General features: G+C 58.3%; 768 protein-coding genes, 10 tRNA genes, 2 rRNA genes and 1 pseudogene (2 of these 781 running past the window's edge). 351 read left to right on the forward strand and 430 right to left on the reverse strand.

What is annotated here, in order from left to right; all coding sequences use genetic code 11:
- From ACSYTG_RS06095 to ACSYTG_RS06135, 9 genes are all read right to left on the reverse strand, one after another.
- Window positions 1-353: the 5' portion of a sll0787 family AIR synthase-like protein gene (locus ACSYTG_RS06095; protein ID WP_489783876.1), read on the reverse strand. Its footprint begins 619 nt before the window's first position; 353 of the gene's 972 nt are visible here — the first part of the coding sequence; its start codon is at window positions 351-353; its stop codon lies beyond the left edge, outside the window.
- On the reverse strand, window positions 353-916 hold the full coding sequence (locus ACSYTG_RS06100; RefSeq protein WP_489783877.1) for an MSMEG_0567/Sll0786 family nitrogen starvation N-acetyltransferase: 564 nt from the start codon (window positions 914-916) through the stop codon (window positions 353-355). Before ACSYTG_RS06100 ends, ACSYTG_RS06095 begins: the two co-directional genes overlap by 1 nt.
- Window positions 913-2,022: an MSMEG_0568 family radical SAM protein gene (locus ACSYTG_RS06105; RefSeq protein ID WP_489783878.1), complete on the reverse strand. Its 1,110-nt coding sequence runs from the start codon at window positions 2,020-2,022 to the stop codon at window positions 913-915. Before ACSYTG_RS06105 ends, ACSYTG_RS06100 begins: the two co-directional genes overlap by 4 nt.
- Window positions 2,019-2,993: a Nit6803 family nitrilase gene (locus tag ACSYTG_RS06110; protein WP_489783879.1), complete on the reverse strand. Its 975-nt coding sequence runs from the start codon at window positions 2,991-2,993 to the stop codon at window positions 2,019-2,021. The genes ACSYTG_RS06105 and ACSYTG_RS06110 overlap by 4 nt, the downstream gene beginning before the upstream one ends.
- Window positions 2,994-3,017: 24 nt before the next feature.
- On the reverse strand, window positions 3,018-3,500 hold the full coding sequence (locus ACSYTG_RS06115; RefSeq protein WP_086646840.1) for an MSMEG_0572/Sll0783 family nitrogen starvation response protein: 483 nt from the start codon (window positions 3,498-3,500) through the stop codon (window positions 3,018-3,020).
- Window positions 3,501-3,827: 327 nt separating this feature from the next.
- The gene (locus tag ACSYTG_RS06120) at window positions 3,828-5,231 is read right to left on the reverse strand and encodes an aminotransferase-like domain-containing protein (RefSeq protein ID WP_165925837.1); all 1,404 of its coding nucleotides are present in this window, start codon (window positions 5,229-5,231) and stop codon (window positions 3,828-3,830) included.
- Window positions 5,232-5,374: 143 nt separating this feature from the next.
- On the reverse strand, window positions 5,375-6,262 hold the full coding sequence (locus ACSYTG_RS06125) for a LysR family transcriptional regulator (RefSeq protein WP_086646838.1): 888 nt from the start codon (window positions 6,260-6,262) through the stop codon (window positions 5,375-5,377).
- Window positions 6,263-6,388: 126 nt separating this feature from the next.
- Window positions 6,389-7,420, reverse strand: coding sequence for a methionine synthase (locus ACSYTG_RS06130; RefSeq protein WP_489783880.1), 1,032 nt, complete (start codon window positions 7,418-7,420; stop codon window positions 6,389-6,391).
- Window positions 7,421-7,448: 28 nt separating this feature from the next.
- On the reverse strand, window positions 7,449-8,432 hold the full coding sequence (locus tag ACSYTG_RS06135) for a DUF1852 domain-containing protein (RefSeq protein WP_489783881.1): 984 nt from the start codon (window positions 8,430-8,432) through the stop codon (window positions 7,449-7,451).
- Between ACSYTG_RS06135 and ACSYTG_RS06140 the strand changes: the two genes are divergently transcribed.
- The 4 genes from ACSYTG_RS06140 (at window position 8,431) to glsA (ending at window position 11,825) form a co-directional block, all read left to right on the forward strand.
- Window positions 8,431-8,586, forward strand: coding sequence for a hypothetical protein (locus ACSYTG_RS06140; protein ID WP_278741147.1), 156 nt, complete (start codon window positions 8,431-8,433; stop codon window positions 8,584-8,586). The genes ACSYTG_RS06135 and ACSYTG_RS06140 overlap by 2 nt on opposite strands.
- A gap of 413 nt (window positions 8,587-8,999) precedes the next feature.
- Entirely contained in the window at window positions 9,000-10,124 is a 1,125-nt protein-coding gene (locus ACSYTG_RS06145) for an MFS transporter (RefSeq protein WP_489783882.1), read from the forward strand.
- A 73-nt stretch (window positions 10,125-10,197) separates the two neighbouring features.
- A complete protein-coding gene (locus ACSYTG_RS06150) occupies window positions 10,198-10,593 on the forward strand; it encodes a (R)-mandelonitrile lyase (protein ID WP_489783883.1) in 396 nt (131 codons plus the stop codon).
- Window positions 10,594-10,928: 335 nt separating this feature from the next.
- Window positions 10,929-11,825, forward strand: a complete 897-nt coding sequence (gene glsA / locus ACSYTG_RS06155; protein ID WP_491706457.1) for a glutaminase A — start codon at window positions 10,929-10,931, stop codon at window positions 11,823-11,825.
- Between the two features lie 67 nt (window positions 11,826-11,892).
- Here glsA and ACSYTG_RS06160 read toward each other — a convergent pair whose 3' ends face one another.
- On the reverse strand, window positions 11,893-12,369 hold the full coding sequence (locus ACSYTG_RS06160) for a YaiI/YqxD family protein (protein ID WP_489783885.1): 477 nt from the start codon (window positions 12,367-12,369) through the stop codon (window positions 11,893-11,895).
- Window positions 12,370-12,522: 153 nt separating this feature from the next.
- Here ACSYTG_RS06160 and ACSYTG_RS06165 point away from each other — a divergent pair, with 153 nt between their 5' ends.
- Window positions 12,523-12,849, forward strand: a complete 327-nt coding sequence (locus ACSYTG_RS06165) for a hypothetical protein (protein WP_165925829.1) — start codon at window positions 12,523-12,525, stop codon at window positions 12,847-12,849.
- A 63-nt stretch (window positions 12,850-12,912) separates the two neighbouring features.
- Here ACSYTG_RS06165 and ACSYTG_RS06170 read toward each other — a convergent pair whose 3' ends face one another.
- Entirely contained in the window at window positions 12,913-13,656 is a 744-nt protein-coding gene (locus tag ACSYTG_RS06170) for a class I SAM-dependent methyltransferase (protein ID WP_489783886.1), read from the reverse strand.
- A 108-nt stretch (window positions 13,657-13,764) separates the two neighbouring features.
- Between ACSYTG_RS06170 and ACSYTG_RS06175 the strand changes: the two genes are divergently transcribed.
- Window positions 13,765-14,505 (forward strand): glycosyltransferase family 2 protein, encoded by a 741-nt coding sequence (locus tag ACSYTG_RS06175; RefSeq protein WP_489783887.1) that lies wholly within the window; start codon window positions 13,765-13,767, stop codon window positions 14,503-14,505.
- Here the strand turns inward: ACSYTG_RS06175 and ACSYTG_RS06180 are convergent.
- Window positions 14,435-15,121, reverse strand: coding sequence for a hypothetical protein (locus ACSYTG_RS06180; RefSeq protein ID WP_489783888.1), 687 nt, complete (start codon window positions 15,119-15,121; stop codon window positions 14,435-14,437). The two genes, ACSYTG_RS06175 and ACSYTG_RS06180, sit on opposite strands and share 71 nt — an antisense overlap.
- 16 nt (window positions 15,122-15,137) lie before the next feature.
- Here ACSYTG_RS06180 and ACSYTG_RS06185 point away from each other — a divergent pair, with 16 nt between their 5' ends.
- The 15 genes from ACSYTG_RS06185 to ACSYTG_RS06255 all read left to right on the forward strand — a co-directional run bounded on the left by ACSYTG_RS06185 (window position 15,138) and on the right by ACSYTG_RS06255 (window position 33,844).
- Window positions 15,138-15,437, forward strand: coding sequence for a phosphopantetheine-binding protein (locus ACSYTG_RS06185; protein ID WP_278741163.1), 300 nt, complete (start codon window positions 15,138-15,140; stop codon window positions 15,435-15,437).
- Between the two features lie 5 nt (window positions 15,438-15,442).
- A complete protein-coding gene (locus ACSYTG_RS06190; protein WP_489783889.1) occupies window positions 15,443-17,104 on the forward strand; it encodes an AMP-binding protein in 1,662 nt (553 codons plus the stop codon).
- Complete coding sequence (locus tag ACSYTG_RS06195; RefSeq protein WP_489783890.1) at window positions 17,088-17,990, forward strand: lysophospholipid acyltransferase family protein; 903 nt, start codon at window positions 17,088-17,090, stop codon at window positions 17,988-17,990. Before ACSYTG_RS06190 ends, ACSYTG_RS06195 begins: the two co-directional genes overlap by 17 nt.
- Window positions 17,987-18,562: a LolA-related protein gene (locus ACSYTG_RS06200; RefSeq protein WP_086646826.1), complete on the forward strand. Its 576-nt coding sequence runs from the start codon at window positions 17,987-17,989 to the stop codon at window positions 18,560-18,562. The genes ACSYTG_RS06195 and ACSYTG_RS06200 overlap by 4 nt, the downstream gene beginning before the upstream one ends.
- Window positions 18,559-20,895, forward strand: a complete 2,337-nt coding sequence (locus ACSYTG_RS06205) for an MMPL family transporter (protein ID WP_489783891.1) — start codon at window positions 18,559-18,561, stop codon at window positions 20,893-20,895. Before ACSYTG_RS06200 ends, ACSYTG_RS06205 begins: the two co-directional genes overlap by 4 nt.
- A complete protein-coding gene (locus ACSYTG_RS06210; protein WP_489783892.1) occupies window positions 20,892-22,082 on the forward strand; it encodes a beta-ketoacyl-ACP synthase in 1,191 nt (396 codons plus the stop codon). The genes ACSYTG_RS06205 and ACSYTG_RS06210 overlap by 4 nt, the downstream gene beginning before the upstream one ends.
- Before the next feature lie 41 nt (window positions 22,083-22,123).
- The gene (locus ACSYTG_RS06215; protein WP_489783893.1) at window positions 22,124-22,873 is read left to right on the forward strand and encodes a beta-ketoacyl synthase chain length factor; all 750 of its coding nucleotides are present in this window, start codon (window positions 22,124-22,126) and stop codon (window positions 22,871-22,873) included.
- Complete coding sequence (locus ACSYTG_RS06220; protein WP_489783894.1) at window positions 22,867-23,337, forward strand: hotdog family protein; 471 nt, start codon at window positions 22,867-22,869, stop codon at window positions 23,335-23,337. The genes ACSYTG_RS06215 and ACSYTG_RS06220 overlap by 7 nt, the downstream gene beginning before the upstream one ends.
- Window positions 23,334-24,053, forward strand: a complete 720-nt coding sequence (gene fabG, locus ACSYTG_RS06225; RefSeq protein ID WP_489783895.1) for a 3-oxoacyl-ACP reductase FabG — start codon at window positions 23,334-23,336, stop codon at window positions 24,051-24,053. The genes ACSYTG_RS06220 and fabG (ACSYTG_RS06225) overlap by 4 nt, the downstream gene beginning before the upstream one ends.
- Window positions 24,050-25,318, forward strand: coding sequence for a tryptophan 7-halogenase (locus ACSYTG_RS06230; RefSeq protein ID WP_489783896.1), 1,269 nt, complete (start codon window positions 24,050-24,052; stop codon window positions 25,316-25,318). The genes fabG (ACSYTG_RS06225) and ACSYTG_RS06230 overlap by 4 nt, the downstream gene beginning before the upstream one ends.
- A gap of 1,554 nt (window positions 25,319-26,872) precedes the next feature.
- Window positions 26,873-27,562, forward strand: coding sequence for a cupin domain-containing protein (locus ACSYTG_RS06235; RefSeq protein ID WP_489783897.1), 690 nt, complete (start codon window positions 26,873-26,875; stop codon window positions 27,560-27,562).
- A gap of 443 nt (window positions 27,563-28,005) precedes the next feature.
- On the forward strand, window positions 28,006-30,462 hold the full coding sequence (locus ACSYTG_RS06240) for a TonB-dependent receptor (protein ID WP_489783898.1): 2,457 nt from the start codon (window positions 28,006-28,008) through the stop codon (window positions 30,460-30,462).
- Window positions 30,463-30,486: 24 nt separating this feature from the next.
- Window positions 30,487-31,197: an HAD-IA family hydrolase gene (locus tag ACSYTG_RS06245; protein ID WP_086646818.1), complete on the forward strand. Its 711-nt coding sequence runs from the start codon at window positions 30,487-30,489 to the stop codon at window positions 31,195-31,197.
- A gap of 13 nt (window positions 31,198-31,210) precedes the next feature.
- Window positions 31,211-32,539 carry an MFS transporter gene (locus tag ACSYTG_RS06250; RefSeq protein ID WP_278741181.1) on the forward strand — a complete coding sequence of 443 codons (1,329 nt, stop codon included), beginning with the start codon at window positions 31,211-31,213 and terminating at the stop codon, window positions 32,537-32,539.
- A gap of 21 nt (window positions 32,540-32,560) precedes the next feature.
- Window positions 32,561-33,844, forward strand: a complete 1,284-nt coding sequence (locus ACSYTG_RS06255) for an NAD(P)/FAD-dependent oxidoreductase (protein ID WP_489783899.1) — start codon at window positions 32,561-32,563, stop codon at window positions 33,842-33,844.
- A 128-nt stretch (window positions 33,845-33,972) separates the two neighbouring features.
- On the opposite strand, the gene ACSYTG_RS06260 is transcribed toward ACSYTG_RS06255, so the two are convergent.
- The 13 genes from ACSYTG_RS06260 to ACSYTG_RS06320 form a co-directional block, all read right to left on the reverse strand.
- Window positions 33,973-34,902: a 2-hydroxyacid dehydrogenase gene (locus tag ACSYTG_RS06260; RefSeq protein WP_489783900.1), complete on the reverse strand. Its 930-nt coding sequence runs from the start codon at window positions 34,900-34,902 to the stop codon at window positions 33,973-33,975.
- 39 nt (window positions 34,903-34,941) lie between these two features.
- Window positions 34,942-35,829 (reverse strand): GNAT family N-acetyltransferase, encoded by an 888-nt coding sequence (locus ACSYTG_RS06265; protein ID WP_244896430.1) that lies wholly within the window; start codon window positions 35,827-35,829, stop codon window positions 34,942-34,944.
- Window positions 35,826-36,323, reverse strand: a complete 498-nt coding sequence (locus ACSYTG_RS06270) for an Lrp/AsnC family transcriptional regulator (RefSeq protein WP_086646813.1) — start codon at window positions 36,321-36,323, stop codon at window positions 35,826-35,828. Before ACSYTG_RS06270 ends, ACSYTG_RS06265 begins: the two co-directional genes overlap by 4 nt.
- 79 nt (window positions 36,324-36,402) lie before the next feature.
- Complete coding sequence (locus tag ACSYTG_RS06275; protein WP_489783901.1) at window positions 36,403-37,863, reverse strand: NAD-dependent succinate-semialdehyde dehydrogenase; 1,461 nt, start codon at window positions 37,861-37,863, stop codon at window positions 36,403-36,405.
- 25 nt (window positions 37,864-37,888) lie between these two features.
- Complete coding sequence (locus ACSYTG_RS06280) at window positions 37,889-39,682, reverse strand: ABC transporter ATP-binding protein (protein WP_489783902.1); 1,794 nt, start codon at window positions 39,680-39,682, stop codon at window positions 37,889-37,891.
- Window positions 39,679-40,494, reverse strand: a complete 816-nt coding sequence (locus ACSYTG_RS06285; protein ID WP_489783903.1) for an ABC transporter permease — start codon at window positions 40,492-40,494, stop codon at window positions 39,679-39,681. The genes ACSYTG_RS06280 and ACSYTG_RS06285 overlap by 4 nt, the downstream gene beginning before the upstream one ends.
- Window positions 40,491-41,447, reverse strand: coding sequence for an ABC transporter permease (locus tag ACSYTG_RS06290; protein WP_086646809.1), 957 nt, complete (start codon window positions 41,445-41,447; stop codon window positions 40,491-40,493). Before ACSYTG_RS06290 ends, ACSYTG_RS06285 begins: the two co-directional genes overlap by 4 nt.
- Window positions 41,444-43,051, reverse strand: a complete 1,608-nt coding sequence (locus ACSYTG_RS06295) for an ABC transporter substrate-binding protein (RefSeq protein WP_491706458.1) — start codon at window positions 43,049-43,051, stop codon at window positions 41,444-41,446. The genes ACSYTG_RS06290 and ACSYTG_RS06295 overlap by 4 nt, the downstream gene beginning before the upstream one ends.
- A gap of 113 nt (window positions 43,052-43,164) precedes the next feature.
- The gene (locus ACSYTG_RS06300; protein WP_086646808.1) at window positions 43,165-43,833 is read right to left on the reverse strand and encodes a haloacid dehalogenase type II; all 669 of its coding nucleotides are present in this window, start codon (window positions 43,831-43,833) and stop codon (window positions 43,165-43,167) included.
- Between the two features lie 181 nt (window positions 43,834-44,014).
- The gene (locus ACSYTG_RS06305; RefSeq protein ID WP_086646807.1) at window positions 44,015-45,172 is read right to left on the reverse strand and encodes an NAD(P)/FAD-dependent oxidoreductase; all 1,158 of its coding nucleotides are present in this window, start codon (window positions 45,170-45,172) and stop codon (window positions 44,015-44,017) included.
- On the reverse strand, window positions 45,169-46,554 hold the full coding sequence (locus ACSYTG_RS06310) for an FAD/NAD(P)-dependent oxidoreductase (RefSeq protein WP_489783905.1): 1,386 nt from the start codon (window positions 46,552-46,554) through the stop codon (window positions 45,169-45,171). Before ACSYTG_RS06310 ends, ACSYTG_RS06305 begins: the two co-directional genes overlap by 4 nt.
- Complete coding sequence (locus tag ACSYTG_RS06315; RefSeq protein WP_415423866.1) at window positions 46,539-46,838, reverse strand: (2Fe-2S)-binding protein; 300 nt, start codon at window positions 46,836-46,838, stop codon at window positions 46,539-46,541. Before ACSYTG_RS06315 ends, ACSYTG_RS06310 begins: the two co-directional genes overlap by 16 nt.
- Before the next feature lie 56 nt (window positions 46,839-46,894).
- Window positions 46,895-48,274, reverse strand: coding sequence for an aminotransferase class III-fold pyridoxal phosphate-dependent enzyme (locus tag ACSYTG_RS06320; RefSeq protein WP_489783906.1), 1,380 nt, complete (start codon window positions 48,272-48,274; stop codon window positions 46,895-46,897).
- Between the two features lie 245 nt (window positions 48,275-48,519).
- Here ACSYTG_RS06320 and ACSYTG_RS06325 point away from each other — a divergent pair, with 245 nt between their 5' ends.
- From ACSYTG_RS06325 to ACSYTG_RS06335, 3 genes are read left to right on the forward strand one after another with little or no spacing between them, the layout of a single operon-like run.
- Window positions 48,520-49,998 carry an aldehyde dehydrogenase family protein gene (locus ACSYTG_RS06325; protein ID WP_489783907.1) on the forward strand — a complete coding sequence of 493 codons (1,479 nt, stop codon included), beginning with the start codon at window positions 48,520-48,522 and terminating at the stop codon, window positions 49,996-49,998.
- Window positions 49,999-50,004: 6 nt separating this feature from the next.
- Complete coding sequence (locus tag ACSYTG_RS06330) at window positions 50,005-51,174, forward strand: amidohydrolase (RefSeq protein WP_489783908.1); 1,170 nt, start codon at window positions 50,005-50,007, stop codon at window positions 51,172-51,174.
- A 45-nt stretch (window positions 51,175-51,219) separates the two neighbouring features.
- Window positions 51,220-52,287 (forward strand): tartrate dehydrogenase, encoded by a 1,068-nt coding sequence (locus tag ACSYTG_RS06335; protein ID WP_095349874.1) that lies wholly within the window; start codon window positions 51,220-51,222, stop codon window positions 52,285-52,287.
- A gap of 69 nt (window positions 52,288-52,356) precedes the next feature.
- Here ACSYTG_RS06335 and ACSYTG_RS06340 read toward each other — a convergent pair whose 3' ends face one another.
- From ACSYTG_RS06340 to ACSYTG_RS06355, 4 genes are all read right to left on the reverse strand, one after another.
- On the reverse strand, window positions 52,357-53,247 hold the full coding sequence (locus tag ACSYTG_RS06340; RefSeq protein WP_489783909.1) for a delta(1)-pyrroline-2-carboxylate reductase family protein: 891 nt from the start codon (window positions 53,245-53,247) through the stop codon (window positions 52,357-52,359).
- A gap of 51 nt (window positions 53,248-53,298) precedes the next feature.
- Window positions 53,299-54,921 (reverse strand): ABC-F family ATP-binding cassette domain-containing protein, encoded by a 1,623-nt coding sequence (locus ACSYTG_RS06345; RefSeq protein ID WP_489783910.1) that lies wholly within the window; start codon window positions 54,919-54,921, stop codon window positions 53,299-53,301.
- A gap of 237 nt (window positions 54,922-55,158) precedes the next feature.
- Complete coding sequence (locus ACSYTG_RS06350; RefSeq protein ID WP_095349878.1) at window positions 55,159-55,971, reverse strand: family 1 encapsulin nanocompartment shell protein; 813 nt, start codon at window positions 55,969-55,971, stop codon at window positions 55,159-55,161.
- Between the two features lie 11 nt (window positions 55,972-55,982).
- On the reverse strand, window positions 55,983-56,999 hold the full coding sequence (locus tag ACSYTG_RS06355; protein WP_489783911.1) for a Dyp-type peroxidase: 1,017 nt from the start codon (window positions 56,997-56,999) through the stop codon (window positions 55,983-55,985).
- Between the two features lie 386 nt (window positions 57,000-57,385).
- Here ACSYTG_RS06355 and ACSYTG_RS06360 point away from each other — a divergent pair, with 386 nt between their 5' ends.
- Window positions 57,386-59,800: a recombinase gene (locus tag ACSYTG_RS06360; protein WP_489783912.1), complete on the forward strand. Its 2,415-nt coding sequence runs from the start codon at window positions 57,386-57,388 to the stop codon at window positions 59,798-59,800.
- A 75-nt stretch (window positions 59,801-59,875) separates the two neighbouring features.
- On the opposite strand, the gene ACSYTG_RS06365 is transcribed toward ACSYTG_RS06360, so the two are convergent.
- Window positions 59,876-60,373, reverse strand: a complete 498-nt coding sequence (locus ACSYTG_RS06365; RefSeq protein ID WP_095349880.1) for a lipocalin-like domain-containing protein — start codon at window positions 60,371-60,373, stop codon at window positions 59,876-59,878.
- 198 nt (window positions 60,374-60,571) lie between these two features.
- On the opposite strand from ACSYTG_RS06365, the gene ACSYTG_RS06370 reads away from it, so the two are divergent.
- Window positions 60,572-61,483, forward strand: coding sequence for a LysR family transcriptional regulator (locus ACSYTG_RS06370; RefSeq protein ID WP_086646794.1), 912 nt, complete (start codon window positions 60,572-60,574; stop codon window positions 61,481-61,483).
- Between the two features lie 9 nt (window positions 61,484-61,492).
- On the opposite strand, the gene ACSYTG_RS06375 is transcribed toward ACSYTG_RS06370, so the two are convergent.
- Complete coding sequence (locus tag ACSYTG_RS06375; RefSeq protein WP_086646793.1) at window positions 61,493-62,416, reverse strand: LysR family transcriptional regulator; 924 nt, start codon at window positions 62,414-62,416, stop codon at window positions 61,493-61,495.
- A gap of 119 nt (window positions 62,417-62,535) precedes the next feature.
- Between ACSYTG_RS06375 and ACSYTG_RS06380 the strand changes: the two genes are divergently transcribed.
- The 4 genes from ACSYTG_RS06380 to ACSYTG_RS06395 are packed head-to-tail and all read left to right on the forward strand — an operon-like array spanning window position 62,536 to window position 67,535.
- A complete protein-coding gene (locus ACSYTG_RS06380) occupies window positions 62,536-64,173 on the forward strand; it encodes an MFS transporter (protein ID WP_489783913.1) in 1,638 nt (545 codons plus the stop codon).
- Window positions 64,174-64,189: 16 nt separating this feature from the next.
- Entirely contained in the window at window positions 64,190-65,266 is a 1,077-nt protein-coding gene (locus ACSYTG_RS06385) for an HlyD family secretion protein (RefSeq protein ID WP_489783914.1), read from the forward strand.
- Window positions 65,267-65,270: 4 nt separating this feature from the next.
- Window positions 65,271-66,794, forward strand: a complete 1,524-nt coding sequence (locus ACSYTG_RS06390; protein ID WP_489783924.1) for an efflux transporter outer membrane subunit — start codon at window positions 65,271-65,273, stop codon at window positions 66,792-66,794.
- A gap of 9 nt (window positions 66,795-66,803) precedes the next feature.
- Window positions 66,804-67,535, forward strand: coding sequence for a pirin family protein (locus ACSYTG_RS06395; protein ID WP_489783915.1), 732 nt, complete (start codon window positions 66,804-66,806; stop codon window positions 67,533-67,535).
- Window positions 67,536-67,556: 21 nt separating this feature from the next.
- On the opposite strand, the gene ACSYTG_RS06400 is transcribed toward ACSYTG_RS06395, so the two are convergent.
- On the reverse strand, window positions 67,557-69,305 hold the full coding sequence (locus ACSYTG_RS06400) for a Na+/H+ antiporter (RefSeq protein ID WP_086646789.1): 1,749 nt from the start codon (window positions 69,303-69,305) through the stop codon (window positions 67,557-67,559).
- Between the two features lie 478 nt (window positions 69,306-69,783).
- On the opposite strand from ACSYTG_RS06400, the gene sodC reads away from it, so the two are divergent.
- From sodC to ACSYTG_RS06430, 6 genes are all read left to right on the forward strand, one after another.
- A complete protein-coding gene (sodC, locus tag ACSYTG_RS06405) occupies window positions 69,784-70,308 on the forward strand; it encodes a superoxide dismutase[Cu-Zn] (protein WP_253529582.1) in 525 nt (174 codons plus the stop codon).
- Between the two features lie 231 nt (window positions 70,309-70,539).
- On the forward strand, window positions 70,540-71,568 hold the full coding sequence (locus tag ACSYTG_RS06410; protein ID WP_086646787.1) for an MYG1 family protein: 1,029 nt from the start codon (window positions 70,540-70,542) through the stop codon (window positions 71,566-71,568).
- Window positions 71,569-71,855: 287 nt separating this feature from the next.
- On the forward strand, window positions 71,856-72,674 hold the full coding sequence (locus ACSYTG_RS06415) for an MBL fold metallo-hydrolase (protein WP_489783916.1): 819 nt from the start codon (window positions 71,856-71,858) through the stop codon (window positions 72,672-72,674).
- Between the two features lie 246 nt (window positions 72,675-72,920).
- The gene (locus ACSYTG_RS06420; RefSeq protein ID WP_086646786.1) at window positions 72,921-73,130 is read left to right on the forward strand and encodes a hypothetical protein; all 210 of its coding nucleotides are present in this window, start codon (window positions 72,921-72,923) and stop codon (window positions 73,128-73,130) included.
- A 212-nt stretch (window positions 73,131-73,342) separates the two neighbouring features.
- Window positions 73,343-75,025 carry an OprO/OprP family phosphate-selective porin gene (locus tag ACSYTG_RS06425; protein ID WP_086646785.1) on the forward strand — a complete coding sequence of 561 codons (1,683 nt, stop codon included), beginning with the start codon at window positions 73,343-73,345 and terminating at the stop codon, window positions 75,023-75,025.
- A gap of 28 nt (window positions 75,026-75,053) precedes the next feature.
- The gene (locus ACSYTG_RS06430) at window positions 75,054-76,088 is read left to right on the forward strand and encodes a sulfate ABC transporter substrate-binding protein (RefSeq protein ID WP_086646784.1); all 1,035 of its coding nucleotides are present in this window, start codon (window positions 75,054-75,056) and stop codon (window positions 76,086-76,088) included.
- Between the two features lie 47 nt (window positions 76,089-76,135).
- On the opposite strand, the gene ACSYTG_RS06435 is transcribed toward ACSYTG_RS06430, so the two are convergent.
- The 4 genes from ACSYTG_RS06435 to ACSYTG_RS06450 all read right to left on the reverse strand — a co-directional run bounded on the left by ACSYTG_RS06435 (window position 76,136) and on the right by ACSYTG_RS06450 (window position 80,649).
- A complete protein-coding gene (locus tag ACSYTG_RS06435; protein WP_489783917.1) occupies window positions 76,136-77,440 on the reverse strand; it encodes a lactonase family protein in 1,305 nt (434 codons plus the stop codon).
- Window positions 77,441-77,512: 72 nt separating this feature from the next.
- Window positions 77,513-78,097 (reverse strand): peroxiredoxin, encoded by a 585-nt coding sequence (locus ACSYTG_RS06440; RefSeq protein WP_489783918.1) that lies wholly within the window; start codon window positions 78,095-78,097, stop codon window positions 77,513-77,515.
- 66 nt (window positions 78,098-78,163) lie between these two features.
- Window positions 78,164-79,195, reverse strand: a complete 1,032-nt coding sequence (locus ACSYTG_RS06445) for an alpha-E domain-containing protein (protein ID WP_489783919.1) — start codon at window positions 79,193-79,195, stop codon at window positions 78,164-78,166.
- Window positions 79,177-80,649 (reverse strand): circularly permuted type 2 ATP-grasp protein, encoded by a 1,473-nt coding sequence (locus ACSYTG_RS06450; RefSeq protein ID WP_489783920.1) that lies wholly within the window; start codon window positions 80,647-80,649, stop codon window positions 79,177-79,179. The genes ACSYTG_RS06445 and ACSYTG_RS06450 overlap by 19 nt, the downstream gene beginning before the upstream one ends.
- A gap of 264 nt (window positions 80,650-80,913) precedes the next feature.
- Here ACSYTG_RS06450 and ACSYTG_RS06455 point away from each other — a divergent pair, with 264 nt between their 5' ends.
- Complete coding sequence (locus tag ACSYTG_RS06455; protein ID WP_489783921.1) at window positions 80,914-81,753, forward strand: transglutaminase family protein; 840 nt, start codon at window positions 80,914-80,916, stop codon at window positions 81,751-81,753.
- Window positions 81,754-81,808: 55 nt separating this feature from the next.
- Entirely contained in the window at window positions 81,809-82,894 is a 1,086-nt protein-coding gene (locus tag ACSYTG_RS06460) for a zinc-binding metallopeptidase family protein (RefSeq protein WP_489783922.1), read from the forward strand.
- On the opposite strand, the gene ACSYTG_RS06465 is transcribed toward ACSYTG_RS06460, so the two are convergent.
- Entirely contained in the window at window positions 82,886-84,577 is a 1,692-nt protein-coding gene (locus ACSYTG_RS06465) for an ABC transporter substrate-binding protein (RefSeq protein ID WP_489783923.1), read from the reverse strand. The two genes, ACSYTG_RS06460 and ACSYTG_RS06465, sit on opposite strands and share 9 nt — an antisense overlap.
- A gap of 285 nt (window positions 84,578-84,862) precedes the next feature.
- Here ACSYTG_RS06465 and ACSYTG_RS06470 point away from each other — a divergent pair, with 285 nt between their 5' ends.
- The 5 genes from ACSYTG_RS06470 to ACSYTG_RS06490 all read left to right on the forward strand — a co-directional run bounded on the left by ACSYTG_RS06470 (window position 84,863) and on the right by ACSYTG_RS06490 (window position 91,804).
- Window positions 84,863-85,072 carry a hypothetical protein gene (locus ACSYTG_RS06470; protein WP_143296486.1) on the forward strand — a complete coding sequence of 70 codons (210 nt, stop codon included), beginning with the start codon at window positions 84,863-84,865 and terminating at the stop codon, window positions 85,070-85,072.
- Between the two features lie 239 nt (window positions 85,073-85,311).
- Window positions 85,312-86,790 carry an IMP dehydrogenase gene (gene guaB / locus ACSYTG_RS06475; RefSeq protein WP_086646776.1) on the forward strand — a complete coding sequence of 493 codons (1,479 nt, stop codon included), beginning with the start codon at window positions 85,312-85,314 and terminating at the stop codon, window positions 86,788-86,790.
- Window positions 86,791-86,799: 9 nt separating this feature from the next.
- Entirely contained in the window at window positions 86,800-88,098 is a 1,299-nt protein-coding gene (locus ACSYTG_RS06480) for an RsmB/NOP family class I SAM-dependent RNA methyltransferase (RefSeq protein ID WP_095349896.1), read from the forward strand.
- Between the two features lie 131 nt (window positions 88,099-88,229).
- Window positions 88,230-90,047: a cation:proton antiporter gene (locus ACSYTG_RS06485; RefSeq protein ID WP_489784155.1), complete on the forward strand. Its 1,818-nt coding sequence runs from the start codon at window positions 88,230-88,232 to the stop codon at window positions 90,045-90,047.
- Between the two features lie 653 nt (window positions 90,048-90,700).
- Window positions 90,701-91,804 carry an asparaginase gene (locus ACSYTG_RS06490; RefSeq protein ID WP_489784156.1) on the forward strand — a complete coding sequence of 368 codons (1,104 nt, stop codon included), beginning with the start codon at window positions 90,701-90,703 and terminating at the stop codon, window positions 91,802-91,804.
- Window positions 91,805-91,874: 70 nt separating this feature from the next.
- Here ACSYTG_RS06490 and ACSYTG_RS06495 read toward each other — a convergent pair whose 3' ends face one another.
- On the reverse strand, window positions 91,875-92,396 hold the full coding sequence (locus ACSYTG_RS06495; RefSeq protein WP_489784157.1) for a L,D-transpeptidase family protein: 522 nt from the start codon (window positions 92,394-92,396) through the stop codon (window positions 91,875-91,877).
- 145 nt (window positions 92,397-92,541) lie between these two features.
- On the opposite strand from ACSYTG_RS06495, the gene ACSYTG_RS06500 reads away from it, so the two are divergent.
- Window positions 92,542-93,249: a response regulator transcription factor gene (locus tag ACSYTG_RS06500; protein ID WP_086646772.1), complete on the forward strand. Its 708-nt coding sequence runs from the start codon at window positions 92,542-92,544 to the stop codon at window positions 93,247-93,249.
- 81 nt (window positions 93,250-93,330) lie between these two features.
- Here ACSYTG_RS06500 and ACSYTG_RS06505 read toward each other — a convergent pair whose 3' ends face one another.
- Entirely contained in the window at window positions 93,331-94,065 is a 735-nt protein-coding gene (locus tag ACSYTG_RS06505; RefSeq protein ID WP_086646771.1) for a YoaK family protein, read from the reverse strand.
- Window positions 94,066-94,187: 122 nt separating this feature from the next.
- Here ACSYTG_RS06505 and ACSYTG_RS06510 point away from each other — a divergent pair.
- Window positions 94,188-94,262: transfer RNA gene (locus ACSYTG_RS06510), tRNA-Val, on the forward strand.
- Window positions 94,263-94,492: 230 nt separating this feature from the next.
- Here ACSYTG_RS06510 and ACSYTG_RS06515 read toward each other — a convergent pair.
- Window positions 94,493-95,179: an energy transducer TonB gene (locus ACSYTG_RS06515; RefSeq protein WP_489784158.1), complete on the reverse strand. Its 687-nt coding sequence runs from the start codon at window positions 95,177-95,179 to the stop codon at window positions 94,493-94,495.
- Between the two features lie 572 nt (window positions 95,180-95,751).
- Here ACSYTG_RS06515 and ACSYTG_RS06520 point away from each other — a divergent pair.
- The 4 genes from ACSYTG_RS06520 (at window position 95,752) to ACSYTG_RS06535 (ending at window position 100,680) form a co-directional block, all read left to right on the forward strand.
- Window positions 95,752-95,828: transfer RNA gene (locus tag ACSYTG_RS06520), tRNA-Ile, on the forward strand.
- A gap of 313 nt (window positions 95,829-96,141) precedes the next feature.
- Window positions 96,142-98,598 (forward strand): membrane-bound PQQ-dependent dehydrogenase, glucose/quinate/shikimate family, encoded by a 2,457-nt coding sequence (locus ACSYTG_RS06525; RefSeq protein WP_489784159.1) that lies wholly within the window; start codon window positions 96,142-96,144, stop codon window positions 98,596-98,598.
- 69 nt (window positions 98,599-98,667) lie between these two features.
- A complete protein-coding gene (locus ACSYTG_RS06530) occupies window positions 98,668-99,558 on the forward strand; it encodes a transporter (RefSeq protein WP_415421017.1) in 891 nt (296 codons plus the stop codon).
- A gap of 153 nt (window positions 99,559-99,711) precedes the next feature.
- The gene (locus tag ACSYTG_RS06535; RefSeq protein WP_086646858.1) at window positions 99,712-100,680 is read left to right on the forward strand and encodes a helix-turn-helix domain-containing protein; all 969 of its coding nucleotides are present in this window, start codon (window positions 99,712-99,714) and stop codon (window positions 100,678-100,680) included.
- A 13-nt stretch (window positions 100,681-100,693) separates the two neighbouring features.
- Here ACSYTG_RS06535 and ACSYTG_RS06540 read toward each other — a convergent pair whose 3' ends face one another.
- The 3 genes from ACSYTG_RS06540 to ACSYTG_RS06550 are packed head-to-tail and all read right to left on the reverse strand — an operon-like array spanning window position 100,694 to window position 102,320.
- The gene (locus ACSYTG_RS06540; protein ID WP_489784168.1) at window positions 100,694-100,924 is read right to left on the reverse strand and encodes a Dabb family protein; all 231 of its coding nucleotides are present in this window, start codon (window positions 100,922-100,924) and stop codon (window positions 100,694-100,696) included.
- Window positions 100,858-101,214, reverse strand: a complete 357-nt coding sequence (locus ACSYTG_RS06545; RefSeq protein ID WP_489784160.1) for a hypothetical protein — start codon at window positions 101,212-101,214, stop codon at window positions 100,858-100,860. The genes ACSYTG_RS06540 and ACSYTG_RS06545 overlap by 67 nt, the downstream gene beginning before the upstream one ends.
- A gap of 59 nt (window positions 101,215-101,273) precedes the next feature.
- Window positions 101,274-102,320 carry an aldo/keto reductase gene (locus ACSYTG_RS06550; protein WP_489784161.1) on the reverse strand — a complete coding sequence of 349 codons (1,047 nt, stop codon included), beginning with the start codon at window positions 102,318-102,320 and terminating at the stop codon, window positions 101,274-101,276.
- Between the two features lie 209 nt (window positions 102,321-102,529).
- Between ACSYTG_RS06550 and ACSYTG_RS06555 the strand changes: the two genes are divergently transcribed.
- Window positions 102,530-103,996: a mannitol dehydrogenase family protein gene (locus ACSYTG_RS06555; protein ID WP_489784162.1), complete on the forward strand. Its 1,467-nt coding sequence runs from the start codon at window positions 102,530-102,532 to the stop codon at window positions 103,994-103,996.
- A 390-nt stretch (window positions 103,997-104,386) separates the two neighbouring features.
- Window positions 104,387-105,832 (forward strand): class II fumarate hydratase, encoded by a 1,446-nt coding sequence (fumC, locus tag ACSYTG_RS06560; protein ID WP_489784163.1) that lies wholly within the window; start codon window positions 104,387-104,389, stop codon window positions 105,830-105,832.
- A gap of 191 nt (window positions 105,833-106,023) precedes the next feature.
- Here fumC and ACSYTG_RS06565 read toward each other — a convergent pair whose 3' ends face one another.
- Entirely contained in the window at window positions 106,024-107,340 is a 1,317-nt protein-coding gene (locus ACSYTG_RS06565) for an MFS transporter (RefSeq protein ID WP_489784169.1), read from the reverse strand.
- A gap of 100 nt (window positions 107,341-107,440) precedes the next feature.
- Here ACSYTG_RS06565 and ACSYTG_RS06570 point away from each other — a divergent pair, with 100 nt between their 5' ends.
- A complete protein-coding gene (locus ACSYTG_RS06570) occupies window positions 107,441-107,608 on the forward strand; it encodes a hypothetical protein (protein WP_165925779.1) in 168 nt (55 codons plus the stop codon).
- 234 nt (window positions 107,609-107,842) lie between these two features.
- Here the strand turns inward: ACSYTG_RS06570 and ACSYTG_RS06575 are convergent, their stop codons facing one another.
- The 13 genes from ACSYTG_RS06575 to ACSYTG_RS06635 all read right to left on the reverse strand — a co-directional run bounded on the left by ACSYTG_RS06575 (window position 107,843) and on the right by ACSYTG_RS06635 (window position 120,945).
- On the reverse strand, window positions 107,843-109,273 hold the full coding sequence (locus ACSYTG_RS06575; RefSeq protein WP_489784164.1) for a tetratricopeptide repeat protein: 1,431 nt from the start codon (window positions 109,271-109,273) through the stop codon (window positions 107,843-107,845).
- A 128-nt stretch (window positions 109,274-109,401) separates the two neighbouring features.
- Window positions 109,402-110,403, reverse strand: coding sequence for a tryptophan--tRNA ligase (gene trpS, locus ACSYTG_RS06580; protein ID WP_086646757.1), 1,002 nt, complete (start codon window positions 110,401-110,403; stop codon window positions 109,402-109,404).
- Window positions 110,404-110,739: 336 nt separating this feature from the next.
- A complete protein-coding gene (locus ACSYTG_RS06585; RefSeq protein WP_489784165.1) occupies window positions 110,740-111,240 on the reverse strand; it encodes an FKBP-type peptidyl-prolyl cis-trans isomerase in 501 nt (166 codons plus the stop codon).
- A gap of 42 nt (window positions 111,241-111,282) precedes the next feature.
- Entirely contained in the window at window positions 111,283-112,524 is a 1,242-nt protein-coding gene (locus ACSYTG_RS06590) for an argininosuccinate synthase (RefSeq protein WP_086646755.1), read from the reverse strand.
- Window positions 112,525-112,642: 118 nt separating this feature from the next.
- A complete protein-coding gene (rlmN, locus tag ACSYTG_RS06595) occupies window positions 112,643-113,857 on the reverse strand; it encodes a dual-specificity RNA methyltransferase RlmN (RefSeq protein ID WP_086646754.1) in 1,215 nt (404 codons plus the stop codon).
- 120 nt (window positions 113,858-113,977) lie between these two features.
- A complete protein-coding gene (locus ACSYTG_RS06600; protein WP_489784166.1) occupies window positions 113,978-114,565 on the reverse strand; it encodes a hypothetical protein in 588 nt (195 codons plus the stop codon).
- Window positions 114,566-114,709: 144 nt separating this feature from the next.
- Entirely contained in the window at window positions 114,710-115,450 is a 741-nt protein-coding gene (locus ACSYTG_RS06605; RefSeq protein WP_489784167.1) for a TlyA family RNA methyltransferase, read from the reverse strand.
- Between the two features lie 4 nt (window positions 115,451-115,454).
- Entirely contained in the window at window positions 115,455-117,446 is a 1,992-nt protein-coding gene (gene dxs / locus ACSYTG_RS06610; protein WP_278741231.1) for a 1-deoxy-D-xylulose-5-phosphate synthase, read from the reverse strand.
- A 4-nt stretch (window positions 117,447-117,450) separates the two neighbouring features.
- The gene (locus ACSYTG_RS06615) at window positions 117,451-118,386 is read right to left on the reverse strand and encodes a polyprenyl synthetase family protein (protein WP_095350596.1); all 936 of its coding nucleotides are present in this window, start codon (window positions 118,384-118,386) and stop codon (window positions 117,451-117,453) included.
- Between the two features lies 1 nt (window position 118,387).
- Window positions 118,388-118,642 (reverse strand): exodeoxyribonuclease VII small subunit, encoded by a 255-nt coding sequence (locus tag ACSYTG_RS06620; RefSeq protein ID WP_172793731.1) that lies wholly within the window; start codon window positions 118,640-118,642, stop codon window positions 118,388-118,390.
- 87 nt (window positions 118,643-118,729) lie between these two features.
- Window positions 118,730-118,963 carry a sulfurtransferase TusA family protein gene (locus ACSYTG_RS06625; RefSeq protein WP_095350597.1) on the reverse strand — a complete coding sequence of 78 codons (234 nt, stop codon included), beginning with the start codon at window positions 118,961-118,963 and terminating at the stop codon, window positions 118,730-118,732.
- 69 nt (window positions 118,964-119,032) lie between these two features.
- On the reverse strand, window positions 119,033-119,818 hold the full coding sequence (locus ACSYTG_RS06630; protein WP_086646038.1) for an RlmE family RNA methyltransferase: 786 nt from the start codon (window positions 119,816-119,818) through the stop codon (window positions 119,033-119,035).
- A complete protein-coding gene (locus ACSYTG_RS06635) occupies window positions 119,815-120,945 on the reverse strand; it encodes a Ppx/GppA phosphatase family protein (RefSeq protein ID WP_489784014.1) in 1,131 nt (376 codons plus the stop codon). The genes ACSYTG_RS06630 and ACSYTG_RS06635 overlap by 4 nt, the downstream gene beginning before the upstream one ends.
- A 194-nt stretch (window positions 120,946-121,139) precedes the next feature.
- Here ACSYTG_RS06635 and ACSYTG_RS06640 point away from each other — a divergent pair.
- From ACSYTG_RS06640 to ACSYTG_RS06650, 3 genes are all read left to right on the forward strand, one after another.
- Window positions 121,140-121,213, forward strand: a tRNA-Gln gene (locus ACSYTG_RS06640).
- Between the two features lie 662 nt (window positions 121,214-121,875).
- Complete coding sequence (locus tag ACSYTG_RS06645) at window positions 121,876-124,059, forward strand: EAL domain-containing protein (protein ID WP_415424719.1); 2,184 nt, start codon at window positions 121,876-121,878, stop codon at window positions 124,057-124,059.
- Window positions 124,060-124,177: 118 nt separating this feature from the next.
- A complete protein-coding gene (locus ACSYTG_RS06650; protein WP_253530841.1) occupies window positions 124,178-125,677 on the forward strand; it encodes a globin-coupled sensor protein in 1,500 nt (499 codons plus the stop codon).
- A 64-nt stretch (window positions 125,678-125,741) separates the two neighbouring features.
- On the opposite strand, the gene ACSYTG_RS06655 is transcribed toward ACSYTG_RS06650, so the two are convergent.
- Window positions 125,742-126,716: a hypothetical protein gene (locus ACSYTG_RS06655; RefSeq protein ID WP_491706402.1), complete on the reverse strand. Its 975-nt coding sequence runs from the start codon at window positions 126,714-126,716 to the stop codon at window positions 125,742-125,744.
- 259 nt (window positions 126,717-126,975) lie between these two features.
- On the opposite strand from ACSYTG_RS06655, the gene aspT reads away from it, so the two are divergent.
- From aspT to ACSYTG_RS06690, 7 genes are all read left to right on the forward strand, one after another.
- Window positions 126,976-128,658 (forward strand): aspartate-alanine antiporter, encoded by a 1,683-nt coding sequence (gene aspT, locus ACSYTG_RS06660; RefSeq protein ID WP_489784016.1) that lies wholly within the window; start codon window positions 126,976-126,978, stop codon window positions 128,656-128,658.
- 33 nt (window positions 128,659-128,691) lie between these two features.
- Entirely contained in the window at window positions 128,692-130,284 is a 1,593-nt protein-coding gene (locus tag ACSYTG_RS06665; protein WP_489784017.1) for a bifunctional aspartate transaminase/aspartate 4-decarboxylase, read from the forward strand.
- 468 nt (window positions 130,285-130,752) lie between these two features.
- Window positions 130,753-133,806, forward strand: coding sequence for a formate dehydrogenase-N subunit alpha (fdnG, locus tag ACSYTG_RS06670; protein WP_489784018.1), 3,054 nt, complete (start codon window positions 130,753-130,755; stop codon window positions 133,804-133,806).
- Between the two features lie 9 nt (window positions 133,807-133,815).
- Window positions 133,816-134,751, forward strand: a complete 936-nt coding sequence (fdxH, locus tag ACSYTG_RS06675; RefSeq protein ID WP_489784019.1) for a formate dehydrogenase subunit beta — start codon at window positions 133,816-133,818, stop codon at window positions 134,749-134,751.
- A complete protein-coding gene (locus ACSYTG_RS06680) occupies window positions 134,751-135,404 on the forward strand; it encodes a formate dehydrogenase subunit gamma (RefSeq protein ID WP_086646029.1) in 654 nt (217 codons plus the stop codon). Before fdxH ends, ACSYTG_RS06680 begins: the two co-directional genes overlap by 1 nt.
- A complete protein-coding gene (fdhE, locus tag ACSYTG_RS06685) occupies window positions 135,404-136,324 on the forward strand; it encodes a formate dehydrogenase accessory protein FdhE (protein WP_489784020.1) in 921 nt (306 codons plus the stop codon). The genes ACSYTG_RS06680 and fdhE overlap by 1 nt, the downstream gene beginning before the upstream one ends.
- Window positions 136,325-136,343: 19 nt before the next feature.
- Complete coding sequence (locus ACSYTG_RS06690) at window positions 136,344-137,606, forward strand: molybdopterin molybdotransferase MoeA (RefSeq protein ID WP_489784021.1); 1,263 nt, start codon at window positions 136,344-136,346, stop codon at window positions 137,604-137,606.
- 17 nt (window positions 137,607-137,623) lie between these two features.
- Here the strand turns inward: ACSYTG_RS06690 and mobB are convergent, their stop codons facing one another.
- The gene (gene mobB, locus ACSYTG_RS06695; RefSeq protein WP_489784022.1) at window positions 137,624-138,154 is read right to left on the reverse strand and encodes a molybdopterin-guanine dinucleotide biosynthesis protein B; all 531 of its coding nucleotides are present in this window, start codon (window positions 138,152-138,154) and stop codon (window positions 137,624-137,626) included.
- 96 nt (window positions 138,155-138,250) lie between these two features.
- On the opposite strand from mobB, the gene mobA reads away from it, so the two are divergent.
- Both mobA and fdhD read left to right on the forward strand, forming a co-directional pair.
- Window positions 138,251-138,889: a molybdenum cofactor guanylyltransferase gene (gene mobA / locus ACSYTG_RS06700; RefSeq protein ID WP_489784023.1), complete on the forward strand. Its 639-nt coding sequence runs from the start codon at window positions 138,251-138,253 to the stop codon at window positions 138,887-138,889.
- A complete protein-coding gene (fdhD, locus tag ACSYTG_RS06705; protein WP_489784044.1) occupies window positions 138,882-139,712 on the forward strand; it encodes a formate dehydrogenase accessory sulfurtransferase FdhD in 831 nt (276 codons plus the stop codon). Before mobA ends, fdhD begins: the two co-directional genes overlap by 8 nt.
- Window positions 139,713-139,738: 26 nt before the next feature.
- Here fdhD and ACSYTG_RS06710 read toward each other — a convergent pair whose 3' ends face one another.
- From ACSYTG_RS06710 to ACSYTG_RS06725, 4 genes are all read right to left on the reverse strand, one after another.
- Complete coding sequence (locus ACSYTG_RS06710; RefSeq protein WP_489784024.1) at window positions 139,739-140,881, reverse strand: L-dopachrome tautomerase-related protein; 1,143 nt, start codon at window positions 140,879-140,881, stop codon at window positions 139,739-139,741.
- A gap of 76 nt (window positions 140,882-140,957) precedes the next feature.
- On the reverse strand, window positions 140,958-142,304 hold the full coding sequence (locus ACSYTG_RS06715) for an amidohydrolase family protein (RefSeq protein WP_489784045.1): 1,347 nt from the start codon (window positions 142,302-142,304) through the stop codon (window positions 140,958-140,960).
- 22 nt (window positions 142,305-142,326) lie between these two features.
- On the reverse strand, window positions 142,327-143,520 hold the full coding sequence (locus tag ACSYTG_RS06720; protein WP_489784025.1) for an MFS transporter: 1,194 nt from the start codon (window positions 143,518-143,520) through the stop codon (window positions 142,327-142,329).
- Window positions 143,521-143,657: 137 nt separating this feature from the next.
- A complete protein-coding gene (locus ACSYTG_RS06725; RefSeq protein ID WP_165926130.1) occupies window positions 143,658-144,875 on the reverse strand; it encodes a cation:proton antiporter in 1,218 nt (405 codons plus the stop codon).
- Between the two features lie 204 nt (window positions 144,876-145,079).
- Here ACSYTG_RS06725 and hmpA point away from each other — a divergent pair, with 204 nt between their 5' ends.
- A complete protein-coding gene (gene hmpA / locus ACSYTG_RS06730) occupies window positions 145,080-146,294 on the forward strand; it encodes an NO-inducible flavohemoprotein (RefSeq protein WP_489784026.1) in 1,215 nt (404 codons plus the stop codon).
- Between the two features lie 366 nt (window positions 146,295-146,660).
- On the forward strand, window positions 146,661-146,894 hold the full coding sequence (locus tag ACSYTG_RS06735) for a hypothetical protein (RefSeq protein ID WP_086646020.1): 234 nt from the start codon (window positions 146,661-146,663) through the stop codon (window positions 146,892-146,894).
- A 9-nt stretch (window positions 146,895-146,903) separates the two neighbouring features.
- Here the strand turns inward: ACSYTG_RS06735 and ACSYTG_RS06740 are convergent, their stop codons facing one another.
- Entirely contained in the window at window positions 146,904-147,833 is a 930-nt protein-coding gene (locus tag ACSYTG_RS06740; protein ID WP_489784027.1) for a LysR substrate-binding domain-containing protein, read from the reverse strand.
- Window positions 147,834-147,957: 124 nt separating this feature from the next.
- Here ACSYTG_RS06740 and ACSYTG_RS06745 point away from each other — a divergent pair, with 124 nt between their 5' ends.
- From ACSYTG_RS06745 to ACSYTG_RS06770, 6 genes are all read left to right on the forward strand, one after another.
- Window positions 147,958-148,827 carry a pirin family protein gene (locus ACSYTG_RS06745; protein ID WP_489784028.1) on the forward strand — a complete coding sequence of 290 codons (870 nt, stop codon included), beginning with the start codon at window positions 147,958-147,960 and terminating at the stop codon, window positions 148,825-148,827.
- Window positions 148,828-148,884: 57 nt separating this feature from the next.
- Window positions 148,885-149,454 (forward strand): NADPH-dependent FMN reductase, encoded by a 570-nt coding sequence (locus ACSYTG_RS06750; RefSeq protein ID WP_489784029.1) that lies wholly within the window; start codon window positions 148,885-148,887, stop codon window positions 149,452-149,454.
- A 221-nt stretch (window positions 149,455-149,675) separates the two neighbouring features.
- Window positions 149,676-149,942: a hypothetical protein gene (locus tag ACSYTG_RS06755; RefSeq protein WP_415420009.1), complete on the forward strand. Its 267-nt coding sequence runs from the start codon at window positions 149,676-149,678 to the stop codon at window positions 149,940-149,942.
- The gene (locus ACSYTG_RS06760; protein WP_489784030.1) at window positions 149,939-151,384 is read left to right on the forward strand and encodes a PepSY-associated TM helix domain-containing protein; all 1,446 of its coding nucleotides are present in this window, start codon (window positions 149,939-149,941) and stop codon (window positions 151,382-151,384) included. The genes ACSYTG_RS06755 and ACSYTG_RS06760 overlap by 4 nt, the downstream gene beginning before the upstream one ends.
- Window positions 151,385-151,794: 410 nt before the next feature.
- The gene (locus ACSYTG_RS06765; protein WP_489784031.1) at window positions 151,795-152,070 is read left to right on the forward strand and encodes a metal-sensing transcriptional repressor; all 276 of its coding nucleotides are present in this window, start codon (window positions 151,795-151,797) and stop codon (window positions 152,068-152,070) included.
- Between the two features lie 15 nt (window positions 152,071-152,085).
- Entirely contained in the window at window positions 152,086-153,195 is a 1,110-nt protein-coding gene (locus tag ACSYTG_RS06770; protein ID WP_086646014.1) for an S-(hydroxymethyl)glutathione dehydrogenase/class III alcohol dehydrogenase, read from the forward strand.
- Between the two features lie 63 nt (window positions 153,196-153,258).
- Here the strand turns inward: ACSYTG_RS06770 and ACSYTG_RS06775 are convergent, their stop codons facing one another.
- The 3 genes from ACSYTG_RS06775 to ACSYTG_RS06785 are packed head-to-tail and all read right to left on the reverse strand — an operon-like array spanning window position 153,259 to window position 155,403.
- The gene (locus tag ACSYTG_RS06775; RefSeq protein WP_489784032.1) at window positions 153,259-154,833 is read right to left on the reverse strand and encodes a PepSY-associated TM helix domain-containing protein; all 1,575 of its coding nucleotides are present in this window, start codon (window positions 154,831-154,833) and stop codon (window positions 153,259-153,261) included.
- Window positions 154,830-155,129 (reverse strand): hypothetical protein, encoded by a 300-nt coding sequence (locus ACSYTG_RS06780; RefSeq protein ID WP_278741256.1) that lies wholly within the window; start codon window positions 155,127-155,129, stop codon window positions 154,830-154,832. The genes ACSYTG_RS06775 and ACSYTG_RS06780 overlap by 4 nt, the downstream gene beginning before the upstream one ends.
- Window positions 155,122-155,403, reverse strand: coding sequence for a hypothetical protein (locus tag ACSYTG_RS06785; protein WP_086646011.1), 282 nt, complete (start codon window positions 155,401-155,403; stop codon window positions 155,122-155,124). The genes ACSYTG_RS06780 and ACSYTG_RS06785 overlap by 8 nt, the downstream gene beginning before the upstream one ends.
- A 661-nt stretch (window positions 155,404-156,064) precedes the next feature.
- Between ACSYTG_RS06785 and ACSYTG_RS06790 the strand changes: the two genes are divergently transcribed.
- From ACSYTG_RS06790 to ACSYTG_RS06800, 3 genes are all read left to right on the forward strand, one after another.
- Window positions 156,065-157,219 (forward strand): L,D-transpeptidase, encoded by a 1,155-nt coding sequence (locus ACSYTG_RS06790; RefSeq protein ID WP_491706403.1) that lies wholly within the window; start codon window positions 156,065-156,067, stop codon window positions 157,217-157,219.
- A gap of 77 nt (window positions 157,220-157,296) precedes the next feature.
- On the forward strand, window positions 157,297-158,280 hold the full coding sequence (locus tag ACSYTG_RS06795; RefSeq protein WP_489784034.1) for a bifunctional enoyl-CoA hydratase/phosphate acetyltransferase: 984 nt from the start codon (window positions 157,297-157,299) through the stop codon (window positions 158,278-158,280).
- A gap of 27 nt (window positions 158,281-158,307) precedes the next feature.
- Window positions 158,308-159,513, forward strand: coding sequence for an acetate/propionate family kinase (locus tag ACSYTG_RS06800; protein ID WP_489784035.1), 1,206 nt, complete (start codon window positions 158,308-158,310; stop codon window positions 159,511-159,513).
- On the opposite strand, the gene ACSYTG_RS06805 is transcribed toward ACSYTG_RS06800, so the two are convergent.
- Entirely contained in the window at window positions 159,514-160,455 is a 942-nt protein-coding gene (locus ACSYTG_RS06805) for a helix-turn-helix domain-containing protein (protein WP_489784036.1), read from the reverse strand.
- Window positions 160,456-160,692: 237 nt separating this feature from the next.
- On the opposite strand from ACSYTG_RS06805, the gene ACSYTG_RS06810 reads away from it, so the two are divergent.
- The 4 genes from ACSYTG_RS06810 to ACSYTG_RS06825 all read left to right on the forward strand — a co-directional run bounded on the left by ACSYTG_RS06810 (window position 160,693) and on the right by ACSYTG_RS06825 (window position 165,056).
- The gene (locus ACSYTG_RS06810; RefSeq protein ID WP_086646004.1) at window positions 160,693-161,658 is read left to right on the forward strand and encodes a thiamine pyrophosphate-dependent dehydrogenase E1 component subunit alpha; all 966 of its coding nucleotides are present in this window, start codon (window positions 160,693-160,695) and stop codon (window positions 161,656-161,658) included.
- A 25-nt stretch (window positions 161,659-161,683) separates the two neighbouring features.
- Window positions 161,684-162,715, forward strand: coding sequence for an alpha-ketoacid dehydrogenase subunit beta (locus tag ACSYTG_RS06815; protein ID WP_086646003.1), 1,032 nt, complete (start codon window positions 161,684-161,686; stop codon window positions 162,713-162,715).
- A 3-nt stretch (window positions 162,716-162,718) separates the two neighbouring features.
- Window positions 162,719-163,840, forward strand: a complete 1,122-nt coding sequence (locus ACSYTG_RS06820) for an acetoin dehydrogenase dihydrolipoyllysine-residue acetyltransferase subunit (RefSeq protein WP_095348814.1) — start codon at window positions 162,719-162,721, stop codon at window positions 163,838-163,840.
- Between the two features lie 379 nt (window positions 163,841-164,219).
- Window positions 164,220-165,056 carry a transporter gene (locus tag ACSYTG_RS06825; RefSeq protein WP_415437547.1) on the forward strand — a complete coding sequence of 279 codons (837 nt, stop codon included), beginning with the start codon at window positions 164,220-164,222 and terminating at the stop codon, window positions 165,054-165,056.
- 30 nt (window positions 165,057-165,086) lie between these two features.
- Here the strand turns inward: ACSYTG_RS06825 and ACSYTG_RS06830 are convergent, their stop codons facing one another.
- A complete protein-coding gene (locus ACSYTG_RS06830) occupies window positions 165,087-166,418 on the reverse strand; it encodes an Nramp family divalent metal transporter (RefSeq protein WP_086646001.1) in 1,332 nt (443 codons plus the stop codon).
- Between the two features lie 279 nt (window positions 166,419-166,697).
- Here ACSYTG_RS06830 and ACSYTG_RS06835 point away from each other — a divergent pair, with 279 nt between their 5' ends.
- Window positions 166,698-167,195, forward strand: coding sequence for a peptide deformylase (locus tag ACSYTG_RS06835; protein WP_415423829.1), 498 nt, complete (start codon window positions 166,698-166,700; stop codon window positions 167,193-167,195).
- A 131-nt stretch (window positions 167,196-167,326) separates the two neighbouring features.
- Here ACSYTG_RS06835 and ACSYTG_RS06840 read toward each other — a convergent pair.
- A tRNA-Cys gene (locus ACSYTG_RS06840) sits at window positions 167,327-167,400 on the reverse strand.
- Between the two features lie 150 nt (window positions 167,401-167,550).
- Between ACSYTG_RS06840 and ACSYTG_RS06845 the strand changes: the two genes are divergently transcribed.
- The 5 genes from ACSYTG_RS06845 (at window position 167,551) to msrA (ending at window position 173,918) form a co-directional block, all read left to right on the forward strand.
- On the forward strand, window positions 167,551-168,264 hold the full coding sequence (locus ACSYTG_RS06845; protein ID WP_491706404.1) for a protein-L-isoaspartate O-methyltransferase family protein: 714 nt from the start codon (window positions 167,551-167,553) through the stop codon (window positions 168,262-168,264).
- Window positions 168,265-168,389: 125 nt separating this feature from the next.
- Complete coding sequence (locus ACSYTG_RS06850; RefSeq protein ID WP_086645998.1) at window positions 168,390-169,829, forward strand: TolC family outer membrane protein; 1,440 nt, start codon at window positions 168,390-168,392, stop codon at window positions 169,827-169,829.
- A gap of 30 nt (window positions 169,830-169,859) precedes the next feature.
- On the forward strand, window positions 169,860-170,480 hold the full coding sequence (locus ACSYTG_RS06855; RefSeq protein WP_165924883.1) for a DUF2497 domain-containing protein: 621 nt from the start codon (window positions 169,860-169,862) through the stop codon (window positions 170,478-170,480).
- A gap of 136 nt (window positions 170,481-170,616) precedes the next feature.
- Complete coding sequence (locus ACSYTG_RS06860; RefSeq protein WP_489784038.1) at window positions 170,617-173,313, forward strand: valine--tRNA ligase; 2,697 nt, start codon at window positions 170,617-170,619, stop codon at window positions 173,311-173,313.
- Between the two features lie 62 nt (window positions 173,314-173,375).
- Complete coding sequence (msrA, locus tag ACSYTG_RS06865) at window positions 173,376-173,918, forward strand: peptide-methionine (S)-S-oxide reductase MsrA (protein ID WP_489784039.1); 543 nt, start codon at window positions 173,376-173,378, stop codon at window positions 173,916-173,918.
- Here the strand turns inward: msrA and ACSYTG_RS06870 are convergent, their stop codons facing one another.
- From ACSYTG_RS06870 to ACSYTG_RS06890, 5 genes are read right to left on the reverse strand one after another with little or no spacing between them, the layout of a single operon-like run.
- Entirely contained in the window at window positions 173,919-175,274 is a 1,356-nt protein-coding gene (locus ACSYTG_RS06870) for an ABC transporter ATP-binding protein (RefSeq protein ID WP_253527554.1), read from the reverse strand.
- Between the two features lie 15 nt (window positions 175,275-175,289).
- Entirely contained in the window at window positions 175,290-177,035 is a 1,746-nt protein-coding gene (locus ACSYTG_RS06875) for an ABC transporter permease subunit (RefSeq protein WP_489784040.1), read from the reverse strand.
- Entirely contained in the window at window positions 177,032-177,511 is a 480-nt protein-coding gene (gene dut / locus ACSYTG_RS06880) for a dUTP diphosphatase (RefSeq protein WP_086645992.1), read from the reverse strand. The genes ACSYTG_RS06875 and dut overlap by 4 nt, the downstream gene beginning before the upstream one ends.
- 39 nt (window positions 177,512-177,550) lie before the next feature.
- The gene (gene coaBC / locus ACSYTG_RS06885; RefSeq protein ID WP_489784041.1) at window positions 177,551-178,777 is read right to left on the reverse strand and encodes a bifunctional phosphopantothenoylcysteine decarboxylase/phosphopantothenate--cysteine ligase CoaBC; all 1,227 of its coding nucleotides are present in this window, start codon (window positions 178,775-178,777) and stop codon (window positions 177,551-177,553) included.
- 6 nt (window positions 178,778-178,783) lie between these two features.
- Window positions 178,784-179,566 (reverse strand): class I SAM-dependent methyltransferase, encoded by a 783-nt coding sequence (locus ACSYTG_RS06890; RefSeq protein ID WP_086645990.1) that lies wholly within the window; start codon window positions 179,564-179,566, stop codon window positions 178,784-178,786.
- Window positions 179,567-179,595: 29 nt separating this feature from the next.
- Between ACSYTG_RS06890 and mutM the strand changes: the two genes are divergently transcribed.
- From mutM to gyrB, 6 genes are all read left to right on the forward strand, one after another.
- Complete coding sequence (gene mutM / locus ACSYTG_RS06895; protein ID WP_489784042.1) at window positions 179,596-180,435, forward strand: bifunctional DNA-formamidopyrimidine glycosylase/DNA-(apurinic or apyrimidinic site) lyase; 840 nt, start codon at window positions 179,596-179,598, stop codon at window positions 180,433-180,435.
- 138 nt (window positions 180,436-180,573) lie between these two features.
- Entirely contained in the window at window positions 180,574-180,843 is a 270-nt protein-coding gene (gene rpsT, locus ACSYTG_RS06900; RefSeq protein ID WP_086645988.1) for a 30S ribosomal protein S20, read from the forward strand.
- 341 nt (window positions 180,844-181,184) lie between these two features.
- Entirely contained in the window at window positions 181,185-182,624 is a 1,440-nt protein-coding gene (dnaA, locus tag ACSYTG_RS06905) for a chromosomal replication initiator protein DnaA (protein ID WP_086646068.1), read from the forward strand.
- Window positions 182,625-182,741: 117 nt separating this feature from the next.
- Window positions 182,742-183,866 (forward strand): DNA polymerase III subunit beta, encoded by a 1,125-nt coding sequence (dnaN, locus tag ACSYTG_RS06910; protein ID WP_095348826.1) that lies wholly within the window; start codon window positions 182,742-182,744, stop codon window positions 183,864-183,866.
- Between the two features lie 50 nt (window positions 183,867-183,916).
- The gene (recF, locus tag ACSYTG_RS06915) at window positions 183,917-185,050 is read left to right on the forward strand and encodes a DNA replication/repair protein RecF (RefSeq protein ID WP_489784046.1); all 1,134 of its coding nucleotides are present in this window, start codon (window positions 183,917-183,919) and stop codon (window positions 185,048-185,050) included.
- A 93-nt stretch (window positions 185,051-185,143) separates the two neighbouring features.
- Window positions 185,144-187,582, forward strand: coding sequence for a DNA topoisomerase (ATP-hydrolyzing) subunit B (gene gyrB / locus ACSYTG_RS06920; protein WP_491706405.1), 2,439 nt, complete (start codon window positions 185,144-185,146; stop codon window positions 187,580-187,582).
- Between the two features lie 79 nt (window positions 187,583-187,661).
- Here gyrB and kdsA read toward each other — a convergent pair whose 3' ends face one another.
- From kdsA to tpiA, 4 genes are all read right to left on the reverse strand, one after another.
- On the reverse strand, window positions 187,662-188,498 hold the full coding sequence (kdsA, locus tag ACSYTG_RS06925; RefSeq protein WP_489782802.1) for a 3-deoxy-8-phosphooctulonate synthase: 837 nt from the start codon (window positions 188,496-188,498) through the stop codon (window positions 187,662-187,664).
- On the reverse strand, window positions 188,495-190,129 hold the full coding sequence (gene pyrG, locus ACSYTG_RS06930; RefSeq protein WP_278741281.1) for a CTP synthase: 1,635 nt from the start codon (window positions 190,127-190,129) through the stop codon (window positions 188,495-188,497). Before pyrG ends, kdsA begins: the two co-directional genes overlap by 4 nt.
- Window positions 190,130-190,272: 143 nt before the next feature.
- Window positions 190,273-190,617 carry a preprotein translocase subunit SecG gene (secG, locus tag ACSYTG_RS06935; RefSeq protein ID WP_086645984.1) on the reverse strand — a complete coding sequence of 115 codons (345 nt, stop codon included), beginning with the start codon at window positions 190,615-190,617 and terminating at the stop codon, window positions 190,273-190,275.
- A gap of 27 nt (window positions 190,618-190,644) precedes the next feature.
- Window positions 190,645-191,385, reverse strand: a complete 741-nt coding sequence (gene tpiA / locus ACSYTG_RS06940; RefSeq protein ID WP_489782803.1) for a triose-phosphate isomerase — start codon at window positions 191,383-191,385, stop codon at window positions 190,645-190,647.
- A gap of 232 nt (window positions 191,386-191,617) precedes the next feature.
- On the opposite strand from tpiA, the gene ACSYTG_RS06945 reads away from it, so the two are divergent.
- The 13 genes from ACSYTG_RS06945 to ACSYTG_RS07005 all read left to right on the forward strand — a co-directional run bounded on the left by ACSYTG_RS06945 (window position 191,618) and on the right by ACSYTG_RS07005 (window position 205,384).
- The gene (locus ACSYTG_RS06945) at window positions 191,618-193,534 is read left to right on the forward strand and encodes a peptidylprolyl isomerase (protein ID WP_489782804.1); all 1,917 of its coding nucleotides are present in this window, start codon (window positions 191,618-191,620) and stop codon (window positions 193,532-193,534) included.
- Window positions 193,535-193,542: 8 nt separating this feature from the next.
- Window positions 193,543-195,078 carry an anthranilate synthase component I gene (gene trpE, locus ACSYTG_RS06950; RefSeq protein WP_489782805.1) on the forward strand — a complete coding sequence of 512 codons (1,536 nt, stop codon included), beginning with the start codon at window positions 193,543-193,545 and terminating at the stop codon, window positions 195,076-195,078.
- 58 nt (window positions 195,079-195,136) lie between these two features.
- Window positions 195,137-195,733, forward strand: a complete 597-nt coding sequence (locus ACSYTG_RS06955; RefSeq protein ID WP_165924897.1) for an anthranilate synthase component II — start codon at window positions 195,137-195,139, stop codon at window positions 195,731-195,733.
- Window positions 195,726-196,856, forward strand: coding sequence for an anthranilate phosphoribosyltransferase (trpD, locus tag ACSYTG_RS06960; RefSeq protein WP_489782806.1), 1,131 nt, complete (start codon window positions 195,726-195,728; stop codon window positions 196,854-196,856). Before ACSYTG_RS06955 ends, trpD begins: the two co-directional genes overlap by 8 nt.
- Complete coding sequence (gene trpC / locus ACSYTG_RS06965; RefSeq protein WP_086645979.1) at window positions 196,853-197,719, forward strand: indole-3-glycerol phosphate synthase TrpC; 867 nt, start codon at window positions 196,853-196,855, stop codon at window positions 197,717-197,719. Before trpD ends, trpC begins: the two co-directional genes overlap by 4 nt.
- Window positions 197,720-197,769: 50 nt before the next feature.
- The gene (gene moaC / locus ACSYTG_RS06970) at window positions 197,770-198,198 is read left to right on the forward strand and encodes a cyclic pyranopterin monophosphate synthase MoaC (protein WP_491706462.1); all 429 of its coding nucleotides are present in this window, start codon (window positions 197,770-197,772) and stop codon (window positions 198,196-198,198) included.
- Window positions 198,199-198,330: 132 nt separating this feature from the next.
- The gene (gene pdhA, locus ACSYTG_RS06975) at window positions 198,331-199,341 is read left to right on the forward strand and encodes a pyruvate dehydrogenase (acetyl-transferring) E1 component subunit alpha (RefSeq protein ID WP_086645977.1); all 1,011 of its coding nucleotides are present in this window, start codon (window positions 198,331-198,333) and stop codon (window positions 199,339-199,341) included.
- Between the two features lie 7 nt (window positions 199,342-199,348).
- Window positions 199,349-200,707, forward strand: coding sequence for a pyruvate dehydrogenase complex E1 component subunit beta (locus tag ACSYTG_RS06980; RefSeq protein ID WP_489782808.1), 1,359 nt, complete (start codon window positions 199,349-199,351; stop codon window positions 200,705-200,707).
- A gap of 11 nt (window positions 200,708-200,718) precedes the next feature.
- On the forward strand, window positions 200,719-201,987 hold the full coding sequence (locus tag ACSYTG_RS06985; protein WP_489782809.1) for a pyruvate dehydrogenase complex dihydrolipoamide acetyltransferase: 1,269 nt from the start codon (window positions 200,719-200,721) through the stop codon (window positions 201,985-201,987).
- A 30-nt stretch (window positions 201,988-202,017) separates the two neighbouring features.
- Window positions 202,018-203,430 (forward strand): dihydrolipoyl dehydrogenase, encoded by a 1,413-nt coding sequence (lpdA, locus tag ACSYTG_RS06990; RefSeq protein WP_489782810.1) that lies wholly within the window; start codon window positions 202,018-202,020, stop codon window positions 203,428-203,430.
- 140 nt (window positions 203,431-203,570) lie between these two features.
- Complete coding sequence (lipA, locus tag ACSYTG_RS06995) at window positions 203,571-204,545, forward strand: lipoyl synthase (protein WP_086646064.1); 975 nt, start codon at window positions 203,571-203,573, stop codon at window positions 204,543-204,545.
- On the forward strand, window positions 204,545-205,036 hold the full coding sequence (locus ACSYTG_RS07000; protein WP_086645973.1) for a type II toxin-antitoxin system RatA family toxin: 492 nt from the start codon (window positions 204,545-204,547) through the stop codon (window positions 205,034-205,036). Before lipA ends, ACSYTG_RS07000 begins: the two co-directional genes overlap by 1 nt.
- Before the next feature lie 51 nt (window positions 205,037-205,087).
- Entirely contained in the window at window positions 205,088-205,384 is a 297-nt protein-coding gene (locus ACSYTG_RS07005; RefSeq protein ID WP_489782811.1) for a hypothetical protein, read from the forward strand.
- Between the two features lie 4 nt (window positions 205,385-205,388).
- On the opposite strand, the gene ACSYTG_RS07010 is transcribed toward ACSYTG_RS07005, so the two are convergent.
- The 4 genes from ACSYTG_RS07010 to ACSYTG_RS07025 all read right to left on the reverse strand — a co-directional run bounded on the left by ACSYTG_RS07010 (window position 205,389) and on the right by ACSYTG_RS07025 (window position 209,064).
- Entirely contained in the window at window positions 205,389-205,904 is a 516-nt protein-coding gene (locus ACSYTG_RS07010; RefSeq protein ID WP_489782812.1) for a CinA family protein, read from the reverse strand.
- Window positions 205,905-205,916: 12 nt separating this feature from the next.
- A complete protein-coding gene (locus ACSYTG_RS07015) occupies window positions 205,917-206,399 on the reverse strand; it encodes a phosphatidylglycerophosphatase A family protein (protein WP_489782813.1) in 483 nt (160 codons plus the stop codon).
- Window positions 206,396-208,372 (reverse strand): lytic transglycosylase domain-containing protein, encoded by a 1,977-nt coding sequence (locus tag ACSYTG_RS07020; protein ID WP_489782814.1) that lies wholly within the window; start codon window positions 208,370-208,372, stop codon window positions 206,396-206,398. The genes ACSYTG_RS07015 and ACSYTG_RS07020 overlap by 4 nt, the downstream gene beginning before the upstream one ends.
- An 83-nt stretch (window positions 208,373-208,455) precedes the next feature.
- Window positions 208,456-209,064 carry a YjbE family putative metal transport protein gene (locus ACSYTG_RS07025; protein WP_253527523.1) on the reverse strand — a complete coding sequence of 203 codons (609 nt, stop codon included), beginning with the start codon at window positions 209,062-209,064 and terminating at the stop codon, window positions 208,456-208,458.
- 162 nt (window positions 209,065-209,226) lie between these two features.
- Between ACSYTG_RS07025 and purB the strand changes: the two genes are divergently transcribed.
- From purB to ACSYTG_RS07070, 9 genes are all read left to right on the forward strand, one after another.
- A complete protein-coding gene (gene purB, locus ACSYTG_RS07030) occupies window positions 209,227-210,576 on the forward strand; it encodes an adenylosuccinate lyase (RefSeq protein WP_086645967.1) in 1,350 nt (449 codons plus the stop codon).
- Window positions 210,577-210,728: 152 nt separating this feature from the next.
- Entirely contained in the window at window positions 210,729-211,496 is a 768-nt protein-coding gene (purC, locus tag ACSYTG_RS07035; protein ID WP_086645966.1) for a phosphoribosylaminoimidazolesuccinocarboxamide synthase, read from the forward strand.
- A 28-nt stretch (window positions 211,497-211,524) separates the two neighbouring features.
- Window positions 211,525-211,767, forward strand: a complete 243-nt coding sequence (gene purS, locus ACSYTG_RS07040) for a phosphoribosylformylglycinamidine synthase subunit PurS (protein ID WP_086645965.1) — start codon at window positions 211,525-211,527, stop codon at window positions 211,765-211,767.
- The gene (locus tag ACSYTG_RS07045; RefSeq protein ID WP_165924907.1) at window positions 211,764-212,135 is read left to right on the forward strand and encodes a Rap1a/Tai family immunity protein; all 372 of its coding nucleotides are present in this window, start codon (window positions 211,764-211,766) and stop codon (window positions 212,133-212,135) included. Before purS ends, ACSYTG_RS07045 begins: the two co-directional genes overlap by 4 nt.
- Window positions 212,132-212,833 (forward strand): phosphoribosylformylglycinamidine synthase subunit PurQ, encoded by a 702-nt coding sequence (purQ, locus tag ACSYTG_RS07050; RefSeq protein ID WP_086645963.1) that lies wholly within the window; start codon window positions 212,132-212,134, stop codon window positions 212,831-212,833. Before ACSYTG_RS07045 ends, purQ begins: the two co-directional genes overlap by 4 nt.
- Window positions 212,830-215,034 carry a phosphoribosylformylglycinamidine synthase subunit PurL gene (gene purL, locus ACSYTG_RS07055; protein ID WP_415419971.1) on the forward strand — a complete coding sequence of 735 codons (2,205 nt, stop codon included), beginning with the start codon at window positions 212,830-212,832 and terminating at the stop codon, window positions 215,032-215,034. Before purQ ends, purL begins: the two co-directional genes overlap by 4 nt.
- Window positions 215,035-215,049: 15 nt before the next feature.
- The gene (locus ACSYTG_RS07060; RefSeq protein ID WP_095348841.1) at window positions 215,050-215,280 is read left to right on the forward strand and encodes a BolA/IbaG family iron-sulfur metabolism protein; all 231 of its coding nucleotides are present in this window, start codon (window positions 215,050-215,052) and stop codon (window positions 215,278-215,280) included.
- Between the two features lie 39 nt (window positions 215,281-215,319).
- Window positions 215,320-215,658: a Grx4 family monothiol glutaredoxin gene (gene grxD, locus ACSYTG_RS07065; RefSeq protein ID WP_086645961.1), complete on the forward strand. Its 339-nt coding sequence runs from the start codon at window positions 215,320-215,322 to the stop codon at window positions 215,656-215,658.
- Window positions 215,659-215,728: 70 nt separating this feature from the next.
- On the forward strand, window positions 215,729-216,046 hold the full coding sequence (locus ACSYTG_RS07070; RefSeq protein ID WP_489782815.1) for a hypothetical protein: 318 nt from the start codon (window positions 215,729-215,731) through the stop codon (window positions 216,044-216,046).
- Between the two features lie 56 nt (window positions 216,047-216,102).
- Here the strand turns inward: ACSYTG_RS07070 and ACSYTG_RS07075 are convergent, their stop codons facing one another.
- Window positions 216,103-216,483 (reverse strand): YraN family protein, encoded by a 381-nt coding sequence (locus ACSYTG_RS07075; protein WP_489782816.1) that lies wholly within the window; start codon window positions 216,481-216,483, stop codon window positions 216,103-216,105.
- A gap of 70 nt (window positions 216,484-216,553) precedes the next feature.
- Between ACSYTG_RS07075 and cls the strand changes: the two genes are divergently transcribed.
- Window positions 216,554-217,981, forward strand: a complete 1,428-nt coding sequence (gene cls, locus ACSYTG_RS07080; RefSeq protein WP_165924909.1) for a cardiolipin synthase — start codon at window positions 216,554-216,556, stop codon at window positions 217,979-217,981.
- On the opposite strand, the gene ACSYTG_RS07085 is transcribed toward cls, so the two are convergent.
- Together ACSYTG_RS07085 and ACSYTG_RS07090 are read right to left on the reverse strand one after the other, a co-directional pair.
- Window positions 217,972-218,679 (reverse strand): endonuclease/exonuclease/phosphatase family protein, encoded by a 708-nt coding sequence (locus tag ACSYTG_RS07085; RefSeq protein WP_095348845.1) that lies wholly within the window; start codon window positions 218,677-218,679, stop codon window positions 217,972-217,974. The genes cls and ACSYTG_RS07085 overlap by 10 nt on opposite strands.
- Entirely contained in the window at window positions 218,676-219,764 is a 1,089-nt protein-coding gene (locus ACSYTG_RS07090) for an AI-2E family transporter (protein WP_489782817.1), read from the reverse strand. The genes ACSYTG_RS07085 and ACSYTG_RS07090 overlap by 4 nt, the downstream gene beginning before the upstream one ends.
- A gap of 217 nt (window positions 219,765-219,981) precedes the next feature.
- Here ACSYTG_RS07090 and ACSYTG_RS07095 point away from each other — a divergent pair, with 217 nt between their 5' ends.
- Both ACSYTG_RS07095 and metC read left to right on the forward strand, forming a co-directional pair.
- Window positions 219,982-220,830: a sulfurtransferase gene (locus ACSYTG_RS07095; protein WP_489782818.1), complete on the forward strand. Its 849-nt coding sequence runs from the start codon at window positions 219,982-219,984 to the stop codon at window positions 220,828-220,830.
- Window positions 220,827-222,038 carry a cystathionine beta-lyase gene (metC, locus tag ACSYTG_RS07100; RefSeq protein ID WP_415423801.1) on the forward strand — a complete coding sequence of 404 codons (1,212 nt, stop codon included), beginning with the start codon at window positions 220,827-220,829 and terminating at the stop codon, window positions 222,036-222,038. Before ACSYTG_RS07095 ends, metC begins: the two co-directional genes overlap by 4 nt.
- A gap of 3 nt (window positions 222,039-222,041) precedes the next feature.
- Here metC and ACSYTG_RS07105 read toward each other — a convergent pair whose 3' ends face one another.
- The 4 genes from ACSYTG_RS07105 to ACSYTG_RS07120 form a co-directional block, all read right to left on the reverse strand.
- Window positions 222,042-223,535: a YifB family Mg chelatase-like AAA ATPase gene (locus ACSYTG_RS07105; RefSeq protein ID WP_095348848.1), complete on the reverse strand. Its 1,494-nt coding sequence runs from the start codon at window positions 223,533-223,535 to the stop codon at window positions 222,042-222,044.
- Window positions 223,536-223,557: 22 nt separating this feature from the next.
- The gene (gene serA / locus ACSYTG_RS07110) at window positions 223,558-224,817 is read right to left on the reverse strand and encodes a phosphoglycerate dehydrogenase (RefSeq protein ID WP_086645954.1); all 1,260 of its coding nucleotides are present in this window, start codon (window positions 224,815-224,817) and stop codon (window positions 223,558-223,560) included.
- 107 nt (window positions 224,818-224,924) lie between these two features.
- Entirely contained in the window at window positions 224,925-225,716 is a 792-nt protein-coding gene (locus ACSYTG_RS07115) for an inositol monophosphatase family protein (RefSeq protein WP_489782819.1), read from the reverse strand.
- Window positions 225,713-226,231, reverse strand: coding sequence for a c-type cytochrome (locus ACSYTG_RS07120; RefSeq protein ID WP_489782820.1), 519 nt, complete (start codon window positions 226,229-226,231; stop codon window positions 225,713-225,715). The genes ACSYTG_RS07115 and ACSYTG_RS07120 overlap by 4 nt, the downstream gene beginning before the upstream one ends.
- Before the next feature lie 108 nt (window positions 226,232-226,339).
- Here ACSYTG_RS07120 and ACSYTG_RS07125 point away from each other — a divergent pair, with 108 nt between their 5' ends.
- The 4 genes from ACSYTG_RS07125 to smpB are packed head-to-tail and all read left to right on the forward strand — an operon-like array spanning window position 226,340 to window position 229,378.
- Entirely contained in the window at window positions 226,340-227,074 is a 735-nt protein-coding gene (locus ACSYTG_RS07125) for a 3-deoxy-manno-octulosonate cytidylyltransferase (protein ID WP_489782964.1), read from the forward strand.
- Window positions 227,075-227,079: 5 nt separating this feature from the next.
- Window positions 227,080-227,976 (forward strand): prephenate dehydratase, encoded by an 897-nt coding sequence (locus ACSYTG_RS07130; protein ID WP_086645950.1) that lies wholly within the window; start codon window positions 227,080-227,082, stop codon window positions 227,974-227,976.
- Between the two features lie 11 nt (window positions 227,977-227,987).
- Window positions 227,988-228,878: a 4-hydroxy-tetrahydrodipicolinate synthase gene (gene dapA, locus ACSYTG_RS07135; protein WP_095348852.1), complete on the forward strand. Its 891-nt coding sequence runs from the start codon at window positions 227,988-227,990 to the stop codon at window positions 228,876-228,878.
- 2 nt (window positions 228,879-228,880) lie between these two features.
- Window positions 228,881-229,378 carry an SsrA-binding protein SmpB gene (gene smpB / locus ACSYTG_RS07140; protein ID WP_086645948.1) on the forward strand — a complete coding sequence of 166 codons (498 nt, stop codon included), beginning with the start codon at window positions 228,881-228,883 and terminating at the stop codon, window positions 229,376-229,378.
- A 121-nt stretch (window positions 229,379-229,499) separates the two neighbouring features.
- On the opposite strand, the gene ACSYTG_RS07145 is transcribed toward smpB, so the two are convergent.
- Window positions 229,500-230,189, reverse strand: a complete 690-nt coding sequence (locus ACSYTG_RS07145) for a cold-shock protein (RefSeq protein WP_086645947.1) — start codon at window positions 230,187-230,189, stop codon at window positions 229,500-229,502.
- Window positions 230,190-231,000: 811 nt separating this feature from the next.
- Here ACSYTG_RS07145 and ACSYTG_RS07150 point away from each other — a divergent pair.
- The 8 genes from ACSYTG_RS07150 (at window position 231,001) to mltG (ending at window position 238,585) form a co-directional block, all read left to right on the forward strand.
- Window positions 231,001-231,357 (forward strand): hypothetical protein, encoded by a 357-nt coding sequence (locus ACSYTG_RS07150; RefSeq protein WP_086645946.1) that lies wholly within the window; start codon window positions 231,001-231,003, stop codon window positions 231,355-231,357.
- A 194-nt stretch (window positions 231,358-231,551) separates the two neighbouring features.
- The gene (locus tag ACSYTG_RS07155; protein WP_489782821.1) at window positions 231,552-232,301 is read left to right on the forward strand and encodes a glycine betaine ABC transporter substrate-binding protein; all 750 of its coding nucleotides are present in this window, start codon (window positions 231,552-231,554) and stop codon (window positions 232,299-232,301) included.
- A 14-nt stretch (window positions 232,302-232,315) separates the two neighbouring features.
- Window positions 232,316-233,575 carry a class I SAM-dependent methyltransferase gene (locus ACSYTG_RS07160; protein ID WP_489782822.1) on the forward strand — a complete coding sequence of 420 codons (1,260 nt, stop codon included), beginning with the start codon at window positions 232,316-232,318 and terminating at the stop codon, window positions 233,573-233,575.
- 381 nt (window positions 233,576-233,956) lie between these two features.
- Window positions 233,957-234,901, forward strand: coding sequence for an ACP S-malonyltransferase (fabD, locus tag ACSYTG_RS07165; RefSeq protein ID WP_086646063.1), 945 nt, complete (start codon window positions 233,957-233,959; stop codon window positions 234,899-234,901).
- 16 nt (window positions 234,902-234,917) lie between these two features.
- The gene (gene fabG / locus ACSYTG_RS07170) at window positions 234,918-235,658 is read left to right on the forward strand and encodes a 3-oxoacyl-[acyl-carrier-protein] reductase (RefSeq protein ID WP_086645943.1); all 741 of its coding nucleotides are present in this window, start codon (window positions 234,918-234,920) and stop codon (window positions 235,656-235,658) included.
- 289 nt (window positions 235,659-235,947) lie between these two features.
- On the forward strand, window positions 235,948-236,187 hold the full coding sequence (locus ACSYTG_RS07175) for an acyl carrier protein (protein WP_025825175.1): 240 nt from the start codon (window positions 235,948-235,950) through the stop codon (window positions 236,185-236,187).
- A gap of 105 nt (window positions 236,188-236,292) precedes the next feature.
- A complete protein-coding gene (gene fabF, locus ACSYTG_RS07180; protein WP_086645942.1) occupies window positions 236,293-237,561 on the forward strand; it encodes a beta-ketoacyl-ACP synthase II in 1,269 nt (422 codons plus the stop codon).
- The gene (gene mltG, locus ACSYTG_RS07185; protein ID WP_489782823.1) at window positions 237,551-238,585 is read left to right on the forward strand and encodes an endolytic transglycosylase MltG; all 1,035 of its coding nucleotides are present in this window, start codon (window positions 237,551-237,553) and stop codon (window positions 238,583-238,585) included. The genes fabF and mltG overlap by 11 nt, the downstream gene beginning before the upstream one ends.
- 46 nt (window positions 238,586-238,631) lie before the next feature.
- On the opposite strand, the gene ACSYTG_RS07190 is transcribed toward mltG, so the two are convergent.
- From ACSYTG_RS07190 to ACSYTG_RS07275, 18 genes and pseudogenes are all read right to left on the reverse strand, one after another.
- Complete coding sequence (locus tag ACSYTG_RS07190) at window positions 238,632-239,468, reverse strand: lipid-binding SYLF domain-containing protein (protein WP_489782824.1); 837 nt, start codon at window positions 239,466-239,468, stop codon at window positions 238,632-238,634.
- Between the two features lie 88 nt (window positions 239,469-239,556).
- Window positions 239,557-240,357, reverse strand: coding sequence for an inositol monophosphatase family protein (locus ACSYTG_RS07195; protein ID WP_095348857.1), 801 nt, complete (start codon window positions 240,355-240,357; stop codon window positions 239,557-239,559).
- A gap of 176 nt (window positions 240,358-240,533) precedes the next feature.
- Window positions 240,534-241,445 (reverse strand): lysophospholipid acyltransferase family protein, encoded by a 912-nt coding sequence (locus ACSYTG_RS07200; protein ID WP_489782825.1) that lies wholly within the window; start codon window positions 241,443-241,445, stop codon window positions 240,534-240,536.
- Window positions 241,442-242,419 (reverse strand): tetraacyldisaccharide 4'-kinase, encoded by a 978-nt coding sequence (gene lpxK / locus ACSYTG_RS07205; RefSeq protein ID WP_489782965.1) that lies wholly within the window; start codon window positions 242,417-242,419, stop codon window positions 241,442-241,444. Before lpxK ends, ACSYTG_RS07200 begins: the two co-directional genes overlap by 4 nt.
- Window positions 242,420-242,421: 2 nt before the next feature.
- Complete coding sequence (locus ACSYTG_RS07210) at window positions 242,422-244,413, reverse strand: glycosyltransferase N-terminal domain-containing protein (protein ID WP_489782826.1); 1,992 nt, start codon at window positions 244,411-244,413, stop codon at window positions 242,422-242,424.
- Window positions 244,414-244,417: 4 nt separating this feature from the next.
- Entirely contained in the window at window positions 244,418-244,909 is a 492-nt protein-coding gene (locus ACSYTG_RS07215) for a DUF934 domain-containing protein (protein WP_086645935.1), read from the reverse strand.
- Complete coding sequence (locus ACSYTG_RS07220) at window positions 244,896-246,587, reverse strand: nitrite/sulfite reductase (RefSeq protein ID WP_489782827.1); 1,692 nt, start codon at window positions 246,585-246,587, stop codon at window positions 244,896-244,898. The genes ACSYTG_RS07215 and ACSYTG_RS07220 overlap by 14 nt, the downstream gene beginning before the upstream one ends.
- A gap of 23 nt (window positions 246,588-246,610) precedes the next feature.
- Entirely contained in the window at window positions 246,611-246,958 is a 348-nt protein-coding gene (locus ACSYTG_RS07225; RefSeq protein ID WP_095349145.1) for a DUF2849 domain-containing protein, read from the reverse strand.
- Window positions 246,959-247,039: 81 nt separating this feature from the next.
- Window positions 247,040-248,104, reverse strand: coding sequence for a sulfate/molybdate ABC transporter ATP-binding protein (locus tag ACSYTG_RS07230; RefSeq protein WP_489782828.1), 1,065 nt, complete (start codon window positions 248,102-248,104; stop codon window positions 247,040-247,042).
- Entirely contained in the window at window positions 248,101-248,904 is an 804-nt protein-coding gene (locus ACSYTG_RS07235; RefSeq protein ID WP_086645932.1) for a sulfate ABC transporter permease, read from the reverse strand. The genes ACSYTG_RS07230 and ACSYTG_RS07235 overlap by 4 nt, the downstream gene beginning before the upstream one ends.
- A complete protein-coding gene (gene cysT, locus ACSYTG_RS07240; protein WP_086645931.1) occupies window positions 248,901-249,752 on the reverse strand; it encodes a sulfate ABC transporter permease subunit CysT in 852 nt (283 codons plus the stop codon). The genes ACSYTG_RS07235 and cysT overlap by 4 nt, the downstream gene beginning before the upstream one ends.
- Window positions 249,753-249,873: 121 nt before the next feature.
- Entirely contained in the window at window positions 249,874-251,754 is a 1,881-nt protein-coding gene (cysC, locus tag ACSYTG_RS07245) for an adenylyl-sulfate kinase (protein ID WP_095348863.1), read from the reverse strand.
- 26 nt (window positions 251,755-251,780) lie between these two features.
- Window positions 251,781-252,575, reverse strand: coding sequence for a sulfate adenylyltransferase subunit CysD (gene cysD / locus ACSYTG_RS07250; RefSeq protein WP_048853880.1), 795 nt, complete (start codon window positions 252,573-252,575; stop codon window positions 251,781-251,783).
- Between the two features lie 60 nt (window positions 252,576-252,635).
- The gene (locus ACSYTG_RS07255; protein ID WP_086645929.1) at window positions 252,636-253,334 is read right to left on the reverse strand and encodes a phosphoadenylyl-sulfate reductase; all 699 of its coding nucleotides are present in this window, start codon (window positions 253,332-253,334) and stop codon (window positions 252,636-252,638) included.
- Between the two features lie 838 nt (window positions 253,335-254,172).
- Window positions 254,173-254,568, reverse strand: a complete 396-nt coding sequence (locus tag ACSYTG_RS07260; RefSeq protein ID WP_489782966.1) for an RNase A-like domain-containing protein — start codon at window positions 254,566-254,568, stop codon at window positions 254,173-254,175.
- Window positions 254,545-254,874 (reverse strand): annotated as a pseudogene (locus ACSYTG_RS07265) (hypothetical protein); the annotation flags it as partial. The pseudogene ACSYTG_RS07265 and the gene ACSYTG_RS07260, both read right to left, overlap by 24 nt.
- Window positions 254,875-254,960: 86 nt before the next feature.
- Window positions 254,961-255,920: a threo-3-hydroxy-L-aspartate ammonia-lyase gene (locus tag ACSYTG_RS07270; RefSeq protein WP_489782829.1), complete on the reverse strand. Its 960-nt coding sequence runs from the start codon at window positions 255,918-255,920 to the stop codon at window positions 254,961-254,963.
- Between the two features lie 148 nt (window positions 255,921-256,068).
- A complete protein-coding gene (locus tag ACSYTG_RS07275; RefSeq protein WP_489782830.1) occupies window positions 256,069-256,980 on the reverse strand; it encodes a LysR substrate-binding domain-containing protein in 912 nt (303 codons plus the stop codon).
- An 87-nt stretch (window positions 256,981-257,067) separates the two neighbouring features.
- Here ACSYTG_RS07275 and ACSYTG_RS07280 point away from each other — a divergent pair, with 87 nt between their 5' ends.
- Entirely contained in the window at window positions 257,068-258,132 is a 1,065-nt protein-coding gene (locus ACSYTG_RS07280; protein ID WP_489782831.1) for a YeiH family protein, read from the forward strand.
- Between the two features lie 32 nt (window positions 258,133-258,164).
- Here ACSYTG_RS07280 and ACSYTG_RS07285 read toward each other — a convergent pair whose 3' ends face one another.
- Together ACSYTG_RS07285 and ACSYTG_RS07290 are read right to left on the reverse strand one after the other, a co-directional pair.
- Window positions 258,165-258,629 (reverse strand): nuclear transport factor 2 family protein, encoded by a 465-nt coding sequence (locus ACSYTG_RS07285; RefSeq protein WP_489782832.1) that lies wholly within the window; start codon window positions 258,627-258,629, stop codon window positions 258,165-258,167.
- Between the two features lie 16 nt (window positions 258,630-258,645).
- Window positions 258,646-258,924 (reverse strand): putative hemolysin, encoded by a 279-nt coding sequence (locus ACSYTG_RS07290; protein WP_086645925.1) that lies wholly within the window; start codon window positions 258,922-258,924, stop codon window positions 258,646-258,648.
- A 195-nt stretch (window positions 258,925-259,119) separates the two neighbouring features.
- Here ACSYTG_RS07290 and bioB point away from each other — a divergent pair, with 195 nt between their 5' ends.
- The 4 genes from bioB to ACSYTG_RS07310 are packed head-to-tail and all read left to right on the forward strand — an operon-like array spanning window position 259,120 to window position 262,012.
- Window positions 259,120-260,118, forward strand: a complete 999-nt coding sequence (gene bioB, locus ACSYTG_RS07295) for a biotin synthase BioB (protein WP_086645924.1) — start codon at window positions 259,120-259,122, stop codon at window positions 260,116-260,118.
- 10 nt (window positions 260,119-260,128) lie between these two features.
- The gene (queE, locus tag ACSYTG_RS07300) at window positions 260,129-260,767 is read left to right on the forward strand and encodes a 7-carboxy-7-deazaguanine synthase (protein WP_489782833.1); all 639 of its coding nucleotides are present in this window, start codon (window positions 260,129-260,131) and stop codon (window positions 260,765-260,767) included.
- 2 nt (window positions 260,768-260,769) lie between these two features.
- A complete protein-coding gene (queC, locus tag ACSYTG_RS07305; RefSeq protein ID WP_489782834.1) occupies window positions 260,770-261,498 on the forward strand; it encodes a 7-cyano-7-deazaguanine synthase QueC in 729 nt (242 codons plus the stop codon).
- Complete coding sequence (locus tag ACSYTG_RS07310) at window positions 261,491-262,012, forward strand: 6-pyruvoyl trahydropterin synthase family protein (protein ID WP_489782835.1); 522 nt, start codon at window positions 261,491-261,493, stop codon at window positions 262,010-262,012. Before queC ends, ACSYTG_RS07310 begins: the two co-directional genes overlap by 8 nt.
- A 60-nt stretch (window positions 262,013-262,072) precedes the next feature.
- On the opposite strand, the gene ACSYTG_RS07315 is transcribed toward ACSYTG_RS07310, so the two are convergent.
- Complete coding sequence (locus tag ACSYTG_RS07315) at window positions 262,073-263,569, reverse strand: malate:quinone oxidoreductase (RefSeq protein WP_086646059.1); 1,497 nt, start codon at window positions 263,567-263,569, stop codon at window positions 262,073-262,075.
- A 282-nt stretch (window positions 263,570-263,851) separates the two neighbouring features.
- On the opposite strand from ACSYTG_RS07315, the gene ACSYTG_RS07320 reads away from it, so the two are divergent.
- Complete coding sequence (locus tag ACSYTG_RS07320) at window positions 263,852-264,286, forward strand: OsmC family protein (RefSeq protein ID WP_165924937.1); 435 nt, start codon at window positions 263,852-263,854, stop codon at window positions 264,284-264,286.
- 6 nt (window positions 264,287-264,292) lie between these two features.
- On the opposite strand, the gene aroC is transcribed toward ACSYTG_RS07320, so the two are convergent.
- Both aroC and fabI read right to left on the reverse strand, forming a co-directional pair.
- Window positions 264,293-265,366 carry a chorismate synthase gene (aroC, locus tag ACSYTG_RS07325; RefSeq protein ID WP_086645919.1) on the reverse strand — a complete coding sequence of 358 codons (1,074 nt, stop codon included), beginning with the start codon at window positions 265,364-265,366 and terminating at the stop codon, window positions 264,293-264,295.
- 8 nt (window positions 265,367-265,374) lie between these two features.
- Window positions 265,375-266,214, reverse strand: coding sequence for an enoyl-ACP reductase FabI (gene fabI / locus ACSYTG_RS07330; protein ID WP_086645918.1), 840 nt, complete (start codon window positions 266,212-266,214; stop codon window positions 265,375-265,377).
- A gap of 190 nt (window positions 266,215-266,404) precedes the next feature.
- On the opposite strand from fabI, the gene pdxH reads away from it, so the two are divergent.
- Both pdxH and ACSYTG_RS07340 read left to right on the forward strand, forming a co-directional pair.
- Window positions 266,405-267,043: a pyridoxamine 5'-phosphate oxidase gene (pdxH, locus tag ACSYTG_RS07335; protein WP_086645917.1), complete on the forward strand. Its 639-nt coding sequence runs from the start codon at window positions 266,405-266,407 to the stop codon at window positions 267,041-267,043.
- 66 nt (window positions 267,044-267,109) lie between these two features.
- The gene (locus ACSYTG_RS07340; RefSeq protein ID WP_095348874.1) at window positions 267,110-267,988 is read left to right on the forward strand and encodes a universal stress protein; all 879 of its coding nucleotides are present in this window, start codon (window positions 267,110-267,112) and stop codon (window positions 267,986-267,988) included.
- Window positions 267,989-268,017: 29 nt separating this feature from the next.
- On the opposite strand, the gene ACSYTG_RS07345 is transcribed toward ACSYTG_RS07340, so the two are convergent.
- The 8 genes from ACSYTG_RS07345 to ACSYTG_RS07380 all read right to left on the reverse strand — a co-directional run bounded on the left by ACSYTG_RS07345 (window position 268,018) and on the right by ACSYTG_RS07380 (window position 275,815).
- Window positions 268,018-268,824, reverse strand: coding sequence for an MBL fold metallo-hydrolase (locus ACSYTG_RS07345; RefSeq protein ID WP_354856443.1), 807 nt, complete (start codon window positions 268,822-268,824; stop codon window positions 268,018-268,020).
- An 18-nt stretch (window positions 268,825-268,842) separates the two neighbouring features.
- Window positions 268,843-269,631 carry a TatD family hydrolase gene (locus ACSYTG_RS07350; RefSeq protein WP_489782967.1) on the reverse strand — a complete coding sequence of 263 codons (789 nt, stop codon included), beginning with the start codon at window positions 269,629-269,631 and terminating at the stop codon, window positions 268,843-268,845.
- Window positions 269,632-269,642: 11 nt separating this feature from the next.
- A complete protein-coding gene (gene metG, locus ACSYTG_RS07355) occupies window positions 269,643-271,181 on the reverse strand; it encodes a methionine--tRNA ligase (RefSeq protein ID WP_489782836.1) in 1,539 nt (512 codons plus the stop codon).
- Complete coding sequence (locus tag ACSYTG_RS07360) at window positions 271,178-272,137, reverse strand: DNA polymerase III subunit delta' (RefSeq protein WP_489782837.1); 960 nt, start codon at window positions 272,135-272,137, stop codon at window positions 271,178-271,180. The genes metG and ACSYTG_RS07360 overlap by 4 nt, the downstream gene beginning before the upstream one ends.
- Window positions 272,130-272,768 (reverse strand): dTMP kinase, encoded by a 639-nt coding sequence (gene tmk, locus ACSYTG_RS07365; protein ID WP_095348877.1) that lies wholly within the window; start codon window positions 272,766-272,768, stop codon window positions 272,130-272,132. The genes ACSYTG_RS07360 and tmk overlap by 8 nt, the downstream gene beginning before the upstream one ends.
- A gap of 3 nt (window positions 272,769-272,771) precedes the next feature.
- Window positions 272,772-273,983, reverse strand: a complete 1,212-nt coding sequence (locus tag ACSYTG_RS07370) for a D-alanyl-D-alanine carboxypeptidase family protein (RefSeq protein WP_278741851.1) — start codon at window positions 273,981-273,983, stop codon at window positions 272,772-272,774.
- A 3-nt stretch (window positions 273,984-273,986) separates the two neighbouring features.
- Complete coding sequence (locus ACSYTG_RS07375) at window positions 273,987-274,766, reverse strand: septal ring lytic transglycosylase RlpA family protein (protein ID WP_491706406.1); 780 nt, start codon at window positions 274,764-274,766, stop codon at window positions 273,987-273,989.
- Window positions 274,767-274,834: 68 nt separating this feature from the next.
- Window positions 274,835-275,815: a lytic murein transglycosylase gene (locus tag ACSYTG_RS07380; RefSeq protein WP_489782838.1), complete on the reverse strand. Its 981-nt coding sequence runs from the start codon at window positions 275,813-275,815 to the stop codon at window positions 274,835-274,837.
- A 234-nt stretch (window positions 275,816-276,049) separates the two neighbouring features.
- Here ACSYTG_RS07380 and ACSYTG_RS07385 point away from each other — a divergent pair, with 234 nt between their 5' ends.
- Together ACSYTG_RS07385 and ACSYTG_RS07390 are read left to right on the forward strand one after the other, a co-directional pair.
- Window positions 276,050-276,616, forward strand: coding sequence for a DedA family protein (locus ACSYTG_RS07385; RefSeq protein ID WP_086645908.1), 567 nt, complete (start codon window positions 276,050-276,052; stop codon window positions 276,614-276,616).
- Window positions 276,613-277,695 carry an ATP-binding protein gene (locus ACSYTG_RS07390; protein WP_491706407.1) on the forward strand — a complete coding sequence of 361 codons (1,083 nt, stop codon included), beginning with the start codon at window positions 276,613-276,615 and terminating at the stop codon, window positions 277,693-277,695. Before ACSYTG_RS07385 ends, ACSYTG_RS07390 begins: the two co-directional genes overlap by 4 nt.
- On the opposite strand, the gene ACSYTG_RS07395 is transcribed toward ACSYTG_RS07390, so the two are convergent.
- A complete protein-coding gene (locus tag ACSYTG_RS07395; RefSeq protein ID WP_354856427.1) occupies window positions 277,685-279,229 on the reverse strand; it encodes an amino acid permease in 1,545 nt (514 codons plus the stop codon). The genes ACSYTG_RS07390 and ACSYTG_RS07395 overlap by 11 nt on opposite strands.
- 12 nt (window positions 279,230-279,241) lie before the next feature.
- On the reverse strand, window positions 279,242-280,090 hold the full coding sequence (locus ACSYTG_RS07400) for an undecaprenyl-diphosphate phosphatase (protein ID WP_086645906.1): 849 nt from the start codon (window positions 280,088-280,090) through the stop codon (window positions 279,242-279,244).
- Between the two features lie 130 nt (window positions 280,091-280,220).
- Between ACSYTG_RS07400 and ACSYTG_RS07405 the strand changes: the two genes are divergently transcribed.
- Both ACSYTG_RS07405 and ACSYTG_RS07410 read left to right on the forward strand, forming a co-directional pair.
- The gene (locus tag ACSYTG_RS07405) at window positions 280,221-280,679 is read left to right on the forward strand and encodes an MlaD family protein (protein WP_095348883.1); all 459 of its coding nucleotides are present in this window, start codon (window positions 280,221-280,223) and stop codon (window positions 280,677-280,679) included.
- A 96-nt stretch (window positions 280,680-280,775) separates the two neighbouring features.
- Window positions 280,776-280,850 (forward strand) — tRNA-Met (locus ACSYTG_RS07410).
- A gap of 160 nt (window positions 280,851-281,010) precedes the next feature.
- On the opposite strand, the gene ACSYTG_RS07415 is transcribed toward ACSYTG_RS07410, so the two are convergent.
- A complete protein-coding gene (locus ACSYTG_RS07415; protein WP_165924949.1) occupies window positions 281,011-281,454 on the reverse strand; it encodes a DUF4167 domain-containing protein in 444 nt (147 codons plus the stop codon).
- Window positions 281,455-281,492: 38 nt separating this feature from the next.
- Between ACSYTG_RS07415 and ACSYTG_RS07420 the strand changes: the two genes are divergently transcribed.
- Window positions 281,493-281,633 (forward strand): hypothetical protein, encoded by a 141-nt coding sequence (locus tag ACSYTG_RS07420; RefSeq protein WP_165924879.1) that lies wholly within the window; start codon window positions 281,493-281,495, stop codon window positions 281,631-281,633.
- 93 nt (window positions 281,634-281,726) lie between these two features.
- On the opposite strand, the gene prmC is transcribed toward ACSYTG_RS07420, so the two are convergent.
- The gene (gene prmC / locus ACSYTG_RS07425) at window positions 281,727-282,605 is read right to left on the reverse strand and encodes a peptide chain release factor N(5)-glutamine methyltransferase (protein WP_489782840.1); all 879 of its coding nucleotides are present in this window, start codon (window positions 282,603-282,605) and stop codon (window positions 281,727-281,729) included.
- A gap of 159 nt (window positions 282,606-282,764) precedes the next feature.
- On the opposite strand from prmC, the gene ACSYTG_RS07430 reads away from it, so the two are divergent.
- The gene (locus tag ACSYTG_RS07430) at window positions 282,765-283,109 is read left to right on the forward strand and encodes a hypothetical protein (protein WP_373321578.1); all 345 of its coding nucleotides are present in this window, start codon (window positions 282,765-282,767) and stop codon (window positions 283,107-283,109) included.
- A 5-nt stretch (window positions 283,110-283,114) separates the two neighbouring features.
- Here ACSYTG_RS07430 and prfA read toward each other — a convergent pair whose 3' ends face one another.
- The 6 genes from prfA to ACSYTG_RS07460 form a co-directional block, all read right to left on the reverse strand.
- Window positions 283,115-284,173: a peptide chain release factor 1 gene (prfA, locus tag ACSYTG_RS07435; protein WP_165924952.1), complete on the reverse strand. Its 1,059-nt coding sequence runs from the start codon at window positions 284,171-284,173 to the stop codon at window positions 283,115-283,117.
- Window positions 284,173-285,420, reverse strand: coding sequence for a histidine--tRNA ligase (gene hisS / locus ACSYTG_RS07440; RefSeq protein ID WP_095348886.1), 1,248 nt, complete (start codon window positions 285,418-285,420; stop codon window positions 284,173-284,175). Before hisS ends, prfA begins: the two co-directional genes overlap by 1 nt.
- A 122-nt stretch (window positions 285,421-285,542) precedes the next feature.
- Entirely contained in the window at window positions 285,543-286,703 is a 1,161-nt protein-coding gene (gene ispG, locus ACSYTG_RS07445; RefSeq protein ID WP_086645898.1) for a flavodoxin-dependent (E)-4-hydroxy-3-methylbut-2-enyl-diphosphate synthase, read from the reverse strand.
- Window positions 286,704-286,841: 138 nt separating this feature from the next.
- On the reverse strand, window positions 286,842-288,083 hold the full coding sequence (locus tag ACSYTG_RS07450) for a helix-turn-helix domain-containing protein (protein ID WP_489782841.1): 1,242 nt from the start codon (window positions 288,081-288,083) through the stop codon (window positions 286,842-286,844).
- A gap of 37 nt (window positions 288,084-288,120) precedes the next feature.
- Window positions 288,121-289,209: an NAD(P)H-dependent flavin oxidoreductase gene (locus ACSYTG_RS07455; RefSeq protein ID WP_095348888.1), complete on the reverse strand. Its 1,089-nt coding sequence runs from the start codon at window positions 289,207-289,209 to the stop codon at window positions 288,121-288,123.
- On the reverse strand, window positions 289,202-290,455 hold the full coding sequence (locus ACSYTG_RS07460) for an aspartate kinase (RefSeq protein WP_086645896.1): 1,254 nt from the start codon (window positions 290,453-290,455) through the stop codon (window positions 289,202-289,204). The genes ACSYTG_RS07455 and ACSYTG_RS07460 overlap by 8 nt, the downstream gene beginning before the upstream one ends.
- 172 nt (window positions 290,456-290,627) lie before the next feature.
- Between ACSYTG_RS07460 and ubiG the strand changes: the two genes are divergently transcribed.
- Complete coding sequence (ubiG, locus tag ACSYTG_RS07465; RefSeq protein ID WP_415423775.1) at window positions 290,628-291,368, forward strand: bifunctional 2-polyprenyl-6-hydroxyphenol methylase/3-demethylubiquinol 3-O-methyltransferase UbiG; 741 nt, start codon at window positions 290,628-290,630, stop codon at window positions 291,366-291,368.
- Window positions 291,369-291,419: 51 nt separating this feature from the next.
- Here ubiG and ACSYTG_RS07470 read toward each other — a convergent pair whose 3' ends face one another.
- The 4 genes from ACSYTG_RS07470 to ACSYTG_RS07485 all read right to left on the reverse strand — a co-directional run bounded on the left by ACSYTG_RS07470 (window position 291,420) and on the right by ACSYTG_RS07485 (window position 293,694).
- Window positions 291,420-291,938, reverse strand: a complete 519-nt coding sequence (locus ACSYTG_RS07470) for a DUF2147 domain-containing protein (RefSeq protein ID WP_489782842.1) — start codon at window positions 291,936-291,938, stop codon at window positions 291,420-291,422.
- A gap of 113 nt (window positions 291,939-292,051) precedes the next feature.
- On the reverse strand, window positions 292,052-292,531 hold the full coding sequence (locus tag ACSYTG_RS07475; protein ID WP_354856409.1) for a DUF1178 family protein: 480 nt from the start codon (window positions 292,529-292,531) through the stop codon (window positions 292,052-292,054).
- Window positions 292,532-292,573: 42 nt separating this feature from the next.
- Window positions 292,574-292,834, reverse strand: coding sequence for a glutaredoxin 3 (grxC, locus tag ACSYTG_RS07480; protein WP_086645892.1), 261 nt, complete (start codon window positions 292,832-292,834; stop codon window positions 292,574-292,576).
- 77 nt (window positions 292,835-292,911) lie between these two features.
- Window positions 292,912-293,694, reverse strand: a complete 783-nt coding sequence (locus ACSYTG_RS07485) for a double zinc ribbon domain-containing protein (RefSeq protein WP_489782843.1) — start codon at window positions 293,692-293,694, stop codon at window positions 292,912-292,914.
- Window positions 293,695-293,757: 63 nt separating this feature from the next.
- Between ACSYTG_RS07485 and ACSYTG_RS07490 the strand changes: the two genes are divergently transcribed.
- A complete protein-coding gene (locus ACSYTG_RS07490; protein ID WP_489782968.1) occupies window positions 293,758-294,624 on the forward strand; it encodes a methyltransferase domain-containing protein in 867 nt (288 codons plus the stop codon).
- A gap of 30 nt (window positions 294,625-294,654) precedes the next feature.
- Here ACSYTG_RS07490 and moaA read toward each other — a convergent pair whose 3' ends face one another.
- The 4 genes from moaA to ACSYTG_RS07510 all read right to left on the reverse strand — a co-directional run bounded on the left by moaA (window position 294,655) and on the right by ACSYTG_RS07510 (window position 298,528).
- Window positions 294,655-295,671: a GTP 3',8-cyclase MoaA gene (gene moaA / locus ACSYTG_RS07495; protein WP_415436669.1), complete on the reverse strand. Its 1,017-nt coding sequence runs from the start codon at window positions 295,669-295,671 to the stop codon at window positions 294,655-294,657.
- A gap of 142 nt (window positions 295,672-295,813) precedes the next feature.
- Window positions 295,814-297,223, reverse strand: coding sequence for a phosphoglucomutase/phosphomannomutase PgmG (gene pgmG, locus ACSYTG_RS07500; protein WP_354856402.1), 1,410 nt, complete (start codon window positions 297,221-297,223; stop codon window positions 295,814-295,816).
- On the reverse strand, window positions 297,223-298,107 hold the full coding sequence (gene galU, locus ACSYTG_RS07505; protein WP_086645888.1) for a UTP--glucose-1-phosphate uridylyltransferase GalU: 885 nt from the start codon (window positions 298,105-298,107) through the stop codon (window positions 297,223-297,225). Before galU ends, pgmG begins: the two co-directional genes overlap by 1 nt.
- 335 nt (window positions 298,108-298,442) lie before the next feature.
- Window positions 298,443-298,528 (reverse strand) — tRNA-Leu (locus tag ACSYTG_RS07510).
- 74 nt (window positions 298,529-298,602) lie between these two features.
- Here ACSYTG_RS07510 and lipB point away from each other — a divergent pair.
- Window positions 298,603-299,313, forward strand: a complete 711-nt coding sequence (gene lipB, locus ACSYTG_RS07515) for a lipoyl(octanoyl) transferase LipB (RefSeq protein ID WP_489782844.1) — start codon at window positions 298,603-298,605, stop codon at window positions 299,311-299,313.
- Here lipB and ACSYTG_RS07520 read toward each other — a convergent pair.
- The gene (locus ACSYTG_RS07520; RefSeq protein WP_489782845.1) at window positions 299,291-299,848 is read right to left on the reverse strand and encodes a LolA family protein; all 558 of its coding nucleotides are present in this window, start codon (window positions 299,846-299,848) and stop codon (window positions 299,291-299,293) included. The genes lipB and ACSYTG_RS07520 overlap by 23 nt on opposite strands.
- The gene (locus ACSYTG_RS07525; RefSeq protein WP_086645885.1) at window positions 299,845-300,183 is read right to left on the reverse strand and encodes a BolA family protein; all 339 of its coding nucleotides are present in this window, start codon (window positions 300,181-300,183) and stop codon (window positions 299,845-299,847) included. Before ACSYTG_RS07525 ends, ACSYTG_RS07520 begins: the two co-directional genes overlap by 4 nt.
- Window positions 300,184-300,234: 51 nt before the next feature.
- Between ACSYTG_RS07525 and ACSYTG_RS07530 the strand changes: the two genes are divergently transcribed.
- The 3 genes from ACSYTG_RS07530 to cobT all read left to right on the forward strand — a co-directional run bounded on the left by ACSYTG_RS07530 (window position 300,235) and on the right by cobT (window position 303,861).
- Entirely contained in the window at window positions 300,235-300,846 is a 612-nt protein-coding gene (locus ACSYTG_RS07530) for a J domain-containing protein (protein WP_086645884.1), read from the forward strand.
- 66 nt (window positions 300,847-300,912) lie between these two features.
- Entirely contained in the window at window positions 300,913-301,920 is a 1,008-nt protein-coding gene (locus ACSYTG_RS07535; RefSeq protein WP_086645883.1) for an AAA family ATPase, read from the forward strand.
- Between the two features lie 30 nt (window positions 301,921-301,950).
- Entirely contained in the window at window positions 301,951-303,861 is a 1,911-nt protein-coding gene (cobT, locus tag ACSYTG_RS07540) for a cobaltochelatase subunit CobT (protein ID WP_489782846.1), read from the forward strand.
- Here cobT and ACSYTG_RS07545 read toward each other — a convergent pair.
- On the reverse strand, window positions 303,858-305,333 hold the full coding sequence (locus ACSYTG_RS07545; RefSeq protein ID WP_489782847.1) for a pyridoxal phosphate-dependent decarboxylase family protein: 1,476 nt from the start codon (window positions 305,331-305,333) through the stop codon (window positions 303,858-303,860). The genes cobT and ACSYTG_RS07545 overlap by 4 nt on opposite strands.
- A 51-nt stretch (window positions 305,334-305,384) precedes the next feature.
- On the reverse strand, window positions 305,385-306,365 hold the full coding sequence (locus ACSYTG_RS07550; RefSeq protein WP_086645880.1) for a bile acid:sodium symporter family protein: 981 nt from the start codon (window positions 306,363-306,365) through the stop codon (window positions 305,385-305,387).
- A 65-nt stretch (window positions 306,366-306,430) separates the two neighbouring features.
- On the opposite strand from ACSYTG_RS07550, the gene ACSYTG_RS07555 reads away from it, so the two are divergent.
- Window positions 306,431-307,357, forward strand: coding sequence for a hypothetical protein (locus ACSYTG_RS07555; protein ID WP_489782848.1), 927 nt, complete (start codon window positions 306,431-306,433; stop codon window positions 307,355-307,357).
- A gap of 65 nt (window positions 307,358-307,422) precedes the next feature.
- Here the strand turns inward: ACSYTG_RS07555 and mfd are convergent, their stop codons facing one another.
- Both mfd and ACSYTG_RS07565 read right to left on the reverse strand, forming a co-directional pair.
- A complete protein-coding gene (gene mfd, locus ACSYTG_RS07560) occupies window positions 307,423-310,899 on the reverse strand; it encodes a transcription-repair coupling factor (protein WP_489782849.1) in 3,477 nt (1,158 codons plus the stop codon).
- A gap of 50 nt (window positions 310,900-310,949) precedes the next feature.
- Window positions 310,950-311,279, reverse strand: a complete 330-nt coding sequence (locus ACSYTG_RS07565; RefSeq protein WP_489782850.1) for an FAD assembly factor SdhE — start codon at window positions 311,277-311,279, stop codon at window positions 310,950-310,952.
- Between the two features lie 68 nt (window positions 311,280-311,347).
- On the opposite strand from ACSYTG_RS07565, the gene recG reads away from it, so the two are divergent.
- Window positions 311,348-313,495, forward strand: a complete 2,148-nt coding sequence (gene recG / locus ACSYTG_RS07570; RefSeq protein WP_489782851.1) for an ATP-dependent DNA helicase RecG — start codon at window positions 311,348-311,350, stop codon at window positions 313,493-313,495.
- 42 nt (window positions 313,496-313,537) lie between these two features.
- Here recG and ACSYTG_RS07575 read toward each other — a convergent pair whose 3' ends face one another.
- From ACSYTG_RS07575 to ACSYTG_RS07595, 5 genes are all read right to left on the reverse strand, one after another.
- Window positions 313,538-314,146: a thiamine phosphate synthase gene (locus ACSYTG_RS07575; RefSeq protein ID WP_489782852.1), complete on the reverse strand. Its 609-nt coding sequence runs from the start codon at window positions 314,144-314,146 to the stop codon at window positions 313,538-313,540.
- Window positions 314,143-314,919 carry a thiazole synthase gene (locus ACSYTG_RS07580; protein ID WP_165924968.1) on the reverse strand — a complete coding sequence of 259 codons (777 nt, stop codon included), beginning with the start codon at window positions 314,917-314,919 and terminating at the stop codon, window positions 314,143-314,145. The genes ACSYTG_RS07575 and ACSYTG_RS07580 overlap by 4 nt, the downstream gene beginning before the upstream one ends.
- 5 nt (window positions 314,920-314,924) lie before the next feature.
- A complete protein-coding gene (gene thiS, locus ACSYTG_RS07585; RefSeq protein WP_086645874.1) occupies window positions 314,925-315,122 on the reverse strand; it encodes a sulfur carrier protein ThiS in 198 nt (65 codons plus the stop codon).
- 20 nt (window positions 315,123-315,142) lie between these two features.
- The gene (thiO, locus tag ACSYTG_RS07590) at window positions 315,143-316,111 is read right to left on the reverse strand and encodes a glycine oxidase ThiO (protein WP_086645873.1); all 969 of its coding nucleotides are present in this window, start codon (window positions 316,109-316,111) and stop codon (window positions 315,143-315,145) included.
- Window positions 316,112-316,217: 106 nt separating this feature from the next.
- Window positions 316,218-316,694 carry a DUF3429 domain-containing protein gene (locus ACSYTG_RS07595; protein WP_489782853.1) on the reverse strand — a complete coding sequence of 159 codons (477 nt, stop codon included), beginning with the start codon at window positions 316,692-316,694 and terminating at the stop codon, window positions 316,218-316,220.
- A gap of 180 nt (window positions 316,695-316,874) precedes the next feature.
- Between ACSYTG_RS07595 and eno the strand changes: the two genes are divergently transcribed.
- Window positions 316,875-318,155: a phosphopyruvate hydratase gene (gene eno / locus ACSYTG_RS07600; RefSeq protein WP_086645871.1), complete on the forward strand. Its 1,281-nt coding sequence runs from the start codon at window positions 316,875-316,877 to the stop codon at window positions 318,153-318,155.
- Between the two features lie 177 nt (window positions 318,156-318,332).
- The gene (locus tag ACSYTG_RS07605; RefSeq protein ID WP_086645870.1) at window positions 318,333-318,662 is read left to right on the forward strand and encodes an FtsB family cell division protein; all 330 of its coding nucleotides are present in this window, start codon (window positions 318,333-318,335) and stop codon (window positions 318,660-318,662) included.
- Between the two features lie 112 nt (window positions 318,663-318,774).
- Here ACSYTG_RS07605 and rpmG read toward each other — a convergent pair whose 3' ends face one another.
- The gene (rpmG, locus tag ACSYTG_RS07610) at window positions 318,775-318,942 is read right to left on the reverse strand and encodes a 50S ribosomal protein L33 (RefSeq protein ID WP_003623017.1); all 168 of its coding nucleotides are present in this window, start codon (window positions 318,940-318,942) and stop codon (window positions 318,775-318,777) included.
- Between the two features lie 69 nt (window positions 318,943-319,011).
- Here rpmG and ACSYTG_RS07615 point away from each other — a divergent pair, with 69 nt between their 5' ends.
- Both ACSYTG_RS07615 and lexA read left to right on the forward strand, forming a co-directional pair.
- Window positions 319,012-320,283, forward strand: coding sequence for a molybdopterin molybdotransferase MoeA (locus ACSYTG_RS07615; protein ID WP_489782854.1), 1,272 nt, complete (start codon window positions 319,012-319,014; stop codon window positions 320,281-320,283).
- Window positions 320,284-320,368: 85 nt separating this feature from the next.
- Window positions 320,369-321,022: a transcriptional repressor LexA gene (lexA, locus tag ACSYTG_RS07620; RefSeq protein ID WP_489782855.1), complete on the forward strand. Its 654-nt coding sequence runs from the start codon at window positions 320,369-320,371 to the stop codon at window positions 321,020-321,022.
- Between the two features lie 69 nt (window positions 321,023-321,091).
- Here lexA and bioD read toward each other — a convergent pair whose 3' ends face one another.
- Genes bioD through ACSYTG_RS07635 form a run of 3 tightly spaced genes read right to left on the reverse strand, consistent with a single transcriptional unit; the run spans window position 321,092 to window position 324,392 of the window.
- Window positions 321,092-322,492 (reverse strand): dethiobiotin synthase, encoded by a 1,401-nt coding sequence (gene bioD, locus ACSYTG_RS07625; RefSeq protein WP_489782856.1) that lies wholly within the window; start codon window positions 322,490-322,492, stop codon window positions 321,092-321,094.
- Window positions 322,489-323,181, reverse strand: a complete 693-nt coding sequence (locus ACSYTG_RS07630) for an alpha/beta fold hydrolase (protein ID WP_489782857.1) — start codon at window positions 323,179-323,181, stop codon at window positions 322,489-322,491. Before ACSYTG_RS07630 ends, bioD begins: the two co-directional genes overlap by 4 nt.
- Complete coding sequence (locus ACSYTG_RS07635; protein ID WP_489782858.1) at window positions 323,178-324,392, reverse strand: aminotransferase class I/II-fold pyridoxal phosphate-dependent enzyme; 1,215 nt, start codon at window positions 324,390-324,392, stop codon at window positions 323,178-323,180. The genes ACSYTG_RS07630 and ACSYTG_RS07635 overlap by 4 nt, the downstream gene beginning before the upstream one ends.
- Before the next feature lie 58 nt (window positions 324,393-324,450).
- On the opposite strand from ACSYTG_RS07635, the gene ACSYTG_RS07640 reads away from it, so the two are divergent.
- Window positions 324,451-325,722: an adenosylmethionine--8-amino-7-oxononanoate transaminase gene (locus tag ACSYTG_RS07640; protein ID WP_489782859.1), complete on the forward strand. Its 1,272-nt coding sequence runs from the start codon at window positions 324,451-324,453 to the stop codon at window positions 325,720-325,722.
- Window positions 325,723-325,756: 34 nt separating this feature from the next.
- On the opposite strand, the gene ACSYTG_RS07645 is transcribed toward ACSYTG_RS07640, so the two are convergent.
- The 6 genes from ACSYTG_RS07645 to ACSYTG_RS07670 form a co-directional block, all read right to left on the reverse strand.
- Complete coding sequence (locus tag ACSYTG_RS07645) at window positions 325,757-326,221, reverse strand: molybdenum cofactor biosynthesis protein MoaE (protein ID WP_489782860.1); 465 nt, start codon at window positions 326,219-326,221, stop codon at window positions 325,757-325,759.
- A 7-nt stretch (window positions 326,222-326,228) separates the two neighbouring features.
- The gene (moaD, locus tag ACSYTG_RS07650; RefSeq protein WP_415437732.1) at window positions 326,229-326,492 is read right to left on the reverse strand and encodes a molybdopterin converting factor subunit 1; all 264 of its coding nucleotides are present in this window, start codon (window positions 326,490-326,492) and stop codon (window positions 326,229-326,231) included.
- A gap of 72 nt (window positions 326,493-326,564) precedes the next feature.
- Window positions 326,565-327,134 carry a hypothetical protein gene (locus tag ACSYTG_RS07655; RefSeq protein ID WP_491706408.1) on the reverse strand — a complete coding sequence of 190 codons (570 nt, stop codon included), beginning with the start codon at window positions 327,132-327,134 and terminating at the stop codon, window positions 326,565-326,567.
- Between the two features lie 34 nt (window positions 327,135-327,168).
- A complete protein-coding gene (gene pgsA / locus ACSYTG_RS07660) occupies window positions 327,169-327,738 on the reverse strand; it encodes a CDP-diacylglycerol--glycerol-3-phosphate 3-phosphatidyltransferase (RefSeq protein ID WP_086645862.1) in 570 nt (189 codons plus the stop codon).
- Window positions 327,739-327,859: 121 nt separating this feature from the next.
- On the reverse strand, window positions 327,860-329,773 hold the full coding sequence (uvrC, locus tag ACSYTG_RS07665; protein ID WP_489782862.1) for an excinuclease ABC subunit UvrC: 1,914 nt from the start codon (window positions 329,771-329,773) through the stop codon (window positions 327,860-327,862).
- Between the two features lie 247 nt (window positions 329,774-330,020).
- Window positions 330,021-331,103, reverse strand: a complete 1,083-nt coding sequence (locus ACSYTG_RS07670) for a dipeptidase (protein WP_489782863.1) — start codon at window positions 331,101-331,103, stop codon at window positions 330,021-330,023.
- A 116-nt stretch (window positions 331,104-331,219) separates the two neighbouring features.
- Between ACSYTG_RS07670 and ACSYTG_RS07675 the strand changes: the two genes are divergently transcribed.
- Both ACSYTG_RS07675 and ACSYTG_RS07680 read left to right on the forward strand, forming a co-directional pair.
- A complete protein-coding gene (locus ACSYTG_RS07675) occupies window positions 331,220-332,020 on the forward strand; it encodes an exodeoxyribonuclease III (RefSeq protein ID WP_489782969.1) in 801 nt (266 codons plus the stop codon).
- A gap of 322 nt (window positions 332,021-332,342) precedes the next feature.
- Window positions 332,343-333,032: a class I SAM-dependent methyltransferase gene (locus tag ACSYTG_RS07680; RefSeq protein ID WP_489782864.1), complete on the forward strand. Its 690-nt coding sequence runs from the start codon at window positions 332,343-332,345 to the stop codon at window positions 333,030-333,032.
- Between the two features lie 183 nt (window positions 333,033-333,215).
- Here the strand turns inward: ACSYTG_RS07680 and ACSYTG_RS07685 are convergent, their stop codons facing one another.
- Both ACSYTG_RS07685 and ACSYTG_RS07690 read right to left on the reverse strand, forming a co-directional pair.
- Window positions 333,216-337,454, reverse strand: coding sequence for a translocation/assembly module TamB domain-containing protein (locus ACSYTG_RS07685; protein WP_489782865.1), 4,239 nt, complete (start codon window positions 337,452-337,454; stop codon window positions 333,216-333,218).
- The gene (locus tag ACSYTG_RS07690; RefSeq protein ID WP_408736151.1) at window positions 337,454-339,319 is read right to left on the reverse strand and encodes an autotransporter assembly complex protein TamA; all 1,866 of its coding nucleotides are present in this window, start codon (window positions 339,317-339,319) and stop codon (window positions 337,454-337,456) included. The genes ACSYTG_RS07685 and ACSYTG_RS07690 overlap by 1 nt, the downstream gene beginning before the upstream one ends.
- Window positions 339,320-339,638: 319 nt before the next feature.
- Between ACSYTG_RS07690 and ACSYTG_RS07695 the strand changes: the two genes are divergently transcribed.
- From ACSYTG_RS07695 to ACSYTG_RS07730, 8 genes are all read left to right on the forward strand, one after another.
- Window positions 339,639-340,727, forward strand: coding sequence for a lysophospholipid acyltransferase family protein (locus ACSYTG_RS07695; RefSeq protein WP_165924982.1), 1,089 nt, complete (start codon window positions 339,639-339,641; stop codon window positions 340,725-340,727).
- Window positions 340,728-340,899: 172 nt separating this feature from the next.
- The gene (gene miaB / locus ACSYTG_RS07700) at window positions 340,900-342,318 is read left to right on the forward strand and encodes a tRNA (N6-isopentenyl adenosine(37)-C2)-methylthiotransferase MiaB (protein ID WP_086645855.1); all 1,419 of its coding nucleotides are present in this window, start codon (window positions 340,900-340,902) and stop codon (window positions 342,316-342,318) included.
- Window positions 342,315-343,412 (forward strand): PhoH family protein, encoded by a 1,098-nt coding sequence (locus ACSYTG_RS07705; RefSeq protein ID WP_369823019.1) that lies wholly within the window; start codon window positions 342,315-342,317, stop codon window positions 343,410-343,412. The genes miaB and ACSYTG_RS07705 overlap by 4 nt, the downstream gene beginning before the upstream one ends.
- Window positions 343,396-343,938, forward strand: coding sequence for an rRNA maturation RNase YbeY (gene ybeY, locus ACSYTG_RS07710; RefSeq protein ID WP_086645854.1), 543 nt, complete (start codon window positions 343,396-343,398; stop codon window positions 343,936-343,938). The genes ACSYTG_RS07705 and ybeY overlap by 17 nt, the downstream gene beginning before the upstream one ends.
- Window positions 343,935-344,882: a hemolysin family protein gene (locus tag ACSYTG_RS07715; RefSeq protein ID WP_086646049.1), complete on the forward strand. Its 948-nt coding sequence runs from the start codon at window positions 343,935-343,937 to the stop codon at window positions 344,880-344,882. Before ybeY ends, ACSYTG_RS07715 begins: the two co-directional genes overlap by 4 nt.
- A 70-nt stretch (window positions 344,883-344,952) precedes the next feature.
- The gene (locus tag ACSYTG_RS07720) at window positions 344,953-345,573 is read left to right on the forward strand and encodes a DsbA family protein (RefSeq protein ID WP_165924985.1); all 621 of its coding nucleotides are present in this window, start codon (window positions 344,953-344,955) and stop codon (window positions 345,571-345,573) included.
- A gap of 47 nt (window positions 345,574-345,620) precedes the next feature.
- Entirely contained in the window at window positions 345,621-350,168 is a 4,548-nt protein-coding gene (locus ACSYTG_RS07725; protein ID WP_489782866.1) for a coiled-coil domain-containing protein, read from the forward strand.
- Window positions 350,169-350,220: 52 nt separating this feature from the next.
- Window positions 350,221-350,931 carry a hypothetical protein gene (locus tag ACSYTG_RS07730; RefSeq protein WP_233129075.1) on the forward strand — a complete coding sequence of 237 codons (711 nt, stop codon included), beginning with the start codon at window positions 350,221-350,223 and terminating at the stop codon, window positions 350,929-350,931.
- A gap of 130 nt (window positions 350,932-351,061) precedes the next feature.
- Here the strand turns inward: ACSYTG_RS07730 and scpC are convergent, their stop codons facing one another.
- Window positions 351,062-352,579 (reverse strand): succinyl-CoA:acetate CoA-transferase ScpC, encoded by a 1,518-nt coding sequence (scpC, locus tag ACSYTG_RS07735; protein ID WP_086645850.1) that lies wholly within the window; start codon window positions 352,577-352,579, stop codon window positions 351,062-351,064.
- 308 nt (window positions 352,580-352,887) lie between these two features.
- Between scpC and ACSYTG_RS07740 the strand changes: the two genes are divergently transcribed.
- The 4 genes from ACSYTG_RS07740 to gltA all read left to right on the forward strand — a co-directional run bounded on the left by ACSYTG_RS07740 (window position 352,888) and on the right by gltA (window position 356,042).
- Window positions 352,888-353,631, forward strand: a complete 744-nt coding sequence (locus ACSYTG_RS07740; protein ID WP_095349157.1) for a metallophosphoesterase — start codon at window positions 352,888-352,890, stop codon at window positions 353,629-353,631.
- 69 nt (window positions 353,632-353,700) lie between these two features.
- The gene (locus tag ACSYTG_RS07745; protein WP_369823018.1) at window positions 353,701-354,021 is read left to right on the forward strand and encodes a chorismate mutase; all 321 of its coding nucleotides are present in this window, start codon (window positions 353,701-353,703) and stop codon (window positions 354,019-354,021) included.
- A 14-nt stretch (window positions 354,022-354,035) separates the two neighbouring features.
- A complete protein-coding gene (locus ACSYTG_RS07750; protein WP_489782867.1) occupies window positions 354,036-354,581 on the forward strand; it encodes a SixA phosphatase family protein in 546 nt (181 codons plus the stop codon).
- Between the two features lie 150 nt (window positions 354,582-354,731).
- Entirely contained in the window at window positions 354,732-356,042 is a 1,311-nt protein-coding gene (gltA, locus tag ACSYTG_RS07755; RefSeq protein ID WP_489782868.1) for a citrate synthase, read from the forward strand.
- A gap of 194 nt (window positions 356,043-356,236) precedes the next feature.
- On the opposite strand, the gene ACSYTG_RS07760 is transcribed toward gltA, so the two are convergent.
- A complete protein-coding gene (locus ACSYTG_RS07760; protein WP_086645847.1) occupies window positions 356,237-356,476 on the reverse strand; it encodes a hypothetical protein in 240 nt (79 codons plus the stop codon).
- Between the two features lie 269 nt (window positions 356,477-356,745).
- Here ACSYTG_RS07760 and ACSYTG_RS07765 point away from each other — a divergent pair, with 269 nt between their 5' ends.
- A complete protein-coding gene (locus ACSYTG_RS07765; protein WP_086645846.1) occupies window positions 356,746-357,498 on the forward strand; it encodes an orotate phosphoribosyltransferase in 753 nt (250 codons plus the stop codon).
- 4 nt (window positions 357,499-357,502) lie between these two features.
- Entirely contained in the window at window positions 357,503-358,366 is an 864-nt protein-coding gene (locus ACSYTG_RS07770; protein ID WP_165924989.1) for a glutamate racemase, read from the forward strand.
- 93 nt (window positions 358,367-358,459) lie between these two features.
- Here ACSYTG_RS07770 and ACSYTG_RS07775 read toward each other — a convergent pair whose 3' ends face one another.
- The gene (locus tag ACSYTG_RS07775) at window positions 358,460-359,530 is read right to left on the reverse strand and encodes a polyprenyl synthetase family protein (protein ID WP_194301234.1); all 1,071 of its coding nucleotides are present in this window, start codon (window positions 359,528-359,530) and stop codon (window positions 358,460-358,462) included.
- Between the two features lie 101 nt (window positions 359,531-359,631).
- On the opposite strand from ACSYTG_RS07775, the gene ACSYTG_RS07780 reads away from it, so the two are divergent.
- Window positions 359,632-360,387 (forward strand): tRNA1(Val) (adenine(37)-N6)-methyltransferase, encoded by a 756-nt coding sequence (locus ACSYTG_RS07780; RefSeq protein ID WP_489782869.1) that lies wholly within the window; start codon window positions 359,632-359,634, stop codon window positions 360,385-360,387.
- A 20-nt stretch (window positions 360,388-360,407) separates the two neighbouring features.
- Here the strand turns inward: ACSYTG_RS07780 and ACSYTG_RS07785 are convergent, their stop codons facing one another.
- The 3 genes from ACSYTG_RS07785 to ACSYTG_RS07795 form a co-directional block, all read right to left on the reverse strand.
- On the reverse strand, window positions 360,408-361,424 hold the full coding sequence (locus ACSYTG_RS07785) for a ribonucleotide-diphosphate reductase subunit beta (protein ID WP_086646046.1): 1,017 nt from the start codon (window positions 361,422-361,424) through the stop codon (window positions 360,408-360,410).
- A gap of 77 nt (window positions 361,425-361,501) precedes the next feature.
- Window positions 361,502-363,439: a ribonucleoside-diphosphate reductase subunit alpha gene (locus ACSYTG_RS07790; RefSeq protein WP_086646045.1), complete on the reverse strand. Its 1,938-nt coding sequence runs from the start codon at window positions 363,437-363,439 to the stop codon at window positions 361,502-361,504.
- A gap of 191 nt (window positions 363,440-363,630) precedes the next feature.
- Window positions 363,631-364,611: a Gfo/Idh/MocA family protein gene (locus ACSYTG_RS07795; RefSeq protein ID WP_166110200.1), complete on the reverse strand. Its 981-nt coding sequence runs from the start codon at window positions 364,609-364,611 to the stop codon at window positions 363,631-363,633.
- A gap of 264 nt (window positions 364,612-364,875) precedes the next feature.
- On the opposite strand from ACSYTG_RS07795, the gene secD reads away from it, so the two are divergent.
- Together secD and secF are read left to right on the forward strand one after the other, a co-directional pair.
- Window positions 364,876-366,435 carry a protein translocase subunit SecD gene (gene secD / locus ACSYTG_RS07800; protein WP_165924993.1) on the forward strand — a complete coding sequence of 520 codons (1,560 nt, stop codon included), beginning with the start codon at window positions 364,876-364,878 and terminating at the stop codon, window positions 366,433-366,435.
- A 17-nt stretch (window positions 366,436-366,452) separates the two neighbouring features.
- Window positions 366,453-367,400 carry a protein translocase subunit SecF gene (gene secF, locus ACSYTG_RS07805; RefSeq protein ID WP_086645840.1) on the forward strand — a complete coding sequence of 316 codons (948 nt, stop codon included), beginning with the start codon at window positions 366,453-366,455 and terminating at the stop codon, window positions 367,398-367,400.
- Window positions 367,401-367,468: 68 nt separating this feature from the next.
- Here secF and ACSYTG_RS07810 read toward each other — a convergent pair whose 3' ends face one another.
- On the reverse strand, window positions 367,469-367,867 hold the full coding sequence (locus ACSYTG_RS07810) for a hypothetical protein (RefSeq protein WP_086645839.1): 399 nt from the start codon (window positions 367,865-367,867) through the stop codon (window positions 367,469-367,471).
- Between the two features lie 87 nt (window positions 367,868-367,954).
- On the reverse strand, window positions 367,955-368,446 hold the full coding sequence (mscL, locus tag ACSYTG_RS07815; protein WP_086645838.1) for a large conductance mechanosensitive channel protein MscL: 492 nt from the start codon (window positions 368,444-368,446) through the stop codon (window positions 367,955-367,957).
- Between the two features lie 302 nt (window positions 368,447-368,748).
- On the opposite strand from mscL, the gene rpmE reads away from it, so the two are divergent.
- From rpmE to ACSYTG_RS07830, 3 genes are all read left to right on the forward strand, one after another.
- Window positions 368,749-368,979, forward strand: coding sequence for a 50S ribosomal protein L31 (rpmE, locus tag ACSYTG_RS07820; protein ID WP_086638545.1), 231 nt, complete (start codon window positions 368,749-368,751; stop codon window positions 368,977-368,979).
- 174 nt (window positions 368,980-369,153) lie between these two features.
- Window positions 369,154-369,702 carry an Hsp20 family protein gene (locus ACSYTG_RS07825; RefSeq protein ID WP_489782870.1) on the forward strand — a complete coding sequence of 183 codons (549 nt, stop codon included), beginning with the start codon at window positions 369,154-369,156 and terminating at the stop codon, window positions 369,700-369,702.
- 204 nt (window positions 369,703-369,906) lie between these two features.
- Window positions 369,907-370,497 (forward strand): DUF1013 domain-containing protein, encoded by a 591-nt coding sequence (locus ACSYTG_RS07830; protein ID WP_086645837.1) that lies wholly within the window; start codon window positions 369,907-369,909, stop codon window positions 370,495-370,497.
- A 60-nt stretch (window positions 370,498-370,557) separates the two neighbouring features.
- On the opposite strand, the gene ACSYTG_RS07835 is transcribed toward ACSYTG_RS07830, so the two are convergent.
- Window positions 370,558-370,722, reverse strand: coding sequence for a YdcH family protein (locus tag ACSYTG_RS07835; RefSeq protein ID WP_086646044.1), 165 nt, complete (start codon window positions 370,720-370,722; stop codon window positions 370,558-370,560).
- 230 nt (window positions 370,723-370,952) lie between these two features.
- Here ACSYTG_RS07835 and ACSYTG_RS07840 point away from each other — a divergent pair, with 230 nt between their 5' ends.
- Genes ACSYTG_RS07840 through ACSYTG_RS07850 form a run of 3 tightly spaced genes read left to right on the forward strand, consistent with a single transcriptional unit; the run spans window position 370,953 to window position 372,925 of the window.
- A complete protein-coding gene (locus tag ACSYTG_RS07840; protein ID WP_025824960.1) occupies window positions 370,953-371,159 on the forward strand; it encodes a YdcH family protein in 207 nt (68 codons plus the stop codon).
- A 45-nt stretch (window positions 371,160-371,204) separates the two neighbouring features.
- Entirely contained in the window at window positions 371,205-371,756 is a 552-nt protein-coding gene (gene purE, locus ACSYTG_RS07845) for a 5-(carboxyamino)imidazole ribonucleotide mutase (RefSeq protein ID WP_255375210.1), read from the forward strand.
- The gene (locus ACSYTG_RS07850; RefSeq protein WP_489782871.1) at window positions 371,753-372,925 is read left to right on the forward strand and encodes a 5-(carboxyamino)imidazole ribonucleotide synthase; all 1,173 of its coding nucleotides are present in this window, start codon (window positions 371,753-371,755) and stop codon (window positions 372,923-372,925) included. The genes purE and ACSYTG_RS07850 overlap by 4 nt, the downstream gene beginning before the upstream one ends.
- 34 nt (window positions 372,926-372,959) lie before the next feature.
- Here the strand turns inward: ACSYTG_RS07850 and ACSYTG_RS07855 are convergent, their stop codons facing one another.
- Window positions 372,960-373,673 carry a JAB domain-containing protein gene (locus ACSYTG_RS07855; RefSeq protein WP_489782872.1) on the reverse strand — a complete coding sequence of 238 codons (714 nt, stop codon included), beginning with the start codon at window positions 373,671-373,673 and terminating at the stop codon, window positions 372,960-372,962.
- Window positions 373,670-374,431, reverse strand: coding sequence for a JAB domain-containing protein (locus ACSYTG_RS07860; RefSeq protein ID WP_489782873.1), 762 nt, complete (start codon window positions 374,429-374,431; stop codon window positions 373,670-373,672). The genes ACSYTG_RS07855 and ACSYTG_RS07860 overlap by 4 nt, the downstream gene beginning before the upstream one ends.
- Window positions 374,432-374,476: 45 nt before the next feature.
- On the opposite strand from ACSYTG_RS07860, the gene ACSYTG_RS07865 reads away from it, so the two are divergent.
- From ACSYTG_RS07865 to ACSYTG_RS07880, 4 genes are all read left to right on the forward strand, one after another.
- Window positions 374,477-376,702, forward strand: a complete 2,226-nt coding sequence (locus ACSYTG_RS07865) for an ATP-dependent helicase (RefSeq protein ID WP_278741399.1) — start codon at window positions 374,477-374,479, stop codon at window positions 376,700-376,702.
- Window positions 376,702-377,616 (forward strand): 50S ribosomal protein L11 methyltransferase, encoded by a 915-nt coding sequence (locus ACSYTG_RS07870; protein WP_489782874.1) that lies wholly within the window; start codon window positions 376,702-376,704, stop codon window positions 377,614-377,616. Before ACSYTG_RS07865 ends, ACSYTG_RS07870 begins: the two co-directional genes overlap by 1 nt.
- An 84-nt stretch (window positions 377,617-377,700) precedes the next feature.
- Window positions 377,701-379,482 (forward strand): aminopeptidase P family protein, encoded by a 1,782-nt coding sequence (locus tag ACSYTG_RS07875; protein WP_489782875.1) that lies wholly within the window; start codon window positions 377,701-377,703, stop codon window positions 379,480-379,482.
- 98 nt (window positions 379,483-379,580) lie between these two features.
- Complete coding sequence (locus ACSYTG_RS07880; protein ID WP_086645832.1) at window positions 379,581-380,612, forward strand: isocitrate/isopropylmalate dehydrogenase family protein; 1,032 nt, start codon at window positions 379,581-379,583, stop codon at window positions 380,610-380,612.
- An 80-nt stretch (window positions 380,613-380,692) separates the two neighbouring features.
- Here ACSYTG_RS07880 and ACSYTG_RS07885 read toward each other — a convergent pair whose 3' ends face one another.
- The 4 genes from ACSYTG_RS07885 to rpsD form a co-directional block, all read right to left on the reverse strand.
- Window positions 380,693-382,612, reverse strand: coding sequence for an FUSC family protein (locus tag ACSYTG_RS07885; RefSeq protein WP_489782876.1), 1,920 nt, complete (start codon window positions 382,610-382,612; stop codon window positions 380,693-380,695).
- Between the two features lie 115 nt (window positions 382,613-382,727).
- Window positions 382,728-383,633, reverse strand: a complete 906-nt coding sequence (locus ACSYTG_RS07890; RefSeq protein ID WP_086645831.1) for a LysR family transcriptional regulator — start codon at window positions 383,631-383,633, stop codon at window positions 382,728-382,730.
- Window positions 383,634-383,648: 15 nt separating this feature from the next.
- Complete coding sequence (locus tag ACSYTG_RS07895) at window positions 383,649-385,196, reverse strand: peptide chain release factor 3 (RefSeq protein WP_489782877.1); 1,548 nt, start codon at window positions 385,194-385,196, stop codon at window positions 383,649-383,651.
- 99 nt (window positions 385,197-385,295) lie between these two features.
- Window positions 385,296-385,913: a 30S ribosomal protein S4 gene (gene rpsD, locus ACSYTG_RS07900; RefSeq protein ID WP_025824941.1), complete on the reverse strand. Its 618-nt coding sequence runs from the start codon at window positions 385,911-385,913 to the stop codon at window positions 385,296-385,298.
- A 302-nt stretch (window positions 385,914-386,215) separates the two neighbouring features.
- On the opposite strand from rpsD, the gene ACSYTG_RS07905 reads away from it, so the two are divergent.
- Window positions 386,216-386,746 carry an HdeD family acid-resistance protein gene (locus ACSYTG_RS07905; protein WP_086647205.1) on the forward strand — a complete coding sequence of 177 codons (531 nt, stop codon included), beginning with the start codon at window positions 386,216-386,218 and terminating at the stop codon, window positions 386,744-386,746.
- A gap of 32 nt (window positions 386,747-386,778) precedes the next feature.
- On the opposite strand, the gene ACSYTG_RS07910 is transcribed toward ACSYTG_RS07905, so the two are convergent.
- Window positions 386,779-389,421: a cation:proton antiporter gene (locus tag ACSYTG_RS07910; RefSeq protein ID WP_095349160.1), complete on the reverse strand. Its 2,643-nt coding sequence runs from the start codon at window positions 389,419-389,421 to the stop codon at window positions 386,779-386,781.
- Between the two features lie 252 nt (window positions 389,422-389,673).
- Between ACSYTG_RS07910 and ACSYTG_RS07915 the strand changes: the two genes are divergently transcribed.
- From ACSYTG_RS07915 to ACSYTG_RS07925, 3 genes are read left to right on the forward strand one after another with little or no spacing between them, the layout of a single operon-like run.
- Window positions 389,674-389,931 carry a hypothetical protein gene (locus ACSYTG_RS07915; protein WP_354856329.1) on the forward strand — a complete coding sequence of 86 codons (258 nt, stop codon included), beginning with the start codon at window positions 389,674-389,676 and terminating at the stop codon, window positions 389,929-389,931.
- The gene (locus ACSYTG_RS07920) at window positions 389,921-390,094 is read left to right on the forward strand and encodes a hypothetical protein (RefSeq protein WP_158093064.1); all 174 of its coding nucleotides are present in this window, start codon (window positions 389,921-389,923) and stop codon (window positions 390,092-390,094) included. The genes ACSYTG_RS07915 and ACSYTG_RS07920 overlap by 11 nt, the downstream gene beginning before the upstream one ends.
- Entirely contained in the window at window positions 390,081-391,808 is a 1,728-nt protein-coding gene (locus ACSYTG_RS07925) for an ABC transporter substrate-binding protein (protein ID WP_489782878.1), read from the forward strand. Before ACSYTG_RS07920 ends, ACSYTG_RS07925 begins: the two co-directional genes overlap by 14 nt.
- A gap of 83 nt (window positions 391,809-391,891) precedes the next feature.
- Here the strand turns inward: ACSYTG_RS07925 and pstS are convergent, their stop codons facing one another.
- The 5 genes from pstS to rpmI form a co-directional block, all read right to left on the reverse strand.
- On the reverse strand, window positions 391,892-392,929 hold the full coding sequence (gene pstS, locus ACSYTG_RS07930; protein ID WP_489782879.1) for a phosphate ABC transporter substrate-binding protein PstS: 1,038 nt from the start codon (window positions 392,927-392,929) through the stop codon (window positions 391,892-391,894).
- Between the two features lie 28 nt (window positions 392,930-392,957).
- The gene (gene pheT, locus ACSYTG_RS07935) at window positions 392,958-395,417 is read right to left on the reverse strand and encodes a phenylalanine--tRNA ligase subunit beta (protein ID WP_278741407.1); all 2,460 of its coding nucleotides are present in this window, start codon (window positions 395,415-395,417) and stop codon (window positions 392,958-392,960) included.
- 4 nt (window positions 395,418-395,421) lie between these two features.
- Entirely contained in the window at window positions 395,422-396,492 is a 1,071-nt protein-coding gene (gene pheS / locus ACSYTG_RS07940; RefSeq protein ID WP_086647200.1) for a phenylalanine--tRNA ligase subunit alpha, read from the reverse strand.
- A 154-nt stretch (window positions 396,493-396,646) separates the two neighbouring features.
- Complete coding sequence (rplT, locus tag ACSYTG_RS07945) at window positions 396,647-397,006, reverse strand: 50S ribosomal protein L20 (protein WP_025824929.1); 360 nt, start codon at window positions 397,004-397,006, stop codon at window positions 396,647-396,649.
- 14 nt (window positions 397,007-397,020) lie between these two features.
- Entirely contained in the window at window positions 397,021-397,221 is a 201-nt protein-coding gene (gene rpmI / locus ACSYTG_RS07950) for a 50S ribosomal protein L35 (RefSeq protein WP_048853984.1), read from the reverse strand.
- Window positions 397,222-397,767: 546 nt separating this feature from the next.
- Here rpmI and ACSYTG_RS07955 point away from each other — a divergent pair.
- The 3 genes from ACSYTG_RS07955 to ACSYTG_RS07965 are packed head-to-tail and all read left to right on the forward strand — an operon-like array spanning window position 397,768 to window position 401,916.
- On the forward strand, window positions 397,768-399,096 hold the full coding sequence (locus ACSYTG_RS07955) for a c-type cytochrome (RefSeq protein ID WP_095348937.1): 1,329 nt from the start codon (window positions 397,768-397,770) through the stop codon (window positions 399,094-399,096).
- A gap of 20 nt (window positions 399,097-399,116) precedes the next feature.
- On the forward strand, window positions 399,117-399,593 hold the full coding sequence (locus ACSYTG_RS07960; protein WP_048853986.1) for a (2Fe-2S)-binding protein: 477 nt from the start codon (window positions 399,117-399,119) through the stop codon (window positions 399,591-399,593).
- Entirely contained in the window at window positions 399,586-401,916 is a 2,331-nt protein-coding gene (locus ACSYTG_RS07965) for a xanthine dehydrogenase family protein molybdopterin-binding subunit (protein ID WP_095348938.1), read from the forward strand. Before ACSYTG_RS07960 ends, ACSYTG_RS07965 begins: the two co-directional genes overlap by 8 nt.
- Before the next feature lie 141 nt (window positions 401,917-402,057).
- Here ACSYTG_RS07965 and ACSYTG_RS07970 read toward each other — a convergent pair whose 3' ends face one another.
- The 5 genes from ACSYTG_RS07970 to ACSYTG_RS07990 are packed head-to-tail and all read right to left on the reverse strand — an operon-like array spanning window position 402,058 to window position 408,230.
- Window positions 402,058-402,498, reverse strand: coding sequence for a SufE family protein (locus ACSYTG_RS07970; RefSeq protein ID WP_489782880.1), 441 nt, complete (start codon window positions 402,496-402,498; stop codon window positions 402,058-402,060).
- The gene (gene hslU / locus ACSYTG_RS07975) at window positions 402,498-403,811 is read right to left on the reverse strand and encodes an ATP-dependent protease ATPase subunit HslU (RefSeq protein ID WP_086647196.1); all 1,314 of its coding nucleotides are present in this window, start codon (window positions 403,809-403,811) and stop codon (window positions 402,498-402,500) included. The genes ACSYTG_RS07970 and hslU overlap by 1 nt, the downstream gene beginning before the upstream one ends.
- The gene (hslV, locus tag ACSYTG_RS07980) at window positions 403,811-404,410 is read right to left on the reverse strand and encodes an ATP-dependent protease subunit HslV (RefSeq protein WP_086647195.1); all 600 of its coding nucleotides are present in this window, start codon (window positions 404,408-404,410) and stop codon (window positions 403,811-403,813) included. Before hslV ends, hslU begins: the two co-directional genes overlap by 1 nt.
- Before the next feature lie 45 nt (window positions 404,411-404,455).
- The gene (locus ACSYTG_RS07985; protein WP_086647194.1) at window positions 404,456-406,450 is read right to left on the reverse strand and encodes a response regulator; all 1,995 of its coding nucleotides are present in this window, start codon (window positions 406,448-406,450) and stop codon (window positions 404,456-404,458) included.
- The gene (locus tag ACSYTG_RS07990; protein WP_086647193.1) at window positions 406,434-408,230 is read right to left on the reverse strand and encodes an ATP-binding protein; all 1,797 of its coding nucleotides are present in this window, start codon (window positions 408,228-408,230) and stop codon (window positions 406,434-406,436) included. Before ACSYTG_RS07990 ends, ACSYTG_RS07985 begins: the two co-directional genes overlap by 17 nt.
- Before the next feature lie 257 nt (window positions 408,231-408,487).
- On the opposite strand from ACSYTG_RS07990, the gene ACSYTG_RS07995 reads away from it, so the two are divergent.
- Window positions 408,488-408,901, forward strand: coding sequence for a hypothetical protein (locus ACSYTG_RS07995; protein WP_166110298.1), 414 nt, complete (start codon window positions 408,488-408,490; stop codon window positions 408,899-408,901).
- A gap of 56 nt (window positions 408,902-408,957) precedes the next feature.
- Here the strand turns inward: ACSYTG_RS07995 and ACSYTG_RS08000 are convergent, their stop codons facing one another.
- Complete coding sequence (locus tag ACSYTG_RS08000) at window positions 408,958-410,070, reverse strand: zinc-ribbon domain-containing protein (protein WP_489782881.1); 1,113 nt, start codon at window positions 410,068-410,070, stop codon at window positions 408,958-408,960.
- Between the two features lie 267 nt (window positions 410,071-410,337).
- Here ACSYTG_RS08000 and ACSYTG_RS08005 point away from each other — a divergent pair, with 267 nt between their 5' ends.
- The 3 genes from ACSYTG_RS08005 to ACSYTG_RS08015 are packed head-to-tail and all read left to right on the forward strand — an operon-like array spanning window position 410,338 to window position 412,570.
- Window positions 410,338-411,018: a cell division ATP-binding protein FtsE gene (locus ACSYTG_RS08005; protein ID WP_086647192.1), complete on the forward strand. Its 681-nt coding sequence runs from the start codon at window positions 410,338-410,340 to the stop codon at window positions 411,016-411,018.
- A complete protein-coding gene (locus tag ACSYTG_RS08010) occupies window positions 411,015-411,962 on the forward strand; it encodes a cell division protein FtsX (protein WP_165925010.1) in 948 nt (315 codons plus the stop codon). The genes ACSYTG_RS08005 and ACSYTG_RS08010 overlap by 4 nt, the downstream gene beginning before the upstream one ends.
- Window positions 411,941-412,570 carry a YdcF family protein gene (locus tag ACSYTG_RS08015; protein ID WP_491706409.1) on the forward strand — a complete coding sequence of 210 codons (630 nt, stop codon included), beginning with the start codon at window positions 411,941-411,943 and terminating at the stop codon, window positions 412,568-412,570. The genes ACSYTG_RS08010 and ACSYTG_RS08015 overlap by 22 nt, the downstream gene beginning before the upstream one ends.
- Before the next feature lie 18 nt (window positions 412,571-412,588).
- Here ACSYTG_RS08015 and fghA read toward each other — a convergent pair whose 3' ends face one another.
- Window positions 412,589-413,449, reverse strand: coding sequence for an S-formylglutathione hydrolase (fghA, locus tag ACSYTG_RS08020; RefSeq protein ID WP_489782882.1), 861 nt, complete (start codon window positions 413,447-413,449; stop codon window positions 412,589-412,591).
- A gap of 156 nt (window positions 413,450-413,605) precedes the next feature.
- Here fghA and ACSYTG_RS08025 point away from each other — a divergent pair, with 156 nt between their 5' ends.
- From ACSYTG_RS08025 to ACSYTG_RS08035, 3 genes are all read left to right on the forward strand, one after another.
- Window positions 413,606-414,481, forward strand: a complete 876-nt coding sequence (locus ACSYTG_RS08025) for a bestrophin family protein (RefSeq protein WP_086647189.1) — start codon at window positions 413,606-413,608, stop codon at window positions 414,479-414,481.
- Between the two features lie 66 nt (window positions 414,482-414,547).
- Window positions 414,548-415,138, forward strand: coding sequence for a CarD family transcriptional regulator (locus ACSYTG_RS08030; protein ID WP_086647188.1), 591 nt, complete (start codon window positions 414,548-414,550; stop codon window positions 415,136-415,138).
- Between the two features lie 139 nt (window positions 415,139-415,277).
- Window positions 415,278-416,876, forward strand: coding sequence for a tetratricopeptide repeat protein (locus ACSYTG_RS08035; protein WP_489782883.1), 1,599 nt, complete (start codon window positions 415,278-415,280; stop codon window positions 416,874-416,876).
- A 71-nt stretch (window positions 416,877-416,947) separates the two neighbouring features.
- Here the strand turns inward: ACSYTG_RS08035 and ACSYTG_RS08040 are convergent, their stop codons facing one another.
- The gene (locus ACSYTG_RS08040) at window positions 416,948-418,405 is read right to left on the reverse strand and encodes a penicillin-binding protein activator (RefSeq protein WP_086647187.1); all 1,458 of its coding nucleotides are present in this window, start codon (window positions 418,403-418,405) and stop codon (window positions 416,948-416,950) included.
- On the opposite strand from ACSYTG_RS08040, the gene rsmI reads away from it, so the two are divergent.
- Window positions 418,393-419,358 (forward strand): 16S rRNA (cytidine(1402)-2'-O)-methyltransferase, encoded by a 966-nt coding sequence (rsmI, locus tag ACSYTG_RS08045; RefSeq protein WP_489782884.1) that lies wholly within the window; start codon window positions 418,393-418,395, stop codon window positions 419,356-419,358. The genes ACSYTG_RS08040 and rsmI overlap by 13 nt on opposite strands.
- Window positions 419,359-419,400: 42 nt before the next feature.
- On the opposite strand, the gene ACSYTG_RS08050 is transcribed toward rsmI, so the two are convergent.
- Both ACSYTG_RS08050 and ACSYTG_RS08055 read right to left on the reverse strand, forming a co-directional pair.
- Window positions 419,401-420,579, reverse strand: a complete 1,179-nt coding sequence (locus ACSYTG_RS08050; RefSeq protein WP_086647185.1) for a BaiN/RdsA family NAD(P)/FAD-dependent oxidoreductase — start codon at window positions 420,577-420,579, stop codon at window positions 419,401-419,403.
- 28 nt (window positions 420,580-420,607) lie between these two features.
- Window positions 420,608-421,276: a glutathione S-transferase family protein gene (locus ACSYTG_RS08055; protein WP_095348950.1), complete on the reverse strand. Its 669-nt coding sequence runs from the start codon at window positions 421,274-421,276 to the stop codon at window positions 420,608-420,610.
- A 185-nt stretch (window positions 421,277-421,461) separates the two neighbouring features.
- Between ACSYTG_RS08055 and minC the strand changes: the two genes are divergently transcribed.
- The 3 genes from minC (at window position 421,462) to minE (ending at window position 423,403) form a co-directional block, all read left to right on the forward strand.
- The gene (gene minC, locus ACSYTG_RS08060; RefSeq protein WP_489782885.1) at window positions 421,462-422,157 is read left to right on the forward strand and encodes a septum site-determining protein MinC; all 696 of its coding nucleotides are present in this window, start codon (window positions 421,462-421,464) and stop codon (window positions 422,155-422,157) included.
- Between the two features lie 149 nt (window positions 422,158-422,306).
- A complete protein-coding gene (gene minD / locus ACSYTG_RS08065; RefSeq protein ID WP_086647182.1) occupies window positions 422,307-423,122 on the forward strand; it encodes a septum site-determining protein MinD in 816 nt (271 codons plus the stop codon).
- On the forward strand, window positions 423,119-423,403 hold the full coding sequence (minE, locus tag ACSYTG_RS08070) for a cell division topological specificity factor MinE (protein WP_086647181.1): 285 nt from the start codon (window positions 423,119-423,121) through the stop codon (window positions 423,401-423,403). Before minD ends, minE begins: the two co-directional genes overlap by 4 nt.
- A 133-nt stretch (window positions 423,404-423,536) precedes the next feature.
- Here minE and ACSYTG_RS08075 read toward each other — a convergent pair whose 3' ends face one another.
- Together ACSYTG_RS08075 and ACSYTG_RS08080 are read right to left on the reverse strand one after the other, a co-directional pair.
- Window positions 423,537-424,229, reverse strand: coding sequence for a GntR family transcriptional regulator (locus ACSYTG_RS08075; protein WP_086647180.1), 693 nt, complete (start codon window positions 424,227-424,229; stop codon window positions 423,537-423,539).
- The gene (locus ACSYTG_RS08080) at window positions 424,226-426,154 is read right to left on the reverse strand and encodes an ABC transporter ATP-binding protein (RefSeq protein WP_489782886.1); all 1,929 of its coding nucleotides are present in this window, start codon (window positions 426,152-426,154) and stop codon (window positions 424,226-424,228) included. Before ACSYTG_RS08080 ends, ACSYTG_RS08075 begins: the two co-directional genes overlap by 4 nt.
- A 486-nt stretch (window positions 426,155-426,640) precedes the next feature.
- Here ACSYTG_RS08080 and ACSYTG_RS08085 point away from each other — a divergent pair, with 486 nt between their 5' ends.
- From ACSYTG_RS08085 to rsmA, 6 genes are all read left to right on the forward strand, one after another.
- Window positions 426,641-428,350, forward strand: a complete 1,710-nt coding sequence (locus ACSYTG_RS08085) for a porin (protein WP_489782887.1) — start codon at window positions 426,641-426,643, stop codon at window positions 428,348-428,350.
- 91 nt (window positions 428,351-428,441) lie between these two features.
- The gene (gene lptF, locus ACSYTG_RS08090; RefSeq protein WP_086647177.1) at window positions 428,442-429,590 is read left to right on the forward strand and encodes an LPS export ABC transporter permease LptF; all 1,149 of its coding nucleotides are present in this window, start codon (window positions 428,442-428,444) and stop codon (window positions 429,588-429,590) included.
- 16 nt (window positions 429,591-429,606) lie between these two features.
- Entirely contained in the window at window positions 429,607-430,719 is a 1,113-nt protein-coding gene (gene lptG / locus ACSYTG_RS08095; RefSeq protein WP_086647176.1) for an LPS export ABC transporter permease LptG, read from the forward strand.
- Window positions 430,720-430,725: 6 nt separating this feature from the next.
- A complete protein-coding gene (locus ACSYTG_RS08100) occupies window positions 430,726-433,053 on the forward strand; it encodes an LPS-assembly protein LptD (RefSeq protein ID WP_086647212.1) in 2,328 nt (775 codons plus the stop codon).
- 81 nt (window positions 433,054-433,134) lie between these two features.
- Complete coding sequence (locus tag ACSYTG_RS08105; RefSeq protein ID WP_086647175.1) at window positions 433,135-434,505, forward strand: peptidylprolyl isomerase; 1,371 nt, start codon at window positions 433,135-433,137, stop codon at window positions 434,503-434,505.
- Window positions 434,506-434,507: 2 nt separating this feature from the next.
- Entirely contained in the window at window positions 434,508-435,332 is an 825-nt protein-coding gene (rsmA, locus tag ACSYTG_RS08110; RefSeq protein ID WP_278741856.1) for a 16S rRNA (adenine(1518)-N(6)/adenine(1519)-N(6))-dimethyltransferase RsmA, read from the forward strand.
- On the opposite strand, the gene ACSYTG_RS08115 is transcribed toward rsmA, so the two are convergent.
- From ACSYTG_RS08115 to ACSYTG_RS08150, 8 genes are all read right to left on the reverse strand, one after another.
- Entirely contained in the window at window positions 435,329-436,555 is a 1,227-nt protein-coding gene (locus tag ACSYTG_RS08115) for a class I SAM-dependent methyltransferase (RefSeq protein WP_489782888.1), read from the reverse strand. The two genes, rsmA and ACSYTG_RS08115, sit on opposite strands and share 4 nt — an antisense overlap.
- Before the next feature lie 122 nt (window positions 436,556-436,677).
- Window positions 436,678-437,268, reverse strand: a complete 591-nt coding sequence (gene rplI, locus ACSYTG_RS08120) for a 50S ribosomal protein L9 (protein WP_086647172.1) — start codon at window positions 437,266-437,268, stop codon at window positions 436,678-436,680.
- 11 nt (window positions 437,269-437,279) lie between these two features.
- Window positions 437,280-437,555, reverse strand: coding sequence for a 30S ribosomal protein S18 (gene rpsR / locus ACSYTG_RS08125; RefSeq protein WP_025827191.1), 276 nt, complete (start codon window positions 437,553-437,555; stop codon window positions 437,280-437,282).
- 5 nt (window positions 437,556-437,560) lie between these two features.
- Window positions 437,561-438,016, reverse strand: coding sequence for a 30S ribosomal protein S6 (rpsF, locus tag ACSYTG_RS08130; RefSeq protein ID WP_086647171.1), 456 nt, complete (start codon window positions 438,014-438,016; stop codon window positions 437,561-437,563).
- Window positions 438,017-438,173: 157 nt separating this feature from the next.
- Entirely contained in the window at window positions 438,174-438,752 is a 579-nt protein-coding gene (locus tag ACSYTG_RS08135; RefSeq protein WP_489782889.1) for a GNAT family N-acetyltransferase, read from the reverse strand.
- Complete coding sequence (gene rpoD / locus ACSYTG_RS08140; RefSeq protein WP_095348957.1) at window positions 438,742-440,727, reverse strand: RNA polymerase sigma factor RpoD; 1,986 nt, start codon at window positions 440,725-440,727, stop codon at window positions 438,742-438,744. The genes ACSYTG_RS08135 and rpoD overlap by 11 nt, the downstream gene beginning before the upstream one ends.
- 155 nt (window positions 440,728-440,882) lie before the next feature.
- Window positions 440,883-442,718 (reverse strand): DNA primase, encoded by a 1,836-nt coding sequence (gene dnaG / locus ACSYTG_RS08145; RefSeq protein ID WP_489782890.1) that lies wholly within the window; start codon window positions 442,716-442,718, stop codon window positions 440,883-440,885.
- A gap of 24 nt (window positions 442,719-442,742) precedes the next feature.
- Window positions 442,743-443,198 (reverse strand): GatB/YqeY domain-containing protein, encoded by a 456-nt coding sequence (locus tag ACSYTG_RS08150; protein ID WP_086647167.1) that lies wholly within the window; start codon window positions 443,196-443,198, stop codon window positions 442,743-442,745.
- Between the two features lie 181 nt (window positions 443,199-443,379).
- Between ACSYTG_RS08150 and carA the strand changes: the two genes are divergently transcribed.
- The 9 genes from carA to ACSYTG_RS08195 all read left to right on the forward strand — a co-directional run bounded on the left by carA (window position 443,380) and on the right by ACSYTG_RS08195 (window position 456,307).
- Window positions 443,380-444,786: a glutamine-hydrolyzing carbamoyl-phosphate synthase small subunit gene (carA, locus tag ACSYTG_RS08155; protein ID WP_489782891.1), complete on the forward strand. Its 1,407-nt coding sequence runs from the start codon at window positions 443,380-443,382 to the stop codon at window positions 444,784-444,786.
- A gap of 16 nt (window positions 444,787-444,802) precedes the next feature.
- On the forward strand, window positions 444,803-448,057 hold the full coding sequence (carB, locus tag ACSYTG_RS08160) for a carbamoyl-phosphate synthase large subunit (protein ID WP_253527317.1): 3,255 nt from the start codon (window positions 444,803-444,805) through the stop codon (window positions 448,055-448,057).
- 143 nt (window positions 448,058-448,200) lie between these two features.
- Entirely contained in the window at window positions 448,201-448,674 is a 474-nt protein-coding gene (gene greA / locus ACSYTG_RS08165) for a transcription elongation factor GreA (protein ID WP_025827198.1), read from the forward strand.
- A 1-nt stretch (window position 448,675) separates the two neighbouring features.
- Window positions 448,676-449,872, forward strand: coding sequence for a threonine ammonia-lyase (locus tag ACSYTG_RS08170; RefSeq protein WP_086647164.1), 1,197 nt, complete (start codon window positions 448,676-448,678; stop codon window positions 449,870-449,872).
- Between the two features lie 171 nt (window positions 449,873-450,043).
- Complete coding sequence (gene gpmI / locus ACSYTG_RS08175; RefSeq protein WP_489782892.1) at window positions 450,044-451,582, forward strand: 2,3-bisphosphoglycerate-independent phosphoglycerate mutase; 1,539 nt, start codon at window positions 450,044-450,046, stop codon at window positions 451,580-451,582.
- Entirely contained in the window at window positions 451,583-453,028 is a 1,446-nt protein-coding gene (locus ACSYTG_RS08180) for a murein hydrolase activator EnvC family protein (RefSeq protein WP_489782893.1), read from the forward strand.
- A 182-nt stretch (window positions 453,029-453,210) separates the two neighbouring features.
- On the forward strand, window positions 453,211-454,659 hold the full coding sequence (locus tag ACSYTG_RS08185; protein WP_086647161.1) for a S41 family peptidase: 1,449 nt from the start codon (window positions 453,211-453,213) through the stop codon (window positions 454,657-454,659).
- Window positions 454,660-454,685: 26 nt separating this feature from the next.
- Window positions 454,686-455,801: a divergent polysaccharide deacetylase family protein gene (locus ACSYTG_RS08190; RefSeq protein WP_165925020.1), complete on the forward strand. Its 1,116-nt coding sequence runs from the start codon at window positions 454,686-454,688 to the stop codon at window positions 455,799-455,801.
- On the forward strand, window positions 455,801-456,307 hold the full coding sequence (locus tag ACSYTG_RS08195) for an RNA pyrophosphohydrolase (RefSeq protein ID WP_095348964.1): 507 nt from the start codon (window positions 455,801-455,803) through the stop codon (window positions 456,305-456,307). Before ACSYTG_RS08190 ends, ACSYTG_RS08195 begins: the two co-directional genes overlap by 1 nt.
- Before the next feature lie 128 nt (window positions 456,308-456,435).
- On the opposite strand, the gene ACSYTG_RS08200 is transcribed toward ACSYTG_RS08195, so the two are convergent.
- The 5 genes from ACSYTG_RS08200 to ACSYTG_RS08220 all read right to left on the reverse strand — a co-directional run bounded on the left by ACSYTG_RS08200 (window position 456,436) and on the right by ACSYTG_RS08220 (window position 462,936).
- Window positions 456,436-458,013: a DHA2 family efflux MFS transporter permease subunit gene (locus tag ACSYTG_RS08200; protein ID WP_086647159.1), complete on the reverse strand. Its 1,578-nt coding sequence runs from the start codon at window positions 458,011-458,013 to the stop codon at window positions 456,436-456,438.
- Entirely contained in the window at window positions 458,010-459,218 is a 1,209-nt protein-coding gene (locus ACSYTG_RS08205; protein ID WP_086647158.1) for an HlyD family secretion protein, read from the reverse strand. The genes ACSYTG_RS08200 and ACSYTG_RS08205 overlap by 4 nt, the downstream gene beginning before the upstream one ends.
- 167 nt (window positions 459,219-459,385) lie before the next feature.
- A complete protein-coding gene (locus tag ACSYTG_RS08210) occupies window positions 459,386-461,170 on the reverse strand; it encodes an ABC transporter ATP-binding protein (RefSeq protein WP_489782894.1) in 1,785 nt (594 codons plus the stop codon).
- A 46-nt stretch (window positions 461,171-461,216) separates the two neighbouring features.
- A complete protein-coding gene (locus ACSYTG_RS08215) occupies window positions 461,217-462,440 on the reverse strand; it encodes a CCA tRNA nucleotidyltransferase (RefSeq protein ID WP_489782895.1) in 1,224 nt (407 codons plus the stop codon).
- Window positions 462,427-462,936, reverse strand: a complete 510-nt coding sequence (locus tag ACSYTG_RS08220; RefSeq protein WP_233129198.1) for a DUF1285 domain-containing protein — start codon at window positions 462,934-462,936, stop codon at window positions 462,427-462,429. Before ACSYTG_RS08220 ends, ACSYTG_RS08215 begins: the two co-directional genes overlap by 14 nt.
- Before the next feature lie 191 nt (window positions 462,937-463,127).
- Between ACSYTG_RS08220 and ACSYTG_RS08225 the strand changes: the two genes are divergently transcribed.
- The 5 genes from ACSYTG_RS08225 (at window position 463,128) to ACSYTG_RS08245 (ending at window position 470,708) form a co-directional block, all read left to right on the forward strand.
- Window positions 463,128-464,147 carry an AAA family ATPase gene (locus ACSYTG_RS08225; RefSeq protein ID WP_489782896.1) on the forward strand — a complete coding sequence of 340 codons (1,020 nt, stop codon included), beginning with the start codon at window positions 463,128-463,130 and terminating at the stop codon, window positions 464,145-464,147.
- Window positions 464,148-464,151: 4 nt separating this feature from the next.
- Window positions 464,152-465,150: a DUF58 domain-containing protein gene (locus ACSYTG_RS08230; protein WP_489782897.1), complete on the forward strand. Its 999-nt coding sequence runs from the start codon at window positions 464,152-464,154 to the stop codon at window positions 465,148-465,150.
- The gene (locus ACSYTG_RS08235; RefSeq protein WP_489782898.1) at window positions 465,147-467,897 is read left to right on the forward strand and encodes a DUF4159 domain-containing protein; all 2,751 of its coding nucleotides are present in this window, start codon (window positions 465,147-465,149) and stop codon (window positions 467,895-467,897) included. The genes ACSYTG_RS08230 and ACSYTG_RS08235 overlap by 4 nt, the downstream gene beginning before the upstream one ends.
- Entirely contained in the window at window positions 467,894-470,044 is a 2,151-nt protein-coding gene (locus tag ACSYTG_RS08240) for a VWA domain-containing protein (protein ID WP_489782899.1), read from the forward strand. Before ACSYTG_RS08235 ends, ACSYTG_RS08240 begins: the two co-directional genes overlap by 4 nt.
- A 70-nt stretch (window positions 470,045-470,114) precedes the next feature.
- A complete protein-coding gene (locus tag ACSYTG_RS08245; RefSeq protein WP_165925028.1) occupies window positions 470,115-470,708 on the forward strand; it encodes an ankyrin repeat domain-containing protein in 594 nt (197 codons plus the stop codon).
- Window positions 470,709-470,800: 92 nt separating this feature from the next.
- On the opposite strand, the gene ACSYTG_RS08250 is transcribed toward ACSYTG_RS08245, so the two are convergent.
- The 3 genes from ACSYTG_RS08250 to ACSYTG_RS08260 form a co-directional block, all read right to left on the reverse strand.
- Window positions 470,801-471,904 carry a site-specific DNA-methyltransferase gene (locus ACSYTG_RS08250; RefSeq protein WP_086647149.1) on the reverse strand — a complete coding sequence of 368 codons (1,104 nt, stop codon included), beginning with the start codon at window positions 471,902-471,904 and terminating at the stop codon, window positions 470,801-470,803.
- The gene (gene rnhB, locus ACSYTG_RS08255; protein WP_095348972.1) at window positions 471,901-472,530 is read right to left on the reverse strand and encodes a ribonuclease HII; all 630 of its coding nucleotides are present in this window, start codon (window positions 472,528-472,530) and stop codon (window positions 471,901-471,903) included. Before rnhB ends, ACSYTG_RS08250 begins: the two co-directional genes overlap by 4 nt.
- A gap of 124 nt (window positions 472,531-472,654) precedes the next feature.
- Window positions 472,655-472,960 (reverse strand): ElaB/YgaM/YqjD family protein, encoded by a 306-nt coding sequence (locus tag ACSYTG_RS08260; protein WP_165925029.1) that lies wholly within the window; start codon window positions 472,958-472,960, stop codon window positions 472,655-472,657.
- A 112-nt stretch (window positions 472,961-473,072) separates the two neighbouring features.
- Here ACSYTG_RS08260 and ACSYTG_RS08265 point away from each other — a divergent pair, with 112 nt between their 5' ends.
- From ACSYTG_RS08265 to ACSYTG_RS08285, 5 genes are all read left to right on the forward strand, one after another.
- Complete coding sequence (locus ACSYTG_RS08265; protein WP_489782900.1) at window positions 473,073-474,467, forward strand: MFS transporter; 1,395 nt, start codon at window positions 473,073-473,075, stop codon at window positions 474,465-474,467.
- Between the two features lie 178 nt (window positions 474,468-474,645).
- On the forward strand, window positions 474,646-475,854 hold the full coding sequence (locus ACSYTG_RS08270) for an efflux RND transporter periplasmic adaptor subunit (protein ID WP_489782901.1): 1,209 nt from the start codon (window positions 474,646-474,648) through the stop codon (window positions 475,852-475,854).
- Window positions 475,851-479,030 (forward strand): efflux RND transporter permease subunit, encoded by a 3,180-nt coding sequence (locus ACSYTG_RS08275; protein ID WP_253527293.1) that lies wholly within the window; start codon window positions 475,851-475,853, stop codon window positions 479,028-479,030. The genes ACSYTG_RS08270 and ACSYTG_RS08275 overlap by 4 nt, the downstream gene beginning before the upstream one ends.
- Window positions 479,027-482,329, forward strand: a complete 3,303-nt coding sequence (locus ACSYTG_RS08280; RefSeq protein ID WP_489782902.1) for an efflux RND transporter permease subunit — start codon at window positions 479,027-479,029, stop codon at window positions 482,327-482,329. The genes ACSYTG_RS08275 and ACSYTG_RS08280 overlap by 4 nt, the downstream gene beginning before the upstream one ends.
- A complete protein-coding gene (locus ACSYTG_RS08285; protein WP_253527290.1) occupies window positions 482,330-483,883 on the forward strand; it encodes an efflux transporter outer membrane subunit in 1,554 nt (517 codons plus the stop codon). It abuts the gene before it with no gap.
- A gap of 82 nt (window positions 483,884-483,965) precedes the next feature.
- Here the strand turns inward: ACSYTG_RS08285 and ACSYTG_RS08290 are convergent, their stop codons facing one another.
- The 47 genes from ACSYTG_RS08290 to ACSYTG_RS08520 all read right to left on the reverse strand — a co-directional run bounded on the left by ACSYTG_RS08290 (window position 483,966) and on the right by ACSYTG_RS08520 (window position 524,730).
- The gene (locus ACSYTG_RS08290) at window positions 483,966-484,142 is read right to left on the reverse strand and encodes a DUF1328 domain-containing protein (RefSeq protein WP_086647142.1); all 177 of its coding nucleotides are present in this window, start codon (window positions 484,140-484,142) and stop codon (window positions 483,966-483,968) included.
- Window positions 484,143-484,195: 53 nt separating this feature from the next.
- Window positions 484,196-484,429 carry a hypothetical protein gene (locus ACSYTG_RS08295; RefSeq protein ID WP_086647141.1) on the reverse strand — a complete coding sequence of 78 codons (234 nt, stop codon included), beginning with the start codon at window positions 484,427-484,429 and terminating at the stop codon, window positions 484,196-484,198.
- Window positions 484,430-484,514: 85 nt separating this feature from the next.
- A complete protein-coding gene (locus ACSYTG_RS08300) occupies window positions 484,515-485,321 on the reverse strand; it encodes an ABC transporter ATP-binding protein (RefSeq protein ID WP_194301238.1) in 807 nt (268 codons plus the stop codon).
- On the reverse strand, window positions 485,318-486,100 hold the full coding sequence (locus ACSYTG_RS08305; RefSeq protein ID WP_369823061.1) for an ABC transporter permease: 783 nt from the start codon (window positions 486,098-486,100) through the stop codon (window positions 485,318-485,320). The genes ACSYTG_RS08300 and ACSYTG_RS08305 overlap by 4 nt, the downstream gene beginning before the upstream one ends.
- Entirely contained in the window at window positions 486,079-487,119 is a 1,041-nt protein-coding gene (locus ACSYTG_RS08310; protein ID WP_415424885.1) for an ABC transporter substrate-binding protein, read from the reverse strand. Before ACSYTG_RS08310 ends, ACSYTG_RS08305 begins: the two co-directional genes overlap by 22 nt.
- Window positions 487,120-487,314: 195 nt before the next feature.
- Window positions 487,315-487,740: a 50S ribosomal protein L17 gene (rplQ, locus tag ACSYTG_RS08315; RefSeq protein ID WP_025826922.1), complete on the reverse strand. Its 426-nt coding sequence runs from the start codon at window positions 487,738-487,740 to the stop codon at window positions 487,315-487,317.
- 31 nt (window positions 487,741-487,771) lie between these two features.
- Window positions 487,772-488,791 carry a DNA-directed RNA polymerase subunit alpha gene (locus tag ACSYTG_RS08320; protein ID WP_025826924.1) on the reverse strand — a complete coding sequence of 340 codons (1,020 nt, stop codon included), beginning with the start codon at window positions 488,789-488,791 and terminating at the stop codon, window positions 487,772-487,774.
- A gap of 110 nt (window positions 488,792-488,901) precedes the next feature.
- Window positions 488,902-489,294, reverse strand: coding sequence for a 30S ribosomal protein S11 (rpsK, locus tag ACSYTG_RS08325; RefSeq protein WP_025826926.1), 393 nt, complete (start codon window positions 489,292-489,294; stop codon window positions 488,902-488,904).
- Between the two features lie 63 nt (window positions 489,295-489,357).
- Complete coding sequence (gene rpsM, locus ACSYTG_RS08330) at window positions 489,358-489,735, reverse strand: 30S ribosomal protein S13 (RefSeq protein WP_086647139.1); 378 nt, start codon at window positions 489,733-489,735, stop codon at window positions 489,358-489,360.
- A 121-nt stretch (window positions 489,736-489,856) separates the two neighbouring features.
- Window positions 489,857-490,525, reverse strand: coding sequence for an adenylate kinase (locus ACSYTG_RS08335; protein WP_086647138.1), 669 nt, complete (start codon window positions 490,523-490,525; stop codon window positions 489,857-489,859).
- Window positions 490,522-491,874, reverse strand: coding sequence for a preprotein translocase subunit SecY (gene secY, locus ACSYTG_RS08340; protein WP_086647137.1), 1,353 nt, complete (start codon window positions 491,872-491,874; stop codon window positions 490,522-490,524). The genes ACSYTG_RS08335 and secY overlap by 4 nt, the downstream gene beginning before the upstream one ends.
- Before the next feature lie 140 nt (window positions 491,875-492,014).
- Window positions 492,015-492,503 carry a 50S ribosomal protein L15 gene (rplO, locus tag ACSYTG_RS08345; RefSeq protein ID WP_086647136.1) on the reverse strand — a complete coding sequence of 163 codons (489 nt, stop codon included), beginning with the start codon at window positions 492,501-492,503 and terminating at the stop codon, window positions 492,015-492,017.
- 1 nt (window position 492,504) lies between these two features.
- Window positions 492,505-492,690: a 50S ribosomal protein L30 gene (rpmD, locus tag ACSYTG_RS08350; protein WP_086647135.1), complete on the reverse strand. Its 186-nt coding sequence runs from the start codon at window positions 492,688-492,690 to the stop codon at window positions 492,505-492,507.
- Window positions 492,683-493,258, reverse strand: a complete 576-nt coding sequence (rpsE, locus tag ACSYTG_RS08355; RefSeq protein ID WP_048852990.1) for a 30S ribosomal protein S5 — start codon at window positions 493,256-493,258, stop codon at window positions 492,683-492,685. The genes rpmD and rpsE overlap by 8 nt, the downstream gene beginning before the upstream one ends.
- A 15-nt stretch (window positions 493,259-493,273) precedes the next feature.
- Window positions 493,274-493,636: a 50S ribosomal protein L18 gene (gene rplR, locus ACSYTG_RS08360; protein ID WP_086647134.1), complete on the reverse strand. Its 363-nt coding sequence runs from the start codon at window positions 493,634-493,636 to the stop codon at window positions 493,274-493,276.
- The gene (gene rplF, locus ACSYTG_RS08365) at window positions 493,636-494,169 is read right to left on the reverse strand and encodes a 50S ribosomal protein L6 (RefSeq protein ID WP_086647133.1); all 534 of its coding nucleotides are present in this window, start codon (window positions 494,167-494,169) and stop codon (window positions 493,636-493,638) included. Before rplF ends, rplR begins: the two co-directional genes overlap by 1 nt.
- 10 nt (window positions 494,170-494,179) lie before the next feature.
- Window positions 494,180-494,578: a 30S ribosomal protein S8 gene (gene rpsH, locus ACSYTG_RS08370; RefSeq protein ID WP_086647132.1), complete on the reverse strand. Its 399-nt coding sequence runs from the start codon at window positions 494,576-494,578 to the stop codon at window positions 494,180-494,182.
- A 9-nt stretch (window positions 494,579-494,587) separates the two neighbouring features.
- The gene (gene rpsN, locus ACSYTG_RS08375; RefSeq protein WP_025826945.1) at window positions 494,588-494,893 is read right to left on the reverse strand and encodes a 30S ribosomal protein S14; all 306 of its coding nucleotides are present in this window, start codon (window positions 494,891-494,893) and stop codon (window positions 494,588-494,590) included.
- A 71-nt stretch (window positions 494,894-494,964) separates the two neighbouring features.
- Window positions 494,965-495,534, reverse strand: coding sequence for a 50S ribosomal protein L5 (rplE, locus tag ACSYTG_RS08380; RefSeq protein WP_048852987.1), 570 nt, complete (start codon window positions 495,532-495,534; stop codon window positions 494,965-494,967).
- Window positions 495,535-495,544: 10 nt separating this feature from the next.
- On the reverse strand, window positions 495,545-495,865 hold the full coding sequence (gene rplX, locus ACSYTG_RS08385) for a 50S ribosomal protein L24 (protein ID WP_086647131.1): 321 nt from the start codon (window positions 495,863-495,865) through the stop codon (window positions 495,545-495,547).
- Window positions 495,865-496,233, reverse strand: coding sequence for a 50S ribosomal protein L14 (rplN, locus tag ACSYTG_RS08390; RefSeq protein ID WP_025826951.1), 369 nt, complete (start codon window positions 496,231-496,233; stop codon window positions 495,865-495,867). The genes rplX and rplN overlap by 1 nt, the downstream gene beginning before the upstream one ends.
- 18 nt (window positions 496,234-496,251) lie before the next feature.
- Window positions 496,252-496,521: a 30S ribosomal protein S17 gene (gene rpsQ / locus ACSYTG_RS08395; RefSeq protein ID WP_086647130.1), complete on the reverse strand. Its 270-nt coding sequence runs from the start codon at window positions 496,519-496,521 to the stop codon at window positions 496,252-496,254.
- A 13-nt stretch (window positions 496,522-496,534) separates the two neighbouring features.
- Window positions 496,535-496,771 (reverse strand): 50S ribosomal protein L29, encoded by a 237-nt coding sequence (gene rpmC / locus ACSYTG_RS08400; protein WP_086647129.1) that lies wholly within the window; start codon window positions 496,769-496,771, stop codon window positions 496,535-496,537.
- 1 nt (window position 496,772) lies between these two features.
- Complete coding sequence (rplP, locus tag ACSYTG_RS08405; protein WP_025826957.1) at window positions 496,773-497,189, reverse strand: 50S ribosomal protein L16; 417 nt, start codon at window positions 497,187-497,189, stop codon at window positions 496,773-496,775.
- Between the two features lie 17 nt (window positions 497,190-497,206).
- Window positions 497,207-497,884, reverse strand: a complete 678-nt coding sequence (rpsC, locus tag ACSYTG_RS08410; protein WP_086647128.1) for a 30S ribosomal protein S3 — start codon at window positions 497,882-497,884, stop codon at window positions 497,207-497,209.
- 3 nt (window positions 497,885-497,887) lie between these two features.
- A complete protein-coding gene (gene rplV, locus ACSYTG_RS08415; protein ID WP_086647127.1) occupies window positions 497,888-498,298 on the reverse strand; it encodes a 50S ribosomal protein L22 in 411 nt (136 codons plus the stop codon).
- Window positions 498,299-498,306: 8 nt separating this feature from the next.
- Window positions 498,307-498,585 carry a 30S ribosomal protein S19 gene (rpsS, locus tag ACSYTG_RS08420; protein ID WP_012812769.1) on the reverse strand — a complete coding sequence of 93 codons (279 nt, stop codon included), beginning with the start codon at window positions 498,583-498,585 and terminating at the stop codon, window positions 498,307-498,309.
- A gap of 13 nt (window positions 498,586-498,598) precedes the next feature.
- Window positions 498,599-499,429 carry a 50S ribosomal protein L2 gene (gene rplB / locus ACSYTG_RS08425; RefSeq protein WP_086647126.1) on the reverse strand — a complete coding sequence of 277 codons (831 nt, stop codon included), beginning with the start codon at window positions 499,427-499,429 and terminating at the stop codon, window positions 498,599-498,601.
- A 16-nt stretch (window positions 499,430-499,445) separates the two neighbouring features.
- The gene (locus ACSYTG_RS08430) at window positions 499,446-499,781 is read right to left on the reverse strand and encodes a 50S ribosomal protein L23 (RefSeq protein WP_048852979.1); all 336 of its coding nucleotides are present in this window, start codon (window positions 499,779-499,781) and stop codon (window positions 499,446-499,448) included.
- Window positions 499,778-500,392, reverse strand: a complete 615-nt coding sequence (gene rplD, locus ACSYTG_RS08435; protein ID WP_048852978.1) for a 50S ribosomal protein L4 — start codon at window positions 500,390-500,392, stop codon at window positions 499,778-499,780. Before rplD ends, ACSYTG_RS08430 begins: the two co-directional genes overlap by 4 nt.
- Window positions 500,393-500,396: 4 nt before the next feature.
- On the reverse strand, window positions 500,397-501,077 hold the full coding sequence (gene rplC, locus ACSYTG_RS08440; protein ID WP_086647125.1) for a 50S ribosomal protein L3: 681 nt from the start codon (window positions 501,075-501,077) through the stop codon (window positions 500,397-500,399).
- Between the two features lie 10 nt (window positions 501,078-501,087).
- The gene (rpsJ, locus tag ACSYTG_RS08445; protein ID WP_007282720.1) at window positions 501,088-501,396 is read right to left on the reverse strand and encodes a 30S ribosomal protein S10; all 309 of its coding nucleotides are present in this window, start codon (window positions 501,394-501,396) and stop codon (window positions 501,088-501,090) included.
- Between the two features lie 105 nt (window positions 501,397-501,501).
- The gene (tuf, locus tag ACSYTG_RS08450) at window positions 501,502-502,692 is read right to left on the reverse strand and encodes an elongation factor Tu (protein ID WP_086647124.1); all 1,191 of its coding nucleotides are present in this window, start codon (window positions 502,690-502,692) and stop codon (window positions 501,502-501,504) included.
- A gap of 90 nt (window positions 502,693-502,782) precedes the next feature.
- Window positions 502,783-503,259: a 30S ribosomal protein S7 gene (gene rpsG, locus ACSYTG_RS08455; protein ID WP_059023537.1), complete on the reverse strand. Its 477-nt coding sequence runs from the start codon at window positions 503,257-503,259 to the stop codon at window positions 502,783-502,785.
- A gap of 14 nt (window positions 503,260-503,273) precedes the next feature.
- On the reverse strand, window positions 503,274-503,645 hold the full coding sequence (gene rpsL, locus ACSYTG_RS08460) for a 30S ribosomal protein S12 (RefSeq protein ID WP_003622698.1): 372 nt from the start codon (window positions 503,643-503,645) through the stop codon (window positions 503,274-503,276).
- A gap of 338 nt (window positions 503,646-503,983) precedes the next feature.
- A complete protein-coding gene (rpoC, locus tag ACSYTG_RS08465) occupies window positions 503,984-508,159 on the reverse strand; it encodes a DNA-directed RNA polymerase subunit beta' (RefSeq protein WP_278741457.1) in 4,176 nt (1,391 codons plus the stop codon).
- Window positions 508,160-508,252: 93 nt separating this feature from the next.
- Window positions 508,253-512,425, reverse strand: a complete 4,173-nt coding sequence (rpoB, locus tag ACSYTG_RS08470; RefSeq protein WP_095348977.1) for a DNA-directed RNA polymerase subunit beta — start codon at window positions 512,423-512,425, stop codon at window positions 508,253-508,255.
- Window positions 512,426-512,638: 213 nt separating this feature from the next.
- The gene (gene rplL, locus ACSYTG_RS08475) at window positions 512,639-513,013 is read right to left on the reverse strand and encodes a 50S ribosomal protein L7/L12 (RefSeq protein WP_086647122.1); all 375 of its coding nucleotides are present in this window, start codon (window positions 513,011-513,013) and stop codon (window positions 512,639-512,641) included.
- A gap of 98 nt (window positions 513,014-513,111) precedes the next feature.
- On the reverse strand, window positions 513,112-513,630 hold the full coding sequence (gene rplJ, locus ACSYTG_RS08480; RefSeq protein WP_048852972.1) for a 50S ribosomal protein L10: 519 nt from the start codon (window positions 513,628-513,630) through the stop codon (window positions 513,112-513,114).
- A 282-nt stretch (window positions 513,631-513,912) separates the two neighbouring features.
- Window positions 513,913-514,605 carry a 50S ribosomal protein L1 gene (gene rplA, locus ACSYTG_RS08485; RefSeq protein ID WP_086647121.1) on the reverse strand — a complete coding sequence of 231 codons (693 nt, stop codon included), beginning with the start codon at window positions 514,603-514,605 and terminating at the stop codon, window positions 513,913-513,915.
- A 4-nt stretch (window positions 514,606-514,609) separates the two neighbouring features.
- The gene (rplK, locus tag ACSYTG_RS08490; RefSeq protein ID WP_489782903.1) at window positions 514,610-515,044 is read right to left on the reverse strand and encodes a 50S ribosomal protein L11; all 435 of its coding nucleotides are present in this window, start codon (window positions 515,042-515,044) and stop codon (window positions 514,610-514,612) included.
- A 106-nt stretch (window positions 515,045-515,150) separates the two neighbouring features.
- Entirely contained in the window at window positions 515,151-516,719 is a 1,569-nt protein-coding gene (locus ACSYTG_RS08495) for an efflux transporter outer membrane subunit (protein ID WP_354856871.1), read from the reverse strand.
- Window positions 516,720-516,760: 41 nt separating this feature from the next.
- On the reverse strand, window positions 516,761-518,074 hold the full coding sequence (locus tag ACSYTG_RS08500) for an efflux RND transporter periplasmic adaptor subunit (RefSeq protein WP_095348980.1): 1,314 nt from the start codon (window positions 518,072-518,074) through the stop codon (window positions 516,761-516,763).
- Window positions 518,071-521,244, reverse strand: a complete 3,174-nt coding sequence (locus ACSYTG_RS08505) for an efflux RND transporter permease subunit (protein WP_086647118.1) — start codon at window positions 521,242-521,244, stop codon at window positions 518,071-518,073. The genes ACSYTG_RS08500 and ACSYTG_RS08505 overlap by 4 nt, the downstream gene beginning before the upstream one ends.
- A 119-nt stretch (window positions 521,245-521,363) precedes the next feature.
- Window positions 521,364-522,737 carry a sensor histidine kinase gene (locus ACSYTG_RS08510; RefSeq protein ID WP_095348981.1) on the reverse strand — a complete coding sequence of 458 codons (1,374 nt, stop codon included), beginning with the start codon at window positions 522,735-522,737 and terminating at the stop codon, window positions 521,364-521,366.
- On the reverse strand, window positions 522,724-523,437 hold the full coding sequence (locus ACSYTG_RS08515) for a response regulator transcription factor (RefSeq protein WP_086647116.1): 714 nt from the start codon (window positions 523,435-523,437) through the stop codon (window positions 522,724-522,726). Before ACSYTG_RS08515 ends, ACSYTG_RS08510 begins: the two co-directional genes overlap by 14 nt.
- Window positions 523,438-523,458: 21 nt before the next feature.
- The gene (locus ACSYTG_RS08520; protein ID WP_165925041.1) at window positions 523,459-524,730 is read right to left on the reverse strand and encodes a DNA recombination protein RmuC; all 1,272 of its coding nucleotides are present in this window, start codon (window positions 524,728-524,730) and stop codon (window positions 523,459-523,461) included.
- A gap of 193 nt (window positions 524,731-524,923) precedes the next feature.
- Between ACSYTG_RS08520 and ACSYTG_RS08525 the strand changes: the two genes are divergently transcribed.
- Together ACSYTG_RS08525 and ACSYTG_RS08530 are read left to right on the forward strand one after the other, a co-directional pair.
- Window positions 524,924-526,192: an MFS transporter gene (locus ACSYTG_RS08525; protein WP_489782904.1), complete on the forward strand. Its 1,269-nt coding sequence runs from the start codon at window positions 524,924-524,926 to the stop codon at window positions 526,190-526,192.
- Between the two features lie 137 nt (window positions 526,193-526,329).
- Complete coding sequence (locus ACSYTG_RS08530; protein ID WP_242005679.1) at window positions 526,330-526,707, forward strand: hypothetical protein; 378 nt, start codon at window positions 526,330-526,332, stop codon at window positions 526,705-526,707.
- A gap of 58 nt (window positions 526,708-526,765) precedes the next feature.
- On the opposite strand, the gene bcp is transcribed toward ACSYTG_RS08530, so the two are convergent.
- Together bcp and ACSYTG_RS08540 are read right to left on the reverse strand one after the other, a co-directional pair.
- Window positions 526,766-527,254: a thioredoxin-dependent thiol peroxidase gene (gene bcp / locus ACSYTG_RS08535; RefSeq protein WP_415424776.1), complete on the reverse strand. Its 489-nt coding sequence runs from the start codon at window positions 527,252-527,254 to the stop codon at window positions 526,766-526,768.
- 43 nt (window positions 527,255-527,297) lie between these two features.
- Window positions 527,298-530,408 carry a bifunctional [glutamine synthetase] adenylyltransferase/[glutamine synthetase]-adenylyl-L-tyrosine phosphorylase gene (locus ACSYTG_RS08540; RefSeq protein ID WP_086645403.1) on the reverse strand — a complete coding sequence of 1,037 codons (3,111 nt, stop codon included), beginning with the start codon at window positions 530,406-530,408 and terminating at the stop codon, window positions 527,298-527,300.
- A gap of 38 nt (window positions 530,409-530,446) precedes the next feature.
- On the opposite strand from ACSYTG_RS08540, the gene ACSYTG_RS08545 reads away from it, so the two are divergent.
- Entirely contained in the window at window positions 530,447-533,710 is a 3,264-nt protein-coding gene (locus ACSYTG_RS08545) for an AsmA-like C-terminal region-containing protein (protein WP_489782905.1), read from the forward strand.
- 62 nt (window positions 533,711-533,772) lie between these two features.
- Here ACSYTG_RS08545 and ACSYTG_RS08550 read toward each other — a convergent pair whose 3' ends face one another.
- The 4 genes from ACSYTG_RS08550 to aat form a co-directional block, all read right to left on the reverse strand.
- Window positions 533,773-534,369 (reverse strand): hypothetical protein, encoded by a 597-nt coding sequence (locus ACSYTG_RS08550; RefSeq protein WP_489782906.1) that lies wholly within the window; start codon window positions 534,367-534,369, stop codon window positions 533,773-533,775.
- A gap of 47 nt (window positions 534,370-534,416) precedes the next feature.
- The gene (locus ACSYTG_RS08555) at window positions 534,417-535,058 is read right to left on the reverse strand and encodes an invasion associated locus B family protein (protein ID WP_408744315.1); all 642 of its coding nucleotides are present in this window, start codon (window positions 535,056-535,058) and stop codon (window positions 534,417-534,419) included.
- 17 nt (window positions 535,059-535,075) lie between these two features.
- Entirely contained in the window at window positions 535,076-535,858 is a 783-nt protein-coding gene (locus ACSYTG_RS08560; protein WP_489782907.1) for a DUF4412 domain-containing protein, read from the reverse strand.
- Between the two features lie 80 nt (window positions 535,859-535,938).
- On the reverse strand, window positions 535,939-536,580 hold the full coding sequence (aat, locus tag ACSYTG_RS08565) for a leucyl/phenylalanyl-tRNA--protein transferase (protein ID WP_086645400.1): 642 nt from the start codon (window positions 536,578-536,580) through the stop codon (window positions 535,939-535,941).
- 167 nt (window positions 536,581-536,747) lie between these two features.
- Between aat and ACSYTG_RS08570 the strand changes: the two genes are divergently transcribed.
- Window positions 536,748-537,734 (forward strand): 2-hydroxyacid dehydrogenase, encoded by a 987-nt coding sequence (locus ACSYTG_RS08570; RefSeq protein WP_489782970.1) that lies wholly within the window; start codon window positions 536,748-536,750, stop codon window positions 537,732-537,734.
- A 28-nt stretch (window positions 537,735-537,762) separates the two neighbouring features.
- Window positions 537,763-537,933 carry a hypothetical protein gene (locus ACSYTG_RS08575; RefSeq protein WP_158093022.1) on the forward strand — a complete coding sequence of 57 codons (171 nt, stop codon included), beginning with the start codon at window positions 537,763-537,765 and terminating at the stop codon, window positions 537,931-537,933.
- 68 nt (window positions 537,934-538,001) lie between these two features.
- Here the strand turns inward: ACSYTG_RS08575 and ACSYTG_RS08580 are convergent, their stop codons facing one another.
- Window positions 538,002-538,826 (reverse strand): EcsC family protein, encoded by an 825-nt coding sequence (locus ACSYTG_RS08580; RefSeq protein WP_095349167.1) that lies wholly within the window; start codon window positions 538,824-538,826, stop codon window positions 538,002-538,004.
- A 247-nt stretch (window positions 538,827-539,073) separates the two neighbouring features.
- Here ACSYTG_RS08580 and ACSYTG_RS08585 point away from each other — a divergent pair, with 247 nt between their 5' ends.
- A complete protein-coding gene (locus ACSYTG_RS08585) occupies window positions 539,074-539,772 on the forward strand; it encodes a hypothetical protein (RefSeq protein WP_489782908.1) in 699 nt (232 codons plus the stop codon).
- Between the two features lie 108 nt (window positions 539,773-539,880).
- Window positions 539,881-540,216 (forward strand): protein tyrosine phosphatase family protein, encoded by a 336-nt coding sequence (locus ACSYTG_RS08590; protein ID WP_086645360.1) that lies wholly within the window; start codon window positions 539,881-539,883, stop codon window positions 540,214-540,216.
- A gap of 91 nt (window positions 540,217-540,307) precedes the next feature.
- Here the strand turns inward: ACSYTG_RS08590 and ACSYTG_RS08595 are convergent, their stop codons facing one another.
- Window positions 540,308-540,727 (reverse strand): EVE domain-containing protein, encoded by a 420-nt coding sequence (locus ACSYTG_RS08595; protein WP_086645359.1) that lies wholly within the window; start codon window positions 540,725-540,727, stop codon window positions 540,308-540,310.
- Between the two features lies 1 nt (window position 540,728).
- A complete protein-coding gene (locus tag ACSYTG_RS08600; protein WP_086645358.1) occupies window positions 540,729-541,022 on the reverse strand; it encodes a YciI family protein in 294 nt (97 codons plus the stop codon).
- A 179-nt stretch (window positions 541,023-541,201) separates the two neighbouring features.
- Here ACSYTG_RS08600 and ACSYTG_RS08605 point away from each other — a divergent pair, with 179 nt between their 5' ends.
- From ACSYTG_RS08605 to ccmI, 7 genes are read left to right on the forward strand one after another with little or no spacing between them, the layout of a single operon-like run.
- On the forward strand, window positions 541,202-541,975 hold the full coding sequence (locus ACSYTG_RS08605) for a heme ABC transporter permease (protein WP_489782909.1): 774 nt from the start codon (window positions 541,202-541,204) through the stop codon (window positions 541,973-541,975).
- Window positions 541,972-542,133: a heme exporter protein CcmD gene (locus tag ACSYTG_RS08610; protein ID WP_143221875.1), complete on the forward strand. Its 162-nt coding sequence runs from the start codon at window positions 541,972-541,974 to the stop codon at window positions 542,131-542,133. The genes ACSYTG_RS08605 and ACSYTG_RS08610 overlap by 4 nt, the downstream gene beginning before the upstream one ends.
- Window positions 542,130-542,660 (forward strand): cytochrome c maturation protein CcmE, encoded by a 531-nt coding sequence (gene ccmE / locus ACSYTG_RS08615; RefSeq protein ID WP_095348988.1) that lies wholly within the window; start codon window positions 542,130-542,132, stop codon window positions 542,658-542,660. The genes ACSYTG_RS08610 and ccmE overlap by 4 nt, the downstream gene beginning before the upstream one ends.
- 39 nt (window positions 542,661-542,699) lie before the next feature.
- Entirely contained in the window at window positions 542,700-544,685 is a 1,986-nt protein-coding gene (locus tag ACSYTG_RS08620) for a heme lyase CcmF/NrfE family subunit (protein WP_086645355.1), read from the forward strand.
- Entirely contained in the window at window positions 544,682-545,257 is a 576-nt protein-coding gene (locus ACSYTG_RS08625; RefSeq protein WP_489782910.1) for a DsbE family thiol:disulfide interchange protein, read from the forward strand. The genes ACSYTG_RS08620 and ACSYTG_RS08625 overlap by 4 nt, the downstream gene beginning before the upstream one ends.
- On the forward strand, window positions 545,254-545,727 hold the full coding sequence (locus ACSYTG_RS08630; RefSeq protein ID WP_489782911.1) for a cytochrome c-type biogenesis protein: 474 nt from the start codon (window positions 545,254-545,256) through the stop codon (window positions 545,725-545,727). The genes ACSYTG_RS08625 and ACSYTG_RS08630 overlap by 4 nt, the downstream gene beginning before the upstream one ends.
- Window positions 545,728-545,731: 4 nt before the next feature.
- Window positions 545,732-546,463, forward strand: coding sequence for a c-type cytochrome biogenesis protein CcmI (ccmI, locus tag ACSYTG_RS08635; protein WP_489782912.1), 732 nt, complete (start codon window positions 545,732-545,734; stop codon window positions 546,461-546,463).
- A gap of 28 nt (window positions 546,464-546,491) precedes the next feature.
- On the opposite strand, the gene ACSYTG_RS08640 is transcribed toward ccmI, so the two are convergent.
- Complete coding sequence (locus ACSYTG_RS08640) at window positions 546,492-547,022, reverse strand: hypothetical protein (RefSeq protein WP_086645351.1); 531 nt, start codon at window positions 547,020-547,022, stop codon at window positions 546,492-546,494.
- 76 nt (window positions 547,023-547,098) lie between these two features.
- Entirely contained in the window at window positions 547,099-547,470 is a 372-nt protein-coding gene (locus ACSYTG_RS08645) for a YidB family protein (protein ID WP_086645397.1), read from the reverse strand.
- Between the two features lie 241 nt (window positions 547,471-547,711).
- Between ACSYTG_RS08645 and ACSYTG_RS08650 the strand changes: the two genes are divergently transcribed.
- On the forward strand, window positions 547,712-549,895 hold the full coding sequence (locus tag ACSYTG_RS08650; protein WP_086645350.1) for an FUSC family protein: 2,184 nt from the start codon (window positions 547,712-547,714) through the stop codon (window positions 549,893-549,895).
- A gap of 233 nt (window positions 549,896-550,128) precedes the next feature.
- On the opposite strand, the gene ACSYTG_RS08655 is transcribed toward ACSYTG_RS08650, so the two are convergent.
- The 9 genes from ACSYTG_RS08655 to ACSYTG_RS08695 all read right to left on the reverse strand — a co-directional run bounded on the left by ACSYTG_RS08655 (window position 550,129) and on the right by ACSYTG_RS08695 (window position 562,300).
- On the reverse strand, window positions 550,129-551,139 hold the full coding sequence (locus ACSYTG_RS08655) for an ion channel (RefSeq protein ID WP_086645349.1): 1,011 nt from the start codon (window positions 551,137-551,139) through the stop codon (window positions 550,129-550,131).
- Between the two features lie 387 nt (window positions 551,140-551,526).
- On the reverse strand, window positions 551,527-552,462 hold the full coding sequence (locus ACSYTG_RS08660; protein WP_253527265.1) for a tetratricopeptide repeat protein: 936 nt from the start codon (window positions 552,460-552,462) through the stop codon (window positions 551,527-551,529).
- Window positions 552,459-553,409 (reverse strand): MlaD family protein, encoded by a 951-nt coding sequence (locus ACSYTG_RS08665; RefSeq protein WP_165925055.1) that lies wholly within the window; start codon window positions 553,407-553,409, stop codon window positions 552,459-552,461. The genes ACSYTG_RS08660 and ACSYTG_RS08665 overlap by 4 nt, the downstream gene beginning before the upstream one ends.
- The gene (locus tag ACSYTG_RS08670; protein WP_086645346.1) at window positions 553,409-554,110 is read right to left on the reverse strand and encodes an ABC transporter ATP-binding protein; all 702 of its coding nucleotides are present in this window, start codon (window positions 554,108-554,110) and stop codon (window positions 553,409-553,411) included. The genes ACSYTG_RS08665 and ACSYTG_RS08670 overlap by 1 nt, the downstream gene beginning before the upstream one ends.
- Window position 554,111: 1 nt before the next feature.
- The gene (locus ACSYTG_RS08675) at window positions 554,112-555,011 is read right to left on the reverse strand and encodes an MlaE family ABC transporter permease (RefSeq protein WP_095348993.1); all 900 of its coding nucleotides are present in this window, start codon (window positions 555,009-555,011) and stop codon (window positions 554,112-554,114) included.
- Window positions 555,008-557,326, reverse strand: a complete 2,319-nt coding sequence (locus ACSYTG_RS08680; RefSeq protein ID WP_095348994.1) for an adenylate/guanylate cyclase domain-containing protein — start codon at window positions 557,324-557,326, stop codon at window positions 555,008-555,010. The genes ACSYTG_RS08675 and ACSYTG_RS08680 overlap by 4 nt, the downstream gene beginning before the upstream one ends.
- A gap of 171 nt (window positions 557,327-557,497) precedes the next feature.
- Window positions 557,498-558,988: a Ppx/GppA family phosphatase gene (locus ACSYTG_RS08685; RefSeq protein WP_165925057.1), complete on the reverse strand. Its 1,491-nt coding sequence runs from the start codon at window positions 558,986-558,988 to the stop codon at window positions 557,498-557,500.
- A 90-nt stretch (window positions 558,989-559,078) separates the two neighbouring features.
- Window positions 559,079-561,364 (reverse strand): RNA degradosome polyphosphate kinase, encoded by a 2,286-nt coding sequence (locus tag ACSYTG_RS08690; protein ID WP_489782971.1) that lies wholly within the window; start codon window positions 561,362-561,364, stop codon window positions 559,079-559,081.
- Window positions 561,365-561,523: 159 nt separating this feature from the next.
- On the reverse strand, window positions 561,524-562,300 hold the full coding sequence (locus ACSYTG_RS08695) for a P-loop NTPase family protein (protein WP_165925059.1): 777 nt from the start codon (window positions 562,298-562,300) through the stop codon (window positions 561,524-561,526).
- Window positions 562,301-562,407: 107 nt separating this feature from the next.
- Between ACSYTG_RS08695 and purM the strand changes: the two genes are divergently transcribed.
- The 6 genes from purM (at window position 562,408) to ACSYTG_RS08725 (ending at window position 569,339) form a co-directional block, all read left to right on the forward strand.
- Complete coding sequence (gene purM, locus ACSYTG_RS08700) at window positions 562,408-563,490, forward strand: phosphoribosylformylglycinamidine cyclo-ligase (protein WP_086645340.1); 1,083 nt, start codon at window positions 562,408-562,410, stop codon at window positions 563,488-563,490.
- Window positions 563,487-564,110 (forward strand): phosphoribosylglycinamide formyltransferase, encoded by a 624-nt coding sequence (purN, locus tag ACSYTG_RS08705; RefSeq protein ID WP_095348997.1) that lies wholly within the window; start codon window positions 563,487-563,489, stop codon window positions 564,108-564,110. Before purM ends, purN begins: the two co-directional genes overlap by 4 nt.
- Window positions 564,111-564,150: 40 nt before the next feature.
- Window positions 564,151-565,473: an RsmB/NOP family class I SAM-dependent RNA methyltransferase gene (locus tag ACSYTG_RS08710; RefSeq protein WP_489782913.1), complete on the forward strand. Its 1,323-nt coding sequence runs from the start codon at window positions 564,151-564,153 to the stop codon at window positions 565,471-565,473.
- A 94-nt stretch (window positions 565,474-565,567) separates the two neighbouring features.
- Window positions 565,568-566,230 carry a ribulose-phosphate 3-epimerase gene (rpe, locus tag ACSYTG_RS08715; protein ID WP_086645337.1) on the forward strand — a complete coding sequence of 221 codons (663 nt, stop codon included), beginning with the start codon at window positions 565,568-565,570 and terminating at the stop codon, window positions 566,228-566,230.
- Window positions 566,231-566,331: 101 nt separating this feature from the next.
- The gene (locus ACSYTG_RS08720) at window positions 566,332-568,203 is read left to right on the forward strand and encodes a heparinase II/III domain-containing protein (protein WP_489782914.1); all 1,872 of its coding nucleotides are present in this window, start codon (window positions 566,332-566,334) and stop codon (window positions 568,201-568,203) included.
- Window positions 568,204-568,211: 8 nt separating this feature from the next.
- Window positions 568,212-569,339, forward strand: coding sequence for a glycosyltransferase family 4 protein (locus ACSYTG_RS08725; protein WP_489782915.1), 1,128 nt, complete (start codon window positions 568,212-568,214; stop codon window positions 569,337-569,339).
- A gap of 16 nt (window positions 569,340-569,355) precedes the next feature.
- On the opposite strand, the gene ACSYTG_RS08730 is transcribed toward ACSYTG_RS08725, so the two are convergent.
- The 6 genes from ACSYTG_RS08730 to ACSYTG_RS08755 all read right to left on the reverse strand — a co-directional run bounded on the left by ACSYTG_RS08730 (window position 569,356) and on the right by ACSYTG_RS08755 (window position 573,259).
- Window positions 569,356-569,844, reverse strand: coding sequence for a hypothetical protein (locus ACSYTG_RS08730; RefSeq protein ID WP_086645334.1), 489 nt, complete (start codon window positions 569,842-569,844; stop codon window positions 569,356-569,358).
- Window positions 569,845-569,931: 87 nt separating this feature from the next.
- Window positions 569,932-570,606 carry a DNA polymerase III subunit epsilon gene (gene dnaQ / locus ACSYTG_RS08735; RefSeq protein WP_095349002.1) on the reverse strand — a complete coding sequence of 225 codons (675 nt, stop codon included), beginning with the start codon at window positions 570,604-570,606 and terminating at the stop codon, window positions 569,932-569,934.
- On the reverse strand, window positions 570,603-571,190 hold the full coding sequence (gene coaE, locus ACSYTG_RS08740) for a dephospho-CoA kinase (protein ID WP_489782916.1): 588 nt from the start codon (window positions 571,188-571,190) through the stop codon (window positions 570,603-570,605). Before coaE ends, dnaQ begins: the two co-directional genes overlap by 4 nt.
- Window positions 571,191-571,228: 38 nt before the next feature.
- Complete coding sequence (locus tag ACSYTG_RS08745) at window positions 571,229-572,098, reverse strand: shikimate dehydrogenase (protein WP_489782917.1); 870 nt, start codon at window positions 572,096-572,098, stop codon at window positions 571,229-571,231.
- Window positions 572,095-572,865, reverse strand: a complete 771-nt coding sequence (locus ACSYTG_RS08750; protein WP_253527250.1) for an N-formylglutamate amidohydrolase — start codon at window positions 572,863-572,865, stop codon at window positions 572,095-572,097. Before ACSYTG_RS08750 ends, ACSYTG_RS08745 begins: the two co-directional genes overlap by 4 nt.
- Before the next feature lie 85 nt (window positions 572,866-572,950).
- A complete protein-coding gene (locus ACSYTG_RS08755) occupies window positions 572,951-573,259 on the reverse strand; it encodes a hypothetical protein (RefSeq protein ID WP_095349006.1) in 309 nt (102 codons plus the stop codon).
- Between the two features lie 245 nt (window positions 573,260-573,504).
- Here ACSYTG_RS08755 and argH point away from each other — a divergent pair, with 245 nt between their 5' ends.
- The 5 genes from argH (at window position 573,505) to ACSYTG_RS08780 (ending at window position 580,555) form a co-directional block, all read left to right on the forward strand.
- The gene (argH, locus tag ACSYTG_RS08760; RefSeq protein ID WP_095349007.1) at window positions 573,505-574,953 is read left to right on the forward strand and encodes an argininosuccinate lyase; all 1,449 of its coding nucleotides are present in this window, start codon (window positions 573,505-573,507) and stop codon (window positions 574,951-574,953) included.
- Window positions 574,954-574,957: 4 nt separating this feature from the next.
- Window positions 574,958-575,098: a hypothetical protein gene (locus ACSYTG_RS08765; RefSeq protein ID WP_179290094.1), complete on the forward strand. Its 141-nt coding sequence runs from the start codon at window positions 574,958-574,960 to the stop codon at window positions 575,096-575,098.
- A gap of 116 nt (window positions 575,099-575,214) precedes the next feature.
- Complete coding sequence (gene lysA, locus ACSYTG_RS08770; RefSeq protein WP_489782918.1) at window positions 575,215-576,558, forward strand: diaminopimelate decarboxylase; 1,344 nt, start codon at window positions 575,215-575,217, stop codon at window positions 576,556-576,558.
- Between the two features lie 3 nt (window positions 576,559-576,561).
- A complete protein-coding gene (locus ACSYTG_RS08775) occupies window positions 576,562-579,357 on the forward strand; it encodes a DUF4175 domain-containing protein (RefSeq protein ID WP_489782919.1) in 2,796 nt (931 codons plus the stop codon).
- A 214-nt stretch (window positions 579,358-579,571) separates the two neighbouring features.
- Window positions 579,572-580,555 carry a zinc-dependent alcohol dehydrogenase family protein gene (locus ACSYTG_RS08780; RefSeq protein WP_165925071.1) on the forward strand — a complete coding sequence of 328 codons (984 nt, stop codon included), beginning with the start codon at window positions 579,572-579,574 and terminating at the stop codon, window positions 580,553-580,555.
- Here ACSYTG_RS08780 and ACSYTG_RS08785 read toward each other — a convergent pair.
- Window positions 580,552-580,872: an ArsR/SmtB family transcription factor gene (locus ACSYTG_RS08785; protein WP_095349010.1), complete on the reverse strand. Its 321-nt coding sequence runs from the start codon at window positions 580,870-580,872 to the stop codon at window positions 580,552-580,554. The genes ACSYTG_RS08780 and ACSYTG_RS08785 overlap by 4 nt on opposite strands.
- Window positions 580,873-580,972: 100 nt before the next feature.
- On the opposite strand from ACSYTG_RS08785, the gene ACSYTG_RS08790 reads away from it, so the two are divergent.
- A complete protein-coding gene (locus tag ACSYTG_RS08790; RefSeq protein ID WP_086645323.1) occupies window positions 580,973-582,064 on the forward strand; it encodes an NADH:flavin oxidoreductase/NADH oxidase in 1,092 nt (363 codons plus the stop codon).
- Window positions 582,065-582,178: 114 nt separating this feature from the next.
- Here ACSYTG_RS08790 and panB read toward each other — a convergent pair whose 3' ends face one another.
- A complete protein-coding gene (gene panB / locus ACSYTG_RS08795) occupies window positions 582,179-582,997 on the reverse strand; it encodes a 3-methyl-2-oxobutanoate hydroxymethyltransferase (protein WP_179290095.1) in 819 nt (272 codons plus the stop codon).
- A 214-nt stretch (window positions 582,998-583,211) separates the two neighbouring features.
- Between panB and ACSYTG_RS08800 the strand changes: the two genes are divergently transcribed.
- Window positions 583,212-583,297, forward strand: a tRNA-Tyr gene (locus ACSYTG_RS08800).
- Window positions 583,298-583,787: 490 nt separating this feature from the next.
- Window positions 583,788-585,269, forward strand: a complete 1,482-nt coding sequence (locus ACSYTG_RS08805) for a hypothetical protein (RefSeq protein WP_489782920.1) — start codon at window positions 583,788-583,790, stop codon at window positions 585,267-585,269.
- A gap of 174 nt (window positions 585,270-585,443) precedes the next feature.
- Here the strand turns inward: ACSYTG_RS08805 and ACSYTG_RS08810 are convergent, their stop codons facing one another.
- Genes ACSYTG_RS08810 through ACSYTG_RS08820 form a run of 3 tightly spaced genes read right to left on the reverse strand, consistent with a single transcriptional unit; the run spans window position 585,444 to window position 588,254 of the window.
- On the reverse strand, window positions 585,444-586,331 hold the full coding sequence (locus ACSYTG_RS08810; protein WP_165925075.1) for an S-methyl-5'-thioadenosine phosphorylase: 888 nt from the start codon (window positions 586,329-586,331) through the stop codon (window positions 585,444-585,446).
- Complete coding sequence (locus ACSYTG_RS08815) at window positions 586,318-587,079, reverse strand: cytochrome c1 (protein ID WP_489782921.1); 762 nt, start codon at window positions 587,077-587,079, stop codon at window positions 586,318-586,320. Before ACSYTG_RS08815 ends, ACSYTG_RS08810 begins: the two co-directional genes overlap by 14 nt.
- Window positions 587,076-588,254: a cytochrome b gene (locus ACSYTG_RS08820; RefSeq protein ID WP_489782922.1), complete on the reverse strand. Its 1,179-nt coding sequence runs from the start codon at window positions 588,252-588,254 to the stop codon at window positions 587,076-587,078. The genes ACSYTG_RS08815 and ACSYTG_RS08820 overlap by 4 nt, the downstream gene beginning before the upstream one ends.
- A 168-nt stretch (window positions 588,255-588,422) precedes the next feature.
- Between ACSYTG_RS08820 and hemF the strand changes: the two genes are divergently transcribed.
- The gene (hemF, locus tag ACSYTG_RS08825) at window positions 588,423-589,337 is read left to right on the forward strand and encodes an oxygen-dependent coproporphyrinogen oxidase (RefSeq protein WP_095349017.1); all 915 of its coding nucleotides are present in this window, start codon (window positions 588,423-588,425) and stop codon (window positions 589,335-589,337) included.
- 74 nt (window positions 589,338-589,411) lie between these two features.
- Window positions 589,412-590,584 carry a hypothetical protein gene (locus tag ACSYTG_RS08830; RefSeq protein WP_491706410.1) on the forward strand — a complete coding sequence of 391 codons (1,173 nt, stop codon included), beginning with the start codon at window positions 589,412-589,414 and terminating at the stop codon, window positions 590,582-590,584.
- On the opposite strand, the gene ACSYTG_RS08835 is transcribed toward ACSYTG_RS08830, so the two are convergent.
- The 4 genes from ACSYTG_RS08835 to ACSYTG_RS08850 form a co-directional block, all read right to left on the reverse strand.
- A complete protein-coding gene (locus ACSYTG_RS08835; protein ID WP_489782923.1) occupies window positions 590,561-591,196 on the reverse strand; it encodes a Smr/MutS family protein in 636 nt (211 codons plus the stop codon). The genes ACSYTG_RS08830 and ACSYTG_RS08835 overlap by 24 nt on opposite strands.
- 160 nt (window positions 591,197-591,356) lie before the next feature.
- Window positions 591,357-592,775, reverse strand: coding sequence for a cytochrome-c peroxidase (locus tag ACSYTG_RS08840; RefSeq protein ID WP_086645316.1), 1,419 nt, complete (start codon window positions 592,773-592,775; stop codon window positions 591,357-591,359).
- 122 nt (window positions 592,776-592,897) lie between these two features.
- Entirely contained in the window at window positions 592,898-593,752 is an 855-nt protein-coding gene (locus ACSYTG_RS08845) for a DNA-methyltransferase (protein ID WP_489782924.1), read from the reverse strand.
- Window positions 593,749-594,429, reverse strand: a complete 681-nt coding sequence (locus ACSYTG_RS08850; RefSeq protein WP_354859205.1) for a Tim44/TimA family putative adaptor protein — start codon at window positions 594,427-594,429, stop codon at window positions 593,749-593,751. The genes ACSYTG_RS08845 and ACSYTG_RS08850 overlap by 4 nt, the downstream gene beginning before the upstream one ends.
- 182 nt (window positions 594,430-594,611) lie before the next feature.
- Here ACSYTG_RS08850 and ACSYTG_RS08855 point away from each other — a divergent pair, with 182 nt between their 5' ends.
- Entirely contained in the window at window positions 594,612-595,130 is a 519-nt protein-coding gene (locus ACSYTG_RS08855) for a histidine phosphatase family protein (protein ID WP_489782925.1), read from the forward strand.
- 137 nt (window positions 595,131-595,267) lie between these two features.
- Window positions 595,268-595,765: a protein-export chaperone SecB gene (gene secB / locus ACSYTG_RS08860; RefSeq protein ID WP_086645312.1), complete on the forward strand. Its 498-nt coding sequence runs from the start codon at window positions 595,268-595,270 to the stop codon at window positions 595,763-595,765.
- A gap of 64 nt (window positions 595,766-595,829) precedes the next feature.
- Here secB and ACSYTG_RS08865 read toward each other — a convergent pair whose 3' ends face one another.
- Window positions 595,830-596,573 carry a uroporphyrinogen-III synthase gene (locus ACSYTG_RS08865; RefSeq protein WP_489782926.1) on the reverse strand — a complete coding sequence of 248 codons (744 nt, stop codon included), beginning with the start codon at window positions 596,571-596,573 and terminating at the stop codon, window positions 595,830-595,832.
- Window positions 596,574-596,595: 22 nt separating this feature from the next.
- A complete protein-coding gene (gene hemC, locus ACSYTG_RS08870) occupies window positions 596,596-597,672 on the reverse strand; it encodes a hydroxymethylbilane synthase (RefSeq protein WP_086645310.1) in 1,077 nt (358 codons plus the stop codon).
- A gap of 146 nt (window positions 597,673-597,818) precedes the next feature.
- Here hemC and tsaD point away from each other — a divergent pair, with 146 nt between their 5' ends.
- Complete coding sequence (gene tsaD / locus ACSYTG_RS08875; protein ID WP_086645309.1) at window positions 597,819-598,925, forward strand: tRNA (adenosine(37)-N6)-threonylcarbamoyltransferase complex transferase subunit TsaD; 1,107 nt, start codon at window positions 597,819-597,821, stop codon at window positions 598,923-598,925.
- Window positions 598,922-599,743: a 23S rRNA (adenine(2030)-N(6))-methyltransferase RlmJ gene (locus ACSYTG_RS08880; protein WP_489782927.1), complete on the forward strand. Its 822-nt coding sequence runs from the start codon at window positions 598,922-598,924 to the stop codon at window positions 599,741-599,743. Before tsaD ends, ACSYTG_RS08880 begins: the two co-directional genes overlap by 4 nt.
- Window positions 599,744-599,831: 88 nt before the next feature.
- On the opposite strand, the gene ACSYTG_RS08885 is transcribed toward ACSYTG_RS08880, so the two are convergent.
- From ACSYTG_RS08885 to ACSYTG_RS08895, 3 genes are read right to left on the reverse strand one after another with little or no spacing between them, the layout of a single operon-like run.
- A complete protein-coding gene (locus tag ACSYTG_RS08885) occupies window positions 599,832-600,572 on the reverse strand; it encodes a MarC family protein (protein WP_095349025.1) in 741 nt (246 codons plus the stop codon).
- Window positions 600,573-600,621: 49 nt separating this feature from the next.
- Window positions 600,622-602,688 (reverse strand): lysylphosphatidylglycerol synthase domain-containing protein, encoded by a 2,067-nt coding sequence (locus ACSYTG_RS08890; protein ID WP_165925086.1) that lies wholly within the window; start codon window positions 602,686-602,688, stop codon window positions 600,622-600,624.
- 17 nt (window positions 602,689-602,705) lie between these two features.
- Window positions 602,706-604,325 carry a lysine--tRNA ligase gene (locus tag ACSYTG_RS08895; protein WP_489782928.1) on the reverse strand — a complete coding sequence of 540 codons (1,620 nt, stop codon included), beginning with the start codon at window positions 604,323-604,325 and terminating at the stop codon, window positions 602,706-602,708.
- A 155-nt stretch (window positions 604,326-604,480) separates the two neighbouring features.
- Here ACSYTG_RS08895 and ACSYTG_RS08900 point away from each other — a divergent pair, with 155 nt between their 5' ends.
- Window positions 604,481-605,233, forward strand: a complete 753-nt coding sequence (locus ACSYTG_RS08900) for a competence/damage-inducible protein A (protein WP_095349027.1) — start codon at window positions 604,481-604,483, stop codon at window positions 605,231-605,233.
- A gap of 61 nt (window positions 605,234-605,294) precedes the next feature.
- Here ACSYTG_RS08900 and ACSYTG_RS08905 read toward each other — a convergent pair whose 3' ends face one another.
- The 3 genes from ACSYTG_RS08905 to ACSYTG_RS08915 form a co-directional block, all read right to left on the reverse strand.
- The gene (locus tag ACSYTG_RS08905) at window positions 605,295-606,251 is read right to left on the reverse strand and encodes an acetyl-CoA carboxylase carboxyltransferase subunit alpha (protein WP_489782929.1); all 957 of its coding nucleotides are present in this window, start codon (window positions 606,249-606,251) and stop codon (window positions 605,295-605,297) included.
- Window positions 606,252-606,333: 82 nt separating this feature from the next.
- The gene (locus tag ACSYTG_RS08910) at window positions 606,334-607,227 is read right to left on the reverse strand and encodes a tyrosine recombinase (protein ID WP_491706463.1); all 894 of its coding nucleotides are present in this window, start codon (window positions 607,225-607,227) and stop codon (window positions 606,334-606,336) included.
- A gap of 35 nt (window positions 607,228-607,262) precedes the next feature.
- Entirely contained in the window at window positions 607,263-607,523 is a 261-nt protein-coding gene (locus tag ACSYTG_RS08915; RefSeq protein WP_095349028.1) for a hypothetical protein, read from the reverse strand.
- Window positions 607,524-607,588: 65 nt separating this feature from the next.
- On the opposite strand from ACSYTG_RS08915, the gene aroB reads away from it, so the two are divergent.
- The 6 genes from aroB to ACSYTG_RS08945 all read left to right on the forward strand — a co-directional run bounded on the left by aroB (window position 607,589) and on the right by ACSYTG_RS08945 (window position 616,313).
- On the forward strand, window positions 607,589-609,319 hold the full coding sequence (gene aroB / locus ACSYTG_RS08920; protein WP_489782931.1) for a 3-dehydroquinate synthase: 1,731 nt from the start codon (window positions 607,589-607,591) through the stop codon (window positions 609,317-609,319).
- Window positions 609,320-609,665: 346 nt separating this feature from the next.
- Window positions 609,666-610,754 (forward strand): OmpA family protein, encoded by a 1,089-nt coding sequence (locus ACSYTG_RS08925; RefSeq protein WP_165925090.1) that lies wholly within the window; start codon window positions 609,666-609,668, stop codon window positions 610,752-610,754.
- A gap of 582 nt (window positions 610,755-611,336) precedes the next feature.
- Entirely contained in the window at window positions 611,337-611,834 is a 498-nt protein-coding gene (locus tag ACSYTG_RS08930; protein WP_086645300.1) for a GtrA family protein, read from the forward strand.
- 153 nt (window positions 611,835-611,987) lie between these two features.
- Complete coding sequence (gene alaS, locus ACSYTG_RS08935) at window positions 611,988-614,633, forward strand: alanine--tRNA ligase (protein WP_489782972.1); 2,646 nt, start codon at window positions 611,988-611,990, stop codon at window positions 614,631-614,633.
- A 92-nt stretch (window positions 614,634-614,725) separates the two neighbouring features.
- Window positions 614,726-615,415, forward strand: coding sequence for a phosphatidylserine decarboxylase (locus ACSYTG_RS08940; RefSeq protein WP_489782932.1), 690 nt, complete (start codon window positions 614,726-614,728; stop codon window positions 615,413-615,415).
- 7 nt (window positions 615,416-615,422) lie between these two features.
- Window positions 615,423-616,313, forward strand: a complete 891-nt coding sequence (locus ACSYTG_RS08945; RefSeq protein WP_095349031.1) for a CDP-alcohol phosphatidyltransferase family protein — start codon at window positions 615,423-615,425, stop codon at window positions 616,311-616,313.
- Here ACSYTG_RS08945 and ACSYTG_RS08950 read toward each other — a convergent pair.
- The 7 genes from ACSYTG_RS08950 to ACSYTG_RS08980 all read right to left on the reverse strand — a co-directional run bounded on the left by ACSYTG_RS08950 (window position 616,302) and on the right by ACSYTG_RS08980 (window position 623,615).
- Window positions 616,302-616,799, reverse strand: a complete 498-nt coding sequence (locus ACSYTG_RS08950) for an NADH-quinone oxidoreductase subunit B family protein (RefSeq protein ID WP_095349032.1) — start codon at window positions 616,797-616,799, stop codon at window positions 616,302-616,304. The two genes, ACSYTG_RS08945 and ACSYTG_RS08950, sit on opposite strands and share 12 nt — an antisense overlap.
- A 36-nt stretch (window positions 616,800-616,835) precedes the next feature.
- Entirely contained in the window at window positions 616,836-618,395 is a 1,560-nt protein-coding gene (locus ACSYTG_RS08955) for an NADH-quinone oxidoreductase subunit D-related protein (protein ID WP_489782933.1), read from the reverse strand.
- A complete protein-coding gene (locus ACSYTG_RS08960) occupies window positions 618,332-619,465 on the reverse strand; it encodes a hypothetical protein (protein WP_165925091.1) in 1,134 nt (377 codons plus the stop codon). The genes ACSYTG_RS08955 and ACSYTG_RS08960 overlap by 64 nt, the downstream gene beginning before the upstream one ends.
- On the reverse strand, window positions 619,462-620,046 hold the full coding sequence (locus ACSYTG_RS08965; protein WP_489782934.1) for a hypothetical protein: 585 nt from the start codon (window positions 620,044-620,046) through the stop codon (window positions 619,462-619,464). The genes ACSYTG_RS08960 and ACSYTG_RS08965 overlap by 4 nt, the downstream gene beginning before the upstream one ends.
- Window positions 620,043-621,056 (reverse strand): hypothetical protein, encoded by a 1,014-nt coding sequence (locus tag ACSYTG_RS08970; protein WP_489782935.1) that lies wholly within the window; start codon window positions 621,054-621,056, stop codon window positions 620,043-620,045. The genes ACSYTG_RS08965 and ACSYTG_RS08970 overlap by 4 nt, the downstream gene beginning before the upstream one ends.
- Window positions 621,053-622,786 (reverse strand): hypothetical protein, encoded by a 1,734-nt coding sequence (locus tag ACSYTG_RS08975; RefSeq protein WP_489782936.1) that lies wholly within the window; start codon window positions 622,784-622,786, stop codon window positions 621,053-621,055. Before ACSYTG_RS08975 ends, ACSYTG_RS08970 begins: the two co-directional genes overlap by 4 nt.
- Window positions 622,787-622,865: 79 nt before the next feature.
- The gene (locus ACSYTG_RS08980) at window positions 622,866-623,615 is read right to left on the reverse strand and encodes a methyltransferase domain-containing protein (RefSeq protein ID WP_489782937.1); all 750 of its coding nucleotides are present in this window, start codon (window positions 623,613-623,615) and stop codon (window positions 622,866-622,868) included.
- Between the two features lie 62 nt (window positions 623,616-623,677).
- Here ACSYTG_RS08980 and gloB point away from each other — a divergent pair, with 62 nt between their 5' ends.
- The gene (gloB, locus tag ACSYTG_RS08985; protein WP_489782938.1) at window positions 623,678-624,403 is read left to right on the forward strand and encodes a hydroxyacylglutathione hydrolase; all 726 of its coding nucleotides are present in this window, start codon (window positions 623,678-623,680) and stop codon (window positions 624,401-624,403) included.
- A gap of 12 nt (window positions 624,404-624,415) precedes the next feature.
- Here gloB and ACSYTG_RS08990 read toward each other — a convergent pair whose 3' ends face one another.
- Together ACSYTG_RS08990 and ACSYTG_RS08995 are read right to left on the reverse strand one after the other, a co-directional pair.
- The gene (locus ACSYTG_RS08990; protein ID WP_489782939.1) at window positions 624,416-625,477 is read right to left on the reverse strand and encodes a DUF2125 domain-containing protein; all 1,062 of its coding nucleotides are present in this window, start codon (window positions 625,475-625,477) and stop codon (window positions 624,416-624,418) included.
- Window positions 625,478-625,826: 349 nt separating this feature from the next.
- Window positions 625,827-626,531: a lysophospholipid acyltransferase family protein gene (locus ACSYTG_RS08995; protein ID WP_489782940.1), complete on the reverse strand. Its 705-nt coding sequence runs from the start codon at window positions 626,529-626,531 to the stop codon at window positions 625,827-625,829.
- Window positions 626,532-626,714: 183 nt separating this feature from the next.
- Between ACSYTG_RS08995 and ahcY the strand changes: the two genes are divergently transcribed.
- Together ahcY and ACSYTG_RS09005 are read left to right on the forward strand one after the other, a co-directional pair.
- Window positions 626,715-628,004, forward strand: coding sequence for an adenosylhomocysteinase (gene ahcY / locus ACSYTG_RS09000; RefSeq protein WP_086645390.1), 1,290 nt, complete (start codon window positions 626,715-626,717; stop codon window positions 628,002-628,004).
- Window positions 628,005-628,353: 349 nt separating this feature from the next.
- Entirely contained in the window at window positions 628,354-628,749 is a 396-nt protein-coding gene (locus tag ACSYTG_RS09005; protein WP_086645389.1) for a DUF3597 domain-containing protein, read from the forward strand.
- Between the two features lie 217 nt (window positions 628,750-628,966).
- On the opposite strand, the gene ACSYTG_RS09010 is transcribed toward ACSYTG_RS09005, so the two are convergent.
- From ACSYTG_RS09010 to zapE, 5 genes are all read right to left on the reverse strand, one after another.
- On the reverse strand, window positions 628,967-629,986 hold the full coding sequence (locus ACSYTG_RS09010; RefSeq protein ID WP_489782941.1) for a L,D-transpeptidase: 1,020 nt from the start codon (window positions 629,984-629,986) through the stop codon (window positions 628,967-628,969).
- A gap of 68 nt (window positions 629,987-630,054) precedes the next feature.
- On the reverse strand, window positions 630,055-631,773 hold the full coding sequence (gene lpdA, locus ACSYTG_RS09015; RefSeq protein ID WP_489782973.1) for a dihydrolipoyl dehydrogenase: 1,719 nt from the start codon (window positions 631,771-631,773) through the stop codon (window positions 630,055-630,057).
- A gap of 89 nt (window positions 631,774-631,862) precedes the next feature.
- The gene (gene odhB, locus ACSYTG_RS09020; protein ID WP_165925099.1) at window positions 631,863-633,086 is read right to left on the reverse strand and encodes a 2-oxoglutarate dehydrogenase complex dihydrolipoyllysine-residue succinyltransferase; all 1,224 of its coding nucleotides are present in this window, start codon (window positions 633,084-633,086) and stop codon (window positions 631,863-631,865) included.
- A gap of 109 nt (window positions 633,087-633,195) precedes the next feature.
- Complete coding sequence (locus tag ACSYTG_RS09025) at window positions 633,196-636,063, reverse strand: 2-oxoglutarate dehydrogenase E1 component (protein WP_489782942.1); 2,868 nt, start codon at window positions 636,061-636,063, stop codon at window positions 633,196-633,198.
- Window positions 636,064-636,267: 204 nt separating this feature from the next.
- Window positions 636,268-637,605, reverse strand: a complete 1,338-nt coding sequence (gene zapE / locus ACSYTG_RS09030; RefSeq protein WP_489782943.1) for a cell division protein ZapE — start codon at window positions 637,603-637,605, stop codon at window positions 636,268-636,270.
- A 15-nt stretch (window positions 637,606-637,620) separates the two neighbouring features.
- On the opposite strand from zapE, the gene ACSYTG_RS09035 reads away from it, so the two are divergent.
- Window positions 637,621-637,959, forward strand: coding sequence for a carboxymuconolactone decarboxylase family protein (locus ACSYTG_RS09035; RefSeq protein WP_086645285.1), 339 nt, complete (start codon window positions 637,621-637,623; stop codon window positions 637,957-637,959).
- A gap of 44 nt (window positions 637,960-638,003) precedes the next feature.
- Here ACSYTG_RS09035 and ACSYTG_RS09040 read toward each other — a convergent pair whose 3' ends face one another.
- A complete protein-coding gene (locus ACSYTG_RS09040; RefSeq protein ID WP_489782944.1) occupies window positions 638,004-640,199 on the reverse strand; it encodes a ComEC/Rec2 family competence protein in 2,196 nt (731 codons plus the stop codon).
- A 38-nt stretch (window positions 640,200-640,237) separates the two neighbouring features.
- On the opposite strand from ACSYTG_RS09040, the gene gltX reads away from it, so the two are divergent.
- From gltX to ACSYTG_RS09090, 10 genes are all read left to right on the forward strand, one after another.
- Window positions 640,238-641,644, forward strand: coding sequence for a glutamate--tRNA ligase (gene gltX / locus ACSYTG_RS09045; RefSeq protein ID WP_095349043.1), 1,407 nt, complete (start codon window positions 640,238-640,240; stop codon window positions 641,642-641,644).
- Window positions 641,637-642,578, forward strand: a complete 942-nt coding sequence (locus ACSYTG_RS09050) for an aspartate carbamoyltransferase catalytic subunit (protein ID WP_025827260.1) — start codon at window positions 641,637-641,639, stop codon at window positions 642,576-642,578. The genes gltX and ACSYTG_RS09050 overlap by 8 nt, the downstream gene beginning before the upstream one ends.
- On the forward strand, window positions 642,575-643,867 hold the full coding sequence (locus ACSYTG_RS09055) for a dihydroorotase (RefSeq protein ID WP_489782945.1): 1,293 nt from the start codon (window positions 642,575-642,577) through the stop codon (window positions 643,865-643,867). The genes ACSYTG_RS09050 and ACSYTG_RS09055 overlap by 4 nt, the downstream gene beginning before the upstream one ends.
- On the forward strand, window positions 643,864-644,508 hold the full coding sequence (gene plsY / locus ACSYTG_RS09060; RefSeq protein ID WP_095349045.1) for a glycerol-3-phosphate 1-O-acyltransferase PlsY: 645 nt from the start codon (window positions 643,864-643,866) through the stop codon (window positions 644,506-644,508). Before ACSYTG_RS09055 ends, plsY begins: the two co-directional genes overlap by 4 nt.
- Window positions 644,509-644,541: 33 nt before the next feature.
- The gene (gene dprA / locus ACSYTG_RS09065; protein WP_489782946.1) at window positions 644,542-645,756 is read left to right on the forward strand and encodes a DNA-processing protein DprA; all 1,215 of its coding nucleotides are present in this window, start codon (window positions 644,542-644,544) and stop codon (window positions 645,754-645,756) included.
- Window positions 645,757-645,785: 29 nt separating this feature from the next.
- Window positions 645,786-648,533 carry a type I DNA topoisomerase gene (gene topA, locus ACSYTG_RS09070; RefSeq protein WP_489782947.1) on the forward strand — a complete coding sequence of 916 codons (2,748 nt, stop codon included), beginning with the start codon at window positions 645,786-645,788 and terminating at the stop codon, window positions 648,531-648,533.
- A 3-nt stretch (window positions 648,534-648,536) separates the two neighbouring features.
- Complete coding sequence (locus ACSYTG_RS09075) at window positions 648,537-650,591, forward strand: RNB domain-containing ribonuclease (RefSeq protein WP_489782948.1); 2,055 nt, start codon at window positions 648,537-648,539, stop codon at window positions 650,589-650,591.
- The gene (locus ACSYTG_RS09080; RefSeq protein WP_489782949.1) at window positions 650,581-652,347 is read left to right on the forward strand and encodes a S41 family peptidase; all 1,767 of its coding nucleotides are present in this window, start codon (window positions 650,581-650,583) and stop codon (window positions 652,345-652,347) included. Before ACSYTG_RS09075 ends, ACSYTG_RS09080 begins: the two co-directional genes overlap by 11 nt.
- Window positions 652,348-652,355: 8 nt before the next feature.
- The gene (locus ACSYTG_RS09085; RefSeq protein ID WP_086645387.1) at window positions 652,356-652,697 is read left to right on the forward strand and encodes a DUF1491 family protein; all 342 of its coding nucleotides are present in this window, start codon (window positions 652,356-652,358) and stop codon (window positions 652,695-652,697) included.
- Window positions 652,698-652,827: 130 nt separating this feature from the next.
- Window positions 652,828-654,060 (forward strand): OmpA family protein, encoded by a 1,233-nt coding sequence (locus ACSYTG_RS09090; protein ID WP_179290097.1) that lies wholly within the window; start codon window positions 652,828-652,830, stop codon window positions 654,058-654,060.
- A 93-nt stretch (window positions 654,061-654,153) separates the two neighbouring features.
- Here the strand turns inward: ACSYTG_RS09090 and cysK are convergent, their stop codons facing one another.
- Window positions 654,154-655,140, reverse strand: coding sequence for a cysteine synthase A (gene cysK, locus ACSYTG_RS09095; protein ID WP_086645275.1), 987 nt, complete (start codon window positions 655,138-655,140; stop codon window positions 654,154-654,156).
- 152 nt (window positions 655,141-655,292) lie between these two features.
- Between cysK and ACSYTG_RS09100 the strand changes: the two genes are divergently transcribed.
- Window positions 655,293-655,742 carry an RrF2 family transcriptional regulator gene (locus ACSYTG_RS09100; protein WP_086645274.1) on the forward strand — a complete coding sequence of 150 codons (450 nt, stop codon included), beginning with the start codon at window positions 655,293-655,295 and terminating at the stop codon, window positions 655,740-655,742.
- A gap of 83 nt (window positions 655,743-655,825) precedes the next feature.
- Here the strand turns inward: ACSYTG_RS09100 and ACSYTG_RS09105 are convergent, their stop codons facing one another.
- Window positions 655,826-656,368 (reverse strand): Ig-like domain-containing protein, encoded by a 543-nt coding sequence (locus ACSYTG_RS09105; protein WP_095349050.1) that lies wholly within the window; start codon window positions 656,366-656,368, stop codon window positions 655,826-655,828.
- A 392-nt stretch (window positions 656,369-656,760) separates the two neighbouring features.
- On the opposite strand from ACSYTG_RS09105, the gene ACSYTG_RS09110 reads away from it, so the two are divergent.
- From ACSYTG_RS09110 to ACSYTG_RS09120, 3 genes are all read left to right on the forward strand, one after another.
- Window positions 656,761-657,279 carry a hypothetical protein gene (locus tag ACSYTG_RS09110; RefSeq protein WP_086645272.1) on the forward strand — a complete coding sequence of 173 codons (519 nt, stop codon included), beginning with the start codon at window positions 656,761-656,763 and terminating at the stop codon, window positions 657,277-657,279.
- Window positions 657,280-657,373: 94 nt separating this feature from the next.
- Window positions 657,374-659,398 carry a DNA topoisomerase IV subunit B gene (gene parE / locus ACSYTG_RS09115; protein ID WP_086645271.1) on the forward strand — a complete coding sequence of 675 codons (2,025 nt, stop codon included), beginning with the start codon at window positions 657,374-657,376 and terminating at the stop codon, window positions 659,396-659,398.
- An 11-nt stretch (window positions 659,399-659,409) separates the two neighbouring features.
- On the forward strand, window positions 659,410-660,309 hold the full coding sequence (locus ACSYTG_RS09120) for an EamA family transporter (protein WP_165925108.1): 900 nt from the start codon (window positions 659,410-659,412) through the stop codon (window positions 660,307-660,309).
- A 19-nt stretch (window positions 660,310-660,328) separates the two neighbouring features.
- On the opposite strand, the gene ACSYTG_RS09125 is transcribed toward ACSYTG_RS09120, so the two are convergent.
- From ACSYTG_RS09125 to ACSYTG_RS09180, 12 genes are all read right to left on the reverse strand, one after another.
- Entirely contained in the window at window positions 660,329-661,849 is a 1,521-nt protein-coding gene (locus tag ACSYTG_RS09125; RefSeq protein WP_489782950.1) for a complex I subunit 4 family protein, read from the reverse strand.
- Window positions 661,850-661,965: 116 nt separating this feature from the next.
- Window positions 661,966-663,879, reverse strand: a complete 1,914-nt coding sequence (mutL, locus tag ACSYTG_RS09130; protein ID WP_489782951.1) for a DNA mismatch repair endonuclease MutL — start codon at window positions 663,877-663,879, stop codon at window positions 661,966-661,968.
- 15 nt (window positions 663,880-663,894) lie between these two features.
- Window positions 663,895-664,416 (reverse strand): DUF3035 domain-containing protein, encoded by a 522-nt coding sequence (locus ACSYTG_RS09135; RefSeq protein ID WP_086645385.1) that lies wholly within the window; start codon window positions 664,414-664,416, stop codon window positions 663,895-663,897.
- A 56-nt stretch (window positions 664,417-664,472) separates the two neighbouring features.
- Complete coding sequence (gene lspA / locus ACSYTG_RS09140; RefSeq protein WP_086645268.1) at window positions 664,473-664,970, reverse strand: signal peptidase II; 498 nt, start codon at window positions 664,968-664,970, stop codon at window positions 664,473-664,475.
- On the reverse strand, window positions 664,967-667,885 hold the full coding sequence (ileS, locus tag ACSYTG_RS09145; RefSeq protein ID WP_086645267.1) for an isoleucine--tRNA ligase: 2,919 nt from the start codon (window positions 667,883-667,885) through the stop codon (window positions 664,967-664,969). Before ileS ends, lspA begins: the two co-directional genes overlap by 4 nt.
- 156 nt (window positions 667,886-668,041) lie before the next feature.
- Window positions 668,042-668,986: a bifunctional riboflavin kinase/FAD synthetase gene (locus tag ACSYTG_RS09150; RefSeq protein ID WP_354858151.1), complete on the reverse strand. Its 945-nt coding sequence runs from the start codon at window positions 668,984-668,986 to the stop codon at window positions 668,042-668,044.
- Window positions 668,987-668,993: 7 nt separating this feature from the next.
- Window positions 668,994-669,704, reverse strand: a complete 711-nt coding sequence (gene mtnC / locus ACSYTG_RS09155) for an acireductone synthase (RefSeq protein ID WP_408870946.1) — start codon at window positions 669,702-669,704, stop codon at window positions 668,994-668,996.
- A gap of 15 nt (window positions 669,705-669,719) precedes the next feature.
- On the reverse strand, window positions 669,720-670,265 hold the full coding sequence (locus tag ACSYTG_RS09160) for a 1,2-dihydroxy-3-keto-5-methylthiopentene dioxygenase (protein ID WP_489782952.1): 546 nt from the start codon (window positions 670,263-670,265) through the stop codon (window positions 669,720-669,722).
- Window positions 670,262-670,885 (reverse strand): methylthioribulose 1-phosphate dehydratase, encoded by a 624-nt coding sequence (locus ACSYTG_RS09165; RefSeq protein ID WP_489782953.1) that lies wholly within the window; start codon window positions 670,883-670,885, stop codon window positions 670,262-670,264. Before ACSYTG_RS09165 ends, ACSYTG_RS09160 begins: the two co-directional genes overlap by 4 nt.
- A 27-nt stretch (window positions 670,886-670,912) precedes the next feature.
- A complete protein-coding gene (locus ACSYTG_RS09170) occupies window positions 670,913-671,164 on the reverse strand; it encodes a twin-arginine translocase TatA/TatE family subunit (RefSeq protein ID WP_086645262.1) in 252 nt (83 codons plus the stop codon).
- Between the two features lie 126 nt (window positions 671,165-671,290).
- The gene (locus tag ACSYTG_RS09175; protein WP_165925112.1) at window positions 671,291-671,749 is read right to left on the reverse strand and encodes a CHAP domain-containing protein; all 459 of its coding nucleotides are present in this window, start codon (window positions 671,747-671,749) and stop codon (window positions 671,291-671,293) included.
- Complete coding sequence (locus ACSYTG_RS09180) at window positions 671,746-672,408, reverse strand: regulatory protein RecX (protein WP_489782954.1); 663 nt, start codon at window positions 672,406-672,408, stop codon at window positions 671,746-671,748. The genes ACSYTG_RS09175 and ACSYTG_RS09180 overlap by 4 nt, the downstream gene beginning before the upstream one ends.
- Window positions 672,409-672,639: 231 nt before the next feature.
- On the opposite strand from ACSYTG_RS09180, the gene ACSYTG_RS09185 reads away from it, so the two are divergent.
- From ACSYTG_RS09185 to ACSYTG_RS09215, 7 genes are all read left to right on the forward strand, one after another.
- Window positions 672,640-673,854 carry an aspartate aminotransferase family protein gene (locus tag ACSYTG_RS09185; protein ID WP_086645259.1) on the forward strand — a complete coding sequence of 405 codons (1,215 nt, stop codon included), beginning with the start codon at window positions 672,640-672,642 and terminating at the stop codon, window positions 673,852-673,854.
- Window positions 673,851-674,849, forward strand: coding sequence for an ornithine carbamoyltransferase (gene argF / locus ACSYTG_RS09190; RefSeq protein WP_086645258.1), 999 nt, complete (start codon window positions 673,851-673,853; stop codon window positions 674,847-674,849). Before ACSYTG_RS09185 ends, argF begins: the two co-directional genes overlap by 4 nt.
- 4 nt (window positions 674,850-674,853) lie before the next feature.
- Window positions 674,854-675,171, forward strand: a complete 318-nt coding sequence (locus ACSYTG_RS09195) for a hypothetical protein (protein WP_086645257.1) — start codon at window positions 674,854-674,856, stop codon at window positions 675,169-675,171.
- 89 nt (window positions 675,172-675,260) lie between these two features.
- Window positions 675,261-676,229, forward strand: a complete 969-nt coding sequence (gene hslO, locus ACSYTG_RS09200; RefSeq protein ID WP_086645256.1) for an Hsp33 family molecular chaperone HslO — start codon at window positions 675,261-675,263, stop codon at window positions 676,227-676,229.
- A gap of 87 nt (window positions 676,230-676,316) precedes the next feature.
- Complete coding sequence (locus ACSYTG_RS09205) at window positions 676,317-677,282, forward strand: hypothetical protein (protein ID WP_489782955.1); 966 nt, start codon at window positions 676,317-676,319, stop codon at window positions 677,280-677,282.
- A 105-nt stretch (window positions 677,283-677,387) separates the two neighbouring features.
- On the forward strand, window positions 677,388-679,967 hold the full coding sequence (hrpB, locus tag ACSYTG_RS09210; RefSeq protein ID WP_489782956.1) for an ATP-dependent helicase HrpB: 2,580 nt from the start codon (window positions 677,388-677,390) through the stop codon (window positions 679,965-679,967).
- Window positions 679,968-680,225: 258 nt separating this feature from the next.
- Complete coding sequence (locus tag ACSYTG_RS09215; protein WP_086645383.1) at window positions 680,226-681,344, forward strand: S1C family serine protease; 1,119 nt, start codon at window positions 680,226-680,228, stop codon at window positions 681,342-681,344.
- 41 nt (window positions 681,345-681,385) lie between these two features.
- Here the strand turns inward: ACSYTG_RS09215 and ACSYTG_RS09220 are convergent, their stop codons facing one another.
- Window positions 681,386-682,240 carry an aldo/keto reductase gene (locus ACSYTG_RS09220; protein WP_489782957.1) on the reverse strand — a complete coding sequence of 285 codons (855 nt, stop codon included), beginning with the start codon at window positions 682,238-682,240 and terminating at the stop codon, window positions 681,386-681,388.
- Window positions 682,241-682,338: 98 nt separating this feature from the next.
- On the opposite strand from ACSYTG_RS09220, the gene ACSYTG_RS09225 reads away from it, so the two are divergent.
- On the forward strand, window positions 682,339-682,785 hold the full coding sequence (locus ACSYTG_RS09225; protein WP_253527149.1) for a DNA polymerase III subunit chi: 447 nt from the start codon (window positions 682,339-682,341) through the stop codon (window positions 682,783-682,785).
- Window positions 682,786-682,829: 44 nt separating this feature from the next.
- Here the strand turns inward: ACSYTG_RS09225 and ACSYTG_RS09230 are convergent, their stop codons facing one another.
- The gene (locus ACSYTG_RS09230; RefSeq protein WP_489782958.1) at window positions 682,830-684,302 is read right to left on the reverse strand and encodes a leucyl aminopeptidase; all 1,473 of its coding nucleotides are present in this window, start codon (window positions 684,300-684,302) and stop codon (window positions 682,830-682,832) included.
- A 159-nt stretch (window positions 684,303-684,461) separates the two neighbouring features.
- On the opposite strand from ACSYTG_RS09230, the gene cysQ reads away from it, so the two are divergent.
- The 4 genes from cysQ to ACSYTG_RS09250 all read left to right on the forward strand — a co-directional run bounded on the left by cysQ (window position 684,462) and on the right by ACSYTG_RS09250 (window position 688,403).
- Window positions 684,462-685,232, forward strand: a complete 771-nt coding sequence (gene cysQ / locus ACSYTG_RS09235; RefSeq protein ID WP_086645251.1) for a 3'(2'),5'-bisphosphate nucleotidase CysQ — start codon at window positions 684,462-684,464, stop codon at window positions 685,230-685,232.
- 107 nt (window positions 685,233-685,339) lie between these two features.
- A complete protein-coding gene (locus tag ACSYTG_RS09240; RefSeq protein WP_489782959.1) occupies window positions 685,340-686,341 on the forward strand; it encodes an L-threonylcarbamoyladenylate synthase in 1,002 nt (333 codons plus the stop codon).
- The gene (locus ACSYTG_RS09245) at window positions 686,338-686,901 is read left to right on the forward strand and encodes a hypothetical protein (protein WP_086645249.1); all 564 of its coding nucleotides are present in this window, start codon (window positions 686,338-686,340) and stop codon (window positions 686,899-686,901) included. The genes ACSYTG_RS09240 and ACSYTG_RS09245 overlap by 4 nt, the downstream gene beginning before the upstream one ends.
- 62 nt (window positions 686,902-686,963) lie before the next feature.
- Complete coding sequence (locus ACSYTG_RS09250) at window positions 686,964-688,403, forward strand: FAD-binding oxidoreductase (RefSeq protein ID WP_489782960.1); 1,440 nt, start codon at window positions 686,964-686,966, stop codon at window positions 688,401-688,403.
- A gap of 106 nt (window positions 688,404-688,509) precedes the next feature.
- Here ACSYTG_RS09250 and ACSYTG_RS09255 read toward each other — a convergent pair whose 3' ends face one another.
- The 3 genes from ACSYTG_RS09255 to ACSYTG_RS09265 all read right to left on the reverse strand — a co-directional run bounded on the left by ACSYTG_RS09255 (window position 688,510) and on the right by ACSYTG_RS09265 (window position 690,499).
- Window positions 688,510-688,977: a hypothetical protein gene (locus ACSYTG_RS09255; protein ID WP_086645247.1), complete on the reverse strand. Its 468-nt coding sequence runs from the start codon at window positions 688,975-688,977 to the stop codon at window positions 688,510-688,512.
- 31 nt (window positions 688,978-689,008) lie between these two features.
- Window positions 689,009-689,668: a coiled-coil domain-containing protein gene (locus ACSYTG_RS09260; RefSeq protein ID WP_086645382.1), complete on the reverse strand. Its 660-nt coding sequence runs from the start codon at window positions 689,666-689,668 to the stop codon at window positions 689,009-689,011.
- Window positions 689,669-689,920: 252 nt separating this feature from the next.
- Entirely contained in the window at window positions 689,921-690,499 is a 579-nt protein-coding gene (locus ACSYTG_RS09265) for a cob(I)yrinic acid a,c-diamide adenosyltransferase (protein WP_086645245.1), read from the reverse strand.
- 157 nt (window positions 690,500-690,656) lie between these two features.
- Between ACSYTG_RS09265 and ACSYTG_RS09270 the strand changes: the two genes are divergently transcribed.
- Both ACSYTG_RS09270 and ACSYTG_RS09275 read left to right on the forward strand, forming a co-directional pair.
- A complete protein-coding gene (locus tag ACSYTG_RS09270; protein ID WP_242005686.1) occupies window positions 690,657-691,025 on the forward strand; it encodes a DUF423 domain-containing protein in 369 nt (122 codons plus the stop codon).
- Window positions 691,022-691,984 (forward strand): SAM-dependent methyltransferase, encoded by a 963-nt coding sequence (locus ACSYTG_RS09275; protein ID WP_489782961.1) that lies wholly within the window; start codon window positions 691,022-691,024, stop codon window positions 691,982-691,984. The genes ACSYTG_RS09270 and ACSYTG_RS09275 overlap by 4 nt, the downstream gene beginning before the upstream one ends.
- A 49-nt stretch (window positions 691,985-692,033) precedes the next feature.
- On the opposite strand, the gene ACSYTG_RS09280 is transcribed toward ACSYTG_RS09275, so the two are convergent.
- Both ACSYTG_RS09280 and ACSYTG_RS09285 read right to left on the reverse strand, forming a co-directional pair.
- Entirely contained in the window at window positions 692,034-692,327 is a 294-nt protein-coding gene (locus tag ACSYTG_RS09280; RefSeq protein WP_489782962.1) for a hypothetical protein, read from the reverse strand.
- Between the two features lie 4 nt (window positions 692,328-692,331).
- Window positions 692,332-692,835, reverse strand: coding sequence for a hypothetical protein (locus ACSYTG_RS09285; protein ID WP_491706464.1), 504 nt, complete (start codon window positions 692,833-692,835; stop codon window positions 692,332-692,334).
- Between the two features lie 136 nt (window positions 692,836-692,971).
- Here ACSYTG_RS09285 and ACSYTG_RS09290 point away from each other — a divergent pair, with 136 nt between their 5' ends.
- Window positions 692,972-693,235 (forward strand): DUF1653 domain-containing protein, encoded by a 264-nt coding sequence (locus tag ACSYTG_RS09290; protein ID WP_086645241.1) that lies wholly within the window; start codon window positions 692,972-692,974, stop codon window positions 693,233-693,235.
- A gap of 33 nt (window positions 693,236-693,268) precedes the next feature.
- Here the strand turns inward: ACSYTG_RS09290 and acs are convergent, their stop codons facing one another.
- Both acs and ACSYTG_RS09300 read right to left on the reverse strand, forming a co-directional pair.
- Entirely contained in the window at window positions 693,269-695,212 is a 1,944-nt protein-coding gene (gene acs / locus ACSYTG_RS09295; RefSeq protein ID WP_491706411.1) for an acetate--CoA ligase, read from the reverse strand.
- Between the two features lie 209 nt (window positions 695,213-695,421).
- Window positions 695,422-695,862, reverse strand: a complete 441-nt coding sequence (locus ACSYTG_RS09300) for a DUF2501 domain-containing protein (RefSeq protein WP_086645239.1) — start codon at window positions 695,860-695,862, stop codon at window positions 695,422-695,424.
- Between the two features lie 553 nt (window positions 695,863-696,415).
- On the opposite strand from ACSYTG_RS09300, the gene ACSYTG_RS09305 reads away from it, so the two are divergent.
- The 3 genes from ACSYTG_RS09305 (at window position 696,416) to ACSYTG_RS09315 (ending at window position 701,842) form a co-directional block, all read left to right on the forward strand.
- Window positions 696,416-697,120, forward strand: a complete 705-nt coding sequence (locus ACSYTG_RS09305) for a GntR family transcriptional regulator (RefSeq protein ID WP_086645238.1) — start codon at window positions 696,416-696,418, stop codon at window positions 697,118-697,120.
- A gap of 104 nt (window positions 697,121-697,224) precedes the next feature.
- Window positions 697,225-700,950, forward strand: coding sequence for a bifunctional proline dehydrogenase/L-glutamate gamma-semialdehyde dehydrogenase PutA (gene putA / locus ACSYTG_RS09310; protein ID WP_489783800.1), 3,726 nt, complete (start codon window positions 697,225-697,227; stop codon window positions 700,948-700,950).
- A gap of 208 nt (window positions 700,951-701,158) precedes the next feature.
- On the forward strand, window positions 701,159-701,842 hold the full coding sequence (locus ACSYTG_RS09315; RefSeq protein WP_095349077.1) for a YoaK family protein: 684 nt from the start codon (window positions 701,159-701,161) through the stop codon (window positions 701,840-701,842).
- Window positions 701,843-701,949: 107 nt separating this feature from the next.
- On the opposite strand, the gene ACSYTG_RS09320 is transcribed toward ACSYTG_RS09315, so the two are convergent.
- The 4 genes from ACSYTG_RS09320 to radA all read right to left on the reverse strand — a co-directional run bounded on the left by ACSYTG_RS09320 (window position 701,950) and on the right by radA (window position 707,020).
- Window positions 701,950-703,320, reverse strand: coding sequence for an amino acid permease (locus tag ACSYTG_RS09320; RefSeq protein ID WP_489783801.1), 1,371 nt, complete (start codon window positions 703,318-703,320; stop codon window positions 701,950-701,952).
- 69 nt (window positions 703,321-703,389) lie between these two features.
- Window positions 703,390-704,877 (reverse strand): hypothetical protein, encoded by a 1,488-nt coding sequence (locus tag ACSYTG_RS09325; protein ID WP_086645380.1) that lies wholly within the window; start codon window positions 704,875-704,877, stop codon window positions 703,390-703,392.
- Window positions 704,878-705,496: 619 nt separating this feature from the next.
- A tRNA-Gly gene (locus tag ACSYTG_RS09330) sits at window positions 705,497-705,570 on the reverse strand.
- 58 nt (window positions 705,571-705,628) lie between these two features.
- The gene (gene radA, locus ACSYTG_RS09335; protein ID WP_489783802.1) at window positions 705,629-707,020 is read right to left on the reverse strand and encodes a DNA repair protein RadA; all 1,392 of its coding nucleotides are present in this window, start codon (window positions 707,018-707,020) and stop codon (window positions 705,629-705,631) included.
- A 222-nt stretch (window positions 707,021-707,242) separates the two neighbouring features.
- On the opposite strand from radA, the gene ACSYTG_RS09340 reads away from it, so the two are divergent.
- The 4 genes from ACSYTG_RS09340 (at window position 707,243) to ACSYTG_RS09355 (ending at window position 711,834) form a co-directional block, all read left to right on the forward strand.
- A complete protein-coding gene (locus ACSYTG_RS09340; protein WP_086645233.1) occupies window positions 707,243-708,028 on the forward strand; it encodes an MlaE family ABC transporter permease in 786 nt (261 codons plus the stop codon).
- Between the two features lie 11 nt (window positions 708,029-708,039).
- Window positions 708,040-708,828, forward strand: coding sequence for an ABC transporter ATP-binding protein (locus tag ACSYTG_RS09345; RefSeq protein WP_179290102.1), 789 nt, complete (start codon window positions 708,040-708,042; stop codon window positions 708,826-708,828).
- 88 nt (window positions 708,829-708,916) lie between these two features.
- Window positions 708,917-709,060 (forward strand): hypothetical protein, encoded by a 144-nt coding sequence (locus ACSYTG_RS09350; RefSeq protein WP_165925134.1) that lies wholly within the window; start codon window positions 708,917-708,919, stop codon window positions 709,058-709,060.
- Window positions 709,061-709,410: 350 nt separating this feature from the next.
- Window positions 709,411-711,834 carry a DUF3772 domain-containing protein gene (locus tag ACSYTG_RS09355; protein ID WP_373321585.1) on the forward strand — a complete coding sequence of 808 codons (2,424 nt, stop codon included), beginning with the start codon at window positions 709,411-709,413 and terminating at the stop codon, window positions 711,832-711,834.
- 89 nt (window positions 711,835-711,923) lie between these two features.
- Here the strand turns inward: ACSYTG_RS09355 and ACSYTG_RS09360 are convergent, their stop codons facing one another.
- Together ACSYTG_RS09360 and gmk are read right to left on the reverse strand one after the other, a co-directional pair.
- A complete protein-coding gene (locus ACSYTG_RS09360) occupies window positions 711,924-713,420 on the reverse strand; it encodes a replicative DNA helicase (protein ID WP_086645231.1) in 1,497 nt (498 codons plus the stop codon).
- Between the two features lie 62 nt (window positions 713,421-713,482).
- Window positions 713,483-714,133 carry a guanylate kinase gene (gene gmk / locus ACSYTG_RS09365; protein WP_086645378.1) on the reverse strand — a complete coding sequence of 217 codons (651 nt, stop codon included), beginning with the start codon at window positions 714,131-714,133 and terminating at the stop codon, window positions 713,483-713,485.
- A 110-nt stretch (window positions 714,134-714,243) separates the two neighbouring features.
- Between gmk and ACSYTG_RS09370 the strand changes: the two genes are divergently transcribed.
- Both ACSYTG_RS09370 and ACSYTG_RS09375 read left to right on the forward strand, forming a co-directional pair.
- Window positions 714,244-715,062, forward strand: a complete 819-nt coding sequence (locus ACSYTG_RS09370) for an SDR family NAD(P)-dependent oxidoreductase (protein ID WP_489783803.1) — start codon at window positions 714,244-714,246, stop codon at window positions 715,060-715,062.
- A gap of 44 nt (window positions 715,063-715,106) precedes the next feature.
- Window positions 715,107-716,453 (forward strand): purine-cytosine permease family protein, encoded by a 1,347-nt coding sequence (locus ACSYTG_RS09375; RefSeq protein WP_489783804.1) that lies wholly within the window; start codon window positions 715,107-715,109, stop codon window positions 716,451-716,453.
- Here ACSYTG_RS09375 and rlmB read toward each other — a convergent pair.
- Entirely contained in the window at window positions 716,417-717,235 is an 819-nt protein-coding gene (gene rlmB, locus ACSYTG_RS09380; protein WP_165925138.1) for a 23S rRNA (guanosine(2251)-2'-O)-methyltransferase RlmB, read from the reverse strand. The two genes, ACSYTG_RS09375 and rlmB, sit on opposite strands and share 37 nt — an antisense overlap.
- 202 nt (window positions 717,236-717,437) lie before the next feature.
- Here rlmB and ACSYTG_RS09385 point away from each other — a divergent pair, with 202 nt between their 5' ends.
- The 5 genes from ACSYTG_RS09385 to lptB all read left to right on the forward strand — a co-directional run bounded on the left by ACSYTG_RS09385 (window position 717,438) and on the right by lptB (window position 721,800).
- Window positions 717,438-718,097: a ribonuclease D gene (locus tag ACSYTG_RS09385; protein ID WP_233129023.1), complete on the forward strand. Its 660-nt coding sequence runs from the start codon at window positions 717,438-717,440 to the stop codon at window positions 718,095-718,097.
- A gap of 48 nt (window positions 718,098-718,145) precedes the next feature.
- Window positions 718,146-719,150, forward strand: a complete 1,005-nt coding sequence (locus ACSYTG_RS09390) for a KpsF/GutQ family sugar-phosphate isomerase (RefSeq protein WP_086645226.1) — start codon at window positions 718,146-718,148, stop codon at window positions 719,148-719,150.
- Entirely contained in the window at window positions 719,147-719,884 is a 738-nt protein-coding gene (gene lptC, locus ACSYTG_RS09395; protein ID WP_086645225.1) for an LPS export ABC transporter periplasmic protein LptC, read from the forward strand. The genes ACSYTG_RS09390 and lptC overlap by 4 nt, the downstream gene beginning before the upstream one ends.
- Window positions 719,885-719,977: 93 nt before the next feature.
- On the forward strand, window positions 719,978-720,976 hold the full coding sequence (locus tag ACSYTG_RS09400) for an LptA/OstA family protein (RefSeq protein ID WP_489783848.1): 999 nt from the start codon (window positions 719,978-719,980) through the stop codon (window positions 720,974-720,976).
- Between the two features lie 2 nt (window positions 720,977-720,978).
- Window positions 720,979-721,800, forward strand: a complete 822-nt coding sequence (gene lptB, locus ACSYTG_RS09405; protein WP_095349085.1) for an LPS export ABC transporter ATP-binding protein — start codon at window positions 720,979-720,981, stop codon at window positions 721,798-721,800.
- Between the two features lie 76 nt (window positions 721,801-721,876).
- Here the strand turns inward: lptB and ACSYTG_RS09410 are convergent, their stop codons facing one another.
- Together ACSYTG_RS09410 and ACSYTG_RS09415 are read right to left on the reverse strand one after the other, a co-directional pair.
- Window positions 721,877-722,722 carry an MOSC domain-containing protein gene (locus tag ACSYTG_RS09410; protein WP_489783805.1) on the reverse strand — a complete coding sequence of 282 codons (846 nt, stop codon included), beginning with the start codon at window positions 722,720-722,722 and terminating at the stop codon, window positions 721,877-721,879.
- 22 nt (window positions 722,723-722,744) lie between these two features.
- Window positions 722,745-723,038 carry a hypothetical protein gene (locus tag ACSYTG_RS09415; RefSeq protein WP_253527096.1) on the reverse strand — a complete coding sequence of 98 codons (294 nt, stop codon included), beginning with the start codon at window positions 723,036-723,038 and terminating at the stop codon, window positions 722,745-722,747.
- Between the two features lie 322 nt (window positions 723,039-723,360).
- Here ACSYTG_RS09415 and hpf point away from each other — a divergent pair, with 322 nt between their 5' ends.
- Window positions 723,361-723,972 (forward strand): ribosome hibernation-promoting factor, HPF/YfiA family, encoded by a 612-nt coding sequence (gene hpf, locus ACSYTG_RS09420; RefSeq protein WP_086645221.1) that lies wholly within the window; start codon window positions 723,361-723,363, stop codon window positions 723,970-723,972.
- A 74-nt stretch (window positions 723,973-724,046) separates the two neighbouring features.
- Here the strand turns inward: hpf and ACSYTG_RS09425 are convergent, their stop codons facing one another.
- Window positions 724,047-724,313 (reverse strand): hypothetical protein, encoded by a 267-nt coding sequence (locus ACSYTG_RS09425; RefSeq protein WP_086645376.1) that lies wholly within the window; start codon window positions 724,311-724,313, stop codon window positions 724,047-724,049.
- Between the two features lie 19 nt (window positions 724,314-724,332).
- A complete protein-coding gene (locus ACSYTG_RS09430) occupies window positions 724,333-724,833 on the reverse strand; it encodes an Hsp20 family protein (protein WP_086645220.1) in 501 nt (166 codons plus the stop codon).
- 249 nt (window positions 724,834-725,082) lie between these two features.
- Here ACSYTG_RS09430 and def point away from each other — a divergent pair, with 249 nt between their 5' ends.
- The 3 genes from def to truA are packed head-to-tail and all read left to right on the forward strand — an operon-like array spanning window position 725,083 to window position 727,457.
- The gene (gene def / locus ACSYTG_RS09435; RefSeq protein WP_086645219.1) at window positions 725,083-725,643 is read left to right on the forward strand and encodes a peptide deformylase; all 561 of its coding nucleotides are present in this window, start codon (window positions 725,083-725,085) and stop codon (window positions 725,641-725,643) included.
- Window positions 725,644-725,661: 18 nt separating this feature from the next.
- Window positions 725,662-726,657, forward strand: a complete 996-nt coding sequence (fmt, locus tag ACSYTG_RS09440; protein ID WP_489783806.1) for a methionyl-tRNA formyltransferase — start codon at window positions 725,662-725,664, stop codon at window positions 726,655-726,657.
- Window positions 726,654-727,457, forward strand: a complete 804-nt coding sequence (truA, locus tag ACSYTG_RS09445) for a tRNA pseudouridine(38-40) synthase TruA (protein ID WP_095349092.1) — start codon at window positions 726,654-726,656, stop codon at window positions 727,455-727,457. The genes fmt and truA overlap by 4 nt, the downstream gene beginning before the upstream one ends.
- Window positions 727,458-727,512: 55 nt before the next feature.
- On the opposite strand, the gene ACSYTG_RS09450 is transcribed toward truA, so the two are convergent.
- The 8 genes from ACSYTG_RS09450 to rpmH form a co-directional block, all read right to left on the reverse strand.
- Entirely contained in the window at window positions 727,513-728,136 is a 624-nt protein-coding gene (locus ACSYTG_RS09450; RefSeq protein ID WP_086645217.1) for a hypothetical protein, read from the reverse strand.
- A complete protein-coding gene (gene dapE / locus ACSYTG_RS09455) occupies window positions 728,133-729,308 on the reverse strand; it encodes a succinyl-diaminopimelate desuccinylase (protein ID WP_489783807.1) in 1,176 nt (391 codons plus the stop codon). The genes ACSYTG_RS09450 and dapE overlap by 4 nt, the downstream gene beginning before the upstream one ends.
- Window positions 729,309-729,339: 31 nt before the next feature.
- The gene (gene dapD / locus ACSYTG_RS09460) at window positions 729,340-730,188 is read right to left on the reverse strand and encodes a 2,3,4,5-tetrahydropyridine-2,6-dicarboxylate N-succinyltransferase (RefSeq protein WP_086645215.1); all 849 of its coding nucleotides are present in this window, start codon (window positions 730,186-730,188) and stop codon (window positions 729,340-729,342) included.
- Between the two features lie 134 nt (window positions 730,189-730,322).
- The gene (argB, locus tag ACSYTG_RS09465) at window positions 730,323-731,240 is read right to left on the reverse strand and encodes an acetylglutamate kinase (RefSeq protein WP_086645214.1); all 918 of its coding nucleotides are present in this window, start codon (window positions 731,238-731,240) and stop codon (window positions 730,323-730,325) included.
- 39 nt (window positions 731,241-731,279) lie between these two features.
- Window positions 731,280-731,951, reverse strand: a complete 672-nt coding sequence (yihA, locus tag ACSYTG_RS09470) for a ribosome biogenesis GTP-binding protein YihA/YsxC (RefSeq protein ID WP_086645213.1) — start codon at window positions 731,949-731,951, stop codon at window positions 731,280-731,282.
- Complete coding sequence (gene yidC, locus ACSYTG_RS09475; RefSeq protein WP_415424496.1) at window positions 731,948-733,720, reverse strand: membrane protein insertase YidC; 1,773 nt, start codon at window positions 733,718-733,720, stop codon at window positions 731,948-731,950. The genes yihA and yidC overlap by 4 nt, the downstream gene beginning before the upstream one ends.
- 126 nt (window positions 733,721-733,846) lie before the next feature.
- Window positions 733,847-734,227 carry a ribonuclease P protein component gene (gene rnpA, locus ACSYTG_RS09480; protein WP_086645211.1) on the reverse strand — a complete coding sequence of 127 codons (381 nt, stop codon included), beginning with the start codon at window positions 734,225-734,227 and terminating at the stop codon, window positions 733,847-733,849.
- A 24-nt stretch (window positions 734,228-734,251) separates the two neighbouring features.
- A complete protein-coding gene (gene rpmH, locus ACSYTG_RS09485; RefSeq protein ID WP_081774758.1) occupies window positions 734,252-734,386 on the reverse strand; it encodes a 50S ribosomal protein L34 in 135 nt (44 codons plus the stop codon).
- Between the two features lie 101 nt (window positions 734,387-734,487).
- On the opposite strand from rpmH, the gene ACSYTG_RS09490 reads away from it, so the two are divergent.
- A complete protein-coding gene (locus tag ACSYTG_RS09490) occupies window positions 734,488-734,937 on the forward strand; it encodes a hypothetical protein (protein ID WP_489783808.1) in 450 nt (149 codons plus the stop codon).
- 8 nt (window positions 734,938-734,945) lie between these two features.
- Here the strand turns inward: ACSYTG_RS09490 and gloA are convergent, their stop codons facing one another.
- The 20 genes from gloA to folK all read right to left on the reverse strand — a co-directional run bounded on the left by gloA (window position 734,946) and on the right by folK (window position 754,050).
- On the reverse strand, window positions 734,946-735,335 hold the full coding sequence (gene gloA / locus ACSYTG_RS09495) for a lactoylglutathione lyase (RefSeq protein ID WP_489783809.1): 390 nt from the start codon (window positions 735,333-735,335) through the stop codon (window positions 734,946-734,948).
- A 42-nt stretch (window positions 735,336-735,377) separates the two neighbouring features.
- Entirely contained in the window at window positions 735,378-736,226 is an 849-nt protein-coding gene (locus tag ACSYTG_RS09500; protein ID WP_489783810.1) for an LpxI family protein, read from the reverse strand.
- Window positions 736,223-737,080: an acyl-ACP--UDP-N-acetylglucosamine O-acyltransferase gene (lpxA, locus tag ACSYTG_RS09505; protein WP_489783849.1), complete on the reverse strand. Its 858-nt coding sequence runs from the start codon at window positions 737,078-737,080 to the stop codon at window positions 736,223-736,225. Before lpxA ends, ACSYTG_RS09500 begins: the two co-directional genes overlap by 4 nt.
- Window positions 737,081-737,210: 130 nt before the next feature.
- A complete protein-coding gene (gene fabZ / locus ACSYTG_RS09510; RefSeq protein WP_194301107.1) occupies window positions 737,211-737,621 on the reverse strand; it encodes a 3-hydroxyacyl-ACP dehydratase FabZ in 411 nt (136 codons plus the stop codon).
- A gap of 111 nt (window positions 737,622-737,732) precedes the next feature.
- The gene (gene lpxD, locus ACSYTG_RS09515) at window positions 737,733-738,818 is read right to left on the reverse strand and encodes a UDP-3-O-(3-hydroxymyristoyl)glucosamine N-acyltransferase (protein ID WP_489783811.1); all 1,086 of its coding nucleotides are present in this window, start codon (window positions 738,816-738,818) and stop codon (window positions 737,733-737,735) included.
- 2 nt (window positions 738,819-738,820) lie between these two features.
- Entirely contained in the window at window positions 738,821-739,693 is an 873-nt protein-coding gene (locus ACSYTG_RS09520) for an OmpH/Skp family outer membrane protein (protein ID WP_095349100.1), read from the reverse strand.
- A 4-nt stretch (window positions 739,694-739,697) separates the two neighbouring features.
- Window positions 739,698-742,148, reverse strand: coding sequence for an outer membrane protein assembly factor BamA (gene bamA, locus ACSYTG_RS09525; protein WP_194301244.1), 2,451 nt, complete (start codon window positions 742,146-742,148; stop codon window positions 739,698-739,700).
- A gap of 126 nt (window positions 742,149-742,274) precedes the next feature.
- Window positions 742,275-743,387, reverse strand: a complete 1,113-nt coding sequence (rseP, locus tag ACSYTG_RS09530) for an RIP metalloprotease RseP (RefSeq protein WP_086645204.1) — start codon at window positions 743,385-743,387, stop codon at window positions 742,275-742,277.
- A 31-nt stretch (window positions 743,388-743,418) separates the two neighbouring features.
- Complete coding sequence (dxr, locus tag ACSYTG_RS09535) at window positions 743,419-744,576, reverse strand: 1-deoxy-D-xylulose-5-phosphate reductoisomerase (RefSeq protein WP_489783812.1); 1,158 nt, start codon at window positions 744,574-744,576, stop codon at window positions 743,419-743,421.
- A 68-nt stretch (window positions 744,577-744,644) separates the two neighbouring features.
- On the reverse strand, window positions 744,645-745,475 hold the full coding sequence (locus ACSYTG_RS09540; protein ID WP_278741625.1) for a phosphatidate cytidylyltransferase: 831 nt from the start codon (window positions 745,473-745,475) through the stop codon (window positions 744,645-744,647).
- Window positions 745,472-746,212, reverse strand: a complete 741-nt coding sequence (gene uppS, locus ACSYTG_RS09545) for a polyprenyl diphosphate synthase (RefSeq protein ID WP_086645201.1) — start codon at window positions 746,210-746,212, stop codon at window positions 745,472-745,474. Before uppS ends, ACSYTG_RS09540 begins: the two co-directional genes overlap by 4 nt.
- 62 nt (window positions 746,213-746,274) lie before the next feature.
- On the reverse strand, window positions 746,275-746,796 hold the full coding sequence (gene frr, locus ACSYTG_RS09550; RefSeq protein ID WP_051544026.1) for a ribosome recycling factor: 522 nt from the start codon (window positions 746,794-746,796) through the stop codon (window positions 746,275-746,277).
- A 139-nt stretch (window positions 746,797-746,935) separates the two neighbouring features.
- Window positions 746,936-747,673 carry a UMP kinase gene (gene pyrH, locus ACSYTG_RS09555; protein ID WP_086645199.1) on the reverse strand — a complete coding sequence of 246 codons (738 nt, stop codon included), beginning with the start codon at window positions 747,671-747,673 and terminating at the stop codon, window positions 746,936-746,938.
- A gap of 120 nt (window positions 747,674-747,793) precedes the next feature.
- Window positions 747,794-748,693, reverse strand: coding sequence for a GTPase Era (gene era / locus ACSYTG_RS09560; RefSeq protein ID WP_086645372.1), 900 nt, complete (start codon window positions 748,691-748,693; stop codon window positions 747,794-747,796).
- A 10-nt stretch (window positions 748,694-748,703) separates the two neighbouring features.
- The gene (rnc, locus tag ACSYTG_RS09565) at window positions 748,704-749,444 is read right to left on the reverse strand and encodes a ribonuclease III (RefSeq protein WP_233129021.1); all 741 of its coding nucleotides are present in this window, start codon (window positions 749,442-749,444) and stop codon (window positions 748,704-748,706) included.
- Window positions 749,444-750,247 (reverse strand): signal peptidase I, encoded by an 804-nt coding sequence (lepB, locus tag ACSYTG_RS09570; protein ID WP_086645370.1) that lies wholly within the window; start codon window positions 750,245-750,247, stop codon window positions 749,444-749,446. The genes rnc and lepB overlap by 1 nt, the downstream gene beginning before the upstream one ends.
- Before the next feature lie 75 nt (window positions 750,248-750,322).
- Window positions 750,323-750,730: a holo-ACP synthase gene (gene acpS, locus ACSYTG_RS09575; RefSeq protein WP_086645198.1), complete on the reverse strand. Its 408-nt coding sequence runs from the start codon at window positions 750,728-750,730 to the stop codon at window positions 750,323-750,325.
- On the reverse strand, window positions 750,727-753,042 hold the full coding sequence (locus ACSYTG_RS09580) for a RelA/SpoT family protein (RefSeq protein WP_489783850.1): 2,316 nt from the start codon (window positions 753,040-753,042) through the stop codon (window positions 750,727-750,729). Before ACSYTG_RS09580 ends, acpS begins: the two co-directional genes overlap by 4 nt.
- A 28-nt stretch (window positions 753,043-753,070) precedes the next feature.
- Complete coding sequence (gene rpoZ, locus ACSYTG_RS09585; protein WP_059023327.1) at window positions 753,071-753,442, reverse strand: DNA-directed RNA polymerase subunit omega; 372 nt, start codon at window positions 753,440-753,442, stop codon at window positions 753,071-753,073.
- A 92-nt stretch (window positions 753,443-753,534) separates the two neighbouring features.
- Complete coding sequence (gene folK, locus ACSYTG_RS09590; RefSeq protein ID WP_415437658.1) at window positions 753,535-754,050, reverse strand: 2-amino-4-hydroxy-6-hydroxymethyldihydropteridine diphosphokinase; 516 nt, start codon at window positions 754,048-754,050, stop codon at window positions 753,535-753,537.
- 182 nt (window positions 754,051-754,232) lie between these two features.
- Between folK and ACSYTG_RS09595 the strand changes: the two genes are divergently transcribed.
- The 3 genes from ACSYTG_RS09595 (at window position 754,233) to ACSYTG_RS09605 (ending at window position 756,581) form a co-directional block, all read left to right on the forward strand.
- Window positions 754,233-754,850 (forward strand): LabA-like NYN domain-containing protein, encoded by a 618-nt coding sequence (locus tag ACSYTG_RS09595; protein WP_086645195.1) that lies wholly within the window; start codon window positions 754,233-754,235, stop codon window positions 754,848-754,850.
- A 136-nt stretch (window positions 754,851-754,986) separates the two neighbouring features.
- Complete coding sequence (locus ACSYTG_RS09600) at window positions 754,987-755,685, forward strand: carbonic anhydrase (RefSeq protein ID WP_086645194.1); 699 nt, start codon at window positions 754,987-754,989, stop codon at window positions 755,683-755,685.
- Between the two features lie 53 nt (window positions 755,686-755,738).
- Complete coding sequence (locus ACSYTG_RS09605; protein ID WP_489783813.1) at window positions 755,739-756,581, forward strand: endonuclease/exonuclease/phosphatase family protein; 843 nt, start codon at window positions 755,739-755,741, stop codon at window positions 756,579-756,581.
- 62 nt (window positions 756,582-756,643) lie between these two features.
- Here the strand turns inward: ACSYTG_RS09605 and ACSYTG_RS09610 are convergent, their stop codons facing one another.
- The 10 genes from ACSYTG_RS09610 to ACSYTG_RS09655 all read right to left on the reverse strand — a co-directional run bounded on the left by ACSYTG_RS09610 (window position 756,644) and on the right by ACSYTG_RS09655 (window position 769,959).
- Entirely contained in the window at window positions 756,644-757,948 is a 1,305-nt protein-coding gene (locus ACSYTG_RS09610; protein ID WP_489783814.1) for a DEAD/DEAH box helicase, read from the reverse strand.
- A 493-nt stretch (window positions 757,949-758,441) separates the two neighbouring features.
- Complete coding sequence (metW, locus tag ACSYTG_RS09615; protein ID WP_086645192.1) at window positions 758,442-759,041, reverse strand: methionine biosynthesis protein MetW; 600 nt, start codon at window positions 759,039-759,041, stop codon at window positions 758,442-758,444.
- A complete protein-coding gene (metX, locus tag ACSYTG_RS09620; RefSeq protein ID WP_489783815.1) occupies window positions 759,041-760,216 on the reverse strand; it encodes a homoserine O-acetyltransferase MetX in 1,176 nt (391 codons plus the stop codon). The genes metW and metX overlap by 1 nt, the downstream gene beginning before the upstream one ends.
- 122 nt (window positions 760,217-760,338) lie before the next feature.
- Window positions 760,339-762,144, reverse strand: coding sequence for a translation elongation factor 4 (gene lepA / locus ACSYTG_RS09625; RefSeq protein WP_086645190.1), 1,806 nt, complete (start codon window positions 762,142-762,144; stop codon window positions 760,339-760,341).
- A gap of 123 nt (window positions 762,145-762,267) precedes the next feature.
- Complete coding sequence (locus ACSYTG_RS09630) at window positions 762,268-764,307, reverse strand: putative bifunctional diguanylate cyclase/phosphodiesterase (protein ID WP_489783816.1); 2,040 nt, start codon at window positions 764,305-764,307, stop codon at window positions 762,268-762,270.
- Between the two features lie 174 nt (window positions 764,308-764,481).
- Window positions 764,482-765,135, reverse strand: coding sequence for a helix-turn-helix transcriptional regulator (locus ACSYTG_RS09635; protein ID WP_489783817.1), 654 nt, complete (start codon window positions 765,133-765,135; stop codon window positions 764,482-764,484).
- On the reverse strand, window positions 765,132-765,380 hold the full coding sequence (locus ACSYTG_RS09640; RefSeq protein ID WP_489783851.1) for a hypothetical protein: 249 nt from the start codon (window positions 765,378-765,380) through the stop codon (window positions 765,132-765,134). Before ACSYTG_RS09640 ends, ACSYTG_RS09635 begins: the two co-directional genes overlap by 4 nt.
- A 62-nt stretch (window positions 765,381-765,442) precedes the next feature.
- Window positions 765,443-767,860, reverse strand: coding sequence for a glucose/quinate/shikimate family membrane-bound PQQ-dependent dehydrogenase (locus ACSYTG_RS09645; RefSeq protein WP_415424508.1), 2,418 nt, complete (start codon window positions 767,858-767,860; stop codon window positions 765,443-765,445).
- A gap of 211 nt (window positions 767,861-768,071) precedes the next feature.
- Window positions 768,072-769,517, reverse strand: a complete 1,446-nt coding sequence (gene glnA, locus ACSYTG_RS09650) for a type I glutamate--ammonia ligase (RefSeq protein ID WP_086645185.1) — start codon at window positions 769,515-769,517, stop codon at window positions 768,072-768,074.
- Window positions 769,518-769,620: 103 nt separating this feature from the next.
- A complete protein-coding gene (locus ACSYTG_RS09655; RefSeq protein ID WP_025826259.1) occupies window positions 769,621-769,959 on the reverse strand; it encodes a P-II family nitrogen regulator in 339 nt (112 codons plus the stop codon).
- A 241-nt stretch (window positions 769,960-770,200) separates the two neighbouring features.
- On the opposite strand from ACSYTG_RS09655, the gene ACSYTG_RS09660 reads away from it, so the two are divergent.
- The 6 genes from ACSYTG_RS09660 (at window position 770,201) to ACSYTG_RS09685 (ending at window position 776,225) form a co-directional block, all read left to right on the forward strand.
- On the forward strand, window positions 770,201-771,361 hold the full coding sequence (locus ACSYTG_RS09660) for an aminotransferase (RefSeq protein WP_489783818.1): 1,161 nt from the start codon (window positions 770,201-770,203) through the stop codon (window positions 771,359-771,361).
- Window positions 771,362-771,439: 78 nt separating this feature from the next.
- Window positions 771,440-771,515, forward strand: a tRNA-His gene (locus ACSYTG_RS09665).
- A gap of 180 nt (window positions 771,516-771,695) precedes the next feature.
- Window positions 771,696-772,139, forward strand: coding sequence for a hypothetical protein (locus tag ACSYTG_RS09670; RefSeq protein WP_143221878.1), 444 nt, complete (start codon window positions 771,696-771,698; stop codon window positions 772,137-772,139).
- A 271-nt stretch (window positions 772,140-772,410) separates the two neighbouring features.
- Complete coding sequence (locus ACSYTG_RS09675) at window positions 772,411-773,631, forward strand: NADP-dependent isocitrate dehydrogenase (RefSeq protein ID WP_415424509.1); 1,221 nt, start codon at window positions 772,411-772,413, stop codon at window positions 773,629-773,631.
- Between the two features lie 177 nt (window positions 773,632-773,808).
- Window positions 773,809-774,828: an NAD(P)/FAD-dependent oxidoreductase gene (locus ACSYTG_RS09680; protein ID WP_278741640.1), complete on the forward strand. Its 1,020-nt coding sequence runs from the start codon at window positions 773,809-773,811 to the stop codon at window positions 774,826-774,828.
- 140 nt (window positions 774,829-774,968) lie between these two features.
- A complete protein-coding gene (locus tag ACSYTG_RS09685) occupies window positions 774,969-776,225 on the forward strand; it encodes a D-amino acid dehydrogenase (RefSeq protein ID WP_489783819.1) in 1,257 nt (418 codons plus the stop codon).
- A 135-nt stretch (window positions 776,226-776,360) separates the two neighbouring features.
- Here ACSYTG_RS09685 and ACSYTG_RS09690 read toward each other — a convergent pair whose 3' ends face one another.
- Together ACSYTG_RS09690 and typA are read right to left on the reverse strand one after the other, a co-directional pair.
- Window positions 776,361-776,654, reverse strand: coding sequence for a hypothetical protein (locus ACSYTG_RS09690; protein ID WP_489783820.1), 294 nt, complete (start codon window positions 776,652-776,654; stop codon window positions 776,361-776,363).
- A 367-nt stretch (window positions 776,655-777,021) separates the two neighbouring features.
- Window positions 777,022-778,842 carry a translational GTPase TypA gene (gene typA, locus ACSYTG_RS09695; protein ID WP_086645368.1) on the reverse strand — a complete coding sequence of 607 codons (1,821 nt, stop codon included), beginning with the start codon at window positions 778,840-778,842 and terminating at the stop codon, window positions 777,022-777,024.
- Window positions 778,843-779,130: 288 nt separating this feature from the next.
- Between typA and ACSYTG_RS09700 the strand changes: the two genes are divergently transcribed.
- A complete protein-coding gene (locus tag ACSYTG_RS09700) occupies window positions 779,131-780,288 on the forward strand; it encodes an MFS transporter (protein WP_489783821.1) in 1,158 nt (385 codons plus the stop codon).
- A 77-nt stretch (window positions 780,289-780,365) separates the two neighbouring features.
- Here the strand turns inward: ACSYTG_RS09700 and ACSYTG_RS09705 are convergent, their stop codons facing one another.
- The 5 genes from ACSYTG_RS09705 to ACSYTG_RS09725 form a co-directional block, all read right to left on the reverse strand.
- Window positions 780,366-781,598, reverse strand: coding sequence for an SMP-30/gluconolactonase/LRE family protein (locus ACSYTG_RS09705; RefSeq protein ID WP_086645177.1), 1,233 nt, complete (start codon window positions 781,596-781,598; stop codon window positions 780,366-780,368).
- A gap of 128 nt (window positions 781,599-781,726) precedes the next feature.
- Entirely contained in the window at window positions 781,727-783,187 is a 1,461-nt protein-coding gene (pyk, locus tag ACSYTG_RS09710; RefSeq protein WP_489783822.1) for a pyruvate kinase, read from the reverse strand.
- Window positions 783,188-783,222: 35 nt separating this feature from the next.
- Window positions 783,223-784,233 carry an SH3 domain-containing protein gene (locus tag ACSYTG_RS09715; RefSeq protein WP_086645175.1) on the reverse strand — a complete coding sequence of 337 codons (1,011 nt, stop codon included), beginning with the start codon at window positions 784,231-784,233 and terminating at the stop codon, window positions 783,223-783,225.
- A gap of 134 nt (window positions 784,234-784,367) precedes the next feature.
- Window positions 784,368-784,760 (reverse strand): DsrE family protein, encoded by a 393-nt coding sequence (locus ACSYTG_RS09720; RefSeq protein ID WP_489783823.1) that lies wholly within the window; start codon window positions 784,758-784,760, stop codon window positions 784,368-784,370.
- Window positions 784,753-785,526 carry a HesA/MoeB/ThiF family protein gene (locus ACSYTG_RS09725; protein ID WP_489783824.1) on the reverse strand — a complete coding sequence of 258 codons (774 nt, stop codon included), beginning with the start codon at window positions 785,524-785,526 and terminating at the stop codon, window positions 784,753-784,755. Before ACSYTG_RS09725 ends, ACSYTG_RS09720 begins: the two co-directional genes overlap by 8 nt.
- Before the next feature lie 191 nt (window positions 785,527-785,717).
- On the opposite strand from ACSYTG_RS09725, the gene ACSYTG_RS09730 reads away from it, so the two are divergent.
- On the forward strand, window positions 785,718-786,338 hold the full coding sequence (locus ACSYTG_RS09730; RefSeq protein ID WP_095349120.1) for a DUF2939 domain-containing protein: 621 nt from the start codon (window positions 785,718-785,720) through the stop codon (window positions 786,336-786,338).
- Between the two features lie 77 nt (window positions 786,339-786,415).
- On the opposite strand, the gene ACSYTG_RS09735 is transcribed toward ACSYTG_RS09730, so the two are convergent.
- The gene (locus tag ACSYTG_RS09735; RefSeq protein WP_086645366.1) at window positions 786,416-786,643 is read right to left on the reverse strand and encodes a DUF3126 family protein; all 228 of its coding nucleotides are present in this window, start codon (window positions 786,641-786,643) and stop codon (window positions 786,416-786,418) included.
- A gap of 243 nt (window positions 786,644-786,886) precedes the next feature.
- Here ACSYTG_RS09735 and ACSYTG_RS09740 point away from each other — a divergent pair, with 243 nt between their 5' ends.
- The 3 genes from ACSYTG_RS09740 (at window position 786,887) to ACSYTG_RS09750 (ending at window position 791,636) form a co-directional block, all read left to right on the forward strand.
- The gene (locus ACSYTG_RS09740; protein ID WP_086645172.1) at window positions 786,887-787,405 is read left to right on the forward strand and encodes a hypothetical protein; all 519 of its coding nucleotides are present in this window, start codon (window positions 786,887-786,889) and stop codon (window positions 787,403-787,405) included.
- A gap of 220 nt (window positions 787,406-787,625) precedes the next feature.
- Window positions 787,626-789,509 carry an alginate export family protein gene (locus tag ACSYTG_RS09745; protein WP_489783825.1) on the forward strand — a complete coding sequence of 628 codons (1,884 nt, stop codon included), beginning with the start codon at window positions 787,626-787,628 and terminating at the stop codon, window positions 789,507-789,509.
- Window positions 789,510-789,677: 168 nt separating this feature from the next.
- The gene (locus ACSYTG_RS09750) at window positions 789,678-791,636 is read left to right on the forward strand and encodes an OPT family oligopeptide transporter (protein WP_489783826.1); all 1,959 of its coding nucleotides are present in this window, start codon (window positions 789,678-789,680) and stop codon (window positions 791,634-791,636) included.
- Between the two features lie 27 nt (window positions 791,637-791,663).
- Here the strand turns inward: ACSYTG_RS09750 and ACSYTG_RS09755 are convergent, their stop codons facing one another.
- Window positions 791,664-792,473 carry a universal stress protein gene (locus ACSYTG_RS09755; RefSeq protein WP_489783827.1) on the reverse strand — a complete coding sequence of 270 codons (810 nt, stop codon included), beginning with the start codon at window positions 792,471-792,473 and terminating at the stop codon, window positions 791,664-791,666.
- A gap of 170 nt (window positions 792,474-792,643) precedes the next feature.
- Here ACSYTG_RS09755 and ACSYTG_RS09760 point away from each other — a divergent pair, with 170 nt between their 5' ends.
- Window positions 792,644-793,432 carry an alpha/beta fold hydrolase gene (locus ACSYTG_RS09760; protein WP_086645365.1) on the forward strand — a complete coding sequence of 263 codons (789 nt, stop codon included), beginning with the start codon at window positions 792,644-792,646 and terminating at the stop codon, window positions 793,430-793,432.
- Window positions 793,433-793,457: 25 nt separating this feature from the next.
- Here ACSYTG_RS09760 and ACSYTG_RS09765 read toward each other — a convergent pair whose 3' ends face one another.
- Window positions 793,458-795,110 carry an NAD(P)/FAD-dependent oxidoreductase gene (locus tag ACSYTG_RS09765; protein WP_489783828.1) on the reverse strand — a complete coding sequence of 551 codons (1,653 nt, stop codon included), beginning with the start codon at window positions 795,108-795,110 and terminating at the stop codon, window positions 793,458-793,460.
- 214 nt (window positions 795,111-795,324) lie between these two features.
- On the opposite strand from ACSYTG_RS09765, the gene ACSYTG_RS09770 reads away from it, so the two are divergent.
- From ACSYTG_RS09770 to ACSYTG_RS09795, 6 genes are all read left to right on the forward strand, one after another.
- On the forward strand, window positions 795,325-796,425 hold the full coding sequence (locus tag ACSYTG_RS09770; protein WP_489783829.1) for a cation diffusion facilitator family transporter: 1,101 nt from the start codon (window positions 795,325-795,327) through the stop codon (window positions 796,423-796,425).
- 20 nt (window positions 796,426-796,445) lie between these two features.
- Window positions 796,446-797,402, forward strand: coding sequence for a cation diffusion facilitator family transporter (locus ACSYTG_RS09775; protein WP_086647286.1), 957 nt, complete (start codon window positions 796,446-796,448; stop codon window positions 797,400-797,402).
- Window positions 797,403-797,498: 96 nt separating this feature from the next.
- Window positions 797,499-798,875: a chloride channel protein gene (locus tag ACSYTG_RS09780; RefSeq protein ID WP_253527032.1), complete on the forward strand. Its 1,377-nt coding sequence runs from the start codon at window positions 797,499-797,501 to the stop codon at window positions 798,873-798,875.
- Window positions 798,876-798,991: 116 nt separating this feature from the next.
- Window positions 798,992-799,999 (forward strand): CobW family GTP-binding protein, encoded by a 1,008-nt coding sequence (locus tag ACSYTG_RS09785; RefSeq protein WP_086647302.1) that lies wholly within the window; start codon window positions 798,992-798,994, stop codon window positions 799,997-799,999.
- Window positions 799,996-801,057 (forward strand): WD40 repeat domain-containing protein, encoded by a 1,062-nt coding sequence (locus tag ACSYTG_RS09790; protein ID WP_086647288.1) that lies wholly within the window; start codon window positions 799,996-799,998, stop codon window positions 801,055-801,057. Before ACSYTG_RS09785 ends, ACSYTG_RS09790 begins: the two co-directional genes overlap by 4 nt.
- Window positions 801,058-801,179: 122 nt before the next feature.
- Window positions 801,180-802,463 (forward strand): NAD(P)/FAD-dependent oxidoreductase, encoded by a 1,284-nt coding sequence (locus ACSYTG_RS09795; protein WP_415437331.1) that lies wholly within the window; start codon window positions 801,180-801,182, stop codon window positions 802,461-802,463.
- Between the two features lie 68 nt (window positions 802,464-802,531).
- Here the strand turns inward: ACSYTG_RS09795 and ACSYTG_RS09800 are convergent, their stop codons facing one another.
- Both ACSYTG_RS09800 and ACSYTG_RS09805 read right to left on the reverse strand, forming a co-directional pair.
- Window positions 802,532-803,353 carry an alpha/beta fold hydrolase gene (locus ACSYTG_RS09800; RefSeq protein WP_489783830.1) on the reverse strand — a complete coding sequence of 274 codons (822 nt, stop codon included), beginning with the start codon at window positions 803,351-803,353 and terminating at the stop codon, window positions 802,532-802,534.
- 63 nt (window positions 803,354-803,416) lie between these two features.
- On the reverse strand, window positions 803,417-805,873 hold the full coding sequence (locus ACSYTG_RS09805) for a TonB-dependent receptor (protein WP_489783831.1): 2,457 nt from the start codon (window positions 805,871-805,873) through the stop codon (window positions 803,417-803,419).
- A gap of 303 nt (window positions 805,874-806,176) precedes the next feature.
- Here ACSYTG_RS09805 and ACSYTG_RS09810 point away from each other — a divergent pair, with 303 nt between their 5' ends.
- From ACSYTG_RS09810 to ACSYTG_RS09830, 5 genes are all read left to right on the forward strand, one after another.
- Complete coding sequence (locus tag ACSYTG_RS09810; protein ID WP_489783852.1) at window positions 806,177-808,222, forward strand: M13 family metallopeptidase; 2,046 nt, start codon at window positions 806,177-806,179, stop codon at window positions 808,220-808,222.
- A gap of 118 nt (window positions 808,223-808,340) precedes the next feature.
- Entirely contained in the window at window positions 808,341-809,555 is a 1,215-nt protein-coding gene (locus ACSYTG_RS09815; protein ID WP_489783832.1) for an energy transducer TonB, read from the forward strand.
- Between the two features lie 158 nt (window positions 809,556-809,713).
- On the forward strand, window positions 809,714-810,145 hold the full coding sequence (locus ACSYTG_RS09820; RefSeq protein WP_086647292.1) for an acyl-CoA thioesterase: 432 nt from the start codon (window positions 809,714-809,716) through the stop codon (window positions 810,143-810,145).
- Window positions 810,146-810,503: 358 nt separating this feature from the next.
- Window positions 810,504-811,328 (forward strand): ferritin-like domain-containing protein, encoded by an 825-nt coding sequence (locus tag ACSYTG_RS09825; protein ID WP_489783833.1) that lies wholly within the window; start codon window positions 810,504-810,506, stop codon window positions 811,326-811,328.
- A 70-nt stretch (window positions 811,329-811,398) separates the two neighbouring features.
- Window positions 811,399-811,782 carry a VOC family protein gene (locus ACSYTG_RS09830; protein ID WP_086647305.1) on the forward strand — a complete coding sequence of 128 codons (384 nt, stop codon included), beginning with the start codon at window positions 811,399-811,401 and terminating at the stop codon, window positions 811,780-811,782.
- A gap of 151 nt (window positions 811,783-811,933) precedes the next feature.
- Here ACSYTG_RS09830 and ACSYTG_RS09835 read toward each other — a convergent pair whose 3' ends face one another.
- The 3 genes from ACSYTG_RS09835 to ACSYTG_RS09845 form a co-directional block, all read right to left on the reverse strand.
- Window positions 811,934-812,707 (reverse strand): SDR family NAD(P)-dependent oxidoreductase, encoded by a 774-nt coding sequence (locus tag ACSYTG_RS09835; protein WP_086647294.1) that lies wholly within the window; start codon window positions 812,705-812,707, stop codon window positions 811,934-811,936.
- Window positions 812,708-812,846: 139 nt separating this feature from the next.
- Window positions 812,847-813,305, reverse strand: coding sequence for an RrF2 family transcriptional regulator (locus ACSYTG_RS09840; protein ID WP_095349131.1), 459 nt, complete (start codon window positions 813,303-813,305; stop codon window positions 812,847-812,849).
- Window positions 813,296-813,487, reverse strand: a complete 192-nt coding sequence (locus tag ACSYTG_RS09845) for a hypothetical protein (protein WP_165925176.1) — start codon at window positions 813,485-813,487, stop codon at window positions 813,296-813,298. Before ACSYTG_RS09845 ends, ACSYTG_RS09840 begins: the two co-directional genes overlap by 10 nt.
- A gap of 337 nt (window positions 813,488-813,824) precedes the next feature.
- On the opposite strand from ACSYTG_RS09845, the gene purU reads away from it, so the two are divergent.
- A complete protein-coding gene (gene purU / locus ACSYTG_RS09850) occupies window positions 813,825-814,670 on the forward strand; it encodes a formyltetrahydrofolate deformylase (protein ID WP_086647296.1) in 846 nt (281 codons plus the stop codon).
- A gap of 57 nt (window positions 814,671-814,727) precedes the next feature.
- Here purU and pnuC read toward each other — a convergent pair whose 3' ends face one another.
- The 9 genes from pnuC to ACSYTG_RS09895 form a co-directional block, all read right to left on the reverse strand.
- Window positions 814,728-815,282, reverse strand: coding sequence for a nicotinamide riboside transporter PnuC (pnuC, locus tag ACSYTG_RS09855; protein WP_489783834.1), 555 nt, complete (start codon window positions 815,280-815,282; stop codon window positions 814,728-814,730).
- Complete coding sequence (locus ACSYTG_RS09860; protein WP_489783835.1) at window positions 815,279-816,442, reverse strand: phosphotransferase enzyme family protein; 1,164 nt, start codon at window positions 816,440-816,442, stop codon at window positions 815,279-815,281. Before ACSYTG_RS09860 ends, pnuC begins: the two co-directional genes overlap by 4 nt.
- 3 nt (window positions 816,443-816,445) lie before the next feature.
- Window positions 816,446-818,719: a TonB-dependent receptor gene (locus tag ACSYTG_RS09865; protein WP_489783853.1), complete on the reverse strand. Its 2,274-nt coding sequence runs from the start codon at window positions 818,717-818,719 to the stop codon at window positions 816,446-816,448.
- Between the two features lie 156 nt (window positions 818,720-818,875).
- Window positions 818,876-819,313 (reverse strand): hypothetical protein, encoded by a 438-nt coding sequence (locus ACSYTG_RS09870; RefSeq protein WP_086647300.1) that lies wholly within the window; start codon window positions 819,311-819,313, stop codon window positions 818,876-818,878.
- Window positions 819,314-819,478: 165 nt separating this feature from the next.
- Window positions 819,479-819,886: a hypothetical protein gene (locus tag ACSYTG_RS09875; protein WP_489783836.1), complete on the reverse strand. Its 408-nt coding sequence runs from the start codon at window positions 819,884-819,886 to the stop codon at window positions 819,479-819,481.
- Between the two features lie 207 nt (window positions 819,887-820,093).
- Window positions 820,094-820,525, reverse strand: a complete 432-nt coding sequence (locus tag ACSYTG_RS09880) for an ExbD/TolR family protein (RefSeq protein WP_086646979.1) — start codon at window positions 820,523-820,525, stop codon at window positions 820,094-820,096.
- Window positions 820,526-820,596: 71 nt separating this feature from the next.
- Window positions 820,597-821,022: an ExbD/TolR family protein gene (locus tag ACSYTG_RS09885; protein WP_086646980.1), complete on the reverse strand. Its 426-nt coding sequence runs from the start codon at window positions 821,020-821,022 to the stop codon at window positions 820,597-820,599.
- A gap of 3 nt (window positions 821,023-821,025) precedes the next feature.
- Window positions 821,026-822,051: a MotA/TolQ/ExbB proton channel family protein gene (locus ACSYTG_RS09890; RefSeq protein ID WP_489783837.1), complete on the reverse strand. Its 1,026-nt coding sequence runs from the start codon at window positions 822,049-822,051 to the stop codon at window positions 821,026-821,028.
- Window positions 822,052-822,168: 117 nt separating this feature from the next.
- Window positions 822,169-822,867 carry an energy transducer TonB gene (locus ACSYTG_RS09895; protein ID WP_489783838.1) on the reverse strand — a complete coding sequence of 233 codons (699 nt, stop codon included), beginning with the start codon at window positions 822,865-822,867 and terminating at the stop codon, window positions 822,169-822,171.
- Window positions 822,868-823,601: 734 nt separating this feature from the next.
- Here ACSYTG_RS09895 and trhO point away from each other — a divergent pair.
- Together trhO and ACSYTG_RS09905 are read left to right on the forward strand one after the other, a co-directional pair.
- On the forward strand, window positions 823,602-824,663 hold the full coding sequence (gene trhO / locus ACSYTG_RS09900) for an oxygen-dependent tRNA uridine(34) hydroxylase TrhO (RefSeq protein ID WP_233129212.1): 1,062 nt from the start codon (window positions 823,602-823,604) through the stop codon (window positions 824,661-824,663).
- A 142-nt stretch (window positions 824,664-824,805) separates the two neighbouring features.
- Window positions 824,806-825,333 (forward strand): hypothetical protein, encoded by a 528-nt coding sequence (locus ACSYTG_RS09905; RefSeq protein WP_165926217.1) that lies wholly within the window; start codon window positions 824,806-824,808, stop codon window positions 825,331-825,333.
- 86 nt (window positions 825,334-825,419) lie between these two features.
- On the opposite strand, the gene ACSYTG_RS09910 is transcribed toward ACSYTG_RS09905, so the two are convergent.
- The 9 genes from ACSYTG_RS09910 to ACSYTG_RS09950 form a co-directional block, all read right to left on the reverse strand.
- Window positions 825,420-825,809 (reverse strand): tautomerase family protein, encoded by a 390-nt coding sequence (locus tag ACSYTG_RS09910; RefSeq protein WP_095350258.1) that lies wholly within the window; start codon window positions 825,807-825,809, stop codon window positions 825,420-825,422.
- A 212-nt stretch (window positions 825,810-826,021) separates the two neighbouring features.
- Window positions 826,022-827,818 carry an allophanate hydrolase gene (gene atzF, locus ACSYTG_RS09915; protein WP_489783839.1) on the reverse strand — a complete coding sequence of 599 codons (1,797 nt, stop codon included), beginning with the start codon at window positions 827,816-827,818 and terminating at the stop codon, window positions 826,022-826,024.
- 44 nt (window positions 827,819-827,862) lie between these two features.
- Window positions 827,863-831,402, reverse strand: coding sequence for a 5-oxoprolinase/urea amidolyase family protein (locus ACSYTG_RS09920; protein ID WP_489783840.1), 3,540 nt, complete (start codon window positions 831,400-831,402; stop codon window positions 827,863-827,865).
- A gap of 18 nt (window positions 831,403-831,420) precedes the next feature.
- Window positions 831,421-832,065 carry an urea amidolyase associated protein UAAP2 gene (locus ACSYTG_RS09925; RefSeq protein WP_086647348.1) on the reverse strand — a complete coding sequence of 215 codons (645 nt, stop codon included), beginning with the start codon at window positions 832,063-832,065 and terminating at the stop codon, window positions 831,421-831,423.
- 16 nt (window positions 832,066-832,081) lie between these two features.
- Window positions 832,082-832,885, reverse strand: a complete 804-nt coding sequence (locus ACSYTG_RS09930; RefSeq protein WP_278741671.1) for an urea amidolyase associated protein UAAP1 — start codon at window positions 832,883-832,885, stop codon at window positions 832,082-832,084.
- 39 nt (window positions 832,886-832,924) lie between these two features.
- Window positions 832,925-833,395, reverse strand: coding sequence for a nickel-responsive transcriptional regulator NikR (gene nikR, locus ACSYTG_RS09935; RefSeq protein ID WP_086647346.1), 471 nt, complete (start codon window positions 833,393-833,395; stop codon window positions 832,925-832,927).
- Between the two features lie 11 nt (window positions 833,396-833,406).
- A complete protein-coding gene (locus ACSYTG_RS09940; RefSeq protein ID WP_489783841.1) occupies window positions 833,407-834,327 on the reverse strand; it encodes an ABC transporter ATP-binding protein in 921 nt (306 codons plus the stop codon).
- On the reverse strand, window positions 834,327-835,289 hold the full coding sequence (locus ACSYTG_RS09945) for an ABC transporter permease (RefSeq protein WP_086647344.1): 963 nt from the start codon (window positions 835,287-835,289) through the stop codon (window positions 834,327-834,329). The genes ACSYTG_RS09940 and ACSYTG_RS09945 overlap by 1 nt, the downstream gene beginning before the upstream one ends.
- Window positions 835,290-835,311: 22 nt before the next feature.
- Entirely contained in the window at window positions 835,312-836,295 is a 984-nt protein-coding gene (locus ACSYTG_RS09950) for an ABC transporter substrate-binding protein (protein WP_489783842.1), read from the reverse strand.
- A 435-nt stretch (window positions 836,296-836,730) separates the two neighbouring features.
- Between ACSYTG_RS09950 and ACSYTG_RS09955 the strand changes: the two genes are divergently transcribed.
- Complete coding sequence (locus ACSYTG_RS09955) at window positions 836,731-838,833, forward strand: S46 family peptidase (RefSeq protein ID WP_489783843.1); 2,103 nt, start codon at window positions 836,731-836,733, stop codon at window positions 838,831-838,833.
- 109 nt (window positions 838,834-838,942) lie between these two features.
- On the opposite strand, the gene ACSYTG_RS09960 is transcribed toward ACSYTG_RS09955, so the two are convergent.
- The 8 genes from ACSYTG_RS09960 to ACSYTG_RS09995 form a co-directional block, all read right to left on the reverse strand.
- Entirely contained in the window at window positions 838,943-839,689 is a 747-nt protein-coding gene (locus ACSYTG_RS09960; RefSeq protein ID WP_253531026.1) for an SDR family oxidoreductase, read from the reverse strand.
- Between the two features lie 17 nt (window positions 839,690-839,706).
- Window positions 839,707-840,489, reverse strand: a complete 783-nt coding sequence (locus ACSYTG_RS09965; protein WP_489783844.1) for a class I SAM-dependent methyltransferase — start codon at window positions 840,487-840,489, stop codon at window positions 839,707-839,709.
- A gap of 106 nt (window positions 840,490-840,595) precedes the next feature.
- Window positions 840,596-841,507, reverse strand: a complete 912-nt coding sequence (locus ACSYTG_RS09970; RefSeq protein ID WP_489783845.1) for a LysR family transcriptional regulator — start codon at window positions 841,505-841,507, stop codon at window positions 840,596-840,598.
- A gap of 81 nt (window positions 841,508-841,588) precedes the next feature.
- Window positions 841,589-842,455 carry an aminotransferase class IV gene (locus tag ACSYTG_RS09975; RefSeq protein ID WP_489783846.1) on the reverse strand — a complete coding sequence of 289 codons (867 nt, stop codon included), beginning with the start codon at window positions 842,453-842,455 and terminating at the stop codon, window positions 841,589-841,591.
- 393 nt (window positions 842,456-842,848) lie between these two features.
- The gene (locus ACSYTG_RS09980; protein ID WP_489783847.1) at window positions 842,849-843,736 is read right to left on the reverse strand and encodes a LysR family transcriptional regulator; all 888 of its coding nucleotides are present in this window, start codon (window positions 843,734-843,736) and stop codon (window positions 842,849-842,851) included.
- Window positions 843,737-843,930: 194 nt separating this feature from the next.
- A tRNA-Met gene (locus tag ACSYTG_RS09985) sits at window positions 843,931-844,007 on the reverse strand.
- A gap of 54 nt (window positions 844,008-844,061) precedes the next feature.
- Window positions 844,062-844,177 (reverse strand): 5S ribosomal RNA (gene rrf, locus ACSYTG_RS09990).
- A gap of 112 nt (window positions 844,178-844,289) precedes the next feature.
- Window positions 844,290-844,658, reverse strand: a 23S ribosomal RNA gene (locus ACSYTG_RS09995); it runs 2,372 nt beyond the window's last position.

Genomic DNA, 844,658 nt, shown 5'->3' on the forward strand with positions numbered 1-844,658 from the left:
CCATCCTGCAAACCTTGTAGGACGGATGCTGCGGATTCAGAGGTATCGCTCCATAAGGCATTGACCACCGCAACGGGGCGGCCACCCATTGCCGCAATATCGCTGATATTGACCATGACACCGCAGTAACCGGCAAACCACGGCATGGCGCGTACAAAACTGTCCTGAAAACCCTCGCTGGCCAGCAGGAGGTAACCATCTCCATCCCGTATGGCGGCACAGTCATCGCCAAGGCGGATGGCGTTGGGGTCGGTGGGTTTAAGGATTGCCGCTGCTTCGGCAATATCCTGCTTGCATGCAAGGGCGCGGCTGTGGCGTAGGGTATGCAGCAGCGCGGTGAGCTTGCCTGCCATTATGCCACCTGTCTGGTGCGCGGTTGTGGGCGCAGCAGCCATGTCTGGTTCAGGCCATGTGCCGGATAGCGGGAAAGGTCGGCCTGCATGTCATGGTGTGGCAGACCATGCAGGGAGATTACCCCGAGGCTTTTCCAGTGCAGGCGGCGGAAGAACAGTACATTCTGCTCCTGCACCTGGGCCAGAAAGCGCGTGGCCCCAAGCCCGTGTGCTGTGCTGACAGCCATGCGGATCAGTTCCGCCCCGATCCGCCCCAGCTTGCGATGGTCTTCATGCACAGCCAGACGGGAACCGCGCCAGACACCGGGTTCGGCTTCATGGATGCGTACGGCCCCTACAATCCGGTCTGGCATGCCTGCCATACAGCAGGCTGCAATAATGGGGATGGCTACGTCATCAATGCCGTCCCGATCATCCTCGGCAAAGACCTGCTGTTCGGTGCAGAATACCTCGCGGCGGAGGGCATGATAACCTGCGCGTTCCCACGGTGTACGGGCAAGGCGCACGACATATTCCGTCGGGATGAACGGGCGGTGTTCCACGCCTTCGAGTAAAGCACTCATTGTTCATAGGCCGAGAGGGAGGAGCACGCACCACACCGGCCACATCCGGCTCGGATGTCGGTGGATTTCATGTTGGCATCGCGTAGCATCCGCCCAAGTGGTGCCAGAACCGACTTCATGAAATCAGCGGTAGGCGGTGCGTGGTTTTCCAATGGTGTGCCGGAAATAGGCACGAACGGCACCACGAAGGGATAAACACCCAATGCAATAAGGCGTTCAGCCAAACCAAGAATATCTTCGGCACTATCGCCAAGACCAGCCAGAATATAGGTGTTGACCTGCCCGCGCCCAAAAACCGGCACGGCGCTGGCAAAAGCTTCCATGTAGCGGTCAACGCTTACTGTTGCTTTGCCGGGCATGATTTTTTCGCGCACGGCCTGTGTGGCGGCTTCAAGATGCATGCCCAGACTGTCGGCTCCCGCATCACGCAGGCGCTGGAACCAGCCGTGATCACGTGGTGGCTCGCACTGGACCTGAAGCGGCAGATCAACCGCAGCACGGATGGCACGCGCAGAGTCCGCAAGCACCGCAGCACCCCGGTCAATAACGTTGGGGGTGCCGGTTGTCAGCACCATATCCCGCACGCCATCCAGTTCCACGGCGGCTTTGGCAACTTCGGCCAGTTGTGCAGGCGTTTTGTAGGCAATGGTGCGCTCGGCCTCCAGTGACTGACCAATGGCGCAGAACTGGCAGGATGTACGCCGGTCGGCATAGCGGATGCAGGTCTGGTGCACCGTGGTTGCCAGCGTGTCGCGCCCGTGGAGCAGGGCAATCTTCCAGTAGGGAATACCGTCTGCCGTGCTTAGCCCATAAAAGCGTGGAGCAGCAGGAAAGTGGATTGTGCCGAGCGTCTGGCCATCACGTAGCAGCGTGCTGGTTCCACTCCGGTCTGGCGGGCTGGCCTGAAAAGGAGAGCGCTGTGCTCCGGATGTATAAACCGGGACCATAACGGTTTGGCCCGCAATGGTGATTGTCTTGTGGTCGGAGGGACCGGCTCCGCCCTTGCGTGTCATGCCGTTGCTCTGCTCATCAATCTGTAACCCGAAGGATTGCAGGTCGGTGATAAGCTTGCGACCAGAAAAGGTGCCGAGTGTTGGAATGGTCATGGTGCCACCTCGTCTGTCAGGGCAGAGTAAGGTTCATTTTCACCAACGTAATGCACGGTATGAGCGGGGCGGCGGTCCTGCAGCAGGCTCAGCAGTTCCGGGCGTGCATAATGCCCTACGGAATCCATCATACGTTTGCGCTTGGTAATCAGGGCAAAGTCGAGATCGGCTATGACCATCCCTTCGCCTTCCGTGAGCGGGGGAGCGAGCAGTTTGCCTTCGGGCGAGACTATGGCAGTAAAGCAACCGCCCCGTAGGGGGCCTTCAAGCCCCGGGTCACGCGCTATGTTCTGGATATGCTCTTCCGTAAGCCATCCTGTGGCGTTTACGACAAAGCAGCCGGATTCCAGCGCATGGTGGCGAATGGTCACTTCCATCTGGTCTGCAAAAATTGGTCCCACCAGTGAACCGGGGAACTGTGCGCAGTGGATTTCCTCGTGCTGGGTCATCAGCGCGTAGCGGGCGAGGGGGTTATAGTGTTCCCAGCAGGCCAGTGCTCCAATGCGACCGGCTGCACTCTCCACGACCTTCAGGCCAGCACCATCCCCTTGCCCCCATACCATGCGTTCGTGGTAAGTGGGGGTGATCTTGCGGCGTTTGAGCAGGATTTCTCCCGTGGCATCAAACACAATCTGTGTATTGTAGAGTGTGCCGTAATCCCGTTCATTTACACCCAGCACAACAACCATGCCGGTGTCGCGCGCAGCTTCGGCCACCATGTCCGTTACCGGGCCGGGGACAACAACGGCGCGTTTGTAGAGTTCAAGATGCTCACCACCAAAGCGGAATGCAGGCTGGATGAACGAAAAATAGGGGTAATAAGGCACAAGGGTTTCGGGAAAGACCGCCAGCTTTACACCTTTCTCGGCGGCATCGCGGATGGCCTGACAGACTTTCCGTGCAGTGCCCAGACCATCGTCACCAAGGATGGGGCTGATCTGGATAGCTGCGGCGCGAACGATACGGGACATGGCTTGCGGTCCTCCCTTTGGCCTTTAGAGAGTCCAGGTATTCAGAATAAAGGCGTTGTCCCGCCGGGCCAGCAGAATGATGTCCAGCACATCCTGCGGATTGATGGGGGTTATCCCGGGAATAAGGTTTTGCTCGCCGTAGCCGTAAAGTGCCTGAAGTGCGAAGCGGCAGGCATAAACTTTGCCACCTTCTTCAAGGATTTTTGCAATCTGCTTGTTGCAGTTCATGTGCCCCGGAAAAGCTTCATCACCCAGACGGGGAAAGCCGCGCTGCACGCCAAGAGTGACGCCCGGACCATAAAGCAGCACTGAGGTTTCAAACCCCTTGCGGATCAAGCGTGTGGCCTGCAGCAGATTTACAAACCCGACTGAACCTTCATTGGCAACGGTATGAAAGGTGATAAGGGCTTTTTCACCCGGCTGGGCTTTGACGTCCTCAAAAACCTTGTTTTCATAGTTAACGAAGCAGTCGCCATCTTTATGCGGAGCGTGCTCGAGTGTTGGCATGGTATGTCTCCCGTGTGCTGCGGTCTCCGGCAGGAAGCCGGCCTGACCACTTGGCTGGAGCAAACGTGACACGGGTTAAGTCTGACGCAAAATTTTGTATGGCATCCGTTGGCATGACAAAAAAAACAATTTTTCCCGGATAAGCTCTTTTTGCGGGTACAGAAGCATACAGTTTATTTTACAATGTCATACAATTCTGCAGCACTCAGCTAACATACTGGTTTTGCTTTATATTTACCTCGCGCATTCGTGATGTTGCTGTGGGTTTGTTCTGGCAGACCACGTTTGCCTTTGGGTAAAACGTGGCCTGCTGAGTGCTGCAACGGGTTAAACAATATCGGCAAAGCCGGGGGAGCGCTTGTGCTGGAGGACTGAGACAACGCCACGGAGGGACTCTTCCAGGCTTGCGGCATCGGGCGCACTGCCCAGGGCAATACGTGCCCGCTGCGGGGGTTCCCCATTAATGGTAAAAACGGTGCTGGGCACCAGTGCCAGACCGCGCCTGCGGGCGTAGGCAACAAAATCCGCGCTCCCCCACCATGCCGGGAGTTTGAGCCAGACATGGGGGCCGTCAGGGTTCGTGCAGTGCTGCTCACCCAGAACGGTGCGTGCGATAGACTGGCGTAACCGCAGCTCTTTCTGAATTGCGTGCAGGATTGTATGGGCCTGTCCTGTCTGCATCCATCGTGCGGTCAGGGCGCTGAGCAGCCCCGCATTGGTGAGGGCAATGGCTCGGATGGCAGCCGTTACCCGCCGGGTCATGTCGGCATTGGGGAGGGCGACATACGCCGTGCGCAAACCGGGGCTGAGTGTTTTGGCCAATGTTGCCACGTAACTGACCCGGCTATGGTCAAGGGCCGCCAGTGCTGGCAGAGGATTATCCATAAGTAGGCTGTAAGGGTCGTCCTCCGCAATATGGAGGTGGTGCCGTTGTGCGACTGCAAGAATATCCTTGCGCCGCTGTAGGGACATTGTGGCTGTTGTAGGGTTGTGGATTGTTGGAATGCAATAAAGCAGACGGGGGTGATGCTGCGCACAGACCCGGTCAAGCTGGTCTGGCATCATGCCTTCTGTGTCGCTGTCCACACCAACCAGAATAAGATCAAACTGTGCGGCAATGGTCCGGATGCCGGGGTAAGCAATGCGGTCCGTGACAATCACATCACCCGGTTGCGTATGCGTGCTGACAATGGCGGCCAGTGCGCTCTGGCCACCTGGTGAGATCATGATCTCGTCTGTCCGGCGTTGGCCGATTATCGGGGCAACCCATTTTGCACCCAACTGGCGCTCTTCAACGGTTCCACCGGTCACACGGTAAGACATCAGGCTGTTCAGGTCCTGCTGCTTGAGGATCGCTGCGATGTCTGTCTGAATAATCCGCTGCAAAGGCGGGTCTTGCGGGATGGGAGGAAGGTTCATGGTCAGGTCAACCACCGCAGGGCCTGTGTGGCGCCAGTGGCTTTCCCCCGCACCAACACGAATGAAGGTGCCTCGGCCGACTGTTGCGTCAATCAGCCCTCGTCTGCGCGCCTCGGTAAAAGCGCGCGTAACGGTTGTCAGGTTGGTGCCAAGATGCTCTGCAATTGTCCTTTGCGGGGGCAGTTTATCGCCGTCCCTGAGGTCGCCTTTGCGAATGGAGTGGGCAAGGGCATCGACCAGAGTCAGATAAATGGCATTCGGGCTCTGGCTGATTTCCTCTTTCCAATGGGCGAGGTAGGACTGTTCGGGCATGCGACGGGGGTTCCGTATGTTCGAAAAATATATTCGATCTCATACCATACAATCAGTACAATTTTTAGAGGATTATGTTGCCCAGAAGTTGCGGGAGCGCCTTGTTGCATTAAATCGAGAGCCGAGCCTCCTAAAAGGCGGGATCAAGACGTAGCTGCAAATTCAATAAAATTGCGCAGATAGTGAATATCTTCATCGGTTTCGCGGTATCCAAGGAATATCTGCTTCGCAATGCCTTTTTTGCCAAGTTTAATGGGGTGGAGTTCAAAGCGGGGGGCGTATTCTTCCACCAGCCACCCCGGGAGTGCGGCCACACCACGGCCATGTGCCACCATAACCAGCATAATATCCGTTGTTTCGATCTGCTTTTGCTGCCGTGGGCCAATACCTGCTGGTTGCAGGAATTGCGTGTATATGTCCAAACGCTCAGGTGGTACCGGGTAGGTAATCAGGGTTTCACCCGCAAGTTGTTCTGGCAGAATGAACTTTGTGTTCCGTAAAGGGTGTTGGGGACCCACCACCAGGACAAGTTCATAATCAAAAACCGGCGTAAACTTTAATCCCGGTTTATAAAGCGGGTCTGGTGTAACCAGAATATCTATTTCATTACTGAACAAAGCGCCAATACCGCCAAACTGGAACTTTTGCCGTACATCCACGTCAACCTTTGGCCATTGTTCCAGATAAGGAGAAACGACTTTAAGTAGCCACTGATAGCAGGGATGGCATTCCATGCCGATGCGAAGAGTGCCACGCTCACCATTGGCAAATTGTTCAAGCCGTTTTTCTGCAAGCTCAAATTGGGGGAGCATGCGGTTTGCCAAGGATAACAGCCACTCGCCAGCTTGGGTAAGAACAAGAGAGCGTCCTTCCCGGCGCCATATTTTTACGTCTAGCTGGCTTTCAATCTTGCGTATGGCATGGCTCAGGGCGGGCTGGGTAAGGTTCAGGCGCATTCCGGCAGCCGTCAACGAGCCTTCTCGTGCGACGGCTTGAATAATGGCCAGATGACTGCGCTCAAGGATACCCATGCCACACCTTATTGATACAAAAGATTCACGTTATTGTATAAACGTATCAGTTTTGTTCATTCTCATAAACACGCTCCCTATGTTTTATCCTGCATTGCTTTTATGGCCTATGGTTCCATAAGCCCTTCAGGCAGAGAGTTCGTGACGGACAATTTTTGCACCGGCACCTAAAGCGTGGAGCTTGGCTGTGGCCACATGGCGCGGAAGAGGTGCCATGCCGCAATTGGTGCACGGGTAGAGTTTGTCTGCATCCACAAATTTAAGGGCCTTGCGCAGGGTGTTGGCAACATCATCTGGTGTTTCAATAGCATGGGTTGCGACATCAATCGCGCCAACCATCACTTTCTTACCGCGCAGCAGTTCAATCAGATCCATTGGAACCCGAGAGTTCTGACACTCCAGAGAAACCATGGAGATATTGGATTTCTGGAGATTAGGAAAAATCTCTTCATACTGCCGCCACTGTGTGCCCAGTGTATTTTTCCAGTCAATATTGGCTTTTATGCCGTAACCATAGCAGATATGAACGGCTGTTTCGCATTTAAGGCCTTCAATAGCTCTTTCTAATGCAGCGATGCCCCAGTCATTCACTTCATCAAAAAAAACGTTAAAAGCGGGTTCATCAAACTGGATAATACCCACGCCTGCGGCTTCTAACTCTCTGGCCTCCTGATTAAGAATTTTGGCAAATTCCCATGCCAGTTTTTCGCGGCTTTTGTAGTGGCCATCGTAGAGTGTATCGACCATCGTCATGGGGCCGGGTAGAGCCCATTTGATTGGTTTTTGTGTGAGTGTGCGTAAAAACCTTGCATCATCAACAAAAATTGGCTTTTCGCGGCTCACGGCACTGACAACAGACGGCACACTTGCATCATACCGGTTGCGGATTTTGACTGTCTGGCGGTTTTTAAAGTCAACACCACTCAGGTGCTCAATAAACGTAGTGACAAAATGCTGCCGTGTCTGTTCACCATCGCTGACAATATCAATGCCTGCACGATTTTGATCATCCAGTGTCAGGCGCAATGCATCCTGTTTGCCCTCGATTAATTCCTGCCCGTGTAGTTTCCAGGGTGACCAGAGCGTTTCGGGCTCTGCAAGCCAGGAGGGCTTGGGCAAGCTGCCCGCTGTTGCTGTGGGGAGGAGTGCTGTTGTCATGGGAGTAAGACCTTGTTGTTCTGGTTAATCAGGCAGAGTAACTGGCAGACCACTGCTCAAGACGCGCGTGATATGGCTTGATAAAACTCTCCTCCGTGTATTTGCCTTGAGCTGTTGCCAGTTTGCTGCGTTCTTCCCGGTCATAAACAATGCGGGTAAGGGAATAATCCTGATGGCTCAGGCTGGGTTGGTAGCTTTGTGGTGCTACAGAATTGGCATTATATATTTCAGGGCGATAAATTTTTTGAAACGCCTCCATTGTGCTGATTGTACTGATAAGTTCCAGCGTTGTGTAATCGGAAAGTAAATCACCAAAGAAATAGAAAGCCAGTGGAGCCACACTGCGATAGGGCATAAAATAACGGACCTGCATGCCCATTTTTTCAAAATAATGATCAGTTAACGAGTGTTCCTGTTGCCTGTATTCAACCCCCAGAACAGGGTGATGGTTATCTGTTCGGCAATAGGTTTTGTTAGTAGAAACGCTCAGGCATATAACCGGGAGCTTATTGAAGTTTTTCTTGTAGGCCGAAGAGTGTACAAAACTCTTAAAAAGATTTCCGTGCAGATAACCAAAATCATGTGGAACGTGGAATTCAGGCTTATTCTTGTTGTAATTTGGCAATAAGACGCTGAAATCATAATCACGGACGTAAGAAGAAAAATTATTCCCGGCAAGCCCTTTAATCTGCTGATTGCTTTTTTGATCAATAATTGTTGTGTTCAGGATTTCGATCAGGGGAAAAATACTGTTTGTGCTGTCATGGTTGATATGGAGCCCCACAGAAACAATATCGAGCGCAACAGAATAGCGGTTGGCCTTGGGATTATCCCAATGTGCCAGATCATTAAACCGATTATTGATCATCCGGAGCACGTTGCGCAGGTTTTCCTGACGATTGTCCCCTCTGGCCAGATTGGCAAAATTGGTTGTGAGACGTGTGTCGTTTGAAGGGTGATAGTTCTCATCAAACGGGATGCTCTTAATTTGGAATGAGGACTCTGTAATCATGGTCGAACTCCCTCCTGTTTTGTCAGAAAGCAGATTTCATCTTCCGGGAGTTGAGAACCTCACGGTTTATGCTTCTGTTTTTCAGGTTATGTTTAGTAGTGTTCTGCGTTTAAGCTGTGCTGAACTCTTTATGCCTGAACACAATATTGAATAAAAATGATTTAATTTCATTTATCCATAAATATCATTCATAGGTTGCGGGCTGGGGATCCAGATGCTCAGCCGTCTGGAGAGCATGCGCCGCGATGCTCAGACCTTTTCTCCCATTACCAGCAGGCATGTAGCCTCTAAACACCCCAAAACGTCTATTCATGAGTATAATTCATGATCATGCTCGTTTTATTGGGGCTAGTCCTGAGAGAGTTCGTTCCTTATGTCCTAAAGCAACCTCAGTCGCTGCTACAGTTTTTCAGGTTAATGCTGTTTGCTGCTTATGTGCGCTGTAGGGAAAATCATGGCTACGGATTGCTATAATACCGAGGCGGAATGGATAATATCTCTCAAACAGTTTCTAAAATAACTAGGAGTGCCAATCAGTCAGCCGGGGGTTGGGGGGCGGTGCTGGCCATGTCTCTGGGTGCGTTTGCACTTGTCGCATCCGAGTTTATGCCTGTTAGTCTTTTAACCCCGATTGCGGCTGATCTGCATATTACAGAAGGGCAGGCAGGGCAGGCTATTTCAGTTTCTGGCGCATTTGCGGTGCTGACCAGCCTCTTTATTTCCACACTGGCCAAGGGAATTAACCGTAAAACCCTGTTACTGGCCCTAATAGCCATGATGATCGTGTCGGGGAGTGTTGTTTCCCTTGCTCCTAATTATGTGGTGTTCATGCTCGGGCGGGCAATGATCGGTGTTGTTATTGGCGGCTTCTGGTCCATGTCTGCCGCTACGGCTATGCGGCTTGTGGAGGACCACCACGTTCCCCGTGCGCTTGCAATCCTGAATGGCGGAAACGCTCTGGCTACCGTTATTGCTGCACCTGCTGGTAGTTTTTTAGGCGGTCTTATTGGCTGGCGTGGTGCGTTTTTCTGTGTGGTGCCTGTGGCTGTTGTTGTTTTTGTCTGGCAGTTTGTCAGTCTCCCATCTATGGCGAGCGCGCGGCATCAGCAGCCGGCCAGTGTATTTTCTTTGCTGACACGACCGATTGTGGCTGTTGGCATGCTGGCGGTCAGCCTGTTTTTTATAGGCCAGTTTACGCTTTTTACTTATGTCAGGCCATTTCTTGAAGATGTTGCTCATGTGGACGTATCCACTTTGTCGTTAATCCTGCTCCTGATGGGTATTTCTGGCTTTGTTGGCACTGTACTGATCGGGAATGTTCTAAAAAACAGTGTTTATCCAGCGCTGATTATTATTCCTGTCCTCATGGCTTTTCTGGCTGCTGCTCTTATTGTTCTGGGTAAGTGGGTTACTGTTTCCGCTGTTATACTTACGGCGTGGGGTTTGTTCGCCACGTCTGCCCCTGTGGGCTGGTGGACCTGGCTTGCCCGAACACTTCCGCAGGATGCTGAAGCCGGTGGGGGACTTATGGTGGCAGTTGTCCAACTTGCCATTACGCTAGGAGCGACCTGTGGTGGAATCCTTTTTGACGGGGTTGGGTATCAGGCCACATTTGCGGCCAGTGCAGTGGTGCTTGCGGTTGCGGCGCTGCTGGCGGCCATGACAAGGCGATTGGCCGGTCGAGGAGCATAAAACCTGTCAGGCATTCAGGCAGGACAGGCAACCGGATTTAACATTTTTGAACCACATACAGGATAGAGTGCTTATGGAGATCAAACGCATAGGGACCCAACCCTCCGCTAAAGGACCGGTCGATTGGTTTACAGGGACAGTACGTATAGACCCGCTTTTTAATCCGTCGGAGCCTTCCCAGGTAACCACTGCGCTGGTTACGTTTGAGCCGGGAGCCCGCACTGCCTGGCATACTCACCCGCTTGGGCAAATGCTTATCGTGACGGCAGGGTGTGGCTGGGTGCAGCGCGAAGGTAGCCCGATTGAGGAAATTCATCCCGGCGATACAATCTGGTTCGCCCCGGGTGAAAAACACTGGCATGGTGCGACAGCAACGACGGCGATGAGCCATATTGCAATTCAGGAAAAGCAGAATGGCTCCCCGGTTGATTGGCTGGAGCATGTTTCTGACACCCAGTATTGTAACTGATTGATTGCAGCTAAAAAGTTTTTCCCTCTTTGGTGCTTGTGAGTGTGAAGGGAACATTACGCTCGGGCGGAACCAAAGGGGGAACTACATAGGCTGTGGCGCGGGATTTTATTTTTCATTAAGTGTATTGTAGTAACGCATTACATGAATGCTGATGAAAGATAGATCCTGTGCGCAATAATTTTTTTATTAAAATATCCGCTTCGTTGATCTTAACAACCTGTTTTGCAGTGTTGCCTACCAATAATGTAAGTGCACGGGATAAGCCTCAGCCAGCATCTTCTGCTGTTATCCAAAAAGTGATTGAACAGGCTTATGACAAATACAAGCCTGTTATGGATGGGAAAAATGCCAGTTATATTCCCTATCTGGCCAAGGCAGACGGTAAACTCTACGGCATTGCTGTTGTAACGGTGGATGGGCGGGTTTTCCGGGTTGGGGATACTGGGCATCCGTTCCCTGTGGAATCTGTTTCTAAAATTTTTACGCTGGCGGATGTTCTGCATAAACAGGGAGCAGAGAGTGTTCTGCATAAGATCGGCGTGAATGCCACCGGTTTGCCGTTTAATTCTGCACTGGCGGTAGAGCTGAATAATGACAAGCTGGGTGGCAGCCCGCCCCCCGGTAATCCGCTGGTTAATGCGGGGGCCATGGCAACAGCCAGTCTGGTCGAAGGCAAAACGCTGGATGCAAAATGGCAGAGCGTTATAGATACAGCATCTGCATTTGCAGGGCATACCTTGCATTTGAACGATAATGTTTACCGCTCAGAAATGGCCAGTAATCAGCACAATCAGGCCATTGCGATGCTGCTGCAAAGTTATGACCATTTATATGCCGATGTATCGGAAACAGTGGATCTTTATACGCGTGAATGTTCCTACGATGTAGATGCGGTTGATCTGGCAACCATGGGGGCCACTCTGGCAAATGGAGGGACAAACCCGCGTACCCATCATGCCGTGGTTGATGCCGCAACAAGCGCCCATGTACTGGCAGTTATGGCAACCGCAGGTTTGTACAATACGTCTGGCGAATGGCTATTCAAGGTTGGCCTGCCAGGAAAAAGCGGGGTAGGGGGCGGTATTGTAGCCGTGGTCCCCGGTAAGTTGGCCATTGGTGTTTATTCGTCCCGCCTTGATGCGGCTGGCAACAGTGTGCGCGGGCAGCTTGCCGTGCAGTTTATTGCGCAGGCACTGGGCGCTAACATTTTTGCTGCAGAAGCGCAGTAAGCATTACATCAGTCAGACGTGACTCTGCGTTATTGTCGCGCAAAAGCGCTGGGCTGCCGCCCGCCTGTTATCCGTTAGGTGGTAACAGGCGAATGGGCTTTTTGCGTGCCTTGACGACCAATGTATCAAGCTCAGACAGAAAGCGGGAGCGATCTGCCTTGCCGAATGTAGCGCTTCCGGGGGTGATCATTCCAGCCGAGCGCAGGTCAGTCATCAGGTTCCGCATGGCCAATGCCATGCCTATGGCATCCCCATCCAGCAACCGGCCTTTGTGTTCAAGAACATAAGCACCTTTTTCCACGCACCGTGCAGCTAAGGGAATATCAGCGGTTATGACAATATCCCGGCTGTGAACGCGCTCGGCTATCCAGTCATCAGCTATGTCGGGACCGGCATCCACAACAATCCGCTCAATAAGTGGAGAGGCGGGGACAGCCATCATGCGGTTGGAAACAACAAAAACATGCAATTTATAGCGCGTGGCAACACGGTACACTTCGTCTTTGACGGGGCAGGCATCGGAATCGATAAAAATACGGATCATGCCCGTAATTTGCCGCAGCCTTGCTTATGGAGCAAGCGGCACCATAGGCAGTATTGATAATTCTGTATCCCAGATAGAGTAATACAAAGGGGCACATATTCCGATCAATAGAGTAAGAAGTTCCTGTTGATATTATATACGGGAGTTTGGTGAATGAAGGTCAATTTTAAGCGTATGATGCTTTATGTATCCGGGTGTTTTGTCGCGGTGGGGCTGGCGGCAGCCACGTATCCGGTTATGGCCGATGCCCAACCGGATGTGATTGTGGATACTGCGCAAAATGGCGTGGAAAATGGCCATTCCATGCGTCCGTTATGGGTGCTGGTAGCGCAGCGTGGCCCGGACAATGAAGATGCCATGATTACGGCTTCATTTTATACCAAAGCAGCCTGTGAAGATGCATTGAAGTTTTTCCGTGAACAGCAGGAACATCCCAATCGTGAATTCCATGGGGTGTGCCTGCCATCAGGTGCAGCTTAAACCGCAGCCAGCAAGGTGCATGCCCAAATTACAGGGCTGCACCTTGGGGTGTGTTGAAGGTGTTTATAGTGGCCGCTCGGCCATATACGCGTGGAACACACCAAACGATGTGTGTTTGCGCACGTTGCTAAAACCGACAGACTGCATGGTGCCCAGAATACGGGCGGGGGGAACACATTCTTCTATTGTGTCCCAGTAATAGGCCATAAGTCTCCTGCTGTCCTGCGATGCCGCAACGCCGGACAGCAGCGGGACAACCCGGCCGAGGTAAAACCGCAGCATAAGTTGGATAAGCCGGTTGTCAGCCCGCCCGATCTCAAGGATCAGCACATGGCCGCCGGGTTTGAGCACATCCAGATAACCTGCAAACGTTGCTCTAAGGTCCTGCACATGCCGTAAGGCGTAGCCCATGCTCAGCATGTCCATGCTGGCAGGGGCAACTGGCAGGGCCTGAGCATCTGCCAGCACAACCTGAATGGGCAGTTTGTTACGGCATTGCTGGAGCATGCCTGCGCTCATATCCAGCCCGATAATATTGGCGGCATCTGTTATGGTTGCGGCTTCCTGCGCAACAAGGCCCGTGCCGGTAGCAACATCCAGCAATGTCTGCTCGGCACGCAGCCCGGCCATGCGCAACATCCAACGCCGGTACCATTTGCCGGACCCGAGTGAAAAAACAGCGTTAATCCGGTCATAATAACCGGCGGTTTTATCAAAAATAGAGCGAACAAACTGCCTGTGTTCCCCCTTGGTGCGGTAATAGTCAGGCAGGACAGGGTGAGGTGGGCAGGGTATGCGCTCAGACATTGCCATTTCCGGTTCAATGATCTTGGTATTCGGTTCTTACCGTAATTGAGGTATGTGGACCAGTCTTGCTGTATTTTATTCTGGTTTTGACCCACAGGTATGCCTGCCATGTTCCGCTGTATTGTTCTTGTTCCATCCTATAACTCCGGGCTTTTGCTGCGGAGCACGGTTTCTGCCGTGCTGGCGGTCTGGCCGGATGTGGTGGTGGTTACAGATGGCAGCACCGATGGCAGCGACCGTACACTGGATGATATGCTGCCAGCGCATGCAGGGCTCAAAATTCTGCATCTGGCGCAAAATGGGGGCAAGGGGCACGCGGTTTTGCAAGGGGCATTATGGGCCTTGCAGGCAGGCTACACGCATGCCTTGACCATGGATGCAGATGGCCAGCACCCAGCGCAGGCTGTGCCGGATTTTATTGCGCTCTCCCGTTCCGCTCCGCAGGCTCTGGTACTGGGCGTGCCGGTCTTTGGGCCAGAAGCACCCGCTCTGCGCGTATGGGGGCGCAAGTTATCCAATATCTTCATTGGTATGGAAACAGGGGGCGCTGTTAAAGATTGCCTGTTTGGTTTTAGGGTTTATCCACTCAAACCACTGGTCATGGTTCTTCAGGCATCACGCTTTATGCGCGGCTTTGATTTTGACCCGGAGGTTGCCGCGCGTATGGTCTGGCAGGGAGTGCCCGCGCTCAATAAACCCGCCGCTGTGCAGTATTTTAACGCAGCCGAAGGAGGGATTTCCCATTTCCATTATGTGCGGGACAACACACGGCTCGTTTTTATGCATCTGAGGTTGTTGTTGGCATGGGCGAGGCGTGTGTGTTGCGGAAAGCCGCTATCGTCGTCCTGAGCGATACGTGCTGGAAGTTGCGTATGACAAGGCGCCTGACACCTGCCTCCATAACCATGAACAACAGCGCCATGGCAAATGTGCCCCCAGAGAGCGGCCATTGCCATATGCCAGCAGGTCCGAACCAGAACAGCAGCGGCGGTGTGGACAGGGCTGCGGCAAAAAACATGGTCCAAAAAACCGTTAGTGCGTGCGTGTAGAGTGCAATATCCGCCCGCAAGGGGCCATGTACCCGGCTGGCCATAACAGCAACAAGCGGCTGCCGGGATGGCAAAAGGGAACGGCCAAAAACGAACAGCATCATCCCCAGAGAAGCCGCATAAAGCACGCAGCCATCGGCAACTGTTGCCTGGTGTGGCCAGTGCACGGCCAAAGGCACAAGGCAGATAGCCATAACAGCACTTGTTTTAAGGTGCAGGCTTAGTAGAGCAAACGCCATGCACTGCATGAGAAGCGAGATAATACTAACGGGAATTGCTGCGTAAGGTGTATAGGGTATATGCCCAAGAAGAATTGATAGGGACACAAGCATAGCACCAGCCCCACGCCGGAAAGCTGTGTGTCTTTCCAGCCATGTTGGCTTTGCGATAATGCGTGTTTGTGTTAGCTCACTCATGATATCTGCACTTAACATGAGACATGCTGTGAATACGACCCGCTCGACAACAATACAAACGCCTTTTGAGCATGAAGTTGCGGAACGGCTTGTTGCAGCACTTCAGCTTGAAGTCACGGCTGAAGAAATTGCTCCCGAGGCCCCCCTGTTTGGGGAAGGGCTGGGTCTTGATTCCATTGATGCGCTGGAAATTGCCCTGTTTGTCGGGCGTGATTACGGCGTGGCCCTGCGGTCGGAAGACCCGGATAACAAAAAGATTTTTAGCTCCTTGCGGTCTTTGTGCGCATTTGTGCAGGCAAATCGCACTGTTGGGTGAATCTGATGCCCAATATGAGGCCTGACCAGCAATGGCCTGATCTTTCCCTTGTTTATGCTCCTGACAGATCGCTTTTTCTGACCGATCAGGGGGCTGTTACAGGGTGGAGTTTTCTGCATGCCGCCCATGCGGTGGCTGCCTTGCTGCCAGACTGCCCGATTGTGCCTGTCTGCTCAGGTGTGAGCCATTTTACACTCCTGTTTGCAGCAACCTTGCTGCGGGGGCAGCATGTGCTGTTGAGCAGCGAGCGTAATCCCGCCCGGCTGGCAGAGCTCGCGCAGGAGCATAATGCCGTCTGTGTCAGTGTTGAGGGAGATGCCGAGAGCGCATTGCTCGCCGGTAGCGGGCTAACGGTGCCAGATGTTCTGGCTATGCCTCCGTCGGCTGAAAGTGCGGCTCAGCCCTGCCATAACCCTGTCATCAAGCCGGATACACTGGTGGCGCTGGTTTTTACCTCGGGGAGCACAGGGCAACCGGTCGGGCATCGTAAATATTGGGGTGGGCTGGTTACACGCAGCGTAACAGCACGCGTGCTGCTGGACCCGGATGATGCCCCGGCCTGTCTGGTTGGCACTGTGCCGCCGTACCATATGTACGGGTTTGAGGCATTGGTGCTGCAATGCCTGAATACGCGCGTTACCGTGGTTGCCGGGGGCGGTGGTTACCCGGCGGACTGGCAGGCCAGCCTGAACCGGGCTTTTGCCCCGCGCATTCTGGTCACAACACCTTTGCAGTTGCGCACCATGTTGCGTTCGGGGCTGGCTTGGCCAGCTATCCGGCGGGTGGTCTCGGCCTCGGCCCCGCTTGCGCCTGAGCTTGCCGCTGAGGCGGAAGAAGTGCTTGGGACAGAAGTGACCGAAATCTACGGTTCGACAGAAACAGGCTCCATGGCCATCCGGCGGACGGTGAGCGGGGCACACTGGCAGTGGTATAAAGGTGTCACTCCGCATGAACGTGCGGACGGTGTTGAAGTTTCAGCACCGGGTGTGCCGAGCTATCTGCTCGCCGATTTTATTCAAACTCAGAGCGATGGCACATTTTTGCTGCTGGGCCGCATGAAGGATGTGGTCAAGCTGGGTGGCAAGCGGACGTCTCTTGCTGCGCTGAATGCAGTGTTAAACGCCATTCCCGGTGTGGAGGATGGGGCATTTCTGCCTCCTGAAGGTGAAGCCACCAATGTTCTGGCCCGGATGCAGGTTTTTGCCGTATCCTCCACCTTGAGTGCCCAGAGCATTCTGCTGTCCCTGCGGGAGCAGATTGAGCCGGTTTTTCTGCCGCGTAGCGTCAGACTGGTACCTGCCTTACCCCGCAATGCGTTGGGTAAGCTCACCTTACAGGCGTTGCGTGCCATGGCAGGGCAGGCCATGCAGGAGGAGGAAGTCGGGTCTTTTACGCTGCCTTCTGATCATTCCTGCCTGCCGGGCCATTTTCCCGGCAATCCGGTTGTCCCCGGTGTTTTGCTGCTGGAGGCCGGGCTGGAACAGTTGGGGCAGGCCGGCTTGCATGTGGATATGGTCAAATTTCTGCATCCGGTTCTTCCGGGCCAGAAAGTGATTTTTCTGGCCCGGAGTACAGGCTCTGTTGTGCGCCTGACCGCCAAGTTGAATGATCAGCCTGTCATGCGGGCCGTGTTAAAGGCAAAACAAGAGCATGCTACGCACGGCTGACAGGCGCTGGGTTGTGCCGGAGCGGGGTAACCGGTTTGCCATGCAGGTTGCGCTGCTTCTGGCCCGCAAGGTTGGAAGGCGGCGGCTGGAGTGGCTTCTTGGCCCCATTACGCTGTATTTTTTTCTGCATAACGGGGCGGCCCGTCGGGCATCGCGCGCTTATTTGCGTCGTGCTTTGCCTGTTCGCCCTACAATAACCACCATTATGCGGCATATGCGGTGCTTCGCACAGGTTGTGCTGGACCGTATTTTTTTTCTGCAAAACACCACGGACATGCCACATGTGCGGGTTACGGGGCGGGAGTGCTTTTTGCAGGCTCTGGCGGGTGGGCGAGGGTGTCTTTTGCTGGGAGCACATATCGGGTCGTTTGAAGCGCTCAGGGCTCTGGGGCGGGAGCACGGCATAACATTGCGTATGCTCATGTACCGCTCCAATCTGGGGGGAGCCACAGATGTGCTGGAGACGCTGGACCCTACTTACGCACAGACTATTATTGCCATCGGGCAGGTGGATACCATGCTCCGCGTTGCGGAAAGTCTGGGGCGGGGGGAGGTAGTTGGTATTCTGGGGGATAGAACGCCCGATACAGACCGGTGTATCCGCACAAAAATGCTGGGAGGGGATGTTTTGCTCCCTGAAGGGCCTTTCCGGCTGGGGATGGCTACAGGCGCTCCCATTGTGCTCGTAAGCGCCATACGTGCAGCAGATGGTGTTTATGACGTAAATTTTGTGCCGTTTGGTGTGGCATACCCCACATCCCGGCAGGGGCGATCCGCTTTTGTGCAACAGGCGGCGGAGCGATACGCGGGCTGGATGGAGGCGCTGTGCCGCAGGCACCCGTTCTCATGGTTTAATTTTTATGATTACTGGAAAGACCTGCCGTGAAAGTTTTTTCTCTTCTGGTGGCATGGGGGCTGCTTGCAGGCATGGGGCAGGCATGGGCGGTCGATAACGGAACAGACCTGACCGGGCAGATTATTGCACATCTGGGGCAGGTGCCCGAGCGTGCGCAGCCTTTCCATGAACAAAAGGATATGGCGGCTCTTACGCACCCATTGCTCTCCAGTGGCGTGCTGCTGTTCCATCGCCCCGCATATCTGGAGAAAAACACGCAGGCCCCACGCCCCGAAAAACTGGTGATCGACGGGAGTATGGTCTCCATCCAGCGGGGGGCGGGGAGTGTGCATAATGTGCCGCTGTCGCAAAGCCCTGCTCTTGCACTGCTGGTCACAACCATGCGCGCACCGCTGGAAGGGGACATGGCAAGCCTGACGCATGATTACACCCTGAGCGCACAGGGCGACCTTGGCGCATGGACACTTAATATGGCGCCTCTTTCCCCGCAGGCGGTGCATCTGGTGCGTCTGGTCGTGCTGAAGGGGCGCAATAACGCCATACAGAGCCTGAAGATTGTGCAGGCTAATGGGGATGTGCAAACCCTGACCCTCGACCCGTGAGGCCGCGTAGAAAACCCGGGGTTCTGGCCATAACGCTGGCGGCTTCGGTTCTGTTTGCCGTGCTGGTGTTCCTGAATATCCCGCTGCGGATGGATATGGCGGGTTTTTTGCCCAAAGGCCATGATGACGGAACACGCTTTTTATTACGCGAAGTGCAGGGCGGTGTGGCAGGCACTGTTATCATGCTGGGGGTGGAGGGAGCTCCTGAGCCCGAACTTGCCCGGCTTAGCCTGGGCCTGCACACAGCCCTTGCAGGGGATTCCCAGTTTGTTTCTGTCCTGAATGGTGTTTTTGCCACGGATCAGGCCGAGGCCTTGCGTAATCTCCTGTTTGAGCATCGCTACCAGCTTGCCCCCGATAATTCTGTGCGCAAGCTGGATGCACAGGCACTGGGGCAGGCATTTTCCAATGTTCTGGATGGGCTGGATTCCGCCGCAGGCTCCGTTTTGTCGGATGCACTCCTGCGGGACCCGACAAACGCGTTTGTGCAGACCGTGCGCGCATTGGAGCCGGATGTGCGTGTTCGGGTGGTGCAGGGCGTCTGGTTTGCGCCGGACCGGGCACGTGCCCTGCTGTTGTTGCGCACGCAGGCCCCGGGTATGGACCTTGCCCGGCAGGCTCATGTTGAACAGACCATAACGGCAGCATTTGCCGCCTTGCACCCCGGTTCGGCCAGACTGCTCATGAGCGGCCCGTCAGTTTTTGCCGTGTCCAGTGCGGCGGGCATGCGGCGCGATGTGGATATGATGGCGCTGTGCTCCTTTGCGCTGGTTGTGAGTATTCTTTACTGGCGGTTCCGCTCGCTGTGGGTGCTGGCAGCTATTGGTGTGCCGTTTTTGCTCTCGTTGAGTGTTGCCATGCTTGTCGTGCGTCTGGCCTTTGGCTTTGTGCATGGCATTGCATTCGGCTTTGGCATGACCATGCTGGGTGTGGCGCTGGATTACCCGGTGCTGCTTATCGGGCACCGTGACCATGGTGAAGGCCCACAGGCAACCCTGCGTCGTATTGGCCATAGTTTGCGGCTGGGTGTTGCAACGGCTGTGCTGGGGCTAACCGGCATGGTGTTTTGCGGGCTGCCCGGGCTGGCGCAACTGGGCGTGTTTGCTGCCGTAGGGCTCGTAGTGGCAGCGCTTGTTACCCTGCATATCATGCCCAGACTGGTCGTTGCGGCAGATCTGGCACCGCATGTGAGTGGGCCGTCCGGGCCTTTGGCTGTGGCAGAAGGCTGGCGGCGCTACCGGGTTCTGGTCTGCCTGCCTGTTATGTTCTGCGCGGTGGCGTTATGGCGTTCTCCCCCGCTTATGGACACTCGCCTTACAGCCCTTAGCCCCCTGCCAGAGAAAACCCTGCGACTGGACGATTCATTACGCCGTGATCTTGGTGTGCCGGACTCTTCACTCATGCTGGCAGTCTCAGGGCAGAATGCGCAGGCAGTGCTGGAGCGGGAGGAGGCTCTGGCACCAGTATGGGCGCAATTGCAGCAAAAGGGCGCACTGGCAGGTGTGCAGGAGGCTGTACGTTTGCTGCCTTCGGTGCAGATGCAGCGCAGCCGGGCCAGCCAGTTGCCGCCCCCGGCCGTGTTGCAGGTTGCTATTGCACAGGCAAGGGAGGGACTACCCTTCCGTGCGACAGCCTTTGATGCATTTGTGGCTGATGTGGTGCGTGCACGGCAAATGCCCCCGTTGTTACCGCAGGATATGCTGGGCACGCCGGTTGGGGCGGCAATGGCTCCCTTGTTGTTTGCACGGGGCGGGCAATGGTTCGGCCTCGTTTTTCCGGAAAGTGTGAAGGACCATCAGGCTGTAGAACGCGCGCTGGCTGGGCAGCCGGATGTTCTGGTGCTGGATATGCGCAGGGAGGTGGATAGCCTCTCGGCCTACCATACAGGCCGTACACTGCGTTGGATGGCCGTCGGGTGTGTGCTGGCGTTTGTTGTGCTGCTGGTTGGCCTGCGCAATGCCAGGCGTATGTTCCGCGTGATCGGGGCTGTGGGAGCGGTGCAGATTACGGTGCTGGGGGCGTTTGCCCTGTTACATCAGCCCCTTACACTCATTCATCTGATTGCCCTACAGTTTGTGCTGGGGGTTAGTCTGGATTACGCTCTGTTCTTTGCGCGCCCCCAGTTGGACGCGGAAGAACGGGCCAGAACCATGCGCACATTGCTGACCTGCAATGCCATGACCGTGCTGACTTTTGGCCTTCTGGCAGCCTGCCAGACCCCATTACTGCGCGAAATTGGGATAACCGTTGCTTTTGGTGTTGCGTTAGCCATGATCTACGGCTTTCTTCTGGCTGGACAACGCCCGAATATTGGACCACCAGACCGACCATGAAACCACTCGCCATAACCGCTGGAACAGTCCTGAGCGCAATCGGGCGAGGATTGGCCGCGACCGAAGATGCGCTGCTGGCGCGCCGTTCGGGGCTAACACCATGTGACTTTGCCGGAATAAAAACAGGCTATGTCGGCTGTGTGCCACAAGCTAGCACGCATGTGCTGGAGGGAGTTGCCCCCGGCTTTACGTGCCGCAACAACCAGTTGGCGGATATGGCTTGTGCGCAGGATGGGTTTGCGCAGGCAGTGCAGAAAGCCCGCCAGTTTTATGGTGCTCACAGGATTGCCGTGGTGCTGGGCACTTCCACGTCTGGTATTCTCTCAGCCGAAGATGCTTATGAAGCACTGGACCCGGTAACTGGTGCACCGCCCCCGGAGTTTGATCAGGCCCATACGCAGGACCTGTTCTCACTGCCCCGGTTTGTGGCGGCCCGGCTGGGGCTGGAAGGGCCAATACTGAGTGTTTCCAACGCCTGTGCCTCTTCATCCCGTGCATTTGTGGATGCCCGTCACTGGCTGGAGGCCGGGCTGTGTGATGCCGTTGTCGTTGGCGGGGCAGACAGCCTGTGCCGTATGACATTAAGGGGGTTTGCTGCCCTCGGGCTGGTGAGTGCGGAACCAACCCGCCCGTGCGATGCGCAACGCACCGGCATTTCCGTAGGGGAAGGGGCAGGCTTTGTTCTGCTCGAGCGTGAAGGAGCGCGCTCTGGTGCTGACGTCATGGGGCGGTGGGTCGGTTATGGGGTGAGTAGTGATGGCCACCATATGTCCTCCCCCGATCCGCTGGCACGCGGGGCTGTGGCAGCCATGTGTGAGGCACTGGAACGGGCCGGGCTAGATGCCTCGCAACTAGACTATATCAATCTGCATGGGACCGGTACGGTTGTGAATGACGCCATGGAGGACCATGCCGTGCATACCCTGTTTGGCCGTAGCGTACCCTGTTCTTCCACCAAAGGCTGGACGGGGCATACTCTGGGAGCCTCCGGGATTATCGAGGCCATGTTTGCTCTTGTGATGATGCGGGCGGGATTTACGCCGGGCTGCCTGAATGTGCAGCAGATTGACCCCACATTTAACAGCCATGTGCTGACAGACACACTCCATAAGCCGGTCCAGCGGGTAATGAGCAATGCTTTTGGTTTTGGTGGAACCAATTGCAGCCTGATTTTTGAGGGCGTGTGATGCGGGTTTCTGTGCAAGGGATTTCGGTCTGGGGACCGGGTTTGTCTGGGTGGCCACATGCCGCACGTGTTTTGCAAGGGCAGGAAGACTGGGCACCCGCACCGGTACAGGTTCCGCCTGCTACCTGCCTGCCCGCCAATGAGCGGCGGCGTTGTGGCCCGTTAACCCGCCTGGCAATTGCGCTGGCGGAGGAAGCCTGCGCGCAGGCAGGCGTACAGGCGGCAGACATAAGGGGGGTATTCGCCAGTTCCAATGGGGATGGAGCTGTGGTGGATAGTATTTTAACCGCCCTGAGCATGCCCGGAGGAGAGGTTTCTCCGACCCAGTTTCATAACTCGGTGCATAATGCGCCTGCAGGGTACTGGACCATAGGGCACGCCAGTCTGGCCCCCGTTGTGGCATTGGGGTGTTATGACTGGTCTTTTGCGCAAGGGTTGCTCAAGGCGGCTGCCGAATGTGTGGTGGAAAATGCGCCCGTGCTGTTTGTGGCCTATGACCTGCCCATACCTGGGCCAATTGGCAAAGTCCGTATTACGCACAACACATTTGGTTGCGCCTTTGTGCTGGTGCCACAGGCTACGCAGGGCGCGGTTTGCACGCTGGAGATAACCCATGCTCCCGGAGCCGTGGCGCAGGATACAACCTTGCCCCCCCAACTTGCAGAGCTTGCGCGGAGTAACCCCGCGGCCGGGGGGCTGGCATTACTCCAGCAGATTGCCAGAGGGCAGGAGGGCATTGTGCATGTGACCTGCCAGCCGGGGACCATTCTGGCGGAGGTAAAGCCATGTTAGAGCGTGTAAAGCTGGAGCGCGTGGATATTCTGGCCTTAATCCCGCATCAGGGTGCGAGTTGCCTGCTGGATACCTGCTCCTTCTGGTCGGATACTACATTGCGCGCGCATACAGCGGCCCATTTGTACCCGGATAACCCGTTGCGCCATGCTGGGCAGCTGGGGGTGCTGGTCGGGGCGGAAATGGCCATGCAGGCCGCGGCACTCCATGGTGCCCTTACAGGGCAGACCATGGCCAGAACAGGCGGTTATCTGGCAGCCCTGCGTGACCTGCAGGCTCAGTGCGACCGGCTGGATTGTGCAGAATATGGCCTGTTGCAGATTGACGTCCTGCGCGAGCAGGTCGATAGCGCTGGTATGGTTTATGGTTTTTCCGTTCATTCCCAGCCGGGGGATCTGCTTTTGCAAGGTCGCGGGACAGTCATGTTTCAACGCGCTGTAGCTGGTGCGGGGCGGGCTGAATGAAGCGCGCACTTGTAACCGGTGGTAGCAGCCCGATTGGGGCCGCTATTTGCCATAAACTGGCGGGGAATGGCTTGCATGTTCTGGTGCATGCCCATGCCTCACGCAGCAGGGCGCAGGAGGTTGTGGAGCGCATACGGGCCGAAGGTGGCTCCGCTGAATTATGGTGCTGCGACCTGACAGATGCCAATGCGACCAGACAAGCCTTGGCTCCAGTGCTGGAAGCGGGCGTTCCGCAGGTTATTGTCCATAACGCAGGCACCCATGACGACGTAACAATGGCGGGTATGGCCCCAGCCCAGTGGCGGGATGTGCTGGCCGTATCGCTGGATGGTTTTTTTAATGTGGTGCAACCGCTGCTGCTCCCCCTGACCCGTACCCGCTGGGGGCGTATTATTGCCCTGTCGTCCATTACCGCGCAGATGGGGAACAGGGGGCAGGTCAATTACGGCGCGGCAAAAGCCGGGCTGGAGGGGGCAGTGCGCTCCCTTGCGCGCGAAGTTGGCAGCCGCGGCATTACAGTGAATGCCATAGCGCCGGGCATTATTGCTTCCCCTGCTACGGCAGCGGTTGTGAGCGATGCAGATATTGCCTCTATGGTTCCGGCCCGCCGTGCGGGGCAACCGGAAGAAGTGGCTCATCTGGTAGGGTTTTTGGCCTCGGAACAGGCTGCCTACATTTCGGGGCAGACCATTGGGGTTAATGGGGGTATGGCATGAGTGGTTCGGATATGTCTGCGCGGGAATGCGATGTTCTGGTTATTGGTGGCGGGCCTGCGGGGAGCACAGCCGCCACATTGCTGGCCCGGCAGGGTGTGTCGGTCATTATGCTGGAAAAAGATCTGCATCCCCGCTTCCATATTGGTGAATCCCTGCTGCCCTGCAACATGGAGCTGCTCCGAGACATTGGCGTGCTGGATAAGGTGCGCGAGATCGGGGTATTTAAACCCGGTGCCGAATTTGTATCAGACCGGGGGGAGGGGCGGCTGGCTTTTCCCTTCAGCCATGCGATCAGCCCGAAGGATACACATGCGTATCAGGTCAGGCGCTCTGAGTTTGATGAAATCCTGTTCCGCAATGCTCAGGCGCATGGGGTGGAGGCCCTTGAAGGTCTGCGGGTAACAGAAGCCCGTTTTACGCCCCGCCAGCCAACGCAGGTTGTTGCGCAGGACGAGGCCGGGCAAACCCACACCTTTACGCCCCGCTTTGTGCTGGATGCATCTGGGCGGGACGGATTTCTGGCGCGGCGTTTGCATACGCGGCACGCTGATAAAAACAACTCTACAGCAGCCATTTTTGCGCATTTCCGCAATGTTGAACGCCGTGAAGCGGATATGGAAGGCTATATTTCCATCCATCTGGTGGATGACGGATGGTTCTGGATGATCCCCCTGCGTGACAACATTATGAGCGTTGGTTTTGTGGGGGATAAAAATGCGTTCAGCTCCCATACCGGCCCCAAAACAGACCTATTCTGGAAAAAGGTGGCGGAAAGCCCGAGTGTCTCACAGCGTCTGGCACCAGCAGAACAGTTGGGGGAACTGACAACCACCGGAAACTACTCCTATTGCGCGGACAAAACATGGGGGGAAGGGTATTACATGATCGGGGATGCGTTTGCGTTCCTGGATCCTGTGTTTTCGTCCGGTGTGCTGCTGGCCATGAAGAGTGCTTACCGTGGAGCACGGGTGGCGCGGGCATGGCTGCGCAGCCCCGCACAGGGGCGCAAGGCCGCCCGGCGTGAGGAATACTGCACACGACAGGAAATGCGCCGCGTCGCCTGGCTGATTTACGGGATTAACGACCCGGTGCAACGGGAGTTATTCCTCAACCCCCGGAATATCCTGCGGATGCGTGACGCTATTATTTCGCTACTGGCGGGGGACTTTGTGGGGCGCTGGCGGGTGCAGGCGCCTCTGCTGGCGTTTCGCTCCGTGCTGGCGGCCATGCGCTGGAAATGGGCGAAGAAGCGGGCAGCAAACTAAGCCCTTTTGCTACAAGAGCCTGCTGGTTGCCGAGCCATATGTAATAGGCATTATAAAACGCAGCAAAACCCGCAGGCTCTTTTTTCAGCCACTCAGCTAAAGGCCGGCGTTCCGCCGCGATTTGTGCGTAAAGTGCTTGATACCAGAGCAGGTTGGCACGCAGATCATGGTAACGCGGTTGAGCCAGATAACGGCTGAATGCCCGGTTGTAGTGGCCAAGCAGCGGGTCATCATAAAAAATAAGGGACAAGTTGGTGTTATAGACCGCATTGGGGGTCTGTACAGGGTTAGAGTCCAGAATAACCCCCGGCTCCCCCGGTAGCCAACCATCACGCAACAGGGTCTGGCGGGTTTGCGGGTCATGGAACAGGGCGTGGAGGTCACCCGGTTTGTGGCGATCTGCCCGGTCCAGCAGGTTGACCACCTCGTTTTTGGGAACAGGGAAGGTCAGCGCCGCCTGCAGAATGAACTGATGAACAGGCAGTTCATGCCAGAAGTCCGTTGCCGCGAGTGCATTATGGATAAGATGGTTGCAGTTATCCTGCATGACATTGGTTTCAAATGTCTTGGGACCGTAGCGGTACAGTGCGTTGCGGCTGTTTAGAAAGTCCACAATCTGGACCATCTGGGTCGAACTGACCGGCAATCGGGCGCAGTATCGGGCGCGTCCGTAACTTACGGCGTAATCTGTGCCGATGGAAACTTCGTATTTCCAGTCTTCTGCCGGGGTGCTGGCTGGCCTGTCTGCCAACGCCCAGTCCCGGAATGTAATGGCACTGTAAAGGTCGCGCTTTTGTGCCTCCATTTTCGTGTTCTGGTAGGCTTCCCGCGTCAGACCTTCTCCGGGTTTGAGAATACCATTATAAAAAAACGCACGTCCGGGTATGCCAACCCAGTTTGCGTTTACAAAATGGGCGTTCATGCTCACCCCGGTCTCACCCTGCGGGCAGGCTTTGAGCACCGGGTAGGGGGAGGAAGGGTCTAGGCAGGCCCCATGCAGGAACAGGACGGCATGCCCACCCGGTCCCCCGGCAATATCTGCCCCATAACCGGGTTTTTTGGAGATTTGTGAAACGGCACAGAGTTCGGCCCACTGGGGGAATAGCGCGTTGTAGGTGCTTTCCTGCGGCAAGGGGCCGGGGGTGTTAAAATTAGGTGGTGTGCAGCCCGCAAGAAGGCAGAACGCGACGGAGACCGCGCAGGAAGCTTTAAAAGAGGGCACACACATTCTCGAAATCAAAATGGAAGGAACACGCTTGGCCTTTAGACTGACCGTTTATGAAAGTTAAGGCAAGCGGCGGGGCAATCAAAATAAGGAGCATGCCGCATCTCTGTTCATCTGGCACTCCGGTCTGCATATTGCGCAAGGTGGGAGTTCAAATTCCATAGGTTGAACAGGGGTGATCTATTGGATGCGGACCCGTAATAAAATGGAAATGGCGTTTTTGGCGCTAAAACCACCATATCCTGCGTAATGGATGGGGTTATCCTCATGGGAATGGGCTTTGCCCGGCCTGACCCATTTGAACCCATGCAACGCAGGATTTAAGAAAAATGCTCGACATGCAACGTGCTCTGGACCTGAAGGCACTGGCAGCAACATGCCCGCTTACCGCCGGAGATTACAAAACAGCCCGCTACGCGCTGCCCGTGGCTGATGGGGCAGTTTCGCTCGAACTGGTAGCACCACAAGGCACGGGCCATGTTGATGCTGGCAATGAAGATGTTTTTCTGTTTGTGCTGGATGGACAGTTTTCCATAAACGGTACTGGCATGACGGAAGGGCAGGGGAGCAAGGTAAGCGCTGGCACAGCGTTTGACTGGTCTGCCACACCCGGCACCCGCCTGTTTGCGATGGGGGTAACAGAAGCGGAAAAGGGCGAGTCCGGCGTGGTTGCCATTGACCCCGCCGCGGTTATGTCTCCTTCTAATCCGCCGCCAGCCGAGTATCTGACTGGCCCAACACCGGAGTGCCAGAGTGCGCCTGCGTGGCGGTCGTGCAAAGGGCAGTTCTATGGTGGTACATGGTCGGCAACTCCCTATTACAGGAAAAAGGTTCCTTATGTGCATGACGAGTTCATGTACCTGCTTGAAGGTTGCGTATCCTTTGTGAACGAGGCGGGAGAAAAACAGACTTTTAAAGCCGGGGATGCCTTCCTGATCTGCCGGGGGGCAAGCTGTTCTTGGGAAAGTCTTGAGATGGTGAAAAAAGTCTATGTTATTTTTCGTCCCACAGAACCGTAAAACGAGGAACGTCTGGAGAGCGGGGTATAAAAACCGGGTTCCGCAAAAACATCAAACGGGCTGCCATGCAAAATGGCAGCCTTTTTTTATATGCTCCATTCCAAGGAAATTCGGGGTGTTTTTGAACAGGGCATATCACCCGCAGCAGGCCATATTTCGTGCAGGCAGGTAAGGGGGCTTTGGCCATAATAGGGGAATATCAGGCTTCGGGAGGATTTTACTCATTCCGTTATAAAAACGATATGATGTACTGTATAGCATAGGAAATCGGAGTATTCCGCTGCACCGATCCGCACATAATCATTCGGACAACTGGCGCTGTCTCACGCTTTACCGCCCTATTTTGGGTGTTCCGGAGGATAGGCATGGCAAACACTCAAACTTCTTTTGTTTCGCGGAACTGTACGCTGGCGCGGTTTCCGCGCAATGTAGCACAGAGGGGTATGTCCCGTTCTCTGGCACTGCTGCTCTCGGTCTCCTCTTTTGCCAGTTTTGGCGGACTATATTGTTCCGGTATCGGAACAGCGTGGGCGGAGACAGATCACTCCACACCAGCAGCAAAACGGCATGCCAAAGCAACGCCGCGCAAAAACTCCGATGTGTCCAAGGCAGACCCAGCCGCGCGCAAAACAACTGCGGTTGAATCGGCAAAAACGGAAGAAGTCGGTGTAACAGGCCATGTTACCCTGTCCAATGGTGTTACCAACAGAACGCCCGGTGGGGGTATGATGCCACCGCAAACCATTGCCAAATCCCGCAGTGGTCTGACGCGTGACTATATTGCCAAGCAGAGCCCGACCAGCAACCCGGCAGCCCTTGTGGCCAGCCTTCCCGGTGTTGTGTATGCAGGCAACGACCCGCTTGGAACGAATGATGACCAGCAGGGCCTGACCGTGCGCGGGCTTAACCAGCAGGAAATCGGCTTTCTGTTTGAAGGCATTCCCGCGGCGGCTCCCGTGTATTTGCTGCCCTATACATCTGCCGCAGCGGATAACGAAAACATCCAGTCCCTTACACTGACACAGGGTTCACCAGATACACGCTCCCCGCTCTACAACGCGGTTGGGGGGGAGCTGTCTGAAACCATGCATGATCCTTCACACCATTTTGGTGGGTTGATTGATGCGTCTTATGGCTCCTTTAGCCTGCGCCGTCATTTTATTCGTGTTGAAACGGGTGATATTGGCAAAACAGGTGTGCGTGGCTTTATCTCCTTCTCGCACCGTGTGGCGGACGAATGGCGCGGAGTGGGTGGAACCCAGCGTTACCATGTTGATATGAAGTTTGTGAAAGACTGGGGCCGCGATAACCACGCAGCCTTTGTCATGAGCTACAACGATGCCCAGCAGTATTACCTGCGTGCCCCCACCAAGGCCCAGTGGGATGCACAGGGTGTCAATTTCAACTACAACGATACACCTTTTGGTTCCTCCCCCGGGAATTACTACAAGTATTATGAAAACAGGATGAAGAAGTTCATTCTGGGTGCGCCGATCAACATGAAGTTCGACCACGGGCTTGCGCTGGATGTTACGCCATATTTCACCTACTCGTGGGGGTATGATAACGGAGGCACCACGCTTGATCGGAACAACAGCTTTCTGGGCCCCAACCCGGCAGGGCCACTCCAGGTTCCGGGCACAAACAACACGATTGTCGCGGACTCTATTGATACCTACACGCTGGCATATTCGGGTATTAACGCAGCCCTGTCCTGGACGCGTGGGCACAATACGGTTACCGGCGGTGCATGGTATTCCTATTTTGACCAGTCCGAGCCGCAGAGCTATCAGGCTGTTAACGCCAATGGCAGTGTTCCAAGCATGTGGGGCGACAACCCCATCCTGACCGCCAATGGCAGTGTGCTGCGGACATATGACATTCATCTCATCCAGCAAACTAACGCGCTGTTCATTAACGATACGTACAAGGCATTCCATGACCGGCTGACACTCACGGCCGGGTTCAAGGAAGTCATGGTCACACGTTCGCAAACCAACAACGTGCCGGGAGTAACTTACGCAACCGGGCAGAGTGTTGCAGAGCCGCTGCCGCAGTTCATGGCCAGCTTTAAAATTACGCCACATGACCAGATCTATATTAACGGCACCTCTTCCTTCCGTATGCCTGCCTCGATCATGACCTATGCGGACCGCTACAGCATCAGCAGTGGCAAACTGTCCTCCCGGCATGCGACCAAGATTAATCCGGAGTTCGCAATTGGTGAGGAAATTGGTTACAGACACACGGGTTTTGCCAACGTATCTGTCGCTCTGTTCAACTATAACTTTACGCACCGGCAACTGAGCACAACCACTTATCAAGGTGGGTTGCCTGTTTCTGAATCCATTGATGCAGGTGGGCAGACCATGCGCGGTGTGCAGCTGGAAGTCGGGCTGCGCCGGTGGCACCACTTCAGCCCATACGTTTCGGGGCAGTATGAACACGCAACCATCGACAGCAACCTGTCTGCGGGTACCAGCGATGGCTCCAACACAACGGTTGCCCTGCCAACCAAAGGTAAGCGGGCTGTCAATACCCCCGAATTCACGGCGGCAATTGGCCTGAACTATGATGATGGATCCATTTTTGGTGGGTTCAACATGAACTACATCGGCAAACAGTATTCAACGTTCATGAACGATGAATCCATCCCGAGCTACGAGACGTTTAATGCCAACATTGGCTATCGCTTCAAGAATATGTGGCTCGCAAAGCACCCTCAGATCCAGCTGAACCTGCTCAATATTGGCAATAGCGGATATCTGTCTGGCACAAGCAGCATCAAAACCAATGCCCGGAGCATGGTGGTGAATGGCCATACGGTCGCGGGGAGTGCTCCGCAGTATTATGTCGGCGGTGGTTTTGCCGGTGTTCTTTCCTTCTCAACAGGTTTTTAAGCACTAAATAACGGAGATTGTGACGTGGCCCGTTTTCCCAAAGCATTAACCTTTGATGTTGTCGGTACCCTGATCGACTTTGAAAGCGGCATGATGGATGCGCTGCAGAAGTTGTGTGGGGTTGCCATCGAGCGTGAGGCATTCCTGAGTGCTTACAGAGGTATGCGCGCACGCGGGCAGACCCTGCCTTTTCCGCAGGACTTAAAGCCCATTTACCTGCAACTTGCTGCGCAGTTTGGCCTGCCTGAAACAGAAGCCTATGCCGACGCATTTGTTTACGCCGCCAAAGACTGGCCCGCGTTTGCAGATAGCGTGGAAGCCATGCAGCGCCTTGGCAGGCACTTCAAGCTCGTGGCCATGACCAACACGCAGCGTTGGGCTTTTTCCGGTATGGAAAAAACACTCGGCATGCCATTCCATGATTCCATTACGGTGGATGATGCGCTGTGCGAAAAGCCAGATACCGCTTTTTTTGGTTTTGCCCGGGGTCGCCTGAGCCGGGATGGCATTTTGCAAGGAGATATTCTGCATGTTGCGCAAAGCCAGTACCATGACATCGGAATAGCCCGCAAACTGGGCTACACGGTATGCTGGATCGAGCGGCGTAAAGCCATTGGCGGGTTTGGAGGCACCATTGCGGTCGAAACCCTGACAAAACCAGACTACCATTTTTCCACCTTGAAGGAACTCGCAGACCTGGCAGACCAGGGCGGCCTGCAGATGTTATACTCCTGAGAGGATACAAGGCATGGAAGTCCGGACCCTTGATGACATACCAGCATCGGCCTTTCATTTACGTCTAGCGCTTATTGCTGGTGGCGGGCCTTTTTGCGATGGCTATATTCTGGGCATTATTGGCGTTGTGCTGCCGTTGCTGGTTTCCAGCTTCCATCTGGGAGCCAACGCTACGGGGCTTGTGGGCGCTGCCTCTCTGGCCGGTGTTTTTGTGGGAGGGCTGGCTGGAGGGGTCACCTCCGACCGGTTCGGGCGCAAGATCCTCTATACCGTGAATATTCTTATGTTCACGGTCTTTTCCGCTGCCCAGTTTTTTTGTGCCAGCTTTACGGGGCTGCTGGTCTGGCGTTTTCTTATCGGCATTGCCATTGGCGCGGACTATCCGATTGCGACAGCTTACGTGACCGAGTTCATGCCCCGGCGCTGGCGTGGACCGGCACTGAGCGGGCTAATCACCTTCTGGTGGTTGGGGTATGTGTGCAGTTTTATTATCGGGTATGCGCTGCTTTCGTTTTTTCCCGGTAATTGGCAGCTTATTCTGGGTTCCAGCTTTGTACCGTCACTCTTTTTGCTGCTATGCCGTGCGGGTATGCCGGAATCTCCTCTGTGGCTGCTTAGTGTTGGGCGGGCGGCGGAAGCACGGCATATTGTTAAAACATTCCTGAAAATGGATGTTGCGTTTGAAGCACCTTCCCCTACGGTTGCGGCAGGGGGAATACGGCAGGTTATGGCCCTGCTGTGCAGCCCACGTTACCGGGGGTTACTGCTTTTTGTGAGTGCGTTCTGGATACTGCAAAGTGCTCCTGCATTTTCCATCCATACTTTGCAGGCGCAAATTCTGGCGCAAATGCACCTGACCAACCCTGTTCTGGCGGCCTGTGTGGTCACATGTTTTACATTCCTTGGTATTCTGCCGGTCACATTCGGGTTGATTAACAAGATCGGGCGTAGAACACTCCTGATCTGGTCTTTTGTGCTGGCGGCACTCTCTCTGCTCTTTATTGTTGTCTGGCCAGGGCAGGCCGGGTGGGCGGTTCTGGTTGCGTTTATTGTGTATTCAGCCGTGGAAGCTGCGGGGAGTGGCCTTCAGTTCGTGTATCCCAATGAACTGTTCCCCACAGAAATACGCGGCACTGCGGTTGGTTTTGCCTCCTCTGCCAGTCGGCTGGGGGCTGCTTTGGGTACTTTTCTGCTCCCTGTTGGGGTAGCCCATTTTGGCGTGCAGGCAACTCTTTTTGGCGCTTTTGCTCTTCTTGCCCTTGGGGCACTTATATCCTGGCGTTGGGCACCAGAAACAGCAGGGCTTAGTCTTTCTCAGGCTAGTCATATTACCCTTTCCTGATACGGTTATGAGGAACGCGTTATGAAGTTAACCTCTTATTGGCTGGAAACAGCCCCATCATTCACAGCCAGTTCCATTGCCGCTCTGCCCGGTTCAGTGGATGCTGTGGTGGTAGGGGGGGGATTTAGCGGCCTTTCCGCTGCCCTGCGGTTACGCCAGCTGGATGCATCTGTTGTGCTGCTTGAGCGAGAGCGCGTGGTAGGCGAGGCATCGGGCAGGAATGGTGGCCATGTGAACAATGGCCTTGCGGGCAGTTTTTCCCTCGCATGCAAAAATATGGGTGTGGATAAAGCAACATCCCTTTACAAGGTCTTCAACGCGGCGGTTGATACGGTTGAGGCCGTTGTGCGGGATAACGCGATTGACTGCGATTTTGAGCGCTGCGGCAAACTCAAGGTTGGCAACTTGCAGGCCCATCGGGCTGCTCTGTTGTCTGATTACGAAAAACTCCAGAAAGAAGCCGACCCAGACGTAAAGTTTATAGATGGGCAGCAGATCCGGAGTGAACTGGCATCAGACCTGTTTAACAGCGGGCTGATCTACCCCCAGAGTGCGCGCATGCATATGGGCCGTTTTGGTGTAGGGCTGGCCCAGTCTGTTATGAAGGCGGGTGGCCTGATTTTTGAAAACACGCCCATGACCGCCATTAAATCTGGTAAGGGTGGGTTTGAGGTCTCAACCCCGCATGGCCGGATTTTTGCAAAAAACGTGCTTATGGCAACTGGCACCAGCAGGCATGGTCCATCCTGGTTCCGCCAGCGCATTATGCCGGTGGGGAGCTTTATTGTTGCGACCGAGCCCATGGATGCCACAACCCTTGAGCAGGTCATGCCCGGTGGCCGCAATGTTGTGACCATGCAGAACATCCACAACTACTTTAGGGCAACAGCGGATAACCGGCTTATTTTTGGCGGCCGGGCCAGTTTTTCGCGTTCACGGACCACAACGGATATTGCAAGCGGGCATATGCTGCTTGCCGCCATGCGGCGCACACTTCCAGCCTTGCCAGACGTTAAGATAGACTACTGTTGGGGCGGGGATGTGGATATGACCGTTGATCGTCTGCCCCGTGCAGGCCAGTGTAATGGTGTGTATTACACCATGGGGTATAGCGGACATGGTACACAGATGTCTGTTTACATGGGCCAGCGGATGGCTGAGGCCATGAGTGGCATGCCCAGCACCAATCCTCTGGCAGGGCGGTCATGGCCGAAGATTCCGTTTTATGGTTTGGCGTCACACTTTCTGCCAGTCGTGGGGGCATACTACCGGGCCAAGGATTACGTGCAGAATCTGGAACCCTGATACCGCCATCCGGTCACTCCCATATTGGTGTGGCCGGAGCGTTACTTACAGCTACGGGTAACTGAACAGGACGGCGGAACAGGCAGGGATAGTTATCCCTGCCTGTTTTTTGTAATGCGGATTAAAGCTCAATACCCTTTGGAGCGATCGACTTTGGAAGGGAAGTCCCGCTCCCCGGCCAGGTAGCGTTGCACGGTATCAAGGAGCACACGCCCTGCGGTTTCTGTCTGGCTGTTACTTGCTACATGGGGTGTGACCAGAACATTGGGGTGTGCCCATAAAGGGCTCTCCGCAGGCAGGGGTTCTGGGTCTGTTACGTCCAGAATGGCTGCGCCAATCTGCCCACAATCAAGTGCAGCAAGCAGGTCTTGCGTAACCAGATGCGCCCCGCGAGCAACATTGATGACCTGCGCACCTTTGGGCAGTTTTGCAAACAGATCGGCGTTGAGCATGCCCCGCGTGGCGTCTGTTAGCGGGAGCAGGCAGACCAGAATATCTGTTTCAGCCAAAAACGCGTCCAGCTCCTCCCCACCGGCGTAACAGGTTACGTCGGGCACAGCATGGCGTGAGCGCGACCAGCCGCGGCAGTTAAACCCGGCATGGGCCAAAGCTCTGGCTACAGGCGTGCCCAGTGTGCCTAAGCCCATAACGCCGACCCGGCGCTGTGAAGCTATTTTGTTATGCCGGGTTTTCCAGACATGCTGCTTCTGCTGGGCCAGATAGGTTAGTATTTCGCGGTGCAATGTCAGGGTTGCCCACAAAACGTAGTCAACCATGCCGTCAGTTAAGCCGGGTTCGATCATGCGAATAATGGTCACATGCTCGGGTATTGCGCTCATATCAAACTGGTCAACACCCGCCCCGACCGAAAACAGGACTTCAAGGTTGGGAAAACGCTGGAGCAGGTCCGCCGGAGGCTCCCATGCCGCCATAAACCGGACGTCCTCGGGGTTTCCGGTTTCCGGCCAGATATGGAAGGCAAGGTCTGGTAGCGCCTTTTGGAACAGTGGCTTCCAGACTTCTGCGCGCTCACGGGTGGATTTGAGTAGAAAAGACATAACGTAGTTTCCTACAAAATAAGAACAGCCGTGCCGGGTTCAGCACAGCGCCTGACTGCACAGTGCAAAGCAGATGGGGGGCTGTGTTGCTGCATCACCTGTTTCCACCACTTCGGTGGACATGGACACAACAGAACCCACCCGCAGCAGGCCCCACTGGTCCAGCAGGCCTGCCACGGTTTCGTCCTGTGGAATGTCCACGCGCAGGAACTGCCCGGCACAGGTGCCTGCCCAATATGCCAGCATGGGCAGGGCAAAAGCCTGATCCAGCGCAATTATCGGGCCTGTGGCCTGCCCCCAGCCGAATTTGCGGCAGAAGGAAAAGCCCAGAATACCCTTTTCTGAATCCACCAGAATCCCGCGTCCATCTTCCATCAGCCGCGTGAGCAGGGCAGAACGGTCAAGCTTGAGAGCCGCTTTATCCATGTCACAGATTGCGGTTAGATCAGCCGCCCCCATGGGCCGCATACGGCAGCCTTCCGGCAGGGGGATCAAGGGCACGGTGGAAACATTGCCCTGATGCTGCATAACTACACCTGTGGAATGGAAACCGCTTTTTTCGTATAGCGGCACACCGGCGGATGTGGCGTTCAGGTGGAGCCGGTAACCTGGCAGGGCCTGCCGGGCCAGCGCCATAAGGTGCTTGCCAATACCATGCCCCTGCCAAGCTGGGCTGACAATGATCATGCCCAGACTGGCTGCCTGAGGGCCCCATGCCCACCACAGGAGCGTGCCAATAACGGAGCCATCTGTGGTAGTGGCAACAAAACCATTACCCAGAGCAAGCATCTGCTCCCAGTCTTCCAGCCTGTGGGGCCATGCCAGATCCTTGGAGAGCTGCCACGCCTGAGGAAGATCCTCCGGAGTTATGGGGCGGAATGCAATCTGGGTTTGCAGGATTGGGGGGGAGGTCGCAGTCTGGGTCAAATTTTCTGCTCCGGGAAAAAGTCCTGAATTGGAAAAGACTCTTTTACAATTGGGGATTTTATCACGATGTAACTGAAGTACTTCTCGATCCCGATGTTCAGTTCAAGAAGATTTTCCATGATAATCTGGTAGTGCTCCACATCGCGGGTAATAAACTTGACCAGATAGTCATACCCCCCGCTAATAAGGTGGCACTCCACAACGGTATCCAGCTTGCTGACATGGCTTTCAAAGCGCGCAAAATCATGGCGCCTGTGGTCAGAGAGGGTGATTTCCGTAAACACGGTCAGGATGGACGTAATCTTACGGATATCAATCTGAGCGCCGTAGCCCGTTATGTAGCCAGCAGCCTCGAGCCGTTTGACACGGATAAGGCACGGACTGGCCGAAAGACCAACCCTGTTGGCAAGCTCAACATTGGTCAGGCGACCATTGCGCTGCAACTGCGTGAGAATTTTAAGGTCAATTCTGTCCAGCTTTGGCGTGGGCTGCATGGCAGAGATGATCTCCAGAGCAAGGATGGGTCAGCCCCGTTGCGGGGCTGATGGAACACTGATCAGAATGTTCCGGATGTTAAACGTCAAGCCCGCCAAGATGCAGACTTTTCGTTTCCATGAATTCTTCCATGCCCGCATGCCCCCCTTCGCGCCCGAGGCCAGACTCCTTAACCCCGCCAAAAGGCACGCTTTCCATGGAAATGGCGCCGGTATTGTGCCCGATCATGCCAAATTCCAGCGCTTCACCCACGCGCCACAAACGGCGGATGTCATTGGTAAAAAAGTAGCTTGCCAGTCCAAAAGGCGTATTATTGGCAATGTTGACGGCCTCTTCTTCCGTTTTAAAACGGAACAGGGGCAGCACGGGGCCAAATGTTTCCTCGTGAGCCACGCGCATTTCGGTGGTGACACCTTCAAGCACCACCGGCCACACAAAGCGGCCCTCCGTGCGTAGGGGTGCACCTACGTAACGTGCTCCCTTGCTCAATGCGTCTTCCACATGGGCCCGCACTTTGGCTACGGCAGATTCGTTAATGAGTGGCCCAATGGTGCTGCCTGCATCCATGCCAGCTCCAACCTGCAAGGCTTCAACCTTACGTATGACGGCCTCCAGCAGATGGTCCCATATACCGTCCTGCACCAGCACGCGGTTGGCGCAAACGCAGGTTTGCCCGGCATTGCGGAACTTGCTTTGCATAATGCCTTCGGCTGCGGCGTCCACATCCGCATCATCAAACACAAGGAATGGAGCGTTGCCGCCCAGTTCCATGCTGCATTTTTTGACGGTTGAGGCAGATTGTTCGAGCAGGATTTTGCCAACCCCCGTAGAGCCGGTAAAGGTGAGTTTACGCACAACCGGGCTTTCGGTCAGCACTTTGCCCACGGCTGCGGGCAGGCCGGTAATGACACTTAGCAACCCTGCGGGCAGGCCTGCACGTTCGCCCAGCACAGCAAGGGCAAGGGCGGAAAAAGGCGTTAGCTCGGAAGGTTTGATCACCATGCTGCACCCTGCGGCAATGGCGGGGCCGCATTTGCGGGTGATCATGGCCAGTGGGAAGTTCCAGGGCGTAATGGCGGCCGTGACCCCAATGGGCTGTTTCAGCACCAGAACGCGTCGGGCAGGGTCTGCCGTGCTCAGGATACTCCCCTCGCTCCGGCGAGCTTCTTCGGCATACCATTTGAGGAAAGAGGCCGCGTAGCGCACTTCGCCCCTTGCTTCGGCCAGAACCTTACCCTGTTCTGCGGTCATGATCATGGCAAGGTCTTCCACATTGTCCATGACAAGCTGGTACCACGTGGCCAGAACCTCGGCCCGCTGTGTGCCGGTTTTACGCTTCCAGTCCAGCTGGGCTACGCGTGCAGCTTCCACTGCTTTTTGGGTATCCTGTGCAGTGCAGGCGGGTACAGAGCCAATAATGCCCCCCGTTGCGGGGTTATCCACGTCAATCCGCTGGCTGTCCTGCCCATCAGACCAGATGCCGGCAATAAAAGCCTGCTGGCGGAAGAGCGTGGGATCATTCAGGTCGAGTAGCGCCATGATGTTTGTCCTAACAAAAGGGGGATCAGGATAGGTCTGGTGCCTGTAAGTGGCAGTTAATCAGCGCGCCAGAGGGGGCCTGCCACATTGGGGGAGGGATTTGTGCACAGTCCGCAACAGCAACCGGGCAACGCGGCATGTAGCAGCAGCCATGGGCGGGAACAGGGGCCACCCTGCCAGGTTTGAGCCCGTTCTGCCGAATGACTCCGTCCAGCCAGCCTGGGTGCATTTCCGGTACCGAGCTTTCCAGCTTGCGGGTATAAGGGTGGCGTGGGGGGGCGTTCAGGGCGGAAGCGGTAGAGAACTCCACGCAATGCCCGGCATACAGAACCGCCACATGGTCACAGACAGAACGCAGTGCGTGCAGGTCATGCGTAACAAAAAGCCACGATACCCCCAGCTCGCGCTTGAGTTCCATCATCAGGTCCAAAATGGCGGCGGCTACAACGGTATCGAGCGCTGCGGTTATTTCATCGCAGAGTACAAGGCGGGGGCGGGCAGCCAGTGCGCGCGCAAGGTTGACGCGCTGTTTCTGGCCGCCGGAAAGCTGGGTCGGGTAACGCCCGGCAACGGCAGCAGGCAGGCGCACCATGTCCAGAACCCGGTTAAGGGCCGCGTCCGAGGCATCCTCGTTATAGAATGTCAGAACACGGCGGAGCGTAGCACCTACGCTCAGGGCCGGGTTAAGCACCAGATCCGCGTTCTGCGCGACCAGTTGCAGGTGCTGGCGCTGCTGGGGCGTGCGGTCCTCAATTCTGGGGGCGAGGGGCTCACCAGCAAAGAGCATGTTCCCCCCTGACCAGGGCTGAATACCGGCTATGGCGCGGATAAGAGTGCTTTTGCCGCAACCTGATTCGCCAATAATCCCCAGTGTTTCTCCCGCGCGGACAGGCAGGCTTACGGAGTTGACAATGGTATGTCTGGGGTGGCCATTGGGCATGATGGCCCCATAACCGACCATCAGGTTCTGCACATCCAGCAATGGTGTTGCCGGGGGCAACGCATCATGGTTGCGCAGGTGTGGCTGGCTGGCGGCAACAAGCTGCCGGGTGTAGGATTGTGTGGGTTTGTTCAGGATCTGCCCGGTTGGACCTTCCTCTTGCACGCTGCCGTTTTTGAGCACAACAGCACGGTCGGCCATCTGGGCTACAATGGCCAGATCGTGGGTTACGTAAACACCGGTAAACCCACATTGGCGCATGGCGACCCTAAAAGCTTCCAGCACTTCTATTTGCGTTGTGACATCCAGCGCAGTGGTCGGCTCATCAAAAATGACCACTTCAGGCTCGGTTATCAGCGCCATGGCCGCCATGATCCGCTGGAGTTGCCCCCCCGAACATTCATGCGGGTAGCGTGCGCCAATGGTGTGCGGCGTGGGCAGGGCCATCATCTCGAACAGCGCAATGGCGTGGTCCACAGCTTCCTTGCGGGGGAGAATGTGGTGGGTCAGGGCGGGTTCGATCACCTGCTCCATAAGGGGCAGGGCCGGGTTAAAGGCAGCCCCGGCATTCTGGGCAATATAGGCAATGGTTTTGCCCCTAAAGCTGCGTAACTCGCTAGCTCCCATGGTGCGCACATCATGCCCGGCGACCCGTAATTCCCCCTGCGCTATGCGGCAGCCTGTGCGGGCATAGCCGGTCAGGGCCAGAGCAATGCTGGTTTTGCCTGACCCGGATTCACCGATCAGGGCCAGCATCTCACCTTCTGCCACGTCAAAGCTGACATTGGAGACAATGGTGGTTTCCGGTCCTGTGGCCCTGCGGCCGGTCAGGCAGAGATTCCGGACTGTAATAAGGGGAGGGGGGGAGTGCCCGCTCATTGGTGTCGCCCTTTACCATCCAATGCAAGATTGAGCCCCACGGTCAGGAACGCAATGGCCAGTGCGGGCGCGATAACTGCTGGTGCGCCGTAAACAAGGCCAAGCAGATTTTCCCGCGTGAGGGAGCCCAGGTCGGTCTGTGGGGGCTGTAACCCGACCCCCAGAAAGCTGAGATTGCTCAATAACCTTACGGCGTAAATAAACCTCAGCCCCACATCGGTCAGCACGGGACCAGCCATGTTCGGCAGGATTTCCCGCACCACCAGATAGCTGGTTTTTTCTCCCCGCATGCGTGCTGCAAGAATGAAATCCTTTTGCACGATGGACAGTGCCAGCATGCGGCATGTGCGGTAGGAGCCGGGCAGGTAAATGCACGCCATTGCCAGCACAAGCACCGGCACGGAGGAGCCAAAGGTCGCCACCGCCACAAGCCCGCTTAACAGGGAGGGTATGGAAATAACACCATCCATAAAGCGCGAGAGCAGGGTATCGGTCATGCCCCGTTTAAGGGCTGCCATCATGCCCAGAAAGGCCCCCGCGCCACAGGCCATGACTGTTGAAGTGGCACAGAGCAGTACGGTGCTGCTGGTGCCATAGAGCAGGCGGGTCAGCACATCGCGGCCCAGATAGTCCGTTCCGAGCCAATGCCTGGCGGATATGGGCGCAAATACGGTGGTGCTGACCACTTCTCCGGGCAGGTAGGGGGCAACCCATGGTCCAGCAAGGGCTAACAGAAGCCACAGCAGGGCGAGTAGTGCTGGGGCCTGCAAAAACGGGCTCAGGTAACGTGGCAGGGGGAACGCAAGCATCATGCACGGCTCCTTTCCTGTGTGGAAAACAGGGCCACAACATCGGCTAGCGTAGTCAGCAGCAGATACGCAGCACAGAAGATGAGTGCACAGGTTTGTACCAGCGGAATATCGCGCGATGCCACGCTATCCACCATCAGGCTGGCAATCCCGGGATAATGAAAAACAGATTCCACAATGACCACGCCTCCAAGCAGGTAGGAAAGGCTGAGCGCCATGACATTGAACAGTGGTGCCACAACATTGGGCAAAACGTGGCGCAGGATAATGGCGGTGGGGGACACCCCCTTGAGCACGGCCATTTCCACCCATGATGAGCTGAGCACATTCACCATAACGGCGCGTGTCATGCGTGCCATTTGCCCCACAATCACACACCCCAGTGTGGCGACTGGCATGGAGAACGCCGCCAGAAACGACCCGATGGAATGAATATCGCTAATACTGGCAAGGGCGGGCAGCAGGTGCAGCTGCACGGCAAACACCAGCACCGCCAGCGTTGCGACCAGAAACTCGGGAACAGACACAACGCAGAGTGTCAGCACGGATACACAACGGTCAAAAACCGTATTGCGGAATATGGCCGAAAGCGTACCAAGCAGCAAAGCCGTGGGAACGGCAAACAGCGTTGTAATGCCCGCGAGCAAAAGCGAGTGCAACAGGCGCTCATGCACCATGCTCATGACAGACTGGTGGCTGACCAGAGACATGCCAAAATCCCCCCGGAGCAACCCGCCAGCCCAGCTTGCAAAACGCAGAAGAACAGGCTCATCCAGCCGCAGGCTGTGGCGCAGGGCGGCAACTGCATCAGGCGTTGCAGCCTGCCCCAGCAGGGATTGCGCAACATCACCGGGCAGGGCCGAGGTAATAAAAAAGACCGCGACCACGACAAAAACAAGCGATACGCAGGATGCGCCAAGCCTGCGGGCAATGGCTATGCCAAGCTTGGCATTCATGGAGCCGCCCCCCCTGCTGTGGAGCGGGTAGGCTGTTCATCTACCCAGATGTGGCGGGCAAAATTATACCCCATCAACTGCCCGCCCTGATGCGGGCGTAAACCCTGTATCCGGGGATGAAAGCCGTCCAGACTGGTAATAAAGCTGGGGATGCACACGCCTGAGCCTGCGCGGATCATGGCCTGCATGTCGTTATACAGTGCGTGCCGTTTGGCAGTGTCTGGCTCCTGGCGGCTCAGGGCGAGTAACTGGTCAAACCGTGGGTCGCGCCAGTGGGATTCGTTCCATGGGGCTGTTGATGCAAAGCTGACGGCAAAGGTCATGTCTGCGGAGGCACGGGGGTTAACATTGCCAAACCCCATGGGAAAACGCATCCAAGACTGCGTCCAGTACCCATCTGCTGGCATGCGGCGCACATCCAGCTTGACCCCAATATTCTGTGCCGCATTCTGCAGGAGCACTGCCATCTCTACCGAGCCGTTAGCGGCGGGGGAACAGATGAGCGGTGGCAGGCTCTGGTTGAGAAAACCATTCTTTTTGAACAGGAAGCGCGCCTTGTCCGGCTCAAACTCGGTCTGGGGCAGGGTTGTGTTGCAGTCGCGGTGTTCGGGGGGCAGAGGCTGGTCATTACCTGTGCGGCAAAAACCCAGATAAATGGAATTGCGCATCTGTTCGCGGTTGAACAGCAGCTTCATGGCCTGCACAAAATCCGGGTTCTGGCCCGGCCCCACATCCTGCCGAATAGCCAGATTGGTGTAGGTGCCTGTCGGGCTTTCCAGCACTGCGATATTGCGTTTGCGGATGAGCGCTACAAGCCGGGGGTCCACGGCAGCAATAATATCTACATCGCCTGAGAGTAGGGCATTATGCCGGGCCATATCATCACTGATGGAAATGAGTTCAAGGGAATCCACCCACACACCACCGGGTTGCCAAAAATTGGGGTTACGCAGGGCTACTGAACGAATACCCGGCTGGAAAACGGCGCAGGTAAACGGGCCGGTGCCATTGGCTTTATGAAACTGGGTTGTGCCCTCACGGATGATGGCAAAATTGGTTAACCCCAGAACTGAGGGGAACGCGATATTGGGTACATCCAGTTCAATCACAACGCCAAGCGGGCCATCGGCTTTTACGGTGCGCATGGTCATGGCATGATAATGGACCTGTGATCCAAGCTCGGGCGCTTTATGGCGAAGGATGGAATACACAACATCGGCTGATGTCAGGGGGGCTCCATCATGGAAGCACACGCCACTGCGTAGCCGGATATGCCATGTTCTAAAATCGGAGCTCTCTATGCTTTGGGCAAGAGCCGGGTGTGGGGTCAGGGTCTCGTCCAGTGCGACAAGACCATCGTAAAACATGTTGCCCCGCATGTAATCAGTCGCCATGGACTGGCGCGCAGGGTCCAGTGTGTCGCTCAGGGAGCCCGATGTGGAGGCCGCCCGCACGTGTCCGCCGGTGCGGGGCTGTGTGCCCTGCTGCCCGGCTTGTGCAAAACCGGCTCCAACAGCATTGTTATCCTCTGCCCACGTTGTGCCGAGCCAAGGTTGAGCCGCGCAAACCCCTGTAGCGAGCAGGCGTGTTCCCTGTTTTATCATGTTGCGTCGGTTCAGCATCAACACGCTCCAACTGGGGGAAAACAGGGGGAAGGAACAAACAGAACGGGGCGAATATTGTATGGGAATAATCGCCCCGCATCCGGGCTAAAGGTTTACAGGCCCAGCACGCCGGGCAGGCCACCAATGTTGGGGATTTCGGTGTAACCGTAATACGGCGTGGAGGGTTCATGCCCGCGCGCAACAAAAACCTTGTTGCGAATACCCAGATCATGCGCGGTCATCAGGTCATAGCGCAGGGAGGATGAAACATGCAGGATGTCCTCCGGACCACAGCCCAGCTTGTCCAGCATGTATTCAAATGCACGCATATGCGGCTTGTAAGCCTGTGCGTCTTCCGCCGTGAATACAGCGTGCACAGGTGCGCCAAGCTTGGCCACATTGGAGTGAATTTGCGTGTTGGAAGCATTGGAAAGGATGACCAGAGGCACTTCCTTGGCAACCTTTGCCAGCCCTGCGGGCACATCGTCCCAAGGCCCCCATGTGGGAACGGCTTCATAAAACTTGTTGGCTACTTCGGGTGCAAAGGGAACATTCCATTTTTTGCAGGTGCGTTCCACGGCATTGAGCAGCACGTAGCGGTAGGGCTGCCATGGGCCCAGAACTTCGTCCAGCCGGTAGGCGGCAAAGTCCTTGCAGAACTGTTCCATGCCTTCGGGGGGAACAACATCTGCGTAAAGCTCACGCGCCATGTCGCTCATACGAAAGCGGGTCAGGGTGCCGTAGCAGTCAAATGTTACGAATTTTGGCCTGAACGTCGTCATGATGTTTTTGTCCGTCTGATTAACGTTACGATATGACAACATAAACTGAATGGAGAATGCTACTGCTTTCTTGGTTTATGCAGCAGAGCCTTCTGTATGTTGGAAAAAGGACCACAGATAATGCCGTGGGCATATTTGGCCTGATCTGCCCGCCCAGAACCGGCAGGCAGATCAGGGATTATTATAGGCTGACCGGAGCCGCAAAACGGGCAATGCTGAAGGGTTCAAGGGGAATTTCGGTTTTGCCTGTAGCCAGAAGGTCCGCCATGGTTGCCCCTACACCCGGCCCGAGCTGAAAACCGTGACCGCAGAATCCAAAGGCATAATACAGGCCCGGCACGCGGGCACTTGGCCCCATAACGGGTAGATCATCATCGGTATAACCTTCAATGCCGGTCCATGTCCGAATAATGCGCAAGCGTGCAAAGTCAGGCAGAATACGCTCCAGATGCGGCATCTGCCTGACAGTGTTCAGCGGGTTAAGCTGTGCCCGTTTGGTGTTCAGGTCCACAGTGCCCCGTAGCCCGCCACCAAATACAATATTACCGCGTTCCACCTGCCGCAGATAAACGCCTTCCTCCTCCACCCATGAGGCATAGCCAATAACCGGGTGAATACGGTAGGGAACAGGTTCTGTTACCCCCATCTGCGGAGCTTTGGGGGTTAGCGGCAGGTTTTCGCCAAACGCGGCAGCCATTTTTTGCCCCCATGCTCCGCTCGAAATCTGGAGCAGGGGGGCGGTAAAGCGCAGGCCATCAGCTGTTTCCACCACAAAATCTTCTGCCGTGCGTGTAATATTGCTGACTTCGGCCCCCTCTCGCACAGTTGCCCCCGCCCGCCGTGCAGCACGGCCAAACGCCGGGGCGGCAAGGCGGGGGTTGGCGTGCCCGTCAAGCGGGGAAAAAGACGCGCAGTCCACATCTGCCGCGAGCATGGGAAAGCGCTCTACAGCCTTGCGGCCACTGTAAAGTTCCAGTTCCAGCCCATAGGGTTTACAGTCCTGTGCGTATTTTTCCAGTCGGGCGCTGTCCTCGGCTTTAAAAGCAACACGCACATGCCCACTGGGCAGAAATTCAACATTTTCGCCAATCAGGCGGGGGAGGTCGCCCCACAGGGCGCGGGACCTGTTGGCAAGGGGGAGCTGGGGCAAAAAGCGGCCCTGACGGCGCACATTGCCAAAATTGGTGCCCGAGGCATATTGGCCGACCAGATCGCGCTCAAGCAGAATAACGGACAAACCCCGCTGGCGCGCAAAAAACGCGGTTGCAGCCCCCATAATGCCGCCGCCAATAATAATAACATCGGCCCGTGCAGTGGTGTTGGTAACAGGCTGGCTCATGTCATAATACCCCGGATTTTGGCGGGTAAGGGTTTAATGGGTGCCGCACTGCGGATACGGCCTGCCTGTTCAATGGGTATGTTACGGGCAGCTGCCAGAACTTCCGCGCCGGCAAGGCCGCACATGCGCCCCTGACAACGGCCCATGCCCACACGCACAAAAGCTTTGACACGGTTGAGTTCCGGTGCATCCAGCGAGCTGGCTGCCCGGCGAATATCACCTGCTGTCACGTTCTCGCAGCGGCAGATAACAGTCTCGTCCGGTAAGGCGGCAGCATTCCGCCATGGCCAGGGAAAACCCGTTTCCAACCCGGTGCGGAAAGCCGTCATAGGCTCCAGCGCCTTGCGCAAACGAGCGACTTCCTGTGCAGACACAGTCAAGCCCAGATCAGCAAGGCAGCGCAGGGCGGCCAGAGCACCGGCATATTCCGCGCCATCTGCACCGCGTATGCCTGCACCATCCCCTGCTGTGTAAACGCCTTGCTGCGATGTTGCGCCATCCTCGTCCGTAACAGGTAGCCACTGGCGGGATATGGGGTCAAAAGCGAAGTCGCATTTCAGCAGATCGGCCAGCTGCGTTTCCGAGCGCAGGCCATACCCCATGCCTACGGCATCGCCCACGGTATGGCGTAACTGACCACGGCTGTTGCGCCAGGTTACACCTCTTACACGCAAGCCATCTTCATCATCCCGTTCTTCTATGCGCACGGGCTGAATGCCGGCATGCAGGGCCACGCCAGCACGCATGAGCTCGGCCATATAACGCACACCCTGTGCCAGTATGGCGGGTCGGTGGCGCAGGCCACGCAGGCCTTTAATACGTGTTTTGAGGGATGACGTGTCCAGCACCGCCCGTGGCTTGATGCCAGCCTTGAGGTACTGCCACGCCACCAGATACAGAAGTGGCCCCGTGCCCATAAAGACTGGGGCTGCACCAACGGCGCAGGCCTGTGCTTTGAGCGCGATCTGGGCACCCCCAAGGGTAAATACGCCGGGTAATGTCCAGCCGGGGCAGGGCATAATGCGGTCGGTAGCCCCGGTGGCAATGATCAGCGCATCATAGGGAATGGCCTCTACCCGCTGGTTATGTTCCACCAGCACCTGCTGGTCCACAACACCCCATGCCAGCGTTTCTGGGCGGTATTCTATATGCGGGAGTAACTCTGCAAAAGCTGTATGCAGTGCCGTGGCGGAACGTGCGGAAGCCCCATAGAGCTTTGATGCTGGCCGCACAAAATTTTCCGGCTGCCTGCGGTATATCTGGCCACCCTGCTGGCGGTTTTCATCCAGCACAATCGGGCGCAAGCCGGCCTGAGTAAGGGTTTGTGCCGCGCGTGTGCCAGCAGGCCCCGCCCCGACAACAATAACTACTGGCTTGTCCATGGCACCTCTGCTGTCACTATACGTAGGCCGGGGGTGGCGGGGGTGGAACAGGCGCGCAGTTCATCACCGCTTTCGGTCCATACGCGGCAATCCTGACAGGCTCCCATAAGGCAGAAACCTGCCCTTGGTTTTTGATCAAACTCATTCACACGGAGCTGCCTGCCAGCCAGAAGGAGGGCGGTTAGAATGGTGTCCCCCTCAAGCGCTGTAACGGGTTGCCCGTTCACTGTTATGGTAATGGGTGACCGCTGTGTTTCGGACACACGTCGGAAAAGTCCCTTCATGAGGGTGAATCTCCTGCCATGGCCGTGGCGGCGCATGTGCGCCACGGCTCGGTGTCTCAGGCAATTGCTGCGGCTATGTCCCTGTCGTCCAGCAATGTGTTTAATACGATTTCGATACGATCGCACAGAATATCTGTTTCTTCCAGCGTCATGCACAGCGGAGGAGCCAGCCCGATGATGTCATCCCCAAAGGCGCGGAACAGAACGCCATTTTCGTAACCAATTCTGGCCAGTTTTTTGGAAATACCCAACGAGGCCGCAGGCTTGGTTTTGGCCTGTTTGTCTGTCACCAGTTCAATGGCTGCAAGCATGCCCATGGACCGGGTATCGCCCACAAGCGGGTGGTTCTTCATGCTGGCAAGGCGCTCAGCCAGATGCACACCGGAGCGTACGCCGTTTTCAAGCAGCCCGTTCTGGTAAAGGTCCAGCACGGCAAGGCCAATGGCAGCACTAACGGGGTGAGCGCTGTAGGTCATGCCGTGGCCTACGGCAACACCTGCGGGGGTTGCATCGCGGATTGTGGCATACATGCCCTCGCTCATGAATACGGCTCCCATGGGGGCGTAGCCAGATGTCAGGCCCTTGGCTACGGTCATCATATCCGGCACAACATTTTCATGCTCACAGGCAAACAGGGGGCCTGTGCGGCCAAAACCGGTAATCACTTCATCCGTTACAAACAGAATATCCAGTTCCCGGCAGGCGTTGCGCATGGCGCTCAGCCACCCAACCGGCGGCACGGCAACACCACCCGAACCCTGCACAGGCTCACAGAAGAATGCGGCGACGTGTTCTGGCCCGCCAAGTTCGGCCACCTTGTTGTGCAGGTCGGCTACACAGGCGGCAATAATGGCGGCGGCATCCGGCCCTTTGGGGTGGCGGTAGGGGTCTGGGCTGGGGATGTGATGCTGCCAGGCTAGAGGCACATCCGCATTGCGATGGAACGCAGCAAGGGCTGTAAGGCCAGCCCCTGTGTAAGTGCTGCCATGGTAGCCACGGGCCAGACCAATTACGTGGCGTTTTTCCGGTGTGCCGCGGGCATGCTGGTAAAAGCGGATAAAGCGCAGGGCGCTATCCACGGCATCCGATCCACCTTGGGAGAAAAAGACCCGGTTAAGGTCACCCGGCGTTACGGCCGCAAGGCGGGAGGCAAGGGTAATGGCGCTCTCGCTTGCAAAGCCAAAATAGCCGGTGGCGTAGGGTAGGCGGGTCATCTGTTCTGCGGCGGCCTGCACAACACTTTGCTGGCCGTAACCCACGTTAACGCACCAGAGCCCTGCAAACCCGTCGAGCAGCTTGTTGCCATGAATATCCGTCAGCCATGATCCTTGACCGGATTGCAGGATGCGCGGTCCATGCTCTTCCTGATCACGCCATGATGAGACGGGATGGATCAGGTGGGCACGATCGAGTGATACAAGTGTCTCTGGAGTCATGGCTGTTGGTATCCGTTGTGTTGTTGGCCTTGTTTTTCCTATGCTGGTACGGGCGGAAAATATGGTGCCGTAACCAGTCGTTGCGATAGCGGATTGTGCTGTTCTGGAGGCAGGGGCTGTAAGAAAGCATTAAATTGCCATTCACCCCGTTTTAGTATTTGCGCCAACAGTATGGATAAGAAAAACTACGATACCGCAATGACCTGAATGGCGTTTGCAACAGCCACAGTGCAGGGGAGTAGAGCGTGAACAATCTTGGTTTTCGTCCAGAAGATGTAGCGCTGCCCGTTGGGCATTTTCTGGCAGGCAAGCTTGTGCCCGGTGGGGCGGATATTGCCGTAACCAGCCCAGGGAATGGCCGCATTCTGGCACATCTGCCAGAATGCGGGGCTGATCTGGTGGACAAGGCCGCACAAACTGCTGCCTGTGTGCAGCGCCAGAGTGGGTGGGCAAGTTGCGCCCCGCGCGAGCGTGCAAAAGTTCTGCGCCGCTGGGCTGATCTGGTCGAGCGCAACGCCATGGAACTAGCCAGACTGGAAACAGTCTGTTCCACCCGCCCCATTGCCCAGACAGTTGGGTGGGATATTCCTTTCCTTGCTGAAGGTATAAGGTTTTTTGCAGAGTATTGTGATAAAGTTGGTGGAGACGTGGCCGTAACAGCCACCAATCTTTTGGGCATGACCGTGTATGAGCCCTACGGTGTTACTGGGGCCATTGCGCCGTGGAACTTTCCGCTGGTCATGGCAAGCTGGAAAGTAGTGCCAGCTCTTGCCGCAGGGAATGGCACGGTGCTCAAGCCATCTGAAATGACGCCGTTTTCAGTGGTCAGGCTGGCGGCGCTGGCGGTTGAGGCCGGAATGCCCGCAGGGTTGTTCAATGTTGTGCAAGGCACGGGCCTTGCAACGGGGGAGGCCATTTGCCGACATCCGGCTATTGGCAAACTCAGTTTTACCGGGTCCACCCGCACGGGTATTGCTGTCATGAAAGCCGCTGCTGAAAGCGGGCCAAAACCGGTTACGCTGGAACTGGGCGGGAAAAGCCCGCAACTGGTGTTTGATGATATTCCGAGTGTGGATGATGTGGCGGACCGCATTTTCCGCGCCTTTACGGGCAATGCCGGGCAGGTGTGTGTAACCGGCTCCCGCCTTATTGTGCAGCGTGGTGTGGCCGAACCTCTGATTGCAGCGCTTGTTGCACGGTGCGGGCAAGTAAAGGCATTAGCCCCGTGGGATGAAAACGCTGGGTATTCCCCCATTATTTCAGAACCACAGGCAAACCGTATTCTCGCACTGGTGCAAGGCAGTGTGCATGCAGGTGCGCAGGAACTGGTGGCCTGCAAACGTATGGATACGAATACCGGTGGCGTTTTCCTCTCCCCCGGTATGGTAATGGTCCAGAATGCAGAATGCCCCTTATGGCAGGAGGAGGTCTTTGGCCCCGTTCTGGCCATACAGGTGTTTGATGAGGATGATCAGGCATTTGCACTGGCTGAACACCCTGTTTATGGGCTGGCAGCCGGTGTGCATACTGCCTCCCTGCCCAGAGCCATGCGCGCCATTCGTACGCTCAAGGCTGGCACGGTATGGGTTAACCGTTATGGCCGTTCTTCAGACTTTGTTATTCCAACTGGCGGGTTTGGCGGTTCCGGGATTGGCAAAGACCTCGGCAGGCAGGCGTTTGAAGCTAATCTGAGGCTTAAAAGCGTGCTGATGGCGGCGGAGTAAACAGTTATGAAGCCATTGACTGTTGATGTGACTTTTCTGGCTGAACTACGCAGGGATTTGCATGCGCACCCCGAACTCAGGTTTGAGGAGCACAGAACGTCGGCCCTTGTTGCCGAGTATCTGCAAAATCTGGGTTACGCGCCCCATATTGGCCTTGCCGGAACAGGGGTTGTCGCCACGCTGGATACGGGGATTGCAGGCCCTGCCATTATGCTGCGCGCCGATATGGATGCCCTGCCAGTAAGCGAGGCAGGGCAAGCGCCGTGGGCATCCTGCACACCCGGGGTTATGCATGCCTGTGGGCATGATGGGCATACCGCCATGCTGCTTGGTGCTGCGGCACTGCTTAAAGCAGACCCACCGCCATGCGGCCGGGTACACTTTGTTTTCCAGCCTGCGGAAGAGGGCGGGGCTGGTGCACAGGTTATGATAGATGAAGGTCTGTTTGATCTGTTCCCAACGGATTACTGTTTTGGCCTGCATAACTGGCCGGGGCTGGAAGCCGGGCGCATGGGGGTTCGTTCTGGCCCGATTATGGCGGGTGGCTGGCGCTTTGCAATCCAGATTACAGGCAAGGGGTCCCACGCGGCCCAGCCACATCTGGGCACGGACCCGCTGACCATTGGGGCAGCATTGGTGCAGGAGGCCCAGTTACTGGTGGCCCGTCGCACGGACCCCACCATTCCTGCTGTGGTGTCCTTTTGTGTTTTTGATGCAGGAACAACGGATAACATATTGCCAGAAACAGCCCGGCTGGCAGGTACCCTGCGTGCTCTGGACCCGGTGGTGCTTGATGAACTCAAGGATGGGCTGCAACGCCTGTGCCATGGGCTACAGGTGGCCCATGGTGTTACCATACAGGTTAATTTTCATCAGCCTTATCCCGTTACAGTTAACGAGCACCATGCCACCCAGCTTGCACGCAAAACCATGCGTGTAATGGAAGCACAAATGGGTGGCCCAGTGCCGGATATGGATATTACTCCCAGTCTGGCCTCCGAGGATTTTGGCTTCATGCTGCAAAAGAAGCCTGGAGCCTATGCCATGATCGGGAATGGGGAGTCTCATAAACTCCATTCTCCTGATTATGATTTTGACGATTCAATCATAACCAGAGGGGTGCGCTACTGGCATATTCTTGCCCATACATGTGCCGCGCAAGAGCATACCCTCTGATTGAAAAAGACGTGTTTGTTAATCTGGTAATAAGGATAAAACCGCGTGAAGACTTATGAAATAGCCGTTATTCCGGGGGATGGTATTGGCACGGAAGTTATGCCGCAAGCCCTGAATGTACTGGAGCGTGTGGCAGAAGTTTGCGATTTTGGAATAAAATTTCGCAATTATGACTGGAACTGCGAAACATGGCTGCGCACCGGGCAGATGATGCCAAAGGACGGTATTGACCAGCTCTCGCAAAGTGATTCCATTTTGCTGGGTGCTGTGGGCTTTCCGTCCGTTCCAGACCACATTTCGCTTTGGGGGCTGCTTATTCCCATTCGCCGGGAGTTCCACCAGTATGTCAATCTGCGCCCGGTCCGGCTTTTGCCGGGTATCCCGTGCCCATTGGCTAATAAAAAGCCCGGCGATATAGATTTCTGGATTGTGCGTGAAAACTGTGAAGGTGAATATTCCCAGATAGGTGGCGTGTTTGGTGAAGGTACACCATCCGAAGGAGCTATGCAGACTGCGGTCTTCACCCGTTATGGCACAGACCGTATTCTCCGCTACGCATTTGAATATGCCCGTAAACTAGGGCGTTTGCATGTAACGTCTGCCACCAAATCCAATGGTCTGTTCCATTCCATGCCCTACTGGGATTCCCGGTTTGAAGCGATTGGCAAAGAGTATCCGGATGTGCGGATGGACCAGTACCATATTGATATTCTGGCCGCACGGTTTGTCATGTCTCCTGAACGGTTTGATGTGGTTGTTGGCAGTAATCTGTTCGGGGATATTCTGTCTGATCTGGGGCCGGGCATTACAGGCACAATTGCTGTTGCTCCCTCGGCCAATATTAACCCCGAACGGGCTTACCCCTCCATGTTTGAACCCGTTCACGGCTCCGCCCCCGATATTGCAGGCCGCTTTATTGCCAACCCCGTAGGGCAGATATGGGCTGCGGCCATGATGCTGGAGCATCTGGGCGAGCCAGAAGCCGCAGGGCTGGTGATGCAGGCAATTGAAAAAACATTGGAAAATCCGGCAACACCCCGCACCCCAGATATGGGCGGCACTGCGGGTACGCGTGAACTTGGCGCTGCCATTGTGCAGAATATTCCTGCGTAAATACAATATTCCCTACAGTCCATGGCCTCGTGTAAGAGGGCATGGACTGTAGGGTACACTCAGGCTGGGTTAGTGCGGCACAACGCGGCAGGCAGCCAGATCCCACGCGGCACACCCAACGGACTTGAAAAAAACAGCCCGCTCCAAAGAGGGTGGAGTATGGAGTGCTGAAGCAAGAGGGCGCACCTGCGACCAGTCTACACCAGCCTGAAGCAGATCCCCTGCTTCGCTGGGGGCGCCTATTGGGTCATCAACATAAAGCTGGCTTGCGTGTACAGTGCGCGGTCCAACTTCGATCATATCTGGCCGAAAAGCACCAACGCCAATAATCAGGCTTTCTGGAGCTGGTTGTTCATTGTACAGGCACTCCCTGCTTGGTGTCACAGTGATAATGACATCAAACCGGGTATCCTGCGGGGCTGCCGGGCGCAGGTCGAGAGGCAGGGCCTGGTGCCGTTCGCAAAACTCTTTTGCCCGTTCTGGGGTTCGTCCGCGTACAAAGACTGTTGTCTGGGGGTGTAGGCTGGCCAAGGCTGCACAATGGGCACTGGCCTGTGCACCTGTGCCAATAATAAGCACTTTACGGACAGGTTTGCGGGCTAGCAGGCGTATGCCCAGCATACTTATGCCTGCGGTGCGGCGCATGGTTACTGTTGGGCCATCGAGCGAGAACAGGAGCTCGCCCGTTTTTGCATCTGCACAGGTTACCTGCCCCTGAATGGTCGGGCGTGATGTGCCAGCGTTATCGGGGCATATGGTCAAAAGCTTGGTGACCAGAATATCCGGGCTTGCACAGGGCATGGCCATGAGCAGGCCAGTCCCGCCCGGCGCACCAACAACCGTGCGCTCGGGGCAGGTTATGGCACCATTGGCGTAGTCCTGTACCGCAACAGCCAGCGCATCAACCAGACTGGCAAAGGGCAGGTATTCTGCGGTCTGGGCTGCGGAATAGTGCTTCATATCCGAATGGCCTTTCAAACCTTAATCGGTTGCCGGGTTCTGCTGGTGTTTCTACTCGTGCAGTCCCGGTGCTTCCCGTCCGGTTCGGGCGACATATTCCGTATATCCCCCATCATAGCGGTGCAGGCCATCTGGAGTGAGCTCCAGCACACGGTTGGAAAGGGCTGCCAGAAAATGCCGGTCATGCGAGACAAAGAGCATGGTGCCATCATAATCCGCCAGTGCGGCAATCAGCATTTCCTTTGTCGCGATATCCAGATGGTTGGTTGGTTCGTCGAGCACCAGAAAGTTCGGCGGATCATACAGCATCAACGCCATGACCAGCCGGGCTTTTTCACCCCCCGATAGCACCTTGCAGCTTTTGTCCACGTCATCACCGGAAAAGCCGAACCCGCCAGCAACCGTGCGCAAAGCCCCTTGATTGGCCAGTGGGAAGGTATCGCACAATGTTTCAAACACCGTGCGCTCGCCGTCCAGCAGGTCCATGGCATGTTGGGCAAAGTAGCCCATTTTAACACTGCCACCTAGCGTAACGGTGCCTGCATCGGACTCGGTGGTGCCTGTTACCAGCTTGAGCAGGGTGGATTTGCCCGCGCCATTCACGCCCAGCACACAGCAGCGTTCCTGCCGCCGGATTAACAGGTCCAGACCTTTATAGATAACACGCGAGCCGTAGCTTTTATCCACGCCACGCAGGTTGACCACGGAATCACCCGAGCGGGGCGCCTGCGGGAATGTAAAAGACAAAGCCTGTCGGCGCTTTGGTGGTTCCACCCGATCAATTTTATCCAGCTTTTTAACCCGGCTCTGCACCTGTGCTGCATGGGAGGCACGTGCCTTGAACCGTTCAATAAACGCGACTTCCTTGGCCAGCATGGCCTGCTGCCGGTCAAACTGGGCCTGCTGGTGTTTTTCATTCAGGGCGCGCTGTTGTTCGTAGAACTCGTAATCGCCTGAAAAACTGGTCAGGGCGCCCCCATCAATTTCGATCACCTTGTTGATGATCCGGTTCATGAACGCCCGGTCATGTGATGTCATGAGCAAGGCACCATCATAACCTGCCAGAAACTGCTCCAGCCAGATCAGGCTTTCGAGGTCCAGATGGTTGCTTGGTTCATCCAGCAGCATCACGTCGGGCTTCATCAGGAGAATACGGGCAAGTGCGACACGCATTTTCCAGCCACCGGACAAGAGTGCCACGTCTCCGTCCATCATTTCCTGGCTAAAGCCCAGCCCATGCAGCACTTCACGCGCGCGGCCATCCAGTGCGTAGCCACCAAGCTCTTCAAAGCGGGCCTGAACCTCGCCAAACTGCTCCAGTATGGTATCCAGCTCGTCAAACCGCTCGGGGTCAGCCAGAGCGGTTTCCAGTCTGGCAAGTTCTGCTCCCACTTCGGCTACGGGGCCAGCACCATCCATGACCTCGGCAACCGCGCTGCGGCCTGCCATCTCCCCTACGTCTTGGTTGAAAAAGCCGATGGTAACGCCCCGGTCGGTCAGCACATGCCCTTCGTCCGGTTCCTCCTGCCCCGTAATCAGGCGGAAAAGCGTGGTCTTGCCCGCACCATTGGGGCCAACCAGTCCGATTTTTTCGCCCTTTTGCAAGGCAGCCGACGCCTCGATAAAGATCACACGGTGACCATTATGTTTACTGATATTGTCGAGACGGATCATGGAACCTCAGGAAAAACGCGCATATGGGGGAACAGCAAAGCAGTCTTATCGCGTAACACCGGGGCTTCGTAAACTGCTGCGGGCATTAAGTTTTGCGCGGGCCACGCTTTGAGCACGGGCTGACATGCGCACAAAAAAGGCGGCATGGCCCGGTGGGGCGTTCTGGTTGCTCCCGTACCGGGCATATGCCGCCTTTATCAGCCTACCTGACCGGCAGATAGGCTGCGGGGAACGCTGTTAAGCAGAGGCCGTAGAATGATCCAGAGTAACCGTTGCCTCGCTGGTCAGCACGCGAAACATAAAGCTTTCCTGCAGGTAGAGTTCCACGGTTTCTGCCGTATGGCTCAGATAGCCAATGGAGAGATCCTGCCCGATATCAAGCACAAAATCCCCACCACGCATGGAGACGACAAAAGCGCCTTCAAGTGCTGGTGCCCAGATGATTTTGCCGTCAATCATGCTCTCAATATGCTTGCGAACGGGATAGCCATCATCATCCCCGCTGCTAACCGCCAGATGCGCCTGTGCACCCAGCACAACTGAATAGGGGCCATTGACGCCAGCAAGGCGCAGGCTATTCAGGGCCTCCGCAATGGCGTGCGGGTAGTCCTTGGCCTGTGGCGGCAGTTTGAGGTGGGGGTTGGAAGTGCCTTTACGCAGCCCACAAATACCAGCGGCTTCAAAGCCGTCGAATATTGCGTGGTCTTCGGCAAAAGCAATTTTTTGCGCGGCGTCCTTGACGGTCTGCCAGTCTGAATCCAGAGCGCCGCGTTCTACGGCATCAATTTCTTCACGGGATAGAGTGAAGGGAACGCGCAGTTCAACCAGCGGCAGCACTTCGCGCTGGGTGGCCAGAACACCGGTATCCGAGGTGTCGATTTTTTTGCCACGCCCGGTTCCAACGCCTGCAAAAGCGGTGCCTTTGGGGTCTGGTGTATCTACCACACGGCGGCCAGCCAGATGGCGGCGGATAGTGCGGGTGGCTTCCTCCTCAATCTGGGACCAGGCTTCGGCGGAAATGGGGGCAAGGTGTTTGTGCAGGTTGTTCATGTCTGGCGTCCTTAATTCTTGAGTGATCCAATGCCGAGGGAACCGTCTTGCTTGTCACGCGGTGGAAGCTGAGGGGCAGGGGAGGCGGGTTGAGCCGGTCCTTCCATATCCGGGGCAGCGTCCAGAAATTCGCAGGTAGGCGTAAAGAACAGCGAACCGGTGACTGCGGTGCTCACGTCCAGCAGTCTGTCATAATTGCCCGGTGGTTTGCCGATAAACATGTTCTGGAGCATCTGCTCCGTTCGGGCCGGGGAGCGGGCATAACCAATAAAGTATGTGCCAAACTCCCCTTTACCTACGGTGCCAAATGGCATGTTTTCACGCACGATCTGGAGTTGCTCACCGTTCTCTTCAATATTGGTGAGAACATTATGGGCGTAGCTGGGCTTTGCGGCTTCGGGCAGTTCTATATCCGATACCTTTTTGCGACCAATAATGTGCTCCTGCACCTCGGTGGGAATAGCATCCCATTTTTTGATGTCGTGCAGGTATTTTTGCACAATCACGTAGCTTCCCCCTGCAAAAGCGGGATCTTCTTCACCAATGATTGTGGCATTCGTGGCAGCCTGACCAGAAGGGTTTTCCGTGCCGTCCACAAAGCCGAGCAGGTCGCGAGCATCAAAATATTTAAAACCGTGGACTTCATCCACAACGCTTGCAGCACCTTCCAGCCGGGCTACAAGCGCTGCTGCCAGTTCAAAGCAGAGGTCCATCTGGGTTGCACGGATATGAAAAAGCAGGTCCCCCGGCGTTGCAGGCGCATGGTGCACGCCATTGATCTCACGGAAGGGGTGAAGTTCTTTGGGGCGTGGTGCACCAAAAAGCTGGTCCCATGCCTGTGACCCAATTCCGGTTACGCAACTCAGCTTGCCATCTGGAATCCGAAAGCCAATTCCTCGCACAAGAGACGAAATATCCCCCAGAAGGTCCAGAACCTGTGGGTTGACCGAAGTATCGCTATCAAGGGTCAGAACCAGAAAAACTGCGGCCTGAGTCAGTTTTGGATCAACAAGTTGAGGTGTGGACAACGGACACAAGCTCCCAGCAGAAACGTACACGGTAACAACGCAAAGCAGCATAAGCCCATAAGGCGGGATGGCAAGATACAAGACGTATCATGCCCTGTAGCGGGAGGATTGCTGGCATTGCTCCCGACGCATGAGCCGCTCTTGCTATAAGCGGGGGAGCCATAAAGGATGAGTCGCCCCCCTACCTTAAATATTTAGAATGCGCCGCATTCGCAAAAAATAAAGCGGAAGGCTAGGGAAGTCCGGTCTTTGTTGCAAAGCCGGGGTTTTGTGCGGAATTTTGTACGTGCCAAATACCAGATATGGTGCAATCATCATCAACAAGACACAACATGAACGATTTTTGGCCGATTTTCTGCGGCTGGGCGAGATGATGGAGTCAATCAATGAACGGGCATTTTTTACACGCGAGCACTCTGGCCGCGCGACCTGTGGCAGCGCCGCGTTACCCGTTTGAAGAGGCTTTTGGCCTGCGCCCAGCCCCGGCCCGTGCACTTGACCGGGGCATGGGGGAGGCGGTCGGGCGGCGGACAGTCTTCCGTCCATCGGATCATGAAAGTTTTGGGACAGTGGCCAGCAGAGTAGCTGCAGGCAACACGGGCCTGCTTGCCTGTGTGGATGAGAGGGAAACCCAGCAACTCCGCAATGCCATTGCCACCGGTGCGTTGCTAACATCCGGCAGGCACCTTCAGCACGGGGATGAGGATCAACCGGGCCGCAATATGGAAGTGTTTACCAATTGCGCGACGGCTATCTGCTCCTTTGCCAAGTTCTACCTGCTGCTAAATGGCTCGGGGGTAGGCCGTGCGTATGACGATGAACTCTGCATTGTAGATTGGGCACAGGCCCCAGACCTACATTTTGTGCTGGGGAGAGATCATCCGGACTACCCGCATGACCGGGCAGGGTTGCTCCATTTTGGTCTGGAAATGCAGATATTGCCCTGGGGCACACTGCTGGATACGTTTGATGCCGACATGGAAGCGCAGGTTAGCAGTTTTTTAAACCAGTTTGTTCACACTTCCATGCCAGCACAGCCCAATGCGCTTGTGCATGTTATAGAAGATAGCCGCGAAGGATGGGCCAAAGCGGTCGAAGTGATCGAAGCCATGGCCTTTCAGGGCGCGCTGGGGCGCTCTCTGGTGCTGGACTTCAGCCGCATTCGCTGCGCGGGTAGCCCTATTGCCGGCATGCAGGGGCGGCCGGCCTCTGGCCCGATCTCGCTCCTGCGTGGGCTGTTGAATGTGCGCGTCCATGTGATTGAACCCGCACGTAGCAACGGCATGCCCAAATGGGAGCAGGCGCTACGTGTGGACCACTATTTGTCTGTTGAGGTGCAGGTAGGTGGTGCTCGCCGTGCTGCGCGCATGGCCACCAAATCCTGGCGGGATACGGAAGTCCTCCGTTTTATTCGTGCCAAGGAGGAAGGGGGGCTATGGACAGCCAACCATTCGGTCATGGTGGATCAGGAATTCTGGCAGTGTGTGAATGACCCAGCGCAGGTCGGGCCGCTTGCCGAGCATGCAAGAGCAGTGTTTGCAGAAGCAACCCGCTGTGCATGGATTAATGGTGAGCCCGGTTTTATTAACGGCGATAAACTGGAAGATAACCGCACGGGCAGTGCCCGCCGTAAGCCCGTGCATGCGGATGGCAGGGATTTCCGTTCGTCGCGTTATCAGGCAACGCATGCTGCGGCATTACTGGCAGAGCTGGCGGGTTGCGCGGCTGAGGCACATTTCCCGGTTACGACCAACCCGTGTGGTGAAATTACGCTTCATGTAACGGGTGGCTACTGCGTTATTGGAGATTTTGCGCCGCTGCTGGCATGCCCTGTGCCTCTGGAGGACGTCACCCCGGGCGATCTGCCGCTTGAATTGGCACAGGCGTGGGATGCGCGAGTAAGGGATTCCGTGCGGCTGGGCGTTCGTTTTCTGCTGCGGGCAAACCGGATGGATGCCTTGTATGCGCAGGAAGTAGCCCGCACAAACCGCATAGGCATTGGTCCCACCGGGCTGCATGAATGGGCATGGCTACGGTTCGGCCTCGGCTTTAAAGACATGCTGGACGAAAAACGGGCAGCGTCTTTCTGGAAGGCGGTGCACCAGCTTTCCTGCATCGCCAAAGCTGAGGCAAACGCCTATGCGCAGGATATGGGCGCAGAACGCCCGGTTACAGTGACCACAGTCAAACCCGCAGGCACAACCTCCAAGCTGTTCGGTCTGACCGAAGGGGCACACTTGCCAGCCAGACGGCAGTATTTGCGCTGGGTACAGTTTAAAGGCGTACGGCGTGAAGATGGTGTGTGGGAAAACGGTACGGACCCGCTTTTGTCAACCTACGAGGCAAAAGGCTACCCTGTTCGGTCGTTACGGAGTTTTCCCGGTATGAGCATTGTCGGATTTCCAACAGTGCCTCTTATCCAGCGGCTGGGTATGGGCGAAAGAGTCCTGACTGCGCCGGAGGCCACACCGGAGGAGCAGTTTCGCTGGCTGGAACTTTTGGAAAAATACTGGATTGGTGCAGAGCAGGGGAATCAGGTTTCCTACACGCTCAAAATTTATACGGACCGCCATGATCTGGAAAATTTCCGCGCCATGGTCGCCAAATACCAGCCGGGGGTCAGGTGCTGCGCCGTGCTGCCAAGCCGTGCGGATTCAGACCTTGGCTACGAATATCTGCCGGAAGAGGAAGTTTCCGCAGGCCGATTTGCAGCCATTACCGCAGGAATTGCGGATGAAAAGGTGCGCGAGGTTGTAGACTGGGCCCATCTGCAATGCGCCAGTGGCGTATGCCCGGTCTGACCTGATAAAGCTACCACATACACACCATGCTTCCATAACGCATGGTGTGTATGTGGGGTGTCCTGCGTGGCGGGTTTACGCGTTACCCGCCCGGCGGAAGCGGATAATGCTGCGCGACAGCCGCCCAGCCGCCCAGTTAGGCATTTTACGCCATGGGGTGACAACATCCGCATATTCACCATTAAGGGTGACTGTTCTGCGCTGTTCGGTGCCAACCCATTCTGGTGCCCATGCGGTCTGCACGCTGGTAATCCACTGGTCACCTTCAACACGGTAGCGCCCGATATAGGCCACCAGTGTTTTCATCAGCTGGGAGCGGTCGGCATCTGTTGTTGCGGCAAGGCGGTTGCTGCCTTCCAGATTAAAAGCGACCCAGCCATCGGGGGTAAAGACAACACGGCCACGGGGTGCTGGCCCCATTGCGTTGATGAAGTTGCCGGTTTCTTTCTCTTCCACCTTGTAGGACACGAGTTCCCATGTGCCGATAAGGTTCTGCCGCAGGGTGTCTTCATGCGATGGGGCAGGAGCGTTATAATCTTCCTTGATCCGCTCGACGGTCGCTTGCATTGGCATTGTCTTATTCCGTTGCTATTTCGTATCGTCTGTCTGTTTTTTGACAGATGGGCAAAGGATGTTTTGCGCTTTACCTTGATGTTCTGAAGCGAATATGCCCCTCCTTTCACATCTTCGGTAGTGACAATTAAGGAAAAATAATATTACGCTAAACGCAAAACTGGGCGACCAGAGTGCGTTACCAAAGGAGCAGGCACCATGTCTTATGACGAAACCGGAGATCTACGTTTTTTCATAAGTCTGGTGGATGCAGGCAGTCTTTCCGCTGGAGCGCGCAGTCTGGGCACATCTCCGGCCGCGGTATCCCGCCGTCTGGCACGTCTGGAAATGCGGCTGGGCAGTACGCTGGTTATCCGGAATACGCGCCATTTTGGCCTGAGCGAGACGGGGCGTTTATACTACGAACGCGCCCTGACCATTGTGGCTGATATTGACCAGTTGGAGGAAGAAATATCGTCCAGTACCAACGCGCCGCGTGGCACGTTGAGTATTGGCGCTCCGGTAGAACTGGGCCGCAGACAGATTGCACCGTTTATTGAAGCCTTTAGCGCCAAGCACCCACGCCTGATGATCAATCTGGCCCTTGCGCCAGAAGGGAATTATGACTTTAACGATTATCTGGACGTTGTGCTCCGCCTTGGTCTGCCAGAAACACCGGGGGCGGTAGTGACCCGTCTGGCCTCCACAATGCGGGTATTATGTGCATCCCCCGCCTATATTGCACGCCATTCCATGCCAACCCATCCACGTGATATTCCCAAGCATGATTGTTTATGCCTGCGCAAAAACAAAACCATGGCGTTGCTGAATAAATGGGTTATCGGGAACGAGACAGAAACAGACGTGGTTATGGTGGAACCCCGCCTTTCCACCACCAACGCCGAGATCATTCATGACTGGGCGCTCTCAGGGCAGGGGATTGCCTACAAATTGCTCTGCGACGTTTATCAGGACCTTGAAGAAGGCAAGCTGGTGCGTATTCTGCCGGACTTGCAGGGCGAAAAAATTGACCTCTATGCAGTCCTGCCCACACGGCAGCATACGCGGGCCAGCGTTAAGGCTTTTTTGAGCGATCTGCGGCCTTATATCCGCACGGCAGGTTTTTTGTAAAACTGCTGATTATTGCGTGTAAGCCCCCAGAACCTGCCGTGAAACACGGAACAGGGTCTCACGCAGCCAGCGATGTACGGGGTCTGTATCCCGCCGTGGGTGCCATGCCTGAAAAGCATCAATACTGGGCAGGGATAACGGGAACTCGAATGTTGCCAGCCCCAGTGCCTTAAGCGAGATATGCTCCACAACAATACCTGGTAGGGGCAGAATAAGGTCAGAGCCCTTCATGCTCTCCACCATGCAATGGTAGTTAGGTACCACCATGGCTATGCGCCGGGTCAGCCCGAACTGGTTGCGCAAAATCCAGTCTATAGGGCCTTGCGCACGACCACGGCGGGACACGCTGATGTAATCATACAGCACCATGCTCTGGGGGGTAACGGGGGTTGCCAGAATGGGGTGGTCCTTGCGCACAACGCCGCGCATATGGTCGCGGAACAGGGTCTGGCGCCTGATTTCGGGCTTCATGACATCCGTTGCGCCAATATAAAGGTCAACGCGACCATGGCGGAGCGGGTCGGATGCGGGGTCATCAATCTCTGGTGCCCAGATCAGTTCGCAGCGTGGGCACTCCTTTTTCAGGGCCTGCAGAAGTGGCAGGGCAAGGGATGCCACAACCAGATCATTCGCGCGGATGGTAAAGGTAGGTGCCATGTTGGCCAGATTGGCCAGTGCGCGTGTTTCTATCAGGCTGTCGGCCGCGCGAACAAGCTCCTGCACCCTGTCCAGAATACCAGCAGCAAAAGCGGAAGCACTCATGCTACGGCCAGACTGGACCAGAATGGGGTCTGCAAAAGCGATGCGTAACTTGGCCAGGTGGCGGCTCATGGCGGGTTCGCTCACCTCCAGCCGCCTTGCCGCGAGCGAGACGCTTTCCTCCTCGATAAGAACCTGTAGGAAGCGCAGCAGATCTAGGTCATAGCCTCTCATGGTTGCAAAAATAGACGTTATCTGGCGCAGGCACCACCATTTATCGTTCCAGAAAGTGGAATCGTTAGTTGCCGTGAATGGGGGTTGTTTGTGGCCCGCCGATCGGGAACATGCGGGGCATGACAAATGCCGCTTTTGCACCGGCGGCTGGTGCGCCTGTTATCCATGCGTCACCACCGCAGTTTTCCTATATTCCGCCATTTGGCCTGCGCACCGTTGTTGGGTGTCTGGGCATGCTGCTTGCCGTGCATGTTGCAGGTTTTAATGAGCATGTGACCGAAATCGGACTGTCCGACATTCGTGGGGCCATGCACATTGGCCATGATGAAGGCACGTGGGTCATTGCCATTTACGAGGCGTTCAACATCGCGGCCATGGCGTTTACGCCCTGGTTCTACATGACGTTCTCGATCTACCGGTTTTCCATTTTCATGACTGCGGTTCTGGCACTCCTGTCCATTCCCGCCCCTTTTATGCCGGATGTCACATCGCTTTGCATTCTCCGGGCGTTTCAGGGGTTATCCGCTGGCTGCCTGCCACCGGTGCTCATGACCGTGATGCTGAAGTACCTGCCACCCCAGATCCGTGTATTTGGCATTGGGGGCTACGCCATGAGTGCCACTTTTGGCCCCAATCTAGGCCTGCCGCTGGAGGCCTTCTGGTTTGAGCACGTAGGCTGGCACTGGTTATACTGGGAGATCATACCCACAGCAGCGCTTGCCATTGCCATGATGGCTTATGGCTTGCCACGGGATCCAATGCATTTTGAACGGTTTGAGAAGTTCAACTGGCTGGGTATTCTGGTCGGGCTGCCTGCCATATGCTCTCTGGTCATTGTGCTGTATCAGGGGGACAGGCTGGACTGGTTCCGCTCCCCTATCATCACCAATCTTACATTCTGGGGCGTGGCGGCATTTATTGTCTTTGTGATCAACGAGGCTTTTCACCCCAGCCCGTATTTTAGAATTCAGTACTGGCGCTCACGCAATATTCAGGCATCCCTGCTGTCGCTGGTTGGTATTCTGGCCATCTGTTCCATTATGGCGGAAATCCCGGCTACTTACCTGCAATCCGTGCGGGGGTACAGACCCATACAAACGGCACCGGTATCTCTGGTTGTGGCTCTGCCTCAACTGGTCATGCTGCCGCTGATCGCCTGGGTCTGTAATAACCGCAAGGTGGATTGCCGCTTTGTGCTGGCAGGCGGCATGCTGTGCCTTGCTGGTTCCGCCTGGTTGGGCACATGGCTGACGGTCGACTGGGTGCGGGATAATTTTTACCTGCTCCAGATACTTCAGGTATTTGGCCAGCCCATGACCGTTATTCCCACCCTTATGCTGGCAACAATGGCCATGGGGCCAGCCGATGGGCCATTTATTTCCGGCATGGTGAACATGCTCAAAGGGTTGGCCAATGCGGTCGCATTTGCCCTTTTTTCCGCCACTACCCGCAGGCGGGAGCAATACCATTCCACCATGCTGCTAGACCATCACGGCACGCACCAACTGGCGTTGCAGGGTATGGGTAATCCAATTGAGCAGCAACTAAGCGGCACATCGGCTGATGGTGCGCATGTGGCCTGGAACGGGTTGCAGGTTTTCCACACCTTTGTGCACGAACAGTCGCTCGTTCTGGCTTTGACCGACCTGTATTATGCGCTGATCTGGGTCTGCCTTGCGTATGCCGCCATGAATCTTGTTCTACCGCACCGCGTGTATCCACCGCGTGCACCTTCCCCCAACACTCCTGCCCGTTAAACCGGAATAACAGACCATGATTTACAAAAAACCTCTGCTTTATGCCGGATGCGCTGCCGGTGTGCTTGCCCTTGCCGCATGGGGGGGCGCGCGTCTGGTTAATGGGGATGGCGTTAACCAGTACACAAATGATGCGTATGTTACGGCTGATTTTACAACCGTAGCCCCCAAGGTTGCGGGCCGCATAGACCGCGTTATTGCTCAGGACAACGAGCGTGTGCACGCAGGTGAGGAACTTGCGCATATAGAGGATGATGATTACCGCGCAGCTCTGGACGTTGCCAAAGGCAATGTGCTGGCCGCTGAAGGCGATGTTGCAAACCTGAGCGCGGAACTGACCCGGCAGGATGCTCTTATAGCACAGGCCCGCGCGGCTGTTCTGGCAGATCAGGCCGAGCTGATATTCGCGCGCCAGAACACCACACGCTATCGCAACCTTTCATCCGGTGGGGCCGGCACCATTGAACAGAAGCAGTCTTCTGAGGCGCATGAAAAAGAAGCACTGGCCGCCATAACCCGTGATCAGGCCGGGGTGGATGCGGCTATCCGCCAGATTGCCGTGCTTCAAGCGCAGCTTGAACACGCCAAGGGTGTTCTGTTGCATGCGCAAGGCGCTGCCAAGCAGGCTGAACTTGATCTGTCCTACTGCTCCATTCCCGCACCAGTGGATGGTGTAGTGGGGGAGAGAGGTGTTCGGGTTGGGGCTTATGTGCATCCGGGCACGGGCATTCTGGCGGTGGTGCCTACACAGGCCGCTTATGTGCTTGCCAATTTTCAGGAAACACAGCTCACCAGTGTTCAGGCGGGCCAGCAGGCAACAGTCTGGGTGGATACGTTCCCCGGTCAGCCACTTAAGGCCCATGTGGATTCACTGGCCCCCGCCACTGGCGTCGCTTTTGCTCCCATTCAGCCAGATAACGCCACGGGTAACTTTACCAAGGTTGTCCAGCGTATTCCGGTCAAGCTGACGTTTGACCCCGGCCAGCCCATGGCGGCCAAGGTCCGGGTTGGTATGTCTGTGGAAGTGAATATTGATACGGCTTCCAAACCCGAAGGGGCGCATGCGCATGATGCACGCTATATCTGGCAGTAATGGCATGAAGTATCTGTTGCTGGCTGGTTTTTCAGCCCTCGCTCTTACTGGCTGTACTGTGGGGCCGGATTACCACAAGCCCAAGGTCAGCGCGCCAGTCACGTGGCGGTCAACGCAGCCCCCAGCACAAAGCCGGATCAGCACGGCATCGACCGACCCGGCCTGGTGGACCCTTTTTAAAGATCCTGCCCTGTCACAGTTGGAGCAGGACGTTGCAGCGTCCAATCTGGACCTGCAGGCGGCCAGCCTGCGGTTGATGCAAAGCCGGGCGGAGCGGCGTATTGCCAGTGCTGCCCAGCTCCCCCACATGGAGGCCAATGCCTCCTACGCGCGGGAGCGGGCGAGCAGCAACGGTATTCTGGGGCTAATGGGCAATATGGAGCAGGCCGGGGCTGGGAGTATTGCCAATGGCACTCAGGGTTTTGGCCCCGCAGCACTACCGGGGAATGTGGGCAACCCTTCTTTTAACCTTCCACAATACGGGATGAATGCCTCCTGGGAGGTAGATCTATGGGGGCATGTGCGCCGGCAGGTGGAGGCGGCAACTGCTGCCGTGCATGCTACGGAAGAGCTCCGGCGTGATATACTCGTCTCCCTTATGGCTGAAACAGCCCAGACCTACATAGACCTGCGCGCCACACAGGCGCAGATCGGTATTCTGGACCACAACATTGCCATTGCCCGCCATAGTGTACAGCTGACCACCATGCGGCTGGAGCAGGGGGCAGCAACCCGGCTGGATGTGGCACAGGCTACGGGGCAGTTACACATGTTTGAATCCCGTGCAGCCCCGCTGCAGGCGCAGGCCACACATTTATTGAATAGTCTGAGCTTTCTGGTCGCGCGTGAACCCGGTGCCCTTGATGCCACATTGGGTAAGCCAGCGGCGGTGCCGCCAGTGCCTGATTCTGTGCCCGTAGGCCTGCCTTCGGAACTGGCGCAGCGGCGGCCGGATATCCGGATGGCATCAGACCGGCTGCACGCAGCTACGGCCAGTATTGGCGTGGCTGTGGCCGATTTTTTCCCGCGGATTACTCTTTCTGGCAGTCTGGACGTGCAGGCCCTCCAGTTTAGTGGGCTTGGGTCATGGGCGTCCCGCCAGTATGGGTTTGGCCCAACTGCCACACTGCCTATTTTTGAAGGCGGGCGGCTGACCGGGCAACTCCACCTGCGCAAGGCGCAGCAGCAGGAGGCCTCCGTTTTATTCCAGCGCACAGTGCTTAAGGCCTGGCAGGAGATTGACGATGCCATGGCCAACTTTACTGCTGCCCAGAAAAGGCGGGATGAACTGGCACAGGCCGTGCAACAGAACGAAATAGCCCTGAATGTTGCCCAGGCGCAGTATGTGCAGGGTGCCTCTGATTTTTTGAATGTGCTGAGCGCACAGAACGCCCTGCTGGCATCGCAAAGCGCGCTGGTTGAAGCCACCGCCCATGTGGCGGGGTCGGTTACACAGCTTTACCGTGCCATTGGAGGGGGCTGGGAAACACTGTACCCTGACGCCCAAGAAACCCCCAAACATGTGTGAGAACACGCCATGATAACCATCCGTCGGGCGGATAGTCTGGGTCTGGCCCATTCCGATACACTCACCCTGCGCTGCCATTTTGCTTTTGCGGATTATCTGGCACCACAGAACGAGCATGAGGGCAGGCTCAGGGCAATCAACCTTGGTACAATTCCGCCGCAAGGTCGCTACCATCTGGGCCCAGAAGCCAATGTAGATATTGTAACATGGCTGTGCTCGGGGGCATTGCAAACCAGTGCTGAAGGGTTCCCTACAGAAACCATACAGTCAGGCGGTCTGCATCTGCTTGGCACCGGGGCGGGGGTGCCAGGCATGGCGTGGCAGGCTGGGGCGGATGGGGCTTCCTTCATCCAGTTCTGGCTTCTGGCCGACACGGAAGGTGGTAGTCCCACGCAGGAGGCGCGGCCGGCTTTTCCAAGGCTGGAAGATGGTGGTTTTAGAATAATTGCGTCAGGCTTCCCTGAAGATGACCCGGAAATGGCGGAGGTAATAGACGACGGCTCGCCTGTAACGCTGAGTGCACGCAGCAGATTATTGCATGCTGACATTCCGGCAGGGGAGGGGGCTGCTTACCAGACCACACAGGGCCGGGACCTGCATGTGCTGGTGGTTCGTGGTGCCATTACCCTGTGCGGTGCGGCTTTGGCAGCGGGGGATGGTGCAATGCTGAGCCAGACTGAACGTGTGGTTGTTATGGCGACACAGGAAGCCGTTGTGCTTTTAACCGATATTGCAGCCTGAATGTGGCGCACAAACCAGTATTCAGCCTGTATAAATGAGCGGGCTGCACATTTTGGGGCCGTCCATGTAGTGCAGATGTCTTGGCAAGGCACGGGCACTGCCCGAAAGGGCTGTTTCTTCCAGGTCAAGGTCATGGGTTAAAAGGCGTTCTATTTCGTCACTCACCTGTCCTTCCTGCCGCATACGCGCCAGAGCCTTGCGCTCTGTGCGGAGCAGATGGAGGCGCAGGGCGGCTTCAAACCGTCGCCTTGCCAAAGCCGTATCCCGGTGCAGGGCATCAGGGCTCTGGTATTCCTCGGCCTTGAGCTTGTCATCGGGGGCATCTTCCAAAAGCCGTAGCCGGAAGCGGTATTCGGCTATCAAGGCTGCGGTTACTTCTGCGCGTTGCTGTGCAGTATTTTCATCCAGCTGCTTGGTAACAAGGGCGGACTGGCGCTCCATTTCCGCAATGGCTTCTAGTGCGAGCAGGCGCCGGGCTTCATCTGCCTCGCGGTTAACCGGGTCTCCGCCATCATGGCGAAGGGAGCGGCTTAGCGGGGGTAATACAAGTGCCGCGATCAGGAGAGATGTCATAATCACACCGGCGGCAAAAGTTACCAGCAGGTCCCGCATGGGGAATGCAGGCAGGCCATTTTCCGCAATAGGGAGGGAGAGGATACCCGCCAGTGTTACCGCTCCGCGCACACCGCCTATGGTCATGGCCGCTGTTTCCGTAACCGAAACTCTGCCAGTTTTATGTCCCCGTAATTTTGCAATCAGGTAGCGCGTGCTGCTGATTAAAAATACCCAGACCAGACGGAGCAGAAGCAGCATGCTGGTCAGCAGGACAATGGTGCCAATCAAAGACCAAGTACTGTCTCCCGCCTGATTGGCAGTGCTAATTCCCTGTGCTGCAATATCTGGCAATTGCAGCCCAAGCAGCAGAAAGACCAGACCATTAAAAACAAAGGTAATCATCTCCCATACCGCACTGCCGCGCAGGCGGGTGGCAGTCTGGGCTGAGCCGAATACCCTGCTCTGGTTAAGGCTTAACCCGGCACTGACTGCCGCAAGTATGCCCGATGCTTCCAGATGTTCCGCCAGCAGGTAAGCTGCAAAAGGCAGCAGGGTCATGAGTGTGATCTGTGTGGTGGGTTCGTCAAAACCATGGCGGGACAGAATGCGATTGATAAAATTAAAGCCAAATGTCAGCGCCATGCCAATTAAAATGCCGCCTACCGCTACCAGCACAAACCCCAAAGACGCATGCATGACGGAAAAAGTGCCAGTCAGACTGGCAGCCACGGCAAACTTGAAGCAGACAAGGCCGGAGGCATCATTCAGCAGGGCCTCCCCTTGCAGAATATGCAGGAACCGTCTGGGCACGCGCTCTTCATCAATCATACCGCCCACGGCTACGGCATCGGTGGGGGAGAGAATGGCAGCGAGTGCAAAAGCCGCGGCAAGGGGGACCATAGGAAGCAGCCAATGAATAAAATACCCGCCAATAATGGTGCTAAAAATAACCAGCCCGACCGCCAGAAGGAGGATCGGCCAGCGCAATTCACGAAAATTGTGCAACGGCATAAGGTATGCGTCTGAAAAAAGCAGAGGGGGGATAAAAAGCAGTAAAAAGGTTTCAGGCTCAAAATCGATGTGAAAGCCCAGAAGTGATGCCACAATACCACAGGCTATTAATAAAAGAGGGAGTGGCAGGCGTAACAGCCGGGCAGCAGGCCCTGCTACTGCCGTTATCAGCAAAAGTAGAAGCACTACAGATGTCATATGCATTAGTGTAATCCGACCTGCCTGATATTATTTTATGAACGATATTCTTGATAAAAATGCCGCCTGTTTATAAAGCCTGAACCATCACAGGGTTGCGCGGGAATGGTCAGAAAAACACCCAATGGCAGGTTGCAGGCCGGTGGTATTGCAACCTGTATTTTGGCCTCTGGCACCTGTGGAATTTTCAAATTTTCGTCACCCACCTAACTGGCTGCAAACCCAATTTTTGCCCGGTATTCTAGGCTCGTTATGGGAACCTGCCGCAGTAGCGTGCGTTTTTGTCAGGATTTTCATGGTCGCGCAGGCTGAGCCATGCCCGAGTGTAGATGTGGGAATGTTTTGCATCCTCAATCGGGCGTGGTGGATTGTTACGCGATGTTCTAAGGTTTTAGGGTAGGCACGGATTAAACTCCCGTGATCAGTATTTTACGATGCAACAAGGGGCCTAGCCCCTCGTTTTTTAACTGAAAGGGCATGCGCCATGGTTCATTCAAAGCATTTGGTTCTTCTGGCCTGCACAATGGCTCTGTTGCCATCTCTGGCCCGTGCGGCAGATACTGCCTCCGGCGCTCTGGTGGGCACGGATGGCGCAGCGCACGGTAATGTTGCCATTACCGATGCCCCCAAAGGGGTTATATTGCGGGTAGAAGCAAAAGGGCTCACACCGGGCTGGCACGGCATGCACTTCCACGACAAGGGCGTGTGCGAAGGGCCTAAATTTACAACGGCCGGGCCCCATGTGCATGCAACGACGCCTGTTGTGCATGGTCTGCTTAACCCCACCGCGAACGATGCAGGTGATCTGCCTAACGTGTTTGTCGGGGCTGACGGCACAGCTACGGTAGAGGTATTCTCTCCTCTGGTCGCACTTAAAGCTGGCAAGGATAAGCCTGCCCTGCTGGATGCGGATGGTTCGTCACTGGTCATCCATGCCCACCCTGATGATTACCAGAGCCAGCCAATTGGTGGGGCAGGGGACCGGGTAGCCTGCGCGGTTATCAAATAAACCAAGGCGCTCTGGCATAACCCGGGCTTCTATCCTGTGCGCCATTCCACAAGGCCTGTGGGGTGGCGCACACGGCGCTTTAGAGTGCACGCGTATCTCCGCTCTTATGTATAAGGCGGGAAAAACCGGATTATGTGCATATATCCTGCTGAAGCCGGTTGTCTGATACCAGAGCGTGCGGCATGAGGGGGCTTATGAAAGTTCATCCTCAGTTTGCAGCAGGTCATCGTAATGTCTGAACATACCCCTATTGGTCTCGGTCATGAGGCAACCATCACAACCGCACTGACCCATTCGGGCAACTTCCATGTTGATGAAACACTTGGGTATGTTGTGCTCCATTATGCGCTGGCTCCAATGGGTGACCTGCGCGCCCGTATTCTGGGCGAAGGCCCCGAGGACTGCCTGAAGTTCTTCCGCTCGCGTGACCCGGAGCGTATTCAGGCGGCAGATATCGTGTTCGATGTGGGGGGGATTTATGACCCGCCCAAAGGCCGTTACGACCACCACATGAAAGACAAACCCCTGCGTGAAGATGGCACTCCATACAGTGCCGCCGGATTGCTGTGGAAAGATTACGGTAAGGCGGCTGTGCGTAATCTGGTGCGCACCACTGTTGACGATGCCACAATTACGGCTATCTGGCAGAGTATTGATAAATCACTGGTCGTGCCGATTGATCAGGATGATAACGGCGTAGCCAAGATGGGCAAGCTGTCACTGGCGGATATTGTTTCGGCCTGCAGCCCACCATGGGACACGGCGGAGCTCCACGGCCCGGAAGAAGCCAAACGGCGGGAAACCCTAGGCTTTGCTAATGCGGCAACCGCAGTGGCCTCCCATCTGGTCAACACGGTCGATCGTGTGCGTGCCAGCCTGAAAGCAACGGACCGTGTTCTGTCCGCTTATAAAAATGCACAGGACAAGCGTATTTTGCTGATGGAAACGGGCATGCCAACCGAAAAGGTTATTTTTGAGCATGATCTCCCCGTTATTTACGTGGTTTCTCCCACAGGTAGTGGGCAATGGAATGTTAAAGCTGTGCCCCCCGAACGCGGGGCCTTTGGCCAGCGGATATCCCTGCCAGAAGCATGGGGCGGCCTGAACGGGCAGGATCTTGCCGCAGTCTGCGGTGTTGCCGATGCGGTATTTGCGCACCCTGCGCGCTTTATTTGTGGTGCGGCAAGCCGGGAAGGGGCACTAGCCATGGCGCAGCAGGCCTTGAAGATTGATGCAGAGCTCAAGCCGCAGCAAAGCTAAACATCGGACCAAACAACTGCCTCCCGCTTTATGCATGGTGCGTTTGTATTTGAACGCACCACGCACAGTTCTGTTGGCGGGGAGAGGAGCCATGCATGGTTTTTATGACACGTAATAAATACTATGCCGGGCCTGTAACTGACCATTTTGATGGAACCCGTTTTTTTAATCCCGGGCAAGCTTCCACAGCCCGTTCCTTGCGCGATCTGTGGCGTTGGAGGCGCACATCACATCGCGCGCCATGGCCGGATTCTGTTCCCATAACAACAGCTATACCAGAAAAGAGCGTGGATGCCCTGCGCATTACCATGGTGGGCCACGCTACAGTGCTTATTCAGGCAGCGGGACTCAATATTCTGACCGATCCGGTATGGTCAGAGCGGGCCAGCCCATTGCGCTGGGCTGGCCCCAAACGGGTTAATGCACCGGGTGTAGCGTTTGAAAACCTGCCACCGATTGACGCATTGCTCATCAGCCATAATCATTATGATCACCTTGACCTGGTTACACTCAGGCGGTTGCAGGCCGAGCATAACCCTTTGATGATCATGCCATTAGGGAATGATCGCATTGTTAAAAAAGCTATTCCACAAGCCCGTATTCTTACAGGGGACTGGTATGACCAACACGTTATTACCCCGGCACTGAGTGTAACGCTAACACCCGCATACCATTGGTCTGCACGAGGTATTTTTGACCGGCGAATGGCGCTATGGGCCGGGTTCTGGCTGAATATCGGAGGCCAAAAACTATGGTTTGCCGGAGATACAGCCTATGGCGATGGAACATTGTTCCGTGCTTTACGCACCCGGTATGGTGCGCCGGATGTGGCTATTATTCCAATTGGTGCTTACGAACCAAGATGGTTTATGGCAGGGCAGCACGTTAATCCACATGAAGCGGTGTGTATTTACAAGGATACGCAGGCAAAGCAGGCCATAGGGATTCATTGGGGCACTTTTCAGCTTACGGATGAAGGTATCCGCGCACCGGAAAAAGCTCTGCAAGCTGCTCTTTTGGCAGGAAATTGCAACGTAGAGCGGTTTAGGGCCGCAAGCCCCGGGCAGGTCTATCAGTTTGGTGGCGGCCAAGAAAGCGACTCATAAAATAACAACAATTATCGTGATATAAAAAAACAACTATTTTTAAAATTATATAATTGACTGCCGTGGAAATATGGGTGATACATAATCACACGTTAAGCGCGTGGCACATGAGGAGCGCATAGAAGATGCAAAACCTGTGGGGTCGAATGTGTCGGCTGGGCCGATGTTACGACGTTAAAATATCTAACGCCTGACCTGTGGGTTTTATTACCTTCCGGGTCAGTTATTACCTGGAGGGGAAAAATCATGTTTGAATCGCGTATTATTGAAATTAACGGCACTTTTGTTGGTGCCATTATTCTTGAAGAAGATCGCCGGACCCGCCGTTTTTATGCGGCGCATGAAAGCGTGCAGAGCTTGCATAACAAGCGCTACCCGGACGGGCAGGATTTGCGGACATCCGTTATTCGCAAATTCAAAACCACTTTTGCACAACATAACCTGAGCGCGGTTTAACCGCGCCAGCAGGGGCTTGCAATCGTTTGGCATGATGCCTCTGGCATCACACAGTTTTCGTAATTCATATTGGTTGTGTTGAACATTATCTGCAAAATGTAGGTAGTGGGGCGTTTGTTGTGTTTTGAATGGTTCGGGGTCAAAACATAATCATCTTTGTTTTATGGTATTACACCATATTAAAATAAAAATTTTTAAGTTTGGGGGAACTTATGGCGGTGTCTGTTCGGGCGAGTGTTCTGTTAACAACAACAGTTTCAAGCCTTTTTTTTCCATATGTGACGATGGCAGCCACATCGGATGCAGAAAATGCAGCATTACGGCGCGAGATCGCTGCAATGCACCGGGAAATGATGGGGGAAATCCACCGCCTGCAGGCACGGGTGGACAAGTATGAGCATACTTCCAATCTGCAAAGCCGCAAAATTGGTCATGCTCCTCGCACGTTAACGGCTGCTGGGCCGGATGATGTGCAGCCTCAATTCCGTGAAGACCCGGTTGTTCCGCCCGCCAACCATGGCCCGCGCAGCCCCAATGACAGCCGCATTGCCCTGCCGGAAGGGCCGGTACAGTCCTGGAGTTCATTCAAGGCGGCTTCCGCCAAGGATGAAAGCGTGGATATTGGCGGCATTAAAATCGGTTTCCCCAAAGGCCGCCCAACCATTGCGTCGGATGATAAGGCTTACGCATTTTCCATTGGCCTTCTGGCGCAGGAAGACTTTGGTGGCTTTATGGGGGTTGGTCAGCGCGGAAAGGAAAGTGCCGGCAACTTCAACAAGTTTACCGAGAATGCACGGCGTCTGCGCATTTACATGTCCTGGCGCTACAAGGACTGGGTAGTAAACGTAACGCCAGACTTTGGTGCCAATAACAGTGACGGCACCGTTAGCCTGTTTGAAGCCAACCTGAACTATACCGGCCTGCACAACACAACTCTGACCGTCGGATATTTTCAGCCGCGCATGGAAGAAGACAGCGCAGAGCGTTCAGGGGCATTTGAGTTTTTGGAACGCCCGACCATTGTTGATCTGGTTCGTAACATTGCTGGTGGTGTGGCCCGCTTTAGCATTGGTGGTGAGCATTACGAAAAACGCTGGCTTGTTGCCGGGTATTTTACAGGGCAGAAATATGGTGATCGCACAACTGATAAAACCATAACAGACAGCCAGACCGGGGCTGTGTTCCGTGCCGCAGGCCGTCCTTATGTTTCCAAGGATATTGATGTGCATGTCGGCGTTGGGGCAACGGCTGCATTTAAAGTGAACCAGTCCAGCACGGGAAGAACCACAACATTTAAGGACAATGTTGAAGTTCCTCTGGGCGAAACACAATTGCTGACATCCGGCGCGTTAACAAATATTTCCCAGATCTGGGCAGCGGGGCCGCAGTTTGGTTTCCGTTACAAAAAATTCCTGCTCAAGGGTGAGTATTATCATGTTGGGGTGCAGCACGATAACGTAGCCGCCAGCATAAACCCGCCTGCCATTGGCTTTGATGGCTGGTATGTTGCTGCAAACTATACTCTGTTTGGACATGGTCGTGGCTATAATGAAAAAATTGCCGCGTTTACAACCCCGGGTGTTGAATATGACTTTGACCCCGCAAAAGGGCACTGGGGCGCACTGGAAGTTAGCGGGCGCTGGAGTGTGACCGACCTGCGGACGTCTGGCACCACTAAAATGACAGGAACAGTTATTAATACCGCAGGGGAAACAGGCAATAAACAGACTGTATGGCAAGGTGGGCTGAACTGGTACCCCAACCAGCACATCAAGGTCATGCTGGATTACACGCACTTTAGTGTTTCCAGCTACAATGGTGCAAAATCAACGGATGCCAATTTCTTTGGGCGCAGTGGCAACGCTGTTGTTGGCCGCGTGCAGGCAGCATTCTGATCTGACATTATGATTAAGGAACAGGCTTATGAAACAGGAAAACTTTTTTAACGTTCGCCGTGCCGTTCTCAAAGTAACGGCGGTATTGGGTGTTTCTTTTCTGGCAGGTTTGCAGGCGACCGCAAGCTATGCGGAATCATACCACCTGCTGAATGTTTCCTACGATCCAACGCGTGAGCTTTATGCCGATGTGAATAAAGCTTTTTCTGCCCAGTGGCATAAAAACCACCCGGAAGACACAGTCAGTGTCAAATCGGCGCATGGCGGCTCCGGGGCACAGGCACGCTCCGTGCTGGAAGGCGCGCCGGCAGATGTGGTAACACTTGGCTTGGCCTATGACATTGATCTACTGGCACAGCACGGCCTGATTGCAGCTGACTGGCAAAGCAGGCTGCCGCACAATGCGACCCCTTACACCAGCACCATTGTGTTTCTGGTCCGCAAAGGTAACCCCAAAAACATTCATGACTGGCCGGATCTGATCCGGGATGGCGTGCAGGTTATTACGCCTAACCCCAAAACATCTGGTGGTGCACGCTGGAACTATCTGGCCGCATGGGGTTGGGCGTTGCACCAGAAGGACGGCACCCCGGAAACAGCCAAGGCTTACCTGAAAAACCTGTTCAAACACGTGCCCGTGCTTGATACAGGTGCACGCGGTGCCACAAACAGCTTTGTGCAGCGTAATCTGGGCGATGTCCTGCTTGCATGGGAAGACGAGGCACTGCTGGCCACGCGTGATATTGGGCCTGATCAGTTTGAGATTGTTGTGCCGTCGCAGACCATTCTTGCGGAACCGCCTGCATCTCTGGTTGATAAAAACGTCAAGGCGCATGGAACGGAAGCTGTTGCCAAAGCGTATCTGGACTTCCTGTTTACGCCTGAAGGGCAGAAAATTGGTGCCAAACACTATTTCCGCCCTGTTGACCCGGCCATTCTGGAAGAAAACAAGGCACTCTTCCCCAAAGTGGATACGTTTGATGTGAAGAGCCTTGGTGGCTGGACTAAGCTGCAGAAAGAACATTTTTCTGACGGCGGCGTGTTTGACAGCCTTTATAAGTAAAGTAGAAAAACGCGTTGCACATGAATGTGCAACGCGTTTTTTAATAACTAGACAGAATCAATTACAGTAAATGCAAAAGATGTTGGTGTGCCAATTGGCACAAAGTGCCATGTAAAATCGAGCACGCCGGTTTCTGTATTGACGCGCAGGGATGTAATACAATCGCTCCGCTGATTGGCAACGAACACAAACTTCCCAGACGGATCAAAACTTAAAGCCCGCCCGTAATCAGCGTGTACCCAAACCTCATCAAACAGGGTGATAGAGCCATCTTCATGCACTCTAAAGCAGGCAATGGCATTACCTAACCTGTTGGTAACGTAGAGAAATTTCCCCGTTGGATGCAAAATGATTTCAGCGGCAAGGGTGCTTCCCCTAAATTGCGCAGTTACCGTGGAGGCTGTCTGCTTGACCTGCATGGCACCTGTCTGGGTATCATAATCGGCAACAACTACGCGGGAATCCTGTTCCCCCAGAATATAGATAACCTTCCCGTCATGGCTGAAGCAGAAATGACGAGGCGCCGAACCCGGCTCCATGCTCAACCATGGTTTTTCTGCCGGTTTTAGGGTGCCGCTTTCCATATCAAACAGCCACACGTAAACCCTGTCCAGCCCTGCATCACAGGCCAGAACAAACTTACCATTCACATCGGCTTGAATCATATGCACATGCGAGCCGGAGTGATCACTCACCGCATAATTGCCGGGCGGGTTATCTGCTGCCCGTTCTGGCATTTTAGGCCCAGTATTGTGGATAAGGTCGGTTAACAAACCCAAGCTACCATCCGGTTGAATACGCATGACAGCAGCACTCCCGCCGGTATAATTGGCAATAAACAGATATTTGCCTGATGGGTGCACACTTAAATGCGCGGGGTCTGCTCCGCCACTACTCATAACATTTAACTTGGTAAGCACCCCGGTACGGCGATCTACCTGAAAAGCCGTGACTGACCCGGTATGTCCACCTTCAAAATCACTGATTTCATTAACCGTGTACAGGCTGTTCTGGTCGGGTGATAATACCAGAAAAGAAGGATTGTCCGCAGGTGTTACGTGGCCCAGTTGGGTTAGAATACCGCTCTCCGGGTTCATTTCAAACAAGGTTATGCCCGTTGCATTACTCTCTGGTGGGCCAGAACGCGTGTAACCGCCAACATAACATAAAATCCGCGGACCAGTTTTTTTTGCAGCTTTTTCCGGGCTGGCTTTGGGTAATGCTGCTTTGGGAATAGGGGCAGGGGGAGGAGCATTCTCCCCAAAGGCTTTTCCAAAATGGGAGGAAAGACCTAACCCCATGATAGAAAATCCAAAAATCCTGCGGCCCATCATATTATGTTTATTGTTCATAGCCCTATTATCATGAGCTATGCTGGGATGATCAAATAAATTTTAAACTCTGATATTGCGGAACTGTCCCGTTTATTTCTGTCTTTTGCCTGCATGCCATTTTTTCAGGGCATCAAGAGTTTCCACAACATGCTGTTCCGGGTTGTTGCTGGTAAAGCTCAGCAGAATAGTGCCATCTGGCGCAATCACATAAGATGTGCGCTGTGAGAGCAAAGTCTGGTGCTCCGTATTAACGGAGTGGTACAAAATGGCGGTCAAAGCCCCCGGGTCGGCCAGAACTGCAAATTTATCCCGGCACTCTACCTTGGAAAACTCAGCAACCCGGTCAGTATTCCCCGCCGTTATACCAACAAGCGTGGCCCCGGCGGCGTGGAACTGCTCTGCGGCTTCGGCAAAGTCATGTGCTTCCTGCGTGCAGCCTGTCGTAAACGCTGCGGGAAAAAAATAGAGAACAACAGGCCCTTGTGCGAGGGCCGACTTGAGCGAAAATGTAAAAGGCTTGCCAGCCAGAGCCCCTTGCAGGGTAAAGTCGGGAGCACTTGCTCCCTGAGATAACGCCGCATGAGCCGTTCCAGAGCCCAGACATGCGCCAGCCGCGACAGAAACCGTGACCAAAAAGCCGGATACGGCGTTTAAAAACATTGTCTTTTTGATCACTCTAACCACCCCATATATTTGCACTCCCGCAGGGGAGAGCTTTAAACTATGCCTGCAAGCTTACACCTAGTTCTGCTCTTGTTCAGCCATTTTTCCAAGAGTGGCTTCCTGCGGTATAATTACAGGCCAGAATGTTGCGGCTATGGCGTTTTGTAAATCCATGAGCTGGGTTTGTATCCAGCTCATATAATCATGCAAACCGCGGATAATAATTTCCTCTGCAGTTTGGTCCTGCAGGCTGGCCCGGAGTTCGGCCACACATTCCAGTAAAGGAGAGCAGAACTGGCGTAGATTGTCATGCGTCGCCAGAAGCGTAAGCGTTTCATCAATCTGGCGCAGGTTGGTGCTTAGTGAACGCGGGAAACCATCATTTTTGAGCAGGAAGCCAACAATATTGGCCGGTGTCAGGGTTACCGGACGTAACCGCCGAAAAGCATGGTACGCAGCTGCCGAGCGTAATACGGATGTCCACTGCGTCAGATCAATATCGGACCCCGGCGCTTCGGACTGCGGCAGCAGCATATGATAGCGGATGTCTATCAGCCGGGTAATCTGATCGCTCCGCTCCAGAGCTTTGCCCAGCCGGTAGAACAGCCACGCCTGATCTCGGTACAATGTGCCTTCTGCAATGCCAAAATGGGTTTGGCAGTCCTGCCTTACGCGGGTGCAGAGTTCGGCCAGATTATGCTCTGCCATATCTCCGTTTTTGAGATTAAGCAGGTTCCGCGAAAAGACATTGAGTTGCGTCCAAAGCTCGATTGAAACAAGCGGCCGGACAGCACGCGCATTTTCCCGCACTTGCTGCGCGAGCGAAACCAGTGATGAAGGGTTGCGGGTTTCCGTTACATAAAACGGTACAATTTCCGTGTGTTGTGTCGTGTTATGTATCTGCTGGAACAGGCTTTCATCCGAGTTAATGGCCAGAATGGAATCCCAGGCCGTCTGCCCTTCGGCATTACGAACAAAGGTTTCCGTAACTTCCAGCAAACGCGCCAGATTTTCCATGCGCTCCATGTAGCGTGCCAGCCACATCATGCATTCCGCATAGCGCGATAGAAGGGGAGTGGGGGAAAAAATTATCATGATGCCATGACCCATGTATCTTTTGAACCACCCCCTTGGGATGAGTTGACAACCAGCGAGCCTTTGCGCAGGGCAACGCGGGACAAGCCGCCAGGTAGCACCCAGACAGAACGGCCCGTAACGGCAAAGGGTCTCAGGTCAACATGGCGGGCTTCTACCGTATCCCCGCAAAGGGTTGGCGTAACTGACAGGCCAATGGTTGGCTGGCTTATGTAATTGCCCGGATTGTGGCGTAATTTTTGGCTGAAGTCGTCCAGTTCCGCCTGCGTTGCCTGCGGGCCAATCAGCAGCCCGTAACCGCCTGATTCCCCAACGGGTTTGACAACAAGCTTATCAAGATTTGCCAAGGTGTATGCCAGCCCCTCCGGTTCTGCGCAGATATGTGTTTCCACACTTTCCAGAATAGGGTCTTCATCCAGATAATAACGGATAATACGGGGCATATAGGCATAAACGGCTTTGTCATCCGCAACGCCTGTGCCCAGCGCATTGGCCAGTGTGACATTGCCGCGCCTGTAAGCCTCGACCAGACCGGGCACTCCCAGCAAGCTGTCAGGATTAAAGGCAAGTGGGTCAAGAAATTCATCATTGAGGCGACGGTATATGGAGTGGACAGGCCTTGGCCCCATAACGGTACGCATGAAAACCTTGTGGTTCTCCACAAACAGGTCGCGGCCTTCGACCAGAGGAGCCCCCATTTCGCGCGACAGGAACACGTGCTCGAAGTAAGCAGAATTATAAATGCCGGGGGAGAGCAGAACAACCTGTGGGTCGTCCACACCTTCGGGGGAGACCTCACACAAGGCATTATGCAGGCGCGGGCCGTATTCCTCCACCGAGCGTATGGGCAGGCCTGATGCCAGATCTGGCATGAGCCTGAGCATCATGTGGCGATTTTCTATGACGTAGGATACGCCAGAAGGTGTGCGTGCGTTATCTTCGAGAACCAGAAAGCGGCCCTGCTGGTCACGGATAAGGTCTGTTCCATTGATATGGACATAAACCCCACCGGGCACGTCCAAACCAACCATAGCCTGACAGTAATTGGCATTTTGCAGCACAAGTTCGGCTGGAACCACGCCATCCTTCAGGATATGCTGTTCATGATAAATATCATGTAAAAACAGGTTGATGGCCTGAATACGCTGTTGAACCCCGCGTTCAATATGTTGCCATTCTTCTGCTGTAATAATCCGTGGAATGGCATCAAAAGGCAAAATGCGGTCAATGGCTTCCCGGTCCGTGTAAACGGTAAAGGTAATGCCCATTCTGTAAAGCTGTGCTTCGGCAGAGGCTGTTCTGTTCTGGAGTTCTTGTATCTGCAAAGCAGACAGACGCTTTTTTACGCAATCTATAATGGGTGGAGCAGGGGACTTGCGGTTCATTAACTCGCAAAAAAAATCAGGAGTGGCGTAGTTGTCCAGCAGTCCGCGTGTTAGGGGAGGGGCAAGGTGTAGGGCGTTCGTCATAAAAGCCTCCCTTCTGGCATTCGGGACTGAAGAAAAGCTGGTCCTGCCTGCCAAAACGTTTCGAATACGCATTAACGGAGCAGGATTTCCGGCATTTGCCAAGCACAAAATACGTGCTCACATTTTGTTTGCACAAACCCGCATGGGTCCCTTGCATGCCTTGCACGGAATGATATGATTTCGCGCTGAATTATTGTTCTGATACCAAACAGATATCCGCCGCCCACGGCATTGGGCTGCAACACGAGCAGGGCCGTATTTCTGATGAGTTCACAGGTAACGCTTTTGCACCGGACCTGCTACCGTTACGACCGCCCCGTATCCTTGGGAACCCAGACAATACGACTACGCCCCATGGAAGCCTGCCGCACGCCCATTGAGGCATATGGCCTGCATATTCAGCCAGAAGGTTTTAACCTGAAATGGGAGCGTGATTCGTGCGGGAATGATGTGGCCTGTGTTGGTTTTCCCGATCGCCTGACACATTTTGATATTGAGGTGTCTCTGGTTGCAGACATGACCACTTTTGACCCGCTCCTGCAAACCTTAGCCCCCGATGACCATACCGACCTGCCGCAGGAGGAGCATGCAATTCCACCTGAATGTGGGGAAGAGGTAAGGGATTTTCTCTCCCGCTACCCGGTTGGCGCAGGGGGAGATGTGCTGGAGGATATGATGGCTATAAACCGTGGTATTGCCCGCACAGTCGGCTACCAGCACAGGCTGGAACCCGGTGTATGGTCCCCGGAGGAAACTCTACACCGCCGTGCGGGTTCCTGCCGCGACAGTGCATGGCTTTTTGTCAATATAGCCCGGCATCTGGGGCATGCTGCGCGGTTTGTCTCGGGCTATCTTATCCAAAGTGTGAACACGGCAGACGGAGAGGAAGTGCTGACCGGGGAGTTGCACGCATGGGCACAGATTTTTATTCCCCAGCGTGGGTGGCTGGGGTTTGATACCACTTCTGGCCTGCTGGCTGGGCAAGGGCATATCCCCCTTGCTGTTGCTGCCAGCCCGGAAAATGCCGCCCCTGTTTCCGGCCTGCTGGACAGGTGCGAGGCAACCTTTAATGTCTGCATGAAGGTCGAACGTCTGTTTAACTGATAAGCAGGCATCAAAAATCATATTTTGAGCCACTGGGTGTAAAGAAAGGTGCTGGATGAAGCGTTTTACATGCCAGTCCTGTGGACAGCCGGTTTTTTTTGAAAATACCCGTTGCAACCAGTGCCATGCTCCCTTGGGTTATATGCCCGAAGCAGCCAACCTTGCCGCCTTGGCGGCTAAAGCCGGTGGACTTTACTACCCGATAGGGCAGAACGAAGAGCCACGCGCTTTTTGTGCCAACCATGCGTATGATGTGTGTAACTGGCTGGCTCCAGCGTTGCAGCCTAAAGGCACGTTCTGCTTTGCCTGCCAGTTTAACCGGGTTATTCCCAACCTGAATATTCCGGGCAATACGGAACGCTGGCGCAAGCTGGAGTTTGCCAAACATCGCCTTGTTTATACAATTCTCCGACTTAGACTTCCTGTTAAAAACCGTCAGCAAGACCCGCAGGAAGGGCTGGTGTTCGATTTTCTGGACGATCCACCCCAAGGCTGGCCACCAATCATGACAGGCCATAATAATGGCGTTATTACCATAGCAACCAAAGAGGCTGATGATGCCTACAGAGAGCATATGCGTGTGGAAATGGGAGAGTATTACCGAACTCTTCTAGGGCATTTCCGGCATGAAATTGGCCATTACTACTGGAATGTCCTTATCCGTGACGGTGGCCGTCTGGAGCAGTGCAGGGCCATGTTTGGGGATGACCGGGCAGATTACCAAAGCGCATTGCAAAAACATTACGCCAGTGCAGCACCGGACAACTGGCGTGAGCACTATGTCAGCCACTATGCCATGTCCCATCCTTGGGAGGATTTTGCCGAAACATGGGCGCATTATTTTCATATAGTGTCCACGCTGGAAACGGCCTTGTCTTATGACATGACCATAGGCCCGATGGTTGATGGCAAGCCTGTTCTCACGCACAGGAACGACCCTTACCTGCACATGCCGTTTGATGACATCATAGAGGCCTGGCTGCCGTTGACATATGCCGTCAACAGCTTGAACAGGTCCATGGGACTGGCCGATTTTTACCCTTTTGTGCTCACGGCGGGTGTGCGTGCAAAGCTACGTTTTATTCATGATGTTGTGCGTGAGGTACAGCAGATGGCAGACCAGCCATCCAGCTTATTGTAGCTGGATCTGCGAAAAAAGAATTTCGTCATTCAAAGTAATAATGACATTTTTGGCGCGGCGGGAAAGCAGAAGTACCCTCTGGGTTTGTGAGAGGGGCACAAAAGGGGCCTGAGCCATAATCTCCCGGTCAACTTCGGACCATGCGTGGTTGCTCGCCTCCCGGTCGGTTAAAGTCAGCATCGCGGCCTCCTGCATTTTCCGGTCAATCTTGGGATCGCAAAACCCTGAATAATTGGGGGAGTTGTCAGAGTTGGGGTGGAAGGTTTCGCAGGAAAACAGGGTTTGCAAAAAGCTGGAGGCCGAAGGGTAATCGGCATTCCAGCCGGCTAGAGCAATCTGAAAATGGTTTTGTGTATTCTGGATGTAAGTAAACGCTATGGCAGGGCTTATGGTGCGAACCGTTGCCTTGAAGCCGAGCATATCCAGCGTATTACGAATATCGTCCGCCGTGGCGCTGCCATGCTGTTCGGATGGAACAATAATGGTCACTTTCTGCCCCGCCATGCCGCTTTCCTTTACGAGCTGGCGGGCAACATCCATATCCGGCTTAACCCAGTTTTGTGCGGGATGTGCTGGGGAGGCGCCTTGGGTATAAAAACAGAACGGCTCATACCCCGGCGTGCCATCCGGCAAAATCTGGCACAGGGGGGACGCCACGGCCGGGCCGCCCCGGTAAATAATCATGGCATGCCGGTTCACTGCGTAATTCAAGGCCTGCCGAACCTTGAGTGATGTAAACGGCGGTTCATGCACGTTGAGCATGGCAAAGTATGACAGAAGCGGAGCGTAAAGATGCACCTGACTGGCGTAACGGCTCCCGACTTCTCCTAACCTGTCCAGCGGAACATTTTCGTACATCCAGTCCGCCTGCTCATTTTCCACGGCGGTAACGGCCGCTTCTCCGTCCAGACCAAAGGAAACCAGAACCGCATCCGGGTAGGCGGCTGGTTGTGCCTGATGCGACCATTCGTGAAAAAAAGGATTACGCTCCAAACGTAACTGAGTAGTCGGGTCATACTCCGCAATACGGTAGGGGCCTGTTCCGGGTATGGGGGTGTTGCCCATGTCATGCACTGGGGTGTCTGCGGGCAGAATGGCGGCGTGCATCCATGCCAGCCGGTCCAGAAACTCCGGGTCTGGCGTCTCTAAATGGAAGACTATCTGCCGCGTGTGGGCGTCTGTTTCCACACCACCGGCCAATGTGCATGTGGTGGGGTTTTGCAGACAGGCACGAGCACCAACAATGGCCCCGTAATATGGCCCAGCCGTTGGGCTCCCCACCTTGAAAAGACGGCGGAAAGACGCTGCCACATCGTCCACCGTAACGGGTTTGCCGTTGGAAAAATATAACCCGTCCCGCAGGGTCAGGCGGTAGGTGCGTCCATCATCCTCGGGGGTTGGTACAGCCTCCACCAGATTGGCAATGACCGGATGCGCACCGGGACCGGAAAGCTTGGGGTAGGTCAACAGTGTGTCATACACTGGTGTTTCAAGCACTTTGGTCAGGGCAATGTAAGATATTTGCGGGTCGAGTGTGCCTGCATCACTTTGTGCGAGAATATGCAGCGTGCCGCCCTTATGTGCATCTGGCTGCCTATTTGTGGCCCATACGGGAGGCGTGGCGCAGGCCAGCAGGCCAAAAGCCATCAGGTGGGAGAGCAAAAAAGGCATCCGTTTGGTCATGCCCAAAGTATGGCGTGCTTTGCTGTCCGGTTCAAATTGGAAATGGGCGGGGTATTTCTAGTACCCTATTGCCCTACGCTGCCCTGGGCGGCTTGAAACTGACCAAGTTACCGCGTGAGAGACAATGCCTTTCAGGGGCAATTTCGTTATGTTTTTTCTCATTTGCGTGCAGGGTGTCCAGTGCTGCAAATCAGAGTGCATGTTTTTTTGACCTTTCACAAAACAGTCATGCCTCAACTGTTTTTTTTGCGTGTAGTGTCAAGTTACACCAGAGGGGAGGCGAACATGCATATTCATCAGGTTGTGCAGGCAACGCAGGCAAAAACCTCGGATCGTTGGCGTGAGGCTGTTCGTGAACGCTGGCGCGTTACGTTGCTGAGCGCATGGGAGCGGGATGCTCTGGTGGAAGACGGCACGGCAAGAGCCTGCTCTCCGCAGGTGGTGTTTTTGCGCCAGAAGCCCCGCATGCTCCGTAATAGCGCAGCCTGTAAGTAATTTTCCGCTTCTGTTCGTATATCAGGCCACATCCAGCAGGTTCGCGCTTGCTGGGTGTGGCCTGTGCATATTGCGTTTAAAAGATGCTTTTTTAAAAAACATGGTGAATAATGGCCTTGAGCGCTTGCGTTTACCCGGCCAAAGTCATAAGAGGAAGCGCCAAAGGTCGGGTGACCTGCGGCAGTGATTTGCTACAGGGTAAACCCGCCACGTTGTAATTCAGCAAGGGTGCCCGCTGCATGACTTCCTCTCCATACAGCCGTGTTACTGAAGCTCTGGCGTTTGACGATGTTCTTGTCGTCCCGGCTGCTTCCGATGTCGTGCCAGGTCAGACCATGGTGCGTACGCATCTGACGCGCTCCATCGAACTTAACATTCCTCTTATTTCTTCCGCCATGGACACTGTAACGGAAGAGCGTATGGCCATTGCCATGGCGCAGCAGGGTGGCCTTGGCGTTATTCACAAAAACCTCAAGCCCGAAGAGCAGGCCGAGCATGTGCGCCGGGTCAAGCGGTTTGAATCCGGCATGGTGGTCAATCCGGTTACGGTTGGTCCGGACCAGACACTGGCAGAAGTGCGCGAGATCATGCACCGGCATGGCATTAGCGGCCTGCCAGTTGTGCAGCCCGGCACCCAGAAGCTGGTTGGCATTCTGACCAACCGTGATGCCCGCTTTGCGGTTGACCCCAACCAGCGTGTTTCCGAACTCATGACCAAGGACCGTCTGGTTACGGTCAAGAATGGTGTTGACCCGGATACGGCCCGCCAGCTTTTGCACAAACACCGGATTGAAAAGCTGCTGGTTGTGGACGATGCCGACCGTTGCGTCGGGATTATTACCGTCAAGGATATGGACAAGGCGGTAGCCCACCCTCTGGCAATCAAGGATAGCATGGGGCGCCTGCGCTGTGCCGCAGCAACCGGCGTGGGGGAAGACGGCTTTAGCCGCGCCAAACTGCTGATTGATGCCGGTGTGGATGTTCTGGTGGTCGATACCGCCCACGGCCACTCCGCCGGCGTGCTGGCCGCGGTCGAGCGCCTGAAAGCGCTGGATGACGATATTCAGGTTATTGCCGGCAACGTTGCAACGCCAGAAGCTGCGCGTGCACTGGTTACGGCTGGGGCAGATTGCGTTAAAATTGGCATTGGACCGGGTTCCATCTGCACCACGCGCATTGTAGCTGGTGTGGGTGTGCCGCAGTTTTCCGCCATTTTGGAAACATCTCTGGCCTGTAAGGAAATGGACGTTCCCTGCATTGCCGATGGTGGTATCCGCACATCGGGCGACATCGTAAAGGCCATTGGCGCCGGAGCCGACGTGGTTATGATCGGCTCGCTGCTGGCTGGCACGGAAGAAGCACCGGGCGAGGTTTTCCTGTATCAGGGGCGTTCCTACAAATCCTACCGGGGCATGGGCAGCCTTGGCGCCATGGCGCGCGGCTCGGCAGACCGTTACTTCCAGCAGGAAGTCAAAGACACGCTCAAGCTTGTCCCGGAAGGGATTGAAGGCCGCGTACCCTATAAAGGCAGCATGTCTGCCGTTATTCACCAGCTGGTTGGCGGGTTGAAGGCTGGCATGGGCTACACCGGCTCGCGCGAAATCAGTGATCTGCAGGTCCGCGCCAAGTTCCGCCGCATTACCGGTGCCGGTCTGCGTGAAAGCCATGTGCATGACGTGTCCATCACGCGTGAAGCCCCCAACTATCGTCAGGACTGATCTGCCTTTATGACACCTACAGCCAGACTTGCCGCCAGCATTGACCTGCTTGCGGCTATGGAGGCGGCACCACGCAAACCAGCGGATGCCGTTGCCAACAGCTTTTTCAGGGAAAGACGCTATATTGGCGGCGGTGACCGGCGTGCCATTTCCGGCCTGGTGTGGGACATCATGCGCAACTGGCGCAAGCTGGGTTGGTGGCTTGAGCAAAGCGGGGGCACTGCCAGCCCCCGCATGCTGGCTGGGGCCCAGTTGGTGTTTGATCGCACCCCTATGGAAAAGCTTGCATCCATTTACGGCGGCGGTCGCTTTGCCGCGGGCGCACTAAGCGAGTCTGAACAGGCGGTGCTGAACGCCCTGATCGGCAAGGAGCTTGAGTGCGCGGATATGCCACGGGCTGTACGGCTTGAAGTGCCAGACTGGCTACTCCCCAAGCTGGAAGAAACCTTTGGGGCGGACCTTGAGGCAGAAATCAAGGCCATGGCAGAACCTGCCTCTCTGGACCTGCGCATTAACATGCTGCGCACAACCCGCACGGAAGCCATGCACGCGCTTGCGCGCGAAGGGCTGCATGCGGAAGAAACAAAGCTGTCTCCCTGGGGGCTGCGGCTGGAAGGCCGCCAGCCTGTAACCGCCAGCAAGCCGTTCCGTGATGGTCTGGTAGAAATTCAGGATGAAGGCAGCCAGCTTGTTGCCGCCATGGCGGGTGTTGATCCCGGCATGCGTGTTCTGGATTACTGCGCGGGTGCCGGTGGCAAAACATTGGCCCTTGCCATGATGATGGAAAACAAGGGCCATATTGTTGCATGTGATGTTTCTGTCGTGCGGCTGGAAGGTGCTGTTAAAAGACTGCGCCGCGCAGGGGTGCATAATGTGGAGCGCCACCTGCTGACCGAAGGGGATAAGTGGGCCAAAAGGCGCGCTGCCTCGTTTGATCGAGTTCTGGTCGATGCCCCTTGCAGCGGCACGGGAACATGGCGCCGTAACCCGGATGCACGCTTCCGTACCACGCAGGTCGATCTGGAAGAACTGCTGGTCAAGCAGGCCGCTATTATGGACCGGGCAGCAGCACTGGTTAAACCCGGTGGCCGCATGATTTATGCAACCTGCTCTCTCCTCAAGGCCGAAAATGCGGGACAGGTAGAGCAGTTTGTCGCCCGTAATCCGGAGTTCCGTCTTGTTGCGTCTGGCTCTCCCGCACTCCCGGAGCGCTTGCGTGAAATGACCATGATCAGCCTGACCCCGGCACGGGACGAAACTGACGGATTTTTTGCCGCAGTTCTGGAACGGCAGTTACAGAACGACTGATTGTTTTTTACACAAAACTATTATCTGGCTGCTTTTGCGGTCTATCTTGTGAGTTTGATGTATAACTTTCATGCCTTTATGCTTTAAGCACAAAAGAGCATGGATCACATCTGACCCCGAGATAGACCCGCATGACCGATAGTGTAATTATTTTCGTCTTTTTTGTGTTGGGCGGCAGTATGCTCGCACAATGGACGGCATGGCGCTTCCGGCTGCCCGCTATTGTATTGCTGTTCTCACTCGGCTTGCTTTACGGGCCTGTCCTGCAGGTTATGCACCCGTCAGAAATGATTGGCTCGGCTTTTCATCCCCTTGTGTCACTTGCCGTGGCCCTGATTGTTTTTGAAGGTGGTCTGGCACTTGATTTCCGGCAACTCAAAGAAGCCGGGGAAGGGGTTCTGCGACTGACGCTGGTGGCTTTACCCATTAACTTTCTGCTGGGCAGTCTGGCTGCGCATTATATTGGTGGCATGGGGTGGGGCCCCGCATTCCTGTTTGGTTCGATTGTTGTGGTAACGGGGCCCACCGTGGTGCTGCCTTTGCTGCGGCATGCCAAACTTAAACCCCGGATAGCCGCATTTTTACGCTGGGAGGCCATTCTAAACGACCCGGTGGGAGCCATTCTGGCAACATTGGTGCTCGAAGTGCTGCTCATGCGCCCCGATGAAGGGTCGGGCACTGTGTTCATGGCCATTGTCCCACATATGCTTGCCAGTGCTGCCTTAATGATCGGGTTAGGCATTGGAGCAGCATGGTGCGTAAAATGGATTTGTGTGCGGGATATGCTGCCCGACATCATGAAGATGCCGTTGTTCATTACCTTAGCGCTCATGCTCTATGTGGTCGGGACGTTAAGCATGGATGGGGCAGGGCTCATGGCCTCTACCGTGTTTGGTATGGGGCTGGCCAACCTGCGTATTCCGGGAATGAGCGAACTCCAGCGCATGAAGGAAGCGCTGGTTGTTCTTATTGTTTCCGTACTGTTCGTACTTTTAGCCGCAGACCTGCAACGCCACGAACTGACCAGCCTTTCGTGGTCTATTGGTGGGTTAACACTGGCTGTTCTGTTTCTGGTCCGCCCGCTGGGAATCTGGCTGGCAACCATCGGCACCAGCCTGAGCTGGGCTGAGCGGTTTTTTGTTGGCTGGATTGCCCCGCGCGGCATTGTTGCCGCCGCCGTGGCCGGTATTGCCGGTGTTCGGTTGCAGGATGCCGGTTACCCCGGTGCGGGGCTGGTTATGCCCGCAGTGTTCGCCATTATTGCCTCTACCATGATCCTGCATGGCTTTTCGCTTATCCCGCTCGGGCGCAAACTGCACCTGACTCTCTCCAACCAGCCTGCGCTGGCCATTGTGGGGGCCAGTGAGTGGTCCACACAACTGGCGCAGGTTGTGCATGAAGTCGGCACCCCGGTGCTTTTGGTGGACAGCTCGGCAAGAGATCTTGCCCCCGCCCAAAAAGCAGGCGTTCCCGTGTTATGCGCCGAGGTTCTCTCGGAGGAAGGGGCTGAAAGTCTGGAGGAACGTCCGGCAGACTACCTGATTACAGCTACACCCGATGCAATTTATAACGGGCTGGTCTGCGCGCATTTAGCCCCCCATTTTGGCCACCAGCGCGTGTATCAGGTCAGCCCCGGCATTGCCCGTCTGGACCAATACCGGGGCCTCAGCCGCGAGGCGAGGGGGAAGGTCCTTGGGCAACCGGGATGGAACTTTACCTTGCTGGAAACCCTGGTTGCACAGGGTTGGCGCTTTGTGGCCAAAAACATTACGGAAGAGAACAAAGAACGGCTTTTAAAGGAAAATAGCGATTTCCTGATTTTTCTGATGATCCAGAAAGGTGCTGCCATCACCGTTGTCTCTCTGGAAGATGATGCCTCTCCACCCTTCTGGGTAGGGCTGGTGGCTATTGGCCTTATGCCTCCTCCTAAGCAGGATGTGGCCGCCTGAACGCAGGTGTTTGAACCGAATGGTGCGGTGCAATTCACAGGTTAATTAGCAGCGTATGAAGCTGTGAGTGACATATTTTTATTGCCCGAGAGGCTATGATCGATAGAGATACTCATCACCACAGGAGCATTTTAATGCTCAATAGAAATTATGTATGCCCGATTTGTGGATATGCGAAGCTGAGTGAGCCAGCTTATGATAAGCATAATTGTGCTTCGTACGATATCTGCCCGTGTTGTGGAAATCAGTTTGGATATAGTGACGCTGGGTTTTCTCACGAAAAGCTAAGAAGGGAGTGGATCGAGGCTGGATGTTTATGGTCTTCGCAAGTAGTGGCGCCACCTCATAATTGGGCCCCTCTTCAACAGCTAGAAGACGCGGGACTCATCAGGAATGATAGAGTTTGAAAGCCTGAAACTCGTAGCAGCAGGGCTTCTGGCGCATATCTTTTGTCAACGTAACTTAAACAACCAAAGCAATCTCACAAGTGCGGTTGCGACCCAATTGGTTGGTGTGTGTGTCCAAATATTGCTTTATAATAGACGAGGCTAGGCAAAGAGTAATCTTCTGCCAACCAGCCTATTTATTTTAAATGGGTGAGGCAGGGGCGCCTGAGTAGCCTGTTATCCCTCTTTGCTGGAAAGACTGATTTTATGGTTTCTGTGCGTGTCCTGTCTCTTCTCGGTACAATTCTGAGCGCAGTGAATATCCAATCCGCTTTTGCTCATACAGCAGGGGGAGAGGCTTCCACAGCTACAGTGCGTAAGCAGGACGCCTTGCCGCGTGTGTTGGTTCTGGCAACCGGGGGTACAATATCTGGAAAAATCAATACACGCTCTGCCATTGGTTATGATGCAGGTGCAGTGACTGGCGAGCAATTGATTGCAGGCGTGCCGGGCGTGGAAAAACTCGCCCAATTACAGGTTGAGCAGATTTCCAACATTGCCTCCCAGAATATGAATAGCCAAGTATGGTTCAAACTTGCAGAGCGGATCCGGAAGGCATTTGCAAACAATGAAGCAGATGCCATTGTGATTACACATGGAACCGATACAATGGAGGAAACGGCATTCTTCCTGGATAACGTGATCGGAGATTCCCGCCCGGTTATTTTAACTGGCGCCATGCGGCCCAGCACGGCCATCAGTGCGGATGGTCCTGCCAACATGTATGAAGCCGTGAAGGTCGCGGCAGATCCGCAGGCCCGTGGGCGTGGTGTTCTGGTTGTTTTAAATGATGTAATCCAGTCTGCGCGTGGCGTGAGCAAAATGCACACCACAGAGCTACAAACATTCCATTCTCCAAATCTTGGTCCGACTGGTTATGTTGACCCGGCATCTGTGCGTTTTATTACCGCCGCCCAACCACGCCAGCCTCTTGCTCTTCCGGCAGATCACACCCTCGCGCAGGTACAAATTGTGTATGCCCACGCGGATATGGATGCACAGCAGATTGATGATGCGGTCAAGGATGGCGCGCGTGGTATCGTCATTGCCGGGATGGGAGACGGAAATGTTTCTGATACCGCTTTGGCCGGCATTGAGCGGGCAAGAAAAGCCGGCGTCATTGTCGTGCGTTCCACGCGCGTCGGTAGTGGCATGACGAACCGGAACGTGGAAGTTGATGATGACCGATATGGTCTGATCGCTTCTATGGACCTCAATCCACAAAAAGCACGAATCCTCCTTCAGCTTCTACTTGCTAACGGAAAAACAAAACCTGAAGATATTCAGCTAGCTTTTCAGGCAGGGTTATAAGTCGATAAACTCAAGCAGAAGAGTTTAAAGGCCTGAATAAAAAGTGGTTTGATTGATTTTCCGCAGAGCTCTACGGGTATGGGCAATTATGAATGGCAATTGCCGTGGCCCCGGATTGTAAAACAGTGCGCAGGTCCTGCTCTGTCAGGGCAATGCATCCTTCCGTTGGTGCGCGGTCGGGACGTTGCAGGTGCATGAAAATGGCAGAGCCTTTTCCGGGTAGGGCAGGGGTATCATTGTAGCCTATAACAACCACAAGGTTGTATAGGTCATCCTCTCTCCACAAATCTTCATGCCGGGCCGCGTTGGGCAGTGTAATGTACTGGTTATACACCTCGGACGTGGGATCATCACACCATCCATCGTCAGGTTTTAGCGCTTCCATGGGTAAAACAGAGTGGGGACGGGTAGTTCGGTCGGCACGATAATACACTTTTCTGAGAGTGAACTGGCCCACCGGAGTGGTCATATCTCCCTCATGCTTATGAGGAGTAACGCCGTTTTTGCCGATCACCGCATCCATTATTATGTGCCCGCAATGCAGTTTTGCGTAGCTGCGGCTGTCAGGCATGGGCCACACGTGTATTATCATTCCAATATCTTGCCTCTGTTCATGGCCTGCCATGCGGTTCACGTATCATGTCGCTGCTTACGTTGCGTGAAGATTCGTGGCACGATAGCAAAAGAATAGGTCAGGCAGCCACTTATAGAAGGCTGACACAAGGAGATGGAACCACATGACGGGTGCACGCCCCATTTTGGTTGTTGACGACGATCAGGTTATCCGCCGCGCTTTGACGGAACAGCTACAGGTTGATGGTGAGTTTCTGGTTCAGGAAGCCGCCACGCTGGCAGAAGCACGCGAGAAAATGAAAGGCCCGGATGCCCGGTGTGATGCCATCTTGCTTGATGTCTCATTACCGGACGGCGATGGCAGAGATTTCTGTGCTGAGCTGCGCAAAGAAGGGCTGCGCATGCCGGTGATCATGCTGACCGGCTCGGATGATGAGGCCGACATCGTGCGTGGTCTGGATGCCGGTGCCAACGATTACGTTGCAAAACCCTTCCGGATTGCCGAGCTTCTGGCCCGACTGCGCGCGCAACTGCGCCTGTTTGAAAACAGCGAAGATGCCGTTTTCTCGATCGGTCCGTACACTTTCCGTCCGTCTGCCAAGCTGCTGCTGGAACCGGTTAAAAACCGCCGTATCCGGCTGACGGAAAAAGAAACTGCCATTCTGAAATTCCTTTACCGCGCAGGCACACGCCCGGTTCCACGGCAGGTGTTGCTGAACGAGGTATGGGGTTACAACGCGGCGGTTACCACGCATACGCTGGAAACCCATATTTATCGCCTGCGGCAGAAAATCGAGCCCGATCCGGCCCATGCATCCCTGCTGGTAACCGAAGGCGGTGGCTACCGCCTGAACCCGGAAGTGCTGGCTTAAAATCCCAACCTTTGCCCATCTGGTCGGCTGTATATACGAGAGAAGCCAACCAGATGGGCAGAGCAAGGCTCTGCCAGTGGGTTATGTCTGTCTTTTTGCAAAGCTGGTGAGCGAATTCGCGACCATACCGGGCAAAGCGCACGATGCCAGCAGAGCCGCAGTGACAAACAAAAAATATGTGGGCCAGACGTGATAAACAAAGGCCCCGACAACGCCTCCACCAACAAAGCAGCAGATAATCTGCAAATGCAGTCGTAACCTTTGGGTAATGGTATAGCGGTGTTCTGGCCCGATCTTGTGCCGCCAAGCATCCAGCCAGTCGGCAATTTCCATTCCCAGATCCGTCAGCATGCCGGTAATGTGCGTTGTCCGCACAACTGAGCCTGAAATGCGGGTAACGGTTGCGTTCTGCAAACCCATGAGAAAACAGAGCGTTAACGCAGGAATAAAGCTGTGTGGGCCAAACAGCATAAAAGCGCTGGCCAGCCCCAGTAAGGCGAGCATGACGGCTTCCAGCAGAATACTAAAGGCATAAGCCGCATGCCAGTGCCGCCTGCGCCCACGGTTGACCAAAAATGTGCACACGATGGCCCCCAGAACAAAGCTCCCGCTCAGTTCCATGGCACGAAAGCCATCAAGGAGCTTTCCATCCTGCAAATTCAGAGCCATTGCAGAAGCGTTGCCCGTCATGTTGGCACAGTAATATCCAAAATCCATAAAACCAGCGACATTTATGGCTCCGGCAATCATGGCCAGAGAACTGCCTAACCGCCGGTTGGTGACAAAATTCCGTTTTTCCTGCTCCTGAAAGAGCATGGTTTCTCCTTATTCATTCCCGCAGTGAAGACCGGTTGCAAAATATTTGATTTTTTTGACTTTAATGGCAAATCACCTCTTGCCAAACCCTTCGTGATAGATGTATCTAGCCCTCACAAACCGGGTGCGTAGCTCAGCGGTAGAGCATCGCCTTCACACGGCGGGGGTCACAGGTTCAATCCCTGTCGCACCCACCACGGTTTGCCCTAGTTTTCTGCGGGTTACAGAAAACAATCCACAAAATAATAAGTGCGCTATTGGTTTATATTGAACCATAGCAGTCCCTGGCACCTTGTTCGATCGACTTCGAATATTTTATTTTCCTTCCATTCTTTGCAGATGGGGGAGGGGATGAACAAAGCACTCCCTCTGCCAACAACACGCCTCTCTCTACAAAACAAGTTGGACCATAATAATTCTAATAATATTAGTTATGTACCAATATATATTTTATTGTTTCCGTAATTTTCTTCGCTTTTTTACTATGAGATAGATTTGGTACAGTTTTTCCCACAAACATACCCATTGCTGCATTGTCGAGAAGAATGCTACCGGATGATTTTGAAAAACGTACGGATTGAATTTTTCCCTGAGGACCAATCCAAATTTTCATTGTTGTATAGCCTTCAATGCCACTTCTGGCTGCTTCCATAGGATAATATATCTGCTCTGACATCCATAAGTCCAAAGGGGTTTGGGGTTGAGGTTTACTAATTATTGGTGTCGTTTTTTTGTGGTGATGCGTTGGCAATTGCGGATACTTGAGATTATAAAAATAATTCGAAACTATAGCTAAATATTCACAATAAATATCCTGAAATTTTCCATCTGCATTGACGTGTTTTATTTTTTCCAGATTATAAATAATAAGAAATTTTTTCCCCTTAACTTTTGTATGAACTGGACAGCGCGCATCTTTTTCGTCCACTCCGTCTGGTTCTTTGTGGGGCTGATTTACAATAGGGTGGTGGTGTGTTCGCTTATTAAACGCAGGACTATTCGTAACAAGTATTTGCATCTGCTGGCGTATAAACTCTGATGCATGCTGGGAGTGTTGGATGGACTGACATAATGTACCTGCTTCCAGAACTGCAGATAAATGCTCCGGACGCATAAGATCGGGATTCCAATAGGGAGAACAGGATGTTTCCGAAAAAATACAACAAAACAACGTCGCTTTTATAAACGTTTTATTTATAAATTTGCATTTCATATCATAACATTATTTGTTTTTATTATTAATTTTGAAAATAAAATTATTAGATTTTTTCATTAACACACAATATATATTCCTATTGATTTTAACCTTTCACATTATGAATATCTTTACTCACTCCTTGTGCCAGAAAATAATCCCCTGCGGCATGGGATGACGATATGTGAAATATGCATTCAATGCTCATATCCCACAACGCTGCGTCAGCAGGGTAGCACTTATCAGTTTGTGACATGGTATGCACTAAGCCCTAAGAAATAACACTTTAGCGGTCTAGAATACCCGTTTTGTCGCGCATAGCTGGCTCGCCATCTGGCGGGCCGGCTTGGGTTCCACATGTTAATAACAACGCGGAGACCGGATATAGCCTGAAAAATATGCCAGCATGTCTTTTCAGCTTACAAGATGATCTGTATGGCTAAGGCAGAAGGCATGCCCATGGTAATCCGGGGTAACGCCTACAATATCGTGCGCTGGTAGCTCAGTTGGTTAGAGCGGGCCGCTCATAACGGCTTGGTCGCGGGTTCAAGTCCTGCCCGGCGCACCATATTTTCATTCGGTTTTTGTATCAGGCACCATGCATCTATTTTCCGTTTTATCGGACAGGCGCTTAAAGCCCACATTCCGCCGGCATTGGACCGGTTCTTTCGCCTCAAAATACCTGTAGCTTGGCTAACCTGTCTCATATCTGAAACAGGTTAGGTTTTTTGCTACAAACATCTGTGAGCACGGCCATATCAACTGTGGCAATTTCTGGGTGCTTCCTGTTCATCAAACGAAATTGGCTGTGGACAGGGGCGGTGTAGCGGCCTGCCCTCCATGTTTCGGGCCGACTGAACACATTCAGAGAGAAACACAACATGCGAGAGAGTAATAAGGGGTTATTTTCAATTATAACCTCAGCCTTACTGGCTCTGATCGGGCTTTTCCTGTTTTTTGGTGGGGCAGAACTGCTCTTCCTGGGCGGATCCTGGTTCTATATTCTGGCTGGCGGCGTTATGCTGGCGGCAGCTTTCAGTGGTTTTAAAAACCCAAAGCTTGCCAGCCGCCTGTACGCAGCCCTGCTGCTGGTAGCAACGGTCTGGTCCCTTATTGAAGTTGGCTTCAATATCTGGGGGCTAGAAGTTCGGCTGTTTACGCTCATTGGCCTTGGGGCATGGCTCCTGCTGCCATGGGTCTGGCGTACAGGAGCAGATTGGCTGACCGACAAGCGTGAAGTGCTGGGGGCAGTTGCCGTTTCCACTCTTGTGGTTGTGGCTAGCTGCTTTGCCTCTTACTCCATTAACGGTACGGTACCGGCTGATCGCATGGCCGCGCAGGGGCAGGCTGATCTTGCTGCCAATGGTGTGGCAGATGCAGACTGGTCAGCTTATGGCCGCACGGTTGGGGGGGACCGCTACTCTCCCATCGGGCAGATCACTCCCGCCAATATCAGCCATCTCAAACGCGCATGGATGACCCGTACGGGCGACGTGCAGCAGGACGGTGAGGGCACCGTTGCCGGGCCGGATCAGGGGCATGAGTTCAATCTGGAGCTGACCCCGATCAAGGTAGGTGACACACTTTACATGTGCACCCCCCATAGTTGGGTGATGGCTGTGGATGCCCTGACAGGGAAGGTCAAATGGAAGTTTGACCCCAAGCCTGCAACGGCTGATCTGGACAAAAACGTGTATCTGGCCTGCCGTGGTGTTTCCTACTACCATGTCCCGGACGAAATTCAGACCAGCTGCCGCAACCGCATCTACTCCCCTGTGGCAGACGTGCGCATGGTTGCTGTAAATGCCGAAACCGGCCAGCCGTGTGATGACTTCGGCGACCATGGCTTTATCTCCCTGCGCGATTACCTTGGCCACGTGCCGCATGGTTTCCACTTTGTGACATCGCCCCCCATGGTGGCCAAAAACCGCCTGATTACCGGTGGCTGGATTTTTGATAACCAGGCCAATTTTGAACCTTCCGGTGCCATTCGCGCATTCAACGCCACTACAGGTGCCATTGAATGGGCATGGGACGTTGGCCACAACCCCGAAACATGGAAACCCGGCCCGAACGATGTGCTGACGCGTGACACCCCGAATGCTTGGGGCGTTTACACGGCTGACCTTGATCTGGGGCTGGTTTACATTCCTACCGGCAACTCTCCGCCAGACAACTGGGGTGGCTCGCGCCGTCCGTTTGACGATGCCTCTTCCAGCGCCACGGTTGCTCTGGATATTGAAACCGGTGAACGTCGCTGGATTTACCAGACCGTGCACCATGACCTGTGGGATATGGATATTCCTTCCGGCCCATCCATGGTGGACCTGCCCGGCCCGAATGGGGAAAGCATTCCCGCTCTGGTCCAGAGCACCAAGCGTGGCGAATTCTTTGTGCTTGACCGCCGTACGGGCCAGCCTGTTCCCGGTTATCCGGTTGCGGAAAAACCCGTACCCACGGCCGGGCATGTGGCAGATGACCGCGTATCGCCCACCCAGCCATACCCCACGGCCATGCCCTCCCTTACGCCGCCGGATCTGAAAGAATCTGACATGTGGGGCGCAACCCTGCTGGACCAGATGATCTGCCGCATTCAGTACCGTCAGTCTGCTTATGATGGGCAGTTTACGCCGCCGCATCTGGGCCAGACCACCATTGTCTATCCCGCGTTCTATGGCGTTGTGGACTGGCAGGGTATTACCATTGACCCGCAGCGCAAGCTTCTGCTGGCCAATGCAAGCTACCTGCCGTTCCGTATCCGTCTGGAAAAACGCCAGACGCTGGAAGGCCCCGGCACCCTGCCGAAATGGGACGGTAAAGGCGAAGAACCCGCTGCCAAAGGCGATGCACTATCTGTTTCGCCTGACTATGGCACGCCGTACATTGCCTACACCAACCCTTGGCTGAATCCGCTGCAGATCCCCTGCAAAGGGCCGGTTTGGGGCACGCTGACCGCGATTGACCTTGTCACCAAGAAGATCGTCTGGCAGCACCCGGTTGGCACCACGCGGGATACAGGGCCTTTCCGCACCCACAACAACCTGCCACTGCCTACAGGCATGTATAACATTGGCGGGAACATTGTGACCAAAGGCGGCGTGGTGTTCATGGGCGCCACAGCAGACGATTACCTGCGTGGTTTTGACCTCTCCACAGGTCAGGTCATCTGGCAGGACCGTCTGCCAGCAGGTGGTCAGGCAACCCCCATGTCTTATGAGGCAGGCGGCAAGCAGTACGTTGTGATTGCTGCAGGCGGCCACGGGGGCCTTGGTACCCGTAGCGGTGATTACATCATCGCCTACACGATCGATGGCGCACAGGGCACCAAAGCCCAGTAACGCGCCTTCCATGCGGGGCTCCTGATTTTTCTGGAGCCCCGTTTCTTTTTGAATACGGAAATCCTTCTGATGCGTCTGACAGAAAAGCCGGAGCGGCTGCGCTCTTTGCTTCGCCTCGTCATACCCGGTGTGGTTCTGGTTTATGCGTCTCCCGCTCACGCTGCGGATGTGACACTCGGCATTATTGGCCCGCACGAATATGATCTGCCGGTCGATTTCAAACCCTTTAACGTGCTAGTGCAGTATGGGGATGGAAACGCTGCGGGCAGCACATATAACAGCCTGGGCCAGCGGCAGGCCCGTGGGGGCAGCCATACATGGGCGGGCATGACCAAATATGTACATTTCCGCAGTTTTGAGGCCATTCCCCACGTAGGTTTTGCTTTTGAGCTGATCCAGTCCGAGAGTTATTCTCTGGCAAATGGCACGGATTATGGGGGGCTGGGGCCAACCATTGTAGGGCCGGCTGCGTGGTTCAAACCCAATGCACACAGTACCTTTGGCATACAGACCTTTATGCAGACGCCAGAAGGGACCCGTGATGCAACATCACCCCATTACTGGTCCAATATTTCCAGCTTTATATTTGACTATGAATGGGAACACTTCAGCTTCGATGGGGATGCCGGCACCGTTGTAGGTTCAACAAAACATGTAAAGGGTGCCCATAGTTATTCACCCGGCGTGGTGTTTTACTCCAATTTACGCTTCAGCTGGAAAGCAACTCAAAAACTGGAACCGTTTGTAGCGTTTGACTGGCAGAATGTAACCGGCACATACGACAATTCAGCCAAACGTTACCTTGATGATTCCAATAGCAGGGAAACAACATTGGGGCTGGGGTTGATGTACAACATTTCCAAGCATTTTTCGGTGACTGGCCGTTATTCGCACTCCCTCGAGGCGCGCAATACGCCCGAAACCAACGCGTATTATGTGAAGTTTGTCTACCTTTGGTAAAAGAAATGCATAAGCAACATCCCACTCTTTCACGTTGAGGTAAAATTTTCTTTAAATCTTGTTATAATGTGCAGTATCATGCCGACCGGGTTCAGGCCTCACATCTTTGTCGCGCACGCAAAGGATAGTACGGGTTAACTGGTGGAAGACTGCATGAATGGCAACCAGAGCAGGGCAAGAATAGCGGAAGACGATATTCTGCCACACCCGGTGCACGAGAGAACTCCAGCGACAAGTGATACCTGTATCCAGCAGTCATGGGAGCGATGTGCCTCCGCCTATAATCTGGACCCCTCACAGGGGTGGATAGCCGATGTGTTATCCGGGGCAGAATTCAGGCAGGTCAGTGGGCGTTCATCCCTCTTGCTAAAATCTGCCATGGGGGAGATGCGGCGGCTTTTTGAGCTGGTGCAGGGCATGGGTCTTATGGTGCTACTGGCGGACCCGGATGCAACCATTCTGGCCCGCTGCGTGGACGAAACCCATTTGTCAGTCTGCCGCAGGCTCCATTTGCGCAAAGGAGCCATTTGGCATGAATCCGCCGCAGGCACGAATGGTGTTGGTACATGTGTAAAGGAAAAATGTCCTATATTTCTGGGGCAGGGGGAACACTGGCGGTTCTGCTTTTCACTTCTGGCGAGCTATGCGGTTCCGGTTTTTGATGCTCAGGGGCATGTAGCGGGAGCCCTCAATCTGGCCGCCCCCAGTGGAAACAGCACCAGACCCTACGCCGCGCTGGTCATGGATACTCTGCTGCAGTCAGGCCGCCGCATAGAAGAACACCTTTTTCGTGAACATTATGCAGGCCAGAAAATCCTGACCCTTGGCCCAGCCGAAGGATGCTCCTCCCTTCTCGTCGCCCTGAATGGCGATGGAGATGTGACCGGAGCAACACATGCCGCCCGCCTGATGATGGGATGGACGGATGACATGATCAAAGACCACCCCAACCTGCTGACAGAGCTGGAATCAGGTTCCGAAATAAGCCTGCAAAAAGCGGAAGAAAGCGTTGTCAGGTCCGCACTGGCGGCCAGCCACGGCAATGTGGCCGCCACAGCCCGTAGTCTGGGTATTAGTCGGGCGACCCTTTACCGCAAAATGAAGGGGCTGCACATTCAGTAGCTCTGTGTAGTGTTCAGTGCTGCCCGCTTGCCTCTACGGGAAAGTCAAAAACAACGACTTTTTCCAGATACGGCGCGGCAAACGCTTTAAAGGCGTCATGCGCAGGATCAAAATAGCGCGGATCGGTTACGATTGGGCGCCCAACGTAAAAATTACGGTCTCCCTCGGATCGGAAGGTTACCAGATAAGCCTGTTCCAGGCCAATATCCGCATTTTCTCCACTGATCTGTGGCCCGGTTTCAATCGAGAGAACGGGCGCTGAGCCATCTGAGCGGGGGAAAGGTGCCGCAGTGCAATGAAGCGTTTTGTAACCTCATTGCGCTCGGCCTGTGTTGTATGTGGGTTAAAGCGGAACATAACCATATGCCGCACTAAACCGGGCTTGAAGTCCGGCGCAGTAAATCGGGCTGCGCCGGTTATATGCGCTTCATTACGGATTTGCTGTGCCGCTTTGCTTAACTCTGGCGCGGCCAGAACTGGCCGTGCCGACATACCGAATGCCGCCAAAGACGCAAAGCTGGCACTCAGCGCCAAGCGCGCTATTCTGCTTTTTAATCTCGTGCGGCACACAGTCATCATAAATTACAGAGCAATCAGGGAGCCGGGTTGGAGTGAACCTGATGGATTGCGTTTATTTTTGCTTCCAATTCAGGAGCGATCACCAGATCCAGAGAACCAAGAATGGTTTCAAGCTGCTCTATGCTGGTTGCGCCAATAATATTGGACGTAACAAACGGCCGGCTTGTTACAAAAGCAATAGCCAGTTGCACCGGGTTCAGCCCTTCCTGCTGGGCGAGGTCCATGTAAGCACGGATTGCCTCGTCCACACCGGGTTTTTCGTAACGCTGAGCGCGATTAAAAAGGGTCGTACGCGCACCAGGCGGCCGGGCGCCATCCAGATATTTACCCGTCAGGTAACCTTGGGCGAGCGGGGAATAGGCCAGAAGCCCCACACGCTCACGCAGAGCCATTTCTGCCAGCCCGATTTCGAACGTACGATTGATCAGGTTGTAAGCATTCTGAATGGATGCAACACGCGGCAGACCGGTTTTGGAAGCCGCCAGAAAACTGGCAACACCCCATGCTGTCTCGTTGGAAAGGCCGACATGGCGGATTTTCCCTTCAGCCACAAGGTCACCCAGCACACCCAGTGTTTCCTCCACCGGCACGGAATCATCTGGCGGGAGGTCCTTGAACGTGGTCCCGCCTTCTCCAAACAGGCCAATGGTACGGTCGGGCCAATGGAGCTGGTACAGGTCAATATAATCCGTACCCAGGCGGCGTAGGGAACCTTCCAGAGCATAGCGGATCTGACGGGGGGTCAGGCGCGCCTGCTCACCACCCGGCCGATACCACGGGGATGATGAACGCCCCACAACCTTGCTGGCAATAACCAGTTTGTCGCGTCCGCCCCGGGCCTTAAGCCAGTTGCCGATAATGGTTTCCGTTGCGCCGTATGTCTCGGCCCGCGGTGGAATGGCGTAAAGTTCGGCTGTGTCGATAAAATTGATACCCCGCTCCAGTGCCAGATCAAGCTGGGCGTGCCCTTCAGCCTGCGTGTTCTGCTGGCCAAAGGTCATTGTACCAAGGCAGAGTTCACTCACCATAATGCCAGTACGGCCAAGTTCGCGTTTGTTCATGTTATGCCTATTGGATAGAGGGTAAAATGATTTTGGCATCATGGAAGATAACATGCGCCAGAACAAGGGGAGGGGAGCATAATGAAAATAAATATTAAAAATTACGCAATGAGTAATGAGAATATTATAATAGCTTAATATCCGTGTTGAAATTTGGGATCAGACCAATTACAGTTGCTGTTCTGATTGTAAATATTTTGGAGGAACGCATGCTCACTCTTGAATGTCTTGGCAATGTGAAGTCTCCTGCGCATTTACCAGACTATAACCCGCTGGATATTAAGGCAGGTATTGTTCATTTTGGTGTTGGTAATTTTTTCAGGGCGCATGAAGCATTTTATATTGATAAAATCCTCAAGACAGAATCAGACTGGGGCATTATCGGCATTGGCCTGACAAAAGGCGACCATTCCAGCAAAAAAGCCGCATTGTTCCATGCGCAGGATTGCCTGTATTCCCTGACCGAATGCGCTCCAACGGGGGATCGTACCGTGCGGATCATTGCCGCATTGCGGGATTACCTGCTTGCCCCTCAAAACCCACAAAAAGTGCTGGAGCATTTAAGCAATCCCGATATTCGCATCGTGTCCATGACCATAACTGAAGGTGGTTATAATATTAACGAAACCACCGGCATGTTCGACCTGAGCAATCCGGACGTGCAAAACGACCTGCAAAACCCCGAAAACCCACAAACTGTTTTTGGGTATGTTGTGGAAGGTCTGCGCCGCCGGCGCGCTACGGGAACAAAAGCGTTTACCATCATGTCCTGCGATAATCTGCGGCATAATGGTGATGTTGCCCGAAAGGCTTTTCTCGGTTTTGCTCAGGCGCGTGACCCGGAACTGGCCGACTGGATTGCGCGGAATGCCACGTTCCCCAATGCCATGGTGGACCGCATTACCCCAACCGTTACAGCAGATATTGCCAAAGCCCTAAATACTGCCAGCGGGTTGGAAGATGATCTGCCTGTGGTGGCGGAGGACTTCCACCAATGGGTGCTGGAAGATAACTTTGCCAATGGACGGCCAGACCTGGCCAAAGCTGGCGTGCAGTTTGTAACCGATGTTACGGATTATGAGCACGTTAAAATCCGCATGCTCAATGCTTCTCATATCATGCTCAGTTTCCCAGCAATTCTGTTGGGTTATGCGCACGTGGATCAGGCGGTAAAAGACCCCGCACTCAAGCAGAATGTGGAAAACTTTTTAACCCGGGATGTTATTCCAACTCTCAAAGCGCCGCCCGGTGTGAGCTTGCAGCATTATATGCAAAGTGTCCTAAGCCGTTTTTCCAACCCCGCCATGGCCGATCAAACCTTGCGTATTGCCAGTGATGGCTGTGCAAAAATTCAGGTTTTCTGGACACAGACAGTCCGCGATCTGCTCCTTGGCCACAAAGACTGCTCCCGCATTGCTTTTGGCATGGCCGCGTATCTGGAAATGCTGCGAGGCATCAATGCGCAGGGGCAGACTTATACAACGTCTGAACCAGCCTACACGGCAGAACAGGAAGCCCTTGTGCATTCTGATGATTATGCCGCAGGCTTAAAGCTGCCTGCATTCGATGCATGGAGGGATTTGGAGAGTTCTGCCTTGGATCAGAAGGTCATTGAGCTGCGTAAAATTATACGCATCCAGGGTGTTCTGGCGGCTCTGGCAACATTGCCCACCTAACGCCCGCATAAGCAAAGCCTGTGTGTGCGGTTTAACGCATACACAGCAGACTACTGGCGGACAGAGAGAACCTTTTTTACGGAGTGTTCCCTCTGTTCGCGTCAGCCCCCAAAATGCATAGATAACCTTTTTCCAAGGGTTCCCACATTCGCGTTATACCGTGGAACCGCCTGATTTGCAGGCCGTTGGGGGGGGCATGTATCAAACGCCCCTTCATACCGATCGAAGCCAGAGTAATGCACTCTCTCCACCACATATAGGGGGTGGACTTCCGGTGTGTCCCCGCGGTGCCGCGTGGCATATGGCTGGCATCACGCTTCAAAAAACAATGAAAACATATCACCCAAAAGGGGTTGTTTGTCTGGAACGTTACAGTGGGAGCGGCAGAAGATGACAGAATCATACACGCTACGGGACGTAAACATTGGCATAGACGCGACCGGCACGCGGCAGGAAACTGATTCCATGGGCACAATTGATGTGCCTGCCAACCATTACTGGGGTGCGCAGACGCAGCGTAGTCTGGTGCATTTTTCCATTGGGCGGGACCGGATGCCCATAGAGCTTTGCCGTGCTTATGGCATTGTCAAAAAAGCTGCAGCACAGGTCAATCTGGCAGATAACCGGCTCCCCAACTGGAAGGCCGCCGCAATTATTCAGGCGGCGGACGAGGTAAGCTCTGGCCTGCTGGATGCCGAGTTCCCGCTTTTTGTCTGGCAGACAGGCTCGGGCACTCAGACAAATATGAATGTGAATGAAGTTATTGCCAACAGGGCCATTCAGCTCCTAGGTGGGCAGGTTGGCTCCAAAACGCCCGTGCATCCCAATGATGATGTGAATATGGGGCAGTCGAGCAATGATTCATTCCCTACAGTCATGCATGTTGTCACATTGCTTGAAATAGAAAATACCCTTGTCCCGCAGGTAGAGGCGCTTATTGCCAGTATCCGGGCCAAAGCTAATATGTGGAACGCCGTAGTCAAAATGGGTAGAACCCACTTGCAGGATGCCGTACCCCTAACGGTGGGGCAGGAATGGTCTGGCTGGGCACAGCAGCTTGAAACCACGCTGAATACGCTCCGTGCAGCCCGAGCGGATCTGGCTGAACTGGCAGCCGGTGGCACAGCGGTTGGTACGGGCCTGAACGCCCCCAAAGGCTTTGGTAAGGCAATTGCCGAACATATTGCGGTTTTGACCGGCAAGCCCTTTGTAACAGCCCCCAATAAATTTTCCGCTCTGGGCGGGCTGGACGCCATGGTGCGCGCATCGGCCGGGCTGCGTGGCCTTGCCGTAGCGTTAATGAAAATTGCCAATGATATGCGATGGCTCGGTTCCGGTCCGCGGTGTGGGCTGGCAGAGCTTAACCTGCCGGAAAATGAACCGGGGTCTTCCATCATGCCCGGCAAGGTTAATCCCACACAATGTGAAGCCCTGATCATGATTGCAACGCAGGTGTTGGGGAATGACGCAACGGTTGCGTTTGCGGGTGCTCAAGGCAATTTTGAATTAAATGTCATGCGCCCGGTCATTGCCGCAAATGTGTTGCATGCGATCCGTATTCTGGCTGATGGCTGCAAAAACTTCAGAGTCTTTTCCGTTGAAGGAACAACCCTGAACGAACGCAACATCAAACATTACGTGGAAGTCTCGGTGATGCTGGTTACAGCACTCAGCCCCGTTATCGGGTACGACAAAGCATCTGCCATTGCTCACCGGGCCATGGCGCGCAATGAGACACTTAAAGAAGCAGCCCTAGCTTCAGGCGTAAGTGAAACAGTTTTTGATCAGACTGTGGACCCGAGCAAAATGGTCGGGAATGGCCTTGCTGGGGCTTAAAATCTGCTCGTAACAGTACGGTCAAACGGCTTGGCTACCTAAATCACCAAAGCTTGATGCATATCATTGCGGTGTGATCGTGCAGGGGAGCAACTTCGACCTTGTTGAAAGACAAAACTTCTTGGCGGAAGTGGGAAAGGGAGGTGTAGAGCCTCCCTTTCTTTTTGTGTTCGATGCTTTTTAACCTGTAATCAGGCTGTTTGCTGGGCACCGTGGAAATCGGCCGATCTGGATTGTTTTTTCTTTTTTTCCAGCATTTCAGTATGCCGGTGTGCTTCGGGCGAAATACGCAGGCACAGGGTCAGCACCCCTGCCAAGAGATAAAGACCAGAAAAGCTCCAGATCACGCCTTCCAGCCCCATCCCGAACCAGGATTCACAAACGCTGACAACCGCAGGGCCCACCCAGGTGCTAGCACCAGCGCCCAACCCCAGAATGGAGAGGGCTGCAGCTTTTTCCTTTGGGCAGATCAGGGGCATCAGGCCGGACATGGGCACAAATGCAGCAACGGTGCCCCCATAAACAAAGCCCGCAATTGCCGCCAGTGTGAAGTTACCGGGGTACCACAATGGGACGTAATAAAAGAGGGGAATGGTCACGCAGCAACCAACGCACCCGCCAATGGCAATAACAAACCGGTGGCCAAGCTTGTCAGCCAACATCCCGGCGGCAAGGTTGAACAAAATGTTGCCAAGGAAGATCAGCGAAAGCAGGTCCAGCCACTGCGACTGGGAGAAGTGAAGCTGATCCACAAAAAAGGCGGGCATAATAGCCAGAAAAGCATATTCGGATGATGTGTTAATAGTCCGGATAATACCAGAAACCAGCGTTTTGGGCTCACGCCACATGATGCTGACAGATCCGAAGAAAACCTGCTTTTTATCGGCATTGGCAGCAACCAGCGGTTTGGAGCCAATGGGCTCATTAACCAGCAGTAGGGCTATCAGACCACCAATAATCACCAGCCCCAAAGAGCACCAGAAAGTCGCCAGTTCCCCTATGTAAGGAATGGTGTAGCGCGCAAACTGCGACCCAAGAGTTGGCAGGCCCGCAGAAAAGGAAAACCAGAACCAGCCCGCAGCAGAACCCAGCATCCGCGCAGGGGTGGCCGCCGCAATCCAGACCAGAAACCCATACGCAAACAGCGGATAGGCAAACCCCCGCAGCGTATAGAACAGCAGGGTCATGGACAGGTTATCCGGCCCCAGCCCCAAAGACAGAAAACCCACTTCCAGCAATGCCCAGAGCAGCAGGCCTGCCCACATGGTACGCCGTGGCCCAAACAGATCGGATAATGGCCCCGCCAACCATGCAGAGAGCATGACGGTGATACCATACGTTGTGAACATAAGGTTCACATCACCCTGACTGTGCCCGTGGTGGAGCATGTACGTGTCAAGGTATCCGGCTTCCACGCCATCGCCGACCATAAACAGAAGCAGACCGACAAAACCAAAAAAGAGTGGTTTAGGTATGCCCAAAAAGGCGGCAAGACCACGCGATTGCATGGATGACTGAGGGCTTGTCTCTGGCAAGACGCTCTCTCCTTATATAATTTTTGCAGCCTGCTATGGTTGAGCTACACCCTAAGGAGCAAGGGAAGCAGGCATGCGTGATGCTGGCCCGGAATATAATTCAACGGGCTATGAAGATACGGGCACGAAAACGAGATCGCGCATCACGGGGACAAAAGCACAGTTGCGTGCTGTTGCAGTAATTTATAACGGCAGCACACTATCGTTTCAAGATATTTTTTATAAATACATATGCAAATAAAGAATATTATTTTCAATAATCATTCGATATGACAATTATAATGAATTATACTATAAGTAAATGCCTATGTTTTTATTTATTAACGTGCGAATGAATTTTTGAAAGTCGAATTGATTTTTTTTGACATCGCCAAAAAACATAGGAGCAAAAGATAACGCAGCCGTGTCTCCCTCCATCAAAATAAGAGAGGCTACGGTGTATTTTTTACAATTCAAATAAATAAATAAAAAACAACTACTTTAAATTGTGAGTTTTTTCTTCCAATTTCATTAAATCGGAAACCATTTTATTAATGGGGGTAGTCCAGTCAAATGGTTGTGGCTGCTGGTAGATACGCAGATTACTGTACCATGGCGAATCTGTTCGGCCGGAAAGCCAACGCCAGCACTGGTCAAAACGTGAGAGCATCCATACTGGTTTGCCCAATCCTGCTGCCAGATGCACAACGGATGTATCAACAGAGATCACCATATCCAGATTAGCAATCAGCGCTGCTGTATCATCAAAATTATGCAGAAAATTGGCATGGTTAACCAATTTCATGCCCGCAGGCGGGGCTTTGGCCTGAATGCTTTTTTCCCCAACCTGCAAACTGTAAAATAGAATATTGGGCACCTGTGCCAAGGGAGCCATACTTTGCAGGTTTATGGACCTACGCTGGTCCACAAACTCCACGTAACGAACCTCCCGGTGGGGCGAGCCTGCCCATACCAGACCAATTTTTAGTGTGGGTGACGCGGACATAAAGAACAGGTCTTTATCCAGACGAGCCTTCCAGTCAGCAACCCTGGCCGGGTCAGGAGTAAGGTAACCACTAGCCAGCGGAATTGTATCCAGCGTTGTGCCCAGCAGATATGGCAAACTCCCAACCGAACATTCCAGATCGTGGGGAGGGGCTACATCATCGACGGTAATAAACAGCTGCTCGGGGAATGAGCGCTGCAGAAGGGTCAATAACTCCTTGCGGACTTTGACAATAATGCTACCGCCCCGTTGGGCTGCATACGGAACAAAACGTACAAAATGCAGCATATCTCCAAACCCACCTTCCGTGTGGATAAGCAGAGTCTTGCCAACAAAAGACTCTCCATTCCACACCGGGCCTTGCAGGTTATGCTTGCCGATAATGTTGCTGTTCCACCGCCATTCATACGCCTTAAAACCTTCCTGATAATCTCCGTGCGCCAGTAGGGAGAGCGCGTGATTAGTCCGGTTTTGTCCGTTTTCTGGCTCTATCTGAATAGCCGCGTTATGAAAGTTCAAGGCAAGTTCATGCCGCCCCTGGCAATCCAGCGCCACCCCCAGATTACTGAGTGCGAGTGAATGCTGAGGTTGCAGTGTCAGACACTGTTTATAAGCTTCAATGGCAGCGCTATAATCTTGCAATTCAAACAGGACATTCCCAAAGTTTGACCACGCATCAGGCATATCCGATTTAATACGCACGGCACGGGCAAGTAGGGGCTTAGCTGTTTGAAATTCCCCCAACGCACACAACAGCCCACCATAATTGCTCAGGGCGTAAGCATTATTCGGGTCCTGTTCTAGCGCCACTTTATACGCGGCAACTGCTTCGTGCATACGATTGGCACGTTGAAGCGCCACAGCATCCATAACTTGAGCATCTGACAAAGCGGATGGTTCAGAAAAAGAATGCTCTGGCATGATCATCCAACCCAGTTTTAATTAAAACCGATACAAACCCTAATGCCCCAGATCACCACGTGATCACAGACATGCACAAGGCACCTTTCTGCAATATGGCTGAACAGGCCTATTGCAGAGGAGAATAGTCAGAGCGGCTTTACAAACCCGACCAGTTTTTCGGCTTCGGCAACAATTGGCTCAGCAATAGCCTGTGCACGCTGTGCACCGTTATGCAGCATTTGCACCAGATGCGTTTCGTCTTGCAAAAGCTGGCTGGTTTTTAGCGCAATCGGGGCAATCTCGTTGACAACCACCTCTGTTAAAGCTGCTTTGAACGGACCAAACCCTTGCCCCTGATGCAAATCCAGAACCTGCTGCACGGTCTTGCCAGACAAAGCCGCGTAAATGGAAACTAGGTTTCTGGCTTCCGGACGGTCTGCCAGACCAGAAGGGTCTTCTGGCAGTACGCCAGTATCCGTTTTGGCACGCCTGATTTTTAACGCAATGGTGTCTGCATCATCGGTCAGCTCAATCCGGCTCTGGGCTGAAGGGTCCGACTTGGACATCTTTTTTGTCCCATCGCGCAGGCTCATGACACGCGCCGCCTCTGGCGGGATAAGCGCTTCTACCTGTGGGAAAAATTCGACGCCATAATCATGGTTAAACTTCTGGGCAATATCATTGGTCAGTTCCAGATGCTGCTTCTGGTCCTCACCCACGGGTACCCGGGTTGCCTTGTAAGCCAGAATGTCGGCAGCCATCAGATTAGGGTAAACATAAAGACCGGCAGAATGGTTTTCCCTGTCTTTCCCTGCTTTATCCTTGAACTGCGTCATACGGTTCAGCCAGCCAAGCCGGGCGACACAGTTAAAAATCCACGCCAGACGCGCATGCGCCGAAACAGCGGACTGATTGAACAGAATATGACGCTGGGCATCAATGCCGGATGCCAGCAGAATGGCTGCCTGCGTAAGCGTATGTTCGCGCAGTTTGGCGGGCTCCTGCCAAACCGTAATGGCATGCATATCCACAAGGCAGAATACACATTCATGATCAGCCTGCAGGTTAACCCAGTTCCGAATTGCTCCCAGATAGTTGCCAAGCTGAGGAACACCCGAGGGCTGAATGCCAGAAAAAATACGTTGCATACGGAGTTATCGCTACTGTCTGTAAGGGAAAAGAAAAACCATTCGGCACGCTGCATTTTTCACAAAATACAGGAACAAGACGACAAAAGTAGATTAGTCCACAAAATGGTTTATGCGTTTTTGCTTTGTGTAAAGTGATATAGCCGCTTAATCAAAACCCATAGTATTGCACCAGTTTTGCAACCAATACCCGATGGGCAATCATAGCCGGGAGGGGAGGGGGCTTTCCTGCTGTAAAAACCCGCTCCACCTTGCCCCTCAAAAGCGGTCCCTCTCAGCAGAATACACCACAAGAGGAAGGAAACGCCCTAGGCACGGCACAATGTACACCAAATATTATGGCGTGTTGTGCGTATGCTCGACCCCAAGCAACTGAATGCGGAAGACCAGAGGGCTATCCGAGGGAATAACCCCCATGGACCGGTGCCCATAGCCCAACTCCGGCGGCACATACAGCATCCAGGTATCCCCCACATGCATCAACGGCAGAGCTTCCATCCAGCCTTGCACCAGACCGTCCAGCGGCATCTGCATATAGGCACCATTGCCATGCTGGTCAGAGCCGTCAAAGATGGAGCCATCAGGCAGACGGCCTTCGTAAATCAGCATCATCACATCCCCTTTACGGGGCTGTTCACCATCCTTGGGGCCGGATTCCAGCACTTTATAAGCCAGGCCATCTTTTAGCACCGTAACGCCCGGTTGCGAGCGCAGCTTTGCCATCTGCTGCGCTGGCGTCAGTTCTTCTTCTTCCGCCTTATGGCCACCGCAGGCGGTGAGCGAAAAGGCCAGGCTGGCCGCAAGTATGCTTGGAACAAGAGAAAATCGACGGGACATGGTACTGATGTGCTCCCTTACAAAATTCAGAAAAAGTGGCGCTTAGAGCGCGCCACCTTTACGGCCGATCTGTGCTCCCAGTCTCAGGCGCAACGCGTTCAGCTTGATAAAGCCCTGAGCGTCTTCCTGATTATAGGCGCCTTCATCGTCCTCAAATGTCACAACGCGGGTATCATACAGGCTGTTGGGGCTTTCACGACCCACACAAATCACATTGCCCTTATACAGCTTCAGCCGCACCCGCCCGGTTACGGAATGCTGGGAGGCATCAATCAGAGCCTGCAGCATACGACGTTCGGGGGAGAACCATAGGCCATTATACAAGATGGAAGCATAGCGCGGCATCAGGCTATCTTTAAGATGCATGGCTTCACGGTCCAGAGTGATGGACTCAATGCTCCGATGTGCCGTGAGCAGAATTGTGCCGCCGGGCGTTTCGTACACACCGCGGGACTTCATGCCCACAAAGCGGTTTTCCACCAGATCAAGCCGACCGATACCATTGGCTTTGCCCAGCTCATTCAAACGGGCTAGCAACGTTGCGGGGGAGAGAGCCTCGCCATTAATGGCTACCGGGTCACCGCTCACAAAGTCGATGGTAATTTCTGTCGCACGGTCAGGTGCTGCTTCTGGTGCAATGGTCCGCTGGAAAACAATTTCCTCGGGTGCAACAGCCGGATCTTCCAGCATTTTACCTTCGGAGGAAGAATGCAGCAGATTGGCATCAACCGAGAACGGGGCTTCGCCGCGCTTGTCCTTGGCGATGGGGATCTGGTTTTCTTCAGCAAAGGATAGGAGACGGGTACGGGAGGTCAGATCCCATTCACGCCAAGGGGCAATAACCGTAATGTCGGGTTTAAGGGCGTAATAAGCCAGCTCAAACCGGACCTGATCATTACCCTTGCCCGTAGCCCCGTGGGCAACGGCATCTGCGCCAACAGCTTCAGCAATTTCAATCTGGCGCTGCGCAATAAGGGGGCGGGCAATGGATGTGCCCAGCAGGTACTGGCCTTCGTACAGGGTGTTGGCGCGGAACATCGGGAAGACAAAATCCTTCACGAATGTCTCGCGTAGGTCTTCCACAAAAATTTCCTTAACCCCGAACATCTCGGCTTTTTTGCGGGCGGGTTCCAGTTCCTCGCCCTGCCCAAGATCGGCCGTAAAGGTCACGACTTCGCAGCCATAGGTCTTTTGCAGCCATCTCAGGATAACGGACGTATCAAGCCCGCCCGAGTAAGCCAGAACAACCTTTTTAACGTCTTTTTTGGCGGAAGTCGCGCCCATGCACCAATCTCCTGATCACTCTGAATAACAGGTTTGCCTTTCTCCTATCACCGAGAAAGCCCCGGAGCCAGAGCGCTTTCCTGATGAAGCCGCGTTCTGGCCGGAAAAAAGTATGTTTTTATGCAGATGGCGTGTTTCTTGCTCTCTCGCTGGCCGTTTTCAACTGCCCGCAAGCAGCCAGAATATCGCGACCACGCGGCGTGCGAATGGGGGAGGCAAAGCCTGCATCCATCACAATTTGTGCAAACCTGTTCTGCTGTTCGCGCGTGGAGGGGCGGTAGTCACTCCCTGGCCAGGGGTTAAATGGGATCAGGTTCACCTTGGCAGGGATATCAGAAATCAACCGGACCAGTTCACGCGCATCGGCTTCGCTATCGTTTACGCCGCGCAGCATGATGTATTCAAAGGTGATGCGGCGCGCATTGCTCGCAGCCGGGTAACGGCGGCACGCGGCCAGAACCTCTTCAATCGGGTATTTGCGGTTGAGAGGAACAATTTCATCACGCAGATCGTTCCGCACGGCATGCAGGGAGACCGCAAGGTTGATCCCCAGCTCATCCCCGCAGCGGTCCATAAGCGGCACCACACCGGATGTGGAAAGTGTAATACGCCTGCGGGAAAGGCCAATCCCTTCGCCGTCCATGATAATGCGCATGGCTTTGGCAATGTTTTCGTAGTTATACAGAGGCTCGCCCATACCCATCAGCACTATGGTTGAGAGCAGGCGAGGGGTGTCCCCCTTGGGGCTTGGCCATTCACCATAGGAATCCCGCGCAGCCATGAACTGGCCCACAATTTCGGCCGCACCAAGGTTGCGCACCAGCTTTTGGGTGCCGGTATGGCAGAAGGTGCATGACAATGTGCACCCAACCTGAGACGAGATACACACAGCACCACGGTCTTCACGCCGGTCAGGAATATAAACGGTTTCCGCCTCCTGCCCATCACGGAAGCGGAAGAGAAACTTCCGGGTCTCATCCTGCGAAGTCTGCACGGTTGTCGGCTCAGGACGTGCGATAATGAATTTTTCAGCCAGTTTTTGCTGGAGCGGCTTGGCAATGCTGCTCATGAGCGAAAAATCAGTAACACCCTGATGATAAATCCAGTGCCACAACTGCTTGGTCCGGAATGGTTTTTCACCAATTTCGACCAGAATTTCGGTCAGTTCCTCGCGTGACAGGCCAACAATGTCCCGCCGCCCATCTGCCGTAACCGCAGAAGGAGGGCTGAACAGGGCAGCCTTAGCCAGAATGCGCGTACGCTCCTCGGCATTCAGTGCGGTAACAGCAGCGGCATCGGCAGGAATTGAGGCAGAGGGAACGGGAGACGACATGAGGGTATGCACTGTTTCATAAAATGAGGAGAGAAAGGTTCATAACAAAAAAAGAGGCTGACAGATACCAGCCTCTTTCACCAACCGTCATCTGCTCAGAATATGGTGCTTTTCCGCTCCTTACTGGGCGGCAGGCTGGTTCTGGCCTTTAAGGGCATTCTGGAGCCACGTGGCCATTGTAATTTTGGACGTATCCACATTATCCAAGATCATGCCAATGGTTTGTGCAGAATACGCGTCAGGCTTTGTATCAGCCGAAATGGGGAAGGACGGGCGGGTAATCTCAATGGTCAACGCAGGCGGGGCGGGCTTGTCGTCACCAACGTTCATGGCGGCAGGCGCTGGTGATTCTTCCTGTATATCAGCGACAACCGACAGCTTGGTTGCTTCCGGATTTTGCCCAAAATAGAGGTAAGCGTACGTAGCCGCGGCAGAAAGCACATCCTTGACCGTCTGGCGATACAGATCAGCCGTGCCAGCATTACCCTCCACATGCAGGGTTGCCGGGTCCGCTTTGATCGTCAGCACACCAGCCTGCATATCATCCTGCAGCAGCAACCCATCCCGTTCATAGCCGCGCAGCAGAACACTCCCGGTTTCCGTCGCCGGGTGTGATGCCGCAGATGGATGATAAGCCGGAGCGGCCCAGACATATGAGCTGGAAGCCAAAAGGAAGGCGGCGCCAAACAGTGTCGCTATCTTGCGCATGATTCTGTGTTGCTTCCCTTACAATGGTGAACTGATTTTTGCTTTCTCTCAGAGAATTGTGGCAAAAAAATTGACCATCTGCCATGCAAAAATCGGGAAGCAACCTGAAAATTTAATTTAAGGTTTACACACAGCCGCTGCGGTTTATGCCTTTCGCTGTGCTGCTATCAGGAATTCCTTATTACCTTCCGGCCCGGTAATGGGACTAAGCTCAATGCCCAGCACCTCCCACCCCGGCAAGGAGGACCACCATTCCTGAATGGTGGCGCACACGCTTTCATGCACCAGAGGATCGCGCACAACACCTTTCGCGCCAATCTGCTCACGCCCGGCTTCAAACTGGGGTTTAATCAACGCTACGGCCCAAGCATTATCCGCCGCCAGACCAAGGGCTGCGAGCAGGACAGTGCGCAAGCCAATAAAGCTGGCATCACACACAATGACTTCCGGCGCGACCGGAATAAGCGTGGTATCCAAGTAACGGGCATTGCACTTTTCCAGCACGCTCACCCGCGGATCGGACCGCAGCTTCCATGCCAGTTGTCCATGCCCGACATCCACAGCATAAACATGCTCAGCACCATGGGTCAGCAGCACATCCGTAAAGCCACCGGTAGAAGCACCAACGTCCAGGCACTGGCGCCCGGCCGGGGAAAGACCGAAATGCTCCAGAGCATGCGCCAGCTTGCATCCCCCGCGGGAAACCCATGGATGCTCCTGCCCCTTGAGTTCCAGAGGGGCATCTTCCGCCAACTGGTCTCCTGCTTTGGCGACGCGCTTGGAGCCGCTAAAAACCAGCCCTGCCATAATCAGGGCCTGAGCTTTTGTGCGGCTCTCGACCAACCCACGATCGACCAGAATCTGATCAGCGCGACGCCGAGCCATGCCTTCAGGCCGTCCGTTCTTCCGTGAGGTTAACACCCAGTGCGTTGAGAGCGGTAGCGACGATGTGGGGTGCGGAGAGCCCGGCCTCGTCATACTGCGCGTCCTGCGTGTTGTGGTCGATAAAGCGGTCGGGCAGGGTCATGGGGCGGAAGCGCACCCGGTCAAGCAGCCCGGTGCGGGCCAGATGGTGGCAGACCTGTGTGCCAAACCCACCTTCGGACCCTTCCTCAATGGTGATCAGCACCGCATGGTTGCGGGCAAGGTTTTCCACTAAAGCCGTATCAATCGGCTTGGCAAAGCGGGCATCGGCCACGGTCGGGGGCAGACCCTGCGCTGCCAGCATGTCGGCTGCCTGCAGGCAGGCCCCAAGCCTTGGCCCGAGCGAGAGAATGGCAATGCCACCCGTCTGCGCACCGGACTGGCGCCCCATCTCGCGGATAATGCGGCCCTTGCCAATTTCCAGCACCTGCCCTTCGGCAGGCAGGTCCAGCCCAAGCCCGTTGCCACGTGGGTAACGCAGGGCAATCGGGCCTTCATCAAACTCAGCGGCTGTGGCTGTCATGTGCAGCAGTTCCAGCTCGTCCGAAGGGGCCATGATGGTCATGCCCGGCAGGCAGCCCAGATAGGCGATGTCAAACGACCCGGCATGTGTTGCCCCATCGGCCCCGACCAGACCCGCGCGGTCAATGGCAAAGCGGACCGGCAGATTCTGGAGCACCACATCGTGCATGACCTGGTCATACGCACGCTGGAGGAAGGTGGAGTAGATGGCACAGAATGGGCGCAGCCCCTCGGTGGCCATGCCTGCGGCAAAGGTAACCGCGTGCTGCTCGGCAATGCCTACGTCAAAAAAGCGGTCGGGGTAGTTCTTGGCAAACGCATCCAGCCCGGTGCCGGACGGCATGGCCGCGGTAACCGCGGTCAGGCGCTTGTCGGTCTGGGCACGGCGGACAAGTTCACGTGCGAAAACCGAGGTGTAGCTGGGCGGGCCTGCGGGGCCTTTCTTCTGCTCACCGGTAATGACGTTGAACTTGGCTACGGCGTGGTATTTGTCGCCTGCGTTTTCTGCCGGGCGGTAGCCGTGGCCTTTTTCCGTAATCACATGCAGCAGGATGGGGCCTTTATCCGTATCGCGCAGGTTGCGCAGGATATTGACCAGCTGCGGCAGGTCGTGCCCGTCTACCGGGCCAACGTAGTAAAAGCCCAGCTCCTCGAACAGTGTGCCGCCGGTAATCATGCCGCGTGCGTATTCGTCCGCCTTGCGGGCGGTACGTTCCACCGGAGCAGGCAGCTTTTTAACGAATTTCCCCGCCAGTTCGCGCAGTTCCATGAACTTGCGCGACGACATGAGACGCGAGAGGTAGTTGGACATGGCCCCGACCGGCGGAGCAATGGACATCTCGTTATCGTTGAGGATCACGATCAGGCGTTCAGCGCCCGGTCCGGCCACTGCGGCGTTGTTCATGGCCTCATACGCCATGCCGGCAGAGATGGAGCCATCGCCGATTACCGCAATCACATTGCGTTCACGGTAGGAGGGGTCATCCTCGGCACGCAGGTGGTGCGCCACCGCCATGCCAAGCCCTGCGGAAATGGACGTGGAGGAATGGGCCGCGCCAAACGGGTCGTATTCGCTCTCGGAGCGGCGGGTAAAGCCCGACAGCCCACCCGGCTGGCGCAGGGTGCGGATGCGCTCGCGCCGTCCGGTCAGAATCTTGTGCGGGTAGGCCTGATGGCCCACATCCCAGATCACCCGGTCATCGGGCGTGTCGAACACCGCGTGCAGGGCTACGGTCAGCTCCACAACACCAAGCGAGGCCCCAAGGTGCCCCCCGGTGGTGGAGACCGCGTCCACAGTTTCGGCCCGCAGTTCGTCCGCAAGCTGCTTGAGCTGCTCAACAGACAGGTTGCGCAGGTCCGCAGGAACCCGAACACGATCCAGCGCAGGAAAACGGCCAAAAGTGGGAATCGGTGACGCGGCGTTCTGGTCGGCCATGATCTCAGTTTCTCCGTTCGATCACGTAGTAGGCAAGATCTCGCAGCCGGTCAGCCTGTGCGCCAAAAGGTGCGAGTTCGGCAATCGCGGCTTCGGTTACGCGTGCAGCCTCGTTTCTTGCGCCATCAATCCCAAGAAGTGCCACAAACGTGGACTTGCCGGAGGCTTCATCCTTACCTGCGGTTTTACCCAGTTCTTCGGCTGTGGCTGTGGCGTCCAGCACATCATCCGCTATCTGGAATGCTGCGCCGATATTGGCACCATATGCCCTAAGGCGCTTGCGCAGATCAGCCGAAGCCTGCCCCAGAATGGCACCGGCCTCCGCCGAGTAACGGATAAGGCAGCCAGTTTTAAGCGCATGCAGGTGGCGGACTTCGTCCAGCGGCAGGGCGCGCCCTTCACCTTCCATATCGATCATCTGCCCGCCGACCATGCCAGCGGCACCGGAGGCCTCTGCAAAGCTCTGGATCAGGTCGATGCGCACATCTGCACTTGCATGCGTGTGGGCTGCGGCAAGAATTTCGAACGCTCTGGTCTGCAGGGCATCCCCGGCTAGAATGGCCGTTGCCTCGTCAAACTTGCGATGCGTGGAGGGCTGACCGCGGCGCATGTCATCATCATCCATGGCAGGCAGGTCATCATGCACCAAGGAATAGGCATGCAGCATCTCAACGGAAGCTGCCACTCTGGCGGACTGGCTCTCCGGCACGCCGAACAGGCTGGCGGCTGTAACCGCCAGATAGCCGCGCAGGCGCTTGCCGCCACCTAAAGTGGCGTAGCGCATGGCGTCTATCAGCCGCGCATCGCCCCCCTTTGTAGGCGGAAGCAGAGCGTCGATCGTGCTTTCTATCACGCTCGCACGCGCGCCCATGTCCTGTTTGAGGAGCGCAGCATCAGTTGCGCGAATGATTGTGGTTTGTGTCGGCTCAGTCATCGACATCTCAGTCCATCGGTTTCATGTCCAACGACCCGTCGGACCGTTGCACGATCGCCTGCACGCGGGCTTCAGCTTCACTTAGCTTGGCCTCACAATGCTGCCGCAGGGCCGCACCGCGCTCATATGCCTTAATGGCATCTTCCAGCTTCATCTGGCCGCCTTCCAAGCCGCGCACAATTTTTTCCAGTTCGGAAAGCGCTTCTTCAAAAGACAGCGAAGTGATGTTGTCCGGCATCGTGCGGGCGTCCCTATCCTTCATGAAGGGCAGCCAATAGCGCGAGTAGGGGCCTTCTGCCAAGCCTTGCTTGTCAATGACTGGTGGAATTTCAGCTATGACTGAAAATTATCAGCCTTGCGCACGCCGTTTGATCGTAAAGGCGAAAACTCCGTTTTCATCTGCAAAAGAGACAAGGGCATGCCCCGTCTCCCTGCAGAACACCTGAAAATCGGATACTGATGCCCGGTCAGTCGCCAAAACCCGCAGGCGCGCCCCTTCGGGCAAGTCACGAAGAACACGGTTGGCTTTGAGGACGGGCAGGGGGCAACTCAACCCCCTGACATCAAGAACAGTCTCACTCATGATCACACTTCATACCGTAGATTCAGGGGCCCCCAATCGAACATGCTGCCTGCATGCCATGCGGCATGTTCAGTCCTTGAGCCTGTGCGGCCTGAAACCCGTTGCCACAACATAGAGTTCCGCCGAATCCTTACGGCTGGCGGGGGGCTTGGCGTGGCGCACAAGAGAGAACGCCTGCTTCAAGGTATCCAGCATGGCTTTTTCAGACCCACCCTGAAACACCTTGGCGACAAAACCGCCACCTTCGGCCAGAATTTCAAACGCAAAATGCAGGGCTTCTTCTGTCAGACCAATAATGCGGATGTGATCAGTCGGCCCATGCCCGGTCGTATTAGGCGCCATGTCCGAGACAACAAGATCCGCCTTACCACCCAGCATGGTTGTTAACGTGGAGGCCATATCGGGATCGGTAAAATCCCCTTCTATGATTTCAGCACCAGGCACAGGGTCAACCGGCAGCAAGTCAACCCCCACCACCTGAGCCGCGCCACGCTTGACCAGCACCTGAGTCCACCCCCCGGGGGCGGCCCCCAGATCCACCACGCGCATACCCGGGCGGATCAGGCGGAACTTGTCATCCAGCTCAATCAGCTTGAACGCAGCGCGGGAGCGCCACCCCTGCTTGTGAGCGGCCTGCACATATGGGTCGTTCAGTTGCCGGGCCAGCCATTTCTGCTGGGCTGTCGTCCGCCCCCGCGCGGTCCTGAGGGACACTGTTTGCGTACGCATCCGCTGCGGGGCATCGGAATCATCCTTTGCCAGCTTACTACCGGGGGTTGCGCTGCTTTTACGCGCGCGCCCTGGAACACGCAGTGTGGAAGAGTGCCCGGACGAACGGGGTTTCTTGTCGCTCATAAACATGTTGCCTGAATCAAATTCTGTGTGGAGTGAGCCTGCTTGGCATGATGGGACCGCGTAGAGCGGCGTGACATGGGAGAGGCTTTGCGCAGCATGCGAAGAATCATGCCATCTCGTAGCCCACGATCCGCAACAATAATATCCTGCATTGGCCATATATCGTGAATAGCTTCAAAAATAGCACAGCCGGGCAGGACAAAAGGAGCGCGGTCAGGGCCAATACACGGATGGCTCTCAATATTACTCAACCCCATATCCTGCAGCTTGCGCATGGCAAGCCGCGCGCTGCTGGCAGGCAGCAGTGACCCGTCAACCGCAGCCCGGGCATAGCGCGGGAGATTAAGAATGAGACTGGCAAGGGTTGTGACCGTGCCACTTGTGCCGATCAGCCGCACCTGATTGCGGCGGATCTCTGAGCGGATGCGGTGAACTGCTTCAAAGTCATTCAGGAATGAGCGGGTATGATCCACCATGGCACGGTAGCGCTCTGGCGTTAGATCTTCCATCGGCCCAAACTGCTCCGACAGGGTGACCACGCCCACAGGCAGACTAAGGTAGCCGATCAGGGATTCCGTTTGCTGCGCAGTATCGCTACGGATCCACGCCACTTCCGTAGAACCACCACCAATATCAAAAAGTAGCGCCCGGTTCCGAGGGGAGCCGAAACGGGGATTATGAATAAGGTTTGCGCAACTTTCGACTGCCAGAGTAGCTTCTTCCCGGCCGGATATAATATGAATATCAAACCCGGCAGCAGCCTGAGCACGCTCAATAAAATCCTGCCCATTCACCGCACGGCGGCAGGCCTCTGTTGCGACCGCCTGAAACATACCCACATTGCGCCGCGCCAGTCGATCCGCACAAATTTGCAGCGCTTCAACCGTGCGCCCCATGGCGTCCTCGCTCAGGCGACCTGTATGATGCAGGCCTTCCCCCAGCCGTACAGTACGGGTGAAGCTGTCCACCACCCGGAACCCCCCGGCGGTTTGTGCTGCAATCATCAGGCGGCAATTATTAGTGCCCAGATCAAGAGCGCCAAACAGATCCGGATCCCCGCTCATACCCTGCGAAGGGGGGAAAAGCCTGTTGACCGAGGGGCCGGTCCAGGGAAGAGGGTGATCCATCTGTCCGGTCCTTGGTTGTTAGGGTTGCGCTGAATCTTCTCTTATTCTGGGGACCACGACGCCTGGGGACAAGATAAATATGCGCCCAAAACAAAATTCTTTTGTTGGATGGGGTTGCAAGCCCAATATGACGGTGCTAGTAGAGCGTCACCGGCAAGGAAGTGGTGTTTTACACTTCTAAAGCGTCGTCCTGCTGGGGGATAGTTTAGCGGTAGAACTACCGGCTCTGACCCGGTCAGCCCTGGTTCGAATCCAGGTCCCCCAGCCACTTTTTCCTATAAAATATAAAATTCCGCATTAGCTATCAGAGTATTTGTCTGCGTGAGCGATGCAGATCGAGCGGAAGTGGCAGCTTATGTGTTTTGCCGCCTGTTGCAACTTCCACAATGATCTCACAACCTCCCCGCGACATCAGCTCTGAATTCCAGCGAGAATCTATCGAGTTTAGTGAATCGAGAAGAGAATCATCACGCAAAGAATAAGATGAATTTATTTATTTGAATTGAGAATAAATAAAGCATTACTCGAATAAAGCATACTCTTCTGCCGTTCAGGCATTCATCCAGAGCCACGACACGCTAAATCGAGTGAAATTCTGTTAACAAACCCTAAACGGGCTTGATATTATCAAAAAATTATTCTTTTGTGGCAGCGTAGATAAATAAAAATTAGGTGATGCGTTTGATATTCTAGCTCTGTATCGCAGTTACAAGGACTTCGATATGGCTGCGCGGGGTTGTTATTTCGTACACTTACAAGAGGTTTTGAGGTTGTCATTGTTTAACAATGACTAAACCTCGGGTTGTTCACCGCAGGGACCATGCTTGCGGAATTAGTAATCGCAATAGAGGTCAGTCGGCTACACCTTCTCCCAAATAACGCCTGCGCCCAGAAACACTGCATAGTCCTTTACGCATTCAAGGCTTAACAATGCTCAATTCAGAATCTCTCACTCTGTCTCACGACACGACATTATATTTTGATATGCTTGAGCAGGCAGCCGATGGCGTTGTTATTATTAACCAGCTTAATCACATTGTGTTTTTCAACACTGCGGCCGAGCAACTCTGGGGCTGTTCTGCGGCAGACGTAATTGGCAAGAACGTGAACTGCCTTGTGCCGATGGAACATCGCGCACAGCATGACGGCTACATTAACCACAACCGCAATACTGGCGTTAATCATATTGTCGGCACCTCGCGCGAGGTTGTGTTCAGCCGTACCAATGGCGATTATGTCGCGGCTGAAATGTCGATTTCCACCGCCATCATCGGGCCGGACAGGCAGCGCTATTACATGGCTTTCCTTAAAGGGGTGACCGAGGAAAGCCATCGCAGAAAAATACTGGACCTCCAGAACCGTGTTTTCCATGAACTCTCTGGTGAATCTCCAGAACAGGACATTGCGGACATGCTCTGTTCAGAGGCTGAACAGCTTGTCCCCAACAGTGTTGCTGTCCTTTTACAGGTAAACTCTGAACAAAATCTTGAGATTCTCTCCGGGGAAGGCTTGTCGCGCAGAAAAATTGCAATGCTTATGCGCATTGTCCTGACTGACGCGGATATAATAGCGCTAACCCAAGCCCCTGAAGAAGCACGCGCCATCGTCTGGAACGCTGAATCTGGCGGCGGGTATGAAAGCGAGTTTCTGGATTGCTGGGCTTCTGCCATCTGCAACGGGGCAGGGGAGCTGATTGGCATTTTTGCCCTTTACTCGCGTAATCGGGACAAAATAACCAACTGGCCTCAAAAAATTGTTGCGGGTTGCGTGCCCTCCTGCGCCGCCATTATCGAGCGCGGCAAAACCCGCTTGCAGCTCAGCCGCCTGGATCGCTATGACGCGCTCACAGGACTACTCAACCGTAATGCCGTCACAACAATCCTGAAGGATATGACCCTTCAGGCTGCAAGTGCTCCATTCGCCTTGCTCGTGCTGGATGTTGACCTGTTCCAAGACATCAACAACCTGATGGGGTATGACAAAGGGGATGCCCTTTTACAAACCATGGCCCAGCGCCTTACCTCGCAATGCCGAAGCAACTTCATAATCGGCCGACTGGGTGGTGACGATTTTGTTGTGATCATCCCCAACGGGGACCATGACATAGCCAACACCTTTGCTGATAATCTGACTGCGGCAATGCGTGAGCCGGTTGTTATCAATAATCAGGAAATTATCATCTCGTTGAGTATTGGCATAAGCCTGTACCCGGATGATGGCCTTGAAATCGAGCATATTCTGAACCGGGCCGAGATGGCCATGCTTGAGGCCAAAAAGACGGCGCGTAAAAGCTTCCGGCTTTTGGGGAGCATTGCGAATGATGATGTCCGGGCACGCGTTATCATCGGTTCGGCTTTGCGCAAGGCCATTCAGGATTCTGAGCTCGAATTGTTTTACCAACCCCAGATCAGCATTAAAAACAACATGCTGTATGGGGTGGAGGCTCTTTCACGCTGGCATCATCCAACATTAGGCACCATTCCGCCTTCACGCTTTATTCCCATTGCTGAAGAAACTGCCCAGATCGAAGCCATTGGCTTGTGGTCACTGGAGCAGGCCTGCATTCAGCTTGTGAAATGGGACGAAACCGGGCTGCACGTTCCCATTGTTAGCGTAAACCTGTCCGCCGCACACTTTAGCAACCCAAGCCTGACAGAACAGATTGTCAATCTGCTTGCGCGTTACAACCTTGCAGCCAACCGCCTGACCATTGAAATAACGGAAGGCGGTATGATGCAACAGAACATTGAGACAATGACAACGCTTACCGCCCTGCGTGAAATTGGTGTTGGTTTATCGCTTGATGATTTTGGCACGGGGTTTTCGTCCCTGTCGCGCATTTCCCATCTGCCACTGACCGAAATCAAGATCGACCGCAGCTTTATCATTAATTTCGAAAAAGACGTCAGCTCTCTTATCGTCACGGAAGCGGCGATCAATATCGGCAAACGGCTTGGCGTGCATGTCGTGACAGAGGGCGTGGAAGACACGTTCCAGGAAGCCCGACTACGCACCATGGGCTGCGACGTTATGCAGGGATACCTGTTTGCCCGTCCTATGCCCCCGGGTGACCTTCTGCACTGGATGCAGACCCGACCAGCCTTTGCGCCATAGTCTGGCGTCCATACCTGTTCTTCAAAAACGTTATCTAAATTACCGAGGCATCTTCTGGCCGGGAGGGCATTCCCGACCAGAAAAGGAACCTCAGAAAAACAGAAGTAGGAGAATAAAAATGAATAGCATCTCTACGGAAATAAGACATTCACAAAATCGTGCGCAGGATTTTGCAGACCTGGAATATCGTCGCAAATTCATGCAGTTAACGGACAAGGATTGTGCCTCCATTCGGCTGATCAAGGATATTATTGATCGCGAACTGCCAATTGCACTGGACATTTTTTACGAGCAGGTTCGCAAGACACCTGAAACCAGCTCATTTTTTCCAACAGAAGCAAAAATTGCGCATGCAAAACATGCCCAGCAGGAACATTGGAAAAATATTTCCTCTGCCAATTTTGATCAGAAATATGCAGAAAAAGTGCATACCATTGGCAGTGTCCATGCACGGATTGGCTTAGAGCCGCGTTGGTACATTGGCGGCTACACCATTGTGCTGGATCACCTGATCCGGAGCATTATCTCTGATCTGACGCCAAAAACCGGTCTTTTTGCCAAAAAAGCAACCATTTCCACAGAAGAAATGGGGGAAGCCATTGCCAGCCTGTGCAAGGCGGTCATGCTTGAAATGGATTTAACAATCTCCGTTTATCTGGAAGAAGCTGAAAAAGCCCGCCAGAAATCACGGGATGAAGTAATCCTGAGAGAACAGACTTTTGTGGCGGACAGCTTTGGGATTATCCTGAGCGAAGTTGCAGAGCGCAATCTGTCCCAGAAAATGGACAAGGAACTGCCTTCCGCTTACATCCCGTTGCGCGATAATCTGAACGGCGCCATTGAATCCCTGCGTGAAACCCTCGGGATTGTTAACGACACAACAGAAACCATTGATATTACGGCAGGCGAAATCAATACTGCTGCACAGGATCTGGCACACAGGACCGAACAGCAGGCTGTCTCGGTTGAAAAAACAGCTGCTGCGGTTGAACAGATTACAGCAACCGTAACTTCCACAGCAGCACGCGTGACAGAAGCCAATGCTTTTGTGAACAACTGCCAGAATATTACTGAACAGTTCGGGGTCATGATCAATCGCGCAACGGCTGCGATGTCTGAAATTGAGCGCTCCTCCGAGGCTATCAGCAAAATTACCAATGTTATGTCCAACATTGCTATCCAGACCAACCTGCTCGCGCTCAATACCGGCGTAGAAGCAGCGCGGGCAGGTGAGGCGGGGAGTGGGTTCCGCGTTTTGGCTCAGGAAATCCGTGATCTTGCCAACAGGGCAGGGAATGCCTCCAAGGAGGTCAAGGAACTGGTCGAAACATCCCGTGGGCAGGTTCTGTCCGGTGTTACGATCATGGAAGAAGCAGGGCACGCCATCAGCACCATTATCTCAAGCGTGGCGGATATTGGCGATCACCTGAAAGCCATTGCAGAAGCAGCCTCCGAACAGGCTACGGCCTTGCAGGAAGTCAATAATGCAGTTTCCACCATTGATCAGGGCACTCGCCAGAACGCGGCAATGGTGGAGGAAACCTCAGCAGCAAGCTCTGGCATGGCGCAACAGGCCCGCCAGCTTAAAGGATTGCTGAACGAATTTACGCTGGCGTAATTCGCTCGGCTCTCTGGCTCGCGCCAAGGCATCTCATTTACCTAATGAGATGCCTTTTTTATTTTTAGTAAATCATGTTCACCGCAAACTGCGGCGAAACTTTAACACCTGTATTGTGGCCAGCATAATAGATTGCAGAACCAACAATGACCCCAAAACGAGGGCTCCAGCTATATTCCACAGCAGGCGCGATCTGCCAGTCACCACTGCTGGAGGCAATGCGGTCAACATGCTTGCCCGTAGCGTTGGTGCCCCATATGCGAGAACCGTTTGCCCAGTCTCGCGCCAGATCCATGGCCAGAACCCACGAATGGTTCAGCCCATATTCCAGAGAAAAGCCAGTCTGCCCACTCATTCCAGGGCGACCACGACCATGGAAGCCGTTGCCAGTGCCATAGCTCGTCACATCTTCCAGATGTGTAGAAGCAAGCGCATGGCGGAACCACCCCCATGTGCGCAAACGCAAGGCGTGGCCACCATTTATAACGTAAGTAGATTGCTCAGTAATGGCCATACGGAACACATAGGCCCCCGTACCACTACTGTCCTGTTTGTGCTGTAGTTTGTTATAATCCCCTGTAGGGAAATACACCCCGGCAAAAAGGTTAAAGGCCGGAATGTATTTTTTAGGATTAGGGTCCACAAACCGCCAGACCATATCTACTGGAAAATCGCCGAACTTAGGCCCGGAAGAATGGCCCTGCCCACGCTCCCAGCCGTAATTAACCACGGTATGTGCCTGAATACTGATGTGGTCAGTAATACCGTACTTCCACATGGTGGAGTTGCTAAACGTCTGTTGCCGTGGATGCTGCGGATGGCTTGTACCGTCCGACGCAAAGCGACCAATCGGCTGTGTGTAGCTATAATAGGGTTCAATACCAATAAGACCCGCATGCGCTTCTGCCCCGGAAGGGGAGACGAGTGAGCCTGTGTACCACTGCCCATCTGCCGCGCGCGCTGTTCCCACGTAAAAAGTCAGCAGAACCCCTGATGCAGCAAGCAATTTCTGATAATTTTTTGTTGTTATACCTATCATTTTTATCGTTCTTTGCCGCACTTAATACAGATCATATGGGGGCCGCCCATATAACATCGGCCAACGAAAAAATCCATACAGTATGGAAATAATACCGATTGAAACACGAATATTTACTTTGTAGGCATACCGTAACAATCCGGAATTGAAACTATTGTTGCCGGTATTATTTGCAATCCCTCAAAGAGTCACTTGACAGCACAGCCTGTCACAACAGAAATGTAGGCTTTGAAAACCAGAGAAGCGAAGTTCCTACTGCATGGAAATAACGAATTTTGTTAAAACGCTGCTCAATTCATGCCCAGAAATTGCGCTGTTTCTGGCCATTGCAATTGGCTACGCTATAGGAAAAATCCGCTTTGGTTCCTTCCAGCTTGGTGGGGTAGCTGGATCACTGCTTGCCGCTGTTGCAATCAGTCAAATTGGTATTCACATTGATTCCGGCATTAAGGCCGTGCTGTTTGCACTCTTTATTTATGCCGTTGGTTTTCAAAGCGGTCCGCAGTTTTTTCGCTCGCTGGGGCGTCAATCCATGCGTGAAGTGCTTATGGCTGTTGTTCTGGCCGTAAGTGGCCTGCTGACTGTTGTAACCGTTGCCCGTATCTTCCATCTGGACAAAGGGCTGGCTGCTGGCATTGCCGCAGGCGGTCTCACGCAGTCCGCCATTATTGGAACAGCCAGTTCCGCCTTGGAAAAAATGGGGCTTCCGCTGGCGCAGGTCCAGCAGATGCAGGGGAATGTCGCGGTTGGATACGCGGTTACCTATATTTTTGGCTCTTTGGGCCCCATTATTCTTTGCGTTAATATTCTGCCTTGGCTCACAAAGCGCGGTATTCGCGAAGACGCCCTGAAGGCCGAAGCCGCACAGATGGGCGGTGTGCATATTTATGCAGACGGTGAACAATCTGCATTGCCGGAACTGGTGGGGCGTATTTTTACCGTTGCGCAAAGCGGGCAAACGGTTAGCCAGATAGAAACACCCGCTGTTACCGTGGAGCAGATACGCCGCAACGGCAGTATCCTCGGTCTTGCACCAGAAACACAGCTTGCCGCAGGGGATGTTGTCCTGCTCTTTGGTCACCGGGCCGATGTTATTGCTGCCGGGCAGGCGCTGGGCAAGGAAATGCGTAACGCAGACGGCATGGATGTCACCATGGTGCGTCGCGACATCGCCCTGACCAACAAGGCATTTTTTGGCAAGACGATGCCAGAATGTATGCAGCAGCTCGCAGCATCCGCACGGCATGGCGTTTACCTGATGGGTGTCAGCCGGAACGGAAAGCCCGTTCCCCTGAATGCTGACCTGCGTGCCGTATCGGGCGATATTATCTCGCTCTATGGCACCAGTCAGGATGTACAGCGCGTTGCAGCCCAGTTGGGGCCAATCCTGACCAGCAGCATAAAAACCGACCTTGTTTTCCATGGCTGCGGCTTGGTTCTGGGCCTGTTGATGGGGCTTGTGGTTGTGCGTCTGGGTTCTGTTCCCCTGACCTTGGGCAGTGGTGGGGGTGCTTTGCTATCCGGCCTTTTGTTTGGCTGGTACCAAAGCAAACATAGCACAAAAGGGAATATGCCGGTGGCATCTTCCGCTCTGCTGGTGGACCTTGGCCTTTCCGGCTTTGTTGCGGTCACTGGGCTGCAAACCGGCCAGCAGGCTGTGGCAACCATTGTCGAGCACGGCGTTACGCTGTTCATGCTCGGGGTTGTTGTAACGCTTGTGCCGCTTGTGCTGACCATGCTGTTCGGCCGTTATGTGCTGCGTTACGATAATACCGCCATTTTTGCCGGTGCTCTGGCTGGCTCACGCAGTGCCAATCCGGCTTTTGGGGAAGTCCTGAACAAAGCTGGCAATTCTGTTCCAACAACCCCCTTTGCCATTACCTATGCCGTGGCAAACGTGCTGCTGACCCTGCTCGGGCCTTTGGTTGTTGCTTTTTCCTGACCCTGTTTTGCATTTTCTGAAAGCGAGAACACGATGGCTATTGATTACGCCAAGTTCAAAGATCTCAGCCCGTTTGAGCTGAAAGACGAACTCATTCGTCTGGCATCCAGCCATACAGACCGTGCCATGCTGAATGCTGGCCGCGGCAACCCGAATTTTTTGGCCACGCTCCCTCGCTCGGCTTTTTTCCACCTTGGTCAGTTTGCCGTTTCGGAATCTGAACTGTCATTTTCCTACATGACGGCTGGCGTGGGCGGTCAGGCACGTGTGGAAGGCATTGAAGAACGCTTTGAGCGTTTTCTGGCTGACAACCGTGACAAAAGCGGCATTTTCTTTCTGGGCCGGGCACTCAGCTATGTGCGCGACCAAATGGGGCTTTCCGCTTCCGCCTTCCTGCATGAAATGGTTGAGGGCATCCTGGGGTGCAATTACCCGACCCCACCACGCATGCTGAGCATGAGCGAGCAGATTGCAGGCCACTACGTGCTGCGTGAAATGGTGGGCAGCACCCTGCCGGTTGAAAGCACGGACTTTTTTGCAACCGAAGGCGGCACTGCTGCCATGGCTTATATCTTCAACACGCTCAAGCAGAATGGCTTGGTGAAGAAGGGAGATAAAGTCGCTATCGGTCTGCCCGTTTTCTCGCCTTACATTGAAATCCCACAGCTGGACGAATACGGACTGGAAGTGGTTTCCATTCATGCCGACCCGAGCATGAACTGGCAGTATCCTGCTTCTGAGCTGGAAAAGCTGAAGGACCCGGCGGTTAAAATCTTCTTCTGCGTCAACCCCAGCAATCCGCCATCCGTTAAAATGGATGACACCTCGCTGGAACTGATTGCATCCATTGTCAAAAATGATCGTCCTGACCTGATGATCCTGACTGATGATGTGTATGGCACTTTTGCAGATGACTTCCGCTCCCTTTATGCGGTGTGTCCGGCCAACACCATTCTGGTTTACTCCTTCTCCAAATATTTTGGGGCAACCGGCTGGCGTCTGGGCGTTATTGGCGTTCACAAGGACAACGCCATTGATGGCCTGCTCCGTGCTCTTCCCGAAGGCGTGCGCAAAGACCTCGGGCGGCGTTATTCCAGCCTGACAACAGATGCCGGCGCACTCAAGTTCATTGATCGTCTTGTGGCAGACAGCCGTGCAGTCGCCCTGAACCATACAGCCGGCCTTTCCACCCCCCAGCAGGTGCAGATGGTGCTGTTCGCCCTCTTTGCCCTGATGGACGAAACCGGCCACTACAAGGCTTCTCTCAAGGCAGTTATTCGTCGCAGGGAAGCAACGCTCTACCGCGAACTTGGTGTTGAACCCAAGGAAGACGCCAACGCAGTTGACTATTATACGCTCATCGACCTGGAAACGGTTGCGCGTGAACTGTATGGCAAAAAGTTCGCCAAGTGGATGCTCAAGCGCGCCAGCACGGGCGAAATGCTGTTCCGCATAGCTGATGAAACCGGCATTGTTCTTCTGCCTGGTGAAGGCTTTGGGGTGCAAAAGCCCGCAGCCCGTGCTTCTTTAGCGAATCTGAGCGAATATCAGTATGCAGCCATCGGGCGTTCTTTGCGCAAGATGGCGGACGAATATTACCAAGAGTTTTTGAAAAGCGACGCATAATTCCAAACACCTAGAGACTAGATAATTTTTCTCTAGGTATTGGGAACTCTTTTCATACAATAGTGTGGTGCATATTACTGCACCACACTATTTTTATATGCGCTATCCATCGCCTGTTCTACCAATGAATAATCTGATGGCTGGCTCCTTCCATCCCTCCACCCCATAAAGAGCAGGGAAGTCGCTTCTGGGATTGCAGTGCCATTGTGCAGATTAAGTATAATTTAAAAATATCTCGCCATATATCTATATACACACAAATATATATAACTGCTGTATTTTGCCCATCTCGGGGTCAGTTGGCACGTTTCGTGCTTGCAATTGTGCCACACTCCCCGGCATTTATGCATAAAAGCACGAATATCTGGCGGTACAGCACGCCAATGTGATCCTGATCAATGCTTTAATTTGCAAAGTATATATACAGGTTCATTATTACTATTTCTTTACAAAACCGGGATGGTTCAGATGGCTCTGGGGCGCAGAGAGTTTTTAAAAAGTGCAGGAACGTGCGTGGGGGGAGCCAGCGCCATTGCCCTTGGTTTTGCCCCACCACAGGCTTTTGCGCAGGAAACGCGGCAGTACAAGCTGCTACGTGCAAAGGAAACACGGAACAACTGCACATATTGTTCGGTTGGCTGTGGGCTGCTCATGTATTCTCTGGGTGACGGTGCCAAAAACGCCAAGCCCAGCATCTTCCATATCGAAGGCGACCCAGACCATCCTGTAAGCCGTGGTTCGCTATGCCCCAAAGGGGCTGGGCTGGTGGATTTCATTCACAGCGAAGGCCGCCTGCATTATCCTTCCTATCGTGCCCCCGGCAGCAAGGAATGGACCCGGATCAGCTGGGAAGAGGCTACGGACCGTATTGCCCGCCTGCTCAAGGATGATCGTGACAAGAACTTCATAGCGAAGAACGAAAAAGGCGAAACCGTTAACCGTTGGCTCACAACGGGTATGCTGGCGTCTTCCGCCGCCAGCAACGAAACCGGTCTGCTGGATTTCAAATTCGCCCGGTCCATGGGTATGCTGGCTCTGGACTGTCAGGCCCGCCTATGCCACGGCCCCACCGTTTCTGCCCTTGGTCCAACCCTTGGCCGCGGTGCCATGACCAACAACTGGGTGGACATTAAAAACGCCAACGTTGTGCTGATCATGGGCGGCAACCCGGCCGAAGCGCACCCGGTTGGCTTTAAATGGGTCATGGAAGCCAAAATCCGCAACGGCGCCAAGGTTATGGTGGTGGACCCCCGGTTCAACCGCAGTGCAGCCGTAGCAGACTTTTATGCCCCCATCCGCGCAGGTTCGGACGGCGCATTTTTGCTGGGGGTGATCAACTACCTGCTCACCCATGACCAGATCCAGCATGAGTATGTGAAGTCTTACACCAATGCATCGTTTGTGGTGCGTGAGGACTTCAGCTTCCATGAAGGGCTGTTTAGCGGTTACGACGCTGAAAAGCGGAGCTACGATAAGTCTTCCTGGGCCTATGAGCGTGACGCGCAAGGATATGCCGTTACCGACCCAACGTTGCAGAACCCGCGTTGTGTCATCAACCTGCTACGCGAGCACGCCGCACGCTATACACCCGATGTGGTAACGCAGATTACCGGCACGCCAGAAAAAGACTTCCTGCATGTCTGCGAAACCCTTGCAGCGACCAGCGCACCGGACCTGACGTCAACCATCCTGTTCGCACTGGGCTGGACACACCACACCAACGGCACGCAGATCATCCGCACCGCCGCCATGATTCAGCTTCTGCTTGGTAATGTTGGCATGCCCGGTGGCGGCCTCAATGCCCTGCGCGGACATTCCAACATCCAAGGTTATACCGACCTCGGGCTGCTGTCGCTCCGCCTGCCGGGTTATATGAACCTGCCCAAGGACAGCCAGCAGACGCTGGATACCTACCTGCAAGCCGTAACCCCGCATGCAGACGAACCGGGGCAGGTCAATTACTGGCACAATACGCCCAAATTCTTTGTCAGCCTGATGAAAACTCTGTGGGGTGACCACGCAACACCCACAAACAACTGGGGTTACGACTGGCTGCCAAAATGGGACCGCAGCTACGATATGCTGGCCTATTTTGAAATGATGCATCAGGGCAAGGTTAACGGTTACATTGCGCAGGGCTTTAACCCCCTTGCCGCCATGCCGGATAAAAACCGCATGCGTGATGCGCTTTCCAAACTCCGGTTCCTGATCACCATGGACCCGCTGGATACGGAAACCGCCAACTTCTGGCAGAATGAAGGCACCTTTAATGATGTGAAGCCTGAGAACATCCAGACGGAAGTCTTCAGGCTACCTGCATCCTGCTTTGCGGAGGAAAACGGGTCTATCGTCAATTCTGCGCGCTGGCTGCAATGGCACTACGAAGGCGCCAGACCACCGGGCGATGCATGGAACGATGGCCGTATTATCGGCACCATTTTTACCAAGCTCCGGGCACTGTATGCCAAGGAAGGCGGCGTAAGCCCCGAACCTGTCCTGAATATGCAGTGGAACTATCAGGACCCTGAAGACCCAACGCCTGAAGAAGTCGCCAAGGAAGCCAATGGCTACGCACTGGCCGACATAACGGACGACAAGGGGCGGGTTGTTGTGCGCAGGGGCGAACTGCTGCCTGATTTTTCGGTCATGAAAGATGACGGCACCACAGCCAGCTACTGCTGGATTTTTGCCGGCTCCTGGACCGAAGCAGGGAACCAGATGGCCCGGCGCGACAATACCGATACAGGTCTGGGAACCACGCCCGGCTGGGCATGGGCATGGCCCGCCAACCGCCGTATCCTGTATAACCGCGCTTCGCTTGACGTGCAGGGGCGTCCATGGGACCCCAAGCGGCAGATCATTGCCTGGGACGGGCAGCGCTGGGGGGGAGGCGATGTGCCGGATTACCCCGTCACGTCTCCACCCAATAGCGGTGTTGGGCCGTTTATCATGCACAGTGAAGGCGTTGGCCTCTTGTTTGCCGGTGGTGACAAGCTGGTTGATGGGCCATTCCCGGAACATTACGAACCAACCGAAACCCCGGTTCTGTCCTCTGCGCTGGGTAAAACCACGCTTCGCAACCCGGCGGCACGCTTTTATGCAGATGAAAAGCCCCGTATGGGCGACCCGGCCCAGTACCCGTATGTGGCCACGACATATTCCATTACGGAGCTGTTCCGGCACTGGACAAAACACTCCAGACTGAATGCCATCATGCAGCCTGAACAGTTTGTGGAAATTGGAGACAAACTGGCAGGCAAGCTTGGCATTGCTGCGGGCGATATGGTGCGTGTTTCCTCCCACCGCGGGTATATCGAGGCCAAAGCCGTGGTCACAAAAAGGCTCAAACGCCTGAGTGTTATGGGCAAGGATCTGGATCAGGTCGGCGTGCCTTGCCACTGGGGCTTCAAGGGCGCGACCCAAAAGGGGTATCTGGCAAACACGCTTACTCCGGCCATTGGGGATGCCAACTCCCAGACGCCTGAATTTAAAGCTTTTCTTGTTAATGTTGAGAAAGTCTGAGGTGCGCTGATGGGTATGCAGTCACAAGACATTATCCGCCGCTCCGCCACCAACGGACTGACGCCGCTGCCACAGGCCCGCAGTCATGAGCAGGAAGTGGCCAAGCTGATTGACGTCTCCCTTTGCACCGGGTGCAAGGGGTGTCAGGTCGCCTGTTCGGAATGGAATGACCTGCGGGACGAGGTCGGGCACAACGTGGGGGTGTACGACAACCCTGCCAACCTGACACCGGAAACTTGGACCGTTATCCGCTTTGATGAACGTGAGGATGAAGCGGGCAAACTGGAATGGCTGTTACGCAAGGAAGGCTGCATGCACTGCGCCGAGCCGGGTTGCCTGAAGGCATGCCCGAGCCCGGGGGCCATTTTGCAGTTTGCCAACGGCATTGTGGATTTTCAGTCCGAACAGTGCATCGGCTGCGGTTACTGCGTTGCGGGCTGTCCGTTTGATATTCCCCGCATCAGCAAAAAAGACAACCGGGCCTACAAGTGCACTCTCTGCGCAGACAGGGTTGCCGTGGGGCAGGAGCCTGCCTGCGTTAAAACCTGTCCGACTGGTGCAATCTCCTTTGGCTCCAAAGCCGAGATGATCGACCTTGCGGACACACGGATAGAAGAACTCAAAGGGCGTGGCCATGAAGGCGCAGGGCTTTACGACCCCGCCGGTGTGGGGGGCACGCATGTTATGTATGTTCTCACCCATGCGGACCAGCCCAGCCTGTACCACCGCCTGCCAGATGACCCGCATATCAGCCCCGTTGTCCGTGGCTGGAAAGAGTGGCTTAAACCCGTAGGCGCGCTTGGGTTTATTGCAACTCTGGCCGGGGCTTTTGCCCACTATATGGGCGTTGGTGCCAACACGACTGACGAAACACCGCCAGCTGAGCCAGAAAAAGAACTGGAAGATGCAGGGCAGGGCCCGAACGACAACGGGAGGGATGCATAATGGACAACAGCAATCTGGTCTTACGTACCAAGCTTATTGACCGCCTGTTCCACTGGAGCATGGTGTCGTGCTTTATGCTGGTCGCTCTTTCTGGGCTGTCATGGTTCTTCCCGAGCCTGAACTGGCTGGGTTATGTGCTTGGCCCGCCACAGCTTGCCCGTGTGCTGCATCCCTTTTTAGGCATTGCCGTTTTTGGGTTGCTCATGTGCATGTTTGTCCGTTTTGTGCACCACAACCTTTTTGTGCGCACGGACCTGACATGGTTCAAGCATATTGTGGACGTGCTGTTGAACAAGCACGGGCAAAAACTCCAGATCGGCAAATACAATGCGGGGCAGAAGATCCTGTTCTGGGGCATTATGTCCTTGATCAGTCTGCTGTTTGTCAGCGGTTTGATGATCTGGCGGGCTTACTTTGCCGCGCTGTTTCCTATCCCTGTTCTCCGCCTTGCACTTCTGGCGCATTCCGTTGCCGGGCTGGCACTTATCTTGCTGGTTATCGGGCATATTTACATGGGCATCTGGGTACGTGGCTCCATTGGCGGCATGATCAGTGGCTATGTCTCACGCGCATGGGCCCGGCAGCATCATGACCGCTGGTATGAAGAAGAAGTCGCGCCGACCAAACCCCTGCCATCCAAAAGGCATGGCTGATGCTGAGCAGTTCAGATATTGTCGCCCCGGATAAACGCACCCCCGGGGTTGTGGCGATTGATCCAGCCATTTACCCCATGCTGGACAAACTTTATGCCCGCCGTATTGAACGGTTGAAGGCACAGGCTCTTTTGCAGGGCGAGAACGGAGAGTATTTTCGTTTTCTAACGCATCTGGTGCAGGCCCAGCAGGATAATCTTGCGCAAGCACCTCTTGAGCAGGCTGATGTAGAGGCCATTCACAACCTGCTCAAACAGGGCATTTCCGACACAACACAACTCGAACACAGCCTTGGCAACATACAGTGCTGGCAGGCTGCCTATGCAACACTCGCGACACAGCTTGCACCCATGCTTCCGCAAAAAGTGGCTCAGGCACTTGGCGCTCTGTCTGCCGACAAAACGGAGCTTGTCAAAGCCGCCACGCACCTTTTGCAGGCCGATTATGCACAGGTTGATGCCGGTGTTGCCGTTGTGCTGTGGGCAGCCCTTTCTACCTGCTGGGCGCAGGCTGTCGCGCGCAAGCAAGGGGAGGGCATTACACAACCTCTGGCGCATGCCACACACTGCCCATGCTGCCATGCCCCACCGGTTGCCAGCCTTGTTATGAGCGGCGCGCGCGAAGGGTTACGCTACCTGCAATGCAGCCTGTGCGAAGTACGCTGGCACCGGGTCCGAGCTGTTTGTGTAGCCTGTGACGCCAGCGGGCAGATGGATCACTGGACGCTGGATGACGCAAAATCTGCTATCCAGATCGAAACCTGCGGGGACTGCAAAAGCTACATTAAAACGCTCCGTCTGGATTATGACCCGGAACTGGAAGCCGTGGCTGATGACCTGGGGAGCTTACTGCTGGACAGTGCTATGGAAGCAGAAGGCTTTATGCGTGTAGGTATTAACCCGTTCTCCTTCCCTGCATAACAACGTTACGGACTGTCGCGTGCACTTACTTCAACCATCGGCTGTTACTGAACACACACCTGTCCCGGCCATGGTAAGCTACGAGCACGCGCAACGTATTTTATCGGCGCTGGCTACAACGCTGCCAGCCCCGGAAGTTGAATACGTCCCCATCCATCAGGCCGATGGGCGCGTTCTGGCCACCGCACTGCATGCGCTGTCTCCACGCCCAGAAGCCGATATTTCCGCCATGGATGGTTATGCGTTCTGTTGTGCTGATATTGTGGATACCGGCCAGGCACGCTGCACCATTCCCTTGCAGGATTACGTTATTGCCGGGGACCAGCCTGCACCCCACAATAAAGGCACTGCCGCGACCATTCTAACAGGTGCCCGCCTCCCCACAGGGGCAGACTGCATAATCGCGCGTGAACGGGTGGAAGTGCACGACGGTTTGCTCCACCTAGCCCTGTCCGACATAGCCGTTGGCAAAAACATCCGCCGGGTGGGGGAAGAGTTTGCCGCTGGTTCTACCCTGCTTACCGCTGGCCAGAAGCTTGACTGGCGGCATATAGCACTTCTTGTCAGCCAGAATATCAAACAGGTTCCGGTTTACAGGCCTTGTCGGGTGGGTGTTATTGCCAGTGGGGCCGAGTTTGCTCTCTCCGCCCCGGATAGCCGGGCGGAAATTAATACCCCGCTGCTCCATGCAATGCTAACGCGGCAAGGGGCAACTGTAACAAGCCGCATTGTGCGTTCTGACAGCCGTGAAGACCTGCAAGCGGCCATATCTGAACTGGCAGAACATTCGGATATTCTGGTTACCACCGGGGGTATTTCTGTTGGGCAGACAGATAATGTGCTACCGGTTATGGAACAGCTTGGCGCAGCCTGCCTGTTCCGGCGTGCCAAAATCCGGCCGGGCAAACCGTTTACTCTTATGCGGCTAGGCCCGATGCCCGTATTTTGCCTGCCCGGCAATCCGGGGGCTACGGCTATATGTGCGCAGGTTTTTGTTCTGCCATTCCTCCACTCATGGATGGAGCACAGACCAACCCTCGCACTCTTCCCAACCATACAGGGAAGAAGCAGTTTTTCTTTTTCTGCTCTGTCAGATGCAACTGGCTTTATGCCGGTTACCTACGCCCAAAGTGGTAAGGAAGGGGTGTTCTCTCTTGTGCCTTCACAAGGTGCATCTGATGTTCTCTGTTTTTCCCGTGCTGATGGGATTCTGCAAGTTCCTTCCGGGCAAGCTATAGAAATTGGAGACTGGTGTTCCGCAACACTGTTTTGCAGTGTATAGAATATGACTGCATATTTTTACGTTATATTCCACAAAAAAGCATTAGTCTCAATATAATCAGCAATAGATTGTGTATCATCCAAGGGAAGAAAAACCTTTTTTTCTTCTGGGTTTTTCATAGGGATATTATCTGTAGCAATAACCTGAATATGAGGGTTATTTATAAATAGCGGCTCTTTCCCGGTTATAGGGCGCCAGACTTCTACACAGGCCGGAACATCGGCATGGAACCCTTCCACCAAAATCAGATCAACTGGCTGCATGGCTTTGAGCAGGTCATTCAACTTGGGTGGGGTCGGGCTTTGGTGCTGTAAAAACCAGCGTGCTGGTGTTGCAAGCATAACTTCCGCCGCCCCACTTTGCCTATGCTGGAATGTATCTTTTCCCGGTGTATCCATATCCACCCCATGATGGGTATGTTTGATTGTGGAAACACTTAGCCCGCGTTGGCAAAAACAAGAAATAAGACGGCTAACAAGGTGCGTTTTACCCGAACCGCTTCGCCCGATAATGCCAAAAACCCGTTGTTTGCGGTAAAGGGATGTCACGAGCAGGCCAGTCCATACTGTTTTGAAATGAGCCGTTGCTTTTTAAGCGGACACACGCACAATAACCAGCACAAACGGGTAGAGACACAGCTTATTATGCAACATACGTTAAAAATAGCAGGACTGGTGCTGGCAGGCGGGCAGGGCAGGCGTATGCATTATGCGGACAAGGCTTTTATGGACATAGACCATAAACCCTGCATCAACTGGGTTATTACCCGCCTTGAACAGCAATGCAACGGCATAGTCATAAGTGCCAATGGCAACCCACAAAGGTTTAGCGCCTGGCACTACCCGGTTCTGCCTGACACATATTTTGACGTAGGCCCTCTGGCCGGGCTGTTAAGTGGTCTGGAATGGGCTGAAGCAGCAGGGTTTGATGCGTTGCTCAGTGTGCCAGTTGATACGCCCTTTATCCCGCATGATCTGGCTGGCACTCTGCTGCCCGCGCCATCTTATGCAGTTTATGCGGAGCAGCGTCATTCTCTGGTCGCATTATGGCCTGTTACCCAAGCCCGTGCAGTGTTGGCCGCACAATTGGCCAGCGTAACAGAACAGAACCGAAAACAGACAACACGGGTTTGCACTCTAGCTTATGCCCTGAATGCGCAGGCAATAGATTTTTCTCACCTCTATCCGTCAGATCCATTTGTAAACATCAATACCCCCGAAGACCTGCATGAAGTCCGTTCACTGGGGCAGGCCCAGTCCGGGAGTAACTGCCGTGGTGCATGAGCAAACATCTTTTGCCGTTTCAGAACCCTGCCATGTCAAAAGAATAATCTGGGAAAATGCGCAGGACTGCGCGCCCCAGACCGTAAATGAGACATTAAATCTGGCAGAAGAAGTGCCACTTTCTCTGGTCTATAACGGTATAGACTATGCCGTTATGATGATAACTCCGCAGAATATTGATGATTTTTCTATCGGATTTTCAATAACGGAAGGTCTTGTTAAAGACGTTTCCGAAATCAGGCATATCGCCATATCTTCTATACCCGGTGGGTTAAAGGTGGATATGCGCATAAGTGCTGATGCGCTCCGCACGGTTCTGGCGCGCAGCAGGCGACCGATTGCAGGGCGCACTGGCTGTGGCATCTGTGGGTCTGACATGAGCAGCATTGCGGCCCGCGACCAGAACACAGTTGAGGCTTATACACCGGACCTGTCTGCCATACGCCACGCATTACGGCACCTGCGGGACCACCAGACACTGAATGCCGGTATAGGCATGCTCCATGCCGCTGCCTGGTGTGCCCCTGATGGGTCCATTACAGCAGTCCGGGAAGATGTGGGGCGGCACAATGCGCTCGACAAGCTTATCGGCCATGGCCTTAAAAACACTCCGGGTTTTGCAAACGGGTTTTGTCTGCTCACCAGCCGCTGTTCTTACGAAATGGCCAGCAAAGCCATAGCTGCAGGCATGCGCGCCCTTGTCTCGCTTTCCGCCCCTACGGCCATGGCGCTCAGAACGGCACAGCAGGCCGGGCTTACGCTTATCTCTCCCGCCAGGCCAGACAACATGTGCCTTCTCCCCCCATCACCGGAGGAAATCTGATACAGCCCCCACAATCGCTACTTTTTTTAAGGGGCAGTAATGGGGATTCTGGCCACCAGAAAGGGCGGTTTGCGCATGTCCTGCCCGTTATGCAAACGGGGCAGGCGGCTCCATTGACCCAAAACCACGTAAACGGCCTGATGATTTGCAAAAATGCCATCGGGCCAGACAAACCGTGGGTCCGAGGCCAGCAGTTCAAACGTGCCATCCGGGTTGCGACGGAACACGGCATCATGGTCGGCTGCTGTGGTGTAAATCCGGTTCCATGGGTCGGTTGCCAACCCATCCGCTGCACCTTTTTCCCCTTCATCTACAACCAGAGCCGCTAACTGAGCGGAAGTGAGGGAGAAATCAGCCAGTTTTGCCGTCGGCAGGCTATATAACCGTCGGCTGGCCAAAGGCGCATAATAAACACGCTCAGACCCGGCAGACAGGGTAATGCCATCCGCCCCACCCGCAGGAAAAGTCGGATGTGCCGGGTCATAATGCAGCACGCGTCCGTCCAGCACAGTCTGGTACCCCGGATCAGGCAGAACAGAGACCGTATTTTCCAGCACGCGGCGCTGCCTACCTGTGGCAAGGTCCAGCACCACCAGAGCCGGGTGCCCGTCAAACGAACTATCCGTAATGTATGCAGTGCCTTTTACACCGTGTGTCAGGTCTATACGCAGGTCGTTCATATGGCTTTGGGGCAGCAATGCAGTTGTCAGGGGCACATTGGCAATAATCTGCCCTGTTATGGGGTTGATCCCAACCACTTTGGCGCCCCCGGCTGGAATGGGCTGCCCTTTAATTTTGCCGTCATCAATAACCCACAGGTTTCCCTTGGTGTCTGTTGTCATTCCATGGGGCGAAATCAGCCGTGCCTGTGGTGCCCCGCTTGATGCAGCGGAAAACGTGGCTGTGGGAAAAGGAACCAGACGCCCATCTTTCCATTCTGCCAGCACCGGGCCTGTATGGTCACCATCATGCTTGGGAAAGGTCAAAAACAAGCGTCCATTCACTACAGCAATGCCAGAGGGGTCTGGCGTGGGTATGCTGGCAATAATCTGGACCTGCCCGTTACGGCCAAAAGCAGGGTCGTTGTTATCTGTTATGGTCTGCGCCTGCATGGGCGTGGGGAACAACTGGCCTGCCCATACACCGGCAACCAGCAAAAAAAGTCCCACTCTGTTCATTCCTGCATCCCCCGCTCTGTGTGCCTAACCTACCTGTTTCCTGGCGTAATTTGGTATCCGACGGTCCTTACCGGGTTGTGAGCGGTATGGGGCCGGCTACGGCAGAGCCATTTTCCCACGTTTCCACCACACGGTCGGTATCAGAAATTACATTGGCGGGATTGCCTGCCACAACCAGCAGATCAGCCCTTTTACCTGCTGCAATAACGCCTCGGTCATGCAGGTCGAGTAATGCTGCGGCTTCTTCCGTTGCAATGTGCAGAGCCTGTAGCGGGGGCAGGCCAGCTTGCACCATCAGTGCCAGTTCCCGGTGTTCCGCAACCCCGGCAACCCGCAACGGTGTTGCCCCACTATCCGTGCCAAAGCCAATTTTAACGCCTGCGGCCCACAATATTTTCAGGTTCTGCAGGTTGGTTGCAAGGGAGGTGCGGGCAAAATCGGCTTTGCCACCGGCTTTGTTTTCCTGTTGCCAGGCGGGATTATTGATCTGCTGTTGCAAGGGGGCAGACAGGCCAGCCTCAACAAATGGGGTTTTCACCCATGCAGGCTGGTCAGCCCATGCTGTTGTGGCTTCATCCAGCTCCAGTGTGGGGATGTACCAAATCCCCCGTTCCTTGAGCATGGCCACAAAAGATGGGGGCACAAACCTGTCACGCACGCCATGGGCCAGAATATCAACTCCGGCTGTTACCACATGCTCCGCATCGTCCAGGTCATGAATATGGGCGGCCACGCGCAGGTGTTTTTGGTGCGCTTCATCCACAACGGCCTTGATAATGGCCGGGTCCATTTTAACGGGAAGAGAGTGGTCAAAATCGTCCACCCATATTTTAATCAGGTCTGTGCCTTCGGCTGCCATGGTATCCACCGCCTGCCGGGCCTCTGCCTCCGTGCGAGGCCGGAAGAGCTGATCCGGAGCAACATGAACCGGCGGGGCCCCCTTAGGCACACCAATCCCCTGATCAACCCCAAACAGGTCTGCTGGCAGCAGCCCCATATGGGCGTCCTTGCGCATAGGGTCGAACACGCGCGGAACATTGTTCCCCAGCGCTGTAACGGTAGTCACCCCATAACGCCGGTACTGCGCCAGTTCGGCTGTAATGGTATCTGCCGTATAAAACTGCGGCCCTGTCTGCACCCCCTGCAACTGACCGATATGGCTGTGATCGGAAATCAGACCGGGCAAGACACTCATGCCCGAACGATCCAGAACACGGGTATTTGGGGGAAGAGGTATATCCCGACCGGCTGCAACAATTGCGCCGTCCTGCATGAGAACAGTTCCATTCTCAACCGGGGGAGCACCTGTGCCTTCTATAATCCGGATATGGGTCAGCGCCACAGGCGCAGTCTGGGCATGACCTGCTACGGGCAAGCCAAGAAGAAAGGCGGCGACTATAACGCGGGGTTTCATACGCATATCCATCCTGTTGTTTCTAGTCCGCCGCCACTGCGGCGCGCTCATGCCAGGCCAGACGGGCAGACAGCAGAAGCCCACCAAGCCCCGCCATGCTCCCAACCATAAAAATGGCACCGTCTCCCGCCCATTCAGCCAGCAGGCCGGTCAGGGGGCCAGTAGCCCCATAGGCAAGGTCCTGAAAAGCTGCAAAGCCGCCCATGGCTGTTCCCCGCATTTGCGGAGATACCCGCCGGACAACTTCCACCCCCATGGAGGGGAAAATCATGGAACAGCCACAACCAGTTAAAAAGGCTCCAGCCAACGCAACACTTGGGCCGGAGGCCTGCCACAGCAGAATCTGCCCACCAGTTTCCACCGCCATGGACACAAAAGCGACACGCGCTCCCCCCAACCTATCTGGCAGATGGCTGCACAGAACCCGGACCAGCACAAAAGCTACACCAAAAAAGGTAAGCCCCAGAGCAGCATGGGGCCAATGCCTGTGCAGGAACATAAGCGGCATAAAGGCACCTATGGCCGCAAACCCAATTCCTTGAAAAAAGACCACCAGACCAAGGTCGGAAATTTTGTTGATAATCCGGCCAATTGGTTGCCGCTCTCCCCCATGGGGAGGTACAGCTACCACTGGTGCAGCCATGGCAAACCCAAGCAGCGGCGTAACCATGCAGGCAAGGGCAACCAGTGCATAGCCTCCCTGATCGTACAGGGCCAACCCTACAGGGCTACCAGCTGCCAGCGAGCCATACATCCCCATTCCCACAATGGACAGCACCCGCCCCGAGCGCTGGTGCCCCATCAGCCCAATCCCCCATGCCAGCAGGCCAACAACGGTCAGGCTTTCCCCCAGCCCCAGCATCAACCTCGCCAGCATGAGCATGGCAAAAGCGGCCCACGGCGCTGGCAGCCAGGAAACCATAAGGGCCAGAACACCGCTTACGGCATAAAACGCCAGACCAAACAGCATGCAGCGCTTGCCGCCTTTATGGTCAGCAAACCGGCCGGCAAAGCCGCGGGTCAGAATGGTGGAGACAAACGCAACGCCAACCGCCAGCCCAGCAAGGGCATTGCCCATATGCAGCGATGTTGCCACATAAACTGAGGTTGTGGGCATAGACATGGCAACAGCCAGATAAGACAGAAAAAGCGCAACCGCGAGCCACACCAGCAAACGCGGTGCCTTGTCCTGTTCTGCTGTGGGAGCGCTGGGCATTAAGGTTCCAGCTCCTTCGCCATAGTGGCCGTGCCTGTGCACGGCCTTTAACCCTGTTCAGGTCTTGGCCAAGTCAGGCTTTTTGCCAAGACCTGTCTGCATGACAATGCTGTGAGGGGCGCTGTAGGCCCCGCCTGTCACGCAGCTCCGGATTTGCGGGGAGCAAACAGCCTGAATAATGGACCCGTGAGTGTGGTGGAAATAACGGCCAGAACCATAAGGGATGCAAACCCGAAGTCCGATAGCATACCCTGACCATGTAAAATGGTTGCGGCCACAATTTCCATCAGCCCCTTGCACTGGAGCAGGGCACCAACGCCCAGCGCCTGCCTTGGTTTAAGGCCGGCTGCGGGTGGGTAAATATAAACGGCTGCAATTTTGGTCACCATGGAAATAACAACCAGCGACAGGGATGCCACAACAGAGGGCCATGTTAAGGCATCCCCATTAATATGCAGCCCGCTATGGCCAAAAAACATCGGGGCGAACCAGATCAGGGCAAACGTTCCCACGGCTTCCACCGGCAGGCGGCGCACCCAGCTCGGCGGCATGATCGCACCGGCAAAATAAGCACCGATCAATTCATGCAGGCCAAGCTGCATGCTCGCCCAGGACCCGGCCGCCAGATAAACCGGTACGGCCAGCCAGATAACCACCAATGGCGGATGACGGAAATGGTGAGAAGCCCAGTACCCCCCGGCAGCCAGCCCCACCAGCAAAAGAACAGCCAGCGCTTCCAGCCCCGTCCAGCCGTGCAGGGCGGCAGAACCACGAGCGGCAAACTGCAGGGCCGCCAGCCCGATCCACAATGCTGCGTCATCCACAACGGCCAGCTTGAGTGCTAACTGCCCCAAAGGTTTTTGGGCGGTATCAAGCTCCCGCACAACACCGATCAGAACCGGCAGGGCGCTCACTGCAATGCACAGGCCAATAGATGCCGCCGCTACCCAAGGTGTTGCGTCCGGTGCCTGCCAGCCATGAAGATGCAGAAAAACCGTGTAAGCCAGAAACGTGCCGACACAAAAGGGAATACCCAGTGCTACGGCAGCTCCACCAAACAGCCGACCAATTGTAGGCTGTGCAAAGTCCTGCCCCGAAGGTTCCCCACCGGGATGCTGCCACATTTCCAGCCCGGCGGTAAAAGCCAGCACCAGCACCGCAACCCAGCCAATTGTGTTCCCGTAAACGGAGGGAATACCCATTTGCTGCACGGGCACATGCCATACGGCAAGGGCAATACCCACAAGAATGGGCAACACGGCTATTGGCAGCGCTTTTTGCATGAGCCGCCACAGAGCCCAAGGGAAAAACACAAAGATTGCGGCGTCGGTCAAAAGCGCTGTCAAATTTGCCATATTGCATCCTTTTTTGTTGAATTTTGTCCCTTGTAACGGATTACCCGCACGATATGCAAGTTTTGCATGCCTAGGTGCTTTTTATTCATAGCACTCATGGCTTTGGCTGAACATATTCATCAAACATAAGATGTATTTTGTTGACACCTTATGTAATCAGCCTTATTAAAGGTGTCTGTATTTTACATCTTTTGGATGCGTCCCATGAGCACAATGCTTGATGACAAAACCCGGTCAATTGTTTCCGCCTGCGTTCCCGCCCTTGAAGCCCATGGGCTGGATATAACGCACGAAATGTACCGGAGGCTTTTGGCTAATCCGGAAATTCGTGATTTATTCAACATGTCACACCAAAAGGATGGGGAGCAGCCCAAGGCTCTTGCCCTTGCCGTGCTGGCATATGCCCGCAATATCAATAATCTGGGCGCGCTTGGCGCCATGGTTGAACGTATTGCCGAAAAACACGTTGGCCTCAACATTCTGCCAGAGCACTACCCCTTTGTAGGGGAAGCCCTGCTGGGTGCCATTGCCCACGTACTGGGCGATGCCGCAACGCCCGAAATTATGGATGCATGGGGCAAGGCATACTGGTTTCTGGCGGATGTTCTGATCGGCCGGGAAAAGCAGATCTATCAGGAACACGCAGACACTCCCGGAGGCTGGACCGGATGGCGCAGCTTTACGGTGCGCAAGATTGTGGTGGAAAGCAGCACAATCCGCTCGTTTGAACTCGTACCAAGCGACAATAAGCCCGTTATGCAGCACAAACCCGGCCAGTATCTGAGCTTCAAGCTTGATATTCCCGGCCATGGGTCCCAGCGCCGCAACTACAGCATTTCATCCGCTCCGGCATCCGACCATTATCGCCTGAGCATCCGCAAGGCCGATGGTGGCGTGGTTTCCTCCTGGTTCCATGACACGGTCAGGGAAGGGGACGAATTGCAGGTTTCTGCCCCTGCGGGTGATTTTGTTTTCACATCTGAGCCAAACACAAAGAACGTGCTCATCAGCGCGGGCGTTGGGCTGACACCCTTTATTTCCGCTTTGGGCGCAGTTGAAAAACTTCCCCGCGGTCCGATTCACTTTGTACATGGTGCGCATGCCCCCGACACGCAGGCCTTTGCCCCTTATGTGCAAAAACTGGTGGCTGAAGGTGTTATCAAGGCCGATATTTTTTACAGTGCTGGCGCACCGGCAGAAACATCTCCACTGCCCGGACTGGCTTTGCACTCTGGCCGGGTAACAGCCAAATGGCTGGCAACGCAGGTTCAGCCAGACGCGCATTACTGGGTCTGCGGGCCTGAGCAGTTCATGCTGGATACTATTCTGGCGCTTAAAGCGCAGGGCGTTGCCCCGGCACAGATTCATTATGAGTTCTTTGGTTCTGCATCGGATGCGCAGTTGCTCGCCGCCGCCTAAAGCGGGTTGCACGCAATACACGCTGCTGAAATGTTTATAACAGGGCTGCCCACACATTTGTTTATGTGGGCAGCCCTGTTGCCTTGTGGGCCTGCCTTACCTGTACGGTAAAATATCCGTGCTTTGCCGCCATCAGGGACACAACAATGTGCGGCGGCAACAACCATGAAAAACTTTCAGCACGGCCCTGCGTTGAATTATAAATAAAAATAATAAATAGGATAATCATTACCTCTCCGTCCGGCATCAATACGCTATTTGCCACATAGCTAAAAAGTAATTAGATAGCGTTTATCGCTCTGTTTCATATGGGCGAAGGTCAAAACCAAGTGCCTGAACCAAAGACATCCTGCAAGGATATGAAACATGAGCAAGAGCACAAAAGAATTTATTTTGTGGTTTTCAGCATTTCTGATTGTTGGTGGGATCATGTGGGGCGGGTCTAAGGTCCTGCATAATTACCGCCAGCAACAGTGGGATCAGTTTGTTCTGGAACACCATTGCGTCATTACCGGAACGCAACCGTCCACTGGATTTTTTACATCTGACCAAACCATTTATCAGTGCGACAACACCGGTATTTATTATCGCAGTAAATAGTTCAGCCTCTCACGGGCTCTGGGCCAGAAAGGTGGAAGTCGCCATGTGCCGTTGCTGGCGACATTCCTCTGCCATAAAATCAAGCAAGGCCCGCACTGCTGGCATAACGCCTTTGCGTGATGGAATAACCGCATGCACAAGGCCTGCACGGGGTGTCCACTGCGGCAGAGCCTGCACAAGCCGTCCGGCCTGAACATCCTTCCACACCATAATCGTTGGGAGTTGCACAATACCAACGCCTGCCAGCGCGGCCTCCCGCAGCACGGCCAGATCATCCGTTACCAGCCGTGGTGTATGAAAGACCGTGGCAGACTGCCCCTGCTCATTTTCCAAGCTCCAGCAGTGTTCCGCGGGGTTGGTATGAAAGTCCATGCTGGGGAAAGCAGCCAGATCGGCAGGAGTTGCCAACTGCGCCGCCAGTATGTCAGGCGCACCAACCAGACACTGCGTACTGGTATCCAAGACCCGCATGACAAGATCGGATGGAGCAATGGGGGGAAACCGCACCCGCACCGCAAGGTCATACCCCTCCTGCAGAATATCAACCCGCCGGTTTGTGCTCTCCAGTTGCAAGGTAACGGAGGGATAACGCACCAGAAACCGGGATAAAATAGCCCCGAACTGAAAATTGAGTAATGCCACAGGGCAGCTCATACGTATTAAGCCGCACGGCTCTACTTGCAGCTGCGCAATGGACTGCTCCGCCAGTTCCGCTTCAGCCAGCATGGCTTTGCAGTGCTCGTAAAACCGCAGCCCAGTTTGAGTGAGGGAAAAATGACGGGAAGAGCGTTGCAGCAGTCTGGTGTTCAAAAACGTTTCCAGCGCAGCAATCCGGCGGCTTAACAGCGATTTTTGCACACCAATTGCCCGAGCGGCAGATGAGAACCCCCTATAGTCCACAACCTGGACAAAATAATAGTAGTCGTTGAGGTCTCGCATCGTCCTGCTTATGCAACGCAATGTTTCATTCGTAACCCTTTATAGAACATTACACGACTTCTATGTTGAAGATAAGCAACAAGGAGCGGGGATTGCCGCCTGTTCCAATATCAGGAGGAAAACCATGCACAAAAAAGTTCTGGGGCGTTACGGCAACGACCGTGAGCATTGGGTGGGAAATGGTTTTCCCGTCCGTTCCCTTTTTTCCTACTCCACTCTGGGTCAGCATCTTAGCCCGTTCCTGCTGCTTGATTATGCTGGACCGCACCAGTTCCAGCCAACAGAAGAGCGCCGCGGGGTAGGGGAACACCCGCATCGGGGGTTTGAGACCGTCACAATCGTTTATGATGGGGAGGTCGAACACCGGGATTCCTCAGGTGGAGGCGGCACCATCGGCCCCGGCGATGTACAATGGATGACCGCAGGCAACGGTATTGTGCATCAGGAATTTCATTCCCCGGCCTATGCTGCCACCGGAGGTGCGTTCAGGATGGTCCAGCTTTGGGTTAACCTTCCGGCAAAGGACAAACAGGCTCCCCCAGCGTACCAGACGCTACTGGCCAAGGATATTCCCACAATGGAGTTACCTGATGGCGCTGGGTCCCTGCGCGTTATTGCGGGCGAGTATGGGCAAACTCAGGGGCCAGCCCGGGTGTTTTCCCCGCTGAATGTATGGGACGTGCAACTCGCACAGGGGGCATCGGTCACCCTATCCCTGCCGGAAGGGCATAACGCGGCCGTTGTCTCCCTTGAAGGACAGCTCAGTATTAATGACGCACAGGAACTTGGCAGTGCGCAACTCGTTCTATTGGAACACAAAGGGACAGAGGTGAGCATTCATGCGCATGTGCAAAGCAGCCTGCTGGTGCTGACCGGAGCCCCCCTTAACGAACCCATTGAAGGGTATGGTCCTTTTGTCATGAATACCCGTGCAGAAATCCGGCAGGCTATTGAAGACTTCAACAATGGCCGTTTTGGCGGAATCCCCAGCTAGGCGGCCTTAACTCTTGGCCAAAAACATTCCGTTGCTTTGCAAAAAAGGACAAATCGCATGACCCCTTCTGCAAACCTGCATTTTGTAACGCTTCTGGGGAGCCTACGCCGTGCTTCCCTTAACGCGGCCATTGCCCGTAGCCTGCCCCAACTTGCCCCAGAAGGGGTATCCATTTCCGCACTGGGTAGCATTGCCGATTTTCCCCATTACAGTCAGGACGTGCAGGAGAAGGGTTTCCCTCCTGCGGTGCTGAACATGGCGGAGCAGATTCAGGCTGCAGATGGCGTAATCATTGTGACACCTGAGTATAATTACTCCATACCCGGTGTGCTCAAAAACGCCATAGACTGGCTCTCACGCGTAACACCCCAGCCTTTTGCCAAAAAGCCCGTTGCCATTCAAACCGCATCACCGGGGCAGATTGGGGGTGCACGGGCGCAGTATCATTTACGCCAGAGCCTTGTTTTTCTGGATGCTTTTGTTCTGAACAAACCTGAAGCCATGATCGGGCTTGCCACAAGCAAAATTGACCCACAAACACTGGCCCTGACAGATGAACCCACCCGTGAGTTCCTGACACGGCAGATTAGCGCACTGGCGGATCTGGCCCGAACACTACAGCGGTAGTTTTTTATATGGCGGTCGAGCCAAACATACCCCTCACACGCTTGAGGGTGAGAGTAATTCGCATTACAAGGCGGTGCATTCGGATCTGTTCCAGATAAGGAAAGCCCGCCACCCATGCCTGTCGCGCCTTTAATGCCACCTCGCTCACGCAGAGCGCGCTTTATGGTGCCCTCACACGCAACGTGGAACAGGGCAGGGGGGCAGGCAGGCATTTTATGGACATGCGTGTGAAAAACTCCCACGCTTATGCCTGCCGCATTACGGCTGCCCTGCTGGTCTGGCTTGCTCTGGTGCTGTGGGGGTCTGCCCTTGTGGCCTTGTCCCCAGCAATATCTCAAGCCACCATTCCGGGGTATCGTGTTCTGGCCAGCGCGCTGGCGCCTTTTGGCATGGTATGGGCATTTTGGGTTCAAAGCCCCCTTTATGCTCTTTGGGGAAGTGCCGGACTTGCAGCCTGTGGCGGGCTTTTTCTGGTGCTGCACGCATGACCCCCGCACGCCGCTCCCGCTTGGCATGGCTGCACCGCTGGGCCGGGCTTGTAAGTGGGTGGGCAGCCTTTGCTATTTTCCTGACAGGCACGCTCGCACTGTTTGACACCGAATTAACGCGCTGGATGCAGCCAGAAACCGCGATTATTCCCGACAAGACCTCGCTCACCCCCACCGCCATAGAGCATGCACAGCAAATCCTGCGTGATGATGAGCGTGCGGGCGCGCCGCCTTCTTTTTTACTGTTACCAGATGCGCGTGACCCCACATTACGCGTCCTGCATTATGATGGTCATAGTTTTGTTGGACCGGTTCTGGCCCCGCACACAGGCCAGCCAATTCCTGTTCGGCAGACAGAAGGGGGGAATTTTTTCTTTAACTTCCACTATACGCTGCACCTGCCAAACCCGTGGGGTGAGCGGTTAGTTGCAATGATCGCCTTTGCGTTTGCTGCCTTGGTGCTTTCTGGTGTTCTGCTGCATCTTAAACGCCTTGTGCCAGATTATTTTACGCTCCGGCTCAAAGCTTCCCTGCCACGCAGCCTACTGGACCTGCATGTTCTTACAGGGAGTGCCATGCTCCCTTTCCATATCATGATCACATGGTCCGGCCTGATCTTAACAGCGGAAAACGCACTACCCGTCCTGCAGCTTGAGCAGGAACCACCGACACAGACTGAAGCTCCCCAGCAAAGTTCCACGCATTGGGCGCCACAGGCCTCTCTGGTGGTCATGCTCCAGCAGGCACAGGCCCATTTGGGTTCGATGCCGTCTTATGTGTTGTTTGATGATGGCAAAACCACTTTCTCCGCCATTCAGCATGACAGCCTGAATGCAAATGATCTGTCTGCCGAGTTCGATAGCCAAACGGGAAAATTCCTGAGCCAAAGCAAAGAGCCATCACCTATCGAAAATGCGTTTTATACCCTGAACGGCCTGCACCTTGCCCGCAGTATGGGGCTACTGTTGCGTTGGCTCTGGTTTGCCGGCGGTCTGGCATCCAGCATTATGGTGGCCAGTGGCCTTGTCTATTATACAGCAAGGCAGAAAAAACAGACCACACATGCCTTTGGTCTGGCAAAGCGTTTGAACATTGCACTGCTCGGAGGGCTTATTACCGCCTGCCTGAGCTTTTTTGTGCTGAACAGGCTCATCCCCGTCCAGTGGCAGGCCCGTGCCGCGCTGGAAGTGGCTGGCTTTTTTGCCGTATGGGCGAGCGGCCTCCTACTGGTTATGCTCATACCCATTAGCAAAAGCGCGCGCATAATCGCCTGGGCAACCGGTTTGATAGCTCTTGCGCTCCCGGTCATTGATGGTTTGACCGTGCCTTTACAGGCGTGGGGGTCCATGCTGCACCTGACCGTTAACGGCATGTTCCTGCTAACGGGGCTAAGCGCCATGGGGAGTTTACGCTTTCTGCCCGTCTGGCGCAGCCATGACTGAAACAGTTTTGGGCCTGACCGAAAGCATAATTGTTGCCGCCTGTATGCTCTGGGCCTGTAGCCTTGCTTTTGTGCGGAACAGACTGGGATTTACCCGCAGCCTTCTGCCCAAAAACCAGAGTGTTGCGTTACGTCTGTTTGCTCTGTTCACATTCGGTTGTGCAATCAAAGTCAGTTTGGCGGCCCCAGCGGTTCCTGCGCTGGCAGCCTGTATTATGCTGCTCTCCGTAAACAGCGTCATCTTTGCAGTTATTTTCTGCTTTCTTGAAAAAAAAAACGATAACTGCAAACTGCTAAAACCAACATGCAGGGGCGCTCCCCATACGGTGGCCATGCGGCACAACACAAAGCCATAGCCAACTGTGCGGCAGGATACTATACTCCCCTATAGTAAAAGGACGAACATGCAGAATGCCCCATACACCAGAAGATAAGAAAAAAGCGCTTACCCGCCTGCGGCGGATCCGTGAGCAGTGCGACGCGCTGGAACGGGCCTTGGAGGCTGGGTCGGACTGTGCTCCCGTGCTTCAGCAACTTGCGGCAATACGCGGTGCGGTTAACGGCCTCATGTCCGAAGTCATGGGGATGTATGTGCATGAGGAGTTTGGTTCTGGCCAAGACCTTAATGCGGAAAAAAAGAAAAGCATCGACACCATTCTGTCCCTCGTACGCACCTATCTGAAATAACCACAAGGAACGATCATGAAATCCCGTGCTGCTGTTGCCTTCGCTCCCGGTGAGCCCCTGAAAATTGTGGAAATTGATGTAGCTCCTCCCAAAAAGGGGGAAGTTCTGGTCCGTATTACCCACACAGGGGTTTGCCACACGGATGCGTTCACCCTCTCGGGCAGTGACCCTGAAGGTCTGTTCCCCTGCGTTTTAGGGCATGAAGGGGCAGGCGTGGTTGTGGAGGTTGGCGAAGGCGTGACCTCCGTCGTACCCGGAGACCACGTTATTCCGCTTTATACGGCTGAATGTGGGAAGTGTGAGTTCTGTACGTCAGGCAAAACCAACCTGTGCATTGCCGTGCGCGAAACACAGGGCAAGGGGGTCATGCCCGATGGTACCAGCCGTTTTTCATACAACGGCCAGCCTTTGTACCATTACATGGGCTGCTCCACTTTTAGTGAATATACAGTTGTGGCTGAAGTCTCACTTGCCAAGATCAACCCCCATGCTGACCACGAACATGTCTGCCTGCTCGGGTGCGGTGTAACAACCGGTATTGGCGCTGTACATAACACGGCCAAAGTGCAGCCGGGTGACAGCGTTGCCGTTTTTGGTCTGGGTGGTATTGGGCTTGCGGTTATTCAGGGCGCACGGCAGGCAAAGGCTGGCCGGATTTTTGCCATAGACACCAATCCGGACAAGTTTGAACTCGCCACTTCCATGGGGGCAACAGACTGCCTGAATCCGGCAGACTACGACAAACCCATCCAGCAGGTTATTGTGGACATAACGCGGTGGGGGGTGGACCATACGTTTGAATGTATTGGCAACGTAAATGTCATGCGTGCCGCACTTGAATGTGCCCACCGTGGCTGGGGGCAGTCCGTTGTTATTGGTGTTGCTGGCGCAGGGCAGGAAATTTCCACCCGCCCATTCCAGCTTGTTACCGGGCGTACATGGAAGGGCACAGCTTTTGGCGGTGTTAAAGGCCGCACCCAGCTACCCGGCATGGTGGAAGATGCCATGGAAGGCAGGATCGACCTTAAACCCTTTGTGACCCACACAATGGGGCTGGAAGATATTAACCATGCATTTGATCTGATGCATGATGGCAAATCCATCCGGTCCGTTATTATTTACTAAGTTTATTGCGTCCCTGTTTCTCCCTTTATTTCTTACGAAACTAAGGGAGAAACATCATACTGGTCAGGCAGACAGCCTGCACGTAGACCGCTTGACCGAGCGCAGCAAAAAACAGCCCAGCACCAGCGCCACCATGCCAACCCCAAGAGAGGGTAAAATTGCCCGTCCCTCGACCATGGCAATAAGCACGGCCGGGACAATGGCAATGTTGGCACACCCCGCCACACAGAACAGTAATGGATCACGCTGGTTTTCACGCAGGAGAAAAGCCAGGCTCATACATAACAAAAACACCGTATAATATACGAGTGATGCCTGAGCATAAGTGCCCCCCAAGGGCCAGAATGGTGCGCATAGAAGTAAAATGGCAAGGCCAGTTATGCACCCCGTAATACATCCGGTTGTCAGGCAGGAAAGCAGCCACGTGGCACGCGTTTGCGGGTTGCCTGCCTGCTGTTCGCGTTTTTGCCGCGCAATAATCCACAACCGGCAGCCAGTATAAAACAAAAAGGCTCCACCCAGTCCAAGGCAATAGTAACCCCAGCGCACGGGAAGGCCGCCATAACTCCCAAAATGCAGGGCGACAAACGCGGTCAGTGCTGCAAATCCGGCAGACTGATGGCCCGGCAGATAATCTGCCGAAAGAACCTTGCCACTAGCCGGGTCCACCACAGCAAAACCATTCGAGGCTCCGCGCGTGGGGTAACGCTCATCATGCCCTGTGATTCTGAGCGTTGTTCGGCTTTTTCCTCTGTTTGACTGCGTTGTATACTCCAGCGTATCGGCAACAAAGCCGGGGGCCTGCTTCTGTAATTCTACCAGAATGGCTTGTGGTGGCATCTGCCCCTCAAAGTTTACGGTGCGGGTACCGTTGCCTTTGCTTCTATCCCCAGCGTGACCATGCTGTTGCGCAGGACCATGTGCCACCGGCTGCCCCTGCTGGAACAGTTTGCCTTGCAGGACAAAAATAGGCTCATGAAACGCAAAGACAACGGCTGTTGCCGCAATAATAAAATGAAAAGGCAGTGAAAAGACCCCAACAAGATTGTGCAGGTCCAGCCAGACCTTGCGCGTTGCACTGCCGAACCTGAGGGCAAACAGCATTTTTTTGAGTGCTGGCAAAAATGCGATCACGCCGGACACCAGTGCCAGAAAATAGCCTACAGCCACACACCCCATCGTGTAACGCGCTGCCGTATGCGGCAAAGGCAGACCGATCTGTTCATGCAACTGGTCAATAAAAAAAGGGATTTCTGATGGACGGCTGACAAGCGTGTGCAACTCCCCATCCGGCGAGAGCGCAGCAAGCACATAATCCTGCGGACCGTGGCCCCTATGTGTTGGATCCTGTGGCCACATAAGACGGGCAGGGCGTGCGTTATCCGGATTAACAACTATTGTATAATGGCTGCTTGCATCCGGGTATTCGGCAAAGGCTTTTTGCAACAGCTGGGGCGTATCCGCCAGGTCCACTGGTTGGGGCAGAGAGGGAGCGGGTGTAAGCCAGACCTGTAAGGGCTGTTCAAACATGCTTATGGAGCCCGCATAAAACGCCACAAACAGGAACAGACTGCAAAGAATACCGACCCAGCTATGAACCTCCCGGTAAACCTGCACAATATCGGGGCGGATTTTCATGCCGTCGTAACTTTCGCCAGTATTTCAAACAGACCCCAGACAAGCATGGCCGCTCCGCCCAGTACGACCCAGGCGCGCAGACCAGAACGAAACAGGAAACAACTCCCCATAACGCCAAGCCACACCAGAACGGCCAGCCACATTAAAAACTGGGCAGAAGCCGTCCGCGGCTCCCCCGTGGTGCCGCACAGCAACCCCACTACCGCCATGCAGCCAAAGGAGAACATTATTCCCGGCACAATGCCGGCCACCAGCTTGGCAAGCCACTGCCTGTTAGTGAGCGGCAAGTCAGTCATGACCATTTTTTCCAGACTGGAGCATGGCCATAACCAGCGGAAAAAAACTGCAAACCACCATGAGAAGGAGCACGACCATAAAACAGGCACTCATTGTGCTTTCCACACCTCCAAGCATGCACACAGCCAGCACACCCAGCCCCATGGCGGCAGACTGGCAAAACCGTGCATGAGGTCTACGCGTGAAAATACGCTGGTTTTTGGATGAAAGGTAAAACAGCACTCCACACAGCAGAGTGCAGCCTCCGGCGCCAAGCAGAAGCAGGGCAGACATCACTTTCCTCCATCCGCCAGTTTCAGCGGCAAAGCGGCATACAACTGGTAATCACCCACGGTTTTCACCCTGCTACGCAGCGGAGCATACCTGCTGGCCAGACCAGCCACCTGCGCACAAAACAACAGAACCCCGGCAAAGCAGGAGAGCGGGTGCTGACATAGCAGTATGTCCGGCCTAACAAAACGTGCCAGCAAGGTCATGTGGTTCATAGCTCTATTCCACCACATCATGTGAATAGCGGAGGTATATGCAATTAATAATTACTGTCAATAACATCCATGCCGTTTACCTGTGGTTAAACCACCCTGTTGTGTTTAGGTCACAATCCGGTGCAAGTTCTATTCAACCTGCCCAAACCTGAGTTTGCTGAGGGAAGGGGATGCCGTCGTTCACGGCCGGATCGGCCGCCGGGGTGTTCAGGCCTGCTCCGCCTACAACCCGTGGCAAACTGCCAGTTCTCTCGCTTGATATACTCAGTTGGCCTTGGTTTTTAACACCAAGGCTCAACTCAAGCGCAGCCCTTGCATGCAGCATAGTGGTAATAAACCCATCATCTTGGATATTCCGCTTGCCAGCAAGAAGTGCCATAGTTACCAGCACTTAAAAAACAGGAGAACAGAACCCGGTGTACGCGGCGAGACATTTAATCTTTCCGATTATGTTTGGCTGCCTATTTGCCGCTCAAACTCTTCAGGCAGCACCGTATTCTGCTAGTGCGGATTTTGCAGAAGAACTCTCCAAGGCTGTAGGGGAGTCCTCGCCGCATGTTTTTTTCCCCAATGGGGACATAGCGGCACCCCTGCATACTCCGCCTGCCAAAAAGGTTCCTGCTGCGGCTCCGCAGGCCAAAGCTACACTGGCAAACCCTGTTAAGACTGCGTCTGTTGCCCCTCTGGCCAAGCCGCCTGTGCCTGATAACGCAGCACCAGCACCAGCACCAGCACCAGCACCAGCACCAGCACCAGCACCAGCACCAGCACCAGCACCAGCACCAGCACCAGCACCAGCACCAGCAGTCGTAGAGTTGGATGAGAAGCAGGTACAAGCGGAAATAGACCGGCTTCGGATTCTTTTCCAAAAAGACGTACCCGCCGCATTTACCCCAACCATTACCCAGAAAGACACATGGCTAGCCCTGGCGCGCCAGCAGATCAGCCAGTCCGGCTACGTTGTTCAAACACCCCAGGCCGTGGTGGTTGCAGACCGCAACCCCTCCGTGCAACGTGCCTGCGTTATTGTGGCCCGCCCCGATACGCCAGAATGGACCATTATTGGCTGCACACGCATATCCACCGGCACAATCGGCCGTAAGCACCACTACATTACGCCCGTTGGTATTTTTACCAATACGGCAGAAAGGCTAGGCTACCGGGCACAGGGCACCAAAAACGAAAACGGGATCATGGGGAATGGCACCAAAGGCATGCGTGTCTGGGATTTTGGCTGGCAGGTTGCTGAAAAAGGGTGGCTCCCCAGCCGTGAACAAGGCCCCATACGGCTGGAAATGCACGCAACCGACCCTGTTTTTCTGGAACGCCAGCTAGGCCATATGGCTTCGGCCGGGTGTATTCGTATCCCGGCGGCACTGAACATCTATATCGACAAAAACGGCCTGCTGGACGTGGAATACGAGCGCAAGGCCGCAACCGACAAGCGTTTTCGTGCTCTTCTACGCACAGACAGAACACCATCCTCCCTTGCCGGAATGGCCGTTATTGTGGTGGACAGCGCCCCACCACCCAGCACGGCACCAGCCCGCACGCCATCACCCAATCTTGTATCTGCCAGAATACCCAATTCGCCTATTCATTAGGATGAACGTAGCCGAATGGCGCGTTTTTCAGCCATGTTGCAAAACTGGTGGAACACACGGAGCGGGCCATACCTGATATGAGACACACTTCCCCCCTTTTTGCAGGGGCCATGCCTCCACCACGCCAGCCAACATCCCACCAGCTTTTTGCAGATCTGATAAACCGCGCCCTAGCGCATGAACCGGTGCCTTACGGGCTTGTCTGGCCATGCGAGGACCACGCTCTGGCAGGGCCACTGGATGCCGCCCAAAAAGGGATTATCCAACCTGTTCTGATCGGGGATACGCCACGTATTCAGGCCATAGCGTGCAAAAATCAGATAGACCTAAGCCCCTACCAGATCATACCAGCACCAACACCAGAAGCCGCCGCCCAAAAAGCTGTGGAGCTGGCCCGGACAGGGCATATGCAGGGGTTGATAAAAGGCAGCCTGCACACCGATACACTCATGCATGCCGTGGTTTCTCCCACCAATGGTTTGTGCACTAGCCGCCGGATCAGCCATGTTTTTCTGCTTGCTGTGCCAGGTTATGAAAAACTGCTTTTTGTGACCGATGCCGCCATTAACATCTTCCCCGATCTTTCAACCAAGCGCGATATTGTCCAGAATGCCATAGACCTGCATACGGGGCTTGGGCTGGGAGTGCCCAAAGTGGCCATTCTCTCCGCTGTGGAAGTGATCAACCCCAAAATCCCTAGTACAGTGGATGCAGCAAGCCTGTGCAAAATGGCTGAACGCGGCCAGATAACAGGGGGAATACTCGATGGCCCTCTGGGTATGGACAACGCCATAGACCCAGAAGCGGCCAGAATAAAAAACCTGTCATCCCCCGTAGCCGGGCAGGCGCAAATTCTGGTCACGCCGGACCTGGAGGCAGGCAATATGCTGGCCAAAAACCTGATCTTTATGGCTCAGGCGGACTCTGCGGGCATAGCACTTGGTGCCAAGGTTCCCATTGTGCTGACAAGCCGGGCAGACAGCGTGCAGGCCCGTCTGGCATCCGCCGCGATAGGCGCACTGTATGCCAGACATCTGGCACAACAGAATACCGCGTTTTAAGTCGCCCAGCTTTGCGGAAAACCACCCATGTCAGACGTTGTTCTTGTTTTTAATGCTGGGTCATCCAGTCTCAAGTTCACGGTTTTTCAGATCGACCAGAACCCGGCCATACAAAAACTGATCAAAGGGCGGCTTGAGTATGATGTGGACACATTCCATTTTTTCGCATCAGACCAGAACGACCAGCGCCTTGACCGCGCAACCTACCCACTCAGCCAGAAAAAACCACTCGAGTACCTTCTGGACTGGCTGGCCGACCATGAGCAGGGCCAGCACAACATTGTAGGGGTTGGCCACAGGATTGTGCATGGAGGGCCAGATTTTCTAGCTCCCATACAGGTTACGCCAGAAATCCTACGCCAACTGGAAGCCCTGACACCCTTTGCGCCACTCCACCAGCCGCAAACCCTTGCCCCGGTCCATGCTATCATGGCTTACCGGCCCAACCTGCTCCAGGTTGCCTGTTTTGATACGGCTTTCCACCGCACCATGCCAGAAATCGCCCGGCTTTTACCGCTCCCACGCCGGTATGGCGAAAAAGGTATCTGCCGGTATGGCTTCCATGGTCTTTCCTACGATTTTCTAACCCAACGTCTGCACCAGATAGACCCCACACTGGCAAAGGGCCGCACTATTCTGGCGCATTTGGGCAGCGGTGCCAGCCTGTGTGCATTAAAAGGGGGCAGAAGTATTGAAACCACAATGGGCTTTTCCGCGCTGGATGGATTAATGATGGGCAGCCGCTGCGGAATGATAGACCCCGGCGTACTGCTCTACATGCTGCGGGAAGAAAAAGCGGACTGGAACACTATGGTCAACACCCTGTACCACCAGTCCGGGCTACTTGGGGTTTCTGGCGTGTCGTCTGACATGCGCGTTCTGCGCGAGCATATGGGCACGGAGCAGGACCCCACATTGCAAGAACATATTCAGCAGGCTCTTGCCTTGTCCGCCTACCGGATTGTGGAAGAAGTTGGCGCTCTTGCTGCTATTATGGGCGGGCTGGATGGTCTGGTCTTTACCGCAGGCATAGGCGAACACGATGCCCTTTTACGTCAGGATGTCTGTCTGGCTCTTGGCTGGCTGGGTCTCAAGCTGGACCATAAGGCCAATGAGAACCATGCGAGCATCATCAGCAGCCCCGATAGTGCAATCCGTGTGCGCGTAGAACCAACCCATGAGGAACTGGTCATCTGCCAGAACGTCCTGCCCTTTGTGCAGAACACCCCATAACTACCCGGTTATGGGGGCCGGGGCAGGGGGCAGGTTCTTCAGTTTTCGGTAAAGGGTGGAGCGGCTTACACCCAGCAGGCGGGCGGCGGGGGCAATTTTGCCCTGCACCATAGCCAGAGCACCTTCTATGACCGTTCTTTCCGCCTCCTGAAAATCCGGCACACCGGCAGCTCTGGCTCCCAGATCAAAGCAGACACTGGCCACCTCCGGGCTGGCTATTCCAAGCATGGAGCGGGCAGCGTAGGTCGCCCCCACCACAATGCGTTTGTCATCCAGAGCGATCATGGGCAGGGATATGCCGTTCCCTTCACCCAGCAGCAAGACTGTCCTGTTCCGGAAGGCTTCCAGAAAACTCCGTCGCTCCAGCCTGCGCGCGGCATCAACCAGCACGGCTTCCATCATCAGTGCCACACGCCCAGATGGGTCCGAACGGATGGAGCTGGCATCCAGCGCCCCGGCAACACAGCCATCAGGCCCATAAAACGGTACGGCAGAGCAGGTAAGGTATCGTAGTTTTGTGCACCAGTGCTGGTCCCGGTGGACGGTCACCGGTTGCCCCTCTACCAGACAGGTGCCTATTCCATTGGTGCCGGCTACGGCTTCTGCCCAGTTGGCGCCGGGCCACAGATGCCAACGGCGACACCCTTTTTCAAACGGTGGCGCACCACGGCGGGCGACGACAATCCCCGCCGGGTCAGCCAGCAGCACGTTATAATCCAGCGTAGAAACAATACCATGCAGCCGGTCCAGTTCCGGGTCGGCTATTTTCATGGTCACGCCCATGCGCTCGCGTGCCTGCCGCAGTTCGGCCGAGCACAGAATATCCGTATCCAGCGATGTATCCGTGGGGATGGCATATTGCTCGGCGCAACGACGCCACGAGTTGCGGAGCAGGGGGGATAATCCGGACCACACGCCGGGGGACAAAATGAGTGAGTTCATGTGCGCCTGTCCATCCACAAAAAATGTCTCTGGCGTGTATTACGTTTCGGATATGCGACACTTCGCATTCTGCCTTCTCAAATACACGTGAGCCGAATTATCCGTTGGGTTCACCCTTTGGCATATCTCCCCATAACTGAGCGCATACCCGCTTCGCTCTGTTTTTTCGTGCGGAATGGGACGGAATAATTCCGTTATTTCTTCCAACCCACACGGCAGTATTGCCCGGGGGCAGACATGCAGATTGCACACGATATTCTTCTGCGTTCCTACCGTTCCATGCGGACCATCCGCGATTTTGAGGAACGCCTTCATGTAGAGTTCGCAACCGGAGAAATTCCGGGATTTGTCCACCTGTATTGTGGTGAAGAGGCATCCGCCGTTGGTGTCTGCGCTCATCTGAGCGATACGGATACAATTGCCAGCACGCACCGCGGTCATGGCCACTGTATTGCCAAAGGTGTTGGCGTAGAGGGCATGATGGCCGAAATTTATGGGCGCAAAACCGGGGTATGCCACGGCAAAGGCGGGTCCATGCATATTGCGGACCTGTCTCTGGGCATGCTCGGTGCGAATGGCATTGTTGGGGGAGGGCCACCGCTGATCTGCGGTGCTGCCCTTTCGCACAAAGTGCTCAAGGATGGTGGCGTTGCTGTCGCGTTTTACGGTGATGGTGCTTCCAACGAGGGCACAACGCTGGAAAGCCTGAATCTGGCCATGGTCTGGCAGCTACCCGCCGTTTTTGTCTGCGAAGATAACGGCTATGGCGAGGCAACGGGAGCATCCTACGCCTGCGCAGGCACACAAAAAGCGCGCGCCGCAGGCTTTGGCATGCCGTATTTTGACTGCGACGGCACAGATTTTTTTGCCGTGCATGAAGCCGCCGGGCAGGCCATAGCCCATGCGCGCGCAGGCCACGGCCCGGTGATGCTGCATGTTCACCTGGCCCGCTGGTACGGCCATTTTGAAGGCGACGCCATGACCTACCGCGCCAATGGTGAGGTAGCCAGAGAAAGGGCCGAGCGTGACTGCCTGCAGAAGTTCCGCACGCATGTAACAGAGACCAGCCTGCTCGACCTGTCCGCACTGGATGACATTGATACCAGCGTGAAGGACGAAATCGAGGCCGCCGTAAAAGCCGCCAAAAACGCCCCATTGCCTGAACCTGCCGACCTGCAGGCAGACGTTTACGTTTCTTACTGAGCCACGCGCAATACGGAGTATTCTCATGTCCAAAAAAAGCTTCCGTCAGGCCATTAATGAAGCCTTGCGTCAGGAAATGCAGCGTGACCCACGCGTTATTCTCATGGGGGAAGACATTGCTGGCGGGCAGGGTGGTTCTGCTGGCGTGGTAGACGCATGGGGCGGCGTGCTGGGGGTTACCAAAGGGCTTTATACCGAATTTGGTGCCGAACGGGTGTTTGATACCCCCATTTCCGAGGCATCCTATATTGGAGCGGCCGTTGGGGCGGCCGCAACCGGCCTGCGCCCGGTGGCTGAACTGATGTTTGTGGACTTTGTAGGCTGCTGCCTCGACCAGATCATGAATCAGGCCGCCAAGTTCCGCTACATGTTTGGTGGTAAGGCCCGTACACCACTGGTTATCCGGGCCATGTATGGCGCGGGCTTTAATGCGGCTGCACAGCACAGTCAGGCGCTTTACCCGCTTTTCACCCATATTCCGGGGCTTAAGGTTGTTGTCCCCTCATCCCCTTACGAAGCAAAAGGGCTGCTGATCGAAGCTATAAGGGACGATGACCCCGTTATCTTCCTTGAAAACAAGGTCATGTACGATGATGAAGAGGAAGTGCCCGATGAGCCTTATTCCATCCCGTTCGGGGAAGCCAACCTGACACGGGAAGGAGATGATGTAACCATTGTTGCCTTTGGTCGTATGGTCAATTTTGCCAACGAAGCCGCCGACAGGCTGGAAAAAGACGGCATAAGCTGCACGGTTATAGACCCCCGCACCACATCCCCGCTGGACAGCGCCACCATACTGGAATGTGTGGAAGATACGGGGCGACTGGTCATTGTTGATGAATCAAGCCCGCGCTGCAACATGGCAACCGATGTGGCCGCACTGGTGGCAGAACAGGCGTTTGACGCACTCAAGGCCCCCATACGCCAGGTTGTGCCCCCGCACACGCCAGTCCCCTTCGCAACCGTGCTGGAAAAACTCTACCTCCCCGATGCGGCCCGCATTGAATCGGCGGTTCGCTCCGTCATGGCCTATAAAAAAGCAAAGCAGGATGCCTGAGCAATGACAGACCTTATCACCCCAATCACAATGCCCAAGTTTGGTCTGGCCATGACCGAGGGGAAAATTACAAGCTGGAACATTCCCTCCGGCGCGCAGGTAGAAGCCGGGCAGGAAATTGCAGACATAGAAACCACCAAAATCACCAATGGTTACGAAAGCCCGGCCTCTGGCACGCTGCGCCGCCAGATTGCAACGGAGGGAGAAACCCTGCCCGTAGGTGCTCTTTTGGGTGTTCTGGCCGAACCTGCCGTGAGCGATGCGGATATTGATGCATTCATTGCCAAGTTTCAGGCTGATTTTTCATCCGACAGTGCCGCTGACACGCAGGCTGATCACGCAGAACCCATTATGGTCAGCGTTGGGGATCTGACACTCCGTGTGCAGGAAGCCGGGCAGGGCGATGCTACGCCTGTCCTGTTCATCCACGGTTTTGGTGGGGACCTGGGCAACTGGATGCTCAACCAGAATGCTCTTTCCACCGACCGGCGTACCGTTTCTTTTGACCTCCCCGGCCACGGAGGGTCATCCAAAAATGTGGGAGATGGAACCCCCGCAGGCTTTGCGGCAACAACTGCGGCTTTGCTGGATAAGCTGGAAATAACGAGCGTTCATGTTGTTGGTCACTCGCTCGGAGGGGCTATTGCACTGGAGCTTGCCAAAACCTGCCCGCAAAAAGTGGCGTCCCTTTCCCTCATTGCTCCTGCGGGCTTGGGGCAGGGCATTAATATGGATTTTATTGAAGGATTTATCTCCGCAGATCGCCGCAAAACCCTTGAGCCTGTCCTGAATTATCTGGTGCATGACAAAACCCTGATTTCTCGCAAGATGGTTGAAGACATTATTCGCTTCAAACGTCTGGATGGAGCGCTTCAGGGCTTGCAGACAATTGCCAAAGCCTGCTTCCCCAATGGCAGGCAGGCGGAGGACCTTCGGCCTGTTCTGACCAGTTTTGCTGGGCCAGCCCAGATCATCTGGGGGGAGGCGGACGAGGTTATCTCACCCAATGATGCAAAAAACCTGCCGGATACCATACCCGTAACCCTGCTCCCCCAGACTGGCCATATGCCACAACTGGAAAAAGCAGCGGACGTAAATGCAGCACTCATAAAGCTAGCAAAGTAAGTCACAGCGTCTTTCCCCTTGCAGCTCCATTTTGCTGCAAGGGATTTTGGCCAGCCTTTTAAAACCCTGCCATAGCTTGTTTCTTACGACACGTGCTCTGAGCATTCTGTTCCGGGAATGAGACAGTTTTTATAGCTTGAGGACACAGCCACGTGAACTCATGCGTTTTTCAACTATATTATATCTGCTTATTTTATATATCTCTTTCAAAAGCCCAACCCCATGCAGCGTAACGGTTGGCGATCAGGATTGATTATTCAATAACCCCAACACGCTGCGCCTGTTTTTACAACGGCAGCCTCCTTGATGGAGATCCCTCATGCTGTTTGGCAAAAAGCCGAAACGGCTCCTGCTGACCTTAAGTCTGTGTGGCGCCAGCATGCCTTTATTAACACCCGGCCTCGCCTATGCGGCAGATATTACTCTGGGGATCATTGGTCCACATGAATATGACCTGCCTGTGGACTACAAGCCATTTAACGTATTGGTCCAGTATGGAAATGGGAATGCGTCGGGCAACACCTATAACAGCACCGGCCAGCGCGTACCTGCCCATGGAGGAAGCCACACATGGTCCGGGCTTACCAAATACGTGCATTTTCGCACATTTGATGCGCTCCCGCATGTTGGCTTTGCTTTTGAGGTCATCCAATCTGAAAACTATACTCTGGCAGGCGGCACAAATTACGGCGGGCTAGGGGGGACCATTGTAGGGCCTGCTGCGTGGTTTAAACCCAATGCACACAGCACTCTTGGTTTTCAGACATTCCTGCAAACACCTTCTGGTACGCGGGATACTTTGGCCACGGGGTACTGGGCCAATATATCGAGCATTATTTTTGATTATGAATGGAAGCATTTTAGCTTTGACGGCGATGTAGGCACTGTTGTTGGCTCAACAAAACATAAAACCGGCCAACACAGCTATTCGCCCGGCGTCGTTTTTTACAGCAATTTACGTTTTAGCTGGAAAGCAACAAAACTGATCGAGCCATACTTTGCCTTTGACTGGCAGAATGTTGGTGGAACCTATGACCAGAGCATTCATTCAGACCTGAGCAACTCCAACAGCCGGGAAATAGCCCCCGGGCTGGGCGTTATGTTCAATATCAGCCGGACAATCAGTTTCACCGCGCGTTACGCACATTCCATAGAAGGCCGCAACACGCCGGAAACAAACGCTTACTACGTAAAATTCCTCTACCTGTGGCCATAGTACAGAATACCAGCAGACTGGTTCCGGACATTACAGGGCGAGTGTGTCGTAAAGTAGTTTAAAGTTCAGGATAAGAATAACCCCGGCGACAAACCAGGAAAGAACCGCAAAGGGGCGGGAAATGGCAAAAGAGCCCATCATTTTGCGGTCTGAAACAAACAGAACCAGAGGAATGACCGCAAAAGGCAATTGCATGGACAGCACAACCTGACTGGCCATGAGCAACTGACCAACACTGGCGTTACCATACAACACAATGCCGACCATGACCGGAACAATTGCCAGCCCACGGGTTAAAAGCCGCCGCGCCCAGTGTGGCAGTCTGAGATGCAAAAACCCTTCCATCACAATCTGCCCGGCAAGCGTTCCCGTAATGGTCGAATTTGTGCCCGCAGCCAGCAGAGCCAGCGCAAACAGGGTAGAAGCAACCCCCAGCCCCAGAAGAGGGGAGAGCAGGTGGTAGGCATCCTGTATTTCCGCCACATCCTGATGCCCTGTTGTATGGAAGGCTGCGGCAGCGACAATCAAAATGGCGGCGTTAATAAACAGGGCCAGCATAAGTGCGATTGAACTATCCCATGTGGCCCAGCGTATGGCGTCCTTACGGCCACGTTCCGTCCGCTCATAGGCCCGGCTTTGTACTATGGAGGAATGTAGGTACAGGTTATGGGGCATAACGGTCGCCCCTATAATGCCAATGGCAATATAGAGCATTTCGCTATTCGTCAGGATTGAAAGCGAAGGCTTCATACCAGCCAGCACAGCCGCCAATGGAGGGGCCGCAGCTATAAGCTGCACGGCAAAACACAGGGCAATAATGCTTAAAAGCCCAATGATGAATGCCTCCAGATACCGAAACCCACGGTTCATAAGAAACAGCACCAGCAAGGCATCAAGGCTGGAAATTAACGCACCGCCAAGCAGGGGAATATGGAAGAGCAGCTGCAATGCAACCGCGGTGCCAATAACCTCCGCCAGATCACACGCAATAATAGCCAGCTCGCAGGCAACCCAGAGCAACGCATTAAGCGCGGGATGAAAACGCTGCCGACAAGCCTGAGCAAGATCAAGCCCTGTTGCAATACCCAGACGGGCAGAAAGAGCCTGCAATAAAATAGCCATAAAATTGGATAACAGGATAACAGACAGCAATACGTAGCCGAACCGCGCTCCCCCTTGCAGGTCCGTTGCCCAGTTGCCGGGGTCCATATACCCGACAGACACCATATACCCCGGCCCCACGTAGCTTAAAAAGCGCCGCATCCAATGGGTATCATCCCTCGGCACACGGATACTGGCGAAGGCCTCCGGCAGGGAATGCCGACTATCGGCATGATCGGGATGAAAGACAGGTGGCTGCATTATTTCTGGCACTCAGGCAATCCAGCTTGTGTGGCACAGGCGATGCCCTGCCCAGAGGCACAAGACCAGATTTCGGGAATAAGTACTTTATTGGTCCTCATTCCAGGACTGTGGCAACAGATCTGCCATTGGGCAAGCCCCCAACGCGTTCTTGAACACAACGGTTAACCTGTAAAATCCAGCCGGGCTGTGCCCCCATGGTTTATGGTGTGTATACTAACGCGCTACAGGTCACGCCCGACCGCAAGCGAACTGCTTTATTCTGTCAGAAGATACGCCATGACCGTACAGCCAGTTGTCCTTTTCCCCGATCAGCGTTTGCGTGAAGTTGCCGTGTCAGTCACCGCGTTTGACAGCACATTGCGCACCCTTGCAACGGACCTGCTGGACACACTCCGCGCTGTTCAGGGGCTAGGCATAACCGGCCCGCATATTGGCGTTGGCCAGCGCGTGGTTGTGCTTGATCTGCCAGATTGCGATGAACCGGAAACCTACATTAATCCAGAAATTATCTGGCTGTCCGAAGATACCGCCTTGAATGAAGAGGGCAGCATTTCCATGCCAGGTATATCCGCCACAGTTATGCGCCCGGCAAAGTTGAAGGTCCGGTATGCAGACCTGAATGGCCATATGCAGGAGAAGGAGGCAGATGGCCTTCGTAGTGTCTGCTTACAGCACGAGATTGACCAACTGGATGGCGTGTTCTGGCTGCAAAAGCTCTCCAGCCTCCGGCGTAACCGCCTTATGGCACGGTACAGAAAACTCCAGCAGCCATGAGCCGGATAGCAAGGGGCGACTAGCCAGCTACACCCGAGCACACATCTGCACCAAGATATTAGCCAGTGCTGGTATGCCCTTTGACGCAACGACTTGCGCTGGAAACACACATTTAACATTTCGAGGGGGAGTGGAGGTCCGGGCGGGAATCGAACCCACATACGCGGATTTGCAGTCCGCTACATCACCATTCTGCCACCGGACCAACGGTGTATGGTGGGAGCGTTATGTCCTTTTCTTTCAAATTGGTCAAGCCGTTGTGTTGTGCCAATTTTAAAACAGTATGTCAGACAGACTCCTGCCCATGGTCGGCGCGGGTCAACCGGGTAGATGGCCAATCAGGAGTGTACGCAGCATGAATGCCCATACGGCCACCGCCATGCTTCAAGGAGAACAGTCAATGGATGCAACCCTGTATGCCCAAGCACGCAACCTGATGGTGGACGACCAGTTGCGCCCATCCGAGATTACCGATTCGCGTATTCTGGAGATCATGCGCCACCTCCCGCGTGAGCACTGTGTTCGCCCCGACCTGCGCAATGCGGCTTATGCAGATACCAGCCTGCCCTTGGCGCAGGGCCGTGTTTTGTCACAGCCCCTCCTGACTGCCCGCCTTGTGCAAGCAGCAGAACCAGTAGCCGGGCAGCGTGCTCTGGTTGTGGGAGCCTCCACCGGTTACACCGCTGGCCTTTTTGCGCAGCTTGGCCTGCATGTGACCGCACTCGAATCCAATTCCGAACTGGCACAGATCGGGCAGGGATTCTGTCAGGCTCAAGCCCCGGACGTTGTCTGGCAGCAAGGCGCTCTGACCGAAGGGGCAGCAGACTCGGCACCGTATGACCTGATTTATTTTGATGGCTGCATTGCAACACTTCCTGACTTCTGTGACCGGCAGCTTTCCGCCAAAGGCCGCATTGTAGGTTTGCTACAAAGTGGGTCATCCCTCCCGGAAGCCTTTAGTGCGGTCAGGGAACCCGGATATTCCAAGCCATTCAGGCTGACATTCCTATTCGAAGCGCAAGCGCCACTCCTGCCCGGTATGGTGCCTGAACACGCGTTCTCCTTTTAAAAAAAGGCACAGAAGGGCGTCTCATTTTCAATCCGTCACAAACTATAAAATGGAATTTAATCTCGCATCATGGCAAGGAACAGTGCCGCAAACCTATTGCGGTAACTGCAAGCGGGAGCAGCCTCATGCGGCGTATTTGCGAAACCGGCCTGAGCCTGGCGGTCATACTGTGCGGCACAACCGCATGGGCGCAAAAATACGATGGAAGCGGCTCCCCCTCCTTTATCCCGCATACACTGCAGGAATCTCTGGCCGCCGCGTATCTGACCAACCCGACCCTGCAAGCGGCACGCGCCTCGCTCCGCGCCACGGACGAGAGTGTACCAACCGCCCTTGCAGGCTGGCACCCCACAGTAACCGGGCAGGTCGGCCTTTCTTACTATAACGGGATCAATGATTATCAGGGGGTCGGGCACCCCCGCACGCACCAGTCCCTCCGCCGTTACGATACACCGGGATATTCGGCGGGTGTTGCAATCAATCAGCCAATTTACACCGGGGGCAAAACCACAGCAGCTACGCATGAGGCCGTTAATCAGGTCATGGCCGCGCGTGCACATCTGATTTCGGTTGAACAGCAGGTCTTCAAACAGGTCGTCAGTGCCTATGTGGGCGTGATTGAAGACGAACAGCTCCTGCAACTGAACATTAACAATGAGCGGGTTTTGCAGCAGCAGCTACGCGCAACCAGTGAACGCTACAGGGTGGGGGAAATTACCCGGACCGATGTTGCTCAGGCGGAAGCCGCCTACGCATCCGCACAGGCCGCACGCCAGCAGGCTGAGGGCACATTGCAGACTGCTCAGGCAACCTACATGCAGGTTATTGGCATGGCACCGCCCCCTAATCTGGTGCCACCACAACCCTTGGTCCTGCCCGTTAAAAATGAGCAGACCGCCGCCGCACTGGCGGTCAGGAATAATCCCGATGTTATTCACGCACTTTTTACCGAGGCATCGCACAAGGATTCCGTGGGTGTTGCCATGGCTGCCATTCTCCCCAAAGTGTCCGCGACAATGGGGTATCAGCATCAGGTTAATCAGGCCCTGAACAACCAGATCAATGACAGTAAATACGCGGCTCTCAACTTCAATATCCCCATTTATCAGGGGGGATCGGAGTATGCGGCGGTCCGTCAGGCCAAGCAGCTTGCGCAAGAGGCACACCGGGAGGTGGACGTCCAGCGCCGCGCAGCGGCACAGGATGCGGTTTCCAACTGGCAGAAGCTGGTCACTTACCGGGCGTCCATCGCAAGCAATCGGGTTGCGATTAAAGCGGGTACCGTAGCACTGGGGGGTGTAGAGCGGCAGGCCATGGTTGGCACCAGCACAACCCTTTCCGTCCTGCAGCAGCAGGAGAGTCTGTTGCAGGCCCAGGTGGCCCTTGTGCAGAGCCTGAGCAACATGGTCCTGTCCTCTTACAACGTGGCAGCCGCCATTGGACGCCTGACGGCTGTTGATCTGAAGCTGAATGTTCCCCTTTATGATGACAAAGCATACTATAACGCGGTAAAGGATCGGTTATGGGGGTTGAACGATTACGCGCTCAACCAGCCGGGTCGATAATGTTAAGCCAGCAGTGGCAGGGATGTTTGTATGGTGTCGCCTCAGGACTCATCAGAAGAAACAGGTAAATCCGTAGCGGATACCCTGTCTTCCATTCGGCAGGTACTGCATGATGAGCACCTTTCGGCTACAGCAGAACATGCCCCGGAGCCGCAGGATGAACAGGACGACGATGTGCTTGTCCTCTCTCCATCCATGATGGACTCTGCGCAGCAGGGGGAAAAAGAGGCTCCCGCTGCCCCCACCCGTACCACGGATACAGCTCAGGCAGCCGGCAAGGCCGACCTTGTGCAACCGCGGGCCGTGGATCATGATGAAGTATTATCTGTAACGGATCTCAGGCAGATCGAACTTAACAAAAAGGCTGAACATACCATGTCTGGTCCACTGCCCATCCCTTTGAATGACGAAACGGTTTCCGATACCGCCAACTCATTTGCCGTGCTGCAGAAAAGCCTGCAGGAAAAATATCTTAGAGAACATGAGGAGAGAAAAGTGGCTGTCACGCATGAAGGGTCTCTGACGGTTGAAGACATCGTGCGCCAGGAAGTGCGCGTTTTCCTCAAAAAATGGCTTGATGCCCATCTGGCAAGCATTGTGCAGGCTGCTGTACGCAAGGAAGTTGAACGCCTGACGCAGCGCGGTCTGTAAGGTTTTCTTCCCCTCCACCGGCCTATGCCCCTATGGGGGCAGGCCAATGGAGGGGAATCCTGTGGTCTGTTAATTGCTTTGCAAAGGCGGGGGCTAGATGCCTTCCGCCTTTTTTACGTGGTGTGGTTGGATAAATATGCTGAACAAGACTTTTGAGCCTGCACAAACAGAAAACCGGCTGTACGAACTATGGGAAAGCAAGAAGGCTTTTTCTGCCCAGCCAGCAAGCGACAAAAAACCTTTTACCATCATGATCCCGCCACCCAACGTTACCGGCACCCTCCATATGGGCCATGCGTTGACCATGACCTTGCAGGATACCCTGATCCGCTGGAAACGCATGCAGGGGTTTGATACCCTTTGGCAGCCCGGCACGGACCACGCCGGCATTGCAACGCAAATGGTTGTCGAGCGCACACTGGCAGCCGAGGGCAAAACAACCCGGCAGGATATGGGCCGCGATGCCTTTATTGAGCGCGTGTGGCAGTGGAAGGAAGAATCCGGCGGGGGCATTACCCGCCAGCTGCGCCGCCTTGGTGCATCGCTCGACTGGCCGCGTGAGCGCTTTACCATGGATGAAGGCCTCTCCCGCGCAGTCAAGGAAGTCTTTGTTTCCCTCTACAAGGATGGTCTGATTTATCGGGACAGACGGCTGGTCAACTGGGACCCCGCATTCCGCTCCGCCATTTCTGATCTGGAGGTGGAAAGCAAGGATGTCGCGGGCAACCTATGGTACATCCGTTATCCGGTTGAAGGGCAGGGCGACGCAACCATTACTGTTGCCACCACTCGCCCCGAAACCATGCTGGGCGACACGGCCGTAGCTGTTCATCCCGAAGATGAACGTTACAAGAGCCTGATTGGCAAATTTGTTCGCCTGCCCCTGACAGGCCGCCTGATCCCGATTGTGGCGGACGAACATTCCGACCCGGAAAAAGGGACAGGTGCGGTCAAAATTACGCCTGCGCATGACTTTAATGACTTTGAAGTCGGCCGCAGGCACCAGCTCCCCATGCTCAGCATTCTGGACGAGCAGGCCCGCATTGTGCTGGACGAGATAGAAGAAGAACTCAGCGCGCAGGATGGTCTGGCCGACCCCGCCTTTGTTCGCTCACTTGCTGGCACCACGCGAGAAGAGGCACGCAAGATTATTGTCGCCAAGCTGGAAGAAACCGGCTGGCTGGAAAAAATTGAACCCCACCGCCATCAGGTTCCCCATGCGGAACGCGGGGGGGCTGTTATTGAGCCCCGCCTGACCACCCAGTGGTATTGCGATGCCGGCAAACTGGCGGGACCTGCCATTGAGGCCATTACCTCTGGCCGGGCCAGCTTTATTCCCAAACAGTGGGAAAATACCTTTTTTGCATGGATGCGTGACATCCAGCCATGGTGCATTTCCCGCCAGTTATGGTGGGGGCACCGCATCCCCGCATGGTATGGGCCGGACGGTCATGTGTTTGTTGCCCATGACGGTGAAGACGCGCAGCAACAGGCTCAGGCGCATTACGGCAAGGCAGAACCCCTGACACAGGACGAAGACGTACTGGATACGTGGTTTTCGTCTGCACTATGGCCGTTTTCAACGCTTGGCTGGCCGGACAAAACACCCGAACTCGACCGGTATTACCCAACGGATGTTCTGGTAACCGGCTTCGACATCATTTTCTTCTGGGTCGCCAGAATGATGATGATGGGTCAGCACTTCATGCACGATGTGCCCTTCCGCAACATCTTCATCCATGGTCTGGTGCGCGATGAGCACGGGCAGAAGATGTCCAAAAGCAAGGGCAACGGCATTGATCCGCTGGAGCTGATCGAGGATTACGGCGCAGACGCCATGCGCTTTACCATTTGCGCCCTGACCGGCATTGGGCGGGACGTCAAACTCGGCCGCAAACGGGTGGAAGACTATCGTTCCTTTATTACCAAGCTCTGGAATGCCGCCCGCTTTTGCGAAATGAATGGCGTACGAGCCCCCGTCAACTTTGACCCAACACAGGTCCAATCCCCTCTGGGCCGCTGGATTCTGGCCGAAGCCGCAACCGCCATTGCCGAAGCAACCCGTGCGCTGGATGCCTATCGTTTTGATGAATACGCACTGACCTGCTACCGCTTTGTCTGGAACCGCTTCTGTGACTGGTTCTTAGAATTTGCCAAGCCGGTCTTTAATTCCGCCAATGATCAGGAAGCAGCAGAAATCCGTGCCGTTGCAGGCCATGTGCTGGGCGTTATCCTGCGCCTGCTGCAGCCTGTTGTGCCATTTGTAACAGATACACTGTGGCATGAATTCGGCTTTGGTGAGGAAGGCAGCCTGATAGCCGCGCAATGGCCTGAACCCATTGCCCCCACCGGCGCAGACGAAGCCGTGGCAGAATGCGAGCAGATCATTCGCCTGATTACGGAAATCCGCACCGTTCGGGCGGAAATGAACGTTCCACCGTCACAGACGGCTCCTGTTCTTCTCAAGGATGCAGCACCACTAACGCTGGAACGCATTGGCCGGTGGCAGGAAGCCATTTGCCGCATGGCCCGCGTAACACAGACAAGCTCGCTCGCTGGGGATATTCCCAAAGGCTCCGCTCAGGCTGTTGTGGATGAAGCTACGGTCATTATCCCGCTGGAAGGGCTGATTGATCTGGCAGTTGAACGCGAGCGGCTGAAAAAAGAACTGTCCAAAGCGGAAGATGAAGTTGCCAAGACCGAGAAAAAGCTCGGGAACGAAAACTTTGTCAGCCGCGCCAAACCAGAAATCGTGCAGGAAATGCGCGATCGTCTGGAAAGCCAGCAGGGTGAATGTGTACGTCTTAAAGCGGCCCTGTCCCGCATAGCCTGAACAAACAGGCCCCACGAACCCAATATATGCGTGGGGCCACCTGACTGAAGGGGATCATACGCATGGCGGAAATAGCAGTGCTGGGGGGAGGTTGCTTCTGGTGCCTGGAAGCCGTTTATCGCCAGATGCGTGGCATAACCTCAGTTGTTCCCGGTTATGCGGGAGGCACGGTTTTACACCCCACATACCAGCAGGTCTGCTCCGGACAAACGGGGCATGCCGAGGTTGTACAGTTGGAGTGGGACCATGCCGTACTGAATTACCGCCAGATACTGGACTGCTTTTTTACACTCCATGACCCCACAACCCTGAACAGACAGGGGCACGATGTTGGAAGCCAGTATCGGTCTGTCATTTTTTACACCTCCCCACAGCAGCGTGACATTGCTCAGGAAACCATAAGCAGCATCACAAATAGCAATTTATGGGGGGCAAAACCTGTGACCGAAGTGTTGCCACTGGATACATTCTGGCCAGCCGAACCCGAACATCATGATTACTATGCCAAGCACCCGTATGCCGGGTACTGTCAGGCTGTTATTGCGCCCAAAGTCACCAAAGCCCGGCAGGCTCTGGGGGACATGATGTTACAAGCAGGGGAATAACTACTCGCGACTGTCATCTGGCAGAAAAAAACGGTCGCTCTCTTCATCATAGTCAAACAGTTCTGCAAAACGGGTCCAGCCGATAATGGTCTGGAGTGTCTGCCGCGCATAATCGGGGGACATGCAGGCTTCCAGTTCGTCACGGAAGCGCTCGGCTTTAACGCTATGCGTCGGCCGTTCATCCAGCAGGGCACAAATCATTTTAACCAGCGGCACATGGTGCCTGAGCGCATGGCCCATAATGGCTTTGCGCTCATCCAGATCACTCAATACAAAATGAACGCCCTCGTTGGTCAGCAGGATGTCTCCATCCTCCAGTTCGGCCAAAGCCAGCAGTTCGAGAGATTCCCCAAGCGGGAACAGGTCATCCAGTTCAAGCTGTAATTTTTCTGCCAGAACCGGCAGATCTGCTCGCCCGTTCAGGGGGGGGGCAGCCAGAGCCTCCATCATGCCGATCATCATGGTAATGGACACAGGCACCAAAGCCCGGAACCCCGGCACCACGGAAGATGCCGCCGAGGAGCGGTGCATCAGATCTGCTTCCGAGATAATTGGCGCGCGCTGCGTCATCAGTGCATAAATATGATCGACCAGCTGGCGGAAGGCCGCATCCTCCCGGTTCCGCGGGTGAGGGAAGGGGACAGGCAACACATGGGCAATACGGCCGGGATTGGAAGATGAAATCACAATCCGGTCACACATCAACACGGCTTCTTCAATGTTGTGTGTCACAATCAGCATGCTCTGCACGGGCAGTTTGTTGTCTGACCAAAGCTCGACCAGATCGGTCCGCAGGTTTTCCGCGGTCAGAACATCCAGTGCGGAGAACGGTTCATCCATCAGCAGCAGGGCCGGATTAACCACAAGTGCCCGGGCAAGCCCCACACGTTGCTGCATGCCCCCAGAAAGTTCCTTGGGCCATGCATTTTCGTACCCACCAAGGCCGATCAGGTCGATTGCACTTTCCACCAACGGATCACGCTCGGCAGCGGGCACACCCTTTGCATCCAGGCCAAGAGCCACATTTTCTTCAATGGTCATCCACGGGAAAAGCGCAAAGGACTGAAAAACTATGGCAACATCGGGTGTTGGCCCTTTAAGAGGCTCCCCCTTCCACAGCACCTCCCCCGAGGTAGGGGGGAGCAGCCCGGCAATAATCCGCAACAATGTGGATTTACCCGACCCGGAACGCCCCAGCAGCCCAACAATTTCACCCGCATGGATCGTCAGGTTCACATCATCAAGCACCTGCACATCCGCAGTGCTATCCTTATGATAGAACTGCCGGACGTTGCGCAGCTCCGCCAGAACTGTCTGTTGCGGCGGAGTACGCCCAGGTTGAGAGGGAAAGACCATTTCAGGTTAATCCGTTCAATTCAGTTTCAGACGGCGAGAAACATAGTCAGACAATGGGCGCCATAAAAAAGCGTTCAAGGCCATCATAAACAGGCACATGGCAACCGCGCCAAGGGCTACGGCACTTACATCCCCCCGGGCAGCGGCCATGGCCATAAAGCTGCCAAGACCGTGCACACTCAGCGTGGTCTGCCCCCACTGGAGCCATTCCACAGCAATGGCGGCATTCCATGCGCTGCTGGTTGCCGCCACAAGACCCGCCAGATAGTACGGTAAAATCCCGGGCAACAGTACCTTGCGCCACCACAGGCTACCCGTAACATTCAGGTTACGGGCCGCTTCCAGCAGGTCAGACGGGTAAGCACTCGCACCAGCCAGAACACCCAGCGCAATATACCACTGTGCCCCCAGCACAATCAGCGGGGATAGCCAGAACGTGGGCACAAACGGACAAGCCACCAAACCAGCCGCCCATAATGGAAACAGCAGGTTGGCAGGAAAAACAGTGCAATACTGAATAAGCCGCTGCATCCGCCCGGCATAAGGTGATTTAAGCCCCAGCCAGACACCAAGAGGGATCCAGATCAGGGATACCAGCCCCACCATAACAAAAACACGCAGTCCGGTTATGCCGCCACACAGGATAACAGAAAAAAGAACAGGTAGACCACAGGCTGCATACAGCAAGGGCCACGCCGTAACAGCAGCAAACAGCGCGACCACAACGGCTAAAGCCGCCACAAGCCAGCCACCCCACTGTGTGTTTCCGTCAACCGTATGTTCCTGCACATAACGCGCACCTATAGGCAGGCGGCTGAACCTGCGCGCGGCATTGACACAGAACAGCACACACAGACGAAACAGGTGCGTACGCCGCAAAAGTTTAAGAAACCAAGGTTCCGCGAGGTGCGGCTCCCCAACCTTGCCAGATTGAAAGCGCACCGCCCAAGCCGACAGCGGGCGGAACAGAATCTGGTCAAAAACAACAATAATCACCAGCATGCACGCAAGCGCTGCCAGCAAAGCTCCCACATTGCGCTCGCACGCCGCCTGCCGGACATAAGAGCCGATCCCTGCAAAAAGCCAGTTATGGCCATCCAGCACTACACTCTCGGCATATAATGCAGCAAACCAGCTCCCCCCCATGGACAACATGGTTTTGCGCACCAGCGCAGGGATGGCAAAAGGCACTTCCAGCTGCCAGAACTTCTGCCACGATGTCAGCCCGAAGCAGCAGACCACATCTTCCAGTTCAGCTGGAACGCCATAAAACCGCTGGCAGAGAACCTGCACCATGCCCCAGAACTGGCTGCACCAGATGGTCATGATCACCACAACCTCAGCCCCCACAGCCTGTGTTGGCATGTGGCTTTGCACAAAGGGCAGAACAAGCAGCGGAATAGCCAGAACAGGAAAAGCCTGCCCAACATCCAGCAATGGCAGCAGGCATTTCGCAGCCCAGCGACTGCGGAAGATAAGCGCTACGCACAGCAAAGCTGAAACAAGGGACAAGCCCAGCCCAAGCAGCATGCGGCCTATGGTCTGCACCGCGTAGTCAGGCAGGTACACAAGCCCTAGCGGCAAGGCTTCCACAGCACCAGACAACACGGTGAGATTGGACGGAAGATACGCAACACATAACAGGATAACAGAAAAAACAAGAAACCCGGCAAGCCAGCTCCCATGCCTTTTGCCGCAGGATGCGGGCAGGGAGGAACATAACTCAGGAGAAAATGGAAATTCCTGCTGCCGGTCGCTCATGACGCTCCCGTTCCCGTACTGCCAAACCCTCCCGCCCCGCGCTCGGTTTCATCCAGATTGTCGCATTCAATCCAGGTTGCACGGATAACGGGCGCAATCACAGCCTGCGCAATACGCATGCCGGGCTCTACAACAAACGCTTCCTGCCCTGCGTTCATGACAATCACGCCGATCTCGCCACGATAATCTTCGTCAATGGTTCCCGGCGCGTTTGGCAGGACAATTCCATGTTTAAGGGCCAGCCCGGAGCGCGGGCGCACCTGTAGTTCATACCCGGCGGGGAGGGCGATGCTCAACCCGGTTGGGACAAGCCCCCTCTGCCCGGGTTCAAGCCGCAGAGGAGCATCAAGAGCAGCCAGAAGGTCCATGCCCGCAGCCCCCTGCGTGGCATATGCTGGCAGGGGAAGGTCCAGTCCATGAGAAAGTCGCCGAACCTTTATACCTACGGTACCGGACGTTTTTTCAGAGACGGACATGCACTACTCCTTGGATTTGAACCAGATATTGTAACAAGGTTATTCAGAAAGCCAGTCCGTTATACGCGCGGCAAGCTGTTTTGCCACGTCTGCCTTGCTCATTCTGGGCCAGTGTTCAACGTTACTGGCGGTTATCAGCACAACTTCGTTATTCACCCCACCCATATTGCCGGTCTGGGGGCTTACGTCATTCGCTACAATCCAGTCGCACTGCTTGCGCTGGCGCTTGGCAGTAGCGTGCGCGATGACATTTTCCGTCTCAGCCGCAAACCCCACCACCAGCCGGGGGCGGCCCGCACCCGGAGCAGAAAGTTCGGCCAGAATATCGGGGTTGGGCACAAGTTTTATGGCAGGGGCCGTATCGGAGCCGCCGGTCTTTTTTATTTTCTGCCCGGCTTCGTGCTCAGGCCGCCAGTCGGCCACCGCGGCAGTGCATACTGCCACATCAAACGGGCCGCTCCCCATAACCAGAGCCTGCATTTCCCGCGCGGTTTCGCACGCCAGATACGTCACCCCGGCAGGAGCGGGAAGGGATACAGGGCCACTCACCAGAGTAACGCTTGCTCCCATGTCAGCCAGAGCCGAGGCAAGGGCAAAACCCTGCTGGCCGGACGACCTGTTGGCAAGGTAACGCACAGGGTCCAGTGGCTCATGCGTTGGCCCCGCCGTAACCATAATACGGCACCCCGCCAGCGGCCCTGCCTGGCATTGCTGCTGGCGAAAAAAAGCCAGAACTGCATCTTTAATTTCAACAGGCTCAGGCATACGCCCCGGCCCAAACTCGCCACAGGCCATGGGGCCACTGGCAGGCGGCAGGATGCGCACACCCCGCTCGGCCAGCAATGCCACATTGGCCTGTGTTGCGGGGTGCTCCCACATGCGCACGTTCATGGCAGGCACGGCCATAACTGGGGCATCTGTTGCTAGGAGCAACGCCCCGGCAAGGTCATCTGCCAGACCACTGGCCATGCGCGCCAGCAAATTAGCCGATGCCGGGCAGACAAGCACCAGATCCGCCGAGCGTGAAAGGGCGATATGCCCCATTTCCTGCTCAGCAATCAGGGAGAACAGGTCCGTGTGCACCGGCTGCCCGCTTAGGGCCTGTAACGTGAGAGGCGTTACAAACTGGCTCCCCCCTTCGGTCAGCACGCACCGGACCTGCATGCCTTCAGCCTGTAGCAAACGCAGCAGTTCCGGAGCTTTGAAGGCGGCAATACTACCGCCAACAATCAGCAGAACCGAGCGTGCAGGGGAGGAAGCAGACATGCCGGATCAGATACGCCAGCCGGAATGGATAGCCGCAATCCCACCAGACAGGGACTGATAACGCACATGGGACAGACCAGCCTCACGGAACATGTCCGCCAGTGTTTCCTGATCCGGGAACATGCGTATGCTTTCCGCCAGATACTGGTAGCTTTCGCGGTCCTTGGCGACCATCCCGCCCATGGCAGGCAACACCTTGAAGGACCACGCATCGTAAATGGGAGCCAGCGCGGCAACCTGCACACGCGAGAACTCCAGGCACAAAAAGCGCCCACCGGGTTTGAGCACGCGGCGCGCCTCGCGGATCACGGCCAGCTTGTCCGTGCAGTTACGCAAACCGAAGGCAATGGAAACGCGATCCACAGACATATCGCGCACAGGAATAGCCTCGGCATCCACAACGCAGAAGGAAAGATCGGACACCAGACCACGGTTGAGAGCCCGATCACGCCCGACAGAGAGCATGCTGCGGTTGATGTCGGTCATAACAACAGGGCCGCCACCGGCCTTGAGCCAGCCGAACGAAATATCGCCCGTACCACCGGCGAGGTCGAGCAGTGTCAGGCCGGGCTGAGGGCCGAGTTCCGTTACGAATATGCGCTTCCATATTCGGTGGATACCCAGCGACATGATGTCGTTCATCACGTCGTATTGTCCGGCCACGCTGTCGAACACGCCGCGGACGAGGTTTTTCTTTTCTTCCTTCCTGACGGAGCGGAAGCCAAAATCCGTTTCTTCCACAGTTACGTCAGAAGGAGCGGGGGAGGGCGCAAAAGAGTTGTCGGTCATGGGTTTCCTCTATACCCTGCTTTATAGCCATGCCGGAACTCCCCGAAGTAGAAACCGTGATGCGCGGCATGCAGATAGCCCTGCAAGATCGCGTTATTGAACAGACCATTATCCGTCGCCATGACCTGAGATGGCGGATTCCTGCCGATTTTTCACAGCAGGTTACGAGGTCCACAATCCTGAGCTTTTATCGGCGGGGTAAATATATTCTTATCCGCCTGTCCTGTGGCCAGTCGATTGTGCTGCATCTGGGCATGTCAGGGCGGGTGCAACTCGATTCTCCCAAAACACCCCAACCACACGAACATGTGGTTTTTATAACCGATGACGGCAAACGCTGCGGATACATAGACCCGCGCCGTTTTGGCATGCTGGACCTTGTTCCCACCCACGAAGAAGACACCTACCGTGCTTTTGTAAAAATGGGGCCCGAACCATTGGGCAACCAGTTCAGCCCACAAACCCTGCTGGACGCGGGCAAGGGGCGACGCACCGCCATAAAGCCCTTCCTGCTTGACCAACATGTGGTGGCCGGGCTGGGCAATATTTATGTGTGCGAGGCTCTTTACCGTGCAGGCATCGCACCAACCATGCCGGCCTGCGACCTCAAACCCAAAGCAGCGGGGGCACTGGTCCGCGCTATTCGTGCCGTTCTACAGGATGCCATCGCCGCAGGTGGGTCCAGCCTGAAGGACTACGTGCGCCCAGAGGGCGGGCTAGGCTACTTCCAGCACGCATGGCAGGTTTACGGCAAAAAGAACCAGCCGTGCCCCAAGTGCCCAGGCACTCCCAAATGCGCCGGTGTGCAGCATATGACACAAGCCGGTCGCACGACGTTTTTCTGCCCGCAACATCAGAAAAACGGGTAAAATTCGAGCGTTTGGACCGGAACATGCTTGACTGAAAGCGCATGCGTGCATTACAGCACCGCTTACTCTTTGTGCTGATGGGCCATTGCGGCGCGTTGGCACCTTACTTTTTCTTAGTGCTGGACAGAATAGAAACCCATGGCGAATATCGCTTCGGCGCGTAAGCGCATCCGGCAGACCGCGAAGCGGACTGCCCGTAACACGGCCCGCAAATCCCGCATGCGCACTTTCATCAAGAAAGTGGAAACCGCGATTGAATCCGGGGATCAGGCAGCCGCTCGTGAAGCCCTGCGCGTTGCACAGCCGGAAATCCAGCGTGCAGCCAGCAAAGGCGTTGCACACCACAACACGGTTGCCCGCAAGATTTCCCGCCTGTCTGCCCGTATCAAGGCGCTGGCAGCAGCATAATCAAGCGATCGGGCGCTCTGTAAGGAGCGCCTATGCGATTGTTTGCAGCAAAGCCGAATCATCAGGCCGATGGTTCGGCTTTGCTTTTTGTATGTGGCCATTCCCTGCCACAATCCTGCCCTGCGACCGGGAAATGCTTTTTCGTTGCCCGCGGGCATGACACTGCTTTATCTTGGTTGGAATACCCTTGAGCAAGCCAGACCAAAAAGAGTATCCACGGTCCTGCTGAGGCAAGGTATACGCATCAGGATAAACTAGCGCCGGCTGCCTGTGTTAGAGCACGGAAGCCGTTGAATTTTTTGCGCAGCACATGCGCCTTTAATGACCGCTCGGGAGCAAAAATGACAATCGGAGTGGACGATGACGAAAGCGCCTTTTCCCGACTGGAAGACAATAAAGGGCTTGCGGAATCGTGGCTGCGTATCTGTGGCCGCCTGAAAGGTGAGGTCGGGGAGGTTGAATACCGCACCTGGCTAACCCAGATTGCCCTCGGGCCGATTGATGGCGACGAAATTACGCTCCTTCTGCCCACCCGCTTTTTGCGCGACTGGGTCCGTAGCCAGTACGGAGACCGCCTGAACGAGCTGTGGCATAACGAGATTCCCTCCATTCGGCGGGTTGAATTGCAGGTTGCCCGCCCCGGCGACCCGGCTCCGCTACCCGTCACTGAAGTTGCCGCTGCACCAGCAAGTGCCGCTCCCATCCCCACGGAAGACAACAGCCCGGCAAGCCGCCCGGTTGCCGAAGTGCGCAGCGACCTCGTAACCGCGCTGGACAGCCGATTTACGTTTGACACGTTCGTTGTCGGCAAACCCAACGAATTTGCCTATGCCTGCGCGCGCAGGGTGGCTGAAAAACCCTCCAGCGTCGGCTTTAATCCGCTCTTCCTGTACGGTGGCGTCGGCTTGGGTAAAACGCACCTCATGCACGCCATTGGTGCGGAACTGGTTAAAAGCGGCAATGTCTCGGTGGCCTATATGTCCGCCGAAAAGTTCATGTACCGCTTTATTGCGGCCATTCGCTCCCAGTCCACGATCGAGTTCAAGGAGCAGCTTCGCTCCGTGGATGTCCTGATGATCGACGATCTTCAGTTCCTGATCGGTAAGGACAATACTCAGGAAGAATTCTTCCATACGTTTAACGCTCTGGTGGATGCCGGGCGGCAGATTGTGGTTTCGGCCGACAAGTCCCCCTCGGACCTGTCCGGGCTGGAGGATAGGCTCCGCACCCGTCTGGGCTGCGGCATGGTGGCAGATATTCACGCCACAACATTTGAACTGCGCATTTCCATTCTGGAAGCCAAGGCAGCTGCATCCGGTGTGGTGGTTCCCGCAAAGGTGCTTGAGTTCCTTGCACACAAGATCACATCCAATGTGCGTGAACTTGAAGGCGCACTGAACCGCCTGATCGCCCACGCCAACCTGTTTGGCCGGCCGGTCACGCTCGAAGCCACGCAGGATGTGCTGCACGATATTCTCAAGGCCCACGACCGGCGTGTGACCATTGAGGAAATCCAGAAAAAAGTGGCTGAACACTGGAATATCCGCTTAACGGACATGTCCTCCGCCCGCCGTGCGCGCAACGTGGCACGCCCGCGTCAGGTGGCCATGTATCTGGCCAAGCAGTTGACCAGCCGCTCGCTACCCGAAATTGGCCGCAAGTTTGGTAATCGTGACCACACCACAGTCATGCACGCAGTTAATCGCGTAACGGAACTAATGGAACGTGACGCAGCATTTGCAGAAGATGTGGAACTGATGCGCCGCATGCTGGAGAGCTAGAACCAGCACCTTCAAAAAGATTGACGGATAAACGCGGCCTGTTAGTTTTAGAATGGATAAGACGGGTTCCATCTCCGCTCAGGAGTGCAGAACTTGCTGTGCAGGAAAGAGGGATACATGAAGTTTTCGGCAGAGCGCGCAACGCTCCTTAAAGCGTTGGCTCATATCCAGAGCGTGGCGGAAAAGCGTAACACCATTCCCATTCTCGCCAACGTGCTCATGCAGGCTACAAACGGGCAGCTATGCCTAAAGGCCACCGACATGGAAATCGAGGTGGTTGAAACCGTACCAGCCACCATCACGCGGGAAGGGGCCACGACTGCTCCGGCATCCGTGCTGTACGAAATCGTGCGTAAGCTGCCTGATGGCGTTGAAGTTGAGCTCGACCAGACAGACAGCGATGGCCAGCTTCACCTGCGCGCAGGCCGCTATGCCACCCACCTGAATGTGCTGAGCGTTGACGATTTTCCGTCCATGGGGGCAGGGGACTTCCCGCACAAGTTTCAGTTGAATGGTGCTGTTCTGCGTTCGCTGATCGACCGCACGCGCTTTGCCATTTCCACGGAAGAAACACGCTATTACCTGAACGGCATTTTCCTGCATGCCGCAGATATTGACGGCAAACCGCTACTCCGCGCCGTTGCCACGGACGGCCACCGTCTGGCACGGGTAGAAGCAGAAATGCCCGCAGGTGCCGCAGGCATGCCCGGCGTGATCATCCCGCGTAAAACCGTGGCAGAACTGCGCAAGCTGATTGATGAAGCACCGGAAGATATTGCCGTTGCCCTTTCTGAAACCAGAATTCAGTTCACGGTTGGGCCGATCACCCTGACCTCCAAACTGATAGACGGCACCTTCCCCGAATACGAACGTGTTATTCCGCGCAATAACACGCGTATTTTGCGCGTTGGCAAAAAAGACTTCTCCGATGCCGTGGCGCGTGTGGCTGCCATTAGCCAGGAACGCTCCCGCCCGGTTAAGCTGATGCTTGAACCCGGCCTGCTTACCCTCTCCGCCAGCAGCGCAGAACAGGGGACCGCCAAGGAAGAGCTGGACGACAACCGGATTTCCTATGATGCTGAATCGCTGGAAATCGGCTTTCAGGCCCGCTACCTGAACGATATTACCGATCAGGTGGAAAAAGAGGTCGAGTTCTGCTTTGCGGATAGCGCATCCCCCACCATTGTCCGGGATGTGGATAGCCCGTCCGCCTTGTATGTTCTGATGCCGATGCGCGTGTGACAAGCGCCGCACCACGCCTGCACACATCACCCACCTTGTTCGCCAGCAAGGTGGGGCAACCTTCCACACGGTTGCAACTGGCCAGACTGACCCTCTGCCGCTTTCGGAACTACGACCAGCTCACCCTTTGCCCTCAGGCCCCCATTGTTGTGCTGACGGGGGAAAACGGCAGCGGGAAAACCAACCTGCTCGAAGCGGCTTCGCTCCTCACGCCCGGTCGCGGCCTGCGCGGTGCATCCCTTGGCCAGTTTGGCCAGAATGGAAGTGCCCATTGGGGGATTTCCTCCCAAATTATGGTTGACGGCGACCCCATGGAACTTGGCACGGGGCTTCAGCCCGGGACCGATACCCCACGCCGCATTTTTCTGCTCAACGGCAAACCCCTTCGCAACCAGAACACGTGGGAAAACCCTCTGGCCGCTGTATGGCTAACCCCACAGATGGACCGGCTGTTCAGCGAAAGCGCATCTGGCCGGAGGCGTTTTCTGGATCGGCTGGTCATGGCCGCTTATCCCCACCATGCGCGCGAACTGGCAGCGTATGACCGCGCCATGAGCCAGAGAAACCGCCTGCTGCAAACCCGCGCCAATGAACCCGTCTGGTTATCCGGGCTGGAGGCCGCCATGGCGCGGCATGGAGCATCGGTCACTGCGGCACGGAATGAGACCGTCCGCCAGATCAACCTCTATGCCCAGCAGGATATGGATGCCTTTCCTGCGGTGCAGATCAAACTTCTCTGCGCCATAGCGGACAAGCTTGAGCAGCATCCTGCCTTGCATGTAGAAGATTGGCTCAAGGAACAACTCGCCACATCGCGCATGGTGGACCGAGAAAAAGGGCGCACCAGTCTTGGTGTGCATAAGAGCGACTTCGCGCTTACTGATCTTAAAAAACAGCTCCCGGCAGCACTTGCCAGCACCGGCCAGCAAAAATCTCTGCTCATCGGGCTTATTCTGGCCCATGCCCGTCTGGTTAGCGACCACAGAGGAACAGCACCGCTGTTACTGCTGGATGAACCTCTGGTCCATCTGGACGAACAGCGCCGGTTATCTTTGCAAAAAATTCTACAAAATTTTCAAAGTACTGTGCTCATAACCGGCACGGACCAAGCGCCGTTTGCGCCATTGCAGGGACATGCCGAGTTTGCAACGCTCCGGCAGGGCGCTTTTTTGTCGATCTGCTGACAAAAGGGGCCTTCGGGCGCTGGTCGCAATGCCATGGGCGGAGTATAAGACCACAATGGCTTCCATTCTTTTTTTGCGGAGTGCAGCATTCTTATGACAGACCTCTCTCAGCCTACGCCATCTGCTGGTACCGAAGAGTATGATGCCGCGTCTATCTCTGTGCTGAAGGGGCTTGATGCTGTCCGCAAACGGCCCGGAATGTACATTGGTGATACTGATGATGGTTCCGGCCTGCACCACATGGCATTCGAGATCATTGATAACGCGGTGGACGAGGCGCAGGCCGGGTTTGCATCGCGCTGTGTTCTCACCCTTAATGCAGACGGCAGTGTAACTGTTCGTGATAACGGGCGCGGCATTCCAACCGATATGCACCACGAGGAAGGCATCAGTGCCGCCGAAGTGGTGCTGACCCGCCTGCATGCAGGCGGCAAGTTCAACCAGAACTCCTACAAGGTTTCTGGCGGGCTGCATGGCGTGGGTGCAGCCGTTGTAAACGCGCTTTCGGAATGGATGGAAGTGCGCATCTGGCGCAATGGCCATGAACACTGCATCCGCTTCCATGATGGTGAGCGCGATGCCCCGCTTGAGGTTGTCGGCCCGTCGGCTGAAGAATCCGGCACTCAGGTCACCTTCAAACCCAGCCTGCAGACCTTCCCCAAGATCGAGTTCGACTTTACCATTCTCGAACGCCGGCTCCGCGAACTGGCTTTTTTGAACTCGGGCTTGAAAATTGTTCTGCGGGACGCCCGCGTTACCCCTGTGCGGGAAGAAACATTCTACTATGAGGGCGGCCTGGAAGCCTTTGTAAACTGGCTTGACCGTTCACGCACATCCCTGATCACCCCGCCAATTACCGGCAGTCTGGAAAACCCGGACAATGGGATCAAGGTTGAATTTGCACTGAGCTGGAATGACAGTTTTCATGAAACCATGCTCTGCTTCACCAACAATATTCCTCAAAGGGATGGTGGGGCACATCTGGCAGGTTTCCGCCAGGCTCTGACCCGTGTTGTTGGCAAATATGCTGAAAGCATTGCCAAAAAAGACGCCCAGTCCCTTCAGGGTGAAGATATGCGTGAAGGCTTAACCGCCGTTCTGTCGGTTAAAGTGCCGGACCCCAAATTTTCGTCCCAGACCAAAGACAAGCTTGTTTCCTCCGAAGTGCAGCCTGTGGTGCACGCGGCTGCGGCCGATATTATTGCCCACTGGTTTGAAACCCACCCCAAGGAAGCAAAGACTGTTGTTTCCAAGGTGCTGGACGCTGCATCGGCGCGTGAGGCCGCACGCAAGGCGCGTGAACTGACACGCCGCAAAGGCATTCTGGATGTTTCGTCCCTTCCGGGTAAGCTGGCCGATTGTCAGGCCCGCGACCCCGCCAAAGCTGAACTGTTTATTGTGGAAGGGGATTCCGCAGGCGGCACGGCAAAACAGGGCAGGGACCGGCGCTTTCAGGCTATTCTGCCGCTCAAAGGTAAAATCCTGAACGTCGAACGTGCCCGTTTTGATCGCATGCTTGGCTCGGCTGAAATTGGCACGCTGATTACCGCTCTGGGCACAGGCATTGGCCGTGGGGAAGTTGATCAGGGTGGTTTTTCCATAGAAAAGCTCCGTTACCATCGCATTGTCATCATGACTGACGCTGACGTGGACGGGTCCCACATTCGTACTCTGCTGCTGACCTTCTTCTTCCGCCAGATGCCTGAACTGATCGAACGCGGTTACCTCTACATTGCCCAGCCTCCCCTATACCGGGCCAAGCGCGGGAATGAAGAAACCTACCTGAAGGATGATGCAGCACTGGAGCAATATCTGCTGGATAAAGCGCTCAGCAATGCAAGCTTTGTCTATGCCGATGGTCGCACGGTCAGCAATACGGAGCTGGAGGCTGATCTGCCGTTTATCCGGCAGGCGTGTCAGGCTATTTCCCGCATTTCCACACGCATTCCCGCGTGGATTGTCGAGCAGGTTGCTCTTGCTGGTGCGCTCAGCGCTGACCTTGAACAGCTCCAGCAGCGCATGCCCGCACTCCAGCAGCGGTTGGATGGGGCGTCTCCCACCACCGAGCGGGGGTGGAAGGCCGTTGCCAGCGTGGATGGTGTAGAACTCGCACGTAATGTACGCGGCGTTGGGGAAATGTACCGCATAGACCCCGCCACACTGGCAGGCGCGGATGCACGTTGGCTGACAGCCCAACTGGCACGGTTGCAGAAAGACTTTGAAACCGGCGTTGTGCTGAAGTTTGAAACCACGGAACACCGCCTGAACGGGCCGTCTGACCTGTTTACGCGCCTGCTTGCACAGGGTCGCCGTGGCCTTGCCATTAACCGCTTTAAAGGTCTGGGCGAAATGAACGACGCACAGCTTTGGGAAACCACACTGGACCCCGCCATGCGTACCCTTTTGCAGGTACGCGTTGGGGATGTGGAAGAAGCCGGAGATGTGTTTACAACCCTAATGGGCGATGTGGTTGAGCCACGCCGTGACTTTATTGTGGGTAACGCGCTTAAGGTCGCCAATCTGGACGTCTAAGACGCCCCACCTGCTTACAAAAAAGACGCCATGGCCTCCATGCCATGGCGTCTTTTTTTATGCGCAATGCCTGTGGCTGTCACCGCCCTTTGATCAGGCTATCTATGGCCCGGAATTTCTTGAGCAAGGCGGGCAACTGGCTGATGGGTAACATGTTCGGCCCATCACTCGGCGCTTTGTCCGGGTCTTCATGTGTTTCTATGAACAGTGCGGCTACACCAATGGCCAATGCCGCACGGGAGAGAATGGGGGCAAACTCACGCTGCCCACCGCTTGCAGTCCCCATGCCACCCGGCTGCTGCACCGAATGTGTCGCATCAAACACCACAGGGAAGCCAGTCTGAGCCATAATCGGTAGGCCGCGCATATCATTCACCAGCGTATTGTAGCCAAAGCTGGTCCCACGTTCGCACAGCAGCACGCGCTGGTTACCGGTTGAAGCAACCTTGGCGGCAACGTGCTGCATGTCCCACGGGGCAAGAAACTGCCCTTTTTTAATATTGACTGCCGCACCGGTTTTACCTGCCGCCAGAAGCAGATCCGTCTGCCGGCACAAAAAAGCAGGAATTTGCAGCACATCCACGGCTTCCGCCACCGGAGCGCATTGCTCTGCCGTATGCACGTCTGTCAGAACCGGCAGAGCGTATGTCTGGCGAATATCGGCCAGAATAGCCAGCCCGTCCTTTAGCCCAACCCCTCGTGTACTGGAGAGGCTGGTACGGTTGGCTTTGTCAAACGAGCTTTTATAAATCAGCCCCACACCAGCAGCCTGACAGATCTCTTTAAGAGCTGCGGCTGTTTCCATGGCATGGGTAGCCGATTCAATCTGGCATGGTCCTGCGATCAGCACAAAAGGCAAATTATTCCCAATACTTAGCCCACCAATTTCAACTGGTGCGCCAATGGCCGGGATCATGCCTGTTTTGCCTTGGCAACAGCAGCCCCCACAAACCCGGCGAACAGGGGATGCGGCGCAAAGGGGCGGGATTTAAGTTCAGGGTGATACTGCACGGCAATAAACCATGGGTGATCAGGGTATTCGACCACTTCTGGCAGAATACCATCTGGGGACAGGCCGGAAAAACGCAGACCCGCTTTTTCAAGCTGATCCTTGTAATGGATATTCACTTCATACCGGTGGCGATGACGTTCGCGAATGGTGTTGGTTCCGTAAGCTTCCGCAACACGGGAGCCGGGCACCAGAGTGGCCGGGTAAGCGCCCAGACGCATGGTGCCGCCCAGTTCCCCACCTTCGCTCCGGCGCAAACGTTCATTACCACGTGCCCACTCGGTCATCAGGCCGACCAGCGGTTCTTCTGTCCGGCCGAATTCGGTGGAGGATGCATCGCTCAAACCGGCAAGATTGCGGGCGCATTCAATAACCGCCATCTGCATGCCAAAACAGATGCCAAGGAACGGAATGCCTTTTTCGCGCGCATAGCGAATGGCTTCAATTTTACCCTGAGAACCACGCTCGCCAAAACCACCAGGCACCAGAATGGCATCTGCATGGCCCAGTTTTTCTTCCAGCGTGGCAGGATTTTTTTCAAACTGCTCAGAATCAATCCAGTCGAGTGTCACTTTAACACGGTGGGCAATCCCCCCATGCAACATGGCCTCATTCAGGGATTTGTAGCTATCGAGCAGGGCTGTGTATTTACCCACCACAGCCACGCGCACTTCCCCTGCGGGGTGGCGCAGGGCGTCCACAATGTTCTGCCAGTTGGAAAGATCGGGCTCTTCAGCATACGGCAGATCAAAGTAACGCAGAACTTCCGTATCCATCCCTTCCGCATGGTAAGAGAGGGGGCAGGCGTAAATCGTATCCACATCCCGTGCGGCAATAACCGCTTCAGGGCGAACGTTACAGAAGTTTGCAATCTTGCGGCGCTCGGTCGGGGGGATCGGGCGATCACAGCGGCAGAGCAGGATTTGCGGCTGAAGGCCTACGTTCTGCAATTCCTTGACCGAGTGCTGGGTCGGCTTTGTTTTAAGCTCCCCGGCAGAAGGAATCCACGGCAGCAGTGTCAGATGGACCACCATGGTCTGATCCATGCCCAGATCATTCCGCAACTGGCGAATGGCTTCAAGGAACGGCAGGCTTTCAATATCCCCTACGGTTCCGCCAATTTCGACCAGAACAAAGTCCAGATCATCCGTGTTGGCAACCACCACGTCCTTAATGGCATCTGTAATATGGGGGATAACCTGCACGGTGGCCCCCAGATAATCTCCGCGCCGCTCACGCACGATCACGTCAGAGTAAATACGCCCGGTTGTCGCGTTGTCCTCTTTCGTGGCGTTAACACCTGTAAAACGCTCGTAGTGGCCGAGGTCGAGGTCCGTTTCTGCTCCATCATCAGTTACGAACACCTCACCATGCTGGTAAGGGCTCATGGTGCCGGGGTCCACGTTCAGGTAGGGGTCCAGCTTGCGCAGGCGGACCTTGTAGCCACGCGCCTGCAAAAGCGCTGCGAGAGCGGCTGAAGCAATGCCCTTGCCTAGAGAGGACACCACACCACCAGTAATAAAGACAAAGCGTGTCATGAGCAGAATTCCTACACGGACTGGAGCGGGTGGAGAAGGATAAACAAACACAATCCACCGCATGCATTGCTGCATGCGGGGGACAAAAACTCATAACCTTCTCTGTAAACCAACCGGATATCAGAGAAGGATGTCAGCATTTTTCAGGGCTTGGGAGCCGCAGGGGGCGCCTGAGTCTGGACTGCGGGCGGAGCCGTAGTTGCCACGGGGGCAGTTTCCGCCGGGGGCTGGGCCAGAATGTCGTGCCCGGCACCGGTTACGCCACCTTTATAGAGCATGGCGAGCAGGAGAGAGAGCAGCATGAACAGCCCTGCCAGAACGGCCGTTGTGCGGGTCAGCAGGTTGGCCGTCCCGCGGCCGGACATAAAGGCGCCCATACCCTGACTGTTACCAATACCAAGGCCGCCACCTTCGCTCCGCTGAATCAGCACAACGCCAATCAGAGCAATGGTGACACAGAAATGCAGGATCAGCAGGGCTGTCGTCATGTCGGGTTCCAGATCAAAGCAGCAATGTCAGGCAGCGGATGCTGCGTTGACAATAGAAAGAAATGCATCCGCCTTAAGGCTCGCGCCACCAACCAGTGCGCCCGCAACCTCGGGAATGGAAAGAACGGAAACAGCATTCCCGGCGTTTACGGACCCTCCATACAGGATTTTGATAGTTTTTCCAGCCTCACCAAACTGTCGGACCAATTCGGCACGCAGGAAAGACATGGTCTGGGCTATCTGGTCGGTTGTCGCGGCAAGCCCCGTCCCAATGGCCCAGATGGGTTCGTAAGCCACAATACCGGCAAAACCATCGGGAAGCGAGCCCTTGATCTGCCAGCCAAGCACATCTTCGTACTCACCGCTCTCACGCTGATCTTCCGTCTCGCCAATGCAGACAATCGGGGTCAGGCCCGACTTGGTAGCGGCCACGGCTTTTTCACGTACGGTTTCGTCCAGCTCACCGTGTTCCTGCCGCCGCTCTGAATGACCGAGAATCACGTAGCTGACGCCAAGGTCTGCCAGCATGGTGGAGGAAATATCACCCGTATGCGCTCCGGCAGCATCCTTATGGCAATCCTGCGCACCAAGGCCGATAGGGGAGACATCCAGCGCTGGCTGCACAAGTGCCAGCTGCGTAAAGGGGGGGCAGACAACCACATCCGGCGCAGTAGCGGGCAGACCGCTTACCAGCGCCTGTACCAGCGCCTGTGCGTCCTGGCGTGTACCATTCATTTTCCAATTGCCGACAATAATCTGCCTGCTCATACCCTTCCTCCAGTTCCTGTGCTGCCACGCGCTGCATGTGCGTCTGCCATGGCACTGTTAGCAACAGGCTAAACCATACACGCACACTCAGGCGCAAGAGAGGGTTTATACCTTATTGCTGCCTCACAACGGTTAAGTCTGGTCAAGCGGCACACCTCCGCTTATGGTGCCGCCCCAAGATGTGCTGCAATCAGCATAAACCATTTATGATGAGCTGTGGATCCATAGGGTCATGATTTCCTACCTGCGCCGAGTACTTGTTGAATCGTGGCTGGGCCGCGTTGTTGCCATTGTTATTTTTCTGGCCTTTGTCGGCTGGGGTATTGGCGACGTTATTGGCTTCATGAGCGAAGAGACGGATGTGGTGGCCCGGGTTGGCCAGCACCGCATACCCACGCGTGACCTAGCCATGGCCCTGCGCTCTGAAATGCCAACAATCACCCAGCAGATGGGGGTCAAAGACCCTTCTGCCCTGTCTCCCATCATGCAGGGGCAGATTGCGCGCCAGATTTTGCAACGCCTGATTGCACAGGCCGAACTGCTTGAGGCCGCTCGCCAGCTTAAAATCATTGTGCCGGATTCCGCCATCAGGGAAGAAGTGTTTTCCCTCCCTTACTTCAAAGGGCCTACTGGCCAGTTTGACCGCGCCGTGTTCAACCAGCGCCTGAGTGCGCAAGGGTTAAGTGAACAGCAGGTGCTGGACATGATCCGCGACGACCTGACCGTACGCACCCTGCTGCAACCCATGGCGCAGGGAAGCCGGGTCTCCAACATCCTGCTCAAAACTCTGGTCGATTACGGCGCAACCACGCGCATGGTGGACCTGATCAGCATTCCCGTTGCAGCGCAGCCGGCACCTCCCGCGCCGGATACGGCAACCTTGCAGCGCTATTATACGAACCATGTGTGGCTTTTTGGCACCCCGGAATTGCGGCATGCACGCATTGTGGTCCTGTCCCCCCAAACCGTGGCGGATACGATTACAATGGATGATACACAGCTCAAGCGCGCGTATGATGCACAAAGCAGCCACTACAACGTGCCAGAAACCCGCGATATTCAGCTGATCACAGCCGCATCCGAAGCTGACGCCCAGAAAATCGCCGATGCATGGACGCTCAAAGGGAGCTGGCAGGCTGCGCAAGGTGCCGTCAAAGGCGCTGCATCGGTGGAAATGCCGGGCGCTCGCCCCACGACCATTCCTTCTGACGTACTCAAGCAGGTTCTGTTTCAGGCACCGCAAGGGCAGGTTACGGGGCCGGTTAAAACCGAAATGGGCTGGTCTGTTTTCCGCGTGACCAAAATCCTGCCCGCGCATAGCACCTCCTTTGTAGATGCCCGGCAGGAAATTTTGCAGCAATACCGGACTGCGGCCGCACCGTCGGTTGTGGCCGAACGCCGCCGGCAGCTGCAGGACGCCATTGCTGGCAAAGGGCTGGACGCCATTCCGGATACAATTGGTGCCGCTGCCATTTCCGGCTCACTGGACGCGCAGGGCAATACGGCAGAAAAACAGCCGGCTCCGATTCCGGCTTCGGGCAAGCTGCGCGATGCCATTGTGCATCAGGTCTTTGCCCAGAAAGCCGGAGATCCGCCTAATCTGCTCGAAGGTCCGGATAACAGCTGGTTTGCAGTTGAGGTTGATTCCATAACACCCGCTACCCCCCGCTCGTTTGAGCAGGCAAAGGGCGACGTGCTGGCTGCATGGCAGGCCGATACCCGCCACCACACGGCAGACCAGCAGGCAACGGCCTTGTTTCTGGCAGCCCGCCAGAAGGGAAGCATTGCGGGCCAGACAGCCTCTGGCATTCAGGTTGCCCGTGACATTCCATTCTCCTTCACCAACCCCGGCAAGGCCCTGCCGCCCGAAATTGCCAGCTACATCCCCCGCATGAAGGCGGGGCAGGCGGTTATGGCTGAAAATGCAGATACTTTTTTTGTCGCTGTGGTGACCAAGGTTTTTGTACCCAATCCTCCAGCACCCATTGATGTTCTGCAAAAGCTGAAAAACAACCTGACACAGGCCTATGGTGATGATCTGGCGGCCAGCTATGTGCAGGACCTTAACAAGCGGCTGCCCCCGCACATTAACAACGCCGCCATTCAGGCGGCCCTGTCTGCCGCCGGATTTGGGGGACCAGTCCAGTGAACCCGGGCATGAAGGCGCACACGGCGGCATCCCCCAGTAAACAGGACTGCATTGCGGCATGGGAAGCGGGCAGGGGTTCCATTATTTATTCTGTGGAACCTGCCGACCTGCTGACCCCGGTCTCTGCCTATATGCGGCTGGCACATCTAGAAGGTGGCACAGGGCAATATACCTTGCTGCTGGAAAGTGTGGAGGGCGGCGTCACCCGCGGTCGCTACTCCGTTATTGCCCTGCGGCCAGATCTGGTATGGACCTGCCATGACGGCAAGGTCAGCACCAGCACATGCCATAACGGCCTGCCTGCAAAAGCTGTACCAGACGAAGGTACTGCACCACTGGCCAGCCTGCGTGCCCTCATCCACGCGTCCCGCATGGACCTCCCGCCCGAACTCCCCCCCATGATTGGTGGCCTGTTCGGGTATCTGGGGTACGACATGGTGCGCCAGATGGAACACCTGCCAGACGCACCACCAGACGACCTGAACCTGCCAGAATCCATTCTGATGCGCCCGGGTCTGTTTGCTGTTTTTGATACGGTAACGGACGAGCTTATTCTGGCGACCCCCGTCCGCCCCAATGCGGCCGACACGGCACCAGAAGCATGGGAACGCGCTCAGGCATTGCTCCAACGTGCCAGAGACTGCCTGAGCGGGGCACTCCCATCGGCAGACATTCCGGCGAATGTTCCAGCCTTTGTCGAACCCACGTCCACGTTCACACATAACGATTTTTGCGCCGCCATCACCCGTATTCAGGACTATATCGCTGCGGGCGATGCGTTTCAGGTTGTGCCAAGCCAGCGTTTTTCAACAGCTTTTGCGCTGCCATCACTCTCCCTCTACCGTGCGCTCCGGCGCATAAATCCAGCTCCTTTCCTGTTCCATCTGGATTTTGGGGGCTTCTCGCTGGTCGGGTCATCCCCCGAGATCCTCGTGCGGCTCAGGGACGGTAAAATGACCGTACGGCCTTTGGCGGGAACACGCCCGCGCGGCAAAACCGCGGCTGAGGATCTGGCACTTGAGCAGGATCTTCTGGCCGATCAGAAAGAAATCGCCGAGCATCTGATGCTGATTGACCTGGGCCGGAATGATGTCGGGCGGGTATGCTCCCCCGGCTCCGTGAAGGTCACGGAGCGGTTTGTGATCGAGCGGTTCAGCCACGTCATGCATATTTCCTCCAATGTGGAGGGCACGCTCAAGCCTGATCTGGAAGCGCTGGACGCCTTGGTTGCGGCTTTTCCCGCAGGAACCCTGACCGGCGCCCCCAAAATCCGCGCCATGGAAATTATTGACGAGGTCGAACGGACCCGTCGCGCCACCTATGCCGGTTGCATAGGTTATTTTGGTGCAGGGGGGGATATGGACACCTGCATTGGCCTGCGCATGGCCGTTGTCAAAGACGGTGCCATGCACGTGCAGGCAGGTTGCGGGGTTGTAGCGGATAGTGTGCCGGAATCAGAGTATGAAGAAACCCAGCACAAAGCCCGCGCCGTGTTCCGCGCAGCCGAGGAAGCCTTGATAATGGCACGGACAGGCCGCGGGTAAACCGCGCCTTTCCGACACGTCATTTGACCCGTGCGCACGAAAAGGTCATCATTCCGCCATGATCCTACTGATCGACAATTATGACAGCTTTACCTTCAACCTGGTCCACTATCTGGGCGAACTGGGTGAGGAGTGCGACGTCCGCCGGAACGATACGCTCAGCGTGGCAGAGGCCATGGCCCTTGCCCCGGACGCCATTGTTCTGTCTCCCGGCCCCTGCTCCCCGAACGAGGCAGGGATCTGCTGTGATCTGATAGCCGCCGCTGCTGGCAAGATACCTGTTTTTGGTGTCTGCCTTGGTCACCAGTCCATCGGGCAGGTGTTTGGGGCGCAGGTTGTGCGCTCTCCAACCCCCATGCACGGCAAGATCAGCCCTGTTTTTCATAACGGGACGGACGTTTTTGAAGGGCTCCCCAGCCCGTTCAATGCAACCCGTTACCACAGCCTGACCCTTGAACCTTCCAGCATCCCAGATGACTTGGAAGTTACGGCATGGACCGCCGATGGCGTGATTATGGGCGTACGGCACAAGCAGCACCCCATCTCGGGCGTACAGTTCCACCCCGAGAGCATTGCATCGGAACATGGGCATGATCTGCTCCGCAATTTTCTGACCCACGCACGGGCATGGACAGCGGGCCTGCTCCATGCCTGAGCCCGCCACTACGATTGGCAGCACGGAAGATCCTGCATTTTTTTCCGGGGTTCTGCATGCGCTTGCACAACGTAAAAGCCTGAGTGCTGCACAGGCCGAAGCCGCATTTGGCAGCATTATGGATGGCAATGTTCCACCCGAACGGATTGCCGCTTTTTTAATGGCATTACGCGTGCGCGGGGAAACACAGGATGAGCTTTTTGGCGCTGTAACGGCCCTGCGGCAGCGGATGTACCCTGTCCCCAACGCTCCCGACAACACGATTGATGTCTGTGGCACGGGGGGGGATAATTACGGCACGCTGAATGTTTCCACCGCCGTCGCCTTTGTGCTGGCAGCGCTTGGGGTGCCCGTAGCCAAACATGGCAACAGAGCCATTTCCTCCCTCGCCGGAGCGTCCGACGTGCTGGCGGCTCTGTGCGTGCCATTGTCTTCCAATGCAGAGGTTCTTGCCGAACAGCTTGCGCGCCACCATGTGGTGTTTATGGCCGCACCGCACCACCACCCGGCCATGCGGCATGCGGCGGGTGCCAGAAAAGTGCTGGCGCTGCCCACGTTGTTCAATCTGGTTGGTCCCATGGTTAATCCGGCTGGTGTCAAACGCCAGCTTATGGGGGTTTTTTCCACCCAGTGGCTCCGTCCCGTTACGGAAGTGCTGGCCCGTCTGGGGTCGGAATGTGTGTGGACGGTCTGCGGCCAGCCGCAGGACGGGCAGGGCGGGATAGACGAAATAACACTGGCAGGCCCCACGCAGGCTGTAGCGCTTGAAAACGGGCAGATTCAGTCCCACCTGATTGAGCCGGACATGGCGGGCCTGCCTTACGCCCCCGTATCCGCCATTAAAGGGGGCGATGCCCGGCATAACGCGCAGGCGCTGGAAGCACTCCTGCGTGGCGCACACGGGGCGTACCGTGATACGGTTCTGTTGAACGCGGCATTTGCGCTGCATGTTGCCGGTCAACAGACTGTCCTGCACAATGGCCGGATTGACCCGGCCAGCCTCAGGAACAGTGTGGCAACCGCCGCACGCTCACTCGACAACGGCACTGCCCTTGCGGTGCTTAATGGTTTACGTGCATCACGTTCGGATGCACACGCCGGAGACATGACAGGACAATCATGAACGATACATCCTCCACGTCCACTGTAGCTTCCGCTGCCGTCACACCTGACTGCAAAGTAGATGAACTGCCAGACGTTCTGGCCCGCATCTGTGCGCGGACACGGCTGGAAGTGGAACATCGCTCCACGCTGCACCCCTTAAAGGAAGTTGTAGCCAAAGCGCAGGAAACCAAGGAAGCACCTCGGGGCTTCGGTCGTGCGCTCAAGGAAAAAGCAGCTGACCGCGCCGTGGGCCTGATTGCCGAGATCAAGAAGGCATCTCCTTCTGCCGGTATCTTGCAGGAAGAATACGACCCCGCGCGGATCGCCCTAGCCTACGAACAGGCCGGAGCAGCCTGCATTTCCGTGCTAACGGAAAGCTCATGCTTCCACGGTGCAAACGAGGATCTGGCAACAGCCCGGGCCGCCTGTGCGCTGCCAGTCCTGCGCAAGGACTTTATTCTCGACCCGTGGCAGGTTTACGAAAGCCGGATGATCGGTGCTGACTGCATCTTGCTGATCATGTCCATTCTGACAGATGAAATGGCGCTGGAACTGGTTGATCACGCCAAGGGTCTGGATATGGACGTTCTGGTGGAAGTACATGATGAGGACGAACTGAACCGCGCACTGGCGCTGGACACGTTCCTGATCGGTATTAACAACCGTAACCTCAAGACCCTGACAACAGACATCAACACCACCAGCCAGCTTGCCCCTCTGGTGCCGCCTGACCGGATTATCATCTCCGAAAGCGGGATTAAAACACACGAGGAAATTGCCCAGCTTGCCTCTATTGGGGTCACGGGCTTTCTGGTCGGTGAAACGCTGCTCCGCCAGCCAGACCCCGGAGCTGCTGCACGCACACTGCTCGGACTGAAGTAACAGTGCGCGAACAGCCCCTGACCCATCTGGATTCATCCGGGCATGCCCGGATGGTGGATGTATCCGATAAGGACGAGACCTTCCGCAAGGCCATTGCGGCAGCAGAAGTGCATATGCAGCGCCACACGCTGGATCTGATTGTCTCGGGCTCCATGCCCAAAGGGGATGTGCTGGCAACAGCCCGGATTGCGGGGATTATGGCCGCAAAAAAAACGGCTGATGTTATCCCCCTCTGCCACCCGTTGCGCCTGACATCTGTCACGCTTGATCTTGTCGCTATAGATGACAAAATCGAGATCACTGCGGCTGTTACAACAAAAGACGCAACCGGAGTGGAAATGGAGGCGTTGACTGCGGTATCTGTCGCGGCCCTCACACTCTATGACATGTGCAAGGCCGTTGACCGTAGCATGCGCATCGACAATATCCGGCTACAGCACAAAAGCGGTGGCAGATCAGGAGAATATAACGCCAAATAACCAAGGTGCCCTGATCAGACGGCATTTTTTTATGCAAAAAACACGATAAAATGCTCGAACCGACCAGTCCCCTGGCCGCCAAGACATTACGTTATAAGACGCATTTACCTATGTATCGTAGAGGGTCCATACATGGAAACAACATCTGAGCAGGTCGGCGCAGTCGGTGGCAACGGCCCATCACTGACCCGGGAGCAGTTTCTAACAGCTTATCACGACATGCTGCTGATCCGCCGGTTTGAAGAAAAAGCCGGGCAGCTTTACGGCATGGGGCTGATCGGGGGGTTCTGCCACCTTTACATCGGGCAGGAAGCCGTTGTGGTTGGCATACAGATGTGCCTCAAGGACGGGGACAAGCTGATCACCTCCTACCGCGACCATGGGCAGATGCTTGTCGCAGGTATGACCCCGCGGGGCGTTATGGCTGAGTTGACCGGCCGCGCCACGGGCTATTCGCATGGCAAGGGCGGTTCCATGCACATGTTCTCGCGCGAGAAGAACTTCTATGGTGGGCATGGTATTGTTGGTGCACAGGTAGCACTTGGCATTGGTCTGGCCTTCGCCAACAAATATCGCGGCACGGATGAAGTTTCTGTTGCGTATTTTGGGGATGGCGCAGCCGGGCAGGGGCAGGTTTACGAAAGCTTCAATCTGGCCGCCCTGCACAAATTGCCCTGTATTTTTGTCATCGAAAACAACAAATACGGCATGGGCACTGCAATTGAGCGGGCTTCGGCTTCCCATAACCTATACAAAAATGGTGAGCCTTGGGGCATTCCCGGCGTGCAGGTGGATGGCATGGATGTTGCTGCCGTGCATGCCGCCGCAGCTCAGGCCGTCGCACACTGCCGCGCGGGCAAAGGTCCTTACATTCTGGAAATGATGACCTACCGCTACCGTGGTCACTCCATGTCCGATCCGGCCAAATACCGCACGCGTGAGGAAGTTGATCTGGTCCGCAAGACGCGTGACCCGATTGAACACGTCAAGCATATCCTTCTGGACGCCGGGGTTGAGGAAGCCACGCTCAAAGCCATGGAAGCCGAAATTAAAGCCGTCGTGAACGACTCAGCCGAATTCGCGCAGACCAGCCCGGAACCTGATCCTTCTGAACTTTATACGGACGTTGTGCTGGAGGCCTGAGCAGATTATGGCGACTAAAATTTTAATGCCCGCCCTTTCCCCCACCATGACAGAAGGCAAAATTGCCCGCTGGCTGAAAAAGGAAGGGGACACCATTACCACCGGCGACGTGCTGGCCGAGATCGAAACCGACAAGGCCACAATGGAAATTGAAGCCATTGAAGACGGTATTCTTGGTCGTGTGCTGATCAGCGAAGGGGTTGAAGGTGTTGCCGTCAACACCCCCATAGCCATTGTGGTTGAAGACGGTGAGGCCGTGCCCGAAACCGATACCGTAAGCGATGCGCCCACCACCAGCGCTCCCGCACCGGCAGCCGCCAGCACGGCATCCCCCGCAACCGCGCCCGCAACACCCCTGAGCCCGACCGAACCAGAGCAGGACTGGGGTGAAACGCGGGAAATTACCGTGCGTGAAGCCCTGCGCGACGCCATGGCAGCAGAACTACGCCGCGATGAAGACGTGTTCCTGCTGGGTGAGGAAGTCGCCGAATACCAGGGCGCTTACAAAATCTCCCAAGGGCTGTTGCAGGAGTTTGGCGAAAAACGCGTGCTGGACATGCCCATTACCGAGCATGGCTTTACCGGCATGGCCGTTGGCGCAGCCCTGACCGGGCTTAAACCTGTTGTCGAGTTCATGACCATGAACTTTGCCATGCAGGCCATTGACCACATTATCAACTCCGCTGCCAAAACGCTGTATATGTCCGGCGGGCAGATGGGGTGCCCCATTGTGTTCCGCGGCCCTAACGGCGCTGCCGCACGCGTGGGTGCCCAGCATTCGCAGTGTTACGCAAGCTGGTACGGCCATGTGCCAGGGCTTAAAGTTGTTGCCCCGTGGTCCGCAGCAGACGCCAAAGGGCTGCTGCGCGCTGCTATCCGCGACCCGAACCCGGTGATCGTGCTGGAAAATGAGATTCTTTACGGGCAGAAGTTCCCTTGCCCGATTGATGAAGATTTCATTCTACCCATTGGCAAGGCAAAGATCGAACGGGCTGGCACCGATGTTACCATCGTTGCTTTCTCCATTGCCGTAGGTACAGCGCTGGATGCAGCGGCTGAACTTGCCAAGCAGGGGATTGAGGCCGAAGTGATCAACCTGCGCAGCATTCGTCCGCTGGATACAGCCACAATTGTCAACAGCGTAAAAAAGACCAGCCGCCTTGTCACGGTGGAAGAGGGCTGGCCGTTTGCTGGCATTGGCTCCGAAGTGGCCATGCAGGTTATTGAACATGCCTTTGACTGGCTGGATGCACCACCCGTGCGCGTTGCCGGTGAAGATGTGCCCATGCCATTTGCAGCCAATCTGGAAAAACTGGCCCTTCCACAGTCTGAGCACGTGGTTAAAGCCGTGCGCAGCCTGATCTGAGGTGATGAAAGATGGCAATTGAAATTCTGATGCCCGCCCTCTCTCCCACCATGACAGAGGGTAAAATTGCCCGCTGGCTGAAAAAAGAGGGCGATACGGTTAGCAATGGCGATGTGCTGGCCGAGATCGAAACCGACAAGGCCACAATGGAAGTAGAAGCCATTGAAGATGGCATTTTTGGCCGCATCCTTGTTCCCGAAGGAACCGAGGGGGTTGCGGTCAATACGCCCATCGCCATTATGGTGGAAGAAGGGGAGGCTGTGCCGGACTCTGCCGCACCGTCCTCCACCAGCGCAGCTCCTGCACCCGCTCCCGCACAGGCGGGTGCTGTAGCACCATCCGCCGCACCAGCCAGTGCGCCGGTTGCCCCGGCGGCTGCATTGCAGGCCTCGCGCCCGGCCAACCGCATTGTTGCCTCCCCGCTGGCTCGCCGCATTGCCGCTGCAAAAAATGTGGACCTGTCCACGCTCAAAGGAACAGGGCCTAACGGGCGCATTGTCAAACGCGATGTGGAAGCGGCTGCCGCACAGGCAGCGGTTGCCCCCAAACCCGGCCAGCAGGCAAATGCACCTCTTCCCACGGGCGCAAGCCGTACGGTGCCGCACACCACCATGCGCAAGGTGATTGCCCGCCGGTTGAGTGAATCCAAGGCGACCATTCCGCACTTCTATGTTTCCATGGATGTGGAGCTTGATGCGCTTATGGCATTACGCTCACAGCTCAATGCTCTGTCTCATGATGAAGGGCAGGACGCGTTCAAGCTGTCGGTTAATGACATGCTGATCAAGGCGGCGGCTCTTGCGCTCAAGCAGGTGCCCGAAGTCAACGCCTCCTTTACGGAAGACGCCATGATCTTGCATGAAGATGCGGATATTTCCGTGGCGGTTTCCCTTGATGATGGGCTGATTACCCCCATTGTGCGGGCTGCGGACCGCAAAAGCCTCAAGCAGATCAGTCAGGAGGCCAAATCTCTGGTTTCCCGCGCCAGAGCAGGCAAGCTGAAGCCGGAAGAGTTTCAGGGCGGTACGTTCTCCATTTCCAATATGGGGATGTTCGGCGTCAAGGAATTCGCAGCTATTGTGAACCCCCCGCAGGCCGCCATTCTGGCCATTGCCGCTGGCAAAAGGCAGCCTGTTGTGAGTGGTGACGAAATTAAAGTGGCAACAGTCATGACTGTAACACTCTCGGTCGATCACCGTGCGGTGGATGGGGCCATGGCGGCCAAGTGGCTCTCGGCCTTCCGTAACATTGTGCAGGCACCTCTGGCTCTTGTTCTGTAACGCAGCCTTTTGCGGGAGAAATTTGGCATCATGAGCCAGACAGATTTTGATGTGATCGTCATTGGTGGCGGGCCGGGTGGGTATGTTGCCGCCCTACGCGCTGCCCAGCTTAAACTCTCCGTTGCGGTGGTTGAAGCCCAGCATCTTGGTGGCATCTGCCTTAACTGGGGATGCATCCCCACCAAGGCGCTGCTTCGGGCATCGGAAATCAATCATCTGCTACACGACCTGCCGACCTATGGGTTTAAGGCCGATGGCGTAAGCTGTGATTTTAAAAAAATTGTTGCCCGCTCCCGGGCTGTCTCCAAGCAGTTGTCCGCAGGGGTTGCGCATCTGCTTAAAAAGGCCAAGGTTCCGGTTTTTGACGGCCATGGCAAGCTGGACGGCACATTGGCCAACGGTCGCCGCAAAGTGCTCGTCAGCAAGGATGGAGCTGCCCCCACCACGCTCACCGCCCAGCACGTTATTCTGGCAACCGGTGCGCGCGCACGGGTGCTGCCGGGGCTGGAGCCGGATGGTCAATTCATCTGGTCCTACAAGGAAGCCCTTGTGCCAGAAACCATGCCCAAAAGCCTTGTGGTTATTGGTTCTGGCGCTATCGGCACCGAGTTTGCATCCTTCTACCGCAACATGGGTGCGGACGTAACGCTGGTGGAAGTTGCCGAGCGCATTCTGCCCGTAGAAGATGTTGAAATAAGCCAGCTTGCACGCAAAGCCTTTGAAAAACAGGGCATTCGGGTGCTGACCAGCGCCAAAATCGGCACGTTGCAGAAAACGGCAACCGGGGTCAGCATTCCCGTTACCGTCAATGGTAAAGCCGATACATTGGTTGCCGAACGGGTTATTTCTGCCGTTGGTATTGTTGGCAATGTGGAAAAAATCGGGCTGGAAGGGACCAAAATCCAGGTCGATCGGACGCATGTGGTCACAGATGCGCTTTGCCGCACGGGCGAGCCAGGCGTGTACGCTATTGGCGATCTGGCCGGTGCGCCATGGCTTGCCCACAAGGCCAGCCATGAAGCCGTGATGTGTGTAGAGGCCATTGCGGGTAGAAAAGTCCACCCAATTGACCCGACCAAAATACCCGGCTGCACCTACTGCCGCCCGCAAATTGCCTCCGTTGGTTACACGGAAGCAAAGGCGCTGGAGGCTGGTTACAAGGTACGTGTTGGCCGCTTCCCGCTTATTGCCAATGGTAAAGCCCTTGCCATGGGTGAACCGGACGGGCTGATCAAAACGGTTTTTGATGCCCAGACCGGCGAGCTCCTTGGCGCGCACATGATTGGCGCGGAAGTGACTGAAATGATTCAGGGTTACGTTATTGCCCGCACAGGGGAACTGACGGAAGCGGAACTGGCTGAAACCATTTTCCCGCATCCCACCATTTCTGAATCCATGCATGAGGCCGTTCTTGCGGCCTATGATGGCGCTTTGCACTTTTAGTCTTTTGTTTTCAAAAGGGTAGGGCATCAATCTCGCGGGTTTGATGCCCCATTCCCGGTTATCGCCTCTCCAACACCTTGACGTGCATGCAGGGGCATTCCAGTTCTATCTGCACTCTTTGGGTATAAATGGGCGAAGTCATGTCTACTCGTGTCGAGATTGATCATCGAAAAGGTGGGACAAGCCGGATACGGCACCCCGAAAAAGCCCATCGGCCGGACAACCCCATTGCCCGCAAGCCGGAGTGGATACGGGTTAGAGCACCCAACCACCCAACTTACCACGAAACACGAACCCTCATGCGTGACAACAAGCTGGTCACTGTATGTGAGGAGGCCGCATGCCCCAACATAGGGGAGTGCTGGTCACAGCGCCACGCCACCATGATGATCATGGGGGAAATCTGCACCCGTGCGTGTGCATTCTGCAATGTCAGCACCGGCTTGCCTCATGCACTGGATGACGGCGAGCCTGAACGCGTGGCAGAAGCCGTAGCCAAGCTGGGCCTGCGCCATGTAGTGATCACTTCTGTCGACCGGGATGATCTGGCCGATGGGGGCGCGCAGCATTTTGCGCGTGTCATTGCTGCCATACGCGCGACATCCCCCGACACGACCATTGAAATCCTGACACCGGATTTTTTACGTAAAGACAAGGCTCTGGAAGTGGTTGTTAAAGCCCGCCCGGACGTGTTCAACCATAATCTGGAAACCGTGCCACGCCTTTACCCCACCATCCGGCCCGGCGCGCGGTATTACCAGTCCATGCGTCTGCTGGACCGGGTCAAGCAGCTTGATCCTTCCATTTTCACCAAATCCGGGCTGATGCTGGGTTTGGGTGAAGAAAAAATGGAACTCGCTCAGGTCATGGATGACCTGCGCATTGCTGATGTGGATTTTATCACAATGGGGCAGTATTTGCAGCCCACGGTCAAGCACGCTGCCGTTGCGCGCTTTGTAACACCGGAAGAATTCGAGGAATACGGCACCATGGCGCGCGTAAAAGGGTTTTTGCAGGTCAGTTCCAGCCCCCTTACGCGCTCTTCCTACCATGCCGACACAGATTTTGCGCAGCTGCGCGAAGCACGCAACAAGCGCCTGAAGGAGGCTCTGTAATGCCTAAACACGCAGAGACGCGTGTTCTGCCCTATCGCCCCGACCAGATTTTTGATCTGGTTGCGGACGTTGCACACTACCCCGCCTTTTTACCCTGGTGTGTTGCCGCACGCTTGCGCAGCCGCACCGAAACAGAACTTGTTGCCGACCTGACCATAGGCTTTGGTCCGTTCAGGGAGAGTTTTACCTCCCGTGTGACACTGGACCGTCCGTCCACCATTACCGTGCGTTACGAGCGCGGGCCGTTCCGCTACCTGCGTAATGTGTGGAAGTTCACGCCCCATGCCAACGGCTGTCAGGTCGATTTTTTTGTCGATTTCGAGTTTAACTCCCGCATTCTGCAAGCGGCTATTGGTGTAGTCTTTACCGAGGCAACCCGTCTTATGGTTTCCGCTTTTATCAAGCGTGCCAAAGAGGTTTATGGCCCTCCCGTACTACAGGCTGGCACCGCCACTCCAGCCGCTCTTTCGGGCCAGAAAACGGCAACCTGAACCATACCTCCATCACGCAGAACCCAGAGTTTGAACACGGGGGACAACCGCATGCCCATACTGTTTTATCTGTTTCTGCTTGGTGGAATACTGGCACCAGTTGCACAGACTATGGCAGACACACTGCCAAAACAAACAGAGCGCACAGCCCCTACGGATCAGCCTCACGGCGGGAACGTAACAGCGGATGCGTTAAACGCTCAAAGTCTGGCGCATATACAGCGCACCCAGCCTGCCCAACCGGCCGCCACTCCTGCATTGCCAGATGGTACCATAGCCAAAGGCACAGGGGTTATGGCACCGGATTTACAGGAAGCCCCTGTTTATAACCCGGCAGACAGACGATAACCCGCTACAGATGAACCAAGCGGGCAGAAACAAGCCTTAAAGCGTGCAACACTGCCTGCTCGCGCACCTGTACCCGATCCCCGGAGAATATCTGCTGATCCGCGCGAGTTGGGCCTCCACGCAGCGCAGTGGCAAACCAGACCAGCCCCACAGGCTTGTCCACGCCCCCGCCTCCTGGCCCCGCAATACCGGAAATAGACACAGCCACACCAGCACTGGAGCTGGCGTTCAACGCGCCCTCAGCCATCTGCTCTACCGTTTGTGCACTCACCGCGCCATGGGCAGCTAATGTGCTGGCCTGTACGCCCAGTACTGCCTGCTTCATGCCGTTGGAGTAGGTGACAAAGCCACCTTCAGTCACATCTGATGACCCGGCAAAATGCGTTAATGCCCCGGCGACCAGCCCGCCCGTGCAGCTTTCAGCCGTAACAACCCGCAGTTCTGCTGCGCGCAACAGAGCCAGAACACGTTCGGCTTCGGCCAGAACCGCAGGGCCATACTCTTCTGTCTGTTCGCGCATGTTCAACCCTTTTTAGTTCCGTGCCGCCCATACTTTACGTAGTGCGTGCACACAGCCTGCACTGGCAAACCCGGCCAGCACATCATCCCCCATAACGCCAATGGCATCATGCCGCCTGTCCAGCGTGCCTATGGGGCCGGGCTTGGTAATATCAAACACGCGGAACAGCCCAAACGCCACAATGGGCCATAACAACCGGTGCGTGGCTTTGGTTGCTTCCTCGCTCTGGTCACTATCGGGTAAACAGGCCAGCAGGGCGATCCACATACCCGCCACTTCATCAATCACAATCCAGCTGTGGTCTTCCCCTTTGCCCGCCCGTGCTGTGGCCCACCACCCCACAACGGTTGCCGCTACAGCAGCACACGCCAGCGTGCGGGGCCGCTTTAGCAAAGGTAGCCCAACCAGCAAGGCAGCAAAGGAGCCAACGGTGCCGGGGGCACGGGGGGACAGGCCACAGCCTCCAAACGTTGCGATCAAACGGGCAGGGGTCATTCTGGTGTTCCCAATGCTTTGTAAACAATCATGTTTTCCCATACACGCTGTACGTAATTACGTGTTTCGGCATAGGGAATGTTTTCCACCCAGTCGATCATCTGCTCCATTTGCCCTCCATTATGGGCGGGATCGCCTGCCGTGGTCAGCCATTTGGCCAACCGGGTAGGCCCTCCATTATAGGCGGCAGCCATATAAGGCACTATGGGGCCAAACCGATCCTGCAAATGGAGCAGGTAGGCCGTACCCAGTTGCATGTTGTTTTGTGCATCCCGCAGCCCCACAGCCGTAGCGGCAGATGGCGCTACCCCAGCAGCCCGCACCATATCCGCCGCAGTGGAAGGCTTGATCTGCATAAGGCCGATTGCATTGGATGGGCTTACGGCATCGGGGTTAAAGCTACTCTCCTGCCGCATGAGGCCCATAACAAAATCTTGGGGCAAACTGCTCTGTGGCGGCGTGTAGGGCAGGGGCCAGCCCGAACGTAGCATAAACACACCATCCCGCCCGGCATGGCGTGCTACGGTAACGGCAATATCGGGCACCCCCAGACGCAACGCTAGAGACGAAAGCGCCTGACGTTGCGGTGTTTGTGTGACCTGTTTTTCAAACAGATTCAAAAAATCGCGCGTATGGTCTTTATCCCCCATAGCTGCCAACCGAAGAGCCGCCAGCAGCAGGTCATTGCCTGTTGGTAGTGTCTCTTCAGAAGACGGGGGCAGTGCGTTATCCGCATTCCTGAGGTTTTGCACGATCAGTGCAGGCACCTGTTCCGGTTCCAGCAGGGCATTGGCCTGACCTGCCAACGTTGCTGCTGCCATTTGACCGTAATAGGTGCCGGGGTAAGCGCTAGCACGCGTCCAGTCCGCCTGAGCCGAGGCCATATTGCCGACAGAAGCCCGGGCACGGCCAAGCCAGTAAAACCCACGGCTGCGCGTAATAAGCGACGAAGATTCTGTAAGCTGACGAAAAAAGTCCTCTGCGGTTGCGGCATCGTGCTGCATACGCAGAGCAATCCACCCGCTCAGGAACACAGCGTCCAGACGGCTTTCACCTTGGGCAATTGTGTCATTCGCCACGGCAAAGGCATCCCCGGCCCGATTCTGCTGGATCAGCTCACGGGCCAGCCCATCCCGCTCGCGCCAGAACAGCTTGGAGCGGGTTGTCCGTTCGGCCTCAACGGCTCCTGCTTTCCATAGAGCAACGGCTTCGTCATAGCGTTGCTGCCTGCGCAGCCAGCGGACCAGATCCAGCACAAGCCACGGGTCGGCACGCGCGGAAGAGGGCAGGGCATCAAACTGGGATTGTGCCGTTGGGTCATTGTTTCTTAATGCCAACCGGGCCTGCGCCAACGGCTGCCTGCTGGCGGAAAGATAAGGCAGGGTTTGCTGGGCAGCATTGACCAGACCAGACCGTTCCTCCCGGTCAAAACGTAACCATGAACTCTGGGGGGTAAGGCTTACCCCAAACGTGCTGGCCAACGTAGTTGCTGCTACAGGTGTGTCGTTTCCATTGGTCCATGCAGTTACGGCCTCGGCCGCAAGCTGCTGTTGGAGGGGTTTATCATCTGGTAGCTGCGTAGCGCACTGCACCAATGCCGGGGCATAAGTCAGTTTTTGGCTGTGGCACAAACGGGCCAGCACCTGTGTATCTGTCTCGTTTGCCAGAGCCTGTTGCATACGCAGGACCAGCACCGACCAGCGTGGCCACACACTGCCGGATTGTAAAAAATCGGCATAATCCTGAGCACTTGCATGTGCAGGCCCGACAAGACGGAGCCATGTATCCAGCCGATCGTTCAGGTTACCTACCGGCAAGGCATTGCGGGTGGGCGCACCATCACTTGCTCCGGCACTTTCCTCAGGTGCGGATACCTGCTGGGCAGATGGACCGGAGCAGGCGGTCAGGGAAAACCCGACCAGAGATACTGCGGCAACAAGCTGCCGCCGCCATGAAGGGTAAGAACGGGTCATACCCGAAATTCAACGGGTTTTTTACAATTTAGCAAGTTCTTTTGTCAGGCAGGGGCGGCCTGCCTGACACACTTGCGTCAGGCTCAGGACAGGTGGCCCCAAACCTCTCCGCCGCCGCTAACAATCAGTTCTACGGCAACGCCCAGCACAACCAGCAGCCCCACCCACGAAATCCACTTATAACGCTCAAGCAGCCGCGCAATCAGGGAGGCCGCAAGCCCCATAAGCACAACAGACAGGGCCAGCCCCATGACCAGAATACCGGGGTGCTCACGTGCAGCCCCGGCCACGGCCAGCACGTTATCCAGACTCATGGACAAATCAGCGATCAGGATTTTGATAATGGCCGAACGCAGGCTGCCCGGTGCGCTACCCGCTGCCCCATCAGCAGTATTGGCGTGCTGCATTTCGCGGTACATGCGCCAGCAGACCCATAGCAGGAGCAGGCCGCCGGCCAGTGTCAGGCCAACAATGCTCAACAGCTTGACCGCTACAAGTGCCAAAAGCACCCTGATGACCGCAGCCAGCCCCACACCGGCCCAAATGGCCTTGCGCCGCTGTGCCCCGCCAAGGGAGCGTACGGCCATACCAATGACAACTGCGTTGTCCCCGGCCAGAGTCACATCAATCAGCACAACCTGCAAGAGGGCGGCAACTGCCGGAAAACTGGCAGAATCAAATAGGTTGGCCACAATAACTCCGATTCCAGAACACGCATTGAATGGCGCGAATTTCTGGCACACGGCAGAAAATGTCAAAGTTTTCCGCATTGCGGGCAGACGACATGCGCGAAATCCGCTAGAGAGGCGCCACCTGTCTGACGTTTAAACTTTTCTGGTTAAGGAATTCGCGTTATGGTGCCGCGCTATACCCGCCCCGTCATGGCCGCAATCTGGTCCCCTGAAAACCGCTATCGAATCTGGTTCGAGATCGAAGCTCTGGCCTGTGAGGCCATGGCAGAATACGGGACGGTCCCCAAGGAAGCCGCCAAAGTGGTCCGCGAAAAAGGCAACGCCGCCATGGCTGCTTTTTGCGATGCAGACCTCGCCCGGATTGACGAGATCGAAGCCGAAACACGGCATGACGTTATTGCGTTCCTGACATGGCTGGCAGAAAAGGTTGGCCCCGAAAGCCGGTTTGTCCATCTGGGCATGACCTCCTCGGACGTGCTGGACACCTGCCTTGCCGTGCAGCTTGTGCAGGCCACCGACCTGCTGCTCAAGGATCTGGACGAAACTCTGGCCGCCCTTAAAGCACGTGCGTTTGAACACAAACACACCCTGACCATTGGCCGCAGCCACGGCATTCATGCCGAGCCCACATCTTTCGGTCTCAAGATTGCTGGCCATTACGCCGAGTTCGCCCGGAACAGAACCCGCCTTGAAACCGCACGGGCCGAAATTGCCACCTGTGCCATTTCCGGCGCTGTAGGCACATACGCCCATCTTGACCCGCGTGTGGAAGCCTACGTGGCCGAACGCCTTGGCCTGCAGGCCGAAGCGGTTTCCACCCAGGTTATCCCGCGTGACCGCCATGCGGCATTCTTCTGCGCTCTTGGCGTTATTGCCAGCGGCATTGAGCGGCTTGCAACGGAAGTCCGCCACCTGCAACGCTCCGAAGTGCGCGAAGCGGAGGAATTCTTCCATCCGGGGCAGAAGGGCTCTTCCGCCATGCCGCACAAGCGCAACCCCGTGCTGACCGAAAACCTGACCGGCCTTGCCCGTCTGGTGCGCGCGGCCGTTATTCCGGCACTGGAAAACGTGGCTCTGTGGCACGAACGTGACATCAGCCACTCCTCGGTCGAGCGCAACATCTGCCCCGATGCCACCATCGGGCTGGACTTTGCCCTGGCCCGCCTGTCCGGCATGATCTCCAAGCTTGTGGTGTACCCCGACCGTATGGCCGCGAATATCGAAAGCCTTGGCGGCGTGGTCCATTCGGGCGAAGTTCTGCTGGCACTGGCAAAAGCCGGCCTGTCGCGCGAAGATGCCTACCGTATTGTCCAGCGCAACGCGATGGCAACATGGACCAAGCTGGGTACGCCCGAAGGCAAAACGTTCCGCGAAAATCTGGCTGATGATGCCGAAATTTCGGGCCGCATTCCCGCCGATGTGCTGGATGCCGCCATGGACAGCCGCCAGCACCTGAAAGCACTGGACTTCCAGTTTGAAAAAATCTTCGGTGAAACTGGCCCCAAACAGTAACCGTCAGCCCGGTTTGCACAGGCTGTATCCTCCACGCGGGAAGCCTGCTATGAACACGGGAGCAATAAAGGGGTGAACCACCAGTCTGGTTCCCCCGTTTTTTGGGGTGGTCACCCAACCACCCGCACACATTTCGACAGGTAAGGATCATTATGGCCCGTCGCCGCCAGCTTTATGAAGGTAAAGCCAAAATCCTCTTTGAAGGTCCGGAACCGGGGACCCTTGTGCAATACTTCAAGGACGATGCCACGGCTGGCAATGGTGCCAAAAGCGGTGTGATTACCGGCAAAGGTGTGCTCAACAACCGCATTAGCGAACACCTGATGCTGCGTTTGCAGGAAATCGGCATCCCCACCCACTTTATCCGCCGCATTAACATGCGTGAGCAGCTGGTAAAGGAAGTGGAGATTATCCCGCTTGAGGTGGTCATCCGCAATGTTGCCGCTGGCAGCATTTCCAAGCGCTTCAACATCCCCGAAGGCCAGCGCCTGCCGCGCCCGATTGTTGAGTTCTATTACAAGAACGACGAACTCGGTGACCCGCTGGTATCGGAAGATCACATTATTGCATTTGGCTGGGCCTGCCCGCACGACCTGGAAGATATTACGGGCATGTCCATGCGCGTGAACGACTTCCTCTGCGGCCTGTTCAGCGGCATTGGCATCCAGCTCGTGGACTTTAAACTCGAGTTCGGCCGGTGCTGGGAAGGTGAGGACATGCGTATTGTTCTTGCTGACGAAATTTCGCCTGATAACTGCCGTCTGTGGGACCTTCACACAAACGAAAAGCTCGACAAGGATCGCTTCCGCCGCGATCTGGGCAACGTGAAGGAAGCTTATCAGGAAGTTGCACGCCGCATGGGCATCCTGCCGGAAAACGGCGCCGGGGGTGACATGAAAGGCCCAGAAACAGTTCAGTAACCCCTACGGGTACTTTGGGAGTTTGAGAATGAAAGTACGTGTAACCGTCATGCTTAAGGACGGCGTTCTGGACCCGCAGGGAAAGGCCATTGGTCACGCACTGCACACACTGGGCTTTGAAGGCGTGCAGGATGTGCGCGTTGGCAAGGTCATAGAGCTGGAACTGCATGGTGTAAAAGCAGAAGAAGCGCACGAAAAAGCGGGCGAAATGGCCCGCAACCTGCTCGCCAACCTGGTTATCGAGGACTACTCGGTAGAGGTTGTGGCATGAAGCGCCTCGCCCTGATCGCCCTTGCCGGTGTGCTGGCGGTCCCCACTCTGGCACATGCCCAGCGGCTGGCCCCCATGAAGGCGGGCGCACTTGGCAAGATGTGCTCCAGTTCGGCCTCACGCACCGCGTGCGATGCCTATCTGAGCGGCCTGACCGATGGCGTGACCCTTGCCCAGATCAACGCGCACAATACGGGCGATGCCTCCGCCCCCACGGGCTTTTGTGTGCCGGCAAGCGAAGACATTGCCGCCATCCGCACCAAGGTGCTCACCTGGCTGAAAGCGCATTCCGACTCTCTGGGCAAACCAGTGGGCGAGAGCGTTTTTACCGCCCTGCATGACTCTTATCCGTGTGACGTGAAAAAATGAAAGCAGCGATTGTCGTATTTCCCGGCACGAACCGGGAACGAGATATGGCCATTGCCCTGCGGCGCGTAACCGGGCAGGCCCCTCGCATGATCTGGCACCATGAGACAGATCTGAGCGGTGTGGATCTGGTCGTGCTGCCCGGTGGCTTCAGCTATGGTGACTACCTGCGTTGTGGCGCAATGGCCGCACATTCCCCCATCATGGGGGCCGTGCGCGACTTTGCCGCCAAAGGCGGGCATATTCTGGGCGTGTGCAACGGCTTCCAGATCCTGACCGAGAGCAACCTGCTCCCCGGTGCACTCCTGCGGAATGCGGACCTGCGGTTCCTTTCGCAGGACTGCCATCTGCGCGTGGAGGTTGAAGGCACTCCCTTTACCCGGCGCTGGAAAAAGGGCGACATCTTCCGCACGCCGCTGGCACATGGGGATGGCAACTACACAGCCGATGCCCAGACCCTTGCCGTGCTTGAAGGCGAAGGCCGTGTTGCATTCCGCTACGCCGATGCCAAAGGCCGTGTGTGCGCGGATGACAGAACAAGCAACCCCAACGGCAGCGTGAACAGCATTGCCGGTGTTCTGAGCGAAAACAAACGTATTTGCGGCATGATGCCCCACCCCGAGGATCTGGTTGATCCGCTGATGGGGGGCGAGGATGGTCTGCCGCTGTTTGAAGGTCTGGTGGAGGCTCTGGTCCGGTGAATAAGCCTGTAACCGTTGATGAATCCCTGGCGCGTGAATTCGGCCTGACGGGCGAGGAATACGGCCGTGTTCTGTCTATCATGGGCCGTACGCCCAGCCTGACGGAACTGGGCGTTTTTTCCGTCATGTGGTCGGAGCACTGCTCCTACAAATCCTCCCGTAAATGGCTGCGTGGCCTGCCCACCAAGGCTCCCTGGGTTATCCATGGGCCGGGTGAAAACGCAGGTGTTGTGGATATCGGGCAGGGTTATGCCGCCATCTTCAAGATGGAAAGCCATAACCACCCTTCCTTTATCGAACCCTATCAGGGTGCAGCCACAGGCGTTGGCGGCATTCTGCGTGACGTGTTCACCATGGGTGCACGCCCCATTGCCAACCTGAATGCCCTGCGTTTTGGCAGCCCTGAAAACCCCATTACCCGCCGGATTGTGGATGGCGTAGTGCGCGGGATTGGTGGCTATGGCAACTGCGTGGGTGTGCCGACAGTCGGGGGGGAAATCAACTTCCACCCGGCATATGATGGCAACCCGCTTGTTAACGCCATGACCGTGGGCATTGCCCGACAGGACCGTATTTTCCTGTCCGCAGCAGCCGGTGTTGGCAACCCTGTTGTCTATGTTGGTTCACGCACAGGGCGGGACGGGATCCATGGCGCCACCATGTCCTCCGCCGAGTTTGATGAAGACGCGCTTTCCAAGCGCCCGACCGTGCAGGTTGGCGACCCCTTCATTGAAAAACTGCTGATCGAAGCCTGTCTGGAACTGATGGCAACAGATGCCATTGTTGCCATTCAGGACATGGGTGCAGCAGGCCTGACCTCTTCCGCCGTGGAAATGGCTGGCAAAGGTGGCGTGGGTATCGAGCTTGACCTGGATGCCGTGCCCCAGCGCGAACCCAACATGACCGCATATGAGATGATGCTTTCTGAAAGTCAGGAACGCATGCTCATGGTCCTGCGCCCTGACCGGACAGAACTGGCACGCCAGATTTTTGAAAAGTGGGAACTGGACTTTGCCATTATCGGTCACCTGACCGAAACCGGCCATATTGTCATCAAGCACAAAGGCCAGCTTGAGGCTGACATTCCGCTTGAACCTCTGGCGGATGAAGCGCCGGTTTATGACCGTCCTTCCATCGCCCCGGAAAAACCTGCAGAGCTGGGCAGTGTTCACGCACCGCTCTCGCTTGATGCCATGCTGCTCCAGCTTGTGGCCTCGCCCGATCTGGCGTCGCGCGCATGGGTCTGGAACCAGTATGACAGCACCGTTGGGGGCCAGACCGTCCGCCGCCCCGGCGCTGCGGATGCCGCCATTGTTAAGGTAGAAGATACGCAGCTCGGTCTTGCACTGACAACGGATTGCACGCCGCGCTACTGTCAGGCGGACCCGCGCACAGGTGGTGCACAGGCCGTGGCTGAAGCATGGCGCAATATTACGGCAACCGGTGCACGCCCTCTGGCGGTGACGGATAACCTGAACTTCGGCAACCCTGAAAAGCCGGAGATCATGGGCCAGTTCATTGCGGCCCTCGAGGGTATGGGAGAGGCCTGCAAGGTTCTCGACTTCCCCATCGTGAGCGGTAACGTCTCCCTGTATAACGAAACCCGTATGCCCGACGGCACAACTCAGGCCATTCTGCCAACTCCCGCTATTGGTGGGCTTGGTGTGCTTGATGATGTGTCCTCTGCCGTGGGCCTTGGTATGCAGCCTGACAGTGACCTGGTGCTGATTGGCGCGACCAAGGGTGAACTTGGCCAGTCCATCTGGCTGCGCGAGATTCTGGGGCGTGAAGAAGGCGCACCACCAACGGTTGATCTGGCAGCAGAAAAGCGGAACGGGGATTTTGTCCGGGCCGAAATTCAGGCAGGCCAGATTAGCGCATGCCACGATATTGCCGATGGCGGTATTCTGGTTGCCGCAGCCGAAATGGTCATGGCATCCGGCACAGGTTGCGAACTGGAAAGCCCGGATTCCGGAATCCGCCCGGAAGCCTTCTGGTTTGGCGAGGATCAGGCCCGTTACCTTGTGTGCGTTGCCGATGCCCAGTCTTTTTGTGCCAAAGCCGCACAGGCCGGGGTGCCTGCACGTCTGATGGGTCGCTCCGGTGGAAATGATTTGATTCTTCCCAGCGGCGTCACCATATCTGCAGCACGCCTTAAATCAGCGCATGAAACCTTTTTTCCTGCACTGATGGACCAATAGGGAAGGGACAGCACCATGGCCATGTCCGCCACAGAACTTGAAGCTTATATTCTGAAGGCGTTCCCCGATGCCCAGATCAGGATTGATGATCTGGCGGGAGATGGGGATCACTATTCCTGTTCAATTGTAAGCGAAGCTTTTCGTGATGTTCCACGCGTAAGGCAGCATCAGCTCGTTTACAATGCGCTGGAAGGACACATGGGGGGCAAGCTGCATGCGCTGGCCCTCCGTACATCTGCTCCCTGACCAGAACCCGGCTTCCATACGACCAAGGACAACAGACAGATGACTGATTCCATCAAACAGACCATCCAGCAGGATATTGATTCCAACCCTGTCATGCTTTTCATGAAAGGGGATGCCGATTTCCCACAGTGTGGCTTTTCTGCCCGGGTAGTGCAGATTCTGCAGCAGATTGGTGTGCCGTTCAAAGCCGCCAATGTTCTGGCAGATTCCGCACTGCGTCAGGGCATTAAGGACTATTCCAACTGGCCCACCATTCCCCAGCTTTACGTCAAAGGTGAGTTTGTTGGTGGGTGCGACATTGTGACCGAAATGTACCAGACCGGTGAACTGCAAAAACTGCTGCAGGAAAAAAACATCGCCTGCAACGCATCCGCCTGAATTATAGGTTGTCAGCCTGCAATTGCTTTGTATAGTTTCAGGCAGACATAAGATCAGGGGGCTAAGGTTAATGACGCGAGTTCCGTTTGTACGCGGGCTTTTTGCTCTGGCCGGTATCGGTCTGAGTGTAATGGCCACCAGTTCTTCAGTGCATGCGGAACGCGTTCTTTCCGACTTGGAAGCCAGCAAGTTAACCTTTGCCTCCCTGACTGCTCCCCCTCCTGTTGTGCATGTTCGCCATGTTGTGCGCCATGCAGCCACAACAAACCATGCCTCGCACAAGATCATTCTGGCCTCTGCCCCACATGGTAAAATGGTGCATCTGGTTAGCTACCACCCTAGCGCGCATACTGTGGTACACAGCAACAAGCACCACCACCGTACCTGATTACAGTCTGGCTTTATACAGGTTCCGCCCTTTGGGCAGAGTAACCTGCTCCTGACTTACATCTGACGGATAATATCTTCCAGCCACTCCATCTGGCCTTGTGCGTCCAGCATAAACAGGTCAAAGCGCAGGTTTTCATACTGCCAATAGGGGTGGCTCTGTAGCAGGCACTCCGCAGCCCTGTACAACCGCCGGGACTGTGTTACGGAAAGACATTCCGCAGCCCCCCGCAATGTCTGCCGTTGTTTAACCTCAACAAAACAGATGGTTGCACCATTTTGGGCAACAATATCTATCTCGCCCCTGCGTGTTTTTGCTCTCTGGAGCAGAATGCTCCAGCCTGCTGCCCGCAGCCTTTGACAGACAGCCTCTTCCGCCGCCAGACCTCTCTTATAAGACTCATACCCTCTGGCCCGTTTTGCGGCAGAGACAGGCACCTGTTGTGCAGAACACTTATTCGCTATGTTATGGACGTCAGCCGCTTGTTGTGAAAGCCTTCTCTCCACCATGTTTTTTGATCTCCAGTTTTCCACAACAGCCTTTATTGTTGCGTGTATGCGCCTGAGCCTTGTTACGGGCGTAAGTTTGCATATTCTGCTCACAAAACGGAATACAGCATCTGCCATCGGGTGGATTGGCGTATGTGTTCTCATGCCGTTTCTGGGAACAGCTCTCTACCTCATGTTCGGGATCAACCGTGTCACCCGCCTTGCCAAAAAGCTGGTGGGGGACCGAACGGCACACAGACCGGATGGTGCGGACCTTTCCTCATGGAACAGGGAACTTGATGGCCAGTTTGCACCTCTGGCACTGATGGTGGGCAAACTGACAACCCGCCCCGTTGTGGGCAATAACAGTATTACCTGCCTGCATGATGGCGACGGTGCATACCCGCATATGCTGGACGCCATAGAAAAAGCGACCAGAAGCATTCTGCTGTGTTCGTATATTTTCCGGCATGATGCCAGTGGCCAGTTATTTGCAGACAGGCTGATTGCCGCACATAAAAGGGGTGTCAATGTCCGTGTACTGGTGGACGGTATTGGCAGCGGGTATTTTTTATCCCCCATCTACCGTTACCTGAAAAGGGAAGGGGTCCCCTGTGCACGCTTCATGCATTCGCTCCTTCCATGGCGGATGCCGTTCCTTAATTTGCGGAACCACCGGAAAATTCTGGTTGTGGATGGCAGCGTTGGGTTTATGGGGGGGCTCAACATCGCCGATAACAATCTGGTCGCGCGCAAACCCCGGCACCCTGTGTCCGATACGCATTTCCGGATCGAAGGGCCTGTTGTGCACCAATTGGCACAGGTTGCAGCATGGGACTGGTATTTTACAACCGGGGAACAACTGAACCGGGATCTTTTTTTACAGGAACATGCCAGTAAGGGGAGCTCTCTGGCCCGGATTGTCACAGCAGGCCCGGACACGGATCTGGAAAAAATTGAATACACCATGCTGCAGGCCATTACGCTTTCCCGCAAAAGCATACGGCTGATGACCCCCTATTTTTTACCGGGAGCGCGCTTTTTATCCGAACTTGGGCTGGCAGCCTTACGCGGCGTGCAGGTGGATATTATTATCCCGCTCCGCAGCAACCACCGCCCGCTGGACTGGGCCTGTGCGGCCAATATATCCCCTCTGCTGGATACGGGGGCACGGGTCTGGCACGCTAACCCACCCTTTAATCATTCCAAACTCATGGTGGTGGATAAGGCGTGGTCTTTTGTCGGCAGTTCCAATCTTGATATTCGCAGCCTGCGCCTGAACTTTGAGATCAATATGGAGACATATGACGTCACCATGGCGGAAATCATGGATGACTTCATATGCCAGCACCGTAACCACCGGCTAACGCATTATGATCTGGACAACCGGAACTTCCCCACCCGCATAAGGGATTCCTTTGCCAGACTGTTCATGCCTTACCTGTAAGCACTTGCCAGTGTGCGCCGGCCAATTTCTGGCTGGAGAGTGACCGCTATTGGCCGGTGATCCGAGGCAAAAACAGGCAGGACCTGTGCATCAGAACACACCATGCCTTCTACCAGGCAGCGGTCCAGACGAATGGGAAGCAGGTCAACCATACGGTGCGTTGGGGCTTTAGGCCCTACATCGGCAAACCCCGGCACAAGGGTTGGCCCCACCAGATTAAAATCCCCCAGAATAGCGCAGGGCGCAGAAAGCAGGGAGGCAATCCGCCGTAGCTGCCTGCGGTTAAGCATCTGCCCATGCGAAAGATGAACATTAGCCAAGGAAAACTGGGGATAATCTATTATCTGGGCATGCCGTTTGACAATTGGCCCGGATGGAATGGTGCATGCCCGTGGTGGGCGCGCAAAAGGCAGGCGGCTCCAGCACGCTACACCGTGAATACGCCCCGGCAGGGGGGAGCGGGCATAATGGCCACCAATCACATCTGGCAGCACATCAATTTCCACCGTGGCTTCCTGCATGAGCAGGATGTCCGGCTGTTCCGCTTCAATCAGGGCGGCCACATCATGCACGGTCGCTCCTGTACGGCGGAGCAGGTTCCAACTGATAATACGGACCCCGGGCGTATCATTGGCAGCCACATGCCTGCGCCGCCCTTTGGATGCAAGCTCAACAAACCGGGCCAGACGGCGCTTCATGGTACCATGTTCCTTGTATCATCCAATGGTGGCCGTGCCTGTTCGCCCTGCGCAAACTCCATGGTAAGCGTAAAACCAATAGCAAGCAGGACCGGCCCCAGAAAAATACCTACGCCCCCAAAAGCCAGCAACCCACCAATAACCCCCAGCACGGTCAGCAGATAAGGCAGCTTGGACCCTCGTGCGATAAACAGCGGACGGATCAGATGGTCCGCGCCGGAAATAAATGCAACACCATACACAATGAGCAAAATACCTTTGAGCTGGTGATGCGTTGCAAACAGCCACACGGCAGCCGGTATCCATACCAGTGGCGCACCAACCGGGAATACAGCCAGAAAGGCTGCAATGCCGCCCAGAATAACCGGCTCGGCCACTCCAAAAAACCACAGCCCGAAGCCGGTTAGAATACCCTGAATAATGGCAGTGCCCAGAATACCATACACGGTACCGCGCACCGTACTGGCAATGATGGACAGATGCCGCCCGGCCTGTAGCCCGGCAATCCGCAAGATAACAGCCTGCAACGTATCCCACAGGATGGAGCCACTGATCCAGAAAAAGAAGGAAATGAACAAAGCCGTTACAAGGTGCAACGCCCCGCTGGCCATCTGCATGAGCACGCTGAGAACAGACTGGATAATGCCCCCCGCATACGGCCGCAGTTCGGCCGCAGCAAGCCCGAGGTTACGGCTCCATAATGCCCAGCGGTGATGAATATCCGGCCCAAAAACAGGCAAATTATCCAGCCAGCGCGGCAGGGGGGGCAACTGGTTGACCTGCCCGAACAGGGTAGTCAACTGTGCGGCCCAGCGCGGGCCAGACGCTACACAGGCCGATGCTAAAAGTGCAAGCGGGAACACCACGCATACAGCGCACAGAACCGTCATGATCAGGCTGGCCGCATTGGCCCCCATGCTCCGCCGCAAATACTGGAAAAGAGGCCAGGTGGTATAGGTCAGCACCCCCGCCCAAAGCAGGGCAGAGGAAAAAGGAACCAGCACGGCTATGCAGCCATATGCAATTCCTGCCAGCAGTAAAAACCGGAGAATACGTTCAGCCGTCAATGTGTGACCATCTGTCATGCGCGCAACAAACCACCGAACGCCTTAATTTTGTGTTCCGCTTACAAGAACATGGCGTATCCGCTTTATGGTATGGCGCATTCCGCACCGAGTTTCCAGTCGGTTCGGATAAAGGCTTTGTGCTGCTCCCTTCACATATCATAACCCATTTGCCAGTTCCGAAGGACTATGTGATCGTTGTTGCCCTGTTAAAAAAAACTCCATGAGGCTTTTGGTCATGTCTCCTCTCATTCTAGGCAGTCTGTTGCCCGCACTTGCCAAGGACACCACAATCCGTTTTCTGGATGCCTCAACGCCTTTGCCGGGAGAGACATTTGACCCGCAGGCTGAATTCAGAGCCGGCCATATTCCGGGCAGCCAGTATTTTGACATCTCTATTTTTTCCGATCCACAGAGCACTCTGCCGCATACCGTGCCGTCTGCTGCACGCTTTGCCCATCTGTTCGGGCAGATGGGCATTACACCGCAAACCCATGTTGTTTTTTACGATCAGGGCAATGTGGCTTCTGCCTGCCGGGCTTGGTGGATGGCCCGGTTGTTCGGACATGAAAAAACCAAGATCATCCATGGCGGCCTCAACGCATGGAGACAGCAGAACCTGCCCGTGGAACAAGGGGAGGGCGCATCGCACGCTCCACAGGTCTATTACCCCAGAACAGAATATTCCCGTCTGGCCGGTCTTGGGGACATGCTGGAACATGTCCGGCGACAAAACCGCCCCATACTGGATGCCCGGAGTGCTGCGCGGTTTTATGGCACAGCGCCAGAACCACGTGCCGGCGTAAAATCCGGGCACATGCCCGGCGCGCGCAACATTCCCTACAAAACCGTGCTGGACGAAGCTGGCTTGTTCCTTCCTGCCATGCAGTTGCAAGCCCTGTTTGTGCAGGCAGGAGTTTCTGCCACCACGCACCCCATTACCACGTGCGGCTCCGGCATGACCGCCGCAGTTCTGAACGTTGCGCTGGAACTGGCCGGTTTTCCCTCCAACGCGCTTTATGATGGCTCCTGGGCCGAATGGGGCAGCACACCCGATATGCCTATCACAAACGGACAAAACCCATGACAGACCGCAACAGTGTTGATGCCGGATGGCACAAACTTGGCACATCCCTGACCCATACAGGCAGGGCTACCCCACCCGAGGCAGGTACATACGTCAACCCGCCCCTGGAACGGGGGTCCACCGTGCTCTTTCCCTCGCTCAAGAGCATGAACCGCAAGGGGCAGGAGCGTTATGACCACACCAGCATTTACGGTGCCATGGGTTCTCCCACCCAGCATGAGCTGGAAAAACTGATTGCACGTATAGAAGGTGGCACAGACTGCCAGATTGTCAGCTCTGGTCTGGCAGCATGCACCACACCTTTGCTGGCTTTTTTAAAAGCCGGTGATCACTGCCTGCTGGCAGATAGCGTTTATGGCCCAACCCGCCGCTTTGCTGAAAATATGCTCAGGCGCTTTGGTGTGGATATTTCCTACTTCCCTCCCTGTGCCAGCCGCGCCGAGGTGGAAGAGTACATTCAGCCCAACACCCGCATTATTTTTACCGAAAGCCCGGGCAGCCACACGTTTGAAGTGCAGGACATTCCCATGCTGGCCGAAGTTGCCCACCAGCATGGTGCGCGTCTTTTTCTGGACAACACATGGGGGTTTGGCATTTTTGCCCCGTTTGAACATGGCGTGGATGTTTCCATTCAGGCGCTGACCAAATACCCCTCCGGCCATTCCGATGTTATTGCCGGAGCTATCACCGTAGCGGATCAGGCAAGCTGGCATATCCTGCGCGATGCCTCCATCCAGCTTGGTCAGGTTGCCGGGCCGGATGAATGCTGGCTTACCCTGCGCGGCCTGCGCACAATGGGGGTACGTCTGGCGCAGCAGGCCCGCAGCGCCCTACAGGTTGCCACATGGCTTAAACAGCGCCCCGAAGTGGCACAGGTCCTGCACCCCGCACTGCCAGACTGCCCGGGCCACAACTTGTGGAAGCGTGACTTTACAGGCGCTGGTTGCCTGTTTGGCGTGGTCCTGAACGCGCCTTACACATGCCAGAACATGGAACGCATGATTAACGCCATGCGTCTGTTTGGTATTGGTGCATCCTGGGGGGGGTATGAAAGTCTGGTACTCCCGACCACGGGGGGCATAACCCGGAGCTTTGGCGCAGAACAGCCAGAAGCCCCCGCCTTCAGGCTACAGATCGGTCTGGAGAATGCACAGGACCTGATTGATGATCTGGATCAGGCTTTTAACGCGCTGCACCACACAGCGTAAGCCTTACGAAGCGGCGCGGGCACGGAATGTAGCAGCCTCGGCAATATGCTGTGGCTCTACATCTGCCGCAGCAGCCAGGTCGGCAATGGTTCTGGCAACCCGTAGCAGACGGGTGTAGCCACGCGCAGAAAAACGGAACCGCTCCGCCACAGCCTGCGCCAGTTCCTGTGCGTCCTTGGTAAGCGAGAGACTATTCAGCGCTGCCTCGGCATTTTTTTGTACACCCTGCCGCTCCGTCTGGCGCATTCTGGCTTGCGCCACGCGCTGGGCAACAGTTGCTGTGCTCTCCCCATCCGCCTGCGTCATATAACCAAGAGGTTCATACGGCTGCATGGCGACATGCAGATCAATACGGTCCATGAGCGGGCCGGACAGCCGCCCCAGATAATCCGCCCCACAACGGGGCGCTTTGCTACATTCGCGCGGTGCATCGCCCAGATACCCGCACCGGCAGGGGTTCATGGCGGCAATCAGCTGGAAGCGGGCAGGGTAGGTGACATGCACGGCGGCACGCGCGATGCTGACCTGCCCTGTTTCCAGCGGCTGGCGCAAAGCCTCAAGTGCTGCACGCGAAAATTCGGGTAATTCATCCAAAAACAGCACACCATGATGCGCCAGACTAATTTCGCCCGGTCTGGCCCGGGCACCACCACCCACCAGAGCTGGCAGGCTGGCAGAATGGTGTGGGTCTCTAACAGGTGGCCTGCGGATGGGCCTGCCATCCGGCAATAACCCGGCCGCACTGTAAATGCGTGAAACAGCGAGACTTTCCGATGGCAGCAGATCAGGTAATAACCCACGCAACCGCGCCGCCAGCATGGATTTGCCAGCACCGGGCGGGCCGGAGAGCAGGAGGGAGTGCCCACCAGCAGCCGCAATTTCCAACGCCCGACGCCCGATTTCCATCCCCTTGATGTCCGCAAGGTCAGGTTCAACACCGGCAGAGGGGGGCTCAGGGCTGGAAAAAACCGGAGCGCTAAGGATTTGCAGACCTGTAAAATGATTGATCAGCGCCAGCAGGTCCGGGGCTGCAAGAATGGCAATATCACCACCGCACAGGGCCTCTTCCCCCTGCGGGGCTGGGCATACAAGCCCCAGCCCCATGGAGGCTGCCTCCAGAGAAGCCGAAAGCACGCCCGAAACAGGGTTAAGCCGCCCATCAAGCGAGAGTTCGCCAAGGGCTGCATAACGGCCTACTTCTTCCGCAGGAATCACACCCATGGCAGCCAGCAGGGCCAGCGCAATAGGCAGGTCAAAATGCGACCCTTCCTTGGGGAGATCCGCGGGAACAAGATTAACAAGAATGCGCTTTGCGGGAAGCGCTAACCCTATGGCCGTCAAGGCAGCCCGAACGCGCTCGCGCGCTTCACCCACCGCTTTGTCGGGCAGACCCACAACCAGAAATGCAGGTAAACCGGAGGATACCTGCACCTCAACCCATACGGGTCTGGCCTCGATACCCGAAAAAGCAAAACTGCGGATGCGGGAATAGATCATTCCCGCGCTCCGCAGCCCATGCTTAGCGACCCTTGTAAATCAGGCGGGCACGAACCGTGCCATCAAGTTCACGCAGGGCTTTGAGCAGACGATCGTCCAGATCGGTATCCCCACCCGTATCGGCTTCGATCACCACATAACCGATCTCTCCATCGGTCTGGAGGAACTGAGCCGTTACGTTGCAGGTTTCGCGCAGGAAGATTTCATTCAGCTTCATCATAACACCGGGGATGTTATGGTGTGCATGCATGAAGCGCGTGCCACGCGGGCTTTGCGGCAGCTGAACGCCGGGGAAGTTGACCGCACCAAAGGTGGAGCCAACGTCCGAATATTCCACCAGCTTGCGCGCCACTTCCACGCCAATGCGTTCCTGAGCTTCCGCCGTGGAACCGCCGATATGGGGGGTGAGAATAACGTTATCCAGCCCCATGATCGGGGTGGACAGCAGATCACCCGGGCCTTTGGGCTCTTTGGGGTAAACGTCAATGGCGGCACCCAGCAGATGCCCGCTTTCCAGTGCCTTGGACAGCGCATCCAGATCAACAACATTGCCGCGGGCATTGTTGATGAGGAAGGAGCCCTTCTTCATCTTGCTGATCTGCTCTGCGCCCATCAGGTTTGCCGTGGTTGGCAGCTGAGGCACGTGCAGGCTGACCACGTCACTCTGGGCCAGCAGGTCATCCAGCGTGTCCACCGGCAGGGCGTTACCGTGGCCGAGTTTGTCCACCACATCGTAATAGACAACCCGCATGCCAAAGGCTTCCGCCAGAACGGAAAGCTGCGAGCCAATGGAGCCATAACCCACAATACCAAGGGTTTTGCCACGCACTTCCCAGCTATTGGCAGCAGATTTGGTCCACTCACCTTTATGGCATTCAACCGAGCGGGGGAAAATCCGGCGCATCAGCATCACAATTTCCCCCATGACCAGTTCGGCCACGGAGCGTGTGTTGCTGTACGGTGCGTTAAAAACCGGAATCCCGTTCAGGCGTGCGGTTTCAAGATCAACCTGGTTGGTGCCGATGCAAAAGCAGCCAATGGCCATCAGGCGATCAGCACCTTCAAGCACTTCCTTGGTCAGCTGCGTACGCGAGCGGATGCCAACAATATGCACACCTTCCAGCGCTTTTTTGAGCGCATCGCCCTCAAGCGCGCCTTTGTGGCGTACGACATTCTCGTAACCACAGGCCTTGAGGAGGGCGACGGCACTATCGTGGATACCCTCCAGCAGAAGAATACGGATCTTGTCCTTGGAGAGGGACAGGTGCGTGCTCGTGCTCATATTGGACTGACCATCGCTGTTGTACCGAAGCGCAGACCTATCGCAAAACAGGGGCAGTGCATAGTCTGGGCCACCAGATTTGGCACTATTCCCTCCAATAAATCTTGTTAACCCGCGTGCAGAATGCGCACTGCCTCGCGGTGCAGGGCAGGGGAACCGGCCGCCAGAACCGTGCGATCTCCATCCATCCGCAGGGGGGATCCATCCCATGCGCTCATAACGCCGCCAGCCCCCTGCACAATGGGCACAAGTGCTCCCCAGTCCCAGGGGTTCATGTCACATTCGGCAATCAGATCAATCTGGCCCAGAGCAAGCAACCCATAGGCGTAACAATCCCCACCCCATGTCATGCGGCGGGCCTGTTGCTTGAGCATTTTCCAGCGGTCATGCGGGGCCAGTTCCAGCATTTCGGGCGATGTGCATGACATTTCAGCCTCAGCCAGCGCAACATCCTGCCGGGTGTGGGCCTGCCCCCCCAAGGAGGAAGTAAACACGGTTGCACGCCCCTTTACCCCAACCCAGCGCTCGCCCAGAACCGGCTGGTCCAGAATGCCAAGCATGGGCTCCCCTTTGTAAAAAAGGGCAATCAGGGTGCCAAAGAGCGGGCGCCCGGTTACAAATGCCCGCGTGCCATCCACCGGGTCCAGCAGCCACTGGTAATCCGCCTGAGCGTTGTCCTGCCCAAACTCTTCACCAAACACACCATGCTCTGGCAGGCGTTCTGCCAGAATAGCCCGCATGACCCGTTCTGCCGTCCTGTCCGCGACCGTAACCGGGCTTGCATCTTTTTTGCTTTCCACCCCCACACCGCGCCTGAACCATGGCCGAACAACGCTCCGCGCCGTATCCGCCAGCATGGTTGCCACATCCACAAACTGGTCTGTTATCTGCGGGGTCATCTGGGTGCTCCTGTTATTGGGGTGGGGGCAGGGGTATGCAATGTGTGCAAATAGCTGATCACATCCGCCCTGTCCTGCGGGTCAGGCAGACCTGCAAAAGACATGCGCGTACCGGGGGCATATCTGGCAGGAGCCATAAGCCAGTCAGATAATTTCTGATCATCCCATATCTGCGTTGCATGCTGGCGCAACGCTGCGGAATAGGCGTAACCGGGAAGCGTGGCGATATTCCGCCCCACAACACCAGCCAGAACAGGGCCTGCATTGCCTTCGCCCCCAAGGGCAAAGCCATGGCACTGGGCACAAATACGCCCGGCCAGTAGCGTGCCATGGGCCAGACTGGCACGCGGCACGTAAGGCTCAATAGAAACCGCCCGCAGGTCCGGCAGACGAAAAACCGGGGCCGCAGGGGCCGTGTCCGGCACAATAAAGCGTGCCGCCACCAGAGCACCGCCCATGGCCACCACACTTATCAGCACCGAAACCGCCACCCTGTTCAGGAACCTGCCATCCATCCGCACTTCTGCCCCTGCTGATCACTGGTTGCGTTTGCATTGCAGCTTTTCTAGACTGCGCGGCGCTTTTCCACGCCTATAAGCCGCGCTGTATTCTGGAGCAAGCTGATCATGCCGCCCCTTGTTGTCATACCCGCCAGACTTGCCTCAACAAGACTGCCCGGCAAGCCCCTGGCGGATATTGCTGGGTTGCCCATGATCGTGCATGTGCTTAACGCCGCACTCAAGGCCGAAATTGGTCCGGTTGTGGTTGCCGCGGCTGAACCCGAAATCTGTGATGCTGTTACCAACGCGGGCGGGACAGCCGTACTGACCAACCCGGACCTGCCTTCCGGCTCGGACCGGGTCTGGCAGGCCGTGCAGACGCTGGACCCACAGGGGCAATACTCCACCATCATCAACCTGCAAGGGGACCTGCCTACACTGGCACCAGATGCCCTGCATGCGGTGTGCGGGGTCATGGATAATCCTGCGTTTGATATTGGAACGCTCGTTGCCCCCGTTAGTACGGAAGAAGAGGCAACAGCTCCTTCTGTTGTCAAGGTTGCATGCCACTTTGCGCAGGCCGCACACCATGCGGTCGCCCTCTATTTTTCCCGCCAGCCCATTCCCGCAGGGCCGGGGCCTCTATGGCACCATGTCGGGATTTACGCATGGCGGCGGGCGGCTCTGGCCCGCTTTGTCCAGCTTCCTCCATCTGGTCTGGAACAGCGTGAAAGTCTGGAACAGCTCCGAGCGCTGGAGGATGGTATGCGTATTGGCTGCGCACGTCTTGCAATCGCGCCCTTTGGGGTTGATACACCACAGGATCTGGAACGGGCACGCCGCCTGCTTGGAGCTTAAAGGCCATGATGGACAAAGTTATAGCCTTTCAGGGCATGCACGGTGCGTATTCCGACATGGCCTGCCGCGCAGCGCGGCCCGGCTGGACCACCCTGCCATGCCACAGCTTTGCAGATGCCATAGATGCAGTACATGCAGGCAAGGCCGAGCAGGCCATGCTGGCATGCGAAAACAGTCTGGCAGGCCGTGTGCCCGACATCCATTCGCTCCTGCCCGCAGCGGGGCTGCATATTATTGGTGAGCACTTCCAGCGTGTTGAACACTGTCTGCTGGTAGTGCCCGGCACCCGCATGGAGCAGATCCGCCGTGTACATACGCACCCTGTGGCCATGGCCCAGATCCGCAATCTGCTCAAAAACAATAATCTGACGCCCGTAACCGAGTTTGATACGGCAGGTGCTGCAGAACTGGTCGCACTTTGGCAAAAGCCCGAAGAGGCCGCGGTAGCCTCCGCCCTTGCCGCGGAACTGTATGGGCTGGAAATCCTGCAACGGAATGTGGAAGACGCCTCCCACAACACGACACGGTTCTATATTACCGCACGCACACCACAGGTGCCTACACCACAGACACCCCATGTCATGACCACGCTGCTCTTTAGTGTGCAAAACAGCCCCGGCGCCCTGTATAAGGTGCTTGGGGGGTTTGCCACCAATGGTGTCAACATGACCCGGCTGGAAAGCTACATGTCGGGCGAAACATTTGCCGCTACACGCTTTTTGATGGATGTAGAGGGCCACCCCGGCGATTCCCGCCTAGGCAAAGCCTTGGCAGAACTTGAATTTTTTTCCAAAAACGCCACAATTCTAGGCGTCTATCAACAATCGCCATTCAGGCACCAGGCTTCCACCCAAGGGCAGGACACCCCGCGTTCCGCTCCAGCAGATGCCATTCCAGGATAAGTGACCGCTCCATGCCTCATACATTCTTCTCCGGCTCCATTACTGCACTCATCACCCCCATGAACCGGGACGGAAGCCTGGACTTTGATTCGTTTGAAAAACTGGTGGACTGGCAGATCAAGGAAGGCACCGCAGGCCTGTGTGCCGTAGGCACAACGGGGGAAAGTCCAACCCTGTCGCACACGGAACACCACGCTGTTGTTGAACGCACCATAAAAGTTGCCAATGGCCGCGTGCCGGTTATTGCCGGGGCGGGTTCCAACAGCACGTCCGAAGCGGTTGATCTGGCACGCCATGCAGAGCAGGCCGGGGCCGCCGCCGCCCTTGTTGTGGCTCCGTATTACAACAAACCTACGCAGGAAGGCCTGTACCGGCACTTCATGGCCGTGGCAGATGCTGTTTCCATCCCGGTGATTTTGTACAACATTCCCGGCCGCTCCATTATTGACATCAATGTGGAAACAACGGCCCGTCTGGCAAAGCACGGCAATATTGTTGGGGTAAAGGATGCAACAGCAAACCTGTTCCGCCCTCTGCAGGTACGCCGGGCCGTGGACAAGCCCTTTAACCAGCTCTCGGGCGAAGATGGCACAGCTGTCGCTTTTCTCGCCGCCGGTGGGGATGGCTGTATTAGCGTGACATCCAACATTGCTCCCGCCCTATGTGCTGCCGTGCAGAGCGCATGGAAAGCAGGGAAGACGCAGGAAGCCATTGCCATTCAGGACCGCCTGACTCCATTGCATGACACCCTGTTCTGCGAGAGCAATCCCGCTCCAGCCAAATACGCGGCAAGCCTGCTGGGCCTTGCGGGGGAAACCTGCCGCCTGCCACTGGCTCCCCTGAGCGATGAATCACGCCACAAAGTACGGCAGGCTCTGGTTGATGTCGGGTTGCTGGGCTGATCATGTCCGCAAAGTCCAGCAAAAGCACCATGATCTCGCACGGCATGGTCGCACAGAACCGCAAGGCCCGTTTTAACTACACCATCAAGGAAACGGTTGAGGCCGGGCTTGTACTTAAAGGGCCGGAAGTAAAAAGCCTACGCTTGGGCCGCGCAACAATTGGCGAGGCCTTTGCTGGTGAGCGTAACGGTGAACTCTGGCTGTTTAACAGTTACATCCCTGAATATCAGGGCGGAGTGCTGTCCCGCTTTGATTCGCGCGCGCCCCGCAAGCTGCTTATGCACCGCAAGCAGGCCCAGAAGTTTATGGGGGCCATTGCCAAGCAGGGGGCGACCCTCGTTCCGCTGGATATTCACTTCAACGACCGCGGACTAGCCAAGGTCACCCTTGGTCTGGGCGTTGGTAAAAAGAGTGTAGACAAGCGCCAGACCGTAGCAGACCGGGACTGGCAGCGCGACAAGGCCCGCCTGATCCGCAACAAGGGGAAGGGCGACTACTAACCCGCTCCGGTTGTTACATACGCACAGCTCTGCGCAACTTTGTCAGATACAAATGGTCATAAAAAAAGCCTCGGTTTTATAACCGAGGCTTTTTTCTTACTTACCGCTAAAAAGCAGTGCCTCAGGCAGAGGTCACTTCAGCAGCTTCCGGCCCCTTCTGGCCCTGAACAACTTTAACGTTCACGCCCTGACCTTCATTCAGGCCCGGCAGACCGGAACGTTCCAGAGCAGAAGCGTGGATGAAGATGTCCTTGCCGCCGCCTTCAGGTGTGATGAAGCCAAAGCCTTTAACAGCGTTGTACCACTTAACGGTACCGCGCGTATCTTCAGCATCAGACAGGTCAGGAGCGGGGCGAGCAGCAGGGCGCGCACCAAAGCCAGGGCGACCACCAGCGGGGCTACGCGGACGTTCCGGCTGAGCCGTGCTTTCATCAACAGAGATGACTTCGGCAACCTGACGACCCTTGGGGCCCTGACCAATGCGCACAACCAGCGTAGCGCCGGGGTTTACACCCTGAACACCAGCCTGAGACAGCGCGTTGGCGTGCAGGAACACATCGCCCGATCCATCAGCGAGTTCGACAAAGCCGAAGCCTTTTTCGCCATTGAACCACTTAACGGATGCACCCACTTCCGGGCCGGAAGCGATAACCTGCGGACCGCCAGCGGGGCGACGCGGAGCAAACCCACCACGGTCACCACCACCATAAGAGGGGCGTTCACCGAAAGAAGGCATCGACATATAATTGTCGTCATCAAATCCGCCGCGGCGAGGAGAACGGGGGCTGCGGTCGGTCCTGTTACTTTTCAACGGTCTTGATCCTGGAGTGCGGAGAAGATGGAAACTTCTCCGGATATTGAAAAACGGGCAAACTGCCAGAATGGGTTGACAGGATTACGTGCTTTGAACAAAAAGCCCATCATTCCCCCTCCTGAATATTGCAAACATGCCCAACGCATGCGTAGCACAGTCATGAGTGTGCTGCTACAGCAAAGCATGAAAACCGCGCGTGCTTCACGCACTTTTCTTCGTATCACAAAGTTGTGATACCGAAGCCTTTCCATCCTGCCAGAATACCCACTTCGCACCGCCACAACTGATGCGCGCATGACATCATTCCGTAACGCTGCGGTGAGCAACCTTATCGATTATCCAGCCAAGTTTAAAAAGCAGGCATGAACGTTATACGCAGAATCGAACACGATCTGCGCGATGCCCCCATACCTCCCAAGCGGCAGCGCGGACGCCTTATATAAAGTGAGTTACACATAACGCACCGCGCGCTTTACATCAGGCAGCCTGGCAAGTTGGACCATTTGCTTAGATAAGCCCGCGCATAATGCAGGCAACCCGCCTGCAATTCAGGCTTTATGTTTAATTAGAACTCACAGGCCAACACTACCCCGCCATAAATCGTGCCTATTTTTTAATCAAAAGATTTATTTTTGTGCATAAATTCCTATCAAACCGTGCGTTTCTGTGTTTTTTTCGTCACTACCCTATCAACCTGCCCGTTTATGAGGCGAAAGACCTCTCTTTCCTATAGCGCGGCAAGGAGTTTCGCCCTTACTCTCAAAATCAGAAAGAGCCACCGGGTTTTGATGTAGGGGATACAGAACTTATGCTGCGCCAGTCGGAAACACAGAACGTCTGTCAGATCATCCCGTTCCAGATGGAAATCATGTGTCGCCACCGCGACTATCTGGACCGCTGGATTGCGGCCAGCCAGCCCATGGGCATTTGCGATGCCGATATTTTCCCTGCTGAAGAAAAACAGGCTGGCGTTTCATCCGGTTACGTTCTGGTTTGGGTGCGCGAAACATCAAACCCGGCCTACAAGGTTTATTCCCGCGGCAACCGCTGGATTGTTATGGACGCCGTGCGTGACAACACGCTGGGCCAGTTTGCTTCTTTTGCCGATGCCTTGAACATGATCCGCCCCGTTCTGCCGATCAAACAGGATATTGTTGCCGCCTAAACGCCCCCAAGCCATTTTCTGGTGCTTTTCCGCCGCCATTCCCTTACCGGGGTGGCGGTTTTTCTTTATCCTGTGCCTGATAAAATGCCCGATGGAAGCAGATATTTCCATTTGAGGGATTGCCACTGCACTTTGCCGTGCGGCAAGGACAGGGCAGACATCTTGCTGTCCCGACTGATCCAGAGGAACCCGAAATGACATCCCTGACACTCGCCTATCCTGAGTCCACCATTCATGAGGCGACGGCGGCCACTATCATTCGGGTTCTCGAGGCCAACGATATTGAGCCCGAAATTGTAACCGGCCCCAAGCAGGCTCTGGCCGATCTGCTGCACAAAGGGGAAATCGACATCTATGTTGCCGCATGGCTGCCGGATGAGGATTCCGACCTCCTTGGCGCTGGCACCACGCAACTGGGCCGGCTGTTCCAGCCCGAAGCCTGCTGCTGCATTTCGGACGAGAACAGCACCCTCACATCCCTGAGCGATCTGGCGCAGGCAGGGCAGGGCATTGCCCGCACGATTGTAACACCCCAGTCCCTTGCCAAACGCATGGAACAGGTTTTGCGCACCTACAATCTGGCAGAAGCAGGCTTTACCCTTGAAGTGCTCCCGGATGAAGAAGCTCTGGCAAAGCTGAATGCCGCCCTTGCCGCCGAGCAGCCCAGCCTTCTGCCCCTGTTCCAGCCCTGTTTTCTGTTCCATCAGGGGGGGCTGCGTATTCTGAATGACCCCCACAAAGCCATGGGCGGGGAGATGGAAGCAACCCTTCTGCTCCGCGATGGGCTGCGCGATGAGCTGGAAACAGATCTGGTGGACGAACTGGATGAACTGATGCTGAGCGCCAAAATCATCAGCGCCATGGACTACGCCATGCGGGTGGAAGGCATGAGCGCTGATGAAGCTGCCGAAGCATGGCAGCGCGGTAAGCTCCTACCACGCTAAAAAGGTGCCGGCCCATGACACACAACACAGCCGCAGATGATCGCGATGCCGGGCTAGCCGCCCAGTACGAGGCATACCCCTACCCGGAGCGCGACCCGCAGGACGAAAACCGCCGGCTGCTCATTGGCAGCCCCAGCCACCTGCGCGAAGTAGATTACTGGGTTTTTGGCGCACAACGCCCTCGCAGTCAGGCATTGCGGGTGCTGGTGGCCGGGTGCGGCACGGGCGATGGGGCAATTATGCTGGCAACGCAGCTGGCACGGGTTACCCGCCCGGCGGAAGTTGTTTGTCTGGACCGTTCAGAAAAAGCTCTTTCCATTGCGCAGGCCCGTGCCAAAGCCCGTTCACTGAACAATATCCGGTTTGTTCAGGGCTCCCTGACCGAGCTGGAATCGCTTGAACTGGGACTATTCGATTATATTGATTGCTGCGGCGTACTGCACCATCTGCCAGACCCGGTCGCGGCACTCCAGACTCTGGAGCACCACCTTGCCCCCCATGGTGGCATGGGACTGATGGTTTATGCGCCCTACGGCCGTACCGGCGTGTACATGCTGCAGGACGCACTGGAAAAACTGGCACCACTGGCACAGTCACCACAGGAGCGGCTGGACGTGGCCCGCCGCGTCATGCGCACCCTGCCAGCAACAGCATGGCTACACCAGAACGGTAATTTTGGGGATCATCTCTCTGGCGGGGATGCAGGGCTTTACGATCTGCTCCTCAACCCGAGAGACCGCTCCTACACCATTACCGATTTTTTGGCCCTGCTGGATCAGGCCGGGCTTGAACCCACGGCTCTTATGGAACCAGCACGGTACGACCCGGGCCTCTTTTTGCCAGACCCACGCCTGCGTGCACGCCTGTCCACCCTGCCTTGGCAGACACAGGCCGCCATTGCCGAGGACCTTGCTGGCAACATGGCAACGCATGTTGCCTATGTCGTGCGCAAACACGCAGCCCCCGAAAAACCTGATCCACTGAACCCAGAGGCAGTGCCGATCATGCGCGAAATTCCGGGCGCGGAGCTGGCCAAGCAGATGACACCCGATAACATGCTGCCCTTCCACTTTGGCACGCTTGTTGTGCCTATTCCGCTCCCGCCCCAGACCCGTGGTATTCTCCCCCTGATTGATGGAGAACGAACCGTAGGTGAACTGGCAGAGATTTTGGCCACACGCGGCGTGAGCGCAGAAAAGTTCAAGCATGTCTGGCAGGAAAGCTTTGGCATTCTGGAACGGCTGAATCGTGTTCTGCTCCGCTCTCCAGCCTGAGCGTATGTGAGCGCATAGCTTTACCCTTCACATACGCTCACACTCTTGCATTACCACTATCGCCAGCACTACCGGCCTGCGCGCGCCACACTATTTTACTCCAAGCTAGGCTGGTTTGCCTGAACCCTGCGCACAAAACCGTGCTGCAGCACGAGCAAAACCTTTGCAATTCCGTGGGTTGTGCCGCTCCTTCTGGTCTGGCGTATTGTGCCCAGTTAACGCAGGCCCTATTCTGCCCGCACTTTTGCCTGCCGGAAGGGCAGAACCACTGGGCAGCATGCGGCCACCACGGCACAGATGGCCCGCTTTTTGCCGCGTTCTTTCCTTCCATTCCTTGCAATCTGTCCGCCTTTGGGCGTCGTTTTTGAAACAGTGAGTATCATGGCCGTTTACGCATTTACTTTTCCCGGACAAGGCAGCCAGTCCGTTGGCATGGGGCAAGAGCTTGCTGAAGCTTTTCCCGCCGCACGTGCAGTTTTTCAGGAAGTTGACGATGCTCTGGGCGAACATCTGTCAAAAACGATTTTTGAAGGTCCGATAGAAACCCTGACCAGCACCGAAAATGCCCAGCCTGCACTCATGGCTGTTTCCATGGCAGTTCTGCGCGTGCTGGAACAGGATGGTGGGCTGGATCTGGCGGGCCGCGTAAGCCTGCTTGCCGGGCACTCACTGGGCGAATACGCAGCTCTGGCGGCTGGTCGGGCTTTTGATGTTGCACAGGCAGCCCGGCTGCTGCGCCTGCGCGGGCAGGCCATGCAGCGCGCAGTCCCCGCGGGGGAAGGCGGCATGGCCGCACTTATTGGTGTCACGCTGGCTCAGGCGGAAGAGGTCTGCACCCGCGCGAGTGAGAGCGGCAGCACGGAAATTGCCAACGACAATGGCGGCGGCCAGATTGTAATTTCGGGCAAAATGGCCGGGATTGATGCCGCCATTGCCATAGCAAAGGAAATGGGGATCAAGCGCGCGGTCAAACTCCCCGTTTCCGCTCCATTCCATTCCTCGCTCATGAAGCCTGCTGAAGACGCCATGGCCGAAGCACTGGCCAAGGCAGATATTGCAGCACCGGTTGTGCCCGTGATCGCCAATGTGACCGCAGAGCGTGAAACTGATGCAGACACGATTCGCAACAACCTGGTCCAGCAGGTAACCGGGCGCGTCCGCTGGCGTGAAAGCGTGGCCACAATGACCGGTCTGGGCGTTGATACGTTTGTGGAAATCGGGGCAGGCAAGGTTCTGTCCGGTCTGGTACGACGCATTGACCCCGAAGTTTCGACCCTTTCCATCGGCACCCCGGCGGATATCGAAACCTTTCTGAAATCCCTCTAAAGCAGGTTTACACAACATGTTCCGACTGGATGGAAAAACCGCACTTGTAACGGGTGCTTCCGGTGGCATTGGCAGCGCCATTGCCAAAACACTGCATGCTCAGGGCGCCAAAGTTGTTCTGTCTGGCACGCGTGAAGCCGTTATCCGCGAACTGGCGGAAGAACTGGGGGAAGGGGCATTTTATGCCGCTGCAAACCTGAGCGAGCCATCAGAAGCAGATGCCCTGATTGCAAAAGCAGAAGAAGTTGCCGGCGCACCGCTGGATATTCTGGTCAACAACGCAGGCCTTACGCGTGACACGCTTGCCCTGCGCATGAAGGACGAGGACTGGAATCAGGTTCTTAATGTTGACCTGGCAGCCCCATTCCGCCTTTGCCGGGCCACGCTCAAGGGTATGCTGCGCCGCCGGGCAGGCCGCATTGTCAATATTGCCTCTGTTATTGGCACAACCGGCAATGCCGGGCAGGCCAATTATGCCGCGGCCAAGGCTGGCATGGTGGGCATGAGCAAATCTCTGGCGCAGGAAGCAGGCTCGCGCGGGGTCACGGTCAACGTGGTGGCTCCGGGCTTTATTGTCACCCCCATGACGGACGTGCTGCCAGATGCACAGAAGGAAAAACTCCTGTCCTCCATTCCGCTTGCGCGCCTTGGTCAGCCGGAAGATGTTGCGTCCGCCGTGCTGTATCTGGCATCGGACGAAGCGCGGTGGGTAACCGGCGCTACGCTGCATGTTAACGGCGGCATGGTGATGGCCTGAGCACACGAAAAGCATATGCACCGCTAGAACAGGTGGTGCAAAATGCTTTAAGATGTGCCACACATGCAGCGCAACCACGCTGTTTTGGGCTTGTGACAGATGTATTTGTCCGGTTTGCCTTGGCGTGGAGAGATAAAACGTGCTAATCGCGCGCAACACCTTACTGCTGGACCGGAATGGGGCGGGCATCTACCCACCTAGTTCTCTACCAGCGACAAGGTCCATCGCGGATTAAACACCTGAACAACCTGCCATTTTCGGTAGGCAGGCATATGGGATAGAAAGACAGATGAGCGAAATCGCTGATAAGGTTAAGAAAATCGTGGTCGAGCATCTCGGCGTCGAGGAAAGCAAGGTCACTCCGGAAGCGTCTTTCATTGACGATCTGGGCGCTGACAGCCTTGACACCGTTGAGCTGGTGATGGCGTTTGAAGAAGCCTTCAATGTCGAAATCCCTGAAGATGCCGCTGAAAAAATCACCACGGTGAAAGACGCCATCGACTATATCGAAAAGCAGAAAGCCGCCTGATTTCAGGCCATCTGCCTTAAATTACAGGGTTATGGTCCCTCAGATGGCTGAGGGACCAGATATGTGTCGAATGGGGAGCGGGCTGGTTTGTTGCTTTCGGCCGGAATGAATTCTGGACGGAGACGCGTTGTCGTCACCGGCATGGGCATCGTCGGGCCTCTCGGCCTCGGTGTCGAAAACGTATGGTCACGTCTGATCGCAGGCGAGAGCGGGATTGGTAAAATCACGCAGTTCGATGCGAGTGATCTACCTGCACAGGTTGCAGGGGAGGTCCCGAACGGACCGCGGGAGGAAGGTAAACTCACGTTATCCGAGTGGGTGCCAACCAAAGACCAGCGCAAGATGGACCGCTTTATCCATATGGGCTTGGTTGCCGCAACGGAAGCGGTTGAGGATTCCGGCTGGAAACCTCAGACCGAAGAAGAAAAATGCCGCACCGGTGTTATGATCGGTTCTGGCATTGGCGGCCTGCAAACCATCTATGACGCCTCCATTACCGTGCATGAAGGGCGTGCAAAGCGGCTGTCGCCGTTTTTCATTCCTTCTGCCCTGATCAATCTTGTATCCGGGCACGTTTCCATCAAATACGGTTTTCAGGGGCCCAACCATTCGGTTGTAACCGCCTGCGCAACCGGCGTTCATGCCATTGGTGATGCAGCCCGCCTGATCATGTTTGGCGATGCTGACGTTATGGTTGCCGGTGGGGCTGAAGCCACGGTTTGCCCGCTGGGTATTGCCGGGTTCTGCTCTGCACGCGCCCTTTCCACCGGCTTTAACGCAACACCGCAGCAGGCTTCCCGCCCGTGGGACAAAGACCGTGATGGCTTTGTCATGGGCGAAGGCTCGGGCATTGTTGTGCTTGAAGAATATGAGCACGCCAAAGCCCGTGGTGCCAAAATCTATGGTGAAGTTATCGGTTACGGCATGTCCGGCGATGCGTACCATATTACGGCACCCTCGGAAGGGCATTACGGTGCTTACCGCGCCATGCGCTCTGCCCTGCAAAGTGCAGGCCTGACCACGGCCGACATCAACTACGTGAATGCTCATGGCACCTCGACCATGGCAGATGATCTTGAGCTGGAAGCTGTGGAACGTCTGTTTGGCGATGACGCCAAAAAGCTGGCCATGTCTTCCACCAAATCTGCTACGGGGCATCTGCTCGGGGCGGCTGGCGCTGTGGAGGCAATTTTCTCCATTCTTGCCATCCGGGATAACGTGGCACCGCCCACACTTAACCTGGACAGCCCCTCGCGCGAGAGCGTGATCGACCGTGTGGCGCATACAGCGCAACAGCGTCCGATCAACATTGCCCTGTCCAACAGCTTTGGGTTTGGCGGGACAAATGCCAGCCTGATCGTGCGTGGCGTCTAAGCGTAAAAAAACATCTTCCCCTCCTTCAGGCCGCAGTAAACTTTCCTGTTTTCTCAAGTGGTCTGGAGGAGGCGTTTTTGTTCTTGCAGCAGGCTTGGGGCTTACCACCTTTTTAGGCTGGCAGAGCTATACCTGCCCCGGACCGTTATCCACTGATCAGGATATTGTGGTCCCGCACGGCAACTATGCCACGACCTTATCTTCCCTACAAAATGCTGGCGTTGTTTCCACAAACTGGTGGAGCGGTCGCGTTTTTTTAAGTGCTGTTGCCCTGACCCGCCGGGATGGACAACTACATGCGGCGGAATTGCACTTCCCCGCCTATGCCTCCATTGCACAGACATTATGGATTTTGCGGCACGGGAAGCCTGTCCAGCATAAGCTGACCATCCCCGAAGGGCTGACAGCATGGCAGATTCAAGCTCTGGTCCAAGCCGCGCCGTTATTAACGGGAGATACTCCTCTACCTGAGGAAGGGAGCACTCTCCCGCAGACCTATACCTACCTGCGCAACAGTTCGCGCAAGGACCTGCTGGCCCATATGCAAACCAGCATGGCGCAGACATTAAAACAGGTCTGGGCAGAAAGAGAGAACGGTTTACCGCTTGGCAACCCGCAAGAGCTGGTTACGCTGGCATCTGTTATTGAAAAAGAAACAGCCCTGCCAGATGAACGGCCATCGGTCGCCCGTGTCTTTTACAACCGCCTGCAAAAGAACATGAAACTGCAGACGGACCCTACGGTAATCTACGCCATAACACAGGGGAAACCACCGCTGGATCGGTCCTTAACTCACACGGACCTCCAGACGGCCAGCCCTTACAACACCTATGTTTATACTGGCCTGCCACCGGGGCCGATCTGCTCCCCCGGCAAAGCTGCGCTGGAGGCTGCGGCTCACCCTGCAAAAGGCGATATGCTGTATTTTGTGGCAAATGGAGCGGGCGGGCATAACTTTGCAGCCACACTGGGTGACCACAACCATAATGTTTTGCTGTTACGCAAACAAAAAACCAGCCACTAATACCGCAAGGCGTAAAGTGGCTGGTGCAATCTGCGCAAGTATGTTGTTAGCGGGAGCCTGAACGGGCAGGGGAAAGATTTTCCTGCACAATCCCGCCACTTGGAGCGGTTACACCCGTGCTGTCACTATCAATGGCATCCGTTGTAGCGGCTGCACGAGGAGCTGTTGTGGTGGCAGTCTGCGCTCTGCGGGCATAACGCATCAGAATACTGCGCAGGGGGTCTGCATCCGGGTTGTTCACGCGCATGCTCACAACAATATCTTCCGGGCCAACGCTTTGTTTGTAATACGCCCGGTTTTCATCACTGTTAACAGTCAGTTTGCTCCCACCGAGTGATGCCCCGGCAAAAACGCCCTGAGACTTCTGTGCCACCAGAATATCCGTATTGCTGGCCCCAGCATTGGAACTGGCAACAGCAGAACTCATATTGGCAAAAGAGGCACCCGCATTGGTACCAAACTGGAACTGGCTGTCCAGCAGTGCCTGAAGGCCACGATCTGTCATGATGAAGAAAACGATCTGGGAACTCTGCACGCCAAACTGGATGCCAAAGGAAGCAGAACTCAGTTTGTAAAAGGCGGGGTCAGACCAGGAGCCACGCGCATCTTTTGCCAGCAGCACGCATTCCCCATGCGCACCGCCAAATGCGATGGACATCCGGAACATGGACGGGCAGACCATAACCGCACGCGCCTTGGCCAGATTGCTCACCAAGGCGCTCTGGCCGGTTGCGCCCAGAAAAATATCCTGCACAGTCAGGGCTGCTTTATCAACAGTAGCCTGCGCAGTATCCGCTGCCTGCGCACACGCCCCCACGCCGGGAGCCAGCATGGTTGCGGCCAGAACCAGAGAAACTGAAGACAGCCGTTTAAAGAAATGCATTCCGGGTTTCTCCACGATAAGTCCGGTAAATTAGCGTTTAAAAAAGCATGCTTTTGTGGCGCGAGAAAGGCCAGTTTTTGTTTTGTTTTTATTCCAGCGGAATGGACACAGCTTTGGCCAGTACAGGGCCAATATGCGGGTTGGCTGCCAGAATGGTCGCCCCACCTGTTAACCCGCCATTTTGCAGGAAGGGGGAAACAACTGCCCCGGCTTCGGCCAGCAGGGGCAGGGCGGCGGCCACGTCCCACAGGTTGATAACAATTTCAATGTATCCATCAAGCCGGCCGCTGGCCACATCGGCCAGTGCCAGCGCGCCACACCCGCCAGAACGGGGCATGGTGCCCAGCTCCATAATGGCATCCATCTTGTCCATGAACACGGGTTTGGGCACGCGGCCACTCCACCCCATTTCGATCATGGAGCGGGCGGGGTCTTTTATGGGGGAAGCCTTAATGGGCTTCCCGTTCAAAAATGCTCCGTACCCACGTAATGCCGTATAAACCTCGCCCAATGCCGGGGCATCTATAACACCGGCCACGGGTTCGTCCCCGTCCATCAGGCCGAGGGAGACACACCACCGGCAACGGCCACGGGCGTAATTGGACGTACCATCAATCGGGTCCACAACCCAGCGCAGGCTCCCTGTGCGGCTTACGCCACCTTCCTCCCCCTGAAAGCCATCTTCGGGAAAAAGAGCCTGCATGCGCTGTGCAATAAAGGCCTCGACTGCACCATCTGTTTCCGTCAGCCAGTCCTGTGCGGACTTCAGCTCCCCCTGCGGTCCGCCCGGCGGTGGCCGCATGGACATGGCCAGGCGAGCGGCATCATGCACAACAGCCCGGGCGGCTTCCAGTCGGTAGGCTAGGGCGGGGCTGGGGAGGGCTGGCATGGAAATGGCTACTCCAACAAAAATTCACATGCGGCCACCATACCGCCAAGCCCGTGGCAGGGCGACCCGCTTTATGCGTCACCCGTTTGCATGTCAGATATTTTTATAAACAGCTTTTGTGGCGCCCCATCTATGGCAGCAATCACCCGAACTGCACGACCTTGCGGCAATGTCTCTTAACGGTACAGCTCTTTAGCCCAGCGCCTGTGCAACCAGAGCCAACTTGATGGATTTTTACGGATCCATTCTTCTAAGCGGTTATTCACCATCTGCACCAGTATCTGCAAATCCTGCCGTTTATCCCCTGTATCGGGGAGTTCCAGCGGCGCTTCCACAACAATACGCAAGCGGGCAGGTCCCAGACGTTCCACATAACCGGGAATAACCGGGCAGCGGTAACGTAACGCCATGGCGGCAAGGGCCGGGGCAGTCATGCTCGGGCGATTGAAAAATGTGGCTTCAATCCCGTCGTTCATTTTCTGGTCCACCAGCATGCCCACGCGCCCTCCGCCAGACACATAAGCCAAGGCTCCCCGAGCGCCCTTTGCCCCTTTGGCAAAAAGGGGAACAGGCGTATCGCCCATGGCTTTGTTCCGCAGCGAACGGAGCAGGGCATCAACCAGCGGGTTAGCCGCAGCACGGTAAAACGATGCAAAAGGCGTGCCATGCCGCGCCACAGCAGGGGGCAGCATTTCCCAGTTACCAATATGGCCTGATACAAACAGAACGGGCCCACCCCGCAACGCCTGCTGCGCCAGATGTTCCGCCCCCTGCACCTCAAATCCCGGCCCTGCGGGAGTGTTCTCCTGCAAGGCAGAAAGATGCGGCAGTTCGCCTATGGTTCGGCCCAGATTTTCCCACACACCGCGCACAATGCGCTTGTGGTCCTGATGATCCAGTTCCGGCATGGCCAGTTCCAGATTACGTCTGATAATCCGCGATGTAGGAAGCCACGGGCCAAGAGCACGGCAAAACAGGCCAAGCAGACTGGAAGAATGGTCAGGGCGCAAACGCTCCAGCAGCCACAGCAGCGCAAATGCTACCCAGGCTTCCAGCCGGTACCGTACGGCCACGCTCCGGGCCTTCATGCCGGGGCGGCCAGAAACATATCCAGCAGGCGTTCAGGCACCGTTGGGTCCTGCCAGACAAGCCGCACACCGACCTCAGCCACATTTTTACGAAAATCGGGAGGCAGGCGCATGGCATCCTTGGGGGTTGTAACAAGTTGTGCGTCCAGCCCGTTGGCCAATGCCAGAAGCCGCTCTATATCACGCCGTTTATACGCGTAATGGTCGGGGTAAGGAAGGGCGCGGGCAAGGCTTAAACCAGCCCCTTGCAAACCCTTAAAAAACTTCTCCGGTCGGCCAATGCCCGCAAACGCCACACATGGGCGGTTCACAACGCTTGGTGGAATAGCACACTGTTCCAGATCAGCCCATAAAACGGGCAGGGCAGCCGTATGCTCAACGGCTCCGGTCTGGTCCGCCCCGATCACCAGCAGCGCATCGGCTCGGGCCAGAGCATCCCCAACCCTCTCACGCAGTGGGCCTGCGGGGAGGACGCGCCCATTCCCAAACCCCACGGCCCCATCGATGACCAGAAGCGAGAAGGTTTTCTGCAATGACGGGTTTTGAAACCCATCATCCATAATCAGGCAATCTGCCCCGGCCTGCACGGCATGGCGTGCGGTAACACTACGGTCCCCACCAACCCAGACAGGGCAATACTCCGCCAGCAATAACGGCTCATCCCCCACCTGCAGCGCAGTATGCCGGGCAGGGTTAACCCGGATGCCATTGGCCTCACGCCCGCCGTAACCGCGCGTCAACACATGCGGGCTACGCCCCCGCGCGCTCAGGCGCTGTACCAGATCAATAACCACCGTGGTTTTGCCCACCCCCCCCACACTCACATTGCCGCAGCACAAGACCGGCACGGGAGCCTGCCAGCCCGGCCTGCGCATTCTGCGGCGCGCAATACCCGCAACACCCCATGCCAGGGGCGCGAGCAGCGTGGGCCAGAAGCGGGCCTGAGGATTGCCCCAGAATGCAGGAGGGGTCAGCCTTACCATATGAGTTCCAGAATCTGGTGGGCCAGATCATCGGGCAGGGTTGCGTTAACCGTTGCCACAGCCTGTGCCTGCTGTGCCAGCACAGCCCGCGCATCAGGGCAGGAGAGCATCCTTACAACCCATGCGGCGAGAGACTGCTCATCCTGCACAACCTGCACGCACTCATGCAGTGCCTGATAGGCCTCCTCAAAATTATGGACCCTCGGGCCTGTTGCCACAGCACAGCCAAGGCGTGCGGGCTCAAACGGGTTATGGCCTCCACCGGGGCAAACCGGCAGGCTGTTGCCAATAAAGGAGCAATCCCCCAGCCTGAAGAATAGCCCCAGTTCGCCCAGCGTATCACACACCCAAAAAGCATCTCGCTCTGTAGGCAGGGCATTCTGCGCCCGCCTTGGCGCTGAGTTTAAACGGGATGCGATGTCTGCCCCGCGCTCGGGGTGACGCGGCACAATAATGCTCAGCAGGTTGGGGTATGTCTGGCGAATAATGTATGCTGCGCGCGCTATGACCTCTTCCTCCCCCGCATGGGTGGAGGCGGCTACAAATACGGGACGTTCCCCTATAACTGCCCGCAAATCGGCCAGAACCTGAGCATCCACGGGCAAAGGAGGGGCTGCGGTTTTCAGGTCTCCCGGAGAGAGTTGTGAGTTCGCTCCCAAAGACCGCAGGCGCTGTGCATCCTCCTCCGTCCGGGCAGAAACCCATGCAAATGGGGCCAGCATGCGCTGCGCAACACCGGGCACACGCTGCCAGAACCGGAAGGACGATGCAGACATCCGCCCGTTGACCAGCACTACAGGCAGGTTACGGGCGTGGCATGCCCCCAGTACCGTGGGCCACAACTCACTCTCGGTAAAAACAGCGGCCTGTGGTGCCCAATGGTTTAAAAACCGCTGGCACCACCTTGGCACATCCAAGGGCATGAACTGATGTACAACCCGGTCGTGCGCAAAGCGCTGCGCCACAATGGTGCTGGCTGTAACCGTGCCCGTTGTCACCAGTACAGTAATATGTGCGTTCTGCCGCAAACAAGCCTGCACCAGCGGCAGAATAGACAAAGCCTCTCCCACACTGGCGGCATGAAACCACAAGAGTTTGCCAGACGGGCGAGGGCAGGTGGCAAAACCCATTTTTTCGCGCACCCGGCCGGCGACTTCCTTCCCCTTGCTCTGCCGCCAGCGCAGATAAAGCGGAAGGGCTGGTGCCAGCAACGCCCCCACACCTTTCCATATATGCGAAGGGCATGTGACCTGCGGCCTGAGAGCAATATGCCCGGCGGCTGCGTGCTGCTGCTCCACCCGAGCCTGCTCCATAAGGTTGTTCATGTGGGTTTGCAGGTTAAAGGCCGGATCCTGCATCTGGCAATCCGGGGTAGGCCACAAAGGTGCACCACTCACAAACACACCGCGCCCAAAAGGAAGGGGAAAAAACATTTTATCCCATGATTTAAGCCGTATGGCCCGGCAGGATGCCCCCATGGGAATGACAGGTTTGCCCACCAGCCGCGCCAGCGCTTCGGCCCCCTGCTGCGTCTGCCTGCGTGGTCCACATGGCCCATCGGGGGTAATGGCAACCAGGCAGCCATGCAGCAGGCTGGCGCGCATACGCAGCATGGCCGCAGCGCCCCCCTTACTTTTGCCTCTTGTATTTGATGAACCGGCTATGGACCAGATCCGCCACGGCGCAACCACATCGGCTATCACCCGGCCATCGCTATTGCGGCTCACCAGAACCCGCAGATGCACTGCAGGATTCTGGCGCTCAGCCCACCACCACAGGGCGGGAGTTAGGGGCAGCACCTCATGCCAGAAAGCCACAACGGCTGTCCGCCCCTCCTGACTGGTCAGGTAAAGGTAGGATTGCGGGTCAATTTTAAAGGTCCATCGCGTGGTCCGCAATGCGAACCCGAGGTAGGCCCGGATGGCCCCCACAACAATGGATCGAAAAAGCCCGCTTGCACTCTTCCACACCCGTGGCACAGCCATACTCTCAGGGAGTCAGGAACCGCCTGAATGCAAATCCTTCCGGGCGTTCGTTCAGAACGGACGGCTGGTAAGCAACCGTTATCCGCTCATGCGCCTGCTGCCACACCGCCAGATCGCTCTGCTCGGGAATAACAAGCTGGCTAACACCACAGCGGAGCAGGAACTCATACTGATCCGGCAGAAAATGCCCCGTTACACGCACGGCACCCGCAAAATGCAGATGCTCGCGCAAGGAGCGGGCCTGTGTAAATGCCCGCCCATCCCGGAAAATAGGAAAATTCAGGCTGACAAGGTCAAGGCGGGGCAGAGCTTCCTTTAGGTCGCTCACCCGCTCGTCAGGCTTGAGCACAATGCCCAGACGCCCTTTGCCATTCCGCCCAAGCCCTTCGGACAACCGGGAAAGAGGCAGCAGAATGTCGCCATCAGGTAGGGGCTGGCCATCCTCAACCAGCGTCCATCCATCCTGTACAATCTGACCGTTCTCAAGCAGTGGCATAAGCTGCGTCCTTGAATGGCGCGGCGCCTAGGCGGCGGCAGGTTTCAATAAAACGTTCGCCCGGCTTGCGCTGGACCAGATAGGTATCAACAATTCTGGCAATTGCATCAACCGTTTCATCCTCAGACATGGCCGAGCCAATAATCTGGCCGATGGAAGCATCTTCCCCGCTATTACCGCCCAGAGTGATCTGGAACGCTTCTTCCCCACGTTTATCAACACCCAGAATACCAATATGCCCGGCGTGGTGATGACCGCAGGCATTGATGCAGCCTGAAATATTCAGCCGGAGCGCGCCAATTTCCTGCTGCAGGGCTGCGTTGGAGAAGCGCTGGCTCAGCTTCTGGGCAATGGGGATGGAACGGGCATTGGCCAGTGCGCAGTAATCCAGCCCCGGGCAGGCAATAATATCGGTTATCATGCCGATATTGGCCGTGCCCAGACCATTGGCGCTTAGCACCTGCCACAGCGCGAACAGGCTATCCTTGCGCACATGCCCCAGCACCACGTTCTGCAGGTGTGTGATCCGCAGCTCGCCAAAGCTGTACTGGTCCGCCAGATCTGCCAGCAGGTCCATCTGGGCAGATGTAACATCCCCCGGAATACCGCCGGCAGGCTTGCACGAAATGGTTACACTGCAATACCCGTCTTGCTGGTGCGGGTGGGTATTGGTGCCTACCCATGCGGCAAAGGCTGGGTCCACCTTGGTCTGGGCTACCAGCTGGGCAGTACCGGCAGAGGCATCCTCAAACACAGGGGTGGCAAAGCGGGCGCGAATAGCAGCCACGACTTCGGGCTGCAAACGGTACCGACTGCGATCCATGGCCATGAACTCGGCATTGACCTCATCACGGAACGCGCCAAGGCCCAGAGCCTGCACAAGGATTTTAATCCGGGCCTTGTAAATGTTATCGCGCCGCCCGTACGCATTATAGACGCGCAGAACAGCTTCCAGGTACGCGATCAGGTCTTCTTCTGGCAGGTCATCGCGCAGTTTTACGCCAATAACCGGGGTACGCCCCAGACCGCCGCCAACATAGACCTCGAATACCGCGCGCCCATTTTCCCCCTTACGTGCGAGCAGCCCGATGTCATGAAAACGGGCGGCAACACGGTCCTGCGCACTGCCCGAAATGGCAATTTTGAATTTACGCGGCAAAAACGTAAATTCGGGGTGCAGGGTGGACCACTGGCGCAGAATTTCCGCATGTACGCGCGGGTCCAGAACTTCATCACGGGCAGCACCGGCAAACTGGTCGGATGTGACGTTGCGGATGCAGTTCCCGCTGGTCTGGATGGCGTGCATTTCCGCGTCAGCCAGAATATTCAGAATATCAGGCGTATCTTCCAGCCGGATCCAGTTGAACTGGATATTCTGGCGCGTGGTAAAGTGCCCGTAATCCCGGTCATACCGCCGGGCAATATGAGCCAGCGTGCGCATCTGGTTGGCACTGACAATACCGTAGGGAATAGCCACCCGCAGCATGTAGGCATGCAGTTGCAGGTAAAGGCCGTTCATCAGGCGCAGGGGTTTGAACTCATCTTCGCTCAGGGCGCCAGAAATCCGGCGTTGCACCTGATCACGGAACTGTTCGACCCGCTGTTTGAGGAATGTACGGTCAACCGCGTCATACGCATACCGGCCGACGTCTGCTGGGGGCTGGGGAGAGTGGGGCATGGTTTTGGTCCGTCGGGTTTTATTCAGGAGCCACTTGCAGCAGCGGGGGCGGGCTGCCAGAGGGGCGTAAATTCAGCATGAACACTCGGGCCCGCGGCACGGATACGCTCGCGCGTAGTGCGGGGGCGCGGCCCGTGCGCGGTCTCTTCCACCTGCACACCGTAAACCCCCACCACATTATCCGCCCCTGCACGGGCATTTTGGGAACGTAGCAGGTCTTCCATTCCATCATTGGGGAACAGGCATGCCTGACCAATGGTCAACTGCCATTTTCCCTGCGCATCCAGCCAGACAATCCGGCCATCAAGCAGACGGTTGGCTGTAACAACACTACAGCCTTCAGTATCACGACGATTATTCCTGCGATCCACGCTCATACCTTTCCGCGTATTCCACGACAGAAAATTACATAAATTTTCGTCTTTATCAACATATCACGCATCAGACGCGTATCATGCACACAAAAGTCCCTGACGGAACAGGCGGGAACGGCTGATGTCCAGCGCGACACCCTGCACCTGCACATCGGCCTCATCCACCGGGCGGTAAAACGGCACAACCCGCTCCCCAAGCTGGAGCGTATAATGCCTGTAGCCATTCCGCGTGCCCCGGGGGGCTGCGTAAATGCTCAGTACATCCTGTTCGGAGGCCGGCTTTTGTATGTTCATTTCATACGGGCGGATCATGGCAACGGCAGGGCCGTCTGTCACACCCTCGGGAACGGCAAAAGGCAGGACCAGCGCGTCATCCGGGATCATGCGGCCATGCCGGACTTCCCCAGGGAAAGACACGGCTTCCCCCAAAAACTCCATCACAAATTCAGTCGCGGGCTGCTCATCCAGATCCATGGGAGAGGCATCCTGCACAATTCTACCGGATTGCATGACCACAATACGGTCCGCCACCTCAAGGGCTTCTTCCTGATCATGCGTGACCAGAATGGTGGTCAGGCCCAGCGTATCGTGCAGTTCGCGCAGCCATGTCCGGATAGAACGGCGCACGATGGGGTCCAGCGCCCCAAAAGGTTCGTCCAGCAGCAGAACACGCGGTCCTGTTGCCAGCGCGCGCGCGAGTGCCACACGCTGCCGCTGGCCACCCGACAGCTTGGCAGGGTGCTTGCCCCCCATGCCCTGCAATTGCATCAGTTCAAGCAGTTCTTCCACCCGCCGGGCAATCTGGGCGCGGGCAGGGCGCTCCGCACGGGGTTGCACATCCAGCCCAAAGGCAATGTTGCGCGCGACCGTCATATGCGGGAACAGGGCATAGTTCTGGAACACAAACCCCATGCGGCCCGCACGGTCCTTTACGCTGGTCATGGGGTTATCATCCAGCAGGATGGACCCGCTGCTGCAGTTGTCCAGCCCGGCTATGGCGCGCAGCAAGGTTGTTTTGCCAGCCCCCGAAGGCCCGACCAGAGCAACAAACGCGCCATCGGGCACTTTGAGGGACACGTTATCCAGCAATGGCTGCCGCGCGCCCGGAACCAGACGAACCAGATTGCAGACCTCAATACTCACGCCTTTTTCTCCTGCAATCTTGCAAGCCATTCCGGTGCGGACCTGAGCAGAACCGCACTCATGGCCATAAGCGCCAGCAGAGCAGCCATGGTAAAGGCCGCGACTGACTGGTAGCCGTTATAAAGATTTTCAATATGCAACGGCATGGTTTCCGTCTCACCCGGTATATGGCCGGACACGACCGATACCGCCCCGAACTCCCCCAGAGCACGGGCAGTTGTCAGCAACACGCCGGAAAGCAGAGCCCCGCGTACACCCGGCAGGGTGACATGCCACAGAACCTGCCAGAACCCGGCTCCCGCCAGAACGGCAGCTTCCTCCGCATCTCGCCCCTGCACCTCCATAACCGGCATGACCGTGCGCACGACATAAGGCAGCGTTACAAACAATGTGGCCAGAATAATACCCGGCACGGCAAAAGCGATATGGATATTCCACCGCTCCAGCAGCGGTCCAAACCACCCTTGGGCACCAAACAGCAGCAACCAGACAAGCCCCGAAACAACGGGCGAAATGCTCAGCGGCAGTTCCACCAGAATTTGCAGGAACTGCCGCCCCGGAAAGCGGAACTTGACCAGCACCCACGCTGCCAGAATACCAAAGAGGGTATTGAGTACAACAGCCACAACACTCACGCGCAGTGTCAGCCAGATAGCAGCCTGTGCATCGGGGTCCGACAACGTGGCCAGAGATGCCCCAACGCCATCCTTGAGCGCTTCGGTCAGCACCAGTGCCGGGGGGGTCACAAGCACGACAAGAATAAAAAGCCAGCTTGCAGCCCATACCACATAGCGGGTCATGCTGGTTCACTCCACACGGCAAAGCGACGGCGCACACCACCGATCAGTGCGAGCGAAAGAAGTGAGACGCACAACAGCACAAGGGCAATGGCGGTAGCACCCGGATAATCAAACTCCTGCAACCTGACCACGATCAGCAGAGGTGCGATTTCGCTTTTAAACGGCTGGTTACCCGCAATAAAAATAACGGACCCATATTCCCCAATGCCACGGGCAAAAGCCAGACCAAACCCGGTTATGAGCGCAGGCAGAACGGGGGCAGCAATAATGCGTACAAAAATCTGCCATGGCCTTGCCCCCAGCAGATGTGCAGCTTCCTCCAGTTCCTGCGGCAGGTTGCGCAGGACCGGTTCCACTGCACGCACCACAAAGGGCAGCCCCACGAACATAAGCGCCAGCACAATGCCAGCCTTGTTATAGGAAACACTGACCCCGAAAACTGCCAGCAGGGACCCCAGCCACCCGTGCGGCCCATAGAGCGTTGCAAGCGTAATGCCTGAAACGGCCGTAGGCAGGGCCAGCGGCAGGTCGATCAGCGCATCTGCCAGACGGTGCCCCGGCAGGTTACCCCGCGCCAGAGCCCAGGCCAGTAGCAGCCCGCATGGTATGTTGCATGCCGCAGCAATAGCTGCGCACGAAAAACTCGTCCACAATGCCGCCAGCATGCGGCTGTCATGCAAGGCAGACAGCATGGAGCCAGTACCGCCCTGCCACGGATAAACCAGCAGGGTAGAAAGGGGCAGGATGATAAAAAAGCCTGTCCACGCCAATGTTAGCGTGAGCGACAGCCTGTAGCCGGGCAGGGCAGAGCCGCCAGCCCTAAAAAAAGCAAGACGCGACAGAGTCATGACATGGCACTCATATATCTGCCTGCCCACCTTTTAAAAATCGTACCTTACAGGCGAACAAGAGCGCCTGAAAAGTGGCCGCCACAACCTTTATGCCGCAGCGGCCATTCTTGCTATAATATCAGGACCGTGCGCGGGCGCTGCCACCGGAACGCACACTGCCTTCCACGAAGGAAACAAGCTGGGAGACCGCTTTTTCCACGCTCCCATTGCCGGTTGCCACACGCAGGGCAGGGGCCTGTGGGGCTTCATACGGAGCATCAATGCCGGTAAAGCCGCTAATTTTCCCTGCACGGGCCGCAGCATACAGGCCTTTGGGGTCACGCTGTTCGCAGGTGCCCAGATCGGCATCCACAAACACTTCCTCAAACCCTTCACCAATAATCTGGCGAGCCAGTTCGCGGTCCGAGCGCAGGGGGGAAATCAGGGCAACCAGCACCACCTGCCCGGCATCGCGCAGAATACGCGCGACCTCTGCCGCACGGCGCACGTTTTCGGTCCGGTCGGCTTCGGTAAAGCCAAGGTCCTTGCACAGCCCTGCACGCAGCGTGTCCCCGTCCAGCACGCTTACGTCCACACCTGCGGCAAACAGAGCATTTTCTGCAGCCCGTGCCAGCGTGCTTTTACCCGCACCCGACAGCCCGGTAAGCCAGAACACACTGCCTTTATGGCCCTTAACGCGCTGGCGGTCCTGCGTGGTCACAGCACTGGCACTTGGGTGAATGGCTTTATCGCCCACGGCAATTTCTGCCGGGCCAATAAGGGGAGCCCCCCCCACAATACGCTGCTGCAGGTCCACCAGAACACCACGCCCGTCCGGCGTGCCCGGTGCAAAGGCATCGAACTGGATGTTCTCTGCTGCGGCAAGCGTGATTTCAGCAAAGCCTTCGGGCGGCACTTCCGTGCCGGGGTGCATGGTCAGATCGTCCAGATTAACAACGGACTCAATGCTGGTCACGGTCACCGCATGTTCGGCCGTGGCCAGCCGCAGGCGGAAGCTCTCGCCCACACGCAAAGGCTCCTGCCGCAGCCAGAACAGGCGGGTCCGCACGCGTGATGCCTGAGTGGGCGGGGTGTCCACATGGTGCAGCAGATCGCCCCGATCGGGAATAACGTCCGGCTCCAGCGTAACCGCAATGGACTGGCCTGCCGAAGCACTCACATGCGGGGCAGTGTGCCAGCCTTCAATCGAGGCAATGCGGGCAGGGGTTTTCTGGGTGCCAATAACAACCGTATCACCCACACGCACCCGACCGCGCTCAATACGACCAGCCACGTAACGCTTGTCCCCAAAGCGATAAACATCCTGCACGGGCAGGCGCAGCGCCAGTTCCGAGCGGGAAGCGGGCGTGGGCACACGTGCCAGTGCTTCGGTCAGGGTTGGGCCGTTGTACCAGGGCATGCGGTCGGAGCGGCTGGCAATGTTGTCCCCATCCCGGGCGGAGGCGGGAACAAAATAGGCAGCTTCCAGCCCCAGCTTGCCCAGAAGTTCGTTAACCGAAACCTCAACAGCTTCAACCTTGGCCTGATCAAACTCAAGCAGGTCCACCTTGTTGAGCAGAACAATAACATGCCTGATCCCGATCAGGTGCAGCAGCATGGCGTGGCGGCGGGTCTGCTCACGCGCGCCTTCCACGGCATCCACCACCAGCACGGCGGCCTCTGCATCGGCCGCACCGGTAATCATGTTCCGCAGGAACTGGCGGTGGCCGGGAGCATCCACAATAACGTATTCGCGCGAACCCAGCCGGAAGGGAATGCGCGTGGAATCAACCGTAACGCCCTGATCACGCTCGATCTGCAAGGAATCGAGCAGGAAGCTCCATTCAATCTTCAGGCCGCGCTTTTTGGAGGATTCAATGATCTGGGCAACCTTGCCGTCCTGCAGGTTATCCGTGTCATGCAAAAGACGCCCGATAAGCGTGGATTTGCCGTGGTCAACATGCCCCACGATAACGATAGGGGTTGCGGCATCCTGAGAGGAAGAAATCGTATCACTCATTTTCGTTTTTTCCGATCCACACTCTATCAGAGATAACCAGCTACGCGCAGGCGTTCAAAGGCATCTTCGGATTCATGATCCATGGCCCGGCCCGAACGCTCAGACGTTTTGGTTGTTTCCAGCTCTGCAATAACTTCTGCCAGAGTTGCGGCATTGCTTTCCACGGGGGAGGTAATGTCCGCATCGCCCAGAGAGCGGTAACGCTTGCCGTTTTTAGCAAAATACAGGTCAACCAGCGGAATACCTTCGCGCTCGATGTAACGCCAGATGTCAATCTCGCGCCAGGACAGGAGCGGATGCACGCGGATATGCATGCCTTCCTCGTGCGGGGTGGCATACTGGTCCCAGAATTCGGGCGGCTGGTTGCGAATATCCCATTTATGGCTTGCACCACGCGGGCTGAACACGCGTTCCTTCGCACGGGTACCCTGCTCATCACGGCGGATACCGGCAATAACACCCTGCAATTTGTGCTTTTCGATCATGGCGGCAAGGCCTGCGGTCTTGCGGGCGGCAGAACGGGCAGCAGGCGGCAGGGAGGGGTCCATTTCCTCTACCGGCGGGCAGTCGCCCAGCAGCAGGTCCAGTTCCCATTTTTTGGTATATTCGTCCCGGAACTGGTACATTTCGGGGAATTTTTTACCCGTATCCACATGCATGACAGGGAAGGGGACGCGCCCGAGGAACGCCTTTTTGGCCAGCCAGACCATAACATTGGAGTCCTTCCCCAATGACCACAGCATGGCAAGCGGCTTTAGCTTACGATAAGCCTCCCGCAGAATAAAAACGCTCTGAGCTTCCAGTTGATCAAGATGATCCATGTTCCACGACCCTGTAGTTTTAACGGGTAAGGCTGATGTTTTAGAATGCGGTACGGCAGGTTATCCTGCGACGTGAATCCCACATTCGGTTTTGTTCAGGCCAGACCAACGGCCTGACCGGGCATCTTCATGCCCATCCACCGGACGCGTGCATGGCGCACACCCAATGGATAAATATCCCTCGGCCACCAGCGGGTGCGGTGGCAAGGCGCGGCGCTGCATTTCTGCAGCAATATCCTGCGCACTCCAAAAGGCCAGCGGATTGATGCGGATCTGGCCATCGCCACGTTCTTCCACAATCTCCATTGCCGCGCGTGTGGCGGCTTGCCCACGCTTGCGGCCGGTTACCAGCACGTCGTACGGCAAGGAGGCAACATTCAGCGGCTCTACCTTGCGCAGTTTGCAGCAGGCATCGGGGTCAAAAGCCCAGAGTTCTCCCGTTGGGTCACGATCGCTGACCTGTTCGGGGGACGGGCCAATATCCTCAACATTACTCAACCCCAACACATCGGCCAGTTCGCGCCGGTATGTGAGTGTCTGGGGGAAGTGCTTGCCCGTATTAAGGAACAGCACCTTCATGTCGCGTTCAGCCTCCGCCACAAAGGCGAGCAGCAGGGCAGATTCGGCGCCAAAGGACGACATAACCGCCAGCCGGTCACCCAGCAGAGCATGGGCCGTGCGCAGCAGACGAACGGGGTCATCCTGCACGGCACGCAACTGCTCGATAACACCTGTATTGTCAGAAGACAAAATATCCACAACCCATCACAGTGAATGACAGAACCTTATATAACTACTCCTTATAGATATATTTCCGCAAAAACAACATATAAAAATAGACAATCCTCCCCATCACGCACCACATTGCACTATTTTATTTTGTGCAATTAGCGCTCCAAGCCTGCTCCGGGACGCTAACCGGGCAACCCACCATCAACTTGCAACCACGGCTTATTCACCAGCAAGGGCGAGGGCATTGTCTGGGCGCTTGATATGGCCAAATCTCGACCAGAACACCGCCAACAACCACTGAAATGCCTCTCAATCCATCAGAACGATCACTTATCAGGGCAGAGTTAAGCTAAAAGACGGGATACTCGACGCCAAGTTCCGGGTTTTCAGGTCCATCTGATACACATACATGAACACCGCAACCGATCCGCAGTATCCCATTTGCGCACCCATTTTTGTTGGCATAATATATCTTATGCGATATTTAGCTGCGCGCACAAAATTGGACAATCCCATCTTGCAGGGCGGAAATATCCTTCCTGCCATAGCCTCACTCCGCATCATCCAGCACCGGAAAGCCATAACAAGCATAAGCTGCTGGAATTGTGAGGTCGCGATTGCCCAAAATGGAACAAAAAGACCAGATCCACAGCCCCCTCCCGCACTGATGCCCCTCCTCCCCTCATTAGGGCTGATTTTTTCGCCACAGTTTATCTTGAGAAGCAGATTCAAAATACGTGCAGGACTACCCATCCCATGGGATTGCTCCGCATCTTCCTGCCCTGAATTTCCAATGTGGTCAGACTTTTCAATATCCTTTGACCACATCAGCCTCAAACACCAGCAAAACAGGAAAATACCAGACTTAATAAAGCCTAAACGTGTGGATATAATAGACCAGTCCGTTCAATACTTCATTGACGATAACAATTTGTATGGATCGTGCGCGCCTGCGCTCCCGGTCTGTGGCACGGACAATAAACGCCCCTTCTTCCGAGACGCGCCCTTCGACCTCCAGCTTGGCTCCCTTTCTCGCGGTCTTGAGCCAATTATCAATCTTATGGCCGTTTTCGTAGAGCACCCGGCCAATCACATCCTCCGCGTCTTTTGCCGATGCGAAGCATGAGACAGCCGGCCGTTTTTCCACGGTAAAGCGATATGCAATGCGCTCATCCGTCAGAGCAACATGGTTGGACAGCACATAACCACCCGCCCCCAAGTGGTTGAGCGGTTCCAGATCAATTTCTTTTCCCGCTTCCACTTCAGGATCATTCTGGAAACTAAACAGGACCGCACACCAGAATGCCCACAGGTTGGGCAAATCACCCCAGTCAGGCGGGTCTGTAACCTTAGCTGTCGGGTCTATACCCAGCACAACCGAACTGACCCGCTGCAAGTCCTCTTTGCTGTATGCCAGCAATGTCTTTAATTCGTGAACTGTCTGAACTTTAAACGTCAGATCCCGCGTGTACGGTTCATCGTGAATAACATCGTACAGCGTTTCACCAAAAGTATCGGCATCTTCACCAAATGCGCTCGCACCAAGGTTTTTCAGGCGCGGGAACATATCAAGAATATCGTCATCGGTGTGATGCGATAAGACTATTGTGGTGCATGGCCTTAACCAAGGCTCAAGTTCTATATCCATGCCTCTTAACCTACAAGCTGGGCAAATCGGGTAATATCGATGTTCCCGCCCGACAAAAGTACACCCACACGTCGCCCCTGCCATTGCGGAGCTGCTGCAAGGGCCGCTGCCGGAGCAAGGCAGCCAGTGGGCTCCACTATAATTTTCATCCGCTCTGCCAGCAGGCGCATGGTGGTGGCCAAAGCGGCATCGTCCACCGTCACAATGTCGCGGACATAGCGCTGCATGAGTGCAAATGTTATGTCACCCACGCTTGTTGTCTGCGCGCCATCTGCAATTGTACGTGGTGCGGCAATTTTTACGATATGCCCCGCAGCCATGGATTGCCGGGCATCATCCCCCGCTGCAGGTTCCACCCCTATTACCGTACAATCGGGTGCCACTTCATGCGCGACAAGCGCGCAGCCCGAGGCCAGACCGCCGCCCCCAACAGGCACGAACAAGGCGTCCAGCGGTCCTGTTTCCTCCATAAGTTCCAGTGCTGCCGTGCCCTGCCCGGCAATAATGTCCGGGTGATTGAAAGATGGCAGCAGCGTTCCACCCCGTTCGGCCACAAGACGTGCCGCAATTTCTTCCCGGTCCTGGGAATAGCGGTCATAGGTCACAACCTCCGCACCGTAGCCCCGCGTTGCGGCCAGTTTTACGGCGGGGGCATCTTCGGGCATGACAATTACGGCAGGCACTCTGGCCTCACGCGCGGCGCAGGCTATGGCCTGAGCATGGTTGCCAGACGAAAACGCAATAATGCCTTTCTGCCGCACATCTTCGGGTAGAGCCAAAATCGCGTTTGTGGCACCCCGGAACTTGAAGGCCCCAACCCGCTGGAAATTCTCGGCTTTAAAGAACAGTTCAACACCGCTCAGCGCATTCAGGTAGCGTGACCTCAGAACAGGTGTGCGATGAGCCTGCCCTTTGATCCGGGCCGAAGCCGCAACCACGTCACTGAAAGTCGGCAGAGCTGTCATCTTCAATTTTCCGGTTTCATCCCCCGCAATGCGCATACGCAGGGTAGTTGGAGACGATGCTTACCTAGCACAGATATGTCCCCACCGTTATGCCCCAAAACAGGTTCTGGCGACAGATTTCGCCTAAAAACACCCCTGCCTACAGCAGTCATTCCATTGCGTGCTGCTGCTTGATAAGGTCCAGCAAAGCATCTGCGGCACGGCTCTGGTAACGCTCCTTATGCCGCAGACCGTAAAATGAGCGGGGTTTCGCGTCCTGCGGCACAGCATGGAGCGTGCCCGCCAGCAACGCGGGAGCGACAACCAGCGAGGACAACGCCCCTATCCCTGCCCCGGCTTCTATGGCTGTACGGACTGCTTCGTTCGAGGGAAGAACGAGGCTTATGGTCATATCCTGCGGCGCAACACCGAACTGTGCGAGGTAGTCCTCCAATGCCGCACGGGTGCCAGACCCCTCCTCCCGCATGACCCACTGCGCGGCGCAAAGCCAGTCCCGACTGATTTTGTGGGGAAGCTCCGCATCAGCCTGAATAATTGTCAGGTGGTCTTCCCCTATTGGCCATTGCGCCAGAGCGGGGTCGTCCACCAGACCTTCAACAACTCCAAGCTCCGCGTCTCCATCCCGCACACGGGCTGCGGCGTCCAGAGTGTTACTGATTGCCAGTTCCACCTCAATATCGGGGTAAAGCCGACGGAATGTGACCAGAATGGGCGGCAACCAGTAAGCAGCAATGGTCTGGCTGGCGACAAGGCGCAGTTTGCCCCGTTTAAGCCCGCCCACCTCCTCCAGCACGGTTTGCGCCATAGTAGCGCGGGCCAGAACCGCCCGGGCTTCGGGCAGAAACAGGCGCCCGACTTCTGTCAGCGCTATTCCACGCCCCACCCGGTGGAACAGCTTGACACCATGGCGCTCTTCCAATGCTGCAATGGCGGCGGATACGGCTGACTGCGTCACGTGCAAGGCACGGCTGGCAGCCGTAACGTGCTCCCGCTCGGCCACCGCCACAAAAATACGGAGTTGCTCCAGTGTCATGCCGTATTGCCTAACATAACCAATCATTATTTACGATCAGAATAACAAAAACTATGAGTTGGATTGATGGATTAGGTTTTTCCTAAAGTTCTGGTGGACTGAAGGAAAAACACCATGACAGCACACCCCGCCCCCACCTGTATGCGCCCCCTCAAACTTATCAGTTTCTTACGCGCGTCCGGGCCGGGTGTTCTGCTCTGCCTGCTGGCTTCGGGGCTGGCCATATGTCTTGAAGCAGCGGAAACATATCTGCTGGGCAAAGCTTGGCTGGAAAGCCTTAATCTGGCTCTTTTGCTCGGGGTATTGATCAGAGCAATCAAAACGCCCGGCCCCATATGGACCGGGGGGATCAGACTATGCGCCAGACCTCTACTAAACGTAGCTATTGTCTGTCTGGGTGCGTCCTTCAGCCTGCATGCCGTTTTTTGCGCCGGTCCCACGCTGCTTTTGGGGGTAATGGGGATTGTCTTGTTCAGCGTGGTTTTTACGCTGCTCATTGGCCGCGCAATGGGGTTGCCCACACATCAGCTCTTGCTGGTTGCCTGCGGTAACGCCATTTGTGGAAACTCCGCCATAATGGCCGCAGCCCCCGTTATTGGCGCAAAGGAGGAGGATATAGGCACCACCATTGCCTTTACCGCCGCAGGCGGGCTGGTGGTGGTATTGGGCCTGCCGTTGCTGGCACCAGCCTTGCTGGGCAGCCCCAATGCACAGGGCGTTCTGGCAGGGTTAACCGTTTACGCTGTGCCACAGGTTGTTGCCGCAGCAGCGCCTTTTGGCCAGACGGCACTCCATGTTGGCACACTGGTCAAGCTTATGCGTGTGCTCATGCTGGGGCCGGTCTGCCTTGCCCTCGCTGTGTTTTGTGCAAAATCCAGCCAGACCCGGCAGGCCACCACGCATGGCGCCTCCATTCCCCGGCTGGTGCCTTGGTATATTACCGGCTTTGCCGCCATGATGACCGCCCGCTCGTGCAATCTGGTGCCAGATGCAGTACTCGCGCCCCTGAGCACTACCGCCACCTGCCTGACCACCATGGCCATGGCAGCACTGGGCCTGAGCGTGGAGTTACGGTCTGTACTGCACGCGGGCAGGCCACTAGCCCTGAGCGTATTTTTTTCTCTGCTCGGGCTGGTCGGGGCCAGTCTGATTCTGGTCAGGCTTCTGTTTGGAGCATAAGCCTGACCGAAACATTTACACTGCCTTACGGCCTACAGCCCCAGTTCGCTCAGGCCGGGATGCCCGTCCGGCCTGCGCCCCTTGGGCCAGAGGAACAGACGGTCCGCACAGGCAATAGCCAGATCGTTAATGGAGGCATGCCGGTTCTGCATCAGCCCGGCGGCATCAAACTCCCAGTTCTCATTGCCATAAGACCGAAACCACTGCCCCGCCGCGTTATGCCATTCATAGGCAAAGCGCACGGCAATACGGTTATCCTTGAAGGCCCAGACCTCCTTGATCAGCCTGTAATCCAGTTCCTCCGTCCATTTACGGGCCAGAAAAGCAATAATTTCTGCCCGGCCATGCACAAAGTCGGTCCGGTTGCGCCATATGCTCTGCGGTGTGTAAGCCAGAGCCACTTTTTCCGGCTCCTGAGAGTTCCATGCATCTTCGGCCATGCGGGCCTTGGATGCAGCACTTATGGCATCAAACGGTGGGAACGGGGGACGGGACATCTGCTTTAAGCCTTAATCAGTTACCCTGACGCGGATTATCCTGCCGGAACAGAACCCATTCCTCAATCACGCGGCCATCTGGCAGGTGGCAGTAACCGACCTGCCCTTTGTCGGTCATTTCCATCTTCAGTTCACCGCCTTTTTTCACGCAGTAAACAGAGGCCGGGTTAGGCATGCGCAAAAGCCCGACCCCACGGCCCGAGCGCTCCTGCGGGTAGTGTTGTTCACACGCACCCAGCGTTCCCAGCGCACCCACGGCCAGCACCAGCCCTACAACCGAGTTCTTTTTTGTCATCTTGTTCACCCTTGGGTTTTGTCTTCAAACGAACTTGGTGCCACTATGGAAGCACTTTGCGCCTGTTGTGAAGTGTGAAGATGGGGCGCGCATACAAGCACCTTTTGCCCCTCTGCTAAAAACTGGCTTTGACGGTACAAACACGATATGCTGCATTGCACTTCCCTCTAGCATATCTGGTTCGGTTCACATTCCATGCCTGATGGTTCGCCCTCCTTTTCCCGCCCTGCCACTCCAGCAATGGACATCCGCCATGACTGGAGCGTTGCCGAAGTGCAGGCGCTGCTTGACCTCCCGTTCCCGGAACTGATGTTTCAGGCACAAGCCATACACCGCGCGACATTTGATCCGACTGAGATACAGATCTCCACCCTTCTGTCGATCAAGACAGGTGGCTGCCCGGAAGATTGCGCCTATTGCCCCCAGAGCGCCCTGCACGAAGATGGCGTAAAAGCTGAAAAGCTTATGGCCATTGAAAACGTGCTGGCCGAAGCAAAAAAAGCCAAGGCCGCAGGGGCCAGCCGCTTTTGCATGGGTGCGGCATGGCGGACCCCCAAAGAACGGGACATGGAAACAGTCTGCGCCATGATTGAAGGCGTTAAAGAACTGGGGATGGAAACCTGCGTAACGCTTGGAATGCTTGATGATTCTCAGGCTCAGCGGCTCAAGCAGGCAGGTCTGGATTTTTACAACCATAATATCGACACCTCGCCCGAATATTATGGCCAGATAATTACCACCCGCACTTATCAGGAACGGCTGGATACTCTCTCCAACGTGCGCGATGCAGGGATCAATGTCTGCTGTGGCGGCATTGTCGGCATGGGCGAGAACGAGACTGACCGCGCGGGCCTGATTGCCGCACTTGCCAACATGCCCGCCCACCCCGAGAGCGTACCCATCAACCTGCTGGTCCGCGTGGAAGGCACCCCGCTTGCCAAGGCAGATGAAGTCCGGCCTCTGGACTTTGTGCGCATGATCGCGGCAGCCCGCATTACCATGCCCAAAAGCCGCGTACGCCTTGCCGCGGGGCGTGAGAACATGAATGATGAAACACAGACCCTGTGTTTTCTGGCCGGCGCCAACTCCATTTTCTATGGCGAACGACTGCTGACCACCCCCAACCCGCAGGCACAACGTGACCGTGCCCTGCTGGACAGCCTGGGCATGCATACGATCGGGATTGGCCTGTAAGACTTTACAAATGGTTTACTCGGTCAAGGAAATTTTTCTTACCCTGCAAGGTGAAGGCGGGCAGGCAGGGCGCGTGGCCGTTTTCTGCCGCTTTACTGGTTGCAACCTGTGGTCCGGCCGGGAAGAAGACCGGGCTCAGGCCATTTGTCAGTTTTGCGATACGGACTTTATTGGCACCAATGGGACCGGGGGCGGCCGGTTCCACAATGCAGCAGAACTGGCCGCACGCATTGCCGGGTTCTGGCCTGCATCCGCCTCTCCCGGGCGCCCCCTTGTGGTATTTACCGGGGGAGAACCGCTGCTCCAGCTTGATGCCCCTCTTATTGCCGCCATGCACGACAAAGGCTTTGCAATTGCGGTAGAAAGTAACGGCACCGTACTGGCCCCTGAAGGGATCGACTGGCTGTGCATCAGCCCCAAGGCGGGCGCGCCACTTGCGCAAACCAGCGGGGCCGAACTCAAGCTGGTTTACCCCCAGCCCGGGCTTGACCCGGCGGATCTGGCGGGGTTGGATTTTGCCAATTTCTGGCTCCAGCCCATGGATGGCCCGGAGCAGGCAGCCAATACGCAGGCCGCTATTGCCTACTGCCTGCAAAACCCCAGATGGGCATTATCCCTGCAAACTCACAAGCTGACGGGAATACCCTGATCATGCCCCTGTCCTCCAAGGAACAGACCGAATCCGCCCTTGTGCTTTTTTCCGGCGGGCAGGATTCCGCAACCTGTCTGGCGTGGGCTCTGGCGCGCTTCCAACATGTGGAAACCGTGGGCTTTGATTACGGCCAGCGCCACGCCATTGAACTGGAATGCCGCCAGAGCATACGCGAAGGCCTTGCAGCCCTGAACCCGCAATGGAAGGAGCGCCTGGGGCCAGACCATACGCTCCCCCTGCATGCCCTGAATGATATTTCCGATACGGCACTCACACGGGATGCCGAAATTGCCATGACCCAGAACGGCCTGCCCAATACATTTGTGCCCGGCCGTAACCTGATCTTTTTAACGTTTTCTGCGGCTCTCGCAGCCCGCAGGAGCATGCGCCACATTGTAACCGGTGTGTGCGAAACCGATTATTCCGGCTACCCCGACTGCCGCGATGACACCATAAAGGCCCTGCAGGTTGCCCTTAATCTGGGTATGGACAGCCGCTACGTCCTGCACACACCCCTGATGTGGCTGGACAAGGCCGAAACCTGGACGTTAGCAGACGAACTGGGCGGGGAACCTCTGGTGACACTCATCAACCATGAGAGCCATACCTGCTACATGGGGGACCGTACCGTGCGCCACGCATGGGGGTATGGCTGTGGTACCTGCCCCGCCTGCCAGCTCCGCCGCGCAGGATGGGACGCTTACATAGCAGAAGACCAACATGCCTGACCTTGTTTTTACACGCCGCTTTTCCATGGGACACCGCCTTATTCACGGTGCCAGCGAAAGCTGCGCCCTGCCCCATGGGCACAACGAATTTGTCACCGTAAGGCTTGAACCCACCAGCCCCGCCCGGTTGGATGGGCGCGGGAACATGCCTGTCTCTTTTCAAAAAGCCAAGCAGACCTGGCACCGCTTTGTGGATGAACGGCTGGACCACGCGCTCCAGCTTGCCGGAGACGACCCGCTTCTGGCGTGGTTTAAAACACATGAGCCCGTCCGCGCCACACGTATTGTGGTGACCCCCGGAGACCCGACCACCGAGTTGATGGTTTGCCTGCTCATGGCCAAGATCAACGCCTTCCTGCTGGCCGAAGGGGGCGTTTTACGCTGCTCGGAACTCAGTATTGAGGAAACACCCACCAATACAGTCAGCTTTGCAGGCAACCCGGCTGACTTTATCCCCAACACCAGCTTACAGCAGAACTGGTGGAACCGGGCGGATATGAGCATAGCCGACTAACACCGCAGCTTTTAAGCTCGCCATCCCCCACATAAACAGCATGTGGGGGATGGGCGCAGTTTACTGGGTCAGGCCGAGCACCTGCGTTGTCTTATCAAAAATTTCCTCACACATGTCGGGATGCCGAGAGAGTTTCTGCCCGAATGAGGGGATGATCTCGCGCAGCTTATCCGTCCATTCCGGCATTTTGGTGGGGAAGCATTTTTGCAGAACATTCAGCATGATCGGGGCCGCAGTGGATGCGCCCGGAGATGCCCCCAGCAATGCGGCAACGGAGCCGTCCTCACTGGCAATGACTTCTGTACCAAATTGCAGAACACCACCTTTGGCAGCATCTTTTTTGATAATCTGCACCCGCTGGCCTGCAACAACCAGTTCCCAGTCCTTGGCCTGCGCGTTGGGAATAAAGTCCTGCAAGGCTTTAATCCGCGCACCCTGTGTCTGCATGACCTGCTCGATCAGGTATTTGGTCAGGGCCCAGTTATCCCGCGCAACGGCCAGCATGGGGCCAATATTATCCGCCCGCACCGAGAGCGGCAGATCCATAAGGGAGCCCTGCTTCAAAAAGCGTGTGGAAAAGCCAGCATACGGGCCAAATAGCAGCGCCGGATTGCCGTCAATCATGCGTGTATCAAGGTGCGGCACGGACATGGGTGGGGCGCCGACCGATGCCTTGCCATAAATCTTGGCATGGTGCTGGGCAATCAGGTCCGGGTTGGTGCAGCGCAGGAACTGCCCACTGACCGGAAAACCACCAATGCCACGCGCTTCGGGTATGCCTGTTTTTTGCAGCAGGGAAAGGGCTCCCCCGCCACTGCCGATAAAGACAAAGCGGGCATTGACCTCACGCTGGGTATTTTGTCGCAGGTCACGTATTTTCAGCCGCCAGCCATCACTGCCATTGCGGGTAATGTCGCTTACTTCGTGCTGCGTATGCAGCGTGCAGGCCGGGGTGCTGGCAAGGTAGGTAAACAGCAGGCGGGTCAGTGCACCAAAGTTGACATCCGTCCCCTTGAGGCTACGGGTCAGAGCCAGCTTCTGCCCGGCAGGGCGGTCCCGCATAATCAGCGGTGCCCACTGTGTGATCTGGGCCGTATCTTCCGTGTATTCCATACCGGAGAACAGCGGATGCTGGGAAAGTGCCTCGTAGCGTTTGCGCAGGAAGGCCACGTTGTCCTCACCCCACACAAAGCTCATATGCGGGACGGGCGTTAAAAAGTTTTTGGCGGAAACAATAATCTGACGCTCGACCAGATAGGACCAGAACTGGCGGGAAATCTGGAACTGTTCGTTTACCCCCACGGCCTTGGAAATATCCACCGTGCCGTCGGCGCCCTGCGGGGTGTAATTCAGTTCGCACAGAGCGGAATGGCCGGTCCCTGCATTATTCCACGCGTTGGAGCTTTCTTCCGCAACGCTGCCCAGACGCTCAAAAACGCTGATGCTCCATTCCGGCTGGAGCTGACGCAGCAATGTCCCAAGCGTAGCGCTCATGACGCCGCCGCCGATCAGGACAACATCAACAGAAGAAGCGGTATCGGTCGTGGTGGAACTCATTATGGTCTCCGCGTTATCAGCCTCGCCCGCCGCCGCGTCTGCGCATGGAAACGGGGCCAAAGATAATAAGCCGGAATGCCCCTACTCCTCCCTGCTTGCAAGGCTTTACAGAGCGTTCACAGCCATATTGTTAAATGCAGTATAGGCACATTCCGCCCAAAACGCCTTTTCATCTCTGCGAGAGCAGGCAGCCATGCATGAACTTTATCTACCGCCCCGGCGTTCGTGCAATACGATGCCTGCACCACCACTCAGGCGAACATAAAGACGGATACAGCGCATATGAGCAGCATTATCAAACATGGCAGCGCCCATTGGGAAGGTGCAATCAAAACCGGTAAGGGTACCGTTTCCACCCAGAGTGGTGCGCTAAACCAGCAGCCTTACGGTTTTAATACCCGCTTTGAAGGGCAACCCGGCACAAACCCCGAAGAGCTTCTGGGCGCTGCCCATGCGGCCTGTTTTTCCATGGCCCTGTCGCTCATTCTGGGGGATGCGGGGCTCACTGCCACCAGCATTGATACTCAGGCAGATGTCAGCCTGAGCAAAAAGGATGGAGGGTTTGAAATTACGTCCATCGCCCTGACCCTCAAGGCCAAAGTGCCCAACGCAACACAGCAGCAGTTTGCAGAACTGGCCAACAAAGCCAAGGAAGGCTGCCCTGTTTCCAAGCTCTTCAGGGCACCCATTACGCTGGATGCCACCCTGATCGGGTAGGAGGCGTTAGCCCCCTACCTGCCCACGGTGGCGGAGCAGATGGTCCGCAAGCACGCAGGCCATCATGGCTTCCCCCACGGGAACAGCCCGAATACCCACGCACGGATCATGCCGGCCTTTGGTAATAACCTGTGTTTCCACCCCATCTCTGGTAATGGAGGGCACGGGGGTTAGCATGGAACTGGTGGGTTTGACGGCAAAGCGGGCCACTACGGGCTGACCGCTGGAAATACCCCCCAGCACGCCCCCGGCATGGTTGGAGCCAAACTCCAGCGTGCCGTTGCGCATGAACAGGGCATCGGCATTTTCTGGCCCCGTTAGGGAGGCAGAGGCAAAACCATCGCCTATTTCCACCCCTTTAACGGCGTTAATGCTCATGAACGCTGCGGCAATATCCGCATCAAGCTTGCCGTAAATGGGGGCACCCAGTCCGGCAGGCACACCTTCGGCCACAATCTCGATCACGGCACCAATGGATGAGCCATCCTTGCGGATGGCTGCCAGATACGCCGCCCAGTCTTCCACCACTCCGGGGTCGGGAGCAAAGAAGGGGTTACGCTCCACCTCCGCCCAGTCCCAGCGGGTGCGGTCAATATCCTTGGGGCCAAGCTGGACCAAAGCCCCGCGTACACGCACGCCATCCCCCAGCACCTTGCGGGCAACAGCCCCCGCAGCAACGCGGCAAGCCGTCTCCCGCGCGGAAGAGCGGCCACCACCACGATAATCGCGGATACCGTATTTCAGGTCATAAACAAGGTCTGCGTGGCCGGGGCGATAGGTCTGGGCGATATCCCCATAATCGCGCGAACGCTGGTCCGTGTTTTCAATCATCAGGGAGATGGGTGTCCCCGTTGTCTGCCCTTCAAACACACCGGACAGAATACGAACCTGGTCAGGCTCCTGCCGCTGCGTGGTAAAAGCCGACTGCCCGGGCCGCCTGCGGTCGAGAAAAGGCTGAATATCAGCTTCGCTCAATGCAATGCGTGGTGGGCAACCATCAATAACACAGCCAATCGCGGGGCCATGGCTTTCGCCCCACGTTGTAACCCGGAACATATGCCCGAAAGTATTGTAGGACACGGCTGTGTTTAGTCTCCAGCAACAGAAATATCGGGAGCGGTCGGGTTTTTCATGCCTACAATATTGTAACCACAGTCCACATGGTGCACCTCACCCGTAACACCGCGGGACAGGTCGGAGAGCATATAAAGCCCTGCCCCGCCCACTTCTTCAAGCATCACATTACGCTCGAGCGGTGCGTTGTACTGGTTCCACTTCAGAATATACCGGAAGTCCCCAATACCGCTGGCGGCAAGCGTTTTAACCGGCCCGGCGGAAACAGCATTCACGCGGATACCATCCGACCCGAGATCCGCAGCCATGTAACGCACGGAAGCCTCAAGCGCTGCCTTGGCCACACCCATAACGTTGTAATGCGGCATAACACGCTCCGCACCCAGGTAGCTGAGCGTCAGCAGCGAGCCGCCGTTCTTCATCAGCCCTGCGGCGCGGCGTGCAACTGCCGTGAAGGAGTAGCACGAAATGTCCAGCGCGGTCAGGAATGCGGCACGGGGGGTGTCCACGTAGCGCCCGCGCAGGAACTGCTTGTCTGCCCAGCCAATGGCATGAACAACAAAGTCAAGCTCGCCCCATTCACGTTCGATCGTGGCGAATGTTTCGTCTATGGCGGCATCATCGGTCACGTCGCATGGCAGAACCAGCTTGGCACCAACACTTTCTGCCAAAGGCTGTACGCGCTTGCCCAACGCCTCGCCCTGATAGGTAAATGCCAGTTCGCCCCCCTGTGCGGCCACTGCGGATGCAATGCCCCATGCAAGAGAGCGGTCATTGGCAACACCCATCACCAGACCTTTTTTGCCCTTCATCAGCGTACCTTTTGCGGGCAGCTCGGCGTTGGGAGAAGACATGTGGGAACCTCAACCTACTTGTTTCGGAAAAAATTCTGGGTTTTCTGTAGGCGTGGTCGCATACACCGGCGCGTGAAACAAGCCCAAACACGCATGGACACGCTTTAAACTCGTATCCGGCAGGAGTATGGAATCACACAGGAAAGCGCGCGCAGCCCCTTTCCATGACATTTAGACAAGAGTCCGAACCATGCCGGAAACAGACCCAGCCGCCCCCACTGTCCCCTTTGTTGATCATCCCCTGATCGACCTGAGTGCAGACCCGTTCGCACTCTTTGACGCATGGATGCAAGACGCCGAAAAATCAGAACCCTGTGACCCCAATGCCATGGTGCTCGCCACGGCCACAGCCGATGGCCGCCCCTCCGCACGGATTGTTCTGCTTAAAGGGCATGACCACAGGGGCTTTGTCTTTTACACCAACATGTTCAGCCGCAAGGGGCGCGAGCTTGAGGCCAACCCCTGTGCGGCCCTGCTGTTCCATTGGAAGAGCCTGCGCCGCCAGATCCGAATCGAAGGGAACATAACACCGGTCTCCCCCGAAGAAGCTGACGCCTATTTTGCGAGTCGGAGCCGTATGTCCCAACTTGGGGCCATTGCCTCCGACCAGTCCCGCCCGCTGGCCGACCGTGACATTTTTGAACAGCGCCTGAAAAACGCAGAAAAGGAATTTGGCAACGGCCCCATTCCCCGCCCCACAAACTGGTCGGGCTACCGGGTCAGCCCGCAGCATTTTGAATTCTGGCAGGAACGCCCATACCGCCTGCATGATCGGGCCATATGGGAACACCACGGGAACGGATGGGACGTAACGCGGTTATATCCATAAGCGATCACGCCGAATCTTTGCCCCCTTCAGCGCGCCGCGCGCACAGATATTTAAAGGAGCGACACAATGAAAGACGTCCGCAAAATTCTGCTTCCACTCCCCAGCACGTCCAATGCCGAGGCTGCTCTGGTACGTGGCGGCAATTTTGCCCGCCGCTTTGGCGCGCACCTTGCCGTCCTGCACGTACGCCCCGATGGGCGTGACATTGCTCCACTGGCCGGTGAGGGCATGTCCGGCGCCATGGTGGAAGACCTGATGCGCTCGGCTGACCACGAAAGTGCCCGCCATGCCCATGACGTGCACACACTGTTCGAGCGCTACACCGCTGCCAACCCCGACATAAAGGTTGTGCCCCTGCACAGCGCCTACCCCGATGATGCGCCAAGCATCAGCTTTACCGTGGTCCGTGGTGCGGAAAGCGAGATCATTCCCGCGCAGGCTCGCCTGTCGGACTTTACTCTGGTGCCACACCCCGATTCCGGTGATGAGGTATCCTCTTCCGAAACACTACACGCCGTTCTGTTTGATAGCGGGCGCCCCGTGGTAATGGCCCCCCGTACCGCTCCGGTCGGGCTGATCAAGCGTGTCTGTATTGGCTGGAATGGTACGGCTGAGTCCTCCTCCGCCCTGCGTGGTGCCTTGGCCTGGGCACAAACGGCCGAAGCCGTGCGGGTGCTGCACTGCGGGGACTACCAGCGCCGTGGCCCCAGCGCAAAAGACGTGGTGGAGTATCTGGCAGCCCACGGCATCAAGGCCGATGCCGTTGAGTTTCAGCCTGTCGAGCGTGATGTCGGGAAAGGGCTGCTGGCAGCCTGCCGCGAGTTTGATGCCGATATGCTGGCTATGGGAGCTTATTCTCACTCCCGCCTGCGCCAGCTCATTCTGGGTGGTGTTACCCGCCACGTGCTGGAAAGCGCTGACATTACAGTGCTGATGAGCCGCTAGACCGCTCTTGTGTAAAACAGCCCCCCTCCTCACCCCGCGTGGGGAGGGTCAGGGAGTTCAAAGCTCATGCCGTCCCATGCAGCTTCAACCCCGGGGGGAAGGTGTTCACGCATCCAGCCCCAGTCCATTTCTGCTCCCATATGGGTCAGAATAACGCGCTCTGGCTGAATCAGGGCTTTCCATTCCAGCACCCGGTCGAGCCAGGCATGCGCGCCATGGGGCGTTTTTTGAAAACAGTCCACCATCCATGTACGGACGCCACGCAAACACGCGACAGACTGTTCGGGCAGTTCCACCACATCCGTACTATAGGCAAACGTCCCACACCGTAGTCCCGTAGACGTGACGTAACCGTGGTTCTGTTCGAACAGGGTAAAGGCGTATCCGCCAATATTGACCTGTTCTCCCCACAGAATGGGTTGGGCATCCAGCACCGCCCGAAAAAAATACGGCGTTGTGTGGGGTTTGAAAACGTAAGCAAACCGCTCCTGCAACTCCCCCAGCACTTCTGCGGTACCGTATGCGGTAATGGCCTTGTCAATCTGGCGGTTAATGCCCCTTAACTCGTCCAGACCAGAAACATGGTCCGCATGAGTATGGGTGTAGATTACGTTCTCAAACGCGCTAATACCGTGTGCAAGCAACTGGGCGCGCAGGTCTGGCCCGGTATCGACCAGAACGCCGCATCCATCTTCCATCCGCAAAAAAATGGATGCACGGCTACGCCTGTTGCGGGGTTCAGCCGGGTCGCACGCGCCCCACTGGCCATGCCCGTCTGGCCCACCGAGTGCAGGCACGCCAGATGACCCACCACACCCAAGCACACTGACCTTCATACCCGGCTTACTCCCGCTTTAACGCACCTTACGAAACAACCTGTGGAAGTTCTGTGTTGTCTGCTCGGCAAATGCAGCCACATCCATCCCCCGCTCCTGCGCAATGCGGCGCGCCGTATGCGCCACAAAAGCAGGCTGGTTCCGTTTGCCGCGCTGCGGCACAGGGGCCAGATAGGGGGCATCTGTTTCCACCAGAATACGCTCTATGGGCAGGTCACGCGCAACACTGCGGATTTCCTCACATTTGGGGAAGGTCGCAATGCCGGAAAAACTGACATACCCACCAAGGGCCACCACCCGGCTGGCCAGTTCGGGGCCAGAGGCAAAGCAGTGGAGCAGGATGGGAAAAGCACCTTGAGCGCTCTCATCCTCCAGAATGGCCGCCACATCCGCATCAGCCTGCCGAGCGTGGATGATAACGGGGATCTCCAGCGCACGGGCAGCCTGAATATGCCTGCGAAAGCTCTCCTGCTGGAGCGGACGAACACCTTCCTGCCCATGGAAGTAGTCCAGCCCTGTCTCCCCTATGCCAATCACTTCGGGGGTGTCGGCCAGTGTTACAATATCCTGCACCTGCGGTACCGGGGCTTCTTCCACATGGTCGGGGTGCGTGCCAATTGTGCACCATATCCGCATATCCGGGTGGGTAAACTGGGTCAGGCGCTTCTGCTCCCCCGCATTGGACAGGCGTGTGCCAATGGTAACCATGCCGCCCAGCCCCGCCTCTTGGGCGGCATCAAGCAGGGCGGGCAGTTCCTCGTCCGAAAAATGATCAAGATGACAATGGGAGTCGATCAACCCGGGCATGGTGACATCGCTCATGACTGTTCCGGCTCAACATAACGGGGGAAGATACCCTGCGGGGCGGGCAGTTGCCGCCCACCGGGCAGCGCAACCTCAAGGGCTGCGAAGGTCCGTTCGTCCTGCGTCACACCAAGCTGGTCGAGCATACGGGCCATGCTGTCCGGCATAAAGGGCTGGAGCACGGTGGCAATTCCGCGCAGGGCATCCAGCAGAACGCGCAGAACATCCGCCATGCGCTCCACATCGGTCTTGCGCAGTGCCCATGGGGCCTGATGGTCGATATAGGCGTTACAGGCGCGAATGACCTTCCACACATCTTCCAGCGCATCGGTAAGCGCACAGCGCTCAAGCTGCGCGGCCAGCAGTTGCGGTAGAACCACAACCTGCCCCAGAAGCTTTTCATCCTCTTCCGTCAGCGTCCGGCGTTCTGGCAGAATACCGCCACAGTTCCGCGCGACCAGAGAGAGGGTCCGCTGCGCCAGATTACCCAGATCGTTGGCAAGTTCCACGTTATTGCGTGTGATCAGCGCCTTGCGGGATAGATCGCTATCCCCGCCAAAGGGGACTTCCCGCAGTACAAAAAAGCGAACCGCATCCAGCCCGAACTCCGCAACCAGTTCCCTGGGGTCCACCACGTTGCCCAGAGACTTGCTCATCTTCTGGCCTTCAATGGTCCACCAGCCGTTGGCAAAAACCTTTTTGGGCAGTTCAATACCCGCAGCCATAAGGAAGGCAGGCCAGTAAATGGCATGGAAGCGTGCAATATCCTTACCCACAAGGTGCAGGCTGGCAGGCCAGTATGCCATGCGGGGGGCGTCTGCATCCGGGTAGCCCAGCGCACTCAGGTAATTGGCCAGCGCATCAAACCACACATACATGACGTGCTGCTCATCACCGGGAACGGGAATACCCCATTTAAAGCTGGTACGGCTGATGGACAGGTTACGCAGGCCCTGTTTGACAAAACTGATGATCTCGTTGCGTGCACCATGCGGGCCTAAAAACTCGGGATGCTGCTCATACAGTTCGAGCAGACGGTCCTGATAATCGGACAGACGGAAGAAGTAGGATGGCTCCTTGACCCACTCTACCGGCGCGCCGGTAGGGGCAACCTTTTTACCGTCCGGCCCTGCGACCAGTTCATCTTCGCCATAAAAACATTCATCACGCAGGGCGTACCAGCCCTCGTACGCATCCAGATAAATGGCGCCGTTATCCGCAACCTTGCGCCATAAGGCTTGCGCGCTGGCAATGTGCCGGGGCTCGGTCGTGCGGATAAAATCATCATAGGAAATGGCCATGGCATCGGCCATGGCGCGGAAGTTGGCCGAAACGTTATCCGCAAATTCCTTGGGGGCAACACCTGCCGCCTGCGCGGCCTGCTCCACTTTTTGCCCGTGCTCGTCCGTGCCCGTCAGAAAAAAGACATCATCCCCCGCCAGACGATGAAAACGCGCCATAACGTCCGCTGCAATGGACGTGTAGGCGTGGCCGATATGCGGTGCTCCGTTCACGTAATAAATGGGGGTAGTCACATAGAAACGACGGGTCATTCTGGGCTCGCAATCGTCATGGCTTCAATTAGGGCTTCCTGTTTATCCAGATTAAAGCGTTCCGTCTCGGTGTGAACGCGCATAATCTGCTCCCATGCAGCAGCAAGGGCCATACACTGGCGGTTTCCTGCCTTTGCAGCCTGGCGTGCCGTGCTTTGCAACTGGTCCGCCAACAGGGCAAAGAAAAGGCTGAAACCGTAATCCTTGCGTAAAACGGCCTCTGCAATTTCGTAACCCCGCAGGGGGAGCACTCCCTGTAACACCTCGGCAACCAGAGCGGCCATGTTACCGCCTGTGTCTGCCAACAATGCCACAGCCTTGCCCGGCGCTCCATGTGATTGTGACACAATCCGTGCAAAATCCTGCGTGGGCAGGTCCGGCCACAAAAGATGGAGCACACGCTGCATAGCCGCATCTGGCAGGGGAGAAAGCTCGAGCCTGCGGCACCGGCTACGGATGGTTGGCAACAGCCGCCCCGGTGCGGAACTGGTCAGAATCAGCACAGTGGCGGGCGGGGGCTCCTCCAGAATTTTCAGCACAGCGTTAGCCGCGCTGCGGTTCATCCATTCCGCGCCATCCACAATAACAACACGCCAGCCCCCTTCGGCTGCCGTCCGGCGCAAAAAAGCGTTAATCGGGCGCACATCATCGGCAACAATTTCCTGCCGGTAGCGCTGCTTTTTTTCATCATACCCGCGCTCCACTACCAGCAGATCGGCATGACTGGCGGCAGAAATACGGCGGGCAACCGGGTTTTCCGCTTCCATGCCACCCAGCAGGATACGGGCCAGGGTAAAAGCAAACGTAGCCTTGCCAACACCGGGCGGCCCGCTCACCAACCAGGCATGGGGCATACGGCCTTTGGCAAGAGAACCCCTGAACAATGCCAGTTCAGCCTCATGCCCCTGCAACTGAAGCGAAGCTATGCGGGGGGACAGGCCGGACGCATCAGACATGGGGCAATCTGGGCAAAATTTCCTTCATGATCAGGCTGCTCACGGCCTCCTGACTATGATTGGCGGTTGTAATGCACTTTACGCGCTCAGGCTGCTGGTCCGCTATTGCCATAAACCCTGCGGCAATACGGGCGTGGAAGGCTTCATCTGCCTTTTCGTAGCGGTCTGTGGGCACTCCGCGTACGGCCAGCCTCTGCCGTGTGATCTCCCTTGGTGCCTGCAGCAGAAAAGTCATATCCGGCATCAGCCCCAACTGGGCCTGCAACGCGGCGATCAGGTCCAGAACAGCAGGCTGCCCCTCCGCCCGGCCGTAGCCCTGATACGCCATGGTCGAGTCCGTAAAACGGTCACACAGCACAATCTGCCCTTCTGCCAGAGCAGGGCGGATAACCGTATCCACATGGTCAAACCGTGCGGCAAAATGCGTCAGTATCTCGGCACGGAGAGACAGGGGGTTTTTGCCAAACAGCAGTAGCTGCCGCAAGTCTTCCGCACCAGCGGAACCGCCCGGCTCCCGCGTAGCCAGCACCCTGTACCCGTGCGATTGCAGGGCATCCCTGAGCAGGCGGAGCTGCGTGGACTTGCCAACGCCCTCCCCGCCCTCAAGCGTTATGAACAGACCAGACTGCATGGCTTAAAGGTGCAGCCGTCGGGCCGCCCGGCCAAGCAGGCCAAGAGCAGGCACCGCCTGCCCTGCCACAAGCGGAATACTGGCTTTTCTGCCGCCGGGCAGAACCACGCTCAACTGCCCGACAACCTGCCCTTCGCTCACAGGGGCAATAAGTGGGCTATCATAGTCTATGGCCACATGCGTGCTGTTTTTCCAGCCATGTGGCAGCAGCATCTTGAACTCCTGAGCAGCAACCAGAGGTACGGTCTGGCTCGCCCCCATCCAGACAGGGGCCTGCTCTACAATCTCACCTTTGTTGATGATCTGGGCGGTTTCAAAATTCGCAAATGCCCAGCCCATCAGGCGCTCGCCTTCGCGCCCGCGGGCGCCATCACTCGGCAGGCCGTTAATAGCCATGACAACCCGCCGCCCATCCCGCTCGGAAGAGGCGCACAGACCAAACCCACCAGCATCCGTGTGGCCGGTTTTAAGGCCATCAGCCAGACCTTTGACCACCAGACTGTTGCGATTTTCCTGATGAATTTTGTTAAAGACGAACTCTTTTTCCGAAAAGAAATGATAATATTCGGGAAAATCATGGATCAGGCGCAACGCCAGATACGCCACATCCCGCGCGGACATGTAATGATTTTCCGCAGGCCAGCCGGTTGCGTTCATGAAGTGCGAATTGGTCAGCCCCAGCTTGGCGGCCGTATCATTCATCAGCGCAACAAACTGTTCCTGAGAACCGGAAATCCCTTCGGAGAGCACAATGCACGCATCATTGCCGGACTGGATAACCATGCCCTGAATAAGGTCCTGCACCGCAACGCTCTGCCCCAGCGGGACGAACATTTTGGACCCCTGCATGCGCCAGGCGCGCTCGCTAACCGGCAGCATCTGGTCGAGCTTGAGCCGCCCTGCGCGCAGCATGCCAAATGTGACATAAGCCGTCATCATCTTGGTCAGGGAAGAGGGCGGCATGCGCTCATCCGCATTTTTTTCCAGCACGGCAGCACCGCTGCCATAATCCAGAATACAGGCCCAGCGCGCCATTGTATCCACCGGCCCTACGGGCGTGGTGGCTGGCGTTTCGGGCACGGTAGCGGCGGGTGCCTCGGGCGCGGCCGAAGGGGCAGCACCGTGCCGGGGGCGCGCCACCGCACCCCCTACAAAGCTACCAGAAAAAAGGGCAGCGCCCCCTGCGAGTAAAAACCGTCGAGTCTGCAAAGCTATTCCCTATTCGACGACGATGTGAGAACCATTAAAACCATTTGCCAGCGCCCGCTTAAGGGCTGCGTCTGCGGCACTTATAGTCGCAAACGGCCCCTGCCGGACAGCCCACATCATGCTTTGGCCAGACATAACGGGCCTGACCACACCACCATGGCCGCCAGCCTGCATGACCGCAGCGGAGCGGGATGTAAAATCCATTGTCTCTACCCAAAGCATGCCCGGAGCCGCATAACCCTGCGCATAAGCCACCGGCAGATCCGCCAGCTTTACGCCAGTGGATTCAGGGGCACTCTCTACCCCACCACCAACGGCCACGACCGAAACACCGCCATTCCCGCCAAGGTTGGACTGAACAACCTGCTCGCGTGGCGCTGCCGCAATTTGCAGGGCAACCCCACCGGGCAGGGTTTCCGCCAACTGGCGGCTGGCAACTTCATCTTCCACAATCCGAACCTGTGCTGGCCCTGCCCCCATGCCAAGCAGATTGGCCGCCTGCGTGGACAAAGCCAGCGCACGGCCCATTTGCGCAGGGCCACGGTCGTTTACCCTTACACGCACCTGCCGCCCGTTTTCCAAATTGGTCACGGTAACAATGGCAGGCAACTGGAGTGTGGGGTGGCTGGCCGTCATTGTGGCCATGCTACGCACCTCACCATCGGCGGTCAGCTCCCCTTCACGCCCATCCTGACGTATGGCAAGGCCGGTTCCCTGCCAGGCAAACTCCTCCCGCGGGTAAAACCACTGGCCCGGCACATGCCATGCGGCCCCAACCGTATAATGCACATCCGAATGGGGTATAGGTGCCGGAGTACACGACGCCAGCAGAAGACAGCCCCAGAAAACGACTTTTTTCACGTTATGGCATCACCCAGAAGCCCTACGGCCAATGCATAAAAATCTGATGGATTGTACCGTCGGATCACGTTGAAATTGTGGTAAACAATAAAGGCCTCACCCCCCGGCCCATCAGGGCGGATCACCGCCCCTTCCTGCACGGAGGCACCAAACTCCCCAGCACGGGGCCTTACTCCGTGCTGCTCCCACCATGCAAGCGGTCTTACGTGGTTGCGGCCAAGAAGGGACTGCTCCAGAGCATCGGGCAGTACAACGCCCTCCCCCCATGGTTGCCCGGCCTGCCAGCCACACCTAGCCAGATAGTTGGCAATGGAGGCAAAAACATCGCCCTCATTATGCCAGATATCCGCCCGCCCACCTGCGGGGTAACTGGCCGCGTAACGCATATAGGCACTGGGCATAAACTGCGGCTGCCCCATGGCCCCCGCATAACTGCCGAGCATATGGGCCGGGGCCACTCCGGCCTGTTCCACCACATGGAGCGCCTTGAGCAGTTCGGTGCGGAAAAAGCTGGCGCGGCGGCCATCATACGCCAGCGTTGCCAGCGCATCGATCACCGAGAACGTACCCATGCGGGTGCCATATGCGGATTCCAGCCCCCATATGCCCGCAATAGCGCCCTGAGCAACACCGTAAAGCCTGCTGATCCGCCCCAGCAGCTCTGCGCGCTGCTGAATGGCGGCCAGACCATCATTCAGTTTTTTCTCGCTCAGAACGCGGTCTTTGTACTGCGCCCATGTCAGGGTGAATTCCGGCTGGTGCCTGTCCGCCTGCAAAACCTTGGGGTTCGGGGCATGCAACGGCGCCAGCGCCTGCGCAACCACGGAGGCAGAAACACCCTGCCCCACAGCTTCCCGCCTGACCCCGGCCAAAAACGCAGCATAGCTGCCGGTCGCACCTTGCGCTGCATTGCGCGCACAAACAGGTGAGGCCACCAGCAAAGCGCCCCCCCCAAGCAAAAGTTTTCTACGTAACATGAGGCACGATCCGCTTTGCAGACGACACAGGCAAACACACTATCCTGCTTTTGCATGCCTGTCAGGCCGTGTTGTCCGCTTTAATCCATGCCAGAACTCCGGCTAACCATATGCAATGCCGGTTTTTATACGCATCTCCCCAAAACTTGACAGGAGACGCGTAAAAGAGCCTGTTGCCGCAGGTTCTGTGCGCAAGCCGGACCACATCTGCCGTGTTGGAGAGCAGGCTCCGTTGTGCTTGACCATTTTCTGGAACTGACTGCCACACAACCTCTTTTGCAGGTTCTGATTGTTATTCTGGCAACTTTTGTGCTGGAGGACGCGGCAACCGTTGTTACGGCTATTCAGGTTCATCTCCATACAATCAGTATTCCCGTGGCCCTGGGCGCCCTGTACGCGGGCATTGTTCTGGGCGATGTGGGGCTTTACGCTCTGGGCGCGTTAGCCGCCAAATGGCCCCCCGCACAGCGTTGGGTTAACGTTCCCTCCGCCCAGACACAGCAGGCATGGCTGAGCAGGAACCTGTTTGTGGTTGTATTTGTCAGCCGGTTTATTCCGGGCACACGTCTGCCCCTTTATACGGCCTGTGGTTTTTTCCGGGCTGGGCTGGCTGTTTTTACGGCAGCTACCTTCTGCGCCACCCTGTTGTGGACAACAGCACTCTTTATGCTCTCCCTGCGTGTGGGGGGAGCGCTTCTGGCCCATCTTGGCGCATGGCGCTGGGTTGGCGTGGCCGGCTTTGTGGCCGCCATCATTCTGGTGGGGCGGCTTGTTGCGCGCACCCAAAAACACAAGATATGACCTTATCCATGCCCCCCTCCCAGCAAGACAAGCACCCCAACCCTCTCTCACTCTTCGAGTTCTGGCCGCGCTGGGTATTTTACACACCCGTTGTGGCTTACTGGATCCTGCTTGGCTTGCGCTATAGGGATGTCACACTCCCCACCGCCGCCAACCCCCGTATAACCACCGGGGGCCTGTGCGGGGAAAAGAAAAGCGACCTGCTGGACATGGCTGGCCCATATGCCACCCAATGGATTGCGCCATACGCAACGTTAACCACTGGCGAGAACGATCTGGCCAAGGCCACGCAGGCCATGCACGCCAAGGAGCTGGCATTCCCTGTTGTTGTCAAACCCGACATCGGATGCAACGGCACGGGGGTCAAGCTGGTACATACGCAGGAGGAACTGGCACAGGTCTGTGCGTCATTCCCGCGCAATGTGGAACTTGTCATTCAAAAACTGATCACATGGCCGCATGAAGCCGGGCTGTTTTACATCCGCCACCCGGATGAACCCACAGGCCGCCTGACATCCCTGACATACAAGGACATCCCCTTCCTGATCGGCAATGGCAGGAATACCGTTCTGGAACTGCTCAAACAGGACGCCCGCACCAGCAAGGTACTGCATATTTACACCCCGCGCCTGCAGCACCGCCTGCACACCATTCCCGAGCAGGGGGAAAGGATTGATCTGGTTTTTGCAGGTAATCACTGCAAAGGGGCAGTTTTTCGCAATGGCATAGCCGACATTACGCCGGAACTGACTCAGCGGATCGACCAGATCATGCAGGATATTCCCGACTTTTATTTCGGGCGCATTGACCTGAAATTCCGGTGTGAGGAAGACCTCGCCCGCGGCGAGAATTTTGAGATCATAGAAATCAACGGTGTTGGCGCGGAAGCCATCCATATCTGGGATGCCAGAACGACCCTGCGCGAGGCCTATGCGGCACAGTTCCTGCATTACGGAGAAAGCTACCGCATAGGGGCCAAAAACAAGGCCGCAGGCTGGAAACCCACAAACCTGTGGTACGGGTTACGCCTGTGGCGCGAACAGAAAAAACTGCTGGCGTCCTACCCGCTTAATGACTAAGCGCATCCTGCGCCATTGTAGCCCGGTGCTCCTGCGCCAGACGGGAATGACGCCGCCCGTAAAAGCGGTAGCACCCCCACCCACATAGCGCATAAACCGCCAACAATAGAGCGGGTACGGGATCTCCCCCCATAAGGGACAACACCATTTCCCAACAGAGTGGGGCAACCATAAACCCGCAGAACACCATGCCGAGCAACGGCACATACCCAACCCATACGCCGCGCAGCACAAACCCACCAAACGGCACAACAAAAGCGCGCTTATAGTCCGGGGCCGTATTGCGCATCCATATTACGGTAAAGCAGACAATGCCAAACGCTGTTGCCGTGCCCAGGCTGACCAGATCACCAATAATATCAATTGGTAGAACGGCAGTCGCCAAAGCGACCACACTCCCCAGCATGATGCTGCCAAGCCATGGCGTGTGGTAACGCGTGTGCAAACGCGCAAAAACGGAAAACAGCAGGCCATCTTCAGCCATGGCAAAAAAGATTCGGCTCTGGGCGTACAACAGACCCATCAGTACCGAACATAGGCCAACGACCGCGCCAATTTTAACAAACAGAGCAAGCCATGGCTGATGCATGGCATTAACCGCAATAGCCAGTGGGTCCGCCACATCCAGCGTCTGCCATGGCACAACACCTATCAGCACGGCAGCCACCACCATATATACCGCCGTGCACACCACCAGTGACAGCACAATCCCCACCGGCACGTCCCGTCTGGGGTTTTTGGCTTCGGCCGCTGCGGTAGAAACGGCCTCAAACCCGACATAAGCAAAAAAGATAACCGACGCCGCCCGGAAAATACCGGGAACACCGTAACGAAAACCACCCTGATACGCCGGAATGAACGGCGTCCAGTAGGCCGGGTGCATTTGCCACACACCCAGAGCCACAAAAACCGCCAGCACACCCACCTTAAGCACCACAATGAGTGAATTGATTTTAAAGGATTCCCGTACCCCCACGACCAGAAGCCCGGTCACGATCGCAATGGACAAGGCTCCCAGCAGGTCACATTGCCAATGGCCTGCAATATGCCGGTTAAGACCCAGAGAAACCACTTCCAGAGTTGTGGTGTGCAAAGCAGGTGGAACATGCACCCCAAGATCTTCCAGCAGACTGGCAGCGTACCCCGAAAAACCGGCCGCAACACCCGCGCAGGAAATGCCGTATTCCATCAACAGCAGCCAACCAACGCCCCATGCCCACCCTTCCCCCATGGATACGTAGGCATACGTGTAGGCTGACCCCGATACCGGCATAACAGATGCCAGCTCCGCATAGGACAGGGCCGTAAAAAGGCAGGCAATACCCGCAATAATAAAAGACAGCAGAATGGAGGGGCCAGCATAATTGGCAGCGGCAGTTCCGGTCATGACGTAAATGCCCGCACCAATGGTTGAGCCCACGCCCAGCATGGTCAACTGCAATGGTCCCAGCGTTTTTTTCAGGCGCTGCTGCCCGTTTTCCAGCTCTATTCTGGCCAGTGACTTGCGCAGCAAGGGAGCACGCACCCGCTTCATCCCGCCCACCACTTACCGTGCGAAATGGAAGATCAGAAACGCAGTGCCGCCAACCACCATGCAGTACCATGCAAAAGGTGACATCGCCCAACTGTCATGCTTACGGAAATAGCGCATCAGAAAAGCCGTACTCGCCAGAGCAGTTACCCCCGACACAACCGCCGCCAACAGGGCAATATGCATCTGGGCCGGGTCAATGGGGGTATGACGCATTTTAAAGGCTTCGCGCACTGTTGCGGCAATAATAACCGGCTGAGCCATAAGGAACGAAAAACGCGCCGCGGCATCATGGTGCAGTCCGCGCAGCAGCCCCCCGCAAATGGTTGCGCCCGAGCGCGACAGACCGGGGAAAAAGGCAAAGCACTGGAAAAAACCGATAAACAGCGCATCGCGCGATGTGAGGCTGGCCAGATACCGGACATCCTTGCGGACAACACGGTTCCGCAGTTTTTCAACCACCAGCAGCAGCACCCCGTTAAGGAACAGGAATAATGCGGCAGAGGAAGCGGAGCCAAACACACTGCGCAACCAGTGCTCGAACAGACCACCGACAATAACCGCAGGCACAGTTGCCAGACAGATCAGCCACAGGATATGCAGGCTTTCCAGCTGGATACGATGCCCGAACGCCCCAAACGCCCCTTTGCCCAAGGCCAGCCAGTCCTGCCAGAAAAAAATCAGCAGGGCGACGGATGTCCCCATATGCAGCATGACCAGAAATGGCAGGAAGGTCGGGTCATGCAGATCATACGACCAATGCAGCAAAGACGGCAGGACAACAGCATGCCCAAGACTGCTGACAGGAAAAAGCTCTGTAGCGCCCTGTAGCAGCGCCATGATAAGTGCCTGAAAAAGGGACATGTAAGTTTAGCGTTCCAAACGGTCTGTTATCTGACTGCTGTCCTTGCACCATGCGCCTAAGTGCTGCAAGGATTTCGTCCTGTTTAACTTTTTGCGCAAGCACACTTTTTGATAAGGGCCTGAGCCAACCATGAGCCGACAAAACCACATAGGCGCTATTATTTGCAGCACTCTGGTTCTGGCTGCGGCAGCAGGGTTTGGCATGTACGCGATTAATACCCAGAAAACACCGGGCAAATCATCCTACGAACTTACAGCCCGCTTTGTTTCTGCCAACGGTCTGGCACGCGGGGCAGATGTGGATATTGCCGGGGTCAAGGTTGGTCGCGTGTCCAGCATTGTGCTCGACCCTGCCTCCCAGATGGCCATTGTCCGCTTCCGGCTGGATAGCGCACTCCACCTGCCAACCGACAGCACCCTGACCATTGGCAGCGGTACTCTCTCCTCCGAAAATGCGCTGATGATCGAGCCGGGAAAAGCTACAACCCTCGCCCAGTCCGGGCAGGTAATGACCCACACACTTGAACCCTCAAGCCTTGAACAGCAGGTCAGCAACTACATTTTTGGCGCGGGCAATCTGGAGCAGTAAGCCAATTGCCTCCAACCAATCAGTTTTTTCAAAAAAATCTGACAAGATGGATTGACGCCCCCCCCGGGAACAGATACATAACCGCCACCAACCAATGGCGGCGTAGCTCAGTGGTAGAGCAGGGGAATCATAATCCCTTGGTCGGAGGTTCAAATCCTTCCGCCGCTACCAAATTCCCTAAAAATCAAAGTGTTAACTTTACCTTTTGGTCAAACAGACCAAACAGGCATTGTTATACCTGTGCTTGGTATCTGCACACGGAAGCACACCTGCTCCACCCTGCTCCACATCCGTGGTCAGCAGGGCGAATGCAGGGTAGCAAAGCGCCGGATTAACCTTCGGACAGTTCGGGCTGCGGCTCGCTCGACAGGTCCTTGACCTCGGCCACAGCTTCGTTCTCGGTTTCTGCCTGATCGTCTTCCTCGTCCTCGGACGCATTGGACGTAACACGCTGCTGGCGGGCAGCCTGCCGTTCCGCACGCTCCTGCTGGCTTTGCTGCGCAGCCTGCGCCATGGCGTTGAGAATACGGAAATAATGTTCGGCATGCTGGAAATAGGCTTCAGCCGCCACGCGGTCACCGCTCCCCGTCGCATCACGGCCGAGCTGGAGATATTTTTCAAAAAGCTGCTGTGCTGTGCCTCTGACCCGTACATCGGGGCCATGACTGTCAAAAACATGATTCCGGTTCATTGGAATCTGGCCATTCAACTGCCTGGACGCTCCATTGCTCCCGTTGGAGCGATGGTGTCTGGTACGCATCCGTTTTACATTCATGGGTTTATCACAGTGCTTTCCTGTTCATGGCACTTTGCATGAAGAAACAGTCCGATACAAAAGGCATGTTCCTGAATGAAGGCCGAATTGTTTTTTCGGAATGGGCTTTTGGCGGCAATCTGTTTTTATTGCCGGAAGAAAGGCCCTTACCGCTCATCCACCGAGGCAGATCTGGCTAATCTGAATACTGCCGCAGGACTGAGCCAGATGACAATAACAACGCACAACCACAAAGCCAACCGGTTTTTTTATATTCCGGCTTATGGCAGCCCTTAACGCAGCACAACGCAGCGGGCTATTCCGGCCAGATCGGCCAGTACACGCACCACACCCAACCCATTCTGGGCGGCTATGTCCCGCAGAGCCTGCTCCTGCCCTATCCCGATTTCAAAAATACCAACCCCGCCATCACGCAGCAATAAAGGTAGTCGGGCACACAGGTCGCGGTAGGCGTCCAGGCCATCACTCCCGCCATCCAGGGCCCGCACGGGCTCATGCGCCCTTACCTCTTCCATCAGCCCGTCAAGGTCTGGTGTGGGAATGTAGGGCGGGTTGCTGAACACAACATCAAACCGGGTCTGGGGGGCCAGCGCATCCCCCCACCGCGCTGCCATAACCAGCGCACGATCAGCCATATTGCAACGCCGGGCATTGGCATGGGCCAGACTGGCAGCAGCCGGATTAACATCCACCCCAATACCCCAAGCCTGCCGGTACTCTGCCAGAGCCGCTAACAGAATGCAGCCAGACCCCGTCCCCAAGTCCAGAAACGACAAAGGCGCATTGCGGTCCGGGTGAGCGTCCAGCAGGGCGGTAATCAGGGTTTCTGTGTCCCCCCTTGGCACAAGGGACGCTGGAGAGACTGCCAGATCAAGGCTCCAGAACCCTTTGCTACCCGTAATATAGGCAAACGGCTCGTGCTTTGCCCGGCGGGTAACCCAGCCCAAAAACGGTTCGGTAGCCACCTCTTCACGCGGGGAAAGACCCAACAGCGCCTCGGGCGTTATGCCCAGAGCATGCTGCAAGAGCAGACGCGCTTCCCGCCGGGGGTTTTCCACCCCCGCGTCACGCAAAAGTTGCGCACCACTGGCCAGCAGGTCGTGTAGAGACTGGTGGTGTGAGGTTTTTTCTGCTTTGCTCGAACACGTCATTTCAACAAATCACCCGACCCAATATCCATGTCTGCTTCACGCTTTTCATTCACTCTCCCGACCGCTGTGCTGCTGAGCGCCATAAGCCTGCTGGCTGTGGCGGCGCCCTTACGCCCGGCTCTGGCTGGCGAGTTTACGGTAACGGATGGAAAAGCTGACATGGAAATTTCCGAAGTCTCACGCATTTATCTGGACGGCAAGCTCGTATCCGAGTTCCGGCTTGATGATGCCACGCGGCACAAAACTGTGCGCATCCCTACCCCACTGGGCCGTGTGGACCACACCTATACGTTGTGCGGGGAAATTACCATTCGCACCGCGGATGGCCGGACAGAAACGCACGAAGTGAGCAGTAACGGTATTTTGCACAATCCCGATGGCCACCACTTTTATGCTTTTGGTTCATACGGATTTAAGGATTTTTTTCTACTAGACCCACAGGCTCCGCAGGTGGCAGAGCGGCTCCCCGGTCGGGGCGAAGTCTGCTCCGCCCCGATTAGCTGAAAACGCTAGAACCCCGCATCCGCCAGAAGAGCCGCCTGCTCTTCCTGCGCAAGCGCATCCACAAACTCATCCAGTTCGCCCAGCATAACGCGATCAATTTTATACAGGGTCAGGTTGATCCGGTGGTCCGTAACCCGCCCTTGCGGAAAGTTATACGTGCGTATCCGCTCGGACCGATCCCCCGTACCAACCTGAGAGCGCCGGTCCGCCGCACGATTGGCATGAGCCTGCTCCCGCTCGCGCTCGTACAGGCGGGCCCGCAGGATCTTCATCGCTTTGGCACGGTTCTTGTGCTGGCTTTTTTCCTCCTGCATGGACACAACAATGTTGGTCGGCAGATGGGTAATCCGCACCGCACTTTCAGTTTTGTTAACGTGCTGCCCACCGGCCCCTGACGCCCGAAAAACGTCTATGCGCAATTCGCTTTCGTTAATGGTTACATCCACCTCTTCCGCCTCTGGCAGAACAGCCACCGTAACCGTGGATGTGTGAATACGCCCCTGCGCTTCTGTTGCGGGAACGCGCTGCACCCTGTGCACACCGGATTCGTATTTAAGCCGCGCAAAAACACTTTTGCCGTTAATTTCGGCAATGCCGCAGCGCAGGCCGCCGAGTTCGCTCTCGTCATAATCCATAACGGTAAAGCGCCACCCCTTGAGGTCCGCATACCGCCGGTACAGATCAAACAATTCAGCCGCAAACAGAGCTGCTTCATCCCCACCAGCGGCGGGGCGCACTTCCAGAATGGCGCTGCGCTCGTCTGCTACGTCCTTGGGGAGCAGTGCCAGCCGCACTTCGCGCTGCAACCTTGGCAACTGCTCACGCAGTTCTGCCAGTTCTTCCCCCGCCAGTTCCTGCATTTCCGGGTCGGCCATAAGGGCCTCTGCCTGAGCAATACCCTTTTCTGTTGCACGCAGGCCGTTAATGCAGCTTACAACCGGCTCAATTTCCGCATATTCGCGCGATGCCTGAGTAAAGGCATCCCCACTCAGGCCACTCGCCAGAAGCGCTTCCAGTTCAAGCGCGCGACTGGCAATCCGGTCCAGCCGTTCATCAAGATTCATTACGCAAAAATGCTCCGCGCATCAGAGAGAAGCGCCTGTGTCGCCACTTCGTTTTCCTGCCCGGTTTCCATGCTTTTGACACGAAACACACCGCGGGCCAGTTCATCCTCGCCCAGAAACAGCACATGGCTTGCGTTCTGCTTGCCTGCCCGCTCCATACGCTTACGCAGCGAGCCCTTGTAGCCGATTTCGGTCCGCACGCCCTGCTGGCGCAATGCCTGCAAAATCTGGCACACGGCTTTTTCATCCGGCGAGCCTACCGGAATCAGCACCACGGAACGCGGGGCCAAGGGAGCCTCTTCAAGCAGCATGGCAAGGCGTTCCACCCCGGCGGCCCAGCCAATGGCGGGCACTTCCGGCCCCCCCATCTGCTTGACCAGACCATCATACCGCCCACCGGCCAGCACCGTACCCTGCGAGCCAAGGCGGTTGGTTACAAATTCAAACGTCGTGTGGTTGTAGTAATCCAACCCACGGACAATGGCGGGGTTAACCGTGTAGGCAATGCCAAAGAGGTCGAGCTTGTGGCGCAGTTCCTCCCAGAATGTCCGGGCCTCTGGGGTCAGAAACTCTTCCATCAAGGGCGCGTTGACCACGAGCTCACGGTCGCCCTGATCTTTGCTGTCGAGAATACGCAGCGGGTTTTTTTCAAGCCGGATGCGGCTATCTTCAGACAGTCTGGCGCTATGAGCGGAAAAATACGTTACCAGCGCCTGTCGCCATGCATCCCGGCTGGCTGCATCACCCAGCGTGTTCAACTCAAGTGTTACGTACTGGGCAACACCCAGTGCTTCAAGCACCGCATAACCCAGAGCAATAGCTTCTGCATCAGCCAGAGGTTCGGCCGCGCCCAGCAGTTCTGCACCAATCTGATGGAACTGGCGGTAACGCCCTTTTTGTGGCCGCTCATGCCGGAACATGGGCCCCGTATAAAACACCTTCTGGGGGAGTGACTGGGTGAGCGCATTGGTCACCAGCGCACGGCAGACGGCAGCCGTACCTTCTGGCCGCAGGGTCAGGCTATCCCCATCACGGTCATTGAAGGAATACATTTCCTTGGAAACCACGTCCGATGTATCGCCCAAAGAGCGGGAGAATACGCGGGTTTCTTCAAAAATGGGGGTAGACCACTCATCAAACCCGTAGAGCCCGGCAATATGGCGTGCGGTATTGACCACGCGCGCATGGCGGCGTTGCTCTTCTCCAATAAGATCGTGCGTTCCTCTTACGGGCTGAATGCTGCTCACGGCCTGTTTTTCCTGATTGGAGCGGCACCTTGCGGGCTGCTCCCTGATCTTTGTCTATTGGGCAAATAAAACCCGCCACAGCCCCGAACATGCCCGGAGCGCGTGGCGGGTGATAGGCGAACTTAGTTGGCGGACGCCATATCCGGCAGTTCAGGGGTAGCCCCTTCCTGCTTTGCGCGGGCTTCTTCTGCCTCAATGGCAGCCACGCGCTCTTCAACCAGATCAACAACATGGTTGATCATGTCATCCGCAGCAATTGTATGGTCCTGCTTACCGGCGGAATAAACCATGTGGCGGCCAGAACCGCCCCCGGTCACCCCAAGGTCGGTCATAAGGGCTTCACCCGGACCATTGACCACGCAACCGATGATGGAAAGCGTAAGCGGGGTTTTGATATGGGCCAGACGATCTTCAAGAGTCTGCACCGTTTCCACCACATTAAAGCCCTGACGTGCGCAGGACGGGCAGGAAATAATTTTAACCCCACGGTGCCGCAGGCCAAGGGATTTAAGAATATCCCACCCGACCAGCACTTCTTCTTCCGGGGCGGCAGACAGGGAAACACGCATGGTGTCGCCCACGCCAGCCCAGAGCAGGTTGCCCAGCCCGATGGAGGACTTAACCGTACCTGCGCGCTTGCTACCGGCTTCGGTAATGCCAATGTGCAGCGGGTAATCGCACGCATCTGCCAGTTGCTGGTAGGCCGCAACAGCCATGAACACGTCCGATGCCTTTACGCTGATCTTGAATTCACGGAAGTCATGATCTTCGAGAATCTTGGCGTGTTCGAGCGCGCTTTCCACCAGTGCTTCGGGGTTGGGCTCACCATACTTTTCCAGAAGGTGCTTTTCCAGCGATCCGGCATTAACGCCAATACGAATGGAACAGCCGTAATCCTTGGCAGCCTGAACCACCTCACGCACACGCTCGGCACTGCCGATATTGCCCGGGTTAATACGCAGGCAGGCAGCCCCGGCCTTGGCGGCCTCAATGGCGCGTTTGTAGTGGAAGTGAATATCGGCCACGATCGGCACGTTCACTTCCCTTACGATTTCCGCCAGTGCTGCCGTGCTATCCTCATCCGGGCAGGAAACACGAACAATATCCACCCCGGCCAGTTCGGCACGACGAATCTGCTCGATGGTCGCCTGTGCATCGCTGGTCAGGGTATTGGTCATGGTCTGGACGGAAATCGGGGCATCACCACCGACGGCTACCTTGCCGACGTGGATCTGCCGAGATTTCCGACGCTCGATATGCTGGTAAGGCCGGTAGCCGCTCATCTTGCATCCTTTTGTCGAAACGACAGTTGGGGGAGGTCTGGCCGCAGTTCGGCGCTGCGGTGTCTCCCGCTCTAGGTTTGGTGCTTTCCTGCCAAAATCAAGTCCGGTTGGCTACACATAAAGCATGGAAAGAGCCATTCAGTGCGCGCCAGCCCCATTCAACTGGCGGGCATTCAGGTCATCTGCACTTGGTTCGGCAGGCGATGGAGCCTCACGGTGCGGTGGTGGTTTGGCCACCTCAAGTGCAGGCTGGGCAACATGCCCTGCCCCATTTTCTGGTGCTACAGGCGCATCAGCCGCAGGCATTGCAACCGTGCTGGTTCTGGTAGGCACAGTTGCCCCCCCAGGTGACGGCACAACCGCAGGTGTTCCTGTGGCACTTACTCCCCCACCGGCCCGGACCTGCTGAACCACTTCCGGCGTTAAGGCAATGTGCCGCAGAACTGCACCATTCCGCCCCAATGGCGGGGTTGTCATATCCCCTTGGGCAAAAGCTACGCCGCCAGCATTGCCAACAGTCAGGCTGTACGGCCCGTTATCGACAGGAACAGTCCAGACATCACCGGGCTGCAGAATATGGTCGTACACGACCTTGCCTACCGCGTTCCTGACCTGCACCCAGCTTGGAGCCTGCGCCTTGAGCATAAGGGGCGCATCCGCACTGGCACTGGCCGTTTCTGGCACACTGGCAGCAGGCTGCTCAACCGTAGGAGGAACGGCGGGCACTTCCCCTGCAACCGGCTTATCCGGTTGTGGTGGCACCGGTGCGTCCACCACATCGGGCGCATTAACTGGTGCGGGTGCATCTGCCCCTGTGGGCACCACTGGGGTGCTCTGTGCCGGTGCAGGCTGGGCCGCCGGCAAGGGAGGAATCTGCGCCATGTTGTGATCAGGCAGGATGGAAGCCACCTGTGGCGAGGGCGCATTCTTTGCACTCTCACCGGGCATCAGGGTTGCAACGGGCGGCACGCGTTCGGGCACAGGTGGGGCATGCCCCACAAAACAGTACCACCCCACATAGCTTGCCAGAATAACGGCCAACCCAAGGGAAATGCTAACGGCAGGTGGCAGGCGGCGGTCTGGCGGCGGATCGGGAAAATCCAGATCGGGCTTGCGCGTACCCAGCCGCCCTTCCTGACGATAAAGCTTGAGCATCTGGTCGGGATTGAACCCGAGGGCTTGCCCATATGCCCGCAAAAAGCCCAGAGCATAGACCTCTGCTGGTAATACGCTGGCATTCCCATTTTCCAGCGCTTCCAGGTAAACGCTGCGAATCCGCAGCCAGGCCGCAACATCCCCGATGCTCCAGCCAAGCTGCTCGCGGCGTTTACGCAAAGCTTCGCCTACCCCCAGCGCCTCCACATCGGGAAGCGGAGGCAAAGGCGAGCCTTGCTCTTGATCAGAACCTTGGGCGTATTCAGCCATCCGCATCCATACGACGTTGTTGACGTACCAAAGCCACAGTCGCCTGTTCCACCAGATCGTCAATGATCTGCGCCACAGGCTGGACTGACGTTACCATACCAACAGACTGGCCTGCCATAACAGACCCCTGTTCAACATCGCCGTCAATAACCGCACGGCGCAGCGCACCAGCCCAGAAATGTTCAATTTCCAGCTGAGCTGCCTCACGCGTGAGTTCCCCCGACTGAAAGCGGCGGATCACATCGGCCTGATGGGTAACAAACTGCCGCCCACCTTCGTTACCAAGGGCACGTACGGGAATAACCGGAAAACGGTCATCCAGCTGCACGGACGTTACGGCATCTCGCGCGGCGGCACGCACGAATGCTTTTTTGAACTTTTCGTGAGCAATGCTTTCTTCCGCCGCGGCAAAGCGCGTACCCAACTGCCCACCCGAAGCCCCAAGCTCCAGATAAGACACCAGAGCATCCCCACGCCCCAGACCACCGGCCACAAAAACCGGAACACTCTGGATATGCGGCAGAATTTCCTGTGCCAGAACGGTCAGCGAAACAGGGCCAACATGCCCGCCTGCTTCCGCCCCTTCAATTACCAGCGCGTCCACGCCCATTTTGACCAGACGCTTGGCCAGAACCAACGCCGGAGAGAAGGCAATAACCTTTGCCCCGCCATCCTTGATGGCCTTGATGGCCGCACCGGGCGGAATGCCACCAGCCAGCACAATATGGCCAACGCCTGCATCCAGGCAGACCTGTACCAACTCGGTCAGCTGCGGGTGCATGGTTATCAGGTTTACGCCAAACGGGCGGTCGGTCAGGGCGCGGGTTGCCTGAATTTCCTCCGCCAGACGCGCAGGTTCCATAGCCCCGCAGGCAATAACGCCAAACCCGCCTGCGTTGGAAATGGCGGACACAAGATTGCGCTCGCTCACCCAGGACATGGCCCCGCCAAGAATGGCGTACTGCGTTCCCAAAAAGTCGGTCCCACGCCGCCACAACGCATCCAGCCGCTTGCGCGCGCGTTGCAGTTCGGGCTGGGTGGGGGCGTCGGTCACGGCAACCGTGTTGTTCTGCTCAGACATTATCCAGCCCATATGCGGTATGCAGGGCCCGCACGGCAAGCTCTGCGTATTCCGCCGCCACCAGCACCGAAATCTTGATTTCGCTGGTGGAAATGGCCTGAATGTTAATGGAGCGTTCCGAAAGTGTGCGGAACATGGTGCTGGCCACACCGGCATGCGAGCGCATACCCGTGCCAACAACACTGATCTTAACAATATCCGGGTCTGTTGCCAGTTCTTCGTACTGCACGGAGTCCCGAACACTTTCCAGCACATTGATCGCCTGCGGCAGGTCGCTCTTGCTGGTTGTGAAGGTCATGTTGGTGGTGCCGTCTGCGCCTGTGCTCTGCACAATCATGTCCACATTCACATGCGCTTCGCTCATGGGGCCAAAAATTGCTGCGGCAATGCCAGGGCGGTCCGGAATGCGCCGGACCGACAGCTTGGCTTCATCACGCGAGTAGGCAATGCCGGTAACCAGTTTCTTTTCCACGATTTCGTCCTCATCCACCACCAAAGACCCGGGAAGGTGCCCTTCCATAACTGCCGGACCATCTGCAAAGCTGGAAAGCACCTGCACCCGCACCCCTTCGCGCATGGCAAGCCCTACGCTGCGGGTTTGCAGCACCTTGGCACCGACTGATGCCAGCTCCAGCATTTCCTCATAGGTAATTTTATCAAGCTTGCGCGCTTTGGGCACAATACGGGGGTCGGTTGTGTAAATCCCGTCCACGTCCGTATAAATATCGCACCGGTCCGCCTTGATTGCCGCGGCAAGAGCCACGGCCGAGGTATCGGACCCGCCACGCCCAAGGGTGGAAACACGCCCGTCTGGCGCAACGCCCTGAAAGCCCGCAACAACCGGCACCATACCCTCGGCCATGCAGCCAAGCAGCTTTGTGCCATCAATTGTATCCAGACTGGCCTTGCCATGTGCCGAATCGGTCAGAATGGGAACCTGCCACCCCGCGAACGAGCGTGAAGGCACACCGAGCTTTTGCAGCGCAATGGCCAGCAGGCCGCTGGTCACCTGCTCACCCGTGGCCACGATGGAATCGTATTCCTTGGGGTCATGCAGGGGAGAGAGGGACTGGCAGAAACCGACAAGCCTGTTTGTCTCCCCCGCCATAGCGGAAACGACAACAAGAACATCACATCCTGCGTCTTTCTGTTTTTTGACGCGCTCGGCCACGGCTCGAATACGATCAAGGTCGCCGACAGACGTTCCGCCGAATTTCATGACAATCCGGGGTGCGGAACCGGACATAGCTTTATTCTCCACCAGACAAGCCGCAGAACATGCCACCAGCTCCAGTTCGACCCCAGCTTTACCAGAAAAGACGAACAGGAATGGTTGCACAGCTTTACAAGGCGCGTCACATAACCTTCCCGGCCCCCTTTCGTCCAGCGGGGAGACCAGCAGGAAAGGATTTTGTTGCATGAACGCCACCACTCCACACGCGCCCTCATCCGTCTCTGATGAAGAAATCGCACGGTTTAGCGCCCTTGCGGAGCAGTGGTGGAATCCTTCCGGCCCCATGCGCCCACTGCACGCCATGAATGCGTTGCGCATAGACTGGGCAAGCCGCCACCTGCCCCTGCGTGGCCGCACCACACGCCGCGCAAAAATTCTGGACATCGGATGTGGCGCAGGGCTTGCGAGTGAAGCCCTGGCCAAAGCAGGCTACGACGTGCTGGGGCTGGATGCCTCAGCCAACGGTATTGCCGCCGCCAAGGAGCATCTGGCCACCTGCCCGCTGCCCGAACATGCGGGGCCACTGCACTACCGCAATGGCAGTGCCGAAGACCTTGTAGCTGAAGGCTGCGAGTTTGACGCGGTTGTGGCGTTAGAAATTATCGAGCATGTCACTGATCCTGCGGCATTTATGGACATGCTGGCCCAGCTTGCAGGGCCAAAGGGCACGGTCATTGTTTCTACCATGAACCGCACCCTGCGCTCCCTTGCGGTTGGCAAGATTGGCGCCGAGTATATTCTGCGGCTGCTACCCGTAGGCACACACGAATGGCGCAAGTTCATCCAGCCTTCCGAGCTAGGCCAGTATGCCCGTGCAGCGGGCCTGCGCATGACCGCCATAGCAGGCATGGCACCCGGCCCAATGGGCTGGAAGGAAACCCGCGACCTCGGCATCAACTACATCGCGGCGTTTACAAGATACTGATTTTAAAGTTTTTTATGGTCTGGAGGCTTACAGTCACTCCAGACCAGCCTCCTATTTGACTGAATCGGGAATTTTGCACACAGGCCCCATGGCGGGGCCATTGTAGCGGGTCCATGTCTGGGTTTCGCCAAAAATAGGCAGCCCTATATAGCCACGCAGCTTGAGCACATCAGGTTGCGCCAGCCAGATTTGAGAATCATAGAGGTGCCCCGTATCGGGGTCCAGAATATGCCCGGCCCAGCGCCCTGCATTACTTTCGCCCATGGGACGAAAATCCGTTAACATCAGCAGGTTACACTCGGATTTGCCATCATGCCCACGGGGTACATCCGTACCATCGTAACGCAGGCCAACCAGATGGCCGCACAGATTTTGCCCGCAGCGATCAATTTTAAACACGCCGTCATGGTCCTGACTAAGCCAGTACCCCGTTAAGGTGGCAGCGTTCGACACCGGCGGTTCTGCGGCAGATGAAGGTACAGCGTGCGCACCAGCCAGCAAAATGGCCAGCAGGGCAGCAAACCCCATCTTGGCTTTATGCACTGCGCCGCACGTTCCGTTCTTTGTCATATCTGCCTCTCCCTCAAGCGGGCGGCGGTCTGGCTTGCCCGCCTAGCCCTCCAAGATGTGGGGGATCACCTTCTTACGCACCACCCCCATTTGTATATGGTCAGCCCAGACATTCAACTATCCGTATCCCGCACCCAGGGCACGTTTTGGAACGCAACCCCTTCTTCTTCCAGCTCTTCTCTCTGGGACTGGGACATTTCACCGTAAATCCCGCGTTCGGGGGCTTCGCCATAATGAATGCGCAAGGCTTCATCGGCAAATCGGTTGCCCATGTTTTCACAATTCTCTTCGATTGTGCGCCGTACGTCACGCAGGGCACTCAGCATGGCATCCGGCAGGCCGGGGGGCATCTGGCCTGCTGCGGGCGCCGGGGGCGCTGCCATATCTGGTGTGGGGGTGGGATCACTTTGTGGCAAACGCTCAGGCGCACGCCCCACAATGGCCGGAGCCATGGGGGCCTGATCCACGCTGGACGTGCCACATTCGGGGCAGTTTAAAAGGTTCTTCTGCCTGAGCATGGCAAATGTACTGCTGTCTTTGTACCAGCCTTCAAACACGTGGTCATGGGCGCAACGCAGACGATAGCAGATCATAGTGTATTACCCTGGCAGATACCCTTTGGTCGTTATGAATACTCAGCCTAGCCCAAGCAGGCCATTCAGCTGGCCCGTACGTTCAAGCCGCATCAGGTCATCACACCCGCCAAGGGCTTTGCCATCCACAAAGGTCTGGGGCACGGTTGTCTGCCCACCGGACAGGTTTATGGCCTCGTCCCGCTCGGGCGTGCCACGTGGGGCGTTGATCTCGGTAAACGGAATTTTTTTGCTCTCCAGCAGGGCAACTGCACGCATGCAGTAGGGGCAACCGGGCTGGGTATAGATTTTGATTTCAGGCATAGATTGTCCTTACTGGTTCCGGGTTATGGATTCAATCAGCTTTTGCCGGGCCATGTTATGGGCTTCATGCGCCTTGTCTAGCCGGGTTGGTCAATATCCACCTCCGGGCGGGCGGGCACGACCCCGGCCACCAGCAGGCTGACACTGCGCGCACCCGCCTGTAACAGGGCATTGGTGCAGGCTGTAGCAGTCGCGCCTGTTGTAAGCAGGTCATCGACCAGCACAATATCATGCCCCCGCACCCTGTGTGCACGCGTGCGACGCACACTCATGGCCTGAGCAACCTCATCCCGCCGCGCCTGACGGGAAAAAGACGCCAGAGGCACCGTGGAGCGGACACGAACCAGTGCATCGGGCAGGCAATGCAGGCCGCCCAGTTTGGCCACACCGTGCGCCAGCAACGCTGCCTGATTATAACGCCGCCTGAACAACCGCCAGCGATGCACGGGTACGGGCACCACCAGCGCATCAGCACACACAATGTCCTGCCCTATCCGCACCATCTGCTGGGCCAGAAAAGATGTGTTTTCCGTTTGATCGGCATATTTAAGCTTTAAAATCAGCTCCCTTGCCACGCTTTCGTACACAAAAGCCGCACGCGCCTGCCCCCATACGGGAGGATGCCGCTCGCATGCCGGGCACAGATCATTCACTCCCAGCATTGCGGCACTTACCTGCGGTACAGCACACGCCTTGCAAAATGGTGCAACAACAACCCGCACATGCGCAAAACAGGAGGCGCAAAGCAGGCCATGCTGCGCAACATCCGCTCCACAATGCAGGCAGGCTGGCGGGTAAAGAACCCCCAACCCCATTTGCCCAAGGGCGCGTAGTTGCGCCACAGCGCGCGCGCCTAGCATAAACACAGGTTTGTCATGGCTGGCGGCTTGGCAAAAAGTGTGGATACGCGCACATCTGCCTTTATGGATACACCCATTATTTTTGACCGCAAAGCCGTCAGGCAGCACAGGGACCGTGCGGCACGCAGGCTGGATGGCATTATGCCCGTGCTGGACATTACCGCCGACCTACTGTTCGACCGACTGGACGATATGGTGCGCAGTTTTTCCGCGGCACTGGATATGGGCGGGCGTGGTGCCATTAGCCCGCGCCTTGCTGCGCGGGGCATTGCCACTACCAGCATGGACCTCTCCCCCAGACTCGTCACCCGCTCCGGAGGAATGCGTGTTTGTGCGGATGAGGAATGGCTGCCGTTTGCCCCGCATAGCTTTGATCTGGTCATTGCCAATCTGTCTCTACACTGGGTGAACGACCTGCCCGGTGTTTTTGCCCAGATCCGGCACGTTCTGCGGCCCGATGGGCTTTTTCTGGCCAGCATGCCCATACTCCCCACATTGCGCCCCTTGCGCACGGCGCTGGAAGCGGCTGAACTGGCGGTGTGCGATGGCGTATCGCCCCGTGTATCACCTTTTCCAACGCAGCAGAGCTGTGCGCAGCTTATGCAGCGGGCCGGGTTTGCCCTTCCTGTTATTGATACCGAATGTCTGGACCTGCGCTACCGCTCGCTCAGCGCGCTTATGACCGACCTGCGTGCTGCGGGTGAGACAAATGCCCTGACCCAGCGTACACGCACCATACCACCACGCATGATGTTTGCTGCTGCCGCAGCCGAACTAGAAAAAACGGGGGCAGACAGCTTTGCCATGCCCCTGCATATGGCTGTTTTATCCGGCTGGGCACCGGCTCCAACCCAACCTGTACCCTTACAGCCCGGCCAGTTCCAGCACTCCCTGCATGATGCCCTGAACCCGCAGGAACCATCCGCTTAATCTCGCCCCCACACCTCAGCCGGGCCGAGGTTAGCCCCCGGTTACGCTCATATGCCTTTGCGGGCCGGATACAGCACCTGTCTGCCCATCCAGCAGAAAATCATGCCCTACGGGTTTGCGGGCTATGGCCTGCTGTATGGCCACTTCCAGTGCAGCATCTGTTGCCCCCTCGCGCATGAGGTGGCGCAGGTCCACCCCTTCCTCCTGCCCAAGACAGGTATAAAGCTGCCCGGTGCAGGAAAGGCGGACGCGGTTGCAGGTCGCGCAAAAATTGTGGCTCATGGGCGTAATAAAGCCCAGACGCTGCCCGGTTTGCGCCACCCGCACGTAACGCGCAGGCCCTCCGGTCTGGTAGGCCAGAGGTTCTAACGTCCACCGTTGAGACAGGCTCCGCCGTACCGCGTCGAGCGAGAGGTACTGCGCGGCACGGTCTTCCCCTGTTTCCCCCATCGGCATGGTTTCTATCAGGCAGAGGTCGGCCCCGATTTCTCCGCACCAGGCGAGCAGGGCATCAAACTCATCATCATTCACACCCGCCATGGCCACGGTGTTAATACGCACGGCCAGCCCTTCCGCACGGGCAGCGCGGATACCTTCCAGCGTTGCGGCCAGCCTGCCCCGGCGGGTCAGCCTGGCAAAACGTTGCTCGTCCAGAGAATCCAGACTGACATTCACACGCCGAACCCCAGCCTGCGCCAGAATGGGAGCGTAATGCGCCAACTGGCTGCCATTGGTGGTTAGTGTCAGCTCATCCAGCCGCCCTGCCTGTTCAGGATGGCGCAACCATGTCCCAAGTTCTTTGAAGAAAAGCCCGATGTCGCGCCGTACAAGAGGCTCCCCCCCCGTAATGCGCAGCCTGCGCACGCCATGAAGCACAAAGACCCGGCTCAGACGCAGAAGTTCCTCAAAATCCAGAACATCCGCCCGTGGCAAAAACGACATCTGTTCGGACATGCAGTACACACACCGCATGTCGCATCTGTCGGTTACAGAAAGACGGAGGTAGGAAATCCGCCTTCCGGCGGGGTCCGTTAAAGAGGACAACATAGGTACACTTTATATCAGAAACCTCTACGGCTTTAAATGCAAAAGAGCACCCCGGCGCAGCAGAAACAGCACCCTGCCCTTAAAAAACATACGGCCCGCTTTAAGCGGGCCGTATGCAGCAGGCAAGTTGAAAAAACGGAGGTTAGTGCCCCGCGTTGTTACCTGAAAAGTCAGGTTTGGAGAGGCCGGAGTGCTCAAGCTGCTCCACCAGAGCATCCTTCAGCCGTTCCAGTCCTGCGCTGTCGCGCCCTTCTGCACGGGCAACCAGCACCGCCTGCGTGTTGGATGCCCGCAGCAGCCACCAGCCATCGGTTGTGTTAACACGCACGCCATCAATTTCGGACACGTCAGCGCCAGCTTTACGCAGGCGTTCGGCAACTTCCTCAATCACCTTGAACTTGCGGTGGTCATCACAGTCAAAGCGGACTTCCGGCGTGGAAAGCGTTGCAGGCAGGGCCTCACGGAATGCGGCAAGCGATTCTGTGGACCGCGCTACAATGCCAAGCACACGCACACCGGCGTAAAGTGCATCATCAAACCCGTACCATTTATCGGCAAAGAAGATGTGCCCGGACATTTCGCCCGCCAGCGGGGAGCCGGTTTCCGCCATTTTGGACTTAATGAGCGAATGCCCCGTACGCCACATGAGCGGCTTGCCGCCAGCACGTGCGACCTCATCAAACAGCACCTGACTGGCTTTGACGTCGGCAATAATGGTTGCCCCGGAATGGCTTTTGAGCACATCCCGCGCCAGCAGGACCAGAATCTGGTCGCCCCACAAAATCTCGCCCTTATTGTCCACCAGCCCGATTCGGTCTGCATCCCCATCAAAGGCAATGCCCAGATCGGCGTGGTTGTCCTTTACCGCGGCAATAAGCTGCTCAAGGTTTTTGGCAACCGTGGGGTCCGGGTGGTGGGCAGGGAATGTGCCATCAATGGCGGCATTGAGCACAATATGCTCGCCCGGCAGGGCCGCGACCATTTTTTCCAGCACTTCGCCTGCGGAGCTGTTGCCGTTGTCCCAGACAATTTTGAGCTTACGCGTACCGCCGTCATAATCCTTTACAAGGCGTTTGACGTAGTCATCACGCACATCAATCGTGCGTACGGTGCCCTTTTCTGCCGCGACCACATTCCCCTTGGCCGACAGATCCCCGAGTTCACGGATCTGGGCACCAAAGAACGGCTTGCCCGCCAGCATCATTTTAAAGCCATTATAGTTGGGCGGGTTGTGGCTACCCGTCACCATAATGGCACCATCCGCATTAAGCGTGGCTGATGCATAATACAGCATGGGAGTAGGCCCACGCCCAACGCGGGTTACATCCAGACCACACTCCAGAGCTCCTTTTACAAGGGCTTCTTCCAGCATGGGGGAAGACAGGCGGCCATCATACCCGACCACCAGCGTTTTGCCGCCATTACGGCGGACAAGGCTGCCAAATGTGCGGCCGATGGCAAACGCATCTTCAGCGCTCAGTGTTTTGCCAACAATGCCGCGAATATCGTATTCCCGCAGGCTTGTTGCTTCAAAGTCATGCGCAAAAGACATTAGTTCTGCCCCTCATACTTCTTGAGGAATTCGCGCACGCCTTCGGCCAGTTCAGGGCGTTCGAGCGCAAAGGCGATCTGGGCTTCCAGAAAGCCGAGCTTGTTACCGCAATCGTAACGCACGCCTTCATACCGCAGGCCATTGAACGGCACGTGGCCAATGGTTTTGGCCATGGCGTCTGTCAGCTGCACTTCACCACCGGCACCTTTTTCCAGCTTGGCCAGATGCGGCATGACATCGGGGGTCAGGATATAACGCCCGATAATGGACAGGTTGGACGGCGCATCTTCGGGTTTGGGTTTTTCAACCAGCCCCTTAACTTCCACAAGGCGGCCATCATCCTTGCCAATGTCCAGAATACCGTAGCGGTTGGTATGCTCACGCGGCACTTCGGACACGGCAACCACGTTGCCCCCGGTTTCGTAATAAGCTTCGGCCAGCTGCTTCAGGCAGCCTTTCTGCGACATCACCATGTCGTCAGGCAGCAGGATGGCAAACGGATCGTTGCCAATAAAAGAGCGCGCACACCAGATGGCATGCCCAAGCCCCAGCGGCTCCTGCTGGCGCACGGCAATAAGCGAGCCAGCCTGAATGCTGCTGGGTTCCAGCGCCTCCAGACAATCAACCTTGTTGCGTTCCTTGAGCGTGCTTTCCAGCTCATAGGCGATATCGAAATAGTCGATCAGGGAATCTTTGCCGCGGCCGGTAATCAGGCAGAATTCCTCAATGCCTGCGGCGCGTGCTTCATCAATTGCGTACTGGATAAGGGGTTTGTCCACGACCGGCAGCATTTCTTTTGGCATGGCCTTGGTGGCAGGCAAAAAGCGCGTTCCCAGCCCCGCAACTGGCAGGACTGCTTTACGTAAAGGCTTGGGATTGGACACGAATATAACACCTTTAAATCAAGTTAAACCTGAGACCATCCGACCTGACCTGGCCAAAGCATGGAGGCATCCACCCCAATACCCGCCTGCGCCGGAAAAAGATCAAGGCGGCCGACAGTGCTAGCTGACATTGTGCCTTGTATCCGTGGCCGATTGCATAGTCTTTTTTACATAATCACAACCATGCTTCTACACCGCAACAGACCGCAAAAGAACGGCGTGAATATGACAACTTCCGCCTAATTTGCAGAAAAAACGCGTGCAAACGAAAAAAAACGGCTCAAGGCGTTAGCCTTTTGCCGTCCATAACATAACATTTTGTCATGAAAGAAAAATGGTGCGGTCGAGAAGACTCGAACTTCCACGAGGTTTCCCCCACAAGCACCTCAAGCTTGCGCGTCTACCATTCCGCCACGACCGCACGTGACAAACGGTATCAAAAAAGGCGATACCGTGTGCTAGGAAGCCCTATAACCGAACCATAAGCAGGCGGCAATGACCAAAGAACAAATTTTATGGGAAATAAGCAAAAAACTGGTGCCTTACCCTGCGGCCCTGAGCAGAATGGAACAGATTGCCAAAGACATAAGGGCAGGAGAGGCCGCCGAGCGCGTATGGCTGCTTGAACATCCCCCCCTGTACACATCCGGCACATCTGCCAAGGCGGAGGACCTGTTCAACCCTGCGGGATACCCCACCTACCATGCCGGCCGGGGCGGACAGTGGACCTACCACGGGCCGGGCCAACGCACGGCCTATGTCATGCTTGACCTGCAACGCGCCCATGGCAACACCCCCGCGCGCGACCTGCGGGCCTATGTGCAGGCGCTGGAAGCGTGGATTATTACCGCACTCGCCAGTTTTGGCCTACGTGGGGAAGTGCGGGAAGGCCGGGTGGGCGTGTGGGTTACCAACCCGCAGACAGGGATAGAAGAAAAAATTGCGGCCATAGGTGTCCGCGTCTCCCGCTGGGTAAGCTGGCATGGCGTAGCCATTAATCTGGCCCCTACCCTGCCTGACTTTGATGGCATTGTACCTTGCGGGATTCGGGAATACGGCGTGACCAGTTTTGAAAAACTGGGCATCAAAGCCAGCATGCAGGACCTGGACCTTGCTCTGGCAGCGGCGTGGCACACCGTATTTGGCAGCACGCCATCTGCCCTGACACCTGTTGAGGTGGCACCTAGTCCAGTCGAATTTGCGTAAGCTTGCGCTGCGCATCCAGAATACGCACGTCATACAGGCTTAAAACGCCCTGTTCGTCCCTGAACCGGAGTGTGATCAACCCCTGCGAGGGATTATCCGCTCTGGTCAGCGAAATCTGGACAAGGCCGCGCTGCTGCTGAACGTCGGAAACCATAACCGGGCCAGACAGGCGCACCGGGTTGCTCAACAACATTCCCAACGCACTATGGCCCAGCCCGATATGAGTGACCGACCCATTGGCTGCATCCGTAAACACGGCTGAACGCTCGGATGCCTTGAGTTCCATCTCATGCGGGGTGGTAAAGCGCATGTCCAGATAACCGGGGCGGTAGGTGATCAGCCCACTGCCACTGGCACCATTAGGCCATATCTGCGTAAACGGCGCATCCTGCAGGTTAACCGTGCGGAAATATGCCTCCACCCGGTTGACCGTGGCGTTTTGTGGCCCTCCCCCCACCTGCTGCGTTGCACAGGCGGCAAGCACAAGTGGCGCAAGAGCAAATAGGGAACGACGGCTGAAGACCCCCTTGCTCATACAGTTGCCTCTTCTTCTGCCGGGGTGCGCAGGGTTAGCGCCAGTGCGTGCAGGCCATCGGCCAGTTCGGGGGCCAGCAGGTCATGCACCTTGCGTGAGCGTGCAACGCGACTCATGCCTTCAAACACAGGTGAGACAATATAAAGGCGGAAGTGCGTTTCCGTCGCACCGGCATTGGGGCCGCGCGTCTGCTCCACATGGTGGGCATGGCGGTGGCTTTCGTCCTGTATGTCCAATCTGGTCGGAAAAAGCGCTGTTTCCAGCACTTTGCGCACCCGCACGGCGCGCGTGGCACCCGATATGGAGGATGATGTTGGGCCTGAAAGACTGGTCATATGGCAACTCACCTCTTGCGACCAAAGCATTTGCAACGCAAATAACGATGAATGATGAAGCGAAGGAACACCCGTCCCCGCGCGTTTGATCCTGATCCCAACGCGCCGCAGCGCTGCTGCGACATGCCGGACTGCACAAGCCCGGCAGGATACCGCGCGCCCCGCTCCCGCGATAGCCTGAACCAGTATTATTGGTTCTGTCTGGAGCATGTGCGTGAATACAATGCACGATGGGACTATTACAAAGGCATGTCTCCCGGCCAGATAGAGGCACATCTGCGGGCCGATATAAGCTGGGACCGGCCAACATGGACATTTGGCCAAGGTCCGGGCCAGAGCAAACGCACCATGCCGAACGAAGAAGATATTCTGGACCCACTGGACATACTGGGTCAGAACCGCCGCGCCCGCGCTGACCGGGCCCGCGCACAGGCCGAGCCACGGATTCCTGCCCATCTGCGCGAACCACTCGCCGTTCTGGGGCTGGACTGGCCGGTTACGCTGGCAAATGCCAAAACGCATTACCGCGCCCTTGCCCGCAAACATCACCCTGATACCAATCAGGGGGACCTTGCGGCAGAGGAACGTCTGAAAAAGATCAACGTTGCCTTTACTATTGTGAAGGCACATCTGCAGACGGAAGAACTCGAAAAAGCAGGCTGATCATGTATCCTGCTCCGGTATGCCCGCCGGTTTTGTTTTGAACCCCTTACGATCAGACGGATAATCATGACGGATTCCAGCCCCCAGACAGCAGCTCTTGATCTTCCGCCCATTTCGGCGGTTTCCGTACCGGATACGGAAGTCAGCGTCCGTGAGGTATTCGGGATCGATTCCGACCTGAAGGTTCCCGCCTTCTCCCTGCGTACCGAGCATGTCCCCCCGATTGATACGGCCTACCTGTTTGACCACGATACAACGCTGGCCATTCTGGCAGGCTTTGCCTTTAACCGTCGCGTTATGGTGCAGGGCTTCCATGGTACGGGCAAATCCTCCCATGTGGAGCAGATTGCAGCGCGCCTGAACTGGCCGTGCATCCGCATCAATCTGGACAGCCACGTTTCGCGCATAGATCTGGTGGGCAAGGATGCCATTGTGGTCAAGGATGGCCAGCAGGTCACCGAGTTTCAGGAAGGGCTGCTGCCATGGTGTCTGCAACGCCCCTGCGCACTGGTGTTTGATGAATACGATGCCGGGCGGCCGGATGTCATGTTCGTTATCCAGCGTATTCTGGAAGTCGAGGGCAAGCTGACCCTGCTTGACCAGAACCGCGTCATTACCCCCAACCCGTGGTTCCGCCTGTTTGCCACGGCCAACACTGTGGGGCTGGGCGATACTACTGGCCTGTACCATGGCACCCAGCAGATCAATCAGGGGCAGATGGACCGCTGGAACATTGTGACCTCGCTCAACTACCTGCCCCATGCGCAGGAAGTCGGCATTGTCTGCTCCCGTCTGGGCATTGCGGCGGACGACAAGGCCGAGCGTGAAAAAATTGGCAATATGGTGGCTCTGGCCGGGCTGACGCGCGCAGGATTCATGGCGGGGGATCTGTCCACTGTTATGTCCCCCCGTTCGGTTATCGCGTGGGCAGAAAATGACCTTATTTTCAAGGATCTGGCCTTTGCCTTCCGCGTAACATTCCTCAACAAGTGTGACGAGGCCGAGCGCGGCATGGTGGCAGAATATTACCAGCGTTGTTTTAACAGCAGCCCCCTGCCCAAGCGCCCTGCCTGACAGAAATAATCTACACAGACAGGGGGCGTTATGGCTGATCAGGCAAACAACACGGGCAACCCGTCCATCCGCCTCTCCCGCGAGGAGGCGGAAAAACGGGCCGATGCCTTTAAACAGGCAACCGAGGCAACGCTACGCGCCCTCGGCGGGCGGAAGGAGACCAATGTCTCCTTCCATAGCGGCAACATGCCCATGGCTCCGATCAGTCTGGGGGAGAAAATTCGCCTCTCCTCCCCCTCCCTCAACCTGAATGAGGAAGAAGCACAGCGCCTGCGTGGTGCGGCAGACGCACAGGCGCTGCGGCTGAAACACCACGATTTTGACCTACATGCCGCACGCCGACCGGCAGACACCATTGCCCGCGAAGTGTATGACGCACTGGAGCAGGCCCGTGTGGAAGCCGTAGGGGCCCGCCACATGAAAGGCGTTGCCGCCAACCTGCGCCACAGGCTGGAGCAGGAAATCCGCGCTGCTGGTCTGGATCATATGACCGATGCCGCCCAGCTTTCCCCCGTTGTGGGGCTGGAACTGCTGGCGCGTGAAAAGCTGACAGGCGAACCCCTGCCCGAATCAGCCCGTGCCATTATGGAGCAGTGGAAGCAGAGCCTGCCGGAAGACGCACTGGCCGCACTGGATACGCTGGCCGCTGACCAGGATAGCCAGAAAGCCTACTCCCGCGCGGCCCGCAAACTGCTGGCCGCCTGCGCACTAACCGATGACGACTCCCTCTCTGATCAGGAGGAAGAGGACGAAAATTCGGGCAATGCGCCAGACACCAACGAGGATGAAAGCGAACAGCCCCCCCCCGAGCAGGAGGACGAAACCTCCGGCGTGGCACCGGATATGTCCGATGCGGTGTCCGAACCCCAGCTTATGGCGGGCAGTGCGGATGCAGCCGACAATACCCCAGAGGTAGAGCAGGAGTCCGGCTCTGCCGAAGGCACGGGGGATGCCGCAGGACCGGGCAACCGTAAAGAGATAGAACCGGGCCAGACCGCCAAAGGCTACCACGCCTACACCACCAGTTTTGATGAAGAAATTCTGGCCGAAAACCTGTGCGACCCCGAGGAACTCTCCCGCCTGCGGCACCAGCTTGACCTGCAATTAGCCACGCTGCACGGGGTTGTCTCCCGTCTGGCCAACCGGCTCCAGCGCCGTCTTATGGCGCAACAGACCCGCTCCTGGTCGTTTGATCTGGAAGAGGGTATGCTGGATGCAGGCAGGCTGTCGCGCATTGTAGTCAATCCGCGCCTGTCCCTCTCCTACAAGCAGGAAAAAGATACGGAGTTCCGCGATACAGTGGTCACGCTGCTGATCGACAATTCCGGCTCCATGCGCGGTCGCCCCATTTCCGTTGCCGCATCCTGCGGGGATATTCTGGCACGCACACTTGAACGCTGCGGTGTGAAAGTGGAAATTCTGGGCTTTACCACCCGTGCATGGAAAGGCGGGCAAAGCCGCGAACTCTGGGTACAGAACAACAAGCCCGAAAACCCCGGCCGCCTGAACGATCTGCGCCACATTGTTTACAAGGGTGCGGACACACCGTGGCGGCGCGCACGCACCAATCTGGGCCTGATGCTGCGTGAAGGGCTGCTGAAGGAAAACATAGACGGCGAGGCCCTGCTCTGGGCATGGCGGCGTATTAAAAGCCGCCCCGAGGCCCGCAAGATTCTTATGGTGATCTCGGACGGCGCTCCGGTGGATGACAGCACACTGTCCGTCAACCCGGCCTCTTATCTCGAGGACCACCTGCGCGAGGTGATCAGCATGATTGAAAACCGCAGCCCGGTGGAGCTAAGCGCCATAGGTATTGGCCATGACGTAACCCGTTATTACCAGCGGGCCGTTACCATTACCGATGCGGAGGAACTGGGCGGAACCATGCTCCAGTCCCTTTCCGCCCTGTTTGATGAAAAGCGGATGCGCAAGCGGGCTTAAGCCTGCGGCGTATCCGCCAGTTCTTTCATCATCTTCGCATGCGCCAGACGCACTTCCGTAAAGGAGTGTACGGCGTCAAGCAGAATAGCAATGTCTGCCTTGGTCGTGCGGTGGTTAACCAGTGCCACACGAATAGCCAGCACACCCCCGATCCGGGTGGTGGATGGCGCAACTACGCCGCTCAGTTGCAGGTCCTTGACCAGTTCTCCATTCAAACGGTCAAGGTCCTCCACATCAGGTGCCGCCACACGGAAACACACAACATTCAGCGTTACAGGTGCCAGCAGTTGCAACTGGGCCGTGGCCTGCACCTGCCGTGCCAGTTCCTGCGCCAGTGCACAGGACTGGGTTACTACCTGCCCCAGCTTTTGGGTGCCAAACCCTGCCAGCGCAAACCAGACCTTGAGTGCCCGAAACCCGCGTGAGAGATCCGGCCCCAGATCACAAAACCATGGGGCACCTGCAGCAAGCCCCCTATCCTCGCGTGAGAGATATGCGAGGGATTGCGCAAAAGCCGCCGCCTGCCTGCCCGGCTCGCGCACCAGCACGCAGCCTGCATCGTATGGAACCTGTGCCCATTTATGAAAATCAAAGGCCAGACTATCGGCCCGTTCCAGACCAGCAAGCAAAGGGGCCAGGTCAGGTGCAAGCTTTGCCAGCGCACCAAAAGCCCCATCCACATGGAACCAGAGCCCCTCCCGCGCAGCCAGATCGGCCAGTGCATTCAGCGGGTCAATGCTGCCCGTATCCACCGTTCCTGCCGTACCAACAACCAGAAACGGCTCAAGCCCGGCAGCCCTGTCCTGCGCAATCATGCGCTCAAGGGCTGCCATATCCATACGGAATGCGCTGTCCATTGGCACACGGCGCAAGGCCTGCTCGCCCAGCCCTGCCATATCAAACGCACGGGCTACGCAACCATGTGCGCTCTCGCCCGCATAACCCACCAGCCTGCGGCCACCAACACCCTGCTGCCGCAGGTCCTGCCCTCCGCTCACATTGCGAGTGGCAGTCAGGATGGCAATAAAGTTGGCCATGGAGGAGCCGGTTACCAGCAGCCCCGTGGCTTCGGGGGAAAAACCGAACATTTCCGCGGCCCAGCGGATAACCATCCGCTCGACTTCTACAGGTGCATGGTCACGCCCGCCCAGATTGGCGTTTAGCCCTGCGGCCAGCATATCCGCCAGCATACCCTGTGCGGTGCCCCCCCCATGCACCCAGCCCATAAAGCGTGGGTGCCGGTTGCCCACGGCATAGGGCTGCACGGTTTGTGTGAACTGCTGGTACAGTGCCCCCAGTTCCTGCCCACTGGCAGGGAGCGGGGCATCCCTGAACCCCTCGCGCACAGAAGCAGGCATAGGTTGCCAGACGGGGCCTTGCGAGACATGGCGGATATTTTCCAGCATATCATCCAGCATCTGGTGCCCCTGAGCTTTCAGTTCTTCCCAGTCTTCAGGATCCAGACCCGCCACAACCTTGCTCTCCTCTTGCATAATATCAACAAATGCGCCCTCGCCAGACTGCTACGCTGGCGTTGTGGATGCATGATCGTGCTCCTGACTGAGCCGGGCAAACCTGCGGGCCAGCACGGCACAGACAAAAAGCTGAATCTGGTGATACAGCATGAGCGGCAGAACAATAACCCCCACGGAGGCAGGCGGGAACAGAACGTTGGCCATGGGTACACCAGATGCCAGCGTTTTTTTGGAACCGCAGAACACCACGGCAATTTCGTCCTTCAGGGGCAGGCCAATCAGGCGGCCACCAAAAATGGTCAGGCCCAACACGCTGAACAGCAGAACTGAATCCGCAATGGCAATCATGCCCAGCTCGGCCATGGGCAGGCGGTGCCATAGCCCCTGCATGACCGCATCACTAAAAGCCGCATAAACAACGACCAGAACCGAACCCCGGTCGGAAAAAGACAGGATTTTCTTGTTCCGGTGCGCCCATGCCCCAAGCCAAGGCTGCAACACCTGCCCCAAAACAAACGGGAGCAGAAGCTGGTAAACAATATCCAGCGGGTTACCTGTGGCTTGGCCGTGCTGGCTCAGCACCAGCCCCACCAGCACGGGGGTAATAAAAATACCAAACACGTTGGACGCCGTGGCCGCACACACGGCGGCAGGCACGTTACCCCCCGCGATGGAGGTAAACGCAATGGAAGACTGTACCGTGGACGGCAGGCAGCACAGGAACAGCACACCCATCCATATATCCGGCTGCAACAGACCGGGGAACAGGGCATGTGCCGCCAGCCCCAAAAGCGGAAACAGGACAAACGTGCAGCTCAGGATAAGCAGGTGCAGCTTCCATGCCACCATACCATCCAGCACGGCCTTGCGTGACAGGCGCGCACCTTGCAAAAAAAACATGAGCGCAATCAGCCCGACAGACAGCCAGTGAAAAACCGGCACCGCGGCCCCATGGCACGGCACAAGCGTTGCCAGCAGAACAGAGGCCAGCAGCCCCAGCAAAAAGGGGTCAATTTTCAAAAAGCGCACGGTTGGGGCTCTTCCATGATAATCTTGTTGCCTGCAATTTTTACTTACGGCACCTTCATGATGAAATGAAGCAGAACTCTCCTTTTTCCCTCCATCTTCTCGGGGTCGTGAGTCTTTGCACCATCGCCACCGCAGAAACCGCCCTAGCCGCCCCTCCCACCGCATGCGCAACCGTAAGCGCCAGCGCAGAGGAAGACACACCCAAAGGCCTGATTTACCATGACCTGAGCGTACGCGCCCCCAGCGGCACAACCAACCTGCATGTGAAAAAACTGGTCTTTACCGGTCAGGCATCCAGCCCGGAGGCCACGCAGGATCTGGCGCAGGCAGCATCCCTGCTGCTGGTTTCCGCCATGACCGGGCACCACAATGCAGCCTGCACCCAGTGGCTTATGGAACAGGGCAGACTGGTGACCAGCAGCCTCCAGTCCGGCGGGCATTACGACCTGACATGGAACAACGCCACGGTTGAACAGGGGGCAGCACACGTCAACGCCACAATGGCGCACTACCAAATTCAGGGTGCCGCCACCCCGCGGACCAGTGCAGCAACCCTGAGCATGAGCGGGTTATCCTTCCACAACGTGCTTAACCAGCAACTGCTGCCCACTGAGGCCCATGCTACGTTTTCGCTCCCCACATCGGAACTGCCGGCACTTATGAGCGCCATAGGCGGGCGGAGTACTGCAGCCCCCGCCGTGCATGCCACCATAAGCAGCTTTGAAGCATCCGAAGGCACGGTCAAGCTACAAGGGCATGGTCAGGCCACGCTAACAGGGGATGTTGCAGCCACATCCGCCTCCGGACATCTGGAAATTTCCAATCTGGAGGAACTGATAGAAAAGGCCCGCGCAGCACATCAGATGAAACTGGCCGCAGGCCTTGTGCTGGGCAGGCTGGTCAGCCACCGCGCGGGCGAGCAGAATACGTGGGACACCACATGGGAAGGTGGCGTTCTTACAGTTAACGGTTTTCCCCTCCCCATCAAATAACCACATCCTCCGCATGGGCTATTCCGTGCGGAGGGCACTGGGCACTCAACTGGTGGGGTGTTCCATCAGGCCATTCCACGCGCACATAGATTGGCAAGTTCGCGCAGCACCTTACGGGCAAGGTCAATCCGTTGCACGTTGGTCAATTCCCGCACAACAGCCATTTTATGGTCTGGCCGCAGGCGGACCACCCCATCTTTCCAGCGGCCCATCCACTGCACAAGGCCACCGGGGTTGGCAAAGCTGTTGTTGCGGAACTGGAGCACCATACCCTTGGGGCCTGCCTCCACCCGCTCCACGCCCGCCTGCCTGCAAAGTCTTTTAAGATCAACAATATCGAGCAGGTTTTTAACTTCCTCGGGAACCGTGCCAAAACGGTCCACCAGTTCTGCCTCCATAGCCTCCAGCTCAGCATCAGACGCCAGAGCACTGATTCTACGGTAAAGTCCCAGACGCACTGGCAGGTCAGGCACATATGCATCGGGGATAAGGACGGGCAGCCCCATAACAATATTGGGGGTCCAGTCCCGGTCATTTTCCGTACTCCGCCCCTTGTCGCTACGCAGGTCGGCTACGGCGTCTTCCAGCATCTGCTGGTACAACTCAATGCCCACCTCACGCACATGGCCGGACTGCTGGTCCCCCAGCAGGTTGCCCGCACCACGCAGGTCCAGATCGTGCGAGGCCAGCGTAAAGCCAGCGCCCAGTGTGTCGAGCGTCTGCATGACCTCAAGCCGCTTTTCCGCCGAAGCGGACAATGTGTGTGTCTGCGGCCATGTGAGGTACGCGTAGCCACGCTGCTTGCCACGCCCCACGCGCCCACGGAGCTGGTAAAGCTGGCCAAGGCCGAACATATCGGCCCGGTGGATGATCAACGTGTTAACCGCAGGCATATCCAGCCCACTTTCCACAATATTGGTGGAGAGCAGGATGTCGTATTGACCATCGGAGAACTCGGTCATCACCCGTTCCAGCTCCGTGGGAGACAGGCGGCCGTGGGCCTGTACCAGCCGGGCATCGGGCACAATGCTGCTCAGGCGTTCGGCCAACTGGTCCAGGTCTTCAATTCTGGGGGCTACGCAAAAAATCTGCCCGCCGCGGAAGCGCTCACGCTGAATGGCCTCGCGGATTACCACGCTGTCAAACGGCATAATGAAGGTCCGCACGGCAAGGCGGTCCGTAGGCGGCGTTGCAATAAGGCTCATCTCCCGCACACCGGAGAGCGAGAGCTGGAGTGTGCGGGGCAAAGGTGTGGCGGAGAGGGTGAGCACATGCACATCCTCGCGCAGGGCCTTCAGCTTTTCCTTATGCGAGACGCCAAAATGCTGCTCTTCATCAATAATCAGCAGTTCGAGGGCTGCGAACTTGATTGTCTTGGCCAGCAGGGCATGGGTGCCGATCACCACATTCACGCTACCATCGGCCAGCCCTTTGCGGACCTCCGTGGCTTCCTTGCCTGTTACCATGCGTGAAAGCTGGGCCACCTTGATGGGGAAGCCCTCAAAACGCGCGGCAAAAGTACGGTAGTGCTGGCGGGCCAGCAGGGTGGTGGGCACAACCACGGCCACCTGCCCGCCGGACATGGCGGCAACAAACGCAGCCCGCAGGGCAACCTCGGTTTTGCCAAAGCCCACATCCCCACACACCAGCCGGTCCATGGGGCGGCCGGAGGACATATCCTCCAGCACATCGGTAATGGCGCGGGACTGGTCCTCTGTTTCCACAAAGGGGAAGCGGGCACAGAACTCGTCCCACATTCCTTCAGGCGGGAGTAGTTCAGGCGCCTCCTTGAGCGCGCGGGCCGCTGCGGTGCGAATAAGCTCACCCGCCATATCGCGGATGCGGCTTTTCATCTGCGATTTACGGTTCTGCCAGGCGACCCCGCCCAGACGGTCGAGCGATACCCCGGCCTGATCCGAGCCAAACCGGCTGAGCAGTTCAATATTTTCTACCGGCAGGTAGAGCTTTTCCCCACCATCGTACAACAGGCGCAGGCAGTCATGCGGGGCCACGCCTACGCTCACTGTTTCCAGCCCGTCATACCGGCCTATGCCGTAGTCCTGATGAACAATCAGATCCCCCGCAGACAGTTCACTGGCCTCGGCAATCAGTTCATCCGCGCGGCGGCGGCGGCGTGGCGGGCGGCCTATGCGCTCGCCCAGCAGATCCTGCTCGGACACAAACGCCACATCCTCGGCCACAAACCCACGTTCCAACCCAAGGGTCAGCAGCCCTACAGGACCAGCCTTGGCCTTGCTCGCCTGCTCCCATGTCTCAAACGTATCTGTTGCCACACCGTGTTCGCGCAGCAGCACACCAATCCGCTCGCGCGAGCCTTTGCTCCATGCGGCCACATAAGTCCGGCGTTTAACCTGCGCCCATTCCCGCACCTGCTCGCCCAGCAGGGTAAACACCTGCTCGCGCTGCGCACCCGGCACAATCTTGGAGAACATTTTGCCCGGTCTGCCGCCTACATCCATGCCTGCCGCGCCATCAGGCTGCGCATAGGGGCTGAATGCCACGGCAGGCAGGCGGGCAATGGAGGCTTCCCACCCTTTAAGGTCCATGTACAGCAGGTGTGGTGGTAACGGGCGGTAAGGTGTTTCCCCCTCCCGCACCGGCATTTTGCGGGCCTGATAATGGTCGGCAATCATATCCAGCCGGGCGGCCAGAACGTCTTCCACCTGATAGTCGAGCGAGAGTGCGGCACCGGGCAGGTAGTCGAACAGGGTTTCCATCTGCTCATGGAACAGAGGCAGCCAGTGTTCGATTCCGGGGTAACGCCGTCCGTCGGAAATATGTTCGTACAGGGGGTCGGACGCCGCGGCGGGGCCAAACGCATCCCGCCAGCCGGTGCGGAACAGGGAAATACTGGCCGCATCGAGCGAAAACTCCGACACCGGGCAAAGCACCAGCCCGTCCCGCTTATCGGTCGAGCGCTGGGTACCGGGGTCGAAGGCGCGGATGTTCTCCACCTCATCCCCAAACAGGTCAAGGCGTACAGGCTCGGGCGCACCTGCGGGGTACAGGTCAAAAATACCACCGCGTGTTGCAAACTCCCCTGCCTCCATCACCGTATCGGTGCGGGTGTAGCCATTGGCGATCAGCAGTTCGATCAGCAGGGACTGGTCAAGGCTTTCCCCCGTGCGGATAGTGAGAGACTGCCCCTTGAAGGTCTTGCGCGGAGCCACGCGCTGGATTGCGCCGTTAACCGTGGTCAGCACAAGGCGCGGCTTCCCCCCCGAGGGTTCGAGCAGGCGGGTCAGTGTGGCCACCCGTTCGGCCACGATTGTCGGGTTGGGCGAAACCCGGTCGTATGGCAGGCAGTCCCATGCGGGAAAACGCAGCACGTCCACATCGGCCGCAACAAAAGCCAGCGTTTCGGCCAGCCGCGCCATGGAGGCATCGTTGCGGGCTATGTGCAGCAAAGGCCCCTTATGCTCACGCGCGCGCCGGGCAAGCAAAAGGGCATCGTACCCCTCCGGCACGCCCCAAATAGTGGCAATCCGACGGTCTGGTGCTGCACCTGTGTCTGCTGTCATAGGCCCTGTTTCTCTTGTCCTGCCTGCTCTTCCCTTACGGAAAGAAAATTTTATTTTCCGCACCTTGCGCGGCATGCCTCAACCATGCGCCGCAACATGGGGGTTGCTTTTTCCTCCGGCAAGGGCAGACGGCCAAACAACCAGTCGGTCAGGTCGGGGTCGGGCATTTCGAGTATGGATTCCATGTCCGCCAGTTCTGCGGCGTTCAGGCTGTCTGCTGTTTCCTCCACAAAGCCACCGATCAGGATATCGGTCTCAAACGTGCCGCGATGATTGGCACGGAACTTGAGCCGCCGACGACGGGCCGCCAGAGCGTCTTCCTCCCCGGCAGATGCATTGGAGGGAAGCGTGTGTGAAGACGTTGTAAAATTGTGTTGCATGGCGTTGCTGTCCTATACCGGGGCTGTTCCTGTCTGTCAGCCTGCAAACAGAGGCCTGTATACCGTCCGTGTCCAGCCCCCCATCCTTCACATCCGCTTCGGTTCCGCAATGGGCAAACGTGCCTGCCCTGCAGGCCCTGACCGCCCCGCTCGATAGCCTGAGCGGCGTTAATGTCGCCCGCTCGCGGCTTTTGGCCAGAATTGCCGGTGGGTCCCGGGTCACGGACCTGCTGTTCTGCCTGCCCGAAAGTGTAACGGACAGGCGGCTGCGCCCATCTGTGGCACAACTCAGGGCTGACACAATTGCAACAGTTTGCGGCACGGTGCAGGACCTGCGCGCCCCTGCCCCACGCACCCGCCAACCATGGCGGGCCACGCTCTCGGACGGGACCGGGATGCTGGAAATTGCTTTTTTCTCCCCATGGCAGGCCAAACAGGCCACCACCGGAGCGGAGATTGCCGTATCGGGCAAAATCGAACGGTTTGGTGAGCGGCTGTGCATGACCTCGCCCGACTACCTGCTTCCCGCCCGCCAGATTGAGCGCATTCCCCTGCTGGACCCGGTCTGGCCGCTGACTGCGGGCCTGTTTGCCGGGCAGGTCCGCCAGGCCATGACCGCAGCGCTGGCCCTGCTCCCCCCGGACCTGCCCGAATGGCATGACCCAGCCCTGATCGCACAAAAAAACTGGCCCGATTTTGTCACCGCTCTCACATGGATGCACAGGCCAGACAGTATTCCCGACAGCCACACAGGCACCAACTGGCAGGCAGAGCGCTCCCGCGCACAGACCCGTCTGGCCTGTGACGAACTCCTGGCCGACCAGCTTGCCATGCGCATTGCCCAGCAGGCCACCCGTAGCCGCCCCGGCCGTAGCATGCAGGGCAATGGGCACCTGCAACAACAGGCTCTTGCCGCCTTTGGGCACCCGCTCACACACGGGCAGGCGCATGTGCTGCGCCAGATAGAGGCCGATATGGCCGCCCCCCACCGCATGAGCAGGCTCCTGCAAGGCGATGTAGGGGCAGGCAAAACACTGGTTGCCCTGCTGGCCATGCTCCGGGCGGTGGAGGCTGGCGCGCAGGCCGCCATTATGGCCCCGACCGAAATTCTGGCCCGCCAGCATGCTGCAACTTTTACGCGCCTGTCCCCCGTGCCGGTTGCGTTTTTATGCAGTTCGGTCAAAGGCAAGGCCCGCAAGCAGGCTCTGGCAGATATGGCGGACGGCACTGCCAAGCTGCTGGTCGGCACCCATGCACTGGTGCAGGAGAGCGTAAAATTTGCAGACCTCGGGCTGGCCGTAGTGGATGAGCAGCACCGCTTTGGCGTGGACCAACGCCTGACACTGGTGGAAAAAGGCCACAAGGCGGATATGCTGGTCATGACCGCAACCCCCATACCGCGCACCCTGCTACTCACCCAGTTTGGGGATATGCAGGTCAGCCGTCTGGAGGGCAAACCATCTGGCCGCAAGCCTATCCGCACCTCCCTGCACAGCCTGAGCACCATGGACGATGTGCTGGACGGCATTAGCCGCGCCCTTGATGCCGGGGCACAGATATTCTGGGTCTGCCCACTTGTGTCCGAGAGCGAAGCGCTCGACATTGCGGCAGCCGAAGCCCGGCAGGCTGCTCTGATCGACCGGTTTGGTGATCTGGTGGGCATCGCCCACGGGCGGCAGGACACAAACACGCGCGAACAGGCCTTGCAGGATTTTGCCAACGGCCGCACCCGTATTCTGGTCGCCACAACCGTCATCGAAGTCGGGGTGGATGTGCCCAGTGCGACCATCATGGTCATTGAGCATGCCGAACGCTTTGGCCTTGCCCAGCTCCACCAGTTGCGCGGGCGCGTGGGCCGGGGGGCCAAGGCCTCTTACTGCCTGATGCTGCATGATGCCGGACTGGGGCAGACAGCCCGCCGCCGGCTAGCCTGCCTGCGCGAGACGGAAGATGGCTTTTTGATCGCGGATGAGGACTTTCGCCTACGCGGCGGGGGGGAAGCGACCGGCCGCAGGCAGTCGGGCCTACCCGAATACCGCATGGCCCCGGAAATTCTGGTTGATCTGCTGCTCGACACCGCCCACGCCGAAGCCCAGCGTATTCTGCCCGACACAGGAGCCAGACCAACCGGCACCTACCGGCTCCCGGCTTCGGCCCGTGTGCTGCTGACCCTTTTTGGCAAGGCGGATGCCTCCCGCATTTTTAGCGGCGGTTAAGGCGCACCCACCGCGCGGGCAAGCGGTGCGCCACCGCGGGCATCACACGCCTGTGGTGGCCTCCAGCCATGCCCGGACCTGCCCTTCCGGGTCCGCGTGCTGGGTAAAGGCGGATACGGCCGAAACGCAATCCGCCCCGGCGGCAAGGCACAACGGCGCACGCTCAAGCGTTATGCCGCCAATGGCAACCAGTGGCATGGTGCCGATACGCTGCTTCCACTCACGCAGTTTGTCCACACCTTGCGGGCCGAATGCCATTTTTTTGAGCCGGGTTTCCCATATCGGCCCCAGCGCCACATAGTCGGGGGTCAGGCCCAGAGCACGCTCCAGTTCCTCCGGGCAATGCGTGCTTATGCCCACGCGCAGCCCCGCTTTGCGAATAGCCGGCATGTCTGCCGTATCCAGATCTTCCTGCCCCAGATGGATGTAGGAAATCCCCTCCTCCAGCGCGAGTTGCCAAAAATCGTTCAGCACCAGACAAATGTCATGCTCTGCCGCGTATGTGCGCGCCAGACGAACCTGTGCGCGCAGCTCCTCGTCCGGCAGGTCCTTGAGCCGTAGCTGAATAAAACGCGCACCCGCAGCGCCAAGGCGCTTGACCCACTGGGCGTGATCCACAACCGGGTAGAACTTCTGTGGTAGTGCGCTCATCCCAAAAATGCCTTTCCTGCAACGGGGGTGGATGGGGCAGCCATATCGCGCGCTTCCATCGGGTCGGCCATACGTGCCAGCATACCGGCCTGCACAGCCAGACCAAAAGCCTGCGCCATGCGCACAGGGTCCCCCGCCTTGGCTACGGCGGTGTTGATCAGCACGGCATCATACCCCAGTTCCAACGCCTGAGCTGCGTGGGAAGGCACACCAATGCCCGCATCCACCACCAGCGGCACGGAGGGAAAATGTGCCCGCATGGCCCGCAGGCCAAACAGGTTGTTCAGCCCCTTGCCCGAGCCTATGGGCGCCCCCCACGGCATAAGCACCTCGCACCCTGCGGCCAGCAGACGCTCGGCCACCACAAGGTCTTCCGTGGTGTAGGGGAAAACCTTAAAGCCTTCCTCGTTCAAAATCCGTGCGGCTTCCACCAACCCGAACACATCGGGCTGGAGTGTATCGGCCTCACCGATCACCTCAAGCTTGATCCAGTCCGTGCCAAACACCTCGCGCGCCATATGCGCGGTTGTTACGGCCTCCTTGACCGTGTGGCATCCTGCCGTGTTGGGCAGAACGGGCACACCCAGCTCATGCACCAAAGACCAGAACGCCTGCCCAGCCCGCTCCCCCGCGGACTCGCGGCGCAGGGATACGGTCAACACCCCCGGGCGCGCGGCCAGAACGGCATCGCGCAGGATTTCGGGGGATGGGTACTGCGCTGTGCCCAGCATAAGGGCGGAGGAGAGTGCCTGCCCGTAAAATAACGCCGTCATGCTTTTTACCCCCCCTGCATGGGGGCGACAATTTCCACCCGCGCACCGGCTGCGAGTGCTGCACGCTCGCGCTCGGTTTTTGGCACAAACTGCCCATTCAGCGCGGTGGCAATCCGTGCTCCGGCGTATCCCAGCTCATCAATCAGCCCTGCCAGGGTTGTGGCGGACACGTCCTGTGCCTCGTCATTGACGGTTATTTTCATCGGGCATTACTCCTTGGGGTTTAGGACCCAAAAACCAGATCTGCGGCCTCCCGTGCCCGAGCGGGGGATAGCAGAAAACCATGGCGGTACATGCCATTAACATAAATATGCTGCCCCTGCCGCACCACACGGGGCATGTTATCGGGGTAGGATGGGCGCAGGCCTGTTCCCATTTCCAGAATTTCCGCTTCGGCAAAGCCGGGGTGCAGGGTCCATGCGGAATTGAGCAGCTCCATCATGGAGCGTACGGTCATGCCGCCTGCATTCTCGCTTTCCACCATGGTCGCACCGACCATGAACACATGGTTATCACGCGGCACAATGTAAACCGGAATACGCGGGTGCAGCATGCGTACGGGCCGGTGCAGAATAACATCCGGGCAATGGAGCAGCAGCATTTCGCCACGAACACCGCGCAGGTGGTCGAGCTGATCCCTTACCCTCAGACCCGTGCAGTCCACCACCCAGTCAAACCCGGCCTCATCCGGGGCTGGCTCGGGAGCCACCAGCACCTGCCCTCCCATCTGCTCCAGCGCATGGGCCAGTGCAGGCAGGGCCTTGCGTGGGTCCACATGCCCTTCATCCGCAAAAAACAGGCCTTTTTGAAAACGCCCGGCAAGGTCCGGCTCCAGCCGTGCAATGTCAGCCTCACCCACGGTTTCGTAGTGCGAGGTACGCCGCCCGAAGCGGGCCAGTTCACCCACATCACGCGCGGGGGCCAGCACCAGACTGCCCTGCCGCACAACACCGGGAACATGGGTTGCCCACCAGTCCACCGAATCGACCGACTGGGCAGTAACTTCCGCCGGGGCCGATTCCGCCTCACACCATGGGGCCAGCATGCCGCCCGCCATCCACGATGCACCAGCCCCTACCCGCTCCGCGCAGTCATACAGGGTTACAACCCCGCCACGCTCCGCGAGTGTTACGGCGGCGGTCAGCCCCGCCACACCAGCACCTTTTACCAGAATGCGCGGTTTGCCGTTCATAAGCCCTGCTTTCCACTTCCTGACTGATATGCGCGCCTTAATGCGATACCTGCGTGTTATAACATACCCGGCGTAACTTTTAGCGCACCGGTCCAGCGTCTGCCATTCACAAAAAACGAACCAGCAGCACCATAAGCAGACAACACTCCGTAACCGCCGTTACAATCCAGCGCACACCCATATAACCCGGCGGCACCCAGCCGCGCCGCCATGCCGCGCGCTCGGCCACGGCAACAAGCGCGAATGCAACTATCAACACGGCAATCCCGGCCAATGGTTGCCACATAAACCCCGTGCAGGCTGCAACCCAGCCCAGCAGGGCGGGCACAACACCCGCCAGCAGACGCACATGGTCCGTGCGTGCGGCAGATGCCACAATAATGGTGCGTTCCATCTCCAGCGCCTGCCCCCAGTGCACTGCACCAATAAAGGAAAGGGAGATGGCCCCGTAAAACAGTTCGGCCATAAGGAGGTTGGGCACGGGAATGCGGGAATCGTAAAACACTATGGCGCATGTGCATAAGACATAGGGCACAACCCCTGCCAGCATCAGAACCACACCCAGAAACGGAAGCTTCTTCATAGGGGAACAGACACCCTTTTCTCTGTATTTTCTTGTTCTCAGTGTTGACAGAAAAGCCCAAGACGCTGCCACTAGCAACCGCGTGGGGGAAAAGCTCCACGCAGGTTGCGTCATAGATCAAGAATAAGAAACGACGGCACCGGCCCCAGCCAGTGCCACTGACAAGCAGGAACAAACACCATGAGCGCCATTGTTGACATTATCGCCCGTGAAATTCTGGATAGCCGTGGCAACCCCACCGTGGAAGTGGACGTGGAACTGGCATCCGGTGCCAAAGGCCGCGCGGCTGTTCCCTCTGGCGCGTCAACCGGCGCACATGAAGCCGTGGAACTGCGCGATGGTGATGCACGACGCTATGGTGGCAAAGGCGTGCTCCGCGCCATTGAAAACATTGAGAGCGAAATCCTGCCCACCTTGCAGGGTGCAGAATCCTCTGACCAGATCGACATCGACAACGCCATGATTGATCTGGATGGCACACCCAACAAAAGCCGCATGGGGGCCAACGCCATTCTGGGTGTCTCACTCGCTGTGGCCAAGGCAACGGCGGCAGAGCAGGAAGTACCCCTGTACCGCTATGTTGGCGGGTCTTTTGCCCACATCCTGCCTGTTCCCATGATGAACATTGTCAACGGTGGCCAGCACGCGGACAACCCGATCGACATTCAGGAATTCATGATCCAGCCCGTGGGTGCGCCAACCGTTGCGGACGCCATTCGCTGGGGGTCTGAAATTTTTGCCCAGCTCAAAAAAGCGCTGAGCGCTGCGGGCCTGAACACCAATGTTGGTGATGAAGGTGGCTTTGCCCCGGCCCTTAAATCTGCTGATGAGGCACTGGGCTTTATTACCCGCGCCGTGGAAGCCGCAGGCTACCGCCCCGGGCAGGACGTAACCTTTGCACTGGACTGCGCCAGCACGGAATTCTTCAAAAACGGCCAGTACGTCATGGAAGGTGAAGGCAAGAGCCTCGATTCCGCAGGCATGGCCGCTTATCTGGAAGATCTGGTCAACCGCTACCCGATTGTTTCCATTGAAGACGGCATGGCCGAAGATGACTGGGAAGGCTGGGCACTGCTGACGCAGACACTGGGCAAAAAAGTGCAGCTCGTCGGCGATGACCTGTTTGTAACCAACCCCGAACGCCTCAGCCGCGGGATCAAGGCTGGCATTGCCAACTCCCTGCTGGTCAAGGTCAACCAGATTGGCACACTGACCGAAACCCTTCAGGCCGTGGAAATGGCCCACCGGGCCGGCTACACCGCCGTTATGAGCCACCGCTCGGGTGAGACGGAAGATTCCACCATTGCCGACCTGGCCGTTGCAACCAACTGCGGGCAGATCAAAACCGGCTCGCTCTCCCGCTCCGACCGGACGGCCAAATACAACCAGCTCATCCGTATTGAGCAGGAACTGGTTACAGCCGCCCAGTATGCAGGCCGTACGATCCTTAAAAACAGTTAAAAACTGTGGCGCGGGCAGCCTGTTCTGCCCCTGTGCCACGCCAGATCAGGCCGGTCCCTTTTGGGGCCGGCTTTTTTTGTATGCAACGCCCTTCCCCATCTGGCGTAACATGGGCTACAGATTACTCTGTATTCATGTCTCTTGGTAACCACGACTCTGGCAAGGAGCTGACCAAAAGTGCAGATTGGCCGTTTCTTTCGCCGCGTTGTACGCGCCGTGGTGCCACCTTTGGCGTTTTTAAGCATTGCCGGTTACTTTGGCTGGAACGCCACACAGGGCGACCACGGCATGCAGGCCTACCAGCAGCAGCTTGGCCTGCTTGAACAGGCCAAACAGGCCCGTACAGATGCGCAGGCCGAACAGAACGCATGGAAGCGCCGCGTCAATGGCCTGCGTGAAAACACGCTGGATACAGATATTCTGGATGAACGCGCCCGTGCCATGCTGAACATGGCCAACCGCAATGATGTGGTTATCCCCTACGACCGGCGCGATCCGCTTTTTTAAGCCTACCCAACATACATCTAAGCCGGGTTAAGCGGGCGTGAGCCTGTATGCCCACATAAAAAAACGGCGCTCGATGGCGCCGTTTTTTTATAAGATACCGATCTGGCCAGAATTACTTAATTTTGGCTTCACGGAATACGACGTGCTTGCGTGCAACCGGGTCGTACTTCTTCAGTTCCATTTTACCCGTGTGAGCGCGGGCATTTTTCTTGGTCACATAGAAGTAACCGGTGTCAGCCGTCGAGACGAGACGGATCTTGATGACGTTGGTCTTGGCCATGACTTCCTCAGCAGAACATATTTACAGAGCCGGTCCATACGGCTCCGGCGGTGTTCAAGTTGCGGCAAAATGCGCATACAAAGGCAAAAGGTCAAGCTTTCTTACATCAATATGGCGCCACGGACGCCAAAAGGAGACGAATTCATGCTGGATGTGGCAACCGCGCGGGCCAGAATTCTGGAAAATCTGCTGCCGTGCGGGCAGGAAACCGTCGCCCTGAGTGCTGCATGCGGCCGCATTCTGGCCCAGGACGTGCATGCACGCAGGGCTAACCCACCGGTCTGTGTGTCTGCAATGGACGGATACGCCGTAAGAGCGGCAGATACCCGGCCTGGCGCTGTATTGCAGATTATCGACGAGGCCCCCGCAGGCAGACCGTCTGCCCGCACCGTGGCTGCGGGTGAGTGTATCCGGCTGTTTACGGGGAGCCAGATACCTGCCGGGGCGGATGCCATTATTATTCAGGAAAACACCCAGCGAGCAGGCCAGCAGATCACGCTAACGCAGGCTGCCACGGCAGGGCAGTTTATTCGCCGGCAGGGGCAGGACTTTGCCCAAGGTGCCGTGCTGTTGAGCGCAGGCAGCAGACTCGGCCCGCGGGATATAGGCCTGGCAGCCGCTGGCGGGCTGGTCTGGCTACCAGTGTTCCGCCGCCCCCGTGTGGGGATTCTGGCTACGGGGGACGAAATTCTCCTGCCCGGTGATACTGCCCCGCCTGATGGTATTTTCAATTCCGCATCCTTCATGCTGGCAGCCCTGCTGGGGCAGAACGGGGCAGACTCCATTGTGCTGCCCGTTGCGCGTGACAACGCCACATCGCTCTCCAACGCATTTGCTCATACCCGTGATCTGGACATGCTGATCACCATTGGCGGCGCCAGTGTAGGCGCTTACGATCTGGTGCGTCCGACGCTGGAAAAAGCCGGACTTGTCCAGGACTTCTGGAAAATTGCCATGCGTCCGGGCAAGCCGCTCATGTCTGGCACACTCCACGGCATGCCTGTGCTTGGCCTGCCCGGCAACCCCGTGGCAGCACTGGTTTGCAGTCTGGTATTTGTGCTGCCAGCCCTGCACAAGCTCATGGGCATTGCCGTGGCCGACACCATGCAAACACAGACCGCACTCCTAGGTGCAGATGTGCCCGAAAATGACCAACGGCAGGATTTTTTGCGCGCCACACTCCAGACCACGCAGGAAGGCCAGCTTGTTGCTACCCCGTTTGGGCCGCAGGATTCTGCACAGCTGAACATTCTGTCCAAAAGTCAGGCGCTGATTATACGCCCTCCCCACGACCCCGCCCAAAAAGCAGGCACAGCGTGCCAGATTATGCCCCTGCCCTGATTTTGATATTGACAAAAACAAGAACCTACATAGAACAAACCATAAGATTGATGTTCCATTACAAACAGACAGCTCGAGGTGCGACATGCTGACCCGAAAACAGCACAAGCTTCTTCTTTTTATTGATTCGCACCTCAAGCAGACCGGCTTTTCCCCCTCTTTTGACGAAATGCGTGAGGCCATGGGCCTGCGCTCCAAGTCCGGCATCCACCGCCTGATTTCGGGGCTGGAAGAACGCGGCTTTCTGCGCCGCCACCACCACCGCGCCCGCGCGCTGGAAGTCATCCAGCTCCCCGAAATGGAGGAGGAACTGCCAACCAACGTCATTCGTGGCAGTTTTACCCGACAAAAGCAGGACCCGGTTAAAATCCCGCTTTATGGCCGCATTGCCGCCGGGCTGCCGATTGAAGCACTGGCAGATACGTCCAACTCCCTCTCCATCCCCGCGGACATGCTGGGGTCAGGGGATTATTACGCGCTGGAAGTCGCCGGGGATTCCATGATCGAAGCCGGGATTCTGGATGGCGATCAGGTCATTATCAAAAAATCGGATCAGGCCGAAAACGGGCAGATTATCGTCGCCCTGATTGACGGGCAGGAAGTCACGCTCAAACGTCTGCGCCGTAAAGGCAACATGATCGCCCTTGAGCCCGCCAATGCCCGCTACGAAACCCGCATTGTTCCCGCTGAACGGCTGGTTATTCAGGGCCATCTGGCCGGTTTGATCCGCCATTACTAAACACCAAAGGCCACGCCTGATTAGGACGTGGCTTTTGTGCTTTTCCTGCCTGCAAATACTCACATGCCGTTAAGGCCTTGTGCAAACGGCCTCCCACGCCGGGAATGTGGCCGCCGCCTCTGCCACGGAAGCGGGAGAAAGTGCCGGCATATGCTCCACCTGCGCCAGAATACGGACCTTGCCCAGTTGCGCAATGGTGCGGCTATTAGCCGGATTAGGCGGGCCATTCAGCACAACCCCCGCCACTGCTACGCCCCGGCTACGTAATACCTGTAGGCTGAGCAGTGTATGGTTGAGTGTGCCCAACCCGCTGCGGGCCACCAGCACAACCGGCAGCCCCCATATTGCGGCCAAGTCCAGCATCATCAATTCATCCGTTGCGGGGACCATCACCCCACCAGCACCTTCCACCACCAGCAGCCTGCCATCCTCGACTTCCAGCAACGCAAGCTGGGCGCGGCTTACATGCGCGCCCTCCGCCTCGGCTGCAGCCTGAGGGGAAAGCGAAGCCTGAAACGCCCCAGCCGGTGGCAAACACTCAGCCCCCTGCGCAAGATGGGCAACGGTGGAGGTATCTCCTGCCTCATCCGCCAGACCACTTTGCAGGGGTTTCCAGTATATGGCCTGCCACCGCCGGACCAGACAGGCGGAAACAAGGGTTTTACCCACCCCCGTATCCGTGCCTGTAACAAATACCCCCGCAACCGGCGGCTTGCGAAAACAGCCATAGGCCAGTTGCCACGTTATGGCGGCCCCGGAGTGGTCCAGCCTACGCGCAACCCGCCGGAGCGCTGCCGCCCCCATTGGTTTACGCCCGGCCTGCGGAACAGAAGCCCCCGTTGCCTTGAGGTGCCTGACAAACTCCAGACCGGAGCCAAAAGCCTGCACACAGCTCTCGCTCTCCCACAGACCTGCGAACAGCCATGGCGTCCATGCCTGTATCTGCCCGGCCTGCGGGTAATGCGGTGTGGCGGGTTGCACACCTTCGCTCGCACAGGCGGCTTTCCACTCCGCGAATGTCCCGTCCAGCAGGGTAGAAACCGCCAGCACGCCACCCGGAGCCAAAAGCCCACCCAGCCGCTCCATGACCTGCTCAGGCTGCTCCAACCATTGCATGACCAGATTACCGCAGACCACATCAAACGGGCCTTCAACCGTGGGGTTGGCGGCGTCCATGAGTTTGAACTCTGTCCGCAGGATGGCGCGACGGCTGGCGCGTTCGAGCATTTGCGGGGCAAAATCGGTTGCGACAATCTGTGCTTCCGGCCAGTTCCGGGCCAACAGTTCAGTCAGCAGGCCGGTGCCACACCCTATTTCCAGAATACGGGTGGGTTTTCTGCCGTCCAGCGCACGGACAAGCCGTGCGGCAAGGCTGTGGGCGGCAAGGCGCTGCAGCGTTGCGGCACCATCATACCCTTCGGCTCGGTCAAAACTGCGGCGTATCCGCTCCCTGTGCTGCGGGTCTGTCATTGTACGTCCTGTTCCATTGTCCTGCGCACAGCCTGTAGGAACGTCACACAGGCTGACACATCCGTTTGCGGGAGCAGGTGCCCGCCGTCCACCCACTGCACGGCTGCGCACCCGGCAAAACTCTGCTCCATCATGGCCGGGGTGGCTACCGGGTCCTGCCGGGCAGCCAGAATACCGTATTGACCGGCCTTGGCTGCCAGTGCGGGCCGGGCATCGCCTGCCAGCAGCAGGTCCAGTCCGTTGCATAGATTAGGTACACATGGCACCTTGCTGGAGCCAGATGCGCCACAAAGGTTGTAAAAATCGGCCAGAACCTTTTCCGGCGTGTTTGACAGTCCTTTGAGCATACGCTGTAAAACCCGGGCTGGCACGCCAGAGGCAAAACTCTCCCGCGCAGCAAAGGCGGCAAAGGCGTTAATCCCCACCAACCGATCCGTGGGGGAGAGCGCCATATGCTCGGCCAGCCACAAAAAACCCAGCGAGTGGCCAATTCCCAGCAATGCCTCCCCCGGCACCTGCACGGCCTGCAATAATTGCGCAGCAAACATTGGGGATGCGGGGGCTGAACCTTCCAGAAAACCGAGGTCCAGAATCAGCGCATCCGTCCACCCCAGAGCGTCCACCACCGGTACCCAGAACTCCGGACCAAACCCCCAGCCGTGCACAAATACGGGCTTAACCGGGCTCATGCGCCCAAGGCTCCATGCTCCTGCAAAATGCCATTTTGCGCCGCAGCACTGATAATGGCGGCAGCCAGAGCGTGCATCTGCTCCTGCGTATGGTGAGCGTGAAAAACAACCCGCAGGCGGCAGCCACCCGGCGGCACCGTTGGCGGGCGAATGGCAACCGCCAGAAAACCAGCCTGCTCAACAGCCTGCGCCAGTGCGAGCGCCGTTTGCTCCGCCCCCACCACAACGGGAACAATCTGGGTCGTGGAGGGGCCAACCTCCAGCCCGGCCTGCCCCATGCGCTGCCTGAACCCACAGGCAAGCTCCGCCACATGTGTGCGGGCCTCTTCCATATCGGGCAGAAGGTCCAGTGCGGCATCCACCGCCCCAAGCACCATGGCCGAAGGTGCCGTGGAATAAATAAAGCCAGAGGCCGTGTTATCCAGCCAACGACACACAGCATCGGATGCCGCGACAAAAGCCCCCATTCCGCCCAGCGCCTTGCTGAAAGTTCCAACAACAAGGTCGGCCTGCCCATTGGCAAGCCCCTTGCCCTGCGTGCCCAGAATACCCGTGGCGTGGGCTTCATCCACACACAAAAAAGCATTGTGCCGCCGGGTTATGGCACGGAGCTGGGCCATGTCCGCCCGGTCCCCGTCCATGCTGAACACGCTCTCGGTCAGGACAATTTTCAACCCTGCCCCTGCATCCTGTGCCAGAAGAGCATCCAGATGCGCCATATCGTTATGCCTGAAGCGTTTGGGCGTTACCCCTGCGGCAGCACACCCATGGTAAAGGCTGGCATGGATGAACTTGTCCGCCACAATAACGGCCCGCGCCCCCATAACCTGAGCAGAAAAACGAGCAAGAGCAGGCACCACGGATGCATTGGCCTGCCAGCCGGAGGAAAATATACGGGCCGCTTCCATGCCTTTAAGCGCAGCCAGTCGCTGCTCCAGCGCCATGGTCTGGGGTGGAGTGCCCGTAACAAGGCGCGAAGCCCCGCTCCCGCTCCCTTCTGCCTGCCCCCATGCAATGGCCCGCTCAAGCAGGCGCGGGTGAGTGCGCAGACCCAGATAATCATTGGACGAAAAATCAACCAGAACAGCACCCGTATCGGGGCGCTGCAAAAGGCCGGGGCCTGCCGCATGCCATTGTTTGCAGGAGCGCATACGCCCCTGCTCCGCAAAACCGACCAGCCCCTGCTGGAAAAGATTGTCAAACCGCGTCATGACATCTGTGGTGCCGGAGCCAGCCCTCCGGGTCAATCATCTACAGGAACACCACAGCATGTCCGCACCCGCCTCCATGCCCGACTGGTACCAGCAGGGCCTGCCCCATATCTGGCTTCCTTACAGCCAGATGCAAACAGCCTCCCCGCCTCTGGCGGCACGGAGCACGCAGGGCAGCCACATTACCCTGACCGATGGACGCGTGCTGGTGGATGGTGTTGCCGCATGGTGGACGGCCTGCCACGGCTATAATCACTCCCATATCCGCCAGGCTGTTACGGAGCAGCTCGGGACCATGCCCCATGTGATGTTTGGTGGCATGGTGCATGAACCCGCCTTGCGCCTTGCCAGCAGATTATGCGCGCTACTGCCCGGCGATCTGGAACGGGTGTTTTTTACCGATTCCGGCTCGGTCGCGGTGGAAGTCGCCATGAAAATGGCCATCCAGTACCGGCTGAACAGGGGCGAACGCCAGCGCACCCGATTACTGGCTTTTCGGGGCGGCTACCACGGGGACACACTGGCCACCATGGCCATATGTGACCCCGAAGAAGGCATGCACCACCTGTACGGCCCCGCACTGACCGAGCACGTTATAGCCCCCCTGCCAGTAGATGCCCCCAGCACGCAGGCTTTTATGGCGCTCCTTGCACGCCATGCGCATGAACTGGCGGGGATTATCATGGAGCCGCTGGTGCAGGGGGCCGGGGGCATGCTTTTCCATGCGCCAGAAGTCCTGCGCACAGTCCGCAAAGCAGCAGACCGCTATGACGTACTGCTGATTCTGGACGAAATTTTTACAGGGTTTGGCCGTACCGGCACCCTGTTTGCCTGCGAGCAGGCCGGCATTACGCCAGACATCATCACCCTGTCCAAAGCCCTTACGGGCGGCACCATGGCCCTAGCTGCGACCGTTGCACGGCGGCATGTGTTTGAGGCGTTCCTGTCCGATAACCCCGAGCATGCCCTGATGCATGGCCCCACCTTTATGGCCAACCCGCTGGCCTGCGCCTGTGCCAATGCGGCCCTTGACCTGTTTGAAACAGAACCACGGCTGGAACAGGTTGCCGCGATCAATGCGATCATGACCGAAGCACTGGAACCATGCCGCACGCTCCCCGGTGTGCGGGACGTGCGCACACTTGGAGCCATTGGCGTTGTGGAACTGGAAACACTGGGCAACCCGGACAGGCTGCGCCAGAAGCTGATAGCACACGGCGCGTGGATACGGCCTTTCAGGAATATTGTGTACCTGACCCCGGCCTTTACCATAACCGAGGCAGACCTGCGGTTCCTGTGCCGCACAATCCATACCGTGCTGGCAGAATAAACCCGGCTTATACGCCGGACAGGAAGGGGCACGCTCAGGCGGTCGGGTTATTCATCCATGCGCGGGCGGCCTCTTCATCCGTCTCGCGCGCATCGACCCAGATAGTGCGGCCATCGTCATATTCTTCGCGCTTCCAGAATGGTGCGCCGGTTTTTAGCCTGTCGATCAAAAAGGAGGTGGCCGTAAGTGCCGCACCCCGGTGCGCAGCCCCGGCCCCAACAAAAACAATGCCCGCCCCTACCTCCAGCCGCCCTACGCGGTGGATTACGGTGCAGCCTGTCAGGTCAAACCGTGCCAGTGCTTCCTGCGCCAGCGCGTGCAGGGTTGCTTCGGTCATACCCGGGTAGTGTTCAAGCGTCATGGCGCGGAGTCCCTGCCCGCCACGCACCTGCCCGACGAACAGCCCAACCCCACCTGTAAGCGGAGAAAGCGCACTCAGGCGCTCAGCCTCCACCCCTACGTCAAATGGAGCGGCCTGCACCGCAACATGCACCACCATGGCCTGCTCAGCCCCCCGTCATGGGTGGGAAAAAGGCAACTTCGTCCCCCGGTGTAACCAGTTGCTCAAATGTGCTAAGTGTTCTGTTCACGGCAACGCGCAGTTTGGGCTGGTCCGACAATGCCTGCGCAATGGTGGGGTTTGCCCCTTCAATCTGGGTACGCAGGGCGGCAACCGTGACCCCAGATGCGGGTATGGTCACGCTCAGGCTTTCCTGACCGATCTGCTCACGCAGTGCTGCAAAAAACAAAACTGTTACCCGGTCTGCCATAATCCGCCTTACCAACCTTTTACCTTACCAGCAGGTCCTGTGCACCGCTTGCGCTGCGGAACCTGCCTGACATCAATGCACAGGCAGCCTCAGGCGGCTGGGTGTGCCAATGGTGCTGATGGAACCATCCGAATGAACAAGGGTTGTTGTGCCATCCCCATTGGGAATTTCAATAGGTGCAGGCGCGGGCTTGCCTGCGCTTGCGGGTTGCGCACTGGTGTGCCCCAGTTCTGGCGCAGCGTACCGGGTCGGGCTGACAACCCCTTTGTGGATGCTCTCCTGCTCGCCCAGACTGATTTCCTGCCCATCTGGCAGTTGTGGGCCTGTTGCTGGCAGTTCTGCCCCTGCCTGGCTGCTCATGCGGCCTTTGGCGACATCTTCCAGCGTTGGCAGCGGGTCTGGCGGGCCGGGCCATATATTGCCCCCCTGGGGCAGAATAGGCACTTCCTTTGTGGCCTGCCCCTGCACACGCCGCATGTTCAGGTCCGAACCAGCCGGGGCATTGGGGTTTTCACCAGGTAGGGAGATGGTGTCGGACATGACTTTTTCAAAGCCAGCACATCCGCTCATCATCACGCACACTCCAAGAAGAGCGGCTTTTCGCATACCCAGACTCCGCATTCCGCCAGTATTGTCTGCCATAGGACCAATGCTGCCCATTCTGGCGCAAAGGCTACTACAGATCGACGTGCTGCAAACCCTTGGTCAGATAATCCCAGCCGGTAATCATTGTGAGCACACCGGCAATCCAGAGCAGTATCGCGCCAATCAGGGCAACGGGCAGCCAGGGAATACCCAGCAGCGCGCCCGTTCCATCCCCCGCCAGCAAAAAGCCTATGGCGGTCATCTGGAATCCGGTTTTCCATTTTGCCAGCCGGGTTACGGGCAGGCTGGCGCGCCGCTCGGCCAGATACTCACGCATGCCAGATACCAGAATTTCACGGCACAGAATGATAATGGCAGGCCACAGGCTGAGGTATGGCAGGCGCAAAAAGCCCGCCAGCACCATAAGGCAGGCCCCTACCAGCAGTTTGTCTGCTATGGAATCAAACATACGCCCGAAATCGGATAGCTGATGCCGCGAGCGCGCCAGCTTGCCATCAAAATAATCGGTAATACCGGCCAGTATGAACAGCAGACAGGCCAACGCGTCCGCCTGCGGCGTTCCCCATGCGGCAAATCCAACCACGATGGGAATGGCCACAATGCGCGAAAGTGTCAGGACGTTGGGCAGGTCTGTCAGCATTGCGATGCATGCTAGCGCATTTTCCACCAAACTGGAATGGTTTGACCTATCGCAAAGTCGTCACCCATCCACAATTTGGTTGCAGGGCTGCCATCGGCACGCAAAAAAGTGCTTACCCCGTTTAGTCTGGTGACCAACCGGGGTGAAAATGCCCGTAAACCACCCGTGCCAGCTCCCGGCTCACCCCCGGAGCCGCCTCCAGTGCCTCCAGCCCCGCCTGCTTGACCGCCCGGGCCGAGCCAAAGGTGTTGAGCAGCATTTTTTTGCGCGCAGGGCCAATGCCGGGAATGTCATCCAGCTCAGATGTCACAAGTGCCTTGGAGCGCCCCGAGCGATGCGTGGTAATGGCAAAGCGGTGCGCCTCATCCCGCAGCCTTTGCAGGTAATACAGAACCGGGTCGCGCAGGGGGAGCTGGAAAGGCTCCGTATGGTCGGTATAAAACCACTCCCGCCCTGCATCCCGGTCCGGCCCTTTGGCAATCCCCACGAGCTTGACGCCTGTTACACCCAGCTCATCCAGCACGGCCCGCACGGCGGAATACTGGCCTGCGCCACCATCTATCAGCAGCACATCGGGCCAGTTGGAGGTATCTCCATCCTCCGCTTCCCGCAGGGCACGGCCAAAGCGGCGCTCCAACACTTCACGCATCATGGCAAAGTCATCCCCCGGTGTGATGGGGCCTTTAATGCGGAATTTGCGGTACGCCTTGCGGTTAAACCCTTCCGGGCCGCCCACAATCATCACCCCATAAGCATGCGCGCCCTGAATATGGCTGTTGTCATACACCTCTATGCGCTCAGGCGGGGCATCCAGCGCAAACACATCCGCAACACCCTGAAGCAGCTTGGCCTGCCCTGCTGTTTCGGCCAGCCTGCGGTTGAGCGCATCCCGCGCGTTGGTTACGGCGTGATCGACCACCTGTTTTTTCTCACCGCGTTGCGGGTTGAGAATCTCCACCTTTTTGCCGCGCCGCAGGGCAAGAGCCTCGGCCATGAGCGGGCTTTCCGCCAGAGCATGGTTGACCAGAATCTGCGCCGGGCAAGGTTTGTCGTCATAAAACTGGACGATAAAAGCGGAAAGAATATCAGCCGGGGCCTCATCCTGCGCATGGGCCGGAAAAAACGAGCGGCTGCCATTGTTGCGCCCGCCACGCACAAAAAAGACCTGAATGCAGGTCTGCCCGGCCTCCTGCCATAGCCCGAACACGTCCGCATCCTGCAAGGACGCGGGGTTGATCACGCTAGACTCCTGCATTTGCGCCAGCGCGCGAATACGGTCGCGCAGTACGGCCGCGCGCTCAAAATCCATCTCCTCCGCCGCACGGTTCATGTCCGCGCCCAGTGTCTCACGCAATGCGGTGTCCTTGCCGGACAGAAAATCCCGCGCCTGTTCCACCAGTTGCCCGTAAGCCTGCTGGTCTATGCGCTCCACGCACGGAGCGGAGCAGCGTTTGATCTGGAACAGGAGGCACGGCCTGCTGCGGCTGTTAAAAACGGAATCTGCACAAGAGCGCAGCAAAAACACCCGCTGGATCAGGTTCAGCGTCTGGTTGACCGCCCATGCGGAAGCAAAAGGCCCCCACAGGCTGGCCCCCTTGACCGCCTTGCCCCGATGCTTGGCAATCTGGGGGAAGGCCTGCCCATCGGTCAGCATCAGCCACGGGTAGCTCTTGTCATCACGCAGGAGGATATTGAAGCGGGGCTTCATCCGCTTGATGTAATTGGCCTCCAGCAGCAGGGCTTCGGCCTCGGTATGGGTTGTCACGATCTCCATGGAAGCCGTTTCCGACACCATGCGCCGCAGGCGTTCGGGCAGACGGCCAACCTGCGTATAGGACGTGACACGTTTTTTGAGCGAGAGTGCCTTGCCCACATACAGCACCTCCCCCCTGCTCCCGAGCATGCGGTAAACGCCAGGGGCAAAGGGCATGGTGCGCAGGGCATGGCGTATGACCTCCACCCCCTTGGCCGGAAGGTCAGGCTGGGCGTTGGTCTGGGCCTCCGCGTTATCCTGTGGCGAATTTTGTGCAGTCATCTGGCGCTCTTTGGGGGGCGATCAATTTCATCCACCGTTTTTGTGGATAAGTCTGTGGACGATGGGGGGCGGAAAGGGTGCAAACCGCAGATTTTCAGCCCTTCCAACGGATTGCATATTTTTTAATCAAACACATCATGCCATTGATTTAAAAGGATTTTACTCCTGAGCACCCTTAACCCATCTTTGCTTTTTTGAACTCTTTGTTGAAAATAGGGCGTGTCAAGAGGAATAGTGGACAAAATTTTCAGTCCGCAGCGTGGGCTGTAGTCCCGCTTTGTTCTGCCACCTGCTCCGCCTTTTCCAGCAGCCGCAAAAAATTCTCACCCCAGAAGGCTGCGATCTCGCTTCGGTCATACCCCCGGCGCAGCAGCTCGGCGGTAATATTGGCACCCTGCGTTGCATCCTGCCAGTCCGCCAGTGCGCCGCCGCCATCAAAATCGGAGGAAATCCCGACATAAGCGGGGCCGAGCCTGCGCACCACATAGTCAATATGGTCCACAAGGTCAGCAACACCAGCAGAACGCCGCCCCTCCTCCGGTTTGGGTTTGAGGAAGGCCGGCATGGCGGTTATCTGGATCAGCCCGCCGCTAGCCCCGAGTGCATCAAGCTGTTCATCATCCAGGTTGCGCGGATGATCGCACAATGTGCGCACGCAGGAATGGCTGGCAACAACCGGTGTGGCCGAAGCCGCAACAGCCTGCAACATGGTCTGCCTGGAGGCGTGGGACACATCCACCAGCAGGCCAAGCCTGTTCATCTCCCGCACGGCCTCACGCCCAAGGGTGGAAAGCCCACCGTGTTTTTGCGGCGTATCCCCCAAACTGGGGCGGTGGATGGCCGCATCCGCCAGAGCGTTATGCCCGTTATGGGTTAGGGTAACGTAGCGCGCGCCGCGCTGGGCAAATGCGCCAAGCAGAGCCGGGTCCTCGCCCATGCCATAACCATTTTCCACGGCGGGAATAACCGCGATCACATCTTGGGCGTGAGCTGCCCGAATATCAGCCACGCGGGAGCATACCCGGGCCGTAACCCCATTATGGGTGCCCTGCATGGTGTTGATGGCGTCCAGCATGGCCAGACATTCCTGCTGCACCTGTGCGTGCGCCTGCGCTGTAACCGGCCCCTGTGCCGTATAGGCCACAAAGCAGCCTGCCGACATGCCGCCACGCTGCATTTTGGGCAGATCCACCTTGCGCTGGGGGGTGTCCTCAAACGCATCGGCCCGGTCAGGCCATGGAATGTCGATATGGCTATCGAGTGTCAGGAGGGCGCGGTGCAGGGCTACGGCGTCCTGCGGGGGGGCTGGCTGGGGGCGTTGGGTATCCATGCTTCTAATATCATGGTGCGGTTGCCAGAAATTGCAAGACTCCTCCCACCCCTGTGTGCATGGAGGTGCCTGTCTTTTTGCTTGCCCTCCCCCACACAATACGCCATGCCCTGCCCATGCGACTTGTGACATGGAACATCAATTCCCTCCGCCTGCGTATGCCGCTGCTGGAAAAACTGACCACCGCCTTGCAACCAGACGTTGTCTGCCTGCAGGAAACAAAGGTGACAGACGAACTTTTCCCGCATGAGAGCGTGCGTGCCCTTGGGTTTGAACACCTGCACTACAAGGGCATGAAGGGGTATAACGGCGTGGCCATTCTCTCGCGCCTGCCGCTCAGCCCGGTTGTGGACACGCCAACATGGTACGCTCAGGAAGACTGCCGCCATGTTGCTGCCACCGTCCATGCAACGGGGGGGGACATCACCCTGCATGATTTTTACGTCCCCGCAGGCGGGGATGAACCGGACCCGGAAACCAACCCAAAGTTTGCCCACAAACTTGCCTTTGTGGACGAAGCCACACAGTGGTTTGCTCAGCAAAAACCAGCCCGTACGGTACTGGTAGGCGACCTGAACATTGCCCCCCTTGAGCATGATGTGTGGAGCCACAAGCAACTGCTGAAAATTGTCAGCCACACACCACCGGAAATCCAGCGCCTGACCCAATGGCAGCAGACCGGCTTTGTGGATGCCATGCGCCGCTTTGTACCCCCCACCGACAAGCTGTACACATGGTGGTCTTACCGTAACAAGGACTGGCGCAAGTCCAACCGGGGCCGCAGGCTGGACCACATATGGGTCACCCCCGATCTGGTGCCGGAACTGGCCAGCATGTCCGTACTGGAAGAGGCCAGAGACTGGCCATCCCCCTCCGACCATGTGCCTGTGGTCATGGACATTCACCCTCAGCCCTGAACAAAAGCAGGGTCAGGGGGCTATTATATTCATGCCCTCTTAGTGCTCGCACGATGCGCCTGCCCGCCGCCCGACCAAGGCCGCCTGCCGGTTCTGGAAAACCGGCAGGGTGTCTGCCTGTACCAACCTTGGCGGCATGCAATGCACGCGTAAAAAACAGCGCAACACACGCGAGTAAACACATGCGACAAGGGGCCGATAAGCTGACCGAGAACCATGCACGGCAAGCATAAATTTAAATTGTGCGGTAATGTCGTTTTATGCCAGAAGTGCCACTATTATTTTACAAACAGGCAACTTCTTTCACTCAAAAAAGGTCACGATGTCTATTTTTGATAATAGAGGCATTCTATGCCATATATATAAAAAATTATTACATAAATACTACTCAAATGACCTATGGATAGATTTGAAAATAAATGCAAAGAAGGAAACTGTAGATTACATATTAAATAATATGGGTCGCGCCATTGTCTCCAAAGACCGTTACTCTTTGCTAAAATACACTTTCCAACATGCCGACAAAGAGGGACTAATACTTGAATTTGGCGTCGAAAAAGGGGCCTCAATCAATTACTTAGCCTCCCTTACCCAGCAGACCGTTCACGGGTTCGATTCTTTTGAAGGCCTCCCGACCGACTGGAAAGGCACGATGGAAACAAAAGGAGCGTTCAATATGAACAAGGCTCCCCCCAAAGTGCGCCCTAATGTTCAGCTCCATATTGGCTGGTTTGATGACGTTATTCCTGTTTTTCTAAAACAGACAGACAACAGCATTGCCTATATGCACGTTGATTGTGACACGTACGAATCAACAAAAATCCTGCTGGATCTGACCAAAGACAGAATAAAACCCGGAACCGTAATAGTATTCGATGAATATTTTAACTACCCCGGATGGAAAGAAAACGAATTCAAGGCTTTTCAGGAATTTGTTGCCGACACAAAAATAAAATACGAATACATTGGCTTTTCATCAGAAAAAGGGCACGTCGCGGTCAAGATCATTTAAGATCCGGGCCTATTCCATGCGACTGCATACATTCGCTCGCTGCCCTTAAAAGCCTATCGTCACTCACAACAGCCCCCCTTGCGGGGCGCGCCTTGTGAGTGACGTATACTTTACGGCCTGAAAACACTCCGGCGCAGCCAATACAGACCCGCCAAAGGCCCCATGGGCCACAATACTCCCCACCTAGTAACGATACTGCCAGACCAGCCCCACGCTGCTCCCCGGGTCGTTTTCGGGCGTGGTAAAGCCCGTTACGGAGCCACCCGTGCCTACCGTGGTGTTGAGCTTAAGGTGGTTTGTCAGGTCCACCTGCACCTGCGCCTGCGTGCCGGAGCCAGAGGTCGCCTGCTTGGCACCTACATAAACACCTTTCATGACATATTTGCCGGCTTCCACGCTGGTACCACCATTACCAACGCCTGAACCGCCACCAACGGCCAGCCTGTCCAGATGCAGGGTTTTACGCAAGGTGCCCATGGGGTCAAAGGTGGTCAGCCCGGTCAGGGTTGCCAGCGCTGTGCCCACCTCCACCATCTGGGTGGAAGAAAGCGAGCGGGCATCCGTGCCAAACAGCAGCATGGCCAGCACCTGATCCTGCGGCAGGGAGGGTATGGAATCAAAGCTGATCTTGGGAGCGCTGGCATAGCCCCCTACCTTCAGCATGGCTGTCTGGCCTTCCACCGCCCGGTCGGCTTCAAAATCAAGCGTTGGGTCAAGCTTGTGTCCAACGCCCGACCCATTAAAGCCAACCCGGCCCTTGGTGAAGTTGAGCGAGATCCCCGCCAGATCAAAATTACCGCGCTTGAGGTCAAACCCGCCGGTTACAACGGGGGCCTGTGCCGTGCCCGTTACATTCAGGCGGCCTGCCATTTCCGCATCCAGCCCGTGCCCGCGCACAAAAAACTTGCCCGGAGATGTCAGCTTAAGGTCCAGCCCGATAACCGACTGGTGCGTGGAGGCGGCCATGGCTTCCTCCACCCGCTTTTTTTCCTCGCCGGGGCGTATGATGTCCAGACGCGCAACAGAGGCCGGGAGCGAATTGGGAATATTGATTTCCACGCGCCGCAGATCGACCCCACCGCTCACATCCATGCGGGTTTGTACCTGCCCGCGCACGGTTATGTCGGCATTGAGCACCGCAGTCAGCAGGTCACTCGTAACCGGGCGTGCATCCTTGGCAAACAGATGCAGGTCTATGGGCATGCCCGGCATGGCAACACCCACAAAGCCATTTGCACCCAATGTGCCATCCCCTGCTTTTGCGCTGAGTGTCTGAATAACAATGCGGTCCCGCGCCCCGACCACACGACCGTTAATGGCGCTCAGATGGAACCCCTGCGCAAAATCCTGAAAATCCGCATTAATCAGGTCAACCGCCCCCATAATGGCGGGAGAGGCCGGCGTGCCACGCACCTGCAGGGCCAGTTGCACCTTGCCCTGCGCCTGCCGGGCCTGCGCGCCAAGTATGCCGTTGCCGATGCTCAGGTCCAGATTGCCATTGGCCCGCAAATCCAGCGGCCCCGTTTTGGACAGGGGCGCACTGCCGCGCACCTGTAGGCCCATTTTGCTTCCGGCGGATGCATCAAGCTGCACCTGCGCCTGCGTGCGGGCAAAAGTGGCCGTACCCTCCACCTCCATTGCAGGAACGGAGGCCGCAGCAGAACTATCCGCCATACGCAGGTTGCTGCCCCTGACCTGCACCTTGCCTTCTGGCTTATCCAGCGCACCAGAGAGTTTGGCGTTCAGAGACACCACACCCGTGGCGTTCAGGTCCGGCATAAACGGGTGTGCCAGTGCCGGGGTTACATTGCGAATATCCGCCGTAACCGACAGGCTGGGCTTTATCCGCCCGGCCACATCCAGCGTAGCAGGCTGGCTACCCGGCGTGGTCAGTACCGCTCGCAGACGGTCGATTCCCAGCGTATCCCCAAACGAGACAAGCACAGGCGCTTGCAGGCGCAGGGTTTCCTGCTTTGCCGTGGCATTCAGCTTCTGGAGTTTAAGCTGTTTATCCGGCAGATTCAGCACAGCCTGTGTGTTCAGCATCAGGGGGCTGTTCATCCAGCTAGCTGGCCCCACCTGCGCGGCCAGCACCATGCCTGTATCCGGCCCTTTAGCACTCAGCTGCGCCTGCCCGCTTACCCCGGCGGCAGCCAGCCCGCCAAGGCGCAGGGTCAGGTCTGGCGTGGGGTGGGCAACCGGGTCGGTTATGGAACCTGCCAGCGCAATCGACCCCACCTTGAATGTGGGGGTCTGCACATTCCCTTTGAGCTTGAGGGCCACAACCGGTTTGTCCTCGGCCGTGGTGGTATTGACCGATGCGGCCAGTGAACCCGCTATTTTCTGGCCAACCAGAGGGCTGTAATCCGCCAGCCGGCCAATTGTCAGGTCCAGGTTCCCCTGTGGCACCACCTCTTTGGGGGCAAGTGTAAGCGCGCCTTCCCCTTTGGTGCTGTTCCAGGCCAGTTTTTGCAGGTCAAGGTGGCGCGTGCCATCGGCTGCCTGCCCAAATGCCACAGCCAGTTGCGCGGGCGCGCGGTCCAGCGTGCCCTCCAGAGCAAGTGTGCCCTGAGGAGCCACTGGCAGGTGGGCAACCGAGGCATCCAGCGCCAACGCTCCCTTGGGCATTGAGGCAGTACCCAGATTGGCCTTTGCCCCCAATGTGGCAACAAAGTCCTGCAATGGCCCCTTGAGGGCGAGCGCAATACTGGTATCCCCCCGCAAGGTGGGGGCCAGTCTTTCCAGCGCGGGCAGGCCGATATTGGCCGTTATATCCACATTGCGGCCAGTCTGCACATGGCCCTGCACCTTGGCGTCCAGCGCCTGCCCCGACAGAGTGAGCGAGGACAGGTCAATCTGCTGCCCGGCAGCCATACCCGCCTGCGCTGGCAGCGGGTGCATGGCTGCGGCAAGGGCCAAATGCCCATCCGGGCCAATAAGCCCGGCAGCCTGCGCCTGCCCGCCCGTTATGGCCAGTTGGCCGTCGGTCGCCAGATGTGTCTCGCCCTGCGGGTCGCGGGGGCGGTCAAACTGGGCATTCAGGCTTGCATGCCCGCGCAGAGGCACGCCTGCAGCCTCCCCCACGGGGAGCAGGTCAGGCACGTTCAGGCTGAGTGTGCCACGCTGTGGTGCTGCTGCCTGCAAAGAACCCGACAGGGCAATAACAGGATGTTCAAGGGTAAAGACCACCGGCAACCCCGGCACGGCTGGCTTGGCCACAACATCCAGCTTGAGCGGGGCTGCCGCCAGCAATGTGGGCGCTTTACCCGGCAGGCGCAGCCCATCGGCCGTGAGCATCAGGTGGAGTTGTTCGGCCAGTGCAGCAGCATTACCGCCTTCCCCCGCAAAGCGGACACGCAGAGTACCCACCTGCACGCCAGAAGCGGCAAGCTGGTCCACATCCAGTTGCGCCGTGCCATGGGGAGCCGCCATTTTGCCATTCAGCCGGGCAGCAAGGCGCACGGCCTGCCACCCGATCTCGGGCGTAAGAGCAAGCTGGGGTGACTGGGCCGAAACCTCCAGCTGGGCCATTTGCTGCGCAAGCAGGTCCAGCGTACCACGTGCCTGCGCGCTTACTGCTCCGGCGGAGGCCGAAAACGCCAGACTATTAGCCGTAACCGGCCCCTGCATATCCAGCTTGAGCGCTATGGGGGCCAGTTGCGGCATGCCTAGCTGGGTTGCCACAAACCCACCATTCGCGCCTTCGCTCGCATTCAGGTGCAAGGCCAGCTTGCCCTTCCCCGTTGCCGTGGACAGGCTGATCTGCCCGGTCTGGTCCAGCCGTGTAACCTGTATGGCAATGTCGGAACGGGGGAGTTTTGGCAGGCTCAGCCCGTTAATAACCGGGTCAATATTGGCAAGCTTGCCATGCCCACTCACCCGGAAACTGGCTGCCTGCCCGGCAAGGGGCGCGCCCACATTAATCTGCCCGACCTCCAGCTTGCGAATATCCACCCCCATACGCAGGGCGGAAGGGGAGGACGAGGTCGGCTGGGCAGGCTGTGGAGTTGGGTCGGACACAGGCAGGCGCGGAATATCCAGCACGCTTGCACTAAACACATAAATGCGGGCCTGCCGCCACACCATGGCCACGGGCGACCAGTCAAACCGCACGTCATGCAGTGTTAGCCAGGCTCCCTGCCGGTCATGGATCGCCAGCGTTTTAACACGCAGGTTATCGGGAAAACGGCCAGACAGCCCATCCAGCGTAACCATGCCCCCGGTCAGGGATGCGGTCTGGCGCACCAGCATCCGCCGCCCCGGCCCCGTATTGGCACCTATGAGCAGAACGGTTGTCGCCAACGCGCCAATGCCCGCCAGCGAGCCTGCGGTTATCAGCGCAAAACGGCCTGCGCGCCGCCACAGGCTGCGCGGGGGGGGAGGTGTGGGTGTGCTCGGGGGGGCGGGTGTGGCTTCTGGCATCAGAATGTTTCCCCCAGCCCGATGTACAAGTCCCACGAATCCCCACGTGGTGCGCGGTTAAGCGGCACGGCCACATCCAGCCGGACCGGACCAATAGGCGTGTAATACCGCACACCACCACCAGCACCCACACGCAGGGTTCCGGTAAAGGGCATGCTGTTGCTCCCCACCTGCCCGGCATCCGCAAAAGCGGCCAGCCCAAAGCTCTTGAACAGGCGCTGCCTGTATTCCACCGTTCCCGCATCCAGCGAGGTGCCACCAATGGCATATTTGGTGTGGCCATATTGCGGCCCAACGCCCTGCCAGCGATAACCACGCACCGTAGCACTCCCCCCCGCGTACATGCGCTGGTCAGGCGGAATGTCCCACGTGCCTGCACCCTGAATACTGCCAATAGTTCCACGGAACGCCAGAATACTCCGCCCCGGGCGGCTTATGCCCAGCTTGTGCAGGTCCACGTAGGTGGAGGCTGTTGCATTCATGATTGTAAAGAACGACGTACCCGCCCCCTTGCTCCCCAGAGAGACCGAGGGGGTCACGTTAATGCTCGCACGCACGCCATGTGTTGCGGGCTCTATGGGGTTGCCCACCCCGGTATTGTCATACATGCCCGAAAGCGGTGCCGAGAGAATGGTATAACTGCGCGAAACGCCGAACTGCTCAATTCTTTCCTGCTCTGCGGCAAGGCCAAAATTACCGTTCCAGTTCTTGGCCAGCGGGCGGGTTATGCCCCCGCGCAACAGCAATGCCGTCTGTCGGTAGGACCAGAAGAGCTGCCTCAGGCCTTCTATGCGGGCATTCAGGTTCTGTTTGCTTTCCAGAAAGTCAGGTTTGAAAAAATCTGCATACACATCATACCCCAGCCCCTGCTGGGCAGACCCGCCAAGGCCGGTGATCAGGGCTGTCAGGCGCAGGCGCTCGGCATTGCCGAGCAGGTTGTTGTGGGTCCACATGGCCCCTACGCGGGCGCCAAGGTCCGTGGAGTATCCGAGTTCTGCCCCAATGGAGTGACGCTTGCCTTCCTGAAAGGAAAAATCCAGCGGCATGGTGCCATTAACCGCCTTGTTGGAGGCATCCCTGACCGTAACATTGGAAAAAACACCCAAGGTGGTCAGGTCCTGCCGTGCGGCTTCTATGCGGGATGGCTGGTACAGTTCTCCTTCATGCACGGTCAGCCGCCTGCGCACGAACGACTGATGCACCCGCTTGAGCCCTTCCAGGTTGATCCTGCCAATATCCAGTATGGGACCGGGAACAACAGGGTACACAATATCCACTGTTTTGGTGCCCGGGCGCAGGTAGGCCATGGGCTTGTCAACCTGTGCCAGCGCGTGCCCGCTCTCACGCAAAGCATCCATCAGGCGGCCACCTGCGGCCAGCACATCTGCGGCTATGGCAGGCTGACCTGTGTGCAGGCCAAACGCTTTTTGCTGTTCGGGGGTAAGTTGCGGGGCAACGCCAGTGGCACTTTCCACCAGCTTGACCGAACCAAGGTGGAAAAGCGGGCCTTTATCAACCTTAACGGTAATATCCACCTTGTCATGCTCGGGCACGGTCCCAATCCATGATGCCAGGGCGTTGGACATCCCATCCATGGCAATGCCCTGTTTGCCATTGCGGAGCATGATATGCACCGTACCATCGTAATACCCGCAGCTTTCCAGCGCGCCGCGCAGGCGGTCATATTCGTTGCGCACGCGCCCGGCCAGTGCAAACGGGCCAACCGCCCGCGTGGATTGCAGGCTTAACAGGTCGGACGAAGCCTTGAGCGCGGTATCCAGATCGCTCTGCCCGGTTGGGTCGAGGTTTGTCACATAGGGCTGTGGGTCTGCTGCCCGCGCGCCACATGTTAAAACGCTCCACAGCGCCGCTCCAGCCAGAAGCCGATTCGCGGTGCCAGTAAACCTGCCAAGTATGTTGCGATTGTAAACGGCCACTCTGTCCTGTCTGTCTGTTGCTGCATGTAGGCTATGTGGCCCGTTATCGGGGCTTATTTTTACATGTTTCTCCCGGCCTACAAGCATACCATGACAAAAATTAGGTATTCCGCCAAAAAAAACCTTCTCACACGGTGGATTGTCCCCTCCCCCCTCTTCGCGGTATGAGAACGCATGTTTATGTGTTTCTTCCACATTGCTGCCCGCTCCTTGGCCCAACCGGCCAGCCTCTGGCAGAAGCAGGACCATGCGCACCAAGCCTGACCAACCTACGCAGTCCCTGCCCCTGGGCACGCCTGCCACCGCTCCGATCTCTCCCCTTCCGTCATGGGTAGATATGCTGTTCCGCCGTGCGGGGCAGGCCCGCTCGGCCATACGTCTGGCCGGACTGCTGGTATGGGTGCCGCTTTCCGTCGGGTTTGAAGCCTGCCTGCTGCCCGTGCCCGGCACGGCCAAAATCCGCTGGACGCGGGTTATCTGGGGTGTGCTGTGCCGCATTATTGGCCTGCATATTACCGTTGTGGGCAAACGGGTGGGCACGGTTGGGGGCATCAAGGCCCGCAAACGGGGTGAGCGGCCTGTTATCTATATTTCCAACCATATGTCATGGCTGGATGTGCCTGTGCTGGGCACGCTGCTGCCCTCTGTTTTTGTGGCCAAAGGGGATATTGAAAAATGGCCGGTCATGGGGCTTATCTCCCATATTGGCCGCACCATTTTTGTCAGCCGCCAGCGCAGCACCACCGGGCGCGAACGCGACCAGATGATCCAGCGTATGGTGAACGGGGATAATCTGGTCCTCTTCCCCGAGGGCACATCCTCCGATGGGTCGCGCGTTCTGCCGTTCATGTCCGCTTTTTTTGCCATTGCCAAACTGCCCAAGCTCAAGGATGGCATGGACAAGAGCCTGCTGCCTGTAACCTACGAGCCCGGCATGGTGCCCCTTATACAGCCTGTCTCCCTTGTTTATGACGAGCTGGAGGGCCTGCCGATCAGCCGGTTCCGCCGCCCTGTTTTCTCATGGTACGGGGATATGGATCTGGGCCCGCATGTCTGGCAGCTTTTGCAGTGGAAGCGTTCACGCGTAACCGTTGTGCTGCACGAACCACTGGACCCTGACCTGTTCCCCAGCCGCAAGGCGCTGGCACAGGCCGCATGGAAAGCCGTAGCCGATGGCTGCGCCGACCTGCGACAGAACCGTGAGCCACGTGTGCAGCCCGGCCGGTTCAATGCGGCATCCCTGCCCGCCAATTTTTTACCCGCGCATGTGAAGAAAACAAAACTGCTGCTTGACAGAACGGCCTCATTTTTTGCTTCATTGAAAAAGAGGACATAACCAGCGCGGCCGCCCCCAATCGGCCGGCATATTGTTCACGGCGGGAGGCCACTCTGTCCGGCACGGCATGGCTCTTATTACGCACCATTCCTGACCACGCCCCTCCAAGCCGTGAGAAAAGAGGCTTGACCTGCGCCCCCGCACGCCTGATGTCCTCTTTCCGCCGCATGGAATGGGCCAGCGGCAGAGCGGAGTGGCAGCCATTATGACCCGAACCCCCGACCAAACAGCACCGTCACGCGCCCTGCATGTGATTACATGGGGCTGCCAGATGAACGTGTATGACAGTGCACGCATGGGGGATGTGCTGCGCCCATTGGGCTACCAGCCGGTGGATACGCCCGATACGGCAGATATGATCATCCTTAACACCTGCCATATCCGTGACCGTGCGGCAGAAAAGGTTTTTTCCGAACTCGGCCGCCTGCGGCTGATCAAGGAAGCCCGTAAGGCCGAAGGCCAGCAGACCATTATTGCCGTGGCCGGGTGTGTGGCGCAGGCCGAAGGGCAGGAAATTCTGGCCCGCGCACCATATGTGGACATCGTTCTTGGCCCACAGACATACCACCGCCTGCCAGAAATGGTGGCCCGCGCGGCCCGTGCGGGGAATGCCGTGATCGAAACCGACTTCCCCACCGAACAGAAATTCGACTTCCTGCCCGAAGCCGAAGCCCCGCAGACACCGGGGAATTACACAGCCTTCCTGACCATTCAGGAAGGGTGCGACAAGTTCTGCTCCTTCTGCGTGGTCCCTTACACCCGCGGGGCGGAAAGCAGCCGCAGCGTGCAGTCCGTTCTGGCCGAAGCCCGCCGCATGGCCCAAAGCGGCGTGCGCGAGATCAGCCTGCTGGGGCAGAACGTCAACGCCTATCACGGCGAAGGCCCTGATGGCACGGTATGGGACCTGACCCGCCTGGCTTATGCGCTGGCGGAAATTCCCGGTCTGTCCCGCATCCGCTACACCACATCCCACCCGCGGGACATGAACGATGCGCTGATCGCAGCCCACCGCGACCTACCAGAGCTCATGCCGTTCCTCCACCTGCCTGTACAATCCGGCTCCGACCGTATTCTGCGCGCCATGAACCGTGGCCACACGGCAGATGAATACCGCGACCTTGTGCACCGCCTGCGCGCGGCCAAGCCGGACCTTGCTCTGTCCTCCGACTTTATTATCGGCCACCCGGGCGAGACGGATGAGGATTTTGAAGCCACCATGCAGCTTGTGCGCGATGTGGGGTTTGCGCTGGCCTATTCCTTTAAATACTCCCCCCGCCCCGGCACCCCGGCAGCGGGCGCGCCCCTGCAGGTGCCCGAGGACGTAAAGGATGCCCGCCTGCAAGCCCTGCAGAAACTCCTGCGCGAACAGCAGGATGCGTTTAACGCATCCATGGTTGGCAAGACTGTGCCCGTCCTGTTTACTGGCAAAGGGCGCAAGCCCGGGCAGATTGCAGGACGCTCACCCTGGCTCCAGCCGGTCCATGTGATCGGCCCTGACCGCCTGATCGGCCAGACGGTGCCAGTCCGCATAACAGAACGCCTGACAAACTCGCTGGGCGGTATTCTGGAAGAGGAGAATGTATACGCTTGAACACCACGCGCACGTCCCCCCCTCCTTCCGTCGCGGTTGCGGAGCTGGCTCAGCCCGTAACCCTGCAATTTGAAAACAACGCGCTGCTTGCCCGACTGGTCGGAGACCACGACAGGCACCTGCGCTGCCTGGAAGAAGGGCTGGAAGTGGACGTTGCGCGACGCGGCAACCGCATTTCCATCCGAGGTCTGCCAGAAACCACATCCCTTGCCCGCACGACCCTGAGCCTGCTGTACCAGAAACTGGCAGCAGGCGAGACCATAGACATCAGCGCAGTAGAGGCGGCCATACGCATGTCCAGAGTACATGAAAGCAGACCTACCCTCCCCCTGTCTGTTGCTCCGGCAACGCCCTTTGCCAATCAGGACCCCACACTGCCCGTTATCCGGCTGCGTCAGGGCAACATAGAGCCCCGCTCCCCCGGACAGGCCAGCTACATGCGCGCCCTTGCCACCAAGGAGCTTGTGTTTGGCATTGGCCCTGCAGGTACGGGCAAAACCTACCTTGCGGTAGCTCAGGCGGTCTCCCTCCTGCTGGCAGGCTCCATTGACCGGATCATTCTCTCCCGCCCTGCGGTGGAAGCGGGCGAACGGCTCGGCTTTCTGCCGGGGGACATGAAGGACAAGATCGACCCCTACCTCCGCCCTCTCTATGACGCACTGCACGACATGCTCCCCGGTGATCAGGTCATGCGCCGCATGAGTGCGGGTGAGATTGAAGTCGCCCCCCTTGCCTTCATGCGCGGGCGCACGCTCTCGCACGCATATGTTATTCTGGACGAAGCCCAGAACACCACCATCGCGCAGATGAAGATGTTCCTGACCCGCCTTGGACCGGGCTCACGCATGGTTGTAACGGGGGATCTGACCCAGATTGACCTGCCGCATGACACGCCCTCGGGGCTGCAGGATGCGGTGGATACGCTTGAAAACGTCAAGGGAATTACCATTTGCCGTTTTGAAGCGGCTGATGTTGTGCGACACAAGCTGGTCGCGCGCATTATTGAAGCTTATGATGCAAAAACGACGACGGCTGATAAAAAAGGGCACTCCCGCCACAAGGGCCGTCAGGAGAACAATGGAACCGCGAAGTAGCCTTGGCCCTGTCCTGACGCAGGACGTGGCCGACCCTGTGGATACGGACCCGTATCCAACAGGGTTTCATGATGAGTTGACGCAGGATGGCCCGGATGTGCTTATCCGGGACGCACGCTGGCGCTCCTACGCCCCCGCACCCGAAAAAACCGTGCGCCGCGCTCTGGCGGCCTGCGCGCAGTATGGGCTTGAACCCGGCAGTGTTGTGCTGGCAAGCGACCGGGAGGTGCGGCTGCTCAACGGCAGGCACCGGGGCAAGCATAAACCCACCAACGTACTGACCTTTGAACCCCCACCCGGCTATGGCGGGGGGGATATTATTCTGGCGCTGGAAACGGTTGTGCGTGAGGCCCGTAAGGCTGGGCGGCCAGTCAGCCACCATCTGGCGCATCTGGTTGTGCATGGCAGCCTGCATCTGGCTGGGTATGACCACCACCACCCAGGCGAAGCACGGGAAATGGAAATGCTGGAATCCCGCCTGCTTTCCCGCATGAAAGTGCCTAACCCGTGGAAGACCCGGTCATGAGCGAACACGATACGTCAGCCGAGCGGGCGGAGCCTTCCGGGCGAAGCCTGTTTTCGTTTTTTCATCGCAAAAAGCCTACGGGCGGGTTACGCAGTTCCATTGCCGCCCTTGTGCAGCAGGCCGCCGAAGCAGGGGATGAAAGCGCCCCGGACGGCGAAAAACCCGAACTGGACCGGCAGGAACGTGCGCTCATCGCCAATATCCTGCGCCTGCGCAATATTTCGGCCGATGACGTAATGGTGCCCCGAGCCGATATTGTGGCCATGCCGGTTTCCATCTCTCTGGACGAGGCCCTGGCCATGATGCGGCGCGAAAACCACTCGCGCATGCCCGTGTACCGCGACCAGCTTGATGACATTGTTGGCATGATCCACGTAAAGGATCTTATTGCCTATGTTGGCACCAGCGAGGCGTTCAATCTGGAACCCCTGCTCCGCCAGCCCCTGTTTATTGCCCCGCAAATTCCCGTACTGGACCTGCTGCTGCAAATGCGCCAGCGCCACATGCACCTTGCCCTTGTCATTGATGAATACGGCGGCATTGATGGGCTGGTAACGATTGAAGACCTGATCGAAACCATTGTGGGCGATATTTCCGACGAGCATGACGAACCCGAGGCGGTGCTGATTACCCCCCGCCCCGATGGGTCATATGACGTGGATGCCCGCTGCCCGGTGGAAGAGTTCGAGCAAAAAATTGGCCCGATTCTGACCGATAGCGAAAAAGAAGCCGAAATCGAAACCATTGGCGGCCTTGTCTTTCGTATGGCCGGGCATGTGCCCACACGCGGCGAGGTGCTGACGCACGAAAACGGTTATCTGTTCCGCGTGCTTGATGCAGATGCACGGCATATCCGCCGGGTGCGGGTACGCAAGCTGGGTAGCGAGGGAGAAAACCCCTCCAATCCACCGGCTCAGGCAGGTCTGCCTGCAACAACAGGTTGACGGCAGTTCTTTCTGCCGCCATCCCTGTTCGCAGCATTTTGGTCCATTGATCGGGAAGGCTTGGTTCCTCATGTCCTTTACACGTCGTTCTTTTCTTGTCGCTACGGGCGCCGCCCTCACCGCCAGTTCACTCCCCGGGCTGGCTTTTGCGGCCGATGCAGCCGATACGCGCTTTACCCCGCGCGTGCTGGGCAACCCCAACGCCAAGGTGGTGGTGGAGGAATGGTTCTCCCTGACCTGCATCCACTGCGCGCATTTTGCGGAAGAAACCTTCCCGCAGGTTAAGAAAAACCTGATCGATACGGGCAAAATCCGTTACGTTTTTCATGACTTCCCCACCGACCAGCTTGCAACGCTTGCTGCCATGGTCGCACGCTCCCTGCCCGAAGAACGGTATGAGCCCTTCTGCTCGGCCGTGCTCTCCAGCCTGGATCGGTGGGCGTACAACAACGAGGCCGACCACAAGGCCGAGCTGCAAAAAATGGCGGCCTTTGCCGGCATGCCACCCGAAACGTTTGAAAAAGCGGTAACGGACCAGAAGCTGCTCCAGTTCATCATGACCGAGCAGAGCGAAGCGCAGGACAAATACAACATTGAGTCCACCCCCACCTTCCGCTTCAACAACAAGGAGCAGGTGTCCAGCGCCCTCTCCTACGACGACTTTGTTAAATATCTGAACAAGGCAAGCTGACTGTTTTTTAACAGTCAGCCCTCCCGACCAGAAAAACACAGATCTGTATGACGGTTCGTTTTGTTCGCCTCCGCATTGTGGGGTTCAAAAGCTTTGCCGACCCCATAACCGTGGAGCTGCTCCCCGGTCTGACCGGCGTTGTTGGCCCTAACGGATGCGGCAAATCCAACGTAGTGGAAGCACTCCGTTGGGTTATGGGGGAATCCTCCGCCCGCTCCCTGCGTGGGGGGGAAATGGATGACCTTATTTTTGCAGGCACAGCCGGGCGTCCAGCCCGCTCGCTGGCGGAAGTCACCGTAACGCTGGAAGGCACAAAGGGCTTTGGCCCCGCAGCCTTTGCCGATCTGGATGAACTCCAGATTACCCGCCGGGCAGAACGCGGTGCCGGGAGCGATTACCGCATTAACGGCCGCCCCGTTCGCGCAAGGGATGTACAGACCCTGTTTGCCGATCTGGCATCTGGTGCGCGCTCCTCCGCCATGGTCAGTCAGGGCCGGGTGGCCATGCTGGTCGGTGCCCGCCCGGAAGAGCGGCGCAGTATTCTGGAAGAAGCCGCAGGCATTACCGGCCTGCATGCCCGCCGGCACGAAGCCGAGATCAAGCTCCGTGCAACCGAAGGCAACCTGACCCGCGCGGAAGACCGCCGCGTGCAGTTGACCGAACGGCTGAGTGGTCTGGCCGAACAGTCGCGCGAGGCCACGCGCTACCGCGAAATTTCAGCGGCCCTGCGGGACGCGGAAACCGAGCTGCTGGCAGTCCTGCACGCACGGGCCAGACTGGCCGTGGAGCGCGCGGCAAATGCTGCCGTGCAGGCCCGCAAAACCCTGACGACGCATGAGGAAGCGGCCGAAACCGCTGTTCTGGCCGAATTTGAAGCCACCAAAGCCCTCCCCGCGCTGCGCGAAAAAGCCGATGCCGCCCGCACGGCACTGGAACGCTGCCGTGTTCTGGCAGAGGGCGTGGTCAAGGAAGAAGAACGCGCAGCCGCTCAGGCGCAGGCCGCAGCCGAACTGCTGCAACAGCACGAGGCCGATGCACAGGCCGCACAAACCCGCCTGCAGGACGTGCTGGACACGCTCGAACGCCTTAAGGCGGATATGGCCGAGGTGCTGGCCGCCCAGACATCGCTCCCCACCCGCACAGCCGAGGCCGAGCAGCAGATACAGCAACTGGGCACCCAGCAGACCGAAACCGAACAGGCCCTTGCCAGCCTGACAGCCGAGCTCAGTGCAGCCCGCGCAGGCAAGGAACGGGCCGAATACAGCCTGAACAACGCCCGCACACGGCACGAGCGGGTTGCTCTTGCACTCAACACCATTCAGGCCGAACTGGCGGAGCTGGAAAGCCAGCTCCCCTCCGAGCAGGCACTGGCTATGGCGCAGGAGCAGGCAGAGCAGGCCGCACAGGCCCAGCAGGCAGCCAAAGCCGCGCAGGAGGAAGCCGAGCGCCTTTGTGCGCAATGCAATATTGACCTCTCCATTGCCAAAAATAATGCACAGGCTGCGCAGGCTGCTCAAAACGAGCAACAAAAAGCCCTGCAACAGGCCCGACAACGCCTGACAGCCCTGCAGGCTGAGCTGCATGGGGCTGAAAAGCGCCATGCCGAAGCGCTGGAGGCGCTCATCAGCCCCGATGTGCTGGATGCGCTCCAAACCAGCAGCCAGCAGGCAACCGCCACGCTGGAACAGGCCACGCAAACGCAGGAAAAAGCCGAGGCCGAACGCCGCGCTGCCAGCACCGCCTTTACCGAGGCCAGCCGCGCTGCGCAGGAAGCCGAAGCACACCAGCGCAGTGCTGCCGAAGCCCTGCGCACGGCCAGCACCACGCAGCAACGCGCACAGCACGAAGCACAGACCCTTACGCGGGAACTGGACAAGGTGCGGGCCGAAGCCATTGCTGACACGGTTCTGGACAGCGCCCGACAGGCACGCACCCAGCAGGAAAATGCGCTGGCCCAGACCGGCGCCGAACTGGAGCAGGCCGAACACACGCTAAGTGTGCATAAAGCCCAGTACGCAACAGCTCAGGACCAGCAGACCACACTCCAGACCGAGCTGACCCGCCTGCAGGCTCAGGCCGAAGGGCTGGATCAGGCTCTGGGGCAGGATAGTGCTGTGGCGGAAAACCCGGTTTCCGCCCAGATTACCGTTCCCGAAGAATACGAAAACGCTCTGGCAGCGGCTTTGGCGGAAGGGCTGGACGCACCCGCAGCCCCCGATGCCCCCCAAGGCTGGCGGCACCTCCCGCCTGCATCCCTGCCTGCCCTGCCCGGCGGCGCACAGCCGCTCAAAAACCACATTACGGCACCACCGGAGCTGGACAGGGTTCTGCTTTGTACCGGGCTGCTGCCCGAAGGTGCGGATGGGCGAGCACTTCAGCCCTTGCTGGCTCCGGGGCAATGCCTGGTCTCCACCGCAGGGGACCTGTGGCGGTGGGACGGGTTTTACACTCAGGCAGGGGGAACCAGCACGGCCGCGCGCAGGCTGGCTCAACGCCGTGTTCTGCGCGAAACCCAAAGCCGTCTGAGCGTGTTACAGGCCGACCTGCCCGCCATACAGGCAAGCGTTGCAAGCTGTGCTGCCGCAGTACAGGCCAATGAGGACCTGCTCAGGCAACTGCGCAGCAGCCGCCACACGCAGGAACAAGCACTCCAGAAGGCCCGTGCGCATGAGACCGAAACAGAGCGCCGCTACGCCTCCTACCGCGCAAGGCTGGATGCCACACTCCCCCAGCATGAGCGCGCACAGGCCGCTCTAGCCGAAGCCGAGGCCACACTCAGCAAAGCCCGGCTCGCGCATGAGAGCCTGCCATCCTTACAGGATACCCAGCGCGCCCTTGCCACCACGCGTGAGAGAAACACTGCGGCACAAACCGCCGAGCAGCAGGCACACACCGCCTTCAAGCAAGCACAGGCGGCCTTGCAAACGGCCCGGGACAAACTGGCCCGCGCCGAACAGCAGCATGCCTCCGCCACAACGCGGCTGGAAACGCTCACCCCCGAGCTTGAACGCCTGCGCCATAATCTGACAACGGAATCCACAACCGTTGCAGAAATGGAAGATAAACTGGCCTCTGCCCAGTCCATGCAGCAGGCACAGAATGCCCTGCACGCAGCGCAGGAAAAGCTGAACGCCGCCAACACGGCCCTACAGGCTGCAACCCAGACCACCTTGCAGGCCGATACGCAGATGGCCGCAACTGCGCAGACCAGCCGCGCATTGCACGAGCAGGCCCTTACCCTGCGCAGCCGTCTGGCGGGGCTGGCCCCACGGCAGGCCGAACTACACAGCGAACACACGGACACCCAGCAGAACCTGCTTGCAGCACAAACCGCGCTGGAGGCCGCCTGCGCCGCAGTGCCAGAAGATGCACAGGCCAGACTGGACAACCTGCACGCCCAGAAGGCCGACCTGCTGGGCAGGCTTGATGCCGCGCGCGAACTCCGTGCAGCCCTGCAGGCCGAATCCACCACGCTGGCAGACCGGATTAACACGCTCAACACCGCACAGGCCGAGTGGAGCACACGTGAGGACCTTGCCCGGACAGACACCACAAATGCCCTCCAGCGGTTGGAAGCGGCACGGGCCAACCACAACAAGGTGGCCGAACTCCCCACGGCGGCACAGCAGCAAAAAGCCAGCACATTGGCGGCACTGGAAGATGCCGAGGAACACTTTGCCCAGACCGACCGCCTACGGGCCGAAGCCGAAGCAGCCCTGACCACTGCCCACGAACTGCGCCGCAAAACAGAAGGCGAACTGGCCACCGCGCGTGAAAACCTGCTGAAGGCGGAAGGCAAGAGCGAACAGGCTCAGGCCATTCTGGACCAGTTGCTGGTAGAAACCCCTAACCCGCCCAGACAACCCGTTTCCGACCTGACAGAAGGGGCAGAAACCTCCCTGCGCCGCAAGATTGCCCGCCTGACCCGCGAGCGAGACGATATGGGGCCGGTCAACCTGCGGGCTGAACTGGAAGCGGAGGAAGCCTCCACCCAGGCCCAGACCCTTGGGGCGGAAATGAGTGATCTGGAGGAAGCCATAAACCGCCTGCGCGGCTCCATAGGCTCGCTCAACAAGGAAGGGCGTGAGCGGCTTATGGCGGTGTTCACACAGGTGGACCAGCATTTTCAGTCCCTGTTTACCCGTATGTTTGGCGGTGGGCGCGCCCATCTTGGCCTTGTCGGGAGTGATGACCCGCTGGAAGCCGGGCTGGAAATCTATGCCCAGCCACCGGGCAAAAAGCTGGCCACACTTTCGCTCCTGTCCGGAGGTGAACAAGCTTTAACCGCGCTTTCCTTGATTTTTGCGGTGTTCCGCTGTAACCCTGCTCCGATATGCGTACTGGACGAAGTGGATGCCCCACTGGATGACGCCAATGTGGGCCGCTTTAGCGCCCTGCTGGGCGACATGGTTGCAGAAGCCGGTACGCGTTTTCTGGTCGTGACACACCACCAGCTCACCATGGCCCATATGGACCAGCTTTTTGGTGTAACCATGCAGGAACGCGGAGTAAGCCGCGTTCTTTCTGTTGATCTGGCTAAAGCGGCCTCCATGGTCGGTCAGAAGGACAAGGAACCCACTGATGTCACATCCTGAAAAGGGAGCTGACATATCTGTTTGCTGCGGTGCCACCACCTCGCACAGGTGTTTGAAAAAAATTGCCTTTGCAGCAACCCTATGCGCTGCATCCGTCGCCGTGCTGGCCATCCACCACACCAAAACCAGTGGTATTATGGCGCGCATTCACCACGGGCTTATTGTTTGTGCCAGCAATACGGGCACACAGAGCGTGGCACAGGCAGCGACCATTTCCTCCATGGGGAGGCCCGGCATGGTACGTTTGAGCCTGACCAGTGGTGCAGACGGGCAGGTTGCCGTAGAACCGGGCAGCAGCACGCTTGCGACCATTCTGGACACGGCCAGCCACTCCAACACCCTGCTGATGCTTGACCTGCATGGAGCAGACCCCAAGGAAGTGGCGCATGAGGTCAGCAAGGCCCATATGCGTGACCGGGTGATTTTTGTACCAGCCGATTACAAAAGCACCGCAGCGGCCCTAAAAGCCGATTCCAAGGTTATGGTGGCCATTCCCATAAACTCCGAGCGGGATGCCTATAACGCGCACCGCATGGCCGGGCGCCACCCCTACGCGGCCTATCTTTCCCCCACTGCGGCACCCAGCCTGTTCTCTCTGGTTCACCGCGATGCCGAAGCCATTATTACCGACACCCCTTCGGCCAAAATATCTACGGCGGATTTTCTGGCAAACAGGCCAGTTGATATTGTTATTACCCACCAGCCGTACCAGTTGACCACATCCCTTACGGTGCCCGGGTCTTCCACCACACATTCCGAATAACATCTGCCCCTAACCTTTTGTTCCTTGCAAAACCGGGTAGCGGGTCGGCTTGCGTTTTAAACTCTCCAACAAAAAAGCCCCTGCCCTTTTTACAGGAGCAGGGGCCTTGTGGCCGTCGGATGCAACCCGCTTACGCGGGAAGCATTGAGCCTGTTTCAATAAACCGCTGGTGCCAGGACAGGGCTTCGGTCAGCAGGTGTGGTGTATGCTTGCCGAAGGACTCCTTGCATGCACGGTCCAGATAATCCTGCAACATCGGACGGTAATCCGGATGTGCGCATTTTTCGATAATGGTCTGAGCACGCTTGACGGGCGAAAGCCCACGCAAATCGGCCAGCCCCTGCTCGGTCACAAAAATCTGGGTGTCCTGCATGATGTGGTCCACATGGGCCGCCATGGGCACAATGGCAGAAATCTTGCCACCCTTGGCTGTGGACGGTGACAGGAAGATGGACAGATAGGCGTTACGGGCAAAATCCCCCGAACCCCCAATACCATTCATCATCTTGGAACCCATGACGCGGGTGGAGTTAACGTTACCGTAAATATCCGCCTCGATCATGCCGTTCATGGCAATACAGCCTAGCTGGCGGATAACGCCCGTGCTGTTGCTGATGTCCTGCTGGCGCAGGATGATCTTGGAGCGGAAGAAGTCCATCCGGTTGTTGATCTCTTCCGCCGCTTCGGGGCTGAGAGAGAACGAGGTTGCCGAGGCAATACGCATACGCCCCGAATCCAGCATGGCGAGCATGCCATCCTGAATAACTTCGCTAAAGCCAACCAGATTTTCGAACGGCCCTTCGTTCAGGCCATCGAGCACGGCATTGGCAACGTTGCCAACACCGGACTGCAACGGCAGCAGGGAGGGCGGCAGGCGGTTCTGTTTGACTTCGTGCTCAAAAAAATCAAGCAGGTAGCCCGCAATAGCTTTTGCCGTGCCATCTGGCGCGGCAAAAGGTGCGTTACGGTCACTGTCATTCGTGCGGACGATGGCCTGAATCTTGGCCGGATCAACCTTGAGGAAGGTACGGCCAATGCGCTGGTCCGCACGGGAGAGCGGGATAATATCACGCGGGGCGGCACCATAGCTGTTGCCATCCCAGACGTCATGCGTGCCTTCCAGCCCCGGATTTTGCCATTCGTTGACTTCGATAATGACCTTGTCGGCCAGATCGAGAAAAGCCTGCGAATTGCCCACGGAGGAGGTCGGTACAATGCCGCCTTCTTCCGTAATGGCGGTAGCTTCGACCACGGCAACATCGAACTTGCCGTAATTGCCCTGAGCCGCACGCAAGGCCACCTGCCCGAGATGGTTATCAAAATAATCCGTCTCGCCAGCATTAATGCGGTTGCGCATGGCCGGGTCGGTGTTGAACGGGGAGCGGAAGTAAACACCGTTCACCTTGCCCAGCTCGCCATCAAGCTGCGGACCGGTGGATGCGCCCGTAATCAGGCTGATCCGGTGTTCCTGCCCATTGTTATGGGCGGCTTCCATCTGCTGGGCCAGGGCCATGGGCACGGCCTTGGGGTAGCCTGCGCCAGTAAAACCGCTGGTGCCCACTACGTCACCGTTTCGGATCAGCTTTGCCGCGGCCTCTGCCGGGCAAACCTTGCTACGCAGCGCGACGTTCCGAATGCGCTCTGTCATGAGAGGCCTTCCTGTTTTTTCTTCTCAAACTGTTCCGAACATACAAAAGCTGCAAACCACCACAGAGTTCCTGCGCCACGCCCCGGTCCGGAGCTGTGCGCCATCTGGCAATGGCCCTGCCCTGCTTTCGCATTTTCAGGCTTGTTTCCGCCCCTGAAAGTTCTTGCACCCTATGCGCAAACAGAAGCCTCTGGCGCGTCACATACTTGTGCATGTGTATGCCCCCTTCAAAAAAAACTTGCCAGCACCGTTCCTGTTTTCGCTCGAAAAGCCTACATGAAGGTTAGGAAAGAACGGGTATGGATGGCATGTTCACGGATACCAGGCATGACGAAAACGTGAAGAACGCAATGCGAAAAGGACTCCGCATTGTGGGCGATGTGCATGGGGATCTGGAAGCATTCCGCCATGCCGTGGCCACGGATCGTTTTATCATCCAGCTGGGTGATCTGGTGGATTACGGGCCAGATAGCGCGGGTGTTCTGCGCCTGATGCTCCAGGTCCAGCGCGAAGGGCGCGGCCTGTTCCTTATTGGTAACCACGACCGCAAACTCGGCCGTGCGCTTATGGGCAAGAAGCTCCGCTCCTCCCCCCATCTGGATGAAACACTGGCCCAGTTGAGTGCTCCAGATAACGTGGATGTCCTGCATGACGTGCTGCCAGCACTGGAGCAGGCTCCGGCATGGCTGGTCATGGGGCGGACCATTTTTGTGCACGGTGCGTTTGAGCCGCACATGCTGAACGAGCCACCGCCCCCACCGCTGGGCCGCGTAACCTACCTGCTCTCACGCGCACTGTTTGGCGAAACAACGAGCCGCGTGCAGGCCGATGGTTACCCCGAACGCACGCTTAACTGGGTCAACCACATTCCCAATGGCTACACGGTTTACTGTGGCCACGACCAGCGTTCGACCAATGGCTGCCCCCTGACCATACCCGGCCGGGCTGGCGGGCGCGCCATATTTGTGGATACGGGTGCAGGCAAAGGCGGACATCTGGCGTGGGTGGACCTGCCTTACCCCCCTGTGGAAGAAAAACTTTTTGTCTGTTAACGTCAGGGCGTTACGCGTTTATAACGCTCCCATAATGTTCTTTTCCAGCAGCCAGAGACCTTGATCACCGTGACAAATCAGCCGTGCCCCCCGGAAGCCCTGCAGGACCTCCGCCGCAGCATAGACAATATTGACGCAGCTCTTGTGGCCATGCTGGCAGAACGCTTCCGCTGCACCAAGGCCGTGGGGGCACTCAAGGCTCTCCACAAGCTACCCCCCGCGGACCCCGCGCGTGAGACACAGCAGATCGCGCGCCTGCGCCGCCTTGCGGAAGATGCACATCTTGACCCCGACTTTGCGGAGAAGTTCCTCAACTTCATTATCCACGAGGTGATCCGCCACCATGAAGCCATCGCGCTTGAATCGGCTCCTCACCCCTCCTCCCCATAACATCATGTGATCTTATGCCCGCTCTCCCCACACCCCGCCGCCTGATTCTGCTCCGTCATGCGGAAGCGGTGCCACCTGATCCGGGCAATTTTTCTGTCGAGTCAGACATGGCGCGCCCCTTGACCCACAATGGCGAGCACGCCGCCATACGGTGCGGGATGTGGCTCCACCAGAACGGGCTGGCCCCCGATGCGGTCCTGTGCAGCCCGGCGGTAAGAACGCAGCAGACCCTTGCAGGCGTGCGGAACGCTCTCCCCCCCGCCAGCCCAGACACCGTGTTGTTGTGCCCCGAAATCTATGAGGCGGCACTTGCCGCGCTCAGCAATGCGCTCCGGCAGGCTCCCCCACAGGCCCGTACGGTTCTGCTGGTCGGGCATAATCCCGGTATTTCAGAGTTTGCGCGCTGGCTGGATAGCAGGAACGAAAAGCTGGATCAGGGATTCGCTCCGGCCTCTCTCGCGGTCTTCGAGATGATCGGGAGCGACCTTGTTCCGGACCCGACCACTTGGGCAAACTGCGACAGCATGAGCCTTACATTGCACACATTCACGCGACCCTGAGAGAAAAAAACCCGGTTTTCTGCCGGTGTGCACGCGTGATAACGCGCGGTTTATCGGGATGAACCTTTTTGTTTGCTCCTGAATGGGAGACAACACTCAAACAGCAGGCCGCAGCCGCGACCGTGACCCCATTATGCAAAAGGAAACACCATGAGCGTGTCGCAGAACGAGGGTAAGCAGTCCACCGCTACCATTTCGATCGGTGGCAAAACCGCCGAGATGCCCGTACTTTCTGGCAACCTTGGGCCGGATGTTATTGATATTCGTAAACTGCCCTCAGAACTGGGCGTGTTTACGTTTGACCCCGGTTACGGCGAAACGGCCTCCTGCAACAGCAAGATCACCTTTATTGATGGCGATAAGGGCGTTCTGCTACACCGTGGCTACCCCATTGCCCAGCTGGCGGAAAATGCTTCCTACGAAGAGGTGATCTACCTCCTGCTCAATGGCGAACTGCCCAACAAGACGCAGTACGATACTTTTTCCTCCACGCTGACAAACCACACCCTGCTCCATGAGCAGATCCGTAACTTCTTTAACGGTTTCCGGCGCGACGCTCACCCCATGGCCATTCTGTGCGGCACGGTTGGCGCTCTTTCTGCCTTTTACCCCGATGCCAGCGACATCGCCATTCCCGAAAACCGGGAACTGGCTGCCATGCGCCTGATTGCCAAAATCCCGACCATTGCGGCCTGGGCTTACAAGTACACGCAGGGCGATGCCTTTATTTACCCGCGGAATGACCTGAACTACGCGGAAAACTTTTTGTCCATGATGTTCGCGCGCATGTCCGAACCCTACAAGGTCAACCCCGTTCTGGCCCGCGCCATGAACCGGATCCTGATCCTGCATGCAGATCATGAGCAGAACGCGTCCACCTCCACCGTGCGTCTGGCCGGCTCCACCGGGGCCAACCCGTTTGCCTGTATTGCCGCAGGTATTGCCGCCCTGTGGGGGCCTGCCCATGGTGGGGCCAATGAAGCCGTGCTGAAAATGCTGGCCCATATTGGCAAAAAAGAAAACATTCCGGCCTTTATCGCTCAGGTCAAAGACAAGAATAGCGGCGTCAAGCTCATGGGCTTTGGCCACCGCGTTTACAAGAACTTCGACCCGCGCGCCAAAATCATGCAGCAGACCTGCCACGAAGTTCTTAAGGAACTGGGCATCAAGGATGATCCGCTGCTTGATCTGGCTGTTGAGCTGGAAAACATTGCACTCAGCGACGACTACTTTGTGCAGCGCAAGCTCTACCCCAACGTGGACTTCTATTCCGGCATTATCCTCAAGGCCATGGGCATTCCCACCAGCATGTTCACCGTGCTGTTTGCGGTTGCCCGCACCACCGGTTGGGTAAGCCAGTGGAAAGAAATGATTGAGGAACCGGGCCAGCGCATCAGCCGCCCGCGCCAGTTGTATCTGGGTGCTACGGAGCGGGATTTTGTCCCCTTCAGCAAACGCTAAAAGCTGACTGCCCTGTTGGTTGTAAAAACTGGTCCGTGGTAACGCGGGCCAGTTTTTTTTTGCGGCAGTCAAAACCAGATAAATACTGTGCCGTTATCAGCCATAAAAAAAGCGGATGCTCATTGACCATGAGCATCCGCCAGAACTGTCTGGTGCTACCGGCCTAAACTTGATGGCCGGTAAAAATCGGTTATTCAGCCGCAGTTGCACCCGGCTGTCGGGCCATCATCCTTGCGAACCATATGGTGGTCAATCCATTCGGAAACCAGCATGCGCGCTTCGCTCAGGGACGATTCGGGGTGGTGGATACGGTAAAGGGTGGTACAGGCGTTAAACGCGGTTACGTCTGCCGTACCCACTTCGCGTAGTTCCGTGTAAGCCGTGATGACGGCCCGCTCGCATTTCCGTGCGATCCGACTTGCTTCTATAGCCACGACATTTACCCTTAACTGATAACCAATCTCAACTCGCGCAATTAAACGCCACATCCAGCCCCAACGCAAGGATTAAGTTCCATTTTACTTTACACATAAAATCACAACCTGCTTATATTCGCCGTTTTTCTGTATTGTGCATAAATCCTCCCTTTTCCGGCCAAAACTACGCAGCAAATCACATATATCAGGCAGATGGGCATGGATTTTCGGCCCGGCTAGCGGTATGCCAATCCAGCTTTAACCACCATAACTTCAAGGAATCTGCCATGATGTCGCCAGCAGGCATTGCCTCTCCCACCGGAGAGACCAGCGAATGGGATCGTGATGCCGCCCTCACCACCGCACGCCTGCTGCTTGAAATCAAGGCAGTCAATTTCCGCCCTGAAGACCCCTACACCCTGACATCTGGCTGGAAGTCCCCTGTTTATATTGACTGCCGGCGGATTATTTTCTTCCCCCGCGCACGCGCAAAAATTGTGGAACTGGGCGTAGAAAAAATTGGCCGTCACGTTGGTTACGAAAGCCTGGAAGCCATTGTAGGGGGCGAAACAGCCGGTATTCCATTTGCCGCATGGATGGCTGATCGCATGCTGCTGCCCATGGCCTATGTGCGCAAAAAGCCCAAAGGTTTTGGCCGCAACGCCCAGATTGAAGGCGACGTGCCCGAAAACATGCGGACCCTGCTGGTGGAAGACCTGACCACGGATGGCGCATCCAAGGTGCAGTTTGCCAATGCCCTGCGCAACGCAGGCGCCATTGTGAACCACGCCTTTGTGGTGTTCTACTACGGCGTTTTCCCCGGTGCCCAGCAGACGCTGACAGACATGAACGTAGCCCTGCACTCCCTGTGCACATGGTGGGATGTGCTTGAAGCCTGCGCGAGCCGCCCTTACTTTTCCGAAGAAGCGGCATCTGAAGTCCGCCGCTTTCTGGAAGACCCCTGTGGCTGGTCCGCCCGCCGTGGCGGCGTAGGCAGCCTTGAAGAAGCCGCCGCGTTCAAGGCACGCAAGGACAAATAACACCGTGCAGACGACTGGCCCCGCACTGACTGGTCCCTACCGTGTTCTGGCGTTTGATTCAGGCATTGGTGGATTAGGCATTGTGCGGGCCATTCGGGCACATGCTCCGTCGGTCAAGGTGGACTATCTGGCCGACACCGCCGTTTTTCCCTACGGTGAGCAGGATGATGCGGTCCTGACCCAACGCATTATCTCCCTTCTTTCCCACGCGGTTGAACGCCTGCGGCCTCAGGCAGTTGTTATTGCCTGCAACACGGCCAGCACTCTGGCGCTGGATGCCTTGCGCACCACATGCCCCAGCCTGCCGTTTATTGGCTGTGTGCCCCCCATCCGGTGGGCGGCACGCCAGACAGAAACCGGCGTTATTGGCCTGCTGGCCACCCGGGCAACCATCCGCCGCCCCTACCTGTCCCGTCTGCACACGCTTTATGCGCCGGAATGCACGCTCATCGCCCATGCGGCACCACATCTGGCAAGCTATGCCGAACAGGTTTTTCGCGGGCGCTCCGTACCTGATGATCTTGTTTATAAAGATATTGAAGGTCTGCTCAGCCACCCGGACTCTGCACGGCTTGATGCCGTGGGCCTAGGGTGCACCCATTACACTTTCATGCTTGATCAGCTACGCAGGATAGCCCCACCAGGTATGGTATGGCTGGACCCGGCAGATGCCGTTGCGCGGCAGACCTGCACGGTTTTGCAAACCCTGCCCCCCATGCCCGGTTTAGGCACACAGCCAGAGCAGGCGTGGTTTACGGCCATGCCAACCGACGCAGACGCCCTACGCGTGCATCTGCCTGCTTTTGGTTTTAACCAGATTACATTATGGCCCGAGCAGGCAAGCCAGCAACGCGCCTGCACGGCCTGAGCGCCGGAGGCTAGCTCTGGCGGGCAGATAAAGGCCGTTTCAGCATTACAATCAGCATTTTTGCCGATCCTGCCAAAACGGCCACAGGCCAGCTTAGCTTGCGCGGCTGGCGGAATAACTCGCGGTTTCGAGCAACAGGGCTTTAAGGTCATTGTCAGGGAAGCCCTGCAACGCCTGACGGGCCAATGCGGCGTATTCTTCCGCTTTGGCCAAGGTCACGCCAATCGCATTGGTCTGGGCGATCAGAGCCAGTGCGGCATCCAGATCTTCTGGCTGCTGTTCGCACTCCTCAATCACACGCCGCCAGAATACACGGTCCTGCTCGCTGCCTGCCTCGTATGCTGCCAGCACCGGCAGTGTAACCTTGCCTTCCTTGAAGTCGTCCCCGACCTCTTTACCCAGCACGGCCTGATCTGCCGAGTAGTCCAGCGCATCATCCACAAGCTGAAACGCCATGCCCAGATTGGCACCGTACACACGCAGGGCTTCACGGTCGGCGGGGGTTACATCCCCTATGACAGCACCAGATTCGCATGCGGCGGCAAACAGCGCCGCTGTTTTGCCATAAATAACCTGAAGATACTGCTCAACAGAGGTGGAAAGGTCATTCTGCGTGGTCATCTGCATAACCTCGCCTTCCGCCAGCGTAGCCGATGCAGCGGAGAGAATCGCCATGACATCCAGCGAAGCATCAGCCGTAAGGATCTGGAACGACCGGGCAAACAGGAAGTCCCCCACCAGCACGGAAGCCTTGTTGCCAAAAATGGCGTTGGCACTGGCCAGACCGCGCCGTAGCTGGCTGTCGTCCACAACATCATCATGCAGCAGTGTTGCTGTATGAATGAACTCGACACAGGCGGCAATTTCCACATGCCGCATGCGCCCGTCCTGATTGTTGTAGCCACACAGCCGCGCAGAGGCGAGCGTGAGCAGTGGCCGCAGCCTCTTGCCGCCAGCGGCCACAAGATGCGCAGCTAACTGCGGAATAAGCGCTACGGAGCTTTGCATGCGGTCCACAATGACCTGATTACATGCCTGCATATCCGCAGCGAGATAATCAGCCAGCGCCTTAAGGCCAGCTTCCCCTGGTTTACTCACAGAAACTCCAGATCCATCCTGGCTCGCGGCACTGTCCATTTCCGACAGACTGACTGCAACACCCAAATGCTATTCCCCCAGCCTCGGGATGAGTTGACGTCCTCTTATATGCGAGGCACCTGAAAAACGGTCAAGCACCAACACATTCAAGCCAGCCAGATACAGCGATGCAGCAAGCCCCATCTCTCCACCTTCCACCGACCTCGCAAGGCACTCTTTTGCGTGGACGTATCGCTTACAGCCAGTTCCAGCAAGGCTACCGCACAGGGCTTGAGCCCATTCTGATGGCTGCGGCCGTAGCCGCACGCCCGGGCCAGCACGTGCTCGAAATCGGCTGTGGAGCCGGTGCAGGGCTGTTATGCCTGATGCACCGCGTACCAGACCTGCACGGAACAGGGGTGGAGAAAGACTCCGAAACAGCGGCACTGGCCCGCACCAACCTGCTGGCCAACAAAAAAGTGCAAGCGTCGGTAATTACAGCATCTTTCCCCGAAGGGGTGCCTGAGCTCCTGCGGTTTGACCACTGCATGACCAACCCGCCATGGCATGCCCCCACAGGCACAGCCTCGCCCGAGCCGCGCCGGGACCTTGCCCGCAGGATGGACATGCAGACCCTGCCACTCTGGATTAAGGGTGCTGCTGCCGTTTTGCGCCACAAAGGCAGCCTGACGCTCGCACTCCCCACAGCCCTGACCGACAGGGCCATAGCGGAGCTGAGCGCCCATGGGTTTGGGGGGGTAACCCTTTACCCCTTCTGGCCCAAAACAGGCCGGGAGGCGCGCATCCTGCTTATTCAGGCCAAACTGGGCGTTAAAAGCCCCGCCCGCGTGCTGTCTGGCCTGACACTACACGAAGCGGACGGAGCCTTTACCCCTCAGGCGCGTGATGTGCTGGAAAACGGCACGGCCCTGCCGGGCCTGTAAACCGCTCCATCCGCCCGATATTACGAGAAGACAGAGCTTTCAAACGCTTCTTCCCACGTGCCCAAGGTGGAAGCACGGCTGTATTCAGTCGCGCGGTTTTCAAAGAAGTTGGCGTGTTCGACTGCATTGAGCATATCGTCCAGCCAGGGCAGCGGGTTGGTGGTCGTGTTGTAAACCGGGTCCAGCCCAAGCTGGGTCAGGCGGCGGTCAGCAATAAAGTGGATGTAGGTTTTAACCTGCGCGGCATCCAGCCCTTCTACCGGCCCCATTTCGAACGCCAGATCAATAAAGGCCTCTTCGTGCTCCACAATGGTTTTGCATATCTCGGTCAGTTCCTGCCGCAGCCTGTCGGTCCAGATATGCGGGTTTTCCTGAATGAACACGCGGAACAGGCGGATAATGGACAGGCAATGCAGGGTTTCGTCCCGCACCGACCAGGACACGATCTGCCCCATGCCCTTGAGCTTGTTAAAGCGCGGGAAGTTAAGCAGGATGGCAAAGGAAGCAAACAGCTGTAGCCCTTCGGTAAACGCACCAAAAGCTGCCAGTGTTTTTGCGATTTCATGCTTGCTGTCCACATTGAAGGACTGCATGTAATCGTATTTATCCTTCATTTCCTTGTACTTAAGGAATGCGGAATATTCTTCCTCGGGCATGCCGAGCGTATCCAGCAGGTGGCTGTAGGCTGCAATATGGATGGTCTCGATATTGGAAAAGGCCGAGAGCATCATCAGCACTTCAGTCGGTTTGAAAACCCGGCTGTAGTGCTTCATGTAACAGTTGTTCACTTCCACATCCGACTGGGTGAAGAAGCGAAAAATCTGGGTCACAAGGTGGCGCTCGCTCTCGTTAAGCACGCGGTGCCAGTCTTTTACGTCATCAGCCAGAGGCACTTCTTCGGGCAGCCAGTGTACGCGCTGCTGCGTCAGCCACGCATCATACGCCCACGGGTACCGAAACGGCTTGTACACCGGGTTGGCTGTTAGCAGGTCAAAACGTTCTTCCTGCGGCTGCTCGCCAGCTTTATGCTCGCTCATGATGCCTCCATCGGGCGGCACCACCCGGGAGGCCGCCTCTCGACTTTTTTACAAAACAGATGCGGACCAGCCTGCCTTTACTGGCAGGCCAGGCATTCGTCATAATTATTGCCACCGGCGGCCTGCTCTGCGGCAGCCTGTTCGGCAACACCTGCCCCCAGCACCTCGGACTTGGCGAGCACGTTGCTCACCGTATCCGCCCGCTGGATGGACAGGCTGCGGCAGTAGTAGAGGGACTTCAGCCCCTTCTTCCATGCCTGAAAATGAATCTGGTTGAGGTCGCGCTTATGCACGTCCGCGGGTAGGAACAGGTTGACCGACTGCGCCTGGCAGATAAAGGGCTGCCGGTCGGCCGCATGTTCCACCACCCAACGCTGGTCCAGCTCGAACGCGGTTTTAAACACGTCCTTTTCCTGCTGGGTCAAAAAGTCCAGATGCTGCACGCTGCCTTTGCTGGTGGTAATGGAGGACCACACCTCCGGCGTGTCCTGCCCTTTTTCCACCAGCAGCTTCAGCAGGTGCCGGTTGCGTACCGTAAACGAGCCGGAAAGGGTTTTCTGCAAGAACACATTGGCGGCAATGGGCTCAATACCCGGGCTAGCATTCCCCGCAATGATGGAAATGGACGCCGTGGGCGCAATAGCCATCTTGTTGGAAAAACGTTCCTTGATCCCGTATTCTTCGGCATCGGGGCAAGGGCCACGCAGCTCGGCCAGATGGCGGGAGGCGGCATCGGCCTGTGCGCGAATGTGCTTGAATATCTTGCGGTTCCAGACCTTGGCGATCACGCTTTCAAACGGCACGTTCTTGGCCTGGAGGAAGGAGTGGAACCCCATAACCCCCAGCCCTACGGAACGCTCACGCATGGCTGCGTATTTGGCCCGCTCCATGTCCTCTGGCGCACGGTCGATGAAATCCTGCAGAACATTGTCGAGGAAGATCATCACATCCTCGATGAACTGGGGATTATCCGACCATTCATCCCATGTCTCAAGGTTGAGGGAGGACAGGCAGCACACTGCCGTGCGTGCCTTGCCGTGATGGTCTATGCCCGTTGGCAGCGTAATTTCGGAGCACAGGTTGGAGGTCTTGACTTCCAGCCCCGCGAGTTTGTGGTGCTCGGGGCGGGCGTTGTTCACATGGTCGGAGTAAACAATATAAGGCTCGCCCTGTTCCATGCGTGCGGTCAGGATACGAATCCACAACCCACGCGCTGAAATCTTGCGGATAACCGAGTTATCCTTGGGGGAGAGCAGCGCCCATTCGTCATCCGCTTCCACCGCGCGCATGAATGCGTCAGAGACCAGAATACCGTGGTGGAGGTTGAGCGCCTTACGGTTGGGATCCCCCCCTGTAGGGCGACGGAGTTCTATGAACTCCTCAATCTCGGGGTGCCAGACCGGCAGATAGACCGCAGCCGACCCACGACGCAAAGACCCCTGAGAAATAGCCAGTGTCAGGCTGTCCATCACGCGGATGAAGGGAATAACCCCCGAGGTTTTGCCGTTGCGGCCCACGTTCTCGCCAATGGAGCGCAGGTTGCCCCAGTAGGAGCCAATGCCCCCACCCTTGCTGGCCAGCCACACATTCTCGTTCCACAGATCGACAATGCCTTTGAGGCTGTCGTTGGCTTCGTTCAGAAAGCACGAAATAGGCAGACCGCGCGTTGTACCACCATTGGACAGCACCGGGGTTGCGGGCATGAACCAGTGGCGGCTGATATAGTCGTAAATACGCTGGGCATGCTCCGCATCCGCCCCGTAATAGGACGCCACACGCCCAAACAGGTCCTGATAACTCTCATCAGGCAGCAGGTAGCGGTTATCAAGCGTGGCTTTGCCAAAGGGGGTCAGCAGCGCATCGCGCGAGCGGTCAACACGCACCTGATGGTGCCCGGGGAGCTGCACCATATCCTGCATCTGCTCAGCGCCGAACAGGTCCGGTTCTTCAGCCGAGCCTGATACTCCTGAATGGGAACGACGAACGTCATTCTCATGCACGTCAATCAGACTCATGGCGCTTACTCTCCGGTTTTTGCGAACGATCATGTTGGTATGTGGCTGATGCCGCCGCATACACCATATATCGCGCTTCTTACCCTACTTTGCCCCCATATCTAGGATTTTTTTTGCCCGGAATGCGTGATTTTAGACTTGCTTATCCAAAAAATGGCTGATTCTTCCCGCTTCCTCAAAGGTGTCTTTTTTCAGCCTCCCCGGATCAGCCCGGACTGCTCCATAAGACTGCGCGAGGTGGTGATTCCATCTGCCACCGCCAAAGCCGCCGCCAGAGCGCGCCGCCCGGCCACCGCGTCCACCACAACAGGTGCGCCCTGCACGCACGACGCCACAAAAGCCTGATGCTCCGCGAACAGCGAATCATGCTCAGCCCAGCTTATGCCCTCCCGCCGGAATCCGCCGGTGCCCGGCAGGGGCAGCCCCCGCTCGCGCCCGATCATGCTCAGCTCACGTTTCACAAAATCAGCCGACAGATACCCTTCCTCGGAAAAAAGGCGCATCCGCCGCTCGGTCTTGAGCGATATGCGGCTTGCGGTAATGCTGGCCACGCACCCGTTTTCAAACCGCACCCGCGCATTCGCAATATCCTCATGCGCGGAACTGACCGCAGCTCCCAGTGCATCCACCTGTGCAATCGGGCTGTCCACAAGGGCCAGAACCAGGTCCAGATCATGGATCATCAGGTCCAGAATAACCGACACGTCTGTTCCGCGCGGTTTGTATGGGGCAATGCGCGTGGCCTCTATATAGAGCGGGCGGGTTATGCGCGCGCTTATGGCGGCGTGCTCGGCGGAATAGCGCAGCAAATGCCCGACCTGACAGACCAGCCCGCTCTGCTGCGCCAGCGTTACCAGCATGTCTGCCTGTTCCAGCGTAGCCGCTACCGGTTTTTCCACCAGCACATGCCGCCCTGCCCGCAGGGCCTGCACGGCCAGCTCAAAATGAAACTCTGCCGGGGCTGCCACCACCACCGCATCAGACTGGGCTAGCAGGCTATCCACATCCGCCATAACCGGGCACCCGGCCTCGCGCGCGACCAGCTGGGCGCGGGCGGGGTCAGGGTCAAACAGGCCGGACAGGCTCTCCCCCGGCACATCACGTATTTTCAGGGCGTGGTACCGTCCAAAATGCCCTGCCCCAATAACCCCTACGCGCAGCGTTGTGCTCATGTGTTACAGCCCCTGCCTGATCTGGCCTGTGTTTTGCTTCCCCCAAGGGGTAGCAGCCCCACCCCCGAATGCAAACAAGCCCCGCCCCTGCCCGTGCGCTACCAGCCATGCCCACCCACCCCATTTACGGCTGGGTGATGCGCCTGAGCCACGCAGAATGAGCGAAAAAGCAAAGCATTCCACCCATAAGCACGCGAACGGGTTGCATCTGTCAGGGTTGAGCGGCATGTTCCGGGCAGCAAAACTGCAAGCGATCAGGTAAGAATGTATTACAGCCGCCTCAAACTGGCCTCGGTACTGGGCGTATGCCTTTTAGGCCTGCTGCTGTGCCTGCCCAATGGCATGCGCAAGCCGCTCCCTTCCATACCATGGCGACAGATCCACCTTGGACTGGATCTGCGGGGTGGTTCCTACCTGCTCATGCAGGTGGATCTGCAAAGCCTGACCCATGACAGGTTGCAAACCCTCTCGGAAAACACGCGTGATGCGCTGCTGAACGCGCATCTGGGCTACCAGAACATTGCGGTGGATGCCGCCAAAGGCACCATCTCGTTCATGCCGCGCTCCGCCGCGGAAACCGAGGCAGACATAGCGGCCCTGAACGCCCTGCCCCGTGCAGTGCCCAACGAGTTCAGCGTCAGCAAGCGTGAAGATGGCAGCATAGCCCTTGTTCTGGCTCCCGAATCCATTCGCACCCGTGCGCGTGAAGCCGTAACCCAGTCCATTGAGATCGTGCGCCGCCGTATTGACGGAACGGGGGCAGTTGACCCCGAAATTACCCGCCAGGGTGATGACCGCATTGTTGTGGAACTGCCCGGCATTAGTGACCCTGAGCGGATCAAGGCACTGCTGGGCACCACGGCCAAGATGAGCTTCCATCTGGTCGATGCCAACCCGCTGCACGCAACCTACCCGCCACAGGGTGTCAGCCTTTTGCCAATGGCCGACCCGGCTGAGGGTGGCCCCCTCCCCGTTTTTGACCATGTGGATGTTGATGGCTCGGACCTGACCAACGCCGGTGCGGTCATTGACCAGCAGAGCGGCAAATGGGCAGTCAGCTTCTCTTTCGATTCGATAGGCACGCATGCTTTTGCTGCTGTTTCGCAGGCCAATGTTGGCAAGCGATTCGCCATTGTGCTGGATAACAAGATTATCGAAGCACCCGTGATCATGAGCCCCATAACAGGCGGCAATGGCCAGATTACCGGCGGGTTTGATGCACAAAAGGCAACCGACCTTGCCCTTATGCTGCGCGCAGGCGCCCTGCCCGCCCCGTTGAGCGTTATTGAGCAGCGCTCCATTGGCCCGTCACTGGGGGCGGATTCCATTCGCGCGGGCATGATCAGCCTTGGCGTCGGCTTTATTATGGTCGTGGCCTTTATGGTGCTGTTCTACGGCCGTTTTGGCTGGTACGCGGACTTTGCCCTGCTGGCCAACCTTGTGCTCATGGTGGCCATTCTCTCGCTCTTTGAGGCAACACTCACCCTGCCCGGCATGGCGGGCATGCTGCTCACACTGGGTATGGCGGTGGACGCCAACATTCTGATCAACGAACGCATACGCGAGGAAATTGCCCGCGGGCGCACCCCGCTGGCAGCCATGCAGACAGGGTTTGAAAAAGCGACCTCCACCATTATCGACAGTAACGCCACGGCCCTGCTGGCCCATGTGATGCTGTTTGTTTTTGGCACAGGTCCGGTCCGTGGGTTCGCACTCACCATTACCATTGGCATTGTGACCACCCTGTTCACCACCCTGCTGCTCTCCCGCATGCTCATGGCCCGCTGGTACGCGCGTACGCGCCCCACCAGCCTGCCTGTTTGAAGAACGAGGCGCTACTTATGTTCGGACGTCCTCTCCTGCGTTTTGTCCGCAAGGATACGCACATCAACTTCATGCGCGGCCGCTTCATGGGGCTGATTGTCTCCGCCGTGCTTTCGATCGCATCGCTTGTTCTGTTCTTCCATCCCGGCCTTACGCTGGGCCTGGATTTTCGGGGGGGGATTGTGGTGGAAGCCCAGACCCCCGGCCCGGCTGATTTTGCCAAAATCCGCGCAGCTCTGGCCGAGCATGGGGTATCGCACGCCTCCTTCCAGTCCTTCGGGGCTGCCAATGATGTTCTGATCCGGCTGGATGCGGGTTCCGAGCAGGATACGCAGGCCATTGTGGACAAGGTGCGCCACACCGTGGCCGAATCCCTGCCCGGCACCACCATCCTGCGGGCCGATGCGGTCGGGGCTTCGGTTTCGGCCGAGCTGTTCCGCAACGGCATGCTGGCTCTGGCCCTCAGCCTTGCCATGATTCTGGGTTACATCTGGTTCCGGTTCGAGTGGGAGTTCGCCCTGAGTGCGGTCATCACACTCGTACTCGACCTGACCAAGACCGTGGGCTTTCTGGTCCTGACCGGCTTTGAGTTCGATCTGGTTATGGTTGCCGCAATCCTGACCATTCTGGGCTACTCCACCAACGACAAGGTGGTGGTTTATGACCGTGTGCGTGAGAACCTGCGCAAATACCGCACCATGCCGCTGATCGACCTGATCAACCTTTCGATCAACGAAACACTCAACCGCACGCTGGGCACGTCCTCCACGGTCTTTCTGGCATCCCTGCCGCTGGCCCTGTGGGGAGGCGCCACGTTGTCCGGTTTTGCGTGGACCATGCTGTTTGGCATTGTTGTTGGCACGTCCTCCTCCATCTTTATCGCAGCACCTCTGCTGCTGTTCATGGGGGAAGGTCGCCTCAAGCGCGGCGCCAAAAGTGGCAAGGCTACGGCCCCATCGGCCTGAAGCCCCACCACAATTACGACTGACACAAAAAAAACGGAGCAGTCAGACTGCTCCGTTTTTTTTACGCCTTAATGGCGGGAGAGTGGAACGGGCACACCGTTGGGTAACACCAGCATACTGTTCCCTAATGGGGCAGGTTCATCAATGGTTGCCAGAAAAGCCTCCACCTTAAGCCCTGCCACCTTGAGCGTATTGCTGCCCGGATGGTCCCGAAAAACCAGAATGGCGGCCAGCGCCTCCCGGTCGGCGGTAACGATCTGTACAATCTGCGGCAGGCTCAGGCCGCCACTCATCAACTGCCCGCGCGCCATGCCATTGGCTATGGCGTAACTATACAGCAACGTGCTGGGCGTTTGCTCCACCTTGAGCTGATACGGCACACTCTGGCACCCCGCCACGCCAACAAGGGCAAGCAGGGCGGCAAACGGAGGCGCTTTATAAAAAAAGCGGAATACAGAGGGCTTCATGGTTGAGAGCCTACTCCATATTCCGCCTGTCGAAAACACAGTGCTTGCCGTGGGCATACGCCACAGCGCCTGCCCACGGCCCAGCCTTTAGCCCTGCGGTGTGGTCTGCTGCGTGTTGCGCGCGGCAAGTTCATCGCGGATCTGGGTCAGCAGGATTTCCGTCTGGGTTGGTGCGGGCGGTGCTGCGGGCTTGGCTTCCTCACGCACATGCAGGCGGGTCAGGGCTTTGACCATCCAGAAAATGGCCATAGCCACGATCAGGAACTGGATAACAGCGTTCACGAACAGGCCGAGGTTAAGCGTAACCGCGCCAGCTTTTTGCGCGGCGTCCAGCGTTGCTTCATGCGGACCTTTAAGGGTGACAAACAGGTTGGAAAAATCAATCCCGCCGACCAGCAGACCAATAACGGGGTTGAACACATCCTTGACCAGGCTGTTCACAATCCCTGTAAACGCCGCACCAATGACCACACCAACAGCCAGATCAACCACATTGCCGCGCATGATGAAGGAGCGGAACTCGCCCACCCAGCCCGGTGTACGCACGTGGGCCTTAAGATCAGTTTTAAGATCAACCATAAATTCGGTGTCCTGTTTAAAAGGTTTTCTGCAAAGATACTGTTCTGTATCCGTGTGGCTGGCTATTTCTCAAGCGTTATTATTGGAATAACCAAAAATCTTTGCCATATCTGCCCCCGCCGCGCCGTTATTGGTGCAGACTATTCAGGACGTTACCCCGCATCGGGCTGTGGCCTTAACGCCAGTTGCAGGTAAAAGGTGCATAATCAACGGTTGATCCTGCTGCCGCATACCGTTATATGCACGGCAATTCGGCCCGGTCGGTATCGGGCCTTCGTCTGCTGTAAAGAAAGACCTGTCCCATGAAGTCCGGCATTCACCCCGAATACCACGAAATCACCGTCATCATGACCGACGGCACGGAATACACCACCCGCTCCTGCTACGGCAAAGCCGGTGACACCATCCGTCTGGACATTGACACCAAGTCCCATCCGGCGTGGACCGGCGTGCAGCGCATCATGGACACCGGGGGCCAGGTCGCCAAGTTCAACAAGCGCTTTGCTGGGATCGGCACCCGTTCCAAAGGCTGATTTTTCTAGCCTTACCGTGTGCTTTTGGCCCCGCCCTCTTGAAAAAGGAGGCGGGGCTTTCCACGTTTGGAGCATGGCTGATGCCCCACGGGGGTTAGCCAGAAAGACCTGCCACACAGGCCGCCTTATGGGGCCTGCTGCACGGCAGAACCTTGCTGAACGAGGAGGTTCCACATGACTTACGATTTTGCACCCCTATTCCGTACCGCCATCGGCTTTGACCGGCTGGCACAGGTAATGGACACCGCAGCCCGCAGCACGGGCACCCCCAGCTACCCCCCCTATGACATTGCCAAGACCGGGAGCGACAGTTACGCCCTGACCATGGCCGTAGCAGGCTTTGCCCCGGATGATATTGAACTGCTGGTGCAGGACAGCACGCTTGTTGTCTCCGGCCGGGTCAGCGCCCCACAGGACGAGGGCGAAGTGCTGCACCGCGGTATTGCCCGCCGCGCCTTTGAACGCCGCTTTGCACTGGCAGACCATGTTGAGGTTACAGGGGCGGATATGAATAACGGTCTGCTCCGCATCAGTGTACGCCAGATTGTGCCAGAAGCGCTCAAGCCCAAGCGTATTCCTGTTAATGCAGGCCAGACGGAAGGGCCACATGGCGTGGCTAAGGTGCCCACACCACCTCAACAGGCCCATACTCCCTTTGCGTCCACTTCCACACTGGCAACACCTGCCGCCCCCCGAAACCAGAGCGTGCCAAACGCGGCCTGAACCCGCCTTGCAGCCCCAAAAGGGAGTGGAACTCCGGTTCCGCTCCCTTTTGTTGTATTTTTGCAGCTTGACCTGAACGGGCTGCTCCCTCCATATCGGGGGCATAGATGCGCGTCGGCAGGCACGCAGGCTTCGGAAGAGGTTCCAGGCCGTCAATTTACCGGTGCCTGCGTGAGCGCCGCCCGACGACAGGATAGAAGCCAAATGACGACCTTACCCTTGATGCCAAAAGCAACCGCTGTGTGGCTGATCGAAAAGACCGCGCTCAGCTTTGAACAGATTGCCGCTTTTTGTGGGATGCACCCGCTGGAAGTGCAGGCCATTGCCGATGGTGAAGTCGCTCAGGGCATTGTTGGCTACGACCCCGTTGCCAACCACCAGCTTGCACTTGAAGAAATCCGCCGTTGCGAAGCAACACCTACGGCGCGGCTTAAAATTCTGGCCACGAACAACCCCGTGCGCCGCCGCTCCAAGGGTGCGCGTTACACGCCGGTTGCCAAGCGCCATGACCGTCCGGATGGTATTGCCTTCCTGCTGCGCAACTACCCGCAGCTGAGCGAACAGCAGATTGTAAAACTGCTTGGCACCACCAAGGACACCATTGCCAAGGTGCGCGACAAGCAACACTGGAACACACCCAACATCAAACCGCGTGACCCGGTGACCGTTGGCCTGTGCAGCCAGACAGACCTGAACGCAGCCGTAGCCGACGCCAATGCCCGGCTTGAGCGCGAAGGGGCGGAAATTCCCGTACCTGCACTGGATGCAGGCGATCTTGATTTTTCTGCTGAATAAAATCCTGCCGGATTTATCTGCCGCTTTTACATATGCGGCAGATAAATCCGCACTGCGTTTTTAGCCCGCCAGCCGTTCAATTTCTTCCTTGATCCTGAGCTTTTGCAGCTTCAGGCACATCAGAACGCGCTCATCCGGTCTGGGCCTACCCCCTTCGGAAGCAATCTTCTGGTCAATATGGGAATGGCGGTGTTTGAGAGACTCTATCCTTGCTAGGCGCGCCATGGCTGCCTCCATTCGGTTAGTGACTCTTTTACGCTAGCGTACAGACGGCCAGAAATTTCATGTTAATTTCATATTCCACTGCATACCGATATGCGCTGTGCACATGGAACTTTTTCCCGTTTGCGCAAGCTGGCCGCGCAATGCATGGTTGGTAAAGAGCGCCATAAATGCGACAACGGAGTAATCCGATTGAATGCACGAGTCAGATGCACACAGGGAGAACCAGCGCCATGATGCAAGACCGCGAGTCACTACTGGGGCAGCTTCTTGAGCTGCGAAGCGAGCATCGTGATCTGGATACGGTCATCAACAGAATGACCAATGAGACAACCTTTATCGACCAGTTGTACCTTCAGCGGCTGAAAAAACGGAAATTACTGCTCAAAGACCGCATAACACGGGTTGAAAGCCAGCTGATACCCGACAATATTGCCTGACTTTGCAACAGGACCAGCATTAGCAAGACCGGATACCCTACCCCTGTGAACACAACAGCCCCCCAGACCACCACCTCCCACGCAGCAGATAACAGCGCAGCGGCCGCGCCCCCCAAGGTTGGCATTATCATGGGCAGCCAGTCAGACTGGGAAACCATGCGCCATGCCGATGCCATTCTGAACACGCTGGAAATCCCGCACGAAACCCGCATTGTCTCTGCCCACCGTACACCGGACCGGCTGGCGGAATACGCCCGTACGGCGGCGGATCGGGGGTTGTCTGTTATTATCGCCGGGGCTGGGGGCGCAGCCCACCTGCCCGGCATGTGCGCGGCATGGACCCGCCTGCCCGTGCTGGGTGTGCCAGTGGAATCCCGCGCACTCAAGGGCATGGACAGCCTGCTCTCCATTGTGCAGATGCCCGGTGGCGTACCCGTTGGCACACTGGCCATTGGCTCGGCCGGGGCCAAGAACGCAGCTTTGCTGGCGGCCTCCATTCTGGCCCTGCAAAACCCCGAACTGGCCGCACGGCTGGAAGCCTGGCGCGCGGTACAGACCGCATCGGTTGCCGATACACCCGTGACAGAAAACGAATGACCCATACACACGCAGCTCTGGCCCCCAATGCCGTTATTGGCATTGTGGGTGGGGGGCAGCTTGGCCGCATGTCTGCTGTTGCAGCCTCCCGACTGGGCTATAAAACGCATATTCTTACTCAGGACGCACATGGCCCGGCCGCACAGGTTTGCAGCGCCATAACCCTTGGTGCGTATGATGACCCCGCAGCACTGGACGCTTTTGCCAAAGCGGTTGATGTGGTCACCTTCGAGTTTGAAAACATTAGTGCCGATGCACTGGACCGGCTGAGCAGGCACTGCCCTGTGCGCCCGTCGGGCAATATCCTGCGCATCAGCCAGGACCGGCTGGCGGAAAAAACCTTTCTGGCAGAAGCCGGGGTACCACTGGCACCGTGGCATGCGGTAACGGACCATGCCTCCCTGCACGCAGCGGCAGACCGGCTGGGCTTTCCGCTTATCCTCAAAACCACCCGCAACGGGTATGATGGCAAGGGCCAGCGCCGTGTGCAAAGTGCTGCGGAACTGGATGAAGCCTTTGCTGCACTCGCGCCGCACCCGCTGGTGGCCGAAGGCATGGTCGATTTTGCCTGCGAACTGAGCGTTATGGTCGCCCGCGGCACAGATGGCACAACCCGGTGCTTTGACACGGTTCTCAACCACCACTGGCACGGTATTCTGGACCTGACACTCGCCCCGGCCCCCGTGCCTGAAAGCGTTGCGGCAGAAGCCGGCCGGCTGGCCGCCCTTATTGCCGAGCGGTTTGATCTGGTTGGCATTATGGGCGTGGAAATGTTCCTTGTGCGCGATGGCTCACTCATGGTGAACGAGGTCGCACCTCGCCCCCATAATTCGGGCCACTGGACTATGGATGCCTGCGCACAGGACCAGTTTGACATGCACATCCGCGCAGTTGCGGGTCTGCCCCTGCCCCACGCCACCCGCCATTCGGATGCGGTGATGAAAAACCTTGTAGGCCCCGAAGATATGGCCCTGTGGCCCGCCATTTTGGCTAATCCGGGCCATATTCCGCATCTGTACGGCAAAAAAGAGGCCCGTGAAGGGCGCAAGATGGGGCATGTGAATATTCTGTTCCCCTACGGCGCACTCCCCGGGGACTGGGGCATACAAGCGGCTCTTGGCCCGCTGGCAACCAAATGTGCCTCCCCCCCACCTGCGGACGAAGACTGACCCCCGCCCCACGGCCTGAGCAGAAGAGGCGCGGCTACAGCAGCCCTGCCTCCTTCATGCTCAGGACCCGCTCCCGGCCTACAATCAGGTGGTCCGCCACGTGCAGCCCCACAACGCGGGCGGCGGCAATGATCTGCGCGGTCATGCTCATATCCTCGGCAGAGGGCATGACATCGCCGCTTGGGTGGTTGTGCACCAACACAAAACCACTCGCCCTCAAAGCCAGTGCGCGCCTGACAATCTCACGCGGGTAAACGGGAGCATGGTCCACAGTACCGCGCCCCATAACCTCCTCCCCCACAAGCCGATTGGCTGTATCAAGGAACACTACGCGCATCTGCTCGGTTTTTTCATGCGCCATAAGGGCAGACAGATACGCATTCAGGGCCGGGCGTTCGTGCAGCACACTCCCCTGCTGCAAACGCGCACGGTGCAGGCGGAACGCACTCTCACGCGCAAGAATTAACAACACGCGCGCAGCTTCGGGGAGCAGGCTTACACTCCCCTCGTGCTGTGCTGCTGCCGCCAGCACGGCAGAGAAGGTTGCGTATTCCCCCATCAAAGCTTCAGCCTGCTCAATGGCCTGCGCTTGGGCCATGCCTGCCGCCCCAAGCAATGCGGCAAGGCATTGCCTGTCATCCGGCCCTACGGCTTTAGCCTGAGGCAGCTCCGGCACCAGCCCTTCTGGCGGCCTTGTTAAAAAAGCCATGCCATCGGCCATGCCCGGTGGGGTGTGGGGGCGGCTCACCAGTCTGCTGCCATCTGGCGTGCACTTGCCCATGCACTCGCCCCAACCACCATATGGTCATGCACACTCACCGCAAGCAAAGGCGCAGCTTTGCGCAGGCTCGCAACAAAAGGCGTGCAATTCTGGAGCAGGGTTTGCACGTCCTGCCCCGGTTCGGCCAGATACACGCTCACAACCGCACTGGCCTGCACCTCCAGCGCGCGTTGCAGAACATGGGCCACAGCCTGCTGCACACGCTCTGCTTCGGCTTTTACGGTTGGCATGGCCCATGCCAGTTGCTCGTCCGCCAGCAGGGTATTGCGGCTATCCAGCAGCAGCATGCGCATCTGCGGCCGCTCCGCCGCGCGCAAAACCGTGTTGCAATACAGCAAAAGACTGTCCCAATCGCCCAGATAGGCACGGTTACTGCCGCCATCGCGCACCAGACAGGCTGCCACATCCGGCAACTGTGCGCACAAGGCTGCGGCACCGCGTGGTGCCCCCGCCCCCTGCAACACCGCAGGCGCGGAATCGAGCACGGCGGAAAAAGACCCGAACTGGTTGATCAGGCTTTTGGCCAGGGGTTTGGTATCGCGCCGGGGGACGCCGTAAAACAGCAGCATTTCCAGCAATTCGTAATCAGCCAGCCCGCCCGCACCGTGGGCCAGCACCCGCTGACGCATACGTTTGCGATGCCCCACAGGCCCGGTTGATGCAAACACGCTCCCCCCTTCCTGAACGGAAGAAGCCGGGGGCGGTGGCATCTTTGTTTTCGCCATCCTATTGCTCCGATTGGCCTGAGGCGGACATCACTATATAAGAGAATGGTGACGACATTCGAGCCCCCTTCTCACCCCACCTCCGATGCTGCTCCGCAGAGCGGCTCCTCCTACCTTGCGCGCCTGAACCCGGAGCAACGCGCGGCCATTGAGACAACAGATGGCCCGCTGCTAGTTCTGGCTGGTGCAGGAACCGGCAAAACCCGTGTGCTAACCACACGTTTTGCCCATATCCTGCTAACCGAGCGTGCAAAGCCGTGGCAGATACTGGCGGTAACCTTTACCAACAAGGCCGCGCGGGAAATGCGCGAACGTGTTGCCCTGCTCCTTGGCGCGCCGGCAGAGGGGCTGTGGCTTGGCACCTTCCATGCCCTGTGCGCACGCATGCTGCGCCGCCACGCGGAATATGTGGGGCTGACCCAGAGCTTTACCATTCTGGACACGGACGACCAGCTCCGCCTGCTCAAGCAGGTTATGGAACCCTGGCAGATTGACACCAAACGCTGGCCCGCACCCGGCCTGCTTGGGGTTATCCAGCGCTGGAAGGACCGGGGGTTAACACCTGCGCGTGTCACCCCGTCCGAAGATACGGACTTTGCCAATCATCACGCCCGCGCCATTTACGAGGCTTATCAGGCCCGCCTGATACAGCTCAACGCCTGCGACTTTGGCGACCTGATGCTCCACGTGACCGAAATCCTGCGGACCCGCCCCGATGTGCTGGCCCAGTACCACCGGCTGTTCCGCTATATTCTGGTCGATGAGTATCAGGATACCAACACCGTGCAGTATCTGTGGCTGCGCCTGCTGGCCAAACAGGCCGATGGCACGGCCAATATCTGCTGCGTGGGGGATGATGACCAGTCCATCTACTCCTGGCGCGGTGCGGAAGTTGAAAACATTCTGCGGTTTGAAAAAGATTTTCCCGGCGCAAAAATTGTCCGGCTGGAACGGAACTACCGCTCGACCCGCCACATTCTGGGTGCCGCCGCAGGGCTGATCGCCCATAACGGGGAACGGCTGGGCAAAACCCTGCGCTCGGGGCGGGATGACCCCTCGGATGGGGAAAAAGTGCTGGTCACCAGCGTATGGGATTCGGACGCCGAGGCCCGCAGCGTGTGCGACATAGCCGAGCGCCTGCACCACAAGGGACAGTCTCTGGCGGAAATGGCCATTCTGGTCCGTGCCGGGTTCCAGACCCGTGCATTTGAGGAGCGGCTTGTACAGACCGGCCTGCCCTACCGCATTGTTGGCGGCGTACGCTTTTACGAGCGGGCCGAAATCCGCGATGCACTGGCCTATATGCGCGTGGTCAGCCAACCGGCGGATGATCTGGCGTTCGAACGGATCATCAACGTGCCCAAGCGCGGCGTTGGCCCGGCCAGCCTGCAAAAACTGCGCGAGGCGGCCCGCTTTGCCAATACTCCGGTGAGTGTTGCAACCCAGACCATGCTCGAAACCGGCCAGCTCAAGGGCAAAATGGCCGACCAGTTGCGCACACTCACCAATGCCCTGAACACCACGCGGGATATTCTAAGCCGCGAAGGCCATGTGCTGGCCGTTGAACACCTGCTGGAAGAGAGCGGCTACCTTGAAATGTGGCGCCTTGACCGCTCGCCCGAAGCCCCCGGACGGCTGGAAAACCTGAAGGAACTTGTGCGCGCTCTGGCCGACTTTGGCACGCTGGGCGAGTTTTTGGAGCATGTCTCCCTTGTCATGGAGACGGACGAAAAAGCGCAGGATTCCAAACTCTCGATCATGACACTCCACGGAGCCAAAGGGCTGGAGTTTGATACGGTGTTCCTCCCCGGTTGGGAGGAAGGGGTTTTTCCCTCCCAGCGCACGCTGGATGAAGGCGGGCTTAAAGGGCTGGAGGAGGAGCGGCGTCTGGCCTATGTGGGCATTACCCGTGCACGCAAACAGGCCATGATCTTCCATGCCGGGAGCCGGCGCATTTACGCCAACTGGCAGCCTTCCATGCCCAGCCGCTTTCTGGATGAACTGCCAGAGGAGCACATCAGCCGCAAAAACGAAGGCGGCTCCGCCCGCCGCGGCCTGTTTGCCGAACAGAGCCTGTTTGACAGCGGCCCCGTTGTGGCCCGCCGCAAACGCCCGCCCGAAGCGGAACCAGCCTTTGAGCTGGGGCAGCAGGTCCGCCACCCCCGTTTTGGCGTGGGCATCGTTATTGCGGCTGACCGCAACCATCTGGAAATCGCGTTTGAAGACGCGGGCACAAAACGACTTCTTTCCTCCTTTATCGAGAAACTATAATGGCCCCCACACCCCGCCGCCACGCTACAAGCCTGGAAACCATTTCTGTCACCGTACCCGAAGCTGCGGTGGAAGCTTACGAAAACGCCATTGGCAGCGTCTGCACCACGGTTGGTATTTTTGAGGCCAACCCCGAAGGCACTCAGTGGCGGGTTGAGGGCGTAAAAGACACGGGCCACCGTGAGGACGAACTGACACTGGCCCTTATGCTGGCCGAACTGACCAGTGGCGTATCCGCCCCGCTGGAACGCGCGGCAACCGAAGCCGAAGGCTGGCTTGCCCGCACTTATGAGGCTTTTCCCGAACAGAAGGTGGGCAAACGCTTTGTGGTGCGCGGCACCCATCTGCCCGATGCCCCCGAGGCAACCCGCATTGTGCTCACGCTGGATGCAGGCGTGGCTTTTGGCTCGGGCGAGCATGGTTCCACCCGTGGCTGCCTGCGCGCACTGGAACGCATTGCCCACCGCCACCCCCGCCGTATTCTGGACCTTGGCTGTGGCACGGGTATTCTGGCCATGGCCGCAGCAGCCCTTTTGCACCAGAAGGTGCTGGCGGTGGATATTGAGCCGTGGTCGGTCCGTGTTTCCGCCCAGAATGCGCGGCGTAACCGGCTGAACCGTGCCCTTACCTGCCGCCTTGGCAATGGCTGGCAAACGCCCGCCATCCGCAAGAACGCACCGTATGATCTGGTTTTTGCCAATATTCTGGCCCGCCCGCTGTGCCTTATGGCCAAGGATCTGGCACAGGCACTGGCCCCCGGCGGCACGGTTATTCTGGCAGGCCTGCTGCAAACGCAAATCCGCATGGTGCTGGCGGCCCACCGCAGGCAGGGACTGGTGCTTGAGCAGGTCCTGACCGAAGGGGACTGGGCAACCCTGATCCTGCGCCGCCCCGGCGCCTCTTGCCCCGCCTGATCTTTTGCCACACCTTTGCGCAGGGCAGCCTATGCCTGGGCCACCCTGTGCCAGACCTTAGCCCCAAATCTGCGGAGTAGTACCTTGGCTTCCTTATCCATGAGCAGACTCACCTCGCTACGTGCCGTATTGCGCCAGAACGGGCTGGATGGCGTGATTATTCCACATGGTGATGAGTTTCTGGGGGAGTACACCCCGGCCTGCGCACAGCGGCTGGCATGGATAAGCGGTTTTACCGGCAGCGCAGGCACAGCCATTGTGCTGGCAGACAAGGCCGCCGTTTTTTCCGATGGTCGCTACATCACCCAAATGGACCAGCAGGTGGATGGCGCGTGCTGGGAGCGTGTGCATGGCGGGCAGCTGCCCCCCGCCACGTGGCTGGCCGCCAACGCCCGGCCCGATGCCAGCATTGGCTACGACCCACGCATTATGAGTGCCGCGGAACTGGCCCCCTACCTGCAACATGAGCAGCTTTGCCTTACCCCCACCGCGCATAATCTGGTGGATGCACTCTGGCAGGACCGCCCTGCCCTGCCTGCTGGCCCCGCGTTTATACACCCCCTGCGTTATGCGGGTGAAAGTTCGGCCAGCAAACGCGAGCGCATTGCGCACGACCTGCGCCATCTGGGGCAGGATGCCGCCGTGCTGAGCGATTCAGCCTCCATTGCCTGGCTGCTCAATATCCGTGGGGCGGATATTCCCTGCACCCCCGTTGTGCTGGCTTTTGCCATTATCCATGCCGATGCAAGCGTTGACCTGATTATCCAGCCCGACAAAATTCCCGCAGACGTGCGCGCATGGCTGGGGACGGAGGTGCGTATCCATGCCCCCACAGAGCTGGAGCAGATGCTGGCCTCATTGGCCGGGCGCACCGTGGGGGTAGACCCGGCAAGCAATGCCGTGTGGTTTACACAAATACTGGGTCGCCATAACGCAACCGTTGCCACCACACCCGACCCGTGCCTGCTGCCCAAAGCCTGCAAAAACCCGGTTGAGCAGCAGGGCATGCGCGCAGCCCACCTGCGCGACGGCGTGGCCCTGTGCCGCTTTTTGCACTGGATGGACACCCACGCCACCACCACAACCGAACTGGATGCCGCCAAACAGCTCGCCACATTCCGGCGGGCTGCGGCAGACTATGTGGAGGACTCGTTTACGGCCATTTCAGGCACGGGGCCAAACGGGGCCATTATCCACTACAGCGTAACCCCGCAGAGCAACCGCGCCATAGCCGCCAATGACGTTTACCTGATCGACAGCGGTGGCCAGTACCCCGATGGCACAACCGATGTCACCCGCACGCTCTGGTGTGGCCCCAACACACCCCCGCCAGCGCTAAAAGCCGCGTTTACCCGCGTACTCAAAGGCAACCTGCGCCTTGGCCATGCGCGCTTCCCCACAGGCACAAAAGGCCACGCGCTGGATGCACTGGCACGGTACGACCTGTGGCAGGCCGGGCTGGATTTTGACCACGGGACCGGCCATGGCGTTGGCAGCTTTTTATCGGTGCATGAAGGGCCTGCCCGTATTTCCAAGGCTGTTTCCGCCATTGCGTTGCAGGCGGGCATGGTCCTGTCCAACGAGCCGGGTTTTTACCTGCCCGGTGCTTACGGTATCCGGCTGGAAACCCTTGTTCTGGTCCGCCCGGCCGAAGTTGCAGACTCCACGCGGCCTTTTCTGGAGTTTGAAACCCTGACCCTGGCCCCGTTTGACCGGAAACTGATCGACCTCTCCCTTATGGGGGAGGCAGATACCGCCCTGCTGGATAGCTACCATGCAGAAATCTTGCATCAGATTGGCCCGCACCTGCCCGCAGATGCAAAAAATTGGCTGCAAACAGCCTGTGCGCCTCTCAATAAGGCGTGATAGCAGGCTCTAGCCACCAATGGTCACGTAAATGGGAATCGCCTGAGCGCCCAAAGAGGCGCAGAACAGGCACCGAAGTTGAAAGGGAGCTTCTCAGAATGACAGCACATAGCAAGACCATTCCCGCCACACTTATTCCCGGTGATGGCATTGGCCCTGAAATTGTTGAATCGGTTATAGAAATTCTGGACGCGGTTGACGCCCCGTTTGTATGGGACCGTCAGCTGGCCGGCATGGCTGGTGTAGATGCGGTTAACGACCCACTGCCCAAGCAGACCATTGAGAGCATCCGCCGTACGGGCCTTGCCCTTAAAGGCCCGCTGACCACACCAGTTGGTGGTGGCTTCAAGTCCATCAATGTGACACTCCGGCAGGAATTCGGCCTGTTCGCCAACCTGCGCCCCACCAAGACCATTGTCCCCGGTGGCCGGTTTGAGGACATTGACCTCGTTCTCTTCCGTGAGAACCTGGAAGGCTATTATGCCGCCATGGAGCACTACATTCCCGTGGGTGAAGACCCCAAGGGTATTGCTCTGAGCTCCGGCTTTACCTCCCGCGCGGAATGCCGCCGGATTGTCAAATACGCCTTTGATTATGCCGTAAAAAACAACCGCAAGACGGTTACAATCGTGCATAAGGCCAACATCCTCAAGCTGCTGACCGGCCTCTTCCTTGAAGAAGGGCGCAAGGTTGCCGAGGAATACAAAGGCCGCATCGCCTTTAACGAACGGATTGTAGACGCCTGCGCCATGCAGCTCGTCATCAACCCATGGCAGTTTGATGTGGTTGTGACCACCAACCTGTTCGGGGACATCCTGTCCGACCTGACCGCTGGTCTGGTGGGTGGTCTGGGCATGGCACCGGGCGCGAATATTGGCGAAAAAGCCGCCGTGTTTGAAGCCGTCCATGGCTCTGCACCCGACATTGCTGGCAAAGGCATTGCCAACCCGCTGGCACTGCTGCTGGCTGCGGTCATGATGCTGCGCCATGTTGGCCACGACAAGCAGGCTGACCGGATTGATGCCGCGATCAAAAAAGTGATCACCGAAGGCGGCGTCCGCACCAAGGATCTGGGCGGCAATGCCACATCCAAGGAACTGACGGCAGCCCTCAAGCAGGGTCTGGCCTAAGTTACAGGCCACCTCCTCCGCCACGGGCAGGCCCGGTAGCGGAGGGTGGCCACAAGGGGGTGCTCCGGCATCCCCTTTTTTTATGGCAGTTCCATAGGCTGCGCGCAGGCCAGAAGCTGGAGACTGAGCAAAGCGTGGTCAAATATTTCCTGCTGCTGGGGGGGCATCTGCGCGACCTGCCTGCCAAGCCAGCGGGCGGTTATGGCTGCCTGCCGGGTTACCACCACGCCATCATCCTGCTCCCAGTGCCGCAGAAAAGCCCGGAACGCCTGTTGCACATTGCGTGGCGTGGTGGGGGCCAGAGCAAGCTCGCGCAGCAGAATAACATGCATTCCGCTCACCATGCCCGAGAACTGCTGGCGGGCAAATGCTTTGCGCTGCGGCAGGGCAATACCCTGGGCATTACGCACAATCCGCACCAGACTATCCGCATTGCCCGACAACCACTGATAAACCGAAACCCGGTTATTGGCAGAAGCCAGCTCCCGCAGTTGCCTGCTGGTCCAGCGGGCCGTGCGCTGCATGTGGGAATCGGGGCGGAACGGCAGAACCGTGCGGTACGTCCACCCCGCCACCAGCACAGCCCCCAAAAATGCCAGTGCGGTATTGAGGAACGAAACCTCATCATACCGCCCCTGATTATTCGGCCCCATAAGAACAGGCAGAAACATGTTGAACGAAAACGCATAGCCCGCCGTAGCCGGGTTGCGCGCGGCAAGCCCGCCAATAACCATGGGCACCATAAGCAGCAGTACCAGCAGTTCGGGCGTGCTGAGCGCGGGCAGTACCAGCGTTACGTAAATCCCGGCGACAAGCGCACACCACACAGCCCCCCGAAAGAACGGAGCCGAAGCTACAACCGGGTTTTCCCGCGTGGCCAGCAGGCCGTACACAAGTGCCAGCAACGACATAAACGTTGGCCCTGCGGGCCATGCCGTGACCTCCCACAGCAACCAGCCAACCAGAATACCCGCACAGGCGCGCACACCGTTTTCCACCGCTTCCAGCGTATGCCTGCGCGACCGGATACGAAACCGGAAATGGTCCCCCCGCCGGTGGGTCAGGCAGGCCTGCACGTGCTCGTCAATACTGCGCTCATCCTTGCGGATGGATGTAGGTACCTTGCTGGCAGGCAGTAGCTTAAGGGTCGCCAGCCCTTCTGCCCGGGCCAGCATAACCAGCAGCCCCGCCAGTGCGGCACGGGCATGGTCGGCCATATGGCCATACCCCCCGGCTTCCAGCGCATCGTATTCAATACGACTGCCTGCGGCTGTCAGTTCGCCCAGCAGTGGGCTCTGGTCCAGTTCGGTTGTCGGGTGCCCTTCTACCAGACAGGTCACGCGCTTGCGCACCAGCGCCTGTGCGCTTTCCAGCCGGGTTTTAAGCCGGGCGCGCGCATGGGCCTGCAAGCCGGGCATAAACAGCAGGGCCAGCAGGGCTTCGCACACCACACCCAGCACAATATACGTGCCGCGCGCCATGGCGATGTCAAACACCTGATCAGGCTGCATAATGGCCCCGGTGGCCACAATGGCGGAGGTAAAGCCGGTCAGGACCAAGCCGTAGGCTTTATACCCTTCCAAAAACGTGGCCATGCCACAGCACAGGCCAATCCAGCAGGCCAGCACGCCAAAAAACAGGGCAGGACTTTGCGGAAAAGCGGCAATAAGCCCGACCGCCACACAACAGCCCAGAATTGTACCCGCAATACGCCAGCGCGCCTTGGATAAGCTCTCCCCGCGGGAGGACTGCGCTACCACCCACACGGTCAGCGGTGCCCATTGGGGGCTGTCCAGCTCCATGGCCATGGCAATAACCAGGGACAACCCGGCAGCAAGGGCCGAGCGCACAGCAAAGGCGACATCCCCGTAGGATGGGGCAATAAGCCATTTAAGTTTGCCCGCCCATTGCGTGCTCAAAGCCTGCCACGCAGCCAGCAGCTGCATGCCCCCCCACCGATGGACAACGGGCATGCCTGCGTCTGGGTCCATATTGCTCATGGTGTGTTGTACTCAGCCAGCCGGAAAAACCGCACGATGTTCAGGTCGCCCGCATAAGTCCAAGCGTTTGTTCTGATCACATCATAAGCAGAATTTATGATGAACCCACAATCCGCTAAACGGTATAAATACTGTCCAGTTCCAAAGTGCTGGCAACATGCCACAGACGGGTAAGTAGCGCGGTAGAGTTAGGCTGGTTCAGCCGAAGCACGCCAACATCTGGCGCTGGGGACGGGTCCAGCCTGCACACCTGCAATGGTGGCATAAGGCCCGTACGTTCAGGCAAGGCGGATATGGGCATAATACCCGCAACCTTGCCTGCCATGATTTCCGCGTGCAGCAGTTCCAGCACGTTGGTTTCCAGCATAACCTTCGGCACCACGCCAGCCTGTGCAAAACAGGCATCCACCAGTTGCCTGCTGTGCATGTTGCGGTTGAGCAGCCCCAGCGGCAGGATTGCCGCCTCTGCCCAGCCACACCTGTGCTCCGCCGGCAATGGAATGGAAGGGGCTGCAATAAGCACGTAATGCTCGGCGTACAGGCGCTGGACCTCAAACGGTCCATCCTTGGGCACCTGCTCCAGATACATTAACCCCAGCTGAATACGCTGCTCCCTGAGCTGATGCAGGATTTCCGCATTAGGGTAAACGGTGACCTCAACCCGCAGAGCGGGCACGGCGCTGCGAAAATGCTCCAGCAGCAGAGGCACAACCTGCACCCCCTGCGGCATAACACCAATGGAGACAAACCCGCCCGCCACATCCTGTGCAAAAGCGGCCTCCTGCCGCAGGCTGTCCAGATCCGCCAAGGTCTGGCGGGCCCAGATCAGCACACGCTGGCCTTCCTCCGTCAGCCCGAAAAACCGGCGGTTGCGGTTGATGATGGTAATGCCCAGCTCGTTTTCCAACTGCCTGATTGCAGAGGAAAGTGCGGGCTGGGACACCCCACACGCCTGTGCTGCGCGCGAAAAATGGCGGTGCTGGTCCAGCGCGATCAGGTAACTGAGTTGCCGCAAAAACACCTGTACGCGCGCCCCTTAGCCGATTTCGATCCCGATCTGCTTAATGTCGTGGAACTTGATGTCGGGGTTCTGTTCTTCTGTCCGGCGCATCATAAAGCCCGACGTTGCGAGAAAAACAGGGTCATCATCCAGATCATCCGCCATGGCAGAGCGGTTGGAGGCGGCAAATGCCTCAATTTTATCCCGCGGTCCGGTTATCCAGCGGGCAAGGGAGAATGGTGTGGAATCAAACCCGATGCCCACGCCGTATTCCGCCCGCAGCCGGGCCTGCAACACATCAAGCTGAAGTGTGCCCACCACACCCACAATGGGGGGCGCGCCATCCTGCGGCCTGAAGAGCTGCACGACCCCTTCCTCCGCCAGTTGCACCAGAGCCTGTTTGAGCTTTTTGGCCTTCATGGCGTCATCAAGGCGCACGCGGCGCAGGATTTCAGGGGCAAAATGGGGAACACCGGTAAAGCGGATGTCCTCCCCCTCGGTCAGTGTGTCACCAATACGCAGGGTGCCGTGGTTGGGAATGCCCACAACGTCACCCGCAAAGGCTTCTTCCGCCAGATGCCGGTCCTGCGCAAAAAAGAACTGGGGCGTGTGCACGGCAAAGCTTTTGCCTGTGCGCGTGTGTTTGAGCCGCATACCCCGCGTTAAACGACCGGAGCATATGCGCGCAAAGGCAATGCGGTCACGGTGGTTGGGGTCCATGTTGGCCTGAATTTTGAACACCAGAGCCGTCATGCCCGGCTCATCCGCCGTGACTGTGCGGTTTTCTGCCGCCTGCGCACGGGGGGATGGACCAAAGGCCACAAGCGCGTCCAACAGGTCGGTTACGCCGATTTCCTTGATCGCACTCCCGAAAAACACGGGGGTCAGGTGCCCGGCATCAAACGAGGCACGGTCAAACTCCGGCAGGGCGGCCTCGGCCAGTTCCAGTTCTTCACGCATCTGCACCAGACGGGCATCGTCCTCCGCCAGCGGTGTGAGCGCGTTGAGCTTGCCATTCAGCAGGTCATACGTACCAACAAACGTGGCCGCACGGCCAACCGGCCAGGTGGCGGGGCATGTATCGAGTGCTAGGGAGGAGGCAATTTCGTCCAGCAGGGCAAAGGGGTCCTGTGCCTCGCGGTCCATCTTGTTGATGAAGGTTACAATGGGAATATCGCGCAGGCGGCAGATTTCGAACAGCTTGCGTGTCCGGTCTTCTATCCCCTTGGCGGCGTCAATCACCATAACGGCCGAGTCAACGGCGGTGAGGGTCCGGTACGTATCTTCGGAGAAGTCTTCATGGCCCGGCGTGTCGAGCAGGTTGAACACGCACCCGCCGTAATCAAACGTCATGACCGAGCTGACAACCGAAATACCACGGTCGCGCTCAATGGCCATCCAGTCCGAACGTGTGCGGCGGCGCTCGCCTTTGGCCCGCACGTTCCCCGCCAGCTGAATGGCACCACCCGCGCGCAGAATACGCTCGGTCAGTGTGGTTTTACCGGCGTCGGGGTGCGAGATGATCGCAAACGTACGACGGCGGACAATTTCCTTACCCAGTTCAGGATTGGCGGTATCAGACATAAATCAGTTCCGGGGCTTCTGGCATGAATAAAAACGGCAAACGCCGGATGGAGAGAAAACCCTCCACCCGGCGTCCACAGGTCGAACCGGAGTTCCCGATTAACGGGAGTAGAATTCGACCACCAGGTTCGGTTCCATCTGCACCGGATACGGCACATCGGAAAGCTGCGGGCCACGCAGGAACGTGCCCTTCATCTGGCGATGATCCACTTCCATGTATTCCGGCACGTCACGCTCAGCGGACTGAGTTGCATCCAGAACGATGGCAAGCTGCTTGGACTTTTCACGCACTTCGATCACGTCACCATCCTTAACGATGTAGGACGGGATGTTCAGCTTGCGGCCGTTGACCAGAATGTGGCCATGGCTGATGAACTGACGTGCAGCAAACGGCGTGATCGCGAACTTCATGCGGTAGATCACCGCGTCCAGACGACGTTCGAGCAGGTTGATCAGGTTTTCAGACGTATCGCCCTTACGACGCACGGCTTCCTGATAGTAGCGGCGGAACTGCTTTTCCGTGATGTTGCCGTAGTAGCCCTTGAGCTTCTGCTTGGCCATCAGCTGCACGGAGAAGTCAGAAGGCTTGCCCTTGCGGCGCTGACCGTGCTGACCCGGACCGTATTCACGACGGTTAACGGGGGACTTTGCACGGCCCCACAGGTTTACGCCAAGGCGGCGGTTAATTTTGTACTTGCTCTCAAGGCGCTTGCTCATAGTGCGCTCTTCATCTCTCAACAGGCGGGCTGGGAGAAACAGCCCGTCATTACACCGGTAGTCTCCGTCCACCACGGATCGGAGCGGGCGCACACCGCATTACCAGCAAAAAGACGCTGGCCGGTCTGTCCACATTCCCGGCAATGGTCGCAGGGTTTACGAGAACGTCACCGGCCTGTCAACAAAAGCCATGCGGGTGGGGTGCAGGAAGCGTCTGTAGCCGTTTTTATTTTGTATTAACACGCGGCAACATACTATCAGGACAGCACTACTCTTCACTCTGGGACGCAAGGATATACTCCATGCCATTTGCACACAAATGGGCCCTCTTTGTCGGATTGGGCGTTGCGCTGGTCATACTGGGCTTTGTTGCCTGCCTTGATGCGGTGTCTGTTACCCTCGCCAGCACCATGTTTATCGGTGGCCTGCTTATTTTTGCCGGGATCATGCAGGGCGTGCATGCTCTTGCGGTCAAGGACTGGGGGGGCTTTCTGTTTTCCCTCCTCTGCGGCGGGCTTTATATTATTGCCGGCGCCCTGCTGATCAAGGAGCCTGTCTCCGGCTCCGTGGCCATTACGGTGTTCGCCTCGGTCTGTTTTGTTGTGGTGGGCGTTCTGCGCTCGGTCATGGCGCTCCAGTACCGTGGGCTGCCAGGCTGGGGCATTATTCTGGGCAGCGGGCTGATCAGCCTTGTGGTGGGTATTTGCCTGTACCTTAGCCTGCCCTGGTCCGGCCTGTGGCTGATTGGCACCTTTATTGCCGTTGAACTGATAGCAAGCGGCATTGGCTGGGTGCAGTTCGGGCTTGCTCTGCGCCAGAGCAACCTGCGCTAAAGCGCCTGAGCGCACCCAAAGAGGCGGGCGGCTTACGCCTTGCCTGCCTCTTTATCGTCTGATGCGTCTGCATCGGGCTTTTCCGGCGGCATAAGGGCCAGCACATCCCCCTCGGGGGCAAGCAGGGCTCTGGCCGCCAGACCATCCTCATCCATAGCGGCTATTTTCTGCCTTGGCAGGAGCGATGTCGGGCGCTCCCCTGCCTCGCGCTTGCGCAGAATAGTTTCTATATTCTGCATGACCACCGGGTAGTCATCTACCAGACGGCGGAAACGCGATGCCTTGATCGCCATGAAGTGCCCGAACTGCACGGCCCGCACGTTGCCAACACAACGCCAGCGCTGGAGGGCTTCCTGCGCGCCTAGCAGGTCCCCTGCCCCGTACAGTTCATCCACCCCGGCCACATGCGCCTCCACCAGCCCGGCACTGATAAAATAGACGTAGCGCATCTTCTGCCCCTTGCGGCACAGCAGTTCCTGCGGTGCAACAAAGCGCAGGGATGTGGTGGTTGCCAGATCATGCAGCTCCGCGCCCGGCAGCCCACGGAACACGGCTGCATTTTTAATCCGGTCCTCAATCCCGCTCCGCAGGTCAAAGCTCAGGCGCTTGTTCAGGCGGTGCCTGCGGCGCTCCAGTTCCTTGAGCAGCTCACGGTTCAGTTCATCACTGATCAGAGATTCCGCGAGCAGGGTGTCGTATTCCTCCCCTTCCAGACGCAGGGATATCTGGCGGAAAATACGGTTTTCCAGTGCCTCGGCGTAGCCATGGTAATGCAGGCGCAGGGTTTCGAGCGCCTCATCCAGCAGCTTGCGCTGGCGGGAGAGCACCTCGGCCACAATTTCCCCAATACGGCTGCCCAGCGTGGGTTCGAGTCGTTCACGCATGAAGCGGGTCAGCGAGATGGAAATGAAGTGCGCCACCATCAGCATTTCAAACCGCTCGGCCATGCACAGCATCAGCGGCCGGTCCCAGCGCAGGTAATTATGCACCCACTGCGCCAGATCAAACCGGAAGGAAGGGCTAAGCCGCCGCCGTAGCGCGCGCACATACCCCAGACGCCCTTCCAACCTTGCCCCATCAATTGCCGCTTCGGACGAACGCAGCAACGTTTCCATCACCCGGCGGGACAACCCCTGCATACGGAACAGGTCCAGCAGTAAGGAGCGTTCCTGACTGGCTATGGTGATCAGGGCCAGATTAACGCGCTGGGTATCCGACAAAGCTTGATCGAACACATTGGCGGCCTGCTCCTCCTCCGAGCGGCGCTCGATCTGGTCCAGCACGGGGCGCGTGGCATCCGCGCTAAAGCCGAGTTCGCTCCCCAGTTCCTCCGCCCGCTCACGCACATTCCCCAGACCAATGCCCAGCACCTGATGGCGCATGGCCTCATCAATGGGAGAAAGCTGGTCGAGCTTCAAAAACAGAACAAGCGAGCGCAATGTGGTGCCGTTGACCAGCAGGGTGATCAGCACAAAGCCGGTAGCGATAATACCAATAAAGTGGGCAATGGGCGTTGCCACGTGCTCGTTCTCTGTCACGGCCAGAGCAAGCGCCAGCGTAATGGCCCCACGCAGCCCACCCCAGACCATGGTTACCTTGAACGGTGTTGGTACGGGGGGAGAAAGGCGCGACCACGCCAGAAGCGGCAGCATGCCAAACACCACAGCTGCACGCGCTGTAAGCCCGGCCACACTGGCGATCAGGATCAGCACCCAGTCCCAGCGGGTCATGCCCACCAGCAGGTGCGGCACCAGCATGGACGCCAGCACAAACACCAAGGACCCTGCCCAGAACACCAGTTGCTGCCAGAGCTGGTTAAGGAACAGCCATGTCTGTGGCCGCACGGTGGATGGCCCGTAAACTGAGAGCGTCAACCCCGCAGCCGCAGTAGCCACCACCCCAGACACCCCGAGAAACTCGTCTGAAATAATATAAACAACATAGGGGAGCGCAACGCTGAGCGTAATTTCGGCAGCGGAACTGCCAATGGCCGACATCATGGCCAATGTCAGCCGCCCACACAGCACCCCAACCACCACAGCCCCGGCGAAGGAGACAACGAACGAAACAACCGCCTCCCCCGGATGGATGGCGCGGTGCAGCGTAACCGATGGCAGCAGAATGGAAAAAATGGAAATGGCGGCAGCGTCATTGAGCAGGGCTTCCCCTTCCACCAGCCGGGTCAGGCGGGTGGAGGCCCCGATATCGCGGAAAATCCCGGCCACGGCGGACGGGTCCGTGGTAGCCACAATGGAGCCAAGCAGCAGGCAGACCACAAGCGGCATGCCCGCAAAGGGCATAAGGGCAAAACCAATAAGGGCGGTGGAGAGCGCCACAGCCACAACGGCCAGCAGCAGCACGGTTGCGGCCTCATGCGCCAGACGCCGCACATCAATGGCCAGCGCGCCCTGAAAAACCAGCACGGGCAGAAAAATAAGCAGGAACGACTCACTGCTTATGGGAAAATCCAGCAGGGTTTCGGCTATGCCACTCAGGGCAGAGGCATAGGACGTACGCAGCGCAAAATCTGCCAGCGAACCAATAATAATGCCGACAATAGCCAGCAGAACGGTTTCGGAAAGTTCAAGCTTGCGGGCAATGGGCTGTACCGCACTCACCACAACCAGCAAAAGCGCAATAACAAGCAGTATCGCAGCCAGCCCTGTTACCGCCATACTCATGCCCCTTTTACTGCCAAAACCTGTCTGATTCCTTCCTTGCTAACACAATGATAAGGCAAGGAAATGGCAGACTCTGCTCTTTGGCTCTGCTTTTAACAGGCCCGAGGCAACCATGCCACACCCGCAAGCACAGGTCAGGAACATGCACACAGCGCATGACTATGTATTTTGCGGAACCTACAGGCCCCACAAGGCATGAGTGTAACCCACACCCGGCAAGACTTTTCTGGCACAAGGATTGAGAGTATGCTCCACACCATGAAAACACCCACGCGCTCCAGCACCCGGCTTGCCATGCTTGTGTTGATGCTCACAGGTCTTTCGGCCTGTGCGGAAGACCCCAATGCGCATTACTACCATGCCCGCACCCACAAGGGGCAGGCAGCACCAGACTGGTACAGGCCGCCAGCCACGCCGCAAAACACCTTCAAATACAAAAAAGCGCCAATGCTCTATGAAAAACAGGCCGTTGGCTCCCCACAAGGCATCCAATATGACCGATAATGACAAGACGGAGAAAGTTGTGCGTCTGGGCATTATTGCCGGGGCTATCATGGTTGGCATTATTGTCCTGACCACCATGTATTCCGGCTTTGCCGCCCTTATGACCGGCCAACCCATGCCCGGGCAGCCCGCCCAGACCATGGGCCAGAATGCACCCCGCTAAAAAGTCACCCTCTTTTTACTGTCGGCTTGCAGGGGGGCTGCTGGCAGGGCTGCTGGGCTCCCCCATTCCCCTTGGAATATGCGCGAGCCCTCCGGCACCTCCCCCCGAACTCCCCCTGCCCGAACATGCAGGCGGAACGCTCCGGCTGGTTGCCTCTGCTTCTGGCGGCACACTGGACCCCCAGATCAACTACACTGGCAAATACATAAACCTTTTTGCCAATGTGTATGATGGGCTCACCACTTTTCGTAAGGTCACAGGCCCTGCGGGTAAGGAGGTCGTGCCCGATCTGGCAGAAACCCTACCAGCCCCACAGGATGGCGGGTTGCGTTACACGTTTACGCTGCGCCCCAACATTGCCTTCTCCAACGGCCAGCCTGTGACCACGGCGGATGTTGTTGCCTCCTTCCAGCGCCTTTTCCGTATTGGTTCGCCAACAGCGGGGGCGTTTTATGGCGCTCTTGTCGGAGCGGATGCCTGCCTGCGTACCCCTGCACACTGCACACTTGAACATGGGATAGAAGCCGATGCAGCCACCCGGCGCATAACCTTCCATCTGACCCACCCCGATACCGAGTTCCTGCAAAAACTGGCCTTTACCCACGCCGTTATTCTGCCAGCCAGCACCCCCGACCACGATACGGGCAACACCCCCCTGCCCGGCACCGGCCCCTACCGGCTGGAAGCCTACGACCCCAACAATTTTCTGTATCTTGCCCGCAATCCCGCATTCCATGTCTGGAACCCGCAGGCACAGCCCGCAGGCTACCCGGACCGGATTGAATATACCTTTGGCATTCCCGAAGAGGCCGCCGTAACCGCGGTGGAAAACGGGCAGTATGACTGGATGGCCGATACCATCCCCCTGGACCGGCTGGGCGAACTTGGCAGCCACTTTGCAGGGCGGACGCATGTCATGCGCCACCCCTCGATCTACTTTTTACCCATGAACATGCATGAACCCCCTTTTACGGACATAAGGGTGCGTCAGGCTGTTAATTACGCGCTCAACCGCAAAGCGCTGGTTATTCTGTACGGTGGACCGGGTATTGCCCGCCCGTTATGCGGGCTTGTTCCGTCTGCTCTGGATGTTGCGGGGCAGAACTGCGCCTATACACGCGGGGCATCACCCACCGCACCGGCACAGCAATGGTCCGCGCCAGACATGCAGGTGGCCCGTAATCTGGTCCGCACAAGTGGCACTGCGGGGCAGAAAGTTACGCTGGTTGTGGACAATACCAGCGCGGACATGGCTATGGGTGCCTGGGTGCGTGACATGCTGCAATCCCTTGGTTATCAGGCCATGTTGCGCCCCATAAGCAGCAGCCTGCATCTGCCCTATATCCAGAATACGGATAACCATGTGCAAATCTCGCTCACGAGCTGGTCAGCCGATTACCCCTCGGCCTCCAACTTTGTGGACGCGCTCTTCGGGTGTGAGAATTTTCACCCCCATTCCGATAGCTCGATTAACATACCGGGGTTTTGTGACCCCCATGCCCAGTCTGTCATGGAGCGAGCCAAAACGGATACCAGCCTGAGCACAACCCAGCGCGACCAGCTCTGGATGGAAGCCAACAGGCTGATCATGGAGCAGGCACCCGCCGCCCCCATGATTGAAAAAGACAACGTGGTGCTGACATCCGCCCGTGTTCGGAACTTTTTTTATACCGAGGTCAATCAGATCCTGTTCTCTCAGGTCTGGCTGCATTAACCACCGGGGTAGTTATCCACAGAATCTGTGGATGAAATATAGGACAAGTCTGGAATGAGCGCGGGATAACCCCCGCATATAGCTCACTCCCCGCCAAGCCGCCGCAAAACACGGGCACGGATCTGCTCAGGGAGCGGCACGTAATCAAGCTGCCCGGTTACAGCCTCCCCACCAACCAGCCCCCAGCGGAAAAAGCGCCGTACGGCCTGCCCCTGATTATCGGCGGTGGCCGTGGCCGGGAACAGTACATAGGTGGTGGTAATAATGGGCCAGCTTTGCGCCCCTTCCACATCACTCAGGGCGGCGGTCAGGTCGACCTCATCCCATTGTGCGGACTGGGCTGCCTGCGCAAAGCTTGTGGCGGAGGGGCTTACAAAAAAACCATCATGGTTCTGCATCTGCACAAGAGCCAGATGGTTGCGTGCGGCATAGGCATATTCAAGGTAGCCTATGCTGCCTGCCGTATTCTGCACATACGCGGCAATGCCGTCATTACCACGCGCGCCTGCACCCACCGGCCATGCCACGGATGTGCCCTTGCCCACGCCATTTTTCCACTCGGGGGATACATGGGCTAGATAATCTGTAAAAACATAGGTCGTGCCCGAGCCATCCGCCCGGTGCAAAGGGGCAATAACCTGATCTGGCAGCTTAACTCCGGGGTTAAGGGCGGCAATCCGGGCATCGTTCCACTGGGTTATGGTGCCTGCGTAAATGGCAGCCAGCACAGGCCCGCTCAGGCGCAGGGCACCATCAGCCACACCGGGAACATTGGCCGTTACCACCACACCGCCAATAGCGGTAGGCACCTGCACCAGCCCGCCAGCCACCAGACGCGCATGACCCATTGGGGCATCGGATGCCCCAAAATCCACCGTACCGGCCAGAATCTGGTTCTGCCCGGCCCCCGAACCTATGGTCTGGTAGTTCACCCGCACGTCCACGCCAGAAGGAGCCGCCGCGGACCATGCCTGATACAGCGGCGCGGCAAAGCTGGAGCCTGCCCCTGTAATTTCGTCCGCCCGCGCGGCATACGGCAGGGCAAACCCACCGCATAGCAGCACAGCGGCAAAACCAGCCTTAACCCAACGGCTTACATGGGCGGGGGAATAACATGCCATGACCTGCTCCTTCTGCCGCAGCCTGCCCTTAGCGCAGGACAGCCCCGGTTGCTTTGCTGACAGCAGCCACAATACGCTCGGATACAGCTTCGAGTTCGGCATCTGTCAGGCTTTTCTCGGTAGGCTGGAGTGTTACCTCCACCCCGACCGAGCGTGTGCCTTCCGCCACATGCGGCCCTGTATAAATGTCAAACAGGCTGACATCGGCCACAAGCTGGCGGTCCGCACCACGTACCGCGCGCAACACGCTTTCCACTGGAATGTCCTGCGCAAGCACAAACGCAAAGTCACGCCGCACCGGCTGGAAGGCGGATAGAACAGGCGCGCTTTTCTTCTTCTTTTTGGGCTGAGGCACACCTTCGACAAACACTTCGAAGGCCACAACCGGCACATCAATCCCCGCAGCCTGAAGCACGGAAGGATGCAACTCACCAAAATACGCCAGAACGTTTTTGGGCCCCTGCCGCAGCACACCCGAACGGCCGGGATGGTACCATGCCGGGGCGTCCGCTGTGGTGGTTATGGCATCGGGGTTAACCCCAAACTGCCGCAACACCTCCAGCGCATCCGCCTTGGCGGCCCAGAGCGACACCGCATGCCCGGGCACACCGGGGTAACGTTGCGTGGAACCCGAGCGCACACCCGCTGCCAGCGTCTGCTGTGCGGACTGGGCAAAGGCCGGACCAATCTCAAACAATCCAATATCTCCCCACCCGCGCACGCTGTTGTGCCGGATGGCCGCCACCAGATTAACCAGCGGGGTCGGGCGCATCTGGTCCAGATCAGAGGCAATGGGGTTTAGCAGGCGCAGGCTTTCCGGCGCGCCGCCAAAATGCATGGCCTCCTCGTGCGAGACAAAGGAGAAGCCCACAGTCTCAGTCAGGCCACGGGCGGCCAGAACGCGGCGTGCCAGTGCAAAACGGGCCTGTGCGGGGGTGAGCGATGCGCCGGGCACCACGCTGATGGGGGGCAGCGGCACAGCGGGAACAGCGTCCAGCCCTTTAAGGCGCAGAACCTCTTCCACCAGATCGCTCTCGGCTTCAATGCCTGCAACGCCCTGTGCTGCAAGGGCTGCCACATCGGCGGGCAGGTCCTTACCCTGCGACAGAACAGGGGCCTGTGCCACATCATTCCGCCAGGAAGGTACGCCCAGTTCCACCTGCTCGGCGGTCCGCCCGCGCACTTCAAAGCCCAGCTTTTCCAGCAGGCTTACGCTCTCATCAGCCGGCACGTCCAGCCCGCCAAGGTCGCGCACCCGGTCAAAGCGCAGCGTTGCCGTGCGCTGCCATGCGGGCTGCTCCCCGGCGGAGACAACCTCACTGGCTTCCCCCCCACACAGGTCAATAATCATGCGGGTGGCCGCTTCCAGAGCGGCTATGGGGAGTGCCTGATCCACACCGCGCTCAAAGCGGTAGCTCGAATCAGACGACAGGCCGAGCCTGCGGCTGCTCAGGGCCACACGCACGGGGTCAAACAGAGCACATTCCACAAACACATCCGTTGTGGCTTCAGTAGCGCCTGTGGCTTCCCCGCCCATAATCCCGGCAAGGGACTGCACGCCGTTCTGGTCCGCAATAACGCAGTCTTCCGCCGTTACGGTGCAATCCTGCCCGTCCAGCGTGCGGAAGGTTTCCCCCGCGCCACGGCACAGGGTCAGCCTGCCACCGGCAATTGTGTTCGCATCGAACACATGCAGCGGGCGCCCAAGGTCGAAACAGAAATAGTTGGTAATATCCACCAGTGCGGAAATGGGGCGCAGGCCAATGCTTTCCAGCCGGTTGCGCAGCCATTCCGGGCTTGGCCCGTTCTTGACCCCACGGATGGTCCGCCCCAGCACCCACGGGCAGGCCTCGGGGTAGGTAATGGCCCATTCCACGGGGGAGGCAAACGTACCTTCCACCGTTTCGGCCAGCCACGGGCGCAGCGTGCCAAGCCCGGCAGCAGCCAGATCGCGCGCAATACCGCGCACACCCAGTGCATCGCCCCGGTTGGGGGTTATGGCAATGTCGATCACCACATCATCCAGCCCGGCAAAATCGGGGTAGGACTGGCCGGGCAGCGTGTCGGCTGGCAGTTCGGCAATGCCGCTGGTTTCTTCCCCCAGCCCCAGTTCACGCAGGGAGCAGAGCATGCCGCCGCTGAGTTCGCCCCGGACCTTGCCTGCCTTGATGGTAATATCCAGCCCCGGCACGTAAGCACCCGGCGGCGCAAAGATAACCGCCAGATCCTTGCGGGCATTGGGGGCTCCGCACACCACCTGCACATCCGAAAAGCCGGGACCGGCATCCACCCGGCAAACCTGCAGGCGGTCAGCATTGGGGTGGGGCTGGGCGTCCAGAATGCGCGCGGTCAGGAACGGTTCGAGAGCGGCGCCCTTGTTCTCGACACTTTCCACCTCCAGGCCAATCTGGTTGAGCATGGCGCATATTTCGGCCAGCGTTGCCTGTGTTTCCAGGTGCTCATACAGCCATGACAGCGTGAATTTCATACTCTCACACCCCTTCGTGCAGCAGTGCGGGTGCGAGCGGGTCTGCCCCGTAATGTCGCAGCCAGCGGATATCGCTTTCATAGAACGAGCGCAGGTCGGGGATGCCGTTCTTCAGCATCGCCAGGCGCTCGACCCCCATACCAAAGGCAAAACCCTGCCATACGCGCGGGTCCAGCCCACAATTGGCCAGAACACGGGCATGGACCATGCCTGCGCCCAGCACTTCCAGCCAGTCTTCCCCGGCCCCGATTTCACCCGTTTTGCGCGACCAGCCAATATCCACTTCCAAAGACGGCTCGGTAAACGGGAAGTAGGATGAGCGGAAACGCACCGGCAGGGACGGCTTGCCAAAAAATGCACGCAAAAACTCGATCAGGCAGCCCTTGAGGTGCCCAAGAGTAATGCCCTGCCCCACAACCAGACCTTCGCACTGGTGGAACATGGGGGAATGCGTTGCATCGTGGTCAGCGCGGTAGGTCCGGCCGGGCGCAATAATGCGGATAGGCGGCTTTTGCCCCAGCATGGTGCGGATCTGCACGCCCGAGGTCTGGGTCCGCAGGACGCGGGTTACGTCCAGCCCCGGCGCAGGCGGGAGGTAAAACGTGTCGTGGTCAGTCCGGGCGGGGTGATGGTCGGGCGTGTTCAGGGCCGAAAAGTTGTGCCAGTCAGTCTCGATATCCGGCCCTTCAGCAACCTGAAAACCCATGACACCAAAAATGGCCGTCATTTCCTCGATCGTGCGGCTGATCGGGTGGATGTAGCCTGCGGCCTCTGCTGGCGGGGGTACGGTTACGTCCAGTTTTTCGGCAATCAGGCGGGCCTGCAGGGCAGCGGCTTCCAGCTCCTTGCCGCGGGCTTCTACCGCCTGGGTCAGCTCATCACGCAGGCGGTTCAGGGCAACGCCCCGCGCCTTGCGCTCATCGGGCTGCATTTTCCCCAACGCCTTGAGCAAACCGGTCAGGCGGCCGGATTTGCCCAGAGTGCCAACGCGCACGGCATCCCATGCCCGCAGGTCTGTGGCACCAGCCAGTTCGGACAGGACATCCTGCCGAAGAGTTTCTAGATCGTCGCTCATGGAACCCCGCGCTGAGGAAAAAATACTACCCGGCGGATACAATCTCCCGCCCCGGGAGAAAAGCCCTTAGGCCCAAAAACCATCCGCCAAAAAGCAAAAAGGCCGCCCGGTAAGGGACGGCCTTCTTGTATACCGGATCTGTCAGAACCGGCAATCAGGCTGCCAGAGCGGCCTGTGCCTTCTTGACGATTTCGGCAAAGGTTGCTGCGTCATCAAATGCGATGGCGGCCAGAACCTTGCGGTCAATCTCGATCCCTGCCTTGGCCAGACCGTTAATGAAACGGCTGTAGGTCAGGCCGTGTTCACGCACAGCGGCGTTAATACGCTGGATCCACAGAGCGCGGAATTCACGCTTCTTGTTGCGGCGGTCGCGATATGCGTACTGGAGCGCCTTTTCAACGCGTTCCAGAGCAATGCGGTAGTTGGTGGAAGACCGGCCGCGGTAACCCTTGGACAGTTCCAGAACTTTTTTGTGGCGAGCGAGTGTGGTTACACCGCGTTTAACACGTGCCATATCTTAGATGCTCCTTACAGCCCGTAGGGGGCCCACTGCTTAACCGTACGGCCGTCCTGCGGCTGAAGAACCTGCGTGCCGCGAGCGGAGCGCTTCATCTTCTGGGTACGCTTGATCATGCCGTGACGCTTACCGCACGGGCCGGAGAGCACCTTGCCGGTCGCGGTGATCTTGAACCGCTTCTTGACCGACGATTTGGTCTTCATTTTGGGCATTTCATTACTCCTGAAATACGCTGGACATAACCGCCCTACCCCCGAAGGAATAAAGTGGCTTCTGCACGGCCGGGCATGCCCCACAGGCCCGGACGCGTGCGCGAATGCGCTTCCTTAAAAGAAAGGGGGGCAGCTTTCAAGCCTTTGCTTGCAACAAATCTGCTGCACAAGGAGCAACCGATTCTTCGACCGGTCGGATTCTGTGCAGCGCAAAGCGCCTGTTCCGCATACATATATAGGGTAGGCCCCTCTGTTTGCCCGAGCAAAATGCATGCCGCACATGCAAATTTTCACCTGTCTATATTTTATAGAATATAGATAATAACCAAAAAAGGCCGATTTTTGTAATATTCTTGCGATATAGATAAATCATATACACTTTGTCGTGTAATAACGCGGCTTCTATGCGTTTATCTGTGACAGAAATCCAGATAAGATTGATCTCAATCAACGACAGACCGCAGATGCTGTTCCTCTGGCTGTGTTGGGCAGACTTGATCCATCTGCCCGCCAGACGGGACGTTTACACATAAGGTGGGGATTAGAGTGATCAAACGTCTTTTAGCAGGAGCAGCCGCCATTGGTGCCGTGGGTGGCCTGGGTTTTCTTTATTACGCCTGGTACCCCCCCATAGAACCCGTGGAACCCCCTGACCGCAGCAGTTTTTCTGCCGAGCAGATCGAACGTGGCCGTATTGTTGCCGCCGAAGGATACTGCGCAGAGTGCCATACCCGCACAGACATGGGCGGTGGGCCGGAACTGGCTGGCGATTACAAGATGGAGACCCCTTTTGGTGCCATCTATTCTTCCAATATTACACCAGACCCCGAAACAGGCATAGGCAACTGGTCGGAAGAAGCCTTCCAGCGCACCATGCACCTTGGGGTTTCCCGCAAGGGGGTCCACCTTATTCCGGCCTTCCCGTTTGATCATTTTACCAAAATGACCGAGCAGGATGTCTCCGACCTTTATGCTTATCTGATGACACGCCCTGCCGTGCACATGACGCACCGCACCAACGAGCTGCCCTTCCCGCTCAGCCTGCGTATTCTGCAGGCCGGCTGGAAGCTGCTGTACTTCACTCCCGGCGTGTACAAGCCCGACCCGCGGCATGATGCCTTGTGGAACCGTGGGGCTTACCTGTCTGAAGGTAACGCCCATTGCGGCGCATGCCATACCCCGCGTGACTTCATGGGGGCGGAAAAGAAGAGCGCCCCGTACGACGGCGCAGTGGTGGACAACTGGATTGCCCCCCCACTGAACGAGCATAACCCGACCCCCACCACGTGGACGGAAGACGAGCTGTTCCAGTACCTGCGTTATGGGGTGGCACCGCTCCATGGGCCTGCTGGTGGCCCCATGTCCCCCGTGCCCCACCGCTTCCTCTCCACCGTACCGGAAGAAGATGTACACGCCATCGCGCATTATTTTGCCGATGTGGACCATGCCGCCGAGCGTGAAAAGCACGACAAGGCCGCCCTTGCCCGCGCCATGGAACAGTCCAAGATCGACCTGATCGGCCCGACCGTGGACCCCGATGCCAAGCTTTATCAGGGTGCATGTGCGGCCTGCCATTACAATGCAGCCCCTTCCCCCGTACTGGGCCGCCCCGATCTAGCGCTGAACAACGCGCTTTGGCTGGATGAACCCACCAACCTCTATCAGGTCATCCTGCATGGGCTGACAGCGGAAGAAGGCCAGTCCGGCGTAGCCATGCCCAGCTTCTACAATGCCCTGTCCGATCAGGATATGGCGCGGATTGCCGCTTACCTGCGCCGCACCCGCACCACCCTGCCACCATGGACGGACCTGGAAAAGAAAGCAGCCGCAGTGCGCAAGACCATTACCACCATTCCTGTCAATTCATCGCACTAAGACGGACCACGGAGCACGAGATGGTAAAATTCAAACTCAATGGCCGTGACGTTTCTGTCGATGTGCCGGACGACACCCCCCTGCTGTGGGCGCTGCGTGATGATCTGGACCTGACAGGCACAAAGTTTGGCTGTGGCGTGGGCCAGTGTGGTGCCTGCACCGTTCTGGTTGGTGGCCGGGCAACCCGTTCCTGCATTACTCCGCTCAGTTCGCTGGAAGGGGCCGATGTTACCACCATTGAAGGGCTGGACCCCAATGGCAAACATGCCGTGCAGGAAGCCTGGAAGGACATTCAGGTTCCGCAGTGCGGGTACTGCCAGTCTGGCCAGATCATGCAGGCCGTTAGCCTGTTAAAGGACTACCCGGACCCCACGGATGAGGAAATTGATGGTGTTATGGGCGGCAGCCTGTGCCGCTGCATGACCTATGTCCGTATTCGCAAAGCCATTAAAAAAGCAGCTGCCGCCCTGCGCAAGGAGGAGGCATCCAATGGGTAAGCTCGAACGTATTGCCGCACAGCAGGACCGGGCTGCGGGCCGTGGGCCTTCGCGCCGCAGTTTTCTGCTCACCGCAGCGGGCTCTGCCTTTCTGTTCGGGTTTGCCCGTCAGGGCAAGGCAGCGCAGGTTTACCCGCAGGGCGCACCGGAAGCCCTGAAGGAAGCCGCCGCCTTTGAACCCACGATCTGGTGCTCCATTGCCCCCGATGGCTGGGTGAACGTGAACATCATCCGTGCGGAAATGGGCCAGCATATTGGCACGGCCCTTGCCCGCATTATTGCGGATGAAATGGAAGCCGACTGGAACAAGGTCCGCATTACCTATGTGGATACAGACCCCAAATGGGGCCTTATGGTAACAGGTGGCTCCTGGTCCGTGTGGATGACGTGGGACCAGTTCCGTCAGGCCGGGGCTGCTGCACGCACGGTCATGGTGGAACAGGGTGCTAAACTGCTGGGGGTTTCCCCCGCTGCCTGTATTGCCCGCAACGGGCAGGTTATTGCTGGCGGCCGGTCGATCAGCTACGGCGATATTGTCAGCCGTGCGCACCCGACCAAAACCTACACGCCAGAAGAAATGGCCAAGCTGCCGCTCAAGCCTGCATCCGAGCACCGGCTGATTGGCAAGGATGTCAAGGCGCTGGATATTCCATCCAAAACCAACGGCACCGCCATTTACGGCATAGACGCCAAGCTTGAGGGCATGGTGTACGCCCGCCCCAAACTGCCGCCCACACGCTATGGCTCCAAAGTTGTCTCGGTGGATGACAGCGAGGCCAAAAAGGTCAAGGGGTACATCCGCTACATTGTGCTCGAAGACCCGTCCGATACCGTACCGGGCTGGGTTGCGGTTCTGGCCTCCTCCTACCCTGCGGCCATCCGCGCAACGGATGCGCTCAAGGTTGTCTGGACCCCGGGCAAGACCGCCAACGTAACCGAGCAGGATATTCTGGACTACGGCCGTAAGCAGATTGCAAACAAAGCCGGTGGTTCGTGCGTGTTCAACGACCCCGGCGTGGACGAAACATTCGCCAAGGCCGCCAAGGTGGTGGAGCAGACCTATACCTGCTCCTCCGTACTGCATTACCAGCTTGAACCCATGAACGCGCTGGCCCGCCAGCACGAAGGCAAGTGGGAAGTGCATTGCGGCAACCAGTGGCAGACCCTGTTCCTGCCCGTTATTGCCAAAGCGCTCCAGGTGCCTGAATCCGAAGTGGTCATGCGCAGCTACCTGCTGGGTGGGGGCTTTGGCCGCCGCCTGAACGGGGACTACGCAGTGCCTGCGGCCCTTATTTCCAAGGCCATCGGGGGCAAGCCGGTCAAGCTGATCTTTACCCGCTCGGATGACGTGCTGTTTGACTCCATCCGCTCCCCCTCCGTGCAGACGGTCCGCGCGGCACTGGGGCAGGACGGCGCAATTACTGCGTGGCAGCACCATGCCTCTGCTGGCTGGCCAACCCGTGTTATGGCCAGCGCGTTCATGGAAAAAGGCGCGGACGGCAAACCCTATGACCAGTTTGCCATTGCAGGTGCCGACCACTGGTACGATGTCGGCCCCATGCTGGTGCGCGCGCTGGACAATGAACTGGCAAGCGAAACCTTCCGCCCCGGCTGGCTGCGTTCGGTCAGTTCCGGCTGGACCCCATGGGCGCATGAGAGCTTTTTGGACGAAATTGCCTATGCCCGTAAGCTGGACCCGGTGGACTACCGCCTGAGCCTGCTGGACAGCAAAGGCCGCAATGCAGGCAGCGCCCCCAACTCCGTGGGTGGGGCCAGCCGTCAGGCCAATGTGCTCAGGCATCTGGTAGAAAAATGTGGCTATGGCAAGGTTTCCCTGCCTGCGGATACAGCCATTGGCATTGCCACCACCTTTGGGCAGGAACGCGCCATGCCAACATGGACGGCTGGTGCCGTGCAGGTGCATGTTGACCGCAAGACAGGCGTTGTAACCTGCCAGAAAATCTGGCTGGTTCTGGATGCTGGCACAATTATCGACCCCGACGGGGCCGCTGCCCAGACCGAGGGCGGTGCCCTGTGGGGGCTGAGCATGGCCCTGTTTGAAGGGACGGAAATTGTGGACGGCAACGTGCGCGACCGTAACCTGAACACCTACACCCCCCTGCGCATTGCGGATGTGCCGGAAATGGATGTTGAGTTCCTGCCCAGCACGGAAAAACCCATGGGTCTGGGTGAGCCGGGCGTTACAACCATTGCACCTGCCGTGGGCAACGCCATTTTCAATGCAGTAGGTGTGCGCCTGCGCCACCTGCCCATCCGCCCGGCGGATGTGCTGAAAGCGCTGAAGGAAAAAGGGAACGCCTGAAGGCACCGGGCTTTCCACACTAAAAAAAGCCGGCCCTCCACATGGGGGCCGGCTTTTTTGTGCCTGAGCACCTACATTCCATTCCCCCTTACCAAACAGCCTGTAACAGACAGGTTCAGGGGGCAGACCAGCCGGGTCTGATCAGGCAGATACGGCAGCAGCCGAGCGCATGGCGCGGGCCATGGCTTCAACCCCGTTACCGCGATTGGTGGACAAAGCCTGTACCAACCCCAGATCACGCAGGAAGCCGGGGGCCGTTGCCTGAATTTCCTCCCGCGTGCGACCGGAATACACACGCAGCAGAAGTGCCACCAACCCGCTGACAATGGCGGCATCGGACAGGCCCGCAAAGTAGAGCCTGCCATCAGCTTCCTTTGCCTCCAGCCAGACCTGACTCTGGCAACCGGGCACGCGGTGCGCATCATTGCACCATTCTGGAGGGAATGGCGGCAGCTTGCGCCCCATTTCTATGATGTACTGGTAGCGTTCCATCCAGTCATCAAACACGTCCAGTTCGTCGCCAATGGCTTCGATGGCTTCTGCCGCAGTATCTTCCTGCGGGGTTACAAAAGGTGCTTCCATTACAAAATAAACCTGCTCAGATCGCCCTTGCGGGCCAGTGGGGCCACCTTGTCCCGCACCATGGCGCCATCCACAACAACATTTTCGCCCCCACGCTCGGGTGCGGTGAAGGAAATATCTTCCAGCAGTTTTTCCAGCACTGTTGCAAGCCTGCGCGCGCCTATATTTTCCACCCGTTCGTTAATGTCCGCAGCCAGTTCGGCCAGCGCATCCACGGCATCATCGGCAAAGGTCAGGTTTACACCTTCGGTTTTCATCAAGGCGGTATACTGTTTGAGCAGGGAGTGTTCCGGGTCGGTGAGAATACGCCGCAGATCATCGCGTGAGAGAGGTTGCAGCTCCACACGAATAGGCAGACGCCCCTGCAATTCCGGCAGCAGGTCGGACGGTTTGGCCAGATGGAACGCACCAGAAGCAATAAACAGGATATGGTCGGTTTTGACCGGCCCGTGCTTGGTGGAAACGGTCGTGCCTTCAATAAGGGGCAGAAGGTCGCGCTGCACCCCCTCGCGCGAGACATCGCCCCCCTTTACTCCGCTCTCGGATGAGCGGGCACAGACCTTGTCGATCTCATCCAGAAAGACAATGCCGTTGTTCTGCACATGGGCCACGGCCTCACGCGTTAAGCTCTCGCTATCCAGCAGACGCTCGACTTCCTCCCGCTGCAACTGTTTGCGGGCATCGGAAATCCGGAGTTTTTTCTGCTTGGGGGCGCGGTTCATAAACCCTTTCATCATATCGCCAATGTTGATCACGCTCCCCGGCATCATGCCCGGCATATCTGCCGGGCCTGTGGGGGCGGGATCGGTTATGGCGATGTCAATTTCCTTATCCTCAAGCTGACCGCTGCGCAGCATGGTGCGGAACTTGCTTTTGGTATCGGCCGAGGAGCCCTCCCCTGCCAGTACGTTGACAATCCGCTCATCCGCCGCCTGAGCTGCCTGCTCTTCCACATCCTTGCGACGCATGTCCTTGAGCATGACAATGGCAGCATCCACCAGATCGCGCACAATGCTATCCACGTCCCGGCCAACATAGCCGACCTCGGTAAACTTTGTGGCTTCCACCTTAAGGAAGGGTGCCTGCGCCAGTTTGGCCAGCCTGCGGGCAATTTCGGTTTTGCCGCAGCCGGTCGGGCCGATCATGAGGATGTTCTTGGGAACAACCTCCTCCCGCATGGCTTCTGGCAGTTGCGCCCTGCGCCAGCGGTTGCGCATGGCAATGGCAACCGCACGTTTGGCATCGCCCTGCCCTACAATGTAGCGGTCAAGTTCGGCAACAATATCACGCGGGGAAAGATGGGGGGCTTGCATCAGGCTTTGTCTCCCGCCGTTTTGGCATCCAGCGTTTCTATCCGCACGGAGTGGTTGGTATAGACGCAGATATCGCCTGCAATTTTCATGGCGCGGGTTACAATTTCCTCCGCCCCAAGCCCTTCTACCGTCAGCAGTGCCCGCGCTGCCGAAAGGGCGTAGTTCCCGCCCGAACCAATGGCAATAATACCGTCCTCGGGCTCCAGCACATCCCCATTGCCGGTCAGGGTAAAGGAGTGCTCCGCATCGGCCACGGCCATCATGGCCTCCAGCCTGCGCAGGTAGCGGTCCGTGCGCCAGTCCTTTGCCAGTTCCACACAGGCGCGCTCCAGCTGGTTTGGGTAGCGCTCCAGCTTGGCTTCCAACCGCTCCAGCAGGGTAAAGGCATCTGCCGTAGCACCGGCAAACCCAGCCAGAATGGTGCCGGAAGGGCCAATGCGCCGGACCTTGCGGGCGTTGCCCTTGATCACGGTGCTGCCCAGTGTCACCTGGCCATCCCCCGCCATGGCAACCTGCGCGCCACGGCGCACACAAAGAATGGTGGTCCCGTGCCAGCCGACGGGATCATGCGAAGACGAAGCAGAATGAAAACTATCCATAACACCAAGAAATAGGCGTTCTGGCGCAGGACACAAGGGGGTGGGCTATGCTGCCAGCATAGCCCTTACATCTCCCAGTAACGCATCACGCGTGTAGGGCTTGTGCAAAACGGCAACCCCTTCTGGCAGCACGCCAAAATCCGCATAGCCGGTAACAAACAGAACCGGCAGGTCTGCACGCACATCGTGGATGCGTCGTGCGGCCTCGCCCCCGTTCATGCCCGGCATCATCACATCCATGACCACAAGGGCAATACCGGGGGTAGACTGCACTTTTTCCACGGCTTCGGCGCCACTTGCCGCCTCCATGACCTCATACCCGGCACGGCGCAAAAAGCCGCTGGTTACCGCGCGCACACCCGGTTCGTCATCCACGACCAGAATGGTGCTGCCTGCCCCGTTTTCTGGCAGAACACGCGCTATGGTCTGCACCGTGTTGGCTGGCACGGCGGGAATGGCGGCGGCCATTTCCTGATCCATGGCGGGGAACCATAGCTCAACGGACGTCCCTCCACCGGGGGCACTATCCACCCGCACTTCTCCCCCGCAATGGCTGATAAAGCCGTAGATCATGGACAGGCCAAGCCCCATGCCCTGCCCTGTTCCCTTGGTGGTAAAGAACGGGTCAAAAATACGGGCGCGTATGTCCTCCGTCATGCCAATGCCGCGATCGGTCACCTGCACAACCACCCATGCACCGGCATGCTCACGCCCCACATGCCGCCCCAGCAGGCGCGCAACCTGACGGACAGAAACGCAGGTTTCTCCCCCTTCCGACTGGGCATCCAGCGCATTGACACACAGGCTGAAGACCGCCAGTTCAAGCTGCACGGCATCTGTCCAGACCGGAGGCAGCGGCTCTTGAGGGATATTGAAGCGTACGCTGCTAAAGCGGCTCATGCCCTCTAGGCGGGACGCATCCAGCGCGCCGCGGATTTCCTCGGGTACTTTGCCCTGTTTCATGAAGGTCTGGAGGTTTTCCAGCACATCATGCATATCCACCCGCTGGCAGACCAGATGCCTCGGGCGGCTGAAGTCCAGCAGCTTGCGGGTGAGCACCGCGCCACGCCGGGCGGCTTCCATGGCGTTTTCATACAGCCGGACGACCGAGGCCTCCTTTGGAGGCTCAAGGTCCTGCACCAGTTCCAGAGAACCCTGAATGGCCGTGAGCAGGTTGTTGAAGTCATGCGCAATGCCACCGGCCAGAGTGCCAATGGCCTGCATTTTTTGCGCCTGCCGCAGCCGCTGCTCCAGACTTAAAAGCTCGCTCACATCCCGGTCGATCAGAATGGAATAATCCGAGAGCATGGAGGACTGTACAGGGGTGTTGCGCAGGCTATCCAGCCTGACGCGCGTCAGGTCATGCCAGCGGGCCGGGCCATCCTGTGCCGGAAGCTGGAGCACCTGCTGGTCGCGCCCGGTCTGGGCAAGCTGGCCCTGTGCTTCCTTCAGGCTTTCCAGCCGTGGGCCATCCACCAGATCCTCTTCGCGCTGGCCAATGCACTGCGCAACCGTGTGGCCCAGCTGGCTTGCCATCTGCTGGTTAAGCCGCACAAAGCAGCCCGCCTGATCCTTGACTGCAAGACCAAAGGGCAGGTTATCCAGCAACCCGCGCAGAAGCAGGCGTTCGCACTCCAGCTCTTTTTCCAGAAAATACCGCGCAGCCGCCTGCCCCACCATGGACAGCAGGGTTTCATCATCCCACGGCTTGTACGCAAAAAAGGAAATCTGGCCCCGGTTAAGGGCTGCTTCCACGGCGGAAATATCCGCATACCCCGTGAGCAGGATAGCCCCCGCCGCAGACAGGTCACGCGCATGGGCCAAAAAGACATCGCCCGTCATGCCCGGCATGCGCTGGTCGGAAACAATAACAGCAACACCGGGGTTACTACGCAGGCGCTCAAGCCCTTCCTCCCCCGAGGAAGCGGTCAGGACCGTGTAGGCACTTTCCAGCAGATCGGACAGTGCGACCAGAATTTCCGGCTCGTCATCCACAACGAGCACAAAAGGGCGCTGTGTTGGTTCATATAACGTGCTCACCGCGCCTCTCCTCTCCTGATTTATAGGGCACACGAATGGTAAAGCAGGCACCACCCAAGGCTCCCGAGTTTGTTATAACAATACTCCCGCCATGGGCCTGCACAACCCCATATGCCGTTGCCAGACCTAGCCCGGTCCCCGAGCCTACAGGTTTTGTTGTAAAAAACGGTTCAAAAACGCGTTCCTGCAATTCCTGCGGCACCCCCGGCCCTGTATCCGATATCTGCAACACGTAGTTTTCGGCCCCTTCGGCCTCTGCCTTTTCCAAAAAAGAGGCGATCAAAATCTGGTCCTTGCCTCTGGCCGGTGCAGAACCACCCTGTTTGCGGGCTGTTTCGCGCTGCTCCAGAATGGCATCAGCTGCGTTGCTGACAATGTTCATGACCACCTGATTAACCAGCGCTGCCTGACAGACCAGTTCCGGCGGTGCTTCCAGGCGGCATTCCACCGCTATTTCCTGCCCAAGTTTGGGGGCCAGAAGTGTCAGCACCATGGCAATGGCCTCGGGCACGTCCAGACGGCGGAACTCGCCTTCCTCCAGACGGGAAAAACGCCGCAGGCTGGCCACCAGCTCACGCAGCCTTGATAACCCGACAAGGGAAGAGGCCAGACGCTCGGCCCCTTTGGTCAGGGCGGCTTCGGCCACGCCAATATCGTTCTGCCTTACTGCCTGCAAAGCCTGCGCCATGCTGCGCTTGACCGTGTTTTCATGCGCCAGAACAAAGGCCAGCGGGTTATTGAACTCATGCGCAATACCTGCCGCAAGCTCCCCCAGAGACGCCATTTTGGCCGACTGCACCAGTTTGACCTGTGCATCAATCAACTTACGGTTAGCCGCTGCCAGGTCCGCATTAACACGGCGTAGGGCATCGGCCAGCGCCATACGGGCGCGGGCGCTTTCTATATGCGCTTCCTCACGCCGGGCTTCATCCTGCAAGGTTTTGCGGCGCACAAGGCTGCTTATGCGGGCGACCAGCAGTGCGGGGGCTATGTCCGAGTCCGTCAGGTCATCCACACCGGCGTTAAACGCCAGCCGTATTTTTTCGGCCGTGAGCTGGCCATGCTCGACCACCCCCAGCACACGCGTACACTGGCGGCTCCTGCGCCGGAAGGCTGCAACTGTCTGTGCCAGAGCAAGGCCGTTAAAGGCAGGGCAGCTCAGATCCACCACAATGCAGTCGGGCTGGATACGCCCGGCACTGACATTGGAGAGTTCAAGCCTGTCGGGGTCTTCCACCAGTGTTGCGTCCTCACCATTCTGGCGGAGCATCTGGACAAGACGCGGCGTTTTGCCAACACTCGCCCCATCGGGCCATGCCCATAAAACGCCCCCCGGTGCAGTCACCACAGAAACACGCGGCTGACGGAACACTGCCCCTTCACGCTCGGCGGTTTCATCCCCGAACTCGCGCAGAAGTGCGCATATGCGAAAAATCAGAAAAACCGGGTCATCCGTCGCGCAAAAGCAGGCATCTGCCCCACGTTCCAGAATTTCCCGCTCCTGCTCGGCATCATGCTCATCTACCAGCACAACCACGGGTATACCCCGCGTGGCCGATGTCAGCCGCAAGCGCTGGCATAGCTGGGCGGCAGACATATCGGGCAGGTGGTCCTGCACCACCAGAAGGCTTGGGAGTTCGGTATCAAACCCGGCAAAAACCGCGCGGCCATCTGCGGCTACGCGCACACCCAGGCCACGTTTGTCCAGCTCGGCCACAAGCTGTTGTTCGCACGTTGCATTCACACCCGCGAACAGGATGGAGCAGGAAAGAAAATCCATAAATTCCGCCTATAGCTGGACGCCTAGGCCCATCCTTTTTGCGCTTAAATCCGATTTTAAACCCATACCAAACAAAAACATCCGCCGTCTGCTCGCGAATGCGTTACCACTCCGGCTGCCTGCATCTGCCCCGCTGCAAGCATGGTGGCAAGACACACACAAGAACGGTATAAAGGCCGCTCTTTACTTGAGCAGCCTGCCCCACTGGCAGATTGACCGACATTTCCGCCTCGGATTACCTGAAGGAACACAGGTTCATGGACACGCGCACACCTATACCCGCTTCCCAGCAACCTCTTGCCATGTCCTCCCGCCAGAACACTTCGGCCTCTGCCGGGCTGCGGGTGCTGCGTACGGCCATTGGAGCCGCCTGTTATTTTGTTTTCTATTTTGTGCAGCAGATGGCTGAACTGTTTGCCCCTCTCCTGCTCATTGCAGGGGCCGCATGGGCGGCACTGCCAGCACTGGTCAAAACCCTGACCCGCACCACCGCATCAGCCGACCCGCAGGCGCATGACGCCATTGCCAGCGTTGCCAACGCCATTCCCGAACAGATTGTACTTGCCGGGCACGAACTGACCGCCAGCGGGCTGATCTGCGATGGTCTGGGGCTTATGGCCGTGGCCGCGGCAGGTGCCACGCTGGCCATGCTGGTCGGCCGCAAGCTTTAAGCGCCCACCCACACGCTTCCACCTGCCCCGCACGGCCTGCGGGGCATCAAACGGTGTTAGCCCAGTTGGTGGAGCCGGGCCGCGGCAGGCCATGCGTCCACAATGGCCGCCCACCAATGCCATGCCCCCAGCACAAGCAGTGCGGCCAGCACAAAACTCGCAATCCAGGCCCTGCGCCAGAACAGCTCGCTTTGCAGCAGGGCACGTATATCCGTACCGGCAATCCGTTTGGATACACTGGCAACCGCTTCGCGCACCATCTGCAAGGCCGAGCCTGTGCCCAGCTTATAAGCCGGGCGTGCAATATGGGCCGCGAGTGGTGCGCTCTCTTTTTTGTCTGGGTCCGCACGCAGCGGCAGCCTGCCCGGCATCTGCACTGTGCGTGACAGTGTAGGGGCTGCTGGTGCTGCACTCTCGGCCACAGGAACTTCTGGCACAGGCGTTGCTGGTGCGGGAGGCGCAACCGGCGGTGCAGCGGGGGGCACTGGAGCGGGAGCCGGAACCACGGGAGCAACAACGGCCGGAACTTCTGGCTCTGGCTCTGGCTCTGGCTCTGGCTCTGGCTCTGGCTCTGGCTCTGGCTCTGGCTCTGGCTCTGGCTCTGGCTCTGGCTCTGGCTCTGGCTCTGGCTCTGGCTCTGGCTCTGGCTCTGGCTGGATTTCGGCCTGAACGGGGGCGGATGCAAGGGGCACATCCCCCTGTGGAGCAGATAGTGCGGGAACAATCGGGGGGGCGCTGGCGTTATCCTCCTCCCCGGCTGCTTCGACCTCCAGGGGAGCAGGTGCGGGAGCGAGGGTAACAGGCTTCTGCGGTTCAGCCAGCGTACTTTTGGCTCCTGCCGGAGGGGCGGCAAAGGGAGCCACAACCGGCTCTACCTTGTTATCCGTCGGCTCCGGAGTGCGTTCTGGTGTACCCGGATCACTTTGGGCTGGCAGTGATGGAGCCTGCGGTTCTGCCGGAGTGTTCTCAACAGGTGCAGCTATTACTGCGGGAGGGGCATCGGGGGCTGCTGCGGGGGCTATTGTGCCTGCTGGGCCATCTTCGGGTACATCAGGCGGGGTCAGCCGCCATTTAACGCCGCAGGCCGAACATTTGAGCGTATGCCTTTTAGCCAGAAGAGCTTCGGGAACCTGATATGCCGCACCGCAGGAAGGACAGACAATCTTCATGAACACTCTCTTAGCAGGGCCTCTTCCTGTTGCCCCGGTCTGGCTGGAACGGCAGGCTAGGCATCAGGGCGAAAGACAAACGTAACCCCCCTTCCTATCACAGGAAAAGGCAATCCGTGCCAGCCCCCGATCCTAAAGGCACGGAGCGCCTTTTTCAATTCAGCACTGAATGGCGCTTCTCAATCGACAGTGCACGGAACAATCCGCTACAGTTGGGGGATGACTAAGCTGCCTTATCTTTGTGCTTTTTTGCCCGGAAAGCGGTAAATGATTCGTCTGGACAATGTATCCTGGCGCCGGGGCAAAAAGGATAGCGGGCCTGTTCTGGCCCATTTATCCTTTGCGGTGCCGCAGGGCGGATTCCGCTGGCTGCTTGGGCCTTCCGGGGCGGGCAAGAGCAGCCTGCTCAGCCTGTTGCATCTTGAAAACCTGCCAACCGACGGGCAGATGACCATTCTGGGCAAAACCGTTGCACAGGACGAAAAGCGTGCAGCTCTTGTACGCCTGCGCCACAGAATCGGCATGGTGCATCAGGACTATCAACTCATGCCCGACCTGTCCGTGGCCGATAACGTGGCCCTGCCCCTACGCCTGCAAAACCGCCCTGAGGACGAAATTCAGGACGAGGTTCACGCCATTCTCAAATGGGTGGGGCTGGGCGAGCGCCTGGATGTTCCCGCCACCCGGCTTTCGGGCGGGGAGCAGCAGCGCACCGCCATTGCGCGCGCCATTATCCACCGACCGGGCCTTATTCTGGCAGACGAACCGACGAATGCGCTGGAGGAAAGTCAGGCCTGCCGCCTGCTTGATATGTTTGCCGAGCTCAGCGCCATGGGCACCACGGTTATTGTGGCGACCCACAACGAATCTCTGGTGCGCAGGCTTGAACGGCCTTTTCTGTTCCTTGAACGTGGGCGGCTGGTGGATGAGGGAGATGCACAGGCATGACACGGCCTTTTTCCGGCCGTAAGGATGGCCTCTCCCTTTCCGAAGCCCTGCCGGATCGCAGCCTGTTCGCGCTGGTGGCCATGATGGGCTTTCTGGCCGCACTCACTCTGGCCGGGGCCAGCGGTGCGCGGGCACTTTCCGCCCGCTGGTCAGGGGGGGCTGCCCAGTTGCTCACCATTCAGGTGCCAGATGCAAATGCCCCACTGCCCGCACAAGGTGGTGGCAGCGCCACCACAACCCGTGTGCAGGCCGTTCTGGCAGACCTTGCCAGCCTGCCAGACGGCACGGAAGTACACCAGTTGACCCCACCCGAACTGGCCCGCCTGCTGGAACCGTGGCTGGGGGAAACAGATAGCTCTGCCCTGCCGCTGCCTGCAATTATCCGCGTTAAACTTCCACCGGACGCCAGTGTACCTGCCACACTGGAGCAGGCACTGGGCACCCATGTTCCCGGCACCATTATGGAGCATAACGCCCGCTGGGGCGAACGCCTGCGGGCACTGGCCAACAGCCTGCTGGCCTGCGCGGGGCTGGCCCTGCTGAGTGTGGGCGGCATTGCCACCATGATAACAGGCCTTGCCACACGCACCGGCCTTGCCACACGCAAGGATATTATCAAAACCCTGCACGGGCTTGGGGCCTCGGACAGTTATATTGCCGGTCGCTTTGCATGGCGGACCGCAACCCTTGGCTTTGGTGGTGGGTTAAGCGGCACCCTTATGGCCTGCCTGCCCCTGTTGCTGCTCCTGCAAATGGCAGCCCCTTTTGCCAGTGCGCCGCTCACCACGCCTGACCGGCTATTGCCCCAGAACTGGCAGGCACTGGCAAACACCATACCGTCAGACATGCTGTGCGCACTGGCACTTCTGCCTTTTGCCGCGGCATTTATCTGCTGGTTTACAACTCAGGTCATGGTACGCCTGTGGCTGCTCCGCCTCCCATAATGCGCAACGCCACACCCCTGCCCCACCTGAGCCGGCGTTTCCTGCCTCTGGTGCAAAAAACCTGCCTGCTGGCCGCCGGGTGCTGGCTGGCCGGGTTTGTCTGGTTTGTCCATGATGCGCGCCAGCCCCCGGCCCCCACCATGCATGCCGATGGTATTGTGGCCCTGACCGGGGGCACAGGGCGGGTGGAAACATCCCTCCGCCTGCTGGCCAGCAACCCCGATGCACGCCTGCTTATTTCCGGCGTTGACCTTCAGACATCGGTGCGCGCATTACTGCCAGCCTCCACCCCGCCAGACATGGCCGCCCGCATTACACTAGGCTATCAGGCACGCTCAACCATTGGCAACGCAACCGAAACTGCCGCGTGGGTAGCGGACCATCATATCAACAGCCTGATTATTGTTACCGCAGGCTACCATATGCGCCGCGCCATGCTCGAACTCGGGCGCACATTGCCCGATGTTGCCTTAACACCTTACCCGGTCATGCCCCCTGCCATGGACCACCCGTGGCGGCTGTCCACCCTGCGGCTGATGGGCATGGAATACATGAAGTGGCTGGGCGCACTGGCGGGCATGAAGCACAACCCCTCACTTCAGGTTTAAAGGGGCAGAGCCGGGAGCTTACGCCCCCAGCAACCCTGCATGGTGGCGCAGGTGGTCGGCCACAAAGCTCTGCACAAACCAGTAGGAATGGTCATACCCTTCATGCTCGCGGCAGATCAGGGCCTGCCCGGCCTTTTCCGCCGCCGCCACAAGGTGCCACGGCTGGAGTTCGCGTTGCAGGAACTGGTCGGCCAGCCCTGTATCCACCAGAATGGGAGCGGGATGGGTATAGCCATCCTCCAGCAGGCACACGGCATCATGCGCGCGCCATGCCGCGTGGTCTGGCCCCAGATAGGTGGAGAGCGCCTTTTTACCCCATGGCACAACAGAAGGGTGCACAACCGGCGCAAAGGCGGAAATGGACTTCCAGAACAGGGGGGCCTGCAAACCATGCACCAGTGCACCATGCCCACCCATGGAATGCCCCATGATCCCCCGCCTTGTACCATCCAGTGGCAGGGCGGCTTCCACCAGCAAAGGCAGTTCCTGTGCTATGTAACTGCCCATACGGTAATGCTGTGCCCATGGCTGCCGGGTTGCATCCAGATAAAAGCCCGCACCTGTTCCCAGATCCCAGTCCGTGTTCTCACCTTCAATACCTGCACCACGGGGGGAGGTATCTGGCGTAACCAGAGCCACGCCCAGCCGGGCAGCTTCGGCCAGTGCAGTTGCCTTGATCAGAAAAGTCTCCTGTGTGCAGGTCAGCCCGGCCAGAGCATACACAACCGGCACTTTGCCACCCTGTTCTGCCGCTGGTGGCAAAAACACGCCAAAACGCGCGGGCAACCCCAGCACGCTGGAGGCATGTTCGTAAAACATCACGCGCCCACCATGCGCCCGGTGTTCTTCCAGCAGTGTCAGCCCTATTGTTTCCGTCATCCCCACGACCCTTTTCATCTGGTCAGCCATACGTGCTCATGCTTACCATTACCCAGCATGCACAAACCATAATCGCACTGGCAACCCTGCGATGTATTGTGTGTTAAAATGGCACCGGGCATTCCGCCCAGTGACACAGAGACCGGAGATTTTTGAATGATCGTTGACCAGAAGGTCGGCTTACGCATTATCACGCGGGAAATCCTTATGGTCATCCTGCTTATGGCTGCGTGGGATCTGGTTGTTGTCATTCTTTTTCAGATTTTCCATCAGGAATGGATGGAACAGCCCAGCCTGCCCGTCTCCCTTATTGGTTCGGCACTGGCGCTGTTCATGGGCTTTCGCTCCAACAGTGCGTATGCGCGGTGGTGGGAGGGACGCACATTATGGGGCGCCATTACCAATAACTGCCGCTCCTTTGGCCGGCAGGCCGGCACATTGCTGGGCGACCGGCATGACCTGATGTACGCCATTGCCGCCTACCCCCACGCCCTGCGCATGGCGCTTGGCCCGGTTGATGCCAGCGCGGATGTGGAGCGCCTGCTGCCCCCCCACATGCTCAAAGCCATTGAGCCATACCGCAACAAACCCAACGCCATTCTCTACCAGATTGGTCTGGGCGTGACAGAGGAAGTCACCCGCAAGGGCATAGATGGCGCCGTTCATGGCCAGATTGACCGCATCCTGTCCGACATTGCCAACGCACAGGGCGGGCTGGAGCGTATTCGCAACACCCCCCTGCCCATGCAGTTTTCCGCCCTGCCGCGCGCGCTGGTCAATATTTTCTGTATTGTTCTGCCCCTTTCCATGGTGCAGACGCTGGAATGGATTACCCCCCTTGGGTCCTCGCTTGTGGGATGCCTGTTCCTTATTCTGGACAAGAGTGCAGACGACCTGCAAAACCCTTTTTCGGGCACTCCGCACGCGCTGCCCATGGCAACCATGGCCCGTAATATTGAAATTGATGTGGTCCAGCCCACGGGTGACCAGACCGCACCACCCCTGCAGACACAAAACGGCGTCCAGCAATAAGAGCATTGCCGCCCCTATTCTTTATATTGCAGACAAACAGCGCATTTTATGCTACAGGTCTCGACCATGAACACGTTTAGAACACCTCCAAAAGGCGGCGTGACAGATGCAATGGCACGCACCGCTGCCGCCACCACTGCGGCCCAGGCCAAAACCAAGGTGAAAGACGAAGACCCTTTTCAGGAAGGGGATTCCATTGTCTATGCCGCTCACGGCGTCGGGCGTGTAGACCGGATCGGGATTGACGAAATTGCCGGGACAAAGCTGGAAGTGATCCAGATTTCCTTCCCCGGCAACCAGATGACCTTGCGTATCCCGCTTTCCAAGGCCCGCAAGTCTGGCCTGCGCAAGATTGTCTCGCGCGAGATTGTGGACAAAGCCATGTCCATCATCAAAGGCAAGCCTCATGTCAGCAAAGGCATGTGGGCCCGCCGGGCTGTTGCGTATCAGGAAAAAATCAACTCCGGTGATCTGGTACAGATTGCCGAAGTTCTGCGTGACCTGCGCCGCAACGTGGATAGTCTGGATGGCAGCTTTAGCGAACGCAAACTGTTCGAAGCCGCACAGGAGCGTTTTGTGGCAGAAGTTGCCGTGCTGGAAAAGAAAGAACCCAACGCGGTTCTGGAAGAGCTGACCGCGGTCATGAAAGCCGCCTGAGCTTTTTGGCCAAAGCGCGTTTTTCTTCTGGTCCAGTTTACCCTGACCCGGCATGGCACACAGCCCTGCCGGGTTTTTTATACCCCGCCAGAAACCGTGTGTTTTTACCACCCGCCCCATAACCATGCGGAACACAACCATGCGCCCGCCCTCCACAACACCCGGCACGGAACTTACAACACTGCGCCACGCCATGCAGGCCATTCAGGCTGGCCAGTTCAGCCAGCCCCGTGCCCTGCTGGCCCCCCTTGTGGCGCAACAGAACGAACAGGCCCTGATCCTGCACGCCTTCTGCCTGTGTGGGGAGGGAGACAGCCACGCAGCCGCCCAGATTCTGGCGGACATTGGCTTGCGCAACCCCAGCAGCCAGCACCCCTTACAGGACCTGAGCGAGACCATGGCTGCTCTGGACCAGCGCCCTGCCGCTATTGCCGTATGCCGCGCGGCAACCCAGCTTGCCCCGGCAGATACACGCATACACACGGCTCTGGGCGATCTGCTGGTCCAGACAGGCCAGTTCAAGGCCGCCATAACCACGCTGACAGAAGCAACCTCCAAGCACCCGCAGGACATGCTTGCCCATAACCTGCTCTCCATGGCGTATACCGAAAGCGGGGCGCTGGACACTGCCCTGCAATGCCTCACGGCATGCCTGCCCCATACCCCCAAAGATGTACCCACTCTGGCCAATATTGCCTCCGTTCTGGCGGCACAGGGGCAGATGGAGCAGTCTTTTGGCTATTTTGCCCAAGCACTGGCCCTGCGCCCGCAGGATGCCCGGATCAGGGTCAACCACTCCGTTGCCTTGCTCAAGGCTGGCCAGTACGCTCAGGGCTGGCACGAGCATGAATGGCGCTTCCAGCTCCCCGGGCACACCAGCCTGCCCATGGAACGCCTTTTGCCAACCCTTGGCCCCAACACCGACCTGAGCGGCCAGCGTGTCCTGATCACGCACGAGGAAGGGCTGGGGGATACGCTCATGTTTGCGCGCTATGTTCGCCCACTGGCCGAACGTGGCGCCATAACCCACCTGTGGGTGCCAGAAGCACTGGCGGACCTGTGCCGCAACATGCCGGGGGTACACACGGTGCAGGTTGGCGGCACCACCCCGGCCTATGACTGGCATTGCCCCTTTATCAGCCTGCCGCGGGTTTTTGCCCCAACATCGCAGCCATGGGGTGCCCCCGTGCCGTATATCCGGGCCAACAGCCACAAGGTTGCAGCACTGGCCCCGCTTTTGCCCATGAATGGCAAACTGAATGTAGGGCTGGTCTGGGGAGGTGCGCCACGCCCGACCTCCCACTTTGCCCATATGATTGACCGCAGGCGCTCCATGAGCCTGCACACCCTTGCTCCATTAGGGGCCATACCGGGCATTAATCTGATCAACCTGCAAAAAGGCCCTTATGCTGAACAGATGATGGACCCACCAGAAGGTATGATGCTCTACGACCCAACGGACAGCCTGCACACTCTGGATGACACGGCAGCCCTGATCATGGAGCTGGACGTGGTGGTAACGGTCGATACCTCTGTTGTTCATCTGGCCGGGGCGCTGGGCAAACCCGTCCTGCTGATGGACCGTTACGATAACTGCTGGCGCTGGCTGCATGGGCGGGAGGATACCCCATGGTACCCAACCCTGCGCATTATCCGCCAGACCACACCCCGCCAGTGGGATGATGTTATGGTACGCGTCGCGCAGGCGCTGGCAGACATGGCCGCACAGCGGCGTTGAGCCATCCAACAAAAAAGGCGACCCGCACATATGCCGGGCCGCCTTTTTTGGTCTGTTCTGGCTGGAACGGTTTAGCCGGATGTGCCGGTCCGTGCCTGCACCGGGGTTGAAATCATACGGGCATCGCTCCCGTTCCCGATAACCTCAAACACCCCAAGTGCGCGGCGTACGCGCCCATCCGGCAACAGGGTAAACGTGCCATCCACCCCGGCAAAACCACCCGGACGCGTCAGGGATTCAGCAGGGTAGCCGGGCACGCCGCTGCGGGCCACGGTCAGCGCTGCGGTGGCCGCATCGTACGACATATCAGCCAGTGGCTTGGGCATGTGGTGATTACGCGCCATGAAGCGCGTGACAAAAGCCTGACGGGAGGTGGGGTCAGGTGCCGCATACCACGCCCCCTTGATCGCCCCGAGCTTGGAGGCAAAAGATGCCCACAACCCCGGCCCCATAATGCGGACATCAGGCATATTAACCTGCGTAACAACCAGCGCATCCAGCACGTTTTTCAGCCCCAGCCCAATATCGGCCAGCAACAGGGCATCAAACGGCGGAGCGCCCAGTGTAACCTGCGGGGCTGCCGGGGCTACAAGGGTTGCCGCACCATTGGGTGCCTGCCCCGGCTGGGCAATGGGGGCCGCAGGCTGGTTGGGGTCCTGCCCAAGGGCTGCCGCCAGACTGGCAGGCAACTGCGCAACCTTTGGCAGTTCGGTCAGGCCGGATACTTCACTGGGGTTACCGCTTGTTGTGGTGGCACCGGGCACGGGGTTTGAAGGCATGGCCTGCTTGACTGCGGCAACGCGCGCATCATAGCCCGATAGCTGGCGCAGCGTCTGGGTAATCCCGTCCGCCGTGCCGTTATGGTAGGCTATGGTGGGTGCTGCCAGACCCTGATCACGGCAGGCGCTGACAAGACCATTCCCCATAGCGTGGCCCAGAGCATTATCGGGCAGCAGGGCAGCAAAATGCTGCCGCCCGTCCCGCTTGGCCTGCGCAACAAGCTGCTGCACCTGCTCCTCGGGGGTAATGCCCATAACCCACACACCGGGCCGCCCCTGTGTAATGTCGCTGGTAAAGGCCAGCACGGGAATACCTGCCGCCTGCGCTGCGGGGGCCGCTACTGCGGTGTCTCCACTGGTCAGCGGGCCAAGCAGAATACCATCCCCGGCCTGCAAGGCGGCGGACGTGGCCGAAGCAGCGCCCCCTATGGCTGCCGTATCATGCACATCCATCTGCATATCGGGGGGCAGTCCTTCCCCCCCAAGGGCGAGTTGCACACCGGCAAGCAGTTCGTGCCCAAGGGCTGCATTGTTGCCACTTAACGGCAGCAGCACCCCAACCTTGTGGCTGGTGGCCTGCGTGGCTGGCGCGCTCACCGCACCCATACCCGATGTTCCGGACTGGTCGGCACATCCGGCAAGGATCAGCCCTGTTACGCCAAGAGCAGCCACTCCGGTCTTGCACAATGCCCGGTTTGCCGCCAGACCTTGACGGGAAAGCCCTGACAGGAGCGAGTATGCACGCGTCATCATCCAGATCATCCTCTACCAACACCCCGTCCGAGGCACCGTCTTCCAATGGGATCGAACCTTTGCATACCGAAGGACATGCGCCAAGTCATGCGCGTTTTTCAGGTGGGCTTGTGCTGGTTGCGACCCCTATTGGCAATCTGGGGGATTTCAGCCCCAGAGGGGCGGAGGCACTGGCCCGAGCCGATCTGGTTTTGTGTGAAGATACCCGCATGACAGCCCGCCTGCTGGCGGACCGGGGGATTTCTGTCCGGACAGAAGCCCTGCATGAACATAATGAGCGCCAGCGCGTACCCAACCTGATCCGCCGCTTAAGCGAAGGGGTACAGATTGCCCTTGTATCCGATGCAGGCATGCCCCTGCTCTCGGACCCCGGATTCAGGCTGACGCGCGCCGCCATTGATGCCGATATTCCCGTAACCGTTGTCCCCGGCCCCAACGCGGCACTGACGGCCCTTGTCCTGTCCGGCCTGCCGCCCCACCCGTATATGTTTGTGGGCTTTCCGCCCCCCCGCTCCGCCGCGCGGAAAGAAACATTCGCCCGGCTGCACGCAGCCGAACGCGCAGGGCTGAGCGCAACGTTGATCTGGCATGAAGCCCCCCACCGTCTGGCGGAAACACTGGCAGACATGGCCAGCGTATTCGGCCCCGACCGCCCCTGTGCTGTAGCGCGGGAGCTGACCAAACGGTTTGAGGAGGTCAAGCGCGGCACGGCAGAAGAGCTGGCCACGTTTTATGCCCAGACCCCACCACGGGGCGAAATTACCGTACTGCTCGGCCCAGCCCCGGAAGTTGAAACGTCCGCTGATGATCTGGACACCACATTACGCGCCCTGCTGGGCACGCATTCGGTCAAGGATGCCGCCGCACTGGCAGCCGCAGCAGCGGGCCTGCCCAAACGCACGGTCTATGCGCGCGCGCTGGAACTGGCGGCAGAAGCAAAAGAAGCATAAAAAACACCCCGGCTCCCTTGCGGGCCGGGGTGCCGCGGCAGGCTAGAGCGCGCCCGCAACCTCGCCTGCGGCATGGCCGCTGGCCCATGCCCAATGGAAGTTGTAGCCCCCCAGCCAGCCCGTTACGTCCACGGCTTCGCCCACCACATATAGCCCCGGCACGGATTGCGCCTCCATGGTGCGAGAAGACAGGGCTTTGGTATCTACCCCTCCGCGCGTGACCTCGGCCTTGGCAAAGCCTTCCGTCCCCTGCGGTTTAAGCTCCATGCTGTGGACCCGCTGCGCCATAAGCCGGATGTCCCGGTCGGCCCATTCCGCCAGTGTACGCTCGGGCGCGCCCAGTTCCACCATGGCGTGGGCCAGACGTTGCGGCAGCCAGCGTGCCAGTGCCCCGGCGCCCCTGGCTTTGGAGCCTTCCTTTTTCAGCTTCATGAGCAGGGCGGCAATATCCTGCCCCGGCAAAAAGTCCACAAACAGGGGCTGCCCCGCAGACCAGTAGGAGGAAATCTGCAACAAGGCCGGGCCAGACATGCCCCGATGCGTGAACAGCAGGGCTTCCTCAAACGTGGTTTTGCCACATGTGACCCGCACGGGGAGCGAAAGCCCGGCCAGTGAGCGCACCCATTCCTCGCTCTCCCCACCAAAGGTCAGCGGAACAAGAGCAGGTTCGGGCTGAATGACAGCAAGGCCAAACTGCCGCGCCATTTCATACGCAAAGCGGCTGGCCCCCAGTTTGGGAATGGACAGCCCACCCGTTGCCAGCACCACGGAACGGGCGGTCATATCCCCCCGGGAGGTCTGGACCCGGAAGACATCGGATTTGCTGACATCATAAACCCGTACATCGGTCAGGATCCGCACACGGGCTGCGGCACACTCGTTGAGGAGCATCTGCACAATATCATGTGCGGAATTATCGCAAAAAAGCTGGCCGAGTTTTTTCTCGTGCCAGGCAATGCGATGCTTGGCCAGCAGGTCCAGAAAATGGCTGGGCTGATACCGGCTGATGGCCGATTTTACAAAATGCGGGTTAGCGGACAAAAACCGGTCGGCCCGCATGGTCTGGTTGGTAAAGTTACACCGCCCACCACCAGAAATAAGGATTTTCCGTCCCACTTCCGGCCCATGCTCCAGCACTGCTACGCTGCGGCCATGCTGGCCTGCCGTCAGGGCGGCCATTAACCCGGCCGCTCCCCCACCGATGACAAGAACATCAAACATCGGCGTTACGTTTTTTTGTGTCAAAGTATCAGAAATCCAGATTGGTATAGTAATCAGGCGGCGTAATGCCGGAAACCCGGTCGTTCAGCAGTGGGCGAAAGCACGGGCGGGACTTCATTTTGGCGTACCAGTCACGCACGGCGGGCACCTTGGCCCAGTCTATGTCGCCAATAAAATCGAGGCAGGACAGGTGTGCAGCCGCCGTAAAATCGGCAAGGGATAAAAAGTGCCCCCCCAGCCAGCTCCTGTTTTCGGCCAGGTCGTTCACGTATTTCATGAGCGGACGCATGGAGGCATAGGCTTCACGCAGGGCACCGCCATCGGGGTTGCCGCGCCCGCTCAGGCGCTTCATCACCCGTTCATCAATAAACCGGCCTGAGACTTCGCGGGCGAACAGCGTTTCAAACCACGCGACAACACGGCGCACTTCCACCCGCTCGGCCAGTGTGCGGCCCAGCAGAGGAATATCGGCATACGCCTCTTCCAGATATTCGCTGATCACGTACACATCGGGTACGATCAATCCGTTATCTTCCACCAGAACGGGCACATCACCCGCGGGGTTGAGCGCCAGAAACTCGGGGCGTTTTTCCCACGGGCGTTCAACAATGGCTTCAAACGGCAGGCGTTTTTCACCCAGCACAAGACGCACCGTGCGGCTGGCTGGAGAAAGGGGGAAATGGAACAGGGTACGCATACCCTAGTGCTTTATGCCATTGCATGCAGCCACGCCAGAGGGAAAACCGGGCAAAGCCCATCAATTTCCACATATTCCTTTTGTGCGGCAAAAACTAACCCGCAACACAAACTTCTCTGTTGCAATACAACCCTGTTATTCTACACGCTAACTGGCGTTCCTGTTTTTGAGAGAGCATCTGTTCGTTGTCCGGCACACATTCCAATTCCTCCCGCATCCGTATGTCTGGGCGCTCCTTTCTGGCCCTGACCCTCACACCGGAAACACCGCTGGTGGACTGGCTGGCCGCACTGGACCACCAGATCCAGCGCGCAGTGGGCTTTTTTGCGGGCAAGCCTGTTATTCTGGACCTCAGCCTCATGCAGGCAGACACACCCGACCTGCCGCACCTCCTGCCCGCCCTGCAAGAACGCGGCATACGCGTACTGGGCATAGAAGGGGGAGACAGGTCCTGGCCTGCCGTGGCCGACTGGGCATGGCCGGAAAGCCCGATGGGTGGGCGCGCCTCCGGCCCGGTCAGCATCCCGGAAGGGGAAAAAACCCCGACACTGGCCCCTACCCTTGTGGTGGAAGAAAGCGTGCGCTCGGGCCAGCACATTATCTGGCCTGATGGGGATGTGGTTATTCTGGGGGCCGTGTCCTCAGGGGCGGAAGTCACGGCTGGTGGGTCCGTGCATATTTATGGCGCACTGCGGGGCCGCGCCATTGCTGGCATTGGCGGCAATGCGGACTCCCGGATTTTTACCCGCAACCTTGCCGCCGAGCTTGTTGCCATAGACGGATTCTACGCCACGGCGGAAGAAATGGACGAAAAATGCACCGGCAAACCCACACAGGTCATGCTTGCGGGGGAAACTCTGGTATTCAAACCCCTACCCTGATGCGGGTTTGAATAAAACATGCTACAAAAGCCGTATTAATGTCACATTATACGTTTCATTTTCGCGCACAGATTGTAATGTCTCACCCAGATTGGGCCGTGGCATAAAGCGCGCGCCTTTACCGGCTTGCATAAGGAAGAGGAAGACTGATGGCAAAGGTTCTGGTCGTCACGTCAGGCAAAGGGGGTGTCGGCAAGACCACCACCACCGCAGCTCTTGGGGCAGCATTGGCCAAAGCTGGCCAGAGCGTGGTTCTGGTGGATTTTGACGTTGGTCTGCGTAACCTCGACCTTGTCATGGGGGCCGAACGCCGCGTGGTGTTTGACCTGATCAACGTTATTCAGGGGGACGCCAACCTTGCTCAGGCCCTGATCAAGGACAAGCGGGTTGATACGCTCTCCCTCCTCCCCGCATCCCAGACGCGCGACAAGGACGCCCTGACGCCAGAAGGTGTGGCCAAGGTTATTGCCGACCTGAGCAAAAAGTTTGACTGGGTGATCTGTGACAGCCCCGCGGGGATTGAGCGCGGCGCACAAATGGCCATGCACCACGCCGACATGGCCGTGATCGTGACCAACCCCGAAGTCTCCTCCGTGCGTGACAGTGACCGCATTATCGGCATGCTGGACAGCACAACGGAAAAAGCCAAAGCCGGTGAGAAAATGGAGAAGTTCCTCCTGATCACCCGCTACGACCCGCAGCGTGCCGCCCGTGGCGACATGCTGGGCACGGACGATGTGCTGGAGATTCTGTCCATCCCGCTGCTGGGCATTATCCCCGAAAGCGCAGATGTGCTCAAGGCATCCAACGTGGGTGCGCCCGTAACCATTGCAGAACCGGATAGCGCGCCAGCCCGCGCTTATACCGAAGCCGCTCGCCGCCTGATGGGAGAGAAGGTGGAAGTCACCATTCCCACAGAACGCAAGGGCCTGTTTGACTGGCTGTTCAAACGGAGAGTCGCATGACATTCCTCTCCAGCATTTTCAAGCGCCGCTCCTCGGCGCCGGTTGCGCGCGATCGGCTACAGATTTTGCTGGCGCACGAACGTATTGCTGTTGGTGATGGCAAGGATGACCTGCTTGCCAAGCTGCACCGTGAGATCATGGAAGTGATCAAGCGGCATGTCGCGGTCGATCAGGACAAGGTTCAGATTAAAATGGACCGTGGCGCGCAGTGTTCGGTGCTGGAAATTGATGTGGAAGTTCCCGGCCTGACCGACAGGGCCGAAAACGCCAAAAAAGACTGACAGCACCTATTATGCCCCAGCATCGCAGGCCCAGGCGGTCTATTATGCTGCCAGTACGCAAACGCCCTGCTCGCGCCATATCTCTGGTATGGTGCGAACAGGGCGTTTTTCATACATAGGCCATAAAAGCGCCTTAGCCGGGCAGAAGAGGCTCCAGCCATTCCTTAGCCTGCATGAAGTCCCGCTTAAGGGCTTTTACCGCGGCATCCGCATCCCCCGCCCGGAAGGCCTGGAGCAGTTGCAGGTGTGGGTGGTCGGGGTTGGCAGGGCTTATGGTAGGCAGGCCATTGGCGGCGGCATAAATTGGTCCCATGCGGGTCCATAGCCCCCGGATCAGCCCCACAGTAACCGACAACCTTGAAAAACCAGCCCCGGTGCTATGGAAATACACATTGGTTATGGCCGTTGCATGCGGCTCACCCGCCTCATACGCGGCAATAAATGCCGCGTGCTTTTCTTCAAGCACGGCAATCTGCTCGGGTGTGATATGGGCGGCCAGATCGCGGGTTACGCGCTCTTCCAGCACTTCGCGCACCCCATGAATATCCAGAAAAACAGGGCGGGAAGTCAGCGGGACACACGCCGTATTGCGCTCATCCAGCACCAGTGCCTGCTCGGATACAAGGCGCAGCAGGGCCTCACGCACAGGGGTTGGGCTTAAGCCCAGCGATGCAGCCAGTGGGCGCAGCACCAGCCGCTCCCCACCCTGATACCGGCAATAAATCAACTGGTCACGGATCTGCTGGTAGGCATACGCCGCCAGAGCGCCCCGCCCTTCGGGCCTGCTCTCACCCTGCGCTGGAATGGTGATGGTGTTAAATGTCATTGCGCATGTGCCATTTGCCTGTTCAGAAACTGACTATAGAGACCATTCTGCTGCTCAAGTTGCGCAGGAGAGCCGTCCTCTGCAATTCTGCCATCCTGCATAACAACGATTCTGTCAAAGTTTCGCAGGGTGGACAAGCGGTGCGCCACGGCAATAACCGTGCGCCCCACCATAAGCCGGTCCAGTGCGCGCTGGACGTGCTCCTCGCTTTCCGTATCCAGCGCGCTGGTTGCTTCGTCCAGGATCAGAATAGGGGCATTGCGCAAAAAGGCCCGTGCAATGGCAATACGCTGGCGCTGCCCGCCCGAGAGCTTGACCCCTCGATCCCCCACAATTGTCTCAAACCCTTCGGACAGGGCATCAATAAACGTGGCGCATCCGGCGGCCGCAGCGGCGGCGCGTACCGCCTCGTCGCTCGCATCAGGCCGGCCGTAGCGGATGTTCTCCATCACGCTGCGATGCAGAAGCGAGACATCCTGCGGCACAACAGACAGGCAGGCCCGCAGGGCGTCATCTGTCAGTTCCCGGATATCCTGCCCGTCGATCAGTATGGAACCGGACTGCACAAAGCGCATGCGCTGCAACAGGGCCAGCACCGTACTTTTGCCCGAGCCTGAACGCCCCACCAGCCCCACACGGCTCCCTGCGGCAATGTGCAGGTTAAAATGCGCCAGAACCGGCTCCCCTCCGGGGTAGGCAAAGGTTACATCGCCAAAACGGACATCTCCCCGCACGGGGCTGGGCAGGTCGGCGGCAACCTGCGGGTCGGGCATGTCATGCGGTACCAGCAGGGAGGACAGCACCTCGGACAGGCGCGCATTGTGCTGAATGGTTTCCACCAGTGCCAGAGCCAGATCGCGCGTGCCGTGCAGAATGGCAAAGCCCAGCGTGATCACCATAACCACCTGCCCCACACTGGCCTGTTGCCACTGCCACAGCAGAACGGCCCAGACCAGCAGGCCCGTCGTGAGCACAGCGGTCATGCCCGCATGAATCATACGGAGCTGCTCCATATAGCGCAGGGATTTGAGCCGCTCGCCCATTTCCCGCTCGGTCAGGGCATTAAAGCGCTGGCGCTCGCGGTTGCGCATACCAAAGGCACGGACAAGGGCAATATTGCCCATAACATCCAGTGTCTCGCCCTCCAGCCCGGCGGCGGCCACCGCGTAATGCCCATGCAGCCTGCGCCCCTTGAGCGCTAAACGGAACATGATCAGGCACAAACCGCCAGCCAGCAGAACGGTCGCCCCACCCATGGTCAGGCTGACCGAGAGCATAAGCACCACAGAGAGCAGCACATTCAGGCTGGGCGGGAGCACGTTCCATGCCAGCATATTCTCAATGGTGAAGCTGACATTCCCCGCCGTTGCAATACGCGCGGCAAGGGATGCGGGCATACGATCAGCAAAATAAGCTGGAGAGTGGCCCGTTAAAAACCGGAACAGGTCCTGCCGTATATCCCCCGTAACCGCCACAAATGTCCGGGCGGCAAACCAGCCCGCAATACGCCAGCATATGTTGTCCGCCACGATCAGCCCGATCAGCACCCCCACGGCGGCCCATACGCCCGAAACCGCAGCCGCGCCGGAGTGGCTGGTCATCAGGTCCACCAGATGGCGAATACCGTAGGAGGAGAGCACAATGCAGCTTATGGCCCCTCCTACGGCCCCAAAAACCAGCGCGTGCCCCACAGGCCTTGCGCGCATGTAGCGCAGCAAAAAGCGTACCGGCCGGCCGGCATAGGCGGGCAAGGCCTCATCGGGTACGGTTACATGGGCGGATACGGGGTTGGCCCCGTCGGTCTTGTTGTTTTTGTCGTCCACCAACACGCTCTGGTTTTCTTCCCTGGCAGAATACGCCTGACCCAACAGCCAGACCGGAACAGCACCCATCCTGCCTGCCGCAGTCGGGTATTGCGTCCACATTACGTGTCTTTCCGGCTTATCCCAAACAGGTTTTAACGCATACCAACACGCGGCCTACGCCATGCCCGTTATGATTCCGAACCAACCGGAAGCGCCAGAACCCCTTGTTATAACGATAAACATTGCGTGATGAGCCACGACCCGAGGCAACCATCCTTCACCTGTTTTTCAACTTTTCCACCCCGTTCTGTGGCGCGGGCTATCCGGTACTGGCTCATCTCCAAACAGAATTTTTCCCGGCCCACATATGCTAAAAATTATATAAATCCCTGAAAATATTACACTATTTTAACTGAAATAACGCAGCATCCAGCGGGCCCCACACACAACCGGGGTACACGCCACCCAATGCGCGCATATCAGAACGCCCAAAAACGGGGAGCAACCGCACCGCCTGCGCAGCCTTGCCGCCCATTATCCACATATTGACGACAGCAAGCCTTGGCTTCCACAGAGAACATGAGAATTCAAGGGAGTACACAGTTCATGGCATCGCGAAAAAAGGCACTGTTGGCTACTGTCATGGCTGCATCAGTTGCCGGGGTGCCTTATATGCTCCCCACGCTTGCCTACGCGGATGACTACGCAGACCTGCTGGATGTTCTGCGTGCCAAGGGCAGCCTGACCAGACATGAATATGACACACTTCTGGCCAAGCATGTCCACCATGCCGCCCTTGCGGCTGAACCCCGTGCAGCACGCCCGGCCCATGTAGCTTCCGGCGGCACACGCACGGCCATGGCGCATGCAGCCCGTGGTGCGCAATCGGGCTATGAGCCTGGTATCCGCTTTGATCCCGGCGCGGGTGAAAACGACATATCCCTGCGAGCGGAAGATGCCGCCACCCGGGCAGAAGCCAGCGCGCGCTCCGCACAGGAAGCCGCCAAAGCGCTGGATAGCGGCAATTTTGTACGTGTTGCCAAATATGTGCCGGGCAAGGGGCTGACCTTTAAAGCCGGCCCCATAGACATCAACCTTTCAGGCTTTGTGAACGGTTTTTACACCTATAACAGCCCTGCGGGTGGCCGCCCTGTTGCCGGTGGTGTTTCCTCCGGGTCTTCGGGCTTTGATTCCTCCGCAGTCAGAAACGGGCTGCTGCCTGCCGGGTTTATTCTCAAAATGAACACCGTGCAGCAGGGTATGGATATTTCCGCTGTTCTGGGCATGTATCCGGGGCTGGACAACGCCAAGCCCGCCGCCTTTAACGCCAACTCCGGCGGTAGCCCCGTGGGGCTGGGCACGGCAGGCATCGACCTTCGTCAGGTGTACATGACCTTTGGCAACAAGGACATGGGGACCTTCAAGATCGGTCGTGATCTGGCCCTGTTCGCCAGCGATGCGATCATGAACGATGCAACCCTGCTCAGTGTTGGTTCCACAGGCAGCAATGCCTCCCCTGCCAATACATCGCTGGGCCGTATTGGCGTGGGTTATGTGTACGCGGACTGGATCCCCCAGATCTCCTATACCTCCCCCAAGCTGGGCGGTTTTCAGGGGTCAGTGGGTATTTTCCAGCCGCTGGATGAATTTGGCTACGCCGATGCCACAAACCCCACCACGGCCTCCGCTGCCAGCCAGTATTCGGCCGGGTCCACCCAGCATTCCTCCCCCATGGTGCAGGGCCGCGCCGTGTATGATTTTTCCGTCTCCGATGTGCAGTTCCACATCTGGGCCAGCTTCCTGATCCAGCACATGCAGGGGCTCAGCAGCCTGCAGGCAGATGGCAAAACACCCCTGCTCAGCTCCGACCAGCACCACAGCGCGATGGTGGAAGCGGGGGATATTGGCACCAAGGTCACCTATGGTCCGCTTGAAGGCGTTGCCTACTACTACCGTGGCAGCGGGCTGGGCACGACCGGCCTGTTCTTTGATGGTGTGGATGCCAGTGGCCGCAAACGTGACTCGGAAGGGTATTACGTGCAGGGCGCCTACCATATTACCAAAAAATTCCGTCTGGTTGGCAGCTATGGCGTAAGCAACCTGTATCTGGCTGGTGGGGAAAATACGGCTCTGGAAAGTCAGGCGGGTTCTGCGGGGCTTGTGCGCCGCAACCAGTCTGAGGTCGGGGCCGCCTATTACCAGATGACCGACTGGCTGACCGTGGTTGGCGAATATTCCCACACGTCCTCCTCCGCACATGGGGGCAGCAAGGAGAGCGACAACACCGCATCTGGCGGTGTCATGCTGATGTTCTAGTCCGGTCAAGGGGTTCTGTCGTCTCTATTTTATAGACCGATTACAGCCCGGGCTGTTGCCTCTGACACCACGGAGGTAGATAACCGAGAGCATGACTGTCCGCTCCCTTCTTCTGTGGCTCCAACACCACTTTTTAACGCTGGACCGCTACGTGCTGCGCCAGTTGCTGGTGGCGCTGGCAGCCACTACGGGCGGGCTGGCGGCACTGATCTGGCTTATGCAGTCCCTACATTTTGTGTCGCTGGTTGTGGACAGGGGCCTGTCCCTGCGTGTGTTCATAGAACTGACCAGTCTTTTGCTGCCGTCCTTTGTGGCGGTGGTCATGCCCATTACCACCTTTATTGTCAGCCTGTTTGTTTACCAGCGTCTGGCCAGCGACCGTGAGCTTACGGTCATGCAGGCTGCGGGGCTTTCCCCCTTCTCTCTGGCGCGGCCGGGGCTGATCTGCGCGGCACTTTCCACCCTGATCGTGTTTGTACTCAACGTGTGGATTGTCCCCTCCTCCTACCATGCGTTCCGCCAGTACGAGCTCCAGATCAGGAACAAGATGGCGGCTTTTATGCTGCAGGATGGTGTTTTTACAAAAGTATCGAACACCATGACCGTCTATATCCGCTCGCGCGACCAGAATGGGGTTCTGTGGGGTATTCTGGTGGAAGATGACCGGCAACCCGACAACCATGCCACAATTCTGGCCAGCCACGGCAATATGGTCATGGTCAATGACGTGCCGCGCGTTGTGCTTTATGATGGGTCCCGTCAGGTTCTCGACCGCAAAACCGGCCGGTTGAACATGCTGGTTTTCAAACAGGACACCATGGATTTTTCTACCGCACACCCATCAAGCCAGCATCTGCGTGATTCAGCCGAGATGTCCCTCTCCGAGCTGCTCTCCCCCGACCCCAGTGCCGTTTCGGCGCGGGATACGGGCAAGTTCAAGGTGGAAGGCTGGCGGCGCCTGACCTCCCCGCTAACCTGTTTTTCCTTTGCCATGATCGGCATGTTTGCCATGCTCCGGGGCGCATTCTCGCGCCATGGCAGCGTAACGCGCCCGCTTGTAGCGGTGCTGTGTGTTGTCGGGTTGCTGGCCGTAACCATGCTTTTGCAGAATCTGGCCGGGCGCAACATGCGGCTTATTCCCCTTATTCCGCTCTTTGCCACGCTGCCCGGGCTGGTCTGTGCCTATCTGCTGTTCATGCCGGAAATAAAAGCCAACCGCCGCCAGCCCCAGCAGGCATGAGAGGACGCCCGAACGCATGATCGTTGCCGTCACCCTCTCGCGTTATATTGCGCGGCAGTTCCTGCTGTGCGTGCTGACCATGATTGCGGCCCTGACGGGTATTATCTGCCTGTTTGACCTGATTGACCTGTTCCGCCGGGTTTCCTCCCGCCCTGAAGTTTCCTCCAACATCGTGACGGAAATTGCCGGGCTGCACGTACCTTATTTTGCCATGGAAATTCTGCCGTTTGGCATTCTGCTGGGCGGCATTGTGTGTTTCTGGCGGCTGACGCGCTCATCCGAGCTCATAGTCGCGCGTGCGGCGGGGCTTTCGGTCTGGCAGTTTCTGGCAGCACCTCTGGCCTGCGCCATTCTGCTTGGCATTACGGCCACATGCGTGATCTCCCCCCTTTCCTCCGTCATGTACCGCCGCGCTGCGGATCTGGACCAGCAGTACCTCCGCTCCGACGGAGGGCCTCTCAGCCTTTCTGGCGGTTCACTGTGGCTGCGTCAGGCAGACACACAATACGACCCGCACGGCGTAACCATGCTGCATGCGGGGGACGTGCAGGTAACTCAGGGGCAACTGCATATTCGCGATATCAGCGTGTTTCGGCTCGACCATGAAGACAAGCTGATCATGCGAATCGAATCCCCCAGAGGGGCTTTGAAAAACGCAGGGTGGGAACTTACCGAGGCATCTGTGGTCCGGCCCAACAACATTCTAACGCCTGTTGGCGTCATCGTCCTCCCCACAAGCCTGACCCTTGATCGGGTGCAGGAAAGCTTTGCCTCGCCCGACACGCTTTCCGTCTGGGCGCTGCCGGGTTTTATAACCTTGCTGGATCATTCAGGTTTTTCATCCATACGCCACCGTATTCATTTCCAGTCTCTTCTGGCATTACCTATACTGGCTGGCACCATGGCACTGGTTTCCGCCGGTTTTTCCATGCGTCCGTCACGGCGGGGGGGCGTTGCCAAAATGGTTGGGTCTGGTGTTGCGGCGGGTTTTCTGCTTTTCACCATATCCAAAGTCGCTGAGCAGTTAGGAAAGTCAGGAGCGCTTCCCCCCGTTCTGGCTGCATGGGCACCTACCCTTGCCGGGCTTTGTCTGGCTGTTGCACTACTTCTTCATCTGGAGGATGGCTGATTGATCGTGGCGCTCCGGCCCTTTTGCTGCGCTCTGCTGCGCCGCCGCTCCACCCTGAGTGCTGCAACGGCGCTGGGCAGCGTTGCCGCGTGTCTGGTGATCAGCCAGCCCAAAGCGGCTTTTGCGCAGTTCAAGCCCCGGTCCATGCACGTCAACTCCCAGCAGCGGACATCCCCCAACGACCCGGCCACCTTTCAGGCGGACAAGGTCGATTACAACGATGTGGAACACACCGTAACCTGGACCGGCAACGTGCAGGTATGGCAGGGCGACCGCGTCCTGCGTGCGGACAAGATCGTGTACGACCGGGATTCAGGCCTTATGGCCGCGCGCGGGAATGTGGCCACCATCCAGCCCAATGGCTCGGTCATATACGCCCATTATGCCGAACTGACTGGCGGCATGAAGGACGGGATCATGCTGCATGTGAACTCCACCATGCCAGATAACGCCAAACTGGCCGCTAACGGCATGCGGCGCACAGGCGGCAAGATCAACGATATGAGCCGCGCCGTATACACGGCCTGCGAAATCTGTGAAAAAGACAAGACCCGCCCGCCCTTCTGGCAGTTCCGCGCCTTTAACGCGACGCAGGACCTTGAACACCAGAAAATAGACTTCCGTGATGCCTATCTGGATATTCTGGGCGTGCCAGTCGTCTACCTGCCCTATTTTTCCATGACCGACCCCTCGGCCAAGCGGCGCAGCGGTTTTCTTATGCCCGGGCTTACACCGCATGACCGTTACTTGGGCACCTATGTTACAATTCCCTACTACTGGGTAATCAACCAGCAGTCGGACATGAACATACAGGGGCTGTTTGCCACCAAAACGGGGCCGCAGCTAAGCGGGCTTTACCGCAACCGCCTGAACTTTGGCCAGTTGAGCGTGCGTGCAGGCGTAGCCTACGATACGCACAGAGCCGAGATGTACACCAACAACTTCGGCCATCAGGAAAAAAGCGGCGGCAACCATGGCTTGCAGGGCCATGTGTTCATCAGCGGCAACTTCTCCATCAACAAATACTGGCGCGCGGGTGCGAACATCAACTACACCAGCTCCGCCAACTACATGCGTGACTACCGTGTGCAGGGTTATGGGGCAGATACCCTGAACTCCAACGCCTATCTGGAAGGGTTTGGCACCGGCTCCTACAACCGGCTGGACGGGCAGTACTATGAAGGGCTGAACCAGGGGATCATTCACAACAGGGATCTGCCCCTTGTGCTGCCCCGCTACACCTACAGCTTTACCGGCCAGCCCGACATGCTGGGTGGGCGTCTGAGCGTCAACACAACAGACTTCAATGTAAAGCGCGATAACGGGGTTTCCGACCAGCGTGGCGAGTTGCAGCTGAACTGGAACCGCCCGTTCCACACCAAAATGGGCCAGCAGTTTCTGCTGACCCTGCGGCTGGATTCAATGGTCTATCGCGCCCGCAAACTGTACCAGCAGCCAACCTATTATAATACGTCCCATACCTCCGTAACCGGGCAGGTTCTGCCAACCATAGCCCTTAAAACCAACTGGCCGTTTGTGCGGACTTTTGAGCACGGCCGGGGCACGCAGCTGATCGAGCCGATTGTGCAGGGCATTTACGCCCCCAATACTGGCAACAACGGCAACGACATGATCCCCAACGAAGACAGCATGAGCTACGAGTTTACCGATAGCACGCTGTTTGCCCTCAACCGGTATCAGGGCACGGACAGGCTGGACGGCGGGCTACGCGGCAACGTGGGTGTGCATGCCAACTGGACATGGGACGGGCATATTGTGGACCTGCTGGCGGGCGAAAGTTTTCAGCAGCACATTACACATGACATGATCCCCTACTCCGGGCTGGATCACCATGCGTCGGATGTGGTGGCACGCGCACGCGTTATTCCCAGCCAGTATTTTGACTTCACGGCCCGCATGCGCCTGGACCCGCACAAGACCAAAATCAACTTTGGCGATGCGCTCTTCAGCGCAGGCGTGCCGCACTTCCGCATTCGTGGCGGTTATATTTACGAGCCCGTAACGCCCTACTACTACTTTGCCACCAACTACCGCGCCTATTCCCCCAACCAGCTTTACACGACACAGACCAGCGAACTCAGTGGCGGGGTTTCCGTGGACTGGCAGAACTGGCACGCTTCTGGCTTTTCGCGGCGCAGCCTCTCACGCAAGAACTTCGTCTCTCTCGGCGGGGATCTTGGGTATGATAATGACTGCTTCGCTATCGACTTCATGTATCTGAAGCAATACACCACCATTGGTGGGCAGCAGCGTAACTCGACCTATCTGGTCACGGTAAGCCTTAAAACCCTGGGGGCTTTCGGGCTCAAGTAAGAACCGCTTCAAAAATAGTGCCATCTCCGGTATCACAAACAGATCGTTCTGATATGGCAGAAAGCTGAAAGACCGTTCCGTATGCGTCTGCGCTCCTTAACACTGGCTTGTTGTTCTCTTACCGCGCTGGCTCTTCCGGTCTGTGCGGCGGCTCCCCACGCGGCAGCGGCCACCCACCACCACTCATCCGCCGCCAAATCCGCGCAGGCGCCTGCTGCCGAGGCACAGCCCGAACCGGATGACATGATCGTTGCGGTCGTCAACAGCATTCCCCTCACCAAGAGAGACGTGGACAACCGCGGCAAGCTGTTTGCCCTTTCCACCGGCCTGCCCGTATCCGATGATCTGATGGCCCGCCTGCGCCCGCAGATTATCCGCCAGATGATTGATGAAAAGCTGCGCACGCAGGAAATCCTGAGCCGCCACATCAATATTGCGCCTGAACAGATTGCCGCCGCCATTGGCAATATTGAAAAACGCAATGGCATGCCCGAAGGCACCCTGCGCAACCATCTTGCAAAGGATGGTGTCTCCCTGACCACGCTGATCGACCAGTTGCGCGTCCAGATCGGCTGGATTCAGGTCCTGCGGCAGGAGCTTGGCCCACGCTCGCGCGTCTCCGCTGGTGATATTGCGCAGCGACAGGCCGCGCTCAAGCGTGAAGAAGGCCGGACGGAATACGAAATCAGCGAAATTTTTGTCAAGGTGGACGACCCCCGCCATGCGGAGGAAGAACTCGCCTTTACCAATACGGTTATTGACGAACTGCACAAAGGCGCGCCCTTCCCCATTGTTGCGGCCCAGTTCTCCCAGAGCCAGACAGCGCTTGACGGTGGCTCCATGGGCTGGGTGCAGGAGGATGAGCTGGACCCCAGCGTGGTCGATATTGTCCGCCGGATGCCTGTGGGCATTGGCGCTGTTTCCAACCCCATTACCGTGCCCGGCGGGTTCCTGATTGTCACACTGAACGGCAAGCGGGTTGTGGGCAAGGAAATGGGGCATATGGTTGATGTCCGTCAGGTTTTTGTCGGGTTTGACACACCGCTTGACCCACAGCATGTGACCCCCCAGCAGGAAGCTGCTCTCCAGAAGGCCATGCACATAGCCCAGACCACCCATAGCTGCACGGAAATGGAAGCTGCCAATAAGGGCGAAGGGGAAAAACGTCCCAGCAACCCCGGTGAGCTGCCGCTGGAACGCCTGAACCCGCAAATGCAGTCTGTGCTGGCGGAACTTCCCATTGGTCAGGTTTCGCGCCCCATGGTCTCGCGCGAGGGGATTGATCTGCTGATGGTCTGCTCCAAAACGGAAAAGAACTTTTCCAACCGCTCCCCGAGCGAAATTGCGGACCAGCTGATGAACGAGCGTGTGGAACAGGCTGCCCGCCAGCTGGATAGCGACCTGCACCGCCGCGCCATGATCGACCTGCACGTTAAACTGAAAGGGGCGTAACCCTGCCTCCCGAACTGGAAAGCCTGCGCGACGTTATTCGCCGGCATGAACTGGACGCCCGCAAGGCGCTGGGCCAGCACTTTTTGCTCGACCCCGGCATTACCGACCACATTGCAGCCCTTGCAGGCGCGCTGGACGGGCAACATGTTGTGGAGGTTGGCCCCGGCCCGGGTGGGCTAACACGCTCCCTGCTGGCGGCTGGGGCTACCAGCGTTACCGCAGTGGAACTGGATAGCCGCGCTGTGGCGGTTATTCAGGAGCTGGCCCAGTTCTACCCCGACCGCCTGAGCGTGGTCGAGGCTGATGCCCTGAAACAGGACCTGACAGCCCTCTGCCCTGCCCCCCGGCAGATTATTGCCAACCTGCCCTACAATGTGGCCACTCCCCTGCTTGTGGGCTGGCTACGGCAGGGTACGGCATGGGGGCGGCTGACCCTTATGTTCCAGTTGGAAGTGGCAGAGCGGATCTGTGCCGCACCCGATAGCGAACATTACGGCCGCCTTGCTGTGCTAAGCCAGTGGTGTGCGGATTGCGCTGTGGTGATGAAGCTGCCACCGGGGGCCTTTACGCCTCCCCCGGCGGTCTGGTCCGCTGTGGCCAGCATTACGCCCCACCGCGAGCAGCCTACCCCTGCCCTGTTCAAAGCCATGGAGCGCGTTACTGCTGCGGCTTTTGGCCAAAGGCGTAAAATGCTGCGTGGCTCGCTCAAAAGCCTGAACGGTGCAAAACTGCTGGATGCCGCCAATATAGACGGCACCCGACGGGCCGAAACCCTGAGCATTGCAGAGTTCGACCAGTTGGCCCGCGCCCATCTGGCGCTGGGTTAGTTCGCTCCGGTTTTGGTCCGCTCTGCATCCACCATATAGTCGCGGGTATAAGGCACAGCGCTTATGGAGGGGGAGAGCTGCAACTGGAAGTTCATGTGCCCCTGCACACGGAAAGCCAGCTCGGCTGCAGCCAGATAGAACTCGAACATTCTGGCAAAGCGTTCGTCATACATGGCTACGGCTTCGGGGCGGCGTGCGGCAAAACGCTCGCGCCAGATGGCAATGGTTCTGGCGTAGTGCAGGCGCAGGATTTCACAATCCGTTACCCATAGGCCCGTCTGTTGCACGGCAGAAAAAACCTCGCTCAATGCAGGGGAATAGCCACCGGGGAAGATGTATTTGTTCATCCACGGGTTGGTTGTACCCGGCTCATCACTCCGGCCTATGGAGTGAATCAGCGCTATGCCATCGGGGGTAAGGGCATTGCGGATGGTTTCAAAAAACGCCTTGTAATGCCCGACCCCAACGTGCTCGAACATGCCAACCGAGACAATCCGATCAAACTTGCGCTTGAGGTGGCGGTAATCCAGCAGCTCAAAACGTACCTGCCCGGCAAGCCCAGCATCCTGCGCACGCTGGCGTGCAAAAGCCAGCTGTTCTTCCGAAAGGGTAATCCCCGTAACACGGGCACCGTAATCCTTGGCCAGTGTCAGGGCCATGCCACCCCAGCCACAGCCTATATCCAGCACTTCCAGCCCGGGCCGGTCGAGTTTAAGCTTGGCCGCAATGTGGTGTTTTTTGGCTTCCTGTGCTTCATCCAGCGTTTCTTCCCCGGTGGGGAAGTAGGCGCAGGAATACTGCCAGTCCTTATCCAGAAACAGCGCATACAGGCTGTTCCCCAAGTCATAATGATGGGCCACATTCTGCTTGGAACGCGAGGTGGAATTAAACTGGATCCAGCCGCGCCGCACATAGCGTAATGCTGCGGAAAGCTGCTCTGCAATATGGCCAGAGGGGTTCATGGCATTCAACATAAGCAGGTGCAGCAGGTCGTACAGGGTGCAGTCCAGCGGCTCCAGAAAGCCATCCATATAGGCTTCACCAAAGGCCAGACCGGGGTTGAGCACAAGGGATTTAACGGCAGCGGCATTCTTTAAATGCACGCCAACCTGCGGGCCGGGTTTTGCACCCTGGTAAACAGTGGTGGTCGCGTCTGGCCATAACACGCGCAGGGAGCCAGATTCCACAAAATGCCGCAAGATCGGCCCCAGAACGCGCTTCATGTCCACGTTTCCCTATGCTTAAAAATAATTAAGCAAATACATAGAACGAAACGGACAAACCGACAAAAAAAAAGGACCGGCCTAAGCCGATCCTCTTTTCACACTCTCGCAAAAGCGAAAAATCAGGCCGTTGCGTCCTGAGCTTCAACTTCTTCAGCGTCAGCAACGATTTCACCTTCAACAAAGGCTTCGTCACCGGCCAGAGTGGCTTCTTCTTCCACGGAGGTCGCTTCGCCACGTGCCTGACGTTCAGCTTCTTCCTGCGAACGGGCAACGTTAACGATAACAGACACGACAACTTCCGGGTGCAGAGCAACCTTGACCTCATAAAGCCCGAGGGACTTGATGGGGTGAGCAAGGGAGACCTGCTGACGGGAGATGGTAAAACCAGCTTCCGTTACGGACTGTGCCACGTCGCGGGTGCTCACGGAGCCATACAGGCTGCCGCTGTCACCAGCCTGACGGATCAGAACAACCGCCAGACCTTCCATCCGTTCGGACAGACGTTCTGCTTCTTCGCGGTTTTTGATGTTCTGTGCTTCAAGCTGTGCACGTTCACGGTCAAAACGGGCGCGGTTGGCTTCGTTCGCACGAATAGCCATGCCCTGCGGCAGCAGGTAGTTACGGGCATAACCCGGACGAACCTTTACCGCATCACCCATCTGACCCAGATGCGCTACGCGCTGGAGCAGGATTACTTCTGTAGCAGCCATGGTTGTTCCCCTCAGCTCACAACGTAAGGAAGCAGAGCCAGGAAGCGGGCACGCTTGATAGCCTGTGCCAGCTCACGCTGCTTTTTTGCGGAAACCGCCGTAATACGGCTCGGCACGATCTTTCCACGTTCGGAAAGGAAGCGGCTGAGCAGACGCACGTCCTTGTAGTCGATCTTCGGCGCGTTGGGGCCGGAGAACGGGCAGGACTTGCGACGACGGTAGAACGGACGGCGAGCGCCAACAGCCGGACGACGGGCGGCGGGGTTGATTTCTGTTGTTTCAGACATCTGAATTACTCCGCTGCGTTTTCAGGCTGGTCAGCAACCCGGTCGTCGCCACCGCGACGGCCACCACGGCCGCTTTCAAAACGACCACCGGCCGGCTTGGCGCCGCCACGGAAGCTGCCGCGTTCGCCACGATCTTCACCCTTGCGGGACAGAACGGGGGACGGTGCTTCGTCAATTTCTTCCACCCGCAGCGTCAGCAGACGCAGGATGTCTTCATTGAGGGACAGCTGGCGTTCAATTTCCTTGAGCAGCTCGGAGCGCACTTCCAGACCCAGAAGAGCGTAATGGCCCTTACGGTTCTTTTTGATGCGGTATGCAAGGCTGCGCAGGCCCCAGTATTCACGCTTGCGAACGGCACCGCCGTCTGCTTCGATCTGAGCGGCAATGCCGTCCAGAATAGCGTCTACCTGCTGCTGAGAAATGTCATTACGTGCAATAAGCACGCTTTCGTAAAGTGGCATGTTTGCTCCCTTCGGATACAATCAACCCATCCACGCCGAACCCTTTCGGCAGCGGAGCCTCTGAACTGGCCAGAAAGCGAGGGTATAGCCGGACCAATGCCTGAGCCCGGCAGGGAAAGGGAGTGTCAACCACACCCAGCCCGAAAATGCAAGATATTTAGCAGCGCAGATGAGCAGGAATATCCAGCCCAAGGCGGTCTGGCACGTCCCATTCCTCATCCACACGGCGGATCACCTCAAACCCCATCTGCCGGTAAAGCGGCAGGGCGCGGGGGTGGTCTGCCGTGCAGGTATTGACCCGCACGCTCTGCGGGCCATAAGCCCATGCACGGCGCAGCACTCCATCCAGAAAAGCCCGGCCAACACCAAGCCCTATGGCGTCGGGCAGCAGCCCGAAATAGGCCAGATTGATGTTTTGCGGGTCACCCAGATTAAGCTCATAAAAGCCGCGAATATGCTCATGCTCACGCAGCAGGCCTACTTTTATGGGAGCTGTCGCCAGCAGATGGGCCAAGGCCTTGTCTGACAGAACCTGCCGCATCCACCAGCAGCAGTTGCGCCCGACACCAAAATGCAGGGTCCGGTACTGGCTGACAGACAGGTGTACATCATCATCAAGCACCCAGCCCGGCGGCAAGGCCAGAGCAGGCGTTGCCGGGGGCCGGTCCATACGCATGAAGGTGACCTGCACCTGCATGCGTGTGACCGGTTCCAACAAGCCTAGATCAGTTATCATCCAGGAAGGAACGCAGCTTGCGGCTCCGGCTGGGGTGTTTGAGCTTGCGCAGCGCCTTGGCTTCAATCTGGCGAATACGCTCACGTGTAACGTTGAACTGCTGACCGACCTCTTCAAGCGTATGGTCGGTGTTCATGCCAATACCAAAGCGCATGCGCAGCACGCGTTCCTCACGCGGGGTGAGGGAGGCCAGAACGCGGGTTGTTGCCTCGCGCAGGTTGGTCTGGATAGCCGCATCAAGCGGAATAACAGCCGACTTATCTTCGATGAAGTCCCCAAGATGGCTGTCTTCCTCATCCCCGATCGGGGTTTCGAGGGAGATTGGCTCCTTGGCGATCTTGAGCACCTTGCGCACTTTTTCCAGCGGCATGCCCAGCTTTTCGGCTAGTTCTTCGGGGGCTGGTTCGCGCCCGATTTCATGCAGCATCTGGCGCGAGGTGCGCACCAGCTTGTTGATGGTCTCGATCATGTGCACAGGAATACGGATTGTCCGTGCCTGATCCGCAATAGAGCGGGTAATCGCCTGCCTGATCCACCACGTAGCGTAGGTGGAGAACTTGTAGCCACGGCGGTATTCAAATTTGTCCACCGCCTTCATCAGGCCGATATTGCCTTCCTGAATCAGGTCAAGGAACTGAAGACCACGGTTGGTGTATTTTTTGGCAATGGAAATAACCAGCCGCAGGTTGGCTTCGATCATTTCCTTTTTGGCACGGGCGGAATCACGCTCACCACGGGCGACCGTTGCATACACGCGCCGGAACTCACCAATTGGCAGACCGGTTTCCTGCGCCAGACCAGCAACGTTGTTCCGCAGGTCAATAACCGTTGCCGCGTGCTTGGCCACAAAGTTTTTCCATGAGCGGCCCGGCAGGGCGGAAGCCATATCCATCCAGCCCGGATCCAGCTCGCGGCCACGGTATTTCAGCAAGAAATCATCGCGGGAGACACGGCAGCTTTCAGCCAGACGCAGCATGCGCCCTTCCAGCACGTTCAGGCGCTGGAACATCTGCTTGAGCTGGGCCACCAGATCTTCAATCCGGTTGTTGTGCAGGTGAACCTGCTCAACCTTGCTCACAAGCTGGTCGCGCAATGCGATGTAGTTGTCCTCGAACGCGCCATCCACATCCTCACCGGATGTCAGGGCTTCAATCCGGTGCACCTGCAATTTGCGCAGGGCCTCGTACAGGGGTTCGATTTCAGCAAAATGGGCCAGAATCTCTGGCTTGAGTTTTTCTTCCAGCGCGGAAAGTGACAGGCCGCTGCCTTCACCTTCAATATCGCCTTCGGATTCGCTGTCGGACTCTTCAGCCTCTTCGGTTTCGGACTCGGATTCGGCAAAGGCTCCGCCTTCGGCACCCTCAGCCCCTTCCTCCATCGGCCCGCCGCTCTGCATGGCTTCAAGATCCACAATGTCACGCAGCAGCATTTCATTGTTCAGAATTTTCTCGTGCCAAGAGATAATGGCGCGGAAGGTCAGCGGGCTTTCGCACAGGCCGCCGATCATTTCATCACGGCCTGCTTCGATCCGCTTTGCGATGGCGATTTCGCCTTCGCGGGAGAGCAGTTCAACCGTGCCCATTTCACGCAGGTACATCCGGACGGGGTCATCCGTGCGGCCTGCGCTTTCGTTCACATTCCCGGCCGCCGGGCCTTCTGCATCGGCCTCGGCTTCGGGCTCTTCCTCATCCGATTCTTCATCGTCTTCGGCAGGCTTCTGGGCTTCGCCTTCTTCGCTCTCTTCGCTTTCGACCACCTGAATGCCCATTTCGGACAGGACGGCCATAATGTCCTCGATCTGTTCGGAGGACATTTTATCCTGCGGCAGAACGGCATTCAGCTCATCAAACGTGATGCATCCCCGCTCGCGCCCTTTTGCGATCAGCTTTTTGACCGCGGATGACTGAGTATCCAACAGGCTGGAATCACCATCCTGTTCCTGCGCTGCGTTCGTTGATGCCGTTTTTGTCGCCATGCCAGACCTGCTCCTCCCCCCATCTGTATCCCGGACAGGATACAGAACGACCAGTTTACCACACTACACTGTTCACGTTATTCGGGGCGGGCAGGACGTGGGATATACTGAGCGCGAAGTCAAGAGGAACACCCTCAGGAACATTCAGCCGCCACTCAGATATCTGCCTCATCCAGTCCACCACGACGCAGGCGCTCCATGGCCTCCAGCCGCGCCTGTAATCTCTGCCATTGGCTGGTATCTCCCGTTTTTTCCAAACAAAAACGGGCCGCGTCGTCCATAACCTCGCGTATGAAATGGTCACGGTACAACAAGCCGTAAAAATGCCACCATCGTGTTCTAGCAGCAACAATCTCTACGTCGCCATGGCTCAGGCCTGCGCCATCAACACGCATGAGCGGCGCCAGAGTTGCCTCCTGCCCGTGTGCCTTCAGCCATGCCCGCAGGTCATCCTCCGTTTGGGGCAGACAACCATCGGCCGACAGATCCAGCAGCACACCACGCAATGGCGCAAAATCCACTGGTAAGTCAAGGCGGCACAGGGCTTCTTCCATTTCTGCCACCAGTTGGGGGTGCTCCACCAGCAGGAGCAGCATCAGGCGTTGCAGCTCCTGCGTCTGGTCCAGATTGACCGTGTGCGAATCCTGCACGGCACCGGGGCTGGCAAAAGCAGACTTCCCTCCCCCGGACTTTGCCTTCCCCCGCCCCTGCTGGCGGAAAGTGGCAAAAAACCGGTCCAGCAATGTCGCGCGGTATTCTGATGCCAGAGCCTTGTCCGGAATAAGGGCGGCAACATCGGTCAGCCTGCGCCGCAGGGCGGCACGTTCCTCCGGCCCCGGATTGGTAACCCCGGCGGCCAGCAGGTCAAACAGCACGCTGGACAAGGGGGAAGCCCCGGCAAAAAACTCCGCCACAAAGGCGGCGCCCCGCTGGCGGACCAGACTATCGGGGTCCTCCCCATCAGGCAGCAGGCAGATGCGCAGCGTGTGCTCGGGGGCAAGCAGGGGCAAGCCGGTTTCCGCCGCCTTTACGGCAGCCCGCCTGCCTGCGCCATCACCATCAAAACACAATATGGGTGCCCGATCGACCTGCCACAGCACTTCCATCTGCTCAGGTGTCAGGGCGGTGCCCAAGGGGGCCACAGCCCCTGTAAAGCCCGCCTGATGCAGGGCTATGACATCCATATACCCTTCCACTACAATCAGGTCCGGGGCCACCACACCTTTGGGCCTTGGCGCCCGCACGGCCGCACGGGCGCGGTCCAGCCCGAACAGCAGCCTGCGCTTGGAAAAAAGCGGTGTTTCCGGCCCGTTCAGGTATTTGGGCTGCCCATCCCCCAGAATACGCCCCCCGAAGGAGACAAGCCGCCCCTTGCGGTCGCGGATGGGGAATGTCACACGCCCCCAGAACAGCTCGCCCTTTGGCCTGCCACCCTCATCCACTCGCATCAGCCCGGCCTGCGCCATCTGCTCGGGGGTTATGCCCTGTGGGGCAAGTGCCTCCACCAGATGCCCACGCCCCGCACTGGCCCAGCCCAGCCCAAAAGCCGTTATGGTCTCACGCGTCAGGCCACGGCCGAGCAGGTAGTCCAGCCCTGCACGCCCTTCGGGCTTGTACAGGGCGGCGGACCACACGGCCTGAGCAGCCTCCAGAACATCTTCCAGCGAGCGGACATGGGCCACCTCCTCACGCGTGGCGCGGGTGTCCCTTGGCACTTCCATCCCTGCGGCGGTGGACAGTTCCTCCACCGCTTCGGGGAAGTTTTTGCCCTCCATCTGCATGACAAAGGAGATGACATCCCCATGCACACCACAGCCGAAGCAATGGAAGTGGTCATCATACACATAGAACGACGGCGTTTTTTCCCCATGGAAGGGGCAGCATCCTTTCCAGTTCCGCCCCGAACGCGCGAGTTTGACCCTCCGCCCGATAACAGACGTTATGGGCGTGCGGGCGCGCAGTTCATCCAGAAAGTTGGAATCAATGGCCATGGGGTGCGTATGTTACTCCGTGCCTTAGCCCAGCAGGGCCTTTACGGCGGCACTTGCGCGGCTCATATCCAGCGCAGCGCCAAACTTGCCTTTTAACACACCCATGACCTTGCCCATATCCTTCATGGACGCGGCACCGGTAGAAGCCACAGCCTCGGCCACGGCGGCATTCAGCGTTGCTTCATCCAGTTCAGGCGGCAGGTAGCCACGGATTACGGCAATTTCAGCCTCTTCCTTGTCTGCCAGTTCGGGGCGCCCGGCTTCGCGGTACAGGGTAGCGGATTCCGTGCGGGACTTGATCATGCCGCGCAGGGCGGAAATGCCTTCTTCCTCGCTCAGCCCTTCATTCCCCTTTGCACGGCCAGCGATTTCCACATCCTTGAGCTTGGCCGTAACCATGCGAATGGTTGCAACGCGTGCGCTTTCGCCAGCCTTCATTGCGGTTTTCAGGTCTGCCATCAGGCTTTCACGAAGGGTCATGCTTCTTCTACGCTCCATATGTGTTTACAATCGCCCCGCACCATACCACCCGGCACGGGAAAAAGCTTTACGGGAAAAAACTTCCCAGCATCCCGCGCGTTCGCTTTCTTCGGGTGGGAAATTTCTTCCCACCTCGCTGACATGCTGCTAGAAGAGCGCTCCGGGAGGAACCATTTTGCACATGCCCATGTCAATCGACTCCATTATAGCCCGCATTGGCGGCGCAGATGCCACAGCGCGGCTGACCGGCGTTGGCACCGAGGCCATTCGCAAATGGCGGCAGGCGCAGGCCATTCCCTCCCGCCATTGGCCAGCCATTGCGCAGGCCACGGGTCTTTCCCTTCAGGACCTCCAGCCCACACCCGCAGTTACAGACAGACCCTCCCCCCTTGCGGGAGGCAGCCAGACAGGATCATCCATGCCTCAAGCCCGCCCGGATGGCGCGACCGCCGCTCTTGTTCTCGCAGATGGCAGCGTATTGTGGGGGAAAGGCTTTGGCGCCTTCACACCCAAGCCCGCCATTGGGGAAATCTGCTTTTCCACCAGCATGACCGGGTATCAGGAAACCCTGACCGATCCCTCTTTTGCCGGGCAGATCATTACCTTTACCTTCCCGCATATCGGCAATGTTGGCACGAACGCGCTGGATGATGAGGCCGTACGCCCCGCAGCCCTTGGGCTTGTGGTCAAGGAAGACCCGACCGAGCAGGCCAACTGGCGCGCAACCAGCAGTCTGGATGCGTGGCTCAAGCAGCACGGCACCTCCGGCATTGCCGGCGTGGACACCCGCAGCCTGACCCTGAAAATCCGTGACGGCGGTGCACAGACCGCAGCCCTTGTCTTCCCTGCCGATGGCAAGTTCGATCTGGACGCCATTGCCGCAGAAGTTGCCGCATGGCCGGGGCTGGAAGGCATGGACCTTGCCAAGGAAGTCACCTGTGCAGCGCCCTATGACTGGTCCGAAGGTGTGTGGTCATGGCCAGACAACACCGCAGCCCCCACCGGCAAGCGCCGCAAGGTTGTTGCGGTGGACTACGGGGCAAAACGCAACATTCTGCGCTGCCTTGTCAGTGCTGGCTGTGATGTGACCGTAGTCCCCGCCACCACCACGGGTGAGCAGATCCTCGCCCTCAAGCCCGAAGGTGTGTTCCTGTCCAACGGTCCGGGGGACCCAGCAGCCACGGCCACCTACGCCGTTCCTGCCATCCGCACCGTGCTGGAAGCGGGCATACCGCTGTTTGGCATCTGCCTTGGGCACCAGCTTCTGGCGCAGGCTCTTGGGGCCAAGACCTACAAGATGGAACGCGGCCACCGGGGCGCCAACCAGCCCGTGCAGGACCTTGCAACCGGCAAGGTGGAAATTACCAGCCAGAACCACGGCTTTGCCGTAGATGCCAAAACCCTGCCCGACGATGCGCATGTGACCCATGTCAGCCTGTTTGACGGCTCGAACGAAGGGCTGGCATCCGACAAATACGCGGCTTTTTCCGTCCAGTATCACCCCGAGGCAAGCCCCGGCCCGTCAGACAGCTTTTATCTGTTTGAACGGTTTGTCACCCTGATCGACACCAACGGCGTCAAGCACTAACAGGACCGAACGCATCATGCCCAAACGGACAGACATCCGCTCCATCCTCATCATCGGCGCCGGTCCCATTGTTATCGGTCAGGCGTGCGAATTCGACTATTCCGGCGCACAGGCCTGCAAGGCCCTGCGGGAAGAAGGGTACCGGGTTATTCTGGTCAACTCCAACCCCGCCACCATCATGACCGACCCCGGCCTTGCGGATGCCACCTATGTGGAGCCCATTACGCCAGAAGTGGTCGAGCGCATTATCCTCAAGGAAAAGCCAGACGCAGTCCTGCCCACCATGGGCGGGCAGACGGCCCTGAACACGGCCATGGCGCTGCATGCCTCGGGCTTCCTGGAAAAGCACAATGTTGAGCTGATCGGCGCCAAGGCCGACGTGATCGACCGCGCAGAAGACCGCCAGAAGTTCCGCGAGGCCATGGATGCCATTGGCATTGAAAGCCCGCGCAGCTTTATTGCCCATACGCTGGCCGAAGCGCACGAAGCGCTCAAGCAGATTGGCTTCCCCACCATTATCCGCCCCTCCTTTACCATGGGTGGCTCGGGCGGTGGCATTGCCTATAACCGGGAGGAGTTCGAGCGGATCATCCTCTCAGGGCTGGATGCATCCCCCACCACGGAAGTACTGGTTGAAGAGTCCGTTCTGGGCTGGAAAGAGTACGAAATGGAAGTTGTGCGCGACACCGCGGACAACTGCATTATCATCTGCTCGATCGAAAACATCGACCCCATGGGCATCCACACGGGTGACTCCATTACCGTAGCCCCCGCCCTTACGCTGACCGACAAGGAATACCAGCGTATGCGCGATGCCTCCCTGGCCTGCCTGCGCGCCATTGGGGTGGAAACGGGCGGCTCCAACGTGCAGTTTGGCGTAAACCCCGCCGACGGCCGTATGGTGGTGATCGAGATGAACCCCCGTGTCTCGCGCTCCTCGGCCCTTGCTTCCAAGGCTACGGGGTTCCCCATTGCCAAGGTCGCAGCCAAGCTGGCTGTGGGTTACACGCTTGATGAACTGAAAAACGACATCACGCGCACAACCCCGGCCTCCTTCGAGCCGACCATTGACTACGTTGTGGTCAAGATCCCGCGCTTTACGTTTGAAAAATTCCCCGGCGCACCGGCCCTGCTCTCCACCTCCATGAAGTCGGTTGGGGAAGCCATGGCCATTGGCCGCTCCTTCCCCGAAGCGCTCCAGAAGGGCCTGCGCTCGATGGAAACCGGGCTGCATGGGCTGGACCCCGTGGAAGCCCCCGGCGATGGTGGGGAAGATGCCTTCCGTGCAGCGCTCTCCCAGCCGCGGCCGGAGCGTATTCTCATGGCAGCTCAAGCGCTGCGGGCTGGCCTGTCGGTTGAAGCCATTCACGAAGCCTGCAAGTTTGAACCGTGGTTCCTGCGTGAGATGGAAAAAATCATCCATGCAGAGCGGGAAGTCGAACACCACGGCCTGCCCAAGGATGCGCAGAGCCTGCGCCGCCTGAAAGCCCTTGGCTTTTCCGATGTGCAGCTCTCCCGCCTGTCGGGCACGCAGCCTGAAGAAGTGGACCAGCTCCGCACAAAAGCGGGTGTTACCCCCGTTTACCGCCGGATTGATACCTGCGCGGGTGAGTTCGCCTCGGCAACGCCGTACATGTATTCCAGCTACGAAGGGCATTTTGCCCCCCCGACCTGTGAATCCAACCCGACGGACCGCGAAAAGATCATTATTCTCGGCGGTGGCCCCAACCGTATCGGTCAGGGTATTGAGTTCGACTACTGCTGTGTGCATGCCGCCTACGCCCTGCGTGAGGCCGGGTATGAGACCATTATGGTCAACTGCAACCCCGAGACGGTCTCCACCGATTACGACACCTCCGACCGCCTGTATTTTGAACCCCTGACCGCCGAGGACGTAATTGCCCTGATCCGTTGCGAACAGCGTAACGGCACGGTCAAGGGCTGCATTGTGCAGTATGGTGGTCAGACCCCGCTCAAGCTCTCCCGTGCACTGGAAGCCGCTGGCATTCCGCTGCTGGGCACACCGGCAGATGCCATTGACCGTGCGGAAGACCGTGAACGCTTCCAGGCCATGCTGCACAAGCTTGGCCTGCGCCAGCCCGAAAACGGCATTGCCCGCAGCCCAGAAGAAGCCGAAAGCGTAGCCGAGCGCGTAGGCTACCCCGTGGTTGTCCGCCCATCCTACGTGCTGGGCGGCCGGGCGATGGAAATCGTGTATGACCGCGCCTCCCTCCAGCGTTACATGCGTGACGTGCTGCGGGTTGCCGGGCATGAGATTTCCTCCGGCCCGATCCTGCTCGACCGCTACCTGAACGAAGCGATTGAAGCAGACGTGGACTGCATTGCCGATGGCACGGATGTGTACGTCGCCGGCGTTATGGAACACATTGAAGAAGCGGGTATTCACTCGGGTGACAGTGCCTGCGCCCTGCCGCCCTATACCCTCTCCCCCGCCATTGTGACCGAGCTCAAGGCCCAGACCGAAGCCATGGCCCGCGAGCTTGGCATTGTGGGGCTGATGAACGTCCAGTACGCCATCAAGGATCAGGAGATCTTTGTGCTCGAGGTCAATCCTCGCGCATCGCGCACTGTGCCGTTTGTAGCCAAGGCAACGGGTGTGCCGGTCGCCAAGATTGGCGCACGGGTTATGGCAGGCAGCAAGCTGAACACCTTTAATCTGGACGACCGCGCCGTGGTGCCGCATGTGGCCGTCAAGGAAGCGGTGTTCCCCTTCAACCGCTTTGCGGAAGTGGACACCATCCTTGGGCCGGAAATGCGCTCCACGGGTGAAGTCATGGGGCTGGATACTTCGTTCGAGCGGGCTTTTGCCAAGTCCCAGCTTGGGGCTGGCGTGCGCCTGCCCATGAGCGGCACGGTGTTCCTGTCCGTGCGGGAAAGCGACAAGCCCCAGCTGCCGCCACTTGGCCGCCTGCTGGCTTCCATGGGCTTCAAGATCGTGGCCACACGGGGCACGGCACGCAAGCTGCGTGAATCCGGAATCGAGGTCAGCGTGGTCAACAAGGTGCTTGAAGGCCGCCCGCACTGCGTGGATGCCATTCGCTCCGGTGAGGTGCAGATGGTCATCAACACCGCACAGGGTGCGCAGTCGGTGGCAGACAGCTTTGACATCCGCCGCTCGGCCCTTGTACTGGGCATTCCGCACTACACCACCATGGCGGGCGCGCGTGCGGCAATCCATGCGATTGCGGCAATGCGTGAAGGACCGCTTGATGTTGCGCCACTTCAGTCATACTTTAGCGGTTCGTTCTGAGCGCACGGGGTAGCCTTTAGGGCTGCCCCATCCGTTCCATGCCGGGCCAAACCCCACGAGTGTGAGGCGTCACCCGACGCGATTATTGTGTAACTACTGCGCCGGGCCAGCAGGCCCGGCAGCTTTTATTCTGGGGACACGTCTTGCAGAAAACTCCAATGACGGGCAAGGGTCTGCTTCAGCTTGAAGACGAGCTGCGCAAGCTGAGATCAGAAGAACGCCCAGCTGTTATCCGCGCCATTGCGGAAGCCCGCAGCCATGGCGACCTTTCGGAAAACGCTGAATACCATGCCGCGCGCGAGCGCCAGTCCTTTATTGAAGGGCGGATTCAGGAACTGGAAGAACTGATCTCCACCGCCGAGGTGATCGAACCTTCCTCCCTGTCTGGCAGCCATATCAAGTTCGGTGCGACCGTGTGCCTTGTTGACGAAGATACGGACAAGGAAATCACCTACCAGATCGTGGGCCTGCACGAGGCGGACATTAAACAGAGCAAGATTTCCATTTCCTCCCCGCTCGCCAAATCCCTGATTGGCAAGCAGGAAGGTGACACCGTTTCCGTGCCCGCTCCCGGCGGGGACCGGACTTACGAAATCCTGTCCGTCAAATTTATCTGACATGATCTCCCTCGAAGATGTCACCGCCGCGGCCGAGCGCATTCGTGGCAAGGTTATCCGCACGCCAACACTGCCCTCCCACGCGCTCTCCCGCGCAACGGGGGCGGATATTACGCTCAAGCTGGAAAACCTTCAGGCCGTTGGCTCCTTCAAGGAACGCGGGGCCGCCAACAAGCTGGCTCTGCTGACCCCGGAGGAACGCGCACGCGGTGTTATTGCCGTATCTGCTGGCAACCACGCACAAGGTGTGGCCCGCCATGCCAGCCTGCTGGGCATTGACGCGGTTATTGTCATGCCCAAGTTCACACCCACCGGCAAAGTGGTACGCACCCGCAACTGGGGTGCGCGCGTGATACTGGAAGGTGAAACCTTTGCCGAAGCCCTGATGTTTGCACAGGACATGCAGGCGCGCGAAGGCCGGACCTTTGTGCACCCGTATGATGATGCCGCCGTTATGGCAGGCCAGGGCACCTGCGCACTGGAACTGCTGGAAGATGCGGGCGAGCTGGACATGCTGGTAGCCCCCATTGGGGGCGGCGGCCTGCTGGCGGGCTGCTCCATTGCCGCGCGCGCACTGCGCCCGAACATGGAGCTGATTGGCGTGCAGGTTGAATCGTACGATTCCCTTGCGGCTTTCCCCGGCCCGGCCACACACCCCAATGGTGGTTCCACCATTGCCGAAGGCATTGCCGTACTCCAGATTGGCAAGCAGACGGATGTGGTCATTCGCAAGCAGGTGGACAAGGTTCTGGTTGTTTCCGAATGTGCGATTGAAAACGCCATTACCCTGCTGGCCGAAGGTGCAAAACAGGTGAGCGAAGGGGCCGGAGCCGCTGCTCTTGCCGCCGTGCTGACCTACCCCGACCTGTTCCGGGGTAAAAAGGTGGCTCTTCCCATCTCTGGCGGGAACATTGACAGCCGCATTCTGGCCAACACCCTCCTGCGCGCCATGCTGCGCGACGGGCGCATCCTGCGGCTGGTTATGGAAATTCCCGACCGCCCGGGCGTGCTGGCTGATATTTCCAAAACCATCGGGGAAGCGGGCGGCAATATTATAGAAGTCTCGCACCAGAGGCTTTTTGCCGCTCCCTCCGTGCAGGCTGCCCAGCTTGAGGTGATGATAGAAGCGCGTGACCCCGAACACGCAGCCCTTATTACCAAGGCGCTGGAACGCACCTACATCGTACGCAGGGCCTGAAGGCTTTATTGCACTTTGGAATAAACCCTGAACGGGGTGGTGGAAGCAGTTCCACCACCCCGTTTTTGTATCCACCCGCCTACCCTGCTGCGCGACCTCTTTATCTTCCCCGCGTTTTGGTGGCATTATTCATGCAGAACCAAAAAAAACATAAAAATGAGGTCCAACACCATGCCATCCACCCCGCAGTCCCCCAAGCGCACTGCCATGCTGGTCATTCTTGACGGATTTGGCTGGCGCGAAGACTCGTCAGACAATGCGGTGCAACTGGCCAGAACACCCAACTTTGACCAGTTGTGGCAGGCCAACCCGCACAGCTTCCTGCGCACAAGCGGGGAGGACGTGGGCCTGCCTGCGGGGCAGATGGGCAATTCGGAAGTCGGGCACCTCAATATTGGCGCAGGCCGGGTGGTCATGCAGGAACTGCCGCGTATTTTTACCGCCATTGAAGACGGGTCCTTGGCACGCAGCCCGGTTTTGACTGATTTTATTGCCACGCTCAAAAAAACCGGTGGCACCTGCCACCTTATGGGGCTGATTTCCAACGGTGGGGTCCATTCCCATCAGGACCACGCCGCAGCCCTTGCCCGTATTGTCAGTGACGCAAGCATACCCGTAGCCCTGCACCTGTTTACCGATGGCCGCGATACAGCCCCCCGCTCGGCACACACCTACCTGCAACAGCTCCGCGCGGCTTTGCCTGCCAGTGTGCAGCTTGCCACCATATCGGGCCGCTATTACGCCATGGACCGCGACAAACGCTGGGACCGGGTGGAAAAAGCCTACAACGCTCTGGTCAGTGCCACCGGCCCGCAGGCCAATACGCCGGAAGAAGTTGTAGATGCGGCCTATGCGCAGGATGTGTCGGACGAATTCATTCTCCCCACCGTGCTGGCAGGCTATGCGGGCATGCAGGATGGGGATGGTATTCTGTCCTTCAACTTCCGGGCAGACCGTATCCGCCAGTTGATGGATACGTTGCTGGAGCCGGATTTTGCAGGCTTTGCCCGCAGCAAAACGGTGCATTTTGCCGCAGCTCTGGCCATGACCCACTATAGCGATGCTCTGGCAGGGCGCATGACCGTCCTGTTCCCGCCGGAAGAACTGACCAACCTGCTGGGCGAAGTGGTCGCGCAGGCAGGTCTCCGCCAGCTCCGTATGGCGGAGACGGAAAAATACCCCCACGTCACCTACTTCATGAATGGTGGCCGCGAAAAACTGTTTGAAGGCGAGGACCGTATTCTGGTGCCTTCCCCCAAAGTGGCCACCTACGACCTGCAACCCGAAATGTCGGCACCGGAACTGACCGACAAGGCCGTAGCCGCCATTAAAAGCCGGGAATACGACCTGATCGTGCTCAACTTTGCCAACCCGGACATGGTAGGCCATACCGGGGTGCTGGCCGCAGCCATTACCGCCGTGGAAGCCGTGGATACCGGGCTGGGCCGCATTGCCCGCGCGCTGGAGGAAGAACACGGAATCCTGCTGGTAACAGCCGACCACGGCAACTGCGAAACCATGAAAGACCCGCAGACAGGCGGCCCGCACACAGCCCATACGCTTAACCTTGTGCCCTTTATTGTTGCTGGTGCCAGCGCAACAAAACTGCATGATGGCGGCAAACTGGCTGATCTGGCCCCGACCCTGCTTGATGCCCTCAACCTGCCCAAACCCGCCGAAATGACAGGCCAGTCCCTGCTTGCGCACTGAATGAGCACTCCCCGGCCATTTTTTTACGCCACAGGCCCCTCTGCCAAAACAGGTGGCACACTGGTCGGGGCAGCATTGCTGCTGGGGGTGGGCCTGTTCTGCCCCCTACAGGCAGTCTGGGGAGCAGAGCACACACACCACGCCCGGCAGGCCGGCGCCACCAGCGCGCATAAAAAAAAGCATACCAGCCAACAGGGCACACCAACTCCGGATACGCTGCCCAATGCGCGCCCCCCAGCCCACGGCAAGGTGGGGCATTCCGTTTTGCAGGCACAGGCGGCAGTAGAAGCCGCCCGCGCGCAGCATCTGGCCATGGAGCAGGAAAAAAAACGGCAGGCAGAAGCCATAGAGGCGTCACGCCTTAAAAACGAAGCCGCACAGGCAGCGGCCACGCAGGCCAGAAATCAGGCACTTGCCCTGTCTGCGGCAACCGTGGCCGCAACCAGCCAGTTGCATGATACGGAACAGCAGATCTCCGACCTGAGCGAACGCATTAACGCAATCCGGGATGAACAACGGAACCTGCAAAACGCCCTGCGCACCAGCGCACAGGCCCTTGCCCCCATTCTGCCTTTGGCTGAACGCTTATCCCTTTACCCGTCCGATACCCTGCTCGCAGCCCCTGTACCACAGGGGGAGGCCGTAACCGGGTTTTTGATCCTGCGGGGGTTATCTCGCCAGATGGAGGTGCAGGCACAGGGCATGCGCACCCAGCAGGCGCGCCTGAGTGCTGTGGATGCGGACCTTTCCGCCCAGTACGCAACCCTTGCGGGGCTAAAGCAGAACCAGCGCCAGCAGCGTGATACCGTACGCCAGCAGGCTGCCCGTGCCCGCATAACCCAGCAACAGGCCAGCAAACTGGCGCAAAACACCGCACAGCAACTGCTTGCTGCAACCCAGCGCGCCTCCAGCCTGCAGGATGCGATTGCCCGGCTGGACGCGCTGGAAGATACCGCCCGCGCCGCCCTGCAGCGCGAAATTGCAGCCGCCGAGCAGGCACATCAGGCAGAGCGGGTACGGGCCGCCCGCCAGCAGGAGGCTACACTCAGCCAGAACCAGGGGCCGGGTCTGGCTGAACACAGCACAGGCACGGGCTCACAACCTGTGGCAGGCAAACTGGTTTCGGGCTGGGGGGTCGCCAGCGATTCCGGCCCCACAACCGGCATGACGTACCGCACCCCACCGGGCGCAAGTGTACGGGCCCCCTGTTCTGGCAGCGTGGACTTTGCCGGGGCATTCCGCAGCTACGGGCAGATGGTTATTTTAAACTGCGGGCGGCATTACCGCTTTGTTCTGGCAGGACTTTCCGAGCTGAGTGTGGACACGGCCCAGAGTTTGACAAAAGGCGCACCCGTGGGACACATGAGTGCCGCAGGCAGTTCCGCCACACTTTTCATTCAGCTGCGTAACGGACAAAAAACCGTCAACCCCGCTCCGTTTCTGTAAAGAGAGAGGCGGGTTGCACGCTCAGGCTGTTTCCCTCTGTTGCGGAACACGCTAGTCTTGCGCAATATGCCGCCATGCTCCGGCACGGCGCGCAACGCACCCGACCATGGTTGGTGCGCGCATTTGAAAAGACAGGAAGAACAAGCGCACGGGCAAAGCCCTGCGACAGGAGACAAGATCGCATGAAGTTCCGCACAGGTCTGATGCTCGGCGCCGCAGCCATGACCGGCCTTGCCCTGACTTTTCACCCCGGATACCACAATGGCGCTGGGTTCCTGAGCACACCTGCTCAGGCGGAAAGCACCACCCCGGACGCCTCCCCCACCACCAACCATGCGGAAACCTACCGCCTGCTGACCCTGTTTGGCACGGTGCTGGACCTTGTGCGGGCGGATTATGTTGAGCCTGTTTCCGACCGGGACCTGATCACCAACGCCCTGAACGGCATGCTCAGCGGCCTGGACCCCCATAGCTCATACATGACCCAGAAGCAGTATGATGACATGATGGTGCAGATGAAGGGCGAGTTTGGTGGCCTTGGGCTGGAACTCCAGCAGCAGGACGGCCACATCCGCGTTGTATCCCCCATTGATGGCACACCGGGCTTTCGCGCCGGGATCAAACCGGGCGACTACATTATTGCCGTAGATGGCCACACCATAGACGGCACACCGCTGGATGAAGCGGTTAAAAAAATGCGCGGCAAGGCCAATACCAAAATCACCCTGACCCTTGTGCGTGAAAAAACCCCCAAGCCCATTACGGTTACCCTGACGCGCGAGATCATTCATATCGACGTGGTTAAATCCGCTCTGTACGACCGGATTGGCTACCTGCGCATCGCCCAGTTTAATGAAACCACGGAAAAAGAACTGCTCAAGGGCTACAACACCCTCAAGCAGCAGGCCGGTGGCAAGCTTGGCGGTCTGGTGCTGGACCTGCGGAACGACCCCGGCGGCCTGCTTGATCAGGCGGTAGAGGTTTCCTCCAGCTTTATCCGCTCGGGCGAGATTGTTTCCACCCGTGCGCGCCACGCCAAGGACAGCCAGCGCTGGGATGCGCATGGTACGGATATTACGGACGGCCTGCCCATGGTGGTGCTGATCAACGGTGGCTCGGCCTCCGCATCGGAAATTGTGTCCGGCGCACTGCAAGACCACCACCGCGCCGTGCTTATTGGCACACGCACCTTTGGCAAGGGCTCCGTGCAGTCCATTATTCCCATTCCCGGCAACGGGGCCGTACGCCTGACCACCGCGCGTTACTACACGCCTTCGGGCCGTTCCATTCAGGCACTGGGCATTACGCCTGATATTGTGGTCAAGGAAACGCGAGAAGACCCCGCCTTCAGCCTGCGCGAAGCGGACCTTGAGCATATCCTTAAAAATCAGGGCGGCAACCAGACCAAGGCGCAGCCCCGTACGGACCTGCCCGCCATTGCCAAGATCATTCCCGACCAGCCACCCGCCAACTGGCCGGAGTTTGAATACAACAAGCCCAACACAGACTTCCAGCTACAGGAAGGCCTGCGTGTTGTACGCTCCATGGCTGGCCTGCCAGCCCCCGACCCCACGGCATCCCTGCCCCCGGTCAAGCCAGCGGCCAAAACCGACTGTTCAGCCCATAACTAACGCGTAGCAGGTACAAGGCAGTGGTCATGCAGACACCCCCCTTATGGCAGCAACTGCCGGCCAATGGCCGGTTGTTCATCCGCTTTTGGGGGGGGGCTTTTGCTGCGACGGCTGTCCTAGCTCTGGCCCTCCAGATGATGGGACCACCCCACCTGATTGCCGGTGGGGACGATATTGATACCGTGGCAGAACCGGGCAACAAAACCGGCACTGGTGCCCACCTTGTCAACATTCCCCCTCCGCAGGCCGGGCTGCTGGACAAGAGCGCTGGACCGGGCGGCTTTCCCCTGCCCAAGCGGGGGCCACATGGCGCCCTGCCACGGCAGGTTTACGCAGCCCCCACAGTGGACGTGCCCCCCGGCACCCCAATGGTGGCCCTGCTGGTGGATGGTGTTGGCCAGTCTGAAGACCTGACAAAAGAAGCCATTGCCGCCCTGCCCGGTCAGGTATCCCTTGCCGTCTCCCCTTATGTGGCGGACCCGGATGCCATTATGGAGGCAGCCCGCCAGCACCAGCATGAACTGCTGCTCTCGCTCCCCATGCAGGGAGATGCTGCAAAAACGGCCGATGCAGGCAAGGATGCCGCAGCCGACAGCGAAGGCCCCAAAGCATTGGGTGTTCTACTTTCTGCCCAGCAGAACATGGAAAACCTGAACTGGTCTTTGTCCCATCTGGCGGGCTACGTCGGGGTTACCAATGCCTTTGACGGGCAGAATGGTGGCGGGTTCCCCAATTCCAGCGGGTTCAAATCCATTCTCTCAGCTCTGGACCAGCGCGGCCTGCTTTACCTGAACGCAAGCCCCGATACCCGTATTGAGAGCAGCAATGCAGTCGGCACCGCTGATGTAAGCATCAACACCGACGAAGACATTGTGAATATTGACATCCAGTTGCTTAAACTCCAGCAGCTTGCCCGCCAGAACGGACGTGCCATTGGTGTGCTTGGCCCCCTGCGCCCTGTTGCTCTGGCTTGCCTGCGGGCATGGCTGCCCCACCTCAAGGATGTGGGCATAACGCTGGTACCTGTCAGCCAGCTGATCCAGCCCCCGGACCCGGCCAGCCTGCCCCAGCCTGCCAGCAATGGCCAGATGCACGTCAACCTGACCAACCCGGCCCCCCGCATGATGGGAGGCAGCCACTAATGCCTGTTGACCCAAACACCCTGCCCTACCGCCCCAATGTCGGGGCACTGATTTTTAATGCCGAAGGTCAGGTGCTTATTGCCCGCAGGACCGACATGCCCGGTGCAGGTGGTCCGCTTTCGCAGGGAACATGGCAATGCCCACAAGGCGGGATAGATGAAGGGGAAGACCCCCGCACCGCTGTCCTGCGTGAAGTCGGGGAAGAGCTAGGCACAAGCCACGTCCATATTCTGGCCGAACACCCGGAATGGATTGCCTACGACCTGCCAGCCGCACTCATTGGCCATGCCCTTGGCGGGCGCTACCGTGGCCAGACCCAGAAGTGGTTTGCCCTGCGCTTTACCGGCACCGAAGCCGACATTCAGCTGGACAGCCACCTGCCTGCCGAATTTGATGCATGGATGTGGATTGACCTGCAAACTTTGCCCAACTGTTCAGTCGGTTTTAAAAAACCGATTTACGAGCAACTGGTCAGGGATTTTGCCCGCTACGCCGTGGCCGGCTGAACCATAAGCTTTGCACTCTCTACACCTTTGAGCAGAGCTGAACACCCAAAAACAAAAAAGCCATTGGTCTGGAATAAAACATTCCCAACCAATGGCTTTTTTAATGCTGGTCTTACACGCTATGGGCGTTAGTGCGCACCTTTGGCTTTTCCATCGCCCCGAAGGGGGGAAAGCAAAAAGCAGAGTGGCACACACAAAAATGCGCCAATACCCAGAATCATGAAGACCTCGTTATAAGACAACATGGCCACCTGACGCGAAAATTCCTGAAACAGGGTATGCTGTGCTGCCGCATCGGCCAGCCCTTCTGGCGCGCCACGCGCTATGGCAGCCTGCCGCACCTGCTCCTGATACTCATTGAACGGCTGATGAAACGGCGTCATCCAATGCACCATATAGGACTGATGCGCCTGTTTGCGCTCGGTCAGCATGGCTGTTGCGCCGGAAATAGCCAAAGATCCCAGCACGTTACGCGCCATACTGAACAGGGCCGAAGCATCGGGGTTCAGCCGTTCGGGAATAGTGGAATATGCAATGGTGGAAAGCGGCACAAACAGAAAAGCCAGGCACGCCGTCTGGCTCATGCGGTACAGCATGAGGTGTTTGAAATCCAGCAATGGCAGCAACTGGGCTGAATAGAACAACGATACCCCCATAAGCGTAAAGCCTATGGCAATCACGTTGCGCACACTGGTCAGTGTCATCAGCTTACCCACCACGGGAATAAGCACGATAACGGCAATACCACCGGGGGAAAGCAGCAGCCCGGACAAGGTTGCCGTGTACCCCATAACCTGCTGGGCAAACTGCGGCACCACAATGGCCGAAGCATAAAGCAATGCCCCCATGGCCCCCATAAGGGCCGTACCCACGGCAAAATTGCGGTCCTTGAAAACACGCAGGTCCACAGCGGGTTTATCGGTACGCAGCAGCCAGAAAACAGCGCCTGTCAGGCCCAGAAAAGCCAGAACACCCATAATGCGGATAAAGGTGGAGCCAAACCAGTCTGCATCCTCCCCACGGTCCACCATGACCTCAAGGCAGCTAAAGCCCAGAGTAATCAGGCTGATGCCAATAACATCCACCGGGGCTTTCTGCTTTTGCGCCCATGGCGGGTCTTCCACCACGGCCATGACCCCTACGGTGGTCAAAAAACCGAATGGCACGTTGATGAAAAAGATCCACCGCCATGAGAAGTTATCGGTAATCCAGCCCCCAAGGGTTGGGCCAATAACCGGCCCCACAACCGCGGCAATGGCGGTTAGCCCAAAGGCTGCCGCGCGTTTGGCGGGGGGGAAGCTGTCCAGAATAATGGATTGCTGGTTGGGCTGTAGCCCACCACCAAAAAACCCCTGCATAAGCCGGAACACAACCAGCTCACCCAGACTGGTCGCCATACCACACAGGAAGGACGAGACCGTGAACATGACAATACAGATAAGAAAATAGCGTTTGCGGCCAAACACTTTTCCCAACCAGCCCGAAATGGTGAGCACAATGCCATTGGCCACCAGATAGGCTGTGAGCGTCCACGTTGAATCATCATACGTGCTGGAAAGACTACCCGCGATATGCGGCAGAGACACGTTGACAATGGTGGTGTCCAGAATCTCCATGAACGCTGCCATGGTCACCACAAACGCAACGGTCCATGGATTATGCTTTGGCTTCCACCCGGCCGACACAGCCCCTGCCTGTGCACTCATGGAGCGGTCTGCCCGCCGTTACCCACGCCTGCGCTGGAAGGCGCATCGGACGGAGGGGCATCGGAATGGCCCTGCGTATCCACGTGCACCGTTGGTTCAACCGACAGGCCAAGGGCCAGTGGCTGGTCGGGGTTCAGGCCATCATCAATCAGGATTTTAACAGGCACACGCTGCACGATCTTGACGTAGTTGCCGGTCGCATTTTCGGGCGGGAAGGCGCTAAAGGTCGCCCCTGTGCCTTTTTGCAGCGAGTCAATATGCCCATGCAGTTTAAGGCTGGGGTAAGCATCCACCCGGATGTCCACCTTCTGGCCGGGGCGCATTCTGGTGATCTGCGTTTCCTTGTAGTTGGCGACAACCCAGACTTCGGGTTCCACAATGGCAAACAGGCTCTGGCCCTGACGGACGTAATTGCCCTGCTCGATGTTACGCTGGGAAATCCAGCCATCATGCGGGGCGCGGATAACGGTCCATTCCACGTTCAGCGCGGCAGAAACCAGATTGGCCTGCGCGGCCTTGACCTGCGCTTCCTGCTGCGAAATCTGCACGGCTGCGTTTTCAATATTCGGCTGAACGGGCTGGGCCATCTGCACCGCACCTTCGGATGCCATGACCCGTGCCTGTGCTGCTTCCAGCGCAGCCTTGGCGTAATCTATATCCTGCTGGGACGTTGCGGCACGTTCCACACCATGCTGGCGGCGATAGTCTGTTTCCGCCTTGAAAAGCTGCGCCTTGGCATCGGCCAGCTGGCCCTGCGCCTGCAACAGCTTACCGGGGAATTCCAGCAGCGCCACGCGATGCATCATGTCACTCGCCTGTGCGGCGGCCTGTGCATTGGCCAGCTGCGCGGCGGCCTTGTCTTTTTCCGCCACCCAGTCACGCGGGTCAATGCGGGCCAGAATCTGGCCTTTGCGCACAAACTGGTTATCGTTCACCAGCAGTTCGGTTACGTAGCCACCCACATGCGGTGCAATGGTAATGGAGCGCCCTGCGGTAAAGGCGTCGTCCGTTTCCACCTCATTACGGGTCATGAACCAGTATAGCCCGCCTGCCACAACCAGACAGCCAATAACGCCGGAAAGAATAACCTTGCCCCGGCTGCTCTTTTTGGCCTGCGGCTTATCGGCCGATGGCTGTTCCGCAGCACTATTCTGCTCCGGCGCAGGGGGGGATGATAAAGACTGCTCGTTATGGTCGTCGGCCATTCTGTTCCTTGCCCTCTCTAACACATCCTGCGCGGCATTTTTGCGGTCAGATGCTCTGACCGACCAGTTCGGTCAGTATGTGCCACGTTCATATCCCTGCATCAAGCGCCACATAGGCCCCCATGCCCATAATTTGCGTTTATACCAGCAAAACCGCCAGCAGTTTTCTAGCGGTCCAGCCCCTGTGTTCTCACCAGACGGGCATAAAGCCCATCTTGCCGCATCAGTTCATCATGCGTGCCGCACTCCACGGCACACCCATCCTTCATGACCACCACCATGTCCGCCGAACGCACGGTGGACAGGCGATGGGCTACAATAAGTGTTGTCCGCCCCTTGCGCAGCGTGGCCAGCGCATCCTGCACCAGTGCTTCGTTCTCACTATCCAGAGCACTCGTGGCTTCATCCAGCAAAAGCAGGCGGGGGTTGCGCAGCAAGGCCCGTGCAAGTGCCACCCGCTGCCGCTGCCCGCCCGACAGGCGCTGCCCACCCGGGCCGACCACCGTATTATACCCGTTGGGCAGGGCCTGAATAAACTGCTCCGCCGCCGCAGCCTGTGCGGCAGCAGCGACCTCTGCATCAGAAGCGCCCGGCCGACCAATGAGAATATTATCGCGCACAGACAGGTCAAACAGCAGCGGGTCCTGGCTGACATACGCCATGCTGTTCCGCAGGCTTTCCAGCTGCACATCCCGCAGGTCCATTCCATCCAGCAGGATACGACCGCCAGAAACATCATGCAGGCGGGGCACAAGGGACAGTGCTGTGGACTTACCCGCCCCAGAGGAGCCGACCAGCGCAACCGTGCTACCCGGCCGGGCATCAAAGCTTAAATGCTCAAGGCCCACGCGGCCATCGGCATAAACAAAGCGGACGTTCTCAAACACAAGGTGCCCACCACCAGCGGGGAGCGGGCGGGCCTGTGGGCTGTCGGTTACGGCTGGTGGGTCATCCACCACGGCAAATATGCGCACCAGCCCGGCCAGCCCTTCCTGCAAGGCGGCATTAAGCGAGCCAAGGGCACGCAGCGGGCGCGAGGCCAGCAGCAAAGCCGCCACAAAGCCGGAAAAATCCCCCAGCGTGGCCCCACCCATGGTGGCCCGCCAGCCAGCAAAACCCAGCACTGCGGCCACGGCCACACCACCCAGCGTTTCCAGCATGGGTTCCACCCTTGCGCGGCCACGGGTAATCCGCAGCATGGCCTGATACAGATGGTTGAACGACAGAGCCGCCCGCGCGCCCTCGCTTTCCTCCAGCCTGTAAACACGCACCGTGCGCGCCTGCGCAAAACTTTCGGTTAAAAAGGCAGCCGTTTCCCCCACCCGTTCCTGCATACCGCTGGAGGCGCGGCGTACCCGTTTGCCCAGCCGCTGGAGGGGAACAGCCGCTATGGGGTACAGCACTGCTGCTATCAGGCTGAGCTCCCAGTCCATGTACACCATGGAGATAATCAGCCCCACAACCGTAACCACGTCCCCTATGCCGCTTACGGCGCGGATCATGGCATCGCGGATAATAACGGCATCTGTTGTAAACCGTGCAGCCAGCTTGGCCGGGGCCTCCCGCTCCACATGGGCGATGTCGGTCTGGATCAGGTGGTCAAACATCTGCCCCTGCAGGCCACGGATCACCAGCAGCACCAGCCCATGGGTTGCCAGTGTCTGCCCGTACTGGGCCAGAGCCTTTGCCAGCGTAATTGCCACCACCAGCAACGGAACCTGAGACAGAATACGCGGGTCGCGCGTGGCAAACATATCCAGCGCGCGCTGGATAACCAGCGGGTACAGCGCTGTTAACACCGCCATAAGCACCGTAAATACAAAAACGGTGACTATCCGGGCGGGGTAACGGCTGATCTGGGTTCGCCACAGCCGCATGAGCAGAGTGCGCGTATCATCAGGGCGCAGATGCGGGCGGGATGCGGGTCGGGTGGCATGGGGCTGGGACGTCATACCCTGTCTCTACCAGCCTCCCGGCCCTGCATGTAAGGGGCGGAACTCAGCTTTGTGCCGCTTTTGTGCCCAGATACAGTGCGATCTGTGCCCGGCATGCCTGTGCATCCGCATGGCAGCCGCCATCCAGCCACCACTGGCGGACAAGGCCCACAATACGCCCGACCTCCGGCCCGGCCTGCCCTCCCATGGCCAGAACATCCCGCCCCGCAACGGGAAAAGCCGGAACAGTCAGCCCACACACCCTGTGCCTAAGCTGCGCAAATGCCGCTTTTTCCTCCGCCGTACGCGGCTGGGCGGCCTGATGCAGCCATATGCGCCCGGCCAGCACATCCGCCGGTTCTTCCGCCACAAGGCGGCGCAGTGCCACCTCGCTCATGCTCACGTCAGGCAGGGGGGCTGCTCTGCTCAAGGCGGCAAGTGCTCCGGTTTCGGCGCGGGAGAGTTTAAGGCGGCGGGCTACGGCTGCGGTGTGCGTTGTCAGCCCTGCCAGCCGCAACAATGCGTTTGCCGGGGCACCATCATCCAGCAGGCGTACGCACCGGTCCAGCGTATGCCCTTCCGGCAAAATGCGGGCCAGAACACCCGTGCTGTCCATAAGGCGCAGAATGGCTGCCACATTGGGGCCAGCCAGAATCCGCCGTAGTTCCATCCATATCCGCTCAACAGAAAGGCCATCAAGCAGGGCAACGCCGCAGGTTATGGCCTGCACGGCCTGCTGGTCTGGCGCGCCATGCCCGTAGCGCCCATAAAACCGGAAAAACCGCAGGATGCGCAGGGCATCTTCTTTAATCCGCAATGCGGGCGCGCCAACAAACCGCACATGCCCAGCCGCCAGATCAGCCTGCCCGCCAAAATAATCGTACAGGCCCCCGGCCTGATCGACCGACATGGCGTTTATTGTAAAGTCCCGCCGCTGTGCGTCCGCCTGCCAGTCCTGCGTCCAGCGGACAACGGCGTGCCGTCCGTCTGTTTCCGTATCACGCCGGAGGGTGGTGATTTCGTACGGAGCGCCGTCCAGCACGGCGGTTACGGTTCCGTGTTGCAGGCCGGTCGCCACAACATGCGCCCCATATGCGCGCAAACGCTCCATGACCTGCTCGGGAGGTTCGGGGGTAGCCAGATCAATATCGGCAATCGGACGGTCCGCCAGCAGGTCGCGCACACACCCGCCCACAAGGCGCATGGCAGGCAGAACCTGCCACAACCGCGCCAGAGCGGCCTGCCGGGATGGGTCCAGCCCGCTTATGAGCGTGTCACGCGCCCCCATTGTCCACCGCCATCCGCGCTATGGGAAAAAAGCAGCCGCAGCTCCACACGCCCATGCAGGGCACTCCCTGGCAGGCTCCGGGCTCGGCCAGAGCAGCCAGTTCGTACCACACTGCGCGGGACAGGCGGGCTTCCAGCGGGTAGGCTCCCTCCCCCGCGCGCACGCTCAGGTACGGGGGGCACCCCTCCGGGCAGGCTTCGGGCGGGATGTCCCACACAGTCCGAATCGGGTGTTCGGAATCGGCCACCACCACTTCGTCCATATTGGTGCGAAAACTCAGCCGCTGCATGCGGCCCATGCCGGTCCAGTCCAGTTCCACCGCCAGAAAAGGAACGTCCTCAACCTCGATCAGCCCGCTTTCGAATGGTGTGCGCAGCAGGTAGGCACCCTGCGCATTCCGCGTGAGCAGGGAGCCAAACAGGCAGGACATGGCCTTGCGTTTGATCTCGGACCCACGGTACAGCCACACGCCATCCCGCCTGACCAAAAACGGCAAACGCCTGTTTTCCGCCGTATCGGGGGTATCGGTCTCGTGCTTATCGTGGCACGAAAGGGCCTGCGCGCCGCTTTCCTGTTCACCTTTCACTGACTCACCATCCTGTTAATACGTGTCCTTGTGTTGTGCACAATGATATAGGGAGCTTACCCCGCTTGATGTAAGCCCTGCATGTAATTCAGACTGGATCCATGACCACATCAGACGCACCGTTCCCGGCACAACAGCCTTCCTCCCCCCCAGAAGTGCGGGAGGCAGATCGTATCTGTGAACGGCTTGCCGCCGTCCAGCAGGAAATTTCAACCGTCATTTTCGGGCAGGACCAGATTATCCGCCAGACACTGACCACCGTTCTGGCTGGCGGGCATGCCCTGCTGGTTGGGGCACCGGGTCTGGGCAAGACATTGCTGGTTACGACCCTTGGCACCGTGCTGGGGCTGAACGCCCGCCGCGTGCAGTTTACCCCCGACCTGATGCCCTCCGACATTACCGGCAGTGAAATACTGGACGAGGATGCAACCGGGCACCGCAGCTTCCGTTTTGTGCACGGCCCCGTCTTTACCCAGTTGCTGATGGCGGACGAAATCAACCGTGCCAGCCCACGTACCCAGTCTGCCCTGTTGCAGGCCATGCAGGAACACCGCGTGAGCGTGGCCGGGGTGGAATACCCCCTGCCCGAGCCTTTTCATGTGCTGGCAACCCAGAACCCCATGGAGCAGGAAGGCACTTACCCCCTGCCCGAAGCCCAGCTGGACCGCTTTATGCTCCAGATCGGGCTGACTTTCCCCGATGCTGCGGCCGAACGCGCCATGCTGCTGGCCACAACCGGCGCACAGAACAAACAGGCCCAGCAGGTCATGGACGCGCAAAGCCTTATGCAGGCGCAGGCACTGGTCCGGCGCATGCCTGTGGGTGAAAAAGTGCTCGATGCCATTGTAAACCTTGTCCGCGCAGCCCGCCCCCAGAGCACGTCCGATGCCACATTGCGCGAGCAGATTGCCTGGGGTCCCGGCCCACGTGCAGCACAAACGCTTATGCTGGCCAGCCGTGCGCGCGCGCTGCTGGATGGCAGGCTCTCCCCCGGTCTGGATGACGTAGCCGCACTGGCCCACCCGGTGCTGGCACACCGCATGGCACTAACCTTTGCCGCCCGGGCCGAGGGGGTCACCACGGATGATATTATAACCCGACTGCTCAAGACCCTGGGTTGACCCTGTGAGCCGGTTCCGACCGATCCCAACCACCCTGCTGCGCCGGTTTCTGGGCCGGGACCAGCCCGTGGCGGGTGCGCCATTCAGCCCGGCGGCCACGCCCAGCCCCCCGGTTTCCGCTACGGCGGACATGGCCTGCGCAGCCCAAACACTGGCCACCCGCCTGCCGGACCTGCTGCTCCATGCCAGCCACATTGCCACCACACTGGCAGCAGGCAGGCACCCCCAGCGCCGCGCAGGATGGGGGGACACATTCTGGCAGTACCGTCCGGCACAGCCCGGTGAACCGGTCAACCGCATAGACTGGCGGCAATCCGCCCGCACAGCCCGCGCCCATGTGCGTGAAACCGAAGCCGAAGCGGCGCAGACAGTCCTGCTATGGTGCGATTTTTCCGGCTCCATGCAATGGCGCTCCGGTCATGCCCTGCCCGGCAAGCTGGACCGCGCCATCCTGCTTCTGCTCAGCATGGCGGCCCTGCTGCTGCGCAATGGCGAGCGGGTTCTGCTGCTTTCTCCTTCCGGTATTGTGTCCCTGCCCCCTGCCCCCAACGCGCTGGAACGGCTGGCACTCGGGCTGTGCGAGCTGGCAGCCAATAGCAGCCCCATGGATGCAGCACTCCCCCCGCCCGCCCTTGTGCCCCGGCGCGCACGCCTGCTGCTGGCCAGTGACCTGCTCTGCCCTGACACCCATATCCATGACTGCCTGCACCAGCTGGCCGCACACCCGGCGCGGGCCTATGTGCTCCATGTTAGCGATCCGGCGGAAAGCACGCTCCCTTATACCGGCCGCACCGAGTTTTGCGGGCTTGAGCACGAGCCCCCGCTGGAGTTGCCCCACGTGCAGAGCCTACGCACGGACTACGCAGCCCTTGTCGCAGCGCGCAGCCAGTGGCTTGAACAAACCACAAGCCATTGCGGCCACACGCTGGCACACCACCAGACCGATCACTCCCCCCTCCCCACGCTGCTGGCGCTCCATGCCCAGATGAGCCAACGCGTATGATTTTCCAGTTCCCTGCCCTGCTGTTTGCCCTGCTCTGCCTACCGCTGGTGTGGTGGCTACTGCGTGCCACGCCCCCGCGCGCGCGCCAGCAGGTTTTTCCCCCCATTGCTTTCCTCGCCCGCCTGCGCCCGAAGGAAACCGAAGCCGCGCGCTCACCCCCATGGGTCTTGCTCTTGCGCTTGCTGGCTGTGGGCCTGCTGATTACGGGCTTTGCCCGCCCGTTTATTCCCGGCAGCAGGGACAGCACACAAACCCCCGGCCCGGTTCTGCTGGTGGTGGATGACGGTATGTTCAGTGCCGCAGACTGGACCGACCGCCTGACCACCGCACAAACCATTGTGGACGATGCAGAGCGCACAAAATCCAGCCTGCTGCTCCTGACCACCGCCCCACAGGCGGAGGCTTCCGCAATACCGCCTGCGCCACAGCCAGCCGCTACTGTGCGGCGGATGCTGAACAGTCTCCACCCCAACCCATGGAGTGTGGACCGGGCACAGGCTGCCCGGCAGATCGGGCAACTGCCAGCCCTTCCCTTCGCCCGCATTGTCTATCTGGCTGATGGCGTTGCCCAGAGCGGGGATAACGCTTTTGCCCAAGCCCTGCGCGCACGGGGTGCCGTGCAGGAAATCCGCTTTTCCTCCCAGTCAGGCATGGTGCTTGCCCCCGTTGCCCCCACGTCGGATGGGACCATGGCGCGCCTGATCATGCTCCCATCGGCGCAGCCCCGGCTTGTTCATGTTGTGGCCCGCGCGACAGATGGGGGAACGCTGGCCGTGATCCCTGTGCCCGTAGCGGCCAATGCCACACAGGCGGATGTACGCATCAACCTGCCCATAACCGTACGCAACCGCATAGATACGCTGAGTGTGCAGGGCATTGCGAGCGCCGCCACAACCGTTCTGCTGGACGAAAACACACGCCTGCACCCTGTTGGCCTGCTTTCCAGCGGTGGGGCAGATACCCCCCTGATTGGCTCGGTCTTTTACCTCCGCCGTGCGCTGGCTCCCCTGTCAGACCTGCATGAAGGAACACTGGACGCCTTGCTCAGCCGCCCCCTGTCCGTGCTGATCGCACCCGATGGCACACTGGCCGGCGCGCAAAGCCAGAAAACCGTTCTGGAATGGATAAAAAACGGCGGCACGCTCATCCGCTTTGCTGGCCCGGCACTCGCTGGCAGCCAGCAGGATACAAGCCCCTCCGGCCCGGACGACACGGCCCGGAACCTGCTGCCCGTGCCCCTGCTGGATGGAGCCCGCCAGCTCGGTGGGTCCATGACATGGGGCACACCGCAAAAACTTGCACCCTTTGAGCAGGAATCCCCTTTCCGGGGGCTGGATATTCCTGCCGATGTAACGGTTTCCCGCCAGGTGCTGGCCAGCCCTTCGGCCGATCTGGGCACGCATGTATGGGCACGGCTGGCTGATGGCACGCCGCTGGTCACCCATGCCGAACTGGGCAAGGGGGAGGTAATTCTGTTCCATGTCAGCAGCACGGCGGACTGGTCCAACCTGCCGCTGTCCGGCCTGTTTGTAGCCATGCTGCAACGCCTGACCGAACACGCCAACGGGCTGAACATTCCTGCCGAAAATATACTGCTCTCCCCAGCCCTGACACTGGACGGTGAGGGCATTGCAGGCCCGCCGCCACCAACCGCACGGGGCATACAGGGCAATGTGTTTGCCACCACATCTGCCTCCCCCATCCACCCGCCCGGCCTGTATGGCCCCACGGATGGACGCCGCGCACTCAATACCGCAGCGGGTGTGCAAAGCCTGCAACCAGCCCCCCCTGTTGGCACCATTACGGATGCATCGGGCCAGAAGCCGGATCTGCCACTCGGGCGTTACTGCCTGCTGGCAGCCATTCTGCTTTTACTGCTCGATGGCGTGGTTGTAGGCCTTATGCGCACAGGCAGGCTGTTTGCACCACGGCCCCTTACCCTGCTTGCGTTGCTGGCCACCCTTGGTGCGCTAACATCCCCCCTGCATGCACAGGAGTTGAGCACGCCCCCCGCAGTCCCCGCCGCAGCGCTGGAAACCCGACTGGGGTATATTGTAACCGGGCATGAGGACGTGGACACAGCCTCCCGCGAGGGGTTGCAGGGCCTGTCCGACTTTGTAAACGCCCGCACCTCCGCTGTTATGGGGCACCCCGATGCCGTCCACCCCGGCACGGATGACCTGACCTACTACCCCCTGCTTTACTGGCCGATTACCGCAGACGCCACCACCACTCCGGCCATGACGGCAGCGCTGAACACCTTTATGGCCCACGGTGGTATTCTGCTGATTGACACACAGGGGCAGGACGGCAGCACCAGCACAGCTGACACCACCTTTACCGCCGATGCCCCCGGCACGGCCGCAGCCCTGCGCCGGGTTACAACCGGCCTTGCGGTGCCACCGCTGGTGGTCATGACCGACCACCACCTGCTGGCACATACCTTTTACCTGCTCCACGACTTTCCGGGCCGGTATGCAGGCCTGCCTATCTGGGTCGCCAAGGAAGGAGACGCCGAGAACGATGATATCAGCCCGGTTATTATCGGCTCGGCAGACTGGGCGCACGCCTGGGCGGTGGACAGTGCGGGCAATACCCCGTTTGCCGTTATCCCCGGTGGCAGCGACCAGCGCCTGCAGGCGTACCGCTTTGGGCTGAACACCGTTATTTACGCCTTAACAGGCAGCTACAAGGCTGATCAGGTGCATGTTCCCATGCTGCTCAAACGGCTGGAGGACAAACCATGAGCACTCTTCTGGCCTCCTTTGGGTTTGCACCTTTGCTGCCGTTATGGCTGCTGGCCATACTGGGCGTTGCGGCACTGGGCCTGTGCGGGTGGAGCCTGTTCCAGCGCACGGGGGGAGCCATTTTGCGCCTGTGCGCCATAGGTATGGTGCTGCTGTGGCTGGCCGGGCCACAACGTTACCACGAGCAGCGGCGCGCGCTCCCCCAGACTGCACTTCTGGTAGTGGACCAGTCCCCCTCCATGGCGCTGGACCAGCGTGCCGCCATTGCCCGGCAGGCGGCGGACGCACTGGCGCAGGCCAAGGTGGAGGGGCTGAACCTCCGCACCGTAACCGTGCGCGGTGCTGCACGTGATGGCACAAAACTGTTTGACGCGCTGGATCAGGCCGCAGCCGACATTCCCCCCGCCCAGTTTGCCGGGGCCATGATGGTTACTGATGGGGAGGTCAGCGATGTTCCCGCCACCCTGCCCGAGCGCCTGCGCCCCATGCAGGACAATGGCAGCCGCACAACCCTGCCCCTGCACGTTCTGCTCACCGCCAGCACGGAGCAGAAAGACCGCAAGCTGAGCATCCTTCAGGCTCCCCCCTACGCCATTGCAGGCCAGAGCGCCAAACTGCGCGTGCAGGTGGATGACATGGGACCGGGCACGCAGGCAGGCACACCGGCGGAACTGACGGTCCGGGTGAATGGGGAGGAACCGCGGCATATTTCTGTCCTGAGCGGGATGCCGCAGGAAATTACCGTGCCCGTAACCCAGCCGGGGCCGTTGCTGGTCAGCCTGTCCGCCTCGGCCCTGCCGGGGGAAGTCTCGGAACTGAACAACCAGACCGTAGCCCATATTACCGGCATACGGGACCGGCTGAAGGTGCTGCTGATCTCGGGCACACCCAATCAGGGGGAGCGGGTCTGGCGCAGGCTGCTCAAGGCGGACCCTTCGGTTGATCTGATCCACTTTACCATTCTGCGTCCCCCCGAAAAGGACGATGGCACCCCCCTGTCCGACCTTGCGCTGATCGCATTCCCCGTGCGCGAGCTGTTTCAGGACAAGATCAACCAGTTTGACCTGATCATCCTTGATGGGTTTGAAAACCGGCATATTCTGCCGCACAGTTATCTGGAAAATATTGCAGGCTTTGTCCGCCGCGGGGGTGGCCTGCTCCTGACCGCCGGACCCGAATTTATTGGCCCCGGCTCCTTGCAGGATACTCCGGTGGGGGACGTGCTGCCCGCCCACGTAACCCCTGACCAGAGCAGCATGCTCGTCAGCCGCTTCCGCCCCACCCTGACCGATACCGGACGCAGGCACCCTGTTACGGCGTCGCTTCCCGGTGCGCCAAAAGCGGGTGCGCAGGTCAACAGTGCTACAGCCGTACCGGGCCTGTGGGGGCCGTGGTACCGCGCCCTGCACCCCGACAGCACCCATGGTGAGGTACTGATGAATGGACCCGATAACAGCCCCCTGCTGGTGCTGGACCGGGTTGATCAGGGCCGGATTGCGCTGCTTCTGTCTGACCAGATATGGCTGTGGTCACGCGGGGAGGATGGCGGCGGCCCGCAGGCCGAACTGCTCCGCCGCATTTCGCACTGGCTGATGAAAGAACCGGAACTGGAGGAGGAGCAGCTTACAGCCAGCATAAACGCCAATACGCTCCACATTACCCGCCACAGTGTGGGCACACCTGCGGCCACCACCCTTACCCTGACCTCCCCCACCGGGCAGAGCAGCACCGTGCCCATGCACGCATCCGCACAGGAAGGCACCCAGACAGCACAACTGCCCATAACGGAGTCCGGTATCTGGCGTATTTCCGATGGCACACGCACAACCTATGCGGCACCTGAACCAGAAAACACGCGTGAGCTAACCGACCTGCGCGCGACCGCAACCCGTCTGGCGGATATGGTCAAACAGAGTGACGGGGGTATTTTCTGGCTCGGTGACAGCACAACCAGCCTGCATGCCCCCACGCCAAGACTGGTTGCATCAGGCGCACTGCACGGGGCGGACTGGCTGGGCTTTGCCCGGCGCGATGCGCATCTGGTAACGGGCAGAACACCCATACCCCTTCTGCCTGCTCCTCTGGCCATGGTGCTCGCCCTTTTGCTGCTGTTTGGCGCATGGTGGCGGGAAGGACGGACCCGATAGGCCCCCGGAGCGTCTTTTCCGCTCCCATGGGCTGTGATACGTTAGAGGCTCCTGTATTGATGGACAGACAATGACCCGTTTTCCACGCCTTGTTTCATCCGCTCTGCTGTTCAGCAGCCTTGCCATGTTTGCTGCGGTTCCGGCATTTGCTGATGATGCCGAAGATCAGGCTGCGGCGGCGGAATCCGCCGAAAAAGCGGAAAGCGCCAAGGCCGCCAAACGCGCAGCCCCGCCCACGGCCATTCCCGGTGCCGATGGCAGCGATGATGAAGCAGGGGAAGGCGGTGGCCATCCCAACAAGGATGTGGAACCCACAGTTGCACTGTTCGAGGCCATAAACCGGGGGAGTGTTTCCTCCGCGCGTGATGCCATTAACCGTGGTGCGGACCTGAACGGGCATAATATTCTGGGCCAGACACCGCTTGATATGTCCATCGACCTGAACCGTAACCCCATTACCTTCCTGCTTCTGTCCCTGCGCAATTCCAGCAGCCTGCAGGGGAATGATAGCGTGGGAACGGTCAGCACATCCGACCTGCACGTAGGCAACAGCAGTGTGGATATGGAAGACGATACCAAAAGCAAAACGCATGACCCGCGTTATGACCGCACGGGCGGGGCTGCCCAGCCGTCCATCGGCTTTCTGGGGTTTGGTGGCAGCTAGGCCACCTGCCTGCCCTGCCGGACTACACATATAAAAAAAGGGGCACCAGAAGTGCCCCTTTTTTTTATAACTTCAAGCTATGTCGTCAGGCTTTACAGCGCGACTGTAGCCCCCAGACTTTCCTGCCGCAGCACATCCAGCGGGAGCAACACGCCTTCACGCTCGAAGTGCCAGAATGTCCAGCCATTGCATGAAGGTGCGTTGGTCAGCATGGCCCCCATTTTATGGATTGAGCCACGCTTGGCACCACTGATCAACGTACCATCTGCTGCAACTGTAGCCTGAATACGCTGTTTTTTATCACTCAGCACTGTTCCGGCCACAAGTGCGCCCTGCTCCACCAGACTGCCAAAAGGCACACGCGGGGCTTCGCGCTTATCCTGCGTGGTCTGTATGGCATCATCATCCAGGGGCACTTCGCTGGCTACGCGGGCTCTGGCGGCTTCCACATAATCCGGGTGCCGCTCAATGCCTACAAAATGGCGGCGCAGGCGGCGGGCCATGGCGGCCGTAGTGCCAGAGCCGGAGAACGGGTCAAGCACCACATCATTAACCGTGGTGGACGCCAGCAGCACACGATGGAGCAGGCTTTCGGGCTTCTGGGTGGGGTGGAGCTTCAACCCATGTTCGTTCCGCAGGCGCTCATTGCCTGTGCAGAGCGGCAGATACCAGTCCGAGCGCATCTGCACGTCATCATTCAGCGCCTTCATGGCTTGGTAGTTGAAGCGGTAACGGCTATCCTGGCTGCGGGCAGCCCAGATGAGCGTTTCGTGCGCATTGGTAAAGCGACGGCCACGGAAGTTGGGCATGGGGTTGGACTTGCGCCAGACCACATCATTCAGGATCCAGAACCCAAGGTCCTGCAGAATAGCCCCGAGGCGGAAGATGTTATGGTAGGAACCAATCACCCAGATTGTGCCATCCTTATGCAGCAGGCGGCGGGCTTCGCTCAGCCATTCCCGCGTGAAGCGGTCGTATTCCTGCAGGTCGGAAAACTTGTCCCAGTCATCATCCACGCCATCAACAACGCTGTCGTCCGGGCGGCGGAGTTCACCCCGAAGCTGCAGGTTGTACGGTGGGTCGGCAAAAATGCAGTCCACTGAGCCCGAAGGCAGGGTGCGCATGGTCTCCACGCATTCACCCCGCAGGATTTCGTCTAGGGGGAGGTCCATGGAAACTGCTTTTGCGCCGCTCATGCCCGGGTCTCCGTTTTCAAATGTTCTAGCTGCTGGCGTACGGTGCCAAATGTTTTTCTGTGGTGCGGGGTTACACCCGTTTGCAGCAGAGCCCGGCGATGAACCGCCGTGCCGTAACCTGCATTTTTTTCCCATCCATAATCGGGCCAGCGCACATTCAGCCGCGCCATGATGCGGTCACGCACCACCTTGGCCATAATGGAGGCCGCGGCAATGGACAGGCTCACCCCGTCCCCACCCACGATGGCCTCTGCACTACACCCGAAATCCGGAATTTTGTTGCCATCAACAAGCACATGGTCAGGCCGGACCGGCAGGCGGGCAACTGCACGCTGCATGGCAAGGTGGGACGCATGGTAGATGTTGATACGGTCAATTTCCGCCGTGGAGGCGGCACCCACGCCAATGGCCACACCGGGCACATGGGGCAGACGCTCGGCAATGGCCTCACGCAATGCGGGTTTTAATTTTTTGGAATCATCAATAACGGCAGCAAGATCATCCGGCACGCCACGGGCAAACACCACGGCGGCGGCCACAACCGGACCGGCAAGCGGGCCACGGCCCACTTCATCCACTCCGGCGACCAAGCCGCCATGCTGTTGTTCCCGCCTAAAGTCCGGCATTGCATCCCTTCCCGTCCGCTTGAAACGACTCGGTTAAAATTACCGAGTCGCAGCAATTGCGACTCCGTAGGGAAGGAAAAGCATTTTTTTACCCGGGTGCGCAAGAGTCCCGGTCAAATGATTTTTAGGAACGGCTACGACGGGGGAAGAAGAGCCAGCCGAGCAGAACACCCACAACCGAGACAATACCCAATGAAAGCAAGGGTTTATCCCGCACAAAAGTCACTGCTTTTTCAACCACGCCCTCACCTTCCTCATACAGATCGGCAAAATCCTCCTGCATGTGTGCGGTGAACTGGTCGAGCTTTCCGTCCGCCTGAAGACCGATATCGCCGGTCAGACCACCAGCGGCATCCTTGACATGTCCCTGAACGTCCCGAACCTTGGCGTCGATCTTGTTTTCGATGATGTCGATTTTATCTTTAGCCATGACGACTTTCTCCTTTTTTGAACCATTCCGTGACGGCCCGCGCATGGAAGCGACCGGAGATCTGCACGATCGCCTGTTGCATCAGACCGCAAAAACGCGTCTCTGACTAGGCATGCCTTCTCCGACGTCCACACAACTGACTGCGCTCATTGTTGGTTCCATGTTTTTTATGGAACAGCTTGATGGCACCATTCTGGCAACGGCCCTGCCTTCCATCGCCCATAGCCTGCATGTGGACACGGTCGCCACGTCTGTTGCCCTGACGTCCTATATTATCGGGCTGGCCATTTTTATTCCCGCATCTGGTGCGCTGGCTGACCGTCTGGGCAGCCGCACGATCCTGATGGTGGCAATCTGCATTTTTGTGGGCAGTTCAATTTTTTGCGGTACTGCCCACTCTCTGCTGTTTCTGGCTATCATGCGCACCATACAGGGCATTGGTGGTGCCCTTATGGTGCCCGTGGGGCGGCTGGCGGTTATTCGCAGCACCCCAGCGGACCAGCTTGTACGCACCATGACATGGATGATGCTGCCAGCCACCCTCGGCCCCCTGCTGGGGCCTGTGGTGGGGGGGTATATTACCTCCTGGCTGACATGGCGGTGGAATTTTTACCTGAATATTCCTGTCGGCGTGGTCGGGCTGTTCCTGACCTACCGCTTTATCCCCGAAGTGCGCGAACCCTCCCCCCCTCCGTTTGATCTCAAGGGCCTGTTTCTGGCAGGGGGCGGGCTGGCAGTGCTGTCTGTTTTTGCAGAACTGTTCAGCCACAGCACAGGCTCGCCTGCACTTGTTACGGCCCTTTTATGCACAGGCCTGCTGCTGCTGGGCATTTACACCCATCACGCAGGGCGTACGTCTTTTCCGCTCCTGGACCTGCGGCTTATGCGCTTCCAGACCTTTCGCATTTCCGTTTTTGGGGGAGCGGCATCACGCATTGCGGTGGGGTCTTTGCCGTTTCTGCTCCCATCCTTCCTGCAGATCGGGGCGGGGCTGAGCGCGGCACAGAGCGGGCTTGTCACCTTTGTGGCTCCACTGGGGGCCATTGCCATGCGCCCCTTTGTGCCGGCACTGCTCAAGCGCTGGGGGTTCCGCACCATTCTCATGGCCAATGGCTCATCTGCGGCACTGGTGTTTGCCTTGATCGCCCTTTTCCGCCCGAGCTACCCCTTATGGCTGCTCTCGCTTGTGCTCACACTGGCCGGGGCGGCCCAGTCGCTCCAGTTTTCGGCTTATAACACCGTTGCCTATGCCGACATTCCGCAGGACCGGATGAGTGCGGCCACCAGCCTGTATTCCACCATGCAGCAGATCATGCTTTCGGCCGGAATCTGCATTGCCGCAGGCACCCTGACCGTGCTGAGCAGGCTGCACCATAACACCCCCGCAAACATGACCGATTTTGCACTCGGCTTTGTTGTGACTGGCGGCATATCCCTGCTGGCCGTGCCGCTATGCGCCGCACTTTCGCCTTCTGCGGGGGCAAACATGAGCGGTAACCGCCGTTAAGCGCACGCTTTTAACGCACAAATTACATAGCGAAATGTTATTTTATGCACGGTTTCAATGAGGAGGCTTGCACTTGGACAAAGAGTTCAGCACAGTTCCCTCTGTAAACAGGGTGCCCCTATGCACAGCGTTCCCCTGCATTTTCTGACGCAACTTAGGTTAACGAACAGCGCACCTCATGGACGATAACTCTCCGCCCTCCGCCTCCCCCGCCAAGCCGCGTTCCTCCAAAAAGCGCCTGCTTCTGGCGGGTGGTGCCGTGGTGGTCGCCTGTATTCTGGGCTTTGCCTTCCTGCGCCCGCAGGCAGGCCACAAAACGCACCACGGCGCGGCTGATTCCAGCCAGAGCCAGCCTGTAGCGGTACAGACAGTGCGCGCTGGCAGTATGCCCGTGGAACTGACCGAACTGGGCACGGTTGTCCCCATTACCAACGTAACCGTGCAGACCCGTGTGGAAGGCTACCTGATGCAGGTGCTTTTTACCGAAGGCCAGCATGTGCATAAGGGTGACCTGCTCGCCCTGATCGACCCCCGCCCCTATCAGGTGCAACTGGAGCAGTATGAAGGCCAGCTTGCCCAAGACAAGGCACAGCTTGAACAGGCAAGGGTGGACAGCGGGCGCTACCAGCGCCTGATCAAGCAGGACAGTATTGACGCCAAAACAGCACGCGACCAGCAGTTTACGGTTCAGCAGCTTGAAGGCACGGTCAAGGCTGATCAGGCACTGGTGGATAACCAGAAGCTGCAACTGATCTACTGCCACATTATTGCGCCAGTGGATGGGCGCATTGGCATTCGTGCAGTGGATCAGGGCAACTACGTGGCGGCTGGCCAGTCCGGCGGGCTGGCGGTGTTGACACAGATGCAGCCCATCTCGGTCATTTTCACGCTGCCGCAGGACCAGTTGCCCGAAGTATTTGCCCAGCTACAGGCGCGCAAATCGCTCCCTGTTTCGGCCTGGAACAGTTCCAACACACAAAAAATAGCCGATGGCACGGTCAGCACGCTGGACAGCCAGATTGACACGGCAACCGGCACCGTGCGCCTGCGCGCCATTTTTACCAATGAGGACGAACACCTCTTCCCCAACCAGTTTGTTAACGCGCGCCTGCTGGTTAAAACGCTGGACCACGTTCTGCTCCTGCCCACAACCGCTGTGCAGACCGGCCCCTCCGGCCTGTTCGTATATGTTGTCAAGGATGATGACACGGTCAGCGTCCAGCCCGTGACCACCGGCATTTCCAACGGCACGCTCAGCGTTGTCACCTCCGGGCTGAAGGAAGGCGACAGGGTGGTTACGGACGGCACAGACCATTTGCGCGCCGGAATCAAGGTGAGCATTCCCACCACGGCTCCCACCCCAGCACCGGACCATGCCACGCCGTGAACCCATCTGCCATTTTCATCCGCAGGCCCGTTGCAACTACGCTGCTGATGCTGGCCATTTTTATGGCCGGGTTGCTGGGCTACCATTTTCTGCCCATTTCCGCGCTGCCACAGGTTGATTACCCCACCATAACGGTGGAAACCTTCTACCCCGGTGCGGGGCCGGATGTTATGGCTACCTCGGTGACTGCGCCGCTGGAAACACAGCTTGGCCAGATGCCCGGTCTGGACCAGATGACATCGCGCTCATCGGGTGGGGCGTCGGTCATTACCCTGCGGTTTGACCTGTCCATGTCCATGGATGTGGCGGAGCAGGAAGTGCAGGCCGCAATTAATCAGGCCAACTCCCTGCTGCCAACCGACCTGCCGGCCCCCCCGGTTTACGCCAAGGTCAACCCGGCAGACACCCCTGTGCTCACACTGGGCATTACCTCGGCCACCATTCCGCTCCCCGAAGTGGAAGATTACGTGGACACCCGTCTGGCACAAAAAATCAGCCAGATTTCGGGCGTGGGGCTGGTTACGCTTTCAGGCGGCAACCGCAAGGCCTATCGTGTGCGGGTCAACGTGCCCAAGCTGACCTCCTACGGCATTGATCTGGACACACTGCGTACCACCATTGGCAATGTGAACGTCAACTCCCCCACGGGTACGTTTGATGGAGCACAACGCTCGGCCACATTGCGGGTGGACGGACAGATTACCAGCCCGGAAATGCTGCTCAATCAGGTCATTGCCTACCAGAGCAGCGGGCCAGTCCGCATCCGCGACGTGGCTACGGTTGTAATCGGGCCGGAAAACACACAGCTCGCCGCGTGGTCCAACCAGACCCCGGCCCTGATCATGAACGTGCAGCGCCAGCCGGGTGCCAACGTGATTGCCGTGGTGGACAACGTCAAGGCCACCCTGCCCACCCTGCGCCAGACCCTGCCACCGGGAATTGATATTATCCCCCTGACAGACCGTACCACCACCATCCGCTCCTCCGTAGCCGATGTGCAGTTCGAGCTGTTTCTCGCACTTGTGCTGGTTGTGGCTGTTATTTTTGTCTTTTTGCGCAATGTTCCCGCCACCATTATTCCCAGCCTGTCCGTGCCGCTTTCCATTATCGGCACACTGGCCATTATGTACCTGCTCGACTTCTCGCTCGATAACCTCTCGCTCATGGCTCTGACCATCGCCACCGGCTTTGTGGTGGATGATGCCATTGTGATGATCGAGAACATCTCGCGTTATGTGGAAGCGGGCGAGGACCGCATGAGCGCCTCGCTCAAGGGGGCTGGGGAAATTGGCTTTACCATTATCTCGCTGACCATATCGCTCATTGCCGTGCTTATTCCGCTGCTGTTCATGAGCGATGTGGTGGGCCGCCTGTTCCACGAATTCGCCCTTACGCTGGCCACGACCATCATCCTGTCTGCCGTGGTGTCGCTCACACTTGTTCCCATGATGTGCGCCCGTATTCTTTCCGAGCGCCCGCATGACGCAGGCACGGCAGCCACCCCGTTCCTGCGCTGGTCCGCGCGGATGGAAGTGGCAACCGAACGCCTGATTGCCGCCTATGACCGTATGCTCGATGTGGTGCTGGAATGGCGCAAGCTCACACTGGGCGTGGCCGTGGGGACACTGGTGCTGACCGGCCTGCTGGGCTGGTACATTCCCAAAGGGTTTTTCCCCGTGCAGGATACGGGGGTTATTCAGGGTATTTCCGTTGCGGCGCAGTCCATCTCGTTCGAGAACATGAAGGTGCATCAGCAGGAACTGGCCAGAGTGATCCTGAAGGACCCGGATGTGGCCTCCCTCTCCTCCTTTGTGGGGGTGGACGGGCAGAATGCGACGCTTAATCAGGGCCGCTTCCTGATCAACCTGAAAGAGCATGACAGCCGCTCCTCCTCCGCCACCGAAATTGCAGCACGGCTGGAGCAGGAAACAGCGCAGGTTGCGGGGATAAAGCTCTACCTCCAGCCTGTGCAGGACCTCTCGCTCGATACAACCGTATCGGCAACACAATACCAGTTCCTGCTTGAAAACCCCGATTACGACGCCTTCAAAACATGGGTGCCCAAGCTGATCGAACGGTTGCGGCAGGAACCCTCTCTTGCGGATGTTACCTCCGACCTGCAAGCCGAAGGGCTGGTCGCACGCGTAACACTCGACCGCCCCACAGGTGCGCGTTACTCGATTACCCCCCAGACCGTGGATAACGTGCTGTATGACAGCTTTGGCCAGCGCCAGATTTCCACCATCTATACGCAGTCCAACCAGTACCGCGTCATTCTGGAAGCCGAACCGCGCTTTCAAAAAGAAATGTCCTCGCTCAACCAGCTTTACCTGCCCGGTATCAGCGGTAATACGGGGGAGAGCACATCCGGCCCCACACGCTCGCCAACCTCCGGGCTGGTGCCTCTGCCAGCGGTCACCAAGGTCACGCAGGAAACGGCTCCCCTGCTGCTAACCCATTTTGGGCAGTTCCCGGCCACGACCATCTCGTTCAATCTCGCACCCGGCTATGCGCTGGGGGATGCCACAGCCGCTATCCGCCGGGTGGAGGCGGACATCCACCTCCCTGCTGCTTTCCAGACCTCTTTTCAGGGGACGGCGGCGGCATTTGAAGGCTCACTCAGCAACGAACTGTTTCTGGTCGCTGCCGCCATTATTGCCGTCTATATTGTGCTGGGCATTCTGTACGAAAGCTTTATCCACCCGGTTACCATTCTCTCCACCCTGCCCTCGGCCGCCATTGGCGCGTTGCTGACCCTGATTGTTGCGGGGGTTAACCTCGACATCATGGGCATTATCGGCATTGTGCTGCTGATTGGCATTGTCAAGAAAAACGCCATCATGATGATCGACTTCGCGCTGGAGGCGGAGCGTGAACATGGGATGGACAGCCTGCGCTCCATTCGCACGGCGGCCACACTGCGTTTTCGCCCCATTCTCATGACCACACTGGCAGCCATGCTGGGGGCCGTACCCATGGTGCTCTCGCATGGTACGGGGTCCGAACTGCGCTATCCGCTGGGGCTGGCCATTATTGGCGGGCTTGCCCTCTCCCAGTTGCTGACCCTGTTCACCACACCGGTCATCTACCTTACGCTGGACACATGGGCGCATAAATGGCGCGGGCTGCGCACCCCCGGCTCTGCATCCCCCCCTAGCGGGCAACCCGTGCCGTGAATATCAGCCGGATTTTTATTGACCGGCCTGTTGCCACCATCCTGCTAAGCATAGCCCTGTTCCTTGGGGGGCTACTGGGCTACCGTGGCCTGCCTGTTGCCGACCTGCCTAATGTGGATTTCCCCGTTATTCAGGTGCAAGCACGGCAGGCTGGCGGCTCCCCGGAGGAAATTGCCAGTGCCGTGGCCGCCCCCTTGGAGCGGCACCTTGGGCAGATTGCCGATGTTACGGAAATGACATCCCAATCCACCGAAGGCAGCACACGCATTACGCTCCAGTTCGCCCTCTCGCGCGATATTAACGGTGCCGCGCGGGATGTGGAGGCCGCCCTTCAGGCCGCCCATGCGGACATGCCCTCCTCCCTGCGGCAGAACCCCAGCTACCGCAAGGCCAACCCCAACGGCGCGCCGATCCTTATTCTCACCCTGACATCGGACACCCACACCCGCCCCCAGCTTTATGATTACGCCACCAACGTGCTGGTGCAGCATCTGTCCGCCATACAGGGGGTGGGTCAGGTGGAAATCAGCGGGAGTGCGCTGCCTGCCATCCGGGCGGAAATAAACCCCCTGCCCCTGTTCAAATACGGTATCGGGTTTGAGGACGTACGCGCAGCCCTTGCCTCTGCCAATGCCCACACCCCCAAAGGGATTATTGACCAGAACGGCGTCCGCTACACGCTGGACACGAATGATCAGGTCCGCACGGCGCAGGACTACCGTGACCTGATTATTGCATGGCGCAACAACCGCCCCGTGCGACTGGCCGATGTGGCGCAGGTGCAGAACAGCGTGGAAGACCTGCGCAACGCCGGGTACTATAATGGTCAGGCATCGGTTATTGCGGTGGTGTTCCCCCAGGCCGGGGCCAATGTGATTCACACTGTGGACCAGATCAATGCGGAAATGCCCCTGCTTAAATCCGCCCTGCCCGGTGGTGTGGCCCTGCATGTGGGGCTTGACCGCTCACTGACCATTCGTGCAGCGCTGGTAGATACGCAGCTGACCCTGCTGATCTCGGTCATACTTGTGGTGCTGGTGGTGCTGCTCTTCCTGCACTCACTCCGCATGACGCTTATTCCCGCCGTGGTTGTGCCCACCTCCATTGTAGCGACCTTTGGCGTTATGCGCCTGCTTGGTTTTTCGCTCGATAACATGTCGCTCATGGCGCTTACGGTTTCCACCGGCTTTGTGGTGGATGACGCCATTGTGGTGATGGAAAACATAGCCCGCTACATAGAGCAGGGCCTCCCCCCACGGGATGCCGCCATAAAAGGCAGTGCGGAGGTGGCCTTTACGGTTATTTCCATCTCCATCTCCCTGATTGCCGTCTTTTTGCCCATTCTGCTCATGGGGGGGCTGGCTGGCCGCCTGTTCCATGAGTTCGCCATGACAGTTTCCATCACCATCCTGATCTCGATGGTGCTGTCCCTGACCCTGACCCCCATGATGGCGGCTTACCTGCTTGTGCCCCATACAGCAGGCACGGCCCCTGCGGGTTCTGGCAGCCTGATGCGCCACGCCATTGCCGCCATGACTGCATTTTTGGACCATATGCAGGCCGGTTATACCCGCTCGCTCGACCTTGCCCTGCGCTACCACAAGACCGTCCTGCTCAGCCTGCCCTTTACACTGGCCCTTACGGCAGCCTTGTTCATGCTGATGCCCAAGGGTTTTTTCCCGGTGGAAGACACGGGCATGCTCATGGGGCGCCTGCAGGGGGACCAGTCAATCTCCTTCGGGGCATTAGCCAAAAAGCTGACCGAAGTGCAGAAAGTGCTGCTGCACGACCGCGATGTGGAGAGCGTATCCTCCTTTATCGGGGGGCGTGGCTCCTCCAACGAGGCAGGGGTGTTTTTGCAGCTCAAGGATAAAGCTGCCCGGAACGACACCCCGACCGACCTGATCGCCCGTGTTAACCGCAAATTGCGTAATCTGGTCGGAGCCAGTTTTTTTCTGATGCAGCCTGGTGCCATCCGTTCCGGCGCACGGCAGAGCAATGCGGCGTACCAGTATACGCTGGAGGGTGAAAACTCATCCGAGCTCTACACTTGGACCGCCCGCCTGCTGGCAGAACTGCGCCGCCACCCGGAACTGACAACCCTTTCCTCCGACGTGCAGCTGGGTGGCTCGGCCATTAGCACCCAGATCGACCGGGATACGTCCGCCCGTGTCAACATTACCCCCCAGCTCCTGTCCAACACGCTGTACGATGCGTTTGGCCAGCGCGCGGCCTCGGTCATCTACAACAGGCTCAACCAGTACCGCGTGATCATGGAGGCCGACCCCAAAAGCTGGTCGAACCCGGAAAGTCTGATGCAGGTCTGGATAAGCGTTGCCGGGGGCTCGGCTGGTGGGGGAACGCGCTCCAACACCATTCGGGTGCGCAATGCCTCCAGCACCGGCTCCACCAGCACGCAGGCCAGCCAGAGTTCCCTGTCCTTTAAAAACCAGATTGCCAATGCGCTGGCCGGGGGGGCTGGTGCGTCCAATGGTTCAGCAGTCAGCACCTCATCCGAAGCCATGGTACCACTCACACTGGTTACTCATCTGGTGCCAAGCCGCACCCCGCTTTCGGTCAACCATCAGGGGCTGGCGGTTGCGGCTACGCTCTCGTTCAATCTGGCCAAGGGGGTTTCTCTGGGCACGGCCACGCAGATCATCAACACCGCACAGGTCGCGCTGCATATGCCCAATACCATCCACGGCAGTTTTGCCGGCAATGCCGCGCAGTTCCAGAAAGCGGTCAGCGACGAACCCCTGCTTATTCTGGCAGCCCTTGTGGCCGTCTATATTACACTGGGTGTTCTGTACGAAAGTTACGTACACCCGCTGACCATTCTCTCCACCCTGCCCTCGGCTGGTGTAGGCGCCCTGCTGGCCCTGCAACTGGCTGGGGAGGAGTTCTCGCTCATTGCCATGATCGGGGTGATCCTGCTGATTGGCATTGTGAAGAAAAATGCCATCATGTTGGTGGATTTTGCCATTATGGCCGAACGCGAAGAGGGTATGTCCGCCCATGATGCCATACGCACCGCCTGCCTGCTCCGCTTCCGCCCGATCATGATGACATCGGTCGCAGCGGCTCTGGGGGCTGCCCCGCTTATGGTCGCCAACGGATACGGGGCCGAACTGCGGCACCCGCTGGGCATTGCCATTGTTGGCGGGCTGATCGTGAGCCAGGCCCTTACCCTTTATACAACGCCGGTTATTTATCTGATGTTCGATGCCTGGCAGACCCGTGCCGGGTCTTTTATCCGCTCGTTATCGTTTTCCCGCAGCTTCAGGCAGGACCGCTGAATGCCTTTTTATCGTCCCTTCCTTTCCCTTCGCCTGTCCCTGCTGCTGGCACCTGCCGTTCTGGCCGGGTGCATGGTCGGGCCGGATTACAAACGGCCTACGCCCATTATCTCGCCCACCTTCAAGGAACTACGTCCGGCACCGGGCTGGCAGTACGCCACCCCACAACTGGCCAGCCTGCCCAAAGGTTCGTGGTGGACAATCTATAACGACCCGCAGTTGAATGCTCTGGAAGCTCAGGTAGACATCAACAACCAGAATATCATTCAGTACGAGGCACGCTACCGTAACGCCCGGGCCACCATTAACTCCATCCGGGCACAGCTTTACCCAACGCTCAGCGGTGCGCTCTCCTTCAACCGACAGAGTTCGGGCCGCGGGTCGCGCTCCAGCGGCACCATTATCAATTATGGCTCCGATGGCTCGAGCAGCACGAGCGCAACCCCTTCCAACTCGACCGAAAACACCTATGCCACAGGGCCAAGTGTTTCGTGGGATCTGGATTTATGGGGCAAGATCAGGCGGCAGATTCAGGCTCAGGTTACAGAAGCACAGGCCACAGCCGCAGACCTTGCCAATGCACGCCTGTCTTATCAAGCACAATTGGCCACGGCTTATTTCAACCTGCGGTATCAGGACAGCCTGTATGATCTGCTGACCAAAAACGTGGCGTTTTATGAGCGCTCGTACCAGATCACCAAAAACCAGTATGATGCAGGCACGGCAGACCCAACCACCCTGCTGCAGGCCAAAACACAGCTGGAACAGACCCGCGCTCAGGCCACCGCAACCGGCATAGCCCGCGCGCAGTATGAGCACGCCATTGCTGTTCTTATGGGTAAAGCCCCTGCGGACCTTTCCATCCCCCATGGCGCATTGCCACGGGCCATTCCGGCTATTCCGGTTATGGTTCCGGCCAGTCTGCTCCAGCGCCGCCCCGACATTGCAGCGGCCGAGCGCCGGATGGAGGAATACAACGCCCAGATTGGCGCGGCCATGGCGGCGTTCTACCCCGATGTCAAACTCACGGCGACATACTCCTATAGCGGGGACCCTGTTGGCTCTCTTGTCCAGGTTGCAAACCGCATCTGGACCCTTGGTGCCTCGGCTACGGAAACACTGTTTGCCGGGGGCGCAAGAACTGCCGCCGTCCATGAGGCCGACAGCAATTACAACGCCTATGTGGCCACCTACCGGCAAACCGTACTGACAGCCCTGCAAGGGGTGGAAGACCAGCTTTCCAACCTGCGTATTCTGGCTGATCAGGCAGAGCAGCAGCATGTTGCGCTGGATGCCGCCAACAGGGCCGTTACGGTTGCATTCAACCAGTATATGGCAGGCACCCAGATTTACACGACCGTGATTACCGCCGAGGTTACGGCCCTGTCCAACGCGCAGACTGCGCTACAAATCCAGCAAAGCCGTATTCTGGACTCCGTCAGTCTGGTGGAAGCCCTTGGCGGGGGATGGAATGCCTCCGAACTCCCAAGCAAAAACTCCATGCAGACAGACAACCCGCTCCTGCCCTCCTTTATTCAAAAAGACAAAAACTAGGCGGACCACCGCCCAACAAAAAACCTCCGGAGCGCTGGCCCCGGAGGTTTTTTTATACCGTTTGCAAAGTGATCAGGCGCCGTTACTTCATGACCGCACGGCCAGCCAGCAGGGCCACAACCAGAAAAACAACAAACAGCATGATGGCGATAAAGAACAGGATTTTAGCCATACCAGCCGAGGCAGAGGCAATTCCGCCAAAACCAAACAGCCCTGCAACAAGTGAAACAACCAGAAAAAACAGTGCCAGTTTCAGCATAACGCACTCCCTTGCATTTCAATCCTGACCAGAGCCGGAACGCTCTTGCCAACTTATTTTCTGCGCCGCAGAAAAATCCCAATAATCAGACCGACAACACCTGCCGTAGCAACGGTCAACAATGGCTGGTCAATAACAACATCCCGCAGAGCTTCTACTGCGGTGCTGCGCTTGCCCGGATTAAGGGCATCGTAACTGGAAACCTTGCCAAAAAAACCATCGGCACCGTCCTGAAGATTGCCAATACCATCCTCAAGACCAAAATCTGCCTTGCTCTCATCACTCATACGAGGATGTCCTCCATACTGGATTAAGGGGTAACGCGCCTTGCACCCCTAAGGATGCCTATGTGAACGATTTTTTTGCTCAAGACTAGATTTCAGCCGAGCGCCAGTAGGCTTCCCCACCCGGATCAGGCTCACCTGCAATCATGGCGCGCAGGCGCGCGGCATAGGTCCTGAAAGCAGGGGTATCGGGGTTGCGGTGCGGCATATCCAGCACAATTTCGCCCGTAATCCCCGCAGGGGGGCCACCGGCCAGCACCACAACGCGTGTGGCAAGGCGAAGAGCCTCTTCAATATCATGCGTCACAAACAGCACTGTTTTATGTGTCTGCTGCCATATCCGCTGCAACTCTTCCTGCAGGCTGGTGCGGGTGATGGGGTCCAGCGCCCCAAACGGCTCATCCATCAGCAACAGGTCGGGGTCCACGGTCAGGGCGCGGGCAACCCCCACACGCTGCCGCTGCCCACCAGACAAACGGCGCGGGAGCCGGTCCTGTGCATCCTCCAGCCCGACCAGACGCAGGGCCTCCTGCGCACGGGCAATTTTTTCGCTCTTGCTCAGGTGTAGGCCTTCCAGCCCGAACATGACATTCCGCAACACCGAGCGCCACGGCAGAAGCCGCGCATCCTGGAACACCATAGCCCGGCTCCGCCGCGTAGCATGTGCCCCGGCATCCGCCACACAGGCCGAACCGCCTGTCTGCCCTTCCGTTGGGTGCATAAGCCCCATCAGAACCCTGAGCAGCGTGGATTTACCCACACCAGACGGCCCCAGAAGTGCAACAAACTCCCCACGCTCCAGCGTCAGGCTGACATGCCGCAGCACAAAATGGGCGCCACCATCGTGAGAGAGGCCAACATCATGCAAGGAGGCAACCACATCCGCCTTGCTCATGGCTGCCACCTGAGTACCCATTTACGCACAAACCCAAAAAGAAAATCGGTAATGGCATACAGCATGGCCATGGTCAGCATGTAAACCACCACAACATCGGTCGCCAGAAGGCTGGATGCCTGCATCATACGGGCACCAATACCCGGCACGCCAAACAGTTCCGCCGCCACAACGGACATCCACCCCTGCCCCAGCCCCGTACGCAACCCGGCCATAATGCCCGGTGCGGAAGCCGGGAGCACAATCTTGACCAACCGCCCCACAAAACTGCCATGCCCGAAGGCGGAAGCCAGTTCATACAGCTCGGGGTCCACCCCACGAACGGCACTGTGGGCTGCGTAAAAATTGATCCAGAAAACCGATATGGCAATAACAAAAGTAGCACCAGCCGTGCTCAGCCCAAACCAGAGAATGGCAAACGGCACCCAGGCCAGCCCCGGTACAGGCCGCAGCAGGCGAACAACGCCTTCAAGCAGACTATCCAATAGCCCCAGCATACCGCACAGAATGCCAAGCCCGGCCCCCAGAACGGAGCCAATGAGCAGGCCCAGCAGATAATGGTTCAGACTATCCAGAATGGCTTGCTGCCAGAACCCTCCCCGTACCTCATCCAGCCAGGCCGGACCAAGGGAAGAAGGTGCTGGCACCATGCCAGATGGCAGCAGCCCGGACTGGACTGCTGCCTCCCACACGCCAAAGAACAGAACAAGCCCCGCCAGCCCAAGCCCCAGGCGAGCGGGTCCAGACAATTTTACACTCACGGCTTGGCCTGCTGCCACAGACCCGTATCAAACAGATCTTCAACAGGTTCTGCCTTACGCAACAGACCTTCGGCCACTTCAAATTCCTGCAACTGCTTGACACTTTCCACAATGCGCGCCGGGTCGCTGACAAAACGGGAAGCAGAATGCTCCAGCGCGGTTTTCATCACACTATCATTCAGCATACCACCGCCAAGCGCTTTTTGCACAAATGGCACAGCATCATCCGGGTGCTGAGCCAGCAAAGTTGTGGCGCGCACAAACAGGCTGGTCAGTGTTCCCGCCCATGCCTTGTGCTCAGGTGCATCAGGCTTGACAATTGCCAGAACGGAGCCCGGCTGGTCTGGCATCATGCTATGGCCCGAAGCCAGAATACGGGCGTCCGGCAGGCGGGTTTTAACAACTGTCAGGGCTGGTTCCCTCAAAACCGCGCCATCCACAGCACCTGCCAGAAATGCCTGCTGTGCCGCATCAATATCCACCCCAACAATGGAGGCCACGGTATTGACCTGCGCATAGCCAAGCTGCTTTTGCAGCCAGTAGCGCAACAGTGTGTCCGGCACCGAACCGGCAGGCTGGGCTGCCAGACGTGGCAGACGCTTCTGGTCCTGCTTGAACCGCGCAAAAATGTCCTTCACCGCATCTGGCGTCAGTCCGGCCTCACTATCCGGCTTCAGGCCCTCTGCCAGTGCGCCGCGCGCAATAACCGAGAGTTCCTCGATCGAGGCGGTCGCAACAACCTTAACATCCACGCCATGCGCGCGGGCCTGCAACAAGGGCAGCACCCCTGCTACGTAGCCGTCAATCCGCCCGGATACGAGTGCCTGAATAGCCTGCGGGCCAGAGGTAAAGCGGACAAGCTGCACATCCAGCCCTGCCTGCTTGGCCCAGCCTTCCCCATCAATCACAAACAGCGCGGAAGAGCCCAGAACGGGAATATAGCCAATACGAATGCTGTCCGCCGCCTGTGCCGGGCTTACAGCCCAACCCAATGCCACGGTGGCAAGCGTTAGCATTTTTAGCAACGCACGTTTCATGACGTTATCTCTTTCACTGAAATATTTTATCAAAAATAATAGTGGATATATTCTTGCCTTTGTCAATCACTCACGCGCAATCATGGAATATTTTTATTCCACGCATATTTGCATCACATCGTGGCACGCAGACAGGACATAAAAAAAGCTGGCTCCTGAGAGCCAGCTTCCTTCATTGCACTTGCGAGCAAAAGATTAAGCAGCAAGATCCTGCTTATCTTCCACTTCCGGGCGCGGACCGCTGTCCTGCCCTTTTGCGCTCACATCGCGGTCGATCAGTTCGATCACGGCCATCTGAGCGGCATCGCCATAACGCACGCCAGCGCGCAGGACGCGTGTGTAACCACCGTTGCGGGCCTTGTAGCGTTCTGCCACGGCTGCAAACAGCTTTTTAACAATCACATCATCACGCAGCACAGCAAATGCCTGCCGACGTGCGTGCAGATCGCCACGCTTGCCAAGGGTGATCAGCTTTTCAACAAACGGGCGCAGTTCCTTCGCTTTGGGAAGCGTGGTGGTGATCTGCTCGTGTTTGATCAAAGCCACAGCCATGTTGCGGAACATGGCTGCACGGTGAGAAGAGGTAACGCCGAGCTTTCGGCCGGCAATCCGGTGACGCATGGTTCAGTTCCTAGTATCGGGAAAAGTCAGATCAAAACGGCTCATCAAGCCGCTTTGCCAACTCTTCAATATTTTCCGGCGGCCAGGCCGGGACATTCATACCCAAGGACAGCCCCATGGAGGTCAGGACTTCCTTAATTTCGTTCAGGGATTTACGGCCAAAGTTCGGTGTGCGCAGCATTTCCTGCTCACTCTTCTGAACCAGATCCCCGATGTAGATGATGTTGTCGTTCTTCAGGCAGTTTGCGCTACGAACAGACAATTCAAGCTCATCCACCTTGCGCAGCAGATTACGGTTGAACGGCAGATCATCCTCAGGCTCTTCAGCCTGTACAGGACGCGGCTCATCAAAGTTGATGAAGAGCTGCAACTGATCCTGCAGAATGCGCGCGGCCAGAGCCACTGCATCTTCGGGCGTTACCGCACCATTTGTTTCGACCGTAAGCAGCAGCTTGTCATAGTCGGTGACCTGACCAACACGGGTCGGTTCCACCTTATAGGACACGCGCTTGACGGGCGAATAGATTGCATCAACCGGGATCAGGCCGATCGGGGCATCTTCCGGGCGGTTAGCCGCCGCAGGAACATAGCCTTTTCCGGTATTAACAATAAATTCCATGCCCAGCTTGACGCCGTCATCAAGCGTGCAGATGACCAGATCAGGGTTCATGATTTCAATGTCATGACCTGTCTGGATCTGGCTTGCGCGCACTTCGCCGGGGCCAGTGGCCGTCAGCACCATACGCTTCGGCCCTTCACCGTGCATGCGCAACGCCAGCTGCTTGATGTTCAGGACGATGTCAGTCACATCTTCCCGCACACCGGCAACGGACGAAAACTCGTGCAGAACGCCGTCAATCTGAACCGCCGTGACCGCAGCACCTTGAAGAGAAGACAGCAGAACCCGACGCAGGGCGTTACCGAGCGTCATACCAAAACCGCGTTCCAGCGGCTCAGCCACTACGGTTGCGATACGAGCGGGCTCCACTCCGGATTCAACTTCAAGCTTTTCGGGCTTGATCAGAGATTGCCAGTTTTTCTGAAGGACCAATGGACCGGCCTTTCAATACGAAAAACCACTGCTTGCGCAGCGATTTCTCTGAAGTGGACACAACAAATGGAAAGGCGGCTTGTTATCAGGCAGCCTTTCCGCTCGTAAGCTCAGACGCGGCGACGCTTGCGCGGGCGGCAGCCATTGTGCGGGACTGGTGTCATATCACGAATGGAAGTGATCGTGAAACCAACAGCCTGCAGGGCACGCAGTGCGCTTTCACGCCCCGACCCAGGACCGGAAACTTCAATTTCCAGCGTTTCCATGCCGTGTTCACGGGCCTTGCGGCCTGCATCTTCAGCCGCAACCTGCGCCGCATAAGGCGTAGACTTCCGCGAGCCCTTAAAGCCCTGCGCACCAGCAGAAGACCAGGAGATAGCATTCCCCTGAGCATCAGAGATGGTGATCATGGTGTTGTTGAACGTGGAGAGCACATGCGCCACGCCCGAAATAATGTTCTTACGCTCTTTTTTACGAACACGCGGTGTTGCGGCTTTCGCCATGTCTTTTCTACCTCAGTCCCTGTCCAGCCTGCGTTTGCAGGCTGGCCGCCTTAGCGGATTGGATTAACGGGTTGCTTTCTTCTTACCGGCAATGGCCACTGCCTTACCCTTACGGGTACGGGCATTGGTGTGCGTCCGCTGGCCACGCACCGGCAGGCCACGACGATGACGCAGGCCGCGGTAGCAACCAAGATCCATCAGGCGCTTAATGTTCATCGCAATTTCACGACGCAGGTCGCCTTCAACGCGATAGGTGCCATCAATCAGCTCACGGAGCTTCATGATTTCATCGTCGCTGAGTTCGTTAACCCGCTTTGCTTCCGGAATCTCCAAGGACTTGCAGATTTCTGCCGCCTTAGATGCGCCAATTCCATAAATATACTGAAGCCCGATCACAACCCGCTTGTTTGTCGGGACATTCACGCCGGCAATACGTGCCACGCCTTATACTCCTGTTCGCCCGCTTTTACAGCGAACGGCTCATAGCCCTGTCTTGACTGGGCGGATTTCACTTGGTGGCCGCGAAATATACCGACCACCGTTACAAGTCAACGAAAACTGATCACTTCTTCGTGATCACGCCGCTATCCTTAAGCGCTGCTTCAATTTCTGCTGTCACTTCAGCAGTCGAAAGCATGCCGTTTACCTTACGCAAACGCCCCGTTTTTTCATAAAACGGCAGAATCGGCGCGGTCAGATTGCGGTATTCTTTCAGGCGCTCAACAACTGTCTCACGCTTGTCGTCTGCCCGGCGCTTGAACTCATGACTCCCACAGCTATCGCATTCCCCTTCCTTTACAGGCGGGTTGGACGCTTCGTTATATGTCTGCCCACATTGTGCGCAGGTAAAACGTCCAGAAATACGATCTGCAAGGATCTCTTCATTCACGTCCAGGAACAGCACGACATCAATGCTCTTCCCATCCGCTGCGAGCATGGCATCCAGCTCTTCAGCCTGCCCCAGAGTGCGGGGGAAGCCATCCAGAATAAACCCATTCTGGCAGTCCGGCTGGGCAATCCGGTCTTTGAGCATGGCAATAATCAGGGCATCGGGCACAAGCTTGCCCGCGACCATCAATGCCTTTGCCTGATTACCAACCTCGGAGCCACGCGCCACTTCGGCACGCAGCATATCCCCGGTGGAAATCTGGATCAGTCCGTGGCGTTCTTCCAGAAGCTTGGACTGCGTACCTTTTCCGGCCCCAGGCGGGCCCAGAAAAATAATATTCATCGTCTGATGATCCTCTGCTTCCTGCCACCACGAGACTTACGCATAAGCCCCTGGTACTGATGCGCCACCAAGTGTGACTGCACCTGAGTAACCGTATCAATCGTAACCGACACAATAATGATCAGGCTGGTCCCACCAAAGTAGAAGGGCACATTATAGCGACTGATCAGTATCTGCGGCAACAGACAGACCGCCACCATATAAGCCGCGCCAATGGTCGTCAGACGCGTCAGGATCTTGTCAAAGTACGATGCAGTGGAAGCACCAGGCCGCACGCCAGGAATGAACCCACCCTGCTTACGCAGGTTATCTGCCGTCTCTGCCGGATTAAAGGTCACCGCAGCATAGAAGTACGAGAAAAAGATAATCATCAATGCGTAAAAGAGCAGATACAGAGGCTGCCCCTGCCCCAGTTCTTCACCCAGAAATGATAACCAGCCCGGCAATGACTTACCGTTCATGAACCCTGCTAGGGTAACAGGAATCAGCAGCACCGAAGAGGCAAAAATCGGTGGGATAACCCCTGCCGTGTTCACCTTGAGCGGCATATGCGTGGTGTCTCCACCAAACATGCGCTGCCCCATCTGCCGCTTGGGATACTGGATAATAACCCGCCGCTGTGCTTGTTCCATGAACACGATGAACATGATGGTCAGACCAGCCAGCACAAGGAACAGAAGCACAAAGAAGGACGACAGAGCGCCCGTGTACCCCAACTGGAAAAGGCTCACCAAGGCATGCGGCAGGTTGGCCACGATACCGGCAAAGATAATGAGAGAAATCCCATTACCAACACCGCGCGACGTAATCTGCTCACCAAGCCACATCAGGAACATTGTTCCGCCCACCAGTGCTGTTACACAGGTGACCAGAAAAAGCGGACCCGGATTCACAACAGCAGCGCCGCTCTGAACATTCTCAAGCCCGATCGCAATCCCGTAGGCCTGAAAAACCGCAATCAGCACGGTCAGGTAACGCGTGTACTGGTTGAGCTTTTTGCGCCCCTGCTCACCCTCTTTCTTGAGGGCTTCAAGAGAGGGCACCGCCGTAGACATCAACTGCACGATAATGGACGCAGAGATATAGGGCATGATGTTCAACGCGAAGACGGTCATACGCCCAAGAGCGCCCCCCGAAAACATATTGAACATGCCAAGAATGCCGCCCTGATGCTGCGCCAGAAGCTGCCCCATAACCGTAGCATCTACACCGGGCACAGGAATATACGTTCCCAAACGGTAAACAATCAGCGCGCCTAGCGTAAACCAGATCCGCTTCTTGAGTTCCGTCGCCTTGGCAAAGGAGCCTACGTTAAAATTGGCAGCCAGTTGTTCGGCCGCGGAAGCCATGCATCCGTCCTTTCACACAAACAGCGCCGCCACACAAAGTGGAGACGCTGGCATGATTGCCTGAAAAATATCAGACAGCTGTTCTGACTTAAACACGGAAGAGAGAACAGGGTCTGCCACTGCTCTCTCCCCCATGCCAATCAGGAGGCGCTAGCTTCCACAGGTGCCGTCACCAGCAGCTTGATGCTGCCGCCAACTTTTTCAATGGCAGCCTTAGCAGAAGCAGAAACGCCAGACACTTCAAAAGAAACGCCTTTTGTCAGTTCGCCTTCACCCAGAATGCGAACCCCTGCGTACTTACCGGTCCCGACCAGACCAGCTTTCTTCAGCGCTTCTTCGGTGATAGTCACGCCGTTTTCCAGCTTACCATCGGCCAGTGCCTGTTCTACTGCACCAAGGTTAACCGGTGCATAGACCTTGCGGAAGATGTTTTTAAAGCCCCGCTTCGGCAGACGACGATAAATCGGGAGCTGACCACCTTCAAACCCGTTGAGGGAAACACCCTCACGTGCCTTCTGGCCTTTCACACCCTTACCGGACGTTTTGCCCTTACCGGAACCAATACCGCGCCCGAGCCGCTTTTTGCGGTAGCGAGCACCTTCGTTATCACGAAGTTCGTTGAGTCTCATATTAGTCCTCCACCTTCACCAGGTGGGCCACTTTGCGGACCATACCCCGGGTAGACGGGGTATCTTCCAGAACCTTTTCGCGCCCGATCTTGTTCAGACCAAGCCCGATCAGGGTTTCCTGCTGACCCGGCTTACGTCCGTTACCGGACGCAATCTGTGTCACCTTGAAAGTTTTTTTATCAGACATCTGCAGCCTCCGCACCAGCAGCCTGGTCGCGCTTGCCAAAGATTTCCGCCACTTTCTTGCCGCGGCGGTTTGCCACAGCACGGGGGCTGGCACAACGTGTCAGGGCGTCAAAAGTCGCCTTAACCATGTTATGCGGGTTCCGGGTCCCCAAGGACTTGGCAACAACGTCGTTAATGCCAAGGCTTTCGAACACGGCACGCATCGGACCACCAGCGATGATCCCCGTACCGGCTTCAGCCGAACGCAGCACAACTTTACCAGCACCGAAGTGACCGGCCACGTCATGGTGCAGCGTGCGCCCTTCTTTCATGGGAACGCGAATCATCCCACGCTTGGCGCGTTCGGTAGCCTTGCGGATCGCTTCAGGAACTTCACGGGCCTTACCAGCGCCGTAGCCCACGCGACCCTTCTGGTCACCAACCACAACCAGAGCAGCAAACGCAAAGCGCCGACCACCCTTAACAACCTTTGCAACGCGATTGATGGTTACCAGCTTATCAACCAGTTCATCGCCTTCGCGTTCACGCTCACGGCCGCCTCGACCGCCTTCTCTTGGTTCACGAGCCATTGCGTGATCCTTTCCTCAGAAGGAGAGACCGCCCTCACGGGCCGCCTCCGCCAGGGCCTTGACGCGCCCGTGATAAAGATAAGATCCCCGGTCGAACACGACCTGAGACACACCAGCCGCAACAGCACGCTGGGCAACCAGCTTACCAACCGCACCAGCGCTTTCCCGCGTCGCGCCATTTTTCAGGGCTTCACGCAGTTCTTTATCCAGCGTCGATGCAGCAGCAAGGGTAACCCCCTGCGCGTCATCAATCACCTGAGCGTAGATGTTCTTACCAGACCGGAAAACCGACAGACGAGGACGGCCACCAGCCTTGCGGCGAAGCTGAAAACGGAGACGCGCGCGCCGCCGATTCCGCAATTCCTGCTGAGTGCTCATTATTTCTTCTTGCCTTCCTTACGGCGGATGGTTTCCGTATCATAACGAACACCCTTGCCTTTGTAAGGCTCAGGCTTGCGATAGCTACGAATATCCAGAGCCACCTGGCCAACACGCTGCTTATCAATCCCTTCCACCACAATCGCGGTAGGACGCGGGGTAGAAATCTTGATGCCAGCAGGAATCGGATAGATCACGTCGTGAGAAAAGCCGAGGTTCATAACGAGGTTAGAACCCTGCACTGCAGCACGATAACCTGTCCCGGTAATTTCCAGGGTCTTGGAGAACCCGTCAGAAACACCTTTGACCGCACAAGCGATAAGTGCGCGTGTTGTACCCCACATCATGCGTGCCTGAGATTCGGTACCATTTGGCTGCACAACAACCAAATTGTCCTTCACTTCAGCCGTAACATGACTGGAGATGGGCAGAGAAAGCTCACCCAGCTTACCCTTGGCCTTAAAAACACCGTCCGCGATGGAAACTGTAACCCCTGCCGGAACTTCGACGGGATACTTGCCTACTCGTGACATTTATCCCTCCTCAGAATACGCGGCAAAGGACTTCACCACCAACATTGGCGGCGCGGGCCTCTACATCGGACAGAACACCACGCGGCGTGGACAGGATGGAAACACCCAGACCAGCGCACACACGCGGCAGTTCTTTAATTTTGGAATAGACGCGGCGACCAGGGCGGGAAACACGCTGGATTTCACGAATAACCGGTTCACCTTCCGCGTATTTCAGCTCGATGTGCAGCTGGGAAATACCCTTCCGCACTTCTTCGCGCTTGTAACCACGGATGTAACCTTCGCGCTGCAGAGCTTCAAGCACGTTCACACGCAGATTGGATGCCGGAGCAACACAAGAGTTGTGACGTGCACGCTGAGCGTTGCGAATACGGGTGAGCATATCACCCAAAGGATCTGAAAGCGACATCTCGAGCCCTTACCAGCTAGCTTTCACCACTCCCGGAATCTGGCCATCAGAAGCCAGATCACGGAAAGCGATACGACACAGCTCAAACTTACGGTAGTTACCGCGAGAACGACCTGTCAGCTTGCAACGCAGACGCACACGTACACGAGAACCGTTACGCGGCAGTTCTGCCAGCTTGAGAGACGCATCGAACCGATCTTCCACGGGCAAAGACCGATCCATTACGATGTTTTTGAGAGCGGTACGCTTCTCATTATCCCGTGCCGCCATGCGCTTGCGTTTAGCATTACGCAGGATGGCAGATGTTTTAGCCATACAACATTACCTCCGGAACCCTTCGAAAACCTTCGACGGTTTTCCAAGATCACACAATAAAGCAGCCTGTATCATCCCAAGAAGGGAAGATCAAATGCCTTCAGCAAAGCCTTAGCTTCTGCGTCCGTTTTCGCACTGGTCACGAACACAACATCCATACCGCGGACTTCGTCCACTTTATCGTATTCGATTTCAGGGAAAACAATCTGCTCTTTCAGGCCAAGGGCAAAATTGCCACGACCATCAAAGCCTTTTGTCGCAGGGAGACCACGGAAGTCGCGGATGCGCGGCATCGCAATCGTCACAAGACGATCGAGAAATTCGTACATCCGGGCCCGACGCAGCGTGACCTTACAGCCAATCGGCAGCCCTTCACGGATCTTGAAGCCAGCGATTGCTTTTTTAGCAACCGTTTTGACCGGCTTCTGACCTGCGATAAGGGTCATTTCTGCAACGGCTGCATCCAGCTTCTTCTGGTCACCAGCGGCTTCACCAACGCCCATATTCAGGACGATTTTTTCAAGCCGCGGCACCTGCATTTCGTTGCTATACCCAAACTGCTCACGCAGCTTGGCACGAAGTTCACTCTCATAGCGCTGGTGAAGGCGCGGGAGGGAACGCCCTTCCTGATTCGCACTCATACCTGGCCTCTCAACCTTCAATCACTTCGCCAGTCGCCTTGGCAACGCGAACTTTTTTGCCGTTTTCCAGCACACGGAAGCCAACGCGGGTCGGCTTCTTGGAGGCCGGGTCAACCAGTTTCAGGTTGGAGAGGTGAACAGCTGCCTCACGGGCAATAATTCCACCTTCCTGACCCATGCGGCTAGCGCGCTGGTGACGTTTGGCAATTGCAACACCACGGACAACAGCGCGATCTTCGGAAGGACGAACCTCCAGAACTTCACCCTGCACACCCTTGGAAGAGCCGGTGATGACGACAACCGTATCGCCTTTTTTAATACGGGCAGCCATTACAGCACCTCCGGCGCCAAAGAGATGATCTTCATGAACTTCTTAGCACGCAGTTCACGCACGACCGGGCCAAAAATACGGGTACCGATCGGTTCCTGCTGCTTGTTGATCAGCACGGCAGCGTTGCGGTCGAACCGGATGGCGCTGCCATCGGGACGGCGAACCGGGTAAGACGTACGCACGATAACGGCCTGGTGAACATCGCCCTTCTTCACCTTCCCACGGGGGATGGCTTCCTTGACGGAAACGACGATCACGTCGCCGACCGAGGCAGACTTCCGCTTGGAACCGCCCAGCACCTTAATGCACTGCACCTGACGTGCACCGGAATTGTCGGCCACATCGAGGTTGGTCTCGGGATGGATCATAACCTAGAAATCCTTACGTTAGGCCGACGCGGTTTGTTCCACGCCCACGGCTTCACCGTTGCGGGAAATCACGGTCCACGTCTTACGCCGAGAAATAGGCGCACATTCAACAATCCGCACAGAATCACCGATCTTGCAGATGTTTTCTTCATCATGCGCCGCATACTTCTTGGAGCGACGAATGAACTTCTTATACACAGGATGCATGACGCGACGATCGACAAGAACCGTAACGGTCTTGTCCATCTTGTCGCTCGTCACACGTCCGGTCAGGACGCGCCTCGGCATCGGCTACCTCTCCTCAGGCATTGGCAGCAGATGTTTTTGCACCTGCTGCATTCTTTGCATTCTGCGCAGCAATTGTCTTGATGCGCGCAATTTCACGGCGGACCACACGGACGCGGCTCTGCGCTTCTGTCTGGCCGGTGGCCTGCTGGAAACGCAAGTTGAGCTGTTCACGCTTGAGCTCAACCAGACGGGCTTCAAGCTCGTCTGGTGTTTTAGCGCGCAAATCAGCTGGCTTTACTGCCTTTACCATCTCACGCATCTCCAATTCGGGTCACAAATTTGGTCTTGATCGGCAGCTTGGCAGCACCAAGAGCCAGCGCTTCGCGCGCCAGTTCGGGCGGTACGCCTTCGATCTCAAACAAAATACGACCAGGCTTCACACGGGCCACCCAGAATTCAGGCGATCCCTTGCCAGAGCCCATACGCACTTCTGCAGGCTTTGTCGAGACCGGAATATCCGGAAAGATCCGAATCCAGACACGACCCGCACGTTTCATGGCACGGGTAATGGCACGACGGGAGGCCTCGATCTGGCGCGCCGTAATACGTTCCGGCTGCAGAGCCTTAAGGCCAAACGTACCAAAGTTCAGTGTGGTACCGCTTTTAGCAAGGCCGTGAATACGACCTTTATGAGCTTTGCGGAATTTTGTCCGCTTAGGGGAAAGCATTGTTTTTTATCCTCTCCTCAGCGCTGAGGAGCCTGTTCGGCCGCCCGGCGATCCTGTGCCAACGGATCATGAGCAAGAATTTCACCCTTGAAGATCCATACCTTCACACCGCAGGTGCCGTAGGTGGTCTTCGCCGTTGCCGTGCCGTAATCAATGTCGGCGCGCAGGGTGTGCAAGGGCACACGACCTTCACGATACCATTCAATACGTGCGATTTCAGCACCACCCAGACGGCCAGAGCAGTTGATCCGGATACCCTGGGCACCCAGACGCATGGCAGACTGCACGGCGCGCTTCATGGCGCGACGGAAGGCTACGCGGCGTTCAAGCTGCTGGGCAATGTTTTCAGCAACCAGAGTCGCATCGATTTCTGGCTTGCGGATTTCAACGATGTTCAGCGCAACTTCCGTACCCGCCATGCGGGTCAGTTCCTTGCGCAGAGCGTCGATGTCCTGACCCTTCTTGCCGATGACAACACCAGGGCGTGCTGCGTAAATCGTAACGCGCGGCTTTTTGGCCGGGCGTTCGATCACTACGCGGGATACGCCTGCACCAGCCAGCTTGCGACGCAGGAATGCACGAAGCTTAAGGTCTTCGTGCAGCAGACGGGAATAGTCTGCATCTGCGTACCAGCGGCTGTCCCAGGTGCGGTTGATGCCGAGCCGCAGCCCGACCGGATTGACTTTATGCCCCATAGCTCAGGCCGCCTTCTGCTCGGAAGAAGCCGTGTCAGACACAACGGCCCGCTCGGCTACAACAATCTTCAGGTGACTGAAAAACTTTTCGACGCGTGCGGAACGACCGCGGCCACGTGCGTGAAAACGCCGCATGACAATGGACTTACCCACTTCGGCCGTTTTCACCACCAGCTGATCAACATCGAGCTGGTGGTTGTTTTCAGCGTTAGCGATCGCGCTTTCCAGCGTTTTCTTAACCTGCTGAGCGATACGGCGCTTGGAGAATGTCAGCGTCGCAATTGCCTGAGATGCAGGTTTATTACGGATCAGGCCTGCCACAAGGTTCAGCTTGCGGGGGCTAACCCGGATGTTACGCGTGATAGCTTGCGCTTCTGTTTCCGCGAGCGTGCGCGGATGCTTCGGCTTGCTCATCTGTGCTCTTAGCCCCGCTTAGACTTCTTGTCAGCACCATGCCCGTGGAACGTACGGGTGGGAGAGAATTCGCCAAACTTGTGGCCAACCATATTCTCTGTCACCTGCACGGGCAGGAACTTCTGACCGTTATAAACACCAAACGTCAGACCAACGAACTGCGGAAGAATCGTTGAACGACGCGACCAGATCTTGATCACTTCATTCCGACCCGATGCGCGGGATACTTCAGCTTTATTCAGCAGATACCCGTCGACGAACGGACCTTTCCAGACGGAACGTGCCATCTTCTATTGCCCCTTACTTGCCGGTCTTCCGGCGACGGATAATCAGACCGTCCGTCCGCTTGTTGACCCGAGTTTTGTAACCTTTGGTGGGCTTGCCCCACGGCGTAACCGGATGACGACCACCAGATGTGCGGCCTTCACCACCGCCATGCGGATGGTCAACCGGGTTCATCACCACGCCGCGGTTATGCGGACGGCGACCCAGCCAACGGGAACGACCAGCTTTACCCATGTGCTGGTTCATGTTGTCCGGATTGGACACGGCACCAACGGTTGCCATGCATTCACCGCGAACAACACGCAATTCACCAGACTGCAGCTTGATCTGGGCGTAGCCGGAATCCTTACCAACCAACTGCGCATACGTCCCTGCGGAACGGGCCAGCTTGCCGCCAGCGCCCTGCTTCAGTTCGATGTTATGGATAATCGTACCCACCGGAATAGCAGCAAGCGGCATAGCATTGCCTGGCTTAATGTCCACACGCGCACCAGCGATGACATTGTCACCAACCTTCAGACGCTGGGGTGCCAGAATGTAGGCCAGTTCACCGTCTTCGTACTTCACCAGCGCGATGAAGGCTGTGCGGTTGGGATCGTATTCAAGACGTTCCACAGTGCCCAGCACATCAAATTTGCGCCGCTTGAAGTCCACATAACGATAGGACTGCTTATGACCGCCGCCACGGAAACGAGACGTGATACGACCGTTATTATTACGGCCGCCCGACTTGTTCTTACCTTCCGTAAGCTGCTTGACCGGCTTGCCCTTCCACAGGTCAGCACGATCAATCAGAACCGTACCACGCAGGCTCGGCGTGACAGGATTAAAGTGCTTCAGTGCCATTAGTTTCTACCCTTGGTCACGCCAGCTTCGCGGTCAGGTCAATGGACTGACCTTCTGCAAGCTGAACGAACGCCTTCTTAACGTCAGAACGCTGACCAATACGCCCTTTAAAGCGCTTGGTTTTACCTTTCTGGACAAGGGTGTTGACGCCAACAACCTTGACCCCGAACAGCGTTTCCACCGCAACCTTGATTTCAGGCTTGCTAGCCGTCATTGCGACCTTGAAAACAACCTGATTTTTTTCAGAAAGCGCAGTCGCCTTCTCGGTAATGACAGGCGTCCGCACGATGTCGTACAGAGCCTCCCGAGAGAGACGCTCGGCTTTCTTGCGAATAGCAAGAATATTCGTCATGCCAGGCGTTCCTTCAGTCCTTCAAGGCCTGCCTGCGTGATGGCAAGCACCTCGTGGTTCAGAATGTCATAAACATTCGCGCCAATGGTCGGCAGAATGTCAATCTTCGGCAGGTTGCGAGCAGCGCGCACGAAATTTTCGTCCACGGATGCGTCCACAATCAGAGCCGAGCCCCAGCCGAGCCCCTGCAGCTTCTTGGCCAGTTCGCTGGTCTTGGTCACGCCGGAAGCCGCGTCCAGAACAACAAGCTTACCTTCAGCAGCCTTCTGCGACAGAGCGGAGATCAGGCCCAGACGACGCACCTTTTTAGGCAGGTCATAGCCGTGATCACGCACAACTGGACCGTGCACAACACCACCAGTGCGATACTGGGGAGCGCGCAGGGAGCCCTGACGTGCACTACCCGTGCCCTTCTGGCGGTACGGCTTTTTGGTCGTGCCGGACACTTCGCCCATGCCCTTGACCTTGTGCGTACCAGCGCGGCGCTTTGCCAGCTGCCAGTGCACAACGCGTGCCATTACATCTGCTCGGGGTGCTGCGCCGAAAAGTTCTTCCGGAAGCGTAGCTGAACCAGCCGTGCCGTTATCAAGTGTCTTGATTTCGATTTCCATGATCTCAGGCCTCCGCCTTCACAGCTGCCGGGTACGGCGCATCGCTATGGCGGGCTTTCTTGATCGCATCACGAATGAGAACGACACCATTCTTTGCTCCCGGAACGGAGCCACGAATCATGATCAGATTCTTTTCCGGATCGACCGCTGCGATTTCCAGATTCAAGGTGGTCACGCGTTCATCACCCAGATGACCAGCCATTTTCTTGTTCTTGAAGGTTTTGCCAGGGTCCTGGCGGTTACCGGTCGAACCATGCGAACGGTGCGAAATGGACACACCATGCGAGGCTTCAAGACCAGCAAAATTCCAGCGCTTCATGGCGCCAGCAAACCCTTTACCCTTGCTCGTCCCCGTCACGTCAACCTTCTGGCCAACAACGAAGTGGGAAGCAGAAAGAGCAGCACCGACTTCCAGCGTAGCGTCATCGGCCACACGGAACTCACGAACTGTTTTCTTGGGTTCAACCTTCACGCGGGCAAAATGGCCACGGTTGGGTTTTGTTACGTTTTTCACCTTGGCGTTGCCCATACCCAGCTGGACGGCTACGTAACCATCACGCTCCTGAGTACGAACGTCTACCACCTGCACGTCATCAACGTGCAGAACGGTGACAGGCACATGAGTGCCGTCTTCCTTGAACAGTCGGGACATGCCCAACTTTTTTGCGATCAATCCGGTGCGCATCGTCTGGACCTTAAAGTTTGATCTCGACATCCACGCCAGCGGCGAGGTCGAGCTTCATGAGAGCGTCCACGGTCTGCGGAGTGGGCTCAACAATATCGAGCAAACGACGATGAGTCCGAATTTCGAACTGCTCGCGGCTCTTCTTGTCAACGTGAGGAGAACGGTTAACCGTAAACCGTTCGATATGCGTCGGCAGCGGGATAGGACCCCGAACCCGCGCACCCGTACGCTTCGCCGTATTCACGATCTCTTTCGTGCTGTTATCAAGCACCCGATGATCGTACGCTTTCAGGCGAATGCGGATGTTCTGGTTGTCCATCTGTTTCTTAGTCCAACACTTTACTTGTCCGGGATAACCCGGCCGCCAAGTAAGACCCCAACCGAGTAATCGGTCGGGGCCACTCAGTCTCTAATCCTTTATCGATTACTCGATAATGGAGGCAACAACGCCTGCACCAACGGTACGGCCACCTTCGCGGATAGCGAAGCGGAGACCTTCGTCCATGGCGATAGGAGCGATCAGCTCCACTTCCATGGCGCAGTTGTCGCCGGGCATAACCATTTCCGTGCCTTCGGGCAGGTGCACAACACCCGTCACGTCAGTCGTACGGAAGTAGAACTGCGGACGATAGTTGGTGAAGAACGGCGTATGACGGCCACCTTCTTCCTTCGTCAGGATGTAGGCTTCAGCCTTGAACTTCTTGTGCGGCGTAATGGAGCCGGGCTTAGCCAGAACCTGACCACGCTCAACGTCTTCACGCTTCGTACCACGCACCAGAGCACCGATGTTGTCGCCAGCTTCGCCGCGATCAAGCAGCTTGCGGAACATTTCAACACCCGTAACGGTGGTCTTGATGGTGTCTTTCAGGCCGACGATTTCAACTTCGTCACCCACGTTGACAACACCACGTTCCACACGGCCGGTCACAACCGTACCACGACCGGAGATCGAGAACACGTCTTCGATCGGCATCAGGAACGGACGATCAACCGGACGTTCCGGCTGCGGGATGTACGCATCAACTGCGTCCATCAGGTCACGAACGCGGTTTTCACCAACTTCCGGGTCGCCGTCTTCCAGAGTAACCAGAGCGGAGCCCTTGATTACCGGAATATCGTCGCCAGGGAACTGGTAGGAAGACAGAAGTTCACGAACTTCCATTTCAACCAGCTCAAGCAGTTCAGGATCATCAACCTGGTCAACCTTGTTCAGGAAGACAACCAGAGCCGGCACACCAACCTGACGAGCAAGCAGGATGTGTTCACGGGTCTGCGGCATCGGACCGTCAGCAGCGGACACAACGAGGATGGCACCATCCATCTGAGCCGCACCGGTGATCATGTTCTTCACATAGTCAGCGTGTCCGGGGCAGTCGACGTGCGCGTAGTGACGGTTTGCGGTTTCATATTCCACATGAGCAGTGGAAATGGTGATGCCGCGAGCGCGTTCTTCGGGAGCGGCGTCGATCATGTCGTATGCTTTGAACTCAGCACCGCCGGTCTTTGCCAGGGTCTTCGTAATAGCAGCCGTCAGAGACGTCTTACCATGGTCAACGTGACCAATGGTGCCGATGTTGCAGTGCGGTTTATTCCGCTCAAATTTAGCCTTAGCCATTGTTTACTCCATGCCCCAAAAAATGTCCGGGATGCAGTTGTTATAAGCGCCCCAATCCCTCGACAAGAGGGAAAGCGGAACTTTCACGGATTACCAGCGATAATGACTGAATGCCTTGTTGGCTTCAGCCATACGATGCGTGTCTTCACGCTTCTTCACAGCCGCACCACGATTGTTCACGGCATCCAGAAGTTCGTTGGACAGACGGTCCTGCATGGTGTTTTCACCACGCTTGCGCGCTGCATCGATGACCCAGCGGATAGCCAGAGCCTGACGACGATCAGTGCGCACTTCGACCGGAACCTGATAGGTCGCACCACCAACACGGCGGGAGCGGACCTCAACGGCCGGCTTTACGTTGTCCAGAGCGTTATGGAACAGCGCGATCGGATCGGATGCTGCACCATTGCGACGGGCCATGGCGTCAATCGCACCATAGACAATCTTTTCGGCTGTGGACTTCTTACCGTCGAACATCAGCGCGTTCATAAAACGCGTAATGACGACATCTCCGAACTTCGGATCGGGAAGGATCTCGCGCTTAACAGCACGATGACGGCGACTCATACCTTAACTTCCTCTTATTTCGGACGCTTGGCGCCATACAGCGAACGACGCTGACGCCGCTTGGCGATACCCTGCGTATCGAGAACACCGCGAAGGATGTGGTAACGAACACCCGGCAAATCTTTCACACGACCGCCGCGGATAAGCACAACACTATGTTCCTGAAGGTTGTGACCTTCACCAGGAATATAGCTAACCACCTCATAGCCATTCGTCAGACGCACCTTGGCAACTTTACGCAGTGCGGAGTTAGGCTTTTTCGGTGTCGTCGTATAAACGCGGGTGCAAACGCCGCGCTTCTGAGGGCAACCCTGCAGAGCGGGCACTTTGTTCCGCTTGACTGCAGGCTTACGCCCTTTGGCAATGAGCTGGTTGATGGTCGGCATGCGCCTTTCCCGATCCTTACACAGTTCGGTCGACCAGCTGCATCTTCTGCGGCTAGCCGACTTTCATTAAAAAGATCCCATCAGGCAACAACCCGGATGGGGCTATATTGGCATCCGGCTCCGCTTCCCCCCGGAAGCCAACCGCATGCTAAAACTCATACAGAGAACCTGAGTGCCCTGCTCATCAATAAAGATAAACAAAGCTGAGGGCTGCTAACTACAGCCCCCCCTACCAGAAGTCAAGCTTTACCCGGCGATTCTCTACTGCACACGCTCAGGAGCCACAAAAAAGGCCGGAGCAATGCCCCGGCCTTTTCCAACTCTTTATAATAAAGAGTTTATTCAGCAGCCGTACGGCTCACGCGCTGTTTGTCCTGTTCTGCGGCAATGGCGCGCAGGCGCTTCATGACGCTCCCCGTCCCTGCCGGGATCAGACGACCCACAATCACGTTTTCCTTCAGGCCCATGAGCTTATCAACCTTACCGGCCGTTGCGGCTTCGGTCAGAACACGCGTGGTTTCCTGGAAGGATGCGGCCGAGATAAAGGACTGGGTCTGCAACGATGCCTTGGTAATCCCCTGCAGCACCGGCATAGCCAGCGCAGGGCGTTCACCAGCATTGAGGCATTTGGTGTTCTCGACATCGAACTCAAGCCGATCCACCGTCTCACCGATCAGGTAGGTCGTATCACCCGGTTCCAGAATTTCCACCTTCTGGAGCATCTGACGAACGATAACCTCAATGTGCTTATCGTTAATCTTCACGCCCTGCAGACGGTAAACATCCTGGATTTCGTTGATCAGGTAATCAGAGAGAGCCTCGACCCCCATGACCTTGAGAATATCGTGCGGAACGCGGGGACCATCGACCAGCGGATCGCCTTTTTCCACAAAGTCACCTTCCTGAACGGAAATGTGCTTGCCTTTGGGGATCAGGTATTCCTGCTCATGTCCGGTTTCGTCATTCTTCACGACAATCCGACGCTTGGACTTGTAATCCTTGCCGAATTCAACGCGCCCTTCCATTTCCGCAATAATAGCGTGATCTTTGGGACGACGCGCTTCAAACAGCTCGGCCACACGCGGCAGACCACCGGTAATGTCACGCGTTTTGGAACCTTCACGCGGCAGACGTGCCAGCACGTCACCCGCATTCACTTCCGCACCGTTTTCAATCGAAAGCAGTGTTTCAGGTGACAGGAAGTAGCGGGCTTCACCACCGTTATCCAGCTTCACCACTTCGCCGTTGGCATCCTTAAGCTGCACGCGAGGACGCAGATCAACGCCCTTACCTGCCTGCTTGTAGTCAACCACCACCTTGGAGGTCAGGCCGGTCACTTCATCCATACGCTCGACAAGCGTGATAGAATCGATGAGGTCCAGATATTCGATCTTACCGGCTTTTTCCGTGATGATCGGAAGGGTGTAGGGGTCCCACTCGGCCAGTTTCTGGCCACGTGCCACGGTAGCACCTTCCGTTGTGAGCAGACGCGCACCGTAAGGCACACGGTAGCGGAATTTCTCCACGCCCTTTTCGTCTGTCAGCAGGATTTCACAGTTACGGGCCATGACAATTGGCACGTTCTGGCTGTTCTGCACCACGTTACGGTTGCGGATGACAATCTTACCATCGCGTGATGCTTCGATCATGGACTGTTCAGCACCACGCTGCGCCGCACCACCAATATGGAAGGTACGCATGGTCAGCTGGGTACCAGGCTCACCAATGGACTGCGCCGCGATAACACCAACCGCTTCACCGATGTTAACCGGCGTACCACGTGCCAGATCACGCCCATAGCAGCGACCACAAACACCAACGCGGCTGTCACAGGTCAGCACGGAACGGATATGGATAACTTCCACACCGGAGGCTTCAATACGTTCCGCATCAGCTTCATCAACAAGCTGGTTACGGGCTGCAATAACCTTGCCAGTCGTGGGGTCCACAACGTCGGACGCAAGTGTGCGGCCCAGAATACGTTCGGACAGGGAGGCAACGACTTCCCCACCATCCATCACCGCACGCACGGTCAGACCGCGCTCACTACCGCAATCTTCCTCGATAATGATGCTGTCCTGCGCCACGTCAACCAGACGACGGGTCAGGTAACCGGAGTTTGCAGTTTTCAGCGCGGTATCGGCCAGCCCCTTACGTGCACCATGGGTAGACGTAAAGTAATCGAGAACCGACAGGCCTTCCTTAAAGTTGGCAATAATCGGCTGCTCAATAATTTCACCAGACGGCTTGGCCATCAGACCACGCATACCAGCAAGCTGCTTCATCTGCGCCGGCGACCCACGGGCCCCGGAGTGGCTCATCATCCACACAGAGTTGATGGGCTTGCCAACTTCCTGACGGGAAATTTCCTTGGTCATGGCAGCCTGCACTTCGTCCGTGCAACGTGACCAAGCATCGACCACCTTGTTATAGCGTTCGCCTGCTGTAATCAGACCATCCTGATACTGCTGTTCAAACTCTTTAACTTCGGCTGCGGTGCGATCGACCAGTTCTTTCTTTTCGGCCGGGATGATCATGTCATCCTTACCGAAGGAAATACCAGCCTTGGCTGCGTGGCGGAAACCAAGCGCCATCAGACGGTCGCAGAAAATGACAGCTTCTTTCTGGCCGCAGTGACGGTAAACCGTATCAATCACGTCCGACACGGCTTTTTTAGTCAGCTGGCGGTTGATCAGAGAGAACGGAATGGTTTCGTGCTTGGGCAGGATCTGCGCGATCAGCACACGACCGGGTGTGGTCACGGCTGTTTCATAGACGCGCTTGCCATCTGCATCAATCTGCTCAAATCGGGCCCGGATCTTGTCGTGCAGTTTGAGAGCGCCGGCATTGAGCGCGTATTCCACTTCCCCAATGGAAGAGAAAGACGCTGCACCGGCTTTAACCAGTTCACCCGTGGTTTCGTCGTATTCGTTCCGATCCGGCGTAACCTTGAATTCAGGCGTTTCCAGGCTGAGGTAATACAGCCCGAGAACAATATCCTGAGACGGCACGATAATCGGCTTGCCGTTGGCGGGGCTGAGGATGTTGTTGGTCGACATCATCAGCACGCGCGCTTCAAGCTGGGCTTCCAGGCTGAGCGGTACGTGCACGGCCATCTGGTCACCGTCAAAGTCCGCGTTAAAGGCGGTGCAGACCAGCGGGTGCAGCTGAATGGCCTTACCTTCAACCAGCACAGGTTCAAACGCCTGAATACCAAGACGGTGCAGGGTCGGTGCGCGGTTCAGAAGGACGGGATGTTCGCGAATAACTTCTTCAAGAATATCCCAGACTTCGGGACGTTCTTTTTCCACCATCCGCTTTGCGGCCTTGATGGTCGTGGCATGACCATACTTTTCCAGCTTGGCGTAAATGAAGGGCTTGAACAGTTCCAGCGCCATCTTTTTGGGCAGACCGCACTGATGCAGCTTCAGTTCCGGCCCGACCACGATGACCGAACGGCCAGAGTAGTCAACGCGCTTACCCAGAAGGTTCTGACGGAAGCGACCCTGCTTGCCCTTGAGCATATCGGACAGGGACTTGAGCGGACGCTTGTTGGCACCTGTAATCGCACGGCCACGACGACCGTTATCAAACAGGGCATCCACAGCTTCCTGCAACATGCGCTTTTCGTTACGCACGATAATATCGGGCGCGCGCAGTTCCATCAGCCGCTTGAGGCGGTTGTTACGGTTGATAACGCGGCGATACAGATCGTTCAGATCGGACGTTGCAAAACGCCCACCATCAAGCGGCACAAGCGGGCGCAGTTCAGGCGGAATAACCGGAACCAGATCCAGAATCATCCACTCGGGGCGTGCACCGCTTTCCGAGAAGGCTTCGACCAGCTTGAGGCGCTTGACGAGCTTCTTGCGCTTGGCTTCGGACGTGGTTTCCTTGAGCGCCTGACGCAGCTCTACCTTTTCAGCATCACACTCAATGCGTTCAAGAACCTTCTTGATCGCTTCAGCACCGATCCCGACTTCAATCCCTTCCTCGCCGTAATCGTCCATTGCGTCGAGATACTGCTCTTCGCTCAGGAGAGAATACTGCTTGAGGGGAGACGTGCCCGGTTCAAGAACCAGATAGTTCTCGAAATACAGTACCTTTTCCAAGTCCTTGAGCGTCAGATCGACCATAAGGCCGATGCGGCTTGGCAGGGACTTCAGGAACCAGATATGCGCAACAGGGCTGGCAAGCTGAATATGACCCATGCGCTCACGGCGGACTTTGGCCAGTGTGACTTCAACGCCGCATTTTTCGCATATAATACCGCGGAACTTCATCCGCTTGTATTTGCCGCAAAGGCATTCGTAGTCTTTGATCGGGCCAAAAATCCGAGCGCAGAACAGGCCATCACGTTCAGGCTTGAACGTACGGTAGTTAATGGTCTCGGGCTTCTTGATTTCACCAAAAGACCAGGAGCGGATCTGCTCAGGCGATGCAAGCTGGATCTTGATCTGGTCAAAGGTCATTGCCTGGCCGGTCTGGCCAAGAATTTTCATGAGTTCATTCATGTGCAGAAGCCCCCAAAGGGAAATGGAGCGCTGGAGCAATGGCTCCAGCCTCCTTCTTGAAATAAGTACGGATTGTGGCGGGGAAAATCACCGTTAGTCTGCCCCCTGCTCCAACTCCACATTGAGGCCAAGGGACTTGAGTTCCTTGATCAACACGTTGAAGCTTTCCGGAATACCGGCTTCAAAGTCATCCTGTTCGCGTACAATCGCTTCATAAACCTTTGTTCGGCCAGACACGTCATCCGACTTCACGGTTAGCATTTCCTGCAGCGTGTAAGCAGCACCGTAGGCTTCAAGCGCCCACACTTCCATTTCCCCAAAGCGCTGGCCACCAAACTGCGCCTTACCACCCAGCGGCTGCTGCGTAACAAGCGAGTATGGACCAATGGAGCGGGCATGGATCTTGTCATCGACAAGGTGATGCAGCTTCAGCATGTAAATGTAACCGACAGTCGTCTTGCGCTCAAACTGCTCGCCTGTCCGCCCGTCAATCAACTGCGACTGGCCCGATTTGTTAACACCAGCCTTTTCCAGCATGGCTTCAATATCGGGGATGGAAGCGCCATCAAACACCGGGGTCGCAATAGGCACGCCCTTGCGCAGGTTGTTGGCCAGCTCCACCAGTTCGTTGTTGTTCATGTTCGCAATAGCGTCATCATAGACCTTATCGCCATACACGTCTTTCAGACGGTCCAGCAGGTCCTGACGTTTTTCGCCCGTGCGCTGGTAGTCATCCACCAGTTCACCAATACCACGGCCGATATTGGCACATGCCCAACCCAGATGCGTTTCCAGAATCTGACCGACGTTCATGCGCGATGGCACGCCAAGCGGGTTCAGAACCAGATCAACCGGCGTCCCATCTTCCAGGAACGGCATGTCTTCAACCGGAACCACACGGGAGACAACCCCCTTGTTCCCGTGACGACCGGCCATTTTGTCACCCGGCTGAAGCTTACGCTTAACCGCGACAAACACCTTGACCATCTTCATCACGCCAGGCGGCAGTTCATCACCACGCTGGAGTTTTTCAACCTTGCTTTCAAAACGGGCCTGAATACGGGCAATAGCCGCATCAAACTCGCGCCGCAGGGTTTCAAGCTCAGCCATAACGCTGTCAGATGTCACAACAATGTGCCGCCACGTAGCACGGGGCTGTTCGTCCAGAACTTCCTGCGTGATCACCGTGCCGGAGCGGATACCCTTGTAGCCAGCGCCAGCAGTCTGATCGAGCAGCTTTTCACGCAGACGGCTGTAGAAGGAACGCTCCTGAATAGCCCGTTCGTCATCACGGTCTTTGGCCAGACGTTCAATTTCTGCGCGTTCAATGGCCATTGCGCGTTCGTCTTTATCCACGCCACGGCGGGAGAACACACGCACATCAACAATGGTGCCCGTTGTGCCGGGCGGCAGACGCAGGGATGTGTCACGCACATCAGATGCTTTTTCACCAAAAATGGCGCGGAGGAGTTTTTCTTCCGGCGTCATCGGGCTTTCGCCCTTTGGCGTAACCTTACCGATCAGAATATCGCCGGGGTTAACCTCGGCACCAACATAGACAATCCCGGCTTCGTCGAGGTTGCGCAGAGCTTCCTCACCAACGTTGGGGATGTCACGGGTGATTTCTTCCTGACCCAGCTTGGTATCACGGGCCATGACTTCGAATTCCTCGATATGGATCGAGGTAAACACGTCATCCTTGGCAATCCGTTCGGAAATCAGGATGGAGTCTTCGAAGTTGTAACCGTTCCAGGGCATGAACGCGACCAGCACGTTACGGCCCAGAGCCAGTTCACCCAGCTCCGTGGAAGGACCGTCAGCAATAATATCACCCGCGCTGACCTGATCGCCCACATGGACCAGCGGACGCTGGTTAATGCAGGTGGACTGGTTGGAGCGCGAGTATTTACGCAGACGATAGATATCGACGCCCTGTGTGGCACCGCTGGCATCCGTCGAGCGCACAACAATACGTGCACCGTCAATCTGGTCCACAATACCGTTGCGCTTGGCAACAATGGTTGCACCGGAATCCCGTGCAACAGCCGCTTCCATACCCGTACCAACCAGCGGCGCATCCGAGCGCACCAGCGGCACAGCCTGACGCTGCATGTTGGAGCCCATGAGTGCGCGGTTCGCGTCATCGTTCTCAAGGAACGGGATGAGCGCGGCTGCAACAGAAACAAGCTGTTTGGGCGATACGTCGCAGGCCGTTACTTCGGTCGGGGGCACCAGACGGAAGTCACCGTTACGGCGAACGGAGATCAGGTCGCTGGTCAGCGCCCCTTCGTCGTTCACCTTGGCGTCAGCCTGAGCAACAACCAGCTTTTCCTCTTCCATGGCGGAGAGGTACTTCCAGCCGTCCTGCAGCACGCCGTCCTTGACCAGACGATACGGCGTTTCGATAAACCCGTACTTGTTCACCTTGGCGTATGTGGCCAGCGAGTTGATCAGACCGATGTTCGGGCCTTCAGGCGTTTCAATCGGGCAGATACGGCCGTAATGGGTCGGGTGAACGTCACGGACTTCAAAGCCTGCGCGCTCACGCGTCAAACCACCCGGACCCAGTGCTGAAAGACGACGCTTATGCGTGACTTCGGACAGCGGGTTGGTCTGGTCCATGAACTGGCTGAGCTGGGAAGAGCCAAAGAACTCACGCACAGCAGCAGCAGCAGGCTTGGCGTTGATCAGGTCATGCGGCATGACCGTATCAATATCGACCGAGCCCATACGCTCACGAATAGCACGTTCCATACGCAGCAGACCGATACGGTACTGGTTTTCCATCAGTTCGCCCACGGAGCGAACACGACGGTTACCCAGATTATCAATATCGTCGATCTGACCGCGGCCGTCCTTCAGGTCACACAGAACCTTGATGGTGCGCAGGATGTCATCCTTACGCAGAACGCGCACGGTGTCTGGCACATCAATGTCCAGACGCATGTTCATTTTCACACGACCAACAGCCGACAGGTCGTAGCGGTCTGCATCGAAGAACAGGCCCTGCAGCATGGCTTCGGCCGTTTCCGCCGTTGGCGGTTCCCCGGGGCGCATGACGCGGTAAATGTCGATCAGCGCTTCATCACGGCCGCTGTTTTTATCAACGGTCAGCGTGTTGCGGATCCACGGCCCTTTGGCGGAATCAATAGCCAGAACCGGCAGTTCGGTAATCCCGGCTTCTTCAAGTGCAGCCAGACGGGCTTCGGTGATTTCCTCACCGGCTTCACCGTAAATTTCACCGGTGTTCATGTTGACCATGTCGTGGGCGATAAAGCGCCCGATCAGATCAACTTCACCCACCAGCACTTCACGGGTTTTTTCAGCAATCTTGCGAACCAGACGTGCCGTCAGCTTTGTTTCGGCGTCAGCCACAACTTCGCCGGTTTCGGCATCCACCAGCGGCGCCAGCAGCTTGAGGCCGCGGAAAGAGTCCGCATCGAACGGACGCGCCCAGCCCTTGGCAGACTTGGTGAAAGTGACTGTGTCGTAGAAGTAACCGAGGATTTCATTGGCATCCATGCCATGAATATCCAGCGCATCCACATCCCCACCCTCAGCCAGCTTCGCTTTACGTGCAGCGGCGGAGGCAGCACCTTCGAGTGCATAAAGGAGCGTGGTGACGGGCAGCTTACGCTTGCGGTCGATACGGACGTACAGCAGATCCTTGGCGTCGAATTCGAAATCGAGCCAGGAGCCACGGTAAGGAATAACGCGCGCAGCAAACAGGTATTTGCCCGACGAATGGGTTTTACCCTTATCGTGGTCAAAGAATACACCAGGGGAGCGGTGCATCTGACTGACAATAACGCGCTCGGTGCCGTTAACGATAAAGGTACCGTTATCGGTCATGAGCGGCATGTCGCCCATGTAAACCGGCTGCTCTTTAATGTCGCGGATGGAGCGCGAACCCGTGTCCTCGTCCACATCCCACACGATAAGGCGCAGAATGACCTTCAGCGGTGCGGAGAACGTGAGGCCACGCTGGATGCATTCCTCAACATCGTATTTCGGATCTTCAAATTCGTAGCTTACGAATTCCAGACGACCACGACCAGCAAAGTCATTGATCGGGAATACGGAGCGGAATACCTCCTGCAAACCCGTAGGAGTGCGCGCATCAGGCGACACATTGGCCTGAAGAAACGTCTCGTAAGACGCGCGCTGCACATCTATCAGGTTCGGCATCGGGGCGATTTCGGGAATCCGCCCGAAACTCTTGCGAATCCGCTTCCGTCCTGTGAACGATTTGGTGATTGCGTTCATCGTCGCTCCTGCCCCGCCCTTATCTCGGACCATCAGGCTCGTGGTCTGCCGCGAGCCTGATGGTCCGACCTATTTCGGCCAAAACCATACCGGATTTACCCGGCCACCTGCCTCAGATCAACCTGAAACAGGCAAACGGGCGGAGGCATACACCCCCACCCGAGAACCTCAATTTCCTTCACCCCACCACATATGGGCGGGATCAAGGCAATCTTACTTAACTTCGACGGTTGCGCCGTTATCTTCAAGAAGCTTCTTGATTTTGGCAGCTTCGTCCTTGCTGACGCCTTCCTTAACGGTCTTGGGAGCGCCTTCAACCAGGTCCTTAGCTTCCTTCAGACCCAGACCCGTGATGCCACGGATTTCTTTAATCACGTTGATCTTCTTTTCGCCAGCGGCGGCCAGAATAACCGTGAATTCGGTCTGCTCTTCAGCAGGAGCAGCAGCAGCGCCCGGAGCAGCAGCAGCAACTGCAACAGGAGCAGCAGCGGAAACGCCCCACTTTTCTTCGAGCAGCTTGGAAAGTTCAGCAGCTTCAAGAACGGTCAGAGCGGACAGTTCGTCAACAAGCTTAGCAAGATCAGCCATAGTCAGACTTCCTAATATAAACACTGGTTAGCAAAACGCAACCTCTACACAGAGGCTACGCGTATTTCTTGTACACACCCCCATATGGGAGCATGTGGTCAGGCAGCTTCACCCGTTTTGGCATAGGCCCCAAAAACACGAGCAAGCTGGCCAGCCGGCGCCTGAACAACACTGGCGATGCGCGTAGCGGGCGTGGAGATAAGACCCACGAGCTGCGCGCGCAGCGTGTCGAGCGACGGCAGCTCGGCAAGAGCCTTGATCCCAGCTACATCAAGTACCTGAGAACCAAGAGAACCACCAAGCAGCTCAAGCTTGTCATTGGTTTTGGCGAACTCAACGATCACCTTCGCCACTGATACAGGTTCGTCCGCCCACGCAAGCGCGGTCGGTCCCGTCAGCAACGGCGCGATGCCGCTGAACTGGGTCCCATCCAGGGCGAGAGTTGCCAGCCGGTTTTTGGCAACCTTGTAGTTTGCACCCGCTGCCCGCACCTTGCGTCGCAGATCCGTCACATCAGCCACGGTCAACCCGTTATTACGGGTAACCACAACCATGGACGTTTCGGCGAACACGGCGGCCAGAGAGGCAACAAGGGCCTTCTTTTCCGTACGGTCCAAATCCCGTCTCCGTCTTGTTCCATCAGATCTAAACCTGACAGAACGGGTTGCCCTTTAGGTTCTGCAACAAACAGAACCCGCTCGCCTGTCCTTGATAAACGGAATATCTGGCACTGCCGAAAATTCTCAGCCTGCAACCAGCATCCCCGTCTTACCACGCGCCAGCCCCGAAAGGCCGATTAAGAGCAAACTCACGTGTGGTCTCGGACAGGTATAAGAAGTGGTAAACCACTCCCTTATGCACCAGACCAGCCACAAGGGCCAGCCTGGCAACATTCTTGCTCAGCCTGCGAAGGCAGAGACGTCCAGCTGCACACCCGGACCCATTGTGGAGGTCAGGGCAGCCTTCTTCAGGTAGGTGCCTTTGGCGCCAGTCGGGCGAGCCTTCTGCACGGCATCAACAAATGCACGTACGTTTTCAGCCAGCTTGTCTGCACCGAAGGAAGCCTTGCCAACGCCAGCGTGGATGATACCGGTCTTTTCAGCGCGGTATTCAACCTGACCGGACTTGGCTGCCAGAACGGCACCCTTAACGTCCATGGTCACGGTACCCAGCTTGGGGTTAGGCATCAGGCCACGCGGGCCGAGGATCTTACCCAGACGACCGACCAGAGCCATCATGTCCGGGGTTGCAATGCAGCGATCGAAAGCGATTTCGCCAGCCTGCACCTGCTCCATCAGATCTTCTGCACCAACAACGTCCGCACCGGCAGCCTTGGCTTCTTCAGCCTTGGGGCCACGTGCGAACACGCCAACGCGCAGGGTCTTGCCCGTGCCGTTGGGCAGGGACACAAAACCACGAACCATCTGGTCAGCATGACGCGGGTCGATACCCAGATTCAGGGCGATTTCAACCGTTTCGTCAAACTTTGCAGTTGCATTGTCTTTGACGAGGGAAACAGCTTCGTCCAGACCGTATGCCTTACCGGCAACAACCTTGGCGCGAGCAGCTGCAAGACGCTTGTTCTGAGCCATAATCTTAGCCCTCCGCCACATCAAGACCCATGGAGCGGGCAGAACCCACCAGCATGCGTACAGCGCCATCAATGTCGTTTGCGTTCATGTCCTGCTGCTTCTGGGCAGCAATTTCACGCAGCTGATCCATGGTCACCTTACCCACGGAACCGCCCTTACCAACTGTCTGGCTGCCTTTGGAAATCTTGGCGGCCTTGAGCAGGAAGTAGGTGTTCGGGGGGGTCTTGGTGATGAAGCTGAACGTACGGTCAGCATAGGCAGTGATCACCACAGGAATCGGCATGCCAGGTTCAAGGCCCTGGGTCTTGGCATTAAATGCCTTGCAGAATTCCATGATATTCAGACCGCGCTGACCCAGAGCCGGACCAACCGGCGGCGAAGGGTTTGCTTTACCAGCGGGAATCTGAAGCTTGATGTAGCCAACAACTTTTTTGGCCATATCCGGGACTCCTCAAAAATGTACCCGGACCGCGGTTCTTAACGATTCCAGCCTGCACACAAGGTGTTGGCAGAAACCTCCCGCGTTCCGATCAGGAAAGGCGCGCTTACCTGTGCGCAGCATGACTGTCAAGAGGGGCACGTGCTTTTGTGCTGCCACTCAGGTCCGTGCTGGCAGGGTCACGCACGGTTGTAATGCCGCCCGCAGCCGGTGCCTGACGCAGATTGCTGTACTGCAAGGGCTTGAAGGGCATGAGCACACTTTCACCCGTAGGCAGTTGGCCACGGGACCACCCGCCACCCAAAGCGCGAATCAGCTCCACGCGGGCATCAATGGCGCGCGTGGAGGTCTGCACCAGTGCGATCCGGGCATTCAGGGCCGCAACCTGTGCCACCACGACATCCAGATAATTGGTAAGCCCCCCCGTGTACAGCGCCATGGTCATGCCCTGTGTGCGCAATGCGGCATCTACTGCGTTAGACTGCTGCCCTACCTGCACCTTGAGCCTGTTGACCCGGGTCAGCCCGTCCTCAACCTCCTTGAAGGCATCCAGCACCGTGCTGCGGTACAGATCCTCCTTCTCGCGGTACTGCGACCAGCTGCGTTGCAGGTCCGCACGCCGCAACCCACCCTGAAAGAGCGGAAGAAGTGCCTGCGCACCAAACTGGTACATGGAATTGGAGAGCGATGCGAGGTCGAACCCGTTATCCATAAACCCGGTCGTGGCGTTAAAGGTCACATGCGGGTAGAACGCTGCGCGGGACACGCCTATGGCCCTGTTGGCCTGTGCCATGCGCCGCTCTGCCGCAGCAATATCGGGCCGCCTTTCCAGCAGTGTTGATGGCAGAGCAACCGGCAGCGGGCCTTGTGCAAAGTTCAGTGTATCCACCGGCGCAATGTGGAAGGAGGCCGGGGCCTGGTTAACCAGTGCCGCAATGGCATGCTCCATAACGTCACGCTGGGTGCGGATGTCGGTTTCCTGCGCCTGCGTGGCATAAAGCTGTGCCTGAGCGCGGGAGACATCCATACCCGGCGCAATGGCCCCTGCCAGACGCATATTGGTAATCTGCACCGCTGTTTTGTAGTAGCGGATGGAATCCCGGTAAACCGCGTCCTGCGCATCCAGCCCACGCAGCACAACGTAATCGCTGGCAAGCTCGGCCTGCAAACTCAGCCTTGCTGCGGCATAGTCTGCCGCGCGCTCCTGCACGTTCTGCTTGGCCATACGTGTTTTGTTACGAATGGCGGACCAGAAATCCGGCTCCCACGTTGCAGAACCCGAATACTGCTCGGAGGACATATACATGGGCCCGGTGGAGCCAGCCCCACGCCACAGCCGATGGTCCGACCCTTTGTATTTTGCCCCGCCAGCCATACCGCCGATTTGTGGGTAGAGCTTGGATTTGGCCTCCATGGCCAGATCCCGCGCCTGAAGAAAAGCCTCCGCCTGCGCCTGAAGATCGGGGTTAAGGCGCATGGCCTGTTCCTCCAGATCATTCAGTACGGGGTCTCCCAGCACAGTCCACCAGTTGGGGTTTAATGTTGTATCCGCCCCACCTGCGGGCTGCATAACGCCACCACCCTGCCAGTTGTCGGGGTAGATAAACCTGGCAGGCTTGTAGCGTGGTGCCATGTCGCACCCTGCCAGAACGGACAGGAGGCAGCTCCCCAGCATAAAGCGTGCGGCAAAAACCCGGCTACCCTGCGCCCTGCCCTTCATTGACGCCCCCCGGATTCCGGCATGGGCCGGTTATCTTCGGGCATGGCGCGGGTATCGTTCTTGCCTGCGCCCGCAGCCTTTGCCGGGGGGGCTGGGGGAATATTGTAACCGGGAGTGCCTTTAACAATCCGTACCAGCTGCCCGTCCAGCAGGCCGGCGGATGGGTTATTGATGACCCTGTCGCTCTTTTTAACCCCACGCTGCACTTCCACCGTTGTACCCAGATCACGCCCAAGGGCTACGTTGACCAGATGCACGTGGTTGCTGTCATCCACCAGCGCGACCTGCGTTCCTTCCTGCCGGAACACAATGGCGCCTTCAGGCAGAATAAGCTGGTCCGGGTCAGCCGGAGCACGGAAGGTGGCCGTGGCATAGGAATTAGGCCACAGCTCGCCACTCTTGTTATCCAACACCAGTTCGGTCGTAACCGTGCGGGTATTGGGGTTAAAGGCGCTTGCGGTTGCCAGATAACGCGCCTTGAACGTGCGCTCGGGGTATTGCGGCACAATCAGATCGGCCTGCAGGCGGGGTGAGATAATATCCGCGTAGTCCTGCGGCACAGCTACAAACACACGCATGGCGTGCACGTCCGCAACGCTGAACAGTTCCGTGGCATTCCCGCGGGAATCCACATCGCCCCGTCCCGCGTTAACGTAATCCCCCACATCGGCCATACGGGATGTGACAATGCCATCAAACGGAGCCACGATCTTTTTAAACGCTTCAAGGGCGGCGTAGCGTTCCACATCATGCTGGGCGGCTTCGACCTGCGCCTTCTGGGCCTCGGCATTGGCAGCCTGCACGTCCACCTCCTGCTGGGAGACAGCCTGCGTGCCCTGCAACGCCTTCCAGCGTCGTGCGGTAATCTGGGCCAGCTTGTAGCGGGCCAGTGCCACGTTGTAGTTGGCTTTGGCTGCGGCGTACTGGGCGTCCAGCCCCGGTGTGTCAATTTCAGCCAGCACGTCCCCTGCTTTTACGCGCGCGCCAAAATCCTTGTACCACATTTTGACGTAGCCCGAGACCTGAGCGTAAATCGGGGCCTGATACCATGCCGCAATATTGGCAGGCAGCGAGAGCTCGCGCTCATCGGGGGCGTGCTGCGGGTAAATGACCTGCACAACGGGCACCGCATCATGGGCTGTTTCCTGCGCCAGTTGCACATAGGCCGAATGCCTTTGCACAAGCCCCATGATAACCAGAAAGCCTGCCACGCCAGCGACAATAGCAAACCCCATTTTTCTTTTACGGGCAGCTGCCGCAGCTTTTACCTTGGCGTCCACGCCACCCGTATTGTCGTGTTCCGGGGTCATACGCCAGCTTCCTCTTCTTTTGTCGTCGGCACTTCTTTTTTGTTGTGCAACATTGCAAACACGCAGGGAACAAACAGCAACGTAGCCACCGTTGCCACCAGCAGCCCCCCCATGACCGCCTTGCCCAAAGGCGCATTCTGCGAGTTGCTCAAAGACATGGGCAACATGCCAATAATCATGGCGGAAGCCGTCATCATAACCGGGCGAATACGCTCAAAGCCTGCCTCAAGTGCTGCCAGAATGGCATCTCCATGCTCATCCAGCCGCTCACGCGCAAAGGCCACAACCAGAATGGCGTTGGCCGTGGCCGTGCCCATGCACATGATCGCACCCGTAAGCGCTGGAACAGACAGGGTTGTATGTGTGAGGAACAGGCTCCACGAAATACCCGCCAACGCGCCGGGCAACGCCGTGATGATAATGAACGGGTCCAGCCAGGACTGAAAGTTGACCACAATCAGCAGGTAAACAAGCAGAACAGACATAGCCAGCCCGGCCAGAAGCTGCACATACGCACTGTTCATGGTCACGGCCTGCCCGCGCACGGTCAGCGATGCGCCGCGCGGCAGGTCGGGCCGGAGTTCATCCACAATCCGCTCCACCTCGCGCGAGACGGTGCCCAGATCGATCCCCTCGTTTGAGGCATAGATATCGAACACGGGCATGATGTTGTAGTGCGCAACCTCGGCCGGGGTCCCGACCTGCTCAATCTGGCTCAGCCCGCCCAGAATCTGCGGGGTCTGCCCGCTGGGATTACCGTCCCCCTTATCAATCGGGGTGATCTCCAGATCATTCATGGTCTGGAGGAAGGAGGCCGGGGTCTGGATGTCGATCAGATGCGAGACGCCAGTCTTGGTATCCAGCCAGTAAACCTGCCCGACCTGCGAACTGCCCGAGAGCGAAACCAGCACGTTGTCAGCCACGTCCGCCTCGCGGATACCCGTGCCCAGCGCGTACATGCGGCGTGCATTCACGCGCAGGGTTGGTGTGGTCATGGGCTGCTGCACTGAAATATCGGTCAGCCCGGTTACATGCCGCAGCCGTTCTGCAATGCGGTTGGCAAAGCGGAAGTTGGCTGGCAGGTCACGCCCGACCACCTGCACATCAATCGGGGATGGCAGGCCGAAGTTCAGGATCTTGGCTGTCAGGTCGCCCGGCAGGAAGGAGAACTGGGTCCCGGGGAATTTTTCATTCAGGTTGCGGCGCAGCAGGCGGCGGTATTCCGCAACAGGGGCGGCTTCATCCTTGAGCGAAATGGTAATGTCGCAATCCTGCGTACCCACGGTGGGGGTTGGAATATAGGCCATGTTGAGCGGGCTGAACGCCAGACCGCAGTTATTGACAATTCCTTCCACCTGCCCGGGCAGCGTGCGCTCGACCTCCGTATCCACCAGCTGGGAAATCTTGCCGGCTTCCTCCAGCCGCGTGCCAATGGGTGCACGCATATGCAGGGCGATAACATCCGAATTGACCTCGGGGAAAAAGTTCTGCCCGACAAAGAACAGCAACCCCAGAGACCCGAACGAGCACAGCACGAATACCGGAATAAACGTCCCCCGCACCTCGATCAGATACGTGAGCAGGGCGTGGTAGCGGTGGCGAAAAGTCTCAAACCCACGCTCAAAGGAACGCTGGAAACGGCCAAAAACCGTTTTGGGCTCCTGCGGACCGTGCGCATGGGCGGCCACCTGTGCGGCCAGCATGTACTTGGCCATGGTTGGCACCAGCGTGCGCGAGAGAATGAACGATGCCAGCATGGCAAAAATAATGGCTTCGGCCATGGGCATGAACAGCCAGCCAGCAACACCGGTCAACTGGAACAGCGGCATCCACACAATGCAGATACACAGCGTGGAAACAAAGGTTGGAATAACAATCTGGTTGGCCGCGTCCACAATGGCGGTTTCCAGATCCTTTTCCATTTCCAGATGTGCATCAATGTTTTCGATCATGACCGTGGCATCATCCACCAGAATACCAACGGCCAGCGCCAGCCCGCCCAAAGTCATGACATTGATGGTCTGCCCGGCCCAGCCCAGCCCGATGATCGAGCACAGCATGGCCAGCGGAATGGAGGTGGCAATAATAACCGTAGAACGCCACGACCCAAGGAACAGCAGCACGACAAGCCCGGTCAGGAAGGCGGCGGTTATCATTTCGCGCACCACGTCCTCCACGGACTCCTTAACAAAGGTCGAGGCGTCATTGAGCACGCGGATGCTCACACCCGGCGGGAGGGTCTGCACAATGCCGGGCAGCAGTTTTTTAATGCCTGCCACCACGTCCAGTGTTGAGGCATCCCCGCTCTTCATGACCACGATCAGCACACCCTGCTGGCCCTTGACCAGCACAAGGTTGGTCTGCGGTGGACCACCCTGATGCACCCATGCCACGTCGCGCAGGCGGACCACGGCGTGCCCGACCTGCTTGATGGGAATATCGTTCAGTTCATCCAGCTCCCGCGGGGCGGCATTGGTCTGCACCATCCAGTCAAACGGACCAATACGCTGGTCCCCCGCAGGCAGCACAATGTTCTGGCTGTTCAGTGCGCGGGAGACATCCACCGGGGAAAGACTGTGTGCCAGCAGCTTGACCGGGTCCAGATCGACCATGACGTTACCCGGCTTACCCCCATACGGGTTGGGAATGGCCGCCCCTGCAACCGACACCAGCGCAGGCCGGATAAGGTTGGAGGACATGTCATAAATCTCGGACGCCGTCATGGACGTGGATGCGACCTGCAACGTAATGACCGGCACGGAGGATGCGTCATACGCCAGAACAAGTGGCGGCGTGGAGCCGGTAGGCATCTGCTTGATCACGGTCTGGGAGACAGAGGTGATCTGGGTTTGAGCAACGGATGTGTTTGTACCGGGCTGGAAAAAGATCTTAACAATCCCGCGCCCGTAATAGGACTGGCTTTCAATGTGTTCGATATTATTCACGGTCGCGGTAAGTGCGCGCTCGTAATAATAGACCACACGGCCAGACATATCCTCGGGCATCAGCCCTGTATATTGCCAGATAACGGCCACAACAGGGATGCGGATACTCGGGAAAACGTCCGTCGGGGTTGAGAAAATACCCTTAATTCCAAAAACAAGAATCAGGATGGACAGCACAACAAAAGTGTACGGTTTTTTGAGTGCTATAAGAACAATCTGGTTCATTCACCTGACCCTTGGCTGAAAACGGGTCCGGTCATCATTCTGGAAATGGTCGTCATTTTGCCAGTAGATACCCGCACATCCTTCTCCCGCTTGTGACATTATCTTTACAAACCATTGCTCTAGCCCAGTGCCGGGACCGGAAAAGCAATGCTGAAGCATGTACCCCTGCCATTGGGGCCGCTCTCTATCTTAACGTTTGCGTCATGCAGATGCGCAATGGCGCAAACAAGGCTCAACCCCAGACCGCTGCCGGGCACATGCCGGCTCTTGTCCGAGCGATAGAAGCGGGACAACACATTCTGTCTTTCCTCAGGGGCAATGCCCGTGCCCGTATCGGTCACGATCAGCAGGACCGCATCATCCTTTTGTTGCACATCCAGCACAATACTACCGCCTTCAGGAGTAAATTTGATAGCATTATCAACCAGATTAGCGAGCAGTTCGATCAGAAGATGCCGATCCCCCCATACTGGCCCCTCATCCGCCGAGGGCAGAGCCTGTAGTTTTTTATCTTCCATTTCGGCAATGGGTTCGTAAAGGTCGAACACATCATCCATCAACTCACGCAGCCTTACCTGCGCAAAACCGGCCATGCGGCGGCTGTTCTCTATCTCGGCAATCCTGAGCAGGGCGGTAATAATACCAAGGCATTGATCAAGGTCATCCACCGCGCGACCTATGGCGGCTTCAAGCTGCTCCGGATCGCGCTCGCCCGACTGGGCACGCTCAAGCTTTGCCCGCACGCGGGAGAGCGGGGTGCGCAGGTCATGGGCAATATCATTACCCACCGCACGCATGCCGTCCATCAGATGTTCCAGCCGGTCGAGCATGCGGTTCACGCTCCCCGCCAGCCGCTCCAGATCATCCCGCTCACGGTTGGCGGGCAGACGTTCATGAATATCGCCCGCCATAATCCGGTCTATGGCCTCGTGCATTTCCTTCACGCGGGAGAGGGCACGATGGCTGAGTGCCACCCCAAGGAACAGCGCGAACAAAAACGTGGGCACCGCCGCCACCAGCATGGCATGGCGGAGCATGAACTTCTGCTCCGCCAGCAGATGAAAACTGCGCCCCAGCACCAGAATGGTGTGGTCTGGCAAGGTCACCGCCAGCAGGCGCAGGGGGTAAGCGGCCCCTTCCTCGGGGTAAATCTCGATATTATGGGGCTTACCATCTGCCTTGAGCCCACGGGGCCAGGTATGCAGGTCACCCGCAATTAACGCATGCCCGGCGTCAAACAGCCCGGCACTGTTGATGATCAGGCGCAGGTCATCCGTTGCGCGGCGGCGGATAACATATTCCAGATGCTCGGGCGACATCTGAGCCAGCAGTTCCGCCTCCCCCTGTAGCAGTTCGGTGGAGCGGCGGGATTCCACCGCCTCCATCTGGGCGTAAACCAGCCCGAACTGCATGAGCATGACACCAGCCATAGCCGCCAGCGCCATAAGGGTGATCCGGAATGTGGCTGTCCGAAAAACCTCAGTCAGAAACACGCAACTGGAACCCCGTACCACGAATGCTCTGGATAAGCGGTTCCTCGCCCGGAGCATCAACCTTCCGGCGTAGCTTGCCTATATGCACATCAACCAGGTTGGTGCGCGGGATAAAACGGTACTGCCAGACATCCTCCAGCAGCATGGAGCGCGTCAGCACCTGTCCGGGCCGGCGCATAAGGTATTCGAGCAGCCGGAATTCACGCGGGAGCAGGTCAATCTCGCGGCCATCCCGCCAGACGCGGCGTTCGATCAGGTCCATTTCCAGCGGGCCGGTGCGCAGCTTGGTGTTGCGCGTATCATCAGGCCGCCGCAGCAGCGCTTCAATCCGTGCAACAAGCTCTTCCATGGCAAAAGGCTTGGTCAGGTAGTCATCCCCCCCAGCCTTAAGGCCCGTGACCCGGTCATCCACAGCAGACAGGGCAGACAGGACCAGCACAGGCACGCGAATCCCCTGCTGGCGCATGGCTTCTATAACAGAAAGCCCATCACACCCGGGCAAAAGCCGGTCCACCACCATCACATCGGCCTCGCCTTTTACGGCTGCATCCAGCCCAGCGTTGCCTGTTTCCTCATGATGGACGTTAAAGCCGCGCCCTGTGAGTTCCCCTACAATTTCCTCGGCAATCCTGCCGTCATCCTCGATAAGGAGAACCGTCCGCCCTTCCAGAAAAGGGGGTAGTGTATCATCTTCAGACATACCTGCCCTCTTGCTCGTGTTCTACCCTGTTGCAGTGCTACCCTTGATATGGCCACTAAATTCAATTTCAGACTCTTCGCCTTCGTCCTCACTTGCAACCGGGTTATCAAGCTCCTTGAGCTTGCGGGTAACCACTCTGGTGCGCCGTCTGGCCTCCTCGATTGAGAACGACATAGCCTGCGCATTCCGCGCCAGCTTGTCCAGCACTCCGTCCATTTTCAGCATTTCCTGCCGGGTTGCACCCAGCAGGCGGGCAATGCTTTCCGTCCGTTCTTCCAAGGCCAGAGTCACGTAGCCCAGATGAATGGTACGCAGCATGGCAGGCATAAGGGCTGGCCCCATGACCATAACCCGGTACTGCCGCCCGACATCATCTATCAAACCCGGAATACGGGCCACTTCCGTGTAAAGCCCATCAGTTGGCAGATAAAGCACAGCGAATTCAACAGTTGCGGGAGGCTGAATGTATTTCGTGGCAATTTTGCGGGCTTCCACCCGCACAGTGTTCTCCAAAGACTTGCGGGCGGCCTTTTCCCCCACCACATCGCCCTCTTCTGCCGCGTTGAGCAGTTTTTCGTACGCTTCGGTCGGGAACTTGCTGTCCACCGGCATAAGGGGGGGTGTCTGGGTTTTGACCGGCATGCGAATGGCGAACTCCACCACATCATTCCCCGGTCCCAGCCGCACATTGCTCTCATACGTGCCCGGCGGCAGCACATCATCCAGAATGGCGCGCAACTGGGCCTCCCCCCAGCCACCACGGGTTTTGACATTACTGAACAGCCGTTTGAGGTCACTGATCTGGGCGGTCATGGCGCGGACCTCGCCCATAGCCTTCTGCATGGCGGCAAACTGTTCCAGCACCCGCTGGAACGATGTGTGCATCTGCCGCTCCACCGCCTCGTGCAGTTGCTCGGTTACCGCGTGGCGGATAGCCGCCAGCTGCTGGGCAGAGGTTTCCGCCATGTTGCGCAGGGCCTCGGCCTGTGCGGCCCGTGCCTCCGCCTGCTCACGCCCCAGACCGCCGGAAAGGTTACCAAGCTGCTCGGCCAGTTCGGCACGCATGCGCTCCAACCGTTCGCCAAAAGCCCGTTCCATTTCGGCCATGGCGGTTCTTTGCGCGGAGGAATCAGCGCGGGCGGCGGCGGCCTCGCGCTCCATCATAACGTAAAGCCGCGCCAGCAAGTCGCTATCCGCACTTTTTGCTGGAGGCTTGCGCAGCGCAAAAGCCAGCACCACCCCCAGCAAAAGAGCCGTGACCGCCACACAGACAAGAACAATTACAGAACCCATACCCTGTTTTGTCTGATGTCTGCCCCAAGAGCAAGCACCCTTGCTCACTGTTTTTGAACAAAAAACACGTCTATCAGGCAACACCTCTCATGCCGCAGACGTAATGACAGGCGTGGTGTGGTAATGATACTACCCTTGCCCACGGTGCCTTGTTCACCAACACAACAAAAAGTCCAGGAATGGAGAGCACAGCTTGAGCACGGCACAACGCATTCGGGGTATTCTGGCAGGATCAGCCGGAAACCTGCTCGAATATTTTGACTGGTATGTTTATTCTTCCTTCACCATCTACTTCGCCCATGCGTTTTTTCCACACGGCAACCCAACGGCGGAACTGCTGAATGCGGCAGCGGTGTTTGCCGTTGGCTTTTTTATGCGCCCCATTGGCGGGTGGCTGCTGGGCATGGCGGCAGACCGGTACGGGCGGCGCAAGGCGCTCACCTTTTCTGTTCTGGCCATGTGCTTTGGCTCGCTGGCCATAGCCCTGTGCCCCACATACGAGCAGATAGGGGTTGTGGCCCCGGTCATTCTTGTGCTCGCACGTCTGGTGCAGGGCTTGAGCCTTGGGGGGGAATATGGCGCTTCGGCCACCTATCTGGCCGAAGTTTCCACCCCGCAGCACCGGGGGTTCTGGTCTGGGTTTTTGTATGTCACGCTGGTTATGGGGCAACTGCTGGCCCTGTGCGTGCTGCTGATCATGCAATACGTGTTTTTAACACCGCAGCAGATTGCAAGCTGGGGCTGGCGCATTCCCTTCCTGATCGGGGCATGTGGTGCCGTTCTGGTGTTCTGGCTCCGCCGCCAGATGGTGGAGAGCGAAAGCTTTGAGAACACAAGCAACAAGCAGGCCAAAGGGGGCGTACGCGTTATGCTGGCCCACTGGCCATCGGTGTTGCGGGTCTGCGGGCTAACCCTTGGCGGAACGGTCGCTTTTTACACCTACACCATTTACATGCAGAAATACCTTGCCAACTCCCTTGGTTTTTCCAAGGAAACGGCCACCCTTATCTCTGCTGCCAGCCTGTTTGTATTTGCGGCCATGCAGCCCGCTTTTGGCGCGGTATCCGACCGGATCGGGCGTAAACCCCTGCTCCTGTTTTTTGGCATTGGGGCAAGCCTTGGCACTGTGCCGCTGCTTAGTGCCCTCTCCCACGCCACATCGGGCTGGGTTGCATTCGGGCTGATTGTTGCCGCGCTGTTCACGGCATCGGGGTACACGTCCATTAACGCCATTGTTAAGGCCGAGCTTTTCCCCACCCGCGTACGGGCCTTGGGAGTAGCACTCCCCTATGCGCTGACCGTATCCATTTTTGGCGGCACAACCGAATATATTGCCTTGTGGTGCAAGCATGTAGGCCATGAAGGCTGGTTTGCCTGGTATGTTTCCGCCTGTGCGCTGGTCACGCTTGCAACCGCGTTAACCCTGCAAAAAACCAGTACAATGCCGGAAAACACGCCCTGACCCCCATACAGGCATTATTCAACAAAAGGACAGGGAAGAGCCTTTAATTTGCCACAAGCGGATCGATATTTAAGGGAGAACAAAAAATACGGAGCAGCCTGACACCCTGCTCCAGGGAGGCACGTTTGATGCGCCGCATGACACAATTTCTGATGGCCCTGCCCGTTATTGCGGGCCTTGGTCTGGCAGCTCTGCCTAGCGCACAGGCCCAACCCGGGCGCTGGGGTGGCGGTGGCCCCGGCTGGGGCGGTCGGGGCGGACCCGGCTGGGGGCACCACCACCGGGGCGATGGCGGCGCAATTGCCGGCGCGCTTATTGGTGGGCTGGCCGTTGGTGCCCTTGCTGGTGCAGCCATGAGCGGCGGCCCCGGCGGCTATGCCTATGGTTACAGCTATGGCCCGCCCCCTCCGCCGCCCCCACCACCACCACGCGCCTATATGGTGCCGGTTGCTCCCATGGGGCCACCTCCGGGTTATTACTACGCTGTTCCCGGTGGCTATTACCCGGGCTGGTAAAGCCCGGCCCGGCAGGGTGGGTGCGCAAACCTGCGCACCAAAAACTGCAACAACGTGCTCAGGCAGCGCCACCCAGTGCCTGCGCCTGAGCCAGCACCGCATCCACATGGCCGCTGACTTTGACCTTGGGCCAGATGTAAGCAATGTCGCCTTTGGCATCGATCAGGAACGTTGCGCGCTCTATGCCCATATAGGTCCGGCCATACATGGATTTTTCCACCCATACGCCGTAAGCCTCGGTCACATGCCCATCTTCATCTGACGCCAGAGGAAAGGTCAGGTTGTATTTGGCCGCGAATGAGTCCAGCTTTTTAACCGGATCGCGCGAGACACCAATAACGCTCAGCCCGGCCTGTTCAAAAGCCTGTAGGGCTTCGTTAAACCCGCAGGCTTCCTTTGTGCAGCCGGGCGTGTCTGCCTTGGGGTAAAAATAGAGCACAAACGGCTGCCCCTTGAGCGCCGCACTTTCCACCGTGCGTCCACCACTTGCCGCCATGCTGAACGCCGGGGCTTTGTCCCCTACCTTGAGCACCTGACTATTTTCCATAACCGTAAACTCCTTACATACCTTGTGCTGGGATAACCCGCATTTAGTCCTCTGGCCGTTCGGCTGGTGCCATGGAGGCAACGGGGCCGACCAGCCTTTCAAAACAGTTCCGCACATCGCGCGCCAGCAGGTTGGTCCGCTCCATTAGCTCGGGCAGGGTGCGGGCCTTCATGTTCCTGAGCAGAATATTCAGGGCTGCGGGCACCATATCCGTTTCCAGCTCCCGTGGGGGTACGGGGCCACACAGCAAACGCAGCAGGGCCTGCAAACGCCGCCAGAAAAAATCCGCCTGCCTGAGCAGTTTTGCATCTGCCGCACTCAGCACCCCACACCGTTCAAGCCGCCCCAGCGCCAGCCGGGTGGACGGGCTACGGGCCATGGGGTCGGCTGCAACAAGCTGGAAAATCTGCGCAATGAACTCCACTTCCATAAGTCCACCGGCCCGGCGCTTGATGTCCCATATGGAACTGGCGGGCAGGTCACGGGCCAGACGTTCACGCATGGTGCGGGCATCCTCCAGCAAGGAGGCGCGTTTAGGGGGGATGGCACGAATACTGCCATCCAGCACCCGCTCCAGATCCTGCGTTAACGCGCGCCGCAGGGCTTGCGGGGCCGCCACAATGCGCGCGCGCGTCAGGGCCATACATTCCCACGTCCAGGCGGCTTCCGTATGGTAGCGCAGGAACGCCGTGCGCGGGACAGCAACCGGCCCCGCAGCACCCGATGGGCGCAGGCGCATATCCACTGCATAAAGCGGTCCTTCCGGCCCCGGTGCAGTCAGTGCCGCAATAAAGGCGTGGGCCAGACGGGTATAATACTGCCCCACAGCAACGCTCCGGGGGCGGGAGAAGGCGAGTTCCTGCCCGGCATTGCGGCTTTTGGCCGCGACCTGGCTGGTCTGAATCTCCTCCGGGTGGTCAAACACCATCAACAGGTCAAGGTCGGAGCCGGGCATCATCTCCCGCGAGCCAGCCTTACCCATGGCTATAACCGCCATGCCCCCACCGGGCACACGGCCATAGCGGCGCACATGGTCACGCTCCACAGCCTGTTTGATCACGGTCATGATCGTATCGGCCAGCAGGGTGCGTTCACGCTCGGCGTCGTCCTCGCTCATCCGCCCTTCCAGCAGCGCAACGGACAGGCGGAACTCCTCGCCCCGCAGCAACGGGCGCAGGGTGGTCAGTAGTTCCTCCACATCGGCAACTTCCCCGGCCAGTGTTTTCAGGCGCGCCACCACGTTGCGTCCTTCCTCCGGTTCGGGGGCCAGCAGCCCTTCCAGCGCAGAGGGCTTGTCCGCCAGATGGTCAGCCAGAAAGGCCGAAGCATCAAAAATGCTGGCAATGCGGTTGATCAGCTCCGGATTACGCTCAAAAAGCGAGAGCAGCTGCACCCCGGCGTGCTGGCGCGCCAGCAGAGCATCAAACCTGCGCAGGCAGGCTAGCGGGTTACCGCGCTGGCCAAAATTGGCCAGCAGGGCGGGGAGCAGCGCACGCAGCAGGGCATGTGCCCGCTCCGAGCGCAGGGCACGCAGGCCATTGCCACTCCACCGGCCCAGAACCTGTGCCGCTTCCACTAGTTGGGATTGAGGAAAACCATATTTTTCCAGCAGTTCCGCCACCTGCCCTTCTTCTGGGCCGGGCATGAGCACACTGCCTGCTTCCATACCGTTCTGTGCAGGCTGGATAATAAAGTGCCGCTCAAAAATCCGCCTTGCCTCACGCATACGCGGGAGCATGTCCAGCGCCAGAGCCTCCCCATCGGGGTAGTTCATGAAAATGGCGAAGGCATCAAACCCTTCCACCGTCTCTGGCAGGCTGTGGGTCTGGTGGTCGGCGCGCATTTGCAGGCGATGTTCCGCATCGCGCAAAAAACGGTAGGTGCGGGCCAGCACTTCGGCCTCGGTCCGGGGCAGTCTGCCCGAACCCACCAGTTTTTTAAGCGCGCCAAATGTGGTTTTGTCCCGCAGCCCGGGCTCGCGCCCCCCCCAGACCAGCTGCATGGCCTGCGCAATAAATTCAATTTCGCGTATGCCGCCCTGCCCCAGCTTGAGGTTATGGCCCAGAAGCCACGCCCGGCTGGCAGCGGGGTCCGCCAGAACAGAATCGGGGAGTTGCGCCAGATCCGTCCGCCCTGCCTTGCGGTAACGGTCTATGCGGGCCTTCATGTCATGGATGTCATCAATCAGGGCGAAGTCTAGGTGCTTGCGCCAGATAAATGGCCTGATAGCCGCCAGAAAGCGCCGCCCCAGCGTAAGGTCGCCCGCCACTGCGCGCGCCTTGATCATGGCCGCACGCTCCCATGTCTGGCCCAGGCTCTCGTAATACAGCGTGGCAGCCTGTACGGTTACAGCCGGTGGAGTAGAGGATGGGTCTGGCCTGAGCCGCAAATCGGTACGAAAAACGTAGCCATTCGCATCGCGCGCTTCCATCAGACTAACAAGATCGTTAGTCATACGCACAAATACACGTCGCACCGCGTCTGACTGAGAATACGTTGTGGGGTCGTACAACACTATCAGGTCGATGTCGGATGAAAAATTCAGTTCACGCGCGCCCAGCTTGCCCATGGCCAGTACCACAAGCCCACAGCCCGAAGTGGGGTTTTCGGGGTCTGGCAGGTCAAGCTGCCCGGCCTGACTGGCATGCCACAGCATATGTTTGAGCGCGATTTCCAACGCGGTTTCAGCCAGCCGGCTGAGCGTATGCGTGACTTCCTCCAGCGACCATGCACCACCAAGGTCTGCAATAGCGCAAATAAAAGCTATACGCTTTTTGGCATGACGAAGGAACGCGGCGACATACTCTCGCCCCGATGTGGCGTCAAACTGTGCGCATGTTGCAAACGCATCGAGCACACAGCTATCCGGCCCCTTGTCCAGCAGCGCTGCAAAAGCCTGAATATCCTCCCGCGCCAGATCGGACAGGTACGGGCTGTTCCCGCCAAGGCAAAGCATCAACTCACGCGCACCGGGCAGCGCCATGACCGATGCCGCAACACCGTTCTGGCTGGCCAGTTCCAGCATGTCCTCAACAAACACTGTGGCCCTGTGCCCGTCCGCCGGAGCGGGCCAATCTGCATCCGGCCAGCTCCGCGGGCCTTGCCTGCGGGTCTGTCTTACGTCACGGAAGAGAGAATGATCTGCCTGCGTCATGATATGGCCCGTACTGTGAACCATAAAGGCTTGCTGCGTTGACTTCCAACGGTCAAGACACCTCCCCCCCCGCAAGAACAAAAATTCCGCGTGCGCTGGCGATTGGCGCGTGCGTTCTGGTGGCCTCCCCCTTTGTGGGGCTCGGGGCGTTGCTGGGTGCCATGGCATTTGGCCCGCTTGATATTACGCCGGTGGTGCGGCCTTTTCTGCCCATCACAATTATCAAGGGGGAACGCGCGCACCCGCCAGCAGTCAGCCTGCGTCTGGGCCATGCCGAACTCCGCTGGAATGGCCTGCGTGAAGGCATGGGTGTGCCCATAACCGTTGTGCTTGAGGGCCTGAGCTTTATTGCGCCCGGCAACGCCCACCCGAACACCGTGCGCGAAGCAGACGTCACGCTGGACCCGCTGGCCCTGCTGCACGGCAGCATAAGGCTGCGCACCATCAACATCAAAGGGGTGCGCCTTGCCCTGCGCCGCGCCCATAACGGCAGCGTGGAGTTTGACCTTGATCTGCCCTCTACCCCATCCTCCCATCAGGACAACACGCTGGAAACCTACGGGCTGGAACACGCACGTATAGAAGATGCCACCATAAGCATGGATGACCAGCTCACCGGCACGCACTGGCTGGCATCCGATATTGGTGTGGACCTGCGCCTGCATACCATAGGGCACGCCACAGGGGTTACCGGGGCTGTCAAACTGAGCATAGCGCCGCAAAGCGACCCCGGTACCAGACTGGTCCTGAACGCACACGGTGCACCGGCCGACAATGGCAGGCAGATTGCATGGCACCTGAGCACAAACACACTCAACCCCGCCACATTTGCCCCCCTGCGCCCCGAACTGGCCAAAATAGACCTGCCCATAAGCCTTACGGCAGATACGTATTTTACCTCTGCGCCAAAAACACCGTGGATGGTGCCCAATGCGCTGGAACTGACAACCTCCATAGGCTCCGGCCATGTGGAGGCAGGCGGCACACGCTATGAGGTGGACCACGGTACGGCTGGTATGTCTGTGCTGCTCAACCAGACCAAAGCGCAGTCCGTACCCGCCCAGATTACCCTGCCCTCCGTGCATCTGCTCTTGCGCAACCCCAGTGCACCAGATGATGCCGCACGCGCCCTGAGCGTGAACCTGAGTGGCTTCCTCAACACATCGGACCTGATGCAGCCCAAAGGCATAGAGTCCAGACTGAGTGCAACCATTCCCCATGTCTCGTTTGAGGATCTGACCTATTACTGGCCCAGCCTTGCTGCCAAGGGTGGCAAAAAATGGGTGACCGAGAACATAACCACCGGCACGGCCACCAACCTTGTGACCACAGCCGAACTGGGCAGCAGCCAGGGCTGGAACGGCCTGAAGCTGACCGGCATACAGGGGGGCATTGATGCAACGGGCCTGACCGTTCACTGGCTGCGCCCCATTACGCCCCTGCAAGGGCTGGATGCCCGGCTGGATATTGTAAGCCCGGACAAGCTGAGCATTCACTTCGACCACGGCTACCAGCTTGTGGACCGGACCGGCAAAAACGTGGGCCAGAACGGCACAGGCCGGATTGAAGCCGGGCCGGGCAGCATGGACATTGTGGGCCTGACCAAAAAAGACCAGACCGGCATTATAGAAACCGACCTGCACGGCCCTTTGCAGGATGTGATTGCCCTGCTGGCCGAACCACGGCTGCACCTGCTCTCACGCCATCCGCTCAGCCTGACCCGCCCGCGCGGCACGGCCAACCTGCATCTGGGCCTGAGCCTGCCGCTGATCAGCCGCGTAACCATTAACGACATGACCATCCAGAGCCATGCCGATGTCACGCATGCTTCCATTGGCAATGTTGTTGCCGGGCGCGATGTAGCCAACGCCCGCTTTGGGCTGGACGTGACCACGGACGGGCTTGCCCTTGCCGGGCACGGGATTATTGGCGGCCTGCCCTCCGACCTGACATACGACATGGACTTCCGCTCCCTTCCGCCAGATGCGGTCGCGGAAAAAGCCCACCTGACCTCGCGCATAACGCCCGACACGGCTCTGGCGGCAGGCATTGCCACGGGGGATCACTTTGCTGGCAGCGCGGACCTTGCCGTGGATTACCAGCAACTGGCCAGCCACATAGGCACTGTTGGCCTTGATCTGGACCTTGGGCGCGCGGATATTCGCATTCCCATGTGGCACAAAACAGCGGGGCAGGCTGCACATGCCTCCGCCACGCTGGATCTGGACGGGGGGCAGATTACCAATGTGGACCACCTGCAGGCATCTGGTCCGGATATGAACGTCGTTGGCAAGGCGCAAATACGGCCCGGCCATGCACCGGAACTGATTATTTCGTCCTTCAGGATCGCGCGTTCCAATGGCCACGCCAAACTGGTACTGCCCCAGAACCAGTCCGGTAACATGGTCCATGTTGGCGTTTATGCAGACACGCTCGACCTCTCCCCGCTCATGAGCCGGGATGAGCACGAACCGAGCACGCCCGAGACCAGAAAGCCCGCCAACTACCATGTGCCAGAAGCCGCAACCGGCAAACTGCACGGCCCCCCCGGCACGGCCTGGGCCATTGACCTGACGGCAAACCAGCTCTGGTACAGCAAAACCAAGCAGCCCCTGCGCACCGTACAGGCCTATTTTGAAGATAACGGCCTGCGGCTGGAAAAAATGCGCTTTACCATGCGCGGACCAGTCCCAGCCAGCATGACACTGGTTCCCACAGGGGCCAACCGCACCCTGCACGCCCATATTCCCGATATGGGGGCGTTTCTGGCAGCTTTTGGCATTCTGCCCGACGTCAAGGGTGGGCAGGCCGTACTGGATGGTACGTTTGATGATACCGAACCCGCCGCTCCTTTCAGCGGCAAGCTGAGCGTTACTCCGTTCACGCTTAAAAAAGCACCGACCTCCCTACAGGTCGCGCGCAATATTTCACTCTACGGCTGGCTCAATGCCCAGAACGCCAATGATTTTCTGGTGACGCACTTCAATATGCCCGTGACGTTTGAAGATGGCGTGCTGGAAATCCATGATGGCACAACCGGTAATGGTGCGCTGGGGGCCACGCTGGAGGGCAAGGTCAACCTCGACCACAACAGCATAGACCTGCATGGCACCGTGGTTCCCATTTTTGCCCTGAACACCCTGCCGGGCAAACTACCGGGCATTGGCAGACTGTTCAGCCCGGAAAAAAACGGGGGGCTGCTGGCTGTAACCTTCGGGATCACGGGTAATCTGGAAGACCCGACCCTGCACATTAACCCCTATTCCATTTTCCTGCCCGGGGCACTGCGCGAGATGTTCTAACCCCCGGCAATGCCCCGCGCAGCACATGCCGTGCGGGGTAATGCTCTGGTGGCATGGCCCAGCTAGTGTGCATGCCTTTGGGATGGCAGGTCCGATGCCGCATCGCGCGAGGCAGATGTATCCACCCCGTCCCCCGTATCAGGCAGGTCTGCATCGCTTTCCTGCAAAAAAACGGGGTCCTGCACAGTCCGGTTGATAGACAGGCTGAGTGCGCCAGAATGCACCAGATCACGCAGGGAGGTATCTTCATCCTCCATGCCGGTATCCACTCCATTGCCGCTGACTTCGCCAACCGCATGCAGCACCTGCCCGTTATGGGGGCGGACTTTTTCATGCAGCCAGTGGCGGGTGTGGGAGACAACGCTGGACGCATCCGCCGCCATGCAGGGCTGCATGTGGGTCAGGGTAATGGTTTCGGTTGTAACAACCGCCTGGGCTTGTGCCTGCGCTTGCGGCGTATGCCCGGCGGTATCGTCTGTTGCAAACACGGTGCCGGAGGGCACCACAACCAGCGTTTGCGGCTGCTGGGCCGCCTGCGCCGTTATGCAGACCGTGGTTGGCCCATCCACCGCCTGAGCCTGCGCTGCGTCATGCGTCCACCCCAAGGCTGCGCATAGCGCAAACAGTAATGCGGTGCGGCCATAGGTTGCGTTGTGCATTCCATCCCTTTCCTGCCTTTATCACCAATGGCCACGCATGGTGTGCACTATGGGTGTGCTGGTGCCTCCTGCTGCAAACCGGGGGGTATGACAAACAGGCTATCGGGCTGCGCAACACGCTGCACACTGAGTGCGCGCACCGTTATCTGCCCACCCTGCGCGACCTGAAGCAGCAACCCGTCTGCCGTGTAGCAGGCATCCGTCGGGTGGCCATCCGTATCTTTCGTGCGCCATATTGTGCACTGCTCACCCGCCACAACGGAACTCCCCAATCGTGCATAGGAGCCGACCATTGCGGGTTGGCCGGGGGGAGTAAGCTGCTGTGTGCCCGGCACAGGCATGATGCTGTCTTTTTTACGCCCGAGGTCCACAACACTCAGAGTTCTGTCACGCCATGAGGTGATCATGAACACGGAGGATTTATCCGGGTCCAGCCGCTGGCGCAGGGTCGCAACCTGCCAGCGCATACGCTGGCGGGTGCTGACATCCCCCTGAGGGGAGGCAAGCTCGTATTCCACATCCACATCCACGGAGGGGGTAATGGCCGGGGCTTCCGCTGGCGGATCACCCGCCGTGGTGGCCTGCGCGGGCGCGGCATCCTGCGCTGTACCAGCCTGCTGCGCATAGGCAGGCATACCCGCCAGAGCCAGCCCAAAAGCCGCAACGGCAAATGCGCTACGCGACACCATACTGCACCGTGTGACCATTACCGGTTTTCTCCCTCAGGGTTAGGGCTGGTTGCGGGCAGGCTGGTTGCAGGGCCAACGCCTGTTACGGGGGGCTCGGTCTGGGCTGCATCGGAATGCGGAGAATGAGGTGTGACTTCCAAAAAGCCCTGTGGCGGTTCAAAGGCGCTGACCGGCACAATATCGTAAGACACCTTCATGGCACGCAGGCTGCCATTCAGCCCATCAACGTCCACACCATCCTGCTGGAGTATGAACCCGTCATCCGTAACGCAGGTTGATGCCTTGCCCTGAGCAGAAACCGCCTGCCATGTGGTACAGGGCTGGCCTGCCACCACATCGCTCCCGGTTTTGGTGAACTGCATGGACATGTCGAGCAGGAACGGGTTGCGTATGCCCTCCTGCTGCACAAGCCGGGTATAGATGCGACGGTCGTTGATAATAACCAGCACCTCCTGCGCAGCACGGTTGATAATCACCGCACCACGGCTGGCCTCCCCTTCCATGCTGGTCATGTAGTTGATCCGCATCAGCCCGCCATCACCCGAATACAGCACCTGCACATGGCGGCTTGCCACGGGTGTATCGGCTTTGGCTCCGGCCTTGAGGTCCTGCTCGGTTGGGCGGGGCTGAAACACATAGTCGATCACCGCATCGCGCCCCGGTGTCAGGCGCGGGTGGTCTGTGGCCTGCTGGGCATGCAGGGGAGGAGTAACAATGGCAGACATGGCCAAAACGCCAACGGCGTACAGGCCGGGCACACGCAGGCTGCGTTTGCAGGCCGGTAAAAATCTGTCTGTCACCAAATCCATCTCCATTTTTTTGCGGCCTGCACTCTCTGGGCGTGCGGTTGCCGCAACCAGCTTGTAAGGTTGTGGCAGCGTTACATGCTGCGTATTTCGGCTTCCAGCATATCGGGTGCCAGCGTATCGGACCAGCAGGGCTGCATGCATACGGCACGCTCAAGCTGCTCTTTGTACTCTGCCGCAGGGATTTCCACCCCACCAAAACGGGCCAGATGCTCCGTGCCGAACTGTGTATCCAGCAGAATAAAACCGTTCAGGCGCATACGGGCAACCAGATGGACAAGAGCAACCTTGGAGGCATCCGTAACCCGGCTGAACATGCTCTCGCCAAAAAACACGCCTCCCAGTGCAACCCCATACAGCCCACCCACCAGTTCCCCTTCCATGCGGCATTCCACACTATGGCCAAAGCCCATGGTGTGAAGCGCACAGAACAACTGGTAAATGCGGCTGTTGATCCATGTGCTTTCCCGCCCCGCGGCAGGGGCCGCACACCCGCGCATGACGGCGGGAAAATCCCGATCCACGCTGACCTCAAAACGGCCGGACAGAACCGTACGGCGCAAACGCCGGGGAACATGAAAACCCTCCAGCGGCAAAATGCCGCGCGGGTCCGGGTCATACCAGCTTAAGGTCGGGTCATCCTCCCCCTCTGCCATGGGGAACAGCCCAACTGCGTAGGCCCCCAGCATCAGTTCAGGGGTCAGACCATCAGACATGCCGGATATGCTCCCATGTTTTTCCACCACCGCCCCCATCCGGGCAACCGGCTTTTCCCGCACTCGTTATCAGGCATAGGGTGGCTTGCGGTATAATGCACCCGCAGCATTATGCTAGCGTGCCCACCAGAATAAACACATCCCTGCCCGGCCCACCATGCTGCACTATGGAGATTTTTGTGACCTCTCACCCCCCGCGCCTGATCCGCTCCACCCGCCTGCTGGACGCAGTGGAAGAGCGTATCCACTCCGAGTTTGACGCCCCACCCGCACCCGAGCATGCGCTCAGCACCGCCGAGCTGCTGGAACTGGCCCACGCCTACCAGCCCTTCGCCGTGCTGGTGACACATACAGCCCCCCTTAAAGGAGCGGATGTCGCGGCTCTGCCAGAAAGCGTTAAACTTGTGGCAACAGTCAGTGTCGGGCTGGACCATCTGGATGTTCCCGCTTTGCTGGCACGCAATATTGCCGTCTCCAACACCCCCGATGTGCTGACCGACTGCAACGCCGATCTGGCGATCATGCTCATTCTGGCCGCCAGCCGCAGGGCTGCGGAGTATTACACACTCATGAAAGCCGGATGGGGCCACGCACTGGGTATGGGGGAAATGCTGGGCCACCGCGTTACGGGCAAGCGGCTGGGCATTGTGGGCATGGGCCGCATTGGGCAGGCCGTTGCCAAGCGCGCCCGCGGGTTCGACATGTCCATCCTCTACCACAACCGGCGGCGGCTGGACGCAGCGGAGGAAGCAGGGGCAACCTACTTTGAAACACTTGAGGACATGCTACCCCACTGCGACATTCTAAGCCTGCACATGCCCGGCTCCACAACAGCCCCCCCACTGATAAACGCGCGCACACTTGGGCTGCTGCCGCGCGGGAGTGTGCTGGTCAATGCTGCCCGTGGCTCCCTGATTGATGAAGATGCACTGATTGCCGCCTTGCGGTCCGGCCAGCTTTTTGCTGCCGGGCTGGATGTGTTCCAGAATGAACCCAACCCGAACCCGGCCCTGCTGGCCCTGCCCAACCTGTTCATGACCCCCCATGTCGGCAGTGCTACGGTAGAAACCCGGACCGCCATGGGCATGCTTGCACTTGATAATGTCCGCGCCATGGTGGAAGGCAAGCCTCTGCCTTCCGGCGTGAGCGCATAAAACGGCAGGGATAAGGAGAAACAGCCCCATGACCATGCGACTCTTCTGCGTTCTTGCTATGGGTATTTGTGCCGCGCTCTGGTACCCGGCTTTTCATTATCAGGGCACGTTACAGGTTCTGGGGATCAGCTTTCTGGCCATGGCTGTAATCGCGACCTTTATAGAAGACTCCGAACAGCGGGTACCGGCTAAAAAATAGCCCCATAAAAAAGCAGGACCGCATATTGCGGCCCTGCTTTTGTGACTGCCAGTGCTCTGGGCACAGGGTTAGAGCTTTTCGCGCCCTTCAAGGTTGTCACGCAGGGCAAGGGCGGTATCCCGCACCACGGGGCCGTGCTCGCGCTCCAGCCTGCGGATGGTAAAGTGCGCACGGGCAAGGGCCCGGTAATGGTTAAAAAACGCTGTATTCAGCGATGCACCACACAGCGCCCCGGCCACAGGCATAAGCTGGACAGAAATTTTTTGCCCAAGCGCTAAGCCGTAATGCGAGGCCACTTCGGCAATCAGCATCACAACCGGGCGGCCACGCAGCACTGCGCGGGCGGAAAAATAACCCAGTTCGCTCTCTTCCCCGTTCCGCCGATTGGGAAAGGCCTTGAGCGCGAACACCTCCAGACAGGCGCGCCGGGCATCCGGGTCGCTCATGTCTTCGCCTTCCTCGCGGGCAATACGGGCAATTTCACGCATGATTGTCAGGGTCGTAAACCCGATATCGGGCGCCAGACCAGCCAGCCCGGCAAAACCACCAACAGCCCCCGATACAGCCACAGCCGCCTGAAGGCTGGATGTACGCCAGCGCGAGTCTTCCATCGCGGTGTCTGCCGGGCCTTTCATGCCCAGTACGGCTACGTCAAATGCACGGGTAATGGCGGTTTCGGCCAGCCCGCGCAGTTTCTGTTCCATGTTTGGGGCCATACCCAGACCACGCATGCCCAGACGCGCGGCATGGCCAACAGCACCCCCCATAAGGTCCGCCAGACGCACCAGAACGCCACGCCCGGATTCAACCGCGATCAGGGCTGTTTCCAACTCGCCCAGGTCGCGGCCGCTCAGGGCTAGCGGAGTCAGGGCGTTGCCTGCTGTTTCCTTCATGCTCGTACGTGCCTTTCCTGTCTGCTACCTGCCTCATTTACAGCAAATGCGACAATCGGCGCTGCCAGAGCGCCGTATGCTCTTTATTGTGGCCAATCATAACAGGCTGATCGCATGAAAAACAGATGACCTGTTACAACGTGCCCCCTGTGCCCACGCAAACAGCGTTGTAAGCGTGGCTTTAAGCCCTTACACAACGCATGAAGAATCTGGCTTAACGCCGCGCCGCTTTTAAGGAGCTTTCCTCATGGCTGGTCTTTTCCGTCTTTTCCATTCCCGTGCCAGCGCCTCCCGTCCTGCCCGTCTTCTGGGCCGTCTGGGGTGTGCTGCTTCCGTGCTGGCTCTGGCCGCATGCGCCACACCGGAACAGAAAACATACGATATGGCTCTGGCAGATGCCCGCACGGACCCAAGCCTGTGCCAGTCCATCCGTTACTACCCACTTCTGGCACAAGCATGGCAGAAAGCCCACATGGGTGGAGATGCAGACATGCAGGATGCCTCTGCCCCACCAGTGGGCAGCCTGCCTCACCTCAAGGTTACGGCCTCGACCGCAGTCCCGGATGTAAGCTTTCCACCCTATTCCCAGCGGGCCTGCCGCATGACTGTACAGGCTGGCGACCATGCGCCCGAAACCGGGTTCATGACCGTGGCCTACTTCATGCACAACGGCAAAGTGGATACTTCGCTGGTCAAATGGAACTCCGATACCGAAGTTTCGAAGTATTATGACGAACTCAAGGCCAAGATCAGTAGCGGTGTGGATATGAACAACCCCACGCTCAAGGCCTGCATGACGCACTACCCTGCCCTGCAGGTCAACAGCAACGACCCTGCCATGCAGCAGGCAGCCGTGGGCCTGCGCGCCCTGCTGATCCGCCACTGCCTTGCAGACCATGCAGCCCTGAAAAACCTGTATTCGGACATGTATTTCATTCACCGCTAGGCCTTGCGGCCCACGCCATACCCACCATGCCGGCACAGCCCTTGCATTGAGGCCCAAAAACCTCATCCTGCACGGAGCAGGCCCCTAGCTTACAGGATAACAGACCCCATGAAGTACCAGTCCATCGCCCCCGACTTTGCCGTAGCAGGCCAGATTACCCCCAGCGATATTCCCGCAATCAAGGATGCCGGGTTCAAAACCGTTATCTGCAACCGCCCCGATGGTGAAGAAGCAGGCCAGCCCACGGCTGAAACCATTGGCGAGGCCGTACGCGCGGCGGGGCTGACCTTTATTGCCATCCCCATGGCTGCGGGCGTGCCCCCCACCTCTGACGTGGTGATTGAAACGCAGGAAGTGCTGAACACGCTGCCGGGGCCGTATTTTGCTTACTGTCGCTCGGGCAACCGCGCTGCACAGGCTTGGATGCAGGCCACACAGGGCTAACCCCTGCTGCCACTGCGCACAAAATAACAAAGGCCGCCCGGTTGGGCGGCCTTTGTCACAATAATTTGATAGCGGTGAAAACAGACCCGTTTCAGCCCGGTTCCTGCCACCCTCCCATCTGGCACAGAACCTGCCAGTGCTCTGCCGAAACCGGGCAGACAGACAGGCGGGACTGACGAACCAGCGCCAGCTCCTCCAGCCCCGGCTCGGCCTTGATCCGCGCAAGCGTGACCGGCTCTGGCATGGGGCCTACCGCCTGAACATCCACACACACCCAGGCTCCGCTTTCGGCCGTGGGGTCCGGGTAGGCGGCACGCACCACTTCCACCACCCCCACAATCGCGCGTTGCACGTTGGAATGATAAAAAAAGGCCCTGTCCCCCACCTGCATGGCGGCAAGGTTCTTTTTGGCCTGATGATTCCGAACTCCGGTCCATGGCTCTACATGATTTGCAACCTGCTCGTCCCAGCTGAACGCGTCAGGCTCGCTCTTTACCAGCCAGAATGCCATGTTATTCCGCCAGTTGCCCATCGCGGAAAACCGTACGCAGCGGGCGCACGATTACGCTCTCAAACAGGTCCACCTTGGCGTAGGGGTCGGCGGCGGCAAAGCCTTCTGCGCTGGCACGGTCTTCGGCTTCAAGCAGGATCAGGCTACCGCAGGGTTTGCCGTCTGAATCAAGCTGTGGGCCACCAAACTGGATGGCTGCCTTGTTAAGCTCCAGAAAAGCCAGATGCTGGGCGCGGGTGGCCATGCGCAGGTCCAGCGAGCCGGGGCGATCCGTACAGATAATGGCAAACAACATGGCTCATTTTCCTTCTGTTGTGTCTTACGGGCATGGTCGCCCATGAAGAACTGCATCGTGTCAGAACGCTTATAATGATATAAAGGAGACGGCAGCAGTCCCACTTTGAGGCATATTGCCCCCCACGGGCAAGGGTATCCCCCTCGCCCATAAACCAGACAGACGGAGCGGACCAACTTTTGAGCGCCTCACCGACCCTTGTCGCGCGTACTGGCAGTTTTTTCCACCGTTACGCCAACCCCGGCCGGTTTCTCAAGCTGGGCGCACGCCTCCAGCCATGGCTGACCTGGCCGGCTATTGTCTTTACCCTTGCGGGCCTTGGGTGGGGGTTGTTCTACTCCCCCGCCGACTGGCAGCAGGGGGATTCCGTGCGCATCATGTACGTGCATGTGCCCGCAGCCATGCTGGCCTCGGGCGGGTATGCCGGGCTTGCGCTCTGCGGCCTGCTCTCGCTCGTGTGGCGCCACCCGCTGGCAGATCTGGCTGCGGTGGAAATTGGCCCCGTTGGGGCATGCATTACCGCCCTGTGCCTGGCCACTGGCTCCATCTGGGGCAAACCCATGTGGGGCACATGGTGGGTGTGGGATGCGCGCCTGACCTCCGTGCTGGTCCTGTTTTTTCTCTACCTCGGGCATATCGCCCTGATCCGCGCGTTTGATGACCCGCAGCGCGGCTACCGTGCTGCCGCCATTCTGGCGCTGGCCGGGGCTGTGGACCTGCCGATTATCAAGTTCAGCGTGCAATGGTGGAACACCCTGCACCAGCCCGACAGCATTACCTTGACCGGTGCACCCACCATGTCATCCTCCATGCTGTGGCCGCTTGCTCTTTCCACCATCGGGTTCTCGCTGGGCTTTGCGGCCATTGTGGTGGCCCGCACCCGTGCCGCCGTGATGGAAAGCCGCATTCGTGCCCTGCTGTCCTCCCCCCGTCGGGGTGGAGGAGCAGCATGACCCACCTCCCCTACATTGTGGCCAGCTACGGGCTGGCCGCCATTATGGCGCTTGTTCTCTCCCTTGGTGCGGCACTCCGGCTTAAACGCGACCGGGCCAGACTGGCAGCACTGGAGCAGACCCATAACCGCAACGCAGGAACACCCCTTACTCCATGACCCGCAAGACCCGTCGCCTCTGGCTTGTCCTTGCCTGTGTTGCCTGCCTTGGCACCGCGGCCGCCCTGATCCTGCGGGCTTTTTCTTCCGACATTGTTTTCTTTGTCACCCCCTCGCAGGTCGAAGCCTCACCCCCGCCAGCGGATCGCACGGTCAAGCTGGGTGGCATGGTTGTTGCAGGCTCGGTCAAGCGTGAAAAACACGGTGAAACCCCCGTTGCCACCTTTGCCGTAACCGATGGCCAGGCCGCCGTGACCGTGCAGTATGAAGGGATTTTGCCCGACCTGTTCCGTGAGGGGCAAAGCGTGGTTGCCATTGGCACGGTCAAGCCGCCACACGGATTTGTGGCGAGCGAGGTTCTGGCCAAGCATGATGAGACCTACATGCCCAAGGAAGTGGCTGAAGCCCTTAAAAAATCCGGCAAATGGGACCCACGCTTTGGCCCGCCCCCCAGTGCTGCAAGCTGGAACAACATGACCGTGCAGGACGCAAGCAAGAGCCTTTCCGCCCCCGCCGCGGCAAACTGAACAGCCTGACTTAAAGAAGACGGGAGCCTCCCCCCAGATATGTTAAGCCCCGAACTTGGACATTACGCCCTTGCGCTAGCCTGTGTGCTGGCTGCCGTGCAGGGTATTATTCCCCTTATTGGCGCATCCCGGCGCGATGCGCGGCTTATGGCGCTGGCTCCCGGCCTTGCCATCGGGCAGATGATCGCCCTTGGCGTCTCCTTCCTCAGCCTGATTTACGCGGCGGTTACGGACGATTTTTCGGTCCAGAACATTGCGGAAAACAGCGCGGTTTCCAAACCTCTGCTCTACAAAATAACCGGCGTATGGGGGAACCACGAAGGCTCCATTCTGCTCTGGGCGCTTATTCTGGGCCTGTGTGGGGCCGCGGTGGCGGCCTTTGGGCGCAACCTGCCCTCCGCCCTGCGTGCGCGCGTTATTGCCGTGCTGGGCCTTGTGGCCACGGGGTTTGAACTGTTCTGCCTGACCACATCAGACCCGTTTGCCCGCATCTGGCCCGCTCCCATGGACGGCCAAGGCATGAACCCCCTGCTACAGGACCCCGGTCTGGCCTTCCATCCCCCCATTTTGTACACGGGTTACGTAGGCTTTGCCGTACCTTTTGCCTTTGCCATTGCCGCGCTGATTGAAGGCCGGGTTGATGCAGCATGGGGCCGATGGGTACGACCGTGGGCCGTGGCCGCATGGTGCTTTTTGACCTGCGGCATCGCCATGGGGTCCTGGTGGTCCTATTACGTGCTGGGCTGGGGCGGCTACTGGTTCTGGGACCCGGTGGAAAACGCCTCGCTCATTCCGTGGCTGACGGGCACCGCGCTGATCCATTCCGCCATTGTGGTGGAAAAGCGCGAAGCCCTTAAAATCTGGACCGTACTGCTGGCCATTGCCACTTTCTCATTCTCGCTGTCGGGCACCTTTCTGGTGCGTTCGGGCATTCTCAACTCCGTGCATGCCTTTGCAAACGACCCGGCTCGCGGGGTGTTTATTCTGGGCCTGTTGGGCGTTGTTATTGGTGGCTCGCTTGCCCTGTTCGCCTACCGCGCCCCAACCCTGACCGCAGGCGGGCTGTTTGCCCCCATCTCCCGCGAGGGGGCACTGGTGCTCAACAACATTCTGCTGTGCTCCCTGTGCGCGGTGGTGCTGACGGGGACCATGTATCCCCCCTTCATGTCCCTGTTGTTTGACCGCACCATTTCGGTTGGCAAACCGTTTTTTGATGCAACGACCATTCCGCTGGCGCTGCCCCTGTTCATTTTCATGGGCTTTGGCCCCATGCTGCCGTGGAAGCGCGCACAGCTCTGGCCTGTACTGCAAAAGCTGTGGCTTGCCGCCATTGTGGCGGCACTGGCCTGCGCGGTTGCCGTGTTTGAACTGTCTGGCGTGCTGGCCATTCTGTGCGCTGCTGCGGCATTGTGGGTTATTGCAGCCAGTGTGACCGATCTGGCAGAGCGCACAAAACTGTTCCGTGTGCCTGTTGCCACATCCCTCCAGCGGGCACGCATGCTGCCCCGCGCCATTATTGGCACGGCCATTGCCCATGCTGGCGTAGGCATTACCGTGCTGGGCCTTGCCGCCATGTCTCAGGCACAGCACAAGATTGTGGAAGTGCCTATTGGCACCACCGAACAGCTGGCCGGGTATGACTGGACACTCAAGGCCGTGGAGCAGGAACCCGGCCCCAACTACACGGCCATGGTCGCCACGCTGGAAGTCCGCCGCAATGGCAGGCTGGTTACGGTCATGCACCCATCCAAGCGCAGCTTTAACAGCCAGAACCAGACCACAACGGATGTTGCCATCCACACCAACATGCTGGCGGACCTGTACGGCGTTCTGGGCGACAGGCATGGCCCGGACAGCAGCCCGACCTATGTGCTGCGTCTGCACTACAACCCGCTGGCACCATGGATGTGGCTGGGTGCGCTGATCATGGCGTTTGGGGGAGCACTCTCCCTTTCTGACCGGCGTATGCGCGTAGGCGCGCCACAGCGGGCCAAATCCACCCCTGCAAGCACGAGCGTAGCATGACCACACCTTCGGATAACCTGACCCGCCGCCGCCTGCTTATGGCCCTGCCGCTGGCCGGTGCCGGTGTTGCCGGTGTTGCCTTCTGGAAAATGCTGGATGGCATGCAGCGCGGCTCCTTCAACCCGCATGACATCAACGCCCCCGTGCTGGACCGGCCAGTGCCAGACTTTACGCTGGCCCCGCTCCCCCCGGCAGAAGGGTTTACAACGCAGGATCTGCAACAGCTTACCAAGCCGGTGCTGGTCAATTTTTTTGCGTCATGGTGCATTCCCTGCCTTGCGGAAATGCCAACCCTTATGACCCTCAAAGACAAACTGACCATGTGGGGCATTGCCTACAAGGACAAGCCCGACAACGCCGCCAGCTTTTTGCACCATTCCGGCAACCCTTTTACCCGTCTGGGGGATGACCATACCGGCCGGGCCGGGATTGAATGGGGTATTTCCGGCGTGCCAGAGACTTTTCTGGTAGGGCCGGGGGGGATTATCCGCTGGCACACAGCAGCCCCCCTTACGGATGAGACCATTAACAAGGTCCTGTTGCCACTGGTGCAAAGGCTGCAAACACCATGACCATACGCCGCAAACTGACCGCCCTTGTGGCAGGCCTGCTCCTTATGGCAACACCGGTGCTGGTACTGGCGGTGGATGACCCGTCCGAAATGCTACCCAACCCGCAGCAGGAGGCCCGCGCTCAGGCCATTGGTGCACAACTGCGCTGCCTGGTGTGCCAGAACGAATCAATAGAAGACAGCAGCGCCGGTCTGGCGCGTGACCTGCGCCGCGTTGTGCGCGAGCACGTTGCCAAGGGCGAGAACAACCAGCAGGTCATGGACTGGATGGTGAGCCGTTATGGCAACTTCATCCGCCTGAAACCTGCGTTTTCGCCGGGAACGCTCCTGCTCTGGGCCATGCCGGTGCTGGCTCTGCTTATGGGGATTGGTACGGCTTTTCTGTTCTACCGCCGCAGGGCCGCAGCGCCACCGCCGCCGCCCCTGACCGAAGATGAAAAGGCCCGTCTGGCCAGACTGACAAAGGACTGAAAGCATGATCTGGCTTTCCATCGGGCTGCTCAGCCTGCTTGCCCTTGCCCCGGCTATTGTAACACTGTGGAAGCGCACCCGCGTTATTCGGGATGAACGCAGCACCGCACTGGCCCTGCACGAAGCCCAGTTAGCAGAACTGGACCGCGACCTTGCCATTGGCCTGATCGCCCCAACCGAACACGACGTAGCCATACTGGAAATCCAGCGCCGTATTCTTTCAGCCGATGCAGCACCCTCCACAGCACGGGCAAACAATTCGGCCATGCTGGGCTGGTTTGGCCTTGCGGCGGTGCCTGCTCTGGCCATTGCCTTATACCTGACCAACGGCACACCTTACCTGCCAGCCCAGCCCCTTGGCCCAAGGCTGGTGGCCCAGCATATGCAGAACCGCAAGGCCGATGCGCTCATCGCCCAGCTTCAGCAAGCCATGGCCAGCCTGCCTGCGGATGACCCCAACAGGCGGCAGGGCTACCTGCTGCTCGGCCAGTTGCAGGCATCGGGTGACCATTACGCGCAGGCGGCGGAAGCATGGAACCATGCTCTGGCGCTGGGCTTTGACCCTGAGCTGGCTGCCCGCACGGCAGAAGCCATGACAAGGGCCGAGCACCACGTTACTGCGCAGGCACTGGCGCTGTTCCGCAAGGCACTGGACGCTGCACCGCAGGATGCACCGTGGCGCCCCGCAGTACAGGGCCGCATTGCACAGGGCGAGCATGATCAGGAAAACCCCTGATCTGCCCGCCGTTATTTCTGGCTAGAACCTAGAACCCACCGCCGGGCCGTGGTGCAAAGCCCCGGCCCCAGACATCTTCCGTTGTGCGCACCTGCGGTGGGCGTGGCTGGCACGAAATAAGATACAACCCCACGACAAACACGATGTTTGAAAAGGCGTTGAACCAGACCGCCGTCCCGAATGTGGGCGGGGAGGTCAGTGCCTGATACACAACGTACAGGGCGAACGGGATAGAAACAATCCGTATGCTGACAAGCATATGCCGCAGCGGGTTGGGTTTTCCCGGTTTGACCAGCACGCGCACACGGCCAAGCCCGAAAAAAAAGCTGACGCACAGGCACCAGACCAGCACATTGAAGATCATGTTGCCAAAATCGTGCATGCCGGTCAGCACAAACACAGCAATAATGGAAACGGCAGACAGCAGCAAAGAGCCAAACTGGCAGCTCATGCCGGCATCAAAGGCCGAAAAGCGTTCTGGCAGCCTGTCTGCCATGGGCTGGCAGACCCGGTCCAGCAGCCAGCTATCCATCCGTATTATACGTTCACCCAGTGTCATGGCTGCATCATAACGGATTATGTGCCGTGATGCACGAAAATGCCGTGCATCACGCACTCACTGCCCAGCTTGTAACTCAGGCGCTTTTTGTTGTGTCGGGGGTGGGCAGCACGCCATCGGGCGTATGCTTGTCCACGGCGTCGGGCAGAAAATGCACCAGTGCAGTGACCACGGCATCGGCTGGCAGGCCGGTTTTTTCCACCAGCGCATGCACCGCATCACTCCCCAGAATGGAGCGGATTTCATCCGGCGTGGCGGGCACATTGCCGCTCTGGCTGATCCATGAGCGCACCTTGTCGCCCAGCCCGGCCTGATCGGCGCGGTCCAGCAGGGTCTGGATTGTCTGCGGCTGTGCCAGGGACTGGAGCTGCTGCTTGACAAGTGTCTGGACATCTCCGCCCAGAACGCTCTCGACCTTACCTACAATGCTCTGAAAAAAATCAGACATATCCACCATCTTTCCCATATACGCCACCAGGGCGGCCTGTCGGCAGGCAAGGCACTATTTGGTCATGGAACGAATAACAGATCCATGCAATACTTATAAGACAAAACCGGTTCCAGACCGACTTTCCCCGTTTGAGAAGCGATAGCTGATATGCGTCTGAACCCACAAGGAAAAAACGGGAAAACCAGCTACGGTTACAACCAGATTCCCCAGCTTCCTCTGTTGCAACAAAGTAGCCATTGTGCCCAGTCTTTCTTTTCCCCTGCTTGACAGGATCGGTCGCCTGCGGGCCTTCCGCCCGTTAGGGCCGCCGGGTGTGCAGAGCAAACTGCCCCTAAGCTGGCTGCTTGCCCCCACACCATCCGCAATAGGGTTTGCCCTGCGCACAACCGCGGCCGCCCTGATAGCGCTGGTCATTGCCCTATGGATGGAACTGGACGACCCGCAATGGGCCGCCATGACCGTATGGATCGTAGCACAGGGCTCACGCGGGGAGAGCCTTTCCAAGGCACGCTGGCGTCTGGTGGGCACAGGCATTGGGGTGGTCATGTCCATCACCCTTATTTCGGCCTTCAACCAGACCGCGTGGCTGTTTTTTCCCGCATTGTCCATCTGGTTGGGGCTATGCTGCGGGCTGGCAACCCTTGTGCGCAACTTCCGCTCCTACGCGCTGGTGCTCGCGGGCTACACAACGGCCATTATTGCCATAGGGGCAATCCCCCACCCCGAAAACGTGTTCATGACCGCCATGTCCCGCGCGACCTATATTGTGCTGGGCATTGTGTGTGAAAGCACCGTTGCAGGCCTTTTTGCCCATAATCTGGCCGAAACCGCCCGCCGCAACATCCGCGACAAGCTCCGCACGGCCCTGAGCAACGTATCCGAGGCCGTAGCCAGCCTGCTGGCCGGGGATGATGAAGCGCTTATCCGCTCACGCGCCATGTTTGGCCCCATCCTGTCCATTAACGACCAGATTGAATTTTCTGAAGCCGAGATGGGCCCCCATGGGCATGAAGGGGACCACGCCCGCGCAGCCCTTGCTGCGGTTTCGGTCCTGCTCTCACGCGGGTTGGGCATGACCGTGCGCCTGCAATACGTCCAGACCGACCAGCCCATATTCCGCGAGACGGCCTCCAACGTCAGCACTTTTCTGAGCAGCCTGCCTAACCGCCTGAACACGGAAACCGGGGTACGTGGCATTCTGCGCGACCTGCAACTACTCCGTGCCGAATGCCACCAGCAGATTGTGGATGCCCTGACGCACGAAATCGGGTCCGCCTTTACGCTGGAAGACGAACACGACCAGATTTCCGCCCTGCTGGACGGGCGGATTCTGCACAACGCCATGGACGAACTGCTGGGTGAACTGGAACAGGCCATTCGGGAATACGATGCCAGCCAGCACTTTATTCGTGGTGACCACTTCCACTTCCGCCTTCAGTCCCATGTGGACAAGCGCGAAGCCGCCTATAACGGCGTGCGTGCTGCCGTGGCCCTGAGTGCCGCCGGGCTGGTGTGGGAATGCACGGCATGGCCCACGGGCCTTGGCTTTATTACATTTGTTGCCATTGTGTGCGGGCTGTTTGCCACGCGGGAAAACCCGGTTGTTGCCACCACCCAGTTTATGATCGGTGGCATATGGGCTGCTCTTGTTGCGTTTTTTCTGGTCTTTTTTGTCCTGCCCACACAATCCAATTACGAAATGCTGGTCGCCACGCTGGCCGTGCCCATGTTTGCCGGCGGGCTGGCCGCACGCAACGCCAGCACGGCCCTGCACTCTGCCGCCTATACCCTTTTGCTCCCCAACTTTGTGCACCCGCTCAATCAGGGCCGGGTGGATGAGGTCACATGGTTCAATTCCACATGGGCCATTCTGCTAGGCGTATTTTTTGCGGTTCTTATTTTCCGCGCCGTGCTGCCCTTTAACAGTGCAGCCGAACGCTGGCGCATGCGCCGGACCCTACTGCGGGACCTGCGCACACTGGCTTCGGCCGAGCCCACCCCCATGACGCGGGACTGGATTGGCCGCAATATTGACCGCTTTGCCCGCCTGATCCGCCATGCTGGCCCTACACCTTCCCCCACTATTGAGGGCTGCCTGCAGGGCACACTGGCTGCCATGACCATAGGGTTGAACATTATCCGCCTGCGTGCGCTGCTGCACCGCAACCAGATCCCCCCCGCAGCGCGCCGGGCCATAGAAATTGTCATGAAGCGGATGAGCCATTTTACAGGCAAATATGGCCACACAGCCCATGCCGCCCGTGTAGCGACCACTGCATTACGCCGGATGGAAGCCGCCGAGCCCAACATTTCCACCCGTATTGAGCTCACCCGCGCGATTGCCTACCTGATCGTGGTTTCCCACGAGCTGGATGCCAATGCCGTGTTCCTGGATGCCACGCGCCCTTACCGTGCTGTTTGAAGCTTAAAACTGGGGTGATCTCAGGCAGCACCCCACGCAGGACTGCTTACCCATAAAAGGCACCGTATTCCATATATGAGTATGGCGGGGCGGATGCGCAGCTTTGGCACGCCAAACACCTGCCACCCCCATGATCAGGCCCAGAGTGAAGGGGCACTTGCATGCCCCTTTGCACAAAACATCCGGTTCAGAGTAATGCGGCACCAAATGGCAGATACGCCACAATAACCTGCTTAATGGGCTTCAACATCATGGAAGCGGGTGTAATCCACCGTAATGCGCCCATCGGGGCGGGAGAGCACAATATCCACAAAGCGATGGTTATGCTGCACCCGGTCAAACCTGTATGCGGTTCTTGCAAACACGGTCTGGCCCAGAGCCTCGTCCGTACCGGTCACTGTGACAATAATCTCGGCTTCCTCGCCTTCAAGTTCAGCAACCGTTTTACCATGCAAGGGGCTATCTGGCGTAATGACGTGCGCCATGACAAAGGCAAAGCGCAGCACCGGCACATGGGATTGCATAAGCAGAAGCTGGTCAAACTTGCGGACCAGATGCCCATTATCGCTCATGACCAGACGGGACAAAGCCACTTCAATATCAACCGATAAAATCACGCTCATCCGCAAATTGGCAATGCGGATGCACAGGGCGGGTATTCCTCCTTCGTTACTAATGACGGCTATGTTGCTGAACATCAGTCTGGCACGGGGGCGGGCAAAACGGGCAAAAACCACGCCCGTTGCAAGGGCTGTCAGCATCATGCCGACAAACACCTCGATCGAGACAATGGCATTGGCATAAGCCCCGATCGGGCTCATGGTCCCATACCCCACGGTCGAGAGTGTTTGCACACTAAAAAAGAACAGGGACAACAACGTACCGTGCGAGAGCCCCGTAATCTGGTTCGGGGCCACCATGTACAGCAACGCAAAAACAAGGTTGAGCACAACGTAGGATACAACGGCAATGGCAGCAAAAGCGGGCCAGCTTGCCGTAAGTGCATGGTGGTAAAGGTCACTCCATACGCTGTCCTTCAACCCTACGCGCACAACATCGCGGTGGCTTTTTTCCTCAACCAGCGCATGGGCGCGAAAGCGCCTGACCGCCTCCTTGGTACTTAAATGAAAACGTCCCCCTTCCTTACCGCTGGGTCTGGGGGCAACATTTTCCAGCTTGGTGTGGCGCTCTGCCTCCACTTGACGGCTGCGTTTTCTATAATGGTGGAAAAGTCTTTTCATCATCACCGCTCCGCGCGCACAGCCGGGCAGACGGGCTTGCGCTTGTTTGCGGTGTTACACAGCAAGGCAGGGTCTGTGCTCCATGGATTATGCATGGAAGACCTGCTTAACTTGCGATTATTTTTTAGGTGTCATGCTTTTTCAAGCAAATGGAACAAAAACACCTCTCAAGTTCTGTGTATAACACACCATAACTTGATACCTTGCCTTACACAGCGCCTGTATTCCCTGCTGCAAGGGATACAGCACCAAGTGCGCGATACCGTAAGGAATAGGGCGTAGGAGCACCCACCCACTCATGCCTTGCGGGCAATGCAGCTTATGCCAATGGCAGCACAGAGTGCATGGCTTTCTGGCAGACCAGTAAAGCCATGCACCAAAACTAGCTGGTTAGGGTGCGCTCTCAGTTTCCGCAAAGGGTCTGAGCACAATATCACCCGCGCTGCGTGCCCATGCCCGAGCATCATCCGCTGGTGGCGTGGCATTGCCTTTGGTCAGGCTACCATGGACCAGCGTTTGCGCATCCATCCGGTTCAGGCTGCCAGATTGTGCGGCTGCACTCTGCGCGGCCCGTGCCCACAAGGCATGCGCCTTGGCCTGATCTCCCTGACTGGCAGCAATCCGCGCGGCAAGGGCAAGTGCCCGCGCCATGTCGTGGTATGCGGCCTCACCCTGACGCAGGTTTGCTGCTTCCTCGGCCTGCTGTTCGGCCAATGCGGGGTTGGAGTGACGGAGCACGCGGGCCTGAATCTCGGCCCGGTCAGCCTGCTGTGCGACGGAGAGCGGCTGCTTAAGCCCGCTCAAATAAGCCCCGGCGGCCTGAAGAGCGCTTTGGTCGCCCTGTGCATCGGCTGCTAGGCCCAGCACAAGGGCTGCCCGTGCGGCAACACCCGTATCGGCGGAGCGCATGGCCTGCTGCGCCAGAGGAATAGCCTGCGCGTAATGGCCAAGCCGGTAATGGCTTGCCGCCTCAACCAGATCGAGCGAGGACATATCCTGCGCACCGCGTAACTGCACTGCCTGACGTGTGGCCTGTGTTGTCTTCAGCGCGTCATCCGGCGTGTTGGCGGCCAGTTGTGATACTGCGAGGTCGTATCCGGCCTCAGCCACGGCTGTTCCATCATCACGCACAATGGCAAGGTTGGCGGCCTTGCGGTACTGGGATACGGCCACCGTGTAGCGCCCCAGTTCAAAGGAATCCCGGCCGGCCATCATGGCCTGATCCCACGCGGCATCATCCTGCGCGGTGGGTTTGCTCTGGCTGGCCCCGCACCCGGCCACCAGCAGCGGGGCTGTTAGCACCAGCATGTGTGCAAGGCGTCTCATGGCCGCACCTGCTGGGGTGCCAGACGTTTATGGTGCGTCACCTTATGCCCGCCCAGCAGCCACATCCCGCGCAACTGGTCGGTCAACTGCTGCAGGCCGTAAAGTGTGGTCTGGGCCTGTGCCAGCATGGCAGGCAGGTCTGCCGTACTGGCTTCCACATTACTGGCAATGGCTGGCAGGTGCGGCGTTGCGTCCTTTACATCCTTGGTGGCGGATTTGAGGTTGCCCATGGTGGCATCTGTTTTGCTCATGATCCCCGAAACCTGTTTTTCAATCGGCTTGAGCCGTTCGATCACAGCATCCAAAGAGGCAATAGTGGCTTCAGACTGGCGGATAAGCTGGTCATTGGTCATCAACTGCCCGATTGTGCCCTTGCCCGCGTGCATGTCGGTAATGGTGCCGTCCAGCTGGGCCATCATATGTCTGGCACTGGCCAGCGCGGGCATGATTTCAGCCTGAATACTGTTCAGGGTCGCGGTAATCTGGTCTGCGGGGTTGGGTGCCGGGGTGGCCGAAATAACGGCATAGCTCCAGTCCATCGGGTCCCCATGCCCGCGGCTGAGGTCCAGATAGGAAGCCCCCGTTACAATAAGCTGCTTGCGGATAAGGGCTGTGCTGTCCCGCCGGACAAAAGGCTTGGCCTGTGGGTCAAGGTCAACCATGGCATACATGTTACCAGATGGATTGAGCTTGATGCTGCGGATGGTGCCCGCATGCGCCCCCATAAGCTGTACGTCCCCGCCAACGGTCAAACCGCCCACACCAGAAGCGGGCAGCACAACGCGCAGCCGTGCGGGTGGGGTCAGCCAGTCACGCAGCACACCTGCCTCGATAACCGCGCCCCCAAAAATGAGTATGCTCAGAAGCACAAGAAACCCGACCCATTCATCTGCATAACGCAGGGAAATGAGGGGTTTTACTTTCTGTCGTAAGCGGAGTTGGAACATTATCCCATCCGTACTGCTACAAGACCATCATCTGCAAGCCGCCAGGTTGCCGTAATACCCTGCCGATATTCCTGCCAGACTGCGTTATTCCTTACCAGCCAGATAACCCCGGCACCCCTGTCGCGCGCCTCGGTTATTGCAGCCAGAAAAGAATTGCTCAATTCTGCCGGACCGCTCTCAAGCGGGTCTTCCAGCAGTAACAAATGGGGCCTTCCCAAAAACGCCCGCACGCAGCTTGCGCGCAAAAGGTCATCCTCGGGTAAAAAACTGGGGTTCTGTGTTGGCAGACCGGGCAGGCCAAAACTTTCCGCCAGCCGGGCAGCATCATGCACCAGATCATCAATCGGGCGGGTTGTGTGGTGCAACTGCTGCAACACAATTGCCAGATGCACCGGCACAAATTCGGGCCAGCTTGCCCGGTGTGTCACCCGCCCGATACGCCCGCGCAGGGCGTTGAGTTCCCGGTCGCCCAGATCGGCCCAGTCCAGCCCCATAAACCGCACAAACCCATCATCCAGCGGCACAAGCCCACAGCACAGGTCCGCAAACATGGTGGCGTGCCCTATGTCGCGCGCTTCCACCACCATGCAGTCTCCGGGCATCAGCTTCATGCTGAACGGAACCGGCGGCAGCCCGCTCTCATCAAACGATGGAACGGCCTTGTTCAGTTCAAGCAGGGGGCCGGAAGCGTACACATCCATCTTACAGATCCAGACTGAACAGAACGCTCACCACCATCACAATCAGCATCCCGCGGGAAAAGCCGCGGGGCAGCAGGGTGCGCAGTGAATCCTCGTTTGTGGCGGTCAGCCCGGTCAGGCAGCCGCCCAGCCCCACCACAAACCCGACAGTAATGAACTTGAGCGGAATAATAACGTAATCCGTGCCGGACATGGCTGTTGCCACATCATCCAGAAAAGCCCAGACGGGGTTGTTGATCACCCCGGACATGCGGCTCATCACATACCCCGTCACAAGGGATGCGAACGAGAACAGGATACCCAGCGTAAACCCGGCCACGGTAAAAGCCAGTGTACGCGGCAGCACCAGCAGCAAAAAGGGGTCTATGCCCACAGCCTGCATGGAGCGGATTTCCCCCCCGATGCTCAACAGCCCCAGTTCCGTGGTGGAGAGCATACCGTTACGCCCCAGCAGGAGCACACCCACCAGAATGGGCGCTATTTCGCGCACGACAATATTGATCAGGATTGAGCCGGTCATGGTGGCAAGCCCGGTCAGCCCCAGCCAGTAAATAACCTGCGACACAGCGGCAAGCCCGGTCAGCACCCCGGCAAACATGGTGGCAACAAGCCCACCACGGATAATGTTGTTCATGGTGCTGATAAATTCGTAGCGGACTGTCCGCCGCCATGAATGCGCGCGAAAGCTCTCGAAGATCACTCCCCAGGATGCGCCCAGCATAATAAGCAGAAAACGCGCCTGCCTGCGCGTAAGCCGCCCGATCCATGCCAGCTTGCCAAGCCCCCACTGAACAGGGGCAAACAGCCTGCCCTGCCCTGTCTGCCCGGCAAGCACGGGGTCGCGCGTTGTATCGGTAGGTGGCGGGAGCGGCTGGGGAGCCTGCTGGTCGGTCTCACTCATCGGCGGGCTGCCAGTGTATAGGCACGGCCAAGACCCAGATGCGGCACAAAGAAGGAGCCTCGGCTGCGGAACAGGTAGCGGTCACGCAGGTTGGTATAAACGCGCTCCGTAACCTGAATGGTACCGGGGTCTATCGCGCTTTCGGCCATCAGCTCGGCAAGGGAGACTGTCTGCCCCCACAGGTTGAACACCGTTGGCAACTGCCCCACGGCGCCACCAAATGCGGGGCCAAAATCCATACCCATGGTAAACACGGGTTCCAGATCGGCCGCAGCCAGCGCGCCCATAAATGTTTCACGCATTTTAAGGGCGGCATTGGCCAGACGCACCAGTGCTGTGGGGTCCGGCTCTGTTGTGCAGCCTGCCATACAGATCATGCGGTGCCCGGCCACTTCCACCGCAAACAGGTGCTCTTCCTGCGCAACGCTCTGGACCTGTGTGGCCAACTGGTTGATCAGGGCGATCAGGGCTGCGGTTTCCTTGTTCCCTTCCACTACGGGGTCGGAAAAGCTGACAACGAGCACGGCAACAGAGGGGTAAATACTCGCACCTGTTACGTCCGCCATTTCATCTGCCCGCATCAGCAGATTATCGGACATAGGCGTGCCAGTAACCGCCACAGGAGCAGAGGTTTTGCTGTCTGCCACGGGTTTCTGCTGGGCTTCCAGCGCATCCTGCGCGGCAAAGCGTGTACCCGCAATGCTGGCCATGAGCTCTACAAAATAGAGCAGATGCGGCAGCATGACCGGGTCTTCCAGCGCAAGCATACCCAGCGTGCCATGGGGGCCATGCACAGGGTACACAGCAAGTGCGCGCGTACTGACCTCACGCATGACCAGCCGTTCAAACCGTGTCGTACGTTCATCCGTTGCGGCGTTGCTGACGGAGAAGGAAGACCCTTCCTCTATGGCATCAAAGAACTTGCCCAGTTCTTCCCGCCCCATTTCAAACCCGCCGGAATGGGTGTTCTGGGTCCGGTCATAGGTATCATCACACACCATGGCGGCACCATCGTGCAGGAAGCGCCACAGGCTGGCACGGCGCGCACCCGTAACCTGCGCGAGCTGTTCCGTAAGCACCAGCGCATCAGCCGCAGGGTCAAACAGGTGCGGCGCTACAGCCACCTGCTGCAAGGCACCACTTTCCTGCGCGACCTGGGACTGCTGGACCGCAAGCCTGCGGTTGCCTGCTTCCGTCCGGCGCAACTGGCGGATGTAAAGTGCCCCCAGAAGGAGCGAAAACACCGTAACAATCCCCGCAAACTGAAGGCTCTGCCGGCTGCTCTGGTGCGCAAAGCTGCCAAAATCGTTTTCAGGGGCGGCAATCAGCAAAATCCAGCCCTGCGAGTAACGCGGCAGAGCGGAGGCCATGGTAATATAGGTCTTGCTATCCCACTCCACATGCTTGGGGCCAAAGCCACGCACCCGGTAATGGTCGTACCCCAAGGCAAAAACCGGGTAGATTTTGGGGTCCAGCACCATTTTGTCCGGGTCCCAGCCTGCGGCTTCCGCGTGCTGGGTAAGGTTACGCCCTGCAATCACCCGTCCTTCACCATCCACAATCATGGCGCTGCCGGACTTGCCGATTTTGATTTTATCCAAAAACGCGCTCAGCTCATTAAGCGAGATATTGGTGGCAAACACCATTTCATGCCCGTCATCACGCCGGAAGCGGAGCGAACTGGTCATGACAAACTGTTTATCGGTCGGGAACAGGTAAGGCTGTGTCCACTGGATGGTGTCTTTGCCAGCCGTGTTTTTGTACCACGGGCGCACGCGCGGGTCGTAATCACCGGCGGGGGCATCATACTGCCGGACCTGCTGCCCCGCGGTATTGAAAAGAACATGATGCAGAACTTTTGCGCCACCCGGCTGCGTAACAAGGCGGACATGGTCCAGCACGTCCTTGTCGGGGGAGCGGGTGATCAGCGTAAAATTACCCTGATCATCGGCCAGATAAAAAGACTGCAACTGCGGAATTTTTTGCAGCATGACGCTGCCGTAGGAATAAAAGACCTTGTCCGACACCAAAGGCGGGGCATGTTCGATCATGCCTGCGGCAATCAGGTTTCCGGCTGCAGAAGGCGCAATATAGTCCCCCACTTCCTGCCCGATATAGTGCTGGGTTGCCTCCATAAGCTCACGCGTGAGAACAGAGACACCCTCGCGTGTGGTGCGGTATGAACTGATGCCCACCCACGCAATGGCCCCAACGGTCATGATGATCAGCACAAAGGGGAGGACCATGTGCAGCAGCACCCGCCGAACGGATGCATTGTGCTGAACTGTCGGGTCTATGATCTCTTCAGAAGACACGCACCAAATTCCACTGCCTGTTGGTCATGAACATTCATGCCCCTACCACCGTAGCGTCCGGCAAGGCCGACCGCACAATGGCAAAGGTGGGCTCTCCATACAACAGAGATGTCTATTTGGTAACGTGCCTGTCGGCAGCAGAGTTGTCCACCCCTTTAAGGGGGTGGCAGCTCAGACCGCCAGTTCCACCTCAAACCGGGTTTGCACACCCAGCGCCTGACCAAGCCGGTCCAGCCCACGCCGCACGCTTTCGCCCTTTACGGCAACACGGGTGGAGGTCAGGGTCAGCACCAGTTCCGCCCCATCCCATGCCAAAGATGTGCCCTCCAGCAGGCTCCCTGCCCCGCCGGACAGCGAATAGGCCAGACGCAACGCCAGACCACAGGCCACGGCATCGCGCCGCTCCTCATCACTCAGCAGGGTAAAGGACGGCATAAGAGCGGGCGCGCTCATATCCACCGAATAGCGCACGGCCAGCGCCAAAGACAGCCAGACACGCGCGCGGTGGTCAAACCCTGCCCCCTGCACACGCAAAATCCGCAGGTAGGTCTGCTCGGCCCGGTATTCCGGGTGGTCGTGGCTGCCAATATCGGACAGCCAGCAGGCTATTCGGCGCAGGTGCTGCTCTTCTGCCGTTTCGTTCGGTTTGATGCAGCCTGTCCATGTCCACAGGATTTCGGGCAGGGTGTTGCTGCGGCCAAAGCGTGCACACATGTCGCGCGCAACGCTTTCCATCGGGTCCTGGGGCAGATAGCTGGGGGCCACGTTCATCATGTACCAGCCCTCGCGCAGGCCATCCACGCAGAACACGATCTTGCTGGGCTGGATTTTTTTCATCAGCCTGCGCAGGACCACAGCGGCAAAGGGAATATCATCCAGCCGTTTGCGCGGCGCACCGGGCAGGCGCTCAAGGCTGCGGCGGGAGCTGTTCTGGAGCCAGCCGGTCATCTCACGCGCTTCCTGCACGTCCAGCGTATAGTAGTGCACAATGTTCAGCGGGTACTGGGTGCGTGCAATCTGCAGGCGCGCGAGCGCACGGAACGCCCCCCCGACCAGATAAAGCGGCTGCCCCCGAACTCTGGACAGCCATTCAACACCATCAATGTCCTGATCAGTCAGCTGTTTGGCAACGTCCAGATCCCCCTCGCACCGATCCGCCAGACGGATCATGCCCAAGGGCAGGGTTGTGGCATCATGCCGCCCGGTTTCGGTCAGGTGAATAAGTTCGAGCGACCCGCCCCCAACGTCGGCTACCAGCCCATCTGCTCCGGGAATGCCGCACATTACGCCAATAGCGGAATGGTCAGCCTCCTCCTTGCCAGACAGAATACGCACCGGCACGCCGGGCATGCTCTGGCGCAGCATTTCCACAAAGGCGGGGCCATTTGTGGCGTCACGCACGGCAGCCGTGGCCAGCACCTCAAACGGGTCAGCCTGCATGGCACGCGCAATGGCATGAAAACGGCTGAGCACCTCCATGGCCATGCCCACGCCCTCATCATTCAGGCGGCCTGTGGTGGTAAGCCCACGACCAAGCCGCAGCACGGCCTTTTCGTTAAAAATGGGCAGCGGGTTGCGCGAAACCCCCTCGAACACAACCAGACGAACCGAGTTGGACCCAAGATCAACCACCGCTGAACGACGCTGCATGTCCGTCTCCATTACCAGCCGTTCCCGGGCAGGCCATTATGCTGCCCGGCAGTATGAAAGTGCACAGACATACGCGACATATGGGAAAAAGAAACCCCGTTTTCAGTCATCCAGCATCAGGTCTTTGGTCTGGGAGAGGGAGGCCGGGGCTCTGCTCAGGCTTTCATGGGCTGCGGACCCCCGCCCGGAAAGGGAGGGATGGGTCATGAACCATTCATGGGCGGAGAACGGTTTGGAGCCAGCGCCAAGCCGGCGCCATACTCCATTCTGCTCCAGTATCCATGACTGCAGGGTGTCGCGGATGTTGGATACCATAATCTGGTCCAGCACCTGCGCGTGCACGGTGGGGTTGGTAATGGGCACCATGCTTTCCACCCGCCAGTCCATGTTGCGGGTCATCCAGTCAGCGGAGGAAATGTAAACCTTGGCATGGCGCGATGGCAGACGGTGGCCGTTGCCAAAGGCAAAAATGCGCGAATGTTCCAGAAAACGGCCAACAACGGATTTGATCCGGATGTTTTCTGAAAGTCCGGCAACACCGGGGCGCAGGCAGCATATGCCGCGAATAACCCCCACAATCTTAACCCCGGCGCAGGATGCACGGTACAGGCAGTCAATCAGGTCCGCATCGACCAGCGCATTCATTTTCAGCCAGATCGTACCCGGACGCCCCGCTTTGACATGCGCGATTTCCTCCTCGATCAGGTCCTTGAGCGTGCTGCGGATGGTAATGGGGGAAAAGGCGATTTCCTCCATCTGTGCCGGCATGGCGTAGCCGGTCACGTAGTTGAACAGCCGCGCCGAATCCCGCGCAAGGGCCGGGTTGCACGTAAAGAACGACAGATCGGTATAAATACGCGCCGTAATGGGGTGGTAATTCCCCGTGCCAAAATGGGCGTAGGAACGCACCTGCGCTCCCTCCCTGCGCACCACGAGGCTAAGCTTGGCATGGGTTTTAAGGTCAGCAAAGCCAAACACCACCTGTACACCGGCGGCTTCCAGCGCACGGGCGAGGCGGATATTGGCTTCCTCATCAAAGCGCGCACGCAGCTCCACCATAGCCGTGACCGACTTGCCTGCCTCTGCTGCCTCGATCAGCGCCTTGACGATGGGGGAATCGCGCGATGTGCGGTACAGCGTCTGCTTGATGGCAATAACATTGGGGTCCAGCGCAGCCTGACGCAGGAACTGCACCACCACATCAAAACTTTCAAACGGGTGATGAACCAGCAGGTCCTTGGCCCGGATGGCGGCAAAGCAGTCCCCGTTAAAATCGAGTATCCGCTCAGGGAAGCGCGGCGTGTAGGGCGGGAAGAGCAGGTCCGGCCGGTCATCCACGATCATCTGCTTGAGGTCCGCCACCCCGATCATGCCTGAATGGACGGCAATTTCGTCCGATGGCAGGTCCAGGTCAGAGGCAATGGCTTCGGCCAGTTCGGCGGGTACGCGCTTCTCCATGTCCAGATGGATAACCACCCCACGGCGGCGGCGCTTGAGTGCGCTTTCGTAGGAGCGAACAAGGTCTTCCGCCTCGTCCTCGAACTCCACATCCGTATCGCGCACAACGCGCAGCACACCGCTCTCGCCCACAACCAGCCCGGCAAACAGCCGGTCAATGAACAGGGAGATCAGGTCTTCCAGACGAATAAAACGCACGCGGGCAGGCTCGCCCGCAACAGCATCACCCGTGGCAGGCAGGCGAATAAAGCGCTCAACCTGTGCAGGGAGCAGGATAAGGGCGTTCATGGCGAACAGGCCCGTACCCTCGTACAAAAGGCGCAACCCCAGAGCCAGCCCCATGTTGGGAATAAAGGGGAGCGGATGGGCCGGATCGACCGCAAGTGGCGTCAGTACGGGGAAAATGCGATCCATGAAGCAGGTTTGCAGCCACTCCCTGTCCGCATCGTTCAGATCCTGCGTTTCGCATAGTGTGACGTGGGATTTGGCCAGCAGGCCGCGCAACTCCACCCATATCCGCTGCTGCTCGCGCAAAAGGCGGGCACAGCGCTCGCGCACTGCATCCAACTGTTGGGCAGGCGTGCGGCCATCGGGGGAGATGGTGGTCAACCCTTCACGGATCTGGCCAACAAGCCCTGCCACACGCACGGAATAGAATTCATCCAGATTACTGGCGCTGATGGACAAAAAGCGCAGCCGTTCCAGCAGCGGGTTCCGGGCGTTGTCCGCCTCCTCCACCACGCGCTGGTTGAAATCGAGCCAGGAAAGTTCGCGGTTGATAAAGCGCGAGGGCGTTTGCAGGGTAACTTTGGGTTCAGCCACCTTTTTGGCACGGGTGCTGGCCGCAGCCCGTGTGCGTGAAGGTGCCCGCTTGGCGGGCGCACGTGTACGACTGACGGGGGTTGTATTCTTTTTATCCTGTGCCGCCACTAGCCTGCGCTCCCTCTCCTGCATTATCTGCCCCGGCAATCCGACCGATCCGAGGGCCGCACCAAACCGGATACACCGTCAACATATCCCAAACACGATGGCCCCGGAATGTTCGGGGGCGTCAAATCGCCATCATGTCATAAAACTGAAATATTCCTTTCACGGTTCACCATCGCGCGCAAAAAGTCCTTCCAGCACACTGGCAGCCAGAACGCGTGTGACTTTCCCGCCCGATGCCATGGCCGCCTGATCCAGCGCGCTAACGCAGTCACGCACAGCACTGGCCCGGCGCGGCAGGCGGCGTAACAGCCACTCCGTAACCTGCGGTGCAACAACAATCTGCCGTTCTGCAAGCAAACGCAACAACAGGCGGTGCAGCAGGTCCTCCTCCGCCTGCCCCAGCGGCACGGAGGAGGTCGCCCGCAGGCGGCTTGCCAGATCAGGCAGCACGGCGGGCCAGCGCGCAGGCGGCAGACGCCCCGCCATAAGAAGGAACACGCGGTGCTCACGCACAAGATTGATCAGGTGCAGCAAATCATGCTCGCTGGGCACGCGGTCCGCGTTATCCAGTGCCACGGCCTTGAACCCGCCCTGGCTGAACAGGGCCGCCACATCGCGCTCGTTCAGCCGCTCCCCCGCCATAACAGGCGCACCATACCGCCCCGCCCAGATGGAGAGCAGGTGCGTCTTACCCGTTCCCCCTTCACCCCACAAAGCCATGCGGCCTTCGGGCCAGCGGTAGGGGGCTTCCGCATCCAGCACCCAGGCGCGCGCGGCCGCGTTGGAGGGGGCCGCAACAAAATCCGACCGCCCGAATCGGGGGCGGTACACAAATGGCAAGGCTATCTGCGTCACCCCGTCACCTTCGTTTATGCGCCGCTTCCTGCCCTCTTTTGGGGGGCGGGAAGATGCTTTTGTTTCATCAAACCGCGTCATGCCGCTTTGCGCGCCGCCTCTCCTGCCGTAAAGACTGTTCGCGGGAATCCTGAGTGACCTTGGTTCCCGGCATCGACCTTACTCTCATTCGAACCAAGAGCGCACCCATGACGTCTTCTCCTAGCACCCCTTCCTCCGGCCTCACCTACCGTGATTCCGGCGTGGACATTGAAGCAGGCGAAGCCCTTGTTGACGCCATTCGCCCAGCTGCCAAAGCCACGGACCGGCCGGGCACCATGGGTGGGCTTGGCGGCTTTGGCGCTCTGTTCGACCTGAAGGCCGCAGGCTTTACCGACCCTGTTCTGGTTTCCTGCACCGATGGCGTTGGCACCAAGCTGACTGTAGCCATAGATAACGACCTGCACGAAACCGTGGGGATCGACCTTGTGGCCATGTGCGTAAACGACCTTATTGTTCAGGGCGCGGAGCCGCTGTTTTTTCTCGACTACTTTGCCACCGGTCGCCTGTCCGTTGCCTCTGCTGCCAAGGTTGTGCGCGGCATTGCCAAAGGGTGCGAACACTCCGGCTGTGCCCTTGTCGGTGGTGAAACAGCAGAAATGCCCGGCATGTACGCCGATGGCCACTACGATCTGGCCGGTTTTTCCGTTGGGGCTGCCGAACGCAGCGCCCTGCTGCCCGCAGGCATTGCCGCAGGTGATACACTGATCGCCCTGCCCTCCTCCGGTGTGCATTCCAACGGCTTTTCGCTCGTGCGCCGCATTGTGGCCGACGCCCACCTGACATGGACCGACCCCGCAGCCTTTGCACCGGGCCGCACGCTGGGCGAGGCTTTTCTGGAACCCACACGCCTGTACGTGCGCCCCGTTCTGGCCCTGCATAAAGCAGGCCTGCTGCATGGGGCCGCCCACATTACCGGTGGCGGCCTGCCGGGCAACCTGCCGCGCGTGCTGCCCGATGGGCTGGATGCGGTTATTGATCAGGCATGGCCCATGCCCGCGGTCTTCAAATGGCTGGCCCGCACCGGCAATGTGGACAGTGCGGAAATGCTGCGCGTATTCAACTGCGGCATCGGCATGATCCTGATCACCCCCGAGCCGGACAAGGTGCTGGCCATGCTGGCCGAAGCGGGGGAAGAAGCCTTCCGCATCGGCTCCATTGCTGCTGCACAGAGCCCCGATGCCAAGCCTGACCTTAAAATGCAGGCAACCCCGGATTTCCGGGCAGCATGAGCACGGCAAAAACACCTGTTGCCATTCTGCTCAGTGGCCGGGGCAGCAATGCCACGGCCCTGATCACCGCAGCGCAGGACCCGGATTTTCCCGCCCGTATCTGCCTTGTCCTGAGCAACAACCCCGATGCCCCGGGGCTGGACATGGCGCGCGCCGCGGGCCTGCCCACACTGGCCATAGACCACCGCAGCTTTGGCAAGGATCGCGCCGCACACGAACGCGCCATTCATGCCGCGCTGGAAGACTCTGGTGCGCAGGCCGTCTGCCTTGCAGGGTATATGCGCCTGCTCACCCCTTACCTGACCACGGCCTGGGCCGGGCGGATGCTCAACATTCACCCCAGCCTTCTGCCCTCCTTCCCCGGCCTGCACACGCATGAGCGCGCTCTGGCTGCCGGCGTACGCCTGCATGGCTGCACGGTGCATCTGGTCACCGAGGGAATGGATGAAGGGCCTATTCTGGGTCAGGCTGCTGTTCCCGTTTTGCCGGGTGATACGCCAGACCTGCTGGCTGCACGCGTTCTGCAACAGGAGCACGGGCTTTATCCTCTGGCCTTACGGCATTTTTTAACGCAAAACCCGGCAACAGCGCCCAACGGCGCCGCGCTTGTGGTGGCATAAGCCACCACCTCCCCTGCTTACCGAACGGTTTTTTGCCCCCATGACCACACCAGCGCGCTCTTCCTCTTCCAAACCGCGCGGCCGGTTCCGCCCCGCCGCCCCACAGCCCGACCCCACGCGGGATGTGGCGTTTGATATTCTGTGCGGCGTTGTGGAACACCGCCGCATGCTGGAAAACAGCCTCTCCCGCTCGGCAACCGCACATCAGGCAGAAGCGCGTGACCGGGCTGCCGCCCACCGTCTGGCGGCAGCAACCCTGCGGCACATGGGTACATTACGCACGGTGCTGGAGCCTTTTTTAAAAAAAGAACCACCCGAGCCGGTGCGTGTTGCCCTGATGATGGGTTGCGCACAGCTACTGTTCCTGGAAACACCGCCCCATGCAGCGGTTGGCACCACCGTATCCCTGCTGCGCAGGCGCAAGCTGGCGCCGTTTGCAGGGCTGGCCAACGCCGTGCTGCGCCGCGTCGCCACAAGTGGTGCCAGCGTGCTGGATGGGCTGGACCAGCCCCGGCTGGATATTCCCTCATGGTTGTGGACCTCCTGGACCGGACTTGGCAAAGGTGTGCCTCGCGCCATTGCTCAGGGCATCAGCCACGAAGCCCCGCTGGACATTACCCTGCGCCCCGGCGCACAGGCCCCAGAGGGGGGCATAACCCTCCCCAACGGGTCCATCCGCCTGCCCGCGGGCACAAGGGTTGCCGAACTACCGGGGTATGAGGAAGGGGCGTTCTGGGTGCAGGATGCAGCCGCAACCCTGCCTGCCCGCCTGCTGAACGTACAGCCCCACGAGCAGGTGGCCGATCTGTGCGCAGCCCCGGGGGGCAAAACTGCCCAGTTGGCCGTAACCGGTGCAACAGTAACAGCCGTGGAAAACAACCCCGCCCGCTTGGTGCGCCTGAAGGAAAACATGGCACGCCTTGGCTTGGATGTTCGCACGTTGCAGGCCGATGCCGCCACATGGCAGCCCGATGCCCCGCTGGACGCCATTCTGCTGGATGCCCCCTGCTCGGCCACGGGCACGGCCCGCCGCCACCCCGATGTGCTGTGGGTCAAACGCCCGCGCGACCTGACCACCCTGACCGCCACGCAGGACAAGCTTCTGACGGCGGCAAGGGATATGCTCAAACCCGGTGGCAGACTTGTTTATGCTGTATGCTCCTTGCAGCAGGAGGAAGGGCCAGACCGCGCCCGCGCAGCACAGGCCATGGGGCTTGTGCCCATGCCCTTTACACCGGAGGAACTCTCGTTCCTGCCGCAGGCCTTAACGCCGGAAGGCTGGCTGCGCACCCATCCGGGCATGTGGCTGGATGAAGGCGGAATGGACGGCTTTTTTGCCGCCCGCTTTACCCGGGCAGCCTGAGCACCTGCCCCTTATTCAGGCAGTTGCCATGTAAAAGCGCACAAACCGTTTTTCTGTAGTTGCGCAGGCGGCTGCTATTGCGGATAAGCAAGGAATGAGTGCTGCACCATTCCCCCTGATCGCCCCTAGTATTCTGGCTGCGGATTTTGCACGGCTGGGAGAAGAAGTAGAAGCCGTGGCACATGCCGGGGCGGACTGGATCCATCTGGATGTGATGGACGGCCATTTTGTGCCCAATATTTCGTTTGGGCCAGCCGTTATCAAGGCATTGCGGCCGCATAGCACCCTGCCCTTTGACGTTCATCTGATGATCGCACCCGTTGACCCCTACCTGGAAGCCTTTGCCCAGGCCGGAGCCGACCAGATTCTGATACACATAGAAGCCGGGCCGCACACACACCGCTCGCTCCAGCTTATTCGCCAGCTCGGGGCAAAGCCCGGCATTGTGCTGTGCCCTGCCACACCAGCCGCCGCCATTGCCGAGGTCATGGACCTTGTGGACGTTATTCTGGTCATGACCGTTAACCCCGGTTTTGGGGGGCAGAAGTTCCTGCCCAGCCAGTTGCCTAAAATCGCAGCCCTGCGGGAGATGATCACACGCAGCGGGCGCGATATTCGTCTGGCGGTTGATGGGGGAATAGATGCCGCAACAGCCCCGCTGGCCGTACAGGCTGGCGCGGATGTGCTGATCGCCGGGAGCGCCGTTTACGGCAAGCCGGATTATGCCGCGGCCATTGCCTCCCTCCGCAAGGCTTGATCTATCGCATGGTGATTATAGTACGAATGCACCAAATGCTGTCATAAAGTTCCATTAGAGTAGCGCCTTTAATACCCCAGCCCTGGAGTTACACTCATCTAATGCCCCTACGCCGCTGGACCCGTGCCCCCCGCCTTGCCTATGCCATGCGCAACCCGCTTGGCGGTTTTGCACGCGTTCCCGCGGCCCCCGCCGTAGTGCTGCGGGACCTGTGGCCGGGCAATGCCACGGTAGGGGAAAAACTGGTCCGCAACCGGACCGAGTTTGATGGCGTGCCCCGCTCGCTCCAGTCCGGCATATGGGACGACCCGGCGTGGCCTGCCCCTTACCGCCGATGGTTACAGGGTTTTAGCTGGTTACAGGACCTGCGCGAACTGGGCGCTGAATCCGCGCGGATCAAGGCGCGCACGCTTGTTGCACACTGGGTGCGCCTGCCTGCTGCCGAACGCGCGGTTATGGACCCTTCCATAACTGGCGCACGATTGAGCGCATGGCTGGGCTGTTACGAGTTTTTTGCCGCCTCCGCTGATGATGTTTTTCGCCAGAACCTGATGGCCTCCCTTATGATGGAGGCCCGCTCGATTATCGCACTCATGCCCGATGCCGCTTATGGCTGGCAGGCGCTTTGCGCGCTCAAGGGGCTGCTCGCGGTTGCGGTATCCATTCCCGATTATCCGGAGTTCCTGACCCGATACCTGCGTCTGATTGACGAGGTCATAACCAGCCAGATCCTGCCCGATGGCGGACATATTACCCGCAGCCCTGAAGACCTGTTCCTGACGGTAAAGGAACTGGCGGAGATGCTTTACATTCTTCAGGTTGCGCGCCTGCCGCTGCCAACAACGCTCGTGGATGCTGCCAACCGGACCGCCCCCGCCCTGCGTGCCCTGCGCCATGCCGATGGCGGGCTGGCCCTGTTTAACGGCAGCACGGAACGCGACCCGCAACTGGTGGAACTTGTGCTGAACCGCGTATCCCGCTCCCGCGTTGTCGCCGCAGGATTGCCCGAAAGCGGATTTGCCCGCCTGAGCAGCGGCCGCGCACTGGTCATAGCAGATGCCGCAGCCCCTGCCCCAACCGGGTTTGACCACACTGCCCATGCGGGCATGCTTTCGTTTGAATTTTCATCTGGCAAGCAACGGCTGATCGTCAATTGCGGGGCAAGCCGGCAAAAAGGGTGGGCAGAGGCCCTGCGCTACCCGGCGGCCCATTCCGTGCTGGAACTGGCGGGCATGGCCCCCATGACCTTTGAGACCAACGGCACCACCAGCAGGCCACCACAGGTCAGCCGCACCCATGCAACGCAGGACGGCGCACACTGGCTGGACATGACCCATAACGGGTACGAAAGCCAGGGCGGGGGCCTGTACCACCGCCAGCTTTATCTGGGCAAGGACGGCCGCACCCTGCGGGGGGAGGAAAAGCTGGAAGGGGCAACACTAGCCCGCATGCCTTGTGTACGCTTCCACCTGCACCCTGATATTATGGTGGAACCGACCGAAAACGGCCACCTGCTGCACAGTGAGGAAGAAAGCTGGCTCTTCCAGTCCGATGGACAGGTCCGGGTGGAAGAAAGTGTGTATCTGGGTCAGGGCCGCAGAATAAAAACGCTCCAGCTTGTCCTGACCCCGCCCGCACCACCTTTGGATGAAAGCGCAGCCACGCCTACACCCGAGCCAGACGCAGCACCTGCGGAGGAAGAGACCGCTCCCGCGCAGCAGGCTGCTTTGCCGGAAACAGCGCAGGAACAGCCAGCCACTGCGGCATCTGCCGCTGATACACTCAGCATTATGGCTGAAGAGACCTCGCCCCTTGCAGACCCCCTACCCGCCGCAGAGCCAGTAGAACCTGCCCCCACCACCGCGCCGGAACCCAAACCCGCCGCCACCGGCCACCCGGCACTTCTCCATTCCATGATAGGGCAGCCCCCGCCCAAGCCGATCCATTGGGCACTGACACTGATCAGCGAATAATCCCGACCGTGAAAATACTTGAAGTCACGAATGTTGATTTTTCGCTTGTCCAGTTCCTGCTCCCGCTGATGCGCGCATTGCGTGCAGAAGGGCATGATGTTGTGGGTGCCTGCGCCGATGGCGCCTTGCTTGACGGGCCACGGGCGGAGGGTTTTCGTATTGAAACCCCACCTCTGGCCCGTTCCTTTTCCCCTTTTGCGCAACTGCGCGCCTTATGGGCGCTTATCCGGCTGATACAGCGTGAAAAACCGGATATGGTGCATGCCCACATGCCCATTAGCGGCCTTCTGGCCCGGGTTGCTGCCAGGTTGTGTGGCGTTCCGTGCATTGCATATACCTGCCACGGCTTTCTGTTCAACCAGCCCGGCTCCCGCGCCAAACGCCTGCTGGCAAAAGTGCTGGAACGGGGGTGTGGCGCCATAACCGATATTTACCTGACCGTATCGCAGGAGCAGGCGGCAGATGCCTTGCGCCTGCGCATCCACCCGCATCCGCAGGTCATCGGCAATGGGCGGGATAGCCGCGTTTTTCACCCCGATGCGCAGGCACGCCAGCAGGTTCGTGCAGCATTGGGCACCCCGCCACAGGCTGTTGTGATCATTATTGTCTCCCGCCTTGTTCACGCCAAAGGGTACCCCGAACTTCTGGCCGCCATGCGTGACGTACCGGATGCTCATCTGTGGATTGTGGGGGAACGGCTGGCGAGTGACCACGGTCCAACGCTGGATGAAGCACTGGAGCAAAGCAGCCGGGAATTAGGACCAAGGTTAAAGCGGCTTGGCTACCGCGCGGATATTCCAGCACTTCTGGCCGCTGCGGATATTTTTACCCTTCCCAGCTACAGCGAAGGACTACCCATGTCCGTTATTGAAGCCATGCTGACCGGCCTGCCCGTTGTGGCCACCAATGTTCCCGGCCCGCGTGAGCAGGTGGTGGATGGGCAGACGGGCATTCTGGTACCCCCGCGCTGTGTTGCCCCGTTGGCACAGGCTCTACGCCAGTTGGCAAACCAGCCCGCCCTGCGCCAGAGTATGGGGGAAGCAGGGCGCAAACTGGCCCTTACACGTTATGAAGAACGTGTGGTTATAGGCAGAACCGTAAGCCTGCTAACGCAACCCAATAATCCGGCGGCCTAAAAGCAACAGCCCCTACTCAGTCTTTTTTGGTGGGGCTGTCTGTTCCGGTCTTTTTGGCCGCAGGCAAAAAGCGGATGGTCAGGCGGGAGGGAGAGGCCGCAAGCCGCCCACCTGTGCGGATTTCATCCAGCCGGATACGCACGCCTGAGTCATTTTCCATCAGGTGCCCGGCAACACCCTTGCCGACCGTTGTCTCGCCCGAGAGCGACCAGTATGTTCCTGCAAAATCTTCCAGCCGTTGCAGGTTATAAACCTTGCCCACACTGTTGCCGGAAGAAAAACCGATTGCAGCGGCCGAAGCCCCACTGACCTCAAACGGGTAGTCATGCCCGCCATAAGTCAGCACACCATTGCCCCAAGTGTAGCCCACACCCAGATCAGCCGAGCGGGTTTTGAAGGTAACCTCCGCCATGGCAGGGCCGAGAACGGTCTCTGCTCCTGCGGGCAAGGCCCATGCGCCGGACAGTGCCAGCGCCGCAAGAAAACGACGGGATGCTGAGCGCATCAAAAATGCTCCTTGTGTTCGGGACCACCAAAACATGGCATAGGGTTCTGCCGCTGCATAGCTTTATTGCAGGCATGGCTGGGCGGTTTATGTGTTCCAGACCGGGTCTTTAAGCTTTTCCACAAAGGCAGTGTGTGCAGCCAGTTCGGCAGCTGTGGGGCAGACTTTTACCACCTTGCGTTCTGCCGGGCCGTCATACACCACGGTGGGTGCCTGCTCGCCATCAGCCACCAGCCCCAGACCATGCTGGCGACCGCCCATAAGCTCCACATACACTTCGGCCAGCAGCTTGCAGTCCAGCAGCGCATTGTGGGTTGTACGGGCAGACAGGTCCACGCCAAAGCGGCGGCACAATGCGTCCAGACTGTTGGGCATGCCGGGAAAACGCTCGCGCGCCATATCCAGCGTGTCCACCATACGGCCCATATCCAGCGGTTTGCGGCCTGCGCGCTTGAGTTCTGCGTTTAAAAAGCCAAAGTCAAAGCGGGCATTATGCGCAATAAGGGCATCATCCCCCACAAAGGCCAGAAAATCGTCCACGACCTCGGCAAACTTTGGCTTTCCCTCCAGGTCCGCGCGGGTAAAGCCGTGAACACGGCTGGCCTCTTCAGGCACATCGCGCTCGGGGTCCAGCAGGGTGTGGTAACTATTGCCCGTGGGCAGGTCCCCCACCAGTTCCAGGGCTGCAATTTCAATCACCCGGTCCCCGGTTGCGGGGTCCAGTCCTGTTGTTTCCGTATCAAACAGGATGGATCGCTTCATGCCCTCAAACTCCTGATAAAGCGGCGGACCTGCCGCTCTGTTTCCTTCATGGACAGCCCCGTGCGGATAACGATATCCGCCTTTTGCACCCTGCAGGCATCCCGCATCTGGCAGGCAATAAGCCTCCGGGCCTGCGGGGGCGGCATGTTGCGGCGATGGGCCACACGCTTGCGCTGCACCCATGGGGGAGCAGACACCACCGCCACCCGGCGACAGAGCCGGTCTGCCCCGGTTTCAAACAACAGTGGAATATCCAGCACCACGCAGGCAGCCCCCTGCAGGCGGGAGCGGCGCAAAAACTCGGTACGGGCACGGCGCACCAGAGGGTGCATAATGGCTTCCAGTTTTTTCAGCAATGCCGGGTGTGCCAGCACGGCCTGCCGGAGCACCGTCCGGTCCAGCCGCCCGGCCGTTACAGCCTGCGGCACCAGTTGCGCAATGCGGGACAAGGCAGCCCCGCCCGGAGCCTGCAGGGCATGAACAGTGGCATCTGCATCAAACACCGCCACGCCGGCACGGCGCAGCATGCTGGCAACCGTGCTTTTGCCCATACCCATGCCTCCGGTCAGGCCCAGTATTTTCATGCGTAAACCCTGCCTTGGTCAAAAGGAGCAGATCACGCTCAAAGGCTGTTCAGAACATGGTCCTGCGTTGCATCGTCCACTTGCGGGTCCACGCCAAACCATTCCTTAAAACCAAACCGTGCCTGATGGAGCAGCATGCCCAAGCCCCCCACCGTACGCAAACCCTGCCGGGTTGCCGCCGCGAGCAGGGGCGTAACCAGTGGGGCATAGACAATGTCCGCCACCACCAGATCCTCCGCCGCCTGCGCCAGAGAAGGGCAGAACAACGGGTCCGGCCCTCCGGCCATACCCAGCGAGGTGGTGTTGACCAGCAGGGCGAACTCCCCCAGCTGCTGCTCCCACTCGGACCAAGCCAGCACATCCGTACCGGGCAATGCCGCGGCCAGCGTTACTGCGCGCTCCTGCGTGCGGTTGGTTATGGCAACCTTGAGACCTCTGTCCTGCAAAGCCGCGGCCACGGACCGTGCAGCCCCGCCGGCCCCAAGCAGCAGGGCGCGGGTCTGCGGCCGGGGTAGCAGGCTGCTGGCCTCCAGACTGGCAACAAACCCGCTACCATCGGTGGAAAGGCCAAGGATTTTCCCATCCTCACGGAAGACAAGCGTGTTGACCGCACCTGCCCGCCGGGCCGAGGCATCCAGCACATCGGCCAGCTTATAGGCCGCCTCCTTGTGCGGAATGGTAACATTAACCCCTTTGAAGCCCGCAGCCTGCAACCCGAGTACTGCCGCCACAAAATCCTCCGGAGCCGTGGGTAGGGGTACATAGGCACCATCAACCCCATAACGTCGCAGCCAGTAGTTATGCAGCGCGGGCGAGCGGGAATGCTCAACCGGCCAGCCCATAACACCGGCCAGTCTGGCCTTGCCGGTAATAATCTGCGGGGGTGGTGTGGTGAGGGAGGTGGTCATGGCCGCTGTTCATACCTTGTGCAAAAAATCCGCCAGGCCTGTGGCAGCAGGCTGGCCAGCCGGGCGGCCCATTCCGCCTGACCTTCTGGGTGGGCAATCAGATCCTGACGGATTTCAATTTCAATATGCGGCAGGGCGCGCTGCTCGCCATGCAGGGGGATTGTGTAGTCCGATGTATCGGTCAGGGCGTAGGGTTCATTATCCCCCACCACCAGACCTTCGGCCCGGAGCAGGTCGATCATGATATGGGCCAGACGGGAGTCATGGTTATGCAGCAGCCCCACATGCCATGGCCGCGCCACCTCGCGCATGACCGGCGTAAAGCTGTGCAGGGCCACCACAACCACGGCGCGCTTTTGCGCCAGCCGGGCATCAAGCTCCTGTGTAATCCGCTGGTGGTAGGGATGCAGAATGGCCTGTTCGCGCCATGCCCGGTCCTGCATGCTCAGGCTCTGGTTGCGTGGAACAGCCGTGCCATCACTCTGCGTCACAATGGAGGTAGGGTGACCCGGCGCGCGGTTACAGTCGATTACCAGACGGGAATACACCTGCTCGATCAGCACCGCAGGCAGGGCATCGGCCAGTTTACGGCCAACACCGTCTATGCCAATGTCCCACCCGATATGGCGGGCACGCTCATCCGCGCTCAAGCCCAGACCATCAAGCGTGGGCGGAACAGCCTGTCCTGCATGGTCACTGACCAGCACAAACGGCCCGCCGCCATCCTGCCCGTAAACCTTAAAACTCTCAGCCAATATTTCTGTCATCAGTCATGCCGGCATGTGCCAGTTTGCCGGGCAGAGGGGGAGAGGACGCATGATATCCGCCTCCCCCAAGGCCCGAAAAAACGCTTTACTGGGCGGAGGAGACAATAACGGCGGCCAGATCGGCCTCGGCCCGGACGCGACCTGCATCCTCACCACCCAGACCTTCCGCATCCAGACCGCTGCCATCCAGATCATAGACCAGATAGGCGGGGTCTGTGCCGTCCAGCGATTCTTCACCGCCTTCACTGTAGCTGCGGGCAGCCACGTAGTCCGGCCCACGCATCTTTTCTTCCAGCCGACGCACGGCTGCAATCGGGTTTTCTGCCTTGATCACCTCGAGCAGCACGTTTGCACCCGGGTCGATCACTCCAAAAGTTGTCAGTTCGTGAGCCATGGTCTTTTCCTGAACCCTTTGTAATTTACACACTTTATAAGCAGAGAAATAAGCATGCAGCCAGCCCTGTAAATACCGCCTGCCCCATAAAAAACCTGCCCGCACCGCAGCACTGGCATGATCTGGCGCAAGGATGACGGTTTGCGCAGCGCGGCATGCGCCGGTAGGATGGGCTTTGCATTCAGCCTGCTCCGGTATTATGGCTGCGGCTCCACGCTACATGTAAACGAACAGGTCAGCCAACCATGTCTTTGAAGAACCAGCCCCCGGCCCAGACAGCCACCACAGCCAATGCCAATGTGCAGTGGGGCGGACGATTTGCGGGTGGACCTTCGGACATCATGCAGGCCATCAACGCCTCCATCAGCTTTGATAAAGCCTTGTGGAAGCAGGATATTGCAGGCTCTCTGGCCCATGCGGCCATGCTTGCGCATGTGGGCATCATCTCCAAGGATGACGAGACGGCAATCCGCAAGGGACTGACCGAAATTGGCGCGGAAATTGCCGCGGGCGACTTCGCCTTTTCCGAAGCACTGGAAGATATTCACATGAATATCGAAGCCCGCCTGTCTGAACGGGTGGGGGAAGCTGGCAAGCGCCTGCACACCGCCCGCTCCCGCAATGATCAGGTGGCCACCGACTTCCGCCTGTGGGTGCGTGACGCCATAGACGGGCTGGACCAGCAGGTGGCCTCGCTCATGCGCGCACTGGCACAGCGGGCACAGGAACACGCGGCAGACCCCATGCCCGGCTTTACACACCTGCAAACCGCACAGCCGGTCACCTTTGGCCACCACCTTATGGCTTACGTGGAAATGCTGGCCCGTGACCGGGGCCGTCTGGCCGACACACGCCGCCGCCTGAACGAATGCCCGCTGGGCTCGGCTGCCCTTGCAGGCACGTCCTTCCCCATTGACCGGGCCATGACGGCCGAACTCCTGCATTTTGACCGCCCGACCGCCAATTCGCTCGATGCGGTTTCGGACCGGGATTTTGCGCTGGAATACCTGTCTGCACTGTCCATTCTGGCCATGCACCTCTCCCGCATGGCAGAGGAAATCGTGATCTGGTGTTCCTCCCCCTTTTCCTTCATCCGGCTGTCGGACGCGTTTACAACCGGCTCTTCCATCATGCCGCAAAAGCGCAACCCGGATGCAGCCGAGCTGGTTCGTGCCAAAACAGGCCGCATTAACGGCAGCCTGATCGGGCTGCTGACGGTCATGAAAGGTCTGCCGCTGGCCTATGCCAAGGACATGCAGGAAGACAAGGAGCCGGTTTTTGCCGCAACCGATGCCGCCGCCCTGTGCCTTGCTGCATGCGATGGCATGGTGCGCGACATGACCGCCAACACCCAGCAGATGCGCGCTCTGGCTGGCTCGGGCTATTCCACTGCAACCGATATTGCAGACTGGCTGGTACGGGTGCTCAAGGTGCCGTTCCGCACCGCCCACCACGTAACAGGCCGTCTTGTGGCCCGCGCAGAAGCCCAGAATATTGGCCTTGCAGAACTCACTCTGGCGGAAATGCAGGCCGAAGAACCGGGCATTACGCAGGATATTTACTCTGTCCTGAGTGTTGATGCCTCCATAGCCTCGCGCACAAGCCTTGGCGGAACCGCTGCATCCAACGTTATGGCGCAGGCCACCCGCTGGCTGGATGCACTGGCAGGCACCCCCACCACCACAAAAGGTTGAGCATATGACCCTCCGCCTGTTCATGGGCCTGTTTTTGGCAACCGCCCTGTGCCTGCCACTGGCCGCCTGTGGCAAAAAGGGGCCTAATCAGGCTCCGGGTCCGCGCAACAAGATTACCTACCCCCTCGTCTATCCACCGGACTGAGCGCAGCCCATGCCGTAACAGGCCAGCGCCCGTGCGGCACCACACGGGCGCTGGCCTGCCGTGCAGTGCGCTCACCCATGCTTCCGCCCTTTTTTGTCCAAGGCCCAGTTCGTTTCATGGCTGATTCACCCGCCTATACCGATGCAGACCCCTCGCTGGCTGAACTGCTGGCAACCCACCCGCACCTGAGCACAGACCCCTTGTGTGGGCTGATGTTTGAGGGCGTCCCCCTGAATGCCATAGCCGATGCGGTTGGCACCCCATGCTGGGTGCTGGGTGCAAGCACGCTGCGCCAGCGCCTTGCCCGCATGCGTACGGCCATGGCGGATGCGGGGCTGGATGTCAGCATCCATTACGCGGTCAAGGCGAATGACCACCTCTCCGTCCTGTCCCTTATCGGGCAGGAAGGATATGGGGCGGATATTGTCAGCGGGGGCGAGCTTGCACGCACACAAAAAGCGGGCATTGCGGCGCAGCGGGTAGTTTTTTCCGGCGTAGGCAAGACCGATGCGGAGCTGGACTATGCCATTGGTCTGGGCATTGGCCAGATCAACGTGGAAAGTGCGGAAGAGCTGGCCATTATCTCGGCCATTGCAACGCGCCTTGGCAAACAGGCCACCATCACGTTGCGCATCAACCCCGATGTGGATGCCAAAACCCACGCCAAGATCACCACCGGGCTGGCCGCCAACAAGTTTGGCATTCCGTTTGATAACGCTGCGGCTTTGTATGCCCACGCCTTTACCCTGCCGGGCATCAAACCCGTTGGGTTTGCAACCCATATTGGCAGCCAGATCCTCTCCACCGCGCCATACCATGCAGCCTATGCCCGCGTGGCCGAACTGGTGCGCACCGTGCGTGCCAGTGGCCTGAGCGTAGAAGCCGTGGATTGCGGTGGTGGGCTTGGCATCAGCTATCGCAACGAGGTGGAAGGCCAGCCGGAAGCTCTGGCAGGCGCCATCCGGGCCGAACTGGGCGGGCTTGGCCTGCGGCTGAGCATAGAGCCGGGGCGCTGGCCCATTGGCCCCGCAGGTGTGCTGCTGAGCAGCGTTATCCTGCGCAAGGAGGAAGGGCTCCCCGGCCCGTTCCTTGTGCTTGACGCTGCCATGAACGACATGGTCCGCCCCAGCATGTATGATGCATGGCATGGCCTTGTACCCCTTGCGCCACAGGCCTTCAGCCAGCCTGTCGCACCCACGCATGTTGTTGGCCCGGTCTGCGAAAGTGGTGACACGTTTGCGCGCGACCGCCTGCTGCCCCCTCTTGGCCGTGCATCCCGTATAGCCATTCTGGACACGGGCGCTTATGGTGCGGTCATGAGTTCCACCTACAACAGCCGCCCTCTGGCCGCGCAGGTTCTGGTAGAAAACGGTCAATGGACAGTTATACGCCGCCGGCAGACACTGGAAGAACTGTGGCAGGATGAAGCCATGCCAGCTCCCCCGAACGGAAAAGCCTGACGCATGCGCGGTCTGAAGCAGGATCTGACCGCATCAACCGCGCATTACGGCACACTGGCGGCCCGTCTGGCCCATGTGCGCCGTAATGCGGCCCTTGTTTTGCACATTGAGCAGCTCTGGCCTGCCCTCCAGCCGACTGTAGCCATGCTGGGGGTTTACACCCTGGCGGGCCTGCTCCGCCTGCCCCAGCACCTGCCCGATGGGCTGCGCCTTGTTAGTGTGGCAGGCTGGTTGAGCCTGTGTGGCTGGCGGCTCCATACCGATCTGGGCCGCCTGCGCCCCACCACGCCGGAGGAAATTGACCGCCGGATCGAGCAGGCATCCGGCCTGCGCAACCGCCCCCTCGCCAGCCTGACAGATACCCCGGCACCACTCCCCCACGCCAGCAATACGCTCCTGTGGCAGGCCCACCGGCAGCGGCTTCTGGCCTCCCTTGGCCGGTTGCGGACTGGCTGGCCCGACCTTGCGCCCAAAGGCCGCGCGCACCAGCTTGCGGCTGCGGGGCTGGTGCTGGCTCTTGGCGTGGCCGGCGGAGTTGCCGGGTCCTCGGCTCCGGGGCGTATTCTGGCCGCTTTTATTCCCGGCCGGGATGACCCGGACGTGCCCCTCCCCCACATAGATGCGTGGATTACTCCCCCCACCTATGCCCCGGACGCTCCGGTTTTTTTAAGCCCGAACCGCCCTGCCCCCCAGATGCAGGAAGGTGCCCGGCTTACCGTTATTGTTAACGGCATGGCCTCGCACCCCGTGCTGCAAGGCACACACGGCATGGTGGTACAGGACGCAAAACGCCAGAAACTGGACCCCCATAGTTGGAAGCTGGAAGCCACGCTGACCCATAGTGGTCTGCTCAGGCTAACCGGCCGGGGGCGTACCCTTGCCAGCTGGTCCATGACCATTCTGCCCGACCTGGCCCCACAGGTTGCCTGGGGCCCATCCCCCGGAACCCCCGGCAAGGGGGACTGGCATACCCGCCTGCCCTACACGGCCAGCCACGCCTATGGCCTGTCAGACATGCAGGTAGTGCTACACGCTGCCCACCCTGCCAAAGGAGCCAACCCCAAGCGGGAACTGAGTATTCCCCTGCCTTTAACCGGCCACCCAAAATCGGTTAAAAATGTGCTTGTCCCTGACCTGTCGGAAGACCCATGGGCCGGGCAGGACGTGACCGGGCAGATTGTGGCAACTGCTACCAGCGGGCATCAGGGGCAGAGCGAACCTGCCACATTCAAACTCGGGAGCAGGGTTTTCCACTCCCCCATTGCCCGCGCCATTCTGGACGTGCGCAGGCGTTTTGCGCTGGAACAGGAAAAGCGTGAAGATACGGCGCAGGACCTGGAAGCATTGGGTGAGGCCCCCGGCCCTGTACGGGAGCATACGGGCATGTTCCTCAACCTGACCAGCATTGTAGCCCTGCTGGAAAATGCCGACATAGACACCCAGACCGCCCGCACCAGCGCCACCAACCTGCTATGGGATCTGGCGCTGGACATAGAAGACCGGCGCACGGGCGATAATGCCAGTGCTCAGGCCTCGATTGATGTGCGGGCCGCACAGGCCGATGTTGCCCAGAAGTTGGCGGACATGAAGCGCAATGGCACCCACAACCAGCAGGCACAGGAAGAGCTGGAACAGAGCTTAAAAGCGCTACAGGACGCCATTGCCCGCAAAATGCAGGCTCTGGCCGATAACGCCCTGCGCAACCATACGGCCATCCCTGACCTGCCCGGTTTTTCCGCAGCGGGAAATAAAGCGTTCGATCGGCTGATGAAGCAGTTGCGCGCCGATGCCGCCAATGGCCGCTCGGGCGATGCCATGCAACGCCTGCAGGAAATGGAAAACGCAACCGAGCGCATGCGCAATGCCACACCGCAGGACCTTGCCGCGCTGGCCCAGCAGCTCCAGGCCCAGCAGAAAGCGCGTGAACAGGCCGCCGCCCTGCATGACCTGACAACCAAGGAATCCAGCCTGTTGGACCATGCCCAGTCCCGGCTGGATGAACATGCCCGTGCTCTTTCCCAACAACAGAGCGATCTGGCGGATGATGGGGATGGAGAAGCCGCAGAATACGCCAACCTGCCGACATCGGAACTCCTGCGCAGGCTTGGGCTTTCCGCCCCACCCAATATGGGTGGAGGCAGCACAGGCCAGCAGCCTTCCTCCGGCAATACCCAGCCCCCGGCTGGCATGCCAGACCCGGCCAAGGCTGAAGCACAGGCCAGCGCACGCCGCACCGAACGTGCAACCCAGCATGCGCTTGAACAGGCATTGAGCGAGCTTAAAGATGAGTTCAAGGAACTCACCGGCAAAACCCCCGATGCATTTGAACAGGCCCGCAAGAGCATGGCTACGGCCCGCAAGGCGCTGGCTGATGGGGATGATGCCGCAGCCGCCAGTGCTGAGCAAAAAGCACTCGAAGCCCTGCGCCAGAGCCGCAAGCAGATGCAGGACAGCATGAAGGGCAATGGCCAGAACACAACGCCCAGCTTTTTGCCCTCCTTTGGGGGGAGTGGCGATGGGTCATCCGGCTCAGGCAATGCGGGAGAGAGCGGGAATGGCCAGCCCTCCGATACTGCGGGCGAAGGTGGGGACGACGAAAACACAACAGGCAAAGACCCTCTAGGCCGTAAGGAAGGCGAAGGGGCGGACCAGAATACGGACGACAGCACCCATATTCCCGACACGGTAGCCCGCCAGCGCGCGCGTGAGATTGAGCAGGAACTCCGCCGCCGCGATTCAGACCGAACCCGCCCGCAACAGGAACTTGAGTATCTGGACCGCTTGCTCAAACCGTTCTGAGCAGGCGGGGCGGAACCCTGCACCAATCTCTGCCGCCCGCGCTGGTGCCCAACAGCTGGTTATGCCCCTATAGGGACCCCGCAATGCGCAGGCCCCGCCTACCCGTGCCAAAAGCCGCGTTGCACATAATGGAAAAGAACCGCCACAATGCGGCATAACGGATGGGCACAGGGTGCCAGTTACAAGCCCGCTGCCCCCATAAGGGAGAGCCTTCATGTTCGCCATGCGTCTGCACAGCCCGCGCACCCCGCTGCAATGGGAGGAACTACCCGACCCAACCCCCGGCCCGGGCCAGATTCGGGTCAAGGTGCTGGCCTGCGGTGTGTGCCGGACCGACCTGCATGTGGTGGATGGAGACCTGACCCACCCCAAACTGCCCGTAACCCCGGGGCACGAAATTATTGGCCGGGTTGACCTGCTGGGCAGTGGCGTAACCTCCCTTACGGTTGGCCAGCGCGTAGGTATTCCCTGGCTGGGGCATACCTGCGGGCACTGCTCCTATTGCGCAACAGACCATGAAAACCTGTGTGACCACCCCATTTTTACCGGTTACACGCGCGATGGCGGCTACGCCACAATGGCCGTAGCCGATGCACATTTTGCATTCCCCATGGGGGAGGAAGGCTCGGACGTCTCCCTCGCCCCCCTGCTCTGCGCAGGGCTGATCGGGTGGCGCTCACTTGGCAAAACGGGCAATGCCCAGAAAGTTGGGCTGTATGGCTTTGGGGCAGCAGCCCATATTATTGCGCAGGTGCTGGTATGGCAAAAACGTGAGGTTTATGCCTTTACCCGCCCCAATGACACCAAAACCCAGGAGTTTGCCCGCTCGCTCGGCGTAAAATGGGCTGGGGGGTCGGACGCACTCCCCCCCGAGCAACTGGATGCAGCCATTATTTTTGCCCCTGATGGGGCTCTGGTCCCCGCAGCCCTTAAAACCCTGCGCAAAGGCGGGCGTGTAGTATGCGCCGGGATTCATATGAGTGAAATCCCCGCTTTTTCCTACGACACGTTATGGGAAGAGCGCGATATTGTCTCTGTTGCCAACCTGACGCGTGAGGACGGGCTGGAATTTCTTTCCCTCGCCCCCAAAATTGGCATCCACACCACCACCACGACTTACGCGCTCAAGGACGCCAACAAAGCGCTGGATGATTTGCGCCATGGCCGGTTTGATGGCGCTGCCGTGCTGGTGCCCTAGGCGGGCACGTCCTCCACGCTGGCAGCCGCCAGAATGGCCGCAAGCAGACCGGGAAAACGGCTTTCCAGCTCCTGCTCACGCAGGGAGTTCATGTGGGTAACCCCCACCACTTCAGTCCGGATAAGCCCGGCTTTGCGCAGGACCGCAAAGTGGTGGGAGACGGAGGATTTTGGCCGCCCATCCTGCAACGGGGCGCAGGGCTGGGGCTGACAGGCCGCAAGCTTGCGCACCACCGCCAGCCGGAACGGGTCGGACAGGGCGTAAAGCAGGCAGGACAACTGCATATCCTGCGCCAATGGATGGTCATACTGCTTCATGACAACTGTTTGACCTACCTCTTCCCTTGCTTTGCCCGTTAGTTCGATTATAGTCGAACTAACGGGGCTATGATGCCCCTTTGTAACAGGAGCACGGTTCATGCCAACGCTTTTCGACCCTTATACCCTCAAAGGCAGCACATTACGCAACCGCATTGCTGTTGGCCCCATGTGCCAGTATCAGGCGCAGGACGGCATGCCCAACGACTGGCACAGTGTGCATTATGCCTCGCTCGCCCGCGGTGGAGCCGGGCTTGTTACGCTTGAAGCCACCGCTGTTTCTCCCGAAGGGCGGATTACCCCCAACTGCCTTGGCCTGTGGAATGATGCGCAGGCACAGGCCTATGCCCCCATTGTTGCCAGTATCCGCAAAACCGGGGCTACGCCGGGTATCCAGATCGCCCACGCAGGGCGCAAGGCCAGCGCCAATGTGCCATGGGAAGGGGATGACCATATTGCCGCCACCGACCCGCGCGGCTGGCAGCCCATTGGCCCCTCCCCCGTTGCTTTTGGTGCCAACCTGCCCCGCGCACCGCATGAAATGACCCTTGAAGACATTGAGCGCGTTAAAAACGACTTTGTCGCAGCCGCAATACGTGCGCGTGACGTGGGTTTTGAATGGCTGATGCTGCATTTTGCCCATGGCTATCTGGCGCAGAGCTTCTGGTCCACGCATTCCAACAAGCGCACGGACCAGTATGGTGGCTCGGCAGAAAACCGGGGCCGCTTCCTGCTGGAAACACTGGCAGCCGTGCGTGCCGTCTGGCCCGAAGACCGCCCGCTGATTGCCCGTTTTGGCGTAATTGAATTTGATGGCAACGATGCGCAGACGCTGGAAGAATCCATTGCTCTCGTACGCAGGATGAAAGAGCACGGGCTGGACTTTATTGATGTCAGCATAGGCTTTTCCACCCCCGAAGCCACCATTCCGTGGGGAGCCGGGTTTATGACCCCCATAGCCCATAAAGTGCGGCAGGAGGCGGGTTTGCCTGTCACCACATCATGGTACATCAGCGAAGGCCGTCAGGCTGATGCCCTGATCCGTAACGAGATTGTGGATGTTGCCACAATCGGCCGCCCTTTGCTGGCCAACCCGCACTGGCCGCACGAGGCAGCGCGTATTCTGCACGCCAAGGACGCAAAAACCATTCTGCCGCCGTCCTATGCATGGTGGCTCTCACGCTACCAGTAACGCGGTTACTGGGCATACTACCCCGCACAGGTTACGCGCCTGTGCGGGCTACCGCGTGCGGGCATAACGCGTGCGGCCTGCACACCCCTTACCCAAAAACGAATCGTATAGGCTCTAGTCCGCCTTGGGCATGCCCACACATTCCGCCGGACCGGGGAATGTGCGCGTACGCACGGCATGGGCGTAATCAGCCACAGCGCGGTCCACTTCCTGCCCCAGATTGGCAAATTTACGCACAAAACGTGGGGTAAAGTCGGGGAACAGGCCCAGCATGTCCTCCGCAACCAGAATCTGCCCATCGCACTGGGGCGATGCGCCTATGCCTATGGTCAGAATCCCCAAAGCTTCGGTTATGGCGCGCGAGAGTGGCTCCATTGTGCTCTCGATCACCACGGCAAAGGCTCCGGCTTTTTCCACCGCCAGCGCATCGGCCATAACCTGTTCGGCCTCGCTCCCGCGCCCAACGGTACGAAACCCCCCATGTGCATGCACGGCCTGCGGTTTAAGCCCGATATGCCCGATAACCGGAATCCCCCGTTGGACCAGAAACTCTATGGTCGGGGCCATTTCCTGCCCCCCTTCAAGCTTGATGCAACCAGCCCCGGTTCTGGCCATAATATCCGCCGCAACGCGGAACGCCTGCTGTGGGCTTTCCTGATAACTGCCAAAAGGCATATCCACGGCTACGCAGGCCTTCTGGCTACCACGCACAACCGCCTGACCGTGGGCAATCATCATCTCCACGCTTACGGCCAGTGTGGAGTCCATGCCGTACACCACCATGCCCAGCGAATCCCCTACCAGAAGCAGGTCGCAATGCGGGTCCAGTAGCCGGGCCATGGGGGTTGTGTACGCAGTCAGGGCCACTACGGGCGTATCCAGCGCTGCCAGAGAACGGGGCGTGTACCGCCGCACTGTTTGGTGTTTGCTCAAGACCTTTACTCCCCGTCACACTTGGATACCCAGAACCGGATGCAGCTTTTCCCCGAACCCCTGCATATGTCCAGCCCAATGCTTATAAATCTTTTGCCAATTCCAACCGGCCATAAAGCCGCATAAAGCCCCCTAACCCACCACAGGCAAAGAATAGTTACCTAAAGCCATTGACAACCCCGGGAACAGGCTTTAGGTCAGTGCTCAACAAGTCGGAGGGGTGCCCGAGTGGCTAAAGGGGGCGGACTGTAAATCCGCTGGCGTACGCCTACGTTGGTTCGAATCCAACCCCCTCCACCATGTTTTCCATAAATTCAAAACCTCATATGCCTTGCAATGTTTTTACAACTGCATGCTCGGTCTTTATGCATGGTTTTTGCGGCTTGAAAACCTGACTGTATTCCAAACCGCACCCTCCTATGCCTTTGGACATCACGGTGATTGCCCTGCTTTTGAGGTAATCAGGCCATGCCTGGAACCGGCAGTTCTGCCGCGCACCAGCCAGTCTGACTGGCCCGCGCATTCTACTGATTCGGGCATACAAAAAAACATATCTGAAAATCACAAAATGCCCGATTAAACCGTAACTGGTCCTTTCAATATTTTGAAAATATTAAGACTTACTTTTGTAAAAACCGGCCTTGTATACAGTCCCATATGAGGAACCGGTCCTATTTTTACACAAATAAAAAAGCGTCAATTAACGCATGTACCAACCAGAACAATACAATGGGCTGTTTGGGCTACCCTGCTTGGCATTGCTGTTTACGCACTGGCTTTTGCATTACCTGTGCTTATTCGCCGTCTGGCATTTAATGGGATTCTGGAACACTCAGAAACAACAACTTTCTACTTCAGCGGTTTATTGCGTGAGAAATATCCTCTTTACCAATACACCCATTCCCCTGCCGCGTTTTATCAGACCAGCTCAATATATAACCCACTTTATCACCTGTATTTACGCGCCTTCCCCGAAGCCTGGATTGCCAATCTTTCCGCCTTACGCATTCTATCTTTTGTGCCGCCATTTTTACTATCGGCTGTGCTGGTTGAAGCTTCCATCCGCCGGATACTCGGCCTTAACTGGGTAGGTCTGCTCTGGTCTTTGCTCTTCCTCGCATTGTACCCAATGTATGCTTGGATCGACCTCTCCCGGCCTGATGCTATTTTCATGCTGAGCATCATTTTCGTACTCTTCACATGCAGCCTGAAAGATAGCGGATTTTTAAAGTTTATTCTCGTCGGGCTCTCAATCTGCGTGTGTTTTCTCGTCAAACAAACCGGATTACTTTTAATTGGCATTCCGCTGGTTATGGCGGTTTACGAACGTAAATATCTTATTTCATTCGCAGCAGCTCTTGGCTCCATTATCCTTTCCGTTGCCCTGTTACAGTGGACATACGGACCGGCATACTGGCACTGGGCTTTTACCATTCCCCGCACAGACCCCTATTCCCTGAACCAGAGCATTCTGCTTGTTGCACAATATACCGGCGATGTTGTTATTTCCCTTCTCGCTCCGTTCCTGCTGCTTTCTCAAAAACATTTGCCCAACAACAGAACACTGCGTGACATTGCGCCCCTCCTCCTGACATGTGGCGCAGTATTTGGCCTTGCTTTTGTTTCAGGCGGAAAATTTGGTGGCTGGATTGCGGATTTTGTTATCTACATGGAGATCTCGGCCATTGTTCTGGCGATACTCCTGCGAGAAGCTCTGCGCAGCTTACACATGAATATTTTACTATCCGGCCTTGCTGTAAGCCTTGGCGTTCTTTTTTCCATCTCAATTCTGGAAGCGCGCAACATGCGCCACAACCTGAAACCAGCACGGAATGAGACGGATCAGATCGAACTGGTACAAATGGTACATCACATCAAAGGGGATGTATGGACCACAACATGGCCAATTATTGATTACCTTGCAGGAAAAACAATTAAATCCCCTTTACAAAATATCTGTCAGGCATGGTTCGGCGTTTGCAACACTCCCTCAAATATAAGAGCAGATTATCTGGATCCAAAAATCTGGAATCCTATTACAGAAAAACATGTTGAGGCTGTTTTTATGCCAGATAATCTGGCCGTTCCTACTTTGGAAGCAATTCTAAAACAGAAATATATTTACTGCCTTTCTTTAAAAAACCATCTGAAAATCAAGTATTTTTATGGTGGGCAGATGTTCTGGCCATCAGAGGTCTGGGTCGCATCACAGACAACATGCGATGACCTGCGCGCAACCTTCGGGTATGCGGCGCAACCTGCACAAAACTGACAACACCCCAGCACCATCTGCCGCTGGTTTATTCCAACCAGCACACGGCACACCGTAGGTGCCCCGCAGCAATATACAGGCATTAACAGGCAACAAACAAAACAGGCAGGCCAACCGGCCTGCCTGTTTTTTACACCCTGCATCAACGCCGCAGGCTGTTACGTGCTTTGTATTTTAGATCACGCGGCCCGCAATGCTTTTGAGCTTGCCCATCAGTTCGGGGTCACGCGCATCGGGAGCTGTAATCAGCGCATATTCCAATGCACGGTCACAACCTGCACTGCACAGACCGCGCTTTTTACCACCCAGTGCGGGAATAACCGCCTTGACCAGCGCCTTGGCCTTGGCGGAATTGGCCTGCATGGTTTTAACAACACTTTCCACCGTCACGTTATCATGCTCGGTGTGCCAGCAGTCATAATCGGTCACCATGGCGACGGTGGCGTAGCAGATTTCCGCCTCACGGGCCAAGCTGGCTTCTGGCATGTTGGTCATGCCAATAACCGAGCAGCCCCATGTGCGATAAAGTTCGCTCTCCGCACGGGTGGAAAACTGCGGACCTTCCATAACCAGATACGTCCCCTTGCGCGTAGCCTCAATACCCAGCCTGTCGGCCTCGGCCTTGAGCACATCGCCCACGCGGTTGCACAGCGGATCCGCCATAGAAATATGGGCAACACACCCCGTATCAAAAAAGCTTTTGTCGCGCGCAATCGTGCGGTCAATAAACTGGTCGATAATCACAAACCGGCCCGGCGGCAGTTCTTCCTTGAGCGAGCCGACGGCGGAGAGAGAGACAATATCGGTCACGCCAGATATTTTAAGCGCTGCAATATTGGCCTTGTAGTTCAGGCGTGAGGGCGGAATAGGGTGGCCACGGCCATGGCGGGGCAGAAACACGCATTTTACGCCATCCAGCCGCCCGAATAAAAGCTGGTCGGAAGGCATGCCCCACGGGGTTTCCACCGTGCGCCATTCCTTGTCTTCCAGACCATCAATATCATACAGGCCAGACCCGCCAACCAGACCGATAACGGGTTCTACAACTTCATTTTCTGACATCAGACCAGATTCTCCGGTTTAAAATCGCAAACAGCACGGCAAGAAAGCACAGATACAGCCCCGCTCCCACACCCAACCTGCGCCGCTGGTCCAGATGGGGGGCAGAAACCCAGGCAAGGAAGGTTGTTACGTCCCGTGCTTCGGCCTGCACATCGGGCACTGTGCCATCTGCGTATTTGACCTCGTTGCCATGCAACGGAGGGGGCATGGCCGTAAAGTGGCCAATGGCATAGGGGTTGGAAAAACCACGCCCGATCTGGTGCACAGGCTGCGGACCGTACCCGACCAGCAGGCCATACAGCCTGTCCGGCCCGCCGGGATAAACCTGAAGAATACGGGAAAGATCAGGCGGCACCACACCCTGATTAGCCACCATAGCCGCCTCTGGCCCTGCGTAAGGGGATGGCAGGGCATCATCCGGACGGGCAGCGCGGTGCCTGAGCCGCCCTTCCGCATCCAGCCCGTCGGGCACCTGCCAGCTTGCAGCCAGTGCAACGACCTCCGCAGTTTGCAGGCCCATTCCTTCAAAATCGGAAAAATGAAGCTGCGACAGGCTATGGCAGGAGGCACAGGAGCCCGCAAAAACCGCGTAACCACGCTGGACCGCGGCCAGGTCAAAATGCCCCAGCGCACCTGTAAAAGACCAGTGCTGCCGCGCGGCTGGAGCAGGCCCGCGCGCAGGTTGCGCCAATGCACTACACGCCCAAAGCAGACCAGCCCCAATAGCCACACACCGCCGGACCATCATGCCCTGCCCCTCCGCCACACACGGCCGACAAAGGGCAGATAGAGCAGAAAATACGCGTAGTACCCCACCATACCCAGCCGGGCCACCAGCATCCACACTCCCTGCATGTGGTGCAGGCCTGCGCAGGCCACTGCCACGGCAGAGCAGACAAGCAGACCCATAGCCCCCATCCGCACGACCACGGGTGCGCTGTGGGCGGCATCTGTTGCACGGTCCAGCCAGGGGACGGCAAACAGAACAGCCACCGCTCCGCCAGAGAGCAGCAGCCCCCCCAGCTTGAACGGCACGGCCTGCATCATTCCGTAAAAGGGCAGAAAATACCATTCCGGCTCAATATCGGCCGGGGTGTGCAGCGGATTGGCCGGGCGGTAATTGGCGGGTTCGACTATAAGCTCCGGCCAGAAACACAGCACCCCGACAAAGGCAAGCGCAACCAGCACAATGGCCAGCATATCCCGCACCGTAAAATAGGGGTGAAAAGGCAAAACCCCCGTTGCCGCAGTTGGGCGGACAGATGGGCTGGAACTCCCTCGTGCATGCACATGGGCAATATGCCCCAACACCACACCCACAATAAGGAATGCCAGCCCAAAATGCAGGGCAAACATGCGGTGCAGCGTGGGTGTGCCGGGGGAATCCCCACCCAGAAAAACACCTTCCAGCCACCCACCGGCAAGGGGGAGTGCTCCCACCGCCTTACCCGCGACATCCGCCCCCCAGTAGGACATCTGCCCCCAGGGCAGCACGTACCCTGCAAAGGCCGTAACCATAACCATGACCAGCAGAGCGCACCCGCTCAGCCACACCGCACGGCGTGGCGGCAGGTAGGAGCGGTAGTACAGCCCCCGCAACAGGTGCACATACAGGGCCAGCATAAAAAAAGAAGCGCCGGTCATGTGCATGGCGCGTAGCAGCCAACCTGCTGGCATCCGGCGCTCAATGCTTTCAACCGAGCCAAAGGCCAGCCCCGCATCGGGCGTGTAAACCAGCGTAAGGGTAAGCCCGGTAAGCAGCATAAGGGCCAGTATGGCGCACAGGACTGCCCCTATGGTCCACAGCCAGTTCAGGTCCGCAGGGAGCGGCAGGCGGCCATACGCCTTGGCCCACGCGCTCAACTGCTCCTGCGTTGCAGGCTCCGCGCCCTGTCCGTTATGGCAGACTGGTTTGCCAGCCATTGCACTTCTCCCCCACGCCCCACCACATTCGGGCGGGCTCAGGTTCCCGTTTAACGATGAACCGGATGATCTTGCAATGACCGGCCCTAAGGCGCACCCCTTGAAAAAATGCCCTAAGCCGATTCTCTGCTTGCCGGGCAGCAGACCAGTATGGAAAGAGCTTTACACATGACGCCGACAAAGCCTGCCTCCGTTCCCTCGCATGACAAGCTCAAGGACGCGGCACGCGCATGGTTTGAAACTCTGCGTAACCAGATATGCACAGCCTTTGAAACCATTGAGGCAGACGCCGCCGCACAGAACAGCCCGGTACTTCCCGGCCACGAACAGCCCTCCCGCTTTGAACGCAAAAGCTGGAACCGCCTGAATGAAGACGGAACCCCCGGCGGCGGCGGCGTGATGAGCCTGATGCGTGGCCGGGTTTTTGAAAAAGTGGGGGTCAATGTCTCCACCGTGGAGGGAACATTCCCCCCCGACTTTGCGGCCACCATTCCCGGCGCGACCGAAAACCCGCATTTTTTTGCAACCGGCATCAGCCTTGTTGCCCATATGTGCAACCCGCTGGTCCCTGCCGCTCACTTTAACACCCGCATGATCATTACAACGCAGGGCTGGTTTGGGGGGGGGGGCGATATTACCCCCATGTTCCCCGCCAGCGCCGAAGCGCAGGACGATGCCGCCACCTTCCATGATGCGTTTGCCAAAGCATGCAATGCGCACGACCCGGAGTATTACCCACGCTTCAAGGCATGGTGTGACAAATACTTCTACCTTCCCCACCGCAACGAACCACGCGGCCTTGGCGGCATTTTTTATGACCGGCTGGACAGCGGCAATGCGGAAGAGGACTTTGCCTTTACCAAAGATGTCGGCCTTGCTTTTCTGGATGCCTACCCGCGCATTATCCGTGGCCGGATGATGGAACCCTGGACCCCCGAACAGCGCGATGCCCAGCTTGTGCGCCGTGGCCGTTACGTGGAATTCAACCTGCTGCATGACCGGGGCACGCTGTTCGGGCTTAAAACCGGCGGCAACACGGAAGCCATTCTGATGAGCATGCCACCAGAGGTTAAATGGCCGTAATAAAATGGCCGTGTTTCTGCCTTTAATTTCGCATAGTATGGAACCGCGATACCCACAATGAAGGCTATTGGTGTTTGTCTAATCTCATCCCTGCTTCTTCAATGATGCGCCAACACCATGGTCTTGCCCTGTCCCGCCGCCTGTTTCTGGGCGGGGCACTGGGGAGTATGGCCGCAGCGGCCACGGCCCATGCGGCAGATGACATACTGGTAGGCCCGGCCCCCACCGCCACGTCTGACCAGACCACAAAGCTGATTGTGGCTGGCAGTGCAGAAACCCCTTGTGGCGCATGGGCCACCCGGCTGGCTCCGGATATGGCGGAAGAGCTGGGGCAGCCGCCTTTTGACCTCACCTTCACCACCGGGTGGGACGGCGTAACAGGGGCAAACCTGTTTGATGCGCAGGAGCAATTGAGCACCGCATCCAGCACGTTACTTGTACCCGGCACAGCACTTATGGCCGCCATGACCGGGGATAGCCGCGTGCATTACGCGTATCAGCGCTGGCTACCTGTGTTAACAATATGCCAACCTAGCGTGGTTGTGGGGCATGTCAGCCTGCACCGCTCGCTTGGCGTTATTCTGAGCAGCAAAACCACCCGCATTGCGGTTTCCACCCCCACAGGGCCGGAACTGCCGACCCTTCTGGCCTTTGACCTGCTGGCCCTGCGGCCTCTGCCAGTCAGTGGCTATGCCACACCGGATGCCGCCATGGCCGCCCTGACCGGCGGACTGGTCGATGCCATTCAACTCCCCATGGATGCCGCCCTGAAGGAGCGGCTGGACACACTGGCCACCAAAGGGTTTGTCCCGCTCTTTCTCAACACCGTAGCGCCACCCGTGCCAACACCGGCGGATATGGTGTTACCCCCCACCTTCCCGACCATATTGCTGCAAGAACGCAGAACATCCACACCAGCTTTTCTGCCACAGGCATGGCAAGCCATTGCGTCTGCCGCCAGCCTTAAGGCAGCCCTTGTTCTGCCCCTGTTAACGTCCCCCGCCAAAGTGGCGCGCTGGCGGCATGCGGCGGAAACATGCGCAGCCAAACTGAACCTGCAACAGATTGCGCTGGCTAACGGCCAAACCGTACTTTCGGGCGCAAAATGCATTGCCTCCTACGGCATGGCTACTCCCGATGTAAACGTGGGCATGGCACTCCGCCGCTGGCTGGCACTTAACCTGCCACGCTGGCGGAGCACACCAGTCCCCCCTGCGCAGCCCTTACCGCCTGCGCCTGCGCAGTAAAATCCGGACAGAACCTTTATTCCCCTCATGGGGGTAAGCCAGCCCCAGTATGCTGGCCCGCATTTCCGGCCGTTCCAGCCAATGGGGCAGTTCGCGCCGTAAAATGCCGCCTTCCTGCCCTGTGCCCAGCCCTGTAATAATTTCCACACAGCGCAGGCCACGGTGGGCAGCTACGTCCATGAACTCTCTGAGCCGCACAAACGCTTCCTGCGCGACCATACCGTGCAGGTCGAGGCGTTTTTCCACACGCATGCTCCCTTGGTGGAAACGCCGCCAGCTATAGTCATCCACACCGGGCTGGCGCTGGCCAATTTTTTCCGCAATGGGCGGCGCTGGCCGTACCGTTATGGGGGCTACCGCTGGAGCAGGGTGGACTGTGGGACGCACCTCCCACAACAGGCTCCCGGCGGGCCTGACCTTGGGCGGGGTTTTTTTATAATGCGTTTGCGGAATAGCCGCAGCACCCTCCGGCACAGGGGGCGCATCCCGGCCGAATGCCGTATCGGCCATGGGGGGAACAAGGCTGGCGCTGGTCAGGGGGGCTACATCACGCACCACCAGCGCCCAGAGCTGCTTTTCCGCCTCCTGTAACTGACGCCGCCTTTTTACCACCCTGTCCACCTATCGCGCTTTATTCCAACCGATCTGGCCCGGCATACCCTGCCACAAACACAAACGGCCCGCCCCACAGGCTTTATCACCTGCGGACGAGCCGTTGTTCAAGCACAGAAAGCGGGCATCCTCAAAGATGCCCGCCCCGTATCCTTCTGTTTTACTGTTTGGTGTTGGTCAGTTCATGGCCTTCATACTTGCCCGTCAGGGTTTGCAGGAACGCCACAATATCCGCCACATCCTGGTCAGACGGGTTGCTGTCCGGCGTCTGGTAGCGGGCCATTTTGCGCACGGCTTCATCCAGTGTTTTTACGCTGCCATCGTGGAAGTAAGGTGCGGTCAGCGTAATGTTGCGCAGGGTGGGCACCACAAAGCGGTTCTGGTCCAGCTTGTTATGGCTGATGGCGTAGATCCCTTCATCCGCATCTGTCAGCTTGCCGCCGCGATCCTTGAAGTAATCGGACTCCAGCCCCATGACCTCGTAACCACCGCCACCAACACCAATACCGCTATGGCAACCCGAGCAGCCAATGGCCTTGAACCGCTCATAACCACGTTTGGCCTGCGGGCTGATCGCGTCTTCCTTGCCCTTGAGGTATTCATCAAACGGGCTGTCTGGCGTGATCAGGGTTTTTTCAAACTCGGCAATGGCCTGCGTAATGGTCTGCTGATCAACCTGCACATCCGGGCCAAAGGCGGCCTTGAACATACCGGCGTAATCGGGGTCTGCTGCCAGCTTCTGGGCAACTTCCGACCAGTCATGCGACCCCATTTCCAGCGGGTTCATAACCGGGCCTGCGGCCTGTGCGGCAAGGTCTGGCGCACGGGCGTTCCAGAACTGGGCGATCTTGAAATACGCATCATACACGGTTGGCACGTTAATCGGGCCTTTCTGGCCGCCAATACCTGTTGCGGTTACCAGATTATCCACCCCGCCCTTGTCCAGCCCGTGGCAGCTTGCGCAGTTGAGCGTGTTGTCGCCTGACAGTTTTTTGTCAAAAAACAGCTTTTTGCCCAGCGCAACCTTTACCGGGTCCACCTCCACGCTTTCCGGCACGGGGCGTACGGGTTCGGCAGCCAGTGCCTGGGTTGCACCCGTATTGGCGTAGTATTTACGCCGGGTCTGCTGCACCCATGCCAGAATGTCCTGCCGCTCGGCATTGGACAGATGCGCATGCCAGTGCAGCAGCAGGTACTGTGCCGGGGGCATGCGGTTCTGCACAATGACTTCCTCAATGCGCGACAGCTCTTCTTCCGATGGCGGCGTACCGTGTTCAAACGCATGCAGAACAGGTTCCATACGGAAATGGCGTAACCCCTGATCGCGATCCCGTTCCATAATCGTGTTCGCCACTGGCAGACGGAAGTAAAAAGGCAGGTCCCGACCTGTTGCATGGCAGTAATCGCAACGTGCTTCATTCAGCGCATTAAACGCAGCCAAAGCAACGGGGTCTTTATGTGTTGGTGAAGACGGCACAAGCTCTGTTGCCGTTACATGGTCGTAATGCTGCAAAAACGCAACTGTACCACCGTATGCCAGCAAGCCGACCCCTGCCAGAGAGACTAATATACGTTTCAAACCCCGATCCCCCGGTTCTATTTCTTTCTCTTATACGTTTTATTCATTCTTGAGCCCGTTGTGTTTGATGCACATCAAAATGTCAAAACGATTATTTTTATCGTAATAATAGATAAATCCGATCAGGCGAGCGGGCTGTTCACCAGATCGTGCATAAGACGTGCCCGGGCTATGGCCACGTACTCCGCATCTATTTCCATCCCCACACCACTGCACCCAAGGCGCTGGGCGGCCAGCAGGGTGGTGCCTGTGCCCATAAACGGGTCAAGCACCCGGCCCCGGGACTTGCCATGGAGCAGAATGCACTGCTCAGGCAGGGCTATGGGGAAAGTGCCGGGATGATCAAATTTTTCCGCCCGCCCGCGCACGGTCTCGTAAGGGATAAACCACGCATCCCCCCGGCAGCGGCGGTCCTGCTGGTGTCCACGGCGGGCAATGTTGGTTTTGTCCTTGTAGGGCACACCCGCGCTCAGCCGGTCCAGCGGCACATCCCCTTCGAGCGTGAAGTGAAAAAGATGTTCATGCCCACGGTGCAGGTAGCGCTGGCTGTTCATGGGTTTAAAATGGCCAAAACTATCCTCCCCCACGGAGATGGATTTGACCCATGAAATATGGTTTTGCAGCACAAACAGGTCGCGCAGGCGCACGGCCAGTTCAAACGGCAGCCACGGCTGTGCAGATGAGCCTGAGATATTCAGAAAAAACGATCCGTCCGGCTTAAGCACCCGCTGTAACTGTGTGGCAACCTCCACCATCCAGTCCAGATAATCGTTTTCTTCCCGCCGGTCGGGGTAGCTCCGGTAGGACAGGCCAATATTGTAGGGGGGAGATGTAACAATCACATCCACGGTTTCGGCCTGCATGCGCCGTAATGCGCGCAGGCAGTCGCCTAGAACAATGTCCTGACGACCAACCTTATAGCGTTTTGCCCGTACGGGCGGAGTGGTGGAACCCGTGACCGGCTTGTCCGCACTCACGCACTACGCGCCGCCGCAAGACGCCAGCCACTGCCACCAACGCCCAGCAGGCGTTCCAGCGTCCACATATCGGAAAACTCGGTCACGGCATCCGTGCCGGTGACTGGCTGGCCAGCCTGATCTTCCACCAGACTGATCTGGTCGGAAACAATGCGCACATCAATGGCGACCCCAAGCCCTACGTCCAGCTTTGTCAGCCGCACGTCCTCAATGGCGAGCGAGCGCACGGCCTGAATGTCTGTCCGCTGTTTCTGCCCGGCGGCTTCACGCGCGGTAATGGCGGCATCGAAGGAGTTATAGACCGCGGGTGTCAGGTAGGTTTGCAGCACATCCCGGTTGCCCTGGGCGTAGGCTTCCACAACCTGTGAAAACACGGTCTGCACGCTCATCAGGAACTGCTGGGGGGTAAATGCTGTATCCTGCTGGTTAATCTCAACCAGCAGTTGCCCAACCCGCGTGCCGGGGGATGGCACATCGTATTCAACAGCGGGGCCAACTGGCTCCACCTTGTTTTCCACCACACGGGGCGCTGCCTCCGCACGGGGGGGAACAGGCATGGTGGGGGGCTGGATGCCAACACGCTTACCCAGAACACTCCGCAAGCGCAGAGCCAGAAAAGCGGCTACCAAAGCCAGAAGAACCAGATCGACCGGAAAGTGGTCGAGAGAAAAATCCATCTGTTAAACGTCCACCAATCTGCCTGCACACAGCGTTTGCAGGTTTATATATTATTACGGGAAGAGCACTTTCCCTCGGGCTCTCATTATCACATAGTCATGACAGAGTGCGGTTACAATGAATACCAGTCCATCCGCCCTTGTAAAAGACCATTCCTGTTTTAAAAACCACTCAGGCTACCATGATCATCCTGCGTCATTGCGAAAGTGAGTTCAACCGCCTGTATAACCTGAGCGGGCGAGACCCCTGTGTGCCCGACCCTGCCCTTTCCGCCCATGGGCAGGACCACGCCCATGCTCTGGTGGATGAACTCCGGCACAAAAACATTACGCGCATTCTGGTTTCGCCCTTTACCCGTACTCTGCAAACCGCCACCCCCATTGCCCGCGCGCTGGGCCTTACACCACAGATAACGCCCCTTGTGCGCGAGCGGGGTATGTATTCGTGCGATGTGGGCTCCCCCGCCTCCGCACTCATGCAGGACTGGCCGCAGCTTGATTTTGCCCACCTGCCGGAAAAATGGTGGTCTCCCTTACCAGAATCCGACCGTGCACTCAGCCTGCGGGCGCAGCAGTTCCGTGAGCAGATGCGCAAGGACGCCCCGCATGAGCACACATTGGTTGTTTCCCACTGGTGGTTCCTGCTTGAACTGAGCAACCAAAGCCTGGAAAACGGGGACTGGCTGCATCTTTCCCCGTAAAAACAAACGCCCATACCCTCCCTCCGGCATGGTGCATACGCCCAGCAAAGACCCGGATTGGAGTGTTGGCTAACCCCGCAGGTCATGCTACCGCCTTAAGGGAACCCAATACGTTTGAGAGCAGGAAGCTGTCATCAATGTCCGATACTGCCCAGTCCGTTCCGCCCGCCCTGCCACTGGCCATTAACCTCCAGTACACGCGCGATCTTTCCTTTGAAGTGCCCGTTGGGGCAGAAATCTTTGCAACCCTGCGCGCTCAGCCCCAGATCAGCGTAAACATCGATGTGCAGACCAACCGCCTGCAGAGTGATCAGATGGTTTACGAAGTCATCCTGAGCATCAAGGCCGAAGCCAAGGAAGCCCCGGAAACGGAAAACGGCCCCGCCGGGCGCACGGTGTTCCTGACCGAACTGGTTTATGCAGCCGTTGTCACCCTGACCAACCCGCCGCCTGAACTGGTTGAACCCATTCTGCTGGTTGAAGTCCCGCGCCTGATCTTCCCCTACGCGCGCAACATCATCAGCGATGTCACGCGTGATGGTGGGTTCCCCCCCATTGTGCTGCAGCCGATCGACTTTGTGGCCCTGTGGCAGGCCCGCCGCGCAGAATTCCCCGAAGCAGCAGGCCACGCATAAGCCTCTGCTTTGGGTGTAACAGCGCCTTGCAAAACCCGGCTGCCATTATGGTAGTCGGTTTTTTTTATGTGTTCAGGCAACCCAGAGCCGCAAGCATGGCCGGGGCATCGGGCGTAGCGGCCACCGTAACCGGCCCCTGCCAACCCGCAAGCTGCACCGCCTGCGCCACCTCGTGCGAAATCACAACGGCGCGCAGGGCCAGCACCTGTGCATTCAGCTGGCCACGGGGCACACTGGCCAGCCAGCTCCGAGCACTCCGGGCCGAAAAAAACAGAACCGCTGCAACCTGCCCGGCCTGCAATGCCTGACCGGCAGAGGCAGGAAAATCCACCACCGCACTGGCTCGGTATGCAACCCGCCGTACAACACTAAAACCGTGGCTGCGCAGGCTTTGCGCCAGTTCCACCCCCTGCCCCGCACCGGAAAAAAGCAGAAGTGTTCCCTGCTCCGGGGAGCACGTACCAACCAGCAGACGTACGAGCGCCTGCGCATTACCCTTGGCACTGCACACGCTAACAAACCCGGCCGCCCGCGCTTTTTGCGCAGTGCGGTCGCCCACAGCAAAAACAGGAATGGAGGGGCTGAGACTTTCCGCCGCAGCGGCAACTGCCTGCCCACTGGTCAGCAGTAATGCAGCAGGCTGGCGTGGCAAATGCCGCACAGGACAGGCACACACATGCAAGGCCGGAGCAGGAACAGGTACCCACCCCGCGCGGGCCACCGCCAAGGCCGTCTCCCCCAATCCCGGCTCTGGCCGGGTGATGAGAACACCACGCGACAACGGAGAATGCGAAAACGGCGGAGGCATGGAAGGCGGCCTGTGTGTGTTTTTACGCGTTTTCCTCAAAAATATCGGCCGGGCTATCCCTGCGTAGGCTGCACCCGAGTTCACGCCCCAGCCGTGCGGCATCTTCGGGCGCACCACTTATGCTGCGCTTGAGCAGGAAGGACCCGTCCTCCCGCGCCACAAGGCCGGTCAGGTGCAGTTTGGGCGTATCCCCTGCCACAACGGGAATAAGCTGGGCATAGCCCCCAATCGGCGTACGGCATGACCCGTCCAGCTCTGCCAGCAGGGCGCGCTCGGCCGTGGCAACGGCGCGGGCTTCGTAATCCTCAATGGCGGACAGCAGTTCGCGCAGTTCAACATCGTCCTCACGCACCGTCACGCCAACAATACCCTGCCCGGCGGCTGGGACCATAACGGTGGGGGAAAGCACAATGCTGGCACGCTCGGCCATGCCAAGGCGGCGCAGGCCAGCCAGCGCAAGCAAGGTGGCATCGCACTGCCGGGCGGCAAGCTTGTCGAGTCGGGTCTGCACGTTGCCGCGTAGCAGGCCAAACTTAAGGTCCGGGCGTACATGCAGCATCTGCGCCTGACGGCGGACAGAAGCACACCCGACCAGAGCGCCTTCGGGCAGGGCCGAATACGGATCATCCGGGTCGGACTGTTCCAGCCGGGGGCCAAGGATCAGCGCGTCCCGTGCATCTTCGCGCTTGAGCGTACAGGCCAGCACCAGACCGGGGGGGAGTGTTGTTTCCAGATCCTTGAGACTATGCACGGCAAAATCAATCCGCCGGTCTGCCAGAGCCTCATGAATTTCCTTTGCAAACAGGCCCTTACCGCCAATTTCCGCAAGCCTGCGGTTTTGCACCTGATCACCCGTGGTGTTGATCTGGTGTTCCTGAAAAGCGTTCATGTCCCGCAAAACGGGGCAGAAGCGTGTCAGCGTGGTCAGGAAGGCGCGTGTCTGGACCAACGCCAGAGGCGACCCACGCGTACCCACGCGCAAAGGCAGGGAGTGACGTCCCGAATGACTGCCCGCCTTTTTCTGGCGTGCAGCCGCTTCTGCGGCAATCTCCTGCAAGGCGGGAGAAAGGACAGGTGAGGAAGGGTAGGCTGAATCCATAAGATGTGTCTATTACCGGGAATGGAGAAAGGACAAGATACGATGAAGCCCGGCTGGTCTGAAAAACTTGCGCGACCGGAAAAACATTCCGCCCCTCCCCATCCGTTGCATTCGTGCAAGAATACCGCTTTTTTTATGGTGCGTCCATGAGTGACCTTTCCGCCACCCATCAGCCCGCCGGGCCTGTTCTGGCCATTGAATCCTCCTGTGATGAAACCGCCTGCGCCATTCTGGCCCCCGATGGCACCTGCCTTGCCCAGCGCGTTGTCTCGCAGGATGGGCATGCGGATTTTGGGGGGGTGGTGCCAGAAATAGCTGCCCGCGCGCATCTGGCCCTCCTGCCTGCCCTGGTCGAAGCAACATTGGCAGATGCAGGGCTGGCCACCACGGACCTTGCCTTTATTGCCGCCAGCACCGGGCCGGGACTGATTGGCGGGCTGATCGTTGGCACAAGTTTTGCCAAAGGGCTGGCTCTGGCGCTGAATATTCCTTTTGTTGCGGTCAACCATGTGGAAGCCCATGCCTTGACCGCCCGCCTGCCCGGTATTGTGCCCGATGGTGCGCCTTTCCCCTACCTGTTGCTGCTGGTTTCTGGCGGGCATTGCCAGTGCATTGCGGTGGAAGGCGTTGGCCAGTACCGCAAACTCGGCGGCACCATAGACGATGCAGCAGGCGAAGCATTTGACAAGGTCGCAAAAATGCTCGGCCTTGGCTGGCCCGGTGGCCCGGCACTGGAAAAACTGGCCCAGATGGGCAACCCGGATGCCATAGCCCTACCCCGCCCGCTCCTGCACCGGCCGGGGTGTGACTTCTCATTCTCCGGGCTTAAAACCGCAATTGCGCAAAAACTGGCCCCTTACGGGCAGGCTCCCCTGCCCCACCAGTTTGCCGCCGACCTTGCGGCATCCTTCCAGCAGGCGGTGGCCGATGTTGTGGCAGACCGCATCAACCATGCGCTGGACATGATGCCACAGGCCCGCCTTCTGGTTGCCGCTGGTGGCGTTGCCGCCAACACCACCCTGCGCGCCAGACTGGAGGACGTAGCCCACAAGCGCGGCCTGCGCTTTGCCGCACCTCCACTCCGGCTCTGCACGGATAATGCCGTTATGGTCGGTTGGGCAGCCCTTGAAACATGGCGTGAAAGCGCTGAACGCGGCCTGCCCGCACCCAACAACACAACCCTGCGCCCGCGCCCGCGCTGGCCACTAGAAGACATGGCCCAGCGTTTTGAACCCGATCAGGCCTCCGCATGAACTATCGCCACATCTACCACGCAGGCAATTTTGCCGACTGCATGAAGCACACGTTGCTGGTCAGCCTGCTCCAGCATTTTCTGCGCAAGGAAGCGCCTTTTCTGGTGCTGGACACCCATGCCGGTATTGGCCGGTATGACCTTGAAAGCCCCGAGGCCGAAAAAACCGGCGAATACCAAAGTGGTATCGGCAGACTATGGGCAGAAGCGCCAGACAGCCCGCTTGCCCCGTGGCTGGAGCTGGTACGCAGGGCTGGCGGGCCACGCTTTTACCCCGGCTCCCCCCTGCTGGCATCGCTCATGTTACGCCCACAGGACCAGTTGATCTGCTGCGAAAAACATCCGGTGGACAAACGGGCACTCTACCGCCTGTTTGCAGGCCAGCCCAACATAAGCGTGCATGAGCGCGATGCGTATGAGAGCCTGCGTGCACTCCTCCCCCCCAAAACAGCAAAACGCGGTCTTGTGCTGATCGACCCACCTTTTGAGGAACCGGGGGAATTTGACCGTCTGGCCGAAGCACTCCAGACCATTCGCACCCGCTTTTCCGCAGGCATGATTGCGGTGTGGTACCCCATCAAGCACAGAACACCTGTGCGCCAGTTCCATACCAACGTGGAGCAGGCCGGGCACCGCAACGTGCTGGTGGCGGAACTGCTGATGCGCCCACCCCACAACCCCGATGCCCTCAATGGGGCGGGGTTATTGGTGATCAAGCCACCTTACGGTTTTGCCGCACAGGCACAGCAGCAGCTTGAGCGGCTGAAAACGGCACTTGGTGCGTTTGACGCCACAGTAAATGAACTGGTGCCTGAATAAACCAGCCCCCCCTTTTTTGCGCAAAGAGGCTTCATGCCTCAGTCGAAAAAAGGGGCGTGGATCTTGTGCGTAAGGGAGGCCGCCCTGCTTAAGCGGGGCGGCTGACATCCTTGAGCAGGCTGTGCCACATATCTGTTGCAAAGCCCTGCACGCCTGCTGCCAGAATCTGCACGCCAATGCACAGCAGAACGAGTGCTGCCATCCGGCTGACAATCCGCGTGCCGGTTACACCCAGCATGGATACCAGTTTTTCCGAACTGGAATACGCAGCCCACACGATCAGCACCACGCAGATAGCAGCAACAGTCGTACCCGCCGAATATGCCCAGAAGGAATGACCTGACGGACAACCCGAACCCAGGGCAATAGCCACGGCAATTGTGCCCGGCCCAACGGTAAAGGGCATAGCGAGCGGGAAAAACGCCGTATCTGCCCAGTTGGGCGACATAACGGTGCGCCCACCCTGCAGGGCCTGTTTTTCCTTCTGCGCTTCCACACTCTCCGGGCTTTGCAGCAGGGCCCATGCCCGCACGGCCACAACCAGACCGCCGGCCACACGCAGGGCGTTAACGGTTACGCCAAAAAACGCCAGAACAAGGCTGCCAAACCATAGGGAAACAATGATCAGCATAAAGGAATAAAAAGAAACCAGCCGCGCAAGAGCCATAATCTCGCGCTGGGAGCGACCATCGGACGCCTGAGCAAAAATAAGAGCCGCGCCAAATGGATTAACAATGGAAAACAGGGCGGGAAAAGCCAGCAGAAAAGAGGAAATCCCTGTCCTGACCATACTGCCGCTTAGCAGAACCTCGGGAAGATGCGCCGCCATAACCCTGCCCGGAACTCCAACACAAACACCACACCGGCCAACAGGCCGCTCAAAGAGGGACGTCGGTTACGTCCCGGTTGGCTTTATAGGTTTTTACAAAACGCGAGACCAGAGCAATATCCTCCGGCGGGTAACACAGATTGGTATTGCTGCCATCTTCAAGCGGCCACACATTCAGCCCGATGTCGTTATAAATCCGGATAAAGCTGCCCCCCACCTGCCAGAAGGCAAGCCGCAGCCCCTGCTGCAAGGCCAGATCCCGCAACCGCCAGATGGCCGAAATGCTGTCATCCTCCCCGCCGGCAGGGTCCCCCAGCCCGACGAGCAGGTTCCCACGGTGGATAAAGGGAATAACCGCATCCCCTGCCTCCCCCTCCACAAAGCCTTCGGGCTTCATGTCTGCAATGTCAGGCAGGGCGTGTTCGAGCGTTCCGTAATGCTCGGCCATATCCTGCGTCCATGACTGGATAGGAATACGGGCAGGCCACATCAACCGTGCCAGCACGACCAGAGCCAGCAGCACCGCCAGTGCCACGGTCCAGCGTACGGCCCCATGCGCGGGGGAGGCAAGAATAAGCTGCCACCAGCTCCCCGCCCCGGCATTGCGCGTGGCCAGAGCAATAATGCAGGCAAAAAACAGCAACAGACACAAAAGGTTGGAACGCGATAGCGGTTCGCTCAGCAATTCGGCGCGGCGGTAATAGCAGTTCCGGAACGGCGCAATGAACAGTGCGGACAACCCCAGCATAACGGGCACAAAAATTGTGTTCCCGCGCAGGAAGGTCATGACCGTTGCCACCAGCAACAGGCCCAGCGCCCCCCGCCATGCCAACGTTACCCGCTGGGAAAGACCAATGGCCATGCCAATCAGCGCAACCCCCATAAGGGAGAGCAGATAATTCCCCCCCACATGCACAAGGCCCGCAAACGTGTCCGGCAGCATGGAAAACTTGGGAACAGGCTCCATCAGCACAAGGCAGAGCAGCAGCACGCCACACAGCGAGACAGCGCCCGTTGCCACGGCAACAGAAAAAGCCGCTTCGCTCTCACGCACAACCTGACTGGGCCTGCGCCGGACAACCTGTGCATCCTTGCCACGTTTGCGGTTTTTCTTTTTGGCAAGAGCGGCATCCCCCCGCAGGAACAGCTCATGCCCGGCAAACATGATGCCCGCCAGAAAGAGAGGAATAATGTAGTAAAAAAGGCGAAAAATCAGCACCACACCCAAAATCTGGGGGGCAGGCATATATGGGCCGAGCGCCAGCAGCATGGCACCGTCAAACACCCCCAACCCGCCGGGCACACTCGCCACCAGCCCTGCCGTGTAAGATGCAATATAAATGGCCAGAAAAGAGCCAAAATCTACCCCGCACCCTTTGGGCAGCAGCACAAAGGCAATGCTGGCGGTTGCTGCAACTTCTGCCGTAGCCACCACAGTCTGCATGAAAGCCATACGGGGAGATGGCAACGCAACAACCCATTTACGGAACCGGAATTCGCGCAGCCAGAAGGACAGCCCGATATACCCGGCTACCATCAGCCACAGCAGCCCGCCCACAAAGGCCAGCACCACCTGCGGTACACGGTTGCCAATACCGGGCAGTACCGAAGGCTCCAGAATAAGCACCGCCCCAATAAGGACCGCAGCCCCCAGCAGGTAGGTGGCAGAGCAAAAGGCAATAATCTGGGTAATGGCAAAGGCGTTAACGCCCCAGTTACGGTACAGCCGGTACCGGACCGCCGCCCCCGAAACTGCCGAAAAACCAAGGTTATGCGACAGCACATAGGAGCAGAAAGCTGCAAACGCCGCCCGGCGGAAAGGCAATTGCCCATACCCGACCTGAATGGCGGCCAGCCGGTCGTAAAAAGACAGAATAAAGTAGGACAGCAGTGTGCAGCCAACAGCAGCCCATAGCTGGAAGGCGGGAATAGCCTCCATGGCCTGCCGGATGTCGGTCATTTTCAGGTGCCGCACCTCATGCTGCACCACAAGAATGGCCGCCACCATCAGCACCAGCCCGACCAGATGGGGGAGATGCCTCAGCCGCTTTTTCCATCCCTTTTCCCCTCCGTGGAGGTCAGGTTGCTGGTCGGGGAGCTGGGGCATCTGTGTCATCTACTGCCAGACCCTGCTTAAACCTGCGTATCTCGCAAGAGGGCGGCGTCTATAAGGGCAATGGTTTCTGGCACACCGTACAGTGCAACAAAGCCGCCAAAGCGTGGCCCTTCCTTTTGCCCCAGAAGCACCTCGTACAGGCAGCCAAACCAGCTTCTAAGCGGTTCAAACCCGTGGCGCTTGCCAATTTCAAACACCAGATTCTGCAAGATGGATGCGTCTGCCGCCTCCCCTTCAAAACCCCGCAGGGTTTCGGCCAGATCCACAAGTGCCGCGCGTTCCTTATCCGTTGGAGCACGGAAGGTTTTGGCGGGGCGGACAAAGTCCGCGTAATAAGCAATGGCATGCTTGACCAGCTCGGCCAGCATGGGATGCGTCTGCGGTGACACGGCACTGTCGTAACGGCGGATAAAGCCCCACAGCACTTCGGGCGTATCCGCATTGGCAACACTGGCCAGATTGAGCAGCATGCCAAACGGTACCGGGCTTCCGGCATCTTCCGGCACGCTACCTTTGTGGATGAACCATGCGGGATTTGCCCGCAGGTCATTCCCTGCCGGGTTTTCTGCCTGAAGGGCGCGCGCCTTGTCCGCGTGGGTCAGGTAGTCATCCGCCGTTTTGGGGATCACATCAAAATACAGCCGTTTGGCCCGCTGCGGCTGGTTGAACATGAACTGGCCAAGGCTTTCCGGCGGGGCATAACGCAGCCACTCTTCCACCGACAGGCCATTGCCCTTGGATTTGGAGATTTTTTGCCCCTGCTCATCCAAAAACAGTTCGTAGGTCAGGCCCGCAGGCGGTGTGCCGCCCAGAATTTTGCAGATGCGGCCAGACAGGCGCACGCTGTCGATCAAATCCTTGCCTGACATTTCGTAATCAACGCCCAGCGCATACCAGCGCATGGCCCAGTCGGCCTTCCACTGCATTTTGGCGTGGCCACCTGTAACCGGCGTTTCAAACACCTCGCCTGTTGCGGGGTCGGTCCAGCGCACGGTGCCTGCTGCGGCATCAATCGCGTCCATTTTAACCTGCATGACCTCCCCCGTACGGGGGTGCAGCGGCAGAACGGGCGAATAGGTTGCCCGGCGGTCCGGCCCCAGTGTGGGCAGGATTACAGCCAGAATCTGGTCGTGTACTTCCAGCACCCGCCGCAGGGCCGCATCAAACCGACCGGAGGTGTAATACTGGGTGGAGGAGGCAAATTCGTATTCGAACCCGAAACTGTCCAGAAACGCGCAGAGTCGGGCGTTATTGTGCGCTGCAAACGACTCGTGCGTGCCAAACGGGTCCGGCACGCGGGAGAGGGGCTGCCCTATGTACTTCTGCAGCATCTCACGCTGGGGCACGTTATCGGGCACCTTGCGCAGGGCGTCCATATCGTCCGAAAAAGCCAGCAGGCGCGACGGGCGGCCCGTAAGCGCCGTATAGGCCTGCCGCACCCAGGACGTGCGCGCGACCTCACCAAAGGTACCGATATGAGGCAGGCCGGAAGGGCCATACCCGGTTTCCAGCAGAGCCGGGCGCTCATCGGCGCCTGTGCTGCTACGTGTTGCAACATGATCGGCCAGTTTGCGCGCCTCTTCAAAAGGCCACGCGCGCGGAAGATCGGAAGCGGATGCTGTTTGGCTATCTGACATGCGCGGGAAGCTATGAATTGCGTGGCACCCGGTCAATGCAAAAACGCGCAGGACACCCTTCGTGGTGTAATTTTTACGCCCATTGACCCCGCAAACACTCCGCTCCATCCTTGCGGGCAGTCAAGAAGCCCAGAACAAAAGGTCAAACCCGAGTCATGCGCCGCACTTCTGCACTCATTCTTATTGGTAACGAAATCCTTTCTGGCCGCACACGGGACGACAACATCCAGTTTCTGGCGCTCCGGCTGGGAGAACTGGGGATTCCTTTGGTCGAAATCCGCGTGATCCCCGACATCAGGGCCACCATCATCAACACGGTCACGGAGTTACGCGCCCGCTTTGACGAAGTGTTTACAACCGGCGGCATTGGCCCGACGCATGATGACATTACATCCCCCTGCGTAGCCGAAGCCTTTGGGGTGCCGTGGGAGATTCATGCCCCCACCTTTGCCGTGCTGCAAGAACGCTTTGGGCCGGAAAACTTCAATACAGCCCGCCAGCGCATGGCCAAACTGCCCAAAGGGGCAACCCCCATTGCCAACCCCGTCTCCATTGCGCCGGGCTTTAGCATTGGCAATGTGCATGTGCTGGCTGGCGTCCCCCGCATCATGCGCGCCATGTTTGAAGAACTTGCCCCGACCTTGCAGAAAGGTGCGCCGGTTTTTTCACGCACATGGCACACCACACTGCTGGGTGAAGGCGCGCTGGCCGATGGGCTGGAAGCGATACAGGAACGATTTACCGATCTGGATATCGGCTCCTACCCGTTCCACCGTGAAGGTGGCCACGGTGTGGCTCTTGTAGCCAAAGGTCAGGACAAGCAGCGCGTGAACGATGCGGCACAGGCCATCCACGACCTGCTCAAAGAAAAAGGCGGCTCACCCGTGGAAGGTGAACCGCCTGTCTGATCCGCTTGGTGCCCGCATCCTGCTGACCGCGCCGGAGTGGTGCGGTCAGGTGTGGTGCGGTTCAGTGCAGGGCTTCACGCCCCATAGCCAGAAACTTTTCGCGGCGCAGTTCCTTCAGCTTTTCCGGCGCCAGCGGCAGCAGGTCTTTCAGCATCGCACCCAGCGCACCACGGACGGCATCCATGGCGGCGGCCGGGTCACGCTGGGCGCCCCCAACGGGTTCGGGAATGATCTGGTCGATCAGGCCAAGGCGCTTGAGGTCCTGAGCAGTCAGACGCAGCGTTTCCGCCGCCGTGCTGGCCTGCTTGGGGTCACGCCACAGGATGGAGGCGCAGGCCTCTGGCGAGATAACGGAGTAAATGGCGTGTTCGAGCATAAGAACCCGATCCCCAGCCCCCAGCGCCACCGCACCACCTGACCCACCTTCGCCAATAACCGTGGCGATCAGGGGAACAGGAGCGTCAAAACAGGTGGCAATGGAGCGGGCAATGGCTTCAGCCTGCCCACGCTGTTCCGCATCAATACCCGGCCATGCACCTGCGGTATCAATAAAGGTGAGAATCGGCAGCTTGAACTGGCCAGCCATCTTCATCAGCCGTTGGGCCTTGCGGTAGCCTTCGGGCCGGGCCATGCCAAAGTTGTGCTGGAGCCGGGTTTCCAGGTCCGAGCCACGCTCGGTCCCGATCACCATTACGGGCATGCCATCAAAACGGCCAATGCCACCAATAATGGCCTTGTCATCCCCAAACAGCCGGTCGCCTGCCAACGGCGTAAAATCCGTTACGAGCCGACCAATATAGTCCTGCGTGTGCGGACGCTGGGCATGACGGGCCACCTGCACTTTCTGCCAAGGCGTGAGCTTGGCGTAGATCGTGCGCAGGTGCTTTTCCGCCTTATCAGAAAGGCGGGCCGTCTCTTCTTCTATATTGACCCCTTCGGGGTCGGTCATCTGCCGCAGTTCGTCGATCTTGTTCTCAAGTTCGGCGACGGGCTTTTCGAAATCCAGGAACTGACGCATGAGCAAAGCCGATAGCACAATGGCGCTTAAAGCCAAGTCACTTCGTGCATCCAAATGTGTTCTGGGTGTGCTTTTTACGCTCTCAATCGTCCAAACCGGTGTTTTGAGAGGCTGAGAGCGGGTGATGTTCGGCCACAACCTGCCGCAAACGCTCGGTCTGCACATGGGTATAAATCTGGGTTGTGGCAATATCCGCATGCCCCAGCAGCATTTGCAGCGCACGCAGGTCCGCCCCATGCGCAAGCAGGTGGGTCGCAAAGGAGTGGCGTAACACGTGGGGGGAAAGGCGCGCAGGCTCCAGCCCGGCCTTTAACCCCACATCATGCAAGATCCGGTCAAAAGCCTGCCGGGTCATGGCCCGCGCGGGGTTCCGTCCGGGAAAAAGATAGGGGCTGTTCAACCCTGCATCGGCCTGCACAAGCGCACTGGCCGCCTGCCGCGCACTATCGGAAAGCGGGACAAGCCGCTCCCGCCCGCCTTTGCCGCGCACACTGAGCATGCGCTGGTCCCCCGCCAGAGCCTGCCGGGGCAACACCAGCAGCTCCGAAATCCGCAACCCCGATGCGTACAGCAGCTCCAGCGCCGCCCGCGCCACCAAAGCCCGGCGCTTTTTGGCGGGGGAGGCTCCTTCTGGCTCCACGCAGGCATCAAGCAGGGCCAGCACTTCCGATTCGGATAAAAAGCGTGGCAGAGCCTGCTCCGCACGGGGGGAATCGAGGTACTCGGCCGGGTTATCCGCCCGCAGGCCCTCACGCAGTAAAAACAGATAGAACTGCTTTATGCATGACAGGCGGCGCGCCACGGTACGCCGCGACTGCGCCTGTGCGGACAGGTCGGCCAGCCAGTCCCGCAGGCCGTCAGCACTCGCTGTGCTCAGGGTCTGCCCCACGGCCAGCAAACTCTGCGCACAAGATGCAAGATCAGCCTGATATGCCAGCAGAGTATTGGGGGCGGCCGCACGCTCGGCCGCCTGCATTTCCAGAAAAAGCTCTACACAGCCTTCCGCGTTGCTCACGGGTGAGCAGGAGCCTGCACTGTGGGAGAAATGCTGACCTGAGCAGGGGCTGCTGGCACAACAGGCGTTACAACTGGCACAGCAGGAGCCGGAGGCACGGCAACGGAAGGGGTTGTTGCCACCGCATCGGCCGCAAAAGGAAGGTCATGGTGGACGGGCTGCGGCACGGGCGGCCGACCGGCAACCCCAAGGGCGGCAAAGCCCCCCAGCGCGCCAAGAACAACAACGGCAAAAACGATCAGAACCATACGGCTCATTCGGGCAGGCTCCCCTTACAACAGATATAGGTGTGTTCTTTCTGCTCTATGTTAAGCTAGGCTTTATGTCATCACGTATCTCTCCCCCCTCCCCAACCACAGACCCGCCGCCTATCCCGCTTGATCTGGAGCGGATTGTCCGCAACCCCAGCAGCACGGGCATGACCTCCGGGCGCAGCATTGTGCTGGTCGGCCTTATGGGTGCTGGCAAAACAACGGTGGGCCGCCACCTTGCTGCCAGACTCGGCCTCCCTTTTGTTGACGCCGATGTTGAGATCGAGCGCGCCGCTGGCTGCTCCATTGCCGATGTGTTCCAGCTTTATGGTGAAAGCGCGTTCCGCGATGGTGAGCGCCGGGTGATTCGCCGCCTGCTTGAAGGCCCCCCCATGGTGCTGGCAACCGGGGGCGGCGCGTTCATGGATTCCCAGACCCGCGCTCTGGTGCGCAGGCAGGCGGTTTCGGTCTGGCTACGCTGCCCGCTGCCCGTGCTGCTCCGCCGCGTGGCGGGGCGCACACACAGGCCGCTGCTCAACACCGCATCCCCCAGAGATGTGCTGGACCGGCTGATGACCATCCGCCACCCGGTCTATGCCGAGGCCGAAATTATTGTCGATTGTGGAGACAACAACGTGGAACACACCACAACCCGCGTTATGGAAGCGCTTGCCCTGTCCCGCCGCCCGTTGCGGCTACCTGTGTCGCTGGCCAGAACGTCCTATGATGTGGTGATCGGCACGGACCTGATCAGCCGGGCAGGCGGGCTGCTGGCGCCGGTACTTCCACAGAAAAACGCCATCATCATTACCGACAGCACCGTAGCGCCGCTTTACCTGCAGAAGCTGGAGGATTCGCTGCGCGAAACAGGCGTACGCACCCGCAGCCTGCGCGTAACGCCGGGCGAGCAGAGCAAATGCCTGACCGTTTACCAGCACCTGACAGACGCGATTCTGGAACAGGGCGTGGAGCGGCGCACAACAATCATCGCCCTTGGTGGAGGAGTCGTGGGGGATCTGGCCGGGTTTGTGGCAGCCACCACCCTGCGCGGACTGCCTTTTGTGCAAATCCCGACCACCCTGCTTTCGCAGGTCGATTCTTCTGTGGGTGGTAAAACAGGCATCAACACACGCTGGGGCAAAAACCTGCTGGGCGCGTTCCATCAGCCTTTGTGTGTGCTGGCGGATGTGACCACGCTCAGCAGCCTCCCCCGGCGCGAGCTGGTTGCGGGGTATGCCGAAATCGTCAAATCCGGCCTGATCGGTGACCCGGCTCTGTTTAACTGGTGCGAGAAACACGGCGCGGCCGTGCTGGACCAAGAGCCTGAAGCACTAGCCGAAGCCGTGCGGCAGGCCTGCGCCTTCAAGGCCCGCGTTGTGGCGGCAGATGAGCGTGAGGAGCAGAAAAGCAACGGGCGCGCGCTGCTCAACCTCGGCCATACCTTTGGCCACGCGCTGGAAGCCGAGCTTGGTTACGATGGCCGCCTGTTGCATGGCGAGGCTGTATCCATCGGGCTGAATCTGGCCTTTGCGCTTTCAGTCAGGCTCGGACTTTGCCCGGAGCAGGATCAACTCCGCGTGACACAGCACCTGGAAAGCCTGAACATGCCCGCGCATATCCGGGACCTGCCCCAGACCTTTGCCGTGGAAGACCTGATGGCCCACATGCAACGGGACAAGAAGATGCAGGACGGGCGTCTCTCGTTCGTTCTTGCCCACGGAATCGGTCGTGCCTTTACAACACAGGACGTTCCTGCAGATGCAGTCAGGGAAGTTCTGGTCTGCGATGGCGCGCAGGGGTGAGAAGCAGACAGCCATGCACTTTATTTTTGGGGCGTTGCATTTTTGCCACCAGCCTCAATTCCGCCTTATTCTGGCGCGAGAGCATGGCTTAAATCTGCAACGGCAGAGCTATTGGACACAGTAAACGAAGCAACAACCGCGCAGCATGCAGCCAGTTCATGTTCATGCTGCAAAATGAGCTGTTGCAACGAAAGCACTGCTGTGTCTTTTAGTCGACAGGAGTATGAAACGTCGCTTTCCCGAATGGGTGGTGACCGCTTTATACGAATTTTTGGTGCATCGGGTGGTCAGTTACGCCAGTAATTGGTAGAACAGGCTCACCTAGATGAAATATTGAGGGCAAAAAATGCGTCTCCGCACGGCGTTACTCGCAACAACCCTGATGGCAGCGGCTCCGGCGGCCGCATCCGCCACCACCATCACCGGCCCGTATGTCGACCTTGGCGGCGGCTACGACCTGACCCAGACCCAGACGTTCAAAACCAAAGCTGGTTCTGAACCCGGCTCCAACAAGGTTGGCCACAAAAGCGGCTGGACCGGTTACGGCTCCGTCGGCTGGGGCTTCGGTAACGGCCTGCGCGCTGAAGTGGAAGGCACCTACCTGCGTTCCAACCTGAGCGGCAACACGGGCAATGGCTCGCGCAACCACGGTAAGGATTCTTCCTACGGTGGCTTCATCAACGCTCTGTATGACTTCGACCTGACGAAGTTCGGCATCAACAACGTGCCGGTTACTCCGTTCATCGGTGCCGGTGCTGGCTACCTGTGGACGCAGGAACACCAGAGCTTTGGTTCCGCTCCCGGCTACCGCGGCACGAAGGGTGGCTTTGCTTACCAGGCCATCGTCGGTGCAGCATTCGACACGGGTATCCCTGGCTTCCAGGTGACCGCGCAGTACCGTATGATCGGTCAGCCCGGCTCCTTCCGTAACGGCCAGTTCGACGACGTTCGCTCCGGTACGGATCGCACCAGCGTTGACCATCGCTTCAACCACCTGTTCATGGTTGGCCTGCGCTATGCGTTCGACACGGCTCCGCCGCCCCCGCCGCCGGCTGCTCCGATCGTTGCTGCTCCGGCTCCGCTGCCGGCACGCTCCTACCTCGTGTTCTTCGACTGGGATAAGTCTGTCCTGAGCGCACGCGCTCGTCAGATCGTGGCTGAAGCTGCTCAGGCTTCCACCCACGTTCAGACCACCCGCATCGAAGTTAACGGTTACACCGATAACTCCGCAGCTCACCCCGGCCCGCGCGGCGAAAAGTACAATCTGGGCCTGTCCCTGCATCGTGCTGAAAGCGTGAAGGCTGAGCTGGTTCATGACGGCGTTCCGGCTGCTGCTATCGACATCCACGGTTATGGCGAAGCCCATCCGCTGGTGCCGACCGGCCCGAACACCCGCGAACCGCAGAACCGCCGCGTGGAAATCATCCTCCACTAATCGGTCTGCTCCGGGTTACCTCGGAACAAAAAGGGAGGCACCTTCGGGTGCCTCTTTTTTTTATGTCCTTTCGCTGGAAGAGCGGCCCTGCATATTTGTCTTTTTTTACGGAACCTTATCCTCAGCGCCTTTTTGCATTACTGCTGATTGCCAAGAACAGTTCAGCCGCATGATTGAATACCCTGCATGCGTGTTCTTGAAAAAGCCGATCAGGCAGTTCATACCCCTGATTACCCATTCGAAAAAAATACGTTCTTTCAATGAGTTACGCTAATACACCCGCCTCGATAGCCTTACCTGTCAAGTATTTTCAAACATAGTGTTGTACAGGCAGCGGCCTACTCTCCGGGCTCGAGCACGCCGCCATGCACCACCGCTCCCTGTTGCATATACATCACACCTTCCCTGCTCACGCCCCAATACACCAGACATAAGCAGAGCAAGCGCACAGCATAACAGGAGCAGTTCATACCCAAGCCATGCCACGCCCCCTTGGAAGATTCCTGAACAGGATACAGCGAAGCCCGGGCGGCTCCGTTTTTATATCTTGCCCTGAGCATTTTTTTCTGACTTTTGCAGGGGATGCGTTCAGTTCTTCCGTTCAGGCTCTCCCCACGCCTTTTGCGCTTTTTCAAATTTTGCGTTGTCGGCTGTCTGGGTTTTGTATGGGACACAGGCTCCGTTTACGCTCTGCGCCCCGTTATCGGGTTAACTGCCGCAACGCTGGCGGCTTATTTTATTGCCGCAACGCTCAACTGGATTCTGAACAGTTTATGGACATTCCGCGGCGTTGGGCACCACGAGCACCCGGTGCTGCAATGGCTGCGATTCCTTTCCGCCAACAGTCTGGGTTTTTTTCTTAACCGCGGAACGGTCTATACGCTGTTCTACCTTTTTCCGCTTTGCGTCCATTACCCCATTCTGGCTCTGGCCTGCGGCTGTTTTGCTGGGTTGTTTGCCAACTTCAACCTGACGCAAAAACTGGTTTTTCGTGAAAAACCACCCGCCTCGGCACTGGAGCTTGCAGAAATGACAGTGCAGCTCCCCCCCACCGACCCCACACACAACGCAGAGCCATAATCCTGCCCTCTTTCAGAGAAGCACAGGGTGCGCTACATTTACCCACAGGTTTAAGAGAATACTGCGCGTATCACCCGGCCGTAAGCATCGTCCATCGCTCTGCGGGAGGGTCTTATGCGCTCAACCAGTTTCAGGACTTTGCTGCCTCACGCCATGCTGACAACAAATGAAATCCGCACCGCTTTTCTGGACTATTTTGCCAGCAAGGGCCACCAGATCGTCCCCTCCTCGTCCCTCGTGCCGAGCAACGACCCAACCCTGCTGTTTACCAACGCGGGGATGGTCCAGTTCAAAAACGTGTTTACGGGGCAGGAAACACGCCCCTATTCCCGCGCAACAACCGCACAGAAAGTTGTGCGCGCAGGTGGCAAGCACAACGATCTGGATAACGTTGGCTACACGGCCCGGCACCATACGTTCTTTGAAATGATGGGGAATTTTTCCTTCGGGGATTATTTCAAACCGCAGGCCATAGAGCTGGCATGGAACCTGATTACCAAGGGTTTTGGCATCTCCCCGGACAAGCTGCTCGTAACCGTCTTTGCTGAGGATGAAGAAGCCGCCGGTCTGTGGCGCTCCATTGCAGGGCTGGATGACAGCCGCATTATCCGCATCCCCACTTCCGACAACTTCTGGCGGATGGGTGATACCGGCCCCTGCGGCCCCTGCTCCGAGATTTTTTATGATCACGGCCCCGATGTTCCCGGTGGCCCCCCCGGCTCCCCCAATGAAGATGGCGATCGGTTTGTTGAAATCTGGAACCTCGTGTTCATGCAGTATTTCGAAGACCCGCCGGGCACACGTTCCCCCCTGCCCCGCCCTTCCATTGATACAGGCCTGGGGCTGGAACGCTTTGCCGCCATCATGCAGGGCAAGCGTGACAACTACGATACGGACACGTTTGTATCGCTCATCAACGCATCATCGGAACTGACGCATCAGGCCGTGGACGGCCCCTTCAAGGCCAGCCACCGCGTTGTGGCCGATCACCTGCGCTCCACCGCGTTCCTGATTGCCGATGGTGTTCTGCCCTCCAAGGATGGTCGCGGTTATGTGCTGCGCCGGATCATGCGCCGCGCCATGCGCCATTTGCACATGATGGGCACCACAGACCCGATTTTTTACAAGCTGCTGCCAGCCCTGATCCAGCAGATGGGTTCGGCCTACCCCGAACTGGTGCATGGGGAAGCCCTGATCCGCGAAACCATGCGTGGGGAGGAAGAACGCTTTAAAGCCATGCTCGACCGCGGCCTGCACCTGCTGGACGACGAAAAGAGCAAGCTGGCCTCTGGCGCACCGCTCCCCGGTGATGTGGCCTTCCGCCTGTATGACACATTCGGCTTCCCGCTGGATCTGACGCAGGACGCCCTGCGCGGCAGCGGCCACGATGTGGATGTAAAAGGCTTTGATGACGCCATGACCATCCAGCGCCAGCGTGCCCGCGCGGCCTGGACCGGTTCTGGCGATACAGCGGTTGAAACCATCTGGTTTGAAGCCCGCGACAAGTTTGGTGCTTCCGAATTCCTTGGCTACTCGACCGAGCAGGCTGATGGCGAGGTTCTGGCTCTTGTTGCCGGCAACGCGTTCCTGCCGGAAGCCACGATCGGGCAGGAAGTTGCCGTGCTGCTCAACCAGACCCCATTTTATGGGGAAAGCGGTGGTCAGGCGGGCGATACAGGCTTTTTAACGGCCAAAGGGCTGAAAATCGCCATCCGCGATACACAGAAAAAAGCAGGTGACCTGATCGTGCATTACGGCACGGTTACCGAAGGAACGCTCAAGCCCGGCGTGGCTGTAACCGCTACCGTGGACCATGACCGTCGTTCGGCCATACGTGCCCACCATTCGGCCACCCACCTGCTGCACGAAGCCCTGCGCCGCCGCCTTGGTGCGCATGTGGCGCAAAAAGGCAGCCTGAACACCCCCGACCGCCTGCGCTTTGACGTTAGCCAGCCCCGCCCGATTACGGCGGAAGAACTGGCGGACATTGAGGCCGAAGTGAACCACCGTATTCGCCAGAATGCGGCCGTGACCACCCGCTCCATGACCCCCGAAGAAGCCATTGCCGAAGGGGCAACTGCCCTGTTTGGCGAAAAATACGGCGATGAGGTGCGCGTTGTGGCCATGGGCCCGTCTGAAGATGGCAAGGGTGCATGGTCCATGGAACTGTGTGGTGGCACGCATGTCAGCCGCACGGGGGATATCGGGCAGTTCCGTATTGTGGCCGAAAACGGTGTTTCCGCCGGTGTGCGGCGTATCGAAGCCGTAGCAGGCAAGGCTGCCGAATCCCTGACGGCTACCAACGAGCAGAGGCTGCTCCAGCTTGCCAGCATGATGAAGGTGAGCGTGGCCGATGCCCCCGAACGGCTGGCTACCCTGCTGGAAGAACGCAAGGCCATGGAACGCCAGATTGCCAACCTGCAACGCCAGATGGCAACAGGCAGCGTTGCCGCTGCTGGCGTGGAAAAAGTGGGGGCTGCCCGCCTGGCCACTCGCAATGTGGGGGAAACCCCCGCACGTGAGCTGAAAGGGCTGGCAGAAACCATTCTCAAACAGGGCGAAGCCGATGTGGTGGTCCTGATTTCCTGCGCTGAAGGCAAAGGTAGTGTTGTGGCGGCCGTAGCCCCGGCCCTGACCGAGAAGGTAAGCGCCGTGACTCTGGTCAAGGCAGCCAGCGTGGCCATGGGTGGCAAAGGTGGCGGTGGCCGCCCGGATATGGCGCAGGCCGGTGGCCCGGATGGCGCAGCAGCAGATGCGGCCTTTGCCGCCGTACGCGATGTGCTGAAAGAAACCGTCTGACACAGACGCCCTGAAAACGAAGCAACGGAGCAGAGCGTACTCCCCTGTCCCGCTGCTTCCCTTTGGTGCGCCTTTGGCGTAAGGATTGCGTTATGTCTTTACTTGCATCCCTTAAACTTGTTGTTGCACGCCCCCACCCCGAAGCCCGCCCGTTTTTGCTGGCATCGGCTGCGGTGTCCGCTGTGTCCTACCTGCTTGGCCGCAAGCTGCGCTGCCCCAAGCTGCGCCTGCTTGGCCATGCCAGCACCGGCTTTTTTGGCTTCTGCCTTTATTTTTTCCGGGATCCGGAGCGTGTAACACCTGCCCGTAATGACGTGGCGGTGGCACCTGCGGATGGGCATATTGTGTCCATTGAAAAAATTGCCCCCCCCAAGGAACTGGGCATGGGCGAAACCCCGGTATGGCGGATTGCCACCTTCCTGTCCGTTCTGGATGTGCACGTAAACCGTATGCCCACAGCAGGGACAGTCACCCGCATTGCCTACCACCCGGGCCTGTTCCTGAACGCAAGTCTGGACAAGGCATCCGAGCAGAATGAACGCAATGCGCTCAGCCTGACCCTGCCAGATGGGCGCATGCTGGCCGTGGTGCAGATTGCAGGGCTGGTTGCACGCCGGATTGTCTGTTCCGTCAATGAAGGTACAAAAGTGGAAGCGGGCGAACGCTTCGGCCTGATCCGCTTTGGGTCACGCACCGACCTGTATCTGCCGCCCGGTGTTGAACCGCTGGTAGCTGTTGGTCAGACCATGGTTGGCGGTGAGACCGTCATGGCGCGTCTCTGACAAGCCCGTGACACTCCCCACACCAACACCTCCTGCAGTGGTTCTGACCGAGCAAACGGATGCGCCGCGCCCGCGCCACCGCAAGCGGCGTGTGCGCAACAAAAGCCGCGGCCCTTCCTTTAACCGCCTGATTCCCAACATTCTGACAATGCTGGGGCTTTGCGCGGGCCTGATGGGCATGCGCTTTGCCATTGAAGGACGTTTTCAGGCGGCTGCGGCAGCATTGCTCATTTCCGCCTTTATTGATGGGTTGGACGGGCGCATTGCCCGCATGCTGCGCGGGGCCACACGCTTTGGCGCGGAGTTTGACAGCCTTTCCGACTTTCTGTGCTTTGGGGTCGCTCCCTCGTTCCTGCTGTATTTCTGGGCGATCAAGGACAGTAACCGCTACGCTTTTCTGCCCTGCCTGCTCTTTACGGTCTGCATGGCGCTCAGGCTGGCGCGCTTTAACGCCAATCTGGATGGGGAAGAGCTGAAACCCAAATATGCCAGCAACTTTTTTACCGGCGTACCCGCCCCTGCCGGAGCCGGGCTTGCGCTTTTCCCGCTCTTTTTGGGGCTGGAAGCACAAAAGCTGGGCATAGACTGGCTTTACAACCTGACCCGCCTGCCGTGGCTGCCGGACTTTACCTTGACCAGCACGGCCCTGCTGCTGGTTTCCACCCTTCCGGTCTGGTCCTTTAAAAACTTCAAGGTTCCGGCCCAGTTTGTGCTGCCCCTTATGCTGGGGACCGGCATTTACGCAGTAGTGCTGGTGGCAGACCCGTGGGCCGCACTGGCTGCGGCGGGCGTAATCTATATGGTTCTGCTCCCCTTAAGCCGCCGCAGTTTTCTCAAACTGAAAAAAGCGGCTGAAGACCTGCATAAAGACGATACCGAAACGCCCTCATCCCCCTGAGGGCGTTTCCTTTTTACCGCCCTGCGCGGCACTCCCAAGCAGGGAGCACAGCCCGTTCAGGATTTCCTGCGGGCTGGGTGGGCAACCCGTAATGGCCAGATCGACCGATACGCGCCGCTCCAGCCCCCCCATAACGGCATAATTTTCGCTAAATACGCCGCCATCCAGTGCGCAGTTGCCAATGCTGATAATGCCTTTGGGGTTTGGCATGGCCTCCCACGCTGCCTGCAACACAGGAGCCATGGTGCGGGTTAAAGCCCCGGTAACCAGCAGCACATCGGCCGAGCGGGGGGAGTTTACAAACCCGAACCCCGCCCCCTGCATGTCATACGGCAGGCAGGTCATGGCCTGTAGCTCCATGCCACAACCACCACAGCCACCCGTATCCACATGAAAAAGCAGCAAGGGCCAACGCGGACCTAATGGTTTGCGCTTTTGCCGCTCTTTCCAGAACACCGTATTCATGACCGCGCGGATCAGCCCCATGACCGCCCCGCCTTGTACCCGCTCATGCCTGCTCCCTTAACCATCGAGTGCTGCTGCGTTCATACCGAGTGAGCAGGCCAGCAACGCGGCATCCTCCGCCGCATGGTTGGGCAGAGCCTGCTCAAACACCAGCAGGGCCGAGGTTTCAGGCTTGCGGCAAAAAGCCTCCGCCACACGGCCATGCGCCAGACGCACCCAGTACAGCACGCCCCCCCATGGCCCTTCCACCAGCCCCGTGCCTTCCCCATCCTGCATGGACAGGGGAACCGTACCACCTGCATTCAGCCCGATCCGGGCCGAGGCCAGGTCCAGCATGCGCAGGCTTTCCTCCATCTCATCCAGCAACAGCAGGGCGCGGTCTTCCGCCGTGCCGTTCTGCCTGCCCGATGTGTAACGCCACAGCCCGTCATATGCAGGCATAATGCGTCTGCCATCACAGTCCCAGCCTGCGGCCCGGGCTACGGGGCCATCCAGCCCGACCCGTTCCAGATCATCAGCCTGAATACGCCCCACACGACCCAGCAGGGCAGAAAGACCGGGGTATTCACGCCATAAAAGCACCAGTTGCGGGTAAGCCTTCTGCCCCAGTTCATACACTCTGGCGCACAGATCCCCCATCTGCGTTGCGTCCCGCACGGACAGGCCACCGGGGATGCAAACATCCATCAGCAAGCGTGACCCGGTTATGGGGGCAGCCTCGGCCACCAGTTTTTCCCGCAGCGCCATACAGTGCGATGCCACAAGCTGCGCACCCGCCAGCCGCGCCATACCGGCCAGAGTGTACAGGTGCTGGAACAGACGCTCCATTTCCAGCAAGGCTACGCGCAGGAGTGCCACTTCGGCCCCGACCTGCGCATTGCATGCATTTTCCACCGCCTGACAGAATGCAACCTGATGCGCCACGGAGCTGCCCGCCGCAACGCGGCTGCTCAACCGGCAGACATCTTCTACCCGCGCATGCCGTGAGCGGGCGGCAATGCCCCGGTGGGCATAGCCTGTCTGTGTTTCCGCATTGGCGACCAATGTGCCGGACAGGACAAGCCGCGTATAAAACGGTGGGGCCAGATCGCCCGTTGCAGGCCCACGCTCTTCCACCCGCCCCTTGGCGGCCGCCATGGCATCGGATGGCTGAAACGCCACAAGCCCCTTGCGCTGCCCGCCCCGACCGGGTGCGGCGCAAAGCGGTGGGGCGGCAGACCACACATCATGGTCAAGCAGGGGGCGTACATCCACCGCCCACATGGCCTCTGCCCCGAACAGGTCATAGATCACCCGTTCATACAGGCTGGCGGCAACCCGTGCGGGGGAAAGGGCAGGATAACGCCCCCCTTCTAGCGCCAGCGTTGCGGCGAGTGGGTGCCCATCGGGCAAGAACAGGGCATGCACATCCGCCCCATCGCACCACAGGCCAACAAAGGGCAGATCGTCCCCTTTAAGCATATCCACCATATCGCGCCAGGCCAGTTCATCCAGCCGGAAGCGCCATGGGGTGGAGGTCTGTTCGCCTGCGTAAATCAGTGCGGCAACATCCATCAGAACGCCCCCAGCATCATGGCCAATGGCACCAGAAAGCCCATAACGGTCAGCACCGAACATGCCACGCGCCCGGCCATGTCATCTGGCCAGAACAGGCGGGCGGCCTCCCGGTCCGGCACGGCGCGCAGCACGGCGGCGAGAATGCCACACACGGTCAGCACCGCAACGGGCCATGCCCAGTCGGTCATGACAGACAACAGGAGCAGGCACCCCACAAACGGCGCACCGGGGGGAAAACAGGCCAGAACATTAATCGCCCAGCCCCGCCCACTGCGGTTACCCCCGGCCAGACACCAGCCACACAGGAACAACAAAGCCGCAACATCCGCCTCCACGCCAACGGCCATAAGGGCCAGCGCAGACGGGAACGTGCGGAACAGCCTCTGCCTGTCCCCCGCACGGCCAGCAGCAGCCGTTAACCAGACCGAAATAAGGCCCGCCGCCACCAGAGCCATTTCAAACGCAGCACCACCATGCCCGCGCAGCCGCATGGCCAGCAGGATGGATGCCCCTGCAAACGGGAGGAACAGGAAGCTATCGTTCTCATCGCGCCAGAACTGACCAAACGGGGCCAGCCCGGTTAAAATAACAAGGCCACATGCCATCATCAGGCCCGAAACCGTGCTCCCCTGCGGCAATAACAGACCCGACAGCACAAGGACCGTTCCCACCGACCCGGTGCGGATTAACCCCCACCCGGTTTTGGCCTGCCCGGCCGGGCGCGTAAAAACAAACACGCCCCACGCCAGAGCCAGCTCCAGAATACCCAGCCCTACAGCCGGTTGAGGCGCAACACACGCAAGCCCCGCCAGAGCCGTGCAGACATGCGGCAGGCTACGCAACAGGCGGTCGGGCTGGATGCCGTTTTCCAGCACCAGCAGCAGCAGGCCGAAGGCGAGCATGACCCGCCCGGCCCTTTGCACCGGATCATCATCCCACCCGCTGGCGCCATTCCCGACCGAGGGGAACATGAACACGACAACCGCAAGCCCGCAGCCGATGGCGGCCATCCATATCGCGACTTCACGGCTATGGGGAGCTGGCAGCGCGGCCACAACCAGCGCACCAATAAAGGGCCACACAAATGCCAGTGCGGCCAGAAAAACCGTGGCTTCCATGCCAGCACTCATGCGCCTGCACCTCCGCCCGGCTGCTCCGTGCGCCTGCCCCGCTGGCCAGCAGCACGCACAGGCACAACACGCGGCATAATGCGGTGGATGCACATGCCCCCAAGGAGCAGCACCACCGTCCCGGCCAGAGCAGCCACACCCAGCACCACCGGCTGGTGGCCCAATACGGCAGACAGCAGAACACCTTCAATACAGGTTAAAAGCCCCGCCCACTGCCAGACCATGCTCTGGCGGCATACAACGGCCACCAGCCCGGCTACCATGGTGCACAGCCCTGCGGGAAAAACCGTGCTCCCCGCGTGGTTACAGGCCAGCAGCAGCAAAACCATAAGAGCCAGCGCAAAAAACGGCACAGCAGCGCCTGTACGTTCGTGCGTGGCATCGTGCTGGTAGCGGGTTAAAAAAAACGGCGGCAGGGCTGCAAACAGCAACGCCAACGTGGCCCCTGCCTCCTGCACCGGAGTAAGCCCATCCACCAGCATGGCCAGTGCAGTCACCACCCCGGCGGGCAGCAGAAAACCAACACCCCGCGCCACAACACACAAGGCCACCATAGGCACAAGAATGGCAACAAGGGTCATGGCGTATCCTCCATACCTGCGGCGGAAGCCTGCGAATTATCCTGCAAAACGGCAGACACGCTGGTATCCTCCCGTTCGGCCAGAAAAGGGTGAACAGACCAGGTGACCTGCAAGGCCAGCACTCCAAGCAAAAAGATACTGACCAGCCTTACCCGCGCGCGCCGTAGCGGGGGCAGCACAACCAGCCGGACCAGTGCAAGCAACACCGCAACCAACAGCAGCTTGGCACCCCACAGGCCAAAACCGAGCATGCACTGGCTTAGCCACTGTTCCATGCCCGCGTCATCAGGCAAGGCAAGGCTGCCCGGCCATGCCGTATCCAGCGCCAGCACAACCCATGTTATTTGCACACAGTCTGCCGCCCAGAGCCACATAGCCCGCTCCGGCCCGGCCAGCAGGGCAAGCTGGCCGTCCTGCACAGGCCACGCCAATGCGGGCACTAAAAACAGAGCCACACCGGCCAGCACAAAAGGCGCGCCATCGGTTAGGGGGGAAAGCCCGTGCACCGTGGCCAGAAAATCTGAAAAATCACGCGCACCACAGAGCAGAAAAACCGGCACCAACGCGGGCAGCAACAAAAATGCCCCCAGCATGCCGCGAGCACCCTGCACGGCCCCCAAGCCACCGCCGAGCACACAGGGAATGTTCAGGCACACCAGCGCCATAACCAGCACGCAGCAGATCAACAGCAGGCCCGGGGCGGGAAAGCCGGGAACCGCCAGCGTAAATGCCGGAACCAGCGCACAGCCCAGAACGGCCAGCACCAATGCCGCCGCACAGGCAATACTGGCCAGCTGTGCGCCCTCCTGCTGCAAGCGGGGCCGGCGGAACTGGTGCCCTATATCCTGCCACTGCCCCATGACCGGAAAAGCCGAAACACCCGACAGGCGCCCCGCCACCCGCCCGACAAGCCCGCTCAACCAGGGTGCTGCAAACACCATTGCCAGTGTTTGCAGGCCCAGAAGCGGCAAAAAGAGGAGGACCCAGCCCCAGGGAATGGAATGTGTCATTTACCCACAAACAGCCCGGCCAGCAGCCCTGCCCCCATAAGAAGCAGGATCAGAACCATGCCCTGCGCTTCGCACCAGCTTATGGCCACAAACAGGCAACGCCGTGCGTAACGCCAGAAAACTTTTCCCCGGCGTGGCAGAATACCCCTTGCCCCCGGTACGCGCAGGGCCGTAACGGCCGCAGGCGTGGTAAAAAACCCGCGCCATGCTGGCCACAAAGGCAACAGCCCCCCACCAGAACACCCCTCCGCCACAGGTGCGGAGCCATTCCAGTCCGGAGGAATCTCATACACCGGAGCACCCTGCCGCCATGCTGTAACCTGCCGCAGAGCCGGGGCAAATGGCATAAAACCAAACACCCGGACCAACAGAGCCGTGGCAAGCAGCACCAGTGCCAGCCCCAGCAAAACCAGCAGTGGCGTCAGGCGGGCGGCGTGCCCTGCAAAATGCACTGTTGTCATGTCCTGCCATGTTACGGGTAGCAGGGGCGGCCCCACCACCAGATGGTCTGCCACAAACAGCCAGGTGCCCGGCACAAAGGCCAGAACACTGCTCAGCACCGCGCATACCCACAAAGGCAGAACCATGGCAGCGGGGGCATCCGCCTTCCCCTGTGGGGCAGACAGAAGCAGCAGGCCCGCACGCACCAGAGCGGCACTCAACATCACTCCAAGGGCGACAAAAAACACCACCAGCATAACCGCCAGAAGCGCCATGACCGGCTGCGTGGCCTCGACCGAGTAACTGCCCCCCGCCAGAGCCGCCCACAGGACCGCAAACCCACCACAGGGTGGCAGAACCGAGCACTGGGCCAGCACCACACCCAGCAGGCACCGCGCCGCACGGGTGTGCAATATGCCGCCCTCACCTGCGTCACTCCGCTGGGCTACCCAGAGCATGCCCAGCAGCGCCACAACAGGGGCCCCCATGCCCAGCACTACGGTTGTACGGAACGTATCCGCCCCCCCCAGAGGGGAGGAAAGCGCCAGCACAAGGGCCAGAACGAGCATGCCGTACCAGCAGGCCGCCAGCCCTGCCACAAGGGCCGTGGCCTGCTGGTTGCGCATGGCCTGCGCAAGCCCTGCACACGCAACCACCCCCCCACACGCCAGCAGCACCCCTTGCGACAGCAGCGGCAACTCCCCCACTTCGGCCAGCAAACGCCCAAGCAAAAACAGGCCAATACAGGCAGGCAACACCCCCAATGGCCCCCGCTGCACGGCAATGGCCCACCCGACAAGCAGAACCATAACCCCCAGCAGCGGCACGGACAGGCTGCTATCGGCGGGAATACAGGCAGGCAGCACGGCAAAAGGCAGGCACAACCCGCGCTTGCCATGCCCTGCCAGCAGCACAAGGGCCGTACCCGTAAACAGGCCGAACACCAGAGGTGAAAGGGCCAGAACCCCCAGACAGGCCAGCACGCAGGCCACGCCAGCACGCCCCCGGCCAACCAGCGCCCCCACACAGGCCAGAATGGCCAGCATGGGCAAAGATGGCCCATCCGCCCCAAATACGGGGAACCACCCCAACTCCCCTTCCACACGGAAGGCGGCACCGGTCAGGGCTGTTACACCGGCAATGGCCCAGAGTACCGCCAGTATTTCTGTCCGCCAGAATGCCATGCCACGCAGGATTTTATCCGGCAGCGCAGCAACAGCACCCAGTGCCACCAGCACCAGAAGCAGACCACAAAGAACACTAGAGAGAAGAATGGAACCCAGCCCCAAAACCTATGAACACGAAAACCGGCGGATAACACCATGAGTGCAGGCTGAATACAATGCGTTCAACCGTGCCCAGTGCGGGCTAGGGTGTTTTTCCCGCTCTGGGCGCTCCGGCCATGCCAGCCGAGGGCATGCGCATACGCGCAAGCCACCCCTTTTTGTGCTGCACGGGCAAAGAAAGAGCAGAATACATTTCCGGCACGGCTTCTACCAGAATAAGGCTTCCGCCACCGGGGCAGAGCACCTTGCCTGCAATATCCATCCGCCGACCACGCCGGAGCGTGCGGCAGGCCTGACTTGCGGGCAGGAATACGGCCTCATCCCACTGTTCGGCCCGCAGCATGGCTGCTGCCAGCAACTGCCGCAGCTTGGGTCGGGTAAAGGAGGCATCCCGCGCAAACGGAGTACGCCGCAGCCTTGCCCGCCCGCCCAGCCGACTGGGCACCACCATAAGCAGGCGCCCGTCATCCTTGAGCGCGCGTGCTGCGGAGCGCAGCACGGTCAGCGGGTTTTCACGCCCTTGCAGGGCATGCACAAGCACAATGCGGTCAAACCTCTGCGCTTCAAATGGAAGGCTCGCAGGATCCACCACACAACACGGACCGGGCAGCAAAACCATATCGCCCTGCGCGCCCCCAAAACTGGCCCCTATGCGCAGGGTGGATGCATCGCCCAGTGCGTGCAGGTAAGGAACTGCCCCGCCCAACCCCAGAACAGACTGGTTTTTAAGCTCCGGCCAGAACCACCGCATGCGCTCGCCCAGCAGGCTGACACACACTCTGCCCGGTGGAGTCCCGTAAAAGCATTCTTCGCGCGGCATGGCATTTTGCATGGTTCATGCCTATCATATATTGGCCCGCCAAAGCCATGACCCAGCCAGCAGCAGGAGGCCCCATGCCCCTTACCATTCGCGCCATTCCGGTCCTGAACGATAATTACGCCTGGCTCCTGCGGGATGAAGCAACAGGCACAACCGCCATTGTGGACCCTGGCGAGGCCGCCCCCATAGAACGCGCACTGGCTGAGGATGGGAACAGGCTGGATTTTATTTTACTCACCCACCACCACCACGACCATATTGGCGGCACTGATGCCCTGCGCGTCCGTTACCATGCCAAGGTGGCTGGCCCCGCGACCGAACAGCACCGCATGCCAGCACTGGACCTGCCCCTGCATGACAATGACAGGCTGGAAATAGGCCAGAGCGCCGGGCAGGTTCTTGCCATGCCGGGCCATACGCTGGGCCATATTGCCTATTACTTTGACCAGCCCCCGGCCCTGTTCTGTGGCGATACGCTGTTCAGCCTAGGCTGTGGCCGCCTGTTTGAAGGCACAGCTCAGCAGATGTTTACAAGCCTGAGCAGGTTACGCGCCCTGCCAGAGCAGACCCTCATCTGCTGCGGGCATGAATATACGCTCTCCAACGCTCTTTTTGCCCTGAGCGTAGACCCCGAAAACCCCGCCCTGGCAGCACGCGCGCAGGAAGTACGCGCCCTGCGTGACAAGGGATTGCCCACCGTGCCCTCTCCCCTTGGGCTTGAGCGCGCGACAAACCCGTTCCTACGCGCACCCGATGCGCAAACGCTGGCCAGCCTGCGCAAACGTAAAGACACGTTCTGACCACCCACGGCACTACCGCGTAGCCTGCGTGCCCTGTTGGGGTTGCATCAGCCTTACAACTGGTAAAATCTGCCCCAGCGGCACAGCCCCCATATACACATAGCCATTGCGTGCGGAGAGCGAGAGAACGAGCTTGCCGCCTGACCGGTCCCCCCGGGCAATCATATCTTCCAATGTGGTTTTAAAAACCGCAGCCTGCTCAGGGGGGAAGATTTTTTCAGGTTGCAGGCGCTCCACAAAAGGCTTCCAGTCCCTGACTGTCAGCCAGAAATCACCGGTCATGGCTGTGGCATGCCCACCCCGCACATGGCCGGTCACACCCAGCTTGAGGCCATTCCAGTCCGCCGAGGCTTTTTGCACGAGCAGTTCGGGCCAGATGGCCTGCCCGCTCTCCTCCTCCTGTTCCAGCACGCGCAGGCGCTCATACGGGCCGGGCATGGAAAAAGCGGCTTTGACGTTTTGCAGGTATTGCGGCCAGGCAGGGACAGTCATCTGCTCCACCGACAGGGAAAGGCCTAGCACGCTGGCCTGAAACGTAGCCTGTGTGTTCCACAGCCATTCGCCCTGCACGTTGGTCATGCTCACGCCCGATGCACGCACATGCACAAACGGAGCGGTAAACGCAGCACGGCCGGCAGGCCGGGAGCGCGCGGGCCAGAATACATCTACCGGGCTGCCTTCAAGCACAAATGCGCGTGTATCCTCCACGCCATCATGCTCATACGGCACGGCAAAGGACTGCGGTCCGTCCAAGCGCATATGCACCTGCAAGGGGTGCCACGGCACCACTTCCAGCCAGACACGGCTGACCGCGTATTCCACCGCCCCTCTGGCTGGCCCGCCATGCGTGGTGGGGGTGCAGGCTACACGCACGCCCTGCAATGCCAGACCGGCCCGGAACAGCCCCCCCGTGTGCTGCCTGCCCTGATAGGTTATCTGGCACAGCCCGGCAGGGTGCGTAACAAGCTGGTCCAGATACTGCTGGCTCTTCCAGCGGAACGCGCCTGCTCCGCCACCAAGCAGCACAACACCAGTTGCCAGCGTTACAAGGGCCGTTTTTACAAAGCGTGTCATCCCCACCTCAAATGGCTGTCTTCCGCCTGCCGCGTAAAATTATCCACAGCCTGACTTCCCTCCCGGCAGCGCCTTGCCCTGCGGCAACCTAGCCTATGCCTCCACCCAATTCCACAGCAAATGCACTGAATACATGAGGCTTAAAAAGCCCTTTGCAGGCAATGGTTTTTTTTAACCAAAAGCCATACGGACCCTAACGCACACAAAATACCTTCGCCTGATTTACTTAAGGGCATGCAGTAAATCAGGCGGCAATACTGGTATGACCCTTTTATGACATGGATCATACTCCACAAAGTTATCCACAATGACGGGTGGTTTATCCCCTGCCGCCAAGCTGCGCCTGAAGCTACAGGCCACAGCCTGGTTCAAGCGCGCGCCAGCTTTTTTCAATCTCTTCCAGCAGGACCGCTCTTCTGGTCGGGTCAATGCTTGCGCCAATGCACACATGCAGCACACCCGAGCGTTTAACAAACGCATTACGCCCCCAGAACAGGCCCGAATTGGTGGCAACAGGAATAACCGGCAACCCAGTATGGCTGGACATGGCGGCAATACCGGGCTTGAGCGCCACGTGCTCGCCCGGCATGGTGCGCGTTCCTTCAGGGAAAATAATAATCTGCCGGTTATCGGCCACCGCCTTGTCCGTGCCCTGCAACAGCAGTCGCAGGGCACGCGCCCCCGCCGCGCGCTCGACCGGCATCATGCCCGTAAGGACCAGCATGGGGCCAAGCAGGGGAATACGGGTGAGTTCTCCTTTCATGACATAGCATGGCCGTGGCAGAAGCAGCATCCATACCAGCGTATCGAACGCAGACTGATGCTGCGAGGCAATAAGGGCCGGGCCGGATTGTGGCAGATGTTCCAGCCCGCTCACACGCACCTGAACCCCGCAGATGGCGCGAAACAGCCACAGGACCAGCCGCGACCACAACTTGGCATAGGCCAGCGCATGCCCGGGCATAAACCAGCGGATTGGCAATGCGCCAACCCCCATGACCCCGGTCAGCACAAAAGCCACAATATTAAACACGACGGAACGCACAACAGCCATTAGAACAAACCCGTTACAACCCGCATAATTTAGTCTTTGATTAACAAGTGCTGGACACCAGAAAACCGCCGTTGTGGCAAGCAAAACCACATAAAACCAGACCTGCCATACCTGTTCCGGCTGGCCTATGGCCGTCTATGGCTGTATAGCAAAGCAGCACTTTGCATAGAAAGACAGGATAATATGAGCGACTATAAGGTAAAGGACCTCTCGCTGGCCGATTGGGGTCGCAAGGAAATTTCCATTGCTGAAGGCGAAATGCCGGGTCTGATGGCACTGCGCGAAGAATACGGCGCAAGCCAGCCCCTTAAGGGCGCGCGTATTGCCGGCTGCCTGCACATGACCATCCAGACCGCGGTTCTGATTGAAACGCTGGTCGCTCTGGGTGCAACCGTGCGCTGGTCTTCTTGCAACATTTTCTCCACGCAGGACCACGCTGCCGCAGCCATTGCCGCTGCTGGCATTCCGGTGTTCGCATGGAAAGGCCTGACAGAAGACGAATTCAACTGGTGTATCGAGCAGACCATTCAGGGCCCCGATGGCTGGACCCCGAACATGATCCTCGATGACGGCGGTGACCTGACCGTGATGATGCACGAGCAGTACCCCGAACTGCTGGCCAAGGTTAAGGGCCTGTCGGAAGAAACCACAACGGGTGTGCACCGTCTGTGGGAAATGCAGAAAAAAGGCACGCTGAAGGTTCCCGCCATCAACGTGAACGACAGCGTTACCAAATCCAAATTTGATAACCTGTATGGCTGCCGTGAAAGCCTGGTGGACGCCATCCGCCGTGGTACCGACGTTATGATGGCAGGCAAGGTTGCCGTTGTTGCCGGTTATGGTGACGTGGGCAAAGGCTCCGCTGCCTCCCTGCGTAATGCTGGCTGCCGCGTGCTGGTAACGGAAGTGGACCCGATCTGCGCCCTGCAGGCCGCCATGGAAGGCTACGAAGTGGTCACCATGGAAGCTGCTGCACCGCGTGGGGACATTTTTGTAACCGCAACCGGCAACGTGGACGTCATTACCGTTGACCACATGCGCGCCATGAAAAACCGCGCAATCGTGTGCAACATCGGCCACTTTGACTCCGAAATCCAGATCGGCGGGCTGCGCAACTTCACGTGGGAAAACATCAAACCGCAGGTTGATGAAGTGGTGTTCCCCGATGGCAAGCGCCTGATTGTTCTGTCCGAAGGCCGTCTGGTCAATCTGGGCAACGCAACCGGCCACCCGTCCTTTGTGATGTCTGCTTCCTTCACCAACCAGACGCTGGCCCAGATCGAACTGTGGACGGCACCTGAAGGCAAGTATGACGTTGCCGTTTACACCCTGCCCAAAAAGCTGGACGAAAAAGTTGCAGCCCTGCATCTGGCCAAAGTTGGCGCGCAGCTGAGCAAGCTGAGCGAAACACAGGCCAAGTACATTGACGTTCCGGTTAACGGTCCCTTCAAGCACGAAGAATACCGTTACTAAAATATCTTGAACGAAGGGAGGGGGAGCACTCCTTATGGAATACCCCCTACCCTTCTTCGGGCTTTGGCCCTGCCAGCACCGCGCGTGCCGTGGCCTGCCCCTTCTCCCCTACAAAAAATTCCTGACTGGTCGCGGTTTTTAACCCGAACCGGCCCCGGCTCCGGGCGTTAGCAGCGGCATGGTCTTTGCCTGCGTAGGGCTGCGGCTTTTTGCCGTGTCTGCACGCCAGAACATGCCACCGTTAGTCCTTGCGCCCATGCGCTTGCACAAAACTGTCTCTTTCCTGCCAGATTTGTCAGGTTATCTTACCTCACACGATCGCATTGTATCTTATGAAAGGGTTACCCCCATGAGCATTTTTGGTTCCATTTTATCTGCCATTTTTCATCACGCCAAAGCTGCAACGCCAGACACCACATCCCCCGCCAATGCCGGCACGCAGCCCAGTGCCGCCGCCACAGCGGCACCTGGTACGGTGCCCCCGGCAGGCTCCCCCGTTAATGTCGATGCCGTGCTGACAAGCCTTGCCACCCAGAACGGGCAGAACCTGAACTGGAAAGAGTCCATTGTGGACCTGCTTAAACTGCTGGGGCTGGATAGCTCGCTGGATGCCCGCAAAAAGCTGGCGGCAGAACTGGGCTACACCGGCAGCACGGAAGACAGCGCGAGCATGAATATCTGGCTGATCAAGGAAGTTCGCCAGAAACTGGCGCAGAATGGCGGCACGCTGCCTGCGGGCCTGTAAGCCAAAGCTTACACAGGCTGAACCGGAGCACACAGTAAAGCGCAAGCCCCCAGCTTGCGCTTTACGCTTTTGCGGCACTGCGCACACTGGAAGTCGCTTCAGCTAGAGCTAGAGCTAGAGCTAGAGCTAGAGCTAGAGCTAGAGCTAGAGCTAGAGCTAGAGCTAGAGCTAGAGCTAGAGCTAGAGCTAGAGCTAGAGCTAGACGTAAAGACCAATCTTATCCATGCGCAATGGGCCTGTGTGGGGCAGCCTCGTTTTTAAAAGCCGCAGCGGCCGGGGGCATGGCCAGTCCTGCTGTATCCACCACCACAACCAACAGCCCGGCTATGGGGGAAGCAACCCTGTCCTTGCGTAAGAGGGCTGCAAACCTGCGGTCCACGGTGGCGCGTTGTTCATACTCCGTATCCAGCAGCCCGTGGCGGTCAATGAACACATTGAGTGATGACGGAATACGGATGCACCCCTCGGACGCCGTATGGCCCAGCCGCTGCTCCAGATAAACCGGGTCTGTTGCGTGCATTTCCAGCCGGATCTGCACTTTGTCCCGGCTTGGTAGCCAGCCTTTTTCAGCCCATTGCCAACCAAAATCCCAGACGCGCATCCCCGTGGTGCCGTTCCCCATAATGCCGTTTTCGTTCTTGGTACCCAAGGCCCGGTAGCCAAGCCGGGTTGCCGAATTGGGGAAAACGCCGGTAGGGGTAATATAATAATACTGCCGCCCGGTTGTGCCGGTGGAAACTTTGGTACTGCCAATAACCTGCCAGTCCGCGCTACCGGGAATGGCCAGAATCAGGCAAAGGCGCTGCACTTTGGGGTTGCGGTCCACCACCACAAGCACCTGCGGGCGATCCAGCACATAGCCTGCCTGCTCCAGTTGCTGGCGGGCCAAAGCCACCCATGCCGCTTTATAAGCTGAGGAAACAGAAACAGCGACAGGCACCTCGCGCCTGAACGCCAGTGTCAGCGCCCATGCTTCCTGCCGGGCGGCATCCTCCCCAAGAATGGGGGGAGAGTCGTCTGTAAAGGAAGGAGAAGGATGTGTGCCGCCAGATACCCCTGCAAAGGCGGGGTCCAGTGCACGGTCATCCACACCCGCAGGGGGTGTAGCAGCCTGTGTGCCAGCACCGGCATGGCCAGTGTTCTGCCATGCCGCACCTTGGGCATACACCATATTTACCCCGGCCAGAAAACCACCAGCCACGGCCAAGCAGACTGCCAGCTTCCCTGCCACACACATACATACTCTCCTCCGTATGCAACTACGGAAGAGAGTATGGCATTAGTCCTAACAAGAAGAAAATTTTCTTAGATATTGATCGCGCGGTTGTCAGCGCCCAGAGCAGCTTCCTTTACGGCTTCGCTCAGGGTTGGGTGCGCGTGGCAGACGCGGCCAATATCTTCCGCCGAGGCACCAAACTCGATCGCCATAGTGGCTTCGGCAATCAGCTCACCTGCTGCGGGGCCAATAATGTGCACACCCAGCACGCGGTCTGTCTGCTTGTCGGCCAGCACCTTCACAAAGCCATCCGTCATGCCCAGTGCGCGGGCACGGCCATTGGCAAGGAAGGGGAACTTGCCGGTCTTGTAAGCTACACCCTTGTCCTTGAGCTGCTCTTCCGTAAAGCCCACGGAGGCAACTTCGGGCCATGTGTAAATCACGCCGGGAATGGCATCGTAATTAACGTGCCCGGCCTGCCCGGCCAGCAGTTCGGCCAGCGCCACACCTTCCTCTTCCGCCTTGTGGGCCAGCATGGGGCCCGCAATAACATCCCCAATAGCGTAAATGCCGGGCACGTTGGTTGCGTAATGGGCATCCACTTCCACACGGCCGCGCTTGTCCAGCACAATACCGGCTTCTTCCAGCCCCATGTTCCTGCTGGCTGCCGTACGGCCAACCGCAACCAGAACCACATCGGCTTCCAGCGTTTCCACCGCGCCACCAGTCGATGGTTCGATGCTGAGCACAACGCCTTTTTTGGTTTTTTCGGCCTTGGTCACCTTGTGGCCCAGCTTCATTTTGAAGCCCTGCTTGGTCAACAGTTTCTGGAACTGTGCAGCCACTTCATTATCGGTGCCGGGCACCAGACGGTCCAGGAACTCAACCACGGTAACTTCCGCACCAAGGCGGTGCCATACGCTACCCAGTTCCAGCCCGATAACGCCGCCACCAATAACCACCAGACGCTTGGGCACTTCAGACAGTTCAAGCGCACCTGTGGAAGTGACAATAACTTTTTCGTCCACCTCAATACCCGGCAGGTTTGCGCTGTCGCTCCCGCTGGCAATAATGATGTGTTTGGCGGTTACCGGCTTGCCGTCCACACTCAGGCGGCCTGTGCCTTCAACCTTGCCGTGGCCTTTAAGCCAGGTGATGCCGTTTTTCTTGAAAAGGAATTCAACCCCTTTCACGTTGGCACCAACAATGTCGGCCTTGCGGGCCTGCATTTTGGCCAGATCAAGCTTTACGCTATCAATCAGCACGCCATGGGCAGCAAAATCATGCCCTGCTGCATGATAGTTTTCTGAAGACTGAAGTAGCGCCTTGGAAGGAATGCAGCCGACATTAAGGCAGGTGCCACCAAGAGTTGCGCGTTTTTCCACGCAGGCAACCTTGAAGCCAAGCTGCGCTGCACGAATGGCGCAAACATACCCACCCGGGCCCGCACCAATAACCACAACGTCATAATCCGTCTCAGCCGGGGGAGCGGCCTGTGCTTCTGCCTTGGGGGCAGGTGCCGCCTGAGCGGGAGCAGCCTGTGCCGCCGGGGCAGCGGCCTTGCCTGCGGCTCCGGCTTCCAGCAGAGCCAGCACGGCACCAACTTCAACCTCGTCCCCTTCCTTGACCGCGTGGTTTTCCAGCCGACCGGCAGCGGGGGCAGGCACTTCCACGCTCACCTTATCCGTTTCCAGCTCCACAACCGGTTCGTCTTCCTTGACCGCTTCGCCCGGCTGCTTCAGCCACTTCCCTACCGTGGCGGTAGTCACACTTTCTCCAAGGGTTGGTACTTTAATTTCGGTCGGCATGGGTATTGTCTCGCTCACGTTAGGGTCTGCAAAAAAGGAAAGGCCGGAGAGCAGCACCAAGGCAGCCTCCGGCCTGTGCCAGTGTCAGATCAGACGTCAATCAACAGGCGGCGGGGGTCTTCCACATTCTGCTTGAGCCGGACAAGGAAGCTGACCGCCTCCTTACCATCCACAATGCGATGATCGTAGGACAGGGCCACATACATCATGGGGCGGATGACCACCTGACCGTTTACGGCAACCGGACGCTCCTGAATGGAATGCATGCCCAGAATACCGGACTGCGGGGAGTTCAGGATCGGGGTGGACAGCAGCGAACCGTAAATGCCGCCATTGGTGATGGAGAAGGTACCGCCGGAGAGTTCGTCCAGCTTGAGCGTACCTTCCCGCGCGGCCTTGCCAAACCCGGAAATGGTTTTTTCAATCTGAGCAAAACCCATTTTATCGGCATCGCGGATAACCGGCACCACCAGACCGTTGGGGCCACCCACGGCAATACCAAGGTTGATGAAGTCGCGGTAAATTACGTCTTCACCATCGATTTCGGCGTTAATAGCCGGGAATTCCTTGAGTGCCGCAATAACAGCACGGGAGAAGATGGACATATAACCCAGCTTCACACCATGCTTTTTAACAAAGCTGTCCTGGAATTCGGCACGCAGCGCCATGGCACCGGACATGTCGATTTCGTTAAACGTGGTCAGCATGGCCGCCGTGTTCTGCGCTTCCTTCAGGCGGCGGGCAATGGTGCGGCGCAGGCGCGTCATTTTTACGCGTTCTTCACGCGGGTCGTCCTTGCGGGCGGCTTTGGGTGCAGCGGCGGGGGCTGCCCCCTGCGGCTGGGACAAAAAGCCCAGGACATCGCCTTTGGTAATCCGTCCGCCAAGGCCCGTGCCCTGACCAACCTGCCCGGCACTCAGGCCATTTTCGGCCATGATCTTGCGTGCAGCAGGCAGAGCAGCTGCGGAATCAACTGCCCCGGCCGCAGGCTGTGCTGCGGGGGCGGGAGTTGCTGGAGCTTCCACCTTCTTTTCCGCTGCTACAGCCTTGGGCGCTGCGGGGGCTGCCCCTGCCTTGCCGGGTTCAACGGTTGCCAGCAGGGCACCCACTTCAACCTCGTCCCCTTCCTTGACGGCCTGCGGGCCAAGCACACCAGCCTGCGGGGCGGCAACTTCCACACTGACCTTATCAGTTTCAAGTTCAACGACTGGTTCGTCTTCCTTGACCGCCTCACCCGGCTGCTTCAGCCATTTGGCAATGGTTGCCGTGGTCACGCTCTCGCCCAGTGTTGGCACCTTGATCTCGACTGACATCCTGTTCCCCATTCTTCTCAAGAAAGCCCCTGTGTGGGGTAATGGTTTTGCCACACAGGGTTTTTCTTCCGCGTAAGGCGGACAATTTTTCTAAAATTCCAGACCCTGCTCAGCGAGCCGCCTTCAACCCAAGTGCGCGGTCCACAAGGTCCGCCTGCTCGGCGGCATGGATACGTGCAAGACCCGTTGCCGGGCTGGCTGCGGCAGCACGCCCCACATACTGCGGGCGCCCCGCCTTGTGGCCTGCACGCACCAGAGCTTTTTCAATCCGCCGGTCCACAAAGTGCCATGCACCACCATTTTCCGTTTCTTCCTGACACCAGACAATATCTGCCTCAGGATAACGCTTGAGCTCGGCTGCGAGTGTTGCTTCCGGGAAGGGGTAGAGTTGCTCCACACGCACGATGGCGACATCCTTGATGTCCTTTTCGCGCCGGGCGGCAAGCAGGTCGTAATAAACCTTGCCCGAGCAGACCACCACGCGGCGGACCTTGGCATCCGGCCCCAGAGCATCCACCTCGGGCAGAACAGGGCTGAAGCGCGTCCCCGGCCCGAAATCGGCCAGAGCAGAAACCGCGAGTTTGTGGCGCAGGAGAGATTTGGGCTCCATCAGCACCAGCGGCTTGCGGTAATCCAGTTTGAGCTGGCGGCGCAGCGCGTGGAAGTAGTTTGCAGGCGTGGTGATGTTGCAGACAAACATGTTATCTTCCGCGCAAAGCTGGAGATAACGCTCCAGACGTGCGGAGGAGTGTTCTGGCCCCTGCCCTTCGTACCCGTGGGGCAGAAGCAGCACCAGACCGGACATGCGCAGCCACTTGGTCTCACCCGATGCGATAAACTGGTCAATAATGACCTGCGCACAGTTGGCGAAGTCCCCGAACTGGGCTTCCCACAGAACCAGCGTCTGCGGGTTGCGTACGGAGTAACCGTATTCAAAACCCAGTACGCCGTATTCGGACAGCAGCGAGTTCCAGATTTCGATTTTGGCCTGATCCGCCTGAATATGGTTCAGCGGTGTGCAGGGGGTCTGGTTGACCTGATCGGTCCATGTTGCATGGCGCTGGCTGAAGGTCCCGCGCTGGCAGTCCTCGCCAGACAGGCGCACACGGTGGCCTTCCAGCAGGAGCGAGCCAAAGCCCATGGCCTCACCCGTTGCCCAGTCGAACCCTTCGCCCGAACTGAACATGGCCGCCTTGGCCTTGAGCTGGCGCGCAATTTTGGAATTGAGGTTGAACCCTTCGGGCACCTTGGTAATGGCCGCCCCAATTTTTTGCAGCGCATCCAGAGCCACACCCGTATCGGGCCATGCCTGTTCGGGCTTCTGCCCCGGTGCGGTTAGCCCCTTCCAGCCGCCTTCCAGCCAGTCTGCCTTGTTAACCTTGTAGGATTCGGCAGCCTTGTAATCCGCTTCCAGCCGGTCCTGGAACGCATCCCACTGGGCCTGCGTTTCGGCCTCGGTCATGACCCCTGCTTCCACAACACGGCGGGCATACAGGGTGTGCGGCGTTTCGTGGCTGGCAATGGCCTTGTACATGACGGGCTGGGTAAAGACCGGCTCGTCCGTTTCGTTGTGGCCATGGCGGCGGTAGCAGACAATGTCGAGCACAATGTCGCTGGCAAATTTGAGGCGGTAATCCGCGGCAAGGCGTGAGGCGTAGATAACGGCCTCGGCATCATCCCCATTCACATGCAGGACAGGTGCCTCAATGGATTTGGCAAGATCAGTGCCATACACACCGGAATGCCCGCATTCGGGGTTGGTGGTAAAGCCGATCTGGTTGTTGACCACCATATGGATGGTCCCACCCGTGCGGTAGCCGGGGAGCTGGGACATGGCAAAGGTTTCGTAAACAATACCCTGCCCGGCAAATGCCGCATCACCATGAATGATAATGCCCATGCTGCCAGTGCGGTTTTGCGTATCGCCCGCATCATCCTGCGTTGCGCGTACCTTGCCCAGCACAACGGAATCCACGGCCTCAAGATGCGAAGGGTTGGGCAGGAGCGAAATATGCACCGAGCGCCCGCTCACTTCCACATCCGCCGAAGACCCCAGATGGTACTTGACGTCCCCCGAGCCTTCCACATTGTCGGGCTTGAAGGAGCCACCGGCAAATTCGTTAAAAATGGCCACGTAAGGCTTGCGCACCACATTGACCAGCGTGTTCAGACGGCCACGATGGGCCATGCCGATGGTGACCGAGCCAACACCCTGCACTGCGGACTGGTCCACAATGGCGTGCAGTGCGGGAATGGAGATTTCCCCCCCTTCCAGCCCAAAGCGCTTCGCACCCACGTAGCGCTTCTGGCAGAAGGCTTCGAACCCTTCTGCTTCAGCCAGATTTTTAAGAATGCTCTTGCGTTCGGCCACGCTGACATTCTGCTGCCAGTTATCGCTTTCCAGCCGGTTGCGGAACCATTCGCGCTGTTCGGTATTCCGGGCATACAGGTATTCTGCACCAATGTTGCCACAGTATACCGTGCGCAGGGCCGCAATAACGTCCTTGACCTTGGCTGTGTTGCGCCCCTTGAGCAGAGGCTCCAGCAGGGAGCCAATAAAAACCTCACGCTCCAGATCCTTGGGGCCAAAGCCGTAGGTCTGGGGGTTCAGTTCCTCACGCTGGGTGGGAACCTTGAGCCCGAGCGGGTCAAGCGTTGCTTCCAGATGACCAAATTCGCGGTAGGCGCGGACCAGCCGGGCAATAGCCAGACTATCCTGCGCGGCCAGACCGCCAGCCGGGCCACCCTTGGCAGGTGGTGGTGGCTCTTCCCCCGTAATAATGGACGGGCGCGGTGCCCATGATGCGCCAAGCGCATCATGCAGCACGGCCGCCTCGTCATCCCCCAGCGAGCTGAAGAGAATATCGAAGGAGGGATCTACACTTTTTGGATCCTTTGCCCACTGGGCATACAAATCCGCAAGGTACGCGATATTGGCACCGTTCAGAGCGGTTGCCAGCATATCCGATACCGCCATCTCACATTCCTCCCTGTCGCGGGGTGATCACGCGCCGCAGACCAGATGTTGTGTCACACTCCAACGTAAGCCGGACCATCTTTTCCTTCACCCCACCCATACGGCAGAGTGCCCTTGATATCCCTTGCCAGAAGCACACAGCCCCCGGCTCTTTCTGTCTCAAGAGCTAGACCGGCCATGGGAGCGGAACAAGGGCACCGCCTGTCACGCTCTAGCGAGGCTGTGCGCTGCCTGCGCTGCCTGTGCACCATGCTCAAGCCAGCTTTCACTGCCCATTTCCGCCAGACGGGAGGCTGTACGGGCAAATGCGTCCGATCCCTCGCCCTCGGTAAACAGTTTGTCAGGTGCGGCCGCAGCCGAGGCAAACAGCAGGTTTCCGTTGTCGTACAAGGCATCTATGAGGGTAATGAAGCGCCGCGCCAGGTTGGCCTCGTCCTGTCCCATGCAGGGAATGTTATCGATCACGACAACGGGAAAACGCCTTGCCAGTGCCAGATAATCGTTCGGCCCCAGCGGTTTTCCACACAAAGAGTTGAAATCGAACCGGCACACCGGCCCTGCCGCCTGCTCCACCTCAAAACTGCGGCCAATAAACTCCAGCGTGACCGGCTGGGGGCTGGCACCACCGGCCTGATGGGCAAAAATACGGTCCAGCGTGGCGTGGGCCTGCGCATCGGCCGGGACCAGCCATGTCTGCCGGTCCTGCTCGCGCCCGCGCCGGTAATCCCGTGGCGAATCCAGCTCGATCGTATCCAGCTCACGCCGGATAATGGCAATGAACGGCTTAAAGGCATCCGCCCCCGGCCTGTTCTGGAACAGCTGGGAGGGCTCGGTGTTGGAGGTGGCCACAATCACCACGCCATCAGCAAACAGGGCCTCGAACAGGCGGCCCAGAATCATGGCATCGGCAATGTCGTTCACCTGAAACTCGTCAAAGCACAAAAGCTGCACACGGGCTGCAATGGCTTTGGCCAGCGGGGGAATGGGGTCGGCCATACCGGGGTTGGCGGCCTTGAGGGCATGCAGCTTCTGGTGCACGTCCTGCATGAAGCGCAGAAAATGGATGCGCTCCTTGAGCCGGACAGGCGCACAGCCAAAAAACAGATCCATGACCATGGTTTTGCCCCGGCCGACCCGTCCCACAATATAAAGCCCGCGCGGGCGGTCCTGCATGGGCTGTGCGGGCTGGCTCATCAGCTTTTTGGCAAGTCCTGCCAAAAAGCCCCTGCCTTTGCTGGCGGGGCTGGCCGCCTGCGGCGCGCGCGCGGGCATGGTGGCAAGTTCGCGCCACAACTGGTCCAGACGTTCGACCACACGGGCCTGATCCGGATCGCTCTTGATGTCCCCGGTCGCAATGCGCTGCCGGTAAACTGCCAGAGGCCCCTGTGCGGTCGCAGCGGAGGCCCCGCTCGTGTTCATGTCTGTCATAAGTCTGCCCGATAACGGCTTGAAGGCTCTTTCCGCAAGTATCAACACCTCTCCTAACCGTGTCGTGACAAGGCCGAAGGGCTCTGGTGCTGTTGGAAGGTCCAACATACCCATATCGGAGTCCATGTCATGACCGACTGGAATGCTTATCGCGCCAATATGCAAAAAAACGTCAAGGCACTGGCACAGCTAACCCCAAACACACTCAAAGGGTTGCAAACGCTGGAAACACCTCTGCCTGAACTGAAGCATCTGGACGCCAAAACGCGCGAGCTGATTGCGCTTGCCGTAGCCGTAACCACACGGTGTGATGGCTGCATTGCCGTACACTCCGCTGCCGCCCGCAAGGTAGGCGCCAGCAAGGAGGAAATAGCCGAAGCCCTTGGTGTGGCCGTGGCGCTGAACGCAGGGGCCGCCCTTGTCTATTCCAGCCGGGTGATGGAAGCGTTTGACAGCACGGAAAGCTGACCAACGCCCCATAAACAGGCGTGGGTGCCACGCCAGCACACACCTTATTCCGCCTGAGCCAGAGGTAGGGTGGGCATACCGTGGCCGCCGGGCTTAAGCACCCACAGCCGCTCCCCCCGTGTTTGCCGGTCACTGACCACCCGCACGCCCGAAGCCAGAAAAACCGCCTGTGCCCCCTCGCGCCATGCAGAAAAACGATCCAGCCGGACTGCAACATCGGGGCATGATTCCCTTAAGGGGGCCACGCTTACCACCAGATCAGCCTGCGCGCACAGGTCTGGGGGGAGCAGGCTGCGCCCGTCCGAGGGATCATGCACACGCAGCACCACTTCGTGCTTATTGCGGAGCAGGGTGCAGGTGCCCCCGGCATCGCCCTCCCCGCAGATCAGGCTGCCATCGGGTGTTTCGGCCGCCTGCTCCGCCGTGGTGGAAAAACCGGTTACAGGCATGGCCAGTGCCTGTGCCCAGGCAGCCTTTATGGCCCGCTCATCCCGCGCATGACCCATAACCAGTATGGCCGCGTGATCGCACACCCCCATTAACTGCCCATCCGGGCTGATCAGGAGGTCCGGCCGGCTCACCAGCCATGGGCTCAGGGTGGCACACAGTACAACAGGCATGCCCCACCACCGCAGCCGCCCCCGCCACAAACACAGCCAACACAGGCCCAGAAGCACACCGGCAAGCCCCCAGCCGGGCATGGCGGGCACCTCCATGCGCGCACCTGGCCAGCCCGCCACACTCCGCGCCAGCCACAGCACAACACGCACACCGGCATCCATCAGGTATAAAAAAGGAGCCTCTGCATGCAGGAGCATGGCCACCAGCGACGCCAGCCCCAGCGGCATAATCCAAACGCCCATCAGCGGCACGGCCAGCAGGTTGGCCAGCACAAAAAACGGCTGCACCACCCCAAAATGGGCCATCACCACCGGCAAGGTGGCCGTGCCAGCCAAAAGGCTGGTCAGCACCAGCATAACACCATGCCGGGCCAGCCCGTGTCTGGCTCCCGTAAGCCCGGACAGGCCGCGGGTCAGGCGGGGTTGCAGGAGCTCATACCCAGCCACAAGCGCCATAACCGCGGCCATGGACATTTGAAAAGCCACATCCAGCACAACCTGCGGTGCCACCAGCAGCATAAGGGTTGCCGCCAGCGCCAGCCCCCGCATGGACACGGCCCTGCGCCCCACCATAAGCCCCAGCACCACAACACTGGCCATAAGCCAGCTCCGCACGGCGGGCAGGTGCGCGCCTGTAAGCAGCACATACCCCCCGCCCACGCCCCATGCCACAAAAGCGGAAAGCGCCTTGCAGGGCCACCGCAGGGCGGCATATTCCCACGCGGCCAGCGCCATGCGGCAAACCAGCATGGCCGCCCCCATAACAAGGCCAAGGTGCAAGCCCGCTACCGCCAGCAGATGCGCAAGCCCGGAAGCGGCAAAATCTTCCCGCACATCCTGCGGAACGGCCTCTGCCCTGCCATCCAGCAAAGTGGCAACAACAGCCCCGGAAGGGCCGGGCAGAACAGCCCGCACACGCGCGTTAACCCGCCCGCGCACGGTAGCCACCCCCTGCCAGAAGCCCGATACCCTGCCCTGTACCCCCGGCTCCACCTGCACGGGCTCCAGCGCATAACCACTCCCTGCCTGCCCGGAAAACCATGCCTCGAACTGCCTGTCCCGCCCACCGGGCAGGGCGGGAAAAGGCGGGGGCTGCAGCATAGTCCGCACCCGCACGCCATCCCCCGGCGCGAGCAGGGCCGAATCGTTTTGCACCAGCCGTATAGCCAGAGTGCGGCGCAGGGGGGCCATGCCATCATCCACAAAATCATGCAGAACCACCTGCGCAAGGGTCACGCGCCGTACCGGCTCCCCCTGCCCTGTGGACGCGGGAAAAAAGGCAACATCGCGCACAATGCCGGAAATTTCGGTACCCCGGCGGGGCAGTTCAGGCATGGGCGGCTGGCGGTGTGCCGCGCACCATGCTGCACCAAACCCCACGGCCAACGCCATGCCAGCCCCACCAGCCAGCCACGCCACAAGGCTCTGCCGCCAGTAAAAACAGGCCCCAAGGCACAGACCCACCACCCCTGCGGGTACGCCCACACCACCGAGCAGCCCCGGCTCATACGGCCATAAAAAATAGGCGAGCGCCCCCAGCGCCAGCAGGACCGGAACCCACAGCACCAACCGCCTGAACTCCGCATCCAGCAACACCATGACAGACATCGGGTTCAGCATATGGCTCCCTGCGCCTGCGCGTGATAAAGAAGCGCCCCATGACGACCATCCGCACACGCTTTGCTCCGAGTCCGACAGGCCTGCTGCATATTGGCAACGCCCGCGCAGCCCTGTTCAACTTCCTCTTTGCCCGTCACCATGGCGGTCAATTCCTCCTGCGTATTGAAGATACCGACCGCGAACGCTCCACCCAACAGGCCGTAGATGTTATTTTTGCGGGTCTGGACTGGATGGGCATTACGCCGGATGAGGAACCCGTCTTCCAGTCCTCGCGGGAGGCACGCCACCGCGAGGTTGCACTGGAACTGCTTGAAAAAGGTCTGGCCTACAAGTGCTACTGCACGCCAGAAGAACTCAAGCAGATGCGCGAAGACGCCACAAAAAATGGCCTGCCCCCGCGCTATAACGGCCTGTGGCGCGACCGCGACCCGGCAGACGCGCCCGCAGGTGCCCCCTACGCCATCCGCATCAAGGCCCCGCGTGAAGGGGATGCGGTTATTGATGATCTGGTGCAGGGCGAAGTCCGCGTGGCCAATGTGGAACTGGATGACATGATCATCCTGCGGTCCGATGGCACCCCCACCTACCAGCACGCCGTGGTGGTGGATGACCACGACATGGCCATTACCCACGTGATCCGTGGTGATGACCACCTGACCAACACCTTCCGCCAGGCCATGATCTACCGCGCCATGGGCTGGGACCTGCCCCGCTTTGGCCACCTGCCCCTTATTCATGGCCCCGATGGTGCCAAGCTTTCCAAACGCCATGGCGCGCAGTCCGTGGTGGAATTCCGCGACATGGGCTACCTGCCCGAAGCCCTTTGCAACTACCTGCTCCGTCTGGGCTGGGGGCATGGGGATGCGGAAATCCTCTCGCGCGAAGAACAGATCAAGCTGTTCGACATTGATGGTGTGGGCCGTGCGCCCTCGCGCATGGATTACGCCAAGCTCGACCACATCAACGCCGTATGGCTGCGGCAGGCAGATGACGTGCGCCTGACGGATGACGTTATGGAACGCCTGAAAAAAGTTGAAGGCGTTAATGTGGACGAAACCACCCGTGCCCGTGTGCTGTCCCTTATGCCCGGCCTTAAGGAACGCGCACGCACACTGGTTGAACTGACCGAGAACGCCGCCTTCCTTGGCCGCCATGTGCCCCTGCCCATGAACGCCAAGGCCGAAAAGCTGCTCACCCCCGAAGGCCGCGCCCTGCTGGGTGAACTGGCGCGGGATCTGGCCGTGGTGGAACCCTTCAGCCCCGAAAACATAGATGCCGCCCTGCGCGCCTTTGCCGAGCGTGGTGGCCACAAGCTTGGTCAGGTTGCCCAGCCACTGCGCGCGGCCGTAACCGGCTCCAACTCCTCCCCCGGGATTGATGCCACGTTGCAGGCACTCGGCCGGGATGAAACACTGGCCAGAATAGGAGCCGTTCTGCATGGCTAGCTTTCCCGGCCGCCACACCCGGCATCTGCTCGGGCTGGAGGGCATGACGCCAGACCAGATCGAGCCGCTGCTGGATCTGGCCGAGAGCTATGCCCTGCTCAACCGCTCCCGCAAGGTCCCGCGCGATGTGCTGCGCGGGCGCACCTTGATCAACCTGTTTTTTGAAGACAGTACGCGCACGCGTACCTCCTTTGAACTGGCAGGCAAGCGGCTGGGGGCGGACGTGATCAACATGTCCGTCGCCCAGTCCTCGGTGAACAAGGGGGAAACCCTGCTGGACACCGCAGCCACCCTTAATGCCATGCGCACGGACCTGCTGGTGGTCCGCCACTCCCAGTCCGGTGCGCCTGCCCTGCTGGCCCGCAAGGTGGAAGCCTCGGTCGTGAATGCGGGCGATGGCATGCACGAGCACCCCACGCAGGCTTTGCTGGATGCGCTGACCATCCGCCGCCACCATGGCACTCTGGGGGGGCTTAAAGTCGCCATCTGTGGGGATGTCGCCCATTCCCGCGTGGCGCGCTCCAATATTCATCTGCTCACCACAATGGGCAGTTCCGTGCGCCTTGTAGGCCCGCCCACACTGGTACCGGGCAACCTTGGCCAGCTTGGGGTGGACATCCACCACAGCATGGAAGACGGCCTGCGCGATGTGGATGTGGTGATGATGCTGCGCCTGCAGCGCGAGCGCATGTCCTCCGGGCTTATTCCCAGCGCGCGCGAATACTTCCGCTTTTTTGGTCTGGACCGCAGGCGGCTGGATCTGGCGCACAAAAACGCGCTGGTCATGCACCCCGGCCCCATGAACCGGGGCGTGGAAATTGACAGCTCCGTTGCCGATTCCGACCAGAGCGTTATTCAGGAACAGGTGGAAATGGGTGTGGCCGTACGCATGGCCGTTCTGGACCGCCTTACACGCAGCAGGCAAACGCCATGACCTCCGTTGTTTTTGAAAATGTCCGCCTGATCGACCCTGCCTCCGGGCTGGACCAGCCCGGCCGCCTGCTTGTGCGTGACGGGCAGATAGCCGGCATAGACAAACCCGGTGCAGAAGGCAGGCCAGAAGGTGCCGCCCATGTGGATGGGCAAGGTGCCGTGCTCTGCCCCGGTCTTGTGGACATGCGCGTGGAAATTGGTGAACCCGGCTACGAATACCGTGAGACCATAGCCTCCGCCACCCGTGCTGCCTCTGCCGGTGGGATTACCACCATTGCAGTACTCCCCACCTGCAAACCCGCCATAGATAACCCTGCTCTGGTCCGGATGCTCCGCGCCCGGGGGGAGGAAACCGGGGCTGTAACCATTCTGCCCTATGGGGCCCTGACCAAAGGGTGCGAAGGCAAGGAACTGGCCGAAATCGGCCTGCTGCACGAAGCCGGAGCCGTGGCCTTTACCGATGGTAACCGCGCCATAGACCCTTCCCGCCTTATGCGGCTTGCTCTGGCCTATGCCAGCGGGTTTAACGCCATGGTGGTGCAGCACCCCGAAGACCCATCCCTTGCCGGGTCAGGGTGTGCCACATCTGGCGCACTGGCCACCCGCCTTGGGCTTGCGGGCATTCCCACAGCGGCCGAATCGATCATGATCGCGCGGGACATCCGTCTGGCGGAACTGACCGGGGGACGCCTGCATTTTGGCCATGTCTCCACGGGAGAAGGGCTGGACCTGATCCGTCAGGCCAAGGCGCGCGGGCTGAACGTGACATGCGATACAGCCCCCCCCTATTTTGACCTGAACGAAAACGCGATTGGCGATTTCAGAACCTACGCCAAGTTCTCCCCCCCCCTGCGGAGCGAGGAAGACCGGCTGGCCGTATGTGCCGGGCTGGCCGATGGCACGATTGACGCCATTGCCTCCGACCACCACCCGCGGGATGCGGATGACAAGCGCCTACCTTTTGCGCAGGCCGCAACCGGGGGCACGGGCATGGTGACGCTGTTGGGCGTAACCCTTGCGCGTGTGCATGATGGCACGCTGGGTCTGCCACAGGCCCTTGGCCTGCTGACCTACCGCCCCGCCAGCCTGCTGGGCGTGGAAGCCGGAACACTGGCCGTAGGAGCCATGGCCGACCTGTGCCTGTTTGCCCCGGAGCAGAGCTGGCTGGTAACGGCAGGCCAGCTCCCCGGTCGTGCGCAGAACACTCCATTTGACCGCCGTCCGCTGGAAGGCCGCGTACTGGGCACATGGAAGGCTGGCCAGCGCGTTTATGAGGCAGACGCGGCATGAGCGGGCAGCTTCCCTCCTACGTGCTGTGGCTTATGGCGGCCATGGCGTTCATGGGCTACGCGCTGGGGAGTGTTCCGTTCGGGCTGATCCTGACCAACCTTGGCGGTGCGGGGGATTTACGCAGCATCGGCTCGGGCAATATTGGCGCGACCAACGTGCTGCGCACCGGCCGCAAGGACCTTGCCGCCGCAACGCTGGGGCTGGATGCTGGCAAGGGGTTTCTGGCGGTTCTGATCGCATGGGTCATGACCTCGCCCGATTATTCCGACCATACCGCATCTCTTGCGGCCCTTGCGGCGGTGGTGGGGCACTGTTTCCCCGTTTTTCTGGGCTTTCGGGGGGGCAAGGGCGTGGCCACGGGGCTGGGGGCACTGCTTGCCCTCTCCCCCATTACCGGGCTGGTCGGGTGTGCCGTGTGGCTGGGGGTTGCCAAGCTTTCCCGCATTTCCTCCGCCGGGGCGTTGGCTGCCTTTGTGGTCATGCCCGTTGTTATTCTGGCCCTGTATGGGTTTTCCTTTCAGGCCAGCCCAAAGCCCATGGCAACGCTGTTGATCAGCCTGCTGGTCATTGCCCGCCATCATGAAAACATTGCCCGTATCCTGCGGGGGACCGAGTCCCGCATTGGTCAGAAAAAGGACTGACCGGCCTTTGCGCCGGTTGCTCCACCCTTTCGCATGAACAGCCTGTATGCAGCCCTGCGCCTTGCGCGGACCGAGCAGGTTGGCCCGCGCACATGGCAGCGGCTGGTCGCGCAGTATGGCACGCCAGAGGCGGCATTGGATGCCCTACCGGGTCTGCCCGCCAGAGGGCGCACACGCCCCGGCATTCCCCCGCGGGACAGCATTGAGCGCGAAATTGAGAACACGCTGGCCCTCGGCGGGCAGTTCCTGACCCTGCTGGACCCGCACTACCCACCCCTTTTGCGGCATATTCCCGATGCCCCACCCGTACTGAGCATTCTGGGCGACCCTGCCTGCCTGAGCCAGCCGGGCATTGGCATTGTCGGGGCGCGCAATGCCTCGGCCCAGGGGTTACGGCTGGCCGAAAGTCTGGCCACGGAGATAGCCGACTCCGGCCTGAGCGTTATTTCCGGTCTGGCACGGGGGATAGACAGTGCCGCCCATCATGGCGCGCTTTACAAACAGGGCCTGACCGTTGCTGCCATAGCAGGTGGGCTGGACTGCCCGTACCCACCCCAGAACACCGATTTGCAGGCACGCATTGCCCAAATGGGCGCAGTTGTTACCGAGGCTCCCCTTGGCACCGCCCCGCAAGGCCGCCATTTTCCGCGCCGGAACAGACTTATTGCAGGGCTGGCCCTTGGTTGTGTAGTGGTGGAGGCGGCCCCCCATTCTGGCACGCTGATTACGGCACGCATGGCCGCCGATTACGGGCGAGAGGTCTTTGCCGTGCCCGGCTCCCCGCTGGACCCAAGGTGCAGGGGCAGCAACGATCTGCTGCGCAAGGGGGCCATTCTGGTTGAGCGTGTGTCCGATATTCTGCCCCATATTGCCGTAACTCCACCCCCAAACACGCCTTTGGCCCTGAGCCGCACAAAATCCACGCCTGACCTGTTTGCATCTCTTCCCCCCTCCGCCACCACGGGCACAGAGGGGAAGGATTTTAAAAATTCACAGCAAAAACAAAGCCTTGTGCACACAGCACCGACCTTGCTAGCACAGCAGCATACAGCGCCCAGCCCTGCCAGACAGCTGCTTGATCTTCTGTCCTTTACACCCATAGCTGTTGACGATCTTATAAGGCGCTGCCAGTTCTCGGCTTCTGTCGTTCTGGCCGCGCTCACCCAGCTTGAGCTGTCAGGTCAGGTGACCACCTATCAGGATGGTCGCGTTGGGCTAACTAACGGGCAGGCAGAAACGAGTAGGTAAGTGCTGCTTCCGGGCAGGTCGGAGAGAGTATGACTGACGTTGTTGTGGTCGAGAGCCCAGCCAAGGCTAAAACGATCAACAAATATCTGGGCGATGGCTACACGGTGCTTGCATCGTTTGGACATGTGCGCGACCTCCCCCCCAAAGATGGGTCCGTCCTGCCTGATGACGGCTTTGCCATGAAGTGGCAGGCCGATGAACGCGGCACAAAGCAGGTTGCTGCCATTATCAAGGCGCTCAAGGGTGCCAAGCACCTCTACCTCGCCACTGACCCGGACCGGGAAGGGGAAGCCATTTCGTGGCATGTGCGCGCCATGCTGGAGGAGCGCAACGCGCTCAAAGGCGTGGACGTGCAGCGTGTCACGTTTAACGAAATTACCAAAAGCGCCATCAAGCACGCCATGGCTCACCCCCGCGAGCTTGATCTGCCACTGATCGAGGCTTATCTGGCCCGCCGCGCGCTGGATTATCTGGTGGGCTTTACTCTCTCCCCCGTTCTGTGGCGCAAGCTACCCGGCTCGCGCAGTGCTGGCCGGGTGCAATCCGTTGCCCTGCGCCTGATCTGCGAGCGTGAGGCCGAGATCGAGGTGTTTAAGCCGCGGGAATACTGGAGTGTAACCGCGTCCCTGCTCACGCCGGGCAACGCACCCTTTACCGCGCGCCTGACACACCTGAACGGCAAAAAGCTCGACCAGTTTGACCTTGGCAATGCCGAGCAGGCCGAAGCCGCCAAACGCGCGGTGGAAGCCGAGGAACTGAGTGTCCGCTCCATTGAGCGGCGCAAGGTCCGGCGCAACCCGCAGCCACCCTTTACCACCTCCACCTTGCAGCAGGAGGCATCGCGCAAGCTGGGCATGAGTGCCCAGACCACCATGCGCACAGCCCAGCAGCTCTATGAAGGCATGGAACTGGGGGGGGAAACCGTCGGCCTGATCACCTATATGCGAACCGATGGTGTAACCATGGCGCAGGAAGCCATCCACGCCATTCGCGGGCATATTGGCAGCAAGATTGGCGCGGACTACGTGCCCGCCCAGCCACGCCATTACACCTCCAAGGCCAAGAACGCACAGGAAGCGCATGAGGCCATTCGCCCCACTGATATTTCCCGCACTCCCGAATCCATGGCGCGCTACCTCAACAACGATCAGCGCCGCCTGTACGAACTGGTGTGGAAGCGCGCCGTAGCCAGCCAGATGGAATCGGCAACGCTGGATCAGGTGGCGGTAGATATTGCCGGCCCCTCCGCCCAGACCGTGCTGCGCGCCAATGGCTCGATCATTACCTTTGACGGTTTTCTCAAACTCTACCGCGAAGGCCGTGATGATACCGAAAAAGCTGCGGCGGATGATGAGTCCCGCATGCTCCCGCCCATGCATGAGAAAGACCCCCTCAAGCGTGAGGACGTAGAGGCAGAGCAGCACTTCACCCAGCCGCCTCCGCGCTATTCCGAGGCATCTCTGGTCAAGAAAATGGAAGAGCTGGGCATTGGTCGGCCCTCTACCTACGCATCCATCCTGACCGTGCTCCAGGACCGCAGTTACGTTCAGCTGGAAAACCGGCGCTTTGTGCCCGAAGCCCGCGGGCGGTTGGTAACTGCGTTCCTTGTTTCCTTTTTCGAGCGGTATGTGGACACGGGCTTTACGGCCAGTCTGGAAGAACTGCTGGATGATATTTCGGACGGGCAGGCCCAGTGGAAGGAAGTTCTGGCCTCCTTCTGGCATGACTTTTCCAAGGCCGTGGGCGACACCAAGGAACTGACCATTACCGATGTGCTGAACGCACTGGACAAGGACCTTGGCCCCTTCTTCTTCCCCCCCCGTGCAGATGGCTCGGACCCGAGGCATTGCGCTGCATGTGGTACGGGGCGGCTTGGCCTTAAGCTGGGGCGTTATGGGGCGTTTATTGGCTGCTCCAACTACCCCGAATGCCAGTTTACCCGCCGGCTGACAGCCGAAAGCGCTGAAGATGGCGATGGCAGCAGCACGCTCAAGGACGGTATGCGCCTGCTCGGCCAGCACCCGCAAACCGGCGAGGATATTACAGTGCGGCAAGGCCCGTGGGGCCTGTATGTGCAGCAGGGCGAACCCGACCCGGCGGACAAAAAAGCCAAGCCCCGCCGCGCATCCCTGCCCAAAGGAACGGATGGCGCCAGCATAACGCTGGATCAGGCTGTTGGCCTGCTCTCCCTCCCCCGCCTTGTGGGCCTGCACCCTGAAACGGGTGAGCCGATAGAGGCCGGTCTGGGCCGGTTTGGGCCATACGTCAAAATGGGCGCGGTTTATGGCTCACTCGACAAGGATGATGATGTCCTGACCGTGGGGCTGAACCGGGCGGTTGATGCGCTGGCCAAAAAGCTGGCTTCCATCCGCAATCTGGGCAACCACCCCAAGGATGGCGAGCCGGTTATGGTGCGCAAGGGCCGGTTTGGGCCATATGCCCAGCACGGGCAGGTGGTTGCTACCCTGCCACGCGGCACGGATATGGACGAGGTCACGCTGGACGAAGCCGTGGCCCTGCTGGCAGACAAGGGCAAGCCGCTCAAGGCCAAGGCCGGAGCCAAAAAAGCCCCAGCCAAGAAAAAAGCGGCCACAAAAACCGCAACTGCCAAGGCCACCACAAAAACACCGGCCAAAACTGGCACAAAAACGGCCACCAAGAGTACGACCAAAACCACAAAGGCCAAAGCCGCCACCACACCAGAAGGCGAAGCCGTACCGACCAAACCCAAGGCCCGCAAGGCCACCACGACAACGCGCAAAAAAAAGGCTGAATAACCCATGTCTGGCAGGTCTGAAGTTGCTGCCCTTCCTTCCAGCGCAGCACTTCGGGCCTTCCTGCTTGGCGGGGTTACCCCCGTTGGGCTGAGCGACATTTTGCGCGCGTTTGACCGCTCGATCCGCGACAAGGCACGCCTGAAGGCCATACTGCACACCATGGCGCTGGATGGCAGCCTGCTTGACCTGCCCGCAGGACGCCTGAAAACCTCCATCGGGCTGCCAGAAACCGTACGGGCGCGTATAACCCATATCCGCCCCGACGGTACCCCCTGCGGCATACTGGCCGATGACCCTGCGGCAACGCCTGTTGTTCTCAACACCCGCGCCCCCGACCTGCACCTCCCCTTGCCCGGTGATCTGGTTCTGGCCCGCCTGCGCCCCGCCTGCGGTGCCCGCCGCAGGGAGGCCCGCGCCGAACGTGTACTGGCCCGAACGGGGGAGAGCCTCGCCTTTTCCCGCGCACTTGGGGAGGATGGCGCGCCAGTGGAACGGTTATGGGCCTGTAACCCGCAGATTGCAGGCACGTTCGCGCTGGCCACACCAGAACAGCATGCCCTGCCCGAACCGGGGGAAGTTGTTCTGGCGACCTTGCGCTCCATGCCAGATGGCACACTGGCGGTGGATACCCCCACCCCTTACGGCCGGGCAGATACCGCAGGCATGGCCAGCGCGCTCAGCCTGCTGACACACGCCATTCCCATCCGTTTTTCCGCAGTAGCGGAGCAGGAGGCCACACGCGGAGCCGCACAGGCCGCAGCCCTGCACAACCAGCCCGCCCCAGCCGACCGGCACGACCTGCGCGCTCTCCCGCTGGTTACGCTGGATGATGAAACCGCACAGGATTATGACGACGCCATATGGGCAGAGCCGACAGACACGGGTTTTCATCTTGTCATCGCCATTGCCGATGTCAGCCACTACGTGCCAGCCGGTTCGGCGCTGGATGAGGAGGCCCGCTTACGAGGCACCTCCCTTTACCTGCCCGACCAGACCATACCCATGCTGCCGCTGGACCTGTCGGCCAATGCGTGTTCGCTCCTGCCCGGGCAGGACCGGCTCTGCCTGTTTGCCGATATTCTCATCACCCATGACGGCCATATGCAGGATGGAACAATCAGGCGCGGGATCATGCGCAGCGCAGCCCGGCTGAGCTACCACGATGCACAAAGCGCGCTGGACGGCAAAACCCTGCCCCCGGTCCACCCCATACACACCCTGCCGGCAACATTGCTGCAAACCCTTATGGCCGCGAGTAGTGCGCTCAATAACGATGCAACCAAACGCAATGCCATGCGTTTGGATGAAGATGCCTGGGTCGTTACCTTCCACCCCGACGGGCAGCCTGCTGCCTTTTTACCGCGCGAGCGCCTTGCAACCCATGATCTGGTTGCCAGCTTCATGATCGCGGCAAACACGCTCGCCGCCCGGATTGCGTATAAAAACCGGCTTGCGGTTCCGTTTCGGGTGCATCCCGCCCCTACGGCCACCCAGCCACGCCCGGCAGCACGCTACAGTGCTGTAGCTGGCCGCCATAACGGGCTTGGCCTGCCGTTATACACCCATTTTACCAGCCCCATCCGCCGCTATGCCGACCTGCTGGTACACAGAGCCATAAGTGCTTGGTGCATGGAGCAAAATCCCCGGCAGGACGGCACTCCATCTGTGGCCTGCGCGCCACCATGGGAGCAGGATCATGCATTGGTGTCCCACCTTAATTTTACCGAGCGCCGGGCCGGAAAAAGCGTTCAGGACTGCCAAAATCGGCTGGCAGCGGCCTTTCTGGTTCCCGACATAGGGCAAAACGTGAACATCCATGCCACCACAACAACACGGCATGGCCTTTGCGTGCGATTGACGAAAACAGGAACTCCGTCTTTGCTGCCGTGGTCTGCTTTTCCGGATTGCGCAAGGATGAATGACGACTCGCCGTACGGTGGCATTGCCGCCCGCTACACGCCCCTTATCCAGAACGGGGCACTGCCTGTGGCAGTTCTGCTGGCAACCTGCCCGGCGCGTGGCGTGTCCGTACTGGCGTCCCATGCCCATGCGCGCTGAACTTCCCTTCCGCGGTTATGTCCGGGCCATAGTGCAGCACCAGTTGCTTGTGCCCGGCGTTGTGCTGGCCATTCTGCTCCTGTGCCAGCCCGCCACCCTGCATGCCCAAAGCAGCAGCGGCGGGCCTGTGCCCAGCCCACCGCCAGCAACGCCCCAGCCCGCGGCCCCAGCCCCCAGCGCGGCCCCGGCAGCTGAGGCCCCCGCCGGACCTGCACCCACCAGCCCGGCACCTGCTCCACCAGCCCAGCCCGATGTACCCGCGCCCCCGCCCCCCCCTGCGGTGGACATGCAGCTTGTGCATTCGGTCATTGCCACAGCACTGGAGTTTTTAGGCCCCCGTACGCTTGAGCCCCATAGCAGCCGGGATTTTACCCTGTGGGGGCTGGGTTGCCTGACAGCGCTGGACCCTACGCTCACCTTCGATTCCCGCGGGACAAACATCCAGCTCCTTGCAGGCCCACAACCCCTGCTCTCCCGCCCGGCACCACCAGCGGACAGCGTGGATGACTGGGCCAGACTGGCCACTGATTTTCTGGAAGCCGCCCGTACCCATTCCGCCGCTGTACGTTCAGCCGAGCGGGATGATCTGTTGCAGGCTTTTTTTGATGAACTGTTCAACCATCTGGACCCCTACTCCCGCTACATAGGGCCATCTTCCGCCAGTACGGACCGTGAGGCCCGCACCGGTGGGGAAGCCGATGCAGGCATTACTCTGGCCCAGAGCGGGCGGCATATTGTTGTGTCCGCCATTAATGCAAACGGCCCGGCATGGACTTCCGAAATTGATACGGGGGACCGGATCATAGCTGTTAACGGCCAGCTAACCGCCGGGCAGTCCATTGCCACCGTTACGGACTGGATTCGTGGGCCAGAAGACAGCGCCCTTGTGCTGCGCCTGCTCTCCCCCGGGCGGCGGCGCGCACATACGGTTACGCTGCGCCGCTCCAAAGTGCCGCCAGAAACCGTGTTTGCTTTTGCCAGCGGCCCTATTGTGGTGCTCCGTGTAACCGCTTTTTCCTCCGATACGGCGGAGGAGATGAGTCAGTATCTGGACCAGGCCACACAGGACAAGAACCTGCGCGGCCTGATTATTGACCTGCGCGGCAACCGGGGCGGTGTGCTGCAACAGGCCGTAACCGCCGCAGCCTTGCTGCTTGACCACGGTGTGGCCGCCGTAACCAGTGGGCGGGACCCACAATCCAACCATATCTGGGCCGTGCAGGGTGGGGATATGACCAACGGCCTGCCCATTGCCGTTCTGGTGGACGGACGCACCGCTAGTGCTGCGGAAATTCTGGCCGCAGCACTAGCCGACCACCGGCGCGCCGTGGTGATCGGCAGCGCCACTCTGGGTAAGGGGCTGGTACAGACCGTGGCGCAGCTCCCCGATGAAGGCGAACTGTTTGTCACGTGGAGCCGGGTCATCGCCCCCCTGCACTGGCCGTTGCAGGGGCTGGGCGTTATGCCCCAGATCTGCACCAGTCTGGGGGAGGCGGATACAAACCACGCGCTCCACACGCTGGCCAGTGGCAAACTGGCCAATCAGGCGGCCATAACGGCTTCCCGCGCAGCGCGTTACCCGTTGAGTGTTCCCAGTATTCTGGCTATTCGCAAGGCATGCCCTGCCGCACTGGGTAATGACCGCGACATCAGCGTTGCGCGTGACCTTATTAACCACCCCGCATGGTACAAAACCGCCATTACCGCCATTCCTGATGATGTGGCCGCCGTACCCCAGATTTCCGCTGCACCATGAAGGATGACATGACCCCTCCCCCCCGCCTGCGCACGGACCTTGTAGCCCGCGCACTCATCCGTCAGGCCGGGTTGGATGGCCGCTCGGCCATGCTGCTCCGCAGGGGCGACCCGGATGCTGGTGGTATTCTGGTAATATTACTCGGCCGTAACGGAGACGGCGTGGTACTCACCCAGACCCGCACACCCGAGGGAGAGGCCGCGTGGATGCGTGGCACAGGCACAACACCCGTAAACGCAGAACAAATTCAGGCCTATGTTGACCGGCAGCTCAAATACGACCCGGACCTGTGGGTGCTGGAGGTTGAAACCGTGGACTTCAGCCCTCCGTTTGAAGCAATACTGATCTGACAAGAAAGGTAGGTATTGTGGCTTAACCCACACGCCTGCGGTATTTATGACGCATAAAATCCACAAGTTTGGGAAAACTCTGGCTTCTGCCTGTTGCGTCATACACAACTTTACAGCAAAGAAGGCAGGCATGTGTGCCCTCGTACCATCCAACGCCATACGTGATGTATCGCACAACCTTTGCCACAGCAGGGAGAAGACCATGAAGCCGCGCCGTATACTGCTTGCGCAAACGCTGCTTTCTGCGCCGCTTGCGGCTGGCCTCCTGCTGTCCGCCGTTTCAGCGCATGCGCAGCCTGTTCAAGGCCTGTATATTGCCGGTGAAGGGGGCGGGACCCTCAATCAGGATCAGCGCGTCAGAAGCACGCCCAACTTCCCCGACGGTCGGGACCGCTGGAAGGCTGGCGCGGTTGGAATCGGCTCTGTGGGCTGGGGGCTTGGCAACGGTTTTCGTGTTGAGGTCGAAGGCAACTATCGCAGCATGGACTATAACCGCCTTGTGAACAGCAACGTGACCACAAAAGGGGATGGTCGCCGCCAGACCTATGGCGTTATGGTTAATGCCCTGTTTGACCTTGATATAGGCAAACCGTGGCTGTTCCCCTATTTCGGGGCTGGCGTTGGTTATGGCTGGACCTCCACCACGGCATCGCTCGTGGGGCATAATGCTTCGGGCGGCACCACCATGCAGCGTATGGGTGGCACTTACGGCAACGCCACCTATCAGGGCATTTTTGGCCTGTCCTTTCCCGTTCCCTGGGTTGTCGGCCTGTCTGCCACGGCGGAATACCGGTTCTGGACCATGTTTGGCCCGCAGTCCCATGGCGTGACCTCCACGGGGGATATTGGGGGGACACAAGCTGTTATTGGCGGAAGCACCACCTTTAACGGCACCCACAAGACGGCAACGGACTTCAACCATTCCATGATGCTGGGCCTGCGGTACGAGTTTAATCCCGCACCCCCGCCACCGCCGCCAGTGGCCAACACCCCGGCCCCGGCTCCGCAGGCCGCACGCAGCTATCTGATCTTCTTTGACTGGGACAAAGCCGACCTGACCGACAGGGCACGTTCCATTGTGAACGAAGCCGCGCAGGCCGCTACCCATGTTGCCCTGACCCGTATTACCGTGTCGGGCTATACGGATAACTCCTCTGCCCATCCGGGCCAGAAGGCGGGTGAAGAATACAACATGAAGCTCTCCATCCGTCGCGCAACGGTTGTTAAGGCCGAGCTTATGCGGGATGGCATTGCAGGCTCCACCATTGATATTCATGGTTATGGGGACACGCACCCACTGGTGCAGACGGCCCCCAATACCAAGGAAGCCCAGAATCGCCGGGTGGAAATTATATTCCGCTAACAGACAGGTTTTTCCCTGCCTTAAAAAAGCCCGCCCCAATATGAGGCGGGCTTTTTTTATACCCAGAACAACATAGCCAAAGCCGGGAGAGGCTTACAGCCCCGAGAACAGGGAGGTGGAGAGGTAACGCTCGGCAAAAGAGGGGGCTATGGCAACAATGGTCTTGCCTGCGTTTTCCTTTTTATGGGCCAGCTGCAAAGCCGCATGCAGCGCAGCGCCGGAGGAAATACCAACGGGAATACCATCAATCCGCGCGCAGCGTCTGGCAGCCGCAATGGCCTCACGCTCCGAGACAGTCAGCACCCCATCAAGCGATTTAAGGTGCAGTGTTGCCGGGCAAAAACCCGGGCCAATGCCCTGAATACCGTGGGGGCCGGGTTCATCCCCGTTCAGGATGGCACTTTCCGCCGGTTCCACACCAAAAACCTGTATGCCCTTGCGCCGGGGCTTGAGCGATTCCGCAATCCCGGTTGCGGTTCCACCCGTACCAACACCGGCAACAACAATATCGACCTTACCTGCTGTATCTTCCCAGATTTCCTCTGCTGTGGTGGCGGCATGCACGGCGGGGTTTGCGGGGTTGTCAAACTGATCGGGCATCCACGCGTCGGGTGTTTCGGCCAGAATTTCGTTCGCGCGGGCAATGGCTCCTGCCATACCAAGGCGGGCGGGGGTCAGTTCCACCTGGGCATCCATCAGCCGCACCATGCGCCGCCGCTCGATAGAAGCACCTTCTGGCATGGTCACGATCAGCCTGTAACCCCGTGCAGCGGCCACAAACGCCAAGGAGATGCCCGTATTGCCCGATGTGGGCTCCACCAGCAGGGTGCGGCCGGGTGTAATTTTACCCCTGCGCTCGGCATCAAGCACCATGGCTGTGCCGATTCTGTCCTTGACCGAGCCGAGCGGATTAAAAAATTCCAGCTTGAGCAGAACACGGCTTGTCAGCTTGTCTTCCTGCATGATGCGCGGCACGGCAACCAGAGGGGTTCCACCCACCACGTTCAAAACCGAGTCGTAAACTCTCCCACGAGGCGCTGCAAAGCCGTAACCCTCGTTATCGTGCGTTGTTGATGGCATTTGGTCCCTACCTGAACTGTTTAAATGTTCAACTGTCTTATAATACGAATTTACAACGTAGATAAACAGCCATTCCCCTGCTATAAGCACTCAACACAGCAAAGCTGGCACATCATACGCCAGACCGTAAGCCAAGCAGGAAGGACCTTGCGATGATTCTTCGTCGTGACAGAGCAATGACCGCTGTTCTCATCATGCTGGACGTTGCTTTCCACGCAGGCCGCTCCAATGCGGTAAGTGCTGCCGATATTGCCGAGCGCTCCGGCCTGGCCCGCCGGGGGATTGAACCGCTGCTTCAGGCACTCTCACGCTCAGGGCTGCTGGAGAGCATCCGCGGCCCGCGTGGGGGCTACCGGCTGGGCCGCCCCCGGCGGGATGTAACCCTGATCAATATTATTGAAGCAGTTCTGAACGATGACCCCGAAGGCAGCGATGGCCCGCAAGGTCCTCTCTTCCACAAGGTTATTGAACCCTGTTGGAGCGGGTTTGACACCAAGCTGACAGAACAGATGCGCCAGACCACGCTGGATGAGCTGGTGCGTCAGGCCGAGGATGCCGGTCTCAAACGCCCGCAAAGCGAGCCCATTACCTTTTCCATCTAACCTTTGGCGACAAGGTTGGTCCGGGCATAAAAAAAGCGGTGCTGCTTACGCGGCACCGCTTTTTTTATGCCCGGAGGATCTGCTCAGTTCTTGGTAGCTGCTTTGGCTGGGCGCGCAGCCCGCTTTGTCACCACCTTCTTTTCCGCAGCAGCAGGCACAGGCGCGGTCACTGCGGGGTGGGGGATATACACACCCGTTGCATCAACCTGTGCGGTAACCGTCAGGCGGGTACGCTGCTGGCCCGGACCGGGGATAAGGATAACCGTAAACCGGTCCTGCCCTGCGTAACCCTGTGTGGGCGTGTAGGTTACGTGTGTGTCGTTATCCAGCGTGTACAGGAACGCCTTGCCATGCTCGGGAGCAGGAGAGGCCCCAAAGGACAGGTAGGGCTTGCCATCAGGCTGGGAGACCAGCACCTCACACAGCCCGTCATCGGAGCGGACCGTCATGGTGGTGGAAAGCTGGCCGTCGGCCTCTTTCTTGATGGGGGTCGTGCTGCACACGGCAGATTTTTTGAGATACCCAAACGGATTGGGAGATCCGACATGGACAGGGCCCACGGTTGTCGCGCAGCCGGCAAGCATGCCAGCAGTTAGCGTCAGCCCGGCAATTCCTCGTAAGCGCACTCCACAGCTCCGCTTCATTCTTGTTAAATCAACCATAAACCCAGTGCGTTCCATTCTGGTTAAAGGGATAAGCCTTTGCCTGCTGGGCTCACCAGCACAACAGGCCATAACGCCGCATGAGTCGTTCTTGCCTTTAAATCATCCCGCCGCAGGAAGGAAGAGGCACGACCCGCACCTTTTGGCACCCCTGCCTCTCTGTTTACAGGCAGGTGCAGTAAAAACATTGTTTTGCCACAACACAGCACTAACGCAGCAGGGCAGCACACGGCCATGTATGCATAATCCTGCCATGTGCCCCCATGGCGGGAAATGACGGTATGACAAATTAGGCCGTTTCTTTCCTGCCTGAATAGGCTATTGCGTTGTGCAGCATCTGTCGGAGGTCCTACCGTATGTTCCTTTCCCGTCTTTTTGCCGCGGGTGTTCTTGCCGCGGGCGTTCTGCATGGTTCCGTTACTTTTGCCGCCAGTCCGTGCGGCCATTCCCCAGCACATGAAGCCTTTAACGTGCAGGGCCTCAAAAGCGAGCTGATGGTAACCGCCCTCTCGTGCAGCGCGCAGGACCGCTACAACGCGTTTGTTGCCAAGTTCCGCACCGTTCTGCTGAACGAGGAAGACAAGCTTAACGGCTACTTCCGCTCCACCTACGGCCGCACCGCACAGCGCGAGCATGACGATTATATTACCCAGCTGGCCAACGTGCAGTCCGAGCGCGGGTTGCAGTCAGGCACCATCTTCTGTCAGCAGCGCATGGCCATGTTTGATGAAGTGAATGCCCTGGATACCGGGGAAGACCTCTCCAATTATTCCGATGCCAAGGATGTTACGCAGCCTGCGTCGTTTGAAACATGTGCAGCGCCTACCACCACACGCGCCCCTGTGCGCCGCCGGGCTACCCACAAAGCCGCATAATGTTTGTCAACCACAGGTGGCATACCGGGGTTTTGGTCCCCGGGCTGCCTCTGGTGCTTGACGAATCAACGCCAAAGCGGGACAGACTTCCCGCATGAGCGATCTGTTTTCCGCCCCCACACCGCCCCGCAAATCCGCCAGCGCCTCCGCCCGCCCCAAAGCGCCGGACAATCAGGCGTATGACGCCAGCGCCATTGAGGTGCTTGAGGGGCTGGAACCCGTACGCCGCAGGCCCGGCATGTATATTGGCGGAACAGACGAAGGTGCCCTGCACCATCTGGCCGCAGAAATTCTTGATAACTCGATGGATGAGGCCGTGGCAGGCCACGCCAACACCATTGACGTGCATCTGGCCCCCAATAACTGGCTGTCCGTACGGGATAATGGCCGGGGTATTCCCGTTGACCCACACCCCCGCTTTCCCGACCGCTCGGCGCTGGAAGTGATTCTGACCACGCTGCACGCGGGGGGTAAGTTCTCGGGCAAGGCATATGCCACCTCTGGCGGGTTGCATGGTGTTGGCTCTTCCGTGGTCAATGCCCTTTCCGCCCGCATGGATGTGGAAATCGCGCGCGACCGCACCTTGTGGCAGCAGTCCTACGAACGGGGCAAACCCGTAAGCGCATTGCAAAAAGCGGGGGCGGCCCCCAACCGGCGCGGCACCCAGATTACCTTCCAGCCGGACCCGGAAATTTTTGGCACGCATGTTTTTGTGCCCTCCCGCCTGTACAAGCTCTGCCGTTCCAAGGCGTTCCTGTTCCGCGGTGTCACCATCCGCTGGTCGTGCGATCCCTCTTTGCTCAAGGCGGGGGATGAAACCCCGGCAGAAGCTGTTCTGCACTTCCCCGGTGGTCTGGCCGACAGTCTGGCTGATGAGCTTGGCCCCGATGCTCCCCTGCTCACCCCCTTCTGGTCGGGGGAAGCGCCCCTGCCTCCGCAGGCGGATGGAACAGATAATGGCAAGGTGGAATGGGCCGTTGCCTTTCTGGAAAGTGGTCCGGCATCCCTGATCTCCTACTGCAACACCATCCCGACTCCACAAGGTGGCACGCATGAGACCGGGTTCCGCAACGCGCTGCTCAAGGGGCTGCGCGCATGGGGGGACCAGCGTTCCATTAAAAAAGCAGCCAGCATTACAGCCGAAGACATACTGGGCATGATTGCCGCCCGCCTGTCCGCCTTTATTCGGGACCCTCAGTTCCAGGGCCAGACCAAGGAAAAGCTGACCACGGCCGAAGCCAGCAAACTGCTGGAAACCGCTCTGCGTGACCGGTTTGACCACTGGCTGGCCCAGAACCCCCCGCAGGCGGATTCGCTGCTCAGCTTTGCCATTGACCGCGCAGAAGAGCGCCTGCGCCGCCGTGAACTCAAAGATACACCGCGCAAAAGTGCGACCCGCCGCCTGCGGCTGCCCGGCAAGCTGACCGACTGCACCAAAGAACACGCACCCGACACCGAAATTTTTCTGGTGGAAGGGGATTCGGCAGGCGGGTCCGCCAAACAGGCCCGCAACCGTGAAACACAGGCCGTGCTCCCCCTACGCGGCAAAATCCTGAACGTGGCGAGCGCGACAACAGAAAAACTGCGCGCCAATCAGGAACTGCGGGATCTGATCGAAGCACTGGGTTGCGGGTCGGGCGAGCGCTTTGACCTGACCAAGCTACGCTACGGCCGCGTCATTATCATGACCGATGCAGACGTGGATGGCGCCCATATTGCCTCCCTGCTCATGACGTTCTTCTACCGCGAACTCCCCGAGCTTATCCGCAACGGGCACCTGTATCTGGCGCAGCCCCCGCTCTACCGGCTTACACAGGGCGCACACAGCGTGTACGCCATGGATGATGCGGACCGGGAACGCAAAATGGCGATCCTGACCAAAAAGCGGGGCAAGATTGATGTCTCCCGCTTTAAAGGGCTGGGGGAAATGCCCCCGGCGGACCTGAAGGAAACCACAATGGACCCACGCAGCCGCACCCTGCTCCGCGTGGTGGCCCCGCCGGAAGACCGGCTTTCCACGCGGGAGCGGGTGGAAAGCCTGATGGGCCGCAAACCCGAACTCCGCTTTGCCTTTATTCAGGAACATGCCCGCTCGGTTGATGAGTTGCTGGACATCTGAGCGGACAGCCCATGAGTAGGCCCATTTTTTCCGTTAAGGAGCGCCTGTCTGCCCTGCTACAGGTTGTAGGGGGCATGCTCTTCCTGCAATTTGGCTCCTCCTATGCCAAAATGCTGTTCCCCACTTTTGGGGCGGCGGGCATGGTGGGGCTGCGCACTTTTTTTGCCGCTATTATGCTGATGCTGTTCTTCCGCAGCTGGCATAACCTGTCACGCAGGGTGCTTCTGCTGGTGCTGCCTTATGGGCTGTCACTCGCAGCCATGAACTATTTTTTCTACCTTTCCCTTGGCCGCCTGCCTTTGGGCACAACTGTAGCGCTGGAGTTTACCGGCCCCCTTGTGCTGTCCTTCATCCATACCCGCCGCTGGAGCGATGTGGTGTGGACCAGCCTGACCGTGCTGGGGCTTGTTTTGCTGCTTCGCCCCGAATCAGCCGTTCGGCCAGACCTTATTGGTATTCTGTTTGCCCTGCTCGCTGCTGTTTGCTGGGCGCTTTATATTATTTTTGCCCGCAACATTGCTGGCAAACTGCCCTCTGGTCAGGCGTGCTCGCTTGGTATGCTGTGTGGGGGTGCTGCGGTTTTTGTGCCCTGCACCGTTCCCGCATTATGGGTGGGGGTGCATGCACCGCTTTTGCTGGGGCTGAGCGTTGTGGTCGCCCTTTGCTCTTCCGCCCTACCCTACACTCTGGAAATGAGTGCAATGCAAAAGCTCTCGGCCCGCGAGTTTGGGGTGCTGTGTAGTCTGGAACCGGTTTCCGCAGCACTGGCCGGAGCCATATTGCTGCATGAGATTCCATCCCTGCTACGTTTGTGCGGTATTTTCTGTGTGGTTCTGGCGTCCCTCGGCACTGTGCTGATGCCCCAGGGGAGCAACACCACAGTGCCAGACGGCCCAACCCTGCCGGAATAATCCGTCCTGTGGCCTGCCGTTACCGGCTGGCCAGATGCAAAACCGGGTCATGGAGAGTGGAGGACGCAACGTTAACTGCGTTTGCGTGCATAGCCTGCATGATCATCGGATCAAAAATCCGGGTGAATGTGCCCGGGTGGACCCCCATCCACAACGTGACCACCGCCAGCGGCACCAGCACGGCAAGTTCCCCCACCGTTAGGTCACGCAACAGGCCAACCGTGCCACGCACGCTACCAAACAGAACCCGACGATACAGCGAGAGCATGTAAACCGCCCCCATGATCATGGTGCCACCAGCCAGCAGCGCCACCCAGATGGAAACGTGAACAGCCCCCATAAGCACCAGCAGTTCGCCCACAAAGGCCCCGGTACCGGGCAGGCCCACATTGGCCATGGTGAACAGCATGGCAAGCAGGGCCAGCACAGGCATTTGCCGGGCAACACCGCCCAAAGCGTCAATCTCCTGCGTTTCCGCCCGCCATGCCACTGCCGCCACGCAAAAGAACAGGGCTGCAATAACCACACCGTGCGAGAGCATCTGGAAGATGGCGCCATCTATCCCCTCTGCCGTCAGGGTAAACAGACCAACCGCGATCATGCCCATATGGGAGAACGAAGAGTAGGCGATAAGCCGCTTCATGTCCGTCTGGGCGAAGGCCACAAACGCTGCGTACAGAATGGCCACCACACCAAGGGCAAGCACATAGGGTGCAAACTGGCGCACGGCATCGGGGAACATCAGCACGCCAAAGCGTAGCAGCCCGTAAGCCCCTGTTTTGGACAGCACGCCAGAGAGCATGGCCGATGCCGGTGTAGGGGCTTCCGTATAGGCATCAGGCAGCCAAGCATGGAGCGGAAACAGAGGGAGTTTGACGCCAAAAGCCAGCAGAAAAGCCAGCAGCAGCCAACCCTGAAGGGAGTGCGAAAAACCGGCATGCATAAGGGCCGGAATATCCGTAGTCCCGGCGTGCAGCCACATGGTGATCAGCCCGACCAGCATGAACAGCGAACCGCCAAAGGTAAACAGGAAGAACTGAAGCGATGCCCAGACCCGCTTGGCCCCGCCCCAAATGCCAATCATCAGGCAGCCGGGAATAAGCGTTGCTTCGTAAAAAACATAAAACAGCACCAGATCCTGCGCAGAAAACAGGCCAAACAGGGCTGTTTCCAACAGCAGCATGGCGGCAACAAAGTCCCGCCCCTGCGTTTGCACGCTCCGCCAGCCTGCCCCAAGCGCCAGTGGCGTGAGAAAAGCGGTGAGCAGGATAAAGACCAGACTGATCCCATCCACCCCGGTATGGTAGGAAATACCATAGTCGCTCAGCCAGCGTAGCCGGGTTTCAAATTGCAGGCCGGGCTGGCTGGGGTCAAAACCGACCCACATCAGCACGCTCAGCCCAAACGTGAGGAGCGTAGTCCACAACCCCAGCCAGCGCGCCGTGCGGTCCCGCTCCGGTCCCTGACCGGGGCAAAGAAAGGCCGCAACCGCGCCTGCAAGGGGAAGATAGGTTATCAGCGAAAGCAGGATTGGCTGCACGGCTTAACACCATCCGGGTTTAATGACACTTTTTTAAGACTGCGCCTTTTTAGCGCATGAGGCCAGCGTGGGGCTGTTCACGTTCCGCCGATCAGCCATTCCCGAACAGGGGATGACTAACGGCGACCAAACAATTTTTCGAGATCATTGCGGCTGAGCTTGAGCCATGTTGGCCGCCCGTGCGAGCACGTTCCTGCACGGGGTGTGGCTTCCATCTGCCGTAGCAGGGCGTTCATTTCCTCCGGTGCAAGCCGCCTGCCCGCCCGGATACTGCCGTGGCAGGCCATGCGCGCAATGACCGCATCCAGCTTGCCATCAAGGGATGCCATTTCATCAGGGGCACCCGTGTCATCGGCCTCCAGTTCATCGGCCAGATCACGCAGCAGGCTGACAGCATCACTTTTGCCCAGCATGGCTGGCAATGCACGCACCAGAATGGAGCCACCCCCAAACTCTTCTATTTCCACCCCGAGTCTTTCCAGCATGGGCTGGCGGGCCAGCAGCAGGTCCTGCTGTACGCGGGGCAGTTCCACCACATCTGGCACAAGCAGGCGCTGGGCCTGCACATGCCCGCTCAGATACTGCTCGCGCAGGCGCTCATGCGTCAGCCGTTCATGGGCGGCATGCTGGTCAACCAGCACCAGAGAACCATCCGCCGCAACAGCCAGAATATACGTATCCAGCACCTGCGCGACAGCAGCCCCCAAGGGGTGATCCAGCGGAGCGAGCCCACCCGCTCCGCCTGCTGTGTCTGCCGAGGGGCCAGCCTGTGCGGCCTGTGGCCATGGTTCGGTCTGGTTTGTTGCAAAGGCCGTGGGCAGGGTGCGGGCCGATGGAGCATCCCCAAACATCAGGCGTGGCTCGGCCATACCAGAGCCCTGCGCTGCGGCAGGGTAAGCGGGAGCGGGCTGCACGGCCGCCTGCCCCTGTTCTGGCGGATACCATATCCGGCTTGCCCGTGGTGCCGCGGACAGAACCGGGCGCACACCCGCAACCCCTGCCCCGTGCTCCAGCGCGCGCTGGAGCGTGCCAATAACCAGTGAGCGCACGGCGGCTTCATCCGCAAAGCGCAGTTCGGTTTTGGCGGGGTGTACGTTTACATCCACCTGTTCAGGCGGAACAGTGAGCATAAGAGCCACAACCGGGTGGCGACCGGGCTCTATCACCCGACGATAAGCCACGCGCACGGCGGTTTTAAGCACCGGGTCCACCACAGGCCGGCCATTAACCAGCATGAACTGCCCGTTGGCCGTGGACCGATGCACCGATGGCGGGCAGATAAAGCCGCTCAGGGTCATGCCCTCACGCGCGCCGTCTATGGTCAAAAAACCATCGGCCTCGCTGGCATCCAGCAGGGCGGCTGCACGGGCGGCCATATCCTGAGCGGGCAGGTCCAGCACTTCACGCCCATCAAGCACAAAGCGGAAGGCGGTCTGGGGCACGGCCAGTGCCAGACGGCGCACCACGCTTTCCACATGGCGGCCTTCCACACGGGCACTTTTCAGGAATTTGCGGCGTGCGGGCGTGGCAAAAAATAGGTCTTCAACCACAACGCTGGTGCCAAAAGCCCCGGCAACAGGTTCTGGCGGGTAGGTTTTACCCCCCTCGACCCGAATACGCCATGCGCCACTTTCCCCCCTTGGGCGGGAGGTAATGCTCAACCGCGCCGCAGCCCCGATGGACGGCAGTGCCTCCCCCCGAAAACCAAGGGTGTTGATATGCACCAGCGTTTCGTCCCCCAGTTTGGAGGTACAGTGCCGCTCGACTGCAAGAGACAGATCATCGGGGGACATGCCAACCCCGTCATCCGTCACAATCATGCGCTCCACCCCGCCCCCATCGAGCGAGATGTCCAGCCGCCGGGCGCCGGCGTCTATGGCATTTTCTATCAGTTCTTTAACGGCAGCGGCGGGGCGTTCGATCACCTCGCCCGCAGCAATGCGGTTGACAATAACTTCGGGCAACCGCCGCACATGCGGGCGATCAGGCATAGTCCCCAGCATGGCAGCCTGTTCTGGCTGGTCTGACATGGTCAGACCCGTGCCTTACTTCTTTTTGGGGTGCTGGGTGGGCGTAACGCCCTTGGTGGGGGGCAGGCCAAGAGCTGCATTGGTTTTGAGCCTGCGGTTTTCTTCATCCGCATTCACCACACCTCCAGCCTTGCCACCTTTCCAGAACATCAGCTGTTCCACAAAGCCTGTGCCTGCGGCACCGAGTTCGCCCTGATCAGGTTCGTCTGCTGCGGCAGAGGCTTCGTTGACCAGAATGGTCTGGCCTTCGCTGGTGTCCCCGTTGGTGCCGCGCAGAGCCACATCGGGGGAGAGGGTTTCGAGCGCCTGCAGGCGTTCGCTCTCATCCTGCGTGCGTTCATCCCCTTTGCTGGGCTTAACCAGCTCCTCCGAAGGGGGCATGGACAGCGGTGAGCGGGTTGTCACCGTATATTCATCTGGCATGCTGCGTTCCAGACCAAAGGCCTGAGCGGCCTCATGCCCGGAGCAGCCGCTCAGCATCATGCAGCCGCCTACCAGCAGCACCGGAGAAATCAGGGTCGAAACACGGCGCACTATCATCTGCCTTCCACTCATCCTGAAAACCGCGCGCTCTGGCGCGGGCTGCCTAATGCCTAAGATGTCTGCTGTCCGTCAGACAGAAAATTCTGCAACAGCAATACGCATACTGCGCACACTATAGCGGAGTCAGCCACATTGAACACATACCAAGACCAACCGAATGCATGGGCATGCAAAAAATCCACCACGGCCCCGTAACGCACACGGTCAATCACGTTGCCTATGGCGCCCCCGGTTACCGCACCCACGCAGGCTGCTGTCATCTTGCTGGGGGTTCTGGCCATCCACACCAGCAGACAACACGCTACTACCATTGCCACAACGGAAAACACAATCCGCCCCGCCCCACCCAGCCCGCCAAACATGCCAAATGTTACGGCGTGGTTCCAGACCATGGTAAAGTTAAGGAACGGCAATACCCTGACAGAACCACGGGCTGGCAGGTCCAGCCCATATAAAATCCAGAACTTGCTCAGCTGGTCCGCAGAGAGAACCAGCATCAGCACAAGCAGGCCAATTCCTGCGGGCCGGAGCATGAACGGCTTTTTCATGCACCCTCCTGCGCGGATGTGCTGACAAAGCCGCTCTGGGCCACAACATCCGCACAGCGTGGGCACACACCAGGATACGCCGGATTCGACCCGGTTTCTGGCAGGACCTTCCAGCAGCGGGCGCATTTTTCGCCCTCCGCCACCCGGACCACAGGCGCACCATGCAGGGTTCCCCCTTCATCCCCCTCCACATAAACGGAGGAAGATGTGGGGTCGATCAACACTTCCACGTGGGAGACAATGGCCAGCTCGCTCCAGTTGACACCGGCAAAAATGCTGGCTTCCTCTTCCGAAAAAGTCAGTTCAACCTGTGCCTGCAACGAAGAACCAATGGTGCCCGCACGGCGTGCCCCTTCGATCTCGGTTGTAATAATCCGGCGCACGGAGCGAATACGCGCCCAGCGTTCCTCCAGTGCCGTGTCGGTCCATTCTACCGGCAGGTCGGGGAAGGCCTGCTCGTGCACACTGGCCTGATCACCAAAGCGGGCGGCCCATGCTTCTTCCGCCGTAAAGACCAGTACGGGGGCCAGCCACGTGCTCAGGCAACGGTGCAGCACATCCAGCACCGTACGCACCGCACGGCGCGTGGGGGAGGACGGTGCATCGCAGTACAGCGCATCCTTGCGAATATCGAAGTAGAAGGCCGACAGGTCCGTTGTGCAAAAACCATGCAGGGCGGGGTAAACACCAACCCATTCATGCGTTTCCACCGCACGGGCCACCAGCCCACCCAGTTCGCTCAGGCGGTGCAGAACCCAGCGTTCCAGCTCTGGCAGTTCGGCATAGGGCAGCACTTCTGCATCCGTAAACCCGTCCAGCCCACCCAGCAGCCAGCGCAGCGTGTTGCGCAGGCGGCGGTACAGCTCGCCCTGCTGCTTAAGGATTTCCTTGCCAATGCGCAGGTCGTCATTGGTGTCGGAGTTCATAACCCACAGGCGCAGCACGTCAGCGCCCATGCTGTCATTCACGTCCTGCGGGGCAATCACGTTGCCGAGGGACTTGGACATCTTGCGGCCCTGCTCGTCCAGAACAAAACCGTTGGTCACCAGCGCCTTGTAGGGTGAGACACCGCGCGTGCCCACACTTTCGAGCAGGGAGGACTGGAACCAGCCACGATGCTGGTCCGACCCTTCCAGATACAGGTCTGCGGGAAAGCTCAGCCCCGGACGCCCCAGCACAAAGGCGTGGGTCGAGCCACTTTCAAACCAGACATCCACGATGTCGAACACCTGTTCGTAATCATCGGGGTTGCGGCCTTCACCCAGAAAACGGGCAGGCTCGGACGTGTACCAGGCATCTGCCCCATCGGAGCGGAAGGCATCCACCACGCGCTGCATAACGGCTGGATCGCGCAGCACCTCGCCTGTACGTTTTTCCACGAACACGGCAATGGGCACGCCCCATGCGCGCTGGCGGCTGATGCACCAGTCCGGGCGGGTACGGATCATGGAGGTCAGGCGGTTGCGGGCCTGTGCGGGCACAAAGGTTACGTTTTCCAGCGCTTTTAGTGCGTTTTCACGCAGCGCGTTTTCCCCGTCCATGCGGATGAACCATTGCGGCGTAGCCCGATAGATAATGGGTGCGCGTGAACGCCACGAATGGGGGTAGGAATGTACGATCTGCCCGCGCCCGACCAGCCCTGCGGGGGGCGTGCCCGCCGCGTTGGCCCGCTCCATCACGCTTGCCAGCGTGGAGCAGACCACATCTGCCGCCTTGAACACATGCACACCGGCAAAACCGGGCACCCATGGTGCGTATGTGCCATCATCCTGCACGGTTTCAGGCACATCCACGCCATTGGCGCGGCAGAGCATGAAGTCGTCCTCACCATGTGCGGGGGCCTGATGGACAAGGCCGGTCCCGGCATCGGTGGTTACAAATTCACCGGCCAGCATGGGTACGTCAAAATCATACCCTGCACCACGCAGCGGATGGGCGCATACCGCACCCGCCAGCGCACTGCCGGGCAGGGTGTAAAGAATGTGGTGCGCCGTCACATGCGCTTCGGTGCAGAAGGACTCTACAAGAGCTTCGGCCACCAGCACGCGGGCACCGGGTTCAAGCAGAGCACCCTCGCCCGTTTCGTCCACACGCAGGACCACATATGTAATCTCCGGCCCGTAAGCCAGAGCGCGGTTGCCCGGAATGGTCCACGGCGTTGTGGTCCAGATAACCACGGACACATCAGCCAGCGCGTGGGCAGGCGTGGGGTCCTTGACCACGGGGAACGCGACCAGAATGGTGGTGGACGTGTGGTCGTGATATTCGATTTCGGCTTCAGCCAGCGCGGTTTTTTCCACCGGACTCCACATGACCGGGCGCAGGCCACGGTACAGCTTGCCGTTCAGCAGAAAACGCCCGATTTCCTCCACAATGGCCGCCTCGGAGGAAAAATCCATGGTGGCGTAGCGGTTGCGCCATTCGGCCTGCACACCCAGACGCTGGAACTCCTCCATCTGGATATTCAGCCAGTTGCCTGCATAGTTGCGGCATTCGGCACGGAACTCCAGCACAGGCACGGAATCCTTGTCCCGCTTGGCTTTGCGGTACCCTTCCTCAACCTTCCACTCGATCGGCAGGCCGTGGCAGTCCCAGCCCGGCACGTAACGCACCGCGTAGCCCGCCATGCGGTGGGCGCGGTTGATAACATCCTTGTTGATCTTGTTGAGCGCATGCCCAATGTGCAGGTGCCCGTTGGCGTAGGGCGGACCATCATGCAAGGTAAAGACCGGGCGGCCTTCCGCCTGCTGCTTCAGCCGTTCATCCAGCCCGCTTTCGCGCCATTTTTCAAGCCATTTGGGCTCCTGTTGGGGCAGGTTGCCACGCATGGGAAAAGAGGTCCGTGGCAGAAACACCGTATTGCGATACTGGTCGGCCAGGGTTGTCTTGTCGGGTTCGCTGCTCGATGAGGTCATGGGAGGCTGAGGTCACTTCGGTTCGGGTTCATGCCGTGCGGGCTTTTGGCCCCCACGCCACCTTGGGCGTTACTGTCTTATCAAAAAGGAAAAGCGCAGGGTCAAGCGCCAAACCGGGCTGCACGCCCAACATGGCCCCCGACCATGCCAGTGGGCCTAACTTGGGGTGGGTTGCACGTCCAGCACCAGCCGGGCCTGCGCGGCATCCTGCGCAATCTGGGTTTTAAGGGCATCCAGCCCGTCAAAGCGTTTTTCCTCACGCAGCAGGGCATGGAGCGAAACCGAGAGTTCCTGCCCGTACAGGTCGCCCTCAAAGTCAAACAGATGGGCTTCCAGCCTGCTTTCCTGCCCGTCATTTATGGTCGGGCGGCGGCCAATGTTGGCCACGCCATAGTGCGTTCTGCCATCTGGCAGGCGGATTGTGACCGCATACACACCCCGCGCGGGTTCAAGGTGGCGGCCAAGCGGAATGTTGGCGGTGGGGAAGCCCAGCAACCTGCCGCGCTTGTCCCCGTGCTGGACAACACCGCGAATACACCACAGCCGCCCAAGCTCTCTGGCAGCTTCCTCCGGATAGCCATCCTGCAACAGACGGCGGATACGGGAGGAGGACAGAGGCCCACCCTGATCAGCCAGCGCCTGCACGGCAGTAAAGCCCATACCGAGCTGATGGGTCCGTTCCGCCAGAAACGCCACATTACCCCCCCGGCGGTGCCCGAAGGCAAAGTCCGGACCGCAGCCAACATGGTGCAGGCGCAGGGCATTATGCAGCACATCTTGCACAAACTGCTCAGCACTCAGTTCGGAAAAGGTCTTGTCAAACCCGATCTGGAACACATGGCGCACGCCCAGTGCGCGCAGCGCGGCCAGCCGCTCGGTGCTCAGGGTCAGGCGGAATGGCGGGTCCTGCGGCCGGAAGAGCTCGCGCGGATGCGGCTCAAAGGTGACAACGGCAGGCGGCAGGTCCGGCCGGGCAGCAAAAACGGACCGGAGCAGATGGGCATGCCCAAGATGCACACCATCAAAATTACCCAGTGCCGCAGCGCAGCCATAGGCTTCTGCGGGAATGTTCCGCCAGTTGGTGTGCAGGCTGATTGTCATCGACCCATTACGCTCCTTGTGGCAGACCAAACAGGCTGGCGGCCTGCTGCAGGGAGGCCGCAACACGGTGGCGGACACCGGGTACCGTTTTATCCTCGGGGCGGGCAATCTGGCAGACCTGCAACCCGGCCTGTTCGGCGGCTTCCAGCTCGGCCACCACATCGGACAGGAACAGCACATCCGCCGGAGCCCAGCCAGCCTTGCGCACAATGGCGCTGTAGCTGGCACTTTCCCTTTTGCCACCCATTTCCAGGTCAAAGAACGCGCTGAACAGGGGCGTTACGTCCCCCTGCTCCGTGTAGCCGTAAATCAGCTTCTGCGCGGCCTGAGAGCCGGAGGAATACACGGCCAGCGTCAGCCCTGCCGCTTTCCATGCCTTTAGGGTCGGCACAACATCGGGGTAGAGGTCGGCCACCAGTTCGCCCTCACGGTAGCCCTGTTCCCAGCATAGCCCCTGCAGGCTTTTAAGGGGGGCTACCTTGGCATCCGTATCCATCCAGCGTTCAAGCTGTTCTGCGGCTGGCACACCGGGGGCCAGTTCCGCCGTCTGGGCCAGTGCCTGCGCCACCACGGGGTTATCGTGCTGGGCAAGCAGCGCAGGCAGGTGTTTGCGCGCATAGGGGAAGAGAACTTTGTGCACAAAAGCCACCGGCAGAGTGGTGCCTTCAATATCCAGCAGCACCACGCGCGGCGTGGTCAAGCCCGTATTCTGAATCATGATCCTGAACTCTTGCTAGCTGGAAAAGGAGGGAAACTGGCGGGCAATATCCGCCCCCGTGTACTGGGCCACCCAGCCTTCCTTATGGGTAAAGATGCGCAGGGTCACCATATCGGGCTGCGGGCCTGCATCAAACCAGTGCTTATACCCTTCCGGCACGGAAATCAGGTCTCCCTGCGTGCATTCCACGTCATACACCCGGTCCTTGATGTGCATGATGAAGTGGCCACCCCCATGCACAAAAAACCGTACCTCGTCCTCACTATGCGTATGTTCGGACAGGAACTTGCTGCGCAGGGCTTCCTTGTTGGGGGTCTGGGCGTTTACGCGCAGCACGTCGGCCGAGCCTGCCCCGGTTTCGCCCATCAGCCTATCCAGCCAGGGGCGGTAGGTTGCCAGCACGGTGGCTTCATCCGCATCCTTTGCCGGGGGCTGCACGGCATCCCACCGTTCAAAACGGATGCCAAACGGAGCAAGGGCTGTGGCGATTTCTGCTGCATCGTGGGTCTGCAACAGGGGCACGCCGGGGCGGGTGTCCTCAAACACACTCAGGCTGCTCATATCCCCAGCTTCCTTCTTTCCAGAACACAAGCGAGCAGGAACTCCAGCCCTTCCAGCCGGGCAAGGGCTGCGGCCATGGTCTTGCCCCACACATACACACCATGGCCACGGATAATGTAGCCTGCGGGCATGTCGGCAAAAAACGGTTCTACCTCACGCGCCAGACGGGCAATATCCTGATCATTGGCAAAAAGCGGTATGCGCACTGCCGCATCATGCGTGTTCTGCCCCTCAAACACTTTCTGAACCTCGTACCCTTCCACAACAAGGGCAGGGGAAGGCTCGATCATGGACAGAACGGTGGACGCAACGGAATGACCGTGCAGCACGGCCCCCACCTCGGGCAGCAGGCGGTAAACCTGGCAGTGCAGAAGTGTTTCCGCACTCGGTTTGTTATCCGGCTGGTGGGGCTGGCCAGCCAGATCCACGGTAATTACGTCATTCTGGGTTAAAAAACCCTTGTGGCAACCAGAGCGTGTAATGGCGATGCGCCCGTCGGGCAGCCTGCAACTGATGTTGCCTGCCGTAGCGGGCACCCAGCCGCGCGCATCCAGCCGCTGCCCCGCATGCACAATATCCTGCGCGCCGCGGACAAAATCCGTGGTGGCGTTATCCGTCATGATACTGCTGGCCTTCCTCGGCGTTGGTTAGTGCTGGGTGGTCTTGTCTGCTGGGGCGGCGGTGCGCTCGGCAGCAGCGGCAGGGGGAGGCGCAATATGGCCGGAGCCCGCACGTGGTGGGGCGTCATCCATCGGTTCGTCATCAGCCATGTGTTTCTTGAAGGATTTTATGCCCTTGGCCATATCCCCCATGATGGTGCTGATCTTGCCGCCACCACCAAACAACACCAGCACGACCACCAGAACAATAAGCCAGTGCCAGATGCTCAAGCTGCCCATTCCACTCTTCCTTAACCTGATGGCGCGCATGTGCGGCCAGTCTGCTTGCCGTAATCGGCCTTGTACATGAGGGCGAACACGCCGTGATGCAAGTTTTTCCTTTTTAACCCCGCGCAAACGCCCTGTTCAGCTATTTCCGGGGGCATACGGTTCTATAAATCCGTAGGTTGGGTAAACCGTCTTGCCATAGGCATGTGTGGGGGACCACCACACGCGCACGCGCGTCCAGTCATTACGGGGGGATACGTCCTGTACCGGGGCGTGGCGTGTGACCTCACCCGGCTCCCAGTTTGCGTGGTCCACCAGCACCAGACGGTTGCTCCGCACCTCTCTGACCACCGAAACATGGCCCGAAGGCAGCCTGTGCGTGGAGCGGAACACAAGCACATCCCCCGCTCTGGGGCGGGAGGCCCGTGCGTACTGCCCCCGCGCCTGCCACCACCAGGTTGCGGCATCTCCACGCAGGTTGATGTCCGAATGTTCCCGCGCATAGGGCGCACACTGCACGGAGCCATGCCAGTTACCGCCCCCCGCACAGGCCGCCAATAACGGCAGCAGGGCAAGGCATGACCAACCCGCCCTCACGACTCGGCCCTCAGGCGGTCCATCCACTCCTCCGCTTCCTCGTGCTGCATTTCCAGCACACGCTGGGCCACATCGCGCGCAAAACCTGCCCGGGCGAGCACACCCAGCGCCCTGTTCCGCCGGGCCATGCCTGTGGCTTCGTCCTCATCTTCCGTGGCGGGTTCGGTGGCAAAGGGGCCAAGCCTGCGCTTGCGCGCCAGCACCAGTGCGGCACAGAGCTCCTGCTCGGCTGCACTCAGGGTGCCTACAGCCATATCCAGTGCTTCATCGCGCACCTGTGGTGCCACACCTTTTGCAGCCAGATGCGCCTGCACCGCACGGGCCGAACGCCCCGAGCGCACAAGCCTGCGCACGCGTGAGCGGGCAAACACCGCATCATCCACCGCGCCAAGGCGCACCATATCCTCCACCACCGCGCTCACAACGGGGTGCAGCCCGGCAGCGTGTTCTGCCACGCTCTCCGCACAGTCCCCTGCCCTCTGGGCTTTTTGTGCCCAGCGGGCAACACGGCGCAGCAGAACCTGCTCCAGCCCCTGCCGGGTCGTGCCAAACCGGGCCAGATGCGCCAAGGCGGCCTCCCGCAGAGTAGAGCGCTGCGGAGGTGGGCAGGTAAAGGAAGGAGGCACGGTATTGTCCATTACGGAAGATAGTATGCCCATGTCGCACCTTTGCGCCACTACGCGCTCGCGCTTAAATTGCCATGCTGCATATTTGACATGCAAAGTATTCAATACAGAAGTTTGACACCCGCAACATGAACACGGCATTATGGCGCCATGCGCAACGGGCCGCCCGCTCCACCCTTGTACGGTAGCGGGCGTTTTTTGTTTTGCGCTGTTCCAGATTCCCTCATTCAGGTTTGATAACCACCAACGTAAAGACCAGATTCCATGATTCCTCCCCTGATGCCGACCTATAAGCGTGCCGACCTCGCCTTTGAGCGGGGCGAAGGCTCCTGGCTGTACGCATCTGACGGGCGACGATTCCTGGACTTTGCGGCGGGCATTGCCACCTGCTCCATTGGTCACGCGCACCCGCATCTGGTGGAAACCATAAGCCAGCAGGCCGGGCGGGTTATGCATGTGTCCAACCTGTTCCGCATTCCCCAGGCGGAAAAACTGGCCGAACGGCTTGTGGCCAACACGTTTGCCGATAGCGTGTTCTTCTGCAATTCCGGCGCGGAAGCCAACGAAGGCATGGTCAAGATGGCCCGCCGCGCCCAGATGCTGGCAGGCCACCCCGAGCGGACCCAGATCATCTGCATGGATGGTGCATTCCATGGCCGGACACTGGCCATGCTCTCCGCCACCGGCAACCCGAAATATCTGGAAGGGTTTGGCACGCCGGTCACTGACTTTGTGCATGTACCCTTTAATGACCTTGAAGCCGTAAAGGCCGCCATTACCCCGCGCACCGCAGCGGTTATGCTGGAGCCCATTCAGGGAGAAAGCGGCATCAAGCGCGCCAGCGTGGAATATCTGCGTGCCCTGCGCGCCCTGTGCGACCAGACAGGCGTGCTGCTTGCCCTTGATGAGGTGCAAAGTGGTGTTGGCCGTACAGGCCGCCTGTTTGCCCACCAATGGGCCGGTATTACGCCCGATGTCATGAGCACGGCCAAGGGGCTTGGCGGGGGTTTTCCCATCGGGGCCATTCTGGCGACCGAGACTGTGGCCAAAGCCATGACCGCAGGCACGCACGGCACCACCTTTGGCGGCAACCCGCTGGCCTGTGCTGCCGCCAACGCGGTGCTGGACGTGCTGCTCGCCCCCGGCTTTATGGATCAGGTCTGTGCCCGTGCCGCCCTGCTGGACGAACTGCTGGACAGTCTGGTGGCCGATGCGCCCGACGTGTTTGAACAGCGCCGTGGGCTTGGGCTGCTGATTGGCCTGCGCTGCGTACCCGCAGTGGGCGACGTACAGACCGCCGCCCAGAATGCTGGGCTCCTGTGCGTCACGGCGGGGGACAACGTCCTGCGTCTTGTGCCGCCCCTGACCGTAACGGAAGAAGACTGCCGCAAGGCCGTAGCCATGCTGGTGCAGGCCGTAACAACGCTGCGCACCCACCCTGATAACAAAAACAAGACAGTTCTGGAGACAACCCCATGAGTGCGGCTCTTTCCACCTCCTCCATTACGCCGGTGCAGACGGGGCTCCGCCACTTTCTCGACCTCAAGGATCTGGACGGGGCAACCCTGCGCCAGATTCTGGACGTTGCCAGCAGTATGAAGCGGATGCAGCAGAACCGCCGCTTCCCGCTCCACCCCCGCCAGCCTCTGGCGGGGCGGCAGCTTGGGCTTATTCTCTCCAAGCCTTCCACCCGTACCCGCGTTTCCTTTGAAGTGGGCATGCGCCAGCTTGGGGGAGATGCCGTTGTGCTCAGCCCGCAGGACATGCAGATCGGGCGGGGGGAAACACTGGCCGATACAGCCCGTGTGCTCTCCCGCTTTGTGGATGCCATTGTGCTGCGAACGGGTAACACCACCAACCTGCACGAACTGGCACGCTGGAGCACAAGCCCGGTCATTAACGGGCTGACCCCGGACTCCCACCCCGTGCAGATTCTGGCCGACATCATGACGTTTGAGGAACATCGCGGCCCCGTGCGTGGCCGCACGTTTGCCTGGACGGGTGACGGCAACAACGTTCTGGTCTCCCTGATCGAAGGGGCCGTGCGCTTTGGCTTCAAGCTTCGGGCGGCAACTCCTGCCAAAATGAAGCCCCCGCAGGCTGTGCTGGACTGGGCCCGGCAGGAAGGCGGCGATGTGGAATGGATGGAAGACCCCCGCGCTGCGGTGGAAAAGGCCGACTGCATTGTAACGGACACGTGGGTCAGCATGTCCGACTCGCACGAGGAGGCCGCTTCCCGCATGGCACGGCTTGAACCCTACCGCGTGGATGCAAAATTGATGGCACAGGCCGCCCCCGATGCCCTGTTCATGCACTGCCTGCCTGCCCATATTGGGGAGGAAGTGACGCAGGACGTGTTTGAAGGCCCGCATTCCGTTGTGTTTGACGAGGCCGAAAACCGCCTGCACGCCCAGAAGGGCATTCTGGCATGGACAATGGGGGGGGCTAACTGGACCTCCTTTGGCAAGGAATAAGCAGATGTGCGATGCGGAAAAACCCGTAACACCCACAACAACGGAAGAAACACCCTCCGTTCCCGGCTGGGTTGAACCGGCGCTGGACACCATTCTGGCTACCCTTCCCTTTGCTGCGGACAAGCTGGCCCCTTTGCGCGCGTCGTATCTGGACTGTCTGGCCGGGTGTGGGCGCGCGGGAGATCTGGATATGGAACACGACGCATGCCGCAAGGGCTTCCTGCGCGCGTTGGTTGACACGCTGGGCCTAGCCCCCGATGCGACCCGCACGCTTGAACAGCAGCTTGAAAAACTCGAACTGGATATTTCCGCTCAGGTCTGAGCCGCCCCTATGCTCCCTGCCGCAGGCCCCACCCTGCGGCAGGGAGAGGCAGGACCTTGATGTTTATGTTGGCAGGATAGAACGTTTTTATGGAAAAACCGGCTTTTCTCGACCGTGACCGCCCCGATGTGCCCGGTCTGGTGGTTCCGGGCGGTGTAACGCCCTTCTATCTGGCAGGTCGCCCGGTCCGTGGGCGACTGATCCGCCTTGGCGTGCTGGCCGATGCCATGCTGACCCGCCATGACAACCCCGATCAGGTTACCGCCCTTGCAGGCAAGGCGCTGGCTCTGGTGGCGGCACTGGCCTCCGCCCTTAAGTTTCAGGGCTCATTCTCCCTCCAGATCAAGGGCGATGGCCCGGTTTCCATGCTGGTGGCAGACTGCACGCATGATGGCGCCCTGCGCTTTTATGCCCGTTCGGATGAAGACGCACTGAACGCCCTGCTGGCCCAGAACCCCACCCCCACGGACAGGGAACTGCTGGGGAATGGCTACCTTGCCCTGACTGTTGACCAGGGGGCGGACATGGAGCGCCACCAGGGTATTGTGGAAATTGCGGGCGATGACCTGTCCGCCATGGCCACCCATTATTTTGCCACCAGCGAGCAGCATGCCTGCTGGATCATGCTGGCGTGCAAAATGACCGATGCGGGCTGGCGCTCTGGCGCACTCGTGCTCGAACGCATTGCAGGGGAAGGTGGCACGGCCGAAGCCGAACTGACCACGCCTGACGGCACAACCCACGACGACACCGCGTGGGAGACAGCGACCATTCTGGCAACCACGCTCAGCGTGGGTGAACTGCTCGATGATACCCTGCCCGGCCCCCAGCTTTTACACCGCCTGTTCCATGAGGAAGATCTGCGTGTCAGCCAATCCCGCGCTCTGGCATTTGGCTGCCGCTGCTCGCGCGCAAGACTGGTGGAGGTGCTCCAGCACTTCCCCGAAGATGATCTGGACCACATGTGCGTGAACAATGACACCATCGTTATGACCTGTGAGTTCTGTAACAAGGATTTTCATTTCCCACGCAGGGACATCGCCTCCGCCACAAGCTGAGCGCCTTGTTTGTAACGCATGGTTGACGCAGCCCCACACCGGGAGCCTGCGTTGGATTATTTCAGTCGGCTGTTCAAGAGGTTGTGCATGATGCCGTTCCCCCGTATGCGCCTTTCCCATCTGGTTGCCGCTTTTGTGCTGCCAGCAGCACTTGCCGGGTGCGCGGACCAGCCCCAGCCAACCCGGTTTGCGCCGCTGAGCTATGAGTATCTGGGCCAGATTCACCTGAATGTGGCCACGCTGGATGTGGTGGACAATTCCGTAGCCAACCCGGAACCGGGGGATATTGGTTACAAATCCCCCTCCCCGCCCGACCACACGCTACGGCAGATGGCGGCAGACCGGCTGATCGCAACAGGCAATGCGGCAGCGGCCAGCACCGCCCATTTTGTTATTGACCGTGCGTTTATCCTGCACCAGCCCGGCGGCACGCTGGACGGGCAGATGGATATTCATCTGGATATCCTCAACCCCGAAGGCAGGCGCGTGGCGACTGCCTCCGCACAGGCAACCCAGACCCTCCACCCCGATCCTTCGCAGGATGTGGAAAGCCCGGCCAATCTGTACGAAATTACAAAAGACATGATGCAGACCATCAATGTCGAATTTGAGTACCAGATCCGCCATTCCCTGAACAAATGGCTAGTGGATGCGGGGGGCACCCCCATGAACAATGCCATCCAGACCCAGCCCCTGACAGGCGCACCGGATGCAACAGCCCCGGTACCTTCCGCTGCCGCGGCATCCACCCCTGCGACGGACACAATGTCTGACACCAAAAGGCTGACCGAGCTGCCATCTGCGGGAACAACCCCTGCAAATGTTAGTGTAGACTCTGCCAGCACGGACACCGCCTCCAGCGCAGCCCAATCCAGCACGCCAGCACCCGCACAGGCACAGGCACAGGCACAGGCACAGGCACAGGCGGCACCGCAGGAGAGTGAACCCAGCGCCATCTTCCCCGCCGGGATGGATGACACCCCTGCTCCGGCCAAAACCCTTTCCCCCAAAGCGGGTTTTTTAACCCTGCCCGCCAACAAAAAAACACGCTAACTCCGGCTCCACCGGCATCTGGCCTACCCCCATACACCACAGAGGTCATGGGGGATGTGAGCAACCGTGCAGCCAGCCCGCCAGAACAGCATAAAAGGCGGCACGATGCCCCAGACCCTTTTTCCCGACCCTGATGACATTGCAAACGGACTGCCGGTTAAGGAGATTCTCCCCCAGCTGCGCGCGGTTCTGGCGGCAGAGCCCACAGCCGAGCACCCTGCCAGCGCCATTGTGGTGGCACCTCCGGGGGCAGGCAAAACCACGTCCATTCCCCCTGTGCTGGCAGCCAGCGCGTGGCGGGGCGAGAGCGGGCGGATTATCATGCTTGAACCCCGTAGGCTGGCCGCCCGCGCCGCCGCCCAGCGCATTGCCAGCCTGATGGGGGAAGAGGCAGGCGGGTTTGTGGGCTACCGCACCCGCATAGACAGCGCCGTTTCTGCCCGCACCCGTATTGAGGTGCTGACCGAAGGACTGTTCCTGCGTCGCCTGCTGGGGGACCCCATGCTGGAGGATGTCGCCTGCGTTATTCTGGACGAGGTGCATGAACGTTCCCTGGAGGCGGATCTCGCCCTTGCGTTCTGTCTGGACCTGCAACGTACCCTGCGGCCCGACCTGCGGCTTGTTGCCATGTCCGCCACCGCCGAAACCGAACGGCTGGCCAGCCTGATGAACGCCCCCGTGCTGACCAGCGAGGGCCGCATGTTCGCGCTGGAAGTCCACCATGCCAAAAAGGACATTCCCACCCTGCGTGACATAGCCCCCGCCACGGCTGCGGGCATACGGCAGGCACTGGCGGAAACCACGGGGGATATTCTGGCCTTTTTGCCCGGCACGGGAGAAATCCGGCGCACGGCCCAGTTGCTGGACGGCATCAGTGCGACTGTCCTGCCCCTGCATGGGGAGTTGCACCCTGCGGAACAGGCCCGTGTGCTACGCCCGGCCGATAACGGGGAGCGCCGCGTTATTCTGGCCACATCCATTGCGGAAACATCGCTGACCGTACCGGGTGTGCGTGTGGTGGTGGATTGCGGTTACCGCCGCGCGCCACGGTTTGATGCCGGGGCCGGGCTTTCCCGCCTGGATACACTGCGTATTTCCCGCGCGGCAGCACGCCAGCGGGCCGGCCGCGCAGGGCGCGAGGCACCGGGCACGGCCTATTGCCTATGGAGCGCCAGCACACAGCGCGCCATGCCCCAGCATGACCGCCCCGAAATTCTGGAAGCTGATCTGGCAGATTATGTTCTGGCCACAGCGCTGTGGGCTGATACGGTTGGAACAAGTGAGCCATTACCACTACCCGACCAGCCCCCGGGCAGCGCGGTTGCCGCCGCGCGGGAGCTGCTGGAACAGTTGGGAGCGCTGGATCAGGCGGGGCATATTACCCCACTTGGCAAACGCATGGCCCAGCTTGGTACACACCCCCGCCTTGCCGCCATGCTTTTAGCAGCACGCACAGGGGAGGAGGCCGCCATGGCAGCCGACCTTGCCGCCCTGCTTGAAGAGCGCGACCCCCTGCGCCCACGCCACGCAGCCCACGGCAAGCCCCCCATAACACCCCCTGCCGATATCGGGTTAAGGCTGGACCTGATTGCAGGCGAAGACCACCCTGATGCAGACCGCGCCGCCCTGAGCCGCATACGGCTGGCGGCAAAGCGGTTCCGCTCCCGGCTGAATGTTCCCCAGCACCTGCCTGCGCAGGGCAACCCCGCCGCCCTGCTGGCAGCAGGCTTCCCTGACCGGATAGCCCTATGCCGGGGCGAACCGGGCAGCTACCGACTGGCCAATGGCAGCAATGCGCGCCTCCGGCGTGATGATGGGCTAAGCCCCCACCGCCTGCTGGCCGTGGCCGGGCTACACCTGCGCACCGCCGCCGAAATACGGCTGGCAGCACCGCTGGACCTGAACGACCTGCCCCCCACCCTGCTGGCCCGTACGCAGGAGCAGGTTGAAACCACGCTCGACCCCGTATCTGGCAATATTCTGGCCCGCAGGCGCACACGCATTGGCTGCCTTGTGCTCAAGGACAGAACCGAAAAAGTTAAGCCGGAGGAAGCCGCAGCCCTTCTGCTGGTCCATGTGCGCGACAACCTGGAAAACGCCCTGAACTGGACAGAGACCGTAAAGCAGTTGCAGGCCCGTGTTGCTCTGGCCCGGAGCGTGCACACCACGCCAGAATCCGCTGGCAGCACGCAGGAGGAAGAACCAGCCTGGCCCGATTTTTCCTCCCCGGCTCTGGCGCAGACTGTGGCGGACTGGCTGGCCCCTTATATGGAAGGCCGCAACTCCGTTGCGGCCATGAAGGAACTGGATGTGCACACCCTGCTGCGCAACCTGCTGACATACACCCAGTACCAGTGGCTGGAGCGGGAACTGCCAACCCACCTCCCCTTCCCCGGTGGACGGGCAGAGGTGGATTACACCCAGCCCGTACCCGTGGCCTCGGCCCGTGCGCAGGTTTTTTATGGCACGGAACAAACGCCTCTACTGGCAGGCGGGCGGGTACCCCTGCGGCTGGCTCTTCTTTCCCCCGCCGGGCGGCCACAGGCCATTACGGCGGACATTGGCGGGTTCTGGCAAGGGGGATGGGCGGATATGCGCAGGGATATGCGCGGCCGCTACCCCCGCCACGACTGGCCCGAAAACCCGGCCCTTGTCCCGGCAAAACCGCGCACGCGCCCAAGCTAGGGCAAAGCTGCCCCAACCACATGGGGGCATCGCCTACAGGCACCAGCTCCAGAGCCCTGCAAACTTGTGCGACATATGCCCCCAACCCAGCCCCAATATGGCAGGGCCGTAACCGCAGGGGCCGGCATTGCACCCGCCTCTGCGCCCCCGCGATGTGAAAAAGAACAGGAAAAAAGGGTTCGGGTCAGCAGCATGGTTGCGCAACTGCGCCAAACATGGCCTAAAGTTCATATGCTTGGCTCCATGGCACCGCACCTTATGAACAGACTGTTGCAAGGCCTGCCCTGTGTGGCCGTGGCTTATCTGTGCTGCACACCGCTCCTGAGCACCGGAGAAGCCCGCGCTGGCACGCTGCCTTCCTTTGCGCCTGCCACACCCCTTGTAACCTCTGGCCCGGTCAGCTTTGCCCCGCTTGTGCGCAAGGTTGTGCCTGCCGTGGTCAATATTGCCGTCACGCGGGATGATTTTGCCGCAGACAGCCACCACAAGCTCCCCTCCTCCGTTAAAGGCACACCATTGGAGCGGCGTTACCGCGAACGCATGCGCCACCATGGGGATGAACTGCTGGAGGCCGGGTCCGGCTTTTTGATCGACCCCAGCGGTTTTATTGTAACCAACGGCCATGTGGTGGAAGATGCGGACACCATTACCGTCTCGCTCGTCAGCGGTAAGGAGTTTACGGCAACGCTGGTGGGCATGGACCCGCTGACAGATATTGCCGTTATCAAAATTACCAGCCCCGAGGCCCTGCCCTATGTGGAATGGGGGGATAGCCGACAGGTACAGGTAGGGGACTGGATTATGGCGGCGGGTAACCCGTTTGGTCTGGGTTCTTCCGTAACCGCTGGCATAGTCTCCGCCCGTGGGCGCGATATAGGAAGCAGCCCGTTTGATGACTTTTTGCAGCTTGATGCGCCCATAAACCCCGGCAACTCCGGTGGCCCGACCTTTAACCTTGCCGGGCAGGTTGTAGCACTCAACACCGCCATTGTTTCCCCCACCGGGGGGTCTGTGGGGCTCGGGTTTTCCATTCCGTCCGAAATTGTCATTCCCATTGTGGAAACCCTGCGCCAGACCGGGCACATAGACCGTGGCTGGCTGGGTGCAACGCTGGATGATGTTCTGACCCACAATGGCGCCAAGGTTACCGAGGTGGACCGCAACAGCCCCGCAGCGCATGGCGGGCTCCGCAAAGGCGATGTTATTACCATGCTCAACGGGGAGCATGTGGATACCGCCCGCGCCATGATCCGTGCCATCGCTGCCGCCAAACCGGGGAGCGAGGCGGCCTTGGCCATCATGCGCAACGCCCACCCGCAAACGCTGACCATCCATGTCGGCCTGCGCCCTTTGTCAGAGGATGGCGGGTTCCATTAAACCCGCCGTCTGGCCGTGTAACGCAAAACTGGCCCTGACCATCAGATCATGGCCAATGGCTCCTTACTGGCTGGGGGCGCAAAGGCAGCATCCAGTTCCGCCAGATCCTGCGGCGCCAGCCTGAGTTCTGCCGCAGCTACGTTAAGGCGCATATGCGCAGGGCTGCCTGCCTTGGGAATGGCAAGCACATTGGGCTGGCGCAGCACCCAGGCCAGTGCAACCTGCGCAGGCGTTGCCGCACCAAGCGATGTTGTATGCCGCGCCGCCACCCGCGCCAGCGCAGGATGGGCCAGCAGCGCCCCCCCCTGCCCTATGGGGGAATAAGCCATGGTCACAACTCTGCGCTGCCTGTCCGCCTGTAGCAGGTCATACTCCACGCCCCGGTGTTCCAGACTGTACAGCACCTGATTGGCCGCGCACTCCCCGGGCCGGGAGCAGCCTTCAAGATCGCGCATATCGTCAGTATCAAAGTTGGAAACGCCCCAGTAGCGGATCAGCCCTTCGCGCTGGAGGGTACGGAAGGCCTCCACGGTTTCGGCCAGTGGCACGCTGCCGCGCCAGTGCAGGAGGTACAGGTCCAGCCTGTCTGTACCCAGATGCCTGAGCGAACGGCGGCAGCTTTGCGCAACCCCTTGGGCGGAAGCATTGCTCGGCAGCACCTTGCTGACCAGAAAAACCTGTTCACGCATAGGGGCTATGGCCTCCCCCACCAGTTTTTCCGACCGGCCATTGCCATACATTTCCGCCGTATCCACGACCTGTATGCCCTGCTCCACCGCATAACGCAGGCTTGCTATCTCCTCCTCCCTGCGGGCAGGGGTGTCGCCCATATTCCATGTTCCGACACCCAGTGCAGGCAGGATTGTGCCATCTGGCAGGGTTATGGTTTGAACCATTGCGGGTTTCTCCTTGTATCCTCGGGCCATCAGGCAGCATAAAACAGCGCAGGACCATGCTCTGTTCCGCCCCACGGCAAGACTGTTATAGTGGATATATGACCCAGATCGGCTTTTACCACCTGACCCGTACCAGCCTGACAGAAGCCTTGCCCATGCTGCTGACCCGCACGCTGGACAGTGGACAGAAAGCGGTTGTGTGGTGCACGGACAAACCCGCGCTGGATGAACTGGACAAAACGCTCTGGCAGATTGCCACCCCGCGCTGGCTGCCCCATGGCAGTACGGGCATAGCCTGCCCCGACCTGCAACCCATATGGCTGAGCACGGGGGATGACTGCCCGAACGAGGCGCGTTTTCTGTTTTTAACGCAAAACCGGCACTGTGCGGACCCCACCCGCTTTGAGCGGATATTCGACCTGTTTGACGGGCATGACGAAAGTGCAGTTACCGCCGCCCGCGCACGCTGGGCACAGGCGCACAAGGCGGGACACGACCTTGCATACTGGCGGCAGGAAGATAAGGGCTGGAAGCGCGCACGCTAAAAACCCGCCTGCCCGTATAACCGGGCAGGCGGAAGCAGAAATGCTCAGCCCTGCTCAAACCCGTTGCGCACAAAGCGGTCAAGCAGGCGCACACCAAAGCCGGTTGCCCCTTTGGGCTGACCGTTTTTGGCCTTGCTGGCCCAGGCAACCCCGGCAATATCCAGATGCGCCCAAGGGGTTTCACCCACAAAGCGCTTGAGGAACTGTGCTGCGGTAATGGAACCACCAGCCCGGCCACCGCTAATGTTCTGCATATCCGCAATATCGGACTTCAGCAGGGCATCGTATTCCTTGCCCAAAGGCATGCGCCACAGCTTTTCGCCTGTAAAGGCACCGGCATCGGCCAGCCCCACGGCCAGATCATCATCATTGGAGAACAGGCCCGCGTATTCGTGGCCAAGCCCCACAATGATCGCCCCGGTCAGGGTTGCAAGGTCCACCATCAGGCGCGGAGCAAACCGGTCCCGCGCGTACCACAGCACATCGGCCAGAACCAGACGGCCCTCGGCATCGGTATTGAGCACCTCAATTGTCTGGCCAGAGGCGCTGCGCACCACATCCCCCGGACGCTGGGCCGTGCCGGACACCATGTTTTCCACCAGCCCCACAACACCCACGGCATTAACCGGGGCCTTGCGCAGCGCAAGCGAGGCCATAAGCCCGGTGACCGTTGCGGCACCGGCCATATCCCACTTCATGTCTTCCATGCCGGCTGCGGGCTTGATGGAAATACCACCCGAGTCAAAGGTCACGCCCTTGCCAATAAAGGCTACGGGGGCGTCCCCTTCCTTGCCGCCATTCCAGCGCATGACCACTGTACGCGGCTCGTTAGCACTCCCCTGCGCCACACCCAGCAGAGCCCCGAAGCCCAGCTCGGTCATGGCGGCAACGTCAAGCACCTCTACCTCCAGCCCATGTGCACGCAGGGTTGTGGCGCGCTTGGCAAACTCGACCGGATTGAGCACATTGGCCGGTTCGCTCACCAGGTCACGCGTTAGCACAACGCCGCGGGCAACAGCCTGCAGGGACGGCCAGAGTTCCTCTGCCGCACCCACATGCGCGCCCAGCACGGACAGTTCGGCCAGCTGGTGTTTTTTGTCGTCTTCTTTTTTGGTCTGGTAGAGGCCAAAATGGTAGGCACCCAGCACGGCACCCAAAGCCACATGGGCCGCCAGCGCGCCAGAAAGATCGCCTACAGCCACAGCCGCTTTTGGCGCACGCGCAAGCAGGGAGGCCGCAAGCCCGCCAGCCTTTTCCGCCACCCATGCGTCCACATCACCAGCTTTGCCAATGCCGACCAGCACAATGCGTTCAAAACTGTCAGATGGTGCCAGCACAACACAGCTTGTGCCGTCCTTGCCCTTAAACCCTTCTGCCTTGGCCGCACGGCTGAGAGCGCCCTGCGTTGCGGCATCAAAATTCTGAAAAACAGTTGGGTGCGCATCCCCTTCGGGCACCAGAATGGCCAGCGCGCCTGCCGTGGACTCTACCTGGGTGGAAAATGAAATCTGTAGCATGATTTGACCAATCTCCCTGAAAACCACATCTATTCTGCCTAAGTCTCCCACCCTGTCTTGGCAATAGCCAGAGCCGCCCCCACGCCCCGATTGCATGATAAACACCAACACCCCACCACAGGGCATGACGGCGGCCCCAAGCTGGCGTATGCTAGGCCCATGAGCACCCTTGCAGATACAGACCTGCTGGCCCTTGCCGCCAGACTGGCCAACGAAGCCGCCGAAATCATCCGCACCATTCGCGCGCGGGGTTTTGAGACCGTGACCAAAACCGACTCCTCCCCCGTAACGGAGGCGGACCACGCGGCAGAGGCCCATATTCTGCGCGGGCTGCGCGCGGCCACACCCGATATTCCCGTTATTGCGGAAGAAGAAGTTGCCGCAGGCCTGCAAGCCTATGCCACCCCGGCCTACTGGCTGGTGGACCCGCTGGACGGTACGCGGGAGTTTGCCGCGGGGCGGGACGATTTTACCGTCAATATCGGCCTTGTGCGCAATGGCCATGCCGCACTGGGGGCCATGGCCCTGCCAGCCTATCACCAGCTTTACACGGGGGGCGTGGGTCTGGGCGCGCACCGGCTGGACAAAAACGGGCTACAGGCCATTCATGTCCGCACGGCTCCTGCTGAAGGACTGAGCGTTCTGGCATCCCGCCATCATGCGGATGACACCCGTCTGGCCGAATACCTGAATGGCAAAAAAATTGCGCATCTGGGCAATATCGGGTCAGCCGTAAAATTTGCCCGCGTGGCAGAAGGGCTGGTTGATCTGTACCCCCGCCTCGGCCCCACCATGGAGTGGGACACAGCCGCCCCACAGGCCATTGTGGAAGCCGCAGGCGGCCAGATTACGCTACTGGATGGTTCCCCCCTTGTTTATGGCAAAACAGGCTGGAAAAACCCTCCCTTTGTCTGTACCGGAGCGCTATAAACAGGGCAGGCCAACCGTAGCCCCTTTACGCAAGGGTCTCCTGTTGCCAAAACATTGCAGCCTCACTGATCGGCCTACGGATTGCGCCCTGTTGCCATGAGAACACCATGACCAGACGTCTGGATGCCACCCAAAGCGGCATTGCCACTGCTGCCAGCATTCTGCGGGCTGGCGGCCTTGTGGCCTTTGGCACGGAAACCGTTTACGGCCTTGGGGCAGATGCCAGCCAGCCGCAGGCGGTCGCCCGGATTTTTGAAGCCAAGAACCGCCCGCGCTTTAACCCGCTGATCAGCCATTTTGCCAATGCACAGGCGGCGTTTACGCAGGTGGTCCCCAATGCCATGGCCCACAGGCTGGCGCAGGCGTTCTGGCCGGGGCCACTTACACTCATTCTCCCCCGCGCGCCGGGGGCAAGCATTAGCGATCTGGCGGCAGATGGCCTTGCCAGCCTTGCCGTGCGCGTACCCGCCAATGCCACAGCCCTTGCACTGCTGGAACAGGCGGACCGCCCCATAGCTGCTCCTTCGGCCAACCGCTCCGGCCGCATCAGCCCCGTGGACGCAGCCCATGTGCTGGAGGAACTGGACGGCCGGATAGACGCCGTGCTGGACAGTGGCCCCTGCACCGTGGGGGTGGAAAGTACCGTGGTGGACCTGACAGACCCGAACACCCCCACCCTGCTGCGCCCCGGTGGCATAACGCTGGAAGAGCTTGTCGCCATCTGCCCGCACATAAGCCTGCCGCAAACCACAAGTGATGTGGCCCCACATTCCCCCGGCCGCATGGTCTCGCATTACGCGCCGCACCTGCCTGTGCGGCTGAACGCCTTGCAGGCCCAGCCGGACGAGGCCCTGCTGGCATTTGGCGCCACCCGCCCCACCCTTGCCCCGCTGGCATGGAACCTGAGTGCTGCCGGGAACCTGGAAGAAGCCGCGGCAAGGCTGTTTACCGGCCTGCGCACACTGGACCGCGAAGGGCAGACCCTTGGGTTGCGCCGCATTGCCGTGCAGCCCATACCCCAGCACGGTCTGGGCCGTGCCATACAGGACCGCCTGAACCGCGCGGCAGCCCCCCGTCCGCAGGACGGAACAGAAGACATGGCACCATGACCGAGATTGATCCCAAGGAACTCAAAATCCTGTCGGACATTCTGGCACTTGTGCTTGAAGACAACCCCGGCCAGTCGGACACGGCCCTACAGGCCCTGCGCAACCGTGCCCGCAAGAACAGCACAACCGGGGGAGCGCTCAAAAACCTGTTCCAGACCATTGCGGTCAATCCATCCAAGGCCAAAAGCACAACCCGCCAGACTGGCACGCGGGCCTCTGCCAGCAAGGCCAAAACAACCGACATGCCGGACCAGTACCGCGTGCAGCTGCGCGAAATGGCCGACAGCATTACCCGGCTGGACCGCAACCTGCGCGTTGCCTATTCCCAGAACGAAACACTTAAATCCGAACTCTACCTGACCCAGAAATCCCGCGCGGAACTCCAGACCCATCTGGCAACGCTTCAGGCCACCAAACGCACCCAGAAGCCACTCGCCATTGCCATTAGCCTGCTGGTTGGCATGCTGGTGGGGGTTGCGGGGTCTCAGGCCGTGCATGCCCTGTGGCCTGCGCCACCACCGGCCCATACCATGGCCGACAACAGCCATTATCTTTACTAACGGGTCGCCCGACCGCGCGTTCAATTTTGTCTTTTTGTGCTTTTGCAGGGAAAACCAGAGCCATGCCACAAACGCCCCTCCCCCCGTCCTTACATGATGCGCTGGTGCAGATCCTTGGCCCTTCGGGTGTTCTGACCAACCCGGCGGATACAGAGGCGTTCTGTGTGGACTGGCGCGCCCTCTACCACGGCCATTGTGCCGCAGTGCTACGCCCGGCCAATACCGAAGACTGTGCAAAAGCCGTGGCCCTGTGCCACGCACACAATGTGCCCATGGTGCCACAAGGGGGCAATACCAGCATGGTGGGGGGCGCAACCCCGGATTCGAGCGGGCGGGCCGTTGTTATTTCCACCACCCGCATGAACCAGATCCACACGATTGACCATGCGGACCTGACCATGACCGTGGATGCAGGGGTTACCCTTAAAGCAGCACAGGATGCGGCAAGTGCTCAGGGGCTATTGCTCCCGCTTTCCATCTCGTCCGAAGGGTCGGCTGATATTGGTGGGATTCTGGCCACCAATGCAGGTGGCAACAACACGGTACGCTACGGCAATGCCCGCGAGCTGGCTCTGGGGCTACAGGCCGTGCTGCCCGATGGCAATGTGCTCAACCTGATGCGCAAGCTCCGCAAGGACAACACAGGGTATGCGCTGCGCCAGCTTCTGGTTGGCTCGGAAGGCACTCTGGGCATTATTACGCAGGCGGTCATCCAGCTTCAGCCTGCCCCGCGCTCGCGCGAGACGGCACTTTGCGCGGTGGAAAACCCACAGGGCGCACTCAACCTGTTTGCGGCCTTCCGCAAGCAGGACCCCTCCGCCATTCATGCGTTCGAGTTCATGTCCGGCACGTCCATGGCGTTGGTCAATGCACTGATTGATGGTGCCGCCCTGCCGCTGGAAGCCCCGGCCCCGGCCTATGTGCTGGTGGAACTGGCCAGCCCCCGCGCCGATGACAGCCTGCGCAGCCTGATGGAAGATGTGCTGGGAAGCGCACTGGAAGACGGGCTGGTAACAGACGCCGTTCTGGCCGAAAGCGAAAGCCAGCGCCAGAGCCTGTGGATGATCCGCGAAGAACATGCCGAGGCACAAAAACGCGCAGGGGCATCGGTCAAGAACGATGTCTCCGTTCCACTGGCAGCCATACCGGAGTTTATTGAAGCGGCCACTAAAGCCTGCGAAGCCCTTATTCCGGGTATTCGGGTTGCGCCCTTTGGCCATATTGGCGATGGCAACATCCACTTTAATCTGGTGCAGCCCGAGGGTGCGGACCCCGCAGCATTTTTGGCGCAGGACCACGCCATGATGGATACGGTGGCCGAAATCGTGCGTAAGCTGGGCGGGTCTTTCTCGGCCGAGCATGGGGTCGGCCAGCTTAAAACCTACATGATGCCATCCTGGCGTGGGGGTGCGGAACTGCAAACCATGCGCCGGATTAAAGCGGCACTGGACCCGCAGGACCTTATGAACCCCGGTAAGGTTTTACCCCCCGCTCAGGCATAATCCGTTACAGGACCGGGGGCATGCTAAAGCCCACGCCTTCGGTCCATCCCGGCACGAGCCTGCAACCCATGCAGGCACAAACACTGCCCCACACGGACTAAGGGCTTTATTGCCCCCGTGAAGAAAAAGACAGTGTCGGATACCAAAAGCACAGTATTTGTAAAATAAAAGCGGGCAGAACAATCAGGCCGGGGTCAAACCCCACCATGATCATTGCAAGGCCCGTGAGTATAGGGGCCGCAGCCCGCTCAACTCTGGCCCCTTGCGGTGTGTTGCAGGCCAGAACAGAACATACACCCCCAACCCCCAGTGCCGCAGCCGCCATAACGGCATAAAGCGGGTGGCTTGTAGCCTGCGGCAACAGGCCATCATGCACACTGGAAAGGGAGGACATGTCAGACGACCAGCCTGCCAGCCCGAACAGAAAGCTGAATGGCAGCACAAGCACGCCAAACACATCGCGCAGCAGGCCAACAAAGCCCATAACAACAGGGGGCAGCACAACACAGGCCACGCCCAGAGCCACGTCCAGAACCAGCAGAGCCAGAGCTGGTGTGGCGGTATTATTTTTCATGGTGGGGAACCCCTTGGCGCAAGGTCAGGGATTAATCCTTCCACCATTTAACGGGCTGGGGCTCTTCCACCCTGACCTCTGCTTCAACCACTTCAGGTTCCTTGCGGGGGCGGCCACGGGGTTTGGCGTCCAGCTGGCGGCGCAGGGCGGCTATTTCGGCCTCCTGTTCTTCCATCTGGCGGCGACCGGCACGAATTTCGCGCCCGGCAAGGGCCAGTTCGGCTTCCCGTTCGGCCAGTTTGTTTTTCTGCTCGGCAATCAGGGCATCCGCATGGCCGATGCGTGTGGTCAACCCGCGCTGGGCCGCCTGCATGTCGGCCAACTGGCGATCACTTTCTTCTGCACGCAGTTTTTCTTCCGCCAGCTGGCGGCGCAGGCGGGAAAGTTCGCTGTTGTCTTCTTCGTTAAAATGTACGGCGCGGGAGGTCCCTGCAATCCGTGGAGCGGCAACAGTACGCGGCGTTGTGCGTGCGAGGGAGTGTTTTTCCACCTGCACCTCACCATCACGCACAAAGCGGCGGCGCTTGTTATTGGCGCTTTCGGCCGCGGGGCGGGGTTGCGGAGCGGCAGATGAGCGGGGGCGGGCGGAATGCCCGATACGTTCAAGCGCATTGCGCATGGACGCTTCTTCAAGCCCTTCCTCATGATCCCTGTCCACTACGGGGGCGGAGAGAAAAGATGATGTATTCATGAATTCAGATGTCACGTTTCAGATATTTTATGGACTGTTTAAAAGCTGCCAGAAAACCAATTGTGTTTTTATGCGCCCGGGCAGAACAGATGCAATGCAACTGTGGCCTTGACCCGATGGTTTGATAAAAACAGAGATATGGCCGCAGCACCGGCAGCAGGGTATTTTGCACATTACCACAGAGGGCAATGTCTGCTGGGGTTGTCCTTACCATATGCCCCCTCTTTTTCCAAGGGGTTGTACGGCGTGGCGCTATTTTTCACCTTTGGGCACGGGTTGCCACACAACATCCGTCTGTCCGTCATGATTAAAGTGACGGGCCAGTACAAAAAAGTAATCGGACAATCTGTTCAGTATTTTCAGCAAAACAGGGTTAACCCGTTCTGCGCGCGACAGAGCCACCATGCGCCGCTCGGCCCTGCGTACCTGTGTGCGGGTCATGTGCGCCATTGCCGCGGGCACGGAACCACCGGGCAGCACAAACCCGTTAAGGGGGGACTGGCGGGCCCGCAGTTCCTCTATCCTGCGCTCAAGCACCAGCAGGGCGGCTTCTTCCACCCGGTGGGCGCGCTCGGCCATGGGACCATCTTCGGGCAGGCAGACATCCGCCCCCATATCAAACAGCAGATTCTGCACTGCCGTTAACTGCTGGGCAATGCTGTCCCCCGCTGGTGTGTGAGCCTGCACCAGACCAACCAGCGCATTAATCTCATCCAGTGTTCCCAGCACCTCTATACGGACGTCATCCTTGGTAACGCGTGACCCATCGCCGAGTGATGTCTGCCCGCCATCCCCGCCACGGGTTACAATTTTATCAATCCGTATGCTCATACCTCAGGCTCCCGAACACTGGCTTTGTTTCTTATCCGCACAAAACGCACCACCTTACCCGGCGTTGCAAAGACTAAAATTGAGGGTTGGCCATGCAGCGCTATTTCCGTTTGCCACAGACACGCCTATACAACCCTTTATGTTGACCGGATCTTTTATGACACGTCTATGGCGGATCTGTGGTGCGCTCCTTATTGCCACAGGCACCGTTATGGGGGCCCTGACCGCACACCTGCCCGATGCACATTTTGCCGAGGGCGGGCGGATTATGGCACGCAGCGCCATGGATATGCAGATGTGGCAGGGCATAGCCCTGCTGGCTCTGGGGCTTGGGCTGGCCGAACGTACCAACCGTATTCTCATTGCCGGGGGCTGGGGGGTACTTGCAGGCACGCTCATGTTCTGTGGCGGCGTGTATAACACGGCCTTTACTGGCCACCATGGCAGCCACATTGCGCCCATTGGCGGCGGCATGCTCATTCTTTCGTGGCTGGTGCTGGCCGCAGGCTGGGTCCGCCGGTCATGAGCACCTCCATACAGGGTGCATGGCTGGCAGCAGACGGGCTTAAACACGTTTTGCAAGAAGACCTGCTGCTCCGTGGGGTAGAGGTTGTGGCGTGGCATGGCATGCTTGCCCTTTCCACCCACAAAGCACTCTACTCCCCCTGGGCGCTGGATATATGGACAGCCCCGCAACGCGCCAGCATTACCTCCATCCGCAATGCGTCAGACACGTTGCGCGCCATCCAGCGCAACTGGAGCCTGTATGCGGTGGACAACTTCCGCCGCTCTGGGCTGATTGTGCAAAAACTGCCGCCGGTCAAAGCTGCACCCTTGGTTTTCCCCACCCCGGCACCGACCAGCCCGCTTGGGGCATGGACCTTGCTGGACACTTCGTCCCTGCTGTTTTCGGCCACAAAAACCAGTCCGTTTGTCAATGGCGCACCGGAGTTTGTGGAAAACCGGACAGACCCACCCTCCCGCGCCTACCTAAAGCTCTGGGAGGCCTGCACCCGGCTGGGCCGCTGGCCTGCTGCGGGTGAGCGATGTTATGATCTGGGTGCCACACCGGGTGGGTGGACATGGGCCCTGGCAAGCCTTGGCGCACAGGTAACCGCGTTTGACCGCGCGCCGCTTGCTCCATCGGTTGAGGCCATGCCGGGCGTAAGCTTTCAGCAGGCCAGCGCATTTGGGCTGGACCCAAAACAGCTCCCCGCCACGGACTGGGTTTTTTCCGACATTATTGCCTACCCCCAGCGCCTGCTGCGCCTGACCCGGGCATGGATTGATTCGGGGCAGACCAAGAACATTGTGCTGACAGTCAAGTTTCAGGGTGAAACAGAGCATGAAACCGTGGCCGCCTTTGAGGCCATACCCGGCGGGGCACTCGCCCATCTGGCGCATAACAAGCACGAGCTGACATTCTTCTGGTCACAGGAGGCAGCCGACAAAGGCGTATCCCCCCTCCCCACCACCATAACCTGAGCGTGCAAAAGCCGGGCTGGCCGTAACACCAGCCCGTGCCGCCACCGACCTAGCGGCTGGCCCGCCTGCGGCGGAGCAGGCGCTCAATGCCATGCACCAGCAGCACAGCAAGCACAAAACATAGCACGATCATGACAACTGCAACTGTCTGCTGGGCCTGCGCCTGACCGTTGGAGGCCAGAAAACGCAGAACATCCCCCCCGGTGTGTCCGCCGGTCATGGTATCAAACCGGGGCAGAACACTCAGCACCCAGCGCAGCAGAAAAACCAGAAGGGCCGTAAGCCCGATTGTGGCCCCGGTCTTGATTACGGTCAGCCGGATGCTGCCTTCATCTTGTGTCATGGGGTTACAGGCGGCCTGCGGGCTGCTGGCCCATATGCGCCTGATGCTCCTCTACCGAAGCCTTCAGCCCCGGCACGTCTGGTGCCGCCAGCGTATCCACGTAGGTGTTGTTCTTCCACACCCAGCGGTCCGAGCCATCGACCAGAATATCGCGCAGGCCCCCATGCGTTGTGGGTAGCAGCTCAATAGGGCCACTTACGGAATCCAGCACCTTGGTCCATGCCCCGTTGCGTTTGACATACACATCTGTCGAACAGCCAGCAGACCCGCACAGGCTGGCCGCCTGCACCTGCACAAACAGCGCCATATTCGCACCATTGGCAGACAGGGGGGCAGAGCCCACAAGCACAAGTGGTTTGTCATTATGGCGGGCGGCGGCGGCAAGGTCATCCGCGTTCAGTTCACGCGCGGCACTGTCCAGTGCGCTGCCACGCTGGTCGGTCAGGGCCACGGGGTCTGTTCTGCCGTGGGTAAACGACCCTTGACGGGTTGGGGGCGCACCCAGCACCTGTGCTGCGCCAAAAACACCGCATGGCAGGGCAGACAACCCTGCCAACACACAATACAACCCTACACGATGCCTCAAGCGCACATTCCTTGTTTTACCAGACCAGAATAGTCCCTTTGTGGAGTAGAGCCCAAGCATGTCCGAGCAGACAAGCCAAAATACCACGCCAGAACAGCCCCGGCACCCAAAGCCCGGCCTCTACCGCCATTATAAGGGGGGATTGTACACGCTTCTATGCGTAGGCCGTCACAGCGAGACGGAAGAATGGCTGGTCACTTACCGGTGCGATTCACAAGGAACCTACTGGGTGCGCCCGCTGGACATGTGGCTCCAGACTGTTCAGGGCGTGCCACGTTTTGCATTGATCGAGGACGACTACCAGCAACCCCGTGGCGCGTAAGGGGGCACCCTCACACGCCACGGGCCGAACGGCCTAGCCCGCCTGCCCGGCAACCTGGGCAATAATTTCTTCCACAATATCCGGATCGGACAGGGTGGAAAGATCGCCCAGATTATTCAGATCATGCGAAGCAATTTTGCGCAGCAGGCGGCGGACAATTTTGCCAGAGCGGGTTTTGGGCAGGTCCCGCACAACGTAAATCTGCTCCGGCACCGCATAGCGCCCGACCCCATCGGCAATGGCGCGGCGGACGGCGGCGGGGTTCAGGCTGCCTTCGGTACGGGGAACAACAAACACAACCAGCCCCTGCCCCTTCAGGTCATGGGGAACGCCAACGGCGGCACTTTCCACCACTTCGGCATCGGTTGCCACGGCGTCTTCAATTTCTGCCGTGCCAATCCGGTGGCCAGAGACATTGACCACATCATCCACACGGCCCGTGATCCAGAAGTATCCATCTGCCTCACGCCGTGCGCCATCACCCGAAAAATAGCGCCCCGGGCAGGTGGTAAAATAAGTCTGGCGGAAACGCTCGTGGTCCCGCCACAAGGTCATGGCCTGACCGGGCCATGAGCGGGCCATGCACAAAAGGCCATCCCCGGCACCTTCAACCTCTGTCTGGGTCTGTGCATCCACCAGAACAGCGTTTACCCCCGGCAACGGCAGCCCTGCGGCCCCCGGCCGGCCCGGCACCTGTCCGGCACTGGCGGTGAGCATGACCCCCCCGGTTTCGGTCTGCCACCATGTGTCCACCACGGGGCAACATGCCTTGCCGACCTCATCATGGAACCATTGCCATGCTTCGGGGCTGATCGGTTCACCCACCGTGCCCAGCACGCGCAGGCTGGACAGGGAGCGGCTGCGCACCACGTCCGCATCTTCCCGCATAGCGGCACGTACCACGGTGGGAGATGTGTAAAAGACGCTTACGTTATTGCGGTCGATCACATCCCACCACCGGCCCGGCTGCGGCCATGAGGGCAGGCCCTCATAAATCAGGATTGTCGCGCCATTACACAGCGGGCCGTAAACAACATAGGTGTGCCCGGTAATCCAGCTTGTATCTGCCGTGCACCAGAACACATCGTTCGGCTGGGCGGCAAAAACCACCTCATGCGTATAGGACGCCCAGACCAGATACCCCCCTGTGCCGTGCACAACCCCCTTGGGCCGCCCCGTGCTGCCCGAGGTGTACATAAGAAAGAGCGGATCACAGGCATCCATGACCTCTGGCGGGCAATCCGGGATCTCCATCGCCACTTCCGCAGTGTAGGACAGGTCCCGGCCGGGCTGCATGGGCACTTCCGTACCCGTAACAGGCACCACCAGCACATGGCGCACGGTGCAGGCTGCACCGCAGGCCAGCAGGGCCTCGTCCATAGTCACCTTGCTGGGAATGGACTTGGCCCCACGCCGCGCCACATCTGCGGTAATCACCACAGCAGCGCCGCTATCCATAAGCCGTTCAGCCAGCCCTTCGGCCGAAAAACCGCCAAACAGCACTACATGGATTGCACCAATGCGTGCACAGGCCAGCATGGACACCACGCCCTCGGCCACCATGGGCAGGTGAATGGCAACGCGGTCGCCCTTGCCAACGCCCAGCCTGCGCAGCGTATTGGCAAAGCGGCAGACCTGCGCATGCAGTTCGCGGTAGGTCAGGACCAGTTTCTGCCCATCTTCCTGCCCTTCCCAGATCAGGGCGGCTTTGTCGGGCTGGGTCAGAACGTGGCGGTCAAGGCAGTTTTCGGCCACGTTAAGCTGGCCATCGCCGTACCAGTCTATGCGGACATCGCCGTTAAAGTCGGAGCGGGAGGCATGGGAGGGCGCTTTATGCCAGACCAGTCTGCGCGCCTGCGACAGCCAGAAAGCCTCCGGGTCGCGTTGCGCACGCTGCACTTGATCAAGGTAGCGATCAGAGACAGCTGTCTCCGCCGTGCAGGGAATATTCTCTTCCACTCGGACTGGTCCTTTCATTTACGTTCTTATTTTGCACCCGAACCAGATGGTCTTTGATCATATCATGCCCTCAGAGGAAAGACATGTACCCGCCTCCGGACACATAAAAAGTGACCACACAGGCATAAAAAAAGGCTGGCCACAGGAGTGACCAGCCTTTTTTGTTATGCCGTTTTTATTCCACACCTTAATTCCGGTCGGCGCGGAACAAGGGCCTGACCCTGTTATTACAGAGCAGCTTTGGCGCGTTCCAGAACGGCCTTGCAGGTCTTCTGGCGCAGCGGCAGGGTTGCCATTGCCACGGTGTAGGTATGGTCGTTCAGGCGGATCTGGCCAGCGGAGCCAATCGCATAGAACATGTTGCCATCCGCACCATCGGACACGGCGTTGGTCTTTTTGTTGTATTCAAGCAGCGTGCGGAAGGCATCGTCATAATCCGGCACGTATTCGTTCTGGACGCAGTAGTTCAGCAGACCTGCGTTTTCCTTCGGGTCAATGGAAGCCACATAACCCGACGGGTCCACGGTTGAGAGGAGAGACGTATCCCCCCCGCGGATGACCGGCATATTGAGGGTCTGTTCCTCGGCATGAGCAAGTGCGGGCACGGATGCCAGCACGGACGTGGTAAGGGCTAGCGCCGACAGGGCACGCACGGCAAACAGTTTCATTCAGAATCTCCCAAACGGAATATGCGCCAAACTGCCCCGTAACCCCCGCAAAGATCAAGCAGCCCCCACGCGCGCAAAAAACATGGCAGCCCACAGCCTTGCCCATGTGGGGGAGCACCACGCCTGTCATAACAAAAACGGCACCCCGTTATGCCGCCACGGCACCGGACCCGACACGCCACTGCAAACAGGCCATAAATGGTACGATAACCCACAGCATGTAAAATAAGGGTCTTGAAACATTACGATATTATCTTTGTCTTCTGTAATGTTGCTGGCATTGTCGGGCTAATACCCAGCGCAGGCTGCCCCCATTGCCAAACCCTGCTCTGGCAGGGCAATCTTCCCTTTGTGGGGCAGAACGAGCCAACACGGCGGGGGTGTTTTTCTGCCCTGCCATCGGGCCATCACGATCAGGTGATATAACATTCAACCCCCAATCCACCGGCCCGATACACGTTGCAGGCAGGCTGGCCGATTGAACAGTTCGGGCATCCATTCTATAACAACCTTAACGAGTCCGTAACAAATTTAAGCGGGAGCTTATACCGACATGCTGCCTGCCAGCCTTTTCAAGAGTGTTGAAATTGCACCGCATGGCACCGCGTCAGAGAGCATCTGCACGGCTTTGCGCAAGGCCATACTGGAAGACCAGCTACAAGCAGGCCGCGCCCTGCCCCAGTCTGAGCTGGCGGCTGGGTTCGGGGTTAGCATTATCCCCGTGCGTGAAGCGCTCAAACACCTTGAGGCCGAAGGGCTGGTCGCGTTTACGCCCAACAAGGGTGCTCTGGTTATTGGTCTGGATGAAGCCGATATTCTGGAATACTCCCAGATTCGCGCAGTGCTGGAAGAACAGGCCGCAGCCGAGGGTGTGCGCAACATGAGCCGCGTGGATTTTGCCCGTGTGGAAGACGCTTACGAGGCCTTTGTCGCCGGTGTGGAAGGCCCGCAGGGCATGATCCGCTCTGGCGCTCTTAACCGTGCCTTCCACAACTCCATTTATGCCGCAGCCCCCCGCCCGCGCCTGCTGGAAATGATAGAGGACCTGAACACCAGACTGGACCGCTACATACGCGGTCATCTGATTATAGAAGGCCGCACAACCATTACCCATGACGAGCACAAGGCTATTCTGGACGCCTGCCGTGACCGGGACGCAGATTTGTGCGCACGGCTGACGCGCATCCATATTCTGGAAGCTTCCAGAATCTCGGTAGATGTCTTCCGCCGCAGGCAGGCCGGGCACAGCTTGGGCTGAGCATTTTTAGCTTATAAAAATCTATATTTTACAAACACTTGTTTGTTTGGCCGACGTATCATACCTGATTGAATAATATATGATGTTGCAAATCATATATTATCGTGTCAGAGCGAAAAAATCATTGTGAAGCCAAAACCAACCTGCGCACCCGCAGCGGCTCGGTTTGGCGGTTGATTCGGATGAACAACGCCATGTCCTCTACCAACACATTTGCCCCCGATTTTTCCTCCCGCACGCCGCTGCGCAAAGCGATTACCCAGGCAATCCGCCGTCCCGAGCAGACATGCGTGGAGGCTCTGGCCCCCGCCGCAACGCTAAGCGCGCCAGAGGACAACGCCGTAGCCGCACTGGCCACCAGACTGGCCGAAACCCTGCGTAGCCAGCGCAACCCCGGACTGGTGGAAACACTGGTGCAGGAATTTGCCCTTTCCTCCGCCGAGGGCGTGGCGCTGATGTGTCTGGCCGAAGCCCTGCTGCGTATTCCCGACATGGCAACGCGCGATGCGCTTATTCAGGACAAGATTGGTGAGAGCGACTGGCTCTCCCACGTAGGGCGCGGCAAACCGCTCTTTGCCAACGCCGCCGCATGGGGGCTGGCCCTGACGGGCCGCGTGGTGGCCGAGCATAATGACAAAACGCTCTCTGGCGCGCTCATGGGTTTTGTGGAGCGGAGCACACGCCCCGTTATTCGCAAAGCCGTGGATGCCGCCATGCGCATGATGGGCGAACAGTTTGTGCTGGGCCAGACCATTGAGCAGGCCCGCAAGAACAGCGCAAAGCTTGAAGAAACCGGCTTCGCCTATTCCTACGACATGCTCGGGGAGGCCGCCTACACCGCAGCAGATGCCCAGCGTTACCGGCAGGACTACATTAACGCCATTAACGTTATCGGCCGCAGCGCCAAAGGGGGCAATGTTTACGAACGCCCCGGCATTTCCATCAAACTTTCCGCCCTGCACCCACGCTATGCCCGCGCCCAGCATGCGCGGGTCATGGGGGAACTTCTGCCCGTTGTGCAGGAACTGACCCTGCTCGCCCGCCAGTATGACATTGGCATCAACATTGATGCCGAAGAAAGCGAGCGGCTTGATATTTCGCTCGACCTGCTGGAAGCCCTGTGCGCCACACCGGGGCTGGAAGGCTGGAACGGTATTGGCTTTGTGGTGCAGGCCTACGGCAAGCGCGCCCCCTTTGTGCTGGATTACATTATTGATCTGGCAAAGCGCACCAACCGGCGGATTATGGTGCGCCTTGTTAAAGGTGCCTATTGGGACAGCGAAATTAAAAAAGCGCAGGTCGAGGGTATGGCGGACTACCCCGTGTACACCCGCAAATGCCATACAGACATCAGCTACATTGCCTGTGCGCGCAAACTGCTGAACGCGCGGGATGTGATTTTCCCCCAGTTTGCCACCCACAACGCCCGCACCCTTGCCACCATTTACACACTGGCAGGACAAAAATACGAGATCGGGTCTTACGAGTTCCAATGCCTGCATGGCATGGGCGAACCTCTCTACCGTCAGGTTGTCGGGGCAGGCAAACTCAACCGCCCCGCACGCATTTACGCGCCGGTTGGCACGCATGAGACACTGCTGGCCTATCTGGTCCGCCGCCTGCTGGAAAACGGGGCAAACTCCTCCTTTGTCAACCAGATCGGGGATAGCGCCATTGCCGTTTCCTCCCTGATTGAAAACCCCATCACATCCGCTCAGCGCTACACGCCGTTTGGGGCCCCTCATTCCGAAATCCGCAAACCGCTCGACCTGTTTGCGCCAGAACGCCAGAACTCCGCAGGGATTGATCTGGCCGATGACCGCGCACTTGAGGCACTGGCAGCAGGCATTGCAGCGGCTCCCCAGCAGTGGCAGGCTGCCCCCATTGTGCCCGGCGCAACACCCGGAGGCACCCAGCACCCGGTAACTAACCCCGCCGACCGGCGGGATCTGGTCGGCCACGTTACCTACGCCACGCCGGAAACCGTAAAACAGGCGGTGGACGCCGCACAAAAAGGCTTTGCGGACTGGGCAGCCCAGCCCCCCGCTGCACGGGCGGAGTGCCTGCTTAAAGCCGCCAACCTGCTGGAAGACCGCCACCCAGCCCTTATGGCCCTGATCTGCCGAGAAGCCGGCAAATCCCTCCCCAACGCTGTGGCCGAAATCCGCGAGGCGGTGGACTTCCTACGTTACTACGCCACCACCATCCAGCGTGATTTTAATAACACGACCCATGTTCCCCTTGGTGTTGTGGCCTGCATTAGCCCGTGGAACTTCCCACTTGCCATTTTTATTGGCCAGATTGCCGCAGCCCTTGCCGCTGGTAACGCCGTAATTGCCAAACCGGCGGAAGAAACACCCCTGATTGCAGCCGTGGCCGTGGCCCTTCTGCACGAAGCAGGCATACCCGCCCCTGCCCTGCAACTCCTGCCCGGTGAGGGCGACGTGGGGGCAGCCCTTGTCGGCGATGCCCGGATTATGGGGGTCATGTTCACCGGCTCCACCGCTGTGGCTCAGTTGATCAACCGCCAGTTGCTCGACCGGCGCACAGCCACCGGCCAGCCCGTGCCATTTGTGGCCGAAACCGGCGGGCAGAACGCCATGATCGTGGATTCGTCGGCACTGGCAGAGCAGGTTGTGGCCGATGTTCTGGCCTCGGCGTTTGACAGTGCAGGCCAGCGCTGCTCCGCCCTGCGTATCCTATGCGTGCAGGACGACTGCGCGGACCACGTTCTGGCCATGCTGCGCGGCGCCATGCAGGAACTGCGGCTGGGCAACCCCAGCATTCTGGCAACCGATGTGGGGCCAGTCATTACCCCCGAAGCCGCTGCCGGCATTACCACGCATATTGAGGCCTTCCGCAGCAAAAACGCCCCGGTCCACGCCCTGCCCGTACCAGACCACTGTGCCAATGGCAGCTTTGTGCCGCCAACACTGATCGAGGTCATGTCCATTCGGGACGTCGGGCAGGAAGTGTTTGGTCCCGTCCTGCATGTGCTGCGCTACCCACGCGCCCAGCTTGCCTCTGTGCTGGCAGACATTAACGCCACCGGTTACGGCCTGACCTTTGGCCTGCATACCCGGCTGGATTCCACCGTGCAGAGCGTTCTGGAACAGGTGGAAGCGGGCAATCTTTACGTCAACCGCAACACCATTGGCGCAGTTGTAGGCGTGCAGCCTTTTGGCGGGCGTGGCCTGTCTGGCACGGGGCCAAAAGCGGGGGGACCGCTTATTCTGCGCCGCCTGCTGGCACAGGTGCCCCCCCTGCCACAGATTGCACGCGGCACGACCCCACAGGCCATGACCGAATGGGTAGACTGGCTCCGCACGCAAGGCGAAAGCGAAGCCGCCCAGCGCGCCCATGCCCTTGCCAGCCAGCCGCTGACCAACGCCCAGATCACTCTGCCCGGCCCTGTGGGAGAACTGAACCTGTACAGGCTGGGCGCACGTGGCGCGGTGTTGTGCATGGCCCAGACCACAGCAGGGCTTTATGACCAGATTTCCCTCACTCTGGCGGGCGGGAACACCGCAGCCATTCTGGCGGACGCCACGGTTCTGGCTGCCATTGCAACCCTGCCAGCATCTATTGGGCAGTTTGTACGGCCGGTTTCCTCCGCCAAATCCCTCACATGCAGCATTTTGCTAAGCGATGCGGACAACGCGGCATTCAACGCCACACGTGCCCAACTGGCTGCCAGCAACGGACCTATTGTGTCGGCCTATATCACCCAGAACGGCCTGCCTTCGATAGAAGCCGTGCTGGAGGAGCAGTCGCGCAGCATCAACACCACGGCAGCAGGGGGCAACGCCAGCCTGATGACCCTGAACTAACAGGATCAGCCTTATTCTGCTTTAGGCCCGGCTGCTGTGCCGGGCCTTTTTTTGTTCAACCCATGCGGGCCATGCTGCGCTGCGGAGCATGGCACCATCCAACTAAGATCATTTTTCCGTGACCGCCCGAAGTGTTACAACACGCCCATACCGGCGGCTTATACCGCTGGGCCACCGTTTTCCCTTTTTCATGTCATCAGGAGATACAATGACAACCCGCGCGGGGCATGATGCCAAACTGGTCATTGCCATTTTGCTTGTTACCATGGCCATGGGCATGCTGGACGCCATTTCTCTGCTGCATCTCAAGATTTTTGCAGGCTACATGACCGCCACCATTATTCTGATGGCCGTCAACATCGCAACGTCTCAGGCCATTGTGCTTTCGGGGCTGGAGGCCATTGGCTTTTATTTTCTGGGGGCCATGCTCGGGGGGCGGCTCGTCCGCCGCCAACGCAGCATTCGGGCCATTGTGGGGGATATTCTGCTGGGCGTGGGGGCTATGGTCGGCCTTGCAGCGTGGATCTGGTCGGCCAATATTCCGGGCGATATTTACGTCACTCTGGCCCTGCTCTCCTGCGCCATGGGGTTGCAGACATCGGCCACACGGCACGCCAAACTGCCCGACATGGTTTTACCCGCAGCCACCATGGTGCTGCACGGGCTTGCCCATAACAGTTCCGCTGCCGGGGGGAGCAGTTCTGGCACCCTGCGCCGTGTTGCGGCTATTTTAAGCCTGTTTGTGGGGGCGGCCATTGGCACGCTGGTTTCTGGCAGAAGTGTCTCTTTGGGCATTGCGCTGGCTGGCGGCACCATTGTTGTGGCGGGCGGCCTGCTTCTGCTGCGCAAACACCCGCTGGCCTTCCATCTGGACCGGATGAGCATTCCGTAAAAACCTGTGCCGCAGTCATGGCCTTTGGGCACAGCCCGAAGGAGCCAAAACCAGAAAGGCCCGCCATAACTGGCGGGCCTTTCTGGTTTACGGGGTAAGGCTAAAAATCAGACGGTCTGTTTGTTCTGCATGGCAAAGTAGGATGCCAGAGCGTAGCAGACCACCGATGTACCCAGCGTTGCCAGAGCGGTCATACGCTCCTCGGGGTTGATCAGCATGGCAACAAACACCAGCACCACACCGGCAAGGGTTGCGTAATTGCACAGCGGGAACAGGAACAGCGTGTAATTCCCTTTTTCTGTCCCATTCCGGCGGGCTACAAAACGGGTGGTGATATAAGCAGTTACAATCAGGCTGTAGATCAGCAGGATAACCCCACCGCTACAACTCAGCAGAAACGCAAAAATGGTCTGCGGCGCCAGAATGGAGGAAAACGCCACCAGAGTGCCCGCAATGCTGCTGACCGTAATGGCCAGCCTTGGCGCGGAACTGGCGGAACGGCGGGTCAGGAACGCCGGAGCATCGCCCTGTGCGGCCAGTTCGGTCAACACGCGCGAGGTAATATACATGGCGGAGTTAAGGCAGGAGAGAATGGCGCTCAGCACCACAATGCGCATCATCATGCCCGCACCGGGAATGCCCATTGTATCCATGGCGGTTACAAAGGGGGAGCGCCCGGCCACAATGCTGTTCCAGGGCACAACAAGCAGGATCATGGCAACAGAGGCCAGATAGAACAGGGTTACGCGTGTACCAAGGCTGCGGGTAACCCGTGCCACGTTCTTGTCCGGCTCGGGGGATTCGCCGGCCGCAACCGTTGCAATTTCCGACCCCATCATGGTGAACAGAATGGTGGGAATAATGGACAGCACCGCCACAATACCATGCGGCATAAGGCCACCATGCCCCACAAGGTTATGCCATGCCGGTACGCCGGGGCCAAAAACATGCACCACATACAGCGCGCCAACAGCCACAAAAGCCAGAATGCTGAACACCTTGACCGCGGAAAGCCAGAACTCGCATTCCCCAAACACGCGTGGAGCCGCAAAATTGACCAGTTTAAGCAGCACGATCAGCCCAATGGACAACACCCATATTGGCAGGTGAATCCAGTCCTGAATCAGGATTGCTCCGGCTATGGCCTCGCTCCCCAGCACCACAACCCAGAAAAACCAGTAAAGCCAGCCCGAGGTAAAACCCAGCCTGTCCCCGTGTGCGGCGCGGATATATTCTACAAACGAACCACGGCCGGGGTCTGCCACCACCATCTCGCCCAGCATGCGCATGACCAGAATAACCAGTAGCCCGACCATGACAAAAGCCAGCAGAACCGCCGGACCTGTCGCCTGAATTGCAGCCCCGCTCCCCACAAACAGACCCGCGCCAATGGTCCCGCCCAGCGCGATCATGGCGATGTGGCGGCTCCGTAGCCCGGTGGCAGGTTTAACGGTGGGCTTGGTGTTCTGCTCAGCCATTGAGGGGTCCTTTATTCTTGTTGGCTTGGTGCGTTCATAACTCAAGAGGAATAAACTGGGAAATGCCCCTTAAAAGTGCTTGTAAAAATATGCCTCAACCACTCCGGCGTGATGGCCAATTTTGGGCATGGGCTGGCTCCCCGGCACCCCGGCTTTAGACAGGGCCCGCCCTGCCGGTCCGGCAAAGGCGGCCCCGCCAGCCAGTGCGGCGGATGTGTTTTCGTCCAGCGTGTATTCAACCGAGGCATCCAGCTCGTCCGACACGTGGCGGCCGGTGTTTTTGAGCCCCATGCCCGAAACATGGATAAGCGACAGGTCATAAAAATGCAGACCAAGCTTGACCTGATCACCCGGGCGAATCAGGTGCACGGGGGGGATCACGGTCAGGTCAATCTGGTGGTCCTCCAGATCGGACAGAGGGGCCAGATACATGCCCACAATTTCGCCCGGCCAGTAGCCGCCATAAGTGTAGCGCTTACCATCATACAAAAAGAACGTATCGTAGTTGTGCTTGACGCCCCCCTTGGCATTTTTGCCGCCACCAAAGCGGGTGTAACGGTAAAAAACATGCGGGGTCCATGGCAGCATGGAAAACGTATAGCCCGGCTCAAAATACATTCCGTAAGCCGAGACCCCCTTATACCCGTTGCCCGGGTGGCTGTTCTGCTCCGAAACAAAATTGCCATAGAACGTAAAGTTCTTGGAAATACCCATGGCCTTGACCGGCAGCACCGTGCCCCCCCAGCTCAGGGCAGCCACATTCATGCCATTCCGGTCCGCACGGGTTGAATAATCATAATGGGCGGATGTATCGGCATCCCGCACATGAAAATAGGTGAGCGTTACATAAGCGGCGCGGTCGGCATAAACCGATGCCCCATGCCCGCCAGCCTTGTTGGCAAACCATGTCACGTCAAACCCGACAAAACTGGTTTTGGGCCGGTCAAAGCCCCGGTCAATATCGTTATCCGAATTGCTTTCAAGCATGAACACATCGGCGCGGATGGGGTCGCCTTCCAGCTTGATCACCCCGGGGCCGGAAAAAGCAAAACGGGGCGCATACCACCATGCCCCGCGCTCACCCGAGCTATAGGTGCCCTTGCCGATCAAAAACCCGTCATCCACCGCAAAAGCCTGACGTCCGCCCTGAACGGTAAAAACCTGATGCCCGCCCGCCAGACGCACCGGCACACGCACTCCGGCATAGGCTTCTTCCAGATAGATCGAGCGTGGGGTACCCGATGTTTGCGAAACCTGCTCGGCATCCCCATCCCCCAGGGTGGTTGCACCAATGGCTGAGGCATTGCCAATGACGTCAAACCCCCAGCCGGTCTTCCATTCCCCCTTAAGCATGGGCTTGCCATACAGTTCGCCATAGGTCGTGTTTGCATGGCGTGTGTAACCACCCGAAGCCCGGGGCGCGTAGGACCCACCGCCAAAATTGGTGTGCGGCAGATGGAACGCAGCCCCCCCAATATCCAGCCCGCTCTGGATAGTGACGCCACTAATCGAGATAAGCGTCTGTTCTGCCTGTGCGGGCACGATCTCGCCCAGCATGCTGAGCAACAGGGAACAGAAACCAAACCTGAGCGCGCCGGAAAGCCCTGCCCCCGCCGCACGGGCAGAACATGCGCGCCCCCTGCCAGCAGGGTATGGCTGCACAGCCTGAGCGGGAGCGTAACGGAACAGGCCAACATGATTTTTGGGTGTTTGCAGCAGACCAGTCACGCCCAGAAGCACTCCCCTTGAAAATAAGCTATAGAACCCGCGCACCCACAGTCCGGGCCAAGCAATGACATATAATCATCGCATTATCCTATAATATGTTCAAGATGATATAAGAAAAAATACGCACCATCCTTACTTATGTATTCTTTAAACCACTCCACTACAGATACAAGTAATGGGATAATTTTATATCGTTTCTTTTACGGTTCATCCTGAAAAATAACCTTAATATACCGACACCGAAATAATATACACAGTAATCAATTCAGCCCCTGTTAACCGCGCCCGCCCAATATATTTTAATGGATACATAAAGCATGGCCTGCCGCACCCGCTTATTGCGGGTAAAATGCAGACACACAGCCCCTACACCCCACCATGCCGAGAAGCAGGTTTGGCGTGGACCGAAAAATATTTTTTTCCAGAATTATTTAGGGGAAAGCACGCATGGAGCGGATGAGGGGAATCGAACCCCCGTATGCAGCTTGGGAAGCTGCCGTTCTACCATTGAACTACATCCGCAATAGCGCGTGGGCGGCTTATAGCGCGCTCCAACACGACTTGCAATGCCATACGGATATTATTCCGCCTCCACATCCGGGCCAACCAGATCGGAAATATGGCCCAACTCAAGCAGGCTCATGCCTTCTGGCGGGCGGGAGCGCGCGCTCCCCCGGGCTATGCGGCGTGGCAGAACGGCCTGTGTAAAGCCCAGCTTGGCGGCCTCCTTAAGCCGTGCATCCGCCTGCGACACCTGCCTGACCTCCCCCGATAACCCGACCTCTCCAAAATACACGGCACCGGGGCTTGTGGGTACACCACTGGCGGCAGAAACCAGAGCCGCTGCCACAGCCAGATCGGCCGCAGGCTCAACCACCCGAAGCCCACCGGCCACATTAAGGTAAACATCCATGCCCGATAGCTTGAGCCCGCAACGTGTTTCCAGCACCGCCAGCAGCATGGCCAGACGCCCGCTGTCCCACCCCACCACGGCCCGGCGGGGCGCGCCATCCCCCCCTTTGGGGGAGAGCAGCGCCTGCACCTCCAGCAGCACGGGGCGCGACCCTTCCAGCCCGGCAAACACGGCGGAACCGGCAATATTGCCCCGCCGCTCGGCCAAAAACAGGGCAGAAGGATTGCTGACCTCCTCCAGCCCACGGTCTGTCATGGCGAATACGCCAATCTCATCTGTCGCGCCGTAGCGGTTTTTGGCAGCGCGCAGAATACGGAACTGGTGCCCCCGGTCGCCTTCAAAATACATGACCGCATCCACCATGTGCTCCAGCACACGCGGGCCAGCCAGTGCGCCCTCCTTGGTCACATGCCCGACCAGAATAAGGCTGAAGCCCCGGCGCTTGGCCGCCCTGATCAGCTCAAACGCGCAGGCCCGCACCTGCGAGACTGTTCCGGGCGCGCTATCCACCGTTTCCAGCCACATGGTCTGGATGGAATCGATCACCACCACCTTAACGTCCGGCTCGGCCTCAAGCGTTGCCACAATATCCGCAACGTTAATGGAGGCCGCCAGGTCCAGACTGGATTCCGCAACCCCCAGACGGATGGCGCGCAGGCGGATCTGGTCTACCGCCTCTTCCCCCGAAATGTAGAGAACCCGCTCCCCCTTGCCCGCCAGACGGCTGGCCGCCTGCAACAGCAGGGTGGATTTGCCAATACCCGGGTCCCCCCCGACCAGCACCACAGAGGCCGGAACCAGCCCGCCGCCCAGCACCCGGTCCAGCTCCGCAATACCCGTGCCCGTGCGCGGGGGAAGTTCAACCTTGCCCCCCAGCCCGTGCAGTTGCACGCGCCGCCCCTTGCCTGCGCGGGGGGATGCCGAGGAGGCCGCCAGAGGCTCCACGGCCATTTCTTCCAGCGTGTTCCATTCCTGGCAGGCATCACACTGGCCTGCCCACTTGGCATGAACAGCGCCGCACGCTTTGCACACATACTGGCGGGACGTTTTTTTGGCCACGAAGACTCCCCTGTTCCTGCCCTGCTGGAGCGTTATAAATGGAATAAAACAAGAACAAACTCAAGCCCCGGCACAGGCAGTGCCCCACACCACACCAGTGCGTGGCCTCCCTTCAGGGCCGACAAAACAAAACCATGCTTTGACGAACCCGGCCCGAACGGGTTACGGCTCACACCACAGCAGACCCAGACCACACACAACAGGAACAGACAGCCCGAACCCATGGATATGGTGCTTGATCTTGTGGCCCGCACAGGCCGCGCCACACTCTCGCTTATCCGCAGTGCGGGCGCTCTCGCGCTCTTTGCACTGGCGGGGTTGTCCCACATTCTGCGGCCACCGTTCTATGGGCGTGTGTTTGTACGCACATTTCTGGAAACCGGGTTTTTCTCCCTGCCGGTTGTGGCCCTGACCGCCCTGTTCTCGGGCGGGGTTATTGCGCTGCAATCCTATACGGGTTTTGCACAGTACCACGCCCAGAGCGCCATAGCCGGGATTGTGGTGCTGGCCGTAACCCGCGAACTTGGGCCCGTGCTGGCTGGCCTTATGGTGGCTGGCCGTGTGGGGGCCGCCATGGCCGCCCAGATTGGTACCATGCGCGTGACTGACCAGATTGATGCGCTGAGCACGCTCTCCACCAACCCCATGAAGTATCTGGTCGCCCCCCGCCTGCTGGCAGGCATGATCGCCCTGCCCCTGCTGGTTCTGGTGGCAGACGTACTGGGGGTGGCTGGTGGCTTTACGGTTGCCGTGGTCAAGCTCGGGTTTTCTCCCACCGCTTATATTACGGCAACGCTTAACTCGGTTAAGGTCATGGACGTAACGGTGGGTCTGGTTAAGGCCGGGCTGTTCGGGTTCCTGATCACGCTCATGGGCTGCTATTATGGCTATAACAGCAAGGGCGGGGCCGAGGGCGTAGGCTCTGCCACCACATCGGCCGTTGTGGTGGCCTCCATTCTACTGCTGGCCTTTGACTACCTGATTACAGACCTGTTCTTTTCACAATGAGTGCCGCAGCCATGGACCAGAGCATGACCAGTGCTCCCCCCAAAATCCGTATTCGGGACCTGCACAAATCCTTCGGGGATAAAAAGGTGCTCGATGGCATTTCGCTCGATGTGCCGCAGGGAACGTCGTTTGTCATTATTGGCGGGTCAGGCTCTGGCAAGTCCGTTCTGCTCCGCTGCATTCTGGGCCTGATGACCCCGGATTCGGGCAGTATTGAAATTGATGGCGAGGACGTACTTGCAGCCTCCGCCAAGCGGCGCGACCAGCTCCGTAGCGAAATTGGCATGCTGTTCCAGAACGGCGCGCTGTTTGACAGCCTGCCCGTATGGGAAAACGTGACCTTTGGCCTGCTCGCCCTCAACAAGCTGACCCGTGCCAATGCACGCGACAAGGCCGGGGCCATTCTGGAGCAGGTGGGGCTGGCCCCTTCCGTGGGGGACCTGTTCCCTTCCGAGCTGTCTGGCGGCATGCAAAAACGTGTCGGGCTGGCGCGCGCCATTGCTGCCCAGCCCAACATTCTGTTTTTTGATGAACCCACAACCGGGCTGGACCCGATTATGGGTGCTGTCATTGACGGGCTGATTGTGGATTGCGTTAAAAAGCTCGGCTCCACCGCCATTGCCATTACGCATGACATGGCCTCCGCCCAGCGGATCGGGGATGAAGCCGCCATGCTCTACAAGGGCAAACTTGTCTGGCAGGGGGCTGCGGCATCGCTCATGGATAGCGGCAACGATTACGTGGACCAGTTTACCCACGGCCGCCGCCAAGGCCCGATTACCATGGAATTAAGACGATAACGATTTTAACGGCCTTCTAATTACCTTGCCCATGGCAGGCGGGAATGAGATAGAGACACTCATATCCATTTGTGGAGAAAGACACATAATGAAACGTGCGGTTCTGTTGCTGGCATGCGCGCTTGGACTTTCCGCCTGTGGAATGTTCCACCACCCTCCGCACCAACTGACCAAACCCGCACAGTGGGAGCCCTTGGGCTACCACGACCACCTGAGCAGCAGCGACAACTAACCCGCACAAGGCAACCCACCGGGCACAACACGGGGTGCCCCGGGCGGGCTATCCGGGTGCCGGCGGGTATAAGCGCCACGCACCCCGTGGCGGCTGGCAGCAGGGTATAAAATACGTCCTGCCATCGGGCGCAGGCCACGCAAGGGCAAGCCAGTAATGCCCGTATGCTCTACAGTATGGCCCTTGCCGCCAGACCGTTTTCAAAAAAGATAAACTTTTCTCACATTAATCCGGCCATGGTATAAAGCTCCCCGGCTTTGCGCCATGGCGGCATGCAACCTGTTATCCGCCCTGATCGTTTTAAGCCGTAATGTTTCTTCTCCACGGCGCAAGGTTGCCTGATGCTTCGTATGCCTGTCCGCGTAGTTTTTTTACTTTCGCTCTTCCTCTTTTCCCTTCCCGGCCTGTCCGCTCCGGCTGGTGCGCAGAATACCGACCAGCCCGTAACGGCAGGCAGTGCACCTACTCCCCTGATCATGAGTGCGCAGGATATTGTTTCTGACAAAACGCTTGATGAAATCGGGGCGGAAATCCGCTCGATCTACACAAGTGGCATAGCGGAACAGCAGGCAGGACACAGTGCGCTGGACCTGAGCGCGCTGCTCCAGCGTGCAACGGCGGTTTCCACACGCACAGACAGGTTGATGGCGCGGATCAAGCCGTATCAGGACATCTACCAGAACTTTGTGGATATTCTGGGCAAGCCCCCCGCCAAGGATGACCCGCCCGAAGCCGCATCCATTACCGAACAGCGCGCAAGCCTGAACCGGCGGCAAAAAGATATTTCCGCCCGCATGACCCGGCTCAGGCTTTATCAGGTCGAGGCGCAGCAGCTCGTAAATGAACTGCGCCAGCATGACAGCGCCATCCAGCAGGCCACGCTGTGGCAGCAGATGCCCTCCCCCCTTGGGGTCAACTTCTGGTCGCAGTTTGTACAAAGCGCACCACAGGATGGCCGCAGGCTGAATGCACTTGGGGCCGAAACCCTTGCCATGCTGGCAACAGCCCTGACCGGCAAACGGGTTTTTATAACATTGGCGGGCCTGTGTGCATCCATTCTGCTGCTGGTCGGGTGGCTGAACGCACGCAAACCCGTGCGCCTGCTGTGTAGCCGCTTTTTGCCCACAGGCCGCGTGCGCCCCATTGCCGCAACGGTTCTGTGCGGGGCAATAAGCGTGCTGGCCTGCGCCATCTCCTTTCAGGTTTTCTGGAACACGCTGGCATTTGACAACCCCGCCGTGGGGGATGATCTGGACCAGCTTGCCAGCATGGTTGCCACACAAGCCCCCTTGTGCGGGTTGGTGCTTGAGCTTGGGTTCTGCTTTTTAAGCAGCAAGGCAGAATGGCGTGTTTTCAACATGTCGGACGATCTGGCCCGCAGCCTGCGCCTGTTCCCCGCATGGTTGGCCATTGCCATGATCGTGCGGGGCATCCTGCGTTATGTGGATACGCAGAGCGGGCTTTCCCTGCTGAGTGTGCAGCTTATGGATGGGCTTTATACTCTTGCGGTCAGCCCGCTCCTGTTTGCCATTCCGCGCAAGCTGCGCCTGACAGCCGCACAGGATCAGGAGGAAGATGCCGAACCGGGCGTAACGGAGCAGACCCCGCCACTCGCGCAGTTCCTACGTAGCATGGCCATGGGTATTTCCATCATCTGCTGGATTGCAGTACTTTCGGGCTATATTCCCCTCGCCTATACCCTGATCTCGTGGGTGAGCGTCATGGCGCTGAGCATGACCACGCTCTTGCTGCTGTCCATGCTCACAACCGCCATTGGGGGCGCACTATTTGCCTCCCGCGCGCCGCTGGGCCGCCATCTGGTGGAACTGGGGCTGCCACCGCGCCTGATCAATCAGGCCAGTATTCTTATCCCCGGCCTGATCAACGTGCTGCTGCTGGCTGTAGCCTATGCCGTGGCCACATCGGGCGCCAATTTTGACCCGCCCCAGATATGGCAGCAGCTTTACTCCCTGTTCCACGGCACGGAGGACAGTAATACATCCTCCGTCTCGCTCGATGCCATTCTACTGTGCATTGCCTTGCCGCTGGTGGGGTACCAGGCCATCAAAATTGTTAAATCGTGGTTCCAGCAAAGGTTTTTCCCCGCCACCAATCTGGACATAGGCGCACAGGCCTCCATCCTGAGCATACTGGGGTATGCGGCATGGATCCTGATCGGGCTGGCCATGTTTGCAGCCCTTGGGGTTACGGTCAAAAGCATGACATGGGTTGTCAGCGCCCTGTCGGTGGGGATTGGTTTTGGCCTGCAATCCATTGTGCAGAACTTTGTATCGGGCATTATTCTTATGGCCGAACGCCCTGTATCTGTTGGGGATGTGGTGACCATTGCCGGGGTTACCGGCAAGGTGGAGCGCATTAGCGTACGCTCCACGGACATAAGGCTGGACGACAAATCCACCATGATTGTCCCGAACTCGCAGTTTATTACATCCGCGGTCAAAAACGCCACACGGGCACAAAAGCCCGGCGTGTTTACCGTGGAACTGGACCTGCCCTTTGCCTCGGACCTGAACAAGGCCAGCAGCGTGGTGATTGCCACCCTGAGCGCCTGTGCCGATACCGACCCGGACAGCCCCCCGACCGTAAGCATGACATCGGTTGCCGATGGCTCGGCTGTGCTGACCGGCTCAGCCAAAGCACGCGACGGGGTGGAAATAAAAACCGCCCGCAGCAGCGCGCTGTTTGCAATCTGGCAGGCGTTTCAGGAAAACGAGATCCCCGTCACATTCCGCCAGACCGTCCGCGCGCCCTAAGCGCCCGCCCACAACAGCAAAAAGCCCGGCCCCATTATGGGAGCCGGGCTTTTTTACGCGCAGGTCACACCAGCCAGACGTGGCGGGCATTACTGCTCGTGAATATTATCCAGATCGGCAAAGCGTGTGTATTCGCCTTCGAAGAACAGGTTAATGGTGCCTGTTGGCCCATGACGCTGTTTTTCCAGAATCAGTTCGGCCTTGTTATGGACCAGCCCCATCTTGCGCTGCCATTCGTCCATGGCCACTGCGTATTTGTCCATGGAATCATAGGCAGTTTCCTTGGGCATACGCTGTTGCAGGTAATATTCGTCACGATAGACGAACATCACCGCATCGGCGTCCTGCTCAATGGAGCCGGATTCACGCAAGTCAGAGAGCATTGGCCGCTTGTCCTCACGGCTTTCCACCTGACGGGAGAGCTGGGACAGCGCAATAACCGGCACTTCCAGTTCCTTGGCAATGGCCTTGAGGCCCTGCGTGATCATGGAAATTTCGAGCACGCGGCTTTCGGGGCGGGTGCCAACGGAGGGGCGCATAAGCTGGAGGTAATCCACCACAATCAGGCTCAGCCCCTGCGTGCGTTTAAGGCGGCGGCAGCGCGTACGCATGGCAGAAAGCGAAATGGCAGGCGTATCATCAATCAGCAATGGCAGGCGGGACAACTCGTGGCTGACCCGCACAAACCGGTCAAACTCCTTTTGCCCGATATCACCCCGGCGGATACGCTCGCCCGATACCTCGGCCTGTTCGGACAAAATACGTGTAGCAAGCTGCTCGGCCGACATTTCGAGCGAGAAAATGGCAACAGACCCATTGGGTTTGCCCCCTTTTTCCTCCGCGTCGTCCATCAGGGAGCGCGCGGCGGAAAAGGCAATCTTGGTCGCCAGCGCCGTTTTACCCATGGCCGGACGCCCTGCAAGGATAAGCAGATCGGACGGATGCAGCCCACCAGTCTTTTTATCCAGATCCCGCAGGCCGGATGTCAGGCCCGTAACGTGCCCTTCGCTCTGGAAGGCAAGGGCTGCTACATTGATTGCGCCTGTGAGCGCCTTGTTGAAGGCGACAAAATCGCCCTCCTTGCCTTTTTCGGTCGCCAGTTTGAACAGGGCTTCTTCCCCTGCCTCAATCTGGTCAGGGCCGGACAGGTCCCCCGTTGCCCCAAAGGCGCTGTTAACAACATTTTCGCCAATCTCAATCAACTGGCGGCGGATCCACGCATCATGGATGGCGCGCCCGTAATCCCCGGCGTTAATAATCCCGACCATGGACGTCAGCAGTTTGGCCAGATAGGCCATGCCGCCCACGTTATCGAGCATGCCGGAGTTTTCCAGCTCCGCGCGCATGGTAACGGGGTCGGCCAGTTGCCCGTTTTCTATCCTGCGGGCAATGGCGGCATATAACTGCCCGTTCACGCGGTTGGCAAAATGCTCCCCGGCCAGAAAGTCGGATACCCGGTCATACGCCCGGTTATTGGTCAGCAACGCGCCCAGCAGCGCTTGCTCGGCTTCAATATTGGCCGGGGGCTGGCGCAGGGTCAGCCCCAGCAGGCCATCTTCCTTTGGTTTGTCGGTCTGTGTTGTCATGCTCACATTAATGGCCTGTTACGGGTGCGGGTCTGGCATATGGCGCGGGGCAGGTTGGGCTTTCAGGCACCAAAGGTGGCCACAAAATCGGCAAGTCCGGTTTGCCTGCGCGTTAGCAGGCGGCCCGCTACCAGCACGGAGCGTGCCTCGGCCACGGCCCGGTCCAGTTCTGTGTTGATGATAACACTATCAAACTCCTGCCAGTGCGAAATTTCATCCCGCGCGGCAGCCATACGCCGGGCAATTTCATCCGGGTGGTCGGAACCACGGCCATGCAGGCGGCGTTCCAGTTCCTCCAGAGAGGGGGGGAGCACAAACAGGCTGATCACATCCCCCGGCAGGGCTTCGCGTATCTGCCGGTGTCCCTGCCAGTCTATGTCGAACACCATGTCATGGCCTGCGGCAAGGGCCTGCTCCACCGGCGCGCGGGGGGTGCCGTAGCCCCGGCCGAACACAATGGCCCATTCCAGCAGTTCACCCGCCTGCGCCATGGCCTCAAACTGCTCCATGGTCCGAAAATAGTAGTGCACGCCCTCTTTTTCCCCCGGTCGGGGCTGGCGCGTGGTCACGGACACAGAATGTTTGAGTTTTGTATCCGACGCACGCAGCGCATTGGCGATTGTTGATTTGCCAGCACCCGAAGGGGCAGAAATAACAAGGCATACGCCCCGCCGCGTTGCATGACCCGGATGAGCCGTTCCATTGTGCGCCATACTGCTCTTTTCACACCCTGTCTGTTCAAACTTACGCTCTTGCCCCTTCATGCCAGAAGCGGCCATGCTGCGCCACCGCGCTCTATGCCACAAGGAAGGCGGACCTTGCCATGCAACACAACACTGTTCTCATAACCGGTGCATCCTCTGGTCTGGGGCGCGCACTGGCCCAGACTCTGGCCCGGCCCGGCCGCACGCTCTGGCTGGGTGGGCGCAACACGGCACGGCTGGAAGAAACAGCGCGGCACTGCATAAGCCGTGGCGCTGCCGTCCACCTGAACATATGCGATGTCACAGATACCGCAGCCATGGCGCAATGGGTGCATGGCACAGGTGGGGTGGACATGGTTCTGGCCTGCGCGGGCATTACCGGCGGCACGCGCAGGCCCACTGGCCCGGATAGTGCTGCCACCGAACCACAGGCCCAGATCCGCCGGATTTTTGCAACCGACCTGACCGGCGTGCTCAATACCGTGCTCCCCGCACTGGAACTGATGCAAAGCCAGCCCCGCGCCGCAGATGGCATGCGCGGGCGTATCTGCGCCATTTCCTCCGTAGCCGGGCTTGTCTCCTTCCCCGGTACGCCCTCTTACAGTGCAGCCAAGGCGGCGGTGGACCGGTTTATGGTGGCAACCGGGGGCACCGCCAAAAAGGCGGGTATTCTGCTCAGCTCCGTTGTCTGTGGTTTTCTGGACACGCCCATGGTGGCGCGCAACACGTTCCCCATGCCCGGCCTGACCGATGTTAACAGCGCATGCCGCCGCATTCTGCGCGGGCTTGCGCGCAATGAGCGGCGCATCACTTTTCCGCTCTGGCTGGCGGCGGGCTCACGCCTTATGGACCTGTTGCCCATAACACTGGCAGAAGCCTACTATAACAACCAGCCTGCCGGAGCCCCCGGCAGCATGCCCGAACCCGACCTGAGTTGACCCCAAACCCCGCCCCCCAGCCCAATGCAGAAAAAACCCCAGACATGACGCAGCACACCCCCCTGCGCGCACATGCCGTAATGGAGGACATGTCCGCCGCCGCCGTGCGCGAACCTGTGCCCGAACACCTGAAAACCATGCGAATGGACCGCGTGTTCTGGAGCCATTTTGCCCCCAATCTGGGGTTGGGCGGCTGGGTTACAGGGGCGCTGCTGGCAAGCATGGGGCTGGATTTTAAAACAGGGATTGCCGCCGTAATACTGGGCAACCTGATTGGCGCACTGCCCGTAGCACTGGCTGCTGCCATTGGCCCTGTAACCGGGCTGACGCAAATGGAGGCCTCACGCCGTGCGCTGGGGCAGATGGGCCTGCGCCTGCCTGCGTTCCTGAACTGGATTTACTGCGTGGGGTGGGACGCGGTGAACAACGTACCCGCAGCAACCGCCCTGATTGCACTGCTTCTGGCAGGCGGCATACACGCCCCGTTCTGGGCAGCCCTTGGCGTGCTGGCCGGGGTGCAGATGCTGGCCTCCATTTACGGCCATCACGTGGTGCAGACATTGCAGAAATATCTTGGCGCGTTCCTGCTGGTGGCCTTTGCGTTTATTGGCATTGTGTTTGCCCTGCGCGGGCAGGCACCACTCGGCAGTCATCACCCCGTCAGCGTGAGCACATTCTTGCTGGCTGTGGGGGTTCTGGTCAGCTTTAACCTGTCATGGGCGTCTTATTCTTCGGATTATACGCGCTACCTGCCTGCCAGCGCCAACTCCAAAAAAGTGGTGCTGCTTGCGTTGGCCGGGTTGCTGGCTTCGGCCATTCCATTCCAGATTCTGGGCCTGATTTCAGCCGGTAGTGTGGCGGATGCTTCACCCACAGCGGTTATTGCATCGCTCCTGCATACTCTGGGCCCACTGGGTACGTTTGCACTGGCTGCCATTGCGCTGTCTTCCATTACCGGCAATTCGTTCAATGACAACACGGCAAGTTACAGCCTTATTTCCGCCGGGGTGCATGTACCCCGCGTTGCTGCAGCCATACTGACAGCCACACTGGGCTACGTGCTGGCCGTAGCCGGTGCAGGGCGGTACACCACGCTCTACACTGACTACCTGATGGTGACCATGTACTGGATTGCCCCGTGGATCGGCATTGTGCTGGCGGACTGGTACTGCACAGACCACACCCCACGGCCCACGCCAGTCGGATGGACACGGGGTGCCAGCATATTTGCCATAACCACCGCCCTGACCGTTGGTCTGTTTTCCACCAGCAGCCTGTACACCGGCCCCATTGCCCGCTGGCTGGGTGGGGCCGATATTGGGTATTATGTCGGGTTTTTTGTTGCTGCTGGCTGTTACGCGGCAGGCATGCCGCGGCGCACCAGTTCATAAAGCCCGAGTGCGGCCGCAACGGACACATTCAGGCTTTCCATCTCACCGGGCATGTACAGTCCGGCAATTTCATCACAGCTTTCACGCGTCAGGCGGCGCAGGCCACGCCCTTCCGCCCCCAGCACAAGGGCTACGCGCCGCCCGTCAAACCCGGCACCGTTCAGGATTGTGCCGCCAGCATCCAGCCCCACCGTCCAGCAGCCCGCCTTTTGCAGCATTTCTATTGCGCGGGAGAGATTGACCTCGCGCACAAAAGGCACGGTTTCCAGCGCGCCGGATGCGGCCTTGGCCAGCACGGCGGTTTCCTCCGGAGCATTGCGGTCCTGCACCACAATGCAGGCCGCCCCAAAGGCTGCGGCAGAACGCAGTATGGCGCCAACATTGCGCGGGTCTGTAACCTGATCAAGCACCAGCACGGGGCCGGGGCGTTCCAGCGCCTCCTCCAGCGAGAGCGAGGGCAGAATCTGCGCCAGCATGGCCACGCCCTGATGCACCGCCTCCGGCCCCAGCAGGTCGTCCAGCCGCGCGCGCTGCACCAGTTCGGGGTTGACCTGCAAGCCCCGCCCACCTGTGCGTGCGGCTTCTTCGAGCACCGGGTGTTCGGCCTCGGTCACCAGCAGGCGCTCGTACACCCTGCGCGGGTTGGCCAGAGCCGCCGCCACGGCATGTGTACCAAACAGCCAGCATTTGCCCGCCGGGGCCGTACCATCGCGCCCACCGCCACCATGGGCGGATGAACGGGAGCGGCGTGCGGGGCGTGCGGCTTTGCGGGGGTTCTGCATGGACAATACGGTTCCAGGTTGGAGTCACTCTGCCTCTCCCCTAGCGCATGAGCGGGGTATCCGCCTATCCCTACAACGGCGCGGGGGTTATCTTTGTCTGTCGCGTGCCCGGGCGTAGCAGGGAGATGGACATTCCCCCCCTGCGGCTGTAATCCGTCTGATGCAAAGCAGCCTAGACACAACAGCAGAACGGGAGCGCCCCATGTCCGCAGCTCAGGGCCCATGTGCGGGCGCCATTACCCTGTATAAAAATGATCTGCCCGATGGCCTGCGCTTTACCGGCTCCATTGCCGTGGATACGGAGACAATGGGCCTGAACCCGTACCGGGACCGGCTCTGCCTTGTCCAGCTTTCCAGCGGGGATGGCACGGCCCATCTGGTCCAGCTTATACCGCCCTCCCTTGGCGGAACGGGGTATGACTGCCCCAACCTCAAGCGCGTTCTGGCAGACCCCACGCTGACCAAAATCATGCATTTTGCACGGTTTGATGTGCGCATTCTGCAACATGCGCTGGGTATTACGGTCAGCCCCGTTGTGTGCACCAAAATTGCGGCCCGGCTGGTCCGCACCTTTACGGACCGCCACGGGCTGGCTGCCCTGTGCCGGGACCTGCTGGGTGTGGATTTGAGCAAACAGCAGCAAAGCTCGGACTGGGGCGCACCAGAACTCAAACCCGAACAACTGGCCTATGCCGCCTCGGACGTGCTGTACCTGCACGCGCTGTGGCACAAGCTGGACGCCCTGCTGGAGCGTGAAAACAGGCGCGATCTGGCGCAGGCATGCTATGATTTTCTGCCCACGCGCGCACGGCTGGACATGATGGGTTACGAAGACCCGGATATTTTCTCCCACCGCGCCTGAGCAACGGCGTATCTGGCACCCCTTTGCCACCGGACCGACCTGACACCCATGACACCCCCAGCCCACACCACGCCCCCCACCCCCGATATGGACGCCGCAGCGACCGTGCGCATGGAGCAGGCCGGGCTGAATGCACTGGCTCTTGCGCTGGAAGACCCCTCCGGCCTGGGGGGGGCATTTGCTCAGGCTGTGGCTGTTCTGCTGGGCATTACCGGCCGGGTGGCGGTTACGGGCATTGGCAAGTCCGGCCATGTTGCGCGCAAGATACAGGCAACGTTGGCCTCCACGGGTACGCCCTCGTTTTATGTGCACCCTGCCGAAGCCTCGCACGGGGATCTGGGCATGGTGTTGCCCGCAGATGCCATTCTGGCGTTTTCCAATTCGGGGGAAACCACAGAACTGGCCGACATTGCCGCCCATGCCCTGCGCACCGGCCAACCCCTGCTGGCCGTAACCAGCAAGGCTACCTCCACACTGGCCACAACAGCCACACTGGCCCTGACCCTGCCCGCCATGCCAGAAGCCTGCCCCATGGGGCTGGCCCCCACCACCAGCACGCTCATGCAGCTTGCCTTTGGTGATGCACTGGCCGTGGCCCTGCTGCGGCAGCGGGGCTTTACCGCAACAGAATTTGGAGCGTTCCACCCCGGTGGCAGGCTGGGCGCACGCCTGCGCACGGTGCGCGAGGTCATGCACACAGGCAACGCCATGCCCCTGACCGCGCCTGACACGCCCATGCGGGATGTCATTATGGAAATGACACACAAGGCGCTAGGCTGCGTTGGCATTGTGGGGCAGAATGGGGAACTGGCGGGGCTGATCACGGATGGTGACCTGCGTCGCGCGCTGGACCATGACCTTACAACCACACTGGCACAAAACATTATGAACCCACGCCCGCTCACCATAAACCCGGATGTGCTTGCCTCCGAGGCGTTGCAGGTCATGAATGCGCGTGAGCGGCCCGTTACTGCCCTTTTTGTTCTTAACCCCGCAGGCCAGCCCATTGGGGTTGTCCACCTGCATGATCTGGTCCGGGCAGGCGTTGGATGACAGACACCCCCGGCAAACGCCCCGAGCGTGAGGACTACGCCCGATCGGGCGTGGATATACAGCAGCAGCGCGAACGCCTTGCGGCGTCGTCCATCCGGCGCAAGGTGCCAGATGCCGCCACACTGGCGCGCAGGCGCACCATGCTGCGCTGGGCCAAATGGCTGCTACCGGCCACGGCTCTGCTGCTTTTGTCCGCCATTGCCGTCTGGCCTGAAGTGGAGCACCTGATAAGCGCCAACCAGACCACCATGCGCGAGTTAAGCAAGGTCAAGATAGAAAGCGGTAACCTTGTCGGGGCCACCTACCGTGGCGTGGATGAACACGACCGCCCGTTCACGATCACGGCGGATACGGTGCATCAGGCCCCCGGCAACAGGCTGGACCTGAACAACCCCATGGCCGACATTCTGACACAGGGGGGGGACTGGCTTATGGTCCGATCGGAAAAAGGCGTTTACATGCAACACGCACAGATTCTTGACCTGACCGGAGAAGTCACCCTGTACCGCGATGATGGCCTGATGATGCACACCCCCCTTGCCGATATTGACATCAAGGCAGGCATTATCACCTCTGATTCATGGGTCCGGGCAGAAGGCCCGTTTGGCTCGCTGGATGCGCGTGGCTTCCTGCTCAGCCAGCATGATGGTCTGGCCCAGTTCCGTGGCCCCGGCCTCCTGATCCTTAATGATGACCGCCAGAACGATGCCAAGACTGGCAAAAAGGCATCCTGAAGCATGACAACACAAGTCTCGCCCTCCCCTTCCTCCGCCATACGCTCCTTTGCGCGCTGCTGGTGCCTGCTGGCCAGCCTGCCCGCAGGCGGCATGCTCTGGCATGGTGCGGCACAGGCGCAGGCGATTGACCTGTCACATGGCGGGCAGATTGCGGTAACGGCTCTGGGCGGGTTTGACTGGGACCAGAACCTTAAAAAAGTGGTCGCTTATGATCAGGCCAAAGCCGTACGGAACAACGCCACGGTCACGGCGGACAAGCTGATTGCCTATTACCGCAAAAAACTGCCAGTCGGCACCACAGCCACCACACAGACCGAACAGGCAGCCCCCCCGCCTGCCGTCCAGCCGGACCGCCCCACTCCCGACCCGGCCCCGTCCACCACTACGGCAACGCCACCGGGCACCACGCCCCCCACCGCCACGACGGGTGACGACAAGACCGCCGATGGCCAGGACTCCGGCTCGAACGAAATTTACCGGCTGGAAGCCATAGGCCACGTCCATATCTTTACCGATACCGATCAGGCATGGGGGGATAAGGCGGTCTATGACATGGACAAGGCCGTGCTGGTCATGACCGGCAAAAACCTCCGGCTGACAACCCCGCAGGATGTGCTGACCGCGCGGGATTCCATGGAATATTACTCACAGCAGCATATTTCCATTGGCCGGGGCGATGCCACCGTAACCACGGATGATCACAGGCAGATTCGGGCCGATGTACTTGTGGGGTACAGCACCCCGGTTGATACCCCCAAAACGGCAACCCCAAGCCAGAACAAAACCGGCAGTTCGGGGGACCCCCTTGCCTCCAGCTCCAACAAGCTGGAAAAGGTCAATGCCTTCGGCCATGTGTGGGTCCGCACCCAGACCGAAATCGTAACCGGTGACCGCGGCGTGTATGTGCCGGATTCGGGCATAGCCCGCATTGTTGGCAACGTGCATATTACACGCGGGCCAAACCAGATTCAGGGGGCTGCGGCCATTATTAACATGCACACGGGTATCGCCACCATGACAGAACGGCCGGGCAACCGGGTAAGCGGGCTTATTGTTCCCAATAATGGCGATTCATCGGACAGGAAGTAACAATGAACCGGGAAGTAAGCTGGACGTCCGAGGAAACGGTGCGTGAAGAAGTTGTAAGCATTGGCCCAGAACCCATTGACCTGAGCGCCCCCCACAAGCCCGGGCACGGCCTGATCGCCCATAACATTGGCAAAAGCTACAAAAAGCGTCAGGTGGTCAAAAACGTCTCGCTCGAAGTACACAGGGGGGAGGCCGTTGGCCTGCTTGGCCCTAACGGCGCAGGCAAAACCACCAGTTTTTACATGATTGTGGGGCTGGTCCAGCCCGATACCGGCACCATTACGCTGGATGGGGCCGACATTACACAGCTCCCCATGTACCGGCGTGCGCGCCTTGGCATTGGTTACCTGCCGCAGGAAGCCAGCATTTTTCGGGGCCTGAATGTGGAGCAGAACATTATGGCGGCACTGGAGGTGGTTGAACCCGACCCCGACCAGCGGCAGGTCATGCTGGATGGGCTGCTCAACGAATTTGGCATTACCCGCCTGCGCCACTCCCCTTCCCTCGCCCTGTCCGGTGGGGAGCGCAGACGGCTGGAAATTGCACGCGCTCTGGCCAGCCAGCCGCACTACATCCTGCTTGACGAACCTCTGGCCGGGATTGACCCCATTGCCGTGGGCGAAATCCGTGATCTGGTTTCCCACCTCAAGGACCGGGGGATCGGGGTGCTGATCACCGACCACAACGTGCGTGAAACACTCGAAGTGATTGACCGCGCCTACATCATGCATAGCGGGCAGGTTCTGATGCAGGGCGTGCCGGAAGAAATTGTCGCGCATGAGGACGTCCGGCGCGTTTATCTGGGCGATAGCTTCTCGCTCTAGCCCGGCGTCCAGCACCCAGAGCAGGCATGGCTGAACCGGGGGGTATAAGGTCCTCCCCCCTCCTCCCCGGCTTTGTTCAGGCCTGCATATCCAGCAGGTTGGAAGGGCCTTCCTCCAGCACCTGGGCTTTATCCCCCACGCTGATCAGCCCGCCTTTTTCCACCACTGCATTCTGCGCAAACATAACCCCACCCTGCGCACGCCGGAAGCTGGCCAGTGTGGCCAGTGGTTCCTTGGGGTTAGGCACCTGCGCCGTATTCTGGTCGATGGATGTGACCACACAGCGCGAGCACGGGGCGAGCACACGCACCACAACACTCCCGCCAATGGATAAACGCCGCCACCCGTCCTCCGCCCAAGGTTGTGCGCCACTCAGCACAATATTGGCCCTGAAGCGGGTCATGGGCACTCCCTGCCCTGCGGGCAGGCGTGTATTCAGGTCATCCAGCGAGGCAGTATTGGCCAGTAGAAGCGGGTAGCCATCAGCAAAAGAAACGGGGCGTGGCTGCGCGCCAAGCTGGCGGATACGCGCCAGCTCTGGCCGGTGCATCCACACCAGCCGGCACGGCTGCCCCAATGCCTGCTCCAGCCATGCTGCGGCCGTATCGCCCGCATCGCGCGCCTGTACCTGATCCTTCCAGACCGTTACCACCGCGATGGGGGCCTCGGAGCCGGGAAAACGCACCGGGCAGGGCGGCATGCCAGCACGGGTAAGCGTCAGTCCCTCCGCTGTGGGAATGGGCGTTACCAGCGCCATGGCGCGGCAGGTGCGCTGGGTTATAAACCTGCCATCGGGGGCCACCACCATCCACCGGCGGTCACCCTCCAGCCCCCACGGGCTGAGCATGGCGGCGGGAGGAGAAAGCCCATGCAACCCCTTGACCGGGTAGATATGCACGCTGGCCACGCATAGTTCGCTCACACCCTATCTCCAGTTCAGGTAATCAGGGCTGCTGCGCCGCAGCTCCCGGCAAAACCGGGGGAGCCGCCACAGCCAGCGGTGGCGGCGGAAGCATGGTTATGGGAGGTGCCGGTGGCGCAGCTAGCTTGGGCGGGGCCACAACGGTTACCGGAATATCCACCCGCTCCATGACCGGGCGAATTTTCTGGTGTGTCACATGCCACATAAAGCCGCCATACAACGCCACAAGGGCCGCAAGGCACCCCAGCTTGATCTGCCACCCCCAGCCACGCGGCATTTTGGGCATATGCTCAGGTGGAGCGGAACGTAAAAGCATGGTGGGCAAATATCCGGATAACAACGTGTAAGGCCTGCACATCCTGTGTAGGCACAGGGTGGGGCTGGCGACAAGCCTGCCATGCGCCTTTATATTTTTATCCAACGCATCGGCCATGCAACCAGCGGGCAAAGCTTTGCATTATATCTGTAACAAAGGCATGGACATAAACACCTTACCCATGCCCAAATACAGGATGAAACATTGCAGACCCTGCCTGCAATGCAACACAGGCCAGTCCATTGCTCCGCAGTGCCGCCTGAACGGGTACTGAGCTGTTTGGAGGGTGGACCGTCCTGCCAGTCGCAAGGAACGATGTCCTATGCATATTCAGGTTTCCGGTAAACAGATTGATCTTTCCGACGCCTTGAAACATCGGGTTAACACCCATCTGGGTAATCTTGCGGAGCGATATTTTGATACAGGGCTACAGGCGCAGGTCACCTTTGGTAAGGCCCGCTCCTTTTTTACATGCGACATCAACGTAAAAGCCGGCCGGGGTCTGGTCCTGCGTGGAGAAGGCGAGGCCGCGGATGCCAATGCCGCGTTTGATGATGCCGCCGAGCACATTGCCAAGCGCCTGCGCCGTTACCACAAGCGCGTCACCTCCCATGCCCGTTCCACCACCCGGCAGGAACTGCCCGAACGCGCACGCTCCTACGTTCTGCAACCCATAGAAGAACACGAAACAGACGCAGCCCCCTCTGCCCCCCTGACAACGGAGGAGGAAACCTTTGCCACCATTATTGCCGAACAGCCTGCGGATATTCCCGTGCTCTCGGTCGGTGAGGCCGTGATGCGGCTGGACCTGTCGGGCCAGAACTTCCTGCTTTTCCGCAATTCGGCCAGCCGCCATATCAGCCTTGTTTACCGCCGGGACGATGGCAACATCGGCTGGCTGGACACAGCCCCGCTGGATCCCCCCCCAGCCTGATCTGGCAGGCCATGCCCCTAACAAAAAAGGACCGGCACAAACCGGTCCTTTTTTTATAATCCCATCAATACGGGTTACTGGAGAGAAGCTGGCACCATGTCATTCTGCACAATGGCGCCCCATGCTGTTTCCATGTCATCCACCACGGCCAGCAGCGACCCGTCGGCTGCGTAAATGGCGCAGCCTTCCTCGCCGTCCTCCAGAGTAGCCGGGCGCGTATAGGCGACCTTGCTCAACCCAAGGGAGCGGAACTGCATATCCGAAAGTTGCCGCACATCCGCCACACGTTCGGCCTGCGGCAGACCAGCTGGCATGTAACCACCCTGCATGCTGCTTTTCATTGCGTCCTCCTTCCGGGTTTCAACTACCATCCACATCCATAACCGGATGCAGCATACGCGGCGTGGACCGGGGCTTAACGCCGGTGCTCGCACCAACCTGCCCTTTTTGCCCACCCTGCATAATTTCGATCTGCTTGACCCTGACCTCGGGCTGAGGGCGGAACAGGTCAATGTGCAACAGCCCGTTATCCAGCCATGCACCGCCGATTTCTATACCCTCGGCCAGCACAAACGCCTTCTGGAACTGGCGGGAGGCAATACCACGATGCAGGTAAACACGCTCCTCCCCCTCTTCCGCCTGACGCCCACGGATAACAAGCTGGTTGTCCTCTTGCGTGATCTGGAGATCTTCCATCCGAAAACCGGCAACCGCAAGGGTAATACGCAGGCCGTTGGGGGCTATCTGCTCTATGTTGTAAGGTGGATACCCGTCACCCGAACCCTTGCTGGCGCGCTCCAGCATCTGTTCCAGATGATCAAAACCCAAAAACATGGGCGAGCCAAAAAGCCTGCCTGACATCGTACAAGCCTCCTCCTTTCTGAGCGAGACGTATAAAACCGGACCCGCCACGGCATCCGATCTCTTCACGATATGGGATAGAAGCGGGCACACGCAACCCTGTGTCCCGCTTCATTATGGCCTGATGGGCACACACTGTGGTCTGCACGCCATATTGTGGCGGCAAAGTTACAGGTTTTTTGTGCAAGAAAAGCTTTTCTTGCCGTTTTGTGCTGGCATCCACCACAACGGAACGCTAAATCGGGCTGTATGACAAACGCAGCCCTGACAGACGCCGCATTTTCCGCTGCCTCGGATAAAGCGGCCCCCATGACCATCCTGACGCCGCCCCACCCCGTGCTGCGCCAGAAAGCCAGACTGGTCAAACCCGAAGACATGGCGGAAATCCAGAAGATTCTCCCCGGCATGTTTGCCGCCATGTACCAAGCCCCCGGCATTGGGCTGGCCGCCCCGCAGGTTGGCCTGAGCCAGCGGTTTGTTCTGATTGATCTGGGCGAAAAAGAAAACCGCGAGCCCATGATCCTGATCAACCCGGAAATTGTGGCCGAAACGGAAGAAATGGCCACGCGGGAGGAAGGCTGCCTTTCCCTCCCCAGCCAGTACGCCGAAGTGGTCCGCCCCGAAAAAGTGCGTGTGCGCTGGCAGACCATTAATGGCGACAAACAGGAGCGTGATGTGGACGGGCTGCTGGCCACCTGCATCCAGCACGAACTTGACCACCTTGATGGTGTTCTGTTTGTGGACCACCTGTCCGCCCTGCGCCGCAACATGATCCTGCGCCGTCTGGCCAAGGACCTGAAGCGCAACTAAGTGGAAAAATCCCGCCCGATGCGTCTTGTTTTTATGGGTACGCCAGATTTTGCCGTACCCGCCCTAAAGGCACTCCATGCCGCCGGGCACGACATTGCTGCCGTCTATTCCCAGCCCCCCCGCCCGGCCGGGCGGGGCAAGGCACTGCGTGCATCCCCCGTGCAGCAGGCCGCACAGGAGCTTGGTCTGCCAGTGCGCCACCCGCTCTCGCTGCGCAATAATCCGCAGGAATGGGAAGAGTTTGCAGCACTAGGGGCCGATGCCGCCATTGTTGCAGCGTATGGGCTGATCCTGCCCCAGACCATGCTGGACGCTCCCCGGCTGGGCTGCCTGAACATCCATGCCAGCCTGCTGCCCCGCTGGCGGGGAGCATCCCCGATCCAGAGTTCCATTCTGGCCGGAGATACCCAAAGTGGTGTGACCATCATGCAGATGGAAGCCGGGCTGGACACAGGCCCCATGCTACTGCGTGAGGCCGTACCCATTACAGATAAAACAACCGCCTCCACCCTGCACGACGCCCTGAGCGCTCTGGGGGGAGAAATGGTGCTGCGGGTATTGCAGGACTTCCCCCCGACCAGCGCCAACACGGCAGATACACAGGCCCGCATAGCCGCAAACCGCCCGGCACGGCAGGTACAGCCAGATACAGGCGTAACCTACGCCCCCCGCCTGACGCGCGAAGACGGCCGTATTGACTGGACGCAGGACGCCACAACCATCGACCGCCAGATTCGTGCCCTCACACCTTGGCCCGGCACCTTCACCACGCTGGAAGATGGGACTGTTATCAAAATCGGGGGGGGCATACCGCTGCCCGGCAACCCGGTTGCGCAGCAGCCCGGTACGGTTGTGGACGACCAGCTAACCGTGGCCTGTGCCACAGACTGCATCCACCTGACCCGCCTGCAACGCCCCGGTCGCGGCATGATGGAAGCCGATGCGTTCCTGCGCGGGCAACCCCTGCCTGCGGGCACCCGCCTTGGCACCCCTGCACCTGACAGCACCCCATGACTACCCCCGCCATCCAGCGCTGGGCTGTTCAACTGGAATATGACGGGCGTGGGCTTGTCGGCTGGCAAAGGCAGGCTTCGGGCCTGTCTGTTCAGGCCTTGCTGGAAGAAGCCGCTTTTCGCCTTGCCGGTGGCAGGCCCGTACCCAGCATTACAGCGGGACGCACAGATTCTGGCGTGCATGCGCTTGCGCAGGTCGCGCATCTGGACTTCCCGGCAGATGCCAGTTTTTCCAGCTATTCCGTGCGAGAGGGGTTGAGCTACCACCTTAAACCCCATGCCGTGGTTGTGCTGGATGCGGCCCCGGTCAGCCTGGACTGGAGCGCCCGGTTTTCTGCCACATGGCGCTCTTACCGCTACCGCATTCTCAACCGGCGCACACGCCCTGCACTGGCCGAAGGCCATGTCTGGCACGTTAAATCCCCGCTGGATGTGCACCGTATGCAGCAGGCCGCCAACATGCTGCTCGGCCTGCACGATTTTACATCCTTCCGCGCCGTGGCCTGTCAGGCCAACAGCCCTGTCCGCACACTGGACCAGCTGGACATTACGCGTGAAGGGGATGAAGTGGTGGTGTTTGCCAAGGCCCGGTCCTTTTTGCACCATCAGGTCCGCAACATGGTGGGGACACTCAAAAAGGTGGGAACCGGCGCATGGGAGCCCGAACGGGTGGCTCAGGCTCTGGCTGCGCGCGACCGGAGTGCCGCTGGCCCCACAGCCCCGCCAGATGGCTTATATTTAAATGGTGTTGGCTATGAGCCAGACCCGTTTGCCAGCCCGACCCCACAAAACCGCACATAAGCCACCTGACTGGCGGCTTACATCCAGCCTTAAAGCAAAAAAGGGGATCCCCCCCTTATTTTGCCTTAACGTTCACCATAGGCTGGAGCAGGTCGTGAATAACCATGTAATGCGGGGGCAACAGCGCGGCCAGCCCATAAAGCGTGGCTGATGCCACCAGAATGGACACATACAGCAACGCAGCCCGGCCACCGGAAATACCCAACCCCACCTTGGCCACAAACCATTGCAGCCAGAGCTCGTAGGCTGCGGCACACAATGCCAGTGCCCCGATAAAAACCTGCTGGCGCGCGATATCCGGCGTGATAACCGCCGCAATAACCGCACAGGCCAGCGAGATCAGTACCACAACCCAACCACACCATGTTGCAGCCGTTATGTAGCGCAGCCAGAGTGCGCCACGCCCCCAGCGCTGGGCATAAAATTGGGAAATAACCGCAGGGAGCAACAGCACGCAAAAGGAAAGGAGCAGTTTGGTCGCGGACATGACCTTATCAGGCAGCAGGAAGATCTGAATCCCCCCTACCAGTATGCAGGCCATCTGTGGTGCAAGGGCTGCACCAAAGGCGTCTGGCGTGCCTTCAAAACAGGCCAGCCCTTCCCGCTTGCCTGCGGCCAACTGCAACATGCCCTGCACTATGCGCCTAGCCGCGCCCAGCTTGCCTGTATCTGGGATCACACCCCTACCCCTTTTAAAAAGGCTTCGTAAATCCTGGTCAGTTTTTCCATGTCAGCAACAGCGGCATGTTCATCCACTTTGTGGATACTGGCCCCGACCAGACCAAACTCCGCAACCGGGCAGTAACGGGCAATAAAGCGCGCATCTGACGTGCCCCCACCCGTGTCCAGTTTGGGAGAAAGCCCGGTCTCGCTTGTAATGGCCTCTTGCAGCACCGCCATTTCCGCCCCCGGGGGAGCAAAAAAGGATTCGCCGCTAATGCTGATCTCCACCTGTGCGCGCGGTGCATGCTGGGCGCATACGGTTTTGATCCACCCACCAAGGGCAGTACCGGTGTGCAGGTCATTGAACCGGATATTCAGCCGTGCTTCCGCCCGTGCAGGAATAAGGTTGGTGGCCGTATTCCCCACATCCAGACTGGTGACCTGAAGGCTTGAAGGCTCAAAATACTCCGAACCATGGTCCAGCGGTGCAGCGCGCAGAACCGCCAGCACTGCAAGCAGGCGATGCACGGGATTATCCGCCCGGTGCGGGTAGGCCACGTGCCCCTGCGTGCCCTCGACCACAATACGGGCGTTCAGGCTGCCACGGCGGCCTACCTTGACCATCTCGCCCAATGTCTGGGGGTTTGTGGGCTCCCCCACCAAGCAGTAATCGGGAATCTGGCCCTGTACGGCCATCCATTCCAGCACCTTCTGGGTGCCGTAGGTGGCTGGGCCTTCCTCATCCCCTGTAATCAGCAGGCTGATGGAGCCTTTGCCAACCCCGCTCTGTACCCGGCGGGCAATGGCAGCCACGCAGGCGGCAATGCCGCCTTTCATGTCGCACGCACCGCGACCGTAGAGCACACCATCCACAACATCTGCGGCAAAGGGAGGGTGCGTCCAGTCTGCTTCGTTCCCGGCGGGCACCACATCCGTATGGCCTGCGTAGCAGATATGGGGGGCACCTTCGCCCAGACGGGCAAACAGGTTGGGGGTACGCTCCGCCCCTTCGCCAAAAGGCAGGTGGGTTACGGCAAAACCAAGGCGCTCCAGCATAGCCCCCAGCAGACGCTGAGATTCACCGGGGTCGGGAGAAACAGACGGTTGACGGATGAGCAAACGGGCCACACCCAGCGGGTCTGTCAACGCCAGATCAGCGGGAAGGGAGCCGGATGTGGCCTTTGTCATACGTCAGTCTCGTCCTTTACGTCTGGCGTGCTTAGTCGCGCAGCAGTTCGTTGATGGAGGTTTTGGAGCGGGTCCGCTCATCAACACGCTTGACAATAACCGCACAGGCCAGTGCCGGGTTAGGGCGACCATCCGGGCCAACCGGGTTGGAAGACGGCATGGTGCCCGGCACCACAACGGAATAGGCCGGTACGCGACCCATGTAGATTTCGCCCGTTGCGCGGTCCACAATCTTGGTGGAGGCCCCAAGGAACACGCCCATGGACAGAACGGAACCCCGTTCAACAATAACGCCTTCGGCCACTTCGGAGCGGGCACCGATAAAGCAGTTGTCCTCGATAATAACCGGAGCAGCCTGCAACGGCTCCAGCACGCCACCAATACCTGCGCCACCGCTGATATGGCAGTTCTTGCCAATCTGTGCACAGCTGCCAACAGTTGCCCACGTGTCCACCATGGTCCCGCTGTCCACGCGAGCACCAACGTTGACAAAGCTCGGCATCAGCACGGCCCCAGGGGCAATAAAGGCAGAGCGGCGCACAACTGCACCCGGCACCACGCGGAACCCGGCCTTGTCAAAACGGGCCTGATCCCAGCCAGCAAACTTGAGGGGCACCTTATCGTAAGCCGGAGCACCTGCTGCGCCACCGGGCTGAACAATGCTGTCATTCAGGCGGAAGGAGAGCAGCACGGCTTTTTTCAGCCATTCATGCACAACCCAACCATCTTCCTGCGGGGCAGCCACGCGCAGGCGACCAGAATCCAGCGCTTCAAGCGCTGTTTCAATGGCGTCACGGTCTTTGCCCACGGTTGCGGAAGAAATGCGATCGCGCTCTTCCCACAGGGTTTCAATGTGAGCGCGGAGGGTTTCGTCTGTCATGGCACACCAATCAGAAACATGAAAAATAAACCCGGGCGACAGGCCCGCCCGGCAACAAAAGAGGAAAAGACCATGCGGACAGGGACCTGTCCTGTCAACGCAGGTCTTGTTCTGTTACCCCTGCCCGCGCAGCCTTATTCCGCGCGGATAAGCGTGCCCGAGCCGGAAGCCGTAAACAGTTCCAGCAGGCAGGCATGGGGCATGCGGCCATCAATAATAACAGCCCCGCGTGCACCACCCTGCACAGCCTCGATGCAGGTTTCCACCTTGGGGATCATGCCGCCGGTAATCACCCCTTCCTCAATGGCCTGACGCGCCTGTGCGGCGGTCAGTTCGGGAATAAGGTTACCCTGCTTGTCCAGCACGCCGGGAACATCAGTCAGCATCAGCAGGCGGGTCGCATGCACGGCCCCTGCCACTGCCCCGGCTGCGGTGTCGGCATTGATGTTATAGGTCTCGCCATCTTCACCAAGGCCTACCGGCGCAATAACCGGGATAAGCCCCGAACCGGAGAGGGCGTAGATCACACGCGGGTCAACCTTGACTGGCTCCCCCACAAAACCCAGATCAAGCACGCGCTCGATCTGGCTGTCCATATCCCGCACGGTGCGCCGCATCTTGCGGGCGGTGATCATTTTGCCATCTTTGCCCGAAATCCCAACGGCAAGGGCCCCGGCCTCGCAGATCAGTTCGGCCACCTGCTTGTTGACCGAACCAGCCAGAACCATCTCGATCACATCCACCACATTGGCGTCCGTAACCCGCAGCCCGTCAATGAAATGGGAGGGAATATCCAGCCGTTTGAGCATCTGGTTGATCTGCGGACCACCCCCATGCACCACAACCGGGTTAATGCCCACCTGCTTGAGCAGGGCAATATCCCGCCCAAAGGTTTTGGCCAGCCCTACATCCCCCATTGCGTGGCCACCGTACTTGACCACAATGGTATCCCCCGCGTAGCGCCGCAGGTACGGCAGGGCATTGGCCAGCACGGCAGCTTCATGCAAAGCATCATGCTTGTCGCCGGTAGAAGGAAGTCTCGGTTCAGTCATGCTGTGAAAATCCTGCCATCGTCTGTCCATAATCCCTGATCACGCCAGGGCAAACTCTGCCAGTTCCGCCCGCAATGCTTCAATACCCAGTCCGGTCTGGCTGCTGGTAAGAGAAAGATGCGGAAAAGCGGCTGCATGGCGTGCAATTTCAGCCTCTACATCAGCCTGCTTGCGGGCCAGTGCGGTGGGCTTAACATCATCACACTTGGTCAGCACAACCTGAAAGCTGACAGCTGCACGGTCCAGAAGCTTCATAACTTCCTGATCATGCGTTTTCATTTCCACACGTGCATCCAGCAGCAGCACGACCCTGCGCAGGCTGGGGCGGCCACGCAGGTAATCGAACATCATCTCCTGCCAGTCTTCCTTTACGGATTTGGCAGCGCGGGCATAGCCGTAGCCGGGCATGTCCACCAGCATCAGACGCTGTGCGAGATCAAAGAAGTTGAGCTGCTTGGTCCGCCCCGGCTCGGAGGAGGCACGGGCCAGCGTCTTACGCCCCGTGAGGGCATTGATCAGGCTGGACTTGCCCACATTGGAGCGCCCGGCAAATGCGATTTCTGGCAGTGTCTGCGGTGGCAGTTGGCCCAGCTTCTGGGCACCAAACACAAAATCGCATGAACCGGCAAAAAGCCGCCGCCCTTCTTCCAGAGCGGCGGCGATGTCTGCTTCGTCCTTCAGTTCGCGGAAAGAAGGCTCTTGATACGTCATTTCTTGGCAACCAGTTGGGGCTTGGCGTCCGCCGCCTTAAGCCGACCCATGATGATAATCTGCTGTATGGCGGTCAGCACGTTGCTCCAGCAGTAGTAAATGACCAGACCCACCGGCTGCCGCGCCATGAAGAAGGTGAACAGCAGCGGAATGAACATCATTACCTTCTGCTGTGCGGGGTCCATGCTGGTGGAGCTGGCACTGACCTTCTGCATGACAAACATGGTCGCACCGTAAATGATGGGCCACGCCCCAAGCGTGAGAATGGGCAGGATCTGCGCCGGATCAAAGGGGATCAGACCGAACAGATTAAAGATATTGGTCGGGTCCTGAGCAGAAAGATCCTTCACCCAGCCAATAAAGGGCGCATGCCGCATTTCAATCGTGACATACAGGTCCTTGTAAAGGCACCAGAACACGGGAGCCTGAATGAACAGGGGCAGGAAGCCGCCAAACAGACTTACATTTTCCTTGCGGTACAGCATCATGATCTGCTGCTGCATCACCACCGGATCATCCTTGTGGCGTGCCCGGATCAGGTCCACCTGCGGCTTCAGGCGCGAGGTCTTCCAGGTCATGCGCATCTGCTTGATGGTCAGCGGCAGGAAGGCCACCTTCACGATAACCGTAAAGGTCAGCAGTGCCAGACCAAAGCTGCCCAGATGGCTGTTCAGCCAGTCCAGCACAAAAAACACAGGACGGGTCAGGAAGGAAAGCCAGCCGAAGTCCACGGCCTTCCAGAACATGGGAATATGCAGGTCGTGTTCGTACTGCTCAAGCAGCCGCACTTCCTTGGCACCAGCAAACACATGCGCCTGAGTGGAGATGGTCTGCCCCGCCCCCACCTGCATGGGAGCCGTTGCCGTAAACCCGACCTGATACTGCGTTTGCGCAGCCTGCCACGCATACGTCCCCACCACGCTGGCAGCCTGATCGGGCACAATAGCCATAAGCCAGTATTTGTCGGTAATCCCGGCCCAGCCGCCTGTACCCTGATGGCTCCAGGCCACGTTTTCAGGCGGCACACCATCATTACGGACGGACTTGTAGGACCCTTCGTTCAGGCGGCCATCAATGACCGAAATCGGGCCTTCGTGCACCAGCATACCGCCGGTTTCTTCCGGGGTGTAACCACGGTTCACACGGTAGTAGGGGTACAGGGCAATGCTCTGCCCCGTTGCATTGTGCACGCGCTGGGTGACCGTGAACATATAGTCCTTGTCCACCCCAAGAGCGACTTCAAACGTCAGCCCTGCACCGTTGTCCCAGCTCAGGGTCAGCGGGTGTTCGCCATCAAGCAGCGTGCCGGAGGCTTTCCACAATGTGTGAGCATTCGGCAGAGCGACCGGCACATCGGACGATGCCGCGCGCCAGCCGAAATCCACATAATCAGCCCGCTTGGTATCCACAGGGCTGAGAACGCGTACGTCCGGGCTGTTGGGCTTTACGGTTTCGCGGTACTGCTTGAGCACCAGATCATCCAACCGGGCACCACGCAGGTTGATGCTCCCCTGAACGGACGGGGCATTAATGGCAATGCGGGTATCCGGCCCATCGGGCACATCCGCGACCGCCGCAGTAGCAGCCTGCGCAGTGGTTGCCTGACCCGCGCCAGCGACTGCTGCCGAGGCTGGAGCCGCTTGGCTGGCTACAGTCTGTGTTACCTGCGGAGCAGGCTGATGTGCCGGAGCCTGGGGAAAGAAGTAATCAAACCCGATAAGAACCAGAGCTGACAACAGCGTTGCCAGTATGAGACGTTTTGAATCCATGAGCTCTGGCCTACAGGCCCCCTGCACATAACAAAAATGGAAAACTCAACACCCACCCCAAAGGGCGGTCTTGAACGGCACAACCGTGTTCCAGCGCAGGATTGACAGGAATGCAAGACGGGACATTCACGACTCCCGCATACAGAGCTTCAACGCTTTCCGAAAATCGGCCACCAGTGCGTCAAAAGAGCGGTCGCGCGTAGCACCCCGCCCTATCAGCACCAGATCAAGCCCATTTAGCGGTGTATCGGCTTCCACTCTGCGCACAACCTCACGCAACCTGCGGCGCACCCGGTTACGCACCACGGCATTCCCGACTTTTTTGGTCACCGTGAAGCCAACACGCGCAGGGTCCGAATCGGGCCGCCTGAAAAGCTGAAGGACAAGACCAGACACCGGGGCTTTTCGCCCCTTGGCCGCCATAAAGAGAAATTCTTTTCTCTTTTTTAGCCGCATGGACGCTTGCGCCCCTGCTGCTGGCTGCTCCTGACCTTCAGACCAGTCCATCAAAACCGGACTGCCGGACAACGCTTACGCGGAAAGACGCTTGCGGCCCTTGGAACGACGGTTTGCCAGAATACGACGGCCGCCAACGGTAGCCGAACGGGTGCGGAACCCGTGACGACGCTTGCGGACCAGCCGGGACGGTTGATAAGTGCGCTTCATGGCTGCACTCCCTTCAGTTTGAATATGCTTCGCCAGTGGCCGCAGTACGAGCCACTCTCTCTTGAAGTCGCGGCTTATAAAGTTCAGATAGAAGAACGTCAATGTGCAGCGCAGAGTCGCATGCCCATTCCCGCACGATCACCCGCATGATGGAACGCCGCATGCCCCTCTCCCCCACCCGCTTCTGGACCATTCTGGCCGTTATTGGCCTGCCTGTACTGGCCTGCCTGCTGGCTGTGGGTTTGGGGGTGCCGCATATGCTCACCCCAGCGTTTGTGGGGCTTGCAGGGGCCTGTGCGGCATGGATAGCGGTGCGTCAGCCCAAAGCAGCCCCCGCACCGCAGGCAGACACCCCACCACCCCCTACGGCACCAGCGGGGGAAAACGACCCCAAACTGCGCCATGACATACGTGGTATTATTTCACCCGTTATGCTGGTTGCGGACCAACTGGCGCTCAGCCCCGACCCTGCCACAAAAAAAGCGGCCGAAACCATTAATGATTCGCTAGACCGGCTGACTGCCCGCCTCAAACAACGCAAAACGGATTAAGCCCTGCCTTACGGGCGTTCGATCAGTTCCACCTTGTAGCCGTCCGGGTCTTCCACAAACGCAATAATGCTGGTTCCAAACTTGACTGGCCCGGCAGGCCGCACAACCTTGCCACCGCCTACGCGAACACGCTCCACAACAGCGGCAACGTCGGCCACGCCTATGGCAAAATGCCCGAACCCAGTGCCAACCTCGTACCCATTATCCTGACCCCAGTTATAGGTCAGCTCAATTTCCGCCTGCCCCGCAGCGTTATCTGCAAAGCCAATAAAAACAAGGGTGTATTTGCCTTCTAGCACATCACGGCGGCGTAGCTCACGCATACCAAGCAGCGCATAGAATGCCAGGCTCTGCTCCAGATTACGAACACGCACCATAGTATGCAAAAAACTGGACATAGCGTTTCTCCCCTCAGCTCAACAAACAACTCTTGTACGCTGTTATTCTACGGACTGTATTTCTGCCGGGTCTATGGCGATCAGGAACAAACCCAGTTTTGCGGCCTCTGCCACACAGGCGGCGCGGTCTGTTAACAGGGTATTCCCCGCCTCAAACGCAATCCCGCGCAAACCTGCAGCATGCGCGTTTTGCAGCGTTATCGGCCCTATCGTCGGCATATCGGCTCTTTTTTCCTGCCCCGGCTTGAGCAGCTTGACCAGCACACCGCCATCCCCGGGCTGGCGGCATGCCCCCGAGCGCGCCAGCATGGCATCCGTGCCTTCCATAGCCTCTACGGCCAGCACAACGCCGTTCTGCACCACACAGCCCTGCCCTATATCCAGCCGGCCGAGCGCCTGAGCAACGATAACACCGTGCTTTATATCCGCCAGAGCCTGCTCATCTGGCCGTAACTGGCCCAGCACACCGGCCTCAGCCACGGAGTGGGATAAAAATTCATGTGCGCCACGCACCTGAAAACCCTCTTCCCCCAGAATACGCACTAAAGCTGCCAGCAGGCCGTCATCCCCCGCAAACAGGGCTTTGCCAAGGCGGGCCAGAATACGGGCCCCTTCAGCATCGGGGTAAAGGCTACGCAGGGAAGGACGGCGGATAGGGCCGATAAGCACCAGATCAGAGCAGGCATGGGCACGTAACAGGCTTAACATGCGGCCCGCGGCCCCCAGACGCACACATTCATGCGGCCAGGGGGCTAACGTGGTAGGGTCGGCAAACCCTTCAAATCCAATAATAAAAACAGGTCGGCCTGCGGCGTGTGCTGCCTCTGCCACTCTGGCTGGCAGAGGGCCTCCCCCCGCCAGAATGCCAACCGCTGTTGGCGCGGCACTCACGCGCCTTCGGTTTCCGCCTGATCAGCAGCACCACCACGTGCGGGGCGCACGAGCCCACGGTGGCTGGGAGCATCAATAAAGTCCAGAATTTCCTTAATCCGTGCATTGCCCGCAAAAGTCTCACGCACATGTGTCAGCCGCGCCTGAAAAGACACATCGCCACAGACCTTGGGGTACAAGGTAAAAAAGGCTTTGCGCATCAGCTGGATTTCGGCCGACTGCACGCCGTTGCGGCGCAGCCATATCCAGTGCAGGCCAATCAGCCGAGCGCGGTTACCCAGCACGCTCCCATAAGGAATAACATCGGCTTCAACACCAGCCACCCCACCCACAAGAGCAGCGTGCCCGATCCTGACAAACTGGTGGATGGCGGCAGAGCCCATAACGCGAGCATCGTTGCCAATTGTCACATGGCCACCCATGACCACGTTGTTGACAATGATCACACGGTCACCCAGCACACAGTCATGGGCGACATGCGCATTGGCCATGATGAGCACATCCTGACCAACACGCGTAACCCCAGCACCTGTAGCCGTTCCCCGGTGAATGGTCACATGCTCACGCACAACCGTACGGGCACCGACCTCACACCGGGTTGGTTCGCCTTTGTATTTGAGATCCTGCGGCGCCATACCCACCGTGCAGAACGGAAAGTAGCGCGAATGCGCACCCAGATGGGTATGCCCATCCACAACAACGTGGGAGATCAGCTCCACCCCGTCATCAAGAACTGCATTTGGCCCAACAGAGCACCACGGACCAATAACCACGCCTTGCCCAAGCTTTGCCCCCGGGGCAACCAGAGCCGTTGGATGAACAAGCGTCTGCCTGGCTTCCTCTACAGCGTGCACCACTTCAGTTCCTTATATTCCGCCTGACTTGCAACACAGAGTCACTGGGCCCTGCCCCAGAATGTCGGCCGGTAAAAGCGAACAGAACTGGAGCATATCTTGAGCCAACCGGCACACCAAGCGTAAAAAATCAGCCCATGATCATGGCGCTAAAGGTTGCTTCTGCAACCACAACACCATCAACGCGCGCTTCCCCACGGAACTTCCATACATTGGAGCGGTGCCGTTCCTTGACCACATGAATACGCAGCTGGTCACCCGGCTCTACCGGACGGCGGAACTTTGCCCCTTCGATCGTCATGAAATAGACGAGCTTGCCCTCAAAGGCTTCCCCGAGCGACAGGACAACAAGCGTTGCCGCGGTCTGGGCCATGGCTTCCACAATAAGGACGCCAGGCATAACGGGCCGTCCGGGAAAATGCCCCGGAAAAAACGGTTCGTTAACCGAGACATTCTTGATACCGGTCGCTTCTTCCCCCAGGACAATATCTTCCATCCTGTCGATCAGAAGGAAAGGATACCTGTGAGGAATCGCCTGCATGATACGGTTGACATCAATCCGTGCGATTGTCTTGCCGTCCTGCTGGGATTCTTGTTGTGTCTCCACGTCCCCTAAACCACCCTCTGTACCGGACCGCAATCCGGGATAAGTTCATACCTTGTCTGAATCGCCCTTGGCCGACCCAGACGCTTTTTTTGCCAACTTGCGCAGCACCGCCACGTTACGGAAAAACTCCCGGAACGGCATGGCAGGGCTACCTATGACATCTGCACCGCTCTCAACATCCGACATAACACCACACTGCGCACCAATGCGCGCCTTGGCACCAATACGGATATGGCCAATAAGGCCAGCCTGAGCAGCAACCGTTACATAGTCCTCGAGCACTGTGGAGCCAGAAATACCCGCCTGGGATACCACAATACAGCAACGCCCAAGCTGGGCATTATGCCCGATCTGGACCAGATTATCGAGCCGGGACCCCGCACCAATAACCGTGTCATTAACCGAGCCGCGGTCAATGGTGCTGTTGGCACCAATCTCCACATCATGCTCGATGATAACACGACCAAGCTGGGGAACGCTCTCAAACCCCTCAGGCCCGACCGCAAACCCAAAACCTTCCTGCCCAATGCGCGCACCGGGCAGAATGGTAACACGGTCCCCCACCAGAGCATGAGACAGCGTAACCATGGAGCCAATACGGCAGTCCGCACCAAGCTGCACGCCGTGGTCCAAAACGGAATGAGAACCAATAATACAGCCGGCCCCAACCTGCACATCAGGCCCGACAACCACAAAAGGCCCCACCTCTGCCGTAGGGTCCACAACAGCAGAAGGATCTACCACTGCGGAAGGGTGAACACCACCCTTGCCAATCTGGCGCGGGTGGAACAGCCGCGCAATGCGCGACCACGCCAGATACGGCGTGGTGGTCACAAGGGCTGCGGAATGTTCTGGCACCTTATCTGCAAAAGCAGGGGCAACAATAACCAGGCCAGCCTGCGTATGCTCCAGCAGGGGAGCATAGCGGCGGTTATCCAGAAAACTCACATCACGCGCGCGGGCCACCTGCAAAGGCGCTATGCCGGTATAACCATCCTGCGGAAAACTCCCCCGCCGGGGAGGCCGCAGCTCGGCACCGGCTGTTTCTGCCAGTACCGATGCATCAAATGGTCCGACACGCGTAAAAAAACGCGGATCAGCCGGGCCGGAAGACGCCCTGCAATCCACCATGCTTATTTTTTCCCGGCAGGAGCCGCAGGTGCCGCCGGAGCTGGGCCGGATGCTGCCATCTGCGGGTCCCCATCAGCCGTTGTGGGCATCTTGCCGGACTTTGCCAGCTCTTCGGGGTCTACGTTGGCTTCAGGAATGAAAACGCTGGGCAGAACCTTGTTCAGGTTTGCAGCCACTTCGTTCGTAATATCCTGACCATCCACATGCAGGGCAACCTGCTCGCTATGCAGCACAAGGTTCATGCCATGTGCGGCAGCAACCTTCTGGATAACCTGCACCAGCTCACGCTCGATCTGCCCCAGAGAAACCTGAGCCGCTTCCTGAATAATCCGGTTGCGGTTACGGAAGTCGCGCTGAGCCTTCATGACCTTGGCCTGAAGGCTGCGTTCGCGGGTCTGGATCTGGTCAGATGTCAGGGACTTGGCCTGAGCCTGCAGCGTCTGCTGCTCGTCACGCCAGCCAGCCTGTTCACGCTGGAGGTCCTGCGCCAGCGCATCGCGGCGGGCACCCAGAACACGCTCCACCTGCATGGCAGCAGAGGTCTGACGCATAACACCAGATACGCTGATCACACCAATAATGGTGGTGGGCGGGGGTGCTTCCTTGGCAACTTCAGGTGCGCTGGGAATGGGCGGCAAAGGCAGAACCGGAGGAGCCTGATCTGCTGCTTCCTGACTATCAGCTGCGGGAGCAGGCAGTGCTACGGGTGCAGGAGCGGCATTACGAGCAGCAGGATGCGGAGCCTGTGCAGCGGGCTGGGTTTTGGGAACGAACCAGCCATTCCCACCTTCTGCCTGAGCAGCGGGCATGAGGGCTGCGGAAAAAGAAAGGCAAACAGCCCCCAGAAGGGCAGCTTTTGAACTGAAACGCATCATTACCTCAGAATTGCTGGCCGAAGCCGAAGCGAAGGAGCTGTGTACGGTCATTATAACTGCGTCTGACCGGCACACCAAGGTCAATATTCAGCAGGCCAAACGGGCTTTTCCATGAAAAACCTGCACCCGCACTGATACGCGGGCTCACCATATCACCCGATACTGCCGTGTAGTTCGCCCCGGCGGTAGCGCGGTTGGTGTAAAGGTGCTTCACGCGCAAACCTGCCACGGACCCCATATCCACAAAGGCACGGCCACCCACACCCATTTCCGTCAGGAAGGGGATCGGGAAGTTCACCTGCGCCGTCGCGTTGTACATGAACCGCCCACCGATCAGATCTTCGGAGTGATGGGCTGCGTTACCCACGCTTCGTGGGCCGGCACCACCATCAAGGAAGCCGCGCAGGTTGTTACCACCCAGATAGAAGTTATCGATAATATCGTGGCGGCCGTTGCTGCCCCAGTCCGCAAGATACCCGGTGCCGCCACGGAAGATGATTGTCCAGTTGTGGCTGTTGGTCAGGTCATCAAGCGGGATGTAGTAACCACCGTTAATCTTGCCGCGAACGTAGTTTTCGTCCCCGCCAATACCGGCGAAGTCACCCCCAACAGAGACAAAATACCCACTATGCGGCTGCATGCGGTTATCACGCCGGTCATACATAACCGTGGTGCTCAGCTGGGAAAGAAGCGACTTGCCCTTCTGCTCCTGAACATAGGGAGAAGATTCACTCCACATATCCCCCACCCAACGGCGGATCAGGCTGTAGTTCCACGACTGCGAAAGGTAACGGTTATACGAATACCCCATACGCAGGGTAATACCGTACCGCCCTTCCGAGTAGTTCTGATACGTCTGGTAGTTGTTTTCGATGAAGAAAATATCCGCACCAACAACCAGATTGCGCCCGAGGAAGACCGGGTCCGTAACAGAAAGGTCGGCCTGCTTCTGGTAGTACGAAACCGTACCCGAGAACCCGGCATCCACCCCTGTACCCAGCAGGTTGTGCTGCTTGAGCCCGACGTTACCAATAATACCCACGTCGGTGGAGTAACCACCACCAAGCGAGAACTCGCCCGTTGGTTTTTCCACAACGTTAACAGACACGTTGGCACGATCGGGGGAGGAACCCGGAGCGTCCTTTACATCCACCGATTTGAAGTAGCCCAGATCCTGGACCCCTTCCTTGGCGTATTTCTTGTAGCTGCTTGTGTAGGGGTCACCCTCGGCAAACGGAAGCTGCCGGCGGATAACGTTATCCTGCGTAATGGTATTGCCGTTAATATCGATCCGCTCAATATACCGGCGCGGGCCTTCGCTTACGTCAAACAGCAGATTAACAATATGCTTTTCGGGGTTGCGGGCAATAACCGGACGCACCACGGCAAAAGGATGCCCTTCCGACTGGAGCAGTTCTTCCATGTCGGTCGCGTTATCCTGCACGGCTTTGCCATCGTACCACTGGTGCGGGAACAGCTCGACATACTTACGCAGCGACTTGGCCGGCACGTGCCGCAGACTGGAGCGGATATCCACCTTGCCCAGACGGTAGCGGATGCCTTCATCCATTGTGATGGTGATGTAGAAGGATTTGCGGTCAGGCGAAAGTTCGCCCTTGATATCCTTGATCTGGAAATCAACATACCCGTTGTGCAGGTAGAACCGGCGCAGGAGCTCGCCATCGTACTTCACACGTTCGGGGTTATATTCGTCAGACGAACCCAGAAAATGGTACCAGGCCGTTTCCTTGGAGGAAATCGCGCCAGCCAGTTCGGCCTCGTTGTAAGCCTTGTTTCCAACAAACGCGATTTTGCGGATTTTGGTGTTCGGGCCTTCATTGATCTGGAAGATCACATCCACACGATTATGCGCAAGGCGCACGATCTGGGGTGTCACCACCGCTGCAAAGCGGGACTTCTGGGCATAGACTTCCAGAATACGCTGCCGGTCATCCGCCGTTGTTTCTGCCGAGAAAACCGCACGCGGACGCAGGGAGAGCACCTTGCGCAGGTCCTCATCCTTCGCGGCATGATTGCCCTCGAACACGATCCGGTTGACGATCGGGTTTTCCTTGAGCTTGACGAGGAGGGTATTCCCCTCACGCCGCAAGGTTACGTCCTTGAACAGACCGGTCGCATACAGGGTCTTCAGGGAACGATCGAGGTCATCCTGCGTAAACGGATCACCCGGGCGGACAACCATGTAGGACAGGACCGTGTTGGTCTCGATGCGGGTATTGCCTGAGACGCGGATCTCATCAATCACCCCCACGGGTGCTGGCTGAGCATCCGGCAGAGGTGCTGGAGGACTTTCGGCATCACCTTCGGGCGATGCAACAACAGCTGCTGGTGCCTGTGTGTCCTGGGTCTGGGCGGCCATAGCCCCCCGTCCCTCGAGCAGGAAAAAAGGCAACATGCAGACAGAAACGAACAGGGCCGAACGTTTACCCGCCAAGATCTGCCTCCCTCCATCCGGGTCGGTTCAGCACGGAAGCCTATCTCCCGTTCTTGTCTCGCCCGCAAGGGACGTATCCGAAATTACCCTTGTCACGCAAGCCTTCCCTTCACGCCCAGTTCACTATCACCCTGCGAGCGTTGCAACCCACCTGAACAACCCGAAGCTGGACAGATCATTGAACGTCGAAAACAAGAACAGACCTGCCAGCAATGCAAACCCGGTCTGGAAACTAACCTCTTGCACCCGCTTGGAAACCGGGCGCCCTCTTATTGCCTCTATGGCATAAAAAACCAGACGTCCACCATCAAGAAGCGGAACGGGAAAGAGATTGATCAGACCCAGATTAACAGACAGCAGCGCCATGAAGGAAAGCAGGCTGGCAAACCCGTATTGAGCAACCTGCCCGGAGAGCTGCGCAATCTTGAGCGGACCGCCCAAATCCCGCGCGGTATGCTGCCCGCTAAAAATCTGCCACACGCCATTGAGCGTCTGCACAACGGTGTTCCATGTTGCCTTGGCCCCGGCAGAGACAGCCTGCGGAAGCGGCAGGGCCTTGCCCGGCTCAACCGCAAAGACCACACCCAGCAGCCCGCGCGCAGGCCCACCACGCGAATCCTGCGTAGAGCCAATGGTCAGGGGAACTTCCAGCGACTGGCCATTACGCTGCACCAGCAGTGTTGTTTTCTGCCCCGGTGTCTGGGCCACTGTGGCCTGTGCGTCCTCAACCCCCGCAATATCGTGCGTGCCTATACGCAGGATAACGTCACCCTTCTGCAGGGCAGCATTTTGCGCGGCACTGCCGGGCAGGACGGATGCAACCTCGTTCCGCACATGCGGCTGGCCGGCCGTTGCAAACAGCAGCACAAACAGCACAAACGCCAGAATGAAGTTAAAAACCGGCCCGGCCAGAATAACAATGGCACGTGACCATACGGATTTATCGTGGAAAGTCCGGCCCGGAATCCACGCGGCTTTCTGTTCTTCGGTCGCATCTTCGGGGTCATCAAACCCGTGCGGGCGCACATAACCGCCCAAGGGAATCGGGCAGATGCGCCATTCTGTCCCGCTCTTGTCACGCCATTTGAACAGGGCGGGACCAAAGCCGAGCGAAAAGACCTCCACATGCACACCGCGCCAGCGGGCTGCAAGGTAATGCCCCAGTTCGTGAAAGGTAACCAGAACGCCCAGCACGAAAACGAAGGAAATCAGGGTGCGCAGATATTCGTGTATCATCATTCCTCCGATATCGGGGCTGAAGGCGGTTTTCTCAAGCAACCACGGCAGAAATCTGCTGGGTTGCAACGCGCCGGGCCTCTGCATCCCAATGGAGCACGGCATCGAGCGTATCGGCCGGAGGAGCGCCGAGAGCGTTCATGGTATCTTCAACCACACGCGCAATGTCCAGAAAACCGATCTGTTCTTTCAGGAACGCTGCAACCGCAATCTCATTTGCCGCAGACAGAATGGCCGGAACAGCCTTGCCTGCCCGCAGGGCCTGCCGCGCAAGACGCAGTGCGGGAAAACGCACCTCATCTGGTGCAATAAACTCTAGCGTGCCAAAGGCGGCAAGGTCCAGACGGCTGGAGGTCGTGGCCATACGCCGCGGCCATGCCAGCGTATGGGCGATGGGAATACGCATGTCAGCCGAACCCATCTGCGCGATCAGGCTGCCATCGGTGTACTGCACCATACCGTGCACCACGGACTGGGGATGCACCAGCACATCAATCCGGTCTTCGGTCAGGCCAAAAATACGTGCCGCTTCAATAACCTCCAGCCCCTTGTTGAACATGGTGGCGGAATCGATGCTGATCTTGGCCCCCATGCTCCATGTCGGGTGCTTGAGTGCCTGAGCCGGTGTGGCCGCACGCATGACATCCACCGAAGCATTGCGGAAAGGACCGCCAGATGCGGTGAGAATTATTTTTTCAACCTGATCAGCCTGCCGGTCCGCCATGGACTGGAAAACCGCATTATGCTCGGAATCGACCGGCAGCAGTGTTGCCCCGGCATCCTGCACCGCACGGAGCATGACATCGCCCGCGCAGACCAGCGCTTCCTTGTTAGCCAGCGCAATGCTGTTGCCGTTCTTCACAGCGGCCAGTGTAGGTTCCAGCCCCGCGGCACCAGCAATGGCTGCCATGGTCCAGTCCGCTGGCAGCCCCGCTGCTTCTATGACCGCCTTACGGCCACAGGCGACCTCAACACCGCTCCCGGCCAGAAGCGCCTTGAGTTCAGCATAGGCACTTTCATCAGCCAGCACGGCCAGTTCGGCCTTCAGGCTGCGGGCCTGCTCGGCCAGCTTGGCAGCATTTTTACCACCCACAAGCGCACGCACCCGATACTGGTCACGCGCCTGCTCCAGCAGATCCACGGTAGAGCAGCCAATGCTGCCGGTAGTTCCCAGAACGGTTACGGTTCTCATGTCTTGTCTTTCCAAACCCGAAAAATAACACAAGCCCCGACCACGCAGGGCAAAAGCCAAAAACTGGACTAACCAGGCATGCCAGAAACAAGGCTATAAACAAGATCGTGCAGGCCAGCGCTCCAGAAGGGTGCATCAGGCACGGTAACGGAAACCGCGGCAGCAACAGGTGCGGCCACCACCAGACCATCAAACCGGTCGAGCAGACCACCATGGCCGGGCAGCAGCGTGCCAGAATCCTTAACGCCGAGTGCTCTCTTCATGGCGCTTTCGGCCAGATCTCCAAGCTGAGCGGACACACCCAGAATGCCTCCCCAGACCAGCGCCATATGCGTGCTTCCCAGACCAGAGAGAAGTGCTATGCCCCCCCCCATAAGCACAGCCCCCACAAACCCGCCCAGAGCACCTGAGCGCGTTTTACCGGGGGAAATGCGCGGGGCCAGTTTGGGCCCGCCAATCAGGCGGCCTGCCATATAGGCCGATGTATCACTTGCCACCACAACGGCGACAACAAACAGAACAGGCCAGATACTTTCCACCCGTAGCCAGAGTAGAGCCGTACCCGCCATGATGATCACGCACATCATGGCGCACAACTCCGCACCGAATACGCATGAGCCGACACTGAACATGATAAAATAACGCCAGTGCTCGGTTGCGGCAGAAAACCCACCACAAACCGCCCACAGCACATAAAGCCTGCCCTGCCAGCTCTGGACCGGTAACTTGAGAAGGCCCGCAGCCTCAAACGCCATACCGCCCATGGCCACAAGCACCATCAGGATATAGGCGACCCCGCCTACCCCGATGCACCCACCCGCAACCGCGATCATGACCATGGCAGACAGCACGCGCGGCCGCAGGTCCCGCCATGCGGAGGATTGTCCGGTCGTTGTCATGCGGAAGCCACCGGCCGCGCACCAAAGCGCCGCTCACGGCGGGCGTAAAGATCCAGCACCGTTGCAAAATGCCCTTCATTGAAGTCTGGCCAGAACACATCCAGAAAAACAAGTTCCGCATATGCGCTCTGCCAGAGCAGAAAGTTGGAAAGCCGGTATTCCCCGCTCGTGCGCACGACCACATCGGGGTCAGGCACGCCAGCGGTCCACAAGTGGTTGGCAAACAGGCTTTCATCAATCTGTTCGGGGGTTAGCCAGCCATCGCGCACTTCCTGCGCAACACGCCGGACAGCCTGCATAATATCCCCCCGCCCCCCGTAGGACAGGGCCAGCAGCAACACCAGCCGCCCGTTATTGCGGGTCATGGCTTCGGCACGGGCCAGTTCTTCTCGCAGGCTCGTATCAAACCGGCTCAGATCACCAATAAAGCGGAGGCAGACGCCCTCGCTATGCAGTTCCTTGACCTTGTGGCGCAGGTAGTAGCGCAAAAGGCCGGTCAGGTCTGAGACTTCCTTGGGACCGCGTGACCAGTTTTCGGATGAAAACGCATAAAGGGTCAGGTAGGGCACACCCCGCTGAATAGCCGCCTTGATGCACCGCGCCACGGCATCTGCCCCGGCACGATGCCCCGCTAGGCGCGGCAGCCCCCGCTCACACGCCCAGCGCCCGTTGCCATCCATGATAATGGCGACATGCGAAGGAACGACCGCTTTTCTGTCGGCTGGCAAGGAAGACATAACAGGAAAAAATCCACCGTTTCAGTTCAGCGGGCATAAACCGGCCCCGTTCAGGCAGGTCTTCAGACCTGCTTGATTTCCTTCTCTTTTTCGGCAAGCATGTCATCTACTTTTTTGACATACTGATCAGTCGTTTTCTGAATGGCGTCAGACCAAGTCTTAACGTCATCCTGACTGATGTCGCCCTTCTTTTCAAAACCCTTGGCCTTGTCCATACCATCGCGGCGCACGCCACGTACGGCAATCTTGGCCCCTTCCGCATAACGTGCGGCAGCTTTTGCCAGTTCGTTACGGCGTTCTTCGGTCAACTGCGGAATAGGCACCCGGATGGTCTGGCCTTCACCGGCGGGGTTAAGGCCCAGCCCGGCATCGCGGATAGCGCGTTCCACGGCCCCGGCCAGAACACGGTCCCAGACCTGTACGGTAATCATGCGCGCTTCAGGCACGGCAATGGAGGCAACCTGCGTAAGCGGCACTTCCCCCCCATAAGCTTCTACCCGAACGGGTTCGAGCAGAGCCGGGCTGGCCCGACCGGAGCGCAGGCCCGAAAAATCACGACGCAGGCTTTCCAGCGCGCCATCCATACGGCGCTTGATGTCATCAAGCAGGTCATTCAAGTCAGACACGGCGGTTTCTCCCGTTTTGTCGCGAAGGCACTGTGCTGTCCTGCCCTCGCCTAGTTCATTCCGCGTGCTGCCTTAACGGGCAGCGGTTTGCATGGTGTCAGGTTGCTTCAATAATGCGCGTAAACGCACCTTCGCCGCGCATAACGCGACCGAACGAACCTTCCTCGCCAATATTGAAGACAATAATCGGCAGTTTATTCTCACGTGCCAGACTGATGGCCGCTGCATCCATGACGCTCAACTGGTTGGAGAGCACAGTCATGTATGTCAGCTCATCATACCGCGTGGCGCTGGGGTCGTGCTTGGGGTCGGCCGAATACACGCCATCGACCTGCGTCCCTTTAAGCAGAATATCGCATTCCATTTCCGCCGCACGCAAGGCCGCTGCCGTATCGGTGGTAAAGAAGGGGTTGCCCGTACCGGCGGCAAAAATAACCACCCGGCCTTTTTCCATATGCCGGACCGCCCTGCGCCGGATATACGGCTCAGCCACGGAAGACATGTGAATGGCGGACATAACCCGCGTTGTTATCAGTTCACGTTCAAGCGCATTCTGGAGCAGCAGCGCGTTAATGACCGTTGCCAGCATACCCGCATAGTCACCCTGCGCGCGGTCCATGCCTTTGGCTGCGGCAGCCACTCCACGAAAAATGTTGCCACCACCCACAACAAGGCACACTTCCGTACCGCTGCGAACGACCTCGGCTACATCCTTGGCAATCCGCTCGACCGTCTTCTGTTCCACCCCAAAGGCGCCCTCACCCATCAGGGCTTCACCAGACACCTTGAGCAATACACGTTTACGCCTTGGCGTTTCAGAGACAGAAGCAGTCATAGGCCCTCAATCATGCAAAGTCCGACAAAAAACAGACCTCCGCCACGCGCAGGCGCGCAGCGTGTAAGATCGCTCTCTCTTATCCTCCAAGGCGCACGGCCACAAGCGCCAAGCCGTGCTTTATGGCACGTCATCCAGCCCGATGGCGCGCAGGCGGGCCCGCTCTTCATCCCAGCCAGAACGTTCCTTGACATTCAAAAACAGGTGGCACGGGCGTTCCAGCAGGCCGGCAAGCTGCTTGCGCGCCCGCTCACCTATCATTTTGATCTTCTGCCCGCCATTCCCAATAAGAATGGCTTTATGCCCGGTGCGGCCAACGTAAATTGTAACTTCAATCCGCACCGAACCATCGGGGCGTTCCTGAAAACTCTCGGTCTCGGCCGTGGTACCATAGGGCACTTCCTCATGCGTCTGCATGAAAATCTGCTCACGCACCAACTCGGCTGCAAGCAGGCGGTCGGGCAGATCGGTCAGGTCATCCTCGGGGTACAGGTATGGGCCTTCGGGCAGGCTGGCAGCCAGCTTGTCCAGCAGGTCGTCCACACCACCACCGGTGCGCGCACTGACCATGAACACATGCTCAACGGGCAGTTTTTCGGTAATGGCCGCCGTAAGGGGCAGCAGGGCAGATGCAGGCACAAGGTCCGTTTTGTTCAGCACCAGCCACGTGGTGCGCCCAGCCTGCGCCAGACGGGTAATAATGTCCTGCACAGCTTCGGTCAGGCCTGTGCGGGCATCCACCAGCAGCAAGGTTATGTCCGCATCATCCGAGCCAGTCCAGGCGGCGGCCACCATGGCGCGGTCAAGCTTGCGGCGCGGCTTGAAGATACCGGGCGTGTCCACCAGCAGAATCTGGCTGGCCCCGCGCATGAGAATACCCAGCACCCTAAAACGCGTGGTCTGTGCCTTGGGCGAAACGATGGAGAGCTTGGCACCCGCCATACGGTTGAGCAGTGTTGATTTGCCTGCGTTTGGTGCACCCACCAGCGCAGCAAAGCCACAACGTGTTGTTTGTGTCATGCCTGTTGCTTCAGCCCTGATGGCTGCCTCCAAGTTTTTCCAGCAGGGTTGCCGCGGCAGAACTTTCTGCTGCCCGCTTGCTCCCTGCACATCCTTCTGCCGAATACCCGCCAGCACTGACCCGCACCACAAACACGGGAGCATGCGATGGACCATCGGCCCCTATTGTTTCGTAAAACGGCAAGCCCTGCCCACGCCCCAGAACCCATTCCTGCAATGCGGTTTTGGGGTCTTTGGGGGGGAGGGCCTGCGCATCGAGTATCCGCTTCCAGCAAGCACGCACAATCTTGCGTGCCGGAGCCAGCCCACCATCAAGAAAAACCGCGCCTAGCACGGCTTCCAGCCCATCGGCCACAACATTGGCGGCAGTCTGCACACCGGCGCGGGCCTCATGCTCCGCTACGGACAGGGCTTCGGCAAGACCAAGTTGCTCGGCAATATCCGCAAGCGTTGCACGTGAAACCAGATGCGCAAGCCGCGAACCCAAGGCCCCTTCCTGCTCGCCCGGAAACCGCTCCAGCAACAGTTCCGCCATAAGCAGACCCAGAACACGATCGCCAATAAACTCCAGACGCTCGTTGGAGCCTGCCCCTTTGGTTTTGTTCCGCCTGCGCCCACCCGCCTTCTGATGTGCGGCCGAACGGTGGGTCAGCGCTTCCTGCAACAGGGAAGGATTGGCAAACTGGTAGCCCAGACGCTCCTGCAACGCCATGGACGCCAGATATTGCGGCGTGGAGTGGCCCGCATTCATTACATCACGCCTTTTAACAGACGAGCCCAGCGGATTTCGGTCGGCCAGTACCAGACCTGCCAGATGGGATGTGCCGCCTCAACCGAGAAGAAAATACGCTGGGCCTTACCAACAAGGTTTTCCATGGGCACAAAGCCAAGGTCTTTGGGGCCATCCCCCACAAAACGACTATCTGCGCTGTCATCACGGTTGTCACCCATGGCAAAAAAGTAACCGGGGGGGACTACGTATTCGGGGGTGTCGTTCTGCGGGCCATCATTGGTCAATTTCAGAATATCGTGCCGGACTACTCCCTGCCCGTCGCGCAAGGGGAGTTCTTCCGTGCAGGCTTCGCCTTCCATGGGCATGCGCGTTTCATCCTGCGCCACGTAAGCATGCGGCTGCACGCAGGGAACCCGCACACCATTAAGGAAGAGCTGCCCCCCGGTTACCTGAATACGGTCCCCCGGCAGGCCAATAACCCGCTTGATGTAATCAATGGACGTATCTTTGGTAAACCGGAACACGGCCACATCGCCCCGGTGCGGCTGCCCCGCCCAGACCCGCCCGTTAAACAGGTCTGGCGAAAACGGCAGCGAAAACCGTGAATAGCCATAGCTGTATTTGGACACCCAGATGTAGTCCCCCACCTGCAGGGTGGGGATCATGGACCCGGACGGGATGACAAAGGATTCAAACAAAAACGTACGGACAAAAACAACAACGATCACGACCGTTAAAATTGTCCGTACATATTCCACCACAGCATGTCTGACGGTAACAGCGTGCTGCGCTCCAGTTGGAGAAGTCTCCGGTTTACTCATGCGCTGCCCATCTGCTCCCATAATCATGCCAGAAAAATAAAATCCGCTGGATCAAGCCGTGCGCTTGGTGTGATGTCAACCCGCGCGGACCGAGATAAACACCTGTGCAAACGCATAAGGGGGCTCATCGGTCATGCTCAGCATCAGTTCAGGCTCATGGCCTGCGGGCACAAGTTCTGCCAGCCTCCGGGCCGCAGCCCCCGTTAACACCAGCACCGGCTGGCCCGATGCAAGGTTTTCCACCCCGATCTGGCTTTGCGCAACCCCGTGGGCAAAACCTGTACCCAGCGCCTTGGCGCATGCCTCCTTGGCCGCCCAGCGTTTGGCGTAGGTGCCTATTCTGGCAGCCCCCACACGCCGTTCAGCCTTGGCACGCTCATACGGCGTAAAAACACGGTCCAGAAAACGCTCCCCAAACCGCTCCATGACCTGCTCGATCCGCCGCATGTCGCACAGGTCCACACCAGTTGCCAGCAGGGTCATGACTTGGCCCGATCCGCCTGCGCAATGCCCGATACAGCCCGCAATCCGGCGATAACAGAGGACAGGTGGCGCAGGTCACGCACCTCCACATCCAGCAGGATTTCGGTAAAGTCGAGCTGGCGATGCACGATCTTGAGGTTGACCATAGCCGCATCGCACTTGGAGATCGTATTGGTAATGGATGCCAGCACAGAGCCTTCGTTTTCGGCTACAATGCTGATACGGCCAACACGCATCTGCCCGGTTCCACCGGCGCGGGCCATGGCGTCGTAATCCCAGTCCACATCCAAAAAGCGCTCGGGCGTTGCGGCAAAACTTTCCAGCGTCTGGCAGTTGCGCGTATGCACGGTCACGCCCTTACCTGTTGCCACGACACCCACAATCCGGTCTCCCGGCAAGGGGTGGCAGCAGGCTGCGTAATGCACGGCAACACCGGCCCCAAGCCCGACCAGCGGCACCGCCCCACCCGATGGACGGCGCATGGTGGGCGCGCCACGCGGCCGTGGCCCTGCCGTACCCAGCACACCGGGCAGGCCCGCCAGCATACGCGGCACACGCTGCACACGCCGCAGTTCGGGGTAGGCCGCATGCACCACATCCCGCGCGTTCAGGTTGCTGGTACCAACCGCAACATACAGATCCTGCAAGGAACTCTGCTTGAGCGCCTTGAGCGTGGTCTCCATGATTTTTTCGGAGCCATCCACACCTTCCTGGCGGAAGGCCTTGGCCAATGCGGCACGCCCGTTATCCAGCGAAACCTGGCGCTGCTGCTGCGCCACATAACGGCGGATGCGCGCGCGTGCCTTACCCGTAACGACAAACCGCTCCCACGAGGGAGAGGGCGCGCCACCACGGGCGGTCATGATTTCGACCTGATCGCCGTTTTCCAGCTCATGCCGCAGCGGCATAAGGCGACCGTTAACCTTGGCCCCTACGCAGGTATCCCCGATCTGGCTATGCACCGCATAGGCAAAATCAACCGGGGTTGCCCCACGCGGGAGCGAGATAAGCTGCCCCTTGGGCGAAAAGCAGAAAACCTGATCCTGATAAAGCTCAAGCTTGGTGTTTTCCAAAAACTCATCAGGGGCGGATGAGGCCTCCAGAATTTCCAGCAGGTCCTGCACCCAGCGTGGGCGGCGCACACCACCATACCCGCCCTCATCAGGGCTGCTGGTGCCGCCTTCCTTGTACACCCAGTGGGCTGCAACACCGTTTTCGGCCACGTCGTGCATGGCCTGCGTGCGGATCTGCACTTCTATTTTCTGGTTACGGGGGGAACGCAGCGTAACCCCCGTATGCAAGCTCTGATACCCGTTGGCCTTGGGGGTGGAGATGTAGTCCTTGAACCGCCCGGCGATCATGGGGTAGGCGGCATGCACCGCGCCCAGCGCCATATAGCAGTCCTCGCGCGTGTCCACGATCATGCGGAAAGCCATGATGTCGGACAACTGCTCGAACGCCACATTCCGGCGCTGCATTTTTTCCCAGATGGAATAAGGCGATTTTTCACGCCCCGAAACCTGAGCGTCCTTCAGCCCCGCTTCGTGGCACAGGCGCAGCAGTTCGCGCCGCACGTCCTCAATAACATCCGCCCCCTGCCCACGCAGATAGTTCAGGCGTGTGCGGATAGTTGTATCGGCCTCTGGCTCAAGCTGGGCGAAAGAGAGGTTCTGGAGCTCGGTCTTGACCCGGTCCATACCAATACGTTCGGCCAGCGGCGCATAAATATCGAGCGTTTCACGCGCGATGCGCTGCCTGCGGTCCTGCCGCTCCACAAAATGGAGGGTACGCATATTGTGCAGACGGTCCGCCAGCTTGACCAGAAGGACACGAATATCCTTGGACATGGCCAGCACAAGCTTGCGGAAGTTCTCGGCCTGCTTGGTGCGGTCAGACTGGAGTTCCAGCCGGGTCAGCTTGGTCACGCCATCGACCAGATCGGCCACAACAGGCCCAAAATCGGCCTTTAGCGTCTCATACGTAACGCCGGTATCTTCAATGGTATCATGGAGCAGAGCGGTGCAGATGGACTGCACATCCAGCCTGAAGCGCGCCAGAATCATGGCAACGGCCAGAGGGTGGGTTATGTAGGGGTCGCCATTATCGCGCATCTGGCTCTGATGCGCCCTGTTGGCTACATCAAACGCACGACGGATGGATTGTACATCGGCCTGCGGTGCATAACTCAGCACCTTGGCAACCAGCCGCTCGCAGCCGATTTCCCCCACACGACCAGTGGGGGATGCTGACGCTACAGACGCCTCAACCGGGGCACCCCCCTCCCGCTCGGGGGAGGAGGTGTGAACGGGAATATCGCCGCCCGGTTGGTCCACGCGCCCTTTACCGCCGCGCGCGACCGGTCAGTGCCGCTTCAATAGCACGCACGTCATCGGCGGCTTCTTCCTCGGCGGAAACTTCCTGCAGACCGAAAATGTTCTGTTCGGTCGGCACCAGATCCTGCACTTCTTCTTCCACGGGCTCGGGTTCGGGCTCGCGGGCCTGCGAACGGATCAGATCGTTCCGCAGAGCGGGCAGTTGCACGGTTTCATCCGCAATTTCACGCAGGGCAACGACAGGGTTTTTGTCGTTGTCGCGGTCAATGGTCAGCTCCTCGCCACGGGAGATGTTGCGGGCGCGCTGCGCGGCGTACACCACCAGTTCAAAGCGGTTTGGAACCTTTTCAACGCAGTCTTCGACGGTGACGCGGGCCATTACGAAGAGCCTCCAGACAGTTCAGCACAGAAATAAGATAAAAAAGACAGAAAGGGCATATTACCGCATCCACCCCCGACAGGAAAGGCTTATTACCCGATCACCCGGATTTCCTGCCCTTTTACGGCCTGAAGCATCTGCTCCAGTGGCTGGCCGGTGCGCGGATGCACCCAGCCAGGCAGCACATCATGCAGGGGGCAAAGCACAAAGGCGCGCTCATGCGCCCGCGGGTGGGGCAGAACCAACCGCTCCGTATTCTGGCACAGAGCATCCATATCTATAATGTCCAGGTCAAGCGTGCGCGCGGCATTGGGCACGGAACGCACGCGGCCCTGCTGCGTTTCTATGCTCTGAAGATGATCCAGCAAGGCCAGAGGAGGCAGACTCGTCACACCCAGCACAACCCCATTCACGTAAGGTGGCTGCCCTGAGGGCGGCATGGGGGCCGTCTCATACCAGCGGGAAACAGCCTGCACGCTCAACCCCGGCACCCGGCGCAAAGCCTGCACGGCCTGTTCGCAGCTTTCCAGCGCAGGCTGCTCCCCCAGGGGCAGATTTGCACCTATTGCTATCAGGACCGATCTGGTATGATTTTTTTCTTCCGCCATGTAACGCCTCACGCCTGAGTGGAATATCTTGTTTTGGACACAATTGGGGCCTCTTTTATAAGAGCGCCCTGCAAACAAACAGCCAGAGGGGCTTTCATTCCGAACCGCATGATAAAAATTTCATTTCCACATAATCGAAACCCAAAAGAAACAACTTTGAATTTATTTAGAGGACCACGCTCATGAACCTGAAAAAAGACGAAAAAACCTGTCTTTTCATTGACGGATCAAGCCTTTATTCAACATCGCGCAGCCTTGGGTTTGATGTTGACTACAAAAAACTGCTCGAATTTTTTGCAGCCAAAACGCATGTGATCCGCGCCTATTATTACGCCGCCATTCTGGACACGGAGGATTACTCTCCGCTCAAACCGCTGACTGACTGGCTCTCCTATAACGGTTATTTCCTTGTAACCAAGCCCGCGCGCGAATTTACGGATTCGACCGGCAAGCGCCGCGTTAAAGGTAATATGGACATCGAAATTGCGGTGGACATGATGGAAATGGCCCCGCACATAGACCATGCCATTCTGTTCAGCGGGGATTCAGACTTCCGCCGGGTTGTCGAGGCCGTGCAGCGGCAGGGTACGCGCGTTTCCGTTGTGTCCTCCATGCGCTCCTCCCCGCCCCTGATCGGGGATGACCTGCGCAGGCAGGCCGACCAGTTCCTTGAGCTGGCGTCTCTGGGGGCCAACTTTACACGCCGCCAGACCGAACCCAACCGCCCCCGCACCAACCCCGCACCGATCCGCCACCCGGCTGACCAGATGAGCGAACCCGAGGATGATCCGCTAAGCTAAGCGCAATATTACAAAACAGAATTTTGCTCTATGTTCTAGAACGTATCTGCCCCTCGCACGTTTGGCCTAAACACCACCCCATTGCGGGCCGTGTGCCTGCCACAGGCCAAACGTCAAGGTTTTCTGGAGTTAACTGATGCCCACTTGTTCCGAAGCCAGAAGCAAGCTGCTTTCTCTCCTGCGTGGTGTTGAACACTTCAACACCGAAATTTTCCCCGCGAAGGAAGCCCTGTTTGCCAGTCTGGCCAAAGGGCAGGCTCCCGGCGCGCTGTTCATTGCCTGCGCCGATAGCCGCATCAACCCCAACCTGATCACCCAGACCGAACCGGGTGATCTGTTTATTCTGCGCAACATTGGCAACCTGGTTCCCGCATACGGGGAAATGCTGGGGGGTGTTTCCTCCGCCATTGAATACGCAGTTCTTGGGCTTGGCGTGTCCTCCATTATCGTGTGCGGTCACTCCGACTGTGGCGCCATGAAAGCACTGCTCGAACCCGAAAAGAACGGGTTGGACAAAATGCCCACAGTGCGCAGCTGGCTCCGTAATGCGGAAGCCGCACGGGCTGCCACGGTGAACACCCTGCATTCTGAAGATGCCGGGCCAGCTACCGTGCGCTGCCTTGCCGAGCAGAACGTTCTGCTCCAGCTTGCGCACCTGCGCACCCACCCTGCCGTTGCCGCAGGGCTGGCGCGTAACACGCTCTTCCTGCAAGGGTGGTTCTACGATATTGGCACGGGGGAAATCTCGGTGCTGGATGAACAGACCCGCACGAGTGTTCCGATCAGTGGTGTTATTGAAAAACTGCAAGAACAGACCGAACAGGAAACTGCCTGACCTTTCAGGCTTACGCACGTCGGCACGCCGTCTGGGCTTGATAGCCCTTGCGGGTGCCGGCTTTTTTTTTGCCCGGAGCCTGCCTTGCAGCCCCTGCGCAAACCCTGAAAATCAGCACATGGAACGTGGACTGGCTGCTGGACAGCCAGATGCAGCACGCCCCGCAAATACCCCCCGATATTCCCCACAGAACAGCGGATGACCTTGCCGCCTTGGCAACCTACGCCAAACGCCTGCACCCCGACCTGATTGGCTTGCAGGAGGTGGGAGATACAGCAACTCTTGCCCGCCTGTTTGGCACGCAGGAGTATCAGCTTTTTCTTTCGGGGGATGATATTCCCCAACATACCGCGCTTGCCGTGCGCCAAGGCCTGCGCGTAAAACGCAACCCGGACGTAAGTGCTCTGGCACTCAGCCCCACCGCAACACGGCACCGCCTGCGCAGCGGGCTGGACGCAACCATAAGCACTGACAGCGCAGATTTACGGGTGCTGGTTATTCATCTCAAAACTGGCTGCTGGGACAACCCGTTATCTGAAACACACCACGCCTGCCCCATTTTATTCCAGCAATTTCATGCCCTGCAGGACTGGCTGGCTCAACGAGCAAAAAATCGGGAATCCTTTGCCATTATAGGGGATTTTAACCGACGCCTCACGCGCACGGACCCTTTGTTTATCGTGTTAAATCAGATCACACCGCTGGCGCTTGTCACTGCCGGGCATGCCAGCCCCTGCCAGAATGGCAGCAGCTTTATTGATCACATTCTTCTTGGTGGAGGCGCCACCCAATGGGCACAGCCAGAGTCCCTGCGCGTTATGGTTCTGCCACAGAACAGCGCACGGATACTGAGCGATCATTGCCCCGTTTCCGTAACGCTAAAAATACCGCGTTAAACCTCGCCATAAAAAAAAAGCCGCTACGGTTTGCGTAGCGGCTTTTTTACAACGTAACACAATCAGGCGTGAGCACCGGACCTGTGCGAAGCCCCCGAACGCCCACCACCGGAACGGCGCGGCGGGCCACCACGGCCACCACCGCCACCATTACGCGGCGGACCACCACGGCCCCGACCACCACCGCCACCCAGCACAGGCGGACGCTGCGTGGAGAACTCGGCTTCTTCCGAATGCCACGGATGGTCGCGGACTACGGGGATGGACTTGCCGATTGTTTTTTCAATATCCTTCAGCCATGCGCGCTGTTCCGCATCGCAGAAGGAAACAGCCCAGCCATCGCGCCCGGCACGGGCCGTACGGCCAATGCGGTGCACATAGCTTTCCGGCACATTGGGCAGATCGTAGTTGAACACGTGGCTGACTTCATCCACATCAATCCCACGGGCAGCAATATCCGTTGCCACCAGAACCTTGACCGAACCGGCACGGAAGCCCTTCATGGCCCGCTCACGCGCACCCTGAGACTTGTTGCCGTGAATAGCTTCGGCCGTCACGCTGTTCTTGTTCAGGAACTCGGCAACCTTGTTGGCTTCATGCTTCATGAGCGTGAACACCACGGCACGGGCAACCTTGTCAGATTCCACCATGGTCAGCAGTGCATCGCGCTTGTCGCTGGTGCCGTTCACAAACATGATGGCCTGCTGGATACGGTCCACCGTGCTGGACGGCGGGGCCACTTCCACGCGGGCGGGGTTGCTCAGCAGGGAGGCGGCAAGGTCCTCAATGCTTTTGGGCATGGTGGCCGAGAACAGCAGGGTCTGCCGCTGGGCAGGCACATAGCTCATGATCCGGCGAATATCGCGCACAAAGCCCATATCCAGCATGCGGTCAGCTTCGTCCAGCACCAGAACTTCCAGGCCGGAAAGATCGATATACCCCTGACCGATCAGGTCCAGCAGACGGCCCGGAGCAGCCACAAGCACATCCACGCCACGGCGCATGGCTTCAACCTGCCGCCCCTGCCCCACGCCGCCGAACACCACGGCCTGAGAAAACTTCATGTAACGTGCATAAGCTTTAAAGCTGTCGCTGATCTGGGCAACCAGTTCACGCGTGGGCGCCAGCACCAGAACACGCGGCTGCTTGGGCGCTGCAGCCTTGGGGGTATTGTGCAGATGCTGCAGGATCGGCAGTGCAAAAGACGCGGTTTTGCCTGTGCCAGTTTGCGCAAGGCCTAACAGATCACGCCCTTCGAGCAGATGGGGAATGGAACCCGCCTGAATGGGTGTCGGTATTTCGTACCCTTGGTCCGTCAGCGCCTGCAACAGGGGTGCAGCTAGTTTCAGATCCGAAAAAGTAGTCATTTAGGGGCAACCTCTCCATGCACCTGAAAACGAGTCACATCCACCTTATTTTCAGTCACGCACTGCCAAACCAGAATTGAGAACAGAGCAGAACCGTCTCTAAGCCAGACCTTACGGACAGGTCAGCATGAATTTTATTACATTACAGACAGAATAAGAAATTTTCGGAATCATGCATCCCGCGCAGACTGTCTTGGAAGAATTATATAAAAGCAGTGTGAGCGCCCCGCAAGGGTTCCGTACCATATTGGTCCGAAAATAAGCAGCCCACAGAACCGTTACAACATCTGCAAATCACGATTATCAGACGCCCGATATATACAGGATTTTTATCATATAACTAGTATTTTTAATATATTTTTGCACATACGCCCCATGCGCCACCCACGTCTGGGGAGGTGATTGGCATTCTCAAATCTAACATATTTTTTAGGCTACTGTTAATAACCGCCCATCAATCCAGCCATTTGCGCAACTCCGGCACTGACCCGCGCTAGCGCCTGCGCAGCAGAAACAGGGCCTGTTCACCAAACAGGTTGGCAAGCCGTATGGACCGCCGCCAAGGTGCGCGCTCGCCATCTTCATCCACCGCCAGCCATTTTTCCACGATATATCCGTCCTGACGACAGAGTTCGAGAAAATCCCGAATCGTACAGGGGTGGATATTGGGTGTCTCATACCACGGGGTATGCCATACGGCCGTCATGGGCATGCGCCCGCCCAGCAGCAGGCGCAGCCGCAGTTGCCAGTGCCCAAAATTGGGAAAGGATACAATGGCATACCGCCCTATGCGCAGCATCTGCCGCAGCACTTCCCTTGGGCGCTCCACAGCCTGCAATGTGCGCTGGAGCACAACATAATCAAACGAATGGTCGGGGTAATAGGCCAGATCGTGGTCCGCATCCCCGTGCACAACGGGCAGGCCGTGGGCTACGGAGCGGGTCACCAGTTCCATGTTCAGTTCAATACCACGGGCATCGCACCCACGTTCGCGGTATAAATGACCGATGAGTGTGCCATCCCCGCTCCCGATGTCGAGCACGCGGGTTTTGGGTTCGATCATGTCCGCAATCAGGCGTTGGTCAAGACGCATCAGGACAACCCCGCATGTTCGGCCACACCGCACAGGAAGCCGCGCACCGTGCGGTCAAAATCCGGCTCTTCGAGCAAAAAGGCGTCATGGCCTTTATCTGTTTCAATCTCGACGAATGACACATTGGCCGCGGCCCTGTTCAGGGCACGGGCCAGCGTACGCGCAGCCGAGGTGGGGAACAGCCAGTCCGAGGAAAAAGAGACAACACAAAACCGGACTGCCGTACCAGCAAAGGCCGGGGTCAGGTCCCCATCATGGTCAGCCGCAATATCGAACCAGTCCATGGCCCGCGTAATGCTCAGGTAGGAATTGGCATCAAACCGGCGGACAAAGCTGGAGCCTTGGTAACGCAGGTAGGATTCCACCTCAAAAATATCACCGAATGTAGAAACCGGGCCTTCCGGCCCCTGCCCGCCTGCTGGCCCACGCCGCATACGCCGCCCGAACTTGCGGGTCAGCGCCTCTTCCGACAGGTAGGTAATGTGCGCCATCATGCGGGCTACGGCCAACCCGCGCGCGGGCACAACACCCGCCTCCCAGTAGCGCCCGCCCCGCCAGTCCGGGTCGGCTATAATGGCCTGCCGCCCGACCTCGTTAAACGCAATGTTCTGGGCTGAATGGAAAGGTGCTGTGGCTATGGGCATAACAGCCAGCATCATCTGCGGGTAGGTTACGGCCCATTCGAGCACCTGCATGCCCCCCATGGAACCGCCCACCACGGCAAACAGGCGTTCTATACCCAGACTGCGCACCAGCTTGTGCTGGGCGCGCACCATATCGCGGATGGTAATGGGGGGGAATGCGGTGCCCCATAACTCGCCCGGCGCTTCCTGCCCGTCGGTTCTGGGCGAGCGAGGACCCGTGCTGCCCATGCAGCCACCCAGAACATTGGAGCAGATTACAAAAAAGCGGTTTGTATCAATCGGCTTGCCCGGCCCGACCATGCGCTCCCACCAGCCGGGCTTACCCGTAAGGGGGTGAGCTTCTGCCACATACTGGTCACCCGTAAAGGCGTGGCAGATGAGAATGGCATTGTCTTTGTTGGCCGAAAGCTGGCCATACGTACAATACGCAATATCAACCGGTGCCAGTGTTACACCACAGTCCAGTTCCACCCCTTCGGGAAAACTGGCATGCGGGTGGTCACCAACGGTAAGGGGCGTTGTGCTGTTCATAAACCCGCTGCATTCTCCAACCCGGACAAGCCGGGCAAAAAACCGTGTCAGCCCCGATTACACCAGCACTGCCAGACCGGGGTTTACCGGCCACATATATGGCAGCAGCCGGTGTTGAATAGCTAGTGTTCCATTTTGAGCGCGGCAAGGAAGGCGCTCTGTGGGATTTCCACCTTACCAAACTGGCGCATGCGCTTTTTACCTTCTTTCTGCTTTTCCAGCAGCTTGCGCTTACGCGAGATGTCCCCACCATAACATTTGGCTGTCACATCCTTGGACAGGGCCCCAATGGTTTCACGCGCAATAACGCGGCTGCCAATGGCTGCCTGAATGGCAATTTTGAACAACTGCCGGGGGATAAGGTCTTTCAGGCGCGCGCAAATGGAGCGGCCCCGTGTTTCCGCCGCCGAGCGATGGGCAATGAAGCACAGCGCATCAACCGGTTCCTGATTAACCAGAATGGAAATACGCACGAGATCGCTCTCTTCGTACCCATCCATCTGGTAATCGAAGCTGGCATAACCACGTGTGAGCGACTTGAGCCGGTCGTAGAAGTCAAACACCACTTCGTTCAGGGGCAGACGGTAAACGGCCATGGCCCGGTTGCCAACATAGGTCAGGTCCACCTGAATACCACGTCGCTCCGTGCACAGGGTCAGCACCGCACCCAGATACTCGTCCGGCACCATGATGTTGGCCTTGATCCATGGTTCCTCGATTTTTTCAATCAGGGAGCCGTCGGGCATATCGGCCGGGTTGTGGAGTTCTTCCATCTCTCCGTTAGTGCGGTAGACCTTGTACACAACGGACGGCGCTGTGGCGATCAGGTCGAGATCGAACTCGCGGGATAGACGTTCCTGAATAATTTCCAGATGCAGCAGGCCAAGGAAGCCGCAGCGGAAGCCGAAGCCAAGGGCCGCCGATGTTTCTGCCTCGTAGTGGAAAGACGCATCATTCAGACGCAGCTTGGCAAGGCTGTCACGCAGTTTTTCAAAATCATCCGAGACAATGGGGTAAAGGCCGCACCACACAACCGGAATGGAGGGCTTAAAGCCCGGTAGCGGTGTGGCAGCGGGGCGGCGGTCATCGGTGATCGTGTCACCCACATTGCAGTCGGCCACGGTTTTGATGGCGGCGTTGATGAACCCCATCTCGCCCGGCCCAAGGCTTTCCACCGATGTCATGCGCGGGGCGAACACACCCACCTGATCCACCTGATGCACCGCACCAGAGGACATCATGCGCACCTTCATGCCCCGCTTCAGCCGGCCTTCCTTGATCCGCACAAGCACGATTACGCCCAGATAGGGGTCGTACCAGCTATCGACCAGCATGGCCTGCAACGGTTTTTCCGCATCCCCGGTGGGGGGCGGCAGGCGGGTGACCACGGCTTCCAGAACACCTTCAATGTTCAGGCCGGTCTTGGCCGAGATTTCAACCGCATCATCGGCGGGAATGCCGATCACTTCCTCGATCTGTGCCTTCACGCGCTCAGGTTCTGCCGCGGGCAGGTCCACCTTGTTGAGCACGGGCACAATTTCGTGGTTGGCGTCTATGGCCTGATACACGTTGGCAAGGGTCTGGGCTTCCACCCCCTGGGAGGCATCCACCACCAGAAGCGAGCCTTCACACGCGGCCAGGGAGCGGCTGACCTCGTAAGCGAAGTCAACATGTCCGGGCGTGTCCATCAGGTTCAGCACATAGGTCTTGCCATCCTTGGCAGGATAGGTCAGCCGGACGGTCTGCGCTTTAATGGTAATGCCACGCTCCCGCTCCAGATCCATGTTATCAAGAACCTGATTGGTCATCTCGCGGGCAGTCAGGGCTCCACACGCCTGAATCAGGCGGTCGGCCAGAGTGGACTTTCCATGATCGATATGGGCGATGATGGAAAAATTGCGAATGAGCGAAAGGGGTACATCGGTCATGCTGCCCCTTTACGGTAAATAAAGAGAAAAGTCAGCCTGTTCCTCTGCCTTGGACACCACTTTCGCGCAATTTTTTAACGCACGGGTGCTTTGCCCTGCCCGCACCCCTCCCCCACATGCAGGCTAGAGGGCGTGATTCATGGTGATCTGGCCATTTTTAACAATATCCGCCAGTGCCGCAGGCCGCCCGAGCAAAAAGCCCTGTGCCTCATCACACCCGGCGGCGTTGAGCATGCTCAACTGGTCTGCAGTTTCGATCCCCTCTGCCATAACCGGAATATCAAACGCCTTGCCCAGAGCCAGCACAGCCCGCACAACTGCCTGCGTATGGTCGCTGGTTTGCGCGGCCCCAAAAAACGAACGGTCAATTTTTATGCGGTCAAAAGGGAACCTGCGCAGTGTATCAAGCGAGGAATACCCCGTGCCAAAATCATCCAGCGCCAGACTGACCCCCATATCCTTGATCTGGTGCAGCACCTGCAGGGCACGGGCCTGATCGGCAATAATGGTCGATTCTGTCAGTTCGAGTTCAAGCCTTTGGGGGGGCAGCCCGGTTTCTTCCAGAACATTGGCAACAATGCGGGCTATGTTGGAATGGACAAACTGCATGCCCGACAGGTTGACCGCAACCGTATAGGGCTGATGCCACCGCACGGCCTCGGCACAAACGGAACGGAGCACCCATTCCCCGATCTGCAGGATCAGATCGCTCTCTTCGGCCAGCGGAATAAAGTCATCGGGCATAATGGTGCCCCGCGTGGGGTGCTGCCACCGCACCAGTGCCTCGTACCCACGGATTTCTCCCGTAGCGATCACCCTTTGCACCTGATAGCAGATGGTTAGCTGCCCCGCCTTGACCGCCTGCCGCAGGTCTGCGGAGAGCTTGCGCCGGGTGCGCACTTTTTCGTCCATCGAGGGTTCGTAAAAACACGGATGCCGCCCCGGATCAGCCTTGGCGCGATACATGGCCAGATCGGCATTGTTGATCAGGGTTTCCTTATCCGCTGCATGGTCGGGCCATATGGCCACCCCCAGACTGGCACCCGGCAGCACTTCCGATTCCTCAAACCGGATGGGCTTGAACAGCACCTCCTCCAGCCTGCGCAAAAACCCCTTGATCTGCTCAGCCGACACAACACGGCACAGGGCCAGAAACTCATCCCCTCCGGTGCGGGCAATAAACTCGCCGCTATGATCATGCAGCAAACCGCGCAACCGCCGCCCCAGAATACGCAGAACTTCATCCCCGGCCCTATGGCCACGCAGGTCGTTAATTTCCTTAAACCTGTTCAGGTCGATCCCGATCAGCGCCAGCCTGCCGTTGTTCTCCCGCGCCCAGTCCAGCTCAAGGTCGAGGCGTTGATGAAAGTTCAGCCGGTTGGGCAGGCCGGTCAATGTGTCGTTCAGGGCCATACGCCGGAGCTTTTCCACCGACTCTGCCCGTGAACTATCGTCGATCATGCCGCTGACAAGCCCGCCCCCAAGAATAAGGAAGGACATGATGGCAATGGCTGCGGCCAGCACCAGCGAATCCTCGGAATGCCCCATGCTCTCCAAAGCATGCGGCCCCGCCTGCACATGGTAGGCCGCCATACCAATAAAATGGACGGAAAGAACAGCCAGTGCCAGCACACCGGCCATACAGGCAATGACCCGCCGCCCGGGCCTGACCCCTGCACGCACAGCCAGCACACTCAGTACAATGGCGGCCAGCACCGAAAGCACAAGGCAGGGCATGTTCCATGTTGTCTGCCCCTGCACCCGGTAGGCCAACATGCCGGTATAATGCATGGCAACAATAGCCAGCCCGACAATGACCCCGCCCATTTCCGGCAGAAAGCGGGCAAACCGGCAGGTCGCCAGCATAAAGCCAACTGTGCTGCCAAAAACGGCAATCAGCAGGGATATGCTGGTCAGCAAGGGGTCAAACCGTGCGGGCGTATCCCCCGCATAACCCAGCATGGCCACAAAATGTGTGCACCAGATTGCAACGCCGCTGGAAAGGGCGGTCAAAAAAAGCCACGCGTACCACTGGTTGTTTTTGGCCCGTAAAGCATGCCGGAACAAAGAGGCGGTGACTGCGGAGCCAGAGATGCATAGCAAGGCAGCTACACAGACCAGCCCGAGGTTATGCTGGCCAATAATGCACCTTACAACCATCATCAGACGCACGCCCCACTTTTTAACATATTGATAAAACAATAAATTTTAAAAAATCTACTGCAATAAACTCAAAACTGACCAAACCCGCGACCAAAACCGTCGCCTTATGCAACATTATTCGGCACAGTTTTTTTAAAAATCAAACACTCTCTGTCCTTTTAAAAATAGTTTTTCTCAAACTGTCATCATGACAATCCTGTGCAGCCATGCCTCCCCTTCCCGCGCGGGGGGCGCGTGCACCTCCCCCCCGCGAAAAGAGCAGACGGCTGGCCCGTCCTGCACATCCAGCATCAACCCCATAACAGGCTCACGGCCTGGGCCGTGCATCAGAACCCGGTCCCCCTCCCGCAGCGGGAGAGAAGGCACCACAACAACTGCCCCACCATCGCGCACGACCGGCTCCATGCCATCGGTGTCCACCCGCACAACATAGGCATCGGGCTCGCCCCACCATTGGCCGGGGGATTCCTCCTGCACCCACACCGGCCCGCAGGGCAGGCCATTCTGGTCGAAAACACCGGTCTGCTGGAGCATGGAATATGCAAGGGTGCGTAACAGCCCGGCCCCTTCGGCCTGCGCGGCCGGGTTCAGCCTCTCGCCCGCAACGGAGCGGGCAAAAACTGCCAGCGGCACCTGCAAAACCTCCAGCACCCGCAAAAGCGTGGGGAGCGATGGCCAGCGCATGGCACCATTTGCCCCCACCCTGCGCGAAGGATTGAGCGCCGTGGCATCCAGCCCCGCCGCCCGCGCAAGGGCGGAAGGTGTAAACCCGCGCTCACGCGCAAGCACGTCCAGCGTATGCCAGAAGACCTGCGACTGCGCGATCATGACCGGGAAGATGAATTGGGGGCAGTTTTGCCCTGCTGCCTGAGCACTTCCTGCGCATGGCGGGCCAGCCCTGCATCGGTTGCCACAAAGCGTGACTGCGCTGTGCGCTCTGCCAGCCCCATGCGCTCAAGCCGCTCAAGGCATGGGCCATCCATCAGGCCACAGGGGCGACCATCTGCACCGGCAAGGTAGAGCCTGTGCAGGGCGGAGCGGCAACATGTTTCCAGGTAAGGGTCATTCCACATTCCATGCAGGATCACCGATCCCGCATGGAACTGCAAGGCTTACTCCGTGGCTCTACCCGTTATCAGCGGGGTGCTTCGGGCAGGGCATAAGCCACGATGTAATCCCCTTCCTTTGTGCCAAAGGAGCCATGCCCGCCATCAACCGTCACAACATACTGGCGGCCATTGGCCTCGTACGTCATGGGGGTGGACTGGCCACCTGCGGGCAGGCGATCCGCCCACAGGACCTTGCCGGTCGTAACATCATAGGCACGGATGTAATAATCGGCTGTAGAGGTCAGGAACGCGACCCCACCCGCTGTGATGATCGGCCCGCCAAGGGAGGGAATACCCACCTTAAAGCCCAATGGCAGGGGGGAGCTGTCCCGCGTTGTGCCGTTCCGGTGCTGCCAGATAATGCTGTTGGTCTTCAGGTCCACCCCGGCCACATAGCCCCAGCCGGGCTGCTTGCACGGAATACCAAGGGGGGACAGGAACGGATGCAGCTCCACCCCGAACGGCGTGCCGTACTGAGGCTGCAACCCGTTCTCTCCCCCGCTTGCGGCAGGGTCATGCGTGGTTGGCGGCACAACCTGATTATCAGTCGGGCGCGGCACAAGGCGGGAGACAAACGGAATGGCAATGGGGTTGGCAAACGCCACCTGCCGCACGGGGTCAACGGCCAGACCACCCCATTCAAACATGCCCAGATTACCGGGGAAAACCAGCGTGCCCTGCACGGAGGGCGGCGTAAACGGCCCTTCGTAACGCAACTTCTTGAACATGATCCGGCACACCAGCTGGTCCAGCATGGTGGCACCCCACATATCCCCATCCGTCAGCTTGTTTTTGGGGCGGAAGGTCAGCTGAGAAAACGGCTGGGTTGCCCAGACATGGTCGCCCTGTGCGGCACCCTGCGGCACAGGCTGCTCGGGGGCAGGCACCAGCAGTTGCCCGTTACGGCGGTCGAGCACAAAAATATTGCCTGTTTTGGCCGGAGCATACAGCGCGGGAATAACCGTGCCATCTTCCTGCCTGAAGTCGATCAGGCTGGGCTGGGCCGGCACATCCATGTCCCACAGGTCGTGGTGGACCGTCTGGTAGAACCAGACCTTGTGCCCTGTCTGGGCATCCAGCGCCAGAATGCCTGATGCGTACCGCTCCTGCACATCTGTCCGTTTGCCACCCCATATGTCGGGCGTTGCCACACCGGTAGGAATGTAAAGCAGGCCCAGCTTGGCATCATAAGCTGAAACAATCCACGAATTGGGGGAATTGGGTGTGTATTCGTGGCTGTCGGAGGGGAGCTGGTTCGGGTCCTCATTCCCCGGGTCAAACGCCCAGACCAGCTTGCCGCTATACAGGTCATACGCCCGCGTCACACCCGAGGGTTCGTGCGTGGAGTAGTTATCCGTAACCGCGCCAGAGATAATGACAAACCTGTCCGTCACCACAGGGGGGGATGTCGGTTCATAAAACCCAAGGACACGCATGGGCATGCCCTCGGTCAGGTCCACAATACCCTTATTGCCAAACGCCGGGCACACCTGACCCGTTTTTGCGTCCAGCGCCATCAGTCGCCCGTCATTGGTCGGCAGGAAAATACGCTCTGCACAGGACACAGGCGTTGCCGCACCGTCCTGCACCTCTGCACCATCTGCGGCACGGGGGGGCGTTACCGCATAGGACACGCCACGGCAGGTCAGATGCTGGAATGTCGGGTTAACCACCAGCTTGGGGTCAAACCGCCAGACCTGCTTGCCGGTCGCTGCATCCAGCGCGAACACAACCTGATGGGGGGAACACAGGTAGAGCGTGTTGCCAACCTTGATCGGGGTTGTCTCATCCGTGACTTCCACCGGATCATCCGGCCCGCGCAGGTCGTGGGTTCTAAAGGTCCAGGCAACCTTGAGCTTGTCTACATTGCCCGTGGTAATCTGATTAAGGGGGGAATAACGGTCCCCCGCCTGCGTGCGCCCATAGGATGGCCAGTCCTGCGCTGGCACAGCCGCCGCATCCCCCGGAAGCTGCACACCTGCGTAAACAGCCTGCGCACGGGGGAGCACGCCCGCCATATCCTGCGGGTCCTGCGTGAGTGCGTAACCATACACACCCAAACCAGCTACAATAACCGCCAGCAGGGGAACACGGTTCCAGATGGATGCCGGCTGCAAGGCCCCTGCAACAAAAGGCAGCAGCAGCCATACCCCTAGCGGTAAAATAACATCCCCTCTGGGGGCGAGTGCCCAGAAGTCAAACCCCGCCTCGGCCACGGACCAGACCAGTGTGCCCGCGGCAACGGCCGCATAAAGCCACAATGCCTCGCGCCGCTGCGCCCAGAGCAGCCCACCTGTGGCCATAAGGGCCAAGCCGCATACTGCATAAAAAGCAGAGCCACCCAGCACGGCCAGCCAGCCGCCTCCCCCCGCCAGAACAAAACCAAGCACAACGCAAAGCAGCGCCGTGATTTTTGACAGACTATGGGAACGGCCGCCTTGCATGACCGGCATTCTCCTTGCGTTACAGAAAACCATTTTGTGGGATGGAAACGGTTATTCAGAGTTGATCAATTTTATTTCCGAAAAAATCTATCATATTATAATCGAAAAATGAATAAGTTTTCATTTCAGGATAAATCATAAAAAAAACGCGGCCCCCGTGTGGGAGCCGCGCCTTTTATTCATCCATTCCTTAGCCCCTGAGGGCCCGGGATTAGACGGAGTAGTACATTTCGAACTCAACCGGGTGCGGCGTGTGTTCAAAGCGGTACACATCATTCCATTTCAGGGTGATGTAGCTTTCAATCTGGTCTTTGGTGAACACGCCACCAGCCAGCAGGAACTCGTGATCAGCGGTCAGAGCTTCCAGCGCTTCACGCAGGGAGCCGGCAACTGTCGGGATCTGCTTCAGCTCTTCGGGCGGCAGGTCGTACAGATCCTTGTCCATGGCATCGCCAGGGTGGATCTTGTTCTTGATACCGTCCAGACCCGCCATCAGCATTGCGGAGAATGCCAGGTAAGGGTTAGCCGTGGGGTCGGGGAAGCGCACTTCAACGCGCTTGGCCTTCGGGCTGGTTGCGTACGGAATACGGCAAGAAGCGGAGCGGTTGCGGGCAGAGTATGCCAGCAGCACGGGTGCTTCAAAGCCCGGAATCAGACGCTTGTAGGAGTTGGTGGACGGGTTGGTAAAGGCGTTCAGCGCCTTGGCATGCTTGATGATCCCGCCGATGTAGTACAGCGCCGTATCGGACAGGTCCGCATAGCCATTGCCAGCAAAGGTGGACTTGCCGTCTTTCCAGATGGACTGGTGGACATGCATGCCCGAGCCGTTATCGCCAAAGATCGGCTTCGGCATGAACGTGGCGGTCTTGCCATAGGAGTGCGCCACGTTGTGCACACAGTATTTGTAAATCTGCATGAAGTCGGCGGAGCGGACCAGCGTTTCAAACTTGGTGCCAAGTTCGTGCTGGGACTGCGCAACCTCATGGTGGTGCTTTTCAATGGCCAGGCCCATTTCGCCCATGGTTGCCAGCATTTCAGCGCGCAGGTCGCTTTCGCTGTCAACGGGAGCAACGGGGAAGTAACCACCCTTTACACCGGGGCGATGGCCCATGTTGCCTTCGGGGTAGTCCTTGAGGGACGCATCAGGCCCTTCGATGCTGTCGAGCTGGTAGGTGCCGTAGTTGGGGCCCGTGCCGAACTGGACGTTATCGAAAATGAAGAACTCGGCTTCGGGGCCAAAGAAGGCCGTGTCACCCAGACCGGAGGACTTCAGGTACTGCTCGGCCAGCTTGGCGGTGGAGCGGGGGTCGCGGTTATAGGGCTGCCCGGTGGACGGCTCGATAATATCGCAGAACAGGATAAGCTGGGGACGGGCGGAAAAGGGGTCCATAACAGCCGATGTGGGATCGGGCAGCAGAACCATGTCGCTTTCGTTAATGGCTTTCCAGCCTGCGATGGAAGACCCGTCGAACATAAAGCCGTCGGTAAAGCTGTCTTCCTCAATGGTGCTGACGTGCTGGCACGTGTGCTGCCATTTGCCGTGCGTGTCCGTAAACCGCAGGTCAACCAGTTCGACCGAATGTTCCTGAATCAGGTCAAAAACCTTGGCAATTGCAGCAGCCTTGCTGTCGCCCGCCGAAGCTGTTTTCTTCACCATGCTCTCTTCACCTAAAAAGCCTGTTTATGTTCCGCACCCTGCGGAAACATGCTGTGGAATTGTGGAGCCCGCCTTGCCCGAGCCTGCTGACATGCAGCAGGGATCAGATCGCGTCTTCTCCTCGCTCACCCGTGCGGATTCGAACTACATCATCCACCGGGATCACGAAAATTTTGCCATCACCGATCCGTCCGGTGCGCGCAGCCGTGGAGATAGCCTCCACAGCCCGTTCCACCATGGAAGCGGGACAGACAACCTCGATTTTCATCTTTGGAAGAAAGTCAACAATGTATTCAGCGCCGCGATAAAGCTCTGTATGGCCTTTCTGGCGTCCGAAACCCTTGGCTTCGATCACGGTAATACCCTGCAACCCGAGCTCGTGAAGGGCTTCCTTCACTTCATCAAGCTTGAAGGGCTTTATAATGGCCTCGATCTTTTTCATCTCGCGTCGTCAACACACCGTTGCTGGACCCGCATGGGGGCCTGTACTCTCTTGTTCTTTTGCCTGACCCGTTACAAACCTCAGGCACCAGACCCGAACACACTTGCACGGCTTGACCCGTCGGGCAATCGGGTAGATGCGGATTTGTATCGGTAAAGCATTAAACAGAAGTTTCATCCCGACCGTTTCGGTTCCGTCTCCTTCTTTCTTCTTTTCCGCCTGCCGGGCAAGGGAATTTGTAATGACAAAAGCTTTTAACAGGCAGTTTGCCGATCTTCCTGTTACAATTTTTACGGTCATGTCCGCTCTGGCCCGCCAGCATGGCGCCATTAACCTCGGGCAGGGTTTTCCTGACCAGGAAGGCCCGCAGGACATGATTCGCCTTGCAGCCGATGCCCTGCTTGACGGACAGAACCAGTATGCACCCCTGACAGGACTACCCGAACTACGCGCGGCCGTGGCACAGGCCAACCTGCGCTTTCAGGGCATTACGGTCGATGCCGATTCGGAAGTCGTGGTCACATCCGGCGCAACGGAAGCGCTGGCCGCATCCCTTATGGCCCTGATCGAGCCGGGGGATGAAGTGGTGCTGATGGAACCGTTATACGACACCTACCTGCCCGTTATCCGCCAGCTGGGCGGCGTGCCGCGCATTGTGCGGCTACAAGCACCAGACTGGGCATTGCCCCGGCAAGCACTGGCCGATGCTTTTTCCGACCGCACCAAGGTAATTATCCTCAACTCCCCCATGAACCCGACCGGCAAGGTGTTCACGGCGGACGAGCTGGCCTTTGTTGCCACGCTGGTACAGCAGCACGATACGTTCGCCATCTGCGATGAGGTTTACGAACATCTGGTGTTCAACACCCCACACATCTCGCTCATGTCCCTGCCCGGCATGCGTGAGCGCTGCGTGCGTATTGGAAGTGCAGGCAAGAGTTTTTCCCTGACCGGCTGGAAGGTGGGCTACGCCACGGCCCCTGCCCCACTGGCTGCCGTTATTGCCAAGGCGCACCAGAACCTTGTGTTTGCCACCCCACCCAACCTGCAACGCGCCGTAGCATTTGGGCTGAACAAAGATACAGCCTATTTTACCACCCTTGCGCAGGACATGGCCACGCAGGGGGCAATCCTTGCCTCCGGCCTGCAACGCCTGGGCTTTGGTGTGCTGCCTTATCAGGGGAGCTACTTTATCATGGCCGACATTACCCCGCTGGCCAACGGGCAGGACGATGTGGCCTTTACCCGCATGCTTACGGAGCAGGCGCGTGTTACTGCCATTCCCGCCTCCGCATTTTATGCAGCCGAGCCGCCCCGCAACCTGATCCGCTTTGCCTTTTGCAAACGCCCCGAGGTGCTCATGGAAGCGCTGAACCGTCTGGAGGCATGGAAAAACCGGTAAAACGGTTTTTTCCACCAATTCCGCAATTATCCAATTGACGGACCACACTCTTTTCTCTAAACGTCCGCTTGCTGTGCGGCGGACGTAGCTCAGCTGGTAGAGCGCCGGTTTGTGGTACCGGTGGTCGCGGGTTCAAGTCCCGTCGTTCGCCCCAGCATATTTCCTTTTAAAATCAGGTTTTCCAAAACCACCAGCCCTAGGCTGCCATAACGGCGGCACAGGCGCTACCAGAACACGCCTCTCACACAAAAAAATGCAGGCAACAGGCTGGTTCAGGCCAGAATCCCGGTTTGGTGTATTTTCCAACACCGTGGCAATGGCATAAAACCACACAATGCAAAGCACGTTGCCCCCCATAAGCCTGCTCGCCCTGATTATGCTTCCAGCCTGCACTGCCCCTGTGGCCCCACCCAACACGCCACCGGCTGAAGCCGCATTGTATCGGGCCAAACAGACCTGTCTGGACACCTACCAGACCCGCCCCGGACAGGTTGCCAAGGATAACATGAGCAAGCTGATGACCTGCCTTGCCAGAGCCACCCAAAAATACGGGCGACAGGCTTATGGTCCCTATGCCCCCATTTATATGGATGGTGCCTCAAAAGGGGTGGAAGCCGCCCGGCACCTGCGCGAAGGCATTTACACCCCCGACCAGTTCGGGAGTGAGATCGGGCTTATTCAGGAGCAGGAAAATTCGGCCCTTGTGCAACAAAAAGCACAGATGAACACCCCGATGGACCCTATTTTGCAGCCAGTCCCTGCCGCCCCAAACCGTTAACCCGCACCCGGCCACGAGGCCGGAGCCTTACGCAACCACCACTCCCTGCGGACCTGACCGGAATGTGATGAACCGGGCCAACCGGGCATAAAAACGGCCTGTTCCCGCCAGATATCCGCATAAAGCCCATACCCCTGTCCCGAATGTGAAGTGCGGAGCTGTTTACGGCTGCGGCAAGCTGTTCAATCCATACAGTGCATGACGCTCATACATATTGCGCAGCATTTGTGAGAACGAACAAGAAAACCATGTCGGAAATGGATTGGTAATCATGGCTAAAATCAAGGTCAAAAACCCGGTTGTGGAAATGGACGGGGATGAAATGACCCGCATTATCTGGCACTTCATCCGCGAGCGGCTGATCCTGCCTTATCTGGATATTGACCTCAAATACTACGATCTGGGCATTGAACACCGCGACGCCACGAATGATCAGGTCACCGTTGATGCCGCCGAAGCCACAAAGCGCTACGGCGTTGCGGTCAAGTGCGCCACCATCACACCGGACGAAGCCCGGGTGAAGGAATTCGGCCTGAAAAAAATGTATCGCTCCCCCAATGGCACCATCCGGAACATTCTGGACGGCACCATTTTCCGCGAGCCCATCATCTGCTCCAACGTGCCCCGTCTGGTGCCTCACTGGACAAAGCCGATCGTGATTGGCCGCCATGCCTACGGAGACATCTACCGCGCTGCGGAAACAAAAATTCCCGGCCCCGGCAAAGTCACGCTGAACTATGTGCCAGATGACGGGGGAGAGCCCATTACGCTGGATGTGCATGACTTCAAAGGCCCCGGTGTAACGCTGGGCATGCACAACACCCGTGCATCCATTGAAGGGTTTGCCCGGGCTTCCCTCTCCTACGGGCGCGACCGCGGTCTGCCGGTTTACCTGTCCACCAAAAACACCATTCTCAAAGCCTATGACGGCATGTTCAAGGACGTGTTCGCCGAGGTGTATGAAAACGAGTTCAAGGCCGAATTTGAAAAACTGGGCCTGACCTACGAACACCGCCTGATTGATGACATGGTGGCCTGTGCCCTCAAATGGCCCGGTGGCTATGTGTGGGCCTGCAAGAACTACGATGGCGATGTGGAAAGCGACATTGTAGCACAAGGCTTTGGCAGCCTTGGCTTGATGACATCCGTCCTGCTCAGCCCCTCTGGCGATGTGGTGGAAGCCGAAGCCGCCCACGGCACGGTAACCCGCCATTACCGCGAACACCAGAAGGGCAACCCCACCAGCACCAACCCCATTGCTTCCATTTTTGCATGGACTCGCGGGCTGGCCTATCGCGGCCGATTTGATAACACCCCGGACGTGGTGCACTTTGCCAACACACTGGAAAAAGTGTGCATTGATACGGTGGAAGCCGGGCAGATGACCAAGGACCTTGCCCAGCTTGTTGGCAAAAACGCCCAGTGGCTCAACACTCAGGACTTCCTGGATGTGCTGGACGCACAGCTGAAAAAAGAACTGGCCAAAGCCTGAACCCCATACCGGCAGGCCCGCAGTGTGCGGGCCTGCTTTTTACTCCCCCCACCAGCAAGCACCGCAGAGCCTGCCAAATATGCCAAAGGTCATGCCATTTGCCATTGCGTCCAAACCGGCGCTGACGCAAAACAGGGCTTTGAATCTTAGCATAACCTTAAGAGCAGGACCCTGCGCATGTCAGTCATCCCCGCAGAAACAGACGTAGCCATTATAGGGGCAGGCCCGGCCGGGCTGTTTGCCGCTTTCCAATGCGCCATGCTGCGCCTGCGCTGCGTGCTCATTGATGTTCTGCCCGAAGTGGGCGGCCAGTGCGCGGCCCTTTACCCCGAAAAACCGATTTACGACATTCCCGCCTGCCCCGCCGTGGAAGGTGCCGAACTGATTGCCAATCTGGAACGCCAGATTGCCCCGTTTGATATTCCCCGCCTGCTCAAGCACCGGGTCGAGGGGCTGAGTGGCCAGCGCGGAGACTTCTCGCTCACCACGGACAAAGGCGCTCAACTGCACGCCAAGGCCGTGATTATTGCCGCTGGTGCTGGCGCTTTTGGCCCCAACCGTCCCCCGCTGGATGGCCTTGGTGCGTATGAGGAAAGTGGCGCGGTACAATACTACGTGCGCCGCAAGGCAGACTTCCAGAACAAGCGCATCGTGATTGCTGGCGGCGGGGATTCTGCACTGGACTGGGCGCTCTCCCTCAAGGATACGGCTGCAAAGCTTTATCTGGTACACCGGCGTGACCGCTTCCGTGGGGCACCAGAAAGCCTGCGCCAACTGGATGAAGCCGTAGCCGCCGGGCAGATTGAAAAAGTGGTGCCCTACCAGCTCCACGGCCTGCAAGGCAGCAATGGCGCACTGAACGGCGTAGATGTGATTGACATGGACGGTGCCACCCGCACGCTGGAAGCCGATGTGCTGCTGCCCTTCTTTGGTCTGGCAACCGACCTTGGCCCCGTTGCCCGCTGGGGAATGGATACCCAGCGCTCCACCATTCCCGTTACCCCCTCCAATTGCGAAACAAGCCTTGCTGGCATTTTTGCTATTGGGGATGTGGCAACCTACCCCGGCAAGCTCAAGCTGATCCTGCAAGGCTTTAGCGAGGCTGCCATGGCCGCCCACGCCATTCATCCCATCATTTACCCCGAGCAGGCCCTGCACTTTGAATATTCGACCAGCAAGGGCGTTCCTGCCGCGTAATCTGCGCCATTCAACCTGCCGGGCAGCCTGCCATAATGCCACCGCCTTTGCCGGGTAGGGGGTAAAGGCAGGGTGTCCCGCAGGCCCCGCTTCCATACTGGCGGGAGAGTTCTCTCCCATCCTCTTATAAGGATGAAGCCGTGAAAATCATTATCCTTGGCGCAGGCGTGGTTGGCGTAACCTCTGCTTGGTACCTCAACGCCCAGGGGCATGACGTAACCGTTATAGACCGCCAGCCCGCCCCTGCCCTGGAAACATCTTTTGCCAATGCGGGTCAGGTTTCACCCGGCTATTCCTCCCCCTGGGCAGCACCCGGCCTGCCCTGGCAGGCCACGACATGGATGCTGCACCCCCGCCACAGCCCGCTGGTCATTCGCAAACGGCTGGACCTGGCCATGCTGCGCTGGTTGCGACAACTGCTGAAAAACTGCAACGCGCAGTCTTATGCACTCAACAAGGCCCGCATGCTCCGCGTGGCCGAATACAGCCGCGATTGCCTTGACGCCCTGCGCGAGGAAACCGGCATGACCTATGATGACCGGCAGCAAGGGCTGATCCAGCTTTTCCGGACGGACCAGCAGATCAGCAAAAGCCAGCGCGACATGCGCCTGCTGGCCGAAAGCGGCATACCCCACCAGTTACTTGGCGTGGACGATATTCTGGACCAAGAACCGGGACTACGCCATGCAGCCCATCTGCTCAAAGGGGGGCTTTTCCTCCCCAATGACCAGTCGGGGGATGCGCATATCTTTACCCAAAGGCTGGCCCGCATGGCCGAAGCCAAAGGGGTGCGCTTTCTTTACAACACCACCATCAAAGGGCTGGATGCCACGGCAGGCACGGTTGTTTCCGTCAGGACCAGTGCCGGGCATCTGAGCGCAGATGCCTATGTTATGGCGCTGGGCAGCTACAGCGCCCGCCTGCTACGCCCACTTGGGCTACATCTGCCGATATACCCCGTTAAAGGCTATTCCCTGACTCTCCCCTTAACAGATGAGAGCCATGCCCCGGTTTCTACGGTGAATGATGCGTTCTACAAAGTCTCCATCACACGGCTGGGCAACCGGATACGGGTGGGCGGCACGGCGGAACTGACCGGGTATAACCTCAAGCTCAGCCCCGACCGGCGGGAAACACTTGAACTCTCTTTTTCCGAACTCTATGGCGGGGGCGACCTGAGTGCCGCCACATACTGGACCGGCCTGCGCCCCTGCACACCCGATGGCACACCCATTATTGGCCCGGCCACGCCCTTTGGGAACCTATGGCTCAACACAGGCCACGGCACATTAGGCTGGACCATGGCCTGCGGCTCCGGCCGCCTGATTGCAGACATGATTGATGGCCGCAAAACCGATATTCCTGCGTTGGATCTGGCTTTAACCCGCTACGGTTAAACGGCGGCCACCAGCCAGCAGACACAAGAAAAGGGCCGGAGAATTTCTTCCCCGGCCCTTTTACTTTTAAGGCTCTTATGCCTCCACATCACCGATGGGCTGGCTTATGCCACCCCACCGCTGGATATGGCAGACTTACTGAGCGGGTTCAGCAGCCGGAGCAGCTTCACCTTCAGCAGCCTTCTTGGCGCCTTTTTTGGCGTGGTGCTTGCTGCCATGCTTGGCATGCTTTGCGTGCTTTTCAGCTTTCTTGCCTTCTTCAGCTGCTGCTGCGGGAGCTGCAGCTTCAGGAGCGGCGGGAGCTGCAACAGCCGGTGCGGAGGGAGCAGCAGGCGCTGCAGGTGCTGCGACTTCCTGTGCGAAGGAAGGAGCGGCAGCGCCCATCAGAGCGACTGTGGAAAGAGCTGCGAGCAGACGACGAGAAATCATTTCTTAAATCTCCAATACAACCGGCCAGAATTCCTTGAGTTTTACTGCACCATCCCGTGCAAAAAACATCAGCCGGTTTCTGACTACATGCATAACACGGCATAAACAGGCCGTCTGCGTTTAAAATTTGCGCAACATTTTCACTTATTATGAGTTTAACGCACTCGCGCCACATTTTTGCCTTATTGTGGGAGTCCCCAACAAAAAAAACGCACAAAAATGGCGGTTTTCCTTGGCTTTATGAAGAAGCACCTAGTTTTCAGGTCTGTAATGCACCCGAAAAAAGTGATTCTTGCCACAGAGTAACCTTAGTTCGCCCGTGCCCACAAAAAACAAGGGCCACGCTTGCGCGTGGCCCTTGGGTCAATCAGCCTTCGCGGCTTTTGGACCGCTTTTTACGCTCGTTCGGGTCCAGGTAACGCTTACGCAGACGAATGGCCGAAGGGGTCACTTCCACCAGTTCATCGTCTTCAATGTAAGCAATCGCCTGTTCCAGAGACATGCGGCGCGGCGGGGTCAGCATCAGAGCGTCGTCCTTGCCGGATGCGCGCATGTTGGTCAGCTTCTTTTCACGAACCGGGTTAACTTCCAGATCGTTTTCACGCGAATGCTCACCAATGATCATGCCGACGTAAACTTTTTCGCCAGCATCCACAAACAGCGTGCCACGTTCTTGCAGGGAGAACAGGGAGTACGTTGTGGTGTTGCCATCTTCAGCCGAGATCAGCGAACCATTGCGGCGTCCTTCAATGCTGCCAGCATAAGGCTGATAGCCATGGAACAGACGGTTCATGATACCTGTGCCGCGCGTGTCGGTCAGGAATTCGCCGTGGTAGCCGATCAGCCCGCGTGAGGGGATGATGAAGGTCAGGCGTACCTTGTCCCCACCGGAGGGGCGCATGTCCTGCATCTGGCCTTTACGCAGAGACATCTTCTCCACGACCACGCCGGAATAGGGCTCGTCCACGTCAATGGTGACTTCTTCGTACGGTTCTTCGCGTTCACCGGTTTCTTCGTTCGTGCGGAACAGCACGCGCGGACGGCCGATGGTCAGCTCAAACCCTTCACGGCGCATGGTTTCGATCAGCACACCAAGCTGAAGTTCACCACGGCCAGCCACTTCAAACGCTTCGCTCTCGGGGCTGTCGGTCACGCGAATAGCAATATTGCTTTCGGTTTCCTTGAACAGACGGTCACGAATCTGGCGGGACGTTACCTTTTTGCCTTCACGGCCACCCAGAGGGCCATCGTTCAGGCGGAAGGTCATGGACAGGGTCGGCGGGTCAACCGGAATGGCATGCAGCGGTTCCACAATTTCAGGTGCTGCAATCGTATCCGGAATGGTAGCTTCGGACAGACCGGCCACGGCCACGATGTCCCCTGCTTCCACTTCTTCAACCGCAACGCGTTCAAGGCCACGGAAGGAGAGCAGCTTGGTCAGGCGGCCCGTTTCAACCACGGAGCCATCTGCGCGCAGCACCTTGACGGGCATGTTCACACGGGCACGGCCCTGTTCGACACGACCGGTGAGCACGCGCCCGAGGAAGTTGTCGTTTTCAAGGATTGTGGCCGTCATGGCGAACGGCTTTTCCTTGTCCAGCACGGGGGCGGGCACATGCTTGAGGATCAGGTCGAACATGGGGCTGAGGTCCTTACGGGCCCCTTCCAGTTCCAGATCGGCCCAGCCCTGACGGCCAGAGGCGTACAGCATGGGGAAGTCGAGCTGTTCGTCATTCGCGCCAAGGGCTGCGAACAGGTCAAACACTTCGTTATGAACTTCGTCGGGGCGGGCATCGCCACGGTCGATCTTGTTCACGACCACGATCGGCTTGAGCCCACGGGCCAGAGCCTTGCCCACAACGAACTTGGTCTGGGGCAGAGCGCCTTCTGCAGAGTCGACCAGCACAACCGCGCCGTCCACCATGCTCAGAATACGTTCCACTTCCCCGCCAAAGTCGGCGTGTCCGGGGGTGTCGATAATGTTGATGCGGGTATCTTTCCACACAACAGACGTGCATTTCGCCAGAATGGTAATACCACGCTCACGTTCCAGATCATTGCTGTCCATGGCGCGTTCAGCAACGTGCTGATGCTCGTGGAAAGAGCCAGACTGTTTCAGCAGTTCGTCAACGAGAGTGGTCTTGCCATGATCGACGTGTGCAATGATGGCGATATTGCGGATATCCATGAAGTCGGCCTGATTGCTCCTGCGCGCCTTACCGCCTCCTCCGTGCTTGAAAGGGCGGTCAGCGATCGCTGTGGTGTTTGCGTGGCGCACAGATAGCCCTCCCCGCACCAGAATGCACGTAAAATTCTTATGTCTGCCCCACATGGGGGTTGGCCTGAGCCCTGTGTGCGTCAGAACCAGAGCGCCACGGCACAGGCCCGATAGCCCGATCCAACGGGTTCCCCCCTGTGCGACTCCGCTGGTCTTTTTTGTTTTACGCCGCACCCGCCAACAACCCGGAAGGACCGCATGCCGGGCCACGCCCCCCCTTTAAATCCGCGCATCCAGTTCTGGCCCACAGCCACACTGACGTTTATGGGCCTTGTTTTTGGGCTGGTCATGGGGCTGGGCGCTCCCCTTTTTACGCTCGACCTGACAGATCTGGGGTACGGCACGGGCATGGTGGCGGCCAACAGCATGATGCATGCATTGGGCGCGCTGGGCATTGCGCCCTTCATGCCCCGTCTGGCCAGACGCCTTGGGCCACGGCGTGCCATTTTTCTGGCTCTTATGGGGGCTGGGGTTACACTTCTGCTTTTTCCGCCAAGCCATTCCATCTGGCCGTGGTTTCCGCTGCGTGTGCTGCTCGGGGCCTTTTGCGAGGTCATTCTGGTTCTCTCTGAAAGCTGGCTGAACCAGATAACAGACAACCATGCACGCGGCCGGGTGATGGGGCTTTACAACACGCTGCTTTTTATTGGCATTGCCATAGGCCCGGCCCTGCTCAGCCTGACCGGTCGACAGGGAAACCTGCCATTTTTTGCCACTGCGGCCCTCCTGCTGCTGGGAGCTGCCGTAACACAGGCCCCATGGATGGTGGCCCCACCTCCTGCGGCACCGACGCGGCACCGGCTCTGGCGTTACCTGTGGCTGGCCCCCATTGCCATTACCGCAACATTGCTGATTGCCATGCTGGATGCCGCAGCCACCTCCTTTCTGGCACTTTATGCCATCCAGTCCGGCTGGAGCGAGCGGGCGGCAACCCTGCTGCTGAGCGTGATGCTGCTGGGGGCAACGGTCATGCAGGTGCCCATTGGCTGGATTGGAGACAGAACCAACCGGCGGTCCCTACAGATCATTCTGGCATTGCTGGCCTGTGGTGGCGCGTTGCTCTGGCCTTTGGCCATGCACCAGCCTGCTTTTGCCTACCCGCTTATGTTTGTGTGGGACGGAGCATTTGCCAGCCTGTATTCCGTTGCCATGGCCGCCGCAGGCAACCGCTACCGCGATGGAGACCTGATTGCCATATACGCCCTGTGCTCGCTGGCATGGGGGCTGGGCAGCTTTACCGGCCCGGCCATAAGTGCGGCAGCCATGCAGGCCAGCCCCCACGGGCTTGCCCTTTTTGCCGCCACTTTATGCGGGCTGTTTGCCCTGCTGCCCCTGATTTTGAAAAAGAGCGTGTAATACGCTCCCAACCTGCCGTGCCGCGGCTTATCCTGCCACAAAGCCCTATTTACTGGCTTTAAAAAACAGAGGAGTGCTCAGGCCGGGCCAGCGCCTTGGGTATTCACCTGAAGGCTGTAAAGAGCCCCCCCTGCGCACATGAACAGCCAGTCCCGCTTGGGACCACCAAAGGTCAGGTTGGACACACCATGAGGCAGGCGGATGCGCCCGATCAAATGCCCTTCGGGGTTGAAGATGAACACTCCGCACAGGCCAAGTGGGCCGCTTACGCCACACCAGAGATTGCCATAAATATCGGCCTTGAGCCCGTCGGGAATCATCTGGACCCCTTCAAAGCGCATATTGGTAAACAGCCTTGGATTGGAGAGGGGGAGTTCCTGCCTGTGCAGGTCAAACTCATGCACGGCCAGATCCCCATCATGCCCGCCGGCCCCACTCTGCCGCCCTGTGGAAATAACGTACAGGTGCGAAAAATCGGGCGAAAAACACAACCCGTTGGGGTTGGGCAACTGGTCCTGCGTTAACACGACATCAATCCGCCCCGAAGGATCAACCCGGAACGTGTGGTCGGGCTGTTTGTGCATGCCGCCCACAGCGCCGATCAGTTCTTCCCCCACCCGCCAGCGAATACGCCCATCGGGGTTGGCCTCCCCCCCGGCAGCATCAGCGTGGCCTTCTGCAACGCTGGCTCCGTACCCCGGGTCCGTAAACCAGATACTACCATCGGGGTGGGCAATCACATCATTGGGAGAACTCAGGGGTTTGCCCTCAAAATGGTCAGCCACCACATGCACCGACCCATCATGCTCCCAGCGCACAACGCGGCGTAAAAAATGCTCGCAGGAAATCTGGCGGCCCTGATAATCAAACGTATTGCCGTTGGAATGGTAGGATTCCGGGCGAAAAACCGTAACCTCGCCTGTCTCCCACAAATAGCGGTACTGTCGGCTTGTTACCGTATCGCTAAACAGCAGGTATCGCCCTTCGGAGGACCATGCCGGCCCTTCTATCCACGTCCCGCCATTCCACACTCGGTGGATGGTCGCATTACCGCTGACCAGATCGCGGAAAGAACGGTCAATAACCACCACATCAGGGTCTGGTGCGTAGGAGGGAGGCGCTTCCGGCCCCCATTGCCGGGGTGGCTGGGTGGTTACGTCTGGCGGGAAAGCAGTCGCAGCGGCACCTGCACTGGCGGCCAGAGCTTTTTGGGGCATGCTCAGGCGTGGCAGCAGCAGACCGGCAGACAGGCCGGACAACCCCCTGAGCACATTGCGCCTGACCAGCCTGTTCCGTACTGAGGTTACCATCCAAGTCCCCTGCGCCTTACCCTGCCAGCAGGCCGCCCATACGGCCCACGTCTGGCCCCGCTTTCCCGCACATACCCTGCAACGGGGGGGCTGTCACCACCAGCAGGTTCCAGCATAGCGCATAGCGCTCAGGGGATTCTGGCAACCCTGAGCAGGTTGGTGGAACCACTCACGCCAAAGGGCACACCCGCAGCGATCACGACCGAATCCCCCGGAGCGCCAACCTGTGCACGGGCCACAACAGCCAGAGCCTCCTCCACCATGCGTTCTACCGTGGTGGATGCCGTGTGCGGCGGGCTGACAAACGCCCGCACGCCCCACACAAGCGCCAGCCGCCGTGCGGCCTGCGCCGTGGGCGTAACCCCCAGCACGGGGCAGGTCGGGCGTTCACGCGCAATACGCAGGGCCGTGGCCCCCCTGTGCGTGTACGCCACAATGGCGGGAGAGCGCAGAGTAGCCGCAACCTGCTGGGTAGCACTGGCTATGGCGTCGGCCACGTAGTCTTCCGGGGCAAGGCGGGCTGCGGCCATATGGGCCTGCCAGCCTGCATCCTGCTCCACCCGCCACAAAATACGGTTCATGATCCGCACCGCCTCACGCGGGTATTGCCCTGCGGCCGATTCTGCCGAGAGCATGACTGCATCGGCCCCATCAAACACCGCAGCGGCCACGTCCGATGCCTCGGCCCGTGTGGGGGTTGGCGCGGTTATCATGCTTTCCAGCATCTGGGTTGCCACCACCACCGGTTTGCCCAGCCTGCGGGCCTCGCGGATAATCCGTTTTTGAATAAGGGGCACACTCTCTGGCGGCAGTTCCACCCCCAGATCCCCACGTGCCACCATAACCGCATCGCTCAGGGCCAGAATGGCAGACAGGTTTTCTACTGCCTGAGGTTTTTCCAGCTTGGCCAGCAATGCAGCCCGCTCACCCACAAGACTGCGGGCCTGCACCAGATCTTCGGGCCGCTGCACAAAGGAGAGGGCCACATAATCCACCCCCAGCTCCAGCGCGTAGGCCAGATCCACCTTGTCCTTTTCCGTCAGCGCCGGAATGGGCAGCGCCACATCGGGCACGTTCACCCCTTTATGGTCGGAGAGCGGGCCGCCAATTTCCACCCGCGTTGCCAGCCAGTCCGACCCGGCCTGCTCCACCACTACAGCCAGTTTGCCATCATCCATCAACAGACGGCTGCCCGGTGTGGCCACCTTGATAATTTCGGGGTGGGGGAGCTGCACGCGCGTGGCGTCCCCCAGTGTGTCGGACAGGTCAAACCTGAAAGGCGCACCCGGCACCAGTTCGACCTTGCCATCCTTAAAACGCCCGACCCGCAACTTTGGCCCCTGCATGTCGGCCAGAATACCAATCGGGCGCCCCAGTTCGGCCTCAACCTGCCTTACAAACGCGTGGCGGCTGGCATGGTCGGCATGTGTACCGTGGGAGAAGTTGAAGCGGAACACATCCGCCCCTGCCAGAGCAAGGTCACGGATGGTTGCGTAATCGGATGAAGCAGGGCCAAGTGTTGCAACAATTTTGGTGCGACAGGCCACTGCCTCTGTTTTTTTGCTATCCGGCGTTGTGACAAGAGACATAAAGCAGCTTCTCCTTAACAATCCGCCGGAAAAATTCAGGAGGGGCTGATCACGTCCTCAGCATCCACACCCCAGATGGCCCGGCGGGGCACCCATCCGTTATATTGCTTGACCGAGACCTTGCACCAGGCCGAGCCTGCTGCACACTCCCGGACCGAGCCAACCGTACCCGGCCGCAACACGGCCACTATGGCGGCATCTTCGCTGGCACCAGCGCGCATGAACACCACACCGGGCATTTTTGCCGCATCCTGCGCCGTGCCAACACTGGCAATAACCCGAGCATCCATATGCCCCGGTGGCAAGGCCTTCTCGCCTTCCTTGCTGGCCTGCGCGGGCAAGGGTGTTTCATCCCCCGGAGGTTCACCGGGGATCAGAAAATCGCGTCCGCCAGCCAATGTGGCCTGCTGCATCCAGCCTTTTTGCCCGCTGGGGTCTTCCACCAGACGCCAGACATCAAATTCCCGTTCCACCCGCACCGGCATACCCCGGCGGTGATAGACCCACAGAATGGGAAAACGCTGCCCCGGCCCGGCCCGCATGTTTACTTCATCCGAGCGCAGGGCGGCATAACGTGGCAGCGGCAGGCCGGTTACACTCCCCTTTGCAGGGTCGTTCTGCACACCTGCATCGGGTGCACCCATATCGGGTGTGCCGGGAGCAGGCGCTGCCACAGCGGCACCTGCCGCAGCCGTTGCAACAGCCGCACCCGCAGCAGCCGCGGCAACATGATGGTGCGCAGGAGCATGGTGTGCAGGCTTGGCCTGCGCGGTAGCGGTCTCATGTTTTTTGTGATGCGCGCCTTTTTTGCTGCTCCGCGTAGCAGCGGCCTCATGCTTGCCTTTGGTTTTGGCCTTACCGCTCCCGGCCTTGTGCGCGGCTGTGGCCTGTGGGGCCGTCAGGGCATGTTTGTGGTGCTTGTGGAGCGGGGGTGCCACACCATCGGCCGCAACACCGGCAGACGCCGTGATGCCAGAAAAAGCTGCCATGCAGCCCGCCACGCAGGCAAGCAGACGAAACCGGAAAGAGGAACGAGTGCACATCATGGCTGCATCCCTGCCAAGAGAGTGACGCGGGGGCAAGAGGCCGCACACACTTCGCGCATGACTTTACGTTTCACAGCAGAACAGACTTGCGCCACAACCCTGTTCAAACCGGCCTTTGCATGCGCGCTCGCCCTTTAAAACACGAGTTGTCTGGCGCGGCCTGCGCGGTCAAAAAAACTCGGCAGCCCTACGGTTTCAACCCCTGCCAGCAGGTCCTGCGCATTTAAGCCCAGTGTTTTTACGCCGGAGTCGCACACCATAAGGGTTGCCCCCATATCCACGACCGCATCACGCAGGTCATCCAGCCCGGCAACACCTGCCTGCGCGCGCATACGCGCGCCTTCGGTCGCATCAAGCCCATTCCATTCCCGGCAAAAGGCGCAAACCCCGGCCCCCATGCCAAACAGCAGAACAGTCTGACCCATGGCAGCAGCCGTGGCCGCCAGCATGTAAGCCGCATGAATACGCTCGTACCGGGACTCCACAACCAGCAAGGCCAGATCACAGGGGGGATGCACCTCAGCCATGGGCGTGCCCTCCGCCACAGACGGTGCAGGCCGAGTCCGCGCTCAGGGTCATGGTTGTAAACTTCATGCGCAGGGCATCCCACATCAGCAGTTCCCCGGCACCAGTATTGCCTAAGCCCAGTATCTGCTTGAGCGCCTGCGTTGCCTGTAGCGTGCCCATAACCCCTGTTACCGCGCCAAACACACCGGCATCACCACAGCTCAGGCCGGATGCCTGGCCGTCTGTTGCAGGGTACAGGCAGTTATAGCACCCGCCACCCTGCGTGGGGCTGAATGTGGCCAACTGCCCTTCAAACCGTTGTACTGCGGCGGAGACCAGCACCTTGCCAGCCTGCACGCAGGCAGCGTTGACCGCGTAGCGGGTAGCAAAGTTGTCACACCCGTCACACACAAGATCATACTGAGCGACAAGGTCGTGGGCATTGCCGGCATTGAGCCGCATATCCCATGCCTCCACCACAATTTCGGGGTTCAGGGCAGCCAGTTGCTCACGCGCGGTGTCCACCTTTTTGCGCCCCACGGCGCGCGTGGTGTGCAGCACCTGCCGCTGAAGGTTGGACAGTTCGACCACATCATCATCCACCAGACCGATTCGGCCCACGCCTGCGGCAGCCAGATACAAAGCCGCTGGCGCACCCAACCCACCGGCCCCTACCACAAGCACGGAGGCGTTTTTTAACGCGACCTGCCCCGTGCCGCCGACCTCGGGCAACAGAATGTGGCGAGAATAGCGCTGGATTTCATTTTCGCTGAGGTCAAGCTGCATGGGTCTTTTGTATCCGCTCCTGAGTAGTCCGGGGGCATACACGCCCCCATACACGTTATGGGCACCCTAACACTGTGTAACAAAGGTCATATTTTTGTAATAACGCATGGAACCGTACACATTATTATCTGGTTAGAAGAAGGTAACTGGTTTATAAGAATTGCACCAAACGCATATGAGGAATGTGTAACATGACAACCTTCACCCAGCCCGGACCCGCAGTCCGGCCAGCCAGTCTGCCCCGCCGCCAGACCGCGCGCCGGGTGTGTGTTGCCACGGCAGCTGCGTCGTTTGGCCTGTATCTGGCCTCCCCTTTTGTCACGTTGTGGTCTGTTGCCTCCGACCTGCAACGCCACGATGCCACAGCCCTTGGGCGGATGATCAACTGGGGTGCGCTTGATGCCTCACTCAAACGGCAGACGCTGGCTGGCCTGCACCTGAACATCCAGCCCGCAGCGGATGAACTGCCCGATTTTGGGTCGTCCTTTGCCACAACAGCCGTATCCAACGCGGTGGATACCACAGTCACACAAGCCAACCTTGGCACATTGCTGGATGAGGCCCTGCCTGCTGCCACCTCTGCAGAGCAGCCTGCCACGCCCTCTTTTGCATCGCTGGCCACGCGGGCTTCGGTCCATTTTAACCGGCTGGACCAGTTTGTTATGGAAATGCCCCTGCCCGGCCATGAGCGCGAAACGCCCCTGCGCGTTGAATTGCGTATTCAGGGTTGGAAGTGGAAAATTACCAACGTGGAATTCCCCATGCGGCGTGCGCCCGTCATGCAGGCATCGGCCACCCCTTCCAACGCCTGAATAACAGGCCGCACTGAACCCATAAAAAAAGCCAGCCCTCCCTTGCGGAGGACTGGCTTTTTTACTGGCGCTGCGGTTCAGGCGCGGGGCAGGTCTTCTTCCAGCACCACCATGTTCACGGCGTAGCTGACATCACCATCTTCATCATCACGATGAACGGTGCCGATGACTTCGCCCTTTACGGCCAGTTCGACCGACATGCCTGCACGTGGGGCCGGGTTTACGGTCAGTTCAGGCGAACCCAGCAGGCGGCGCAGCGCGCTCTGGAGGCGGGTGATCTCTGAAGCAGAAAGAGAAGCGCTCATGTCATTCATTCCTTAGTCGAGCCAAATCATGCATCAGGAAAAACGGAACACGGGGCATACCCGATCGCCCCACAAACGGCGAACGACCATTAACCCGGCGTGCGCGCCTTCCGATCTGTTCCGCACCCTATAGGCCATCCCGCTTGGGCGGGGCAACCTTTGGCAGCCGTGCCACGCCCTTGCCATGTCCGCGCCATTTTCCACCGTGCAACTGTCTTTCTCACCAAGGGAGATACCTACACCGTGCGAGCACTGCGCCCTCTTTTGTCTGCCCTGCTGGTCTGCCTGTCGGCTGGACTGTGCGTTATGGCCACGCAGGACAAGCCTCTGCCACCCAGCATGCAGAGCGACAAAACAGACCATGTGCTGTACATGGCAACGCATGATGGCGTGGCCCAGACAGCTACAGCACTCTCCCGCCCCCATGGGTGGGACGATGTGATGCAGGCTCTGGCACAGGGCAGGCCGGAAGCCGCCCGTATTGTGGCAACCGTTCTGCCACAGACCGATGCCCGCACGGCCCGAACGGTAGAGCACACACTGCAACGCCTGCTCCCCCGCCAGCCTGCAATGGTGCTGAGCGCGACCGAACCCAACGCCGCCGCAACGGGCAGTACCAAAAACATCTGCTCCCCCACGGGCATGTCCACCACATGGCGCAAAAAGGCAGAGCAGGCCGTAACCAAGGTGCATGACATCCGCCTGGCTACGCGCACGCAAACCTGCCTGCATACGCTCCAGCGCCGGGTTCCGTCTGCCTGAGTTGTGTTTTTTCTAACAGTTTTTGAAAAAACACAGATTTGTTAACCAGATTTTTCCAATTTTTTTATCGAAGTGTGGCGCTGTATTCCGTATAAGGGATGCAGCACACGCAAATGCGATATGACATAATCGCATTTATAGCAATAATGATAATATAAGTCATTCAATAATTGAATGAATTGCCAGACCTAATAAAAATAACAAGAAGTGACCTCGGCCCATGACCGTAATCACCGACCACACCACTCCAAAACCAGCCAGCACCACACGTTACCCCCTGCCCGGCCCGCGCTGTTACGCTTATTCCGTCGCCCTGCGCACGGGCCTGCTGGCCTCTGGCTCGGCCCTGCTCTGCCTGTGGGCTGCCCCCGCCGGGGCCGAAACCGCGCCCAATGCGGCGTATCTCCACATGCCGCACACACCACCTGCCACACAGCAGAGCACGCAGCCGGACACCACGACGACGACAACAACAACGACCACCACCGTAACCGCCCCTGCGCAGATTACGGGGGCCCGCATTGTTACCGTGACACCCCCAGCTGCCACGGCCCCACGCCCCGGCTTTTGGGATAACAGCCGCCTGCTCCCCCCCCTGACCAGCCGCCCCGAAGCGTATGGCCAGCCGCAGTCGCTCGAGCTCACCCCCCTGCCAACAGCATTGCTGCATCAGGGCCCGTGGGGAGTGTTCAACGCCAATACGGGGGCCGCTGCGGGTTTTGGCACCGTGGGCTATTATGCCGTCTCCCGCTGGGCGGAGGACTGGTCCAGCCTGCGTGACAAACGCAACCGGCTGGACCCCATGGATGCGCTCAAATACATCCCGTTCAACACAAACGGTGATATTTACCTGACGCTGAGCGGCAACTTCCGGCAGCATAATTTTTATGACCAGCGCGCAGGTTTTGGCTCAACCAAAAAAGAACCCGCTTACCGTAATAACTTCCGCTGGAACGCTGGGGCAGACCTGCATCTGGGCGAGCATGTGCGCCTGTATGGTGAGTTAATGAGCGGTCAGGCAGCGGGGATCAATTACTACGGCTATGCCGGGGGCCGCTGGCGCAGCAGGCTGGATGCACAACAGGCTTTTGTGGAAGTGCGCGGCAGGGTGCTTAACGCCACCGTGGGCGGCATGGCCGGGCGCATGACCTTTTTGGATGCACCACCCTACTTTACCGCAGGCAGCGTGTACCCCTCCGTGCCTTATTCCTGGAATGGTCTGCGCGGCTACGCGTTCTGGAAAAACTTTCGCATAGACGGGTTTTATTTGACCCTGACCAACAACGCGCCTTCGGCCATGTTCCATGATCAGGTCGGCTGGAACTCGCGCCTGTTCGGGGCCTATACGTCCTATGCGGTGCCCAGCTTCAAGTTTCTGGGGCGCAACAGCCAGATTTTTGTGGATACGTTCTATCTGGGGACCATTCTCTCCAAAAGCCCCCTGCCCTCGCTGGCTGGTGGCTCCATTGCGGGCTCCACCCACCGCGACACACCCGGCACACGCATATGGGGTAATGCTGGTCCGCTGGAATTTTCGGTCGGGGCCATGTGGCAGGGGGGTGAGTTCCGTGCCGCCAAAAACGGACCAACCCGCCCGGTTTCCGCTTACGCCATTGATGCCACGCTCTCCTGGCGGTTTGCAAAATGGCCCGGCCACCCTGCCATTGGCATACAGGTGGACAGTGTTTCCGGCGGGAATATGCGCAAAGGCCAGCGTAGCTCCTGGGGCAGCTTTTTGTCCCCCTATGTGCCCAGCGCCTACTACCTGGATATGAGCACCTATATCGGTCAGTCGAACCTGATTGACGTAGGCCCCATTGCCACCATTGCCCCCACCCCCAACACCACCTTGCTGCTCAAGGTGCCCGCCGTGTGGCGCAACAGCCGGCAGGATGCCATTTATGCCAGCGGCACCGCCTTTTATGCCTACCGCCCGCACGGGGCCTACACAGCCACCATGCCACAGGCCAGCTTTACCTGGCGGGCCACACGCCACATTACGCTTGGTATTGATGGGGAATACATTTTTGCCTCGCGCACCATGACCAACGCCGGAGCCACATCTGGCGCCTTTGTGCAAAGCAACATTGAACTGACCTTCTGACCCGCTTTGGGGCAGACAAATCCCTGTGAGCATCGTATGTGCACAAAAGAGCGGAGGATTGCGGCCTGCCCGCAAACCCTCCGCCCTTAGACCGTACGCGAGGGAACGCCAGACCACCCGTATGATGGATGGCGTAACCTCCATGACCCTCCGGGAGAGACAGGACGCATGGCCAGCCCGAACCCCCAACGGGAACTCACACTCCGTGGTCTGCTGCTTGGCGCGCTTATTACCATCGTATTTACCGCATCCAATGTGTATCTGGGCCTGCGGATCGGGCTGACATTTGCCTCATCCATACCCGCGGCGGTTATTTCCATGGCCGTGCTGCGCCTTATGGGTGGGGGCACCTTGCTGGAAAACAACATGGTGCAAAGTCAGGCTTCGGCTGCGGGCACCCTGTCCTGCGTGTTTGCGACCTTTCCGGGGCTGATTATTGCCGGGTTCTGGACGCATTTTCCCTTCTGGCAAACGGCGGGTCTATCCTTTGCGGGCGGGGTGCTGGGGGTTCTGTTTACCATCCCGCTCCGGCGTGCGCTGGTCACGCAAAGCAGCCTGCCCTACCCCGAAGGCGTGGCCGCGGCCGAAATCCTGCGTGCAGGAGCGGACAGGAGCAACCAGCGCGGCCTGCAGGCATTGATCAGCGGCGGGGTCATGGCCTCTGTTTTTTCGTTTTGCAGCGGCGGCCTGCGCGTGCTGGCCGATGGGCTTAACCTGACCGCAAGTGCGGGGAGTGCCGTATTCCAGCTCAGTGCTGCATTTTCCCCCGCCCTGATCGGGGCGGGGTATCTGGTTGGCCTGAGCGGGGGCATGGCCATGCTAACAGGCTGCATACTGGCTTGGGGCGTAGGTGTGCCCTGGCTGACCAGCCTGTTACCCAACCCCGCGCACCTACCCCCCGCCCAGTTTGCGCAGGACATATGGCTGCACAAGGTCCGCTTTGTGGGGGCTGGTGCCATTGCCATTGCCTCCCTCTGGACCCTGATCGAGCTCATGCCCCCCGTGCTGCGGGGCATACGCACCATGCTGCAACGCACAACGGGCCTGACCGCCACAACAGACAAGGACCTTTCCGCCCGCACCATGGGGGGGCTTATGGTGGGGGCCATGCTGTTGCTGGCTGGTTTTTTTGCCGCATTTCTGGCCCCCGTGGCTCACGGGTTCTGGCCTATTGTTGGCGTGGCTGTGGTATTCTGCGTTGTATTCGGCTTTGTTATGGCCGCAGCCTGCGGGTACATGGCGGGTATTGTGGGGTCATCCTCCTCCCCCATTTCGGGCATTATCATTATTGGCGCAGTCTTATGCGCGCTGATGATTCTGGCACTGGAGGCTCTGGGCCTGACACCTGACGCCATGATGGCAGATGGCCAGAAACTGGCCACAGCGTTTACCATCCTGCTCCTGTCGGCCATTACCGCCACCATCGCCATTTCCAACGACAACCTGCAAGACCTCAAGACCGGCCAGCTCGTAGGGGCTACCCCGTGGAAGCAGGAAGTCGCACTTATTGCGGGTTGCCTTGTTGGGGCTGTGGTTATCCCGCCTGTTCTTAACCTGCTGTATCAGGCATACGGGTTTACTGGCGCCATGCCCCGCCCCGGCATGGACCCGGCCCATGCCCTGTCTGCCCCCCAACCCGCCCTGATCACCCTGATTGCCAAAGGCATTTTTACCCATTCACTGGACTGGACCATGCTTTGCGTTGGCATGGGGCTGGGGGGGGGGCTGGTCGTGCTGGACCTTGGCCTGCGCCGCCGGGGGCAGGCTCTGCCACCGCTGGGGGTGGCCGTGGGCCTGTACCTGCCTGCCTCCGTCAGCCTGACACTTGCCTGCGGGGCCATACTGGGGTGGATGCTCAAGCGGATCAGCCGTAACCGGCATGCTGCCAGCGCCACAGGCCAGAGCAGCCCGGAGGGTGGTTCCACCGGCACCATGCTGGCATCTGGCTTTATTGTGGGGGAAAGCCTGACCGGGGTGCTACTGGCTGTTCTTTCCGGTGCCACAGGGCGGGATAATGCTTTTTCCCTTGCCACCTTTGTGCCCCAGAACGTACCCGCCATTCTGGGCACGCTGGGCTTTGGTGCATTGTGCTGGGCTTTTGCGCGCAAAACTCTCCGCGCGCCCTGAACTCCTGCCAGACAGCGGCCAAAGCTATTAGTGCTGTAACAGCACCGGCACACGGGGGTTAGCCAGAATATAGTCGGTCGCACTGCCCATAAGCCGACTATAGAGCATGTTATGCTGGTACCCCCCGATCACCAGCATGTCGGCACGGAAGGTTCCGGCCATATCCAGCAAGGTTTGCCCGGCGTTGTGGCTCTCCACAACAGGCTGCTGGGTTAGGGTTACGCCGGGCAGAATATCCAGCGGCAACGAGTCGGTGGCGGATACGGCAACCTCAACCGCCTCGGCCGCCCCCACAAAGGAACGGGCGGCAAAAAACGCGCGGCGGCAGGCGGGGGTGTCTTTCCATGCCATGAACATGCGGTTCCCGCTGCTCTGCTCCCAGAATGGGGGCACAAACAGAACGGGGCGTCCGGATTCAAAAATGGCGGCACGGGTGGCCACATGCTTTTGTGCGCTGTCCCGGCTATCGGGGAAGCCCAGAATCAGCAGGTCGGCGTCCTTGCCGTAACCTGCAATAATGCGGTCCACCGTAATTTCGGGGTCCAGCCAGTTGACCTCCACCTTGCCCAGCCGGTCTGCGGGAGTGCCATATTCCTGCGCCAGCCATTGCTGGAAGCGGGTATGCAGGGCATCGGCCCATTCGCGCTGTTGAGCCCGCAGGGTCTGGGCCTGTGTATCGGAAAACCCTATGCGCCCCAGAATCTGCTCCGGAGGTTCCCGCGCGGCCAGCACATCAATCCGCTGCATCCCCCGGATACGGGTGAGCGCCTGTGCTGCCATGCCCAGCAAAACCTCGGTCTGGTCCAGTTGGCTGAGAATAACAAGGCACCGTTGCATGCACGCCCCCTCTCGCACACCATAAACTATGGGGCTGACTGTGGCACACCTGCCCTCTCTCTGGAAGGTGAAGAAAAAACAGCCCTCTGCCCCTCGCATTCAGCGGCAAAGCTGGGCAAAACTGCCCCACCATGCGCCATACGCGCCAGAGCAGAGGAAAGAGCAGAACAGTGTTGCTAAACGTGAGCGAGCGCGGCCCCGAACACCCAACGCCCGAAAAAACCCTGCCGGTTGTGCTGCTGCATGGCCTGTTTGGCCGGGCGCGCAACCTGGGTTTTGTGCAGCGCAAGCTGGCCACAACCCGGCGTACACTGGCCATGGACCTGCGCAACCACGGCAACAGCCCCCACGGCCCCATGAGCTACCCTGCCATGGCGCAGGATGTGCTGGACACAATGGAGCACCTCCACGCCAGCCCCGCCATTATGCTCGGGCACTCCATGGGGGGCAAAACCGCCATGATGGCAGCCCTGACCCACCCAACCGCCATACGCGCCCTGATTGTAGTGGACATAGCCCCCGCACAGGGCGGGTTTGACCGGCTGGACCTGCCCGACAATCTGGAGCAGCTGCAATTCCCCCCGCATCTGGACCAGCGCAGCACCAACGACCTGCTGCGCCCCTATATTGCAAGCGATGCGGTGCGCCAGCTTATGGCGCAGAACATACGACAGGGGGATAATCCCGGCTGGGCCATTGGCCTGCACGATATTCAGGCCGCCATGCCCGACATTATGGGCTGGCCACACCTTGCCCCAGATTTACGCTATGAAGGGCCAACCCTGTTCATTCGTGGGGAAAACTCGCCCTATATCAGCCCGGGTAATTACGCCGCCATGCGGGCACTTTTTCCCAACCACCGGCTGGAGAGCATTCGCGGTGCGGGCCACTGGGTCCATGCCGATGCCCCCCAGCGCTTTACCGAACTGGTGGAAGAGTTTCTGGCCAATATTCCCTGAAGCCCCGCACGCGCGGGATAGGTCCTTACGCCAGAGTAACCGGCAGGCCGGCCATATCCTGCGCAACGGCCTCGGCCATGCGGATACCGTCCATGGCGGCGGAGAGGATCCCCCCGGCATACCCGGCCCCTTCCCCCGCAGGGTATAGGCCCGGTGTGTTGACGGACTGGCCATTCTCCCCCCGTGGCACACGGATGGGGGAGGACGTGCGGGTTTCCACCCCGGTCATGACCGCATCATCCATGGTAAAACCACGCAGTTTACGCTCGAACCGGGGCAGGGCTTCACGCAGGGCTTCCACCACAAAATCCGGCAGGCAGGTGGACAGGTCCGCTGGTGTTACTCCCGGTTTGTAGGAGGGCACCACATCCCCCAGTGCGGTGGAGGGGCGACCAGCCAGAAAATCCCCCACACGCTGGGCAGGGGCGCGGTAATCCCCACCCCCGGCCAAAAATGCCTGCCGCTCCCAGTGACGCTGGTAGGCAATACCTGCCAGCGGGTCATCCGGGTAATCCTCTCCGGGGCGCAGTTCCACCACCATGCCCGAATTGGCGTTCCGTTCGGCGCGGGAATACTGGCTCATGCCGTTGGTAACGACCTGCCCTTCCTCCGATGTTGCCGCCACAACCGTACCGCCGGGGCACATGCAGAAGGAGTACACACCCCGCCCATTGGCTGCGTGGTGGACCAGCCTGTACTCGGCAGCCCCCAACTGCTCATTGCCTGCGCTGGGGCCAAACTGGGCCGTATCAATAACCGATTGCGGGTGCTCGATCCGCACCCCCATGGAAAAGGGTTTGGCCTGCATGCTCACACCCTGTTTTTGCAGCATGGCAAACGTATCGCGCGCACTGTGGCCCACGGCCAGCACAACATGGTCTGCTGCAATCACCTCCCCACTGGAAAGGCGCACCCCTTCCACCTTGCGGGTGGATGCGTTGAGCAGCAGGTCATCCACTCTGGCCCCAAAGCGGTATTCTCCACCGGTCTGCTCCACCTCCTGACGGATATGCTCCACCATGGACACCAGCCGGAACGTGCCAATATGAGGGTGCGCCAGATACAGAATATCCTCCGGGGCACCAGCCTTTACAAACTCCTCCAGCACCTTGCGGCCCAGAAAACGCGGGTCCCGCACCTGACTGTAGAGTTTACCATCGGAAAAGGTACCAGCCCCGCCCTCACCAAACTGGACATTGCTCTCCGGGGTCAGCACGGAGCGACGCCACAGGGCAAACGTGTCCACCGTGCGTTCACGCACAACCTTGCCACGCTCAAGCAGTAAGGGCCGCAACCCCATGCGGGCCAGAATCAGGGCGGCCATAAACCCGCATGGCCCGGCCCCGATAATAATGGGGCGTTTATACCCTTCTGCCGCGGCAAGGGCTGCGCCATTGGCAATGGGCTCATGCCAGGCCATGTCTGGCGCGGGTTGTACGTGGGGGTTGCCGGGGTGCGCGCTCCGGTAACGGGCCAGCACATCTGCCTCGTCCCGCACGGCGCAATCCAGCGTGTACACAAGCCATATGGCAGAGCGGCGGCGTGCGTCATGCCCGCGCTTGAACACGGTATAGTGTTCCAGCGCATCCGCACCAATGCCCAACCGCTCACAGATCGCCTGCCGAAGTGCCTCGGGCGGGTGGTCCAGCGGTAGCCGCAGTTCAGTCAGACGGAGCATGGGGCGTGTTCATCCAGTATAATTGCAAGTGGGGCCAAACGATCCTTTGTCCCCTTCCCTATTCTGGAACGGCTTGGGCGTGCAACGTCTGCCGCGCAATCGGTGTGGGAATATTCCACTTCTATTCCGCACCAACCCACCCTACATAAGATGGCAACCCCGGAACGGGGCCCCTCCCCCACGGCCCTTTGTGTGAATGAAAGCAGCCAGAGCCATGCCAGCCCCAGACATGCACACGCATGACCATGCGGACCACTCGGGTTGCGCAGGCCATGCCAGCCCCCCGCCCTGCGCCCACGGTCATGAGCATGAGCATGAGCATGAGCATGAGCATGAGCATGAGCATGAGCATGAGCATGAGCATGAAGGTAACGGGGCGGCCTGCACGCACAAGCACGGATTTGGCCACCACCATGTGCACACGCCGGCCTCCTTTGGCACGGCTTTTGCCATAGGGATTGCCGTTAACTCGCTCTATCTGGTGGCCGAGGCCATATGGGGCGTTTATGCCCATTCGCTCTCGCTCATAGCCGATGCGGGGCATAACCTCTCAGACGTGCTCGCACTGGCTGCTGCCTGGCTGGCCGAGCACCTCTCACGCAAAAGCCCGACCGTGCGCTTTACCTATGGGTTACGCCGCTCCTCCATTCTGGCGGCACTGGCCAATGCCATTATTCTCATGCTGGTTACGGGCGGCGTTGCGTGGGAGGCCATCCACCGCCTGATGCACCCCACCCCCGTTGCGGGCATGACCATGATGGTGGTTGCAAGCATTGGCATTGTGGTAAACGGGGCATCCGCCATGCTGTTTGCCGCCGGGCAGAAAGGGGATCTGAATATTCGCGGGGCTTTTTTGCACCTCATGGCCGATGCCCTGACATCCCTTGCCGTGGTTATTGCCGGGGGGCTGGTACTGCTGACCCATGTTGCATGGATAGACCCCGCCATAAGCCTTGCCATTTCTGTTGTGGTGGTCCTGAGCACATGGTCCCTTTTGCGGGATTCGCTGGATATGGCGCTGGATGCTGTCCCGCGTGAGGTGGACGCCGGTGCAGTGGAAAGCTTTTTGCGCAGCACCCCCGGCGTTGCCGACCTGCATGACCTGCACATCTGGCCCATAAGCACGACCGAAACCGCCCTGACCGTGCATCTGGTCCGCAGCGCAAACGCGGCGGATGCGCAAAGCGATAGCCACCTGCTCGACACACTTGTCACCACCCTGCGCAAGCGCTTTGGCATTGCCCACCCCACCGTGCAGATGGAAACACAGGATTACAGCCCCACGTGCCACCTGTCTGACCCGCACACCGTCTAACACCAGCATAACAAGAGCCTATGCCCGAACTTCCGCTCCCCCAAAGTAACCGGGGCCTTGCCGTTGTCAGCCTGTTTGTCAGCCTTGTGGCGCTGGGGCTCAAATACGCTGCCTTTGCCGTAAGCGGCAGCGTTGCCCTGCATGCAGATGCCATAGAAACCATTATTAACGTGGTCGCCGCCGCTGGGGGGCTGTGGGCATTAAGCGTTGCAGAGCGCCCGGCGGACCACAACCACACCTATGGCCACTACAAGGCGGAGTATCTGTCTGCCGTGGCCGAGGGAACACTGGTGGTCATTACCGCCTTTATTATTGGCCGCGAGGCCGTGGAAGGCTGGCTGCACCCCCACCCCGCACTGGCACCATGGAACGGCCTGCTGCTGAACGCGGCGGCAACCTGCGTTAATCTGGGCTGGGGGCTGATCATGCTCCGCGCCGGGCAGGCCCGCCACTCCCCCGCCCTTATTGCCGGGGGGCAGCATGTGCTGTCCGATGTGTGGACAGGTGTGGCCCTTGTGGCCGGTGTTGCGCTGATCCCCCTGCTGGGCTGGCCGCAGCTGGATGCAGTTCTGGCCGGGCTTGTGGCCCTGAACGTGCTGCGGGTAGGCTGGGAGGTCATGCGGGACTCCATAGCCGGGTTAATGGACGAAGCCCCGGATGCCCAGACACTGGGCGAGATCGGCTCGATTATTACCTCCAACGGGCATGGGGCCATTCAGGCGCATGATATCCGCACCCGCATTGTGGGGGCCATGACGTTCCTTGAGTTCCATCTGGTTGTGCCAGGCACCATGAGCGTAAAGGCCGCGCATGATATATGCGACCGCATTGAGCACGCCCTGCGCGCGCATATGGGCAGCACGCTGGTCCATATTCACATAGAACCCGAAACCTGCGCCAAGCATGATAATACGGTCCTGAGCATACCGCCCGCAGGGGTATCCCCCGCCAATTCGGGTTCTTCAGCAGAAAAATAAACAGAAAACCGTAATAAAAGGCGGGAATGTCTTTCTTCTGGCGCATGAAATGTTAGACTGTCCCGCATCCTTTTTCTTTTATGCAAGAGATGCCTCATGCCCCCCGCGAGCGTGATACCCACCGCAGAGTCCCTGCGCCATCTGCGTGAACACGCCAAGGCTGGCACGGTAAGCTGGCGCCGCAAGCTTATGTACTGGTCGGGGGCAGTTCTGGTTGGTCTGGTAGCCGTGGCCTTTGCCGGGCTGGCAGACAAGGCCGCCCATGTGCGCACGACCCTTATGCACATCAACCCATGGCTGATGCTGCTGGTGACCCCGTTGGGGCTGGCACTTTCCACCTGGCTGACCCGCACATGGTTCCGCGGTGCGCAGGGTAGCGGCATTCCGCAGGCCATTGCCTGCATGCACCTGCATGACATGACCATTGTGGACAAGGTTCTGGCCCTGCGGATTGCACTGGCCAAAATCTGCCTGACCTGCCTTGGCCTGCTCAGTGGTGCTTCCATCGGGCGCGAAGGGCCGACCGTGCAGGTGGGGGCGTCCATCATGCATACGGTGGGCCGCCTTGCGGGGCTGACCGACGTGACCAAGCAGCGTGCCCTGATCAAGGCTGGCGGGGCTGCCGGGGTTGCGGCGGCCTTTAACACCCCACTTGCTGGCATTGTGTTTGGCATAGAAGAACTGGCCCACTCCTTTGAGCAGCGCACCAGCGGCACCATGCTGACCTGTGTGGTTATTTCTGGCGTAACCGCCATAGCCCTTGTGGGGAACTACACCTATTTCGGCCACACCTATTCCGCCGTGCCGGTTGGGGCGAGCTGGCTGGCTGTGGTGGTCTGCGGGGTTGTGGGGGGGCTGTGCGGGGGCATGTTCTCGGCCCTTCTGGTCCGCATTTCCCGCGGGATTCCGGGCGCATTCGGGCGGTTTATCAGCATGCGTCCCGTTCTGTTCGCCGCGTTGTGCGGGCTGGCGCTGGCCATCATCGGCCTGCTTTGCGGCGGCATGACCTATGGCACGGGCTACATGCAGGCGCGTGACATTATTATGGGCTCCGACCAGTACCCGGCCTCGTTCTTTTTGTTCAAACTGCTGGCCACTCTTATTTCCTACTGTTCGGGTATTCCCGGTGGGCTGTTCGCGCCTTCGCTTTCTGTCGGGGCTGGCATGGGGGGGTGGATCGCGCATTTTCTGCCGCACACCACGCCCGGTGCCGTGGTGCTGCTGGGCACGGTGGCCTATTTTGCCGCGGTCACCCAGTCCCCCCTGACCGCAACCGTTATTGTGATGGAAATGTGCGATAACCAGCAGATCACGCTAGCGCTTATGGCCAGTGCCTTTTTGGCCTTCGGGGTTTCACGCGCATTGTGCAGCCATGCCCTTTATGGCGCGCTGGCCGTACGGTTCCTGCGTTCTGCCGCTCCCAAACAAAAACCCCAGCCCCTTGTTACCGCCACGGACACACACAGAAACTAGGCTTTTTACACGCCACGGAAGTTCCGGTTATGGCGCGGCGGGGCCGTGCCTCTCTGGTTTCTCATAATCTGGCGTCCTATATGAAAAGCACGATTGTTGAATTGGAGGCTTACCCTATGTCTGACGCATCCCTCGCGCCGGAAAATGCTGCCACAAGCACGCCCGATACCCGTGTGCCCGTTACGGTGCTGACCGGCTTTCTGGGCGCGGGCAAAACCACCTTGCTCAACCATATCCTGACCGCCGAACACGGGCGCAAATATGCCGTGGTCATTAACGAATTTGGCGAACTGGGCGTAGACAACGATCTGGTTGTAGATGCGGATGAAGAAGTGTTCGAAATGAACAACGGCTGCATCTGCTGCACCGTACGGGGCGATCTGATCCGTATTCTGAACGGGTTGATGAAGCGCCGCGGCAAGTTTGACGGCATTATTGTGGAAACCACCGGCCTTGCCGCCCCCGCCCCCGTGGCCCAGACCTTTTTTGCCGATGAAGACGTGCGCGAAAAAGCAAAACTGGACGCCGTGGTAACAGTTGTGGATGCTTTTAACTTCCTGAGCACACTGGCCGAAAGCCCCGAAGCGCGCGAACAGGTGGCTTTTGCCGATGTGATTATCCTCAACAAGACCGATCTGGTGGATGCAGGCCAGATTGCCCAGATTGAGGCCGCCATTCGCAAGATTAATGCCTCGGCCCCCATCCACCACGCCAAAAAGGGCAATGTGCGCCTGACCGATGTGCTGGACCGTGGCGGGTTTGATCTGGCCCGTGTGCTGGAAAACACCCCTGATTTTCTTGAACATCCCGAACACCACCATGAGGAAGACATTTCCAGCGTGTCCCTTCAGGTCAAGCAGCCGCTGGACGCGGGGCGTTTTCAGGCATGGATCAGCGCCCTGTTGCAGGAAAAAGGGGCAGACATGCTGCGCACCAAGGGGATTCTGGACTTTGCAGGCCAGCCCGAGCGCTTTGCATTCCAGGCCGTGCACATGATGGCCGATGGCAACGCCATTGGCCCATGGAAGGATGGCGAAACCCGGGAGAGCCGTCTGGTCTTTATTGGCCGCAACCTGAACAGGCCACAGCTCCGCCGTGGGCTTGAAAGCTGCATTGCAGCATGAGCGCGACCCAGGAAACCCTTCTGCGCGGGCTGATTGAAAAGCGCGGTGCCTTCAAACAGGTCGAGGGAGAAATTACGGGCTGCGTTGCCTCGCGCGATTCCAGCCGGTTCGCCTTTACCACGGGTGAGGGGGATGTGGTGGTCGCCCACCGGCATGACCTAACCGCCCCCAATGCGTGGGCAACCTACGCGGTGCATGACGGGCCAGTGCTGGCCCTCTCCCCCGATACGCTGGCAGACAGTTTTTTAACCGGCGGGGATGATGGCCGCCTGTGCCGCCTTGACCCTGCGGGCGAAATTGAAGAACTGGCCAAAACCCGCCGCTGGGTGGAGCACATTACCACATTTGTCAGCGACAAGACTGCCCTGATCGCTGCGGCATCGGGCAAGAATGTGGAACTGCGCGATGCCACAGGCCGCACAATTATCCGCACGTTTGAACACCCCACCACCGTTGGCGGCATTGCGTTTGACCCCAAGGGCAAGCGCCTTGCTGCATCGCACTATAATGGTGTGTCCCTGTGGTTCACCCAGTCCAAGGATGGCAGTGCCCGGCTGCTGGAATGGAAAGGCAGCCATCTGGGTATTGCCATGCACCCGAATGGGGATGCGGTTGTAACCGCCATGCAGGAAAACGACCTGCACGGCTGGCGGCTGGCAGATGGGCATAACATCCGTATGAGTGGCTACCCGACCAAGGTGCGCTCCATGTCTTTTTCCAGCAACGGCAAATGGCTGGCCACCAGTGGTGCGGACATTGTGGTGATGTGGCCGTTCTTTGGTGGCGGCCCCATGGGCAAGCCCCCGGCAGAACTCCCCGGCGCAGGGGGTGCTTTGTGCACCCGCGTTGCCTTCCATCCCTCGCAGGAAGTTGTGGCGGCCGGCTTTGCCAATGGCACGGTTGTGATGATGGAGCCCACGACCCAGCGCGTACTTCCTGTATCATTGGGGCAGGCTGGCGCGGTTACCGCACTGGCTTATAGCCCGGATGGCTGCACACTGGGCTTTGGCACCGAAGATGGGGTGATCGGGCTGCTGGACCTGTCCAGCGCAGCCTGAACCGCGCAAAACTGCGCCCACCCCAGCCACTGCCGGCCCGCCGCGCAGTGGCATAAAAGACGACATACCGCAAAACAGCCTCCCCCTCAGGCCAAAAGGGGGAGACAAAGGACAGGAATGATATGACGAACAGGTTCCGGCTCGTGATTATTGGTGGAGGCGTTGCCGGTCTGGCCCTGGCGACCCGCCTGGGCAACACGCTCGGCCGCTCCGGCAGGCTGGAAATCACGCTGGTGGACAAAGGCTTCAGCCATGTGTGGAAACCCATGCTCCACTGCTTTGCCGCGGGAACCGCCCGGAACGAAAACGACCGGATTACGTTTGTCTCCCACGCCGCAGCCCACGGCTTCCGCTTCTGTTATGGCGAAATTGCGCATCTGGACCGGGCCAACAAGCGCATTACCCTTGCCCCGCTGATGGAAGAAAACAACCAGCTGCTGCTTGAAGAACGGCATCTGGATTACGACGCCGTGGTGTTTGCCATTGGCAGCCGGGCCAATGATTTTGGCACCCCCGGTGTGGTGGAACACTGCATGTTCCTCGACAACGTGGTTGAGGCCAATAATTTTAACGAACGCTTCCGCCATGCCATTATTCAGGCCTATGGCCGTGGCACACCGGTCGATATTGCCATTGTTGGCGGTGGGGCAACCGGCGTGCAGCTGGCTGCGGAGCTGCACAAGGCGCTCGACATTGGCGCATTGTACAACTTTACCCCGGTCACGCCGGAAATGCGCGTAACCCTGCTGGAAGCCGGGCCGCGCATTCTGCCTGCCTTCCCGCAGAATGTCTCGGACGCAGCCCAGAAGCAGCTTGAGGCTTTGAATATTACCGTACGCACCAACACCATGGTCAGCGGTGCAGACGAAAGCGGGTTTATTCTTAAGGACGGCAGCCGCGTTAACGCGCAGTTCCGCGTCTGGGCCGCAGGCGTTAAAGCGCCGGATGTTACGCGGGATATGGACGGGCTGGATTACCAGCGTGGCGGGCAGCTTACCGTGCAGGCCAACCTGCAAAGCACTGTGGACGAACATGTGTTTGCTCTGGGGGACTGCTCCTTTATCAAGGATGCGCCAGTGGCCCCCACCGCACAGGTGGCCCGCCAGCAGGCCCACCATCTGGCCCGCCACCTACCGGGCTACATCTTTAACAAAAAGCCTGTGCCGGACTTCAACTTCCGTAACCGGGGGGCCATTGTTGCCCTTGGGGATTATAATGGCTGGGGCGCCTTTGCCGATGGCAAAACCTTTGGCGGCGGTTTTTTAAACGGTCTGAGCGCACGCCTTGGGCATATGGCCCTTTACCGGCAGCATCAGTTTGAACTGTATGGCCCCTTCCGTGGTGCCATTGCCTGCTTTACGGACTGGCTGGACGGTTTTGTACGCCCCTCCGTACGCATGGACTAAACGTACCCCCTTCCCCCATTTTTTAGCGGGGAAGGGTTACACCTTACAGTTGAAAACCCCCAATACGATCAGGGGTTTTCACATGCATGTAAAAAATCCCTTGCCAGCGCATTAACCGTAGCCGCCTGCTCTATATGGGGCAGGTGGCCGGTGCGGGCCAGAAAATGGCAGTTATCCTGTGCAGGAATCCCCTGTGCCTGCGTGGCAGGCAATACCTGATCTGCCTCCCCCCAGATAATCTGCACGGGGCATGGCGGATTATGCAGCAGCGGGCGCAGGTTATTGGCCTGCTCACCATGGGGGAAGCAGGTTTGCGCAATGGCGCGCAGTGCATCCCGCGCCCCCGGCACGGCGCGGGCTTCCACCAAAAACTCCGCAACCTTGCGCCCGATCAGTTTGGGATCATACACAGCCATGGCCATGGCCTGCGCCATATCCGCCGCAGTGCTGGCCTCCACAAAGCGGGTCATGAACGCCATGTTGACCGTGCGCCCCAACCCTGCCGGGGCCAGAAGGGACAGACTGGCAACCCGTGCGGGAACACTCTCCAGCAAGGACAGGGCAATACCACCACCCAGCGAATGCCCCAGAACATGGGCTTTGCTCACCCCCAACCCGTCCAGCGTCAGGGCTGTAACCTGCGCCAGACGCGCCAGTGTGGGGGCTTGAACCAGAGCACTGGACTGGCCATGCCCGGGCAGGTCAAACGCAATAACCCGCCGGTGGGCCGCCTGTACCTGCTGGGTGAGCTGCCAGTTGGTTGCACTGCCACCAAAGCCATGCACCAGCAGCAGCGGCAGACCCGGCCCCTCCCCCATCTGGCGGACATGCACGGTCTGCTCGCCCAGCCGGAGCAGGAAGGATTGTGTCTGAACAGCCTGTTTTGTCATGCCGCCATCATGCCCTGTTTGCCCCTAGGGGGCCAGATTGCAGGCCATGGCTTTTTTCAGCCGTTAAAAATGGCAGGCAATGCGGCCACCAATAAAACGCGGCTCGCCGGGAATATAAAAATAGGTTGTGGTGGCCATGCCCCCGCTCTCCGCATAGCGGCGGTCCAGAATATTGCGGGCATAAACCGTTATGTCCCACAACTGGGAGGGAGAATGCAGGGTTGCATGGGCTCCCAGCAAAAAATACGGCGGCAGGCGGTAAAAGCCGGTTCCCCCCACCGTAATGGCCTGGCTGCCCCTGTATTGCCAGTCTGGCCCAAAATCCAGCCTGTAGTTCCGGGGCAGGGGCTGCCGCCATGTGGCATCCCCGTTCAGGGTCAGTTTTGGGGAGCCATTATCCACGCCGCTAAAATTACGTTCAATGGCCTTCCACTGCTGCGGGTGGCTTGCGTGGTACGCATTGGTAGCGGCCCGGTCCACATTTGGAAAATCCTGAAAATCCCCGCGCTGCCAGCCAAGGTTCTGCATTAAAAACAGATGGCCAAACGGGTGGGCTTCCAGCGTTGCCTCAACCCCCCAGCTTTCGGATTTGGGGGCGTTGGTAATTTCACTCAACGGGCCAAAATTGGGGATCAGCACGGTGCCTATGACCTGCTGGTTATGAAAGTCGTTGTAAAACGCAGCACCATTCAGGCGCAGACGCCCCGGTATGGGGTCCGATTTAAGGCCGAGTTCGTAGGTGAGAACCGTTTCCGGCTTAAACGGGTCCAACTGGGCCTGCACCTGCGTATTGTTGGCGCTAAACCCGCCGGGTTTAAAGCCCTTGCTCATTTTGTAATACAGTAAAGCCTGCGGTACAAACTGCCACGAAACCCCAACCTGCCCGGCAAACTGGTTGGCGGCGGTGTTCTCGGGGTCGAAACTCCGGGTTGCCCCGCCGAATATCTGGGACTTCAGGCTGGTAATGCCCCGGTCATCCAGCTCATGCAAAAGCCCGGCCCAGATGGTCACATTATGCGGCAGACGGTAACTGACATTCCCGAACTCGGAAACGCTCTCCTGATTCATGCCAAAGGTTGTGGCCATCATGTATTTGCGGGCAGAGTAATCCGTATAGTCAAAGAAAAACCGCTGGTTCATGCGGCTGCGCTGGTAATATGCCCCCACAACCCAGCTCAGGCGGCCATGCAGGGCAACCCCGTTCAGCCGGGCTTCCTGCGTGAACACGTTGGCATCTATGGTGCGGTACGTATCTGCCTGAGAAAGCGCCGTGCCATCCTGATCCGTGTATTCGCCCTGCCGCTCGGTTTCAAACGCGCTGATGGCCGTAAAGGTAGCGGGACCAAAATCATGGATCAGCCGCAGGTCTGCCCCCCAGTACTGGTTATGCTCGCTGGGTTTAAGCCCCGCACCGCGCCCAACAAGGCTTGCAAACTCTGGCCGCATGGACCACTCCGCCCGCCGCCCCAGCCCAAAACCCGGCAAAGGCTGTGACCCGATAAGCCTGTGCACGGGAACCGCCGTAACCACCTGGCTGTTATCCTGCACAAAGTGGCCCCCGAGCTGGATAGTCGTGCGCTCATTGGGCTGCCAGCGCAATTTGCCACGCAAGGCCCACAGGTCCGCATCCCCCAGATGTGCACCGTTGGTCGGGTTGTACTGCCACCCCCCGCCCTGGCGCGTCTGCCCTGCCAGCCGAAAACTCCAGCCCTTGGCCAGCGGGCCGGACACATAAGCCTCGCTCCGGCTCCGCGCGTAGGAGGCTATGTCCTCCATCCCGCCATAATGCCATGTGGTGGTGGGGTCGTTGGTGCGCAGGCGCACCTCCCCCCCTGTGGTGGACTGGCCATGTTTTGTACCCACTGGCCCCGGGTCCACGGCTGCATCGGCCATATCAAACAGCAACCCGTTGCTCATGGCGGGGTACGCGTAGGCCACATCATCCATATACGTCAGAACGGGGGGCATGTTGTTCTGCGTAAAATCATTAAACCCGGCACCGCGCAGGTAAAAATTGGTCGAGGCCGTACCGTTGATACTCTGCATGGTCAGGTTCGGGGCCACACGCTCCAGCCCACGTAGGGTGGTGACATCCCTGTTACGCAGCATTTCCGCGCTCAGATGCGTTGTGGCATCCGGCTCATGCTGGGCTGCGGGAAAAGCAAAATCGGACCGGTGCGCCCCCACATCCACATGGGTTACGCCACGAGCGGCCACATGGGCGGGTTTTGCCTGCCCTGCCTTACCGGGCATAGCGGGGGTGGCAGGCAATGCAGCCGGTTTGCCCACTGGGCCGGGAGTATTCTGCGCCTGCGCCAAAGGGGCTGCAAACAGGCCGAGCGGGATCAGGCTGACACAGCACAGCATACGCTGCCAATGCGCGCGGCTGTGCCTGCTGGTGTGTATGGCCAGAGGAAGGCCATATGCTTGCTGCCCGAAAATAACCCGCTCCTTCCCCACCCATGCGCCGCCACGTTGCCGCGCAAGCCATGCTCCCCCGGCAAAGCTGGCCTCTCTCATGACGGAAACAGCCCCCCCTGTGCAAGGCTGTTGGCCCAAATCCATCTTATTTTTAACCGTTCGGCTGCACATTCATGCAAATCCCGATCAAAAAGACCTGCGCCGGTGTGTAAGGTTTTTTTTAAGAAAACCTCCGCATGCAAGAGGGTAGGCAGGCTGGAACAAGCTGGCTAAGGTAGGTGTTCATCTTGTGTTTTGCATAAAAAACACGGCCAGCAATCCGTAGTGTCAGCAACTATAAAAAAGAACCGGAGTTCCCCTGTGCCAGACCTGTCCTTGCGTGCCATCTTTCGCCATACCCTTATGCTTTCCGCCATTATGGGGGCGGGCAGTCTGGCCGGGCAGGCCCATGCTGCACCACAGGACACACCACAGAGCACACAGGCCAGTTTTGGGGCCTGGGGGGTGGACCTTGCCGGGCGGGATCTGGCGATTGTTCCGGGGAACAACTTTTTCCGCTACGCTAACGGCACGTATCTGGACCACCTTAAAATCCCTGCGGACATGACCAGCTACGGCCCGTTCAATGCTCTGGCCGAACTCTCCCGCACACGGGTCCAGAGCATTCTGGATGATCTGTCCGCCCACCCGCAGGCCGCCCCCCGCAGCACGGAAGAAAAACTGGGCACTTTCTACGCCTCCTACATGGATGTGGCGGAAGTGGAACGTCTGGGCACGCAGCCACTGGCACAGGATATGGATGCCATCCGCGCCATAAAGGACATGGCGGGCTTTGCGGCCCTGAGTGGTACAGCTGTGGGGTCGTTCCAGTTTGGTCCCTTCTCGCTGGGGATCAACCCTGACGCCAAGGACCCCACGCGCTATGCGCTCACGCTTGATCAGGCCGGGCTGGGCCTGCCGGACAGGGACTATTACCTCAAGCCCGTATTTGCCGCCAAAAAAGCCGCTTACCAGAGCTATATCGAAAAAGCGCTCACGCTTGCAGGCTGGCCCGAACCCGGCAAGGCCGCAGCCGCCATTGTGATTTTTGAGAGCAAGCTGGCCGAAGCACACTGGCCCCGCGCGGACCTGCGTGACCCACAGAAAACCTACAACCCCATGACCCTAGCCGAACTGGGGACCAAGGCACCGGGGTTTGACTGGGCCGCATGGCTCAGCGCCTCCGGCCTGCCCGCACAGGACATGGACAAGCGGAGCCTGATTGTTGGAGAACCCTCCGCCATTACAGGCGAGGCCCGGGTGCTGGCCGCAACGGACATGGACACCCTGCGGGCGTGGCTTGCCTTCCATCTGGTAGAAAACGCCACAGCCTACCTGCCAGACAGCTTTGAGCAGGCCCGGTTTGTCTTTACCAAAGCCCTGACCGGCCAGCCAACCCTGACCGCCCGGTGGAAGCGGGGCGTACAGGCCACCAGCGCCGCCATGGGCATGGCGCTGGGCAAGGTTTACGTGCAGCGCTACTTCCCCCCCGAAAACCGCGTGGCCATGCAAAAACTGACCACCGACCTGAAAAACGCCTTCAGGGTCCGGTTGCAGAACAATAGCTGGATGAGTCCAGCCACCAAGGAGGCTGCACTCCGCAAGCTGGAAAACTTTGAAATTCAGGTCGGCTACCCCAACCGCTGGCGCGACTACACGGGCCTTACCGTTAAAAAAGGCGATGTGTACGGCAATGCGCGCAACGGTGTGGCCTTTGAATGGCGCTACTGGCTGGACCGTCTGGACAAGCCGGTGGACCGCAACGAATGGGACATGACCCCACAAACGGTTAACGCCTACAACAATCCGCTGTTTGATCAGGTGGTTTTCCCCGCCGCCATTCTTCAGCCGCCGTTCTTCAATATCAAGGCGGACCCGGCCGTAAACTACGGCGCCATTGGCGGCGTGATCGGCCATGAAATGACCCACTCATTCGATGATGAAGGCCGTCAGTTTGATGAACACGGCCGCCTGCGCGACTGGTGGACAAAAGACGATGCCGAACGCTTCCAGAAACTGGCTGACCGTCTGGGTGCGCAATATGACGCATTTGAAGTGCTGCCGGGTGTGCATGTAAACGGCAAACTGACCATGGGCGAAAACATTGCCGATCTGGGCGGGCTGACCCTGGCACTGGATGCCTACCACGCATCGCTCAATGGCAAACCCGCCCCGGTAGTGGACGGGCTGAGCGGTGAGCAACGCGTATTTCTGGGTTGGGCGCAGGTCTGGCGCGAAAAACTGCGGGAGGAAACCATCCGCAGGCTTGTTGTCACGGACCCGCACTCCCCGCCCGAAGCGCGCGTAAACCTGCCCATGCACAATATTGACGCATGGTACGATGCCTGGAACGTACAGCCCGGCGACAAACTATACCTGCCAGTGCAGCAGCGCGTTAAAATCTGGTAAAATCACCTGAGGTGGCAGTGCAGGCTGCCTTGCAACACCGGACCATTCCTGTAGTGGTCCTCTACCCTGCCCGTTACCTGCCCAAGCCCCGGACCAAAGTTCTCTGTAGCACCGGGGCTTGAGCAATGGCAAAATAGCAGGCAAGTGGGCTATACCCACGCACACCATACTCATGCGGGGCAAGGGAGAACTCGGGCAGTCCATGGTCGATACGCGTCGCTCTTCCACACGCCCGAATACCGCCCTGCCCAACAGGCAGGAACCCCGCCTGCAACCTGCACGCCCTCTTTCTGCCCCCCCTCCGGCCGAAGTGGAAGGTGGTGCAGGGCAACGGCCGCGGCTGTTCCCGTTCATGCCTGTGCCCAAACCATCGGGCAGCCCGGTGCGCGGCTCCTCCACTCCCCTGATCCGTAAGGATATATACGCCGACCCCACATTGGGACCGGTGTTTACGGCCTCTGCCCTTGCGCATTTTCTGTTACTGGCCGCACTCCTTTATCAGGCAACACACCACGGCAAGACTGGCTCCCCCCAGTCCAACCAGGCTTCCCCGGTGGAAATGGTTTTTTCCCAGCCCACAACCTCCAGCGGCATGGTTGGCCCCCATTCGCCCGAAGCTGGTGGCGGCAATGCGGCCCCGCAGGTGGCCCCGCCCCCTCCGGCCGAGCAGCAGCCCGATACCCAGAAATCCCCTCCCGAAGCCAGTGAGGCAGCACCGGACGTGCCCCACCTTGCACAGTCGGATGATGGTTTCCCCAAACCCCAGCCTACCCCCCAGAAAGCGCGGCCAACCCCGCACAAATCCACATCAAAGCCGAGCAGCCGCGCTGTACCACGCCCCCAGCCCCAGCAGCTCCCCCAAAACCTGAAATCCCTGCTCCAGCACCCGATGGATTATTCGTTTAACGAGGCACCAGCCCCGCGCCGCCCCAACCGCCGGGGCCGCCCTGGCGGGTCAAACGCTCCGCTGGACATGTCCATTGGGCCAATGGTGGAAAATGGGCAGCTGAATGCCCATTACGCCTCGCGCACAAGTGTGCATGGCGTAAGCAGCGACTATGGTCAGGAAATTGACGCATGGATCCAGCGCCATCTGTTCTACCCCCCCGAAGCCGCTGAGCGGGGGGAAGAGGGCAGCACGTCGGTCCATGTTATTCTCGACCGGTCGGGCCATGTGTTCAAAGTCTTTATGAGCGGGTCTTCAACCCCGGCACTGGATGCCTCCACGGTTGGCATGTTCCAAGGCGCACAACTCCCTCCGGTACCACCGGACATGAAGGATCAGTATATCAACTTCGATGTCACGGTGCATTATGTCCTTATCCGCAACTAGGCATGCTGCCTGCACCCCCCGGATTATTCGCGGCTGATGCGTGGGCATGACATGCAGATCACACAAAACTGAGGAGGCATCCTTGGTGCAATTCTGCTTATCTTACAAACTGGCCTCTGCCACTCCAGACGACCCAAAGAGTTAAGGACATACTTGCGATGCCACGTTCATCCAGCTCCGATCTGCCGCCAGGTGTGCCCACAATCCGCGTTGTGGCCATGCCAACAGACACCAACCCTGCAGGGGACGTGTTTGGCGGGTGGATTGTCTCGCAGATGGATCTTGCCGCTGGCACAACCGCTGCCTTCCGGGCCAATGGGCGGTGCGTGACCGTTGCGATCAACAGCCTTGTGTTTCTTGAACCCGTTGTGGTGGGGGATGAGGTGAGCATCTACACCAAAATCATCCGCGCGGGTCGCACGTCCCTGACCATTCATGTGGAAACATGGCGCAGGGCGCGCCACACCCATATTACGTCCAAGGTGACGGAAGGGGAGTTCATTTTTGTCGCACTGGACGACAAACGCCGCCCACGCGCCTTACCCCCGTTTGAAGACACACTCCCCGCAACCAGCCACGAAAACGCCTGAACACTCCCCAGCGCCCCCCCAATGCCGGGCGGGGGCTATGGCCAGTCGGGCAGCACCATTCCCCTTGGGCGGAACGGTGCGCAGCTGGCCATATCTGCCGTGGCGTGTTTTTCCCTGTTCCAGTACGCGGGCTCCCCGTGCCATAGATAGACCCTTGCGCCGCCGACCTTGCGCCAGGGCCAGACCCGGGCAAGATATGCGGCACTTTGGGTACAGATGTACTTTTTTGTCGCGCACTACTTTGCCAACGCGCCATATGGTTTAAAAAACCCGCCAGCCTCTTCTGCTACCCCCCTGTTCCAACAGGGCGGACCATGCAGGCGTGGCGGTGGATTTGGCGTAACAGGAGGTCCGGTACATGAAGCACTGGCAGATTGATCAACTGCCATGGGATCGGTTTGATCCCTCCAAGGTTGACCCGGAGCTGATCCCCGCCATTAAGGCGGCCGCTGTTGTGGAGCGCAACAGCGTGGACTACGCGCAGTACCTCAACAACGTCTTCCACAATGACCCGGATTTCTGCACGGCGGCCGACCACTGGGCGGAAGAAGAAATCCAGCATGGGGATGCGCTGGGCCGCTGGGCCATGCTGGCCGACCCGGAGTGGGACTATCAGGCTGCATTCCAGCGTTACCGCGATTTCTACAAGATTCCACTGGATGTGGACCACTCGGTACGCGGCTCCCGCACAGGGGAGCTAATCGCACGGTGTATGGTGGAAACCGGCACATCCTCTTTTTATTCCGCGCTGGCCGACACCACGGAAGAGCCCGTGCTTAAGGCCCTGTGCAAGCAGATTGCCGCGGATGAGTTCCGGCATTTCAAACTGTTTTATGACCACATGCACCGCTACCTGCAGCGCGAAAATATTGGTCTTTGGCAGCGTATCCGCATCGCGCTGGGCCGCGTGACGGAAACTGAGGACGACGAACTGGCCTCCGCCTACTACACAACCAATGTGCCAGCAGACCAACCTTACGACCATACACGCTGCATTGCGGCCTATATGGTGCGGGCCATGCGCAACTACCGCCCCCAGCACCTGCGCCGCGTTACCACCATGGTGTTCAAGATTATTGGCCTGCCCCCCCATAGCTGGTTGCAGACCGTGGCGTTCCGCATTTCAGAAAAACTGTTCATCCGGCGGCAGCAACGGTTTGCACGCATTGCCGACATAAACTGAACAGGGCTTGCCGTGCGTGGCGTGGCAGGTCATCCTCCCTGCGTTCCAACCGCTGGAGAACAGACAGACCATGTTCACGCACATCATGGTGGGCACTAACGATATTGCCCGCTCAAAAAAATTCTACGATGCCGTTTTTGCTGCCCTGAACATTCCTCCGTCAGAAATCAGCGCCACGGGCCGTATTACCTATGGCAAGCATGGTGCCCGGTTTATTGTCACCCCGCCGCTGGATGGCAAAGCCGCCACAGCGGCTAATGGCGGCACCATCAGCTTTCAGGCGGATACTCCGGCCATGGCAGACGCATGGCACAAGGCAGGCGTGGAAAACGGTGGTAAAACCATTGAAAACCCACCCGGCGTGCGCCAGACCCCGGTTGGCCCGCTCTACCTTGCCTACCTGCGTGACCCGGATGGCAACAAGCTGTGTATTGCCTGTAAAGTGCCCGCATAACGCGGCTTTACTGCGCCTCCCCCTGCTATACGGAACGCACTGATCCGTTATGCAGGGGGGAGCTTACTCCTGCCGCGCCAGACAGGTGCAGGGCCACAACACGGGCCTGAACTCCCTGTCTGGTGCGGCAACCCGGCACCCAGCCAGCGCTCTATGAACCCAGCATGCTACGGTCCACTGCCAGACCGGCAGAGGCCTGACAGGTTGGCATCATTTCCACATGGTTGATGTTCACATGGGCGGGCAGGCCAAGCACCCAGGCCACGGTCTCGGCTATATCCTGCGGTAGCAGCGGGGCCGTGCCCGCATACACGGCATCGGCCTTGCCCTGATCCCCCAGACGGACCTGACTGAACTCACTCCCCCCGCACAGGCCCGGCGCAATGGTGGTTGCCCGCACCTGCCTGCCCAGCAGGTCGCTACGCAGGTTCCGCATGAACTGGTCCACAAAAGCCTTGGTCGCCCCATACACATTGGCACCGGGGTAAGGGTAAGTGCCAGCCGTGCTCCCCAAAGACACAACATGCCCGCTATTGCGCGCAACCATGCCGGGCAGCAGGGCGCGGGTGATTTCCACAAGCCCGGTTACGTTGGTTGCTATCATTGTCTCCCAATCCTGCGGATTGGTCTGCCATGCCTTTTCCAGCCCGAGCGCCAGCCCTGCATTGTTCACCAGCACATCAACCGCCTGCCACTCCTGCGGCAGGCTCTGTGGCAGGGCGCGTATGGCGGAAAGGTCGGTCATATCCAGCCGTAGCGGCAGAATACGGCCGGCCTCTACCTGCCCTGCAAGGGCCTCCAGCCGTTCCTGCCTGCGGCCGGTGGCAATAACCCGGTATCCTTCATGCACAAGGCGCAAGGCTATGGCATGCCCAAACCCGGCGGTTGCCCCGGTTACCAGTGCAATCTTGAATTTCTGCGACATTGATCTGTTTCCATTCCTGCCAGAATACCGCCAGCAGCCTATGCCAGCATGCTGGTAGAACCAACACCGTAACCCGCTCTGGCACACACACAAATGCATGACGCCTGCAAGGTGCAGCCCGGTTTACCCGGTGGCAGGGTCAGAGCTGTGGCGGAGGGCTTGCCGCCTGCAGCAGTGTGCGCCGCTCATACGGGTGGAGCAGGTCCGCCAGTGTGGCCTTGTCCAGAACCCCCATAAACGCATCCAGCGCCTGCCCCAGAACCCCGCGCAGGCTGCACCCCCCGGCAAGCAGGCAGGGAGCGCCGTCTTCGCCATTACGGGCCATGCAGCCGACCAGTGCCATATCCTCTTCCGTATGGCGCACCACGTCCCCCACACAGATTTCCTCGGCAGGGCGCCCCAGCGTTAACCCTCCGCCGCGCCCTCTTTGTGTGTGCACAAACCCGCCACGCCCCAGATGGTGAATAATCTTGACCAGATGATTTTCAGAAATGCCATAAGTCTGGGCCACCTCGCGTATGGAAACACGCCTGTCCGTATGTACGGCCAAGTAAAGCAAGGTGCGTAGTGCATAGTCGGTGTACAAAGTCAGACGCATAACAAAAAAATCTGCTCCAGCGGGTTACGGGCAGGACGGGGAACACCCCACACCAAGGCAGGCAGGACTAACCCTGAACGCCGCCTAACTGGCATGGTTTTTATAAAATGCGAACCCATGCCCCACCAGACGGCCCACAAACTGGCAAAATAAGGAACAAATGCAGAAAGACGATGAAACATATGCGCGCTCCTGCCTTCCACAAAACTATCCACAGGGTTTTCCCGCAATCCGTCCCCCTGCTTTGTGGATAAACTTACCCGCCTCTGGACCTGAATAGTATAAAAAATGTCTGTTTACTGCGGTTTGTAGCTTTTTTAAGCTTTTATGACACCAAACCCTCTTGACCTCTTACTCCAACAACGAGTCGGAGCGTTGCAATTCATCCACAGCCTGACTTGCCCACCACCGCACGCCCAAACCATGCTCCCGCCCCCACACCCCCGATTGCACAGATACGGGAACGGCTGGCACACTACGGCGCGATTCCTTTCAGGCCCGAGGAGCAGACAGAGCCTTATGCAGTTCATTCTTACTTTTTCCTGCCCGGACAAGGCTGGCATTGTTGCAGGCGTAACCTCGGCGCTGGCACGCCAGGGGGCAGACATTACCGAGACCCACCAGTTCAGTGACCGCAGTACGGGCCAGCTGTTCATGCGGCTGGCTTTTTCCACCCCCGCCCCCAATGACATGGCGGACATAAAAACCTGTCTGGCCCCTGTGGCAGAACAGTTCGGCATGAACATGCGCCTGCATGATGCAGCCGTGCTGCCACGCATGATTATTATGGTCTCCCGCTTTGACCACGCTTTGCTCAACCTGCTGTATCAGGTCCGTGTCGGGTGGTTGCAGGCCCGGATTGTCGCCATTGTCTCCAACCACCCGGACAGTGAAGCCACGGCCCAACAGGCGGGTATTCCCTATTACTACTGGCCGGTAACCCCGCAGAACAAGGCGGAGCAGGAAGCCAGACTGCTGGAGCTTGTGCACACCACACAGGCGGACCTGATTGTTCTTGCCCGTTATATGCAGGTGCTCTCGGACACTCTGAGCGCGCAGTTAAGCGGGCGGATCATCAACATCCACCATTCTTTCCTGCCCTCCTTCAAAGGAGCACGCCCGTACCATCAGGCTTATGCACGCGGCGTCAAACTGATCGGCGCGACTGCGCATTATGTAACCGCTGATCTGGATGAAGGCCCGATTATTGAGCAGGAAACCGCACGGGTGAGCCATAACCTCTCCCCCAACGATTATATTGCCACAGGCCGAGGGGTGGAATCGCAGGTGCTTGCGCGCGCAGTCAAACTACATACGGAGCACAGGGTGATGCTCAACGGGCATCGCACCATTATTTTTTCCTGACCCGCAGTTTGGCTGGCCCTTCCCATACACCCGCGGGCCAGTATGGGAAGGCATGCCTTATTGGGCCTGCCCCCATTTTTGCCAGCCCCGCATCGCCAGCACCACAAACCCTGCGTACAGGGCTGCCGTAACCCACAGGCCGCGCTCTACAAACAGCACGGTGTAGAAGACATCCACCACTATCCATAACACCCAGCTTAACCTGTAACGGCGCGCCCCCCAGAACTGCGCCAGAATACTGTAAGCACTCAGCAGGGCATCCCCCATGGGGGTTGGGTCATCCGTCCAGTGCCGCAAAACCAGTGCAAGGCCCAGACCGGCAAGGCCCGTGCCCCCCACATGCCCCCATAAACGCCGGGCTGTGGGGGAGCGGAGCACACGCACCTGCCCTTCCGCCCGGGCTCCGCGCAACCATTGCACCCAGCCGTAAAGGGACAACCCAATAAACACGCCCTGCAAGGCGGCATCCGCGTACAAAGCGGCACGCACAAACACCACGCCATACAGGGCCGATGCCACCACCAGCACAGGCCAACACACCACCATACGCTGCCCTGTTAGCCAGACCCCAAGGGCACTGGCCAAGGCAGCGGCCCATTCCAGCGTGGTCATTCCGCCCCCTGCTGGCTTGCGGTCTGGCGCAGCAGGGCAGGCAGGCGGGCCAGAAGTTCCTTGCCTTCCCCACTGGCAAACCAGCGCCCATGCCCGAGCAGATAATCCGTATAGGCGACCTCGGCCGAAGCCTGATCATGCACCAGCCCGGCAAAATAGCCGACTTCGGACAAGGCAAACTCCACATGCACAAGGGGCAGAAACGCCACAACCTGTGCACATTCCCCAGCACTCAGCGGACGAACGGACTGGTACCCTTCCAGCAGAGCTGCCACCTGCTCCCATGCAACAACACCGGAGGCAGGCAGGGCCAGCCAGTCCACCACAGCCCGCTCCAGCGCCACGGCCAGATCGAACGGTGCGCAGGTCCGGTCCGCCATGCCGAAGTCGAGCACACTGCTCACATCATCCCCAGCCCAGAACAGGTTGGAGCCGTGCCAGTCCCCATGCCCCCATGCGGGAACAATATGGGGCAACAAGGGCTGCAAACGCTGGTGGAAAGGCAGCAGCACGGCCTCCACGCTCCCTACCCAGTTGCGGTGTGCCAGAGCGGATCGCAACCGGGGCTGCCGGGCCACCCAATGCTGCAAGGCAGGCACCAGCTCTGGCTGGCCAATAACCTGCAACCCCGAGAGCAGAGGCACCACCTCTGCCCCGCCACGCGCAGGGGCTTTGAACCCGGCTGCCGCCAGATGCAGCCTGCCCAGCGCAACACCCGCACCATAAGCCTGCCTGACCGAAAAATACGGCTGCCAGGACATGACATTCTGATAAACATCCACCCCACGGGCGGGCAAAAAAGCCTCGTATGTCCAGTCCCCAACGGTTAGGGCCGTATGGCCATCGGGCAGAACCAGCGGAGGGCAGACAGCAGCCCCCTGCCCTGCCAGATGGTTTATAAAAGCGTGTTCTTCCTCCAGCCACTTTACAGAGCGCAGGGTTACGTGGTGGCGTTTGAGCAGGCATTCCCCCTGCCCCTCCAGCCGCACACGCCCCAGAGCGGAAAAAGGGCGCATGCTATGCCACGCCACACTCTGCGCAGGCGGCATATTGTGGAAAAAACGCAGGACTGACCGGCTTTCATCCAGTGTCAGGCAGGGCCAGTCACGCCGCTGCTGTACGCCGTTTACCCCAAACTGGGCCTGCTCCCCCCCACTCATGCCTTAAAAACCGGTGGATGCGGTAAACAGGGCGGCAAAACCTCCCCCAATGTAATAGTCAGGCGACTGGCCAGAAACCACACTCCCCCGCCGCCCAACCGTATCGTGCGCAGCAAGGGTTGGGTCGGCAATACCAGACAGATAATGCTGGTTGGTGATGTTGATGAAGTTCATGCGCAGCTGCGGCGCATGCAGCACGGATACATCCTTCATACGGTAACCAAGCGCCAGATTGCCCGTAACGTGGGAGGGCATGCGCTCGTCATTCATAAAGGTTGCGTACTGGTGCCCGGTATATTTGACCGTCATCACTCCAAAAAAATGCCCGTCGTCGTATGTCAGCCCAGCTGCGGCCTGCAAGGTGGGGGAGCGCACCGAACGTTTGCCCCGTGTTGGCAGAACCTCCGAGCCCGAAGACAGGTCATTATCAATTGTGGAATGCAGATACTCACCTGAAAAATAAGGGCTTATATGGTGCCACGGCCTTAGCCCCACCTCCACATCCACGCCCCGTGTGGTTTGCCCGCCCGCGTTAATGGTGGATTGCACTGGCGCACCATTAAGCATGACAAGAGTGGAAACCTGCCTGTTGGTGAAGTTGTAATTGAACAGGGTCAAGCTCCCCACAAGCAGATCACCCGCGTAACGGTAACCCAGTTCCTCTGCAATGGAGTATTCATTCTTCAGATTGCCAGTACCTTTTTGCTCCAGCGCACCACTTGTAGGGTCATAGACATCATACAGCGCTGTTTCCGCCGGGGTACGAAAGTTGGTGGTGGCGTTAAAAAAGACCTGATGATGCGGCGTTATCTGGAATCTGGCACCAAGGCGGGGCAAGGGTACGGCCGTGTTTGTGCCAATATTATAGCGGCTACCCGGCATGGCATTTGTGCCGGTGCGGGAGAACATGACTTCCTTAAAACCCGCACTCAGCAACAGCCGGTCATGGAGCAGGCTTAGCCGGTCGCCTATAAAAAGGGCGTTGGTCTGGGCAATAGTATGGTTGTTAGCCCCCCACAACGCCTGCCCCCCGGCCGTGCGCAAGGGGCTGCCCCCCCATATGGACCCGGCCGCCCCCGAGGCATCCAGTATGGCAAAGGTCTGCTTTTGCGCATCGTCCCCGTAATCGTACCAGTAGCCTATGGTCAGGTCATTGGGGCCACGTTTCCAGTCCAGTGTTGTGGTAAAGCCGGAGCGGTAACTCCGCTGCGTATAATCCGCCCGCACGGGTATGGACCCATCGGGGCTATTTGCCAGAGCTGGAGCAAGCTGCACGGCGTCCGTGCCATTAAACAGGCCTGTGCTCGGCAGTTGCATGCCCCCCGGCGCATTACCGTAGGCCCCCTGTGCATAGGGTGTTACCTTTAGTTCCAGCCCATTGCCCAGACCAAGGTTAACGGGGGCGGCCATGTAAAGAGTACGCTCGGGCTGGCGGGCCAGACGCCAGTAATCCGTCCCCCCTACTGCATTGTCCGCATTATAATGAGCGGCAAGATTATTGCCCCCATGTATGCCCTCGGTCAGCCAAGCGTCTTTTGTAACCTGTGGGTAATAGCTGTCTATCGCCTGGTTCCAGGACCCAAGCAGGGCAACACTACTCTGCCGCCCCCATGTTTTAAGCAGCTTGAAGTCCACATGCTGGCGCTCATCCCGCCCCGGGCCACGCCAGTTATCTGTTGCCCCGTGGGAGTAGGAGACAAAACCCCGCAGGCCGGTATGGCCTATTTCACCACTTTCAAGGCGCAGGAACTGGCGGTTGGTATTGTACGAACCATAAGACGTATCAAACACCCCTCCCGCTTTGTCCGCCGGGGTTTTAAACCGCAGCGTCATCAACCCGCCAGCCGCATTCAGCACCGGGCTCGTCAGGTCTGGCGCACCTTGTTGCAGGCTTATGGTTTCGTAATTCTCGTTATCGGCAAACTGGCTCGGGTAGCCTGTGTAATAGGCAATGTCATTCAGGGGCATGCCTTCAAGCACATAGCCTATGGCATCCCCGTTCATCCCCCTGACAGAAATATTGCTCTGGGGGGAAAAGCCGAACGGGTCTGACCCACTTACCGTAGCCCCCGGCAACTGGGCCACAAGGTCAAACGCCGTGGCAGAGGGAGCCTGACGGGCAATATATTCGGCATTCACCACGCTCTGGGCCTGAGGCTCGGACTGGGGGCGGATCAGCCCCCCGCCCGCGGGCAGGTGCGCAAGACTGGCATGCACCGTAACAACCTGCGCCTTGCCTGCCTGCACTGCTTCAGTCTGCACGGTTTCCGCCGCCATGGCAGAAGACCCCGCAGCCCCCACAAACACGGCAGATACCCCATAGCAGGCCCATACCACCCGCAAGGTCTGGCCCCCTTTGTAACCTTTATCCAGCGCACACCTCCCCATCATGCTCATAGCCACGCATGCAGGTGTATAGCGCACGAAATGGTTTTAGTTTTCATCCCCGTCCGATTTATCCCCCAGCACAATGGTCTGGTCGGAAATGGAGACATCGGTAACCGCAGGGCGTTGCAGGGCTTCGGTTGTATCCCGCGCGATCCCGGCGGTTTTATCCTTCAGGTCTGCAAGTTCTTCACGCACATCAGACAAGATTTCCAGCAAGGCCGCATGGTCTTCCGATGCCCGCTGGTCTGCCCCCTGGCTGAGCACCGCACTCCCCACCATAAGGGCGGGCAATGCCACCAACTGTATGCAGTTGCTTATATAAAGCAGCGTGTTCTGCCATTGCGGCACAATAACCGGAACCAGAGAAAAGACAAAAAAGGCATAAACGCACCAGATACTGCCAAACAGCATGGTCATTTTAACGGCCACGGCCACATTAAACCGCGTGATAAGGGACTTGGCTATTGTTTCGGGCTTTCTCATGGAGTCTCTTCTTCAGTTACGCTGCGCGCATAAGCAGCGGGCATTGCCGCGTGCGCTGTAACATACTCCAACCACCTTGTCCGCCATATCACAACGGGCAGCACGGTTGCCCTGCACCAGACAGATATGTGCCTGCGTCCCCGCGCACATCACCCCGCCCGGCTTTTACCCTTCTGGCAGAAGCCTACGTGAAAATCGCAGCCGAAAAAACGCAGCCTGCCCGCGCGCAGCATCGGCCTTGCGCAGGAACACTCCTACAACATACGTTCCATCCTGCTCGGGCCTGCCAATATACGCGGCATTCTGGACCTTGCTGTTATAAACTTCCGCCCCGCCGGGGTCGCGCACCCAAAAGCTGACACGCGCGCTTTTCGCATGCCCCCCAACCAGCAGGAACTGCCCGACTTTTGCAGGCACCTTGTACTGCACGACCTCTTCCCCCTCGACCGTGCCGGCAACAGTGGCCTCTTCCCCCTGTGTGCGAAAATGAACAGTGCGCTGGTGGGCCTGTGCGTACCCTGCATGCCCCAACAGCAACGTAGCCGCCACCAGCACTCCCCCCATCCGGCACATAATGTTTTGCTCCTTGTTACGCAATGCAGCCCTGTTCGTGCCATACGCCCAACAGATGCCTGAGTTCCCTTGGCTGCATCATACGCGACAAACATTTTTGTCCGGATGTTATTTTTATGATTTCTGGTGAACGATCACCTGCACCAGACATAAAAAAACGGGCCTGCCTTATGGCATGCCCGTTTTTATCTGGAGGTTTATGCTCCCTTACTGATCGACGAACTGTTCCTGCCCGACAATGCCCATCTGGGTGACCCCGAGCCTCTGGGCGTCGGCCATGACATGGACGACAGTCTTGTAATCAGCCAGCCGGTTGGGCTGGATGTGGAACTCGGGCTTGGGCTGGGCGGAGGCAATCTCGCGCAGGTGGGCCTGCAGTTCGTCCTCGCTGTTAACCGGCTGCCCGTTCCAGGTAATCGTATTATCAAAATCCACCACAAGGGTCACAACCGGAACCTCCTCCGTCGAAGGCGGCGGGTTGCCCTGCGGCAGATCAATCGCAACAGATTGGGTCTGCAACGGGATGGTGATGATCAGCATGATCAGCAGAACCAGCATCACGTCAATCAATGGCGTGGTGTTGATGTCGACAATGCCTTCGTCTTCCGTTGTGCTATCCGACCCGACATTCATGCCCATGATCAGTTACTCTCTTCACTCCTGCCCCCACGCGTGCCGCGCGGGGGACGGGGGGCCGCAGCCCGCCGTTGTCAGTTGGTCTTCGGCTTCTCGGTAATGAAGTCGATATGATAGATGCCAGCCTGCTGGCATGCCGCCACCATCCTGCCGACCGTCTCATACCGCGCCTTCATGTCCCCACGGATCTGGATCTGCGGCTGCGGTTTGACCACCGCCACCTTTTCCAGATGCTCCAGCAGGTCAGCCTGGTCCTTCAGCGGGGTTTCATCCCAGAAGGCCTTGCCATCCGCCGTAACCGCCAGCACCACGTTGCTCATCTTGGTCTGGGTGGGCTGGTTCATGTCGCGCGGCAGGTTGACCTTGACCGTATGGGTGGCCACCGGAATGGTGATCAGGAAGATGATCAGCAGAACCAGCATCACATCCACCAGAGGGGTCGTGTTGATGGCGGAGACGACTTCGTCGTCCCCTCCTCCGTTGCCAACCTGCATTCCCATGGTTCAGCCCACCCGGTTGGAGGTTGTGACCGTGGTCGGGGAGTTATCGGCGTTGACCCGCACGCTCTCCGCGGCTGCACCGTGGCGCACGCCACCGATCAGGATGGACTGCAGGTCATCGGCAAAGTCGCGCACCTGGTCCATGGCACCCTTGTTGCGGCGCACCAGCAGGTTGTAACCCAGCACCGCAGGCACAGCCGTTGCCAGACCAATGGCGGTCATGATCAGGGATTCACCCACAGGACCGGCAACCTTGTCGATGGATGCCTGACCGGCAATGCCAATGGCGGTCAGCGCGTGGTAAATACCCCAGACCGTGCCGAACAGCCCGATGAACGGGGATGTGGACCCCACGGTGCCCAGAAAGGCCAGACCCTTCTGCAGGCTGTTCTGGATGTTGTTGACCGCACGCTGGATGGACATGGAGGTCCAGCTATGCAGGTCAATGGCTTCCTGCATCGTGCCTTCATGGTGTTCGGCTGCCGTAATGCCGGTATCGGCAATATAGCGGAACGGAGAGGAGGTGGAGAGTGCGGAAGCCCCTTCCTGAATGCTGTGCTTGGTCCAGAAGTTTTTGGTGGCATCCTTGCCAGCAGCAAACAGACGCCCCTGTTCGATGAACTTGGTGATCATGATGAACCATGTGCCAAGCGACATGACGAGCATGATCAGCAGCACGCCACGGGCGATAATATCGCCGTTCGACCACAGGGCGGACAGGCCGTAGGGGTTGGCGTCATCCTTGGCGTCCGACGCGGGAGCTTCTGCTGCGGCAGCGGCGGCCGGGGTCGGGGCTGTTGTGCCATCGGTGGGTGTGGGGGTTGTTGCGGCATCCGGGGCAGCGGGTGTGGCCGGGCCGGGGGCAGGAGCTGTGGCTGCCGGTGCCGCAGGAGCGGTAGCCGCCGGGGCTGCCGGTGCGGGGGCGGCGGCATCCTGCGCAAAGGCGGCAATGGGGGCTACCGTGCTCATCAGCAGCGCAAGAGCCGGAGCGGCAAGACCTGACACAAAAGAACGGGGCAGTCTGCTCATTTTACTCAAGATCCTCATCCAAAGGCCCGGTCCTGTTCCCCTGCCGGAGCGGACCGGGCGGGTCCGTGTTGCTGTGTTATCCAGAGGTCCGGCACAAGGCCGAACCGTTAGTCTGTGTCAGTCATCCAGCCGGAAGCGGATGACATATGTCTTGTTCACTTCCCGCACGGGCACACCATTGCGGCTTGCGGGCCGGTAGCGGGCCTTGTGCACATAATCCAGCGCGGCCTGCGCAAATGCCTGACCACCGGTTACCGCCTGCACACGGCAGTTGCTGGTCATGCCTGTTGTTTCCACATCGCACACAACGGTTACGCGGCCTTCAATGTTGTCTTCCTCCATTTCTGGCGGATAGACGGGGCGCACATTGTTCAGCGGCGATGTTCCGGCCGTTGTATCGGGCGAATCATTGGGCGGTGTATCCGCGGGCGGGGCCTTTGCGGTCTGGGTTGGCGGAGCCACAGGCTGCTTGGGCGGTGTGCGGGCCACGTGCCTCATGGGTGGCTTGGGGGGCGGCGGCACCTCGATCTTTGGCGGCGGAATGAACGGCGGCGGAGGCACCGTCATCACCGGCGGGGGTGGTGGAGGCGGCGGAGGCGGCGGCGGAGGGGGTGGCGGCGGCAGAACGCGCGTCTGAATGGGCGGCTTGGGTGGTGGTGGAGCGCTATCGCCCTTCCCCATTCCAGAGATCAGCCCCCATATGCCAAGAATGTGCAGGAAAAGAACAACAATAAAAGCGCCAGCTACAACAGCAGTACCGACCTCCAGATCATACCGCTGAGCTTTCTTCTTTTGCTGTTCAAGCTCATTTGTCATGTCAGTTCTTCTTTATCATAACCAGCCACAAGCATGATCTGCCTCTCTTTATTTACTTATGAACCAGCAAAGAGCAGGGTATGCGCCTTTACCCACTCCCCGGTGCGGTGTACCGGGGCGGCACCCTGCGCGGCCATACCCCCGGCCTGCTGGACCACCGGCGATGAGAGGACCCCCCTGCGCGAACAGAGGCGAGTGCCACAAAACAAAAAAGCCGAACTTATAGAAGTCTTTTTCATAAGCACACATCCTTCATGGGCCATGCGTATCCAGGCATGCCAGAGGTGAACAAAAGCCAGAATCCGCACCTTCCGCTCCCCCGGAATGGAACAGAACAGAGAGTGCAAACCGCGCGATGCTGCTGCCTTTCCTTAACAAAAACATCTATTCCCGTTATGAAAAACGGTTAGAGATGAATGGAATAAACTACTCGTTACATTTCCAGAATAAGGACAGGGTTTGGACGCTGTCAACATCATTCCGCATCCGTTATATATTGAATCATGCCTGATAACGGCATATTCCTCTTTATTGGTTCAGTACTACAAAAAAGATAGATTTGGGCATCTGCCCGCCCCTTGTTGGTAGGCAAAACAGGCCCGGTTAAAAACACTTGTCGGGTAGGGAAGTGGGCAGCTAAAGCAGGAGCCTGCCTGTCAGGCGATCTGCTGCATTCCACCAGCAGAATGTACTGGCAGGGCCGGACCGCCTTACATGCCTGCAAGGAACATACCGTGACCGCCAGTTCTGTCCCGCCTGTTACCAACACCCCCGCTGATCTGCCCATCTGTGTGGCGGCTCTTTATCGCTTTACAGGGTTTAAAGACCCGGCGGGCCTGCGCGGCCCACTGTTGCAGGCGTGCGAGACAAACGGCGTAAAAGGTATTCTGCTACTGGCGGGGGAAGGCATTAACGGCACCATAGCGGGCAGCGATGCAGGCATAGAGGCCGTTCTGGCCCATATTCGCCAGTTGCCCGGCTGTGCGGATATTGTGGTCAAGTTCTCCCGCGCGCCATCCATGCCCTTCCTGCGCATGAAGGTCCGCCTGAAAAAAGAAATTGTCACCATGGGAATAGAAGGGACCGACCCCAACCACATTGTTGGTACCTATGTTGCCCCCAAGGACTGGAACGCCCTGCTCCAGCACCCGGACACCATTCTGATCGACACCCGCAATGATTACGAAGTGGCCGTTGGTACATTCGAAGGTGCGGTGGACCCCAAAATAAAGACGTTCCGGGAATTCCCCGAATGGTTCCGCCAGAAGCGCGAGCAGCTGGAGGCACAGGGCCGCAAACCCCGCGTTGCCATGTTCTGCACAGGGGGTATTCGCTGCGAAAAATCCACCGCTTTTGCCAAGGCGGAAGGGCTGGAGGACGTTTATCACCTTGAAGGTGGTATTCTCAAATATCTGGAAACCATTCCGCAGGAAGAAAGCCTGTGGCGTGGCGAATGCTTTGTGTTCGACCAGCGCGTGACCGTAGGGCACGGCCTGAAACCCGGCAATCTGGAACTATGCCACGCCTGCCGCGCCCCCCTCTCTCCTCAGGACAAAGCCTCTGCTCAGTATGAGGCAGGCGTGAGCTGCCCGCATTGCCATGGCACGCAAAGTGCTCACAACCGCGCCCGCCATGCCGAGCGTGAACGCCAGACCCGGCTGGCGGCCGAGAGGGGAGAAACCCATCTGGGCATGAACATGGCACAGGAGCGTGCACGCAAGCGCAGGCTGCGTGAGGAGGAACTCGAACGCCAGCAGACCCTACGCCAGAAAGTTCTGGACCGCCTGCGCGATTAAATGCGGGGGCAAACGCCCACACACCGCCAAACACGGTAAATGAGTAAGCAAAGGGGCTAGCCAACCAGTTAGCCCCTGATCTATATCAGGCGCGCGGAAGCAGCTTCCATTATACAAGCGGCACGCATTGCCGGGGACATGGATGAACATACATTGTGCATGGTGCGAGCGGGAGATGCTCAACACTGCCCATGCCCCTTACTGTTGCGCACGCTGTGAGAAAAAAGCCAACAGGGCGCTGGCCGCCATTAGCGTGCCCCCCACCCCACAACAGCGGGAAACACGTATAATCCGCAGTTGTCTGGTCAGTCTGGTTGCGGTCATTACCGTTACACTCGGCCTGCGTATTCTGGCGGGCTCCCCACCTCCGCCTGACAATATTATTATGGCGCAATCAGCCCCCTCCCCCCAAATGGACCGCAATGCCGCCTCCTACAAGGCAGGGCAGACTGCGCGCAGGCAGTGGAACCGCTGGCTGGGCGGCCAGCATGGGGAGCGCCGCAAGGGAGCCATTTACTGGCTAAACGCTGTAGCGGGCCAGCATGCCCGGCAATGTGACGGCACAGTGGAATTTGCACTTGGCTGTTTTGACGCACACCGGCACATGGACAGGATTGAACCGCAATTTGCCATCAGCCCGACATTCCGCTCCGGGTGGGACAACCCCTAGGACCTACGCGGGCCGGGGCACTCCTCGCAATGACGGTGTAAACTGGCGTGCCCCCATAGGTGAGTACGCGCCAGCAGGGCTTGGGCTTACAGTTCGCCCGTTACAAACTGGGCGCGACCCAGTCCAAAGCTCCAGTGCTCATCTGCATTCTGCACAATGGACACCACAAGGTCCGATGGAGCCAGACCACAGCGTTCATGCAGCCGTTCGGCCAGCAGCTTGTAAAAAGCTGTTATCTGCTCCTTGGAGCGTGGGCGCGAGGTAATCTGCAACAGCACGACCTGATCAGTCCGGGGGATACCCAGCCCGGTATCTTCAATGACCATATGATCCCGCTCATGCTCGGTGACAATCTGATAGCGGTCGCGCGCGGGCACCTTGAATGCTTCCAGCATGGCCTCATGCGCCGTATCCAGCAATGCACGAATGGCTTCAGGCTTCCGCCCTTTGATGACATGGAAATGAAGAAGCGGCATGTGATACCCCTGCGTTGACTTGACTGATTATAAAACGAATTTTCCAGCCAATGGTTTCAGGCACGTTCAGGCACACACAACACCATGCCCTTGCCTTGCTGCCCAATCAACTCATAGGGACCGGCTTTGCAAGCAACGGCATTTGCAGCATGCAAAACCATGCATGCCGCAAAATCCTTTAATTTTTAAAACAGTTTCCTAAAAAATAGAGGTTAGAGTTTTGCGTAACGCCACCCGCCACTGGCGGTAATCTCCTTACCGCTCCGTGCAACAGCCTCGCTGCACAAAAAACCACAGACCTCGCTCCCATCTGCCAGCGATATTTTACCAATAGCCATAGGTTGCGGCAGGCCGGCAACAAAGCGGCCAAAACCTGCCGCATCCAGCTCGTAAACCTCAACTTCCAGACCAGGACCAACAAAACCTTTTTCCCGCACCAGGCCGGGCTTGGGGGGAGAGGCATCCGGCAGTGCAAAAAGGCGGTAGTCAGGTGCCGTACGGGTTGTGGCACGCAGAATTGCGTGTTCCTTCTCCAGTTGCCAATGGAGCGGAAAACCTTTGAGATGTGCACCAACAACAGCCAGCAGCACATTACCCGGTGCTGGCACAGGAGCATTGTCCACCAGTGGCAGAACCGCATTGCGGAACACCCCGCTGGTATTATGCGCCGCCGCATGGAAGCGCCCGGCAAGGGCTGCAAGGTCATGGTCGCTAAAAGCCGGGCCAATAAAGGTTACCCCAAATGGCAGGCCATCCGGCCCAAACCCGGCAGGTACGGCACAGGCGGCCATATCCAGCAGATTAACAAAATTGGTGTAGGTTCCAAGCATGCTGTTGGCAGCAACTGGTTGCGCAATAACCTCCTCCCGGCTGACAAGCCGCGGAGCGGTGGGGAGCAGCATGACATCAAAATCCGCCCACATCCGGTCCACCACCTGTTTAAGCAGGTGCTGGCGGTAAATCCCTTTAAACACATCGGTTGCGGAATAGCGGGTCGCGCCGTCCATGATGGCGCCAACCGTTGGGTCCATATCTGCACGATGTGCGTGATAGAAGTCCGCAATGGCAGTCAGGCGCTCCACAACAAACGGACCACTATAGAGCAGCTCGGCTGTTTCTTTTAACGGTGCAAAATCCAGTTCGACCGCAGTCCCCCCCAGTTCCACAAGCTGGCGGATGGCACGGTCATAGAGTGCTGCATTGGCAGTGCAGCCATCAAAAAAACGATCTTTCTGCCGTAGAACACCAAAGCGGAACGTATCCGCCGCCAACCTGCGTGGCACCATGGCGCGTGAGTACGGCGCATGGGCATCCGGCGCCATGGCAAGCTGCTCAACCCGCCACGCATCTGCTGCTGAAGCAGCAAAGACGGAAATACAGTCCAGAGACTCACACGCAGGCACAAGACCTGTCGTGCTGAGCACCCCACGGGAGGGTTTAAGCCCTACAATGTTGTTAAACGCCGCAGGCACACGCCCTGAGCCCGCCGTGTCGGTCCCCAATGCGAATGACACCAGCCCCGCAGCAACCGCCACGGCAGATCCGGAACTTGAACCACCGGACACATGCTTCGCACTGAACACGCAATGAGGCTGCCCATAGGGGGAGCGCATGCCAACCAGCCCTGTTGCAAACTGGTCCAGATTGGTCTTGCCAATAACAATAGCCCCTGCGGCTTCCAGCCGGCGGACCACTTCGGCACTTTCCGTGGCGTCATAAGCAAAGGCCGGGCAGGCTGCGGTTGTTGGCAGGCCAGCCACATCAATATTGTCTTTAACCGCAAAGGGCACGCCATAAAGCGGCAGGTCCGCGACCGGTTGTTTTTCCAGCTCTGCTGCTCTGGCCTGCAGGCGCTCGGCAGGCACAAGGTTGATCCACACCGCCGCATCCACGGAAGCATAGGCATGCACACGCGCGAGAACCTCCCTGACAATATCTGTCGGGGTAAGCGCCCCGTTCCGGCAGGCAGTCAGGAGGTAGTCAATCTGCAACATATCAGGAAATGTCATAATGTTTGTCCTTGCCTACAGGCTCTGGCGTGTGTGGGTGGGGGTTAGTCCGTGCAGACCACCATAATCCGCTCACCTCCACGCACCTCGCGGCCTTTGCGGCACAGAATGTCCTTCACCACACCGGTTGCAGGGGAGATGATCTTCATTTCCGTTTTCATGGATTCAATAATCGCAACGGCATCACCTGCCTTTACGTGATCCCCCACAGCAACCCTGAGCTGCCACACACTGCCCGGCACAGGGCTGTCCACGCCCATATACCCTTCGGGCAGAATGGATTCATCGGCCTGCGTGGTGTTTGCTTCCTCCTCAAACGTATCAAGGCCTTTTGCAATCCAGTCCTGACGTTCCGCCTCAAAGGCGGCCTGCTGGCGGGCGCAGGCCTGAGCGATTTCGGACTTGTTGGCTTCCAGAAAAGCCCGGTATTCCGACAGGCTGAACTGTGTTTCCTCAATCCTGACGGAAAAACGACCGTAGGGGAAAGCAGCCCGCGCCTCCATCAACTCATCATGCGAGACGGGGTAGAAGCGTATCTGGTCAAAAAACCGCAGGAGCCACGGTGTATTTTCATGGAATACATCTGTTGTGCGCCATGTATTCCAGACCTGGGTCGTGCGGCCAAAAAGCTGGTAGCCCCCCGGCCCTTCCATACCGTAAATGCACATGTAACTGCCGCCAATACCCACAACATTATCCGGGGTCCATGTGCGTGCAGGGTTATATTTGGTTGTGACCAGCCTGTGCCGCGGGTCAATGGGGGTGGCCACGGGTGCCCCCAGATACACGTCCCCCAACCCCATAACGAGGTAGGACGCGTTGAAAATGATCTCCTTGACCGCGTCTATGGAAGCAAGACCATTAATCCGGCGGATAAACTCGATATTGGACGGGCACCACGGCGCATTGGGGCGCACCAGTTCCTGATACCGCTGCATGGCCAGCCGGGCCTGCTCGTCATCCCACGAAACGGGGAGGTACACGATGCGGCTGGGCACAACAATATCATCCTCGCCCGAGGGCAGGGCCTGTTCAATACCATGCAGCCGTTCCAGCAATACCGGCAGGGGGAGCACCTGCGGATTGTAATGGACCTGAAGCGAACGAATACCCGGAGTAAGGTCCACAATCCCTTCTACTGCTGCGGCCCTGAGCCGCTCCAGCACAAGCTGCACACGCAGGCGCAGGGCAATATCCAGTTCCGGCGGGCCAAATTCGAGCAGAAGGTAACAATCCCCCGCACGGCGGTACACAACCGGGATTTCCCCTTCCGAGCGGAACAGGATGGGGCTATCCCCCGCAATAGGTTCAGGCAGGAAGGATACACTGACCGGCTTGGGCTGTATGCGCTGGAAACGCACCTTGTCCCCCGGATGCAGTTGCCCCATTTTCCACAGTTCATCACTGGTCAGCACCGCGGGGCACACAAAACCGCCCAGACTTGGCCCATCCGGCCCAAGCAGGATGGGCATATCCCCGGTAAAGTCGATGGCCCCAATGGCATATGCGTTATCGTGAATGTTGGAAGGATGCAGCCCGGCTTCCCCCCCATCTGTTCTGGCCCAGCGTGGTTTGGGGCCGATCAGGCGTACACCGGTGCGTGCGCTGTTGAAGTGTACTTCGTATTCACTGGAAAACAGGGTTTCGATATCTTCATCCAGGAAGAAATCAGGCGCACCATGGGGGCCGTACATGACCCCGAGGGTCCATGTACGGGTCAGCTCAGGCCGGTCCTGTGGGGCAATGGCCACTGGGGCCGCCGCGTTGGTCGCAGGTTTGGCCAAGCGCAGCACATCCCCCGTGCGGAGCTGCCCGGTTGCATGCCCGCCAAACTGGCCCAGCATGAACGTGGCACTGGACCCAAGGTACAATGGGGCATCAATCCCCCCACGCACGGCAAGATATGTGCGATGCCCTGCCCCCTTGATCTGCCCCAGAGCCAGAACCTGCCCCGCCTGCACCGTAACCGGCTCCCAGTAAGGCACCTCCACGCCATCCAGCGTAGCGGGCATGAATGCGCCAGACAGGCCGATAACAGCGTCCGTGTTAAACCGCAGCACCGGGCCAGTAGCCGTAAACTCCAGTGCTGGCACACCCTGCGCATTCCCCACAATCTGGTTGGCCAGACGGAAGTTCCGGTCGTCCATAGGGCCACTGGGGGGGACCCCCACATCCCAGTACCCCACGCGGCCCGGCCAGTCCTGCACTGTGGACTGAAGGCCCGGTGCAATCACTTCCACCGTAGCGGGTATATAGGCAAAACTGTTGAGCAGCCCAGTAAAAACACTCCCCGCGCGCACGGCATTATCCGCCGTAACTGCGCGCAGATAATCCAGATTACTTTCCAGACCGCTGATCCGGGTTGTGGTCAGTGCTGCATGCAGGTTGGCAAAAGCCTCTTCCCGCGTGGCACCTCGGGCAATAATTTTGGCCAGCATCGGGTCATAGTACGGGGTGACCTCGGTCCCGGTTTCTATCCAGCCATCCACGCGCACACCCGGTGCAAAGCTGACCTCGGTCAGCCGCCCGGTGGAGGGGCGAAAGTTCTCTGCTGCGTTCTCGGCATAAATCCGCGCTTCTACAGCAGCCCCTTTGGGCACCAGACTTTCCTGCGCTGGCAGAACCAGAGTGCCATCGGCCTGCCTGATCATCCACTCGACCAGATCAATCCCGAAAATTTCTTCCGTAACGCAGTGTTCAACCTGAAGCCTTGTGTTGACTTCAAGGAAATAGAACTCGCCACTTTCCGTATCGTAAATAAACTCCACCGTGCCAGCGGACTCATACGCAACCGCCGCACACAAGGCCCGTGCTGCGTTCCGCAGGCCCACGCGCGTTGCTTCGGACAGGCCCGGGGCTGGGGTTTCCTCTATCACTTTCTGGTTGCGGCGCTGGAGGGAGCAATCGCGCTCACCTAGTGTGAGAATGTTCCCGCGGCCATCCCCAAAAATCTGCACTTCCACATGCCGCGCGCAGGCAATGAATTTTTCCAAAAACACCCGCGCATCGCCAAAATTGTTCCCCCCCATGCGCGACACAGCAGCAAAGCAGTCGCGCAGTTCGGCCTCGTTATGGCAGATCTGCATGCCAATGCCGCCACCACCCGCCGTGCTTTTGAGCATGACCGGGTACCCAATGCCAGCGGCGGCCTCCAGTGCCTCTTCCACACTGTTCAGAATATCCGTGCCCGGCAGGAGCGGCACATTGTTCTGTTTAGCCAGATCACGCGCGGTGTGTTTAAGGCCAAAAGCCCGCATATGCTCGGGCCGTGGCCCCATAAAGCGTATGCCCTGGGCTGCCAGTTTTTCCGCAAATTCGGCCCGTTCGCTCAAAAAGCCGTAACCGGGGTGGACTGCCTGCGCACCTGTGGTGGCGCATGCCTGCAAAATGGCATCCATGTTCAGGTAGCTGTCGCTTACTGCGGCAGGCCCGATCAGAATGGATTCATCGGCCTCCAGCACCGGTGGCGTAAACCGGTCTGCCTCGGAACACACAGCAACGGAGGCAATTCCCATCCGTTTGAGTGTCCGGCCGACACGGCGTACGATTTCTCCGCGGTTGGCAATAAGAACCTTTGTGAACATGGCAGGCAGTCCGAACGGTCAGATGGAAACAGGGTCGCCGATAACGACGCGGATGGGGGTCGGCACAAAACCGTTGCAGGGGTTGTTAACCTGCGGACAGTTGGAAATAACCACAAGCGTGTCCATTTCCGCGCGCAGGTCCACATACCCGCCGGGGTCGGACAGGCCATCATCAATCACCAGTTCACCATTTTGCAGGACTGGCACATTCATGAAAAAATTGACGTTATTGACAATGTCGCGCTTGCTCATGCCGTATTTTTCAACTTCGAGCAGGAAATTTTCTCGGCACGAATGCATGTACTTGGTCTCATGCCCAAAACGCACCGTATTGGATTCACAGCTACAGGCCCCGGCCAACGTGTCGTGGCGTCCGCAGGTATCATCCACCACGGTCATGAGCACATTGCCTTCGTTGGAATACAGCCCAGTCCCCTTGCCAATATAGGCCGAACCCTGATTGAGCAGCGTATCCTGCGCACTGTAGCGCTCATGGTAGGCATGGGCATTGTAAAAAAGGGCATCCACAGCCTGCTGGCTTTTCAGGTCAATAATCCGGATAACCTGCCCTTTGCGCACCAGACCCGACCACGGAGTACGCGCGGCCACATGCTGATCAAGAACAATATTGGAAAAAATCTTGCTGAGATCATGTTCTGACATAAATCTGGCTCCCTGATCAGGCAAAGAGAATATCTGTGTTATCAAACCCGCGCCGTGCTTCTTCGCTGAACGTCCGGCACAGATCATCCGCCGCCGGGGCCGGAGCCTGCCAGCGCACGGCCTCAACAGGAGCCGGTGCAAAACTGGCATCCGGCGCCAGAGGGTGCGGACAGTTCGAGACGGCAACAAGCAGGTTCATTTCTGCCCGCAGGTCCACATGCGCGCCGGGGTGCACATCGCCCTCCACCCATTTGAAGCTACCATCGGCCTGCGTACTGATATGGGAGAAAAACGTAATGCAGGAGGCAACATCATGCTGCGCCATGCCGTATTTTCCCGCAGTCAGGCGCAGGTTGTTGCGGGTATTGCGCAAACCGGCAGACCCAAAGTTGCGCTGGTTGCTCTGCGGTGTGCTCCCGCCAACCAGCGTATCGCTAAACCCGCAGCTATCGCCAATAACGGATGCCAGCACGCGGCCCATATCAGAGAACAGAACACGCCCTGTGGTCAGGCAGGTGGTCCATTGCAGCTTCATGGTATCGCCCGCATTGTAGCGTTCGCTCAGGTCATCCGCATTCCACAACATGACCGACACACCATTGTTGCCGGATGTGTTGATCAGGCGCAGTGCCTGCCCACGCGGCACAAATGTGCTCCAGTACCACCCGCCGGGTATGGTTTCGCGGTGCAGAACACTGGCTTCGGTCATTTCAATCGGGGTTGCAGCAGGGCGTACCGTATTTTCGGACTGGAGCGCCTGATCCCGGAGCTGGTTGTAGCGGGCCCGGTACCAATCTGGGGTTTGCTGGTCTATTTGCATGAAAATCTCCTGTATTCAGGCAAGAATGGCAATGCGCGTTCAGGACGCTTCCATATCAAGTGTAAGTTCCCGCCCTTTTTCATGAACGGGGGGAATCAGGGAGGCAATCAGGTGCAGGCGCCCGGAAATAACACCGGGCTGCGTGATAAACTGGTCTGCTATATCCTGCAGTTTTTTAACCTTACCCTGAACAAGCAGCACTTCCAGTGTCTGCCTGCGAATGAGGTTGACGTGCAGTGAACTGATAACCTCTGCAAGGTTTTCATATTGCAGCTCTGCAAGTTTCTGTTGCAGGTTTGTGGCGGCATTATTGTAAAAAAGAATAATCACGCCGGCCATCAGCTCATCGCCGTTTTCCTGCCGGCACGCCATAAGCTCCTGATGCAGAATGTTCTGGATCGCCTGGGAGCGGCTGGCATAACCTTTTTCCGCCACCATGGCATCAAGCTCATGCAGAAGGCTTGGCGACAGGGAAATACTGACGCGGCTGATCTGTTCCTTGCTACTCATGCTTGTATTCCCTACTCGACCTGGTCTGTTACAAGGGTGAGAAGCGGCAGATCAATTGTTACCTCCTCCTCCTCCATGTCATCCGATGTGCCAAAGGAGCGGATAAGCCCCTCCAGGTGCGCCTTTGTTGCCAGAAACTCGGCCGATGTCATCTGTTCCGCACGGCGGGGGCGGGAGAGCGGTACTTCAATCACTTCCTCCACCTGCCCGGGGTGGGGTTTAAGCACCAGAATACGGTCAGCCAGATAAATGGCCTCGTCCAGATCATGCGTGATAAAGACTATGGTAATGTCGATCTTGCGCCAGATCTCCATCAGATAGTTCTGCATTTTTGTGCGTGTCTGGGCATCCAGCGCGCTAAAGGATTCATCCATCAGCAGCACACGGGGGGATGCAGCAAGGGCACGCGCAATGGCAACACGCTGCTGCATTCCACCAGAAAGCTGATGCGGATACGCGGTCGCAAACTGTTCCAGCCCGATCATCTGGAGCCACTGCATGGCCTGACGCTGGGCTTCCAGCCGGTCCACGCCCCCCATCTCAATCCCAAACATGACGTTGCGGCAGACATCCAGCCAAGGGAACAACGTGTATTTCTGAAAGACCATACCCCGGTCGGACCCAGGACCACGGACCGGCTTGCCATCCATGAGAATACGCCCTTCAGTGGCATCCTCCAGCCCGGCGAGAATACGGATCAGGGTGGATTTGCCACACCCTGAAGGCCCAACCACACACACCAGTTCGCGCCGGTGCACACCAAATTCTATGGAATCCAGAGCTACGGTCCGGTTACGCTTTTGTGTAAAAACCTTGGTAACACGGTCAATTTCCAGAACATAGTCGCGCTTTTTGATCTGCTCCATACGTGCGGCCACATCTGGCGGCAGAATACGATAATCAGGGAGCGTATGCTCTACATGGTCAACCATCAGCCATTCTCCCTTTTCCACGTAAACAGTTTGCGGCCAACAACGCCAAGGACCATATCCGTGCCCAGCCCGACAATGCCGATCAGCGCCATGGCGGCAAAAACATTGTCAAAATGCTGGTAGCGGGCCTGCTGTGTAATAAACCAGGTAATCCCCGACGATGTGCCAATCAGTTCTGCCACAATCAGGTAAGTCCAGGCCCAGCCAAGCAGAATACGCTGGTCCCTGTACAGGTCGGGCAGAATACCCGGAATAACCACCCGAAAAAGCAGCCGCAGACCTTTTGCACCCAAAGTGCGGGATGCCTCCACCAGAGAAAAATCGAGTTTGCGCGTGGTATTGGCAATAACAAGTATTTGCTGGAACAGGGTCCCTATAACAATAATGGCAATCTTGGGGGCATCATAAATACCCAGAATGGCCACTGCGAGCGCTCCAAAAGCCGGAGCCGGCAGGTAGCGGAAAAAATCGACCGAGGGTTCAACAAGCCGCGCAACAGCCGGAATGGAGCCGCACATAATGCCCAGAGGCACCCCCATGATGGAAGAAATAACAAACCCCCAGAAGATAATACGAATACTGTGTGCAAAAGCCTGCGTAATGGAATGTTCAGCCCCAACAGGGGCAGAAGACGTAAAAGCATGCACAAACGCGCTCAGCACATCCCCCGGAGATGGCAGGTAAACGGGGTTACTTGGAATACCCTGCGGAACAGGCTGGTGCTGCTCCTGCATTTCCGTAACCGCACGGGCAAAATCCGCGCGGTTCATCCGCATCCCCGTTTCCAGATACTCCTCCCCCCCGGGGTCGGTAATCAGAACCTGAGGATGCCAGACAAAAGGCAGATAACTAACCGCGCTCCAGAGGAGCAAAGGCAGGAGCACCGCCAGAATACCGAATATATTCCGCAACATCCGGTCTGTCCGGCCGTATAGCCTCCATGAGGCAAGGAAGCCCTGCATAATGTGCTCCTGCCTTTTGCCGTTACTTAACAGATGCCGTAAAGGACGGATCAATATAGCTGTCAATGTTCTGGGGTGATTTGTAAACACCCTGCTGAACATTAAAAGCATCCGAAACTTCGGTTGATCCGTACAAAGAGCCAAGCCCTTCCTTTTTTACAAAAATGCCTTTTCCATCAGCAAGGCTTAGCAGATGCGTGCCCTTGAGGAAGCGCTTGTAAGCCTCCGGTGTCACACCCGTGCGTGCCGCCATAATGCGCAGGGCATCCGGCTGTGTTTTGGGGTCCTGAATATAGGTAACAACACGGTCCCACACCCCAACCAGACGCTGCCACTGGTCATGATTGTCGTGCAGGGACTGCGGATCGACTGCAATGGTATCGTAAATCAGGCCCGGCACTTCATGCGAAGTAAACACCGGCCGCGCTCCGGGCACCGCGTGCAACGCCTGACCGGAGTTAGGCTGCCATGCTGCAATGGCCGCAACCTGCCCCGAGGCCAGAACCTGAGGTGTTTCGTTCGTTTTTGTGTTCACGAGCTTGACGTCTTTTTCGCTCATGCCCGATTTTTCCAGCCCCTTGAGCAAAAGCAGGTGGTCCACCAGCCCTTCTTCCACCGCAACGGATTTACCCTTGAGGCCCTGCATGTCCTTAATACCGGGCTGCGCCACGACCATATCATTCCCATCGGAATAATCGGTCACAAGGATCATTTCCCCCTTGTGGCCATTGGCCCCGGTTACCAGCGCATCCCCATTGGTTGCCATAACGGCATCCAGCTTATGCGCGGCAAACGCGTCGAGCGAAGCACTGTAGTCAAACCACTGGAAGTCGGCATCAACCTGCGCCTCCTTCAACCAGCCTTTATCAATGGCAACCTGCCACGCAACCCAGCCCGGCCAGTCACTATAGCCAATCTTCAACGACGCAGCAGACGCCGAGGAAAGAGAGACCGCGGCACAAACACTGGCAAGCAGGCCTTTGCGAAAAAGCGATGAGAAGCGCATGGGGGAGGACTCCAGTAATACGAATTGCAAAAACCGTATTACTGATACTCACCACAAACGCTCATTCGTTGCAATCAAAAAATGTTCTCATATCAGAACCAATTCAGGGCCGCTTCAAAATTGGTGCGGCTGCAACATTTTACCCTGACTCTCCTTTTCTGGTGCCAGTACCAGCCCATGTTACGGCCATATCCGCGGCCTCTCGCAGCGGAGCACGGGGGTAGCCTGCATCCAAGGACGCCCGTTATCCACACTCCTACGTATCTACCGCAAAACCATTGCTCTTTTTATGGGAGAAGCAGGTTTTTAAAACAGTGGCGGCCCCGGCCATTTACGGGTTCTTCCGCCAAAGAAGACACGCATTTTCTTTGGAAAACAAAGCTGCTACACAAGAACCATAAAGGTTACAGTATAACAATTGGAGACCCATCCGCCATGAAACGCTTTTTTGGCAAACACCTTTCCCGGACAGCGTTTCTGGCCCTTGTCTCCACGGCACTTGCCGGGCCAAACACCGGGCGGGCGGAAGAAGGCATGTGGACCTTTGACCACCTGCCGATTGCGGCCATGCAGTCCGCCTACCATTTTACGCCAACGCCGGAATGGATCAGGCACGTCATCCAGTCCTCTGCCCGGCTGGCGGAAGGATGTTCCGCCTCGTTCGTATCTGCTGATGGGCTGGTGATGACAAACCACCATTGCGCCAATTCCTGCCTTGCGGCCCTCTCGGACAAAGCGCACGATTACTTCCGGGATGGTTTTTATACCAAATCCCTCGCAGAAGAGCGGCAATGCCCAGGCATGGAATTGGACCGGCTGGATTCCATCTCGGATGTTTCCACCCAGGTCGAGGCGGAAACCAAAGGCAAGAATGCCAGCGCTTACTCTGCCGCCATGCAGGCTATTGAAAGCCGCCTGACAAAAGACTGCCTGCAAGGCGATGCCGCACATTGGCGGTGCGATATGGTATCACTTTACCATGGTGGGCAAACCGCTCTCTACCGGTATCGCCGTTATCAGGATGTGCGCATTGTCATGGCGCCCGAACAGGGCATTGCATTTTTTGGTGGCGACCCGGATAACTTCAGTTATCCCCGTTACGATATTGATCTCTCCATGCTCCGTGTTTACGAAAACGGCAAGCCTGTTCACACGCCTTACCTTCAGTTCGACATCAACGGCCCAAGCGAGCACGAACTTGTCTTTACATCCGGCAATCCGGGCCGGACGGAACGTGGCTTGCCAGCAGCGGCACTCGCCTTCCAGCGCGATGTTATCAACCCCACAGTCATCGCTCTGCTCAGCGTGCGCGAAGGGATGTTGTGGCAATATGCGCGCGAAAGTGCCGAACATGAAAAACAGGCTGAAGATGAACTCTTTAGTGTGCAAAACAGCCTGAAATCCTATTCCGGCACACAATCAGCCCTACGTACAAGCGACATTGTAGAACGCCGCACAAAGGAAGATGCGGCACTACAGGCATGGATTGATGCCGACCCCGCGCGCAGGCAGGAGTTTGGAACACCATTTGCAACGATCAACAAAGCCATTGCCACCCAGCGCAAGTTATTCACACAGAATATTGCCCTGCGCATGGCACTGGACGGGCTAGCCGGTGAGGCCATGACACTGGTGAACGGTGCCGCCGAACGCAGCAAACCCGATGCCAAACGCAATGCGGGGTATCATGACGCACAACTCGGCGAGATCGAGGCCGCACTGGGTGCAAAAACCCCTGTTTACCCCGAATTGGAAACCACATCTCTCGCCCTGAGCCTGACAACACTGCGCCAGCTTATGGGTGCGGATGACCCGCTGGTGCAGATGACACTGGGGCATGAGAGCCCGGACGCTCTTGCCGCCCGGCTTGTGCATGCAACAAAGCTGGCTGACCCTGCTGTGCGTCTTGCACTCTGGAAAGGCGGGCAAGATGCCATCAACGCATCATCCGACCCGATGATCGTCTTTGCACGCCGCCTTCACCCGTCTCTGGTCACCCTGCGCGATCTCATGCGCGATGAGGTTTCCGCTCCCCTGCACAAAGCCGAAGGAGCAATTGCCCGCGCTCGTTTTGCACAGGCAAAAGCGGAAGGGCGGCTTGATGCATTGTATCCGGATGCAACATTCTCACCCCGCTTATCCTACGGCACGGTGCGAGGTTGGACACAGAACGGCAAGACCATTCCCGCCTTTACCGATTTTGCAGGCATGTACCGCCACACTACTGGCAGCGCACCGTTCAACCTGCCCCAACGGTGGCTGGATGCAAAAGGCAGACTGAACCTCTCCACACATCTGGATTTTGTTTCCACGAACGACATTGTCGGCGGCAACTCCGGCTCGCCAGTGCTGAACAGGGAAGGCCATGCCGTTGGATTGATTTTTGATGGCAATCTACCCAGCCTTGCAGGTGATCTGTATTACGACATCACCTCCAACCGCGCTGTTTCAACCGACACCAGCGCGATCATTGCCGCCCTTCGGCATGTGTATGATGAGCAGACACTGGCAGATGAACTGACCAAGGGGCACAGATAAAACTGCTTTTATTATCAGCACCTTTAAAATCCTGAACATAGAAAAAGCCATGAAGCGGTCTGCTCCATGGCTTTTTTCCAATGCAGGGCGGTGAATAAACCGTTCTACTTCAGATCCGCTGTTGGGTAGGGCGGAAGAGAATTTCGTTAATATCCACATCTTCAGGCTGGCTGATCGCAAACGCCACACACCGGGCAAACGAACTGGCACTAATGGCAATGCCCGGCACAAAGCTCTGGAGCTGTTCGGCAGTTGCCTTATCATGAACGCCATTAAGCAGTTCCGACTGAACAGCCCCGGGCGAAATAACCGTTGTACGCATGTTGTAGGGCTTCACTTCCGCCCGCAATCCTTCGGAAAGCGCACGCACGGCAAATTTTGTGGCAGAATAAACGGCACTGCTTTCCAGCACATGATGCCCTGCAACAGAAGAGACGTTAATAATATGCCCGCTCTTCTGTGCCTTCATGTGCGGAAGGGCTGCGGCAATGCCGTACAGAACACCTTTGATATTCACATCAATCATCAGGTCCCATTCATCCACACGCAGTTTTTCAAGTGGAGAGAGCGGCATAACCCCTGCATTGTTGAGCAGCACATCAACCCGGCCATAGGTCTTAACCGCCGTATCAACAAGATTCTGCACGGAGGCGCGATCCGTCACATCTGTCTCAATCGCCAGCGCCTTCCCACCTTTGGCGGTAATATCTGCGGCAAGTGCCTTGATCCGCTCCTCACGCCGCGCGCCCAGCACAACTGTTGCCCCTTGCTCGGCCAGATGCCGTGCAGCTTCCGCCCCCAGACCACTGCTGGCACCGGTGATAACAATGATCTTGTTGGCAATGGTGTTTGTCATGATCAGTCTCCGTAGTGTTAACGGTCAATTTTCTCGAACTTGAGGACAAAATTATCGCCTTCGCCGATCGCAGCATATTTGGCGCGGTCCTTGTCCCCCAAAGCGAAGGTGGGCGGCAATGTCCACACCCCTTTGGGCCAGTTGGCCGTATCACGCGGATTAGCGTTGATTTCCGACGTGCCAACCAGCCTGAACCCGGCTTTTTCAATTAGCGAGATCGCATATGCCTGACGGACATACCCGTCCTCCGCGCGCGGGTCCTGCGGGGTATTCGTGTGGCCTCTGTGATCTTCAACCCCCAAAATTCCACCGGGTTTTAACACCCGGTGAATGGCGGCAAGCATCTGCTCCACATTCCCGGCTTCCATCCAGTTGTGCAGGTTACGGAATGTCAGAACAAAGTCGGCACTTTCGGGCGGGGCAAAATCAAGATGTTCGCCATCAAACTGCGTTGTTCTGAATGTTCCCTTAAGTTCGGGGTGTACAGCCTGCATTTTAGTGAAAGCTGACCCGGCCCCATCTTCCGGCCCCAGCGCCAGAGTGTAGCGCCCCTTGTCGTGCAGATACGGACCAAGGATTTGCGTCCAGTACCCACCACCGGGCCAGATTTCAATCACGCTGGCATCCGGGCGCAAACCAAAAAACTGCAATTCTTCCACAGGATGGCGGATAGGGTCACGCGCCACAAACCGCGCATCCCGCGTGGCAGAATGAACCACCTGCTCCAGCGTGGGCGCGGCAAGGGCCTGCCCCGTTACGAACATGGAAACCGCACATACAATAGGATAAACCGCTTTCATGGTGTTGGTTCGCCTGTTTTATCTGCCAAACTGACTGATGCTTTACTTAGGTCTTCCCAGCGCGTCTGATTAGCCCCCTATTATCACTGATGGTCTTCCATTTTGCTCATGAATGCCCAGAAGTGCTGGCTTTATGCCGCATCTCTTCAACAAAAAGTGAAAAAGGCATGGTGTTCTGGTGATGATGCGGGAAGCAGAGATGGTAGCCTGTCCAGTAGGGGCACCAGTCTTCCAGCACTTGTACCAGATGGCCTTCGGCAATGTATTTTTCCGCAACCATTTCAGGCATATGTGCAAGCCCCAATCCATCCAGACAGGCATCCCGCACGGGAAAAATGCTGTTGAATATAAGGGGGCCATCAACACGCACCCGAATATCCCGACCGTTTTTTTCAAACTCCCAGGCATAAATCCCACCATATGTTGGCAGGCGCATTGTAATGCATTGATGTTTTAGCAGGTCATGCGGCACTTTGGGTTTAGGGTTCTTCCTGAAATAGGATTTTGTACCCACAACCACAAAACGGATATCTGGTGTTAGCGGCACCGAGGTCATTTCTTTTGTAACCTGTTCCCCCAGCCTGATCCCGGCATCAAAACGCTCGGCCACAATATCCACAAGCTTGAGATCTGCATTAATCTCGATTTTGACATCGGGGTATTTTTTCAGGAATTGTTCAATTTTTGGCCGCAGAACATAGGCAATAATATCATCCGTTGCCGTAATACGGATCATACCGCTCGGTTGATCACGCAACTCGCCCAGAGAAGCAATCTGGGTTTCGATCTGGTCAAAATGCGGGCCAAGATTGCGGATAAGGTATTCACCTGCGTTCGTGGGGGTCACGTTACGTGTTGTCCGTGTCAGTAACCGCAGGCCAAGACGCTCCTCCAGCAATCGGACCGTATGGCTCAGGGCCGACTGCGAGACCCCAAGTTTTGCAGCCGCCCGCGTAAAGCTCTTCTCCCGCGCCACAGCAAGAAACGAGACCAAGTCATTCAGATTCTCGCGTGACATATATGAGCCCTCTTCATCAACATGCTCATATTATTTTATGCACATCTCGCTTTTTCGTCGAGATGCGCTGTTTTCTAGACTTCACATATCTGCGCAGGCGCTACCTTCACCAGCAATATAAGCACAATACAAGCGCTGAAGCCTGCGTGTAACCAGTCCTGCCTTGCCATCCGCAATCATACGACCATCAACACTCAGAACCGGCGCGACCAGATAAGTAGCGCTGGTCACAAAACATTCTGCAGCAGTCGCAAGTTCAGCCCGCTGGATCGGACGTTCATCAATTAAAAAACCCGCCCCTTGTGCCAGTTCCAGAATACGCTCACGCGTACACCCCGCCAGCAACAGGTTAGACAAAGGCCGGGTCACAAGAGTGCCATGCCCGTCCACCAGAAACACATTTGACGATGCCCCCTCGGTAATGCCCAGTGCATCATAAAACAGGGTATCAGATACACCGTTGACCAGTGCGTTGCGCTTAGCCATCACTTGGGGCAGCAGCATGGTTGTTTTAATATTCCGGTGCAACCAGCGGATGTCTTCCTGCAACTGGACATGAATACCCTCCCTGAACGCAAGGTGTTGTTCAAAGTCCGACGCCTGCGCAAGCATCATCAGCGTCGACCGTCCTTCAGGACAGGCCGTGAAATTCCGAGGGGACACACCCGATGTTACCTGAAGGTAAACCAGACCCGTACGAACATCATTTTTTTGCAACAGCTCTTTCATGATGTTGTGCAGTTCCGCCCTTTCAGGCGGTGCGGCAATTCCACATGCTGCCAAAGAACGATCCAGACGCGCAAGATGCGCTGGCGCATCCACAAAATTTCCGTTTACAGCAATACAGACTTCATAAACACCTTCCCCGAATGTGAAGCCACGATCAAAGGGAGAAATGCGCGCATCCTCGGCACGAACATATGCACCATTAAGAAAAATAATCGACATGTTTTACTTCTTCCAACGCCACGCCATCTCTTCCACGCGGACGGCATGACCGTGAGGGGACGATCCAGCCTCGTCTTACTTTGCTCACGCGGATCAAAGACCACGTTAGACCGTCATGATCTTTGTCAGGAATGTCGGTGCCATGGGCTCGGCCCGCATTTCCCTGCATTACAATACAGCTAGCAGTCATATCCTCAGCCAGAACGACCGGCCCACGTATTGAGTCTGTTTCGACCAAACTTTGCACAGCACCTGCAAACAGAGTGAGCACTCAGCTAAGTGTGGCAGTTTTTACTTTGCACAGCACGCTCGCCCCCCTGCCCCGACAACACTCGCTCCTGAATAGGAGAGCCATAACAACCCGTCCAATGCTGCGTTAGTCTAGGTTATTCCTCATTTGCATAACGCCATTTTCTGAGAAGCCTGCCAGACCTGCTCAATAACGGAGCGCGTATGTTCAGCTTTGCGGTACAGTCTGATTTCCAAGGGAATTTCTTGTCCCATCACAACCATCCTGTTGGCCTCGAGGTCTTTTGCAATCAGACTTCTGGGTAACCATGTACATCCGTGGCCAGCCAAAACCATCTGCCTAAGACCTTCTGCCATGGCATTTTCATTCACGTGTCGAACAGTATCAGCACCATATGGCAACACGGCCTGCGCTTGCGGGCACTGGCAAACCTGACCGAGAAAAGAATTGGAACTGTACATCAGTAAAGGATAGGAGGAGCCTGAGTGCACCTGATGCATAGAATGCCCGACAGGAACCAGAGAATCCTGCCCTAAAACACAGTGGGGGAATTGACTGGGGTGGAGCAACAGTGGAACAGCTTCATGATAAAAAGTCAGGAAAAAATCATAAGAACCATCAACTATAGCGGCCATGCAGTTATGAAAATCATCGGCCAATAAACGACTGCCACACATCCCAGCAGCTTTTTCCATACAGGAAAGCCATTTGGGAAAAAAAGTGACAGATAAAGTATGCAACGCTGCCACAGCGATGCAAGGAAGATCACCCGGAGATGATACCGTCAGTGCTGCGCGACTTTGCAGAAGATTACGCAGAATTTCTTCCGCCGTCTCCCTGAAGCGACGTCCCTCTGGCGTTAAAGTCGTAGGAAAACGGCTGCGATCGAGTAACGGTACCCCCACCCATGTTTCCAGAGCCTGAATGCGACGGCTAAAAGCAGACTGCGTTACATGGCGTTCTTCCGCTGCACGCGAAAAACTCTGCAAACGCGATAACGTTACGAAGTCTTCAAGCCATTTGATATCCATAGATTTCTTTTATGACGAATCCTATTTTTCACAAATGTCTGCCCCCCCCTGCGTCTAGATTTTTTACGGGGCTAGAGGTTTACTCTCCACTGCTGAGACTAGGATGATTTTCCGTTTTCCTGCACGGGGAATTGACCACAAAAAAACCCGCCGTGGTTGGGCGGGTTTGTCGTGTCTTTTCAGACGTTTATGCGTGGTTGCGGGGGCAGGATTTGAACCTGCGGCCTTCAGGTTATGAGCCTGACGAGCTACCGGGCTGCTCCACCCCGCGGTTGAGAGAGTGCTGATTTTGTTTTGGCTTAGTTTTGTGAGGGTAGACTGGAAGACCTGGCGGCGACCGACTTTCCCGCGGCTTAAGCCGCAGTATCATAGGCGCTGGGGGTTTTCACGGCCGAGTTCGGGATGGGATCGGGTGGAACTCTCCCCGCCATGGCCACCAGGTCATCCAGACTACCCTATAAGGGTGTGTGGATGCGGTTGGTGCGTTTTGGTGTTTTGCGTGTGACGTGGTTATGGATGATTTCTGTGCACGGGCTATCCGTAAGGATAGTGTGAGAGTGAGCCTATTGGGTGATTAGGACCAGTTAGCTGCACGTGTTACCACGCTTTCACATCTGGCCTATTAACGTGGTGGTCTACCACGACCCTCAGGGAGATCTAGTTTTGAGGTGGGTTTCCCGCTTAGATGCTTTCAGCGGTTATCCCGTCCATACTTAGCTACCCGGCTGTGCCGCTGGCGCGACAACCGGTGCACCAGAGGTATGTTCATCCCGGTCCTCTCGTACTAGGGACAAATCCTCTCAAATCTCCAACATCCACGGCAGATAGGGACCGAACTGTCTCACGACGTTCTAAACCCAGCTCACGTACCACTTTAATCGGCGAACAGCCGAACCCTTGGGACCTGCTCCAGCCCCAGGAT

Source organism: Acetobacter sp. ESL1128 (assembly GCF_058505085.1).

Bases quoted from the DNA above. Each gene is read 5' to 3' on its own strand.
- rpsR (WP_025827191.1), bottom strand. From the start codon at position 437,555: ATGTCTGAAACAACAGAAATCAACCCCGCCGCCCGTCGTCCGGCTGTT.
- ACSYTG_RS09110 (WP_086645272.1), top strand. From the start codon at position 656,761: ATGTTCCTTTCCCGTCTTTTTGCCGCGGGTGTTCTTGCCGCGGGCGTT.
- ACSYTG_RS06295 (WP_491706458.1), bottom strand. From the start codon at position 43,051: ATGATAAAACAGGGAACACGCCTGCTCGCTACAGGGGTTTGCGCGGCT.
- eno (WP_086645871.1), top strand. From the start codon at position 316,875: ATGAGCGCCATTGTTGACATTATCGCCCGTGAAATTCTGGATAGCCGT.
- ACSYTG_RS07280 (WP_489782831.1), top strand. From the start codon at position 257,068: ATGACAGCACACCCCGCCCCCACCTGTATGCGCCCCCTCAAACTTATC.
- ACSYTG_RS06365 (WP_095349880.1), bottom strand. From the start codon at position 60,373: ATGCCAATGCAAGCGACCGTCGAGCGGATCAAGGAAGATTATAACGCT.
- prmC (WP_489782840.1), bottom strand. From the start codon at position 282,605: ATGACGTGTTCGAGCAAAGCAGAAAAAACCTCACACCACCAGTCTCTA.
- ACSYTG_RS08080 (WP_489782886.1), bottom strand. From the start codon at position 426,154: ATGTGGACGCAATACCCGACTGCGGCAGGCAGGATGGGTGCTGTTCCG.
- ACSYTG_RS08575 (WP_158093022.1), top strand. From the start codon at position 537,763: ATGACCATGCGACTCTTCTGCGTTCTTGCTATGGGTATTTGTGCCGCG.
- ACSYTG_RS09600 (WP_086645194.1), top strand. From the start codon at position 754,987: ATGCCCACTTGTTCCGAAGCCAGAAGCAAGCTGCTTTCTCTCCTGCGT.
- ACSYTG_RS08035 (WP_489782883.1), top strand. From the start codon at position 415,278: ATGCGCCCGCCCTCCACAACACCCGGCACGGAACTTACAACACTGCGC.
- ACSYTG_RS09770 (WP_489783829.1), top strand. From the start codon at position 795,325: ATGCCAGCCCCAGACATGCACACGCATGACCATGCGGACCACTCGGGT.
- ACSYTG_RS08210 (WP_489782894.1), bottom strand. From the start codon at position 461,170: ATGACGTCCCAGCCCCATGCCACCCGACCCGCATCCCGCCCGCATCTG.
- ACSYTG_RS07360 (WP_489782837.1), bottom strand. From the start codon at position 272,137: ATGTCTGATGCGTCCGGCCTGTCCCCCCGCATAGCTTCGCTTCAGTTG.
- ACSYTG_RS09250 (WP_489782960.1), top strand. From the start codon at position 686,964: ATGCCACAAACGCCCCTCCCCCCGTCCTTACATGATGCGCTGGTGCAG.
- ACSYTG_RS07825 (WP_489782870.1), top strand. From the start codon at position 369,154: ATGACTTACGATTTTGCACCCCTATTCCGTACCGCCATCGGCTTTGAC.
- ACSYTG_RS06400 (WP_086646789.1), bottom strand. From the start codon at position 69,305: ATGCATATGACATCTGTAGTGCTTCTACTTTTGCTGATAACGGCAGTA.
- ACSYTG_RS09745 (WP_489783825.1), top strand. From the start codon at position 787,626: ATGACCGTAATCACCGACCACACCACTCCAAAACCAGCCAGCACCACA.
- hpf (WP_086645221.1), top strand. From the start codon at position 723,361: ATGCATATTCAGGTTTCCGGTAAACAGATTGATCTTTCCGACGCCTTG.
- ACSYTG_RS09315 (WP_095349077.1), top strand. From the start codon at position 701,159: ATGACAACCCGCGCGGGGCATGATGCCAAACTGGTCATTGCCATTTTG.
- ACSYTG_RS06175 (WP_489783887.1), top strand. From the start codon at position 13,765: ATGTTCCGCTGTATTGTTCTTGTTCCATCCTATAACTCCGGGCTTTTG.
- ACSYTG_RS06845 (WP_491706404.1), top strand. From the start codon at position 167,551: ATGAATGCCCATACGGCCACCGCCATGCTTCAAGGAGAACAGTCAATG.
- lpdA (WP_489782810.1), top strand. From the start codon at position 202,018: ATGAGCCAGACAGATTTTGATGTGATCGTCATTGGTGGCGGGCCGGGT.
- ACSYTG_RS08890 (WP_165925086.1), bottom strand. From the start codon at position 602,688: ATGACACAGATGCCCCAGCTCCCCGACCAGCAACCTGACCTCCACGGA.
- ACSYTG_RS09735 (WP_086645366.1), bottom strand. From the start codon at position 786,643: ATGAGCGCTTCTCTTTCTGCTTCAGAGATCACCCGCCTCCAGAGCGCG.
- ACSYTG_RS08250 (WP_086647149.1), bottom strand. From the start codon at position 471,904: ATGAGCGGCGCAAAAGCAGTTTCCATGGACCTCCCCCTAGACGAAATC.
- ACSYTG_RS06455 (WP_489783921.1), top strand. From the start codon at position 80,914: ATGAGTTCACAGGTAACGCTTTTGCACCGGACCTGCTACCGTTACGAC.
- ACSYTG_RS09840 (WP_095349131.1), bottom strand. From the start codon at position 813,305: ATGCGTCTGACTTTGTACACCGACTATGCACTACGCACCTTGCTTTAC.
- thiS (WP_086645874.1), bottom strand. From the start codon at position 315,122: ATGAAAATAACCGTCAATGACGAGGCACAGGACGTGTCCGCCACAACC.
- ACSYTG_RS07380 (WP_489782838.1), bottom strand. From the start codon at position 275,815: ATGTTACGTAGAAAACTTTTGCTTGGGGGGGGCGCTTTGCTGGTGGCC.
- ACSYTG_RS06260 (WP_489783900.1), bottom strand. From the start codon at position 34,902: ATGTCTTTTCTACTCAAATCCACCCGTGAGCGCGCAGAAGTCTGGAAG.
- ACSYTG_RS07630 (WP_489782857.1), bottom strand. From the start codon at position 323,181: ATGAGCCCGGTTAAGCCCGTATTTGTGCACGGCTGGGGGTTTGGTCCG.
- rplD (WP_048852978.1), bottom strand. From the start codon at position 500,392: ATGGAAATCGAAATCAAGACACTTGATAACGGCACGGCTGGTTCAGCT.
- rplF (WP_086647133.1), bottom strand. From the start codon at position 494,169: ATGTCACGAGTAGGCAAGTATCCCGTCGAAGTTCCGGCAGGGGTTACA.
- dut (WP_086645992.1), bottom strand. From the start codon at position 177,511: ATGTCCGTCTCTGAAAAAACGTCCGGTACCGTAGGTATAAAGGTTCGG.
- ACSYTG_RS09290 (WP_086645241.1), top strand. From the start codon at position 692,972: ATGTCCGAGCAGACAAGCCAAAATACCACGCCAGAACAGCCCCGGCAC.
- purQ (WP_086645963.1), top strand. From the start codon at position 212,132: ATGAAAGCAGCGATTGTCGTATTTCCCGGCACGAACCGGGAACGAGAT.
- ACSYTG_RS09830 (WP_086647305.1), top strand. From the start codon at position 811,399: ATGTTCACGCACATCATGGTGGGCACTAACGATATTGCCCGCTCAAAA.
- ACSYTG_RS06870 (WP_253527554.1), bottom strand. From the start codon at position 175,274: ATGGTCTTTCCCTCTCAACCTGGGCGTACTCCGCCGCAACAGACAGTT.
- ACSYTG_RS06135 (WP_489783881.1), bottom strand. From the start codon at position 8,432: ATGATTACAGAGTCCTCATTCCAAATTAAGAGCATCCCGTTTGATGAG.
- ACSYTG_RS06810 (WP_086646004.1), top strand. From the start codon at position 160,693: ATGCAGATTGCACACGATATTCTTCTGCGTTCCTACCGTTCCATGCGG.
- ACSYTG_RS08580 (WP_095349167.1), bottom strand. From the start codon at position 538,826: ATGAAGGAAACAGCAGGCAACGCCCTGACTCCGCTAGCCCTGAGCGGC.
- rpmD (WP_086647135.1), bottom strand. From the start codon at position 492,690: ATGTCTGATAAAAAAACTTTCAAGGTGACACAGATTGCGTCCGGTAAC.
- rplQ (WP_025826922.1), bottom strand. From the start codon at position 487,740: ATGCGTCACCGGATTGCCGGCCGAAAGCTCGGCGTTACCTCTTCTCAC.
- ACSYTG_RS09920 (WP_489783840.1), bottom strand. From the start codon at position 831,402: ATGTTCACAAAGGTTCTTATTGCCAACCGCGGAGAAATCGTACGCCGT.
- ACSYTG_RS06145 (WP_489783882.1), top strand. From the start codon at position 9,000: ATGTCTCTGGGTGCGTTTGCACTTGTCGCATCCGAGTTTATGCCTGTT.
- ACSYTG_RS06470 (WP_143296486.1), top strand. From the start codon at position 84,863: ATGCATATTCATCAGGTTGTGCAGGCAACGCAGGCAAAAACCTCGGAT.
- ACSYTG_RS08900 (WP_095349027.1), top strand. From the start codon at position 604,481: ATGCGCCGCACTTCTGCACTCATTCTTATTGGTAACGAAATCCTTTCT.
- ACSYTG_RS07555 (WP_489782848.1), top strand. From the start codon at position 306,431: ATGAAGCAGAACTCTCCTTTTTCCCTCCATCTTCTCGGGGTCGTGAGT.
- ACSYTG_RS06380 (WP_489783913.1), top strand. From the start codon at position 62,536: ATGACAAATGCCGCTTTTGCACCGGCGGCTGGTGCGCCTGTTATCCAT.
- lexA (WP_489782855.1), top strand. From the start codon at position 320,369: ATGCTGACCCGAAAACAGCACAAGCTTCTTCTTTTTATTGATTCGCAC.
- ACSYTG_RS06410 (WP_086646787.1), top strand. From the start codon at position 70,540: ATGTCTGAACATACCCCTATTGGTCTCGGTCATGAGGCAACCATCACA.
- ACSYTG_RS06480 (WP_095349896.1), top strand. From the start codon at position 86,800: ATGACACCTACAGCCAGACTTGCCGCCAGCATTGACCTGCTTGCGGCT.
- ACSYTG_RS08775 (WP_489782919.1), top strand. From the start codon at position 576,562: ATGCGCGGTCTGAAGCAGGATCTGACCGCATCAACCGCGCATTACGGC.
- ACSYTG_RS09635 (WP_489783817.1), bottom strand. From the start codon at position 765,135: ATGATCGCGCAGTCGCAGGTCTTCTGGCATACGCTGGACGTGCTTGCG.
- ACSYTG_RS07910 (WP_095349160.1), bottom strand. From the start codon at position 389,421: ATGGCGGTAACAGGGCTGGCTGCGATACTGCTTGTTATTGCGCTTTTG.
- ACSYTG_RS06150 (WP_489783883.1), top strand. From the start codon at position 10,198: ATGGAGATCAAACGCATAGGGACCCAACCCTCCGCTAAAGGACCGGTC.
- ACSYTG_RS09660 (WP_489783818.1), top strand. From the start codon at position 770,201: ATGACAAAAGCTTTTAACAGGCAGTTTGCCGATCTTCCTGTTACAATT.
- ACSYTG_RS07860 (WP_489782873.1), bottom strand. From the start codon at position 374,431: ATGGCGAAAACAAAGATGCCACCGCCCCCGGCTTCTTCCGTTCAGGAA.
- gltX (WP_095349043.1), top strand. From the start codon at position 640,238: ATGACGACCATCCGCACACGCTTTGCTCCGAGTCCGACAGGCCTGCTG.
- ACSYTG_RS07045 (WP_165924907.1), top strand. From the start codon at position 211,764: ATGAAGCGCCTCGCCCTGATCGCCCTTGCCGGTGTGCTGGCGGTCCCC.
- ACSYTG_RS06770 (WP_086646014.1), top strand. From the start codon at position 152,086: ATGAAATCCCGTGCTGCTGTTGCCTTCGCTCCCGGTGAGCCCCTGAAA.
- ACSYTG_RS09305 (WP_086645238.1), top strand. From the start codon at position 696,416: ATGCTGCCTGCCAGCCTTTTCAAGAGTGTTGAAATTGCACCGCATGGC.
- ACSYTG_RS08940 (WP_489782932.1), top strand. From the start codon at position 614,726: ATGTCTTTACTTGCATCCCTTAAACTTGTTGTTGCACGCCCCCACCCC.
- ACSYTG_RS07765 (WP_086645846.1), top strand. From the start codon at position 356,746: ATGATGTCGCCAGCAGGCATTGCCTCTCCCACCGGAGAGACCAGCGAA.
- tsaD (WP_086645309.1), top strand. From the start codon at position 597,819: ATGAGTGACCTTTCCGCCACCCATCAGCCCGCCGGGCCTGTTCTGGCC.
- ACSYTG_RS08720 (WP_489782914.1), top strand. From the start codon at position 566,332: ATGCCCCTACGCCGCTGGACCCGTGCCCCCCGCCTTGCCTATGCCATG.
- acs (WP_491706411.1), bottom strand. From the start codon at position 695,212: ATGAAAGGACCAGTCCGAGTGGAAGAGAATATTCCCTGCACGGCGGAG.
- ACSYTG_RS09260 (WP_086645382.1), bottom strand. From the start codon at position 689,668: ATGAATACATCATCTTTTCTCTCCGCCCCCGTAGTGGACAGGGATCAT.
- prfA (WP_165924952.1), bottom strand. From the start codon at position 284,173: ATGAATCTTGATGAACGGCTGGACCGGATTGCCAGTCGCGCGCTTGAA.
- rnc (WP_233129021.1), bottom strand. From the start codon at position 749,444: ATGAATGCGGGCCACTCCACGCCGCAATATCTGGCGTCCATGGCGTTG.
- ACSYTG_RS07850 (WP_489782871.1), top strand. From the start codon at position 371,753: ATGACCCATACACACGCAGCTCTGGCCCCCAATGCCGTTATTGGCATT.
- ACSYTG_RS07725 (WP_489782866.1), top strand. From the start codon at position 345,621: ATGACGGTTCGTTTTGTTCGCCTCCGCATTGTGGGGTTCAAAAGCTTT.
- ACSYTG_RS06755 (WP_415420009.1), top strand. From the start codon at position 149,676: ATGCGTGTGAAAAACTCCCACGCTTATGCCTGCCGCATTACGGCTGCC.
- ACSYTG_RS08260 (WP_165925029.1), bottom strand. From the start codon at position 472,960: ATGGCTAAAGATAAAATCGACATCATCGAAAACAAGATCGACGCCAAG.
- uvrC (WP_489782862.1), bottom strand. From the start codon at position 329,773: ATGACTGCACAAAATTCGCCACAGGATAACGCGGAGGCCCAGACCAAC.
- ACSYTG_RS08905 (WP_489782929.1), bottom strand. From the start codon at position 606,251: ATGCGTCAGTTCCTGGATTTCGAAAAGCCCGTCGCCGAACTTGAGAAC.
- ACSYTG_RS08205 (WP_086647158.1), bottom strand. From the start codon at position 459,218: ATGGCCGACGACCATAACGAGCAGTCTTTATCATCCCCCCCTGCGCCG.
- ACSYTG_RS07105 (WP_095348848.1), bottom strand. From the start codon at position 223,535: ATGATCTATTCCCGCATCCGCAGTTTTGCTTTTTCGGGTATCGAGGCC.
- ACSYTG_RS07120 (WP_489782820.1), bottom strand. From the start codon at position 226,231: ATGGATGGCAGGTTCCTGAACAGGGTGGCGGTTTCGGTGCTGATAAGT.
- ACSYTG_RS09805 (WP_489783831.1), bottom strand. From the start codon at position 805,873: ATGAGAGAGGCCAGCTTTGCCGGGGGAGCATGGCTTGCGCGGCAACGT.
- ACSYTG_RS08810 (WP_165925075.1), bottom strand. From the start codon at position 586,331: ATGTCAGAAAATGAAGTTGTAGAACCCGTTATCGGTCTGGTTGGCGGG.
- dnaQ (WP_095349002.1), bottom strand. From the start codon at position 570,606: ATGAAGCGATCCATCCTGTTTGATACGGAAACAACAGGACTGGACCCC.
- ACSYTG_RS09895 (WP_489783838.1), bottom strand. From the start codon at position 822,867: ATGACAAATGAGCTTGAACAGCAAAAGAAGAAAGCTCAGCGGTATGAT.
- ACSYTG_RS06820 (WP_095348814.1), top strand. From the start codon at position 162,719: ATGACAGACCTTATCACCCCAATCACAATGCCCAAGTTTGGTCTGGCC.
- ileS (WP_086645267.1), bottom strand. From the start codon at position 667,885: ATGACCTCATCGAGCAGCGAACCCGACAAGACAACCCTGGCCGACCAG.
- ACSYTG_RS08960 (WP_165925091.1), bottom strand. From the start codon at position 619,465: ATGAGTGCTGGCATGGAAGCCACGGTTTTTCTGGCCGCACTGGCATTT.
- pdxH (WP_086645917.1), top strand. From the start codon at position 266,405: ATGCCGGAAACAGACCCAGCCGCCCCCACTGTCCCCTTTGTTGATCAT.
- rpmI (WP_048853984.1), bottom strand. From the start codon at position 397,221: ATGCCCAAAATGAAGACCAAATCGTCGGTCAAGAAGCGGTTCAAGATC.
- ACSYTG_RS07835 (WP_086646044.1), bottom strand. From the start codon at position 370,722: ATGGCGCGCCTAGCAAGGATAGAGTCTCTCAAACACCGCCATTCCCAT.
- ACSYTG_RS07785 (WP_086646046.1), bottom strand. From the start codon at position 361,424: ATGAGCGAGCATAAAGCTGGCGAGCAGCCGCAGGAAGAACGTTTTGAC.
- ACSYTG_RS08585 (WP_489782908.1), top strand. From the start codon at position 539,074: ATGGCTGGTCTTTTCCGTCTTTTCCATTCCCGTGCCAGCGCCTCCCGT.
- rplO (WP_086647136.1), bottom strand. From the start codon at position 492,503: ATGAGACTCAACGAACTTCGTGATAACGAAGGTGCTCGCTACCGCAAA.
- ACSYTG_RS09870 (WP_086647300.1), bottom strand. From the start codon at position 819,313: ATGAGAAAGCCCGAAACAATAGCCAAGTCCCTTATCACGCGGTTTAAT.
- ACSYTG_RS07420 (WP_165924879.1), top strand. From the start codon at position 281,493: ATGAAGAAACAGTCCGATACAAAAGGCATGTTCCTGAATGAAGGCCGA.
- ACSYTG_RS06280 (WP_489783902.1), bottom strand. From the start codon at position 39,682: ATGAGCGGGCACTCCCCCCCTCCCCTTATTACAGTCCGGAATCTCTGC.
- ACSYTG_RS07635 (WP_489782858.1), bottom strand. From the start codon at position 324,392: ATGACGCGGTTTGACAATCTTTTCCAGCAGGGGCTGGTCGGTTTTGCG.
- ACSYTG_RS08880 (WP_489782927.1), top strand. From the start codon at position 598,922: ATGAACTATCGCCACATCTACCACGCAGGCAATTTTGCCGACTGCATG.
- rpsQ (WP_086647130.1), bottom strand. From the start codon at position 496,521: ATGCCGAGGCGCGTCCTGACCGGACGTGTGACGAGCGACAAGATGGAC.
- ACSYTG_RS08815 (WP_489782921.1), bottom strand. From the start codon at position 587,079: ATGATGGTCCGGCGGTGTGTGGCTATTGGGGCTGGTCTGCTTTGGGCG.
- ACSYTG_RS08925 (WP_165925090.1), top strand. From the start codon at position 609,666: ATGCGTCTCCGCACGGCGTTACTCGCAACAACCCTGATGGCAGCGGCT.
- ACSYTG_RS06340 (WP_489783909.1), bottom strand. From the start codon at position 53,247: ATGAAGCACTATTCCGCAGCCCAGACCGCAGAATACCTGCCCTTTGCC.
- ACSYTG_RS09875 (WP_489783836.1), bottom strand. From the start codon at position 819,886: ATGTGCCGGATGGGGGGAGTGCTGGTGGCGGCTACGTTGCTGTTGGGG.
- ACSYTG_RS09220 (WP_489782957.1), bottom strand. From the start codon at position 682,240: ATGGTTCAAACCATAACCCTGCCAGATGGCACAATCCTGCCTGCACTG.
- hmpA (WP_489784026.1), top strand. From the start codon at position 145,080: ATGAGCACAATGCTTGATGACAAAACCCGGTCAATTGTTTCCGCCTGC.
- ACSYTG_RS07235 (WP_086645932.1), bottom strand. From the start codon at position 248,904: ATGACCCGCTATGTGGTATGGGCTGCAAGCTGGCTTTTTATTCTTGTC.
- fabG (WP_489783895.1), top strand. From the start codon at position 23,334: ATGAAGCGCGCACTTGTAACCGGTGGTAGCAGCCCGATTGGGGCCGCT.
- purN (WP_095348997.1), top strand. From the start codon at position 563,487: ATGAGCACGGCAAAAACACCTGTTGCCATTCTGCTCAGTGGCCGGGGC.
- ACSYTG_RS08980 (WP_489782937.1), bottom strand. From the start codon at position 623,615: ATGCAAAATGCCATGCCGCGCGAAGAATGCTTTTACGGGACTCCACCG.
- rplK (WP_489782903.1), bottom strand. From the start codon at position 515,044: ATGGCCAAAAAAGTTGTTGGCTACATCAAGCTTCAGATTCCCGCTGGT.
- ACSYTG_RS09865 (WP_489783853.1), bottom strand. From the start codon at position 818,719: ATGGCGGCGGAAACCGTGCAGACTGAAGCAGTGCAGGCAGGCAAGGCG.
- ACSYTG_RS07790 (WP_086646045.1), bottom strand. From the start codon at position 363,439: ATGAGTCTGATTGACGTGCATGAGAATGACGTTCGTCGTTCCCATTCA.
- ACSYTG_RS09980 (WP_489783847.1), bottom strand. From the start codon at position 843,736: ATGGATATCAAATGGCTTGAAGACTTCGTAACGTTATCGCGTTTGCAG.
- ccmI (WP_489782912.1), top strand. From the start codon at position 545,732: ATGATCTGGCTTTCCATCGGGCTGCTCAGCCTGCTTGCCCTTGCCCCG.
- ACSYTG_RS07880 (WP_086645832.1), top strand. From the start codon at position 379,581: ATGACAGCACATAGCAAGACCATTCCCGCCACACTTATTCCCGGTGAT.
- ACSYTG_RS08595 (WP_086645359.1), bottom strand. From the start codon at position 540,727: ATGGCATTCTGGCTGGTAAAGAGCGAGCCTGACGCGTTCAGCTGGGAC.
- ACSYTG_RS06985 (WP_489782809.1), top strand. From the start codon at position 200,719: ATGGCAATTGAAATTCTGATGCCCGCCCTCTCTCCCACCATGACAGAG.
- ACSYTG_RS08865 (WP_489782926.1), bottom strand. From the start codon at position 596,573: ATGCCTCCGCCGTTTTCGCATTCTCCGTTGTCGCGTGGTGTTCTCATC.
- ACSYTG_RS08855 (WP_489782925.1), top strand. From the start codon at position 594,612: ATGATCATCCTGCGTCATTGCGAAAGTGAGTTCAACCGCCTGTATAAC.
- folK (WP_415437658.1), bottom strand. From the start codon at position 754,050: ATGGCGGAAGAAAAAAATCATACCAGATCGGTCCTGATAGCAATAGGT.
- ACSYTG_RS06385 (WP_489783914.1), top strand. From the start codon at position 64,190: ATGATTTACAAAAAACCTCTGCTTTATGCCGGATGCGCTGCCGGTGTG.
- ACSYTG_RS07990 (WP_086647193.1), bottom strand. From the start codon at position 408,230: ATGGATTTTCTTTCCTGCTCCATCCTGTTCGCGGGTGTGAATGCAACG.
- purS (WP_086645965.1), top strand. From the start codon at position 211,525: ATGAAAGTACGTGTAACCGTCATGCTTAAGGACGGCGTTCTGGACCCG.
- ACSYTG_RS09300 (WP_086645239.1), bottom strand. From the start codon at position 695,862: ATGAAACTGTTTGCCGTGCGTGCCCTGTCGGCGCTAGCCCTTACCACG.
- rplN (WP_025826951.1), bottom strand. From the start codon at position 496,233: ATGATCCATCCCGAGACCAACCTCGATGTGGCCGACAATTCCGGTGCA.
- lptC (WP_086645225.1), top strand. From the start codon at position 719,147: ATGACAGACACCCCCGGCAAACGCCCCGAGCGTGAGGACTACGCCCGA.
- ACSYTG_RS08780 (WP_165925071.1), top strand. From the start codon at position 579,572: ATGTTCGCCATGCGTCTGCACAGCCCGCGCACCCCGCTGCAATGGGAG.
- ACSYTG_RS06570 (WP_165925779.1), top strand. From the start codon at position 107,441: ATGCGTGATGCTGGCCCGGAATATAATTCAACGGGCTATGAAGATACG.
- ACSYTG_RS06680 (WP_086646029.1), top strand. From the start codon at position 134,751: ATGGACAACAGCAATCTGGTCTTACGTACCAAGCTTATTGACCGCCTG.
- ACSYTG_RS06565 (WP_489784169.1), bottom strand. From the start codon at position 107,340: ATGCAATCGCGTGGTCTTGCCGCCTTTTTGGGCATACCTAAACCACTC.
- ACSYTG_RS09955 (WP_489783843.1), top strand. From the start codon at position 836,731: ATGAAACGCTTTTTTGGCAAACACCTTTCCCGGACAGCGTTTCTGGCC.
- ACSYTG_RS07685 (WP_489782865.1), bottom strand. From the start codon at position 337,454: ATGCCAGAAGCCACACCCGCCCCCCCGAGCACACCCACACCTCCCCCC.
- ACSYTG_RS08915 (WP_095349028.1), bottom strand. From the start codon at position 607,523: ATGAGCCGTATGGTTCTGATCGTTTTTGCCGTTGTTGTTCTTGGCGCG.
- ACSYTG_RS07195 (WP_095348857.1), bottom strand. From the start codon at position 240,357: ATGCCAGCCCTCCCCAGCCCCGCCCTAGCCTACCGACTGGAAGCCGCC.
- cysD (WP_048853880.1), bottom strand. From the start codon at position 252,575: ATGGATCATCTTGATCAACTGGAAGCTCAGAGCGTTTTTATTCTGCGG.
- ACSYTG_RS09150 (WP_354858151.1), bottom strand. From the start codon at position 668,986: ATGACAATCAGCCTGCACACCAACTGGCGGAACATTCCCGCAGAAGCC.
- ACSYTG_RS06765 (WP_489784031.1), top strand. From the start codon at position 151,795: ATGCCCCATACACCAGAAGATAAGAAAAAAGCGCTTACCCGCCTGCGG.
- glsA (WP_491706457.1), top strand. From the start codon at position 10,929: ATGGATGGGAAAAATGCCAGTTATATTCCCTATCTGGCCAAGGCAGAC.
- ACSYTG_RS07285 (WP_489782832.1), bottom strand. From the start codon at position 258,629: ATGTCCCGTCCCCCGTTCCCACCGTTTGATGCCATAAGTGCTGCATCC.
- ACSYTG_RS06665 (WP_489784017.1), top strand. From the start codon at position 128,692: ATGGCTATTGATTACGCCAAGTTCAAAGATCTCAGCCCGTTTGAGCTG.
- ACSYTG_RS06815 (WP_086646003.1), top strand. From the start codon at position 161,684: ATGTCCAAAAAAAGCTTCCGTCAGGCCATTAATGAAGCCTTGCGTCAG.
- rplI (WP_086647172.1), bottom strand. From the start codon at position 437,268: ATGGCTGCTACAGAAGTAATCCTGCTCCAGCGCGTAGCGCATCTGGGT.
- dxr (WP_489783812.1), bottom strand. From the start codon at position 744,576: ATGAGAACCGTAACCGTTCTGGGAACTACCGGCAGCATTGGCTGCTCT.
- ACSYTG_RS07485 (WP_489782843.1), bottom strand. From the start codon at position 293,694: ATGCTAGGCGCGCGCGCTGTGGCGCAACTACGCGCCCTTGGGCAAATG.
- ACSYTG_RS08515 (WP_086647116.1), bottom strand. From the start codon at position 523,437: ATGTCTGAAGATGATACACTACCCCCTTTTCTGGAAGGGCGGACGGTT.
- zapE (WP_489782943.1), bottom strand. From the start codon at position 637,605: ATGGGTATGTTGGACCTTCCAACAGCACCAGAGCCCTTCGGCCTTGTC.
- rpoC (WP_278741457.1), bottom strand. From the start codon at position 508,159: ATGAATGAACTCATGAAAATTCTTGGCCAGACCGGCCAGGCAATGACC.
- ACSYTG_RS08335 (WP_086647138.1), bottom strand. From the start codon at position 490,525: ATGAATATTATTTTTCTGGGCCCGCCTGGGGCCGGAAAAGGTACGCAG.
- ACSYTG_RS08245 (WP_165925028.1), top strand. From the start codon at position 470,115: ATGACCCGTTTTCCACGCCTTGTTTCATCCGCTCTGCTGTTCAGCAGC.
- fabF (WP_086645942.1), top strand. From the start codon at position 236,293: ATGAATTCTGGACGGAGACGCGTTGTCGTCACCGGCATGGGCATCGTC.
- rnpA (WP_086645211.1), bottom strand. From the start codon at position 734,227: ATGGACTGGTCTGAAGGTCAGGAGCAGCCAGCAGCAGGGGCGCAAGCG.
- ACSYTG_RS07130 (WP_086645950.1), top strand. From the start codon at position 227,080: ATGATGGACAAAGTTATAGCCTTTCAGGGCATGCACGGTGCGTATTCC.
- ACSYTG_RS09160 (WP_489782952.1), bottom strand. From the start codon at position 670,265: ATGAGCAGCCTGAGTGTGTTTGAGGACACCCGCCCCGGCGTGCCCCTG.
- ACSYTG_RS07005 (WP_489782811.1), top strand. From the start codon at position 205,088: ATGCCCATACTGTTTTATCTGTTTCTGCTTGGTGGAATACTGGCACCA.
- pyk (WP_489783822.1), bottom strand. From the start codon at position 783,187: ATGTCTCTTGTCACAACGCCGGATAGCAAAAAAACAGAGGCAGTGGCC.
- lysA (WP_489782918.1), top strand. From the start codon at position 575,215: ATGGCTGATTCACCCGCCTATACCGATGCAGACCCCTCGCTGGCTGAA.
- thiO (WP_086645873.1), bottom strand. From the start codon at position 316,111: ATGAACGGCAAACCGCGCATTCTGGTAAAAGGTGCTGGTGTGGCGGGG.
- ACSYTG_RS06835 (WP_415423829.1), top strand. From the start codon at position 166,698: ATGACCGTACAGCCAGTTGTCCTTTTCCCCGATCAGCGTTTGCGTGAA.
- ACSYTG_RS08955 (WP_489782933.1), bottom strand. From the start codon at position 618,395: ATGTTCGGTGCTGACCGTTATGGGCTTTCTGGTGCCATTGGCCATGAT.
- grxC (WP_086645892.1), bottom strand. From the start codon at position 292,834: ATGCCTGAAATCAAAATCTATACCCAGCCCGGTTGCCCCTACTGCATG.
- ACSYTG_RS07060 (WP_095348841.1), top strand. From the start codon at position 215,050: ATGGCCATGTCCGCCACAGAACTTGAAGCTTATATTCTGAAGGCGTTC.
- trpE (WP_489782805.1), top strand. From the start codon at position 193,543: ATGAAGGCGCACACGGCGGCATCCCCCAGTAAACAGGACTGCATTGCG.
- ACSYTG_RS08555 (WP_408744315.1), bottom strand. From the start codon at position 535,058: ATGGTGTCGCGTAGCGCATTTGCCGTTGCGGCTTTTGGGCTGGCTCTG.
- ACSYTG_RS07925 (WP_489782878.1), top strand. From the start codon at position 390,081: ATGCACCCCGCTAAAAAGTCACCCTCTTTTTACTGTCGGCTTGCAGGG.
- ACSYTG_RS09120 (WP_165925108.1), top strand. From the start codon at position 659,410: ATGAGTAGGCCCATTTTTTCCGTTAAGGAGCGCCTGTCTGCCCTGCTA.
- ACSYTG_RS06725 (WP_165926130.1), bottom strand. From the start codon at position 144,875: ATGGCAAATTTGACAGCGCTTTTGACCGACGCCGCAATCTTTGTGTTT.
- ACSYTG_RS06275 (WP_489783901.1), bottom strand. From the start codon at position 37,863: ATGGCGCTACTCGACCTGAATGATCCCACGCTCTTCCGCCAGCAGGCT.
- minE (WP_086647181.1), top strand. From the start codon at position 423,119: ATGACATTCCTCTCCAGCATTTTCAAGCGCCGCTCCTCGGCGCCGGTT.
- ACSYTG_RS06270 (WP_086646813.1), bottom strand. From the start codon at position 36,323: ATGCAGCCCACGCCAAAGCTGGACAGAATTGACCTTAAAATTCTCACG.
- ACSYTG_RS07395 (WP_354856427.1), bottom strand. From the start codon at position 279,229: ATGAAGCGGGTGCGTGCTCCCTTGCTGCGCAAGTCACTGGCCAGAATA.
- ACSYTG_RS08430 (WP_048852979.1), bottom strand. From the start codon at position 499,781: ATGACGAATATTCTTGCTATTCGCAAGAAAGCCGAGCGTCTCTCTCGG.
- ACSYTG_RS08630 (WP_489782911.1), top strand. From the start codon at position 545,254: ATGACCATACGCCGCAAACTGACCGCCCTTGTGGCAGGCCTGCTCCTT.
- ACSYTG_RS09050 (WP_025827260.1), top strand. From the start codon at position 641,637: ATGGCTAGCTTTCCCGGCCGCCACACCCGGCATCTGCTCGGGCTGGAG.
- ACSYTG_RS07150 (WP_086645946.1), top strand. From the start codon at position 231,001: ATGCTGCGCCAGTCGGAAACACAGAACGTCTGTCAGATCATCCCGTTC.
- ACSYTG_RS06785 (WP_086646011.1), bottom strand. From the start codon at position 155,403: ATGTCTGCCCTGCTTCTGCTTGGCGCCGGAGGCTGCACTCTGCTGTGT.
- ACSYTG_RS09960 (WP_253531026.1), bottom strand. From the start codon at position 839,689: ATGACAAACACCATTGCCAACAAGATCATTGTTATCACCGGTGCCAGC.
- bcp (WP_415424776.1), bottom strand. From the start codon at position 527,254: ATGGAAAATAGTCAGGTGCTCAAGGTAGGGGACAAAGCCCCGGCGTTC.
- atzF (WP_489783839.1), bottom strand. From the start codon at position 827,818: ATGACATTTCCTGATATGTTGCAGATTGACTACCTCCTGACTGCCTGC.
- purB (WP_086645967.1), top strand. From the start codon at position 209,227: ATGGTGCCGCGCTATACCCGCCCCGTCATGGCCGCAATCTGGTCCCCT.
- secF (WP_086645840.1), top strand. From the start codon at position 366,453: ATGTTCGGACGTCCTCTCCTGCGTTTTGTCCGCAAGGATACGCACATC.
- rlmN (WP_086646754.1), bottom strand. From the start codon at position 113,857: ATGTCGTCTCCCGTTCCCTCTGCCTCAATTCCTGCCGATGCCGCTGCT.
- hemF (WP_095349017.1), top strand. From the start codon at position 588,423: ATGACGCCGACAAAGCCTGCCTCCGTTCCCTCGCATGACAAGCTCAAG.
- lpxD (WP_489783811.1), bottom strand. From the start codon at position 738,818: ATGGTGGATTGCAGGGCGTCTTCCGGCCCGGCTGATCCGCGTTTTTTT.
- ACSYTG_RS08290 (WP_086647142.1), bottom strand. From the start codon at position 484,142: ATGCTGAAACTGGCACTGTTTTTTCTGGTTGTTTCACTTGTTGCAGGG.
- mscL (WP_086645838.1), bottom strand. From the start codon at position 368,446: ATGGTTGATCTTAAAACTGATCTTAAGGCCCACGTGCGTACACCGGGC.
- ACSYTG_RS08995 (WP_489782940.1), bottom strand. From the start codon at position 626,531: ATGGCTGTTGTGCGTTCCGTCGTGTTTAATATTGTGGCTTTTGTGCTG.
- pgsA (WP_086645862.1), bottom strand. From the start codon at position 327,738: ATGCTGACAGACCTGCCCAACGTCCTGACACTTTCGCGCATTGTGGCC.
- ACSYTG_RS09010 (WP_489782941.1), bottom strand. From the start codon at position 629,986: ATGTGTGTGGCAGGGAAGCTGGCAGTCTGCTTGGCCGTGGCTGGTGGT.
- fabD (WP_086646063.1), top strand. From the start codon at position 233,957: ATGGCCGTTTACGCATTTACTTTTCCCGGACAAGGCAGCCAGTCCGTT.
- ACSYTG_RS06235 (WP_489783897.1), top strand. From the start codon at position 26,873: ATGCTCGACATGCAACGTGCTCTGGACCTGAAGGCACTGGCAGCAACA.
- glnA (WP_086645185.1), bottom strand. From the start codon at position 769,517: ATGGTGAAGAAAACAGCTTCGGCGGGCGACAGCAAGGCTGCTGCAATT.
- ACSYTG_RS07115 (WP_489782819.1), bottom strand. From the start codon at position 225,716: ATGACCCCGCAGATAACAGACCAGTTTGTGGATGTGGCAACCATGCTG.
- ACSYTG_RS08200 (WP_086647159.1), bottom strand. From the start codon at position 458,013: ATGAGTGCACAGGCAGGGGCTGTGTCGGCCGGGTGGAAGCCAAAGCAT.
- gpmI (WP_489782892.1), top strand. From the start codon at position 450,044: ATGCCATCCACCCCGCAGTCCCCCAAGCGCACTGCCATGCTGGTCATT.
- gmk (WP_086645378.1), bottom strand. From the start codon at position 714,133: ATGGCGCACAATGGAACGGCTCATCCGGGTCATGCAACGCGGCGGGGC.
- ACSYTG_RS07390 (WP_491706407.1), top strand. From the start codon at position 276,613: ATGACCTTATCCATGCCCCCCTCCCAGCAAGACAAGCACCCCAACCCT.
- ACSYTG_RS07405 (WP_095348883.1), top strand. From the start codon at position 280,221: ATGAGCCGACAAAACCACATAGGCGCTATTATTTGCAGCACTCTGGTT.
- rpsN (WP_025826945.1), bottom strand. From the start codon at position 494,893: ATGGCTAAAACATCTGCCATCCTGCGTAATGCTAAACGCAAGCGCATG.
- ACSYTG_RS08930 (WP_086645300.1), top strand. From the start codon at position 611,337: ATGCGTTCAGTTCTTCCGTTCAGGCTCTCCCCACGCCTTTTGCGCTTT.
- bioB (WP_086645924.1), top strand. From the start codon at position 259,120: ATGCCTGATGGTTCGCCCTCCTTTTCCCGCCCTGCCACTCCAGCAATG.
- ACSYTG_RS07200 (WP_489782825.1), bottom strand. From the start codon at position 241,445: ATGAAGGCCCGGAGCGTGGCCGTACGGTACCGGCTGGAAGCCTGGGTA.
- dnaN (WP_095348826.1), top strand. From the start codon at position 182,742: ATGAAGTTTTCGGCAGAGCGCGCAACGCTCCTTAAAGCGTTGGCTCAT.
- trpS (WP_086646757.1), bottom strand. From the start codon at position 110,403: ATGCAACGTATTTTTTCTGGCATTCAGCCCTCGGGTGTTCCTCAGCTT.
- fabI (WP_086645918.1), bottom strand. From the start codon at position 266,214: ATGTCTTCTCCCAACGCCGAGCTGCCCGCAAAAGGTACGCTGATGAAG.
- ACSYTG_RS06635 (WP_489784014.1), bottom strand. From the start codon at position 120,945: ATGGATCACCCTCTTCCCTGGACCGGCCCCTCGGTCAACAGGCTTTTC.
- ACSYTG_RS09165 (WP_489782953.1), bottom strand. From the start codon at position 670,885: ATGACGGATAACGCCACCACGGATTTTGTCCGCGGCGCGCAGGATATT.
- typA (WP_086645368.1), bottom strand. From the start codon at position 778,842: ATGGATATCCGCAATATCGCCATCATTGCACACGTCGATCATGGCAAG.
- aspT (WP_489784016.1), top strand. From the start codon at position 126,976: ATGGAAATAACGAATTTTGTTAAAACGCTGCTCAATTCATGCCCAGAA.
- ACSYTG_RS09320 (WP_489783801.1), bottom strand. From the start codon at position 703,320: ATGGCTGAGCAGAACACCAAGCCCACCGTTAAACCTGCCACCGGGCTA.
- ACSYTG_RS09490 (WP_489783808.1), top strand. From the start codon at position 734,488: ATGTGCAGCGCAGAGTCGCATGCCCATTCCCGCACGATCACCCGCATG.
- ACSYTG_RS08660 (WP_253527265.1), bottom strand. From the start codon at position 552,462: ATGAGACGCCTTGCACACATGCTGGTGCTAACAGCCCCGCTGCTGGTG.
- gltA (WP_489782868.1), top strand. From the start codon at position 354,732: ATGAGCGTGTCGCAGAACGAGGGTAAGCAGTCCACCGCTACCATTTCG.
- lptB (WP_095349085.1), top strand. From the start codon at position 720,979: ATGAACCGGGAAGTAAGCTGGACGTCCGAGGAAACGGTGCGTGAAGAA.
- ACSYTG_RS08655 (WP_086645349.1), bottom strand. From the start codon at position 551,139: ATGATGAAAAGACTTTTCCACCATTATAGAAAACGCAGCCGTCAAGTG.
- ACSYTG_RS09640 (WP_489783851.1), bottom strand. From the start codon at position 765,380: ATGTGGAATGACCCTTACCTGGAAACATGTTGCCGCTCCGCCCTGCAC.
- rpoB (WP_095348977.1), bottom strand. From the start codon at position 512,425: ATGAACGCAATCACCAAATCGTTCACAGGACGGAAGCGGATTCGCAAG.
- dprA (WP_489782946.1), top strand. From the start codon at position 644,542: ATGAACAGCCTGTATGCAGCCCTGCGCCTTGCGCGGACCGAGCAGGTT.
- ACSYTG_RS06375 (WP_086646793.1), bottom strand. From the start codon at position 62,416: ATGAGAGGCTATGACCTAGATCTGCTGCGCTTCCTACAGGTTCTTATC.
- metW (WP_086645192.1), bottom strand. From the start codon at position 759,041: ATGCGTCTTGACCAACGCCTGATTGCGGACATGATCGAACCCAAAACC.
- ACSYTG_RS09680 (WP_278741640.1), top strand. From the start codon at position 773,809: ATGTCAGTCATCCCCGCAGAAACAGACGTAGCCATTATAGGGGCAGGC.
- ACSYTG_RS06160 (WP_489783885.1), bottom strand. From the start codon at position 12,369: ATGATCCGTATTTTTATCGATTCCGATGCCTGCCCCGTCAAAGACGAA.
- secB (WP_086645312.1), top strand. From the start codon at position 595,268: ATGTCCGATACTGCCCAGTCCGTTCCGCCCGCCCTGCCACTGGCCATT.
- hslO (WP_086645256.1), top strand. From the start codon at position 675,261: ATGGAAAAACCGGCTTTTCTCGACCGTGACCGCCCCGATGTGCCCGGT.
- argH (WP_095349007.1), top strand. From the start codon at position 573,505: ATGTCTTTGAAGAACCAGCCCCCGGCCCAGACAGCCACCACAGCCAAT.
- rpsE (WP_048852990.1), bottom strand. From the start codon at position 493,258: ATGGCTCGTGAACCAAGAGAAGGCGGTCGAGGCGGCCGTGAGCGTGAA.
- ACSYTG_RS09940 (WP_489783841.1), bottom strand. From the start codon at position 834,327: ATGGTTGACCATGTAGAGCATACGCTCCCTGATTATCGTATTCTGCCG.
- ACSYTG_RS06230 (WP_489783896.1), top strand. From the start codon at position 24,050: ATGAGTGGTTCGGATATGTCTGCGCGGGAATGCGATGTTCTGGTTATT.
- ACSYTG_RS06855 (WP_165924883.1), top strand. From the start codon at position 169,860: ATGGTGTCGCCTCAGGACTCATCAGAAGAAACAGGTAAATCCGTAGCG.
- ACSYTG_RS08270 (WP_489782901.1), top strand. From the start codon at position 474,646: ATGGACGATAACTCTCCGCCCTCCGCCTCCCCCGCCAAGCCGCGTTCC.
- hslU (WP_086647196.1), bottom strand. From the start codon at position 403,811: ATGCAAGCCCCCCATCTTTCCCCGCGTGATATTGTTGCCGAACTTGAC.
- ACSYTG_RS06760 (WP_489784030.1), top strand. From the start codon at position 149,939: ATGACCCCCGCACGCCGCTCCCGCTTGGCATGGCTGCACCGCTGGGCC.
- ACSYTG_RS08885 (WP_095349025.1), bottom strand. From the start codon at position 600,572: ATGGCGGCGCATCTTCCCGAGGTTCTGCTAAGCGGCAGTATGGTCAGG.
- ACSYTG_RS08170 (WP_086647164.1), top strand. From the start codon at position 448,676: ATGATCTCCCTCGAAGATGTCACCGCCGCGGCCGAGCGCATTCGTGGC.
- ACSYTG_RS09390 (WP_086645226.1), top strand. From the start codon at position 718,146: ATGACACCCCCAGCCCACACCACGCCCCCCACCCCCGATATGGACGCC.
- ACSYTG_RS09860 (WP_489783835.1), bottom strand. From the start codon at position 816,442: ATGAGTGGGGGGGAGCAGGCCCAGTTTGGGGTAAACGGCGTACAGCAG.
- ACSYTG_RS07430 (WP_373321578.1), top strand. From the start codon at position 282,765: ATGGAAATTTCCGAAGTCTCACGCATTTATCTGGACGGCAAGCTCGTA.
- ACSYTG_RS09035 (WP_086645285.1), top strand. From the start codon at position 637,621: ATGACCGACTGGAATGCTTATCGCGCCAATATGCAAAAAAACGTCAAG.
- ACSYTG_RS07315 (WP_086646059.1), bottom strand. From the start codon at position 263,569: ATGAGTTCCACCACGACCGATACCGCTTCTTCTGTTGATGTTGTCCTG.
- ACSYTG_RS09945 (WP_086647344.1), bottom strand. From the start codon at position 835,289: ATGCAGGGCTTCCTTGCCTCATGGAGGCTATACGGCCGGACAGACCGG.
- rlmB (WP_165925138.1), bottom strand. From the start codon at position 717,235: ATGCAGAACCCCCGCAAAGCCGCACGCCCCGCACGCCGCTCCCGTTCA.
- ACSYTG_RS06305 (WP_086646807.1), bottom strand. From the start codon at position 45,172: ATGAGCCAGCCTGTTACCAACACCACTGCACGGGCCGATGTTATTATT.
- ybeY (WP_086645854.1), top strand. From the start codon at position 343,396: ATGGAACCGCGAAGTAGCCTTGGCCCTGTCCTGACGCAGGACGTGGCC.
- ACSYTG_RS09230 (WP_489782958.1), bottom strand. From the start codon at position 684,302: ATGCTACAGATTTCATTTTCCACCCAGGTAGAGTCCACGGCAGGCGCG.
- cls (WP_165924909.1), top strand. From the start codon at position 216,554: ATGTTTTTTGATCTCCAGTTTTCCACAACAGCCTTTATTGTTGCGTGT.
- secY (WP_086647137.1), bottom strand. From the start codon at position 491,874: ATGGCTTCCGCGGCCGAACAACTGGCTGCCAATTTTAACGTAGGCTCC.
- rpmG (WP_003623017.1), bottom strand. From the start codon at position 318,942: ATGGCCAAGACCAACGTCATCAAGATCCGTCTCGTCTCGACGGCTGAC.
- ACSYTG_RS07970 (WP_489782880.1), bottom strand. From the start codon at position 402,498: ATGGAAGCACCTTTTGTAACCCCGCAGGAAGATACTGCGGCAGAAGCC.
- msrA (WP_489784039.1), top strand. From the start codon at position 173,376: ATGGCGGAAATAGCAGTGCTGGGGGGAGGTTGCTTCTGGTGCCTGGAA.
- ACSYTG_RS07670 (WP_489782863.1), bottom strand. From the start codon at position 331,103: ATGGATACCCAACGCCCCCAGCCAGCCCCCCCGCAGGACGCCGTAGCC.
- ACSYTG_RS09085 (WP_086645387.1), top strand. From the start codon at position 652,356: ATGACCCCTCCCCCCCGCCTGCGCACGGACCTTGTAGCCCGCGCACTC.
- ACSYTG_RS08135 (WP_489782889.1), bottom strand. From the start codon at position 438,752: ATGATAACTGATCTAGGCTTGTTGGAACCGGTCACACGCATGCAGGTG.
- ACSYTG_RS09885 (WP_086646980.1), bottom strand. From the start codon at position 821,022: ATGGGAATGCAGGTTGGCAACGGAGGAGGGGACGACGAAGTCGTCTCC.
- ACSYTG_RS08055 (WP_095348950.1), bottom strand. From the start codon at position 421,276: ATGCGTACCCTGTTCCATTTCCCCCTTTCTCCAGCCAGCCGCACGGTG.
- ACSYTG_RS06290 (WP_086646809.1), bottom strand. From the start codon at position 41,447: ATGAATGCCAAGCTTGGCATAGCCATTGCCCGCAGGCTTGGCGCATCC.
- ACSYTG_RS09595 (WP_086645195.1), top strand. From the start codon at position 754,233: ATGAACCTGAAAAAAGACGAAAAAACCTGTCTTTTCATTGACGGATCA.
- moaA (WP_415436669.1), bottom strand. From the start codon at position 295,671: ATGTTGTCCTCTTTAACGGACCCCGCCGGAAGGCGGATTTCCTACCTC.
- ACSYTG_RS09080 (WP_489782949.1), top strand. From the start codon at position 650,581: ATGCGCGCTGAACTTCCCTTCCGCGGTTATGTCCGGGCCATAGTGCAG.
- ACSYTG_RS06535 (WP_086646858.1), top strand. From the start codon at position 99,712: ATGAATGGCAACCAGAGCAGGGCAAGAATAGCGGAAGACGATATTCTG.
- ACSYTG_RS09360 (WP_086645231.1), bottom strand. From the start codon at position 713,420: ATGACAACACAGACCGACAAACCAAAGGAAGATGGCCTGCTGGGGCTG.
- carA (WP_489782891.1), top strand. From the start codon at position 443,380: ATGCCCATGTCAATCGACTCCATTATAGCCCGCATTGGCGGCGCAGAT.
- ACSYTG_RS06980 (WP_489782808.1), top strand. From the start codon at position 199,349: ATGGCGACTAAAATTTTAATGCCCGCCCTTTCCCCCACCATGACAGAA.
- ACSYTG_RS08505 (WP_086647118.1), bottom strand. From the start codon at position 521,244: ATGAACCAGATTGTTCTTATAGCACTCAAAAAACCGTACACTTTTGTT.
- rpsS (WP_012812769.1), bottom strand. From the start codon at position 498,585: ATGGCACGTTCCGTCTGGAAAGGTCCGTTCGTCGACGGGTATCTGCTG.
- lpdA (WP_489782973.1), bottom strand. From the start codon at position 631,773: ATGCCGACCGAAATTAAAGTACCAACCCTTGGAGAAAGTGTGACTACC.
- purM (WP_086645340.1), top strand. From the start codon at position 562,408: ATGACGTCTTCTCCTAGCACCCCTTCCTCCGGCCTCACCTACCGTGAT.
- ACSYTG_RS06100 (WP_489783877.1), bottom strand. From the start codon at position 916: ATGAGTGCTTTACTCGAAGGCGTGGAACACCGCCCGTTCATCCCGACG.
- ACSYTG_RS08675 (WP_095348993.1), bottom strand. From the start codon at position 555,011: ATGAGTGAGACCGACCAGCAGGCTCCCCAGCCGCTCCCGCCACCTACC.
- pyrG (WP_278741281.1), bottom strand. From the start codon at position 190,129: ATGACACGCTTTGTCTTTATTACTGGTGGTGTGGTGTCCTCTCTAGGC.
- ACSYTG_RS06795 (WP_489784034.1), top strand. From the start codon at position 157,297: ATGAGACACACTTCCCCCCTTTTTGCAGGGGCCATGCCTCCACCACGC.
- ACSYTG_RS06745 (WP_489784028.1), top strand. From the start codon at position 147,958: ATGCACAAAAAAGTTCTGGGGCGTTACGGCAACGACCGTGAGCATTGG.
- fumC (WP_489784163.1), top strand. From the start codon at position 104,387: ATGACAGAATCATACACGCTACGGGACGTAAACATTGGCATAGACGCG.
- lptF (WP_086647177.1), top strand. From the start codon at position 428,442: ATGACTGTCCGCTCCCTTCTTCTGTGGCTCCAACACCACTTTTTAACG.
- ACSYTG_RS06590 (WP_086646755.1), bottom strand. From the start codon at position 112,524: ATGGGCGCGACTTCCGCCAAAAAAGACGTTAAAAAGGTTGTTCTGGCT.
- smpB (WP_086645948.1), top strand. From the start codon at position 228,881: ATGTCCGCAAAGTCCAGCAAAAGCACCATGATCTCGCACGGCATGGTC.
- cysK (WP_086645275.1), bottom strand. From the start codon at position 655,140: ATGCCATCAACAACGCACGATAACGAGGGTTACGGCTTTGCAGCGCCT.
- ACSYTG_RS08970 (WP_489782935.1), bottom strand. From the start codon at position 621,056: ATGACACATTCCATTCCCTGGGGCTGGGTCCTCCTCTTTTTGCCGCTT.
- hrpB (WP_489782956.1), top strand. From the start codon at position 677,388: ATGCCCCAGACCCTTTTTCCCGACCCTGATGACATTGCAAACGGACTG.
- ACSYTG_RS07895 (WP_489782877.1), bottom strand. From the start codon at position 385,196: ATGTCTGATACCGCCAATCCTGAACTGGGTAAGGAAATTGTCCGCCGT.
- ACSYTG_RS07220 (WP_489782827.1), bottom strand. From the start codon at position 246,587: ATGCCCCACTCTCCCCAGCCCCCAGCAGACGTCGGCCGGTATGCGTAT.
- ACSYTG_RS08625 (WP_489782910.1), top strand. From the start codon at position 544,682: ATGACCACACCTTCGGATAACCTGACCCGCCGCCGCCTGCTTATGGCC.
- ACSYTG_RS09100 (WP_086645274.1), top strand. From the start codon at position 655,293: ATGATTCTTCGTCGTGACAGAGCAATGACCGCTGTTCTCATCATGCTG.
- ACSYTG_RS08640 (WP_086645351.1), bottom strand. From the start codon at position 547,022: ATGACACTGGGTGAACGTATAATACGGATGGATAGCTGGCTGCTGGAC.
- fghA (WP_489782882.1), bottom strand. From the start codon at position 413,449: ATGACGGAAACAATAGGGCTGACACTGCTGGAAGAACACCGGGCGCAT.
- fdxH (WP_489784019.1), top strand. From the start codon at position 133,816: ATGGGTATGCAGTCACAAGACATTATCCGCCGCTCCGCCACCAACGGA.
- ACSYTG_RS08195 (WP_095348964.1), top strand. From the start codon at position 455,801: ATGCCTGTTGACCCAAACACCCTGCCCTACCGCCCCAATGTCGGGGCA.
- ACSYTG_RS09845 (WP_165925176.1), bottom strand. From the start codon at position 813,487: ATGTTTCATCGTCTTTCTGCATTTGTTCCTTATTTTGCCAGTTTGTGG.
- ACSYTG_RS09325 (WP_086645380.1), bottom strand. From the start codon at position 704,877: ATGCTGGGCGAGATCGTGCCCGCACAGGCAGAACAGACGCTTATCTCG.
- secG (WP_086645984.1), bottom strand. From the start codon at position 190,617: ATGACGACAGCCCTGCTGATCCTGCATTTCTGTGTCACCATTGCTCTG.
- ACSYTG_RS08030 (WP_086647188.1), top strand. From the start codon at position 414,548: ATGAACACGTTTAGAACACCTCCAAAAGGCGGCGTGACAGATGCAATG.
- ACSYTG_RS07960 (WP_048853986.1), top strand. From the start codon at position 399,117: ATGGTAAAATTCAAACTCAATGGCCGTGACGTTTCTGTCGATGTGCCG.
- ACSYTG_RS07460 (WP_086645896.1), bottom strand. From the start codon at position 290,455: ATGTCCGGTTCCGCACCCCGGATTGTCATGAAATTCGGCGGAACGTCT.
- ACSYTG_RS07275 (WP_489782830.1), bottom strand. From the start codon at position 256,980: ATGATTGGTTATGTTAGGCAATACGGCATGACACTGGAGCAACTCCGT.
- argF (WP_086645258.1), top strand. From the start codon at position 673,851: ATGAGTGCGGCTCTTTCCACCTCCTCCATTACGCCGGTGCAGACGGGG.
- grxD (WP_086645961.1), top strand. From the start codon at position 215,320: ATGACTGATTCCATCAAACAGACCATCCAGCAGGATATTGATTCCAAC.
- ACSYTG_RS09705 (WP_086645177.1), bottom strand. From the start codon at position 781,598: ATGGTAACCTCAGTACGGAACAGGCTGGTCAGGCGCAATGTGCTCAGG.
- ACSYTG_RS06240 (WP_489783898.1), top strand. From the start codon at position 28,006: ATGTCCCGTTCTCTGGCACTGCTGCTCTCGGTCTCCTCTTTTGCCAGT.
- ACSYTG_RS07160 (WP_489782822.1), top strand. From the start codon at position 232,316: ATGACACACAACACAGCCGCAGATGATCGCGATGCCGGGCTAGCCGCC.
- ACSYTG_RS08265 (WP_489782900.1), top strand. From the start codon at position 473,073: ATGCCTTCTCCGACGTCCACACAACTGACTGCGCTCATTGTTGGTTCC.
- ACSYTG_RS09540 (WP_278741625.1), bottom strand. From the start codon at position 745,475: ATGACAACGACCGGACAATCCTCCGCATGGCGGGACCTGCGGCCGCGC.
- sodC (WP_253529582.1), top strand. From the start codon at position 69,784: ATGGTTCATTCAAAGCATTTGGTTCTTCTGGCCTGCACAATGGCTCTG.
- ACSYTG_RS07215 (WP_086645935.1), bottom strand. From the start codon at position 244,909: ATGCCACTGCTTGAGAACGGTCAGATTGTACAGGATGGATGGACGCTG.
- ACSYTG_RS06450 (WP_489783920.1), bottom strand. From the start codon at position 80,649: ATGACGAACGCCCTACACCTTGCCCCTCCCCTAACACGCGGACTGCTG.
- rplE (WP_048852987.1), bottom strand. From the start codon at position 495,534: ATGAGTGCGAATCAGGAAGGGCGTTCCCTCCCGCGCCTTCACCAGCGC.
- queC (WP_489782834.1), top strand. From the start codon at position 260,770: ATGCCCCTGTCCTCCAAGGAACAGACCGAATCCGCCCTTGTGCTTTTT.
- ACSYTG_RS08570 (WP_489782970.1), top strand. From the start codon at position 536,748: ATGGAGATTTTTGTGACCTCTCACCCCCCGCGCCTGATCCGCTCCACC.
- ACSYTG_RS07575 (WP_489782852.1), bottom strand. From the start codon at position 314,146: ATGAGCGCACTACCACAGAAGTTCTACCCGGTTGTGGATCACGCCCAG.
- ACSYTG_RS08850 (WP_354859205.1), bottom strand. From the start codon at position 594,429: ATGGATTTTTCTCTCGACCACTTTCCGGTCGATCTGGTTCTTCTGGCT.
- ACSYTG_RS08085 (WP_489782887.1), top strand. From the start codon at position 426,641: ATGGCATCGCGAAAAAAGGCACTGTTGGCTACTGTCATGGCTGCATCA.
- miaB (WP_086645855.1), top strand. From the start codon at position 340,900: ATGGGCCAGCGGCAGAGCGGAGTGGCAGCCATTATGACCCGAACCCCC.
- hemC (WP_086645310.1), bottom strand. From the start codon at position 597,672: ATGGATTCAGCCTACCCTTCCTCACCTGTCCTTTCTCCCGCCTTGCAG.
- ACSYTG_RS08300 (WP_194301238.1), bottom strand. From the start codon at position 485,321: ATGAGCAAGGCGGATGTGGTTGCCTCCTTGCATGATGTTGGCCTCTCT.
- trpD (WP_489782806.1), top strand. From the start codon at position 195,726: ATGCCTGAGCCCGCCACTACGATTGGCAGCACGGAAGATCCTGCATTT.
- tmk (WP_095348877.1), bottom strand. From the start codon at position 272,768: ATGCAGTCTGGTCTGTTCATAACGCTTGAGGGCGGGGAGGGCGTTGGC.
- ACSYTG_RS06515 (WP_489784158.1), bottom strand. From the start codon at position 95,179: ATGCGTCCGGAGCATTTATCTGCAGTTCTGGAAGCAGGTACATTATGT.
- ACSYTG_RS09790 (WP_086647288.1), top strand. From the start codon at position 799,996: ATGAGCGCGACCCAGGAAACCCTTCTGCGCGGGCTGATTGAAAAGCGC.
- ACSYTG_RS08105 (WP_086647175.1), top strand. From the start codon at position 433,135: ATGCGTCTGCGCTCCTTAACACTGGCTTGTTGTTCTCTTACCGCGCTG.
- def (WP_086645219.1), top strand. From the start codon at position 725,083: ATGACAAACGCAGCCCTGACAGACGCCGCATTTTCCGCTGCCTCGGAT.
- ACSYTG_RS06955 (WP_165924897.1), top strand. From the start codon at position 195,137: ATGATCCTACTGATCGACAATTATGACAGCTTTACCTTCAACCTGGTC.
- ACSYTG_RS06185 (WP_278741163.1), top strand. From the start codon at position 15,138: ATGAGACATGCTGTGAATACGACCCGCTCGACAACAATACAAACGCCT.
- fabZ (WP_194301107.1), bottom strand. From the start codon at position 737,621: ATGCAGGCGATTCCTCACAGGTATCCTTTCCTTCTGATCGACAGGATG.
- ACSYTG_RS08990 (WP_489782939.1), bottom strand. From the start codon at position 625,477: ATGACACGCTTTGTAAAAACGGCCCTTGTAACGCTGGCAACTGGTGTT.
- ACSYTG_RS07270 (WP_489782829.1), bottom strand. From the start codon at position 255,920: ATGACAGCTCTGCCGACTTTCAGTGACGTGGTTGCGGCTTCGGCCCGG.
- ACSYTG_RS06780 (WP_278741256.1), bottom strand. From the start codon at position 155,129: ATGACTGACTTGCCGCTCACTAACAGGCAGTGGCTTGCCAAGCTGGTG.
- ACSYTG_RS07565 (WP_489782850.1), bottom strand. From the start codon at position 311,279: ATGCAACACAATTTTACAACGTCTTCACACACGCTTCCCTCCAATGCA.
- ACSYTG_RS07020 (WP_489782814.1), bottom strand. From the start codon at position 208,372: ATGACCCGTTCTTACCCTTCATGGCGGCGGCAGCTTGTTGCCGCAGTA.
- ACSYTG_RS06600 (WP_489784166.1), bottom strand. From the start codon at position 114,565: ATGCGCAAGATAGCGACACTGTTTGGCGCCGCCTTCCTTTTGGCTTCC.
- ACSYTG_RS07520 (WP_489782845.1), bottom strand. From the start codon at position 299,848: ATGAGCAAGGGGGTCTTCAGCCGTCGTTCCCTATTTGCTCTTGCGCCA.
- ACSYTG_RS06460 (WP_489783922.1), top strand. From the start codon at position 81,809: ATGAAGCGTTTTACATGCCAGTCCTGTGGACAGCCGGTTTTTTTTGAA.
- ACSYTG_RS09430 (WP_086645220.1), bottom strand. From the start codon at position 724,833: ATGTCAGGCAGGCTTTTTGGCTCGCCCATGTTTTTGGGTTTTGATCAT.
- ACSYTG_RS07720 (WP_165924985.1), top strand. From the start codon at position 344,953: ATGTCCTTTACACGTCGTTCTTTTCTTGTCGCTACGGGCGCCGCCCTC.
- ACSYTG_RS09810 (WP_489783852.1), top strand. From the start codon at position 806,177: ATGCTTTCCGCCATTATGGGGGCGGGCAGTCTGGCCGGGCAGGCCCAT.
- rsmI (WP_489782884.1), top strand. From the start codon at position 418,393: ATGCACGCGTCATCATCCAGATCATCCTCTACCAACACCCCGTCCGAG.
- rplV (WP_086647127.1), bottom strand. From the start codon at position 498,298: ATGAGCAAGCCGAAGCATCCGCGCACGCTCGCGGAAACAGAAGCGCAA.
- ACSYTG_RS07840 (WP_025824960.1), top strand. From the start codon at position 370,953: ATGATGCAAGACCGCGAGTCACTACTGGGGCAGCTTCTTGAGCTGCGA.
- era (WP_086645372.1), bottom strand. From the start codon at position 748,693: ATGACACAAACAACACGTTGTGGCTTTGCTGCGCTGGTGGGTGCACCA.
- scpC (WP_086645850.1), bottom strand. From the start codon at position 352,579: ATGACAGAGCGCATTCGGAACGTCGCGCTGCGTAGCAAGGTTTGCCCG.
- ACSYTG_RS09425 (WP_086645376.1), bottom strand. From the start codon at position 724,313: ATGAAAAGCAGCATGCAGGGTGGTTACATGCCAGCTGGTCTGCCGCAG.
- ACSYTG_RS08240 (WP_489782899.1), top strand. From the start codon at position 467,894: ATGAGCACTCTTCTGGCCTCCTTTGGGTTTGCACCTTTGCTGCCGTTA.
- rplC (WP_086647125.1), bottom strand. From the start codon at position 501,077: ATGCGCACCGGATTGATCGCAAAAAAGTTGGGCATGTCCCGACTGTTC.
- ACSYTG_RS07715 (WP_086646049.1), top strand. From the start codon at position 343,935: ATGAGCGAACACGATACGTCAGCCGAGCGGGCGGAGCCTTCCGGGCGA.
- fdnG (WP_489784018.1), top strand. From the start codon at position 130,753: ATGGCTCTGGGGCGCAGAGAGTTTTTAAAAAGTGCAGGAACGTGCGTG.
- ACSYTG_RS06850 (WP_086645998.1), top strand. From the start codon at position 168,390: ATGCGGCGTATTTGCGAAACCGGCCTGAGCCTGGCGGTCATACTGTGC.
- ACSYTG_RS08685 (WP_165925057.1), bottom strand. From the start codon at position 558,988: ATGGAGACGGACATGCAGCGTCGTTCAGCGGTGGTTGATCTTGGGTCC.
- ACSYTG_RS09180 (WP_489782954.1), bottom strand. From the start codon at position 672,408: ATGGGCATACTATCTTCCGTAATGGACAATACCGTGCCTCCTTCCTTT.
- ACSYTG_RS06105 (WP_489783878.1), bottom strand. From the start codon at position 2,022: ATGACCATTCCAACACTCGGCACCTTTTCTGGTCGCAAGCTTATCACC.
- ACSYTG_RS09825 (WP_489783833.1), top strand. From the start codon at position 810,504: ATGAAGCACTGGCAGATTGATCAACTGCCATGGGATCGGTTTGATCCC.
- ACSYTG_RS09520 (WP_095349100.1), bottom strand. From the start codon at position 739,693: ATGATGCGTTTCAGTTCAAAAGCTGCCCTTCTGGGGGCTGTTTGCCTT.
- tpiA (WP_489782803.1), bottom strand. From the start codon at position 191,385: ATGAGCAGGCAGATTATTGTCGGCAATTGGAAAATGAATGGTACACGC.
- ACSYTG_RS08500 (WP_095348980.1), bottom strand. From the start codon at position 518,074: ATGACCCCGGAACACGACAATACGGGTGGCGTGGACGCCAAGGTAAAA.
- ACSYTG_RS06630 (WP_086646038.1), bottom strand. From the start codon at position 119,818: ATGAGCGACAAGAAACCCCGTTCGTCCGGGCACTCTTCCACACTGCGT.
- ACSYTG_RS09245 (WP_086645249.1), top strand. From the start codon at position 686,338: ATGACCGAGATTGATCCCAAGGAACTCAAAATCCTGTCGGACATTCTG.
- ACSYTG_RS07995 (WP_166110298.1), top strand. From the start codon at position 408,488: ATGGACACGCGCACACCTATACCCGCTTCCCAGCAACCTCTTGCCATG.
- pstS (WP_489782879.1), bottom strand. From the start codon at position 392,929: ATGGCATGTTATTCCCCCGCCCATGTAAGCCGTTGGGTTAAGGCTGGT.
- ACSYTG_RS06310 (WP_489783905.1), bottom strand. From the start codon at position 46,554: ATGGACAAGCCAGTAGTTATTGTTGTCGGGGCGGGGCCTGCTGGCACA.
- ACSYTG_RS06445 (WP_489783919.1), bottom strand. From the start codon at position 79,195: ATGGGTCATGGCATCATGATAATTTTTTCCCCCACTCCCCTTCTATCG.
- ACSYTG_RS08115 (WP_489782888.1), bottom strand. From the start codon at position 436,555: ATGAAGCGCGTTCTGGGGCCGATCTTGCGGCATTTTGTGGAATCTGGC.
- serA (WP_086645954.1), bottom strand. From the start codon at position 224,817: ATGAGCACGAGCACGCACCTGTCCCTCTCCAAGGACAAGATCCGTATT.
- ACSYTG_RS09375 (WP_489783804.1), top strand. From the start codon at position 715,107: ATGACGCAGCACACCCCCCTGCGCGCACATGCCGTAATGGAGGACATG.
- mtnC (WP_408870946.1), bottom strand. From the start codon at position 669,704: ATGATTCAGAATACGGGCTTGACCACGCCGCGCGTGGTGCTGCTGGAT.
- ACSYTG_RS06555 (WP_489784162.1), top strand. From the start codon at position 102,530: ATGCTCACTCTTGAATGTCTTGGCAATGTGAAGTCTCCTGCGCATTTA.
- ACSYTG_RS09415 (WP_253527096.1), bottom strand. From the start codon at position 723,038: ATGCTTTTACGTTCCGCTCCACCTGAGCATATGCCCAAAATGCCGCGT.
- ACSYTG_RS07830 (WP_086645837.1), top strand. From the start codon at position 369,907: ATGACGACCTTACCCTTGATGCCAAAAGCAACCGCTGTGTGGCTGATC.
- pdhA (WP_086645977.1), top strand. From the start codon at position 198,331: ATGGAAACAACATCTGAGCAGGTCGGCGCAGTCGGTGGCAACGGCCCA.
- ACSYTG_RS07615 (WP_489782854.1), top strand. From the start codon at position 319,012: ATGCGCATACAAAGGCAAAAGGTCAAGCTTTCTTACATCAATATGGCG.
- ACSYTG_RS06125 (WP_086646838.1), bottom strand. From the start codon at position 6,262: ATGGGTATCCTTGAGCGCAGTCATCTGGCCATTATTCAAGCCGTCGCA.
- pheS (WP_086647200.1), bottom strand. From the start codon at position 396,492: ATGAGCGACGATCTAGAAACTCTTCGGCAGGATGTCCTGTCCGAACTG.
- ACSYTG_RS09775 (WP_086647286.1), top strand. From the start codon at position 796,446: ATGCCCGAACTTCCGCTCCCCCAAAGTAACCGGGGCCTTGCCGTTGTC.
- secD (WP_165924993.1), top strand. From the start codon at position 364,876: ATGTATTACAGCCGCCTCAAACTGGCCTCGGTACTGGGCGTATGCCTT.
- ACSYTG_RS07920 (WP_158093064.1), top strand. From the start codon at position 389,921: ATGACCGATAATGACAAGACGGAGAAAGTTGTGCGTCTGGGCATTATT.
- ACSYTG_RS06195 (WP_489783890.1), top strand. From the start codon at position 17,088: ATGCTACGCACGGCTGACAGGCGCTGGGTTGTGCCGGAGCGGGGTAAC.
- ACSYTG_RS08150 (WP_086647167.1), bottom strand. From the start codon at position 443,198: ATGACCCTTCGTGAAAGCCTGATGGCAGACCTGAAAACCGCAATGAAG.
- lipA (WP_086646064.1), top strand. From the start codon at position 203,571: ATGTCTACTCGTGTCGAGATTGATCATCGAAAAGGTGGGACAAGCCGG.
- gloB (WP_489782938.1), top strand. From the start codon at position 623,678: ATGCCCCTTACCATTCGCGCCATTCCGGTCCTGAACGATAATTACGCC.
- lipB (WP_489782844.1), top strand. From the start codon at position 298,603: ATGACCAAAGAACAAATTTTATGGGAAATAAGCAAAAAACTGGTGCCT.
- ACSYTG_RS08730 (WP_086645334.1), bottom strand. From the start codon at position 569,844: ATGCGCTCAGCATCCCGTCGTTTTCTTGCGGCGCTGGCACTGTCCGGC.
- ispG (WP_086645898.1), bottom strand. From the start codon at position 286,703: ATGAGCGGCTACCGGCCTTACCAGCATATCGAGCGTCGGAAATCTCGG.
- fdhE (WP_489784020.1), top strand. From the start codon at position 135,404: ATGCTGAGCAGTTCAGATATTGTCGCCCCGGATAAACGCACCCCCGGG.
- coaE (WP_489782916.1), bottom strand. From the start codon at position 571,190: ATGAAAATACTGGGCCTGACCGGAGGCATGGGTATGGGCAAAAGCACG.
- ACSYTG_RS08745 (WP_489782917.1), bottom strand. From the start codon at position 572,098: ATGACCACCTCCCTCACCACACCACCCCCGCAGATTATTACCGGCAAG.
- ACSYTG_RS06525 (WP_489784159.1), top strand. From the start codon at position 96,142: ATGCGAGAGAGTAATAAGGGGTTATTTTCAATTATAACCTCAGCCTTA.
- rpsH (WP_086647132.1), bottom strand. From the start codon at position 494,578: ATGTCGCTTTCAGATCCTTTGGGTGATATGCTCACCCGTATTCGCAAC.
- ACSYTG_RS09675 (WP_415424509.1), top strand. From the start codon at position 772,411: ATGGCTAAAATCAAGGTCAAAAACCCGGTTGTGGAAATGGACGGGGAT.
- ACSYTG_RS08225 (WP_489782896.1), top strand. From the start codon at position 463,128: ATGACCACATCAGACGCACCGTTCCCGGCACAACAGCCTTCCTCCCCC.
- ACSYTG_RS07095 (WP_489782818.1), top strand. From the start codon at position 219,982: ATGTCTCCTCTCATTCTAGGCAGTCTGTTGCCCGCACTTGCCAAGGAC.
- ACSYTG_RS09930 (WP_278741671.1), bottom strand. From the start codon at position 832,885: ATGCAAATAGACCAGCAAACCCCAGATTGGTACCGGGCCCGCTACAAC.
- ACSYTG_RS06285 (WP_489783903.1), bottom strand. From the start codon at position 40,494: ATGATGCTTGCGTTCCCCCTGCCACGTTACCTGAGCCCGTTTTTGCAG.
- ACSYTG_RS06435 (WP_489783917.1), bottom strand. From the start codon at position 77,440: ATGAACAATAAACATAATATGATGGGCCGCAGGATTTTTGGATTTTCT.
- ACSYTG_RS09950 (WP_489783842.1), bottom strand. From the start codon at position 836,295: ATGCGCTTCTCATCGCTTTTTCGCAAAGGCCTGCTTGCCAGTGTTTGT.
- ACSYTG_RS08590 (WP_086645360.1), top strand. From the start codon at position 539,881: ATGAAGTACCAGTCCATCGCCCCCGACTTTGCCGTAGCAGGCCAGATT.
- yidC (WP_415424496.1), bottom strand. From the start codon at position 733,720: ATGGATTCAAAACGTCTCATACTGGCAACGCTGTTGTCAGCTCTGGTT.
- ACSYTG_RS06330 (WP_489783908.1), top strand. From the start codon at position 50,005: ATGAAGCCATTGACTGTTGATGTGACTTTTCTGGCTGAACTACGCAGG.
- alaS (WP_489782972.1), top strand. From the start codon at position 611,988: ATGCTGACAACAAATGAAATCCGCACCGCTTTTCTGGACTATTTTGCC.
- ACSYTG_RS06875 (WP_489784040.1), bottom strand. From the start codon at position 177,035: ATGAGCGACCGGCAGCAGGAATTTCCATTTTCTCCTGAGTTATGTTCC.
- ACSYTG_RS07210 (WP_489782826.1), bottom strand. From the start codon at position 244,413: ATGGCTGTGCCACGGGTGTGGAAGAGTGCAAGCGGGCTTTTTCGATCC.
- uppS (WP_086645201.1), bottom strand. From the start codon at position 746,212: ATGTCTTCCTTGCCAGCCGACAGAAAAGCGGTCGTTCCTTCGCATGTC.
- ACSYTG_RS07400 (WP_086645906.1), bottom strand. From the start codon at position 280,090: ATGTCCCTTTTTCAGGCACTTATCATGGCGCTGCTACAGGGCGCTACA.
- ACSYTG_RS08520 (WP_165925041.1), bottom strand. From the start codon at position 524,730: ATGGGTTCTGTAATTGTTCTTGTCTGTGTGGCGGTCACGGCTCTTTTG.
- ACSYTG_RS08710 (WP_489782913.1), top strand. From the start codon at position 564,151: ATGACCACACCAGCGCGCTCTTCCTCTTCCAAACCGCGCGGCCGGTTC.
- ACSYTG_RS06315 (WP_415423866.1), bottom strand. From the start codon at position 46,838: ATGAAGGGACTTTTCCGACGTGTGTCCGAAACACAGCGGTCACCCATT.
- lepA (WP_086645190.1), bottom strand. From the start codon at position 762,144: ATGACCGATGTACCCCTTTCGCTCATTCGCAATTTTTCCATCATCGCC.
- yihA (WP_086645213.1), bottom strand. From the start codon at position 731,951: ATGACGTATCAAGAGCCTTCTTTCCGCGAACTGAAGGACGAAGCAGAC.
- ACSYTG_RS06860 (WP_489784038.1), top strand. From the start codon at position 170,617: ATGCTGAACAAGACTTTTGAGCCTGCACAAACAGAAAACCGGCTGTAC.
- ACSYTG_RS06490 (WP_489784156.1), top strand. From the start codon at position 90,701: ATGGTTTCTGTGCGTGTCCTGTCTCTTCTCGGTACAATTCTGAGCGCA.
- ACSYTG_RS08665 (WP_165925055.1), bottom strand. From the start codon at position 553,409: ATGTTCCAACTCCGCTTACGACAGAAAGTAAAACCCCTCATTTCCCTG.
- ACSYTG_RS07085 (WP_095348845.1), bottom strand. From the start codon at position 218,679: ATGAAGCGCCGTCTGGCCCGGTTTGTTGAGCTTGCATCCAAAGGGCGG.
- ACSYTG_RS09270 (WP_242005686.1), top strand. From the start codon at position 690,657: ATGACACGTCTATGGCGGATCTGTGGTGCGCTCCTTATTGCCACAGGC.
- ACSYTG_RS07870 (WP_489782874.1), top strand. From the start codon at position 376,702: ATGGCCCCCACACCCCGCCGCCACGCTACAAGCCTGGAAACCATTTCT.
- ACSYTG_RS06575 (WP_489784164.1), bottom strand. From the start codon at position 109,273: ATGCCAGAGCATTCTTTTTCTGAACCATCCGCTTTGTCAGATGCTCAA.
- ACSYTG_RS08790 (WP_086645323.1), top strand. From the start codon at position 580,973: ATGCCAACGCTTTTCGACCCTTATACCCTCAAAGGCAGCACATTACGC.
- ACSYTG_RS06505 (WP_086646771.1), bottom strand. From the start codon at position 94,065: ATGCTCTTTCAGGAGCAGGAAAAACGGAATTTTGTCACCAACCGGCGG.
- kdsA (WP_489782802.1), bottom strand. From the start codon at position 188,498: ATGATCCCGGCCATTGGCGCACCAGTTGAAATTGGTGGGCTAAGTATT.
- ACSYTG_RS06750 (WP_489784029.1), top strand. From the start codon at position 148,885: ATGACCCCTTCTGCAAACCTGCATTTTGTAACGCTTCTGGGGAGCCTA.
- ACSYTG_RS09400 (WP_489783848.1), top strand. From the start codon at position 719,978: ATGCTCTGGCATGGTGCGGCACAGGCGCAGGCGATTGACCTGTCACAT.
- moaD (WP_415437732.1), bottom strand. From the start codon at position 326,492: ATGGCAGACCGGGTAACAGTTTTGTTTTTTGCAGCACTGCGTGAGCAG.
- rpoD (WP_095348957.1), bottom strand. From the start codon at position 440,727: ATGGCGACAAAAACGGCATCAACGAACGCAGCGCAGGAACAGGATGGT.
- lspA (WP_086645268.1), bottom strand. From the start codon at position 664,970: ATGAAAAAGCCGTTCATGCTCCGGCCCGCAGGAATTGGCCTGCTTGTG.
- ACSYTG_RS06735 (WP_086646020.1), top strand. From the start codon at position 146,661: ATGAGCAAGAGCACAAAAGAATTTATTTTGTGGTTTTCAGCATTTCTG.
- ACSYTG_RS09910 (WP_095350258.1), bottom strand. From the start codon at position 825,809: ATGCCGCTTCTTCATTTCCATGTCATCAAAGGGCGGAAGCCTGAAGCC.
- ACSYTG_RS08750 (WP_253527250.1), bottom strand. From the start codon at position 572,865: ATGACAGAAATATTGGCTGAGAGTTTTAAGGTTTACGGGCAGGATGGC.
- ACSYTG_RS07345 (WP_354856443.1), bottom strand. From the start codon at position 268,824: ATGAAGGTCAGTGTGCTTGGGTGTGGTGGGTCATCTGGCGTGCCTGCA.
- ACSYTG_RS09280 (WP_489782962.1), bottom strand. From the start codon at position 692,327: ATGACACAAGATGAAGGCAGCATCCGGCTGACCGTAATCAAGACCGGG.
- ACSYTG_RS08620 (WP_086645355.1), top strand. From the start codon at position 542,700: ATGTTAAGCCCCGAACTTGGACATTACGCCCTTGCGCTAGCCTGTGTG.
- ACSYTG_RS07675 (WP_489782969.1), top strand. From the start codon at position 331,220: ATGCGACTTGTGACATGGAACATCAATTCCCTCCGCCTGCGTATGCCG.
- ACSYTG_RS08610 (WP_143221875.1), top strand. From the start codon at position 541,972: ATGACCCACCTCCCCTACATTGTGGCCAGCTACGGGCTGGCCGCCATT.
- ACSYTG_RS07350 (WP_489782967.1), bottom strand. From the start codon at position 269,631: ATGCCCGGGTTGATCGACTCCCATTGTCATCTTGATCATTTTTCGGAC.
- ACSYTG_RS09725 (WP_489783824.1), bottom strand. From the start codon at position 785,526: ATGCAGCTTGACCTCAGCGAAAATGAAATCCAGCGCTATTCTCGCCAC.
- ACSYTG_RS06800 (WP_489784035.1), top strand. From the start codon at position 158,308: ATGTCAGACGTTGTTCTTGTTTTTAATGCTGGGTCATCCAGTCTCAAG.
- ACSYTG_RS08540 (WP_086645403.1), bottom strand. From the start codon at position 530,408: ATGACGCAGGCAGATCATTCTCTCTTCCGTGACGTAAGACAGACCCGC.
- minD (WP_086647182.1), top strand. From the start codon at position 422,307: ATGGCAAAGGTTCTGGTCGTCACGTCAGGCAAAGGGGGTGTCGGCAAG.
- ACSYTG_RS06625 (WP_095350597.1), bottom strand. From the start codon at position 118,963: ATGAGTGAGACTGTTCTTGATGTCAGGGGGTTGAGTTGCCCCCTGCCC.
- ACSYTG_RS07640 (WP_489782859.1), top strand. From the start codon at position 324,451: ATGTCCGCACCCGCCTCCATGCCCGACTGGTACCAGCAGGGCCTGCCC.
- rplA (WP_086647121.1), bottom strand. From the start codon at position 514,605: ATGGCTCAGAACAAGCGTCTTGCAGCTGCTCGCGCCAAGGTTGTTGCC.
- ACSYTG_RS08295 (WP_086647141.1), bottom strand. From the start codon at position 484,429: ATGAGTGATGAGAGCAAGGCAGATTTTGGTCTTGAGGATGGTATTGGC.
- rpmH (WP_081774758.1), bottom strand. From the start codon at position 734,386: ATGAAGCGCACTTATCAACCGTCCCGGCTGGTCCGCAAGCGTCGTCAC.
- cysT (WP_086645931.1), bottom strand. From the start codon at position 249,752: ATGACTCTGTCGCGTCTTGCTTTTTTTAGGGCTGGCGGCTCTGCCCTG.
- cobT (WP_489782846.1), top strand. From the start codon at position 301,951: ATGGCTGATCAGGCAAACAACACGGGCAACCCGTCCATCCGCCTCTCC.
- ACSYTG_RS08025 (WP_086647189.1), top strand. From the start codon at position 413,606: ATGATCGTTGACCAGAAGGTCGGCTTACGCATTATCACGCGGGAAATC.
- ACSYTG_RS09195 (WP_086645257.1), top strand. From the start codon at position 674,854: ATGTGCGATGCGGAAAAACCCGTAACACCCACAACAACGGAAGAAACA.
- ACSYTG_RS09225 (WP_253527149.1), top strand. From the start codon at position 682,339: ATGACCCAGATCGGCTTTTACCACCTGACCCGTACCAGCCTGACAGAA.
- ACSYTG_RS06370 (WP_086646794.1), top strand. From the start codon at position 60,572: ATGTCTTATGACGAAACCGGAGATCTACGTTTTTTCATAAGTCTGGTG.
- dapE (WP_489783807.1), bottom strand. From the start codon at position 729,308: ATGACAAAGGCCACATCCGGCTCCCTTCCCGCTGATCTGGCGTTGACA.
- ACSYTG_RS09025 (WP_489782942.1), bottom strand. From the start codon at position 636,063: ATGGCGGTATCGGATATGCTGGCAACCGCTCTGAACGGTGCCAATATC.
- rpsC (WP_086647128.1), bottom strand. From the start codon at position 497,884: ATGGGGCATAAAGTCAATCCGGTCGGGCTGCGGCTCGGCATCAACCGC.
- queE (WP_489782833.1), top strand. From the start codon at position 260,129: ATGGTTTACTCGGTCAAGGAAATTTTTCTTACCCTGCAAGGTGAAGGC.
- ACSYTG_RS07320 (WP_165924937.1), top strand. From the start codon at position 263,852: ATGAGCAGCATTATCAAACATGGCAGCGCCCATTGGGAAGGTGCAATC.
- ACSYTG_RS06120 (WP_165925837.1), bottom strand. From the start codon at position 5,231: ATGCCCGAACAGTCCTACCTCGCCCATTGGAAAGAGGAAATCAGCCAG.
- rplX (WP_086647131.1), bottom strand. From the start codon at position 495,865: ATGGCTGCCCGTATTAAAAAAGGCGATACGGTTGTCGTCATCACCGGC.
- ACSYTG_RS07175 (WP_025825175.1), top strand. From the start codon at position 235,948: ATGAGCGAAATCGCTGATAAGGTTAAGAAAATCGTGGTCGAGCATCTC.
- moaC (WP_491706462.1), top strand. From the start codon at position 197,770: ATGGTGGATGTATCCGATAAGGACGAGACCTTCCGCAAGGCCATTGCG.
- ACSYTG_RS09925 (WP_086647348.1), bottom strand. From the start codon at position 832,065: ATGTCAGAACATGATCTCAGCAAGATTTTTTCCAATATTGTTCTTGAT.
- ACSYTG_RS09055 (WP_489782945.1), top strand. From the start codon at position 642,575: ATGACCTCCGTTGTTTTTGAAAATGTCCGCCTGATCGACCCTGCCTCC.
- ACSYTG_RS06830 (WP_086646001.1), bottom strand. From the start codon at position 166,418: ATGCAGCCACCTGTCTTTCATCCCGATCATGCCGATAGTCGGCATTCC.
- ACSYTG_RS06720 (WP_489784025.1), bottom strand. From the start codon at position 143,520: ATGCCCAGCGCTCCCACAGCAGAACAGGACAAGGCACCGCGTTTGCTG.
- ACSYTG_RS06615 (WP_095350596.1), bottom strand. From the start codon at position 118,386: ATGTCGATGACTGAGCCGACACAAACCACAATCATTCGCGCAACTGAT.
- dxs (WP_278741231.1), bottom strand. From the start codon at position 117,446: ATGGCCGACCAGAACGCCGCGTCACCGATTCCCACTTTTGGCCGTTTT.
- ACSYTG_RS09755 (WP_489783827.1), bottom strand. From the start codon at position 792,473: ATGCAACGGTGCCTTGTTATTCTCAGCCAACTGGACCAGACCGAGGTT.
- ACSYTG_RS09975 (WP_489783846.1), bottom strand. From the start codon at position 842,455: ATGTCGATTATTTTTCTTAATGGTGCATATGTTCGTGCCGAGGATGCG.
- ACSYTG_RS07810 (WP_086645839.1), bottom strand. From the start codon at position 367,867: ATGAAGCCCTCTGTATTCCGCTTTTTTTATAAAGCGCCTCCGTTTGCC.
- ACSYTG_RS06420 (WP_086646786.1), top strand. From the start codon at position 72,921: ATGTTTGAATCGCGTATTATTGAAATTAACGGCACTTTTGTTGGTGCC.
- ACSYTG_RS07015 (WP_489782813.1), bottom strand. From the start codon at position 206,399: ATGACCCCTGCCCGTTTGATCGCAACGTTTGGAGGCTGTGGCCTGTCC.
- pgmG (WP_354856402.1), bottom strand. From the start codon at position 297,223: ATGTCTTTTGCGCATGACTTTGAAGCAACAAGCCTGCGGGAATACGAT.
- ACSYTG_RS08190 (WP_165925020.1), top strand. From the start codon at position 454,686: ATGCAGACACCCCCCTTATGGCAGCAACTGCCGGCCAATGGCCGGTTG.
- ACSYTG_RS06775 (WP_489784032.1), bottom strand. From the start codon at position 154,833: ATGAAAATCCGCCCCGATATTGTGCAGGTTTACCGGGAGGTTCATAGC.
- odhB (WP_165925099.1), bottom strand. From the start codon at position 633,086: ATGTCAGTCGAGATCAAGGTGCCAACACTGGGCGAGAGCGTGACCACG.
- ACSYTG_RS06190 (WP_489783889.1), top strand. From the start codon at position 15,443: ATGCCCAATATGAGGCCTGACCAGCAATGGCCTGATCTTTCCCTTGTT.
- ACSYTG_RS08010 (WP_165925010.1), top strand. From the start codon at position 411,015: ATGACACGGCCTTTTTCCGGCCGTAAGGATGGCCTCTCCCTTTCCGAA.
- ACSYTG_RS09340 (WP_086645233.1), top strand. From the start codon at position 707,243: ATGGATATGGTGCTTGATCTTGTGGCCCGCACAGGCCGCGCCACACTC.
- ACSYTG_RS09835 (WP_086647294.1), bottom strand. From the start codon at position 812,707: ATGTCGCAGAAATTCAAGATTGCACTGGTAACCGGGGCAACCGCCGGG.
- rpsD (WP_025824941.1), bottom strand. From the start codon at position 385,913: ATGAGCAAGCGCCTTGAGAGCAAGTACAAAATTAACCGCCGCCTTGGC.
- ACSYTG_RS07580 (WP_165924968.1), bottom strand. From the start codon at position 314,919: ATGACGGCGTTATTTTACGGGCAGGCACTCTCCTCCGCCCTTATGCTG.
- ACSYTG_RS06395 (WP_489783915.1), top strand. From the start codon at position 66,804: ATGATAACCATCCGTCGGGCGGATAGTCTGGGTCTGGCCCATTCCGAT.
- ACSYTG_RS08185 (WP_086647161.1), top strand. From the start codon at position 453,211: ATGAAGTTCCGCACAGGTCTGATGCTCGGCGCCGCAGCCATGACCGGC.
- gyrB (WP_491706405.1), top strand. From the start codon at position 185,144: ATGACAGACCTCTCTCAGCCTACGCCATCTGCTGGTACCGAAGAGTAT.
- ACSYTG_RS09040 (WP_489782944.1), bottom strand. From the start codon at position 640,199: ATGCTGAACCCGATGTCTGTCATGGTGTTGCTGGATGCGGAGTTCAGG.
- ACSYTG_RS07455 (WP_095348888.1), bottom strand. From the start codon at position 289,209: ATGTCTGAGCAGAACAACACGGTTGCCGTGACCGACGCCCCCACCCAG.
- ACSYTG_RS09905 (WP_165926217.1), top strand. From the start codon at position 824,806: ATGAACATACATTGTGCATGGTGCGAGCGGGAGATGCTCAACACTGCC.
- dapD (WP_086645215.1), bottom strand. From the start codon at position 730,188: ATGACAGACGAAACCCTCCGCGCTCACATTGAAACCCTGTGGGAAGAG.
- ACSYTG_RS06585 (WP_489784165.1), bottom strand. From the start codon at position 111,240: ATGTCCCGTCGATTTTCTCTTGTTCCAAGCATACTTGCGGCCAGCCTG.
- ACSYTG_RS09700 (WP_489783821.1), top strand. From the start codon at position 779,131: ATGCCGGGCCACGCCCCCCCTTTAAATCCGCGCATCCAGTTCTGGCCC.
- ACSYTG_RS08180 (WP_489782893.1), top strand. From the start codon at position 451,583: ATGAGCACTCCCCGGCCATTTTTTTACGCCACAGGCCCCTCTGCCAAA.
- ACSYTG_RS09265 (WP_086645245.1), bottom strand. From the start codon at position 690,499: ATGAGCATACGGATTGATAAAATTGTAACCCGTGGCGGGGATGGCGGG.
- mfd (WP_489782849.1), bottom strand. From the start codon at position 310,899: ATGACAGCAGACACAGGTGCAGCACCAGACCGTCGGATTGCCACTATT.
- ACSYTG_RS06485 (WP_489784155.1), top strand. From the start codon at position 88,230: ATGACCGATAGTGTAATTATTTTCGTCTTTTTTGTGTTGGGCGGCAGT.
- ACSYTG_RS06790 (WP_491706403.1), top strand. From the start codon at position 156,065: ATGTTTGGCTGCCTATTTGCCGCTCAAACTCTTCAGGCAGCACCGTAT.
- ACSYTG_RS09005 (WP_086645389.1), top strand. From the start codon at position 628,354: ATGAGCATTTTTGGTTCCATTTTATCTGCCATTTTTCATCACGCCAAA.
- rpmC (WP_086647129.1), bottom strand. From the start codon at position 496,771: ATGGTAAAGGCAGTAAAGCCAGCTGATTTGCGCGCTAAAACACCAGAC.
- ACSYTG_RS09075 (WP_489782948.1), top strand. From the start codon at position 648,537: ATGTCTGGCAGGTCTGAAGTTGCTGCCCTTCCTTCCAGCGCAGCACTT.
- ACSYTG_RS07340 (WP_095348874.1), top strand. From the start codon at position 267,110: ATGAAAGACGTCCGCAAAATTCTGCTTCCACTCCCCAGCACGTCCAAT.
- ACSYTG_RS08965 (WP_489782934.1), bottom strand. From the start codon at position 620,046: ATGACCCTTGTTGCCATTCTTGTGCCTATGGTGGCCTTGTGTGTTGTG.
- carB (WP_253527317.1), top strand. From the start codon at position 444,803: ATGCCCAAACGGACAGACATCCGCTCCATCCTCATCATCGGCGCCGGT.
- metX (WP_489783815.1), bottom strand. From the start codon at position 760,216: ATGAACAGCACAACGCCCCTTACCGTTGGTGACCACCCGCATGCCAGT.
- ACSYTG_RS08695 (WP_165925059.1), bottom strand. From the start codon at position 562,300: ATGACGCGGTTTGATGAAACAAAAGCATCTTCCCGCCCCCCAAAAGAG.
- ACSYTG_RS06210 (WP_489783892.1), top strand. From the start codon at position 20,892: ATGAAACCACTCGCCATAACCGCTGGAACAGTCCTGAGCGCAATCGGG.
- ACSYTG_RS07750 (WP_489782867.1), top strand. From the start codon at position 354,036: ATGCCCGCTCTCCCCACACCCCGCCGCCTGATTCTGCTCCGTCATGCG.
- ACSYTG_RS07535 (WP_086645883.1), top strand. From the start codon at position 300,913: ATGACGGATTCCAGCCCCCAGACAGCAGCTCTTGATCTTCCGCCCATT.
- ACSYTG_RS06255 (WP_489783899.1), top strand. From the start codon at position 32,561: ATGAAGTTAACCTCTTATTGGCTGGAAACAGCCCCATCATTCACAGCC.
- rplL (WP_086647122.1), bottom strand. From the start codon at position 513,013: ATGGCTGATCTTGCTAAGCTTGTTGACGAACTGTCCGCTCTGACCGTT.
- ACSYTG_RS07415 (WP_165924949.1), bottom strand. From the start codon at position 281,454: ATGAATGTAAAACGGATGCGTACCAGACACCATCGCTCCAACGGGAGC.
- ACSYTG_RS07190 (WP_489782824.1), bottom strand. From the start codon at position 239,468: ATGCATTTCTTTAAACGGCTGTCTTCAGTTTCTCTGGTTCTGGCCGCA.
- lptG (WP_086647176.1), top strand. From the start codon at position 429,607: ATGATCGTTGCCGTCACCCTCTCGCGTTATATTGCGCGGCAGTTCCTG.
- ACSYTG_RS07530 (WP_086645884.1), top strand. From the start codon at position 300,235: ATGATGAAGCGAAGGAACACCCGTCCCCGCGCGTTTGATCCTGATCCC.
- ACSYTG_RS06805 (WP_489784036.1), bottom strand. From the start codon at position 160,455: ATGAACTCACTCATTTTGTCCCCCGGCGTGTGGTCCGGATTATCCCCC.
- rpsT (WP_086645988.1), top strand. From the start codon at position 180,574: ATGGCGAATATCGCTTCGGCGCGTAAGCGCATCCGGCAGACCGCGAAG.
- ACSYTG_RS08670 (WP_086645346.1), bottom strand. From the start codon at position 554,110: ATGGATGTGTACGCTTCCGGCCCCCTGCTTGAACTGAACAAGGCCGTT.
- ACSYTG_RS08950 (WP_095349032.1), bottom strand. From the start codon at position 616,799: ATGGGGCTGATCCGCGCGGTCATGAATACGGTGTTCTGGAAAGAGCGG.
- ACSYTG_RS06170 (WP_489783886.1), bottom strand. From the start codon at position 13,656: ATGTCTGAGCGCATACCCTGCCCACCTCACCCTGTCCTGCCTGACTAT.
- ACSYTG_RS06350 (WP_095349878.1), bottom strand. From the start codon at position 55,971: ATGAACAACCTGCACAAACACCTTGCCCCCATTTCCGCCGAAGCCTGG.
- ACSYTG_RS07155 (WP_489782821.1), top strand. From the start codon at position 231,552: ATGACATCCCTGACACTCGCCTATCCTGAGTCCACCATTCATGAGGCG.
- ACSYTG_RS09970 (WP_489783845.1), bottom strand. From the start codon at position 841,507: ATGTCACGCGAGAATCTGAATGACTTGGTCTCGTTTCTTGCTGTGGCG.
- ACSYTG_RS07475 (WP_354856409.1), bottom strand. From the start codon at position 292,531: ATGATCTGCTATCGTCTGCGTTGCGCCCATGACCACGTGTTTGAAGGC.
- rpmE (WP_086638545.1), top strand. From the start codon at position 368,749: ATGAAGTCCGGCATTCACCCCGAATACCACGAAATCACCGTCATCATG.
- ACSYTG_RS06430 (WP_086646784.1), top strand. From the start codon at position 75,054: ATGAAACAGGAAAACTTTTTTAACGTTCGCCGTGCCGTTCTCAAAGTA.
- ACSYTG_RS06140 (WP_278741147.1), top strand. From the start codon at position 8,431: ATGGTCGAACTCCCTCCTGTTTTGTCAGAAAGCAGATTTCATCTTCCG.
- cysC (WP_095348863.1), bottom strand. From the start codon at position 251,754: ATGAGTGATACGATTTCTTCCTCTCAGGATGCCGCAACCCCTATCGTT.
- aroB (WP_489782931.1), top strand. From the start codon at position 607,589: ATGTCATCACGTATCTCTCCCCCCTCCCCAACCACAGACCCGCCGCCT.
- metG (WP_489782836.1), bottom strand. From the start codon at position 271,181: ATGACCCGTCGTTTCTATGTGACTACCCCCATTTATTACGTGAACGGA.
- cysQ (WP_086645251.1), top strand. From the start codon at position 684,462: ATGAGCACCCTTGCAGATACAGACCTGCTGGCCCTTGCCGCCAGACTG.
- rplP (WP_025826957.1), bottom strand. From the start codon at position 497,189: ATGCTTTCCCCTAAGCGGACAAAATTCCGCAAAGCTCATAAAGGTCGT.
- ACSYTG_RS08005 (WP_086647192.1), top strand. From the start codon at position 410,338: ATGATTCGTCTGGACAATGTATCCTGGCGCCGGGGCAAAAAGGATAGC.
- acpS (WP_086645198.1), bottom strand. From the start codon at position 750,730: ATGACCCTGCTGGCAACTGGTGTGGACCTGTGCGACATGCGGCGGATC.
- rseP (WP_086645204.1), bottom strand. From the start codon at position 743,387: ATGATGATACACGAATATCTGCGCACCCTGATTTCCTTCGTTTTCGTG.
- ACSYTG_RS08215 (WP_489782895.1), bottom strand. From the start codon at position 462,440: ATGGGGGCGCGTGACACGCTCATAAGCGGGCTGGACCCATCCCGGCAG.
- ACSYTG_RS08600 (WP_086645358.1), bottom strand. From the start codon at position 541,022: ATGTTGTTTGCCATTATCTGTACGGATCGCCCCGGCTCGCTGGACCTG.
- ACSYTG_RS09170 (WP_086645262.1), bottom strand. From the start codon at position 671,164: ATGGGCAGCTTGAGCATCTGGCACTGGCTTATTGTTCTGGTGGTCGTG.
- ACSYTG_RS08040 (WP_086647187.1), bottom strand. From the start codon at position 418,405: ATGACGCGTGCATACTCGCTCCTGTCAGGGCTTTCCCGTCAAGGTCTG.
- metC (WP_415423801.1), top strand. From the start codon at position 220,827: ATGACAGACCGCAACAGTGTTGATGCCGGATGGCACAAACTTGGCACA.
- ACSYTG_RS08785 (WP_095349010.1), bottom strand. From the start codon at position 580,872: ATGAAGCAGTATGACCATCCATTGGCGCAGGATATGCAGTTGTCCTGC.
- ACSYTG_RS08820 (WP_489782922.1), bottom strand. From the start codon at position 588,254: ATGGCTGGCAAACCAGTCTGCCATAACGGACAGGGCGCGGAGCCTGCA.
- ACSYTG_RS09645 (WP_415424508.1), bottom strand. From the start codon at position 767,860: ATGCAAGGCGGCCGTTCCCATAGTCTGTCAAAAATCACGGCGCTGCTT.
- ACSYTG_RS08075 (WP_086647180.1), bottom strand. From the start codon at position 424,229: ATGACATTTAACACCATCACCATTCCAGCGCAGGGTGAGAGCAGGCCC.
- ACSYTG_RS09890 (WP_489783837.1), bottom strand. From the start codon at position 822,051: ATGAGCAGACTGCCCCGTTCTTTTGTGTCAGGTCTTGCCGCTCCGGCT.
- ACSYTG_RS07010 (WP_489782812.1), bottom strand. From the start codon at position 205,904: ATGCGCGAACAGACAGAAGAGTATGGCCCTGCGGTTCTGGCCGAAGCC.
- mobA (WP_489784023.1), top strand. From the start codon at position 138,251: ATGCAACATACGTTAAAAATAGCAGGACTGGTGCTGGCAGGCGGGCAG.
- ACSYTG_RS06115 (WP_086646840.1), bottom strand. From the start codon at position 3,500: ATGCCAACACTCGAGCACGCTCCGCATAAAGATGGCGACTGCTTCGTT.
- ACSYTG_RS07965 (WP_095348938.1), top strand. From the start codon at position 399,586: ATGGGTAAGCTCGAACGTATTGCCGCACAGCAGGACCGGGCTGCGGGC.
- hslV (WP_086647195.1), bottom strand. From the start codon at position 404,410: ATGGATAGTTTTCATTCTGCTTCGTCTTCGCATGATCCCGTCGGCTGG.
- ACSYTG_RS07780 (WP_489782869.1), top strand. From the start codon at position 359,632: ATGCAGCAAGCCCCATCTCTCCACCTTCCACCGACCTCGCAAGGCACT.
- ACSYTG_RS07905 (WP_086647205.1), top strand. From the start codon at position 386,216: ATGCCATTTGCACACAAATGGGCCCTCTTTGTCGGATTGGGCGTTGCG.
- ubiG (WP_415423775.1), top strand. From the start codon at position 290,628: ATGAACGCCACCACTCCACACGCGCCCTCATCCGTCTCTGATGAAGAA.
- rnhB (WP_095348972.1), bottom strand. From the start codon at position 472,530: ATGCCGGACTTTAGGCGGGAACAACAGCATGGCGGCTTGGTCGCCGGA.
- ACSYTG_RS08285 (WP_253527290.1), top strand. From the start codon at position 482,330: ATGCCTTTTTATCGTCCCTTCCTTTCCCTTCGCCTGTCCCTGCTGCTG.
- ACSYTG_RS07655 (WP_491706408.1), bottom strand. From the start codon at position 327,134: ATGGCAGACAATACTGGCGGAATGCGGAGTCTGGGTATGCGAAAAGCC.
- ACSYTG_RS08310 (WP_415424885.1), bottom strand. From the start codon at position 487,119: ATGAAACGTGCGTTGCTAAAAATGCTAACGCTTGCCACCGTGGCATTG.
- ACSYTG_RS08530 (WP_242005679.1), top strand. From the start codon at position 526,330: ATGACACAATTTCTGATGGCCCTGCCCGTTATTGCGGGCCTTGGTCTG.
- ACSYTG_RS06825 (WP_415437547.1), top strand. From the start codon at position 164,220: ATGCCTTTATTAACACCCGGCCTCGCCTATGCGGCAGATATTACTCTG.
- ACSYTG_RS07595 (WP_489782853.1), bottom strand. From the start codon at position 316,694: ATGAAGAAGCTTCCGTTTCTGGGTGTGGTTCTGATGCTGGCAGGGGTT.
- ACSYTG_RS07525 (WP_086645885.1), bottom strand. From the start codon at position 300,183: ATGACCAGTCTTTCAGGCCCAACATCATCCTCCATATCGGGTGCCACG.
- ACSYTG_RS08050 (WP_086647185.1), bottom strand. From the start codon at position 420,579: ATGTTTGATGTTCTTGTCATCGGTGGGGGAGCGGCCGGGTTAATGGCC.
- ACSYTG_RS07695 (WP_165924982.1), top strand. From the start codon at position 339,639: ATGCGCACCAAGCCTGACCAACCTACGCAGTCCCTGCCCCTGGGCACG.
- ACSYTG_RS06130 (WP_489783880.1), bottom strand. From the start codon at position 7,420: ATGACAACAGCACTCCTCCCCACAGCAACAGCGGGCAGCTTGCCCAAG.
- mutL (WP_489782951.1), bottom strand. From the start codon at position 663,879: ATGTCAGACCAGCCAGAACAGGCTGCCATGCTGGGGACTATGCCTGAT.
- rpsL (WP_003622698.1), bottom strand. From the start codon at position 503,645: ATGCCGACCATCAACCAGCTCATTGCCAAAGGGCGTAAGCCTGCAGTC.
- ACSYTG_RS06495 (WP_489784157.1), bottom strand. From the start codon at position 92,396: ATGATAATACACGTGTGGCCCATGCCTGACAGCCGCAGCTACGCAAAA.
- pheT (WP_278741407.1), bottom strand. From the start codon at position 395,417: ATGAAATTCACGCTGTCATGGCTGTATGAGCACCTGGAAACACAGGCA.
- ACSYTG_RS07885 (WP_489782876.1), bottom strand. From the start codon at position 382,612: ATGAGCAATATGGACCCAGACGCAGGCATGCCCGTTGTCCATCGGTGG.
- ACSYTG_RS08765 (WP_179290094.1), top strand. From the start codon at position 574,958: ATGACCCTCCGCCTGTTCATGGGCCTGTTTTTGGCAACCGCCCTGTGC.
- ACSYTG_RS09240 (WP_489782959.1), top strand. From the start codon at position 685,340: ATGACCAGACGTCTGGATGCCACCCAAAGCGGCATTGCCACTGCTGCC.
- ACSYTG_RS09275 (WP_489782961.1), top strand. From the start codon at position 691,022: ATGAGCACCTCCATACAGGGTGCATGGCTGGCAGCAGACGGGCTTAAA.
- ACSYTG_RS08895 (WP_489782928.1), bottom strand. From the start codon at position 604,325: ATGTCAGATAGCCAAACAGCATCCGCTTCCGATCTTCCGCGCGCGTGG.
- ACSYTG_RS08910 (WP_491706463.1), bottom strand. From the start codon at position 607,227: ATGCAGGCGGCCGAGCGTGCGGCCGCCCCCAATACTCTGCTGGCATAT.
- argB (WP_086645214.1), bottom strand. From the start codon at position 731,240: ATGACTGAACCGAGACTTCCTTCTACCGGCGACAAGCATGATGCTTTG.
- purC (WP_086645966.1), top strand. From the start codon at position 210,729: ATGGCCCGTCGCCGCCAGCTTTATGAAGGTAAAGCCAAAATCCTCTTT.
- ACSYTG_RS09205 (WP_489782955.1), top strand. From the start codon at position 676,317: ATGATGCCGTTCCCCCGTATGCGCCTTTCCCATCTGGTTGCCGCTTTT.
- ACSYTG_RS08550 (WP_489782906.1), bottom strand. From the start codon at position 534,369: ATGCACAACGCAACCTATGGCCGCACCGCATTACTGTTTGCGCTATGC.
- ACSYTG_RS06250 (WP_278741181.1), top strand. From the start codon at position 31,211: ATGGAAGTCCGGACCCTTGATGACATACCAGCATCGGCCTTTCATTTA.
- mutM (WP_489784042.1), top strand. From the start codon at position 179,596: ATGCCGGAACTCCCCGAAGTAGAAACCGTGATGCGCGGCATGCAGATA.
- ACSYTG_RS06890 (WP_086645990.1), bottom strand. From the start codon at position 179,566: ATGACCGACAACTCTTTTGCGCCCTCCCCCGCTCCTTCTGACGTAACT.
- aat (WP_086645400.1), bottom strand. From the start codon at position 536,580: ATGTCTGATGGTCTGACCCCTGAACTGATGCTGGGGGCCTACGCAGTT.
- ACSYTG_RS06715 (WP_489784045.1), bottom strand. From the start codon at position 142,304: ATGAAACCCCGCGTTATAGTCGCCGCCTTTCTTCTTGGCTTGCCCGTA.
- ACSYTG_RS06550 (WP_489784161.1), bottom strand. From the start codon at position 102,320: ATGAACAAACGCGAACTTGGCCGTACTGGCATTATGGTGAGTGAACTC.
- ACSYTG_RS06390 (WP_489783924.1), top strand. From the start codon at position 65,271: ATGAAGTATCTGTTGCTGGCTGGTTTTTCAGCCCTCGCTCTTACTGGC.
- ACSYTG_RS06945 (WP_489782804.1), top strand. From the start codon at position 191,618: ATGATTTCCTACCTGCGCCGAGTACTTGTTGAATCGTGGCTGGGCCGC.
- guaB (WP_086646776.1), top strand. From the start codon at position 85,312: ATGACTTCCTCTCCATACAGCCGTGTTACTGAAGCTCTGGCGTTTGAC.
- ACSYTG_RS07000 (WP_086645973.1), top strand. From the start codon at position 204,545: ATGCCTAAACACGCAGAGACGCGTGTTCTGCCCTATCGCCCCGACCAG.
- rplT (WP_025824929.1), bottom strand. From the start codon at position 397,006: ATGGCACGTGTTAAACGCGGTGTAACCACACTCGCTCGCCACAAAAAA.
- ACSYTG_RS09750 (WP_489783826.1), top strand. From the start codon at position 789,678: ATGGCCAGCCCGAACCCCCAACGGGAACTCACACTCCGTGGTCTGCTG.
- fmt (WP_489783806.1), top strand. From the start codon at position 725,662: ATGCGTCTTGTTTTTATGGGTACGCCAGATTTTGCCGTACCCGCCCTA.
- ACSYTG_RS08645 (WP_086645397.1), bottom strand. From the start codon at position 547,470: ATGTCTGATTTTTTTCAGAGCATTGTAGGTAAGGTCGAGAGCGTTCTG.
- ACSYTG_RS09715 (WP_086645175.1), bottom strand. From the start codon at position 784,233: ATGATGTGCACTCGTTCCTCTTTCCGGTTTCGTCTGCTTGCCTGCGTG.
- ACSYTG_RS06605 (WP_489784167.1), bottom strand. From the start codon at position 115,450: ATGGCTCGGCGTCGCGCTGATCAGATTCTGGTCGATCGTGGGTTGGTC.
- pyrH (WP_086645199.1), bottom strand. From the start codon at position 747,673: ATGACTGCTTCTGTCTCTGAAACGCCAAGGCGTAAACGTGTATTGCTC.
- parE (WP_086645271.1), top strand. From the start codon at position 657,374: ATGAGCGATCTGTTTTCCGCCCCCACACCGCCCCGCAAATCCGCCAGC.
- ACSYTG_RS09795 (WP_415437331.1), top strand. From the start codon at position 801,180: ATGACGAACAGGTTCCGGCTCGTGATTATTGGTGGAGGCGTTGCCGGT.
- ACSYTG_RS06655 (WP_491706402.1), bottom strand. From the start codon at position 126,716: ATGATAGGTATAACAACAAAAAATTATCAGAAATTGCTTGCTGCATCA.
- ACSYTG_RS09345 (WP_179290102.1), top strand. From the start codon at position 708,040: ATGGACCAGAGCATGACCAGTGCTCCCCCCAAAATCCGTATTCGGGAC.
- ACSYTG_RS06465 (WP_489783923.1), bottom strand. From the start codon at position 84,577: ATGACCAAACGGATGCCTTTTTTGCTCTCCCACCTGATGGCTTTTGGC.
- ACSYTG_RS07865 (WP_278741399.1), top strand. From the start codon at position 374,477: ATGGTGACGACATTCGAGCCCCCTTCTCACCCCACCTCCGATGCTGCT.
- ACSYTG_RS07795 (WP_166110200.1), bottom strand. From the start codon at position 364,611: ATGAGCACAACGCTGCGCGTAGGGGTTATTGGGGCAGGGCATTTTGGA.
- ACSYTG_RS07740 (WP_095349157.1), top strand. From the start codon at position 352,888: ATGTTCACGGATACCAGGCATGACGAAAACGTGAAGAACGCAATGCGA.
- ahcY (WP_086645390.1), top strand. From the start codon at position 626,715: ATGAGCGACTATAAGGTAAAGGACCTCTCGCTGGCCGATTGGGGTCGC.
- ACSYTG_RS07070 (WP_489782815.1), top strand. From the start codon at position 215,729: ATGACGCGAGTTCCGTTTGTACGCGGGCTTTTTGCTCTGGCCGGTATC.
- ACSYTG_RS06530 (WP_415421017.1), top strand. From the start codon at position 98,668: ATGCGTCTGACAGAAAAGCCGGAGCGGCTGCGCTCTTTGCTTCGCCTC.
- ACSYTG_RS06220 (WP_489783894.1), top strand. From the start codon at position 22,867: ATGTTAGAGCGTGTAAAGCTGGAGCGCGTGGATATTCTGGCCTTAATC.
- ACSYTG_RS06180 (WP_489783888.1), bottom strand. From the start codon at position 15,121: ATGAGTGAGCTAACACAAACACGCATTATCGCAAAGCCAACATGGCTG.
- ACSYTG_RS06300 (WP_086646808.1), bottom strand. From the start codon at position 43,833: ATGACGACGTTCAGGCCAAAATTCGTAACATTTGACTGCTACGGCACC.
- ACSYTG_RS09820 (WP_086647292.1), top strand. From the start codon at position 809,714: ATGCCACGTTCATCCAGCTCCGATCTGCCGCCAGGTGTGCCCACAATC.
- ACSYTG_RS09185 (WP_086645259.1), top strand. From the start codon at position 672,640: ATGATTCCTCCCCTGATGCCGACCTATAAGCGTGCCGACCTCGCCTTT.
- ACSYTG_RS06645 (WP_415424719.1), top strand. From the start codon at position 121,876: ATGCTCAATTCAGAATCTCTCACTCTGTCTCACGACACGACATTATAT.
- ACSYTG_RS07915 (WP_354856329.1), top strand. From the start codon at position 389,674: ATGCTCCACACCATGAAAACACCCACGCGCTCCAGCACCCGGCTTGCC.
- rpoZ (WP_059023327.1), bottom strand. From the start codon at position 753,442: ATGGCCCGCGTCACCGTCGAAGACTGCGTTGAAAAGGTTCCAAACCGC.
- ACSYTG_RS07090 (WP_489782817.1), bottom strand. From the start codon at position 219,764: ATGACAGATGGTCACACATTGACGGCTGAACGTATTCTCCGGTTTTTA.
- ACSYTG_RS06740 (WP_489784027.1), bottom strand. From the start codon at position 147,833: ATGCGAGACCTCAACGACTACTATTATTTTGTCCAGGTTGTGGACTAT.
- rpsG (WP_059023537.1), bottom strand. From the start codon at position 503,259: ATGAGTCGCCGTCATCGTGCTGTTAAGCGCGAGATCCTTCCCGATCCG.
- rpsK (WP_025826926.1), bottom strand. From the start codon at position 489,294: ATGGCGAAAGCCGCAACACCGCGTGTTCGTAAAAAAGAGCGTAAGAAC.
- ACSYTG_RS07680 (WP_489782864.1), top strand. From the start codon at position 332,343: ATGTCTATTTTTGATAATAGAGGCATTCTATGCCATATATATAAAAAA.
- gloA (WP_489783809.1), bottom strand. From the start codon at position 735,335: ATGTCCAGTTTTTTGCATACTATGGTGCGTGTTCGTAATCTGGAGCAG.
- ACSYTG_RS09355 (WP_373321585.1), top strand. From the start codon at position 709,411: ATGCCTGTCCGCGTAGTTTTTTTACTTTCGCTCTTCCTCTTTTCCCTT.
- ACSYTG_RS08235 (WP_489782898.1), top strand. From the start codon at position 465,147: ATGATTTTCCAGTTCCCTGCCCTGCTGTTTGCCCTGCTCTGCCTACCG.
- ACSYTG_RS09780 (WP_253527032.1), top strand. From the start codon at position 797,499: ATGCCCCCCGCGAGCGTGATACCCACCGCAGAGTCCCTGCGCCATCTG.
- ACSYTG_RS09765 (WP_489783828.1), bottom strand. From the start codon at position 795,110: ATGCTCCGTCTGACTGAACTGCGGCTACCGCTGGACCACCCGCCCGAG.
- purU (WP_086647296.1), top strand. From the start codon at position 813,825: ATGCAGTTCATTCTTACTTTTTCCTGCCCGGACAAGGCTGGCATTGTT.
- ACSYTG_RS09610 (WP_489783814.1), bottom strand. From the start codon at position 757,948: ATGACTACTTTTTCGGATCTGAAACTAGCTGCACCCCTGTTGCAGGCG.
- fabG (WP_086645943.1), top strand. From the start codon at position 234,918: ATGTTCCGACTGGATGGAAAAACCGCACTTGTAACGGGTGCTTCCGGT.
- ACSYTG_RS08000 (WP_489782881.1), bottom strand. From the start codon at position 410,070: ATGAAGATTGTCTGTCCTTCCTGCGGTGCGGCATATCAGGTTCCCGAA.
- ACSYTG_RS07490 (WP_489782968.1), top strand. From the start codon at position 293,758: ATGGATACACCCATTATTTTTGACCGCAAAGCCGTCAGGCAGCACAGG.
- rplB (WP_086647126.1), bottom strand. From the start codon at position 499,429: ATGGCACTGAAGCACTTTAATCCTGTCACGCCGAGCCTGCGTGGTACG.
- ACSYTG_RS09880 (WP_086646979.1), bottom strand. From the start codon at position 820,525: ATGGGCATGAATGTCGGGTCGGATAGCACAACGGAAGACGAAGGCATT.
- ACSYTG_RS06360 (WP_489783912.1), top strand. From the start codon at position 57,386: ATGAACGGGCATTTTTTACACGCGAGCACTCTGGCCGCGCGACCTGTG.
- ACSYTG_RS09630 (WP_489783816.1), bottom strand. From the start codon at position 764,307: ATGATGGTTGTAAGGTGCATTATTGGCCAGCATAACCTCGGGCTGGTC.
- ACSYTG_RS09090 (WP_179290097.1), top strand. From the start codon at position 652,828: ATGTGTGCCCTCGTACCATCCAACGCCATACGTGATGTATCGCACAAC.
- topA (WP_489782947.1), top strand. From the start codon at position 645,786: ATGACTGACGTTGTTGTGGTCGAGAGCCCAGCCAAGGCTAAAACGATC.
- ccmE (WP_095348988.1), top strand. From the start codon at position 542,130: ATGACCCGCAAGACCCGTCGCCTCTGGCTTGTCCTTGCCTGTGTTGCC.
- ACSYTG_RS09965 (WP_489783844.1), bottom strand. From the start codon at position 840,489: ATGAAAGCGGTTTATCCTATTGTATGTGCGGTTTCCATGTTCGTAACG.
- ACSYTG_RS09690 (WP_489783820.1), bottom strand. From the start codon at position 776,654: ATGATTTCTCGTCGTCTGCTCGCAGCTCTTTCCACAGTCGCTCTGATG.
- ACSYTG_RS06320 (WP_489783906.1), bottom strand. From the start codon at position 48,274: ATGACTCCAGAGACACTTGTATCACTCGATCGTGCCCACCTGATCCAT.
- plsY (WP_095349045.1), top strand. From the start codon at position 643,864: ATGAGCGGGCAGCTTCCCTCCTACGTGCTGTGGCTTATGGCGGCCATG.
- ACSYTG_RS06500 (WP_086646772.1), top strand. From the start codon at position 92,542: ATGACGGGTGCACGCCCCATTTTGGTTGTTGACGACGATCAGGTTATC.
- frr (WP_051544026.1), bottom strand. From the start codon at position 746,796: ATGGATGGCGCGCTGGAAAGCCTGCGTCGTGATTTTTCGGGCCTGCGC.
- ACSYTG_RS06620 (WP_172793731.1), bottom strand. From the start codon at position 118,642: ATGAAGGATAGGGACGCCCGCACGATGCCGGACAACATCACTTCGCTG.
- ACSYTG_RS09785 (WP_086647302.1), top strand. From the start codon at position 798,992: ATGTCTGACGCATCCCTCGCGCCGGAAAATGCTGCCACAAGCACGCCC.
- truA (WP_095349092.1), top strand. From the start codon at position 726,654: ATGACTACCCCCGCCATCCAGCGCTGGGCTGTTCAACTGGAATATGAC.
- ACSYTG_RS06165 (WP_165925829.1), top strand. From the start codon at position 12,523: ATGAAGGTCAATTTTAAGCGTATGATGCTTTATGTATCCGGGTGTTTT.
- dapA (WP_095348852.1), top strand. From the start codon at position 227,988: ATGCCTCATACATTCTTCTCCGGCTCCATTACTGCACTCATCACCCCC.
- rpsJ (WP_007282720.1), bottom strand. From the start codon at position 501,396: ATGGACAACCAGAACATCCGCATTCGCCTGAAAGCGTACGATCATCGG.
- ACSYTG_RS09720 (WP_489783823.1), bottom strand. From the start codon at position 784,760: ATGGCTGAGGTGCATCCCCCCTGTGATCTGGCCTTGCTGGTTGTGGAG.
- bioD (WP_489782856.1), bottom strand. From the start codon at position 322,492: ATGACAGACCCGCAGCACAGGGAGCGGATACGCCGCAGTTTTGACCGA.
- ACSYTG_RS06650 (WP_253530841.1), top strand. From the start codon at position 124,178: ATGAATAGCATCTCTACGGAAATAAGACATTCACAAAATCGTGCGCAG.
- ACSYTG_RS08495 (WP_354856871.1), bottom strand. From the start codon at position 516,719: ATGCTGGGGAGCTGCCTCCTGTCCGTTCTGGCAGGGTGCGACATGGCA.
- tuf (WP_086647124.1), bottom strand. From the start codon at position 502,692: ATGGCTAAGGCTAAATTTGAGCGGAATAAACCGCACTGCAACATCGGC.
- ACSYTG_RS09370 (WP_489783803.1), top strand. From the start codon at position 714,244: ATGCAACACAACACTGTTCTCATAACCGGTGCATCCTCTGGTCTGGGG.
- ACSYTG_RS09255 (WP_086645247.1), bottom strand. From the start codon at position 688,977: ATGAAAAATAATACCGCCACACCAGCTCTGGCTCTGCTGGTTCTGGAC.
- ACSYTG_RS09350 (WP_165925134.1), top strand. From the start codon at position 708,917: ATGAAACGTGCGGTTCTGTTGCTGGCATGCGCGCTTGGACTTTCCGCC.
- ACSYTG_RS06345 (WP_489783910.1), bottom strand. From the start codon at position 54,921: ATGATCCGTCTCGACAATATCAGTAAACATAATGGTCACCGTGTGATC.
- ACSYTG_RS09670 (WP_143221878.1), top strand. From the start codon at position 771,696: ATGCAAAGCACGTTGCCCCCCATAAGCCTGCTCGCCCTGATTATGCTT.
- rpe (WP_086645337.1), top strand. From the start codon at position 565,568: ATGAGTGCTGCACCATTCCCCCTGATCGCCCCTAGTATTCTGGCTGCG.
- dnaG (WP_489782890.1), bottom strand. From the start codon at position 442,718: ATGGCCATTGATTCCAACTTTCTGGATGAACTGCGCGCCCGCACGCCC.
- ACSYTG_RS07310 (WP_489782835.1), top strand. From the start codon at position 261,491: ATGCCTGACCTTGTTTTTACACGCCGCTTTTCCATGGGACACCGCCTT.
- ACSYTG_RS06110 (WP_489783879.1), bottom strand. From the start codon at position 2,993: ATGTCCCGTATCGTTCGCGCCGCAGCTATCCAGATCAGCCCCATCCTT.
- nikR (WP_086647346.1), bottom strand. From the start codon at position 833,395: ATGAGTAGCAAGGAACAGATCAGCCGCGTCAGTATTTCCCTGTCGCCA.
- trpC (WP_086645979.1), top strand. From the start codon at position 196,853: ATGAACGATACATCCTCCACGTCCACTGTAGCTTCCGCTGCCGTCACA.
- ACSYTG_RS06425 (WP_086646785.1), top strand. From the start codon at position 73,343: ATGGCGGTGTCTGTTCGGGCGAGTGTTCTGTTAACAACAACAGTTTCA.
- ACSYTG_RS09800 (WP_489783830.1), bottom strand. From the start codon at position 803,353: ATGACAAAACAGGCTGTTCAGACACAATCCTTCCTGCTCCGGCTGGGC.
- lepB (WP_086645370.1), bottom strand. From the start codon at position 750,247: ATGAGTAAACCGGAGACTTCTCCAACTGGAGCGCAGCACGCTGTTACC.
- ACSYTG_RS08755 (WP_095349006.1), bottom strand. From the start codon at position 573,259: ATGGCTCACGAACTGACAACTTTTGGAGTGATCGACCCGGGTGCAAAC.
- rpsF (WP_086647171.1), bottom strand. From the start codon at position 438,016: ATGCCACTTTACGAAAGCGTGCTTATTGCACGTAATGACATTTCTCAG.
- ACSYTG_RS07470 (WP_489782842.1), bottom strand. From the start codon at position 291,938: ATGACAAAGAACGGAACGTGCGGCGCAGTGCATAAAGCCAAGATGGGG.
- ACSYTG_RS09730 (WP_095349120.1), top strand. From the start codon at position 785,718: ATGACAACCTTCACCCAGCCCGGACCCGCAGTCCGGCCAGCCAGTCTG.
- ACSYTG_RS09215 (WP_086645383.1), top strand. From the start codon at position 680,226: ATGAACAGACTGTTGCAAGGCCTGCCCTGTGTGGCCGTGGCTTATCTG.
- ACSYTG_RS07290 (WP_086645925.1), bottom strand. From the start codon at position 258,924: ATGACAAAAAAGAACTCGGTTGTAGGGCTGGTGCTGGCCGTGGGTGCG.
- rplR (WP_086647134.1), bottom strand. From the start codon at position 493,636: ATGAGCACTCAGCAGGAATTGCGGAATCGGCGGCGCGCGCGTCTCCGT.
- pnuC (WP_489783834.1), bottom strand. From the start codon at position 815,282: ATGACCACGCTGGAATGGGCCGCTGCCTTGGCCAGTGCCCTTGGGGTC.
- ACSYTG_RS09385 (WP_233129023.1), top strand. From the start codon at position 717,438: ATGTCCGCAGCTCAGGGCCCATGTGCGGGCGCCATTACCCTGTATAAA.
- coaBC (WP_489784041.1), bottom strand. From the start codon at position 178,777: ATGTCTGCTTCCTCCCCTGCACGCTCGGTTCTGCTGATTGTTGGCGGT.
- dnaA (WP_086646068.1), top strand. From the start codon at position 181,185: ATGACAATCGGAGTGGACGATGACGAAAGCGCCTTTTCCCGACTGGAA.
- ACSYTG_RS09655 (WP_025826259.1), bottom strand. From the start codon at position 769,959: ATGAAAAAGATCGAGGCCATTATAAAGCCCTTCAAGCTTGATGAAGTG.
- ACSYTG_RS07645 (WP_489782860.1), bottom strand. From the start codon at position 326,221: ATGGTGGTGCATGTTGCGGTGCAGGCCGCTCCATTTGACGTAGGGGTG.